Raw genomic sequence first — 916440 nt, 5'->3', positions numbered from 1 at the left:
CGGTGGGGCGGCGGCCCAGGATCTCTTTGACCCGGTCGTACTCGTCCTGCTTCATGCCCAGCTCGGCGAAGGGCATCGGCTCGTCGGGGGTCTGCGCCGCGCGCTGCACGGTGTCAGTCATGCGTTCACCAGGTTCTTCAGGATGGAGGTGAAGATGCCGAGGCCGTCGGTGCTCGGGGCGCCGACCAGCTCCTCGACGGCGTGCTCGGGGTGCGGCATGAGCCCGACGATGTTGCCGGCCTCGTTGCGGATGCCGGCGATGTCGTTGAGCGAGCCGTTGGGGTTGCCGATGTAGCGGAAGACCACGTGCCCGCCCGACTCCAGCGCGGCCAGCGTGTCGTCGGAGGCGACGTAGCGGCCCTCGCCGTGCTTGATCGGCAGCACGATCTCCTGGCCCTGCGCGAAGTTGTTGGTCCACGCCGTCTCGGTCTGCTCGACCCTGAGCCGCTGGTCACGGCAGACGTAGTGGAGCGAGGCGTTGCGGGTGAGCGCGCCGGGCAGCAGGTGCGCCTCGCAGAGGATCTGGAAGCCGTTGCAGGTGCCGATGACCGGCAGGCCCGCCTTGGCGGCGGGCACCAGCTCGTCCATGATCGGCGCGAACCGGGAGATGGCGCCGCAGCGCAGGTAGTCGCCGTAGGAGAAGCCGCCGGGCAGGAAGACCGCGTCGACTCCCTTCAGGTCGTGGTCGGCGTGCCACAGCGGGACCGCCTCCGCGCCCACGAGGCGCACGGCTCTGGCTGCGTCCTGATCGTCGAGAGTGCCGGGAAACGTGACAACGCCCACACGGGCAGCGCTCATGACAGTCGTCCCCTCCGGAGGAATGCGCACGCCACCGTCCCATCGGGGCGGTTCGGCGGTATCACCAGGTTATCGGGTGCGCTCCGGTGGTCGGCATCGGCTCGGACGCGGGACGTACGCGCAGGTGGAGCGGGTCACACGGCGGCGAGCTCCCGGGGACGCGCCTCGGCGTCGTCGTCGTCCCAGGAGAGGTTCTTGCGCAGGTGGACCGTGGTGCCACGGCCCGGCGTGACGCCGAACGAGATCTCATCGACGACCGAACGCATGATCAGCAGGCCGCGGCCGTTCTCGGTGTCGGGAGGAGGGAAGTGCGGAGGCATCGTCGGCACCCCGTCACCGTTGTCGGCCACGCGTACGTCGCAGTGGCCGGCACCGATCGCCGCCGTCACCTCGTAGCGGTTGGCCGGCCCTCCGTGCCGGACCGCGTTGGAGCACGCCTCGGAGACGGCGAGCAGCATGTCGGCGATGCACGTCTCGCTCACGTTGAGTGAACGCATGGCGTCGCCTAGCACTCGCCTGACCATCGGTATGCCGATCGCATCCCGAGGCAGTGCCAACGAGAACTCAATATCCACCGGACTCCTCCGGGCTCCGGAATGTCACCTGGAGTAGGTTTCCCTGAGAAAACGGGGCTAACCGCAAAATCACGTTGTTGTTATTTACTGTTGGCAAGCCCGTGGGATTGTGGCACGCCCGAACCCGGCTTTAACCACCCCAGGGGAAATCCAGCCCCCAAATGTGCCTTCTACCCCTCAACCCGGACGACGTAGTCCTCGATCACGGTGTTGGCGAGCAACGTCTCAGCCATCTTGCGCACTTCGGCGAGCGCCGCCTCGTCGGCCGGGCCTTCGATCTCCAGCTCGAAGCGCTTGCCCTGGCGGACGGCGGAGACGCCGGAGAAGCCGAGCCTGGGCAGCGCCCTGGCGATCGCCTGGCCCTGCGGATCGAGGATCTCGGGCTTCAGCATGACGTCCACGATGACGCGGGCCACTGCGTTCCTCCTGGGAGCGGTGGGTGGATGGGAAGCACAGCCTACCGGCGCGTGTGCCTGCCGACACAACGGGAACGGGGAGGACAAGGGGCTTGCGCGCAGGGCTGTGATGTCTGCCACGATGGCCCCAAAAGCGTACGAACCTCCACCTCCCGGTTCGGCGCTACGAAGGCTGGCCTAAGGTGGCAACCCCACCCCGGACCGGCCCCGACCACAGGAGTGGCACGTGACACAAGACGCCTCTCGTGGTGCTGACGCACCTCCTGAGCTCGTCCAGTTGCTCACCCCCGAGGGAGAGCGGGTCGAGCATCCCGACTACGACATCGATCTGACCTCCGAGGAGGTCCGGTCGCTCTACCGCGACCTGGTGCTGGTCCGGCGCATCGACCTGGAGGCCGTCGCCCTGCAACGCCAGGGCGAGCTCGGCATCTGGGCCTCGCTGCTCGGCCAGGAGGCCGCGCAGATCGGTTCGGGGCGCGCGCTGACCGACTCCGACATGGCCTTCCCCACCTACCGTGAGCACGGCGTGGCCTGGTGCCGCGGCGTCGACCCGGTGAAGCTGCTCGGCCTGTTCAGAGGGGTCAACCACGGCGGGTGGGACCCCAAGGAGCACAACTTCCACCTCTACACGATCGTCATCGGCAGCCAGACCCTCCACGCGGTCGGCTACGCCATGGGCATCCAGCGCGACGACGCCAGCGCCGCCACCATGGTCTACTTCGGCGACGGCGCCACCTCCCAGGGCGACGTCAACGAGTCGTTCATCTGGGCGAGCGTGTTCAACGCGCCGATCGTCTTCTTCTGCCAGAACAACCAGTGGGCCATCTCCGAGCCGCTGGAGAAGCAGACCCGCATCCCCCTCTACCGGCGGGCATCCGGCTTCGGCTTCCCCGGCGTCCGGGTGGACGGCAACGACGTCTTCGCCTGCCTCGCCGTGACGCGCAAGGCGCTGGAGGCGGCGCGTACCGGCCAGGGTCCGACGCTGATCGAGGCGTTCACCTACCGGATGGGCGCCCACACCACCACCGACGACCCCACCCGCTACCGGGTCGCCAGCGAGCTGGAGGCGTGGAAGCTCAAGGACCCGATCGAGCGGGTCAAGTCGTACCTGTTCAAGACCGAGCAGGCCGACCAGGCGTTCTTCGACTCGGTCGAGGCCGAGGCCGACCAGCTCGGCGCCGACCTGCGCAGGCGGTGCCTGGCCATGCCCGACCCCGAGCCGCTGGCCATCTTCGACCACGTCTACAGCGAGCCCCACGCCCTGATCGACCAGGAGCGCGCCCAGTTCGCCGCGTACTTGGAGGGGTTCCGTGACTGAGCGAGGCGAACTGGGCGGCCGGTTCTGGGCGAAGGAGGCGTCGTGACCGTACTCAGCCTGTCCAAGGCGCTCAACGAGGGCATGCGCAAGGCCATGGAGGACGATCCCAAGGTCCTCATCATGGGCGAGGACGTCGGCAAGCTGGGCGGCGTGTTCCGGGTCACCGACGGGCTGCAGAAGGACTTCGGCGAAGACCGTGTCATCGACACCCCGCTCGCCGAGTCCGGCATCATCGGCACCGCGATCGGCCTGGCGCTGCGCGGCTACCGGCCGGTGTGCGAGATCCAGTTCGACGGGTTCGTCTTCCCCGCCGCCGACCAGATCATCACCCAGCTCGCCAAGATGCCGATGCGCTCGCTCGGCGCGATCAAGCTGCCCGTCGTCGTCCGCATCCCCTGCGGCGGCGGCATCGGCGCGGTCGAGCACCACAGCGAGTCGCCCGAGGCGTACTTCACGCACACCGCAGGGCTGCGCGTGGTGGCCTGCTCCAACCCCGCCGACGCGTACACGATGATCCAGCAGGCCATCCGCAGCGACGACCCGGTGATCTTCTTCGAGCCCAAGCGGCGCTACTGGGAGAAGGCCGAGATCGACACCTCCTCCACCGACTGGTGGCCGCCGCTGCACGCCGCCAGGGTCGTACGCCCCGGCTCCGACGCGACGCTGCTGGCCTACGGCCCCATGGTGAAGACCTGCCTGGAGGCCGCCGCTGCGGCCGAGGACGACGGGCGCTCGCTGGAGGTCATCGACCTGCGCTCGCTCAACCCGCTGGACGAGCCGGTCGTCATGGAGTCGGCGCGGCGTACCGGCCGGGTCGTGGTCGTGCACGAGGCGCCCGTCAACAGCGGCTTCGGCGCCGAGCTGGCCGCCAGGATCACCGAGCAGTGCTTCTACCACCTGGAGTCGCCCGTGCTGCGCGTCGGCGGCTTCTCGACCCCCTATCCGCCCTCGAAGCTGGAGGAGCACTACCTGCCCGACCTGGACCGCGTGCTCGACGCCGTCGACCGGACCTTCGGGTACTGAGGGGGTTGCGATGCGACGCGAGTTCAAGCTGCCCGACGTCGGCGAGGGCCTGACGGAGGCGGAGATCGTCCGCTGGCACGTCAAGCCCGGCGACGAGGTCAAGGTCAACCAGATCGTGGTGGAGATCGAGACGGCGAAGTCCATCGTCGAGCTGCCGATCCCCTGGGACGGCGTGGTGGCCGGGCTCATGGCGGGCGAGGGCGAGACGGTCGACGTGGGCGTCCCGATCATCGCGGTGGACACCGCGGGCGAGGACGGGGCACCCGCGGCGGCTCCCGAGGCGCCTGCCGACGACATGGTGCCGCAGCCGCCCGCCGAGGGCGCGGTGGAGCCGGGCGTGCACGGCAGCCCCGCACCCAAGGAGGAGCGCCAGGCGGTCCTGGTCGGCTACGGCGTGAAGACCGGCGCGACCAAGCGCCGCCCGCGCAAGCAGGCCGCGCCGGGCCGGCCCACGAACCCGCTGGCCAACCCGGACCGCGTGGGCCTGGACGCCCCGCTCTCCAGCCCGCCGCCGCCCACCGCGACCAGGCCGCCCGCCCCCGCACCCGCCCCTGCGCCCGCTCCCGCCGCAGGTCCCGCTGCGGCTCCCGGTCAGGCGCGGCCGCTGGCCAAGCCCCCCGTACGCAAGCTCGCCAAGGACCTCGGCGTCGATCTCGCCACGGTGACGGGCACGGGCCCCCAGGGCACGATCACCCGCGAGGACGTCCAGGCCGCGGCGGCACGGGCGCAGCAGCGGCAGCAGCCGGTCGCGGCGGTGAGGGCCCCCCAGGAGCGCGAGGAACGCATCCCGATCAAGGGCGTGCGCAAGATGACCGCCCAGGCCATGGTGACCAGCGCCTTCACCGCCCCGCACGCCACCGAGTTCCTCCAGGTGGACATGACGGCCACCATGGACGCCGTGCGCCGCCTGCGCGAGCTGCCGGAGTTCGCGCAGGTCAAGGTGTCGCCGCTGCTGCTGGTGGCCAGGGCGGTGCTGACGGCGATCGGCAGGCACCCGATGATCAACTCATCGTGGGACGAGGACGCCCAGGAGATCGTGGTCAAGCACTACGTGAACCTGGGGATCGCCGCCGCCACCCCGCGCGGCCTGGTGGTGCCGAACGTCAAGGACGCGCACGAGCTGTCGCTGCCCGAGCTGGCCGCGCGGCTCGCGGAGCTGACGGAGACGGCCAGGGCGGGCCGCACGCAGCCCGCGGAGATGGCGGGCGGCACGTTCACGATCACGAACGTCGGCGTCTTCGGCGTCGACGGCGGCACCCCGATCATCAACCCCGGCGAGGCCGCGATCCTCGCCTTCGGCCAGGTCAGGGACATGCCGTGGGTGGTGGACGGCGCGCTGGCGGTGCGCAAGGTGGCGACGCTGTCGCTGTCGTTCGACCACCGCATCGTGGACGGTGAGCTGGGCTCGCTGTTCCTGCGCGACGTGGGCGCGATGCTGGAGGACCCCATCAGGATGCTCGCCTGGAGCTGACACCGGTACGACGGCCGCCGGGAGGACCCCTCTCCCGGCGACCGCCGTACGGCGGGGACACCCGCACCCACCGACCTCAGAGTCGCCTGAGGCCCCTCCAGATACAGTGGCTTTCATGATTCGCCACATCGTGCTGTTCACCTGGAGCGACGACGCGACCGACGAGCAGAAGGCCGCGGTGCCCGAGGCTCTGAAGACGCTGCCGGGCCTGATCCCGGAGATCAAGTCGTACACGTACGGCCGGGACGCCGGCATCAACCAGGGCAACTACGACTTCGCGATAGTGGCGGACTTCGACAGCACCGACGACTACCTCGTCTACCGCGACCACCCCGAGCACCAGGCGATCATCGCCGGGCACATCAAGCCGATCGTGGCCTCGCGCGCCGCCGTCCAGCTCAGCCTCTGAGCGGCCTCCGGGGGTCTCAGACCTCCGGCGGGTGGTTCTCGCGGTGCATCAGCCGGCCTTCGGACGTGCTGCCCCGGCGAGGGGCCAGCACGATGCTCAGCACGATCCCGGCGCCGCCGACGATCATGAAAATGAGGCCGATGACGTCCATGTGCACGCTCTGGCCGAAGACGTCGGGCTCGATCGCGAACCTCAGGATGGCGCCAAGCGTGAGGAAGAAGATGCTTACCCCGACACCCATGACGACCTCCAGGGAAAAGACGCGTACCGCCACGGTCATACCCGGGTAAGGCACAGCGCACCCGTCGATATCACGCCAGAGGTGACAGAGAGCGCCCGGCCCTGCCCGCGCTCAGCCGGGCGACGAGTGCCACCGCTCCTGGCTGCGCCCGCGCAGGACACAGCCAGGAGACGGGGATGAAGGGGGTCAGAAGGCGGCCTCGGGCAGCTCCATCAGCTCCTGGCCGGTGGAGTCGAGGCTGCGGCGCTCGGCGGCCAGGCGGGGCAGCACGGTCTTGGCGAAGAACGAGGCCGCGGCGACCTTGCCGAGGTAGAACGGGTCCTCGCCGCCGGACAGCTTCTCCAGCGCGACCTCCGCCTGGCGCTGCAGCAGCCAGCCGATGATGAGGTCGCCGAGCGCGAGCAGGAACCTGGTCGTGTTCAGGCCGACCTTGTAGACCTCCTCGGGCTTCTCCAGCGAGGCGAGCGCCCAGCCCGCCATCGTGTCGCCCATGGCCTTGACCTCGGCGGCGGCCTCGGCGAGCAGCTTGCGCTCCTCCTTCAGCCGGCCGTTGCCCGCCTCGGAGGCGGCGAACTCGTTGATCTCGGCGAGCAGCTTGCCGATGGCCGAGCCCTGGTTGCGCAGGATCTTCCTGAAGAACAGGTCCTGGCCCTGGATGGCGGTGGTGCCCTCGTACAGGGTGTCGATCTTGGCGTCGCGGATGTACTGCTCGATCGGGTAGTCCTGGAGGTAGCCCGAGCCGCCCAGGGTCTGCAGCGAGCGGGCGAGCAGCTCGTACGACCGCTCGGACCCCACGCCCTTGACCACCGGCAGCAGCAGGTCGTTCATCTCGTCGGCGTGCCGGTCTTCCGGGTCGATGAGCAGGGCGTCCTGGAAGGTCGCGGTGTAGAGCACCAGCGCGCGCATGCCCTCCACGTACGCCTTCTGCAGCATCAGCTCGCGCCGCACGTCGGGGTGGTGGGTGATGGTGACCCTGGGGGCGCTCTTGTCGGCGCTCTTGGTCAGGTCGGCGCCCTGCACGCGGGCCTTGGCGTACTCCAGGGCGTTGAGATAGCCGGTGGACAGCGTGGCGATGGCCTTGGTGCCGACCATCATGCGGGCGTGCTCGATGACCATGAACATCTGCTTGATGCCCTCGTGCACCTCGCCCACCAGCCAGCCGACCGCCGGGTGCTTGTCGCCGAAGGTCAGCTCGCAGGTCGTGGAGACCTTCAGGCCCATCTTCTTCTCGACGTTGGTGACGTAGACGCCGTTGCGCTCGCCCAGCTTCCCGGTCTCGAGGTCCACGTGGTACTTCGGCACCAGGAACATCGACAGGCCCTTGGTGCCGGGGCCGTGGCCCTCGGGGCGGGCCAGCACGAGGTGGAAGATGTTCTCCGCCATGTCGTGCTCGGCGCTGGTGATGAAGCGCTTGACGCCCTCGATGTGCCAGGTGCCGTCAGGCTGCCTGATCGCCTTGGTACGGCCCGCGCCCACGTCGGAGCCGGCGTCGGGCTCGGTCAGCACCATCGTGGCGCCCCAGTTGCGCTCGATGGCCAGCTCGGCGAAGCGCTTCTGCTCGGGGGTGCCGAGCCGCCACAGCGTGTACGCGAAGTTCGGCCCGGCCGCGTACATGTAGAGCGCCGGGTTGGCGCCGAGCACCATCTCCGCGGTGGCCCAGGCGACGCTGCGCGGCAGGCCGGGTCCGCCCAGGTCGGCGGGCAGGTCGAGGTTCGCCCAGCCGCCGTCGACCAGCGCCTTGTACGACTTCTTGAAACCCTCGGGGAGCTTCACGGAGCCGGTGGCCGCGTCGAACACGGGCGGGTTCCTGTCGCCCTCTTCAAAGGAGTCGGCGAGCACGCCGGTCGCCAGGCGGTTCATCTCGTCGAGCACGGAGCGTACGACGTCCTCGTCGATCTCCGCGAAGGGCCCGGTGCCGAGGATCTCGCCTCTCCCGAAGACCTCGAAGAGGTTGAACTCCAGGTCACGCACGTTGCTCTTGTAGTGGCCCATGGGCGTCGATCTCCTTGAACCGAGGCTGCTGTACTGGTCAGTAACCTTACTCTGCAATGCTACCCACGGGTAACCCACGGCATGCATGGCATGCTCGTCTCCATGGACGCCGAAGAACTCGCCGCGCGCTGGCGAGAGCGACTCGAATCCTGGGCGATTCCGGATGAGATCCTGGCCAAGGCCGTCGCGGACCCGTGGAGCCATTCGCCGGAGAGGTTCGGCACCCGTACGGACCGGGCGCTGGCCGAGCCCGACGACGGCCCCACCATGACCCGGCTGTCGGAGGCGCTGCCCGACAAGGGCACGCTGCTCGACGTGGGTTCGGGGCCCGGCGCGTCGTCGCTGCCGCTGCACGAGCGCATCGGCCACCTCTACGCCGTCGACACCTCCGCCTCCATGCTCCAGGGGCTGACGGCCAGGGCGGAGAAGCTGGGCGTGCCGGTCACCACGGTCGAGGGGCGCTGGCCCGACGTCGCCGATCAGGTGCCGGTCGCCGACGCCACCATCTGCGCGCACGTTGTCTACAACGTCCCCGACCTGGCGCCCTTCCTGCGCGCGCTCGACGAGCACACCAAGGGGCGGGTGGTGATCGAGCTGCCGGACCGCCACCCCATGAGCTGGATGACCCCGCTGTGGCAGCATTTCCACGGCGTCGACCGGCCGGTGCGGCCCATCGCGGAGGACTGCGTGGCGCTGGCGGCCGCCATGGGCTTCCCCGTCCAGGTGGAGGAGCGGGAGTCCCCCCTGGAACGCTTCAACTCCCTGGAGGAGCTGGCCCAGAGCGTCTGCCGCCGGGTGTGCCTCGACCCGTCGCGGGCCGAGGAGGTCGCCGAGACGGTCCTCGAGCTGGGCATGTGGCCCCTGCCGCGGGACCGGTGGGTCACCATCTGGTGGGAATGATCGCACGCGGGGCCACGTTGCCCTGAGTGAGCCGACGAGGCTCCCGGACGAGACGCGCCGTACCCGGTACGCCAAGACGACGCACCCGAGTCAGTCATCGTCATCGAGGGAGCAACCATCATGGCGTGGATCGTCCTGGTACTGGCCGGCCTGTTCGAGGTCGCCATGGCCCTGTCGCTCAAACTCAGCAACGGTTTCAGCAACCTGTGGTGGACGCTGTCGTTCGCCGTCACCGCCGTGCTGAGCTTCGGGCTGCTGTCGTACGCGCTGAAAAGCCTGGAAGTGGGCACCGCGTACGCCGTGTGGACCGGCGTCGGCGCGGCCGGCACGGCCATCCTCGGCATGATCGCCATGGGCGATCAGGTGTCGCCGGCCCGGCTGATCTGCATCGCCCTGATTCTGGCGGGCGTCATCGGGCTGCGAACACTGGCTTGACGCCTTTGATGGTGTCGTGCTGGGCTGTCTCCATGATCGAGATTCACGCCGTCACCTTTGACGCGGCCGACCCGTACGAGATCGCGAGCTGGTGGAGCAAGGTCACCGGGCTGCCCTTGGGGGAGGGCGACAAGCCGGGCGACGACGCGGTGATGCTGCGCACGAAGCAGGACCCCTACCTGCTGTTCATCAGGGTGCCCGAGGGCAAGACGGTGAAGAACCGGCTGCACCTCGACGTCAACGCCACCGAGGGCAGGACCCGTGACCAGGAGGTCGAGCGGCTGATCGGGCTGGGGGCGACCGTCTACCAGGATCTGCGCAATCCCGACGGCACCGGGTGGGTCACCATGCTCGACCCCGAGGGCAACGAGTTCTGTGTGTGCAGGTCACCGCAGGAGCGGGCCGCTTCCGCGGCCGGATGAGGGTCTAGTGCGCTGATCGCGCCCGTCCCCGCAGGCAGAGCGTCGCGACGCCGGCGATGAGGTAGACGAGCACGCCGTTCCACAGCGCGTCCCAGCCGGCGCCGAAGACCCCCTCGCCGTCCAGCACGAGCTGCACGGGGTAGTCGAGCACGGCCATGATGCCGGCGGGCAGGAGCGCGAACTTCCACGGGTGCCGCAGCGACCAGTGCCTGGCCTGCCGGGTGACCCGGTCGCCCTCCTCGGGCTTGGACACCGCGCCGATGGCGGCGACCAGCGAGAACAGCGCGATGCCGAGACCCAGCGCCCACGACAGGTCGCCGCCGTCGCCGATGACCGCGTCCCAGAGCAGGCCGACGGCGGCCACCGCGCCGCCGGTGATGGCGGCGGTCTTCCATGGCGCGCCGCGCAGCGCGGCGGCCGAGAGCGAGACCTCGTCTCGTCGGGTTATTTCGTTCATGTCAGCCATGCTGCCGTTCGTACCTGCCGAGAGGCATCGGGGGCGGACCCTGAGCTGTCCCTGACATGATGTCGCCATGACGGACATCCCGCTTGTTCCCCTCGGGCCCGGTGACGAAGATCGGTTGCGCGATGTGCGGCTGCGCGCGTTGCAGGACACGCCCGACGCGTTCGGCTCCTCGTACGCCAGAGAGGTCGAGTTCACCCCGCAGAAGTGGGCGGAGCGGCTGGCCAACCCCGACAGCCGCTACTGGGTGGCCACATCCGGCGGCCAGGACGTCGGCCTGGTCTGCGTGCTGCTCGAAGACGAGGGCAGGCACGCCCACCTGCTGTCCATGTGGGTCGCCCCCGAGGCCAGAAGGAAGGGCGTCGCCTCCCGGCTGGTGGACGCCGCCGTGGAGTGGGCAAGGAGCACCGGGGCCGAGGAGATGGGCCTGTGGGTCGTGGACACCAACCACGCCGCCCGCGCCCTGTACGCCGCCAAGGGCTTCACCCCGAGCGGCAGGACCATGGCCCTGCCGTCCAACCCGTCGCTCATGGAGTCCCACTACGTGATGTCGCTCATCTTCCGCCCCGCGCGCAGGGACGACGTGCCCGCCATCGTCGCCATGCTGGCCGACGACCCGCTCGGCGCGCAGCGCGAGGGCGACCCCGGCGACGAGCGCTACCTCGCCGCCTTCGAGCGCATCGACGCCAACCCCTACGACGAACTGATCGTGGCCGAGCGCGAGGGCAAGGTCGTGGGCACCATGCAGCTCACCTACCTCGCCGGTCTGTCCCGCCTGGGCGCGGAGCGCTGCCAGATCGAGGCGGTCAGGGTCGCCGCCGCGGCGCGCGGCCAGGGCCTCGGCCGCAAGATGATCACCTGGGCGATCGACCGGGCCAGGGCGCGCGGCTGCGCGCTGGTGCAGCTCACCTCCGACAAGACGCGTACGGACGCGCACCGCTTCTACGCCTCGCTCGGCTTCACCGACTCCCACGTCGGCTACAAGCTCAAGCTGGACTGATCTCCACCAGGTTGTCGTGGAAGCCCGCGCCGCGCCCCATGTCGGCGTCCCGCTCGGCCACGACGGCGTTGGGATTGGCGCCGCCGGGGCTGAGCTTGGGCCAGCGGCCCTTCGTCGAGGCGACCACGCCGGCCGACACCCGGTCGCTGATCTCCACGTCCGCGAGGAACTCGCCGCCGTCGTTGTGCACGCGCACCCGCTGGCCGTCCTTCAGCCCCCGCGCCTCGGCGTCGGCCCGGTTGACCAGCACCACCGGATCCTTGGCCCGCCGCCGCAGCTCCGGGTTGTTGCCGAAGGTCGTGTTGAGGAACGTGTGCGAGGCCGGCGTCACCAGCCGCAGCCGGTACGGCGAGCCGTCCGCCGCGACGGTCGTGTGCGGCGGCACGTACGCCTCGCCCTTCCTCGGAAAGCGCATGCGGCCCGACCGCGTCGGGAAGCCGTCGGCGAACGGTATGAAGGGCTTGGGGTAGTTCATCCGCACCCAGCCCTCCTTGCGGAGCCTGTCGAGCGTGATGCCCTCAAGCGAGGGATGCCCGCTGTTCAGTAGCTGCTCGGCCAGCTCCAAGTCCGAGTCGTACAGCGACGGCTCGGTCATCCCCATGTGCGCCGCCAGCCGCCGGAACGTCTCCGTCGTCGACAGGCACTCGCCGGGCGGCTGCACCGCCTGCTCGTTCCACACCAGGTACATGTGCCCGTAGCCGGCGTGCAGGTCGTGGTGCTCGGTCTGCATGGTCGCGGGCAGCACGATGTCGGCGTAGTCCACCGTGTCGGTGGGGAAGTGCTCCATGACGACCGTGAACAGGTCCTCGCGCATGAGGCGCCGCCTGATCGCGTTCGAGTCGGGGGAGGAGCCCACCGGATTGGCCGCGTACACCCACAGGCACTTCACCGACTCGTCGAGCTGCGAGGCCAGCTTCGTCATCACCAGCGTGCGCACCGGGCCTGGCAGCAGGTCCTCGCGGGTGTCGATGTTGAGGTGCACGTGATCGCTGGTCGAGAAGGCCATGCCGCCGCCCTGGTAGCGCCAGTCGCCGGTCACCGAGGGGACGGCGGAGATCGTCCGCAGCGCCGTGCCGCCGCCCTTGTGCCGCTGCAGCCCGTGCGTGGCGCGCAGCCCGGTCGGGCGCGTGTGCGCCAGCCTCATCCCCAGCCTGTGGATGTCCTCGGCCGCAATGCCGGTGATCTCCGCCACCTTCTCGACCGGGTGGGCCAGGATCTCCTCGCGGAACTCCGCCCAGCCCTCGGTGTGGGCCTCCAGGTACTCGTCGTCCTGGGCGTTCTCGGCCAGCACGACGTTGAGCAGGCCGAGCGCCAGCGCCGCGTCCGTGCCCGGCCTGATCGGCAGCCACTCGTCCGCCTGGTCGGCCGTCCTGGTGCGGATCGGGTCGATCGCCACCACGTACGCGCCGTCCGCGCGCGCCTGCTGGATGAACTTCCACAGGTGGTGGCCGCTGGTCAGCGTGTTCGTGCCCCACAGCAGGATGAGCTTCGAGTGCGCGAAGTCCTCGGGGTCCATGCCGGCCGCGGTGCCGTTCGTCCGGCGCAGGCCGCTGTTACCGGCCCCCGAGCAGATGTTCAGCCAGTGCTTGGACGCGCCCAGCATGTTCCAGAACCGCCGGCCCGCCACGCCCTCGCAGCCCTGGATGTAGCCGAGCGTGCCCGTGCCGAGGTACGGCCAGATGGCCTCGCCGCCGTACTCGTCCACGATGGCGCGCAGCCGCGTGGAGATCTCGTCGAGCGCCTCGTCCCACGTGATCCGCTCGAACCGCCCCGAGCCCTTAGGCCCGACACGCCGCAGCGGATAGAGGATGCGATCGGCGGCCCGGGTCTGCTCGAGGTAACGGTTGACCTTCACGCACAGCGCGCCCCTGGTGTAGGGCTGATCCGGGTTGCCGCGCAACGTGACGGCGCGGCCGTCCTCCACTCCGACCACCCACGAGCAGGTGTCCGGGCAGTCAAGCGGACAGGCCCCCAATACTCTCAATGCACCCGACATGCGACACAGCCTATGTCGCCACGTACACAGGAATTCAAAGGTGAACCGGGGGAAGGGCAGCGTGTAGCCTGCCCCCTGCGACGACTGCGGGGGGACGGTCGGGCACAGTGAAGGCCTCGAGATCGTACAGTCCGCCACGGGAAGGTGCAGAATCGCTGTCGGTGGCCGATATCAGGGAACGAGATGACACGGAGGACCTCACGGAGGGGGATCCTGCCGTGGCCGAGTCACGCGCGGAAACCGACGTCTACGTCGTAGAACCGCTGCTGCCTCAGCGCCTGCGCCGCCCCTCCGACCTGCTGCGCTTCTTCGCCACGCTCATCGTGCTCGGCGCGGTGATCCTGCTCGCCCTCGTCGCCAAGCAGACGCTCATCGGCCTGGAGGCCGATGTCAAGGAGGGCGCCGAGCTGGTGCCGCTGCTCAGCAGGATCGCCGCCTTCCTCGGTGGCGCGGCCGTGCTCATCGTGCCCGTGGCCTTCGCGGTCGAGCGCGTCTTCCACCGCGACGGCCTGCGCGTCGCGGAAGGGCTCATCGCCGCCATCGTCGGCATGGCCGGCTCGTTCCTGCTCGGCCAGTGGCTCGTCAGCGGCACCATGGAAGATCTGCGCGTGCTGCTCACCGGCGACCGGACGATCGAGCCGCTCAACACGCTGCTCACCTCCGTCGTCGCCTACGCCACCGCCGTCCGCATCTCCCGCCGCCCCACCTGGCGGATGCTGATGTGGACCACCGTCGCGCTCTACATCCTGGCCTTCTTCTCCGGCCGCCAGATCACCATCCCGAGCGCCATCGTCACCGTCCTGGTCGGCATGGCCATCGGCTACGCCACCCTCTACGGCGTCGGCAGCCCCAACACCCGCCCGCCGGGCAGCGCCGTCGTGGCCGCCCTGCGCAAGCTGTCGTTCTCCCCGGTCTCCGCCCGCCGCGTCGAGGACGACTATCAGGGCAGCCGCCGCTACGCCGTCGGGCTCAAAGACGGCACCAGCCTCGACGTCACCGTCCTCGACCGCGACCGGCAGGTGGCCGGGCTGCCGTACCGGCTGTGGCGGCGCATCAGGCTCAACTCCGAGACCCGCCGCCGCGCCATCCGGTCGCTGCGCGCCGAGCTCGAACGCGAGGCCCTCATGGCGTACGCCGCCCAGGCCGCGGGCGCCAGCACCCCCCGTCTGCTCGGCACCAGTGAGATCGGCACCGAGGCGGCCCTGCTCGCCTACGAGCACATCGAGACCCGCCCGCTCGACGAGGTGCCCGACGAGGAGATCGACGACCAGCTGCTCCACCAGATCTGGGAGCAGGTCGCGCTGCTGCAGATCCAGCGTCTCGCCCACCGCAGGCTCACCGGCGACAGCATCCACATCGACACCGCCGGCCGCGTCGTGCTCACCGACGCCCGCAGCGGCGAGGTCGCCGCCGGAGACCTGCTGCTCAGGCTCGACGTCGCCCAGCTGCTCACCTACCTCGCGCTGCGCGTCGGCCCCGAGCGCTCCGTGCGCGCCGCGGCCGACGTCATGGGCCCCGACGCGCTGGCCGCCGCCATGCCGCTGCTACAGCAGATCGCGCTCACCCGGGAGACGCGCGCCGCGCTGGCCAAGGCCAAACACGTGCTGCCCGGCATCCGCGACCAGATCGTCGCGCTCAAGCCGCAGAGCAAGGTCGAGGAGATCCGCCTCGAACGCTTCCGCCCCCGCACGCTCATCACGATCATCGCCAGCACGATCGCCGCCTACATCGTGCTCTCCCAGCTCAGCCAGGTCGACGTCTACCACGTCGTCACCACGGCCAACTGGGCCTGGTCGGGCCTTGCGCTGGTGGCCTCGTTCCTGAGCTTCGTGGCCGCCGCGCTCATGCTGCGCGGTTTCGTGCCCGAGCACCTGCCGCTGTGGCGCACGGTGCTCGTGCAGTTCGCGTCCTCGTTCGTCAAGCTCGTCGCGCCCGCCGCGGTGGGCGGTGTCGCGATCAACACCCGATACCTGCAAAAGCGCGGCATCCACCCGGCCAGCGCGGTGGCCAGCGTGGGGGCCTCGCAGCTCATCATGCTGGTCTTCCACATCGGGCTGCTCGCGCTGTTCGCCTACATCACCGGCTCGAGCACCGCCACCTCGTTCACGCCGTCACGCGGGCTCGTGCTCGCGCTGCTCGGCGTCGCGGTGCTCGTCGTGGTCGTGCTCGGCGTGCCGCCGCTGCGCCGCCTGATCACCGGGCGGCTGAGCAAGCTGTTCTCGAACGTGCTGCCGCGGCTGCTCGACGTGCTCCAGTCGCCGCGCAAGATGATCGAGGCCGCCACCGGCACGCTCATGATCACCCTGATGTTCGTGCTCTGCCTCGACGCGTGCATCGCCGCCTTCGGCCACGACATCAGCTTCACCGCCGTGGCCGTCGTCTACCTCACCGCCAACGCCATCGGCTCGGCCGCGCCCACACCGGGCGGTCTGGGCGCGGTCGAGCTGGCGCTGGTCGGCGGCCTCGTGCTGGCCGGGGTGCCGAAGGAGCTGGCCACCTCGGCGGTGCTGCTCTACCGGCTGCTCACGTTCTGGCTGCCGGTGCTGCCCGGCTGGGCCTCGTTCACCTACCTGCAGCGCCACGAGGCCCTCTGACCGCGCGTGCTCAGCTGCGGCGGCGGGACTCGGTGATCTTGTCGATGGCCGCCAGCTCGTCCTGCGTGAACGCGGGCCCGTCCACGCACGCCACGTTGTCCTCGAGCTGCTTGACGCTGCTCGCCCCGATCAGCACGCTCGTCACCCGCGAGTCGCGCAGCGTCCACGACAGCGCCATCTGCGCCAGCGTCTGACCCCGCGTCTTCGCGATCTCGTTGAGGTCGCGGGCCAGGTCGCGGTCGATCTGGTCCTCGCTCAGGAACCGGCTGGTCGCCGCCCGCGAGTCGGCCGGCACGCCGTCGAGGTAGCGGTCGGTCAGCAGGCCCTGCGCCAGCGGCGAGTAGACGATGCAGCCCATGCCCGCCTCCTCCAGCGTGTCCAGCAGCTCGTCCTCGATCCACCGGTTGATCATCGAGTACGACGGCTGGTGGATGAGCAGCGGCGTGCCCAGCTCGCGCATGATCCGCGCGGCCTGCGCCGTCTGCTCCGCCGAGTAGTTGGAGATGCCCGCGTACAGCGCCTTGCCCGAGCGCACCGCGCGGTCGAGCGCGCCCATGGTCTCCTCGAGCGGCGTCTCCGGGTCGGGACGGTGGCTGTAGAAGATGTCCACGTACTCCAGGCCCATGCGCTTGAGCGACTGGTCCAGGCTGGCCAGCACGTACTTGCGCGAGCCCCACTCGCCGTACGGGCCCGGCCACATGTCGAAGCCCGCCTTGGTCGAGATGACCAGCTCATCCCGGTACGGCAGGAAGTCCTCGCGCAGGATCCGCCCGAAGTTGCTCTCCGCCGACCCGTACGGAACCCCGTAGTTGTTGGCCAGGTCGAAGTGCGTCACCCCGAGGTCGAACGCCCGCCGCAGGATCGCCCGCGAGTTCTCGATCGGCCGGTTGTCGCCGAAGTTGTGCCACAGACCCAGCGACACCGCCGGCAGCTTGAGCCCGCTGCGCCCGCTGCGGTTGTACGGCTGCCGCTCGTAGCGCCGCTCGTCGGCCTGATACGTCATGACGTGCCTTTCTCGATGATCCAGGACAGCGCGAACGCCTCTTCACGCCAGGCGTCGTACCGTCCGCTGCGCCCGCCGTGCCCCGCGCCCATCTCCGTCTTCAGCAGGAACGGCCCGCCGCGCGCCGTGGCGCGCAGCTTCGCGATCCACTTCGCCGGCTCGTGGTAGAGCACGCGGGTGTCGTTCAGGCTGGTGATCGCCAGAATCGGCGGGTACGGCCTGCCGTCCACGTTCTCGTACGGCGAGTAGCTCTTCATGTACGCGTAGACCTCGGGGTCGTGCAGCGGGTCGCCCCATTCGTCCCATTCGATCACGGTCAGCGGAAGCGACGGATCGAGGATGGTGTTGAGCGCGTCCACGAACGGCACCTCGGCCACGACACCCGCGAACTCCTCGGGGGCCAGGTTCGTCGCCGCGCCCATCAGCAGCCCGCCCGCCGAGCCGCCGCGCGCCACGACCTTGCTGCTCAGGCCCGCCGCCTTCATGTGCCTGGCCGCCGCCACGAAGTCGGTGAACGTGTTGCGCTTGCGGGTGAGCTTGCCCTGCTCGTACCAGCTCCTGCCCATCTCGCCGCCGCCCCGCACGTGGGCGATCGCGAAGATGAACCCCCGGTCGAGCAGCGACAGCCGGGGCACGGAGAAGCTCGGGTCGATCGAGGTCTCGTAGCTGCCGTAGCCGTACAGGACGGTGGGGGCGGGCGTGGCCGCGTCCTTGCGCTTGACGAGCGAGATGGGGATCTTCGTGCCGTCCTCGGCCGTGGCCCACTCGCGGGCCTGCTCGTAGTCGGCCGGGTCGTAGCCGCCGAGCACCGGGCGCTGCTTGAGCAGGATCAGCTCGTGGGAGTCGAGGTCGTAGTCGTAGACGCTGGGCGGGGTGATCATGCTCGTGTACGCCAGGCGCAGCCGCCGCGTGGTGAACTGCGGGTTGCCCGCCGGGCCGACGTCGTACAGCGGCTCGGGGAAGTCGATCTCGTAGGCGTTGCGCTCGGCCGCCTCCACCCGCTCGCGCCAGCTCGCGCCGTCGGCCGGGTAGGGCAGGATCCGCAGCCCGGTCAGGCCGTCGCGGCGGAAGTGCACCACCGCGTGGTCGGAGAACGCGTCGATCTCCAGCAGCCTGGTGTCGGACCGGTGGGGGATGATCGGGGTCCACGTGCCAGGGTCGTCGAGGGGCGCCGTGGCCAGCTCGAAGTTCTCGGCGTTCTCGTTGTGCAGGATGTAGAAGAAGTCGCCGGCGTGCTCGACGCCGTACTCCACGCCGGTCTGCCGGGGCCTGACGATCGTGAACTCGCCGCCGGGGTCGCTCGCGTCGAGGATCCGCACCTCGCTGGTGATCTTGCTGCCCGCGCCGAGCACGAGGTACTTCTCGCTGCGGGTCAGCCCGATGCCCACCCAGAAGCGCTCGTCGTTCTCCTCGTAGACGAGCACGTCGTCCTGAGTGCCCAGGGTGTGGCGGTAGACCTGGTACGGACGCCAGGCGTCGTCGACGCGGGTGTAGAAGAACGCCGAGGCGTCGGCCGCCCATGCGCCGCCGTAGAAGATGTCGGTGATCTCGTCGGGCAGGATCTCGCCCGTCTCAAGGTTCTTGAACCTGAGCGTGAAACGCTCGTCGCCCTTGTAGTCGGTCGAGAAGGCCAGCATCTTGCCGTCGGGGGAGACCGAGCTGGTGCCGATCGAGAAGAACTCGCTGTCGCCGGCGAGCTCGTTGCCGTCGAGGATCACCTGCTCCTGGTCGAGCCGCTCGCCGGGGGTGATCTCCGGTGGCGTCTCGCTGTCGGCGGGGACCCGGCACGAGATCGCGTACTGCTTGCCCTCCTCCGTACGCGTGAAGTACCACCACGCGCCCTTGCGGCTGGGCACCGACAGGTCGGTCTCCTGGGTGCGGCTCTTGATCTCCTGGAACACCTGCTCCTGGAGGTCCGACAGGTGAGCGGTCTCCTGCTTGAGGAATTCGTTCTCCGCCTCCAGATAGGCGGTGGTGTCGGGATCGTCCTTGTTGCTCAGCCAGGCGTACTCGTCGATGACGGTGTCGCCGTGATGGGTGCGCTCCGTAGGGATCTTCTTCGCCACTGGCGGCGTGTTGCTGCTCACGTGGGGAGTCTATGTTCGGTTGTGATCGTTCTGTTGCCGGAGAAGCCGGAGAACGGGCTCGAGCGGTGGAAGGGCGCTGCTAATCTTTAAGAGCCGACGGGGTCCGGCACAACCCACTTCCTTCACTTCGGTGACATAGGTGTGGTGTGTCCGGGATCGTCGGTAATCCCCTGCGACGCGCTGGTTCGGAGATCGATTCGCGGATCGGTCGAAGGGCTGGTAACTTAGAGGGGTTGTCTCCGAAAGGGGACGCGGCTTAATTCTTGGCAAGTCGTTCGATTCGGGTCAATTTGACAGGGCTCGGGGCGGCTGAAAAGATTAAGACACAACAAAACGAACGGAGTGAACGCCTCCGCCGCCGGGATCGCGGATGTGGTTTCGGTCGGGGATGTACGCGTCCGTTTCTTGAGAACTCAACAGTGTGTTAAAAGCCAGTGCATGATGCATTACCCCGTCATGTTTCCATGACGTGGATTCCTTTTAGTTGGCATCAATGTTGTTGATGCCGGCTGGGATTGTTTTCCAGACATTGTTTGGAGAGTTTGATCCTGGCTCAGGACGAACGCTGGCGGCGTGCTTAACACATGCAAGTCGAGCGGAAAGGCCCCTTCGGGGGTACTCGAGCGGCGAACGGGTGAGTAACACGTGAGCAACCTGCCCCTGACTCTGGGATAAGCCTGGGAAACTGGGTCTAATACCGGATACGACCACCGATCGCATGGTCTGGTGGTGGAAAGTTTTTTCGGTTGGGGATGGGCTCGCGGCCTATCAGCTTGTTGGTGGGGTAGTGGCCTACCAAGGCGACGACGGGTAGCCGGCCTGAGAGGGCGACCGGCCACACTGGGACTGAGACACGGCCCAGACTCCTACGGGAGGCAGCAGTGGGGAATATTGCGCAATGGGCGGAAGCCTGACGCAGCGACGCCGCGTGGGGGATGACGGCCTTCGGGTTGTAAACCTCTTTCAGCAGGGACGAAGTTGACGTGTACCTGCAGAAGAAGCGCCGGCTGAACTACGTGCCAGCAGCCGCGGTAATACGTAGGGCGCAAGCGTTGTCCGGAATTATTGGGCGTAAAGAGCTCGTAGGTGGCTGGTCGCGTCTGCCGTGAAAGCCCGCAGCTTAACTGCGGGTCTGCGGTGGATACGGGCCGGCTAGAGGTAGGTAGGGGCAAGTGGAATTCCTGGTGTAGCGGTGAAATGCGCAGATATCAGGAGGAACACCGGTGGCGAAGGCGGCTTGCTGGGCCTTACCTGACGCTGAGGAGCGAAAGCGTGGGGAGCGAACAGGATTAGATACCCTGGTAGTCCACGCTGTAAACGTTGGGCGCTAGGTGTGGGGGTCTTCCACGATCTCCGTGCCGGAGCTAACGCATTAAGCGCCCCGCCTGGGGAGTACGGCCGCAAGGCTAAAACTCAAAGGAATTGACGGGGGCCCGCACAAGCGGCGGAGCATGTTGCTTAATTCGACGCAACGCGAAGAACCTTACCAAGGTTTGACATCACCCGGACCGCCTCAGAGATGGGGTTTCCCTTTTGGGCTGGGTGACAGGTGGTGCATGGCTGTCGTCAGCTCGTGTCGTGAGATGTTGGGTTAAGTCCCGCAACGAGCGCAACCCTTGCTCCATGTTGCCAGCAACCTCTTCGGAGGGTTGGGGACTCATGGGGGACTGCCGGGGTCAACTCGGAGGAAGGTGGGGATGACGTCAAGTCATCATGCCCCTTATGTCTTGGGCTGCAAACATGCTACAATGGCCGGTACAGAGGGCTGCGATACCGTGAGGTGGAGCGAATCCCTAAAAGCCGGTCTCAGTTCGGATTGGGGTCTGCAACTCGACCCCATGAAGTCGGAGTCGCTAGTAATCGCAGATCAGCAATGCTGCGGTGAATACGTTCCCGGGCCTTGTACACACCGCCCGTCACGTCACGAAAGTCGGCAACACCCGAAGCCCGTGGCCCAACCCTTGTGGGGGGAGCGGTCGAAGGTGGGGCTGGCGATTGGGACGAAGTCGTAACAAGGTAGCCGTACCGGAAGGTGCGGCTGGATCACCTCCTTTCTAAGGAGCATCTTCACTCTTCACCGGCGAGTGTCTGGTGGGGTGGTGACAGCTCACGAGTGGAGCACTGGTTATTCAGGTTTGCCGGGTTGCCGGCGTGCTAGTACCGCCCAGCGGTCTCTCTTGTGGGGATGGTTGGGAGTGGGAACGGGCGTGCGGGGGCTTGGTGAGCTTGGGCACACTGTTGGGTCCTGAGGAAACGGGCGACCGGTTCCTTGGAGACAGGGCCATTGAAGAGTTCGGTGATTATCGGGCTTGGATGTGGATCGCTGTTTGTTGTTTGAGATTTGCATAGTGGACGCGAGCATCTTTGTGGCCAAGTTTTTTAGGGCACACGGTGGATGCCTTGGCATCAGGAGCCGATGAAGGACGTGGGAGGCTGCGATAAGCCTCGGGGAGTCGCCAACCAGACGTTGATCCGGGGATGTCCGAATGGGGAAACCTAGCACCAGTCATGTGGTGTTGCCTCCGCCTGAATGTATAGGGCGGTTGGTGGTAACGCGGGGAAGTGAAACATCTCAGTACCCGTAGGAAGAGAAAACAATAGTGATTCCGTGAGTAGTGGTGAGCGAAAGCGGATGAGGCTAAACCGGGCGTGTGTGATAGCCGGCAGGCGTTGCATGTTCGGGGTTGTGGGACCTTCCGGTGGCTTCTGCCGGAGCCACGAGCAGTGATAAATCCGTCTGATAGCTGAAGCCTCTGGGAAGGGGCGCCGTAGACCGTGAGAGCCGGGTAGGCGAAATTGGATGGACTGTTGGAGGGGATCCCAAGTAGCACGGGGCTCGAGGAATCCTGTGTGAATCTGCCAGGACCACCTGGTAAGCCTAAATACTCCCTGGTGACCGATAGTGCACGAGTACCGTGAGGGAAAGGTGAAAAGTGCCCCGGTGAGGGGTTGTGAAAGAGTACCTGAAACCGTGTGCCTACAAGCCGTAGGAGCTTAGCTGGGCTTGCTCAGCTGTGATGTGACTGCGTGCCTTTTGAAGAATGAGCCTGCGAGTTATGGTGTGTGGCGAGGTTAACCCGTGTGGGGGAGCCGTAGCGAAAGCGAGTCTGAAGAGGGCGTTTGAGTCGCATGCTGTAGACCCGAAGCGGGGTGATCTACGCATGGGCAGGTTGAAGCTCAGGTAAGACTGGGTGGAGGACCGAACCCACCAGGGTTGAAAACCTGGGGGATGATCTGTGTGTAGGGGTGAAAGGCCAATCAAACTCCGTGATAGCTGGTTCTCCCCGAAATGCATTTAGGTGCAGCGTTGCGTGTTTCTTGCCGGAGGTAGAGCACTGGATGGCCGATGGGCCCGACAAGGTTACTGACGTCAGCCAAACTCCGAATGCCGGTAAGTGAGAGCGTGGCAGTGAGACTGCGGGCGATAAGGTTCGTAGTCGAGAGGGAAACAGCCCAGATCACCGACTAAGGCCCCTAAGCGTGTGCTAAGTGGGAAAGGATGTGGAGTCGCAGAGACAACCAGGAGGTTGGCTTAGAAGCAGCCATCCTTGAAAGAGTGCGTAATAGCTCACTGGTCAAGTGATTCTGCGCCGACAATGTAGCGGGGCTCAAGCACACCGCCGAAGTCGTGGCACTGACAGGATCTTCGGGTTCTGTTGGTGGGTAGGGGAGCGTCGTGCAGCCGGTGAAGCAGCAGAGTGATCTAGTTGTGGAGGCTGTGCGAGTGAGAATGCAGGCATGAGTAGCGAATCGAGGGTGAGAAACCCTCGCGCCGGATGACCAAGGGTTCCTGGGCCAGGTTAATCCGCCCAGGGTAAGTCGGGACCTAAGGCGAGGCCGACAGGCGTAGTCGATGGACAACGGGTTGATATTCCCGTACCCGCTTCAACGCGCCCATACTGAACCTCGTGATGCTAAGAGTCCTTAGCTCGGGTTGTCCTTCGGGATGACTGTCAGGGTGAACGCTTGAACCGATCGGGTAGTAGGTAAACGATGGGGTGACGCAGGAAGGTAGTCCAGCCCAGGCGATGGTTGTCCTGGGGTAAGCATGTAGGGCGGAACGTAGGCAAATCCGCGTTCCTTTTGCCTGAGATGTGATGCCGAGCCGATTGTGGTGAAGTGGATGATCCTATGCTGCCGAGAAAAGCCTCTAGTGAGTGTTGTGGCGGCCCGTACCCTAAACCGACTCAGGTGGTCAGGTAGAGAATACTAAGGCGATCGGGTGAACTGTGGTTAAGGAACTCGGCAAATTGCCCCCGTAACTTCGGGAGAAGGGGGACCTCTGCTGGTGATGGCACTTGCTGCTGGAGCTGGTGGGGGTCGCAGTGGCCAGGGGGAAGCGACTGTTTACTAAAAACACAGGTCCGTGCGAAGTCGTAAGACGATGTATACGGACTGACGCCTGCCCGGTGCCGGAACGTTAAGGGGACCGCTTAGCTGACGTAAGTTGGCGAAGGTGAGAACTTAAGCGCCGGTAAACGGCGGTGGTAACTATAACCATCCTAAGGTAGCGAAATTCCTTGTCGGGTAAGTTCCGACCTGCACGAATGGCGTAACGACTTCCCCGCTGTCTCAACCGCAGACCCGGCGAAATTGCACTACGAGTAAAGATGCTCGTTACGCGCAGCAGGACGGAAAGACCCCGGGACCTTCACTACAGCTTGACATTGGCGTTTGGAGCGTCTTGTGTAGGATAGGTGGGAGACTGGGAAGCTCGGACGCTAGTTCGGGTGGAGTCGTTGGTGAAATACCACTCTGGTCGTTTTGAACGTCTAACTCTGGTCCGTGATCCGGATCGGGGACAGTGTCTGGTGGGTAGTTTAACTGGGGCGGTTGCCTCCTAAAGGGTAACGGAGGCGCCCAAAGGTTCCCTCAGCCTGGTTGGCAATCAGGTGTTGAGTGTAAGTGCACAAGGGAGCTTGACTGTGAGACTGACGGGTCGAGCAGGAGCGAAAGCTGGGACTAGTGATCCGGCATCGGCGTGTGGAAGCGGTGTCGCTCAACGGCTAAAAGGTACCCCGGGGATAACAGGCTGATCTTCCCCAAGAGTCCATATCGACGGGATGGTTTGGCACCTCGATGTCGGCTCGTCGCATCCTGGGGCTGGAGTAGGTCCCAAGGGTTGGGCTGTTCGCCCATTAAAGCGGTACGCGAGCTGGGTTTAGAACGTCGCGAGACAGTTCGGTCCCTATCCGCTGCGCGCGTAGGAGACTTGAAAGGGGCTGTCCCTAGTACGAGAGGACCGGGACGGACGAACCTCTGGTGTGCCAGTTGTACCGCCAGGTGCACGGCTGGTTGGCTACGTTCGGAAGGGATAACCGCTGAAGGCATCTAAGCGGGAAGCTCGCCTTGAGATGAGGTCTCCCACCCACGTTGTGGGGTAAGGCTCCCGGGTGATGACCGGGTTGATAGGCCGGAGGTGGAAGCGCGGTAACGTGTGGAGCTGACCGGTACTAATAGGCCGAGGACTTGACCACAAAGCTTTTGCTCGCGTTCACTAGGCAATTCTGAGACAGCAAGTGGTGTGCTGTTTCGTGGGGTTACGGCGGTTATGGCGGGAAGGAAACACCCGGTTACATTCCGAACCCGGAAGTTAAGCTTCTCAGCGCCGATGGTACTGCACTCGGGAGGGTGTGGGAGAGTAGGTCACCGCCGGACAATCTTTGATGAGAGGGGTCTTGGTATCTGGTTTCGGATACCAAGGCTCCTCTTTTTTGTGTGTGTTGGGGGTGGGGTTCTGGCATCTGTTGTGGTGTCGGAGCCCCTCTTTTGCATGCCCGGATATTTTCCAGAGGCTCTGGAGCTCGTGAGGCCATGTCGTCGCCGGCCCAGAGCTCGCCAACAGCGCCTCCTGCCCCGCTCTGAGGAGGTTGCGAGCGATCCGTCAAGCCGCCTCAGCGCGCATCTCTGTAGCCGCTCCTGCGCAGGCCGCACGACTCTGAGAATCATGGGCAGGCCGCACGACTTTGAGAATCATGGTCGGTAGACACCGAGAATCAGTCGTCAGCGGCTCTGCGTGAGCCGCACGGAGACGGCCCCCTTGCGTCGAAGGCGACGCGCCGATGAGGGCCGGTTCTACACCACTTGAGGGGACGTAACCGCGGATTCTCCGCCCAGATCCTGGTACCGGCGTGAGGCCGAGTCAATTTCCGGGGCGGGTGGGCCAGCCGTGGGTGCCTATGCCTTGATTGCGGTGGTAGTGGCGGAGGCCGGCGATCGTGTACGGGACCGTGTTCTCCGGGAGGCGGTGGGCGGGGAACCATTCGACGGCGGCGCACTTATGCGGCTCGGCGTTGACGATGGTGCCGGTCCACTGCGTGGTGGCGAAGAAGAAGCCGATGCGGGGCTGTCCCTCGGGGTTGAGGTGGTGCAGAACGGTCGCCGGTCGCAGCGCGGCGGGGTCGACGTGGACGCCGACCTCTTCGTGGGTCTCCCGTACCGCGCAGTCGATGACGGTCTCGCCCTCCTCGAGATGCCCTGAGGGGAGGCAGAACCAGCCGTCCCGGTAGCCGGTTCCCTGGCGCAGGCAGAGGAGGACGTCGTCGCCTCGTTCGAGGATCACGTGGACGTCGACGGTGACCTGCTGGCGTTGCGGCATCAGGCGTCTCCTCCCCAGGGGCCGTGCGGTGCTCAGGGCATTGTCGGCTGCATACGGCCTGCCGGGGCGTCGTCAGGTGGTGACGTGGGCGGCGATGATTTTGGCGCACTCAAGGGACTCGGCGCGCGTGGTGTCCACCTCCAGGTCGTACATGACGCCCTTGTGGACGAGCTCTGCCTGCTGCGCGGCCATGCCGCGAGTGCGGTCGCCGCGGGCGAGCTCCCGGCCGGCCGCCACCTCTTTGTCGCACTTGATGCCCACCCACAGCACGTCGAGCCCGGCGAGGGCCTTCTGCCAGCGTTCCTGGGAGGCGGCACCGCCGAGGAAGACGTCGTCGATGATGATGTGGGCGCCGGCCCGGGCCATCGCGGCCACGCCCTCCGACCAGGCGCGGTCAAGGGCGGCGAACTCGGCCCCGACGTTCACCGTGCCGTCGGGACTGATGTCGAGCCCCTCCTCCGACGCCTGCAGCGCCGCAGGCAGCGCGTCCACCATGGTGTCCACCCCGAGGGCGAGCCACGGGGTGGGGAGGATGGCCTGGAGGCACCGTACGATGCCGGTCTTACCGGAGCTGGAACCGCCGTTGAGCACGATAACGTCTGTTGCCACCCGGCTACCCTAAAAGGCCGCCGGGGCGGTCCGAAACCGGTTTTCGGCAGCTCAGCACCACCGCACCCGGCCGGCGCTGCTTGTTCAGACGTGGAGGGTGCCGGACATCACCGTGACCGCCTGCCCCGCCAAGTGGACGCGGTCACCGGCGTGCGTGACGTGGATGATGCCGCCGCGCTTGGACAGCTGCGCCCCCACCAAAGACGTACGCCCGAGGCGCGCCGCCCAGTACGGCGCGAGCGCGCAATGAGCGGAGCCCGTCACCGGGTCTTCGGGGACGCCGACGTTCGGCGCGAAGAAACGGGAGACGAAGTCCGTGTCGGTGCCGAGGGCGGTGACGATGACGGCTCTCGCGTCCACCTCGGCCAGCGCCGCGATATCGGGCGTCAGGTCGCGTACGGTTTCCGCCGAGTCCAGCTCCACCAGCAGGTCGAGTCGGCTTTTTCCGACCCGGACCGGGGTGACGCCGAGCGCTTTCTCCAGGCCGGGTGGAACGGCGACAGGGGTCACGTCCTTGGCCGGGAAATCCATTGTGATCATGTCGTCGGGACGGCGATTCACGGTAAGGGTGCCGCTGGCGGTGCTGAATTCGAGCGGGCCCGTCGCGGCTCCGGTCGAATAGAGGACGTGCGCGGTGGCCAGCGTGGCGTGACCACACAGCGTCACCTCGACGGCCGGGGTGAACCAGCGCAGGGAATCTCCAAGCAGGAAAGCGGTCTCAGAGAGGTTCATCTCGGCCGCTACGCTCTGCATCCATCGATCAGTAACCGGAGAGTCCAGCAGGCAGACGGCGGCGGGATTACCCTTGAAAGCCGTGCCGGTGAAGGCGTCGACGGTGAACAGGCGCATGGGCCCGATGGTATACGGGGGGCGGATATCCAGCTGCAAGCGGGCTGCAAGCTGTACAAAATGGAATTAGGGCTGGGCGTGTCGCGTGGCGAATGCGGAATCGTCGGTTACCGTCCAATGTGTAGGGACGTGCCGATTACGGTGAGTTCCTGAGGAAAGGACAAGCCGATGGGGGCAGTGCACAAGGTGGTGAGCTACCTTGGATTGAGCGGGGTCGAGCACTACGACGAGGGCTACGAGTACGACGACCAGTACGAGGACGAGTACGTCCCGGCGACCGAGCGGGCAGCCCGCAGGTGGCGTGCGAATGTCGACTCGTCGCGCATCGTCATGGTGCAGCCGCTCAAGTACAACGACGCACCGGTGATCGGCCAGCATTTCCGTGACGGTCAGACGGTGATCATGGACGTCACGGCCATGTCGATGTCTGAGGCGACGCGGATGGTGGACTTCGCGGCCGGGCTGGTGTTCGGGTGCGAGGGGCGGATCGAGCGCATTGCGGAGCGGGTGTTCCTGCTCGCGCCGGCGCACGTGGAGATCGAGGTCACCTGACCGGGCCACACCGGTTCCTGCCGGTGGTTCCGCGCGCCGGGCCCGGCCGAGGTGGCCGGGTTTCTTTCCGGTGCCGTCATGAGGTCGTCTCGGTGTCGTGCGGATGCCGCGCGTGCGGGCTCGGGCCGTCGCCCTGGGGCGATGCCTTCTTCCTGGGTCGATGTCGTGCAGGGCCAGGCCGTCTTCCGGATCGATGCCGTGCGGGTCTCGGTAGTTCTCCGGGTTGATGTCGTTGCGGGTTTGGGCCGTCTCCCTCCCGGTCCCAGGCCGCCTGCCTTTCTCCTGTTTCTGCCGAGGGGCTCCTGGGCGCCTCGGTCATCACCCTTCGTGAGCGCTCGAGTGCGGAGCCAGGAGAACGACGTCACCGGCCTGCCGCGGAGCCTCGCAGCGAGCGGTAATCGGTGTGCGCCTGACGTGGGCGGCCCCCGTGATCTGCGCCTGACGCGGGTGTGAGTCGGTGTGCGCCTCACGCGGGTAGTTCTCGTGATCTGCGCCTGACGCGGGTGCGAGTCGGTGTGCGCCTCACGCGGGTAGTTCTCGTGATCTGCGCCTGACGCGGGCGTGACTCGGTGTGCGCCCCATGCCGTTCGCCCTCGCGATATGTGCGCGACGCAGGCATGACTTGGTCTGTGCCCCACGCGGGCGGTCCTCGCGATCTGCAGCCGTCCAAGCGCCCGTGGGCGGCGTCTTGCGGCACCGCGACGAAGGTGGTGGCCGGCCGTGGGGCTCTCCCGCTGCGGCGCGGTGACAGTGGCGGGGCTCGGCGGCTCTCCTGCTGCGTCAGGCCGGTGGTCCGCTCCCGCCGTCACCCGCGCTGCGTCAGTGACGGTGACGCTCACGTGGCGGGTTGTACCAGGTGGTGGATGCCGGGCGTCAGGGCGGTCAGTGGGCGGCGCGGGGGCCGCGGCGGATGAGGCGGGTGAGCTCGGTGGCGTCTTCGGCGGCCTGCTTGGCGCGGGCCTCGGCCTCACGGGCGTACGCGTGCAGCGCCCACACCGCCCCTTCGGCCAGCTCACGAAGCTCGCTGACCTGCTTGTCGACGTAACGAGCATCCGCCTCGATCTTCTTGCGGCGCTGCCAGAGCCGCCAGCCGGCCAGACCGATCATGGCGACGGCCGCGGCGGCGAGCAGCAATTCGGCCACGACGGCGCCGACCAGGCAGGCCACGCCGAGGACGATGAGGACGATCGCGGCCCACGGCCGCCCGGGCGGCGTCATGCCCTCCGTACGGATGGACTCCTCGGCCGCGGCCAGCGACGTCTGGTCGGGGCCCTCGGGACGCAGCCGGATGCGGTGGCCGAGCAGCGGCACGGTGAGCGTCTCGGGAGGCTCGAGGCGGCTGTCGGCCTCAAGCTCCTCGGCCGCGCCGCGCAGGATCGGGGCGGCCACGTGCAGCGCGATCGCCGCGAGGTGCGGGTCTGCGCCGGGACGCAGGTCGTCGAGCAGGTACGTGTGGAGCGAGGCCATCGGCCCCGCGGGCCCGCCCTGGCCGATGAGCGAGCGCAGCACGGCGAGCGGTTCGTCCTCTGCCCAGTTGGTGACGGGTTCGCCCGCGCTGTTGTCGAGCGGGGCGCCGGCGGTCTGGTCGCCCTGCCGGGCCGAGGTGATCTCGGCGCAGCGGGCGCGCAGCCTGGCCAGGCGGGCGGCGGCCATGGCGGGCTTGGCCAGCTCGGGGATCTCCGCCATCTCGGGGAAGTCGGCCAGCGACGGCGGCACGACGACGGAGGGCTCACCGGGCACCAGCGCCTGGATCCACTGCTCAGCGTCGGCGTGGTCCTGGACGGCGAGCGCGTCGAGCTTGCGCAGCACGAAGATCTTGCCGGCGGGGCCGTACGCGCCTCTGGCGGCGGCCAGCCAGAGCGAGCGCTGGCCGTGGGTGACGGGCCGGTCGACCGACAGCTCGCCGAAGGCGGTGCCGAGCCACGAGGCGTGGATGCGGCTGCCCTGACCGGAGACGGCCAGGGCGAGGCAGAGGAAGAGCGCGGTCTGCTGCTGGTCGCGCCCGGCGGCCCGGCTCAGCGGCTCCATCGGGTCTTCGCCGGCGAGCAGCGCGACCAGCGCCTCGACGGCGGGCGGCAGCCAGTAGCCGGGTATGTCGCTGAAGCTCGGTGCGGCCGGTGGCGCGGTGCCCTTGGCGGCGAGGTGCGCGATCAGCGCCTCGGCATAGCGATGCAGCTCGGTCGCTGCTGGGGGGCTCGCAGTCAGGTCCGTGCTCAAGGCAGAGAACTCCCCGTTTCGGCCGCGGTTCATGACCGCGTAAAGCCTAGCCGTTGGGGCGCGCCAACCCGGTGGAGGCGCGCCCATGACGGTACGGGAGACTTTGAGCCAACGTGCCGGTTTACATGCGCTCGGGGACAGGGACACCGAGGAGGTTGAGCCCCGTCTCCATCACCCGCAGCGTCAGCGCGCACAGGGCGAGCCTGGAGGCCCGGGTCTCGGGGGCGACGCCTTCCTTGAGCACCGGGCACTGCTCGAAGAAGTCGGTGAAGGCGGAGGCGGTGGCGTAGAGGTACGCGCACAGCCGGTGGGGCTCGCTCAGCTCCGTGGCCTGCTCGACGACGGTGCCGAAGCCGAGCAGCTGCAGGGCGAGCGCCCGCTCGGGTGCGGCGCCCAGCCTGATGGGGCCGGTCGCGTCGTCGGGGTCGAGGCCGCCCCTGCGGAAGATGGAGCGGATGCGGGCCTGGGCGTATTGCAGGTAGGGGCCGGTGTTGCCGGTGAAGGCCACCATGCGGTCGAGGTCGAAGACGTATTCGCTGTCGTGGCTGACCGACAGGTCGGCGTACTTCACCGCGGCCATGCCGACCGCCCGCGCGATCTCCTTGCGGGTCTCCTCGTCGTAGCCGCGCTCGGCGATCAGCGCGTACGCCTTGTCGACGGCCGACTGGAGCAGGTCCATCAGCTTGACCGACTCGCCGGAGCGGGTCTTGAAGCGGCGGCCGTCCTTGCCGAGCATCATGCCGATCTGGACGTGTTCGGCCGAGACGCTGTCGGGCAGCCAGCCGGCCATCTTGGCGGCGGCGAACACCATGCGGAAGTGCAGCGCCTGGTCGCTGCCGACGACGTAGAGGATGCGGTCGGCCTTGAGATCGTGGACGCGGTAGCGGATGGCCGCCATGTCGGTGGTGGCGTAGCCGTAGCCGCCGTCGCTCTTTCTGATGATGAGCGGCAGCGGCTTGTCGTCGGGGCCGGTGAAGCCGGGCGGGAAGACGCAGAGCGCGCCCTCGCTGATCTTCGCGGTGCCGGACGCCTCAAGGTCGTCGCAGGTCTTCTGCAGCATGGGGTTGTACATGCTCTCGCCGGCGATGTCGGCGTCGGTGAGCGTGACGCCCAGCAGGTCGTAGACCTTGTTGAAGTAGCGCACGGTGGCGTCCATGAAGACGTGCCACAGGCGCAGCGTCTCGGGGTCGCCCGACTGGAGGGTGCCGACGCGCTTGCGGGCGCGGGCCTTGAAGTCGTCGTCGCTGTCGAACTTGGCGCGCGCCGCCTGGTAGAACTCCGTGCCCTGACCGGCTTCGAGCTGGGCGATGGCGGCCGGCTCGCCGATGTCGAGCAGGTGCTCGATGAGCATGCCGAACGGGGTGCCCCAGTCGCCGAGGTGGTTCTGCCTGATGACGGTGTTGCCCACGTGTTCGTGCAGGCGGGCCAGCGCGTCGCCGACGATGGTGGTGCGCAGGTGGCCGACGTGCATCTCCTTGGCCGCGTTGGGCGCGGAGTAGTCGATCACGACGGTCTGCGGCGGGGTGCTGAGGCCGACGCCGAGCCGCTTGTCGCCGAGCATCTCGTCGGCCTCGGACGCGATCCAGCCGTCGGCGAGCGTGATGTTGAGGAAGCCGGGGCCGCTGACCTCGACCGTGCCGGGGAAGTCGGACAGCTCCGCCTTGATCGCCTCGGCGACCTCCCGCGGGCTCCGTCGCAGGCGCTTGGCCAGGCTCATCGCGACGTTCGCCTGGAAGTCGGCGAACTGGGAGGGCCGGATCAGCGGGTCTGCGTCGGCGTACTCGGAGCCGAACGCGCGGCCCAGCGCCTGCTGGACGCGCTCGGTGAGCACTTTCTGCGGGTCGGTCATGGTCTAAGGGTACCGGCGAGCTTGACCGCCACGCTTATCGTTACCGCCGCCACGAGCGAGATGCCGACGGCGGTCAGAACGTCGCCGAGACCGCCCGGTTCGAGTGCGAAGAACTTCCTGACGAACGGCAGCGCGAACCCGGCCGCGAACAGCGCCGCCATGGCCGCGACCAGCACGCCGCGCCACCAGTTGAGCGGCCTGGCGATGAGCACGAGCACCCACCACGTGGTGAGGAAGAGCGTGATCACGGCGGCGGTCTGGTTCTCCAGCAGCGGGGCGGCGGCGTCGTGTGCGGCCCAGAACGTCGCCATCACCGCCAGCGCGCACAGCACCCCGGCCGGTACGGCGAAGCGCAGCACCCGGGCCACGAACCCGGGCTGTGAGCGTTCGAGTGTGGGCGCGAGCGCGAGGAAGATCGCGGGGATGCCGATGACCAGCAAGTTCGTCAGCGTCGAATGGCGGGGCGCGAACGGGAACGCGACGCCCGCCACGCCGACGAGCAGCGACAGCACGATCGCGTAGAAGGTCTTGGTGAGGAACAGGTTGGAGACGCGTTCGATGTTGGCGAGCACGCGGCGGCCCTCGCCGACGACGTGGGGCAGCGTGGCGAAGGTGTTGTCGAGCAGCACGACCTGCGCGACCGCCTTGGTGGCCGGACTGCCCGCGCCCATGGCGATGCCGAGGTCGGCGTCCTTGAGCGCGAGCACGTCGTTGACGCCGTCGCCGGTCATGGCGACGGTGTGGCCGCGGGCCTGCAGCGCGGTGACGAACTCGCGCTTCTGCTGCGGGGTGACGCGGCCGAAGACGGTGTGGGAGTCGAGCATCTCGCCGAGCGCGGCGGGGTCGTCGTGGGGGAGCGTACGGGCGTCCACCGCGTGTTCGGCGCCGGGGATGCCGAGGCCGGCGGCGATGGCCGAGACCGCGAGCGGGTTGTCGCCGGAGATGACCTTGACCGTGACGCCCTGTTCGGCGAAGTAGCGCAGGGTCTCGCGGGCGTCGGGCCTGATGGGCTGGCAGAACGTGACGAGCGCGACGGGCTCGACCACGGCGTGGCCGCGCTCGGCGGCATCCAGGCTGTCGGCGCGGCACAGCGCGAGGACCCGCGCGCCGGAGGCGGCCAGCTCGGCGGCCCTGTCGTAGGCGTCGCCGCCCTTGAGCAGCACGTCGGGCGCGCCGAGCAGCCAGGTGCCGCGCTCGCCGAAGTCGGCGCCGCTCCACTTGCGCGCCGAGGAGAACGGCACGGTGTCGCGGGCGGTCCAGGCCAGGCGGCGCGGGGTGGCGGGCCCTGATGGCCTCGGCGGTGGCGTTGGGCCGGGCGTCGAGGTGCGCCATGGCGGCCAGCGCGGGCTCGACCGGCTCGTCGTCGCGTACGGGCAGCACCTGGTCGAGGTCCATGCCGCCGGCGGTGAGCGTGCCGGTCTTGTCGAGGCAGAGCACATCGACCCTGGCCAGCCCCTCGATGGCGGGCAGCTCCTGGACCAGGCAGCGGCGCCGGCCGAGGCGTACGACGCCGACGGCGAACGCGATGGACGTCATCAGCACCAGCCCCTCGGGGATCATGGTGACGATGCCCGCGACCGCGCCGGTGATGGCGGTGCCCAGGTCGGCCGAGTTGTGCAGCTGGCTGTAGATCAGCAGGGCGCCGATCGGGACGACCAGCCAGGTGATGTACTTGATGAAGTCGGCCACGCCGGCGCGCAGCTCGGAGTGCGCGAGGTGGAAGCGGCTCGCCTCCTCGGCCAGCCGTACGGCGTAGGCGTCGGTGCCGACCCTGGTCGAGACGAACGCGCCGCTGCCCGCCACCGCGAAGCTGCCCGACAGCACCTGATCGCCCGGCCGCTTGTGCACGGGGTCGGCCTCGCCGGTCAGCAGCGACTCGTCGACCTCCAGGCCGTCGGATTCCACGACCTCGCCGTCCACCAGCAGCCGGTCGCCGGGGCCCAGCAGGATGAGGTCGCCGAGCACCACCTCGCGGGGGCTGATCAGGCGTTCCTCGCCGTCGCGGCGCACGCGTACGGGAGCCTCGTTGATGACCGCGAGCCGGTCGAGCGTGCGCTTGGCGCGCACCTCCTGGACGATGCCGATCAGCGCGTTGGCCACGATGACCAGCCCGAACAGGCCGTCCTGCCACTCGCCGAAGATCAGGATCAGCGCCCAGAGCACGCCGATGACGAGGTTGAACCGGGTCAGCACGTTCGCCCTGAGGATGGCGCTCAGCGACCTGCTGGAACGCCGCGGCACGTGGTTGGCCTTGGCCCTCGCTACCTGGGCGGATGTGAGCCCGTGGACCACCGAGGTGAGCCCGTCCACATAACCCCCCGTTTCTGTGGATCGGTGACACACCCTAAAGGGTCGGCACCCTTCCTCGGGGGTGACTTCGCCCTATTACCACAATCGATGCGGCCGGCCCGTCGCCGACATCCGCTCGCCGATGGCGGGCACGATGCCGGCGGCCGCCAGGTCGGCGGCGAGCCGGCAGGCGGCGCTGATGCCCTGGGCCTTGGAGGCGCCGTGGGCGATGACCACAGTACCGTTCAGCCCGAGCAGCACCGCACCGCCGTAGGCCTCGGCATCGAGTCGGCGGCGCAGCTCGCGGATGCGGGAGCGTTGCAGCGCCGCGCCCAGCCTGGCCAGCCGGCTGTCGCCGATGGCCTCGCGCAGCTCGGTGAAGGCGTAGCGGACGGCGCCCTCCATGGTCTTCAGCGCGACGTTGCCGGTGAAGCCGTCGGAGGCGATGACATCGACCTTGCCGGTCAGCAGGTCGTGGCCCTCGACGTTGCCGGCGAAGTTCACGCCGGGCGCGGCCTGGAGCAGCTCGTGGGCGCGCCTGACGACCTTGTTGCCCTTCTCCGCCTCGCTGCCGATCGTGAGCAGGCCCACCCTGGGCTCGGCGACGCCGTGGGCGAGCTCGGCGTACGTGGTGCCGAGCTGGGCGAACTGCACCAGCATCTCCGGTTTGGCCTCGGCGTTGGCGCCGGCGTCCACGAGCACGGTCGGGGTGGGCTGTGTGGGGAGCGAGACGGCGATGGCGGGCCTGAGCACGCCCTGCTGGCCCTTGAGCCGCAGCCTGCCGGTGGCGACGACGCCGGCGGTGGACCCTGCGGAGACGACCGCTGCGGCGTCGCCGCGGCGGACGAGGTGGCAGGCGATCGCGATGCTGGAGCGGGGGCGGCGCAGGCTGGCCAGCGCGCCCTCGTCCATGGCCAGGGCCTCCTCGGCCCGGACGATCGGGATCTCCTTGGTGGCGTCGTGGTCGGCGAGCGCCTCGTACAGCACGCGGGGCGAGCCGACGAGCACGACGGGCAGGCCGCGCTCGCGTACGGCGTGCACGGCCCCCGCCACGATCTCGTGCGGGGCGTGGTCGCCGCCCATGGCGTCGAGCGCGATCGGCCTGGTGTCTGACAAATGGTCACCTCGTACGGCTTCGAGCCCGCCGTCACGGCATGGGCCGGTGGGCGGGCTCGGATGTCCGCACCGCAGGCAAGGCAGCTGCCAGGCTAACCGGCAGGTAGGCCCTCATGGTGCCCGGCCGGGGGCGTTCCACTCGCACGTCGAGGCTAGTGCAGGTTCCAGTCGTCCTTTCCGCGCGTGACGATCACCTTGGAGAACGCCGAGGAACCGGTCAGCCTGATCAGCGGGCCGTCGCCGCGGTCGCCCGCGTTCACGTTGCGCTTGCCGAAGATCGAGCTGCCCTCGTCGATGACGTGGGCGTCGGCGGGCACCCTGACGATGACCTTGCTGAAATGCGCCCTGGTCTCGAGGGTGATCTCGCGGCCGGGCAGCACGGCGTCGGACAGGTCGATGATGAGCGCGCCGAAGCCGGCCGAGAGCGTGAGGTGCCGGGAGGCCACCCACCGGCCCTTGCGGACGATCTTGCTGAAGGTGGAGTTGATGACCTGCTTCTCGATGGTCGAGGGCACCCCGGAGGCGGACACGTCGGGCAGGTCGCGGGTGAGGGGGACGAGCTCGCCGACGGTCTTGGCGTTGTACGCCAGGTCCAGGCGGTCGGCGTGCTCGACGCTGGTGAGTCTTCCTGTGGCGAGCGCCTCGGACAGGATGGCGGCCACGCGGTCGCGGTCGGCGTCTGAGGCGCGGAGCTCTGGATCCTGGGTCACGATAAGTCAGTCTATGCCGGATCGCGATATGTCGCGAGTGTCCCGAACCTCAAGGAAAACTTGGAGACCGGCGGAACCGGTGACGGTGGTGCGCGCGTCCGGGTATTAAGAACCGTAGACGCGCGACAGGGTCGTGAGGTTTACACCCGATCGAACAAAAAAGATGGGAAAGGCCTAGTGATCTTGAACCAAGCTGGCACGCGACGCTTCCGGGCGTACACGTCCAAGCACCTCGACGAGCTTCTGCGGCGTGCGGGGCTCGGGGACGACGAGCGCCTCAAGGTGCGCGCCGTCGCCACGGTGCTGCCTTTCCGGACCAACGCCTACGTCGTGGATGAACTCATAGATTGGTCGGCCGCACCCGACGACCCGATCTACCGGCTCGTCTTCCCACAGGAGGACATGCTGCCCGCTGCCGACGTCGCCCGGCTGGCCGACCTGCTCAAGGCCGAGGCGCCGAACGCTGAGATCCAGGCCGAGGCCAATCGAGTCCGCGCCCAGCTCAACCCGCACCCGGCGGGCCAGAAGGAGCTCAACGTCCCGAAGATCAACGACGAGCCCATCCCTGGCCTGCAGCACAAGTATCCGGAGACCGTGCTGATCTTCCCCAAACAGGGGCAGACCTGCCACGCCTACTGCACCTACTGCTTCCGGTGGGCGCAGTTCGTCGGCGACGCGGACCTGAAGTTCGCCTCGGACGACATCGACCAGATGGTCGGCTACATCCGGCAGCACCCCGAGGTGACCAGCGTGCTGATCACCGGCGGTGACGCGATGATCATGGGTGAGCCCGTGGTCAGGCGCTACATCGAGCCGCTCATGGAGCTTGAGCAGCTCGAGAGCATCAGGATCGGCACCAAGTCGCTCGCCTACTGGCCGCAGCGCTTCACCAGCGACCCCGACGCCGGCGACACCCTGCGGCTGTTCGAGCAGGTGGTCGCGTCGGGCAAGAACCTCGCGTTCATGGCCCACTTCTCGCACCCGCGGGAGCTGGAGTCGCCGCTGGTCGAGGAGGCGGTCAAGAACATCCTCGGCAGCGGGGCCACGATCAGGACGCAGGCGCCGCTGATCAAGTCGATCAACGACGACCCGGCCATCTGGGCGGGCATGTGGCGGCGGCAGCTCCGGATGGGGATGATCCCCTACTACATGTTCGTCGAGCGCGACACCGGTCCTCAGGACTACTTCGCGGTCCCGCTGGCGCGGGCGTACGAGATCTTCAGGGACGCCTACGCCTCGGTCTCCGGTCTGTGCCGGACCGTACGCGGGCCGTCCATGTCGGCCACGCCCGGCAAGGTGTGCGTCGACGGCGTCACCGAGATCGCCGGCGAGAAGGTGTTCGTCCTCCACTTCATCCAGGCTCGCGACCCGTCGCTCGTGGGACGGCCCTTCTTCGCGCGCTTCGACCCCAACGCGGTCTGGCTGACGGACCTGCGCCCGGCCTTCGCCGACCGTTTTCCGTTCGAGTCGGCGGACGCCCTGCTGCCCGCCTGATCCGGTCGCGCGCGTCCATCGCGACCCGGAAAATACCGCGCCCCCGGCCCGTGACATTTGTTTTCGCGACCCTTTGTTCACGGGCCGCCGGGGCGCTCCCCATTTCAGGCGGTCTTGTGCGTGCTATATCGGAAACAAGGCCGCCTGAATCCGTTTTGTCTCCCCGCTCAACGCCGCCCCTTTACTCGGTAACCGGGCTGCAAACCCCTGCTACATGGGCATTCATGCGCCTGCGAGCCGTTCCCCGCGGGTGGTAGAACTTCCTGCGTAGCTCAGCCGTTGCGACACGCTCAGTGTGGTGCCCATAGCGCGTACGCGACGGCATACGGGGGTTATCGATTCGCATTTCCATCGCATTCGAGAGCGATCGATCACGAGCCGGGAAGGCAACCATGAATCGAGTAGTCAAGACGGCCCTGGCCGTCACAGCATTCGGCTTGGCGGCGGCGGCCATGGCCGTGCCGGCGCAAGCCGATGGTCAAAAGGAGACCGCCGCGCACGCGACGGTCGACGCCGGGGGCACCACTGCGGCAGGCCCGCTCGGCGGCATCCTCGGCGGCCTGACCGGCGGCGATCTGCTGGGCGGCGACCTGCTGGGCGGCCTGCTCGGCAAGGCCAAGTCCGTCGCCCTCCCCTCCAGGCAGATGAGCGAGGTCGAGCGCGACAGGCTCAGCGAGCTGCAGGCGCAGCGTCGGGCCGATGCCAGGGGCAACGGGTTCGAGGACATCACCCGCACCGGCGGTCCGATTCCCGAGATCTCGCCCATCGTCTCCAACATGGCCTTCGGCGGCGGCGCCCTGACCTCGTCGCTGCCCCTCCTGGGCGCGGCGCGCATGGCGCAGCCGTCCGTCAAGGCCGATCGCGCTGTCCCGGCCGAGGCGGCGTTCAGCACGGTGAACGGTGTCCTGGCCTCGCCGGTCGGCGGCGCGTTCGGCGGGCTGCCCGGCACCGCCCTGCTGCCGGGCTCCGGCAGCGGCGTCGCCGACGCCGGCGTCCTCACCGCCGGCACCGTCAAGAGCGCCACCAAGAGCCTGCAGGCCGTCTCGGCCGACCGCTTCGTGGCCGGGCTGAGCGAGGCCGCCGCGCAGGCGCTGCCGCACGCGGGGAACGGCCGGCTCGCGCCGGTGGTCGGCAAGGTCGCGCCCGCCGAGGTCGCGCCGGTCGTCGAGGCGCTGCCCGCGACCTCGCAGGCCGTCGCCGTGGACGAGCTCGCGCCGCTCGTGTCGGGCTCCGCCGCCTTCGTCGCGAGCCGCGGCGTCAAGGCCGCCGGGGCCTACAGCGACGTGGTCACCGCTTTGGGCTGGACCACCGACGCGCTGACCGGATCGGTGCGCGGCGTGGCCGCCCACCACTAAGCCCGCGGGCCGGGTGGGCTCGCGAGCGTGACTCGTCCGGTGAGCCGGTATGGAGGTCCGCGGGCGTCTTCTAGGTGCCGACGCCCTCGTCTCCGTCCGGCGACACGACGCGCTTCGCGCGCTCCCCATGACGGGCTCCCTTCCTGCGATCGGCGTTCCCCGCAGTGGAACGACCGGTCGTGACACGGCGGATTCCCCCTCCGGCGGGTCCGGCGCTCCTCGCAGGGCGCCACAGGTCCCGCTTCCGGCGGGTCCGGCGCTCCTCGCGGGGTGCCACAGGTCCCGCTTCCGGCGGTCCGGCACTTCCTCGGCGGAAGGCCGGAACGCCGCGGCAATCCGCCTCCGGCGGATCCAGCGCTTCCCGGCGAGAGGCCGGCGGCCACGAGCAGGTGCCGCTCCTGGCGGGCCGGTGTCCCTCTCTTACGGGATCGGCCGCCACCACACAGATCACGCCTTCGGCGGGCCGGGACCTCCTTCGGGTGCTCCGGCCGCTGTGGCGGGTCGTCTCCGGCCGGTCCGGTGCTCCCCTTATCAGCGGGGCATCGGTGGCCGTGGCCGAGCGCGGCAGCGCGACCAGGTCGTCTCAGGTGCCGGACGTCCGGTGCACTGACGCGCAGGGGATGACGTAGGGACCTTCGCACCGCGCGGACGGTCCGATGACGGGCCAGGGCGGACGCGCCCTCGCCCCGGGCGTGCTCGCGCGCGGCGCCGCCACTGCAGGGCAGCGGCGCCACGCGAGCCCCGCCCCGCCGCCGGCCCCAGGGGGTCGGCGGCTTTCGCATGCCCGGCCCAAGCGACGCTCATCGGTCCTGTGGCCCCATCGGCCTCTGAGAGCCCGGGAGAGGCGCGTACGGCGCTCTCCTGCGGGCGCTCAGGGGGATAGCCTCCCTGCGGCGCTCAGGGGATGCGGACGCCCGTGCGGCGGGCGATCTGGGCCTGCAGCCGGGCCATCTGCCAGTGCAGCTCCAGCAGCTGCTCGGCCAGCTGCATCCGCGGGATCTCGGAGACGTCTTCGGAGGCCAGGTGGTCAATCGCGGCCGACAGCTCTCCCATGGCGCGCCCCCACTCCATCACCGTTCCTCGGATCGAATTGACGTTCGAATTCTAGCGGAACGGTCACCGCGCTGTCAGTCTTTCGCCCCAGGCGTCGCTCCCGTTTCGCACGGAGGATCGAATCGGACCTGGACATGCGAAACCCCCGCCATCAGGAGCGGGGGTCCTAGGAAGAGTGACGGGGCTCAGCCCTTGTTGTAGGCGGCGATGACCTCCTTGGGGTCGCCGTCCATCCGGATCTTGCCCTTGTGCAGCCAGATGACGCGGTTGCAGGTCTCCTCGATGACCCTCAGGTCGTGGGCCACGAGGAAGACGGTGCCGGCCTGCTCGCGGATCTGGCGGATGCGGGCCTCGCTCTTCTTGCGGAACTCGCGGTCACCGGTCGCCAGCGCCTCGTCGATGAGGAGGACGTCGTGGGTCTTGGCGGAGGAGATGGCGAAGCGCAGGCGGGCGCCCATGCCGGAGGAGTAGGTGGACATGGGCAGCTGGACGAACTCGTCGATGCCCGAGAAGTCGACGATCTCCTGGTACTTCTCCTTGACCTCGGCGGGCGTCATGCCCATGGCGTAGCAGCCGAGGACGATGTTGCGCTCACCGGTCAGCTCGCGCATCAGAGCCGCGTTGACGCCGAGCAGCGAGGGCTGGCCGTCGGTGTAGACGGCGCCTTTGTGCGGGGGCAGCAGGCCGGCGATGGCGCGCAGCAGCGTGGACTTGCCCGAGCCGTTGCGGCCCACGATGCCGATGGCGTCGCCGTGGTAGGCCACGAACGTCACGCCCTTGACCGCGTGGACCTCTTTCATCTGCGGGCGGCCCTGGCGCTTGAGAATGCGCGTGAGCGCGTTGACCGCGTTGCCCTTCTCGGCGTCGGTGGCGGCGCCGTAGACGCGGTAGACGATGTGGAGGTCGTCGACGATGACCGTGGGCGTGCCCGTGGGTACGTCGAGGGGCCGCTTGCCCGAAGGCTCCGGGGCGGGACGCTTCTTGGCGTCCTTGCCGGGGACGGCGGGCTTGTCGCCCTTCACCTGTGACAGCTCCTTGGTCAGTTCAGCCACGCCCGTACCTCTCTTCGGACCGCCAGAAGTACCAGAAGCCGAAGCCGAGTGCGAACACCGCCCAGAATACGCAAGACATCCACACCATCGGCGGGGGGTGGTGGCCGAACTCGGGCCTGTAGGTGGCGATGAGGATCTCGCGCATCCACTCGATGAACGACGCGGCCGGGTTGAGATACATCACATCGGCCACCCATTGGGGCAGGTGCGCCGACCCCACGACCTTGTCCTGAATGGAGAAGAAGACGCCGGAGGCGTACAGCCAGGTGCGGGTGATGAAGGGCAGCAGCTGGTTGAGGTCGCGCATCGTCGCACCGAGCCGGGCGACGATCAGGCCGGCCCCGATGTTGAAGAACGTCTGCAGCAGGAGCACCACGGGGATCATGAGCCAGAACCACGTGGGCATCTCGCCGGTGATGACGACCAGGACCAGCAGCACGGCCATCGAGATCACGAGCTGCTGGAGCTCTTGGATCGTGTAGGCCAGTGGCAGCGAGGCCCTCGGGAAGTGCAGCGCCCTGATGAGCGACAGGTTGCTGGAGATCGACTTGGCGCCCGCGGTGACCGTGCGCTGGGTGTAGGTGAAGATGAACATCCCGGTCAGCAGGAACGCCGGGTAGTTCTCGATGTCCTTGCCGCCGCCCAGGATGAGGCCGAACATCAGGAAGTAGATGGCGGCGTTGAGCAGCGGGGTCAGCACCTGCCAGAGCTGCCCGAGGGTGGAGCTGGAGTATTTCGAGACGTTGCGCGAGGTCGCGTACGTCAGGATGAAGTGTCGCCGCTCCCACAGCTGGCGCAGATATACAGGGAACCTCGGCCGCGCGATGGCACGGCGAAGTCCGTATCTCTGGGCGAGCTTGGCCAGCGGCTCCTGCCCGCTTCGGCCGCCCGCCTGGGCGTCCGCGACAGCGGATTCCGGCTGGCTCATGGCAAGGACTCTATTGGATCCCGGTGGGTGGGGTGCCTGTCGTACGGATCGACGACAGACAGTTGGACGATCGAAGGCGGCGCCGGGTTCCAAGGCGCTGCCAAGACCTGGTCAACCGTAGCTCAGGGAGCGGGCGCGCGGGGGCGGAGGCGCGACCACGGTCCTGTAGGGGGTAATTTTCATCGACTGTTCACACCCCGGCTTGGTCGGTCTGTTGAGTTTTGTACTATTTGCGAGGCATCAGGCGGATTGTCTGTGACGCTGGATAGGCACACGTGTGACCGAACTGCAACGCGCCAGAGACTCCCTGGTGGCAAGGAGTAAGGGATAGTCGCGATCGACTGGCAGGGCGTCGGCTGGTTTGACCATGTCAGCCAAATCCGGGGGGATACCAGGAACTCCCCGTCAGGCTGCTCACGATCACCGCAGCTCAGCGCTTGGCGCCCAACCTGTAGAGGGAGGAATTCTTTCACCATGCGTGTTACTAAGGGCGCACGGATCGTCGCCGGTACCGCGCTGCTCGCCCTCGCGGTTGCCGCGTGTGGCGGCGGTGCCTCGGACAACGGTGGCACCGCCGCGGGCGGCTCAGACACGCCGGTCCGCATGGAGATCGGAGAGCCCCAGGAGCTCCTGAACCCGCAGAACACCACTGAGACCGAGGGCTCTGAGGTTCTCGCAGCCGTCTTCTCTCCGCTCGTGCGTTACGACGAGAACAAGCAGCCGGTCGAGGAGGCCGCCGAGTCGATCACGACTGAGGACAGCAAGGTCTGGACGATCAAGCTGAAGCCCGGCTACACGTGGCACGACGGCAAGCCCGTCACCGCGGCCGACTATGCGCGTGCGTGGAACTACGCCGCGTACCAGGACAACGCCATGTCGTCGTCCTACTTCTTCGGCCGCATCGAGGGCTACGAGGACGTCCACCCGGGTGAGGGCAAGAAGCCGACCGCCAAGGAGATGAAGGGCCTGAAGGTCGTCGACGACCTGACGCTCGAGGTCACCTTGTCCGCGCCGTTCTCGCAGTTCAAGACGATGCTCGGCTACACCTGCTTCTACCCGATGCCGGAGTCGGCGATCGGCCCCGACGGCAAGGTCACGCAGGAGTACGGTGAGAAGCCGATCGGGCAGGGCCTGTTCAAGCTCGACAAGCCGTACAAGAAGGGCACCGACCCGACCATCGAGCTGTCGGTCTACGACAAGTTCCCCGGCAAGAAGCCGTCGAACTGGACCAAGCTCCAGTTCAAGGTCTACACCAGCTCCGAGACCGCCTGGAACGACCTGCAGGCCGAGGAACTGGACATCCACGACTCCCTGCCGGCGACCGCCATCGCCACCGCCAAGTCCGTCCTCGGTGACCGTTACTTCGACGAGCCCGACGCCTCCGTCGGCTACATCGGCGTCCCGCTGAAGTACAACAAGGACTTCGAGAACGTCGACGTCCGCCGGGCCATCTCCATGGCCATCGACCGGAAGACGATCGCCGACACGGTCTTCTCCGGCACCCGCGCCCCCGCCGACGACTTCATCAACCCGGCCATCCCCGGCTACCGCCAGGGCGCCTGCGAGGCGTGCACGTACAACCCGGCCGAGGCCAAGAAGCTGTACGAGCAGGCCGGTGGCCCCAAGAGCATCGAGCTCGGGTACAACGCCGACGGTGGCCACAAGGAGTGGATCGAGGCCGTCGCCAACAACCTGCGGGCGAACCTGGGCATCGAGGTCACGCCGAAGCCGTTCGAGAAGTTCCAGGGCATCCTGGACGCCCTGGACGCCAAGGAGTACAAGGGCCTGTTCCGTATGGGCTGGGCCATCGACTACCCGTCGGCCGAGAACTACCTGACCCCGATCTTCGGCACCGGTGCGATCGCCACCGGCTCCAACTACGGCGGCTACTCCAACAAGGAGTTCGACGAGCTGGTGGCCAAGGGCGACCAGGCGCCGACCGCCGAGGAGGGTCTGAAGTTCTACCAGCAGGCCGACGACATCCTGCTGAAGGACCTCCCCTACATCCCGGTTTACTTCTACCGGAGCAACTTCGGCCACTCCACCAAGGTCAAGAACGTCAAGCTCAATCTGCTGAACCAGATTGAGTGGGCGGACATCGAGAAGGCCTGACGTCGTTCGCCCGGCGGGCGGCTCTTGCCGCCCGCCCGTCGGAGGGCTGAGCTTGGAGGCAGTCACTCGGACCGGCTGAATCACGGACTCCGAGGGCTGCCTCCAAGTGTGTACCGGAGGGCTTAATGGGCCGTTATGTCATCAGGCGCTTGATCCAGGCGATACCCGTCCTGCTCGGCGCCACGCTACTCATCTTCTGCATCGTCTTCGCGCTGCCCGGCGACCCCATCGCGGCACTGTTCGGGGACAAGCGGCCGGATCCGGCCGTGGCCGAGGTGCTGCGCGAGCAGTACCACCTCAACGATCCGCTGCTTCTGCAGTACTGGTACTACATCAGCGGCGTGCTCTTCAGGGGCGACTTCGGCGTCAACTTCGCCGACGTGCCGGTCTCGGAGATGCTCGCCGGCAAGTTCCAGGTCACGCTGAACCTCGCACTGGTCGCCCTGGTCATGGAGGCGCTCATCGGCGTCGGCCTCGGCCTGTGGGCGGCGCTGCGCCGCGGCCGGGCCACCGACACCATGATCCTGGCCTCCACCCTGCTGCTGATCTCGGTGCCCACGCTGGTGACCGGTTTCGTGCTCCAGCTCGTGCTGGGCGTGCAGCTCAGGCAGTGGACGGGCGTGGACATCTTCCCCGTCGCGGGCACGTTCGCGGGCCTGCGCAGCTACCTGCTGCCGGGCTTCGTGCTGGCCGGCGTGTCCGTCGCGTACCTGACCAGGCTCACCAGGACGAGCCTGGTCGAGACGCTGCGGGCGGACTACATTCGCACGGCCGTCGCCAAGGGCCTGACCAGGCGGCGCGTCATCGGCAGGCACGGCCTGCGCAACGCGCTGATCCCGGTGGTCACCTATCTGGGCGCCGACCTCGGTAACCTCATGGGCGGCGCGGTGATCACAGAGACGATCTTCAACCTCCACGGAATCGGCAACCAGCTCTTCACCTCGGTCTACTTGCGTGAGCAGCCGGTTGTCGTCGGGATCGTCACCATCCTGGTGCTGATCTACATCCTGGCCAACCTGGTCGTCGACTTGTTGTACGCCGTGCTCGACCCGAGGATCCGCTATGAGTAACCCAACCCCAACGGGCGGGCCAGGACTCCCGGAGACGCAGACGCTGGTCCCCGACACGGTCGCCGCCCCAGCAACCGAGCCCGAGGGCGGTGAAGGCAAGGGCGGCAAGCCCGCCAGCCTGTGGACCGACGCCTGGCACGACCTGCGGCGCCGTCCGATGTTCATCATCTCGGTGATCATCATTCTGGTCCTGCTGGTCATGTCGTTCTGGCCGTCGCTGTTCAGCGCGATCGACCCGTACAACGCCAGGACCTGCGACCTGTCCACGGCGCGGCAGGGTCCCGGGCCGGGTCACCTGTTCGGCCGCGACAACCTGGGCTGCGACGTCTACGCCAGGACCATCTACGGCGCTCGCAACTCGATCGTCATCGGCGTGCTCACCACGCTCATGACCACGCTCATCGGTGGTCTGCTCGGCATCATCGCCGGTTTCCGCGGCGGCGTGACCGACACGGTCGCCTCGCGGGTCACGGAGATCTTCTTCGCGATCCCCTCGATCCTCGGCGCGCTGCTGATCGCGGCCACCTTCCGCGGCAAGGCCAACAGCATCCTGCTGGTCATCCTGGCGATGACGGTGCTCGGCTGGCCGATGGTCTTCCGTATCATGCGGGCGGCGGTGATCACGGCGAAGAGCCAGGACTTCGTGGTCGCCGCGAGAGCGCTGGGCGCGGGAGCGGGCCGGATCATGTTCCGTCACCTGCTGCCGAACTCGCTGGCGCCGGTCATCGTGGTCGCCACGATCAACCTGGGCACGTTCATCGCCGCCGAGGCGGCGCTGTCGTTCCTGGGCGTGGGCGTGCAGTCGCCGGACATCTCGTGGGGCCTGATGATCGCCGACGCGCGCAACAGGTTCCTTGAGGCGCCGCTGCCGCTGGTGTTCCCCGCCGTGTTCCTGAGCATCACCGTGCTCGCGTTCATCATGCTGGGCGACGCGGTGCGCGACGCGCTCGACCCGAAGCTCAGGTAGAAGGGGGGATCACGTGAAGAAGACGCAAACGGAAGTGTTGCCCGCCGAGGGAGGGCCGGGCGACGGGCCGCTGCTCGCGGTCGACGACCTGCACGTGGAGTTCCACACGCGGGCCGGCGTCGTACGAGCGGTCAACGGCGTGAGCTACACGGTCAACCCCGGCGAGACGCTCGCGGTGCTGGGCGAGTCGGGCTCGGGCAAGTCGGTGACGGCGCAGGCCATCATGGGCATCCTCGACATGCCGCCGGCGGTGATCCCCAAGGGGCAGATCCGCTTCAAGGGCACCGACCTGCTCAAGCTGTCGGAGGAGGCGCGCACGCAGGTGCGCGGCCAGCGGATCGCGATGATCTTCCAGGACGCGCTGTCCGCGCTCAACCCGGTGTTCACCGTGGGCTGGCAGATCAGCGAGATGTTCCGGGTCCACCGGGGCATGTCCAAGTCCGACGCCATGAAGAAGGCCGTCGAGCTGATGGACCGGGTCCGCATCCCGGCCGCCAAGCAGCGGGTGAACGACTACCCGCACCAGTTCTCCGGCGGTATGCGCCAGCGCATCATGATCGCCATGTCGATCGCGCTGGACCCCGAGGTGCTGATCGCCGACGAGCCGACCACGGCGCTCGACGTGACCGTGCAGGCCCAGATCATGGAGCTGCTGGCCGAGCTGCAGCGCGAGAGCCAGATGGGCCTGATCCTCATCACCCACGACCTCGGCGTCGTGGCCGACGTGGCCGACAAGATCGCGGTCATGTACGGCGGCCGCATCGTCGAGCACGCCCCGGTGTACGACATCTACAAGGCCCCCGCGCACCCGTACACCAAGGGCCTGCTGGACTCGATCCCCAGGGTCGACCAGAAGGGCCAGGAGCTGTACGCGATCAAGGGCCTGCCGCCCAACCTGCTGAACCTGCCGAAGGGGTGCGCGTTCCATCCTCGGTGCCCGTTCCGTCAGGACAACTGCCAGACCGACGCCCCCCCGCTGTACGAGATCAGCGGCACGCGCGGCAGCGCCTGCCACTACTGGAGGGAGGTCCTCGATGGCGAGCGGCAGTGAGGCCATCCTGCAGGTACGCGACCTGGTCAAGCACTTCCCGCTGACCCAGGGCATCCTCTTCAAGAAGCAGGTCGGCGCGATCAAGGCCGTCGACGGCGTCTCGTTCGACCTGCACAAGGGCGAGACGCTGGGCATCGTGGGCGAGTCGGGCTGCGGCAAGTCCACGCTGGCCAAGCTGCTCATGGCCTTGGAGCGGCCGACGTCGGGCTCGGTGCTGATCAACGGCCGGGACATCGCCAAGGCCAGGGGCGCCGAGCTCAAGCGCATGCGCCGCAACATCCAGATGGTGATGCAGGACCCGTACACCTCGCTGAACCCCCGGATGACCGTCGGCGACATCGTCGGCGAGCCGTTCGAGATCCACACTGAGGTGGCGCCCAAGGGCGATCGGCGCAAGAAGGTGCAGGAGCTGCTGGAGGTGGTCGGCCTCAACCCCGACCACATCAACCGCTACCCGCACCAGTTCTCCGGCGGCCAGCGGCAGCGCATCGGCATCGCCCGTGGTCTGGCGCTGCAGCCGGAGATCATCGTCTGTGACGAGCCGGTCTCCGCGCTGGACGTGTCGATCCAGGCGCAGGTGGTCAACCTGCTGGAGCGGCTGCAGAACGAGTTCGGCCTGGCCTACATCTTCATCGCCCACGACCTGTCGGTGGTGCGCCACATCTCCGACCGCGTGGGCGTGATGTACCTGGGCAAGTTCGTGGAGCTGGGCAAGGACGCCGAGATCTACGACCGTCCCGCGCACCCGTACACGCAGGCGCTGCTGTCGGCGGTGCCGGTGCCCGACCCCGAGGGGCGCGAGCAGCGGGAGCGGATCATCCTCCAGGGCGACCCGCCCTCGCCGGCCAACCCGCCGAGCGGCTGCCGCTTCCGCACCCGGTGCTGGAAGGCGCAGGAGATCTGCGCGGAGGAGGAGCCGCTGCTGCAGATCAGGCCCGGCATCGGGCACGAGAGCGCCTGCCACTTCGCCGAAACGCACGACGTGGTCCACGCGGGCTGAACCGACACATGGAGACCCCCTGGGGAGCCCCAGGGGGTCTTCGCGTTCTCAGGCCGTGGCGATCAGCGCCGAGCCGTGGCCGAACAGGCCCTGGTTCGCGGCCAGGCCGGCAGCGCGGGTTGGGGCAGGAGCCGCGCCGGGCTTGCTAGGTCGAATCCCCGCGCCGCGACTGGGACCGCAGCACCACCCACCCCGACATCGCGATCGCCAGCACCACCATCCCCGCGACCACCGCCGTCCTGGAGGCGGGGCCGGAGCCGAAGTACGGCCCGGGACGCGGCGGCGCGGCGGTGGGGGCGGCCAGCCTGGCGGCCGCGCGCAGCGCGAGCGCCGCGTTCGCCACCCCGTGACCGTAGGCGGGGCTGTAGCCGTCCTGGCCCGGTCGCCGCCTGGTGCCCATCTCGATGGCCATCCGCACGTGGTACGGCGACAGGTGCGGATGCGCCGACTTGATGAGCGCGGCGATGCCCGCCACCATGGCGGCGGCCGAGCTGGTGCCGTCGCTCACCACGTACGAGCCGTCGCCGTCGGCCGTGACGATGTCCGTGCCCGGCGCGACCACCGACACGTAGTCCTGCCTGTTGGAGAAGCGGGCCACCCTGCCGCGCCGGTCCACCGCGCCCACGGCGATCACCCCGGGGTAGGCGGCGGGGAAGTTCTTCCTGTTCTCCGTGGCGCCGTCGTTGCCCGACGACGCCACGAGCACCGCGCCCTTGGCGATGGCGTACTGGACGGCCTCCTCCTCGGCGGCCGAGCCCTCCCACGCGCCGCTGCCGCCGCCGAGGGACATGCTGATCACGCCGGCGCCGTGGTCGGCGGCGTACCTGATGCCTCTGGCCAGCGCGTCGCGCCAGCTCGGGCGGCTGCGGGCGCGGCGCGGGTCGCCGTTCTCCAGCGTGACCCTGATCGACAGCACCCGGGCGGCGGGCGCGATGCCGAGCACCCCGCCCTTGTGACCCTCGCCGTGCCCGCGGCCGGCGATCAGCCCGGCCATCGCTGTGCCGTGCGGCCCCCAGCGCCGCCCGTTCCCCGATCCGCCGGGTGCGGTCAGGTCGGGGCCCTGGACGACGGCGCCTTTCAGGTCGGGGTGGTCGGCGTTGACACCGGTGTCGAGCACCGCCACCGTGACGCCCTCGCCCTTGGTGGTCCGCCACGCCTCGGACAGGCGCAGCGCGCCGAGCTGCCACTGCCCGGCCCTCGCGGCCGCGGCCACCTCGTCGGCGCCGTCTCCCGCGCCGTCTCCCATGCCGCCGGCGAACGCCGCGGGAGCGCTCCCGGCGAGGAGCGCGGCCGACACCAGGCATGCGACGATCGGTTTCATCGCGTCAGCGCCTGGTGCAGTGCGGTCGCGACCTGGCGGGCGGCGCCGCGCAGGCGGGAGGGGACGGGCGCGCCCGGCCGGTACGCCCGCCCGTCGGCGTACCCGGCCGCCGTCGCCACCACGTAACGCTCGCCCGAGCCGAGCACCACGCCGGTGACGTACTGCCGGTCGCCGAAGCGCGCGGCGGGACCGCCGGAGAACGCCGCCGGCCGCACGGTCGCGGGCCGCCCCGAGCGGTGGACGGGCGTCCCGGGGCCGTCGAGCACGCCGATGCCGGCGGTGACGACGAAGGTCTGCGTGCTGTCGGCGTACGTGGCGCGCAGGGCGACGCGGCAGCCCGGCCGCACGGCGCCGGGCTGGAAGGCGGACGCGCAGGCGGTCTCGGGCGCGACCCCGGCCAGCACGTACGTGACCCGCGCCCCCGACGGGCTGTGCCCAGGCACCAGCGGCGGGAAGATGCGGGCCACCGGCCAGGAGCGCCAGCGTTCGGAGACGGGGGTGACGGGAGCGGGCCAGGCCGCGGACAGCAGCAAGATCAGTACAACGGACAACTGGAACACGTCGACCTCGGCAGGAGGGGAGGGACCTCCGGTCAGCTCGCATTCTGACACGCGTGTGCGCCGACGTAAGGACGCTTCCGTAAACAGTCCGATACGTGGAGTAGTTCCGAACTGTCTTCTATTTCCTATAAGTAGGTGAAAGTCGGACGTGCGCGCCGGGCGGGAGTCCCAGCCGCTGGGCCGCGTCGCCGCAGTTGACCGCGATCGCGATCAGCCCCGCCGAGTCCGTGAAGGCCACCAGCTCGCCCGGCGGCACCGCCGCGTACGTCTCCCGATACGGCAGCGAGAACCGCCGCCGCCCCAGCCAGACCCCCAGCGTGTCGCCCACCCGCACGCCCAGCGCCTGCAGATCGCCCGCGCCGATGGACAACTGCGTGTTGCCGAAGCGGTCCACCGAGACCACCTCGCCCTCCACCGAGCCGTCGCGCAGCACCGTGGTCGGCTCGGGCAGCGTGACCAGCCCGGACACCGGTACCTGCGGCCCTACCTCGGCTAGGGCCAGCCCGCCGTACAGGTGCGCGGCCACCGGCGCGAACACGTCGCGTCCAGGGAACGTCGGGGATGCGGGGCGCAGGAAGCAGTCGTCGTTGCTGATCTCGTACGCCGCCCGCGCGCCGCCGCCGGCGTGCACCGCCCACGACAGCAGCCCGTTGTCGGGCCCGATGAACACCCGGCCGCCCGCCTCGATGGCCACCGCGCGCCGGGAGCCACCCGCTCCGGGATCGACCGCGCCGATGTGGATACCCTCGGGAAGGTACGGAATCGTCTGCGCCAGGACCGCCGCGCCGCGCCGCACGTCGCCCGCGGGGATCAGGTGGCAGACGTCGATCACCCTGGCCTCCGGGGCCAGCCGGGCGATCACTCCATGACAGGCCGCCACATACCCATCCTCTAACCCGTAGTCGGTGAGGAGCGTGATGACAGAGGTCACATTTCGTGACTGTACGTCTCCCAATCCATCGTGAACAGCCGCACTTCGCACATTACGATGGCGAACGGGCCGCGTGCGGGCGGCGAGATCGTCACCCGCCCCTTTCGAGGAGGACACCATGGGAGCACCGCTCAGCGGTGACAATGCTGCCCAGGAACCGTCCCGACGACCACTTACCCAACGCGATCTCGATCTCCTCGCCTTCGAGCGCCAGTGGTGGCGCTACGCGGGCGCTAAGGAGCAGGCCATCAAGGAGACGTTCGGCTTCTCCGCCACGCGCTACTACCAGCTTCTCGGCGAGTTGATCGACCGGCCTGAGGCGCTCGAACAGGACCCCATGCTGGTCAAGCGGTTGCGCAGATTACGCTCTGCGCGCAGGCGTGATCGTGCGGCCAGGAGGCTCGGCATGCGTCCCTGACCCTCTGGGTACGGCAGCCGCGTGAAGAACATCCCTGCAATGGAAGCGATCGTGAACGATCCGGCGGGCGCCGTGATCGGGCTCGACTTCGACGGCACCCTGTCGCCGATCGTGCCCGACCCGGCCCAGGCCGTGATCCATCCGAAGGCGCCCGGCGTGCTCGCCGAGCTGGGCGCCCGCGTCCGTGCGGTGGCCATCGTGACCGGCAGGCCCGCGGCCACCGCACTGGAGCTCGGTCCCGGCCTGGCCGACGTGCCCGGCCTGGTGGTGCTCGGCCACTACGGCTTCGAGCGCTGGGAGGACGGCCGCATCTCCGCGCCACCGCCGCCGCCCGGCGTGCCGCGCGCGAAGGCCGAGCTGCCGCTGCTGCTGGAGTCGCTCGGCGTGCGCGGCGTCAGCATCGAGGACAAAAGGCGCGCCGTGGCCGTGCACACCCGGCGCAGCCCCGACCCCGAGGGCACGCTGGAGGCGCTGCGCGAGCCGCTGGCCAAGCTGGCCGGCGAGCACGGCCTGGTGGTCGAGCCCGGCCGCATGGTGCTGGAGCTGCGGCCGCCCGGCATGGACAAGGGGCAGGCGCTCAGTCTGTTCCTGGCCGAGCGTTCGGCGAGGTCGGTCATGTTCGTGGGCGACGACCTCGGCGATCTCGCGGCGTTCGAGGCCGTGCGCGCGTCCGGGCTGCCCGGCGTGACCGTGTGCAGCGGCTCGGCCGAGGTGACCGCGCTCGCCGAGCGTGCCGACATCGTGGTGGACGGTCCCGACGGCGTGGTGGCGCTGCTCGAAGAGCTGGTCTCGGCGATCGGCGGCACGTGAGCCGCGCTTGCGGGCCGTCCCGCGGTTTTCGCCCTCGGTCGGGACAGGCGGTTTTCAGCCGTCAGTAAGCCGGACTCCGTACAGTGCTCGCATGATCACGTCTCGTTTCGCCGCCGCGGGAGTGGCGGCGGCCGCTCTCGTCTCGCCGTCCCCGGCGGCGGCGCTGTTGACGGCGCTGCCCGCCGAAGCCGCGTCCACCCGCACGCTCGAGCTCAGAGGCGGGCTCACGCTCCGGCTTCCGGCCGAGTGGAGGGTGTACGAGGTCCGCTCCGACTGGACCCGCGTGGTCACCGGCAGGTGCGCCAAGCCGAAGGGGAGCTACTTCACTCCGGGATGCGACGGGTTCTGGATCCTCGGCCCCAAGGCGATCAAGGTGGGGCACGAGAGCTTCAACCCCTACACCGGCAAGACGCCCTTCTACCCCGCGACCGACGTGCAGCTCTGCCCGGCCGACCGCAAGTGGGGCCTGTCCTTCGCCTCGGCGAAGCCGAGGGTGGAGGGGCTGCGCCAGGTCGGCCCGGGGCACAAGGCGGCCTACCGCGAGTGGGCGGTCGTCTGCCGCTCCACCACGGGCAAGGTCAAATCCCGCCTCACCCAGCGCGAGTGGTACCTGCCCCAGACCCGGATCCTGGTCGTGGACCAGTGGAACACGCCGGGCCTTTCCGGCGTGCTGGCGCGCGCCCGGTGGCGCTGAGCACGGCGATGATCTCAGGCCAGGGCTTCGAGCTGGGCGGCGAGCCACTTCTGCGGCGGCAGTGCGGTCGCGGCCGCGCGCAGCCTGTCGCGGCGCATGCGCCGCTCGTCCTCCGGCATCATCAGCGCCTGGTGCAGGGCGGCGGCGGTCCCGCTGATGTCGTACGGGTTCACCATGAGCGCGTGCGGGCCCAGCTCGGCCGCCGCCCCCGCCTCCCGCGACAGCACGAGCGCGCAGCGCGGCGACAGCACGGGGCCCTCCTTGGCCACCAGGTTCATGCCGTCGCGGATGGGGTTGACCAGCAGCACGTCGGCCAGCCGGTAGGCCGCCAGCGAGCGCGGGTAGTCGTCGTCGACGTTGAGTATCAGCGGGTCCCAGTCCTCGGTGGCGTACTCGTCCTCGATCTCCTGGGCGCAGCGCTGCACCGAGGCGGTGTACTCGCGGTATTCGGGCAGGTCGTGCCTGCTGGGGTAGGCGAAGGCGAGGTGCACCACGCGGCCGTGCCACTCGGGGTGTGCGGCGAGGAACGCGCGGTAGGCGATGAGCCCGCGCACGATGTTCTTCGACAGCTCGGTGCGGTCGATGCGGACGATCAGCTTGCGCTCGCCGACCTGCTCCCTGAGCGCGGCCATGTGCGACTCGACGTCGGGCTCGCTGGCCCGCTCCCACAGCGCCGCGCCGTCCACGCCCAGGCTGTGGACGCCGATGCGGGTGGTCCTGCCCGCGTGGGTGACGCTGCGGCCGACCCGGTCGGCCTCGGCGCCGAGCAGCCGCTCGCAGCAGTCCATGAACGCCTGCGCCCACCGGTCGGTGAGGAACCCGGCGTGGTCGGCGCCGAGGATGCCTTCGAGCACCTCTCTGGCGACGTCGTCGGGCAGCAGGGAGAAGTACTCGGGCGGTGCCCAGGGGGTGTGGCTGAAATGGGCGATGCGCAGGTCCGGCCGTTCGGCCCTGAGCATGGCCGGCGTCAGCGTAAGGTGGTAGTCCTGCACCATCACGCGCGCGCCGTGCCCGGCCTCTTCGGCGAGCGCCAGCGCGAAGGCGCCGTTGTAGTCGCGGTAGGACTCCCACTCGCGCTCGAAACGGGTGCCGAAATTGGGCGAGTTGGGGATGTCGTAGAGCAGATGGTTGACGAACCACAGGGTCGAGTTGGCCACCGCGTTGTAGGCGCGGTGGAAGGTGGCGGGCGCGATGTCCAGCATGCGCATCGGGCCCGTGTCGTAGCCGGCGTGGTCGATGCGGCCGCCGCCGGCCAGGCGTACGGCGCTGCGGTCGCCGTCGGACAGCGCGGCGCAGACCCACAGCACGCCGTCGCCCTTGGCCACGCCCGACAGCCCGGAGACGAGACCGCCTCCGCCGCGCTTCATGGTGAGTTCGCCGTCGTCGGAGACGGTGAAGGAGACCGGCCCCCTGTTGGAGGCCAACAGCACGCTGTTCATCCAGGCTCCTTTCGATCATAGGATCCCAGCTATGGCGCTTGATGAGCTAACCGAGGAACTCGCTCGCTCAGCCGCCGCCGGAGACCATCGCGCACTCGGTGAGCTCCTGGCGCGGATAGAGCCCGATGTGATGCGGCATTGCGCCCGAATCCTGCCTTATCACCAGGACGCGGAGGAGGCCTCGCAAGATACGTTGCTGGCCGTCGCGCGCAATATCAGCCGTTTCGAGGGGCGGGCCAGGTTCAGTACGTGGCTGCACATCGTGACGGCCAACTGCGCCCGCACGACGTACCGGTCGCTCAAGCGTCGGGCGGCCGAGCAGAGCTCGGACGAGCTGCCCGTGCAGAAGCCCGACGTGCGGCGGGTCAGCGTGATCGCGGGCTCGCGGCTCGACCTGCTCGACGCCATGGAGGCGCTGGAGGCCGACAAGCCCGATCTCGCGCAGGCGCTGGTGCTGCGCGACATCGTCCAGCTCGATTACAACGAGGTGGCCGAGCAGCTCGGCATCCCGCTGGGCACCGCGAAGTCCCGCATCCACCAGGCCCGCAAATACGTGCAGAGCGTGCTGGGAGAGGACTACCGATGAGACCACCCGTCTCACATCTTGAGACGGGTGGTAATTTCGTCCACTTCAGCGGGTAGAGTCCAATTCAACAACTTCATACAGCTCATCCAGAGGGGTGGAGGGACCGGCCCTGTGAAGCCCCGGCAACCCTCCCGGCTTTCGAGACTCGCGACCTGGCGAGGCCGACCGGGACAAGGTGCCAATTCCGGTTCGCGGTCAAGGTGGCCGCGGGCGAAGATGAGGGAAGGCCTCGCTTCATGTCGCTTGACTTTGGTCCTGCCGTCGGTCTGTCCTGCCGCGAGTGCGGCGCTCGTTACCCGCTGGGTCCCAGCTTCGCCTGTCTGGAGTGTTTCGGGCCGCTTGAGGCGGCCTACGACTTCGGCGAAGTGACCCGCGAACAGATCGAATCGGGTCCCGCCAACATCTGGCGTTACCGGGCGCTGCTTCCGGTGCCGGCCGACGTGACCGAAAAGCCGAATATGAACCCCGGCTGGACGAAATTGGTCAAGGCCGGAAACCTCGGTCGAACGCTCGGAATCAAGTCCCTTTACGTGAAGGACGACTCGGGCAACCCCACCCACTCGTTCAAAGACCGGGTCGTCGCCATGGCCGTGGAAGCGGCCAGGAACTTCGGATTCCACACCCTTTCCTGCTCCTCCACCGGCAACCTCGCGGGCGCGGTCACCGCCGCCGCGGCGCGCGCCGGGCTGGAGGCGTGCGTGTTCATCCCGGCCAACCTGGAGCAGGCGAAAATCGCCATGGCGCGGGTCTTCGGCGGCAAGCTCATCGGCATCGAGGGCACGTACGACGACGTCAACCGGTTCTGCTCGGAGCTCATCGGCGACCCGCTCGGCGACAAGTGGGGCTTCGTCAACGTCAACCTGCGGCCCTACTACGCGGAGGGCTCCAAGACGCTCGCGTACGAGATCGCCGAGCAGCTCGGCTGGCGGCTGCCCGAGCAGATCATCATCCCCATCGCCTCCGGCTCCCAGCTCACGAAGATCGACAAGGGCTTCCAGGAGCTCATCAAGCTGGGGCTCGTCGAGGACACGCCGTACAAGATCTTCGGCGCGCAGGCGGCCGGGTGCTCGCCGGTGTCCACCGCGTTCAAGGCGGGCCACGACGTCGTGCGGCCGGTCAAGCCCGACACCATCGCCAAGTCGCTGGCCATCGGCAACCCGGCCGACGGGCCGTACGTGCTGGACATCGCCCGGCGCACCGGCGGGGCCGTCGAGGACGTCACCGACGAGGAGATCGTGGCCGCCATCAAGCTGCTGGCCTCGACGGAGGGCGTCTTCGCCGAGACCGCGGGCGGCGTCACGGTGGGCGTGCTGAAGAAGCTCACCGAGAACGGCGTGCTCGACCCCGAGGCCCTGACCGTGGTGCTCAACACCGGTGACGGGCTCAAGACGCTCGACGCGATCAGCGACGACGCCGTACCCACGGCCGTGATCCGGCCCTCCCTCGACGCGTTCCGCGCGACTGTCTGATCAATCAGGAAAGGCGACTTTAACCATGAGCGTTTCTGTGCGGATTCCCACCATTCTGCGCACATACACCGGGGGCAACGCCGAGGTCAGTGGCGAGGGCGCGACTCTTCGTGACGTGCTCACCAAGCTCGACGCGGACTACCCGGGCATCGGCGCCAGAATTCTGGATGAATCGGGCAAGATTCGTCGTTTTGTCAACGTTTACGTGGGAGAAGAGGACGTCCGATTCGCCCAGGGGCTCGACACTCCGGCCCCCGACGGCGTTCAGATCTCCATCATCCCGGCCGTCGCCGGCGGCTGAGTGTCGAGGATCACATCCTGAAGGCGCCCCTAGTGGGCGCCTTCTCCTTTTCCAGGCCCAATTCAACGTTGAACGACCTTCGGATGGGTGAAATAGGCTGTTTGCAGATTGACTCTGTTGCCAAACCCCTTGCCACAGGTATGGTCGAGGCGATCGTCCGGCTGATTTTCCGTTAAGTCGGGCGATTACAGGTCTCGCGGAGGAATGGGCGAGATCTGGTAGACCAGTAAGAGGAGTCGGAAGTGGCGCAGGGCACCGTCAAGTGGTTCAACGCGGACAAGGGCTACGGCTTCATCGCGGTAGACGGTGGTAAGGATGTATTCGTCCATTACTCAGCGATCCTGATGGACGGGTACCGATCTCTCGAGCAGGGACAGCGCGTCGAGTTCGAGATCACGCAGGGCCAGAAGGGACCGCAGGCGGAGTCCGTCCGCACTGTCTGATCCACGACCTGGTACGCACCGGGTGGGTTCGCACGGCAGCGCAGTCCGTGCGAGCCCTCATCACTCTTTCGTCGACTCGCGTACGGTGGGCCGCCCGGCGGCTCGCCGTACCGGCGCATATGAGCGCAGACCAGCAAAAGGCCGTTGACCTGGGAGAAAGCAGGGAGAGCAGGGGCGTTCGCTTGCACTCGGCAGGGTAGAGTGCTAAACAGTTCGTTGGCACTCTGTGCAGTAGAGTGCCAACACCGGATCGGGACGATGGGGTCTGCCGAAGGAGATGCTGACCCATGCCGTCGCGGGCGTCGGCTCGGTCCACGACAAGCCACCCTGCAACTGGGAGGTCTAGCCTTATGGCAGCCAAGATGATCGCGTTTGACGAGGACGCCCGGCGCGGTCTCGAGCGCGGTATGAACCAGCTCGCCGACGCCGTGAAGGTGACCCTGGGCCCGAAGGGCCGCAACGTCGTGCTGGAGAAGAAGTGGGGCGCCCCCACGATCACCAACGACGGTGTGTCCATCGCCAAGGAGATCGAGCTCGAGGACCCCTGGGAGAAGATCGGCGCCGAGCTGGTCAAGGAGGTCGCCAAGAAGACCGACGACGTGGCCGGTGACGGCACCACCACGGCCACCGTGCTCGCCCAGGCGCTGGTGCGCGAGGGTCTGCGTAACGTCGCCGCCGGGGCCAACCCGATGGCCCTGAAGAAGGGCATCGAGGCCGCCGTCGAGCGCGTCAGCGAGGAGCTCTCCAAGCTGGCCAAGGACGTGGAGACCAAGGAGCAGATCGCTTCGACCGCCTCCATCTCCGCCGCCGACCCCGAGATCGGCTCGCTCATCGCCGAGGCGATGGACAAGGTCGGCAAGGAAGGCGTCATCACCGTCGAGGAGAGCAACACCTTCGGCCTGGAGCTCGAGCTCACCGAGGGTATGCGCTTCGACAAGGGCATGACCTCGATGTACTTCGTGACCGACTCCGACCGCATGGAGGCCGTTCTCGAAGACCCCTACATCCTGATCGTCAACAGCAAGGTCTCCGCCAACAAGGACCTGCTGCCGCTGCTCGACAAGGTCGTCCAGTCGGGCAAGCCGCTGCTGATCATCGCCGAGGACATCGAGGGCGAGGCCCTGGCCACCCTGGTCGTCAACAAGATCCGCGGCCTGTTCCGCTCCGTCGCCGTCAAGGCTCCGGGCTTCGGTGACCGCCGCAAGGCGATGCTCAACGACATCGCGATCCTGACCGGCGGCCAGGTCATCGCCGAGGAGGTCGGTCTCAAGCTCGAGAACGCCACCCTCGACCTGCTCGGCCGCGCCCGCAAGGTCGTCGTGACCAAGGACGAGACCACGATCGTCGACGGCGCCGGTGACGCCGAGCAGATCGCCGGCCGGGTCAACGAGATCCGCGCCGAGATCGAGCGCACCGACTCCGACTACGACCGCGAGAAGCTCCAGGAGCGTCTGGCCAAGCTGGCCGGCGGTGTCGCCGTCATCAAGGCCGGTGCCGCCACCGAGGTCGAGCTCAAGGAGCGCAAGCACCGCATCGAGGACGCCGTCCGCAACGCGAAGGCGGCCGTCGAGGAGGGCATCGTCCCCGGCGGTGGCGTGGCGCTGCTGCAGGCCGGCGCCAAGGCCTTCGACAAGCTGGAGCTCAACGGCGACGAGGCCACCGGTGCCGCCATCGTCAAGAAGGCGCTGGAGGAGCCGCTCAAGCAGATCGCGGTCAACGCCGGCCTCGAGGGCGGCGTCGTGGTCGAGCGCGTCCGCAACCTCACCCCGGGTGAGGGCCTCAACGCCGCGACCGGCGAGTACGTCAACATGTTCGAGTCCGGCATCATCGACCCGGCCAAGGTGACGCGCTCCGCGCTGCAGAACGCCGCCTCCATCGCGGCGCTGTTCCTGACCACCGAGGCCGTCATCGCCGAGAAGCCGGAGAAGGCTCCGGCTGCTGCCGGCGCGGGCATGCCCGGCGGCGGCGACATGGACTTCTAAGTCTTCATCCGTCGCACAGACGAAGAGCGGTCCGGGATTCTCCGGGCCGCTCTTTCTTGTCGACCGGCCGGTACGTTCCGTATGGGATCCGCTACCTCTGGCGAGGAAGGGGGAGTGGCCGCGACTTCCCCTGGCACGAACACGAAGGAGTGGCGGATGTTCGCTTGCGGCAAGCGCACGCCGCTCGACGTCTCGCGGACGGTCGCTCGCTGCGGCGCGTGCCGGAACGCGTTCGCCGGAAAAGGGGGCGTGAAAAAGGGCCTGCCGGGAAAGGACCGGCAGGCCCGTCGGAAAAGGTCACTCGGATGGGCTGATCAGACGCCGAAGTGGGCGACGATGAAGCCGCGGGCCAGCAGATTGGCGTTGATGTTGAAGCCGACCACGGCGGGGCTGGCGTCGCTGTCCACACCCAGCTTCTCGACGCTCAGCGCGTGCACGGTGAACACGTAGCGGTGCGGGTCACCGGGCGGCGGGGCGGCGCCGCCGTACGCCTTGGTGCCGTAGTCGGTGCGGGCGTGCACGGCGCCCTCGGGCAGGCCCTTGAAGTCGGGGGCCGTGCCGGCGCCCGTGGGCAGCTCGGTCACCGAGGCGGGCAGGTCGAACAGCACCCAGTGCCAGAAGCCGCTGCCGGTGGGCGCGTCGGGGTCGAAGCAGGTGACGGCGTAGCCGCGGGTGCCGTCGGGAGCACCGGACCAGCGCAGGTGCGGCGACAGGTTGCCGCCCGTCATGCCCCAGTCGTTGAAGACGTGGAGGTCGGGCAGGCGTTCGCCGTCCTGGATGTCGTCGCTCTCGACCACGAGCGCGGGGACCGATGGCAGGAATTCATGGGGAAGCGGTGCGGGCACGGCATCCTCCTTGGGTGAGAGCTAGGTGCTTGCCCAGCCATCCTAGAAGCGGCCGTGCCCGCGCAGCTCACACCTGAAGCTCGGCGGGCAGCGGCTTGTCGTGCAGGACGGTCAGCGAGGTGACCGCACGGGTCAGCACGACGTACAGCCGGGCCAGGCCCCTGGGCTCGGCGGCCACGATGTCGGCCGGCTCGACGACGATGACGTGGTCGTACTCGAGACCCTTGGCCAGCGTGGCGGGCACGACGAGCAGGCGGTGCTCCTCGGTGGAGTCGGGGTCGAGCACGGCGTGCGGCAGGGCGGACAGCGCCTGCGAGACGGTCTCCACCAGGGCGTCGGGGGCGATGACGGCGATCGAGCCCTCCTTGGCGAGCGCCTGCTCCGCCGCCTCGGCGACCGAGCCGCCGGGCAGCACGGTGAGCGAGCCGACGCCGGGGCGCAGCGAGCGCGGTGCGGCCAGGCCGGGGGCGATGGACGGCAGCAGCCGGGCCGCGTAGTCGAGCACCTCGCGCGGCACGCGGAAGCCGAGCGTCAGCTCCGTCACCTCGCCGTCGCGCTGGCCGAGGTGTTCGAGCACGGTCTCCCACGAGGTGGCAGACCACGGGGTGGTGCCCTGGGCGAGGTCGCCGAGCACGGTGGCCGAGCCGTTGCGGCAGCGCCGGCCGAGCGCCCTGAGCTGCATCTCGGACAGGTCCTGGGCCTCGTCCACGACCAGGTGGCCGAGGGAGGGCGTGCGTTCCATGAGGTCGTTCAGCTCGTCGAGGAGCGCCGCGTCCGCCGCCGACCACTTCGCCGACTTCCAGCTCCGGTACGGCTTGCGCCAGATGAGCAGCTCCTGCTCCTCGGCCGTCAGGTCGGACTTGGCGGCCTTGGCGAGGAAGCCGGGGTCTGACAGCAGGCGGTAGAGCACCTGGTCGGCCGTCAGCTTGGGCCAGACGGCGTCCACGAGCTGCTTGACCGGCTTCGACCTGGCCACCGCGTCCTGGACGCGGTCGTCGGGCGACTCGCCGCGCTGCTCCATGCGGACGAGCACCATGTGGGCGAGGCGCTGGGCGAGCGCCGCGCGGCCCGGGTTGTAGCGGGTGGTGCCGCGCAGGGAGGCGACGATCTCGCGTACCTCGTAGTCGGCCACCCGGTAGCGGTAGGCGCCCTTGGTGTAGACGAGGCCGTCTTCCGGCTTGGTGATGTGCAGCCAGAGCGCGCGCTCCAGGACGGCGGCCATCCTGGCGTCGCCCTTCACGGCGGCGACCTCGGGAGCCTCGGGCGCGGCGTGCTCGCCGAGCAGCCCGGCCACCGTGGTCTGGTCGACCTTGACCTCGCCGAGCGCGGGCAGCACGGAGGAGATGTACGACAGGAAGGCCCGGTTGGGGCCGACGATCATGACGCCCGACCTGGCCAGCCGCTCGCGGTGGGTGAACAGCAGGTAGGCGGCGCGGTGCAGGCCGACGGCGGTCTTCCCGGTGCCGGGCGCGCCCTGGACACAGACGGTCTTGGCGAGCGTGGAGCGGACGATCTCGTCCTGGTCGGGCTGGATGGTGGCGACGATGTCGCGCATCGGGCCCGTACGGGGGCGCTCGATCTCCTCGGTGAGGATCTTCGACGGGCCGATCTCGCCGCCCTCGGCCAGCGGCTCGTCCTCGTACGCGGTGAGCGTCCCGCCCTGGTAGCCGAAGCGGCGCCGCAGGATGACGCCCATCGGGTCGGCCGGGCTGGCCTGGTAGAACGGGCGGGACACCGGCGCCCGCCAGTCGATCACCAGGGGCTTGCTGTGGGCGTCGTGGACGTGGCGGCGCCCGACGTAGATGGTGCCGGGCAGCTCGTCGCCCTCGGCGCGGTCGAGCCGGCCGAAGAACAGCGGGGTGTCGGGGTGGTCGGCCAGCGCGGCCACCCGCTGGTCGAGCAGGGATTGCAGGATCTGCTGGGAGACCCAGTCGCCGGCGGCGTCGGCCGACAGGGACTCGGCATGCTCACGCATGGCCTTGAGCGCGGCTCTGGACTCCGCCAGGTGCCGTTGCTCGGCCGCGAGTACGTCGGATGGGTCGTCGGCGTCGATGCCGCTCCCTGGGCCGCTCCCTGGGCCGCTCCCTGGGCCGGTCCCTGGGCCGGTCTCCGGGCCGGTCGCTGGGCGTATGTCAGGGGCCATCTGGTGTCCGGGCATGCGGAAGTGCCTCCCTGGAGTACGTGAACGGAGGTGGTCAAGGCAGCGAATCCGCCAGTTTAGTGCCGAGTCCGGCGGCCCTCCAAAGCATTTACTCGCGGGCGACCGGGTACGCATAGGAGGTGCTCCGGCTCCGTGTCTCACCGATCGTGCCCACGATCGCGAGCTTCCTGCTCGCGGCGCTGTGGGCCGCTTCGGTGTTCGCCGGTTGGGGGCTTCAGGCGTTTTGCGCCGGCGATGAGAGCCCATCGACGTGCGCGCAGCGGCTTGATACCGTCTCCACGGTGTCCGCGCTGTTCGCCGCGCTGGCAGCCTGCTGCACGGCGGCCGCCTGGCTGTTCCCGTGGTCCAGGGCCGATTCGCGCACGTTCGCGCGCCTCATGGGCGCGGGGGTGCTGGCCTGGATCGTGGCCGAGGGCGTGTTGTTCCTCGGGGGACTGCTGGCGCGCTGAGCCGGGCGGAAAGGTGCGACAGCCGTCATCCTGGAAATACCGAAAAATTCGGGCATTTCAGGTGCGATTGTCGGATCATGGGGGTATGTCGCAGGCGGCGTGATAGTACGCAGGTGAGGGGGGTGGTTCGAATGTCGTCGGCCCGCGGAGTCTCGTGGACGTGACACCACGGTGAATGCTCGGCCGCTCGGGTGAGAGCGGCCGGGCATCGCGACCGATCCTCACACCCCGCCGAGCACGTCGTCGGCGTCGATGATCTGGTACGCGTATCCCTGCTCGGCCAGGAACCGCTGCCGGTGCGCCGCGAACTCCTGATCGACGGTGTCCCTGCTGACCACTGTGTAGAACCGGGCGCCACCGCCGTCGGCCTTGGGCCGCAGCACCCGCCCGAGCCGCTGCGCCTCCTCCTGGCGGGAGCCGAACGTCCCCGACACCTGGATCGCGACGGCCGCCTCGGGCAGGTCGATGGAGAAGTTGGCCACCTTCGACACCACCAGCACCTGGATCTCCTTGTCGCGGAACGCCTGATAGAGGCGCTCGCGCTCCTTGACCCTGGTGTCGCCCTTGATCACCGGCGCGTTGAGGTGCTCGCCCAGCTCGTCGAGCTGATCGATGTACTGCCCGATGACCAGCACCTGCTCGCCCAGGTGCCGCCGCACCAGCGCCTCGGTGACGCGCGTCTTCGACGGCGTGGTGGCGCAGAAGCGGTAGCGCTCCTCGGCCTCGGCCATCGCGTACGCCAGCCGCTCGTCGTCGGTCAGCGTCACCCGCACCTCGACGCAGTCGGCGGGGGCGATCCAGCCCTGGTTCTCCATCTCCTTCCAGGGCGCGTCGTAGCGCTTGGGGCCGATCAGCGAGAACACGTCGCCCTCGCGGCCGTCCTCGCGCACCAGCGTCGCGGTCAGGCCGATGCGCCTGCGCGCCTGGAGGTCGGCGGTCATCCGGAAGATCGGCGCGGGCAGCAGGTGCACCTCGTCGTAGACGATCAGGCCCCAGTCGCGGGCGTCGAACAGCTCCAGATGGCTGTAGACGCCTTTGCGCCTGGTGGTCATCACCTGGTACGTGGCGATGGTGACCGGGCGGATCTCCTTCTTGTTGCCGGAGTATTCGCCGATCTCGTCCTCGGTCAGGGACGTGCGCTTGAGCAGCTCGGTCTTCCACTGGTGGGCCGAGACCGTGTTGGTGACGAGGATGAGCGTGGTGGCCTGGGCGTGGGCCATGGCCGCCGCGCCGACGATCGTCTTACCCGCGCCGCAGGGCAGCACGATCACGCCGGAGCCGCCGTTCCAGAACGCGTCGGCCGCCTCGCGCTGGTAGGGGCGCAGCGCCCAGCCGTCCTCGCGCAGCTTGATCGGGTGGGCCTCGCCGTCGACGTAACCGGCCAGGTCCTCGGCCGGCCAGCCCAGCTTGAGCAGCGCCTGCTTGACGTTGCCGCGGTCGCTCGGGTGCACGATGACCGAGTCGTCGCCTACGCGCTCGCCCAGCATCGGCTGGATCTTCTTCGAGCGCAGCACCTCTTCGAGCACGGCCTTGTCGGTGGAGGTGAGGATCAGGCCGTGTACGGGGTGCTTCTCCAGGCGCAGCCGCCCGTAGCGGGCCATCGTCTCGGCGATGTCCACGAGCAGCGCGTGGGGCACCGGGTAGCGGCTGTAGGTGATGAGCGCGTCGATGACCTGCTCGGCGTCGTGGCCCGCGGCTCGGGCGTTCCACAGCGCCAGCGGCGTGACGCGGTAGGTGTGGACGTGTTCTGGAGCGCGCTCGAGCTCGGCGAACGGCGCGATCGCCTTACGGCAGGCGTCGGCCTGCTCGTGGTCGACCTCGAGCAGCAGCGTCTTGTCCGACTGGACGATCAGCGGTCCATCGCTCACTGGCTTGTCTCCGTGGGGTTGCGGACGGGGCTCTGACGCATCGGGACCATCGTCTCGTGATCCCGGCTCCCCCGCTCCGTGTCTCCAACAACGGACACGCCAGGATTAGTCCTGGACGGCGCCAGTGCGGGTCCGGCCTCAGTCGTCCAGGTGGCCGTTGGCGCCCAGGAACACGAACGTGCCGAGCGTGAAGACGAGGCCCGCGCCGAAGAGCACCCAGCTCCAGACGAGCATCGTGCGGGCGGTCTGCGGGCGGGTGGTGGCCCTGCCGAGCGCGAGACCGGCCAGGATCGCGCCCGGGATGCCGAAGATGTTGCAGCAGGACACGACCGAGAAGCAGTTGAGCACGAGCGCGACGATGGCGTTGGCCGTGGGGCCGCTGCTGGGGGCGGGCGGAGGAGAGCCGTAGCCATGACCGTATTGGGGCGGCGGCTGCTCGCCGTACGGCGCCCCGTAAGGGATGTACGGGTAGCCCGACGAGTCTTCCTGGCTCATCTTCACCTCCAGACGGATCAACAGATATCACGGAATCGGCACGTGGCTGACCGGTATGTAGAAGAGCGAAACCCTCGCAGGCCCGGCGCCGCGCCCGGTTGAGCGCAGTGTCTCTGGCGGGGCTTGGGGGAGCAGTCTCTCCCGGCGTGGTCGGTGTGGCGCCTGGTCGGGCGTGGTGTCTCTGGCGGGGCTTGGGGGAGCAGTCTCTCCCGGCGTGATCGGTGCGGCGCCCGGTTGAGCGCGGCGTCTCTGGCGGGGCTTGGCAGGAGCCCACCCCGGTGTCAGGGCGGTCGGCCGGTGGCAGGCCGGCGCTAGCCACCCGGCGGCCCGGCGGGTCGAACGGGGTGACCGCGCTGGTCTCGGTGTGGCCGTAGCCCTCCAGGATCTGCACGCCGGGCGTCCTGCGCCCGAATCGCGCAAGGCGTCATTGCCCAGCTCGTCCGGCGGCACCAGGGACACCGCCGGCGCCACCGCCGCGCCCGCCGCCCACAGCGCCTGGTAGACGATCGGCGCCTCGGGGGAGTCGGCCATCATCACCACGACCCGGTCGCCGGGCCCGATGCCCGCCTCCGTGGAGCCGCCGCACATCCGGCGGGCGCGTTCGGTGAGCGCGTGACCGCGATGCCACACGCCTTCGTCGAACACCGAGTCGTAGCCGTCGAAACGCTGCCGGGACTCCTCGGCCGGGCGACCCAGCGCGTGCTCGGTCACATTCACAACCTGACGGGAGCGGGGACAGGGAGTCAAGAGCCGGGGACTTGACTCGTCATTGTGGACATGTGTGTCGTAGCCCGTAAATAGAGATAAATCTCGCTATATTGGCTTTGGAGGTTGCATACGATCTTCGATCGTGTATTGGTTGATATCTACGGGCCGTGAGGCTCGAAGAGGGCAATGCCAGGCATGATCCACATGTCTGAACCGTTGTGAAGGGCGGCGGATTTCCGCAGGTCAGGCGCGGGATGATGACGCTCCGTCACCTCTTGTGCGAAAACAAAGAAACCCCTTGACGCGTGGGTCTTCTTTCCGGAGAAAACTTCCGCCCTATTACGAGGTGCTTCGTGACAGATACGCCTGATCCGGGCGAGATAGACCTCGACCACTTAACGCTCACAGGCAGCATCAAAGCGGTCAACGACCACCTGCGCGCCACCGCCGGTCCCGCCACCGGAGACCTGACCAGGCGGGAGGCCGACGCGCGGCTCAGGTCGTACCTGGAGCCGGGGTGCTTCCCCGAGGCGGTGCGGCGGCTCGCCGCGCGCCACCTGCTCGTTCTCGTCGGCGAGGAGGACAGCGGGCGGCGGCTCGGAGCCATCGCGCTGCTGTCGCGCATGTCGCTGGCCGAGAGCACGATCACCGTGCTGTCCCCGGCCGCCGGCGTGGCGGAGCTGCTGACGGGCATCGAGTACGAGCCGGGCCGGGCGTACCTGCTGCACGACTGGATCGCCGCCTCCGCGGGCCGCACCGACCTGGTCGATCTGGCGCGCAAGCTGGCCGAGCTGGGGTCGTACCTGGTCGTCACCAGGAGCGGCGCGCTGTCGGCCGCCGCCGAGGTCGAGCTCGCGTGGGCCGCGCCCGACCCCGGCGAGCTGTACGACCTGTGCCTGAGCAGCCTCGACCGGCGCGCCGGCGTCGCGGCGGACGAGCTGGCCCGCGGCAGGGAGCTGGCGCTACGGCTGCCCACCCCCGCCGAGGTCGTCCGCCTGGCGGCCCGGCTCGCCCGCGGCGAGCCGCCCGCCGACGAGGTCGCCACCTGGTTCGACACCAAGCCGCCCATGGGCGAGGTGCTGGCCGTGGCCGCGCTGGCGTTCACGCACCGGCTCGCCGAGCGCGCCTTCGACGAGCAGCTCGCCCGGCTCGAACGCCTCTGCCGCGACACCGCGGCAGGACCGCTCACCCGGTCGATCGGCGGCCCCCTCGTCGATGTCGCGGACGGGCGCGTGACCTTCCGCGCCGCGCACCAGCGCGGGCAGGTGCTCGCCGAGCTGGCCGGGCGGTACGGGTTCTGGCTGTGGCAGCCGCTGCGCGCCTGGGTGCGCTCGCTGCCCTCGCAAGGGGCGGCCGTCCAGGTGCGCGCCGCCGCCGGGCTCGCGCTGCTCGCGCGGCACTCGGTCAAGGAGGTACGCCAGGAGTTCCTGGAGGTGTGGGCGCTGGGGAGCGCGGCGGAGCGGGTGGCGGCGGCCAACGTGTTGTCGTACATGTGCGCCGACGACACCCTCGCCCCCGAGGCGCTGCGGATCGCGCTGGAGTGGTCGGACGACCCCCGCGACCGGCGCGCCGAGGTGGCGGCGGTGGCGCTCGGCGGCGGCACCGCCGTCCGCTACCCGGCCGACTGCCTGCGCCGCCTGCGGGACTTGGAGTCGGCGGGCGGCCCGGTAGGCGCGGTGGCCGCCCAGTCACTGGCCCTGCTGCCCTGACCGGTGGCGCTCACAGGCCGGAGACGCCGGTGATGCGGTGGAGGGCGAAGCGGTGCACGGCGGCGCGCGTCTCGTCGTACGCCGTGAGATAACCGCCCTCCATCCTGGCCGGCTCCAGGATGCGCGAGGTCGCGTTGCCCTGCGAGTCGAGGTAGCCGATCCACACGCGCACGCCCTGCTTGATGGCCTCCTGCAGGGCCGAGATGGTGGCCGTGGCGGGCCCGCGCGGGATGCCGCCGGGGGCGTCCACGGGCTCGCGCCGCGACAGGTGCGCCGCGTCGCCGGCCCGTAGCGCGCGTACGGCCGCCGCCGCCACCTCGGGATCGAGGCCGTTCGGCGCCGACACCGCGCGGACCGGGGCGACGCCCTCGGTGCGGCGGCTCTCCAGCTGCGAAATGATCACGTCGCCGTCGAGCGACTCGGCGACCGGCGCGTACCCCATGGCACGCAGCGAGTCGACCAGCGCCGCCCTGGACGAACGCGAGGCGATCACGGTCGGGGCCAGCCGCCGCAGCCGCAGCGCGGCAGAGCGCCGGTCGGCGGTGATCTGGTCGAGCAGGGCGGGGTCGTCGCACCTGATGTACGCGCTCGCCGTGCCCACCCGGATCCGGCCGTGCCGCCTGGCGACGTCGGTCACCAGGTACGACAGCGCCTGCGGCACCGGCGTCGCCGAGTGACGGGCCAGCATCGACACCAGCTCCTCGGCCCCATGCCCGGCGTCGAGCGCCCGCCTGATCGACTCTTCGCTGAAGCGGTAGACGGTGGCGCCGCCCTTCGACTCGACGTCGGCGGTCAGCGTCATCCACCGGTTGAGCTCGCTGGTGAGCGGCCCCGGTGCGACGGCGGTGAGGTCGGCCTGGAGCAGCACGTGATCGACGGGCTCGGGCAGCAGCGGCGCGAGCGCGGCGGCCGCGTCTCCGCCCTCGGCGAGCAGCCGCCCGTGCACGGACAGCGCGCCCAGCCCCGTCACGCCCATCTGCTCGGCCTCCCGCAGCGTGAACTCGGTGAGCTGCTCGCGCAGCGGCCCCCGGCGGCGCGGCTGCTCCCACGCCAGGCGTTCGAGCACCGAGTCGCGGTCGGGCGCGAGGCCGGGCTCCGCCGCGAGCACGCCCAGCGTGGCCGCCCGCACCCCGGGCGCGGACGAGCGCCGCAGGTCGGTGTGCAGGGCGTTCAGCGGTCTGTCACGATCGTCGCGGTCGCCGACCAGGCCCGGCACGCGGTCCATGTGCAGCCACGTGGACGCCAGCGTCACCCACCGGTCGGCGGTGGGCCTGACCCGCCACAGGTCGTAGCCGGAGGTCGGCAGCCACTCGCCGTCCACGCCGCCGCCCGCCGCGATCAGACCGGCCGCGTGCGCGACCTCCACCACCAGCGCCGCCACCCACTCGGGCACGTCGAGCTCGGCGGCGGTCCGCTTCAGATCGCGGACGCCCAGCCCACCGGTACGCAGCACGCCCGGCGGATCGACGCTCCACCGCTCGCACAGCTCCTCAACCGACCTGACGAACGAGAACGCCTGCCCCGCCGCCGTACGGTCGGCCAGCTTCTGATCGCGCGCCTTCCCCCGCAGCGGCGGCGGCACGGCGAGCAGGCCCCGGTGCACCCGGCCGCCGCGCAGATACAGCGCGACCTCGCGGGGCAGCGTCACGCTCTCCTCGCCGGTCGCCGCGAGCAGGCCGCGCGCCAGCAGCTCCTCGATGGGGGAGCGGGCCGAGGCGATGCGCACCTCGCGCCTGGCGTTCGGTACGCGGCCGGTCGGCGGGCCCCAGGCGAGCTGGTCGAGCGCGGCCCTGGCCTCGGGGGAGACGTCGGCGATCAAGTCGGCGGGGTCGGCGAGCGCCGCCGCGAGGCGTTCCTTGCCCGAGCCCGTGGTGCCGGGCGCGATGTCGTCGGCCATCTCCGCGAGCTGCTCGGGTGCGTGGTGGCGGAACGCGTCGGCCGCGCACGGGCCGAGCCCCGCCGGGTCGTCGAGCACCTTGCGGACGCCGGGGCCGAGGCGCAGGGCGTCGTCGCAGCCGTACACGAGGGCCAGCTCGCGCAACTTGTCGAGCGCGCAGGTCAGCGCCGGCTCGGGATCACGTGCTTCATCATCATCGGAGAGGGCGGCGGCGATCAGGTCGCGCAGGGCGTCCTTCGGCAGCGGCTCCTCGCGTACGGCCAGCGTCTCCACCACCGCCAGCGTGAACCGGTCGAGCCGGTCGAGCACCCTGGCGATGGCCGACGGACTCGCCGCGCGGGAGGCGAGACCTTCCAGATGCGCGGGCACCGGAGTGATCAGCTCGGGACGCGCGGAGACGAGCGCCCGTAGCTGTTCGTCGGTGCGCCCCCTGATCCACTCCGTGAACTCCATCGTTGCCATGGTATGTCCCACCTCATTGAGGCAGCATTGCTAGGCGTGAGAGAGCGCGCTGACCAGCTCGTGCTGAACTACGTCTCCAAGGCCGCCGACGCCGCCCACGGCGTGCTGCGCGCCGACCAGCGGCTCGACTTCACGCGGCGGCTGCGGGCCAGGATCGAGGCGGAGGTCGGCGGCAGCGCGGACGCGCGGCACGTGGAGCGGGTGCTGGCCAGGTACGGCGATCCGGTGGCGCTGGTCGAGCGGGAGGTCCGCAGGCTGGCCGAGGCGGGCGAGCCCACCGGCGGGCCCACCGCCAGGCCCGCTGCCAGGGCCACCGCCAGGCCCGCTGTGACGGCCCGCGCCATGGCAGGGACGGCCGGTGCCGAGGCCGGGGCCTCGGGAGGCGCTTCGGTCCCGCTCGCCGCACCCGTATCCGAGCCTGCCGCTCAGAACGGCGGGGCGGCGGCGGGCGGTGACACGGCGATCCTCCCCGTCGCCGCGAACGGCACGCGCCGGCTGCCGCCCCTCGTGGACGACCGGGACGCGCCGCCGGGCGTACGCGTGTACCGCAGGCTCGCCCACGAGCAGCTCGCCAGGGAGGAGCGGGGCTACGGGCTGCCGTTCGCGGGCCTGCGCAGGGTGGCCATGTCGCGCGCCAACCCGCTGGCCACCGGCGGCAGGGACGCCAGGACCATCGTCAAGGAGTACCCGCGCGACGCGGCTGCCCTGGTGATCCTCGTGCTGGCCGCGCTGCTGGTGCCGTTCCACCTGGCGCCGCTGGCGATCTTCCAGGTGCCGGTGGTGGTGTGGGCGCTCGGCGCGGCGCTGGTGCTGTTCAGCGAGAACTGGAACGTACGCGACAAACTGCTCGGCATCGGCGCGCCCATGCTGGGCTACTCCGTCGGCGGGGTGCTCGTCGGCGGCCTGCGGGTCGGTCTTGAGGCCGGGTGGCAGCCGTTCGTCACGCAGTTCTTCGACGTCAGCGGCACGATGTTCATGATCGGTACGGGGCTGGGCGTCGTCTGGCTGGGCTACCGGCTGCTCGCGCTCGAGGACCGCTGAACGTCAGCTGACCGGGGCGGGGCTGGGCAGCAGGCCGAGCGCCAGGCGTACCCAGGCGGCGACGAACTGGTCCTTCTCCGCGTGGCCCGGCACGTCGCCGATCGTCTCCTGGAACAGCCGGTAGTGCACCACCGAGCCGCCCAGCACGGCCGCGATGCCGGTCCAGTCGAGGTCGGCGTCGCGGTATTCGGGCTGCTCCTTGAACCAGCTCACGATGGCGTCGAACATCGGCTGCAGCAGGCCCTCGCGGACGACCGCGACCAGCTCGGGGAACTGGCTCAGGTCGCGGAAGAAGACCCGGGTCAGCTCCGACTCCTCGCGCACCTTGGCCAGGCCGGCGCGGCACACGTGCGCCAGGCGCTCCTCCAGGGCGACCGAGGTCTCCATGGCGCTCAGCTCCGCCAGGCTCTCCGCCACCTGGATCCTGGTACGCGCGGCGTGCTCGTTGATGGCCGCGGCGAGGACCTCGTACTTGGACTTGAAGTGCCGGTAGAGCCCGCCGGCGCCCGGAGACAGCCCCGATGCCGCCTCGATCTCGGCCACGGACGTGGCTGAGTAGCCCCGTTCCGCGAACAGTCGCAGGGCCTCGTCGACGATCCGCTCGCGGGTCGATCTGCTCATGTCTGTGCTGATACCTCCGTAAGGAGCGTAGTCGCTACCGCGAGGTACGCCGGATGAGGCCCGCCACGGCGGAGCCGATGATCAACCAGACGATCGCCGCGAGGCCGTACCGCGTAGAGCAGCACGGACAGCGCCGCGACCCGGGCGGCCAGGCTCACCAGCCCGGCCAGCACGCCCGTCACGCGCCGCCACGGCGTCGCGCCCCTGCCGCCGGGACGGGCGGGGCGGTGCGGACGGGGCGCGGAGCCACGCTCGGTGCGCGATGCGGCCGGGCCGCTCTTCGCGTGCGGCCCTGCGGAGTCGCTTTCGGCGCGCGATACCACCCGCTCCACGGGACCGCCGGTGGCGTGCGGCGCGGCCGGGCCGCTCTTCGCGTGCGGCGCTGCGGAAGAGCTCGCGGTGCGGGACGCGGCGGTGGAGGCGACGAGCCGGTCTCCGGCGTGCGGCGGGTGGGGGGTCGGTCACGGCCGCTCCTCTCCGATAAGTAATTCCTTTCTTCCCATTCCCATGCTCCCAGAACAAGGCCCGTTACGGGTGGTAGGGGAGCGTTTGGCATCCTTCACACGTGACGACTTCGGTGGGATTCGACCTTGACATGACATTGGCGGACACGCGGGAGGGCATCGCGGCCGTTTACGACGAGCTGGCCGTGCGATTGGGCGTGCCTTTTGACAGTGCGGCGATCGTGCAACGGCTGGGGCCGCCGTTGGAGGTGGAGCTGGCCAACTGGTTGCCGCCCGAGGAGGTGCCCGCGGCCGCCGACCTGTATCGCGAGATATATCCGAAAATCGGAGTTCCGGTGCACAAGCCCATGGCCGGCGCGTACGAGGCGATCGACGCCGTGCGCCGCGCCGGCGGCCGGGTCATCGTCGTGACCGGCAAGAATCCCCGGGACGCGGTCGGCACCGTGCGGACGCTGGGCCTGGAGGTGGACGAAGTGGTCGGCTCGCTTTTCGGTGCGGCCAAGGGATCGGCACTCGCGCGCTTCGGCGCGGCGGCTTATGTTGGTGACCATGTCGCGGACATCGAGGCGGCACGCGCAGGCGGCGCCGTGAGCGTGACAGTCGCGACCGGTCCTTACACGGTGGGAGAGCTGCGTGAGCACGGAGCGGATGTGGCACTGGGCGACCTGACCGAATTCGCCGCCTGGTTCGACCGATGGTGCGATCAAGGGGCTCCCGCGTAATTCTCCGGCATTTACCCGGTCGCCCTGGCGCTTCCCGGGGCATAACCTACTTCCATCCGTCCTTCTTTTCGACTGTTTGAACGAGGTCCTCCTGTGCCGAGTGGCAAGGTCAAGTGGTACGACGCCGACAAGGGATTCGGCTTCCTCACCCGCGACGACGGCGGTGAGGTCTTCGTGCATTCATCCGCGCTGCCCGCCGGTGCGGGGCCGCTCAAGCCCGGCCAGAAGGTCGAGTTCGGCGTTGCCGAGGGCCGCCGGGGCCAGCAGGCGCTGTCGGTCAGGATCTTGGAGCAGCCGCCGTCGCTCGCCAAGGTCAAGGCCAAGAGCAAGCGGAAGAAGCCGGACGAGATGGTGGTCATCGTCGAAGACCTGATCAAGTTGCTCGACGACGTCTCGACGTCGTACCGGCGGGGCAAGCACCCCGATGCCGGGCACGCCAGGAAGATCGCCCAGGTCCTCCGCGCCGTCGCCGACGACCTCGACGCCTGACACCCCGCCCCCACCCCATACGGCACGATTTCGGGTCCGCTCCTCCCTGCTCGCGAGGGAGGAGCGGCAACGCGGCGTCCCCCGTTCCGTTCCTCGTGAGGACGGCCGTTCCGCACCCTCTGCGGCTTCGCCGTCGCCTGAGACAGGGTGCGGGCTACGTGAGAGAGTCCTTTGGAGCGCGTCCTTCACCGGGGGAGGCCGGTGTCCGCCGATCAGGTGTTGGGGTTCGTCAGGGGCTTGGTGGGGTCGACAGGGTCCGGGCGGTGCGCAGGCTCGGCGGTGGCGCGTTCGCGGTCAAGCCGTTCCTCGACCGCGCGTACGCGACGGCGCCGGGTCGCCAGGAGCCGGCCGAGCGCGGCCGTCAGCGCGACGGCGAGCGTGACCAGCCCGGCCGTGCTGCTCCGCGTGAGCGACAGCACCAGCCCCACCAGCCCGCCGAACACCCACGCGAGCTGCAACACCGCCTCGACCACGCCGAACGTGGACGACCGCACCTCCTCGCCGATCTCCCGCTGCACGATCGCGTCGAGCGCGAGCTTGCCCAGCTCCTGCGCGAAGGCGGTGACGAGGGAGATGCCCAGCGCCGCCCAGACGCCGAAGAAGACGGCGGTGAGGATGATGGCGACCACGGTGACGGCCAGCGTGAGCAGCACGATGAGCTGCGGCGCGTTCTTACGCGTCCAGTTCGCGACCACGGCACCGGCCAGACCGCCGAGCCCGGCCGCGCCCGCCAGCAGTGCGATCGTCTTCGTCACGTCGAAGAACGGGTCGCGCGCCGCCGGATCGTCGGCCGACAGCCACGGCACGGCCGCGTCCTGCACCAGGAAGAGCAGGAAGAACAGCAGGAAGCCGGAGAAGACGCGGATGGCCACGTTCGCCCAGACGGCCTCCGCGACCGTGGGGCCGACCTTGAGCAGCGTGCGCCAGCGCGGCGCGGCGCCTTCCTCCTCCAGGTCGGGCGAGTCGACGTGGCGCGGCAGGCGTACGGCGACGACACCGAGCAGCAGGAACGCCACCATCGCGACGCGCAGCACCACCGCGCTGCCCAGCCACGCGGTCAGCCCCGCGCCGATCGGCACCACGATCCCGGCGGAGACCAGCGTGAACAGCGCCACCCGCGCGTTCGCCGACACGAGCGTGATGTCGGCGGGCAGCACCGACGGCATGATCGCCGCCCGTGACACGTTGTACGCCTTCGACAGCACCAGCACGCCGAGCGCCCCGATGAACAGCGTGGGCAGGTCACCGGGTCCCACGGCGGCGGCCATCGCGAAGCAGAGCAGGCCGCGCCCGAACAGCGTGCCGGCCATGACATAGCGCCGGCCCGATCGGAAACGGTCGAGTATCGGCCCCACGAACGGCGCGAGCAGCGCGAACGGCAACATCGTGATGACCAGGTAGAGCGCGACCGAGCCGCGGGCCTCGCCGACCGGGACGCCGAAGAACACGGTGCTGGCGAGCGCGACGGTGACGAGCGCGTCGCCGGCGCTGTTGCCCGCCGACAGCTCGATCAGGCGGCCGAGCCCGGTGCGGCCCGCGCCGTTGGCGTGGGTGAGCCGCCGGGTGGCCTGGCCGACCTTGCGCGCTCCCGTGGCCGTGGCCTTGCCCGCTCGTATGGTGCCGCTCGCGGTGGCCTTGGTCGCGCGCGCGGTCGCACGTCCCGCGTCGGCGGCGCCGCGCGCCACCCGCCGCGAGATCTCGCGTGCTCGCTCCCAGCCACCACCCTCCACGCCTTCCAGTCTTACCCGACCGGCTACGCGATCTCAGTGCGGGTCCGGCCTCCGACCTCGGCTGCTTCGCCGGCGGTGGTTCCGGCTGACGTCGAACGCGACCGGTGCCTCGCGGGCACTCGCCTCCGCTGGTGTGCGCCCACCGGGCGACTTGACCTGAGGCACGTGTGCCGGGCACCGCGGCGTCACCCGTCGCGGCGGCGGCACGCCGGGCGCGGTCAGTGGGGCCGACGCCGGCTCGGCGTGTGTGCGGATCGCCGGCCTGGGGAGGCGCGGGGGGATGGGCGGACGAAGGGGGCAGGCCGTCGGCGGGGAGGCCCGTCGGTGGGCATGGAGGCTCGTTGGGCGGGTGGCGAGGCCCGCCGGAGGGAGGGGAGGCGCGCCGGTGGGCAGGGTGGTCGATGTGCGGCGGGGAGGTCGGTGGGCGGGGTGGTCGCGGTGCGGCGGGAGGTCGGTGGGCGGGGTGGGCTGAGGCGGTGAGGTGTTGGGGCGGTGAGGTGTTCAGGCGGCGTCCGGGTGGTGGGAAGGGTGGGTTTCGGAAAGTGAGAAGGGCGGGTTCCGATCGGTGGGAAGGTGCGGGGGATTTGGGGGCGGGATGCGCGGTTGTGGGCCCCGCGGGTCCTTCGATGGGTGAGAATGAAGTGTGAGCGAACAGCACCTTTCGGCGGAGGCGGGCCGATGAGCCGCACCAGGGCCCGTGTCTCCGCTCCCGACCAGGCCTGTGTCGCCGCCGTCGATCTGGCGCGCGCCGCGGCCGAGGAGCTCGCGCGGCCGGGCGAGCCCGGCGAGCACCTCGGCTACGAGAGCGAAGGCGACCGGATCGTCACCCACTACTTCGCCTGCCAGGATCGCGCCTATCGCGGCTGGCGCTGGGCCGTCACCGTCACGCGTGCCTCGCGCGCGCGTAAGGTCACGGTCAGCGAGGCGTGCCTGCTGCCCGGCGCGGGCGCGCTGCTGGCGCCCGAGTGGCTGCCGTGGAGTGAGCGGCTGCGTCCTGGCGACCTCGGCGTGGGCGACCTGCTGCCGACCCCTGAAGACGACGACAGGCTGGCGCCGGGTTTCACAGAGACCGACGACGACGTCGAGCATCAGGCGGTTTTCGAGTACGGCCTGGGCCGAGCACGTGTGCTCTCGGCCATCGGCAGAGACCGGGCTGCCAGACGCTGGCACTCGGGCGAGCACGGGCCGCACACGCCGATCGCACACGCCGCTCCCGCGCAGTGCTCCACCTGCGGCTTCTACTGGATGCTCTCGGGTGGTCTGCGGCAGATGTTCGGAGTTTGCACTAACGAGTACGCACCCGACGACGGCAAGGTCGTCTCGGCCGACCACGGCTGCGGCGCCCATTCCGAGGCCGCGGTGCAGCCGCCGCCCGTCGAGCAGGCGATCCCGATCCTCGACGACCTGGGCTACGACCTCATGGAGGAGGAGGGCTCGGTCGACGAGTCGGCTTCCGAGGAGCTCGGCCACTCCTGATCGTGAGTGTCGGTTCCTGATCGTGAGTGTCGGTGAAGGCCGCTAACCTACGGTGGCCCCCAACCCTCTACCAGGATCGTGATCGATGAGCGACACCTACGGCACTGACCGGATGCGCGCGGCCGTCCTGTCCGCGTGGACGGCTTCGCCCGCCCGGTTCCGCGAAGACGCCAACGCGGAGGAGGACTTCGCGCTCGGCGGTTACCGCGACCGGCTGATCGTCGAGCTGGCCCAGAACGCGGCCGACGCGGCGCTGCGGGCGGGCGTGCCTGGAGTGCTGCGGCTGACGTTGCGCGGCGAGGTGCTGACGGCCGCCAACACGGGCGCGCCGCTCGACCGTACAGGAGTGGAGAGCCTGTCCACGCTGCGCGCCTCGGGCAAGCGTGACGAGGCGGGCGCGGCGGGCAGGTTCGGTGTCGGGTTCGCGGCGGTGGTGTCGGTCTGCGACGCGCCAGCGATCGGCTCGCGCGGCCACGGCGCGGTCCGCTGGTCCCGTACGGAGACGGCGGCCCTGGTGGCCGACATCCCCGAGCTGGCCGGTGAGCTGGCCGACCGGGGCGGCCATGTGCCGCTGCTGCGGCTGCCGTTCGACGAGCCGCCGTTCATCGACATCCCCGAAGGCTTCGACACGCTCGTACGCCTGCCGCTGCGTGACAAGGACAGCGTCGAGGCGGTCCGGCGGATGCTGGCCGAGACCAGCCCGGCGCTGCTGCTGGGCCTGCCTGCGCTGGAGCGCATCGAGATCGAGCTCGACGGCGAGACCCGCACGGTGGTCGCCGAGGGCTGGCACGTGGTGTCGGAGTCCGGCGAGTTCACCCAGGAAGAGGTCGCGAGGCTGTTCGCCGACCGGCCCACCGAGGAGCGGGCCCGCCCCTACTGGTCGCTGCGCTGGGCCGTCCCCGTCACCGAGACGGGCGAGCCGGGGCCGCTGCCGTCCACCGTGCCGCCGGTGCTCCACGCGCCGACGCCGAGCGACGAGCCGATCGACCTGCCCGCGCTGCTGATCGCGTCGTTCCCGATGGCCACCGACCGGCGCCACGTCGCCAAGGGTCCGCTGACCGACTTCCTGGTCGAGCGGGTCGCCGACGCCTACGTACGCCTGCTGCGCGAGCTGCCCCGCACGCCCAAGCTGCTCGACCTCGTGCCGTCGCTGATGGGCAAGGGCGAGCTCGACGCCCGCATCCGGCGGGCGGTGCTGGAGCGGCTGCCCGGCACGCCGCTGCTGCCCGCGCTGTCGGCGCCCGCGCCCGTGGTGGAGACCCCGTCGTTCGCCGAGGAGCGGGTCTACGAGCCCGACGCCGAGTGGCGGGTCGAGCATCCCGTGCCCGAGCCCGAGGGTGACGGCTGGGTGGTGTCGGGCCGCGAGGCGTCCGTCGTGCCGGGGGCCTCGTCGGAGTTCCTGGCGGCGGTGTCCGACTTCGTACCCGGCCTGCTGCCCTCCGGCTGGAACGCCCGCCATCCCGCGATGGCCTCGCTCGGCGTGCGCCGGGTGGAGCTGGCCGACGTGGTCGACATGCTGTCGGGCGAGGCGCTGGAGGGGCGCGAGCCGTCGTGGTGGCGTTCGCTCTATGAGGTGCTGCCGGTCGACGACCCCGAGTCGCTGGGCGCGCTGCCGGTGCCGCTGACCGACGGCCGGCTCGTACGCGGCCCGCGCGGCACCCTCATCCTCAGCGACGGCGGCGCCGAGCTCGACCTGACCCCGCTGGGGCTGCGCATCGTGCACCCCGAGGCGGCCCATCCCGTGCTGCTGCGGCTCGGCGCGGCCGAGGCGACGCCCCGCACGGTCCTCGAAGACCCGCTGACCAAGGCCGCGGTCGCGCAGTCGCTCGACAGCCCAGACCCCGAGCCGGTGGCGAAGGCGGTGCTGTCGCTGGTCGAGGCGTCGGGGCTGGCGCCCGGCGAGGCTCCGTGGCTGGCCGAGCTGGCGCTGCGCGGCACCGACGGCGACCTCTACCCGGCCGGCGAGCTGATGCTGGCCGACGGCGCGCTGGCCGGGCTGCTGGAGCCCGACACGCACCTCGGCGTGGCGGCGTCCGAGCTGGAGGAGACCTACGGGCCGAGGGTGCTGGCGGCGGCCGGCGTGCTCGACGGGTTCGCCGTCGTACGCGACGCCGACGTGCTGCTCGACCCCGACGACTGCGACCACGACCTCGACGGCGAGGCCGACTGGATCGACCACGTGCTCGACCTGCTGCCCGACCTCGACGTGCCGCCGTTGATCCCCGAGTTCATGGCCGTACGCGACCTGGAGCTGGTGGCCGACTGGCCGGCCGCGCTGCGGCTGCTGACCACCCCGCCGCTGCGCGCCGCGCTGCACCCGCTGCGCATCCAGGGCGTGGAGGTGCCGTCCTACACCGCGTGGTGGCTGGCCAACCATCCGGTGCTCGACGGCCGCAAGCCGCTTGAGCTGCGGCTGCCCGGCGCCGACCCGCTGCTTCAGGGCCTTTACGCCGACGCGCCCGCCGGGCTCGACGAGGCCGCGCTGTCCATGATCGGCGTCCGTACGACGCTGCCCGAGCTGCTGGCCTCCCACGGCGGCCCCGAGGAGCTGCTCGACCTGATGGCCGACGAGTCGATCGAGGTGGACCGGGCGCAGCTGCGGGCGCTGTGGGTGGCGCTCGCGGGTGTGGACCCGTCGCGGGTGGCGCCGCCCGCCAAGGTGCGTGCCGTGCTCGGCGGCGACATCGTGGTGGCCTCGGCCGATGACGCCGTCGTGGTGGAGGCGCCCGACCTGCTCCAGCTCGTCACCGACAGGCCGCTGATCCTGGCCCCGTACGACCTGGCCGAGGCGCTGTCCGAGCTGCTCGACCTGCCGCTCGCCGGTGAGCTGACCGCCGGTGAGGTCACCTCGGAGGGCGTCACACGGCCGGTGCCGGCCGAGGTGCGCTCGCTGCTGCCCACCGCGCCCGAGACGTACGTCGAGCACGAGAAGCTGCTGGTCGACGGCGTGGAGTGCGCGTGGCGCTACTTCGAGGGCACGGTCCACTGCACGGGCGTCGACGGGCTGGCGAGGGGGCTTGCCTGGGCGACCGGCCAGTGGAACGACCGGCTCGCGGTGGCCGCGCTGCTGCGCGACCCTGCGGCGGTGCCGCTGCTGCTCGCCGAGGCCGACCTGGCCGAGTCCGTGCTGAACCTCTGAGGTCCGGTCTCATCTCGTCGTCAGGCCGGGGCGGCCGAGCAGCGGCCTGACGACGAGCGGCTGCGCGACGGCCAGGAGCAGGGCGATGAGCGCCAGCGTGCCCCACAGCCCCGTGGGTCCCGCGTACGCGATGAGCCGGGTGGCGCACAGCGGGGCGAGCACGAGGGCGAATCCCCACGAGGTGCCGTAGACCGACAGGTAGCGGGCACGCGCGTGCTCGGGGGCGATGCCGGACACCTGAGCGTATATGCGGCCGAACATCAGCAGCTCGCCGCCGCCTAGCACGACCGTGGCGGCGAGGTGGCCGGGCACCGAACGCGGCCGTGATGAGCCCCGCGATCGCGGGATCGGTGCCGAAACCGGTGGTGAGCAGGACGGTGAGGAAGCCTACGGAGAAGGCTCCGAGCCGGTTGACAGCCCGTGCGAGCAGCAGCCACCACACGGTGCGCGGCATCTGAGCGTGTCCCCCTGCGATGACCATCGAAAGTGATAACGTGAGTTACCGATGCACGCTATGGGCTTACAGGTGACTGGTCAAGTGCTGTTCGATAGTCATGTGGCGATCCTGCTCGACACGGCGGTCGGGCTCGTCAACGCGCTGACCGACGGTCACCAGGGCAGCAGGCCGTACACCGCGCCTAGAGGCGATGCGCTCCCGGCGGCCATCGAGGAGGTGCTGCCGGGTGGGGTGACGGTGTCCATGGACGAGGCGCTCTACCTGGCGAGCACCACGCTCAAGGTGCGGCGGGTCTTCGAGGCCATGGAGGCCGGCAGGGAGGACGATGCCGCCGCCGTCGTCAACGCCCTCATCATCAGCACCGGCGCCCGGCCGCAGCTCGACCGGGCGCCGGGGGAGCCCTGGCAGGTGCACTTCCACGGGGCCGACGACTCGATCTCCGTCGGCTGGAGCGCGGGCTTCGCCTCCGCGCTCACCCTGGCCATCGGCAGCGACCTGGGCGGGCGGCTCGGAGTCTGCCGGGCCGAGCCGTGCGACCGCGTGTACGTCGACTCCTCACGCAACGCCGTACGCCAGTTCTGCTCGCGCTCGTGCCAGAGCCGCGTCAAGGCGGCGGCCTTCCGCGCCCGCATGAGCTCTGGCAGCGGCCCTGTCTGAGCGGCACAGACGGGCGCCTACCGCCCCGTCTTGAGCGGTCACGACGAGCGGCTTGGCATGGAAGGCCCGCCCAGGCTGCCCCCGCTGTGCCTGGGCGGGCCGTGATGCCGGCCTGGTCGTCAGGCGGGGCAGGTGGTGCCGGAGGCGGGGAGCTTGCCGTCCACCAGGTACGCGTTCACCAGCCCCGCCACGCACTGGCTGCCGCTCAGGTAGGCGCCGTGGCCCTCGCCCTCGTACGTGACCAGGACGCCCGTCTTGAGCTGGTCGGTGAGTTTCGTCGCCCACTCGTACGGCGTGGCCGGGTCGCCCTTGCCGCCGATGACCACGATGGGGGCCGAGCCGGTGGCGTCGATGCGCTTGGCCGCGTCGTCCCCCTCCACCGGCCAGTGGGCGCACGCCGAGGTGGAGCCGCCGGTCGCCAGGATGGGGAAGATCTTGCGAACGCGGGCGTCCAGCTTCGCGGCCTCGGCGAGGGTGGGCCGCTCGCTGGTGTCGGCGCAGTTGATGGCGAGCAGGCTGCTCATCATCGTGTTGTACGTCCCGTCGGCGCGCCGCCCGGTGTAGGCGTCGGCCAGCGAGAGCAGTATGGAGGCGTCGCCCTTGCGCGCGGCGGCCACGGCCTGCTCGAGCACCGGCCAGGTCTGCTCGGCGTAGAGCGGGGTGATGACGGCGAACTGGGCCAGCCCGTACGTCAGCTCGCGCTCGCCCACCTTGATGGGCTTGGTCTCGAGCTGTTCGAGCAGGTTCACCACGGTCTTTTCGACCTCGGCGGGTGAGCCGCCGATCTCGCAGCCCTTGGCGACGCAGTCCTTGGCGAACGCCTCGAAGGCCGCGTCGAACCCGCGCGCCTGGGTGACCGCCCGCTCCTCGAACGTCCCCGTCGGGTCGAAGGCGCCGTCGAGCACGAAGCGGCCGACGTTCCCGGGGAAGTGGGTGGCGTAGACGGCGCCGAGGTGGGTGCCGTAGGAGAAGCCGAGGTAGTTGAGCTTGTCGTCGCCGAGCGCGGCCCGCAGCAGGTCGAGGTCCTTGGCGGCGTTCACGGTGCCGACGTGCGGCAGGACCTTGCTGGAGTCCTTTTCGCAGGCGGCGGCGAACTCCGCCGCGAGCTTGTCCTGGTCGGCGCTGGGGCCGGCGGAGAGGAATTCGTCGACGGTGTCGCCGCAGCGTACGCCGGCGCTGCGATCGACGCCGCGCGGGTCGAAGCTGACCAGGTCGTAGCGGTTGCCCAGCGCCGCGAATATGGGCGCGGTGGTGGCGAGGGTGTCCACGCCCGACGCGCCGGGGCCGCCGAAGTTGAACACGAGCGAGCCGAGGCGCTCGCCGGTGGCCTTGACGCGGATGAGGGCGAGGTCCATCTTCTCGCCGTCCGGCTTGGCGTGGTCGAGGGGGACCGGCAGCTTGCCGCACTCGACGCCGGGGCCGGGGGTGGCGGGCTTGCCGTCGGCGCCGATGAGGTCGGTGCAGGGGCCCCAGGCGATCGCGCCCGCCTGGCCGTCGCTCGTCGCCGGGGTCGTGGCGGGCGGTGTGGTGGAGCCTCCGGTGCCGCAGGCGGTCAGGAACGCAGCTCCCAGAAGGAGCGTCACGATGGGCTTCTTCATGCCGTCCAGCATGATTTGGCGGGCATATGCCGATGTAGTGGGTGATAACACCACTTCCTGATGACTTCGGCGAGCGGCCCGGGATGACGAATGTCAGCTCCCACCGAGGACCCCTGTCAGAACCCCCTCGTCGTCCGCCGCCCTCCACCGCATCGTGTCGGTCACCCGTCGCCTGCTCCGGCGCCTCGCCGCCAGGCTCTGCCGTCTTGCCGTCCCGCCGCCCTGCCGTGCTGTCCGGTCTCAGCGCCTCGCCGCTCCGCTCCAGTGCCCCGCCGCCCGGTCGGCGCGCCACGGGGTCAGGGGGACGCCCTGGTGGCCGAGGGTGGTTGGGGTGGGGAGGGCCGGAGGAATGGCTGTCAGTTGGGCGATTACGACGGGAACGGGGGTGGAAGTGCGGGGCGAGGGAAGGGCGTCGGCGCTGCGGGTTGGCGTGCGTGGGGCGGGGTGCGGGTGCCGGCTCGGCCGGCTGTGTGGGGCGGGGTGCGGGTGCCGGCTCGGCCGGCTGTGTGGGGCGGGGTGCGGGTGCCGGGGCCGGGGGTCAGTTGCGGCCGGGGCGGCGGACGAACCAGATACCGAAGAGGCCGAAGGCCACGCCCGTCACGCAGGTCCAGATCCACCACGTGTTCTCAGGCACAGGGCGGAAGATCAGCAGGACGACCAGCGCGAGCGCCCAAAGGCCGGTGCCGACGGCGATGGCGGCCGTGTCGTTCGTTTTGATGGGCGGCGGGTCGGGATGCCACTGCTTGTCCACGTATCCAGCCTAGCTTCCAATAGGGTCTCGATCTCATCACTGGCTCTTTTCGCAGCTCACGACCTACTGCCACTCTTCGCCCGTGAGTGACACTCGTTCTGCAATCGACCGTTTCTTCGCGATCTCCGAACGCGGCTCGACGATCTCCCAGGAGATACGTGGCGGTCTGGCCACGTTCTTCACCATGGCGTACATCGTCGTGCTGAACCCTCTGATCATCGGCACCGGCAAGGACGTGACCGGCGAGTACATCGGCGACGGCTCCGCCCCCAACATCGCGCTGGTCGCCGCGGGCACGGCCTTCGTGGCCGGTGTGATGTCGATTCTCATGGGCGTCATCGGCAAGGTGCCGTTCGCCATGGCGGCCGGGCTCGGATTGAACGCCTTCGTGACGTTCACCATCGCCTCGGTGATGACCTGGGAAGAGGCCATGGGCCTGGTCTTCCTTGAGGGCATCATCATCACGATCCTGGTGCTGACCGGGCTCAGGACGGCGATCTTCCATGCCATCCCCGCCCCGTTGAAGACCGCGATCAGCGTGGGCATCGGCCTGTTCATCGCGCTCATCGGGTTCGTGGACGCCGGGTTCGTCCGCAAGGCGGAGGGCACGCCGCTGGAGCTGGGCATCGCCGGCAACCTCACCTCGTGGCCGATCTTCGTTTTCATCGTCGGCCTGCTCGCCACGGCCGCCATGGTCGCCCGCAAGGTCAAGGGTGCGATCCTCATCGGCATCGTCGGCACCACGATCCTGGCGATCATCGTGGAGGCGATCGCCAAGGCCGGGTCGTTCTCGCCCGACAATCCCGGCGGCTGGCAGCTCAACCGCCCCACCGTGCCCGACGAGATCTTCGGCTTCCACAACCCGCTGACGCTGTTCACCGAGTTCGACCCGTTCGGCGGCTTCGTACGCATCGATGTGCTGCTGGCGGGGCTGTTCGTGTTCACCCTGCTCATCACCGACTTCTTCGACACCATGGGCACGATGGTCGGCGTCGGCCGCCAGGCGGGCCTGGTGCAGGAGGACGGGACGCTGCCGCGTACCAAGCAGATCCTGCTCGTCGACTCGATCGGCGCGGCGGCCGGCGGCGCGGGCTCGGTCTCCTCCAACACCACCTACATCGAGTCGGCGGCGGGTGTCGCCGAGGGCGCGCGCACCGGCCTGGCCAGCGTGGTCACCGGCGTGCTCTTCCTCATCGCCATCTTCTTCGCGCCGCTCGTCACGGTCGTGCCGTACGAGGCCGCCGCCCCGGCGCTGGTGCTGGTGGGCTTCATGATGATGACCGCGGTCCGTGACATCGACTGGAACGACTTCGAGATCGCCATCCCGGCGTTCCTCACCGTCGTGATCATGCCGTTCACGTACTCGGTGTCGAACGGTATCGGCGCCGGCTTCATCAGCTACGTGCTGATCAAGGTCGTCCGCGGCAAGGCGCGCGAGCTGCACCCGCTGCTGTGGGTCGTGGCCGTGCTGTTCGGCCTGTACTTCGCGATCGGGCCCATCAGGGCGCTGCTCGGCATCTGAGAAACCGGCCGTACGGGGGACCCGAAGGACCGGTCAGGGAGCCGCTTCGCGCACGCGGGGCGGCTCTCGGGTATCAAGGGGGCAAGAGTCTTTGCTCAAGGAAATATCTTGCCATGCCGTATAGTTAGCAAAGGTAATGACTCATGCTAACCAACACCCAGCCAAAGATGGACCTGCGCAGCGACGCAGGTCTCGCTTCAGCGCTGCGCGTTTCACTCGCCAGGCTGAACCGAAGACTCCGACGACAGGCGGCGGCGCACTCACTGACGCCCACCCAGTTCGCGACACTCGCCGCAGTGGAACGGCATTCCGGGATAACCCCCGGCGAATTGGCCGAGCTCGAGAAGGTGCAGCCGCCCTCGATGACGCGCGTGATCGCCGCGCTCGAGGAGCGCGGCCTGGTCTCGCGCACCCCGCATCCGACCGACCGGCGGCAGGTGACCGTCTCGGTGACCGAGCCCGCCCAGAAGCTGCTGAAGGAGGAGCGCCGGCGCAAGGAGGCCTGGCTGGCGCAACGACTGAAGGAGCTGTCACCGGAGGAGAGAGCCGTGCTCAGACAGGCGGCGCCGATTCTGGAGAAGCTCAGCAAGATCTAGAGCCTGAAGAACCCAGGACCGGAATGTTCCGGTCTCTCAGGGTTCGCAACTACCGCATGTTCGCAGCCGGGGGCGCGGTCTCCAACGTGGGCACCTGGCTGCAGCGCACCGCCCAGGACTGGCTCGTCCTCGACCTGACGCACGGCAGCGCCTCCGCGCTCGGCACGGCCACCGCCCTGCAGTTCCTGCCGATGCTGCTGTTCGGGATGTTCGGCGGCGTGCTCGCCGACCGCTACCCCAAGCGGCCCATCCTCATCACGGCCCAGACCCTCATGGCCGGGCTCGCGCTGACCATCGGCATCCTGACGATGACCGGCAGCGCCCAGGTGTGGCACGTGTACGTGATGGCGTTCCTGCTCGGCATGATCTCCTGCGTGGAGGTGCCGACCCGGCAGGCGTTCGTGGTCGAGATGGTCGGCCGTACGGACCTGCCCAACGCGATCGCGCTCAACAGCTCCATCTTCAACCTGGCGCGCGTGGTCGGCCCGGCTCTGGCCGGTGTGCTGATCTACGTGCTGGGCGGCACCGGGCCGATCTTCCTGATCAACGCGCTGACGTTCGGCGGCGTGATCTCCAGCCTGGTCTTCATGCGCAAGTCCGAGCTGAACGAGTCCGAACCCGTGCCGCGGGCCAAGGGGCAGCTCCGCGAGGGCCTGAAGTACGTGCTGCAGCACGAGGAGATCCTCATGCCGGTGCTGCTGATCGCGTTCGTGTCGATGTTCTCGCAGTCGTTCTCGATGTCCATCGCGCTGATGGCGCGCGAGGTGTTCGGCGCGGGTGCGTCCTCGTTCGGGCTGGCCTCCAGCATGTTCGCGGTCGGCGCGCTCGCCGGCGCCCTGCTGGCCGCGCGGCGGGCCAGGCTGACCCGCAAGGTGCTGTTCGCGGGGGCGATCGGGTTCGGGCTGTTCCAGATCGCCACGGCCGTCGCGCCGTTCTACCCGATCTACCTGCTGCTGCTGGTGCCGACCGGGATCGCGTTGATCACCATCAACACGGCCGCGAACTCCAGCGTGCAGATCGCCACCTCGCCCGACATGCGGGGCCGCGTCATGGGCATCTACATGCTCGTCTTCACCGGCGGGGCGCCGCTCGGCGCGCCGCTGATCGGCTGGCTGTCCGAGCTGGGCGGCCCGCGGATGGGCGTGCTGCTCTCCGGCGTGCTGGTCCTCGTGGGCACGGGCCTGGCGGTGCTGATGACCCGCCTGATCACCGCTCGGGTGGGGAGGTCGGCGCTCGCGGTGGCATGAGTCATGAGCCCACGTCGTGGGTGCTGAACGTGGGGAGAGGCGGGCGTCCGTACGCGGGCGCCCGTTTTCTTTGCCCGGCTGTCCTCTGCCCGGGTCTTCTGCCCGGCTGTTCTTCGCCCGGCTGCTTCTTCGTACGGCTATCCGTACGGCTGAGTGCGCGGCTTTCCGTGCTGAGTACACGGCTTTCCGTACGGCTGAGTGCCGTCAGCGGGCGAACAGGGCCCAGACGACGCGTTCGCCTATCCGCGTCAGGCCCGTGCCCCAGCAGCCGCCCGTCAGGCCGTGCACCAGCCACAGGCCACGCCCCCGTGTGTCCTCGGGCCCCGGCGTGCGCGGCAGCGGCACATCTCCGTTCCTGCCCGGGTCGATGACGGCGAGCCGCCAGTAGTGCCGGCCCTCCTCCTGTACGGGGAGCAGGCTCATCCGCACCCACGGGCCGCCTCCGTGCTCCAGCGCGTTGGCCACCAGCTCGGAGGCGGCGAGCTGGAGATCCGCCAGCGCCGGATGGTCCGGCACCCACTCGCGCAGCTCGCGCCGCGCCAGCGCCGGCAGCCGGCCCGGGTCGTCCAGGTCGTCGATGAGCCAGACCTTCACGCTGGTGTACGAGTTCGCTGCTACCGCTCTCTGCATGGTCACCTCGGCCCGTCAGGCGTACAACGCCGATCCCGGCTCGTACGCTCTCCCGCCGCACGCCATCCGGCGCGCGCTGGAGGGGTCTCATCAGCATGGGCTTTCATCGGCCGGGTTGGGGGCGGAATTCGGGCGTACAGTTTCCGTACAGTTAGTAGCCGAGCACGGTGCGTGTCGATCCGCCGAGCTACCCAAGGAGCGCGATATGGCACCAGAGGGGGACGATCCGAGCAGAGAGGCGTGGCGGGAGTACGCCAGGCGGCAGCGCAGCTTCCGGCTGGGCAGGGGCCTGAGCCAGGAGCGCCTGGCGAGCCTGCTGCCGTACAGCGAGAGCGCCGTGGGCCACGTCGAGCGCCTCGTGCGCAAGCCCACCGGCGACTACACGCGCGCGGTCGAGCGGGCGCTCGGCCTGGACGGCCAGCTCATGGAGCTGGTGCCGGTGATCCAGGGGCAGACCATGGCCCCGAAGTGGTTCAGGGAGTGGCCGAGGGTCGAGACGTCGGCGCACACGATCCGTACGTGGGAGCCGATGCTGATCCCCGGCCTGCTCCAGACGGAGGGCTACGCGACGCGGGTGTTCCTGGGCGAGCCGGGGGCCACCGACGAGGAGACGCGGCAGGCGGTGCGCTTCCGGATGCACCGGCAGTCCGTCTTCTCCCGCGCCCGCCCGCCGCTGTACTCCGCGCTCATCGACGAGAGCGTCCTGCGGCGCCCCGTCGGCGGGAAGGAGGTGATGCGGGCGCAGCTGGCCAAGATCCTCGACGTCCTGCGTCCTCCGTACGTCACGGTGCGCATCGTGCCGCTGGCCGCGGGCCTGACGACGGGCTGTCTCGGCGCGTTCGAGGTGGCGACGCTCATGGACGGCGGCGCGGACCACGCCTATTTGGAAAGCGCGGAGGAAGGGCGGGTCACTTGTCGCGCCGAGACCGTGCAAGCCCTTATCGTGCGGTGGGAGATTCTTTCCAGCATCGCGTACCCGGTCGATCAGAGCCGGGAGACGATCCGTGAGGTGATGGCGAGCTATGGCTGATGCGGGCGGGCTGACCGTTGGCGTGTGGACCAAGGCCAAGGCGTCGGGAGGAAACGGTGGCAGCTGCGTCGAGGTGATGCGGCGTGCCGACGACAGCGTTCTCGTGCGTGACACGAAGGACCGCGGGAAGGGGCCGGTGCTGACCTTCACCCGGGACGAGTGGCGCGCCTTCCTGGACGGTGCGTCCAAGGGGGAGTTCGACCTCTCCTGACGGGCCCGGCAGGCGGACGATCCTTTTTCCTGCCGCCGATGGTTCGGCAGGATGAGGAGATATGAGGTTGTTCGCGGCGGTGGTGCCGCCCGATGCGGTGCTGGACGAGATCGCCGACGCCATCGCCCCCTACGTCGGGCAGGTGCCCGGCCTGCGCTGGCCTGACCGTGCGCTGTGGCACATCACGCTCGGCTTCTTCGGCGAGGTGCCCGAGGCGGTGCTGCCGGAGCTGGAGGTGCGCCTGGCCCGGGCCGTACGCCGCCACTCCGCGCTCGACCTGGCCTTCGAAGGATTCGGAGCCTTCTCGTCCGCACGCCGGGCACGCGTGTTCTGGGCGGGCGTCACCGGCGACTCGATGGTCAGGCTGGCCGACTCCGTCAGGGCGGGCGCGCGGCGGGCCGGGGCCGCGCAGACGGACGAGAAACGGTTCCATCCGCATCTCACGCTGGCCCGCGCCAAGACGGAGACCGATCTGCGGCCGCTGGTCGAGGCGCTGTCGGGGTTCAGCGGGTCGCGGTGGCGGGCCGAGCGGGTACGGCTCGTCCGCAGCCACACCGGTCCCGCGATGAGGTACGAGTCACTCGCCGAATGGGCGCTGGCACCCGCCGAGCGGGGCTAGGCTCCAGGGCGTGGACCGTCCTCGCCCCTGGTTGCTGCCCGTCGTTCTGGGCCTGCTGCTGCTGATCGTGATCGTCGGAGCCGTGCTGGCCTGACCGCCCGGCTCGCCGGCGTGCGTGCCTGATGATGGGCCGCGTCGCCGACCGCCCAGGGCGGGCGGCCGGCGAACGGTCACACCTCAAGACGCGGCCGGCTTACCAGGCGTAGTCCTCCGGGGCGGTGCGGTGGCCCGGGAAGATCTCGTCCAGGCGGGCCAGCGCGGCCTCGTCCAGCTCGATCTCCAGGGCGCGCAGGCTGCCCTCAAGCTGCTCCATCGTGCGCGGGCCGATGATCGGCGCGGCGACCGCGCGCTGCTTGAGCAGCCAGGCCAGCGCCACGTTGGCCGGGTGCTCGCCCAGCTCGTCGCAGAACTTCTCGTACTGCTCGATCTTGTCGCGGTGCTTCTCGAGCTGCTTGACCATGTTGTCGGCGGCCGAGCGGCCCTTGTCGATCTTGCGCAGCACGCCGCCGAGCAGGCCGCCGGCCAGCGGGCTCCACGGGATCACGCCGAGGCCGTAGTCCTCGGCCGCGGGCAGCACCTCCAGCTCCGGCGCGCGGGTCAGCAGGTTGTAGTGGGTCTGCTCGCTGATCAGGCCCATGAAGTTGCGGCGGGCCGCCGTCTCCTGCGCCTTGGCGAGGTGCCAGCCGGCGAAGTTCGACGAACCCACGTAAATGATCTTGCCCTGCTGCCGCAGGACCTCCATGGCCTCCCAGAACTCCTCGAACGGGGTCAGCCTGTCGACGTGGTGTGCCTGGTAGATGTCGATGTAGTCGGTCTGCATCCGCTTCAGCGAGGCGTCGCACGCCCGGCGGATGTTGAGCGCCGACAGCCGGCGCTCGTTGGGCCAGTCGCCCATGTCGCCGTAGACCTTGGTCGCGATGACCGTACGCTCCCTGCGGCCCCCGCCCTTGGCGAACCACTTGCCCAGGATGGTCTCGGTGATGCCCTCGCCCTTGACACCGCCGTAGACGTTGGCCGTGTCGAAGAAGTTGATCCCCAGCTCGTGGGCCCGGTCCATGATGGCGAAGGAGTCCTCCTCCGTCGTCCGCGGGCCGAAGTTCATGGTGCCGAGGCAGAGCGGGCTCACCAGGAGTCCGCTGCGTCCGAGGTTGACGTAATCCATGGCTCACAACCCTAAAGACCTGGAGTGCACTCCAGGCCATACCATTTCTCGGGTGATTTCCGGCGCGACGGCATCCGGCGGCCGTCCCCCTTCCTTAGCGATCACCCTCCTGCGTTCGGCCGTGCCGATCTGTCTGGCGATGATCGCCGGAATGATCGGCTCGCTGCTGGTCACCTCGGTGCTCGGGCAGCACGACACGGTGACGCTGGCCGCGTACGCGGTGGTCACGGCCGTGCTCAACCCGGCCTCCTCGGCCGTGATGGGGGCGCTGCGCGGGCTCGGGCCGTTCGTCGCGCCCTTCCGCGACGACCCCGCGTCCGCCGTTCCGGTGATCCGCGACGCGCGCTGGCTCAGCCTGTCGGTCGGCACGATGGGCGCGCTCGCCGTCTTATGCGTGCCGCTGCTCGCCACGGCCACCGGGGTGCCCGGCCAGGTGGTGGCCGAGATGGGGCTGCTGCCCTGGTTCCTTGCGGGGTACGTGCTGCTCTTCGCCTCCACCGGCGGCGCGGGCACCATCCTGGTCGCGCTCGGCCGCAGCCGTAACATGCTCTGGCCCACCCTCGGCTTCGGCCTGGTGCAGGGCGGGCTCACCGCGCTGCTCGTGCCGTCGATGGGGCTGACCGGGGCGGGCATCGCCTGGCTGACGGGCGGCGTGGTGTCGGCGCTGGTGGGGGCGCTCAACGTACGGCTGGCCGTGGGCCGCCCGATCGGGCAGAGCCGGCCGCGGCCGCGCGAGATCGCCAAGCTGGCGCGGGTCAGCATCCCGCTGGCCGCCACCGTGCTCATCAAGTTCGCGGTGCTGGGCGCGGTGACGTTCGCGGCCGGCACCACGAGCCCCCGCGACACCGCCGCCCACGCCGTGCTGACCACGCTGACCAGCCTGATCATGATGATGTCGCTGGCCATCGCGCAGGCCGCGGTGCCGGAGATCGCCCGCGCCACCGACACCGCCGGCGCGCGGCGGGCCGGGCGGGTCGCCGCGCTGCTCGCCGTGTCGGGGACGCTCGTGATGGCGGCGCTGCTGCTTGTGGCGGGCGGGCCGCTGACGGCGCTGTTCACCGACGATCCAGCCGTGCGCGACCGGGTGCTCGGGCTGCTGCCGCTCATGCTGCTCTCGGCGGCGCTCGACGCCGCCCAGGCGGTGCGCGGCTTCGGTCTCACGGCGCTCAAGCGGTCGTCGTCCAGCCTGGGCTCCTTCGCGGTGGCATACGGGCTGCTGCTCCTCTCCGTCGTGCCCGTGGCGCGGACCTGGGGCATCACCGGGCTGTGGACGGCCATGACGGCGGCCAACGCGCTGCTGGTGGTGCTGCAGGGGCTGGGCTTCCACCGGCACAGCGCCAGGGTCGGCGCGGCCGTGACCGTCTGAGCGCGGCGTTGGGCCGGGATGCCCGGCTTGTGGTGCATGATGGCGAGCGTGGGGGACTTCGTGATCAGGATGCTCGCCGTCGTCGCGGCCGTGTGCCTGCTGCCCGCCGCGCCCGCGCTCGCGGCGCCCGGCGATGACGGCATGGAGAAGCTGTTCACCTTCCGGGACGAACGCATCACGGAGTCCAGCGGCCTGGCCGTGTCGCCGACCCACGACGGCGTCTACTACACCCACAACGACAGCTCAGCCGCCCCCGTCTTCTACGCGGTGGACGGCAAGGGGCGCACGCTCGCCACTTTCCATCTCCGTGGCGCCGAGGCCCGCGACTGGGAGGCCATGGCCGCGAGCAAGGACCCGGCGACCGGTCGCGGCGTGCTCTGGTTCGCCGACATCGGCGACAACCTCGACGGCGCGTGGCCCGACGTCTCCGTCTACAAGGTGGCCGAGCCGCGCACTCTCGCCGACGCCACGCTGCCCGCCGTCCGTTACCGCCTCCGCTACGCCGACGGGGCGCGCAACGCCGAGGGCATCATGGTGCACCCGAAGACCGGGCGGCTGTACGTCGTGTCCAAGGAGTTCGCCGGGTCGGTCTACGCCGCGCCGAAGAAGCTGCGCAGCGACCGGGTCAACGTGCTGCGCCGGGTCGCCTCCGCGCCCATCATGGCCACGGACGCCGCGTACGCGCCCGACGGGTCGTCGTACGTCGTGCGCACCTACTTCTCCGCCACCCTCTACAAGCCCAATGGCGAGGTGCTGGCCAGGGTGACGATGCCGGATCTGAAGCAGGCCGAGTCGATCGCGTACACGGCCGACGGCAAGGCGCTGCTCACCGGCAGCGAGGGGCCGCGCAGCCCGGTCTATCGGGTGCCGCTCCCGAGCTCCGCCGAGCCCTCACCCACACCGACGCCGACCCCGTCGGAGACGTCATCGAAGGACGGGGGCGGTGACGGTGAGAGCCCACAGGCGGCGCCCGCGGACTCGTCGGGCGGGCTGACCGGCAGGGACGTGCTCATCTGGCTGGCCGCCGCGGCCATCGCGATCAGCGTGATCACGTTCCTGGCCCGCCGCACCCGCTGAACCGCCGCCGGGTCTGTGGGCTTTCACCGGTGCCCGCGAGCTTTTGCCAGTGCACGCGGCTTTTGCTGGCACTCGCGGCTTTGCCGGTGCTCGCGAGCGCGCCCGCGTCTGCGCTCGTCAGCGCCCGTCAGGGCCGATCAGAGGCAGGGCAGGCTGGTCAGGCCGGGTCGGGGTTGGACAGGCTGGCCAGTCGGGCCGCTCAGGACCGGTCAGGGCTGGTCGGGCCGGTTGGGTCCGGTCAGGGCTGGTCGGGCCGGTTGGGTCCGGTCCGGTCGCGGCCGGTCGGTGCCGGTCGGGGACGGTGAGCGCGGCCTTCGGGGCGCATGGTGGCGGTGAACATGTCGCCTCTCAGCGCGCGCTCGACCACCTCGATCGAGCGCGACAGCCGCACCAGCCGCGGCCCCTCCTCGCGGTAGGTGTCGAGCACGGCCTCGATGGCGTGCGGCGGCAGGTGGCCCTTCAGGTCGACGGCGGCGGCGCGGTAGCCGGCGCGGGCGGCCTCGACGGCGGACTTCACGTGGTGGCGGGCCATCGCGGCCAGCGCCACGGGGTGCCGTCTGAGCACCTCGTACGCCCGATAGTCCGGCGGCACCGCATCGAGCAGCCAGGCCACGGCCGAGGTCTCCCAGTCGGGCACGCTGGGCGGGCGGACCTCGGCGGGCCACTCTGGCGGGACGTACATACCGCCAATCGTACTGAAGTTCGATTAAGGGTGGGAGGGCGCCCCGGCGCGGTCCCGGACCAGCCGGATATGGCGGCGACGGGCGGTAAGTCGGACAATCGGCGTGTGACGGAGAAGATCGGAGTCGTGGGCGCGGGCATCGTCGGGCTGGCGGTGGCGCGCGAGCTGGCCGGCACCAGAGGCGCCGAGGTGACCGTGCTGGAGAAGGAGGACCGCGTCGGGGCCCACCAGACCGGCCACAACAGCGGCGTCGTGCACGCGGGCATCTACTACCCGCCGGGCTCGCTCAAGGCGCGGCTCTGCAGGGAGGGCGTGGCGCTGCTCAAGGAGTACTGCTCCGGGCACGGGCTGCCGTACGAGGAGGTCGGCAAGCTCGTGGTGGCGAGCACCCGTGCCGAGCGGCCGCTGCTCGCGGCGCTGGCCCAGCGGGCGCGCGCCAACGGCGTGCCGGACGTCGCCGAGCTGGACGGGCTCGGGCTGCGCGAGATCGAGCCGCACGCGGTCGGCGTCGGCGCGATCCACTCGCCGCGCACCGCGATCTGCGACTTCCCCGCCGTCGCGCGCCGGCTCGCCCAGGACGTGGCCGAGCTGGGCGGCTCGGTACGCCTGTCCGCCCCCGTCAGGGCCATCAGGGAACGCGCGGGCAAGGTGGAGGTGGTGGCCGGGCGGCAGCGGCTGGCCTTCGACCGCCTGGTGGTCTGCGCCGGTCTGGGCACCGACGCGGTGGCCGAGATGGCGGGCGCGCCGGGCGAGGTGCGGATCGTGCCGTTCAGGGGCGAGTACTACGCGCTCAAGGGCGCCGCAGCCGGCCTCGTGCGCGGCCTGATCTACCCGGTGCCCGACCCGCGCTATCCGTTCCTGGGCGTGCATCTGACGCGGCGGATCGACGGGGGCGTGCTGGTGGGGCCGAACGCGGTGCTGGCGCTCGCCTACGAAGGCTACAAGTGGCGAAATCTCGGCAATTTTCGGCAAATCTTGGGGTGGCCGGGGACGCTGCGCATGGCCAGGGCCCACTGGCGTACCGGCATCAAGGAGATCTACGGCTCGCTCGTCAAGGGCGCGTTCTTCGAAGCCGCCCGCCGCTACGTACCCGAGCTGACCGCCGATGACCTGGAGAGAGCTCCGGGCGGCGTCCGCGCCCAGGCCGTCGCCAGAAACGGCCGCCTGGTGGACGACTTCGTCGTGGACGTGCACGGCAAGGTCGTCCTGGTCCGCAACGCGCCCTCACCCGCGGCCACGTCGAGCCTGGCGATCGCCCGGCACATTGCCGGAATTGTCCCAGCACTCGTCCGATGAGGGCATCCTTGGATGTGATGGAATCACGCCTGCTGATAGTCGAGGACGACCCGAACATCCTCGAACTCCTCGCCGCGAGCCTGAGGTTCGCGGGTTTCGACGTGACCACGGCTAAGAGCGGACTCGACGCCGTCGCCGCCGTCCAACGCCACCGCCCCGACCTCGTGGTGCTCGACGTCATGCTGCCCGACCTGGACGGTTTCGAGATCGTCAAGCGGATGCGCGGCGGCGGGATGCACACGCCGGTGGTGTTCCTGACCGCGCGCGACGAGACCGAGGACAAGATCCGCGGTCTCACGATCGGCGGCGACGACTACGTGACCAAGCCGTTCAGCCTGGAGGAGGTGGTCGCCAGGATCCACGCCGTGCTGCGCCGTACGAGCGGTGACGCGCAGGCGGCCCCGCCCAGGCTGACGTTCGCCGACATCGAGCTGGACGAGGAGAGCCACGAGGTGTGGCGCGGCGGCACCGCCGTCGCGCTGTCGCCCACCGAGTTCAAGCTCCTGCGCTACTTCATGACGAACGCGGGTCGCGTCCTGTCCAAGCCGCAGATCCTCGACCACGTGTGGGACTACGACTTCCGCGGCGAGGTGGGGATCGTCGAGTCGTACGTGTCCGTGCTGCGCCGCAAGATCGACAACCGGAGCCCCAGGCTCATCCACACCCTGCGCGGCGTCGGATACGTCATGCGCCTGCCGCCGGGCAGCTGATGCGCGGTCTGCCGCTGCGGATCAAGCTCATCGCGTCGATGCTGGCGCTGCTCGGCCTCGGCATGTTCTTCATCGGCCTGGTGAGCGTCTCCGTCCTGCACGGCTACCTGATCGACCGGGTGGACAGCCAGCTCCACCTGCTCAGCGCGCGCATGGAGAAGAAGGTCAGGAGCGACTGGCGTAAGGACAGGGAGACGCCCGAGCGGCCGATCCTCATCGAGTCCGACGCGATCGCGCTGGTCAAGGAGCGGGGCGGCGAGTTCGTCCCCATGCTGAACGACCGCGACGTGGACGCCAAGCCGAAGCCCGTGCTCGCGGCCAGGCCGGGCCACGAGCCCTACACCGCGCCCGCCGTGAGCGGCGACGGCGAGTGGCGGGTGCTGGAGACCGAGGGGCCGTGGCGCACGCTCGTCGTCGCGGTCGACCTGGAAGAGGTGGACGCCATCACCCGCAGGCTCGTGCTCATCGAGCTGTGCGGCGGTGGCGGGATCCTGCTCATCCTGGCGGTCGCCGGCGTCACGATCGTGCGGCGCAGCATGCGTCCGCTGGCCGAGATCGAGCGTACGGCCGAGGCCATCGCGGGCGGCGAGCTGGGCCGCAGGGTGCCCGACGGCGACCCCCGCACCGAGGTGGGCGGCCTGGCCAGGTCGCTCAACGGCATGCTGGCCCAGATCGAGGCCGCGTTCGCCGCCAGGTCGGCCTCCGAGGCCGCGGCCCGCCGCTCGGAGGACCGCATGCGGCAGTTCGTCGGCGACGCCTCCCACGAGCTGCGCACCCCGCTCACCTCGATCTGCGGTTTCGCCGAGTACGCCAGGCAGAACCCGCAGGCCGACTCCGCCGAGCTGATGCAGCGCGTGGAGAAGGCGGCGGCCAGGATGAGCCTGCTGGTGGACGACCTGCTGCTGCTCGCCAGGGTGGACCAGCAGCGTCCGCTGCGCATGCAGCCGGTGGACATGCTGGCGCTGGCGGCGGACGCCGTACAGGATGCCCGGATCCTCGCCCCCGACCGGGAGATCAAGCTGGACGTGGTCGGCGGTGCGGCGCTCATCGTCTCCGGCGACGAGGTGCGGCTGCGCCAGGTCATCAGCAACCTCGTCACCAACGCCATCGTGCACACCGAGCCGGGCTCCCCGATCGTGGTGCGGGCCGGCGGCACCGCCGACAAGGTGTTCGTCGAGGTCGTCGACAGTGGCCCAGGACTCACGCCCGAGCAGGTCGAGCACGTCTTCGAGCGCTTCTACCGGGCCGACTCCGCCCGCTCGCGCCGCCGCTCCGCCGAGGACCGCGGCAGCGGCCTGGGCCTGGCCATCGTGCAGGCCCTCGTCGAGGCCCACGACGGCACCGTCACCGTGCAGAGCTCGCCCGAGGCCGGCTCCACCTTCCGCGTCGAACTCCCACTCGCCTTGGAGTGAGCGTTCAGCTAACCCTCAGAATGCTGCGTCACTCTAAGTAGGTGACGAATGCCGAGGCGTTGATCATGGTCGTGGACGACGAGCCCAGCATCAGGGACCTGCTCGCCGCCAGCCTGCGCTTCTCCGGGTTCGAGGTGCTGACCGCCGCCGACGGCGAGGAGGCCGTCGAGGTCGCCGTACGCGCCTCGCCCGACCTCGTGGTGCTCGACGTCATGCTGCCCGACCTCGACGGGTTCGAGGTGGCCAAGCGCATCGACGCGCCCGTGCTGTTCCTCACCGCCCGCGACGCCACCGAGGACAAGATCGCCGGGCTGCGCGTCGGCGACGACTACGTGACCAAGCCGTTCAGCCTGGAAGAGGTGCAGGCCAGGATCCGCGCGGTGCTGCGCCGCACCCGGGGCGACGCCGCGCCGGTCAGCAAGCTCAAGGTGGCCGACCTGGAGCTGGACGAGGAGACGCGCGAGGTGTGGCGGGCAGGGCGGCAGGTACGCCTGTCGCCGACCGAGTTCAAGCTGCTGCACTACTTCATGATCAACGCGGGTCGGGTGCTGTCGAAGGCGCAGATCCTCGACCACGTGTGGAACTACGACTTCGGCGGCGACGCGGGCGTGGTCGAGTCGTACGTGTCGTACCTGCGGCGCAAGGTGGACGACGTCGAGCCGCGGCTCATTCACACGCTGCGCAGCGTGGGTTACGTGTTGAGGGAGCCACCTGCGGGTTAGCGTGCAGGTATGGACCTGCTCGGCGCGCTCGAGTCGTTGCGTCGGCCGCTGGACCGGGAGCTGTTCCCGCTGGCCGTCGGCGACGCCGCGGCCGACCGGCGTGCGCTGCGCGCGCTGACCGGGCAGCTCGACGACTACCTGCTGCCCCGGCTGCGCGCGCTCGACGCGCCGCTGCTCGCCGTCGTCGGCGGCTCCACCGGCGCCGGCAAGTCCACGCTGGTCAACTCGCTCGTCGGCGCCAACGTCGCCGAGCCTGGCGTGCTGCGGCCCACCACGCTCGTGCCCACGCTCGTCGTCAACCCCGCCGACCGGGCCTGGTTCATGGGCAAGAACGTGCTGCCCGGCCTGTCGCGCGCCACCGGCGAAGGGCCCGGCGACCTGAGCCTTGTCACCTCGTCCGCGCTCGGAGCCGGGCTCGCGCTGCTCGACGCGCCCGACATCGACTCCGTGGTCACCGCCAACCGCGAGCTGGCGGCCCAGCTCCTGGCCGCCGCCGACCTGTGGCTGTTCGTCACCACCGCCGCCCGCTACGCCGACGAGGTGCCGTGGGGCTTCCTGCGCTCGGCCCGCGAACGCAGCACCGCGCTCGCCGTCGTACTCGACCGGGTGCCGCCCGAAGCCGTCGAGCCCGTCTCCCGCGACCTGGGTCGGCTGCTGCGCGAGAACGGTCTTGAGGGCACCCGGCTGTTCACCGTGCCCGAGGCGGCGCTGCCCGATGAGAAGGCCCGGCTGCCCGCCGAGTCCGTACGGCCCATCGCCGACTGGCTGGCCGGGCTGGCCGCCGACGCCGCCCAGCGGTCCATGGTCGTGCGGCAGACGCTCACCGGGGCGCTCGACAGCCTGGCCACCCGCGTGCCGGCGCTCGCCGCCGCCGTCGAACGCCAGCAGGACGCCTTCGACGGGCTGCGCGACATCGTGGAGGCCGCGTACGCGGGCGGCATGGCCGACTTCGACGAGGGCATGCGCGACGGCTCGCTGCTGCGCGGCGAGGTGCTGGCCCGCTGGCAGGACTTCATCGGCACCGGCGATCTCATGCGTTCCCTGGAGAGCCGCGTCGGGTGGCTGCGTGACCGCGTCGTCGGGTTCTTCACCGGGCGGATGCCCGAGGTGCAGCTCCGCGACGCCCTGGAGAGCGGGGTCGAATCGCTCATCAGAGGCGCCGCCGACGGGGCCGCCGAGCGGGCGCTCGAAGGCTGGTCGGCCGCGCCAGGCGGTCCTGGGCTGCTCGACCGCCTCGGCGCCGTCGAGTCCGCTCGTCTCGGCCGGGCATCCCCTGATCTCGGACGGCGGGCCGAGGCGGCGGTGCGGGGGTGGCAGGCGTACGTGCTGGACCTCGTCCGCGAGGAGGGCGCCGAACGGCGCACCGCCGCCCGGGCGGCCTCCTTCGGCGTGAACGGCGCCGGGCTGCTGCTCATGCTGGCCGTCTTCGCCTCCACTGGAGGGCTCACCGGGATCGAGGTCGGCATCGCGGGCGGCACCAGCGTGCTGTCGCAGAAGCTCCTTGAGGCCGTCTTCGGTGATCAGGCCGTACGTACGCTCACCGCCCTGGCCCGCGAGGACCTGCGGGAGCGCGTGCGGGAGCTGCTCGCCGAGGAGGCGGACCGGTTCCTCGACCTCCTGGCGACCGTCGAACCGCCCGGGGACACCGCCGACGCCCTCCGCTTGGCCGCCCGCCGCATCCAGGAACACCGCACCGAACTCCCCGGCACCGCCCCGACGGCCGAGCTTCCGGTCCCTGGCGCGGTCGAAGACCGCCCTCTCCCGCCCGGCCCTGGCTCTGGAGAAGGCGCGTCGCCGGACGCGGACCCGCGCCAAGGTGGCGAGGGCCCGGCTCAGGGCGGCGAGGGTCTGCGGGGCGGCGGCGAGGAGCCGACTGGGGGCGGCGGAGGCCGACGGCCGGGTGGTGAAGGGCTGGGTGGTGAAGGGCTGGGCGGTGAAGGGCTGGGCGGCGGGCCCGAAAGACCGGAGCCTGGGGCAGGGGGGCCGGGACCCGGGGCCGGGGAGCGCGGGCCGGGCGGGCGTCCTGAGCGGGGGGAGGGCGCGTGAAGCTGCTGCGCCGCAAGGAGGGGCCGTCGCTCGACTCCCGGCTCGCCGCCCTGATCGAGGCCGCCGACCTGGGCGCGGGACGGCTCCCCGACGAGGCCGTGGCGGCGGCCCGCGAGGTGGCCGGACGCGCGGGGGCACGGCGCGAGCTGTCACTCGACCACACCGTGGTCGCCCTGGCCGGCGCCACGGGCAGCGGCAAGTCCTCGCTGTACAACGCGCTGGCCGGGAAGAAGCTCGCGGACGTCGGCGTCACCAGGCCCACGACCTCGGCCGCCCAGGCCGCCCTGTGGGACGGCGACGGCGCGGGCCCGCTCCTCGACTGGCTGGAGGTGCCGTACCGCCACTCGGCGAGCGAGGCGACCGGGGCGGGCGACCTGGCCGGTCTCGTCCTGCTCGACCTGCCCGACCACGACTCCATCCGCCTGTCGCACCGCCTGGAGGTGGACCGCCTGGTGAGCCAGGTGGACCTGCTGGTGTGGGTGGTGGACCCGCAGAAGTACGCCGACGCCGCGCTGCACGAACGCTACCTGCGTCCGCTGGCCGGGCACCGCGATGTGACGGTGATGGTGCTCAACCAGGTGGACAGGTTGCCTCCGGCCGCCGTCGAGCGCTGTCTCGACGATCTGCGCCGCCTTCTGGAGGGCGACGGGCTGACCGGCGTCCCTGTTCTCGCCGTCTCGGCCACGACCGGGCAGGGCCTCGACGCCCTGCGTACGCTGCTCGCCCAGCGCGTCGCGGACCGCCGCTCGTGGTCGGCCCGCCTGTCGGCCGACCTCACGACCGCCGCCGACCACCTCGCCGCCGGCGAGCCGCCTCCGATCGGCAGCGTCCACCTTGCTCCCGGCGGGCCGTCCGCGACACCCGGTGGCCGGCATGCTCCCGGTCAGCCGCCCGCGATCGCCGCTGGTGGCGGTCCTGGTAAGGACGAGGTGGCCAAGCGGCTGGACGGGGCCGGGCGGGGGCTGACCGGGGCGTTGTGCGCGGCGGCCGGTGTGCCGGTGATCGTGGAGGCCGTGGCGAAGGGGCACCGGCACCGCGCGGTGGTGGCCACCGGGTGGCCGGTGACGAGGTGGCTGCGGAGGTTCAGGCCGGATCCGCTGCGGAGGCTGCGCATCGAGCCGCCACGGGGCAGGCGGGATGGGGACGGCAGGGAGGTCGTCGGGCGTACGTCGGTGCCCGCCGCGTCGGTCGCGCAGCGCGCCCAGGTCGAGACCGCGATCAGGGACGTCGCCGAGGTGGCGGCCGGCGGGCTGCCGGGCCCCTGGGCGGCCGCCGTACGGCAGGCGGCCAGGTCGCGCGCCATCGAGCTGACGGACGCCGTCGACCGGGTCGTGGCCACGACCTCGGCGGGTGCGACCAGGCGGCCACGGTGGTGGCGGGCGGTGAACCTCCTCCAGTGGCTGGTCTTCGCCGCCCTGCTGGCGGGCGCGATCTGGCTGGGCGTGCTGTTCGCGATGGACTATCTGCGTCTGCCGCAGCCGCCGCTCCCGACCGCCGGGCCGGTGCCGTGGCCGACGGTGCTGCTGGTGGGCGGCGCGGTAGCGGGCGTGGTCATCGCGCTGCTGTCACGCCTTGCGGCCTGGGCAGGCGGGCGGCGCAGGGCCCGCCGTACGGCGAAGGCGCTGCGTACGGCCATCGGCCAGGTCGGCCACGAGCTGGTGATCGAGCCCGCCCAGGCGGAACTCGCCACCTACGCCCGCTTCACCGAGGCGCTCGAAGTGGCGCGCGGCTGAGGCACTCAGAGGGGGCGGCGGCGGATGAGGGTGGCGGCGAGGGCGGCGCCGCCCAAGGCGAATGCGGCGGCGGCGAGGAAGGGTGCCGAGGGGCCGACATGCTCGCCCACCGTACCGGCGGCGGCGGATCCCAGCGCGCCGCCGATGCCGAGCGTCGTGGACACCCAGCCGAACGCCTCCGCCTGCGCGGCGGGCGCGTACTCGTCCACCAGCAGCGACGACGTCGTGAGAGACGGGTTGAGCATGAGCCCGCCCGCGAAGAGCATGATCCAGAACACGGCCAGCGCCCCCACCAGGATCAGCGGCGCGAGTACGAGCCCCAGCGCCAGCAGCAGCCCGGCCAGCCGTACGGGGACGGGCAGCCGCCAGACGCGGGCTCCGTAGGCGGCGGCGCCCGCGATGCCGCCCAGCGACAGGGCGGCCACGAGCACTCCGGTGGCGGCGGGTACGTCGCGGGCGGCGGCCAGCGCGGGCACGCCCACCTGCAGCGCCCCGACGACGGCGCCGAGCAGCGTGGTGACGGCCAGCAGCATGAGCATCCGCCGGTCGGCGAACACCCGCCCCCGCTGCCGTATGGCCGTGGTCCTCCCCGTGCGCAGCGCGCGGGCGAAGGCCAGTGTCCCAGCCCCGGCCGCCGCCGCGACCACGCCCAGCGCCATCGACGACGAGGTGACCGCGATCAGCAGCCCGAACGCCAGCGGCCCCATCATCATGGCCAGCTCCTGCACCAGGTAGACGAGGCTGTAGGCGGCGGTGCGCCCCTCGGCGGCCATCCTGGCGCCCCACGCGATGCGCATGCTGACCGAGATCGGCGGCAGCCCCATGCCCGCCGTCCAGGCGAGCACCGGCAGCGGCCACCACGGCAGGCCGTCGCGGGCGCAGGCGAGCAGCGCCAGCAGCGCCGCCACGTGCAGGAGCGCCGTGCCGGCCAGCACCGGCCCGGCGTCGTGCCGGTCCATCAGCCGCCCCTGCACCGGACGTCCCATGCCCGCGCCCACCGAGAACGCCGCCGCCGTCGCCCCCGCGAAGGCCAGCGACCCGGTGGCGTGCTGCGTCACGAGCACGATGCCGACGGGCGCCACCTGCTGGGTGAGCTGGGCGAGGAACCCGAGCACGGCCTGCGCCGCGACGCCGGGCAGGCCGAGCAGCCTCCGGTAGGGGAGACCGCCCGGCCCGTCGCGCGTCATGCGCCGCAGGCTACCTGGCGAAGATCACACGATCGGGCAGCCGTACGCCCGCAGCGACTTCTCATTCAGGAAGGTGATCTTCTCCTGGGGCATCGGGTCCTTCGAGACCGACAGGAAAGCCACGCCGGGTTCGGTGAGCGCGCCGCCGTCGACGTGCCAGTCGCCGGGCACCGATTCGAGCCTGGCGGTGCCGTCGTCCCTGCCGACGAGGGTGGAGTCGAAGTATTCGTTGACCCGCACCCCGCGCTCCTTCAGCATGGCCAGCACGTCGCTGACCCTCTTGTTGAGGTAGCGCACACAGTGCATCGGCTCGCCCTTGGCGTTGAACTCGGTGATGCTCTCATACTTCTCGCCGGGCTGTGCCTGGCGGAACACGTCGATCGTGGCGGTGCCGGAGAAGTCCTTGGGGATCTTGACGCCGACGGCGCAGCCGCTCTGGTTGTGGCAAGGGCCCGGCGGGAGGATGCTCTTGATCTCCTTGATGTACGTGTAGTCGGGCCGTACGGGGCGGATCAGGCGTTCGTAGGCGGCGGTCGCGGGCCGGACGCGGAGCGTGATGTCGAGGCCGACCCTGCGCAGCTCCTGCTCGTACACCTTAGGGTTGGCGTACAGGTCCTTGATCTCGATGACGTAGTAGCCGCCCTCCTGCTTGATGCTGAGCGCGGAGGCGGGCTGGGCGGGGAAGACCCAGGCGGTGGCGGCCACGGCGCCGGCGGCGAGCAGCGCGCCGGCGGGGAGCGCCACGCGCAGGCCCAGGCGCTTGCGGGACTTCGCGGGGGCGGGGGCGGGCGAGGCGGCGATGATCTGGTGCATCAGGTCGCGGGCGCCCTCGCTGACGGAGGTGACGGCGGGGGCGGCGAACCGGGAGACGACGTCGTCGATGTCCTGCTTGGTCATGGTCAGTGTCCCTTCGCTAGGGAGACGGCACGGCTGCCGTAGGCGGCGATGTGGGGTCGAGGGCGGCCAGCTCTTTGGCCAGCCGCTTGCGTGCGCGGTGCAGCCGGATGCGGGCGGCGCCGCGCGAGCAGCCGAGCACCTTGGCGATCTCGGGTCCGCTGAGTCCTTCCCAGGCGACCAGCGAGAGCAGTTCCCTGTCGTCGTCGCTGAGTCGCTGAAACGCCTGGTATGCCGGGTCGTGCGTCCTGTCGGGCACGGCCCAGGAGGCGGCCTCCTCGCGGAGCCTGGCGGCCAGGGCGGTCCTGCGCTCCTCGGCGCGGAAGTGGTTGGCGAGCACCCGCCTGGCGACGCCGTACAGCCAGAGTCTGGCCTCCTCCTCGCGCCGGGGATGTCGTCGAGCCGTCGCCAGGCCGTGGTGAAGGTCTCGGCGATCACGTCGGCGATGTCGTCCGGGGACGCGCGCCGCCTGACATATGTGGCGATGGCGGGATAGTCGCCACATAAAGCTCCTCGAAGCGTTGCTCGGGCTCAGGTGGGCCCATGGAGTGGTCCTTCCGATCGGCGAACACACCCGAGGAGATGTCCGGATATGACAGGAGTGTTTCAGCCCGTTCCGAGCGATCCGGCCACCTCGCGGAGCGCGGCGAGGAGCGGGCGCAGCAGGGGATGGGCGTCGGAGCCCCGGCGTACGGCGGCGAAGACGCGGCGTTCGGGACCCGGCGTGTGGCGCACCACGACCCCGCGCAGCGCCATGTCGCGCAGCGCGAGCCGGGGGACGAGCGCCACCCCGGCACCGGCGCCGACCAGGGCGACCACGGCGCGGAAGTCGTCGGAGCAGTGGACGAGGTCGGGCGTGAAACCGGCCTGCTGGCAGGCGAACGTGATCACGTCGTGCACCGGGTTGCCCGGGTAGGGGCCGATCCAGGTCTCGCGGGCCAGCGACACCAGCGTCGCGGAACCGGCCAGCGGATGATCGCGGGGGAGCACCAGGTCGAACGGCTCGGCGTACAGGGGATGGCGCGACAGGCGGCGGTCGGCGGCGTCGGGCGCGCCGCGGTACTCCACCGCGATGGCCAGGTCGGCGCGCTCGTCGAGCAGCATGGCCAGGCCCTGGTCGCCCTCGGCGTCGAGGACGCGGACGCGCACGCCGGGCGCGGTGGTGCGCAGCGCGGTGATCGCGGGGGAGAGCACGGCGCTGATCGCGGTGGCGAAGCAGGTCACGGTGACCTCGCCGGCCTCGCCCGTCGTGTACGCCGCCACCTCCGCCTCGGCGCGTTCGAGCTGGGCGAGCACCTCGTTGGCATGGGCCAGCATGATCTTGCCGACAGCGGTGAGGTGCACGCCGCGCCCGTCGCGATTGAGCAGGCGGTGGCCCACCTCGTGCTCCAGCGCGGCCAGTTGCTGGGACACGGCGGAGGGCGTCAGGTGCAGCGCGGCCGCCGCGGCGGTGACCGTGCCGTGGTCGGCCACCGCCCGCAGCGTACGCAGCCGCCGCGTGTCAATCACGCAGCGAGAATACGCTGCTCAGCCGCTCCCGCGGCCCCGGCCCCACCCTGTTCTGGGTTCTGGCGGGCTGAGGGCCGGGCGGGCCCGGAGCCGAGGCGCGGAGTCCCCAGGCGCGGAGCCCCGAGGCGCGGTGGTCAGGCGGCGCGGGCCTGGGTGAACGCCTCGATCGCGCGGTCCACGTCCTCGGGCGAGTGGGCGGCCGAGAGCTGCACGCGGATGCGCGCCTGCCCGTGCGGGACGACGGGGTAGGAGAAGCCGATCACGTAGATGCCCAGGTCGAGCAGGCGCTCGGCCATCGCGGCGGCCTCGGCGGCGTCGCCGATCATGACGGGCACGATCGGGTGGTCGCCCGGCAGGATGTCGAACCCGGCCTTCGTCATCCCCTCGCGGAAGCGCACGGTGTTGGCGCGCAGCCGTTCACGGGCCTCGCTGGTGGTCTCCAGCAGGTCGAGGATGCGCAGCGACGCCGATGCGATGACGGGCGCGAGCGAGTTGGAGAACAGGTACGGGCGGGAGCGCTGCCGCAGCAGCTCGCAGATCTCCTTGCGGGCCGAGACGTAGCCGCCGCTGGCCCCGCCGAGCGCCTTGCCCAGGGTGCCGGTGATGATGTCGATCCGGTCGGTCACGCCGTGCAGCTCCGGCGTGCCGCGCCCGGTGGGGCCGACGAAGCCGACCGCGTGGGAGTCGTCGACCATGACCATGGCGTCGTACCGGTCGGCCAGGTCGCAGATCTCGCGCAGCGGCGCGACGTAGCCGTCCATGGAGAACACGCCGTCGGTCACGATGAGCCGCCGCCGCGCGTCCGACGCCTCCTTCAGCCGCGACTCCAGCTCGGCCATGTCACGGTTGGCGTAGCGCAGGCGCTTGGCCTTGGACAGGCGGATGCCGTCGATGATGCTGGCGTGGTTGAGCGCGTCGGAGATCACCGCGTCCTGGGCGTCGAGCAGGGTCTCGAACACGCCGCCGTTGGCGTCGAAGCAGGAGCTGTACAGGACGGTGTCCTCCATGCCGAGGAAGTCGGACAGGCGGGACTCCAGCTCCTTGTGCACCTCCTGGGTGCCGCAGATGAACCGCACGGAGGCCATGCCGAACCCCCAACGGTCGAGCGCCTGCTTGGCCGCCTCGATCACCCGGGGGTCGTCGGCCAGGCCCAGGTAGTTGTTGGCGCAGAAGTTGAGCACCTCGCGCCCGGCCACGCTCACCTGGGAGCTCTGCGGGGTGGAGATGACGTGCTCGGGCTTGAGCAGCCCGGCCTCGGTGATCTCGTCGAGCGTCGCACGCAGCTGCTCGCGCACGTTGGTGAACATCAAGCGCTCCTGTTCATGGTCGATGACGCTGCGGTCTCCGTCGGCTCGTGGCCCGTGCTCACGGCTCACTCGCTCCAGTCGAGGATGACCTTGCCCGTACGGCCGCTCGCCGCCGTGTCGAAGGCGGCGTCGAAGTCCCGGTACGAGAACCGGTCGGTGATCACCGGGGTGAGGTCGAGGCCCTTCTCCAGCAGGACCGACATGTTGTACCAGGTCTCGTACATCTCACGGCCGTAGACGCCCTTGATGGTGAGCATGGAGGTGACGACCGTCGACCAGTCGATGGCGAACTCCTCGGCGGGCAGCCCCAGCATGGCGATCTTGCCGCCGTGGGTCATGCCGGCGATCATGTCGCGCAGGGCCACCGGGTTGCCGGACATCTCCAGCCCGACGTCGAAGCCCTCGCGCAGGTGGAGCTGGCGCATGCCCTCGGCGATGGAGGAGCGGGCGACGTTCACGGCGAGCGTGACGCCGAGCTTGCCGGCCAGGTCGAGCCGCTCGTCGCTGACGTCGGTGATCATCACGTTGCGCGCGCCCACGTGGGTGGCGACGGCGGCCGCCATGAGGCCGATCGGGCCCGCGCCGGTGATCAGCACGTCCTCGCCGACCAGGGGGAACGACAGCGCGGTGTGCACGGCGTTGCCGAAGGGGTCGAAGATGGCGGCGACGTCGGGGTGCACGGGGTTGCGGTGGACCCACACGTTGGTGGCGGGCAGCGTGACGTACTCGGCGAAGGCGCCGTCCCTGTTGACGCCGAGCCCGATAGTGTTGCGGCACAGGTGGCGGCGTCCCGCCATGCAGTTGCGGCACTTGCCGCAGACGATGTGGCCCTCGCCGCTGACCAGGTCGCCGACCGCGATGTCCTCGACGCCGGGCGCGACCTCGACGACCTCGCCGCTGAACTCGTGGCCCACGATGAGCGGGAGCTCCAGCGTGTGGCGCGCCCAATCGTCAAATTTCCGGATATGCAGATCCGTGCCGCAGATCCCGGTACGCAGCACCCGGATCTTCACCTCGCCGGGACCGACCTCCGGCTCGGGCACGTCCACCAGCCACAGGCCAGGCTCGGCCTGGTTCTTGACCAGCGCTTTCATGACGTCGCTCCCCCTGTCACAACCTACTGACGAGACCCCGGCCCGTCACCCCGCCGCCCCGCAGGGCGGGCGAGCCGCCGGATGTGACTCGTCGGAACGCACTGTGCCGCTTCGGCTCGGGACGTGTCCATCGAGGAGTTCTTAAGTGCCCCCACAGCTCCGCTTCACGCGGCCCCACGCCAGGCGGATCTGCCCCCCATATCCCCTCGCGCAAAGTCGGCCCGCTTCACGCGGCCCTTATGGCAGCCGGGCCGGCTTCCACGACTGGGGCCCGCAGACGGACCCGTTTCGCGCTGAGGGTGGCAGAATTAGGCAACCGACTTGGCATAAACGGAGGGGAGGCCGGATGACCCGGCGAAGCGGCGACGCCTCCCTCCTGGGGAGGCCGCGATGACCCGGCGAAGCGGTGACGCCTCCCTCCTGGGGAGGCCGCGATGACCCGGCGAAGCGGCGACGCCTCTCTCCTGCGCAGGCTCAACTCGGCGGCGATCCTGCGCGTCCTGCGCGAGAGCGGACCGTCCACCGTGTCCGAGCTGGCGGGCGCGGCCCGGGTGTCCCGCCCCACGGCCGAGGTCATCGTGGACGAGCTGGTCGCGGGCGGCTGGGCCGAGGAGTGCGGTGACGAGCCCGCCGACCGCAGGCGGGGCCGCCCGGCGCGCCGCTTCAGGTTCCGGGCCGCTGCCGGTCACGTGGCAGGCGTGGGCGTCGGCTCGTCCTGGCTGCGCGCGATGGTGAGCGACCTCGACGGCACGGTGGTGGCCGCGCATCGCGTACGCCACCACGCCTCGATGCCCGCGGCCGACCGGCTCGACGCCATCGCGGAGCTGGTCGAGACGGTGGCGGCGCGGGCCGGGCTGCCGGTGTCGGGCCTTGCGGCGGTGTGCGCCGGCACGACGGGCACGGTCGACGGCTCGGGGCGGGTGGTCAAGAGCGTCGCGCTGGCCGGGTGGACGGGGCTCGACCTGCGCGGCGAGCTGGCCCGCAGGCTGCCCGCCCCCGTGCTGGTCGAGAACGACATGCGCCTCGCGGTGCTGGCCGAGCACTGGCGCGGGCGGGCGCGCGGCCACGACGACGTGGTCTACCTGTTCACCGGCAGCAGGCTCGGTCTGGGCCTGCTCATCGGCGGCCGGCCGCACCGGGGCGCGCACACGGCGTCGGGCGAGATCGGCCGCCGATCCGGCGATCACTGGCTGGCGCACCGGCACGTCGTCGACTACGCGCTCGCCGCCGAGCCGGGGGAGATGCGCTCGCAGCGCGAGGCCGCCGAGTTCGCGATCGAGCGGGCGCGGGCCGGGGACGAGAAGGCCGTCGCCGCCGTCCGCGCGTTCGCCCGCCACCTCGGCGACGGCCTGCTCACCGTGGTCAGCCCGCTCGATCCGGAGCTGGTGGTGATCGGCGGCGTCCTGGCCGAGGCCGGTGACCTGCTGCTCGGGCCGATCGCGGAGCGTTTCGCGGACGTCTGCCTCTATCCGCCGCCGGTGGTGGCCTCGACGCTGGGCCGCGAGTGCGTCGTGCTGGGCGCGATCAGATGGGCCCTCGACCACGCCGAACGTGACCTTTTTACGCTGCCCGCTTGACTGATCCGCTGCGCGCTCGTGCGCGATTCCCCGGTGTCTTGACCTGCTTCGGAAAAGCGTGCCAGATTTAGGCAACCAACTTACGTAATGCATGGGCTGCCCCGGCCCCAGGGCATCGCCGGCTCGGAGCGACCGCGGGAAGGACATCAGTGGAAGATCTGCGCATCGGAGTCATCGGGCTCGGCCTGCGGACCAGCATCGCCCTGGCCGCCGACCGGCCGGGCAAGGGCGCCGTGGTGGCCGCCCTGTGCGACCTCGATCCCGCCGTGCTCAAGCGGCAATCGGCGAAGTTCCCTTCGGCCGGCTTCCTCACCCGGGACCACCGCGAGCTGCTCGACCGGCCCGACATCGACGCCGTCATCGTCAACACCCCCGACGACACGCACGAGGCGCTGGCCATCGACGCGCTGCGCGCCGGCAAGACCGTCTACCTGGAAAAGCCGATGGCCATCACCATCGACGGCTGCGACGCCATCCTGCGCACCGCGCGCGAGAGCGGCACCCGCCTGTACGTCGGGCACAACATGCGCCACATGGGCGTCGTCCGGCTGATGCGCGACATCATCGCCAAGGGCGTCATCGGCGAGCCCAAGACCGTCTGGGTACGTCACTTCGTCGGCTACGGCACCGAGTTCTACTACAAGGACTGGCACGCCGACCGCACCCGTACGACGGGGCTGCTGCTGCAGAAGGCCACCCACGACATCGACGTCGTCCACTGGCTGGCCGGCGGCTACACCACCAGGGTCAACGCGCTCGGTGACCTGCTGCTCCACGGCGACCTGCCGCGCCGCGCCCCCGGCACGCCCCGGCCGGACGACTGGCTGATGGAGAACGACTGGCCGCCCACCGCGCGCAAGGACCTCAACCCCGTCGTGGACGTCGAGGACGTCTCCGTCATGAACATGCGGCTCGACAACGGCGTCATCGCCGCCTACCAGCAGTGCCACTTCACGCCCGACTACGTGCGCAACTACACGGTCATCGGCTCCGAAGGCCGGCTGGAGAACTTCGGCGACGGGCCGGGGGCCACGGTCAAGGTGTGGAACACCGGGCCCACGCAGTATCGGGAGGACTGCGACATCGCGTACAAGGTGCCCGACGCGCAGGGCACGCACGGTGGCGCGGACGTGCAGATCATGTCGGAGTTCGTGTGGTTCGCCAGGGAGGGCGGGGTGACCGACACCTCGCCGGTGGCGGCCAGGATGAGCGTCGCGGCCGGCTACCTCGCCACGCGCTCGCTGCGCGACGGCGGCCGGCCGTACGACGTGCCGCCGCTGGACGCCGACCTCGCGGCCTACTTCGACCGGGGCCAGCAAGAAGCCGCCTGACGTCTTCACCTCGGGAGGGGACCGAGCGGCCGGCCCTGAGGCGGCCCGTCCCGCGAGGCCTGACGCCGTCACGCGCGGGGGAGCGAGCGGCCGGCCAGCCCTGCTCAAGGCCGCCCGCCGCGCGAGGCCGGCAGGAAGCCGCCTGACGCCGCCCCTGCCCGGTGGGCGGCGTCGCGCGTGTTCAGCTCGCCCGGCCTCGGCGGGCGGCGTCGTGAGGCCCCAGCGGTGCTCGGCCTCAGTGGCGTTCGGCCTCGGTGGGCTGCTTGTCGAGGTCGCCCAACGGCGACGGCTCCGGAACGGCCTGGGTGAGCTGGCGCGGGCCGGTGGAGTCGCCCTCCTGGGCGTCGGCGACCGCCTCGGCCGCCGCCTCCGCCGCCTTGGCGACCTCCTCGTCCGCGGCGGAGGTCTCGGGCAGGTCCTCCCTGGCCGCGGTACGGGGCAGCGCCTCGGTGAACGCCTTGGACACGCCCTGCAGCGCGGAGGTGACCTCGCTGGGGATCACCCAGAACGTGTTGCCGCTGCCCTGGGCGAGCTGCGGCAGCACCTGGAGGTACTGGTAGGCGAGCAGCTTGGGGTCGGGGTCGTTGCGGTGCACGGCCTGGAAGACCTGGTCGATGGCCCGCGACTGGCCTTCGGCCTCCAGGATCGCGGCGGTGCGCTGGCCCTCGGCCCGCAGGATGCGGCTCTGCTTGTCACCCTCGGCGGTGAGGATCTGCGACTGCCGCTGGCCTTCTGCGGTGAGGATGGCGGCCCGCTTGTCGCGCTCGGCCCGCATCTGCTTCTCCATCGCGTCCTTGATGGTCTTGGGCGGGTCGATGGCCTTGATCTCGACGCGGTTGACGCGGATGCCCCACTTGCCGGTGGCCTCGTCGAGCACGCCGCGGAGCTGGCTGTTGATGGTGTCGCGGGAGGTGAGGGTCTTCTCCAGGTCCATCGAGCCGACGACGTTGCGCAGCGTGGTGACCGTGAGCTGCTCGACCGCCTGGATGTAGTTGGCGATCTCGTACGCCGCCGCCCGCGGGTCGGTGACCTGGAAGTAGAGCACGGTGTCGATCTCGACGACGAGGTTGTCCTCGGTGATGACCGGCTGGGGGCGGAAGGACACGACCTGCTCACGCAGGTCGATCATGGGGTAGACGCGGTCGATGTACGGGATGACGAAGTTCAAACCGGGTTTGAGCGTGCGGTGGTAGCGGCCGAGCCGCTCGACGTTGCGCGCCCGGGCCTGCGGGACGATCCGCACCGCTTTCAGCAGCGTGATCACCGCGAACAGGATGACGAACACTCCGACCAGCAACAGCGGGTCCATGGATCACTCCCGGGGATATACGAGGGCTGTCGCCCCTTCGATCTCGATGACGTCGACGGTCGCCCCGGTAGGGATCACCAGGGTTTCGTCATAGGCGCGCGCCGACCACTCCTCGCCCCCGATGCGCACGCGACCGCCTCTGCCCGTCACCTCGGAGACGACGTAGGCGGGCTTGCCTACGAGCGCTTCCACGCCGAACCGTGGCAATTGCGGTTGTTTGACATGGCGCATCGCGATAGGTCTGAGCACCAGCAAACCGGCGGTGGACGTCAGGGCGAAGAACAGTAACTGCAGAGGAACGGGCAGTCCGATGGCCGCGGTCGCGGCGGTGAGCAGAGCGGCGACGCCGAGCAGACCGAGGGACGCCGTCAAAGTAAAGATTTCGGCCACACCGAGGACGATCGCGAGGATTACCCAGATGACCCATTCGTCCATGTCGGCCCTCCTTTAAGGTATAACGGGCCTGCGCTCTTATCTGGTTCCCTCAATCTCCACCGTAATCCTGATTTCAACCCCTCGGCACCACACCGCGCACGGCCACGGTTCTCGGCAGCGCGCTTCCCTGCCGCCATTTCTCCCACGGCAGTTGCCAATAGCCCCACCCGTTGTGCCATTCGAGCGGGCGGTCGGTGCCCGTGATGAGCACGGGGTCGCCGCGCAGTGAGGTCTCGTAGAACCAGGCCGCCTGGTCGGGGCGGGCGTTGACGCATCCGTGACTGACATTGACCCTGCCCTGGGCCCAGACATTGTCCTTGGCGTGCACGTATTCGCCGCTGTCGGAGATGCGTACGGCGTGGTCGATCATCAGGTCGTAATAACCGGGGTCGCCTTTTTCCCTGCCCGGAGAGATCATCCGGACCGGATGGCCCTTGTCCATGGTCAAATGCCATCCGCTGGTCGTGGTGTATTCGACGGTGGTGGCCATACCGGCGCTGATGGCCATGCGCTGGGCCACCTTTCCGTCGCGGTAGACGACCATCTGGTGGGTCCTGGTGTCGATCGTGCTGGTCTGCTTGCGGCCCACGGTGAAGGCGAACGTGGTGTCGGTGCCGCCGTAGAGTCCGTCGCCGGCGCGCACGCCGGCCAGGTGTGCGGTGACCGTGACCTGCTGCCGCGGCGTCCAGAAGCGGCGAGGGCGGTAGACGACCCTGGTGTCGTCGAGCCAGCGCCAGGCGCCCTCGACGGGGGCGGCGGCGCGCACTTCGAGCGCCTCCTCGACGGCGGCGCGGTCGCGGACCGGGGTGTCGAACTCGAGGATGATCGGCATGCCGACGCCGACCGTCTCGCCGGGCAGCGGCGTGGTGCGGGCCACGTGGAACGTGCTGGAGACCGCGCGCGTGCGGATGCGGCCCATGGCGACCGTGGCGGGCGCGCCCTCGCGGGTGGCGGTGGCGGTGACCGTGTATTCGGTGGCGGGCTTGAGCGTCCAGCTCGTACGCCACGTCGTACGCGAGGCGTCGAGCCGCCCGGGCACCGGCTCGCCGTCCTGGTAGACGAGCACCTGGCTGAGCGTGCCGCCCTGGGCCCTGACGATGAGCCCCCGATCGGGCCTGGCACGCTTGCTGTCGAACGGCGGCCAGACCCGCACGACGGGCGGCGCGGCCGGGGCCTGCGCCGTGACGGACGAACACCCGCAGACCAGGAGGAAGGCGACACAGAACATCGCGACACGACGCATGTGACTCCTGCTTTCCGAGGGAGAGGGAGATCCCAGGGTAGCGGTGCGTCACGATGTAAGCACGTCGAGTTACTTATCCGACGGTTCCGGAAACCTCCCCCAAGGTCAGGTCGCCGGCCGTGGCCCGGATCGTGACCGTGTCGCCGTCTTCGAGGAACGTGCGGGTCTCACCCCCGGCCAGCTTGATCGGGTCGGCCCCGTTCCAGGTCAGCTCCATGAGGGAGCCGCGCTGATCGCGCTCGGGCCCGGAGATCGTGCCGCTGGCGAACAGGTCGCCGGTGCGCAGCGAGGCGCCGTTCACCGTCATGTGGGCGAGCATCTGGTCGGGCGTCCAGTACATGCCGGAATAGGGCGGACGGGAGATCACCTCGCCGTTCAGCAGCACCTCAAGGGTGATGTCGAGCCCCCAGTCGCCCTGCCGCCGCAGGTACGCGGCGGGCTCGGGGTCCTGCGCCCGCCCGGGTACGCGCGGCAGCGCCTCGAGCGGCGTCACCCAGGGCGAGATCGACGTGGCGAACGACTTGCCGAGGAACGGCCCGAGCGGCACGTACTCCCAGGCCTGGATGTCGCGCGCGCTCCAGTCGTTGACCAGCGTCACCCCGAACACGTGCTCTTCGAGCGGCCCCGCCGGCTCGCCGGGCTCGGTCGGCACGCCGACCACGAACCCCAGCTCCGCCTCGATGTCGAGCTTCCTGCACGGCCCGAACGCGCCGGGCCCGAGCTGCCCGCTCGGCCGCCTGACCGGCGTGCCGGAGACCACGACCGTGCCCGCCCTGCCGTGGTAGCCGACGGGCAGGTGCCGCCAGTTGGGCTGCAGCGGCTCGGTGCCGGGGCGCAGGATCTGGCCGAGCGCGCTCGCGTGCTCCAGCGAGGCGTAGAAGTCGACGTAGTCGGCCACCTCGAACGGCATGTGCAGGCGCACCTGGTCGAGCGGGATCAGGTGGTCCTCGATGACCGCCAGGTCGGTGGTGAGCTTGTTGCGGATCAGCTCTCTGGTGGCGTGCCAGGCCGCGCGCCCCCTTGCCATGAACGGGTTGAGCGAAGGCGCGGCGAAGATCTCGTCGTGCAGCGCGGGCGCCAGGTCGAGCACCCTGTCGCCGTACCTGACGCCGACCCTGGGCCGCTCCCCGGGACAGGAGAAGACCCCGTACGGCAGGTTGTCGACACCCCAGCTCACCGGGTGCCCTCCTCGATGAGTCCGAGCGCGCGCAGGTCGTCGAGCGGCGCGGTGGTGTTGCACGAGCCGTAGCTGACCAGCAGCCGCCGGGCGCGCTCTGCGGTCCCGTCGGACACGGCGCGGGCCATGTGCACGAGGCGGGGCACGTCGGTCATGCGCAGGACGTGCGTCGGGTCGCGTCCCTCGACGGCCTCGCAGACCGCGAGCAGCAGGTTGAGGAAGCCGTGGCGGTCGACGCCGAGCGAGGGGTCGAAGTGGCGTACGGCGTGGTGCAGCCCGGCCGTCGCCTTGAACGGGATGCCGGTGTCCGCGCATGACTTGATGAACTGCGCGAGGTGCTCGACCGGCGGGAACTCCTCGGCCGACGCACCGCCGCAGCGCACCTTCAGCCCGGTGCCCGGCGGCACGTCGCCGGCCGTCTTGTGTGCGGGCACCTCGGCGAACAGCCGCACGCCCGGAGGCAGGCCGAGCCGCCCGGCCAGCTCTTCGACCGTGCTGTCCGGCGGCAGCCTCGTCTCGACGTAGTCCACCGGCAGGTCGCCGAAGTCGGGCAGCTCGTCGGTGTCGGCGATGAGCCCGATGCGACGCGGCCGGTAGTCGGAGCCGCGCAGCCGGTCGAGCCGGCTCGCCGGGCAGAGGAAGCGGTGGGTGAGCACCTCGTTGCCGTGCTCCAGGTCGCGCCGGTTGCGGGCCAGCGCCTCGGTCATGTGCAGGGACGACGGCGGGAACAGTCCTGCGTCGTCGACGAGTGCGGCGTAAAGCTTCATCGTGCCCACGTCCAGGCATAGTTGGGATCCTCGCAGGACAGCGCGCCCTGCCCGAGGTCCAGCGGGCGGAAGGTGTCGACCATGACGGCCATCTCGCTCGTCGCGGTCACACCCCGTGCGACGGCGTCGATCACCGCCTCGACCGCGCCGGGCTGCGGCCCGTGGGTGAACCCGGCGGGGTGCAGCGAGATGGAGCCGACGTCGATGCCGGAGCCCGCCCGCGCGGAGTAGTCGCCGCCCACGTAGAACATGAACTCGTCGGAGTCCACGTTGTGGTGGTTGTACGGGATCGGCACCGCCTCGGGGTGGTAGTCGAGCGGCCGGGGACAGAACGAGCAGACCACGAAGCCGGGCCCCTCGAACGTCTGGTGCACGGGCGGCGGCGCGTGCGTCTTCTTCACGATCGGCTCGAAGTCGTTGATGTTGAACGCGTACGGGTAGAGGCAGCCGTCCCAGCCGACCACGTCGAACGGATGGTGGCGGTAGACGAGCCGGCTCAGCCCGCCGCGCGTGCGCACCAGCACCGGCACCTCCTCGCCCGAGACGATGTACGGCTCGGTGGGCGCGCGCAGGTCCCGCTCGCAGTAGGGGGCGTGTTCGAGGAACTGGCCGTACTGCGACAGGTAGCGCTTGGGCGGCCTGATGTGCCCGGACGCCTCGATGGCCAGCACGTTGACCTGGCCGTCGGGGACCCAGCGGTGGATGGTCCCGGTCGGGACGATCACGTAGTCGCCCTCGCCGGCCTCGATGACGCCGTACGTGGACTCGAAGCGCACCCGCCCGCGCTGCACGTAGACGCACTCGTCGCCCATGGAGTTGCGGTAGAGCTCGCTCGGCTGGTCGCTGGTGGCGTACGACAGCCGGACGTCGGCGTTGCCCGCCAGCACCATGCGGCCCGTGACGAGGTCGCCTGCGCTGGCGAGCTCCTGGGTGCGGAAGTGGCGGGGCGAGAGCGGCAGGTTGGGCCGCAGCGTGGTCTCCACGGACGGGGTGACGGCCTCGGCCTTGACGATGGCCGTCGGCAGGTGGCGGTGGTAGAGCAGCGAGGAGTCGGACGAGAAGCCCTCCTCGCCCATCAGCTCTTCGGCGTAGAGGCCGCCGTCCGGACGCCTGAACTGCACGTGTCGCTTTCGCGGCACCTCTCCCACGACGCGGTAGTACGGCATCCACCCTCCACACATGTCCGTTTATCGGACGGCAGTGTCCTTTATGTGGAACAACCGTCCGTCATCGGCCGGGAGATGTCAACCGAGCCCGGCGGTCAGCTCCGCGGCCAGCTCGGCTGCTGCCGCCACCACGCGCGGCCCCGTGGACTCCCCCAAGGGCCCGAACGTCACCACGCCGACCGACGCCTCCAGCCACGGCAACCCGGTGACGGGCGCGGCGACGCCACGTGCCCCTTCCTGCAACTGCCCCTCCGTGACGAAGTAATCGCGGTGGTCGTGCCGGCCGTCGCGCAGCGCCAGGATCGCCCGCCCCGCCGCGCCTTTGGTGAGCGGATGGCGCGAACCCTCGCGGTAGGCCACGTGCATGTCGGTCCACGACGGCTCGACCACCGCCACGGCCAGCCCGTCGTCGCCCTCGGCCACCGTCAGGTGCGCGGTCGCGCCCACCTCCTCGGCCAGCCGCCGCAGCGTCGGCGTGGCCGCCGCGCGCAGCAGCGGCTGCACGGCCTGGGCCAGCGCGAGCACCCCGAACCCGAGGTGCACCCGCCCCTCGGCGTCCCTGCGTACGAAGCCCTCGGCCAGCAGCGTCGTCAGCAGCCGGTAGACCACGGGCCTGCTCAGCGACAGCTCGCCGCTCAGCTCGGTCGGCGTGCGCCCGCCCTTGCCGTCGGCGAGCAGGCGCAGCAGGCGGAGCCCGCGTTCGAGGGTCTGAGCGGATTCTGCGGCCATGCGACCGATTATCCAGCCGGCCGCAGGTCGTGGTGACGCTGCGCTGCTGGAGGGGTACGTAAGGGCAGGGGACGAGCCGGGGGGTTGAAAGATGCGCTTTGGGTGGGTTCTGTTGCTCGCCGGGCTGGCGGTGTGCGCGTTGTCGCCTGCCGTGCCGCCGCTCACCGCGAGCCTCGTCCACCAGGCCTCGCTCGCCACCCCCCAAAGCGACAGCCTGGTCGAGGACACCTTCTACGTCACCCAGGGCATCGAGGTCAGCCAGCGGCTGCTGCCCAGGGACAAGGGCGTCACGTTCACGCCCGCCTACCTCGCCTCCGGGCTGCGCGTCGACGGCGAAGGCCGCCTCTACGGCAGGCCCGAGCATCCCGGCACCTACAGCGCCCCCGTACGCGTCTGCTCGGCAGGCTCGTGCAAGGAGCAGGAGCTGACGCTGGTGGTGCTGTCGTACGAGCCGTGGGAGCCGCGCGAGCTGACCTTCCCAGGACGGGTCGGCACGCCGCTCGACGGCGAGATCGGCATCAACGGCGGCCCGAGCGGCGTGATGCCCACGTTCACCGTCACCGACCACGACAAGGTGCCCGCCGGGGTCAGCATCGGCCCCGACGGCCACGTGGGCGGCGTCCCGGTCAAGCCCGGCATCTCCGAGGTGCCGGTGCGCATCTGCGTGGCCGGCAACTGCGCGGGCGTGGTCGTCCGGCTCATCGTCGTCTGATAGCTGTCCGACCGCTGTTCCGACCGCTGTTCCGACCGCTGTTCTGATCGCTGTCCTGATCGCTCTTGCGGCGGCCCGGTTTTGTGGTCACCGTGGAGGCATGAAATCGGTCATTGTGGTTGGAGCCGGTATTTGGGGGACGTCTTTGGCGTTGCGGCTGGCCGAAACCGGCTGGCAGGTGACGCTGGTCGAGCAGCACAAACCAGGACACGTACGGCAGTCCAGCGCGGGTGAGACCCGGCTGCTGCGCTGCTCGCACGGGTCCGACGACTGGTACGCCCGCCTCGCATGGCAGGCCAGGGAGGGCTGGCTGCGGCTGAGCGAGCGCGCGGGCGAGGAGCTGTACATCGAGGCGGGCATGGTGTGGTTCGCCAGGACGCCCGACGGGTGGGAGCACGCCAGCGCCCAAGTACTGAAAAATTTGGACATCGGGTGTGAGGTGCTGGACCCGAGCGACGGCGGCCGCTTCTTCCCCGAGTTCCGCGGCGACGACCTCAGCTTCCTGCTCTGGGAGCCCAGCGCCGGCGTGCTGCGGGCCAGGCGGGCCACCCAGGTCACCGCCGCGCTCGCCAAGGACGCGGGCGTGCGGCTGGTCAGAGGCAGGGCGACGCCGGTCCCCGGCGACGGTACGCGGTACCGGAGCGCGGTCGAGATCGACGGCGAGACGCACCACGCCGACCGGGTGGTCTGGGCGTGCGGCGCGTGGCTGCCCAGGCTCTTCGACGGCCTGCCGATCACCGTGACCAAGCAGGACACCCTGCACTTCGCCGTCCCGTCCGCGTGGTCGCTGCCCGAGACGCCGGCCTGGGTGGACCACGGCGCGTCCGCCTACGGCCACGGCGACGTGGACGGGACCGGTATGAAGGCCACGTCCGACGCCGAGGGGCCGCCGTACGAGCCCGAGCACGGCTCGCGCGCCGTGGACCCTGACAGCGTCGAGCAGGCGCGCGGCTACCTGCGCCGCCGCTTCCCCGGCCTCGCCGACGCGCCGGTGTTGTTCAGCCAGGTCTGCCAGTACGCGCTGACGCCCGACGCCGAGTGGCTGCTGACCGAGATCTCGCCCGGCGTGTGGGTGCTGGGCGGCGACTCCGGGCACGGCTTCAAGCACGGCCCCGCCTGGGCCGGTTACGTGGCGGGCGTGCTCGACGGCGCGTACGAGCCGGAACCGCGCTTCGGCGACCACCCGCGCACCCCCAGCCGGGGCCTGCGCACCAGCGGTCAGACCTGGTAGCTCACAGCGGGCTCGCGTCGGGCTGTGCGGCGGCGCGCGGCTCCGGCCGGGGCGCGCGCAGGTTGCGCACGCCGGGGGAGAGCAGCGCGGCCAGCGTGGAGATCACGATGATGGCCGCGCAGCCGAGCAGCGACTCCCTGGTGCCGATGAACGTCGCCGCCGGCCCGGCAAGCAGCAGCCCGACGGGGCCGAACATCAGCGAGCCGAGCACGTCGTACGAGCTGACCCGCGACAGTGACTCGGGCGGCACCTCGCGCTGCATCGTGGTCTGCCAGAGCACGCCGAAGACGTCGAAGCAGACGCCGAGCACGAACGCCGAGCCCACGATCGCCCAGAGCGGCGCGCCGACCCCGAGCACCACGTACGGCAGCGCGGGCGGCAGGCACAGCAGCACCGCGACCAGGATGGGCCTGCGCGGGCGCAGCCGCAGCGACACCAGCACCCCGGCGATCGTCCCCACGGCTTCGCCGGTGAGGAACGCCGACCAGGCGGCGGGCCCGCCGAGCGACTCCTTGGCCATCAGCGGCCCGAGCACGCCGTGCCCGGCCTGCACCGCCATGACCAGCAGCGAGAACTGCGCGACCACCACCCAGATCCACTGGCGGGAGCGGAACTCGCGCCAGCCCTCGCGCAGGTCGGCGAGCACCGAGTGGGCCTCCTGGTGCGCGCGCTCGCCGGGCTTGAGCCGCAGGTTGGCGATCATCGCGGCGGCCACGGCGAACATCGCGGCGCTGACCGCGAGCGCCCAGCCGCCGCCGAACAGCACGACCGTGCCGCCGCCGAGCACCGCGCCGGCCACCCGGGAGGAGTTGGCGCCCAGGCCGAGCAGCGCGTTGCCGGTCTGCAGCCGGTCGGCAGGGACGACCTCGGGGATGATCCCGGTCAGCGCGGGATACACGACCGAGCTGGCCACCCCGGTCAGGGCCGCCGCCGCGGCCAGCGCGGGCAGCGGGGTCCAGCCGATCAGCAGCATGAGCGCCAGCCCGGCGTACCCGGCGGCCATCAGCAGCTCTCCGGCCATCATCACCCGCTGGCGCGGCATGCGGTCCGCGATCACGCCGCCGACCAGCATGAACGCGATCAGGGGCACCGACTGGGCGGCGAGCACCACCGACAGGGTCGAGGCGGTGGCGCCGGGCAGGTTGAGCACGCCGAACGCCAGCGCCACAGGGGCGAACGCGCTGCCCAGCATGGAGATGGTGCGCGCGGACAGCAGCAGGGCGAAGCGGCGGTCCCGAAGCAGCCCGAGATCGCCAAGATAGGAACGCATACGCCCGACCCCCTGAAAGATGCCAAACCCCGTCATTGTGTCTCAGTGGGCGGGGCGTTGTCGCGAACATATTCCGGGGTGCGGGTCAGGCGGTGAACGCGCAGGTGAGCCGGGCGGCGGCGGGTGGATGAATGGCCGGTGCACGGCGTCGACAGCGATGGCTACAGCCCGTGGAGAAATGGGTGAAAAACGTTACTGATCTCATTGAACGATGGTGATCATCCCGATAGTGTGCGATATGCCAACGATCACCCCCTGGAAGTAAAGGTGCCATGAGACGGCGGCTACGGCAGGTCCTCATCATCGGGCTCACCCTCTCCCTCCTCGGCATCGGCGTTCCCGCGTGGTCGGAGGACGGCGACCGCAACTGCAACGACCTGATGGCCGCCGACACTCCGGCGTTCGTCGTCTGCACCTGGCTGGCCAAGCCCGACGAGGCCGCCGACATCGCCAGGTTCTGGCTCGACGACGACGGCCAGAACATGATCGACTCCGGCCCGCTCGACCGGATCACCATCGACTGCCAGGAGCCGGGCACCGAGTGCCCGACCGGCGGTGAGGGCGACGGCGAGATGCACGACATCGGCGACCCCGACGTGCCGGGCGCCGAGGACGGCGGCACCCCCGAGTGCCAGAACGGCGAGGAGTGCTACATCGACCCGACGGGCGTCACCGCCGCGGAGAAGAGCGCCGCCAAGGCCACCCCGGCCGGCCGGGCCGCGCAGGCCGCCGCCCAGACCCCGATGCGCGTCTGGATCGACACCGAGCTCGCCGACGACTACAAGGCGGGCAAGCTCGACGAGGCCGTCAAGAAAGTGGCCGCGCTGGTCGCCGCGCAGCCCGGCGTCGTGGGCGTCAGGTTCACCTCGCAGCTCGGCTACAACCAGACCTTCAGCACCGCCGAGGAGCTGGACGCGTTCGTCAGCCAGACCGCGACCGCGCTGCGCAAGGTGCTGCCGGGCAAGAAGCTGTCGGCGCACACCGTGGTCCCGCTGTTCGGCTGCGGCGCCAACGACGCCTGCAAGGCCGCGATGACCGAGAAGTACCCGCTGCTCGACCCCGAGCGCATCGGCGCCTGGCTGAGCAAGGGCTACATCGACCAGCTCGCCCTGGACGACGGCCACCTCGCCACCCTGTACGCCGCCTGGCAGATCGACGCCAAGGAGGCCCAGCGCAACCAGTGGATCCAGGTCCGCGCCCGCGCCTGGGACGCCTACGCCCAGATCGCCGCCGAGGACGCCACCTTCGCCGGCACCCAGCTCACCGGCGAGCAGCTCACCCAGGCCATCTCCGAGCGCGTCGCCGCCCCGCTGCAGGACGCCGCCGCCCAGACCGTCACCCTGTGGACCCGCTGGCAGGACGCTAGCGGCGAGGTCAACCGGGTCTACGGCGAGAAGTGGCAGGCCAGCGACACCTGGGAGCAGCTCAAGAAGCTCGGCTCCATCCGGCCCCGCCTCGCCACCCTCTACGACCCGGCCAACCCCGAGGTGGACCCGGCCACCGACCTGAAGCACCTGTCCGAGGTGTTCGGCCAGGTCTACCTGCACGCCGCCTGACGCTTCCGCCGCTGTCACCGGCTTCGCCGAGGCCGGGCGCTCCTCCGCCGGGGCGCCCGGCCTTCGTCATGAGGGGGTCCTGTACGGCCGGGGCGCCTGCCTTCGTGTGCCGTTTCGGTCGTCCGATAAGTCCGGTAGGCAGTGGTTCGGTATCTTGCGTAGCTGCGAAAGAGTCCCGACAACCTGCGACAGAAGGGAACGGCACGTGCCCGACGACGCCGGCCTGCAGGCGCTCCGCGAGGCGGCCCGCCTGTCCCCGGACAACCTGCCACTTCGCCAGCACCTCGCCGGGCAGCTCCTGGCCAAGGGCTACCTCGCCGACGCCGAGGCCGAGTTCAGGGCGGCGCTCGTGCTCTCGCCCGGCAACCCGGAGATCATCGCCGGGCTGGCGGAGGCGTTCGTCAGGCAGAGCGCGTACGGCGAGGCGCTGGCCGCGCTCGAACCGCTGCTCGCCGAGCCCGGCTACCCGCCCGAGATCGGGGTGCTCGCGGCCAGGGCGCTGGCGGGCGAGGGCGACCTGGCGCGGGCCGCGTACCGGTACTTCGAGGCGATCTCCAGGGACCCTTCGCTCGCCGACCCCGAGTTCGCCGCCCGGCTGAACCCGCCGTCGCAGCCTCAAACCCCGCCGCAGCCCCAGCCTTCCGCCCAGCCGCAGACCCCGCCGTACGCCGCCCCCCAGCCCGTCGCCCAGACGCCGAACGGGCCCGCCACGGCGTTCACCGCGACCCCCGCGGCCTCGTACGGGCAGCCCATGGTCAACCCGCGGCCGGGCTCGCCGCCCGAGCCCGAGAGCAACGCCGAGGTGCAGCAGGCCGGGCTGACGTTCGCCGACGTGGCCGGCATGGAGTCGGTCAAGGAGGCGCTGCGCATCAAGCTGCTGCTGCCGATCCAGCAGCCGGACCTGTTCGCCGCGTTCGGCAAGCGCGCGGGCGGCGGCGTCCTGCTGTACGGCCCGCCGGGCGCGGGCAAGACCCACCTCGCCAGGGCGGCCGCCGGCGAGCTCGGCGCGGCGTTCATCAACGTCGGCCTCGCCGACATCCTCGACATGTACATCGGGTCGAGCGAGCGCAACCTGCACGCCACCTTCGACATGGCCCGCCGCAACCGCCCGTGCGTGCTCTTCTTCGACGAGGTGGACGCGCTCGCCGCCCGCCGCTCCGACATGCGCCAGGCGCACACCAGGCAGCTCGTCAACCAGTTCCTCGCCGAGCTGGACGGCGTGGACCAGAACGCCAACGAGGGCGTCCTGGTGCTGGCCGCCACCAACGCCCCCTGGTACGTGGACGCCGCCTTCCGCCGCCCCGGCCGGCTCGACCAGCCGGTGTTCGTGCCGCCGCCGGACGCCGCCGCGCGCGCCGCCATCCTGCGCATCCTGTGCCGCGACAAGCCGCTCGCCGAGATGGACTTCGACGCCGTGGCCAAGGTGACCGAGCACTTCGTCGGCGCCGACCTCAAGGGCCTGGTGGACCGCGCCGTCGAGGCCAAGCTCCAGCAGTCGATCAGTGCGGGCCGCCCGATCCCGCTGACCACCGCCGACCTGCTCGCGGCGGCCAAGACCGTGCGCCCGACGGCCGTACGCGAATGGATGGCCACCGCCCGCAACTACGTCATGCACGCCAACGACTCAGGCGCCTGGGACGAGCTCATGCCCTGGGTCAAGGGCAAGTGGTGAAGGTCGGCGACCCCGTCGAGCGGGCGCGCACGCTCCTGCAGATGCGCCGCCCGGCCGACGCCGAGCGGGAGCTGCGCGGCCTGCTGGCACAGGAGCCACAGCACATCTCCGGCCACGCCCTGCTCGGGCTCGCCCTCATCGAGCAGCGCAAGGTCGCCGAGGCGGTGTCGGAGGCGGAGGAGGCCGTACGCCTCGCGCCCGACCAGTGGTTCACCCACTACGCCGCCGCCCAGGTGTTCCTGCGCGCCCGCGACCTCGACAGGGCCATGGCCGCCGTACGCGCGGCCCTCGACCTCGAACCGCAGTACGCGCCCGCCTGGGAGGTGCTGTCACGCGTCCACATGCTCAAGGGCGAGTGGCTGCTCATGGCGGGCGCGGCCCGGCAGGGGCTGTCCATCGATCCCGAGGACACCGACCTGGTGAGCCTGCTGGCGCTGGCCCACGCCAACGCGGGCGAGGCCGAGCCGGCGCGGGCCGCCGCCGCGCACGCCGTACGGCTCGACCCCGAGAGCCCCGCCGCGCACTTCGTCTACGGGCGGGTGGCGCTGCGCCTCGGCGACGCGCGGCAGGCCGCCGACTCCTTCCGCGAGGTGCTGCGCCTCGACCCCGGCTACGGCGCGGCCGGCGACCTGCTGGTGGTGGCGCTCAAGCAGCGCAACCCGATCTACCGGTGGCTGTCGCGGCTGCGCGGCAGGTTCCCCGGCGGGTGGCGGCTGATCTTCCTGCTGCCCGTCGCGCCGCCGCTCATCGCGGTCTTCATCGTGCTCGCGCTGCTGCACTGGGTGGCGTGGGTGGCCGAGGCGTGGACCACGCTGCGGCTGGCCGTCGGCACGTCCACCCGGCTGCTGTTCGAAGGCGCGCCCGCCCGGGTCGCGGCGGCCTGCCTGCTGCTGGTCGCGGCGGGCGCGGCCCTGCTCGGCACGGGCATCGCGGTCGGCCAGGACGCGCTGAGCACCGCGGGCGTGGCCGTCATGGCGCTCGTCACCCCCGCGCAGGAGGCCGCGCACACCGGCGCGCCCCGCCGCAGAGCCGTCCTGTACGGCTGGACCGGGCTGCTCGCCCTGGCCGCGGCCGCGGGGGTGGTCTTCGGGTGGCCCGCCGTGGCGCTGCTCGCCGCGTACGCCGCGCTCGCCTCGGTCTGGCTCGCCACCGCCGTCAGGGGCCGCCTGGCCACCGACGGCCTCTGATCCCCCGTCTTCAGAGGCCGTGTCGGCGGGGTCACAGGAGGGTGCCGCCGCTCACCTCGAAGCGGGACAGCGCCTCGTCGATCCTGGCCAGCGTGTCCGGGTGCAGGGTGATGTCGGCGGCGGCCAGGTTCTCCTCGATGTGGGCCGGCGTGCGGCTGCCCGGGATCGGCACCACGTGCTCGTCCTGGTGCAGCAGCCAGGCCAGGGCGAGCTGGGCCGGGGTGATGCCGAGCAGCGCGGCGAGGTCCTTGACGGGCGCGTAGCGGTCGTTGTTGCGCGTCAGGTTCTCGGCCGAGAAGCGGGGCGCGTTGTGGCGGAAGTCGTCCACGCCCAGTTCGGTGACCGTGCCGGTGAGGAAGCCGTTGCCGAGGGGGCTCCAGGCGACGATGCCGACGCCCAGCTCGCGGGTCGCGGCGAGCAGCTCGGCGTCGATCGGCCGCCACATCGACCACTCGTACTGCACCGCCGTCACCGGATGCACCGCGTGCGCGGCCCTGACCTGGCCCGCCGTCACGTTGGACAGGCCGATGTGCCTGACCAGCCCGTCGCGCACCAGCTCGGCCATCGCTGCCACCGTGTCCTCGATGGGCACGCCGGGGTCCGGATAGTGGAGGTAGTACAGGTCGATGGCGTCGATGCCCAGGTTGCGCAGGCTGCGCTCGGCGTAGCGGCGCACCAGGCGGGGCTCGGCGTTCACGTGCAGCTCGCCGAAGGCGTAGCCGACGGGGTGGGCGCGGCTCGGCTCGCCCTCCGGAACCGCCAGCCCGAACTTGGTCGCGACCACCACCTCGTCCCTGCGCCCCTTGATCGCCCGGCCGACCAGGCGCTCGTTGTGGCCGTCAGGCCCGTAGGCGTCGCTGGTGTCCACGTGCGTGGCGCCGGCGTCGAGCGCCGCCTTGATCGCGGCCTCGCCGCGGGCGTCGTCCACCTCACCGTAGATGCCCGGCGACAGCACCATCGCGCCGTAACCGATCGCCGGGACCTCCAGCTCGCCGAGAGTTCGTGTCTTCATGCCGTCGATCGTGCGGCCGCGGCCGCTGGCGCGTCCAAGACCCTTTGCGATAACCATCGGTTATGGACGTCCACCTGCGCGAGCTGCGGTACTTCGTGGCCGTGGCCGACGAGCTGAACGTCACCCGCGCGGCCGAGCGGCTCTTCGTCTCCCAGCCCGCGCTGTCCAAGCAGCTCAGGGCGCTGGAAGGGCGGCTCGGGTACCGGCTGTTCGAGCGGGTGCCGAGCGGGGTGACGCTCACCCGGCAGGGCGCCGAGCTGCTGCCGGTCGCCCGTGACGTGCTCGAACGCTGGGAGGCCGGGGTCGAGCAGGCACGCGCGGCGGCGTCCGCGGGCACCCTCGTCATCGGGCTGCAGACCGCCGTGGGCCGTGGGCTGCAGCAGGAGGCGCTGCGCCGGTTCCGCGCCGTGATGCCGGGGTGGGAGGTGTCGCTGCGGCTCGTCGGCTGGGACGACCCCAGCGGCGGGCTGGCCGACGGGACGTCCGACGTGGCATTCCTGTGGCTGCCGCTGCCGCCGGGTGTGCGGGCGTACGTGCTGGCCACCGAGCGGCGCGGCGTCGCCATGCCCGCCGATCACCCGCTGGCCGATCTGGCGGAGGTGCCGTTCGAGGCGCTGGCCGACGAGCCGTTCATCGCGCTGCCGCCCGAGGCGGGGCCGCTGCGCGACTTCTGGCTCGCGGTCGGGCAGCGCACCCGCCCGCCGGTGATCGGCGTCACCGCGAGCACCGCTGAGGAGGTGTTCGAGGCGGTGTCGAGCGGCCTCGGCGTCGTACTGGTGGCTGAGGGCAACGCCGAGCTGTACCGCCGGCCTGGGGTGACGTACCGGCCCGTGAGCGGGCTGCCTCCAGGAGAACTCGCCATCGCCTGGCGCGAAAGGGATAACAGGCCGCAAGTGATGGCATTCGTCGACGCGTTGCGGCATGCCGCCACTAAGGTCTGACCCGACGAACGGATCAACCGGAAGGGCGAGCCCTCATGAGCGACTACGCGACGACTTTCCACCTCATCGACGCCGACCAGGACGGCCGTATCTCGGCCGAGGAGCTGGTCCGGCTGATGGACGTGCTCGGCCAGCCGGTCACGCTGGAGGCCGCGCAGGAGGGCGTACGGAAGCTGGACAAGGACGGCGACGGGCTGATCGACGTGGAGGAGTTCGGCGCTTTTCTTCGGAAGTGATAACAAACAAGCACTTGCTTAGCGTCCTCCTGTTGCCCACGTCACAGTGGCGGCAGGAGGGACGATCGCCAACCGAGTGACACCAGCGAGAAGCGTGCACCCGCGGACATCGTGCGCGCGCACAGGTCCTGCCCGGCGGGCTGCTGCGGTGCTCCGACCACATGGCCACGATGGTGCTGTTCAAGGACGAGGAGCTGATCAGCGCGCTGGCCGAGGTGCGGCCCTCGCCACCCGCTGACTCCGGCCGTGTCCGCCTGGGCGGGCAGGGCCGGGACGCCTAGCATGGGGCGATGCCGACACCGGTGATCCTCGATTGTGACCCCGGGCACGACGACGTCTTCGCGATCTGGCTGGCGGCCGGCGACCCCGAGATCGACCTGCGGGCCGTCACCACGGTCGGCGGCAACGGCCGCCTCTACCACACCACCTACAACGCCAGGGTGGTGATCAGCCTGGCGGGCATCAAGGGCGTGCCGATCGCGCCGGGCGCGGACAGCCCCATGGTGCGGCTGCTGAAGCCGGCCGAATGGATCCACGGCGACAACGCGCTGGGCGGCCCCGAGCTGCCGAAGCCCACCGTCGAGGCCGACCCGCGCACCGCCATCGAGCTGATCAGGGACACCCTCGACGCCTCCGACGAGCCGGTGACGATCGTGGCGACCGGCCCGCTGACGAACGTGGCGATGTTCGCCCGCACCTGCCCCGACCGCCTGCCGATGATCAAGGAGGTGGTCTGGATGGGCGGCTCGACGGGGCGGGGGAACGTCACCCCGTACGCGGAGTTCAACGCCTGGACCGACCCCGAGGCGGTGGCGATCGTGCTGGGCACCGGGGTGCCGTTCACCATGGTCGGGCTGAACGTCACCCACCAGGTCCTGGCCACGCGCGAGGTGATCGCCAGGATCGGGGCGGTGGGCAACAGGACGGCGGCGTTCGGGGTGGAGCTGCTGAACTTTTTCAACTCCACGTACGAGACCGATCAGGGCATGCCGGACGGCCCGCTGCACGACCCGGTGGCGGTGGCGCTGGTGGCCAGGCCGGGCCTGGTGACGACGGTGCGCACCCGCGTGGACGTCGAGCTGCACGGCACGGAGACGGCGGGCGCGACGTGCGTGGACCTGCTGGGCAAGCTGAACCGCCCGCCGAACGCGAACGTGGCGACCGGCGTGGACGTGCCCGCGTTCTGGCGGCTCGTGGAGGACGCCATCAGAACGCTCGACTGAGCCGGGGATGCGGGCGGCGGAGCTGGGTAGCGGAAGCGGATGCGACTGACCTACACCAGCGACGTATGGCATAAGAACGCCGTCGTCTACTGCCTGGACGTCGAGACGTTCAAGGACGGCAACGGCGACGGCGTGGGCGACTTCCGTGGCCTGACCCAGCAGATCGACTACCTGGCGGGGCTCGGCGTGACCTGCCTGTGGCTCATGCCGTTCTTCCCGACCCCCAACCAGGACGACGGCTACGACATCACCGATTTCTACACCGTCGATCCCCGCCTGGGCACGCTGGGCGACTTCGTGGAGTTCATGCGCACGGCGCACGACCGCGGCCTGCGCGTCATCGCGGACCTGGTGGTCAACCACACCTCGGACCGGCATCCGTGGTTCGTGGAGTCGCGGTCGAGCCGGGACTCGCCGCTGCGCGACTGGTACGTCTGGAACGACGTCCCGGAGCCCGACGTCCCGGAGCAGATCGTCTTCCCCGACAAGGAGAGCAGCGTCTGGGAGTACGACGAGGGCACCGGCCAGTACTACCTGCACAGCTTCTACCGGCACCAGCCCGACCTCAACGTGAGCAACCCGCAGGTCAGGGACGAGATCGCGCGCATTCTCGGGTTCTGGATGGAGCTGGGGCTGTCGGGTTTCCGGGTGGACGCGGTGCCGTTCCTCATCGAGAACGTCGACCCGCAGCTCGCGAACCCGCACGAGTTCCTGGCGGACCTGCGGGCGTTCATGACCCGGCGCATGGGCGGGTCGATCCTGCTCGGCGAGGTGAACCTGCACTACGAGGAGCTGATGTCGTACTTCGGCGACGGCCTGGGCGACCAGCTCACCATGTGCTTCGACTTCGTCGGCATGCAGCGGGCGTGGCTGTCGCTGGCACGCGGCGACGCGCGGCCGCTGGCCGAGGCGCTGCGCGCGCGTCCCGAGCCGCCCAAGGACTGCCAGTGGGCGATGTTCCTGCGCAACCACGACGAGCTGACGCTGGACAAGCTCACCGACGGCGAGCGGCAGGAGGTCTTCGCGGCGTTCGGGCCCGAGGAGGACATGCAGATCTTCGGGCGTGGCCTGCGCCGCCGGTTGCCGCCGATGATGGGCGGCGACGAGCGGCGCGTGAAGATGGCCTACAGCCTGCTGTTCTCACTTCCCAGCACCCCGGTGATCTTCTACGGCGAGGAGATCGGCATGGGGGAGGACCTCGGGGCGGAGGGCAGGATGGCGGTCCGCACGCCCATGCAGTGGTCGCCGGACGGCGGTTTCGGCCGGGCCGAGCCGGTACGCGCGATGCCCAAGGGCGACTTCGGCCCCGAGCACGTCAACGTGGCGGCGCAGAAGCGGGACGGCGGCTCGTTACTGCGCTGGATCCAGCTCCTCATCGAGCGCTACCGGGAGTGTCCCGAGCTGGCATGGGGCGAGTACACGGTGCTGGACGGCGGCCCGGACGCCGTGCTCGCGCACCGCTGCGACGCCGACGGTGCCACGGTGGTGGTCGCGCACAACCTGTCGGACGCGCCGCAGGACGTGGAGCTGCGGCTGGCCGGCCTTGAGGGCTGCCGGCTGACGGACCTGCTGGTGGACGGGGCGGTGGAGGTGCCGGACGACGGCGTGGTGCGGCTGACGCTCGACGCGTACGGGTGCCGCTGGCTGCGCGCGTCGGAGCCGGCGGTCGCGCCGGAAGACGCCTCGGTCAAGTCGCGCTGACGCCTTGGCCGCAGGGGCACGTCGCGGGCACGCCCTCGCCGCGGGGCCGGGCGCTCATAGGCTTCACGTCGCGGGCACGCCCTCGCCGCGGGGCCAGGCGGTCATGGGCGTCACGTCGCGGTGACGGTCTCTGCCGAGGGCCAGGCGGCCATGGCGCGATCGGCGATGGCGAGCAGCTCCTCGCGGGTGGCGCCGTCGCGGGCCTGGGTGGACATGCCCTGGATGATCGCGGCGTAGAAGGTGGCGAGCCCGGCGGTGTCGGTGCCGGGCGGCAGCCGGCCCGCGCTGACGTCGCCGTCGATGCGCTGCTTGATCGCCGCCTTCGTCGCCTCCCTGAACCCGCGCAGCAGCTCGGTCACCTCGGCCGACTCGCAGTTGACGGCGGCACTGATGATCATGCAGCCGTGCGGGTGGTCGGGACGGGAGTACTCGTCGGCGGCCTCGCGCAGCATCCGCTCGACGGCCTCGCGGCCGGTGGGCTCCTCGGCCAGGGCGCGGGCGGTGAAGGCGCCGTAGGTCCGCTGGTAGCGCTGGACGGCCTCCTCGAACAGGCCGCGCTTGTCGCCGAACGCGGCGTACAGGCTGGGCGGGTTGATGCCCATCGCGGCCGTCAGCGTGGCGACCGAGGTGGCCTCGTAGCCGTGCCGCCAGAACTCCCGCAACGCGCTCTCCAGCGCCTCGTCCCTGTCGAACCCCCGCCGTCTGGCCATACGGCCATTCTATAGCGATCGCTATGTTATGTTCTGTAGCGATCGCTAAAGATAGGAGTGTTCGAGATGCCGCAGATCTCTCACGAGACAGGAACCGTCCACTACCGCAAGGAGGGCGGCGGGCCCGGCCTGGTGCTGGTGCACGGCGCGGGTGGCGACGCGGAGACCAACTGGGCCCACCTGATGCCCGGCTTCGCCGACATCCGCACGGTCATCGCCCCCGACTACGCCGGCAGCGGCCGGACCGAGGGCCCCGGCGGCGACCTCACGCTCGACCTGCTCGCCGACCAGGTCGCCGCGACCTTCGACGGGCCTTCGGACCTGGTCGGGTTCTCGCTGGGCTCGGCGGTCGCGGTCACCATCGCGGCCCGGCGGCCCGAGCTGGTCAGGCGGCTGGTGCTGATCGCGGGCTGGACCCACCTCGCCGACTCCCGGCTCGAGCTGGGCCTGCGTACGTGGGCGCGGCTGGCGGACACCGACCCCGAGAGCTTCGCCGCGTACGGGCCGCTGGTGGCCTTCAGCCCCGGCTTCGTCAGCGCGGTCGGCGCCAAGTCCCTGATGGCGGGGGAGGCGCCGCCCGGCACCGTGCGCCAGATCGACCTGGCCCTGCGCGTGGACGTCAGGGACCTGCTGCCGAAGATCGCCGTGCCCACCCTGGTCATCGGCGCGACCAAGGACTACCTGATCCCGGTCGAGCACCACCGGGCGCTGCACGCGGCCATCCCCGGCAGCGCGTACGCCGAGATCGACAGCGGCCACGTGGTGCTGCACGAGCACCCGGACGAGGTCACCCGGCTGATCAGGAATTTCGTCACCGATGAGACCAACGGGTGATTCATCCCAGTTAGCCTCGCCAACCATGCAGACCACACGACTCGCCATCGCCGGGACCGCCGCGCTCAGCGCGCTGGTCCTGGCGGCACCTCCCGCGCAGGCCGCCAAACCGGCCAAGACGGTCACGGTCACGGTCATGGGCACGTCCGACATCCACAGCAACGCGCTCAACTGGGACTACTACAAGGACGCCGCCTACGCCGACAGCCAGGGCAACTCCATCGGCCTCGCGAAGGTGTCCTCGCTCGTCAACAAGATCAGGGCCGAGCGGGGAGCGGATCACACGCTGCTGTTCGACTCCGGTGACACCATCCAGGGCACGCCGCTGGCGTACTACTACGCCAAGATCGAGCCGATCACCACGATCGGTCAGATCCACCCCATGGCCAAGGCCATGAACGCCATCGGCTACGACGCCGTGACCCTGGGCAACCACGAGTTCAACTACGGTCTGCCGCTGCTCGCCACCTGGATCGAGCAGATGAAGGCGCCCGTGCTCGGCGCGAACGCGGTGCACGCCAAGACCGGGCTGCCGGCGTACAAGCCGTTCGTCATCAAGACCATGAAGGTCAAGGGCGAGAAGCCGATCAAGGTCGGCGTGCTCGGGCTCACCAACCCCGGCGTGGCCATCTGGGACAAGGCGAACGTCGAGGGCAAGCTCCGCTTCACCGACCTCGTCGAGTCGGCGAAGAAGTGGGTGCCGGTCATCCGCGGCCACGGCGCGGACGTCGTCGTGGTGACCGCGCACGCGGGCGACGACGGCATGTCCTCCTACGGCGACGAGCTGCCGATCGAGAACGCCTCGGCGATGGTGGCCGAGCAGGTGCCGGGCATCGACGCCGTGCTGTTCGGGCACGCGCACAACGAGGTGCCCGAGAAGTTCGTGACCAACAAGGTCACCGGGCAGCAGGTGCTGCTGAGCGAGCCGAGCAAGTGGGGCCAGCGCCTGTCGGTGCTGGACTTCCAGCTCACCAAGAAGCGCGGCAAGTGGGTGGTCACCGGCAAGTCGGCCACCACGCTCAACACCAACACGGTCCCCGAGGACCCGAAGATCGTCGAGCTGCTGAAGCCGCAGCACGAGGCCACGGTCGGCTACGTCAACAAGCCCGTCGCCAAGTCGGCGCAGGAGCTGTCGGCGGCCGAGTCGCCCTACAAGGACACCCCGATCCTCGACTACATCCAGCACGTGCAGGTCGAGACCGTCAAGCAGGCGCTGCCCGGCAACACGCTGCCGGTGCTGTCGATCGCCGCGCCGTTCAGCCGCAGCGCCGTCTTCCCCGCGGGTGACGTCCGCGTCAGGGACGTGGCCGGCCTGTACGTCTACGACAACACGCTCATGGCCGTGAAGCTGACCGGCGCGCAGATCAAGGAGTACCTGGAGTACTCGGCCAAGTACTTCAACCAGCTCGCGCCCGGCGAGCCGGTGGACGTCTCCAAGCTCACCAACGCGGGCGGCACCCCCGACTACAACTACGACCAGCTCTCCGGCGTCTCGTACGACATCGACGTCGCCAAGCCGGCCGGGCAGCGCATCGCGAACCTGACCTACGACGGCCAGCCGGTCGCCGACGACCAGGAGTTCGTGGTCGCGATCAACAACTACCGCCAGTCGGGCGGCGGCGGGTTCCCGCACGTCACCGGGGCCGAGGTGGTCTACAACGCGCAGGTCGAGATCCGGCAGGCGCTCATCGAGTACGCCACCGAGCAGGGCACCATCGACCCGGCCGACTTCGCCGTCGCCAACTGGAAGCTCACCAGGGACGGCGAGCCGCTGTTCTAGTCACAGGTAGGAGGGCCCGCTGACCCGGTGCCGGAACGTCCACCACACCCACGCCTGTGCCGCCACCAGGAACGGCAGCAGGGTGAGGACGACCGGCACCAGCAGCGGCCCCGACGTGCCGGGCTCCAGCGGCAGCCGGAGCCCGGCCAGCACCCCCACCACCAGCAGCGCCACCGAGGTCAGCGCGTACGTGCGCCACTCGCCCGCGCCGCCCGACGGCGGCCCCGACGGCAGGGCCGCCCGCGCCCGCAGCGCGCCTTGCAGCCGCAGTGCCGCGAACGCGAGCCCGTGGACGGCGAACAGCGCGGCCAGCACCAGCGCGCCGAGCAGCGCCACCGGCCCCCCGAAGCCGAGCAGCGCGCCGGACAGGATCACGCCCAGGCTCAGCGCCAGCCCCCAGCTCCCGGCCACGATCGCGCCGTCCCAGAACGTCTGCCAGCGCGTCCCCGGCACACGTCCGCGCAGCCACAGCCCCGCGTCGCGCACCACCCACGACAGCAGCAGCGTGACCACCATCGTGAAGTTGCCGTGCAGCAGCTCCCCCTCCAGCCGGGGGAACAGCCCGGCCAGCACCCCGGCCGTGGCCACCAGCCACACCTCGTTGCCGAGGAAGAACGGCGCGATCGCGGCGATCACCTCACGCCGCTCGCCCGGCGTCCTGCCCAGGTACGGCAGCGCCATCCCCACCCCGATGTCGGCCCCGGCCAGCACGAGGTAACCGAGCGCGAAGAAGGCCAGTACGAAGATCTCCATCTGCGGGCTCCCAGAGGCTTGTCAGAACGAAGGGACGGGGACAGGCGCCTCGATCGGCCGGTCGCCCAGCGCCACCGCGCCGAGCCCGCGCCGCGCGTACCGGGCGAGCAGCCAGGTGTTGACCGCGATCAGCGCCGCGAAGACGGTGGTGAAGGCCAGCAGGGAGAGCGTCGCCTGTGCCTTCGTGACCGGCGACATGGCCTCCGACGTGCGCAGCAGCCCGTACACCACCCAGGGCTGGCGGCCCATCTCGCGGAACACCCAGCCGCCCAGCGTGGCCACGAACGGAACCGGGATCATCAGCGTCAGCACCCAGTGCCACGGCCGGAACCGGTACACGGCGGGCTTGGCGAACATGAGCAGGAAGCTCGGCACGCCCACCATCATCATCAGCAGCCAGAGCATGATCATCACGATGCCGCCGGTCCGCACCCAGCCCACGTCGGGCAGGTAGTCGCCGGGCCCGAACCTGGCGGCGAACTCCGCCTGCACCTCGGCCAGCTTGCTCGCCGAGCCGGACCAGGCGGCCGCCTTCGCGGGCTGCAGGGTCCCGAACGAGATACCGCCGAACGCCGCGTTCAGGAAGGTCGTCGGCAGCGCCACGCCGACGCCGATGCGCAGCGACTTGCGGAACACCTCGTGTTCGGGCGTACGGCGGCGCAGATGGTACGCGCTCACCCCCGCCATGAAGAAGCCGCCCACGATCAGCCCGCCGACCAGCACGTGCCAGAACGCCGCCTGCGCCGCCGGGTTCGCCACCATCGCGCCGAAGTCGGTCAGCCGCAGCCGCCCGTTCTCCACCACGTGGCCCACCGGGTTCTGCAGGAAGCCGTTGGCCACCAGGATCCAGAACGCCGACGCGTACGCGGTGAGCGTCACCACCCAGATGAGCGCCAGGTGCGCCCACCGGTTCAGCTTGTTCCAGCCGAAGATCCACAGCCCCAGGAACGTCGACTCGACGAAGAACGCCACCAGCGTCTCGATCGCCAGCGCCGAGCCGAACACGTCACCCGCGTAGTTCGTCAGCCCGCTCCACGACAGCCCGAGCTGGAACTCCATCACCAGGCCGGTGACGATGCCCATCGCGTAGTTGATGATGTAGAGCTGGCCCCAGAACCGCGTCATCCGCAGGTGCACGTCGTTCCGTGAGAGCGTCGCCGCCGTCTGGACGACCGCCAGCAGCGTCGCCAGGCCGAGCGTCAGCGCCACGAACAGGAAGTGTGCGCCCGCGGTAAGCGCGAACTGCAAGCGGGCGAGGTCAACGGTGTCCATGCTGACGAGCTTGCGTGCACGGTTTCGCCTGCCGCGTCAGCCTCGGGCGGTCACCCGGCGTACTTCCCGGGATGACAGCCGCCCGCCGGCGTACTCCTCAGGGAGTAAGCCAGCCCGGGGTGATCATGCCGGCCTCGTACGCGATGACCACGAGCTGCGCCCTGTCCCGCACGCCGAGCTTGGTCATGATGCGGCTGACGTGCGTCTTCGCCGTGGCGGGGCTGAGCACGAGCCGGGTCGCGATCTCGTCGTTGGACAGGCCGCCGGCCACCAGCGTCATGACCTCGCGCTCGCGTTCGGTGAGCGCGTTGAGCTCAGGGCCCGGCTCCGGGCGCTTGACCCGGCCGGCGAACTCGGCGATCAGGCGCCGCGTGATCGACGGCGCGATGAGCGCGTCGCCCCTCGCCACCACCCGGACGGCGTGGATCAGCTCGGCGGGCTCGGTGTCCTTGACCAGGAAGCCGCTCGCGCCCGCGCGCAGCGCCCCGTAGACGTAGTCGTCCAGGTCGAACGTGGTCAGGATGATCACCTTGACGTCGCCGAGCGCCGGGTCGCCCGCGATGCGGCGGGTTGCCTCAAGGCCGTCGAGCTCGGGCATGCGGATGTCCATGAGCACCACGTCGGGGCGGTGCTCGCGGGCTCCGGCGATCGCCGCCTCGCCGGTGGCGGCCTCGGCCACCACCTCGATGTCGTCTTCGTCGCTGAGTATGGACCTGAACCCGGCGCGGACCAGGGTCTGGTCGTCGGCGAGCAGTACGCGGATCATCGGCTCTCGTTCATGGGTGGGGCTTACGGGTGGATCGTGGGTTCACCGGCAGGGCGGGTCATGAGGCGGCGGGGTGGCCGATGGGTTCTTTCATGAGCTCGCCGGAGGACTCAGGGGGAGGCGGGCGGTGACGCGGAAGCCGCCCTCGGGGCGGGGACCGGCCTCGAGCGAGCCGCCGAGGGCGATGGCGCGCTCGCGCATGCCCTGGATGCCGTAGCCGCTGCCCTCCTCGTACATGCTGCCCGGACCATCATCTTCCACGCAAATGATGATATTTCCGGACGTGTTGCTGATGGTGAGCGTCGCCTGGTCGGTGCCCGCGTGGCGGGACACGTTCGTCAGCGCCTCCCTGATGATGCGGACGGCGGCCAGATCGACCTCGGCGGGCAGCGCGTCCAGCGGGCCCGACGTCTCCGTACGGACCTGCAGCCCCGACGCCGCCACCAGCTCGTCCAGCCGCGCGAGCCCGGCGGCGGGACCGGTCGGCGCATCCTCGTCCACCTGGCGCAGCACGCCCAGCGTGCTGCGCAGCTCGCGCAGCGTCTCCTTGCTCGTCTCCTTGATCGTGCGCAGCGCCGCCTCGGCGTCCTCCGGCCGCTTCTTCAGGCCGTGCAGCGCCGCCGCGGCCTGAACGTTGATCATGGAGATGTTGTGGCCGATCACGTCGTGCAGCTCTCTGGCGATGCGCAGCCGCTCCTCGCCGGCCCGCCGCCTGGCCTCCTCCTCCTTCGTACGCAGCGCGTCGAGCGCGTGCCGGCGTGCCTCCTCCAGGTACGCGCGCCGGTTGCGGGTGACGCCGCCGAACGCGATCGCGGCCAGCACCCAGCCCGCGATCATCACGAACAAGCTGTCGTCCATGTGCCGGACGCCGCCGGCCTCGCCGCACCCCATGGCGAGCAGTGACGCGCCGCCCGTCGTCACGGCGGCGGCCAGATGCCCCTGGTCGGCGGCGGTGTAGAGGGCGACGAAGACCAGCACGACGAGCGGCCCGTCGAGCCCCGCGAACGGGTAGTAGACGGCGGCGCAGACCGACACCACGATCAGCGCCGCGACCGGGTGCCGCCGCCGCGCCAGCAGCGCGCCGCAGGCGATGAGCGGCAGCACGAAGTCGAGCGCGTTGAGCCGGGCGGGGCGCAGCGCGTAGGTGATGACGAGGCCGGCGAGCACGGCGGCGCAGGTCGCGAGCGACACGATCGTGCTGGTGGAGGGCCTCGGCATGGCTACCATTGTGGACGTTGCGCTCGACATCCGGTAATCGGACGGCCGCTGCTGGGTAGTGCCCGTTCATGAGCATCAAGGACGAACTGGAGCAGGTCGAGGCGGATCTGGCCCGGCTACGCGCCGAGAACCAGGAGATCCGCGACCAGATCCGGGACATCGGCGCGACCGATCAGGTGGAGATCGCGTCGATGATCAGCCAGGCGGACGAGCAGGCCGAGCTGATCTCCGAGCTGGAACGCCGCCGCGACGGGCTGCTGCAGCGGCTGAAGCAGGAGGAGGGCGCGCGCTGACCACGCCCTCCATCCCGCGTACGGCCTGAGCCGACGGCCGCGCCTTGGGCGGTACGCCTCAGCCGACCGCCGCGCCATGGGTGGTAGGCGTCAGCCGACGGCCGCGCCTTGGGCGGTACGCCTCAGCCGACCGCCGCGCCATGGGTGGTAGGCGTCAGCCGACGGCCGCGCCTTGGGCGGGAGGCCGCCGCAGCACCGCGCCCACCTCGTGCAGGTGCCCGAGGGCCTGCCCGTACGACGCGAACAGCCCGGTCTGCAGGTACGGGACGCCGATCTCGGCGCAGTACCGCTCGACGATGGGCTGCGCCTTGCGCAGGTTGGGCGCCGGCATGTTGGGGAACAGGTGGTGCTCGATCTGGTAGTTGAGCTGGCCGAGCGCGATGTCGATGAACAGCCCGCCGCGCACGTTCCGTGACGTCAGCACCTGCTTGCGGAGGAAGTCCAGCTTGTCCTCCTTGGTGAGCATGGGCATGCCCTTGTGGTTGGGCGCGAACGTGGAGCCCAGGTAGAGCCCGAACACCCCCTGGTGGACGAGCAGGAAGAGCACCGCCTTGCCGGGGGAGAGCACGGCGAAGACCGCACCGACGTAGATGACGAAGTGCACGATGAGCAGGGCGAGTTCCAGCTTGCGGCGCTTGGCGGCGGGGTTCATCAGCGCTCTGAAGCTGGCGACGTGCAGGTGCCAGGCTTCGAGGGTGAGCAGCGGGAAGAACCAGAAAGCCTGATATTTCGCGATAAAACGAGGCAATCCCGAGCTGCGCGCCACCTGATCCCGCGACCACACGATCACCGCGGGGGAGACATCCGGGTCGTGGTCCTCGTGGTTGGGGTTGGCGTGGTGGCGGTTGTGCTTGGTGTTCCACCAGCCCCAGCCGAGGCCGATGCAGAGGTTGCCGACGATCAGCCCGGCGATGTCGCTCGGGCGGCGGGTTCTGAAGACCTGGCGGTGGCCGAGGTCGTGCGCGATGAAGCCGAACTGCCCGAAGACCACGGCCAGCGCGGCGGCGACGAGGAGTTGCAGCCAGGAGTCGCCCAGCCAGGCGAACAGCGCCCAGCAACCGGCGTAGACGACGGCGGCGATGCTCATCCGCACGGCGTAGTAGACGGGACGCCGGTCCAGCAGGCCGGCCTTCGCGATGCGTTGGGCGAGTCGGGCGTAGTCACTGCCTCGCGTGTCGATCGTGCCGGTATTGGCCACAGGTCTCCTTACCTCTTACCTCGCGGTGGGATCTGCCCTAACCATGGCGCATCCCGCAGCAAACTGAAAGGACGCCACGTACTCCATGATCAGGTCATCGTGTGACGTCCGCTGTCATCTCCGGCACCGGTCCGGCAGGACGCTGACAGCGATCCGGCAGCGGGCTCGGGCACCGTCACGGGCATGACGCACGTACTGATCGTCGGCTCCGGGCCGGCCGGACTGACCCTCGCCATCGAACTCGCCCGCAGGGGCGTGGACCTGCGCATCGTCGAACGCTCGCCGCGACCGCCCGGCGGCGTGCGCGGCAAGGGCCTGCAACCCCGCACACTTGAGGTCTTCGACGACCTCGGCGTGATCGACGAGATCCTCGCCACCGGCGCCGTCTACCCCGGTCTGCGCAGCTACATCGGGGACGAGGTGGTGTGGGAAGGCCGGATGGACGAGCTGCGCGAGCCCTCGCCCGGCGTGCCCTACCCCAACGTGATCATGCAGCCGCAGTGGCGCACCGAGCGCATCCTGCGCGACCGGCTCGCCGAGCTGGGACACCGCGTGGAGTACGGGGCCGAGGTGACCGGCGTCGAGCAGGACGCAGAAGGCGTGACCGCCACCCTCGCCACCGGCGAGCGCGTGCGCAGCGCCTACCTGGTGGGGGCCGACGGCGGGCGCAGCACCGTACGCAAGGCGGCCGGCATCGGGTTCACCGGCGTGACCCACGAGAGCGAGCGCATGCTGCTGGCCGACGTCAAGGCCCGTGGCGTCGACCGCGAGCACTGGCACCTGTGGGGGTCGCTGCAGAGCCGGTCACTGCACTTCTCGCTGTGCCCGCTGCCCGGCACCGACATCTTCCAGCTCGTGGCGCCCTACCCCGGCCACGACGACCTGGCCGCGCTCGTCGCCGAGCACGCGCCCCACGTACGGATCGAGGAGATCGTGTGGCGCTCGGAGTACCGGGTCAACATCCGGCTCGCCGAGCGGTTCAGGGCCGGCCGGATCTTCCTCGCCGGCGACGCCGCCCACGTGCACACGCCGGCGGGCGGTCAAGGGCTCAACACCGGCGTGCAGGACGCGTACAACCTGGGGTGGAAGCTGGCCATCGGGTCGGAGGCGCTGCTGGAGACGTACGAGGACGAGCGCAAGGCGGTCGCCGAGCACGTGCTCGGCCTGAGCACCCGGCTCTACCGCGAGGGCGACCACAGGCGCGGCGACGACACCAACCAGCTCGACCTCGCCTACCTCGGCAGCGCGCTGTCGGTGGGCGAGCGCGGGGGCGAGCGGCTCGGGGCTTACTTCGCCGAGCAGCGCGGCACCGGCTTCCTGCTACTCGCCGACCGGGCTCCCGGCTTTGCGTCCACCGCGGAGATCGTGCTGCCGCCGCTCGACGGGCAGCGCGGCGTCATCCTCGTCAGGCCCGACGGCTACATCGGCTATCACGGGGACGAGAGCGGGCTGAGCGCGTACCTCTCGGGGTTCGGGATCGCCGCGCCCCTGTCCAGCGCGGCCCGGTAGGCGGCGGCGCCGAGCGCCTGCTCGCAGCGGGCGGCCAGGGCGTTGACGTGGGGATCGGCCGACTCGGTGATGCCGCGCAGCGCCCGCGCCGCCCCCAGCAGCTCGGCCGCGAGCCCCGGCGGCACGTGCTCGGCCACCCCCTCGAGCACGGCGGCCCTGATCGTACGGTCGGAGCAGCCCTCCATCAGGTGGAGCGCCTGGCGCAGCGGCTCCTCGGGGTCGGGGCAGACGCGGGCGTACTCGACCGCCATCAGCGCCCGGAACTGCGCGGACTCCTGGACGCCGAGCGCCCGCGCCCGCTCGAGCAGCTCGCGGGCCGTCTCCCGGTCGCCGGTCCTGCGGGCCAGCTCGGCGCGGGCGTGCAGCACCCGCGCCACCACGGCGTCGTCCTTCGAGCGCACGGCGGCCGCCCACGCGCGTTCCAGCGCCCGCGCCGCACCCGCGTGGTCGCCCGCGCGCGCCTTGAGCTGCCCGAGCCGGATCAGGAACGTCATCGGGCCGAGCGGCGTCTCCAGCATCGCCAGCTCGGCCGCCGGCCGCTCAGGCTCCTCGGTCAGCGCGACCGCCGCCGCGAAGTCGCCGCGGTTCTCCGCCGCCAGCGACAGGAAGTAGTACGTGGCCCACTGGCCCCACCGGTCGCCGGTCCGCCTGAACCCGGCCAGTGCCGGCTCCAGCAGGTCCTCCGCGCCCGTCACCGCGCCGTACTCGAACCGCACCGCCCCCGCGAGCAGCATCGCCGCCGACCGGGTCCACAGGTCGGGGTGGGTGCGCAGCCGGGCCAGGCCCTTCTCGGCCAGCTCCACCACCTCGCCGCGCGGGCCGTTCGCGCCGCCCACGGCCCACGCGGCCAGCGCCGCGGGGTGGTCGGACTCGCGTACGACGTCGCTCACCGGGCCGCCCGTCATCGCCACGCACAACCCGTGCTCCAGCTCCCTGCCGGGCGGCGGCACGTCGCCGACCCTGGCCAGCACCGCGCGAGCCTGCTCGACCAGCTCGCGATGCCGGCCGCGGACGATCCACGGCCAGAAGCGCAACGCGATCAGCCCCAGCGGGTCGTCGGTGTGGCGCAGCGCCGCGTCCAGGTTGCCGCGCTCGGCGTCCAGCACCGCCAGCCACTCAAGCTGCTCGCCCGTCCGCAGGTACGCGTCCGCCGTCGTGGCCAGCTCCGTGTAGTAGCGGGCGTGGGCGCGGCGCAGCTCGGGCAGGTCGGCGGCGGCGTACTGCCTGATCGTCTCCAGCATCGTGTAGCGGTCGCCCTGGAGCGCGATGAGCGACTTGTCCACCAGTGAGGAGAGCAGGTCCAGGTCGCCGCCGCAGACCGCCGCGATCGCCTCGTACGTGGCGCCGCCCGCGAACACCGTCAGCCCGCGCAGCAGCTCACGCTCCGGCTCCGACAGCAGGTTCCAGCTCCAGTCGATGACCGCGCGCAGCGTGCGGTGCCGGGGCTCCGACGTGCGGCCGCCGCGGAACGCCAGCCGGTCGCCGAGCTGCCGCATCAGCACCGGCACCGGCATCGTCCGCAGGCGGGCGGCGGCCAGCTCGATCGCCAGCGGGATGCCGTCGAGCTCGCGGCAGATCCGCTCCGCGTCCTTCGCCGTCACCGTAGCGTCCGGCCTGGCCGCCGCCGCCCGGTCCAGGAACAGCTCCACCGCCGGGCCCGGCGGCAGTGGCCGTACGTGGTGCAGGCTCTCGCCGGGGACGTCCAGCGGCTCCCTGCTGGTGGCGAGTATGCGCAGTCCGGTCGCCTCCGACAGCAGCCACTGGGCGACCCTGGCGGCGTCGTCGATGACGTGCTCGCAGTTGTCCAGTATGAGCAGCGCCGGTCCTGGGGCGGCGCGCAGCGTCGCCACGGGGTCGGCCGTCCTGAGCACCTGCTCGACGGCCGCCCGCACATCACCGGCCGCCGCCAGCTCCACCATCCAGACCCGCTCGGGCACGAACGACGACGCTCTTTCCCCCGCACCGGACTCCGCGCGGCCGCTGCTCACCGAGGCGGCCTGCTGGAGAGGCGGAGTCATCCGGGCGGCGGGGGAGACGGAAGGACCGATCATCGCCGAGGCGGTCTCGATGGCGAGGCGGGTCTTGCCCGCGCCACCCGGGCCGACGAGCGTGACCAGGCGGGCGGTGCCGAGCAGCCGGCCGACCCTGGCGATGTCCTCCGACCGCCCCACGAACCTCGTCAGCCGGGCCGGCAGATTGCTCCCGGGCGGCTCTGGGCCACGGCCGGGCGACGGCTCCTGGTCCTGGAGCGCCGCCAGGTGCGCCTCGCGCAGCTCCGGCCCCGGGTCCACGCCGAGCTCCTCGGCCAGCGCGTTCCTGATCCGTTCGAACGCCGCCAGCGCCTCGGCCCGCCGCCCCACCGCCGTCAGCGCCCGGACGAGCAGCGCGTGGAACGGCTCACGCAGCGGATGCGCCGCCACCAGCTCCTCCAGCTCGGCCACCAGCTCCTCAGGCCCGGGAGCGACAGGCGGGGCCGCGGCGGGGCCGGTGGCGACGGGCGGCGAGGAGGTCGAGCGGGCGGCACTCGAAGAGACGGTGCGGGATGCGGCGAGGTCGAGGTCGGCGGCGATGCGGGCGGCCAGGGCCGTCAGGCGCAGCTCCTCAAGCCGGGCGGCCGGACCCGTGGCGAAGGGCAGTGCGGCCGCGTCGGCGAGGGGCGCGCCCCGCCAGAGCGCCAGCGCCCGCCGTACGTCGCCCTGCCGGACGAGCCGTTCGAACGCCCACGCGTCCACCTCGTCGGGCGCCACGTCGAGCAGGTAACCGGCGGGATGCGAGGCGATGAGCCCCGGCGCCTCCCTGCGGGCCCTGGACACCAGCGACTGCAGCGCCGCCGGCGGATGCGCGGGCGGGTCGCCGGGCCACAGGTCGTCGATGAGCCGCTCGGCGGTGACCACCCGGCCGGGGTCGAGCGCGAGCCGGACCAGCAGCGCGCGTACGCGGGCGCCGCCGACCTCGCTGCCCGCCACCCGCAGCGGCCCCAGTATCCCGACCCGCATCGCCCCTCCACGCCCGCGTGCCGCAGTCCACAGTACGCATCGAGCCGCATCACGGGCAGCGGACCACCATCCCGGCTACGACAGATTGCCGCCGAACCCGAACAGCAGCATCGGCGCCCCCTTGGCCACCTTCCCCTCCTCCAGCAGCTTCGACAGCGCGAGCGGCACGCTGGCGGCCGAGGTGTTGCCCGACTCCACGACGTCCTTGGCGACGACGGCGTTGACCGCGCCGAGCCGGGCGGCGACGGGTTTGATGATGCGCAGGTTCGCCTGGTGCAGCACGACCGCCGCCAGCTCCTCGGGACGGACGCCGCCGCGCTCACATGCCTGCCTGGCGATCTCGGGCAGCCGGGTGGTGGCCCACCGGTAGACGGTCTGACCGTCCTGGGAGAAGCGGATGGGGGTGCCCTCGATGCGTACGGCGGTGCCGAGCTCGGGCGCGGACCCCACACGACGGGCCCGATCTCCGGCTCATCGGCCGCCTCGACGACGGCCGCGCCGGCCCCGTCGCCGGTCAGCACGCAGGTGGTGCGGTCGGTCCAGTCGGTCACGGCGGTCATCATGTCGGCGCCGACGACCAGGGCGCGGGGGGCGGCGCCCGCCCTGATGGCGTGGTCGGCCTGGGCGAGCGCGCCCGCCAAGCCTTCACCGCCTGCCTCGGCACCCCGAACGGCAAGACGGCAGGAGCCACCCCCTGACCGGTCAGGGGCGTGTGGAGGCCGGCGCGCCGCATCTTGATCGCGCGAGGCGGGTCTCGGGGACTCGGGGGAGAGGCGCGCCGGCCGGAAACGGCCGCCCCCTGCTGAGCCGGGGTGAGCATGCCGGGACCCGCGCTCCGGTCGGGCGGGGCGCGTCGCTCAGGCGGGCAGCGCGACGGCGATCGACGGCACGCTGGGTGGCGCCACCGGCGCGGTCAGTGCCGGTATCTCGTCACGCGTCGGCGGTGGCGAGGCGGTCGAACAGGGCCAGGGCGGCCTCGCGGACTTCGGCCGGGGTCACCCCGTCGAGGGTCTTTCTCGCCGAGTCGATGTCGCGCGTCGTGGCCAGGGTGATGGCCACGGACGTGGCGGCGGCGCGGTCGATCGATCCCGTCGGGGCGGCGTCTGCGAGTTCCTGGGCGCTGGCGGCGAGGTCGAGGTTGTCTCTCAACGGATCTCCTCGGGTGAAAACGGCTCGGCCCATTGCATCACTTGAGGTCGTGCCGCATCCACCATTCGGTGAATTCCCGGCACCGCCCGTCGGGTGCGAACCGGATCACCCATAGATTGCTGAACGTTTTGTCCGGATATGTCGTGACTCCCTGGATAATGCTCACGTCATCGGTGACGCAAACCGGATGCCACTGGAAGTCCGTCTCGCCCGGCTTGTCCTGGCGGGCCAGCCACTGCGAGATGATCTCCTCGCGCCCCTGCCAGGGCCTGCTGTACGGCTCCGGGTAGTACACCGCGCCCTCGGTGAACAGGGCGGCGATGTCGTCAGGGTCGTTGGAGTTCCAGGCTCGGACGTACCCCTCGATCCAGGGACGCGGGTCGATCATGCGGTCATCCTCTCAGCGGGTCGTGCCCCACCGTCATCAGCTCCCTTCTGGACTCGTCGTCCGTACGGTCGCCGACGGTCTCGACAAGCTCCACCACCCGGCGCATCACGTCGAGGTCGGTGCCGGTGAGGTCGCCCTTGCGCTTGGCCAGGACATGCAGCACGCCCCGGCCCAGCTCGTCGATGCCCAGGTCGGGGTCGGCGGGGGAGCCTTCCTCGCCGGATGCGTCGGCGAGCAGGAAGACGCGCAGCTCCTCGGAGTTCATGTTGACGGTCCGGTGGAACTGCTCCCACAGCATGTCGGTGTCGAAGGCATCGGTCATACGGGGCCGCCTACCCGGCCGACCTGGCCTTACGCGCCTTCTGCCGCCGCCCGCGACCCTGCGCGAAACCGCCTGCGCCCCTGCGCGCATCGCCTGCGTCTCTGCGCGAACCGTCCGCGTCCCTTCGCGCACCGACTGCGACCCTGCGCGGAACGCCTGCGACCCTGCGCGAAAGGTTACGATTAGCTCCCTTTCAGGTCACGTTCGGGTACAGAGGTACTCAGCAGGTCTCTCGCGCACTCGTTCTGTACGGAGCCGTCTCCGCGCGGGGGACGCGGAGGCGGCCCTGAAGGAAACGCCGCGAAGGAGGGGACGGCACGTGCCGCGAGAGCGGGGAGAGGCGGTCTGCCAGCCGCCCCGCCCATCGCCCGCGGCACGTGCCGCGCAGGGACTCCGTCAGGCGGCGGGGCCGGTGCTGCCACGCGGGGTGAGGCTGGCGGCCTGGTCTTCGTACGGGGGCACGCTCTCGCCCGCGATCAAGGCGAGCAGGCGCTGTGCCGCGTGCGCGCCGTACGCGGGGATGTCGCGGGTGAGAGCGGTCAACGGCGGGCGTACGACCCGGGCCAGCGGCGAGTCGTCCCATGCCACGATGGACAGGTCGCGCGGCACCTCCACCCGCATCTCCTGCGCCACCGACAGCCCGGCGACGGCCATGATGTCGTTGTCGTACACGATGGCGGTGGGCCGGTCGGGCGAGCTGAGCAGCCGCCTGGTGGCGCGCGCCCCCTCCTCGCCGGTGTAGTCGGTGTGCACGATGACGTGCTGTGCCACGCCCTCGCACGCCTGCACGAACGCCTGGTCGCGCACCGCCGTGTGCACCAGCTCGGGCAGCCCGGCCACCCTGGCGATGCGGCGGTGGCCGAGCGCCACCAGGTAGCCGACGGTCTCGCGTACGGCCTGGCCGTCGTCGGACCAGATGGCCGACAGCGAGCCCGACTCCGACGGGTGCCCGATGACCACGACGGGCATGCCGAGGCGTTCGAGCTCGGCCACGCGGGAGTCGGAGTAGTGCAGGTCGACGAGGAAGACGCCGTCGATGCGGCTCTCGCCCCACCAGGTGCGGTAGACCTCGATCTCCTGCTGGTGGCTGGTGACGACCTGCAGCAGCAGGGCGTACGAGCGGTCGGCGAGCACGCCCTCGATGCCGCTGATCAGCTCCATGAAGAACGGCTCGACGCCGAGGACGCGCGCGGGCCGGCAGAGCGCGAGCCCCACGCAGTTGGCCCGCGCGCCGTTGAGTGCGCGGGCCGCGCTGTTGGGCCGCCAGCCGATCTCCTCGGCGATGGCGACGATCCTGGCCCGCGTCGCCTCCGACACCCCGGGCTGACCGTTGAGCGCGTAGGAGACCGCTACTTTGGAGACCCCCGCCCGGCTGGCGATGTCGGCGATCGTGGGACGTTTCACGGACTGATATTAACCGCTTAAGCCGCGTGCCAGGGCTTGGTGTCCTGCGTCTCCTTGGCGCCCGCGGCCACGCGCAGCGCGTACGTCGGGCGTTCCGCCCCCTCGACGGGCCCGAGGTAGGTGTGCCCGGTCAGATGGCACCACGCGGGAAGGTCCACGGAGGCGGCGGGATCGGTGGCGATGAGGTGGATCACCGCGCCGGGGCCGGCCTTGCGCACGTGGCCGCGCAACTCGATGAGCAACTGCACGCACAGCTTGTCGCCGCCGTCCACCACGAGATCAGGCATGGGTATAGGAAACCACCCCGGAGATCGTGCGTCCGCACCGCCCTCACGAACCGCCCGCCCGCCGGTGGCCGGGCGTGCGGTCCAGGGGAAGGGGCGGGCGGTGCGTCCGACGCGGGTCTCCGGGGTGGCGGCCGATCGCGAGCCGCTGCGGAGGCAGGGCCGCGCCGGCTCCGGGGTGGCGGGTCCGCGGCTCTCGGGCCAAGGCGGGCATGGGCCCGCGCCCACGGCCGGTCAGGAGATGCCGGGTGGGGCCGTGCTGTCGCGGATGACGAGCTGGCAGGGCAGCGCGTGCACGCCGGGCGTCGCCTTGCCGTCGATGGCCGCGAACAGGTGCTGGGCCGCCGTCCTGCCGAGCACCTCCAGGTTCATGTCCACGGTGGTCAGCGCGGGCCTGGTCTCGGTGGAGAGCACCTCCCAGTTGTCGTAGCCGACGACCGCGATGTCGTCGGGCACCCGGCGGCCCCGCTCCCGGGCGGCTTCGACGAACCCGGCGGCGATCTGGTCGCTGACGCAGAACACCGCGTCGATCTCCGGCTCGGCCATGAGCAGCATCTCGGCGGCGTGCCGCCCCCACCGCTGCGACCACACGCCGGACAGGGTGCCGCCCGCCTGCTCGACGCCCGCCGCGGCGAGGGCCCTGCGCAGGCCCTCCTCGCGGTCGCGGGCCGCCTTGTAGTGCATGGGGCCGGTGATGTGGGCGATGCGGCGGCGGCCGAGCGCCAGCAGGTGGTTGACGGCCATCTCGGCGGCGCCCACGTCGTCGGGGACGAACGAGACGTCGTCGGGGTCCTCGGAAGGGCCGTAGGCGTACACGACGGGGACCGGCAGGTCCTTGCTGATCGACGGCCGCGGGTTGGTGCTCTCGCCCACGACGATCAGCCCGTCGACGCGCCGCGACAGCAGCGCGCGGATGTGGTGCTGCTCCCTGATGGCGTCGCCGCGCGCGTCGCACAGCAGCACCGCCATCTCTCCTGCCCCGAACGCGTCCTCCGCGCCCAGCAGCACCGGGATGCCGAACCGGCCGACGCTGTCGGAGGTGAGCAGCCCCACCGTCCCCGTCTGCCCGGACAGCAGGTGCGGCCCGTGCACGTGCCCACCCTCGTGGGCGTGCTGCCGAAGCTGCCGGACACCGTCGAGACCGTCTACGCCGACGGCGCGCGCAGCCGGGCCCCGGTCACCTGGCAGCAGGTGACGCCCGACCAGGTCGAGACCGGCGGCACCGGCTTCACCGTCGCCGGGCTCGCCGAGGGCGTGCGCGAGCCCGCCCAGGCCACCGTGTACGTGCGCGCCACCGACGCGGTGACCATCACCTCGATCGCCGAGGAGGCCGTCACGACCAGGGCGGGGGTCGCGCCGGTGCTGCCGAAGACGGTCGTGGCGACGTACAACGACGGCTCCAAGGACAGCTCGGTGGCCGTCACCTGGGAGGCCGTCGATCCCGAGCGGTACGCCGAGCCGGGCACGTTCACCGTGACGGGCAGGTGGCGGGCACGACCATCGCCGCCAAGGCCACCGTGACGGTCCGCTGACGCCTGTCCCGGCCCCGGAACCCTCCGCCGGGGCCGGGACGGGCCGCCCTCCTCCCCCTGGGTAGCTGTGGGGGAGGAGGGCTCTTCCACGTCAGGAGGCCGCGCAGGTGAAGGACGAGACGGTGGCGGTGTCGCCGCTCGGCCGGTTCACCTGGAAGCCGAAGCCGGTCGAGCCGCCCGGGGCGAGCGTGCCGTTGTAGGCGGCGTTCCTGGCCGTGACCGTCTGGCCGCTCACCGACAGCGAGGCGTTCCACGACCCGGCCGGCGTGTGCCCGGCGGGCAGCGTGAAGGTGACCGTCCAGCCGGTGATGCCGGAGTCGCCGTCGTTGGTGACGGTGACCGGCTGCACCACGTACCCGTCGCTCCACTGGGTCTGTACGGTGCCCTCGGCGGTGCAGCCGCCGTCGCCGTTCCCGCCGCCGGGTTCGGTGGTGAACGTCGTGGCCGGCGAGGCCGCCGACTGGTTGCCCGCGCCGTCGCGGGCCCTGACGTACACCTCGTACTCGGTGCCGGGGGTCAGGCCGGTGAGCGTGATCGAGTTCGTGGCGCTCTGGCCGAGCAGCGTGTCGTCGTCGCCCTGCTCGCGGTAGACGTCATAGCCGGCGAGGCCCGAGCCGCCCGCGTCGGTGGAGGCCGCCCAGGTGAGGGTGGCGCCGGTGGCGGTCACGCCGGACGCGGATGGGGTGCCGGGCGTCGTGGGGACGGTGGTGTCGGAGGTGCCGCCGCTGAAGAACGTCGCCTCGCGCGAGGTCTGGCCGATGCCGTTCGCGCCGTTGAAGATGCGCTCACCCCAGGAGGTCAGGCTGGCCGGGTCGAAATCATCGACCATGTCGAGGTATTCGACGCCGCCGCCGTTGCCGCTCCACGACCAGCCGATGTAGCCGATGCCGCGCGCCTGGGCCTGCGCCATGATCGTGTCCTCGTCGGGGTCGCCGTCGGAGTGGTTGTGCCCGAACTCGCCGATCACCAGCGGCAGCCCGGCGGTCCTGAACGCGTCCAGGTACGCCGTGATCTCGGCGGCGGTGTCGAAGACGCCGTACATGTGGATGGAGAAGACCGTGTTGCCCTGCGGGTCGGCGTCGGCCACCCGCTGGGCGTTGTCGCGCATCGTGAACTGCCAGTCCTGGCCCCAGTTGGGCGCGTCCACCATCAGCAGGTGCTGGAAGCCCAGGCCGCGCATGCGGGTGATGGCGTCGATCGTGGCGTCCGTCCAGGCCGAGACGTTGTTGTTGCCGTACGGCTCGTTGCCGATGTTGACGATGATGAAGTCCTCGGTGCCGGTGAGCGCGCTCTTGACGCTGTTCCAGTAGTCGACGGCCTGGTCCAGCGTGTACGCGCCGCTCTGCTCGCCGTACCCGGTGGTGTCGTGGTTTTCGAGCACGCATATTAACCGGTTCTGCCGACAGAGCGAGACGACGTTGGCGACATCGGATGTGCCGTTGGCCGGCCACCTGCCGCCGCTCAGCACCACGCGTACGGTGTTGGCGCGCAGCGCCTTGATGTGCGCGAAGGCGCCCGTCTGGCTCGTGTACCAGGTGTGCGCGTGGCTGACGCCGCGGATGACGAACGCGTTCCCGTTGGCCTCGACGATCCTGGTGCCGTCCACCCGCAGCCCGGCGGCGGCCTGCGCCGGCGAGGCGGGGGCGATCAGCATCGTGAGGAGGAGCGACAGGAGCGCCGCCGCGGCGGCCCCGAATCGTGTGCTCATGGAGGGGTGCCCTTCTCTGTTAACCGGTTAGGTTGGCGGGCACACATGGTCCGTGCAAATCGCTCCGATGTACAGGTCGAGGGGCTCAGGCGGTCGGGAATGCCTGGATCCGGGTGAAAGTTTCAGCCCGGCTGCTGCTCGCGCAGCGCGGGCAGGCCCGCAGCGAGCGCCGTGAGCGCGCGGGCGAGCGAGGGCTCCATCTTGGGGCAGGCGGCGTCCAGCGCGGGGTCCTCGGCGTAGACCTGGGCGAGCGCGGGTGGCGGGTTGGACGCCTGGTAGAGCATGCCGGCCAGCGCGCACGCCGCGCCGACCAGCTCCGCGCCCTCGCGCGGGCTCAGCCCCGCGGCCGCGGCCACGTGCTCGCCCAGCTCGGCGACCAGCGAGAGCGCGGTGACCTTGTACGCGCGCGCGGCCTCGACGGAGACGTTGTGCTCCAGAGTGGTCGACGAGTGGCTGAGCAGGTCGCAGAAGAGCGGGCGCTCGATCAGGGTGTCGGCCAGCAGCGTCGCGATCCGATGCGGCGAGCCGGGCTCGGAGCTTTGGCGGAGAGCGGCGCGTACGGCGTCGGCCCAGGAGCGCCACTCCTCGGCGAGCAGCACGAGGTAGATCTCCTCACGGGTGCCGAAATAGCGGACGATGTTGGACTTCGCCAGCCCGACGGCCTCGGCGACCGCGCCCAGGCTGACGTTGCGCACACCGGAGGTACGGGCGAGCTCGCGGGCCGCGGTGAGGATCGCCTCCCGCCGCTGTTGCTTGTGCTCGGGCCGCCTGGCCCGGCGAAACGCCGCCCTCGTCATGACTTCAGCAGCATAGCTCGCGGCGATAAGAGAACGCCGTTCTCTTGTTAGGTGAACGCTGTCCTGTTACCGTCCCGCCTAGACCGCACCGTGAGGAGATCGCGTGACCGATATACGGATGAAAGTGAACGGCGACGTCGTCAGCCTCGACATCGAGCCATGGGTGAGCCTGCTCGACGCGCTGCGCGACCGGCTCGGCGTCACCGGCCCCAAGAAGGGCTGCGATCAGGGTGCCTGCGGCGCGTGCACGGTCCTGGTCGACGGCATCCGGATCAACTCGTGCCTGGCGCTGGCCGTCCAGTACGACGGTCGCGAGATCACCACCATCGAGGGCGTCGACCACCCGCTGCAGGAGGCGTTCGTCCGCCACGACGGCCTTCAGTGCGGCTACTGCACTCCGGGACAGATCTGCTCGGCCATCGGCATGCTGGCCGAACACGCCGCCGGCCAGCCCAGCGTGGTCACGACCGGGCAGGACGCGCCGCCCCGTCTGACCGAGCAGGAGATCAGGGAACGGATGAGCGGCAACCTGTGCCGCTGCGGCGCCTACAACGGCATCGTCCAGGCGATCTTGGACGTTTCCACGGACGGGGCGGGGGAGCCGGGACGATGAAGCCGTTTACGTACGTCAAGCCCGCCGACATCGAGGCCGCCGTGCGGGCCGCCACCGCCGAGCCGCGCGCCCGCTACCTCGGCGGCGGCACCAACCTCGTGGACCTCATGCGCGAGGGCATCGAGCAGCCGGACACCGTCGTGGACGTCACCGGCCTGCCGCTCGACACCATCGACGACCTGCCCGGCGGAGGGCTGCGGGTCGGCGCGCTCGTCCGCAACAGCGTCCTGGCCGCCGACCGGCGGGTCCGCACCCGCTACCGGATGCTGTCGCAGGCGCTGCTCGCCGGGGCCTCCGCGCAGCTGCGCAACATGGCCACCGTGGGCGGCAACCTGCTGCAGCGCACGCGCTGCCCGTACTTCTACGACACCGACGCCTCCTGCAACAAGCGCGAGCGCGGCGCGGGCTGCGACGCGCTCGACGGGTTCAACCGGGGCTCGGCGATCCTCGGCGTGAGCGAGCACTGCATCGCCACCCACCCCTCCGACATGGCCGTGGCGCTGGCCGCCCTCGACGCCGTCGTCGAGGTACAAGGTCTCGACGGCACCCGCCGCATCCCGCTCACCGACTTCCACCGCCTGCCCGGGGACACCCCCGACGTGGAGCACGCGCTGGCGCCCGGCGAGCTGATCACCGCCGTGGAGCTGCCGCCGTTCGCCGCGCCCTCCCGCTACCGCAAGGTCCGCGACCGCGCCTCGTACGCCTTCGCCCTCGTCTCGGTCGCGGCGGCGCTCGACGTGCGCGACGGCGTGATCGCCGAGGTCCGGCTGGCGCTCGGCGGCGTCGCCACCAAGCCGTGGCGGGCCAGGGAGGCCGAGCGGCTGCTGGCCGGCGGCCCGGCCGACGAGGACGCCTTCCGCCGCGCCGCCGAGGCCGAGCTGGCGGCGGCCACCGTACGTCCGGCCAACGCGTTCAAGGCCGGGCTCGCCCGCAGCACGATCGTGGCCACCCTGCGCGAGCTGACCACGGAAGGAACCGCCCGATGACCACCATCACCCGCGCCGAGCCCGTCACCCGCACCCCCTACGTCGGCCGGGCCGTGGACCGGATCGACGGCACCGCCAAGGCCACCGGCCAGGCCCGCTTCGCCGCCGAGCACCACTACCCGGGCCTCGCCCACGCCGCGCTCGTGCACTCTACGGTCGCCCGGGGCCGCATCACCGCCATCGACGCCTCCGCCGCCCGCGCGGTGCCCGGCGTGATCGAGGTGCTCACCCACGAGAACGCCCCCGCCATGAAGCCACTCGGCAAAGGGGGCCCGATCGACCTCAGCGCCATGGCGTCCGGCACGAACGTTGATTACCTCGCCACCGACGAGGTGCACTGGAACGGCCAGCCGGTCGCGGTCGTGGTCGCCGAGACGCCCGAGACCGCCAGGTACGCGGCGGGGCTGGTGAAGGTGACGTACCAGGAGCTGCCCTCGGTGGTCGACTTCGCCGCCGAGCTGCCCAACGCCGTACCGCTCAAGAACAGCATGATCATGGAGCACAACGCGGAGAAGGGCGACGCCGAGTCGGCGCTGGCCGCCGCGCCGGTCTCCGTCGATCTGACGTTCACCACGCCGCCGCTCAACCACAACGCGATCGAGCCGCACGCCACCACCGCCGTCTGGGACGGCGACAAGCTGACCGTGCACGAGCCCTCGCAGTGCATCGCCTTCCTGCGCAAGCACCTCGCGAAGCGGTTCGGGGTGCCGGAGCCCGACATCCGGGTGCTCTCGCCGTACGTCGGCGGCGGGTTCGGCGGCAAAGGCTCGGTCTGGCCCGGCACGCTGCTCGCCGTCTTGGCCGCCCGCGCCACCGGCCGCCCCGTACGCCTCGTGCTCACCCGCGAAGGCGTCTACCGTACGGTCGGCGGGCGCACCCCCAGCACGCAGCGGGTCGCGCTGGGCGCCGACGAGCAGGGCCGGCTGACCGCGCTCATCCACACCAGCGTGGCCAGGACCAGCAGGATCGGCGGCGCGCCCGAGCCGATCACCTCCGCCTCCCGCCACCTTTATGCGGCACCGAACATCCTGCTGCGCGAGTCGGGCATCACCCTCGACCTGCTGTCCCCCACGTTCATGCGGGCTCCAGGCGAGGCCATCGGCACCTTCGCGCTGGAGTCGGCCGTGGACGAGCTGGCCTGGAAGCTCGGCATGGACCCGATCGAGCTGCGCCTGGCCAACCTGCCCGAGCGCGACCCGGTGGGCGGGCAGCAGCTCACCCGGCGGACACTGCGGCAGGCGTACACGAAAGGGGCCGAGCTGTTCGGCTGGCGGCGGCGCGACCCGCGTGCCGGCGCCATGCGCGACGGGCGGCTGCTCGTCGGCATGGGCGTGGCCACCGCGTACCACCCGGCGATGATCCTGCCCGCGAGCGTCACCGTGCGGCTGCACGCCGACGGCACGGTGGTGGTGCGCTGCGGGATGCAGGAGATGGGCATGGGCGCGGCGACCGCGCAGGCCCAGATCGCGGCCGACGAGCTGGGGGTGCCCCTTGAGTCCGTACGCGTCGAGTACGGCGACTCCGACCTCCCCGACGGCCCGATGGCCGGCGGCTCGGTGCAGACCGCGAGCGTCGCCGCCGGTGTGATCGCCGCCTGCGCCAAGGTGAAGAAGGAGGTGCTCGCCCTGGCCCGCCGGGTGCCCGGCTCGCCGCTGCGCGGCCACCGCCTCGACGACCTCCACGCCCGCGACGGCGGCCTGCACCACGCCGGGGGCGGGCAGACGTACGCCGACATCCTCACCGCCGCGGGGCGCGACCACGTCGAAGCCGCGATCAAGTCGGGCATGCTCGGCTTCGTCCTGCGCACGCTGCGCGACCGCCGCCGCTACGTCAAGGCGGCCACCGCCGTCCACTTCTGCGAGGTGCGCGTCGATCCCGACACCATGGAGGTGCGCGTCGCGCGCTGGCTCAGCGTCTTCGACGCCGGCCGGATCGTCAACGCCAAGACGGCGGCGAGCCAGATGCGCGGCGGCGTCGTCATGGGCATCGGGCTCGCACTGTCGGAGCAGACGCTGGTCGACCCGCGCAACGGCCGCATCGTGAACCCCAGCCTGTCGGAGTACCACGTGCCGGTGCACGCCGACATCCCGCGCATCGAGGTGCACGACGTCGGCGTCCCCGACCCGACCATGCCGCTCGGCGTCGTCGGCATCGGTGAGGTCGGCATCACGGGGGTCGCGGCGGCGGTCGCGAACGCCGTACGGCACGCCACTGGGAAGCGCGTCGGAGACCTGCCGATCACACTCGACAAGCTGCTGTGAGGCGGCTGGGCGGGCCTGTCGTGGGTACGTGCCTAAGCTGACCCGACCGACGATCAGCTGAGGAGGCCTGCACATGTCACGCCCGCCCTTCCCGCCCTTCACCGAGGAGACCGCCCGCGTCAAGGTCCAGGCCGCCGAGGACGCCTGGAACACCCGCGACCCGGAGAAGGTGGCGCTCGCGTACACGGAGGACACCGTCTGGCGCAACCGCGACGAGCACCTGATCGGCCGCGCCGCGGTGATCGACTTCCTGCGCCGCAAGTGGGCCAGGGAGCTGGACTACGCGCTGCGCAAGGAGCTGTGGGCGGTGCTCGGCAACCGGATCGCGGTGCGCTTCCAGTACGAGTCCCGCGACCCGTCAGGGCAGTGGTGGCGCAGTTACGGCAACGAGCAGTGGGAGTTCGACGAGTCGGGGCTGATGCGGCGCAGGGAGGCCAGCATCAACGACGTACGGATCGCCGAGTCGGAGCGCCGCATCTTCGGGGCGCGCAGCGAGGAGGAACGCGGCGTGGACGTCCTGCCGATCTTCTAGCGGACGCTCGCTGTCACGGACGTTGCAGCAGGACGCTGAATGCCGAAACAGACGTCCGACGGGCCGATACCGCCGTCCGATGGGATGGAAGGTCGTCTTCTCAGGGGGTGCGAATCCACCGGGGGTCGCCGTACCGCTGCTCCACCCCCTCACCCGGCACGAAGTCGGGCGCCGTGGCCAGCACCACGAGACCCTGCACCTCTAGATAACGGATCAGCCCGGCCGCCACCGAGAACACCGTCTCCATCGAGCCGCACTCCGGCGGCATGTGCTCCTGCAGCACCGCCACCACATCCGGCAACCCGAACTCCGCGGGCAGCAGCTCCGCCACCTCCCTGACGAAGTCCTCGGTCACCTGCGCCTGCACCACCACCGCGCCCGGCCGGCCCGCTCCCGAGCCGGCGCAGCTCTCGCAGCCGTCGCTGTGGAAAGGGGCGATCGAGACCGTGCCCGACCCCAGGCACACCACGCACCGGCCCCACTCGGCCGCGTGCAGCGTCGCCGCCTCCCGGTCCAGCAGCGGGACCGCGCAGGTGCAGCGGAAGGTGTTGTACGTGCCCGCGACGTAGTCGCGGTAGGAGATGTCGTCGGGGGCGTCGACCCACTCGGTGGTGATCACGTGCGGCTCGTCCATGAGAACTCTTGTCCGTCGCTGTGCGGGGATGTCCCACAAGATAGCTCCGCCGGCGGGCCCGTATCACGGAATCGGCTCAACTCTTCACGTTCCGTAAGGCTCCGGTTGGCGGGGCGGGCCGCCCTTGAGCTCGTGGAAGCCCGGGGTTGATGCGACCAGCAACGTCCCGTCCCAGAGCCGCCCGGCGTCCTCACCGGTGGGCACCTTGGAGATGACGGGCCCGAAGAACGCGACCGGGGCGGCTCCTTCTTCGCTCACGGCCACGATCGGAGTCCCCACATGGTCACCGCCGATGATGCGCAGAGCCTCGGCCGTCGAGGCCCGCAGCTCGTCGTCGTACTCGGTTCCGAGCCCTGCCTCGGCGAGGTCGGGCGGCAGACCGGCCGCTTCCAGCGCCGTACGCAGATCACCGGGCCAGTCGCCCTCGCCCGTCGTCCACAGTGCTGTGTAGAACCGTCCCAGCGCCTCCTGCCCGTGCGCGCGCCTGACCGCCGCACAGACCCGCGCCGGCACCCACAGATAGCCCTCGGTGTCCCCTTCCGGGTCCTCGTCACGGCCCTCGTTGAGCACCGACAGGCTCAAGACGTGCCATCGCACCTCGACCGGCCGCACCCGGCTCACCTCGAGCAGCCAGCGCGAGGTCAGCCAGGAGTACGGGCAGGACGGATCGAACCACATGTCCGCCACCCTCATGATCGCCACCCTGGAATCACCCCTTCTACCTGCCCTGTTATTGGAGAAGGCGTCACGGAGGGAAAGAGCCGCCACACCTCCTGAGCCCAGCGGCTGTCGCCATCCACCCCCGCGAAAACCGGCAAAGGCCGCCACCCCGACCCCCGACGAGTCGGACACCGCCGCAACAGAAGGCTGGATAGCCCCTCCCCACCCGTGTCAGGGACGGCTGAGCACGTCGAGCACCCTGAGCCTGCCGACTTCGCCCAAAGGGGAAGCTCGGCGGCGGGAACGACGTACTGGGCCGCGTCTTCGTACCAGAACTCAGCCTCACCCACGACCTCGCCCTGACCAGGGGTTAGTGAGACCGCACCGGGAACGTCCACCTCAGCCCCGAGCAGCAGCGGCCGCCCCTGCTCATCGGTCCCGATACGAGCCATGAGCGACCGAGTCGGGAGCGGCATCGGCTGCCTCAGCCCAGGAACCCGCAACGCCACCCTCGCCCGCACCGTCATCGGAAAACCCTCACCAGCCTGACCAGCCGCACCAGCCCGTTCCGCAGGAAGTATGCGGGCCCTTCCCCGGCCGCCGCGATGGACTCCGCCTTCGCCAGGTGCCGCGCGTCGATCTCCGCCTGCGTGACCACGTACGTCCCCCATCCTCGCTCCCCGGCGAGCCGCTTGAAACTCTCCGCCTGCTCCCGCGTCGGAAAGAAGTACTTGCCCTCAAGCCCCTGAATGACGGTGTAGGCCCCCTTCTCCTCGACCGACTTCAGCTCCGCCTCAGTACGGCCCTCCATAACGTCACCACCCCGGCCGCTTCAAGCGCCGGCAGCTCAGGCCCCGGCAGTTGCCCGCTCACGACAAGGAACTGCCGGCACGACGCCCCGAGGTCATCCCCTTCCCGAGCCCCGACGACGATGCAGATCTGGCCGCTGTAGGGACCGTTCACCCGTTCGTGACCCGCTGACAAGGCGGAACCTCCATCGTCCCCGTCACCGGCACCGTCTCAGGCGGAACGGTCGGATCGATGTAGGGAGGAAAGGTCACCCGCTGGTAGGCGGTGAACGAAACGTGGCTCCGGACCCAGCACTCGATCCGGAACCGCGCCACCGACGAGGTCTCCTCAAGCCGCCGGCTCCCCAGCAACCCGGTCAGCGTGATCCGCCCACCTGCAGAGGCCGCCACCACCTTCGGCCCCCCGATCCCGCAGGCTGTCGGCGGAAATCTGCGCATGCGCCCGCTCGGTATACGCCTCGTAGATGAGCGGCATAGCCGGGCGAGGCCCATCGGCCGCCCCGGAGTCAACGGCATACGCCACCCCACCGACCAGCGCCACGAGCACCGCCGCGATCAGCCCGAGCTTCCGCATCACACCCACGCCCCTCCGCCGACGTCACCAGCGCGTACGGGAGGAGCGGGAAGACAGGTTCGATTACCTGCGTATCCGGCATAACTGGGACTCACCTGCCACGAACGCACAGGCACGCCGGCGATCGTGAGGGAGCTGGCCACGGATGCGAAGGACGGGTCGCCGGAACTGTTGCCGGGGTGCACAAACGTGTACTAGAGGACCGCTCTCAGGGGGTTAGGTGTCCCCTGAGGCTCCGCAGAAGATCGGAAATTCTTTACCTTTGGTGCGGTGCCAATTGTCCGGTTCCGATTGCGGGATTGTCAGCCAGGCGCGCTAGTCTCGCTCGTATGTTCGGCATCTGGCTGCACGGCGGCCACTACCGTCTCAACGGCCGTGGCCAGTGCTTCGTGCTCCCAAAGCCGGATCACCCGCCAGCCGGCTGCTTCGAGGGCGGCGTTGACGCGCTGATCGCGTTCCATGTTCCGGCGCAACTTTGGCGCCCAGTACCACTCGTTCGTCGTGGGCTGGCGACCGTGCTCCGGGCAGACGTGCCAGAAGCAGCCGTCGACGAAGACCGCGACCTTCTTGGCCGTGAAGACGATGTCAGGGCGGACCTTGACCTCGCCCAGATCAAGGCGGAGGTCCTTTCTGTAGCGCAAGCCACGGCGGTGCAGCGCACTCCGCAGGGCAACCTCGGGTTTGGTGTTAGATCGCCGATTGGCCTGCATGTTGCGCGACCGACCCTCGTTGAGCGGCGCAGGATAGGTCCTCCGCTCATGAGCCCGTTGCCGGGCTTGGGCTCTCTTGCTCTCGCTCACACTCGTCCCAACGGGCGTACAGCCAACAGTGCTCTCCGCGAAGATACAGTTGACCGCTTGTCCCTTGCCTCCTCTGGGCTACGAAAGGGGTCCTTGTGACCAGAAAGCACTCTCACGTCCTCGAGACCCTGGCGAAAGCTGATGATCAGCCAGTAAGCCCGGGAAGTGCCAGCTCAGAGCGGGATCAAGCTGCGATGTCCGATGCCGCCAGCACCTTGGCGGGGACGCCTGAGGGCTCACTCAGAGTTGTGGAAATCTGTGCCGGCGCTGGGGGCAGTCCCTCGGGCTGGAACGGGCAGGTTTCCGGCATGCCCTGGCGATTGAGCTCGACCCGCAAGCAGCAAAGACACTCCGGCATAACCTCGTCAAAGTTTTTCACTATGACAAGAAGGAGGCTGAGGAAACCGTCAGGATTGGCGACGTGGCTGACCCCTCCGTGTGGAAGCCAAAGGAATACGAGGGCGTGGATTTGCTAGCTGGAGGCGTGCCATGCCCGCCCTTCAGCATCGCGGGCAAGCAGCTTGGAGCCACTGACGAGCGCGATCTGTTTGCGTGGGCGGTGGAACTGTGTGGCCAGATGAAGCCGAAGGCGCTCCTGCTAGAGAACGTCAAAGGTCTGGCTGGCACCAGGTTCACCGCTTATCGCCAGCGTGTCCTAGACCGGCTGAAGGAGCATGGCTATGTCGCCCAGTGGAAGCTCCTGCAGGCAAACGACTACGGCGTCTCGCAGCTCCGCCCCCGGTTCGTGCTGGTCGCTTTGCGGCCCGAATACGCAGAGTACTTTGACTGGCCTGAGAAGAATACCGAAAAGCCGCCTACGGTGGGCGAGCTGCTCAGGGACCTCATGGCCCGCGGAGACTGGTCGCCCGAGAGGCTCGAAGAGTGGGTTCGAGGGGCGAACGACATCGCTCCCACCATCGTGGGAGGGTCAAAGAAGCATGGTGGAGCAGACCTCGGCCCCAGTAGAGCCAAGGCCGCGTGGGAAGCGATGGGAGTGGATGGGAAGGGCGTGGCCGACGTCCCGCCTGGGCCCAATAATCCACGGGTGAAGGGCGCCAAGCATCCGATGCTGACCGTCGAAATGGTGGCTCGCATTCAGGGATGGTACGGCGAGGAATTCGCCGCTTGGGAGTTTCTTGGCGGGAAGACGTCTAAGTACCGGCAGATCGGCAATGCCTTTCCCCCGCCTGTAGCAAAGGCGCTAGGCGTAGCTATCAGAAAAGCGCTGCTCAAGGAAGGCCCGCGCCGCACCTTGGTGGAAGACACCGATACGCCGACCGATCCGGTCTACAAGATCCTGGTCAAGAACAGTCGGCCGCTAACTGTCGAGCAGATCGTGCAGAAGCTTGCGGATGATGGCAAGCCGATGGAGCTGCCTGAGGTCGAACGCCATCTCAACCATCTCAGTCACGACTTCGAGCTGCTGGAAGTTCCCCGATCGAATGGTGACGTGGCGTACAAGCTCGGTGAGTTCAAGGCGTTCCTCGGGCAGGAAGACCATCGACGGCACGAGTTGTTCAATAAGTATCGGTCGAAGATCAGCTGATACTGCTAGGTTCGCCATCCATCTAAGCCGCAGTTGCGGGTATCCGGCACTCGGCGTGGCTTCAGTGGAAGATGCGTAGCGGGGAGAAGCAGCCTCTCGAAGGAGGCCCGGCTTCTCCCCGTCGGCTGAAGCTGATCTGGTGCTTATCGCCTTTTTGCCTAAGCCGATGCTGACGCCGTCGGTAGGCGCGTGGCAGCGTGTCTCATCTGCCTAGCGGGCCGATGTCGGGTAGCTCGGGTGCCATTTCTGGAGGATCATCTGGCAAGGCTGCCACCCATTCTTCGCCGTTCAGCGTGATGGACGGCAGCCCAGCATGGTGTGCACGCTTACGCGCCAGCCGAATGCTCATCGACTCTCCGGGGCCAAGGGTAGGGAGGCCAAGAGCCTTGGCTGCCTCAACGTGATTACGGTACTGCCCGAAAATCACGATGCCTTCCGGACGTAGTGCTGAACGAGCCCCGCCATTGCCGCGTACCCGCTTCATGTAGTCCTCCTGCATCGCCACCGTTGCAACTACCGTGCGGCTTATGCGTCTGCCCTGGACACGCCGGAAAAGTTCATTGATTCTCTTCTGCCCGCTCGTGGAGCGGAAGATGGCGTCGATGTCGTCGTCGGGCAAGGAGAGGAGGATGTTCTCCTGAAGCGGTTCGTCCTTGAACAGCCAGCGAATAGCCTGTCGGCCGGTATGATTTAAGGTGCGCTTGACGTCCCTGTTTCTCCCAGGGTTGAGGTTTTCCTCGCTGGCTCGGACCAGACCAGCGCTCCAGCGCCCCTTCTTGTCGTTGGCCCAGAGCCCCAGGATGAGTTGGTCAACAGCCTCGGGGGGAATCATCCAGCTCGCTATGTTCTGTGCATATTTGCAATCAACTTCATGTCCCGCGATGGAGTAGTCGAGAACATGTCCATCAGCGAATCCGAACTCGCGTTGCAGGTTGATCTCAATCAGCGTTCCGCAGTGCGTCTTTTCCGTTTTATGGAGTTGCTCCCATCGGAAGCGGCCGGTGTGCTGGCCGTCAAGAAGCATGTCGAAGGTGCGGCGGACTACCTTTCCTAGCCGTGGTCCAAGTTCATCCAGCATCATGAGATGTGAGAAGACTTCTTCCAGTGCGGGATCGTAATCGTCCATCGCCGCTTCCTGTCTCTGCGTAGAACCCGATCATTTGCGCCCCTTATCATGCCTCCCCGATGGGTCATCTGCACTAGGTTTCCGGCCTGTATGGGCATCCCCTTGATCGCTCGCGTGTTTGTGGTGCTCCGCTCTGCAGATCAGCCCAAATGTCGCAGGAGCTCCCGAATGTCTCCGGCATCCAGCCCATAGCTATCGGCAGGTGCCTCCTCGAGGTCGGCTAGCTGGCGCACATCCGGATCGTCCAGGATGCTTCCTAGGAACTCCATTTTTGTCTTGAGGCGTAGCTGGACCACTTCATCGATAGTTCCTTCCGCGGCGAGTACGGTGACCCGGGTTTCTGCGTCGGGTGCGAGACCTAAGCGGTGTATTCGATCCAAGCTCTGGAGGAATCGGCCGGCCATGAAATCACGGTCAATGTAGATCGCGTCATGGCAGACTTGATGGAGACTGATTCCTTCCCCAAGGGTCGCAGGATTTGAGATCAGCACCATACAGTCTGCATCTTCGCGGAACCGCCGTATCTGCTCGTCTCGATCTATTGTTCCGCCATGAACAACGGCGGGATGGTGAGGAGCGAGCAGGTGTGCCAAAGTAGTAATGTTACGTACGAAGTTTGTCCATACAATCGTCTTGCGGCCCAGTGTTGCGTTGGCAGCAATCAGGTGAATTGTTTCCTGATACTTAGGTGATAGTTCATAGCTGGGCAGGTTGCGCAGCAGGTCGTAGAGCGAGTCATCAGGGTTGATCTCCAGAGGGGCTGGCCTATACGCGAGTGGCTCATATGGGCTGCCTCCCTCGATGAGAAGAGCCGGGCTTGTGGCCGCCATAATCAGACGCAGCGCAGTACGGCCGAGCGCTTCAATATCATCGCGGGAAGCTTCGGCCCGTGCAGATAAGTTTCCCTTCAGCGCTTCATATATCTCGCGGTGAATGGGTGGGAGCTTGACGTAGCGGATCTTCGGCTCGAACGGAGGGAGGCCTAGTTCGCTCTTGGTGGTGCGGGTGAAGAGCGGCCTCAGTACGGTACTGGCGTAGGCCAGATCGCCACCACGTACGGCATCGGATACCACGCGTTTGCCCCGTCCAGGCCAGACAAACGACAGCAGATTCTCCAGATCTCGAGCCCCGTTTGGGGCAGGGGTGCCCGTAAGGATGAGCCGCCGCGCGGCAGAAGGCCCAAGCGTCAGGCATGCTGATCCGTAGGTTCCGCTGGCGCCAAGCTTCATGCGGTGAGCCTCGTCGAGCACCAGCATCGAAGGTGCGCTGGTCAGCCACGACACGAGCCCGGGGACAGCCCGGGATAGCCGCTCGTAGTTGACGAGCATTATCTCGGCGTCATAGTCCGGCGCCCGGCCCATCACTGCCGCGCGTGGCGGTGTGCGGAAGCACACCTGGCTTTCTGACAGCCAAGCCTCGTAGGCGGACTTTGGCCCGACAACGAGGAGCCGCCTGACCAGGCCCTGCTCGCGGATAGCAGAGTAGACGGCTAGGGTCACCCGGGTCTTGCCGGCACCAGGCACGCTGAAGTTCGCACCGTGACTGAGTGACAGCAGATGGGCTGCATCACGCAGCTGGAAGTCGGTGAGATCACCAATCCAGTTCTCGCCAAGCATCTTCAGTACGTCACCTGGCGCGATCGTTCTCCCGGGGAGGTCAGCTTCGCCGCTGAGCGTGCGCTCGGCCTGTTCGGCGTCATCGAGGACGCTGTTGACGAGCTGGAGAAGCGCCTCATCCCACTCAACATCATCGTGATGCCAGTTGCCGAGCTCGATGAGGCGGTCGAGGAAGTCGTCAAGATCGAACTCTCCCACCAGCGGCGCACGCTGCCCCCCTGGCGCGATGCGGGCAGCCAGATCCGCGAAATCCTGCTCGTACCCCGGCCTGCTGCGGAGAACCACGCGTGTCTTCGAGACATCGAGCGAAATCCGCAGAGACGGCTCTGAATGTGGCGCGGTCACTGGTCTCTCCCTACAGCTTTCTGCAGCCAGGTGAGCCCGTCGCCTGGCAGGGTAATGCTCTTGCTGGCCTCTTTGGCGACGCGCTCCAAGATGGAGCGCAGCTGCAGCAGGGCGTCGTCAAAGGCGCCTTCATCCAGGCTTCCGTTGCCGCGGGCCAGGACGAGGTCGGTGACGCACTGCTCTAGGTCTTTACATGCGTCAGTCACGCGGTCAGGGGCGGCGAGGCGCTTCTTGCGGAGCCGGAAGTCCCTGCCTGCGAACTCCAGCGCCTCATTGAAAACGTCTTTTGCGCGCCTGAACTGCTCGGTTGCTGTACTCCGCTCCTCCTCGGTGGCGGTGGACCCAGGAGCCTTGACAGCCTTGACTCGCAGGAGAGAGTCGGTAAGAGCCTTTGCGGCCGTGACCCTGACTCCGGCCGCTTGGACAGTACGGCCGAGGCCAGGAATCGCGACAGCCGCAGCCTCGGGCTCGGGATCTGGCATAAGATCGGCGGGAAGCCGCTGATTCAGGAAGCGCTCATAGAAATCAGGCTGGATGAACCGGACGTCTGTTTTGGCGAACTCGAGCACGATAGCGGCGAAGCGCCCCTCCTTTATCAGATCTGCGCGTTCTTGGTTACGCGCGGCCTCAGCTTTGTACGCCCGATAAAGCTCGAAGAGTCGTTCTTTCGCGTCTTCGAAGTCCATCAGCCGCAGCGACGTGGTGCCTGTGGCGCTGCGGTCGATAAGGTCCCTCAACTGAGCGAGAATCCACAAGTCACGGTCACAGGCCGGCGTGGTGGTGTGGAAGTTCCGGGCGATCTCCGGTAGTGGCTTACCAAGTTTTACCTGCTCTTCCAGGGCGAGCAGATGATTGATGTAGGAGTACTCCCGGCGCCTGTCCGGGCGCAGCTGGAGTGAAAGCTCAACGGCGTGTATGTCGTCCCATGTACAGCTTGCGGGCAGGACGCCTACTCGCATGCTGGGCCGTCCTATCTCCTTGAGAGCGGCCCGTCGTGTGTTGCCGTTGACCAAGATGCCATCACGGGTGATGAGGCCAGGTTCGTTCTGGCCGTACTCGCGCAGGCTTTCCATGAGATCCTCGAAGGCCTTGTCGGTCACGGAAGGATCCGCCGGCAACGCCTTCAGCAAGAAGTGCAGATAGTCCTGGCTCTCGGGGCTCCACGGATCGTCGGTCAGGGCTTGGTCCCTTATCGGGTCGAAGGCACGCTGGGCACGGATACGGTGGGTGCCAGGGTTATACCGCAGTGCCTCAACCGGCATGTCGATGACTTCGACGTGCGTGAGCTTGCCACGCCACTCGACCGTCAGAGTCTCCGGGACTCCGCTGCCATTCCGCAGTTCCTTGAGCCGCTGTTCTACGAGTTCGCGGTTGCTAGCAGCCTCGCGAGGCTGGCCAAAGTCGATCGACATGGTTGAGTTCCTTCCAGGAGTAAGTCAGCAGGGGATCGGAGGGGGCGGTGGCCGGCTGTGCTCGGCGCCGGCCTTCCGCTCAGGGCTGCAGGAGCATGCTGCGGAATTGGTTGCGTGCGGGCGTCGGCAAGGTGCGGTAGAGGCCCCACAGCTTCTCGACATCGTTGAAGCTGCGGGAGTCCTGCTCAATCCAGGCGGACAGCATCTTGCGCTCATAGGCTGACAGCCGCTCCAGCGCCGCTGTGAGAGTCCGCAGGTCGCTGACAACATCGCGTCCCCCCACACGGCACCGGTTGCACTCCGTGACGAGCTGCACTTCCTTGTCGCCGCTGGGTAGCGTGACCTGCCGGCGTGCGATATCGAGCTGTGAAGTGGTTCCGTAGCCGTCGGAATACGCTTCGCCGATGCCGATACCGCACGATCGGCATAGATAGTTGTCCTCCATGAGAACGGTACGGCGCTGTGACGCGCTTATAGCCTCCGCGGCCTTCCGGTTAGCGACGCCCGGTTCCCATACGGGAAGCCCCTGGCGAACGAACCTGTGCTCCCAGGACTCCAGAGTCGAATCCTCCCGGTTTGTGTCGATCTGCCACTCGTAGTCCCGTAGCTCCCTCATGCGGCGGTCGATTTGACTGACTCCGTCGAACGCTGCGCGCAGCTGTTCTTTGGTGAAGATGCTTCCTGGTCCGACTTCCTGTATGAGCCACAGCGCTACCCGCTTCATGGTGCCGAGCTTCTTGTCCGTCCAGGACGGCATCGCCAACATTCGTCTGTTCCTCTCATGGGAGATAAGCGACAGAGAGACCCGCTGCGTTGTCTGTTAGCGAAGCGGATCCAGGCACCTCAGGGAAGTCTTTTCTGTCCCGGTGTGTCCCGCGTGGTGTCCCGCTGTGTCTCGCTGATCCGGCAAAGGCGTAATTTGTCACAGGCGTCCGTCAAGATGGCTCCAGAACCGGAGGGGATACCAAGGAGCTGACCATGCCTCCTCGTGCGCGAAGGAAGCCTCTTCCAGCATCTCTCTCGCCTGCCCGGCGTGAACTCGCTGAGGCGGTGCGAACGCTTTTAGATGATGCGGGCGGGTCGTTACGAAGCGTTGCAAACCAGATACATAGTTCTCGCTCCGCTCTCGGTCGCTTGGCCGCGGGACAGGTGGGATATCCCGACAAAAAGACGGTCCTCAACCTCCTTCGCCTCGCGGCCCGCAAAAATCCGGCCGTGACTATGACGGAAGAAGAGCTGGAACGCCTGGTGCAGCAAGTGTGGGATGAGGATCCGCATGTTGCCAGGCCGGCTGGTGCACTTGCCGATGGCGGCACGACGACCGCCGGTCCCGGTACTCCACACGTTGCGCCGGTCCTGGTGGGAGGAGGGGACCGGCGCAACTGCTTGACGGCATACGTCCGGTGGCCGATCGAAGAGCTCGCCAAGCATGTGGACAACGCTCGCTATGAGCACGCCATGGGCATGCTCGACTATGCCGGCGGGAGGGCACCTGCGAAGGAGGCTGCTGACGCAATACAGGCCTGCCGCGACTGGGGACTGGCGGAGGCTGTGGATACCCTGCTCAGGATGGTCGGACGCCGGCCTGGCACGCAAGTCCTCGCGGTGGTGGGTCACCTGATGGACGTCGGCAACATCGCGGACGCTCGCGCTCTTCTGCGAATCACTGGCGACCTCCAGGAGGTGTGAACCCGTCGGCGTACCCACCCGGCGCCTGGGCCGATCGGCAGGTGACACGGAGGCGGCGCCAAGAATCTGGGCCGGCCGCGAAGTTGTCAGGCGCCCAAGTTATCCGGACTCCTTAAACAAGATCGGCTTGAGCTGCCGGACGAGTTCGATGGCGTCCGCCCGGTGGTCTCTGCCCGGTGCGCCCGGGGTGATCCAGATGGAGAGGCGGCGCCGGGCGTCGGGGGTCCAGGCGTAGGCGTACGTCTTCATGCCGTCCTCGCCTTCGATCTGTGCCGTGAAGCCAGGGCCGAGGTCGGCTGGCAGGTCTTGGCCGCGGTCGTGCTGCTTGGTGCCCTCCAGCTCTTCCACGGTGAGCGCGGACGGGTTGTCGAAGGTGATCGACAGCGCCGCCCCGATCGCGTCTCCTCCCTCTTTTCTGACGATGCAGCGGTCGAAGGGCTCTCCGGGGCGGCTGCCCGTGGCGCGGAACTCGTCCAGGCCCGTGATGCGGGCGATGACCTGCCTTGAGATCAGACCGCACTCCTGCGGTCCGGCCATCACATCGCCCAGAGGGCGGGTGTCGGGGGGTGGAGGCGACGGCGAACAAGCCGCGCTTACGAGTGCTCCCGCGATGAGCAGCGCAGGGAGGGAGACCTTTCTCATCCGCCTTGTCCTCCGGCGTCGTTGGCCTGGTTGAAGCCCTCGGTGACAGCGTTGGAAGGGTTGCGGAACACGGCTCCTGTGTCAGGGCTGGTGATCCATTCCGTGTACGCCTCACGCTGCTTGGCGGTCATCTTGCTCCACGGGATGATCTTGTCGCCGTCCATGAAGTCGCCCTCCGAGCCGCGCGGGTAGTTCACCGACGCGTGCGGGTGGGTCCTCGCCGGCACCTCTCCGTCGCCGAAGAGCCCGTGCCGCATCATCGCGTCGGCCGTGAGGTCCATGAACATGTCCACGGTCTGACCCGTCGTCGTGGCGGCCTCGCTGCGCGCCGCCGCTCCTGCCCCGGCGGTGAACTGGTCTGCCACCTGGGATTTGGCTCTGTCGAAGAGCCATCCGGCGATCTTCCCTTGAGGACCGGGGGCCAGGTCCGCCACGCTGGTGACCGCTTCTTTGAAGGCGTTGAACATTTTGTCGTGTTGGTCTGCGCTTTCGATCTTGGCGATGTTGCCCGCATCCGTGATCACAAAGAGGGTGCGGCTGAGCCGTTCGATGGCCTGGCTGAAAACCGCGCCGTCCGCGCCGTTCATCCGCTCTTCCAGGATCTTCTGACGCTGCGCGGCGATCTCGGCGGCGGTCGCGTTCGGGTGTGCCTTGTGCCATTTCTCGAAATCGGCGCGATTCTGCTCAGCGAGCCTTGCGGCGCGCTCGTCCAGCACTTCGATGCTGTACTGGCCGTGGCCCGTCACGACGGTCTTGAGCACGTCAGTGTCCGCGAAGGCCCACTTCATGACGCCGCTGATACCGTCACGATCGAAGACGGCACCGTACGGCTGTGTGCCGGCCAGCATTGTGTCGGGGTCGCGCGTGATCACCCCCGGCTTGTGAGCCACCCGATCCACAGAAGCGCGGTGTAAGTCGCTCATGTACGCGCTGATGATGTTCCCCACGTTCTGCCGGGTGTGGGGGAGGTTGTTCTGCACCTGCGGGTTGCCCCAGAAGTGCATCGCCCATGAGGCGATCAGCGCCGACTTGTATCCGCGTGACTGCTCCGGCGGCTGGTCGTGGTCGCGGAAGGTCCTGGTGGCGGCTTCGAGGGCGTTGCCGAGGTCGGTGTCGGTGTACTCGTGCCAGGGGCGTTCGCGCATCAGGTAGTCGAGGGGCTTGCGTTTCGGGTCGGTGAAGAAGTCTTGGGCGGCCCGGGAATTGTTGGCGAGCGCGGCGGCGACGGCGGCCATCGGATCCTTATAGGCGGCCGGGAGATCGTTGGCCGGTTGGGTGGTGGGCGTGAAGTTAAGCCAGTACGGGGACTGCCGGGGCTGCTTGCGCTCGTAGTCGTAGACCTTGGTGGCGATCTCGAGGAGGAAGGCGTCGTCGTAGGTGCCGCTGCGCAGGAGCTTGTTCAGCGCGAACGCGGTCTCCGGGATGTCGAGGTGTTTCAGCAGCTCATCGACGTACCCCTTGGGCAGCTTCATGCCGCCGGCCCCACGTGATGCGGTGCCGAGGATGGTGCCGAGCGCGGCCGACAGCTTGTCCAGCTGGGCCATGACCTCCGGGTCGGCGCCGGCCGGGGTGGTCTGGCCGCGGTAGAGCTTCGCGATGAGGCTCTTCAGCTCGTGCGGCGGCATCTGGGTGGCGAACGCCACGGCGAAGTACGGGTCCTCCTGGTGCTTTTGCAGCTCGGCGAGCGTCTTGGCGTCGATCGTGCCCTTCTTCAATCCAGTACGCAGCGCGTCCGCGAGGCGCTTGGCCGTGGCGGCGCCGGCGGCGGGCGTGTCGGACAGCCACTTGGATTCGTCGGCCCAGAGCGCTTTCGAGGTGTCGAGCGCGACCTTCTGCGCGGCCAGCATGAGGTCGAGCCGCCGCTGCAGGTCGGGCACCTTGCCGGCGATCTGCCGGCCGATGTCGCGGGCTGTGCCGGGGCCGTACAGCTGGAGCTGCACCGTGGCGAGACTTCTGTCCACCTGGGCGCCCATGTCGGGGATGGTGGTGCTGAGCCGCTTCATCAGGTTGATGAGCTGCGTCATCAGCGCCGGGTCGATGCCGAGCGGCACGGGCTGCGGGCTCATCGGCCGGCACCGTCCGGGCGGAGCGTGTCGAGCATGGCAAGGGCGCGGTCGAACATGCCCTTCAGCGCTCGATCCCAGCCCTGGGCCTCGCTTACCAGCGCGTCGGCGGCGGGGCCTTTCATCGCGCCGGAGTTGATGAGGTGGATCACCCCGCGGACGTCGCCACCGTGTTGATCCCGCAATTGCTCGATCTGCCGGCGCACGGCGTCGATCTGCTCCTGCGTCGCCATTCCGCGTCCCCTGAGGCTGCCGACAACTGGGTGACGCGAACAGCGTAACCAGCGGTGACGCGCTGCAGCGGGCGTTCGTTGCGCCGTACAACCGAGAAGGCATGGAAACGCGAATACGGTTCGTCGCTATTGCGCATTTGAGTGTGTGTCAGTGGCGGCTTCGCGACGTTCTCATGCGGCACGACGGCGGCCCGGCGATGTGCCGCGACACGATTTTCAGGATGGCGGCCACGCCCAAGCCGGTGACTGATGCGGTGCGGTGGTGTTCGACGGCCGTCAGGTGGTCGGTGGCCGGCCCAGCGCGGTGGTGCTCGCCTGCTGTCAGGCGGTCAAGTGGCCGGTGCCTTGGTCGAGGGCTTTCAGGTGGTCGCGAGCGGGGCTGACGCCTGGGTCGACTCCTAGGTGGTCAGCGGGCGAGCGCCGCGGTGGCGTTCCACCGCGGTGGCGGTGCGCGCGAGGTCGCCCGCCGCGATGGCCTCGACCAGCTCGGCGTGCACCTCGACGCGATGCCGCAGGTACTCGTCCTGGTCGGCGCTGCCGTCGGGGTCGGCGCGTTCCGACAGGTCGGACACGCAGCGGGTCATGGCCAGGTAGACCGCTTTGGCCAGGTGGTTGGGGGTGATCTCGGCGATCCGCTCGTGGAGCGCCCAGTTGGCGCGCATGAAGCGGTCGCGGTCGGCGGTCGATCGCTTGAGCGCGGTGAGGAGTCTGCGCAGGTCGGTGATGTCCTGGCGGGTGCGGTGGCGGGCCGCGTCGGCGGCGATCAGGGGCTCCAGAGATTCGCGTACGGCGATCGCGTCGGCCACCGTGGCCGGCATCGAGCGTACGGTGAGCAGCGTGTGCCGCAGCCGCACGATCGGGTTGGGCGCGGCCACGAACAGGCCGCCGTTGCGGCCGGGCCTGATCTCGACCGTGCCGCGGTCGCTGAGCAGGCGGGCCGCCTCGCTGATGGTCGCGCGGCCGTAACCCGACATGTCACGGAACTCGTCCATCGTGCCGATCAGGTCGCCAGGCCCGAGACCGCGCTCGGCGATCAGCGCTTCGATGTCGGCGGCCAGGGACTCGGCGCGGGTCGGAGGCGTACCAGAAAACACCCGAACCATTCTGGTCTTTCGAGCGCGGCGGCGCTACGCTCCGGTCAAGCCTTTGGAGGACTATGTGACCCCGCTGCTGCGACAGGTCCTGAGCCAGATCGACGGGCCCGACCCCCGGATCAACGAGGTGGTCTCCGCGCTCGTCCGTCACCTGCACGCCTTCGTCGAGGAGGTGCGGCCCACGGAAGGCGAGTGGAACGCAGGGCTCGACTTCCTCATCGAGACCGGCCGCATGTGCACCGCGCACCGCAACGAGTTCATCCTGCTGTCCGACATGCTGGGCCTGACCAGCGCGGTGGACGCGGTCAATAACGAGGGCCCCGAGGGCATGACGCCATCGTCGGTGGAGGGCCCGTTCCACTCGCCCGCCCCGGAGCGGCAGCCGGGCGCGTGGATCAGCAACGGGCCCGAGCGGGAGCGCGGCGTGCCGACCGTGGTGCACGGGCGGGTGCTCGACTGCGACGGCATGCCGCTGCCCGGCGCGGTGGTGGACGTCTGGCAGGCCAACGACACCGGCCTGTACGACACCCAGGACGACAGGCAGGACCTGGGCAACCTGCGCGGCCTGTTCACCACCGACGTGGAGGGGCGCTACTGGTTCCGTACGATCCGGCCGAGCAGCTACCCCGTGCCCACCGACGGCACCGCGGGACGGCTGCTGGACGCCATCGGACGCCACCCCATGCGTCCCGCGCACTTCCACTACCGGGTCACCGCCACCGGATACCGGCCGCTGACCACGCACGTGTTCCTGGCCGGCGACCCCTACCTGGGCTCCGACGCCGCGTACGCGGTGAAGGACGAGCTGATCCGCGAGCCGGTGCCGCGTACGGAGGGATGGGGGATGGACGGGCCGTACGAGGAGATCGAGTTCGACCTCAAGCTGGTGCCGCTCGACTGGAAGGAGGAGCGGTGAAGCTGGTCGGTGTCCGTGTGCGCGGGGACGACGTCGTACGGGTGGCGCGGCTCGACGGCGAGACGGTGACGCTGCTCGCCGAGGTGAACGAGTTCTGGGCGGACGCGCGGCGGCTGGTCGCCGAGGTGGCCGGCATCCGCGGCGGGCTGCGGCTGGCCGACGAGCACGCCACGCTGTCCACCGAGGCGGTGGAGTTCGTGCCGCCGGTGCCGCCGTCCGCGCGGGTGATCTGCGTGGGGCTCAACTACCGGGCGCACGCCGCGGAGGGGGCGTTCGAGGTGCCGGAGCATCCGACGCTGTTCGGGCGGTGGACGGCGTCGCTGAGCGTGGGCGGGGCTCCGGTGGCGGTCCCGGCCGGCGAGGACGGGCTGGACTGGGAGGGCGAGGTGGCCGCGTACGTCGCCGAACCGCTGCGCTACGCCGACCCCGACACCGCGCTGAAGGCCGTGCTCGGCTACTCCACCTTCAACGACCTCACCGCCCGCCGCGCCCAGAAGCTCACCAGCCAGTGGACGCTCGGCAAGAACGCCGACCGCAGCGGCCCACTCGGGCCGATCGTCACCGCCGATGAGGTGGGCGACCTGCGTGACGGGCTGCGGGTGCGTACCAGGGTGAACGGGACGCTCGTCCAGTACGGCAACACGCGCGACATGATCTTCGGCGTGGGCGAGGTGTTGTCGCTGATCAGCCGTACGCTCACGCTCAATCCCGGCGACGTGATCGCCACCGGCACTCCGGAAGGGGTCGGTTACGTGCGCAACCCGCCGTGGTTGCTGCGGCCCGGCGACGTGGTGGAGGTGGAGATCGACCGCCTCGGCGTGCTGCGCACCCCTGTGACGGGCGGCCTTACGTAGGAAGCCTGCGCATCCTGTGAGTGGCGGCCTTACGTAAGAAGCCTGCGCATCCTGTGAGAGGTGGCCTTGCGCAAGCCTGCGGACCTCCGTGGCGGACGGACATCCGTAAGCCTGGCGCACCCGTGACGCGGGGCCCTACATGAGCCTGGGGTGTGCGGTCCCCTGCCATAACTTCTGGTGACGGGCGCGGCGGACCGGCGGCCAGAAATTGTCGGTTCTCGGTGGTACACATCAAGTCCACGCACACCCACCGTCACCGGCCTGGGGGAGGCCATGTCCGTCACCACGCCCGCCACCACGACGAACTCCGAGTTCGACGTCTCCGGGCCGCGCTACGACCAGCGCGGGCCGGTGCGCTGGCTCTGGTCCCACCTGCGCCGGCATCCGGTCCAGCTCGTCGGGTTCCTCGGCGGCTCCGTCATCATGACGGCACTCAACGCCTCGGTCCCGCAGCTCACCGGGGCCGCGTTCGACGCCGTGCTCGGCACGAGCGGAGACCCGGCAAGGGCGCTGACGCTCATCGTGCTCGTGCTGCTGGTCATCGTGCTCGCGCGCGGCCTGTTCGACCTGATGGCCAGGCTGTCCAGCGAGGTGCTGGCCAAGCGGCTCGAACGCGACGCGCGCGACGAGCTCTACGTGAGCCTGCTCGGCAAGAGCCAGACCTTCCACAACCGGCAACGGGTAGGCGACCTGATGGCCCGCGCCGCCAACGACATCAGGCAGCTGTCCGTCATGATCTCGCCGGGGGTCGATCTGATCGTCGACTCCAGCCTGGCCGGGCTGGTGCCGCTGCTCTTCATCGCCGCCATCGACCCGCGGCTGCTGCTGGTGCCCTGCGCGTTCGCGGTCGTCTTCGTGCTCGCGCTGTGGCACTACATGCGCCAGCTCAACCCGGTCGCCACGCGCATGCGCGAAGAGTTCGGCGACCTCAACGCGGGGCTCAGCCAGGCGGTGCGCGGCATCGAAGTGATCAAGGTGATGGCGCAGGAGGGGCAGGAACGCACGCGGTTCCGCGCCCGCGCGCGCCGCTACCGTGACTCCTTCGTACGCAACGGGCTCGTCCAGGCCCGTTACCTCCCGACGCTGCTGTTCGCCGGCGCGCTCGCCGCCGCCCTGTGGCACGCCATCCACCTCCAGAGCATCGGCGTGATCACGGTCGGCGACCTGGTGGCGTTCATGGGGCTGATGGTCATGCTGGGCTTTCCCACCCAGATGTCGATCTGGACGTTCTCGCTGGTGCAGATCGGCATCGCCTCCGCCGGCCGCATCCTCGGCATCGTCACCGCCGAGACCGAGCTGTGCCAGCCCGCCGACGGCCACGCCGCACGCATCTCCGGCGAGATCGTCTTCGACGATGTCACGTTCGGCTACGACGACGGCGGGGAGCCGGCGCTGCGCGGCATCAGCTTCACCGTCAAGCCCGGCGAGACCGTCGCGATCGTCGGCGAGACCGGGTCGGGCAAGAGCACGCTGACCAAGCTGGTGCCGCGCATCTACGACGTCACGTCGGGGCGCATCCTCATCGACGGCGTCGACGTACGCGCATGGGACCTCGACTCGCTGCGCTCCCAGATCTCCACCATCGAGCAGGACATCGTGCTCTTCTCCCGCTCGGTGGCCGAGAACATCGCCTTCAGCCTCGGCCAGCGCGCCGACCGCGAGGCCGTGATCAGGGCGGCGGAGGACGCGCAGGCCGCCGAGTTCATCGCCGAGCTGGACGACGGCTATGACACGGTGATCGGCGAGCGCGGCGTCACGCTGTCGGGTGGGCAGCGGCAGCGGCTGGCCATCGCGCGGGCGCTGCTCACCGACCCGGCGATCCTCATCCTGGACGACTCCACCAGCGCCATCGACTCGGCCACCGAGGACAAGATCCAGCAGGCCATCGAGCGGGTGTTGGAAGGGCGTACGACGTTGATGATCACTCATCGGCTCTCGCAGATCCGCTGGGCCGACAAGGTCGTGCTGCTGCGCAGGGGCGAGCTGGTCGACTGCGGCACCCACGACGAGCTCATCGCCCGCAGCCCGCTCTACCGCCGCATCTTCGCCCACTACGACGAGGCCGACTACGGCCCGGTGGGCGACGACGACGTCTCAGCGAGTGAAGCGGCCGGAGACGGCACCGCCGGGGCCGGTGCGGCTGAGGATGGCGCGGCCGAGGCCGGGGCCGGCGCGGCTGAGGATGGCGCGGCCGAGGCCGGGGCCGGTGCGGCCGTGGCTGGTGCGGCCGTGGCTGGTGCGGCCGGGGCCGGCGCGGCCGTGGCCGGCGTGGCCGGAGGGCGCGGGGCCGATGGTGGCATGGCCGGGGATGGCCCGTCCGGCGACGCCGCGTCCAAGGATGACGGACCTCCGGAAGACATGTCCAAGGATGACGGACCCCGGGAAGGCGCGTCCGGGTCCGGGGCCGGGACGGCTGTTCTCAGTGGCGAGCAGGGGAGCGTGCGCTGATGGGCTTCATCATGGACGGCCTCGACGCCGAGGACTACGACCGCACCTACAACGACCGCGACCTGCTGCGCCGGATCCTGTCCTACTTCCGGCCCAAGCTCTGGTCGATGGTGCTGGTGGCCGTGATGATCGTGCTGTCGTCCACCAGCCAGGCGTTCGTGCCGCTGCTGACCAGCTACGTCGTCGACGCGATCGCCGACGGCACGATCGGGCGGGTCGGCTGGATGTTCGTCGTCGGGCTGCTGCTGACCGGGGCGCTCGGGTGGGTGTTCAACTTCGTACGCCAATACTTCAGCGCCCGCGTCACCGGCGACGTCGTGCTCAAGCTGCGCGAAGACGCCTTCGACGCGGTGCTCGAGCGCGACATGTCGTTCTACGACGAGACGCCGTCCGGGCGCATCGTCAGCCGGGTGACCTCCGACACCGACGACTTCGCCACCGTCTCCACGCTGACGATGGACCTGATCAGCCAGGTGCTGATGGTCGGGTTCGTCACGTTCCTGCTGTTCCTGCGCAGCGTCGAGCTGGCGCTGCTGACGCTGCTGGTCGCGCCCGTGGTGGTGGGGCTCGCGCTGCTGTTCCGCCGCATCGCGCGGGCCAGCACCCGCCAGGCCCAGCGCTCGCTGAGCCGGGTCAACGCCAACCTCCAGGAGACGATGGGCGGCATCGCCGTCGCGAAGAACTTCCGCCAGGAGCAGCAGGTCTACGACGAGTTCCGGCCGATCAACCAGCAGAGCTACCAGGTGACGCTGCGCCAGGGGTTCGTCTTCTCCGGCATCTTCCCGGTGCTCTTCCTCGTGGCGGGGCTCGCCACCGTCGCGCTCGTCCAGCTCGGCGGCACCGCCGTGCTGAACGAGCGGCTGAGCGCCGGTGACTGGTATCTGTTCCTGCAGGGCGTCGCGCTCTTCTGGATGCCGCTCACCTCGATCGCCGCGTTCTGGTCGCAGTTCCAGCAGGGGCTGTCGGCGTCCGAACGCGTCTTCGCGCTGATCGACGCGCCGCCCCGGGTGGTGCAGACCGACGCGCGGCAGGTCGGGCGGCTGGCCGGGCGCATCGAGTTCGACGGCGTGACCTTCGGCTACGACCCCGCCCATCCCGTACTGCGCGACTTCGATCTGACCATCGAGGCCGGCGAGAGCGTGGCGCTGGTCGGGCACACCGGGGCCGGCAAGTCCACGCTCAGCAAGCTGATCACCCGCTTCTACGAGTTCCAGGACGGCCGGCTGCTGATCGACGGCCACGACATCCGCACCCTCGACCTCGCCTCCTACCGGCGGCAGATCGGCGCGGTGCCGCAGGCGCCGTTCCTGTTCAGCGGCACCGTCGCCGACAACATCCGCTACCCGCGCCCCGACGCGACCGACGACGAGGTGCTCGCCGCCGCCTCGGCCGTGGGCGGCGGCGACTGGATCGACGCGCTGCCCGACGGGCTGCAGACCGACGTCGGCGAGCACGGGCGGGCGCTGTCCATGGGGCAGCGGCAGCTCGTCGCGCTGGCCCGGCTGCTCATCCAGGACCCGGCCATCGTCGTGCTGGACGAGGCCACCGCCAGCGTCGACCCGCTCACCGAGGCGCAGATCCAGGAAGGGCTCGACGTGGTGCTCGCCGGCCGCACCTCCATCGTCATCGCCCACCGGCTGTCCACGATCGAGCACGTCGACCGCATCATCGTGCTCGACCACGGGCGCATCGTGGAGGAGGGCGACCACGCCACGCTGCTCGCCCGCGGCGGCCGCTACTGCCAGGTCTACAACACCTACTTCCGCCACCAGTCGCCGAATTACCGGGCAGGCACGGGCTTCGTCCCGGTGGGCACCGGCGAGACCGCCGGCACCGGTTGAGGGCGGCGGCGCCGGCGGTGGCGCGCGAACACACTCGGGGAGCCGGCGTGGGACGCGGCGTCGGGGTGATGGCTGTGCGGGGACTCACCTCGGGGTCGGCGTTCGCGTGCCGGTGGGCGGGCGAGGCCGGGGGGTCGGTGTGTGGGTGGGTATTCGGGCGGCCGTGTGGTCGCGCCTGAGGGCTGGGTGCTCGGTCGGGCCCGGAAGGCGGTGCGCGAGTGGACGCGGGGGCCGGGGCGGGGCCGAGCCTGGGGCTGGTGCGTGGTCGGCCCCGCCGGCCGGTGTGCGGTCGTGCGCAGGGGCCGGTGCGTGAGCGAGCCCGGGACTCTGTGCGCAGGGCGGCGGGGAGCCGGTGCGCGACTGAGCTCGGTGCCAACGGCATGCGGGTGGGCTCGCGAGCGTCCGTTCGCAGGGTTCGGCCGACGTTCGATTCGACCGAGGTGCACAACGACGGCGCCGCGGTGGAGATGGGGGATCTCCTGAGCGGACTGCTGAGGGCGTCTGCGGTGCTTACGAGGCTGACGTTGTGCGGGCGCGGGCGCCCAGGTTCGGGACGCCTAGTTGGCGTTTGAGCAGCTCTGCCTCGTGGTCTGGGAGTTCGCGGCGGATCGTGAGGGCGTTGTCGAGGAGGGGGTTGGCGGTGAGGCGGACTCGGCGGACGCCTTGGGCGAAGGCGTCCGGGTCCCAGCCGCCCTTGGCCTCGGCGGTGGACGCCATCGCCGAGATCTGCTCGGCGGTGGGCGGGGTGGGGATGCCGAGGCGGGTGGTGAGGCGGTCGCCGACGAGCAGGCCGGCCAGGTAGCTGCGGCCTGAGGCCGGGGAGCGGCGGGGGCGCGGGTCGGTGCCGTGGACCCAGGCGGTGACGATGTCGGCGACGAGGCGGGCGGCGGCGTGGCTCGGACGGTCGGAGAGGCCGAGGTCGCCGAGGTCGTACTGGTTGGTGGAGATCACCAGCACAACGCGGTCTTCGGTCCAGCCGCGCGTGAAGTGGTTCCAGCCCCACAGGTACTCGCCGCCGTGCCCGATGTACGGGTGCTCGCCGCCGTCGAACACGTTGAAGACGAAGCCGACCGACGCCGAAGGGCTGGGCCCCATGCGGGTGCCGCCGGACGCCTGGGCGGTGATCATCTGCCGGGCGGTCTCCTGCGCGAGGACCGCTCCCGAGTCCAGGCGGCCGCCGTTGAGCAGGGCCAGGATGAAGCGGGCGTGGTCGGACGGCGTGCTCAGCGCCGACCCCGCCGGATAGTCGCCGGGGTAGAGCGGCGGCAGCGTGAGCCGGAGACCCGGCAGCGTGGCGTACCCGGTGGAGCGGCGGGCGAGCAGCTCGGCCGGCACGTGGTCGGGGTGCTGCGCCGGCGGGAACACGGTCGAGCCCATCTTCAGCGGCTCGAACACGTGCCGCGCCACCCACTCGGAGAAGCTCACCCCGTCGGGATTGAGCAGCTCCACCAGGTGGCCGACCAGGGCGATGCCGATGTTGCTGTAGGTGTAGCGCTCGCCGGCGGGCGCGGCCCAGAACGGCAGCAGCGTGCCCCCGTACGCGTCCGACCTGGCCTCGGTGAGCACGCGCCGCAGGTGCTCGCCCAGCGGCGGGGGCGGGACGTGGTCCCAGTTGCCCATGTTCGTGCCCAGCCCGCTGCGGTGGGTCAGCAGGTCCCGCAGCGTGATGGAACGTTCCCCGAGCGGGTTGCGCACGTGCTCGTCCAGCGGGTCGTCCAGCCCGATGAGGCCGCGTTCGACGAGTTGCAGGGCGGCGACGGCGGTGTACGCCTTGCAGTCGGAGCCCGTGGGGCCGACCGTGTCGGTGGTCATGGGGCGGCCGCTGGCGACGTCCGCCAGCCCGTACGCCCTGGTCAGCGCCACCTCGGTGCCCACGCCGACGGCGAGGGAGAGTCCGGGTGCGCCGCAGTGGTCGAGGATCTCCGGCGTGAGGACGTCCAGTGCCTCCGCCAGCTTCGCGATGTCCATGCGTCAACGATGTCCTTGACGTTCGCAAAGTGTCAAGGATTACGTTGACAGCATAATGGGAGGGTGCCCGAGCTACCCGACCTCACCGCCCTGCTGTCGATCGTCGAAGAACGCAGCGACAGCGCCGACCCGCTGACCCGCCTCTCCGTCGCCGAGGGCGTGCTGTCGGAGCTGCAGGGCGTCGGCGACCGGCTGCTCGGCTACCTCGTCGAGCTGGCCAGGGCCGAAGGCTGCTCGTGGTCCGACATCGGCGACCACCTCGGCATCAGCCGCCAGGCCGCCCAGCAGCGTTACGGCCGCCGCTGGGCCAGCCTCACCGTGGCCGACCTCGCGCAGACCGGTGCGTTCGACCGCTACACCGGCCGCGCCAAGGAGGCGCTCGAACGCGCTGAGGCGCACGCCCGCCGCACCGGCAGCACCGCCGTCGGCGCCGACCACCTGCTGCTCGGCATCCTCGACGATCAGCAGACGCTGGCCGTACGCGCGATCGCCGCCCAGGGCGCCGACCCCGCCGTGCTCCGCGCCGACCTCGAACGGGAGCTCACCACCGGCCCCGGGTCACCCGACACGCTTCCCATCGGCGCTGACGCCCGCCGCGCCCTCCAGGCCGCGCTGCTGGAGACGGCCGAGCTGCGGCACAACTACGTCGGCACCGAGCACATGCTGCTCGGCCTGCTCCGCGAGAAGTCCGTCGGATTGCTGCGGGAACGCGGGGTCATGCTCGAACCGACGCGGGCCGCCGTACGGGCGGCACTGGAGGCGATCCTGCGCGCCCGGGAGGCGTAGGCGGGAGGACGGGGGCTCAGGTGCGGCGATCCGCCGGTCGGCGGGGCCCGTGATGGCGGGTGCGGACGTCCTCGGCCGGGCGGGCGGGCCGCTGCTCGACCCTTGTGATCAGCGGGCGTTCAGGCGCGGGCGGGTGTACCGCTGCCCTGCACGCGGTGATCAGCGGGATCGTGAAGGGAGGGTGCGCAACTTCTCGACCGGGCGGATAGCCGCCACTCCGCCCGTGGCGGTGCCGGGATGGTACAGGTAGCCCTACCTAGGGTGTCGCGTCTGCGGGATCGATGGCGCCAGGTGCCCGTCAGTAGCTTGGGCGCATGATCACTCGACGCACCCTTCGCTGGACCGGCACCTCCGCCCTCGCCCTCGCCGTCCTGGCCGGCCCCGCCGTGACCGCCGCACACGCCGCCACGGCCACGTACGCCACCAAGACCGCCGACGCCTCGGGCGCCGTCGTGCAGGACCTCCTCGACGACCTGGTCACCAAGGACAAGTTCCCCGCCGCCATCGCCACCGTGCAGGACAGGGACGGCGAGATGACCGACTACACGGCCGGGAAGGGCGAGCCGCCCGCCGACGGGTACGTGCGCATCGGCAGCAACACCAAGACGTTCACGGCGGTGACGATCCTGCAGCTCGTGGGCGAAGGCAAGATCAAGCTGGACGGCCCGGTCGAGAAGTACCTGCCGGGGCTGCTGCGCGGCAAGGGCATCGACGGCCGCCGCATCACCGTACGGCAGCTGCTCCAGCACACCAGCGGCCTGCCCGAGTACACGGACTTCCTGGCCAAGGGCGCGCTGCCGTACCAGCACCGCTACTTCCAGCCGCGTGACCTGCTGGACATGGCGCTGAAGAAGAAGGCGCAGTTCGCGCCGGGCACGAAGTGGTCGTACACGAACACCAACTACATCGTCGCCGGCCTGATCATCGAGAAGGTCACCGGCCGTCCGGCGGCCGAGGAGATCACCAAGCGGACGATCAAGAAGATCGGCCTGACCCACACCTACTTCCCGGGCGTCGGCGAGCAGAAGATCCGCGACCCCCACCCCACCGGTTACCACCGTGACGACCCGGCCAAGCCGATGACCGACGTGTCCGTCTCCGACCCGTCCAGCGCGTGGACCGCCGGCCAGATGATCTCGACGCCGAGCGACCTGAACCGCTTCTTCACCGCGCTGCTCGACGGCAAGCTGCTCAAGCCCGCGCAGCTCAAGCAGATGCGCACCACGGTCAAGGCGCCCCAGCTCGGCCCCGGCGGCCGGTACGGGCTCGGCCTGAGCGCGGTCAAGCTGTCCTGCGGCGGCACGGCGTGGGGTCACGGCGGCGCCATCCCCGGCTACTACACGACGAACGCCGCCACCGAGGACGGCCGCGCCGCCGCCATCGCGGTCACCCACCTGCCGACCACGGTCGAGGGGCAGCAGCACGTCGAGGGCGCCCTGGACAAGGCCCTCTGCGCCCTGAAGGGGTGACGGTCCGCCGCAGCGGGGACCGGTCAGTCGTTCTGGAACAGGCGGGCAGGGAAGCCGCCCGTCGCGATGGGCCCCCACCGCTCGATGGTGATGCGGATCAGCGACTTGTCCTGGCGGCGCATGGCCTCGCGGTATTCGTCCCAGTCGGGGTGCTCGCCCGCGATGCACCGGTAGTACTCGACCAGCGGCTCCAGTGCCTCCGGCATGTCGAGCACTTCGGCCCGTCCGTCGACCTGCACGTACGGGCCGTTCCAGTCGTCGGACAGCACGCAGATCGACACCCGAGGGTCGCGCCGGGCGTTGATGGCCTTGGCGCGGTCGGGGTAGGTGGAGACCACGATCCGGCCGGAGTCGTCCACACCGCATGAGACCGGCGAGAGCTGGGGCCGCCCGTCGGAGCGGGTGGTGGAGAGCAGGCCGTGGTGGCGGGGGCGGAGGAAGTCGAGCAGTTCGGGGAGCTCGACGCGGCGGGCGGTGGCGATGTTGGGTGCCATCTGCGGGTGCCTCTCATGACGCGTGAGGTGGAACACGCCCGATCCTGCCATCAGCGCCGGCACCGCCTCGCGGGTGGTGCCGGCGTCAGAGCGCGGTCAGGCCGATACCGGTCAGGACGAGGCTCACCGCGCAGGCCACGGTCCTGATCGTGTTCCAGCGCGTCCAGCGCGGCGCGTACTTCTGGTACGGCATCGTGCCCGCGTCCAAGGCGTTGTTCATCGGTACGTTGATCGCCACGGTGACCAGGAACGAGCCGACGCCGTTGACCACCGCCGCGGCGTAGAACCAGACGGACCCGGTGACGATCCCGGTCACCAAAGCCGCCAGCGGCGAGCCCATGAACACGATGAACAGCCACGGGTTGAGGATCTTGCGGTTGATACTGCGCATCGCCGCCCCCGCGTGGGCCGGGTCGATGGCGTTCAGGCCCGGCATGACGGACATGGAGAAGGCGTAGAAGAGACCCATGAGGGCGCCGTGCAGCAGGAGGGTGACGAGAGCCAGAACCAGCATGCCTTCATGGTGACGGCCATACAGTGAGACGGTCCATGGTCATTACGCTCATCTGCATAAGTGAGCGTCTCAACATCGGAGTGTGACGGCCGTCACGGTCGTTGTGCGTATTCGTCCACAGTTGATCGGGGTGAAGCTCCGTACTGTCCCTGTCATCAAGCGGAACACACCGAATGACGGGGAGGAACCCGAAATGCGGAAGACCTTGGCGATCGCCGCCCTTGCCGGTTCGATGGCCGTTACCGGCCTGGCGATCAGCAGTCCGGCGCAGGCCGCTTCGGCCACGACCGCGAGCACCGCTCACTCTGCAACGGTCACGTGGGGGAAGTTCTTCTCCAGCGACTACAAGGCGTACACGTTCGGTGAGACGTGGAAGTCGCACGGCAAGGTGTTCACGAAGTGGTACGGCGTGGACAAGCGCGGTGGTAAGAAGGGCTGGGTCTGGTTCGAGGTGTACCGGAACGGCCGTTGGGTGAAGTTCAACAAGGCGTGGGACGGCAAGGTCGTCGGCACGTGGAGCGGCCGGGGGATCCAGAAGGTGTACACGTTCACCTGCTGGGCCGGGAAGTTCGACAACTGCGGCAAGAAGTACCGCATCTACTGAGAATCATGAGCGGAACTTGGGGAGAACCGCCGCGTGTCTCCCCGTGCCGCGACGGGTGATCAGGTGACGCTTGCCTGGACAGGTTCCGGCACGACAGGCAGGCTCTCATGCTCGGACGATCCTTCGCCGCTCTCGCCATGACCACCGCCGTCCTGGCGTACCCGGCTCCGGCGTACGCCGTGACGCTGGAGCAGAAGCTGGCCGCGCTCGCCGCGTTCACCCAGCCCACCGACGAAAGCGCCGCCGCCTGGCGGAGCGCCTGGGCCGATCAGGCGTCATGGGCCGCGTACGCCTTCGACTGGTCCACCGACCAGTGCTCGGCGAGCCCCGACAAGCCGCTCGGCTTCGACTTCACGATGCCCTGCACGCGGCACGACTTCGGCTACCGCAACTACAAGGCGGTGAGCCGGTTCGACGAGAACAAGGCCCACGTGGACGACGCTTTCCTGCATGACATGCGCCAGGTGTGCGCGGGTCACCAAGGGGCGCGCAGGAGAGTGTGCGACCGCCTGGCCTGGTCGTACTACCAGGCGGTGCGCAGGGTCGGCGCGCTGGTGTCGGGGGATCGGCTCGCCGGCTTCATGTGACGGGCCCGTCCCGAACTGCGGACCGGACGGAGCCGACGGGGCCGGACGGAGTCAGCCGGACTGTACGGAGCGCCGGCAGGGCCGGACGGGACATGGGACGGCCCGCCACACGGGGGCGGGCGGGCCGTCCAGGAAGGGACCGCCGCTCGGTAAGAGCGGGCTGTCCGGGGAGGCATCAGCAGGACAGGTTGCCGCCCGGGGAGACGCCGAGCATCTGGGTGAAGCGCTGGTAGGTGGTGATCCGGCTCTGCACCTGGGCCGGGTTGCCGCCGTTGCACTCCACGCCGCCGTTGATGCTGCGGATGGTCTCGCCGAAGCCGTGCCCGCCCACGATCGCGTTGTGCGGGGTCATGATGCCGGGGCCGGTCTGGGTCATCCAGTACCACACGGCCGCCTTCCAGGCGACGGACGCGTCCTGCTCGACCAGCCACGGGTTGGTGAGCAGCGGCAGGCCGAGCGCGTCACCGGCGGCCTTGTAGTTGTAGTTCCAGCTCAGCTGCATGGGGCCGCGGCCGTAGTAGGCGGACTGGCCGGCCGGGCAGCCGTACGACTGGCGGGTGTCGCAGTAGTGGGAGTAGTTGGCGGTGTTCTGCTCCACGATGTGGACGAGGCCGCCGGTCTCGTGGCTGACGTTGGCGAGGAAGGCCGCCGCCTCCTGCTTCCTGACGGTGTCGCTGCCGGTCTCGGTGAAGGCGGGGAACGAGCTGAGCGCCGCGACGAGGCCGCTGTAGGTGTAGAAGCCGTTCCGGTTCGGGAACATCTGCTCGAACTGCGCCTGGCTCACCACGAACCCGGACGGATCGGGGTTCGGGTCGGTGGAGCCGCCGTCACAGGTGTACGGGTCCCAGTACCAGTGGCTGATCACCGGGTCGTAGCCGGGGTTCTCGTGGACGGCGATGTAGTGGTTGCCGTCGGTGTAGCGGACGATGCTGCCCACCGGGTACCACTGCCCGGCCACCCAGTTCGGGTAATTGCAGCTCGTCCCGCCCCCGCTGCTGCCGCCGGTGCAGGAGCCCTGGTCGGACCAGACTTCGGCGCTGCCCGGGGTCTCGCCCTGGGTCCACCACCGGGCCTGGTAGTTGCGCCCGTTGTACGACACCAGCGCCCCGCCGGTGTAGACCGCCGAGGAGCTCCAGGGGCTCGCGCAGGCGGCGGCGTTCGCCGCGCTCGGCATCAGCACCGCGAGCACCCCCGCGGCCAGGCATAACGCGGCCAGGTGGGCCAGGAGTCTACGCACGAGATCTCTCCCTCGATTTTCTTAGGAAACTTTCCTAAGAGTTAACGGACGCCCTGGCCCCGCGCAAGGCCCAAAGTCAGCCCGCGCCCTCCTCGGCGGTCGCGGTGCGTCCGGCCAGGCGCTCGTAGCGCTGTCTCGCCGCCTGCGCCGTTCCGAGGCCCAGGCCGTACGCGATCTCCTGCCAGGTCATGCCGCGTCCGCGCGCCATCCGCAGCAGCCCGGCCTCCAGCGCGTCGAGCTCGCCGCGCACCAGCGGGACGAGGGTCAGTGCGGCGGTGATGTCGGCCCTGTCCACCTCCGGCTCGCCGTCGTCGAGCTGTGCGGCCCCGCTGAGCAGGAACGTCACAAGCCTGACGGCCTCGTGCGGCGCGAGCGCCGAGGGGTGGACCTGACGGCTGCGCTGCTCGTCGGTGGCGGCGTGGCGCTCGGCGATGCGGAAGAGGGAGGCGTGGACGCGCTCGGCGCGCGCCCGTTCGGGATCCGGCGCGGCAAAGGGGTCGGTTTGCTCACTGTGCATGAACCCACGGTCCCGCGCCTCATGCAGTGTTGTCAACATAACGTTTTGAACAGACTGTTTAAGGCCTGTAGGTGTGCCCCTGCTAAGCGCCAGTCGGGCCGTCGAGGCGGGAGGTTTCTGTTAATCGGCGGTTGTCCGATTTTCTAGCCATTTGCGCACGGCCTATGGAGGCTCTGTCAGCGCGACTTCGGTCAGGCTCAATTGCTAGATTGCAGATTTCCCGCAATAATCGCGCTCATGGCGGACGGCGAGGCGGGTCAGCTCTCGATGCTTCTGGCGTTCCGGGCGGAGAATGCCTACTCGTTCTATGACGAGTTGGACTTCTCGCTTGAGGCGACGGCTCAAGCGGAGAAGGGCGTGCCGAGAGAGGTTCACTGGCACCGCAAAGGCGGCCGTCCCCTCCGGGTTCTCCCCGCGGCAGGCGTGTTCGGCGCCAACGCCTCGGGCAAGACCAACCTGCTCAAGGCGCTGCACCATCTCAGAGACCTCGTGCTGTTCTCGTTTCGGTCCGGTGACCCGTCTGGGGGCGTTCACCGGCACAGCTTCCGGCTCGATCCCGAGGCGGCCGACAAGCCGACCCGCTACGAGATCGATCTCGTGCTCAACGGCGTCCGTCACGAGTACGGCGTCATCGTGGACAGCCGGCGCGTTCTCCAGGAGTGGGCATACCGTTATCCGCATGGCCGCGCGGCCTTGATCTTCAACCGGACACACGGCGAACAGATCGAGATACCCGCAGGAAAGCGGACGATAGGAAGGGCGATCGAGCGCATCGTCAGGCCGAACGCCCTCTTCCTGTCGGCTGCGGCAGCGGGCGAGCATCCGGATCTGCTTCCGCTCTACGACTGGTTCGGTCGCAACCTGAAGCTCGCGGAGGCGTCGAGCAGGCAGGCGCGATGGGCGTTCACCGCACAGCTCCTTCGCGAGGACGCGAGCCGGGAGCAGGTATTGGCGCTGCTTCGCGCCGCGGACCTCGGCATCGCGGATGTCAGGATCCGGCCACCCGACCCCAAGGTGCTCGAACGGGTCCGCCGCGCCATTCTCATCCTGGCCGGGCATGAGGACGATGCCGAGGGATTTCCGGAGATCGACCTCACTGAGCTGGGTTTAGTGCTCAGTCACCGCGGCGTGCGGGATGACGTGGACTTCAACGTGTCGGAGGAGTCGCTGGGCACTCTCGTCTGGCTCGGGATCGTGGGGCCCGTCTTCGAGGCTCTGCAGTCGGGGACCGTCCTCCTGGTCGACGAACTGGAGTCGAGTCTGCATCCCCTGCTCACGGAGCGGCTCATCGGTCTGTTCCAGGACCCGGAGGCCAACCCCCACGGTGCGCAGCTGATCTTCAGCTCCCATGCTCCGTCGCTTCTGGGCAGCACCACGCGTTCGCGGTCCCTGGGACGCGATCAGATCTGGTTCACCGAGAAGCTCGCGGATGGCCGCAGCCGTCTCTACCCCTTGTCGGATCTGTCGCCGCGCCAGGAGGAAGCCATAGGGAAGCGGTACCTTTCCGGCCGCTACGGTGCGACGCCGATCGTCAGCCACGAGGAGTTCATCGAAGTCGCTCGTCTCATAGCGGGCGGTCACCAGTGACCCGCAAACCGCGAAGCCGCTCGCAAAGGGTTCCGGCGGCGCAGAGCACCAGGCGCACCCTCTACGTGTTCACCGAAGGCACCAAGACCGAGGTGCTGTATTTGCAGCACTGGTATCGGCTCTGCAGGGAGCGCGTCATCGTGGAGATCGATGACTTCCATGGCGTTCCGCTCGACCTCGTACGCGCTGCCTGTGCTCGCAAACGAGCGGACCAGCGTGAGGCGAAACGCGGTCGTGGCAGTGCCTTCGACGAGTACTGGTGCATGTTCGATGTGGACGAGTTCCCGAACCTCCCGGAGACCTATCGGCTGGCCGCCGACAACCAGATCAACATCGCTGTCTCGAACCCGTGTGTCGAGCTGTGGTTCCTGCTCCACTTCCAGAATCAGACGGCCGCGCTCGAACGAGGCTTAGCGCAGACGCTGGCCAAGAAGCACCTGTCCTGCGAGAAGGCGCTGACCCCACGTGCGCTTGAGCAGCTGACCGACCGCTACGACGTCGCCCGTGACCGCGCGCAGAAGCTGGACACCAAACACGAGGGTGACGGCTCACCCCCGAGATCCAACCCGAGTTCGGGCGTCTGGCGACTCATCGAGAGCATCCAAGGCCACCGGGGAACAAGCGGCTGATCCGCGCGGAGCGACGATGGCGGCGTCGGAGTGGAGGCGGATCGCGCTGACGCTGAGCCCGGTACGGCGGGCCGCGTCCCCGATCGAGTAGAGCTCGTCCATGCCCGCCACTATCGGACCTCAAGTCGCTTGAGACGCGACCTCCGGCATGGACAGCCGCCAGGCGTGGGGCTCGACGGTCCAGGTGCGTTCGGCGTAGGGGCCGGTCAGCTCGCCGTCGGCGTTCACGTGCACGGCGGGACCGCTGATCCGGACCCGCGTCCCGCGCACGGCGGCCACCTCCGGCCTGTCCACGTGCCGCCCGAGCTTGAGCAGCACCCCGTACCGCAGCCGCTGCCACGGCCCCGTGGCGAACGAGACCACCACGTCGGCCTGCCCGTCCGAGGGGTGGGCGCCGGGGGTGAGGGGCGTGCCGCCGCCGATCGAGGTGCCGTTGCCGATGCCGACCATGAGGACCCTGCGCCGTCCGTCCGCGACCACCCGGCCGTCCACCTCCACCTTGAGCGGCGATCCTTTGGTACGCGCGCCCGCCACCAGGCTGCCGACCGCGTACGCGAAGCTGCGCAGCACCGGCTTGAGCGGCGTCGCCGTACGGGCGGCCTCCACGCCCACGCCGATGTGCACGGCGTTGACCACGACGCCGCCCTCGTCGTCGCGCAGCAGGTCGATCGGCCGGGGCCGGCCCAGAGCCGCCGCCCGCGCCGCCTCCTTGGGATCGAGTGGTACGCCGAGTCCGCGCGCCAGGTCGTTGCCGGTGCCGAGCGGGATCAGGCCGACGGTCCTGCTGGCCAGCTCTCCTCGCTCGGCCAGAGTGGCGACGAGGCGGTGCAGGCTGCCGTCGCCGCCCAGCACCACCGGGTCCCGGTCGGGATGCTCGTCCAGGGCCTTGGCCAGCGCATCGGGCGCGTCGAGCCGGACCTCTGCGGTGTCGGCGTGCTCGCGCAGCACGTTCACGATGTCCGAGACGACGTCGTCGGCGGCGCCGCCCGCCGCCGCGTTGACGATCGCCAGCAACCGGCGCATCGAAGCCCTCCCTCGCCGCGTCCTCCGGGGCCGACGCCTACCCCGCCCCGCGCCCCCAAACCTCCACACCCCGCCGCGGGGTGGAAGCATTGCGGTGCGGCTTCCGGCTGTCCCGGCCGGACCGGCGCCCCCGATCACCCCACCGCCGCGGCTGCGAACTTCATGGGGAGAAGAAAGGAGGGCGGAACCCGGTGGCGGGGCCGCCGCTCGGCTGCGGGCCGATCGCTGAGAAGGGGACGCAGTCCGGTGGTGGCGGCGTCGCCCGGCTGCGGGGCTTCTTGGGGAGAGGGGGCGGCGCGCGGCTGCGGGGCCAGGCGTGGAGAGGGGGAGGCGGAACGCGGGCGTGGACGGTCTGGCCTTGGTGGTCGGATACTTGGTGGTCGGATATGCGGGTGGTCGGCACTGCTACCTCCGCCGCTACAAAACCCAGACTCCCAGCCGGTTCTCATGAAGTTCTCAGGCGAAGTTTGTAGCACTTTCGCCTGAGATTTATGACTATGGGGCGATGGAGCGCGTGCCGCAGGCGGACGGCGCGGCCGAGGCTCAGGAGGCTCAGACGCACCCCGAAAGCCGAAGCCGGTAAGCGGGTCCGATGGTTCGTCGTCGGGGGTGCGGCGCTGGTCATCGTGGCGGTGCTGGCGTACGCCCTGGGCAGCATCGGCGCGGGCGGCCGGGAGGCCGCGCCGAGCCCCAGCCCGACGCCGTCACCCAGTGCCACGTTGAGCGTGTCCGACGTCTTCGAACGGGTCGGGCCGTCGGTGGTGGTCATCCAGGCGGGCAAGTCGCTCGGCACCGGAGTGATCGCGGCCGACGACGGAACGGTCCTGACCGCGTACCACGTGATCAAAGGCGCGAAGGACGTCACGCTGCGCTTCTCCGACGGCACCAAGAGCAAGGCCGCCGTCACCTCAGCGAACCCCAAGCGTGACGTCGCCACGCTCAAGCCGCAGAAGCTGCCCGAGGTCGTCGTCCCGGCGACGCTCGGCGGCGCCGTGTCCGTCGGAGCGCCCGTGATCGCGATCGGCAACCCCCTCGGCCTGACCTACAGCGTCTCGACCGGCGTCGTGTCCGGCCTGAACAGGTCCGCCGACCGCGACTCCGACGACGGCGACCTGAACGGGCTCATCCAGTTCGACGCCGCCGCCAACCCGGGCAGCTCGGGCGGCCCGCTCCTCGACTCGCGCGGCCTGGTGATCGGGATCGTCGTCTCGATCGCCGACCCGGGAGGCGACGAGGCGTTCGCCGGCATCGCGTTCGCGGTGCCGATCGGCGCGGCCCTGGGCGGCGACGACGGCGAAGGACCGCCCGGCGAAGGGCTGCAGATATGACGCGAAGGGACCCCATGACCCGACCAGAGCCGGACCAGGCCCACCCGCTCGAACAGGTGCTGTTCGAGGTCAAACGTACGATCGTCGGGCAGGACGTGCTGCTCGAACGCATGGCGGTCGCGCTCATCGCCGACGGTCACCTCCTGGTGGAGGGCGTGCCCGGCCTGGCCAAGACCCTCGCCGTACGGTCGCTGGCCGCCGCCGTCCACGGCACCTTCCAGCGCGTGCAGTTCACCCCCGACCTGGTGCCCGCCGACCTCATCGGCACCCGCGTCTACCACCAGCACTCCGGCGAGTTCAAGACGGAGCTCGGCCCGGTGTTCGCGAACCTGCTGCTCGCCGACGAGATCAACCGTGCCCCCGCCAAGGTGCAGAGCGCCCTGCTGGAGGTCATGCAGGAGCACCAGGTGACGATCGGCCGGGAGACGTTCCAGGTGCCGGAGCCGTTCCTGGTCATGGCGACGGAGAACCCGATCGAGTCGGAGGGCACGTACCCGCTGCCCGAGGCGCAGGTGGACCGGTTCATGATGAAGGTGATCGTGGACTATCCGTCGAACGCAGAGGAGCACGCGATCGTCGCGCGGGCGCTGCGCCCGCCGGAGCCGCCGCAGCCGATGCTCACCCCCGGCGACCTGATGGCCATGCGCGAACGCGCCCGCCAGGTGTACGTCGACCCGTCGATCATCGACTACGCGGTCCGCCTGGTCTCCGCCACCCGCTCGCCGGCGACCGCCGGGCTCGGCGAGCTGGAGCGGTACGTCACCCACGGCGCCAGCCCGCGTGCCTCCATCGCGCTCGTCACCGGGGCGAGGGCCCTCGCGTTCCTGCGCGGCCGCGACTACGTGCTGCCGCACGACCTGGCCGAACTGGCGCTCGACGTGCTGCGCCACCGGCTGGTCCTGTCGTACGAGGCCCTCGCCGACGACGTCGATCCCGACACGATCGTCACCAGGGTGCTCGGCGCGGTCCGCGCCCCCGACGTCGTCCTGCAGAACCGCTGAGCCGCCATGGCGACCGCCCCAGAGAAACTCCTGCTCCGCCTGGAGTGGAAGGTCGTGCGCAGGCTCGACGGCCGGCTCCAGGGGGCCCACCGCACCACGTACCGGGGGGCCGGGATCGACTTCACGGGGCTGCGCGCGTACAGCGAGGGCGACGACGCCCGCCACATCGACTGGAACGTGACCGCCCGGCTGGACGAGCCGCACCTGCGGGTCTTCACCGAGGACCGCGAGCTGACCGTGTGGCTGGTGCTGGACCGGTCGGCCTCGATGGCGGCGGGCCGCCCGGGGCGGGCCAAGCATGACGTGCTGGCCGAGCTGGCGCTGGTTCTCGCCCGGCTGTTCGGGCGCAGCGGGAACCGGGTGGGCGCGCTGCTGTACGACACGGGCATGCTGCGCGTGGTGCCACCCGGGACGACGCGCAAGCACGCGCTGCGCATCGCCGCCGAGCTGGAACGCACCGCGGAGCGCGCCGCCAAGCGGGGCGCCACGACCGACCTGGCCGCGATGCTGGACGCGGCCGGACGGCTGGCCCGCCGCCGCGCCCTCGTGCTCGTGCTGTCCGACTTCATCGGCGAGGGCGACTGGGAACGCTCGCTGCAGCGCCTGGCCCGCCGGCACGAGGTGGTCGCGCTGCGCATCGTGGACAGCGCCGACGACGTGCTGCCCGAGGCCGGGCTGATCGTGGTCGAGGACGCCGAGACCGGCGAGCAGCTCGTCGTGGACTCCGCCGATCCGCTGCTGCGGGTGCGGTTCCGCGAGGCGGTGGAGGCCCGCGACGCCGGGCTCGCGGCGGGCATGCGCCGCGCCGGGGTGCCCGTGCACCGCGTCGAGACCGACCGCGACCTGGCCGAGACGCTCGTCGAGGTGGTCGCCAAGACCAGGGACAGGCGCTCATGATCACAGGACCCATCGCCCCGGTGGAGGAGGCGTCATGACCCTGTCCTCCCCGCTGCTGCTCGTCGCCGGGCTGCTCGTGACGGCGGCGCTCGCCTGGGCGGCCGTCGTCTCGGCCCGCCGCCGCAGGGCGGCGCTGGCCGCCGCGGGTGTCGTCCTGTCAGGAGGCCGCCGTACGTCGTTCGGCGCCGGCCTCGGCACCGGCCTGACGATCGCCGGCGTCGCCGTCCTGGCGATCGCCACGGCGGGTCCCACGGCCATGGTGCCGGTGCCCCGTACGGCGGGCACCGTCATCCTCGCCATCGACGTCTCCAACAGCATGGGCGCCGACGACGTCGCACCCAACCGGCTGGCGGCGGCGCAGCGGGCGGCGCGCGCGTTCGTCGAGGCGCAGCCCGACAGCGTGGACATCGGGGTCGTCGCGTTCGAACGCGGTGCGCTCACCACCGCGCGCCCCGATCCCGACCACGCCAAGGCGCTCAAGGCCATCGACCGGCTGAAGATCTCCGGCGGCACCTCGCTGGGCGCGGCCATCGCGGTCTCGCTGACGGCGATCAGCGGCAAGCAGGTGACGATCGGCAAGGACGGCGACATACCCGACATCGGCTACTGGCCGTCGGCGACGATCGTGCTGTTCTCCGACGGCCAGAACCAGGGCCGGGACCTCGAAAAGGCCACCGAGATCGCGCAGACGGCCGGCGTACAGGTGCACACCGTCGGCGTCGGCACCACCGCGGGGGCCACGGTCAAGGTGGACGGCTACCACCTGCAGACCTCGCTGGACGAGGAGACCCTGACGCAGATCGCGCGCGCCACCGGCGGCGAGTACCACCCCGCCTCCGACGCCGCGCGGCTCGACGGCATCGCCGACTCCATCGACCTGCGGCTCACCGTCTCCGACGAGCCGCTGCCCCTCGCCGGAGGGCTCATCTGGCTCGCCATCGCGCTGCTCACCGCAGGAGCGGCGCTCACCGTGCTCCGCTCTGGACGGGTGATCTGAATGCCGCCGACATCGACATGCTCGGGGGTGATCTGACGTGACGTTCTCGTGGCCGTGGGCTCTGCTGTTCGCGCTGGTCATCCCGCTGATCTTCGCCGTGCGCTGGTGGGCGCTGCGCCGCCGCAGACGGGCCGCCGTACGTGTCACCTCGATCGCGCTCGTACGCGCCGCCGTGCCGGGACGCACCCGGTGGATCAGGAAGGTCCCGCCGGCGCTGTTCGTCGCGGGGCTCGCGCTGCTCGCGGTCGGCGCCGCCCGGCCGCAGGCGGAGGTGCCGGTGCCGCAGCGGTCGGCGACGATCCTGCTCGCCCTCGACACGTCCATGTCCATGTGCTCGACGGATGTGGAACCCAACCGCCTGACCGCCGCGAAGAAGGCCGCCGCCGAGTTCGTCGAGTCGCAGCGGGGCGGGCCGCGCATCGGGCTCGTCACGTTCTCCGGCACCTCGGGACTGCTCGTCCCGCCCACCGACGACACCGACGCGCTGATCGAGGCCCTGGACGACCTCGTCACCGGCCGCGGCACCGCCATCGGGCAGGCCATGCTCACATCGATCGACGCGATCGCCGAGGTGGACCCGTCCGTCGCGCCCACCGGCGCCACCCCGCCCGCCGGTGAGGCCGGTTACGCCGCCGCCGCGATCGTCGTGCTCACCGATGGCGCCAACACCCAGGGAGTCGATCCGCAGACCGCCGCCCAGGAGGCGGCGCTGCGCCACGTACGCGTCTTCCCGATCGGCTTCGGCACCACCACCCCCGCGCCCATGGTGTGCGACAGCTCCCAGTTCGACGGGCGCGGCTTCGGCTCATGGGGCGGCTGGGGCAGGGGCGGTTTCGACCGCGGACGCAACGTCCGCAGCATCGACGAGGCCACGCTGAAGAAGATCGCCGAGACCACCGGCGGCTCCTACCACCGCGCCGAGAACGCCGACGAGCTGCAGACCGCGCTCGGCTCCCTGCCTGCCGCGTTCACCGTGGTGCGGGAGAAGGTGGACACGGCCGCGCTGTTCGCGGCCGGGGGAGCGCTGCTCATCGGCACCGCCTTGGGGCTCTCCCTGTGGTGGAACCGGCCCCGCACGCCCGCCCGCTGAGCGCTCGCCGCACGGCGGGCGCTCAGTCGCGGCGGGCCCGCCGGCCGAGCAGCCGCTCGATGTCGCGGCGCTCGCGCTTGGTGGGGCGGCCCGCGCCACGCGCGCGTACGGCGACCGGCACGATCTCCTCGCGGGGCGGCGGCGGAGGGCTCTTGTCGACGTAGCACTCGGCGGCCACGGCGGCGCCCACCCGCTTGTTGATGATCTTGGAGACGACGACGATCCGCTCGCGCCCCTCGTGGCGCAGCCGCACCTCGTCGCCGGGGCGGACGGCGTGGGCGGGCTTGACGCGTACGCCGTTGACCCGCACGTGACCGCCCCGGCAGGCGTCGGCCGCCATCGACCTGGTCTTGATCAGGCGTACCGCCCAGATCCAGCTGTCCACGCGCGCACTCGGCTGCTGCTCACCTGCCACGCCGTCACTCTACTGACCCGAGGCCCTGCTGACTCGCCGCCCTACTGACTCACCCCGGTGAGCAGATCCGCGGCCGTGCGGACGTCCTCGTCCAGCGGCCGGTCCGGGTCGATCGGCGGGATCGCCTCGGCCAGCGCGTCGAGCAGCTCCGCGCAGGCCGGGGCGGTGGGCCGGCGCGCGCCGACGTGCGCCGCCTGCCGCAGCCCCACGGCCAGCGAGCCGCACAGCAGCCGCAGCAGCCCCGCCATGTCGTACGCCCGCAGCGCCGCCTGCGTCCCGAACGGCACCACGTCCTGGTTGTGCAGGTTCGTGGGCAGGCTCTGCATCCCCGCCGGCACCGCCGCGCGCCGCAGCTCGGCGACGAACGCCGTCGTGGCGAGCTGCACGCCCTGCATGCCGTGCTGCCGGCCGGGCCCGGCGGCCAGCATCGGCGGCAGCCCGCCGTTGCGCCCCGGATCGACGAGCAGATCGAGCTGCCGCTCGGCGAGGTTGCCGAGCTGCGCGATCACCATCGCCAGCACGTCGGATGCGAACGCGGCCGGCTGGCCGAAGAAGTTGCCGCCGTGCACCACGAGGTCGTCCTCAGGGAAGAACAGCGGGTTGTCGCTGACGCTCGCGAGGTCGGCCGCGACGACGCCGTCCACGTACCGCAGCGCGTCCTCGGCCGCGCCCAGGAGCTGCGGCGAGCAGCGGATGCTGTACGGCTCCTGCAGCGCCCGCGTCCCCGAAGGCCGTGTCCCCGACAGCGTCTTGCGCATGCCGCCGGCGACGTCCGCCGCGCCGCGATGCCCGTACGCGGCGAGCAGGCGGGCATCGAGGAACTGCGGATCGCAGCCGAGCAGGTCGGCCAGCAGGCAGGTGAGCGTCTGCACGGCCCGGTGCGAGGCGCGCACGCTGTCCAGGGCGAGCGCGGTCGCGGCGGTGGTGAGCGAGGTGCCGTTGACGAGGGCCAGCGCGTCCCGCCCGTCGAGCGAGAGCGGCTTCAGCCCGGCCGCGTCCAGCGCGTCGGCGGCGGGCATGCGCCGCCCGTCCACGTACGCGTGACCACGGCCGCGCAGCGCCTGGGCGGCGTAGGCCAGCGGGATGAGGTCGCCGCTCGCGCCCACCGAGCCGTAGCGGGGGACCGCCGGGACGAACGTCGTGCCGAACATCGCCGCGAGCCCGTCCACCACGTGCGCCGACACCCCGGACAGGCCCTGGGCCAGCGACCACACGCGGACCAGCAGCGCCGCCCTGGCCACCTCCAGCGGCAGGTCGGGGCCCTGACCCGCGCCGAGATGGGCGAGCGTGTTGTCGCACTGGTCGGCCTCATCCTCCCGGCCGGCGAAGCCGACGAGCGCCCCGAAACCGGTGGTCGCGCCGTACACCGGGCGATCCTCCTCGCTCAGCACCTCGCGCAGGTAGCCGCGGCCGCGCTCGACGCGGCCGCGCACGCTCGGATCGACGAGAACGGACACGGGAGCCGCGGCGCGGCGGAGATCGGCGGGACACAGCGGAGCGGTGAGTTCGATGTCGCGCATGACCGGACGATAGGGCGGTGATTCTCAGAATCCTCTGAGAATTCGTCCCTAGCTTCCAGATCATGGCGCATGACTACGTGATCATCGGAGCCGGACCGGCCGGGCTGCAGCTCGCCGCACTTCTCGAACGCCACGGTCATGACTACGTCGTCCTCGAACGCGGGTCGGGGCCGGGCACCTTCTTCACCCGCTTCCCGCGGCACCGCCAGCTCATCTCCATCAACAAGGTGCACACCGGGTACGCCGACCCGGAGCTGCGGCTGCGCATGGACTGGAACTCGCTGCTGAGCGACGATCCCGACCTGCTGTTCACCCGCTACAGCGAGGAGTACTTCCCGCAGGCCGACGACCTCGTGCGCTATCTCGCCGACTACGCCGAACGGACCGGGGTGCGCGCCGAGTACGGCGTGGACGTCGTGCGGATCGGCCGCGACGACGACGGCTTCCGCATCCTCGACGCCTCGGGCCGCACCTGGCGGGGCCGCCGGCTCATCATGGCCACCGGCGTCTCCCGCCTGTACGTCCCGCCGATCCCCGGCATCGAGCACGCCGAGCGCTACGACACGTTCGACACCGACCCCGCCTCCTTCACCGGCCAGCGGGTGCTCGTCATCGGCAAGGGCAACTCCGGCTTCGAGACCGCCGACGCGCTCGTGGCCAAGGCCGCCGTCATCCACGTCGCCGGGCCGCACTCGATCAGGATGGCCTGGCAGTCCCACTACGTCGGCCACCTGCGCGCGGTCAACAACAACTTCCTCGACACCTACCAGCTCAAGTCGCAGAACTCGGTGCTCGACGGCACGGTGGAGAGCATCGAGCCGCGCCCCGAGGGCGGCTACCGCGTCATCTTCCGCTACGCCCGCACCGTGGAGGCGCTGCGCGAGCTGCGCTACGACCGGGTGATCGCGTGCACCGGCTTCCGGTTCGACGCCTCGGTGTTCGACGACTCCTGCCGGCCCGCGCTCGTCGTCAACGACCGCTTCCCCGAGCAGACCTCCGCGTACGAGTCCGTCAACGTCCCCGACCTGTACTTCGCCGGCACGCTCACCCAGCAGCGCGACTTCAAGAAGGGCACCAGCGGCTTCATCCACGGCTTCAGGTACGGCGTGCGCGCCCTGCACCGCATCCTCACCACCCGCTACCACGGCGGCTCCTGGCCGGCGAACGAGATCGAGCCCAGCCCCGAGGCGGTCAGCGACGCGATCATCGAGCGGGTCAACAGGTCGTCGGCGCTGTGGCAGCAGTTCTCCGTGCTCGGGGACGTCGTCACCGTCAACGGCGGGGCCCTCTACCAGGAGGAGGTGCCGGTGGCGTACGTCGCCGACGGCGGGCTCGGCCCGGCCAGGCACCGGTTCGTCGTCACCCTCGAATACGGCCCCGGCCACGACACCACGGACCCGTTCGACATCTCGGTCCCGCGCGTCAAGGAGAACGACTGGGAGCACGCCCAGGACTCCAGCTACCTGCACCCGGTGGTGCGCTACTACCGCGACGGCGAGCTGAACGCCGTACACCACCTGGCCGAGAACCTGGAGAACGAGTGGGACCTGCCGGTGGTGCACCGCCAGCCGCTGACCGCCTTCGCCAAGGAATGCCTGGCCGATGCCGGTTGATCCGTACCCCCGTCCCGTCCTCGACCTGCTGGCCGCCGCCGGCGACCGCCCCGTGTTCGAGCACGGGGACCGGGCGGTCACCGGCGCGCGGCTGCTCGGCATGGTCCGCCGGTGCGCGGCCGGGCTGCGCGCCGCCGGCGTCGGCCCCGGTGACGGGCTGGCGCTGCTGCTCGGCATCTCGCCCGAGGCGTTCGCCGCGATCATCGCCGGGTATGTCGTGGGCGCCCGCGTCGTCGGCGTCCGTCCCGGACTGCCCGACGCCCAGCTCCGCCACCTGCTGAGCCAGGACATCACCGCCGCCGTGACCGACGGGGAGCCGGGCCCCGGCGACCTGCGCCTGGACGACCTGCTGTCGGCGCCCGACGACGGCGGGCCACTCGTACTGTCCGGCCGTCATGACGACGTCGCCAGGATCGTCCATACCAGCGGCAGCACCGGCACGCCCAAGGCGTGCGCGCAGACGTACGCCGCCATGAACGCCGCCTGGACCGCCCGCCCCGAGTCGTGGCCGCCCGCGATCAGGGAGCTGGCCTCCCGGCTCCAGCGCTATCTCGTGTTCGGCACGCTGAGCAGCCAGGTCATGATGGAGTACGGCATACTCACGCTCGCCGCAGGCGGCACCCTCGTCGCCGCCGAGGCGCCGTCGCTGCCCGAGGCGATCGTCAAGCACCGGGCCAGCGCCGGCGTCATCACCGTGCCCCGCCTGTACAAGCTGGTGGCCGCCCAGCGCGCCACCCCGGCCGACCTGAGCAGCCTGCGCGCGCTCATGGTGTCCGGCTCGCCGGTCCAGGCCGCCCGGCTGCGCGAGGCCCGCGAGGTGCTCGGCCCGGTCGTGTTCCACGGCTACGGGCAGACCGAGACCGGCACGATCTCCATGGCCACCCCCGACGACCCGCCCCCGTCGCTCGGCGTCCCGCCCGACGTGATCGACATCTCGATCAGGGACGCCTCCGGCGCCCCCGTGCCGCCCGGCCAGGACGGCGAGCTGTACGTCCGCACCCCGTCCCAGGCCGTCGGCTACTGGGGCGACCCCGAGGAGACGGCGCGGGTCTTCGTGGACGGCTGGGTGCGCACCCGCGACCTCGGCCACTTCGACGCCGACGGCCGCCTCCACCTGATCGGCCGCACCAGGGACGTCATCATCGTCAACGCCGAGCTGCACTACGCGGGCCCCATCGAGCGCGCCCTGGCCGCCTCGCCCGACCTCGCCGAGGCGTACGTGATCGGCGCGCCCGACGAGGACACCGGCGAGGCCGTGCACGCCTTCGTCGTCCCCGCACCCGGCCGCATCCCCGACTTCGACGCCCTGCGCCACCTGGTCAGGGAGCGGCTCGGGGCCGCCTGCGTGCCCGCCACGATCACGGTCATCGACGAGGTGCCCGCAGGCCCGAACGGCAAGCCGGACAAGCGCCTGCTGAAAGCCCCCGGTTAGCCGGGACGGCTCCTGCCCGCCGTGCGTGCCGCCGGGCTTCCGCCTCCACCGCACGGGCAGCCCGGCCCTGCCTCCACCGCACGGGCAGCCCGGCCCTGCCTCCCCGCACGGGCAGCCCGGCCCTGCCTCCCCCGCGCACGCTCGGCTCGGTGGGGGAAGGCCCCCTTTTCCCTCGAGGCCGTGCACCCTTGGCGGCGGGTGAGGTTGTGGACGGACGTGCCTCGACAGGTCCTGCCTTCTCCCCTCCTGAAAAGGCCGTGCACGCACGGCGGCGGGAGGGGCTGTGGACGGTGGGATGACTCGCCTTGACAGACCCCGGTCGGGATCGTTTAGTGGTCCCTAGGTTGACAACGTTGTCTACGGGCGGACCCGCCGACCGCGGCAGTGCGGGCCCGCAGCAACGCGAGCCCCTCATGGAGGAGCCTTGTCCCGTTCAGCATGGGTGGCGGCCTTAGCCGCCGCCGTCACACTCCCCAGCCTCTCCTTACCCGCCCAGGCCGCAGCCCCGCCGGCCGACCTCGCCGCGTACGTCAACCCGTTCATGGGCACCCAGGACGGCGGCCCCGACTTCGGGCACGGCGGCGGCGCGGGGATGAACTTCCCCGGCGCGGCCCTGCCGTTCGGCATGATGCAGTGGAGCCCCGACACCGTCCGCGCCTCGGGCGGCGGCTACAAGTACGAGGACAACCGCCTGCGCGGCCTGTCGCTCACCCACATCTCCGGCCCCGGCTGCACCGGCGCCCAGGACTTCCCGGTGCTCCCCATCTCGGGCACCGTCGAGAGCTCCCCCGCCACGGACTTCGACGACTACGTCCAGACGTTCAAGCACGAGAACGAGAGCGCCTCGCCCGGCTATTACGGGGTCACTTTAGACAGCGGTGTCAAAGCCGAGGTCACCGCCACGACCAGGGCGGGCGTCGGCCGCTTCACCGGTCCCGCGGGCCAGCCGCTCACCCTGCTGCTCAACGTCAGCGGCTCCGTCAACGGCGTGGACGACGCCGAGGCCACGATCAGCCGCGACGGTGGTCTCACCGTGAGCGGCTGGGCCAAGACGGGCGGCTTCTGCGGCGCGCAGAGCCGGTACTACGTCTACTTCCACGCCACCTTCGATAAGCCGGTACGCGCGTTCGGCACCTGGCGCGACGGCTCGGTTGTGCCCGGCGAGCTGCGGGTGAAGGGCCGTTCCGGCGCTAAAGTGCCGCCCGCGGTGAAGCCGCACGGCCTGGCCGGCGTCACGACCGCCCCCGCCGAGAAGCGGGAGCCCGCCGCCGGGAAGGGGGAGCCCGCCGCCGGGGAGGGGAGGCCCGCCGTACAGCCGAGCCCGCCCGCCGAACAGCGGCAGGCCAGGCAGGCCGCGCGTGACGTGATCGTCAAGGGCCCGGGCATCGGGGTGTATCTCCAGTTCGACCCGCAGACGCCGGTGCAGATGCGCGTCGGCCTGTCGTACGTCAGCATCGACGGCGCGAAGCGCAACCTGCGCGCCGAGGTCGGCTCTCAGGGCTTCGACCGCATCGCCGGGAACGCCAGGCGCGTCTGGAACGAGCGCCTCGGCCAGATCAAGGTGACCGGCGGCGACGAGAGCAGGAAGCGCACGTTCTACAGCAACCTGTACCACGCGCTGCTCCAGCCGTACGTCTTCGACGACGTGGACGGCACCTACACCGGCTTCGACTACCGCACACACCAGGTCAGGCGCGGACACCACCACTACGCGACGTTCTCCGGTTGGGACGTCTACCGCAGCCAGATGCAGCTCATCGCGCTGCTCGCGCCCGACGTGGCGAGCGACATCGCCCAGTCCATGTACGAGAACGCGCACGCCATCGGCGACGTCTGGGACCGCTGGTCGCACCAGAACACGATCACCGGCGTCATGAACGGCGACCCGTACCACTCGATCATCTCCAGCATCCACGCCTTCGGCGCGCGCGACTTCGATGCCAAGGGCGCGCTGGCCGCGATGGTCAAGGGCGCGGAGCGCATCGGCGCCGACCCGGCCACCGGCTACACGGAACGGCCGGGCAACGCCTCGTACCTGAAGAACGGCTACGTCCCCACGGACCCCTCGACCACGCTCGAATACGCCATCGCCGACTTCGGCATCGCCCAGCTCGCCGAGCGGCTCGGCGACACGAAGACGCGCGATGCGTTCATGCGGCGCGCCCAGTCCTGGCAGAACACCTACAACCCGGCCAACGCCTGGATCCAGCCGCGCTTCGGCGACGGCTCGTTCACGCCGGACTTCGACCCGGCCAGCCCGTCCATGTACGTGGAGGGCAACGGCGCCCAGTACCACTGGATGGTGCCGCACAACCCGCGCGGGCTGTTCGACGCCATGGGCGGGGTCGACAAGGCGATCGCGCGGCTGGATGAGTTCTTCGCCGAGCTGAACGCCGGGCCCAACAAGCCGCACGCCTACCTGGGCAACGAGCCGTCGCTGCTCAGCCCGTGGCTGTACGTGTGGGCGGGTCAGCCGTACAAGACGCAGGATCTGGTGGCGCGGGCCAGGAACGAGCTGTTCAAGCCCACGCCGGACGGCCTGACCGGGAACGACGACCTGGGCACGATGGGCGCCTGGTACGTCTGGGCATCGATGGGGATTTATCCCGCCATCCCGGGGCGTGCGGAGCTGATCCTCCACAGCCCCGCGTTCGAGAAGATCACCGTCACCCGCTCCAACGGCAAGACGATCACCATCAACGCCCCCGGCGCCTCCGACACCAACCGCTACATCCAGGCGGTCAAGGTCAACGGCAAGGCGACGGACCGGGCGTGGCTGCCCGAAGGGTTCACCAGCGGCAGGCTCGACTTCGCGCTCGGCTCCCGGCCCGACACCTCGTTCGGTGCGGAGGAGCCGCCGCCGAGCTTCCAGGCGGGCATGAAGCCGTACCTGGTGAGCCTCGACCCCGGCGCGTCCCCCGTCGAACCCGGCGGAACCGTCACCGCCACGCTCACCGTCCAGGCCGTCGGCGAGGGCGGCACGCTCACCTGGACCGCCGAGCCGCCCACCGGCGTCACCGTGACCCCGGAGAGCGGCACCCTCGACGTCCCCGCCAACGGCAAGGCCACCGCCGAGATCACCCTCGCCACCGCCGCCGATCTGCCGACCGGCTTCACCACCGTGCCCGTCGAGCTCGACGCGGACGGCGTCACCGCCGCGGTCAAGCTCAACGTCGCCGAGCGCGGCACCATCGAGTGGCACCAGAACAACGCCGGCATCGGCGACGACGAGCAGGCCGGCCTGGCCAACTTCGACGGCATCGGCTGGAGCTACAGCGCCCAGGCGCTCGCCGCCGCCGGCGCCCGCCCCGGCGCCGAGCTCACCTGGAAGGGCCACACGTTCACCTGGCCCGACCGGGCGCCGGGGGAGTGGGACAACGTCCAGGCCACCGGCCAGACCATCGACGTCTCCGCCCCCGAAGGCGCCACCACCCTCGCCTTCCTCGGCGCCGGCGCCTCCGGCGACATCGAGACCGACATCACCATCACGTACACCGACGGCTCGACCCAGCAGGCCCGGGTGGGCTTCAGCGACTGGGCGCTCGCCCGCGACGCCTACCCGCCCCGCTTCGGCAACGAGATCGTCCTGCGCACGCCGTACCGGCTGGACGGCGGTGGCGGCCGCCAGGACATCAACGTGTACGTCTTCGCCACGACCCCGATCGAGCTCGACCCCGGCAAACAGGTCAAGTCCCTGACCCTGCCCGCACCGGCGACCGCGGCCACGGCGCACATCTTCGCCTGGTCCTTCGGCACGTGACATGGTGAGGTGGGTGAGGACCGGCGTGCCCTCACCCACCTCATAGAGGGCGTCAGTTCTGGCGGTGGTCGGTGGAGGCCAGGTAGGCCGGGCTGAGGCCGACCGCCGGTTCGGGCTCCCAGAAGACGGTGTCGGGCCACGGGGCGATGCGGTGGTCCATGACCCGGTGGATCTGGACGGGGGTGCGGATCTCGACGGCGTGCGGCGGGATCGCCGCGTCCGAGAAGGCGTACGGGGAGGAGGGCCGGTCGGGCCCGAGGCCGCGAGGGTACGACTCGGCGGTGTTCACGTGCCACACGCTGGCCCGCAAGGACAGCGAGTCGACCAGCCACAGCTCGTAGTCGTCCCGGTTGTCGGCCAGGTGGTTGATGTAGCTGGTGAGCACGGTCTGCGCGACCGTCTCGGCCCGGTCCGCCAGCGTCATTCCACTGGATTCATCGCTGGGCGCCGGATACCAGCCCTTGGCATGCCGGTCGGTGTATTCAATGAGATAAGCGAATTCCTGGCGCGCTTCAGGCTCCTCCGACGCGCCGAGCTGCTCGGCCGCCTCTGCCGACAGCCGCGCCCACGCGGCGATGCCGGCGTACAGCGCGGCCTGGTGGTTCGTGTACGGAGCCCCGTCCTCGCGCACGGCATTCTCGTCGAGACGCGGCATGTTCAGCAGGGCCGCAACCTGGTGAAGCTCGCGGGGGGAGATCAGGCGGTCCCGCGCGTCGGTGAGATCTTTCGTCACGGCCTTCAGTTTGCTGGCTCGTCAAAAGTGCGGCCCAGCGAAACCCCAAAAGATCTTCGAAAGAGCCCGTGTGCCGTAGTGTTCTATCGCGCTACGAAGGTGAATGGCGTATATTTCCGGACTTGTAAGGCTGTGCTATGCGCCGTCCAGGTTCGTGGGCTTTAGTCTAGGTTTCCTGCCGGCGCCTTGGGTGGCAGGGGCAACGGCTTGGCGGCGTTCCAGATCGCGTTGAACTGGTCGAGCCAGTACGTATACCAATACGGCGCGTTCTTCTTGGTCAACTCCAAATGCATTCTGCCGGACGTCGATGAATTGCGTACCCCGTGGATCTCGACGATGATGACCCCGTCCGGCCGGGTGGGGTTGAACGCCACCAGGCTGAATCCGGGATTGTAGCCGAACAGCCGGAATTCGCGGCCGCCCGGCAACGGCCACGACGCCATCGCGGCCATTCTGCTTCTCGTGGTGACGATGCTGTCGGCCAGCGTCTGCAGCGGATATTCCAGCCCGTTGTCGAGCTGCTGGGTGGCGATCCGCACCGCCTCGGACTCCTCGTGGTCGAGGACCACCATCTTGACGCTCCCATCATGCCGGTTCAGCACCGTCGAACGGATCGCGCCGCAGTGGTCCTCTGACAGGAAGTTGACGCCCGACGGCGCGAACATCCAGATTTCCTGGCTCGTGCGCAGCCGGTCCTTCAAGGAGACGCGTTCGAAACCGGTCCGGTCCTCGAGAACCCGATCCGTCAAGGCGCCCTCGTTCCGAGGCACGGTGATCTGATGGACGAGGACGCCTACGCCGGCCAGCAGCACGGCCCACTTCAACTGATCATCGACCTTATCGCCGATCAGCGTCAGCGCCGCGAACACGATGGCGAGCAGGGAGATGACGTAGGCCTCGATATTCCTGCGTTCGCGTATGTCGTGGAGTACGCGCCGGGCATATTGGAGCATGACACCTCCCCTTTGATGGTAGGCCGCACTCGGAGAATGCGGGCGCCGTCAAATGAAAGGTGTCATGACCCGATGCGTCATTGATTGCGTTCGCGCCAAAGGGAGCGATGCCGGTCGGCGGCTCCGGCGGCCAGGGCAGCGGCCTCGGCCGGTACGGGCTCGCGCGCCCACTCGTCGAGCCTGCGCGCCATGCGCCGGACGAAGACCTCGCCGGGCTCGGTCAGCGCGCCGCTGTCGAGGAGGGTGTCCGCGACCTGGCGTGCCCCGGCACGCCAGCGGGCGAACTCCGCGTTCGCGCGAATCGCCGCTTCCCCGCTCTCCAGGTGCCGCTGGCGTTCCCAGAAGTCGGTGACGCCGACATAGGCGTACGTGCCCTGGAGCAGGCCGGCGGCCGGACGAGGGTCGGGACGCCACGGCGCGTAGTAGCGCGCGCCGTTGTCGGGCTTGGTCAGGGGCACGACGTCGAGCAGGGCCGAGAGCTTGGCGTGCTGGGTTTCGTGCGTCAGGGTGACGGCCAGCGCGTGGGCGTCGGGCGGAGTCGACATGGCGATGCAGCCGAACGTCTCCCGCGAGGTGGCGCTGGACATGCCGTCGGGCGGCGGGGCCAGGGGAGTGAACACGCTGATCGCCGTCGACACCTCTTCGGCCACCGGGTGGTGGTTGCGTACCAGCAGGTCCCATCCCTCTTCCAGGAGATCCTGCCAGCGCCGCGCCTCCTCCGGAGTGAGGGGGTCGCGCAGGGCGTCGGACCCGGGCATGCGGTGCGGGTCCAGGTCGTCGATCAGTACATCGAGCCGCAGGTCGTCGGCCTGCGCGGACAGCGGGCGCAGCGGCCGCCAGTTCGGCTCGTCGTCGGTGAGCTCCAGGAACCTGCCCCCGGCGGAGACCTCCACGCCGTCGGGCGAGCAGTGCAGGGTCGCGACGGCGACGCCGTGACCCACGGTGAACTGCCCGAGAGACGGCAGGTTGATCACTCCGTCCATCGCGGCGACGTCGAGGTCGCACGCGACGCCGGCCCGGATGGCCGCGGCGGCCGCCAGCGCGGACATCTGCTCGGGAGCCTCAAGGGTCTGGATCGTGTGCCGCGCCCACGCGCCGACGGAGGGGTGGTGCACCACGGCGTTGACCGCTTCGGGGTGCGCGGCCTGGATGCCGGCGAGCAGGTCGTAGGCCCGGCGCACCTCGGGCCAGCTCGGATGACCGTCGGTGCGCGTCTTCTCGAGAACGCCCCGGAGCAGCAGAAGATGCTTGCTGCGCTGGCCGGCCTTGAGCTGCTCTACCGTTGCCGTTCCCCCGGCGCCAGAGGCCAATTCGTCGAAGGCCGCAGCAGAAATGCGGTGCTCTGCGAGGTTCATCTGTGGTCCTTCTGCAGTGCGGTGATGTCGCGCTGGATCGTGTTTCGAATGTGTGTGATGAGCCGCAGCAAGTCGGCGCAGTAGACAGACGGATTGAGAAAGCCGCTGCCAGGCCGATAACGATGAGCGTAGTGACCACCGCCGCAGACCCGGCCCACAGGGCAGGCTTTGCACGTGTCAGAGAGCGCCGACCAGCCGATTTGGCGTGCCGCGATGGACGGCAGCCGCAGAACGTCATCGAAGGAGTCGCGGAAGACGTGAAATCCGGTGCTCGGCGCACCCGGGTAGGCGGATTTCAGGATGTCCGACTGCTCGATCTCACCGTCGGTCTCGATGACCACCATGGCGGCGGCGGCCAGGCCGACCTGTTCGCCCTTGGTGGACCTGCCACCGAGAAGCAGGTGGATGATGTCGTCGAACAACCGCACGCCGACTGGTTGAGCCGGCGTGGAATACCACTGATCGAAGATCGCGATCAGCCAATCGGCGTAGGGCGTGGCGGGATCGCCGCTGCCCAGCCCGGGAGGAGGTTCCGACCATGTGCCGTGCGGAAGCAGCAGGTCGATGGTCGGAGGGTCGAATGCCAAAAGCGCCTGATAGGTCTCAAGGGGGTCGTTGCGCAGGTCCACCGTGCAGAGCAGGCCGCGGAACAGGCGCTGGAAGGGCGGTTCTGTCAGCATCCGCAGGCCGGCTGCGACCTTGTGGTAGCTTCCTCGGCCGTCGGCGGTTCTGCGGTTGCGGTCGTGTGCCTGCTCGCCCCCGTCGAGACTGACGGCCACACCGATCTCGTGCCGGTCGAACAGGTCCAGATACGCTCTGTCCAGCCTCGTCCCGTTGGTGACCAGTCTCAGGTCGACGGGGACGTCGACGGTGCCGCGTACCGTTCCGACCAGCTTGTCGATCTCCTCGGGACGCATGAGGAGCGGCTCGCCCCCGTGCAGGATGACCTCGACCGACGGGAGATCGTGAGCCTGTACGTGCTCGGCGATCCGCGCCGCCACCGCCTCGACCACGTCGGGCGCCATGCGCTTCGGCCGTGACCGCCAGCTCTGGTCGGCCATCTCGTACATGTAGCAATAAGTGCAGGCCAGATCACATCTGCTGTGGATCTTCAGAATGAACTGCCTGAACGGCGTCGGCCGCCGGCCGGTCCCGGCCAGCGCGGCCACATCGAGAGTCAGCGGCCATTCGGGCAATGTCTGCCGGCCCGTGAAGCGTGCGTCATGGGCGTGAGCATAATGAATCAGTCCGGATCGCGAAGTGTCCGCAGCGCTTCCTGGACAAGACCTGACGGAAGACCGGCGAGAATCGTCTCGGCGGCCTTGGGGGTGCTCGACCGTTTGAGGGCCCTGGCCAGGGCTATCTGGGCCGACACGTCGTTGGGCGCATAGTCCAGCGCCGTCTTGATGCGCTGGATGGCCTGGACTGAGTCGTTCTGGTCCAGCCACAGGAGCCCCTCTTTGGTCAGTACGCGGGCCACGCCGTCGAAGCGCTGGTACTCGGAGAAGATCCCCGCCGCCTCCTCGCAGTGCCGCCGGGCGCTGGGGATGTCGCCCCGGGCGTGCGCAACCCATGCGTAGATCTCCGCCGCTTCCGCGCGTACCCATGCCTCGCCCACGTCGGCGGCGCGTTCGGCCGCGTCCGCCAGGCGTTCCGCACGGTCCCAGTCGTGTTCCTCCACCGCCTGGCGAGCCTCCTTCAGGTAGGACTCCGGCGAGTGGGATCTGGTGACGGGGGCGATGAGCCGGTCGTGGGTCAGCTCGTACCAGCGGATGCCGAGCCGGTGCTCGGCGCGGAGGAGATGGCGTTCCTCAAGGGCACGCGGCACCGCGTTCGGCATGCCCTTGGTCTCCGTCAGTCCTTCATAGACGGCGTTCCTGGTGCCGTGCTCGGTGATGAAGGCGTTGCGCATCCACAGGCGGAGCTTGCTCGCCGGCAGGCCGTGCTCGGCGGCCACTTCGGCCACGGTGCGCTTGTAGTAGGCGAAGAGGAACTCCTCCACCCTGGCGTACAGGCGGGCGTGTTCCTCGGTGATCTCGGTGACCTCCGGCGGCAGCGCCTCCCACAGGGCGGAGCACACCACCTGGAGCTGGATGGGCTCCACCGTGTCGAGCCGGATGGTGGAGGTCTCGCCCGCCTCGTTGACGAAGACGACCGTTCGGAGGTCGTCGATGAGGAGCTCGGCGGCGGCCTGTGTGATGGTCCTGCCGGTCTGCGGCAACGGCCCGTGCACCACCTCCATGGCCTGTTCCGGGGTGAGGGGTTCCAGGTGGAAACGCGTACGCGAGCCCTGCCCGATCCGGCGTTCGTGCGGGAGGACGAGGAACAGGTACTCCTCGCGCAGGGCCAGCAGGACGTGCAGCCCGGGGTGCTTGGCGACGGCCTTGGCCAGCTGGTCCAGGAAGGCCTTGCGCTCCTTCTCCAGCACCGGCGAGCCGTGGAAGATCTCCTCCGCCTGGTCGATGGCCGCGAGGATCGGTACGGGATCGCCGTACATGTCCGTACGCTCCGGCCGGTCGTTCAGGAAGTCCGAGATCGTCATGCCGGCGAGGCGCTCGCGGTCGAGGTCCGGCGCCCAGGACGACAGCAGAGCCATGACGTACGGGTTCTCGCCTGCCTTGGGCCTGTTCATGCGGGGAGCGATGCGCGCGACGGGCAGCACGTCGGTGCGATCCGGCTCCAGCAGCGGCAGTACCCCGGCGTGCAGCAGGGAGGTCTTCCCCACGCCGGAGGCGCCGTAGAGGACGGTGAGTCCCGCGGCCTGCCAGAGCGTCGCGACCTCCCGGGCCTCCCGGCCGCGCCCGTGGAAAAGCGCGCTCTCCTCACGGCGGTAAGGACGCAATCCCACGTACGGTTGCACCTGCGGGTCCGTCACTGGCATGCGCCCCCTCACATCCTGCTACGCAGTTCTTCGAAGAACTCCTCGGTACTGCCGATGAAGATCGTGATGTTCCAGCCGTCGAGGTACCGCTGAAGGTATTCCCGCGCTTTGTTCGCGGCATCCGCCACGGACGTGTTGAGATCCGGCATCAGTTGGACACTCACGTGCCGCCGTCTCATGTTCGCCGGCATTCCTTTGAGCAGTCCGTAGAACAGCACCCGGAAGTTCCAGTCGCGCAGGCTGTAGCCGACGAAGAGCAACGGGCTGACGGTCATGGTGTTCAGCACCGGGCTGGGCAGAGGTGACTCGGCGGACGCGCTCATCTCCACCAGGTTGCCCAGGTACGTCAGGTAGTCGTCCTCGGTGAGCACCAGCGAGCGGGGATCGTTCCACCGGCCGTGCAGGTGGTAGATCAGCGGCTCGTCCTCGGTCGGCTGCTCGAGGTACGGCTTCTTCTCCCCGACGTCCCACCAGGTGCAGACCTGGCTGACCGGCTGCTTGCGCCCCCCGCTCTCCTGCTGCAAGGCCCGCATCATGAAATCGTCATAGTTTGTGGTGAGATACGTCTTGATGGGGAAATTTGCCAGGATTGTATGGGGGTCCGTGTCGCAGACATCGTCCGTCGGCAGGTACTCCTGAAGATAGGTGCAGACCTCGTGCTTCAACTCCACGGGGTCGCCGCTCGCCCAGGCCGCGTATTGCATGACTCGGGCCAGGTCATGCGTGTCGGCGAAGGGGTACTCGTAACGTTCTGCGAAATGTTGGGCGAGCTGGCTGCCCGTCGGTAAGCGTCCGAAACATGCACCGGCGCCGAGCAGAGGCGTGCAGTCTCCACGGCTCAGTTGTCTGATCAGCCGCTCCCAATCCGGCTCTCTCACACACCCGCCCCGACCGTCACGTCGCCTGCCCAAGGCCGCCGTACATAATTGTTTGGTACAGGCTAGAACGTGTCAGTCAGAAGTCAAAGAGCTGATTGAAAGCCCGCGACCGGTCCGGAGTCAACCTCATCGACAAGGCGCTTCAGAGCCGTGGTCAAGCGGGAGGCCGGCAGGCTTTCAAGTTCGGTCAAGCTCAACCCGCTCACGTCGACAAGGCCGCCGCCGTACTCTGTCTCCTTGCTGGTCATGGTGTTCCCCGATCCATAAGCTGTGATAGTTCAGCCTTATCTTCCCATGGTTAGGACGGCATGGCGATACCGCCCCGCCACAAAGGGTTCACCAGAGTCGGCGTGACGTCTAAGCTTGATTTCAAAGTCCGGTTCTAGCGTAGGCGGTATTGTGTCGGTTTCGCACCTTTCGCCGGATTCGGGGCGTGTGCCTCCCATCTGGGGACGTGTGCCTCAGCGCAACAACAACTTTACGGGCCGCGCCGAATTGCTGCGAGAGCTGCACGAAAGCTTGATGTCCAACGTTGCCGCGGTCGTTCCGCATGCGCTCCATGGACTAGGGGGCGTGGGCAAAACGCAGCTGGCCATCGAATACGCCTACCGCTATCGCCGTGAATACGACGTCGTCTGGTATATCCCTGCCGACCAGCCGATGCTGGTGAAGTCATCGCTGGCCGGGTTGGCGCGCGAGCTGCGGCTGCCCGTCAGTGCCTCGACGGGTGTCGAGGAAGCGGCCGAAGCCGCGCTCGACGCGTTGCGGCGCGGTGACCCGTACGAGAAGTGGCTGCTGATCTTCGACAACGCCGACGAGGTCGACGAGATCAACAGGATCGCGCCCCGAGGGCCGGGCCACGTGCTGATCACCTCACGCAACCACAGCTGGCAGGGCGTGGTTCCCACGGTGCCGGTCAACGTCTTCCCGCGCGAGGAGAGCATCGAGTTCCTCATCAAGCGGTCCCGCCAGGGGATCACGGAGGCCGAGGCCGACCGCCTGGCCGAGGCGCTGGGGGACCTGCCGCTGGCTCTGGAGCAGGCGGGTGCCCTGCAGGTCGAGACCGGCATCGCGGTCGAGGATTACCTGGAGCTGCTCGAAAGGGAGACGACCCGGCTGCTGGGCACCAACAAGCCGGCCGACTACCCGCTGTCGATGTCGGCCGCATGGGCCCTGTCGGTGACACAGCTCACCGATCGGATGCCGGTGGCGGTCGAGCTGCTGCGCTGCTGCGCGTTCCTCGGGCCCGAGCCGATCCCGCGCGACCTCTTCCAGCGGCTGCCCGAGAGCTACGCCGAGGGCTCGAGACTGGCGGAGATTCTCGCCGACCCCATCCTGACCAGCCGCGTCATCCGCGAGCTCGGCCGCTATGCCCTGGTCAAGATTGACTCCGCCAGCCGTACGCTCCAGGTGCACCGCCTGATCCAGGCGCTGCTCCGTGACGAACTGCCCAAAGTCGAGCACGCCGCGATGCGCGGTGAGGCACATCGCCTCCTCGCGGCCTCGGTGGCCTCGTCCGAGCCGGACAGCAACGCGTCCTGGCCTCGCTACAGCGCCCTCCTGGGCCACATCGGGCCCTCCGAGGTGCGCAGCTCTCGTGATCCGCGCATTCGGGAGTTCGCTCTCAAGATCGTCCGCTATCTCTACTCCTCGGGTGACTTCAAGTCGGCGCAGGTGATGGTCGAGGGGTTCATCGAGAAGTGGCGGGCCGACGGCGAAGACGGCGAACACGTTCTGGCCGCGCAGCGCCACCAGGCCATCATCCGCCGGGAGCTGGGGGACATCGAGGGGTCGTTCGCGCTGAACCAGCGACTTCTCGAGCGGATGCGTCGCGTGCTCGGTGAGTATCACGAGCAGACGTTGCTGCTGCTCAACAGCCATGGCGCCGACCTCCGGTTCCGAGGCGACTTCGCGGCGGCGCTCGAACACGACCGCGAGTCGCTCCGCCTCCACGAGGAGAAATGGGGGCCGGAGAGCCGGCGCACGCTGCGGGCACAGAACAACCTGGCGCTGGACTACCTGCTGCTCGGCAAGTACACAGAAGCCCTTGAGCTGCAGCAGAAGACCTTTGAGACGCAACGGGCGCGCACCGACGTCAGCAGCATGAACGTCCTGTCGTCGTGGAACGGCCTCGCCCGCCTCACCCGGCTGCTCGGTCAGTATCGCGAGGCGTGTGACATCGGCGAGGACGCCTACGAGTACGGCGTCGAGCAACTCGGCCCCGAGCACCCGTGGACCCTGCGCGTCGCCAAGGACCTGTCCATCGCCATGCGGCGCGACGGCCGGATCGAGGAGGCCCTGGAGCTGGCGCGCCGCACCTTCGAGGTGCAGGTGCGCAACGTCGACCTCGACCACCCCGACACCCTGGCCGCCGGCCTGTGCCTGGCCAACGCGCGGCGGGCCTCGGGAGAGGTGGTCGAGGCGCTGCGGCTCCTTGAGGATCTGTCGCCGCGCTTCAAGAAGATGTACGGCAAGGATCACCCGTTCAAGTTCGGCTGCGACACCAACCACGCGCTGCTGCTGAGGATCAACGGACGTGTGCAGGAGGCGGTCGACCTCGACAGAGAGGCGTTCGAGGGCCTCAAGCGGAGGCTGACCCGCCATCACCAGTTCACCCTCACCTGCGCGATCAACCTTGCCAGCGACCTGGCCGCGATGGGCGAGCACGAGCAGGCACGCTCACTTGGGGAGGCGACGAAGGAGCGGCTGAGCGATCTACTCGGCCCTGAGCATCCGCTCACCCTGGCGGCGTCCGCGAACCTGGTCGTCGATCTCCGGCAGCTCGGCGCGTACCGCGAGGCGGACGCGCTCAGGAACGAGACGCTGCAGCGTTACACGCAGATCCTGGGCCGAGGGCACCCCGATGTGCTCGTCGCGGAGAGGGGCCGGCGCCTCGACTTCGACTTCGACCCGCCCGTGCTCTGATGGACTGACAGGCCCACGTCTCGTGGCCGAGGAGGGCTCGGTGACGGCGGCGGCCGAGGTGCTGCGGTCGCCCGGCCGGCCGTTTCGCAGTAGATCCGCAACCTGGAGCGGGAGCTCGGCGTCACGCTGTTCACCCGTATGCCGACCGGTTGGGTGCCTACGGTGGCCGGTGGCGCGACGTCGTCGCGGTCTTGGAGAAGAGGCGCAACACCGCGCACACGATCGACCGCCCGGCTCGGAGGGGCCCACGCGGGCCCCTCCACTCATACGGAGGACGGTTTCCCGGCTTCGCGTTCGGCTGCGGGCTTGCTCCTGTCGCCCGGCCAGGCGCTGCGTCCGCACGTCTCGCCGTACACATAGGGGCGGATGAGGGAGACGTTGGAGCCTGGGCTGAGGTGGCGCTGCTCGGGCTTCGCCCGCGTCTTGATGAAGCCGGGCTTCACGGCCGGCACCTCGCCGCGCGGAGCCGCAGGTCTTTCCCATGTCTGCAGCCGCTCGGCGGCGCTCTCGTGCCGCTCCTGCAGCTCCTGGACCTGACGCAGCGCCTTCTCCAGCTTGTCCTCCTTTTCGAGAACGAGGTTGCGCAGCGCCTTCATCTCCTTCTCGACGCTTTCCAGCCGGAACCTCATGAACGCCAGCTCATCGTGCGCCGTCTTGGAACTCGCCGGACAATCGCCCTGCTCGGCGGTTTCCAGACGGCTCACGAGGTCACGCCAGGCGCACCACTGCTCGCGCGGGACGTCGAGGGCGTACAGAATGCCGATGAGATAACTGACCCTGGGCCGCTTTTCGCCGGTGAATATGCGTTGCAGCGTCGACTTGCTGGGGACGCTGTCCGAGGTCAGCACGTTGTCCCGGTTGCCGCGCACCATTTTGTCATGCAGGTGGCGGTAGCTCTGCCGGGGTTTCGTCGCCCGTATCTTCCTCAGCTCGGCAATGGCCTCCGGCCATGTCGTGATGGTGCTCAAGTCGGTGGTCACAGCTGTTTTGCACATGGCACGAGCACTACTCCTTCCTTGGTAGTGCGGCGAGGGGGGCGGCCGTACCGAGAGCGGCCATCGATGGCGTGATCGTACCGATGGCGGGCGGTTGACGAGCGTCCTCGACCGGTCGTCAGGTGTCCCAATCGGTCTCAGCTTGACTCCCGGCCCGAGCGTACAGCGTCCCAATCCGTCCTCGGGGTGGTTTTCCGCGTACCGGTGCGGCCCACGAAGTCTCTATACGGCGGGAGCCGGCTTAAGCCGTCCCAACTCAGCTCGAAATCTGGCGTCCGCCGCCGGCCATGCGTTTCGCTGTAGACGTCGCAGGGCGCCGCTTTTCCGCGGCTCCTTCCATCTCTTCCTGTCGTCATTCCGAGAAAGGCCGGCATCGCCATGCGTGGGATTTACCGCAGTACCTTGGCCGTGCTCCTCATAGTGGCGGGAACCGCGTTGACGGTTCTCGCTTTCCACGACCACACCCTGGTCATCGTCGCGGGCTCGCTCGCCACCGTGCTCGCCGCCGTCGTCGCCACATACCGGGCGTTCTGCGAGGGAGGCGGGTCCCAGCGGCGGGCGTGTGATGGCCGTCACGGTCGTTGTGCGTATTCGTCCACAGTTGATCGGGGTGAAGCTCCGTACTGTCCCTGTCATCAAGCGGAACACACCGAATGACGGGGAGGAACCCGAAATGCGGAAGACCTTGGCGATCGCCGCCCTTGCCGGTTCGATGGCCGTTACCGGCCTGGCGATCAGCGGCCCGGCGCAGGCCGCTTCGGCCACGACCGCGAGCACCGCTCACTCTGCCACGGTCACGTGGGGGAAGTTCTTCTCCAGCGACTACAAGGCGTACACGTTCGGTGAGACGTGGAAGTCGCACGGCAAGGTGTTCACGAAGTGGTACGGCGTGGACAAGCGCGGTGGTAAGAAGGGCTGGGTCTGGTTCGAGGTGTACCGGAACGGCCGTTGGGTGAAGTTCAACAAGGCGTGGGACGGCAAGGTCGTCGGTACGTGGAGTGGCCGGGGGATCCAGAAGGTGTACACGTTCTCCTGCTGGGCCGGGAAGTTCGACAACTGCGGCAAGAAGTACCGCATCTACTGATAAATCCGACGGATGCCTCATCGGGTTGCTTCCCACCCTCACTCCACCTCATGATCGACCGGAGGGACAGCGGCGGCGTCGGAGGAGGTGCGGTGAGCCGGTACTACCGGGTAGGCGATGACGTGTTGTGGAACCCGTCGAACGGGGTCTCCGCGCTGTTCCTGCGTACGGCCGAGGCCCTCGCACCGGAGACGGGCCTGCCGACGGGGCTCGGCCCGATCAGGTGAGCGGCCCCGGCACCCGGCTGCCCGGGGATGGCGCCGAAGCCCGATGGGCGGAGCTGGTGGCGCGGCACGCCCGCGCGATGCCCCGCTGACCCGGCGACCCCCGCTTTCGGCGCGCGCCCAACGCGGAGCCTTTCGGCGCGCGCTCGGAGCCGGTCCTTTCGGCGCGTGCTCGGAGCCGGTCGGGGAGCCCGCGCCTCTGGCTCGGCGTTCAGATCCAGCCCTGCTGCTTGGCCAGCAGCGCGCCCTGGAAGCGGTTCGCCGCACCCAGCCGTTCGAGCAGCGCGGCCACGTGCCGCCGGTATGTCCGCAGGCTCACGCCCATCTCCCTGGCCGCCACCTCGTCCTTATGGGTGCTGGCCAGCAGGTAGAGCACCCGCCGCTCGCGCGGGGTGAGGCCGGGCGCGTGGCAGGGTTCGAGGTCCTGCGCGTGCGCCCAGACGCGTTCGAACAGATCGGTCATGGCCGCGACGACCCCAGTCTGGGAGATCATCAGGGCGCTCCGGTGGCCTCCGTCGGGCTCGCTGGGCACGAACACCACCGACCGGTCGACGATCACCATGGCCTGCCCGTCGTCGTCCATGAGCCGATGGTGGTCGCTGGCGCGGTGCAGCGTGACGCAGAGGTCCATGACCGCCGGATCCAGCAGGCTCTTCCTGGAGATGATCGTGCGCCAGCGGGCGCCCTCCGCGATCCGCTGCAGGCGGGCCGAGAGCCCGTCGGTGCACGGGCGGAGGTGTTCCGGCTGCATGATCAGCACTTCCTGCGCGTCGAGCGCCAGGGAGCAGATGCGCTCGTAGATCCGGTCGGTGCCGTCGATCTGCTCGATGGTGACCGTACGGCAGGAGTCGCGCTGCTGCGCGTTCAGCAGGTGGACCGCCTCCCACGCCGCCGACATGCGCCGCTGCTGCACGTGCGTCTCCAGCAGCCGCCGCCGGATCAGGCGGCTGACGCCGATCTCCGGCTCCACGGGGACGGGGTGTCCGGCCTCGTCGAAGCGTACGAGGCCGAGATCGGCCAGCCGGTGCAGCGCGGCAGGTAAGTCGTCCGGATCGTCCGTCGCCGTCTCGCGGCCGCTCAGGAGGTCTCGGTAGACGCACTCCTCGAAATCGGTCAGTCCGAGACTGCTGAGGCTCATGTGGCTCCCGATGGACGTGACAGGAAGCTGCACGGCACTACAGCATGCTGCCAGCCCTGACTGCTTATGTCAGTTGATCATCCGTGGTTATTGTCCAGGTGTCGTCGTAGATCACCCAAATCGCGAACGGCGCCCCTTTGCCGGCGTTTCCGCCGCCGGCTCGCACCACAAGGAGGACCCCTGTGATCCGTGCACTCAACGAGCTGAGCGACCGGCTGCTCAGCAGGTTCCTGCCCACCACCACCGCGGAGGCCGAGCCCTGCTGGTGGACCGACACCGGTATCCACTGCTGCATCTACGCCGGCAAGACGTACTGCCGCTGAGTTCCCGGCCTCACGGATCAGCGGCATGGAGTACGTCGCGGTGACCGCCCGCTGCACCTTGGGGATCGTCTTCCTGGTGGCGGTGGTCGGCAAGGTGCGCGGGCGTGCGGCGTTCGAGGCGTTCCGGCGCTCGGTGCCGGCGCTCGTCCCGCTGCCGCGGGGCCGGGTGCCGGCCGCGCTGCCCGCCGCGGTGGTCGCCGTCGAGTCCGCCACCGTCGTGCTGCTGACGACGAGGTCCACGGCACCGGCCGGGCTGGTCCTGGCCGGTGCCGCGCTGCTGGCCTTCTCCCTCGGCATCGGGCACGCGCTCCGCTCGGGGACCCGGGCCTCCTGCAACTGCTTCGGAACGCCGGCGGCGCCGCTCGGGCGCAGGCACCTCGTACGCAACCTCGCCCTCGTCGCCGTGGCCGTCGCCGGGGCGGCCACCTCGTACGGGGACGCGCGGTTGCACGTCGCCGGGGCGGTGCTGGCGATCGCCGCCGGGGGCCTGCTCGCGCTGCTCGCCGTCTTCACCGACGACCTCGCCGACCTGTTCGCGAAGCCGCACTGAGCTCACGCGCCGTGCCTGCCCGCCCCGAGCCCCGGGCCCCGAGCCCTGAGTCCCCGCCTCCCACGCCGCGCCCCCTTCCGCCCCGTTCAACCGTACGTAAGGGTCGCCGATGTCCTTCCTCGTCGCCGCCGTCGTCTTCGTCGGCGCGCTGAGCGCCCTCAACCTCTTCCTGCTCCTCGCCGTCATACGCCGCCTGCGCGAGCACGCGAACGTCCTGCGGCACGTGACCGCGCCGCCCGCCTTCACCCCGCCGGGCACCAGGCTGCCGGACTTCACCGCGACCGCCGTCACCGGCGCGGCCGCCGGCAGGGCCACGTTCGGCGCAGGAGGCGGGCCGACCGTCGTCGGCATGTTCTCCACCGACTGCTCCGCCTGTGACGAGCACCTGCCCGTGTTCGCCGAACGGATCCGCCACCTGGGCCGCGACCGCGTCGTGGCGCTGGTCGTGGGCGGCGGGCCGAAGGAGGAGACGTTCACCGCCGCGCTCGCGGACGTCGCGACCGTGGTCACCGAGCAGCGCGACGGCCCCATGTACACGGCCTTCGGGCGCCCGCCGTTCCCCGGCTTCTACCTCGTGGACGGCGCGGGCGTCGTGACGGCGTCGGCGCGCTCCACGGACGAGCTGCCGATCCCGGCGACCCTCTGACCGTCATGGCGAACCCCCTGCTCGGCCGTATACGCGTCGCCGCCGCACTCGCCTGGACGGCCCACCCCGCCGCCGCCGTCAGCGCGGCCGTGCTCGGCGTGCTCAGCGGGGTGGCGCCGGTCGCGACCGCCTGGCTGACGAAGCTCGTACTGGACGCGATCATCAGGGGCGACGGCTTCGCCGCGCTGGCCCCGGCGGCGGCCGGGCTCGCCGTCGCGGGACTGGCCGTGATCGTGCTGCCGCACCTGGCCGAATACGCCAAGGCGCAGCTGCGCAGGTCGCTGCGCGTGCTCATCTACGACCGGCTGTTCCGCGCGGTCAACCGCCATCCAGGGCTCAGCCGGTTCGAGACGCCGGGCTTCCACGACACGCTCAGGCTGGCGTACGACGCGAGCGGCAACGCCCCCGACCGCCTGGTCATCGGCGTGCTGGCCATCGGGCAGGCGATCATCACTCTGGCCGGCTTCGCCGCAAGCCTGGCCGCCATCAACCCGCTCATGATCGTCGTCATCGCCCTCGCCGCGCTGCCCACGGCGCGCGTCGAGCTGATGCTCAGCCGCAAACGTGCCGAGGTGATGTGGGACATCACCCCCGCCATGCGGCGCCAGGTGTTCTTCGGTGACCTGCTCACCCGGCCCGAGGCGGCCAAGGAGGTGCGGCTGTTCGGGCTGGGCGACTATCTGCGTACCCGGATGCTCGACGAGGTGCGCGACATCAACAGGGCCGAGCGCGACGTCGATCGCCGCGCTCTGCGCAGCCAGGGCGCGATGGCGCTGCTCGGCAGCGCGGTGGCGGCCGGCGGGCTGATCTGGGCCATCGCCGGCGCCGCGTCGGGGGACATCAGCGTGGGCGACGTGACGGTCTTCGTCGCGGCCGTCGCGGGCGTCCAGGCGGCGCTGACCGCGATCGTCAGGCACTGGGCCGACGTGCACAACGCGCTGCTGATGTTCGGCCACTACATGGAGGTGGTGGCGGCCGAGCCCGACCTGCCCGTCCCGCGCGAGCCCGTCGCGCTGCCCGCGCTGCGGCGCGGGATCGAGCTGCGCGACGTGTGGTTCCGCTACAGCGACGAGCACCCCTGGATCCTGCGCGGGGTGGACCTGTTCATCCCGTACGGCCGCACGGTGGCGCTCGTCGGCGTGAACGGCGCGGGCAAGAGCACCCTGGTCAAGCTGCTGTGCCGGATGTACGACCCGAGCAAGGGCCGGATCACCTGGGACGGCGTGGACCTGCGCGATGTGAACCCGGCCGACCTGCGCGGGCGCATCGGCGCGGTCTTCCAGGACTACATGGACTACGACCTCACCGCCGCCGAGAACATCCAGCTCGGCGACCTGTCAGCGGGGCGCGACCAGGTGCGGGAGGCGGCCCGCCGGGCGGGCGTCCACGACACGATCGCCGCGCTGCCCCGCGGCTACGACACCATGCTCAGCCGCCTCTTCGGCGACCGCGACGAGCAGTCGGGGGTCTCGCTGTCCGGCGGGCAGTGGCAGCGGCTCGCGCTGGCCCGCGCGTACCTGCGGCAGCGCCAGGACCTGCTGATTCTCGACGAGCCCAGCTCCGGCCTCGACGCCCAGGCCGAGCACGAGGTCCACACCGGCCTGCGGGCCTACCGCGGCGAGCGCACCAGCGTGCTCATCTCGCACCGGCTCGGCACCGTACGCGACGCCGACCTCATCGTGGTGCTGAGCGAGGGCCGCATCGCGGAACGCGGTACGCACGACGAGCTGATGGCGTCGGACGGCGAGTACGCCAGGCTGTTCACGCTGCAGGCGGCCGGCGACGAAACCGGCTCGTCCGGCGGCGCGGGGGACGACGGGCCTGCCGAGAGCCTGCGTACGACCACGCCGAGCACCCGGTCGGCGGGCAGATAGCCGTACACCCGGGAGTCGGCGCTGGACGTGCCGTCACCGACGACCACCAGCGCCCTCTCGGGCACCCGCTCACCCGGCCCGGCCTTGGCCGCCCCGGCCACGTCATCCGGCACGGGATCGCCGGGCAGCGCGGTCACCCGCTTGATCGCCCACGGCGGCCGTGGCGGCCCCGTGCCCCACCCGCCGGGCCGCGTCGACTCGAAGACGATCACCTGGCCGCGCCGCACCGCCGAGGTCCTGCGTACCAGCACCCGATCACCGGGAAGGAAGGTCGGCGCCATGCTCACGCCGCTCACCTGGACGACGACGAGCCTGCGCCGGGCGACGACCGCCGGAACGACGACGAGCACCGCGACGGCGGCGAGCGCGAACCACACGCCCTCACCCTAAACCGGCAAGATCAACGTACGCCACGGGCTCATCGTCGGCCTGACCGTCTGCATGGACGGCCTGCTCGCCCTCGTCACCGGAATCATCACCGCTGAGGCCGCATAGTCCACCGGGCGGATGCACGCCGTTGATCCGCACGCTCCCGCGCAAGAAAGGCCACCACACGCCCGTCGAGCCGAATCGCTCCTACGGCATGACCGGCGCAGCCGCTTCACACTTCACCGGCTTCCCCAAAAGGCGACGCCTGCCTTGGTCATGGTGAGACCTGGGCAGGCGTCATCATTCTCCGACCATAAGAGGATGGTGACGTTCGAAGAAGAGACCGGCGTTGTCTAAGCCGAATGCGAGTCAGGTCATTGACTTCGCCGATGAAGAATTCCCCGTTGAAAACCCCGTACGCGTCGTCTTATGACGGACGCTTCCCCGTGTCGCCCAGGCGCCCCTGCCTGGGCCGCCGTTCACGCTGAACAGCGTGTCCCCCGCAGATCCAGCTGGAAGCAGAGCGCCACTGGATGCGCGCTCACCCCGTGATCTCCAACGGGGTCAGTTGCTGACCCTGATCTTGGCGATGACGGTGCCGTCGTTGTCCTTCAGGCAGCCGTCGGCGTCGTTCACGCGAAGCTGCAGGAAACCGGCCTGGCGGGCACGGAAGACGCCGCGCGTCCCGACCCGGTAGTGGTCGCCGTTGACCCTGGCGATCAGCGTGCCGTACGGGAGCCCGCGCAGGATCTTGCAGCCCTGGTAGATCTTGCGGTCGGTGTAGCGGTGGTAGCCGTTGGCCGACACGTACGGGAACTTGCGGTGGTCGACCGTCCAGCGGCCGTCGGTGGCGCGGATCCGCACCAGGTCGCCGGGCTCGACGTACACGCCCGTGTGCTGCCAGCCCTTGGTGGCGCTGATCCACTTGCTCTTGCCGTACGCGGACGTCGTCGCCGCGGCGGGCGAGGCGGTAGCGGCGACGCAGGCGCCGGCGGTGACGGCCGTGAGGATCAGGGCGGCGAGCTTGGATCGCATCGGTATATGTCCCCTCTGGAAGCTCATTGTCCCGTGGTGCATCAGGTTGGATAGCGCTGTGGCGGCAGAGGTTCGCGGCGATCTGAGGTTTTTTCGCGGCGCGTCGGCGACCAGGCAATTCGCGCGATAGGCGCCCCTCAGCACGAATGATGTTCGGTTGTGAATTCCGACATTTCGCCTTAAGTGGTGAAATGTCGGGGAGTCCTGAACGGCTGTCGGTGGCCCTCTGTACCATCCGAGGCTGCTGAACACCGGAACCGGCTGAATGGCCGCGCCGGTCCTCTTTTGCCGTGCCCACCGTTCACCAGAAAGAGGACATTCAACCCGTCATGGAAGCGCTGTCCCCGGGGACCCCCAGCGCATCGGCGACCACTGGCTCGCCGGGCGGCTCGGCTCCGGCGGCCAGGGCGTCGTCCACGACGCCTACGACGACGCCGGCAACCGGGTCGCGGTCAAGGTGCTGCACGCCGCCGCCGACTCCACGCTGCGCGCCATACCTGCTGGACGTCGCGACCGGCGAGCGGTTCGGCGGGCCCGTCTCCGAGCGGCGCGGCGGGAAGGCGGTGAGCCATCCGGTCGTGGACCCCACAGGAACCACCCGGTCGCGGACCCCGCAGGAAAACGCCTGCTGCTGCCGGGGGACCGCCTCGATCAGATCGCGCTGCCGGGGTGGCGGAGCGAGCGGCCGTTCGCCGCCTGCGCGAAGCGGCCGCAGGCGGTGGCGATCGGCGACGACGGCAAGACGCTCGCCTGCGGCGGCCGTACCGACATCGCCCTCGTCGACGCCGTCTCAGGCCGACCGCGCGGCGCGGCCGTCCCCTGCGACGCCTGCGGAACCGGCGGCCGGTTGCGCTTCAGCCAGGACGGCCGCCACCTCGTCTCCTTCCGCGGCCGGGACGTCCAGGTCTGGGACCTGCGCACCCGCCACACCGTGCTCGACCACCGCGCCGACGGCGAGCCGACCGACGTCGCGTCCGACCCTTCAGGCGGCATACTCCCCGCCCTCCCCAGGGCCGCCGGCGAGGTCGACTTCCTGGCCTTCTCACCCGACGGCAAGACCCTTTGCCACCGCCTCGCTGGACGGCGTACTCCAGCTCTGGGACATCCCCGCCCGGCGCCGGCTCGGCGGCTCCTACCTGGTGCGGGCGGGCCGGCCGTGGTCGCTCGCGTTCAACGCCGACGGGACGGCCCTGCACGCCGGGATGGAGGGTGCCGTACGGACGATCCCCGTTGACGGGCGGCGGGTGCCCGAGGAGGCGTGCGACCGTGTCGGGCGGACGTTGACGCCCGCCGAGTGGGACCGGTACCTGGGCGGAGCGCCGTATCAGGACGTCTGCCGCCGGGCCCCATGAGCGGTTGACACGAACGGATTGCGGCCGATCACCCTGAGTGACAAGATGTGGCGGCGTGATCGGCAGGGCGTTGAACACCGGCCGGCCCGCGCCCGCCGCTCAGAAGCGACCATGCCCCCGCCGATCCACCGACGCCCCGACCACCACAATTCGAAAAGCCCAAGAGAAAAGTCCTAACCCCGCAACTCCAGGAGAAGACGCCCGACCCCCGCAGCCTGACAGAGAGCTTCGGAACCCCCTACAACTCCGACAGAAGGCTTACAGAAGACGCTAAGGAGCGGGTGTGCTGACCGACGCCGCCTCCCGTCAGCTTCCCCAGTGGTCCCGCCAGCGCAAGCCGGGCCTCGCCGCCCTGGCCGTGCTGCTGGTGCTCGGCGGCGCGCTGACCGCGATGATGCTGGTGATGAGCGCCGATGAGCGTATGTCCGTCATCCGCGTCACCGGCCGGGTCGGCGCCGGCCAGCCCTTCGGCCCCGCCGTGCTGCAGGAGGCTCGTGTCGCCGACGACGGCGGCACGTACTGGCCCTGGTCGCAACGGGCTCGGCTCGCGACCACGGTGGCGTCGGTCACGGTCCCGCCCGGCACGCTCCTCACCCCGGCGATGGTCGCAGGCGCCGATGGCGGCACGACGGCGGGACACCCCGTCCGCCTGGGCCTGGCACTCAAGCCAGGCCAAGCCCCCTACGACCTGCGACGGGGCGAACGCGTCCAGCTCATCCACGTACCGAGCCGCAGAAACCACGCCACGGAACCGGTCGTCATCGCGGAGGAAGCGGTGGTGGACGGCGTCAGCTACAGCTCCGGCTCAGCCTCCCAGGCCACGGTGATCGTCGACAGCGTGGTAGCACCACGGGTGGCGAACCACGCCGTCAACGGCGAAATAGCCATAGCCGTCCTCGCCACCCGTCCTTGAGAACCGGTCTACATACAGGTCGACTAACGACGGCTGGTGTCAGTGTGACACGTGCCTATTTGAGGCTTGTTCAGCCAGACGTTTGCGTTCGGCGGCAAGGACTTCCTTGACAAGTTGTGCCTCGGTGAGGTCCACGGCCTCTGGCGTCGACTCGGCCATCTCGCTCACTCGAGCGAATTCATCGAACAGGGCCTTCTTCTCCGCGAGCAGCTCGGTTATCCGTTGATCGACGTTGTCTTCCGACAGCAGCCGGTGGACCTGTACCGATTGGACCTGGCCCATCCGGTGTGCGCGGGCTATGGCCTGGGCCTCTGTGGTCGGCTTGAGCTGCGGCTCGCAAATGATGATGACAGACGCGGACTGGATGTTGAGCCCCACGCCACCGGCCACGATTTGAGCGACGAGCACCGCGCCGTGCCTGGCCGCCGAGAACTGGTCCACCATGTGCTGGCGGTGATGCGCCGGAATCGACCCCGTCAACGGTCCGAACACCGGGCCGGGAAGGGACTGGCAAACCAGGTCCAATACCCGCCGGAAGTGCGAGAAAACGATGACCTTCCGCTCGTTCTCTTCGGCCTCACGGACGATCTCGATGAGCCGTTTCATTTTCTCGGAGTCGCGCCCTTCCAAGAGGGCTGCTTGCCGCATCTCCATGAAGTTTCCGCTCTGCACGGCCGCTCTATAACGGGAAGCATCAGCCGAGCTCATCGGCAACCATTCATCAATCTCAATGAGCTCGGGAAGCTCGGTCAGCACGTCCTCCTGGTTGCGACGGAGGTACGCCGGTGCTATCTGCCGCCGAAACATCCGTGGCGAAAGATCGGAGGCGTCGACAGTAAGGTCGGGGCGCACGTACGACGCGAGATTTCGAAATTCGGCCACTCTGTTCTCCAGCGGTGTGCCCGTGAGGAGAATCGCCCGATCGGCGCGCGCGATCAGCTCCGTCGTCCGCACCGTGCGCTTGGCCTGCGGGTTCTTGATGTAGTGAGCCTCATCGACCACGATGCATGCGAGGTCACGGTGCCGGCTGAAGGTCGGTCCCCACCACGCCAGCGTCTCGTACGTCGTGACAGCGACTCCGCCGTCTCGCATCCAGGCTCGGCTGGCACGTTCCCGATCAGGACCGTGGACTCGATGCGCCCGCAGCTTCGACTTGCCGGCCACCTCACGCATCCAGTTGGTCACCACCGCTGCCGGGCAAACCACCAGGAAGTGGCTTTCACCCCGGCTTCGTAGATGGGCGAGGACCGCGATGGCCTCGACGGTCTTCCCGAGGCCCATCTCGTCACCGATGATGACCTTGCGCTGTACCAGGGCGAAGCGGGCCGCGAAGCTCTGGTAACCACGAAGAGACGCGGTCATGTGTTCACCGCTGAGTGTCTGGTCGCGAACGGCCTTGATGATCTCTTCGGGCAGGTCGCCGTGCGCTGCGTTCTCGTCTTCGGTGATGAAGCCCAGTTCCGCGAGCATGGCGTAGTAGTCCGCGGGACGGCTGAGGAAGTCATCCCATGGGTCGCCACCAAGAGTCGGCCCGCCGGACGACAGAGAGGAGTCGAGCAGCTCGGCACGCCGTTTGACGATGTGGATGCTCTCACGGAGCTCCCCGGCAGTGAGCTCCCTGGTCGGAATCACCAGGAGATGGCTCGTTCCACCGGTGATAGTCGTCCTCAGCGGAGCGAGCTCGGCGGCACGTTTAAGGTCGGCTGATGCGCCTCTGGTCTGGCGGCATGAGTCCCACTCGGCGAGTCGCCGCAGGAGTGTGGTTGTTTCGGGTGATCGGTTGCTGATGTCGATCCGTACCGGCATCTCGTCGTAGGTCGTCTGCCACAACGTGTGTGCGGCTCCCAGTATCCGCCAGGCGGACGTCCCTCCGATGCCCGGTAACTCTGTCAGGGCTGCGTCCCAGTCGAGCACCTCCTGGACCGTTCGAATGCCTGCCTGGGACAGGACGCCTACCCGAAGGCGTTCGCGGGTGGCGGTACGCAAGGCATCGACCGGCATTTCCTGCAGCATCCGCCGAACGTCGGCGCGCCGTACCTTCTCGGCCGCATCGGATGCGGCAGCACGGTACTGCTCCTCGCTCGCGATGACCCTGGCGATGACGTCCAGAGCCTCAGGCAGACCCTGGAAAATCGAACTGTCCAAAAGCTCAGGCCGCGAACTCGCATACCTGGCCACAAGGGAGAAACCAAGGGCGGGATCGAGAAGCGCGCCGAATCCCGAGCGCCCCTGGTCGAAGGTGCCCCTGAAGGCGCCGAGCCGCTCCGCCCGGTTCGGCCAGCCGGTGAGCGCCGCGTGGTGACCGCGCAGGAATGCGGCGGCGGCCTCTGCCGTCTGCTTCGTCGCCGCTCCGGTGAAGAAACGGCGCATACCAAGAAGAGGCTGAACATCGTCGATGGCGCGGGGGATGTCGTCGGTGAGCAGCCGCATGACGGCGTGATCCTCTGCCGTGACCAGAGGAAGATGCGCCCGTTCCCATAGAAGCCTGACGACGTCCCTGTCGTCCATCCCGAGGGGAACCACTCCCCAGGCGATCTCGCCTGCTCGGGCGATCCCGACGCTACGTGCGGCCAATCCTTGTTCTGCACGATCGGCGGCTACGTGCACGGCCGAGTGCCAAGCTCGTACGCCGGCGGCTTGCCGGCCCCACTGCTGGAAGTCCGCTACGAGGCGCCGTATCTCTGTGCGATCTGTTTTATTCATGCCTCGTTAAGTGATGGATGGACATCAGAGTACGTGATGGTAAAGCACCTACCTCCTATGGAGGAATAGCCTTAGACGGCTCACCCGGCGTTCGCCGATGAGGCCGGACGCCTGACACTCTGGAGGTAGCCGGTGCGGCTTGAGGATCTCTGTTCCGGTGTGCGGGTAGCCGGAGTCATGCCTGGCGAGTCCGTTCTGGTGATCGCCGCACAGTGGCACGGCTCCGACGCTCTGGAGCTGACCTACAAGACCCTGGACGGAGGGCTGCGTCAGCAAGTGCTCTTCCGCTCGGATGAAAGCAGGCTCAGCCTGTCTGATTCCGGCAGCCGTCCGTTCGACGCCGATGCCGAAGACTTTCGGCTGGCCGCTGAGACACAGCGGATCTCCCTAGCCGGGCTGTTCGATCCGATGCTCGCCGTGGCGACCAGCGACGTACAGCCATTGCCACACCAGATTCGGGCCGTCTATGGCGAGATGCTGGACCGCACACCGCTGCGCTTCCTTCTCGCCGACGACCCGGGCGCCGGCAAAACAATCATGGCGGGCCTGTACGTGAAGGAATTGCTCCTCCGTGACGACGTCAAGCGGTGTCTGATCGTGGCCCCTGGCGGGTTGGTGGAGCAGTGGCAGGACGAGCTCTACTTCAAGTTCGGGCTGCGTTTCGACATTCTCTCCCCAGCAATGGTGGACGGCGCGTTCGGGCAAAACGTTTTCGAGCAATACCCGCTCCTCATCGCGAGGATGGACCAGCTGGCCCGGAACGACAGTATGTTCGCGCAGCTCGATGAGGCCGAGTTCGATCTCGTTATCGTCGACGAGGCCCACCGGATGGGCGCGCACTACTTCGCCGGCAAGCTGAACAAGACTCGCCGGTTCCAACTCGGCGAAACCTTGCGTGACCACACCCGTCACCTGCTCCTGATGACCGCCACCCCGCACGCAGGCAAGGAAGAGGATTTCCAGTTGTTCCTCACCTTGCTCGAGCGCGACGGCTTTGAGGGCCGGTTCAAGTCGGGTATCCACAACGCCGACACCACGGGACTCATGCGTCGTATGGTCAAGGAGGACCTGCTCACTTTCGACGGCAAACCCCTCTTCCCTGAGCGGATCGCCCAGACGGTCCCTTATCAGCTCACTGCCGACGAGCAGCACCTTTATCAGTGCGTCACCGAGTACGTGCGCGAAGGAATGAACCGGGCCGCGCGGCTGGATGACAAGCGCCGCAACACCGTCGGATTCGCGCTCACGGTGCTGCAACGGCGTCTGGCGTCAAGCCCGGAAGCGATCCATCAGTCTCTGGTCCGACGTGCGGACCGGCTGAGGCGCCGCCGCGACGACCTACTGAACGGCCGTAGCGTCGCCGATGAGTTCGCACAAGTCGATTTGGACGACTGGGACGAGGAGGAACGCAGCGCCGCCGACATCGAGCAGGTCGAGGAGGACTTGATCGACACCGCCACTGCGGCGCGCACCATCGAGGAGCTCAATGCCGAGCTGGCCGACCTCGACCAGCTCATCCATCTCGCGCAGCGAGTTCGCAACCTTGACACGGATCGCAAGTGGGTCGAGCTGCGAAAGATTCTGGAGGACAACGACCTCATCCACCCCGGCGCAGCGAAACCACGCAAGCTGATCATTTTTACCGAGCACCGCGATACCCTCCACTACCTTGCTCGCAAGATTCGCGCGGTGTTCGGCAGGAACGACACGGTGCAGACCATCCACGGTGGTATGCGCCGGGCCGAACGGCGCGCCATCACCGAGGAATTCACCAAGAGTCCAACCTGCCAGGTGCTGGTGGCGACCGATGCGGCCGGCGAAGGACTCAATCTTCAAGCCGCGCACCTCATGGTCAACTATGACCTGCCGTGGAACCCCAACCGCATCGAACAGCGTTTTGGCCGCATTCACCGCATAGGCCAGACCGAGGTCTGCCGCCTATGGAACCTCGTGGCCGCAAACACCCGGGAGGGCGAGGTATTCGCCCGGCTGCTCCACAAGGTCGAAGAGCAGCGTAAAGCCTACGGCGGCAAGGTCTTCGACGTTCTCGGTGCGGCCTTTGACGAGACGCCGCTCCGCGAACTGCTGATCGACGCCATCCGGTACGGCGACCTGCCGGAGACGCGGGCAAGGATGGAACAGGTGATCGATGACTCGGTCGCCAATGGCCTGAATGAACTCCTCAAAGAGCGCGCACTCGCCAACGACGCCATGTCAGAGATCGATCTGGCGCACACTCAGCGGATGATGGAAGAGGCCCGAGCCCGTCGGCTGCAGCCGTACTACATCGAGTGGGCGTTCCGCCGTGCCTTTCAGCGCCTCGGCGGGCGACTCACGCGACGCGAGCCCGGCCGGTACGAAATAACCCAGGTTCCGCCGGCGGTCCGGGCGGTCACCAAGCACGGGCCGGTCGCCGTGCGCTACGAGCGTGTCACCTTCGATTTGGAACGCATCAACGTCGACGGCAGGCCGCGTGCCGACCTGCTCGCCCCAGGACATCCTCTCCACGACGCCGTTGCCGAGCTCACCATTGGCCAGCTGCGGCACTGCCTTGAGCGCGGCACCGTTCTGGTGTCACCACAGGTCGAGGAGCCCACCCTTCTGGTCGGAGTGGTGGAGGAGGTCGTAGACGGCACCGGAGAGTCGATCGCGCGCAGGTTCGGCTACGCCTTTGTCAATCCTGCCGGCGAGGTCCGCCCGGCGGGGCCCGCACCGTATCTTGACTGCATGCCGGCTCCGCGGACTCCTTCTGTAGTCGCGGCCACGAGGTTGCCCTGGCTCAGCGTGGCTGAGTCACAGGCCCGCACGTGGATCATCGGTCACCAGCTCAAGGACTTCCTCGCCGAAGTGTCGGTTCGCCGGCTCGTCGAGCTGCAAAGGACTCGTGAGCGGGTCGACCAGCGCCTGAGCCATGAGTACCGCCGGCTTGCCGATGAGGCCAGGGCGGCCATGAGCAAAGAGCAGGCGGGCATCAAGCCGAAGGAAAGCTCCGACAGCCTCATGCGGAAGGCGCACGACCTGAAGATTCGCAGGCAAGCACGGTTGGCGCTGCTTGACCAGCAGGCCCAGCTGGCCACCAAACCACCGCAGCTGATGACCGCCGCGCTGGTGCTGCCGCTGGCCATGGTGGCCGCCGAGATTCCCGCGAGCGCTCCTCTGCACGCCAAGGAGGCCGCGGTCGTCGAACGGCGGGGGATCGATGCGGTGCTGGCCGCAGAGCGTGCGCTCGGCCGCCTGCCGCAAGAGCAGGCGTTCAACAACCCTGGCTACGACGTCCTATCTCTGCCATCTGATAATGGTCCATCCATCCGTATCGAGGTCAAGGCACGCCTTGAAGGGGCCGAAGATTTCTTCGTCACCCACAACGAGGTCCTTACCGGCATGAACTCGGCTCCGCATTACCGCCTCGCACTGGTCACGGTCAGCAAGGCAGGCCCCAAGTACGACCAGGTCCGGTATCTGGCCAACCCGTTCGCCAACGTCGATGCCGGCAGCCTCGCCGCGCCCGGCGTACGCGCGAGCTGGTCGGCGGCCTGGAACGCTGGATCAGCACCTTTCTGAACCAGCGACCACCTAAGGCGCGTGGCGACCGCCGTCCAACTGTTCGAGGAGGTGGCCACCGGCTACGAAGACGGCCCGGGTCAGTCGTAGGGGCGGCCGTGTTTGCGGGTGCGTGTGTGCCACTCGGAGCGGACCTGCTTGGAGACTCGGGCCCCGTCATGTCGTATATCGCGGACGTGCCTCCGCAGGATCGCCATCTCGGTCAGGAACTCATCGGCGTCCGGCACCCAGGACAGGCCCTGATCGAGGGCTTCGATGGCCGAGGAGAGGAGGGTCTCGGCCGCGTCGATGTCATCACGAAGCAAGGCGTCCGCGGCACGAAGCCTCGCTTCCTGGGCATCGTGGAAGAGCCGTTCGGCTCGCACCGCGAGGTCGGGCACGACCTCGGCCGCCCGATCTCCGGGGATGACACGGATCGACACCGGCTTGGTGACGGTGCGAGTCGTCAGCGTCCGGCTTTCCACATACGTGAGCGTGAGCTCGACGACGACGATCGCACCGAGAGTCGCCATGCGGGGCACGGGCAGGTGCAGAAGCAGCTTGCGCGTCTCACCGCCGTAGAAGTCGCCCAGTTCCGCGACGACGGTGCCGTCGGTGCGGCGGGTGCACGGCAGCTCGCCGTACAGCCGGAGGCCGGGGACGGGCATGCGCGGTGTGATCGTGAGACTGGCGGCCTGGACGACCTTGGACATGATGACGCCCATTTCGGCTGCGATGAGCCGGACGGCGCTGTCGGCGTCGGTGGCGTGCAGGGAGCTTCCCGCACCGCCGTCGGCTATCGCCGCCATGAGGCGTTCGTCGTAGTCCAGGCCGTAGCCGAGGGCGGTCGTGGTGACGCCGTTCCGGTGGCCGTCGCGAGCGATGTCCGCGAGGAGCTCGTGATTGACGATGCCCTCGTTGGCGTGACCGTCCGAGATGAGCAGCACTGTGGCGCCGTGATCGCCGATGACGCGACGGACCTCCTGCATGCCACGGAGCAGACCGCTGGACAGGTCGGTGAATCCGCTCGGGTGCAGAGTGTTGATCGCCCGCTTTGTTGCGGCCTTGTCGGCCAGCGGGCCGGCCGGCACCTCGACCTGGGCAGTGTCGCTGAAGCTGACCAGGCCGAAGGTGTCGGCAGGAGTGAGGCGGTCCACCAGGCCCAGCAGTGCACGCTGGGCACCGGCGAGGCGGGCGCCGGCCATCGATCCACTGCGATCGAGGACGACCTGCACGGTCACAGGCGGCCGGTCGGCAGGTGAGGAAGGCGGGGCGACGAGCTGCAACAACAGAGTGACGTCGTGGTCCCTGTTCTGGGGGACGGCGCTCATGTCGAGCCGGACGGTGAGGTGCACGGCGTTCTCCTGTCAGCGGCGCTTGAGCGTCCATGAACCGTCGGCCTTCACCACGACCAGACGGGTGCCTGCGGGGAGCAGCGTCTTGCCCCGGTACGTGCCGAACGCAGCGCCCCGATCTGGACCGATCTCAACGACCTGATCCGTGACAGGCGCACCGACCTGTACGACCCGCTGCTCGGCTACACACTGGGCCACGTGGCGCCGCGCTGACATGGTTACCGTCACTGCACCGGGTAGCGCCGTCGGTCGCCGTCTTGCCGCCGCTGCCACGGTCGCGGCCCTGGCCGCACTGCTTGCGATCGGGCTGATGGCCATCCGGCCCGCGTTGCCGGCCATCGTGCCCGACTACACCTCCTGGGACCTGGGGTACACCGACCTGACCTGGTACGTGTACTGGATCATCGGTGACACCACCGAAGCCACGTTGGCCAAGTCGGCGTTCGGCGGCCTGCTGATGATCGCGGGGGCCTGGCTGGCGCACACCGCGCGCCTCCGTGGGAAGCGCTGGCAGGGATTCGCCCTGGCCTGCGGCACCGGCGTGCTGTGGCCGTGGGTGCTGGTCGCCGCCGGGCTGGGGCTGCTGCTGAGCAACCTGCTGTGGGGCTGGACAATCGACGGCTGGCAGCCCACGTTCGCCCCGATGGTGTCCGTGCCACCGGCTGTCGTCATCGTGTACGGCCCCGGCTGGCTAGTAGCGGTGACCGGCGCGCTGCTCGGCGCGACGGTGATCACGCCGCTCGCCATGGTGCTGGTCAACCTGGTGTTCTCCCCCTTCGGCCTGTCGCCCGTGGTCGGCAGCACGCTGGCCATGTCCGTCGGCGGGCTCGGCGCCTTCTGGCTGTGCCGGAGGCTGCCCTGGCTGCCACCGCCGTGGACGCCGCCACCATCCGAGCCGTCGTCCGAGCCGTCGTCCGAGCCGTCGTCCACGGCACCGGTCCGGCATGGAGCGTCATGGGTGCCGCGCCGCATCCTGGCCGACTTCACCGAGGCGCACTTTTTCGGCAACGAGTGGGCGGGAGCGGGGCTGCTGCTGGGCTGCGTCCTGCACTATCTCCTCAATCCCGCCGCACCCGCGTACGGCAGCGGACTGCTGCCGCACCTGCTGGCGGCGCAGGTCCTGACCGCGGCCTGCGGGGTGCTGATGTGGGGCGGGCGGTGGGCGGCCTCCGGCTGGTACCCGACCTTCGTTCCCATCGTCTCGGTAACGCCGGCCACGGTGCTGGCTTTCGGCGGCACCGTGCCCTCGATCGTCGCCGGAGCCGTGCTGGGCGCCGCCATCGCTCCTCCGCTCGCCGCGGCGCTGGCCCGGCATCTGCCCGACGACGTCCACCCCATGGTCGCCTACACGGCGTCCATGGCCGTGTGCACGGCGACGATCATCCCGCTCCTCGACCTGCTTCCTGGTTTCTGACAAACATGACCGAACCCACGACGCCTCGACCACGACCGGCCGCACCATGACGAGAAGGGACTTCATGCTGGAAGCCGAAAGCTCCCTCCGTGCGCCCGAAGGCTATTTCACCGGGTGGACGCTCGGCGCGCTCGGGCGGGACCTGCGCGCCGGGCGCATCACGTCGGTGGAGCTCACGAGGCACGCCCTCGACGCCATCGCCGCGCTCGACCCCTTGCTCAATGCGTTCATCACCGTGGACGCCGAAGGTGCGATGGCCGCCGCCCGCCAGGCCGACGCCGAGCTGTCCCGGGGCGTGGACCGGGGCCCGCTGCACGGCATGCCGGCGGGGGTCAAGGACGTCATCATGGTCAAGGGCCTCCCGGCGACCATGGGCTCGCGGCACTTCGCCGACCATGTGGCCGATGCCGATGCCTCCTGCGTGACCCTCCTGCGCGAAGCGGGAGCCGTCATCGTCGGCATGACGAACACCCATGAGTTCGCGTACGGCCCGACCGGCGACCGCTCCGCCGCCGGGCCGACGCGCAACCCCTGCGACGTCTCCCGCATGTCAGGCGGCTCCAGCGGCGGCAGCGCGGTCGCCGTAGCGGCGGGCATGATCCCGCTTGCGCTCGGCACCGACACCGGCGGCTCGGTCCGGATCCCGGCTGCGCTGTCCGGGGCCACCGGTTTCAAGCCCGCCTACGGGGTGCTCCCGGCGGACGGCGTCTTCCCTCTGTCGAAGAGCCTCGACCACGTCGGGCTGTTCGCGCGCGACGCCCAGGACTGCCTCGTCGCCTACCGCGCTCTGATGCCCGGCGACCGTCAGTTTCCCCCAGGCGACCCGGGGCCGAGCGCCCGCGGGTCGCCTGGCTCGACCCCGGTGCCGTAATCCCTTGCGATCCGCGGGTCGTCCGCGCCACGCGCCGGTTCCTGGAGGGAGGAGCCGGGCCCGCGCCGGAGCGCCGCCTGTCACGGGAGGACGCCGACGATCTGCGCGAGACGTTCTTCTCGATCCAGAGCCACGAGGTGATCGAGGTGCACGCCGGGCGCATGGCGCAGGCTCCCGGCCTGTTCGACGACGAGGTGCTGGAACGCCTGCGTACCGCCGCCACCGTGTCGCGCGGGCGCTACGCCCGCGCCATGGGGGCCCGCAGCCGACTGGCCGAGACGGTCCGCTCGCTGTTCGGTCACGACGACGTGCTGGCGATGCCGACCGTTCCGATCACCGCGCCGGCGCTCGGCCGGCGGGAGGTGGACGTGAACGGCACACCCGTCGCCGTACGCGACGCCCTCCTATCGCTGACCAGCCCATGGAACGTGCTGGGCCTGCCCGCGCTCAGCATCACCGCCGGAACGGTGGACGGTCTCCCCGTCGGCCTTCAGCTTGTCTGCCTGCCCGGCCGTGAGCATCTGCTCTTTCAGACCGCCGCACTCTGCACATCTACCGGAGAAGTCCATGTATGAGATCTACGAGCTGCCGTCGTTCCACCTCGACGGCGGCGCCGTCCTCGACCCGGCCAGGCTCGCCTACCGGACGTACGGCGAGTTGAACGCGACCCGGACGAACGCCGTCCTCTTCCCCACCTGGTTCGCCGGGGACCACACCTCCAACGAATGGCTCATCGGTCCGGGCAAGGCGCTGGACCCGCGGAAGTACTTCATCATCGTGCCGAATCTCTTCGGCAACGGCCTGTCCTCCTCGCCGTCGAACACCCCACCGCCCCACGCCGCCGCCGACTTCCCCACGATCACCATCCGTGACAACGTCAGGGCGCAGCACCGGCTGGTCACTGAGCACTTCGGCATCGAACGGCTGGCGCTGGTCCTCGGCTGCTCCATGGGAGCCCTGCAGACCTATCAGTGGGCGGTCAGCCATCCGAACATGGTCGAGCGCGCCCTGCCGTACTGCGGGTCCCCGAGGACCTCGCCGCACAATGCGGTCTTCATCGAGAGCCTGCGGGCGGCTCTCACGCTCGACGCGGCCTTCGACGGCGGGCGCTATCAGGAGCCGCCGTTGGCCGGTATCAGGGCGTTCGCCCGCATCTATGCGGGATGGGGCTTCTCCCAGGCCTTCTACTGGGAGGAAGCGTGGCGGCGGCTGGGCTTCGGGTCGCGGGAGGAGTTCGTGATCGGCTTCTGGGAGGCCAACTTCATCGGCCAGGACGCCAACAACCTCCTCGCGATGCTCCGTACGTGGCAGGACGCCGACGTCTCGGGCACCCCAGGACACGACGGTGACATCGAAGCGGCCCTCGGCTCCATCCAGGCCAAGCTCATCGCGCTTCCCGCGGAGAAGGACCTGTACTTCCCTCCGGAGGACGAGGTCCGTGCTGTCCGGCACATCCCGAACGGGGAAGTCCGCGTGATCCCGGGGATCTGGGGCCATATGTCGGGTGGCGGCGCCAATCCCGCAGACGCCGCCTTCATCGACGCCGCGGTGCGGGAACTGCTCGCCGCTCCTTCACCCGTCGCCGTACCGGCCACCTGAGCGCCCGCCCGCTCCTGACCGGCCGAGGCCGCCGAGCCGGCCGTATTCGACCCCGTGTCCCCGGAGTTCGCCTGGTTGCCGGCGGAGAAGGAGCAGCAGCTCATCCGGAGCGGCGGTCCGCGCGAGCGAGCCGGCCGACCTCAGCGGCCCGCTGGACCGGTTGAGCGCCGAGGTACGCGAGCGTGAGGCCCGCCAGTGGGGCCGCCAGGCCGATGGAATGGATCTGGCGGCCCCTGCGGGCGGCAGCATCGCCCTGGCTGCGCTGTCCCTCCCCATGGGGTGCCACCGGAATGCGGCGGAAAGGGGCCGCCGAGAGGAGTTCGGTCCGGTCAGACTCCGCGATGGGGACCGGGCTTGCCAACGGGTGAGGGCGTCGAAAGATATAGGCGGGTGTAGCGGGCCAGACTGGCGACCGAGGCGTGATCCGGGGGCGCGCCGCTCGGTGATGAACACCGGCCCCTTGCCGCGGCCGACGAGCAATCTCGGTGGAAGACACGCAGTGCGGGCCTGCCAAATGCCCTGGCCACGTCCCTCGGCCGACCCAGATGCCGCGCAAGCCCGCAGCTTGACCGCCCGCGACGTCCGCGACGAGGTCGTCACCTACTGTCCAACCGCCCTCGGCAAGACGGGCTCCATACCGCTACGCCGCCATCTGGCAGAGACGCGCATCCGTCCTCTGGACGACCTGCCGACTCCTGGCGCGGCATGGTCGCCGACCACGTCAGCCAGGCCGGATCGGCGGAGTTGACCGAGCCGGTTGTCGGCTACGCCGTTGGCGGCTATTCCGACGCGTATGGAATCCCATGCAGTTGATTTCATGGAAGGATCTGTGAGTCTGGCGGTGGCGCTTGAGGCGAAGCGCTGACAGGCTCGGTATCGGTGATCTTGGGTGACTCACGAAGGATCTGGCCGCCCCGGTGTGCCCTGCGCGTGACGTGTCCCCTGGCTCACCGATACCGGCCTGGCTCGCCCGTTGACTTGATCAGAAGCTTGTCCGCCACTGCCGGCGTGACTCCTCACAGATGTGTCCGCGCGGCGACTTCGCCCAGGCCCCCACATCGTCGAAGGGAGCCGCACATGGCGATGCTGCCGGAATCGGCCGATGCCGTCATCGGGGTCGACACCCACCGCGATAGCCACAGCGCTTGCCTGGTCAACCCGGTCGGCGGCGAGCTGGCCGCCATCACTGTCACCGCCGACGCCGCCGGGTATGCGCATCTGATCCGCTGGGCCACCGAACACGCGCCAGGCCCGAACGTGGTCTGGGCGATCGAGGGCACCCGCAGCCACGGCGCCGGCCTTGCCCGTGTCCTGCGCGCCGCAGGACGATAGATGTCCGGTCGGGATGGTTTCGGGCCTCGGGAACAAGCCGGCAGGAGCGCCACCTGCAGATCAAAACACCTGCCCGAGGCATCCTGGTCCGAACATGCAGGAGGCATGCTGCGGTGCATCTTCCCGCCCACCACAGCCGCGGTGCAAATAAGTACGGCCGATCGGCGGCGATCCGGTCGATGGAGACTAGGGTGCCGTCCAGCACCAGGTAGTGCAGGCCGTCACGCTTGGCTTTGCGCAGTGCCTGTCCGAGCTTGGGCGAGCGCGCCGACAGCAGCATCACGGTCTCCTCCACATACCGCCGCGCGGTAGCGGTGGAGACTCCGAATCCGGCTCCGAGCTCGGGGAACGTTTCTCCCTTGCGCAGGTAGACCTGCACGAGCAGGGGCTTGCTGTCCTGGGTTGAGCAGCCGCCAGGTCGACCTGATGGCCCGGCGGTGCCGGCGGATGAGCCCGGCGACGTAGTTCAGGGTTGAGCGCGACAAATCGACGGCAGCACGGTAGAACAGCATCCGAGGCCCCTGGTTGTGGCGGACGTGATTGTGGTGATCAACCCGTTCTCCAGGGGTTTCGCCATGTCATCAGGCGAACGCCACTCTCGCGATCACGCTGTGATCAGCAGCCCGCCACCCGTGGATGAAAACGGCTCAATGATCACAGCTCAGGTGTTGGGAACAGATCACGCATCGCTACTTTGCAGGTCGAGGTACGACGACAAGATCGGACGTGTCAGTGAGCTTTCTAGCATAACAACCGGCTTGCGGAGGGAGCACCACGATTGGAGCGTCCATCGTGCCACCGACAGCGATTCCTTCCAGAGTCTTCCCTGAGCAAGGATCACTCTTCGACGAGGGCAGTATCACTTGAACACTGGTCGGAGTCTTCACGTTCATGAGGACTGGAGGAAGCGTTTGTAACCACAGGAGAAGCAGCAGACTCATCACAAACGGTAAGCCCGCCAACTTCATAGTTTTCACTAACCGGTTATAGCGACGCTGCGTTTCAAAAAATAAAGCTGCCTCAACCACCCGCTGAGCACGCCTCTCAAGGTCGAGACTGAGGTTTGTCAATGCGGCAATATCGGAGGGGTTGTCCAGAATGTACTCATGCGTCCCTATCTGTATCTTTTCTCCTGGGGGCTGGGGCAGTGTGGTGGCCTTATGTGCGCTGGCGCGATCTGCCACAAGTTGCCAGATGGCGTCTCGCGACGGGCCCAACAAGTCTGTGCGGCGGTCGACCACCAGATACGAGATGAGCGCCGACTTAGGCTCCTCCAAGCGGCGAAGCGGGAAGTTGCTGTTATCCGCACGGTCCATCTCGGCGAGCTCATCGATGCTTCGATGAGGTGTGGCCAACACAGCTGCCGCACTGTAGAGGGTCCAGACTACGGTGATCAGCAAGGTCAGGGCGCTAAGGAGGGCTAATGTCACCGCTCCTGGTCCGACTTCGCTGACACTTGCGAAGTCCCGTAATTGGATGCCTGCGACCAATACGGCCACCACGGAGGCGCTCGCCCCTATCAGCCATCGCGCCGCAGCGCGCAGGTCAGAAGCGTGAGACACATCATTCGCCGCCGCTTGCGCTGGCTCAGTGGCTGGAGTGGTCATGGCTGAGTCCTTGTCCGTATTGAGGGGGTCGGGTCGCATACGAAGGGGGTGATGTAGTACAAAGGTAGTACGCAGATTCCAAGGATGGCCCATGCCCGTGGAGAAGTCATCAACAGGCCGAGGAGACGTGCGTATTTACAAGATGCGTGATCTCAATCAGAGAACGGCCGAAGTGATCCAGGAGATCAACGAATCCGGTCGGCCTGCAATTGTTACTCGCCATGGTCGATTCGTTGCCCTCATTTCTCCGTTAATTAACAAGGGGCTCGAAGGTGAACTTATTGCAAAGTTCCTTGAGCAAGAAGCCGTCATAGGCGAACGCAAATCCGCGAGTGGAAACAAGCCGGAAGAAGTGAGCGATCAAGTGACGGAAGACCTCGCGAGGCGCTTGGGTCTTGACTGGCCATGAACTATCCGCTGAGCGATTCAAAGTCCGAAGCGTGCAACACGCGTACGATTGTGTGCGCTATATGCCTATTGGCGTTTCGATACTCACTATCGGTAGGTATGCGATAAAGAAAGTAGTAGTCGGCCACTTCATCGCAGCCATCGACGTCTCCAGAAGTAGGCACCGCCCGCCGCCATGCTAGTACGCCCTCGCGGCCGGTGATCCATCCCTCATCCGGGCATTGCTCCCGGGGTGGAAAGCAGATTGCCTCCTCCGCTGTTCTCAGAAGCCTGCACAGGACAGCACTCTTCCCGATCTCTTCGAGATCGGCGTTGGCCGTCCGCTTCCACAGGACTCTGGACACATTCCCTCCCCGACCGGCATGTCGTTCGTCATGGCAGTCCAGAGTGTGTGGCGCATCACGTCTCCTGTTGCCGCCTCCCCAGTTCCCTGGCTGCCCACTCGCGAGCTACTTCGCCGCCCTCGCGAGCCCTCTCGCTCCAAGTGCTAAGCCGTCCGTCACGCTCCGTTAGACCTTCTAGCCATGCAAGGTAGTAAAGTGCTACCTTGCATGGCATATCCTAGCAGAAGGTATGGAAACGCCACGCGACACGCCAAGGGCGGGACATGTGTGAGGAAACCGGCGGGTATCCGCAGCTCATGCCCTCAACGGTGCCTAGGGGCGTAGATGAAGATCTCTATGCGCCGGGGTAGCGTGAAGTGCTGGCTGCGCCCATAGCGTTGAGAGTCAGAGTGCTATATGACTACGGAAAGTGAGGTGAAGCGCAGTGGATGAACTTGGCCCGGTTGTCCAAGGGGCGCTCCTGCGCAGGAGGCTTGCGGAGCTCCGCAGACAGTCAGGCTTAACCCAGGATGAGGTTGCGCGGAGCCTAGAATGGCACACGTCGAAGCTCATTCGAATCGAGGGTGGACGGACCGGCGTCTCAAGGGTTGACCTCGACGCTCTGGCGCGGCTTTACGGCGTCACTGATTCCGCTGCTATAGAGCAGCTTCACCTGCTTAACCGAGGAGCGCGGGCGAAAGCGTGGTGGAGTGATTTCAGGAAAGATGTCAGTGATGCCTATCTGGCGTATATTGGTTTTGAGGCAGGGGCATCTACTATTAGACAGTTCCAGCCTCTTACCGTCCCTGGTCTACTTCAAACAGAAGCGTACGCGGAAACTCTAGCTCACAGCGGCACAGACATGTCTGTCCTCCGGACGCTGGTCAGCCTCCGGATGAAACGCCAGCAGATGTTGAAGCAGCGCCCCACTCCGCCGCATGAGATCTTCATCCTCGATGAAGCGGTCATACGTCGGCATGTCGGTATCCGGCGGGATCGCGCAATCATGCCAACACAGCTTCGTCATATGATCTCGGTGGCGAGAGAAAGCGATCACATCACTATTCAAGTCGTACCGTTCGATGCTGGATCCCATGTAGGCATGCTGCGCGGCGCCTTCACCCTTCTAGATTTTGACGGAGGGATAGGCGAAGTACTTCACCTCGAGAATGGCGACCTGCATGAGACGCTATCTGGTGAAGACCCGCGCATCTCAGATGTGCGTGCCGACTTCGAAGCTATCCTCGAGGAGGCATTGGATCCAGACGAGTCTCTCATGCTAATCGCAGAGGCAGCCGACAGCATGGAGTGAGTCGGTTCGACCCGCGTTCGGTGTCGTCGGATCTTGCTCAATGGCCAGGAACGGCTCGCTCTGTACGATCATGATCTATCAGGCTATTCTCATAGCGACAGTGGGAGGATAGCTTGATGACTGAGGGGCCCAGCGATCCGCCTGAGCTGCTGAAGTGGCGTAAGAGCTCTGCAAGTGCGACAGGCGAGTGCGTGGAGGTCGCGTTCGGCGCGAAATCAGCCTACGTCAGAGACTCCAACTCGCCTGGAGGAGCCGTCCTAGAATTCAGTCGTTCAGACTGGGTCGCCTTTGTCGAAGGTGTACGGAGGGGAGAATTCGACTGGCCAGACGACACCCCCCCTGTACAGAGCGCATATGAAGGGTCACTTTCCGATGCGCATGACGATGGTGAGAGAGTTGGCCAATATAGCCTGGAGATCTAACTGCGGCAAACTCTCCTGAGCCTGCATCAAGACGTGATCTTCCTCGGTGAGTGGTGGCCGGCCGTGGGACTTGGCTGGAAGCCGATGGCGGTGCCCAGCAGGTGTCGCTAAGGCGTGTTCAAGGATGATTGTGCGATGAGGTACCCACGTTGACACGGCCTCTCTGGATATCGTCCATCAAGTTCCTTCGGCGCAGCCATCGACAGAGAGCTTGGATTCCTGTCGAGGATTATTGAGTCGGCATCAGCGGAGTCTTGCATCCGCCAGCGCCCACGTTATCGGGCTTCGACGCGGTTGCGTCCGCGCTAGTGGTGTACAAGTTTGACCTGGTCAGTAGGTATGGCGTTGCGAAATGTAAATGGTCATCGCATGACCCTGCCTGTAGTAGTGCAGAGGGCGAGCGGCGATGACGCAGCACCAGTGCGGCGCTCGGGCAGTGGCTGGCGCAGCTGATCGAAACCGGTGACTACGATATGTTGCTATCCATGGTGGAGGCCGGTGGCGGTTGCGGACCGGACCGTGGTGAGTGAGTGTTTGAGATTGATGATCTTGTTCAGTCGCAGATGATCTCGGCCTGTCGCCGAGCCGGGCCACTCCGTGTGAGGCGGCGGGCCATGCCGGCGATGGCGGCCCAGCGGATGAAAGCCTCGGAGACGCTCGGGTCGCGTTCGTAGTCGCGGGCCAGACGGCGGCAGGCGGTCAGCCAGGCCAGCGTCCGTTCCACCACCCAACGGCGTGCAATCACGCTGAAGCCGCGCTGATCAGCGGGCTTGCGGACGATCTCCAGCGTGGTGCAGGGTGTCGCGGGCCCACTCCACCAGCCGGTCGGCGAGGCCCTGGTCGGCGAAGACGTGCCTGATCGGGGTGGTCAGTTACGCCGACAGCAGCGCGGTCCTGCCAGTCGGCCGCCATCACCGCGACCGTCATCAGCGAGTCGGTGTGTCGGTGATGATCAATCGCTTACGGCCGTTGACCTTCTTGCCCGCGTGCCGAGGCCGTGTAGGGATTGGGCGATGCCGCGGGCGTCTTCGGAGGCTTTGCGGATGGCGAGGGCTTCGGTCTGGCTGTCGAGGGCGGTCTGCCAGGTGCCGGTGGCTTCGGCGACGAGGGCGGCGTCTTGGAGGAGGCCGGCGTACAGGGCTTGGTCGCGCTGGTGGGCGGGGCGTGCTGCCACGTCCTGCAGGGCTTGGTTGATGAGGGTGTGGGCTCGTTCGACGTTGCCGGAGAAGTACTCGATCTCGCCCAGGAGCTTGAGCCAGGGCGCCGGGTCTGCGGAGGTGTTCATGCCTTCGGTGGCGTGCCGGCGGCCGGAGGCGAAGCGTCCGCGGTAGAGCTCGATTTCGGCGAGGCGGAACAGGAAGCCTTCGCGGGCGTCGTCGCCGGTGAGGGCGAGTGCTGCTTGGGCGAGGTGTTCGGCGTGGTCGAAGTCGCCGCGGCAGAAGGCCACTTCGGCGCGGACGAGGACGGCGTGGGCGGAGCTGAAGGGCAGGCCGTCGATGAGGGCTTCGGCTTGGGCCCAGTTGCCGAGGCCGAGGTGGGCGCGGGCGACCCGGTACAGGCAGCGGCCTTTGTCCTCGTCGCTGTCGATGCGCAGGTCGCTGAGGAGGGTGGCCAGGGCACGGCAGCGGTCGAAGCGGCCGGTGGCCAGGCTGCGGTCCATCAGCGCGACCCAGGCCGCGACTCCTTCGCTGGAGTCGAGGTGGCTGAGGTGGTAGGCGGCTTCCAGCTCGGCGGTGAACTCCTCGCGCTCGCCGTAGTGCCGGGCCAGGACCTCGTGGGCTTTACGGATCTCGTCCGGGCGCACGCGTTGCAGGGAGCGCCGGAGGATGGAGTGCATGGTGTACGCGCCGGTGCCGCTGGCCGTGCCGCCTCGGATGGGGGAGATGAAGGAGTACGCCGTCAGTTTGGCGAAGGCGCTGCGGTCGCAGGGGAAGTCGAGGGCCTGGCCGAGGTGGTGGAAGGTTTCGGCGGTGAAGGCGCGGCAGGCGCTGACGGCGAGGATGCCGTACTCGGCCTCGGCAGGCGTGTATTGCAGGAGCCGGCTGGCGAGGTCGCGTTCCTTGTCGAGCGGGGTGGCGAAGTCGCCGGGGTCGAGACGGGGGCCGGCGGCCAGGGCCACATCGGCGCACAGGCCGAGGAAGTACGGGTGCACCTCGTTCGGAGCGGTGGAGGCGTAGTCGATCAGCGCTGTCCGCGTCGATGGGTCGGTGATGCCGGCGAGGGTGAGGTACTGGGTGGCATCGGCTGTGGTGAGGTGACCGACCAGACGGTGATCGATGTACTGGTCGGGGATGGGGTAGACGGGGGCGTTGGGCCATGGTGGGCGGGTGCGGCCGGCGACGATGGCGATGATTCCGGCGCCGAGGTCGAGGTGGCCGAGCAGGCAGCGCAGCCATTCGTCGCGCATGAGTTTGTCGGCGTGGATGAGGCTGTCGGCGTCGCCGATGGCTTCGCCGTAGAACGCCTCATGCGTGTCGAAGAGCAGCACGATCCGGGCGTGGTCGGCGGTGGCCTCGTTCAGGTCCTGGGCGAAGAAGCGCGGTAGTTCGTGGAGCAGGTCGGGTTCGGGGACGAGGCTGAGGATGTGGTCGGCGTCTTCGTGGGAGAGGCGGCGGCGCATGCGGCGGCGGGTGAAGGTCTCGTCCATGCGCGAGTTGAGCAGCTGCAGCAGGTGGTGGCCGACGCGCAGGATCGGGAGGGTGAGGATGGCGTCGGCGATGTCGAGGGCGATGTCGACTTCGCTGCGGGGGAACAGTTCGGGGATGCGGTGGGCGATGTCGAAGCCGAGCTTGTGCAGGTAGGTGATGGCGGCGAAGTCGAAGCGCGGGGTGGCGATGCGGTGCTGGGCGAGCTGGCGTTTGAGCATGAACAGCCCGGAGAACGCCTCCTGGGGCCGGTTCTCGCCCGCCGGCCGTGCGCCGAAGTCGATCCTGGCCACCGGGACGGGGCGGCCGTGTTCGGCGAGGCGGTCGAGCAGTTCGGTGTCGTCGGCGCCGCGGATGTCCTCCCAGCGGTCGGTGCGCAGGCAGGAGCGTTTTTCGAGGTGGCGGAGGAGGAGTGATTTGCCGTTGCCGCCGAGGCCGTGGAGGTAGAGGATCCGCTCGGGTGGTGGGTCGTCGTTGATGAGGGTGACGACGTGGCGGGTCAGCTCGAAGCGGTTGGCGAAGAGTTCGAGCGAGCGGTCGTGCGCGACGATGGAACGGGCTGCGCCGTTTGGAAAGATCGGCATGGGTCAGCCCTGTGCGGTTGTGAGTTGCAATGTGGTGTCCCGTCCCGGGTAGACGAGCGTTTCAGAAGCGTTGTACGGCAACCCTGGTTGCCAAGGTGATTGCCTCGATCGGTTTTACACCGGACGCCGGGCCACTTCCACTTGGTTAGGCTGGCTCGGGAGTACATTTGTGCAGCTGCCCGTAACGTTTCCGGGCGATAGTGAGCAACTGCGTCAAATCGCTCACGGGGTCTCGCCCATTCCTCACTTCGGACAGGTCCACACTGATCCACGGTCGCTTGTCTCCGCATCGGAACAGCATCATCGTGTAGTACGGCCTCGTGCGTGGCATACGCTCGGTATAAGCAATAAGTCCAGTGCCGAGGTCTTTCGGGAGAGCCGCTAGTTGGTGTTCGCCGAAGTTCTCGCGTGCGGTGTCCAGGACGTTGTCGCCGTCTCTTATCGACCACAGGAGAGAAAGCCGGTCATAGTCATTGCGAAGCGCGCATTGCCCGTGGGTCGTAGGTACGCCGGTCTTACGCTCCTCGATCGCCACATCGAGGCCGGTGATCTCCCGGACTGCCTGCTGAGGAAGGAAGTCGCACCAGTAGGGTGAGGAGTCCACAACCGGACTGATCGAAGCCGTGGCCTCTGGGCTGGGCGAAGGTGCACGACCGATGTCGGTGCAGCCGGCAATCAGCGCGAGGAACAGTGCCAAGCCGACGACTGCGCCGCGAGACGGTCGGATTATTCGAGATGGCATATCAATATCCAGTGATGTTGAGGTTGTCGTGCGTTTTATCGCGGGCTGTGCGCACAGTGTTGGCCAACTCGTTCGAGGTGCTCTCGATGGCAGAATGCCGACGTGCCCATTCCATGAAGTCGTCGAACGTCTTGGGGTCGGCCATGATTTCATGGATGGGTTTGAGCTTCGGCGGCTGATCGTCGGTGACATAAGTGGAGCCCTTGGCATCCCTCATAGCCTCTTCTGACCACTCGCCCGTAGCGATCCTCGCACTGATGACAGCACTCTGCATCAACCAGTCAACCATTTCATTCTGATCGGCGGCGGTGCGCAGAGCCTCGCCTGAGGTGACACTGGTCTGAATCATGCGATTGACGATGTAGGCCGAGAGCTTGTCGAACGCGACCTCGGCGCCTTTCCCGCCGACCAGCCCGCCGAGTTCTCCCGCGACTTTCATGCCGAGGCCGCCGATGGGCGAAGTGAACAGCGCGAACGCGGAATTCAGCGTGTCTTTCACATCCTTCTTCGTCTGCTCCTCGTCCCAAGCGTTGGCCAGTAGAGCCAGCCTGCGTGCTTCCACCAAGTGGCCGAACACCTTGGCCTCGGGGATGAGCTGCTCCTTGATCCCCTTGTCGCCGCTGGTCGGGTAATGGTCGTTGACCCGATCGACTACACGAGCCGCTTCGGCGGCCTGAAGCTCGACCGCGGCGTCTCTATCGCTGCTCACCAGCACCAGCAGGCGATCCAGCTCGGCCTTGCTCAAGCCGTCGAACCCTTCGGACTTGGTGATGTAGGTGCCGTACACCTGATCGATATGCGAGGCGAGGGCGCTGCCGACAGGCCGCCTGAGGAAGCTCAACTCGTCGTACAGCTTGCGGTCGGCAATGGTGAGCCGGTCGTTGTCATCCGGCCGGAACACCTTGTCGGCGTGCACCTTGAGGGTGTTCAGAGCCTCAGTGGTCAGGGACAGAGATACCGAGTCCTTTCCCGTCGTCGCCTTGCGCAGCGCCTCTGCGAACGGGTCGGTGTTGCCGTGGAAGTGGAACGCGCCGAGGCGGTCAGTCAGCATGTACGACAGGACTGACTGCTTCCACCCGGCTGGTGTGCGGTTCAGCAGAGCTTGAGCGGACTTCGCGTTGCTCGACGCCGCGTGGAACAAATCATCGATGACTGCCGAGCCGCCTCGATCCGGAGACTGGCTGACGGGCTGCTTGGCGGGCCCCACCGAAGGTGTCGAGGGAATCATCCACTCGGCGACACCGAGCACAGTGGCCAGGTCTGCCATGGGCACTTGCCGACTGCCCAAAGCGCTACCGATCGCGTCTTTGGACGCTGCCCACCGATCCTGGAACTTCCCCTTCTCGAAGACGATCGCGTCTCGTCCAACGACCTGCATGAACTTCTCTGAGAACGGCGGCTTCCCCTCGCCGGCTCGCCAGATCAGCGCCTGAGCTTGGTAGCCGAAGTAGGAGATACCGTCCACCTTTAATTCGGTGCGTCCGTGGTTGACCAGCTCGTCGAGGAAGCCGTCGCCCATGTAGGCGGGGTCCTTGGGGTTGGTGCCCTTGGCGAGGGTGGTGGCGAGGAGCCGCATCGCCTCCTGGGCCTGCTTGGCCGACGCACCGGCGTTCCCTCCTGCGGCATCGGCACGGAGTTGGGCGGCGATCGCGGCGGACACTTGCGTCATTCCTTTGGCGCCGAGCTGTCGGAGGAACGTCTTGGCGAAGGACGAATCCTGGGCTTTCGCGGCGTAGGCCTGTAGCTGTTTCAGCGCATTCTTGTCTCCGGCGGCTGCAGCCTTGGCTGCCTTGGCCGCGAGCGTGCCATCGAGCTGTCCTTGGGCTTCGCGGAGGGAGTCCGGCACGGTGATGAAGGAGCCGGCCGCGGTGGAGGCGCCGAAGGCGATCTTGTGGCGTTCCATCTCGCGCACGATGCTCTGGCGCTTGCGGAGGTCTTCGGCCTCCTGGCCGACCTGTGCCGCGAGCTTTCTGATGCGTTCGGCCGGTGTGGTGTCGAGGCCGGCGCCGGCGAGTTCCGCATGGAGGCGGGCGGCCAGTTCTTGCATCTGGGTGGCGGCTGCCGTGTGGCGGGCGACGAGCGTGTCGAACTCCGGCAGCTTGACCCCGCTGTAGCTCATTGCGCTCTCGCCGCGGCGTCTTTGGCCATGGTGACGGCCTGCGTGAGCATCATGTGCAGTTCGTGCTGGTAGTTGTGCACTGCTTGGCCGAAGCGGTCGCCCGTCGGTCCGACCCATGCGCGGGCTTCCATGAGCCGGCAGGAGGCGTGCAGGACCCACCAGTTGTCGTCGGACAGTTTCTGGATGCGTTGCACCGCCGCTTGCATGAGCTCACGATCAGGACCGGGCATGCCGCTCTCCTCGTGCAACTGTCAAGGGCCCCAACCGACGATAACTCCGCACGCTTTGGATGCCTCGTTAACCAACTTTTTTGTGATTTCTCCCGGCATGTTTGATCCACCGAGGAGGGGGCGTGCGTACAAGAAGGAGCTCTTGTATGCGGGGCGGTCGCAGGGATGTCGTGGGTGCCGCCATGGCGTGGATCACGGTCGTCGGACGCGCATCTCGTTTGGTGTTCCCGTCTCGACGGAAGGCGGCGTGGCCACGGAGGGAGCCCCGGAGCCGGCTCCGCGTGTTGACTATCGCGATCGCCGCCCTCTACAGGCCGAGGCCCAGTAGCCCGACAGGGCCGTGACTGGGTAGGCCATGACGCACTCGAGAGCGTTTGAGGTGGGACGACGCGTTCAAGATCGTCCCCCGTATGTCCCCAGGATTCTGACCTACGGCTGCACATGGCTGCACTCGGCTGCCTATGAGGGTCCGGAGAAGCAAAAGACCTACGGTTGTGAAACCGCAGGTCAGGGGCCGAAATGGCTGGTCAGACGTGGTGCCCCCGGCAGGATTCGAACCTGCGGCACCCGCTTTAGGAGTCAGATGAGCGCGTACGACGTTTTCCCAGCTCAGCTAGGTCTTGTTGGGGTAACTGATGAAGATGTGCGCACGTATTTGGCACAGGTGCTAGCGAGACGTCTTGCGATGGGTGGCTTCCTGCGATTGCCGAAGCCGCGGAAGGACTCCAGCATGTCTTCTCGAGGGGTGACCATACCCCGGGGCAAAGCACGAGGAGTGCTGGGAGTGGTCGGGCCGGACGAAGAGGTGCTCCTCGCGGGCGGGGAGTACCGGACGTAAACACAGCCGCCGAAATGTCTCTCCGATCGTAGAAGCGGAACCACTCCCGCGTGGGCGGGGAGCACCCAAAACCAGTGCCGTTGTACTCGATCCGGTAGGCAGCATCCCCGTGTGCGCGGGAACCACGAACGGGGCCTCACCCCAGAGCAGCGGGCCAGGGGACCATCCCCGCGTGCGCGGGGAGCACAGCGGGGCGCTGTTGTTGATGGCGCGGGCGATGGGACCATCCCCGCGTGCGCGGGGAGCACCTCGTGCGGATGCGGAGGACCGGCGCCACGCCGGGACCATCCCCGCGTGCGCGGGGAACACGAGCTGGTCGGCCGCCTCTGGCCGGCGCCCGGGGGACCATCCCCGCGTGCGCGGGGAACACTGCACTATCGGCTCGAAGCAAGCCGCTACGACGGGACCATCCCCGCGTGCGCGGGGAACACGCTCTGTTCGAGGTCACCGACCAGATGGTCCGGGGACCATCCCCGCGTGCGCGGGGAACACCGGGAGATCGTCCAGGAGGTCCAGGAAAGCCTGGGACCATCCCCGCGTGCGCGGGGAACACAGCAGCAGGCGGCCCAGCTTGCGGATCTCCCGGGGACCATCCCCGCGTGCGCGGGGAACACGCATCCGACACCGACAGGGGGTTGTCGAACCCGGGACCATCCCCGCGTGCGCGGGGAACACCACACGATCGCGAACATGAGCGCCGCTGAGTGGGGACCATCCCCGCGTGCGCGGGGAACACCGGCTGGTCGAAGCGGGACCGCATGACCGGGTGGGACCATCCCCGCGTGCGCGGGGAACACGACGTCGCCGTCGACGCCTGTTTCGGGCCGCGGGGACCATCCCCGCGTGCGCGGGGAACACGACCCGCGGTTCTCGAACTTGTACATCTCGTCGGGACCATCCCCGCGTGCGCGGGGAACACTGCTGCAACCTCGTGCGGGAGTTCGGGGATGGGGGACCATCCCCGCGTGCGCGGGGAACACCTGACCTTCATGCCCACGACCTGGCGAATCGCGGGACCATCCCCGCGTGCGCGGGGAACACGCGGGTGATCCAGTTGTCCGGCGTGATCTCGTGGGACCATCCCCGCGTGCGCGGGGAACACACCGCCCGCCGGCCCACGGGCCAGCGCGGCGTGGGACCATCCCCGCGTGCGCGGGGAACACTCTGCGCGTAGGCGTCGTGCTCGGCTGCGAGGGGGACCATCCCCGCGTGCGCGGGGAACACGCGCCAGGACCTCTCAGCCATCGCAGGAGACCGGGACCATCCCCGCGTGCGCGGGGAACACGACGAACGACAAGGCGACATCGGTCACTCCCTGGGACCATCCCCGCGTGCGCGGGGAACACGAGGGATCTCGTACCGACCCCGGACGGGCGGTGGGACCATCCCCGCGTGCGCGGGGAACACTCTCACTGACCTGCGCTTTTATCGGTTGGCGAGGCCGTTTTCGAGCACTATCACCGAATTGGACATTCTGGACATAACAAGCAGCTAGGGAAGGGGGTGGTTTCACCGCCTGTCGGCAGTGCTGGACTGCACACCAGTGTCGCATGGGTTCTGGCTTGCTTACGTATTCGGCGCAGCCAAGGGTTCTACGGCGTTCCTGGCGAGGAGTTGCCGGTCGTCACCTACCGGTGGGACTGGAAGAGCGCTGAGAAGGCTGTGCTGATCGAGAAGTTCGGTGAGGGTTGAACCGCCGCGTCGCCGCTAAGGTGGCCACGAGGTCTCCGGGGACGGGTTTTTCTTGGTCGATGAACCCTTACCGGCGACCTCGTCGTTTGCCCGGCTCCGACACCCCGCCGATCAATACTTCGAGACAGGCCCTAAGCCGGCTGGGTCCATCGCCGCGTGCGCGGGGAGAGCTCTGCCTGGCCTGCGAAGATGCCAGGGAGGAGTCCCAGAGCCAGCACTTCCAAGGAAAACGCATAACAATCGGTTTGTGCATCAAGCTACTCTCTGGTCGCTCTAGGTTGCATTTGTGCACTGTTGGGATATATAGGTCACTTCTCCACAGGCAGGCCGCACCTTTCTTTCTGTAAAGCCACCTCTGTGGCCCGCTCATGCACTTTAATGTCCCTTATGCTCCGCGACGAAGCGCCCCGTCCAGCGTTTGCTGATGGCTTGTCCATAGAAGCGCGGTCTGTCTGGGCGAAGCATGATCGGGACACCGATGGGTGGTTGCCCTTATGGCGGCATATGGCAGATAGCGGCATGGTCGCAGGTTTCCTCTGGGACCGCTGGATCTCCCTGCAGGTGAAGCGGACGATCGCGGAGTGCTTGCCGGTTGGCCTAGATGACGGGCGTCGATTGGCGGTGTGGCTGGCGACGACGCATGACATCGGTAAGGCGAGCCCCGCATTTGCATGTCAGGTGGAGTCGCTCGCCGATGCGATGCGTTCGGTGGGGCTCGACATGCCGCTGCACAAACAATTCGTGGACCGGAAACTAGGGCCACACGGTCTGGTTGGACAGGCTCTCATGCAGGAGTGGCTTGTTGAGCGCCATAGCTGGTCCAGGACCGACACCTTGCAGGTGGGGATCATCATTGGCGGTCATCACGGAGTTCCGCCGACGGCCTCAGACATCAAGGCGCTGGTCGATCATCCTGACCTCGTCAGGACGCCAGGATGTGCGGCCCTCTGGCGTCAGGTTCAGTGGGAATTGCTGGATCGCTGCGCCGACGTGTGTGACGTCGGCGACAGGCTGGCCAGATGGCGGAGCGTACGACTCTCCCAGCCCGCGCAGGCGCTGCTGACGGGCCTGGTCATCGTGGCTGATTGGATCGCTAGCAACCCGGACCTGTTTCCGTACTTTCCCGATGCGGAGCAGGTTCGTGATCAGGATCGGGCGGAGTCGGCTTGGCATGGTCTGGACCTGCCTGAATTGTGGCGACCGTCCGAGCCGACCGGCTCTCCAGAAGAGGTGTTCGCGTCAAGGTTCAGCTTTCCGGCCGGGAGCCGCCTCCGCCCAGTTCAGAAGCATGCCGTGCAGCTGGCGCGGAGCATGTCAGCGCCCGGGTTGATGGTGATCGAGGCCCCTATGGGGGAGGGCAAGACCGAGGCAGCGCTGGCGGTGGCGGAGATCTTCGCCGCCAGGTCGGGTGCCGGCGGCTGCTTCATCGCGCTGCCGACCATGGCCACGGGCAACGCCATGTTTCCGCGGATGCTGGACTGGTTGAAGCGCGTCCCTGATCTGCGACCGCAGCCGGGCAAGCGGTCGGTTCTCCTGGCGCATTCCAAGGCCGCGCTCAACGAGGACTATGCGGCACTGGTGCGAGCGAGCAGCCGTAATGTACGCGGTGTAGAGCTGGACGGCGGTAGCGGCGAGTGGCGTCCCTCTGCCGATCGGTCTGCGGCTTCGGCTGAGTTAGTGGCTCATCAGTGGCTCCGCGGGCGCAAGAAAGGCATGCTTGCATCGTTCGTCGTTGGAACGATCGATCAGCTCCTCTTCATGGGGCTGAAGAGCCGCCACCTGGCGTTGCGTCACCTGGCTCTGGCGGGAAAGGTTGTCGTCATCGACGAGGCGCATGCCTACGACACATACATGAACTCCTACCTTGACCGGGTGTTGTCATGGCTGGGTTCTTATCGTGTGCCGGTAGTCGTGCTGTCGGCGACACTGCCTGCCGCTCGCCGTCGCGAGCTGGCCGAAGCGTATGCGGGCAGTGCCTCCAACGACGCTGACCTGGCCGCGGTGGAGCAGACTCTCGGATACCCGCTGATCACCACCGTGGAGCCGAACGGCAGAATCGCGCCGGAGCCGGTCGCAGCGTCAGGGCGGGCAACTCAGGTCCACATGGAGAGGTTGCATGATGACCTGACGGCCTTGGGGCAACGGCTTACCCAAGAACTCAGCGGCGGAGGATGTGCGCTGGTCGTTCGAAACACCGTCGATCGAGTGCTGGAAACAGCAGCATATTTACGGGAGCTGTTCGGCAAGGAACATGTCAGCGTTGCACACGGTCGTTTCGTGGACCTCGACCGGGCGGACAAAGACAGTGACCTGTTGCAGCGTTTCGGCCCGCCAGAGAAGAGCAGGCAACACCGTCCCACGGGGCCTCATATCGTCGTGGCTAGCTCCGTGGCGGAACAGTCGTTGGACATTGATTTCGACCTACTGGTCTCAGATCTATGCCCGGTGGACTTGCTCTTGCAGCGGATGGGACGCCTTCATCGGCACGTTCGCGGCGAAAACCAGAGCCATCGTCCGGAAAGGCTGCGCACAGCGCGATGCCTGGTGACCGGCGCGGACTGGGACACACTGCCCCCGAAACCGGTACGCGGCTCCACGCTGATCTACCGCGATCACGCGCTGTTGCGGTCTGCTGCGGTCCTTGACTCGCTCCTATCTGGTACGGGCCCAAATGGGCACGTCGTGCGCTTGCCAGAGGACATCAGCCCGTTGGTGCAGGATGCCTACGGCGCTGGCACGGTCGGGCCCCCACAATGGCAGGACGCGATGGCCAAGGCGGCAACGGCACAAGAGCTGCTTGAGGCCCGTCAGAAGGAGATGGCACAGGATTTTCAGATCAGGGAGGTCAGGCGGGCCGGCCGTCCGTTGCTCGGCTGGGTCGATGCCGGGGTGGGAGATGCCGACGACACCCGTCGTGGCCGCGCACAAGTGCGCGACACCCGCGAAACGTTGGAAGTCCTGGTGGTACAGCGTCGCGCCGATGGAGTTTGGACGACGCTGCCCGGCCTGTCCGGGAAGCGCGGTGGATTGGAGTTGCCCAGGGACGCGGTGCCGCAGCCGGGCCTCGGTCGAATCGTGGCCGGTTGTGGCCTGCGCCTGCCGTACCAGTTCTCAATCCCCGAGGTTCTGGACCAGGCAATCGAAGAGCTGGAACGCAATTACGTTCCCGCTTGGCAGAGCAAGGACAGCTTTTGGCTGGCAGGAGAGCTGATTCTCGTGTTGGACGAGAACTGTCGTACACGGCTGGCAGGCTACGACCTGCGCTACACGTCCACCGACGGTTTGGAGGTGACTCGTGCTGAGTGAGCCGGCCCCGGCAACCTTCGACTTGACACAAGAACCCTGGTTGCCAGTCCAGCGCTGTGACGGCGGCGAGGAAGAGCTCTCTCTGCTCGATGTTTTCGCGCAGGCGCAAAACGTTCGACGGTTGGTGGGCGATGTGCCCACTCAGGAGTTCGCGCTCCTGCGGCTGCTCCTGGCGATTCTGCACGACGCCATCGACGGACCGGCGGACATCACCGATTGGCAGGAGCTGTGGGACAGCGGACTTCCCATAGACCGCATCTTCAGCTACTTGGACCAGCACCGCGAACGATTCGACCTGCTGCATCCCAGCCAGCCCTTCTACCAGACGGCAGAGCTTCGGACGGCGAAAGGCGAAGTCAGCACGCTTGACCGGATTGTCGCCGACGTGCCTAACGGTCTGCCGTTTTTCACCATGCGTGGCCGGGGGGTTGAGCATCTACCCTTTGCTGAGGCCGCCCGCTGGCTTGTGCATGCCCATGCCTTCGATACCTCCGGGATCAAGACCGGTGTCGTCGGCGATCCTCGGGTTAAGGGCGGGCGAGTCTACCCGCAGGGGGTGGCCTGGGCAGGCAACTTGGGTTGTGTCTTCGTCGAAGGCGACACCCTGAGTCAGACACTGCTGCTGAATCTCGTTGCCTTCGACACGGACAACCTCCGCATCAAACCAGATCAGGATCGGCCCGCCTGGCGGCGCCCACCCGACGGGCCTGGGCAAACCGACGAGCTGGAGCTGAGCCGCCGCCCCGCCGGCATTCGCGATCTTTACACCTGGCAGTCACGTCGTGTACGGCTCTTCCACGATGGCCGCAAAGTCACAGGAGTGATCCTTACTTACGGCGATCCGCTCGCTCCGTGTAACAGGCACCAGCACGAGCCGATGACCGCCTGGCGGCGGAGTCCTGCCCAGGAGAAAAAGTACGGACTTGCCCAGGTGTATCTCCCGAGGGAGCACGAGGTCAGCCGCAGCGCTTGGCGCGGCTTAGGGGCCCTGGTCGCAGGCCGGGTGGTCGGCGGTGAGCAGCGGGGCGAGGCCGCGGCCATCGTCCGCCCGCGAATCCTCGACTGGGTCGCCCGGCTGACCGTCGAAAGCGATCTTCCGTCGGAATTTCTCATCCGGGCGCGCCTGATCGGTGCCCACTATGGTACGCAGCAATCCGTCATCGACGAGATCACTGATGATGCTGTGACCATGCCGGTGGTGCTGCTCCACGCACACGACCACCGTCTCGGCCAGACGGCGATCGACGCGGTATACGACGCCGAAGAGGCCGTCGGCATCCTCGGAGACTTCGCGGCGGACCTCGCCCGCGCTGGTGGGGATGAGGCCGAACCCCGTAAGGAGTCAGCGCGGCATGAAGGGTTCGCAGCCCTGGATGGAGCGTTCCGTACGTGGCTGGCCGCCATCAAACCGGATGACGATGCCCAGGAGCTCCGGACGGCGTGGCAGCAGCGGGCGTACGAGTTGGTCAGCCGTTTGGGCGACGAACTGCTCCGCATGGCTGGAGACCCCGCCTGGGAGGGACGGGTGGTCGAGAGTAAGAAGGGCCAGAGTTTGTGGCTGAACGCCTCAGCCGCCGACCTGCTCTTCCGCGCTCGCTTGCGGGCCGCTCTGCCCGCCGCGCGGCCGAAGGAACGCGAGCCCCTACCGCCGGACGTCGGCGAAGTTTCTGACCCCGTGGAGGCTACATCATGACCTCGTCCCCGCCGGGCACGGCCGCAACACGGCCTGCGATTGCTGACTATGTGAGCAGCGTGGCCGCCGAATATGTGATCGAATTGCAAAAGGGCTACCTGGCGGACCGCAGTATTGCCGTCGCTACGCTGGCGCAGCTGCGGTACGGGGCCGGAAGCTTCCTGAGGACGTGCCGGAGTTGTGGGGCAAGGCCGGCATCGAGCGGCTCTACAGCGACCAGCACCTTCCAGAGCGGCAAGCGACCCGGGCTGAGCTCGCGTTGTTCGCGGCCATCACCCTGTACGCCTTGCACCAGCAGTCAAAGCCCATTCCGATGCACCGGGCAGGCGCTGAACTCGGTGCGGCGGTCAGGCAGCTCATGCCCAAGGGCTCGCTGGATGAGCCCATCCGTAAGCACTTTGTCCGCCTCGGCACCGCCACCACGCCCGCAGTGCTCATCGACCGACTCCGGCACCTCATCATCCTGCTAGGCAACGCTTCGATTCCGCTCGACTACGGAGTCCTGGCCCGGCAGCTCTACCAGGCCCAGAGCCCAGACGGGCTCCGCCGGGTGCGGCAGCGCTGGGGCCGTAGCTTCCACTCTTACCGTCCTAGTTCGCGCCCTGATGCCGATACAGCGGCTTCCTCCGATAAGGACACCCAATGATTCGAACCATCCTCGAAGTGCACGCGCTACAGACCGTCCCGCCGAGCTGCCTGAACCGGGACGAAACCGGTACGCCCAAAACGGCTATGTACGGTGGCGTGCGCCGGGCCCGAGTCTCCAGCCAGGCATGGAAGAGGGCAACTCGGCAAGGCTTCCACACCCTGCTTGACCCGAGTGCGCTCGGGGTGCGGACCAGGCGGGTGGCCGAACTCCTCGCCGAGCGCATCCGCAAGCTCGACGACTCCATCCCGCAAGCCGACGCGTGGTCGATCGCGGCCGAGACCATCCAGGCTGCCACTGGCTCGAAGCTCGAGGTACCGAAGCGGAAAGAGCAGGCTGAACGTGGTGAGGCGGGGGACGCGGCTCCGGAATCGAAGTACCTCATATTCCTTAGCGCCCGCCAGCTCGACGGCCTGGCGGAACTGGCGGTGAAGGGCTATGGCTCAGGGAACAAGGCGTACTTCAAAGACAAGGCAGTCAAGGAGCAGGCAAAGCAGATCGCCAAAGCCCGTCACTCGGTCGACATCGCGCTGTTCGGTCGCATGATCGCGGACGACACTGACATCAACGTGGACGCAGCGGCTCAGGTGGCACACGCCATCAGCGTGCACCGGGTGGACAACGAGTCCGACTACTACACGGCGGTCGACGATTACAAGAAGCGCAAGGACGACGACAAGGGCGCCGGCATGATCGGCACGGTCGAGTTCAACTCCGCCACCCTCTACCGCTACGCAGCAGTGGACGTCGACCTGCTACGCCGCAACCTTGGCAAAGGGTTGCGCGATGACGAGCCGGTCACCGAACCGGTCCGCCAGGCGGTCGAGGCGTTCGTACAGTGCTTCTTGACGTCTCTTCCGACCGGGAAGATCAACACTTTCGGCAATCACACCCTGCCCGATGCGGTCGTGATCAAGCTGCGGGAGGCGCGGCCCATCAACCTCGTCGCCGCGTTCGAGGAGCCCTGCCGGGCGGATCCGGAAACCGGCGGCCACATGCGACAGGCCACCGAGGCACTCGTGTCGTACCTCACCGACATCGAAACCAGCTATGGCATCAGTGACAGCGATTCGACCTGGATAATGCACGTCGGCGAGACCACAGCAGCACTGACCCGGCTGGGTGACAGTCTCCCCATGCCCGAGCTGATCGCCGCTGTAGGAGCAGAGGTCGTGCGGAGGCAGGAGCAGGCATGAGCGTCCTGCTGCTGCAGCTCGCCGGCCCACTCCAGGCGTGGGGTGCGGCCTCACGCTTCGCTCGCCGGACTACGGAAGCGGCACCGACCAAGAGCGCCGTGATCGGGCTGCTGGCGGCCGCCCTCGGTCGTGAACGCACGCAGGACATAAGCGATCTGGCAGCCCTTCGCTTCGGCGTCCGGGTGGACCAGCCGGGCATTCTGCTGCGTGACTTCCAGACCGCCCACCATTTCGTGACCGGCGAAGCGGCTCCGGTGTCGGAACGGTTCTATGTCGCGGACGCTGTCTTCGTCGCCGGCGTCGAAGGCGATGCCGGGCTGATCTATACGCTTCGGCAAGCGTTGCACAAACCTGGTTTTCTGCCATATCTGGGGCGACGCTCATGCCCGCCGTCCCGTCCTGTGTACCTCAGCGTTCGTGACGAACTCACCGTGGAAGCGGCACTGCGCCAGGAGCCGTGGCGTGCCTCGCCCTGGTACCAAAGACGGTACCGAGATGAACGTGAAGTGGAGCTGGAACTTCTGCTCGAGGCCGTGATCGAGGACGGTCCCACAGACACTCTGCGGGATCAACCGGTCAGCTTCGATCCGGTACACCGGCAGTACCGACTGCGTGGCGTCCACCGGCCACCACGAGCGAAGGTCATCAATCCCATCGCCCGCCTCGCCCACGACCCCATCGCCGCTCTCGGGAGCGTCTGATGTTCCTGACCCGGTTTCGTTTCAATACCGCTCGCATCGGTGCCCGACGCCTGCTTTCATCTCCGCAGAGGTTGCACGCGGCAGTCATGTTCGCCTTCGCCGAACCCCCGCCGCAGGGTGACGGCGGTCCCCGCGTGCTGTGGCGGATCGACCGCAACGGCCGCGCAGAGACTTACCTGTACCTCGTCAGCCCTGCTGAGCCGGACCTCACCCACCTCGTGGAAGAAGCAGGGTGGCCGGAAACCGGACGCTGGCAGACCTACGACTACGAACCCCTGCTGTCCCGCCTGGCCAAGGGCGACACCTGGGCGTTTCGCCTGACTGCCAACCCCGTCCACAGTATCCGCCGGAAGGCCGACGAGCCGACCAAGGTCACCGCGCACGTCGGCTGGCGCCATCAGATGGACTGGCTCCTGCAACGCCAGGAGAAGGCCGGTTTCGCCGTTCTGGAGAAGGAGCCTGAGCAGCGCCTGCAAACCGAGCTGGATCATTACGACCTCACCGTGCACGACCGCCGGCAACTCGAGTTCACCAAGCCCGGCCAGCGGAAGCCTGTCACCCTTGTCACCGTCACCTTCGACGGCAGACTCCAGGTGACCGATCCGGAGGCCTTTCGCCGCACCCTCACTGTAGGGCTAGGCAGGGCCAAGGCGTACGGCTGCGGTCTGATGACTCTCGCTAAGGGGTGAACGATGGCCACCGTCGGCCAGCGCGGTCAGTCCTCGCCACGCGAACTCACCCGGATGGGTGACCGTATCTCGTTCATCTACTTGGAACGCTGCATCCTTCATCGGGAGGACAACGCCATCACCGCCGAGGACGCAAACGGCGTCACGCACATCCCTGCCGCCACAATCGGCACCTTGCTGCTAGGCCCCGGTACCCGCGTCACCCACCAGGCGATGAGCCTGCTCGGCGACTGCGGGGCCGGCGTGGTGTGGGTGGGTGAGCAGGGCGTACGTTTCTACTCCGGTGGGCGGTCGCTCAACCGGTCATCCTCACTGGTCGAGGCCCAAGCGGCCCTATGGGCCAATAGGCGCACCCGGCTAGAGGTGGCTCGGGAGATGTACCGCATGCGATTCCCCGGTGAGGACCCGTCGGGCTTCACGCGGCACGAACTGCTCGGACGAGAGGGCCGCCGGGTCAAGGAACGCTACCGTCAGGAAGCTGAACGCGTCGGTCTTGCGTGGCACGGCCGGGTCTACACGCCGGGCGACTTCAGTGCTAGCGATCCCCTGAATCAGGCGGTCACGGCTGCGGCCCAATGCATGTATGGCGTGGCTCAAACCACGGTCGCCGCACTCGGCTGCTCGCCCGGGCTGGGCTTCATCCACTCCGGCCATGAACTCGCCTTCGTCCTCGATATTGCTGATCTTTACAAGACAGACATCGCCATCCCTGTCGCCTTTGAAGAAGCGGCGCATGGACCAGAGGACGTTGGATCGCGCACTCGCCGCGCCATCCGCGACAGGATCAACAAGGTCGGCCTGCTCAAACGGTGCGTGACCGATATCAAGCATCTGCTCTTGGTCGATGCCGCTGCCGAGCAGATCGCCTCTGACGAGGAGCGTGATCAAGTGTTCCTGCAGAGTGATCACGGCGTCGAAGTGGAGTCAGGCCGTAACTACGCCGATGAGGTGCCCTGGTGACCGTCATCGTGCTCACCCGTTGCCCAGCTGGCTTACGGGGGTTCCTGACCCGCTGGCTCATGGAAATCTCCCCAGGCGTGTTCATCGGAGGGCCGTCAGCGCGGATACGGGAGCAGCTCTGGCTACAGGTTCAGCAGTACGCCGACACCGGCCGCGCGCTTCTTGCGTACACCACGGACAACGAGCAGGGATTCGCCTTCGAAACGCATGACCACAAGTGGCACCCGATCGACCACGAGGGGCTTGTCTTGCTCCGAAGGCCGAAGGAACGACAAGAGCGGCCAGAGCCCGAACCGCCTCGCAACTGGAGCAAAGTAGCTCGGCGTCGTCGGTATGGACAGCGCTGACCACGTCGTACAGGCGGTGTCTCATCGCTTAGCACTGGCTTGCCGGGCTGTGTGGGTGATATGTCCGAATATCTCAAAGTGCTCGAAAACGGCCTTGAGTCCAGGTAACCCCGCAGGTCAGCGAGAGTGCTCCCCGCGCACGCGGGGATGGTCCCTACGCCTACTACGTGCGGCTCGAGGTCAAGAAGTGCTCCCCGCGCACGCGGGGATGGTCCCTCCGTGCTGTACCCTCCGCCGGTCGTGTTCCCGTGCTCCCCGCGCACGCGGGGATGGTCCCCGCTCTCCTGGATCTCCTTGAGCTTCTGGTACGTGCTCCCCGCGCACGCGGGGATGGTCCCATGCCGCCGGCGACCGCGCACGCGCCGGCGATGTGCTCCCCGCGCACGCGGGGATGGTCCCCGGGGGAAGCCCGGCGTGCGCCCGGCCTTGACGTGCTCCCCGCGCACGCGGGGATGGTCCCTCCTTGCACAGCTCCGCACACAGTCGGCGGTAGTGCTCCCCGCGCACGCGGGGATGGTCCCATGGGAACCCCCGCATGACCGCCGCTCTGGCTGTGCTCCCCGCGCACGCGGGGATGGTCCCGGCACGATCAGCGCGAGCGCGGCTGCGAAGATGTGCTCCCCGCGCACGCGGGGATGGTCCCACCGCGAGTTCCGGGATCTTGCTCTCGCGGCGGTGCTCCCCGCGCACGCGGGGATGGTCCTGGCGCGCTGGCCTGGCAAGACTCCTGGGCGGGAGTGCTCCCCGCGCACGCGGGGATGGTCCCCGGTTGATCAGCCAGCATTATGTGCCGGGCATGTGCTCCCCGCGCACGCGGGGATGGTCCCCCGCATTTCCTCCTTTCCGGAAGCGTGCTCGCGTGCTCCCCGCGCACGCGGGGATGGTCCCCTGCTACCAACCCTGGGCTCAGACGAGCCCCAGTGCTCCCCGCGCACGCGGGGATGACCTACGCCCACTCTCCTGAAGAGACGTCCTCCCAAACGAGGATTGTTCGATCGGCGGGCAGAAGCTGGGCGCGTTTCCGCGGCGGCTTGATGACGAACACGGGAACGCCTTCGGGGATGTCCAGCTGCTTGCGCTCCTCCGGGGACGGCATGCGGGCCGTCACCTCGGCCGAGCGCTCGACGGGCACCCGTTCAGCGGGCACTTGCGGCCGGACGTAGGAGCCTTCACGCTTCACGGTGACGATCAGTCCCTCGCTCCGCAGCACCGCGAGCGCCTGCCGCACAGCCACCCGTCCCAGCTCGTACTGCTGCATCAGCCGGGTTTCTGAGGGGAGCGGCTGACCGGGCTTCAGCCGGCCCGCGGCGATGTCCGCGCGGATGATGTCGGCCAGCTGGCGGTGCACCGGACGATCGGAACCGAAGTCGATCACAACCGTTCATCATCACAACACCACTTCCTCATGTGCTCTGGTAGGCATATGCTCATAAGCGTTTACGTGCACGAACGTTGCCACACCGCGAGGCGGGAGGGCGGGCAAATGGCACAACCGACAAGTCCGGAAGAGGAGGACTGGCCATGTCCGGGGTTCGCCGCGCACCCCTGTGACGGGGCGGCGCGTCCGGAGGTCTGGCTCGGCTGGCGCAGCGAGACGCGGAAGGTGAACAGCATCGACCGGCAGCGGGTCATCGCATATACGTGCGCCTGCCGGGAGACCTCGTACGAGTTCCTCGCGGCCGGCGGCATGTACCGGTTCCGGCGCAGGAACCGGAGCGAGCCCGAGGTCGTCGCGTACGCCGGCCCCTGGCATCGGGCCAAGGCCGAGCGGCTCTGGGGGCTGCTGATCGTCGGCCAGGCGCGGTGATGGCATCGCGTCGCGGGCGGACCAGGCGGCCCCCGAGACGACCCGATGGGCGGCCCAGGGCGAGACTTCGCCGGCCGTTGAGTCGGCGTGCATTACCGCGCGTGAGCGGTCGTCCTAGCCTTGAGCGTGTTGTTGCTCGGCAAGGGAGCCTCATGACTCACGGCAAAGCTCAGCCCGCCTACGCCACCCTGGCAGACGATCTCCGCCGGCGGATCGCCGGCGGCGAGTACCCACCGGGCGGGATGATCCCGTCCGAGACGGCCCTCATGCAGGCGTACGGCGTCGCGCGCGGCACCGTACGGCAGGCGCTCGCGGAACTGGAGCGCGAGGGCCTGGTCGTGAGCCAGATGGGCCGGGGCCGCAGAGTGCGGGGCGAGGCCACCCCGGACGTCAAACCTGCCACCCGCTACGAGGAGGTGGCCGGCGAGCTTCGCGCCGCCATCGAGGCCGGCGAGTTCCCTCCGGATGTGCGGCTGCCTGGTGAACCTGTCCTCGCCGAAAGGTTCGGCACGGCGCGCATCACGGTACGCAAGGCCCTGGAAGTGCTTCAGCAGGAGGGCCTGATCGTCGTCATCCCCAGCAAAGGCCGTTACGTGGCGACCGGCTCGCCACCGGGCAACACGAACAAGAAGGGCTGATCCATGACCAAGACCCCCACCCCCCAGGGCTTCCGCGAGCAGGACGCGTACCGGGCGCTCGTCGCGGCCTGCGAGCACGCCGGGCTGGACAGCCGCGGCGCGGCGCTGATCAGGCTCGGGGAGAACGCGCTGTACCGGCTCGCCTCGGCGCCCGTCGTGGTGCGGATCGCCCGCAGCGCCGATCTCCTTCCGGACGTGCGGAAGGAGGTGGGGGTCGCCAGGTGGCTGGAAGAGGCCGACTTCCCGAGCGTGCGGCTGTTCCCCGACTGCCCGCAGGCGACGGTGCACGACGGGCGGGTGGTGACGTTCTGGCGGTACGAGGTCAGTGAGGGGCCGGCGCCCGGCTTCACCGACGCGGCGGTGATGCTCAGGAAGCTGCACGACGTGGTCAAGCCCACGGATCTGCTGCTGCCGCTGTTCGATCCGCTGGCCCGCGTGGAGGATCGTCTCGACAGCGCCACGACCGTCGCGGAGGAGGACATCGCGTTCCTGCGGCAGCGGGTCAAGGACCTGTACGCCGAGTACAGCAGGCTCGACTTCGCCCTGCCCGCCGGCCACATCCACGGCGACGGGCACAAGAACAACCTCCTGCGCCGCCCTGACGGGGAGGTGATCCTGCTCGACTTCGAGGCGTTCGCCTGGGGGCCGCGCGAGTGGGATGTCTGCACCGGGTTCGGCCTGCCGTTCCGCGGCTTCGGGTGGATGCTGCCGGAGGAGTACGCACAGGCTGTGGAGGCGTACGGCTTCGACATCACCGAATGGCCAGGCTTCCACACCATCCGCCGCATCCGGGAGGTCACCATGACCACCTGGCTCATGCAGAACGTCGATCACAGCCCCGAGGCCCGTGCCGAGTTCGAGAGGCGCGTGGCCTCGCTGCGGCACGACGAGTTGCCGCGCGTCTGGCAGCCCTTTTGACGAGTCAGCGAGCCTCCGCCCGCGCATGGGCGAGCCGGGTCTCGGCGAACGTCCGGAACTCGCGCACTCGTGGATCGTTCCCGAAGCGGGCGAGCTGCTTCATGAAATCTCGCACGTAGCGGCGCGTCCTGGCCGATCGCAGGTCGGCCACGGTCGTGACGACCTCGCGCGCCACGGCGAGCCCGTGCTCCAGCTCCCCGTCGGCCACATGGCTGGTGGCCAGGATGGTGCGGACGAAGGAGAGGCTGCGTACGTAAAGGCTCTCGGAGAGCTGCACGCTCTCCAGCACCCGATCGCGCGCCCGGTGGTGGTGGCCGAGGTCGCGGTAGCAGTGCGCGAACTCGGCCGCCAGCTCGGCCTCGTCGAAGTACCGCAGCCACACCGGATCGTCCTCGGGGTCGCGCTTCTCGAACCAGCGCTCGGCCTCGCTGAGCGCCCGGCTGCACGCGGCCTCGTCGCCCTGCGACGCCAGCGCCCGCGCCTCCATGGCGCTGAACAGGGCCATCGCCGTGGGGGTGGCCGCGCCCTGGGCGCCCATTGTCGCGGCCCGCGCGAGGTTGACGGCCATGCCGTAGTGGCCGAGGTAGTTGGCCTGGTGGCTCATGCCGGCCAGGATGCGTCCGCCGAGCATGCGGTTGTCGGCCTCGCGGGCCAGGTGGAGGGCCTTGGTCATGTAGCGCTGGGCGAGGCCGTGCAGGCCGGTGTCGTACGCCATCCAGGCCGCGAGCCGGAGCATGGCCGCCGTCTCGGAGAGGAACTGCTTGCCCAGCGTCGTGTCCGGCCGTACGTGCTTGAGCAGCGGCTCGACCTCCATGGCGAGGTACTGCACGACGGTTGACCTGGCGTGGCCGCCGCCGAACCGGTAGTCGAGCTTGGCGAACATCGCGGTCGTCTCGCGGATGGCCTCCACGTTGGAGGCGGTGACCGCCCGTCCCTCGGGGGCGCGTCTCGGGATCGGTACGGGGTTCACCAGCCACGTGACCATGGAGTCGTTCCAGGAGTCCGGGGAGACGTCGCTCTCGACCACCTGGGGGTTCGCCGACAGGTCGCCGGAGACGAGCGCCGTCACGCCGCCGGACAGGGGGTCGGCCTGCTTGTGCCCACCGGGTGAGAAAGGGATCGCCTCGGCGTACAGCATGCCGATGTCGCGCACGCTCACCCGCTCGCCCAGCTTCCTGCTGAGCGCCTCGGCGATGAAGTGCGGCGTCATGCCGCGGGGGTGCATTCCGTCGAGCCAGCGTCGAACCGACACGTGATCGCAGCGAACGTCCGCTCCGTGCGCGGCGGCCACCTCCTGCACCCGTCTCGCCAGCGCCTTATTGGAGCACGAGGCACGCTGCATGACCGCTGCGAGCTGGTGATTCGGCTCTCGGAGCTTCATGGCACTCCCGGCGCGCAAGGGGTTGATGACCCTCCGTGATCACGATGTCGCCCACAGTTTGCACCCCCTCCCGGCGCGAGTGCACCCCCCAACGCTCAATTGCACCGTCTTTTGAACGCTGCCGTACCCCCTGACCTGCGGGGTTTTCTAGTGCCACGAACACGGCGGCTCCCGGAAGGAGCTTGACCGAGCCGCCAAGCCTGTTCTATACCTGTACAGGACAGGCTCTCGTATGAGAGCCCGGCCGACCAGGAGAGACAGGCCCGACGACGACCAGAAGGGATCACTGCTCATGCCTGCTCTCCGCCCCCGGCGCTACCTGTCCACGGTGCTGATGATCCTCGCGGCCTACTTCGTGGTGACTCAGCCCCGCAAAGCCGCATCGGCGGTGAACGTCGCCGTCGACGGCATCCAGAAGATCACCGAAGCCCTGACCACGTTCAGCAACGCTCTCGGCTGACCTGCACCAGACAGAACAAAGCCGGGGCGCGGTCCACGTCGCCAAACCTGATCCGCGCCCCGGCATCCCAAGAAGGGTTCTTCCATCATGACTCACGGGTTCAGCAACCCTGACCTGTTCGCCCGCCAGGTGCATTGGGCGTCCGTCCAGTGGACCTGCCTCGTCTGCGGCGGTGCCGAGGAGATCTCCCCTGAGGAGGAGGCTCCCACGCCGCCGATCTGCCCGAGCTGCCACCGGCTCGCCGTCGCGGAGGCGTTCGCGACCCTGCTGGCGGTGCTCCGATGAGCGGCTTTCCGTACGACCTCTGCGACGAGGTGCTCAACGCCGGCCCCGCCTGCGAGGGCGACGCCGCCGGCCTCTTCACCGGCCCCGACTCCTTCGAGCCCGAGCCGGACCACGAGCGGGAGGCGCGAGAAGAGAAGGCCAAGGCGGTGTGCCGGGTGTGTCCGGCCCGCGCCGCCTGCCTGGCCTACGCCCTGGCCGTGTCGCCCGAGGCCGGCATCTGGGCCGGTCTCACCATCGACGAGCTGCGGGAGGTGGCCTTCTGATGGCTCGCTTCCAGTGCTCCGACTGTGGCCAGCGCTCGCGCAGCGCGTACCGGTGCCGGGGCTGTGGCGTCGGCCGCCAGGTCGAGATCTGCCCGGCTCACGGTACGCGGTGCCTGCCCGGCTGCCGCGTCTGCCGCATCCTCGTCCGCTCTCAAAGGGGGTCCGCATGATCACCGTACTGATCCACGTGGCGGTGTTCGCCGCCGGGTTCCTGGCCTGCGACCTCGTACGCGTCGCCCAGGAGCGCTACCGCATCCGCCAGGTGACGCGCTACGCCGTCACCGCCGCCGGCTCGCCGGACAAGGTGCTGCGCATCTGGTCCCGGCATCCGGAGAACTGGTGCGACCGGCCGAACTGCCCGCGCTGCCGGGGACGGTGGGGCCGATGACCACAGCCGTCTGCGGACCCCGCCCGCTGACCGAAGGAGAGCAGACCGCCGTCGCGGTCACCGCCGCCGTTGTGGCCGGCGTGGGCCTGCTCGGGTTCGTCATGAGCTTCACCACGGTGGCCGAGGCCGCGAAGCCGTCCTTCGGATGGTTCGCCTGGATCGTTCCACTCGGGATCGATCTCGGCATCGCCGCCTTCTCAGCGCTGGACATCGTCCTGGCCCGGCTCGGCATGCGCCTTCGCCTGCTCAGGGTCGTGCCCTGGACGCTGACGGCCGCCACGGTCTACCTGAACGTGTCCGGCAAGGACACCCTGTTCGGGATCATCGCCCACGCGATGCTGCCCGGCCTGTGGGTGGTGGCGGTCGAGGTCGGCGCGTACGCCATCCGCAAGCACGCCGACCTGGCCAGGCCCGACCGCATGGAGTCCATCCGGCTCTCGCGGTGGCTGCTGGCCTTCCCGTCCACGTTCGCGCTGTGGCGGCGGATGGTGCTGTGGGAGATCCGCTCGTACCCGGCCGCTCTCGGCCGCGAGCGCGACCGCATCCTCGCCCGTACGGACCTGCAGGACCGGTACGGCAGGCTGTGGCGCTTCAAGGCCACCCGGCGCGAACGAGCGCTCTACCGCCTCGGCGAGCTGGCACCGCAGCACGTCCACCTGGCACCCGAGCGCCCGGCGGCGCCGTCACCCAAGCCCAAGCGCCGGGCACCGAAGAGGAGCACACGACGGCCGCGCGCCGACGTGACCGACCTGATGCCGCTCGGCCTGCGGATCGCCGCCGACCATGAGGCGCGCGGCGTGCCGCTCACCCGCGACCGGCTCCGCGACGCCATCCGCAGGACCGGACGGTCCGTCTCCACCGACCGCGCCGGAGCGCTCCTGGCCCGCCTGCGGTCGGAGGCACCGCCCGACCGGGCCGCGACCGCCGGACCGTCCGCGGGCGGCCCGCCCGGTCCGACCACGGACGGTCCGCAGGGTCCGACCGCGACCACGAAGACGAAGGGCACGGCCCCCACTCCGCCAAGAACAGTGGCCGCGCCCCGCCACCCCGCACCCATCAAGGCGAACGAGGCGTACTCATCATGACCCACGACCAGCACACACCCGAGCCCGGTGACGCGGAGGTCGTACCGCTCGACTCCCGCCGCCGCGCCCGTCAGCCGGAAGAGGACGACTACTTCGACCACGAGACCATCGCCGTCGAAGGAGAGACCACCGGCCCGCCGGTGGATCCGCCCGACGACGACGCGATACAGGCCACGCCGCGGATCACGCACCGCCGCGCACCGATCATCCCGGCCTGGCTGCGCACCTGGCAGTCCATCCGGGCGATGATCGCCTGGCAGCTCCGCGACGCCGCGTACGTCATCGCCTACCACTCCGTCCGCTCGCCGAAGTACCTGGCCAAGGCCCTCTGGTACGCCATCCCAGGCATCTTCAAGACCATCGGCCGGCTGCTCCACTGGGCCACGGCCGAGGAGGGCAACTGGGCGCTGCGCCAGTACGCGGCCGACCGGAACGACGCCGAGACCTGGCTCAAGCTCGACAGGCAGCGGCAGCGCCAGTCCCGCTGGCGCTGGTCGGTCCTGCTGGTCCTCGGCGTGCCCGCGCTGGCCGGCCTGCTGGCCTTCCTGGTCGCGGACGTGCCCGGCTGGGTGCGGCTCGCCGCGCTGGCGGTGGCCGTACCGCTGCTGGCCAGAGCCGGCCGCCCGACGGACCGGCCGATCACCGACCGCGTGAGCGAGGCGCCGCGCTATCGCAAGCTCACCGCCGAGCTGGTCCGCCGCGCGCTGCTGTCGTGCGGCATCTCCGGCATCACGCAGGCGGTGAGCAAGGACCCGAACGCGATCAGCTTCCCGCAGGAGATCCACCGGGACGGCCCCGGCCACCTGGCCATCGTGGATCTGCCGTTCGGCGTGGAGGCCGCCGAGGTGGTGGCCCGCCGTGGCCGGCTCGCCTCGGCCATGCGGCTCCCGCTGGACCAGGTCTGGCCAGAACCGGCCGCAGGCCACCCCGGGCGGCTCGCGCTCTGGGTCGGCTACGAGCCGTCGTCCCAGATGAAGCAGCCGCCGTGGCCGCTGCTGCGGGACGGCCAGGTGGACGTGTTCAAGCCGTTCCCGTTCGCCACCACGCCGCGGATGGAGACGGTGAACGCCGAGCTGATGTTCCGCAACTGGCTGTTCGGCGGGCAGCCGGGTTCGGGCAAGACGTTCGGGCTGAGGCTCGCGGTGCTGGCCGCCGCCCTCGACCCGCGCGCCGAGATCCGGATCTACGAGCTGAAGGGGGTGGGGGACTTCAAGGTCCTGGAGCCGATCTGCACGGAGTACGGCAACGGCTTCGACGACGAGACGATCGCCCGGTGCGCCGCGATGTTCGGCTGGCTGTACAAGGAGTGCGAACGCCGTTCCAAGCGCATCGCCCACTACAACGCCCTCGGCAAGGCCCCGGAGAACAAGGTCACCCCGGAGCTGGCCTCGCTCAAGGGCTCGGGCCTGCATCCGCTGATCGTGGCGGTGGACGAGATCCAGGAGCTGTTCCTGCACCCGCAGTACGGCAAGGAAGCCGGGGAGATCTGCGAGAAGGTCATCAAGCTCGGCCGTGCACTCGGCGTGATCCTGCTCCTGGGCACCCAGATCCCGGACAAGGACAGCCTGCCGACCGGCATCACCCGCAACGTCAACACCCGCTACTGCATGAGCGTCGCCGACCAGACGGCGAACGACATGATCCTCGGCACGTCGATGTACAAGAACGGCTACCGCGCGACGGTGTTCCAGCCGGTCGTGGAGGCCGGGTGGGGCATCCTGGCCGGCCTCGGCAAGCCCGCCGCGCGGCGCTCCTTCTACCTCGACACCCGCGACGCCGAGAAGGTCGTCGAGCGGGCCAAGCAGCTCCGCGGCCTGGCCGGGACGCTGCCCGAGCCCGGCACCCAGGAGCGGCAGGACGTCTACGACCTGCTCGCCGACCTCGCCGAGGTCTGGCCGGCGGGGGAGTCGGCCGCCTGGAACGAGGCCCTGTGCACCCGCCTGGCCGAGCTCCGGCCGGATGTCTACTCCGGCTGGAAGTCCGAACAGCTCACCAGCGCGGTCAAACCGCACGGCATCCGGGTCGCCGACATCGGCCGCCGCATCGACGGCAAACCCGTCACCCGGCGCGGCATCCGCCTGGACGACCTCACCGAGGCCATCGCCGAGCGTAACCGCCGGAAGCGCTCCGGCTGACCCGTCAGGGGGCTGCTGGCGATAGCACCTCACCCTGCTATCGCTAGCACCCCCGCTAGCAGCGAAAACCCATATCGGCCAGGCCGTTAGCACGCTAGCGGCCCTCCTCGACCACGCCCGATAACCGGCTTCGGAGGCCCTCGTGAACCCTGTCCTGCTCGCCGCTATCGCCCTGATCATCGCCACGTTCTGTTACGCCTCGCGGTGCTACGTGAGCCCGTTCGGACCCTGCCGCAAGTGCGACGGCAAGGGCCGCATCCCGCACCGCCGGGGCGCCCGCTACTGCCGCCGCTGCGACGCCACCGGCCTGCGCCTGCGCCTCGGCCGCCACGTCTGGAACTACGTCCGCCGCCTGCACCACTAGGGCCTTCCGCCAAGGAGCACCACCCCGCATGACACCTCGCCCGACCCGCCAGACGCTGCCGTACGCGCTGGCCGCCGCCGCCCGAGGCTGGCACGTCTTCCCGCTCACGCCGGGGGACAAGGTGCCGCTCAAGGGCTGGAAGTGGAAGGAGCACCACACGACCGACCCCGACACCATTCGCCGCTTCTGGGGCCGCACCCCGTACAACATCGGTATCGCCACCGGCCCGTCCCGCCTGGTCGTCATCGACCTCGACACTCCGAAGCCGGGGGAGCGGCCGCCGTACGACCGGCCCGGCGTGAACGACGGAGCCGACGTGCTGGCGTTGCTGTGCGAGGAGGCCGGCCGCCCGTTGCCGCTGGAGACGTTCCAGGTCCGCACCCGTCGCGGCGGCACCCACCTGTACTTCGCCGCACCCGAGGGACGGACGCTCGGCAACACCTCAGGAGCCAAGGGCCAGGGCCTCGGCTGGCTGATCGACACCCGCGCCGACGGTGGCTACGTCGTCGGACCGGGCAGCCACGTCGATCTCCCGGACGGCACCGGCACGTACGACGCCATCCACACCACCGACCCCGCGCCCCTGCCGACCTGGCTGGCCGAACGCCTCACCCGACCCCGACACGACGTGCAGCCGGTTCGCGTCACCGACGTCCTGGCCGCACTGGGCGACCGCTCCACCGGCTACGCCCTGACCGCTCTCAAGAACGAACTCCAGCACGTGCTGGACGCCCCGGTGGGCACCCGCAACCACACCTTGAACGCCGCCGCGTTCGCCCTCGGCCGGCTCGTCGCCACGGGCCTGCTGCCGCACCGCCTGACCGAGGACGCCCTGCACACCGCCGCCCAGGCCATCGGCCTGTCCCCCGAGAAGCCGCCGCCACCATCCGCTCCGGCATGACCGCCGGGGCGCGCCGACCACGCCGGGGGATCGCATGACCAACCCGCTCGACGCGAACACCATCCTGGAGAACCTCGACGCCCATGCCGCCATCACCCGCCTGCACCGCGACCTGGACGTGGGCCTGCCGGCCCCACCGCCGGCCGCCGACCCGGCCATGTTCTACGGCCTGCCCGGCGAACTGGTGAAGGCCGCCGACCCGTCCACCGAAGCCGACCCGGTCGGCGTGCTGGCCTCGGCCCTGGCCGCGTGCGGCGCGGTGATCGGCTCCGGCCCGTACGTCCAGATCGGCAACACCCGCCACCCGCTCCTGATCTGGCCCCTGCTGTTCGGCCGCACCGGCTCCGGCCGCAAGGGCCAGGCCACCGACACCGCCGAGATCTTCCTGCACCACGCCGGCATCGGCTACGCCGACTTGTGCGTCACCGGCCTGTCGTCCGGCGAAGGGCTGATCGAACGCATCCGCGACCCGGAGAGCCCGGACGACCCGGGCGGCACGATGGACAAGCGGCTGTCGGTGACCGAGCCGGAGTTCTCCACCGTCATGGCACGGGCCAAGCGCGAGGGCTCCACGCTCGGCACGATGCTCCGCCAGGCATGGGACGGACGGACGCTGGCCGTGCTGACCCGCACCGCGTACCGGGCCTCGAACCCGCACATCGCGATCATCGGCCACATCACGCCCAAGGAGTTCCGCCTGCGCGTGGCCGAAGCCGACATGGCCGGCGGCAGCTACAACCGCTTCCTGCCGATCTACGTCGAGCGCAGCAAACGCCTGCCCATACCGGAAGGCGTGCCGCCGGAGGTGCTGGCCGAGCTGAGCGGCAGGCTGCACGACGCCATCAAGCAGGCACGCCAGATCCGCCGCATCGCCCTGGACGCCGACGCCCGCGCGTTGTGGTCGGCCGAGCTGTACGAGGAGTTCACCGCCGCCGACGACGAGGACCACGCCTGGACGGAGTTCACCCGCCGCTCGGCCCCGTACTGCCTGCGCATCTCCGCCCTGTACGCCGCCCTCGACGCCCGCTCACACATCACCACCGCCGACCTGGAGGCAGCCGCCGCGCTGGTCCGCTACTCGATCGCCTCAGCCGTCTACGTCCTGGACAAGCAACTGCGCGACCCGAAGATCGACCGCATCCGCCGCGCCCTGGACCAGGCCGCCGGCACCGGCCTGACCCGCTCGGAGATCAGCGCCCTGTTCTCCCGCAACGTGCCCAAGCAGACCTTGGACGAGCTGCTGGCCAGCCTCACCGCCACCGGCCAGTACGAGACCTTCACCCAGCCCACGGGCGGCCGCCCATCGATCCGCTACCGCCGCACCCCGAACGAAGAAAGAAGAAACAACCCGTCATGACCCGCGCAGCACAGGACGACCTTCCACACGCCGGCCACAACGGGACCCGCTCACCACCACATAGGCGTCTCGCCCGACACCGCCCGCTTCTTTCTTCTTTCTTCGTCCCGATCTTCACCACCACGGCCTACCGCAGACCACCGAGCACGGGGCCGTACCGCACCCGATCAATCGTGATCCACAAGGAGCCGCTTTTGGCCACCGGCACCACCACCGCCCAACGAGGCATGCTCACCCTCGCCGACCTCTGCGCCGAACTCCAGATCTCCCGCTCCACCTTCTACGACTGGCGAGCCAAGGGCCGCGCCCCGCGCTGCCTGAAGCTCCCGAACGGCGACCTCCGCATCCGCCGCACCGACCTGGACCGCTGGCTCGCCACGATGGAGGACGTCGCCCGATGAACGACATCACCTACGACGTCCGCGTCTACAAGACCGAGACCTACAAGGGCAAGACCACGACGACCTACTACGTCCGCTGGAAGGTCGGCGGCAAGGCGTGGCGCAAACCCTTCAGAAGAGCCGCCCAGGCCGACACCTACCGCGGCGAGCTGCAGTCGGCGGCCCGCAGAGGAGAGGCGTTCAGCCGCGCCACCGGCGAACCCGTCTCCTGGGGCCGCAGGAGCGGCGCAGAGATGAGCTGGTACGACTTCGTCTGCCGGTACGTGGACATGAAGTGGAAGGCCGCCGCCCCGAAGTACCGGCAGGACATCGCCCGCGCTCTCACCGCCGCGACGCGGGCCATGTACAGCACGAGCCGGGGCAAGCCGGAGGACGCGGCCCTTCGCTCCGCGATGCACCGCTGGGCCTGCAACACCAAGCACCGCTCGGAAGCGCCGGAGGAGGTGCAGGCCACGCTGCGCTGGCTCGCCGCCAACACCAAGCCGATCTCGGCGCTCATCGACGATCCCGGCCTGGTGCGTGACCTCCTGGACGCCGCCACCTCCTGCCTCGACGGCCGGCGCGCGGCGGCCAACACCGTACGCAAGCACCGGATGGTGCTGTCCAACGCCCTGGACTACGCCGTCGAGCTCAAACTGCTGCCGGACAACCCGCTCAAGACCTTGAAGTGGAAGCCGCCGGCCGGCACGTACGAGATCGACCGGCGCAGCGTCGTCAACCACGACCAGGCCAAGGCCCTGCTGGCCGCCGTGGCGGCGCAGGAACCGAGCGGTCGGCGCCTGGTCGCCTTCTTCGCCCTCATGTACTACGCCGCCCTACGCCCGGAAGAAGCCATCAACCTACGCCGCGACGACATCACCCTCCCACCGCCGGACGAGGCGGACGCGTGGGGCGAGATCCACCTCCTCAAGGCCGCCCCCTATTCGGGGCGGCAGTGGACCGACAGCGGCGCAGCACGCGAGGAACGCGCCCTCAAACACCGCGCCGCAGGTCACGGCCGCACCGTCCCGATCCCGCCACCGCTGGCCGCCATCCTGCGTACTCACCTGGCAGACTTCGTCGACCAGGGCAACGGCCGCCTGTTCTACGGCGTACGCGGCGGGGACCTGCCCGTCATCACCTACCGACGTGCCTGGCGAAACGCCAGAAAGGCTGCCCTGACCGAGAAGGAGTTCGCCTCTCCACTGGCCGCCCGCCCGTACGACCTCCGCCACGCCTGCGTCTCCACCTGGCTGAACGCGGGAGTGCCGGCACCGCAGGTCGCGGAGTGGGCCGGGCACAGCGTGGACGTCCTGCTGCGGATCTACGCCAAGTGCATCGTCGGCCAAGACGAGCTGGCCAAACGCCGCATAGCCGAAGCCCTGGCCTGATAGCTACCTCTTCGCATGGGCGTGCTGGCGTCCCCGACACCAGCACACCCATCTATGCATGGACTTCTGAAATCAATCCCGCGTGCGTGGGGAGCACCGCGTATCCCGGACCGAGTACGTCGAAGGCGAGGGACATCCCCGCATGCGCGGGGAGCACGCGCAGCGCGAGGGCCCTTGCACGCCCCGATGGGGACCATCCCCGCGTGCGCGGGGAGCACCGCAGGTGGTGGGAGGTGAAGCCCTTGAACTGGGGACCATCCCCGCGTGCGCGGGGAGCACCACCGTGACCGGTCCAAGGGCGGCGAGTCGCAGGGACCATCCCCGCGTGCGCGGGGAGCACAGTCCGGTCTCGTTCAGCGTGATGACCTGCCCGGGACCATCCCCGCGTGCGCGGGGAGCACAAGGGCAAGGGCCGCCCCAAGCGCGACGACAAGGGACCATCCCCGCGTGCGCGGGGAGCACCTGATCCAGCCCGCGATGAACGCGCTGGTGGAGGGACCATCCCCGCGTGCGCGGGGAGCACCGAGTCCACGTGCCCCACGCTGCGGCCCTGACGGGACCATCCCCGCGTGCGCGGGGAGCACGCCGACCCGGCGAACTGGTGGACGCTGGCGGCGGGACCATCCCCGCGTGCGCGGGGAGCACTTCGCCGCGGCGAGCCCCGCCGTTGAGGTGACGGGACCATCCCCGCGTGCGCGGGGAGCACTAAGGGTGAGCCGGGTGTTGCAGGACCGGCCGGGGACCATCCCCGCGTGCGCGGGGAGCACAGCACATCAAGGACCTGGGCGACGGTATCGAAGGGACCATCCCCGCGTGCGCGGGGAGCACCCGCAGACTCCACGTAGATAGGGCGCATCGTGGGGACCATCCCCGCGTGCGCGGGGAGCACAGGCGCTTCACGAAGGAATGACGGACGGGGCTGGGACCATCCCCGCGTGCGCGGGGAGCACCTTGGGGTAGAGCTTGCGTGGGTCGGCCGGTAGGGACCATCCCCGCGTGCGCGGGGAGCACAGACGGCGTGGTCCGGCCGAGCTCGGCCAGCAGGGACCATCCCCGCGTGCGCGGGGAGCACGATCAACCTCATTGCCAAGGCCCGGATGGTGGGGGACCATCCCCGCGTGCGCGGGGAGCACCATGATCATTGCCTTTCTATGTATTCGGGGACGGGACCATCCCCGCGTGCGCGGGGAGCACTCTTCCTGACCTGCGTATTCATCGGCCAGTGGGCTGAGTTTTGAGCACTTTCACCGAATCGGACATTTGGGACTTCCGCGAGGTGGCTGGTTGGAGCTATGCGGTGGCACGGCATGAGTGTCGCACGTGCGGGAGCGTCGGCGGGTCTTTCCTGGAAGCTGGTGCTGGAGCCGTTCAGGTGAGCCGGTACGTGCGTTTGATGGTGGCGGCTTCTTCTTCGGTGACCTGGGTGGGGGTGCGGGCGAGGAGGGTGCGCAGGTCGTCCAGGATGGCCTGGCCGGCGGTGCGGGCTCGGGTGCTGAAGTGGGTGAGCTGGGCGTCGAACTGCTTGGCGGAGGGCCCGGTCCAGACCTTGCCGGTGTGGAAGGTACGGCAGGGGCGGTCGACGTCGGCGTTGATGTTCTCGATGAGTGGGCTGACGGTGCGGATGGCATGCTGGATCGCTTCGTGGAGCGGGTTGCTCACCATCGTGGGCATCGGTTCAGTCCTTGCTCTCGCCGGCTGAGGCCGTGGCGGCGGGGAGCAATTTGGGCGCGATGAGCTTCATCAGGGCTGCGGTGTCGGCGGCGTTGTCGCGTCCTTTCACGCCGTGGATGAGGTCGACGAGTAGTTCGTCGCGCTGTGTGACGAGGACGGCGATCGCCTTCCCGCTGTTGCCGTCGCCGACGGTGCCGTAGTAGCCGGTGGCACCGGGGACGATGTCGGGCAGGGGCGTCGCTCCTTGGTCGATCTCCTGTTGGACCTCGTCTGTGGAGTCGGCGGGGGCGAGCGAGATCTGGAGCACCTTGGTCTTGTCGCCGGTGGGTCGGTAGACGTAGCAGCCGCCGGTGGTGTCAGTGCCCCATTGCGTCGTGACGGCCTGAATGGTGTCGTTGCGCCGACGTAACTCCGGGCGCTTGGCCGCTATCCAGTTGCCGAGTTCCCGTATCGCGCTCAGCCGCGAGATGTCCAGGTTGAGGCTCAGCAGGAGATGGCGGATGTGGGGCTCGCTCCTGCGCAGTGTGGTCTCGGCCTGGCCGAGGTCGCGCTCGAAGTCGTGCATCAGCTTGGGATCGATGCCCGAGTAGTTCCAGTCGGGCGGCTGCGGGGTCGCCGGCGGGGTTCGCGATGGAGGCGCGGGTGTCAACGGAGGCTCTGGCGTGGATGAGGGCGTGGGTGCCGACTCGGTGCGGGCGGGTGGCTGCGGTTGCGGAGGCTCGGGCGACGGCGCAGGAGTCGGTGACGGCGGGGTCGTCATGTCGGGTCTCCAGCGCGTACGAGGACGTATCGATTGTCCCTTGAACGATCCCTTCCTACATAGGCCGCATAACGCACCAGCATGGCCATCCCCGCCTCAGAGCCGACCAGTCGCCAGAACGTACGCATGAGGCGACCCGCCAGGTTCACCCCCGATGAGAACACGTCCCAAAGCAGAACTGTCCCCTACCTCTACCGCGCTCGCGCGAAGCATGGACAAACCGAGCATGCACACATCAACTTTGGGATCATCCCCGCGTGCGCGGGGAGCACCGCCCACTGGTTCGGCACCAGGGCGAGGCCCTCGGACCATCCCCGCGTGCGCGGGGAGCACATCATGCCCCACGGCGCAAAAGACCTGGCTGAGGGACCATCCCCGCGTGCGCGGGGAGCACGGGTCGAACAACCTCCGCTTGGCGGGGCGGCCGGGACCATCCCCGCGTGCGCGGGGAGCACTGCCTCCCTCCCACGGGGCACAGCGAGCGGCCGGGACCATCCCCGCGTGCGCGGGGAGCACTGCCTCCCTCCCACGGGGCACAGCGAGCGGCCGGGACCATCCCCGCGTGCGCGGGGAGCACGGGTCGGCCGCCGTACGTACGACGTTGCGGACGGGACCATCCCCGCGTGCGCGGGGAGCACACCTCCCGCATGACCTCGGGGAGGCGGTTGAAGGGACCATCCCCGCGTGCGCGGGGAGCACACGCGCTTGACCCGTTTGCGGAGGTCGTCCGTGGGACCATCCCCGCGTGCGCGGGGAGCACCAGCGCCAGGCCGCGCATGTGGGCGCGGTGCGCGGGACCATCCCCGCGTGCGCGGGGAGCACACACACGAGAACGTTCGGGTTCGTTCGGCGTCGGGACCATCCCCGCGTGCGCGGGGAGCACAGCAAGGAGGGCTGGGCCGCAGGTTTCGACCAGGGACCATCCCCGCGTGCGCGGGGAGCACGAGGACCTGACGTCGCCCGACGGCCGCCTCAAGGGACCATCCCCGCGTGCGCGGGGAGCACGGCGATCCGGTCACCATCACCATCGAAGGAGGGGGACCATCCCCGCGTGCGCGGGGAGCACGTCTTCCTGCCGATCCCCGGCAAGGGCTTCCTGGGACCATCCCCGCGTGCGCGGGGAGCACGGGTCGGATCCCAACGCGTGGATCCGCTCCCAGGGACCATCCCCGCGTGCGCGGGGAGCACGTGACCTCGATGTTATGGTCGGAATCAACCCGGGGACCATCCCCGCGTGCGCGGGGAGCACACAGAAACGATCGTCCACGCCATGCCCGTGTCGGGACCATCCCCGCGTGCGCGGGGAGCACACGTTCGACAAGCGGATCGGACAAGCTGGAGCGGGACCATCCCCGCGTGCGCGGGGAGCACAACCGGATCTCGATACCGCTGCTGCTGGAAGGGGGACCATCCCCGCGTGCGCGGGGAGCACGCCATCCGCCCGGCGGGCTCGCGTCTGCAGACGGGACCATCCCCGCGTGCGCGGGGAGCACTGGGACGTGGCAGACCGTCAGGTCTACGTGCAGGGACCATCCCCGCGTGCGCGGGGAGCACAGATCTCCCGTCGCGCTTGACCAGCCCGTGCGGGGACCATCCCCGCGTGCGCGGGGAGCACACGTCGGAGCTGGAAGAGCTGACCGAGCCGCTGGGACCATCCCCGCGTGCGCGGGGAGCACTCTCTCCGACCTGCGCCTTTACCAGTCGGTGAGGCCGTTTTCGAGCACTTTCGTGGATTCGGGCATTCTGGACATGTCAAGTGGCTGAGGGTGGAGAGCGGGTCCACCGTCGGTGGGCAGTACTGGACTGCACACGAGTGTCGCACGGCCTCTGGCTTGCGCACGTATTTGGCACAGGCAGCCGCAAACGATCAGTCACAGCCGGACGCCGCCGGACACACGAAAAAGCCCTCGACCGACGTTTCCGCTGGTCAAGGGCACTTTAGTGCTGGTCGGACGTGGTGCCCCCGGCAGGATTCGAACCTGCGGCACCCGCTTTAGGAGAGCGGTGCTCTATCCCCTGAGCTACGGAGGCGGACTCCAGTAAGCCTAGCGAAAGTCTGGCACTGTGTGCGACGCCGGGGCGGGATCCGTTCGTCGGCGTTGGTTATGGGTGGTCTGAGCTGCGGTAAAGGCATGACAAGTGATCAGAATCGGGGTGTTCGGGGGTGGATAGCTTCTGGGCTGTGACTCGGAGGCGTAGTGCTCAGGCCCGTCGGCGGCCCGTGGTGTTGTTCGGTGCGTTGCTGGCGCCGGCCATCCTCGCGGGTGGTCTGCTGGCGGGGGAGGTGCAGGGGCTCGAGGCGGAAGAGGTGCCGGTGCTGGTGCCGTGGGGTGGGCCGCCGGTCGTCGGTGAGGCTCGGGCTGTGGCGTGGCCGCCGCGGTTGGTGCCGGCGCCGGATGTGCCCGAGCGGAGGTACGAGGGGGTCGTGCGGGTTCGGGTGCGGGAGGCGGTGGCCGTGCCGGTCGTACGGGGGGAGGCGCGGGTGCCGGAGAGGGCGGTCAGGAAGCCTCGGGAAGAGGTCGCCCCCGCTCCCGAGTCCACGGCCGATGGGTGTGCCGGGGAGTGGGTGGACACGTGGTTGTGGGACTTGTGCCGGGATTGGGAGAGTGAGCGGCGCCGGGCCCAGGAGGCATCTAGAGAGGCGCCTCGGGAGGGTGGTACCGGGGGTGAGGAGTCCACGGCGGAAAGGGATTCCTGGATTCCGTTTGTCGGTGTCGCATCTGGGCGCGCGGGCTGAGAGTGCTGTTTCCTTTCCGGTCGGCTGTTCGTGTCTGGTCGGCTGTTCGTGGTCGGGTCGAGTGGGGCGGTGCCTCCGCGCGGGTGAGGGTGGTTCCTCCTCGCATGTGGGGGGGCGGCTCGTCCTCGCGAGTGGGGGCGGTTCGTCCTCGCGGGGGGTGCCTGAGTGTCGGGTCTCAGGGGTGGGGGTTCGTTATCTCCATGCCGGTGGGTCGGTCTTCCTCTCCAGGTCTTCGTCTCGGGTGGGTGGGCCCTTGGTCCTCGGCGGGGGTGGCGGGCAGGGCTTTTGGGGGCGGGGCGGCGTGAGCTGTGCATCCGCGCCTGCTCGGGTCCCCAGGCGGCAGCCGGCGGTGCGCGCGGGCGGGTGGGGCTGTTGGGCTGTTGCTGGTGGGTGAAGGGCCTTGGGCGTCCGTAGCGGGTGGCGACGGAGTGTGGCGGGACTTTCGGGGCTGAGGGGTGTGCAGGCGTCGGTTCCCCGGCGGCATCTGTACGGGCTGTGATGGGAGCGAATGTCACGTGTCTTGTGGTGAAGGTGTGAACCTGTGGGCGCTGGAGGGCGTACCCGATGGTGTGGGGCTTGAGGGTTGCACAAAGGGGGCTATTCGTCTCATAACAGCTCTTCGGAGTTCGGTCCGGGCACTCGAAGGGCTGTAGTAACGTGCGTGCCTGACCCGGGTCACGAGTTTGCAAACGGAGGAGTCGAACGTGCCAGCCCCTCGATCAGCGGGTCTGATCGCGGTTGTCATGGCGGTGGCTTCTCTCCTCACGCCCGGTGGGCAGGCGCCGGCGCGTGCAGACGTACGGGTGCAGCAGGTCCAGCGGCAGAAGCCGGATCCGTCCAGCCTGACGGCGCTGCGGAAGGAAGCCGAGCGGTCGGCTAAGGAGCTCGAAGACGCCACTAGGGCCCTTGAGAAGCGGCGTGCCGAGATCGCGGCCTCCGAGAAGGAGCTCAAGAGCAAGCTGACCGCCCTGCAGAACCTCGAACAGCGGCTCGCCGTGATGCGGCAGCCGGTGTCGCAGATGGCCGAGCTGCTCTACCAGCAGCCGCTGATGGCGGGCGGGATCATTCCGTTCCTGTCCGGCGCCGCCGACGAGAAGACGCTGCGGGCGCTGATGGACGCGAACCAGATCGTCACCGTACGCCAGCACGCCGTCGAGCAGACCAGCGCGCTGTACCGGGAGGCCGAGAAGCTGGCCGCCGAGGCACAGGAGTTGCGCGCCGGCAACCTGCTGGCCGAGGCGCAGCTCGCCGCCGAGGTGGACACGCTGCGGAAGCGCTCCGACAAGATCGTGAAGTCGCTGACCGCGGCGCTGGTGAAGCTGGGCATCAAGGTCGACAAGGTGGGGCGGGCGGCCCTGGGGTGCAACCCGCTCAAAGCGGCCAACGCCGACCACTACCCGAACGGGCTCATCCCCCAGAGCATGCTCTGCCCCCTGCAGCAGAAGGGACACAGTCTCAGGGCGGACGCCACCATCGCGTTCGTCAGCCTGAACGAGGCCTTCAGGAGGCGGTTCGGCAGGCCGCTGTGCGTCACGGACGCGTACCGGAGCCTGGCCGAGCAGCAGGCGGTCTATTACCGGCGGCCCGGGTTCGCCGCCGTGCCCGGGCGGAGCAACCACGGGCTCGGGCTGGCCGTGGACCTGTGCGGCGGGGTGGAGCGGTCGGGCTCGCCGGAGTTCGTGTGGATGGAGAAGAACTCGAAGCGGTACGGGTGGTTCCATCCTTCCTGGGCCTACAGCAGCCCGTTCGAGCCATGGCACTGGGAGTACGATCCGAAGATCGACAAGCTCCTCTGAGGTCAGAGCGCGGGCACTTCAGAACTGCAGAAGGCGCAGCGGGAGGCCGCCCTGGGGATCTCCGACAGGCACTCGGGGCAGTCGCGCGTCGTGGCCTCGATCTTGGCGGCGTTGCGCTCCCTGACGTGCGTGTACGGCTTCACGACCAGGAAGTAGACCACCGCGGAGACGATCAGGAACGACACGACCGCGTTGATGAAGTTGCCGTACATGAAGTTGGACTGGCCGACCGTGAGCTTGAGCGAGGAGAAGTCGGGCAGGCCGCCGAACGCCGCGATCAGCGGCGTGAGCAGGTCGGCCACGAACGACTGCACGATCGAGTTGAACGCCGCTCCGATGATGACCGCCACCGCCAGGTCGATGACGTTTCCCTGCATGAGGAACTTCCTAAATCCAGCCATGGCATCAGATCGTAGTCTGCTGCTTACCCTGAGTGAGTTCTGTCGGTTGGTTCTGAGGGTTTCTGCTGGGGGTTGGTTCGGTGGGTCAGTTCTGCGGGGTGGCTCTCAGGGCGCCGAGGGTGATCGATAGGCGGGCGTGGGCCTGTGCGGTCGCCAGCTCGGCGGCCTGGGCCGGGGTCGTGGCCAGGACCAGGAGGGCGCCGTCTTGCGACGGGCCCGAGCGGGCGGGCCTCGGCACGGTGACCACCGTCGCGTCGGTGGCGATCTCGCGCGCCGGTGCCGCCTGGTCGCTCGCGGCCAGCACCGTGATGGTGGAGCCGGGCGCGAGGAGGGAGGCCGTGGCGGTGTCGGCGATGCGCACCGGAGTGGCCACCATGCCGGGAGGCAGGGGATAGGTGGACAGGAGGCGGACGTCGGTCAGCGGCTCGCCCCTGCGCATGGGGGTCGCCAGGGTCTGGCCTCGGGGGAGTGCGCGGACCGCGCCCGCGGGAGGAGGATCGAGGGCCGCGGGGCGGAAGTCGGCGGGGCTCAGCGGGCCCGGCCGCAGGTCGCGTACGGCCACCAGGACCGTGGGTGCGGCCGGGGCCGGGCGGGTGGCGAGGTAGGCGGTCACGACGGAGACGGCGGCGAGCGCCGCCGCGATGAGGCGGCGGCGACGGCCGTAGCGGGACAGCCAGGACCCGATCACGGCAGCTCGAAGGGGAGCTTGATGCCGTCGAGCGCATTGGGGCAGGGGCACGTGCGCTCTTCCGGCAGCGCCTCGACGGCCTGCGCGATCAGCGTGCGCATGCGCTGGACGTTCTGCGCGAAGAACCTCAGCACCTCGTCGTGGGTGACGCCCTCGCCCGCCTCTACGCCGGCGTCGTGGTCGGTCACCAGGGAGACCGAGGTGTAGCAGAGCGCCAGCTCGCGGGCCAGGATGGCCTCGGGGAAGCCGGTCATGCCGACGATGGACCAGCCGTTCGCGGAGAACCACTGGGACTCGGCGCGCGTCGAGAAGCGCGGGCCCTCGATCACGACGAGCGTGCCGCCGTCAACGGTCTCCCAGCCTGCCGAACGCGCGGTCTGCACGGCCACGGCCCGGCCGGACGGGCAGTAGGGGTCGGCGAACGAGACGTGGACCGCGCCGTCGGCGTCGTAATAGGTCTGGGGACGGCCGGAGGTGCGGTCGACGAGCTGGTCGGGGACGACGAGGGTGCCGGGGCCGTACTCGGCTTTGAGCGAGCCCACGGCGCTGGGGGCCAGCACCTGCCGGACGCCGAGCGAGCGCAGCGCCCAGAGGTTGGCGCGGTAGGGGATGCGGTGCGGCGGGAAGCGGTGGTCCCGCCCGTGCCGGGGGATGAACGCGACGCTGCGGGAGCCGATGCGTCCGACGGTGACGACGTCGCTCGGAGGGCCGTAGGGGGTGGTGAGCTCGACCTCCTCCGCGTCGTCGAGGAGGGAGTAGAAGCCGGAACCGCCGATGACGCCGATGTCTGCGCGAGTGACCATGGCCGAGAGAGTAGCCGGAGTGTTGAGGGGCGCGTTCGACTGGAACGGGTTCTGTGGATGGGCGGGCTGGTGTGGCGGTGGGCTGTGGACGACCCTGCCCGTGCAGGGCATGCCGGGCGTTGGTCAGTCGTTCCTGTGCGGGGCACGCTGGGCTGTGCTCAGTCGTCCCTTATCGTCGCCTGCGCGCGGATTCGGCTGTGGCGGGCAAGCCGGTGCGCGGGAGGGGTGGGTGGTGCTGTGCGCGGGTGGGGTTGGGGTGGGTGGTGCTGGTGCGCGGGTGGGGTCGAGGTAGGCAGCGCTGGTACGCGGGTGAGGCGGCGGCGGTTCTGCCCCAGGATGCGACCGTTGCGGGACGAGCCGCCCACGTCCTGCGGGCGCGAGCGACCGACGCCTCGGCCAACGTACGAAAAAGGGGAAGGCGGGGGGCGCGAAACGACGGATCAGCTGACCTGCGCTCAGCCGGGGAAAGGGGGCGCGGCGGGTCAGCTGATCTGGAACTAGTTGGAAGCGGCGGCGGGAGCGGGCGTGCTCGAAGAAGACGAGCCGGAGTCGGACGACGACTTGCTCTCCCCGGACTTCGACGAGGAAGAGGAGGAAGAAGAAGAGGACGACGTCGACGAGGTCGAGGACGACGAGCGGTTGTCGGTCCGGTAGAAGCCCGAGCCCTTGAACACGATGCCGACCGCGGAGAAGACCTTACGGAGCTTCCCCTGGCAGCTCGGGCAGACCGTCAACGCATCGTCAGTGAACTTCTGGACCACCTCGAGCTGCTCACCGCAGTCGTTGCAGGCGTACTGATAAGTCGGCACGCGCTCCTCCTTACAAGCTTTGGCACTCGAGCGATGCGACTGCTAATGGTAACCGATAGGTCCAAACACCTATTCCAGCCCCTGCTCGCCGTACCAGCCGGCCAGCTTGCCCCTGCGGTGTACGGCGCGCAGGCGGCGTTCGGCCTGGTCGCGGCAGGCGACGGTGGTGACGATGAGGAGCTGGTCGCCGGTGTGGATGCGGGTGGAGGGCGCGGGGACGAACGATCGGCCGTCCCGTACGACGAGGGTGACGGCGGCGCCGGCCGGCAGCCGCAGCTCGAAGATCTCGACCCCGTGCAGGCGCGACCCTTCGGGCACCGTGACCTGCATCAGGTGGGCGTGCAGCTCCTCAAGCGGAGCGGACTCGACGGACAGGTCCTGCGCCTCGGCGGGGGCGCTCACCCCGAGCAGCTTGGCCGCGTACGGCAGCGTCGGCCCCTGGAGCAGCGTGAACACGATGACGATCACGAAGACCTGGTTGAAGACGTCCTTGGAGCCCTCGATGCCGGCCGCCCAGGGGATGGTGGCGAGCACGATCGGGACCGCGCCGCGCAGCCCCGCCCACGACAGGAACGCCTGCTCGCGCCAGCTCACCCGGTCCACGTGCAGCACCTGGGCGAGCAGCGAGGCGGCGACGACCGAGACCGGGCGGGCGATCAGCACGAGTGCGGTGCCGATGATCAGACCGGGGACGATGGCCGACGGCAGCTCCTCGACGTCGGCCAGCATGCCGAGCATGACGAACAGCCCGATCTGCGCGAGCCACGCGGCGCCCTCCGCGAAGCTCCTGGTCGCGCCCCGGTGGGGGAGTCGCGAGTTGCCGAGGATGAGGCCGGCGAGGTAGACGGCGAGGAAGCCGGAGCCCTGGAGGAGGGCGGCGCCGCCGTACGAGATGAAGGTGAGCGCGAGGACGGCGATGGGGTAGAGGCCGGAGGCGGGCAGGGCGACGTGGCGCAGCGCGTACGCGCCGGCAGGGCCGACGGCGAGACCTACGGCGGCACCGATGACGAGCTGGAGCGCGGTGTTCCAGAGGAACGTGCCGACCGTGGCCGAGGCATGCGTCCCGCTGGTGAGCAGCACGACCGCGATGACCGTCGGGGCGTCGTTGAACCCCGACTCGGCCTCCAGCGCGCCGGCCAGGCGCGGCGGCAGCGGCAGCCGGCGCAGCACGGAGAAGACGGCGGCGGCGTCGGTGGAGGCCAGGATCGCGCCGATGATCAGCGCGGTCCGTACGTCGATGCCGAGCGGCCCGTAGACGGCGAACGCGAGCACGACGATGCTCACCGCCACGCCCACGGTGGCCAGCACCATGGCCAGGGGTACGGAACGCCGCACGCGCGACCAGTTCGTGGTGAGCCCGCCTTCGGCGAGGATCACGGCCAGCGCCCACAGCCCGATCTGCTGGGCCACCTGGGGGTTGTCGAAGGTGAAGCCGGACGACCCCAGGACCATCCCGAAGCCGAGGAAGACCAGGAGGCTGGGCAGGCCGGTGCGGTGCACCAGGCGTACGGAGGCGATGGCCGCGATGACGATCAGGGCGCCGAGAAGGAGGGAGAGGTTGAGCGTCATCCGGCCCCCTTCCCGGCCCCGCCGTCACATCAGCCTAGTGATGCCCGAAGGAGTGGCCGCATAGCGGACGCGCTGGTCATGGGGTTCGTGCGGGACGCCGTCGATGAGCTCGCCGTCGTGCAGCAGCGCCACGGTGGGGACGTTGGGGCCGACGCGAGCGAGCGCCCGGTCGTACGAGCCGCCGCCCCTCCCCAGGCGCACGCCGGTGACGCGATCGACGGCGAGTGCGGGCACGATGACGAGGGCGGCGGTGCGGATGGCGTCAACGCCGCGCCGGGTGTCGACCGGCTCCATGATCCCGTAGCGGCCGGGTGCGAGCGTGTCGGGCCCGTCGTACACCGCCCAGTCGAGATCGTTGTCGTCGCGCAGCACCGGCAGGATGACGGTGGCCCCGTGTTTCCAGAGAGCGAACACCAGCCCGTGCGTCTCCGGCTCCGACCCCGCCGACCAGTAGCAGGCCACCAGGCCGGCCATCTGCACCCACGGCTGCTCGAGCAGCGTTTCGCGGACCTTGATGGCGTTTGCGCGTACTTGTTCGGGGGAGAGAGCCGTACGCGCCGCGTTCAGCTCGCGACGGAGGTTCAACTTGTCCACAGATCCCTCCACTAGGGTCTAATCATGGCTGACTTCGACCCTGTGACGAAAGCCGTCGTGCCCGCCGCGGGTCTGGGCACCCGGTTCCTTCCGGCGACCAAGGCGACACCCAAAGAGATGCTGCCCATCGTCGACAAGCCCGCGATCCAGTATGTCGTCGAGGAGGCGGCCTCCGCCGGTCTGCTCGACGTCCTCATGGTCACGGGCAAGAACAAGCGCTCGATCGAGGACCACTTCGACCGGGCGTTCGAGCTGGAGGAGGCGCTCGAAGCCAAGGGCGACGAGCACCGGCTGTCCCAGGTTCGCGAGCCGGCCTCGCTGGCGACCCTGCACTACGTACGCCAGGGCGAGCCCCGCGGGCTCGGACACGCCGTGCTGTGCGCCAAGCACCACGTGGGCGACCACCCGTTCGCCTGCCTGCTCGGCGACGACCTCATCGACCGCCGCGACAACCTGCTGAGCCGCATGATCGAGGTGCGCGACACGTACGGCGGGAGCGTGATCGCGCTGATGGAGGTGCCCAGGGAGTCGGTCTCCCTGTACGGCGTGGCGACCATCGAGCCGACCGACGAGGAGGACGTCGTCCGCGTCACCGATCTCGTCGAGAAGCCGCCGGCCGACGAGGCGCCGTCCAACTGGGCCATCATCGGCCGCTACGTGATCGACCCGACGGTCTTCGAGGTGCTGGAGAACACCCCGCCGGGGCGCGGTGGCGAGATCCAGCTCACCGACGCGCTGCGCACGCTCGCCCAGCGCGGCTCCGACGAGGGCGGTCCCGTGCACGGCGTGCTGTTCAGGGGCCGCCGCTACGACACGGGTGACAAGCTCGACTATCTGCGGACGGTGGTGAAGTTCGCGGCGGACCGGGATGATCTGGCGCCGGAGTTCGTGCCGTGGCTGCGGGAGTTCCTGAATGAAATCAGTTGACGCGCATCTGGCCGAGATCCTGGCCACTGTACGTCCGCTGGCCCCCCTTGAGCTCGATCTGGAGCAGACGCTCGGCACCACGCTGGCCGAGGACGTCACCTCGCCGGTGCCGCTGCCCCCGTTCGACAACTCGGCCATGGACGGCTACGCGGTGCGCGCCGAGGACGTCGCGAACGCCCCGGTGACGCTGCCGGTGATCGACGACGTGGCGGCGGGCTCGCTGGAGCTGCGGGCGGTGGGGCCCGGCCACAGCGTGCGCATCATGACCGGCGCTCCCATGCCCGCAGGCGCCGACGCGGTGGTGCCGGTGGAGTGGACCGACGGCGGGAAGGTCAACGTCCGCATCGACAGGGCCGCCGAGGCCGGCAACGCGGTGCGCCGCGCCGGCGAGGACGTCCAGGCCGGAGAGGTCGTGCTCAAGGCAGGCACCGTGATCGGGCCCGCCCAGCTCGGCATCATCGCCGGGGTCGGACGCCGCCGCGTACGCGTGCGCCCGCGGCCGCGCGTCGTCGTCATCTCGACGGGCGCGGAGCTGGTCGAGCCGGGTAACCCGCTGTCGCCCGGGCAGATCTGGGACTCCAACAGCTACACCCTCACCGCCGCCGTACGCGAGGCCGGAGCCGACGGGTTCCGCGCCGGGTCCGTCGGGGACGATCCCGGCGTCCTGCTCGACAAGCTCGACACCCATCTCGTACGCGCCGACGCGATCATCACCAGCGGCGGGGTGTCGATGGGCGCCTACGAGCCTGTGAAGGAGGCGCTGTCGCCGCTGGGCACGGTCCGCTTCGAGAAGGTGGCCATGCAGCCCGGCATGCCCCAGGGCTTCGGCGTGCTGGGGGACGACCAGGTGCCGATCTTCGCACTGCCGGGCAACCCGGTGTCGTCGTTCGTGTCGTTCATGCTGTTCGTCAAGCCGGCGCTGGACAAGATGCGCGGGCTGCCCGGCGGCATGCCGCCCACCGTGACCGCGCGCACCTCGGGGCCGCTGCGCTCGCCGTCCGGGCGGCGGTCGTTCCTGCGCGGGGTGCTGGCCGGCGACGGCACGGTGGCGCCCGCTCACGGGCAGGGCTCGCACCAGCTCGCCGCGCTGGCCTCGGCCAACGCGCTGATCGTGGTACCGGAGGACGTGACCGAGGTCGAGGCGGGAGCCTCGGTGGAGGTGATCAGGCTGTGAGCGAGCTGACGCACATCGACGAGACGGGCGCCGCGCGCATGGTCGACGTGTCGGCCAAGGACGTCTCTGCCCGGTCGGCCGTGGCCACCGGGCGGGTGCTGCTGTCGGCCGAGACGGTGGCGCTGCTGCGGTCGGGCGAGGTGCCCAAGGGCGACGCGCTGGGGGTGGCCAGGATCGCCGGGATCATGGGCGCGAAGCGTACGCCCGATCTGATCCCGCTGTGCCATCCCATCGCGCTGCACGGCGTGAAGGTGGAGCTCGACGTCCAGGACTGGGGCGTGGGCATCACGTGCCGGGTGAAGACCGCCGACCGCACCGGGGTGGAGATGGAGGCGCTGACCGCGGTGTCCGTGGCGGCGCTTGCGCTCATCGACATGGTCAAGGCGGTCGATCCCGGTGCGGTGATCACCGACGTGCGGGTGGAGGAGAAGCTCGGCGGGAAGACCGGGCGGTGGACGCGGGACGGTTCATGATGCGGGCCTTGGTGATCACGGTTTCGAATCGGGCGTCCGCCGGAATTTATGCCGATAAATCCGGACCTTTGCTGGTCGAGTTGCTGCGCGAGCAGGCCGGTTGTGACGAGGTCGAGGGGCCTGTGGTGGTGCCCGACGGCGAGCCGGTCGAGGCTGCGCTCCGTGACGGGGTCGCGGGCGGATATGACGTCATCGTGACCACCGGCGGCACCGGGTTGACGCCGACGGATCTCACCCCGGAGATGACCGCTCGTGTCATTTCTCGGGAAATTCCCGGCATAGCGGAGGCAATACGGCTGGCTAATCGCGACAAGGTGCCCACCGCGATCCTGTCCCGTGGTTTGGCCGGTCAGGCTGGGCAAACCTTGATCGTAAATTTGCCCGGATCCTCCGGTGGCGTACGGGATGGCGTCGCCGTACTCGCCCCCATTCTCCGCCATGCGGTGGACCAGATCCGAGGCGGAGATCACCCGCGTTGACGGGGATTCGGCCCCTCACCCCGTGGCGACATCGTGCCCGATAGGGGGATGATGAGAGTTGTGGATCGACTTCGTGGCTGGCCGGCGACACTCAACGAAGGTCCGGTAGGCCTCCGGCCGCTACGGTTGGGCGACGTACGCGTGTGGCGTGAGACGCGCGTGCGCAACGCCGACTGGCTGCGTCCGTGGGAGCCGAGCAATCCCGAGACGCCCCTGTTCAGGACCGGTCTCGGGCCCTACATCTCCATGGTCGGCACCCTGCGTCGCGAGGCTCGTCAGGGGCTGGCGCTGCCGTGGGTGATGACGTACAACGGGCGGTTTGCCGGACAGCTCACCGTTGGTGCAATTGTGTGGGGATCTGCCCGTTCTGCGCAGGTCGGCTACTGGATCGACGGGGCGCTGGCCGGCCGCGGCATCACCCCCACCGCGCTCGCCATGGCCGTTGACCATTGCTTTTTCACCACCGGATTGCATCGGCTGGAAGCGAACATCCGTCCCGAGAATCACGCCAGCCGTAGGGTGGTTGAGAAGCTCGGATTCAGGGAAGAAGGCATTCGGCGGCGCCAACTCCACATCGACGGAGCCTGGCGCGACCACATTTGCTACGCGCTGACCGTCGAGGACGTTCCCGGCGGGCTGCTCGTGCAATGGCGTCGCGCGCGTGAGTCAGCGGCTCACGGGGGGTCCTCCGTCGAAGAGGTTTGACGATCTCGCGACACACCGCACCGAATGCTCGTCAATCAGTGACACGCGGTCTTACGGTGCGTGACGTGAGCACATTCAAGGCGCGACGAGCACGACCGCGTCTTTGTGCTGCCCGGAGGTGGTCGTGAGCCCCGTCCTCCTCTATCTGGCCATCGTCGTCATGTGGCTCTGCGTCCTCATTCCGATGTGGCTGCGCAGAGACAAGGCGAACCTCCAGGAGCTCGCCGAGCTCGAAGAGTATTACACCGGCGAGCACCAGCTGCCCGATCTCGACAACCTCGCGCCGTCCGACCACGACGAGGACGACGGCGCACCGCCCGTCGAGATCGAGAAGGTCGACGTCCGGCAGTTCCGGCTCCGGCGGCGCGCCATCATCGTGGCCCGCCGGCGGCGCCTGCTCTTCTTCACCACGCTGCTGGTGCTGGCCTCCATCGTGACGGCCGCCGTCAAGGTGATCCCGTGGTGGGGGGTGGCGCCGTCCGTCGTCATCATGCTGACGTACATCGTGTTCCTGCGCATTGCGGTGAAGGTCGACATGGAACGCCGCGAACGCGCCCGTCAGGCGCGCGCCGAGCGCCAGCGGCGGCTGCGCGAGCAGCGCCGCGCCGCCGCCGAAGCGGAGGCCGAGGTCATCGACTTCACCCCGGTGCATGAGGACGTCCTCTTCGATCAGTACGCCCAGCCGCCGAAGAGAGCGGTGGGCGACTGAAAAGGATGGCGCGAGGACCCTCTGGGGTTTGGTAATCTAGTCGAGTCCTTGGGGATGTAGCGCAGTCCGGTAGCGCACTTCGTTCGCATCGAAGGGGTCAGGGGTTCAAATCCCCTCATCTCCACAAGGCCAGAGGCCGCTTCCGAGAGATCGGAAGCGGCCTTCTGCGTTCCTGGGTGACTACCTGAGTGTCTATGTGTCCTGCCGGCGGTCGCCTGCCGCCTTCGTCCTGAAGTTCACGGTGGGGCTTGAGAGCAGCCGCGCAGCGCCTCGGCATGGCCAGGGTACGGCGGGACTTCTTGGTCTTGGTGTCGCCTCCTTCTCGGACGGTGCGCCAGACCATGATGGACGGCGGTGTGCTGTCCGGGTTGACGTGCGACCAGGTGAGCGCCCGTAGTTCCTCCGTGTGAATTGACCACCAAGCCGAAAGGGACATAGATGGCGGTATTGCGGGAGATCGTGTTCCACTGTGAGCGGCCGTCTGCGCTGGCCCGCTTCTGGGCACAAGCGCTGGACGGATACGAGGTACGACCCTACGACGAGGCGGAGATCGAACGGCTCGCCAGCCTGGGCCGAACACCCGAGACCGATCCCAACGTGGCCGTGGACGGCCCTGGGCCGATTCTGTTCTTCAGCGAAGTCCCTGAGACTGGAAACCCCGGCAACCGCATCCACCTCGATCTCATCGCCGCCGACCGGTCGGCTGAAGTCGAACGGCTGATCACGCACGGCGCATCGATGGTGCGCGAGTTCGACTCCTGGACGATCATGAGAGACCCGGAGGGCAACGAACTCTGCGTCGCTGACCCACGCTGAGGTCACAAGCCGGAACGGCCAGAGGAAAGCGATCATCCCTCGGGCGGGAAGCGATCTTCAAGGCTTACCTCCCGTACCTGGTCAGACCAACTCGTGAACACCCCACCCAGGCCGAAGGTCGCTTCCGAGAGGTCGGGAGCGGCCTTCGGCGTTGCCGGGTGACCGACTGAGCGACCATCGGCTCAGGTGCGACGATGATCACCATGTCGAAGCTCGAGTGCTCCTACGGGGCACCGGAGCGCGGGTGGTCTGTGGTCAGCATCGGCATTGAACCGGATCGTGCCCAATCCCGTCGTCCCGTGGGGTCGTTCCCACACCGAACGTCACGCACGTGCGTTACACCGTCAACGGGCGTGCGCCGCTCGTACTCGACGACCGGGGAAGCGGCGGACGGGCGCCGGCGCGGCAGAACGCTGCGGGGTGACCGCGGCGGCGTGCAGGCGGTGCCGCTGTGCTGCCGGGCGCGGAGGACGTCTCCCGGTGGAGCGCCGCCCGCGATGTTCCGGTCAGGTGAGCCGGCGCGCGGCCTGGGCGACGGTGTCCACGGTCTCGGGGGTCCAGGGTCCGGTGGTGAGGACGACGACGTGGTCGATGCCGAGCGGGGTGAAGGCCGCGCAGCGGTCCGCGAAGGCGGCGGCGCTCTCGCCCGGCTGGAGCCGGGTCGCCATGATCTTCTCGATCTCCTCGTACGGCCGCCCTATCCCTTCGCACAGCCCTCGCAGCACCGCCAGTTTGCGGCGCGTGGTCTCGCCGCCGTCGGGGATGTCGAAGACGTTGCAGGCGTCGGCGTAGCGGGCGACCAGCGGCAGCGTACGCTTCTCGCCGGTGCCGCCGATGAGGATCGGCGGATGCGGACGGGAGACCGGCAGGGGGCTGCAGACCGGGGCGTCCAGGGCGTAGTGCTTCCCACGGTAGGGCCGGGTGTCGCCCGTCCACAGCCGCAGCGCGATCTGCAGCGTCTCCTCCAGCCGGTCGAACCGCTCGGGCAGCGGCGGCAACGGCAGGCCCATCGCGGTCGCCTCGTCGGCCTGGTAACCGGCGCCGATGCCGAACAGGGCCCGCCCGCCGGAGATCACGTCGAGCGTGGTGACGGCCTTGACCAGCAGTGCGGGCGGGCGGAACGTGGCCGCGCTGACCAGCGTGCCCAGGCGGATGCGCGAGGTGCGCGCGGCGAGGTAGCCGAGGGTGGTCCAGGACTCCAGCATCTCGGTCTCGTGCGGGCGGGCGCCGTACGGGTCGGTCTGCAGCACGTGGTCGGCGACCCAGAGCGCGTCCAGGCCGCCCGCGTCGGCGGCCTCTGCGATCTCGCCCAGCCGTTCGGCCATGGTGCCGTCGCGCCAGGAGAAGTTGGTCACGCTGATGCTCGTCTTCACTCTCCGGGTTCCTCTCCGATCATGCGCTGAGACCTCGGCGGAGCAGGGCGTAGCCGCTTCGGGTACGGGCGGCGACGCGGTCCGCGAGCGCCTGCCCGGTGGCGCCGGCGAGCACCTGTTCCCGGGTGTAGGCGACGAGGGACTTGTGGACGCCGAGGATCAGGTGAGCCGCCGTCGCCGCGTGCTCGCCCAGCGCGGTGGTGCGCGCGATCACCTCGGCGAGTGCGGTCGCGGCGTGGTCGTAGGAGGCTCGCTCGCGCGCGAGCAGCGCGGGGCTGGCGGCGATCATGCGGCTGATCCCGGCCAGCCGCTCATCGCCCTCGGCCGACAGCGACGTGGGCTCCTGGTCCAGCAGGAACGCTTCGGTGGCGTCCACGACTCCTTGCCCGTCCGGCCGGTGCTCGATGGCAGCGATCAGGCGGGTCCAGAACCGGTCGAGCCGCTCGAAGACCAGGTCTTCCTTCGTACGGAAGTAGTTGAACACGGTCGCGTCGGACACCCCCGCCGCGCGCGCGACCTCGGCGACCGTGACCTCGTCGAACCCGCGGGCCAGGAACAGCTCAAGGGCCGCGTCGGCGATCGCGGCACGGGTGCGCTGCTTCTTCAGCTCGCGGAGCCCGCTCACGCCGTGGCCAGGGGGCTCGCGTGCAGCTCGGCCTTATCGACGCGGGCCTGCGCCGCGCGCACGTCGTCCATGGCTAACCTCCTCAAGCCTGGGGCACTCAAGCTTAGAGTAACTCTAAATTTAGAGACGCCGTAAGATTGGTCTCATGGTCTGGACCGCTCCTCCTGTCACCCGTGCCGACGAGCCCTTCGTCGCCGGCGAGCGCGCGATGCTGGAAGGGTTCCTCGACTGGCATCGCGGCACGCTGCTGCACAAGTGCGCCGGGCTCACCGCGGAGCAGCTTGCCGAGCGGGCGCTGCCGCCGTCCAAGCTGTCCCTGCTCGGCCTCGTACGCCACCTCACCGACGTCGAGCGCACCTGGTTCCGCCGCCGCTTCGCGGGCGAGCCGATACCCAGCCTCTACAGCAGCCCCGAGAAGCCGGACGCGGCCTTCGACGAGGCCGATCCCGCGCGTGCGGAGGAGGACCTGGCCGCGCTGGTCGCCGAGCAGGAGGCCGCGCGCAAGGCCGTCGCGGGACTCTCGCTGGATGCGATCTTCGACAGCCCGCGCTGGGGGCCGATGTGCCTGCGCTGGGCGTACGTCCACATGAACGGCGAGTACGCCCGCCACAACGGTCACGCCGACATGCTGCGCGAGCACATCGACGGCAGCACCGGGACATAGCGGTCATCCGGCGCCCGAGGCGACCCGGCAGCTCGCGAGCCGCGCGCGGCGGCGGGTCAGGGGCAGGGGCGCCGCCGCCGCGCCGGTCACCGTCCAGGGGTCGGAGCCGGTCGCCAAGGGCGCGATGGCGGCGATGCGGCGGGCCTGGTTCACCGGCGTCGCGCTCATCGGCGGCCAGGCCGGGCTGGTCATGGCTCCTCAGGGGCGGCTGCGGGTGGCCGCTCACGTTCGCGATCGAGGACGGTCTCATCACGGGCATCGACGTCATCGCCGAGCCCGATCGGCTGGGAGGGCTCGACGTGATCGGCGTGCCGGCCGGGATCGGTCTGGTGGTGTACTTCATCGGGGCCGTGATGACCGTGCTGCGGGCCCGGTCGCACAAGACCGTGATCTTCCCGGTCCTCTACCTCGTCCCCGCCGCCGCGACGCTCGTCGTCTAACCGCCGAGATCGACCGGCAGGTCTCCCGCGTACGGCGACAGGTCGACCGCTGGCCCCAGCACGTACGGCAGCAGCACGCCCAGCCCCAGCCCGGCCACGGCGGTGACGAGCACCACGGGCAGGACCTCCAGCACGGTCAGCCGCCGCGCCTGCCGGTCCGACAGCCCCAGCGTGCGCAGGAACGACACCGCCCTGGCCCGCTCCGGCGCGCCGACGAGCAGCGCCAGGACGACGGCGATCAGCACGTACGCCGCCAGCGCGGCCGTCACCACCACGAACGACCGGCGGACCGCGCTCGTCAGCGGATCGTCCCTGATGGCGGCCAGCTCCGAGTCCTGGGACGTGACGGTGCCCGAAGGGACCAGGCGGGCCAGCTCGGACAGAGCGGCGTTCCCGTCGATGAGCAGCGTGTTCACGGCGGGACGGAGCTGCACGCCGATGGGCACGACCAGGGAACGGCCCTCGTCGAAGAAGCCGGGCACGGACTCGACGACGCCGCGCACGGGCAGCTTCAGCCGGGACTGCCAGCCGATCTCCAGCGTGTCCCGGCCCCGGAGGGCCGGTGAGACGAGCACCCCGTCGGTCAGGGCGGGCAGTCCGACCGGGGCGTCGTGCAGGATGCGCCGCCACTGGGCGACGTCCACGGCGATGGCCTGGGCACGCTCGCCGCCGTACCCGATCTGCACCTCGCCGGTCTGCGCGAGCACCACCTCACGCACCCCTGGGGTTGTACGGACGCGCTCGATCGCGTCCTGGGGGATCTCGATGTCAGAGGTGATCTTGATGGGTGCGCCGGTGCGCTGCCAGGACGCCAGCCACTGCGTACGGGCGACATCGTCGGAGACCACCGCCGCGAACACCGACACCCCCAGCGCGGGCAGCAGGATCAGCACCGGCAGCACCCCGGCGGGACGCGCCCTCGCCGCCCTGGTCAGCCCCAGGAACGGCACCGCCGCCCGGCTCCGCGCGACCAACCGGACGGCCAGCCGCAGCGGATACGGGTAGCAGCGCAGCAGGACCAGCGCCACCGCCACCGTCAGCGCGACCGGCATCACCAGCAGGAACGGATCCTGCCCCGTGGCCTCGCCCAGCCCGCGGGCCCGCAGCAGGTACGCCCCCGCCAGCGCCAGCACCACGACCAGCACCTCCAGCGTCACGCGCCGGGCGGTCGGGCGGGCGGCGACCAGGTCGTCACGCCGTTCGCGCAGCGGCAGGCGGTGTACGAACGCCGGGCGCAGTGCGGCGTACCCGATGGCCGCGAGCACCACGAGCGGCGGCCCGGCGTGCACGATCGGCGGCACGGGGCCCGGCACGAGGAAGGACAGCGCGTACCCGGCCGCGGCGGCGGGCACCACCGCGATCCCCGTCAGCGCGGCGGGCACGGCGACCACCTGCCGCAGCGCGCCGCCTCGCGCCCGCACCAGCGCCAGCGTGCCTTCGAGCCGCTCGGCCAGGAGGTGGACGGCCAGCACGATCACGCCCGCCGCGACCGCGAGGAGGCCGCCGAGCACCAGGTACATCACGGTCTGCGCGGTGGACAGCGCGGCGAGGAAGTCGCGCAGCAGCTTGGGCAGGCCGGTCTGGAGATGGACCAGCCCATTCGACCGCAGGCCCACGGCGCGGCCGAAGCCGGCGACCGCCGTCCGCATGTCGGTCACGGCCGACGCGGCGGCGGCCTCCGCGTTCACCGGCAGGACCCAGCGGTAGGTCAGGAAGCGTCCATCGCCGCTCAGCGCGCTCAGCCCGGCGTCGGAGATCAGCGCGGTGACGTGCTTCTCCAGCGGGCGCAGGCTCCGTACGCGCAGGACGTCCACATTGTGCGACCAGTAGCGGTCGCCGGGGTCCCTGGCGCGGAAGACGCCGACGATCTTCGCGGCGGCGCAGTCGCTCTCACCGATGACCTTCGTCTGGCCCAGTCGCAGGTCCATCTCCTTCAGGGCCTCCTCGACGACCCCCACCTCGAACACGGGGATCGTGCGGCCCTCGTACCGCATCGCCGACGGCGCGCCGGGCGGCCGCCCCGCGACCCAGGTCACGCGCCGGTCGGCGTCGGAGAGCCAGCCCAGGTTCAGGTAGGCGTGGCCGCTCGTGCCGGTGATCGGCGTGAGGTGCGTCTTGGCGCTCATGTGGCCGCCGGACACCAGCCGGCGCAGCGGCGCGGGCAGGGCCTCGCGCCAGAGGCGGTCGCGGGCGGCGAACTCGCGGCGTTCGTGCAGGTCGTGCTCGCGGGCCCGGACCTCCTGGGCCACTGTCAGGTCGGCCAGCTCGGCGGGCGCGGCGGTCAGCTTGCGGTGCAGCGCCTCGTCGTACGACGCCTGCAAGGCCCTGGGCAGGCCCGCGACGAGCAGGCACGCGCTGGACGTCAGCACGAGGAGCACGATCATCATGGCTCTGTGCTCCCGCGCGAGTAACCAGATCCGCACCGCTCCTCCCGACGGCCGAGCCGTTGATCGCCATTCTCGTCCAGGGATGTCGAGAACGCCCGGACCGCTCCGACCTTTCCATGACTCATACCGAACGCCAAGGAGCGGACTTCGGCCACTTCCACCTGACCGGCAAGGACGCCTACGACAAGGCCATCGACGGCCCGCCCGAGTTCATCGACCCGCCCCACCTGGAGGTGGTGCGCGTGGTCGAGCAGGGCGACGTCGTCATGACGGAGCTCAGGGGGACGGTGCGGCGCGCGTCGGGCGGCGAGATGCGCATGTCGAACGCGGAGGTGTTCGTCATGCGAGACGGCAAGATCGCCGAACGCCGCGCCTGGGTCATCGAACTGGAGGAGAACGACTACCGCCGAGGAGCGCCGGAACACGGCCGACCCAGGGCCGGGGCCGGGCCCGCCACCCGGCCCCTACGCGGGCAGACGCACCGGGGCCGTCAGTCTTCTGGGAACGCGTACCACTCGGCGGTCTCGGCGGTGAGGGAGTCGGCGTCGGCAGGGCGAAGGCCCGCTCCCGCGTAGCAGTAGGGCACCGGTGCGCCCTGGTAGAGGTAGGTCGCGAGGATCTCCTCGGCCGAGGATTCCGGCTCGACATAGCCGCCGCCTGGATGTGTGTCCCAGGCGACGACGCTGCCGTCGCGGGCCACGGCACCCTGGTCGCCGCTCTTGGGGTTGGCGAACATGGCGTAGCAGACGGTGCCGGCCGACAGGCGCTCGATGACGTCCGGGTCGGAGGCGTGGTAGCCCCACGGCTGGACGACGACGCAGCCGCCCGGCACGTCGGAGAGGCGGACGAGGTATTCGTACTCCTCGGCCCAGGGGTCTTCCCAGACCTCCTCCAGGTCGATGTCGGCCGGCTCGAGGCCCAGGCGCCGGACCGCCTCAGCGGCGGTGATGCCGCCCACGCAGGCGATGCTGGCTCCGTCGTCGAGCTGCGGCTCCAGCGTGTCGAGGAGCCACCGCGCCTCCGCGATGGCGGCGGTCTCGGCGGGGGTCAGTGAGAGGCCTGTCGGCCCGAACAGGTCAGGGGTGCGGGTGATCAGGGCGAGCCGCGCGGGGGACCAGCCGTTCATCATCGGACGTAACGGGTCCGCCCCCGCGGCGACGAGGGCGCGGGCGTTGTCGGGGCGGTCGTGGAAGACGGCCGTCCATAACGCGGTGCGGCCTTCGTGTTCGGCGTCGACGTCGCCGACGCGCCGGGCCAGCTCGGCGACCACTTCGGGCGAACCGTCCTCGGCCGCCATGTGAAGGGGACGTTCGAAGGAGAACACTCCCTGCTCCGGATCGGCGCCCGCGTCGAGACGGGATCGGACGAGGGCGAGGTCCTGCCAGTCGACGCCGTGCCAGCCTGGTCCGTGGGCGGTGGTCATGAGCGCTCCTTGAGAGGTGTACGGGGTCTGTCGGAGGCCGATCATGGCGTACGGGACCGACAAAATGGCCCGCCCTCGAGGTGTGGCCGTGGTCTTCTTCCTGGGCATCCGCCCCCGCGTGACCTCCCTGGCCGCACTCGGCGTCCTGCTCCTCGCCTGAGACGGCTGAGGGTGGCACCGGTACGCGCCGGTGCCACCCGTTAGAGAGTCATGCCACCCGTTAGAGAGTCAGCGGACGTAGATGTCGGGGCGGGGCGGGGTGGGCATGCGGTCGCCGAGGAAGAAGCCGGTGTGCGGAGGCTGGTTGTACGCGGTGTTCTGCCAGGCCACGGAGACGCGGTAGAGCGGGTCGTGCATCAGCGTGTAGATGCGCCGGTCCGTGGGCGTGGGGGTGGAGTAGATGCGCAGGGCGCGGTTGTCGGAGGTGGGCCAGATGACCTCCTCGCGCCAGTCGCCGAGGATGTCGGCCGACAGCGACGGGGTGGCCTTGGTGCCGTTGTTGGAGTGGACGCCGGAGGCGGTCAGCAGGCGGGTGTCGCCGTCGGTGCCGTACTTGTCGACGTGGGTCTGGTCGAGCAGCTCGCGTACGGGGTCGCCGTCCCACCAGATGAGGAAGTTGATCGAGGACGGCTTGCGGCCGGCGTTGTTGCCGGTGACGCTGCGCAGGTTGCCGTCGGCGGCCGACCAGAATTCACTGGCCACCCTGACCGTCGAGATGTCGCCCGCGACGCCGCGCCCGTTGTCGGAGCCGGACGAGGTGGACCACAGGATCTGGCCGTTGCGCGGGTCGATGTAGAGTGAGCCGGGCTGCGAGGTGGACTCGCTGACCTTGAAGTACTCCAGGCCGGACCTGGCCGGGTCGAAGTCGCCGAGGTGCTGGGCGTCGCCGTGGCCGGTGCGGGTGGACCACATGCCGGCGCCGTTGTCGTCCACGGCCATGGCGCCGTACACGATCTCGTCGCGGCCGTCCTGGTCGATGTCGCCGACGGACAGGCTGTGGCTGCCCTGGCCGGCGTACTGGGAGCCGGAGTTGTTGCTGTCGAACGTCCAGCGCTTGGTGAGCGAGCCGTTGCGGAAGTCCCAGGCGGCGATGACGCTGCGGGTGTAGTAGCCGCGCGCCATGATCAGCGACGGGCGCGCGCCGTCCAGGTACGCGGTCCCGGCGAGGAACCGGTCCACCCGGTTGCCGTAGTTGTCGCCCCAGGAGGAGACGTTGCCGCGCGGCGGGTCGTAGTCGACGGTGGACATCGCGGCGCCGGTCTCGCCGTTGAACATGGTGAGGTACTCGGGGCCGGACAGGATGTAGCCGCTGGAGTTGCGGTAGTCGGCGCTCGCGTTGCCGATGACGGTGCCGCGGCCGTCCCTGGTGCCGTCGGCGGTCTTCATGGCGACCTCGGCCTTGCCGTCGCCGTCGTAGTCGTAGACCTGGAACTGGGTGTAGTGGGCGCCGGCGCGGATGTTGCGGCCCAGGTCGATACGCCACAGGCGGGTGCCGTCGAGGCGGTAGGCGTCGATGAAGACGTTGCCGGTGTAGCCGGACTGGGAGTTGTCCTTGGCGTTGGACGGGTCCCACTTGAGCACGATCTCGTACCGGCCGTCGCCGTCGAGGTCGCCGACGGAGGCGTCGTTGGCGCTGTAGGTGTAGGAGACGCCGTCGGGGGTGGTGCCGCCGGACGGCGGCTGGATCGGTACGTCGAGGTAGGAGCCGCCGGTGAAGCGGATCGAGGCGGGTGAGGCGGGCTGCTCGGTGCCGCCGACGACGGCCCGCACGGTGTAGGAGGCGTCGGCGGGGGCGCCGTTGTCGAGGTAGTTGGTGCCGCCGCTCAGCCCGGAGGCGATCCGGGTGGAGCCGCGGTAGAGGTTGAACGTGACGCCGTCGGGGTCGGTGCCGAGCAGCCGCCAGGAGACCAGGTTGCCGGACCCGGAGCGTACGCTGATCAGCCCCCGGTCGAGGTCCTCCATCTGCTTGGCGGAGGCGGCGTGCACGGGTGCGGGTGCGGTGGTGGCGGTGGCGGTCAGGGCGAGTACGGCGGCCGCGGCGGCCAGGCTTAAGCGCATGGTGGTGTCCTTTGCTCGTGGTAAGCGCTTTCCCAAGGGGCGAAAAGAAAGTTTCATGCGGTGGTACGGCGACGTGGTAGCGCTAACACAGCTGCGCCGACGCTGGGAGAGTGGGCTTGACCTGCGGAGACGGTCACGGAGACTCCTCATCTGAGCGGGGAACGGGTGGGGCGTGGTTCGCGCGTATTAAAACCACCGGCCGCCACCGGCTCAAGACCCGTTCTGCAACTCCCAGCGGATCTCGCCGTCCTGCATTCGCCCGCTCGGACGCAGCCCGGCTGCGGCGGCGACCGCCTGGGAGGCGGCGTGCTCGGGGTGGATGTGCGCGATCACCGTGTCCACCTCGTCAAGGAGCCGCCCGACCAGCGCTACGGCGGCCTCCTTGGCCAGGCCGCGGCCCTGCCACGGGGTGCCGACCACCCAGGCGACCTCGGCCGTACGGCCCTCGACGGTCGCCTGCACGTAACCGACCAGCCGGTCCTCCGCGCGCAGCCGCAGCACCCAGTTGCGCCAGCCGGCCGGACCCGCGGCCAGCCGCGCGTAGCGGGCGCGCAGCTCGAGCGCGGTCAGCGGGGAGCCGCCGGTGAACTCGTGCAGCGCCGGATCGGAGAGCACGCCGGCCATCTCGCCGGCGTGCTCGGGCAGCAGGGGCACGAGGGTGAGCCGGTCGGTGTCGATGGTCTCCATTTCCCCACCATAGGGAGAGATGTCGAACGTGGCAGTCCCTCCGGCTCAGAGCGCCAGCAGCTCGTCGAACACGCGGATGATGCCGAGCGAGTCCAGGACCGACACGGTGGTGGACGACTGCGACACCTGGTCCGGCTGGACGCAGAACAGCGGGCTGGCGAGCACCGTGTCGACCAGGCGCGGCACGCCGATCACGTCGAACAGGGTGTCCGACGTCTGCGCGGAAGCGGGCCTGGTGGTGGCGGGGCAGATCGGCTTGGTGGTGACGAGCGCCTCGAAGTACTGGGTGACGGGCGAGACTTCGGTCTCCTGCGTGCGGGCCTCGGGCTCCGCCGTACGCGGCGAGGCTCCCTGCGTACGCGGCTGCGCGCCCTGGAGCAGCGCGCTGCGGGCGCAGGCGATGGCCCGGTCGACGAGCGCTTCCAGCATGGATTCCACACGTGAGGAGGGCGTGGCGGGCTCTCCGGCCGCCGCAGGGCTCAGCGCCGGCGGCGGGGTCACGGTCGGTGACGGCGTGGCGGTGGGTGTGGGGAACGGCAGCGGCGGCAGGCTGGGCGAGGGGACCGGCGGCAGCGGCGTCGGCCCGGCTGCGGACAGCGGCACGGCCTCGCCGGCGGCAGCGGATTCGATCTCGCCGGCGGTAGCGGACTCGATCGCGTCGCCCGGCGCGAAGAAGCCCGCGAGCGAGGTGCCGGCGACGATCGACTCCATGAGGCCCCGGACGTCGTCGGTGGTCACGGTCCCGCTCAGCGGCGGTGGCGGCGACACGTTGACCTTGACGCCGTCGATGTCGCTGCACTGTGCGCGGGTGACGGCCGGGTCGTCCTCCGCGTGCGCCGTCGCGGCGGGCGCGAGCAGCGCGGCGGACGTGGCGGTCAGCACGGCGATAGCCTGCCTGTACATGTTGCTCCCCAAGAGTGATGATCGGCTATTCGTTGCGATCATTACCCTTAGTGGCGGTTCGATTACTCCATAGTTGGATCTAGCCCTCTTTACCGGTGATCGGGGACATCGCCGTACCGATATATTCGGACGTTCCCGAAACCAGAGAAAGGAGCCTCCCTTGCATCCCCCGATCGAGCCGTACGACCACGGCCTGCTCGACACCGGCGACGGCAACCGCATCTACTGGGAGACCTGCGGCAACCCGGACGGCAAGCCCGTGCTGGTCGTGCACGGCGGGCCCGGATCGGGGTGCTCGACCGGCGCGCGCCGCAGGTTCGACCCTGAGCTGTTCCGTACGGTCCTGTTCGACCAGCGCAACTGTGGCCGCAGCCTGCCGCACGCCGCCGACCACGACACCGACCTGACCAACAACACCACCCACCACCTCATCGCCGACATGGAGCGGCTGCGCGAGCACCTCGGCATCGACAAGTGGCTGCTGTACGGGGGTTCGTGGGGATCGACGCTGATCCTCGCGTACGCCGAGACCTATCCCGAGCGCGTCTCGGAGATCATCATCACCGGCGTCACCATGACCCGCCGCTCCGAGACCGACTGGCTCTACCGGGGCGTCGGCCGCTTCTTCCCTGAGGCGTGGGAGCGGTTCCGGCAGGGCGTGCCGCCGGAGGACCGCGACGGCGACCTCGTGAGCGCCTACGCGCGGCTGCTCAACGACCCCGACCCGAAGGTCCGCGAGCGCGCCGCCATCGACTGGGTCACCTGGGAAGACGCCGTGATCTCGATGGAGGTCAACGGCGCGCCCGGCGCCTACAGCGGCCGCCCGCCGCGCGACGTGATGGCCCTGACCAGGATCTGCTCGCACTACTTCGCCAACGGCGCCTGGCTTGAGGAGGGCGTGCTGCTGCGCAACGCCCACCGGCTGGCCGGCATCCCCGGCGCGCTCATCCACGGCCGCCTCGACCTGAGCAGCCCGGTCCAGACGGCCTGGGAGCTGGTCCAGGTCTGGCCGGACGCCGAGCTGACCGTCATCGGGGACGCGGGACACACCGGTAGCGGGGCGTTCAAGCAGGCGGTGGACGCCGCCATCGAGCGCTTCACGCCCCGCTGACCCCCGTCAGAGCGGCGGCCCCAGCGTGAAGTAGCGGTCGATCAGCGCGGCGTCCCCGCGCCCGGCCAGCCCGACATGTCGGGCGCCGCCTCGGTGTGGGCGACCTCGGTGATGTCGGGAGGGTCCTTGCGGCCTTCCCTGATGACGACGGCCACCGTGCGGTGCCTCTTGCATGATCCTCACTCTGCCCGGGCGGGCAGGTGGGTCGGCACCTGGGTTCGCGGCCGGCTGAGGAACGGGCGGGTGGCGGCGGCGATGAGCAGCGCCAGCGCCACCAGCCCGGCGCTCACCCACAGCGGCGCGCGGAAGCCGAGCCCCGCGTCCATCGCCAGGCCGCCCATCCAGGGGCCGAGCACCGCGCCGACGTTGAGCGCCGCCGTGGCGAAGCCCCCGGCCAGCGTGGGCGCGCCGGTGGCGGCGTACAGGACCTGGGAGATGAGCGTCGAGCCGACCGCGAACGACAGCGTCCCCTGGACGAAGACCAGCGCCACCGCCGGCCACGGCGCCCCGGCCACCAGGCCGAAGACCGCCCATCCCGCGCCCAGCGCGAGCCCGCCGGGCACCAGCAGCGCCATGGGACGCGTGTCGGCGAGCCGCCCGCTGATCGTCACCCCGGCGAACGAGCCGAGCCCGAACAGCGCGAGCAAGCCGGGCAGCCACGCCTGGCCGATCCCGGTGACGCCGGTGAGCAGCGGCGCGAGGTAGGTGAACGTGCTGAACGTGGCCCCGTTCACCAGCGCGGCCAGCAGCAGGAGCAGCAGCAGGCGGGGCCGGCGCAGGGCCCGCGCCTCACCGCGTACGGTGCCGCCGGGAGCGCCGCCCGGCACCGACCGCAGCACCGCGACGATCGCCGGCACCAGCGCCAGCGCGACGGCCCAGAAGGCCGAGCGCCACCCCCACAGCCCGCCGAGCGCGGCGCCGCCGGGCACTCCCGCCACGCAGGCGATCGTGACCCCGCTGAGCAGGATCGACGTGGCCCGCCCCTTGGCGTGCGGCGGGGCGAGCGCGACCGCGGTGGCCATGGCCACCGCCAGGAACCCGGCGTTGGCCAGCGCCGCCACCACGCGCGTGCCGAGCAGCACCGCGTAATCGGTGGTGACCGCGCCGACCACGTGGGCCAGCAGGAACGCGATCAGGAAGGACAGCAGCGCGGTCCTTCTGGACCAGCGCAGGCTCAGCGCCGCCGCGAGCGGCGCCCCCGCCACCATCCCGGCGGCGAAGGCCGAGGTGAGCAGCCCGGCGGCGGGAATGGACACGCCCAGCTCGCGGGCGATGCCGGGCACCAGCCCGGCCAGCATGAACTCGGACGTTCCCTGGGCGAAGACCGCCAGCCCGAGCAGGTAGATGACGAAAGGCATGAGAAACTCCGCGACCCCGATCGTGGATCGGCACAGGCAGGGCGCGCGGGAGCCCGGCTCCCGGCGCGCGGTGGACGGCCCAGGGGAGCGCCCTGGGCGAGGACCTGTGTCGCCGGTGGTCCGGAAGGCTGTACGCGTACTCGCGCTCGCGCTCGCGCTCGTGCTCGTGCGCGGAATCCGGCTCGGAAACGAGGCTCGGTGAGCACGGCTCGATGAGCGAGGCTCAGGCGAGCCCGACGTCGCGAGACGGGGAGATCACCCCATGCCGGAGCGGCCCCTCACCTGGAGGGGGCGATGCGGAGCAGCCACCGGACGACCGGTGGCCGGCGTCTTGACGCTTCGGGGCTGTTCACGTGCCGCAACCTAGCAACGCCGGGCCGCGGCTGTCGAATCATTTGCGCTCAACTGAGCGGGTGCCGGGCCAGGAACTCCAGCACCATCGGGCTCGCGACGTGCCGGAACTCCTCGAAGTACGCGTGCCGCGCGCCCTCGATGAGCCGCAGCTCGGCGCCGGGGATGCGCTCGGCGATCAGCGGCGCGTTGGCGGCCGGGTTGAAGACGTCGTCGGTGCCGTGGACGACGAGGGTGGGCGCGGTGATGCGGGGGAGTGCGTCCCAGGCGTCGTGCTCGGCGCTGGCGGCCAGGTGGCGGCGGCGGGCGTGGGCGGGCATGCCGGGGTCGCCGGTCGTATGGTACGGGCCGGGATGCTCGGCCAGCCAGGCGGGGGTGTACATGAGCTCAAGGAGGGCCCGCTCGGCGGCGGCGCGGTCGCGCTGGGCGAGCGATCTGCGGACCTCGTTGCCGCGCTCGACGCCGTGGGCGCCGCCGGGCGAAGTACAGCCGAGCACCAGCGCCCCGACCCTGCCGGGGTGGTCGGCGGCCAGCCACTGGGCGACCCGCCCGCCCATCGAGGTGCCGTACACGTGGGCGCGTTCCACGCCGGCGTCGTCGAGCACGGACACCACGTCGGCGGCGAACCCGCGCGTGGTGTAGGGCTCGTCCGGCTTGTCGCTTGCGCCGGTGCCGCGCCAGTCGAGCGTGATCGTCGTGTACGCGGCGTCGAAGTCGTCGCGTACGGAGTCCCACCAGCGATGCTCGTTGGCCTGACCTTGGAGCAGCACGAGCGGCTGACCATGGCCGCGGACCTGGTAGGACAGCTTCACCCCGTCGGGTGTCGTCGCGTATGGCACGCCTTCGATAGTGCCCGACGCCACATCTCGAAGAAAATTCGGGGGATGCTGTCCGGTACGCGCCTCCCGCTCCGACGCCTTGCGCGCCCGCCCCCGGCAGCGCTGCCTGCGCGGCCGGGCGGCGAGGCTCCCGGCGCAGGAATGTCCGGCGGGAAAAGACCGCTATGTCAGGGTCTGTCGAGGTGGACTTCTGAAATCTTCCGGCGTGCCAGGGAATGGAGGAGCCCCGGGTGTGGTTACATACAGCGTGGCCGGTGTGTCCAGTGTCCCCGGGCCTCACCTATTGCCTTCGCGGAATACCGTTCGGCTGGAGCCGCGTTGTGCCTTTCGCCGAGAGGCGACCTGCACACCGGTACGCATACGTCGGGCGCCCGCCCTCCTCGGAGGGCGGGCGCTCACGTGTGTTCAGGCCTCCGGCTCGTGGTAGGGGTCGGTGACGCCGCCGGGGGAGGCCAGCGCCGCCGTGTCGAGCCCGGTCAGCCGGGCGCCCGCCTGGTAGGCGCTCTCCAGGAACTCCAGCACGGTTCCCACGGGGTCGTCCATGACCCGTACGTCGTCATACCGCAGGACCGCCAGGTGGCTGCCGCGCGCCGGGATCCACTCGGCCCTGGCGGGCCGCAGCGGCTCGCGGGCCAGCCCCTCGGGCTCCGGCGCGGTGTAGGAGTAGAACGCCGGCCAGGGGCGCTCCTTGTCGCCGAACCAGAATCCCGAGCTGATCACCTCCCAGCTATAGGCCTCCCGCGTGACCGGGTCGGCCTCGGGCGAGACCTTGACGACCCGCCCGGTGAACCTGGTCACCGCGATGTCGAAGGTGTGCCAGAAGTGGTGCACCGGGCTGGTCTTGCCGGCGAACTCGGCGGCGAACCGGTCGAGGAGCTGCGCGACCTGCGACAGGATCCGCCAGTAGCGGTTGATGAGCGCCGGGTCGTAGCGGGCGTGCAGCGTGTCCTCGGCGAACGGCGTGTCGTCGCCCAGGTCGAACGGCACCGGCCGGATCTCCGGCCGGATGCCCAGCCCGGCCAGGGTGTCGAAGAGCCGCTGGTAGAAGGAGGCCACGCTCCGCCCGATCAGGCTGAACTCGGCGCTGCGGCCGTCGGAGACGTCGATCACCAGGCGGTGGCGTACGAGGTCGAAGTCGACGCAGAACAGCGGCTGCTCGCCGAGCCCGCCCATGGGCCGGGTGGTGAGCCCGCGGCCGGTCAGGTGGAACGGCACCTGCCACCAGTGGTTGCGCCGGTTGCTCGATGCCAGCCTGATCTTCCCCACGATCTGCGCGAACCTGTGAAAGGTCTCCTTGGCCTCGGTCCATTCCGCCAGCGGCATGGCCGGGAACAGCTCCATGACGGTCCCCCTCCGACATAGGGCATTTCCCGACAATCGTAACTACCGGGAGTATTCGCCCGTATGCCTGGGGTGTCGGGCCGTCACCCGGAGCTGACGTATTTCCTCGGCCGCAGCGCGTGGGCCCGCAGTGCCGCCAGCGCCGCGAGCTGGCCTGGACGGTCCATCCGCACCGCCAGCTCGTCGCTGAACGCCAGCCCCAGCGCCGTGAGCTGTGCCACCAGGTCCGTCACCGGACCCCTGACGTCGTCGACGCCGGTCGAGGGGTGCCAGCCCTCGCCGCCGACCACCTCGGCCACCCGCTCGATGAGCTTGGCCGGCGACATCAGCGTGCCGTCGGCGAGCAACATCAGCGCGGCCTCCCTGGCCGACACCTCGAACTCGTGCTCGCCCCTGGCCAGCAGCAGCCGGGTGACCGCCGTCCACATGGCCGACTTCGAGCGCAGCAGCCGCAGCCCGTAGTCGGTGATCGTGAGCTTGGCGCCGTCGCGGCGGATCGCGCCCAGCTCGCGCTCGGCCAGATCGCGCAGCCGCAGCGCCTCGGGCGACGGCGCGAGCCGCAGCGGCAGCGTCTCGCCGGACGCGGCCACCGACAGCAGCCGGTGCAGGGCCGGCAGCGGCTGCGGCGCGACGGGAGCGTGCAGCCGCACCTCGAACGGCTGCGCCAGCTCCCGCCTGGCCGGGCCGCGCCCCAGCACCCAGCGGTTGAGCCGCTCGCCGTGCACGCGGTTGAGCCAGCTGTCGCCGCCCAGCTCGGCGCGCGGCTCGGTGAGCCAGCGCCGGGTCAGCGCCGTGCGGTCGACGTCTTCGCCGGCCACGATGGCCAGCTCGAGCGCGGCGGAGCAGGCGATGTGGGCGCCCAGCTCCTCCGGCCCCATGATCATGCTCCACTGCAGCTCGGGCACGTCGGGCGGGAGCACGCCCGTGGCCTCGAGAGCCTGCTGATAGGCGCTGGTGCCGGCCTCCTCGCCCTCGGTGGCGTAGGTGCGCAGGATCTGCATCGTGGTGGGCGACACGCACAGATCGGCGTAACGGTCCATGCCGCCGAGCCGGAGCAGCTGCCCCAGCGAGCGTGCCAGCCGCTCGTGGTCGCCTCCCTGCGGGCCGACCTTGAGCGGCAACGTGTACCAGAGGAACTCGCAGACGTCGAGCTGGGTCACCGACTCCAGAGGCTCCCCGCCCGTCAGCCACTCGACGGCGGTCCTGGCCTCCTCGGCCATATCCGGTTGAGATCGCTCCAACTCGGCGAGAAGGGCGGTGACATCCGGTGCACTCATGCCTCGAAGTTTGCCGTATCGACCCCGGGCCTGACGATGACCGAAACCAGTGCGTATTGGGTCTTGCACAGCGACTACCTAAGAAATCCCTATCGAGCCGACTGTAAGATGATCATATCCACCGATTCTCGAAGAGCATGCGCGCCTTCCACTCCGTGTAGGTGATGAGCTCGCCCGTCAGCACAGGTTGCAGCCACCAGAAGTTGATCAGGGCGAGCAGCGCGAAGGCGCCGACCACGGCGGCCCCGACGGTGCGCCGCGTCGGCATGGCCCCGGTCGCCGTCGGCGTCGCGGGCCCGATGATCAGCCCCGCGCACAGCGTGATCGCCAGCACCATGAACGGCACCATGGGGATGGCGTAGAACAGGAACATCGTCCGGTTGTCGGCGATGGCGAAGTAGAACCACGGCAGCCAGCCCATCGCGTAGCTCAGCAGCACCGCCCCGGCCCGCCAGTCGCGCGAGGAGACGTACCAGGCGATGAGGGCCACCAGCGCGGCCACCGCGCCGAACCAGATCACCGGCGTGCCCACGCCGAGCACCGCCTCCGAGCAGTTGCCGGCGCCGCAACCGCCCTTCTTGCCCTCGTAGTAGAAGGCGACGGGACGCAGCAGCAGCGGCCACGACCACGGCTCCGACATGTAGTTGTGCGGCGTCTGCAGGCCGCTGTGGAAGGTGAAGACCTGCCACTGGTACTGGATCCACGACCGCATGGAGTCGACCAGGAAGAACAGCGGGTTGCCGGTCGAGGTGGCCTGGTCCCAGTTGCGGCCGTAGCCGGAGTCGGTGGCGAACCAGCCGATCCAGGTCAGCATGTACGTCACGAACGGCACCAGGCCGAACGCCAGCGTCGCCTGCGGCACGTCCTTGTTGAACGCCCCCACGTACGGCTGACGCAGCCCGAGCGCGCGGCGGGCGCCGTAGTCCCACGCGAGCGACATGGCGGCGAACGCCACCAGGAACGCCAGCCCCGACCACTTGACCGACATCGCGAAGGCCAGGCACACCCCGGCCGCGATCCGCCACCACCTGATGCCGAGCGACGGTCCCTGCGCGGTGATCGGCGACTGCTCGTACCAGGTGGCCAGGCGTTCCCGCGCCTGGTCGCGATCGACCACGAGGCAGGCGAACGCGGCGAGCACCCAGAACATCAGGAAGATGTCGAGCAGCGCCGTGCGCGAGAGCACGAAGTGCAGGCCGTCGAGCGCCAGCAGCAGGCCCGCGAAGCAGCCGAGCAGCGTCGAGCGGGTCATCCTGCGCGCCACCCTGGCCAGGACGAGGATCGACAGCGTGCCGATCAGCGCGGCGGCGAAGCGCCAGCCGAACGGGTTGAGCCCGAAGATCCACTCGCCGGCGCCGATCATCCACTTGCCGAGCGGCGGGTGCACCACGTACGAGGCGCACTTCTCCAGCTCCTGCGGGGCGCACGACTGGAAGATGTCGGTGTTGCCCGCCATGACGGCCTCGTCGGCCTTCTTGATCGTGACATGCTCGACGCCGTGGGTGATCAGCGAGTAGGCGTCCTTCATGTAGTACGTCTCGTCGAACACCACGGCATTGGGATGGCCGAGCTGCATGAAGCGCAGGATCCCGCCGAAGAGCGTCACCAACAGCGGGCCGATCCAGCCCCACAGCACGCTGCCGCGCATGGGAGGCACGAGACGATCACGTACGGAACGAGCGGGGGAAGGGTCTGCGTCCTTCATGTGCTCGTATCCCTGGTACGGAGAATCGGTCACCGCCATTCGGACATCGTACGGGCCCCAGAGCGGTGGTTACCCAAGAAACACGGTCTAATTGGGATGCCCTGTCACAATGGTCGGGTGACAGGAAACGGCAGGTTGGTGCTGGCAGGAGCGCCCATCGGTCAGGTGGGCGACGTCTCCCCGCGGCTGCGCGAGACGCTGGCGAGCGCCGACGTCATCGCGGCCGAGGACACCCGGCGGCTGCGCAGGCTCGCGGCCGACCTCGGGGTCGAGCTGACCGGCCGGGTTGTGTCCTACTACGACCAGAACGAGGCGGGCCGCGCGCAGGAGCTGATCGAGACGCTCAAGCAGGGCCGCACGGTCGTGGTGATCACCGACGCCGGCATGCCGGGAGTGTCCGACCCGGGCTACCGCCTCACCAGCCTGGCCGTCGAGGCGGGCGTGCCGGTCACCGCGCTGCCTGGTCCGAGCGCCGTCACCACCGCGCTCGCGGTGTCCGGCCTGGCCAGCGACCGGTTCTGCTTCGAGGGCTTCCCGCCGCGCAAGCCGGGTGACCGGGCTCGCAGGCTGGCCGGGCTGGCCACCGAGGAGCGCACGATGGTCTTCTTCGAGGCGCCGCACCGGCTCGCGAGCAGCCTTGCGGCGATGGCCGAGGCGTTCGGGCCCGGCCGCAGGGCCGCCGTGTGCCGGGAGCTGACCAAGACGTACGAGGAGGTCCGCAGGGGCGGGCTCGGCGAGCTGGCCGCGTGGGCGGAGGGCGGCGTCAAGGGCGAGATCACGATCGTGGTCGCCGGCCACGTGCCGGGCGAGGTCGAGCGCGACCCCGCCGAGCTGGTCGCGGAGGTGGAGCGCAGGGTCGCGGAGGGCGAGAAGCGCAACGCCGCCATCGCCGGCGTGGCCAAGGAGGCGGGCATGCCCAAACGTGAGCTGTACGACCTGGTGCACAGGGGGAGTCCCGCCTCCTAGGGCGGGCAAGGCCAGGGCGGGCAAGGCCAGGGTGCGCAAGGTCAGGGTGCGCAAGGTCAGGGTGCGCAAGGTCAGGGTGCGCAGACTAGGGTGCGCAGGGTGCGTCATCAGGGGTTATCACCGCGCCGGCTGGTCCCGCCGTTCCAGGAGGGCGCGCTCGCCGGCTGGCTGGGGCCGCTCGCGGTCGCCGTCTTCGGCGGCCTGCTCCGCTTCATCGGGCTCGGCGAGCCGAGAGCCGTCGTCTTCGACGAGACCTACTACGCCAAGGACGCCTACTCGCTGCTGGTCGAGGGCGTGGAGCGCAGCATGCTCGGCGACGCCAAGGACCCCATCGCCGACCGGCGGCTGCTCGCCGGCGACCTCGACATCTTCCGCCAGTGCGCCCAGCCCGAGGACTGCGCGTCCTTCGTGGCGCATCCACCGCTCGGCAAGTGGATGATCGCCGTCGGCGAATGGCTGTTCGGCATGAACCCGTTCGGCTGGCGCTTCGCGGCGGCCCTGGCCGGCACGCTGTCCATCCTGATCCTGGCCAGGGTGGCGCGCAGGATGACCCGTTCCACGCTGCTGGGCTGCCTGGCCGGGTTGCTGCTGGCGCTGGACGGCCTGCACTTCGTGCTCTCGCGCACGGCGCTGCTCGACGTCTTCCTGATGTTCTGGGTGCTGGCCGGGTTCGCCTGCCTGGTGGCCGACCGCGATCACGCGCGGACGCGGCTGGCCGGCCGGTACGCGCCGGAGCTGCTGCGCGGGCCCCGGCTCGGGTGGCGGCCGTGGCGGATCGCGGCCGGGGTGTGCCTGGGCGCCGCCTGCGCGGTCAAGTGGTCGGGGATCTTCTTCCTGCTGGCCTTCGCCGTGCTGTCGCTCATGTGGGACGCCGGTGCCAGGCGGGCGACGGGGGCGCGCGAGCCCTATCGCGGGGCTTTCGCCTACGACGCGCCGAGCGCGCTCGGGGCCTTCGCGCTCGCGCCCGCCCTGACGTACGTGGCCTCGTGGACCGGCTGGTTCGCCACCTCACGCGGCTGGGGGCGCAACTGGGACCAGGCCACCTCGGGCAACCCGGTGTTCTTCGTCGTCGACTCGGCCCGCTCGTGGCTGCACTATCACATGGAGGTCCTCGGCTTCCACAGCAACCTGCAGACGCCGCACCCGTACATGTCGGAGCCGTGGACGTGGCCGCTGCTGCTGCGGCCCGTCGCCTTCTACTACGAGGGCGACAAGGGCGGCTGCGGCGCCGCCGAGTGCTCGCAGGCCGTGATCGGCGTCGGCACCCCCGCGCTCTGGTACGGCTCGGCCATCGCCCTCATCGGCCTCATCGCGTGGTACGTCGCCACCCGCGACTGGCGGGCCGGGGCCGTGCTGCTCGCCTACGCCGCCGGCTGGCTGCCGTGGTTCTACTACGCGGTCGCCGACAACCGCACGATGTACCTGTTCTACATGGCGCCCGTGCTGCCGTTCATGGTGCTGGCCGTAACGCTCATGGCCGGGCTCGTGCTCGGCAAACGCACGGCCACGCCCACGAGACGGGCCGTCGGGGCCGCGGTCGTCGGCGCGTTCGCGCTCATCGTGCTCGTCAACTTCTGGTGGCTGTCGCCCGTGCTGAGCGCCGAGGCCATCACGCACGCACAGTACTGGGCTCGGATGCTGCTGTCCTCCTGGGTGACCACTTCGACCACCTCGGCCACGTGACACCCCGGCGCAGCGTGATCGCCGCGGCGATGCAGGCCAGCGGGACGGCGGGCAGCACGTAGCGGTAGTCGAACTCGGCCGTCGCCGCCGGCGCGAGCAGCAGGCCCATCGCGCCCAGCCACGGCAGCACCACCGGGCCGCCGAACTTGCGCCAGCGCACGACCACGCCGTACAGGCCGATGAGCAGGATGCCGCCGAGCATGATGCCGCGCAGGTAGAACACCTTCTGGTAGCCGCTCATGATGTCGGCCCACGGGTGCACGATGCGGGTCTCCGGCGGGCCCTGCTCGTAGGCGAACGCGTCGGTGTCGGTGCGGCCGCCCGCGTAGGAGGCCCACTTCGGCAGCCGCTTCGGCTGGCCGTTGCCGTCGATCTCGACGTACGGCTTGAACTGGTACATGTTGTACGTCGACTCGTCCGGGAAGCGCGGCCTGCCCCAGTGGAACGAGCGGAAGAAGTCGCGCGCCACCACCTTCAGATAGTCGCCCGGCTGCGACAGGATCGCCCGCGTGGCGAACGCGCTGGCCGCCTCGTTGGTGATCTCGCTCCACTTCTTGTTGGCGCCCCACCGGTGCAGCACCTCGCCGGTGCCGGTGCCGTCGCCGTTGCCCTGACCCCACAGATACCACTGCGCGTAGTCTTTGCGCTGGCTGACCGGGTCGTTGATGCACAGCAGCAGAAGCTGGACCTCTTTGTACTTGTCGATGTCCATCTTGTTGCAGTCGGCGAAGATCGCCGTGCGCATGTAAAGGATCAGCCCGTCGCTGTTGGTCATGGCGAATTTTCCGTGGACGGCGGCGAACCACCCCATGTACGCCATGACGGGCACCGCGCACGCCGTCACCACCGCCGTGATCGGCCGCCACCCCGTCCGCTTGACCAGCAGGTAGAGCACCACCAGCGCCAGGATCGGCAGGCCGATGGAACGGGTCAGCCAGGTGAGCGCCAGGAGCAGGCCGACGACCACGCCCGCCTTCCACGACAGCCGGCGTTTCCACAGCACCAGCGTGATCACGCCCACGACCAGCAGGGTGAACTGCGTGTCGGACATGATGAGCTGTTCGAGCTGGATCTGGTACGCGTCGAACAGCACCGGCGCGGCCGCCAGCGTGGCCCCCCACTTCGGCAGCCGGAACTTGATCCGCAGCAGCGCGTAGATCAGGCAGGCCGTGGCCAGTCCCATGAGGTGCTGGGTGAAGACCACCAGGGTGAAGCTGTGAAACGGCTTCAGCAGCATCAGCCAGAAGCTGTAGCCGTCGGGCCTGATGGGGTGCGGGCGCGGGTGCAGCGCCACCGAGACGTACTCGTACGAGTCGTTGAACCACATCGCCGGCCCGTAGCCGAGCATGGTGATGAGCCGCAGCACGGCACCGGCGCCGAAGGCCGCGGCGAACACCCGATGCCTGCGCAACATGGACAGCGCACGTGCTGCCCGACCAGGGGCGGAGTGGTCCACAGGGGTAATCTCCGCGACGCTCACCATGTTGTAAAGAATGCCAGCCGTTTCGGCGTCCGTGCCCGACCACCGTTACGTTCAGGGCATCATGGTTCACTGGGAAGAGCCTTAACTGAAGGGTAGACACGTGGAACTGACGGTGGTCATGCCCTGCCTCAACGAGGCGGAGACCGTGGAAGTCTGTGTGCGCAAGGCCCTGGCGTGCATGGAGGAGCACGGCATCGAGGGCGAGGTGCTGATCGCCGACAACGGCAGCACGGACGGCTCTCAGCAGCTCGCCCGCGACGCCGGTGCCCGTGTTGTCCATGTCGATGAGAAGGGCTACGGAAACGCCCTTATGGGCGGCATCAGGGCGGCTCGCGGCAAATACGTCATCATGGGCGATGCCGACGACTCCTACGACTTCACCGCGCTGATGCCGTTCGTCGAGCAGCTTCGCGACGGTGCCGACCTGGTGATGGGCAACCGCTTCAAGGGCGGCATCGCCCCCGGCGCCATGCCTCCGCTGCACCGCTACCTCGGCAACCCGGTGCTGTCGTTCATCGGGCGGCTGTTCTTCCCCTCCAAGATCGGCGACTTCCACTGCGGGCTGCGCGGCTTCCGCCGCGACTCCATCCTGAAGCTGCAGCTCCAGACCGGAGGCATGGAGTTCGCCTCGGAGATGGTGGTCCGCTCCACGCTGGCCGGCCTCGACGTACGCGAGGTGCCCACCACGCTCTCGCCCGACGGCCGCTCCCGCCCGCCGCACCTGCGCTCCTGGCGCGACGGCTGGCGCCACCTGCGCTTCCTGCTGCTCTACAGCCCCAAGTGGCTGTTCTTCTACCCCGGCGTGCTGATGATGATGATCGGCCTGGTGGCCGGCACCGCGCTGACGTTCGGCCCGGTCGAGATCGGCGAGCTCGCCTTCGACGTCGACACCCTGGTCGGCACATCGGCCCTGGTGGTGATCGGCTTCCAGGCGGCGCTGTTCGCCGTCTTCACCAAGGTCTACGCGGCGGAGGAGGGCTTCCTGCCGGAGTCGCCGCGCATCCGCAGGCTGATCGACATGGTGAGCCTGGAGAAGGGCCTCGTCGTCGGCGGCCTGCTCGCGCTCGCCGGTCTCATCGGCCTGGTCATGTCGCTGGTCCACTGGCAGGTGCGCAGCTTCGGCGAGCTCGACCCGCGCGAGTCGCTGCGCCTCGTCGTGCCCTCGGCGACCGCGCTCATCATGAGCTTCCAGACCATCTTCGCGGCGCTGTTCATCAGCATCCTGGGCATCCGCCGCACCCGCGAGACGCCCATCGACAACGCCGCCGCCGCGGCCGAGGAGGCCGCCGCGGCCATCTCGCTCGAAGAGCCGACCACCAAGCGATAACCGTCCGCACACCGGTGCGCGCGTGCCCCGCGGGTTTCACCGCCCGCGGCACGCGCGCCGCCGCGGAGGGGGAGTCGCGGAACAAACGATCGCCAACCACCCCGTAGGCTTGGAACCATGTCCCAGCACATCTTGACCGCCGTTGCTTGGCCCTATGCCAACGGCCCCCGTCACATCGGGCACGTGTCCGGGTTCGGCGTGCCGTCCGACGTCTTCAGCCGTTACCAGCGGATGGCGGGCAACAAGGTGCTGATGGTGTCCGGCACCGACGAGCACGGCACCCCGATCCAGGTGCAGGCCGACAAGGAAGGCGTGACGGCGAAGGAGCTCGCCGACCGCTACAACCGCGTCATCGCCGAAGACCTGACCGGGCTCGGGCTGTCCTACGACCTGTTCACCAGGACGACGACGAAGAACCACTACGCCGTCACGCAGGAGATCTTCAAGGGTCTCTACGACAACGGCTACATCGTCCCCAAGACCACGATGGGGGCCATCTCGCCGTCCACCGGCCGCACACTGCCCGACCGCTACATCGAGGGCACCTGCCCCATCTGCGGCTACGACGGCGCGCGCGGCGACCAGTGCGACAACTGCGGCAACCAGCTCGACCCGATCCAGCTCATCAACCCCAAGAGCCGCATCAACGGCGAGACGCCGACGTTCGTCGAGACCGAGCACTTCATGCTCGACCTGCCGGCCTTCTCCGAGGTGCTGGGCTCCTACCTGCAGTCCAAGCAGGGCGAGTGGCGGCCCAACGTGCTGAAGTTCGCGCTCAACCTGCTCGGCGACCTCCAGCCGCGGGCCATCAGCCGCGACCTCGACTGGGGCGTGCCGATCCCGCTCGACGGCTGGCGCGACCAGCCCAACAAGCGCCTGTACGTGTGGTTCGACGCGGTCATCGGCTACCTGTCGGCCTCCATCGAGTGGGCCAAGCGCTCCGGCGACCCCGACGCCTGGCGTCAGTGGTGGCAGAATCCCGACGCCCGCGGCTACTACTTCATGGGCAAGGACAACATCGTCTTCCACGCCGAGATCTGGCCGGCGATGCTGTTCGGCTACAACGGCCAGGGCGACCACAACGGCACGCCCGGCTCGCTCGGCGCGCTCAACGTGCCGTCCGAGGTGGTCTCCAGCGAGTTCCTGACCATGGAGGGCCGCAAGTTCTCCTCCTCGCGCCAGGTCGTCATCTACGTCCGTGACTTCCTCGAGCGCTACGACGCCGACGCCCTGCGCTACTACATCGCGGTCGCCGGGCCGGAAAACCAGGACACCGACTTCACCTGGCAGGAGTTCGTCAACCGCAACAACGGCGAGCTGGTCGCGGCCTGGGGCAACCTCGTCAACCGCTCGATCTCCATGGCGGCGAAGAACTTCGGCGCGGTGCCCGAGGCCGGGCAGCTCACCGACGCCGACCGCGCCCTGCTGGAGCGCTCGCGCAACGCGTTCGGGCCCGTGGGCGCCGAGCTCAGCCGCTCGCGCTTCAAGAACGCCATCACCGAGGCGTTCGACGTCGTCCGCGAGGCCAACAAATACCTGGCCGAGCAGGAGCCGTGGAAGCTCAAGGACGACCCCGAGCGGCAGAAGTCGATCCTGCACGTCGCGCTGCAGGTGGTCGACGACGCCAAGACGCTGCTGACGCCGTTCCTGCCCAGCTCGTCCAACAAGGTCTATGCCATGCTGGGCGGCCAGGGCGTCTGGTCCGGCATGCCGGAGATCCGCGAGGTCGACGAGGACGGCGGCACGCCGTACCCCGTCATCACCGGCGACTACGACGGTGAGGCGCGCTGGGAGCACCGGCCGATCAAGCCCGGCACTCCGCTCGCGCCGCCGTCGCCGCTGTTCAAGAAGCTCGACCCGAAGGTCGTCGACGAGGAGCTGGCCAGGCTGGCCGAGTGAGCCGCACGGCGCGGCGGGGGCTACCGTAGATCCCGTGAGCAAGCTTCCCGCCGCGCCAGAGCCGCTTTCCTCGCCCGTGTTCGACAGCCACTGCCACCTCGACATCATGGTGGGCAACCGGCAGGCGTCATCGGGCGACCCGGTGGCGCAGGCCGCCCAGGCGGCCGAGGCCAGCGTGCACAGCATCCTCGCCGACGCCCGCGCGGTCGGCGTGACGCGGCTCGTCACCATCGGCTACGACCTGACCTCCTCGCGCTGGAACGCCGACGCGGCGGCCGGTCAGGAGGGCGTGTACGCCGGGGTGGCCATCCACCCCAACGAGGCCCACGCCGCCACCCCCGAGGCGCTCGCCGAGATCGAGGAGCTGGCCCGGCGGCCCGAGGTGCGGGCGGTCGGCGAGACCGGCCTCGACTACTACCGCGACTGGGCGAGCAAGGACGACCAGCACGCCAGCTTCCGCGCGCACATCGAGATCGCCAAGCGCACCGGCAAGGCGCTGGTCATCCACGACCGCGAGGCGCACGACGACGTGCTGAAGGTGCTGGCCGACGAGGGCGCGCCGGACGTGGTGGTGTTCCACAGCTTCTCCGGGGACGCCGAGATGGCCAAGAAGTGCGCCGAGGCCGGATATTTCATGTCCTTCTCCGGGCCTGTGACGTACAAGAACGCCCACTACCTGCGCGAGGCCGCCGCGGTCGCGCCGCCCGAGCTGATGCTGGTCGAGACCGACGCCCCCTACCTGCCGCCGGTCCCGCACCGCGGCAAGCCCAACGCCCCCTACCTCATCCCGCTCACCCTGCGCTGCCTCGCCGAGGTCAAGAACGTCCATCCCGACCGGTTGTGCGAGGCGATCAGCGCCAACGGAGTCACGGTCTTCGGCGAGTGGTGACCATGATTCGGGCAAGGCATCACGGGCGGACGTCGATTTCTCGCTAGCGTTCGGGCCGTTTCCGGTTATCGGAGGTGGCCCGTTGCGAGGAAAGAGGCGTGCGCCCCGTCCGCCCATCCCGTGGCGTTCCCCATGGACGCCCGTCGTCTGCGCGGCCGGCGCGCTGGCCGTCGGCACGCTCGTGACCGTCTCGCTCCTCGTCAAAGAGGTCACGGTGGTCGTGGACGGCGAGCGCAGGCCCGTGCACGCCATGGCCGCCACCGTCGGCGAGGTGCTCGACGACACCGGCATACGGCTCGGCTCCGGCGACGTCGTACGCCCCGCCGCGCACCAAGAGGTCTCCGACGGAACCACCATCGAGGTGCGCCGCGCCCGCCCCATCACCCTGACCCTCGACGGCCGGACCAGCACGCACCTCGTCACCGCCACCAACGTCGGCGACGCGCTCGCCGAGCTCGACCTCACCCCCGCCGCCGGGCGGCTGTCCGCACCGCCCGCGTACGAGGTGCCGCTCGAAGGCATGGCGCTGACCTTCTACACCCTGCGCAAAGTGCACGTCATGACCGGCAACACCCGGCGCACCTCACGGACCACCGCCAAGACCGTGCGCGGCGTGCTCCGCCAGCAGGGCATCCGGGTGCGGCGCGGCTACCTGGTCGATCCGCCGCTCGACAGCTTTCCCAAGGAAGGGACCGTGATCAGGGTCGCGCCGCCGCGTACCGTGACCATTCCGCGCGACGTGGCCCGGCTCGACTGGGAGGCGCTGGCCGACTGCGAGTCCGGCGGCGACCCGCAGGCGTACAACCCGGACGGGCCGTACTACGGGATGTACCAGTTCAGCCTGCCCGTCTGGGAATCGGTGGGCGGGATGGGGCTGCCGTCGGAGTGGCCGGAGGAGGAGCAGACCTATCGGGCGCAGGTGCTGTACCGGCAGGTGGGTGGGAGGTGGCAGGGGGTGTGGCCGGCGTGCGGCGACCGCCTGTTTCCCAGCACCTGACCGCTGCGGCGCACCTGGTTCAGCCGGCGAGGCTGACGCCGAAGTCGGCGCCTTTCGGCGGTTGCAGCGGCTTGAACGTCTCGGCGTTCCTGCCCGCCACCGCGACCCGCCCGTACGGCCGCGCGTCCGGCTGACCCACGTACAGCCTGTTGCCGCTGAACGCCACCGACCAGCCGAACAGCCCCTCCGTGTCCTCAAGCCGCCGATCCTCGGCCGCGTTCTTCCACGAAATCACCCGAACGCCGCCCCCGTAAGGAGCGCCGATCGCCAGCCGCCCGTCCGTCGAGGCCGCCAGCGAGAAGCCGAACGCCTGCTCGCCCTCCTGCGTCACCCGCCGCAGGGGCTTTCTGTCCGTGCCGAGCAGATCGACGTAGCCGGGGCCGGGTGAGCCGATCGCGTACCCGGAGCCCTCGGAGTAGGCGACCGCGTAGCCGTACCGGTCGCCGGAGGTGCCGGTCGGGGAGTCCAGCTTCTCCGAGGTGAGCTTCGCCGCCAGCACGTCGTCGATGAACACCACCGAGCCCGAGTCGATCTTCCCGTCCTCGACCTGGCGGCCCAGGCCGTCGTCGTTCTCGTACGGGACACCGACGACCAGCGCGTTCTTCGGGCCGAACGTCAGCGACCAGCCGAACTGGTCGCCCACCTCGCTGTTGCCCCGCACGTCCACGCTCTCCTGGCTGATGCGGCGTAGCTCGCCCGCGCCCTTGCGGACGTACACGGCGCCTGTGTCCTGGAGGTCCCCTTCGTCCTCGTACGGCGCGCCGATCGCCACCAGGTCGCCCTTGGCGGCCAGCGACCAGCCGAAGTGGGCGAACCGCTGCGGGCGCGTCGCGGTCAGCCGCTGCGGGGACGCGACCCGGCCGCCGTAGACCACGAACACCGCGCCGGCGTCCTCCACGCCGTCCACATCCGCGTACGGGGCGCCGATCACCAGGTCGGCGCAGGAGTCACCATTGAGCTGCGCCAGCCGTACCGACCAGCCGAGCCCGTCACCCCTCGCCACGCCCGGCACCGAGACCGGCACGACCTTGCCCGCTGATAGGACGTGCACGGCCCCTTTCTGCCCGTCCCCGAACGGGTCACCGGCCACCACATCACCCGCCCCGTCGCCGTCGAAGTCGGCATCACCGGCGCAGGCAGGGGGTTCACCGCCGGTCGTGCGGAGGGCTGTTTCATGGACGGCGGTCGTGTGGACGGCGGTCGTGTGGACGGTGGCTTCACTGACGGCGGTCGCCTGGGCGCCGGCCGTCGAGCCGGCGAGAGGGACACCCGCCACGACCAGCATGACCAGCAGCAGCACAGCCTTCCTGATCACCCCAGCGCCACCTCGATCTGCCGCCCGTTCTCGAGCATGGTCGCCGTCATCTTCACCGGCTTGCGGTACGGGGCCAGGTCGAACACGAACGCGCTGTCCAGCCGTCCGCCCGGCGGGATGGCCGGGGGCAGCGTGAGAGCCGCCGCGTCGTGCTCGGCGCCCCGATCGTCCACCAGCGTCACCACGGGCTGGATCAGATCCCGCCGCGTCCCGCTCGGGTTGATCACCGTCCAGCGGATCACGCAGAGCTGCCCCTTGCTCGCCGTCATGTCCTGGTACGTCCGCAGCCCGCACTGCGGCGCCTCCGGGACGATCGCCACCGGATCGTCGAAGCCGGGGCCCAGGGCGAACCTGCGTCCCACGTCATTGGGCTGCTCGCTGTCCGCCGCCTGGGAGGGGGCGCCGGGGTTCGCGGTGATGGCGGTGTTGCGCCCGGACGTCGCGATCAGCACCGCCACCGTCACGACGATCGCCGCCACGGCCGCCGCAGCGGCGAGGAGCCAGCGCGTGCCCGGTGTACGGGGGCCGCCGAGGGTGTCGGGCTCGTCGACGGGGGTGAGCGGAGGCCGCGTCCCCGGCTGCGTATCCGTACCTAATTCCTGCCCCGCGCCCGCGGCACCCGGCACAGACCCGCTGGCCAGCACGGACCCGCTGCCTGGGACGGACCCGCCGCCTGAGACGGAGCCACCTGGGACGGACCCGCCGCCTGGGACGGACCCGCCACCTGGGACGGACCCGCTACCCGGCAGAGACCTGGCACCCGGCACCGTCCCCCCACCCGGCAGGGAGCCGGCACTCGGCAAGGCTCCGCCACCGCGCGCCCCACCACCCGGCGCGCCCTCGCCACGTGGGGCCGGCCCGCCGTCCTGTCCGGCACCCTGCTGAGACGGCGCGGCATCGTCCCGTACCGGCGAGTCGTCGTCCTTCAGCGACCGCTTCCCGAACGGGAACAGCCCCCGCACCCGGCCCGCCTCCTGCGGAGAGCCGGTCTGGCCGGGCACCTTCCAGCGAGCGAGCTCCTGCCTGGCCGCCTCTTCCTCCTGACGGGCCCGCTCCTCGATAGACGCCTGCTCGGCCACGTCCTTCGGGACGGGATCCGAAGCGGCGGCACCGAACGACGCAGGCGGCACGGTCGGCCGCGAGCCGCCACCTGGAGCGACATCCGGATCCTCTCGCGTCGCATCACTCGGGGGCGGGGTGGTGAAAGTGGCCGTGATGTCCGGCTCATCGACGACGTTCTGGGGCGGCTCCCACTCGCCCAGCATCTCGGTGGCCACCAGCGTCGGCGGGTCGGCGGGAGCCGCAGCCGTAGTCGTAGGCGCGCTCCCGCCCACCAAGGCGATCAGCAGGTCCTGCGCGCTGGGCCGCAGGGAGGGGTCCATGGAGGTGGCCCGGCGTACGAGTTCGTTGAGCGGAGCGGGCAGCGCCCCCAGGTCGGGCGGCGTGTTGAGCACCCGGTGCGCCAGCGTGATGGGGTCGCCACGCCCGAACGGGTGCCGCCCGTTCCCCGCATAAGCCACCAGGCAGCCCCAGGCGAAGATGTCGGCCGCCGGGCTGACCGGCTCGCCGCGTACCTGCTCAGGAGCCCACCACCCCGGACTGCCCAGCAGCTCGCCGGACATCGTGAACCCCGTCTCGCGATCGAGCGCCCGCGCGATCCCGAAGTCGATCACGCGCGGCCCGGAGATGGACAGGATCACGTTCGCCGGTTTGAGGTCCCTGTGCACGAGCCCGGCCACGTGGATCGCCGCGAGCGCCGCCGCCACGCCCAGCGCGACGCCGTGCAGCGGCCCGGGGTCGAGCGCCCCATGGTTCGCGATCTGCGCGGACAGGGCAGTGCCCGCGATGTACTCGGTCACCATGTAGGGCCGGCCGTCGGCGGTGTTGCCGTTGTCGAGCACCTGGGCGGTGCAGAACGACGCCACCCGCCTGGCGTTCTCCACCTCGGCATGGAAGCGTGCCGCGAACCCCTCCTGATTGGCGTACGCCGCCTTCACCACCTTGACCGCGACGAAACGCCCGGTCGGGGCCTTGGCGAGGAACACGGTCCCCATGCCGCCCTCGCCGAGGCGGCCCAGCAGCCGGTACGGCCCGATCTCCCGCAAGTCGGTCGGCCGGAGCGGCGCGGCGCCCGTTGGCTCCATCAGGGACGTTCCTTCCTGTTCCACGCCATCCTCTCCTCTGATCTCCCCACGCGCCATCGCACGTCCTTCATGCGGGAGACTGGTTGGATGATGAGGCTGTTGGGCCCTGCAGAAATACGTATTTTGGCGGACAAGCTAGATCTTCGTCCGACAAAGAAGCTCGGGCAGAACTTCGTGATCGATGCCGGAACGGTCCGGCGCATCGTCCGCGTCGCCGACCTCTCACCCGACGACGTCGTCATAGAGGTCGGTCCCGGCCTCGGCTCGCTCACCCTCGCGCTGCTGCCGTCGGCCGCCCACGTGGTCGCCGTCGAGATCGACCCGGTGCTCGCCGCCCAGCTCCCCATCACGGTCGCCGAGCGCGCCGATGCCGGCAACCTCACGGTCGTCAACGCCGACGCGATGAAGGTCACGCCCGGCGACCTGTCCGGCCACCGGCCCACCGCGCTAGTGGCGAACCTCCCGTACAATGTGGCCGTCCCTGTGGTGCTGCACCTGCTGGAGGTGCTGCCCTCGCTGCGCAAGGGGCTGGTCATGGTGCAGTCGGAGGTGGCCGACCGCCTCGCCGCAGGCCCGGGCTCGAAGGTGTACGGCGTGCCGTCGGTCAAGGCCGCCTGGTACGCCGACGTACGCAGGGCCGGGCCTGTCGGCCGCAGCGTCTTCTGGCCCGTACCGAACGTCGACTCCGGCCTGGTCTCCCTGGTCCGCCGCGACCCGCCGCCCACCACGGCCACCCGCGAGGAAGTCTTCGAGGTGGTGGACGCCGCCTTCGCCCAACGCCGCAAGACCCTCCGCGCCGCCCTGGCGACCTGGGCCGGCAGCGCCGCCGACGCGGAACGTACGCTGAGGGCGGCCGGCGTGGACCCGTCGGCGCGCGGCGAACAACTCGACGTCCAGGCCTTCGCCCGCATAGCCGAACACCGCCCCTGACCGGTTCGCACGGCCGGGAGCCTGCACCCCCGATCCGCGTGGTTCGTGCGGGCTCCGCCTCTTTGCGATCGGTGTGGTTCGTGCGGGCTCCGCCTTCGCGATCCGCGTAGTTCGGTGCGGGCTCTGCCTCTCCGCAATTCGTGGTTTGTGCAGGCCCCACCCCGCATTCGCGTGATTCGTGCGGCTTGCCGCGATCCGCCAGGTCGTGAACCTTCGACCCGGCCGGCCCCGTACCTGCTCACCACCAGGGCTGATCCTTGTCAGACCCCGGACCGGCCAGACCCTGCCAGACCCGGTCCAACCCCGGACCGGCCGGACCCTGGATCTGCGAGGTCCTTAAATCTGCGAGACCCGTGGAGCTGCGAGGTCCTTGGACCGTGAGACCCGTGGATCTGCGAGGTCCTTAGACCCGCGAGACCCCTGTTCCCGCGAGACCTCTGGAGCTGCGAGGACCCTGAACCGGAGAGACCCCTGGACGTGCGAGGACCCGGACTCGCGAGGGTCCTGAGCGGAAGAGGAGCCTGCGCTGCTCAGCAGCGTGGCTCCTCAACCAGGCGATGACCAGGCGATGAACAGGGAGGGCGATGACCAGGCGATAACCGGGGGATTTCCACAGGTCCAGCCTCCCCGTGTCCTCCCGGGTCCACAGAACCGTGCTCGGCACGATCCCGCCCTCGCCCAGCACCGGATCCTGGCCTCCCACCCCCGTTCAGCCTGGGAGGCACCCATGACCAAGAACTCCGTCTTCCTCTGGTTCACTCTCCGCCCCGCCCTGCTCATCGCGTTCGTCGCAGTTCTCCTCACAGCCATGACCACCCCCGCCGAAGCCGCTCGCAAGAAGAAGGCCATGACGAAGGGACAGATCGCCGCCGCAGCCGCCCTGACCCAACTAGGCGTCGCCTTCTCCTGGGGCGGCGGCTCGCCCAAAGGCCCCACGTTCGGCATAGGCAGAGGCGCGAGAACCAGAGGCTTCGACTGCAGCGGCCTGACCCTCTACGCCTGGTCCAGAGCCGGCGTGCGGCTGAGTCACTACACGGGAGCCCAGTTCCGCCAAGGCCGCCGCATCCCGCTCTCGGCCCGCCGTACCGGCGACCTGCTCTTCTTCGGCGGCGGCACCGGCGCGCCCACCCACGTCGCCCTCTACCTAGGCAGCGGCATCATGATCCACGCCCCCAAGACCGGCGACGTGGTCAGGAAGACAAGCTTCCTCAACATTCCCTACTACCGATCTTCGTTCCGAGGCGCCGTCCGTCCAGGTTGAGAACTCAACCAGCTCGGCCGTACCCGCAAGCGTCGCGACTACGCAGCGTCCGCGCCGCAGTCCTCCGGCACTCGTACCACGCTCCGAGCTCCGACGTCCGACCTCCGATGTGCAACCGGGTGGGGCGTGCGCGGACGCTGGGCGTGCGAAACCGAGGCGTGGCGTGCGCGGACGCCGGTCGTCCGCACCGCACCCCCGCCCTGCGGGCTCAGCGTTGGCGTGCTCCGAGATCCGGTTGGCCGTCCCGATGCCGGCGTGGACCGCAGCCCCGCCTCGGTGCGTTCAGCGTTGTCGTGCCCCGGGACTCGCGGTAGGCCCGACGTGCGCGTGGACCGCAGTCCCGTTCCGGTGTGTTCAGTGTTTGCGTGCTCCGGGGTCCGGTCGGTGGGCCCGATGTCCGCGTACATCGCGGCCCTGCCTCGGCGCGTCCAACGTTTCCGTGCCCCGGAATCCGGTCGGCGGGCCTGACGCCTGCGTACATCGGACCCCCGCTCCGCGAATTGACGCGCTCCTCGTGTGCTTTCACGTTCGCGAGCACTTGGGTGTGGGCCAGGTTCCGGGGCCCGGTCACCCTTGCTGCAGGTCCAGGCATGTGGGGCGGGCGCCGGTGGTCACAGTACGCCGAGTTCGAGTGCAGACCTCCGACGTTCAGGTTCCATCTCACCCGGCCAGGACTGCGTGCACGCTGATGCCGCACCGAGCGTGATTCAAGTCCCGGTTCGGGGGAGCGTAGGCCTGCCTGGCGCCGTGTGCGCGTCTCCAGCCGGCCTCGCGGGAGAATCGCGCCTCCAGCCGGCCTCGCGGGAAAGTCGCGTCTCCAGCCGGCCTCGCGGAAGCGTCGCGCCTTCAGCCGGACGGGCGTGTGTGATCGCTCTATGAGGTGGTGGTCTGTGGGCGGCCGGGCCTCTCGGGAGAGTCGCGCCTTCAGCTGGCCTCCTGGCGGAGCCGCGCCTTCGCCGGCCTGCTTGGGGGTGCATGCCTGCACCAGATCGCTCACCAGAGAGGACAGCAGCTCCTGGTCTTCCTTGCTGGACGGCTCGTACTCCATCAGTCCGAGCCCGACCACCTTGAACCGCTCGCCCACGGCGCGCACCAGTGACAGTAGCTCTTCGGGTCGCAGTCCGTCGGGCGCGGGCGATCCCACGCTGGCGAAAACCTCCGGGTCCAGCACGTCGAAGTCGATGTGTACGTACACGACGGTGTCGTCGTCCGATGCCGCCGCTGCCGCGTGGGAGGCGCTCGTTGCGATGCTCGCGTCCGTGCCCGAGGTTGCGATGCTCGCGTCCGTGCGCGAGGTCGACGCGCGTTCCTTACGGCGGGATTCGATCGCTTCGATCAGGGCCTCCGCGTCCGCGCCTGGCGGCAGGAGCGGCACGCCCGCGCCCTCGATGAACTCCTTCTCCCCGGCGTCCAGATCGCGTACTCCGGCCAGGACGATCTGCCGCGACGTCAGCGGCTCGCCGGCCACCAGGCCGGTGGGGCCGTCACCGGTGAGGGCACGCAGGACCATGCCGTGGTAGGCGCCGGAGGGCGAGGTGGCGGGTGTGTTCAGGTCGCCGTGGGCGTCGAACCAGATCACGACCAGCCGGTCCCCGTACCGTCTCCGCGCCGCCGCGATCGGCTGCAGCTCGACACCGCAGTCCCCGCCCGTGGTGACCACGAAGCCGTCGGACGTTTGCTCAAGGGCGGTGCGCACCCGTGACGCTGTGATGACGAGGTCGTCCTCGACCGCGACCCGTACCCGACGCTCGGCGCCCACCATGTCGGCGAGCAGCCGCGCCCCTTCCTTCAGGCGTTCGGCGGTGCGCGAGCCCGATCCCCGCCACTGCGGCACCTCGATCACTGTCACCATGTCGTTCACCACCTTCATCGGGAAGAACGCCGTAAGGAGGGCGGGGTGGACCCACATTGCGCAATTCGCTCGGGGCTCGCCTTCTCCGCAAAGGTCGTCCGATGTGTTCACGCATTGTCATCACGGAGGTTCGGGGCATTTGGTGACCAACTTGACTCTCCGTGGTGAGGAGTCGGCAGACCTTGGCGTCATATTTCGAGAACCGCATGTCAGGGCTCCGCGCCCCGATAACATCGAGTGTCCTTGACCCCGGCAAGTAGTGAGAGTGGCAGAAGATCGATGAGTTCGGTGACCGTACGTGTGCCCGCGAAGGTCAACGTGCAGCTTTCTGTCGGCCCGCTCAGGGAAGATGGCTACCACGACCTGGTCAACGTCTTCCACGCCGTGTCGATCTTCGATGAGGTGGTGGCGAAGGAGGCCGAGGGGATCACCGTTCAGGTGAACGGGAAGTGGTCCGACCAGGTGCCGATCGACGACAGCAACCTCGCCATCCGGGCCGCTCGCGCTCTCGCCAAGCACGCCGGACGGAGCTACGGCGCCGAGCTGATCATCCACAAGAACATCCCGGTCGCGGGCGGCATGGCGGGCGGCAGCGCCGACGCGGCCGGCGCGCTCGTGGCCTGCAACGAGTTGTGGGGTCTGGGGCTGCCCATGGACGACCTCATGGAGATCGCCGGCGACCTGGGCAGCGACGTTCCGTTCTCGCTCATCGGCGGTACGGCGGTCGGCACCGGGCGCGGCGAGCAGCTGAGCGAGCTGCCCACCGGGGGCACCTTCCACTGGGTGTTCGCCCTGGCCAACGGCGGTCTGTCGACGGCCAAGGTGTACGCCGAGTGCGACCGCCTCCGAGCGGAGTCCAACGCCGAGGTGCCGTGGCCGACGCTCAACGACTCCCTGATGGAGGCGCTCGGCACCGGCGACGCGTACGCACTCGGCGCCCACCTCAGCAACGACCTCCAGCCCGCCGCACTCAACCTCCGCCCCGAGCTCGGCCCGACCCTCGACTCCGGCCGCCAGCACGGCGCACTCGGGGCGATCGTCTCCGGGTCGGGGCCGACCTGCGCGTTCCTCGCCATCGACGCCACCCACGCCCGCGACCTGGCCGAGAGCCTCACCGCCACGGGCGCCGCCCACACGGCCGTCGCCGCCCACGGCCCGGTCCAGGGCGCCACCGTGATCTGAGTCTGCGGCTTCCGGGAAGCCGGACGTGCTCGGAGGCGAAGGTCGGTTTCAAGGGGGGCCGGTCTTGAACCCGGTCGCGGGCGCTTGGGGTTGGTTCCGGGGGCTGGTCTCAGGGGCTAGCGTCGATCTTGGGGTGTGCTGAGGTTCGGTTCCAGGGGCCGCGTGCTCTCGGTCTTCGGGCGTTCAGCGTGGTCGAAGGGGCATCCGGGAGCGATCTTGGTGCAGCCGCCCGGGCGCGCTCCTCGCGCGATCGCCCCGGAGCCGGGAACTCCGATGAGCTCTCGTGGGGCGATCTTGATCGGCTGGTGAGGCGGGCTTGGTCGCACGTCCATGCGCGGCCTGCGCGGGTCTCTGGGCGGGTTCTCCAAGCAGGGTTCTCGGCGGCTCTCGAGCGCCTCATCGGCGGTGGCAGCGCGGGCGGGCGGGACGTGGGGAGCCGATACCCTGGGAAGGCCATGAATCTGGTCAATCTCGAGTCGGTCTCCCACGCCTACGGCCCCAAGCCGCTCCTCACCGACGTTTCCCTCGGTGTCGAGGAAGGCGACCGCATCGGTGTCGTCGGGCGTAACGGAGGCGGCAAGACGACGCTGCTGTCCGTGCTATCGGGCACGCTACGCCCCGACAGCGGCCGCGTCACCCACAGCCGCGGCCTGCGAGTGGGGTTCCTGACGCAGCAGGACGCCCTCGATCCCACGCTCACCGTGCGCGAGACGGTGCTCGGCGGGCTGGCGGAGCACGAGTGGGCGGGCGACCAGCGCGTACGTGAGATCCTCGCCAACCTGATCGGCGACCTCGACCTCGACGCCAAGGCGGGCGACCTGTCGGGCGGTGAGCGCAGGCGTACGGCGCTGGCCAAGCTGCTCATCGACGACCACGACCTGATCATGCTCGACGAGCCCACCAACCACCTCGACATCGAGGCCATCGCGTGGCTGGCCGGGCACCTGGCCGGCCGCAAGAGCGCGCTGGTGGTCGTCACGCACGACCGGTGGTTCCTCGACGCGGTCTCGACCCGTACGTGGGAGGTCGTGGACGGCCGGGTGGAGCGCTACGAGGGCGGCTACGCGGCGTACGTCCTGGCGAAGGCCGAGCGGGCCCGCATCGCCCAGGCCGCCGAGGAGCGCCGTCAGAACCTCATGCGCAAGGAGATCGCCTGGCTGCGGCGCGGCCCGCCCGCCCGTACGTCCAAGCCGAAGTTCCGCGTCGAGGCCGCCCAGGCGCTGATCGCGAACGAGCCGCCGCCCCGCGAGACCGTCGAGCTGATGCGCTTCGCCGCAGCCAGGCTCGGCAAGACGGTGTACGACCTCGAAGACGTCACCCTCCACGCCGGCGGCCCCGGCACGGGTCCGCTGGTGCTCGACCGCCTCACCTGGCAGTTCGGCCCCGGCGACCGCATCGGGCTGATCGGGGTGAACGGGTCGGGCAAGTCGTCGGTGCTGCGCCTGCTCGCCGACACGATCAAGCCCGACTCCGGCCGGGTGATCAGGGGCAAGACCGTACGCCTCGCGCATCTGTCGCAGGAGCTGGGCGAGCTCGACCCCACGCGGCGGGTGCTGGAGTCGGTGGAGGAGATCCGCAAGTACCTCAAGGTCGGCAAGCGCGAGTGGACCGCCTCCCAGCTGCTCGAACGCCTCGGCTTCCGCGGCGAGGCGCAGTGGAAGGTGGTCGGCGACCTGTCCGGCGGCGAGCGGCGGCGGCTGCAGTTGCTGCGGCTGCTCATGGACGACCCCAACGTGCTGCTGCTCGACGAGCCCACCAACGACCTCGACATCGAGACGCTCAACGAGCTCGAAGACCTGCTGGACGGCTGGCCGGGCACGCTGATCCTGGTGAGCCACGACCGCTACTTCCTCGAGCGGGTCACCGACAAGTGCGTGGCGCTGCTGGGCGACGGCAAGCTGTCGCTGCTGCCCGGCGGGGTGGACGAATATCTCGAACGCCGCGCCGCCGGCACGGCCGTGACCGCCCGCCTCGGCGTGGGCGCCGCGCCTGCCGCGTCCGAGCCTGCCGCCGCCGCGCAGCCGAGCGCGTCCAGCGCGCCGAGCACGCCCAGCGGGTTGTCGGCCAAGGAGGAGCGCGAGCTTCGCAAGGAGCTCAACCGCCTGGAACGTCAGCTCGACAAGCTGAGCGACCAGGAGGCCAAGCTGCACGCGGCCATGGCGGAGGCGGCCAGCGACTACGCCAAGCTGGGCGAACTCGACGCTCAGCTCCGCGAGATCACGGCCCAGAAGGACGCGATCGAGGCCGAGTGGCTCGAAGTCGCCGACCGCCTGGGCGAGTGACCGGCTCGCCAGGTGGGCCCGCTGGGACCGCCTGAAGGCTGCGAACGGCCCCGATCCCGCATCGGATCGGGGCCGTTCTCGTTTCCGCGGGAGGTGTGGGCCGGCGGGGCTCGTCGGTCGCCCTGCGAAGGGCGAAAGGGATCGCGGTGGGGTTTGTCGGCCGCCCTTGCGTGGGGCGTGGGGGTCGTCGGTCGGGAACTGGGCGGTCGTCCCCGCGAAGGGCGTAGGGGGTCGTTCGGGGCTCGTCGGGCGCCCTCACGAAAGGCATGGGGGATCGCCTGCGGGGCTTGTCGGCCGTACCCGCGAAGGCCGGGAGTGGATCGAAGGCGTGCGTGGTGGGTCAGAGAGGGGAGTCGAAGGGGGTGAGGAGGGTGCGGAGGAGGTCGGCGAGGGTGCGCTGATCGGCGGGGCCGAGGCTGGACAGCAGCTCCCGCTCCCTCCGCAAAAGGTCGGCGAACGCGGCGTCCACCCGCGCCAGCCCCGTCTCGGTGAGGGAGACGAGCACGCCACGCCGGTCTTCGGGGTCGGGCCGCCGGCGGACGAGCCCGGCCTGGGCGAGGCGGTCGATGCGGTTGGTCATGGTGCCCGAGGTCACGAGCGTGGCTCTGAGCAGGGCACCGGGACTGAGCTCGTAGGGCTTTCCGGCCCGGCGCAGCGCCGTCAGCACGTCGAACTCCCACGGCTCCAGATCGTGCTCGGCGAACGCCGCGCGCCGCGCACGGTCGAGATGCTTGGCCAGTCGTGACACCCTAGAGAGCACCTGGAGCGGCTCAACGTCGAGATCGGGGCGCTCCGTCCGCCAAGCCGCGACGAGGCGATCGACCTCGTCCCTAGCATCTTCCGTCATGACACACAAGTGTACTGTCTTGACATCGAGATATCCCTCTCGATATCAATTATCTTCATGTCGAGAGATATCTGGGACCCTGTGACGTACGCCGTCTACGCGGACGAGCGGTCGCGGCCGTTCATCGAGCTCATCTCAAGGGTGGGGGCGGTAGAGCCCGATTATGTCGTGGACATGGGCTGCGGCAGCGGTGAACTCACCGTCGAGCTGGCCAATCGCTGGCCCAATGCGACGATCGAGGGCTTCGACTCCTCCCCGGCCATGATCGGCAAGGCCAGGAAGCTGGAGTCGAAGGTCAGGTTCCAGGTCGCCGACGCCGCCACCTGGCGCCCTGACCGGCCCGTCGACGTGATCATTTCGAACGCGCTGCTGCAGTGGGTGCCCGACCACCACTCCGTGCTGGAGCACTGGATGGAGGAGCTGGCCCCGGGCGGCTGGCTGGCCTTCCAGGTGCCGGGCAACTTCGACGCGCCCAGCCATGTGGCCATCCGCGAGCTGTGCAACTCCCGCGCCTGGTCCGACAAGCTCGGCGGCTACACACGGGGCACGCCGGTGAGCGAGCCCCTGGAGTACGTCGACCTGCTCAACCAGGGCGGCTCGCAGGTTGACGCCTGGGAGACCACGTACGTGCACATCCTCCAAGGAGAGAACCCGGTGCTCGAGTGGGTCTCCGGCACGGCGCTGCGCCCGATCTTCGACCGGCTCGACCAGGACGACCAGCGGCGGTTCAAGAACGACCTGGGCAAGCTGCTCGCCGAGGCGTACCCGGCGAGGAGCTACGGGACGCCCTTCCCGTTCCGGCGCATTTTCGTCGTGGTCCAGAAGTAGCGGCCCATCTTCTGAGGTGCCGCTTCGGGTGGCATCATGGTCCGAATCAGGACTCTTGCGAGGTGCAGTGGGCATCGAGATCGAGGACAAGTTCGACGTCCCGGCGGACTATGAGCTCCCGGACCTCAGCAGCCTGGCCGAGGTGACCGGGCCGAGGAGTTTCCGGCTCGTGGCCCTGTACTACGACACCCCCGATCTGCGCCTGGCCGCGCGCGGCGTGACGCTCAGAAGGCGGCGCGGCGGTGACGACGCCGGCTGGCACCTCAAGCTGCCCAAGGCCAAGGGCGTACGCCAGGAGATCACCCACCCGCTCACCCGCAGCACCAAGATCGTCCCCGCCGAGCTGGCCGAGCTCGTCCGCGCCTACACCCGCGGCGCCGAGCTGGTGGCCGTGGCCGAGCTGGAGACCCGCAGGAGCGTCACCGTGCTGCGCGAGGACGGCACCGATCTGGTGGAGATCGCCGACGACCGGGTCAAGGGCACCGTGTTCGGCGATGAGCCGAGGGTGGTGCGCTGGCGCGAGGTGGAGGCCGAGCTGCTCGAAGGCGGCACCCAGAAGCTGCTGAAGAAGGTCGGCAAGCGGCTGCGCGCGGCCGGAGCCGTACCGTCGCAGGCAGGCAACAAGCTGGCCAAACTGCTTGAGCCCGCGCCGCCGGCCATCGCCGCCACGAAGCCGGGCAGCGCGGGCGAGGTGGTGATGGCCTACCTGGCCGAGCAGGTGCAGGCCCTGCTGGCGCAGGATCCGAGGGTGCGCCGCGCCGAGGAGGACGCCGTGCACCAGATGCGGGTGGCCGCCCGCAGGCTGCGCAGCGCGCTCAAGGCGTTCAAGACCGTCGTGACCGGCACGCGTGGGGTGCAGGAGGAGCTGCGCCGGCTGGGCAACGTCCTCGGCGAGGCCCGCGACCTGGAGGTGATCAGGGCCAGGTTCACCAACGCGCTCAAGGGCCTGGAGCCCGAGCTGATCGTCGGCGACGTCGAGACCCGGCTCGGCGCCGACCTGCTGGAACGCGAGCGGCAGGCGTACGAGCGGATCAAGGAGGAGCTCAGCGGCGAGCGCTACTACCGCCTCCTCGACGCCCTGGACGCCCTGCTCGCCGCCCCGGAGCTGGGCAAGGCGGCGGCCAAGCCCGCCCAGGAGAAGCTGCGCGACCTCGCCAGGGCCGGTTGGGAGCGGGTGACCACCGCGTACGAGCGCGCGCAGGCCATCGGCGACCCCGAACGCCGCGAGATCGCCATGCACGACGTGCGCAAGGCGGCCAAGCGCGCCCGCTACACCGCAGAGGCGCTCCGGCCGATCCTCGGCGACGACATGGGCACGCTGGCCGGGCTGGCGGAGGACATCCAGGAGGTGCTGGGCGCCTACCAGGACGGCGTGGTCGCGCAGGAGCTGCTGGCCAGGGAGGCGGCGAGCGCCCGCGATGCGGGCCAGGACACCTTCACGTACGGCCTGCTCATCGGCCTCGAACGCGGCACCGCCGAACGCGCGCACGCCGACTTCCCCAAGGTGTGGAAGAAGACCTGCAAGGCGGCCGAGGCCGTCCTGTAACGGCGGGCCGGAGGCCCGGCTCCTCGCCGGGCGCCCACTGTCACGTCGTGTGCTGCTCCACGGCGACGACCCGCCCGTCCGCCCGGTGCAGCACGGCGAAGCCGCCCTTGCGCAGCCGTACGTCCTCCCCGGTCAGCGCCTGGATGAGGCCGGGCAGCACCTTGCGGTGGCTGCACACGGCGGCGGGCCAGGACAGCGAGGACACCAGGGCCGGCGTCTTGCGCGGGTCCTGGCCCTCCTCGCTGAGCAGCGGATCGACCCCGATCCCGAGCCCGGAGATCCGCGCGTACGGCTCCAGCGTCTGCACGCAGCGGGCGCTCGGCGACGACAGCAGCCGGCCGGGCCGCCAGGCGGGCAGGACGGCGGAGAGCACCCCCGCCTGGGCGAGGCCGCGCCGGTCGAGCGGCCGGGTGGCGTCGTCGCCCTCCCACTCGTCCCGGGAGCCGGCCGAGCCGTGGCGTACGAGGACGAGCGGCGTGGTGTCGAGCGGCGCGGCGGAAAGGGCCTCGATCAGCGGCGTGTCCCAGGTGTACGACAGCAGCCGCCCGGCCTCGTCGAGCGGCACCCAGCGCAGCTCGCCGACCTCGTCGTCCGGAGCGAACCCGGCGTCGTGGACCGCCCGCGCCACCCAGTAGTCGACCCGCTTGCGCCGCCCTCCGATGGGGTACCAGACGGGCGGCAGCGGCCGGCCGAGCGTGACGGTCAGCCCGGTCTCCTCGCGCACCTCGCGTACGGCGGCGGCGACGACGTGCTCGCCCGGCTCCAGCTTGCCTTTGGGGAACGTCCAGTCGTTGTAGCGGGGACGGTAGACGACGGCCACCTCGGTGTCGCTTCCCGAGCCGCGCAGGATGACGGCGCCGGCCGCCCGGATGGGCTCGTCAGTTGTCAACGGTCCTCCAGCGGCGGGTGCTGATCAGATGGCTCTGCAGGTCATCGCCCGGGTGGCGGGTCCAGGTGCCGTCGGAGTTGAGCCACCAGGTGCTGGTGGAGTCGTCCATGGCCCGGTCCATCAGCTCGATGAGGTACGCCTTGTGCTTCTGCGCGGTCACCTTGACCAGGGCCTCGACGCGGCGGTCCAGGTTGCGGCGCATGAGGTCGGCGCTGCCGATCCACACCTCGGGGCGGCGGCCGAGTCCGAACTCGTAGACGCGCGAGTGCTCAAGGAACCTCCCCAAAACCGAGCGTACCCGGATATTTTCCGACAGGTCAGGGATGCCGGGGCGCAGGGTGCAGACGCCGCGTACCCACAGGTCCACCTGCACGCCGGCCCTGGACGCCCGGTAGAGCGCGTCGATGATCGGCTCGTCCACCAGCGAGTTGGTCTTGATCCTGATCCGCGCGGGGCGGCCGGCCCGCTGGTGGGCGATCTCCCGCTCGATCCGCGCCACCAGGCCGCTGCGCATGGAGTGCGGCGCGACGAGCAGCCGCCGGTAGGCCGAGTGGTGCGAGTAGCCGGTCAGGTGGATGAACAGGTCCGTGACGTCCTCGCCGACCAGCGGGTCCGCGGTGAGCAGGCCGAAGTCCTCGTACTGGCGGGCGGTCTTGGGGTTGTAGTTGCCGGTGCCGATGTGGCAGTAGCGGCGCAGCTCGCCCGATGCCTCCTGGCGTACGACGAGGGCCAGCTTGCAGTGGGTCTTCAGGCCGACCACGCCGTAGACGACGTGGCAGCCGGCGCGTTCGAGCTTGCGCGCCCAGGAGATGTTGGCGTGCTCGTCGAAGCGGGCCTTGATCTCGACGACCACCACGACCTGCTTGCCCGCCTCGGCGGCGTCGATGAGGGCGTTGACGATGGGGGAGTCGCCGCTGGTGCGGTAGAGGGTCTGCTTGATCGCGAGCACTCTGGGGTCGGCGGCGGCGTCCTCGATGAAGCGCTGCACGCTGGTGCTGAAGGAGTCGTACGGGTGGTGCAGCAGCACGTCGCGCTCGCGCAGCACCGAGAAGATGTCGTCCTCGGCGTTGATCACCTCGGCCGGCACGAACGGGCGGTAGCTCAGCTCGCCGCGGTCGAGGTCGGCGATCGCGTGCAGGCCCGACAGATCGAGCGGGCCGGGCAGCCGGTAGATCTCGTGCGGGTCCAGCTCCAGCTCCTCGATGAGCGGGGCCAGCACCTCCGGCGTGATGCTCTCCTCGACCTCCAGCCGCACGGGCGGCCCGAACCGCCGCTTGAGCAGCTCCTTCTCCAGGGCCTGCATGAGGTTCTCGGTGACGTCCTCGTCGACGTCGAGATCCTCGTTCCTGGTGACGCGGAAGACGTGGTGCTGGAGGATCTCCATGCCGCGGAAGAGCTGCCCGAGATGGGCGGCGATGACGTCTTCCAGGGGTACGAAACGGTCTTTGGACGCCTGGACGAACCTGGGCAGCTGCGAGGGCACCTTGACGCGGGCGAACACGGTGTGGCCCGTCGCGGGATTGCGTACCAGGACGGCGAGGTTGAGGCTCAGCCCGGAGATGTAGGGGAACGGGTGCGCGGGGTCCACGGCCAGCGGCGTGAGCACGGGCCTGATGCGCTCCTTGAACAGCTTGCGCAGCTCGGTGCGCTCTTCGCGGCTCAGGTCGTCCCAGCGCACGATCTCGATGCCCTCGCCGGCGAGCTGGGGGCTGATCTGCTTGTGGAAGGCGGCCGCGTGCCGCCTGGCCAGCTCGTCGGCCACCGTGGCGATCCTGACCAGCTCTTCCTGCGGCTTCAGGCCGCTTTTCGTGCGCAGCAGCAGCCCGGTCGCCATCCGCCGCTTCAGCCCGGCCACCCGGACGCGGAAGAACTCGTCGAGGTTGCTGGCGAAGATCGCCAGGAAGCGTACGCGTTCGAGCAGGGGCAGGGAGGGGTCCTCGGCCAGCTCCAGCACCCGCTCGTTGAACTGGAGCCAGCTTTCCTCGCGGTTGAGGAACCGCTCCTGCGGGAGGGGCAGGTCGGAGGCGGATGGGAACGGTTCCGCAGACATATGGCGTATGGTGCCCCGTTCGGTTGAACAGCACGTTAACGTCGCCGCAACGGCTCACCCCAGAGGGTCGGCCCTGCTCAACCCCATCGTCACCCCGCGGGACCGTGCCGTTCAAGGGTCACTCAGGATGATCTACCTGCTCAAGGCGGGCGGCGCGCTCCGCCAGGCGCGCCTCCCGCTGGCGGAGCTTCTCCTCCCGTTCACGGGCCTTCTCCGCCTCCTTCAGCAACCGTTCACGCTCTTTCAGCTCGCGTATGCGGGCCTTCTCGGCCTCCTTCAGCTCACGCTGGCGGGCCTTCTCCGCCTCCTTGAGCTCCTTCTCGCGGGCCTTCTCCAGCTCGCGCAGCTCCTTCTCGCTGACCGTGCGCGGCTTGGCCGAGGCGACGCGGTCGCGCAGCGAGACCGTCAGCGACGGGTTGGGGTCGAGCGCGGTCAGGCCGTTCCAGGCCAGGTTGACCAGGTGGGCCGCGACCTCCTCGCGGCTCGGCTTGCGCACGTCGAGCCACCACTGCCCGGTCAGCGCCACCATGCCGACCAGCATCTGGGCGTACATGGGGGCGAGCTTGGGGTCGTAGCCCCTGGCCGCGAACTCGTCGGCCAGCACGTCCTCCACCTGGCTCGCGATCTCGCTGATCAGGCTGGCGAACGTGCCGGTGCCCGACGCGGCGTGGGAGTCGCGGACCAGGATGCGGAAGCCCTCGCTGCTCTCCTCGATGTAGCGGAGCAGGGCCAGCGCGGCCCGCTCCAGCTTCACCAGGGAGTGCGCGGCGGACAGCGCCTCGGTGATCATGCCGAGCAGCTTCTGCATCTCGCGGTCGACGACGACCGCGTACAGCCCTTCCTTGCCGCCGAAATGCTCGTACACCACCGGCTTCGACACCTGTGCGGTAGCTGCGATCTCTTCGATAGAGGTCCCGTCGAACCCCTTTTCCGCGAAGAGCGTGCGGCTGATGCGGATCAGCTGCTCTCTGCGCTCGGCACCGGACATACGCCTGCGGGATCGGGGTTCGGTCACGGTTTCCATAATGACGGCCGTTGCGGGGCCGCCGCTCACCGGCTGATCGTCAGGCAATGCGCTTCGCCGCCAGACGCTCCGGCGTCGGCCAGCGGACGTCGTACACCCAGCCCAGCTTCTCGAAGATCCGGATGAGGCCGGCGCTCAGGTCGATCTGGCCCTTGAGCGCGCCGTGGCGGGCGCAGGTCGGGTCGCTGTGGTGCAGGTTGTGCCAGGACTCGCCGAAGGACGGGATGGCCAGCCACCAGACGTTGCGCGACTTGTCGCGGACCTGGAAGTCCTCCTCGCCGAAGACGTGGCAGATCGAGTTGATGGACCAGGTGACGTGGTGCAGCAGCCCGATGCGGACGAGCGAGCCCCAGAAGAACGCGGTCAGCGCGCCCTGCCAGGACCAGGTGATCAGCAGGCCGAGCACGGCGGGCAGCAGGATCGAGGTGAGCGCGAGCGCGGGGAACCACTTGTGCAGCTTCTGCACGTCCTCGTCCTTGCACAGGTCGGGTGCGTACTTCTCCCTGTTGGTGCGCTCGCTTTCGAACAGCCAGCCCATGTGGGCGTAGAGCAGGCCCTTGGTCATGTTCTTGAAGCCGGGGCCGAAGCGCCACGGCGAGTGCGGGTCGCCCTCCTTGTCGGAGAACTTGTGGTGCTTGCGGTGGGTGGCCACCCAGTCGAGCACCGACATCTCCAGGGAGAGGCTGCCGGCGATGCCCATGGCGATCTTCAGCGGCCGCTTGGCCTTGAACGAGCCGTGCGTGAAGTAGCGGTGCAGGCCGACGGTGACGCCGAGCCCGGAGACCACATAGAAGACGAAGGCGATGGCGATGTCCGTCCAGCCGAGTCCCCATCCCCATGCGAACGGTACGGCCGCGGCGATCGCCACGAGAGGCAGGGTGACCACGAGCCCGAAGGTGATGAGCTCGGATCGGGACTTCGGTTCCGGTTCGAAGTCCGGCTTGGGGGCAGGGGTGGAACGCTCGGCGACAACGGTCATTGGCAGTCCTCCGCGAGGTATGTAAGTGAATGTCCTGGCTACGCAACCGTAACCTACGCCAGCGTAGGTTAGAAAGAGTCGAGCCCGGAATGTCGAGAACGTGACGGCGAGACCGCCGAGCAGCGTGGGAATCGTGTCTTGCGCGGTTTGCGGAGGTTCTGTTATGGGGCCACGCGGGTGCAGGCGGGGATGAGCGGCAATAGGGGCGCGCGACGGCGCGTGGGGTCGGTATCGTAGGGAGTGCCGGACATCACGTGTCCGATCTGTCCCGGATCGTCTAATCGGCAGGACAAGTGGTTTTGGTCCACTTTGTAGGGGTTCGAGTCCTCTTCCGGGAGCCTTAACGTGCTCCCCCCGGCGGAAAGTTCGGGGGGAGGCCAGGTATCCTCACGGTGTCGGGAGGGTAGCTGCACAATGTGCAGCGGTGCGGATGTCGTACCGAATGCCCTGATCTGTCCAGTCACAGGGAGCCTCAGTCCGTGAGTGTGCCGCGCCCGGCAGCCGTCATCGTCCTCGCCGCCGGCGAGGGCACCCGGATGAAGAGCCAGACCCCGAAAGTCCTGCACGAGCTGTGCGGCCGTGCGCTGGTCGACCACATGCTCGCCGCCGCCCGCGACCTTGAGCCCGAGCAGCTCATCGTGGTGATCGGCCACGCGCTCGAGCGGGTCGGCGGCCACCTGGCCGCCACCAGCCCCGACGCGCGCACCGTCGTCCAGCGCGAGCAGCGCGGCACCGGCCACGCCGTGCGCACGGTGCTCGAAGAGATCGGCACGATCTCCGGCACCGTCCTCGTCACCTACGGCGACGTGCCGCTGCTGCGCACCCAGACCCTCGCCGGGCTGCTCGACCGGCACGCCGCCGAGAACAACGCGGTCACCGTGCTGACCGCCGAAGTGCCCGACCCGACCGGATACGGCCGGATCATCCGCGACGAGAGCGGCGCCGTCCTGGAGATCGTCGAAGAGAAGGACGCGACTCCGGAGCAGCGCGCGATCAAGGAGATGAACTCCGGCATCTACGCCTTCGACGGCCTGCTGCTCGCCGACGCCGTCAAGCGCGTCTCCACCGACAACGCCCAGGGCGAGGAGTACCTCACCGACGTCCTCGCCATCCTGCGCCGCGACGGCCACCGGGTGGGCGCGTGCGTCGCCGCCGACCATGTCGAGGTCGAAGGCGTCAACGACCGCGTGCAGCTCGCCGCCGCCCGCAAGATCCTTAACCGGCGCCTGCTGGAGCAGCACATGCGCGCCGGCGTCACGATCATCGACCCCGACAGCACCTGGATCGACGTCGGCGTCCGCATCGAGCCCGACGCGGTCGTGCACCCCGGCACCCAGCTTCACGGCGAGACCGTCATCAAGACCGGCGCCGAGGTCGGGCCGGGCACCACGCTCACCTCGACCGTCGTCGGCGAGGGCGCGGTGGTGCGCAACGCGGTCTGCGACCACGCCGAGATCGGCCCGGAGGCCAGCGTCGGCCCCTACGCCTACCTGCGCCCCGGCACCGTGCTCGGGCGCAAGTCCAAGGCGGGCACCTTCGTCGAGATGAAGAACACCAAGGTCGGCGAACGCTCCAAGGTGCCGCACCTGTCCTACGCGGGGGACGCCACCATCGGCAACGACGCCAACATCGGCGCCTCCACGGTCTTCGTCAACTACGACGGCGTCGAAAAGCACCGCACCACGGTGGGCGACGGCGCCTTCGTCGGTTGCGACACCATGCTCGTCGCCCCGGTGACAGTCCACGACGGCGCCTACACGGCGGCCGGCTCGACCATCGTCGACGACGTACCCCCCGGCGCCATCGGCGTGGCGCGTGCGCGGCAGCGCAACATCGAGAAATGGGTCTTGCGCAGGCGCGCGGGCACGAAGTCGGCGGCGGCCGCCCAGCGGGCGCTGGCCGAGCGAGAGCAGCAGGAGAGCACGAAGTGACCAGCATGAAGCAGCCCGGGGAGAAGAACCTCATGCTCTTCTCCGGGCGAGCACACCCCGAGCTGGCAGAGGAGGTCGCCAAGCACGTCGGCGTCTCCCTCACCCCCACCAAACTCATCGACTTCGCCAACGGCGAGATCTACGCCCGCTACCTGGAGTCCGTGCGCGGCTGTGACGCCTTCGTCATCCAGAGCCACACCACGCCCATCAACAAGTGGATCATGGAACAGCTGATCATGGTCGACGCGCTCAAGCGGGCATCCGCCAAGCGCATCACCGTGGTCATGCCGTTCTTCGGCTACTCCAGGCAGGACAAGAAGGGCCGCGGCCGCGAGCCCATCACCGCCCGGCTCATCGCCGACCTGTTCAAGACCGCGGGCGCCGACCGGCTCATGTCGATCGACCTGCACACCTCGCAGATCCAGGGCTTCTTCGACGGCCCGGTCGACCACCTGTTCGCCATGCCGGTCCTGGAGAGCTACCTCAAGAACAAGCTCGACCTCGCCAACACCACCGTCGTCTCGCCCGACACCGGCCGCGTGCGCCTGTCGGAGCGCTGGGCCGACACGCTCGGCACGCCGCTCGCGTTCATCCACAAGCGGCGCGACCTCGACGTCGCCAACTCGGTGAAGGTCAACGAGGTCGTCGGCAAGGTGCGCGGGCGCACCTGCGTGCTCATCGACGACATGATCGACACCGCCGGCACCATCTGCAAGGCGGCCGACGCCCTCTACGAGCAGGGCGCCACCAACGTCATCGTGGCGGCCACCCACGCGGTCTTCTCCGACCCGGCCGTCGACCGGCTGAAGAACTCCCGCATCTCCGAGGTCATCGTCACCAACACGCTGCCGCTGACGCAGGAGAGCCGCTTCGACAAGCTCACCGTGCTGTCGATCGCGCCGCTGATCGCGCGGGCGATCACCGAGATCTTCCAGGACGGCTCGGTCACGAGCCTGTTCGAGGGAGACACCTGAGCCCCTTAGACTGAACAGGTTGCGCTCGTAACGCCTTCCGCTAGGGCGGGTGAGGGGGAGCGCGATGAACCGTCCACATCTACATCCCTAGGAGATGTCGTGTCTGAAGTACGTATCGCCGCCGAACAGCGCACCACGTTCGGCAAGGGCGCCGCTCGCAAGATCCGCCGCGCCGACAAGGTGCCCGCCGTTCTCTACGGGCACGGCATCGAGCCCAAGCACCTCACGCTCCCCGGCCACGAGGTCCTGCTCGCCCTGCGCACGCCCAACGTGCTGATCCACCTCAAGGGCGACGGCGTCGACGAGCTGGCGCTGCCCAAGGGCGTCCAGCGCGACCCGATCAAGGGCTTCGTCGAGCACGTCGACCTGCTGCTGGTCCGCCGCGGCGAGAAGGTCACCGTCGAGATCCCGGTCACCCCGGTCGGCGACGTCCACTCCGACGGCCTGCTGGAGCAGCAGGTGACCACCATCGCCGTCGAGACCGAGGCCACCCACATCCCGACCGGCGTCGAGGTCGACGTCGAGGGCCTGGAGGTCGGCACCTCCATCACCGCCGGCCAGCTCAAGCTGCCGCAGGGCACCTCGCTGGCCGCCGACGCCGAGACCATCGTGCTGCAGGTCATCGCCAAGCCGGTCGAGGCGCCCGCCGAGGGCGAGGAGGCCGCCGAGGGCGAGGGCGAGGCCGCGGAGGCTCCCGCCGCCGAGTGAGCGACGGGTTCATTCGTGAACGGGGCGGCCGGACTCGAGCCGTCCCGTTCCGCTATGAGGGGACTTCATGGATCGCTGGCTGATCGCCGGGTTGGGCAATCCGGGGCCCGAATACGCGGGCAACCGGCACAACGCGGGCTTCATGGTGCTCGACGAGCTGGCCGCCAGGGCGGGCGGGCGGTTCAAGGCGCACAAGAGCAGGGCCTCGGTGTGCGAGACGCGGGCCGCCGTGCTCGCCAAGCCCCTGACGTACATGAACCTGTCCGGCGGGCCCGTCAAGGCGCTGTGCGACTTCTACAAGATCGGCCCCGAGCGGCTCATCGTCGTGCACGACGAGCTCGACGTGCCCTACGGCGCGCTGCGCGCCAAGCTGGGCGGCGGCGACAACGGCCACAACGGGCTCAAGTCCATCACCAAGGCCCTCGGCACCCGCGACTACCTTCGGGTCCGCTTCGGCATCGGGCGACCGCCCGGCCGCATGGACCCGGCCTCCTACGTGCTCAGAGACTTCGCCACCGCTGAGCGCAAGGACCTGCCGTTCCTCGTCGACCGGGCGGCCGACGTGGTCGAGTCGCTGATGACCCGCGGCCTGGAGGCCACCCAGAACGACTTCCACCGGGCTGATCTCCACATTTCCGGCCCTCCTCGCTGATCCCCGCATAGCTTCGTTCCGCCGAATGCCGGGACGCGGCGCGGCTACGATCGGTCACTGTCCGTTCAGGAGTGGTCACCTGGAGGCACGCGTGCGCGGTGAGGGGCTCATGGCTGTGAGGACCGGCCATGGGGGCTGCTGGGGGAAGGCAGCACCGCGCACGCGCTCCTGGGTGCGCACATATCGGTTGCAGGCCGTGCTGGGTGATCTGTGCGCGGCCGGCGTGGGCGCCTGCGCCGCGTTCGCCGTCAGGTTCGGCTGGCCCACCCCTTACGTCCTTCCCTATCTGCTGGTCAGCCTCGTGCTGCCGGTCGTGTGGTGCGGGGCGGTGGCGCTCAACCGCGCGTACGAGCCGCGCATGCTCGGCGACGGCCCCGAGGAGTTCCGCCGCGTCGCCCAGGCCGGCCTGGCGCTCACCGCGGCCACCGCCATCGGCTCCTACCTCACCAAGACCGACGTCGCCCGCGGCTACGTCGTGCTCGCGCTGCCCCTGGTCACCCTCCTCACCCTCACCGTCCGCTACGCGCTGCGCCGCAACCTGCACCGGCGCAGGGCCGCCGGGCGGTGCATGCGCCGGGTGATCGCCGTCGGCCACGCCGCCTCCGTCGCCGAGCTGGTCGGCCTCTTCCGCAGGGAACGCCACCACGGCATGGAGGTCGTCGCCGCCTGCCTGCCGGGCGGGCATCAAGGACAGAGCGTCGCGGGCGTGACCGTGGCCGGCGACCTCAGCGACGTGCCGCTCGCCGTCGAGCAGCACGACGCGGACACCGTGGCCGTGCTGGCCTGCCCCGAGATGGACGGCCAGGCGCTGCGCCGGCTGGCCTGGCGGCTGGAGCGCACGCTCACCGAGCTGGTCGTCGCCCCCGCGCTGATGGACGTCGCGGGCCCGCGCACCATGATCAGGCCGGTCGCCGGCATGCCGCTGCTGCACGTCGAGCACCCCGAGCTGGCCGGCGCGCGGCAGCTCGTCAAGAACGTCTTCGACCGCGTGGTGGCCGCCGCGCTGCTGGTGCTGCTCGCGCCGTTCATGGCCGGGCTCGCGGTGGCCGTACGCGCGACGAGCCCCGGGCCCGCGCTGTTCCGCCAGACCCGGGTGGGCAGGGACGGCAGGCTCTTCACGATCCTGAAGTTCCGCACCATGCGGCGCGGCTCGGAGCAGCAGAAGGTCACGCTCGTCAGCGACCGCGACGGCGTGCTGTTCAAGATCAGGAACGACCCGCGGGTCACGCCGCTCGGCGCGTTCATGCGCCGCCATTCGCTTGATGAGCTGCCGCAGCTCATCAACGTCGTGCTCGGACACATGTCGCTCGTCGGGCCGCGCCCGCCGCTGCCCGAAGAGGTGGCGCGTTACGGTGACGATGTGCGCAGACGACTCCTCGTACGCCCTGGGCTGACCGGGCTGTGGCAGGTCAGTGGCAGATCTGACCTATCGTGGGAGGAATCCGTCCGTCTCGACCTACGTTACGTGGAGAACTGGTCCCTCACTCTGGACCTCCAGATCCTGTGGAAGACTTGGTCGGCCGTCGCCCGCGGGCAAGGAGCTTATTGATGACGATTCGCGACGACCACGCCCTCGCCGCAGACCTGGCGACCGAGGCAGGAGCGCGGCTGCTGAAGGTCCGCGAGCGGCTGGGGTACGACGACCCGGCCGCGCTGCGCGCCGAGGGCGACCGATCCTCCCACCTGTTTCTCATGGAGAGCCTGGCGCGGCTGCGCCCGAGCGACAGCGTGCTGTCGGAGGAGGCCACCCGCGAGGAGCGGCTCGACCCGCGCAGGCTGAGCGCCGAGCGGGTGTGGATCATCGACCCGCTCGACGGCACCAGGGAGTTCTCCGAGCGCCTGACCCCTGGCGGTGAAGGCCGCAGCGACTGGGCGGTGCACGTGGCGCTGTGGGAGCGCGGGCGGCTCACCGCCGGGGCCGTGGCGCTGCCGGCCCAGGGCCGTACGCTGACGACCGCCGACCCGCCCAAGCCGCCCGCCTACGACCCCGCCTATGACAACAAGGGGCGCTTCCGCATCGCGGTGAGCCGCAGCAGGCCGCCCGAGTTCGTCCAGAAGCTGGCCTACCTCGTGGGCGCCGACCTGGTGCCGATCGGCTCGGCCGGGGCCAAGATCTCGGCGGTGCTGACCGGCGAGGTCGAGGCGTACGTCCACGCCGGCGGCCAGTACGAGTGGGACTCAGCCGCGCCGGTCGCGGTCGCGCTCGCCGCAGGAGCCCACGCCAGCCGCATCGACGGCTCGCAGCTGACCTACAACCAAGCCGATCCGTCCCTACCGGATATCCTGGTTTCCCTACCGGAGCTGGCGACATCCCTGCTCGCCGGCATCCGTGACCTGCACCGCTGACCCGCCGGAGGAAGCTTCCATGCTCCAGCGCGACTACACGACGTCGCAGCTCGACGTGCTCGAGGCCGAGGCCATCCACATTATGCGCGAGGTGGCCGCCGAGTTCGAGCGGCCGTGTCTGCTCTTCTCCGGCGGCAAAGACTCGATCGTCATGCTCCGCATCGCCGAGAAGGCGTTCTGGCCCGCGCCGATTCCGTTCCCGCTGATGCACGTCGACACGGGGCACAACTTCGAGGAGGTCATCGAGTTCCGCGACCGGCGCGCGGCCGAGCTGGGCGCCCGGCTGATCGTCGCCAGCGTCCAGGACTCCATCGACGCCGGCCGCGTCGTCGAGGACACCGGCAAGCGCGCCTCGCGCAACCGGCTGCAGACCACGACGCTGCTCGACGCGATCGAGGAGCACGAGTTCGACGCGGTCTTCGGCGGCGCCAGGCGCGACGAGGAGAAGGCGCGCGCCAAGGAGCGGGTGTTCTCCTTCCGCGACGACTTCGGACAGTGGGACCCGAAGAACCAGCGCCCCGAGCTGTGGAACCTCTACAACGCCCGCATCCGCAAGGGCGAGCACATCCGGGTCTTCCCGCTGTCCAACTGGACCGAGCTCGACGTCTGGGACTACATCCGGCGTGAGGGCATCGAGATCCCGTCCATCTACTTCGCCCATACCCGCAAGGTCTTCGAGCGCGACGGCATGCTGCTGCCCGACTCCGATGTGGTGCCGCGCGGCGACGACGAGCCGCTGTTCGAGGCGGTGGTGCGCTACCGCACGGTGGGCGACATGACCTGCACCGGCGCCGTGCAGTCCACGGCCAGCACGGTCGAAGAGATCATCCAGGAGATCGCGGCCACCCGCATCACCGAGCGGGGGGCCACGCGGGCCGACGACCGCTCGTCCGAGGCCGCCATGGAGGACCGCAAGCGAGAGGGCTACTTCTGATGGACATTCTGCGCTTTGCCACCGCGGGAAGCGTCGATGACGGCAAGTCCACCCTCATCGGGCGGTTGTTGTACGACTCCAAGGCGATCTTCGAGGACCAGCTCGAGGCGGTCGAGCGGACCTCGCGCGACCGGGGCACCGAGTACACCGACCTGTCGCTGCTGACCGACGGCCTGCGGGCCGAGCGGGAGCAGGGCATCACGATCGACGTGGCGTACCGGTACTTCGCGACCCCGCGCAGGAAGTTCATCATCGCCGACACGCCGGGGCACATCCAGTACACCCGCAACATGGTGACCGGCGCCTCCACGGCCGACCTCGCCATCATCCTCATCGACGCGCGCAAGGGCGTGCTGGAGCAGTCGCGGCGGCACGCGTTCCTGACCTCGCTGCTGCGCGTGCCGCACCTGGTGCTCGCGGTCAACAAGATGGACCTGGTCGACTACTCCCAGGAGCGCTTCGAGGAGATCCGCGAGGAGTTCACCGCGTTCGCCTCCAAGCTCAACGTCTCCGACCTGACGTTCATCCCGATCTCGGCGCTCAACGGCGACAACGTCGTGTCGCGGTCGGAGAACATGCCGTGGTACGCCGGCACGTCGCTGCTGCACCACCTGGAGAACGTCCACATCGCCTCCGACCGCAACCTGACCGACGTGCGCTTCCCCGTGCAGTACGTCATCAGGCCGCAGCGCGCCACCGACCCGGCCTTCCACGACTACCGCGGCTACGCGGGCCAGGTGGCGGGCGGCGTGCTCAAGCCGGGCGACGAGGTGGTGCACCTGCCGTCGGGCCTGACCACCCGCATCGCGTCGATCGACACCTACGACGGGCCGGTCGAAGAGGCGTTCCCGCCCATGTCGGTGACGCTGCGCTTCGAGGACGACCTCGACATCTCGCGCGGCGACATGATCGCCAGGCCCAACAACCAGCCCAGGGTGGCCCAGGAGCTGGAGGCGATGGTCTGCTGGATGGCCGACGGCACCAAGCTCACGCCGCGCTCCAAGCTGACCATCAAGCACACCACCAGGACCGCCCGCGCGCTGGTGCGCGACCTGCACTACCGGCTCGACATCAACACGCTGCACCGCGACGAGGAGGCGACCGCGCTCGGCCTCAACGAGATCGGCCGCGTCTCGCTGCGGATCACCCAGCCGCTGTTCGTCGACGATTACGCGCGCAACCGGCTGACCGGTGGATTCATCCTGATCGACGAGGCCACCAACGGCACCGTCGGCGCCGGGATGATCATCGACTCGTCCAGGTAGATCTTTAAGCGTTCCTTGATCTGACGATTACGGTCCGCGCTATGGTCGTCGCGTTCGGTGTTCGACGACGCGAAAGCCCCTCGTTCCGTGACAGATCGCGCTACTCCCCAGGTCGTCTACCTGGGCGGCCTGGGCCGCAGCGGCACCACTCTGCTGGAGAGGCTCCTCGGAGAGCTTCCCGGAGTGGTGGCGCTGGGTGAGGTGGTGCACCTGTGGGAGCGAGGGGTGCTCGCGGGGGAGCCGTGCGGGTGCGGCACGGCCTTCCCCGCCTGTCCCTTCTGGCGGCAGGTGGGGGAGCGCGCCTTCGGCGGCTGGTCCCGTCCGCTGGCCGAGCGCGTGCTGGCCCTGCGCGCGCGCATCGACCGCACCCGTAGGATCCCCCGCATCGGCCATCCCGACCTGGCCGAATACACCCGCGCCTACCTGCGGCTCTACTCCGCCGCCGGCGCACCTGTGGTGATCGACTCCAGCAAGCACGCCTCGCTGGCCTGCTGCCTCGTGGCAAGCGGGGCCGACGTCCACGTCGTGCACGTGGTCCGCGACCCGCGCGCCGTCGCCCACTCCTGGAGCAGGACCGTCCACCGGCCGGAGAACGGCCGGCCGATGACCCGGTGGAGCCCCGCCCGCACGGCCGTCCACTGGTCGGCACAGAACGCCGCGATCGAGCTGCTCGCCGCACGCGGGGCGCGCGTCACCAGAATCCGGTACGAAGACCTGCTCGCCGCCCCGGGCCCCGCCCTGGCCGCGCTGGCCCGCGGCCTCGGCCTGCCCGAGCCCGACTTCCTCGACGGCCGCACGGCCTGGCTGAGCCCATCGCACACGGCGTCGGGCAACCCCATGCGCTTCCGCGTCGGGCCGGTGGAGCTGCGGCGTGACGACTCCTGGCGTTCGGCGCTGCCCGGCGGCGACCGCCGGCTGGTCGCCGCACTCACCTGGCCCCTGCGCGCCCGTTACGGCTATCGGGGCGTGGCCGCGTGAGCGCGGCGCCGTCGGTCGGGGTGGTCATCCCGACCCGTGGTGACCGTCCAGGGCAGCTGCGCGAGGCCGTGGAGGCCGTGCTCACCCAGCGGTACGCCGGGCCGCTCGAGGTGGTCGTGGTCGCCGACGGCGGCCCCGCACTCGCCCGCGAGGCGGCGCGGTCGCTCGACGGCCTGCCGTTACGGGTGCTGCCCAACACCCGCACCCCCGGGCTGCCCGGCGCGCGCAACACCGGCATCGGCGCCTGCGCCACCGAGCTGATCGCGTTCTGCGACGACGACGACGTGTGGCGGCCCGGCAAGCTCGCCGCACAGGCCGAGGCGCTGGAGCGGGCCGGGGGCGAGTTCGCGAGCTGCGCGATCGAGGTCGAGCACGGCGGCCGCCGCGTCGTCCGGCTGGCCGGCTCCGACACGGTGACCGCCGCCGACCTGACCCGCTCGCGCATGATGATGGTGCACTCATCGACGTTCCTGTTCCGGCGTGGCGCGCTCCGCCCCGACGAGAGCGCCCCCGCCGGGCAGAACGAAGACTGGGACCTGGCCCTGCGCGCCGCCAAGCGGCGGCCTCTCGTCCACATCGACCGCCCGCTCGTGCTGGTGCGCTGGGCCAGGTCCCACTACGCGGCCCGCTGGGCCGACCGCATTGCCGGGCTTGAGTGGATGCTCGCCCGGCATCCCGAACTGGCCGTGGACCCGTGCGGCGCGGCGCGGGTCTACGGCCAGCTCGCCTTCAGCCACGCGGCGCTGGGGCAGCGGCGGGCGGCCCTGCGGTGGGCCGCTCGCACCGTCACCACCCGCCCCCTGGAGCCGCGCGGCGCGATCGCCGCCGCCGTGGCGGCCGGTCTGATCCCGGCCTCCGCCGTGCTGTCGGCGCTGCAGCGGCGGGGACACGGCATATGACCGCGCCCACCACCGTCCTGCCCCTCTCGCCCCCGGGGAGGGTGCGCGTCGGCGGCGTCGAGATGGACGCCGTACGCGAGGAGGACGTGCTGCGGCGGGTCGCGGCGGCGCTGGAGGCCGGGCGGGGCGGCCACATCGTCACCCCGAACGTTGACATCTGCCGGGCGGCGTCCGCCGACCCCGCCCTCCGGGCGCTCATCGGGTCGGCCGATCTGGTCGTCGCCGACGGCATGCCGCTGGTGTGGGCGGCCAGGCTGCTCGGCACGCCCGTGCCCGAGCGGGTCACCGGCGCCGATCTGATCTGGTCGCTCAGCGGGCTCGCCGCCGGCCGTGGCTGGCCGGTGTACCTGCTCGGCGGCGGCCCGCCCGAGGTGGCCGAGCGGGCGGCCGACCGGCTCGCCGGCGCCTGCCCCGGGCTGCGGGTGTGCGGGGCGTACGCGCCGCCGTACGGGTTCGACCGCACGCCCGAGGGCGTGGCCGAGGTGCGCGTGAAGGTGGTGGCGGCGGCGCCCCGGCTGGTGTTCGTCGGGCTCGGCTTCCCCCGGCAGGACCTCCTCATCGCCGACTTACGGCGGGAGCTGCCCGGGGCGTGGTTCCTGGGGTGCGGTGCGGCCATCGCGTTCGCGGCGGGGACCGTGGCCAGAGCGCCGCTGTGGGTGCGGCGGGCCGGGCTCGAATGGGCGTTCCGGCTCGTAAGCGAGCCCGGGCGGCTGGCGCGGCGGTACCTGGTGGACGACCTGCCGTTCGCCGCCCGGCTGCTGGGCGGCTGCCTGGCCGCCCGCCTGCGCCACCGTCGCCGGCGCCGCATGAAGGCGTGACCTCCCGGCCGGCGGCGGCCCTCAGGCCCTCAGGCGGTGAGAACGCGGACGCGTTCGGCGTCCTCGCCGGTGAGCCCCCTGGCGGGGTCGGCCAGGGCGAGCCGGGGGTCCATGCGCCGGTAGGCCGTGCGCGACAGGCCCGACCAGGCGAACGCCGCCGCCCGCCCGTCGCCGGTGCAGGCCCGCGCGATGCGCCGCTCGGCGGCGGGGGTCCAGCGCAGCCCCGCGTACGCGTACAGGTCGCGGAAGCCGGGGATCGGGTCGGCGGCCAGCGACTCGTACGAGACGAGCCTGATGCCCGGAGTGCGGCGCAGGATGCCCGTCGTGACCCGCCACAGCGCCGCCGCCTTGGCCACCCGGTCCTGCGAGCCGACCAGCTCCCGCAGCTCCAGCAGCTCGGGATGGTCGCGGACGAGCAGCGGCTGTTCGAGCAGCTCGTGGAAGTAGACGGTCCAGCCGAGCCGCTGCCAGCTCGCCACGAACGACACCGGGTCACGGACGAGCGCGATCACCCGGCAGCCCAGCCGCCGTGCGAACCACCCGGCGCTCAGCACCGCGAACGGGTCGTCCAGCAGCGCCCGCCGCCCGGTGAGCCGTCCGTAGGCGAACGCCGTGCCGTAGCGCAGCATCCGCGCCAGGTCGTACGGCGAGCGGTTCGCGCGCAGCTCGGCGAGCCACCGGTAGCGCAGGGCCGCCGTGTCGCGGAAGGCGGGCAGCCAGACACCCGCGTTGTCGTCGCAGATGTACTGGAACCGGTGCGTCACCCGGGCGGCGAGCACGCCGGGGCAGCGGCCCGGCGGGTGCTGGGGGTTGAGCGGCTCGTTGACGTAGATCAGCTCGCGTCCTGCGGCCAGCATGCGGCCCGTCCAGCTCGTGCCGCTGCGCGGCAGCCCGGTGACCAGGACCGTCATGCGGGCCGCCTCGGCAGCGGGCTGCGCAGCGCGGTCAGGGTGTGGCGGCCGAACGGGTGGAGCCGGTAGCGGCGGTGGAGCTGCCACAGCGGCAGCAGGTTCTTCACCAGCATGCCGCCCGACCAGCCGGCGACCGCGCCGAGCGCGCCGTAGGCGGGGATCAGCGCGAGGTCGAGCAGCACCGTGCAGCCGATGGCGGCCAGCAGGTTGAGCAGGCTGACGCCGGTGTGCCCGGCGGCGGTGAGCACGACGTCCACCATGCCGCAGGCGGTCGACACCATCATCGTGGCGGCGAGGACGAGCGCGATGGGGGCGGCGGCGCCGTACGCGGGGCCGAACACGCGCAGCAGCCACGGCGCGAGCCCCGCGTACGCGAGCCAGAGCGGCCAGGTGAGCACCACGAGCCACGCGGTCGCGGCCTGGTACAGCTCCCTGGCCCGCTCCCGCTCGCCGTCGGCCAGCGCCCTGACCAGCCCGGCCTGTACGGCCTGCGCGAGCCCCTGGTTGGCGAGCTGCCCGACGACCTTGACCCGGGTGGCGGCGGTGTAGACGGCGGCGGAGGCGGGCCCGGCGAGCAGCGCCACGATCACGATGTCCACCCGCTGGAAGACGGCCTGGATGGCGCCGGCGAGCGAGCGCGGCGCGGTGTGCCGCCACAGATCGAGCGCGGTCCCCGGCAGGTAGGGCGTCCACGTGACGCGCCTGCGCAGCCAGAAGGCGGCGAGCACCAGCACCGGCAGGTACGGCGCGGCCCACGCGGGCAGCAGCCACCAGCCGCCCGCCCCGGCCAGCGCGGCGGCGGAGACCAGCAGGAGCTGGCCGCCGGGCACGAGCAGCCCGTCGAGCAGCACGGTCGGCCGCAGCGCCCCGAACCCGCGCCCGGCCGCGAGCAGCACGTCGGCGGCCACCATGACGGGCAGCAGCCCGGCGGCGGGCCCGAGCTGCGGGAACAGCACGGCCGCCGCCGCCACGGCCACGACCAGGCAGGGCAGTACGGCGGCCCTGATGTAGCCGGAGACGCCGCGGTAACCGTACGACCTGGCGCGGGCGATGAAGTAGACGAGCCCGTTGCCGGCGTCGAGCTTGGCGATCCCGGCCGCCATCAGCGCCAGCGCGGTCGCGGTGAAGAACGCCCCGGCCTCCGCCGCCGGGTACGTCCTGGTCACCACCACGACGAGCACGACCTGCGCCACCGCGCCGAACGCGGCCCCCGACAGCCCGGCGAGCCCCCTGCGGACGGTCAGCGCCGCCACGAGGGCTCACCGTCCAGCCAGCGCACCAGCCGCGCGTCCCATGGCTCGAAGTGGTCGCGCAGCCGCCCGGCCAGCGTGCGCGGCACGGGACGCGGCAGCGAGCGCCGGTTGTAGCGCTCGAAGACCGGATAACCGAGGTGCGGCATGCCCAGGAACTCCAGCACCCGGTCGTAGGCGGTCTCCGGCTCGGCGAAGAAGCGGTGGCTGTCGAGCACGAGCATGCGATCGCGGCCGAACAGCGGCTCCAGCCGGTCGAGCTGGTCGGCGTAGCGCCCCCTGGCGAGGTAGGCGTGGTGGCGGTGCGAGTGGTGCAACGCGTGCGGCGAGGTGCGCAGCAGCTCCTCGGCTCCGGCCAGCCGCTCCTCCTCCAGCTCCAGCGCGCGCTCGAAGTGCGACTCGGTCTCGTAGCCTCTGGCCAGCTCGTGGGCGTGGGCAGAACAGGCCCGCTCGACGGGGTCGCGGACGAGGACGATCAGCTTCACGCCGGGCAGGTCGGCGGCGATGCGCTGCCCGGCCAGCGGATGGAACAGGTAGTACGGGGACGACTCGTACGCCTGGGGGCGGTGGCCGTACCGGTGGGTGAGCAGCGCGGCGCCCACCCGCAGCGGGAAGTGCCCCTGATACCAGGACATGCCGCGCCAGTAGGCCACGTCGAAGTAGTGCACGCCCTTGTGCAGCACGGGCTTGAGCAGCAGCGGATGCTGGGCGAGCGCGCGGTAGAGCGAGGTCGTGCCGCAGCGCTGCGCGCCCGCGATCAGGAACGACGGCAGCACGCGGGCGGCCGAGGTGAACCGTCCCGTGGTCCGCGACAGCGACAGGAGCGAGCGCTTCGTGGTCCTCACGTGAGTAGCTCCTCGTGATCGACGGCCGGGTTGAGCCACGACTGCGGCGGGCCGAGCGGCGTGTGGCCGTCGGCGGCGTGCCGGTCGGCCAGCGCGATGAGGTAACGCAGTGCGGTCCGCCTGGCCGTGGCCGCCGACAGGCCCAGGGGGGCGAGCAGGCGTACGGACTGGGCGACGCAGGCCCTGGCCGCGACCGGCGGGCGCATCCTGCGCAGGGCCCGGTGGAAGAAGTGGTGCAGCACGTCGAAGCCGAGGGGGACGCCGACCTCGTAGCGCTCCCAGTCCCACACCAGCAGCCGCCCGCCGGGGCCGCGGCTGACGTTCCACGGGGTGAGGTCGCCGTGCCAGGCGGGCCGGTCGCCGCCGGTGGCGGCGATCTCCCTGGCCGCCTCCAGCAGCAGCGGCGCGGGCACCCGGCCCCGGCGCACCGGCAGCGGCGAGAGCGCGAGCACCGACAGGCCGCGCCAGTCGCCGTGGTGCAGCACGGCCGGCACGGTGACCGTGTGAAGGGGGAGCGCGGCCAGCCTGCGCAGGACCGCCGCCTCGGCGTCGACGAGCCTGCGGGCGCGCTCGGTGTCGCCGATCTTGACGAACGCCAGCCGCCGGCCGTCCGCGCGGGCCTCCAGGATGGGCTTGCGGTTGGCCCGCCGCGCCGGGCGTACGTGCAGGACGGTCTCGACCGGGCGCTGGAAGACCTCGCCCAGGTGGTCGGCGATCGACCCCTCGACCGGCACCACCACCCGCGACCCGAGGTGCCACCAGCGGCGCGGCGCCAGCCTGCGGGGCACGGCGGGATGCGGCAGCACGGTGTACGCGCGGGGCGAGCCGGCGCCCGGATACAGCAGGCGTACGGTGTCGGCGAGATAGCCGAGCCGCACCGCGGCGTCGTTCATGACGATCCCCCAGCCGTATGCGTGTTCCTCCACAGGAGGGCGAACGAGATGAGATAGAGGCTGAGCGGCGTGACGAGCCCGTCGTAGATGAACATGTAGAGCAGCACGAAGCCCATCACGAGCACCCCGCCCAGCCCGATCGGGCTGCGGTCGCGCCAGTGGCGGCGGATCGCCCCCACGAAGAACGCGACGTACAGCGCGGCCCCCGTGAACCCCTGAGTGATGATCAGCAGCCAGAGCTGCCCGTCGCTGCCCAGCGGCGGATGCCCGCAGCCGGGGCACCAGCCGGTCTTGCCGGTGGTGATCGAGCGGTGGTTGCCGGTGGCGTTGCGGGTGTTGCCGTAACCGATCACGGGCGAGTGGGCGGCGGCGGCGAGGGTGGCGCTCACCGTGAAGGCGCGGATGTCGTTGGAGTGCGGCCGGTCGAGCCGCTGCGCGAACAGCGGCGCGAGCGGGCTCAGCAGGAACGCCAGCACGGCGGCCGCGACCGTCGCGCACAGCGCCACCCTGGTCCTGCCGCCCACCCGGACGATCAGGTAGAGCACGGCCAGCCCCAGGCCGATCCACAGGCCCCGGTTGAGCGAGTAGACGATCGGCACCGCGGCCAGGGCGACCACGACGGCCACGAAGACCTTCTGCCGCGCCCGCCCGTACACCCACCATCCGACGACGAACCACACCAGCAGCACCGACGCGTTGCTGCCCCAGGCGTTGGCCCACTCGTACGGCGCCTCCGGCCTGGGCAGCGAGAACCCGAGCACCTTCTGGGTCTGCGCGGCCGTCGGGTGGATGAGGTTCTGCACGAACGGGTTCCCCGCGATCCACTCGGGCAGCAGCCGCTCGACCGGCGAGGTGAACTCGAAACCGGGGGCGAGCACGCCGAGCAGCCCCCCGGCCACGGTGATGACGAACAATACGCCCAGCATGCGCACCAGCCGGAGCTGCGGCAGCTCGCGCTCGGTGAGGTTGCCGAGGTAGAGCACCATGATCAGGACCGCGCAGTAGAGCGCGAAGCGCATGCCGTAGCCGATCAGCCGGCCCGCGCCGAACTCGCCGTACGTGCCCGGTGGTGACTCGCCCAGCATCAGGCCGCTCACCAGGTAGCCGGCCAGGAGCAGCAGCCACAGCCCGAAGCCGCGCGGCACCTTGATCGGCCGCCGCCGCCACAGCAGCACGGCCATGGGCACGGCGAGCACCACCACCGACAGCCCGCCGAACCCCAGCGCCCACCACAGCGGGTAGCCGACCAGCAGCGCCGCTATGGGCCACGCGGGTCCGATCACGTCGATCGGCCATGACGCCGGTGCAGCGCCTGCAGTGGGCTGGTCTCGTCCTGCGCTCCCGGCCGGGCGGCGCGCAGCTCGCCGGTGGCGACGAGCTTGCCGAGCGAGGTGGGCGGGTGCGGCTCCAGCAGGGGCACGAACGACGGGACGGCGTCGGTGGCGGTCACCGCGCCGACGATCGGCACGTCGTGGTGGGCCAGGCGGCGTGCGGCGGCGGCCACGTCGCGCGAGGTGACCCGGCCGAGACCGATGAGCAGCACGGCGGCGTCGGCTCTGGACAGGTCGCGCACGTCGGTGCCGTCGAGCACGACCAGCGGCGCGCTCACCGCCAGCGGCTCGGCCAGCGACGAGGAGTACAGGTCGGCGGGCAGCGAGGTGACCAGCAGCCGCTTGCCCGGGCACGCGGCGACGAGCGCGCTCGCCAGGTCGTGCAGCACGCCGGGCCCGCGCGGGCCCGACAGGTCGCTGAGCACGGGGAGGCCGGTGAGCCGCTCGACGTCGTCGGGCGTGCGCAGGCGGGTGTCGAGGCGGTCGCGTACGTAGGCGGCGGCCACACCGGCCAGCAGGCCGAGCATGAGGCCGGTCCCGAGGTAGAGGGGCAGGCTGGGGGAGCTGGGCGCGGCGGGCGGCACGGGCCTGGTGATGATCGTGCCCGGGGTGACGGCGAGCGTGCGCAGGGCGTCGTACCTGACGGCCAGGCCGGCCGCCTGCCGGTTGAGCACGCCGTGGCGCTGCACGGCGATCGCGCGCTCCGGGCCCCTCGGCAGGGTGGCGAGCTGCCTGATCACCCGGTCGATGGAGGCGTTGACCTGCTTGAGCTTGCTCAGCACCGCCTCCTGCTGGCGGGCCATGGCGGTCAGCGCGCTCTCGCGGCGGTGTGCGAGGTACGCCTCGGCGTACGCGGAGGCGCGCGCCGCAGCGCCTTCGGGGTCGGCGGCGGTCACCGACAGCAGCAGCACCGAGGAGTTGGGCGGCACGGCCACCTCGACCGGCTCGACGGCGTCGATGCCCAGCGTGCGCGCGGCCCGCGCGGCGACCACGGCCGACTGGGCGACCTGGGCCTCGGTGTCGAGGTTGAGCGCCTCGCGGTGGCGGGCGGTCACCTGGTTGGCCTGCTCGCCGGCGCCGACGGGCAGCACGAGCACCTGTGCGGTCGCGGTGTAGGCGGGCGGGACCAGCCGCAGCAGCGCGAGCGCGGCCGTGCCGCCGACGACGACGCAGCCCACCAGGACCAGCCATCGCCTGCGCAGCAGCGAAAGGTGTGCGTCCAGGTCGGTACCGGAGCTCATGGGGGATGGTCTCCTGAATGTGTACGTTGCGTGGCCGCCTGGCGCCAGCGCGTCACCGCCGAAGTGGTGGGCCCACTATAGGGCGGCGCCTGATCACCCCGGTTCAATACTTCAAGATTTTTCCCGGATAAGCCGCCCGGGAAATGCCCATATTTCGGTTTCTAGGGCTATTTCCCGGGCGTCTCTTTACCCGCCACGAGCTGGGCTAACTCTCACACTGGCTGAAGTTCCAGGAATGACATGGCAAGGTTCAGGTGTGACAGCCGGGGGTCGTTCGACGAGGGGGTTGGAAGACTTTGCTGCTACGGGGATTTTCGCGGAAAGCAACGACCGGTGTTCTCACGATGTCGCCGGCCGCCGTGTTGGCCGCTGCGCTGGTCACTGTCCTTGCCGCCTGCTCCACCGCCGCGGGCTCGCCCGTCCCCGCGCCGGTCCAGGCTCCCACGGCCAAGCAGGCGGCGGGGTCGCCCGCCTGCACGGCCACCTCCAGGCTGATCCCGTCCTGCGGCGCCTGGTGGGGCCTCGCGCCCGAGGTGTTCACCGGCGTCCCGATCGAGCAGGCGCTGCACGGCGCGGAGATGCGCATGGGGGCGGCCGCCGACGTGGTGCACGTCTATCACCGGGGCCGCGAGCTGTTCCCCACGCCCGCTGAGGTCAGGCTGGCCCGCGACCCCGACAGGCCGCGGCTGCTCATGGTCAACTGGAAGCCGTCGTTTCAGCACACCTGGGCGCAGATCGCCGCGGGCAAGCTCGACCGCAGGATCGACCGGCTCGCCGCGCACATCAGGCGCACCTTCCCCGAGCGGTTCTTCCTCACCCTGCACCACGAGCCGGAGAACGACGTGGACGTCTCGTCCGGCTCCGGCATGCAGGCCACCGACTACGCCGCCATGTTCCGCCACATCGTGCTGCGGCTGCGGGCGCAGGGCGTGCGCAACGCGGTCGTCGTCATGACGTACATGGGGGCGCCCAACTGGGCGGCCAAGCCGTGGTTCGAGGACCTCTACCCGGGTGACGACGTGGTCGACTGGGTGGCGATGGACCCGTACGCCGACGACCGGGTCCAGGACTTCGACGGGCTGGTCAACAAGACGCGCAAGGAATATCCGGACTGGCCGGGCTTCTACCGGTGGATGCAGGCGCGTTTCCCCGGCAAGCCGGTCATGGTGGCCGAGTGGGGCGTGTTCGAGCGATCGTACGACCGCGACTTCAAGCGCACGTTCTTCGAGTCCGTGCTGCGCCAGATCAAGAAATACCCGCAGATCAAGGCGCTGATCTACTTCGACTCGCCGCAGGCGCCGCGCGGCGACACCAGCTTCGACTCCGACGGCGGCGCCGACCGCGCCTTCACCCGGCTGGCCCGCGACCCCTACTTCCGCTCCACGCCCGTGCCCAGACCCTGACGATGCTCATGTGACGGGCTCAGCGCACCCAGCCGCCGGCCTTGATCGTGTCGAGCACGCGGGAGACGGCCGCCTCGATCGACAGGTGCGTGGTGTCGATCACCAGGTCGGCGTCGCCGGGCTCCTCGTAGGGGTCGGAGATGCCGGTGAACTCGGGGATCAGGCCGGCGCGGGCCTTGGCGTACAGGCCCTTGCGGTCGCGCCGCTCGCACTCCTCAAGCGGGGTCGCGACGTGGACGAGCAGGAAGTCGGCGCCCACCGACTCGACCATCTCGCGCACCTCCGCGCGGGTGGCCGCGTAGGGGGCGATGGGGGCGCAGATGGCCAGGCCGCCGTGGCGGGCCGCCTCGGCGGCGACGAAGCCGATGCGGCGGATGTTGAGGTCGCGGTCGGCCTTGGAGAACGTCAGGCCCTTCGACAGCAGCTTGCGCACCACGTCGCCGTCGAGGTAGGTGATCGTGCGGCTGCCGGACTCCAGCAGCGCGTCGCGCAGGCCGCGGGCGATCGTGGACTTGCCCGAGCCCGACAGGCCGGTGAAGAAGACCACCAGGCCGCGGCGGTGCGGCGGGCCGGGGATGTGCACGGGGTCGGGGCCCGCCATGTGCTCGGCGGCGCCGTAGGCGGTGGCGACGTGTTCGCGCAGCTCCAGGTCGATCTCCGGCTCATCGCGCGGCGCGAGTGGCACCGGGACGACGAGCGTGCCCTCGGGCAGCCGCTCCTGGGCGCGCAGCGCGGCGCGCACGACGGCCGGGCCCGCCTCGCCGTATGCGAGCGGCAGCAGCAGGACGACCGCGTCGAGCTCCTTGGCGGTGGCCGTCACCTCGTCCAGGTCGTCGAGCGGCCCCCGCATGGTGACGGCGAGCGCGGGACGCCCGCCGAGCTCCTCCTTGACCTGGGCGGGAGTGCGCCGCAGCCGGGCGAACGGGCCGTGCTCGGGCGTGCCGAGCGCCTTGACGGGGCCTGAGGTCAGCCCGTCGGGCTCGTGCCCGGTCACGGTGAGCGCAGCGAGCGGCAGCCCCTCGGGGTCGAGCAGCGTGACCTCGTCGCCGGGGGACAGGTCGGCGTCGATGTGGAGGGTGACGGGCGCGGGCCACGGGGTGCCGTCGGCCAGCGTGCCGCGCTCGTAGACGGTGTGCAGGTCGTCGTGGCCCAGGAACCCCGTCAGCGGTTCGAACGCGCCCGACAACAGGAGTTCGAGGTCGGCCAGCTCGCGCGGGTCGGGGGTCCACTCCACGTTCTGCATCCCAACTATTCGAGTGTGCTCGGTCCGTACCAGACCAGTGTGCCGCTCCGCGACGCCTGCCTCGACCGCTAGATGAGGCGGGCGAAGTGGTGCTGGGGCTTCCTGATCACCATCGTGATCTCGTCGTGCGAGGCGGGGAAGCGGCCGCTGGTCAGCTTGGACACCAGCGACACCAGGGCGGCGACGGGACGGCGGGCGCGGGCGGGGCCGCTGGTGGCGCGCTCGTCATCGGTGATCATCAGGCCCCGGCTCAGGCAGAACGCGTGCAGGCCGTCGCTGGAGGCCAGCGGCTCGTACACGGCGGGCAGCGGGCCCGGCGTGCCCGGCAGGACCAGGGCCCGCCACAGCAGCCGGCGCAGCCAGCCCGGCGTGAGGCGGTCGAGCAGGCCGTAGGCGGAGCGGCGGTCGCGGACCCGCAGCAGCACCAGCCCGCCGGGCCGCAGCGCCTGCAGCAGCCGGTCGAACACCAGCTCCGCGTGGCGCACCCGCTCCAGCAGGAACGACAGCTGGATCACGTCGAAGCCGCGCGGCGGCAGCGGCACCGAGCGCAGGTCGCCGAGCGAGTAGGAGACAAGATCGGCCCGCTCCTCCACCACCTTCCTGACCGCGGGCAGGTCCTCGTCGGCTCCGGTGGCCCTGGTCTCGATGTGGTCGAGCACCAGCGGCTCGCCGTGCGCGCACCCGGCGACCAGCACGTCGAGCCGCCGGATCGGCTGGCCGGCGCAGTGCTCGCGGAGCCGCTGCTCGAAGAGGTCGCCGCTGCGGGCGACCGATCGCACCTCAGACATGTCACCTACAGTAATCAACCAAGTGGAATCAGTAAGGCATTTCCCTGCTAGCGTCCTGCCCCGTGAGCGATCAGGCGGACGATCAGGTCTACGAGGGCGTCTACGTGGGCAACGCCAACGTGGACGCGCCGCTCGACAGGGGATGGCTGCTCGGTCACTTCAAACCCCCGGGCGACCCAAGACACAGCGAAGACGTCGAGATCAAGTGGGGCGTGCACCCGGCGGGCGACGAGCGGGCCGCGTGGGTGGAGAACGAAGTGCGCACCGCGCTGCTCATCCTGATCAGCGGCCGTTTCCGCGTCGAGCTGCCGGGCCGCAGCGTGCTGCTGGACAAGCCGGGCGACTACGTGGTGTGGGGCAAGGGCGTCGGCCACTCCTGGCGGGCCGAGGAGCCGTCCACGGTCCTCACCGTGCGCTGGCCCTCCGTGCCTGGTTACCGCGTCGGCTGAGCTTTCACGGCGAGTAGTCTGGTACGGAACCCCCGCGACCTTCCCCGTCCGGGGGTAGTCGTGTTGCCGTCGTGGGGCTGTGGGCGTATCTGATGAGTCTTTCCGGGCTACTTGACCTTGTTCGCGCCGACCCGAAGCTGACCGCCGCTCTCGAAGAGGGCGGCGACGTCGCGCTGGTCGCGCCCTCCTCGCTGCGTCCGTTCGGCGTGGCCGCCCTCGCCGCGCACGACCAGCGCACGGTGCTCGCCGTGACCTCCACAGAGCGCGAGGCCGAGGACTTGGCGGCGGCGCTGACCAGCTTGGTCGAGCCGTCGTCCGTGGCGGTGTTCCCGGCGTGGGAGACGCTGCCGCACGAGCGGCTGTCGCCGCGCAGCGACACCGTGGGCCAGCGGCTCGCGGTGCTGCGCAGGCTGGCGCACCCGGTCAAGGGCGACGCCGCCGCCGGACCGCTCAGCGTGATCGTCGCGCCGGTGCGCGCCCTGTTGCAGCCCATCGTGAAGGGTCTCGGCGACCTTGAGCCCATCAGGTTGCGCGCCGGTGACGACGCCGACCTCGACGAGGTGGTGCGCGCCCTGGTCGACAACGGCTACCACCGGGTCGACATGGTGGAGCGGCGCGGCGAGGTGGCGGTGCGCGGCGGCCTGCTCGACGTGTTCCCGCCCACCGAGGAGCACCCGCTGCGCCTTGAATTCTGGGGCGACACGGTCGAGGAGATCCGCTGGTTCAAGGTGGCCGACCAGCGCTCGCTCGAAGCGGCCGACGAGGGGTTGTTCGCGCCGCCGTGCCGCGAGCTGCTGCTGACCGACGAGGTGCGGGCCAGGGCGCGCGAGCTGGCCGGGGAGTACCCCGCGCTCGCCGAGGTGCTCGACCAGCTCGCCGACGGCACCCCGGTCGAGGGCATGGAGGCGTTCGCGCCCGTGCTGGCCGGCGAGATGGACCTGCTGCTCGACCACCTGCCCGCGCGGTCCGCGGTGTTCGTGTGCGACCCCGAGCGGATCAGGGGGCGGGCGGAGGAGCTCGTACGCACCTCGCAGGAGTTCCTCGAAGCCTCCTGGATCAACGCGGCGGCCGGCGGCGAGGCCCCCATCGACCTCGGCGCGGCCGCGTTCCGCACGCTCGAAGAGATCCGCGAGCACGCCTCGGCGCTCGGCCAGCCGTGGTGGACGATGGCGCCGTTCGGCGGCGGCGTCGAGCTCGACGCGCAGGACTCCGAGGCCTACCGCGGCGACACCTCCAAGGCGCTCGCCGACATCAAGGGCTGGCTGGCCGAGGACAAGGCCGTCGTACTGCTCAGCGAGGGCCACGGCCCCGCCGAGCGCATGGTCGAGCTGCTCAAGGGCGTCGACGTGCCGGCCAGGCTGCACGCCTATCTCGACAAGGCGCCCGAGCCGAAGGTCGTCCACGTCACGACCGGCCGCATCGAGCACGGCTTCATCACCCCGAGCCTGGCCGTGCTCACCCACCTCGACCTGGTCGGCCAGAAGGCGTCCACCAAGGACATGCGGCGCCTGCCCTCGCGCCGCCGCAACATGGTCGACCCGCTTCAGCTCAAGGTCGGCGACTACGTCGTCCACGAGCAGCACGGCGTCGGCCGCTACGTCGAGATGGTGCAGCGCACCGTGCAGGGCGCCACCCGCGAATACCTGGTCATCGAGTACGCCAAGGGCGACCGCCTCTACGTGCCCACCGACCAGCTCGACGAGGTCACCCGCTACGTCGGCGGCGAGTCGCCCACGCTCAACCGCATGGGTGGCGCCGACTGGGCCAAGGCCAAGTCGCGGGCGAAGAAGGCGGTCAAGGAGATCGCCGGCGAGCTGATCAGGCTCTACTCCGCGCGCATGGCCTCGCCCGGCCACGCGTTCAGCCCCGACACGCCGTGGCAGCGCGAGATGGAGGACGCCTTCCCGTACGCCGAGACCGCCGACCAGCTCGAAGCCATCGACGAGGTCAAGCGCGACATGGAGCGCGGCGTCCCGATGGACCGGCTGATCTGCGGCGACGTCGGCTACGGCAAGACCGAGATCGCGGTGCGCGCGGCGTTCAAGGCCGTGCAGGACGGCAAGCAGGTCGCGGTGCTGGTGCCCACGACGCTGCTGGTGCAGCAGCACATGTCCACCTTCACCGAGCGGTTCTCCAGCTTCCCCGTCACGGTCAGGCCGGTCTCCCGCTTCCAGACCGACGCCGAGGTCAAGGGCACGCTCGACGGCCTGCGCACGGGCGCGGTCGACGTCGTCATCGGCACCCACCGGCTGCTCAGCCCGGAGGTGCGCTTCAAGGACCTCGGGCTCATCATCATCGACGAGGAGCAGCGCTTCGGCGTCGAGCACAAGGAGGCCATGAAGCACCTGCGCACGCAGGTCGACGTGCTGGCGATGTCCGCCACGCCGATCCCGCGCACGCTGGAGATGGGCCTGACCGGCATCCGCGAGATGTCCACCATCCTCACCCCGCCGGAGGAGCGGCATCCGATCCTCACGTTCGTGGGGCCGTACGACGAGAAGCAGATCGCCGCGGCCATCCGGCGCGAGCTGATGCGCGACGGCCAGATCTTCTTCGTGCACAACAGGGTGGCCTCGATCAACCGGGTCGCCGCGCGGCTGCGCGAGCTGGTGCCCGAGGCCCGCATCGCGGTGGCGCACGGGCAGATGAACGAGCACCAGCTCGAAAAGATCATGGTGGGCTTCTGGGAGCGCGAGTACGACCTGCTCGTCTCCACCACGATCGTCGAGTCGGGCCTCGACGTGCCCAACGCCAACACGCTGATCGTGGACAGGGCCGACAACTACGGCCTGTCGCAGCTCCACCAGCTGCGCGGGCGCGTCGGCCGCGGCAGGGAGCGCGGCTACGCCTACTTCCTCTACCCGCCGGAGAAGCCGCTGACCGAGACCGCGCACGAGCGGCTCGCCACGATCTCCCAGCACACCGAGATGGGCGCCGGCATGTACGTCGCCATGAAGGACCTGGAGATCCGCGGCGCGGGCAACGTGCTGGGCGCCGAGCAGTCCGGCCACATCGCGGGCGTCGGCTTCGACCTGTACGTCCGCCTCATGGCCGAGGCGGTGCAGGAGCAGAAGGCCAAGCTGGCGGGCGGCGAGGTGCAGGAGGAGCAGCAGGACGTCAAGGTCGAGCTGCCGATCAACGCCCACATCCCGCACGACTACGTCACCTCCGAGCGGCTGCGGCTGGAGGCGTACAAGCGGATCGCGGCCATCGCCACCCCGATGCACATCGACGAGGTGCGCGCCGAGCTGACCGACCGCTACGGCAAGCCGCCGGTGGAGGTGGAGAACCTCCTGGAGGTCGCGCGGTTCCGCATCAAGGCGCGGGCGGCCGGGCTCACCGACGTCACCTTGCAGGGCCAGAACATCAAGTTCGGTCCCGTACGGCTCAAGGAGTCGCAGCAGGTGCGGCTCGACCGGCTGTACAAGAAGGCGATATACAAGCAGGCCGCGGAGACGCTGCTGGTGCCGGTGCCCAAGACCAAGCCGCTGGGCGGGCAGCCGCTGCGCGACCTCGACTTGCTCAAATGGTGTGGTGACCTGGTCGAGGCGATGTTCCTCGAACCCGCCCGGGTAAGCTAGCGGCGGTTTCCGGTCGGAAGGGACGTACGTGAAGTCGATACGAGTGGCTGTGGCCGCCGCGGCGGCCGCCGTGGCGCTGTCCGCCTGCTCCTCGCCCATGCAGGCCGGAGCCGCGGCCGTGGTGGGCAACGAGCGCATCTCCATGAGCAAGCTCAACGATGACACCCAGGAGTACATCGCCGCGCTCAAGCGGGCGAACCTGGACGAGTCGGCGCTGAGCGTGCCGGTCTCCCAGGCGGTGCTGCGCCGGCTGGTCGACGTGGCCGCGTCCAAGCAGCTCATGGCCCGCTACAACGTGGAGGTGAGCGAGAGCGAGGTGGACGCCACGCTCAAGGACCCCGGGCAGTACGAGTCCGCCGAGATCAACCTCCTGGCCAACGCCGTCTCCCCGGCGGACGCCCGCGACTACGGCCGGGCGATGACCGGCCTGCGGAAGCTGCAGGAGCAGTTCGGCCAGTCCGGGCAGCAGCGGCTGCTCGACGAGTTCAACTCGATCAAGCGGATCGTCAACCCGCGCTTCGGCAAGCTCAACACCGACCAGAAGCAGCCGGGGCTGTTCGTCGACGCCGGCAGGTTCGGCAAGGCGGGCGAGCAGGCGGCGCAGGGCTGATCGTGCCGCTGATCGTCGTCACCACCTCGCCCCGGGTCGCGCCGGGCCTGCTGAGCCATCAGGCGTGGCAGGCGCTGCGGTCCGGCCCGGTGCTGACCGGCTCGGCCGACCACCCGCAGCTTCCCTACCTCGCGGACGCCGGCATCGCCGCCGAGGTCGTCGAGCCCGACCCGGCGGCGCTGGCCCGCCGGGCGGTGGCCGAGACCGTGGTGTGGCTGGCCGAGCACGACAGCGAGGACTTCATGCGGGCGGTCGGGCAGGCGGCGATCTCGCTCGACGAGCCACCGGTCATCGAGGTCGTCCCCGGCTCCTATGACCTGCCGGGGGCGCGGGTGCTCGACCTGGTGGCGGTGATGGACCGGCTGCGCACCGAGTGCCCGTGGGACCGCAAGCAGACCCACGCGTCGCTGGTGCCGTACCTGCTCGAAGAGGCGTACGAGGTGCTGGAGACCATCGAGCAGGGCGACTACGCGGCGCTGCGCGAAGAGCTGGGCGACCTGTTGCTCCAGGTGGTCTTCCACGCCCGCGTGGCCGAGGGCTTCGACATCGACGACGTGGCGGCCGGCATCGTGGAGAAGCTGGTCAGGCGGCACCCCCACGTGTTCGGGTCCGTACGCGCGGAGAGCGCCGACGAGGTCAACGCCAACTGGGAGGCGATCAAGGCGGCGGAGCGCGCCGCCAAGGGCACCGAGTCGGTGCTCGACGGCGTGCCGATGGGGCAGCCCGCGCTGTCGCTGGTGGCCCAGCTGCTGCGCAGGGCCGAGCGGGCGGGCGCGCCGGAGTCGCTGTCGGCGGCGGTCGGCCAGGGGGTGGCCAGGGAGCTGTTCGACCTCGTACGCAGGGCGGCCGAGGCGGGCCTCGACGCCGAGGCGGAGCTGCGCGGCGCGGCCCGCGCCTACCGCGACCGGGTGCGGGCCTGGGAGTCCTCCAGCCCCCAGTAGAAGTGCGCAGTAGAAGTGCCCAGTAGAAGTGCCCAGTAGAAGTGCGCAGTGGAGGTGCGCCGCGGCGACCTGAGAGCCTGCGCGGGGTGGCCGTACCGATAGGCTCTGATGGCATATCAGCTTTCGATTGAGGAGCGCATCCCGTGGCTACCATCGAGGTCGTATACGCGCGCGAGATCCTCGACTCCCGGGGCAACCCGACGGTCGAGGTCGAGGTCATTCTCGACGACGGCAGCAGGGGCCGGGCGGCCGTGCCGAGCGGGGCGTCCACCGGCCAGTTCGAGGCGGTCGAGCTGCGCGACGGCGGTAAGCGTTACGGCGGCAAGGGCGTGGAGAAGGCCGTGCTCGCGGTGACCGACGAGATCCAGGAGGAGATCAACGGGATCGAGGCCGAGGACCAGCGGATCATCGACCAGATCATGATCGATCTGGACCGCACGCCCAACAAGGCCAAGCTCGGTGCCAACGCCATCCTGGGCGTCTCGCTCGCCGTGGCCAAGGCCGCGGCCGACAGCGCCGAGCTGTCGCTCTTCCGCTACCTTGGCGGCCCCAACGCCCACGTGCTGCCGGTGCCGATGATGAACATCCTCAACGGCGGCGCTCACGCCGACACCAACGTCGACATCCAGGAGTTCATGATCGCGCCGATCGGCGCGGAGTCCTTCCGCGAGGCCGTGCGCATGGGCACCGAGGTCTACCACGCGCTCAAGGGCGTGCTGAAGGAGAAGGGCTACGCCACGGGCCTGGGCGACGAGGGCGGCTTCGCGCCCAACCTGCCCTCCAACCGCGACGCGCTCGACCTCATCCTGGCCGCCATCGAGCGGGCCGGTTACGTGCCGGGCGACGACGTCGCGCTGGCGCTCGACGTGGCGGCGTCGGAGTTCCACAAGGACGGCGTCTACACGATCGACGGCAAGGGCCTGTCGTCCGAGGAGCTGATCGCCTTCTACGAGGACCTGGTCGCCAACTACCCGCTCGTCTCCATCGAGGACCCGCTCGACGAGGAGGACTGGGAGGGCTGGAAGGCCATCACCGCCAAGCTCGGCGACAAGGTGCAGCTCGTCGGCGACGACCTCTTCGTCACCAACCCCGAGCGGCTGGAGCGCGGCATCAAGGAGGGCGCGGCCAACGCCCTGCTGGTCAAGGTCAACCAGATCGGCACGCTGTCGGAGACCCTCGACGCAGTCGACCTGGCCCACCGCAACGGCTACCGCTGCATGATGAGCCACCGCTCCGGCGAGACCGAGGACACGACGATCGCCGACCTGGCCGTCGCGGTCAACTGCGGCCAGATCAAGACGGGCGCTCCGGCCCGCTCCGACCGGGTGGCCAAGTACAACCAGCTGCTGCGCATCGAGGAGGAGCTCGACGACGCCGCCCGCTACGCGGGTCGCGCGGCGTTCCCGCGTTTCCGGCGCTAGTTTCGAGTACGGCTCGCGGCACCCCGATTCTCCGGCCGCGAGCCGCACTTGAGGGGGTGTGCAGCAAGTGGCGAAGAGACCGCAGCTCACCGGGCGGGCGGCCATCCTGGCCGTCGTGGTGTGCGCGATCGCGATGAGCCTGGCCTACCCTGTGCGCGAGTACATCAGCCTGCGCCGCAGCATCGCGGAGCTGCGCGCCGAGAAGGCCAGGGTCGAGGCCGAGAAGCAGGCGCTGCTGGCTCGCGACAGGCAGAGCGACGACCCCAACTGGATCAAGAAGACGGCGAAGGAGCGGCTGCACTACTGCGGTCCCGGCGAGAAGTGCTACGTGGTGATGGAGCCCGAGCAGGGCAAGGCGCAGGCGGCGGTCAAGCAGCCCGCGCAGGTGCCGCCGTGGTACGAGACGCTGTGGGAGTCGGTGCAGGCCGCCGACAAGGGCACCGGCCGCAGGGCCGTGACCGGGCAGCAGGGCGCCGCTCCTTCCGGGAAGCCCGGTGCGGAGCCGAGCGGGAAGCCGGGCGGCGAGCCCACCAAGGAGCCGAGCGGGCAGCCGAGCGGCAAGCCCACCGGGCAGACCACGAAAGAGCCCGCGAAGCCGGCGAAGGAACCCACGCAGGAGCCGGCGAACCAGTCGAGCGGGCAGTCGAGCGGGCAGCCGAGCGATGAGCCCACCGGGCAGGCCACGAAACAGCCGACCAAGGAGCCCACGGGGCAGCCGGCCGGAGGGTCGGCGACAGGAAGGGAACGCGTTGGACAGTAAGGACGTCGAGGTCGTCGAGCGGCAGCTCGGACGGCCGCCGAGAGGGCTGCGCGCGGTCGCGCACCGTTGCCCGTGCGGCAACCCCGACGTGGTGGAGACCGCGCCGCGGCTGCCCGACGGCTCGCCCTTCCCGACTCTTTACTACCTGACCTGCCCCAAGGCGGCCTCGGCCATCGGCACCCTCGAGGGTTCCGGTCTGATGCGGGAGATGCAGGCCAGGCTGGCGACCGAGCCGGAGCTGGCGGAGGCCTACCGCGCGGCGCACGAGGACTACCTGGCGCGGCGTGACCAGGCGGCCCGCGAGCAGGGCATCGAGCCGCTGCCGCCGGGCATGCAGAGCACGGGCGGCATGCCGGAGCGGGTCAAGTGCCTGCACGCACTCGTGGCCCACGAGCTGGCGGTGCCCGGGATCAACCCGTTCGGCAGGGAGGCGCTGGACGCACTCCCCGACTGGTGGAGTGACGGACCATGCGTGTAGCGGCCATCGATTGCGGCACCAACTCCGTACGCCTGCTCATCGCCGACATCGGCGACGGCACGCTGACCGACGTCGAGCGGCTGAACGAGATCGTCCGCCTCGGCCAGGGCGTCGACCGCACCGGCAGGCTCGCGCCCGAGGCGCTGGAGCGCACGTTCGCGAAGATGCGCGAGTACCAGGAGCTGATCGAGCGCCACGGCGCCACCGCGACCCGTGTGGTGGCGACGAGCGCGACCCGCGATGCGGCCAACCGGCAGGACTTCGTGACCGGCGTACGGAAGATCTTCGGGGTGGAGCCCGAGGTGATCACGGGCGCCGAGGAGGCCGAGCTGTCGTTCACGGGCGCCACCAGGGGTCTTTCGCGCCTGTCGCCCGAGACCGAGGTGGCGCGAGGCTCGCTCGCGCCCTACCTGGTGGTGGACATCGGCGGCGGCTCCACGGAGTTCGTGGTCGGTTCCGTGCACGCCGAGGGCGCGCTGTCGGTCGACATCGGCTGCGTACGGCTGACCGAGCGGCACCTGCGCGACGCCGGAGACCCGCCCAAGGCGGAGGCGCTGGAGGCGGTCGTCGCCGACATCGAGGCCGCGCTCGACCGGGTCGAGGCCGAGGTGCCGGTGCGCAAGGCGAAGACGCTGGTCGGGCTGGCCGGCTCGGTGACGACGGTGTCGGGCATCGCGCAGGAGCTGCCCTCCTACGATCCGGCGCGCATCCACCACTCCCGCCTGTCGGCCGAGCAGGTGCACGAGGTGACGCGGCGGCTGCTCGCGATGACCCACGAGGAGCGGGCGCGGATCCCGGTGATGCATCCCGGACGCGTGGACGTGATCGGCGCGGGGGCGCTGATCCTCGACCGCATCGTGCGCCGGTTCAAGTTTTCGCGGGTCGTCGTGAGTGAGCACGACATCCTCGACGGGATGGCGTGGTCTCTCGCCCGAAGCTGAAGAAATCCGGACATTTCCGGATTCGTGATCGTCTTGAGCCCGCGATCAGTATTGTGCTTCAGTAAAGAGGCAAAACGGGGGCTTTGCCATGTGTCATGCGCGAAAGGCGCAGGCTTGGCGACCGTTCCCGAGCGCGTCTCTTCCCTCAAGGAATGGAGCACTCTCACATGATGTCTGTTGGGTTAGCGCGTAAGGCTGTGGCGTTCAGCGCCTCGTCGGCGGCCCTGGCGGCGCTCGCCGCGGGCCTGGTCGCCGGGCCCGCCCAGGCCGCCACCGCGTCGAAGCCCAAGGTCACGGCCACCACGCCGAAGGCCTCCCCGCGGGCCCACGAAGGATCGTGTCCGGTCACGGTCAACTTCTCGGCCAAGATCAAGGTGCCGGTCAACGGCAAGACCAAGCTGGCCTACCGCTGGCTGCACGGCGACGGCTCCAAGAGCAAGGTCAAGGAGCTCACGGTCAAGGGCAAGGGCACCAAGACGGTCACGGTCAAGCAGTCCATCACCTTCAAGGAGGACGTCAAGGGCTGGGAGGCCGTCCAGGTCCTCGGGCCCAAGAAGTTCACCTCGAAGAAGAGCTACTTCTCCGTCTCCTGCGTGTCGCTCAAGGAGGTCGTGCGCGACCACGGCCCCAAGATCAACGCTCGCGCCTGGACGAGCTACAGCTCGTACGCCCACCGCTGCGCCCCCGGTGACAAGGTCAACTTCACCGGCGTGATCAGCTCCTCGCGTCCGGCCTGGGTGCGTTACCGCTGGGTCCTCAACGGCCACACCGCCGACTACGGCAAGATCAAGGTGCGCGACTCGCGCAAGGTCGGCTTCAGCATCTCCCCGCGTCACAGCCAGCGCGGCTGGGCGCAGCTCCAGGTGCTGAGCCCGGACAGCGAGTCCTCCAACAGGACGTACTACAAGGTCGCGTGCAAGGACGGGCACGAGGCTCCGAAGCCGCGCGGCAAGGTCTCCGCGTCCGCCAACGCCACGGTCGTCGGCAGCTGCACGGTCAAGGCCACCGGCTCCATCACCGCCACCGGTGCGGGCCGGGTCTCCTACCGCTGGTCGCTCAACGGCCGTACGGTGAGCAACGGCCAGACCTACTTCGGCCGTGACGGCGGCACGATCCTGGTGCCGGCCTTCTCCACCGAGCTGAGCGGCCCGGACGCCAAGGGCGGCGTGGTGACGCTGACGGTCACCGGACCGAACAACAGCGACTCCTCCAGCGACCGCTACCCGGCCTGCCGCAAGGCCCCGGCCGACAAGCCGGAGCCCAAGCCGTCGGCCACCACTCTGCCCGCGCCCGCGCCCGAGGCCACGACGCTGCCCGCCACCGAGGACAGCAAGGCCTGACAGGCACTGAGTGAACGGGAACGGCACGGACGCCGCCGGGTAACGCCTCTGGCGGCGTCCTGGGCCCGTCCGGACGGCACCGGTCGGTGCCGCCGGGCGACGTCCGGGCGGACCGCGCCGTGACGCCGAATCGAGCGGTTCAACCGGGCGGCACCTTCGGGAGCCGCCCGGTTTTCCGTTCGCTCGTACGCGTGCCGCGGGCGCGCATCACTCCCGCGTGCGCCGCGGGCGCGCAGGGTTTCCGAAAAGGTCGTTGCGCCCTGCCCGAGTGGCCGCGTAAGGGCCCGACTGCGGGTGCCGCGGGCGCGCAGGACTCCGATCAAGACGTCGCGCCCTGCCCGAGTGCCTCGTCAAGGTCCGAGCGCTCGAAGTGATCGGGCACCATCGGTGTCATGAGCTTCGTCCCTCCCGGCACCGGCTGGCCTGAAGACCCCGCGACCGCCGACACGCCTGTCGCGCTCGACCCCGCCGACGTGCGCCACCTCGCCGCCGGCAGCGGCACGCTCGCGGAGCTCACGGCCGCGCAGTCCGTCTGCCGCGCGTGCCCCCGCCTGGTGGAGTGGCGCGAGGAGGTCGCGCGGGTGAAGCGGCGCGCGTTCGCGAACGAGACCTACTGGGGCCGCCCCGTGCCGGGGTGGGGCGACGAACGGCCGAGCATCCTGCTGGTGGGGCTGGCCCCGGCGGCCCACGGGGGCAACAGGACCGGGCGCATCTTCACCGGCGACCGCAGCGGCGACTGGCTGTTCGCCTCACTCCACCGGTGCGGCCTGGCCGCCCAGGAGACCAGCACGCACGCGGGCGACGGCCAGCGGCTGATCGGCGCCCGTGTGGTGGCGTCGGTGCGCTGCGCCCCGCCGGACAACAAGCCGACGCCGGAGGAGAAGGCCACCTGCTTCCCGTGGATGGCCAGGGAGATCACGCTGGTCGCGCCGACCGTACGGGTGATCGTGGCGCTCGGCGGCTACGCCTGGCAGGCCGTGTGGCCGGCGCTCAAGGAGGCGGGCTACGAGCTGCCGCGTCCACGTCCGCCGTTCGGCCACGGGACAGAGGTGCCGATCAAGCGCGGCGACGCCCAGGTGACGCTCATGGGCTGCTACCACCCGAGCCAGCAGAACACGTTCACCGGCCGCGTCACCGCCCGAATGCTGGACGACGTCTTCTCAAGGGCCAGGTCACTGGCGGTGTGACGCGTTACACCACTTCTCGGCTGGCTTACGCGGAAGCCGCTGGCGTAGGCTTGTGAATGCTTTCACAAGCAACCACGAGGGATGTGGCCTCAGGATGAACAAGCACATTCTGATCGTCGGCGGCGGATACGTCGGCCTCTACACCGCACTACGGCTCCAGCGCAGGCTCCGTCGCGAACTCCGCGACGGCGAAGCCCGCATCACGATCATCGACCCCCAGTCCTACATGACCTACCAGCCGTTCCTGCCGGAGGCCGCCGCGGGCAACCTCTCGCCCCGCCACATGGTGGCCCCGCTGCGCCGTGTGCTGCCCAAGGTGCACATCCTGAACGGCACCGTCACCAAGGTGGACCACGCCGGCCGCGTCGTCACCTTCCAGCCGGCCGAGGGCGAGCCGCGCCAGATCGCGTACGACGTGATCGTGATGGCCGCCGGGTCGATCTCCCGCACCCTGCCCATCCCCGGGCTCACCGACATCGGCATCGGCTTCAAGACGGTCGGCGAGGCGATCGCGCTGCGCAACCGCGTGCTGCACCTGCTCGACGTGGCCGAGTCGACCGACGACCCGGAGGTGCGGCGAAGGGCGCTGACGTTCGTGGTGGTCGGGGCCGGGTTCGCCGGTGTGGAGGCGCTGGCCGAGCTGGAGGACATGGCCAAGCACTCCACCCGCTACTACCGCAACATCAAGCCGTCGGACATCCGCTGGGTGCTCGTCGAGGCGACGAACCGGGTGCTGCCCGAAGTCGGCCCCGAGATGGGCAAGTGGACGCTGGAGCAGCTGCGCGAGCGCGGCATCGACGTCCGACTCGAAACCCGCCTGGAGAGCTGCGTGGGCGGCCACGTGGTGCTCTCGGACGGCACCGAGTTCGAGGCGGAGACGCTCGTCTGGACGGCCGGCGTCAAGCCCAGCCCGGTGGTCAACGACAGCGACCTGCCGCTCGACGAGCGCGGCCGGATCAAGACCACGCCGATGCTGACCGTGGCGGGCACGCCGGGCGCGTTCGCCGCCGGTGACGCCGCCGGGGTGCCCGACGTGACCAACCCGGGCAAGTACTGCGCGCCCAACGCCCAGCACGCCGTCCGGCAGGCGAAGGTGCTGGCGGACAACATCGTCCGCTACCTCCGCGGGGAGGAACTCGTCCAATACCGCCACAAGTACGTCGGATCGGTCGCCGGACTCGGCCTGCATCAGGGCGTCGCCAATGTCTATGGCGTCAAGCTGCGCGGTTTCCCTGCGTGGTTCATGCACCGCACCTACCATCTGTCGCGGGTGCCGACGCTGAACCGCAAGGTCCGTGTCGTCGTCGACTGGACGCTGGCTCTGTTCTTCAAGCGGGAGACGATCTCGCTGGGAGAGATGGAGCACCCCCGCGACGGCTTCAGGGCCGCGGTGGCGACGACTCGCCGCTAGCTCGGGTACGGCAGCGCCCCGGTGAACCACGTCGCCGGGGCGTTCACGGCACCCATGTCGCAAGCGGAAGGGGTGCCACGAGTGGGTCTGTCAGCGGTGACCGTGCTGGGCGTCGACCGGCCAGGCGTGATCGCCGCGGTAACCGGGTCGCTCGCCGACTGCGGCGTGAACATCCAGGACTCGACCATGACGTTGCTGGGCGGGCACGTCGCGATGATGCTGCTGGTATCCGGCGACCTGGATCCCGCCGAGCTGACCAAACGGGTGGGCGCCCCCGACCTCGTGGTCACCGCCTCGGCGATCGCCGCCCGCCGCCACTTCTGCGGCGACGGCGGGCTCGGCGGGCAGGGCGGCGGGCTGGAGTACGTGCTGACCGTGCACGGCCCCGACCGTCCCGGCATCGTCTCGGCCGTCAGCGCCGTGCTGGCCGAGGACGGCGGCAACATCACCGGCATGAGCACGCGGCTCACCGGCCGCCTGTACGTGCTCATCGCGGACGTCGAGCTGCCGAAGGACGTCGACGTGGCGGCGCTCATGCGCAGGCTGGCCGCGGTCGGCGCGAGCCTCGACTCCGAGATCACCTTCCGTCCCGTCGAACCGGATCTGTTGTGAACCCGCGGGGACCGAGACCGACCGGCACCGTGCGGGACGTGCTCGGCGCCCCGCACCCTGTGCTGTCCGCCGTGGCGGCGCCCGTTGACCCGGGCGCGCCTGAGGTCGTGGCCGCCGCGGCGGATCTGCTGGCGACATTGCGCGGCACGCCTGCCGCGACGGGGCTGGCGGCCCCTCAGATCGGGCTGAGCTGGCGCCTGATCGCCTTTGACGCCCGTCGCCACCCAAGGAGTCGTTCCTGGGCCGGAGAGACGGTCCTCGTCAATCCCAGGCTCGCGGGGGCCGCCGATTGGGACGAGGGCCGGGAGGGGTGCACATCGATCCCGGGACTGACCGCGGATGTCCGCAGAGCCACGCGTATCACCGTACATGGGCATTTGCCAGGAACCGGGGAGAGCGTCACCATCGAAGCGGATGCCGTGGAAGCTCGCTGCATTCAGCACCAACTGGACCATCTCGACGGTCTACTCTTCTTGGACAGAGTCCCTGGGGCGCTATCACTTCACCGCAAGCTTCACACTTGTGACGCTTGATGCGAAGTTGTGCTCCTCGGAAGCATGGTCTGTTTCGTATGATTACGGCGCCCCCGTAGCCCAATGGCAGAGGCAAACCCCTTAAAAGGGTTGACGTGCGGGTTCGAATCCCGCCGGGGGCACTTGCCTTCTCCATTGACTTCAGGTCTCTGACCTGGAGCTTTACCGCGATCGGCAGGATGGACGCGGCTCAGCCGTCACCTGACGATATCGAGTTGTTATCGATTTTGTCCTGTCACCGTGCGATCACTGCTTGTTAGAGCCGGTGTCGTACGGCCCGAGCCGCCCGGCCCGGGGCCTCCGGCCGTCGGCGCCCACCGGCCGGGCGGCGCCCGCTGTTTGGCCGGCCGATAAGTTTTCGTCGGCCGTCCGATATTGACAAGCCCCAGGTTTTCTGCTTTCTTCCGGCATTGCCGGAGTTCCCTTTCTGTGAATGTCCGACTACGCCTGACAGCCATCCTTTCCGGTTCCCGAATGCTGCCATACTCGCCGCCGAGCGCATCGGAGCACGTCGACGCGCCGCCGGGCACCTGCGGAGGCGGAATTCCGGCCGCCAGGCGATCCCGGGAACTCCGCGAAGGCCCGGATCGTTGTGAACGCAGCCGAAGTCCCGTATGAACATCGTTATGAGCGTCAGTTGACCAAGGTGACGGCGCGCACCGTAGGCTCGTCGTCACAGGAGGCAGCGATGGAGAGCAAGAACCCCGTATTCAGCAGGTCGCGGCAGCAGGCCGCGGCGGGCTGGGCCGGTCCCACCCCGTCACCCGACCAGCTGCAGCACATGTACGACGCGCCGTCGTACGCACCACCGACCCGGCCGGCGTACCGGACCATGACGCTCGACGACGTCGTGGTGCGAGGGTTCATGACCCTCGGCGCGCTGGTCGTGGCCGCCGCCGCGGCCTGGATCCTCGACGTCCCCCCGATGGTCGCCATCGGCGCCGCGGTCGTGGCGCTGGTCCTCGGCCTGATCGCCTCGTTCACGATGAGCACCAACCCGGCGCTCATCCTGGCGTACGCGGTGTTCGAGGGTGTCTTCCTCGGCAAGATCAGCTCGGTCTTCGAGGGGTTGGTCAGCGGCATCGTGATGCAGGCGGTGCTCGGCACGGCGTTCGCGTTCGGCGCGGTGCTGACGGTCTACGCGTTGCGCATCGTCCGCGTCACACCCAAGCTGGTGAAGTTCACCATCGCGGCCGGCCTCGCCGCGCTCGGCCTGGTCGTCGTCAACCTCATCGTGGGCATCTTCCACGAGGGCGGCCTCGGCCTGCGCACCGACAGCCCGCTCGGCTGGATCTTCAGCGTCGCCATGATCCTGCTCGGCTGCTTCTTCCTGCTGCTCGACTTCGACTCGATCGAGCAGGGCGTCAAGCAGGGCGCTCCGGACAAGTTCGCCTGGCAGTGCGCCTTCGGCCTCACCCTGAGCCTGGTGTGGATCTACCTCGAGGTGCTGCGGTTCATCAGCTACTTCAGCGATAGCGACTGACCGTCACCGACAGTCGTGCGAAAGGGCCCCGCCGCACTGGCGGGGCCCTTTCGCTCTGCGATGGAAAATCTACCTGCCGTCACAAAATGATGCCGGGCCGAGGGGTTGCCAACCTCACTTCCGTGTTGCAGTGTCAAGCAAAGGAGCTAATCCGCGGAGGTGCCCATGTCCTTGAACCACTCACCGGAGACGCAGACGAAGCTGATCGCAAGGGTCCCGGCCATCACGGGGCGCGAACTCCCAGAGTGGTTCCAAGCAATCGACAACGGCCCGGCCTTCCTGAGGTGCGACGAGCGTGCCAACTGGCTCGCAGACGAGCACGGGCTGACCCACGGCTACGCCGCCGCGATCGTCCACGAGCACGAGCGGCACCGCCGTAACCGCATGGGCTTCATCTGAGCCCAACCGTCCTAGCCGCGCCCGTGCCGCAAGCGCGGGCGCGTCATCATGAGGGTATGGATCTCAACAAGGCCCTCGGCTTCCTTCGTGATCATCACCACGCCGTCCTGCTGACCCGGCACCGCGATGGGCGCCCGCAGATGTCGCCGGTCGTCGCAGGCGTACAAGGCGACCACGTGGTGATCAGCAGCCGCGAGACCGCGGCCAAGGTGCGCAACGCCATCCGGGATCCCCACGTGTCGCTGTGCGCGTTCACCGACCGCTTCTACGGCGACTGGATCCAGATCGACGGCACCGCCGAGGTCGTCCACCTGCCCGAGGCCATGGAGCTCCTGGTCGCCTACTATCGCGACATCTCAGGCGAGCATCCCGACTGGGACGATTACCGGGCCGCGATGGAGCGCGACCGGCGCGTTCTGATGCGCATCACCCCGGTCAAGGCCGGCCCCGACCGCCACGGCTGAGCCCTCGGCGTCCCTTTCGGCCGTCACGGGAAGCACTACGTCCGTTCTGGCCGCACTGTCGAGGCCGCGCGCCCCGTCACCGGGGTGCGCGGCCTCACCGCATGAAGCAGCCTGTCAAAGCCGCCTCAGGATCGCTTGGGACCGGCTCAGCTCAGGCGCTCGAGGACCATGGCCATGCCCTGGCCGCCGCCCACGCACATCGTCTCCAGGCCGATGCTCTTGTCGTGGTGCTGGAGACTGTTGATCAGCGTCGAGGTGATACGCGCGCCGGTCATGCCGAACGGGTGGCCGACCGCGATGGCGCCGCCGTTGACGTTGAGCCGGTCGATGTCGATGCCGAGCTCCCGGTACGACGGGATGACCTGCGCGGCGAACGCCTCGTTGATCTCCACCAGGTCGATGTCGCCGATCGCCATGCCGGCCCTGGCCAGCGCCTGCTTCGACGCTTCGACGGGACCGAGTCCCATGATCTCGGGCGACAGCGCGGAGACGCCGGTCGAGACGATCCTGGCCAGCGGCGTGATGCCCAGCTCGGCGGCCTTCGTGTCGCTCATGATGACGACCGCCGCGGCCCCGTCGTTGAGCGGGCAGCAGTTGGCGGCCGTGACCGTGCCGTCGGGGCGGAAGGCCGGCGCGAGCGTGGAGACCTTCTCGTACGTGGTGCCCGGCCGCGGCCCGTCGTCCTTGCTGACCACGGTGCCGTCGGGCAGGGTCACCGGCGTGATGTCCTTCTGCCAGAACCCGTCGGCGATCGCCTTCTCCGCGAGGTTCTGCGAGCGCACGCCGAACTCGTCCTGCTCCTTGCGGGAGATGCCCTTGATCTGGGCGACGTTCTCGGCGGTCTGGCCCATGGCGATGTAGATGTCGGGTACGCGGTCGTCCTCGCGCGGGTCGTGCCAGACCTGCCCGCCCTCGGCGAACTGCTTGGTGCGCTCGCGGGCCTCGGCGAAGAGCGGGTTGTGCGTGTCGGGCAGCGAGTCGGAGTTGCCCTTGGTGAAGCGGGAGACGGTTTCGACGCCGGCGGAGACGAACACGTCGCCCTCGCCCGCCTTGATGGCGTGGAAGGCCATCCGGGTGGTCTGCAACGACGAGGAGCAGTAGCGGGTCACGGTGGTGCCGGGCACGTTGTCCAGGCCCAGCAGCACCGCCACGACCCTGGCCATGTTGAAGCCCTGCTCACCGCCGGGCAGGCCGCAGCCGAGCATGATGTCATCGATCGAGGCGGGGTCGAGCTGGGGCACCTTGGCAAGCGCCGCCTTGATCATCTGGACGGTCAGGTCATCGGGCCGGATGTCCTTGAGCGACCCCTTGAAGGCCCGTCCGATCGGGGAACGCGCGGTTGCGACGATGACTGCCTCGGGCATGGCCCCTCCTTTGTCGGCGCTAATAGTAGAACTATATTCCAGTTCTTAGCGCAAGAGCCGACCGGCCCGCTCGCCCGGTTTCCGTAGGTGCGCGGATGGTTGGGGGTGCGACGGCCGGCAGGGCTGCTCGCCCGCTGTTCGTACGTGCCGGGCGGGCGAAGAGAGCGCGGGGGAGGGGCCGACAGGGCTGCTGTTATCCGTACATGCCGGGTGAGTCGGCCGTCTGGTCGTTGACCGCGTGCAGGCCGCCTCGCTCGTCGCGCCACAGCCGCCAGCCGTCCTGGCTGCCGGTGTACCAGGAGGGCGGGGTGGAGGCGGGAGTGACCCGCTTGCCGGTGCCGAGGTCGTACTCGCAGAGCGCGGCCGTGGAGTAGAAGCCGGGCGGCTGGCCGCGCAGCGGCAGCGGCTTGGGGTCGGTGACGCAGAACGACCACGCGCGCACGTTCTCCGGCGGCACCGGACGCCCCGCCGCCAGGTCGAAGGCCGAGCCCTTGGCGCGGTGCTGGAGGAAGCCCAGCTTGTCCATGCGGTCGGGGAAGGCCAGCCACCAGCCCGATCCTGGCACGTCGGAGGCGGTGATCTGGCCGACGACCCGCCCCGTGGTCGGGTCGAGCCTGGCGAAGCCGCCATAGGAGCCGTGGCGGTCGACGGGCCGCACGACGGGGGCGAGGCCGGGATTGCCGCTGGGATAGACGCGTACGACCGACGGCCGCATCCAGTTGATCGTCCCGTCGGCGATCTTGATGGAGAACAGCCCGAACGCCGAGACCTTCTTCGTGCGCGGGTTGGTGTAGGGCGCGACGTAGCCCACCAGGTCGTCACCGGCCGCGCCGAACGCCCAGCCGCCCGACAGGTCGATGCCGGGGCCGAGCGCCTGCTCGATCGGCTGCTGCCACTGGAGCTTGCCGGTCTCCAGCTCGTACGACTCCACCATGGGGTTGCTGGCGAGTCTGAGCAGCAGCACGCGCTTGTCGTCCGACCACTCGACCTCGGAGATGCCGGGCAGCTTCCACAGCACCTTGCCGGTCGCCGGGTCGAGCACCACCATGCGCGCCTTAGCCAGCGCGGTGTGCTCGGACAGGCACACGTACGGACCGCAGCGCTGCGGCCCGAACGTCGAGTGCACCGGCCTGCTCCACTTGCGGGCGCCGGTGCGGGCGTCACGGGCGATGAGCGTGGCGTTCCAGCGGCCCTGCTTGCCCGGGTCGAGCGCGACCACCACGGCCTGGTCGCCGCTGCGCACGAGCGCGGGGGTGGAGACGCCCATGCCGGGCAGGCGGCCTGCCATGGTGGCCGGGTGCGCCCACAGCCGCCGGCCGTCGCGCAGGCTGAGGGCGACGGTCTCCAGCGCGCCTTCGGGCTTCATGGAGGTGACGGCGACCACGTCGCCGCCCACGGCCATCCTGCTGACGACGTTGACCTGGGTGTTGTGCCAGGAAGGGAAGGCGGAGGTGGCGGCGTCGCTGCCGGAGCAGCCGCCGGTGGCGAGGCCGGCGGTGAGGGTTGCGGCGAGGGCGAGTGACGGTTTCCACGAGGGCCGGCGCACGGGCAATCCACTCCAATGAGGACGGGGAGTGGCGGCTCGGCAGCGGAAGGTGACCGGCCGAGGGTGCGCAGGTGTCAGGGCTCGTTGACCGCCTCGCCGAGTCGCCGGCGGAACAACGTCGCCCACTTGCCGTGCAGGCCCGTCGCCCGCCCGTCGACCCGGGTCGCGGAGACCTCGGTGCCGGGCTCCTCCGCGGCCGTCGCCGCCGCGAGGTAGATCGGTTGCAGTGCTTCGCCGCGCGCGGGACGCGGCTCTGGCCACAGCCCCAACGCAGCGCACACCGACGGTAGCACCGCGTTAGCGGCCTGCGCGTAACCTCGGTCAGATGGATGGAAACGATCCGGTCCGAACATTTCTGTCGGATTTGTCGCGAACTCGGGGCCGAGGACGTCGGCGAACGCCACCGTACGGCCGCCCGCGTCCACCACCGCCACCGTCTGCGCCGCGGCGAGCTGCCGGCTCCAGCGCCGCGTCACCCAGCGCAGCGGCTGTGCGATCGGGCGTACGGTGCCGAGGTCGGGACACGTGCCCACGACCACCTCGGCCCCCGCATCCCGCAGCCGCCGCACGGCCTTGGTCAGATGGCGTACGGCGATCGCGGGCGGCGTCTGCGTGATGATGTCGTTGGCCCCCACGAAGATCACCGCCAGGTCGGGTTTCATCGGCAGCACCGCGTCGACCTGCTCGGCCAGCTCGGCCGACGGAGTGCCCGACTTGCCCACCACCTTCAGCTCCACCGGCCGTTCGGCCACCACGGCGAGCCCGTTGGCCAGCATCACCGCGGGCGTCTTGGCCGGGTCGGTCATGCCCAGGCCCACCGAGGTGGAGTCGCCCAGCATCGCCATCTTGATCGGCTCACCGGGGAAGTCGGTGCCGTAGACGCCGTCGGAGGGCGGCCCGTCCAGGCCGTGCGGGCGGCCGATGGCCTTGCGCGCCAGCAGGCTCTCCGCGATCAACAGCCCGTAGGCGGTGGCTCCGAGCGCCGTCAGACCGCCGCCTCCGAACGCCGCTGCCGTCGCGATCTTCTTCGCCGCGCGTGCCATGCCTGCCGGCCACACCACGTACGTGCCCTCCTCAGTCGAACTCGGCGGTAGCGTTTGCTTGAAACTAACCGAGGGCCGGCCACCCCCACTGGACCTCGGCCATCGGCAAGCTGACCAAGCTTCGGCAAAGAAGGTGAACACCCCGGTGCGCGTTTACGATTCCCTTGTCGACCTGATGGGCAACACGCCACTCGTCAGGCTGCACAAAGTCAACGCGGGCGTGCCCGCACAGGTGCTCGCCAAGGTCGAGTACTTCAACCCTGGGGGTTCGGTCAAGGACCGCATCGCGGTACGCATGATCGAGGCCGCTGAGAAATCCGGCGAGCTGCGCCCCGGCGGCGTGATCGTCGAGCCGACCTCGGGCAACACCGGCGTCGGCCTCGCCATCGTGGCCCAGCAGAAGGGCTACAAGTGCCTGTTCGTGGTGCCCGACAAGGTGGCCCAGGACAAGATCGCGGTGCTGCGCGCGTACGGCGCGGAGGTGGTGGTCTGCCCGACCGCGGTCGCGCCCGACCACCCCGAGTCCTATTACTCGGTCTCCGACCGGCTGGCGCGGGAGATTCCCAACGCCTGGAAGCCCGACCAGTACTCCAACCCGAACAACCCGGACTCCCACTACCACTCGACGGGTCCCGAGATCTGGGAGCAGACCGAGGGCCGGGTCACGCACTTCGTGGCCGGCATCGGCACCGGCGGCACGATCAGCGGCACCGGCCGCTACCTCAAGGAGGTCTCCGACGGCCGGGTGAAGATCATCGGCGCCGACCCGGAGGGCTCGGTCTACTCCGGCGGCACCGGGCGCCCGTATCTCGTGGAGGGCGTCGGCGAGGACATCTGGCCGGCCACGTACGACAGGAACATCTGCGACGAGATCATCGCCGTGTCCGACAAGGACTCCTTCACCATGACCCGCAGGCTCGCCCGCGAGGAGGGGCTGCTGGTCGGCGGGTCCTGCGGCATGGCCGTGGTCGCGGCGCTGCGGGTGGCGGCCAAGGCGTCGCCCGACGACGTGGTGGTCGTGCTGCTGCCGGACGGCGGCCGCGGCTACCTGTCGAAGATCTTCAACGACGACTGGATGGCCGACTACGGCTTCCTGACCACCACCTCCGACGAGGGGCTGGTCGGCGACGTGCTGGCGCGCAAGGGAGGCGGGCTGCCGGAGTTCGTCCACGTGCACCCGCACGAGACGGTCGGCACGGCCATCTCGATCATGCGCGAGTACTCCGTGTCGCAGCTGCCGGTCATGAAGGAGGAGCCGCCGGTCATGGCGGCCGAGGTGGTCGGCTCCATCGTCGAGCGCGATCTCCTCGAAGCCCTCTACCATGGCAGGCTCTCCTCCGACGACCCGATCTCCGATCACATGTCGGCGCCGCTACCCACGATCGGCAGTGGTGAACCTGTGGCCATCGCGGTGGAAGCGCTGGAAAAGGCCGATGCGGCCGTTGTGCTGGAAGACGGCAAGCCGACCGGGCTGATCACCCGCCAGGACCTGCTGGCCTTCCTCGCCAACCACTGACGCTCCCGGCGCTCCGGTGGCGTCGTGCTCAACGCGCGTGCGGCGCCACCGGGGGCCTGGCGGCCGGGTCAGGGGAGCGGGAACTCTGCGACGACCTCCCACGCGCCCTCGGGGGTCGGGCCCGCGTAAAGCCTGCCGCCCAGCGCCTCGACGCGTTCGGCCATGCCCACCAGCCCGAACCCGCCGCCGAGCCGGGAGACGCGCGGGTCGGCGTCCGAGCCGAAGTTCCGCACCCGCAGCACCACCACCTGGTCCACGCGGCGCAGGCTCGCCTCCACCCAGGCGGTGCGGGAGGCGTGCTTGCGCACGTTCGTCAGCGCCTCTTGAAGCACCCGGTGCAGGGTGGTCATGACCTCGGGCGGCAGCGTACGGTCGTCCAGGCCCTGGCCGATCTCGAAGGCCACCTTCGGCCCTTCTGCCGAGAACCGGTCGGTCATCATGCGCAGGTCGGCCAGCGTGACGCCGGGCGTCCTGTCGGCGCCGTCCTCGGCTCGTAACACGGTGACCATGCGGCGCATCGAGGTCAGCGCGTCAGTCCCGGCCGTCGCGATCGCGTCCAGTGCGGGCAGCACGGCCTGCGGGTTGGTCTCGGCGACCGTACGCGCCGCCTGGGCCTGCACGACGATGCCGGTGATGTGGTGTGCGACCAGGTCGTGCAGCTCCCTGGCCAGCTCAAGGCGCTCGGCCCGGCGTACGGAGTGGACCGCCTCGTTGCGCCGTTCCTGCTGGAAGCGCAGGTAGCCGCCGACGCCCGCGGTCAGCGACCAGCTCGCGAACAGCAGGAACGAGGCCGGCAGCCCCACTTCGACACGTCCGTTGGCCTCCGTCATCAGGACGAACAGGTTGAGACAGGCCAGCAGGGCGGCATTCCGCACGGGCTCGACGTGGCGCAGCACGCCGAGCATGAGGATGAGCAGCGCGCCCGTCTCCGTCATGCCCGGCAGGCCATGCTTGCTCGTGGCGGCGATCGCCGTCGTCGCCACGAACGACAGGCCGAGCACGGCGAGGAACCCCTGCGTCCGGTACTTCTGCCGCAGCATGAGAGCCGCGCAGCCGGCCGCCCCGCAGACCGGCACCAGCCACTGCGCGCCCCCGAGCTGCCAGGCGGCCGCGACGTCGAGCAGCAGGAGCAGGCCGAGCCAGCCGTACATGGCCAGCTCACTGAGCCGGCGGATCCAGTACACGACGCGTTTGGAGCTCACCACGGCCTTGAGCCTAAGCCGCAAGTCGGACATCTCGTATCAACCGTTCGGCCGAGTGGGCTTCCCGGAGACCAGCCTTAGAGCCGAGGTGGAACAGGCGGGCCCTGGACGATGCTGAATCGTGTCGGAAAGGGGACAGACATGATGGTCATCGGATTCACCCTTCTAGGGGCCGGGCTGGTCGTCGCGGTATTGCTCGCGCTGGCCGATCCGATCCTGCTCTCCCGCATCAACGGCGAGCCCGCCGAGGGCGCCAAGGGACGCTTCATCAAGGCGGACCCCGTACGCGAGGCGGAGGTCGTGCCGCTGCGCGCGCGGTCCGGCGGGGACCGGCACGCGACCCGCGCGGCCTGACCGCCGATCCGGCCACGGTCCGGGCGGGGGGCGTGGGTCGTCTTGAGCGGTGCCGGCGTCCACTAACGTGGCTGGTATGAGCAACGGTTTTGAGACCCTGGCCATTCACGCAGGTCAGGAGCCCGACCCGCTGACCGGCGCGGTCGTGCCGCCGATCTACGCCACGTCGACCTACAAGCAGGACGGCGTGGGCGGCCTGCGGTCCGGATATGAATACAGCCGCTCGGCCAACCCGACCAGGACCGCGCTCGAAACCGCGCTGGCCGCCGTGGAGGGCGGGGCACGCGGGCTCGCGTTCGCCTCGGGCCTGGCCGCCGAGGACACCCTCCTGCGTACGGTGTGCAAGCCGCAGGACCACGTCATCATCCCCGGCGACGCCTACGGCGGCACCTATCGGCTCTTCGACAAGGTCCTCAGGCGCTGGGACCTCCACTACGACCCCGTGCCGCTGCACGACCTAGACGCCGTGGCGTCCGCCATGACGCAGAAGACCAGGGTCGTCTGGGTCGAGACGCCCACCAACCCGCTGCTCGGCATCGCCGACATCGCCGGCCTCGCGCAGCTCGCCCATGACAACGGCGCGCTGCTGGTCGTCGACAACACCTTCGCATCGCCGTACCTCCAGCAGCCCATCACGCTGGGGGCCGACGTGGTCGTCCACTCCACCACCAAGTACGTCGGCGGGCACTCCGACGTGGTGGGCGGCGCGCTGGTGGCCGCCGACGCCGGGCTCGGCGAGGAACTGGCCTTCCACCAGAACTCGATGGGCGCGGTGGCCGGGCCGTTCGACGCCTGGCTGACGCTGCGCGGGCTCAAGACGCTCGGCGTCCGCATGGACCGCCACTGCGACAACGCCGAGCGCGTCGTCGACCTGCTGCTCTCCCACCCGAAGGTGACCGAGGTGTTCTACCCGGGGCTGCCCGACCACCCCGGCCACGTGGTGGCGTCCAAGCAGATGCGCCGGTACGGCGGCATGGTGTCGTTCCGCGTCGCCGGAGGCGAGGCGGAGGCCGTGGAGGTGTGCAACCGCGCCGAGCTCTTCACGCTGGGGGAGTCGCTCGGGGGAGTGGAGTCGCTCATCGAGCACCCCGGCCGCATGACCCACGCCTCGGCGGCGGGGTCGCCGCTTGAGGTGCCCTCCGACCTGGTGCGGCTGTCGGTCGGCATCGAGACCATCGACGACCTGCTCGCCGACCTCACCCAGGCGCTGGCCTGAGCCGCCTCCGACGGTGGGCCCGGGGGCGGGCCCACCCGCAGGAGCGCTACTCGGGCACCACCATCAGGAAGAGGATCACCAGCCAGATCACCGACAGCAGGCTGCTGATCGCGGCGATCCGCCCCTTCTCCACCTTCGCGTCGTCCTCGGTGCTCTCGCTGGAGAGTGCCTGTACGGCGGCGCGCAGGTCGCGGTCGATGATGAAGAGCAGCACGACGCCCACGATGAACAGCGTCATCGACGCGCTCATGTACCACCGGCCGAGCACCCCGTTGCCCATCACGATGCCGAGCACCAGGCCGAAGACGAACACGCCGAGGCTGCCGATGGCGTAGATCCTGGTCGTGCGCTGGATGAAGCTCAGCGCTTGCACGTTCTTCTGCCGGATCACCCGGGGCGCGGACATCGTCGCGGCGACGATCGGGCCGAGCGTGAAGATCGCGAATCCGATGTGCAGCCAGAGAAGCAGGGACATGCCGGAGAGACTAGTCCCCGGTGATCTCGCTGCGGGACTCGACACTCTCTTTGCTCTTTGCCGAACAGTGCAAGCACAGCTCCATGGCCGCCACCGTGACGACCATCAGCACGACGAGGAGCACCGCGAGCATATGGGTCCCCCTCCTTCCCCGTCAGGGACGTAAATACCGTCCGTAATGACTAGACGGCTGTGCATCGGAATAAGTTCGGCGCCGGTATGGTTGTTCAACGCCGCTTTTTCCTTACCGTTTGGGCACAAGGGGGTGCCGTCTGTGGCCATCAGGCATGTCGAGCCGTACACCGAGGAGTGGCTGCACCAGCCGATCAGCTACGTGCAGCGCGTCGTCGAGGTGCTCGGGTCAGAGGTCACGGATTGGTGGGAAGGCCCCTGTGATCCGCGCTGCGCCACGGTGCGGCTGAGCGATGGCACCGCGCTGGTGTGGGACGAAGAGAGCGGGTGGCGGTTCGGCCGGTTCGTCTCCGGCGGGCGCGGCCTGCAGACCGAGCTTTCCGGCGTCCGCTACCTCGGCCACGGCCTGCTGCCGAGGCCCGAGCGGGTGCCCGAGGCGCTGCGCGACGCGCGGGCCGGGGTGGGAGCCAGCTCGGCCTGGCGGCCCTGCTACCGCTCCCACCGCAACTGCCGCGACGGGTTCGACGTCGCACTCGACTTCTACTCCCGCCTCGTCGACGCCTGACCCCGCCCCTGTTGAGCTGTCCCTGTCGAGCTGTCCCCAGTCCGGGGGTGAGCGCCCGCTGAGGGCCCCCGCGCCTCGCGGGCTTGCGAGCCGCGTGCTCGCGGCGGTCGCGCCGCTCAGTCCAGGCAGAACTCGTTGCCCTCGGGGTCGAGCATCACGATGAAGCCGCCGCTCATCAGATCGTCGGGCTCGTGCCTGCGCACCCGGGTGGCGCCCAGCTTGAGCAACCGCTCGCACTCCGCCTCCAGCGCAGCCATCCGCTCGTCACCCTCAAGGCCGGGCGCCGCACGTACGTCGAGATGCACGCGGTTCTTCGCGGCCTTGCCCTCGGGCACCCGCTGGAAGAACACCCGGGGCCCGACGCCGTCCGGGTCCTCGATGGCCGAGGCCATATTGCGCTGCTCCTCGGGCACTCCTGAGCGCTCCAGGAACTCGTCCCACGCGGCCAGCGGGTCGGCGCCGTCGGGCACCTTCACGCCGGGCGGCGCCGGGTGGACGTAGCCCAGCACGTCCCGCCAGAAGGTGGACAGCGCCTTAGGGTCGTGGGCGTCGAAGGTGATCTGGACCTGACGGCTCATCGCTGGGCGCCTTCCGTGGTGGCGTGGGTGTGCAGGTAGAGGTCGCGCAGCAGGCAGACCTCCGCCAGGTGGTGGATCAGCTCGCGGTGGATGTGCTGGATGAGGGCGGCCATGGGCGCCTCGGGGAAGGCCTCCGTCTCGCCGATCGGGCGGCGCAGCTCCTCCTCGCTCAGGCCGCGCACCCCTGCCAGCCAGCGGTCGAGCTCGGTGTCGAGCTGGTCGAGCGCCTCGGCCGCGGTGCCCGCGTACGTCCAGGTCTCGTACGACGCCGGCGGGCCGCCGAAGTGGTTCGCGCTGCGGACGGCGAGCACGCCGACGATGACGTGGCCGAGCCGCCAGGCGATGGTGGTGAACGGCGCGGGCTTCGGCTCGGGGAAGGCGAAGTCGATGGTGAAGTCGCCGGCACCGGCCTGTATGGGCGCCGTGGACTTCCCGCGCGGCCACACGCTCCACGGGTTCGGCACCGGCGACCAGAAGTACTCGTCGTCGGTCAGGCCCTCGAGGCGGGGACGCAGCTGGTTGGCCCAGTGCCATGCGATCTGCTCGCGCAGCGTCTGGTTCCAGTCGATCTCTTTCCTGCTCATGCGCCTAGGCTGACACCCCTAGCGGACAGGATCGGTCCGCATTCTCTGGCATGGTGAAGAAATGACTCTGGCGGGCGAGGACGAGCGCGGCACGACCGAACGGGTGCTGACGCTGCTCGGGCTGCTCCAGCAGCGCCGGGTCTGGACCGGGCCCGAGCTGGCCGAGCGGCTCGGCGTGACGCCCCGCACCGTACGGCGCGACGTCGAACGCCTGCGCACGCTCGGCTATCCGGTGCACGCGAGCCAGGGCGTCGGCGGCGGCTACCAGCTCGGCCCCGGCCAGGCACTGCCGCCGCTGCTGCTCGATGACGAGGAGGCGATCGCCACCGCCGTCTCCCTGCTGGTCGGCGCGGGCGGCGCGGTGGCCAGCGCGGGCGACGCGGCACTGCGGGCGCTGACCAAGCTCGACCGGGTGCTGCCCACGCGGCTGCGGCACGAGGTGCGCGCGCTGGCCGACTCCGTGGAGTCCTTCGCCGGGGGTGGACGTCCGCCGATCGACTCCAAGGTGCTCATGACCCTGGCCAGGGCGTGCCGCGACGAGGTCGAGGTCGCCTTCTCCTACCCGTCCAAGGAGGGGCGGCGGACGCGGACGGCCGAGCCGTACCGGCTGGTCGCCTCCGACCGGCGCTGGTACCTGCTCGCCTTCGACCTCGACCGCGACGACTGGCGCACCTTCCGGGTCGATCGGATGAGCGAGGTGGCCGCCCGCACGCGGCGGTTCCGGGCCCGGGAGGCGCCCGACGCGGCGGCGTTCGTGCAGGAGGGCGTGGCCAGCCGGGTCTACCGGTACCAGGCGCGCTTCCTCGTGCACGCGCCGTACGACACGGTGCGGGCGCAGGTGCCGTCGGCGGCGGGCGTCGTGCTCGATCGGGGCGGCGGGCGCTGCGAGGTGATCACCGGCGCGGACAACCTCGACTACATCCTCGTGCACATGGTGCTGCTCGGGCACGACTTCAAGGTGATCGAACCGCCCGAGCTCGCCGCCCGCTGCCGGGAACTGGCCGCCCGCCTTCTCGCAGCCGTACCGGGAGACTCTTAGGGTGGGGACGTGACCGCCAGCTCACGCCGCCGCCGGCAGCTCAAGGACTTCCTGCGCGCCAAGCGCGGGGCGCTCACGCCCGCCGGCGTCGGGCTGCCCGACGCCGGCCGCCGCCGCACTCCCGGGCTGCGGCGGGAGGAGGTGGCGGTGCTCGCCGGTGCCGGCGTGTCCTGGTACACGTGGCTGGAGCAGGGGCGCGACATCAAGGTGTCCGACGCCGTGCTCGACGCGGTGGCCCGCGCGCTGCTGCTCGATGAGACGAGCGCGCACACCTGTACGTGCTCGCCGGGCTGAACCCGCCGGAGCCCGCGGGACGGCCGGGCGCGCCGGTGAACGCACGAGTTCGCGCCGGACGTGGTGGCCGACTTCCGCGCTTCGGCGGCGCGCTATCCGGAGGACCCGGTCTTCGATCGGATCGCCGACGAGCTGTGCGCGGCGAGCCCGGAGCTCGCCGAGCTGTGGGCGCGCGGCGACGTGAGCTCCCGTTCGCAGGGCGTCAAGGCGATCACGCATCCCGAGGCCGGCGACCTGGTCTTCGCGTACTCGCTGTTCCGGTTGCCGGACCGGCCGGATCTGAACGTGGTGCTGCACACGCCCGGCCCCGAGACCAACACCGAGCGGAAGCTGGCGAGCCTGGTGGTCGTACACCCAGGATGAGCCGGCACTGCCTCCTTCCGGGCCGTCCCCGCACGATGGACGGCATGAAGGCGATCACCATTCCCGCATTCGGCGGTCCTGAAGTGCTCCGGCTCGACGACGCCAAGGCACCCGAGCCCGGGCCTGGGCAGGTCTCCATCGACGTGGCGTACGCGGGCGCCAACTTCGCCGAGATCCTCTACCGGCAGGGGTTCGTGGACGTGCCGCTGCCGTTCGTGCCGGGCATCGAGGTGTCCGGGCACGTCAGGGCGCTGGGCCCCGCAGCAGGGAGGGCAGCGGCGGGTGCGGTAAAGGCGCGGGGCCGGTCAGCGGCGGGTGCGGCGCAGCCGCAGGAAGTCGCTCACGACGTACTCGCCGAGCCGGTCGGCGCTGGGCGAGAAGACCCGGCCGCCGTTGCGCCGCGCCACCTCGTCCACGAACTCCTTCAGCCGGTCGTCGGCCGCCAGCATGAAGATGTTGATCGTGGCCCGCCTCCGGGTCATCTTGTCGACCTCGGCCAGCGTCAGCTCCAACGTCTCGTGCGAGGGCGGCCACTCGAACGCCGAGCGGCCGTTGCGCATGAGGTGTGCGGTCGGCTCGCCGTCGGTGACGACCAGCACCACCGGCTCGAAGTCGGGGTGGCGGTCGAGGTGGCGTCCGGCGATCAGCAGGGCGTGGTGCAGGTTGGTGCCCTGGACCATGTCCCAGTCGAGGCCGGCCAGCTCGTCGGGCTGCAGCACCCTGGCGTAGTTGGAGAAGCCGATGATCTGTACGGCGTCCTGCGGGAACTTCGAGGCCACCAGCGCCTGCAGGGCGAGCGCGGTCTGCTTGGCGGCGGCCCACGTGCCGCGCAGCGCCATCGAGTACGACAGGTCCACCAGCAGGCAGACGGCCGCCGCGCTGCGCCGCTCGGTCTCGGCCACCTCGAAGTCGTCGACCGACAGCCGCACACCGACCCGGTCGCCGAGTGTGACGCCGCCGCTGCGCACGCCGTTGACCAGCGTACGCACGACGTCGATGGGCTGCTCGTCGCCGAACCGCCACGGCCGCGACGACCCGGTCAGCTCCCCGGCCGCGCCCGCGTCGTGCTGGTCGTGGTCGCCCCTGCGGCCCGCGTCGAGCGAGGAGAAGACCCGGCGCAGCGCCGTCTCGCCGAGCCTGCGCACCGCTTTGGGCGTCAGCTCCAGCTTGCCGCGCTTGCGCAGCAGGTAGCCCTGCTCCTCCAGCTCGCGTTCGATGCGCTTGAGCGCTTCGAGGTCGTCCACGGCGGAACGGCCGAGCGCACGGCGTACGGCGGCCTCGTCGATGTCGTCGAGCCGCGCGCCCGGGTAGTCCTGGCGCAGGGCGGTCTCGAGCTGGGTGAGGTCGGCCAGCTCCTCAAGGGCGGTGACGGCATCGCCCATGGCGAGCGGCTCTTCGCCGGTGAGGCGTTCCGGGGCGTTCCAGGCCAGGTCGGGACGGCGGGCGTAGAGGGCATCGCCGAGGCGGCGCATCTCGTCGGCCAGGCCCGCCTGCTCAAGGGTCTGGTTCATCAGGTTGGCCAGCTCTTCGCGCTGGCGCGGCGTCATCGACGCCAGCATGCGCTGGGTGGCGGCGGCGCGGCGGGCGAGGATGTCGACCAGCTCGTCCAGGTTCCGGGGCTTTTCCGGGAACAGGTCGCCGTACTTCGCCATGAACTGCTCGAAGTCGGCCTGGGTGTGCTCGCCGCGGGCGTCCTTGTCGAGCATCTCGTTGAGGTCCGCCATCATCTGGCGGATACGCTCCATCGCCTGCGGGTCAGGGTTGGCCAGCGCGTCGCGCAGGCCCCTGAACTGGCTGTCGAGCACCTCCCTGCGCAGCAGGTCGCGCAGCTCCTCGAAGGTCTGCCTGGCCGCCTGGGAGCGCCAGTCGTACGTGCTCAGCTCCTGGATCGCACTCGCGGTGTCCTCCGGCAGCGCGTCGAGGCCCGCCTCCCGCAGCCGGGCCTCGTCGGACGGGTCGGGGAACAGCTCGGCACGCTCCTGGCCGATCGCCTTGTCCAGCAGCGCCCTGGCCCGCTCCAGCGTGCCGTCGAGCCGGCCGCGCTCGCGCAGGTCGCGGCGGCGCTTGCGGACCTCCCTGAGCATGTCGTCGAGCCCGCGTCGCTCCCGCGCGCCCGGCAGGCCGCGCTTGAGCAGGTCGCGCAGGGCGTGGACCGGGGTCGAGCCCGACAGGATGGCATCGCCCATCTCGTCGAGCGCGGCGCGTACGTCGTAGGGAGGCGCCAGAGGATCGGGGCCGTCGTGGTACTCGCCATAGCGGAAGGCCATCACGAACCCACGCTAACCCCGAAAAGCCTCCCATGGCTTACGCCCAGGGCTGAGGACCTCTCGAACGGCCCCGAGCACTGGAGATCTCTGGAACCGGCCGCGCGCGGCTCGGGAACCCTGGATCCGGCCCCGAACCCGCGACCGGCTCCCCGTCAGGCGTCGCCGAAGACCTCCCACACCTGGTTGAGCGCACCGGCGCCGGGCGTGTAGTCGATTTTCGCCAGGACGGGGTACTTGACGGTCTTCAGGGCTTTCGTCAGGTCCGTCCACCCGCACGGCTTCTTGCCCAGCCCGTTCCTGCCGGCGTTGACCGGGCGGCCCGCGAGCCAGCCGTCGCCGCAGCGGGCGGTGGTGCGCAGGAACGACGTCGCGTACGTGTAGCCGAGCTTGACCGTCTTCCCGCCGCTCGCGAACAGCACGGTCGTGTCGTTGACCCGCTTGATCGTGCCGGTGGCCGTCCGCGGCTCCGGCCACTCGTCGAGCAGGATCTCGTTGATCCGGGTCGCCGTGCCGCCCCGGTATTCGACGCGCACGGGGACCGGCCCCTGGGCGAGCGTGGCGGTCAGGTCGGAGGGGGTGCAGCGCGTACGGCCGAGGCCGTTGCCGTCGAGCGCGACCCTGCCCTCGGTCTCCTTCAGGTCGCAGGCCGTGGTGACCCGGCCGTAGGCCGCCTTGGCGTAGCCGAGCCGCAGCTCCTTGGCCCCGGCGGTGCTCGCCAGCCGGTGGAACTTCGTGCCCTTGACCCGGCTCGCCTTCTGCGGGATCAACCGCAGGCGGCCTTCGCCGTCGGCCCAGGCGTACCCGTACGCGGACGTGGCGGCCTCGGCGGGCACGGCGAAGGCGCCCATGACGAGAGCGGCGGCGGTGGCACAGGCAAGCAGGCGCATGACGGTCTCCCCCGGCGAAGTGAACGAACTCACCCCGTTTGACGCGGGAGACCGCCCGCTTGTTCACGTCCGGTAAACGGTCATCCCGTCAAGATCTTCCTTGGACAGCCGCCGCATCAGGTAAAGACCTTCGAGCGCGAACTCCAGAGCCGCCGCCGCGTGCCCGGGTGACTCCTCGCCCTCGCCCATGCCGAGCCGCGACATGATCTTGGCGAGCCCGGCCACAGGACCGATGCGGGTCAGCAGCTCGCGGGCGGGCACCAGCTCGCCCGACTCCACTTGGTTGCCCTCGGCGAACTTGTCGGTCACCGCCGACAGGTCCATGCCGCCCAGCCGGCTCCTGAACGTCTCGGCCGTCGCCCGGCGCAGCAGGTGGGCCAGGATCTCGGTCTCCCTGCCCTCCTCGCTGACCTCGAACTCCACCTTGCCGCGCAGGCTGTGGACCACGCAGCCGAGGTCGACCACGCGGGTGACCGGCTGGTCCTCGCCCGCGATGGCGGCGCGGCGCACCGCCGAGGCGGCCGCGGTCTCGGCGGCGGCGATCGAGAAGCGGGCCGACACGCCGGACCTGGCGTCCACCGCCGTCGACTCGCGGACGAGCCGGGTGAAGCGGGCGATCACCTCGATCAGGTGCTCGGGGACGTCGGCTCCGATGTCCGGCATGGACTCCTGGCGGATCAGCCGCAGCTCGTCCTCGACCGTCAGCGGGTAGTGGGTGCGGATCTCGGCGCCGAACCGGTCCTTGAGCGGCGTGATGATCCGGCCCCTGTTGGTGTAGTCCTCGGGGTTGGCGCTGGCGATGAGCAGCAGGTCGAGCGGCAGGCGCAGGTTGTAGCCGCGCACCTGGACGTCGCGCTCCTCCAGCACGTTGAGCAGCGACACCTGGATGCGCTCTGCCAGGTCGGGCAGCTCGTTGACGGAGAAGATGCCGCGGTTGGTGCGGGGCACCAGGCCGTAGTGGACCGTTTCAGGGTCGCCGAGCCGGCGCCCTTCAGCGATCTTGATGGGGTCGACGTCACCGATCAGGTCGCCCACGGAGGTGTCGGGAGTGGCGAGCTTCTCACCGTAGCGGTCGTCGCGGTGCTTCCACGCCACCGGCAACTCCTCACCCAGCTCGCGCGCCAGAGCCTTGCAGCGGGTGCAGGCCGGTGCGTACGGGTGGTCGTTGATCTCGCAGCCCTCGATCACCGGCGTCCACTCGTCGAGCAGGCCCGCGATCGTACGGATGAGCCGGGTCTTGCCCTGACCGCGCTCGCCCAGCAGAACCAGGTCGTGCCCGGCGAGCAGCGCCCGCTCGAGGTGGGGCAGGACGGTGTCGTCGAAGCCCACGATGCCGGGGAAACGGGGCTCACCCGCCCGCAGCTTGGCCAGCAGGTTTTCCCGGATCTCGGCTTTGACGCTGCGATGAACGTGGCCGCTCTCTCGCAACTCGCGGAGAATTCGTGGCTGTTGCACGGGATCGAGACTACGTCCCCTGCGCGGAATGTGGCAGAGACTTTCGCACCTGGCGGAGATTTCGGATCTTGACTATTAGGTGACGGTTCGTGCGCGTGCTTGTCCCTTTAGTGGGGAGAATCGGGCCTAGGGAACTTGGACATGTCGAGGGAGGCGAGTTCCGTGGCCTTGATGACAAGCCGCATCGCCGACGGCCTCGCCGTGGGTTCCGACCTGGTGGAGGCCGCGGAGAACGCCGTCGGCCAGGCACTGTCGAGGCTCAGCGGCCAAGCAGATCTGGTCTGCTTCTTCATTTGCGGCGACGACCCCGATGACGTCGCCAGGGCCGGCGAGGCCGCGATGAAACTCGCGCCCGAGGCGCACGTCATCGGGTGCAGTGCCACCGGAGTGATCGGTGACGGCCAGGGGGTGGAGCTCACGCCCTCCGTCAGCGCGCTGGCGGCGACCTTGGAAGGCGCGCGGCTCACCACGTTCGCGCTGGAGACCCTGGCCGCCGAGGACCGGTTCGTGGTCGTGGGGCTGCCCGAGCGGAGCCCGGACGACCACGTGGCGATCCTGCTCGCCGACCCGTACAGCTTCCCGACCGACGCCTTCGTGGAGCGCTCGGCCGACGTGCTCGGCGAGCTGCCGCTCATCGGCGGGCTGGCCAACGGGCTGCAGGGACGCGGCTCCGTACGCCTCTTCGCCGACGGCGAGATCTACACCGAGGGCGCCATCGGCGTGATCCTCAGCGGACCCATCAAGATCAGCACCGTGGTGAGCCAGGGCTGCCGCCCGATCGGCCCCAGCATGGTCGTCACCGCGGCCGAGGACAACCTGCTGCTCGAACTCGCCGGCCAGCCCGCGCTCGCCCGCCTTGAGGACATCGTCAGCGACCTGGACGAGGACGACCGCGAGCTGGTCGCCTCCGGGCTGCAGATCGGCCTCGCCATGGACGAGTACGCAGAGCGCCACGAACGCGGCGACTTCCTCATCCGCGGCGTCATCGGCATCGACCCCGACAGGGAGGCCGTCGCCATCGGCGACATCGCCGAGGTCGGCAGGACCGTACGCTTCCAGGTCCGCGACGCCGCCACCGCCGACGAGGACCTCTACGACCTGCTCGACGCCCACCGCGAGGAGATCGGCAAGGTGGACGGGGCGCTGCTGTTCTCCTGCAACGGCCGCGGCTCGGCCATGTTCGGCACCTCCGACCACGACGCCGTGGCGCTGCGCGACACGCTGGGCCCGATCGGCGTGGCCGGCTTCTTCGCCGCCGGCGAGGTCGGCCCGGTCGCGGGGCACAACCACGTCCACGGCTTCACGGCCTCCGTCCTGGTCTTCTCCAGCACGTCGAGCAGCCCGTGACGGCGCGCCCGCGCGCAGGTGCGGCAGAGAACCGCCGGCCTGCCGCATCGGGAGCCCAGGAGTGCGGCGGGCCGGCGGGTCCGGTGCCCCCTGGCTGCTCGGGAAAAGGGGGGCACCGGGTGACAGAGCCGGTCAGGGGTTCTTGGTGGCGGTGATGGTGGGGCCGTCGCCCGGCTGGATCTGAGAGGTCTGCGGGCCGTCCTCAGGACCCTTGAACCGCTCGACGGTGCTGCCGTCGGACGGCTTCTGCTCGCCCTTCTCGTCCTGCGTCTTCTCCGTGGTGTGGCCGTCGGCGGGCGGCGCCTGCGGAGCGGAGGTGGGCTCGCACTCCGACACCGGCCCCTGGACGATCTCCATGGCCGTGGCCGACGGTGGCGCCGAGTCGCCATCGGCGCTCTTGGTGACGGCCAGGACCAGCGTGAACCCTTCGGGCACCTGCCCCTTTTCGATCTCGAAGGCGATGCCTTCGCCGTTCCTGCGGATGGCGGTCGCGAACCCGCTTCCGGGGTCGCCGTGCTCGCCGCGCGGCCCCTTGCAGGTCTGCCCCTCGGGCAGGTAGTCGACCCGCGCGGTGACGCCGGCCGCGGCCAGCTCGCGTTCGAGCCCTTCGGGGTCGGTGAAGGAGTGGATCCGCACGCTGACCCCGCCGTCGGCGGACGTGCTCACCGCGTACGCCGGTTCACCGCCGACACCGCCCAGCACGACCGCCACCGCCGTGGAGGCCGCCGCGACCCCCGCCACCGCGGCGGCGAGCCCCACCAGCCGGCGCGAGCGCCGCGCGGGCGCGGGTGCCACGGTCGTCGTCCCGTTCGCCATCCGAGTCCTCATTTCGTCCTTGAGTGCACTGAGAAGGCGGTCCTCGAAGTTGCTCATGTCTGTCCTTCCAGGTACACGGCCGATGGCGAGGCGACGTTCGAGAGGGCACGTCTGGCCCGGTGGAGCCTGACCCGTGCGGTCACCTGCCTGATGCCCAGTGCCGCCGCGGCCTCCGAGACGGTGAGCTGGTCGATCGCGACCAGCTCCAGCACCGCCCGCTCGCCCTCGGGAAGGTCCGCCATGGCCTCCAGGGCGGCGCGCATCTGCCGTTCGGCGTCGATGCGCTCCTCCATCCTGGCCAGGTCGTCGTCGTCCATCAGGCGGCGGCCGGCGATGCGCCCCGTGGCCCTGGCCTCCCTGGCCGCCTTGCGGTGCTGCGCCGACACGACGTTGCGCGCGATGCCGAACAGCCAGGCGACCTCGCTGCCCCGGCCGGGGCGGTAGGTGTCCGCCGAGTCGAGGACCGCCAGGAAGACATCCGCCGTGAGGTCCGCCGCCATGTGGGGGTCGCTGACCCGGCGGACCACGAATCTCTGGACGGCGTCGACGTGGCGGCGATAGAAGCCTTCAAAGGCCCCAGGGTCTTCGTTGAGGCGCACTGGCCTCGCTCCCTTCGTCGTTCGCCCTTACACCTCTTCTTGGACCGAGCGACGGAGAGCGTTTCGGGGCCGTGGAACGGGCCGTCAGGCGGGGCGTTCGGGCCGGAAGAGCCAGGCGTCGAAGAGCGGGTCGAGGTCTTTGCCCGACAGCCGCTCGGCGAGGTCGATGAACTGCTCGGTGGTGACGTTGCCGTACCGATGTTCGGACGTCCAGGCTCTGAGCAGCGTAAAGAACGTCTCGTCGCCGATGGCCTTGCGCAGCGCGTGGAGCGTCATGCCGCCGCGGGTGTAGACGGACTGGTTGAACAGATCGTCAGGCTTGGCGCGGCCGGGCGGGTAGGCCCACATGGGGTCGGACGCGGGACGCGCGTGGAGCTCGTTGAACGTGGCCTCGGCGGTCTTCTTGCCCTTGTGCTCCGACCACAGCCACTCGGCGTAGGTGGCGAAGCCCTCGTTGAGCCAGAGGTCCTTCCATCGCTTGATGGTCAGGCTGTTGCCGAACCACTGGTGCGCCAGCTCGTGCGCGATGATCGCCTCGTCGGGCGCGAAGCCGCCGTACAGGGGCTTGGTCTGATTCTCCAGGGCGTAGCCGGCGGAGTAGTCGTCGACGATGCCGCCGGTGGAGGAGAACGGGTAGGGGCCGAAGACCGTCGCCCAGTAGTCGGTGATCTCGGCGGACCTGGTGTAGAGGGCGTCGAGCGAGCGCTTGAACCTGGGGTCGGTGGCGGCGAGCGCGGGGATGCCGGAGGCGGTCTTGCCCTGGCGCAGCTCGAACTTGCCGAGCGTGGCCGTGGCGAGGTAGGTGGCCATGGGGTGGCGCTCGCTCCACCGGTAGGTCGTCTTGCCGCCCTTGGTGGTGGGCTCGGCGGTCATCTCGCCGTTGGCCAGCGCGGTCACCCCGGCGGGCACGGTGATGGTGAAGTCGAACGTGGCCTTGTCGGCGGGATGGTCGTTGGCCGGAAACCAGGTCTTGGAGCCATTGGGCTCCGAGGCCACGAAGGCGCCGTCGGAGGTGGGGATGAAGCCGTACGTGCCGAGGTTGGCGCTGTCGTTGGCGGGCCTCGGCCGGCCGGAGTAGGTGACCTTGACCGTGAAATCGGAGCGCGCGGTGATCATCTTCGCCGGGCGCACCGTCAGCTCGTCGCCCTGCCGGGAGAAGGTGGCGGGAGCGCCGTCCACGGTGATGCCGCGCACGTGCAGGCCGGTGAAGTCGAGATTGAAGCGGATGAGGTCTTGGGTGGCCGCGGCGCGGATGGTGGCGACGCCGTCGAGCCGCTTGTCGGCGGGAGAGTAGTCGACGGCGAGGTCATAGTGGGCGACGTCGTAGCCGCCGTTGCCGTCGTTCGGGAAGTCGGGGTCGCCGATGCCGGCGGCCCCCACGCGCTCTTCCGCGATGACGGAGTTGCCGGCCGGTGGTGGCTCGTCGCCGGGTGAACAGGCGACCAGCGTGGTGAGCGCCGCGACCACGGCCAGCCCGCCCCTGGCGAAACGCATACGAGCCCCCTTCGCATCGTGACCAGAATATTACGCTGAGTAAGGAGCTGGATGAGCGCGCTTTCGACGGCCTGACGGACGGCCGCCTGCCCCACACCCATCCTGCCGTCGCCCTTCTGCGCGACACGGATGCCGAAGAGTTTCTTGCCCAGACTCTGACCGTCCCAGAACGCGTACAGGAGCCAGAAATAGAGAAAGGCCGCAGACCGGCGAAGAAGGTGTGCCCCGCGGGATGACGCGCCCATACGCCGCCGTTCCAGACGCCGTCCCGGCCGGTGTGGCCGAAGGGGGCGGTGACGACGTCGATGATGAGCCGGTCGAGTGCGCCGGCGGACGGCCGTCGCCGGCGCCCCGCCGGCCCGGTGGCGGCGGTCCCACGCTCGGTGGACGACCGCCGCCTTTCAGCGGAAACGGGGGGCGGACTAGAGGTTGCCCCTGCGTTCCTGCTCCCGCTCGATGGCCTCGAACAGCGCCTTGAAGTTGCCCTTGCCGAAGCCGAGCGAGCCGTGCCGCTCGATGAGCTCGAAGAAGACCGTGGGCCTGTCCTGCACCGGCTCGGTGAAGATCTGCAGCAGGTAGCCGTCCTCGTCGCGGTCCACGAGGATCCTGCGCTTCTTCAGCTCCTCGATCGGCACCCGTACCTGCCCGATGCGCTCGCGCAGCTCGGGATCGTCGTAGTACGAGTCGGGCGTGTCGAGGAAGCGCACCCCGTTCGCCCGCATGTGGTCGACGGTGGTGAGGATGTCGTTGGTGGCGAGCGCGATGTGCTGCACGCCGGGACCGCCGTAGTACTCCAGGTACTCGTCGATCTGCGACTTCCTGCGGCTGACCGCCGGCTCGTTGAGCGGGAACTTCACCTTGCGGCTGCCGTCGGCGACCACCTTCGACATCAGCGCGGAGTACTCGGTGGCGATGTCGTCGCCGATGAACTCCGCCATGTTGGTGAAGCCCATGACCTTGCGGTAGAACTCCACCCACTCGTCCATCTTGCCCAGCTCGACGTTGCCGACGCAGTGGTCGATCGCCTGGAAGAGCCGGCCGTTCTTCGTGGCGGGCGGTGCGACCAGCGGCTCGGCGGCCACGTAGCCGGGCAGGTAGGGCCCGCCGTAGTTGGACCTGTCGATCAGGGTGTGCCGGGTCTCGCCGTACGTGGCGATCGCCGCGATCATCACCTTGCCGTGTTCGTCCTCCACCGTGTACGGCTCCGTCAGCCCCTTGGCGCCGTTCGCGACGGCGTGGGCGTAGGCGGCCTCCACGTCGGGCACCTGCAGTGCCAGGTCGATCACGCCGTCACCGTGCGCGGCCACGTGCCGTGCCAGGTCGGTGCCCGGCCGCAGCGAGCCGCGGAACTCGAAGACGGCGCTGCCCGAGGTCAGCACGTACGCGGCCGTGTCCCTGTCGCCGTTCTCCGGGCCGCGGTATGCCACCAGCCGCATGCCGAACGCGGTCGAGTAGTAGTGGGCCGCCTGCCGGGCGTTGCCGACGGCGAACACCACGGCGTCCATGCCATTGACAGGAAAGACATCGCTCATACCCCCAACTGTCGATTTCCCTGGACGAGTTGCGCAAGAGTTACCTGAATGAGTGCACAATCTGCCTAGTCGATAGCCGGAACGACCGGTAAATCTGTACAGCATGACGATCGACGAACTCGACGCCCGCCTCATCGCCCTGCTCGCGGCCGAGCCCAGGCTCGGCGTGCTGGAGTGCTCGCGCCGTCTGGGCGTGGCGCGCGGCGCGGTGCAGGCCAGGCTCGACCGCCTCATGGACCGGGGCGTGATCACCGGTTTCGGCCCCGACGTGTCGCCCGCCGCGCTGGGCTACGGCGTGACCGCGTTCGTGACGCTGGAGATCAGGCAGGTGGCCGGGCACGACCCGGTGGCCGACCGGCTCGCGGCGATTCCTGAGGTTCTGGAAGTGCATACGATCACCGGCGACAGTGATCTTCTCTGTCGCGTGGTGGCGCGGACGAACGCCGATTTGCAGCGCGTTATCGATTTGATCGTCGATGTACGAGGCGTACTCCGGACTAATTCGATCATCGCCCTTGACACGCCGGTTCCCTACCGAGTGCTGCCTTTGGTCGCCGATGTTCCGCGTCGCGAGGGCGGGCGGTCGTAGTATCGCTAGGGATGAGGCACCGTTGAGGATCGTTTACCCTTGGCATTCGCCCAGCTTGCGGGGGTTGGGCGAGGCTCGACGAGGGGGGTGGCCGAGGGGTGCGGAGTGGCAAGGGAATGCGAAAGCGGCGGATTCTCCGAATAGTCCTGATATCCGGTGGCGCGGCAATCCTCGTACTCGCCGGGCTATTCGCCGTCGCGTGGGCGCTGACCCCCATTCCCGACGAGACGCAGAAGCAGGCGACCGCGCAGGGTTCGGTGATCTATTACCGCGACGGAAAGACCGTGCTCGCCCGGCAGGGCGTCGATCGCCGCCGCGTCGATCTGTCCCAGGTGCCCAAGCACGTACGCGAGGCCGTCATCGCCGCCGAGAACCGCTCGTTCTACGAGGACGCCGGCGTGTCGATCAAGGGCACCGCGCGGGCCGTCTGGTCCACCATCACCGGCCGCCAGCTCCAGGGCGGCTCCACCATCACCCAGCAGCTCGTCCGCAACTACTACAGCGGCCTGAGCCAAGAGCGCTCCATCACCCGCAAGTTCAAAGAGATCCTCATCGCGATGAAGGTCGACCAGTCCAAGTCGAAGGACTGGGTGCTGGAGCAGTACCTCAACACGATCTACTTCGGCCGGGGCGCCAACGGCATCCAGTCGGCCGCCCGCGCCTACTTCGGCAAGGACGTCGAGAAGCTCACCGTCGCCGAGGGCGCCTACCTGGCGGCGGTGATCCAGCAGCCCAGCCGCTTCGCCGACCCCAAGGGCTCCGACCTCGCGGCGGCCAAGGCCCGCTGGCAGTCGGTGATCAAGGCGATGGGCCAGACCGGCGCGCTGGCTCCGGAGCAGGTGGCCGCACAGCGCTTCCCCGAGCTGGCCGAGCCGAAGAAGCCGTTCGAGCTCAAGGGCCAGGCCCAGTACATGCTCGAACAGGTCACCGCCGAGCTCAACCGGCGCGGCTACACCGACGAGGACATCAACAGCGGCGGCCTCAAGATCGTCACGACCTTCGACAAGAAGCTCATGCAGGCCGCCAAGCGGGCGGTCGACGAGGTGCTGCCCGACAACACGCCGAAGAAGGTGCGCACCGGGCTCGCCGCCGTCGATCCCGCCACGGGCGAGGTCGTGGCCTTCTACGGCGGCAAGCCGTCGCAGTCGAAGTACTACGACAGCGCGTTCTCGGCCAAGGTCATGGCCGGATCGACGTTCAAGCCGTACACGCTGGCCGCCGCGCTCGACAACGGCTTCGACCTGTCCACCAGGGTCAACGGCAACTCGCCGCTGCGGGTCGCCTCGGCCCCGCAGGCCATACCCAACGACGGCGGACGCTCCTACGGGCAGATCGACCTCGTCGCCGCCACCCAGAACTCCGTCAACACCGCCTTCGTCGATCTCGGCCAGAAGGTCGGGCTCGACAAGGTGGCCAAGGTCGCCGAGGCCGCCGGCATCCCCGCATCGCAGCTCGAGCAGCACAAGAACGCCGCCGCCTTCCCGCTCGGCGTGGCCTCCGTCAGCGCCGTCCAGAACGCCTCGGGCTTCTCCACGTTCGCCAACAAGGGCGTGCACATGGAGGCTCACGTGGTGAAGTCGGTGACCGACGCCGAAGGCCGCGAGCAGGTCGTCGAGCCGGTCGCCACGCGGGTGGTCAGCGAGCAGGCCGCCGCCGACACCACGTACGCGATGCAGCAGGTGGTCAAGTACGGCACCGGCACCGCGGCCCGCCTCTACGACCGCCCGGTCGCCGGCAAGACCGGCACCACCGACGACTCGAAGTCCGTCTGGTTCAACGGCTTCACGCCGCAGCTCGCGGTCGCGGTCGACATGTTCCGCGACGACAACGCCACCGTCACCATCCCCGGCTACGGCACCCAGTTCGGCGGCCAGCTCCCCGCGCAGATCTGGCGGGCGTTCATGACCGAGGCGATGGCGGGCAAGCCCGTCGAGGAGTTCCCCGAGCCGTCCGACTACGGCTGGTCGTCCGGCTACTCCGAGCCCGACCACGACCGTGACGAGCCCAGGCAGGACTACACGCCGCCGGTCGAGCCCGACTGGGACCGGCCCGAGCCCGACCCCGAGATGCCGTTCCCCGACGACCCGACGCAGGACGAGCGGCAGCAGCCCGACGACCTCGGCCGCTCCGGCGAGCCGCCGGTCGAGACGGGGCCGCCGGAGCTCGACGAGCCCGACCAGCCGTCCATCCAGGAGGACGAGCGCCTCCAGGAGGGCCGCCCGCAGGACACCGGCCGCGGCCGCGAACGCCAGCCCACGGCCTGACCCGGGCGGGCCCGCAGCGGCGGCCGTGACGGCTGGGTGCGAAGCCGCTGTGACGGCTTGCTGAGCCGCGTCCTTGCGGCGGCGGATGGGGGCAGCCCGGTCAACCCGTCAGTTGCGCCTCGAGCTCTTCGACGGTCGTCACCGGCATCCGGCACGTGAAGTCCCTGCACACGTACGCCGCGGGCGCGCCGCCGACCAAGTCGCGGCCCTCCAGCAGGGCGGGGTAGCCGTCGCCGCCCGGCCGGCCGAGCGCCACCACCAGGCCGGGCGCGCCGGACAGCAACGCCGCGCGGTGCAGCTCGCGCGTGCGCGGATCGTCATCGGGCCCCACCACCGCGACCTCCACCGGCCCCGACAGCGCCGCACGCGCCACGGCCAGCCCCCACCCGGCGAACCTGGCGTGCCCGGGGGCCAGCACCGACACCGTGCCCAGAGCCGCCTGCGCGGCCACGCGGTGCCGGGCCGAGCCGGTCAGCGCGGCGTACGACAGCAGCGCCCCCGCGGCCGCGTACTGGCCTGAGGGGGTGGCGTTGTCGGTCGGGTCCTGCGGCCGCTGGAAGAGCCGCTCGGCGTCGTCGGCGGTGTCGTAGAAGCCGCCGGTGCCGTCGGCGAACTTGTCGAGCACGGTGTCCAGCAGCGAGCCCGCCAGCCGCAGCCACTTGGTCTCGCCGGTGACGCCGTAGAGGGTGATCAGGCCCTCGGCGACGTCGCCGTAGTCCTCGAGCACGCCCGCGTTGCCGCCGGGCCGGCCGCCCTTGGACGTGCGCAGCAGCCGCCCGCCGTCGATGTGGACGCGTTCAAGCAGCTCGGCCGCCGCCGTGGCCGCCTCCACCAGGTCGGGCCGGTCGAAGGCGACGCCGGTCTCGGCCAGAGCCGCAATGGCCAGGCCGTTCCACGCGGCCACCACCTTGTCGTCACGGCCCGGCCGCACCCGCCGCTCGCGGGCGGCCAGCAGCCTCGCCCGGACGCCGGCGTAGCGTTCCGGGTCCTCGGGGTCGCGCAGGAGCTGCAGCACCGACCTCCCGTGCTCGAACGTGCCCTGCGGCGTCACCTCGAACAGCCCGGCCGCCCACCGGCCGTCGTCGTCGCCGAGCACCTCGCGCAGCTCGTCCGGTGTCCAGACGTAGAACTTGCCCTCCTCGCCCTCGCTGTCGGCGTCGAGCGCGGAGGCGAAGCCGCCCTCGGGAGTGCGCAGCTCGCGCAGCATCCAGCCGGCGGTCTCCAGCGCCACCCGCCTGGCGAGCTCGCCGCCGCCCTCGCGCCACCAGTGTGTGTAGACGCGCAGCAGCAGGGCGTTGTCGTAGAGCATCTTCTCGAAGTGCGGCACCACCCACATGTTGTCCACGCTGTAGCGGGCGAAGCCGCCGCCGAGCTGGTCGTACATGCCGCCGCGGGCCATCGCCTCCAGCGTCTTGCCGCTCATCTCGCGCTCGCCCGAGCGCAGCAGGAACTCCAGCACCATCGACGGCGGGAACTTGGGCGCCGCGCCGAACCCGCCGTGGGCCGCATCGAACGACTCCCGCAGGTTGGCCACGGCCTGCCGCAGCGTCTCCTCCGACGGCAGCGGCCCGCTGGGCAGCGAGGCCTGCGCGTTCAGCGCCTCGACGACCTTGGCGCCCTGGGCGAGCACGGTCTCGCGGTCGCCCGTCCAGACCCGGTGCACCTCCTGCAGCAGGCGGCGGAACTGCGGGCGCGGGAAGTAGGTGCCGCAGTAGAACGGGTGGCCGTCGGGCGTCGCGAACACCGTCATCGGCCAGCCGCCCTGCTGGGTCATGGCCTGGGTGGCGTTCATGTAGACGGCGTCCACGTCGGGACGCTCCTCGCGGTCGACCTTGACGTTGACGAAGTGCGCGTTCATCAACTCGGCCGTCTCTTGGTCCTCGAAGCTCTCGTGGGCCATGACGTGACACCAGTGACACGCCGAATATCCGACGCTGATCAGCAGCGGGACGTCGCGGCGGCGGGCCTCCGCGAACGCCTCCTCGCCCCACGGGAACCAGTCGACAGGGTTGCCCGCGTGCTGCAGCAGGTAGGGGCTCGTCGCGTCCTTCAAGCGGTTCATCATGACCTCCACGGCCCACACTAGACGGCCCGATCACCCTCCCCCTTCCCCACAACCCCTCCTCCCTGCCCCCGCTTCAGGTCGCCGGTCCCTTCCGCCGCCCTGCCGCAGTCTCGGGCCGTCGGCCGTCTCCGCCGCCTGACGCCGACCACCCTCCCTCGTGGCGACCTCCGCCCCGCCTCCTGGCGGGGCCTCCGCCGTCGGCGCTTCCAGCCGACCACCCTTGTCGGTCTGGTGGTGTGTGGGTGTGCTCGCGGGTTCAGCGGTCGGTGGTGCGGTGGGTGCGGCCGGTTCCGTGGGCTCGGCGGCGGGTGGCCGGGGCGGTGGTCTGACGGGCGGTGGGCGGGCGGCGTAGGTTACGAGGGGTGGATATCGAGTACGTCTGCACGCATGCCGGCCGCCCCGTGACGGCCGTCACCCGCCGGGACGTGGCGCGCGCCCTGCTCGCCGTGCCCTCCGGCGTGGCCCTCGTGGCTCTGCCCGATCTGCGGCGCGCCATGGAAGCGGCGGGCAACCCCCTGTCCCCTCCCTTCTGGGAGTCCGCCAGAAGAACGCTCAGCGCCGTCGAGGCGGGTCTGGCGACGGCGGGGGACGTGCAGCGCTGGGTCGAGTCCACCGGCACCGAGCCGATCGTCCTGACGCCCTCGTACTTCATCTGGCCCGAGGAGGACGAGCGCGGGCCGGTGGCGACCGAGATGCACGCGAAGCTGGTCGCCTACCTGGAGGACAAGGTCGCGGCGGGGGAGATCGACCCCGACGCGCTGGCGGCCGGCGACGCCGAGGCGCGCACGGCGTACGAGGACCTTCAAGAACGCTGGCTGCGCACGCCGCAGCCCGACGGCCGGGTGCCGAGTGACGTGGTCATCGACGAGAAGGACCAGGAGCTGCTGCAGGACTCGCGGGTCGAGGACGAGATCGCGCTGACGGAGCTGCGCGGCGTACTCGCCAAGCTGCCCGTGCAGCCGGAGGCGCCGGTGGGGGAGCTGGCGGAGGCGGCGGCCAGGCTGCGCGCGCTGCTGGTCATGCCCGGCTACCCGGCGAACGTGCTGCGGGCCTGCTCCGGGCTGGACGACCGGCCGATGCCCGACGACGACGGGCTGCTCTGGCTGATGGTCGCGGCGGGCCTGGTGCGGCCGCTCGGCGACCTGCCGGAGGACGAGGACACGCTGGAGGAGTTCATCGACCTCGACGGTGAGCTGAGCGAGGAGGACATCGCGCTGGCCAACATCTGCGCGCTCCAGCACGGCGACTGGCTGACCGGGGTGGGCGAGCTGGTCAGGACGGGGCCGGGCGCGTCGGCATCGCCCGAGCGGATCGCGCAGTTGATCGCCGAGGCGGAGAAGGCCGAGGGCGACGTGCTGGACGAGGACGAGCTGCGCACCGTCGAGGAGCTGTTCACGTCGGTGGTGAGCATGTGGGCGCTGCTCGGCATCGTGGACGCCGACAACGCCCTGACCCCGCTGGGCTGGTGGGGCCTGCCCAGGGCGCTCAGGCTCGCCTGGGGCGACCGCTGACCCGGCCTAGCCGTCGACGAGCTCCTGAAACTCGGGGTGGCGCTCGATGTAGCGGGCGACGTACGGGCACTCCGGCTTGACCTTCAGCCCCGCGTCGGCGCCGGCCCGCAGGGCGTGAGCGACCAGCGCGGAGGCCAGCCCCTTGCCCTCGTAGGCGGGCTTGATCTCGGTGTGCAGGAAAATGATCTTGGTGGGCAGCAGGCGATAGGCGACGAAGCCGGCGACCTCCCCGTCCACGTGGATCTCGAAGCGGCTCTCCGCGGTGTTGTCGACGATCTCGTGGGTCATCTACGACCCGGCCTTGCCGTCGGCCTTCTTCGGCCCGGCCTTGGCGTCGCCCTTGGCGCCCGCCTTGGCCCCCGCGGTCTCCGCCTTCGAGGTCTCGGCCCCGCCTGCGGCCTGCTCGTCCTCGCGCGGCACCTCGATCTTCGACATCTGCTTGTTCATCGACTTGATCAGCCAATAGAGCGCGAAGCCGAGCAGGGCCACGACGACGAACCCGAGCAGACCCGGGCTGACTTCACCTGCTGCTAGAACGGTCACGACTCCAGTCTGCCACCGGGATGCGGTGGTCCGGTCAGTGGCAGGCCGGTTCGACCTCGTCGGCGTGGATGCCGGCGAACAGGTCGTCCTCGGGCAGCGAGGTCTCGACCAGCGAGCGCGCCAGGTGGTAGTCCTCGGTCGGCCAGATCTCCTGCTGCAGCTCGCGCGGGCAGACGAACCAGAAGCCGTCATCGGGGTCGACCTGGGTGGCGTGCGCCAGCAGGGCCTGGTCGCGGATCTCGAAGTAGTCGCCGCACGGCACGCGGGTGGTGACCGGCCACTTGGCCGGGCGGTCCTCCCAGCGGGCGATCCAGTCGGCGTACGGGGAGCCGAGGCCGCGCTCCATCATGGCCTCGTGCAGCGCCTCGAAGCGCTCCTTGGTGAAGCCCATGTGGTAGTAGAGCTTGAGCGGCTGCCACGGCTCGCCGGTGCCCGGGTAGCGGTCGGGGTCGCCGGCCGCCTCGAACGCCTCCACCGAGACCCGGTTGGTCATGATGTGGTCGGGGTGCGGGTAGCCGCCGTCGTCGTCGTACGTGATGATCACGTGCGGGCGGAACTCCCTGACCGCGGCCACCAGCGGCGCCGCCGCGTCCTCCAGCTTCTGCACGGCGAAGCAGCCCTCCGGCAGCGCCTCGTCCTCGCTCTCCGGCAGCCCGGAGTCGACGAAGCCCAGGAAACGCTGCTGCACGCCGAGGATCTCACGCGCCTTGGCCATCTCCGCCTTGCGCACCTCGGCGATGTTGGCCACGATCTCGGGCCGGTCCATCTTCTTGTTGAGCACGGATCCGCGCTCACCGCCCGTGCACGTACAGACCAGAACTTCCACACCCTCGCGCGCATAGCGCGCCATCGTGGCGGCGCCCTTGCTCGACTCGTCATCGGGGTGGGCGTGTACGGCCATCAGCCTCAACGGTGCACTCACGGGCTCGAAGCTCCTCAGTCACGGACCGGTCACTCGCCCAGAGAGGTTAGTTTCTGCTGGGCGGTCGCGAGGGCACACCCCTCGCGGGCGACAATTGTCTCGGATAACGCCGAGGGAGTGCAGGGAGATTCCGCCATGGTCACCAGAGATGCCGGGGACGGTCCAGTCCTCGGCACGCCCGACGACTTCCCAGATCGGCCCAGGAAGGGCGGCCGGCTCGTCGTCCACGTGGTGATCGGCGTGCTGGTGGCCATCATCGCGGGCGGGTGGGGCTACGTGATGTGGTCGATGACGTCGGGCGGGTCGGAGGCGCCGTCGCAGGTGGTCGCGTTCGAGATCATCAGCCCGACGCGCGCGGAGATCACCTTTGAGGTCTACAAGCCCGACGATAGGGTGGCCGTCTGCCGGATCAGGGCGCTGGACGTCGATCATGCGGAAGTGGGCAGCAAGGAAGTAAGAATCCCGGCTGGTGAGGGTAGTAAGCAGCTCAAGGAAAGCCTCGACACGAGCGGTCAGGCGACTTCCGTCCACATCCAGTACTGCAATCTCGTATAGTGAGACATTTGGGGAAGCGTTCGGGCGGTTGACTTGTTAGCCTTTCGCAATTCAACCGTACGTAACCTCAAGTGATCTCAGGGCCCCCTAGGCAAGCAAGGAGAACCCGTGGCCGACTCTCGCGATGAGAACGTCACATGGCTGACGCAGGAGGCGTACGACCGCCTGAAGGCGGAGTACGAATATCTCTCTGGTCCCGGGCGCGTCGACATCGCCAAGAAGATCGAGGCCGCTCGGGAAGAGGGCGACCTGCGTGAGAACGGCGGCTACCACGCCGCCAAGGACGAGCAGGGCAAGATGGAGGCCCGGATCTTCCACCTCAGGCAACTCCTCGACAACGCTCGGGTGGGAGAGGCCCCCAAGACCGAAGGCGTCGTCGGCCCCGGCATGACCGTGACCATCCGGTTCGTCGGCGACGACGAAGAGGTGACCTTCCTGCTCGCCTCCCGCGAGGAGAGCGGAGCGCCGATCGATGTCTACTCGCCCAAGTCCCCCCTCGGGGCGGCGATCAACGGCAAGAAGATCGGGGAGAAGGCCACCTACTCCCTGCCCAACGGACGGCAGAACACCGTCGAGATCCTCGAGGCTGTGCCGTACATCGGCAACTGACACCACCGCACGACGACCGCCGGGTCCCCGCTGGCCCGGCGGTGTTTTCGCATGGGTCGGGAATCCGCCAGGATCTCAGCTTCCTGGTGCGGAGCCGCAGGAGGCGTAACACGACGAGGCTGGTGCCGTTCATCGTGGTGGCGCTGGTCGCGGTGCTGACCGCCGACGTGCTGTTACTCGCGCAGCCCGAGGGCCTCATGGAGCCCGAGGCGCCGCGCGCCATGCCGAAGCAGTCGCTGCTGGCCCAAAAGCGGCCCCAGCGTGCTCAGGCGACGCCGACGCAGACGGCGGCGGCCGTGCAGCCGGTCGCGCCGCTGCGCAAGCTGCACAAACCCAACCTGTTCGTGCTCACCCGCAAGCCGTTCACCCAGGAGATGCTGGAGCGGGTCGCCAAGGTGCCAGGTGTGCGGGCCCTTGAGCTGGCCGACGCGGCCTCGATCATGCTGGACGGCAAGCGGGTGCAGACGCTGGCGGTCAACCCGTCCACGTTCCGCTCCTACACGCCCAAGGTGACCGCCGCATCCGACGCGCTGTGGCAGAACATCGCGGCCGGCGATGTGGCCGTGTCGTTCGTGCTGGGCAACGACGGCGGTCTCGCGCTGCACAGGCGCGTCTGGGCCGGTTCGTCGCTGCAGTTGCGGGTCGGCGCGTACGCCACCACCGGCTTCGGCGCCGTGGACGCCGTCGTCTCCAAGGACGTGGGCCGCCGCCTGGGCCTGCCCCGCGACAACGCGCTCATCGTCAGCGCCCCGAAGGCCGACTCCGACGTGCTGCGCAAGCGCATCCTCGCGCGGTTGCCCAAGGGCACCCAGATCGCGCTGGTCAACCCGGTGCTGCCGCAGCCGAAGCAGCAGGTGACCCAGAACTGGCCCGCAGGGTCGTTCATGACGGGCGAGCAGCTCACGACGGCGCTCAGGGCGGCGGCGTCGAAGCTGGGGCGTCCGTACGTGTGGGGCGCCGAGGGCCCTGACTCCTTCGACTGCTCGGGGCTCGTGCAGTGGGCCTACGCGCAGGCCGGGGTGCGCATGCCGCGCGTGACCCACCAGCAGTGGGTGACGGGGCCGCAGGTGCCGTTGGAGCAGGCGCAGCCGGGGGACCTGCTGTTCTGGCGGAACGACCCGACAAATCCCGATTACATTTCCCATGTGGCGATTTATTGGGGTAACGGGAAAATGCTGCATGCGCCGCGTACCGGAGACGTCGTGAAGATCGTCCCGGTGAACACCCGGAACCTGGCCGGCGTCGTCCGGGTCAGCCCCATCGCCGCCGCGAAGGTCCGCTGACGAAACCCGGTCCCGTTGCGGGGGCCGCGGGTCACGCATGAGAGCGACCCGGCCCCGTCGCGGTGGCCGCGGGTCCGCCGACTGAAACCCGCCCGGGAAAGACCTCCGTTCCTCCTGCCCGAGCACGACGCAAGCATGTAATGTTGATTACATGGCAACAGATGACGTCACGGCGCAGGTGCGCGGGTGGTTCGCCGGACGGCTGCCCGGCGACTGGTTCACCGGCGTCCCCGAGATCATCATCGACCGCGAGGAGATCGCGGTCATCGGCACGCTCCCCGACCCGCCGCAGGACGTGCCCGAGGCCGAGCGGGCCGCGCTCATCGACGGCCTCGTCCGCCGCTTCAGGGAGGAGACCAGGGAGCGGCGCATCGAGATCGCCAGGGAGGCGGAGCACAAGTTCCGCCAGAAGGTGTCCTGGGGCGTGGTGTGCGGCGGCGAGACTGTGATGTTCACCACACTCTCCGTGCCCGTCATGACCCGTCTGCGCCAGGCCGAGCGCCAGGTGCTCGACACGCTCGTGGCCGCCGGCGTGGCAAGAAGCCGCAGCGACGCGCTCGCCTGGTGCGTACGGCTCGTCGGGCGACACACCGACACGTGGCTCGCCGATCTGAGAGAGGCGCTTCAGCACGTCGACCGCGTTCGCGCCGCGGGCCCCGACATCAATTCCTGAGACCCTCCAGCGGAAACGGGCCGGCGAATGGACTAAACCACTCCGGAAATTGGTTTAGACCAGCCTGATTGGTTTGGACCACTGCCCGGAAAATCGCTCTTTTAAATCTCCTCCGTTTGGGTAGGCTCCCCCAATCGTCAGGGCCGCTGCCTGCGGCGACGTCCTGGACCACAGGTCTATGCCAATTGGCGTGAAAGCCGCTTCGTCGTTAATGATGACGTGGCCCTGGGAGAGTGGAGGAGTCAGCGTCGTGTCCGTTTCCGTAGAAGTAACCGCGCCCACCACCAATAAGAAATTGGCGGCGTGGGTGAACGAGATAGCCGCACTTACCCGGCCCGACCGCGTCCATTGGTGCGACGGGTCCGAGGAAGAGTGGACGCGGCTCACCAACCTTCTCGTCGAGCAGGGGACGTTCACGCGTCTCGCCGCCCGGCCCAACAGCTTCTACGCCAAGTCCGACCCCAGCGACGTGGCCAGGGTCGAGGACCGCACGTTCATCTGCTCCGAGCGCGAGGAGGACGCGGGGCCGACCAACAACTGGATCGCCCCCGACGAGATGCGCCGCACGTTCGGCGAGCTGTTCAAGGGCTGCATGCGCGGCAGGACCATGTACGTCGTCCCGTTCTGCATGGGTCCGCTCGGCGGCGAGATCTCCCAGCTCGGCGTCGAGATCACCGACTCCGCGTACGTCGCCGTCTCCATGCGCATCATGACCCGCATGGGCGACAGGGCGCTGCGGCTCATCGAGGAGCGCGGCGACTTCGTCAAGGCCGTGCACTCCGTGGGCGCTCCGCTCGAGCCCGGCCAGAAGGACGTGCCCTGGCCGTGCAACTCGACCAAGTACATCAGCCACTTCCCCGAGACCCGCGAGATCTGGTCCTACGGCTCCGGCTACGGCGGCAACGCGCTGCTCGGCAAGAAGTGCTACGCCCTGCGCATCGCCAGCGTCATGGCCCGCGACGAGGGCTGGCTCGCCGAGCACATGCTCATTCTCAAGCTCACCCCGCCGTCGGGCGAGGTCCGCTACATCGCCGCCGCCTTCCCGAGCGCCTGCGGCAAGACCAACCTCGCCATGCTGCAGCCGACCATCCCAGGCTGGAAGGTCGAGACGATCGGCGACGACATCGCCTGGATGCGCTTCGGCGAGGACGGCCGCCTCTACGCGATCAACCCGGAGGCCGGCTTCTTCGGCGTCGCTCCCGGCACCGGCGAGGTCACCAACGCCAACGCGATCAAGACGCTCTGGGGCAACAGCATCTTCACCAACGTCGCGCTCACCGACGACGGCGACGTCTGGTGGGAGGGGCTCACCGAGAAGCCGCCCGCGCACCTGATCGACTGGCGGGGCCGCGACTGGACGCCCGACAGCGACGAGCCCGCCGCCCACCCGAACGCCCGCTTCACCACCCCTGCCTCCCAGTGCCCCACCATCGCACCGGAATGGCAGGACCCCAAGGGCGTGCCCATCTCGGCGATCCTCTTCGGAGGCCGGCGCGCCACCGCCGTGCCCCTGGTGACGGAGTCGCTGAGCTGGCAGCACGGCGTCTTCCTCGGAGCCAACGTCGCCTCCGAGAAGACCGCCGCCGCCGAGGGCAAGGTCGGCGAACTGCGGTACGACCCGTTCGCGATGCTGCCGTTCTGCGGCTACAACATGGGCGACTACTTCGGCCACTGGCTGGAGATCGGCCGCCGACCCGGAGCCAAGCTGCCGCGCATCTACTACGTCAACTGGTTCCGCAAGAACGCCGAAGGCAGGTTCATATGGCCGGGCTTCGGTGAGAACAGCCGGGTGCTCAAGTGGATCGTGGAGCGCCTCAACGGCGAGGCCAAGGCCTCGCCCACGCCGATCGGGCTGCTGCCCGCCGACCTCGACACCGAGGGCCTGGACCTGTCCGAAGAGGACCTGCGCACGCTGCTGACCGTCGACAAGGACGTCTGGCGCGAAGAGGCTGCGCTGATCCCGGCCCACTTCGAGAAGTTCGGCGATCACCTGCCCAAGGAGCTGTGGGACGAGTACCACGCCCTGCTCGATCGCCTCGGCTGATTCCGGTCCCCGGCAGGGGCCCCGCCGCTGAGGCGCACCCTGCCGGGACCACGAACGGCGCCGGCCGCCCTCGCAACGGCCGGCGCCGTTCGCGTGTCCGGGCCGCTCTTGCAACGGTCGGCGCTGTTCGCGTGTCCGGGCCGCTCTTGTAACGGCCGGCGCCGTTCGTGTGTCCGGAGATGATGGCGGGCCGGAGCCACGACGCGGCGCGCTCCGAGCCCTCCCGTGGGTGGCGGGCCGGCTTCGCGTCGCGTGCCACGACGCGGCGCGCCCCCGGCGCCGGACCGCGCGGCTTTCCCTCCGGCCACACGGCTTCCTCCGCGTCTCAGAAGCGGCTCGACGGTGACGACGGAAGTGTGAAGGCGGCGAGCTAAAGGAGCAAAACCCCCGTTAGGCCGGACGAGTCTCTTACCGTGCGAAGCAGGAGTCATGTCAGGACATGACGCTGATCGACCGCACGAGGGAGGTCGTTCATGAACCTGTTCCTGCTGCTCGCCGCGGTGGCCGTCGCGATCGTCGTCGCAGCCGCTGCGGCCGCCCGGTGGAGGATCGCGCACTCGGGGGCCCGCGCCGAATCCTCCTACCGGAACCTGACCTGCTACGAACTGGCGTACCTGGCGGGCGGCCCCGAGCGGGCCGCGGAGACCGTGATCGCGCGCCTGGTGAGCATCGGCGCGGCGCGCCTTGCCAGCAGCGGGCGCGTGCACAAGGTCAAGGCCGGCCGGATGGACGGCGACCCCGTCGAGGAGGCCGTCGCCGGAGTCGTCGCACGCCGGTCCGGGCTGACGGTGGCCGCGCTGAAGCAGGAGGTGGCGCGCAGCGTGGCCGTCCAGGAACTCGGAAAGAGCCTGTCGGGGGAGGGGCTGCTCCTGACGGACGGATCCAAGGCGCTGCTGCGCGGGTGGAGCCGCCTGCTGCTCTGGGCGGGCGTGGCGGCGCTCGCGGGCGTCGTCGTCACGCTGGTGCGGCTGTTCGGCGCGCCCAGCACGTACGCGCTGTTCGCCCTGCTCGTCTTCGGGGGCACCGCCGTGGCCGCGTGGGTCGCGCTCCGCGGTCACCGGCGGTACATGCGGGCCCCGGTCACTCCGTCGGGCCGGGCGGCCCTGGCGGCGGCACGGCGGGGGGACGACACCGCGACGAGCCCGTGTCCGTCGCGCTCCAGGGCGTGACCGCGGTGCGCGACACCCGGCTGCGCGTGGAGCTCCGGCGGACACCGCCTCGGCAGCGCAGCGTCAAGCAGCCCTCGTCCCGGCGGGCCGGCAGGCTCACCCGTAGCCGGTACGGGAGCGCGAGCTACGGCTACGGCGCCGTGCCCTACAGCCAAACGACCATGCCCGGGACAGGAACCTGCGGCATCGGTACGTCGAGCTGCGGCGGCGGCTCGTCGAGCGGTGGCGGCGGCTGTGGTGGTGGCGGTTGCGGCGGCGGAGGCTGCTGAACGCGGTGCGCGACGCAGGAGTCGTGTCGTCGGACATGACGCTGATCGGCCGCACGAGGGAGGTCGTTCATGAACCTGTTCTTGCTGTTGACCGCGGTGGCGACAGGGATCGTCGCCGCCGCGGCGGCCGCCGCCCGGCGGCGGATCGCACGCGGGGGTTCCGCCGCCCAGTCCGGCCATCGGGAGCTGGACGTCTACGAGCTGGCGTACCTGGCGGGCGGCCCTGAACGTGCCGCCGAGACCGCGATCGCGCGCCTGGCTGCTGCGGCTGTTCGGCGCGCCCAGCACGTACGGCCTGATCGCCCTGCTCGTCTTCGGGGGCACCGCCGTGGCCGCGTGGGTCGCGCTCCGCGGTCACCGGCGGTACATGCGGGCCCCGGTCACTCCGTCGGGCCGGGCGGCCCTGGCGGCGGCACGGCGAGCGGAGACGGGCTCCGACGAAGAGCTCCTGGCGGTCGCGCTCAAGGGCATCCGCGCTGCCCGGCAGCGTCGTGAGCCGGGAGCTCCAGCGGTCCCGGCGCAAGGAACGACGGCGGCACCGCGCCGCCGGCAGGCTCCTCATCAGCGGCTGCACCGGCTACACCTACGGCGGCTACGACTACCGCCACACGCACACCCGTAGCACCTTCGGCTGGGGCGGCGGCGGAGGCTGATGACCGCGGCACGACAGCCCGTGAGGCATGCCGGGCCCCCGCGGGAGGCGCGGGGCCCGGCGCGTAACGACGAAAGGGGAGAAGACCAGATGAGCGGGGGCGAGGAGGTCACGATGGACCGGCTGGGTGTGGGCATCGGCTGGCGGTCGGAGCTGGATCTGACGATCGAGCGCATGGAAGGCGTCGACTTCGTCGAAGTGGTCGCCGAGAACGTCTGGCCGGCCGACCTGCCGGAGTCCTTACTGAAGCTGCGGGAGAGGGGCCTGCCGGTGATCCCGCACGGCGTCTCGCTCGGGATCGGCGACGCCGCACCACCCGACCCCGCCCGGCTCGCCCACCTGGCCGCCTGCGCGGAGGCGCTGGGGTCGCCGCTGGTCAGCGAGCATCTGGCGTTCGTACGCGGCGGCGGCATCGAGGCCGGGCACCTGCTGCCGGTGCCGCGCACCCGCGACTCGCTGCGGGTCGTCATCGAGAACGTGCGCCGCGCCCAGGACGCCCTGCCCGTGCCGCTCGCCCTGGAGAACGTCGCCGCGATCTTCGGCTGGCCCGAAGACGAGCTGACCGAGGCGCAGTTCCTGGCCGAGCTGGTGGAGGCCACGGGGGTGGGGCTGCTCATCGACGTGGCCAATCTCTACAACAACGAGGTCAACCTGGGCCTGCCCGCCGTGGCGGCGCTGGACGTGCTGCCGCTGGAGCACCTGACGTACGTGCACGTCGGCGGCGGCTACGAGGCCCACGGGATCTGGCACGACACCCACACCACGGAGGCCCCTCAGGCCGTGCTCGACCTGCTGACCGAGCTGTGCGTGCGGACCACCCCGCCCGGGGTGCTGCTGGAGTGGGACGACGACTACCCCAGCGACGCCGTGCTGGCCGATGAGCTGGCCAGGATCAGGACGGCGATGGCCGCGGCCGGAGCCCGCCGATGACCCCGCGCCCACCCCTGTCCCAGCCCGCCACGAAGCCCCCGACCCCGGAGCCCCCGCAGAACGCGGCGTTGGGCGGGGGACAGGCCCGTGCGGGCGGCGCGGCGCCGGGCGCGGGGCAAGCGCCTGCGGGAGACGCAGCCCAGGGCGCGGGTCAGGGCGTGGGGCAGAGCGCAGCCCAGGGCGCGGGTCAGGGCGCGGATCAGGCGCACTCGGCGCACTCGGCGCACTCGGCGGACGCGGCGCGGGCGGCGCTGGCGGAGCGGCAAGGGCGCGTGGTGGCGGCGCTCGTGGCCGGAGGCGAGCCGCCGGCCGGGTTCGACCCGGAACGGATGCGGGTCCAGGCCCACAGCCTGCTGGCCAAGCGGCGCGCCATCGTCGCCAAGCTCCGTCCGGACGCGGCCGAGGCGGCGGGCCCCGACCTCGCGGCCGAGTTCGCCGCGTACGCGCGTGCCAGGACCGAGCCCCCGCCCAACTACCGCACCGACGCCGACGACTTCGCCGCCTGGCTCAGGGAGCGCGGCAGGACGTTCCCCGAGGACGAGCGGAGAAGGCCCTGGTGGTCCCGCCTGCCCGGCCTGCGCGGACGCGCGCTCTGACAGACCTCCGCCCGGCACACGGGCACCCGGCCTCGCGGGCGTCCGCCCGGCACACGGGCACCCCGGCCTCGCGGGCGTCCGCCCGGAAGCCGGCGCACGCCCCAGAGGCCGTCCATCGGCGCAGGCAGGGCAGGGTTTAGCGGGCATTCCGCCGGAAACTGTGAGGGGATGGGAGGACTACGTTGTGTCGACGGCTCGTACCTGACCGTCACTCCTGTCGCGTGCACCGACAGCGTCGGCACGCCGTACGAGGTCACCCTTGAGCTGCACCGAGACGGCACCCCCTACGGCAGCGTGGGCGAGCGCTGCGGCTGGTTCCTGGCCCGGCTGGCACGGGGCGTCGAGGAGGCCCGCGCGGGCAGGGGCGCGGCGCGGCGCTGGGAAGACCCCGACGACCGTTTCCCGGGCGACGAGCCCGACGGCGAGCTGTTCTCCTTCCGCTACCGCACCAGGTGCGGCCTGCCGGGCGGCGAGCTGCGCTGCCAGCTCAGGACGATCCCGGTCTGGCAGTCGGGGCGAGGGGAGTGGCGGCTGACCCGCCGGGCGTACGTCGAGGCGTGGGCCGCCTCGGGCGTCGGCACGCGCGCGGTGCTGACCTCGTCTGAGCTGTCGGCGTTCGTGCGCGAGCTGCTGAATGAGGCGGAAGGGTGCATGGCAGGTAGAGATATGGTGAGGAATCGGAGAGACGGAGCAGGCACGGGCGTTTCGCGGTGATAATTGCCTGTTAGGGCATGAAAGACCGAACGCTGGGGAGGGCGCTCCGTGGGCCTGCGCGATCTGGTCTACCGGCTGTACGAACGCCGGCTGGAGGCCAAGCTGTCGAAGGACAGCATCCCTCGGCACGTCGGGGTCATCATCGACGGCAACCGCCGGTGGGCTCGTGCCATGGGCTTCCAGGACGTCTCCTCCGGCCACCGCAAGGGCGCCGACAAGATCTCCGAGCTGCTCACCTGGTGCCGTGACACCGGCGTCGAGGTGGTCACGGTCTGGATGCTCTCCAACGACAACCTCAACCGGCCCAAGGAGGAGCTGGAGCCGCTGCTGCGCATCATCGAGGACGTGACGCAGGAGCTGGTGGCCGAGGGCTGGCGGATCATCCCGGTCGGCGCGCTCGATCTGCTCCCTGACCGCACGGCGAATGTCCTGAAGAATGCAAAAGAAGCGTCATCACACCGTCCAGGCCTGATTGTGAACGTTGCAGTTGGGTATGGAGGAAGGCGTGAGATTGCCGATGCGGTGCGCTCACTGCTCCAAGAGCATGCGAGCAAGGGAGCGAGCATCGAGGACCTCGTCGAGGTGCTCGATGTGGAGCACATCGCGGAGCATCTCTACACTCGCGGCCAGCCCGACCCGGACCTCCTCATCCGGACCTCGGGCGAGCAGCGCCTGTCCGGCTTCATGCTCTGGCAGAGCGCTCATTCTGAGTTCTACTTCCACGAGGCCTACTGGCCGGACTTCCGCAAGGTCGATTTCCTGCGGGCGCTGCGCGACTACGCTGCGAGACACCGACGTTACGGTTCCTGACGCGACAATCGGGTATCCAGGACGTAACGTTGGAAATGTCCGGTCACAGGTCGGACATTTCGGAGAGGGCCCGCCTTTGCACCATCACTTGCCGAGGGGGCCGGACTCCGGCGCCGACGGCGAAGAGCGGTCGGGGACGCGGGTCCGGTCCGATTCCCACCTCGTCTGCAGGGTGCCCGCACCAATGGGCGCCCGGGGGAGAACGTGTGGCAGTGTCCTCGATCAACCCTAACCACCAGCCGGCCAAGCGCACGTACGTGCTGGACACGTCGGTCCTGCTGGCCGACCCGGCGGCCATGACCAGGTTCGCCGAGCACGACGTCGTCCTTCCGATCGTGGTCATCACGGAGCTGGAAGGTAAGCGGCACCATCCGGAGCTCGGCTACTTCGCGAGGAAGGCTCTTCGCTACCTCGACGATCTGCGTGTCCAGTACGGCAGGCTGGACGAGCCGATGCCCACGGGGGACGGCACGATCAGGGTTGAGCTCAACCACAGCGACCCATCCATCTTGCCCGCGGGATTCCGTTTGGGCGACAACGACACGCGCATCCTCACCGTGGCCCGCTCGCTGGCCAGCGAGGGTTGCGACGTCGTCCTCGTCTCCAAGGACCTGCCGATGCGGGTCAAGGCCGCCTCGATCGGCCTGGCGGCCGAGGAGTACCGCGCCGAATTGGTGCACGAATCGGGCTGGACGGGCATGGCCGAGATCCAGGTGACCGCCGAGGACGTCGAGACGCTCTTCGAAGCGGGCACCGCGGACCTGGAGGAGGCCAGAGACCTGCCCACGCACACCGGCCTGCGGCTGCTGTCGGCCAAGGGCTCGGCGCTCGGCCGGGTGCAGCCGGACAAGTCCGTACGGCTGGTGCGCGGCGACCGCGAGGTCTTCGGATTGCACGGCCGCTCCGCCGAGCAGCGCATCGCGCTCGAACTGCTGATGGACCCGGAGATCGGCATCGTGTCGCTGGGCGGCAGGGCCGGTACCGGCAAGTCGGCGCTGGCGCTGTGCGCGGGTCTCGAGGCGGTCCTGGAGCGCCGCCAGCACCGCAAGGTCGTCGTCTTCCGCCCGATCTACGCGGTCGGCGGGCAGGAGCTCGGTTATCTGCCCGGCACCGAGGGCGAGAAGATGGGCCCGTGGGCGCAGGCGGTCTACGACACGCTCGGCGCGATCACCTCGCCCGAGGTGATCGAGGAGGTGCTGGATCGGGGCATGCTGGAGGTGCTTCCGCTCACGCACATCCGGGGCCGGTCGCTGCACGACGCGTTCGTGATCGTGGACGAGGCGCAGTCGCTTGAGCGCGGGGTGCTGCTCACGGTGCTGAGCCGTATCGGCGCCAACTCGCGGGTGGTGCTCACCCACGACGTGGCCCAGCGCGACAACCTGCGGGTCGGCCGGCACGACGGCGTGGTCGCGGTGGTGGAGAAGCTGAAGGGCCACCCGCTCTTCGCCCACGTCACGCTGACCAGGTCCGAGCGCTCGCCGATCGCCGCGCTGGTCACGGAGATGCTCGAAGACATCACCATGTGATCATTTGAGCGCGCCGCACGTGAACCGCCCCTCGAGCTTCGGGGGGCGGTGTGGGTTCTGGCGCACGATCTTCACCTGCTCGAACGCCGCGTCCTGCTGCGCGGTGCACACGATCTGCGCGATGCCGATCCTGGTGAGCGTGCCCTCGCCGCTGATGTAGACGGTCAGCGTCGAGGTGCGCGGGAGCTGGATCTCGTCCCGCTGCGGCGGGTTGATGGAGTTCTTGGTCCGCAGGTACGTGAACCCGCGCAGCGCGGTGTCCCGCCCGTCGAGCAGCGGCTTCCTCGAGGCGTCGAAGAGCGCGCCGAGCAGGCTGTCCACGGTGTCGTCCTCGACGTCGGCCGGCTCCAGCGTGAGCTTGCCGTCCCTGATGAGGTAGATGGTCTTGGAGGGCGGCGGGATCTTCGCGGTGGGGGCGTTGCCGCGGTCCTGGACGTCGGTGGGGGAGATGCCGCAGGCCGCCGTCCCGGCCAGCAGGGTCACGATGGTGAGGGCACGGAGAATCTTCATGAGTGCGGTAGCCAGACGGTGAAGAGAGTGCCGGGGTTCTGGGGGCGTACGGAGATCGTGCCGCCGTGCAGCAGCACGTTCGAGCGGGCGATGGACAGGCCGAGCCCGCTGCCCTGGCTGCGGGCGCGGCCGGCGCCCGCCTTGAAGAAGCGGTCGAAGACGTGCGGCAGCGCCTCAGGCGGGATGCCCTTGCCGTGGTCGCGCACCTTCACCTCCAGGCCGTTCTCCGTGGCCCTGGCGGTGACGATCACCGGGGGCAGGCCGTGCTTGAGCGCGTTGCCGACCAAGTTGGCCACGATGACGTCGAACCTGCTGGGGTCGAGGTTGGCGGTCAAGCCCTGTGACGCCTTGACCGTCACCTGGTCGGTCCAGCCGCGCACCTCCAGGCAGTCGGCGATGCTGTCGGCCACGTTGACCGGCTCCAGGTTGAGCGTGGCGGTACCGGCGTCGAAGCGGCTGACCTCGATGAGGTGCTCGACCAGCTCGCGCAGCCGTTCGACCTCCCTGAGCACCAGCCTGACGGCCTCGGCGGGCGCCTCGGGCAGGTGCTCGGCCTCCTCCGAGAGCACGTCGGCCACGGCCGTCATCGCGGTCAGCGGCGTGCGCAGCTCGTGAGAGACGTCGGCCACGAACCTTCGCGACATGGCCTCAAGCGAGCGCAGCTCGGCCACGCTCAGCTCCAGCGCGGCCGCGGCGTCGTTGAACTGCGCGGTCAGCCCGGCCAGCTCGTCGTGGCCGTGTACGGGCAGGCGGGTGTCCAGCCTGCCCTCGCCGAGAGCCTTGGCGGCGGCGCTGAGGCGGCGTACCGGCAGCAGCACCTGGCGGGCCGACAGCAGCGCCACGACCAGCGCGATGACCACGATGACCAGGCTCGTCCTGGCCAGCGTGTTGCGCAGGGTGGCGAGCTGCGCCTCGTCGTCGTGCATGGGGAAGAACGCGAACGCGCGCAGCCCCGTGGCCTCGGGCACCCCGGCGTTCTCCCGGTAGACCTCGGCCCCGACGATGAGGTAGAGCTCGTCGTGGATGTACTTGCGCTGGGTGACGACGCTCTGCTTGGCCCGGCCGTACAGCTCGTTGGGCACGTCGCTCATCGACAGCGGGCCCTCGGCGGCGAGCATGTTGCGGTACTCGACGAACACGCTGCGCCCTGGGCCGCCGAGCGCGTGCGCCACGCGTTCGAGGTCGCGCTGGGTCGGCGGGGCCTCGCCCGGCCTGAGCTCGCCGACGGGGAAGGTGATGCCGCTCAGCTCCCTGGTCACCAGGTCGAGCGCGGTGGTCTCGGCCCTGGTGACGAGCGCGGTCTTGGCCAGCTCGTACCCGATGGTCGCGACCAGCAGGGCCGCGCCGACGGCGACGAGGGTGAAGGTGATGACCAGACGGCCGCGCAGCCCGGTGGGCCTGAGAAGACGGGGGAGCCGGCGGAGGAGGGAGATCACGGCGGGTTGAAGCGGTAGCCGAAGCCGCGCACCGTGTGGATGAAGACGGGCTCGCCGGGCTTGGGCTCGATCTTCGCCCTGATGCGCTGCACGCAGGCGTCCACCAGGCGCGAGTCGGCGATGTGGGTGTGGTCCCAGACGGCGCGCAGCAGGTAGCGGCGGTTGAGCACCTGCCCGGGGTGGCGGACGAGCTCCAGCAGCAGCCGCAGCTCGGTCGGCGTCAGGTGGATCTCCTTGCCGGACAGCGTCACCTTCAGCGCGCCCCTGTCGATCACGAGCTCGCCGAACGTGATGCGGTCGGAGGCGGCCGACTCGGCCCTGCGCAGCACGGCGCGGATGCGGGCGTCGAGGACGCGCGGCTCGACCGGTTTGACCACGTAGTCGTCGGCGCCGGCTTCCAGGCCCACCACGATGTCCAGGTCGTCGCCGCGCGCGGTGAGCAGGATGACGGGGAGCTGGTCGAGCTTGCGGACGCGGCGGCACACCTCGACGCCGTCGATGCCGGGCAGCATGACGTCGAGTATCGCGATCTCAGGACGGCGGGCTCTGATGTGGTCGAGGGCCTCCTCGCCCGTCGCGTACGACGTGACGGAGTGTCCCTGCCGGGTCAGCGCCAGCTCGAGAGCCGTGCGCACCGAGGGATCGTCTTCTACAAGGAGGATGCCAGCCACGCGCACATTATTATTCCATGTCCTGATTGCACGGGTTGTGTCACCGAACTGTGACATGTCCTAGACAAGATCAATAAGAACCGCACTCTGGTTGAGCACGTGTTTCCGTCCGTGACGGCCATCTGTCCAACGGGTGACGACTCTGTGACCAAGGTCACAATATTTCGGAAATCGGGAGTCAACCTGGTGGTTGGTGAAATTTACGGCAAGCAATTCCCGTGTTTCGGTTGCGGAGCACCCCCTAGGTCAGGGCAAGCTCATCCATCGTGAGCCCCGGTCCGAAGCTGAAAGAGCGCCCCCCGAAGGAAGACCTTCCGCCGAGGCGCCGGTCTTCGCGCCTCACCCCCAAGCGGGTGATCATCGCCGTGCTCTCGGTGGCCGTCGTCGCCGGCGGTGGCGGCTTCGTCGCCTACCGCGCCGTGCAGAACGCCAACGAACCCAAGCAGTCCTTCACCGTGGAGGACCTCGGCCGTCTGGCCAGTGGCGACCTCTACGCCCCCGACCCCAAGGCGGACCTGCTCAAGGCCGAGGCGGAGCAGGCGTACCGGGCCGACCAGCTCAAGAAGAAGCGCTCCGGCGCGGCGGGCAAGGACCTCGACTGGATCATCCCCAAGCGCGCCCCCGGCGGTGACGGCTACCCCGCCCAGAACTTCCCGCCCGGCAGCACCCCCTCGCCGGGCAGCAACAAGGCCACCGCGAAGAGCATGCTGGCCTCGTTCGGGTTCGGCCAGGATCAGTGGGGCTGCCTGGAGCGCCTCTGGCAGAAGGAGAGCGGCTGGAACGAGCGGGCGATGAACCGCTACTCCGGCGCGTACGGCATCCCGCAGTCCCTGCCGGGCAGCAAGATGGCCAGCGCGGGCAGCGACTGGCAGTTCAACGCCGCCACCCAGATCAAGTGGGGCCTCGGCTACATCAAGGGCCGCTACGGCACGCCCTGCGCCGCGTGGGCCCACTCTCAGTCCCGGGGTTGGTATTAACGGGTCAACTTTCCTTCTCCAATCGGCAAGCCGTCGCGCCTGATCCTGTATACGGGCGCACGCTGGCCGCATGGGTCTGAAGGTCAGTGTGATCGTCGATGTCCACAATCCGGGTGACACCGCCGACGCGTGCATCCGCTCCACACTGGAGCAGACGATGCCCGCGGACGCATACGAAGTGATCTTCGTGGACGACGGGTCCACGGACGGGATCGCCGAGCGCCTCGACGCCATCGCCGCGATCAGGCAGAACGTTCGCGCGCTCCACCTGCCGCACACGGGCTCGCCCATGCGCGGGCGCAACGTGGGGCTCGCCGCGGCGGCCGGTGACTACGTCTTCTTCCTCGGCCAGGGTGACCGGCTGGAGAAGGACGCGCTGGCCCGCATGTACGAGCGCGCCGTGGAGAGCGACGCCGACGTGCTGGTGGGCCGCCTGGTGCGCGACTGGGGCCCGCCGATGACCGCCTTCGAGCGCGGCACCTCACGCGCCGACATCCTGCGCGACCGGCTGCTGACCGTGCTCGTCCCGCAGCAGCTCTACCGCCGCGCCTTCCTTGAGGAGCACGAGCTGGGCTTTCCGGTGCCGGGCGGCCGCATGGGCGAGCAGGCGTTCGTGACGCGGGCGTACCTGCACGCCAAGGTCATCGCGGTGCTGGCCGAGCACGTCTGCTGCCACCTGGGGGAGCGGCGGCGCGCCGAGGAGGACCCGAGGGCCATCGTCAAGGAGCTGCACCGGCTGCTCGACGACGTCGACAAGTACCTCGGCGAGGGCCGCCAGCGCGACCGCGTCTACGCCCACTGGTTCCGCACGGCCGTGCTGCGCCCGCTGATGACCAGCAAGTTCGCCGACTCCTCCATCGATCGCGGCGCCCTGTTCCGGGTGGCGCAGGAGCTGACCGAGCGGCGCTTCCCCGAGCGCCTCGACCGCCACCTGCCGGTGCAGCTCCGGCTGGTCGCCGCGTACGTGCGCGCGGGCCGCCTCGACCAGATCGTGCTCATGGCGAACGCCACCAAGAAGGCCGGGCTGCGCGCCGACCTCACCGAGGTGCGCTGGGACGCCCACGTGCTGGTGCTCGGCGTGACCGTGGAGGTCGTGACCGGCGACGGCACGCCCGACCGCTACCGGGTGGACGGCGACCGTCTGCACTGGATCCCCCCGCGCGTCCTCGACACCAGGAAGCTGCCCGACGACATCACCGACATCACCGACGCGGTCGAGCGGGCCCGGGTCGAACTGTACGTCCGGCACGCCGAGACCGGCCTGGTGCACTTCCTGCCGCTGACCCAGGAGGTGGAGCGCATCGAGGACGGCCGGCGCAAGATGCGGGTGCGCATCAAGGCCGAGACCCGGCTGGACGTCACCCAGGCCGCGCTGGGCGAGCCGCTGCGGCCCGGCCAGTGGGAGGTGCACGTGCGCATGTTCTCGGGCGCCAACCAGGCGAGGAGCCGGGTCAGCAGGCCGGACGGGCCGCTCAACTGCCTGGGCGTGCTGGCACAGCGGCCCAGGATGCGGCTGGTGGTGCCGTGCTGGAGCGACCAGGGCGAGCTGGGCCTGGCCGTGGAGCCGCGCTCGTTCTCCGAGTCGATCGCGCTGGTCTCGCCGGGCGTGGAGGTCAAGCACATCGGCGGGCACGCGTACGTGGTGCTGCCGGTGCCGTACGTGCCGCCGAGCGGCGGCCCGCCGCTGGAGCTGGTGATGCGCGGCACCGGCAAGCGGGCCCGCGAGGTGTGCGCGCCCGCCCTGGTCGAGGCCGGGGTGCCGGGCAGGCTCGCGGGCCAGCTCGTCGCCAAGGTGCCGGTCAAGCGGCTGCTGCCGGGCGTCGAGCACCTCGGTCCCGGCTCGTGGACGTGCTGGCTGCGCTCGGCCGACGAGGAGGTCGGGCTGCGCTTCGCGCTGGAGATGCGCCGCGGCAAGGTCGAGGCCAGGCCGGCCGCCGCGGCCGACCCCCAGCGCTCGCCCATGGGCCGCGACACGGTGCTGCACAGGATCGGCAGGAGGCTGCCCGGCGCGCGCCACATCGTGCGTCTGGCGCGCGCGGGCGGCCACCGCTATCTCACCGACTGACCCAGCGCTCCAGCTCCTCGAAGGCGCTTCTGAAGGCCGGCAGCATGGGCTTGAGCCGGTCGGGATAGACGTCGACGAGGCTGTCGAGATGGTTGCCGCCCTCGATGCGGTGATAGCGGAAGGGGCGGTGCGGGCCGACCATCTTCGCGTACACGTCGGAGTCGCGCGAGATGGGCAGCAGCGTGTCGAGCGTGCCGTGCAGCGTGATCAGCGGCTTGGTGATGCGGCCGGTCAGCGCGATCTTCGCCATGGCCGCGTAGGGGCGGCGCGCGTCGTAGTCGTAGTCGGCGGGCGCGCCCGTGTAGGAGGGGTCCAGCTCCTTCTGGTAGAGCTCCTGGGTCAGCTCCCAGTAGTAGTCGCGGTGGAACGGCCACAGGAACTCCGAGCCCGCCGCGAACCCGGCCGCCCGCACTCCCGCCTCGTCCGGGTACGCCTTCAGCGCCTCCGGCAGGAAGTTCAGCAGGTTGTCGCCCTTGAGCCGCCAGAGCGTGCCCTCCCAGTCCACGCCGCCGTCGTACAGCCACCCGCGGTTCTCCAGCTGCCACCTGACCAGGTAGCCGCCGTTGGAGATGCCGGCCGCGAACGTGCGCCTGGGCGACCTGCCGTAGTGGCGCTTGACCACGGCCTTGGCGGCGACCGTGAGCTGGGTGAGCCGGTCGTTCCACTCGGCGATGGCGTCGCCCGGGCGGCGGCCATCGAGGTGGAAGTCCACGCCCACGTTGCCCTTGTCGGTGGCGGCGAACGCGTAGCCCTTCGACAGCACCCAGTCGGAGATCGTGTAGTCGTTGGCGTACTGCTCCCTGTTGCCCGGCGTGCCGCTGACGACGAGGCCGCCGTTCCACTTCTCGGGCAGCCTGATCACGAACTGGGAGTCGTGGTTCCAGCCGTGGGTGGTGTTGCCGGTGGAGGTGTCGGGGAAGTAGCCGTCGATCTGCACGCCGGGCACGCCGGTGGGGTTGACGGTGGCGGCCGAGTGCAGGCCCGCCCAGTCGTCGGGGTCGGTGTGGCCGCTCGCGACCGTGCCCGCCGTGGTGAGGTCGTCCAGCCTGGCGACCACCGCGTGCTCGGCGCCCGGCACGGTGAGCTGCGGCGCCGCCTGCAGGGGCGTGAGCAGACCCGCCACTAACGTGAGCGCGACGAACATCTACGCCTCCCCGAGGTGCTCGGCCAGCACGCGACGGAAGTCCTCGGGGCGCTCGATGTGCGGGCTGTGGCCGCAGTCGTCCAGCACCACCTCGCGGTAGTCGCCATAGCGCTCCAGCGCCGCCCGCATCTGCGTCACCATGGGCTGCGCGGGCGTGCCGGGGGAGCCGGGCACCGCGCCGATCTGTCCCAGGTGGGCGAGGTCGAGCAGCGAGGTGTCGGAGACGATCACGTCGTCGGCGCCCCTGATCCACAGGATGGGCGGCTTGGGGTCGATCTCGTGCAGGTCGTCGAGCCGGAAGTAGACGGGGGAGATGGCGTTCAGCACGCCGGTCTTGCCCGGCGCGACGCCCGGCCAGGCGTCGGAGGCGACCGCGTCACCGGGGTAGTTCGACTCGCCGACGCGGGTGGTCAGCATCGAGCGCAGGTAGAAGTCCTCGTCGGGGACCGGGTTCTTGACGTACGTGGACCTGAAGACGTTCCGCGGCGACGTGGGCGACTCCTCCGACAGGTCGCCGGCCTTGAGCCTGGCCACGAAGTCGGGGCTGGCCGCGCCCGCGCCCGAGCCGGTGCCGTCCGCGTGCGTCAGCCGCCCATCGGGACCCTCGGTGCCGCCCCAGCCGTACGGGGAGACCGGGTTGACCAGCGTGACGCTCGCGACGAGGGACGGCCGGTCACGCAGGAGCTGCAGCACCACGCCGCCGCCCAGGCTCCAGCCGACCAGGTGCACGCCGTCCAGCCCCAGCGCCTCGATCAGCTCGATGAGGTCGTCGGACCAGTCGCGCACGCCCCTGGTCGCGTCGATCGGCGCGGGGTCGCTGTCGCCGAAGCCCCGCAGGTCCACCGCCAGCGGGCGGAAGCCGTCCGGCACCGCCGGCAGGGTGTCGCGCCAGAACGCCGACGAGGAGACGTTGCCGTGCACGAACAGCACCGGCGCGCCGGTGTCCCTGCCCTCGACGGTCATGACGTGCTGGGTGAGCCGTGAAGTGGTGACCTTCATCGCGTGGTGATCCTTTCCGCGAGGTCGCTGCCCCGAGTTTCGCGCGCCGCGTACACGGCGGCCAGCGTGAGCACCGCCGCGAGCGCGAGGTAGAGGGAGATGGGCACGCTGCTGCCGAACTCGCGCAGCAGGGCCACGGCGATGATCGGGGCCAGCGCCCCGGCCACGATGGCCGACAGCTGCGCGCCGATCGACACGCCGGTGTAGCGGGTCCTGGTGCCGAACAGCTCAGAGAAGAACGCCGCCTGCGGGCCGTACATCATGCCGTGGAAGAGCAGGCCGACGGTGACCGCCGGCGTGATGACCCAGAAGTTGCCGGTGCCGACCAGCGGGAAGAACGCGAAGATCCACACCCCGATGCCGGCCGCGCCGGCGAGGTAGAGCGGGCGGCGGCCCAGCCGGTCCGACAGCGAGCCCCACATCGGGATCGTCACGAAGTGGATGGCCGAGGAGACCAGCACCGCGTTCAGCACGGTCGAGTTGTCCACGCCGCTCTGCGTCGCGTACGTGATGACGAAGACGGTCAGCAGGTAGAAGGAGATGTTCTCGGCGAGCCGGGCGCCGATCGCGATCACCACGTCCTTGGCGTGGTGGCGCAGCACCCCGACGATCGGGGCGCGCGGCTCCGGCGGCGCCGCCTGGAAGACCGGCGACTCGCTGATCGTCAGCCGGATCCACAGGCCGAGCAGCACCAGTACGCCCGACAGCAGGAACGGCACCCGCCACCCCCATGACAGGAACGCCTCGTCCGACTGCAGGGCCGCGAGGGCCGCCAGCACGCCGGTGGCCAGTAGGTTGCCGCCCGGCGCACCGGCCTGCGGCCACGAGGCCCAGAAGCCGCGCCGCGCCGTGTCGCCGTGCTCGGAGACGATCAGCACCGCGCCGCCCCACTCGCCGCCGAGCGCGAAGCCCTGCACCAGCCGCAGCGCCGTCAGCACCAGCGCGGCGGCGGGGCCCAGCGTCTCGTACGTCGGCAGGCAGCCGATGAGGAACGTCGCCGTGCCCATCATCAGCAGGCTGACGACCAGCAGCGTCTTGCGGCCGACCCGGTCGCCGAAGTGGCCGAAGACCAGGCCGCCGAGCGGGCGGGCGACGAAGCCGACCGCGTAGGTGAGGAACGACAGCAGCGTGCCGGTCAGCGGGTCGGACTCGGGGAAGAAGAGCTTGTTGAACACCAGGGCGGCTGCCGAGCCGTACAGGAAGAAGTCGTACCACTCGATGGTGGTGCCGATCAGGCTCGCGGCGACGATCTTCTTGATGGAAGTGGCCATGCCGGTCACCGTAGGATGTGACCGGAGTCACTCATATGGTGCGAGAGCCCACAGTCTTCCGCCTAGCTGTGTGGTTCGGCCGTGCGGCCCAGCCGGTGCAGGCGGAGCGCGAGCTGGATCTCCAGCGCCCGCTCGGGGTCCGTCCAGTCCTCGCCGAGCAGCTTGGCGACCCGGTCGAGCCGCTGCGTGACCGTGTTGACGTGGATGTGCAGCGCCTCGGCCGTACGCGACGGCGAGCCGCCGGTGCCGAAGTACGTCGTCAGCGTCTCGGCCAGCGCGGTGCCCCGGCGCGCGTCGTACTCGATGAGCGGGCCGATCACCCTGGTGACGAAGCCGCGCACGTCGCGGCCGTCGCCCATGAGCAGCCCCACGAAGCCCAGCTCGACCGCCCCGGCGCCGTCGCCCTCGCGGCCGAGCGCGATGAGCGCGTCGGCGCACCTGCGCGCCTCCTGGTAGGCCGCCGCGACGGCGTGCGCGCCGCCGGTCTCCTTCTGCCGCCCGGGCTGTGCCCAGGCGCCCGCCACTTTGGCCGCACCGGCCGTGGCGGGGCTGTGCAGCGAGGACGTCAGCTCCGCCGCCACCCGCCTGGCCAGGCCGCCGGGGTCGTCGCCGGGCAGCAGCAGCACGACCTCCTCGCCCCGGCCGGCCGCGAGCCCGTGGCGTACGGCCGCCTCCGATGACGCCCAGAACGCGGCGCGCTCCCGCTGCCCGCCGTGCTTGACCACGACCACGACGTGCGGCGCGCCCAGGTCCATGCCGAGCCTGCGCGCCCGGTCGGCGAGGCCCGGCGAGTCCGGCCGGGAGATCAGGTCGTCGAGCAGCTCGCCCCTGACCCGGCCCTCGGCCTCGGCCACGCTCCTGCGGAACAGCAGCAGCAACGCGCACACCAGCGCGGCACGCTCCAGGATCCGCTCGTCGGCGTCGTCGCTGCGCAGGATCAGCGTGCACAGCGGCTCGCCGCCCACGTCCACCGAGGCGATCAGCAGGTCGCCCCTGCGCACCGTACGTCCCAGCGCCCGCGACGCCTGCGCCGCCTCGAACACCCCGGGGTCCAGCTCGCCCACGTCGCCGCAGATCGCCCTGCCCAGGTCGTCAAGCACCGCCAGCGACCCGCCGAGCACGTCCGTCACCACGGCCGCGACGTCCTCGATCCCGCCGCCGCGCAGCACCAGCGAGGTCATCCTGTCGTGCGCGAGCGCGGCGCGCTCGACCGCCGCGCCGTGCTCCCTCGCCGTCTTGTGCGCCTGGGACAGCTCCTCCAGCGCGTTCCTGGTCTCCTGCAGCAGCCTGGCGTTGTCGATCGCGATCGCCGCGTGCGCCGCCAGGCTCGCCAGCAGCGACACCTCCTCCTGATGGAACGGCCGCGCGCTGCGGTTGGCCGCCATCAGCACCCCGATCACCCGCTGGCCGAGCCGCAGCGGCACACCGAGGATCGCGACCAGGCCCTCCTCGGTGACCGCCTCGTCGATGTGCTCCTGGTGCTTGAAGCGGGAGTCGGCGAAGTAGTCGGCCGTCGCGTACGGCGTCGCCGTCTGCGCCACGAGCCCGCCCAGCCCGTGCCCCATCGCCAGCCGCAGCGCACGGAACTTCGCCGAGATCGACCCGTCCGTGACCCGCATGTACGTGTCGCCGCGCTCGGGGTCGTGCAGCGTCATGTACGCGATGTCGGTCGCGAGGAGCTGCCTGGCCCGGTGCACGATGGCCTCCAGGACGGCGTCGAGGTCGCGCAGGGCGGCCAGGTCGCCGGCGGTGTCGTACAGGGCCGACAGCTCCGCCTCGCGCCGGGCCCGCCGCTTGAGCATGTCGCGCACCTTCAGCGCCTCGACCTTGGCCCGCTCCAGCTCCTCGATCTCCGCCGGGTCCGCGCCCGCCGCCCTGGCCTCGATGATCGGCCCCTCGAACTCGACCGCCGACGCCTCCCTGGCCAGCAGCTCGAGAAACCGCCTGGCCACTAGTGCGCCGTCCAGCCGCCGTCCACGGGCAGCGACACCCCCGTGATGAACGCGCCGCCGGGACCGCACAGGTAAGCCACCAGGTCGGCCACCTCCTCGGGCTCGATCAGCCGCTTGATCGCCGCCGGCTCCAGCATGATGTCGGTGACGACCTGCTCCGGCGGGATGCCGTGCACCCGCGCCTGGTCGGCGATCTGCGCCTCCACCAGCCCGGTCCGCACGTACGCGGGGCAGACGCACACCGAGGTCACCCCGTGGGGGGCGCCTTCCAGCGCCACCACCTTGGAGAACCCCTCAAGGGCGTGCTTGGCCGTCGTGTACGCCGACTTGAACGGCGAGGCACGCAGCCCGTGCACCGACGAGATGTTCACGAACCGGCCCCAGCCCCGCTCGTACATGCCGGGCAGCACCTTGCGCGCGATGAGGAACGGCGCCTCCACCATCACCTTCAGCATCGTGGTGAACACCTCGGGCGGGAACTCCTCGATCGGCGCCACATGCTGAAAGCCCGCGTTGTTGACCACGATGTCCACCGGCTCGTCGGGCAGCGCCGCCACGAAGCCGGGATCGGCCAGGTCCGCCACCACCGCGGTGCCGCCCACCTCGCCCGCCACCTGCTCGGCGGCCTCGGCCCGCACGTCCACGACCAGCACGTCGGCCCCCGCCTCGGCCAGACGCCGGGCACAGGCCGCCCCGATGCCGCTGCCGGCGCCCGTCACCAGCGCCGTACGCCCCGTCAGCTCCTTCGCCATACTCCGCACCCTAGGCGCTCTCCCGCGCGGGCAGCATGGGGTCGAGCGACATAGATGGGCGGCGACCTATGTGGATCAGTGGCATCTGCTATGTTGGGCGCATGATCGCGCATTTGTCCCAGTGGTGGTCCGCCTCCTAGGCGGTCCTCCCGGCATGATGCGCACACGGCCGCCTCGACGAGGCGGCCGTCACCGTGTGGTGGGTGTCCCCCCGTCGAGCACAGACGAGAAAGGGGACCACATGACCACCACCTGGCCGCAGCTTCTCACCACGCTGCTCGACGGCGTGTCGCTCACCTCCCGCCAGGCCGCCTGGGCGATGGAGCAGATCATGTCGGGCCGGGCCACCGACGCCCAGATCGCCGCGTTCGCCGTCGCGCTGCGCGCCAAGGGCGAGAGCGTGGCCGAGGTGTCGGGGCTCGCCGACGGCATGCTGTCCAGATCGGCGGCCATCCGGGTGCCCGGCGACCCCGTCGACATCGTCGGCACCGGCGGCGACCGGGCCGGCACCGTCAACATCTCCACCATGGCGGCCGTCGTGGCCGCCGCCGCGGGCGCCAAGGTCGTCAAACACGGTGGCCGGGCCGCCTCGTCCCAGGCCGGCGCCGCCGACGTGCTGGAAGAGCTGGGCGTGGTCATCGACCTGCCGCCCGCCGCCGTGGTCCGGGTGGTGGAGGAGACCGGCATCACGTTCTGCTTCGCGCCCGCCTTCAACCCGGCGCTCAAACGCACCTCCGGGCCGCGCCGCGAGCTGGGCGTGCCGACCGTCTTCAACTTCCTCGCCCCGCTCACCAACCCGGCGCTGCCGCCCGCCCAGGCCGTCGGCGTCTACCACCCGTCCATGGCGCCCGTGATCGCGGGTGTGCTGGCCGAGCGCGGCTGCTCCGCGCTCGTCTTCAGAGGCGACGACGGGCTCGACGAGCTGACCACCTGCGGGCCCTCCACGATCTGGGTGGTACGCAAGGGCAGGGTCACCCGCACCGCCTTCGACCCGCTCGAGCTGTCGATACCCCGCGCCCGCCCCGAAGACCTGCGCGGCGGCGACGCCCGGCACAACGCCGAGGTCGCCCGCGCGGTCTTCGCCGGCGAGGCCGGGCCCGTGCGCGACGTCGTCCTGCTCAACGCCGCCGCCGCGCTGGTCGCCGCCGACGGCACGCCGCCCGCGGCCGACCTGACGCCCGCGCTGGCCGCCGCCGTCAAGCGCGCGGCCGACGCGGTCGACTCGGGCGCGGCGCGTACGCTGCTCACCCGCTGGGCGCAGGCGACGCGGCAGGCCGCCGGCCGGTGAGCGCCGGTGATGCTCAGGGCCTGGTCATGGAGAGCACATCGAGCACGGCGTCGAGCTGCTCCTCGGTCAGGGTGCCCGCCTCGACGTGACCGCGCGCGATGACGACCTCCTTGATCGTCTTGCGCTCGGCCAGGGCCTGCTTGGCGATCCTCGCCGCCTCCTCGTAGCCGACGTAGCGGTTCAGCGGGGTCACGATGGACGGGGACGACTCGGCGTACTCGCGCAGCCTGTCCACGTTCGCCGTGATCCCGCTGACGCAGCGGTCGGCGAGCAGCCGCGACACGTTCGCCAGCAGCTTGATCGACTCCAGGATGTTGCGGGCGATCAGCGGAAGCTGCACGTTCAGCTCGAAGTTGCCGGACGCGCCCGCGAACGTGATGGCCGCGTCGTTGCCGATCACCTGGGCCGCGACCATCGCCGTGGCCTCCGGGATCACCGGGTTGACCTTGCCCGGCATGATCGACGAGCCGGGCTGCAGGTCGGGCAGGTTGATCTCGCCGAGCCCCGCCCGGGGTCCCGAGCCCATCCAGCGCAGGTCGTTCGCGATCTTGGTGAGCGACACCGCGACCACCTTGAGCTGCCCCGACAGCTCCACGATCGAGTCCTGCGCGCTCTGCGCCTCGAAGTGGTCGCGCGCCTCCACGAACGGGATGCCCGTCGCCTCGCGCAGCTTCGCGATCGCCGCCTGCGCGAACCCCTGCGGCGTGTTGATGCCCGTGCCCACCGCCGTGCCGCCAAGCGGCAGCTCCAGCACGCGCTCCAGCGCCGACTCCACCCGGGCCACCGCGTTCTCCATCTGCGTGGCGTAGCCGCCGAACTCCTGGCCCAGCGTCACCGGCGTGGCGTCCATGAGGTGGGTGCGCCCCGACTTCACCACGCCGCCGAACTCCGCCGCCTTCTCCCGCAACGCCTCCGCCAGATGACGCAGCGAGGGCAGCAGGTGGAAGCTGACCTCGGTGGCCGCCGCCACGTGAATCGACGTCGGGAACACGTCGTTGGACGACTGCGAGGCGTTCACGTGGTCGTTCGCGTGCACCGGGCGGCCCAGCCGCTCCTCGGCCAGCGTCGCGATCACCTCATTGGTGTTCATGTTGGACGAGGTGCCCGAGCCGGTCTGGAACACGTCGATCGGGAACTGGTCGTCGTGCTCGTTCTCCGCCACCTCGGCGGCGGCCTGCGCGATCGCCTCCGCCATGTCCTTCTCGATCACGCCCAGCTCGCCGTTGACCTCCGCGGCCACCGCCTTGATCAGGCCGAGCGCGGCGATGTGCGACGCTTCGAGCGTGCGGCCGGAAACCGGGAAATTCTCCACCGCTCGCTGGGTCTGGGCACGCCACTTCGCGCCGACCGGCACGCGTACCTCGCCCATCGAGTCATGTTCGATCCTGAACTCACTCATGACCTCCAGTCTTACTCACGCCCCCGTATTCCCTTCAGCAGGCGCGTTTTCGCGGCGGGCCGCCGCCGAGGGCGTCGTGGGGGAGGTGTCCGGCGGGGAGGCTTCCGCTGGATTACGGGCCTGACCTGCACTTTTGCCGCTTCTGTCGATCGTCGGCGTGGTGGCGGGTCGCCGCTGAGGGGCTTTGTCGGGCGGCCGGGTGATGTCCGGCGGGAGCGGGCCGGCCGGGTGTCCGCTCCGCTTGCCCGCGGTGAATTCGCTCACGCCTCCGCGAGGCTTCCGCTGGGAGGGGGTGCCGCCCGCTGCTGCCGGCGGGTCGTCGCTGCGCGAGCGCCGTGGGTTCGCGGGCCGCCCCCTCACAGGCCGGGTGTCGCGGTGGCTCGTCGCTGCGCGAGCGCCTTCTTCGAGCCCGGACGCTTACCGGCTGGGCCTGCCGCTCACCGAGCCGGCCGCTTACGGCCGGGGCGGCCGTTCACCGAGCCGGCCGCTTACGGCCCGGGGCCGCCGCTCACCAGCGGATTGCGGCCGCTCACCGGCGGGTTCTTGTGGTGCCGGTGAGCGGGGCTCTCAAGGCGTGGTCAGGGCACGAGTGGCCATTCACGCCGTTCGTGCCTGCCGGCCGGAGTGCGGGTCAGCTGGAGAAGAAGGCGACGATGAGGATGGCGATCACCACGGCGGCCGCGGCGGCCACCGCCATCAGGATCAGCATGCCGTTGCGGTTGGCCGGCGTCTGCTTCTCCGGTGGGCCGGCGATGGCGAACAGGTCCGTGCCCAGGCCGTGGCTCTGGCCCGGCTGCTGCCGACCAGGCGGCTGCTGGCCGGGCTGCTGGGGGCCCTGCTGCTGGGCGTTCGGCTGCGAGCCCTGCTGGCCCGGCGGCACGGGGTAGACCTGCTGGCCGGGCGAGGTCGGGATGCGGGTGGTGACCGCCGCGCTCTCCTCGTTCTGCGGCGGCTGCCCGCCCGCGCCCTGGTCCGGCGGCGGGAACGGGCCCTTGGGGCGGGCGATGCTGATCGTCCGCTCGGGGTCGTAGTCCTCTCCGGCGCCGGCCGCACCGCCCTGGGCGGCTGCCTGCGGGGCTCCTGGCGCGTTGCCCTGCGGCTGCGCGGGCCCCTGCGGGCCGGTGCCCGGCACATTCCCGTACGGGCTGCCTGGCGCGTTCCCATGCGGGCCGTTGCCCGGTGCCGTGCCGGGCGCGGTGCCCGGGGCCGGGGTGGCGAAGGCCTGCGGCCGGCCCGGCGGGGGATACGGAGTGTTGATGTGCGGCAACGTCGGCGAGTTCGGGCCGCTCACCGGCACCTGAGGTCCGGATGCGGCCTGCGGGCCCGATGCGGGGCCCCTGCCGCCGGCGGCCGCGGCCGGTCGCTGCCCCGGCCCCTGACCGGGCCCGCCTGGCCCGCCTGGCCCGCCTTGCATGCCCGGGCCCTGACCTCCAGGAACACCCGGTCCTCCCTGGCCGCCCGGCCCCTGTCCGCCGGGTCCGCCCGGGGCGCCCGGTCCGCCGGGGCGTCCGCTCGGGCCTTGCGCGCCTGGGCCACCCGGTGCGCCGGGGCCGCCGTACATGCCGGGTCCGCCAGGAGCGCCGGGAACGGGGGCGCCGGGAACGGGGGCGCCGGGGCGCTGCACGCCGGGCCCTGCGGGAACGGGCCCGCCAGGGCCTTGAGGTCCTGGCACGGACGGCCCTTGAGGGCCGCGTCCCTGTCCGGCGGGACCCTGCGGCCCGTTGCCGGATCCTGCGGGCGACTTAGCGAACGGGTCGGGCAATGCGGCCTCCTGCGCCTTAAGAGCCTCGGCCGTCAGCGCGGGCATCTCGCTCGTGGGGGTGTCGGCGACCATGCGCAGCAAGGTCTCCGCCTTGGCAGCGGACAGCCGCTGCCGATAGTCCTTGTTCAGCAGCCCGTTCAGCACGGGACGCAGCCGCCCCGCCTGGGTGGGCGGGTCGGCGTTCTCGGTCAGCAGCGCCGCCAGCGTCTCGGCGACCGTGGAGCGCTCGTACGCCGGCCGCCCTTCGACGGCGAAGTACAGCGTCGCGCCGAGCGACCAGACGTCGGACTCGGGCCCGGTGTACTCGCCTCTGGCCCGCTCGGGGGCGGTGTAGCCGGGGGAACCGATGACCATGCCCGTCTTGGTGAGCCGCGAGTCGCCTTCCGCCTTGGCGATGCCGAAGTCGGTCAGCACGACGCGCCCGCTCTCGGTGATGAGCACGTTGGCAGGTTTGACGTCGCGGTGGGTGATGCCCTGGGCGTGGGCGGCGCGCAGCGCGCCGAGCAGGTCGACGCCGATCTCCGCCACCAGCCGGGGCGGCAGCGGCCCCTCCTCCTCGATCACCTGCTCAAGCGAGCGGGCCTCGATGAGCTCCATGATGATCCACGGGCTGTTGTCATGAATGATGACGTCGTGGATCGCGGCCACGGAAGGGTGGTTGATCCGCGAGGCGATGCGTCCTTCGCGGACCATGCGTTCGCGCAGCTCCGCCCGCTGTTCCTCGGTGAGTCCGGGGTCCTGGCGGATTTCCTTGACCGCCACCTCGCGCCCGAGCGCGCGGTCGCGGGCGCGCCACACGGTCCCCATCGTGCCCCGGCCGAGCGGGGCGACGAGCTCGTAGCGCTCCGCGAGCAGGCGTGTCTGCTGTTCCGGCATGAGAAGAAGATATCGATTCTCGCTTGGGAAGTGCTTTACCCTCGCTTGCGAAGTTCTCTTGGCCAGAACCGCCGAGGAAGGAACAACTTTATCACCGTCGCTTTGAAACGAGCATAAGACGACGGCTGCGGCCGCTGTTCGACACGCCTGCGATGGACGCCCTCGCTGCTTTTACGTTCGAGCCTGGGCGAGGGCACGGAGAACGGCGCCGCGGGCGGGTCGGCGCGGTGCAGCCCCCGGTGCGAGGGCCGGCGTACGAAGGGGGCTGGGCGAGGGACGCCGGAATCCTGCCGCCCTGGGACTTGCCCTGCGCCTTGCCCGATGATTTGCCCGATGACCTGTTCGATGACTTGTTCGATGACTTGCTGGGCGACTTGCCGCGCGGCAGCGGCTCCTCGGCAGAGCCGCCCGCGGCCACCCTGGCCAGCATCAAAGAGGCGCGTACGGAATCGAGCCTGGTGGCGGGGTCGATCCGCAGCAGCGCGTCGAGCACGGGCGCGAGCGGCCCCGCCTTCGGCATCGGGATCGGCTCGCCGCTGGTGAGCGCGGCGAGCGTGGCGGCGGCCGTACGCCTGCCGCTCAGGCCCCTGCCCTCGACGGCGGTGTAGAGGGTCGCCCCGAGCGACCACAGATCGGCGGCGGGACTGGCCTTGGAGCCGAGCACCCGCTCGGGGGCGATGTAACCGGCGGACCCCAAAACGATGCCCGCCTGAGTGATGGAGACGTCACCTTCGAGTGCGGCCAGCCCGAAGTCGGTGAGTACCGCGCGGTCTTCGGTCACCAGCACGTTGCTCGGCTTGACGTCGCGATGCAGGATGCCCTTGGCGTGCACGGCGCGCAGCGCGCCGAGGATCTGCCGGCCGATCTCGGCGACCCTGCGCGGCTCGAGCGGCCCCTCCTCATGGATGATCTGCTCCAGCGACTTGGCGTGGAGCAGCTCCATCACGATCCACGGGCGGTCGTCCTCGGTGACCACGTCGAAGACGGTGATGACGGACGGGTGCGCGACCATCGCGGTGGCCCGGCCCTCGCGCTCGGTGCGGGCGCACAGCTCGGCGCGCAGCTCCTCGTCGAGGACCTTGGGCAGCCGCACCTCCTTGACCGCCACGTCCCGGTCGAGCAGCTCGTCATGTGCCCGCCAAACGGTGCCCATGCCGCCACGACCAACCGGCTCAAGAAGCCGATAGCGCGCGGCGAGGAGGTAACCGGAAGGCGCACGCATGGCAGGCAGCTTACCTATTTGTGTAAACCGACCAGTAGAGGCAGGGCCGATTAATTGTTGCGAACTTCAGTCAACCCGTATGACTCGTCGCGTCAGCAAACCCCCTGGTCACATCAGCAACCGGAGGGTCCGGCGGCCTCGCGGCCCGCCTCCGGTAGCCCAGCGTACGCGATCACCTCCCATTCGTCGCCACCGGGGTCCGTGTGGAAGCTTCGCTGACCCGGTGTTTGCCCAGCTTGTACGTCAGATGTGTCGATCGGCACAGCTTGCGGGCGAACGGTTGTGCATGATGCCTGGTAGGGCTCTTTCAGCCGTACGGCAGGCTGGTCGTCATGCACCACGGGGTGCCGTCAGCGAGTTGAAAGAGTGCCGTAAGGAGACGGGGGCAGGGTCAAGGCATAGGAACCCGGCGAAGCGCCCAGGCGTACTCGCGGGAAAGTGTCGGTACCCATCGTCAGACTGGAGCCGTAGGCCGAGGTCCCCGCCACCGCGGACACACCGTGAAGGACGTGATGAAGATGCGACAGAGCCTGGTTCGTCGCCGACCGCGCAAGCCGGTCAGGACCGCCGCTCTCGACCTTCGCACGCCGTCGGGCCGCCGCCTGCCCTACTGACCACTTGCCTGCGGCCCGCTGACAGAGATCATGAAGATAACGATCAGGAGCGCTATCTGAGAGGTGCGCGATGTGCAGTCACTACCCGCCTTGCCCGAGTGCCGACTCGCCCGACCGTGAGCGGGCCCACGTCATCGCGGCCCACCCCGACCAGGGCTGGAGCCTGCTCTGCAACGGTGTCGTGCTGTTCGATGACACCGGCCTGCTGCTTCCCGACGGCAGCGTCGTCGCTCCGCACCGCGCGCCGGTCGCCGCATGAGTGACGCCTGGGTCACCAGGCCAGAGGAGGAACGCGACGCAGAGGCGATCCGCCAGGTGCTGCTCGCCGCGTTCCCGACCGCGCTTGAGGCCGACCTGGTCGACGCGCTGCGCGAAGACGCCGCGTGGATACCCGGCCTGTCGATCGTGACCGAGCACGACGGCACGGTCGTCGGCCACGCGCTGCTCACCCGCTGCCACGTCGGCGACACGCCGGCGCTCGCACTCGCGCCCTGCTCCGTGCTGCCCGCCTACCAGCGGCGAGGCGCCGGCGCCGCGGCCATCACGGCCGCGCTCGACGCCGCCCGCGCGCTCGGCGAGCAACTGGTGCTCGTGCTCGGGCACCCGTCCTACTATCCGCGCTTCGGTTTCGTCCGCGCGTCCATCTACGGCATCCGGGCGCCGTTCGACGCGCCCGACGAGGCGATGATGGCCCTGCCGTTCGGGTCGGGGCCGGTGCCGTCGGGCACGATCACCTATCCCGCGCCGTTCGGCATCGCCGCCTGACCGCCCCGCCGCCGGGGGCGAGCCCCCAGCGGCGGGTCCGGCACGCGCCTCGCGACCGGGCCTCAGCGGCGGCCGATGGTCAGCACGGGGCCGGTGGTGTCGGCGAAGAAGTCCTCACCCTTGTCGTCCACGACGATGAACGCGGGGAAGTCGACGACCTCGATCTTCCAGACCGCCTCCATGCCCAGCTCCGGATACTCCAGCAGCTCCACCTTCTTGATGCAGTCCTGCGCCAGCCGGGCCGCGGGGCCCCCGATGGAGCCGAGGTAGAAGCCGCCGTACTTCTTGCACGCCTCGGTGACCTGCTTGGAGCGGTTGCCCTTGGCCAGCATCACCATGGAGCCGCCGGCCGCCTGGAAGCGATCGACGTAGGAGTCCATGCGCCCGGCGGTGGTCGGCCCGAACGAGCCGGAGGCGTACCCCTCGGGCGTCTTGGCGGGACCGGCGTAGTAGACCGCGTGGTCTTTCATGTACTGCGGCATCTCGCCGCCGTTGTCCAGCAGCTCGGCGATCTTGGCGTGCGCGATGTCGCGCGCCACGACGAGCGGGCCGGTGAGCGACAGGCGGGTCTTGACCGGGTACTTCGACAGCTCGGCCAGGATCTCGGGCATCGGCCGGTTGAGGTCGATGCGCACGACGTCGTCGGAGAGCTGCTCGTCGGTGGTGTCGGGCAGGAAGCGAGCCGGGTCGGTCTCGAGCTGCTCCAGGAAGACGCCCTCGGGCGTGATCTTGGCGAGCGCCTGGCGGTCGGCCGAGCAGGAGACGGCGATGGCCACCGGGCAGGACGCGCCGTGGCGGGGCAGGCGGATGACGCGGACGTCGTGGCAGAAGTACTTGCCGCCGAATTGCGCGCCGATGCCGAGCTTCTGGGTCAGCTCGAAGACCTTGGCCTCCATCTCCAGGTCGCGGAAGCCGTGGCCGGAGGCGGAGCCCTCGGTGGGGATGGAGTCGAGGTAGCGGGCGCTGGCGTACTTGGCGGTCTTGAGCGCGTACTCGGCGGAGGTGCCGCCCACGACGACGGCCAGGTGGTACGGCGGGCAGGCCGCGGTGCCCAGCGACCTGATCTTCTCCTCCAGGAAGGCCATCATGCGCTTCTCGTTGAGCACGGCCTTGGTCTCCTGGTACAGGAACGACTTGTTGGCCGAGCCGCCGCCCTTGGCCATGAACAGCAGCTTGTACTCGTCGGGGTGCCCGTGGGGGTCCTCGGCGTACAGCTCGATCTGGGCGGGCAGGTTGTTGCCGGTGTTCTTCTCCTCCCACATGGTCAGCGGGGCCATCTGGGAGTAGCGCAGGTTGAGCTTGGTGTAGGCGTCGTACACGCCGCGCGAGATGTGCTCGGCGTCGCGCCCGTCGGTCAGCACGTGGCGGCCGCGCTTGCCCATGACGATGGCGGTGCCGGTGTCCTGGCACATCGGCAGCACGCCGCCGGCCGAGATGGAGGCGTTCTTCAGCAGGTCGAGGGCGACGAAGCGGTCATTGCCGCTGGACTCGGGGTCATCGATGATCTTCCTGAGCTGGGCGAGGTGCGAGGCGCGCAGGAAATGCGAGATGTCGTGAACGGCGGTCTCGGTCAGCAGCCGCAGCGCCTCGGGATCGACTTCGAGGAACGTCCGCCCGGCCGCTTCGACCTTCCGCACCCCCTCCGAAGTGATCAACCGGTATTCGGTGTCGTCGGCTCCAAGCGGAAGCAGGTCGGTGTAGTCGAACTCGCCCATGTCCATCCTTTCGGTCGCTCCAAGAGATTACGCGCCCTTGAAGCCGGCCAGGGAATGGCTCTACGCAGCTCGACGCCGTTCTACGCCTCCGAAGGCCGGACGGCGGGCTCCTGGCCGCCCGCGCGCGCCGAGGTCAGGCCCACGAGGATGCCGGTGACGACGAGAGCGGCGCCGACCAGGTCGTACGCGGTGGGCATGGCGATGCCGAGCACCGCGCCCGTGACGATCGCCGCCACCGGGATGAGCCCGGCGAACAGCCCGGCCCGCCCCGGGCCCAGCTTGGGCAGCGAGCGGTACCACAGGAAGAACGCGATCACCGTCACCACGATCGCGAGGTAGCCGAGCCCGAGTGCCTCGGGCAGCGTGGGCGTGCGCAGCATGGCGGGGCCCTCGCTCACCCAGCCGACCAGGGCCAGCATGGGCACGGCCAGCGTGGTCGAGTACGCCGAGACGCGGATCGGCCCGAGGCGCGGCAGCAGCGGGATGGCCAGCAGGGAGAAGCTGACCTCGCCGACGAGCGCGCCGAGCGCCCACAGCAGGCTCTCGGTGGTGCCGCTGCCGAGCCCGGTGGCCAGCGTCGCGCCGGTCACCACCACGGCGGCGCCGAACAGCAGCCGGGGCGCGGGGCGGCCGCCGGCCAGCGCGAGCGCCAGCGGCACGGTGCCGAGCACGGTGCCGACCAGCGCGGGGCCGGAGGCGCGGGTGGACTCGATCACGCAGACGTTGAAGAACACCAGGCCGAGCAGGGTGAGCCCGGCCAGGCAGAGCACCTCGCGCCGGGTCATCCGTACGAACCGCAGTCCGAGCGCCCTGGTGATGGCGAGCAGGACGACGGCCGCGACGAGATACCGGACGGCCTGGCCGCCGTAGATGGGGTAAGCGCCGATGAGTCCCGCGACCCCGGCCAGCGTTCCGACGAGGAACATGGCCGTGGCGGCGCCCAGGATGCCGTTTCTCATGCGTGCGATGCTAGGGAGACAATGGTTCGGGAAAACAGTCCAATGTCGCGCCGGAAGACAGGACCATTCGAAGGACCGACATGGCCGACCTCCACATCCGCATAGACCGCGCGAAGGGCGGCATCGCCGGGCAGATCGCCTCCGAGCTGCGCGACTCCATACGCGGCGGGCGGCTCGCACCCGGCACCCGCCTGCCCGCCACCCGCGATCTCGCCGCGGACCTCCAGGTCTCCAGGGGTGTGGTGGTGGAGGCGTACGAGCAGCTCGTCGCCGAGGGTTTCCTGGTCTCCAGGGTCGGCGTCGGCACCCAGGTGACGCCCGCGAACACCCCGCAGCGCGCCGCCGCACCGCCCAGGCCGCAGCCCGTGCGCCGCGGGACGGCGAGCGCCAGTCCCAGCCCCGTTCCCTATCACGGCCATCGCCCCACTTCCCCCGACCTCAGCCACTTCCCCCGTGAACGCTGGCTGGCGGCCGTCAGGCACGTCCTGACCACCGTACCCTCGGACGCCCTCGATTACGGGGACCCCGGCGGCGTGCCTGAGCTGCGCGAGGAGCTGGCCGGCTACCTCAGAAGGGTCAGGGCGGCCGACGTGCGCCCCGAGAACCTCATCGTCGTGAGCGGCGTGGCCCAGGGGCTGAGCCTGGCCCTGCACGTTATGGCGGGGCACGTGATGGCAGGGCACGTCGTCAACGGGCAGCGCCCGTTGCGGCTGGCCGTCGAGGACCCGACGAGCCATCGCCAGGTGCCGCTGATCAAGCGGACGGGCGCGCACGTGCTGCCGGTGCCGGTGGACGAAGAGGGCATCGACGTGCGCCGCGCGGGCGGCGACGCCGTGCTGGTCACACCGGCGCACCAGTTCCCGACCGGGGTGGTGCTGTCGCCGGCGCGCCGGGCCGCGCTCATGGAGTGGGCGTACGAGGGGCGCCGGCTGATCCTGGAGGACGACTATGACGCCGAGTTCCGCTTCGACCGCGACCCCGTCGGCTGCCTGCAGGGCCTCGCGCCCGACCGGGTGATCCTGTGCGGCAGCGTGAGCAAGGCGCTCGCGCCCGGCCTGCGCCTCGGCTGGGTGGCCGCGCCGCCCGACCTGGCCGAGGCCATCCGCAGGGCGCGCGGTGAGCTGGACCTCGGCTCGCCGGTCATCGACCAGTACGCGCTCGCGCACTTCCTGCGTACCGGGGCCTACGACAAGCACCTGCGGCGCATGCGCAGGGAGTACCGCCGCCGCCGCGACGCCCTGGTGAGCGCGCTGGCGGCCGAGCTGCCCGAGGTGCGGGTACGCGGCATCGAGGCCGGGCTGCACGTCTACCTGGAGCTGCCGGACGGCTGGGACGAGCCGCGCACGGTGCGGGCAGCCGCCGAGCTGGGCCTGCTGGTCGAGGCGGTGGGCCCGATGCGGCGGACGCCGGGGCCCGCGGCCGTGGTCATGGGGTTCGCCCGGTTGCCCGCGCACAAGGCGGAGGCGGCCGTACGAGGCTTGAAGGTCAGAATGTCTGGACAAACCTTGACTGACAGAGAGAGGCGTGCCTAGAAAAAGAATCTGATTCCGGAACGAGGGGGAGGACGTCATGCGCGTGGGATTGCTGGGTCTGGGCAGGATCGGCGCCTTCCATGCCGCCACGCTCGCCGCGCACCCGCTGGTCGACGAGCTGATCGTGGCCGATCCCGTACGCACGTCCCCGTACGGCAGGCCGGGCGACCCCTTCGAGGCGGACGCCGTCGTCATCGCCACGCCGACCGGTACCCACGCCGACCTGATCATCGCGGCCTGCGAGCGCGGCATCCCCGCCTTCTGCGAGAAGCCGGTGGCGGGCACGGTCGCCGAGACCGTCAAGGTGCTGGAGTCACGCGGCGACAACCGGGTGCAGATCGGGTTCCAGCGCCGGTTCGACCCCGGTTACGTGGCCGCGGCCGCCGCGCTGCGCGCCGGGGAGCTGGGGGAGCTGCACCGCGTCCACATGGTCACCGCCGACCCCGCGCCGCCGCCCGCCGAATACCTGCCGCTGTCCGGCGGGATCTTCCGCGACTGCCACATCCACGACTTCGACATCCTGCGCTGGGTCACCGGCAGGGAGGTGGTCTCGGTCTACGCGTGCGGGGCCAACCGCGGCGCCGCGGTCTTCGCCGAGGCCGGCGACGTGGACAACAGCGCCGCGCTGCTCACCCTGGACGACGGCACGCTGGCCACGCTCCAGGGCTCGCGCTACAACGGCGGCGGGTACGACGTGCGGATGGAGCTGGCCGGCACCCGGCGCACGCAGGCCGTCGGCCTCAGCCCGCGCGCCCCGTTGCACTCGGCCGAGCAGCCCGAGACCGGCGCCGAGCCCTGGCCCGACTTCGTCACCCGCTTCGAAGCCGCCTACCGCGCCGAGATCGACGCGTTCCTCACCAGCGAGTCCAGCCCGTGCACGATCGAGGACGCGCTCGAGGCCCTGTACGTCGCCGAGGCCGCCGACCTGTCGCTGCGCGAGGGCCGCCCGGTGGAGGTGGCGGAGGTCCGCCGCTGACGCCGGGCCTTCAGGCCGGTCGGGGCGCGGGGTTTTGCAGGCCGGCCGGGGCGCGGGGTTTTGCAGGCCGGTCGGGGCGCGGGGTTTTGCAGGCCGGTCGGGGTGACGGCCGGGAGCGCTGGGCGGGAGCGTGGCCCGGCGCCGTCAGGTGGTGGCGGGGGCGCGTTTCGGCTCGAAGCCGGGCGCGAGCGCGATGATCGCCGCCGCCAGCACCAGCGGCGCCGCGAACGCCACCCGCATGTCCGTCGCGTCCGCGATCCCGCCGACCAGGGCGGCGCCCGCGATGAACCCGACGTAGTTGAAGAGGTTCACCCTGGCGATGGCCACGCCGGTGCCCGCCGGGTCGAGCCGCCCCGCCGCCGAGAACGACTGCGGCGCCACCACCGACAGCCCCACCCCGGTCAGGCCGAACGCGACGATGGCGAGCGGCTGGTTCGGCGCGAGCACGACGCCGAGGAACCCGGCCGTGGCGATCACGCCGCCGATCCGCACGATGGCGGCCGGACCGTAGCGGCGCACCGCCAGGTCGCCCGCGAGGCGGACGGCCAGCGTGGTCGCCTGGTACGCGACGTAGGCCAGCGGGATCACCCGGGGACCCGCCTCCAGCACGTCCTTCATGAACACGGTGTTGAAGTTGGAGACCGCGGCGTCGCCGACGTACAGGAAGCCCATGGCCAGGCAGAGCGGGATGATCGGCCGCCACGGGAAGGGCCCCGCGACCGTCTCCGCCTGCGGCTCGGCCTTCTCCTCCTCGGGGGAGCACAGGTGCCGCCCGGCGTAGAGCGAGCAGGCCACCGCGAGCACCATGGGGGCGGCCATGATGACCGGCAGCGGCAGGCCGGCCGCCGCCGACGCCCACAGCGCGCCGAGCATGCTGAGCGCGCTCCACACGCAGTGGAAGCCGTTCAGCACCTGCATGCCGTAGCGGCGCTCGACGGCCACGCCCTGCATGTTCATGCCCGCGTCCACCGCGCCGACGGCCACGCCGAACAGCAGCAGCACCGGCAGCAGCAGCGGAACGTTCGGGGCCAGCCCGGACAGCACCACGGCGGCGGCCACGGCAGGCTGGGCGATGCGCAGCAGCGGCCTGCTGCCCCAGCGGGCGGCGAACGCGCCGGCCGCCACGCTGCCCGCGCCCGCGAACACCGGTACGACCAGCAGCAGCAACGTCAGGCTGCCCTCGTCGAGATCGTGCTTGGCCTGGAGCGCGGCGACCTGGATGAGGAGCGAGGCGAAGGACAGTCCCTGGACGCCGTAGACGACGTACGTGGCGATGCGGGCCTGGCGATCACGTAAGGACGGCACGGCGGCCTCCTGAATGGGGGGTGTCAAACGTGAGGCTGGGTCATGTTAGCCCGCTGTCTCCGTCCGGCACCAGCACGAGATCGCCACGGTTACGTGGACGTCTCCATCACCGCCCCGGCCGGTCCGCGTTCGGGCTCGGCCACGTCGATCCGCCGGGCCGCCGCCCACACCCCGAGCGCCAGCAGCGCCGCCACCTCCGTGACCGCCAGCCCGCGTTCCACCAGCCCCAACGGCATGACGCGATACCACGGCAGCCCTTCGGCGGAGGCGTAGAACATCATCGAGGCGATGCCCACCACCCACAGCACCGAGCACACCCCGAACCCGAACGCCACCAGCGTCGCCCGCGACCTGTGCCGGTGCCACGGCCGGGCGATCAGCACCGCGGCCAGCGGCAGGCACAGGAAGGCCACGAAGCTGCCCACCCGGTGAATGCTGCCGCTCAGGCTCGGTCCCACCGACCAGTCGTGCTTTTCAAACCAGGCCGTCACGAACAAGCCCAGGCTCCAGCCCATCAACGCGATGGTGCCGAGCACCCCGGCCAGCCTCTTCCTGGCCAGCGACACGCCGATGGCGATCGACCCCGCCGCAAGCAGTCCCACGCCGAGGCCGAACACCCAGCCGTCCGGCCCCAGCCCGTGCTCGCTGATGGTCCGGCGGAACGGATCCATCTCATCCAGGCTGGAGATGTCCAGGCCCACGATCACTGCTATGCCGGCGCCTGCCGCGCCGAGTCCCCACCGCGCAGGTCGATGCACGCAAGCCTCCCTTTTGCCGGATAAACGACCACAAGGGGTGCCTGGATTCCGAAGAATCGCCGGATAAATCACGTGACGAAACGCCGGGGAAAGCGGGACACGCGCGGCACGCGGCCGTTCGCCGAGGTCATCGGACACCTCACCGTCGAGGACGAGCGAACCGGGCGACCGCCGGATATCGTCGGAGATGTGAACGAACGCGCGGGATCGTGGTTGCCGAAACTGCAGGAAGTCGGGGAGCGGCTGGCCGAAGAGTTCGTGTCCGCCCGCAAGCCGCAGACCCGGAGCGACCTGCCGCAGCCACACGAGCTGCGCGCGTCCGACGCCGATCGTGAGCGCATCGCGCAGGTGCTCCAGGACGCCCACGCCGACGGCCGGCTCCAGCTCGACGAGCTGGAGGAGCGGCTCGGCGTGCTCTACTCCGCCCGCACGCTCGGCGAGCTGGCCGCGCTCACCACCGACCTGCTGCCCGCCGACCAGCAGCCGCTCAACCTCGACGGCCGGCCCGTCTCCGCCATCTTCAAGCAGGAGAAGCGCGGTGGACGCTGGGTGGTGCCCGCCGAGGTCGACGTGACCGCCATGTTCGGCACCACCAAGCTCGACTTCCGCGACGCGATCCTGCAGAACCGCCGCATCGTCATCAACGCCACCCTCGTCTTCGGCGGGCTGGAGATCCACGTGCCCGAAGGGCTCGAGGTGATCAGGGTCGCCAAGGACAAGACCGTACGGCTGACCAAGCAGCCCACCGAGCCCGGCGCGCCCGTCATCGAGGTGCGCACCACGAACTTCGCGGGCGAGATCAAGGTCAAGGAGCCGCCGCGCCGCAAGCGCCGCTGGTGACACTTGGGGTGACGGGGCCGCTCCAGGTCAGCCCGCGGTGTCGAAGTTGATCGCGCTGTACGCCCGCAGCTTCCAGAGCTGATGCTCGCTCTCGATCTTCCTGATCGTGCCGGACCGCCCGCGCATCACCAGCGACTCCGTCACCGCCGAGCCGGCGCGGAACCGTACGCCCTTCATCAGCTCGCCCTGCGTGATGCCCGTCGCGGCGAAGAACACATCGTCGGACTTCACCAGGTCGTTCGTGGTGAGCACCTGGTCGAGGTCGTGACCCGCGTCCACGGCCCTGGAACGCTCGGCGTCGTCGCGCGGCCACAGCTTGCCCTGGATGACGCCGCCCAGGCACTTGAGCGCGCACGCCGCCACGATGCCCTCGGGCGTGCCGCCGATGCCCAGCATCAGGTCGATGCCCGTGCCCTGGCGGGCCGCCATGATCGCGCCGGCCACGTCACCGTCGGTGATGAACTTGATCCGCGCGCCCGCCTCCCTGATCTCCTTGACCAGCCGCTCGTGGCGGGGCCGGTCGAGCACGACCACGGTCACGTCGGACGGCGAGCAGTGCTTGGCCCTGGCCACCGCGTTGATGTTCTCGGCGACGGGGGCCTCGATGTCCACCACGTCGGCCGCCTCAGGCCCGGTGACCAGCTTCTCCATGTAGAAGACGGCCGACGGGTCGTACATCGAGCCGCGCTCGCTCACCGCGATCACCGACACCGCGTCCGGCATGCCGAGCGCGGTCAGCCGGGTGCCGTCGATCGGGTCGACCGCCACGTCGCAGTCGGGGCCGCTGCCGTCGCCGACGTGCTCGCCGTTGAAGAGCATCGGCGCGTGGTCCTTCTCGCCCTCGCCGATGACGACCACGCCGTTCATCGAGACCGTGTTGATGAGCTGGCGCATGGCGTTCACGGCGGCGCCGTCCGCGCCGTTCTTGTCGCCCCTGCCCACCCACCGGGCAGCCGCCATCGCGGCCGCCTCCGTGACGCGTACGAGCTCCAGCGCCAGGTTGCGATCAGGGGCGTGCTCACTGGTGGCGAGCGCCGGCGGCACGGAAGTCTGGTCGGACATGATGGCTGGCCTCCTCGTGGGACGTCTCCCTCGATCGTAGTTGCCGGTCTATTCCCGGTCGGAGGGGGATAATCTGCAACTTGAGCGCGGAATTTGTGCCATACGCTGTGCGCGCCGAGGATCTCGACTCCAACATGGTGCGTGGCGCCCCCGCCGTGGAGGAGATCCCGTATGAGCGAAGTGACCAGCGACGCCGACGCCGTCGCCCTGCAGCCGCGCATATCCGAGCGCGGTGCGGCCACCCGCAGCTCGCTGCTCGCCGCCGCCCGAGAGGTGTTCATCTCCAAGGGGTTCGCCGAAGCCGGCGTGACCGACGTGGTGGCGAGGGCCGAGGCCAGCGTCGGCAGCCTCTACCACCACTTCTCCGGCAAGGCCGACCTCTACCTCACGCTGTGGGAGGAGTTCCAGGCCCGGCAGACCCAGCGCACCAAGGAGGCCGCCCGCGCGGCCCGCACCGCCGGCGAGGCCGACCCCATGGGCGTGTTCGTCCGCGCCGCCCGCGCGTACCTGGACGGCTGCCTGGAGGAGCGCGAGCTGGCCGCGCTGTTCCTGCGCGGCGACGGGCCGCCCGGGTTCGACGTCATCATGCGCGACCGGCTCCGGCAGTGGGCACAGCGCAACGCCGCGCTCTTCGAGGACGACCGCGCGCTCGTCGTCGTGATCACCGGCGCGCTCGCGGCGGCCGTCTCCGAGGTCGTACGCACCGGCGACCCGCGCCTCGCCGACGACGTTCTCGCCATCATCGGCGGCATCCGCCCGGCCGCTTCGGCGACCGGCCACTCCAGCGGGTAACCTCGCCAGGTGTGCGACGGTTCACCCAAGGTCTCTACGGCTACGCGGTAGCCCTCTTCGTCTGCCTCGCGGGGGCCGGGCTCTTCCTCCTGGTCACCCCGCAAAGCCGCGATGAGCACATCCCGCGGCGCGACTACTCCATCACCGTCGCCAACTTCGGCCACAGCGTCCCGTACGGCGTGTGGGCGCCCAAGGAGGACCCGCCCGGCTGGGTGCCCAACAGCAACAGGATCGCCGACGGCGAGAATGGCGCGAAGGTGCTCTACCTCGGCTACGCCACCGCCAAGCGCGAGCACGCCATGTTCGCCCAGAGCAACGAGCAGCCCGCCGCCGGCTTCGCCAGCCGCATGGCCAACAGCGACAAGGCCGTCGGCACCCAGCAGGTCGGCGGCGTCACATGGGAGCAGCGCTACCGCAAGGACAAGAACCAGCGCTCGCTCGTCCGCATCCTGCCCGACGTCACCCTCGTCATCACCGGCACCGCCGACTGGCCCGAACTCGCCGACCTCGCCGGCCGCCTGCAGCAGCGGCCGGTGGGCTGACGCGTCTAGGCTGGATGGCGTGGCAGACGAGAAGGAGCCCGCGGGCGAGAAGAAACTCTCCTACGAGCAGGCACGCGAAGAGCTGACCGAAGTCGTGCGGCGGCTGGAGACCGGCGGGCTGACGCTGGAACAGTCGATCGAGCTGTGGGAACGTGGGGAGAAGCTGGCGGCCGTCTGCGAGGAGTGGCTCCAGGGGGCCCGCGTCAAGCTCGCCGCCGCCATGGCCCGCCGCTCCGACCAGCCTTCTTCCGACGACACCCCCTTCTGACCCCTTCCCCACCTTCTCCGACCGCTCGCGACCGCGTGCCGCCCACCCGGCACCCTGCCTCCCGGCCCTGCGCTGGTCTGCTGGCAGTGCGCCGGTCTCCCGGCCCTGAGCCCCGCGCCATGCCCCTGGCCTCGCGTCGGCCTTTCGGTCCGTGCCGGCCACCCGGGCTTATCCCGCCGTGCTCCAGGCCCTCGGCCGTCGCCGGATCCCTCGCGTCAGCCCCTCTGCGGCGGCACGCGAGGCCGGCCCGCAGGAGCTTGGCCCCGGGCGAACAGCCGCGTTCCAGGGCCGCAGCGGAGCCCGGCATACCGCGCCCGATCGTGCGGTGACTCGGCGGACTTGCGTGCCTCCACCGACACCGACCGCGCCCCGCCGCGCTTCGCGCCGTGGTCTCCCGGTCCGGGCACCCGCGCGGTGAACGCGGCGGTTAACGGCAGGCGACTGAATGGGGCCTTCTTTGTCCGGGCTTGATCAAGAGTGGAGACTGGCGCATCATTAGTTGAGCCTTCAACCAACAGGTTGGATGTCGCTCTTGTAAGGGCTTGTGTCAGCGCTCATCTAAGGGGAGTAATGAAGCGCACTCTTTCCGCCCTCATCGCCGCAGGCGTGCTCGGCACCGCACTGGCCGCCGGCGGCCCCGCCTCGGCGGCCACGTCGTCATCGATCGACTGCGAGTCCCTTCACAGTGACTGGGACTACGCTTTGGAGCTTTCCCAGACCAACAACGTCGAGAAGAAGGCGATCACCAACTACCTTTGGCAGGCAAACGGTTACGAGACCACGTACGAGATCTGCCTTGACGTCCCGGACGGTGAGACGCTCCACCTCGTTCTCAGGGACCTCAGAAAGGAGACCCGGGAGCAAGTCCTCCTCGCCGACGACCGGCCCGGGGACAAGATCGTCCGGTTCACGATGCCGCCCAACAGCTGGTTCCGGTACGACGGCAAGCTGACCGGGCCTGAAGGCCAGAAGGGCCACTACCGCTGGTACGAGAAGCTCACCCCGCACATCCCCTGATCCGGCGCGTCGGCGGACGGGCCGGCAACTGATCGCGAAGAGGTCGCATCCCACCAGCGGGGACGCGGCCTCTTTGCGTTGCGCGGGGCGGGCTTGAATTCATCTCTGCCCGTGCGGGGGCGGGCTCCGGCCTGCCCTGCATGTGCGGGGCAGGCTCGGCGGACCTGCGTGCCTCCATCGGGTCCTGCCGCGCGCCGTGCGGGTGTCTCCCGGTCCCGGGTGCCCGCATGGCGTGGCGGGTGACGCGGCGGTTAACGGCAGGCGACTGAATGGGGCCTTCTTTGTCCGGGCTTGATCAAGAGTGGAGACCGGTGCATCATTAGTTGAGCCTTCAACCAACAGGTTGGATGTCGCTCTTGTAAGGGCTTGTGTCAGCGCTCATCTAAGGGGAGTAATGAAGCGCACTCTTTCCGCCCTCATCGCCGCAGGCGTGCTCGGCACCGCACTGGCCGCCGGCGGCCCCGCCTCGGCGGCCACATCGCCGTCGATCGACTGCGAGGCCGTCCGCAGCGACTGGGACTACGTCTGGAAGGGTCTCTTCGCGCCCGGCAACTCGGTGAGGAAGGGGGTCGACGGCTTCGCCTGGACCGGCAACGGTTACGAGACCACGTACGAGATCTGCCTCGACGTCCCGGACGGCGAGCGGCTCACCCTCATCGTCACGGACTACAGGAACGACACCCGGGGCGACGTCCTCTACACCGACGACCGGCCTGGGGACAAGGTCGTCCGGTTCACGATGCCGCCCAACAGCTTTTTCCGGTTCGACGGCACGTTCGGGCCTGACGGCAACTCCGGCCACTTCGACTGGTACGAGAAGCGCATCCCGCACATCCCCTGATCCGGCGCGTCGGCGAACGGCTCGGTAACTGACGCGAAGAGGCCGCATCCTCAGCAGCGGGGATGCGGCCTCTTCGCGTTGCGTGGCCCCGGTCAGGAGGCGGTGGGGGTGAGGGCGACGACGGGGATGAGGCGGGTGGTCTTCTTCTCGTACTCGGCGAAGCCGGGCGAGATCTCGACCATGCGCGCGTAGAGCTGGTCGCGCTTGTCGCCCTCCGTGAAAGACGCCTTGGCGGTGAACTTCTCGGTGCCCACCTCCAGCGTCGCCTCCGGGGTCGCGCGTAGGTTGTGGTACCAGGCGGGGTGGTTGTCGGCGCCGGCGTTGGAGGCGATCACGATGTAGTCGTCCCCGTCCTTCAAGTACATGACGGGCGTCGTGACGTCCTTGCCGCTCTTGGCTCCCTTGGTGGTGAGCAGGCACAGCGGCTGGCCTTCGAACATGCCGCCCACCCGGCCCTCGTTGGCCCGGAACTCTTCGATGATCTTGGCATTGAAGTCGTTCATGGCTTCACTCCCTCTCAGCTAATCGGAGAAATCTCCGTTTGAGGCAGGGTAGCCGGAAAACTCTCCGTTTGTCACGGGTATGCTCGGCCTGTGAGGGAACGCAGATTCCTGCCCGTCGTCGGGCAACCCCAGCAGGAACGCGCCGACGCGGTGCGCAACCGCAGGAAGATCATCGACGTGGCGACCAGGATGCTCGCCGAGCACGGCACCGAGGACCTGTCGCTCGACGAGGTCGCCCGCGCGGCCGGGGTCGGCGTGGGCACGGTCTACCGGCGCTTCGGCGACCGTACGGGATTGCTGCTCGCGCTGCTGGACGACCACGAGCGGCGCTTTCAGGACGCGTTCATCTCCGGCCCGCCACCGCTCGGCCCCGGCGCGCCGCCCCGCGAGCGCGCTTTCGCGTTCCTGCGCGCGCTCGTCGATCGCGTCGTGGCCCAGGAGGACCTGTACGTGATGCTGGAACGCAGCCGCAAGTCGAAGGCCGGAACGGGCCCCTACCTGCTGTACCACATGCATCTGGCCGGGCTGCTGTCGGAGGCGCGGCCCGGCCTGCCCGCCGCGTACGTGGCCGACGCGCTGCTCGCCGCCACCGGCGCCGACCTGATCGCCTACCAGCGCCGCGAGCGCGGCATGAGCACCGACGACATCAAGGCGGGCCTGACCCTGCTCGCCGAGGCGATCCTCACCTGACGGCCCCTCCGCGACGCTCCCGCCGCTCACAGCCGGCCTCCACGCCAGATGCTTCTCCGCGCGGGCTCAGTCCGTCGCGTCGGGCTCTTCCGTGCGTACGTGCAGCCGATCGTCGCTCAGCCGGATCGTCAAGCGGGAGCCGGGCTTGACGTCCCTGGCCAGACGTACGACCTCGCCCGACGGATGCTGCACGATCGCGTAGCCGCGCTCCAGCGTCGCGGCGGGGGACAGGGCGACCAGGCGGGCACGCAGGTGGGCCAGGTCGTCCTCGGCGCGGTCGAGCGAGCCCGACAGCGCCCGCCTGGCCCGGTCGCGCAGCGCCTCCGCCTGCTCGGCGCGGCGCTCCAGCTCGCGTACGGGGTCGGCGAGCGAGGGCCGCGAGCGTACGGAGGTCAGCCAGGACATCTCCCGGTCCAGCCAGCCGCTCAGCACCCGGCGGCCGCGGTCGCGGAGCTGGCGGATGAGCGTGAGCTGCTCGCCCACGTCGGGCACGACCTTCTTGGCGGCGTCGGTGGGCGTGGACGCGCGTACGTCGGCCACCAGGTCGAGCAGCGGGCTGTCCTGCTCGTGGCCGATCGCGCTGACGACGGGGGTGCGGCAGGCGGCGACGGCGCGTACCAGCGTCTCGTCGGAGAACGGCAGCAGGTCTTCGAGCGAGCCGCCGCCGCGGGCGATCACGATCACCTCGACCGCGGGGTCGGCGTCGAGCTTGCGCAGGGCCTCGGTCACCTCGCCCACCGCGTACGGCCCCTGCACGGCGACTTCCTCGACCTTGAACTTCACGGCCGGCCAGCGGCGCCGGGAGTTCTCCAGCACGTCGCGCTCGGCCGCCGACTCGCGCCCGCAGATGAGCCCGATCGTGCCGGGCAGGAACGGCAGCCGCCGCTTCCTGTCGGCGTTGAACAGGCCCTCGGCGGCCAGGAGCTGCCGCAGCCGCTCCAGCCTGACCAGCATCTCGCCGACCCCGACGGGGCGCATCTCCAGCGCGGTGAAGGCGAACGAACCCCTGTTGACCCAGAAGTCGGGCTTGACGTGCATCACCACGCGGGAGCCGTTGGACGGCCTGGGCACCGTGGCCTCGTACACGCCGCGCGGGGCGGTGACCCTGGCGGACACGTTGGCCACCGGATCGCGCAGGGTCAGGAACACCGTGCCGCCTCGGGCGCTCAGCTCGGTGATCTCACCTTCGACCCAGACCGTGCCGAGTCTGCCGATCCAGCCGCCCACCATCTGCAGGACCGTGCGGATCGGCAGGGGAGACTCGGGCGAGGTCTTCGAGGTCATGCCGGAAGACTACGGGGTCCGGGGCGATTTACTCCGCGGCCTGGAGCTTGGCGAGGCGGTTCTCGAACATGCGGATGACCTCGGGACGCGCCGTGGTCGCCTTCTCGTACTCGAGGAACGCGCTGATCTGCTCGGCCGACTTGCCGCGCATCCTGGCGCGCAGCGAGGCGATGGTGAGCTGCGAGTAGCCGGGCAGCGGCTCGGCCAGATCGACCTTCGCGGCGGTGGCGGGCTCGGGAGCGGCGGCGGGTTCTGGGGCCTTGGCGGGCTCCTCGGTGGCGGCGGCGGGCTCGGGCGCGGCCACCGGCTCAGCGGCCTTCGGCTCGTCGGCCTTGGTCTCGGCGGTCTTGACCTCAGCGGCCTTTGCCTCGTCGGTCTTGGTCTCAGCGGCCTTCGGCTCGGCCTCGGTGGTGGCCTTGGACTCCGTGGCCTTCGGCTTGGAGGTCTTGGAGCTCTTGGTGGCGGCCGGCTTCTCGGGAGCCGCTTCAGCGACGGCGGGCTCGGTCTCGGTGGGCTCGGGCTTGGCGGGTTCGGCGGGTTCGGCGGGCTTGGCGGGCTCGGTCTTGGTGGGGGCGAAGATGACCGGGTCGGGCTTGGTCTTGGCGACGCCGTTCGGCTCGGGCCTCGGCGCGAAGATGACCGGCTCCTTGCGCGCCGGCTTGTCCTGCTCGGAGGCGGGCTCGGTCTCGGCGGGCCCGGCGGCGACCTGCTCGGCGGCGGAGGGGCGGGTCTCCTGCTCCTCCTCGCGCTCTTCCTTGCCCAGCCCCTTGATCGAGTTCTTCATCCGATCGACGAGCAGCAGCGCCTGCCCGGCGGCGCTCAGCGTGGTCTGGACGACGAGCAGCGGCAGGTCTTTGGCCTTTTCCTTAAGCTCGTCCTTGTTGGTGACGGTTTTAGCGATGTTGCGTATCACGTCGCTGAAGGACATGTACGTCTCCCTGGGAGGTCAGTTTTGGACGGCCAGTCTGGCGCACCGCGGGCCGGCATGCACGCGCAGGCCGGATGGCCGCTCCACGTAGCATAAGAAGTATGGAGCCCCAGACCCCCACTTCCCGCCGAGTCCTCGTCGCCAAGCCACGGGGCTACTGCGCCGGAGTCGATCGAGCCGTTGTCGCGGTCGAGAAGGCTCTGGAGCAGTACGGCGCGCCGGTCTACGTACGCAAGCAGATCGTCCACAACACGCACGTCGTCAAGACCCTTGAGGCCAGGGGCGCCATCTTCGTCGACGAGACAGAGGAGGTGCCGGAGGGCCAGATCGTGGTGTTCTCGGCCCACGGCGTCTCGCCGGCGGTGCACGAGGAGGCGAAGCAGCGCAACCTGCGTACCATCGACGCCACCTGCCCTCTGGTGACGAAGGTGCACAACGAGGCCAAGCGCTTCGCCAAGCAGGACTACGAGATCCTGCTGATCGGCCACGAGGGCCACGAGGAGGTCGAGGGCACCTCGGGCGAGGCGCCCGAGCACATCCAGCTCGTCGACGGCCTCGACGCGGTCGACAAGGTCGAGGTCAAAGACCCGGACAAGCTGGTGTGGCTGTCGCAGACCACGCTGTCGGTCGACGAGACCACCGAGACGGTGGCGCGCCTCAAGCAGCGCTTCCCCAACCTGCTCGACCCGCCGAGCGACGACATCTGCTACGCCACCCAGAATCGCCAGAGCGCGGTGAAGGAGATCGCGGCCGAGGCGCAGCTCGTCATCGTCGTCGGCTCTGAGAACTCCTCCAACTCCAAGCGGCTGGTCGAGGTGGCGAAGGACTACGGCGCCGACGCGGCGTACCTCGTCGACAACGCCGACTACATCCAGGACGAGTGGCTCGAAGGCGTCACCACGGTGGGCGTCACCAGCGGCGCGTCGGTGCCGGAAGAGCTGGTGCAGGGGGTGCTGGCGCGGCTGGCCCGCCACGGGTTCGACGACGTCACCGAGGTCGAGCCGGTGCAGGAGAGCATGCGCTTCGCGCTGCCCCACGAGCTGCGCAAGGACTTGCGGGTCGTCTCCTAAGTCTTCAGTCCTCGCCGCGCGGGGTGCCGTAGACCCGGGGCTCGAAGTAGCCCTCGGGCTCGGGTACGAACGTCTGGCGCGGGCGCGCCGCCTCGGCGCCCGCCCGCAGCTCTTCGCGCAGCTCGCGTACGTTGTCGCGCAGGCCGCGCCGCCAGGCGATGCCGAGCACGATGGCCGAGCCGGCGAAGAGCCACGGCGCGCCGCGCGTCATCGAGGTGTAGAGGCCGAGCGCCAGCGACTGCACGATCGACACCGATCCGAACGCCCTCCCGAGCTCGACGAAGAGCGTGGCGCAGAAGAACGTCAGCGGCGGGGTCACCACCAGCGACAGCAGGTCGCGCTTGTTGACCATCAGCACGCCGAGCGTGCTCGCGAGTACGAACGCGGCCCCCACGATGTGCTCGACGCCGAGCAGGGCGGCGAGCACGTAGCCCGCCAGAGTGGCGACCAGGGCGAGCGCGATGGCACCACGAGCCGTCAGCCTGACGGCGGAACGCCTGCCCTTCTCAGCCACGGTTGGCCCACCCCCATTTACTGCGACCCGTTGGCCAACTTACCGTTCGCGTGGGTTATCGGAGATGAGGTTTCGAGCAGTTCGGGGGAGGCCAGGGGCCTGGGCAGCCCTTCGAGCATCTCGGGAGTGTCGAGTTCGCCCTCGACGACGCCCAGCTCGTTAAGTTTGCGCGCGGTGACCAGGACGCGGCTTTCGAGCGATCCGACCGACTTGTTGTACGCCTCCACCGTCCGGGTCAGCGCCCGGCCCAGCGACTCGACGTTCCTGCCCAGCGAGGCCAGCCGCTCGTACAGCTCCTTGCCCAGCTCGAACACGGTCCGCGCGTTCTGGCTGAGCGCCGCCTGCTGCCAGGCGTAGTGCGCGGTGCGCAGCATCGTGATCAGCGTGGTCGGGGTGGCGATGTGCACCCGGCGCGCCATCGCGTACTCCAGCAGCCCGGGGTCGCGTTCGAGCGCCGGGGCCAGGAACGCCTCACCGGGGATGAACAGCACCACGAACTCCGGCGACGGGTTGAACCCCTGCCAGTACGACTTGGCCGCGAGCCGGTCGATGTGCTCGCGCACGTGCCTTGCGTGGGCGTCGAGCCGGGCCGAGGCGATCGCCTCGTCGTCGGTCTCGGCCGCCTCCAGGTAGGCCGCGAGCGAGACCTTGGAGTCGACCACGATGTTCTTGCCGCCGGCGAGCCTGACGACCATGTCGGGCCGCATGGAGCCCTCGGTGACCTGCTCGTCGAAGTCGCAGTAGCGCTGCATGCCGGCGATCTCGGCGACCCTGCGCAGTTGCAGCTCGCCCCACCGCCCCCGCGCCTCGGGCCGCTGCAGCGCCCTGACCAGCGCGGTCGTCTGGGCGCGCAGCTGCTCGTTGCTCTGCCTGACGAACTCGATCTGCTTGGCCAGCTCCGCCCTGGCCACCCGCTGGCCCGTCTCGGTGTCGCGCAGCTGCTCCTCGACCCGGGCGAGCGCGTCCTTCAGCGGCTCGACCAGGTGCTCGACGGCCTGCTTGCGCTGCTCCAGCTCGCCCGCCGCCTCCGCGCGGGTGGCGGCCAGCCGGGTCTCGGCGAGCTCGAGGAACCGTACGTTGTTGACGTCGAGCGCGCGGGTGGACAGCGCCTGGAAGCGTTCGGCGAGCTGCTCCTCGACGTAGACGAGCTTCTCCTCGGCGGCCCTGGCCCTGGCGTCCGCCTCGGCCACCCGCACGGCCGCGCGGGTGCGCGCCACGAGGAACCCGACGAGCAGCCCGATGGCGAGACCGATGACAAGCGCGACGACGTCCATCCCAGCGATGATGGCAAAACTTGGGCCCGCGCTTCTTCCCGACACGCTTGGGCGTTCCGCTTGTGCCGCCGGTTCGCGGTCACGCAGAGTGAAGCAATGGACACGCTTGCGAAGGCGGCGGCCGCCTGCGGGGCCGTGACGTCCGTGCTGATCGCGCTGGCCGGGGCCGTCATCGCATGCGCGCCGGCGAGCGGGCGCGAGACCCAGCGGCCCGTGCTGCGCTGGTCGCCGGGCGCGTGCGTGACGGCCGAGTACGCGCTGACCGCGTGCAACGGCGGACGCTCCGAGGTGATCGCGATGGCCTCCGACCCGCCGGGGCCGGGCGACTGCCCAGAGGACACCGATGACGTGCTGCGCGTCGGCCAGGGCAGGGCGGCGTGCGTACGCAACTTCGTCGAGCCGCACCCCGGCGCGCCCGGAGGCGGCGGTGGCCTGCTCAGATCCGGCGACTGCGTCTCGCTCGACGGCCGCGAGCTCCCCTGCTCGGGCCCCGGCTGGTACGGCCGCGCCATCGCACTCGCCACCGACCAGGACGCCTGCCCGCCCGGCACCCTCGACACGCTCGAAGCCGGCTCCCAGGTCGTCTGCCTCGGGCGGGGCGGGCAGGTGCTCGACAGGGGCGCCTGCGTGGCCAGGCCGCCCGCCGACGTGACCGCGAGGTCCGCGCTCGTCCGCGTCCCCTGCGACGATCCGCGCGCCTGGGCGAAGGTGCTCGCGTTCACCACCTCGCCCGAGGACTGCCCCCGGCGCTCGGGCCACTACCTCCGCGCCGCCCGTGGCTATCGTCCGGTTACCTGTCTGTACGTCGCCAGCGGATAAACTCGCTGACCGTGAACGAGCGCAGCCAGGCGACCACCAGCAGTCAGAGACCTCAGCGAGAGACGGAGCCGCTCCGATGAGTCTGTCCATCGGCATCGTCGGGCTTCCCAACGTCGGCAAGTCCACGCTGTTCAACGCCCTGACCAAGTCCGGCAACGCGCTCGCGGCCAACTACCCGTTCGCCACCATCGAGCCCAACGTCGGCATCGTCGGCGTGCCCGACGACCGGCTCCCCGTGCTGGCCAAGATCTTCGGCTCGGCCCGCATCCTGCCCGCCAAGGTCGAGTTCGTCGACATCGCGGGGCTGGTCAAGGGCGCGTCCGAGGGCCAGGGGCGAGGCAACCAGTTCCTCGCCAACATCCGTGAGACCGACGCGATCTGCCAGGTCATCCGCGTCTTCAGCGACCCCGACGTCACCCACGTCGACGGCGAGATCTCTCCCAAGCGCGACATCGAGACCATCAACACCGAGCTGATCATGGCCGATCTGCAGACGGTGGAGAAGGCACTGCCGCGCCTGCAGAAGGAGGCCCGCCACAACAAGGACAAGAAGGCCGCGCTCGAAGCCGCCGAGGCCGCGAAGTCCGTCCTGGAGACCGGCAAGACCATCTTCGAAAGCGGCCTCGACGGCGCGGAGCTGCGCGAGCTCCACCTGCTGACCGCCAAGCCGTTCCTGTACGTGTTCAACCTCGACGCCGACGAGCTGACCGACACCGCGCTCAGGGAGCAGCTGTCGGCGCTGGTGGCCCCGGCCGAGGCGGTGTTCCTCGACGCCAAGATCGAGTCCGAGCTGGTCGAGCTCGACGAGGAGGAGGCGCTGGAGCTGCTGCAGTCGGTCGGCCAGGAGGAGTCGGGGCTGCGCCAGCTCGCCCGGGTCGGGTTCGAGACGCTGGGCCTGCAGACGTACCTGACGGCCGGGCCGAAGGAGACCAGGGCCTGGACGATCCGCAAGGGCGCCACCGCGCCGGAGGCGGCCGGCGTGATCCACACCGACTTCCAGCGCGGCTTCATCAAGGCCGAGGTGGTCTCCTTCGACGACCTGGTGGAGGCCGGTTCCATCGCCGCCGCCCGCGCCGCCGGCAAGGCCAGGATCGAGGGCAAGGACTACGTCATGCAGGACGGCGACGTCGTCGAGTTCCGCTTCAACGTCTGAGCCGTCCCGTCACTGACACCCCGGCCGCCGTCAATCACCCTGAGTGATCTTTCCTTGCGGTAGGTTACCGACGGCGGTCGGCGGTGCAGCCCGTCTTCGGCGCGTGATCTCCCGGTGGTGGCCGGATGTCTGCCGCCGGGAACGCTGACGCGTCAACCGTTTTGGGCCCCCGCGCGTCGAATCGTCACGGCGTTCACGCTGACTCGGGAGGCCCTCAATGATCCGGCGCATCATCAGGAAACGACGCCCGGCACCCACACTGACCGGCATCAGCCTGGAGGAGGAGCTGGCCCTCATCAGGGTCGAGCTCATGTACGGCCTGCGCGTCGACCGCGAGGAGTACCTCCGCAGGAAAGTGGACGAGCGCAACGAGATGGTCACCCGCATGCGCGAGCGTGAGCCCGCCGAGATGCTCGCCGACCTGCGCGGCTCGCTGGAGCGCACGGTCCGCCCGACCGTCGTCGACCTCCACAGCCGCCGCCAGGCGCGCAGCCACCAGGACCCCGAACCGGCCTGACGGGGACGTTTCCGTACGCTTCCGTACGGTCCTCCGCCAGGCCGCCGGGCTGTACCGGCCGCCGGGTGTACCGGCCGGCGGGCTGAACCGGCCGGCGGGCCGTCCTCCGCTAGGCCGCACCGGCCGCCGGGCTGTACCGGCCGCCGGGGCGTCCTCCGCCGCACCGCCCGCCAGGCCGTACCGCCCGGCGGATCGGTGCCGCCGCTGGCCGCCGGGCGGAACCCCTCCGCCGATCGTCGGGTGGGACCTCGACGTGCCGGGCGGAACCTTGATCGACACCTCCGAGTGAACTCCCCAGGGGAGATCGATCCGGACCTGAGACGCGGGGCTTGTAGCGGGTACGTGGTCACTTGTGCACGACTCATGCCGAATCCGCAGGTCGCGACAGTCCATGCCTGTTTTGGACAGGAATCCGTGGCCGCCACGCTACCGGTTTTTAGGCATCTGGCCTGGTCAAAAGCCGTTTCTTCCGGGAACTGACAGGAATCGGCACTGTGGCCTGTCATACGGGCTCGGTTTGCCGTGCGGACTGTCATGCCGCAGCATGGGCGTGGCTTTCCTGGAAGAATGGCGGAGACCGGATAGGGTGACTACTTCACCGCGGATGATGGGGATCGGCACTGGACGACACCGCGCCAGCCGGGGGGATCGGCGCGAGCGGAGGCGTGATGGCTCGTAGGTCTACCGTCCACGATCCTCGGATCGCTGACGGCCCCGGGCTTCCCGCAACCCTTGACTCAGCTGACTTCGACGCGCCGCCACCGCGCAGGCCGCGGCGCGGCGGCTGGTCGGGTGGCGGCGGACGCTGGCTGGTGTGGACCGGCCGCGTCATTCTATGGGCGCTTATTGTGGTTATCGTGGTGAATGGGATTCGTGCCCCATTTGAGCGGTTTACCCAGCAAGAGCCCGCGACGTCCAATGGCGCCGCGCCAGCCGACCATGGATTCCCAACCGAGCGGGGCATGGCATTCGCCGCCCAGTTCGCCGGGGTCTATCTGAATTTCAACCCGGAAGACGCCGCGAGCAGGTCGGGCAAGCTCGCCGCATTCCTCGCCGCGGGCATGGACCCGCAGATGGGCTGGGACGGCTACGGCAAGCTGTCCGCCGTCGCCATCCAGCCGTACGACATCGAGGTGAGCGACGCCCAGAACGCCGTGGTCAGCGTGGCCTTCCAGACAGGGCCGCGCCGCATGATCCTCACCGTGCCCATCTACTACTCCGGCGACTCCAGCGGGCGCTTCGCCGTCTCGGGCCGCCCCGCCGTCCTGCCCGCGCCCGCGCCCGCCGACGTGCCCCAGGCCGCCGCACCGGAGACCGACGACGCGGCGGCGGCGGAGCTCAAGCCCCAGCTCGAAGGTTTCTTCAAGGAATACGCGTCCGGCGACACGGCCGGGCTGCAGCGTTACGTCGCCGCCGGCAAGAGCCTGCCCAGCTTCGGCGGCGCGTTCACCTTCTCGCAGCTCAAGGAAGTCGTGGTGCCTGTGGGGGGTGCCACAAGAGAGATCCAGGCGGTCGTGGTGTGGGCCGTGCCGAACGGCAGTGCGACGCCCTCTCCCGACGCCACCGACCCCGCCGCGGTCGGCGGCACGCTGGAGCAGGCCTACCGGCTGACCGTCGAGAAGCAGGGCGACAAATGGTTCGTCGCCGACATCCGCGGCGGCGGCCGATCCGTTGGATAGACGCACGGCCGCGCTGCTGAACGGTACCCCCCGGGAGGACAAGAAGTGATCTTGAAGACCATAGTGCTCACCTTGATGGAGATGACGCCGACGCCGACCTCCACGGGCATCGACACCGGGGGTCTCGCCGACTTCCTGCGGGCGTTCTTCGCGCCGCTGTTCCTCGTTGTCGTCTCCGTGGTCGCGCTCTTCTTCCTCTTCACGCGGGAGATCACCCGTTTTGTGCAGTTCCTGATCCTGGCCGTGGCCATCGGCGTGATCTTCTACGTTCCCAACATCATCGAGGTGACGGCGAGGGCGATCGCGGGCGCACTAGGCATCAGGTAAGGGTTGAGACCGTTCTCCGGCGGTCATTAACGAGCGGGTGGAGAGGAGGACCGCGTTGGACCTGCCCACGTATACGAACATCTGGCGTATCGAGAAGCGGCTCTACAAGCTGTACGACCTGCGCCTGCCGATGCCGCTGCCCATCGTCTGGATCGGCGTGTTCGTCGGGGTGTTCGTCCCGTGGTCCCTCCTGCTGGTCCTGATCGGCGTGCCGGTGGAGATGCCCTGGCACGTGCTGTTCCTGGTGCCGCCCGGCATCGTCACGTGGCTGTCCACCCGTCCCGTCATCGAGGGCAAGCGCCTCACCGAGCTGCTGGAGTCCCAGCTGCGCTACCTCGGCGAGCCCAAGGCCTGGTACCGCCTCGCGCCCTCCTCCGAGCCCGACGTCGTCACCTTCTCCGGGCGCGTCTGGCGTGCCGCGCCGCGCCGCGCCAAGGCCACGAAGGCCACGCGGGCGGGCAAGGTCGCCAAGACGGCGCGCAAGGAACGCCAGGCGGAGCGCCGGCGCGCGGGCCGTCCGGTCACCGGGCCGCGCCAGGTCCGTCCCGCCGTCGCCGCCGCTGCCGCCGCCGCGTCGCAGGCACCCGTGGCCGAGCCGACGTCCGCCCGTACGGGGTGGGGGTCGCGCAGGGGGACAGCGCCCGCTCTGAAGGCTTCGGGGCTGCCCGCGGGCACCGGGGCCGGGGGCGGGTCTGTACGGCGCGAGGAGGGGCTCTCAGGGGGCTCTGGGCGTGCTCAGGAGCTTCAGGAGCCGGTGCCGCTCGTGGACGAGGTCGTCGGCACCGCCCGCCGCACCGGAGCCACCGATCGGGCCGTGCCGCGCGACGCCGATCACGCCGTACTTCCGGACCTCGACGACTTCACCGAGCCCGCTGACTTCGAGCCGGACACCCCTCGTGAGGGGACGCCGGACGCCTCCGGTGGGGCGACGCGCGACTTCGAACCGGACGCCTTTGGCGGGGCGACGCGCGACTCCGAGGCGGACACCTCTGGCGATGCGGCGCACTCCTCCGACAGCGCGAGAGCGAGTGACCGTGGAACGGGAAGCCCTACGCGCGGAACCCCGGTGGGCGGAAGCTCAGCGGGAGGAAGCTCCGCGCGGGGAAGCTCTGTGGGAGGCAAGCCGATCGACACGGAGGCGCTGCGGCGGCTGCGCAAGCTGGCGGCCAGCGCCGACGCACCGTCCGAGTCGGCGGGCCGCGCCGATCCGGCGGCACGGGCGGACGCGGCGCCCCGTGCCGAGGATGACGCGCGTACGCAGGACGCACGGCACGAGGAAGAGATCGCCCGCGACCAGCACAGGAGAGGCCAGCCGCCCCGGCTCAACCCCGCGCTGCTGCTGTCGGGCACGCATCGCGTCTGGCCTCCGCTCAACGCGAACGCCAAGCCCGCCCCGCGCCCGTCCCGCCGCGAGGACGCCGACCAGACGGCCCGCCCCACCGAGACCGCCCGCGACACCACCACCGACCTCACCCCGACTGCGACCGACGCGCCGGTCGGTCCGGCCGACGCCACGCACGCCCCTGCCGACGCGACGAGCGCCCGGGCAGACGTCGCGGGCGGCCCGAACGAGGCGACGAGCGCCCGGGCAGACGTCGCGGGCGGCCCGAAAGAGGCGACGGGCGCCCGAGCGGCCGTGGCGAGCGATGCGGCTGCGGGCGGCCCTGCGAAGGGCACGGTCGGCCCTGCGGAGCACGACGCTCTCCCGCCGCTCCCCAAGATGCCCGTCGACGAGTCCAGGCCGCGCGAGCGTGCGGTGGCGGGCGAGGTCCCGGCTCGGACGCCCGCCCACGACACCACCCCGGCGGACGGCACGGACGGCGGCCGGGCGATCGGTGAGGATGCCGAGCCGGCTACCGAGCCGGCTACCGAGCCGGACACCGCCCAGCCGGACAGCGCACAGGACGTGGTGCTGCGCACGGGCGAGCAGCAGGTCGCGCCCGCGGAGGACGGTGCCGACGACGCTCGGAGTGCCACCGCCTCGGAGAGCCGGGTTGACGATGGCCAGCGCGATGTCTCCTCGCAGCAGAGGGCCGACGATGGCCGGCTTGAGGCGCCCGCGAAGGCTCGGACCAACGACGGTCGGAGTGCTGCCGCCTCGGAGAGCCGGGTTGGCGATGATCAACGCGACGCCGGCTCGGAGGCCGGTGACGGCGAGCGAGGTGCTTCGACGGCGGACCCGGCGGGTGACCTGCGAGACGCCCCGGTCGCCGAGCAGGCGGGCCCCGACCGGCAGAAGGATGCCGCGGTCGAGCCGAGCCCGGCCACGAGCGATCCCGGCGAGCGCACAGTCGAGCCGGCGGTCGCGGAGACCGTGGAAGACGACCAAGCCGACCGGGAAGCGGCCCCCGCAGCCGTGGCGGCCCGCGCTGAGGCGGCAGGCGAGCACGAAACCCCGTCGGTGACCGCCGCCGAAGAGACCGTCAGCCACCCGGCCGGCGCGGCGGCTCCCGAGGGTCGTGGTGAGCACGCGGCTGAGCCGACGGACGGCGAGCAGGCCCCGCAGGCGGCCGAGGGTGAGCAACCGGCGACCACAGTCCGCGGGCGGTCGCGCTCGGCGGCCGGCCGTAAGGCGGCTGCTGAGCGGGCGGTTGCGGGCAGCGAGCCGGGGACGGCTGGACGGTCGGCCGCTGGTGATGAGCCGGAGGCGGCTGGGCGGTCGGTCGCTGGCGGTGAGCCGGAGGCGGCTGGGCAGTGGGTCGCCGGTGGTGAGCCGGACGCGGCTGAGCGGGCGGTTGCCGCCCGTGAGGTCGCCGTTCGTGAAGCCGAAGCGGTTGAAGCGCGGGTGATCCCGCTGGAGCGGGAGCGTCGTGCGCACAGGGAGGCCGCCGTTGAGCGCTCGGGCGAGGCGGCCCGTGAGCGTCCGAGGCGTGCGGCGGACTCGCAGGAGTCCGGACGCGGCGCGGCGGCGCAGGAGTCCGGACGTGGCGCGGCGCGGCAGGCCGAGGCAGGTGGCCGGCAGGCGGAGGCCGGCGATCGTCAGGCTGGGCGTGAGGCGGCGCGGCACACCGAGGCCGACGGACGGCAGGCAGGACGGCAGGTGGCGCGGCAGCGGGGGGATGTGGCCGCGCCGGTGCCGGGGCCGAGGGCCGGGGAAGGCCGGGTGCGCAGGGTCGAGTCCGTGGTGGGGCGCGACTCCGGCGGCTGGCGGCGGATCGCCCAGGTGGTCGTCGGCGGCGCCAGTGTCCGTACGGACGGCTCGGAGCTCGACGAGGCGCGGGCGAAAGCCGTGTTCAGCGGCAGCCGCAGGATCGTCGTCCTGGGCTGCACCGGCGGCGCCGGGCAGAGTACGACGGCGCTCATGCTGGGCCACACGTTCGCGCAGTACCGGGACGACCGGGTGGTCGCGGTCGACGCGAGCACCGGCGGGGGCGGACTCACCAGCAAGATCGAGCCGGAGACCCCGGAGACCCTGACGTCGTTGCTGTCGGGTCTCGACCGGGTCAGCGGCTATCTCACGATGCGGGGATACACCACGCGGACCGCCTCGGGGCTCGAGGTGATCAGCGCGGACACCGACGCGGGCGCCGAGCAGCGGCTCGCGGACCGGTCCTTCTTCTCCGACCGCCGGATCGGCGAATCCATGCGCCTGCTCGACCGCCACTACAAGCTGGCCGTCATCGACCCGGCCGCCTCGCTGGCGGCCAGGCTGCTGCCGTACGCCGACCAGCTCGTGCTGGTGGTGCCGGCGAGCGAGGAGGCGCCGGAAGCGGTCGCGATGACGTACGAGTGGCTCGACGGGCACGGCTGCGCGGAGCTGCGCAGGCGCGCGGTGATGGTGGTCAACGGCGTCAGCAGGCGTTCGATGGCCGACGTCGAGCAGGCGGAGTCGGTGGCCAGGGGCAGGTGCCGGGCCATCGTCAGGGTCCCCTGGGAGGACGACCTGGCGCCCGGCGGTGCCGAGGTGGTCGATCCCGGGCAGTTGCGCGCGGCCGGGCGGCGGGCCTATCTCGCCCTCGCCGGTGTGGTGGTCGCGGGCTTCGCGGCGCAGACCGTACGACCGAGCGAAGAGGAGATGGCGAGTGACCCCCCGGGCACGAGAATCGGTGAGCGATAAGTGAACAAGCGAGCAGGTCTGGCCCGTTCATGCGCCGAGGGGGCGGCATGAGCAGGGCGTCCCGAGCGCATCAGCGCCTCGCGGTCCGCTACTTCGACGACCGCATCCTGCTCACGGACACCTGCGCATGGGCGTACTTCCGGCTTCCGACGGTCAGCTACGAGTTCGTCACTCCGGAGGAGCGCGAGGCGCTGGCCACCAACATCACGATCGCGCTGGCCGCGATCAGGATGCCCGACGCCGAGGTCCATCTGCGGGTCGCGCACCGGGCGTATCCGGCGGCGGAGTGGGCGATGGCGCTGAACGCCACCTCCGACGAGGGGCCCGGCTGGCGCGACTACCTGGAGGAGATGTACCGGCACGTCTGGGCGAAGGACTTCTGGACCAAGGAGGTCTACCTGGGCGTGCGGCTCGGGCCGCGCGGCAAGCAGCTCGGCAGCGGCGTGCTCTCCCAGCTCTTCGGCTTCTACCAGAAGACGGAGAAGGCGCTGGGCATGGAGGACGACCACGTGCCCGACAGCGAGATCAGCCGGTGGACCGAGTCCGCGGAACGCCTCGGCAGGGCGCTCGCGTCCAGCGCGCTGTACGCCCGTCACGCCACCTCCACAGAGGTGGCGTGGCTGTTCCAGCACGCGGCGGCGGGGGCGATCGGCGATCCGCCGCCGTCGGCGAGCCCAAGGCGGCGCTGGGGCAGGGGCGAGATCGAGTCGCTGGTCGAGGGCGAGATCCACAACGGCAGGTCGCTGCTGCGGATCGTGCAGCCGCAGGGCGACTCGTACGTGGCGTACCTGTCGTTCGCGCGCTTTCCCGACCTGATGCCGTTCCCGGACGGCGAGCCGTGGATGCACTTCGCGGACCAGCTGCCGTTCCCGGTGGAGATCTCCTCGCGGATGCGGCTCATCCCGCCGGTCAAGGCGTCGAAGGACGTGGCGCGCAAGCTGGCGCACGCCCGCGACATGGACCACCACATCCGTGAGGCGGGCGCGGAGGCGCCGCTGGCGCTGGCCGAGCAGATCGACGCCGCGCGCATGCTGGAGCACGGCATCACCAAGGAGCGCCTGCCCTTCGTGTACGGCTGGCACCGCCTGATCGTCTCGGCCCCCACCGAGGACATCTGCGTGCAGCGGGTGGAGGCGGTGGTCGAGCACTACCGCGACATGGGCATCGACGTGGTCAACTCGACGGGCGACCAGTTCTCGCTGTTCTGCGAGTCGCTGCCGGGCGAGAAGGTCAGGGTCAACGCCTACGCCCAGCGTCAGCCGCTGCGCACGATCGCGGGCGGCATGGCCACGGCCACGGTGGAGCTGGGCGACCGGCTGGGCGAGGGCAGCGAGGGCTGGCTGGGCCCGTACATCGGGGAGACGGTCGGCAGGGCGCGCAGCATCGTGCACTTCGACCCGCTGGTGGCGGCGACCCGCAACCGGCCGACGGCCATCGCGATCACCGGGGAGCCGGGCGGCGGCAAGACCACGCTCGCGCTGCTGATGATCTACCAGATGGCGCTGCGCGGCGTGACGGTCGCGGTGATCGACCCGAAGGGCGACGCGGAGTCGCTGGTGAAGCTGCTGGAGAAGCGCGGGCGCAAGGCGAGGGTGATCCCGCTCGGCTCGGCGGCGCCGGGACTGCTCGACCCGTTCTCGTTCGGCGACGACATCGCGGCGAAGAAGACGATGGCCACCGAGACGCTGCGGCTGCTGCTGCCGCGCATGTCGGAGGAGCGCGAGTCGGCGATGATCCAGGCGGTGGCGGCGGTCTCCAACGGCCCGAACCCGTCGCTCGGCAAGGTCGTCGACTATCTGGAGCAGGCCGACGACGCCGCGTCGAAGAACCTGGGCGCGGTGCTGCGCTCGATGTCGGAGATGCATCTGGCGCGGCTCTGCTTCGACCCCTCGGGCGGCGAGCAGATCGACACCGAGGGCTGGACGACGGTGTTCACGCTGGGCGGGCTGACCCTGCCCGACGTGGCCACCAGCAGGGAGGACTACTCCTACGAGCAGCGCCTCTCGGTGGCCCTGCTCTACCTGGTCTCCCAGTTCGCGCGCAGGCTGATGAACGGCCTCGACCGGCGCGCGCCCAAGGCGATCTTCCTGGACGAGGCGTGGGCGATCACCTCCACGCCGGAGGGCGCCAAGCTGGTGCCCGAGGTGAGCAGGATGGGCCGCTCCCGCAACACGGCGCTCGTCCTGGTCTCGCAGAACGCCGGAGACCTGCTGAACGAACAGGTGACCAACTGCCTGTCGTCGGTCTTCGCCTTCAGGTCCACCGAACGGGTGGAGGTGGACCACGTCATGTCCCTGCTCGGGGTGGAACCGCTGGAAGAGCACAAGGCCGTGCTGCGCTCGCTGGGCAACGGCGAATGCATATTCCGCGATCTGGATGGCAGGGCGGGCCGTATCGGAGTAGACCTGATCTCCGAGGAGCTGCTCCGCTGGCTCGACACGAACCCGACACACGACAAACCCGACGGCGCCGGGCATGATGATCTTCAAGGGGGCGTGGGCAGGGCGCAGGAGGTACGGTCATGAAGATCCGACTACCCAGACGGCTGGCACTGGCGCTCGCGCTCGTCACCGGGATCCTGGTGGTGCCGATCGTGGTGGGCGCCGCCTCCACGCCGGCGGCCGCGGCCCCCTGTGACCTGTCGGGCCCGCTGTCGCCCGAGATGGTGGGCAGCGGCGTCGACGGCCTGATCCAGCCGCCCCCGCCCGAGGGCGGCCCGCAGGCCCCGACCACCAACTACGCCCAGTTCGGCATGAGCGGGCAGTTCTGGCACACGCACGAGCTGACCTGCTCCGATTACGTGGCCGTGCTGGGCAACATGTGGGCCAACGGCATCTTCACCGCGGCCAAGGCGATCGACCGGCTCACGATCACGACCTATCAGGCGGCGGCGACCGAGGGCCCGCTCCAGTCGATCAAGGACGTCGTCGACGACATCGTCACGAACCTGGCCAACGCCATGTACTGGCCGTACCTGCGGCCGATCGTCATCCTCGGCGCCATCTGGCTGGCCTGGTACGGTCTGATCCGCAAGCGGGCCACCACCACCGCGGAAGGCGTCATCTGGATGGTGCTGGCGGTCACCGTGGCGGTCTGGTTCTTCAGCCGTCCCGGCGACTTCACCGGCCTCGGCAAGGTCGTCACGGACAAGACGGGCGAGGTCGTCAACTCCGCCTTCGCCGGTCTGCCCGGCGCGGGCGGCGCGTCCTGCCTGCAGCCGCCGGGACAGCCCGACGCGCAGGTCAAGGCGGGCGGCTACGCGCAGGCCGGCACGCCCGGCGTTGAGCAGAACGCCGACGCCCTGTGGTCCACGCTGGTCTGCAAGCCGTGGCTGGTCGGCCTGTTCGGCACCTCCGACCCGCAGCAGCCCATCGTGCGCGACTGGGGCCGCAAGGTGCTGGAGATGCAGTCGGTCCCGCAGGCCGTGGCCGGGCAACCGGCGCCCGACGTGGGCGCCCGCCAGTCCGAGTACGCCGACTTCGCCGACAAGCTGCGCAACGACCCCCGCTACGCGACCTTCTCGGGCCGCGACTGGTCCAACCGGCTCGGCGTGGCCGTCGGCGCGTTCATCGCCGCGCTGGTGGCCGGGCTGCTCATCTTCCTCGTGGCGGTCTCGCTGCTGGTGCTGAAGGTGGGCTTCCTGCTGCTGCTGATACTCGGGCCGATCTTCCTGCTGATCGGCGTGCATCCGGGCAGCGGCCGCATTATCGCCATGCGCTGGGTCGAGATGCTCATCGGCACGCTGCTGCGGCAGGCCGTGCTGACCATCGTGCTGAGCGTGCTCATCTACGGGTACGCGCTGATCATCTCCACCGCCATGCCGTGGGGCATGCAGGTGCTGTTCATGGCGCTGCTGACGATCGCGGTGTTCTTCTACCGGCGGCCGTTCCAGCACCTGTTCGCCTCGATCAACGGCCACACCGTCACCACCCGCATGCTGGGCGAGGCGGCCAGCTCGCCGGTGCTCGAGCGGTCGGCCGGCGTGCTGCCGCCGGTCGCCTCGGCCAGGATCGGCCGCTGGGGCCTGCGCAAGGCCGAGCCGGTCATCAGGGCGGCCGGCATGGTCAGCGGCACGGGCGCGGCGGCCTCGGCGGCATCCGCGGCCGCGGCCGGGCAGGTTCGCGTACAGGAAGGCGAGGGCACGCCCTCCGGCGCCCGCGTGCCCGCGACGGCGGCCCCGCTGGACACCGACCAGCAGGGCGGCAAGGCGGCGGGACGGGCGGTTCCCGAGCCGCGCAGGGGCACCGCGCCGCCGCTCAACCTGGGCGGCACCTCCGGGCGTACGCGGGGTCCCGGCGGCCCGCGGGTCGGCGGTTCCGGCTCCAACGGCTCGTCCGGCGGCTCCGGTGTCGCGGCCGGGTCGGGCGGCGGCTCCGGCGGCGGCTGGTTCGGCGGCGGGTCAGGCGGCGGCTGGGCTCGGCGCGGCGGATCCGCGAACGGCACCCGTAGCACCCGTACGTCCCGCTTCAGCGGATCGGGCTCCGGAGGCTCCCGGTCGGGCGGCAGCCTGTTCGGCGGCGGGTCGCGCTCGGGCGGCAACGGCTCACGCTCCGGCGGCGGGCTGTTCGGCGGCTCGTCACGCTCCTCCTCCGGCGGCGGCAGGTCGGGCGGCGGTACCTCGCCGGGCACCCGGATCTTCGGCTCCGGCGAGACCTCATCCCGCGCATCGGAAGCGCCTCCGCTCTGGCTGCGCAGCAGCCGCGACGGCGGCGACTCCGGAGGCGACAGCCCTTCCGTGCCGTTCTGGCTCAAGCCGAGCAACCCCGACAAGGACTGAGACCCCGGAGAACTGAGATATGGCGCAGCCAGGTGACAGGCGGGGGGTGGCCTTCGCCGCCGTCGTCGTGGTCATCGCGGCGGTCGGCATCTACCTGACCATGTGGCCCGACTCGCCCGACCAGGAGGCGGCGGAGCCGGCGGCCCCCAGCGCCACCAGCACCGTCGTGGCGACCAGCACGCCGCTGGCGACCGCGAGCTCCGCGCCGTTCGACGTGTACGCGTACCTGCCGATGACCAAGGAGCAGCTCGCGGCGGCGGCGGATCTCGCCGAGCGGTTCACCGCCGAGTACGGCACCTTCCGCTACGACGAGGACCCGGCGGCGTACGCGGCCAGGCTCAAGGCGTACACCACGCCCGAGCTCGGCAACACGCTGGCCAGGACCCTCACGTCGGCGGGCACCGTCGAGCAGAACCACGACGACGAGATCGTCTCCACCGCCACCGCCCAGCTCAAGGAGATCAGGCAGGTCGAGAAGAACTCCATCGTGTTCGTCGTCACCGCCACCAGGCAGATCTCCGCCAAGAGCGGCGAGAAGCAGGCGAACGAGGAATACGCCGTCACGGTCAGCCAGTCCGGCAGCGACTGGCGGATCTACGACATCCTTCCGTCCACCGAGGGCCAGGAGGGAGACACCTCGGGGTGAAGCTCACACGAGGCCGCATCGCACTGCTCCTCGGCCTGGCCGGGTTACTGCTCCTGGCCGCGGTCGTCGTCTCGCCGCTGCTGCTCATGTCGATGCCGTCGTTCCTCAGCAACGGCGGCACCACCGTCGACTGCGAGGACCAGGTGCAGGTGGAGGAGGCGTCCGACTCGGCCACCTCCGACATCCCGCCCGAGTACTTGGAGCTGTACAAGGAGTACGGCAAGAAGATCGGCGTCCAGTGGAACGTGCTGGCCGCGGTGGGCAAGCGCGAGACCGACCACGGCCGCTCCAACCTGCCCGGCGTCAAGAGCGGCACCAACCACGCGGGCGCGGCGGGGCCGATGCAGTTCCTCATCTCCACGTGGGGCGGCAAGGCCAGGATCTCGATGTCGTCGAAGTTCAACGGCTACGCCTCCGACGGCGACGGCGACGGCATCGGCGACGTCTACAACCCGGCCGACGCCATCCTCGGCGCCGCCAAGATGCTCAAGCGCAACGGCGCGCCGGAGAACGTGCGGCGGGCGCTGTTCGTCTACAACCGCGCCTGGTGGTACGTCGACCAGGTCGAGGAGATCGCCAGGAAGTACGCCAAGTCGGGTGAGGTGAAGGTGCCGCCGCAGGCGACCGACGACTGCGACGACCCCCTCGTCGAGGCGGCGCCGAGCGACGTGGTGGCCAAGATCCTCCAGTACGCGCTGGCGCAGCGCGGCAAGCCGTACCTGTGGGGCGGCACCGGTCCCGACGCGTTCGACTGCTCCGGCGTCATCTACGCGGCCTACCGGGAGGCGGGGCTGTCGATCCCGCGTACGACGTTCGGTCAGTGGCCGTTCGGCGTACGCATCAAGGAGGGCGACGAGCAGCCCGGCGACCTGGTGTTCTTCAACTCCGGGCCGGGCACCTCGCCGGACAACCCCGGCCATGTCGGCCTCGTCGTCTCCAAGGGCAAGATGCTGGAGGCGCGCTGCCGGCTGTGCGGGCCCATCAAGGTCACCAGCTACATGGCCAGGCAGGACCGCGTCGGCTTCACCCGTCCCCTGCAGAACCCCGATGTGCAGGAGCAGCTGAAGAAGCTGCAGAATCCAGCGCTATGAGAACAGTCGTCGCCGCCGTCATCGTGGCTCCGGGCGGGCGGGTGCTGGCCGCGCAGCGCGCCGAACCCGCCGCGCTGGCGGGCGGCTGGGAGTTCCCCGGCGGCAAGGTGGACCCCGGCGAGAGCGACGAGGCGGCGCTCATCCGCGAGTGCCGCGAGGAGCTCGGGGTCGAGGTCACGGTCGGCCGCCGGGTGGGCGCCGACTGGCCGCTCGCCGAGGGGTACGTCATGCGCGTCTGGCTCTGCTCGCTGGCCGCCGGCGAGCCCGTCGCCAAGGAGCACCTGGCGCTGCGGTGGCTCGGGCCGGGCGAGTACTACGACGTCGCGTGGCTTTCGGCTGATCTGCCCATCATGCGGGCGGTGGAGAACCTACTCCCGCAGGATTAGGACATCACCCTCTGTGACACAATGATAACTACTTGTCATTTGTCGTCGCGGTGGGGGAGTGGGAGCGATGCGGCGTGGGTGGATCGTCGCCGGCGTGCTGACCCTGGTGGCGGTGCCGTCCGTGCCCGTGGCGGCGGCCGGGGTGTCGCTGGTGCTCGAGCGGGTCAGCGGAGGCGAGGACGTCGGCAAGTGGGTCAGGACCGGGGACGTCCAGCGCTTCCGGGTGCGGCTGAACGGGATGGGCAAGGGCGCCAAGGTGGCGGTCGCGGCCAACCCGGTGGAGGCGCTGACCGAGGTTTCGTGTGCCGCCGATGCCCGAGCTGTGACCGGTGGCGGGCATGGGTCGGGCTCTCAGACGACGGGTTCCAGGGCTGCGGACTCCGGGGCTGCCGGGGCGTCTGGTTCCGTGGCACCTGGTGCTGCGGCGTCTGGTTTTGCGGCGTCTGATTTTGCGGCGTCTGATTTTGCGGTGGCGGGTGGCGGGCCGGCGGCCTCCGGGGTGGCGGGCTCCGAGGCGGTCGGTCCCAAGGCGGCGGGGAGGCTGGCGGCGCGGGCGCTGATCGCCGCCGGGGCGGCCGAGCCGACCGGTCCCGTGCCTCTGAGCGCGGCACTCGCCCCGTCCGCTCAGCAGGCCCTGCCGAGCGGTACGGCTTCCTCGGGCACGACGCTGGGCGAGCAGGCGTCCTCCGGCGCGAGCCTGCACGGGACGGCGGCCGGGGCGGGGGCGAGCGGGACCGTGCCCACCGGTCCGACTGCGGGTGCGACGGTGGCCGAGGGCGCGGTCGTGCCGGGCGCTCGCGTGTGCGCGCTGGGCAAGGTCTCCGGGACGAAGGCGGTCGACGTGACCGTGCGGGCGCCGGAGGGGTCCAAGCGCGTGGTGGTCGCGGCGGTGGCCAGGGTGCGGGACGGCGGGAAGCTGACGACCATGAGCAAGACGGCCGCCGTACGGGTGCGGGGGCCGATCACCGGTGACGCCGCCACCTTCAGCGGCCCCGCCCAGCGCCTGCCCGCCACCGCCGCACGAGCCGCCCAGGGCTCGCACCCGGCCCAGCCCGCCACCCCGCACAGGGACCTGACACGCGCGGCCGGGAGCCAGGCGGACGCGACACAGGCGGGCGGAACGCCCGCGAGAGCAGACGGAACGCCCGCCGGGCCAGGTGGAACACCCGCCAGGGCAGGCGGAACACCCGCCGGGCCAGGCGGAACACCCGCCAGGGCAGACGGAATGCCTGCGAGGGCAGGCGGAACGTCCGCGAGGGCGGCGCAACAGGGCGAGGCGCAGGCCGGCGCGACTCAGACGGGCGAGGCTCACACCGACGTGGCACGTACCGGACGGGCGCACGTCGCGGCGACTCCGCGCGACGCGGATCGCGACGTCTCGGGCGCGAAGCCCGGAAGGCGGACGCGCACGAGCACGGGCGCGTCCCCAGGCAGGCGGACGCGCGCCGGTGCGGCGAACGCGAGACCAACCACGCGCGGCGGCGGAACGGCGAACGCCGGAAAGCGCGCACGCGCCGACGCGGCGGCCTCGCCGGCCACCGGGCCCGCGACCACGACCGGTGACGCGGGCACGAAAGCGGCGAGCGGTGCGCACAGGGCTGCGGCCCGTGCGGCGGGGGACGCGAGCGCGAATCCCACGAGCGGCGCGGACAGGGCTGCGGTCCGTGCGGCGGGGGACGCGGGCGCGGATGCGGCGAGCGGCGCGAACGGGGGCGCAGCGGCCCGAGCGGCGGAAGACGCGAGCGCGCAGAAGGACGTGGGCGCGGGTACCACCGGAAGCGTGAGCCCAGGGACGACCGGAGACGTGACGGGCGGAGCGCCGGGGCTGGTGTTGCCGGACGCCGCGCCCGGAGGGGCGGCCGGCACGGGGAGCGCGTCCGGCGACGTCACGGGTTCCGTGCCGGGCGTAGGCGGATGGCCCGGCGTGCCTGGTGCCGCTGGGGGTGGCGGGGCTGCTGCGCCTGGTGGGGCGGGTGGTCAGCAGGCCGTCGCGCCCAGTGTCGCGCCGCCTGGGAGTACGGCGGGTGACGCCGGAGGTGCCGGGGCGTTGCCGGGAGGTGAAGCTCCGTTGCCGTGGGAAATGGGCGTACGGGCGAAGCCGGCCAAGCCAATCGCGTGGGTGAGCCCCATTGATGGCCCGAAGGCGTTTCCCCTGGTCGTGGCGGCCATCGGCGTTCTGATGTGCGGCTTGTGGCTCGTTGTCACGGTACAAAAACGAAGTAACCGGAGAAAGGTGCTCTAATTTCGTCTTTACTGTTACTTTGACCCGACTAGTATTCCCTTGACCAATGTTTCGGGAGTACGCGGAGGGCACCGGTGGCACGCACACGAGCGACAGCCGTGTCCGCTATCGTCCTTGCGCTCGGGCTGTCGGGTGCCGGTGCCGCGCCGTTCATCATGCAGAGCGCGAGCGCCTCCGTAGTCGCAGCCGACCCGGTCGAGCCGTGTGACGTGGGTCAGGTGTGCGATCTCGACCCGCCCGACGACGTCACCGTCACGGTCACCACCACCATCGGTGAGCCGCCACCGCCCGAGGAGGAGCAGGAGGCCCCGGCGACGACGGTCACCAAGACCGTCACCGCGAGCCCCGAGCCCACGACGACCAAGACGGTCACGGCGAAGCCGACCAAGACCACGAGCACGCCCACCCCGACCAAGCCGAGCACCCCGGCCACCACCCAGGCGCCGCCGCAGCAGCCGCTGCCCACGCAGCCGGACATCGAGGTCCCCCCGGTGACCCCGACGTCCAGCACGCCCACGCCTGACGCGGCGGTCGAGATGCCGACGGTCGCGCCGACCGACCCGGTCACCACCGCGCCGCCGCCCAGCCAGTCGCAGGCCGCCTCCACCGAGGAGGTACCGCTCGAGCTGCGGCAGGCCGCCCCCGAGTACGACCAGCGCACGCTGACGCAGAAGCTCAGCATCCCGGCGCTGGTGCTGGTGCTGCTGGCGCTGTTCGGTGTGCTCATTTTCGAGGGACGGCTGCGCAGGATGGCCCACGCGGCGGCCGTGCGGAAGGCGGGCCCGCAGCTGCCCCCGGACGCGCAGCCCATGCCGCCCGGCGGCTACCCGGCGGGCCCCGGCTACGCGACGGCGCACATCGCCGCCCCCGGCTACCCGGGCGGCACGGCGTACGCGCCCATCATCAGCTTCGTGCCGGTGCAGACGTTCCCGACCGCTCCGCCGCCCGGCTACCAGGACCCCAACCAGCCCTACCCGCACGGCTACGCGCAGGAGCCGGCGCCGCCCGCCGAGCAGCCGGTGGTGCTCGGCACGGACCAGTTCGACTCCTACAGCGAGCCGCCGAAGTCCCGTGAGCGCGACCTGTTCGAGCCGGCGATCCCGCCGGAGCCGCCGGCCTCGGACATTCCGCCGGGCGGGGCCGGCCCGTTCGATCCTGACAAGGACCAGCCGCTCGGGCCGGCCTCGGCTGCGGAGCCGGGTGACTCCGAGCCGTGGCAGCAGCACCAGCGCGGGCTGTTCGAACCGGCCAAGGAGTACGAGCCGCCTCCCTACCTGCCGGCCGACGGTGAGGCGACGACCGTGCAGCCCGTTGCGCAGCAGCCCCAGCCGGAGCCGCCGCAGGCTCAGGCGGAAGAGCAGCAGCAGGAGGCGCAGCAGCAGGACGCGACCCAGGTGATGCCAGAGGCCGGCGCCAAGCGCCGCCTCTTCGGCAGGAAGAAGAAGTAGCGTCCCGCCGCCTCTTCCACGGCAAGCAGCGAAAGCGAAGGGCCGGAAGCCCCAGTCGGGGTTCCGGCCCTTCGCCTTGTACGAGACCCTTCGTCTGGTACGCGGCGGCCCATGCGCGGGCCCCGGCGGGCGAGCCACGTGGGCGGCCCGCCGGGATCGCGGCGGCCCTGCGGCTACGGCTTGGTGGTGCCGGAGCTCGCGCCGCGCTTGAAGATCTTGTTGCCCAGCCACACCAGCGGGTCGTACTTGCGGTCCACCACGCGCTCCTTCATCGGGATCAGCGCGTTGTCGGTGATCTTGATGTGCTCGGGGCAGACCTCGGTGCAGCACTTGGTGATGTTGCAGTAGCCGAGCCCGTGGTCCTGCTGCGCGGACTCCTTGCGGTCGGCCACGTCGTACGGGTGCATGTCCAGCTCGGCGATCCGCATGAGGAAGCGGGGACCGGAGAAGTTGGTCTTGTTCTCCTCGTGGTCACGGATGACGTGGCAGACGTTGTTGCACATGAAGCACTCGATGCACTTGCGGAACTCCTGCGAGCGCTCGACGTCCACCTGCTTCATCCGGTATTCGCCCGGCCGGACGTCGGCGGGCGGTGTGAAGGACGGGATCTCCCGGGCCTTCTGGTAGTTGTAGGACACGTCGGTGACGAGGTCCTTGATGACGGGGAACGTCCGCATCGGCGTGACCGTGATGGTCTCGTCCTCTGAGAAGGTGGACATCCGGGTCATGCAGCCGAGCCGCGGCTTGCCGTTGATCTCCATGCTGCACGAGCCGCACTTGCCGGCCTTGCAGTTCCACCGTACGGCGAGGTCGGGTGCCTGGGTCGCCTGGAGGCGGTGCAGGATGTCGAGGACGACCTCGCCCTCGTTCACTTCGACCGTGAAGTCCTCGAGCCTGCCCTCGCCGCCCTCACCGCGCCAGACCTTGAACTTTGCCTTGTAGCTCATGACGTCTTCGCTATCCTGTCGAATTCGGCCATCTCTTCGTCGGTGAGGTACTTCTTCAGCTCGTCACGGTCGAACAGGGTGATGAGGTCGTCGCGCATCGGCGGCTGGACCTTCACCTCCACGTTGATCGTCGAGCCGTCCTCGGTGGAGCAGACGAGCAGCTTGCGGCGCCATTCCGGGTCCATCGCGGGGAAGTCGTCGCGGGTGTGACCGCCGCGGCTCTCCTCGCGCATGAGCGCGGCGCGTGCCACGCACTCCGACACCAGCACCATGTTGCGCAGGTCGATGGCGAGGTGCCAGCCGGGGTTGTAGATGCGCGAGCCGCCCGCGCCGACCATGCGGACGCGCTCCTTCAGCTTCTCGATCACACCGAGGGCCTCGGTGATCTCGTTGGCCTTGCGGATGATGCCGACCAGGTCGTTCATCGTCCGCTGGAGCTCGTGGTGCACCTCGTACGGGTTCTCGCCGCTGCGGCCGAGCGGCGCCAGCGCCTCCTCCTTCGCGGCATCGACCTGCTCGGCGGCGACCTTGGGCCGGGCGGGCAGCGAGTCGACGTACGCGGCCGCGCCCGCGCCCGCGCGGCGGCCGAAGACCAGCAGGTCGGACAGCGAGTTGCCGCCCAGCCGGTTGGAGCCGTGCATGCCGCCGGACACCTCGCCGGCCGCGAACAGGCCGGGCACGCAGGACGAGCCGGTGTCGGCGTCGACCTCGACGCCGCCCATGATGTAGTGGCAGGTCGGGCCCACCTGCATGGGCTCCGCGGTGATGTCGACGTCGGCCAGCTCCTTGAACTGGTGGTGCATCGACGGCAGCCGCCGCTTGATCTCCTCGGCGGGCAGCCGGGTGGAGACGTCGAGGAAGACGCCGCCCTGGGGGGAGCCGCGCCCTGCCTTCACCTCGGCGTTGATGGCCCTGGCGACCTCGTCACGGGGCAGCAGCTCCGGCGGGCGCCGGTTGTTGGCCTGGTCGGTGTACCAGCGGTCAGCCTCTTCCTCCGTGGTCGCGTACTTGTCCTTGAAGACCTCGGGGATGTAGTCGAACATGAAGCGCTTGCCCTCGGAGTTGCGCAGCACGCCGCCGTCGCCGCGGACGGACTCGGTGACGAGGATGCCGCGCACGGAGGGCGGCCAGACCATCCCGGTGGGGTGGAACTGGATGAACTCCATGTTGATGAGCTTCGCGCCGGCGAGCAGGGCCAGCGCGTGGCCGTCGCCGGTGTACTCCCAGGAGTTGGAGGTCACGACGTACGACTTGCCGATGCCGCCGGTGGCGAGGACGACGGCGGGCGCGTCGAAGAGCACGAAGTTGCCGCTCTCGCGCCAGTAGCCGAACGCGCCGGAGATCGCGTCGCCGTCCTTCAGCAGCCGCGTGATCGTGCACTCGGCGAAGACCTTGATGTAGGCCTCGTAGTCGCCGTGCTTTTCGTAGTCCTCCTGCTGGAGCGCGACGACGCGCTGCTGCAGGGTGCGGATGAGCTCCAGGCCGGTACGGTCGCCCACGTGTGCGAGCCGCGGGTACTCGTGACCGCCGAAGTTCCGCTGGCTGATCTTGCCGTCCTTGGTGCGGTCGAACAGCGCGCCCCACGCCTCCAGCTCCCAGACGCGGTCGGGAGCCTCCTTGGCGTGCAGCTCGGCCATCCGCCAGTTGTTGAGGAACTTGCCGCCCCGCATGGTGTCACGGAAGTGCACCATCCAGTTGTCGTCGGGGTTGACGTTGCCCATCGCGGCGGCGGCGCCGCCCTCGGCCATGACCGTGTGCGCCTTGCCGAACAGCGACTTGCAGACGATGGCCGTGCGCTTGCCCTGCTGGCGGGCCTCGATCGCGGCCCGCAGGCCGGCGCCTCCTGCGCCGATGACGACGACGTCGTACTCGTGGCGCTCGATGTTGTGCGTGTTTTCCACTTGAAAGCTGTCCTTACGCGTACGGGAAGGCGATGATGCCCTTGGCCACCAGGCGGACGTACAGGTCGGCACCCATGACCGAGAACATCGAGGCCCACGCGAGCTGCTGGTGCTTGGCGTTGAGCTTGGAGACGAACGTCCACGCCTTGTAGCGCAGCGGGTGGCGGGAGAAGTGGTTGAGCCGGCCCGCCGTGATGTGCCGGCAGGAGTGGCAGGAGATCGTGTAGGCGTTGATCAGCACCGCGTTGAGTATCAGGATCCAGGTGCCCAGGCCGAGCGGCTTGTGCACGAGCGCCAGCACCGCGTCGTAGGCCAGGACGAGGCCGATGACGATGGCCGCGTAGAAGAAGTAGCGGTGGATGTTCTGCAGGATGAGCGGGAAGCGCCGCTCACCGGTGTACTTGCCATGCGGCTCCTGCACCGCGCAGGCGGGCGGCGACAGCCAGAACGAGCGGTAGTAGGACTTGCGGTAGTAGTAGCACGTGAGACGGAACCCGCCGGGCAGGCCCAGGATGAGCAGGCCGGGCGAGAGCGTGTACCAGTCGCCGATCGGCGCCCATCCGAACAGCTGGGCACCTTCCGGGCACGTCGCCGCCGCAAGGCACGGCGAGGCGAACGGGGCGATGTACGGATCGTAGAAGATGCTGTTGTCGATGATCGCCCATACGCCGTAGACGAGGAAGGAGGCGAGCCCGAGGAACGTCACGAGCGGGGCCAGCCACCATCTGTCTGTTCGCAGGGTGCGTACTCTGACTTGCGCACGCTGCCGTCGAACCGGAGCTTCGGGCGTCGTCTGGGTCATCGCGGACCTCTCCACCTCCCGCGGACCCTTCGCGCAGGGGGTCCGTGGTGTCGTTTCGCTGGGCGCGCTCACACGGCGGGATCCGCTCGGGCGCGCGTTGGTGGGGGATACGTTACGACGACAGGATCGTTTTTTGTGAGCGAGGTCACTCACTTTTTCGATGACTTGCTGTGATTCCCGTCACGTACCCGTGTCAGAGGCGCTGCCCCTGCGCCGGCAACTTAACCACCGTCACGAAAAAATCATCGATTTGCCGGACAACACGGATAAACTGCTCGAAATCTACTGGTTTTGTGACATAAGCATTGGCGTGGAGGCGGTAGCTCCGGAGAATGTCCTCCTCCGCCTCTGAGGTGGTCAGCACCACCACCGGGATCGTCCGCAGCACGGCGTCCGCCTTGACCTCACGCAGCACCTCCGTCCCGCTCATGCGCGGCAGGTTGAGGTCGAGCAGGATCAGGTCGGGGCGCGGCGCGTCCGCGTAGGCGCCCTCCCGCCGCAGGAACGCCATCGCCTGCTCGCCGTCGTTGACCACGCTGAGCCGGTTGCGCACCTTGTTGAGGTCGAACGCCTCCTTGGTCAGCAGGATGTCACCGGGGTCGTCCTCCACCAGGAGCACCTCGATGGGCCGCCATTCGTTCATCACGTGTCTCCCGCGGCGGGCAGCGTCCAGCGGAACGTGGCGCCGTGGCCGCCGGGCCCGGTCGCGTCGCCGTCGAGCCAGAGCCGCCCGCCGTGATACTCGACGATCTTCCGGCACAGCGCCAGCCCGATGCCGGTGCCGGGGTAGACGTCGCGGGCGTGCAGCCGCTGGAAGATGAGGAAGATGCGGTCGGCGTACTTGGGCTCGACCCCGATGCCGTTGTCGGAGCAGCGAAACTCCCACATGCCGCCGTCGCGCCTGACCCCGATGTGGACGCGCGGCGGCTCCTCGGAGCGGAACTTCACGGCGTTCTCGATGAGGTTCTGGAAGAGCTGGGTGAGCTGCGTCTGGTTCCCCAGGACCGTGGGCAGCTCGTCACGGGTGATCGTGGCCCCCGACTCCTCGATCGCGGCCGACAGGTTGTCCAGCGCCCGGTCCAGCGCCGCGCCCGACTCGGTCGGCGTGCGCCCGCCGGTGACCCTGCCCACCCGGGAGAAGTCCAGCAGGTCGTTGATGAGCGCCTGCATCCGCTTGGCGCCGTCCACGGCGAAGTGGATGTACTGCCTGGCCCGGTCGTCGAGCCGGTCGGCGTAACGCTGCTCCAGCATCTGGGTGAAGCTCGCCACCTTGCGCAGCGGTTCTTGGAGGTCGTGGCTGGCCACGTACGCGAACTGCTCGAGCTCGCCGTTGGACCGGCGCAGCTCCTCGGCCTGGTCCTGGGCCGTCCGCCAGCCCGACAGGATGCGGCCGCGCATGGAGTCGATGTGGCTGGACAGCTCGGCCAGCTCGGCGGGGCGGTCCACGTGCAGGTCGCGGTCGAAGTCGCCGGCGGCCACCGCGCGCACCTGGTCGGTGAGCTGATCGATGGGCTTGAGCACCGCGTACCTGACGACCAGCGCGAGGCCCGCGGCGCAGACCAGCAGCAGCACGAACACCACGATCAGCGCCACGATCAGCCGGTCTACCTGGTCGGCCACCTCGCGGCGCGGGTTCAGCTCGGCCGTGCGCGCGGCCATCGTCATCACCGTCGCCACCCCGGCGGCGAACGTCAGCCCGGCCAGCGCCCCGAACAGCAGGAACCAGCGGGCGACCGGCACCCGGCCGAGCCCGATCGGCTCCTTGGGGGAGGAAGCGGGTGGATGCTCACGTCTTCTTCCTCCTCAGCATGACCACGGCCAGGTCGTCGGTGAGGGTGCCGACCTGGCCGATCAAAGCGTCGAGGTCGGCGATGCCGTGCGCGCGTACCAGGCCGACCAGGCCCTCCACGCCGAGCATCCGGCCCTGCTCGTGCGCCGACGCCTCGATCAGGCCGTCGGTGTAGAGCATCATCGACCACTCCTCGCCCAGCGGCACGTCGATGACCGACCACGCGGCGTCGGGGAAGATGCCGAGCGGCGGCCCGGACGGCGTGCCGTCCACCACCTCGACCGTGCCCTCCCGCACCAGCACGGGCGGCGGGTGGCCGACCACGCGCATGGTGGCCTGGCGCAGATCGGGCGAGATCGTGGCCATGCACAGGGTGGTGAAGATCTCGGGCGCCTGGCGCTCGGCCCGCAGCAGCGCGTCCAGCGTGCGCAGCAGCGTGTCGCCGGTCTGCCCGGACAGCACCAGCGTGCGCCAGGCGATGCGCAGCGCCACGCCGAGCGCGGCCTCGTCGGGGCCGTGCCCGCACACGTCGCCGATCACCACGTGCACCGAGCCGTCGGGGGTCTGCACGGTGTCGAAGAAGTCGCCGGCCAGCGTGCCGCCGCTGCCGGGCAGATAGCGGGTGACGTGCTCGATCTCCCGCGTACGCAGCAGCGGATCGGGCAGCAGCGCGCCCTCCAGCCGCGCGTTCTCCTTGGCGGTCAGCTCCGCCTGGACGAGCTTGAGCTGCGCCACGTCGGCGCGCTTGCGCTCCATCGCGTACCGGATGGACCTGGCCAGCAGCCTCGCGTCCACGTCGCCCTTGACCAGGTAGTCCTGCGCGCCGGACTGCACGGCCGCGACGCCCACGTGGACGTCCCTGAGCCCGGTCAGCACCAGCACGGCGGTGAACGGCGCGAGCGCGATGACCTCCTCCAGCGCCTCCAGCCTGCTGGCGTCGGGCAGCGACAGGTCCACCAGCACGCACTGGATCTCGGGGGTCAGCTTCTGCCGCGCCTCGCTCAGGCTGCGCGCGCGGAAGATGCGGGGCGGCGCCGCCGCCTCCTTCAGCAGCTCTTCGACCAGGAAGGCGTCACCGTCGTCATCCTCGATGAGGAGCAACGTCAGCGTTTCGGAGAGATTGGCCGTCAAAACACCTCTTCGGGGAGTGCGGCGCCCAGGCGGTGCCCTTGGTGCTCATTCTGCGATGAGCTCGACCCCCTGCGGAAGCGTGCCGTCCCGGCCGGCCTCCACCACGTACGACAGCAGCGTCTGCCGGAACGCCTGCGCGGCGCTGGTCGGCTCCACGTCCTTGCGGTGCGCCAGCGCGATCGTCCTGCTCAGCCCCGGCGGCGCGAGCGGCGTGCCGCGCAGCCCCGGACGGCCGTCGAGCACCATCGACGGCACCACCGCCACGCCCAGCCCGGCCTCGACGAAGCGCAGCACCGCGTCCATCTCGCCGCCCTGCACCGCGAGCTGCGGCTCGAACCCGGCCTGCCGGCAGGCCGCGAGCGTCGCCTCGCGCAGGTCGTAACCGCGCCTGAACATCACCATCTGCCGGTTCCGCAGGTCTTCGATGTGCAGGTAGGGGCCCTTGAGCCGCTCGTGCACGGGCGCGACGACGACGAGGTTCTCACGCAGGATCTCCTCGGTGACCAGCGAGGGGTCGTCGCTCTGCAGCGGCATGATGATCAGCGACAGGTCGAGCTGCCCCCTGGCCAGCGCCTTGACCAGGTCACGTGAGCCGCCCTCCTCGACCAGCAGCTCGATGCCGGGGTACGAGCGGTGGAAGCGGGCGAGCGCGTCGGCCACCAGCCCGGCGCACAGCGAGGGCGTGGCGCCCAGGCGTACCCGGCCCCTGCGCAGCCCGGCGAGCTGGGCCACCTCCTGCCTGGCGGTGTCGGCGTCGGCCAGGATGCGGCGCGCCAGCGGCAGCAGCGCCTCACCCGCCGCCGTCAGCGTGACGTTGCCCCGGGCGCGGGAGAACAGCCGGGCCCCGAGATCCTCCTCCAGCGCCTTGATCTGCTTGCTCAGCGAGGGCTGCGCGACCCGCATGCGCTCGGCCGCCTGGGTGAAGTGCCGGGTCTCCGCGACCGCCACAAAGTACGCGAGCTGCTGGAACTGCATGTGATTTTCCTCGCATCCGCGCGTGACGGGAACTCCGAGAAAGCCTCATCTACCCGCATCATAGCCCTGAGCTATCGAAACCAGGTCCACGATGACTTGGACGGATCATTGCTGGATACCTAGCTTTTGGGATGTGACTGCCACGATAGAGCGCGGCTCCGCCACCGCGCCTGTTTCAGCCCCCAAGAAAACCCCGGCGGGCAAGAGGCCCGGCGGGTTCTTCAGTTCGTCCAACGGCAAGAAAGTCGTCATGGCCGTCACGGGCGCCGTGATGGTGCTCTTTCTCGTCGGCCATATGCTCGGCAACCTGAAGATCTTCTTCGGCCGTGAGTCCTTCAACGAGTACGCCCACGCGCTGCGCACGCTGCTCGAGCCCCTCGCGCCCTACCGCACGCTGCTGACCATCGTCGAGATCGTCCTCGTCGCCTCGGTCGCGCTGCACATGTGGGCCGCGATCTCGCTCTCCCGCCGCGCGGGCAAGGCCAGGCCGGTCAAGTACGTGACCAAGAAGTCCCAGGCGAGCGGCTACACCACGCACATCATGCGCTGGGGTGGCGTGACGATCGTGCTCTTCGTGATCTGGCACCTGCTCGACCTGACCTTCGGCGTCGTCAACCCCAAGGGCTTCGACTCCGAGCCCGCCGACCGGATGATCGCCGGCTTCGACGCCTCCCGGTGGTGGGTGACCCTGATCTACCTCGTCGCGGTCGTCATGGTCGGCCTGCACCTGCGTCACGGCATCTGGAGCGCCTTCCAGACGCTCGGCTGGGCCAACCGCAACCGCTACCGCGTCCTGCGCGCGACCGCCGGCGTCGTCTCGGCCCTGCTGGTCCTCGGCTTCGTGGCCCCGCCCCTCGCGATCACGTTCGGAGTAGTCAAGTGAAGTACACCGAAGGCCCCGAGATCCGGGACACCAAGGCTCCCTCCGGGCCCATCGAGGAGCGCTGGGAGAAGCGCAAGTTCAGCGCCCGCCTGGTGAACCCGGCCAACAAGCGCAAGCTCAACGTGATCGTCGTCGGCACCGGCCTGGCGGGCGGCTCCGCCGCCGCCACCCTCGGCGAGCTGGGCTACAACGTCAAGTCCTTCTGCTACCAGGACTCGCCGCGCCGCGCCCACTCCATCGCCGCCCAGGGCGGCATCAACGCCGCCAAGAACTACCGCGGTGACGGCGACTCGATTTACCGGCTCTTCTACGACACCGTCAAGGGCGGCGACTTCCGCTCCCGCGAGTCGAACGTCTACCGCCTCGCCCAGGTCTCGGTGAACATCATCGACCAGGCCGTGGCGCAGGGCGTGCCGTTCGCCCGCGAGTACGGCGGCCTGCTCGACACCCGCTCCTTCGGCGGCGCCCAGGTCTCCCGCACCTTCTACGCCCGCGGCCAGACGGGCCAGCAGCTCCTGCTGGGCGCGTACCAGGCGCTCGAGCGGCAGATCGCGGCCGGGACCGTCACCATGTACGCCCGCCACGAGATGCTCGACCTGATCGTCTCCGACGGCCGGGCGCGCGGCATCATCGTGCGCGACATGGTCACCGGCGAGATCGAGCGGCACTTCGCCGACGCCGTCGTGCTCGCCACCGGCGGCTACGGCAACGTCTTCTACCTGTCGACGAACGCCAAGGGCTGCAACACCACCGCCATCTGGCGGGCCCACGAGCGCGGCGCGTACTTCGCCAACCCCTGCTTCACGCAGATCCACCCGACCTGCATCCCGGTGTCGGGCGAGTACCAGTCGAAGCTCACCCTCATGTCGGAGTCGCTGCGCAACGACGGCCGCGTCTGGGTGCCGAAGCGCAAGAACGACACCCGCGCCCCCGGCGACATCCCGGAGGAGGAGCGCGACTACTACCTGGAGCGCATCTACCCCGCCTTCGGCAACCTGGTGCCGCGTGACATCGCCTCCCGCGCCGCCAAGAACGTCTGCGACGAAGGCCGCGGCGTCGGCCCCGGCGGGCTCGGCGTCTACCTCGACTTCCGCGACGCCATCAACCGGCTCGGCCGCGAAGCCGTCGAGAAGAAGTACGGCAACCTCTTCGAGATGTACGAGCGCATCACCGGCGAGAACCCGTACGACGTGCCGATGCGCATCTACCCCGCCGTCCACTACACGATGGGCGGCCTGTGGGTGGACTACGACCTGCAGTCCACCATCCCCGGCCTGTTCGTCATCGGCGAGGCCAACTTCTCCGACCACGGCGCCAACCGTCTCGGCGCGTCCGCCCTCATGCAGGGCCTCGCCGACGGCTACTTCGTGCTGCCGACCACCATCGGCGACTACCTCGCCGACGGCCCGTTCGGCGACGTGGACGAGGAGGCCGTGGCCGAGGCCGAGATCCGCGTCCGCAGCAAGATCGACCGGCTCATGTCCGTGAACGGCACCAGGACGCCCGACTCCTTCCACCGCGAGCTCGGCAAGCTCATGTGGGACTACTGCGGCATGGAGCGCACCGAGGAGTCGCTGCGCAAGGCCCTCGAGCGCATCCCCGAGCTGCGCGAGGAGTTCTGGAACAACGTCAAGGTGACCGGCACCGCCGAAGAGCTCAACCAGGTGCTGGAGAAGGCCGGCCGGGTGGCCGACTTCTTCGACCTGGCCGAGCTCATGTGCCTGGACGCCCTCGTCCGCACCGAGTCCTGCGGCGGCCACTTCCGCGCCGAATCCCAGACCGACGACGGCGAGGCGCTGCGCGACGACGAGAACTTCGCGCACGTGTCCGCCTGGGAGTACACCCCCGACGGGCCGGTCCTGCACAAGGAACCGCTCGAGTACGAGTACGTCAAGATGACCCAGCGGAGCTACAAGTGAACCTGACCCTACACGTCTGGCGTCAGAAGGGCCCTTCGGACGAGGGTCGCATGGTGACGTACAAGGTTGAGGACGTCTCCCCGGACATGTCGTTCCTGGAGATGCTGGACGTGCTCAACGAGCGCCTCATCCTCGAAGGCGACGACCCGATCGCCTTCGACCACGACTGCCGCGAGGGCATCTGCGGCATGTGCGGCATGGTCATCAACGGCGTACCCCACGGCGAGCAGCGCGCCACCACGACGTGCCAGCTCCACATGCGCCACTTCGAGGACGGCGCCGAGATCACCATCGAGCCGTGGCGCGCCGCGCCGTTCCCGGTCGTCAAGGACCTGGTGGTGGACCGCAGCGCGTTCGACCGCATCATCCAGGCGGGCGGCTTCGTCTCCGTACCGGCCGGGTCGGCGCCCGACGCCCACAGCATCCCGGTCCGCAAGGAGGACGCCGACGCCGCCTTCGACGCGGCCACCTGCATCGGCTGCGGCGCCTGCGTGGCGGCCTGCCCCAACGGCTCGGCCTCCCTCTTCGTCGCCGCCAAGATCACCCACCTCGGCCTGCTTCCGCAGGGCCAGCCCGAGCGCCTGTCCCGCGCCAAGGCCATGGTGGATCAGATGGACGCCGAGGGCTTCGGCGGCTGCACGAACACCGGCGAGTGCACCGCCGTCTGCCCGAAGGGGATCCCGCTGGACGCGATCGCGCGGATGAACAGCGACTACCTGAAGGCGAACTCCAAGTAGCCCTTTTCGCGTAAGGGGTGGGTGGGCCTGGCTCCACCCACCCCTTGCCCTTTTTCCGTGGTCGCCTGGCTGATTCCCGCCCTTGGTCCAAAGGGCTTCGCTTTGGGGGCGCTTAGCGCCGGGTGGGCAAAGGCTGTTTTGTTCTGTGGCGCCTGTCGGCGCACGCCTTCGGCTGGTGGTTCATCCCACCCCGTTGCCCGCCGATGCGGTGGGCCTGCGATGCCCACCCCGGACCGCGGGAGCGTCCCTTCGGAGGTGACCGGGGGAGTCCCTGCGGGTGTGGGCTGGGGGTGTTTCTGTGGGTAGTTGACCGAGGGAGTCCTTTGGGGGTTGGCCGGGCCGGGACGCTGGATGTCGGCTGAGGTGTCTTTGAGTGGTTGACCGCGGTGGGCCTTAGGGCTTCGGCCTGGGCCACGATCGCCGTGTCCGCCTTCGAGGACTATCGGCCGGAGCGGCCGTTCGGGCTGCTGCTCAGCGCGCAGGTCTGGCACTGGATCGATCCGGAGATCCGTTGGGAGCGGGCGGTCGCGGCGCTCGCTCCGGGCGGGGTGCTGGCTCTGTTCTGGAACGCGACCACCTCAAGGATCCCGAGCAGGCGGCCGAGGTGCTTGCCGCGCATCGCCGGTATGCCCCGCACATCACCCCTAAGACCGAGCCTGCCGACGACGGCTTGTTCTCCAGATCGTGGTGGTACACCGACCTGGAGAAGCTGCCTGAGTTCGGGGACCTGTCGACGCGTTTCTACCGGTCGGAGCGGACGCTCTCAGGGGCCGACTACGTCGCGTACCTGTCCACGCAGTCGGCCTATCGGATGCTCGACGACGCCACCCGCGCGGATCTCTTCGCTGCGCTCGAGGAGGCGGTCGGCGAGCAGGTGACGATGGGTGTCGACACCGCCCTGTACCTGGCCCGCCGCACGCGCTTCACCGGCTGAGTGTCCTCCCGGTCCGGGGCGCCGGCGGCCGATCCGGCTGTCATGGAGACAGCCGCCGGTCTGCTCACCTCCCGCTCCGCCTGCGTCCGTTCGGTCGTCGTCTCGTCCGTCGGCCGTCCGGGACCTCCATCGCCTGGTCACGCTGCTGGACCGCGAGCCGTGCGTGATGGGAGCCGACAGCTGGTCGAGGTCGAGCGATCGTCAGGGGCATGCGGCCAACCGGAGCCTCGGCCCCGAACCCCGATAGTCACGAGCAGTAGATGGCAGGGCTAGCAATGATTGTTATACCTATTATAGTTGCAGCCATCATTCTCAGCGTCAATAAGGGGCCATCATGGACAAGCCGGCGCGGTTGTTCGGGCGGGACGAGGAGTGGGCGGCGCTCGCCGACTTCGTCGAGGCGCCCACCGAGGGCGCGACGCTTGGCCTGGTCTACGGGCGGCGCCGCCAGGGCAAGACGCTCATGCTCGAACTCCTCGCCCAGGCCACGGGCGGTCTGCTGTTCGCGGCGACCCAGCAGAGCGAGACGCAGAACCTCGCCGATCTGGGCGCAGCCTACGCCGCCCATCGCGGGTTGCGGCAGCCGGTGTCGTTCCGCGACTGGCGGGAAGGGCTCGACGAGCTGCTGCGCCTCGGCGATGAGCGCGCCGTGCCCGTGATCATCGATGAGTTCCCGTATCTCATCGCCGCCACCCCGGCGCTGCCGTCGTATCTACAGCAGGCGCTCAGCCCCACGGGGCACGCCAAGGAGCGGACCCGCACGCGTCTGATCCTGTGCGGCAGCGCGCTCACCACGATGGCCGAGCTGCTGGGCGGGGGAGCACCGCTGCGCGGGCGGGCGGTGCTCGAACTGGTGGTGCGGCCCTTCGGGTTCAGGGACGCGGGTGCGTTCTGGGGGCTGACGGAGGATCCCGAGCTGGCCTTCCGGGTCCATGCGCTGGTCGGCGGCACTCCCGCGTACCGGGAGATGTGCGGTGGCTCGGGCCCGGACGGAGTCGACGCCTTCGACGGCTGGGTGCAGCGCCGGTTGCTGAACCCGGCGTCGGCGATGTTCCGCGAGGGCGGGCTGCTGCTGCGGGAGGAGCCGTCGATAGCCGACCCCACCTCGTACGCCGCCGTCCTGGCCGCCATCAGTGCGGGCAACCACCGCCGCACGGAGATCGCCGCCGCCTTGGGACGGCCCGTCAGCGCGCTGGGCCACCTGCTCTCCGGCCTGCGCGGCATCGGGCTGGTCGAGCAGGTGGAGGACGCCCTGCGGCAGAAGCGCAGCGTCTTCAAGATCGCCGAGCCGATCGTCCGGCTGCACCAGCTGGTCACGCAGCGGCGGGAGCCCGAGCTGGTCGCCGGCAAGGCGGAGCAGGTCTGGCGGTCGAGCGCCGACACCGTGGCGTCCAAGATCTACGGCCCGCACTTCGAGGATCTCGCCCGCGAGTGGTGCTTCCTGCACGCCTCGGCCGACACGCTGGGCGGATTCGCGAGCGCCGTGCGGCCCAGCGAGGTGAGCTGCCGGGCGCACCGGTGCGGGCACGAGCTCGATCTCGTGGTCACCGAGACGAACGCGTCCGAGGCCGACCGCATCATCGCCATCGGCGAGGCCAAGGGCACGCTGACTCCGATGGACGTTCCGCAGCTGCAGCGGCTTGAGCATCTGCGCGCGCTGCTGCCCGACGCCCAGGTGGACGCGCCGCCGAAATTGCTGCTGTTCGCCAGGGCAGGGTTCACGGGCGAGCTGGTGGAGGCGGCGCGGGGGCGGCGGGACGTGGAGCTGGTGGATCTGCGGCGGCTCTACTCAGGCGACTGAAGGCCCGGGTTTCTCCCGGTGCGCCGGTAACGATGAGGCGGTTCGGACCACTTCCCAGTGTCAGGAAGAACGGTGATCCGAACGAAGGGGCTGGGCGGTGGCGCCCTTAGCGGGGCGAGGTCAGGAGACGTCCCAGGCGCGGGCGAACGCGTCGACGGCCGCCTGCGCCATGGCGTCCAGCTCCGCCTCCGGCAGCGTCCGGGTGCCGAGCTGGGTGCGGGCCTCAAGAGGGCCGAGCAGCAGCGCGAGGAACTGTTCGGCGGCGAGGTCGGGGTCGCCGGCGCGGAGGCGGCCGGCGAGGGTGAGCCTGGCCAGCCGGTCGGCGAGCGCCCGGGTGAGCCGGTCGGGCCCGCTGTCCTTGACGATGTCGAGGATGTCGGGGAAGTGGGTGACCTCGGAGTAGAGCAGCCGCCGCAGCGCGCATGAGCGCCCGTCGGTGTGCAGCCGGAGCAGGCGGCCGGCCGCCTGCTGCAGGGCGGCGCGCAGGTCGTCGCCGGGGTCGGCGAGCGGTTCGAGCGCGGCGATGCGCTCGTCGAGCACGGCCCGCGCGGCGGCCTCCAGGGAGTGCCGGAACAGCGTGGCCTTGTCGGTCATGTGGTTGTAGACCGTCGGCTTGGCCACCCCGGCCTCGCGGGCGATGGCCTGCACGCACGCCTGCGCGTAGCCCTCACGGGCGAAGACGGTGAACGCGCCTTCCAGGATCGCCTGGCGCTTGTCGATCCGGCCGCGAGTGGTGCTCATGCCCTCGATTGTACTCAAGAGTTCAGATCGGTGAACGAGAGGGTTGTGTTCAGACGGATGAGGTCATTACGTTGAACCCATGAGTTCAAATGAAGACGGCCGGATGGACGGGCGGTTGCTCGCCACCATCGCCGTGGTGCTGCTCGGCGGCATGCTGGGCATCCTCAACAGCACGATGGCCGCCGTCGCCACCGAGAGCCTGGCCTCGATCTTCACGACCTCGCTGAGCACGGTCGGCTGGGCGTCCACCGGGTTCCTGCTCGCGGTGACGGCCACCATCCCGTTCACCACCTGGGCCGTCGACCGGTACGGCGGCAAACGGCTGTGGCTCGCCGGGCTCGGCGTGTTCATCGCCGCATCGCTGGCCGCCGGGCTGGCGCGGGACGTGGGCAGCCTGATCGCGTTCCGGGTGGTGCAGGGCTTCGGCGCGGGCCTGCTCGACCCGCTCGTGCTGATCCTGCTCGCCAGGGCGGCGGGACCGCGCAGGGCCGGGCGCGTGATGGGCCTCATGGGCGTGGTGCTGTCACTCGGACCCGTACTCGGGCCGATCGCCGGCGGGGCGATACTCGGATCGCTGTCGTGGCGGGCGATGTTCCTGCTCAGCGTGGCCGTCGGAGCCGTCGCGCTGGTGCTCGCCGTGCGCGTGATCCCACCCGACCCGCAGGAGGGCACGGATCCCGCGCGGCTCGACGTGCTGGGCCTCGCGCTGCTCGGCCCCGGGTTCGCGGCCGTCGTGCTGGGGCTGTCGCAGACGGCGGAGCAGGGCGGGTTCGGGGCCTGGCAGGTGCTGTTGCCGCTGGTCGCGGGGGCCGCGCTGCTCGTCGCGTACGGCGGGCACGCCCGGCGCGGCGAGCGCCCGCTCATCGACCTGGGGTTGTTCCGCAGCCGCGGCTTCACCGCCAGCGTCACGATCATGGGGCTCGGCGGCATGGGCCTGTACGCCGGTCTCTTCGCGCTGCCCCTGTACTACCAGCAGGCGCACGGGCACGGCGTGCTCGCGGCCGGGCTGCTCATGGCGCCGCTCGGGCTCGGCGGCTCCATCGCCATGCCGCTGGCCGGCCGGTTGTCGGACCGGCTGGGCGCGCGCGGCCTGGCCACGGGAGGCGCGGTCGTGGCGCTGCTCAGCGCGTACGGGCTGACGCTGATCGGACCTGGCACGCCCGAGGTGTGGCCCGCGCTGGCGGCGCTCGCGTTCGGCCTGGGCAGCGGCTGCTTCAGCGCGCCCACCATGGGCTCGCTCTACCGGACGCTCCCCGGGCCGATGGTGGCCCAGGGCAGCTCCGTGCTGTACATGCTCAACCAGCTCGGCGCCGCCCTGGGGGTCGCCGTCGTCACGCTCGTCGTCCAGACCGCGGCCGGGACCATGAGCGGGCTGCGCGGCGTGTTCTGGATCTCGTTCGCCACCGTCGCCATCGTCCTGGCGCTCATCCCGCTGCTGCCCGGCCGGGCGGCGGCTCAGGCGCCTGCTCAGGCGGAGGCCGGACGCTCCCGGATGAAACCCCACAAGAAGGGGATCAGGTAGTCCGGCGGCCCGCCCAGGAACGCGGTGAGGTCGTCCTCGGTGACCTCCAGCCTCATGGCGCGCCCCGGCCGTCCGGGGTCCCAGCCCTGCTCCAGCGCCCGCCTGATGGAGGCGGCCACCAGAGCGGGCGTGACCGGGATCGTGCGCCGGCCCAGCCAGTTGTCCGGCCGGGCGCACGGCAGCGACACCACCAGGAGGTTGCCCGGCGCCTCCGTCCGTTCGACGGAGAACGTCAGCGGCGTCCAGGCGTTGCCCTGGCAGGAGGACGGCTTGCGGCGCACCCGCCAGCGGTAGTCACCGCCGTCGACGGTGATGCGCCGCGAGCCCTTCTTCGGCATCGCCACCGGCTCACCCCTTGTAGTTGAAGATCTGGCGCAGCGTGTGCTGCACCTCGACCAGGTCCTGCTGGTCGGCCATGACCTGGTCGATCGGCTTGTACGCGTCCGGGTGCTCGTCCACCAGGGCCGCCGCCCGGTCGGCGTTCCAGGTGCGGCCGCTCATGGCCTCGGTCAGCGACTTCACCGACAGCTCACGCTTGGCCTTCGTCCGCGACATGCGGCGTCCCGCGCCGTGGGAGCACGAGTTGTAGGAGTCGGGGTTGCCGCGCCCGCGCACGATGTACGAGCGGGTGCCCATCGACCCCGGGATCACGCCCTCGTCACCGCGGTCGGCCTTGATGGCGCCCTTGCGGGTGATCCACAACGACTTGCCGAAGTGGGTCTCCTGCTGGGTGAAGTTGTGGTGGCAGTTGATCGTCCTGACCCGCTGCCCCTTGCCGACGACCTTGAACAGCGCGTCGATCAGCACCCGGTCCATCCGTGCGCGCGAGGCCATCGCGTAGCGCTGCGCCCACAGCATGTCCTCGATGTACGCGGTGAACTCCGGCGTGCTCTGCACCAGGTAGGCCAGGTCGGGGTCTTCGAGCCCGACCTGCTGCTTCTTCATCAGCTTCTTGGCGTTCGTGATGTGGTACTGGGCGAGCTGGTTGCCGATGCCGCGCGAACCCGAGTGCAGCACCGTCCAGACCCGGTCGCGCTCGTCGAGGCAGACCTCGACGAAGTGGTTGCCGGAGCCGAGGGTGCCGAACTGGTCGGCGACCTTCTTGGTCTGCTTCGGGCTGAGGTCGGTGTGGGGCAGGCCGAGGTCGCTCAGCGTACGGTCGATGCCGGGATCGTCGTGACCCTTGCCGACGCCGGCCGGGATGCGCCGCTCGACCAGCGGCATCAGCGCGGCGAGCGAGTCGGGCAGGTCGGCGGCCGTGAGCGTGGTCTCGGTCGCCACCATGCCGCAGCCGATGTCCACGCCGACGGCGGCGGGGATGATCGCGTTCTCGGTCGGGATCACCGAGCCGACCGTCGCACCGATGCCGACGTGAGCGTCCGGCATGAGAGCGACGTGACCGGCGACGAACGGCAGGCGGGCAGTGCGTGCGGCCTGCATGATCGCGCCTTCGTCGATCTCGCTGGCCCACGACAGCAGATTGGGTGCGGGCTGGTTCGGCATGAAAGGGATCTCCTCACTGAGTCGTGATCAGTGTGTCGTGACCAGAGAGGATTTCCCACCTATTTTACGGTTCGGGGGGTTGCGCGCCCGGGGGCGATCGCCGTACGGGCGCGCCGAAACGCCAGGTCAGGCTGTTGGTGGGGCGCCGCCCGCATGGGTGGCCGGCGGCCCCAGCGAAGCAAGCCCCCGTTGGGCGGTCCCGGCGAGGCAGGCTCCCGCTCGGCGGTTTCAGCGCCAGGCCCCTGCGGCGGCGGCCTCCCGCGCGTACCACTCGAAGGACTTCGGCGGGCGTCCCGTCACCTGCTCGACCGCGTCGGAGGCCGGCTGATCGCCGAGCGCGCGCAGCGCGGCGAACGCCTTCGCCGCCTCGATCGCCTCCTCCGCGAACTCGTTGACCGCGATGTAGTCCTCCTCGCCGCCCCGGTAGCGCACCTCACGGCCGATCGCGCGGCCGATGATCTCCGTGGCCTCGCCGAACGACAGCGCGCGCGGGCCGGTGATCTCGTACGAGCGGCCGGCGTGACCGTCCTGCGTCAGCGCCGCCGCGGCCATCGCCGCGATGTCGCCCGCGTCCACGAACGCCTGCCGCACCTCGCCGAGCGGCAGCACCAGCTCGCCCGCCATCACCGCGGGCCGCAGGAAACCCTCGTCGAAGTTCTGGTCGAACCAGCTCGGTCGCAAGATCGTCCACGCCGCGCCGCAGCCGCGCACGGTGCGCTCGGCGGCCAGCAGGCGCTCGTCACGCATCGCCTCGATGGCGCCGCTGGACAGCAGCACCACCCGCTCGACGCCGCGGCTCACGGCCAGCGACACGAACTCGGAGTCGATCGGGACGCCGTCGGGCGCCATGAGGTAGACGGCCGACGCGCCGGTGACGGCAGGCTCCCAAGTGGCGGGGTCGGACCAGTCGAACCTGGTCTCGCCGCTCCTGGACGCGGCCCGCACGGTGTGCCCGCCGGCCCGCAGGATCTCCGCAACGCGGCGGCCGGTGGAGCCGGTGGCGCCGAGGACAAGGATCACGCTTTCCGTCATGCCCGCACCTAAGCAAAGGCCACCGACAAAACCGCACAACCTGTGGCCTGGGCGGGGGTACTCCGTCCAGGCGGCGGTGGCGCGCGGCCGTGGGGTCACTCGTTCCAGGCGGTGGTGGCGTCGAGGCGTTCGCGCCACAGCTTCTCGCCCTCGCCGCCCGGCTCCCATCGGGCGCAGAAGTCGAGCAGGGCCTGGCAGCGGTCGATCATGGCGGCGTGGCGCTCGGGCCAGGCGGGGGCCGGTTCGCCGTACGCGGCGAAGAAGCGGGGCAGCAGCGGCACGTGATCGGGGTGGTGGCTGCGGACGATCCACTCCACCCAGGCGATGTCCTCGACCGGCCGCCCCGGGTGCGCCCACTCCCAGTCGAGTATCGCGGCCGTCTCGTACGTGGCCGGGTCGAACAGCATGTTCTGGGGCCCGTAGTCGCCGTGGACGATGCCCAGCCGGTGGATGCGGGCCAGCATCCGCCCGCACTCGGTGAACACCTCCTCGGCCCGCCCCTCGTCGAGGAGGTCCTGGCCGTGCAGGCCGTCGACGTAGCGGGTGGTCAGGCTGGTGGCGGTGACCTGGTGGACGCGGGGGACGGGCAGGCGGCCGCACAGGCGGCGCAGGTAGCGGCTCTCGGTGGTCAGCCTGAAGGCCGCCTCGGGACCCTGGTAGCACTTCACGACCAGGGCGCCGTCGCCGAACGTGCTGTTGGTGTACCCGTGCTTCACAAGGGTCGATTCTCGCCTACCCGTACCCCTGCCGGGCGCTCCGGCGCGCGATCCGGGCGGCCTCGATACACGATGTAAGAACGGAACAAATCGCCCAATAAGCCGGAAATCTCACGTGCTGCGGGGCTGGACGGGAAGAGCGCGGTGAAAGGCGTTCCGGGCGGGATGAGCACCATGTAAAGATCGCCGGGAGGACCCCTGCGAGGCTGTCCGTGTAACTGGATGAAAACGGTTTGCCGGTCCACGTGACGTCTTGTCAAGGTGGTCGGGCTATGCGCTCCCTTCCTGAGGCCGATCCCGGCGTGCCCGACATCCGCAGCCCGCTGCGCTACCTGTGGTGGAACGCCGGCCGCCAGGCGCCCTCCCTGCTCCTCGGCATCGGCTTCGGAGTCCTGTGGTGGGGGGTGCAGGCCCTCATGCCTGCCGTACTCGGGCAGGGCATCCAGGCCGTCACCGCCAAGGACACCTCGGCGCTGATCATGTGGTCGGCCGTGCTGTCCGGGCTGGGTCTCGTCCAGGCGTTCAGCGGGATCATGCGGCACCGCATGGCCGTCTACAACTGGCTCGCCGCCGCGTACCGCACCGTCCAGCTCACTTCCCGGCAGGCCGCCAGGCTCGGCGCCACGCTGCCCAAACGCCTGTCCACCGGCGAGGTCGTCAGCGTCGGAAACTCCGACATCGCCCACATCGGCGGCAGCATCGACATCCTGCTGCGCGGCAGCGGCGCGGTCGTCGCCATCGTCACCGTCACGGTCATCCTCCTGTCCACCTCGCTGCCGCTCGGCCTGCTCGTGCTGTTCGGGGTGCCGGTCATGGCTCTCGCCGTCTGGCCCCTGCTCCGCCCCTTGCACCTGCGCCAGCGCCGCCAGCGCGAGCTGACCGGCGAGCTGTCCACCCGCGCCGCCGACATCGTCGCCGGGCTGCGGGTGCTGCGCGGCGTCGGGGGCGAGCAGGTCTTCGCGCAGCGTTACCGCGAGGAGTCCCAGGAGGTGCGGCTGGCGGGCGTCCACGTGGCGCGTGTTGAGTCCGTACTCGAAGGCGCCCAGATCGTGCTGCCAGGACTGCTCATCGCCGTCGTCACCGGCATCGGCGCGAACGTCGCCGTCGCCGGCGACATCCCCACCGGGCAGCTCGTCTCCTTCTACCTGTACGCGGTCTTCCTCATCGGCCCTCTGCGCACCCTCACCGAGGCCGCCGACAAGCTCACCAAGGGCCACGTCGCCGCCGGCCGGGTGATCCGCATCCTGTCGATCCGCCCCGAGGTCACCGGCGGCAACGGCAGCAGCCCGGGCGGCGTACTGCGCGACTCTTACAGCGGAGTCACCCTCCAGCCGGGCTCGTTCACCGCCCTCGCCGCCGCCACCCCCGACGAAGCCGCCGCCATCGCCGACCGGCTCGGCCGCTACACCGAGGGCGACGTCACCTTCGGTCCCGCCGAACTGCGCACCCTCCCCGTCGACGAAGTACGCGCCCGCATCCTCGTCGCAGACAACGGCGCCCGCCTGTTCAACGGCCGCCTCCGCGACGAGCTCGACGTCCGGGGCGAGGCCACCGACGAGGACATCCACCGGGCCCTGCACGCCGCCTGCGCCACCGACATCGTCGAAGCCCTGCCCGACAGGCTCGACACCGAGGTGGCCGAGGCCGGGCGGGAGTTCTCCGGCGGGCAGCAGCAGCGGCTGCGGCTCGCCAGGGCCCTGCTCGCCGACCCTGAAGTGCTCATCCTCGTCGAGCCCACCAGCGCCGTCGACGCCCACAGCGAGGCCCGCATCGCCGAACGCCTCGCCGCCGCGCGCGCCGGACGTACCACGCTGATCTGCACCACCAGCCCCCTCGTGCTCGACCGGGCCCAGCACGTCATCCACGTCGAAGACGGCCGCGTGTCCGCCGAGGGCACGCACCGGCAGCTGCTCGACTGCTCGCCCGCGTACGCGGCGACCGTGACCCGCGGGGAGAACTGAACACCCATGGCACGCGAGATCCTGCCGGTCGCCGACCGCGAACAGGTGCGCGCCTACGCCAGGCGGCTCACCCTCAAATACCCGCGCGAGCTCGGCGTCGCCCTCCTCTTGCACGGCCTGGCCGCCGTCGCGGGCCTGCTCGCCCCGTGGCAGCTCGGCGAGCTGGTGCAGAACGTCCAGTACGGCGTCGCCGTCAACGTACCGCTCGTCGCCGCCGCCATCGGCGCGTTCCTGCTGCTCCAGGGCGTCCTCGTACGGTATGCCGTGCTCGCCTCCGCCAAACTCGGCGAGAAGGTGCTCGCCGAGCTGCGCGAGGAGTTCGTGGACCGGGTGCTCTCCCTGCCCCTGTCCACCGTCGAACGCGCCGGATCCGGCGATCTCATCACCCGCACTTCCCGCGACGTCGACGCCCTGTCGCGCACCGTGCGCCATGCCGTGCCCGAGACCCTCATCGCCATGGTCACGTTCGTGATCACGGTCGGCGCGCTGCTGCTCGTCAGCCCGCTGCTCATGCTCCCCATGCTGGCCGCCGGGCCCATCCTCTACATCGCCACCCGCTGGTACCTCGCCCGCGCCCGCGACGGCTACCTGCGCGAGAACGCCGCCTACGCCGACATCACCGAAGGGCTCGCCGAGACCATCGAAGGCGCCAGGGCCGTCGAAGCGCTCGGCCTGCGCGAGCGCCGGCGGGTGCGTACCGACCGCGACATCGCCCGCTCGTACGCCGCCGAACGCTACACGCTCGGCCTGCGCACCACCTGGTATCCCGCCGTCGAGCTCGGCTACGTCATCCCCGTCGTCGCCGCCCTCCTCGTCGGCGGCCTCTTCTACACCAGCGATTGGGTGACCCTGTCGCAGGTCACCACCGCCGCCCTCTACGCCCAGCAGCTCATCGACCCGCTCGACCGGTTCCTGATGTGGATCGACGAACTCCAGGTGGGCGGCGCGTCGATGGCCCGCCTCCTGGGCGTCTCCAACGTCCCGAATGACCGCCACCCCAAAGCATCGATCACTTCGCCCGCTGGCCCTGCCACAACCCCCACCGCCGGAGTTGGGGCGACTGGCTCGGTTGCGGCTCTTGCCGCCGGCGTGGGGACGACCACCCCGGCCGCCAGCACCGCTGCCGACGCAGCGACCGTCGCCACCGGTCCGACGCCTGCAACCGGCAGCTCCACGTCCTCGGCCGCTGGCGCGGGCATCGCAGCCGGATCGGCGACAGCCTCGCACGACACCGCCACTGGTGTGTCGGCCGCGCTCGGCAGCATCGGCGCCGGTCCCGTTTCCGCCCCCGACGACACTTCTGCTGTCGGTGCGCCCCCGGCCGCAGCCGCCGCCGACCGGACGTCTGCCACCAGCGCTGCGGCCGCTGCCACCGGTGCTGTGACCGCCGCCACGAGTTCGGCGACCGCCTCGAGCAGCACAGTCCCCGCCCTCGCCTCCGCTGGTTCTGCGGCCGCTGCCACCGGTGCTGTGACCGCCGCCACGAGTTCGGCGACCGCCTCGAGCAGCACAGTCCCCGCCCTCGCCTCCGCTGGTTCTGCGGCCGCTGCCACCGGTGCTGTGACCGCCGCCACGCGCCCGGCGACCGCCTTGAACAGCACAACCCCTGCCCTCGCCTCCGCTGATGTTGCGGCCGCTGCCACGGCTGACCGAGCGGCGACCGCCTCCGGCGAACCTGAGGCTTCAGCCGGACAGTCGGCAGGCGAGCAGGACTGCACTCTGGACGGACACGTGATGGCGGCTGCCGGCGGGTGGTCGGCGGACGAGCCCGGCGGCGCGTCGGGCGAGAGTGGTCTCGGTGAGCCGGAATCCGACGAGAACGTGTTGCGCGCTTCCGACGTCCGGTACGCCTACCGGGAAGGGCGCGACGTGCTGCACGGCGTGTCCCTGACCGTCCGGCCGGGGGAGCGGCTGGCCGTGGTGGGGCCGTCGGGGGCGGGTAAGTCCACGCTCGGACGGCTGCTGGCCGGCATCCACGGCCCCCGCACCGGGTCCGTCACCGTCGGCGGCGTGCCGCTGGTGGAGCTGCCGCTCGACGAGCTGCGCGGCCAGGTCGCCCTCGTCACCCAGGAACACCACGTGTTCAAGGGCACCATCCGCGACAACCTCATCATCGCCCGCCCGGACGCCGCGGACTCCGCGGTCGTCGCGGCGCTCAAGGCCGTGGACGCCCTCGACTGGGTGCTGGGCCTGCCCGACGGCCTGGACACCGAGGTCGGCTCCGGCGGCCACGCCGTGTCACCAGCTCAGGCCCAGCAGCTAGCGCTGGCCCGGCTCGTACTCGCCGACCCGCACACCCTCGTCCTGGACGAGGCCACCTCCCTCATCGACCCCCGGGCCGCCCGCGACCTCGAACGTTCCTTGGCCGCCGTCCTGGAAGGCCGCACGGTCATCGCCATCGCCCACCGCCTCTACACCGCCCACGACGCCGACCGGGTGGCGGTTGTCGAGGACGGCCGGATCACGGAGCTGGGCTCGCACGACGAACTGGTCGCGGCGGGCGGCTCGTACGCGGCACTCTGGCGCAGCTGGCACGGCAACCCCAACTCCAACCCCAGCACTGAGTCCTGATTCGGTCCTCGGTCCCGACGGTCCGCCTGCAGGTAGGCGGTCGAAACCAACCTGAGGAGTTCCGCGCTGCCTGCAAGGTCACCCGTGGACGGAACGGGGTCGGGCCCGGGTGCTGGGTCAGGTGAGGGTGAGGGAGCCGCGGTCGGTTCTCAGGACGGCGGTGAGGGTGGGGGTGGTGCCGTGGTCGAGGTCGAGGTCGAGGTGGACGTCCAGGGCCGAAAGGTCGCGGCGTATCGCCTCGGGGTCGGGATGGCGGGCGCGGAACGACGTCAGCTCGACCGTCGGCAGGCCCGTCTCCGTGGGATGGCGGGTGGCGCCCCAGTCGATGAGGAAGGGCACCAGGCCCGCCTTGGACGGTGGGGTGAGCCGCCAGCTCAGCAGCTCGCCGGAGGGCGTGTGGCGGGACATGTCCTGGGGGTCGCCGGGGTCGTAGCCCCGCTCGCGGGCACGGGCGACCGCCGCGTCGATGTCCGTCACCGCCGCCGCCCACGTCACCAGCCGTGCCATGGTGAGCGTGTCGATGCCGAACGGACGCGGCCCGGTCGGCGGCTCCTGCTCCGGATCCGGGCCGATGATCTCCAGGTACGCCCTGCCGCCCAGGCCGAGCAGCCGGTTGCGGGTGCCGAGCCCTGGATGTCGCCCGCCCTCCACCATCTGTACGTCGAGCTGCTGCTCGATCTCGGCCACGGTGGTGTCGAGGTTGGGAGTGGCGTAGACAAGGTGATCCAGCGTCATGTCTGCATTCCAACATCCCTTGATGGTGTGTCGGGGACCGGGGTGCCATCAGGGATCCGGGCGTCATCAGGGGATCGGGTGTCATCAGCGGCGCTGTTGCTGGGTGGTTGTGTCGGGTTGGGGTTCTGTTCCTCTCTGGTGCTTCTCGGTCGTCCTGCTGGCTTCCCGGTCGTCCGGTCGGCTTTTCGCTTATCCGGGTGGTTTCTTGGCCGTGCGGGCGGCTTCTCGTTTGTCCGGGTGGTTTCTTGGTCGTGCGGGCGGCTTCTCGTTTGTCCGGGTGGTTTCTTGGTCGTGCGGGCGGCTTCTTGTTTGCCCGGGTGGTTTCTCGGCGTCCGCGCGGCTTGTCGGTTGTCCGAGTGGCGTCGTGGTCTCCGGGGTCAGCGCCTCGTGGTCGACGGGGGGAACCTCGTGGTTCTCGCCGCGGTCAGCACGTCGTGGTCTTGGAGGGGAGGGCGCGGGTGGTCAGGTACGTGTCGATGTGGTCGCGGGCGCAGGCGTTGGTGCCGTAGAGGGTGTGGCCGGGGCCGTCGTGGCGGATGACGACGCTGCCGGGGACCTGGGAGAGCACGCGCTGCGCCGAGTCCGACTCGTGCCAGGCGCCCGCGCCGAGCAGCGGCGGCAGGCCCTTAGGCAAGGTGGTCGGCGGATTGGTCACCGGGACGGGCCAGCCGATGCAGTTGAGGGTGGCCGAGGCCGGGGTGTTGGCGGCCCCCGTGTTGGGCGCGAGCTTGCGGAGCCTGGCCAGAGTGGTCATCAGCTCTTTGCGGGTGGCGGGGCGAGGCCAGTCGGTGCACTCGGTGACCGGGGTGGCCTGGTCGGGGTAGCGGGCGCCCTTGGCGGGGACGAAGCCCGAGGCGTCGCCCTTGGCGGCCTTGCGGATGGCCTCGGCGAGCTTGGGCCAGGCGGTCTCACCCTGGCGGGCGAGGCCGAGGGCGAAGGACTGGAGGTCGATGGCCCGGTAGGCGACGTTCGCCGTGCCGGTGGGGACGGGGGAGCGGTCGGCGCGGGCGATCAGCTTGCGCCAGAGGGCTCGTACGTCACCACAGCCGTTCGCGGCGCACCACGTGAAGAAGCGCCGCATGGACTGCTCGTTGGACTTCGCCGTCGCCTCCAGCTCGCGGGTCCAGTCGGCGGCGCTGTGGTTGAGCGTGCCGTCGAGGACCATCGTGCGGACGCGGTCAGGAAAGAGGCGGGCGTACGCCTGGCCGTAGAAGCCTGCGTAGGAGGCGCCGTAGAAGTTGAGCTTGTCCGCGCCCAGGGCCTTCCTGATCGCCTCCATGTCCCTGGCGTGGTCGGCCGAGCTCATGTTGGCGAACAGCTCAGGGTCTTTGAGCCGGCAGGCTTCGGCGTAGCCGCGGTTGGTGTCGGACAGGCGGCCGAAGTCGGCGTCGTCGCGCGGCACGGCGGCGATGGGGATGCGGGTCCACGAGCAGGGCAGGCCGGTGCTCAGGCCCCCGAACTGCTCGCCGTAGCCGCGGGTGTCCCACGTGATGACGTCCATGTGGCGGCGGAGCTTCGTCCACCAGTCGGCGAGCGAACGCGTCATGGCGATGCCCGGGGCTCCCGGACCGCCGTACGCCACCAGAACCTGGCCCTTCGACGGGCCGGTGGCCTTGAGCCTGCCCACCTTGAGGGTGATCTTCCGCCCCTCGGGTTTCCGCCAGTCGACCGGCACCTCTAGGTCGGCGCAGTCCATCTCCGTGCCCCCGCCGCCTGTCTCGCCGCTCTGCGGGCAGGGTCGCCAGTTAAGCGACGACCGGGAGCCGACCGTGGTCGCCCCGGAAGCTTGTGCCTCTGCGGCGGTCGAGGGTTGCTGCAAGGTGGTGGCGGGCTGGTGGAAGGGCGTGGTGAGCAGGGTCAAGGCCACGGTCAGGGGCTTCAGCATGGCGATCACGATGCCGGAGCCGGGGCCGGGTTCGCGTCGGACCAGGGTTTGGTTTTCAGGGGCCTGTTGTACGACCTGGGTTCGACAGACCCCAGTCCGCCTGCCGTCCCTCCGCCGTTCAGCCCGCCATACGCCGCATCGCCCGTCAGTCCGCCGTACGCCGCACTGCCCGTTAGTCCGCCGTACGCCGCATCGCTCGTTAGTCCGCCGTACGCCGCATCGCCCGTCAGCCCGCCGTACGCCACGCCGCACGTCCCGCCTTCCCTCGTCCCCGTACGCGAAAAAGGCCGGGCGGGACACGAATCCCGCCCGGCCTTCCGCGTGAAGACCGCTAGCCCAGCGCCTTCTTCAGGAAGTCCACCTGCAACAGCAGCAGGTTCTCCGCCACGACCTCCTGCGGCGTCATGTGCGTCACCCCCGACAGCGGCAGCACGCTGTGCTGCCGCCCGGCCGCCAGCAGCGCGGAGGACAGGCGCAGCGTGTGGGCGGACACGACGTTGTCGTCGGCCAGGCCGTGGATGAGGAGGAGGGGGCGTTCGAGCTTGGCCGCGTCGGCGAACAGCGACGACTTCTCGTAGACCTCCGGCTGTTCGTTGGGGTCGCCGAGGTAGCGCTCGGTGTAGCAGGTGTCGTACAGCCGCCAGTCGGTCACCGGCGCGCCCGCCACGGCGGCGTGGAAGACGTCGGGGCGGCGCAGGACGGCGAGCGCCGCCAGGAAGCCGCCGAACGACCAGCCGCGGATGGCGACCCGCGACAGGTCGAGGTCGTCGGGGTACTGCTCGGCGACGCCCTGCAGCGCGTCGATCTGGTCCTCGAGCGCGGGGGTGGCGAGGTCGTTGAGCACGGCGCGCTCGAAGTCGACGCCTCGCCCGGGGGTGCCGCGGCCGTCGGCGACGATGACGGCGAAGCCCTGCTCGGCGAACCACTGGCTCTCCAGGTACGAGGCCCGCCGGTTGAGCACCCGCTGGGCGTGCGGGCCGCCGTACGGGTCCATCAGCACGGGCAGCTTGCGCGAGCCCGGCTCGTGCCAGGAGGGCAGCACCACGGCGGTGGCCAGCTCGCGCCGGCCGGAACGGCCGATGGAGACCCGCAGGTCGAGGCCCGGAGGCTCGGCGAAGGACGGGATCGGTACGGCCATCCCGTCGCGGCGTACGACCGTCGTGGAGACCCCTTCGGCGTCGAGGCTCTGCTCGGTCAGCACGCCGACACCGCCCGCCATGCGTCCGGAGAACACCCCGGACCGGGTCGAGACGGGCAGCAGCGAGTGGCCGTCCCACGTCCAGAGCTGGATCTCGGTGGGGTCGCCGCTCGCGGTGAACAGCACGCTGTCGTGATCGACGTCGAGCACGGCGCGCACCTGGAGGGTCGGCGGCGTGACGGCGCGGTCGCCGACGAACAGCCGGTGGCCGCCCTCGGAGTTGGCCACCCACACCAGGGAGCCGTCGTCGAGGTGGGCGGGCACGCCGGGCACGATGTCGACCCAGGCGGGGTCGGTGTCCTCGCGGACGAGCGTCTTGGCGCCGCTGGCCGGATCGACCTCGAACAGCCGCATCGTGCGCTGGTCGCGGGTCAGCGTGACGATCGACAGCGCGTGGGCGTCCCAGGCCGCGTTGGCGAGGTACTCCTCCTCGTACGGCACCCCCACCCGCGAGCCGTCGAGCCCCAGCACGTAGAGCTCGGTGATCGCGTTGGGCGTGCCGGCGGCGGGATAGCGCTGGGCGGTCGCGGGACGGTCGGGGTTGGCCGGGTCGGCGATGTGCCACACCTGGACGGGCGCCTCGTCGGCGCGCTCGACCAGCAGCGCGTCGCTCTGCGGCGACCACCAGAAGCCGCGCATCCTGTCCATCTCCTCGGCGGCGATGAACTCGGCCAGCCCGTACGTCACCGTCGGCGACTCCGGCTCGGCCAGCGCGCGGTCATGGCCGGACGCGAGGTCCTGGACGCGCAGCGCGCCGCCCGTCACATAGGCGACATGCCGCCCGTCGGGGGACAGGCGGGGGTCGATGACCGCCCCTGGCGTCTCCAGCCTGCGCGTCCGCCCGCCGGCCAGCTCCGCCACATAGAGCTGCCCGGACAGCGCGAAGCAGACCTTGCTCACGTGGAAGTCGGTGGCGTACGCGACGATGCCGCCCGCCGCCTCCCTGCTGCGCTCGCGCCTTGCCCGCTCCTCCGGCGGAAGGTTCTCCTCGTCCTCGCCGTGCAGCTCGCGCGGGTCGACGACCAGGCGCTCGACGTGGGTCTCGGTGTCGAGCTCCCACAGACAGGTCACCGGATCGGTGCCCGTCTTCGTACGCAGGAACACCACCCGGCCGCCGTCCGGGGAGATCGTGAAGCCTCTGGGAACGCCCAGCGTGAAGCGGCGGGTCCTGGCATTCAGGCGCGGGAAGCTCTCGCTCATGGCCTCAATCCTGCCATTGCTACGCTCGTGACCATGACTGACCGACGGCTGCTGCTCGTGCACGCCCATCCGGACGACGAGTCGATCGGCACCGGCGCCACCATCGCGAAGTACGTCGCGGAGGGCGCCCACGTGACGCTCGTGACGTGCACGCTCGGCGAGGAGGGGGAGATCATCCCCGGCGATCTCGCGCACCTGGCGGCCGATCGTGACGACGCGCTCGGGCCGTACCGCGTCGGCGAGCTGGCCGCCGCCTGCCAGGCGCTCGGCGTGGAGGACCACCGCTTCCTCGGCGGGCCCGGCCGCTGGCGCGACTCGGGCATGATGGGCGTCGCCTCCAACGACCACCCGAGGGCGTTCTGGCGCGCCGACCTCGACGAGGCGGCGGGGGAGCTGGTCAAGGTCATCCGCGAGGTACGCCCCCAGGTCCTGGTCACGTACGACGACAACGGCTTCTACGGTCACCCCGACCACATCCAGGCGCACCGGGTTTCGCGCAGGGCGTTCGAGCTGGCGGCGAAGCCCGGCTACGGCGAGGGCGAGCCGTGGCAGATCGCGAAGTTCTACCACACCGCCGTCCCCCGATCGATCCTGCGGCGCGGCACGGAGGCGCTGCGCGAGGCCGACACCGGCTTCCTCATCGAGGACGTCGACGACATGCCGTTCGGCTGCGCCGACGAGGAGGTCACCACCGAGATCGACGCGCGGCCCTGGATCGGCAACAAGATCGAGGCCATGCGCGCCCACGCCACCCAGATCACCGTCCGCCCGCCGTGGTACGCCCTGTCCAACGACATCGGCCAGGAGATCCTCGGCGTCGAGCACTACAGGCTGGCCATCGGCGTCCCGGGTCCCTCGGTGCCGGGACCGCCGGTCGAGGCCGGGGGCCTCGGTGAGCCGCACAACCGCGAGAACGATCTGTTCGCGGGCATCCACTAACCTCGTTCGACATGGAACATCGCAGCCAAGCCGAATCGGCGCTCGGCGGCGCCGCGTACGGCATGCTGTTCGTGCTCGGCGTCGTCATGGCGGTCGTGGGCGGGTTCACGCATCCGGAGTGGCAGGTCGGGCCGGTGCCCGGCGCGGCCGTGCTGTGGGTGCTGGCGCTGTTCGGGGTGAGCCTGGGCGCGGGCAAGCTGATGAGCGCGCGGCTCGGGGCCATGGCGACGGCGCTCGGGTGGCTGCTGGTGACGATGCCGTTCACGCTGGAGCTGGGCTCGGGCGACCTGGTGATCGCCGCCGGCACTCCGGGTTACGTCTACCTGTACGGCGGTTTGGTGAGCCTTGTCGCGGCTTATCTGCTTTCGCCCTCGTCAGGAGGCGGTTCGTGGCTTTTGCGGGGGTACCCCGTTAAAGAACCAGACCTAAAGGCATAAAGTATCTGAGTGCATTCCACAGAGCGGCACGTAGACCCTGCAACTTTCCGTAAGGTCGTCGGCCGCTTCGCCACCGGAGTCGCGATCGTCACGACCAGGCGTGGCGATGCCGATCACGCGATGACGATCAACTCCTTCACCTCCGTCTCGCTCGATCCCCTGCTTGTGCTCTTCTGCGCGGAGAAGATCGCGCGCTTCCACGACGCCGTGCTGGAGGCCGGGGTGTGGGGCGTCTCGGTGCTGCCGGCCACCATGGAGGACGCCTCCCGCTTCTTCGCCCACCGCGGCCGGCCGCTCAACGGACAGCTCGCCACCTGGGCCCACCACCGGGGCGAGTCGGGCGTCGCGCTCTTCGACGACGCCATCGCCACCCTGGAGTGCACGACCACGGCGGTGCACGATGGCGGTGACCACTCGATCGTGGTGGGCGGTGTGACGGCGCTCGGCACCCCGTCGGGCGCCGCGCCCCTGCTGTACCACGAGGGCCGCTACAAGTCGCTGTGACGTTCGGCCCGCGCCGGACGGAGGATGCGGACGTGTGACGGGCCAGGCGCTGCCGGCCTGGCCCGTTCACTGTGCGATGAGGTGTCCCGGCGATGAGCCGAGTGACCCCGTGCGGGGCGTTACTGAACCGGGACGCTCCCCGTCTGGGACGGATCGGGCGCCGTGCTCTCGGTCGGAGTCTCCGTCGATGTCGGGGTCTCCGTGGGGACGCTGGTTTCCGTCGGGGTCGGTTCCTCCGTCGGTTCCTGTGTCGGTTCCTCCGTCGGCTGCTCCGCCGGAGGCTCCGACGGCGGCGGGCAGGTCGGGATCGTGTCCGTCGGGGTCTCGGAGGGGGTCTCGGACGGGGTCTCGGACGGGGTCTCCGTCGGGACGCCGGTGGGCGTCTCGGTCGGGAGGACCGGCACGGAAGGCGACGGGGCCGCCGTGTCCGTGGGGGTGTCCGGAGGCGTTTCCGCAGGAGTCTGCGTCGGGGCCGGAGTCGGGGTCTCCGTGGGGGTGGTCCCGTCCGTCGGAGGCGTGGAGACCGTGGGAGCGGGCGTCTCCGCCGGGTCGGAGGGCGGGACGGACTCCGTGGGCTCCACGTACGGCTGACAGGTGACGGTCACGGTGGGCCCGGGTTCGGTCACGGTGACGGTCTCGCGTACGGTGACGGTGGGCAGCGGCGCCACGATGACGGTCGGCTCCCCGCGCTTCCTGTACGTGCCCCGGCCCAGCCGGGCTTTGGCGGTGCCCTGGCCGCCGACCACGATCAGGTCGACGCCGGCCGTCTTGCACGACCGTCTCTTGCACACCCGCTGCTTGATGTTGAAGAAGGCCGCGCTCTCATGGGTGACCGAGACGTTCAGATAGGAGACACCCCTTCGCTTGACCACCTTCGTCTCGGCGGTGAACTCCCCGCTCGTGGGGCTCTCCGTCGGGGTGGGGGCCGGGGTCAGGGTCTCGGCGGGCGGCGGCGACGTCGTGGTGGACGCCGTGGGGGGCGTCGCGGGCGGTGAGGCCGTGGGGTCTGCCGTCGTGGGGTCTACGGCTAAGGCCACACGCTGTTGGGAGGGGTTACCAGTCAGTTGGAGGGGTTCGGACGACGATGTCTGGGTGATTGCGACTCCACCGGCTCCTGCCAGTGCGACGGTGCCGAGAAGTGCGCCCAGGATTGAGAATCTCATAATCCTGCTCTTGTGGGAGATTTCAGGACGGGTCTCGTTGGTCCGACTTGTCAACCTTGGTCAAGACTGAGACGCATGGACGGACGCTTCCGGTTCCGGCGTGTGGCGAACTATGTGAATCTTTCTACGCCACTCGGATTGCTGATCGCCGTCATCGGCGGCGCGACCAGGCGACCCGGCCCGAACGGGCTCATCCTGGCCTTCGGCTACCGCTACCGCTTTCCCGCCGCCGCGGCCTTCACCGTTGGAAATGTGGTCCTGACCAGGAGAAACGCACTCAGTGAGCGGCTTGTCCTGCATGAAGGCCGGCATGCGACGCAGTGGGCCTGGTGCCTCGGGCTGCCCATGCTGCCGCTCTATCTGCTGGCCATGCTGGTGTCCGTCATGGTCTGCGGTAATCCGGCGGCGTACAACATCTTCGAACGATCAGCCGATTTGGACGACGGCGGTTATCCGCGCAAAGCGGTGTGGTGGCGCAGGAGGAATGGCAGCCAGGGTTGACTCGATTTTGTCAAGAGCGCGGCTCGGCTGGAGCGCCGGCGCGATCCCGGCGGCGGCCCCCGCTGCGTAGCGGGGGCCCGGGAGAGCCGGTCAGGGGTTGAGCTTCAGGGTGTGGGCGGCGGCCTTCTTCACGGCGGCCTCGGACGAGTACATCGGCATCAGGTCGCCGCGCGCCCATGCCTCCGCCTGGTCCCAATAGTTCTCGTGGTACGCGTGCCCCGACGCCCCCGTCAGGTTGATCCACTGCGACTTGTCCAGGTCGGCCAGGTCCACGACCATCCGCATCGACGGCACCGCCGTGATCTCGTACCCGTTCTGAACGTTCCACCCGGTCGCGTTCACCGCGTCCTTACCGCCCGGGACCTTCAGCGGCCCCCGGTTGAACAGCGCCTCGATCGGCGCGATGCCGGAGGTGCCGAGCGAGCCGTTGACGAGTTCGAGCGTGTGCAGGTCGCCCCAGCGCCACGCCCTGACGTCCTCGCCGAGCCGGTCGGCGAGCTCCTGGTGCGCGGAGGCCATGGCCTGGCGCAGGATGTCGTCGCGGGTCTCGGTGTAGTTCTTCGTGGTCACGTCGTCCCAGAACGGGTCGTCGGGGGCGTCGAGCAGCCGCCTGACCACCTCGTACCAGCGGTCGCCGCCGGTCGGCCTGGCCCCTTCCGGCAGGTCGTCGTTGAAGGTGAGGATGAGCAGCTGCCGCCAGACGGCGTTGAAGTAGGCCGCGGCCGCCGAGTCGAGGCTCTGTGACCGGTCCCACGACTTCAGCAGGTCCCTCGCCTGTACGGCGGGGCCGGCCAGGTCCACCTTCAGCAGGGCGGGCACCAGCGTGTCGGCGAAGCCGTTGTGGGTGTCCTGCTGGATGCGGGCCATCGTGGCCGCGTCGATGGGGCCCTTCTTGATGGCCTCGCGGATGAGCGTGCGGATGCGCTCGGAGCGGTAGCCGTAGGACCAGTCCTGGGTGAGCAGGGGCTGGTAGCGGCTGGGGTCGATGACGGCGTTGTTGGCGGTGACGATGAAGCCGTCCGCCGGGTCCTCGATGCTCGGGAGCTGGTCGTACGGGATGGGCGCGGGCTTCCAGTCGTACTCGCCGGTCCAGCCGGGCACGGGCCAGGTGCCGTCGCCGTTCTCGCGTACGGGGATGCGCCCAGGCGCCTGATACCCGATCTTGCCGGAGGTGTCGGCGTAGATCAGGTTCTGGGCGGGCACCTCGAACAGCGCGGCCGCGGCCTTGAACTCGTCCCAGTCCTTCGCCCTGTTGAGCGCGAAGAGGGCGTCGGCCGTCCGTCCCGGCGTCAGGGCGGTCCACTGCAGCGCCACCGCGTTGGCCTCGCCGCTCGGCTTCGCGCTCGGGATCACCTCGTTGATGAGCGGCCCGTGCACGGTGCTCCTGACGGTCAGCGTGACCGTCTTGCCGCCGGCGACCTTGATCTTCTCCTCGCGGACGTCCAGCGGGAGCTGCTGGCCCTTGTACAGGTACGCGTCGCCCTCGACCTGTTCGAGGAAGAGGTCGGCCACGTCGGGCCCCAGGTTGGTGAACCCCCACGCGATCTTGTCCGTGTGGCCGATGATCACGCCGGGCACGCCGGAGAAGGTGAACCCCGTGACGTCGTACGGGCACTCCTCGCTCACCTTCCTGCAGTGCAGCCCCGCCTGGTACCAGACGGACGGCATCTGCGGCGACAGGTGCGGGTCGTTGGCGAGGAGCGGCTTGCCGCTCGCGGTGTACTCGCCGGAGATCACCCACGAGTTCGACCCGATGCCCGCGAGGTCGCCGGAGCTCATCGTGCTCGGGATGTTCGACAGCGTCTTGGCGGCCTGCGCGAGCGCCCGCCTGGTGGCGTTCTGCTGCGTGGGAGGCGGCTCGGGGTGCTGCTCGAAGCGGCCCTGGCGGATGCCGCCCTCGTTGACGATCGGCGCGTGCCGGTCGTACGGGTAGCCGGGCCAGAGCTGCTCGACCCGCTCCCTGGGCAGCTTGGTCGCCGCCAGCGCGCGGTCGATCTCGTCCTCCATGTTGGTGCGCAGGTCCCACGCCATGGCCTTCAGCCACGCCAGCGAGTCGACCGGCGTCCACTTCTCCGGCTTGCCACCGCTGCCTTGGAGCTTGAGCAGCGAGTACTCCAGGCTGCGGTCGGAGGCGTTCGGGTTGGCGGACAGCCAGGCGTTGACGCCCTTCGCGTACGCGGCCAGGTAGTCCCGCGTCTCCTGGGCCAGCTCGGGCAGCTCCTGTTCGGCGACCCGGCGCCAGCCCATGGTGCGCAGCGCCTTGTCGTTGTCGAGGGTGGCCTCGCCGTAGAGCTCCGACAGGCGGCCGGCGGTCAGATGGCGGCGGAAGTCCATCTCGTAGAAGCGGTCCTGGGCGTGCACGAAGCCCTGGGCCATGAACAGGTCGGCAGCGGTGTCGGCATAGATGTGCGGGATTCCTGATTTATCGCGATAAATCTCCACACTTCCTGACAAACCGGGCAGCCGTAACGACCCGTCCACTTGCGGGAACGACCTGCGCACCGTGTAGACGAACACCCCTGCCAGCACCACCGCAAGCGCCAGCAGGACGATCACCACCCGAGCGAACCACCGCAGGGGCCACGGCATCCACGCAAAGGGCCTCACCGCCACCTCCTTCATGCCGAACTGGCATCAAGTTTGGCAGTTCGCGATCACTCCTCAGACCCGGAGCCGACATCGTCGCAGGTCAAAGCGGTGCTCAGGTCCAGATCTGACCTTCGGGAGCGTCGGTCACGCGAACGCCGAGATCGGCAAGCTCCGCACGCAGCCGGTCGGCCGCCGCCGCGTCACCGGCCTCCTTGGCCCGCTCCCGCGCGGCCAGCAGCTCACCGGCGCCCGGCGGCAGGACGTGCGGCTTGCCGATGTCGCTCGACAGGTCGAGCCCCAGCAGGGAGTCGAGGTGCAGGAACGTCTCGAACTTCGCACCCGGGGCCACCGAGGCGTCCAGCTCCAGCTCGCGCAGCACCCGCAGGGCGGCGGGGGTGTCGAGATCGTCGGCGAAGGCGGACTCGGCACGCTCGGCGTACGCGGTGGCCATGGGCGCGCTGACCGACTCCGACCACTCCGCCACCCTGGCCCGCCACCGGCGCACCAGGCCGTCGGCGGCGCGCAGCGCGTCCCACGTCAGGTCGAGCGGCTCGCGGTAGCGGCGCTGCAGGAACGCCATGCGCACGGCGAGCGGGTCGAGCCCGGCCTCGGTCACCTCGGAGAGCGGCGGAGAAGCGGACCCGCCGAACAGCACGGGCCCGGCGTGCGCCCAGTGGCGCGTCACCTCGTGCCCGGCGGCCGCGTCGGACTGGGCGCGCACGTTCTCATGGTGGGGGAAGAGCAGGTCGCCGCCGCCGGTGTGGACGTCGATCCTGGCGCCCAGGAAGCGCAGGGACAGGGCCGAGCAGCCGACGTGCGGCCCAGGAAGGCCGCGCCCCCACGGCGCCTGCCAGGCCGCCTCGCCGCCGGCGGGCTCCCACAGCGCCCAGTCGCCGGGGAACCGCTTGCGCTCATCGGCGAGGGCGTGCTCGTCGGGCTTGCCACCGGAGAGCTCCCCGTAGGCAGGGAAAGCGCGTACGTCGAAGAACACCGATCCATCGGCCGCCGCGTACGCGTGCCCCTTCTCAAGAAGCGCGGCGATCAGCCCGATGACCGGCTCGGCAGACTCGCCGACCCGGGGCGCGTACTCGGGAGGGCGGACATTGAGCGCGGCGGCGTCGGCCGCGAACGCCTCCGCACGCTCGCGCGCAAGCTCAGGCGGCACGCCGAGGTCACTGACGCCCTGGCAGGCCACGACCCGCACCCTGCGCCGCTCCAGCAACCGCCTGATGAGGTCGGACAGCACGGAGGCACGCAGATCGCCCACGTGCGCACGGAGCCGGACATCGGGCCCGCACGCGTACATCCGCAGCGCCTGCCCGGCGGCGATCTCCTCGATCCGCCCGGAGCGCGTGTTGTGGATCCGCACCATCACCCGAGCTTAGCCCGGCCGTCAGACGCCGAGGAAACCGAGGATGTCCCTGTCGCCGCGCTCGCGCAGCCTGGCGATCACCTCTTCGCGGGTCGCGTTGTCGGACAGCCCGATCCTGGCGCCGATGAGCCGCAGGCCCTCCATCTCGGAGCTGACCGGCGCGGTGTAGCCGAGCAGGTAGAGCGCCCGGTTGACGGGCGGCATGCCGGGAGGGGCGGCGGGCAGGTAGCGGGTCAGCAGCTCGCCGCCGTCGGAGACGGTGAGGAAGACGTGGTCGCCCTCGCTCGCCTTGTACTCCAGCAGCACGTTCCTGATCGAGCCCATGGTCGGCTGGTTGTGCCAGCTGATCACCACGTCGCCCGACGGCGCGGAGGCCGTGAGCTGCCCGCCGGGCGCCATCCCGAGGTAGGCGGCGAACCCGGTCGGCAGCGGCGAGCCGGAGCCGCGCAGGTGCTCGGCGTTGATGTCCACCCGGTGCCACCAGCGGCCGTCGCGGGAGCGGAAGCTGCGCCGCGTCTCCGAGACGTCCTTGCGCGGCTGGTACGGCTCCACCTCGCCGGTCGGCGACGTGCCCGCGACCCTGATCCAGCCGCGCTGCGTCCGCTCGAACCCCGGGCCGCCCGCGTAGGCGCGCACCGAGCTCTCGCTGACGTCGTAGCGCGAGGTCAGGTTGGCCACGATGGCGCTCACCGGGGCCTCGCCGCCGGCCCGCTCGATCTCCCTGACGATCATCTCGCGGATGCCGAGGTACTCGTCGCCGCCCCAGCGCGTGAGCCCGTACTTGTTGCGGTCGACCCGGCGGAACCGGTCGTCGGCGGTGAGCTGGTTGCGGATGCCGACGAGGCTGTAGTCCTCGCCGATGCGCTCCTGGATCTCCTCAGGCGACAGCGGCGTGCCCGCCACCGCCAGCACCGCCTCGGCCTTCTCGTTGATGCTGCGCGGCCACGGCACCACGTGCTGGCCGAGCACGCGCAGCTGCGGCACGGCCAGGATCCACCGCTCGGCGAGGTCCTCGCGCACGCCGAGCTGCGACACCATGGCGATGGCCTCGGGCAACGGGCGCGGTCCGTCGGCGAAGAGCTGGCGGGTCTTCTCCCGCAGGTCGTCGGCGCCGCCCGCGACCAGCCAGCCGTCCGACTCCTCGTAGCCGGTCAGCAGCGTACGGACGAAGCGCCAGGCCGGGATGCCCAGCGAGCGCAGCTCGGCGCGGTGCCACGGCACGGCCGCCTGGAGATCGTCGGCCGGCACCGCCGAGCCCAGCCGCCCGCGCAGCCACGAGACGTGGGCGACCAGCGCGGCGGCCTCGGGCTTGCCCAGCCACGCGTCCACGTGCTCGCGCAGGTCGCGTTCGATCTGCCGGATGCGCTCGCGGGTGACCGAGAAGCGCTGGGCCAGCTCGTCGAGCGTGACCCTGCGGGTGGCGTACAGCCGGTCGCGGGCGATGGCCCGCTGCCGGTCGTCCAGCCCGCCGAACAGCTCGTCGATCAGGTCGGGCAGCGGCTTGTCCGGCCGGGACGGCGCGGCCTCGGGCGCGGGTTCGAGCAGCCGGTCGAAGACGCCGGTGAACAGCTTCTGTACCACGTCCCTGCCCAGGGCCTCCGGCGTCCGCTCGGCCTCGGCGGGGTCGGAGAAGCGCAGCAGGGGCAGGATGTCGCCGAGCATGAGATGCCCCCAGCAGGCCGCGGCGAGGTCGGCCAGGTGGCCCGCCACGGTCTGCGTGCCGATGATGGCGCACGCCCGATCGAGCGGGATCGCCTGCCACCAGGCCTCGGGCAGCTGGGGCTCCTCCACGATCGGCGCGATCTGACCAGGAGAGGTCCAGCGCAGGGGTGGAGCGAGGTCGCTCAGGCTGAGGTTCATTGAGGTCCAACCGGCAATGGGAATATATCCGCAGTTCAGACTATGTGATCAGAGGGGTAGAAACGGGCTGCCCCTTCCGGAATGGGAGATATAGAGGATCGAACGGGCACGCGTGCAAGCGACGAACAGTATGCTCCGTTCGCGCTCCAGCGCACGAGCCCGCGCGTACGGATCGGGCGGCGGATCCTGCGGCAGCGGCCGCGGCACCACGCCCTCGGCCACGCCGATCAGCGCCACCCGCTCGAATTCGAGGCCCTTGAGGTGCTGGAAGGTCAGCGCCCGCACGTCCAGGCCGTCGAGCGCCTGCTTGGCCGCGCGGACCAGCCGCTGATCGCGCGCCCCGACCGCGATCTCGTCCGGCGGCACGCCGTCGGCCAGCCACGACTCGACCGTGGTGCGCAGGCCGGCCAGCTCGGCCTCCTCCGACTCGTACGCCCTGACGACCGGCCGCTCGCCGTGGCGGGTCGCTGTGTAGTCGTACATGACGGTGGCGCCCTTGACCAGGCCGGGGGCGGGGCCGCCGCCGCGCAGCCGTACGACGAAGGACAGCAGCTCCCGCGACAGCCGGTGTGAGACCCCGAGCATGTGCTGGTCGGCGGGGATGCCGACGGCGCCGAGCGCCACCCGCGTGTCGGTCACCCGCTGGTGCGGATCGCCCACGATGAACAGGTCGTCGCGCGCCCGCGGCACCACCGCGCGCAGCAGCCGCCACTGCGCGGGGCTGATGTCCTGCGCCTCGTCCACCACCACGTGCCGGTACGGCTTGCGCCCCGGGTCCACGTCGTCGAGCAGGTCGCCCGTGGAGATCGACAGCACCCGCAGCGCCTCGTCGGTGATCTGCGCGAGCGACCGCGACCCCGGCCCCACCAGCGCGGGACGCCGGCCCTCTGCGTCGGCCACGATGCGGATCGCCAGCCGCTCGGCGTTGTCCACCTCGATCCGCTTGCGGACCACCTCGTCGTCGATGAGCCGGTCCAGGCGGGCCGACAGCTCCTCGGCCAGGCTCTGCGAGAACGTCACCAGCAGCACCGGCCCCCTGCCCTGACCGGCCAGGTGAGCGGCCCGGTGCAGGGCCACGACCGTCTTGCCGGTGCCCGCGCCGCCGATCACCAGCACGGGATGGTCGTAGCCCGCCGCCCTGGCCAGGCGGTGCTGCGCGGGACGCAGGAACGTGCACCACTCGGGCGCCTCCAGCACCCGGTCGAGCGCCACCTTGTCGGGCACGAACACCGCGCGGTCCGGGCTGCGCCGCAGCGCCGCGTACAGGTCGTCGGGGTCGATCGGGCCGGTCTCGTCGTCGGACGGCCGCAGGGTGTCCAGTTCGCGCCACGCCTCGGCCAGCGTGCCGCCTCTGGCCAGCACCGCCAGCGGCGCGTACTGGGTGGGCGGCAGCAGCGGCTCCAGCGCGGTGACGTCGGCCTCGGTCGTGATCAGCCGGAACAGCGGCAGTGCCGGCGCGTCCAGGCCGAGGCCGAGCAGGTCGCCGTCGCAGATGGCGTCGAACAGCCGGGACGGGCGCATCGAGCGGCGTAACGCGGGCTCCACCCGTTCCAGGGCCTCGGCGTCCCACTCCTCGATGACGCCGAGCACCGGGTTGACGCCGTAGCGGTGGCGGCGGGCGTACGACCACGCCTCGGGCTCGGGCAGGACGGTACGCAGCCAGTACACGTCCCGCTGCCGCACCACCACGCCCCGGTGGCCCTGCGCCAGGCGCAGGGTCGCCACCCGCGGGTCCCTGGCGCCCCGCACCCGCTCGGGATGCGGCGCGCCCGGCACGTTCAGCAGGAACCGGCGCAGCGCGACCACGGCGTCCCTGCGCACCGGCGGGGCCAGTGCGCTGAGCTCCCTGGGAAACTCAGGGCCGATCGCGAGCCGCGGCACCGGCTCAGTCCAGCAGTTCGAGCAGGTCGCGGTCCCCGCGCTCACGGAGCCTGTCGAGCAGGTCGGGCAGGGACACGGGGCCGGGCATGCCGATGCGGGTGGCGATCACCCTGGCCGCCTGCTCCCTGGTGCCGCCCGGAGCCGTGTAGCCGACAAGCCGGAGCGCCTTGGTGATCTTCTCGGCACTCGCCGCGGCCGCGGGCAGGTGCCTGGCGCGCAGCACGCCCTCGTCCGACAGCGTCAGGAACAGGTGGCCGCCCTCGCGGGCGCCCACGTCCACCAGCAGCCGCTCGATCGACTCCAGCACCGGCCTGCCGTGCCAGGACATCGTCAGCTCGCCCGCGGCGCTCCTGACCGTCTTGCTCTCGCCGGGGGACAGCCCCAGGTACGACGCGAACCCCGTGGGCAGCGCGCACTCGCCGCCCGCGAGCTGCTCGGCCGTCACGTCGATGCGCAGCCACCAGCGGCCGTCGGGCTGACGGAAGCAGCGCCGCGTCTGCGAGACGTCCTTCAGCGGCTGGTACGGCTTGTCGCCCTCGCCCGCGACACCGTTCGCATCGCCCGCCGGCGGGACGACCGGGGTGAACGCCTGGAACTGCGGCGGCCCCGGCGGCGGGGCGGGCGTCATGTGCACCGGGCCGAAGGCCGACGGCACCAGCTCCACCGGCGGCTGCGGGTACGGCTGCTGCTGGCGCTGCGCCTTCCGCCTGGGCAGCGGCTCGGCCGGGGGTTCCGGCACGGCCGGAGGCGGCGGTGGCGGCGCGAGCGCGGTCATCACGACCTGCCACGCGGGGACGTCAAGCGCCTGGATCTGCACCCGATGCCAGTCGGCCGCGGCGATCACCTGCTCCTTGGGAGCGCCCTGGCCGAGCGTCCTGACCAGCTCGTCCAGGTGCGCACGGAACGGGGCCGCCTCGTCGCTGGACAGCCACCGGTCCAGCTTGGCGCGCAGCTCGATCTCCGTGGAGATGATCTCGGCCTCGGGCACCGCGAAGAGCTTGGCGAGCTGGTCGGCCGCCGACGGCTCGTCGGTGAAGACGCGGTTCTGCGCCACCGCCCAGCTCTTGTCGTCGAGACCGGCGAAGGCGGCCTCGATGAGCTGCGGCAGCTCCTGCCCGCCGGGCTGAGCGGGCTCCTCATCGCCGTGCTGGTCCTCGGGAGTGAACTCGTAACCGGCGTGCCCGGCGCCCGCCGCCGCGACCTCGGGCTCGGGCTCCGCCTCGGCCGCTTCCTCGGGCTCGCCCGCAGCCGCCTGGGGCTCGGGCTCTGGCTCGGATCCGGCCTCCTCCTGAGGCCCGGCCGCCTCCTCGGCGAGCCCCTCGGCGCCGTGGGCCGCCTCGACCTGGGCGGGCTCGAAGGCCTCGCCGGACCCGGCGACGGCCTCCTGCTCGGAACGCTCCTCGGCGTCGCGAGCGACCTCGGCCTGGGCGACCTCGACCTGATCTGCCTCGAATCGGTCTGCCTCGGCCCGGTCTGCCGCGGACGCCTCGTCGGCCGCTGCGACGGCCTCCTGCTCAGGAACGGCCTCCTGCTCGGGCACCGCATCGGGCACCGCATCAGGCAACGCATCGGGCACCGCTTCGGGCGCCGCATCGGATGCCGCCTCGGCCTCGTGCGCGGCCTCGACGGCGGGAACAGCCTCCACGGAGGGGGCCGCGTCCTCGGCAAGCGCCTCTGCCGGGATCTGCGCCTCATGGGCGACCGGCTCGGGTGCGGGTGCGCCGCCGGCGACCGGCTCGGGCCGGGCCTCCGGCGCGGGAACGCCGGCGGCCGCGCGCTCGGGAGCCTCGGCGGGCGCGGGAGCCGGAGCCTCGGCGCCCGGCACGGGCATCGGCATCACGGCAGGCACGGACGCCGCCCCCGCGGGCACCACGTCCACGTCCACGTCCTCGTCGTCGGCGGGCCTGACGGGCGAGAAGCGGAGCAGCGCGGCGGAGAACAGCGTGTTGAGCACCGGCCGCGCCTGGATGAAGGGCTGATCCATCAGCTCGCGGACGGTCAGCGAGAGCAGCCCCGCCCACGAGCCGGCCCGGTCGAGCGCGATGGCGACGGCGGGCTCGTCGGCCTCTTCGGGATCCAGCACGTGCAGCGCGGGCAGCACGTCGCCGACCGCAGCCGCGGGCCAGTGCTCAAGGGCGATCTCCGTCAGCAGCTCGCCCAGCGACTCGGGGCCGATGGCCGCGAGCACCCGGGGCATGGGCAGGCTGCGCCACCACGCGTCCGGCAGATCCGGCTGCCCGGTGAGTAGCGTGATCGTCGACGCGTCGCTCCACCTCAACGGTGGTACGAGGTCGCTCAGGCAGAAATTCATCCCGTTCCGTTCACCAGCCCCTCACGCCGCCGCAGCGGTGCAGCCATAATCTCGCCGCCCACGGAACAGACCATAGTCCGGCAAAACAGCCCTACGCATCATGCTCTACGCATCAGCGCCGAACGGCGGCAAAGCGTAGACGCACGTAGTCGGCCATCCAGCCGGTCTCCCTGCGGAGTGCGGGCGCCGCGAGTTCGTTCACGCGCCGGAGCAGGGGCTCCACGATGTTGGGGGAAGCCCTTCGAGCGCCGACGCGGCGAATGTGCGGACCCAGTCGGCGGCGCCGCCGGGGCACTCGTCGAGGGGTGTGGGACGGTCGAAGTATTCCAGCAGCCTGACGACGAACCCCTCTTGTTCGAGGCGGTGCGCGTACTCGGCAGGCGTGGGAAAGTACCACGGCAGCTCGGGTTCGCGCAGGCCGTATTCGCGCCAGGCGGTCAGCATCGCGGTGGTCAGCTCGGCGCAATTGCCGGCTCCGCCCATTTCCGCGACGAAACGTCCGCCAGGCATGAGTGCCTCGCGGACGTTGGCGATGACGGCGCGGGGGTCGCGGCTCATCCAGTGCAGTGCGGCGTTGGAGAAGACCGCGTCGTACTTGTCCGCGACCGTGAAGTCGTGCCCGTCGCCGACGATGAAGTTGATGCCCGGGTATTGGGCGAGCGCCTTTTCGATCATCGCGGGCGAGCCGTCGATGCCGAGGACGTCCGCGCCCCTGAAGGCGATCTGCGCGGTCAGCACCCCGGTGCCGCAACCGAGGTCGAGCACGCGCTCGCCGGGGCGCGGGTCGAGCAGGTCGACAAGCGGCGCGCCCTGCGTGGAGACGTAGCCGAAGCTGCTGTCGTAGGCACGACTGTTCCACCGCTCCAAGCTCGGCGTGTCGTATCGCAAGACGATCAGCTCACAATCGGTCAGACATCGGGCCCCCGTGGCCGTGCTGTCCGTTCACTTTAGAGCCTGATCGTCCCTACGACATATCAAGTCACATGGGACTCATCCCACACTCTTGGTCCATTCCCTCTTCAGGTACGCCTTCGCCGCATCCGTCTGCGGGATCGTCATGAGCACCGGCGGGCCGGGCGGCTTGGGCAGCTTGGCGGCCTGCTCGGTGTCGAGCGTGCCCTTCATCAGCATCGCCTCGCCGCGCGCCGGGCGGGCGAAGCCCTTCTGCAGGAGGTTCTGGCCCTCGTCGGAGAAGAGGAACTCCTGCCAGAGGCGGGCCGCGGCCGGATGCGGGGCCGCCTTGTTGATCGCCTGCACGTGGTAGCCGCCGAGCGCGGCCCCCTTGGGGATGACGACCTTCCACGCGTCGCCCTGCAGGGCGCTGCGCGCGGCGTTGAGGTGGTCCCACGAGACGACCACGTTGGCCTTGGACATGTCGGTCAGCCGACCGGCCTGCTTGAGCTTGGCGAACAGCTCCACGCCCTGCTCGGGCCTGGGTGCTCCTGAGGTGGACCCGGAGCTCATCGACGCCGCCATCACGCCGCCGAACGCCGCCGACGAGCGCAGCGGGTCGCCGTCGAGCGCGACGCGGTAGCCGGGCTTGAGCAGATCGGCGAAGGAGGCCGGCGGCTTGACCGCGCGCGGGTCGTAGCCGATCGACATGTAACCGCCGTAGGCGGCGTACCAGGCGCCCGACGGGTCCTTGACGTGGTCGGGCAGGTCCTGCCAGCCCTGCACCTTGTACGGCGCGAACTTGGCGGCCCCGTAGACCGCCATGTCCATGGTCAGGTCGAAGACGTCGGGTTTGAGCTGGGTGGCGACGTCGAGCTCGCGCTTGCTGTTCGCGGCGGGCTCGAGTTCGTTGATCTTGATGTCGTACTTGTCGGCGAAGGTGTCGAGGATCTCGCCGAAGTTCACCCAGTCGCGGGGCAGGGCGATGACGTTGAGCTCGCCTTCGCGCTGCGCGGCCTCGACGAGGCGCTCCATGGTGCCGAAGCCCGACTTCAGCGAGGTGGCCTTGACGTTGACGGGCGGCAGGTTCTTGTTCTCTGTGGTGGCGGTGTCGGTGGACGACGCGCCGCATCCGGCGCTGGCGAGGATGGCTGCTGCGGCGGCGCAGGTACGTACGGTCACAGATTGAATACTTACCGCTACATCCTCCCAGGTCGAGGAGGCGCGGCCGGTACGACCTTGGCTGCCACCAGCGTCTCCTCGGGGATCTCCACCACCGTGCCATCCCTTTTGCGGACCTTGAGAATCCCGTCCGACCACGACACGAGGATGCCCACCGCGTCACGAAACCCGCCGGGCACGCGCCTTCTGGTAGTGATCCGGGCGCCTATATCGTGACTTGTGATGGCGACGACGAGGCGTCCGGCCACGAGTTTGCCCCCCTCCGTTTCGGCCAGCGAGCAAGCACGGCAATACTAGGGCGTAGCAAACCGCGGTCAGAGTCATGCCATGGTGCGGAGAAGAAGGAGCTCGAGGTGACCTACGTCATCGCGCAGCCTTGCGTGGACGTCCTGGACAAGGCGTGCATCGAGGAGTGCCCCGTCGATTGCATCTACGAGGGCGAGCGCATGCTTTACATCCACCCCGACGAGTGCGTGGACTGCGGCGCGTGCGAGCCTGTGTGCCCCGTCGAGGCGATTTTCTATGAGGACGACCTTCCCGAGCAGTGGAAGGACTTCTACAAGGCGAACGTGGACTTCTTCGAGGACCTGGGCTCGCCCGGCGGCGCCTCGAAGGTCGGCAAGATCGAAAAGGACCACCCGATCGTGGCCGCCCTGCCGCCGCAGGGCGAGGGTCACTGACGATCGTTTCCTCGTCGTGCACGGGCGCATCCGGCCGGATGCGCCCCGTACGCGCGCGCCTCGTACGGCGACGCAACACCCTGGAGAACCGTGAACAACCTGCCTGACTTCCCTTGGGATCGGCTGGAGCCGTACAAGCAGCGCGCGCTGGCACACCCTGACGGCATCGTCGACCTCTCGGTCGGCACGCCCGTCGACCCCGTGCCGCAGATCGTCCAGGACGCGCTCATCGCGTCCGCGAACAGCCCCGGCTATCCGCTCACCCACGGCACCAAGGAGCTGCGCGAGGCCGCGGCCGGGTGGCTGGAGCGCAGGCATGGCGTGACCGTCGACCAGCGCGACGTGCTGCCGGTGATCGGCACCAAGGAGTTCGTCGCGTGGCTGCCCTCTTACCTGGGCGCCCGCAAGGTGGTCTTCCCCGAGCTGGCCTACCCCACCTACGACGTGGGCGCCAGGCTCGCCGGAGCCACGGGCATCGCCTCCGACAGCACGCTCGCGCTCGGTCCCGAGCGGGTCGATCTCATCTGGGTCAACTCCCCGGGCAACCCCACGGGCCGGGTGCTGCCCGCCGAGCACCTGCGCAAGGTCGTCGACTGGGCCCGCGAGCGCGGCGCCGTCGTGGCCTCCGACGAGTGCTACATCGAGCTCGGCTGGGAGGAGCGGCCCGTCTCGATCCTGCACCCCGACGTCTGCGGCGGCTCCCACGAGGGGCTGCTCGCCGTCCACTCGCTCTCCAAGCGCTCCAACCTGGCCGGCTACCGCGCCGGGTTCGTGACCGGCGACCCCGCCCTGGTCAAGCGGCTGCTGGAGATCCGCAAGCACGCCGGCATGCTGATGCCGAAGCCCGTACAGGCCGCCATGACGGTCGCGTTCGGCGACGACGAGCACGCCGACCGGCAGCGCGAGCGCTACGCCGCCCGCCGCGAGCTGCTGCGGCCCGCGCTGGAGAAGGCCGGCTGGACCATCGACCACTCGACGGCCGGGCTGTACTTCTGGGCCACGAACGGCCAGAGCGCCTGGGACCAGGTCGGCAAGCTTTCCGAAATCGGCATTTTGGTCGCGCCCGGTGAGTTCTACGGATCGGCAGGTGAGCGGCACATCCGGGTGGCGCTCACGGCCACCGATGAGCGGATCGCTGCGGCGGTGCGCCGCCTCCAGTAGGATCACCCGGCGAAGCCCGGCGGGAGCCGGGTTCGCGCGCATAAATTGATAAGGGCTTATGCCGAGGCAGACCGCGAGTGGAGCGAGCTGATCGATGAGCGTGACCTCCATGGTCGTTCTCGGGCTGAGCATCGCCACCGTCTTGCTGCTGCTTGGCGCCTTCTGGGCCACCCTGCGGCAGGACAGAAAGGGCCGCTCAAGCGCCGCCGCACCGGCCGAGGTCGCCTCAGTCGAGGCCCCGCTGGCGGCGCCGGTGAGCGTCCCTGGTCGAGCCGGCACCGACTACACCGACCCTCGCACGATCCAGGTCGGCGACCGGATCGAGGTGCACGGGTCGCCCGCGCGCGTGCTCGGCGCCATGCACATCTCCTGGCAGGGCCAGCAGTGGGTGGAGTTCCTGCTGCGCGACAGCTCGCGGCGGCTGCAGTGGCTCTCCGTCGAGGTGCGTCCCGGCGACCCGCCGCACCTTGAGGTGCAGCTCTGGAACGATGTGCCGACCCAGGGCATGGTCCCCGCCAAGAGCTCGCTGATCATGGAGGGCGTGGAGTTCCACCCCATCGAGCGGGGCACGGCGGCGTTCAGGAGCGAGGGCGACACCGGAAACCCCGACCGGGGGCTGCTCGACTTCGCCGACTACCGCGCCTCCGACGGGCGGCTGCTGTCTTTCGAGCGCATCCAGGGCCGCGCGTGGACCGCCGCCTACGCCCAGCCGCTGCCGCCCGGCTCGATCTCGATCGTCCGCCGCGCGTCCTGACCCCCGGGACGGCTCGGGCCTCCTGATCACTCCGAACACGCCCGGAACAGGGCGCGCGCCCCGACCTGTCACGACAGGCGGGTGCGCGTCCTGACCTGTCACGACAGACCGCGCGTGTCGACCATCACGACAGCTCGACGCGGCGGGTACCGGCCGTGCCGCCGTCCTGCCAGCCGTCGGCCTCGATGTCGTTGAGCCAGGTGGCGCCGTTGTAGCCGACGCGGGTGATCGCGTACTTCTCGGCGTGGGCCACCGACCAGGCCGCCACCAGCCAGCCGCGCCGCTTGCTGGTGATCGCGGTGCTGCCCAGGGCCCTGGCGAGCTGTTTGCGCGCGGCGGCGGTGCGCGGCTTCGGCGCGGGGGTCTTGTCGGTCGGATACCAGCAGTCCACGGCCCGCGGCACCCGGCCGGTGAAGGCGGCGGCGAGGATCTTCGCATCGCCCTCGTGCGGCGCGTACGCGTAGCCGCCCGCCGACCGCTGCACCGCCTGCGCCGCGTCCGCCAGCGGCATCTTGTGGTAGTCCTTCACCTTGACCAGCGCGGCGAAGAACTTGTTGGTGGCGTAGACCGGGTCCTGGAGCTGCTTCTTCGTGCCCCAGCCCTGCGAGGGCCGCTGCTGGAACACGCCCACCGAGTCGCGGTCGCCGTAGTCGAGGTTGAGCAGCTTCGACTCCTGCAGCGCGGTGCCGTACGCGATGACCACGGCACGCTCGGGCAGCCGCCGCCGCGCCGCCACGGCCGCGATGGTCGCGGAGATCTGCGCCTGCTCGGGGGAGAGCGTCAGCACCCCCTCAGGCGTCTTGACCACGCAGAACGGCTCCTCCTGCACCGCGAGGCGGGGCGTCCGCTTCAGCAGGTGGTACAGGCCCACGGACACGCCGACGGCGAGCACGGCAACGATGATCGCGATGGTGATGACTGCACGGGAGAAGCGCGGGCGCACGCAGGAAAACCTACCCGGCCGGATAAGCTCCCAGGGCATGAGCAACGTGCGCACGACGTCTCCGCTGCCCGCCGCGGTGGACGAGCTCTGGGAGCGCAGGGCCGAGCTGTCGCCCGCCGACGCCGAGGCCCGGCACCTCGTGGTGAGCGCGATCGACCTGCTCGACCGGGGCGAGGCCAGGGTCGCGAGGCTCGTGGACGGCGAGGTCGTGGTGGACGAGCGGGCCAAGCGCGCGATCCTGCTCGGTTTCAAGGTGCTCGGCATGACGCGCTCGCAGGTCGGCGACTTCCACCACCACGACAGGGTGCCGCTGAAGAGCTCGCTCGAGGGCGTGCGCGTGGTGCCCGGCGCGATCGCGCGGTGGGGCGCGTACATCGCGCCCGGCGTGGTGCTCATGCCGTCGTTCACCAACATCGGCGCGTACGTCGACGAGGGCACGATGGTCGACACCTGGGCCACGGTCGGCTCCTGCGCCCAGATCGGCAAGAACGTGCACCTGTCGGGCGGCGTCGGCATCGGCGGCGTGCTGGAGCCGCCGAACGCGGTGCCGGTGGTCATCGAGGACGGCGCGCTGATCGGCAGCCGGGCGATGATCGTCGAGGGCGCCAGGGTCGGCGAGGGCGCGGTCGTCGGCGCGGGAACGATCCTGTCCGCGTCGATGCCGGTGATCGACGTCGAGACCGGTGAGGAGCTGTCCCGCGGCGTGATCCCGCCGTGGTGCGTGGCGGTGGGCGGCACGCGGCAGAAAGAGTTCCCCGGAGGCACGTTCGGCCTGCCGTGCGTGCTGGTGCTCAAGCGCCTGGAGCCGGGGAGCAGGCACGACAAGGCGGCGCTCAACGATGTGCTGCGCGAACACGGAGTGAACACCTGATGCTTGACCTGACCCAGGACGTACGCGACCTGACCGCCGCGATCGTGGACATCGAGTCCGTCAGCGGCGGCGAGAAGGCGCTGGCCGACGAGGTCGAGCGAGCGCTCGCCGCGCTGCCGCACCTCAAGGTGACCCGGTCGGGCGAGACGGTCGTGGCCCGCACCGAGCTGGGGCGCTCCGAGCGCGTGCTGATCGCGGGACACCTCGACACCGTCCCCGTCGCCGGCAACCTGCCCAGCAGGGTCGAGGGCGACCTGCTCTACGGCTGCGGCACCACCGACATGAAGGCGGGCGTGGCCGTCGCGCTCAAGCTCGCCGCCACCCTGCCCGCGCCCAACCGCGACGTCACCTACGTCTTCTACGACTGCGAGGAGGTCGAGGCCGAGCGCAACGGGCTCGGCAGGGTCGCGCGTGAGCACGCCGACTGGCTGGCCGCCGACTTCGCGGTGCTGATGGAGCCCACCGACGGCGTCATCGAGGGCGGCTGCCAGGGCACGCTGCGCGCCGAGGTCATGGTGACCGGCAAGCGGGCGCACAGCGCGCGCTCGTGGTTCGGGGTCAACGCCATCCACGGCATCGAGCCGGTGCTGGCCAGGCTCAACGCGTACGAGCCGCGCCGGCCGGTGGTCGACGGGCTCGAATACCACGAGGGGCTCAACGCGGTGGGCGTACGCGGCGGCGTGGCCGGCAACGTCATCCCCGACCTGTGCGTGGTGAGCGTCAACTACCGCTTCGCGCCCGACCTGTCGATCAAGGAGGCCGAGCAGCACGTACGCGAGGTCTTCGACGGCTTCGCGGTGAACATCGTGGACGCGGCACCCGCGGCGCGGCCGGGGCTGACGCACCCGGTGGCGGCGGCGTTAACGGCGGCGGTCGGCGGCGAGCCGCGCGCCAAGCTGGGCTGGACCGACGTCGCCCGCTTCTCCGCGCTCGGCGTGCCGGCCGTCAACTACGGCCCTGGCGACCCCAACCTCGCGCACCAGCAGGGCGAGTACGTGTCGCTGCAGAAGATCGTGGAAAGCGAGCGCGCGATGCTCGACTGGCTGTCCGCCTGACACGGCCACCGGGACTCTTCCAACGGGCCCCTCACGTGAAAGTGGCCTTCCTCGCCGGCCATTTGGCGGGGAAGACCACTTTCAGTCCCGAGCAGCACCCTCGCCGATTAGACGCGGGCGGGCCGAAATCTGGTTCCCTGCTTCTTACAAGTTTTTTCAGAACGCCTTCCCACCTCCGCCACCTGCGGTTTCGTCCCCGGCACGCATGCTGGAGACGCGCAGGGGCGGCGAGGAGGCCGAGCTCGGACCGGCCACGCACGAGAAGGGCTAGCGTGATCCGCATGGAAAAGATCCGTCGAGAACGCCGACAGGGCCAGGCTTTCGTGCGCGGCAGCCTCGTCCCCCGCTCCACCCACGACCAGCGGCTGCTCGCCCCCCAGGGGCCGACCGACTGGGTGCACATGGACCCGTGGCGGGTCCTGCGCATCCAGGCCGAGTTCGTGGAGGGCTTCGGCCAGCTCGCCGAGCTTCCTCCGGCCGTGACCGTCTTCGGCTCGGCCCGTACGTCCCCCGACTCGACCGACTACGCGCTGGGCCGTGCGCTCGGCCGCAAGCTCGCCGAGGCCGGTTACGCGGTGATCACCGGCGGCGGGCCCGGCGTCATGGAGTCGGCCAACCGGGGCGCGAGCGAGGTCGACGGCGCGATCTCGGTGGGGCTCGGCATCGAGCTGCCGTTCGAGCAGCGCATGAACGACTACGTCGATCTCGGCATCGAGTTCCGCTACTTCTTCGTCCGCAAGACGATGTTCGTCAAGTACTCCTGCGGCTTCATCACGCTGCCCGGCGGCTTCGGCACGCTGGACGAGCTGTTCGAGGCGCTCACGCTGGTGCAGACCCAGAAGGTCACCTCGTTCCCCGTCGTGCTGCTCGGCAGCGAGTTCTGGGGCGGGCTGATCGACTGGATCAAGAGCCAGCTGCTCGGCACCGGCAAGATCGCCGCCCAGGACCTCGACCTGATCACCGTCACCGACGACCCCGACGAGGCCGTGCGCATCATCGTCGAGTCCGACCGGGCCCGCTCCCGGCAGCGTGAGGAGGAGATCGCGGCCGCCGCGGCGCAGCACGCGGAGCCTCAATAGGCTCGGCGGCGTGAACATCTGTGTCTACTGCGCCTCCAGCCAGACCATCCACGCCAAATACATCGAGCTGGCCGCCCGTGTCGGCACCGAGCTGGCCCGGCGGGGCCACACGCTGGTCAGCGGCGGCGGCTCCGTGTCCTGCATGGGCGCCGTCACCGCGGCCGCCCGCGCCGCAGGCGGCCGGACGATCGGCGTGATCCCCCAGGTCCTGATGGACATGGAGGTGGCGGACGAGGAATCGGACGAGCTGATCGTCACCGACGGCATGCGCGAGCGCAAGGGCGTCATGGACGCACGCTCCGACGCGTTCCTCGTGCTGCCCGGCGGCATCGGGACGCTGGAGGAGCTGTTCGAGATCTGGAGCGCCCGGGTGCTCGGCATCCACGACCGCCCGCTGGTGCTGCTCGACCCCTTCGGCCTGTACGACCCGCTCAAGGCGCTGGTCGAGCGCATGTACGACGAGGGCTTCACCCGTCCCGACGTGTTCGACGCCATCTCGTGGACCACGACGGTCGAGGAGGCGTTCGCGCACCTCGAAGGGCGTGCGCAGCCGGTCAGACCGAGCGTCGCCGAGCTGGGCGAGGCGTCCGGCTGACCGGTGTCCGCGCCGCCCGGTGACGTACCGGTTGCGGCATGTGCGGGACCTCGTGCCCCGATGCAATGAGTACGATGCCCATGTGCTGGTCATACTCGCCATCGCCGCCATCGCCATCCTGGTCTGCGTGGTCCTGGTCTCCCTGGGCAAGGGCGGTGAGCTGACCGAGTTCCCGCCCGACGTGCCCTCGCTCGACCTGCCGGAGGCCGGGCAGCTCACGGCGGCCGACGTCATGGCCATCCACCTGCCGGTCAACCTGGTCGGCTACCACACGCAGAGCGTCGACGAGACGCTGCGCAGGGCCGCGGGGGCGATCAGCGCGCGCGACAACCGCATCGCGGTGCTGGAGCAGCGGGTCTCCGAGCTGCTGTCCAACCGGCTGTACGCGCGGCAGGAGAGCTACGCCGCGCCGGGCGCCGGGCCGCGCACCGAGCACGCACCCGAGGCCCCTGCCGTGTCCCGGGAGCTGCCGGAGTCGGGCGACCCGGTGACCTCCAGCGGCGCCTCGGTGTCGTGGGACGGCGGGGCCCGGCTGACCAGCCCGCCTGAGGACCCGGAGTGGCGGGTGCCCGGCGTTCAGACTCAGCATCAGGCGGACGCCCGGGCGGAGGCTCCGGGCGAGCCCGTCGGTGAGACGGAGGCCGGCGGCGAGGCCGGCGATCAGGCCGCCGACACGACCGACACGACCGAGGCGGCACAGGCGAAGGCCGACGAGAAGGCCGACGAGAAGGCTGGCGAGAAGGCTGGCGACAATGCTGGCGACAAGGCCGAGGAGAAGGACGGCGAGCCGGAGCGCGATGCGTCCGTGCGGGCCGGGCTCAACGGCCAGGAGGATGATCAGGGCAAGTGACCGAGCCGATCCGCTGCGCATGGGCCGGTCTGTCCGACCCGATGTACCTCGAGTACCACGACAAGGAGTGGGGCCGCCCGCTCAAGGGCGATGACGCGGTCTTCGAGCGGGTGTCGCTCGAGGCGTTCCAGTCGGGCCTGTCGTGGCTGACGATCCTGCGCAAGCGGGAGAACTTCCGCGCCGCCTTCGACGGCTTCTCGATCCCGAAGGTGGCCGCGTACACGGGCAAGGACGTCGAGCGGCTGCTCGGCGACGCGGGCATCGTACGCAACCGCGCCAAGATCGAGGCCGCCATCACCAACGCCAGGGCCGCGCTCGACCTGCCCGGCGGCCTGTCGGAGCTGGTGTGGCGGTACGCCGAGCCCGACAGGCCCGCGCCGCGCACCATGGCCGACGTGCCGGCCGCCACGCCAGGCTCGAAGGCGCTGGCCAAGGAGCTGAAGCGGCACGGGTTCGTGTTCGTCGGCCCGACCACCGCCTACGCGCTCATGCAGGCGATCGGGCTGGTCAACGACCACCTCGCGGACTGCGTCGCGCGTAGGTGGTGAGCGCGACGGCGTGGCTGCGCTTGGAGCCGTGACGGGCTCGAAGGCGCCCGCTGTGCCGTCGCCGGTGTGATCCCGCCCGCCGGCGGCCCATACGCGTCTCCACGGCCACCCTGGCCCCGTCGGGCAGGTGACCGCCGGCCCCGCCGAGGTGCACCCGTACCGGCCGGTCACTCTCCGCTGAACGTCGGCTGCTCCTTGGCGAGGAAGGCGCGTGTGGCGTTGCGGTGGTCCTGGGTGGCGGCGCACTGGTCCTGCAGGTCGGCCTCCAGGGCGAGCGAGTCGGCGAGGGCGTGCGTGGCGGCGTAGGCGAGCGCCCGCTTCGTGGCCGCGTACGCCAGCGTGGGTCCCTGCGCGAGGCGTGCGGCGAGGTCCGTCGCGGCCTTCATGACGTCGTCGGCGGGCACCACGCGGTTGACCAGGCCCAGCTCGAGCGCGCGGGCGGCGTCGATCGCCTCGCCCAGCAGCATCAGCTCGGCGGCGCGGCCATGCCCGACCAGGCGCTGCAACGTCCACGACGCGCCCGAGTCCGGCGCGAGCCCGATCCCGGCGAACGCCAGCGCGAACTTCGCCCGCTCCGAGGCCACCCGCAGGTCGCAGGCGAAGGCCAGCGACGCGCCCGCGCCCGCGGCCACGCCGTTGACGGCGGCCACCACCGGCTTCGGCATCGTGCTGATCAGCTCGATGATCGGGTTGTAGTGCAGGCGCACGGTGTTGGCCAGGCCGCGCCCCGACTCCAGGTTGTCGGCGTGCTCGCGCAGGTCCTGGCCCGCGCAGAAGGCCCGGCCCGAGCCGGTCAGCAGCACCGCCCTGACCGCGCGGTCGTGCGCGGCCTTGCGCAGCGCGTCGTGCAGCGCCTGCTTGGCCTCGACGGTCAGCGAGTTCATCGCCTCCGGCCGGTCGAGCGTGATGGTGGCGACGGCGTCGGCCACGTCGTAGCGGATCACATCAACTCCCTGTCGACGAACGCGGCGGCCGCGGGCAGCAGCCTGGCGGCCTCCTGCTCGAAGAAGGCCCTCGCCTTCTCGCCCGGCCAGCCCGGCGGCAGCAGCTCGGGCGGCAGGCCGGGGTCGCGGAACAGGAAGTTGCGCCACCCGTGCACGAGCCTGCTGCGGGTGGCGAACACCTGATCGGGCGGCGCCTCTTCTGGCAGCGTGCTGATCAGCGTGACAGCCTCGGCCAGCCAGTGCTCGTACGCCTCGCCGATGGCGTCGAGATCCCATGCCCTGGCCACCAGCTCGCGCGGATCGCCTTCGAGCGCCGCGTCGAACCTGTCGGCCCGCACTCCTTCGCTCTCCAGCAGGTTGTCCAGCTCGATCGAGGAGCGCGGGCCGATCCACGTCGTCTCCGACAGCGACGCGTACCCCAGGAAGGTCAGATCCGCCCTGAGCCGCTCCCTGCGCTGCCGCTCCTTCACCGGCTCGAAGACGATGACGTGCCAGCGTCCGTGCCAGGTGAGGGTTCCAGCTCGGTAAATTCTCAGCGCGGCCTCATCAAGCCGTCTGACGCACTTCGGGGTCAGCCCGTAGCCCGCTCCCTGCGGCAGCCTCACCGGTCTCAGCCATCCCTGACGCACCATCCGCGACACCGCCGTACGCACCGCGGGAGCCGCGATTTCCAGGGGTTTCATGAGACGTACGAGGGCGGCTATGGTGGCCTGCCCGCCGCGGGAACGCAGGTGATCTCCGTAGAGGTCGAACAGAGCGGCGCGAGCGTGCACGAAGTCCAGTTTGGACGCCATCGCCTGGCTCGACAACGCATTCTGGGAGGAGATCGTTACCCATGAGCGCTCTCGATGCGGGAGAATAGGACATCACAGAAGACGTGAATGCGCCGGCCACCCTCCCGGGGTGGTCGGAAATCGCGGGCCGCGGGAGCCCAAGGCAGGAAGGGATACACGCATGGCGGCGATGAAGCCGCGGACCGGCGATGGTCCGCTCGAGGTCACCAAGGAAGGGCGCGGCATTGTCATGCGAGTCCCTCTGGAGGGTGGCGGCCGGCTCGTCGTGGAGATCTCCGCCGACGAGGCCAAGGCGCTCGGTGAGGCGTTGAAGAACGTCGTCGGCTGAGCGCTCCCCGGAGGAAGACCCTTGTTCTACGACCCTGGCGTGGCCACGACGCCAGGGTCGCTCACGTTTGAGGAGAGGTTCCGTGCCCATTGAGACCACTGCTTCGGTGGTCACCGAGGTTCCAGGCGACGCCGAACTGCTGGCCGTCCCCTACGACTCCGATCTCAGCCCGTCCGTCGAGCTGCCGCTTCCGGCCGCGGACCTGCTCGCGCACTACAACGCCAAGGGCGAGGCAGGCGAGATCGTCGAGGTGCCGGTCGCGCGGTCCGGCGGCGTGGGCCGGGTCCTGCTGTACGGCGTCGGCGACGGCTCACCGCGCGACCTGCGCACGGCCGCCGCCGCGCTGACCAGGAAGGTCAAGGGCAGGGAGACGCTGACCGTGGTGCCGCCGTCCGCGGACGACCTCTCACCGTTCGCGGAGGCGGCGCTGCTGGCGGCGTACACCTTCAAGATCGGCAAGCCGGGCAAGGAGCCGGTGCGGTCGCTCGTGTTCGCAGGGGCGGACGAGGGCCAGGTACGGCGCGCGGAGACCGTCGCGCAGGCCGTGGCCTTCGCTCGCGACCTGGCCAACACGCCGTCGTCGGTGAAGAACCCCGCCTGGCTCGCCGAGCGGGCTCAGGAGACCGGCCTGCCCGTCGAGGTGTGGGACGAGGAGCGGCTGCGGGCCGACGGCTTCGGCGGCATCCTCGCCGTCGGCCAGGGCTCGGCCAGCCCTCCGAGGCTCATCAAGCTCTCCTACACCCCCGACGAGCCGGCCACCCGGCACGTCGTGCTGGTCGGCAAGGGCATCACGTTCGACTCGGGCGGGCTGTCGCTCAAGCCGACCGACAACATGAAGACCCAGAAGACCGATATGGCGGGCGGTGCGGTCGTCATCGCCGTGCTGAAGGCGCTGGCCGCGCTCAAGGCCCCCGTACGCGTCACCGGCCTGGTCGCCGCCGCCGAGAACATGCCGTCGGGCACCGCGCAGCGGCCCAGCGACGTGATCACCCACTACGGCGGCCGCACGGTCGAGGTGCTCAACACCGACGCCGAAGGCCGGCTGGTGCTGGCCGACGCGCTGGCGTACGCCGACGCCGTGCTCGACCCCGACGCGGTGGTCGACATCGCCACGCTCACCGGCGCCATCACGGTCGCGCTCGGCCGCGCCTACGGCGCCGTCTACTCCTCCGACGACGAGCTCGCCGAGCGGCTCGTGGCGGCGGGGCAGGCGGCCGACGACCGGCTGTGGCGGATGCCGCTGGTCGAGGACTACCGGCCCGCGCTGGACTCGCAGATCGCCGACCTCGCCAACGTCGAGTCCGGCAACAAGTTCGGCGGCGGGTCGATCACGGCGGCGCTGTTCCTGCGGGAGTTCGCGGGCAAGCGGCCGTGGGCGCACCTCGACATCGCGGGCGTGGGGCGCAGCACGGCCGACGAGGGCACCCTCACCAAGGGCGCGACCGGCTTCGGCGTACGCGTGCTGCTGGAGTGGCTCACCAAGAGCTGACGGGCACCACCCGCCGGCCGGGCTCACCGGGCCGGCGGGCGCCGCGCCCGGGGGCGAAGGCCCGACGGGCGCCGCGCTCGGGAGCGGAGGCCGGCCGCCGGCCCCTTGAGGCGGTTCGCCTGGGCCGGCGGGTCAGCCGGAGCTTGCAGTCCTGGATCAGTCGGAGATCTTCACGGCGGCCAGCAGGCCGTCGCCGAGCGGCATGAGCACCGAGCGCAGCCGCTCGTCCGACTGCACGAGCTTGCCGACCTCGCGCAGCGCCACCGTGTCGGTGTCGCGCTGCGCCGGGTCGGCCACGCGGTTGTGCCACAACATGTTGTCGAAGGCCACGATGCCGCCCACCCGCAGCAGGCGCACGGCCTCGGCCAGATAGTCGGCGTACTCCTGCTTGGCGCCGTCGGCGAAGACCATGTCGTACCCGCCGTCGGACAATCGCGGCAGCACGTCCAGCGCGCGTCCTGAGATGAGCCGCACCCTGCTGCCGGAGAACCCGGCCTCTGTGAACGCCTGACGGGCCAGCCGCTGGTGCTCGGGCTCGACGTCCACGCTCGTCAATGTGCCGTCAGAACGCATGCCGCGCAGCAGCCACAGCCCCGACACGCCGCAGCCCGTGCCGATCTCGACGACCGACTTGGCGTTGATGACGGTCGCCAGGAAGCACAGGGCGGCGCCGCCGCCGGGAAGGATGGGTGTGGCACCCATCTCCAGCCCGCGCTGCCGCGCCGCGTGCAAGATCTCATCCTCGTGATGGAACTGCTCCGCATAGGCCAGAGTGGCCTCCACCGGAGTGGTCATCGGCCTCCTCCCCCACTTTCATGCGATAGGTCGCGAGGTATACGCGTGATTGGCACCGATCGCAGCCTAGGGGAGACACGCCGGGACGGGAACTCAAGAGGGCATCGAGGCGTTGCAGGTTTAAACGGGCTTTGCCGGTCCGGAAGGCAGGCAGTGCGCACGAAGGGACGAAACCAGGCACTATGGCGGTAGCGGTGGTCCCAGAGAGAGGAGTTCTGGTGGACGAGAGCGACCACCAGACCGATACTCCGGTGTCGTCCGAGTGGACGCCTCCCACCTGGGAGGAAGTGGTGCGGACGCACTCCGCGCGCGTGTATCGGCTGGCATACCGGCTGACCGGCAATGTCCATGACGCCGAAGACCTGACGCAGGAGGTCTTCGTCCGGGTCTTCAGGTCGCTGTCGAGTTACACCCCGGGCACGTTCGAGGGGTGGCTGCACCGGATCACGACCAACCTGTTCCTCGACATGGCGCGGCGCAAGCAGCGCATCAGGTTCGAGGGGCTCGCCGACGACGCCGCTGAGCGGCTGCGCGGTCGTGAGCCGTCCCCGGCTCAGGCGTTCGACGACGCCCACCTGGAGCCCGACATCCAAGACGCCCTCGACGCGCTCGCCCCCGAGTTCCGGGCCGCGATCGTGCTGTGTGACATCGAGGGCCTTTCTTACGAGGAGATCGCGGCCACGCTCGGCGTCAAGCTGGGTACGGTCCGAAGCCGTATCCACCGTGGCCGGGCGCAGTTGCGGGAGGCTCTCGATCACCGAGCCCCCCGTAATACTCAACTCCCCCCGACCGTGATCCGTGGGGAGGAGATCTGACATGGCTCATTTGGGAGAACGCGCTTCCGCGCTTGTCGATGGAGAGCTGAGCCACACCGAGCGCGAACGCGCGCTGGCTCATCTGACTTTCTGTGCTGACTGTCGTCGTGAAGTCGAGTCGGTAAGGGCGCTGAAGTCCCGCCTGCGCTCGCTTGAGATGCCGGCGATGCCGGCCGACCTGACGATGTCCCTGCTTCGCATGGCGGAGCCCGGCGGCCCGTTGCCGCCGCGGGAACGCCCTTTTCCAACCCGTACGTTCGGGGGAGTGCCCATCCCCGGGCCGCACACGATCGCCCCCCTCGACAACCGTCCGCGGCGCGACGGCAGTGGCGGGGCTTCGGGACCTGGCCGCGGTGGTAGCCGGCGGCGTTCCACGTACGTGGCGGTCGGCGTGGTTTCGGCGGCCGTGGCGCTCGGCACCTTCTTCGCCGCGAGCGGAATCGGGCAGAACAATCCCGCTCCTCCGGTTGAACTGTTCCAGCAGCAGGCCCGTACTACGCCTACGAACGCCTCATCCAACGCCACACCTTGACCTCGGGGTCACCACGTTGATGCCGGCGGACATTCGGTTGGCGTAGTCGGCGGCAGAGCGGGCATACGATCTGGGTTCGGGAATTGTCACAGGCAAGTCCTGACAAAAGCTTTAGATCACTCGTATGCCGCAAAAGCCAGCATTTGCGGTGGCCGAGCCAAGGAGTGGTGAGATCTAGATGACCGACGAGACGCGGTCCCCGGAAGGGCGCACACCGTCGGACTCCCCCGAGCCACAGGGGCGGCCGGACTTCCTGCCCGCGGACGACAGGTCCGAGCAGCGGTCGGAGCCGCCCGCCTCCTTCGGCTCCTCGTGGGGCGACCCGTCCGGCCGCTCCGGGGGCTCCGGCTCGCCGCCGTACGAGCCGCGGCCGTACGACGCCTCGGCCGACCGGTCACCGTACGGCGGGCCTGGGCCCGGGCCTGGGGCGCAGCAGGGCACCGGGCCGCAGTACGGTGCGCCGTCGTTCGGCCCGCCTGACGGTTCCCACGATCACTCCTACGGTCGTCCCGACGCCGAGACCCGCGCCTACGACGGCCCCTCCTTCAGCCCGCCGGGCCCCTCGGGCAGCTCGCAGGGACCCTCGGGCCCCTCCTTCGGCCCGCCCGGCTCGACCGGGCCCTCCTTCGGTCCTCCAGGCCCGGCTGAGCCGTCCTTCGCGCCGCCCGGATCCACCGAGCCGTCCTTCGCGCCGCCCGGCTCCACTGAGCCGTCCTTCGCGCCGCCCAATGGCGACACGCGTGCGTACGAGAGCCCGTTCTTCGGACCGCCCGACGGGGGTGCCCGCGCCTACGACGGCCCGCCGATCGGATCGTCCGGCGAACACCCCGGTTTCGGCGGGGCCCCCGGCTCCTACGGGCCACCTCAGCCGCCGCCACCGCGCCAGGCCATGGGCATGGGCCCCGGCTGGGGTCCGCCCCCACCCGGAAGGGAGGCCGCCGCCGTGCAGCGGGGGCCGCGCACCGGGTTCTTGATCGCGATGGCCGTGGTGATCGCGCTGGTGGCCTCGATGCTCGGCAGCGTCGGCACGTACCTGCTGACCCGGCCGAGCAGCAACGCCATCGACCCCTCCTACAGCCTCGGCCCGCTGCCCACCGGAGCCACCAACCGCGCGCCCGACTCCGTCGCCGGCGTCGCCGCTCGGGTGCTGCCCAGCGTGGTCTCGCTGGAGGTCGGCAACGGCAGCAACACCGAGGGCGCGTCCGGCTCCGGCTTCGTGATCAAGAACGGCTACGTGGTCACCAACAACCACGTCGTCTCGCTGGCCGCGCAGGGCGGCGAGATCCGGATCATGTTCAACAACCGCAAGACCACCACCGGCCGCATCGTCGGCCGCGACCCGGGCTCCGACCTGGCGGTGATCAAGCCTGAGGAGACGTTCGGCACGCCGGAGATCACGCTCGGCAACTCCGACCAGGTGGTCGTCGGCGACCCGGTCATCGCCATCGGCTCGCCGCTCGGCCTGACCGGCACCGTCACCACCGGCATCGTCAGCTCGCTCAACCGGCCGGTCATCGCCGGTGACGAGTCCGGCACCAACGAGGAGCCGGCGTACATCAGCGCCATCCAGACCGACGCCGCCATCAACCCCGGCAACTCCGGCGGTCCGCTGGTGAACGGCAAGGGCGAGGTCGTCGGCGTCAACTCCGCGATCGCCACGCTCGGCCGTTCGCTGACCAGCCAGAGCGGCAGCATCGGCCTCGGCTTCGCGATCCCCGTCAACCAGACGCGGCGGGTCGCCGAAGAGCTGATCACCACCGGGCGGGCCAAGCGGCCCAAGATCGGCGTCGTTCTGGAGAAGGACTTCAGGGGGCAGGGCGTCAAGATCGCTACCGAGCCCGCCGCCGGTCAGCAGCCGGTCACGCCCGGCGGCCCCGCCGACAAGGCCGGCCTCAAGCCCGGTGACGTGATCCTGGAGATCGACGGGCTGGCCTTGCAGGACAGCAACGAGCTGATCGCCCTGATCCGCAGCAAGGAGCCGGGCTCGCAGATCAAGATCAAGTATCAGCGTGACGGCCAGGCCCGCACCGCCACCCTGACCGTGGTGGCCGAAGACGGCCCCGCCCCGTCACCCTCCTGACCCGGATCGACTGACCGCCTCACCCGGCCACCCCGGACGCATGGGTGGCCGGGTGAGGCGTTTTAGGCGCGGACCCGGAAACCACCCGCATCCCGCCACTCACACGCGCCTCCGAGCTTGCGGGCGGTGGGTGCGGGCTGAGAATCCGCTTCGCCGCCTCGCCGCCTTCGGGCCAGGGTGGGGTGGTAGGCGCGAGGGGTGTAACGCCTAGGCCTCCGTGCGCCGCATACGTGCGCTCTCAGCATCTTCGGCCTGAGCGGTGGTAAGTGGGAGGGGTGGACGCCCAGACCTCCGCTCCATCGCATGCCGGCGCCCATCTGAGGCTGTGGGGCGTGGGGAGGTCCGGAGGCGAAGACGGCCCCAGCCTCTTGGGCTCGTCCTAACGCCGCCCCGGCCGCCTCTGGCGTGTGCCCCGGCTGCCTCTGGCGTGTGCCCCGGCTGCCTCTGGCGTGTGCGCTGGTCGCGTGAGGGTGAGGTGCGGCCGCCGTCGCGCCCACCTCCAGCCCTGCGGTGTCGGCGCGTGAGAGTGGGAAGGACCTTCGACCTCTGTTGCGCCGCTTGCGTGCGCTCTTGCCTCCTGGCTGCGCCGTGCCGTGAGGAGGGGGCGGTCTGGTCGCTGTCTCGCCGTTCGTGTGTGGGGTGTCGGGGCGGCGGCGCCGCCGTGGGCACTCACGGAGCGGGGCCCAGAGGGTGGCGGTGCTGGTGTGGTGGGTCCGCTGAGCGGGAGGGCGTCGGTGTGGGTGGCCGCGATGGGTGGCGGTGCTGGTGTGGTGGGCCTGCGGAGCGGGAGGGCGTCGGTGTGGGTGGCTGCGATGGGTGGCGGTGCCGGTGTGGGTGGCCGCGATGAGCGGCGGTGCTGGTGTGGTGGGCCTGCGGAGCGGGAGGGCGTCGGTGTCGGTGGCCGCGAAGGGCGGAGGTGTCGGTGAGGAGGCGTCTGCGACCGGCCCTGAAGCCCGCTGGCGCCCTTCGGCTACTGGCCGGCCTTGAGCCCTAGGGCACTGTCAGAGGCTAACGGGGGCCGATCAACGGCCCGCCCGCCTGCCTGGTCTGGTGCCGCAACGTGGTCTGGCCTGGTGCCGCAACCGACCTGGACTGCGTGCTGCAACGCGGCCTGGACTGCGTGCTGCAACGCGGCCTGGACTGCGTGCTGCAACGCGGCCTGGACTGCGTGCTGCAACGCGGCCTGGACGCGTGCTGCGACCCCCGCCTGGGCTGTGTGCCGCATCGCGGACGGCGTCCGTGGACCGTGACCCCGAGATCGGTCGTCTTCGCGGCCGGGTGTTGCCATAGGGGCGTGGGTGGTTTGTCCTAGGGGGGACGACTCAGTCACGGCTGGAAGCCCTTAGTCTGTGGATAGGCCGGGGTTGTCCTCGGAGAGGTTGGACTGCGGTAGGAGCTCACGGTGTTCGGACTCGGGTGGATGGAGGTCGGAGCGCTGATCGTGATCGCGCTCCTCGTCTTCGGTCCCGACAAATTGCCGCAGGCCGCCGCGCAAGCGGGCCGGACCCTGCGCAACCTGCGCCGGATGGCCAACAACGCGCGCGAGGACCTGCGTGCCGGGCTTGGCCCCGAGTTTCAGAACTTCGACCCCGCCGACCTCAACCCGCGCAACTTCGTACGCAAGCATCTCCTCGACGACCTAGAGGACGACTGGAACAACGCGGGCAAGCCGAAGGAGCTGGAGCCGGTCGCGGCGACGTACACGCCGGAGCCGGTGGTCGATGAGCTCGGCTTCGGTGAGATTCCCCCGTACGACTCCGAGGCCACCTGACCTGCAAAGCAATGGGCCCGCCCCCAAGTGAAGGAGCGGGCCCGCAGCAAAAGGTCAGCGGCGAGGCGAGAGGCCGAGCTGCATGCCCTTGAGGCTGGTGGAGCGCTTGCTCAGCCCGGCCGCGATCGAGCGCAGTTCGGCGGCGGCCGGCGAGTCGGGGTCGGTGAGCACGAGCGGCTTGCCCTCGTCGCCGCCCTCGCGCAGCCGCATGTCGATGGGCACCTGGCCGAGCAGCGGCACGCGGGCGCCGAGCGTGCGGGTGAGCGCGTCGGCGACGGTCTGGCCGCCGCCCTCGCCGAAGACCGCGATGCGCTCGTCGCAGTGGGGGCAGGGCAGCCACGCCATGTTCTCGATGACGCCGGCGATCTGCTGGTGGGTCTGGGCCGCGATGGAGCCGGCCCGCTCGGCGACCTCGGCGGCGGCCATCTGGGGCGTGGTGACGACGAGGATCTCGGCCGACGGCAGCCGCTGGGCGACGGAGATGGCGATGTCGCCGGTGCCGGGCGGCAGGTCGAGCAGGAGCACGTCGAGGTCGCCCCAGTAGACGTCGGCGAGGAACTGGTGCAGCGCCCGGTCGAGCATGGGGCCGCGCCAGACGACGGGGGTGTTGCCCGGCGGCTTGAACATGCCGACCGAGATGACCTTGATGTCGTGGGCCACCGGCGGCATGATCATGTCTTCGACCTTGGTGGGCCGCTCGGAGGCGCCCAGCATGCGGGGGACGCTGTGGCCGTAGATGTCGGCGTCGACGATGCCGACCTTGAGGCCGTTGGACGCCATGGCGGCGGCGAGGTTGACCGTGACCGACGACTTGCCGACCCCGCCCTTGCCGCTCGCCACCGCGAAGACGCGGGTCAGCGAGCCCGGCTGGTTGAACGGGATCTCCTTCTCCGGCCCGCGGTCGCCCCTGAGCTTGGTCTGCAGGCTCTTGCGCTGCTCGGCGCTCATCACGTCGAGCTCGATCTGCACGGCGGTGACACCCTCGACCTTGGAGACGGCGGCGGTGACGTCGCGGCTGATGGTGTCCTTCATCGGACAGCCGGCCACGGTGAGGTAGATGCCGACGCGCACCGCCCCGTCGGGAGCGATATCGACGTTCTTGACCATGTCGAGGTCCGTGATGGGGCGACGGATCTCGGGGTCGATGACGGTGGACAGCGCGGCCGTCACGAGTTCCTGGGTAGGTGCCATCGAAGTCTCGGCACGAGGGAGTGTGCCGTCCCTCCTTTGTCGGTCTATATGTGACAGGCGCTGAAACGCCAGTAGTGAGGATGCCCCTCCATGGTATGAACTACGGTCCGCAGTGGGTTAATCCGCACTGTTAGATGTCTGTGCAACAGCGGTCCAAGGTTACTCCCCGGTGCTCTTGCGCGACGAGCGGCCGTCCGGCGAGGCCCCGCCGTCGATGCCGTCGATCTCCCTGAGCTCGTCGAGCAGCCGCCCGAGCTCGGCGCGCAGGTAGTCGCGGGTGGCCACCTCGTTGACGGCCAGGCGCAGGCCGGCGATCTCGCGCGTCAGGTACTCGATCTCGGCCTGGTTGCGTTCGGAGGTCTCGCGGTCCTGCTCGTACTGGATGCGGTCGCGGTCGTCCTGGCGGTTCTGGGCGAGCAGGATGAGCGGCGCGGAGTAGCTCGCCTGCAGCGAGAGCATCAGCGTGAGGAAGATGAACGGGTACGGGTCGAATTTCAGGTGCGGGGGCGCGAGCACGTTCCACAGCACCCAGACCGACACGAACACCGTCATGTAGACGATGAACCGGGCGGTGCCCAGGAACCGGGCGATCCGCTCCGACAGCCGGCCGAACGCCTCGGGGTCGTAGTGGGGCCGCAGTGAGCGGCGCAGCTCGCGCGGCTGGTCGAGCCGTTCAGTCGTCATGCGCGTCGTCCCTCTCCCGCCAGCCCTCGGGCAGCATGTGGTCGAGCACGTCGTCCACGGTCACCGCGCCGACCAGGCGGCCCAGCTCGTCCACGACGGGGGCCGCGACGAGGTTGTAGTTGGCCAGGTAGTACGTGACCTCGCGGAGCGTGAACTCCGGCTTGATCGGGTCGATGGACGGGTCGAGCGCGCCGCCGAGCAGGGTGGACGGCGGCTCGCGCAGCAGCCGCTGGAAGTGCGCGACGCCGAGGTAGGTGCCCGTCGGCGTCTCGGTCGGCGGCCTGGTGACGTAGACCTGGGCGGCCACCGCGGGCGTGAGGTCCTGCTGCCTGATGTGGGCGAGGGCCTCGGCGACGGTGGCGGTGGGCGGCAGGATCACCGGTTCGTTGGTCATCACGCCGCCCGCGCTGGTCTCCGGGTACGTGAGCAGCCGCCGCACCGGCGCCGCCTCTCCGGGCTCCATCAGCCCGAGCAGCTGGGCCGCCTGCTCTTCTGGCAGGTCGTGCAGCAGGTCGGCGGCGTCGTCCGGGCCCATCTCCTCCAGGACGACGGCCGCGCGCTCCGGCTCAAGCATGCCGAGGATGCCGATGCGGTCGTCGGGCGGCAGCTCCTCCAGCACGTCGGCGAGGCGGGTGTCGTCGAGCGCACGGGCGATCTCCAGCCGGCGCTTGCTGGGCAGGCTGTGCATGGCGCTGGCCATGTCGGCGGCGCGCAGCGACTCGAACGCGGCGATCAGCCCGGCCGCGCCCTGGTCCTTCTGCAGCGTGTCGAACCCGGACACCTCGTCCCAGTCCACGATGCGAGGGTCGCGCCGCCTGCGCTTGTAGACGGCGACCTTGGTGATCTCCCAGACGGACGGCTTGATCTCCTCCATGGCGACGTCGTAGACGGTCATGGGCTCGCCGCCGACGCTCACGGTGAGGTCGAGCATCTCGCCGATGACCAGCGTCTCGGCGGTGCGCTGCTCGAACCTGCGCATGTTGAGCTTGCCGGTGAAGACGACGGCGCCCGCCTCGATGCGGCGGACGCGGGTGATGGGCAGGAAGACGCGGCGGCGCGGCTGCACCTCCACCACGAACCCGTGCACGGTGGGCCGCCGGGCGATGCGCAGCCCGACCACGACGTCCCTGACCCGGCCGATCTGGTCGCCGACCGGGTCGAAGACCGGGGTCCCCGGCAGCCGGGCCACGAAGATCTTCACCTGGTCAGGCTAACAGCGGGGCCCCATTGCGCTCGGGAGCCCGGACGTGTCAGTATCAAACCTGCTTAACGGTGATTACGGGGTATGCAGGGGGTCTGCGATGAGGTATGCGGGGCTCGCGCTCGCGTTCGTGTCCTCGTGCTGTTTCGCGTTCTCGGGGCCGATGGCGAAGTATCTCAACGCGGCCGGGCTCGCGCCCATCGAGGCGGTCTGGACGCGCATGGCCGGCGCCGGGCTGCTGCTGGTGGCCGTGCTCGCCGTGGTGCGGCCCCGCGCGCTGCGCATCCGCCGCTCCATGCTGCCCTTCGTCGCCCTGTACGCGGTCATGGCCGTCGCCGGGGTGCAGGCCCTGTACTTCGTGGCGATCACCCGGCTGCCGGTCGGGATCGCGCTGCTACTGGAGTTCATGGCGCCGGTGATGGTGGTGGCGTGGGTGCGTCTTGTCCGCAAGGTGCGCCTGGTCAAGGCCGCGTATGTGGGCGCGGTCGTCGCCGTCGTGGGCCTCGGCATCGTCGTCGAGGCGTGGCAGGGCCTGCGCCTGGACGCGCTCGGCCTGCTGCTCGGCCTGCTGGCCGGGGCGTGCTGCGCCGGATATTTCCTGATGAACGATAGCTTCGGCGACGAGGTGGACCCCCTGGGCCTCATCGCGTGGGGCATGACCGGCGCGGCCGTGGTGCTGGCGCCGTTCTCCCGGCCGTGGGACATCCCCTGGAGCGCCTTCACGGCCAACGCCACCCCCGAGGGCGGCATCACGCTGCCGGTCGCCGGCGCGTACCTGTGGATGGTCGTGGTCGCCACCGTGCTCGCCTACATCCTGGGCGTGAACGCCGTGCGGCGGCTGTCGGCCGCGGTCGGCGCGACCGTGGCCTCGCTTGAGGTGATCTTCGGCGCCGTCGTGGCGTGGGCGCTGGTGGGGGAGAGGCTCGGCGTGTTCCAGATCGTCGGCGGGCTGATCGTGATCGGCGGCGCACTGCTCGCCCAGACCGCCACCTCGGCCACCCGCCCGCAGGCCGCGCCGGAGCCGGGCCAGGAGACGGGCCAGGAGACGGGCCAGGAGACGGGACGGCAGACGGGCCAGGAGACGGGACGGCAGGCGGGCCAGGAGCCCGGCCCCGAGCCGGTCACCACCGCCGGGTAGGTCACACCTGCGGGGTGAGCCGCCAGACGATGGACTCGCGGGCCCAGCGCTCGGGCAGGTGCTCGCTGTCGGGGGCGTTGAGCCGCTCCTTGGCCAGCACCGCCACCGCGTCGGACGCCGCCGCCTGGTCCACCTTCTCGACCGTCGCCTCGAACTCCGCAAGACGCGCGCCGTTGTCCTTGCTGCGCAGCGTGACCGTGACCCGGTCGAGCGACTCCAGGCCGGGCAGCTCCTGCTCGGCGCCGCCGGAGACGAGGTAGATGGCGCCGTCGTGCCAGGCGTGCCAGGCCAGGCGCGGACGGTCGAGGGTGAGCCAGCAGATGCCCGACTTCTTCGCGCCCTCTTCGACGGCCGCCGCGCTTACAGATCCCTCGCTCACAGGCACGACTGTAACCGCCGGGAGCGGGGGCGGTCACCGGGCGGCCGTGAGCAGGTTGCGCGAGTAGGTTGAGCGCATGCGCTCACGACGTTCGGTGCTCGCCGTGCCAGGCAGCAACCCCCGGTTCCTGGAGAAGGCCCAGACTCTGCCCGTCGACGAGGTCTTCCTCGACCTTGAGGACTCCGTCGCCCCCGCCGCCAAGGAGGAGGCGCGGGCCAACATCGTCACCGCACTGCGCGAGGGCGACTGGTCCGGCAAGACGCGGGTGGTCAGGGTGAACGACCTGACCACGCAGTGGACGTACCGCGACGTGATCGAGATCGTGGAGGGCGCGGGAGACCACCTCGACTGCCTCATGCTGCCGAAGGTGCAGGACCCGACCGAGGTGATCTGGCTCGACACGCTGCTCACACAGATCGAGAAGACCATGGGGTACGAGGTCGGCCGCATCGGCATCGAGGCGCAGATCGAGAACGCCCGCGGCCTGGTCAACGTCGACGCCATCGCCGGGTCGTCCAAGCGCCTGGAGACGCTGGTGTTCGGCCCCGCCGACTTCATGGCCTCCATCAACATGCGCACGCTCGTCGTGGGCGAGCAGCCGCCCGGCTACGCCGAGGGCGACGCCTACCACTACATCCTCATGCGGCTGCTCATGGCCGCGAGGTCGCACGACTTGCAGGTCATCGACGGCCCCTACCTGCAGATCAAGGACGTCGAAGGCTTCCGCAGGGTCGCGATGCGCGCGGCGGCGCTGGGCTTCGACGGCAAGTGGGTGCTGCACCCCGCCCAGGTGGACGCGTGCAACGAGGTGTTCTCGCCGTCGCAGGAGGACTACGACCACGCCGAGCTCATCCTGGAGGCGTACGAGTACTACACCACCGTGGAGAAGCGCGGCGCGGTCATGCTGGGCGACGAGATGATCGACGAGGCCAGCAGGAAGATGGCGCTCGTCGTGGCCGCCAAGGGCCGGGCGGCCGGGCTGAGCAGGACCAAGCGGTTCACACCTTGATGCCGATGGCGGTGAAGAACCACAACGACGAGGTCAGCCAGAGCCCGGCCAGCGCGGTGAACGCGAGCCCGCCGAGCATCGGCAGCGTCCAGCCCGGCGCGTCCCGCTTGGGCAGGGCCAGCATCTTCGCGGTGAACACACCGTAGAAGAAGCAGCCGAGCAGCGAGTGGGCGAGCACCCTGGGCACGTCGTACTGCAGGCCCAGGGCGTACAGGCAGTGGAAGGCGACGGGGATCGTGAGCAGGAACGCCGCCCGCCCCGACCAGCGGTGCACGGCGGGCGGGATCGCGACGCCCAGCCTGCCCCACAGGGACAGGGCCGAGACGACCTGCACGATCGCCAGCACGAACGCGCCCGTCGTCAGCCACGCCTTCATCGGCAGCGCGCCGGAGAAACCGGCCACGCCGACCGCGAAGCCGGTCGGCGTGTGCGCGCGGCCGTACACGCCGAGTGCGATCATCACGAGGCCGCCGGCGAGCAGCGGCACGAGCAGCGGGGTCAGCCCGCGGGCGGGCCGCTGGGGGATGGCGGTCATTGCATCTCCTCGACGAACGAGTCGGCGTCCTTGGGGTACACGGTCGTGCCCTCGACCGTGATGGGCGCGGTCGGCCGCGCGGCGTCGAGCTGCGGGACGTCGAGCTGCTCCTCGCCCGCGAACGCGGCGCCGACCTGGTAGTAGCCGCCGTTCGGGTTCCGCACCAGGATCCAGCCGGCGCGGAACTTGGCGCCCCGCACGATGGCGGTGGCGCGGTAGAGGCCCGACGGCTTGGTGACGGCGGGCGCCTTGAAGGACCAGCGCTTGCCGGCGACGGTGACCGTGCCCTCGGCCCGCCCGCCGTCCAGCTCCGCCTTGACCGTGGAACGGGGGTCGGCGACGCTCTTGAGCCGCAGCTCGCCGGCCGACTCCGCGCCCGTGAACCAGGCCTCGATGCGCCCGTCGCAGAAGTAGCCGACGGCCTTGCCGTTCCTGATCGAGATGGCGATCAGCGCGCCGTTGCCCTTCACCCGGCCGCCGTAGTCGGCCTTCTCGATCTTCTTCGGCTCGGTGGGCGTGGGGGAGGGAGACGCGGAGGCGGTGCTCTCCTCGGCGCTCTCGGCGTTCCCTGATGGGCTCGCCTCGGCCGTGGGGGTGTTGGCGGTGGTGTCCGTACGCGTGCCGGTGGCGGCGGACTCTTTTGCCGCCGGTGCCGCGGCGGAGTCTTTTGCCGCCGGTGCCGCGGCGATGCTGGCGGCGCCCAGCCCCAGGGCGAGCACCGCGCCCGCCGTGAGGGTGATCACAGGTCCCAGCCGTGACGACATGGACTGCTCCCAGGGTCGAAATGTCTACGACATCGAGCATCCGCCGCTTTCCCGGCCCCGTCTGTGAACTATTACGTATGGGACGGACAGAATGGAGAGATGCAGGAGAAACCAGGGCCGCAGTATCCCTACGGTGGCTATCCGTACCCGCCGCCGGCGCCGTCCTGGTTCCTGCCGGTCCCGCGCCGGGCCCGCTACGACCACCTGGCCAGGACTCCCGCCACCCGGCCGTGGCAGGCGATCGTCGGCACGCTGGTCGTGGCGGCCGGGTTCCTGCTCATCGGCGTCATCGTGGTCACCATGTTCGTGCTGGGGGCGGCCGTGCTCGGCCTCCCCTCGCCGATCCACCCCAGCGGGCTGCCGAAGGGCACGCCCGCCGGGCTGGCCATGTCGCTGCTGTCCATCGCGCCCGTGCTGCTGCTGGTGTTCGGCACCGCGGCGCTCATCCAGCGGCGCCGCCCCGGGACGCTCTCGTCCGTGGCCGGGCGGCTGCGCTGGACGTGGCTGCTGACCTGCGCGGTCGTGGGACTGCTCGCGATGATCCTCGGGCAGGTCGCGCAGTACTTCGCGCTGACCTCGGCCGGCCTGGACACCGAGATGTTCGGCTGGGCGGGATGGGACGCCTTCCTGCCGCTGCTGGTGGTGATCGTGCTGCTCGTGCCGTTCCAGGCGGCGGCCGAGGAGTACGTCTTCCGTGGCTGGTTCGTGCAGGCCGTCGGCGCGCACGTGCGCAACCCGATCTGGTCGATTCTCATCGGGTCGGCGCTGTTCGCCTCGCTGCACGGCTACTCGTGGGCCGGGCTGCTCGACGTGTTCATGTTCGGTGCGGTGATGGCGTGGCTGAGCGTACGCACCGGAGGGCTGGAGGCGGCCATCGCGCTGCACGTGCTCAACAACGTGATCGCCTTCGGGACGAGCGCCGCCGCGGGCACTCTCGACGACGCTCTGAACCAGGGCAAGGTTCCGGTGCCCTGGCAGGCGTTGGCGGGAACCGTGGTGCAGCTCGGGGTGTATGCGTTTGGTGTGATGTATCTAGCTAAAAAGCGGTCGATTAGCACTATTTCGCAATAAAACGGGCGAGGGGTGCGGGGAATCTCGCTAGAGAGGTCTCGCTATTCCGGCCGAGACATGCTGGTCTGGATGCTGTCGGGACGGCGAGGGCAGGGGCAGTCCCCGGGCCCGGACCTTCCTGGAACGGTCCGCGTCAGCGGCCGGGATCGACCTGTACGACTCGTTCGACTAGGAGGGACGCCGCGTGGCCTCCGGCCCCAGCGAACCGCCACGGCGACCGCCGGAAGACGACGAGCCCCGTGCCGAGGGCCCGTCCGCTCCGCAGCCGCATGCCGAAGAGCCCAGAATCAGCCACGCGCCGCCCGGTCCCACCGACGACCGGGCCCGAGGGCTGCCCCTCGCCTCGCCGTGGGGCATGCCGCCGTTCGCCGCCCCGATCCCCGACGAGGAGCCCGAGCCGCCCAAGGGGCGCCGCCCGTACAGCTCGCCGACGGCCGAGCCCGACGTGGAGCCGCGCCGCCGGCCCGGCGCATCGTCAACCGGCCTGACAAGCTCGTCGCGGGCGGGCCGCTCAGCCGGCCGCAGCCTCCTCAGGCAGGTGGGCAGGAGGGCGCGGGCGAGGTCACCCAGCCGCTGGCCGTCGCCCCCGGCGCCCCGGACCAGGATGCCCCGACCCGGGGAACCGGCCCTCAGGGGACGGATGCGCAGGAGGCCGCTGAGCAGGGGGCACAGCGGCGGCGGGACCGCACGCCGCCCCCGTACCGGCTGGTGTATCCGCTCCCGTCCCGCGAGACCCCGCACGAGTCCCCGGCACAGGAGCCGCCGGCGCAGGAGCCATCAGCGCAGGAGCCCGCGCCGCCGCAGGAGCAGCCGGGCGGCGAGGACGAGCCCGAGGTGCGGCGCGTCGGACGCCCGCCCGCCGGCCGCCCCACCCGCCCCGACCTGCTGGTCGCCACCGGCCCCGCCCGCCCCCAAGGCGCGGGCGGACGGCACCAGAGGGGCCCCGCGCCGGCCGCCTTCCGCCGGGCCAGTCCCGTGCGCAGGCGCAGCAGGGCCGTGCCGGTCGCGCTGACCGTGGCCGCCGCCGTCCTGGTGGCCTCCGGCGCACTGGTCTGGCAGTGGCTCGGCGACGGCCCGGCGCTGCGCCTGGAGGCGGGCACCGGGCGTTCGGGCGACGAGCTGTTCACGGTCCCCGCCGCGGGCGAGGGCGTCAACCAGAAGCTCAACGACATGGCCTCGGCGGGCAAGGCGGTGGTGGCGGTCGGCAGCGACACGACCAGCCCGACCCCGCGCCCGCTCTTCCTGTTCTCGCCCGACGGCGGCAAGCGCTGGCAGCTCGGCCAGGTGCACGGCACCTCCGCCACCTCCACCGTACGCAGGGTGGTCGGTGGCGACGGCCGCTGGCTGGCCAGCGGCGGCGACGAGGCCACCGGCGAGCGCGGCCTGTGGACCAGCACCGACGGCTACAGCTGGACGGCCGTGCCGCCGTCGGGCCTGGCCGCGTTCAGAGCGGGCGACCACGTCGAGGACATCGCGCGCACGAAGTCCGGGTTCGTCGCGGTCGGCCGCACCACGGGCGCCGACGGCGGCACAGGACCGGCAGCCTGGCGCTCGGCCGACGGCTCCTCATGGGAGCGCGCCGAGCTGAGGGAGCCGGACGTCCGTGAGCTCAGGGCCGTCGTGGCCAGGGGCGACACGGTCGTGGCCATCGGAGTACCCGCGGACGGCGAGGGATCGCGGGTGCTCCGATCGGCCGACGGCGGACGCGGCTGGCAGGCGACCGGCTTCCGCCTCCCCGAGGCGGCCGACCCGCGCGCGGGGACGGTGGCGGTGCTGCCCAAGCGGTTCGTGCTGGTGCCGACGCGGCGGCGGACGATCGAGGGCGACGTACGCGTCTACTGCTCGCCGAACGGGACCCAGTGGTCGCAGTGCGGCTCCATCCGCGGGCTGGACGCGGCCAGTACCGGCGTGGAGTCGCTGATCTCCCACCCGTCGGGCGTGGCGGCGATCGCCCAGGCGGGCATCGGCCGCTACTCGGTGCTGACCAGCACCGACGGGCGCGACTGGGACAAGCGGGCCGACCTGCGCGACCTGAGGGGCGCCACGCTGCGCGGGTTCACGATCGCCGAGGGCGGCACCCTGTTCGCGGGCGGCGACCAGGCGGCCTCCGACGTCGACAACCAGATCGTGCTCATGGCCGCGCCGCAGCGTGGCTCGGTCTCACGGGTCGACCTCGGCAGGATCGACGGCCTGACCAGGATGTCCCGGGAGACCAACGCGCTGGCCGCGTACGACGGCAGGTACGTCGCCGTCGGCTCGGCCTCGGGCGACGCCGGCCTGTGGACGATCAGGAACTGGCAGAGCTGGAAGTCGATGAGCCTCGGCGGCCCCGGCAGGCAGACGCTGGAGGACGTCGCCCACGGCGGCCGCGGCTGGCTCGCCGTCGGCGGCACCGAGACCGGCGTCGCGCTCACCGACCCTCTCCTCGTCACCTCGCAGGACGGCGAGAACTGGAAGCGGGTGAACGTCACCGGTGACCTGGCCCGCCCTCAGGACCACCCGTTCCTGCGCACCGACGTGGTCACCGCCGGCACGAAGGGCTACGTGGTGGCCGGCGAGTCGCGCGACCAGGCGGGCTTGTCGCGGGCGGCCATGTGGTTCACGCCCGACACGCGCAAGTACACCCGGTCGGAGAAGCTGCCGCAGGGCGGCTCAGGCGTCCGCATCCACGACGTGGTCGCGGTCGGGGACGGGTTCGTCGCCGTCGGCGGCAAGGGCATGGGCGACCGCGAGGACGCCGTCGTCTGGTACTCCGCCGACGGGCTCAACTGGCGGGCTCGCGAGCCGGCGACCCCGGACGACGCGACCGCCGCCGGGCTGCGCAAGGTCGTGGTGCACCAGGGCAAGCTCGTCGCCATCGGCACGGCGGTCGCGGACGGCGCGCGCCGGGCGTACGCGGCGGTCTCCGACGACGACGGCGAGAGCTGGCGTACGGCCTGGCTGCCCGCCGAGCGCGCGGCCGGCGTCTTCGACCTCGCGGCGGCCGACGAGGGGCTGGTGGCGGTCGGCTGGCACGGCACGCAGGGCGAGGGCGACAGCGCGGCCTGGACCTCGCAGGACGGGCTGACCTGGAACCGCATGGAGCTCACCAAGGACCGCCTGGCCGGTCAGGGTGCGCAGTGGCTGTCGGCGGTGGCCGTGGCGGGCACGGAAGTGGTGGCGCTCGGGCGCTCCACGACGTACCAGGCCGACCACCTGATCCTGTGGACGTCCAGCCTGACGTCGAGCAGGTAGGGCGCCGACGGGCGCCCGGCTCGAAGGCGCGTGCTTCACGCGGTCAGGACGGGGGCAGCGCGTGCCACTCGGCGAGCGACTCCAGCAGGCCCTCGGTGAGCGGCAGCCGGGCCAGGTCGTCGCGCGTGCACCAGCGCACGTCGGCGGCGTCGTCACCGGCCGCGGCGACGTCTCCTGGCTGGGACATGGTCGCGAGGTAGTCGCGGATCACGTACGTCACCCCGCCGGGCCCCGGCCGCTCCACCGTGCCCGCGAGGCGGCCGACCCGCACCCGCAGCCCGGTCTCCTCCAGGACCTCGCGCCGCAGCCCGTCCTCGTCCGTCTCGCCCGGCTCCAGCCGCCCGCCGGGGATCGACCACAGGCCCATGCCGGGCGGATGACCGCGCTGGACGAGAAGCAGCCGGTCAGAGGCGTCGAAAATGATGGCTCCGACACAATTTACGCGCACATGACCAAGATTACGACGCGATAACGAGGAGCGGCCTTGACGGGGCCGCACCGGAGAAAGCACCGTGGGTAGTTGTGAGAGCGGCTCCAACCTGCCCGCGGTGTTTTGGCCCGCTTCACGGGCCGAGCGCCTGGTCGAGTGCGTATCGATGCGACACGCACGGCGATGTCCTGCCGTACCAGCCTCCGTGGCCGCCGACCAGCACCGGGCTGGAGGCGATTCGCAAGAGCTCGGTCGTGCCCGTGTGGCTGCCCTGGCCGTTGCCGGTCGGCTGGCTGGTCACGGGTTTCGGGGAGGTGGGCGATGAGCGTACGGGAGGGCGCGCCAGCCTGGTCGCCCTGAGCGGGCCCTCGCTCACGGAAGGGCCGGCCGACCTGCTGATCGTCGCAGAGGAGCCGGGCGTCGGGATCGGGGCGGGGTTCGCCGGCCTCGACGGGCCCGACCCGGGTGAGGGGTTCGACGCGGGGCCGCCCAATGCCAAGATCGCCGTGCTCGGCCATCCCACCGCGCTGTGGTGCGTCGACGGCAGGAGCGACCGCGCCGTGTACGCGGGCGAGGCCATGGGCAACTGGCTGTGGGCCATCGCCTGGCCGGCCGAGGCGGGATGCATGATCGCGCTCGCCGAGCTGTCCCTCATCGACGCCCGTGACCATGACCTGGACGTGCCGTTCGGTGCGTTCTCTCCCAGACTTGGGGCTTAGGACGCGCGATCGAGATTCGCTCTGTCAGGTAGACGGGCTAGAGTTCGGAGGCGTGACAGCGCGTATCGAGCGAGTGGTGACCGAGGGTGTCGTCGACATCGACGGCACCGAGCACAAGGTCGAGAACAACACGTGGATCGTGGGTGACGACGACGAGGTCATCGTCATCGACGCGGCGCGTGACGCCGACAAGATCATGGAGCAGGTGGGCGAGCGCGAGGTGCTGGCCGTCATCTGCACGGCGGGCCTGCCCGACCACGTCGCGGCCGCCATCGAGGTGGCCAGCAGAGACGAGGCCGTGATCGCCCTGCACCCCAAGGACAAGCCGCTGTGGCGGGAGACCTGGCGGGAGACCTGGCCCGACATCGACATGGAGGACGACGGCGTCTTCGAGGTGGCCGGCGTCCAGCTCGACGTCTTGGAGACGCCCGGGATCACGCCAGGCGGCGTGTCGCTCTACTCCGAGGGTCTCAAGGCCGTCTTCACCGGTAAGGCTCTGCAGGCCGACGGCCCCGGCAAGCTCGGCGGCGAATACCCCGCACTGGCCGACCAGCTCACCTCGATCGGCGGGCGGCTTTTCACGCTGCCGGCCGAGACGCGGGTGCTGCCCGCCCACGGTGAGGAGGTCACGATCGGCGACCTGGAGCCCCACTTCGACGACTGGGTGTCCGGCTCGCTGACCCGGAGCAAGACCGACGACGAGGGCGAGGGCGAGGGCGAGACGCCGCTCACCGACGGCACCAAGATCTCCGGCATCACGCTCAGCCCGGGCGACGACTAGGTGCAGGGGCAGCTTCCGCTCGAAGGGATGCCGCGGCGGCTCTACTCGTGCACGCCGTCGCGGTTGAACACCTGGCTCGACTGCCGCCGCCGCTACCGGTTCACCTACCTCGACCGGCCGCAGCCGTCCAAGGGTCCTGCCTGGGCGCACAACAGCGTGGGCGCGAGCGTGCACAACGCGCTGGCGGGATGGTGGCGTGAGCCGTACGAGCGCCGCACGCCGCTCACGGCCGCCGTCCTGCTCACCAACGGATGGATCACCGAGGGGTTCAGGGACGCCGAGCAGTCGGGGCGCTGGCTGGAGAGGGCCCGCGACCTCGTGTCCGGCTACGTCGCGACCCTCGATCCCTCCGACGATCCGGTGGGCGTCGAGCGCACGGTCGCCACGCGGACCAAGGTCATCGCGCTGTCCGGCCGCATCGACCGGCTCGACCGGCGCGGAGACGAACTGGTCGTGGTCGACTACAAGACAGGCCGCCGGCCGCTCACCCAGGACGACGCCCGCGGGTCGCTGGCCCTGGCCACGTACGCGGTGGCCGCCTCGACCATGATGCGCACCCCGTGCCGTACGGTCGAGCTGCACCACCTGCCCACCGGCGAGATCGTCCAGTGGCGCCACACCGACGAGTCGCTGGCCCGCCACATCGCCCGCGCCGAAGAGGTGGCCATGGAGGCCGCCGAGGCCGACGACCGCTACCGCGAGGCCGTCGCCACGCCACAGGGCACCCGCCGCGCGCCCGGCGACCGGCAGCAGGTCGGGCCCGCGCAGGTGCCCGCCGACGTCGACAAGCTCTTCGCGCCCAACCCCGGCCCCCTCTGCTCGTGGTGCGACTTCCGCCGTCACTGTCCTGAAGGGCAGGCGGCGGCCCCTGAACGCCAGCCGTGGGACGGCCTCGCCGAGTGACGGCGGGGCTCACCCGGCGGCGGTCTTGGGCCAGCGGCGGGGGTCGATGAGACCCCTGAGCCCTTTGCCGACGTCGTAACCCGCCGCGCCGAGCCGTTCCCGCGCGCCCTGCAACATGCTGCGGGTCGCGGGCATGAAGGCGCGGTCGTGCACGGGCTCGGGCAGCGCGTTCAACCCGAACCTGAACGCCTTCAGCGCCGCCGTCACCGTGGCCTGCGGCACCTCGGGCAGCAGGCCGTACATGCGCCTGGCCCAGTCCGGCAGCGTGTAGTAGCACAGCGCGCCGAACGGGAAGTAGACCGGCTTGCCCGGCGACAGCAGGCGCAGCTCGCGCGGCAGCTTCGGCCACAGCAGGAACCGCACCGCCGACACCGCCTCCGGCGTCACCCGCAGCCGCGGGCGTACCTCCTTGAAGTAGGCGGCCATCTCCGCGCACGAGCCGGGCACGTCGTCGGGGTGCAGGCCCACGTACGCGGCGCTCTTGCGCTGCTCGCGCAGGTAGCGGTCGGCCTGCCGCTCGGTGAGCGCGAGCCCGCCGCGCCTGGCCACCTCCAGGTACGACGACACCTCCGCGCAGTGCACCCACAGCAGCAGCTCGGGATCGTCCACGCGATGCGTCCTGCCCGTCTCGGGGTCGCGGATGCGCAGCGCCTTGTGGATGCCGCGCACCCGGCGGCCGATCTCGCCGGCCTCCTCCGGGCTGCCGAACGTCACCCGCCCCACGAAGTCGGCCGTGCGGCGCAGCCGGCCGAACGGGTCGTCCTGGAAGTTCGAGTTCTGCCAGACGCCGAGCATGGCCAGCGGGTGCAGCGCCTGCAGCATCAGGCCACGTACGCCGCCCACCCACATCGACCGGTCGAGATGCACCACCCAGGTCGCCGTCTGCGGCGGCTGAACGACGAGGTCGGTCATAGTGACCGAAGGATTACACGGTGCTGGACCTCGTGTCCAAAAAGTGCTTCTCGGCCGCGTTCCAGAACCGCACCAGCGCCGCCGCCGTCGTCTCCGGCGCCTCGACCGCCGGGGAGTGCACCGCGCCCGGCACCACCACGGACTCCGCTCCGAGCCTGGCCGCCATGTCCGACTGCGCCTCGGGCGGCCAGCCGTCGTCGTGCTCGCCGTACAGCACCAGCGTCGGCACCTCGATCTGGCGCAGCTCGTCCGTACGGTCGCCCATCGTCAGCACCTGCTCGGCCATGCGTGACAGCCCGACAGGCGAGTTGGCCAGCAGGCGCTTGTGCAGGAACTCGACGATGTCGTCGGGCACGTCGTCGGCCAGCGCCTCGGGCTCGAACCTGGAACGCCACACGTGCTCCAGGCCCAGCGTCGGCGCCTCCTCCATGATCTTCCTGCCATGGTGGGCACGCCTGCCCTCGATCGGGCCGGGGCCCGAGCTCATCAGCGTGAACGAGGCGAACTTCGTCCGGCCGTCGATCACCGCCTCCCGCGCCACCAGCCCGCCGAACGAGTGGCCCACCAGGTGGACCGGGTCGCCGTCGCCGATCACCTGGGACAGCGCGTCCACGTCGGCGCCCAGGGCGGCGCACGTGTAGGCGGCCGGGTCGTCGGGGCCCGGGGTCTCGTACTGGCCGCGCAGATCGATCGCCACCACGCGGCGGCCCGACTGGGCCAGCGTCATCAGGACCGCGATGAAATCTTCCTTGCTGCCCGTCAGCCCTGGGACGAGGAGCGCGGGCCAGCGCTCAACCACACCACTGACCGGCACCGCCTCCAGGGCCGCGAACGTGCCCTGTGGCGTCTCGATCTTCTGTGGTGCAACGCCAGGAGGCAGGTCGAGGAATCGCGGCGTACTCACGTGGGGCAACAATACCCAGAGGTCAGCGCCTCGACACCGGCATGACGACGACGCCGGTGCGAGTTCTGACCGCTTGCGACGAATGGGCGGATCGCGTAGACGGGGGTCTTGGAGCCCGTCCCGTACGACCGTGGCCGCCCCGATGGCTCTGTATGGCACTCACAGCTCGTCACTTGCCGTGCCGTGCTCCCTTGTCCAAGGAGACGACCCAGACACCCCAGCGTCCCGCTGAGCGCCGTGCACGTGCCCCTGCGCCGCCACACACGCGGCCTGCGCTCCGGCTGGAAACGAACGCGACGAAAACGCCTGGCACGCCCGACCGGCGTGCGTCCACGCAACTGGCGCACCGGCGGTTCGTCCGTGAGAGACGCGCACTGGCTACTCGTGCGCGCGAAACGCGCGCCGGCCACTCGTGCGTGAGAGACGCGCGCCGGCCATTCGTGCGCGAGAAGCGAAGGGGCGTGCATGTGAGCAAGCGGCCGCACACGCGAAAGGCGCGCACCCTGACTCGGTTCCGGGTGCGCGCCCTCTGCTCGCTCTGCGGTCAGCCGCGGCGGCGGCCGCCGCGGGACTGGCGGCGCTGCTGCTTGCGCTCGGTCGCGGCCGACGGCGCGATGTCGTCGTCGTCCGTGGCCAGGTCGGGCGACTGGAAGATCACCGTGAACGGGTTCGGCGGGATGATCCGCTCCGGCTCCTTGCGCGCCGGGGCGGGCGGCGCCGGGTAGTCCGCCTCAGGCTCGTCGTCGTACCGGTCGGACGGCGCGGCGACCGGCGGGGCCGCCTCGACGGTCTCCGGCTCGGCGGACGCGGCCCTGCGGGCACGCGTGCGACGCGCCGGCGCCTCGCTCTCCTCGGCGGCCGTCTCGGCGGAACGGCGTACGCGGGTGCGCTTGGCCGGCGCCTCCACCGTCTCCTCCGCCTCGGCGGCGCTGCGCCGGGCGCGGGTGCGGCGGGCCGGTGCCTCGGGGGCGTCGGCGAGTGCCTCCTCGATGGCCGAGGAGGCGGCGCCCCTGCGCGTACGTCCGCGCCTGGCCTCGCCCGCGGCCTCGATCTCGTCCGTTGTGAAGATCGCCGGAGTCTCCTCCGCCTGGTTGTTCACGGGCTCGACCTCCGGCTTCTCGACAGGTGCGGTCTCCACCAGCTCCTTGCCGCCGCGCAGACGGCGGCGCTGGCGCGGCTGACGCGCGGGGCGCTCGTCGCGCTCGTCCCTGCGCCGCCCGCCACGCGTGCGGGCCCGGCCGGTCTCGCCGAGGTCCTCGATGCGCTCGGCCGCCAGCCCCGCCCGCGAGCGGTTGGCGTGCGGCAGCACGCCCTTGGTGCCCTCGGGGATGTTGAGCTCGGAGTAGACGTGAGGCGAGGTCGAGTACGTCTCGGCGGGCTCGGTGAAGTCGAGGCCGAGCATCTGGTTGATGAGCTTCCAGCGGGTCAGCTCCTCCCACTCGACGAACGTGACCGCGGTGCCCGTGCGCCCGGCCCGGCCGGTACGGCCGATGCGGTGCACGTAGGTCTTGTCGTCGGTGGGGCAGTCGTAGTTGACCACGTGGGTGACGTCGTCGATGTCGATGCCGCGCGCCGCCACGTCGGTGGCCACCAGCACGTCGATCTTGCCGTTGCGGAACGCCCGCAGCGCCTGCTCGCGCTGGCCCTGGCCGAGGTCGCCGTGGACGGCCGCGACCGCGAAACCACGCGTGTCGAGCTGGTCGGCGACCATGTCGCAGGCGCGCTTGGTCTCGCAGAAGACCATCGTGAGCCCGCGGCCCTCGGCCTGCAGCAGGCGGGCGAGGATCTCGATCTTGTCCATCCGGTGCGTGCGCCAGACGATCTGGCGTACCTGCGGCGTGGCCTCGCCCTCGCCGCTCTCCAGCTCGGCGCGCACGTGCGTCGGACGGTTGAGGTATTTACGCGACAGGGCGACGATCTCGCCCGGCATCGTGGCCGAGAACAGCATCGTCTGCCGCTGCGCCGGGATCAGCTTGAAGATCCGCTCGATGTCGGGCAGGAAGCCCAGGTCGAGCATCCTGTCGGCCTCGTCGAGCACGAGCGTGGTGATCTGGCCCAGGTCGAGGTGCTTCTGCTTGACGAGGTCGAGCAGCCGGCCCGGCGTGCCGACGATGACGTCGACGCCGGCCTTCAGCGCCTCGATCTGCGGCTCGTACGCGCGGCCGCCGTAAACGGTCAGGACCCGGGAGCCGAGCTTGCCGGCGGCGGTCACCAGGTCTTCGCTGACCTGCACGGCCAGCTCGCGGGTCGGCACGACGACCAGCCCGCGGGGCTTCTTGCGGTTCTTCCGCGGCTTGCCGATGCTCTGCAGCATCGCGATGCCGAACGCGTAGGTCTTGCCCGTACCCGTGCGCGCCTGCCCGATCAGGTCCTGGCCGCTCAGCGCGAGCGGAAGTGCCATCTCTTGGATGGGGAACGGTGTGACGATGCCCTCGGTCTCAAGGGCATCGGCGATCTCTGGTGTGACTCCGAGGTCTCGGAAAGTCGTCAGCGTGGCCTGCCTCAGTCTCAAATGAAGGCGGGCCTGCCGGGACCGACGGGCGGATACAGCCCCCGTGTCGTGGGTCCTCGCGGTAGAGCCAGCCCTCTCGCGTCATCAGCGACCGCGCACCCGGGGAATCGGGGGTATTCGGGACAATGGCCCGAATTAACACAGTGCGGTCGCACTTTCACAGAGCAGTGTACTCGATACCACAACGCTGGCCGAGCTTGCGTATGTTCCCGAAGATTAGCCGAAGTACGCTGCCTTCCATGAAGGAGTCTCCTGGAGTCGTCGACCTGCTCGGTGTGCTGGCGTACGCGGAGCTCAGCGCGTACGCGCGCATGACCGAGGACGCCGCCACGCTGGCGCCCACGCTGGCGGACCGCGCGGCGCTGAGCGAGCTGGCCGTCACCGAGTACGCCCACTTCCGCCTGCTCCGCGACCGGCTCGCCGAGCTCGGGGCCGATCCCGACGAGGCCATGTCGCCGTTCGTGGGCGCGCTGGACGCCTGGCACGCGCAGACCCGGCCGGCCGACTGGCTGCAGGCTCTGGTCAAGACGTACGTGGGGGACGGCATCGCGCACGACTTTTACCGGGAGGCCGCACGGCACCTCGACCCGTCGGTCGCCTCGCTGGTCGATGAGGTGCTGGTGGACGAGGAACGGTCGAAGTTCGCGGTCGAAAGGGTGCGGGCGGGCATCGAGGCCGAGCCGACGGCCGCCGGGCGGCTCGCACTGTGGGCGCGCCGCCTGGTGGGCGAGGCGCTGAGCCAGGGACAGCAGGTGGCCTCCGCGCGTCCTGAGCTGGCCCGGCTCCTGATGGAATCGCAGGGCGAGGGGCACACCGACATCTCGCGCCTGTTCGCCAGACTCACGGAGGCTCACAACAAGCGCATGGCCGCCATGGGCATCTGACCCCCACCCCACCCGCCTCGATCTTGACTGATCGGCCGGGCCGCCGCCGACTCCACCGGATCCTCCTCGACCATCCGAAGGCGTCGCCCACGCCCGGCCGCCACTCACCCGCCCGGAGGCGTCTTCCACGTCCGGCCGCCACTCACTCGCCCGGAGGCGTCTTCCACGTCCGGCCGCCACTCACTCGCCCGCCGGCGTCTTCCACGTCCGGCCGCCACTCACTCGCCCGCCTCCCGGCGTGGTCACTCGTCTTGCACAGGGGCCCCACCTGCGTCTGGGAGGGCTGTCCGCCCGTTCCAGGAAAGGGCGCATGACCTCGGAGAAGCCGCCCGCAGCGCGGAGGGGCGGGCCCGCCCCGTGGAAGCCGCTCAGGTCCGGGGGAGCCGCTGATCGGCCGGCGGCGTCACCGCCCAACGCCCCAGACGCGGACCGCAGTGCCGAGGCCGCGCGTCCTGCACAGCCGGCCGCCCTCCTCTCGCGAAGGGAGTCACCGCGCACCGCGGGGCGGTGGTACCGCTCGACTCGTGGAGAAGGGCGCGTCCGCTGAAAGGTCGTCCGCCGAAACGACCGCTCGATTGCATCCGCTCGCTTGCAGAAGCCCGCTCGATCCGTTCAAAAGGAAGGGCTGCACGCCTTGGAAGCAGGCTCGGAAGCCCTCGCCCAGGCCGAACGGGGTGGTAGACGTGCGTCTGCGGGGTGGTTGTGGGAGTGTTGGGTGGCTCGTGGGAGGTGGTGTTGCGCTAACGGGCGGCGCACGGCGCTGAACGGTTGTACCGTGCCGACATGAGGGCCTCGCGCCGCTACGGCAATTCCTTGACGAGATGTGGGCCGAACCGCTGGGTACCCCGCGCAGTGCTGCGAAGGGAGAGCGCGGCCTGCCCGGCTGCGGAGTCGGGCCGGACGTGCGTTCCGTGCCCCCGCCGCCCCCGCGGCTGCCTGCTTCGCCGTTCCCCCCGCGTCTGAACCACCGCTCCGGTCCGAACCTACGGGACCTTCCGACTACTGACCCCCGCACGCATCCGCAACCGACCGTCCGCGTCGCCGTCGCATGCTGCCCGGAGACATCGCGGGAGCCGACAAGACGGGGCGCGGGACGGCGCCGGGCCGAGCCCAAAGACCACCAGGGACCTCGGACCGGCTGAACCACGCCGGTGACGGCGAAGGGTACGGCGATCGGAGCCGTACCCTTCCCGAAACAGCTCTTACAACGTCCCGCCGAATCCGACCGGGCGGGACTCGTCCTCCCCGATCTCGATGAACCCGAGCGAGGCCACCGGCACCACGACCCGCCTGCCCTTGACATCGGTCAGCGCGAACACGCCGCCGCGATCGACGGACAGGGCGTTCCTGATCTCCTGCTCCACCTGGTCGGCGGAGAGGTCGGTCTCGACAACGAGCTCGCGGTGTACGGAACGTACGCCGATCTTGACTTCCATCGTGGCTCCCTAGGTGACGGGCTGGCTCACCTTCATCGTGGCCGGTCGCACCGGTGAACACGACGAATGATCGCGCCCAGCGAACGGGTTATGCCGTACGCGGAAAACCGCTGATGCCCCGCCACGCGAGCCGGGCCATGAGCTGCTCGGCCGCGTCCTTGGGGATCGAGCCCTTCGTGGTGACCCAGTAGCGAGCGCTCACCTCGGCCATGCCGACCAGGCCCACACCGAGCAGATGAGCCTCGTCGCTGGTGCAGCCGGTGTCCTCCTGGATCAGCTCGCTGACCATCTCCGCGCAGTCGCTCAGCGCGCGTTCGACCCGCTGCCGCACCGGCGCGACGTTGCGCAGGTCGGACTCGAAGACCAGCCGGAACGCCTCGCCCTGCGTGGAGACGAAGTCGAAGAAGGCGCTGAACGTGGCCTGCACGCGCAGCTTGTTCTCCTGCGTGGAGGCGAGGGCCTCGCGGCAGCGGTTGACCATGTCGTCGACATGGAGGTCGAGCAGCGCGAGATAGAGCTCGAGCTTGCCGGGGAAGTGCTGGTAGAGCACGGGCTTGCTGACCCCGGCCCGGTCGGCGATCTCGTCCATGGCGGCCGCGTGATAGCCGTTCTCCACGAACACTTCCTGCGCGGCGCTCAGGAGCTGCCGGCGGCGGGCCAGGCGGGGCAGCCGGGTGCCCCGGGGCTTGGCATCCGGGGTTGCGGTCACGCGGGTCTCCATTGGTCTCTCAGCGAACTGTGCGGACATCCTACGTGCGGCAGGTCGCCGGCGTCGGACGCGTCCGTCCGCCTCCGACCCCCTTCACGCAGGTCACCGCCGCCGGGCCGGGGCTCAGCGGTAATAGTCGTCGTCGTCGAGATCGACCACGCGGTCCTGGTCGGCCCCGTCGGCGGGGTCGACGTCGAGCGGGAGCTCCCGGCGCAACTGCCCGGTGCTCTGGAGCATCTCGCGCTGCTGCTCGATCGCGTCCGCCTCGGGCGTCTCGATCGACAGCTCCTCCTCTTCGGTGTACGGACCTTCGTCCCCGCGTACGTCCATCTCCGACATCTTCGGCCCCCTTCTCGGTGTGGACGGAACCAGACTACGCCCGGCTGAAAAGGTCGCCGTGCTTCTCCACTCTCGCAAGTACGTCGGGCGCCGTGAACACCAGATCCTCAGGGTGTTCGCAGCCCTCGACCTCTTCCCAGGTGAGCGGAGTCGACACGGTCGGTTGTTCCCTGGCACGCAGAGAATAGGGTGCCACGGTGGTCTTCGCGGGGTTGTTCTGACTCCAGTCGATGAACACCTTGCCGGGCCGCGCCTTCTTCGTCATCACGCTGACGACCTGATCGGGGTGCTCCTTCTCCAGGAGCTGGGCCAGCCTCTTGGCGTACGCGGACGGCTCCTCGCGGCGGTCCCAGTCCGCGTACAGCTGCATGCCCTTGCTGCCGCTGGTCTTCGGCAGCGCGGTGAGCCCTTCGGCACCGAGCACCTCGCGCAGCATGAGCGCCACCCGCGTGCACTCGACGATGGTGGCGGGCGGGCCGGGGTCGAGGTCGAACACCAGCGTGTCGGGCGGCAGCGCCTGCCCGTCGTCGTCCACGCGCCACTGGGGGACGTGCAGTTCGAGCGCGGCGAGGTTGGCGTAGTAGACGAGCGTGGGCAGGTCGTCGACGACGGCGAAGTCGATGGTCTCGCGGTTCTTGGTGCTGCCGGGCGCGGGCAGGTTGACGCGCCTTACCCAGTCGGGGGTGTGCTCGGGGGCGTTCTTCTCGAAGAACGACTGTCCCGTCACGCCGTTGGGGTAGCGCTTGACGGTCAGGGGACGTCCCCGCAGATGCGGCAGCAGGACGGGGGCGACGCGGCTGTAATAGTCGATGATCTCGGCCTTGGTGAACCCGTTGTCGGGATAGAGGACCTTGTCGAGGTTGCTCAAGGTCAGCTCGCGCCCGTCGACTTTGACCGGCACCTTCATGGCGTCACCTCCGCGGGGAGCTTGTCGGGGCGCAGGCCGCGCCACACGGGGTGTCGCAACCGCTGGTCGTCGGTCCACATCGTGTAGGCCACCTCCCCGACGAGATCGGGCCTAACCCACCGATTGCGCCACGGCACCTGATCGGCGAACGGGCTGTACGGCACCTCCAGCGGGCGCAACATGCGGTGCAGGTCGTCGAGCGCGGCGTCGGTGAAGCCGGTGCCGACGTGGCCCACGTACGTCAGCCCCCGCTCCGTGAACACCCCCATGGCCAGCGAGCCGATCCCGCCCGCGCGCCGCCCCTTACCGGGCTTCCAGCCGCCGATGACGACCTCGCGGACGTTCAGGTTCTTGATTTTGATCCAGTACGGCGAGCGCGTGCCCGGCCTGTAGGGGGAGTCGAGGCGCTTGGCGACCACGCCTTCGAGCCCCTGCTCGGAAGTGGCGGCGAGCAGGCCGGAGTCGCCGGGGAAGTACGGGGGCGCGCCGATGTCCAGCTCGTCGAGCAGCGCCCTGCGGTCGCGGTACGGCAGGTCGAACAGCGGTACGCCGTCGAGGTAGAGCAGGTCGAAGGGCAGGTACGTGACGGGGTAGCGCTTCAGCATGGCCGGCTGGGGTCGGTGAGGTGCATGCGGTGCTGGAGCCGGATGAAGCTGGGCTTGCCGCGCGCGTCGAGGGCGACCACCTCGCCGTCGATCACAGCGTTCTTCACCCCGAACACCGAAATTTCGGGATAGCGGCGCGTGTACTCGACTCCATGCCTCCCCGTCACCCTTGTCCCGCCGTTGACATGGATCAGGGCGCGGATGCCGTCCCACTTGACCTCCAGCCCGTACCGGTCGCGATCCGGCGGTAGTTCCCCAGGTACGGCGAGCATCGGTTCGACCGGGTATGGCATTGCTTGCCCCATGACGGGTATGTGCCCCACGGTGGGCCGTTGAGAGCTTGAGGAGTGACCATGCGCAGCATCTGGAAAGGTGCGATCTCCTTCGGTCTGGTCACGATCCCGGTCAAGCTGTACTCCGCCACGGAACAGAAGGACGTCACGTTCCACCAGGTCCACCGCAAAGACGGCGGCCGCATCCGCTACAAGCGCGTGTGCACCCAGGACGGCGAAGAGGTCCCGTACTCCGACATCGCCAAGGGCTACGAGCTGGCCACCGGCGAGATGGTCGTGCTCACCGACGAGGACTTCGAGGACCTGCCGCTCAGCAGCTCGCGCAGGATCGACGTCCTGCAGTTCACCCCCGCCGAGCAGATCGACCCCATCTACTTCGCCAAGTCGTACTACCTGGAGCCCGACGCGCAGGGCGCGAAGCCGTACGTGCTGCTGCGCAACGCCCTGGAGAGCTCGGGGCAGGTCGCCGTCGTCAAGGTCGCCCTGCGCCAGCGCGAGTCCCTCGCGACACTGCGCGTCCGCGACGGCGTCTTCGTCCTGGAGACCATGCTCTGGCCGGACGAGATCCGCGAGCCCGACTTCGCCTTCCTCGACGAGGACATCGAGGTACGTCCCCAGGAGCTCAAGATGGCGGAGTCCCTCATCAGCACCATGGAGTCGGACTTCGACCCGAGCGAGTACCACGACACCTACCGCGAGGCCCTGCAAGAGGTCATCGAGGCCAAGGTGGCGGGCAAGGAGGTCATCCCGGCCCAGGAGGAAGAGGAGGCCAAGCCCGCCGTGGACCTGATGGCCGCCCTGCGGGCCAGCGTGGAGGCCGCGAAGCGGGAACGAGAAGGCGCCTCCGCCAAGCCGAAGAAGACGGTCGCCGGGAAGGCGAAGGACTCCAAGGCGTCGTCCAAGGAGTCGAAGGACGAAGAGAAGGCACCCGCCAAGCGCAAGACCCGCAAGACCGCCTGACACCGCGCACGTCCAGCACCGGCAGCCCGGACGCTCCGGCAACCGCCGACTCGGACGCTCTGGCGCTGGCAACCGAACGCAGACGCGCTCCGCCACCGCGCCCCGAACGCGGCCGCTCGCGCAGTAATCGACGTGTCCGATCCCGAGCACGCCGTCTACTAACGCGACCGCTCGCGCATGCGGCGCCCGAGCCGGGATGTTGCGGCACCGCGCTCGCAAACGGCCACTCGGCACTAGGCACCTGCACGCGGTCGCTTGGGCACGGGGCACCCGCACACAGCCGCTCGACGTCAGGAGCGGCCTGTGGCGCGAACCTTGGCACCACGCCTGCCCTAACGCGTGACAGCGGTGGGCGCGATCAATGGCCGGCGGCGTTGACGCCGCGAGGGCTAGCTGCAAGTCCCACGTGAACCGACACGTCCGGACACCTACGTGACCGTGTCGCCTGGGCGGAGGCCGCAGCAGTGGCGTAGTGCGGGTGCGTCAGCAGTGGCGTGGTGCGGGTGCGTCGCTCCCCACCTCACGCGTAGCCCTCCCCTGCGTCGGTGACGATGGCCGGCGGATGCCCCCGATACACGGGACCCCGGCGCGCCTCTCCGGCACCCACAGCCGTTCAGCTCCGGCTGTCCCTGGTTGGAGCGCGGCACCGCCCAGCACCGGCTGTCAGGCCGCGTCGATGGGCCTGGTGCGGTGTGGTGTGGACGTGCGGCAGCGGCTCCACGTCGAGACTGCCTGGGTTCCGCCTGTGGCGTCCCGCTGACGTCCCGCTGTGGCGTCCCGCTCGTAGCGTCCGCCGCCCGGGGAGGTAGCCGCGCCTGCCCGGGGAGGTAGCCGCGCCTGGGGGATACCCGTGCCCGGGGAGTAGCTGCGTCCGGGGGAGTACCTGTGCTCGGGGAGCAGCCGCGCCCGGGGAGTACCCGTGCCCGGGAAGTAGCCGCGCTCGGGGGAGTAGCTGCCCAAGAGGAGAGTAGCTGCGCTTGCAGCGAGTGTGCGCTGCGCCTACCACCCCGTACCGGTCATGCCGGGCTGGCACGCGGCGTGCGCGTCGGCCCGTCGCACGGGAGATCCTCGCTGCCCCGAGACGCCCTGTACGGCGTCCCCTGCTAAGTGACGCGCCCTCCAGGGGCCGGGGAGGGGCTTGCGCCCTCAGGCCGCCTTGGTCGCCGCTCCCCGGGCGCGTCGGCGAAAAGGACATATCACCTTAATTCACATCATTTCATTGGATAGATGGCTAATGCAAGCAATAAGATTCTTAATGCAGAGCAAAATGAATGCGCTTCTGTTTGTGTGCCGATCTGCCGGAAATGACACTTCGTGGATGGCTCTTCAGCAGGCGTCCAAGACCTGTTTCCGGTTATCCGGGAACGTCGAGAACGGGGCAATCGATCCTTTAGGGGGAAAACGCAATGCCCAAGCTCAAGAGTGTTATCGCGGGCCTCGCCATCAGCACCGCGCTGACCGGCGGCGTGGTCAGCGCCGGTGCCGCCACCACCTCCGCCAGCGCCGACGCTGCCACGCAGGTCAGCACCGGCAACTCCGTCCTCGCCGGCTGCGGCGGCTGGGGCTGGGGCTCGCGGCGCTGCGGTTGGGGCTGGGGACACCGTCGTCACCACCACCACAGGCTGCGGGTGAAGGTCAGGGTCTTCAACCGTAACGTCAACCGCAACCACGAGCACCGCCACCACGACCACCGCAACCTGCCGCCGCGCGTCGCCGATGCGGAAACCCGTTGATATGACCGCGTGACAATGGCGTAGGAAATCTCGGTTTCCTAGTCTCCGCGGGATTCAAAGTGAGGGCTCTCCCGGTGCTTCCGGGGGGCCCTCGCTGCATCGTTCTTGGCCCATTCTTAAGTTCTGGCGGTGGGCTTTCGGCGTTGTGCGCGAATTGCAGTACTGCGGGACATGAACCGGCTCTGATGAGCCTCTGCCGTGCGGGCCCGGTGCCCGCACGGTTTCTTGCTCGCCGCCCAGGTCGATGTCGCCCTGATGGTGTCTCTGGACGAGTGAGCCGGCCTGCACATGAACGGCCTCGTGCGGCTTGTACCCGTTGCGGGTTGCGAGCTCGGTCGCCGCGCTCTTGGCGGCCGTCGGGCAAGAAGCGCGGTCTCGCGAGCCGAACGTGCCCTGCGAGGCGGCGTGCGGTCTGTGAGGCGGAGCGTTCCTGCCAGGCGGAGTGTGGCCTGCGAGGCGGGTCAGCCGGCGGTCGGGCTCGGAGGTGCGGTTCGTCACGTGGGCATCCCTCCTCAGCGGGAACGCGGTCTTGCCAAGCGGAGTGTGGCCCGAGAGGCGGAACGTGGTCTTGCCGGGTGAGGACACGGCCATCGAGCGGCCGATGCTCTCCTGCGCATCCGCCGCCGGGGCGGGCGTCGGCGACTACGCTCCCGCCGCCGGGATGCCGGACGGCCGCCTGGGCGACCTTTGCCCGCGCGGACGGTGACGGACGCTCGGGGCGGGCCTGCCCGGGTGCTGGCCGAGTGCTGTGTGCGGTCAGGGGTGAATCGCTGTGCAGTGCCGCTGAGGCGAGACGGTGAGCGCGACGCGGCTCAAGGCTGAGGCGAGACGGTGAGCGCGACGCGATTCAAGGCTGAGGCGAGACGGTGACCGGCATGCGGGATAAGGGTTGTGCGGTGCGGCCGGTGGCTGCGGCTCCGGGGTGCTGAATGTGCGGGGCTGAATCGGTGGCGGCGAAAGTGAGTGCGGACTGGGGCAGGGAGGGGTGAATGCGGTAGGGGGAAGGGCGCGGTGCCTGCTCGCCTTCGGCGGTGCGCTTGAGTGGGCTCGCACCTGGGTGGACGAGGTCGGGTGAGTGGTCCTGAGCGGCGGGGAGGTTGGGCGCGGCGGCCTGTCTGCGGTGGGGGATGGGTGCCGCCGGTGCTCGCCTTCGGTGAGGTGGTTGAGCGGGCGGCGACGCTTGGTGGGTGTGGATGGCTGGGTGGTCCTGTGCGGTGGTGGGGTGGTTCGTTGGACGGCGGTGGGGTGGACGAGTGGATGGACCCCGTGCGATCAGATGGGGGCCGGATGAAACCGGGGCGGTGAGGTGGGGGATGGATCCTGGGCGGTGAGGTGGAGGTGGACGGGGTGAGTGCCCGCATTCCGGTGTGCCCTGTCCTTGGCGCCGAGGACGTCGGGTGGCTTCCGGTGAATACGGGCACTCATTTCAGGTTCGGCCTGAGTTCATCGCATGGGCGGACTCATCGGCCGGGGACTACCACCGCCTGTCGTGGCGGTTGTCGTTGTGGTTGTGGTTCTTGTTGACGATGACGATGCGGATCCGGCCGACACCGTGGTGGTGGCGGTGACCCCACCTCTTCCAGGGCTTCCAGCCCCAGCCCCAGCCGCAACGGCGGGGACGCCAGCCGCAGCCGTGTCCGGCCAGGACCGACTTGCCGGCGGTGATCTGGGTGGTGGCGGCGTTGGCGCTCGCGGTGGTTGTGGCGGCCCCGAGGCTGACCACACCGCCCGTAAGAGCGGTGCTCATGGCGAGACCGGCGATGACACTCTTGAGCTTGGGCATTGCGCTTTCCCCCTAAAGGATCGATTGCCCCGTTCGCGGATGAGACTTGCGATTCATCCGCACAGTGCATATTTCCCGACGAAAGCAGAAGAAACGGACATTAGCGGCTCTTGTCCTAGTCCAGTACTTCTCATGACGCGGCGCGCCCATAGAAGGGCGACAGAGCGCGCCGGAGCCGGGCGAATAAGCCGCGCACGGGAGAATGTGCGGGCATAGGAAAACGCCCCAAGGCATGGAACGGGTGCGCGCCGGCACCCGTCGTTCCACGCGCGAAATCCCGGCCGCGGACGCGACCGGGAAATGACGCAGTGAGGGCCTCCCAGACGATGCCGGGAGGGCCCTCACCGGTATTACCGCGAAGACGAGGAGAATGAACCTCAGGCCGAACCGCGCGTGAAATGCGGACCGTCCACGAGAACTCCTTGCGCCATCAATGCACGGCCATCTGCTACCAGTTGCGGTTGTGGTGGTGGTCGTGACGCTCGCGGGGGCTGTTGTCGTTCACGTTGTCGTTGCGGACGATGATGCAGATCTCGCCGCGGTGACGACGGTGGCCCCAGCCCCAGCCGCCCCAGCCCCAGCCGCCGCCGTGGTTCTTACCGCAGCGGGCGTGGTGGTGGTGGTGACGGTGGTGGTGACGGCGGTTACCCCAGCCCCAGCCCCAGCCGTCGTCCATGAGGACGGACGTGCCGGTGCTGACCTGGGTGGTGGCGCCCGCGGCGGACGTGGCCGCGCCCACGCCCACAACGCCGCCGGTCACCGCCGTGCTGAGGGCGAGGCCTGCGATAACACTCTTGAGCTTGGGCATTGTGTTTCCCCCTAAAGGATCGATTGCCCCGTTCTCGGCCGTTTCCTATTTGACAGGAAACAGATCTTGGACGGCTGCTGAAGGCTCATCCGTCGAATGTCATTTCCGTGCCGAAGGGCGGGCAAACGGCGAAGACCCCATTTTGCTCTGCATTAACAATCTTATTGCTCGCATTACATAATTATCAAATGATAAGAGATGATATGTCCGATTCGACGGCATATCGAACCGCGAAGCGCGGGTGGCAAGGGGCGGCCATCGCGGGTCGCCGGACGTGCCGGAAGTGCCGTTCGCGGCGGTCGTGCGCAGGCGGCGATTGCGCGCGCGGATGTGAAATTCCGCGAGCGCGAGAAAAGCCGCGACGCCGAGCCCGATAAAATGCCGGACATCGCGTTGAGGCCGGCCGGATGCACCATTCAGGTGATGCGTGCGCGGCCGCTCGCCGATGCCGAGCGTCGTGCGGGCGCGGCGGCGGCCATCGTGGTACGGGGGAGGCCCCCGGAGATGTCTGCCGCTCTGCGTTGGTCCCCGGGCGTGACGGCCGACGGCCACTCTCCGTTAACGGTGAGTGGCGTTGGTGTCACGCTGGGTACCGTGATGCTTTCCGGGTCGGTGTGTCATAAACGGCAAGCGCCAGCTTTTGCCACATGCTTGGGGCGGCAAGAGATCGATTAGAGATCTATGACGTGAAATGTCCAGGTATGGGCGGATCTGTCCATCTGTTGATGTGCGGGGTTGTTGGGGCAGATGGGGCGTTTGGGGCGGTCGAGACGGGTGGACGTGAGGTGAGGTGGGTCGGGGATCAGCGTTGCTCGGTGGGGATGGCGCCAACCGGTGGGGATGGCGCTGATCTGTGGGGATGGGGGCGATCGGTGTGGCTCGGCCGGCGGGGTGGCCAGGACGGCTGTCTGCTGGGCGTGCCCCTCCCGAGAGTCGGGCCGGCGCGCAGGCGCCCTCCGCGGGGGGCGGGCGGCCAGGAGGTACGTCTCCGAGCGGTCGGGTGGTCGGGGGCCTGTCTCCTGAGGTGGCTGGGGTGTCGCGAGGGTGGGGTGCGGGAGCTCGCCGCACGGGACGGGCTAGCGGCGGCCCGGCTTCTTGAGCTAGCGGCGGCCCAGCTTCTTGAGGTAGTGGCCGTACGCGTAGCCCGTCAGCTTGTTCTCTGTCCCCTTGATCTGGCGCCAGTCGCCGACCTTCGTGCACGGCCCCCACGTGCGGTCGCCGGGATAGATCTTGTCCAGCACCTCGCCGCCGGGCTGTACCCGGATGTTCAGGTGCGTCTTCACCCGTACCACTCGATAGAGGCACTCCACGCGCTCCTCCGAGGCGGCCATGGCGGCCGCGTCGGCGGGCCGGGCGGTACCGCAGCAGAAAGCGCCGCAGCACAGAGCGCCGCAGCTCAGAGCTGCGGCGGCGAGTGGAGCGGCGATACGGCTGGTGAGCATTGACTACCCCTGTCCCTGTCCGGGGGCTATCGGGTCACATGTCCAGAAAAATCATGGAAATAACCGCCCTGTACGGAATCCAGACCGCCCGTAGAAGCGATGGTTATCGTCAGAGGAAGGGGAAGACGCGTTCGAGGAACGAGGAGGAGCAGCGATGACCGCGGAGCCGGTCCCGCACTGGCCGGGCAGGATGATCGGTCCGGTGCACGTCAGGTCCACCCCCGAAGGCCCCGCGGAGCAGGCGGTGTTCGTGCACGGCCTGGCCGGTTCGGCGACCAACTGGACCGACCTGATGGACGAGCTCAAGGACACGGTCACCGGCCACGCCATCGATCTTCCCGGTGCCGGCTTCTCGCCCGCCCCCGCAGACGGCGACTACTCCGTGGCGGCCCATTCCAACGTGGTGATCGGCCTGCTGGAGCACACGGGCCCCGCCCACCTGTTCGGCAACTCGATGGGCGGCGCGATCTCCGTCAGGGTCGCCGCCCAGCGGCCCGACCTGGTGCGCTCGCTCACGCTCATCTCCCCGGCGCTGCCCGACCTGCTGCCCCGCTACGGCCCCATCCGGGTGGCCGCCGCCGCGATACCCCGGCTGGGCGAGTGGGTGGCCGACCGGCTGCGCCTGGTGCCCGTCGAACAGCGCATCACCGCGTCCATGGCCATGGTCTACGCCGACATGCGGGCGGTCCACCCCGTACGCCTGCGCGACGCCATCGAGGAGCAGCGCAGGCGCGACGAGCTGCCGTACGCGGGCCAGGCGATCGTGGGCTCGGCGCGCGGCATCGTGTCGGAGTACTTCCGCAGGGGCGAGGAGAACCTGTGGCGGCAGGCGGCCAAGGTCAAGGCGCCCACGCTGATCATCCACGGACGCCACGACCGGCTGGTGCGCCCGGCGATGGCGAAGAAGGCGTACCGTACATTCCGGCAGGTCAGGCTGGTTCTTCTGCCGACGGCGGGACACGTGGCGATGATGGAGATGCCGCGCGTCGTGGCGGCCGAGGCGCGGCGTCTGATCAGTGAGACGCGATTGGGGAATGCCCCACTGCCCAGCTAGGTTTCACAATGAGATGGGTCCCCTTTAAAACGGGAGCGTAGAAAGTGTCGTTGCCACCGCTGGTCGAGCCGGCCGATGAGCTGACCGTCGACGAAGTGCGCCGCTACTCACGCCACCTGATCATTCCCGACGTGGGCATGGCGGGGCAGAAGCGGCTGAAGAACGCCAAGGTGCTGTGTGTGGGCGCCGGGGGCCTGGGCTCGCCCACGCTGATGTACCTCGCCGCGGCGGGCGTCGGCACCCTCGGCATCATCGACTTCGACGTGGTCGATGAGTCCAACCTGCAGCGCCAGGTCATTCACGGCCAGTCCGACGTGGGCAGGCCCAAGGCCGAGAGCGCCGCCGCGACGATCCGCGAGATCAACCCGCTGGTCAACGTCGTGATCCACGACACGATGCTGGCCGTCGACAACGTCATGGAGATCTTCTCCGGCTACGACCTCATCGTCGACGGCACCGACAACTTCGCCACCCGCTACATGGTCAACGACGCGGCGGTGCTGCTCGGCAAGCCGTACGTCTGGGGCTCGATCTACCGCTTCGACGGCCAGGCCAGCGTCTTCTGGGCCGAGCACGGCCCCTGCTACCGCTGCCTCTACCCGGAGCCCCCGCCTCCCGGCATGGTGCCGTCGTGCGCCGAGGGCGGCGTGCTCGGCGTGCTGTGCGCGTCGATCGGCTCCATCCAGGTCAACGAGGCCATCAAGCTGCTGACCGGCATCGGCGACCCGCTGGTCGGGCGACTGATGATCTACGACGCCCTGGAGATGAAGTACCGCGACGTCAAGGTCCGTAAGGACCCCGAGTGCGTGCTGTGCGGCAAGAACCCGACGCTGACCACGCTCCTCGACGACTACGAGGCGTTCTGCGGCGCGATCTCCGATGAGGCCGCCGAGGCGGCCAGCGGCTCGACGATCACGGCGCAGGAGCTCAAGGGCATGATGGACCGCGGCGAGAACATCTTCCTCGTCGACGTCCGCGAGCCCAACGAGTACGAGATCGTCAACATCCCCGGCGCCACGCTGATCCCGAAGGGCGAGTTCCTCAACGGCTCGGCCCTGGAGAAGCTGCCGCAGGACAAGAAGATCGTGCTCCACTGCAAGTCGGGTGCGCGTTCGGCCGAGGCGCTCGCGGTCGTCAAGAACGCCGGCTTCTCCGACGCCGTCCACGTCGGCGGCGGCGTGCTGAGCTGGATCAAGACGGTCGACCCGAGCCTGCCCACCTATTAAGCGGTTTCCGCCGGGACCTCCCGGTTAAGGTCGTTGCCGTGAACTCCGCCCGTCCATGGCCGACCCTCGTGGTGGCCTCCGCGCTGACGCTGATCTGCGCGGTGGCCGCCGGGGTCGCGGGGAGCGCGGCCGGCACGGAGCTCACCCGCGGCCCGACGGCGGCCGAGCTACGTGCCGCGGCCCAGCGCGAGGTCGCAGAGCGCTGGCGCACCTGGCCGGCGGGCCGCATCTTTCCCGCGACGCTGCCCTACTCCGCCGAGCAGGGCGGCCGGGAACGTGCCAGAAGAATCGGCATCTCGCCGCGCACCTCCTGCGACGGCGAGGCGGTGGACGCCGCCGCCGTCGAGGCGCTGCGCCGGGCCGGGTGCAAGGGCGTGCTGCGGGCCACGTACGTCGACGCGCTGCGCGGCGTGCTCGTCACCGTCGGCGTGGTGGCGCTGCGCGACGAGGCCCACGCCGTACGCGCGAGGTCCGCGTTCTCCGACACCGGCAAGCCCACCCCAGGGCTGCGGCCGGTCGCCTTCCGCAAGACGCTGGCCGACCGGTTCACGCCCGGTGTGCGCGAGGCGGGATCGGTCCGCCAGGCGGGCCCGTACCTCGTGCTCACCACCTCGGGCCAGGTGGACGGGCGGCCCGCGAAGGCGGCGGGCGAGCCGCGGCCGTCCATCTTCGCCTTCGCCACCGAGATCTCCGAGCAGGTGCTCGCCGAGCTGAGCAGGCCCCGCATGCCCGACTGCGGATCGGGGGAGTGGCGGTGCTGAAAGGGCGCGCGAGAGCGTTGCGAAGGAGCGCGACGGTGCTGAAAGGGCGCGCGAGAGCGTTGCGAAGGGGCGCGGCGGCCGCCGCGGCCGTCGCGCTGCTGTGGCCGCCCGCGCCCGCGTCCGCCGATGACGTGCGCGGCGGGCAGCGCGCGGTGATCGAGACGCTGGCGCTGACCAAGGCGTGGCGGGTCAGCAAGGGCGCCGGGGTGACGGTGGCCGTGCTGGACTCGGGCGTCGATCCTCACCACCGCGACCTGGCCGGGTCCGTACGCGTCGGCAAGGACTTCACCGCCGGCGCGAACCCGCCCGGCACCGCTCCCAGCAGGTTGCACGGCACGTACATGGCGTCGCTGATCGCCGGGCACGGCCACGGGCCAGACCGAAAACGGGGGATCATCGGCGTGGCGCCCGAAGCGGACGTACTGTCGGTAAGGGTCATCCTGGAGGACGAGGAGCCGGGTTTCCTGACGTTCAACTCGGCCGAGCGCTTCGAGAACGTGGTGGCCAGGGGCATCCGCTACGCGGTCGACGAAGGGGCCGACGTGATCAACCTGTCGATCTCCAAGGAGCTGGCCACCCGCGAGGAGCGGGCGGCCGTGCGCTACGCGATCGGCAAGGGCGTGGTGCTGGTCGCCGCCGCGGGGAACGACGGTGACAGGAAGACCCACGGCGACTTCGCTCCCTACTCCTATCCGGCGGCGTTCCCCGGCGTGGTGTCGGTGGGGGCGACCGACCGGCGGCTGCGGCGGGCTGCGTTCTCCAACTGGAACTCCTCGGTGCTGGTGGCCGCGCCGGGCGTGGACATCATGGGCGCGGGCCCCGGTGACGAGTACTGGGTCGGCAGGGGCACGTCGCAGGCGACCGCGCTGGTGTCGGGCGTCGCCGCCCTCATTAAGTCGAAATATCCGGAGATGTCGCCGCCGCTCGTCGCGCGAGCCCTGGCCGCGAGCGCCAAGGACCTGCCGCCCGGCGGCTACGACACCGGCACCGGCTTCGGCGTCGTCAACGCCGCGCGGGCGCTCTCCGAGGCGTCCAGGCTGGCGGGACACACCGAGGTGGCCAAGGGCGAGCAGGCGCACGACCCGGCCAGGCCGCTGGCCGGCGGGCGTTCGGGCCCCATCGACGTCGTCATCAGGGACGAGCGGCGCGTCACGATCTACGCGGCCGTCGCCGCCGGTGCCGCCGCAGGAGCGCTGGCCTCCCTCGCCGTCATCTTTATCCTGGTCAGACGCGTACGGCGGGGGCACATGTCGCAAGACGCATGATCCGCCCCTTCAGGGGGACGAAATAGACATCGATGCGAATGCGGGAACGAGGCGGTGGTGAAGGCACGTAGGTCGACGACAGGGCTACCGCGCGCCGAGGGGGACGCCACGCAGAGGCGGAGGAACCCGCTCGGCGCCACAACCGGCCGCCGCTCGCGTGTGCGCTCGTGGCCGGCGGCGAACTCGCGTCAGCGCACGGCAGCCAAGGAACGCGCCGAACTGGCGGCGCTCCAGCAGGGAATCCGTTACCGCCGCGCCTTCGTGGTGCTGCTCGGGACCATCATCGCCGTCTCGGCGCTCGTCGTGCTGCTCGGCACCGTCGGACTGTTCACCGAGACGCGCTCGCGGCCGCTGACGTCCGCCGAGCAGAGCCGCTACCAGCAGGAGGAGGTCGCCCGCCGATGGCAGGCGTGGCCCGCCACCGGCGTCTTCCCCGAAGAGGTCAAATACCTCGGACTCGACCGCGCCCAGCAGTACGCCAGGCGCGTCGGCATCGCACCCGAGACCGACTGCGGCAAGGGCGTGGACGCCTCCGTGGCCGCCGTGCTGCAGAACCACGGCTGCAGGACGCTGCTGCGGGCCACGTACGTCGACCAGACCGCCACCTTCGTCTTCACCATCGGCGTGGCCGTGCTCGAAGACGAGGAGGCGCGGGTCTCCGCCGGCGAGGAGCTGACCCAGGACGACCGCGTCGGCGTGCTGCCCGTCGCCTTCCCCGGCACCGTCACCGAGCGCTTCGGCCCCGAGCAGCGGCAGCGGACGAGCTGGGTGGGCGCGGGGCCGTACATCGTCTTCTCGACCGGCGGGTACGCCGACGGGCGCACCAGGGCCGCGATCCCGCCCGAGGAGATCCTGCACAGCGAGCTGTGGCCGGCCGCCAAGTCCATCGGCAACCAGATCGCCTACTTCCTCGCGGACCCGCCCACGGTGCCGCCCTGCACTCAGGGGAACGTGTGCTGACCGTCGTACGCGTGCTGACCGCCGCCGTGCTCGCCTTCTCCGGCACCACGGCGGATCCGATAAAAGCGCAGCAGGAGTGGGTGCTGGACGCGCTCAACGTCAAGCAGGCGTGGACGGTCACCAAGGGCGAGGGCGTCACCGTCGCCGTTGTGGACAGCGCCGTGGACACGCGCGTCAAGGAGCTCAAGGGCCGCGTCACCACCGGCCCCGACATGACCACGGGCTCGGTGCAGCGCGAGCTGCCGCCCGGCCGGCACGGCACCGCCATGGCCGCGCTCATCGCCGGCTCGGGCAAGGGCGACGGCTACACCGGCGTCGCGCCGTCCGCGCGCATCCTGTCGCTGCCCATGGTCATCGACGAGGAGCCCGGCTCCGCCGTGCCGCCCATGGAGGAGCAGCCGGGCGTCCAGAGCCCGCTGGCCCGCGCCCTGCGCTACGCCGCCAACCACGGCGCCCAGGTCGTCAGCATGTCGATCGGCTCCTACGGCCCGCTCAGGTCCGAGCGCGAGGCCGTCTCGTACGCGCTGAGCAAAGGCGTCGTGCTGGTCGCCGCCGTCGGCAACGACGGCCAGACCCAGTACGCCAGGGACAAGGGCACCTCCTACTGGAGCTTCCCGGCCGGTTACCCGGGCGTCATCGGTGTGGCCGCCGTCGACAAGCAGGGCAAGCGGGCTTCGTTCAGCAGCGACAACCTGTCCGTGCTGGTCTCCGCGCCCGGCGTGGACGTCCCCGTCGTCAAGCGCGGCAGCGGCTACGAGCTGTCCCAGGGCACCAGCTCCGCCGCCGCGCTCGTGGCCGGTGTGGCCGCGCTGCTCAAGGCGCGCTATCCGGCCCTGGCGCCCGAGCAGGTGGCGCAGGCGCTCGCCGCCAGCGCCAGGGGACGCCCCGCCGCCGGCGACGACGACGAGACCGGCTTCGGCGTGGTGGACGCCGCCGCCGCGCTCAACGCCGCCGAGCGGCTCGTCGGCGCCAAGCGCAGCATCACGCCCGGCGTCGAGCACTTCGGCCAGGGCGAGGATACGCCGGTGCCCAGCCGTCCGGGGCCCGACCCGGTCCGGCTGTGGCTGTACGGGGGCGGCGTGCTCGTGGCGCTCGCCATGTTCTGCGGCGCGATCGTCGTGCTCAACCAGCGCAAGGAGCAGTGACCTCGACCGGCGCAAGGGGCGATGACCCCGACCGGCGCAAGGAGCGACGCCCCCGACCGGCGTAGAGAGCGATGACCTCGATCGGCGCCAGGGGCGATGACCTGGGGCAGCACAAGGAGTGATGACCTCCGTCAGCGCAGGGAGCCATGACGGACCCGACCAGGCATAACAGCGGTTTCGTGAACAGGTTTCCAGGTCGGGAGAAGATCCGCTATGGTCCCCCGTCATGGGATACGAGCTGCGAGTGGTACGCGAGTCGCCACTCGCCTTCGCCGAGCTGGCGAAGGCCATCGCGCCGGCCGGTTTCGAGCTGCGCGGATCCGACGAGATCGTGGCCGGCCACGGAGACGCCAAGCACACCGTGGCCCGCTGGCAGGGCCAGGTCGTCGGTGAGCCGGGCTCCGACTGGCAGGTGGCCCAGCTCCTGCGTCTGTCCACCGCGCTCGGCGCCCGGCTCGTGGGCGAGGACGGCGAGGTCTACTCGCTGCGCGACGGCGTGATGGAGGTCGCCACCGGCGACAGCGTCATGGAGCTCGGCAAGTTCGATGAGATCATCGAGGCGGGTCCGGCGGCGTGGAGCCCATAAGCCCGTTCGCGGAGCGGGTGCTCGATCTCGTCGAGCGCATCCCGCCCGGCAAGGTCATGTCGTACGGCGACATCGCCGAATACCTCGGCGAGGGCGGGCCGCGCCAGGTCGGCAAGGTGATGTCCATCTGGGGCGGCGGTGTGCCGTGGTGGCGCGTCGTGCACGCCGACGGCTCCGGCGCGGCGCCTGACCACCTGCAACGTTGCCTGGCTCACTGGCGCGAAGAGGGCACGCCGCTGCGCGGCGACCGGGTCGACATGCGCCTGGCCCGCTGGGACGGGCGTTCAGCCGATTTTCAGTAACCCTCCTGACCTGCACTTTCGTCGAACAGGCGATTTCGTGACATGTGACTCCCATTACCATGGGCGAAACAGTGATGGCGGCCTGAAAGGCGGTGCCTCCCCTATGGCCACCGGCGTCACAGCCCGAAGCCAGGGTGGCGACTCGCTCGCCGACCGCCTGAAGGCTGTCCAGGATCTCTGCGATCGTGGTGAGCCTCTCGAAGCGGTCATGCGAGCGGTCGGCCCCGGCGGTCGCGACGCGGCGTTCGACACCGAGGTGCTGAGCGGTCCCCTCGGGGGCCGTATCGACCTCGCGGTCAAGCGCGGCGCCGCGCGTCGGCGCGAGATGCTCGATCTTGTACGCCCGTACCTCGCGGGCGTCGACCCCAAGGTCAAACGCGATCTGCCGGTCGCGCGTCGTCTCATCGTCCACCTGATAGAGACGCGTCCCGACGAGGAGCTCGTCGAGGGCGAGACGCTGCTCAAGGTGGTCACGGCGGCGGCCGAACCGTCCAAGCGCATCCGCAAGGGCCTGCGCTGGTATGCCGACCTGCCCTTCCGTGACGAGCTGCCGCCCGACCTCTACCGGTTGCGCCGCGCCGACCTGGTGCCGGTCACCCACATCGACGACATCGTCTGGGCCGACGGCAAGCTGCGCGTCAGCGGCTACGCCTACCTGGCCGGCCTGTCGGTGCGCAGCCGCAGGTTCAACTGGGCGACCGTGGTGCTGCGCGGCCCGCGCTGGCTGCCGCCGGTCCGCATGCGCACCCGCCGCGTCCTCGCCCCCGAGGCCACCCACGGCGCGCGCGAGCCCGGCTGCAACTACGACTGGTCCGGCTTCACCGCCGAGCTGAACCCGTGGCCGCTGCGCTGGCGGGGCGCGGTGCGCGGCTTCGTCCACGGCGTACGGCGGCGCATGCGTCACCGTCCCGGCGTGCCCGACGCCACCACGTGGCGGGCCGAGATCGTGTTCTGGAGCCGTGGCGCGCGGGCCACCGGTCTGCTGCGCGGCTCCTCCATCGGCCGTCCCGAGCGGCCCGCCGGGCTCAACGTCAAGCCGGGCTGGTGGCTGCGTCCCGTCTGGACGTCCGACCGCGCGCTGCAGGTCGTGCTCCAGCCCAACAGGGCCGAGCTGAAGTCCGTGGAGCTCGACGGCGAGCGCCTGGAGCTGAAGATCTTCCTGCCGGGCCGGCAGGTCACCAAGGGCCACGCCAGGCTCGGCGGCCACCGCATCGCCGCCGACTTCACGCCGTCCGGCGACGGCACGCAGGTCGTGGTCGGGCTGGCCGTGCCCGCGCTGCTCCAGGAGAAGGACGGCCGGCGGCTCTGGGTCGAGCCCAAGGGCGACCCGGCGGCTCCCGTCATGCTGGCCGGCGCCGCCGAGACCCGCTCCATCGTGGGCGATCGCGAGATCACCGTGCTGGGCGACCGCCGCGATCGCGTCGTGGTCTCCGCCCACCGCATCAGGCCGATCATCTCCTCGGCGGTCTGGGAGGGCTCCGCGCTCGTGCTGCGCGGCCACTACCCCGACGCGGAAGGCCCCCGCACGCTGACGCTGCGCCACCGGTCCGGGCTGTCGTACCAGCTGCCGATGGAGCGCTCCGGCGCCGACTTCACCGTACGCGTCGAGCCCGCCGCGATGGACCGCTTCGGCGAGCCCGTGCCGCTCGCGTCCGGCACGTGGAACATGTCGCTGCGCCACCCGTCGGGCGAGATCGTGCCGCTGCGCATGGACCACGCCGCGCTGCCCGGCCTCGACGAGGACCCGCGGACGATCGGCGGCCACGTCTTCCGGATGATCTCCACCCGCTTCGACGTGCCGGTGATCACCGTCGAGGAGGACAGGCCGGCCGAGGAGCGCGGCGTCGCCGGCACTCACGTGCTGCGCCGCGTCTTCTACCCGGCACAGCGCAGCGAGCCGCTGCGCGACACCACGGTCTACGTCGTCAACGACGGCCGCCTCTACGCCGACAGCGTGCGCGCCATCTACGAGGAGCGGGTGCGCAGGGGCGACGACGGCGAGCACGTGTGGATCGTCAAGGACGGCGCCTTCGTGCCGCCGGGCCCGGCGAAGGTCATCCGCGCCGGCAGCCGCGAGCACCATGAGGCGCTGGCCAGGTCGCGCCACATCGTCACCAACGCGTTCCTGCCCGCCTGGTTCCGCGCCCGCGAGGATCAGGTGGTCGTCCAGACCTGGCATGGCACCCCCGCCAAGCTCATCGGCGGCGACCAGGCTCACATGAAGCGCGACCCGAGGCCGCCCATCTGGTACCGCCAGGCGGCCGAGGTGCGCGGCTGGAGCCTGCTGCTGTCGCAGTCGCCGTGGGCCACGCAGGTGCTGCGCAAGGCGTTCGGCTACAAGGGCGAGATCCTGGAGAGCGGGCTGCCGCGCAACGACGTGCTCAACGCGCCCGACCGCGAGGCGCGGGCGGCGGCGGTGCGCGAGCGGCTCGGGCTGGCCGAGGGCAAGCGGGTCGTGCTGTACGCGCCGACGTACCGCGACTACGACCGCAAGAACGCCATGGTCAAGCTCGACCTCGCCAAGGCGCGCCAGGCGCTGGGCGCCGACCACGAGATCCTGGTACGCGCCCACCCGATGCAGGCCATGCCCGCCGTCCCCGACATCGCCCGCGACGTCACCACGTATCCCGACATCGCGGAGCTGCTGCTGGTGGCCGACGTGCTGGTGACCGACTACTCCTCGGTCATGTTCGACTTCGCCGCCACCGGCAAGCCGATCGTCCTGTACGCCTACGACCGCACGAAGTACTCCAACAAGCGGGGCCTCTACCTCGACCTGGACGAGCAGGCGCCGGGGCCGGTGCTCGCGACGTCGGCCGACGTGGTGGAGGCGCTGCGGTCGATCGACGAGGTCGCCGCCGCACACGCCGACCGCTACGACGCCTTCCGCGCCACGTTCGCCCCGCGCGACGACGGCAAGGCCACGGCGCGCGTGGTGGACCACCTGTTCTCATGACGTGACGGCGTCACGGCCCGGGGCACGAGCCCCGGGCCGTTCTTCTTTGTGAGTGCCGCCGTTTGACGCCGACGGCGAACACGGCGCCCGGCGTGTCACGAGAAAAACCGGTATCTGCCTCGATACCGTAGGCGGATCGCTGAGGGAGACCGGGCAAGTCGGCACGATCTACCCCTGTGGTCTGGTGGAATCTAGTGCTGTGAGTGCTCAGACCTGGCGGTTGGTGCGACGAGGCAGCGGGGGGCCCGATGCGCCTCCTGTGCTCGATGAGCACCAGCGTGCCGTGGTCGAGCACGAGGGCGGCCCGCTGCTCGTCCTCGCGGGCCCCGGCACCGGCAAGACCACCACGATCGTCGAGAGCGTGGTCGACAGGATCGAGCGGCGCGGCCTCGACCCCGAGCGCGTGCTCATCCTCACCTTCAGCCGCAAGGCCGCAGAAGAGCTGCGCAGACGCGTCACCGGCCGCCTTCGCCGCACCACCCGCACACCGCTCGCGCTGACCTTCCACTCCTACGCCTACGCGCTGCTGCGCCGCGAGTCCCTGCTGGCGGGCAAGGAGCCGCCGCGCCTGCTCACCGGCCCCGAGCAGCTCCTGGAGATCCGGCGGCTGCTCCACGGCGAGCTGGAGCAGGGCGCGCCCGGCTGGCCCGCCTCGCTGCGCGAGGCGCTCAAGACCCGGGGCTTCGCCGAGGAGCTGCGCGACTTTTTGTCCCGCGCGTACGAGCGGGGCCTCGACCCCGAGCACATCGTGGCGCTCGGCCGGCTGCACGGGCGGGCCGACTGGGTGGCGGCGGGCCGCTTCGCCGAGCGCTACCAAGACCGCTTCGACCTCGCCCCGGAGGAGACCTACGACTATGCCGAGCTGATCGGCGCCGCCTGCGCGCTGCTCGACCGGCCGGAGGTGCGCGAGCGCGAGCGCGCCGCCCACGACGCGGTCTTCGTTGACGAATACCAGGACACCGACCCGGCCCAGGAGCGGCTGCTCGCCCACCTGGCGGGCGACGGCCGCGACCTCGTGGTGGTCGGCGACCCCGACCAGTCGATCTACGGGTTCAGGGGCGCCGACGTCCAGGGCATCATGCGGTTCCCCGAGCGCTTCAGGACGCGCGACGGCCGCGAGGCGCCGGTGGTGGCGCTGCGGGTGTGCCGCAGGAGCGGCGCCGACCTGCTGGAGGCGTCCCGGCGGGTGGCCGCCAAGCTGCCCGTCGCCCCGGCCCCGGAGCACGACCAGCGCCACGGCCACCGCGACCTCGCGCCGCTGCCCGACGCCGACCCGGGCGAGGTGCGGGTCCTGCTGGCCGACAGCACCAGCCAGGAGGCCGCGATCGTGGCCGACGCGCTGCGCCGCGCCCACCTCATCGACGGCGTGCCCTGGCACCGCATGGCCGTGCTGGTCCGCTCGGCCCGCCGTCAGGTGCCGCTGCTGCGGCGGGCGCTGACCAACGCCGGCGTGCCCACCATGATCGCCGGTGACGAGGTGCCGATCGCGCAGGAGCCGGGCGTGCGGCCGCTGCTCACGATGCTGCGGGTGGCGCTCGATCCGTCCCAGCTCGACGAGTCGGTGGCCGAGGAGCTGCTGACGGGCCCCCTCGGCGGCACCGACATGCTCGGCGTCCGCCGCCTGCGCCGCGCACTCAAGATCGCCGAGAACGAGGCCGTGGCCGCGCTCGCGGACCTGCCGGGCCAGGCGGCGCAGGCCACAGGAGAGGAGACCGGTGCGGACGAGGACGAGCCGCAGGGGCCGCCCAAGGCGCGCTCGTCCGGCGAGCTGCTGGTCGCCGCCATCAAAGACGTCCGCGAGCTGACCCGCCTCGAGCCCCACGTCGCCCTGCCGGCGGAGCGCGTCGGCAAGCTGCTGAGCGAGGCCCGCAAGGCAGCCGCCCAGGGCGGCACGGCCGAAGACCTGCTGTGGACGATCTGGCAGGGCAGCGGCCTGGCCGAGCGCTGGAGCGAGCTGAGCCTGCAGGGCGGCCCGAGGGGCGCGCAGGCCGACCGCGACCTCGACGCGGTGGTGGCGCTGTTCGACCACGCCGCGCGGTTCGTCGACCGCATGCCGATGGCGGGCCCCGAGGTGTTCATCGACGACCTCGCGGCCCAGGAGATCCCCGGCGACACGCTGGCCGACCGCGCGCCCGACGGCGACGCCGTACGCGTGCTGACCGCCCACCGCGCCAAGGGCCTCGAATGGGACGTCGTGGTGGTGGCGGGCGTCCAGGAGGGCGTCTGGCCCGACCTGCGGCTGCGCGGCTCCATGCTGGGCGTGGAAGACCTGGTGGAGGTGGCGGGAGGCGCCGAGCCCAACGCCGCCTCGCTGACCTCGAAGCTGCTCGCGGAGGAGCGCAGGCTGTTCTACGTCGCGGTCACCAGGGCCAGGCGCCGCCTGGTGGTGACGGCGGTGGGCGGCGAGGACACCGACGAGCGTCCTTCGCGGTTCCTGACCGAGCTGATGCCCGGCGGGGTCGAGCCGGCCACGGTCGACGACCGTTCGCGCTGGCTCAACATGCAGGCACTGGTGGCCGACCTGCGCAGCGCGGTCACCGACCCGACCAAGCCGCGCACGATGCGCCGCAAGGCGGCACAGCAGCTCGCCCGGCTGGCCGCGGCAGGCGTGCAGGGCGCCCATCCCAACGACTGGTACGCGCTCACCCCCATCTCCGACGACCGCCCGCTGAGCTGGCCCGGCGGCGTCGTCAGCATCTCGCCGTCGGCGGTGGAGAGCTTCACCAAGTGCGGCCTGCGCTGGCTGCTGGAGACGGCGGTCGGCGCGGCGGGCACCAGCACGGCCCAGGGCCTGGGCAACGTCATCCACGCGCTCGCGGTGCTCGCCGCCACCGACCTGCCGAGCGAGGACCTGCTCGGCGAGCGGCTCGACCAGATCTGGAACGAGCTCGACTTTGGCGGCGTCTGGTACAACCGCAAGCAGCGCCAGGTCGCCGAGCAGATGATCGGCCGCTTCCTGCGCTGGCATAAGGAGAATCCCCGCGAGCTGGTGGCCCTTGAGGAGGCGTTCACGGCGATGGTGTCGGAGGGCGTCCAGATCAAGGGCCGGGTCGACCGCGTCGAGCGCGACTCCGAGGGCCGCGCGGTGATCATCGACCTCAAGACGGGCGGCTCCAAGCCCAAGGCCGGCGACATCGACCGCCATCCGCAGCTCGGCGTCTACCAGCTCGCGGCGCTGCTCGGCGCGTTCGCCAGGCACGGCATGACCGAGCCAGGCGGCGCGGCGCTGGTGCAGCTCGGCAAGGCGGCGGGCAAGCACGACGCGGTCGAGCAGAAGCAGCGCCCGCTGGGCGAGGACGACGACCCCGGCTGGGCCAAAGACCTGGTCGACACGGTGGCGATCGGCATGTCGGGCCCGTTCTTCCAGGCCAAGGTCAACGACGGCTGCCGCACGTGCGCGGCCAAGGCGAGCTGCCCGGTCAACGACAGCGGGGGGCAGGTGTGCTGACCCCGGCCGAACTCGCCGGCAAGCTCGGCATCCTGCCACCCACGCCCGAGCAGGCCGCGGTGATCGAGGCGCCGCTTGAGCCGATGGTGGTGATGGCCGGCGCGGGCTCGGGCAAGAGCGAGACGATGGCCGGGCGGGTGGTCTGGCTGGTCGCCAACGGCCTCGTCAAGCCGGAGAACGTGCTGGGGCTGACGTTCACCCGCAAGGCCGCCGCCGAGCTGGCCACCCGGGTCAGGGAGCGGCTGGCCGGGCTGGCCGAGGCCGGTCTCGTCGAGCCGGGCGCGCTCGACAGCGAGCCGACCGTCTCCACCTACCACGCCTACGCCGCCCGCCTGGTCACCGACCACGCGCTGCGCGAGGGGCTTGAGCCGACGATGCGCCTGGTCACCCCGGCCGTGTCGTGGCAGCTCGCCTCCCGGGTGGTGGCCATGCACGACGGGCCGATGGACAAGATCGAGCTGGGCCCGCCCTCGGTCACCGCCGCCCTGCTGGAGCTGGCCGGTGAGCTGTCGGAGCACCTGCGCACGCCCGCCGACGTGCGGCGGGTGGGGGAGTGGCTGCAGGAGCGCCTGGCGGCGCTGCCGGGCAGGACGACGCAGGCCCAGCGCAGGCCCGTCGCCGTCCAGGCGGCGCGCGAGCAGCTGCTGCCGCTGGTGGAGGCGTACGAACGGCTCAAGCGCTCCCGCGAGGTGATCGACTACGGCGACCAGATGTCGCTGGCGGCCAGGATCGCCTCCCGGCACAAGGAGGTCGGCGAGATCGAGCGGTCCCGCTACCACGTGGTGCTGCTCGACGAATACCAGGACACCAGCCACGCCCAGCTCGTGCTGCTGCGCTCGCTCTACGGCGGCGGCCACCCGGTCACCGCCGTCGGCGACCCGTGCCAGTCGATCTACGGCTGGCGCGGCGCGTCGTCGGGCAACCTGCGCCGCTTCCCCAGCGACTTCCGCACCGCCACCGGCGACCCCGCGCCGGTGCGGCAGCTCAGCGTGAGCTTCCGCAACGGCGACCGGGTGCTCGACGTCGCCGCCCGCGTGCAGCTTCCGCTGCGCATGGAGGCCCGCGAGGTGCCGGTGCTGGTGCCGGGCCCCAACCGGGTGGAGCGCGGCCGGGTCACCTGCGCCTTCCACGAGACCGCCGAGGACGAGGCGAAGTGGATCGCCGACGGCATCGCGGGGCTGCTCGGGCAGGAGACGGCGCCCGACGGCCTGCCGTGGGGTGAGAAGGAGCGCAAGAAGACGCTCGCCATCCAGCCGCAGGACATCGCGATCCTGGCCCGTAAGCGCTCGCAGTTCCCCGTGCTGCGCAGGGCGCTGGAGGAGCGTGACATCCCGGTCGAGGTGGTGGGCCTGGGCGGCCTGCTGACCGTGCCCGAGGTGAGCGACATCGTCGCGACCCTGCGCGTCCTGTACGACCCCACCGCCGGCGACGCGCTGGCCCGGCTGCTGGCGGGCCCCCGCTGGCGGATCGGCCCCGCCGACCTGCGGGTGCTGGGGGAGCACGCGCGTACGCTGGCCCGCGAGCTGAGCGAGAGCGGCCGCGCCGACGACCCGCTCGACCAGGTGGTGGCCGACCTCGCCGAAGAGCGGGGCAGCCTGGTGGACGCGCTGGACGAGCTGCCCGAGCGGGAGGAGTGGCTTGAGCCGTTCTCGCCGCTGGCCCGCACCCGCCTGGTCGCGCTCGCGCACGAGCTGCGCCAGCTCCGCGCCCACACCGCGCAGCCGCTGCCCGACCTGATCACCGAGGTGGAGCGCAGGCTGGGGCTGGACATCGAGGTGGCGGCCCGCAGCGGCACGGCGAGCGCGTTCGCGGCGCGGGCCGACCTCGACGCCTTCATCGACGCGGCGTCGAGGTTCGCCGGTGACGCCGAGGACCCGACGCTGGGGGCGTTCCTCGCCTACCTCCAGGCGGCCGAGACCGAGGAGTTCGGGCTGGAGGCGGGCCGGGTCGGCGAGAGCAACAGCGTCAAGCTGATGACCGTCCACGCCTCCAAGGGCCTGGAGTGGCCGGTCGTGGTGGTGCCGGGCCTGTCGCAGCTCGTCAGCTCGAAGGGGACGATCGCGACCGGCAGCATCTTCCCCGCCACGCCGGTCATGAACAGCCGCTGGACGGAGAACCCGCGCAAGCTGCCGTACCCGCTGCGCGGCGACGCCGCCGACCTGCCGCGGCTCCGCGGGCTCAGCAAGGAGGAGCTGGCCGCGTTCGACGAGCAGTGCCGCGAGCGCGACCTGATGGAGGAGCGCAGGCTCGCCTACGTCGCCGTCACCCGCGCCCACTACCACCTCATCGCCTCCGGCTACCGCTGGGGCACCGCCACCAAGCCGCTGGAGCCTTCGGAGTTCCTGCTGGAGATCCGCGACACCGCCGACCGCGTCGCGGTCTGGGCCGAAGAGCCCGCAGAGGGCGCGACCAACCCGCTGCTCGCCGAGCCCGCCGAGGCCACCTGGCCGGTGACGCCCGAAGGGCTGCGCTATGAGTCGGTGCTCGACGGCGCCCGCCTGGTGGAGGACGCGCTGGCGGGCACGCTCGCCGACGAGGAGGGCGGCGAGGCGCTCAAGACGTACGAGGAGGAGCGGCTGCGCGCCTGGGAGCGCGACACCGACCTGCTGCTGCGCGAGCGCGAGCTGCACCGCCGCCGCCCGGCCACCACGGTCGAGCTGCCGCAGAAGCTCACCGTGTCGTCGCTGGTGACGCTGGCCGCCGACCCGCGCGAGCTGGCCCGCAGGATTCGCCGCCCGGTGCCGCTCAAGCCCGCGCCGCTGGCCAGGCGCGGCACCTCGTTCCACAAATGGCTGGAGACCCGGTGGGACCAGCAGCGGCTCATCGACGACTTCGAGCTCTTCGACGAGGAGCCGGAGGAGGCCGACGTGCGCCTCGCGGAGCTGCAGGAGCGCTTCGAGCAGAGCGAGTGGGCCGACCGGCGGCCGATCGACCTGGAGATCCCGTTCGAGATGATGATCGCCGACCGGCTGGTGCGCGGCCGGATGGACGCCGTCTTCGAGCGGCCCGGCGGCGGCTACGAGGTCGTCGACTGGAAGACCGGCGCGCCGCCCCGGGGCAAGAAGGCGCAGCGGGCGGCGGCTGTGCAGCTCGCGGCGTACCGGCTGGCCTGGTCGCACCTCGCGGAGGTGCCGCTGGAAGAGGTGGGCGCGGCCTTCCACTACGTACGCGACAACCGCACCGTACGCCCGATCGACCTGCTCGACGCCGACGGCCTGGTCGCCCTGATCGAGAAGGTCAGGCTCGAAGATGATGAAACGCCGGCTTCGGGTGCATGAGGTGTGTCCTTCACCCGCATGCGGGTGAAGACGTTCTTTCGGGGTGCAGAGCCGACCGACACCTCGTGGGCGGCGGGGCATCCGCAGCAGCTCGGGATCGGGGTCGGCCTTGACCGCGTAGTACAGCTCCGTGGCCCCCAGAGCCCGCCGTACGGCCGCCGCGCGTTCGTCCAGCGCTTAGACGTAGGCGGGGACCTCGGAAAGCCGCGCAGCGGGCTCCTGGACGCGGCGGGCCGATCATGCGAGGGGGCTCGCGATCGGCACATGATCGGCGGCCCTGGCCCAGCGCCCAGGTTCGCCTTGGCCGGCAGCGGCGCGCCCGCCGGCAGGTCCGACGGCGCGAGCGGCCGGCCCAGCGCCTTCGCCCGGCGGGCGAGCAGGTCGCGGGCCGGCTCGGCCGGTGAGGATCGTCACCTCGCAGCCGAGCGCCCGCGCCGCAGGCGGGAAACCGTCCGTCACGGAGCCGGTCGGTCAGAGCACGGTCAGGTAGAGCCGCAGCGCGAAGGCACTTCCAGCTCTGGTAAGGCAACCCCACTTGTTGATGTCGGCCCGCCCGAGATCATCGTGAGGTGCCGGTTCTGTAATCACCGGCTAACTGCGAGGTCATAGGATGACAGGGACTTCGGGAGGGGGCGGCCAGTGCAGACCGCGGAAGACAAGCTCATCGGACCACTGCTTCTCGCGCGGGGGACCATCGACAGATCCTCCGCGCTGCGGGCCGACGAGGGGTGGCTGGAACAGGCGTGGTCCGATCCGGCGACCAGGGTGCTGGTGATCGACAACGGCCACACGCTGGTACGGCGCACGGACGACGAGATCCACGCGGTGCTGTACTCATCGGCCGACGCGCCTGGCCCGCGCTACTTCCTGGGGGTCGAGGACGGGGTCGCCTACTTCGCGGTGGCCGCGCCGCTGCCCGGCCTGCCGGGGGGCGACGTCAACGGCCGCCTCACCACGCCCATGACGCTGCGCGACGCCCCTGACGGCAGGCCGGTGCCCGCCGGGCTGCGCCAGGTCGGCGGGCTGCTCGGCGACCGCGAGGCGGGCCTGCTCGTCCACGCCGTGGCCCTCGAGGCCTGGCACTCCACCCACGAGTTCTGCCCGCGCTGCGGCACGCGCACCGACGTGCAGGCGGGCGGTCACGTCCGGGTGTGCCCGAGCGACGGCAGCCAGCACTTCCCGCGCGTCGACCCGGCCGTCATCATGCTCGTACGCGACGCCGACGACCGCTGCCTGCTGGCCCGCGGCCCCCAGTGGCCCGAGGGGCGGCTGTCGATCCTCGCCGGGTTCGTGGAGCCCGGCGAGTCGCTTGAGGCGGCGGTCATCCGCGAGGTGGCGGAAGAGGTCGGCATCACCGTCGCCAACCCGCGCTACCTCGGCAGCCAGCCCTGGCCGTTCCCGCGCAGCCTGATGCTCGGCTTCTTCGCCGAGGCCACCACCACCGAGCTGCGGCCCGACGCCGACGAGATCGCCGAGGCGCACTGGTTCACGCGGGAAGAGCTGACCCGCGCTCTGGACGCGGGTGAGCTACGGCTGCCGCCGCCGGTGTCGATCGCTCGCCGCCTGATCGAGACGTGGTACGGCGGTGAGCTGATCGGTGACTGGTGAGGCGATCCGGGGCGCGCGTCCATGCCATGGAGAGGTGGCTCGGAGCGCCCGCTGGACCGCCGGTGAGCCGGTAGGTGCGCGTCAGGCCCGCGGGGGTGCGATGACCGGCGCGCGCCGGGCGGTGGTGAGGGTGATCAGACCGGTGGTGCGTGTGTCAGGCCGCTTCGAGCAGGGCCTTGACCTCCATGGCCGACGGGTTCGTCCGCACGACGCGCCCCTTCGGGGTCTCGATGACCACGGTCGGCACCACCTGGTTGCCGTTGTTGACGCTCATGACGAATTCGGCGGCCTTCGGGTCGCTTTCGATGTCGATGTCCTCGAACGCGATGCCCTCGCGCGTGAGCTGCGCCTTGAGCCGCTTGCAGGGGCCGCACCACGTGGTGCTGTAGACCGTGAGCGCCATGTTGGGAAATCCCTCCAAGGTCAGGAAATCAGGCGATCCGTGCAACAACCCGGAGCGTCCGCTTAATCCCGCATTCCTACCCGATGCGTTCCGCGATCCAAGCCTGCACCCGCTCGGCCACGCCCGGCTCGCGGTAGAGCGGCGAGCTGTGGTTGGTGCCCGGCGCCGTCAGCACCTTCACCGGCACGCCCACCTGGCCGAGCATCCGCTTGAGCAGCTGGCTCTGCACCGGCGGCACGAACTCGTCCTTGGAGTGCACGGTCAGCATCGGCGCGTCCTTGCGGCTGGCGTGCCAGGCCACCTCCATGCTGGCCCAGACCCGCGAGCATTTGCCCTTGGGCGCGCAGCCGCCGGCCAGCTTGATGGCCGCCGTACGCAGCCGGCGCTTGTTCGGATCGGTGGACTTCGCCCCGTCGGAGTACGCGCGCAGCGGCGAGATGATCGGCGACAGCCCCACCACGCCCTTCAGGCCGCTGATGCCGTCGCCGTACGTGCCCACCGAGGCCGCGATGTGCCCGCCGGCGGAGAACCCGACCAGCACGTAGTTCTTCGGGTCGAAGGCCCACCTGTCGGCGTGCTTGCGCGCCATCCTGATGGCCGCCAGCGCGTCGGTGCGCTGCGCGGGCCAGGGCGCGTCGCCCGACAGGCGGTAGTTGAGGTTGAAGACCGTGTAGCCCAGCTCGGCGTAGCCGCGGACGATCTCCTTCATGTACTTCTTGTCGCCGCTCGACCACCAGCCGCCGTGGATGAGGAAGACGCCAGGGCGCTGCTGACCGTCAGGCGTCCACCAGACGTCCATGTTCTGGCGGCGGTGCGAGCCGTAGCGTACGGTCTCGACCGATAACCCGCCGAGCCCCTGCGGATCGAGGGGGTTGTGCACCGTGGGCAGCGGGGAGGGATCTCCCGACGACGCGCTCGCGGCGACGGGTGTGAGCACAACGGCAGCGAGCGCGAGGGCGCTCACACAAACCGCAGTTCGCACGGCCTTCCTTTCCCCCATGCACATGGTCGGCCCCATTCTGGGGGAAGAGACCAGTTCTTGCATCTCGGTGACTAGGAGCATACGTCGGGGCGCATGTTGCCAGAATAAAGTCTGGCACCGCCAGCGGCTGGGAGGATTCAGGGGTGAACAACGCGGACGACGTACTGATCGGGCTCGACCCCGAGCAGCGTGCGGTCGCCGAGGCCGTGCGCGGTCCCGTGTGCGTGCTGGCCGGCGCGGGGACGGGCAAGACCAGGGCGATCACCCACCGCATCGCGTACGCGGTCCGCAGCGGCGTCGTCGACGCCCAGAGCGTGCTGGCTGTGACATTCACCACTCGCGCGGCCGGAGAGCTGCGCCAGCGCCTGCGCGCGCTGGGCGCGCCCGGCGTGCAGGCCCGCACGTTCCACGCCGCGGCGCTGCGCCAGCTCACCTACTTCTGGCCGCGCGTCATCGGCGGCGAGGCGCCGTCGGTCATCGAGTCGAAGCTGCCCGTGCTCGCCGAGGCGTGCCGCCGGCTGCGCAGGAACACCGAACGCGCCGAGCTGCGCGACATCGCCTCCGAGGTCGAGTGGGCCAAGGTCACCCAGATCGGGCCCGAGGACTACGCCGAGGCCGCGGCGAAGCACCACCGCACGCCGCCGATCAAGCCGGCCGAGCTCGCCGACGTCTACGACGCGTACGAGCAGATCAGGCGCGAGCGCCACCTGGTCGACTTCGAGACCATCCTCGAGCTCACCGCCGCCGTCATGACCGAGCACAAGGAGGTGGCGGCGCAGATCCGCCAGCAGTACCGCTACTTCGTGGTCGACGAGTACCAAGACGTCAACCCGCTGCAGAAGCTGCTGCTCGACACCTGGCTCGGCGGGCGTGACGACCTGTGCGTGGTCGGCGACCCCAACCAGACCATCTACTCCTTCACCGGCGCCAGCCCCCGCTACCTGACGAACTTCGCCGTCGACTACCCCAACGCGACCGTCATCAAGCTCGTCCGCGACTACCGCTCCACGCCGCAGGTCGTCGACCTGGCCAACCTCGTCATCGCCAAGGGCAACTCGCCCCACCGCCTCGAGCTGGTCGCTCAGCGCCCCGACGGCCCCAAGCCGGCCTTCAAGGAGTACGACGACGAGCCCGCCGAGGCCGCCGACGTGGCCCGCGCGATCAGGAGGCTCATCGACAAGGGCGTGCCGTCGCGCGAGATCGCGGTGCTGTTCCGGGTCAACTCGCAGTCGGAGGCGTACGAGGAGGCGCTGGCCAAAGCCGACATCCCTTACGTGCTGCGCGGCGCGGAGCGCTTCTTCGAGCGTCCCGAGGTCCGCCAGGCCGTGGTGCTGCTGCGCGGCGCCGCCCGCTCCTACTCCGGCGAGCCGCTGGCCTCCGAGGTCCACCACATCCTGGGCGGCATCGGCCTGACCCCCACGCCGCCCGGCGGCGGCAAGGCCAGGGAGAAGTGGGAGTCGCTCAAGGCGCTCGCCGACCTCGCCGAGGACATGGCGGCCGAGGGTGCCGACCTGCCCGCGTTCGTCGCCGAGCTCGAACGCCGCGCCTCCGAGCAGCACGCCCCGCCCGTCGAGGGCGTCACCCTCGCCTCGCTCCACGCCGCCAAGGGCCTGGAGTGGGACGCCGTCTTCCTCGTCGGCGTCACCGACGGCATGCTGCCGATCATCTACGCCGAGACGCCCGAGCAGATCGAGGAAGAGCGCCGCCTGCTCTACGTCGGCCTCACCCGCGCCAGGGAGCACCTGACGATCTCGTGGGCGCTGGCCAGGGCCCCGGGCGGCCGCAAGAGCCGCCGGCCGTCCCGCTTCCTCGACGGCCTCACCGGCCGCGCCCCCTCCGCGCCCCGCGTCGCGCCCTCCGCTCGCGAACGCCGCCAGGTGGCCGCGCCCGTCAACTGCCGGGTCTGCGCCAAGACGCTCACTGCCGCCGCCGAGCAGAAGCTCGGCCGCTGCGCCACCTGCCCCGCCGACTACGACGAGGCCCTGCTCGAACGCCTCAAGTCCTGGCGCACGGCCACCGCCAAGGAGTCGAAGGTGCCGCCGTACGTCATCTTCACCGACGTCACGCTCCAGGCCATCGCGGAGCGCGCGCCGGCGACCGAGCAGGAGCTGCGGGCGATCGCGGGCGTCGGCAAGGTCAAAATCGACCGGTACGGCGAAGCCGTCCTGGCTTTGTGCCGCGCCTCTTGACCGCGGCTTCCTGACCACGGCCCACCCGGCCCTCCTCCACCGGGCCACAGCTCATCGACCGGGGCCATCGGTTGTGGGCCACCGGCCGCAGTCCATTGGTTGTGGTCCACCGGCCGCAGCTCATCGGCCGCAGGCCGCCGGCTGGAGTCCACAGCTCGGAGACCACAGCTCGGAGACCACAGAGCGGGGACCACAGCCCGGGGACCTCCGGGCGCAGGCCGCCCACCACGGTCCGTCGGCCGGGCCCATCGGCGGCAGGCCGCCGATCGCTGACCGCTGGCCGCACCTCGCTGGCCGCAGCCTGCCGACCGCGAGCAGACGCGCCATTCGTCCCCCCACCGCCACACGCCACCCCCATCGCCACACGCCACCCGCTCTCACCCACCGTGAGCTCTTCACCCCCTTCCGCCCGACTAGCCGAGGGCGTATCCCGCAGACGCTCCTCCCTTCACGAAGAGTCAGTTACGGATAGGCGAGGATCGCGACAGACAGACGTAACAGGGGGCACACCCGCAACCCCCGCCGGACGGGAGCAACGAAACCCCTGAGACGGCCGCAACGGCGACCCGCCGAACGCGCGCAACGGAAACCCGCAGGACGCCCGCAACAAAGAGCCGCCGGACGCCCGCACCCGCAACCCCGGACGGACGGACGCAAGGGCGGACCCGGAGGGGCGTAACAGGGGCGAAACGGAACTACGGCATCATTCCGGCGAACCGACCGGCCCGCTTTCGCTCCGGTCTGACCGGCACGTCACACTTGTCGCAGGACCGGAAAACCCAGGGGGGACGACACGTGAACGAAGCGCTGAAAGAGCTACTGGACCTGCTCGACCTTGAGCAGATCGAGCTCGACATCTTCCGCGGCAGGAGCCCGGAAGAGCGCATCCAGCGGGTCTTCGGGGGTCAGGTGGCGGCCCAGGCTCTGGTGGCGGCCGGCCGTACCGTTCCCAAAGACCGCAACGTCCACTCCCTGCACGCCTACTTCATCCGGCCGGGCGACCCCTCCATCCCGATCGTCTACAACGTCGAGCGGGTACGCGACGGCCGTTCGTTCACCACGCGCCGGGTCGTGGCCGTCCAGCACGGCAAGGCGATCTTCACGATGTCGGCGTCGTTCCACATCGACGAGGAGGGCGTCTCCCACCAGGCGTCCGTGATGCCCGAGGTGCCCGACCCCGAGACGCTGCCGACGTACCAGGACCGCATGTTCGAGCTCGTCGGCGATCACCCCGAGCTGCGCGAGTGGGCCGCACGCCCCCGGCCCGTCGACGCCCGCTACGCCTCGCCGCTCACCTGGGAGGCGCACCTCAACCCCGAGCTGCGCAGCGCCCAGACCAACGTGTGGTTCCGCTACGACGCCGACCTGCCCGACGACCCGCTCCTGCACGTGGTGCTGGCCGCGTACGCCTCCGACTTCACCCTCGTCGACACGATCCTGCTCGCGCACGGCATGGCCTGGGGCGCATCCGACATCATGGGCGCCTCGCTCGACCACGCCATGTGGTTCCACCGCCCGTTCAGGGCCGACGACTGGCTGCTCTATGCTCAGGAGTCCCCGTGGTCAGCGGGGGCCCGGGGGCTGGCGAGAGGCGAGATGTTCACCGCGTCCGGCGAACTCGTGGTCTCGGTCGTGCAGGAGGCCATGATCCGCCGAACAAAGTGATGAAATCGCAGGTAGAAAATATGTTGCCCGTTCCTGGCAACCGGGTTTAGGGTCTTGGTCAAGCGAGTCGGACAGCCTTGTTCCGACGATCCCATGAGTGGAGGTGAACCCCAGTGATCAGCATCGAGATGTCTGCCACGCCGTGGTTCGCCTCTGCGTGCCGTAACTCGGTGGTGTCGCTGGCCGATGCCGCCAAGCTGCGGCAGGAGAAGTCTGCCCGTCGTCAGGCCGCCGCCGCCTTCTTTGCGCGAGCTCACTCTGGTGTGGCCGCTGAAGGCGCTCCTGTCTACGCGGGACGTATCGAACTGCCGGCCTACCAGCTCACCAAGGGTGGACTGTGCGGTCCGCAACCCTGGCGGGATGCTCCGGTCATAACCTGACCGGCTTACAGCAGCCCCCAGGCCGCGGATCCACAGACTTGGATCCGCGGCCTTCTTGTTTGTCCGTGATCTCCGACCACCTACGAGGTGTCCGACCAAGATCAAACAGATCGAACAAAAGGAGAAGCAGATGGGGGCGAAGACGATCATGGACATGATCGACGAAGCCAAGATCCCCTGTCGTACCGACCCCGACCTGTGGTTCGCCGAGTCGCCTGAGGACGTCGAGTTCGCCAAGGCACTCTGCGGCGGCTGCCCGATCCAGAAGGCCTGCCTGGAGCGCGCGCTCGAGCGCGAGGAGCCCTGGGGCGTCTGGGGCGGGGAGCTCATCCTCAGGGGAACGATCGTTCCCCGTAAGCGTCCGCGCGGGCGTCCCCGCAAGCACCCGGTCGCTGCCTGACACACCGCACCTGCTGAAAGCAAGGAGTACGTCACCATGAGAAACCAGTCGACGAGGAGTCTCGCAGTGCCGCATCTCATCCATGACCTGGTGAGTGACCGAATACAAACCCTCCACAAGGAGGCGGCGGAGCAGCGCCTCGTCCTCCGCGTTCAGCGCCTGCGGCGCGCGCGGCGCGACGTGAAGCGCGCGAACGAGCGCCTCCACAGGGTGCTGAGCCGCGAGTTCTGACCTGGGAGATCCTGCCGCCGGCGCAGGATCTCCCTGTCGGATCCGTGAAGAGGAGAGGAGCCGGGCGCGGGCAAGCGCCCGGCTCCTCTCGCTCACTGAGCACCCGATCTCCCCTTGAACGCCGGCCCGCCCTTCAATCCCACTGCCTGTACCCGCGTGACCAAGAGCGGCAGCCCGATCCCACTTGAACGGTGCGTCGGGGATTAGGGGTGGGTCGGCCTTCAACCCGAACCCGCACTCGCCCCCGGGTCTTACTTGCGGACGCTGACCGGCACCCAGCTCCGGCCTTTTGCGCCGATGTCGTTCCGTGAGCGAGCTCGACCCTGCGTGCCAGCGTGAACTCGCCTCCGGTCCTCGTCTCGTTCGCCGACACCGAGTCGTAACCGACCCTGCTCTCGCTTGCTGGGGCTGGTCTTGGCCTTGGCTCCGTTCTCGCTTGCCGGGACTGGTCTTGGCCTTGGCTCCGTTCTCCCTTGCTGGGGCTGGTCTTGGCCTCGGCCCCGATCTCGCCCGCCGGCGCTGATCCTCGCCCCGACCCTGGGCCCTGTGGTCGAATGCTGGCCGCCACGCCGACCCCAGGTTCGTTTTCCGGGCACTGATCCACACACCGACTCCGGCGCTCCAGCGTCAGAACCCCGTTGCCCGTCTTGCTTCGGTGCTATTCGTAGCCCACATCAGCGTTTCAGGCCTGGCCCGCAACCACACGTCGCTTCCAACCGCAGCGGCCTGGCGCTCGCTATCCATCGCTTGCGCCGCACCTGGCTGCAGCATCCCGACACCTGCCAAGTCTCCACCGTTGCTCTCTGTCCGATGGCTCGGGTTCAAGGGGCAGCGCAACGCACCAAGGGGAGCTGGACGGGAAAGCCCTGGTATGAGGGGTCCACGACGGCGGTGATCTCACCGAGGTTGGATCTCACGCATTCAAGCACGGCAGCGGGATCAACGGCCGCATTCGTGGCGGGCGCGACCACGAGCAACCCCGTGCCGGTCAGGACGGCGGCAGCGAGCAGGCGCACGATTCCCTTCACAGAACCCTCCAGTGATGGTAACGCACAGCAATCATATACGTGCTCACAGTAATGAGTTGCCAAATGCCGGCTGCTCAAAGCTCACGCGCACGTGTCGAGTTGGCGGCCCATCGTCCGGCTTCTGTTACGGCCCACCGTTTGGGGCTGGCGGGAGCTCGCCAAACGGGCCGGCATCCGGGTGGAGAGGTGGGGTGGGCCGGTCGGGGTGAGCCGGCGCGCTGCCGGGTGCCAAGGAGATCTGACAGGCGGCTGGCCACAGAGGCAGTGGCGGCTGGGAAGGCAGCCGGTCGAGGGCGCTTTCGGACAGGTTGGCGCCGATCGGCGGTGCGTTTCGGGGTGGGTCGGTATGGGTCGATGGCGCGTTTGCGCGGGGTGGGCATCGGCCGACGGTCCGTTTCCAGGGGCGGTACCGGTTGAGGGTGCTTACGGGCAGGCTGACGCCGATCAAGGGCGCGTTCCCGCAGGGTGGGCATCGGCTGGCGGCGCGTTCCTGCAAGGTGGGCATCAGTTGATGACGCGTTGCGCGGGATCGGCATCGACCGACGGCCTGTTTTCCGCAGAGCCGGTACTGTCCGACGGCCCGCTTTCCGCGGAGTCGGTACCGGCCGGCGGTCCGCTTCCGGGGGTGGTACCGGTTGAGGGTGCTTTTGGGCAGGCTGACGCCGATCGGCGGCGCGTTCCCGCAAAGTGGGCATCAGCCGATGGCGCGTTGCGCGGGATCGGCATCGACCGACGGCCTGTTTTCCGCAGAGCCGGTACTGTCCGACGGCCTGTTTTCCGCAGAGCCGGTACTGTTCGACGGCCTGTTTTCCGCAGAGCCGGTACTGTTCGACGGCCTGTTTTCCGCGGAGTCGGTACCGGTCGGCGGCCTGTTTTCCGCGGAGTCGGTACCGGTCGGCGGCCCATTCCCATGGGCGGTACCGGTGGAGGGCGCGTTCGTCCAGGTGAGCGGCACTAACCGGCGGCTGCTTCCGAGCGGGTGGGCGGTTGCGTGTGGCTTCGAAGCTAGCCGATGGCCAAAGCCTCATCATCTGGGTTGGGGTCGGCGTCGTCGGCGAAGCCCGGGACCCAGCGGATCACCTCGTCGCGGAAGCGGGCCGTGGTGCCCAGCTGGCAGAGGACGCCGACGCCGGCCGCGTGGACGCGGTGGATGAGCACGTACGAGGGCGGCAGGTTGAGCTGGCGTACCACGTTGTTAGGCCGCAGGTCGGTCACGCTGGCCGCCTGCGCCTGCAGCCACTCGCGGCTGAACGTGAACTCCTCGACCGCCGTCGGCTCCACGTACGGTGCGAGGAAGGCGCGCAGCGCGTCGGGATCGACTTCGACGCCCTCGCGGATGAAGCCCTCCTGGCGCAGCCCGGCCATCACGGTCTCCATGTCACCCTGGATGAAGATCCGGGTGAGCTGGCCGAACGCCTTGGGGTAGCCGTCGGGCAGCCGGTTGACCGCGCCGAAGTCGAGCGCGCCGAGCCGGCCGTCGTCGAGCATGCGGAAGTTGCCCGGGTGGGGGTCGGCGTGCAGCATCCCGACGCGCGCGGGCGAGCAGAACAGGAAGCGGACGAACAGCAGCCCCGCCCGATTGCGCTCCTCCTGGGTGCCCTCGGCGATGATGCGCGACAGCGGCGTGCCGTCCATCCACTCGGTGACCAGCACCATCTCGTTGGCGGCGACGACGTCGGGCACGTAGAAGTCGGGGTCGCCGTTGAACTCCAGCGCGAACGCGTGCTGCGCCTCGGCCTCGCGCAGGTAGTCGAGCTCTTCGGCGATCCGCTCGCGCAGCTCGTTGAGCACGGACTTCATATCGAGCCCCGGCAGTAGCGCGCCGAACAGTTTGCCCAGGCGCGCGAGCTGCGCGAAGTCGCCGAGCAGCGCCTTGCCCGCCCCCGGATACTGGATTTTGACGGCGACCACCCGGCCGTCGTGCCAGACGGCCTTATGGACCTGCCCGATCGAGGCGGCGGCGGTCGGCTGGTCGTCGAACGACTGGAAGTGCTGACGCCAATCGTCACCCAACTGCTCGGCCAGCACCTTGTGCACGGTCGCCACTGGGAGCGGCGGCGCGGCCTCCTGGAGCTTGGTCAGCGTGGCGCGATAGGGCCCGGCGATCTCCTGCGGCAGCGCGGCCTCGAAAATCGATAGGGCCTGGCCCAGTTTCATGGCCCCGCCCTTGAGCTCGCCGAGCACCTTGAAGATCTGCTCCGCAGTACGCTGCTGCACCTCCTGGGCCACGATTTCCGCTGATTTGCCGCCGATGCGCTTGCCCAGGCCGAGGGCGGCGCGGCCGGCGAAACCGAGCGGAAGGGTGGCCAATTTGGCCGAGCGCGTGACGGCACGGCGCGGGAGATCGTTCACACTGATGCGCGGAACCTCGGCGAGATACCGCTTCCCCCCTTCGTGATCATCCTTTGAGCACGTCAGTCACGGTTGGGTGCCATGACCATTCTTAGCGAATACCGTTTGTTTCGCATACAGCGACATTGCGGATGTATCACCCACGATCTTCTTATCCACTGCCAATCAGGCGTTACCTCGAATGTGCCGTTGGTCACAGTGGGTGTCCTTCCGTCGAGGAACGCCAGCGCGTGCCCCACCGCCCCCGCTGCGACGACACCCGCCATCGCCACGTCGCAGGCGATCTCACCGGGCGGATAGCCGCCCAGCTGCGCCGTGACCATGCCCCAGCCCGGATCGCGGTCGCGCCGGGCCAGGTCGAGGCAGTGAACGCACGCCGTGAGCCCTGGCAGGACCAGCGGGCCCACCGCGCCGTGCCCCTCGAAGGCGGATACGAGAAGGTGGGGGATGTCGTAGTCGATCAGTTCATTGACCAGCACCCCGTCGAGGGGTGTGACCGGCGCCAAAATGACGAGGTCAGGCCGATCTGTCCTGTCCCCAAGATACGGCCCTCCGGCGAGCACATTGACCGTCGGCCGGCATGCCTCCTCACCCAGCTCCCGCTCGTACGCGCTGACACGAGGTACTCCGACCGGCCCGTTGGCCCTTCGTCCGTCTCTTTCACCTCTTGCACCTCCCGCGCCTCTCTCCGGCTTCCTCCCTTCGCCTCCCTTCTCCGCTCTCCCTCTGTTCGGGCTCTGCGCCCTCGCCGTGACCGAGTTCTGTGCGGTCCCTGTGTCCGGGACCTGTGCCATTCGCGTGTCCGGGACCTGTGCTGTTCGCGTGTCCGGGGTCTGTGCCGGTCGTGTGTCTGAGGTCTGTGCCGTCCCTTTGTCTGGGGTCTGCGCCGTCTCTGCGCTTGGTCCCTGCGTCTTCCGTTCAGCTCGTTCCTGTGGCTCATGTCCGGGCGGTCCCTGTGTCTTCCGTCCGGTCGGTCCCTGCGCCGTGCTTTCGGCCGGCTCTTGTGCGGTTCCCCGGCCTGGCTTCTGTGCCGTTCCCCTGGCGGGCCGCGCCGCAGGCCCTCCGGCCTGCCGTGCGTCAGAGCGGCTGCCCATGGCCTGGGCTGCCTTGTCGGCGATGGACGGGGTGATGCCGCCCCACTTCACCACTGAGTCCTGCGGGAAGCGTGCCGACACGGTCGGTACGGCGGGGGAGGGGGCGGGCCGGACCGCGTCGTGGGCCTGGAACTGGGACGGCGGAGGCGGGTCGCCTGCGGTGAGGCGGCGGGCCACGGCGACGGCGCCCGCCTCGCGGGGAAGGCCGACCTCCGCCCAGGTCAGCCCGCCTGGCGTGAGGTCGCAGGGACGGGCGGGATCAGGGTCGAGGACGCGGATGGTGCCCACCCCGGCGGCCGCGAGCAGGGCGACGATCTGCGCGCCGACCCGGCCGGCACCGTACACCCGCACCCGCGCCCTGCGGCGGCGCTCGAACGTCGTGAGCATCCCGTCGGGCGCGCTGGAGGCGAGGTCGAGGGCGTCGAGGTCGGGCCTGAGCCGGTCGCGCTGGGCCAACGGCAGCTCACCGAGGCACCCAGGAGCGGCCGAGGCGTCGTGGAGCACGCCCTGGCCGGTGAGGTGGTCGATCAGGCACCGGGCGCGCGGCTCATCGAGCCCCGCACGTACGGCATCCTGCAGCACGGCCTGAAGGTCTCGCGTGCCGTCGAGACTCGCGATCCACTTGCGCACGCGCTCGCTCAGGCCGCTCAACATGACCGCTCTGAGCGGATGCGTGCCGAACTGGACGGTGGTCTCGTCGCGCGAGAGGTGCCGCAGAGCGGGCTTCACACGTGGCCTCATGCCGGGAAAGTTTCCACGTCAGACCAAGATCAGGAGGGACTTCGCCACGGACTGTGGATAACTGACTACACGCGGAGCGGCCTGTGGATAATCCGCCAACCGGTCGTGCCGTCCCGGACCTATGGGCCTCCCTGCGGCACCCCTGCCAACGACTCCCGTGCACCTGCGCCCACGACTCCCCGTGCGCCCGTGCTAATACTCCAGCCGCACTTCGAGATCTCGATCTGGTCGAGGCTGAGACGTGAGACGGCCACCGCAGTGATCATGTGGGTGTGTGGAATCCAGATGATCGGCGGTGGCCGTGGCAGCCACGGTAGCCGAAATCGACCCGCGTGTATGGGCCGATGCGTTCGATGACCTGTTCGCGCAGGTAGTGGCACCGTTCTTCGGCCGGCGTGAGCCGCGGATCAGAGCGCGTGGTTACCTGCTGGGCCTGCTGAGTTCGCTGGAACGCAAGAACGGCTGGTCCCTGGCCGAGTTCGCCGGAGACGCGACACCCGACGGGATGCAACGACTGCTCAACCACGCCCGCTGGGACGTCGATGCGGTCCGGGATGCACTGCGGGCCCAGGTCGCCGAGCGGCTCGGGTGCCTGGACGGGGTGCTGGTGGTCGACGACACCGGGTTCGAGAAGAAGGGCCGCCGCTCGGCCGGGGTGCAGCGCCAGTACACCGGCACGGCCGGAAAGATCACCAACTGTCAGGTCGGAGTGTTCGCCTCCTACCTGCACCCCGGCCGGCAACGGGTGCTGATCGACCGGGAACTGTATCTGCCCGCTTCCTGGTTCACCGCACCCGAGCGGCGCACCGACGCCGGCATCCCGGAGCAGGTGGAGTTCGCGACCAAACCGGAGCTGGCCTGGAGGATGATCGAGCGGGCCGCCGACGATCCGCTGCTCACCTTCGCCTGGCTCACCGCGGATGAGGGCTACGGCGACAACCCCGTGTTGCGTGAGCGGTGCCGCAGCCGGGGTTTGAGCTACGTGTTCGCTGTCTCCTGTGACCACCCGATCGTGCTGGCCGGCCGGAAGATGCGTGCCGATGAGGTCTTCGCCGCGCTGGAGGAGCAGGCGTGGCAGCGTTACTCCTGCGGCCAGGGTGCCAAGGGCCACCGCTACTACGACTGGGCGTGGATCCCGCTCGGCCCGGCCGAGTGGCTGCTGGCCCGCCGCTCCATCACTGATTCCGGCGAGCTGGCGTTCTACACCTGCTGGGCCACCGGCCCGGTCGCGCTGCCGGAGCTGGTGCGAGTGGCGGGATCGCGGTGGAGCGTGGAGGAATGCTTCCAGGCCACCAAGAACGAGGTCGGCCTGGACCATTACCAGGTCCGCAAGCACCTGGCCTGGTATCGGCACGTCACGTTGGCCATGGTCGCTCACGCTCACCTGGCTTTCCTCGCCGCCGGCCCACCCGGCGCAACGGGCGCTCAGCAGGGCGAGGCTTTCTCGGGCCTGGCCACACAGGGGGCCCTGCCGACAGGGACGATCACAGCTTGAGGGTGCGAACGGTGACGATTCCGGCGAGCTGATCCCGCTTACCGTCAACGAGATCCGGCGTCTGCATGCTCATCTTGCCCAGCCCCGGCACCCTGCCAGTCATCGAATCCGCTGGTCACAGTGGCGACGTCGGCATCAAGCCCGCGCCCGCCGCTGCCATTACCAGCGACAGCGACGAATCATCGATCACTAAATGCGGCTGGAGTACTAAGGGCGCCAGCAACTTCCCGTGCGCCCGTGCTAGCGACGCCAGCGACTCCCCGTGCGCCCGTGCTAGCGACGCCAACGACTCCCCATGCACCTGTGGTGACGACTCCCGCGCGCATCCGCGCGTACCCGAATCTCGCGCGCACCCCTACCTACGGAACCCCCTGCCTACGGGACCCCTGCAAGTTACGCTCCCCGCATGAACGAGCTCTTGGTTGATCGCAAAGACGACGGAGTCGTGCTCATCACCCTCAACCGCCCCGACATGCGCAACGCCATGACCGACACCATGACGGCCGAGTGGCGCGCGGTCATGGCCGAGCTGCGCGACGACAGGCAGGCGCGCTGCGTCATCGTCACCGGCGCCGGTACGGCGTTCTCCTCGGGCGGCGACCTGTCGTGGATCAGCGAGCGCGGTACGGAGGCCGTCCCGCAGCTCCGCGACCGCATGCTCGCCTTTTACCGCACCTGGCTGGCGATCACCGAGCTCGAGATCCCCACGATCGCGGCGGTCAACGGCCCGGCGGTGGGGCCGGCCTGTGCGTGGCGCTGGCCTGCGACCTCGTGTACGCCGCCGACGACGCCAAGCTACTGGCCCCGTTCACGTCACTGGGCCTGCACCCGGGGATGGCGGCGACGTACCTGCTGCCTCAGCGCGCGGGCGCGCGGCTGGCGCGGGAGATGCTTCTGACCGGTCGCAGCGTGTCTGGGCGGGAAGCGGCCGGCAAAGGTCTGGTAAATCAATCTTTCCCGAAAAATCATCTAATGTCGGAAGTGGAAGCCATCGCCCGGAAGATCGCCCAGAACGCCCCCATTGCCACACGGCTCACCAAAGTAGCCCTCAACCAAGACCATCAAGACCTGGAAGCCGCGCTGATGTGGGAATCTCTGGCCCAGCCCGTGACCATGGCCTCCGCCGACATGATCGAGGGGCTGACCGCCCATCGGGAAAGGCGCGTGCCCAAATTCACCGGGTCTTAATCATCTGACCAGCAGAAACATGCTCCACCCTCTGTGGAATTTCGTCAGTCTCGGCTAACGTGCATATGTGCCCCCCGAGACAGTCGAGGTTCGTCGCAGTTCTCGTCGCCGGCGTACGGTTTCCGCCTACCGTGACGGCGACAAGACGATCGTGCTCCTGCCCGCCTGGCTGAGCGGTGAAGACGCGGATGAATGGGTGAGCCGCATGCTGGATCGGCTGGCCGCGAAGGAACGCCGTCGCAGACCGACCGACGAGGCTCTGCTGGAGAGGGCCAAAGAGCTGTCGGCCAAATATCTGGACGGCGAGCCCGACCCGGTGAGCGTGCGCTGGGTGGACAACCAGCGGCACCGCTGGGGCTCGTGCACCCCGGAGACGGGTGCGATCAGGATCTCCACCAGGCTCAAGGGCCTGCCCGAATGGGTCATCAACTACGTGATCATCCACGAGCTGGTGCACCTGCTGGTGCCCAGCCACGGGCCGAAGTTCTGGGCGCTGGTAGAACAGTATCCGAAGGCGGAGCGGGCCCGCGGGTTCCTCGAAGGGTTCTCCGCCGCGGCCCACACCGCACCGGAGGAGTGTTGACGCGGATCGTCGCGGTCCTGGTTCATCCGCACATGGCGCAGGCGGCGCCGCCCGGCGTCGATCCCGAAAGGTTCCTCGAAGCGGTGGCCGAGGACACGTACGAGATGGCCGCCGCGCTCGACCTCGTCACCCCCGTGCTCGCCACCAGCGTCCCCGGCCTTGAGGACATCGTCTGGCCGGGCACCGAGGTCATCACGATCGCCGAGAACGAGCCGCTCAAGACCACGCTCGCCCGCCTCGACGCCGACCAGGCGGCGGTGATCTGCGCCGACGCGCCCGACCTGCCGCCCCTGCTGGTGGGCAAGCTGTTCAGGGAGCTGGGCCGCGCCGAGATCACGGTCTGCCCGGCGGAGAACGGCGGAGCCGTCGCCCTGGCCTGCGGCCTGCCCGCGCCGGCGTGGGCCGAGCCCGACCTCGACGCGTACGACATCGTGAAAGAGCTGCGCGCGCAGGCGCCGGGACCCCGCAGGGTGGCCACCACGCCAGGCTGGCACCGCCTGCGCACCCCCGGCGACCTCGCCCGCCTCGACCCCGGCCTGGAAGGCTGGGAGAGCACGAGGGCGCTGATCGGGGCTCAGTGAGCCGGGAGAGCGCCGAACATCGCTCGAAGCGCAGCAGGCCGGGCTGGCCGGTGCAGGGGCACGGATCGGGCACGGGCGCCGATCAGGGCACGATGAGCCGGGCCAGCACGGCGCGGTGGTCGGTGAACGGCACGTCGCGCACACTGACCTCATGCACCCCCACCCGCCGGTCCACCAGCACGTGATCGATGGTGATGAGCGGCGGCACCTTCTTGTTCGCCGGCCAGGTGGGGATCAGCCCGGCCCCGACCTCGTCGGCGGCGTCCTTGTAGCCGCGTGCGAGCACCCTGCGCATGGAGGAGTGGTCGAGCGAGGCGTTGAAGTCGCCGGCGATGATCCGGATCCGGTCGGGGGAGGCGGGCGGAAAGGACTCCAGCGCCCGCTCCCAGTCGGCGACCTGCGGCCCGAGCGGCGGGAACGGATGGGCGTCGATGAACTCGATCGGCTCGCCCCCGGGCAGCGCGATCGTCGCCGCCGGCATGTGGTGCCCGGCAGGAGGGCTCCAGCCCGCGAGCGGCTCCATGCGGTGCCTGGAGAACAGCCCGCTGCCGCTCGCGTTCCACTCGGCCTCGAGCACCCGGTACGGCATCAGCTCCTTCAGCCCCGCCGCGTCGAGGTCTTCGACCGCTCCAGGGGTCAGCTCCTGGGTGCTCAGCACGTCGGGCCGGAACTCGCGTACGAGCCGCAGGATCGTCTCCGCGTCTGCCTTGCCGAACAGCATGTTGACCGTCATGACCCGCATCGGCCTGCCCTTGGCCGCCGCGTCGGCCGTGCCGAGCGCCCTGGGCAGCACGCTGAAGCCGAGCGCCGTCGTCGCGAGCAGCGCGACGACGGTGGCGGCACGCCTGCGTCCGAGCGCGGCGATCATGAGGGGCAGCAGCGAGCCCGCCGCCGCGTACGGGGTCGCGGTCATGAGCTGCGTCGGCAGCGACCCGCGTTCGAGGCCGGCCACCCTGGCCACCGCCCACGCGGCGAACGGCGTCACGGCCATCCAGGTCAGCGCCGTCCGTGGCAGCCTGCGGCGTTTGCGAACCGGAGTCACGATCGTGCCACCGACGGCCGAACCCTCCACACGAGCCCCCCTTTGGAACGACGCAAAAGGACTCTAGCCAAGTGTGCGTGAGCCCGAGTTAAGCGCCTCGCGTCCGCGTGCGGCCAGCCGTCTTGTGGCCTCGTCGGACGGCTCGGGGATGTCATCGACGGGGAACCACCGCAGGTCGAGCGACTCGTCGCTGATGACGGCCGTGGCATCGGGAGGCGCCACCGCCGCGTATTCCACGTCGAGATGCCAGCTGTGCGGCGGATGGCACCACACCAGGTGCTTGTCCACGGCGAGCGGTCCGGGCAGCAGGTGAAGCCCGGTGATGCCGGACTCCTCCCACGCCTCCCGCAGCGCCACCTCGGCCAGCGAGGCGTCGGACGTCTCACAGTGGCCGCCCATCGGCAGCCACATCTTGGCCTTCGGGTGCAGCGTGAGCAGCACCTGGGATCCGTCGTGCGACAGCACCGCCGTCGTCGCCGTCAGATGCCCGGGCACGCACTGGCGCAGCATCGCGTCGTCGTGGGTCCGCAGGTGGTCGAGGAACTCCAGGCGCAGCGCCTCTTCCTCGGGCGTCGGCGCGGTCCAGGAGGACAGCACCGTCACCGCGTCGGCGTGCAGGCTCAACTCGCGCCTTCCCCGCCCTTGTCGCCGCCCTCGCCGTCACTCGCGCCGCCGTCCTCGGGCTTGGCCTCCAGCTGGGAGATGTCCCAGGTGGTCTCACCGCGTACGAACGCGTCGGGGTTGTCGAGATCGTCGGCCGTCGGCATCAGGTCGGGGTGGTTCCACACCGCGTCACGCCCGTCGAGACCGCGCGCCTCCTCCAGCGCCTTCCACAGCGCCGCGGCCTCGCGCAGCCGGCGCGGCCGCAGCTCCAGCCCCACCAGCGTGCCGAACGTCAGTTCGGCCGGCCCGCCGGTGGCCCGGCGCCTGCGCAGGGTCTCGGCCAGCGCCACCGCCGAGGGCAGCTTGCCCTGCGCGGCGTTGTCGACCACGGTGGCCACCCACCCCTCGACCAGCGCGAGCATCGTCTCAAGGCGGGACAGCGCGGCCTTCTGCCGTTCGGTCTCCTCGGGCTTGAGCAGGTTGCCCGCGCTCAGCGCCTCCTGGATGGCCTGCGGGTTGTTGATGTCGAGCCCGCGGATCTGCTCTTCGAGCTTGGAGGTGTCGACCGTGATGCCCCTGGCGTACTCCTCGACCGCGCCGAGCAGGTGGGACCGCAGCCACGGCACGTGCTGGAACAGCCGGTGGTGCGCGGCCTCGCGCAACGCCAGATAGAGGCGGATCTCGTCGGCGGGGATCTCCAGGCCCTCACTGAAGGACGCGATGCCGCCGGGCAGCAGCGCGGCCGTGTCGGACAGGGGAAGCCCGATGTCGGTGGTGCCGATGACCTCGCGCGCCAGCGAACCGATCGCCTGCCCGATCTGCTGGCCGACCATCATGCCGCCCATCTGCTTGAGCATCCCCAGCAGCGGCCCCGCCATCTGCTGGGCCTCGGGAGGCAGGCCCGAGCCGCCGATGGCGCCGCCCATGGTCTCGACCATGCGCTCGGCGATCGGCTCGCACAGCTTGCGCCAGATCGGGATCGTGTTCTCGATCCACTCGGACCGGCTCCAGGCCTGCGGCGTCGACACGCCGCTCGGCAGCGTCGTCGCCTCGTTGAGCCACAGGTCGGCCAGGCTGAGCGCCTCGACGATCTGGCGGCGCTCGCCTTCCATGACACTCGGGTCGCCACCGGCCACCACGGAGTGCCTGGCGATGTTCTTGGCCATGTCCCAGTTGACAGGGCCTGAACCCTGCGGCGCCGACAGCATGTCGGCGAACTGGCGCATCGCCTGAGCCATCTGCTCAGGGTTGCCGAACATGGCGAACGGGTTCTCGTTGGGGTCGTTTTCGCGACCTGGCAGGTCAGTCACCGCTCTACCTCGTGCAGGATGGAGGAGTCCACATCCGCCACGTTAGTCGTCCTACGGCGGATCAGTGCAAAGTGAGGACCTGGTGCCAACCTCGAAACGCTCGCGCCAACCCGTCGTCGCCGTCACCGGCGCGGCCTCCGGCCTGGGCCGCGAGCTGCTCGCGAGGCTCGTATCCGCCGCGGATTTCCGCAGAGTGGTGGCCATCGACGAGCAGCGCGGCGACGTCCAGGAAGCCACGTGGAGAGTGATCGACGTACGAGATCCGCTCTTGGCGAACCGGATCTCCGACATCGACGTCCTGGTCCATCTCGCCGGTGACTACGCCGTCGACTCCGACCCGGGGGAGCGGCGGGCGTACAACCTGCGTGCCGCGCAGACCGTGCTCACCGCCTGCGCCGCCGCCCGCGTGCGCAAGGTCGTGCTCGTCACGAGCGCGATGGTGTACGGCGCCGCGCCGGACAACGAGGTGCCGCTGCCTGAGGACGCCCCCGTGGCAGCCGAGCCCGACACCGGCGTGGTCGGCGACTTCCTGGAGATCGAGTCCCTGGTACGCAGGTCCCTGCGCAGCCACCCCGGCCTGGAGGTCACCGTGCTGCGCCCGGCCGCCGTCGTCGGCCCCGGCGTCGACACCGTGATCACCCGCCATTTCGAGTCGCCCAGGCTGCTCACGGTCAAGGGCTGCAGCCCGCGCTGGCAGTTCTGCCACATCGACGACCTGGTCTCCGCTCTGGAGATGGCCGCGCGCGGCTTGGTCAGCGGCGTGGTCGCGGTCGGCAGCGACGGCTGGCTCGAACACGAGCAGATCGAGGAGCTGTCCGGCATCCGCAGCCTTGAGCTGCCCGCGGGCGTGACGTTCGGCACCGCTCAGCGCCTGCACCGGCTCGGCGTCACCCCGGCGCCCGCCACCGATCTCCATTACGTCGTCTATCCGTGGGTGGTCGACTGCGCGACGCTGCGCGAGGCCGGCTGGAAGCCGCAGTGGACCAACGAGGCCGCGTTCCGGCAGCTCCTGGAGCTGCGCGAGAACCGTACGACCGTGGTCGGGCGCCGCCTGCCCGTCAAGGAGGCCACGCTCACCGCCGCGGGCGCGACCGTCGCCGTCATCGGTACCGCCGCGATCGTCCGTCAGGTACGCAAGAAGCGTCGCTCGTAACGGTTAGGCTCTTTCCGTGGACGTCATCCGCTTGCTCGGCATACGCGAGACCCCGCTCTCCGTCGACGAGGTGCTGGCCGCCGTGCGCGACCACGCCGCGGGCGGCACCGCCTTGTTCCTGGGCACCGTACGTGAGCAGGACCACGGCAAGCAGGTGACCGCTCTGTCCTACTCCTCCCATCCGACGGCCGAGGCCGAGCTGCGCCAGGTGGCCGAGAAGGTGGCGGCCGACTTCCCGGTGACCGCCGTCGCCGCCGTCCACCGGGTGGGCGATCTGGCGCTCGGCGACATCGCGGTGATCGTCGCGGTCGCCGCGCCTCACCGGGACGAGGCGTTCAAGGCGGCGCGCCGGCTGATCGACGACCTCAAGGCGCGCGTACCGATCTGGAAACACCAGACGTTCGCCGACGGCGAGACCGAGTGGGTCGGCGCCGGCGAATAAGCTCGAAGACATGTCACGACGCGCCCTGACCCTCCTGCTCGCGGGATTCCTCGTACTCGCGCTCGGCGTGGTGGGCGCGTTCCAGCCGGTCCCGTACGTCGTGCTGAGCCCCGGCCCGACCGAGAACACGATCGGCCTGGTCGACAACAAGCCCGTCATCTCGATCAAGGGCAGGCAGACCTATCCCACCAGCGGCGCGCTACAGCTCGTCACGGTGGCCTATCAGGGCGGCCCCGCGGCCAAGATCGACCTGCTGACCGCGCTGCGCGGCTGGATCGATCCCACCGTCGCGGTGGTGCCGCAGGAGACGATCTTCGCGCCCGACCGCACCCCGGAGGAGGTCGAGCAGGAGAACTCCGTCGAGATGACCGACTCCCAAGACGCCGCCACCGCCGCCGCGCTCAACGAGCTGAAGATCCCCTACACCATGGTCGTGGGCGTCGTCTCCACAGAGAAGGGCCGCCCCGCCGACGGCAAGCTGCTCAAGGGCGACGAGATCAACGCCGTCGACGGCAAGCCGACCAACGACGTCACGGCCGTCGCCGACGCGGTCAAGGCGCACAAACCCGGCGAGAACGTCACCTTCACCGTCACCAGAGGCACGCAGCAGCTCGACGTCACCGTGCCGACCGTCGCGGGCCCCAAGTCACAGAGCGTCGTCGGCGTGATGATGCAGGCGAAGTACAAGTTCCCGTTCGAAGTGGACATCAACGTCGGCGACGTGGGCGGGCCCAGCGCCGGGCTGATGTTCTCACTCGGCATCATCGACAAGCTCACCCCCGGCGAGCTGACCGGCGGCAAGAACATCGCCGGCACCGGCACCATCACCCCCGCGGGCGAGGTCGGCGCGATCGGCGGCATCGCGCAGAAGATGGTCGGCGCGAAGAAGTCCGGCGCCACGATCTTCCTGACCCCGGCCGACAACTGCGCCGAGGCGCTCAAAAGCGTTCCTGACGGGCTGCGGCTGGTCAGGGCCGACACACTGCACAGTGCGGTGGCGGCGCTCGACGCGCTGCGCACCGGCAAGGGCGATGTGCCCGCATGCGACGCCGGATGAAACTTCTGGCGGTCGTCGTGCGTTAGCCGTACGGCTGGCGCTGCGGTGTAGGTTGCCAGACACGGACCGTTTCTTCATTACGACGAGGGGTTGGCCTTGAGCTTCCGGACCCCAGGAGCCGGCAGGGCGATGCGCTTGCCCCGCCGACCGCGACTGCTTCTGCCTGTGGCGATAGCCCTCGTGGCGATCGTCGCGTTGTTCTTCCTGTTCTCGGGCATCTATACCGACTATCTGTGGTTCGACTCGGTCGGCTTCACCACGGTCTTCAGCGGGGTGGTGCTGACCCAGATCGTGCTGTTCCTGGTCGGGGCGGCGCTCATGGTCGCCATCGCGGGCGGCAACATGCTGCTCGCCTTCCGCACCAGGCCCATGTTCGGGCCGGCGATGTTCGGCGGGGCGAGCGGCGCCGACCGCTACCGCATGGCGCTCGACCCGCACCGCAAGCTGATCTTCATCGTCGGTATGGCGCTACTGGCGCTCTTCTCCGGATCCTCGTTCTCAGGCCAGTGGGGCACGTGGCTGCAGTTCGTCAACGGGGAGTCGTTCGGCAAGACGGACAAGTTGTTCGGGATCGACATCTCGTTCTTCATGTTCGACTACCCGTTCATCCGGATGGTGCTGAACTTCCTGTTCACCGCCGTGATCATCTCGATCGTGCTGGCGACGATCACGCACTATCTGTACGGCGGGTTCCGCCTCCAGCAGCCCGGCGTCCACGCCTCGCGCGCCGCCCGCATCCACCTGTCGGTGCTGCTCGGCGTCTTCGTCCTGCTCAAGGCCGTGGCCTACTGGCTCGACCGGTACGGACTCGTCTTCTCCGACCGGGGCTTCGTCCACGGCGCCTCCTACACCGACGTCAACGCCGTCCTGCCGGCCAAGACCATCCTCGCGATCATCGCGCTGATCTGCGCCGTGCTCTTCTTCGCCGGCGTGATCCGGCCCGGCGGCATGCTGCCCGGCGTCTCCTTCGGCCTGCTCGTGCTCTCGGCCATCCTCATCGGCGGCGTCTACCCGGCGCTGGTCGAGCAGTTCCAGGTCAAGCCCAACCAGCAGGGCAAGGAGTCGCCGTACATCCAGCGCAACATCGAGGCTACGCGCGAGGCGTACAACGTCGACAAAGTCGAGGTCGAGACGTACAACGCGCAGGCCGACCCGAGCAAGGTGCAGGCCAGCGGCGACACCTCCGTCTCCGGCGTGCGCCTGCTCGACCCGGCCCTGGTCTCCTCGACGTACGAGCAGACCCAGCGCATCAGGGGCTTCTACAGCTTCGCCGACCCGCTCGACGTCGACCGCTACCCCGACAGCTCGGGCAAGCTGATCGACCACATCGTCGGCGTCCGCGAGCTCGACGGCCCGCCCGAGGGCCAGAACAACTGGATCAACCGCCACCTCGTCTACACCCACGGCTACGGCTTCGTCGCCGCGCCGGGCAACCAGGTCGACAGCAGCGGCCTGCCCGCGTACGACGCCAAGGACATGCCGGTCACGGGCCCGCTGGTCCAGAGCACCCAGCTCAAGGAGTCGCGCATCTACTACGGCGAGGACCCGGCATCGGCCCAATACGTCATCGCCGGCGGCAACCCCAACGCGCCGCAGGAGCTCGACTACCCGGAGACCGGCGGCACCGGGCAGAAGAACACCACCTACACCGGCCGGGGCGGCGTCCCCGTCGGCTCGTTCTTCAACCGGCTCCTGTACGCCGCCAAGTACGGCGAGGCGAACATCCTGCTGTCCGGCGACATCAACGACAACTCCAAGATCCTGTACGTCCGCAACCCGCGTGAGCGGGTCCAGAAGGTCGCGCCCTACCTCACCCTCGACGGCAACGCCTACCCGGCGATCGTCGACGGGCGGGTGCAGTGGATCGTCGACGGCTACACGACGAGCAACGACTACCCGTACTCGCAGAGCGAGAGCCTCGGCGAGATGACGCGCGACACCTCGACCGACCGCCGTGTCATCGCCCAGCAGCCGAGCGACCGCATCAACTACATCCGCAACTCCGTCAAGGCCACGGTCGACGCCTACGACGGCACGGTCCGCCTCTACGCCTGGGACAGCAACGACCCGGTGCTGAAGACCTGGAGCAAGGCCTTCCCCGGCACGGTCCGCCCGGCCTCGGAGATGAGCTCTGAGCTGCGCCAGCACGTGCGCTACCCGGAGGACCTGTTCAAGGTGCAGCGCTACACGCTGTCGCGCTACCACATCACCGACCCGGCCGCCTTCTACAGCGGCCAGGACTTCTGGAACGTCCCCAACGACCCGACCCAGGACGACAAGAACATCAAGCAGCCGCCCTACTACCTGACCACCACGATGCCGGGCGGCCAGCCGACGTTCTCGCTGACCACCACGTTCGTGCCGCGTCAGGGTCCGAACCTGGCGGCGTTCATGGCGGTCGACTCCTCGGCGAGCGGCGAGTACGGCCGGATGCGCATCCTGCGGATGCCGTCCAGCACCCCGATCCCCGGCCCAGGACAGGCCCAGAACGCCTTCCAGAGCCGCTTCGCGGGTGAGCTGAACCTGCTGGGCGTCGGTGCCTCGTCGGTCCGTTACGGCAACCTGCTGACGCTCCCGTACGCGGGCGGCCTGGTCTACATCGAGCCGGTGTACATCCAGGTGGCCGCGGGCGGCGGTCAGGAGCCGTACCCGATCCTGCAGCGCGTGCTGGTCTCGTTCGGCAGCAAGATCGGTGTGGCGCGCACGCTGGAGGACGCGCTCAAGGAGGTCTTCGGCACCGAGCAGCAGCAACAGGATCAGCAACAGCAGGAGCAGGAGCAGGAGCAGCAACAGGAGCAGACGGAGGAGCAGGCCCGGCCCGACCAGGCCAGCACGGCGCTCAACAACGCGATCTCCAACGCTCGCAAGGCCTACTCCGACGCGCAGAAGGCGCTACAGGCCAGCCCGCCCGACTGGGACGCCTACGGCGACGCCCAGAAGCGGCTGGAGGAGGCGCTGCAGCAGCTGGAGAGCGCGCAGAAGCAGCAGGCGTCGCCGGCGCCGTCGCCCACCGGATCTCCGGAGGCGTCACCGTCAGCCACTCCGACGGGTTCGCCGTCGGCTTCGCCCAGCCCGTCACCGACCGGCTAGCAATTCGGTTTGCGCCCGCCCCGCGTCGCCCGGTAGCCTTCAAGAGCGCGACGACGCGGGGTGGAGCAGTTCGGTAGCTCGCTGGGCTCATAACCCAGAGGTCGCAGGTTCAAATCCTGCCCCCGCTACCAAGGCGAGAGCCCGGGATCCAGGGATGGAGACCCGGGCTTTCTGCATGATCGGATCCGATGATCCGGAGGCTTCAGGGGTGTCAGCGGCCTCGATGGTCAAAGCACTCCTGCGGAGCCTGTAGAGTATGTACAGCACACCGACGCGGGGTGGAGCAGTTCGGTAGCTCGCTGGGCTCATAACCCAGAGGTCGCAGGTTCAAATCCTGTCCCCGCTACCAAGTAGAGTCCCCGCCTCCGGCTCGTCCGGAGGCGGGGACTTTTTCGTTTTCTGGATGCGGGCGCTGTGCGCTCGGCCGATGTCGTCTGTCATATGGCCCGGCTGATCAGAAGGAACGCCTTCCGTACGGCCCAGCCGAAGAGGAGCACCCCGAAGACGATCTGGACGACGCGCATCCACAGGGGCGACCCCAGGTCCGCATAAATCACGATGCCGACCCACATCAGGCCGAACAGCCCGACCAGGACGACAGCCGCCCAGTTCAGCCCACGTTGCCACATATGCGCAGTCTTACAGGCGGTCGGCCAAGGGCGGGTATGCCCGAAGTCGTCATCATGTCATCGCATGTGTGGCGGTACTGGGGGTCTGTGGGAGATCGGAGTGGTTCACCGGCGGAGGTGTCGTCCGGTGCCGACGCAGCTCCGCATCCGCGGGCCGCGGGGACGCGACAGGGCACGGTTCGCCGGGGCCTCGGTTTGGGGTAGCGGGTCGGGTGATGACGGGCCGAGGCTCGGGGTGGAGTGGACGTGAGGGTCCGGCAAGTCCTGGCCGGTGAACGTCGGGCCGGTGAACGTCGGGCCGACGAAGGTCGGGCCGGTGATCGTCGGGTCGATGAGGGGGCCGTCCGGCAGAGGGGCGCCGGTGTTGGGCGGCTCGTACTCGTACGGTGCCGGCCCTTGTGACGCCGGTCCTGCCCCGGCGTGTCCTTCCCGAGGCGCTTCCTCTCCGGGGACGCCGGTCACAGGCTGGCTCGGCCATGGCCGACCCTCGTGATCCGGACCCTCGTGAGTCTGGCCTTCGTGAGGTTGACCTTCATGGATCTGGCCTCCGTGCGCCTCGCTCTCATCGGGCCGGGATTCCAGGTAGGCGCGCAGGGCGGCGGCTGCGCGTGCGTCGGCGAGGATGTGCTGTACGGCCTCATCGTCCTCGGGCAACTGGCCCCGCTCGGCCAGCTCGTGCCGGATGAAGGCCAGGGGGTCGGGCTCACCCGCGATGTCGGCCGCCACCGTCGCCCGCGCCGCGGTCAGCAGCCGCAGGTAGTCGTTGCGCAGGGAGGCCTCGCGCAACCGGGCGTGCTCCAGGTCGTCGATCAGAGTCCTGGCGATCCCCAGCAGGTCTCCGAGGTGGGTCGTCTTGTCGGCGAGGAACGCGCGGATGTCGTCGAACTCCGACCGGGTCATAGCGGTCACCCCTCCGTGAGCGGAGTCTGCTCGTGACCTACTTCGTACCTGGGCGCGATTGCGGATGACTTGCCGTCGGCTTGCCCCTCCACTCCGGATGGGCAGTGACATGCCGAGGTTTGAGTGTCTAGAGGGCAGGGAAGTACCTGCTGATTACCTGAGTGGGCTCGAGTAGGTCGTGCAGACTGCTAGAGTTGCTTCCCGCAGGGCCGCCGAGGGGCTCCCAGAGCCCCGAAGATGCCCGGCAAATCCCACTACCTTCAAGGTCGTCCGGCCGACGATTACGCATCGGTTCGGATCGGCTGGTAAGTTAGAGGGGTTGTCTCCGAAAGGGGATGCGGCTTAATTCTTGGCAAGTCGTTCGAGTCGGGTCAATTTGACAGGGCTCGGGGCGGCTGAAAAGATTAAGACACAACAAAACGAACGGAGTGAACGCCTCCGCCGCCGGGATCGCGGATGTGGTTTCGGTCGGGGATGTACGCGTCCGTTTCTTGAGAACTCAACAGTGTGTTAAAAGCCAGTGCATGATGCATTACCCCGTCATGTTTCCATGACGTGGATTCCTTTTAGTTGGCATCAATGTTGTTGATGCCGGCTGGGATTGTTTTCCAGACATTGTTTGGAGAGTTTGATCCTGGCTCAGGACGAACGCTGGCGGCGTGCTTAACACATGCAAGTCGAGCGGAAAGGCCCCTTCGGGGGTACTCGAGCGGCGAACGGGTGAGTAACACGTGAGCAACCTGCCCCTGACTCTGGGATAAGCCTGGGAAACTGGGTCTAATACCGGATACGACCTCCGGCCGCATGGTCTGGTGGTGGAAAGTTTTTTTCGGTTGGGGATGGGCTCGCGGCCTATCAGCTTGTTGGTGGGGTAGTGGCCTACCAAGGCGACGACGGGTAGCCGGCCTGAGAGGGCGACCGGCCACACTGGGACTGAGACACGGCCCAGACTCCTACGGGAGGCAGCAGTGGGGAATATTGCGCAATGGGCGGAAGCCTGACGCAGCGACGCCGCGTGGGGGATGACGGCCTTCGGGTTGTAAACCTCTTTCAGCAGGGACGAAGTTGACGTGTACCTGCAGAAGAAGCGCCGGCTGAACTACGTGCCAGCAGCCGCGGTAATACGTAGGGCGCAAGCGTTGTCCGGAATTATTGGGCGTAAAGAGCTCGTAGGTGGCTGGTCGCGTCTGCCGTGAAAGCCCGCAGCTTAACTGCGGGTCTGCGGTGGATACGGGCCGGCTAGAGGTAGGTAGGGGCAAGTGGAATTCCTGGTGTAGCGGTGAAATGCGCAGATATCAGGAGGAACACCGGTGGCGAAGGCGGCTTGCTGGGCCTTACCTGACGCTGAGGAGCGAAAGCGTGGGGAGCGAACAGGATTAGATACCCTGGTAGTCCACGCTGTAAACGTTGGGCGCTAGGTGTGGGGGTCTTCCACGATCTCCGTGCCGGAGCTAACGCATTAAGCGCCCCGCCTGGGGAGTACGGCCGCAAGGCTAAAACTCAAAGGAATTGACGGGGGCCCGCACAAGCGGCGGAGCATGTTGCTTAATTCGACGCAACGCGAAGAACCTTACCAAGGTTTGACATCACCCGGACCGCCTCAGAGATGGGGTTTCCCTTTTGGGCTGGGTGACAGGTGGTGCATGGCTGTCGTCAGCTCGTGTCGTGAGATGTTGGGTTAAGTCCCGCAACGAGCGCAACCCTTGCTCCATGTTGCCAGCAACCTCTTCGGAGGGTTGGGGACTCATGGGGGACTGCCGGGGTCAACTCGGAGGAAGGTGGGGATGACGTCAAGTCATCATGCCCCTTATGTCTTGGGCTGCAAACATGCTACAATGGCCGGTACAGAGGGCTGCGATACCGTGAGGTGGAGCGAATCCCTAAAAGCCGGTCTCAGTTCGGATTGGGGTCTGCAACTCGACCCCATGAAGTCGGAGTCGCTAGTAATCGCAGATCAGCAATGCTGCGGTGAATACGTTCCCGGGCCTTGTACACACCGCCCGTCACGTCACGAAAGTCGGCAACACCCGAAGCCCGTGGCCCAACCCTTGTGGGGGGAGCGGTCGAAGGTGGGGCTGGCGATTGGGACGAAGTCGTAACAAGGTAGCCGTACCGGAAGGTGCGGCTGGATCACCTCCTTTCTAAGGAGCCTTTTCACCTTGCATCACCGTTCGTGTGGTGGGGTGACAGCTCACTAGTGGAGCACTGGTTATTCAGGTTTGCCGGGTTGTCGGCGTGCTAGTACCGCCCATCCTCTAAGGGGGCTGGGAGTGGGAACGGGCGTGCGGGGGCTTGGGGAGCTTGGGCACACTGTTGGGTCCTGAGGAAACGGGCGACCGGTTCCTTGGAGACAGGGCCAGCGAACATCGTCGGTGTTGTGCTGATGGTGGGGTCTGGAGTCGCTGTTTGTTGTTTGAGATTTGCATAGTGGACGCGAGCATCTTTGTGGCCAAGTTTTTTAGGGCACACGGTGGATGCCTTGGCATCAGGAGCCGATGAAGGACGTGGGAGGCTGCGATAAGCCTCGGGGAGTCGCCAACCAGACGTTGATCCGGGGATGTCCGAATGGGGAAACCTAGCACCAGTCATGTGGTGTTGCCTCCGCCTGAATGTATAGGGCGGTTGGTGGTAACGCGGGGAAGTGAAACATCTCAGTACCCGTAGGAAGAGAAAACAATAGTGATTCCGTGAGTAGTGGTGAGCGAAAGCGGATGAGGCTAAACCGGGCGTGTGTGATAGCCGGCAGGCGTTGCATGTTCGGGGTTGTGGGACCTTCCGGTGGCTTCTGCCGGAGCCACGAGCAGTGATAAATCCGTCTGATAGCTGAAGCCTCTGGGAAGGGGCGCCGTAGACCGTGAGAGCCGGGTAGGCGAAATTGGATGGACTGTTGGAGGGGATCCCAAGTAGCACGGGGCTCGAGGAATCCTGTGTGAATCTGCCAGGACCACCTGGTAAGCCTAAATACTCCCTGGTGACCGATAGTGCACGAGTACCGTGAGGGAAAGGTGAAAAGTGCCCCGGTGAGGGGTTGTGAAAGAGTACCTGAAACCGTGTGCCTACAAGCCGTAGGAGCTTAGCTGGGCTTGCTCAGCTGTGATGTGACTGCGTGCCTTTTGAAGAATGAGCCTGCGAGTTATGGTGTGTGGCGAGGTTAACCCGTGTGGGGGAGCCGTAGCGAAAGCGAGTCTGAAGAGGGCGTTTGAGTCGCATGCTGTAGACCCGAAGCGGGGTGATCTACGCATGGGCAGGTTGAAGCTCAGGTAAGACTGGGTGGAGGACCGAACCCACCAGGGTTGAAAACCTGGGGGATGATCTGTGTGTAGGGGTGAAAGGCCAATCAAACTCCGTGATAGCTGGTTCTCCCCGAAATGCATTTAGGTGCAGCGTTGCGTGTTTCTTGCCGGAGGTAGAGCACTGGATGGCCGATGGGCCCGACAAGGTTACTGACGTCAGCCAAACTCCGAATGCCGGTAAGTGAGAGCGTGGCAGTGAGACTGCGGGCGATAAGGTTCGTAGTCGAGAGGGAAACAGCCCAGATCACCGACTAAGGCCCCTAAGCGTGTGCTAAGTGGGAAAGGATGTGGAGTCGCAGAGACAACCAGGAGGTTGGCTTAGAAGCAGCCATCCTTGAAAGAGTGCGTAATAGCTCACTGGTCAAGTGATTCTGCGCCGACAATGTAGCGGGGCTCAAGCACACCGCCGAAGTCGTGGCACTGACAGGACACTGAGCCTGTTGGTGGGTAGGGGAGCGTCGTGCAGCCGGTGAAGCAGCAGAGTGATCTAGTTGTGGAGGCTGTGCGAGTGAGAATGCAGGCATGAGTAGCGAATCGAGGGTGAGAAACCCTCGCGCCGGATGACCAAGGGTTCCTGGGCCAGGTTAATCCGCCCAGGGTAAGTCGGGACCTAAGGCGAGGCCGACAGGCGTAGTCGATGGACAACGGGTTGATATTCCCGTACCCGCTTCAACGCGCCCATACTGAACCTCGTGATGCTAAGAGTCCTTAGCTCGGGTTGTCCTTCGGGATGACTGTCAGGGTGAACGCTTGAACCGATCGGGTAGTAGGTAAACGATGGGGTGACGCAGGAAGGTAGTCCAGCCCAGGCGATGGTTGTCCTGGGGTAAGCATGTAGGGCGGAACGTAGGCAAATCCGCGTTCCTTTTGCCTGAGATGTGATGCCGAGCCGATTGTGGTGAAGTGGATGATCCTATGCTGCCGAGAAAAGCCTCTAGTGAGTGTTGTGGCGGCCCGTACCCTAAACCGACTCAGGTGGTCAGGTAGAGAATACTAAGGCGATCGGGTGAACTGTGGTTAAGGAACTCGGCAAATTGCCCCCGTAACTTCGGGAGAAGGGGGACCTCTGCTGGTGATGGCACTTGCTGCTGGAGCTGGTGGGGGTCGCAGTGGCCAGGGGGAAGCGACTGTTTACTAAAAACACAGGTCCGTGCGAAGTCGTAAGACGATGTATACGGACTGACGCCTGCCCGGTGCCGGAACGTTAAGGGGACCGCTTAGCTGACGTAAGTTGGCGAAGGTGAGAACTTAAGCGCCGGTAAACGGCGGTGGTAACTATAACCATCCTAAGGTAGCGAAATTCCTTGTCGGGTAAGTTCCGACCTGCACGAATGGCGTAACGACTTCCCCGCTGTCTCAACCGCAGACCCGGCGAAATTGCACTACGAGTAAAGATGCTCGTTACGCGCAGCAGGACGGAAAGACCCCGGGACCTTCACTACAGCTTGACATTGGCGTTTGGAGCGTCTTGTGTAGGATAGGTGGGAGACTGGGAAGCTCGGACGCTAGTTCGGGTGGAGTCGTTGGTGAAATACCACTCTGGTCGTTTTGAACGTCTAACTCTGGTCCGTGATCCGGATCGGGGACAGTGTCTGGTGGGTAGTTTAACTGGGGCGGTTGCCTCCTAAAGGGTAACGGAGGCGCCCAAAGGTTCCCTCAGCCTGGTTGGCAATCAGGTGTTGAGTGTAAGTGCACAAGGGAGCTTGACTGTGAGACTGACGGGTCGAGCAGGAGCGAAAGCTGGGACTAGTGATCCGGCATCGGCGTGTGGAAGCGGTGTCGCTCAACGGCTAAAAGGTACCCCGGGGATAACAGGCTGATCTTCCCCAAGAGTCCATATCGACGGGATGGTTTGGCACCTCGATGTCGGCTCGTCGCATCCTGGGGCTGGAGTAGGTCCCAAGGGTTGGGCTGTTCGCCCATTAAAGCGGTACGCGAGCTGGGTTTAGAACGTCGCGAGACAGTTCGGTCCCTATCCGCTGCGCGCGTAGGAGACTTGAAAGGGGCTGTCCCTAGTACGAGAGGACCGGGACGGACGAACCTCTGGTGTGCCAGTTGTACCGCCAGGTGCACGGCTGGTTGGCTACGTTCGGAAGGGATAACCGCTGAAGGCATCTAAGCGGGAAGCTCGCCTTGAGATGAGGTCTCCCACCCACGTTGTGGGGTAAGGCTCCCGGGTGATGACCGGGTTGATAGGCCGGAGGTGGAAGCGCGGTAACGTGTGGAGCTGACCGGTACTAATAGGCCGAGGACTTGACCACAAAGCTTTTGCTCGCGTTCACTAGGCAATTCTGAGACAGCAAATGGTGTGCTGTTTCGTGGGGTTACGGCGGTTATGGCGGGAAGGAAACACCCGGTTACATTCCGAACCCGGAAGTTAAGCTTCTCAGCGCCGATGGTACTGCACTCGGGAGGGTGTGGGAGAGTAGGTCACCGCCGGACAATCTTTGATGAGAGGGGTCTTGGTATCTGGTTTCGGATACCAAGGCTCCTCTTTTTTGTGTGTGTTGGGGGTGGGGTTCTGACACTTGTTTTGGGTGTTGGGGCCCCTCTCTCTTTGTGTGTGTGTTTTGTGTGTGCGTGTGTGGGGGTGGGGTTCCGGCGTCTGGGGTGTCGGGGCGCCTCCCCCTTTTTGCGTGCGGGGCCGGTGTTCTTGGTGTCGGGGTTCTTTTGGTGTGTGGGGGGTGCTAGCGGTTGTGGTGTCAGGGCTCTTCTTCGGTGTGGGGAGGGGTTCTGGTGCCTTGGGTGTCTCCCTTTCTTCGTGTGGGGGAGGGGATGTGACGTTTTAGGGCGTCGTGGCCCCTCCCTTTTTTGAGTGGCTGGGTTCTTTTCCCTGGAGGGGCTTTTCGTGGCGGGTGTGTGGGGTTTCGTGCGTTGAGAGTGTGTGGGTGCGGTCGGGTTTTCTGTGGGGTGGGTTTTCGGCTGTTGCCGGCCTTGCTTGGGCCTGTTCGCGCGCTCCAGGGTGCATTTGTCAGCGCGGGTGGGTCGGGGGTTCGTTGCTGCCGGTGGTGTTCGGGTGTGCCTTGCAGGATGGACTGTTCGGGGTGGTGGGTTTTGGTGCCGGACTTGGGCGAGGGCGCTTGCCGGGGTGTGAGGGCTGGGGGTGGACGGGTGGGCTGGTGTTGCGGGTCGCGTGTTTGAGGGCCTGGGGTGGCTGGGTGGGAGAAGTTGTCGGGGGCGGTCTTCGGGTGAGGGCTGGGTTTCGGGGGCGGGAGTGGGGCTTCGGCGGGGTGGCGGGGGTGTCGGGGATGTCGTGATAATGCTCGAATGGTCGGGGCCTGGGGCAGGGTGGCGTGGCTGTTCGTGGGGTTGCTCGCGTTGATTTCGCCGCTGGTCGTCGCTGGGGATGTCAAGGCGGTGGCTCGGGCGCCTGAAGGACGTGCGCGGGTGGGCCGTGTTGCGTCGCTGACCGTGCGGGTGCCGCTGCTCACGGCCGGGTGGGGGTCTTACGGAGGCCGGAAGACGGACGACTGCTGGTGGAGCAGCAGCGGGTCGTGGCGAGGGGAGAGGTGCCGGGCAAGGAGATCTCGCGGCGGCTGGATCGGTATCTCGCGGGGCGGACCGGGCGGGTGGCGGTGATGGTGAAGGAGCTGGGGTCCGGGCGAACCTACGCCTATCACGCCGAGGAGCGGATGATCACGGCCAGCGTGGCCAAGGTGCAGATTCTCATGGCCTTACTGTTGCGCACGCCGTGGAAGAAGCTGCCGGCGGCGGTGCGGCGGGATGCCGATCGGATGATCCGCTACAGCGACAACCACGCGGCCGATCGGCTGTGGGAGCGGATCGGTGGGGTGAGAGGGTTCGACGCGGCGGGGCGGAGGTTCGGGCTGCGGCATACCCGGGGAGTGGCGGGCAGGTGCGTGGACCTGTACTGCTGGGGGATCACGCAGACGTCCGTCGACGACCAGGTACGGCTCATGGCGGCCCTCGTCGCGAAGAAGAGCCCGCTCAGGCGGCAGGACCGCGCTCAGGTGCGCAGGCTCATGGGCGCGGTCGTGGACGGGCAGGACTGGGGCATCAGTGCCGCCGCCTGCCGCGGTGAACGGGTGGCGCTGAAGAACGGCTGGCTGCGCCGGGTGTCGAACGGGCGCTGGGCCACGGCCAGCGTGGGCCTCGTCAGAGGTGACGGGCGGGACTTCGCCGTGGCCGTGCTGAGCGAGGGCAGCCCTCAGGTGGAGTACGGCATCGCCACCGTCGAAGGCGTGGCCGAGCGCGTCATGCGGGCTTTTCGGAGTTGCCCGGGGTGACCAGCCGGTAGCCCACGCCGCGTACGGTCTGGATGAGCTGGTCGTCCTCGTCGCCCAGGCGCGCCCGCAGTCGTTTGACGTGCACCGCGATGGTGTTCGTCGAGGTGTTGGCGGCGGCGTGCCAGACGTGGCGCATGATCTGCTCGCGGGTGACCGTGCGGTCGGCGTTGCGCATGAGGTACTGCAGCAGCTCGAACTCGCGCAGCGGCAGGTGGACGGCGCGGCCGCCGACGCGTACCTGGTAGGCGTGGACGTCCAGCTCGACGCCGCCGACGGTGAGGACCTTGCGCGGCTCGGGGGAGCTGGCCTGGATGAACGGCAGCAGTTCCGGCACCCGGTAGGGCCGGGCCACGCAGGCGGCGGCGCCGGCCGCGAGCGCGCGTACGGCCTGCTCGGCGTGCCCCTCACCGACGCCGAGCAGGACGGGCACCGAGCGCGCGAGCCGTACCGCGCGGACGAACTCGACCGGGTCGATGACCGGCAGCGTGGCCGCGACGAGCACCACGTCCGGCTGGAGCGCTCCGGCCTGTAGCAGCCCTTGGGCGCCGTCGGGCGCCCCGGTGACGGCCACGCCCTCGCGTTCGAGGGCGGTGGCGACGTCGTCCACCACGGAGCCGTCGGGGTCGGCGATGAGCAGTACGGGCTTGGCCCTGGTGTCCCCGTTCATCGTGGGCGCCGCCTGCTGGTGGGTCATCAGCCGAAGCGCCCCGTGATGTAGTCCTCGGTGGCCTTCTGTGAGGGGTTGGTGAACATGCGCGACGTCTCGTCCATCTCGATGACCCTGCCGGGCTTGCCCTGTTCGGCGAGGTTGAAAAAGGCGGTGCGGTCGCTGACCCGGGCGGCCTGCTGCATGTTGTGGGTCACGATGACGATCGTGTACTGGTCCTTCAGCTTGGCCATGAGGTCCTCGATGGCCAGCGTGGAGATCGGATCGAGGGCGGAGCAGGGCTCGTCCATCAGCAGGACCTCGGGCCGTACGGCGATCGCGCGGGCGATGCACAGGCGCTGCTGCTGGCCGCCGGACAGGCCGGCGCCGGGCTTGTTGAGGCGGTCCTTGACCTCGTTCCACAGGTTGGCGCCCTTGAGCGAGTCCTCGACGATGTCGTCCATCTCGGACTTGCTGATGCGGCCGCTGTTGAGCCGGAGCCCGGCGGCGACGTTCTCGTAGATCGACATCGTGGGGAACGGGTTCGGACGCTGGAAGACCATGCCGATCATGCGGCGCACGGAGACGGGCTCGACGTCCGGGGCGTACAGGTCCTCGCCGTCGAGCAGCACCTTGCCCTCCACGCGTGCGCCGGGGATGACCTCGTGCATGCGGTTGAGCGTGCGCAGGAACGTCGACTTGCCGCAGCCGGACGGGCCGATGAACGCGGTGATCGACCGCGGCTCGATGGTCATCGACACGTCCTCGATCGCCTTGTGCGACCCGTAGTACGCGTCGAGGCCCGAAACCTGGATCTGCTTGGACATTGTGGTTATTACCCCCTATCGGCCCTTGGCGGGCGCACGCCACCAGGCGATCAGGCGCGCCACCAGGTTCAGCAGCATGACGATCAGGATCAGCGTGAGGGCTCCGGTCCACGCCCGGTCGATGGCGGTGTCGTTCGGACGGGCCGCCTGGTCGAACACGAAGAGGGGGAGGCCCATCTGCGGTCCGTTGAACGGGTCGTGGTTGATGGAGTTGGTGAAGAACACCGTCATCAGCAGCGGAGCCGTCTCGCCGGCGACGCGGGCCACGGCCAGCATGACGCCGGTGACGATGCCGGTGAACGCGGTCGGCAGCACGACCTTGACGATGGTGCGCCACTTGGGCACGCCCAGCGCGTACGACGCCTCGCGCAGGTCGTTCGGCACCAGCCGCAGCATCTCCTCGGCGGACCTGACGACCGTCGGCATCATCAGGATGGACAGGGCGAGCGCGCCCGCCCAGCCGGAGTAGGGGAAGCCGAGGAAGAGGATCCAGAACGCGAGGATGAACAGCCCGGCGACGACCGACGGGATGCCGGTCATGACGTCGACGAAGAAGCTGATGGCCCGGGCCAGGCGGCCGCCCGCGCCGTACTCGACGAGGTAGATGGCGGTGAACAGGCCGATCGGCACCGAGATGACGGAGGCCAGCAGGACCTGTTCGAGGGTGCCGACGATGGCGTGGTACGCGCCGCCGCCCGCGTCCCTGGCGCCGATGCCGTTCATGGAGTGGGTGAGGAACTCCATGTCGAAGCGGGCCAGGCCGTTGGAGACCACCAGCCACAGCACCGAGACCAGCGGCACCACGGCCAGCACGAACGCCACATAGACCAGGCCCTGAACGACCCGGTCCTTGATGCGGCGGCCGGTGGAGATGCGTTGAATCGAGGTCATGCGCCGGCCCTCGCGTACTCTTTGCGGCGGTTGATGATCAGTCGCGCGACCATGTTGACCAGCAGCGTGATGAGGAACAGCACCAGACCGGAGGCGATCAGCGCGCCCCGGCCGATGTCGGTGGCCTCGCCGAAGCCGTTGGCGATGTTGGCGGCGATGCTGTTGGCGTGCGGGGTGAGGATCTCGAAGGTGATGTCGAAGGTGGCCGGGAAGATCAGCGCGACCGCGATGGTCTCGCCCATGGCGCGGCCGAGGCCGAGCATGGCGGCGCTGATGACACCTGGACGGCCGAACGGCAGCACGGCCATCCTGATCATCTCCCAGCGGGTCGCGCCGAGCGCGAGCGCCGCCTCCTCGTTCATCTTGGGCGCCTGGAGGAACACCTCGCGTGAGATGGCCGCGATGATCGGCAGGATCATGATGGCCAGCACGATGCCGCCGGCGAGCATGGTCTTGCCGCCGATCACGCCCTCGCCGGCGAACAGCGGGAACCAGCCGACGTGCTCGTTCAGCCACTGCGACGGCGTCCGCATGAACGGCACCAGGAACGCCAGGCCCCACAGGCCGTAGACGACGCTGGGCACCGCGGCGAGCAGGTCGATGAGGTAGCCGAGCGGGGCGGCGAGCTTGCGGGGCGCGTAGTGCGAGATGAACAGCGCCACGCCGACCGCGATCGGGGTGGCGATGACCAGCGCGAGCGCGGAGCTGAGCAGGGTGCCGAAGGCCAGCGCGGCGATGCCGAAGACCTGCTGCCCGTTGGGGTCCCAGGTCAGCTCCGTGAGGAAGTTCGCCTTGTTCGCCTGCAGCGCCGGGATCGCCTCGCTGATGAGGAACACGGCGATGGCCGCCATGATCGCCAGCAGGATGACGCCCGCCGCCGTGGAGACGAACCGGAAGGGACCTTCACCGATGCTGCGCCGCGAGGCGGACCGGCTGGTGTCCGGTCCGCCTTCACGGGTACGTACGTCCGTCGTCATGAGCCGCTCAGGAGATGGCCTCGACGGCGGTCCTGACCTTGGTGAGCAGGTCGCCCGAGAGCGGGGCGTAACCCAGCTCCTTCAGCACCGCCTGGCCCTCGTCGCTGGCGGTGTAGGTCAGGAAGCTCTTGACGATCTTCTGCTGGTCGGCGGGCAGGCCCTTCTCGCAGGTGATCTCGTACGTCACCAGGACGATCGGGTAGGCGCCCGGGGTCTTGGTGGCGTAGTCGATGGACAGCGCGAGGTCGTTGCCGGTGCCCTTGATCTCGGCGGTCTCGACCGTCTTGGCCGCGCTCTCCGGGGTCAGCTCGACGAACTCGCCGGAGCCGTTCGCGATCTTGGCTTTCTGCAGCGAGGAGTTCTCGGCGTACGAGAGCTCGACGTAGCTGATCGCGCCCTCGGAGTCCTTCACGCTGGCGGCGATCTGGTCGGAGCCCTTGGCGCCCTGGCCGCCCGCCTCGGCGGGCCACGCCTTGGCCGGCTCGTACGGCCAGTCACCGGTGGCCTTGAGGAACTTGGTGAAGTTGTCGCTGGTGCCCGACTCGTCCGAGCGGTGGACCGCCTGGATGGGCGTGGACGGGAGCTGGGCGTCCGGGTTCTCGGCCTTGATGGCCGGGTCGTCCCACTTGGTGATCTTGCTGTTGAAGATGCCGACGAGCGTCTTCGGCGACAGCTGCAGGCCGTCGACGCCGGGGAGGTTGTAGACAACCGCGATCGGGCCGGTGACCATCGGGATGTTGATGGCCTTGCCGGTCTTGCACCGGGCGTCGGCCTGGGCCGGCTCGTCGTCCTTCAGCGCCGAGTCGGAGCCGGCGAAGGCGACCGTGCCCTGGATGAACGCCTGCACGCCCGCGCCGGAGCCGCTGGGCTGGTAGTTCAGGGTCACCCCCGGGTTCGCTGCCGTGAAGTTCTTCGTCCACTCGGTGATCGCGTTGGCCTGGGCCGAGGAGCCCGCGGCGTTGACGGAGCCGCTCAGACCGTTGTCCGCCGCGGGCGCGGCGGCGCTTGCGGAGGTCGTGCTGCCCGAGGGGTTGTTGTTGTCTGTGCCGCACGCAGCGAGCGAGAGCGCGCCGGCGACGGCGACGGCGGCGAGCCGGCCTGCATACTTCACGGTTGGGTTCCTCCCACTTGGTCCTTAGTCGGGCATGAAGCTAGGCGGCGAAAGTGACTCGGCCCCCGAGAGCGGATGAACGGACAGTGAACGCTGTGGGTCGGTGTGCTGCACCGGCCCCGCTGCGGCCGGTTCATCCGGCGCGGTCCGTACGTGAACGGCGCAGGTCGGAGCACTTGCCCGGCTGGCCACAATGGAGGCATGACGTATCGCGTATGCGTGGTGTGCATGGGGAACATCTGCCGGTCGCCGATGGCCGAGGTCGTGCTGCGGAAGGTGCTCGCCGACCGGGGTCTCGACGGCCAGGTCGTCGTCGAGAGCGCCGGCACCGGAGGATGGCACGTGGGCGACCCGATGGACGAGCGGGCGCTGGAGACCCTCTCCCTGCGCGGCTACGACGGCTCCTCGCACCGGGCCAGGCAGTTCACCAGGGACTGGTTCGACCGGTACGACCTCGTGCTCGCCATGGACCGGGACAACCTGTCCAACCTGCAGCGGATCGCCCCCGAAGGGGTCGAGGTGCGGTTGTTCCGGTCGTTCGATCCGGCCGCGCCGGAGGGGGCCGAGGTGCCGGATCCGTACTACGGGGGCCGCGAAGGGTTCGAAGAGGTCCTCGACCTGGTCGAGTCGGCCGCCGAGGGCGTCGCCAAGCACATCGCCGATGAGATTCACTGAGGAGCTGGGCACCTCGCACGGCAGGCGGCTGCGGCGGGGCGTGCTGGACGACGGGCGGGCGGTGTTCGTCAAGAGCGGTCCCGCCTCCGAGGTGCTGCTGTCGGAGGCCGCCGGGCTGCGCTGGCTCGGCGAGGTCGCCGCGGTGCCCGAGGTCATCGAGGCGGAGCCGGACCGGCTGGTGCTGGCCTGGGTACGCGAGGAGCGGCCCACCCCCGAGGCCGCCGAGCGGTTCGGGCGGACGCTGGCGAGGATGCACCGCGCGGGGGCGCAGAAGTTCGGCGCGCCGTGGCCCGGGTTCATCGCCGAGCTGCCGATGGACAACGCGGCCGCCCCCGACTGGCCGGCCTTCTACGGCGAGCGGCGGGTGCTGCCGTTCCTGCGGCAGGCGCGGCTGCCCGCCTCAGACGTCGCGCTGGTCGAGCGGGCGGTGGAGCGGCTGCCCGAGGTGGCGGGGCCCGCCGAGCCGCCCGCGCGGATCCACGGGGATCTGTGGAGCGGGAACGTGCTGTGGTCCGGCGGGCAGGGCGTGCTGATCGATCCGGCGGCCCATGGCGGGCATCGGGAGACGGACCTTGCGATGCTCGATCTGTTCGGGCTGCCGTATCTCGATCGGGTGCTGGGGGCGTACCAGGAGGAGTGGCCGCTTGCCGACGGGTGGCGGGAGCGGGTGCCGCTGCATCAGCTCCATCCGCTGCTCGTGCACGTGGTGTTGTACGGCGGGGGATATCGGGACGCTTTGATGGCCGCCGTGCGGCGGGTGCTGGCGCTCTGAGCGGCCTCTGTGCCCGTCACGGCTTCTTTCTTGTGCGGTACGCGCGTTGCTGGCAGGCGCGCGAGCAGTAGACGCGGGGGCGGCCTGTGGCGGCCGGCTCCAGCGGTTTGCCGCATTCGCGACATGAATCGTCACGGGTTTCGTCACGTTCCCGAATGAGGGCCTCGATGCCGTCGAGGATGCGGCGCAGGCCGAACTCGAAGGAGTCCTCGGGGTCGTCCCAGCCGCCGGACTCCCACAGGCGGGTGATCGTGGGGTAGGCGGTCAGGCGTTCGTACAGGGAGTCGCGGGCGCCCCACCACTCCTCCTCGGAGACGCCGCTGCGGCGCTCCTCGCGCAGGGTCTCGACCAGGCTCAGGGCCTCGGCGTCCACGAAGCGGCCGATCAGGTTGACGGCGGCGATCACCTCGTGGGGGCGCAGCGGGGTGCCGATGAGGGTGCTCAGCATGCGTTCGAAGGTCGCGACCGCGTTCGGGCCGGGGATGTTGCGTGAGCCCCGCACCTCGGCCAGCCATGGGTGGCGGCGGCGGAGGCGCCAGCCCTGCCTGGCCAGGGCTTCGAGTCGGGGGCGCCAGTCCGCGCCCTTCTGGTCGCTTCCGTCTTCCTGTGGGCCGGCGTCCTGGTGGTCGCTTCGTGGCTCGTCCGTACGGTCGCTCGGGTCCTCCGGTGCGTGCTCGCCCATCACGGCGTCGCGCATGAGGGCGACGAGCTGGTCGCGGCCCGGTACGTGGCGGTAGAGCGACATCGTGGTGAAGCCGAGCCGGTCGGCCACCTTGCGCATCGACAGGCCCTCAAGACCCTCGGCGTCGGCCAGCTCGATGCCCGCGCGCACGATCCGGTCAAGGGTCAGCCCGGCGCGCGGCGCGCTCTCCTCGCCGCGCTCCCGCCACAACAATTCGACGCCGTCGTCCATGGGTCTAGTTTATGGTGTACAAATCTGTGTACGGCATAAACGAGGCAGAGGCGGTTTGTCATGATCCAGATCTATGTGTCGCCGTCCGGTGACGACTCCGCGCCGGGCACCGAGGACCGGCCGTTCGCGACGCTCGAACGCGCCCGGGCGGCGGCCCGCGAGGCGGGTGGGAAAGCGGTCGTGCATCTCGGGGGCGGTGTCCACGTACTGAATCGGCCGTTCGAACTGGGCGAGGCCGACTCGGGGACGGTTTACCAGGCGGCCGGCCACGGCACGTCCGGGCAGGAGGAGGCCGTCATCAGCGGCGGGCGGGAGATCGCCGGCTGGCGCGTGCGCGACGGGGTGTGGCTGGCCGACGTCGGCGGCCTCGACATCCGCCAGCTCTACGTAAACGGCCGCCGCGCGTCCCGTGCCGCCGTACCGGGGCTGCCTGGCACGGTCACCGCGACCGAGACCGGTTACGTCACCGACAGCCCCGAGCCGCTGACCTGGCAGAACGTCGAGTTCGTGCACCGGGGCGTCTACCCGTGGACCGAGGCCCGCCTCCAGGTGGCCCGGATCGCGCGCGAGGGCGACTCCACCGTGATCACCATGGCGCAGCCGGGGTTCGGGTGGGCGTACGAGCTGTACCGGTCCGTCTACGAGGGCCACACCTCGATCGGACCCGGGCTGCCCACCTCCGTCGAGAACGACCCGAGCTTCCTGCGCGAGCCCGGCACGTTCGTGCTCGACCGGTCGCGGCCGGGCCGGCACGTGCTGATGTACCTGCCGCTGCCGGGGGAGGAGCCGGGGTCCGCGCGGGTCGTCGCGCCGGTCCTGGAGACGCTGGTGCGGGTGGCGGGGGCGCGGGACGTGGCGTTCAGGGGGCTGGTGTTCGCCGAGGCCACGTGGACGCGTCCCGGGCGGCCCGAGGGGTTCGTGCACTATCACGGCAGCGGGTTCTACGAGGGCGGGCCGGTCGAGCGGGCGGAGCTGGGGGAGGGCGCATATGTGATGTATCCCTTGAGTTCCGTCACGATTCCGGCGTGTGTGGAGTTCGTGGACGCGGGTGGGGCCGAGGTCGAGGGGTGCCGGTTCACCCGGCTGGGCGCCACCGGACTCGGCGTCAGCGGGGGCGAGGGCGTCACCGTATCCGGGTGCGAGTTCGACACGCTGTCCGGCGGCGGCGTCACCATGAACGGCACCCGGGGCGGCGTGATCGAGGACAACCGGGTGCGCGGGATCGGGCTGGAGTTCAGCGGGTCGCCCGGCATCGCCGTCACCGGCACCCGAGGCTGCGTCGTCGCCCACAACGAGGTCACCGACGTGCCCCACTGCGGCATCGTGGCCGGGCCTGGCGAGGGCACTCGGATCCTGCGCAACCTGACCGCCGGCACCATGCAGGTGCTGGCCGACGGAGGCGGCGTCTACCTCTCCGGGCCGCAGGGCGACTCGGCCGAGACCGGGGCCGTGGTGCGGGGCAACGTCATCAAGGACACGCGCACGCCGTACAACTTCGGGCTCTACACCGACTACGGCGCGAGCTGGGTGCTCGTCGAGGAGAACGTGGTCATGCGCGCCGACAACACGGCCGTGCTGCACGTCGGGCCGCCGCTGGAGAACGTCACCTACCGGGGCAACTTCTGGGACGCCGATCCGATCGGGCACGACGATCCGCCGAGCGGGGTGACGTACGAGGAGAACGTCACGATCGCCGACGAGGACGCGCTGGCCGCCGCGACCCGGGAGATCCGGGGCAGGGCGGGCGTGCGGCGTTCCTAGGTCCTGACCGTCGTGCCGTTGAGGCGGTCGATGACCTGGTCGTGCAGCAGGCCGTTCGTGCAGACGAGGCTGCCGCCCTCAAGGCCCTTGACGCCGGCGACGTCCGTCCAGACGCCGCCGGCCTCCTCCACGATCACGGTGAGCGCCGCCATGTCCCACGGCGACAGCTCCGGCTCGGCCGACACGTCCACCGAGCCCTCGGCGACCATCATGTGCGACCAGAAGTCCCCGTACGCGCGGGTCCGCCAGCAGGCGCGGCTCAGGTCGAGGAAGTTGTCCAGCTTGCCGGCCTTCTCCCAGCCGCCGAAGCTCGAGTACGAGAACGAGGCGTCCTCCAGCGACGACACCGATGACACGTGCATGCGGGTCGCCTTGGTCAGGCTCTTGCCCGTCCACGCCCCGCCGTCGGCCGCCGCCCACCAGCGCCGGCCCAGGGCGGGGGCCGAGACCAGGCCCACGACGACCTTGCCGTACTCCATGAGCGCGATCAGCGTCGCCCAGACGGGCACGCCGCGAACGTAGTTCTTGGTGCCGTCGATGGGGTCGATGATCCACGAGCGGGCGCCCCAGCCGGTCTTGCCGAACTCCTCGCCGACCACCGCGTCACGCGGTCTGGCGCGGCGCAGCGTACCCCTGATGGCCTCCTCCACCGCGCGGTCGGCGTCGCTGACCGGCGTCAGATCGGGCTTGGTCTCGACCTTGAGGTCGACCGCCTTGAACCGTCGCATGGTCAGGTCGTCGGCGGCGTCCGCCATGACATGCGCGAGGCGCAGATCATCGTTATAACTCTGCACGGTCGCCCACGCTACCGTGTCGGCCTTACGGACATCAGTTACCAACGCCCCTTTTCTGGTAACCGCCTTTTCAGTTACTCATCAGTAGCATGTCCTGCATGTCGCAAGATGTCGGTGAGCTTCTGCTGCGGTCGGTCCCTTTCGCCCGGACCCTGGGCATCGTCTTCGACACGGCCGAGGACGGGCGGGCGGTCTGCCGCGTACCTCCGCGGGCGGACCTCGCCAACCACGTCGGCGGGCCGCACGCGGGGGTGCTCTTCACGCTCGCCGAGTCCGCGTCCGGGGCCGCCGTGCTGTCTCTTTTCGCCGACCAGCTGGACCGGGCGGTGCCGCTGCCGACCACGGCGACCATCGCGTTCCGTAAGGTCGCCACCGGCGAGGTGCGGGCCTCGGCCCGGCTGTCGGCGTCGCGGGATGACGTCCTGGCGCGGCTGGACGCGGGGGAGCGGCCGGAGTTCGATGTGGAGGTGGAGATCACGAACGCGGACGGCGTCGTCGTCTCCACCCTCACCGTCACCTGGACCCTCCGCCCCAACCGCCCCTGACCACCGCCGTGGCGGGTCGGTGGCCTGGGGCGCATCCGTTCGCTTCGCTTTCGCTGCCCGGCTCTCGGGGGTGGACTCGCTGGCTTTCGGGGCGGACTCGGTGGCTTTCGGGGTGGACTCGGCGGCCGGACCGCGCCGCCGGCCGCCACGCTTCCACCTCTGCCAGGCGAATCTCATGACGACCGCTCGCCTCGGCACTTGGGGTGGCATCGCCGAACCGGGGTGCTCGCCGGCGCCTGGTAGGGCGCGCGGCCGGGAGCCGGTCGTGGAGCCGCCCGGGGCCAGGGGCCGTGCGCCGGTGCTGAGCAGCGGCGTGCAGCACCGCTTCGTACGCGTTGTGGCAGCGGTGTGCTGCACTGCTTCGCACGCGTTGTGGCAGTGGCCGGTCGCTGGAGACGTTGCCTGGTCGGGGGTGTCAGCGGGCGGAGGGTTCAGGCGCTGCGGGTGGCCGTGGGGTCGTCCAAGGTGCCCTCGCGGCTCGCCAGGAGACGGCGCAGGGACTCCAGGCGGGCGGGGTCGGCGTTGCCCGCCGCTACCCAGGCGTCCAGAGCGCAGCCCTCGCTCAGGTGGTTGCAGCCCTTCGGGCAGTCGACGGTGCCCTCCACCAGGTCAGGGAAGGCCGCCAGCACCGTCTCCGTCGAGACGTGGGCCAGTCCGAAGCTGCGTACGCCCGGCGTGTCGATGATCCAGCCGCCCTCCGGCAGCTCCAGCGCGACGGCCGAGGTCGAGGTGTGACGGCCGCGGCCGGTGACGGCGTTGACCTGGGAGACGGCGCGGTTGGCGTTCGGCACCAGCGCGTTGACCAGGGTGGACTTGCCCACTCCCGAATGCCCGACCAGGACGCTGATCCGCCCCACCAGGCGCTCGCGCAGCTCGTCGAGCGGGCCGCCCTTGTGCACGACGACGTACGGCACGCCCAGCGGCTCGTACAGGGCCACCAGCTCGTCGGGCGGCGCGAGGTCGGACTTGGTGAGGCAGAGCAGGGTGTCGATCTCCGCGTCGAACGCCGCCACCAGGATGCGGTCGATCATGCGCGGTCTCGGCGGCGGGTCGGCCAGCGCGGTCACGATCACGAGCTGGTCGGCGTTGGCCACCACCGGGCGCTCGATGCCGTCGCTGTCCTCCACGTCGTCGGCCGAGCGGCGCAGCATCGACGTGCGCGGCTCCACGCGTACGACGCGGGCCAGCGTGTCGGGCTTGCCGGATACGTCGCCGACCAGCGCGACCCTGTCGCCCACGACGATGCCCTTGCGGCCCAGCTCGCGGGCCTTCATGGCGACCACGAGCCGGCGCTGGGCGGCTTGCGTTTCTGCGCCGAGCCCTTGGGGCGTTCGGCCTCGACCAGCGTGGTGTAGCGGCCGCGGTCCACGGCCACCACAAACCCTTCCACAGCGTCCTCATGCGCAGGACGAATTCGGGTCCGCGGCCTGGAACCCTTGCCCGGCCTGACCCTGACGTCGTCCTCGTCGTACTCCCGCCTCCTCAGCGGTCCGCTCCCATGCGCTCGCTCCCCTTTCGTGAAGATTGTCTTGGTTTGTAGTGGTGATGGTAGGCAGGTTGCGGAACGTCCTACGACATCCCGCGACCGATCGTCACCCGATCGTCAATCTGCCTGCCTGCCCGTTCGGTCGCACGCTCGTCGATCCGTCGGCTGCCGCCCGCTCGTCTCCCTGCGTCGGCCGTTGTCCGCTCGTCTCCCGCTGTCGACCGGCGCTGTCGACCGGCGCTGCCGACCGGCGCTGCCGACTGGCGCTGCCGATCGTCGTCCGCTCGTAGGCAGCGCATCCCGCCCCCCGGCTTGTGTGCTCGGTCTGCAGGTGGGAGGGGCCAGGTGGTCGGTCGGTGCATCGGGTGTGCGTTGGTCTGCGTGCCGGTTTGTGCGGCGGCCTGCATGCCGGCCCGTGCGAAATCTGCACGCCGGTCCATGCCGACCTGCGCGCAGACCCGTGCGAAACCTGCATGCCGGTCCGTGTTGGCCTGCGTGCCAACCCATGGGTGGCCTGCGTGCCGATCCGTGCGTGGCCAACGTGCCGGCGTGCGGTGGTGCGAGTCGGCGGGTCATGTGAGTCGGGTGGGTGGGGCCAACCGGGTGGCGGGGCGAGCCGGCGGGCTGGGGCGAGCCGGGTGGGCGGCTGGTGTCCGGCTCTCCGTGGGATGCGGTCGGGCCTCGGGTGGTGGGCGAAAGTACGCCTTCTGCCCGAGCGAGTGGCTTTCGGGGCTGGGGTGGGCGGCTTCACCCGGGGTCGCTCGGGCGGCGGTGTCGTGCTGGTGGGTCTCATGGTCGTCATCCGGGCGACGTGCTCTCACGTGGTGGCCTTCACCGACGTGCCCGGGGCTTCCACGGTGAAACCAGCGGTGCCGGAAAAGTAGCCGTTCGCGCAGGTGAGGCGCGTGACGCCGCTCTGGTGAGCGGACGGCGCCCGCAGCCGGGCCCCGGAGGCCGAGGCCGCCGGGGCGTGGTGCGCGTGGGGCTGAGCGGAGATCCTCGCGGATCCAGTGTGTGCGGTCCGCAGGGCCAGGCTCACTGCGGGCCCTACATCCGGTGTCCGCATGGGCAGGCTCATCGCGGGTCCGGCATCGACGTCCACGTGGCGGTGGTCACTGGGAGGCCAGCATCGTGGTCCACATCTGGACGAACTCCGGCAAGGTCTTGGCGGTCGTCGCGATGTTCTCCACCTCGACATCCGGCACCGCGAGGCCGATCACGGCGCCGGCCGTGGCCATGCGGTGGTCGTCGTAGCTGTGGAAGACGCCGCCGTGGAGCGGGCGGGGCCGGATGATCAGGCCGTCGTCGGTCTCCTCGGCGTCGCCGCCCAGGCGGTTGATCTCGGTGACGAGCGCGGCCAGGCGGTCGGTCTCGTGGCCGCGCAGGTGGCTCACGCCCCTGATGCGGCTCGGCGTGGTGGCCAGGGCGGCGAGCGCGGCGATGGTCGGGGTCAGCTCGCCCACCTCGTGGAGGTCGGCGTCGAGACCGGTGACCTTCCCGGTGCCGGTGACCACGAGGTCGTCGCCGGAGCGGGTGACCGTGGCGCCCATGGACGTGAGCAGCCCGCGCAGCGCGTCGCCCGGCTGGGTGGTGCGGGCCGGCCAGGCCGGGATCGTCACCGTGCCGCCCGTCACCAGGGCCGCCGCGAGGAACGGGGCCGCGTTGGACAGGTCGGGCTCGACCGTCACGTCTCTGGCCGTGATCGGCCCTGGCTCCACCCGCCACACGTCGCGCTCGCTGGCGTCGACCGAGACGCCCACCGCCCGCAGCATCTCGATCGTCATCTCGATGTGCGGCTGCGAGGGCACCGGCGGCCCCACGTGGCGTACGGTGATGCCCTTCTCAAAACGCGCGGCCGTCAGCAGCAGACCCGAGACGAACTGCGACGAGCCGGACGCGTCGAGCGTCACCTCGCCGCCCGTCGTCGGCCCGCTGATCGTGAACGGCAGCGCGTCGTTGTCGACGCGGGCCCCGAGCGAGCGCAGCGCGTCGAGCATGGGGCCCATCGGGCGCTTGCGTGCATGGGGATCGCCGTCGAACGAGACCGGCCCATCGGCCAGCGCCGCCATCGGCGGAACGAACCGCATCACCGTGCCGGCCAGGCCGACGTCGATGTGGGCGCCGCCGCGGATCGGGCCCGGCGTCACCGCCCAGTCGACGCCCGCCGAAGTCTCGCGCGTGGCCTCGAACGTGGTGCCGAGCGCGCGCAGCGCCGCGACCATGAGGTCGGCGTCGCGGCTGCGCAGGGCCTGGCGTACGACGCCTGGACCGTCGGCGAGCGCGGCCAGCAGGAGCGCGCGGTTGGTCACCGACTTGGAGCCGGGCAGCGGGACGGTGGCGACGACGGGATCTGTCGCCGTCGGGGCGGGCCAGTGCTGAGCGGGCATGGTCAAAGAGTACTGGCCGTGGGTGGCCGGAGGCCGCAGGCTGTGGATGACGGGGCTGTTGTCGTCGCTCCCTGTGGACGACCGTCACATGCTCCGTCGGTGGTCGCCGCAGACGATCGTGTGCGGGTCGGTGTGTGAGAGCGGGGCGTGTGAGGGCGGGGGCGTCCCCGCGCGTGGGCGTGTGCGGGTCGGCAGGTGAAGGTGAGGCACCGTGACAGTGGGGCGGGTGAACGGTGGGCACGCGCTGGTGGGGAGTGTGACGGCGAGGCCGTGCGCCGCCCGACCCGGTACGTGCCGGTAGGCGCCGCCCCAGCGGTTGGACCGCATGGGCGGCTGCAACCGGCCGGCACCGTGAGGCGAACATGCGCGCGAAAGCCTGACGTGGCAGTGTGGGGTCATGTGCGGTAGATACGCCTCGGCGCGCAAGAAGCACGAGTTGCTGGAGGAGTTCCAGGTCGAGCAGGACCCGGAGCCCGACAAGGAGCTCGGGCCCGACTACAACGTCGCGCCGACCAAGAACGTCTACGCAGTGCTGAGCCGCGTGCCCAAGGATGCCGAGCGGGCGGTGCGGCAGCTGAGGGTCGTCAAGTGGGGCCTGGTGCCGGCGTGGGCCAAGGACCCGTCGATCGGCTCCCGGCTGATCAACGCCAGGGCCGAGACTCTGGCGGAGAAGCCGTCGTTCCGGCAGGCGTTCGCCAAGCGCAGGTGCCTGCTGCCGGCCGACGGCTACTTCGAGTGGATGCCGGTCGAGGGCGAAAAGAAGAAACAGCCGTACTTCATCCATCCGGCCGATGGCGGGGTGCTGGCCATGGCCGGTCTGTACGAGTTCTGGAAGGACCCGTCCAGGGACGATGACGACCCGCTCAAGTGGCTGGTGACCTGCACCGTCATCACCACGAACGCCGAGGACCAGCTCGGCCGCATCCACGACAGGATGCCCATGATGATCGACAAGGATCACTGGGCGGAGTGGCTCGATCCCAAGCTGACCGACACCGAGCAGGCGGGGCGGCTGCTGGTGCCCGCCGAGCCGGGACGGCTCACCGCGTACCCGGTGTCCACGGACGTCAACAACGTCCGCAACAACGGACCGGACCTCATCAAACCCCTCCCCGACGAGGAGGAGACCGCGCTCTTTAAAGGTGTAAGAAGCCCGGTAAGTGGGCATCCGGTGAGGAAAGCGATGCAACCGTTCACACGGTGTCACCGCTGAACCTTGCCCCCTTGATCACACCGGGCGGGACATCCGGGGGGTCCTGGCCGCGGCGTACCCCTTTACCCGGAGGTGCGGATTCGTGGATGTCACGACCGCTCGTGAGCGGCTGGAAGAAATGCTCGCCGACCTCGACCGTTCGATCGGGGTCCTGCGCGGCGAGCCGGTCGGCGTGCGCGACCGCTCTGCGGCCGACGCCGGCTCCGACCTGACCGACGCCGACCGGGCCCAGGCCATGCTGACCGTTGCCACGAGCCAGCGGCAGGCCATCGTCGAGGCGCTCAAACGCATCGACGAGGGCGCGTACGGCCGGTGCGTCGACTGCGCCAAGCCGGTGCCGGAAGGCAGGCTCGAAGCCCGGCCCGAGGCGGCGCGATGCGTGCCCTGCCAGGGCAAACGCGAACGCCGCCGCTGATCCGATCCGGTCGTACAGGAGGGAGTGGAGGGCGCGGCCCTGGCCTCACTTCTTGCGGGCGCTGGCCACCAGGTGGATGCCGACCGTGTCGTCGTCATCGGGATGGGCTTCGAGCTCGGTGCGCACCAGGTAGTTGAGCGCTCGCGCGTCCGAGCCGAGCACGTGGTCGACCGTGGACGGCGACAGCACCGTACGGGGCCGCATCCACTCGATCTCGAGGCCGGCGCCCTGGAGCAGCTCGCGCAGCTGCGTGCTGCTGAAGCAGCGCGTGATGCTGCCGTCGGGCCACGGCACCAGCATGACCTCGCCGGTCTGCCGGAGGTGCTGCCACTGCTCCTGCTCGGCCAGGATGGCCATGCCGAGCACCAGGGAGTCGACGCACACCAGAGCGCGCCCGCCGGGCCGCAGCACCCTGGCCACGTCGTTCATGGCGGACTCGGCCATGAGCTCGATGGACATCACGCGCTCTTCGGCGAGCACCGCGTCCACGCTCTCGTCGGGCAGGAACGCCAGGTCGTCGGCGCGCACGTGGCGTACGCGGTCGGCGTCGCGCAGCCGGGACTGACTGTCGGCGGTGCGGCGGAAGTCGAGCACCTCGATCACCCGGTGCCCGGCTCTGGCGGCCTGGCCCGACCATCGCCCGCGGCCGCCGGAAAGGTCGAGGATGACGGAGGGTTCGGCGGGAAGCCATCGGTTGAGTTGTTCGGCGGCGACGGCGCGGTAGAAGGTCCAGTACGGCCCGAGCGTCCCTGAGCCGTTCAGTTCCTCGGCCGGAATGGGCAGCACACGCGACTCCTGGGTTCCGGAAAAAGGGCTACCAGCCGGTACGTATGACGTTCCCCGCACCGGGTCCTTCGTACCTTCTATCTTGCGGGAACAGACAAGGGCTCGGGTGTGTTGCGACGAGCATGCTCACATTGGCTGAACCCCGACCCGCTGACCCATCGGTCGCGAGCCAGCGGGTATCCTCCCCTGAGTACGGTGTACCGCCACAGCCGGCCACCGGTGATCTTAGGGGGGTGGGTCCGGTGCCCGCGACAGGCGCGGAGACGCTGGAGCAACGAAGCGAGCGCTTCGAGCGCGACGTCATGCCTTATCTCGAGCAGCTCTACTCCGCGGCGCTCCGGATGACCCGGAACCCCGCGGACGCGGAGGACCTGCTGCAGGAGACGTTCGCCAAGGCGTTCGCGTCCTTCCACCAGTTCCAGCAGGGCACCAACCTGAAGGCGTGGCTTTACCGGATCCTCACCAACACCTTCATCAACAGCTATCGCAAGAAGCAGCGCGAGCCGAAGCAGTCGGGCACCGAGGAGATCGAGGACTGGCAGCTCGCGCGGGCCGAGTCCCACACCTCGAGCGGTCTGAAGTCCGCCGAGGTCGAGGCGCTCGAGCACCTGCCCGACGGCGACATCAAGAAGGCGTTGGCGTCTTTGCCCGAGGAGTTCAGGATCGCGGTCTACCTGGCCGACGTCGAAGGCTTCCCCTACAAGGAGATCGCCGACATCATGGGCACGCCGATCGGCACCGTGATGTCGAGGCTGCACAGGGGACGCAGGCAGCTGCGGGGCCTCCTTGAGGACTACGCCCGCGAGCGCGGCCTGGTCCCGGCGGAGGGATCGAAATGAGCTGTGGCAACCCGCACGACACCGACTGTCGTGAAGTGCTCGACAAGGTCTACGAGTACCTCGACGGCGAGCTGACCGAGAGCGACGTCGCGCAGATCAAGGTGCATCTCGACGAGTGCGGTCCCTGCCTCAAGGAGTACGACCTGGACAAAGCGGTCAAGGAGCTGGTCCACAAACACTGTGGTTGTGACCCGGTTCCGGCCGACCTGCGGTCCAAGGTGCTCGATCGCATCGCGCAAGTGAGGGCGGAGCTCGCCGACTAAGATTCACTTCATGCGCGTGTTGGTCACCGGTGGTGCCGGGTTCATCGGATCGAATCTCGTCGATCGCCTGTTGGCCGACGGCCATGAAGTCGACGTCGTCGACGACCTGTCGTCCGGCAGTCGCGACAATCTCGCCGAGGCGGCCACCAGCGACCGCTTCCGGCTGCACGAGATGGACATCCGCGACCGCGCGCTCGTCGACCTGATGACCGAGCTGCAGCCGGAGGTGGTCTGCCACCTCGCGGCGCAGATCAGCGTGCGCAAGAGCGTGGCCGACCCGGCCTACGACGCCAGGCTCAACGTCGAGGGCACGGCCGCGGTGCTGGCCGCCGCCCACGAGGGCCGCACCCGCAAGGTGGTCTTCGCCTCGTCGGTCGCCGTCTACGGGCGGCCGGCCACGATCCCGGTGCCCGGTGACGCGGCCACCGACCCGCGCTCGCCGTACGCGGCGTCCAAGCTGAGCGGCGAGATCTACCTCGCCACGTTCAAGGCCCTGTACGGCCTCGAATACACCACGCTGGTGCTGTCCAACGTCTACGGCCCCCGCCAGGCACCCGACGGCGAGGCCGGCGTGGTCTCGATCTTCACCGACGCGCTGCTCAACGGCACGCCCACGGTCGTCTACGGCGACGGCAGCCAGACCCGCGACTACGTCTACGTCGACGACGTGGTCGACGGTTTCGTCCGCGCCTGCGGCCCCGAGGGCAACGGCCGCCGCTTCAACCTCGGCACCGGCATCCAGACCACCGACCGGCGCCTGCACAGCCTCATCGCCGACGCGGCCGGCGCGCAGGACAAGCCGGGCTTCGCGCCGCCGCGGCCGGGCGACCTGCCCGCGATGGCCGTCGACCCGGTGCCCGCCCACGAGGGCCTCGGCTGGCAGCCCCGCACCGACCTCGCGACCGGGCTGAAGAAGACGGTCGAATGGGCCGCCGCGCGTCGCGGCAAGTAGTGACTTGATTACGCTTTGCTTGCGATTTCCGACTCTCCCCTTGCGGCCACCCTGTCTTCTGTAGCGTGAGACCCACAAGTCGACGTGGAGGCATGTGGATGTCGAAGGTTACGGTCGCCCGGCTGCTCACCACCCTCGTGCTGATCGCTCCCGCGGTCGCGTTGATGTCCGGCGGCATCCTGCCTCCCGGAGTGACCTGGACCTGATGGCTATGGGGGGCCGCCATGCGTGATCTGCCGTGGCCCGCAAGGGTCTATCTGGTCGCCGTGATCGGAGCGGCGGCCGCTCTCATCGTCCGCGGCGTGATCGTCTCCGGCGCGCCCGTGGTCACCGAGGACCTGGACATTCTCCTGGTCCTCGCCCTGCTGTTCCTGGTGTGCGAGTCGATGCCGACGCTGCTCAACGTGGAGCAGACCGCGGTGTCCGTCAGCTTCTCCGCCTCGCTCGCGGCGGTGGTGCTGATCGGCCCCGAGGGCGCCGCGCTGGTCGGGCTGACCGCGATGGTCAGCGTCAGGCCCGGACTGCCGCTGGTCAAACGGCTGTTCAACGGCGCTCAATTCGCCATCTGCGGTTACACCGCCGGGCGGGTCTACGAGGCGTTGGACGGCCGGGTCGGCGTGCCCGACGTCAACGCGTTCGACGACCTCATCGGCCCGTACGCCGCGGCCACGGCCGTGTTCGTGCCGCTCAACATCGCGCTCACGCTCACCATGATCGGGCTGGCCACGCACGTGCGGGCCACCGAGATGCCGATGCGCGGCATGGCCCAGTTCCTGCTGTCGTATCTGGGCTACGGCACGTTCGGGCTGCTGGTGGCGGGGCTGTGGGCCACGGTGGCGTCGATCTCCGCGGTGCTGGTGCTGGTGCCGCTGTTCGTGGCGCGCTGGGCGTTCGGGCAGTATCACGCGCAGCAGCGCTCGTACGACGCGACGATCGCCGCGCTCTGTCAGGCCGTGGAGACGAAGGACTACTACACGCGCGGTCACTGCACGCGCGTCTCACACGCGTCGTCCATGATCGCGCAGGAGATCGGCATGGGCCCCCAGCGGGTGCGCGCCATCCGCTACGCGGGCATGCTGCACGACGTGGGCAAGCTCGGCGTGCCCACCAAGGTGCTGCAGAAGGAGGGGCCGCTGACGGAGGAGGAGTTCGCCGCGATCCAGCTTCACCCGATGCGCGGGCTGGAGATCGTGCGCGGCATCGGCTTCCTCGACGAGGCGTACGCCGGGATCATGCACCACCACGAGCGGCACGACGGCACCGGATACCCGATGGGGCTGGCGGGCGACGAGATCCCCGAGTTCGCCAAGGTCATCGCGGTGGCCGACGCGTTCGACTCGATGACGTCGGACCGTTCCTACCGGGGCGCGCGGCCGGTGCCGGTGGCCATCGACGAGCTGCGCAAGAGCGCGGGCACGCACTTCGACCCGGTCATGGTGGCGGCGTTCATCCGCGCGCTCGAACGCGAGCCGTGGCAGCCGCCGCGCCGTGTCGATCCGCCGCCGCCCGAGGTCGCCGAGACGCAGATCAAGGACCACGACGACCCGACGATGCCCATCCAGGTCGTGACCGGGCCATGATCACCACTGAGCGTGTGAGGAGACGGGACCGGTCGCTGCACACGGTCCTGCGCAGGCTCGACTCGGGGCAGCTGCTGCTCATCTGCGCGGCCGGGCTGGTGGCGCTGACCGGTGTGGCGTACACGGCGGCCGAGGGGCTCGACCGGCCGGAGATCGCGGTCGGGTTCGGCGCGCTGATCGCGGTCGGCGAGCTGGCCAGGCTGACCATGCCGGGCAACAGGGAGGTCGCGCCCATCGGGGCCGCCGCCGCGCTGGGCTACACGCTGCTGCTCGACCTCAGCCAGAACCCGCTGCGCCACTCGGCGTTGCAGGTCGTGGCGGTGATCGCGGTCGGCATGCTGGCGGGGGCGCTGCCGCACCTGGCGGTGGGCCGCCCGCCGCGCCTCGACGCGATGGCCAGGCGGCTGCTCACCGGCGCGCTGCTGGCCTTCGCCTTCCGCCCGCTGGCCGACCCCCTGTACGAGCTGACCACGCCGCCCACGAGCACCTGGTGGCCGGCGCTGGCGGTGATGGTGACGTTGATCACGATCACGCTGCTGGTGGACGTGCTGATCGCCGCGCTGCTGCGGGCCGAGCAGGTGCGCACCGCGTTCCGGGTGGCGGTGCGCGACGAGCTCAACATGGCGTTCCCGCTGGGGGCCGCCGTGGGGTCGTCGGGCGTGCTGCTGGCGCTGGCCACGCACAGCATGGACCTGGTGGCGCTGCTGGTGTTCGCCGCGCCGCTGCTGGTCACGCAGGTGGCCTTCCGCAAGTACGCCGGCATCCGCGCCACCTACCTGCAGACCGTGCGCGCCCTGTCGCGGGTCACCGAGGTCGGCGGCTACGTCGAGCCGGGGCACTCGCGCCGGGTCAGCCGCCTGGCCGTGGCCATCGGCAGGGAGCTGGGCATGGCCGAGCCCGAGCTGCTGGAGCTGGAGTACGCCGCGCTCATGCACGACATCGGCCAGCTCTCGCTGCGCGACCCCATCCCGGGCGGGGCGACCGTGCTGACAGAGCCCGACCAGGCGCGCCGCATCGCCGAGCTGGGCGCCGAGGTCATCAAGCAGACGGGCGTGCTCGACCGGGTGGCCGAGGTGGTGCGCAGGCAGTGCGACATGATCGCCGACGATCCGCCGCTGTCGAGCCGCATCATCAAGGTCGCCAACGCCTACGACGACCTGGTGGGGCCCTCGACCGACCGCGACAGGAGCGGGGCGGCGCTGGAGCGCATCCGGTTGTCGGCCGGCAGCGCGTACGATGCCCATGCGGTGGAGGCGCTGGCCCGCGTGATCGACCGCGGCCGGATCTGAGATCTACAGCCGGCCGCGCTCCGGAGGTGTTTCCAGCCGTTCACTTTTGTGGGTTTCCTACAGATCGTGCTCGCCGGATCGGTGGTTTAGGGGGAAAGGGGTCAAGGCAGTGGCGGTCGTAGGGTTGTCGGCGTGCTTACTGAGACGCTCGGACCCGTTCTGATCGCCAACCGAGGGGAGATCGCGCGGCGGATCATCCGCACGGTCAAGCGGATGGGCCTGCGAGCCATCGCGGTCCACTCCGAGGCCGACGCCGACCTGCCCTTCGTCCGCGAGGCCGACGAGGCCGTGCTGCTCGGACCGGCCAACCCGGCGCAGAGCTACCTCGACGTCGCCAAGGTGCTGCAGGCGGCGCGCGACACCGGCGCCAAGGCGATCCACCCCGGCTACGGCTTCCTCGCCGAGAACGCCGCGTTCGCCAGGGCCGTGATCGAGGCCGGGATGGTGTGGATCGGCCCGTCGCCCGAGGCCATCGACAAAATGGGCGACAAGATCAACGCTCGTAACCTCATGGAGGCCGCCGGCGTGCCGGTCGCGGCGGGCACCCGCGAGCCGGTGACGGACCTGTCGCAGGCGCTCAAGGCCGCCGAGTCCATCGGCTACCCGGTCATGGTCAAGACCGCGGGCGGCGGCGGTGGCATCGGCATGAGCGTCGCCCACGACGAGGAGGCGCTGGCCAAGGCGTACGAGCAGGCCGCCAGGGCGGCGGCGCGGTTCTCCGGCGACGCGCTCGACGGGCCCGCCGTGCTGCTCGAGCGCTACATCGAGCGGGCCCGCCACGTCGAGGTGCAGATCCTCGGCCTGCCCGGCGGCGAGGTCGTCGCGCTGGGCGAGCGCGACTGCTCGGTGCAGCGCCGCCACCAGAAGGTCGTCGAGGAGTCGCCGTCGCCCGGCATCAGCGCCGAGCTGCGCGAGCGCATGCTCAAGGCGGCGGTGCGGGCCGGCGAGGCGGTCGGCTACGTCGGCGCGGGCACGGTCGAGTGCCTGGTCGACGCCGACAAGCAGGACTTCGTGTTCCTGGAGATGAACACCAGGCTGCAGGTGGAGCACCCGGTCACCGAGCTGGTGACCGGCCTCGATCTGGTCGAGCTGCAGCTGCGGGTGGCGGCCGGCGAGCGCCCCGAGGTGCGGCCCGAGCCGCGCGGCCACGCCATCGAGTTCCGGGTGTACGCCGAGGACCCCAAGCGGTTCTTCCCCGGCCCCGGAAAGATCACGGCGTGGGAGGAGCCTGCGGGCGACGGCGTGCGCGTCGACTCGGGCTACGCGGAGGGCAACACCGTCACCCCGTTCTACGACCCGCTGATGGCCAAGCTGTGCGTCCACGGCTCCGACCGGGCGGAGGCGCTGGAGAAGGGCCGCAAGGCGATCGCGGAGTTCGTCGTCGAGGGCCCGAAGAACAACCTGCCGTTCTGCGCGGAGCTGCTGGAGAACGCGGAGTTCGCCGCCGGCGACTATGACACCGGCCTGGTCGCGCGGATGCGCGCGTAGGCCGCATGAGATTGTTGGATCAGTGAAAGAGGGAGGTCCCGGTGGCTGAGGTACGCGCTGAGATGGTGGCGAACGTGTGGAAGGTCCTCGTCAAGGAGGGCGACACCGTCTCCGACGGCGACACGCTCGTCATCCTCGAGTCCATGAAGATGGAGATCCCGGTGATCGCCGAGGACGACGGCGTGGTGGCGCAGCTCAAGGTGGCCGAGGGCGACGTGATCCAGGAAGGCGACCTGATCGCGGTCATCGAGTAGTGCGGGCGAGGAACCTGGCACGGTCGACCACGACGCGCTCGATCGTGCCCTTGCCGACCACGGCGCCGCGCTCGTCGTGGGCCTCGAACGCGAAGACCAGCCGCCGCCCGTCGACCTCGGTCAGCTCGACGCCGACCTGCACGCGCGCGCCGAGCGGGCTGGCGGCCAGGTGGTCGAGGGCGACCCGGGTGCCGACGGAGGTCTCGCCGGGCGCGAGATGCCGGCCGACGGCGCGTACGGTCGCGGCCTCGGCCAGGGCGAGCAGCCGGGGTGTGGCCAGCACGGGCACATCACCGCTGCCGATCTCCTTGGCGGTGTCGGCCATCTCGACGACGGTCGAAAGCTGGGCGCGCAGCCCTGGTGCGAGCGTCATGGGAATCAGCCTAAGGGCGGCGGAATGGGCCCGCTGACTTCCCGGAAACGCGGACAAGTGCTCCTACAAGGCCTCAGGATAGGCTTTGTACGGCTTGAGGCTTTTGAGTGGCATGTGAGACAGGTGAGTCGTACACTCTCTGAGTTCCGTGACCACTGTGTAACCTCACCGCGACAAAACTTCGCTTTGTTGGAGATCCGCGGGGTGGGAGAGGTACGGACGTAGGGGGGTAGCGGGGGAATCATGGTGGCCCAAGGGACGACGCTGGCGGGACGGTATCGCCTGGATACCCGCATCGGCGCCGGTGGCATGGGCGAGGTGTGGCGAGGCGAGGACACCGTGCTCGCCCGCACCGTCGCCGTCAAAGTGCTGCTCCCAGGCCGCATGCAGGACCCCGGCTTCGTCGCCCGCTTCCAGGGGGAGGCGCGGGCGATGGCCACGATCAACCACCCCGGGGTCGTGGACGTCTACGACTACGGCGTCAGCGGCGACACCGTCTACCTGGTGATGAAGTTCGTCGACGGCGAGCCGCTCGACCGGCTGCTCGCCCGGCTGGGCCGCATCCCGCCGCAGGCGGCCATGGAGCTGATCGCGCAGGCCGCCTCGGCCCTGCAGGCCGTCCACGACCAGGGCATCGTGCACCGTGACGTCAAGCCGGGCAACCTGCTCGTGCAGCGCGACGGCACGCTCGTGCTCACCGACTTCGGCATCGCGCGCTCCGACATCGCAAGCCGGCTCACCGACGCCGGCATGGTGCTCGGCACCGCCGCCTACTGCGCTCCCGAGCAGGCCGAAGGCGCCCCCGTGACGCCCGCCGTCGACATCTACGCGCTCGGCGTCGTCGCGTACGAGTGCCTGGTGGGCCAGCGGCCCTTCGACGGCGACAGCGCCGTCACGATCGCGCTCAAGCACATCCGCGAGGCTCCGCCGCCGCTGCCGGCCGACATCCCGCAGCCGGTGCGCCGGCTCGTGGACATCGCCCTGTCGAAGGACCCCGCCAGGCGCTACCCCAACGCGCGCGCGATGAGCGAGGCCGCCAGGGCGATCGCGAGCGGGCAGACCCCGGCCGCGCCCGAGGCGCTGTCCGGCGCGCTGTCCACCGCGCCGTCCACGGGGGCGACGATGGCGCCGCCGCCCGAGGCGTACCAGACCGGCTCCTACCAGCCGCGCGAGACCGACCCCTACCAGACCGGCGCCCGGCTGGCCCAGGAGGACACCAACGTCTCCGAGCGGCGCGGAGCCGGCGTGCCGCCAAGGCGCCGCGCAGGACCGGGCTGGTCGCCGGCATCGCGGCGGCCGTCGTGCTCGGCGCGGGCGCCGGTGCGGTCGCGCTGACAGGCATCACCGGCACGCCCGCGGAGCCGACCCAGACCACCTCCGCTGTGGCCAACCAGGGCGACGGTAAGGAGGGCAAGCCCAAGACGAGCAGGCCCCCCAAGACCAGGACGGCCGAGCCGCCCACCCGCGAGCCCGAGCCGACGCGAGCCGCCGAGCAGACGGTCAACCGCCCCTACAGCCCGAAGCCCTCGGTCACCCGGAGCACCCCCGTGGCGACCGAGGAGCCCGCCAAGACGCCCACCACCACGCCTTCCACCAGCCCGACGCCGTCGAAGTCGCCATCCGCGAGCCCGACGGTCAAGAAGGTGCTGGTGCCGAACGTGGTGGGCAGGCGTCTGCTCGAGGCCCAGGGCATGATCGAGGCGGCCGGCCTGCAGCCGGTGATCGAGGACCGCACGACCACCACCGACGGCCGGCGCTGCGGGCGGATCAAGCAGACCACGCCGGGGCCGGGCAAGGCGGTGGACAAGGGCACGGAGATCAAGATGGTGCTCATCGACAGCGTCTGCCCCGAGGACAGCCCGCCGGAGACGCCCACGCCGACCCCCACGCCCTCCAAGGCGCCCTGACGGGTCAGACGCCCGTCGTGTTGCGCGGGTAGGCGATCTGCGGGTCCGTCGCGATGTTCACCATGTACGGCACCCCCGAGTCGAACGCCCTGCGCAGCGCGGGACCGATCTCCGACGGCTTGGTCACCAGCTCGCCGCCGCCGCCGAGCGCGGTGACCACCTGGTCGTAGCGGCACTGCGGCTGCAGCTCGGCCGCCACGTCGTAGCCGTACAGCAGCTGCATGGGGTGCTTCTCCAGGCCCCAGATGCCGTTGTTGCCGCAGATCATGACGACCGGCAGCCTGTGCCGCACCAGCGTGTCGACGTCCATCAGCGAAAAGCCCGCCGCGCCGTCGCCGAGCAGCAGCACCACCTGTGAGGACGGCCTGGCCAGGCGGGCGGCGATGGAGTAGCCGAGCCCGGTGCCGAGACAGCCGTACGGGCCGGGGTCGAGCCAGTTGCCCGGCCGCTTCGGCTCGACGTACTTGCCCGCGTACGAGACGAAGTCGCCGCCGTCGCCGATCACCACGGCGTCGTCGTCGAGCACCTTGGCCAGCTCGCCGTAGATGCGCATCGGGTGGATCGGGTCGGCGTCGGAGGCCAGCAGCTCGGCGTCGCCGGCGATGGCGGCCTTGGCGGCGCCGGACAGCTTCTCCACCCACGGCGCGTACGCGTCGGGCTTCACCCCCGCCTCCGCGCAGGCCGTGCCGAGGCTCCAGAACACCACCGACAGGTCGCCCGCGGCCGACGCGGCCGGCTGCATGTGGGTGGTGAGCTGCGAGGGCGCGTCGGCGATGTGCACCACCCTGGCGAGCGGCGCGCCGTCCTTGCCGCCGAACCAGCCGTAGCCGAGCCGGAAGTCGAGCGGCGTGCCCACCACGATCACCAGGTCGGCCTGGCCGAAGGCCATGCCCCGCGCCCTGGTCACCAGCAGCTCGTGGCCCGATGGCAGGATGCCGCGGCCCTGCCCGTTGGGGATGACCGGCAGCCGCCACGTCTCGGCGAAGTCGCGGGCCGCCTCCTCCGCGCGGTCCATCCACACGTCGGAGCCGTACACCAGGACCGGGCGCTCGGCCTCGGCCAGCAGGCGCGCGATGCCCGCCAGGTCGTCGGGGTCGGGCTCCAGCGGGGACGGCGTCTGCGTGCGCACCTCGTGGACAGGGGAGGGCGAGAACAGGTGGTCCATGTAGAAGTCGAGGAAGACGGGGCCGCGATGCGGCGCCACCGCCGTACGGAAGGCCACCTCGACGTCCTGCCCGATCGAGTCGGCCCCGCTCGCCGTGAACGACAGCTTGGTGATCGGGTCGAGCAGCGGCGGATGGTCCATCTCCTGCAGCGCGCCGCTGCCCCAGCGCGACTGGGGCGCCCGGCCGCCGAGCACCACGACGGGCGAGCCGTTGAAGTGTGCCGTCGCCACGCCGCTCACCCCGTTGGTGACGCCCGGGCCCGCCGTCAGCACCGCCAGGCCGGGGCTCCTGGTCAGCCGTGCGGTCGCCTCGGCGGCGAAGACCGCGCTCTGCTCGTGGCGTACGTCGAGGATGCGCATGCCCTCGTGCACCGCGCCATCGTAGAGGGGGAAGACGTGGCCGCCCGAGAGGGTGAACATGGTCTCGACGCCATAGGCCTTGGACACGGCGACGGCGGCGTCACCGGCGTGCTTCGCAGACTCCATGCCCGGAACTTACCAACCAGTCACAGGAGTAAACAGACCTCGACCGGCGCGTTGACCGGCCTTTGGCGCGCGACGAACCAGGACTATTGGCAGCAGACCGTCACGATGCCGTCTTCGGTCGTCGCGACGATCGTGCGCTTGGCGTCCTCCCTCTGCGGGACGTCCACCGTGGTGTTGGTGCCGGAGACCGTGACGTTGTACGCGTGGGCGCCGTCCGTGCCCGCGCGCGCCTGCGGCGGCACGTTCACGGCGACGTTACCCGAGGTACGGACGACCGCCTTGACCTGCGACGGCGTCACCGCGAACATCAGCTCCACGTCGCCCGAGCCGACCTCCACGTCGGCCTTCTTGCCGGTGAGCCCGTCGGCGTCCACGCTTCCCGTGCCCGTACGCGCCCAGACGTCGCCCGAGACCTCTCTGACGTCGACGTCCCCCGACACCGACGTCAGGCGCACGTCGCCGAACAGCTCGTGCACCGTGATCCGACCGCCGCGGGTGCTCGCCTCAAGGTCCGTCTCCGGCGGCAAGAACAGCGTGTAGTCGGCCTGGCAGAGGGGGCCGTCGGGCTGGTCGGAGCCGGGGCAGACCGCGTCGAGCAGGAGCGTACCGGAGGCGGGGTTCCAGTCCTCCGTCACCTTCGGCCGGTCCCGGTCCCAGCGCAACGAGCGCTCCACGAGCAGCTCGCCCGCCTTGCCGGGCAGCACGGACAGGGCGACCTGCCCCTTGCCGGCCTTGACGCGGACGCTGTCGCCGTCGAACGGGATCGAGCGCAAGGTGACGTCCCTCGGCGTACGCGCCTGGGCGAACACCCGCCAGAGGGTCACCGTGGAGAGCGTCAGCGCGATGACCGTGGCCACCGCGCCCGCCACGAGCCACGCCGACCTCACGGCAGGCTCCTGATCTTGAGGAACTGCAGCACCGCGAGCACCCGCCGGTGGTCGCCCTCGTCCGGGGCCAGGCCGAGCTTGGCGAAGATGTTGCCGATGTGCTTGCCCACCGCGCCCTCGCTGAGCACCAGAGCCTGCGCGATGCCCGCGTTGGAGCGGCCCTCGGCCATCAGCTTCAGCACCTCGTGCTCGCGCGGCGTCAGCCGCTCCAGCGGGTCGCTGTTGCCGCGCAGCAGGAGCTGGGCGACCACCTCCGGGTCGAGCGCCGTGCCGCCCGCCGCCACCCTGCGCAGCGCGTCGATGAACTCCGCCACGTCCGCCACCCGGTCCTTCAGCAGGTAGCCGACACCGCCCGTCGCGGCCGACGCGAGCAGCTGAGCGGCGTAGCGCTCCTCGACGTACTGCGAGAGCACCAGCACCGCGAGCTTCGGCTGCTGGCGGCGCAGCACCAGCGCGGCGCGCAGGCCCTCGTCGGTGTGCGTGGGCGGCATGCGCACGTCGGTGATGACCAGATCGGGCCGGTGCTCCTCGGTCGCGCGCAGCAGGCCCTCGGCCTCGTCGACGGCCGCCACGACCTTCATGCCGGCCGCGTCCAGTAGCCTGATCAGCCCTTCGCGCAGCAGTACGGAATCCTCTGCGAGCACTACTCGCACGGCAGCTCCACCTCGATCGTCGTCGGTCCGCCCAGCGGGCTGGACAGTCGCAGCGTCCCGTCCACGGAGTCGACCCGCTGGGCCAGGCCGCGCAGCCCGGTGCCGCCGTCCATCCTGGCACCGCCGCAGCCGTCGTCCCAGACGAGCACGTGCAGGCGGTCGCGCTCACGCCGCACGCGCACCTCGGCCTTGGTGGCCGCCGCGTGCTTGGCGGTGTTCGTCAACGCCTCGGACACGACGAAGAAGGCCACCGCCTCGATGGTCGGAGTCGGCCGCCGCTCGATGTCGACGTGCAGTTTCACCGGGAAGGGCGCGCGGGCCGCCACACCCGACAGCGCCGCGTCGAGACCCTGGTCGTTCAGCACCGCGGGGTGCAGGCCGCGGACGAAGTCGCGCAGCTCTTTGAGCGCCTGCTTGGCCTCCTCGTGGGCCTGCGCGATCGCCTCGCGCGCGGGATCCGGCAGGTCCGTCAGCGTCGCCCTGGCCAGCCCCAGGTTCATGGCCAGCGACACCAGCCGCTGCTGCGCGCCGTCGTGCAGGTCGCGCTCGATCCTGCGGCGCTCGGCGTCGGCCGCGTCGATCACCCCGGCCCGGCTCTCGGTCAGCGTCTCGATCCGCTGGTCCAGCTCGCTGCGGCTCGGGCCGAGCAGCGTACGCGCCACCGCCAGGTCGAGCGCCGCCATGCCGCGCGCCAGCAGTGGCGCGAGCAGCGCCAGCGTCAGCCCCACGAGCATGTAGACGAGCACGACCCGGTTGTTGCGCAGGTCGAAGAGGAACTCAAGCGGCGGCTTCTGGAACTTCGCGGGCAGGAACGCCAGCAGCCCCACCACGGCACCGCCCCACGCCGTCGCGACCAGCCCTGCGGCGATCACGGTCACCCAGGGCGAGAGCAGGTGGTAGCCGATCTGCCGCCACGTCGCGGGCGTGCGCAGGTTCGCCGGAGAGCGTACGGGCGGGATGCGGGCGTCGAGGAACGCCTCGAACCGCGATCGCTGCACCCCCGTGAACCTCGGGACCACCCGCGCCAGCAGCGGCGGCACCACGGCCAGGGCCAGCGTGAGCATGCCGAGCAGCAAGGAGACGGGCACGCCGGCCATGACATGCGCCGTGTCCAGCCAGGCACGCGCCGACCAGGGACGGGGGACTTTCATGGCTCAACGGTATTGATCGGCGGCAGGGATTTGAAATGGGCCTGGTGTGCCGGTGGAAGGTAGGGAAAACCCCACCCTCGTGCCCGTCTCGCCGGCCCGGCTTCAGGTGGTCTGGCGGAAGACCGACGGGTCGAACGTGCCGCCCAGCATGGGGCTCAGCCCGCGCCGCGCGACGTCGAGGAACGCCTCAGGGCCCGCCAGGTCGCCGGCGCCGTCGGGGAGCACTCCCGCGAGGGGCCGCGCCGCCAGCATCTCCAGGTCGGCCACGGCGGCGCGCTCCGCCTTCCCCGGCTCGGCCGGCCAGCGCCCGATGACGACCCCCGCCAGGTCGAGCCCCCGGTGGGCCAGCGCCTCCAGGGTGAGCGCGGTCTGGTTGACCGTGCCGGCCCTGCGCCCACCACGACGAGCACCTGCGCGCGCAGCGTACGCGCGAGGTCGGCGATGGTGGCGCCGTCCTCGTCGTAGCGGTCGAGCAGCCCGCCTGTGCCCTCCACCAGCACCAGCCGGTTGCTCTCCGCCAGCTCGCGCGCCAGCGTGGCCGCCGAGGCCATCGACGCGGGCGGCATCTCGCAGGCGCGGGCCGCCGCCGCGGGCGGCAGCGCGTCGGGGAAGCGGCTCAGCTCGAACGTCGTCCGCACCCCGGACAGCCGCATCACGCGATCGACGTCGCCATCGTCAAGGGGGGCCGCCCCGGTCTGGGCGGGCTTCACCACGGCGACGTCGGCCCCGCGGTCCACCGCTAGCGCGGCCACCGCGGCCACCACCACGGTCTTCCCCACACCGGTCCCGGTGCCTGCGACGACGAGAACGCTCATGCGCCCAAGCGTAGAAGATCGGCGTCAGGGGAGAGGATCCGGTCAAGGGCCGTCGTGCCGGGAGGGTCAGGGGCGGCGCAGGCGGGTGACGAACTTGTACCGGTCGCCGCGGTAGAGCGACTGCGCCCACTCCACGGGGTTGCCGTCGGCGTCGAAGGCGTGGCGGGTGAGCAGCAGCATGGGCAGGCCCACGTCCACGCCGAGCGCCTTGGCGTCGTACGGGGTGGCGAGGACGGTCTCGATGATCTCCTCGGCGTCCGTCAGGCGCACGTTGTAGGCGTTGTGCAGGGTCTCGTACAGCGAGGAGTGCACCTCGAGCTCGCGGCGCAGGCGGGGGAAGCGGCGCGCGGACAGGTGGGTGGTGTCGATGGAGACGGGCTCGCCGTTGGCCAGGCGCAGGCGGTGGATGCGCAGCACGCGGCCGCCTGGCTTGATGGCGAGCCGGCGGGCGAGCGTCTCGTCGGCGGTGATGTAGCCCATCTCGAGGATCTTGGTGTCGGGCTCGAGACCGGCGGTGCGCAGGTCGCCGATGTACGAGGTGAGCTGGAGCACCTGGGCGACCTTGGGCTGTGCGACGAACGTGCCCTTGCCCTGGATGCGCAGCAGCCGCCCCTCGACGACCAGCTCGGTGAGCGCCTGCCTGACGGTGGTGCGCGAGGTCTCGAACCGGACGGCGAGCGTACGCTCAGGGGGCAGCGCGGTGCCCGGGGGAAGGGTCTTGGTGAGTTCGAGCAGGGCCCGTTTCACGTCGTAGTACTTCGGTACGCGGGGGCTGTCGTCGCTCACGCTCTCACCTTCACTTCTGCCACGGCGGTGAGGGCGTGTCTGGTCACCGCGAGATCATCGGAACTCACTTCGGCCCGAGTGGTCAACCGCGGGCCGCGGCGGCCGACCGGCGCCGGGCGCGTGCGGGTGTGGGCACGCGCGGATCCGGGCAGCTCAGGTTGATGGTGAAGAATATCCACAGCACCGTGCGCGATCGCAACCGAGGCGGCTTCGCGCGCCGTGTCGCATGGGGGCCGGGAGAACCTCGCGCTCGTGGGGATCACCTCCGGCTGGTCGCGTACCGGCGCGTTCTCGTGGGCTCGCGGCTTCGGCGGTATGACGCTTCTCACAATATGAGATTTCGTGATGAGTCCAGCGAAGTGGCCGGTGTCGTGTCCGTCTCACTGTACGAGTGAGCAGCCGTGCCACCGGTCCGCACGCCGGCCGTGCCGGAGGAAAGGGCGCAGCGCGCCCACCCGTCACCTCTGTAGTGAAACATGTCCGCCCGCCCGGGGGTCGGTTTGGTTGTTGCGGCCGAAAGCACGCATGATGCACTCGTGCCGACACTCAGCGACCTCGTAGCCCGCCACACCGCTCTCGACGAAGCGGATCTCGACTGGCTGCACTCGCTGGTCTCCGACTGGCAGCTGCTGGCCGACCTGTCGTTCGCCGACCTCATCCTGTGGGCGCCGCTGCTGGGGGAGAACGGCTGGATCGCCATCGCCCAGATGCGCCCGACCACGGGTCCCACGGTCTATCACGACGACATCGTGGGCACGGTCGCGGCGAAAGGCGAGCGCCGGCTCATCGACACGGCGTGGAACGAGCGGCGCATCTGCCGCGAGGGCGACCCCGACTGGTCCACGGGCGTGCCGGTCAGGGAGGAGACCATCCCCGTGCGCCGGGCGGTCGAGGGCGGCGAGGGCCGCTTCCTCGCGGTCATCCAGCGCTCGACGAACCTCTCCTCGGCCCGCACCCCGTCGCGCCTGGAGCTGACTTACCTGCAGAGCGCCTCCGACCTGGCGCAGATGGTGGCCGAGGGGCGCTTCCCGTTCTCGGAGGACGAGCCGATCCTGGTCCGCTCGCCGCGCGTGGGCGACGGCCTGCTCAGGCTCGACAGGGCGGGGCGCGTCACGTACGCATCGCCCAACGCGCTGTCGGCCTACCGCAGGCTCGGCCTGCACGCCGACCTGGTGGGCGCGGAGCTCGGCCGGGTCACGGCCCAGCTGTGCTACTCCGACGAGCCGATCAACGAAGACCTCATGGTCGTGGCCAGCGGTAAGGCGGCCAAGGAGACCGAGGTCGAGTCGGGCGGCACGATCGTCCAGCTCCGCGCGATCCCGCTGATCGTCGGCGGCGGCCGCATCGGCGCGCTCGTCCTCATCAGGGACGTCACCGAGCTGCGCAGGCGCGAGCGCGAGCTGATGACGAAGGACGCCACCATCCGCGAGATCCACCACCGGGTCAAGAACAACCTGCAGACCGTGGCCGCGCTGCTGCGGTTGCAGGCCAGGCGGCTGCAGGTGCCCGAGGGGCGCGAGGCGCTCGAAGAGGCCGTGCGCCGGGTCGGGTCGATCGCGATCGTTCACGAGACGCTGTCGCACGCTCCCGAGGAGTTCGTCGACTTCGACGAGATCGCCGACCGGGTGATCGCCATGGCGGGGGAGGTCTCGTCTCCCGAGGTGGCGGTCACGCCGCGCCGTGTAGGGGAGTTCGGCGTGCTGCCGTCGCTGATCGCGACCCCGCTGGCGATGGCGCTGACCGAGCTGTTGCAGAACGCGATGCAGCATGGGCGGCCCAAGCGGCTGGAGGTGATGGTCGAGTCCGCGGACGAGCGGCTGAACGTGACCGTCTGGGACGACGGCCGCGGGCTGCCCGACGGCTTCGATCTCGACAGCTCCACCAGCTTGGGGCTGCAGATCGTGCGCACGCTGGTGGAAGGGGAGCTGTCGGGGCGACTCGCCATCGAGCCGCGCCTTGAGGGCGGTACGGAGGTCGTGTTGTCGATCCCGCTTCCGCCCGGCTGACAGCGCCGTCGTAGGGTGGGGAAGGTGATCGGGGTCAGGCGGTGGCACGGGCGCGGGCGCGAGCGGTGCGGCGCTTGAGCGCGCGACGCTCGTCCTCGCTCATGCCGCCCCAGACGCCGGCGTCCTGGCCGGACTCCAGGGCCCACTTCAGGCAGGCGTCGATGGCCGAGCAGGAACGACAGACCTGCTTGGCCTCCTCGATCTGCAAGAGTGCCGGGCCGGTGTTGCCGATCGGGAAGAACAGCTCGGGGTCCACGTCACGGCAGGCAGCTCGGTGGCGCCAGTCCATGCGTCCACTCCTTAGTAGATGGAGCCTTCGGTCGGGCTCCGCGCGGCTACTACTTTGTGAAGAGTTTCACTAACTCGTGCGAACAATGACCCGGATCCTGTGGGGGATCGGGCTTGTCCGCCGTCCGCCGGAGGACCCTGGGGTTGTTAAAGGTCCTACGTTCGGACGTCATGCTTGAGCCTGTCAGCCACGCAGAGTGCACGCAAGGGGGTTGCAGGTAACTTTTGGCGGTTATGGGTGTCGGATGCGTCACACAATGACCGAATGTAACCGCCTAGACCAGAACTTGTAACGCGTTCGGTGTAGACCGGAACGTTACGGTCTCGCGTTCGCCCAGGTAGTCACCGTCCAGCTGGAAGGCCACGGGACGGTCCGCGGTGATCGTGAACTCGGCCTCGTCGTGGAGCTGGACGAGGTTCCGGCCCGACGGAAGTGCCTCACTCTCCGTGAGGATATGCCGGATCACCGGCGCGAGCGTCAGCGGGCCCATCTTGCGCAGGCCCAGAAGGTCGAGCCCGGTCTCGAAGCTCGCCCACGGGGTGGGGCGCACCGGGTGGCTGCCGACGTACGTCCACGGCGAGGTGTTGGAGATGATCGCCATGAACACCCCTCCGGCCGCCGGGATGCCGGGGCCGGTCACGGTCATCGCAGGATGCCGCTTGTCCGTGGCCAGATAGTGCCTCAGAGCCGTGTTCACATACCGGGCGGGGGTCGCTTTACGGCCGGTGCCTCTCAGGCCTTCTACGGCCCGTACAACCTCGGCGTCGTACCCCATGCCCGAGCAGAAGGTGAAGTAGCGGCTCTGGCCCTCCCAGAGGGCCTGCCCCAGGCCCACGGTCCTGCGCCGGCCGCGGCTGAGCGCTTCGAGCACCTGGCCCGTCGCCTCCACCGGGTCGTTGGGCAGGCCGAGCGCGCGGGCGAAGACGTTGGCGCTGCCGCCGGGGATGACGATCAGCCCGGGCCGGCCTGTGCTGGGGTCGCCGGGCGGCGGCGCCTCGCCGTTGACCGGGTTGAGCAGGCCGTTGACGGTCTCGTTGACCGTGCCGTCGCCGCCCAGCACCGCCACCAGGTCGTAGCCTTTGGCGCGGGCGGTGGCCGCCAGTGACGCCGCGTGGCCCCGGTAGAGGGTCTCCTCGACGGCGAGGTCCACGGCCGCCCCGAGCGCGCGGATGAGCACGTCGCGCGTGCGGGCGTTCGTCGTGGTGGCCTTGGGGTTGACCAGCAGCATGGCGCGCATAGCGCCAGCGTATCCGGTGAGCTTGTCCGGCTTATCAGCCGAAAGTCCCATTTCTCGGGGCGGCCGCCCTTGGAGGTAGGGTACGGACCGTGAACGGTCGCCCGCTTACCCTTCTCATCGCCGCCGCGATCGTCGCCGTCGAGGGTTTGATCGCGCTCGGGCTCGGCGTCTTCGTCGCGGTCGAGACACTGACCGGCCAGCCGGACGACACGACCACCGCCCTGGCGGAGGCGGCGTTCGGGTTCCTGGTCGGCGCCGGGCTGCTCTGGGTCGCCCTGGGCGGGCTGTTCCAGATGGAGAAGTGGGGGAGGTCGCCGGCGGTGCTGACCCAGATCTTCATGCTGCCGGTCTCCGTCACGCTGATGCAGTCGGGCCAGGCGCAGCTCGGTATCCCGCTGCTCGTGGTGGCCGTCGCCGGGATCGTGACGCTGCTCGCTCCCCCACCACCCACGCGCTCTACGGCGACGGATAGGCGCGCAGGACGGCGGCAAGGCGTGTTTTCCGCACGTCGCCCCCTTTCGCGGCGCGGGTGCGGAAAACCCGGGTGTCAGTCTTCGGCCGTCAGGCCCTCGCGGAGCTGGGCCAGGGTGCGGGCCAGCAGGCGAGAGACGTGCATCTGTGAGATGCCCAGCTCGGTGGCGATCTGCGACTGCGTCATGTTGCCGAAGAAACGCAGCAGCAGGATGCGCTTCTCGCGCGGCGGAAGCCGTTCGAGCAGCGGCTTGAGCGATTCGCGATATTCGACGCCCTCAAGCGACTCGTCCACGATGCCCAGCGAGTCGGAGACCGCGGGCGCGTCGTCGTCGCCGGAGTCGGGCGCGTCGAGCGAGACCGTGGAGTAGGCGTTGGCGGACTCGAGCCCTTCGAGCACCTCCTCCTCGGTCATCTTGAGGTAGGAGGCGAGCTCTGCCACCGTCGGGGCACGCCCCTCGCGCTGCGACAGGTCGCTGATCGCCTTGGTCAGCGAGAGCTTCAGCTCCTGAAGCCTGCGCGGCACGCGAACCGCCCAGCCCTTGTCCCGGAAGTGCCGCTTGATCTCGCCGACGATGGTGGGCGTGGCGTAGGTGGAGAACTCCACGCCGCGGTTGAGGTCGAACCGGTCGATGGACTTGATCAGACCGATGGTCGCGACCTGGGTGAGGTCGTCGAGCCACTCGCCCCGGTTGCGGAAACGGCGCGCCAGATATTCGACCAGGGGAAGGTGAAGCTCGACCAGCTCATCCCTGATGCGCTGGCGGCGCGGCTCGTCGGGGCCCAGCTCGGCCAGCTCGGCGAAGAGCATGCGAGCACGCACCCGGTCGGGCACGGCGTGTTCGCTGGTGGCCATGGCTCCAGTCCTTTCCGTCACGCCGGCCCCGCCGCATTCTGGGCCGCGCCTCGGCGCTTACGCAGGACGATCGCCATGCGATCGGGGGAGTCGGTCACCGCGTCGACGTCGTCGGCCAGAGCGGTCAGGACCATCCAGGCGAAGTCGTCGCGTTTGGGCGCGGAGCTGCCGACCGTGGTCACCTCCACTCTGACCTGCATCTCCTGCCCCGTCAGCTCGAACTCGGCGGTGAGGTCCGTGCCCGGCACCGCCTCGCTCAGCAACATCGCGCAGGCCTCGTCGACGGCGATGCGAAGGTCCTCGATCTCGTCCAGGGTGAAGTCAAGCCGCGCAGCCAGGCCGGCGGTAGCCGTACGCAGCACAGACAGGTAGGCACTCGCCGCGGGAAGCCTGATGCTCACCACATCGCGGATGCCGGCCACGCCCTCCGCGCGCGTCTCGGTTTCCTCGGTCACGTTCCTCCTCGCGAATCCGACGCTGACTGCAACTTACCGCCCCTGAGCGGTGCTTGGACGATTCAGACTCGCCATCAACGGAAAAGGCTCTGTGCGGTACGTAACCGCACAGAGCCTTATGTGCCGTTTTAGGCGGCCTTGGTCTCCCAGAAGATCTTGGAGATCTCGTCGATCTTGCCCAGCAGCTCCTCGGCCTTCGACACGTCGACCGTGCCCTTGGCACCGGCCGCGCCGGCCAGCTTCGTGGCGTCCCAGAAGAGCTGGTGCAGCTGCGGGTACTGCTCCAGGTGCGGCGGCTTGAAGTAGTCGGTCCAGAGCACCCAGAGGTGGTGCTTGACCAGCTCGGCGCGCTCCTCCTTGATCTTGATGGCGCGGGCGCGGAAGACCGGGTCCTCGTTGGCCGCGTACTTCTCCATGATCGCCTTGACCGACTCGGCCTCGATGCGGGCCTGGGCGGGGTCATAGACACCGCAGGGCAGGTCGCAGTGTGCGGATGCGACATGCCTCGGTCGTAGCAGTCGTGCGAGCATCAGAAAGTCCTTCCTGGATGCTGAATCAGCTTGGTCCACAACCGACCTTACTCGGGTCCCGACGCCTGCGGAGTAGGGGGTCACAGCCGATGAGAGTGCGTGTCGAAGGGGATTCGATGCGGCCGGCGCTGCTGCCGGGCGACTGGCTGCTCGTACGCAGGGGCGCCGCCGTACGGCCCGGCGACCTCGTCGTCGCGCGCATGCCCGGTGACGGCAGGCTGATCGTGAAGCGCGCCCAGTGGCACTCCGACGAGGGCTGGTGGCTGGAGAGCGACAACCAGCGGGCCAGCGGGCGCCGCGACAGCTGGGACTTCGGGCCCGTGCGCGACATCGTGGGCCGGGTGGTGCTGCGCTACTGGCCGCTGACGCGCGGGCCGCTCGTCGGCAGGACGCCCTCGCGGCGGCGGGCGCGGTAGGCGGCCACGTTGGCGCGGCTGGCGCAGCGGGCCGAGCAGTAGCGGCGCGAGCGGTTGGACGAGGTGTCGAGGAACGCGCGGCCGCAGCGCGCGTCCTGGCAGCGCCCCAGGCGGTCCACGCCCAGCTCCGCCACCACCGCGGCCAGTCCCATCACCGCCGTCGCCGCGGGATCCTCGGCCAGGTGCAGATGCCAGCCCGAGCCGTCGTGGTCCGTGAGCTGCGGGCGTACGGGATAGCGCTCGAGCAGGGCGTTGAGCCGCGCCGCCACCGCGCGCTCGTCACCGGCGGCGTCGAACACGGCGGCCAGCTCATCGCGCAGCCGCCGCAGCTCGGCCGGCGGCGCGAGGTCGTTGACCAGCCGGACCGCCCACTCCGCGTAAGAGGTCAGGTCCATGCCGGTGTATTACACCAGAAGGGCGGGGACGCCGCTCGCGTCCCCGCCCTCCCGATCGCGGAGAACCGATCAGTCCTCCGGGTGCAGCACGCGGTGCAGGAACGTCCGCGTACGCTCGTGCTGCGGATCGCCGATGACCTGGGACGAAGGGCCGTCCTCGACGATCACACCGCCGTCCATGAACACCACGCGGTCGGCCACCTGGCGGGCGAAGCCCATCTCGTGGGTGACCACCATCATCGTCATGCCCTCCTCCGCCAGCTTGCGCATGACGGTGAGCACATCGCCGACCAGCTCGGGGTCGAGCGCCGACGTCGGCTCGTCGAAGAGCATGAGGTCGGGGTTCATGGCCAGGGCCCTGGCGATGGCCACCCGCTGCTGCTGGCCGCCGGAGAGCTGGCCGGGCAGCGCGTCGCACTTGGCGCCGACGCCCACCTTCTCCAGGTTCTCCCTGGCGACGGCCTCGGCTTCCTTCTTGCTCCGCTTCAGCACCCGCCGCTGGGCGATCATGACGTTCTCCAGCACGGTCATGTGCGGGAACAGGTTGAACTGCTGGAAGACCATGCCGATGCGGCGGCGTACGGCGTCGATGTCCACGTCGGGGTCGGTCACCTCGACGCCCTCGACGAACACCTTGCCCCTGGTGGGCGTCTCCAGCAGGTTCACGCAGCGCAGCAACGTGGACTTGCCGGAGCCCGACGGCCCGATCACGCAGACCACCTGGCCGGGGTCGACGGTCATGTCGATCCCCTTGAGCACCTCGTTCTTGCCGAAGTGCTTGTGCAGGTCGCGCAGTTCGATGGCGTGCGTCATCGCGTCCCTCCCTTACGTCCCTCAAGCCGGGACGCGAGGTAGCCCAGCGGGATGGTGACGATCAGGTACGTCACGCCGGCGACCATGATGGGCGTGGCGTTGGCGAACTGGGACGCCAGGTCGTTGCCGAACTTGGCGAGCTCGACGTACTCGCCGGAGACGCCGAGGAACAGCACCAGCGACGAGTCCTTCAGCAGGGCCACGAACTGGTTCGTGGTGGGCGGGATGACCATCCTGACCGCCTGCGGGATCACCACCGTGAGCTGCGCCCTGAAGGCGGACATGCCGAGCGAGCGCGCGGCCTCGATCTGCCCCTTGGGCACGGCCTGCAGGCCCGCGCGGAACACCTCCGCCTGATAGGCCGAGCCCACCAGCCCGAGGCCCAGGATGCCCTGACCGTACGTGCCGAACGGCACCTCGAAGCCGGGCAGCGCCAGCGGCAGGAATGTGATCAACAGGAAGATCAGCAGGGCCGGCAGGCCGCGGAAGATCTCGATGTAGAGGATCGCGATCCACCGGTACGGCAGCACCTGCGACAGCCGCATCAGCGCCAGCACCAGGCCGAGCACGAACGAGAAGACGAACCCGCCGACCGCGTAGATGATCGTGTTGCGCAGCGCGATGGTGAACAGGTCCGGCAGGGCCTCGCGCGCCACCTCGCCCTTGGCGAAGTTCTGGGCGAGGCTGCCCCAGTCGGCGTACAGGATCACGCCGACCAGCAGGACGGCCAGGATGGCGTACTGGATGCCCCGGCTGATCTGCTGCTTCTTGCGGGGGCTGAGCCTGGCGCGGGCAGGCTCAGCCGTCTTGGGCTGTTCGGCCATGGATCAGCCCAGCTCGCCGGGCTTCTTGCCGAACCACTTCACGTAGATCTTTTCGTAGGTGCCGTCCTGCTTGGCCTTGGCGATCTCCTCGTTGATCGTCTTGAGCAGCACCGGGTCGGCGTTCTTCTTCAGGCCGATGCCGTACTGTTCGCCGGTGTCGAGGCTGGCGATCATCTCGAACTTCTCCGCGATGTCGGGCTTCTTCAGCCAGGTGAGCACGACGGGCAGGTCCTGGACGATCACGTCGGCCTGCCCGGCCTGCAGCGCGAGCAGCTCCTTGGCGGAGTCGGCGTACTCGGTCGGGTCGAAGCCCTGCTTCTTGACGTAGTCGAGGCCGGTGGTGCTGGCCTGCGCGCCGAGCTTGAGCCCCTTGGCCTTGACGTCCTCAAGGGACTTGGCCCCGGTGCCCTTCTTGGCCAGCAGGGCCTGCGTGGCGTCGAAGTAGGGGTCGGAGAAGTCGATGTTCTGCTGCCGCTCGGGCGTGATGGTCATGCCGGCGGCGGCGACGTCGCACTTGCCGGCGGCCATGGCGGCGCCGCTCTTGATCACCGCGAAGTCGATGTCGACGATGTTCTGCTCGACACCGAGCTTCTTGGCGGCCAGGTCGACGATGTCCACGTCGAACCCGACGATCTTGCCGCTCTCGTCCTTGAACTGGAACGGCTCGTACGGAATGTTCGTGCAGACGGTGAGCTTGCCTGGCTGCACCAGCTTGACGCCGGCTGCCGCGCCGGAGGCGCTCGCGCTGGTGGTGCCGGAGCTCGAGCCGCTCTCGCCGCCGCACGCGGTCAGCGTGAGAGCGGCGGTCAGGGCGAGCACGCCGGCGGCGTAGCCGCGGCGGCCCTTCGGGCTGAGGGCCATGTACGGCCTCCTCGGGAAGTCAAGTGCCATGAAGTGCGTTTTGTGCAGTTTAAATGGGGTTTTGTCCGTAACTGTCATCGGGCGTTTAACGATGCGTCAACGGAACGGCGTCGGCGGTGACACCGGACGGCCCGGAACAGCGGCGGGCACGGGGAAACGGCACGTGACCGGCCCTCGGGCCGCCGTGGCTCCGCGGAAACGACATCGATCACCATCTCACGATGTGGCAGTATGGGGACACGGGTGACCCCCGAACCCCCTCAACGAGACGTTCGGCGAGGGGACTCTGGCAGCTACCGAAGCCAGCCCGCTCGCGCTCGTCCGCAGAAGGTTTCTCCGCTACCAATCACTACAGGGGTCGCTGTGGCTGCCACGCCCGCTTCAGATTCCACTTCATCGCTCGACGACGATCCGGCCTTCGCGCTGCACCGCGGCGGAAAGATCGAGATCCGCTCCACCGTGCCCGTCCGCGACGCCGCCGACCTGTCGCTCGCCTACACGCCCGGCGTCGCCAGGGTCTGCTCCGGCATCGCCGACGATCCCGCGCTCGCCGCCGACTACACCTGGGTCTCCCGGGTGGTCGCGGTGATCTCCGACGGCACCGCCGTGCTCGGGCTCGGCGACATCGGCCCGTCGGCCGCCATGCCGGTCATGGAGGGCAAGGCGCTGCTGTTCAAGGAGTTCGGCGGCGTCGACGCGGTGCCGCTCTGCCTCGACTGCACCGACGTCGACGCGCTGGTCGAGACCGTCGTACGCCTCGCGCCCTCGTTCGGCGGCATCAACCTCGAGGACATCGGCGCGCCGCGCTGCTTCGAGATCGAGCGGCGGCTGCGCGACGCGCTCGACATCCCCGTCTTCCACGACGACCAGCACGGCACCGCCATCGTCGTGCTCGCCGCGCTGAAGAACGCCGCCCGGCTGACCGGCCGCGCGCTCGGCGACCTGCGCGCCGTCGTGGCGGGAGCCGGGGCGTCCGGCGTCGCCGTCACCCGCATCCTGCTGGAGGCCGGCATCGGCGACATCGCGGTGGCCGACTCCAAGGGCATGATCTACGAGGGCCGCGACGGGCTCAACCCGGTCAAGCAGGCGCTCGCCCGCGACACCAACAAGGCCGGGCACACCGGCTCGACGGAGGAGGCGCTGGCCGGGGCTGACGTGTTCGTGGGGCTGTCCGGCTCCACGGTCCCCGAGCGGGCGATCGCCTCCATGGCGGAGAACGCCATCGTGTTCGCGCTGTCCAACCCGACGCCCGAGGTGCACCCCGATGTGGCCGCGAGGCACGCCACCGTGGTCGCCACCGGCCGCTCCGACTTCCCCAACCAGATCAACAACGTGCTCGCCTTCCCCGGCGTCTTCAGGGGCGCGCTCGACGTGCGCGCCACGGCGATCACCGAGAACATGAAGGTGGCCGCCGCCGACGCGCTCGCCGAGGTGGTGGGCGACGAGGTGTCGGCGACGTACGTCATCCCGAGCCCGTTCGACGAGCGGGTCGCGCCCGCCGTCACCGCCGCGGTGGCCGCGCAGGCCAGAGCCGACGGCGTCGCGCGCCTCTGACCTGCGCGGCGTTCATGCGTCCGCGACCACGGGGCGGGCGAGGGCTTTCCGCTCTCGCCCGCCCTTTCCGATCTTCTCGTACGCGCCGATTGCCCGCCCGTTTCACGGGTAGCTGCGTTCCCCGTCCAGGAGCGTGGCCGGCGCCGGGTGCGGACGGAATTTGGGGTGACCTTGGCGAACCGTCACGGATCTTTTACTCAAGGTGATATAACAGTAGCTCTCTGTAAGGATGTGGGCGCCGACTCCTTGACGAGGAGAGCGATGGAACGCGAGCCGAACCGACTGCTGCAGCAGCTCATCGCAGAGGCGGGCTTCTCCCACAAGGGACTGGCCAGGCGTCTCAACGATCTCGGAGCCGCCCGTGGCACCCCGGGCCTCAAGTACGACCACAGCTCCGTGCTGCGCTGGATCGGCGGACAACGGCCGCGCGATCCGGTTCCCGCCCTGCTCAGCGAGATCTTCGCGCTGCGGCTGGGCCGGCCGATCACCTCTGAGGATCTCGGCATGCCGGCCACCATCACACCCCTCGATCTCGGACAGCAGTTCACGCACACGTGGCAGGAGGGGGTCGCGACCGTGACGGCACTGTGGCGGGCCGATGTGGAGAGACGGAGGTTCCTGATCGACTCGACGTTCGCGATAGGAGCCGGCTCCGTCGGAGCCGTACGCTGGCTGACGTCTCCACAAGAAGGACGCTTGAGCGGCACAGGGACGCGGCGGGTAGGCCGCGCCGACATCGCCGCCATCCACGAGGTCACTCGATCGTTCAGTGAGCTCGACAACCGATTCGGCAGCGGCAGGGTCCGCTCGTCCGTCATCAAATATCTCGACACCGCCGTCTCGCCTTTGCTGAAGGACGGCGCCTACGACGAGGCCACCGGCCGCCGCCTCGCCTCCGCCGCGGCGGAGCTGACCAGGCTGGCCGGATGGATGGCCTACGACATGGAGCAGCACGGTCTCGCCCAGCGCTACCTCATCCAGGCCCTGCGCCTGGCCAGGGGCGCCGACGACCAGACCCTGGGCGGCGAAATCCTGGCCGGGATGGCCCACCAGGCCATCTACATGGGCCAGCCGGCACACGCGCTCGACCTGGCCAGGGCCTCCCAGCTCGCGGCCCGCAAGGCCGGCGTGCAGACGCTCCTCGCATCCGCCCACGTCCTCGAGGCGCACGCGCACGCCGGCCTGGGCGACGCCCGCGCCTGCGGCGCCTCGCTCAACGAGGCCGAACGCGCCTTCGAGGCCAGAAAGCCCGATGACGAGCCCACCTGGCTCGGCTACTTCGACGAGGCATACCTGTCCGCCAAGTTCGCCCACTGCTTCCGTGACCTCGGTGAGGGCGAGCGCGTCGTACGCCAGGCGCGGCGCTCCCTCGACATGGACGGCCGCTACGTGCGGGGGCGGATGTTCAATCTGTCCCTGCTCGCGGCGGGCCTGCTGCAGTGCGGTGAGCTCGAGGAGGCGTGCTCGGCCGCGGCCGAGGCGCTGGCGCTGGCGGGGGAGCTGCAGTCGGCGAGGTCCCGGTCGTACGCGGCCGACCTGCGGCGGCGGCTCGAACCGTACAAGAACGAGCGGCCGGTGCTGGCGCTGCGGGAGCGCACCCGCGAGCTGACGGCCGTCTGAGCGCGCGAACGGCCAGCACCCTGACGCGTCGCCGGGGTGCTGGCCGTCAGCGGGCGGTGCTTACTGCAGCAGCTCGCCCTTGGGGGTCACGATGGCCCCGGTGTCCTTGTACTGGGCCTTGTTGTAGACGTCGGCGACCTCGCCGTCGAAGATGGCCGAGCTGATGTGGTCGATCCGGCCGTTGCCGTCGTTGTCGGCGAACACGCTGGTCACGCCGTTGACGTAGCCGGTGCGCTTGCTGTTGTTGTACTTGAGGAGCCAGGGGCCGCCGTCGGCGCCGCCGGTCATCGTGCACTTCAGCATCTGGTGCGTCTCGACCTTGAAGGTGTTGACCTGCACGCTCTTGGTGTAGGTCTTGCCGGCGCACCACTTCGGCGTCACGCCGGTGAACGGCTTGTCGCCGTCCGGGTGCGGGGCGCTCGGGTAGCCGAAGGCCGTCACCTGCTGGCCGAGCGGCTGGTTCCAGGCCACACCCTGGCCGCCGACCACGTCGCCGAGCGCGCCGAGGTCCTTGGCGATGCCGACGATCCACTGCGCGCGGTAGTACTTGCGGCCGCTGTCGGGCTTGACCCACTTCTGCGTGTAGTAGTGGGTGATGGTGTAGTTGCCGAGCTTGTCCTTGCCCTTGGTGCCGGGGCCCTTGTAGGCGGCGTACTCGCGGGCGGTGACCTGCTCGGTCACGGGCGTGCCGAACTTGTAACCCTGGCCCTTGCCGACGCGGGCGCGGTCGTAGACGGCCTTGGAGACCTCGACCCGCTCGACCACGGCGTCCGGGTGGTCAGGACCGACGAGGCTCGGCGCCCCGTGACCCTGCGTCCAGCACTCGCCGAAGTTGAGCTTGCACTTGATGTACTCCTGCGGGCTGATCTCGCGGGCCTTCACCCACTTGTCGCCCAGCCAGGCGTCGAACTCCTTGCGGGAGACCTCGCGCTCGGGGGCGAGGGCGAAGCCGTTGTGGACCGCGACGAACGCGAAGTCGCCGTCGTAGTCGTCGTAGGTGTCGAGGTCGTAGGCGGTGTAGGCGTACGCGCCGACGTACACGCCCCAGGGGGCCTTGCCCTGGTAGTAGCCGGGGACGAACACCCACTTGTCGAAGACGTCGTCCTTGCCGTGCTCGAACACGCAGTGACCGGCGGTCGCGACCAGGTTGCGGTTCCTGGACTGGATCGCGGTGGCGGAGCACCAGCGGTACCGGCCCTTCTCGTCAAGGAAGAAGACCTTGCCGATGGTCTTGGGCAGGTTGACGTTCTTGCTGGTGGTGGCCTTGGTGTTGGTGGTGGGGCCGGTCATGCCGGGCTTGCCGCTCGGCGCGGACTTGCTTCCGGTGGAGACGAGCTTGGGCGCAGCCTTGGTGTCCAAGGTGTACTGCGTCGCCTTGCGGAGGGCGGCCCCGTTGGCGTCGAGCCAGAAGTAGGCGGCTCCGTACGCGTCGGCTGGTTTCGGCGTCAGGGGATCGGAAGCCCAGTGCGGCTGGGCGGTGGCGGGTGCTGCCAGAACTGCGGCGCTGAGGCCGGCGCTAACTAGGGGGATGAGCAGGCGCTTCAACGGAGGCTCCACTGTTGTCAAAAAGGGCGTAAAGACCCTATCGACTCACAGGTCACTCTGGTATGCGAATTGCTCACAAATTCCTCACGAAAGGCCGAAAGGCCCGGCTAGCTGCCGAGCCCTTCGGGGTGCGCCGTCTCCGATCAGGAACGTTCGCTGATCACGAAGCCGCGTCTTACGGAACGAGCTTGCCGGACCACGAGTTCGCGGCGGCCTGGTAGACCACGTTGGTCTCACCGTCGAAGTAAGGCGAGGTGATCGTGTCGTAGCGGTCGTTCTTGTCGAGGTCGACGAAGAGGCTGGTGACACCGTTGACGTAGCCGAGACGCTTGGCGTTGCTGTAGTTGTACAGCCACGGACCACCGTCGTAGCCCGCCGTCACGGCGCACTTGAAGGACAGCTGCTCCTCGACCTTGCGGGATTCGATGATCAGCTTCTTGTGCGAGGTCTTGCCGTAGCACCACTTCGGCGTGACGCCGGTGTACGGCTTGTTGCCGTCCGGGTGCAGGCCCTGCGGGTAACCGAAGGTCCGGACGTTCTTGCCCTGGCTGGTTCCACGCGAAGCCCTGACCGCCGACGTTGTCGCCGAGGCGGCCACCGCTCTTCAGGCCACTGACGACGATGTAGAAGTCCTTGCGGACCCAGCCCCGCTCAGTGCCCTTCTTCACCCAGTGCTGCACGAAGTAGTGGGTGATGGTGGAGTTGCCGCGCTGGTCGAGCTTGACCGTGCCCGGGAACTTCTCGTTGGGAACGGCCGGCTTGTTGTTCTTCGGGTCCCAGCCCTGGCCCTTGAGGTACTCGATGGCCTCGTTGTACGTGACCTGCTCGACCTCCGGCTCGCCGTACTTGCGACCCTGGCCCTGGCCGGTCTTGGCACGGAAGTACTCCTGGGCCGTGACCTCGCGCTTGGTCAGCTCGGCACCCGGGTAGTCGGGGCCGACCTTCTCGTCGGGCACAGCGCCCTTGAGGTAGTACACGTCCTTGTTGTGCGGGTCCAGACGCTTGCGAGCCTCTTCCCGGGAAACAGGGACTTCCTTGACGAACTTCTCGCCGCGGTACTTCTTGAACTCGTCCCAGTACACCTTCTTCGGCTCCTTGACGGAGCCCTTGAGGGCGTCGTACACCGTGACGAAGGCGTAGTCGCGGTCGAAGTCCTCGTAGACCTCGAAGTCGTAGTGGGTGAAGGCCTGCTTGCCCACGTACAGACCCCACGGGGTCTTGCCCTGGTAGTAACCGGGGACGAACACCCAGCGGGAGACGACTTCCTTGTTCGAAACCACGTCGTAGACGCAGTGCCCGGCCGTGGCGACCAGGTTGCGGTACTTCGACTGGATCGAGGTGCCGGAGCACCAGTAGAGCTTGCCGTCGTGGCCCTCGAAGAAGACCTTACCGATGGTCTTCGGCAGGTTGACGTTCTGAACCTTGACGGACGCCTTCTTCTCGCCGCCGATCGGCGCGGTCATGCCCGGCTTGGTGTCGGCCGTATAGCCGCCACCGGAGACGGTCTTCTTGACCTCGAGCGAGTCGGGGCTGAAGGCCACGGCCTTCTTCAGGGCCGCGTTGTTCGACTTGGTCCAGAACTCGACGATCTCCTGGGCCGCGGCGACGTTCTTCGCCAGGTCGGCGTTGGCGACCTTCGAGTCGGCCTGCGCGGTAGTGGACAGGCCGGCGGCGAGGAGGCCGGTGGCCAGTACGGCACCACCAGCCGGGAGGAGGATGCGCTTCACAGTAACTCCTTGCGCTGTCGTGGGACGCCTTTTGCGTCCCATGCGTCAGTAAAGGGATGCGAGGAACATACAGTCTCGATCTTGAGCTCCGGTAGAAGCTTTGAGATGAAAAAGCGCGACATGCCGGGCGTAATCGATCTGTGATGTTTAAAAGGCGTAAACGCGCGGAGTTAACCGGTGGTGATCGCCGGCCCGTCTTGGCTGATCAACATAAAGAAGGTGTCAGTGTGACGTCCGGAGGGTGATGGGACGCCCCGAATCGGGGCGAAATGTCAAGTGTGATGCAGATCACACAGGTTTGGTGGCACCGTATCGGGCTCCCGTACGTCCAAGGAACCCACAAAATCAGGCGAAACCGGGCGGGGTTCGTTCGGGGGTCGAGCGGAGAGCGCGGTCCGGGAACAGCAAAAGGGCCCGGCGGGATGCCGGGCCCTTCGCTTGTAACGTTGAACGATCGGTCAGAACCGGTCGCTAAGCGTTACGTCAGACAACCTTGCCGGACCAGCTGTTCGCGGCGGCCTTGTAGACCGTGTTGGTCTCGCCGTCGAAGTACGGCGACGAGATGTAGTCCACGCGGCCGTTGCCGTCCTGGTCGTTGAAGGTGCTGGTGACACCGTTCACGTAGCCGAGACGCTTGTTGTTGCTGTAGTTGTACAGCCACGGGCCACCGTCGGCGCCCTCGGTCATGGCGCACTTGAGGGCGACGTGCTCCTCGATCTTCTTGGCAGCAGAACCGACCAGCTTCTTGGTGGTCTTGCCGTAGCACCACTTCGGAGTAATGCCGGTGTAGTTCTTGTTGCCGTCGGGGTGCGCAGCGGCCGGGTAGCCGAACACGCGCACGTCCTTGCCGGTCGGCTGGTTCCACGCGAAGCCCTGACCGCCGACGTTGTCACCGAGACGCCCGGCGTCGAGCGACTTGTGGTCGATGATGTAGAAGACGGTCTTGAAGTACTTCGTGTCGGTGCCGGGCTTGTACCACTGCTGCACGTAGAAGTGCGTGATGGTCCAGTTGCCACGGCGGTCCCGCTCGACCTTGGCCGGGTAGCGGCTCGGGCTGCGGCGCTGCTTGGCCTTGTAGGCGGCGGCCTCGTTGGCGGTCACGACCTCGGTGACGGGCTCACCGAACTTGCGACCGTTGCCCTTGCCGATGCCGGCGCGCTTGTACTGGGCCTCGGACACCTCGACCTTGCCGACCTCGGCGCCCGGGTAGTCGGGGCCGGTCGCCTCGGGGGCGGAGCCCCGCTTGACCCAGAAGGACTCGGTCGAGGTCGGGTCGAGCTTGCCCTTAAGGAACTCTTCCTTGCTGATCTCGACGTCCTTGGCGCCCTTCAGGCCCGTGTACTTGTCCCACTCGGCCTTGGAGACGTTGGTGCTCTTCTCGCTGCCGTCGACCTTGACGCCGTTGTAGACGGTGACGAACGCGTAGTCGCGGTCGTAGTCCTCGTAGACGTCGAAGTCGTAGTGGGTGAAGGCCGTCTTACCGACGTAGATGCCCCAAGGAGCCTTGCCCTGGTAGTAGCCGGGGACGAAGACCCACTTGTCCATCACGTCGCGGTTGGCGCCAGTGTCGTACACGCAGTGACCGGCCGTGGCGACCAGGTTGCGGTACTTCGACTGGATCGAAGTGGCGGAGCACCACTTCTTCTCGCCCTTGCTGTTGACGAAGAACACCTTACCGATGGTCTTCGGCATGTTGACGTTCTGCACCTTAGCGGCGGTCTTCTTCTCCTCGCCGATCGGCGCGGTCGAGCCCGGCTTGGTGTCCGTGGTGGCGCCGCCCTTGCTCTGCAGCTTGGCGACGTCCGTCTTGTCCCAGACGTTGGACTCGGTGGCGGCCTTGAGGGCAGCACCGTTGTTCTCGGCCCAGAACTGAGCGATGGCGTTCGCGTTCGCAGCAGAGGTCGCCAGGTTGTCCTTGGCAACGTCAGACGCGGCGGAGGCCGTACCGGCGAGGCCGGCGGCCAGCAGACCGGTGGCCAGAACGGCGCCACCGGCGGGGATGAGGATGCGCTTCAAGGGAACTGCTCCTTGCTCTGTCGTGGGTCGCAACTTGCGTCCCATGCGTCAGTAAAGGGATGGCAAGGACCATAGCGTGGTGATCTCCGCAGGTGAAACCCGCTTCGCAAGATCCGGCACCCACCCTTACCTCCGTTACCTTTCCGTTATCGGTCAGAGATCTTCGCGCGGCGTGACTAGTGGATCACGTTGTCGCAGGGTATGTGGGAGATGATGCTCTTGAGGTGGAAGTACGGTTAGTATGTCGATACGACGGGTTACCAGATGAATGTGACTTAGATCACAGGAACCAGATTGGAGCCTCCGCCCGTCTAACCTCCCCCTCGCCTCCCAGGTGATCTTCAGCTCCCGCCTCTTGACTCTTCAGGAACCCCGCTCGCACCGGGGGTTTCGTGCATGCGAGGCCCTCTGCGCCGCTGGAGAGCGAAGATCGCGAACGGGCCCTCAGGGCCGCTCTGGCCGTCCCTATGACCCCTGTGAAGGCTTGGAGCCGTGCGCGGGCCTCCGCGGGCTCCCAGGCGCGTGTGAGGCGCTTCCAGAGGGGTATGGCGGGGTTCGTTCCGGGGTGAACCGCCGCAAAACCGCGGCTTTATGGCCGATCCACCAGGGAAATCGGACTTGCGGGTGGAACTCTCGCAGAGGCTGAGCTTCAGTACTTAATAGCCTCAGAGACCACGTGTCCGGGCTGAACCGCCCCAAAAAACAAGGCGAGGGTCTCGGTGACCCGAGACCCTCGCCTTCCCCTGGTAGGGCTTACTTGTACAGCTCGCCGTTCCGGCCGACGATCTTGCCGGACCAGACGTTCTTGGCCGCGTTGTAGACCGCCGCCGTCTCGCCGTCGAAGTACGGCGAGGTGATGTAGTCGATCCGGTCGTTGCCGTCCTGGTCGGCGAACGTGCTGGTGACGCCGTTGACGTAACCGGTGCGCTTGCTGTTGCTGTAGTTCAGCAGCCACGGGCCGCCGTCGAAGCCGGGGGTCACCGCGCACTTCAGGCCCACGTGCTCCTCGATCTTGAGCCAGGAGGCGCCGACCCGCTTGCCGGTGGGCTTGCCGTAGCAGTGCTTCGGCGTCACGCCGCTGTACGGCTTGTCACCGTCGGGGTGCGGCGCGGCCGGGTAGCCGAACGCGCGCACCGGCTTGCCGGTGGGCTGGTTCCAGGCGAAGCCCTGGCCGCCGACGTTGTCGCCGAGCCGGCCCGCGTCCTTGACCAGCAGGAGGTGGTAGCGGCCGCCCCAGGCGCGCTTGGGGCCGGTGAAGCGCTGGTATTCGCGCCGGTTCACCGGCTTGACCCGCTGGAGCGTGATGCCGTTGTAGACGGTGACGAACGCGAAGTCGCGGTCGTAGTCCTCGTAGACGTCGAAGTCGTAGTGGGTGAAGGCCTGCTTGCCCACGTAGATGCCCCAGGGAGCCTTGCCCTGGTAGTAGCCCGGGACGAAGACCCACTTGTCCAGCGTGTCCCTGTTGCTGTCGGTGTCGTACACGCAGTGGCCGGCCGTGGCGACCAGGTTGCGGTAGTTCGACTGGATCGAGGTGGCCGAGCACCAGCGGTACTTGCCGTTCGCGTCGACGAAGAAGACCTTGCCGACGGTCTTGGGCAGGTTCACGTTCTGGCCGCCCGCCGCCTTCGTGCCACCGGTCGGCGCGGTCGTGCCAGGACGGCCGTCAGGGGTGTAGCCGCCCTTGGAGACGACCTTCCTGACCTCCTTCGAGTCCCACGTGTACTGGGTCGCGGAACGCAGCGCCGCACCGTTCGCGGCGAGCCAGAAGGAGGCGATGGAGACCGCGGCGGAAGAGTTGCGGGCCATCGGGTCGTGGGCGACGCGGCCGGCGGCCTGCGCGGTGACGGGCAGGCTGGAGGCGATCAGGCCGGTCGCCAGAAGGGCGCCGCCGGCGGGCAGGAGGATTCGCTTCAACGTAACTCCAGGTTGCGCTGGCAGGGAGGTGCCTCTTGCCCCTCCTGAACTCAGCAAACGGACAGCCCGGAACCTACAGCTTTGATCCTCTTCCTGGGAATTTGCTGGAGATCATCCCCGCACGTTCCAAGCGCGCCGTGATCGTCTCGTGACAGAGAAGGCGCTGGACACCTGAGTGGCTCGATCGGTTGCTATGATCTACGTCACATTTGCCGGGGTGGTCAGCCTGGCGGCGTGCCGGTAGACCTCTCCGGTGGTGGTGTCGAAGTAGGGCGACGACACCGCGTCATAGCCGCCCTTGGCGTCCCTGTTCCAGGTCAGGCTGTTGACGCCGTTGAGGCTGCCGAGCCGGCGCGTGTCGTCGTAACCGATCACCCAGGGCCCGCCGCTCGCGCCGGGGCTGAAGTCGCACGGCGCGAGCTCCACGCCCTTTTGCAGGTCGCGGCTCGGCGCGACGGTGAAGCGGGTGGTGCGCTCCGGGCACTTGCGCAGCGTCTTGCCGTTGAACGGGGCCGAGCCGTCGGGCTGCAGCCCCGCCGGGTAGCCGAACGCGGCCACCGAGTACGTGCCGGGCTTCTTGTTCAGCTCGATGCCGAGGCCGCCCACGTTGTCCTGGAGCCGGCCGACGTCCTGCATGACGTAGCCGCCGTTCTTGGCCGTCCAGGTGAAGCCCCGGTGCACGGTGACGAACGCGTAGTCGTAGTCGTAGTCGGCCTTGCCCGACCAGTCCTCGTGCAGGGCGATCGACGAGCCGACGTAGATGCCGTCGGGCGTCTCGCCGTTGGGGCCGGGGTTGGGGACGAAGATCCAGTAGTCGGCGGGCTTGGCGTGGCGGGAGTCGTACGCGCAGTGTCCCGCCGTGGCGACGACGCTGCGGTTCCTGGCCGCGACCGAGGCCGCCGAGCACCAGTACTCCTTGTCGCCGAACCGGAAGAAGACCTTGCCCATGGTCCGCGCGGCGCCGCCCTTGCGCGGCGGCACGGCGTTCACGCTCTGCGCTGCCGTCGAACGCCGGACCGCCGCCACGGGGGCGGCGGATGCGGTGGTGGTCGTGGAGACGTTCTCGGAGGTGCCCGGCGTGGCGGGGTTGAAGCTGTCGGCCTTCTTCAGCCGCTCGGGCTTCCAGTACTCGGCCACCCGCTTGACGTCCGCGGCGGTCTTGGCCAGCGGGGCGGCGTAGACCTTGCTCGTGGGGGCGGCCACCGCGGCCGTCCTGGCCTCCGCGTGCGCGGGCGTCGTGAGCGCAGGCAGCACAAGCAGCGCGCTGCCCAGGGCAGCGGCCGCGAGGTGCCTGGCTCGGGGGATCATGAATTGCCTTTCTCGGGTGGTAACGGTGGATTTTTCCAGAAGTACAGACTCTATTGCAGCTCGGATAGAGATTCGTTACCTGATCAAGAGTGCATCGTGAGCTATAAGGATGTCGTCAGTGATAGCGCGGCGATACGCGTAAATGATCATTATCTTGCGGCGTTCGCGCAGGTCAGGGGTGGTGTCAGCGTACCCGAATTTGCGCGTGACGCAGTACCGCGCGCGAGCCGCCCGCGGCGGCTTTCCGTGCACGGCGAGAGGCCCCGGAACCAGGGGAACCGGGGCCTGAGGCGCCGTTCGATCAGCGCGGCATGTTGCCCGTCCAGCGGTTGGCCGCCGCCTTGTAGACCTTGTAGGTGTCGCCGTTGAAGTACGGCGAGGAGATGTGGTCGTAGCGGTCGTTGCCGTCGGTGTCCCACGCGACGCTGTTGACGCCGACGAGGTAGCCGGTGCGCGCGGCGCTGTTGTAGTTGACCAGCAGCGGGCCGCCGCTCGCGCCCGCGGTGAAGGCGCACTTGACGCCGAAGTGCTCCTGGAGGTTGTACTTCTTGGACTCCGGCATCGGCTTGGTCTTGCCGTAGCACCACTTCATGGTCCGCCCGGTGTACGGCCTGTCGCCGTCGGGGTGCTGGCCCGCCGGGTAGCCGAACGAGAACACGGTCAGCTTGGTGCTCCTGTTCCACGTGAAGCCCTGGCCGCCGACGTTGTCGCCGAGCCTGCCGACGTTCTTGACCGTCCAGCGCCAGCGCTTGCCGGCCTTCTCCCAGTCGACCTTGATGCCGTTGTAGACGTTGACGAACGCGTAGTCGTAGTCGTAGTCCTCCTTCACCACGAAGTCGTCGTGGGCGTTGAAGGTCTTGGCGGCGTAGATGCCGTAGGGGGCCTTGCCGGTCCAGGCGGTGTCGCCGTCCCAGTACGACGGGATGAAGACCCAGTTGTCGTAGAAGGTGTTCTTCTTCGTGTCGTACACGCAGTGGGCCGAGGTCGCCACGAGGTTGCGGTACTTGCCCTGCACGGATGTGGCCGAGCAGTAGCGCCAGTTCTTGGGGTTACGGGGGTCGGCCTTCGGCAGCGTGAAGAACACCCGGCCCACGGTGTTGGGCAGGTTGACCTGCTTGCTCTTCGTGCTCTTGGCCTTCTCCGCGCCGATGGGCGGGACGGAGCCGGATGGGCCGTCGGGGGTCTCGCCGCCGGCGCGCTTGAGGCCCTTGGTGGTGAGGTCGAGGCCGTCGTTGTGGTCGGTGGCCCGCTTGACGCGGTCGGGGGTCCAGAACCGGACGGCCTGCTCCGCGGGGGTGGCCGCGTTCCTGGAGACGACGTCGGAACGCGCCGTGCTGCTGCTGGTGGTCGTGGCGGCGGCGGTGCTTGTCGCGGTACCGGCCGCGGCGCTGCTGACCGTCCCTGCCGTGAGCCCGATGGCCATCAGGCCGGCGAGGGGGATCGCGATGCGCCTTGCTCGGGAAGACATGGAGCTCCTCTCAGCTTTCGGCGGCCCAGAGCGGGGTGCTGCGCCCCGGTGGGCCAGGAAAACGCCCGAAACGCTAATGAATGGCTTGAGCGGGCTTCCAGAAAGCGACGAGAAAAAGCATGGGACGGTTCCGTTCTGTTATCTGAATAGCGAATATGCATGTATTCGTGATGGGCATCTCTGCTGGTCGAGGCCGTGTTTTGCTGTCACTGGCAACAGCGGTAACGGGCATTAGCGTGCGCCACTCGATATGCGGTGCTTATCAACAGAGCGATGTTCTGGTTAGCTGTGCTCATGGATTCACGCACCCCCTGTCTCATCGGCATCGCGCAGCGCACGATTCGCGAGCAACCCGGCCCTGAACCGCTCGATCTGTGGGAGTCGGTCGCGCGCGAGGCCGCCGAGGACGCGCGGCTGCCACCCGACCGGCTCGGCTCGATCCAGATCGTCTGGACCGACTCCTGGCAGTACGACTCGCCCGTCGGCCGCCTCGCCGAGCGTCTCGGGGCCCACCCGCGCCACCGCGCCTACTCGGCCGTCGGCGGCACCGCGCCCCAGCGGCTCATCGGGGAGGCGGCGGCCGGGATCGCGGCGGGCGAGTTCGACAGCGCGCTCGTCGCCGGGGCCGAGGCGCTGGCCACGCGGCGGGCGTACCGGAAGGCGGGGGAACACGCGCCGTGGAGCCACCCCGCCGACCCCAAGCCGCCGTACGGATGGGAGCGCCCGCCGCACCCGTCGGCGCTCGCGCACGGGCTGTTCATGCCCGTGCACACGTACCCGATCATGGAGACCGCCCGCAGGGCCCGGCTCGGCCTCACCATCGAAGAGGAGATGAGCGAGCGGGCCCGGATCATGGCGCCGATGACCGAGGTGGCCGCCGCCAACCCCTACGCCTGGCGCAGGACCGCGCGAACCGCCGACGAGCTCGCCGCCGACCGGCGGTTCGTCGGCTGGCCGTATACGCGCTCCACCGTGGCCGTGCTCGAAGTCGACCAGGCGGCGGCCGTCGTGCTGGCCGGTGCCGGGCTCGCCGACCGGCTGGGCGTGCCTGAGGAGCAGCGGATCTACCTGCGCGGGTGGGCGTACGCCGAGGACACCTGGGAGGTGGCCGCGCGGCCCGACCTCGCCTCGTCCACCGCCGCCGGGGCCGCCGCACGTGCCGCCTTCGAGCGTGCCGGGCTGGAGCTCGGCGACATGGACGCACTCGACGTCTACAGCTGCTTCGCCATCGCGCTGCGCCAGGCGTGCGACGCGTTCGGGCTCGACCCGTGCGATCCGCGCGGGCTCACCGTCACGGGCGGGCTGCCGTACGCGGGCGGGCCCGCCAGCGACTACGTGCTGCACGCGACCGCCACCATGGCCGGGCTGCTGCGCGCCAGGCCCGGGCACGGGATGGTGACCGGCGTCGGGATGCATCTGACCAAGCACACGTGCGCGGTGTGGTCCAGCGAGCCCGGCGGGCGGCTCGGCGACCCTTCGCCCGTGCACGTCGCGCGCGAGGTACCCGTGGTTTCTGCTTACTCGGGCTCCGGGGTGGTGGCCGGGTACACGGTGGCGCACGGGCGGGACGGCGTCGTGGAGAAGGGGTTCGCGGTGGTGGAGGTGCCCGGCGGGCGGGCGTACGCGGTGATCGAGGACGAGGCGCTGGCGACCGAGGCCGAGCAGCGTGAGCTGGTGGGCCAGGAGGTGCGGGTGAGCACGGACGGCAAGGTCAATGTGGCCAGGTGGTGAGGGAAAGCGGATGCGAAGCCGTGTTCGAGTGACTACTATCCGTGGTTGACATTTTTATGTCACGGGCTCACGCTGGAGTCATGCGGAGGACAACCGTGCGCATCGACGAGGCGCTCCTCAACGAGGCGAAGGCGTACGCGGCCAGAAACGGACGGAGTCTCACCTCAGTGATGGAGGACGCCTTGCGGCAACTGCTCAACCGCGCCACGGAGGCGGCCGAACGGCCCCGCGTGGAGCTCGTCACCAGCGACGCGCGGCTCAAGCCGGAGATCGACCTGACCCCTGAGCTCATCTACCACCTGATGGAGCAAGACGACATCGAGGGATACGGAAAGGCGGAGGCCGATGCAGCTCGCTGACGTCAACATCCTCGTCAACGCCTTCCGTACGGAGGCGCCGCACCACGTCGTCTGCCACAAGCTGATCGATGAACAGGTCAACGGCGAATCCGCCTACGCGGTCTCCGACTTTGTGATCAACGGGTTCATCCGCGTGCTCAGCAACGGAGCCATTCACCAGGATCCGCCGGACATGCGGAAGATCCTCACCTTCGCCGACCAGGTGCGAAATCAGCCTCATGCCATCGTCGTCACTCCAGGGAAGCGTCACTGGGAGATCTTCACCAGGCTCTGCAGGCAGACCGACGCCCGGAGAAAGCTCATTCCCGACGCCTATCTCGCCGCGCTGGCCATCGAGCACGGATGTGAGTTCGTGACCTGCGACAGGGATTTCGCCCGGTTCGAGGGGTTGCGCTGGCGGTCGCCGCTCAACTGAACTGAGCACAAGGGCGCACGCCAGCACTACTCGGCTAGGAACGTCGTGGCGGACCGGTTCGACGTCATCGAGTCAGACGAGCGTGGCCACCGCCGATGGGTCGAGTGGACGGTGGTGGTGGCGCTCGTGGCCATCTGCGCCGTCAGTGTGCTCACCAGCCGGGAGCCCGAGCCCGAGGCCGACGCCGAAGGGCCGACGCCCGCGCCCATCCGGTCGCTCACCAGGGTCGAGAGCGCGCCCAACATTCTCACCGCGCGGCCCGCCCGCAAGGGCGGCGACGAGCTGCTCGAGGTCGTCTTCCCCGACGGCACCCGCGCCGAGGTGCGCTACCCGGCCAAGCTGGGGCTCGCGGAGATGGGGTCGCGGCCGTTCTGGAGCGCGTGGGTGGACGGCCGCTTCCGGCAGTTCGTGGCCCCTTACGCCGGTGAGATCGAGATCACCCGGGGCGGCAAACCGATCAGGAACTTCACGCCCAACGTCACGCTCTGGCCGCGTCCTGCGGGCAGCGGGGCGCGCGGGCAGGTGCTGCTGTTCGCGTTCGGGCGGTGGCGGCTCGCCCTGCACGACGTCGGGCAGGGGCTGACGTTCGAGCAGCGGATGACGATGGCCCGCCAGGTGAAGGGGCGGGTGACCAAGGACGGCTACCTCGTGCTCTCGGCCGGCAAGGGAGTCCGGCTGGCAGCGCCGGGCACGGTCGTGCAGGGCCGTCCCGTGGGGCCGCAGCTCTGGTTCGGCGGCTTGGGGGAGCGGGTGGCGCTCGTTCCGACGCCTGACTGCGCCGACAGGGCGCGGATGCCGGCCGTGATCGACGGGCCCGGGCGGCGCGGCGAGATGGTGTGCCGGGGTGACGTCCTGGTCGCGGTCACCGGGCCACCCGAGTTCCGGCGCACGGTGCTCGACCAGCTCCGCGTCACGCTCACCTGAGCGCGTCCGTGGCCGGCGGCTGAGCGCGGGCGGCTGGTCGCGGGACGGCCCACCTGAGCGGCGGGCGCGCGGTCGCGCGTGCGCATGCTCACTTGAGCGTGGTCTGGTGGCCGCGCCGGTGCGGGGCTGGGGTGACGGGATGGGCTGAAGTAGGGTGCGGCCATGTTCGCCGTTACCGCCACACAGATCGATCCCGACAATCCGCTCACCGGGCTGACGCTGGGCGAGCATCCCGAGCCGAAGGTGCCGGACGGGTGGACGACGGTCACCGTACGCGCCGCCGCGCTCAACCACCACGACCTGTGGACGCTCAAGGGCGTCGGCATCACTCAGGACCGCCTGCCGATCGTGCTGGGCTGCGACGCCGCCGGCGTGGACGAGGACGGCAACGAGGTCATCGTGCACTCCGTGATCGGCTCGGGCCCCGACGAGACGCTCGACCCGAAGCGGTCGCTGCTGTCGGAGGTGCACGACGGCACGTTCGCGGACCGGGTGGCGGTGCCGCGCCGCAACCTGGTGCCCAAGCCCGCCGCGCTGAGCTTCGAGCACGCCGCCTGCCTGCCGACGGCGTGGCTGACCGCGTACCGGATGCTGTTCGACAAGGCCGGGCTGCAGCCCGGCTCGACCGTGCTCGTGCAGGGCGCGGGCGGCGGCGTGGCGACGGCGCTGATCGCGCTCGGCCGGGCGGCCGGATACCGCATCTGGGCCACCAGCCGCTCGGAGAGCAAGCGGCAGCGGGCCCTGGAGCTGGGCGCCGACCAGGTGTTCGAGCCGGGGGCGCGGCTGCCCGAGCGGGTGGACGCGGTGATGGAGACCGTCGGCCAGGCCACCTGGAGCCACTCGCTCAAGTCGCTCAAGCCGGGCGGGCGCATCGTGGTGTCCGGGGCGACCAGCGGCGCGGTGCCGCCGGCCGACCTGCAGCGGGTCTTCTTCCTGCAGCTGTCGGTGGTCGGCTCGACGATGGGCACGCTGGAGCAGCTGCGGCGGCTCGCGGTGTTCCTGGAGCAGACCGGGGTGCGGCCGGTGGTCGACCGGGTGATGCCGATGACGGAGGCGCGCGACGGCTTCGCAGCCCTGGCGTCGGGCGAGATCTTCGGAAAGATCGTCTTTACCCGGTGAATAAGTGACAAGTTACTTCTGCTGGCTTCTGGGCGATACAGAGGGGATGGACCCATCACCCAGGAGTGATCAGCATGGACGTTGTGCCGTTCGGCCCGGGCTCGATGCACTGGGACACCGCCGGCGAGTACCGCAACCTCCTCGTCGCCGGCAGCGCGCTGGTGCTTCAGATCATGCATCCGGCGGTGGGGGCGGCGGTCGCCGAGCACTCCACGTACCGGCAGGATCCCTGGGGGCGGCTGCAGCGCACGCTGATCTCCGTGCAGAAGTGGGTGTACGGCGGGGCCGAAGGGCCCGCAGAGGGGCGGCGGCTGCGGCGGTTACACGCGCCGATCGGCGGCGTGGACGCGCGCGGGCGGCGCTACCACGCCCTCAACGGTGAGGCGTGGGCGTGGGTGCATCTGACGCTGTTCGAGCGCTTCATCGCGCTCAACCGGTACTTCGGCACGCCGTACACCGAGGAGCAGCAGCGGCGCTTCTACGAGGAGTCGCGGCAGCTCGCGGCGATATGACTCGCGCGGGCCTGCGGGTGCCCGAACGTGAGGTGCCGCCCGACCTGCCGCCCCGGCGGTACCGCCTCCGCTACATGCCCTCGCCTACCACGCCCGCCGCGCCGAACGCCGCTCCTGCCGCGACGCCGCCTGACTCTCGCCTGCCGGTAGGCGGCCCCCACCTTGGGGCTGACGACGTGGGATCGCCGGGGCCCGGCTCGCACGCCTGCTCGAGCGCGCCCGGCTCGCACTCCATGCTGTCTCGCGCTCCATGCTGTGGGGTGGGCGTCATGCTGCGGGGTGGGCGTCTGGTCGCGCACCGCCCATAGCGGGGCGGCGGGGTGTTGCGCCGGGCGAGGGGTGAGGCTTCGGGCACTTGGCCGGAGGGCGGCTGGTGCGCGGGGCCGTAGGAGATCGAGCGGGATCGTGCTCAGCGGTGGTCGGGGCGTAGGTCGGTGGGCGTCTGGGCGGAACGCGCCTGTGGCCGTCGGACCGGTCAAAGGAAGGCGGTCGATTCGCGCCAGTGGCCGTCGGACCGTGTGCGGGAAGGCGGTCGATCCGCGCCGCCTGGCCTGCGTGTGGCTGCGGGCGGCGCAGGACGGCCGGGGCGCATGGCTGGTCAGCGGTGACCGGCGCACGGCTGGTCAGGGGTGACCGGCGCATGGCTGGTCAGGGGTGACCGGCGCATGGCTGGTCAGCGGTGACCGCTGCGCGCGCCTGGCCGAGGGCGGCCTGTTCGCGTGCCCGGCCCCGGCGAGCCGCAGAGGTTCAGGGCGTGCGACTCCCGGCAGGCCCCGGTGGTCGGGGCGCGGGTCTCGGGGCGGCTCCCGGTGGTCGGGGCGCGGGTCCCGGGGCGGCTCCCGGTGGTCGGGGCGCGGGTCCCGGGGCGGGCCCCGGTGGTCGGGGGCGTGGGTTTCGGGGCGGGCCCGGTGGTCAACGTTCGAGGATTTCTCTTACGTTGCGGGAGGCGGCGTCGAGGGCGGCGCGGAGGTCGGCGAGCTTCCGCGGGGTCAGCCGGGCCTGCGATGCCTCGCGGCGGGCCTGCCCGACGAAGTCGGCGAGGAGCTCGCCCAGCTCGGCGTCCAGGGCGGCGCGGTCGGCGGGGCCGTCGGACGGCGGGCCGCCGAGCGTGCTCCACGCCTCCTGCCAGATCCTGCGCCACTCTCTGCGCAGCCGCTCGCTCTCGTCCTGCCAGTGCGAGGCGTGCTCCATCCACTGGCGCTTCTGCTCGTCGCGCAGCCGCTTGAGCGCCTCCTTCTGCCGCTGTCGCTGCCGCCGGGCGTCCTCGGCGGTCCCGGTGCGTACGTCCCGCGCCATCCGGGTCAGCTCTTCGCGCAGCGACTTGACGGTGTCGCGGACGTCCTCCTTGACCTCGCGGGCGATGTCGCGGACGGAGGCGGAGATCTCCTGTTCGAGGTCGGCGAGTTCGTCGAGCCGGTCGTTGAGCTCGTCGCGTCCCTTGTCGGTGATGGAGAAGACCTTCTTGCCCGAGACCACCTCGTGGGTCACCAGGCCCTCTTCCTCCAGCCGGGCCAGGCGCGGGTAGATGGTGCCGGGAGAGGGCGAGTAGACGCCGAGGAAGCGGTCCTGGAGCAGCCGGATGACCTCGTAGCCATGGCGGGGGCTCTCGCTCAGCAGCTTCAGCAGGTACAGCCGGAGCCGGCCGTGACCGAAGACAGGGCTCATTACCTCTCTCCCTTGAGCAGCGCGACCTCGCCGTTGACCGTGATGGCCGACAGGGAGGCCATGCCGCCGCCGAGTCGTCCCGACATCGACTTGCTGCCGGGAGCGCTCTTGGTGGACAGTTCCTCGAACGTACTGACGAGCCGCCCGGAGGTGGACTTGACGCTGACGTCCGCCTCCACGTTCTTGGGCAGCCTGACCAGGATGTCGCCGGAGACGCTGTTGAGCGTCACATGCCCGGTGGGGCGGAGCATGAGGTCGGCGGTGATGCGGCCGGAGACGGTGCTGGCCTTCAGCCGCCGCGGCGTGCCCTTGGCCACGGTGAGGTCGCCTGAGACGCTGATGAACGACAGATCGCCCTCCATGGCCCGGCTCTCGACCGCGCCGGAGACGGTGTTGGCCAGCACCTCCCCGCTGACGCCGTCGAGCACGATGTCGCCGGAGACGCTCTTGACGTTCGTGACCCGCTCGAACCCGGCGACCACGGCCGGGGCCGTCACCACGCCCGCCTTGACCCGGCAGGTCCTGGGGACGGCGATGGACAGCACGGTTCTGCGTTTGTCGCGGCGCAGCCAGCCGAGCAGGCCGTCCCAGGTGAGGTCGCGGTAGGCGACGGTGAGCGTGCGGGTCTCCTCTTCGTAGGTGACGAGCAGCGGGGAGGCCGAGTCGATCTCGGCGACCTCCAGGGTGGACGAGCCGTCGCTGGCCAGGACGTCGAGCCGGCCGGCGACGATGCGTACATCGAGGTCGTCGACCTGGTCGAACGTGAGCCGGTCCGGCGCGTCGATCGTCCACTGCGGCATGCTTCCCACCCCTTCTCCACGGACATCGTCTCTACGCAAAACACGATATGTCGCGTTCGAGTCGAACTCAAGATGTATCGCGTCCTGTTTTCGAGACTACCGCCGTGGCCCCGGGCGTGCGGTCACTCGTCCTCGTCGTCGTCCAGCCGCGCCAGCCACGTGGCCAGCCGCTCGATCGGCGTTTCGAACTCGGGGTTGAGGTCGACGAACTCGCGCAGCCGCTCGCCCAGCCACAGCAGGCTGACCTCTTCCTCGCCGCGCCGCTCGACCAGCTCTTCGATCCCCCGATCGGTGAAGTACATCGTCCTCCCTCGAACCTTCCTGGGGGCGCGCCCCAGCGCCCCGCCCCGACTTTAGCCTGCCGTGACAGCAGTGAGCCCCCGGCCACCGAAGGCAGGGGGCTCACCGGAGGTCACGCGAGCCGGTGATCACGAGCCGGTGATCACGAGCCGGCGTTCGCGAGTCGATGATCAAACGCGGGTGATCACGCGAGCTCGCACGAGATCAGCCGAAGATCTGGCGCAGGATCTCCTCGGACTCACGGTCGTGCTGGTTGTGCGAACCGGTCGCCGGCGAGCTGTTGGGCGTACGCGACACCCGCCGGATCGGCCGGCCGCCCAGCGTCTGCGGGTCCTCGGCCAGCTTGAGCGTGAGGTACGGCCACGGGCCCATGTTGACCGGCTCGTCCTGAGCCCAGACCAGCTCGGCCTGCGCGCCGTAGCGGCCCAGCTCGGCGGCCAGCTCCTCCGCCGGGAACGGGTAGAGCCGCTCCAGCCGGACCAGCGCCACGTCGTCGCGCCCGAGCTTCTCGCGCTGCGCCAGCATCTCGTAGTAGATCTTGCCGGAGCTGAGCACCACCTTGGTCACCTTCGCCGGGTCCACGGTGGTGTCACCGAGGACCGGCTGGAAGGTGCCCGAGGTGAAGTCGGACGCCTTGGACGTGGCCGCCTTGTGGCGCAGCAGCCACTTCGGCGTGAAGACCACCAGCGGCTTACGCCGGCCCGACTGCACCTGCCAGCGCAGCAGGTGGAAGTAGTTGGCCGGCGTGGTGGGCTGGGCGACGGTCATGTTGTCGAGCGCGCAGACCTGGAGGAAGCGCTCGATGCGGGCCGAGGAGTGGTCGGGACCCTGACCCTCGTAGCCGTGCGGCAGCAGCAGCACGACCGAGGACTTCTGGCCCCACTTCTGCTCGCCCGAGGCGATGAACTCGTCGATGATCGTCTGGGCGCCGTTGACGAAGTCGCCGAACTGCGCCTCCCAGCAGACCAGGGCGTCGGGCCGGACCACGCTGTAGCCGTACTCGAAGCCGAGCGCCGCGAACTCGCTGAGCAGCGAGTCGTAGACGTAGAACTTCGTGGTGCCCTCGTTGAACGCCTTGAGCGGGGTGTGCTCGGCCCCGGTCATGCGGTCGACGAGGACGGCGTGGCGCTGGGTGAACGTACCGCGCCGGGAGTCCTGGCCGACCAGGCGCACCGGGTGGCCGTCGATGAGCAGCGAGCCGAAGGCCAGCGTCTCGCCCATCGCCCAGTCGATCGCGTCCTGCTCCACCATCTGGCCGCGGCGCTGCAGCACCGGCGCGAGACGCGGGTGCGGCGTGAAGCCCTCGGGGAGGTTGAGCTGGGTGTCGACGATGCGCTTGAGCGTCTCGTCGGTGATCGCGGTGTGGGTGTCGGCGTGGGACCACTTGACGACCTCGGCCGGCGGCACCCGCATGGCGGCCGCCTCCTGAGGCTTCTTCGCCGCCTCGCGGACCTCGGTGAACGCCTGCTCCAGCTTGGCCTGGTAGTCGCGCAGCGCCTGCTCGGCCTCTTCGACCGTGATGTCGCCGCGGCCGATCAGGGCCTCGGTGTAGAGCTTGCGGGTCGAGCGCTTGGCGTCGATGAGGTCGTACATCAGCGGCTGGGTGAAGGCGGGGTTGTCGCCCTCGTTGTGGCCGCGGCGGCGGTAGCAGATGAGGTCGATGACGACGTCCTTGCGGAACGCCTGCCGGTATTCGTAGGCCAGCCGGCCCACGCGCACCACGGCCTCGGGGTCGTCGCCGTTGACGTGGAAGATCGGCGCCTGGATCATCCGCGCGACGTCGGTGGCGTAGACCGACGAACGGGACGAGGCGGGCGAGGTGGTGAAGCCGACCTGGTTGTTGACCACGACGTGGACGGTGCCGCCGGTGCGGTAGCCGCGCAGCTGCGACAGGTTGAGCGTCTCGGCCACGACGCCCTGGCCGGCGAAGGCCGCGTCGCCGTGGACGAGGACGGGAAGGACGGTGAAGCCCTCCTCGCCGCGCTCGAGGAGGTCCTGCTTGGCGCGGACGACGCCCTCGAGCACCGGGTCGACCGCCTCCAGGTGGGAGGGGTTGGCGACCACGGACGCGGTGATGGTCTTGCCGCTCGGCGCGGTGAACGTGCCGGTGGCGCCCAGGTGGTACTTCACGTCGCCGGAGCCGTGGGCGGTGCGCGGGTCGATGTTGCCCTCGAACTCGCCGAAGATCTGCGCGTAGGACTTGCCCACGATGTTGGCGAGCACGTTGAGGCGGCCGCGGTGGGCCATGCCGATGACGACCTCGTCGAGGTCTTCGTCGGCGGCCTTGCTGATCACCGAGTCGAGCAGCGGGATGAGGGACTCGCCGCCCTCCAGCGAGAAGCGCTTCTGGCCGACGAACTTCGTCTGCAGGAAGGTCTCGAACGCCTCGGCGGTGTTGAGCCGCGACAGGATGTTGAGCTGCTCGTCACGCGCGGGCGACTTGTGCGGCTTCTCCACCCGCTCCTGGATCCAGGCCCGCTCCTCGGGGTTCTGGATGTGCATGTACTCGATGCCGACCGTACGGCAGTAGGAGTCGCGCAGCACGCCCAGGATGTCGCGCAGCTTCATCAGCGGACGGCCGCCGAAACCGCCCGTGGCGAACTCGCGCTCCAGGTCCCACAGCGTCAGGCCGTGGCTCTGGATGTCGAGGTCGGGGTGCTTGCGCTGCTTGTACTCCAGCGGGTCGGTCTCGGCCATCAGGTGGCCGCGCACGCGGTAGGCGTGGATCAGCTCCAGCACGCGAGCGGACTTGGCCACGTCGTCGTCGTGGGAGGCCGAGATGTCCTGGACCCAGCGGACCGGCTCGTACGGGATCCGCAGCGCCTCGAAGATCTCGTCGTAGAAGCCGTCCTCGCCGAGCAGCAGCCGGTGGATCTGGCGCAGGAAGTCGCCCGACTGGGCGCCCTGGATGATCCGGTGGTCGTAGGTGCTGGTCAGCGTCATGACCTTGGAGACGGCCAGGCGCGACAGCGTGTCGGGCGATGCGCCCTGGTATTCGGCCGGGTATTCCATGGCGCCGACGCCGATGATGGTGCCCTGGCCGGGCATCAGGCGGGGGACGGAGTGGACGGTGCCGATGGTGCCGGGGTTGGTCAGCGAGATGGTGGTGCCGGTGAAGTCGTCGACCCCGAGCTTGCCCGCCCGGGCCTTGCGCACGATCTCCTCGTAGGCCATCCAGAACTGCCGGAAGTCCATCTGCTCGGCGGCCTTGATGGAGGGCACGAGGAGCTGGCGCTCGCCGTTGCTCTTCTGGACGTCGATCGCCAGGCCGAACCCGACGTGCTCGGGCTTGACCAGGGTGGGCTTGCCGTCGATCTCCGCGTAGGAGTAGTTCATCTCCGGCATGGTCTTCAGCGCCTTGACGATCGCGAACCCGATCAGGTGCGTGAAGGAGACCTTGCCTCCGCGACCCCGCTTGAGGTGATTGTTGATCACAATGCGGTTGTCGATGAGCAGCTTGGCCGGGATGGCGCGGACGCTGGTCGCGGTCGGCACCGACAGCGACGCGTCCATGTTGGCGGCCGTGCGTGCCGCCGCGCCGCGCAGCCTGACCTCTTCGGCGCCCTGGGGCACCGGGGTGGCCGGCTGCTTCGGCTTTTCGGCCGGTGGCGCCTTCGGCGCCTGGGGAGGCGCGGGCGCGGTCACACTGCCGTTCGCCGCCTCCCTGGCCGGGGATCGGCCCGGTCCATAGTCAGGGTTGTAGTCAGCGAAGAAGTTCCACCAGGCCTTGTCGACAGACTCAGGATCTTGGAGGTACTTCTGATACAGCTCGTCGACAAGCCATTCGTTCTGACCAAAGCTTGCCAGCGGGTTTGTCCGCGACGACTCAGACGACACGGCGGAAATCGCCCTCTTCCGCAGATCGGCGTTGATGTTAGAGAACCTGTCCAAGGCTACTCGCCCAGACCGGTAGCGCGCGCCCAAGAGGGCGTGCCGCCTCGAACGATCGTCTCAGGACCGTGCAAAGACGTCACGCCCCCCTCGTCAATCCGGGTGGTGCAGCCTTTATTACTCTTTGGTATCAACACCGTGGGCGGAGGTTTATTTCCCGGATGTCAGTACTCTGCGCGCGATGCTGACGTCCGGCGACAGCTCCCTGAGGAGTGCGGCCAGCTCATCGCCTGCCTGCTCCAGCTCCTCCAGCGACATCGGCTCGAGGCGTTCGAGCAGGAAGATCGCGTTGGTGGTCTCCTCGGTGAGCCGGGTGCGCACGACCTGGCGCCAGTTCCAGCGGCGGCAGGTGACGCCGATGTCGTCGCGCCAGATGACCTCACCGGGCTCGGGCTGCCCGAGCGCCTCCTCCGACGGCTCGTCGCCGGTGGCGCGCACCAGCCGGGCGGGGCCTGAGTAGCGGTCGAGGTCCTCGCCGCCGATGGGCAGCGCGTGCTTGACGCTCACCGAGTTGTACGCGTCGACCGCCAGGTTGATCTCCGGCAGCGGCATGCGCCGGGTGAGCGCGTCGACCGAGGGCCTGGTGCGCGACGGCTTGGCGCCGAACGCGCGGTAGGCGTCCTTCCAGGCGTCGATCTTGGCCGTCTGGACCTCCACCTCGGCCGCCTCTTTCAGCCAGCCGCGCGACCTGTCGTCCGTGGGCCCGTTGCGCAGGCCGTGTGCGGTCATGGCGAGCACCGCGAAGTCGGGGCGGAGTGCGAAGACGGAGTCGTCAACCCAGATGTCGTCGAGCATCCCCACAGTCTAGGAGCGCGCAAAACCGCAAAAGTACCTTTGCAAAATTGCTTTTGCGGGTTATCGTCGGCGGCATGGAGGACCGCTACAAGATCAGTGATCCGCAGGCGCTCAAGGTGGTCGCACACCCGCTGCGCGGCCGGCTGCTCGGCCTGCTGCGCACCGAAGGGCCCGCCACGGCCAGCGAACTGGGCCGCAAGACGGGGGAGAGCTCGGGCTCGACCAGCTATCACCTGCGCGAGCTGTTCAAGTACGGCTTCATCGAGGAGGACCCGGGCGGCCGTGACGGCCGCGAGCGCCGCTGGCGCGCCCGCCACCGCTACACCTCGTGGAACAGCCGTGAGATGGTCGGCGTGCCGGGCGGGCGCGAGGCGGTCGAGGTCATCAGGACCCGGCAGGCCGAGGTGCTGGCGGAGCGGATCCTGGGGTTCGACGAGGACGACTGGCCGCCGGAGTGGGTCGAGGCGGCGGGCGTGGACGACCACTTCGCCGAGCTGCCGCCGCAGGCGCTCGCCGAGTTCATGAGGCGGGCCGAGGAGCTGCTCGGCGAGCTCACCGCCCGGTACGCGGGCGCGCAGGACAGCCGCCCCGTCCACCTGTTCGTGGGCGGCTTCCCGCAAAAGCGGGAGGAACGGACGTGACCGCGCGCTCGGCTCTGCGGCGTTACATGCTCGTCAGCTTCCTGACCTGGCTGCCCACCGGGCTCCAGATGACCGTCATGGTGCTGCTGATGAGCGAGCGCGGGCTCGGCCTGGCGGAGATCGGGCTGGCTACGATGGTGTTCTCGGTCGTCACCGTGAGCCTGGAGCTGCCCACCGGCGGGCTGTCCGACGTCGTGGGGCGGCGCGTGGTGCTGGCCGCATCGGCCGCGTTCACCGTGGCGGCGCTCGTGCTGATGAGCGTCTCCACGACGTTCTGGATGTTCCTGGCCAGCGGCGTGCTCAAGGGCGTGGCGCGGGCGCTGTCGAGCGGCCCGGCCACCTCCTGGTACGTCGACACGCTGCACGCCGTCGAGGGCCGGGAAGCCGACCTCGCGCCCGGCCTGGCCAAGGGCGCGATGATGGAGTCCGTCGCCCTGTGCACGGGCGTGCTGGGCGGCGGCTGCCTGCCGCTGCTGGTGCCGTCGTCGCTGATGTTCCCGCTGGCCGCGCCGCCGCTTGCGGGGGTGGTGGCCGCCGCGGCGCTGCTGGTCGTGGTGCTGTTCGCGCTGCCCGAGCCGGCCCGCGCGCGCAGGTCGCTCGGCGGCGTGCTGCGCGAGGTGCCCGCCACGGTCGTGGGCGGCGTCCGGCTGGCGGCGGGAGCGCCGGTGCTGCGCCGCATGATGGGCGCCGCCGCCGTCTCCGGCCTCATGCTGGTGAGCGTCGAGCTGCTCACGCCGGGCCGGCTGGCCGAGCTGGCGGGCACGGCCGAGCGGGGCAGCCTGTTCTACGCGGTGGTCGCGGCGCTCGGGTTCGCCGGCAGCGCGGCGGGCAGCGCGCTCGCGCCCCGTACGGCCGCGCTGGCGGGCGGCTCGGCGCGGGGAGCGATGGCAGGGACGCTGCTGAGCGCGCTCGCCGTCGCGGCGCTCGCCGCCACGTCGTCGCTCGACGGACTCGCGGGTACGGCGAGCGCCGGTGTGGCCTACGTCGTGCTGTTCGTCGGCGCCGCGATCACCTCGGTGCTCTGCCTGGAGCTGACGCACAACGCGGTGACCGCGGCCGAGCGCACCACCGTGACCTCGACCGGCTCGCTGGCGTTACAGGGCGGCAGCGCGGTGGGGAACCTGGCGCTCGGCGCGCTGGCCGCCCAGGCGGGCCTGGCGTGGGCGTGGACGGTCGTGGTCGTGGTGCTGCTGGCCTCGGTCCTGTTCTTCGTACGGCTGCCGGTGGCTCAAGGCTCCAGTCCGGCTCAGGCCCCGCGGGCGCGATCCGGCTCGGGTTGATGCCGATCCGCGGCCTGCTCGGTCGTCGTCCGGGCGGGCTGTCGTCGTCCGGGCGGGCTGAATGCCCCCACGCCGGGGGATCCGGCAAGGCGGCCCCCGACCCTGTCCGAATGGTGCCGGTCGTTCCGGGTTTGCGGCTTTGTTGCTCCACGTTGGTTCACGGATCGGGAAAGAATTCTTGCGACACGCCGATCACTTGAATGCATCGGTCCTGGTAGATGCGCGATGATCCTCGGCATGCCAGGAATACCAGGGAGAGTGCAGCGGCCTAAGGGGACCGGTGGGGGCAATGTGCCTTTGCAGACCCGTGTGCCGGAAGTGCTCAAGAAGCGATTCGACCTGGCCGCCAAGCGGCGCGGGATCTCGTTGTCGCTCTACATGGAGTGGTTGATCGATCTGGACCCGGAGGCGCCCACGCCTGCCGAGGTTCTGGCCGAGGAGGGCGGCGACAGGCTTCTGACCGCATAAAGAGGCAGGCCCCGGCAGGCGGGCGGGACGCGCCAGAGGGGGCGGCCTTACCGCCCGCCCTCCTGGCAGAGAGGAGGGCCTCAGGGGCGGGCGTCCCGGGCGGCCTGCGCGCCGGCCGCCGGGCCGGCCTGCCTGGGCGTGGGCGGGTCGTGACCGCCCAGGCCGGCCCGGGCAGGGCGTGGGTGAGGCGTGGTCGCGGTGCTGACGGCCCCGGGCAGGGTGTGGGCGGGTCGTGGTCGCGGTGCCGGCGGCCCCGGGCCGCCGGTGGCCGGAGCTAGAGGCTCCAGTCCAGCTCAGGCCCCACGGGCACGATCCGGCTCGGATTGATGTTGGTCTGCGTCATGTAGTAGTGGCGCTTGATCTGGTCGAAGTCGGTGGTCTCGCGGAAGGCCGGGATGGCGTAGAGGCGGCGCGCGTACGCCCACAGCGCCGGATAGTCCACCAGCCGCCGGACCGAGCACTTGAAGTGCGAGTAGTAAACGGTGTCGAAGCGGGCCAGCGTGGTGTAGAGGCGGATGTCGCTGTCGGTGAGCGTGTCGAAGAGGAACTCCGACTCCGCCAGGCGCACCTCGAGGAAGTCGAGGGTGGTGAACACGCGGGCCACCGCCTCCTCGTACGCCTGCTGGCTCCGCGAGAAGCCCGCCTCGTAGACCGCGTTGTTGAGCCCGTGGTAGAGGCGGTCGTTCATGATGTCGATGTCGGGACGCAGGCGCTCAGGATAGAGGTTGGGCGAGGTGCCCCAGGACATCTCCAGATCGAGGGTGATCTGGGGGAAGTCGTTGGTGACGATGCGCTTTTCCTTGATGTCCCAGATGCAGGGGACGGTGTAGCGGCCGGTGTAGCCGGGGTCGGTGGCGTGGTAGAGCTCCGACAGGTATTCGGGGTCGCCGCCGGGGACGCGCCAGCCCTTCTCGTCGCGGATGGGGTCGGTGATGGCGACCTCGAGCAGCTCCTCCAGGCCGAGGAGCTTGCGGACGATCAGTACGCGCTGGGCCCACGGGCAGGCGTAGGAGGCGTAGAGGCGGTAACGGCCGGGCTCGGGCGGGCCGAGCCGTTCCGTGAAACGGTTCGGCTGGCGGACGAAGCGGCCATCATCGGAGATCTCGCGGCTCGGCTTCATGACCCCTAGTAGAACACGATTCTGTGACAGAACTATATTCGGGCGTGTGGCGAAATTTGTGGTGACCCCCGCGAACGCGGCACAGCGGGAGGCATGGGCAGGCGGGAGCGTTCCCGGCGTCGAGCGCGTACGCCCCGGCCTGTGGTCCATCCCGGTGCCGATCCCCATCAACCCCCTCCGGTACGTGCTGGTCTACGCGCTCGAACTCCCCGACGGCGTCGCGATCATCGACGCCGGATGGAACACCGACGAGGCGTACGACGCGCTCGTGGCCGGCCTGGGGGTGGCCGGGTACGCGATCACCGACGTCAAGGGGGTGCTCGTCACCCACATCCACCCCGACCACTACGGCCTGGCCGGGCGGGTCCGCGAGGTGTCGGGCGCCTGGATCGCGCTGCACCCCGCCGACGCCCGCCTGATCCGCGAGCGCTACGACGACGACGTGATCGACGCCCTGGTGCGGCGGGAGCGGGCGCTGCTGCGCCGCTGCGGCGTGCCCGAGCTGACGCTGGACGAGCTGGCCGGCGCGTCCATGATGATCAGGCACGTGGTCACCATGGCCAAGCCGGACCGCCTGGTCGAGGACGGCGACGACCTGGGCCTGCCCGGCTGGGACCTGCGCGCCGTCTGGACCCCCGGTCACTCGCCCGGCCACCTGTGCTTCGTCTCGCCCGAGCGGCGGGTGCTGTTCTCCGGCGACCACGTGCTCGCGAAGATCACGCCGATCGTGGCCGTGCACCCGCAGTCGGGGCCGAACCCGCTCGCCGACTACCTCGACGCGCTGGCCGCCGTGCGCAAGCTGGAGGTGGACGAGGTGCTGCCCGCCCACGAGTACCGCTTCCTGGAGCTGGCCGAGCGGGTGGACGCCGTGATGGCGCACCACGACGCGCGCCTCGCCGAGATCGAACGGGTGCTCGCCGAGGGCGGCGCGGCGGCCTGCTGGGACGTCGCCACCAGGCTCACCTGGTCGCGGCCGTGGGAGACGATCCCGCCGTTCATGCGGCGCTCGGCCAACAACGAGACGCTGGCGCACCTGGCCTGGCTTGAGGCCAAGGGCAGGGTGGTGCGCGAGCCGGGCGAGCCGGACCTGTGGCACGCGCCTTAAGGCGATCGCGAGCGGGGCGAGCCGGATCTGTGGCGCGCGCCCTGAGCCGGTTATCGTAGGCGTACTAGAACGATGTTCTCCTGCCTGGGAGGTTCGATGCTTCGGTTCGACGACAGGGTCGCGATCATCACGGGGGCCGGGCACGGCCTCGGCAGGTCGCACGCGCTGCTGCTGGCGGAGCGCGGGGCCAAGGTCGTGGTCAACGACCTCGGCGGCGCGCTCGACGGCACCGGCGCCTCGGAAGGGCCCGCCGCCGAGGTCGTCGACCTCATCACGAAGAACGGCGGCCAGGCCGTCGCGAGCACCGACAACGTCGCCACCCCCGAGGGCGCGCGGGCCATCGTGCAGACCGCCGTCGACGCCTTCGGCAAGGTGGACATCGTCGTCAACAACGCGGGCATCCTGCGCGACAAGTCGTTCGGCAAGATGACCGTCGAGGACTTCGACGCGGTGCTGGCCGTCCACGTACGCGGCTCGTACCTGGTCAGCCAGGCCGCGTACCCGCTGATGAAGGCCGCGGGCTACGGCCGCGTCGTCAACACCTCCAGCCCGGCGGGCCTGTTCGGCAACTTCGGCCAGGCCAACTACTCCACCGCCAAGATGGGCCTGGTCGGCCTGACCAAGACGATCGCCATCGAGGGCGCGCGCAACGGCATCAAGGCCAACGCCATCGCGCCGATCGCCTGGACCCGCATGACCGAGGCGCTGCTGCCGGCCGAGTTCGAGGCCAAGTTCACCCCCGAGCGGGTCAGCGCGCTGGTCGCCTACCTCGTGCACGAGTCGTGCGAGACGAGCGGCGAGGTGTTCAGCGTCGGCGCCGGCCGGGTGGCACGGGTGTTCGTGGCCGAGGGGCCGGGCTGGAAGACCGACGACATCACGCCCGAGGCGATCGCGAGCAACTGGGAGTCGGTGATGGCCGAGCAGCCGTACGTGCTGACCGCCGGAGACTCCATGAAGGCCATGCTCTAGCACCGTACGTTCCTCGGGGGCCCCGTCGCCGCACGCCGGCGACGGGGCCTTCGTGTCGGTCCGCTTCCCGAGTGCGCGTAGGCCCGGAGCCGCGCCGTCGCCGCACGTCGGCGAGGGGGGCTTTTGTGTCAGAACGGTGGATTTTTGAGAACAAACAGGTCTTTGTTCGATCTTCGGCGGAAGTAAGGCGAGTTTGGTCGATACAGGCTCTTGATTTGCCGCATCAGCGATCTTATTGTCGCGGCATGACCCCCCAGCCGGGTTCCGCCGGCGACGTGCTGACGCTGATCAGCGCGGGCTCGGCGACCACCCGTTCCGACCTGGCGAGGCTCACCGGCCTGGCCAGATCCACGATCTCCCAGCGCGTGGACGCCCTCATCGAGCGCGGCCTCATCGAGGAGACCGAGAGCGGCGAGTCCACCGGCGGCCGGCCGCCGCGCCAGCTCCGCCTGCACACCGAGGACCACGCCTTCGCGGGCGTGGACCTGGGCGCCACCCACTGCCGGGTCGCGCTCATGGACATCTCCGGCAACGTGCTGGCCGAGTGCGAGGACCCCCTGCTCATCGCCGACGGCCCGGAGAGCGTGCTGGCCCACGTGAACCAGCGCATCGACCACCTGCTCGCCCAGGCGGGCCGCCCCCACAGCGCGCTGCGCACGATCGGGATCGGAGTGCCCGGACCGGTCGAGTTCGCCACCGGACGGCCCAACAACCCGCCGATCATGCCGGGCTGGAACGATTACCCCATCCCCGAGTACTTCGAAGGCGTCGACGTCCTGGTGGACAACGACGTCAACGTGATGGCGCTGGGCGAGCACCGCAACGCCTTCACCGACATCAAGCACCTGCTGTTCGTCAAGGTCGGCACCGGCATCGGCTGCGGCATCATGGCCGACGGCAAGCTGCACCGGGGCGCCCAGGGCTCCGCGGGCGACATCGGTCACATCCGGGTCAGCGGCCACGACGACGCCGGCTGCCGGTGCGGCAACAGCGCCTGCCTGGAGGCCGTGGCCGGCGGCGCCGCCATCGCGCGCCGGCTGAGCGAGCTGGGCCTGCCCGCCGAGTCGGGCGCCGACGTCGTGGCGCTCGTGCAGTCGGGCAACACCCAGGCGCTGCGCCTGGTCAGGGAGGCGGGCCGGCTCATCGGCGAGGTGCTCGCCAGCCTGGTCAACTTCTTCAACCCCGAGGTCATCGTCATCGGCGGCGCGCTGTCGCGGGTGCACGAGCACCTCGTCGCCGGCATCAGGGAGACCGTCTACCGCAGGTCGCTGCCCCTGGCCACCCATCACCTGTCCATCACGCCGAGCCGTACGGGGATCAACGCCGCCGCCCTGGGCGCCGGGATCCTCGCGATCGAGCACTACCTGTCACCGGAAAACATCAACCGCATCGTCAACGCCTGAAAGGGACTCCCGATGCTGGTCATGAAGGGCATCGTCAAGCAGTTCCCCGGCGTGCGCGCGCTGGACGGAGTCGATCTGGACGTACGGGCGGGCGAAGTGCACTGCCTGCTCGGCCAGAACGGCGCCGGCAAATCCACCCTGATCAAGGTGCTGGCAGGGGTGCACCAGCCGGACGAGGGCACGATCACCTTCAACGGGACCGAGGCCCGCCCGAGCAGCCCCATCGACGCCATCAGGCTCGGCATCGCCACCATCTACCAGGAGCTCGACCTGGTCGACGGGCTCACCGTGGCGGAGAACATCTTCCTCGGTCACGAGCACGCCCGCTTCGGCTTCGTCAACAGGGCGGCCGGCTGCTGCGCCGCCGCCGCCGTGCTGGAACGCCTCGGCCACCCGGAGATCCGGCCGTCGGCGGAGGTCGGGCGGCTGTCACCGGCCGCCAAGCAGGTGGTCTCCATGGCCCGCGCGCTCTCCCACGACGCCCGCCTCATCATCATGGACGAGCCGTCGGCCGCGCTCGCCCACGACGAGGTGGAGAACCTCTTCCGCATCATCCGCGAGCTGACCGCCCAGGGCGTCTCCGTGGTCTACATCTCCCACCGCCTGGAGGAGATCCGCGAGATCGGCGACCGGGTGACCGTGCTGAAGGACGGCCGCACGGTCGCGGTCGGCCTGTCCGCCCGCGACACGCCCACCTCCGAGATCGTGTCGCTCATGACCGGCCGCAACGTCGAGTACGTCTTCCCGCCCAGGGCCGAGCGCCCTCCGGGTGAGGAGGTGCTGCGGGTGGAGAACCTGAGCTCGCCCGGCGTCTTCTCCGGGGTGTCGTTCTCGGTGCGGGCCGGGGAGATCGTGGGGCTGGCCGGGCTCGTCGGCTCCGGCCGTTCGGAGATCCTCGAAGCCGTGTACGGCGCCCGCCCCGCCACCGGCCGCGTCCTGCTCGACGGCCGCCCGATGCGGCGCAGCGTCGTCGGCACCGTACGCGGGGGCATGGGCCTCGCCCCCGAAGAGCGCAAGGCTCAGGCGCTGCTCCTCGACCAGAGCGTCACCGCGAACATCACGCTGGGCACGCTGCCGGGCTTCGCCAGATTCGGCTGGCTCGACCGCAAGCGGGAGCGCGCCGAGGCCCGCCGCCTGGCGGAGATGCTCGACATCCGCCCGCCCGACCCCGAACGCCCGATCAGGACCCTGTCGGGCGGCAACCAGCAGAAGGCCGTGCTGGCCCGCTGGCTGCTCGGCGGCCGCAAGCTGCTCCTGCTCGACGAGCCGACCAGGGGCGTGGACGTGGGCGCGCGGGCCGAGCTGTACGCGGTCATCCGCGACCTGGCCGAGCAGGGCATCGGCGTCCTGCTGGTCTCCAGCGAGGTGCCCGAGGTGCTCGGCCTGGCCGACCGGGTGCTGGTGCTGCGCGAGGGCCGGGTCATCCACGAGGGCGAGGCGGCCGAGCTGGACGAGCATCGCGTACTGGACATGATCATGAATGGGAGGGCGGCGTGATGAGCGAGCCCGCAACAGACCAGCCCGCCGCGAAGGCGGTGCTGCCGATGCGGCCGTCGATCCGCGGGGTGACCGAGATGCGCCACCTCGGCCTGATCGGCGCGCTGGCGCTGCTGGTGATCGTCGGCCTGATCACCAGACCCGAGAACTTCGCGACCGCCTCCAACCTGGTCAGCATCCTGTCGCTGGCCGCCACGATCGGCGTCATCACCGTGGGGGCGACGTTCGTCATCATCGGCGGCGGCATCGACCTGTCGGTGGGCGCGGTCATGGCGCTGGCCAGCGTGTGGGCGACGACGGTCGCCACACAGTCGTACGGGCCGGCGGTGATGGCCATGTGCGCCATCCTCGTCGGCACCGGGGCAGGGCTGGTCAACGGCATCCTCATCGCCTACGGGCGGCTGGTGCCGTTCATCGCCACCCTGGCCATGCTGGTCGCCGCCCGCGGCCTGGCCCAGCGCATGTCCGACCGCAAGACGCAGCTCATCCAGCCCGAGAACACCGCCATCGTGGAGCTGTCGACCACCCGCGTGCTCGGCATCCCGCTGATGGTCTACATCTTCGCCCTGGTCGTGGTGCTGGGCTGGATCGTGCTCAACCGCACGACCTTCGGGCGGCGCACGTACGCGGTGGGCGGCAACCCTGAGGCCGCCCGCCTGGCCGGCATCGACGTACGCCGGCACACGATGCTGCTGTACGCCCTGTCGGGGCTGTGCTGCGGCATCGCCGCGATTCTCATCATGGCGCGCACGACGACGGGCTCGTCCACCCACGGCGACCTGTACGAGCTGGACGCCATCGCGGCCGTCATCATCGGCGGCACGCTGCTCACGGGGGGCAGGGGCACGATCATGGGCTCGATCCTGGGCCTGCTGATCTTCACCCTGATCACGAACCTCTTCATTCTCAACGGGCTCAACACCAGCGACCAGCTGATCGCCAAGGGCCTGATCATCGTCGTCGCCGTCCTTCTCCAGCGGCGGAACCTGAAGGAGAGAGCACCATGAGTGACCACGTCGCGCGCAGGGGATTCCTCGTCGGCGGAGCCGTGCTGTTGGCGGCGGGCTGCACCAGCAACGAACCGGCGGCGGCGCCGAGCAGCGCGGCGCCCGCGCCGTCCGCCGCGGCCACCGGCGGCAACGACCAGCCGGGCGAGAAGGTGACGATCGGCTTTTCGGCCCCCGCCGCCGACCACGGCTGGATCGCCGCCATCGCCAAGAACGCCGAGGCGACCGCGAAGCAGTACTCCGACATCGACTTCAAGCCCGTCGAGCCCACCAACGACATCAACCAGCAGATCTCCGCCGTGGAGTCGCTGATCGCGGCCAAGGTGGACGCGCTGGTGATCCTGCCCAACGACGGCCAGCAGCTCAACCAGGTGGCGCTGCAGGCCACCGAGGCGGGCATCCCGGTCGTCAACCTCGACCGCATCTTCCCCGACAAGCTGGCCTACCGGACGTGGATCGGCGGCGACAACTACGGCATGGGCGTGGCCGCCGGTCACTTCATCGGCAAGCAGCTCAAGGACAAGGGCGTGTCGAACCCGGTGATCGTCGAGATCCAGGGCATCGCCACCCTGCCGCTGACCCAGGAGCGCAGCAAGGGCTTCGAGGACGCGCTGAAGACGTACGGCTTCAGCGTCACCGCCAAGCAGGACGCGCAGTTCACCGTGGAGACCGGCAACGAGGTCGCCACCTCCCTGCTGCAGGCGCACAAGAAGATCGACGCGATGTGGAACCACGACGACGACCAGGGCGTCGGCGTGCTGGCCGCGATCAAGGAGGCGGGCCGCGACGAGTTCATCATGGTCGGCGGCGCCGGCTCGCTGAACGCGATGCGGGAGATCCAGTCGGGCACGTCCGTGCTCAAGGCGACGGTCACCTACAGCCCGACCATGGCCTCCTCGGCGATCAAACTGGCGCGTCTGATAGCACAGGGGAAGGGCATGAGTGATCTGGTGGAAAACCAGGTGCCCCAGTCCATAACGCTCGCGTCCGAGACCATCACCAAGGACAACGTCGAGAACTACCTGGCGCTCGGCTTCGAATCCTGAACCTGATCGGGGGTTGCATGTCAGACAAGACCACCATCGGCGTGGGCATGGTCGGCTACGCCTTCATGGGCCGCGTCCACTCCCAGGCCTGGCGCAGCGTCGGAGCGTTCTTCGACCTGCCGCTCGCACCGCGCATGGCGGTGCTCGCGGGACGGTCGAAGGAACGCACCGAGGCGGCCGCTGCGCAGCTCGGCTGGGCCGACGTCGAGACCGACTGGAGAGAGCTGGTCAGACGCGACGACGTGCAGATCGTGGACATCTGCACGCCCGGCGACTCGCACGCCGAGATCGCCATCGCCGCGCTTGAGGCCGGCAAGCACGTCATCTGCGAGAAGCCACTGGCCAACACCGTCGCGGAGGCCGAGGCCATGACGCAGGCGGCGGCCAAGGCACCGGGCAAGAGCATGGTGGCCTTCAACTACCGGCGGGTGCCCGCGGTCGCGCTCGCCCGCCGGTACGTCGAGGAGGGACGCGTCGGCGAGATCCGCCACGTCCGCGCCGTCTACCTGCAGGACTGGATCGTCGATCCGGAGTTCCCGCTGGTCTGGCGGCTGCAGAAGGACAAGGCGGGCTCGGGCGCGCTGGGCGACATCGGCGCGCACATCGTGGACGCCGCCCAGTTCATCACCGGCCAGAACCTCCTGGGCGTCTCCGCGCTGACGGAGACGTTCATCAAGGAGCGCCCGCTGGCCACCGAGTCGGCGGGGCTGGGCGCCACCGGCTCGGCGGAGCGCGGTCAGGTCACGGTCGACGACGCCGCGCTGTTCATCGGCAGGATGTCCGGCGGCGCGCTGGCCTCCTTCGAGGCCACCCGCTTCGCCAACGGGCGCAAGAACGCCATGCGCATCGAGATCAACGGCTCGCGCGGCAGCCTCGCGTTCGACTTCGAGTCGATGAACGAGCTGTGGTACAGCGAGGGCGGCGGCGGGTTCGAGCGGATCCTCGTCACCGAGCCCGACCACCCGTACGTCGGCGCCTGGTGGCCGCCGGGCCACGGCCTCGGCTACGAGCACACGTTCACTCACGAGGTCAAGGACTTCTTGGAAGCGATCGCCAACGGGACCGACCCGTCGCCGTCGTTCGCCGACGGCCTGCGGGTGCAGCGGGTGCTGGAGGCGGTCGAGCGCAGCGCGGCCGACAACAGCCGCTACACGGAGGTGGAGGACTGATGAGACCGATCACGCTGTTCACCGGGCAGTGGGCCGACCTGCCGTTCGAGGAGGTGTGCAGGCTCGCGGCCGAGTGGGGCTACGACGGCCTGGAGATCGCCTGCTCGGGTGACCACTTCGACGTCGAGCAGGCGGTGTCCGACCCCTCCTACGTGGAGCAGAAGCGCGCCCAGCTCGAAAAGCACGGCCTGAAGGTGTGGACGATCTCCAACCACCTGGTCGGCCAGGCCGTCTGCGACCACCCCATCGACGAGCGGCACAAGGCGATCCTGCCGGCCCGCATCTGGGGCAACGGCGACCCCGAGTCGGTGCGGCAGGCCGCGGCCGAGGAGATGAAGAACACCGCCCGCGCCGCCGCGGCGCTCGGCGTGAAGACCGTGGTGGGCTTCACCGGCTCGTCGATCTGGCACACGGTCGCGATGTTCCCGCCCGTGCCCGCCTCGATGGTGGACGCCGGCTACCAGGACTTCGCCGACCGCTGGAACCCGATCCTCGACGTCTTCGACGAGGTCGGCGTGCGCTTCGCCCACGAGGTGCACCCGAGCGAGATCGCCTACGACTACCACACCACCGTGCGCACCCTTGAGGCCATCGGCCACCGGCCGGCGTTCGGCCTCAACTGGGACCCGTCCCACATGGTGTGGCAGGACATCGACCCGGTCGGGTTCATCCTCGACTTCAAGGACCGCATCTACCACGTCGACTGCAAGGACACGCGGGTCCGCGTCGGCGACGGCCGCAAGGGCCGCCTGTCGTCGCACCTGCCGTGGGCCGACATGCGCAGGGGCTGGGACTTCGTCTCCACCGGCCGCGGCGACGTGCCGTGGGAGGACTGCTTCCGCGCCCTCAACGCGATCGGCTACGACGGGCCGATCTCGATCGAGTGGGAGGACGCCGGCATGGACCGGCTCGACGGGGCCAAGGAGGCGCTGAGCTACATCCGCAGGCTCAACGCCATCACGCCGCCGAGCCAGGCCTTCGACGCCGCTTTCTCCACCACCTGAGCGGCGGGGGACCGGACCGGCCGGCGTCCCTGCGGGGGCGCCAGGCGTATGTCCGGATGTCCGCTTTCTCTCCTCTTGGGCGGGAGGCCCCTGTGCGGGAGGCCCCTGTGCGGGAGGCCCCTGTGCGGGAGGCCCCTGTGCGGGAGGCCCCGACCACGCCGGCGTCTCCTTGCGGCGCGGAGCGCGTCCGGGCGTCAGTCCATCACCACGATCTGGCGCAGCACCTCGCCGCCGCGCAGCGCCTCGACGGCGTCGTTGAGGTCGCCGAGCCGGATCCGGGCGCTGATCAGTGATTCGAGGTCGAGCAGCCCGGCCTTGTAGAGCTTGGCGAAGTACGGGAAGTCATGTCGCACGTCGGCCTCGCCGTACAGGCTGGACAGCAGGTTCTTGCCGTCGAAGAGCAGGTTGAACGCGGAGATCGACACCATGTCGTCCAGCGCGCCCGCACCCACCACGATCACGTCGCCGCCCGCGCGGGCGAGCTGCCAGGCGCTCTGGATGGTCGCGGACTTGCCGACCACCTCGAAGGCGTAGTCGAAGCCCGCGCCGCCGGTGAGCTCCTTCACCGCCTCGGCCGCCTGCTCGGGCGTGGTGGTGTGGGTGGCGCCGACCTTCCTGGCCAGCTCGTGCTTGGACACCAGCGGGTCCACGGCCAGGATCGTCCGCGCGCCGCTGACCCTGGCGCCCTGGATGACCGACAGGCCGACGCCGCCGCAGCCGATCACCACGACCGTGGAGCCGGGCCGCACCTTCGCGGTGTTGATGGCCGCGCCGACGCCGGTCGTGATGCCGCAGCCGATCAGCGCCGCCGCCTCCCACGGCAGGTCGTCGTCGATCTTGATCGCGCCCTGCCAGGGCACGATCACCTCCTCCGCCCAGGTGCCGCACCCGGCCATGCCGAACGCCGTCGCGTTGTCGCCGCCGAAGCGGAAGTTGCCCTTGCTGAAGGACTCGATCAGGTACTTCATGCACAGGAACGGCTGACCGCCCACGCACAGGTCGCACTCGCCGCACGCGGGACGCCAGCTGATCACCACGTGGTCGCCCGGCTTGACCGAGCTGACGTGCTCGCCCACCTCGACCACCTCGCCCGCGCCCTCGTGGCCGGGGATGAGCGGCACCGGCTGCGGCAGCACGCCGGACATGGCCGACAGGTCCGAGTGGCAGACGCCGGTGGCCCGGATCCGTACCCGGACGTCGGCCGGCCCGACGGGGGCGAGGGTGACGTCGTCGCGGAGGTCGAGCTTGCTGTCGGTGCCTACGGCGTGCAGGATCGCGGCGCGCATGGAAGTTCCTCCTCGTGCCTGGGGGTGGTCCGCCGTGTGCGGCTATTCTTCGATGGACAGGGCGGCTTTCGGGCAGGACCTGACCGCGTGGCGGACGCGGTCCTGCAGCTCGGGGGGTGGTTCGGGGAGCAGGATGTGCAGCTGGTCGTCGTCGTCCACCTCGAACACCTCGGGTGCGAGCCCCATGCACACGGCGTTGGCCTCGCAGACCAGCTCGTCGACCTTCACCTTCATCTGAGCCTCCTGTGATCCCATGAGACCACTCTGGTGCGCTCGACGACGTACGCGACCCGCTTGAGCCCGGTTTTCTCGACGTAGGGGAGCAGCAGCTCGTCGGCCACTCCCGGCGTCGTGCGGCGGGCGACCTTGAGGCCGATGGCCATGACGTGGTCGCGGTCCTCCACGAGCGTGGCGGTGCCGTAGACGAGCGCGCCGCGCAGCTCGTCGTAGCTCTCTCCTGCCTCGACCAGGCAGCTCACGCGGGGGTCGCGGGCGATGTTCCGGGCCTTCTGGGACTTGCGGTAGGTCCAGAACGCGATCCGGCCCTCGTCGAGGCCGTAGAACATGGTGACGAGGTGCGGCGTCCCGTCGGGGTTGATGGTGGCCAGCTGCAGCTTGCCGGAGCTTTCGAGGAACGCGGCGATCTCGTCCTCCGGCATCGCGATGCGAGCGCGCTGATTCACGTGCCAAGTAGAACAGGTTGCAGAACGGCCCGGCAAGAGCCCGGCGGAATGTTATTCGGTTCGGCTAGGGTGCAGGGCTATGACGATGCCGCCAGAGCTGCTGCGCGCGGCCCAGCAGGCCAAGGGTTTCATGCCGGACGACGAGGGCCTGGCGCTCTACGAGGCGGCCCGCCGCTACGGCAAGCTCGGCCCCATCGGCGAGATCGGCACCTACTGCGGCAAGTCGGCCATCTACCTCGGCGCGGCGGCCCGCCAGACCGGCTCCGTGGTCGTCACCGTCGATCACCACCGGGGCTCGGAGGAGATCCAGCCCGGCTGGGAGCACCACGACCCCAGCCTGATCGACCCCCGCTTCGGCAAGATGGACTCGCTGCCGTTCTTCCGCGCCACCATCGCCGCCGCCGGTCTCGAAGACGAGGTGATCGCCATCGTCGGGCGCTCCGAGCAGGTGGCCAGGCTGTGGAACACCCCGCTCGGCATGCTGTTCATCGACGGCGGACACTCCGACGAGCCCGTCACCCGCGACTACGAGGGCTGGGCGCCCCACGTCAGGACCGGAGGCGCGCTCGTCTTCCACGACATCTACCCCGACCCGGCCGACGGCGGGCAGGCCCCGTACCGGGTCTATCTGCGGGCGCTGGCCTCCGGCGCGTTCGCCGAGGTGGCCGTGACGGGGTCGCTGCGCGTACTGGAACGTGTCGCGCCCGGCATCTGAGTCGCACCTGGCACCTCGCGCCCGTCAGTAGCGGTGCCTGCGGGTCCACGCCTGGCGGATCCGCGACTGCCAGCGCTGGAAGTCCTCATTCGTGTGCGCCTCGTGCCCGAGCGCGATGAGCGCCTCGTCCGTCCAGGAGGCGGCCTCGTCGGGCTCCGCGCCCGCCAGGATCGGCACGGCCTGCGCCGCATGGTCGGGCAGCAGCCCCGAGCGCAGCCGCGCGCTCACCGCGAACGCGCACCCCTGCGCCAGGTACGCGCGGAACCCGTCGGCCCCCGCGTGCTCCGTCAGCCACCACAGCTCGTCGGCCTCGGCGCCGCCGGTGTAGGTCGCCGCGAACCCGACCCCGCTCCACAGGTCGGCCCGGCGCGAGGGCGGGTAGCTCGCGATCCGCGCCGCCACGTCGTCGGGCGAGGCGCAGTCGTGGTACCACAGCAGCCGCCCCAGGCCCTGGTCGAACACCGCGCAGTGCGCCCGGGTCAGCAGGTCGGGCATCATGCGCTCGCCCACCATGCGGTCGGTCCTGGACAGCCCCCACTGGAAGCCGAACCCGTCCACGGCCAGCCAGCGCAGCAGCGGATGCGCCCGCCGCGCGCCCCACACCGGGCGCAGCCGCAGCAGCGCGTAGCCGCGCCCGGCACCGAGGTAGGCGGCGTGGCGGTGATGCTGGGCGGGGCCGGCCAGTAGCTCGTGAAGGCGCCGGCCCCGGGTCAGAGTGAGCAGGTCGAGCACCGTGCACGCCGCGGCGGCGCCCTCGTAGCCGAAGGGCCGCTGCTCCTGCGGGATCTCCTCGACCTTCTCGATCTCGCGGGAGATCGCCGCGTTGTAGCCGAAGACGTACGACTGCTCGGCCTTGCCGAAGACGGTACGGGCGGTGCCGCCCCTGAGCCGGAACCTGCGCCGGCTCAGATCGGATTCCAGCGGGTCCTTCGCCAGCAGCCTCAGCAGCCCTTTCGGGCGCGACAGTGCCGGCAGGGTTGTCGGCTCGGTCCTGACCTGGTCCAAGAACGAAGTTGTGCCCGTGTCGCCCACGCTTCCCCCGAAGACGCCTCGTACGGCCAGACACGAAGCTAGTAACCGCATTAGGGCGTTCGGCGGCGGCGCACCGGATTTCCCCGGCAAAGAACCGGCAAAAGCGCTTGTGCGGCGCTGAGCGGCTCTCCGTCGCGTGCGAGGTGCGTACGACGTGCGTACGGCGGGCTCGGGCGCCGGTCAGCGGCCTTCCTCGGCCCCGCGTACGGCCGCGCACCCGCACACCTCGGGATCGGACACGGCGGTCCCGTCCACGTCGCGGAAGATCCCCGACCCGCCCGACAGCCCGAGCAGCGCGTCCGCCGCCAGCACCGCCGCCGCGGCGGTGTAGCCGGAGCGCTCGTGCGGGAAGTGCCGCTGGTTGGCGAACTGCCAGCCCGTCCAGTACGAGCCGTCCTCGTGCCGCAGGTGCTGTACGTCGGTGAAGAGGGCCTTGGCCCGCTCGGTGTCGCCCAGCGCGTCGAGCGCCAGCACCAGCTCGCACGTCTCGGCCCCGGTGACCCACGGCTGGTCGGAGACGCACCGGATGCCGAGCCCCGGCACCACGAACGTCTCCCACTCGCGCTCCAGCAGCTCGACCGCCTGACGCCCGCGTACGGCGCCGCCCAGCACCGGGTAGTACCAGTCCATCGAGAAGCGGCTCTTGTCGGCGAACGCCTCCGGGTGCGCCGCCACCACGTGGGCCAGCCGCCCGGCCGCCAGCTCCCAGTGCGGCTGCGGGTCGCCCAGGAGCTCGGCCAGCAGCACACCGCAGCGCAGCCCCTGGTGGATGGAGGAGCATCCGGTCAGCAGCGCGTACGAGGCGGCCCTGCCCTGCGCGTCGCGCTCCCAGACGATCTCGCCCCGCTCGGTCTGCAGCCCCGCCACGTAGTCGAGCGCGGCCTTGACCATCGGCCAGTGCTCCTCGGTGAAGCCCCGATCGCCGGTGACGAGGTGGTGGTGCCAGAGGCCGACCGCGACGTAGGCGGCGTGGTTGGTCTCGCCGCCCCGCTCGACGGGCTCGCCGCCCACCAGCTTCATCGGCCATGAGCCGTCGGTGCGCTGGTGGCGGGCCAGCCAGGCGTAGCCGCGGCGTACCGGCTCGCGCAGGCCGGCCACGGACATCGCCATCAGGCACTCGACGTGGTTCCACGCGTCGACGTGACCCTCGGGCCACGGAACGCCGCCGTCCTCCTGCTGGATCGCGGCGATGCTCTCGGCCGTCCGCACGACCTCCGCGCGGGAGATCATGGCTTCCTGATGTAGAGGACCACGCTCTTGCCGATGATCGGGTTGAGCAGGCTCTCGGCGATCCTGGTCGCGGCGGGGCGCTTCATGATGTCCCACACCAGGAGCTGGTGGTAGGCCTTGGCGAGCGGGTGGTCGTCGTTGTTCACGCCGACCGCGCACTTGATCCACCAGTACGGCGAGTGCAGGCCGTGCGCGTAATGGTGCGGCCCGATCTCGAACCCGACGGACTTCAGCTTCGCCGACAGCTCGGCCAGCGTGTAGATGCGCACGTGGCCGCCCGGCGCGGTGTGGTACGCCTCGCTCAGCGCCCAGCAGATCCGCTCGGGCAGGAAGCTCGGCACCGTCACCGCCGCCGTGCCGCCGGGACGCAGCACGCGGAAGATCTCCCGCATGGCCGTCATGTCGTCGGGGATGTGCTCGAGGACCTCGGCCGCGATCACCCGGTCGAAGCTGCCGTCCTCGAACGGCATGTCCAGCGCCGTGCCCTGGACGATCTCCCCGGTGGCGCCCTCCGGCACCTCGCCCGCCTTGTCCATGGCCGTGAACATGGCCGCGACGCTGTCCAGCTCCGACTGGTCCATGTCGAACGCCGTCACGTCGGCGCCTCTGCGCAGCGCCTCGAACGCGTGCCTGCCGCCGCCGCAGCCCAGGTCGAGCACGCGCACGCCGGGGCCCACGGGAAGGCGGGCGAAGTCCACGGTCAGCACTACTTGCCTCTCCTCTTGTGGTTCTCGATGGCCTCGTGATACGCCTCGACGGTCCGCTTGGCCACGACGTGCCAGGTGTAGCGCTCCATGACACGGTCGTAGCCCGCCTTGCCCACGCGCTCGCGCTCCTCGGGCGAGTCGTGCAGGCGGCGCAGCACCGCGGCCAGCTCTTCGGCGTCGCCCGGCCGCACCTGCACGGCCGCGTCGCCGACCACCTCGGGCAGCGCGCCCGTACGGCTGGCGACCAGCGGCGTGCCGCAGGCCATGTGCTCGACGGCCGGCAGGGAGAAGCCCTCGTACAGGGAGGGCACGACGGAGATCTCCGAGGTGGCGATCAGCTCGCCCAGCTCGTCGTCGGAGATGCCGTGCACGAAGCGCACCCTGTCCTGCAGCGACAGCTCCTGCACCAGCTGCTCTGTGGGGCCGCCGGGGGTGGGCTTGCTGACGACGGTGAGGTGCACGTCGCGTTCCGTGGCCAGCTTCGCCACCGCGCGCAGCAGCGTGGCCACGCCCTTCATGGGCGAGTCCGCGCTGGCCACCGCCACGATCGAGCCCTTGCGCCGCGGCTTTTCGGGGCGGGGGTGGAAGTAGCGGGTGTCCACGCCGAGCGGGATCAGCCGCATGTTGGCCTGGGGGACGTTGAAGTCCCGGTGGATGTCGGCCAGCGACGACTCGCTGACCGTGAGGATGGGGCTGAGCCTGGGGGCGACGCGGGCCTGCATCTTCACGAAGCCGTACCAGCGGCGCAGGCTCAGCCTCTTGGCGCCCTCGGCGGCCTCCAGCTCGATGCGGCGGTCCACGCTGATCGGATGGTGGATGGTCCCGACCACGGGGAACAGCCGCTTGATGCCGAGCAGGCCGTAACCGAGGGTCTGGTTGTCCTGGACGACGTCGAAGTCGCCGACGCGTTTCTTCAGCTCGCGGTAGGCCCGCAGGGTGAACGTCAGCGGCTCGGGGAAGCCGGCCGTCCACATCGTGCCGACTTCCAGCCAGTCGATCCAGTCGCGGTACTCGTGCAGTTTGGGGGTGCGGAACGGGTCCTCGTCGCGGTAGAGGTCGAGGCTCGGCACCTTCTGCAGGATGACGCCTTCGTCCAGCTCGGGGTACGGCTGGCCGGAGAAGACCTCGACGTGATGCCCGAGCGCGACGAGTTCCCGGCTGAGATGACGGAGATAGACACCCTGACCACCACAGGTGGGCTTGCTGCGGTAGGACAGAAGCGCGATCCGCAGCTTTGGCTCCCGCACGGACACCCCTTTCTCCGCCGGTAGGGCCCAGGATCGGGCGTGTACCGTGGCAGATGACCTTAGTCCGAAAAGGCTACCATTCGGTAGGTCGGCTGGAATTGTTCACAAACACTGTCACAGGGCGTGCGAACTGCGACATCTTCGTGACCGAGTGTGGTTCGGTGGAACGTGTTCTAGACGACTTGGTGCCTCGTAGAGGTGCTTGGCGGTACATTCCGTCCCTGAGGGATGGGGCAGGCGATCGTTGGAGGACCCCTTGGCCAGGCGCGCTCTGATCACCGGAATCACCGGCCAGGATGGTTCTTACTTGGCGGAGCATCTCCTGGAGCAGGGGTACGAGGTCTGGGGCCTGGCCCGCGGTCAGGCGAACCCGCGCGTGTCGCGGATGCGCAAGCTGCTCTCCGACGTCCAGGTGGTGCGGGGCGACCTGCTCGACCAGGGGTCGCTGATCTCGGCGGTGGAACGCGTTCAACCCGATGAGGTCTACAACCTGGGCGCGATCTCGTTCGTGCCGATGTCGTGGGAGCAGGCGGAGCTCACGGCCGAGGTGACCGGGATGGGCGTGCTGCGCATGCTGGAGGCCATCCGGGTGTGCTCGGGCGTGTCGCGGGGCGGCTCGGCCTCCGGCGGACAGATCCGCTTTTATCAGGCTTCGTCCTCCGAGATGTTCGGGCAGGTCAGCGAGACCCCGCAGAACGAGCGCACCGCCTTCCACCCGCGCTCCCCGTACGGCGTGGCCAAGGCGTACGGCCACTTCCTCACCCAGAACTACCGCGAGTCCTACGGGATGTTCGCCGTCTCCGGCATCCTGTTCAACCACGAGTCGCCGCGCCGCGGCGCCGAGTTCGTCACCAGGAAGGTCTCGCTCGGCGTGGCCAGGATCAAGCTCGGGCTGGCCAGCGAGCTGCGGCTCGGCAACCTGGAGGCGCGGCGCGACTGGGGCTTCGCCGGCGACTACGTCAAGGCCATGCACCTGATGCTGCAGGCCGATCACCCCGAGGACTACGTCATCGGCACCGGGTGTATGAAGTCGGTGCGCGAGCTCGTCGAGGCCGCCTTCAGCGCGGCCGGGCTCGACTGGGAGCAGTACGTCGTCACCGACCCGACCCTCCACAGGCCCGCCGAGGTCGACCTGCTGTGCGCCGACCCCAAGAAGGCGCGGGCGCAGCTCGGCTGGGAGCCGAAGGTGTCGTTCGACGAGCTGGTGGCGATGATGGTGGAGGCGGATCTGCGGCTGCTCAGGGACGGCGGCGACCCCCACGACGACAGCTCCTGGCCCTGACCCTGAGGTTTCCCAGCGGCTCCCCGACGCTCGCCGGCCCCTTCCCTCGCGCCTTCCGCCTCCTTCCCGGCGCTCTTCTCCGGCGTTGGCCGGCGCCTCCTAGCGTCGCCTTCGGCCGAGAGGTGCGAGGCGGCGCCCTCGATCGCGAGACGGCACGCCTGACCGCGAGGTGTCACGTCCGACCGCGACCGAGGTGCCCGGGGGACGCTCAGCGGTTGGTGGTGATGGCGGCGCGGTAGGCCCCCGGCGTCAGGCCGAAGCAGCGGGTGAACCACCGGGTCAGGTGGCTCTGGTCGGCGAAGCCCGCCAACGCGGCCGCCTGCGCGATGGGCGTGCCGGACGCGATCAGGTCGCGGGCCCTCCTGAGCCGGAGCTGACGCTGGTAGTCGCTGGGCGCGAGGCCGTAGGCGTCGTGGAAGGCGCGGTAGACCGCGTACCGGCTGGCTCCCGCCGCCCTGGCGAGGTCGTCGATGGTGAGATCGTCGGTCAGGCGGTCGTGCAGGACGCTCCTGGCGCGGGCGGCCACCGCATGGGGGCGTACGCGGGCGGTCGCGATAGGGGAGGCGGCGGCACGCCGTACGATCTGCGCGATCGTGGCGGCGAGCAGCTCGTCACGGCGCAGAGCGGTCGCGCGGCCGGTCTCGTCGAGGAGCGCGGCGTGCAGGGCGCGTAGCGCGCCCGCGAGGGCCGGATCGTCCACCACGGGTGCGGCGAAGAGGGGCAGACCCGTACGCCGTCCCGTCGCGTCCTCCAGCGCGTCCGCCACCAGCTCGGGACCGATGTGCACCATCCGGTACGTGAACCCGAGCGCGTTGGCGGCGTGCCCGTCGTGCGGGTCCTCGGGGTTGAAAGCCATGATCATCCCGGCGGCGCTCGTGTGCGCCGCACCCCGGCACGTGAACGACTGGGCTCCGTCTTCGGTGACCCCGAACGAGTAGGTCTCGTGGCTGTGCCGGTGGTAGACGTGCCGCTCGAAGTGGGCGTGCATGGCCTCCAGAGGCCGGTCGGGCGACCTCCAGTAGCGGGACCAGTCGTGCGTCACCCTTCCCATGCTATTGACAAAGCCAGTTTTTACGTAAAACATGATTTTTGCAATGAGAGACGTCCTGTACCTGGAAGAGATCGAGCAGGCCGAAGCCCTGCTCAAGCCGCAGCGCGTGGAGGTGCTGCGGCAGCTGGCCGAGCCCCGCACCTGCTCAGAGGTCGCGCAGGCGCTCGGCCAGACGCCGCAGCGGGTCTACTACCACGTCAAACGGCTGGTCGAGGCGGGGCTGGTGGACCAGGTGGCCGAGCGCAAGGTGCGCGGCGTCCACGAGGGCATCTACCAGGCCGGCGCACGGTCGTACTGGCTGTCGCCGCGCCTCGTCGGCCGCATCGGGCTGCGCAAGGTCCGCGACGAGCTGAGCCTCGGCTACCTGCTCGACCTCATGGAGGAGGTGCAGGCGGACATCGCGGCGCTCGACCGCAGCGCCCCCGAGCTCCCGTCGATCGGCCTGTCCGGCGAGATCCGCGTGCTCCCGGAGCGGCGGCAGGAGTTCCTGAACGAGCTTCAGACCACGCTGCAAGACCTTTTCACCCGCTACGGCGGCAGTGAGGGCGACGCCTTCAAGCTGGCGGTCGCCTGCTACCCCCACGCCGTACCCCAGCCAGAAGGAGAACCAGACGATGAATGAGCCGATGATTCTTCGTGCCCGCATCCCCGCCACCGCCGACCAGGTGCGCCGCGCGCTCACCGACCCCGACGCGCTGCGCGTCTGGCTGGCCGAGCACGTGGACGTCGACCTCGAGGCGGGACGTTTCGCGTTCTGGGGGCGTACGACGCCCGAGGGCGACGCGCCGCACCAGCGGCTGCTGCACGCCGACGAGCGCACGCTGCGCTTCGCCTGGCTGCTCGACGGCGAGGAGACCACCAGCGAGCTGACCTGGGAGGCCGACGGTGACCACACCGTGGTGACGCTGTCGCAGACGCACTTCGACTTCCAGGACGTCATCACCGGCAAGAGCATCAGGGGCGTGCTCCAGACGTACTGGTGCCTGGTGCTCGCCAACCTCGCCGAGTACCTCGAAGGCCGCCCGCTCACCGAGAAGACCGACTTCACCTCGGCCGAGCTGCGCACCAGCGTCGAGATCGCGGCCTCGCCCGAGCGGATCTTCGAGTCGCTGACGTCGTCGGAGGCGGTCACCAAGTGGTTCGGGTACCCCATCGAGATCGAGCCGCACGTCGGCGGGCGGTTCGCCATGGGCGGCTTCGACAACGACCCCGACCCCGCCAAGATCCTGGAGCTGGAGCCCGCCCGCAAGCTCTCCATCGGCTGGGGCGAGAACGGCGTCGGCACCTGGGAGCTGGAGGGGTCCGGCGGTAAGACGCGGCTGACGCTGGTGCAGAGCGGGTTCGACGAGTCCCGGCCGCCGTACGCGGCGTGGGGCGGGATCGTGGCGGGGCTGGCGGAGCTGCGCCGCTACCACGAGGTCCCGAACTGGCAGCCGATCCTGGCCGCGTAGGGGCGCGCTGGGGCCTGGCGCGCTGGGGCCTGGTGCGCTGAGGTCTGGTGCGCTGAGGTCTGGTGCGCTGAGGTCTGGTGCGCTGAGGTCTGGTGCGCTGAGGTCTGGTGCGCTGAGATCTGGCGCGCTGGGGTCTCGCGGCGGGGCGCCCGAGTGCCCGGGCTTGGGCGCTCGGGGCCGGGCCGGCGGTGGCGCACGAGCGTTCTATACGGATGACACCCAGGCCCGGAATGCTGCCGAACATGCGTTTCGACACCAAAATCGGCATCGTCGTCCGCTCGGACCTCGCCGCCTGGCAGCGCCTGAACGTCACCGCCTTCCTCGCCAGCGCCATCGCCGGCGGGGTGCCCGAGGTGATGGGGGAGGACTACGAGGACGGGTCGGGGAACCCGTACCTGCCGATGTTCCGCCAGCCCGTGGTCATCTATCAGGCGGACCTCGATGAGCTGCGCAAAGTCCGGGAGAAGGCGAAGGCGCGGGACCTGCGCGTGGCGGTCTACACCGAGGAGATGTTCAAGACGGGCAACGACGAGGACAACCGCGCCGCCGTACGGGCGTACTCGGCCGAGGACCTCAACCTGGTCGGCGTCTCCGTCTACGGCCCCAAGACCCCCGTCGACAAATCCCTCAAGGGCCTGACCCTCCACCCCTGACGGTCCAGGAGCCCCGCTCACCGAGCCCAATGAGCGGCGAAGCGACTGGGCCCAAAAGGCAAGCCGGGGTGGAAAGGACCGAGCTTGCCGCCGGGAAGGATCGGCTGGCCGACGGAGAGGGGCCGGGCTGGCCGCCGGGAAGGGGCCGGGCCGGCCGACGGGGAGAGGCCGAGTTGGCCGCCGGAAGGGGGCCGGGCTGGCCGACGGGGAGAGGCCGAGTTGGCCGCCGGGAAGGGGCCGGGCTGGCCGACGGGGAGAGGCCAAGTTGGCCGACGGAGAGGGCCGAACAACAGGCTTGTGGATACCTCACTTCATCCACAGAACCACGCTCGGCCCCTCCGCAACCGGCCACCCTCCGCCACCCTCAACCCATGGCTCATCCCACCAAGCCCCTCAGGAGCTCAACCACCTGGCAACCGTTCGCGCACGCACCCGTTCCCGACGCCGGTACGACCGGATCCTCAAACCGCGGAACGACCACATCCTCAGGGTCCGGTACGACCGGACCCGCAGACCCCGGAACGACCACATCCTCACAGCTCGATACGACCGCGTTCGTAGGCATGGGAACGACCGTGTCCCTGACGGAACGCGCCCGTCGGATCACTTCGGCCATCCCTCAAGCCGTGGCCTGCGGTCGTACGGCCGCTCATATCTGGGGCTTGCAGGCTCTGACCACCCCCGAGTCCGAGTGGCCCGTCGAAGTGATCGCTCCCAGCTACCTGGCGGTCGCCGACTGCGTGACGTACCTGGCCCCGCTCCCGCAGGAGGACGTCACCGACCACAAGGGCGTCCGTCTCACGACCAGGGAGCGCACAGCCCTCGACTGCGCCCGCTGGCTGCCTCGCATGGAGGCGGTGGCCATCCTCGACCAGTTCGCGCGGCGGGGCGTCGACATGGAGGCGCTGCGGCATCGTCCGCTCAACTCCTGGCGCCTGCGCGACACCCTCAGCCTCGCCGACAAGGGAGCCGGTTCCCCACGGGAGAGCTGGCTGCGGGTCATCCTCGTGGACGGCGGCCTCCCCAGACCCACCACCCAGATCAAGGTGCAGTTGGGCGACGACCGCTGCGCCTATCTCGACCTGGGCTGGGAGGAGTTCAAGGTCGCCGTGGAGTACGACGGGCGCGAACACCACACTTCGCCGACCGACCAGCAACGCGACGCGGACCGCCGCGAGGAGCTGCGCCGCCAGGGCTGGCGGGTGATCGCCGTCCGCCGAGACGTCATCCCCGGCCAGATCGCCGGCCTCCTCCACCAGGTGGCCGACACCCTGATCGAGCAAGGCTGGCGACCCGCCCCCCAAGTGACCACCCGCATCCTCGCCCGCATCCGCGCCGCCCGCCGAAGATCCCGCTACCGTTGACCCCTCCCAGAGCCCTCTTTCCGGCTGACCCGGGCGGCCGGTCACCTCCTGGTCGCGGACTCGCCCTGTCCACGGCCGCCTTCGGGCCGGCCCCGCGGACGGCTACCCCCTTCGCACGGGTTCCCCTGCCTGAGGCCACCTTCGCGAACACACCGCCCACCTCCGTCGTTCGCTGCGGGGGCCGGTCACGGTGAGGGGCCGATCGCCGTGCGGGTGAGGGGAGTCGGCGGCTGCTGTAAGGGCCGGTCGCTGCAGGCGGTCTGCCATGTGGCGGGTTGTTGCGCCGGCCGCTCTCGACGCGCGGGCTGTCCTGGCGCGTGGGCTGCTCCCGGCGTGTGGGCTGCTCCCGGCGTGTGGGCTGCTCTCGGCGTGCAGGCCGTCTCGGGCATGTAGGTCGCCCCAGCGCACGGGCCTCGTGTGTGGGTCTACCGGCGGGTGGGTCGTCCTCGGGGCGTGGGCTGTCCCTGGCGCGTGGGCTGCTCCCGGCGTGTGGGCTGTCCCTGGCGCGTGGGCTGTCCTCGGCGTGTGGGTCGCTCAGCGGGTGTGCTGCCTGGTGGTGCGAGCTGCCCTTGCCGCCTGGGTTGCCCAGCGCGCCTGTCCAGCACGCGTGCGCCCGGTGTGCGAGCCGTCGCCGCTGCCTGGGGTGCCCAGTGCGCGCTGCCCAGCTCACGTGCTGGCTACCTCGCGTGCGCCCAGTGCGGGGGTGATCCGATGCGTGCACCGCCTCGGCTTGTGAGCTACTCGACGCAGGGACCGCTCAAACGCACGGACCGCAAGCACAGGCACCGCAGCGCATGGACCGCAGCGCGCGGACCGCTCAAGCACAGGCACCGCAGCACACGGACCGCAGCACATGGACCGCAGCGCATGACCGCAGCGCGTGGACCGCGCAGGCGCTTGGGCTGCCTCCGCAGACGGAGTGTCCGCTGTGGCGCCCGCGCCGCGCACCGCGCGGGCGCTCGTGCTGTCCTGAGCTTGCTCCGTTCCCCCGTGCGCTGTACGCCCGGTGCGGCGCCCGCGCCGCGTGCGGGTCGCCTGTCCGAAGGGTCGGTCAGCCGACGCTCACCGGGAGTTCTTTGATGCCGTTGATGAAGTTCGAGCGGAGGCGGCGGGCCGCGCCGGTCTGGCGGATGCGGGGGTAACGGCGGGCGAGCTGTTCGAAGAGGACGCGGAGTTCGAGCCGGGCGAGGTGGTTGCCGAGGCAGAAGTGGGCGCCGCCGCCACCGAAGCCGATGTGGGGGTTCGGGTCGCGGCCGATGTCGAAGACGTCGCCGTCGGGGAAGACGGAGGCGTCGCGGTTGGCGGAGGCGTAGAAGACGACGACCTTGTCGTTCTCCTTGATCTGTTGCCCGCCGAGCACCTGGTCGGTGGTGGAGGTGCGGCGGAAGAGGTTCACGGGCGAGACCCAGCGGACGATCTCGTCGGCGGCCGTCTTGCCCAGTGTGGGGTCGGCGATCAGCCGGTCCCACTGGCCGGGGTGCTCGAAGAAGGCGAGCATGCCGCCGGAGGCCGCGTTGCGCGTGGTCTCGTTGCCGGCCACGACAAGCAGGAGGACGAACAGGTCGAACTCGTCCTCGCCGAGGGTCTCGCCGTTCTCGTTGGGCTGGAGGAGCCGGGTGACGATGTCGTCCCTGGGGTTGGCGCGGCGCTGCGCGGCGAGCTGGTTGGCGTACGCGTACACCTCCATGGCCGCGTCCGAGCCCTCCTCCGGGCTGGGGGCGTAGTCGGGGTCCTGGGCGCCGATCATGCGGTTGGACCAGGTGAACAGCTTGTCGCGGTCGGCCACGGGAGCGCCGAGCAGCTCGCAGATCACGTACAGGGGGAGGGGCGCGGCGATCTCGGTGACGAAGTCGACCTCGCCGGACACCTTGTCGAGGAGGTCGTCGCAGATGTCGCGGATGTGCTGTTCGAGTGCGCCGATCGTACGCGGGGTGAATCCCCGGTTCACCAGGGCGCGCCGTCTGGTGTGCTCGGGCGGGTCCTGGTTGAGCATCATCAGGCGCTGCAGCGCGATCTGGTCCTCTTCGAACTCGTCGAAAAGAGCGAGCCTGCGGTGGGAGGAGAAGAGCTCGGAGTGCCGCGACACGTGCACGACGTCGTCGTAGCGGGTCACGGCCCAAAAGCCCGGCTCGCCGTCGTGCCAGTGGACCGGTGAGTTCGCGCGCAGCCAGGCGAGCTGGGCGTGAGGGGGTCCTGCGGTCGCGTAAAGGTCCCTGTCGACCAGGTCGATGTGCACGCGGGGTCACCTCGTAGGTCAAGCGCTTGGTCAAGCAATTCCTGAAACGTGTTCTATTACGTGGTTGTACGCCCGTCAAGGACGGGTGCGGGCTCTTCCCGCTGCATCCCCATTTCGTGGCCGATTTTGCGCCCAAGAGCTCGGAGGTCATCCCAAGGAATGGGCATGGATTTAAGGCTGCGGGTTTTCGGTCAGGGCCTCGGTGGTTTCTGGCTCGGGGATTATGTCGTCGATGGTGTGAAGGGTCAGAAATAGGCGGTTCAGGCGTATTTCGGCCCTCGGGTGCCTGGCCGACCCCTTCGCGTGGTGGTGGCGAAACATCGGACGACAGGTCGCGCCAGGGTCGCCGTGGAGGTGCTCGGAGCGGCCTTCCGGGGAGTGGCCCTTGACACGTTGCACATGCCCGCACGAGCATCGTGAGGCGAGACATCCGATGTATAGGCGAAGGATGCGGTGTGAAGCTGCTGCGAGTAGGACCTGTCGGCCAGGAACGACCGGTGGTCATGGACGACGCCGGCAACCTGCGTGACATTGGCGAGCCCGAGATCGACGGGGCATTTCTCGCCTCCGGTGGTGTGGCGCGGGTACGGGAGGCGCTGGAACGGGGTGACCTGCCCGTCGTCGAAGCCGAAGGGCTGAGGGTCGGAGCTCCGATCGCGCGGCCGGGAAAGATCGTGTGTATCGGGCTCAACTTCAGCGACCACGCCGCCGAATCCGGGGCCGCGGTGCCGACGGAGCCGGTGGTGTTCATGAAGGCGAGCAACACCATGGTCGGCCCGTACGACGAGGTGCTCGTGCCGCGCGGCAGCGTGAAGACCGACTGGGAGGTGGAGCTGGCCATCGTCATCGGACGTGAGGCGCGCTACCTCGGCAGCCGGGAGGAGGCGCTGGAGGTCGTCGCCGGGTACGCGATCTCCAACGACGTGTCCGAGCGGGAGTTCCAGCTTGAGCGCGGCGGCCAGTGGGACAAGGGCAAGTCGTGCGAGACGTTCAACCCGTTGGGCCCCTGGCTGGTGACGGCGGACGAGGTGGGCGACCCGCAGAACCTCGCGATGCGCCTGTGGGTGAACGGCGAGCTGCGCCAGGACGGCAACACCAAGAACATGATCTTCGATGTGGCGGAGATCGTGCGGTACCTGAGCCAGTTCATGGTGCTGGAGCCGGGCGACGTGATCAACACCGGTACGCCCGCCGGGGTCGCCATGGGCCGTCCCGACCAGCCGTACCTGCGCGCGGGCGACGTGATGGAGCTGGAGATCGAGGGCCTGGGCCGCCAGCGCCAGACGGTGGGGCAGGCATGACGGCCGCAGGGGCGTACCGGATCGTCGACATGGAGACGCACGACGTGCGTTTCCCCACCTCCCGCCACCTCGACGGCTCCGACGCCATGAACCCCGACCCCGACTACTCGGCCGCGTACGTGGTGCTCAAGACCGACGACGGCTACGAGGGCCACGGCTTCGCGTTCACCATCGGCCGCGGCAACGACGTGCAGACCACGGCGATCGGGGCGCTGCGGCCGTACGTGATCGGCAAGGACGCCGAGGACCTCGGCGCGCTCTACCACGAGATGATCAACGATTCGCAGCTGCGCTGGCTGGGCCCGGAGAAGGGCGTCATGCACATGGCGATCTCCGCCGTGGTCAACGCGCTGTGGGACCTCAAGGCGAAGCGGGCGGGCAAGCCGATCTGGCGGCTGCTCGCGGACATGTCGCCGGAGGAGATCGTCGAGCTGATCGACTTCCGCTACCTGAGCGACGCGCTGACCAAGGACGACGCCCTGGCGATCCTGCGGGCGGCCGAGAGCGGCAAGGCCGAGCGCATCGCCCGGCTGCAGGAGACCGGCTACCCGGCGTACACGACGTCGCCCGGCTGGCTCGGCTACGACGACGAGAAGCTGCGCAGGCTCTGCAAGGAGGCCCTGGAGCAGGGGTTCGGCCAGATCAAGCTCAAGGTCGGCGCGGACCTCGACGACGACCGGCGGCGGTTCAGGGCCGCCAGGGAGGTCTGCGGCGACGGCTTCCCCATCGCGATCGACGCCAACCAGCGCTGGGACGTCGGCTCGGCCATCGAATGGGTGAACGCGCTGCGCGAGTTCGACCCCCACTGGGTCGAGGAGCCGACCAGCCCCGACGACGTGCTCGGACACGCCGCCATCGCGCGGGGCATCGCGCCGATCCCGGTGGCGACCGGCGAGCACGTCCAGAACCGCATCGTGTTCAAGCAGCTGCTGCAGGCCGAGGCGCTGTCGTACCTGCAGATCGACGCCGCCCGCGTGGGCGGGCTGAACGAGAACCTCGCGATCTTGCTCCTCGCGGCCAAGTTCGGGGTGCCGGTGTGCCCGCACGCGGGCGGCGTGGGGCTGTGCGAGCTGGTGCAGCACCTGGCGATGTTCGACTACGTGGCGGTCAGCGGCACGATGGACGGCCGGGTCATCGAGTACGTCGACCACCTGCACGAGCACTTCGTCGACCCCGTGGTCATCAAGGACGGCAGGTACATGGCGCCGTCGCGGCCGGGCTTCAGCGCGGAGATGCGCCCGGAGTCGATCGCCGCCCACACCTTCCCCGGCGGCGAGGTCTGGAGGACGGACTCCCATGGAGGTGACGACGCATGAGTGACGGCCTGAAGGCGATCGTGACCGGCGGCGGCTCGGGCATCGGCCTGGCGGCGGCCTCGGCGCTGCACGTACGCGGCATGCGGGTCGCCTGCCTCGACCTCAACCCGCCGGGCGAGCCGTTCATCGGGATCAAGGCGGACGTCACGGACGACGCCGCGGTGCGGGCCGCGGTCGCCGAGGCGGCCGAGCGGCTCGGCGGTATCGACGTGCTGGTGAACAACGCCGGCATCGGCGCGCAGGGCACGATCGAGGACAACCCGGACGAGGAGTGGCATCGGGTCTTCGACGTGAACGTGGTCGGCATGGTGAGGGTGGCCCGCGCCGCGCTGCCGTACCTGCGTCAATCCAAGCACGCCGCGATCGTCAACACCTGCTCGATCGCCGCCACCGCCGGGCTGCCGCAGCGCGCGCTCTACAGCGCCACCAAGGGCGCGGTGCTGTCGCTGACGCTCGCCATGGCCGCCGACCACCTGCGCGAGGGCATCCGGGTCAACTGCGTCAACCCCGGCACCGCCGACACCCCGTGGGTGGCCAGGCTGCTGGAGGCGGCCGACGACCCCGAGGCAGAACGCGCGGCGCTCAACGCCAGGCAGCCCATGGGCCGCCTGGTCACCGCCGAGGAGGTCGCCGCGGCGATCGCCTACCTCGCGAGCCCCGAGTCCGCCTCGACCACGGGCACGGCGCTCGCGGTCGACGGCGGCATGCAGGGCCTGCGGCTACGTCCATCCACCTGACCGACGACCCCGCGATCTCGAAGACCCGCCGGCCGAGCGGCGGGAGACGTGCGAAGGCCCCGACCTGTGGCCGGCGACCCGCGAGGCCGCCGGCCGACCGGCCCTCCGCCCCGAGGGTCAGGCGACGAAAAGCCGACCGGCCCTCCGCCCCGAGGGTCAGGCGACGAAAGGCCGACGGTCCTCCGCCCCGAGGGCCGGGCGACCAAGGCCGATGGCCCTCCGGCCGGAGGGCCAGGCGACTAAGGAAGGTACCCCCCATGAAGTTCGGACGGGCGGTCGCGGCAGCGGCCCTGCTGGCGGCTATGACCGCGTGCGGTTCAGGCGCCACGACGGCAGGAGGAGGCGGCGGCGGAAAGGTCGGCATCGACCACCCCCGCGCCGACTCCGACTTCTGGAACTCCTACATCAAGTACGTCCCCCAGATGGCCGAAGAGCTCAAGGTGGACCTCATGCCCGCCACGAACTCGCAGAACGACGTGGCCAAGCTGGTCAACAACGTGCAGGCGCTGATCGGCCAGGGCGCCAAGGTCATCGTCATGGCCCCGCAGGACACCGGCGCCGTCGCCAACATCCTGCAGCAGCTGGAGAACAAGAAGATCCCGGTCGTCACCGTGGACACCCGTCCCGACAAGGGCAAGGTCTACATGGTCGTACGCGCCGACAACCGCGCGTACGGCACCAAGGCCTGCGAGTTCCTCGGCGAGAAGCTCGGCGGCAAGGGCAAGGTGGTGCAGCTCCAGGGCTCGCTCGGCTCGATCAACGGCCGCGACAGGTCGGAGGCGTTTCTGGACTGCATGAAGACCAAGTTCCCTGACATCACGGTGTTCAGCGAGCCGACCGAGTGGGAGGGCACCAAGGCCGCGTCGATGCTGCAGACCCGCCTGGAGCAGAACCCCGACATCAAGGGGATCTACATGCACGCGGGTGGCGTGCACCTGGCGCCGACGCTGCAGGTGCTCAAGCAGAAGGGTCTGCTGGTCCCGCCGGACGACCCCAAGCACATCTTCGTGGTCTCCAACGACGGCATCCCGCAGGAGTTCGAGTCGATCCGCAAGGGCGAGATCGACGCGACGGTCTCGCAGCCGGCCGACCTGTACGCCAAGTACGCCCTCTACTACGCCAAGGCCGCGGCCGAGGGCAAGACGTTCCAACCCGGCCCGACCGACCACGACAGCACGATCATCCAGCTTCCGAACGGCCTGGAGGACCAGCTCCCCGCGCCGCTCGTGACGAAGGAGAACGTGGACGACAAGGCCCTCTGGGGCAACCAGGCCCAGTGATGAACGTTCACGTCGAAGCCAGGAACGTGGTCAAGCGCTTCGGCCCGACGACCGCGCTCGACGGCGCGCACATCGCGATCGCCGAGGGCGAGACGCATGCGCTGGTCGGCAGGAACGGCGCGGGCAAGTCCACGCTGGTGTCGATCCTGACCGGGCTGCAACGCCCGGACGAGGGCGAGGTGCGCTTCTCCGGCGAGCCCGCGCCGCCGCTCGGCGACCGTGACGCCTGGCGGCGGCGGGTGGCCTGCGTCTACCAGAAGTCCACGATCATCCCGGCCCTGACCGTCGCCGAGAACCTGTTCCTCAACCGCCAGTCCGACGGGCAGAAGATCAACTGGCGGGCGCTGCGGGCCAGGGCCAGGGAGCTGCTGGACACGTACGAGGTGGACGTGGACGCGCAGGCGCTGGCCGGCGACCTCAGCGTCGAGCAGCGCCAGCTCGTGGAGATCGCCCGCGCGCTGTCGTTCGGCGCCAGGTTCATCATCCTGGACGAGCCCACCGCGCGGCTCGACGGGCCGGCGATCGAGCGCCTGTTCGCGCGCATGCGCTCGCTGCGCGAGCAGGGCGTGACCATGATGTACATCTCCCACCACCTCGACGAGGTCTACGAGATCTGCCAGAGCGTCACGGTCTTCCGCGACGCCCGGCACGTCCTGACCAGCCCGGTCGCCGACCTGCCGCACGACGAGCTGGTGGCGGCGATGACCGGCGAGGCCACGACCGAGTACCAGGCCCGCGAGCACACGCCGGGCGAGCGCGTGGTGCTGGAGGGCAAGGGGCTGTCGCTGGCCGACCGCTACTCCGCCATCGACCTCGCGGTCAGGTCCGGCGAGGTCGTCGGCCTGGCCGGCTCGGCGAGCAGCGGCAAGGTCAGCCTCGCCGAGACCCTGGTCGGCCTGCGCAAGGCGGACGCCGGGACGGTCACCGTCAACGGCACCCGGGTCAAGCCCGGCGACGTGCCCGCGGCGATGCGGGCCGGGCTCGGGTTCGTGCCGCAGGACCGCCACCACGAGGGCTTCGTGCCGCTGCTGTCGGTGGGGGAGAACGCCACGTTCCCGATCGCCCGCAAGCTCGGCCGCTTCGGCGTCGTCTCGCCCGCGCGGCGGCGCGCCACGGCCGAGCGGCTGATCGCCTCCCTGGACATCAAGACGGAAGGCCCCGACCAGCCGGTGGGCGACCTGTCGGGAGGCAACGCGCAGAAGGTGGTGTTCGCGCGGGCGCTGGTGGACGACCCGGCCGTGCTGGTGGTGATCAATCCGACCGCCGGCGTCGACGTCAAGGCCAAGCAGGCCCTGCTCGGCGCCGTCGAGGACGCCGTCGAGCGCGGCGCGGGGGCCGTGGTGGTCTCCGACGAGCTCGACGACCTGCGGATCTGCGACCGGGTGCTGGTGATGTTCCACGGCAGGGTCGTCAAGGAGGTGCCGCGTGGCTGGAGTGACCACGAGCTCGTGGCCGTGATGGAAGGCATAGAAGAGTGACTGCTTTGACGGCTCCGGCCCCTCGGGTGCGGCTGGCCAAGTTCCGCGATCTGACGCTCGTCCCGGTGATCGTGCTCCTGCTGGTCGTCGGCGCGTTCCTCGACCCGACCTTCCTGACGCCGGGCAACCTGACGAACGTGCTCCAGCAGCAGGCCGCGATCTCGCTGCTGGTGCTGGCCGAGGCGATGATCCTGATCGCCGGCAAGTTCGACCTGTCGCTGGAGTCGACGGTCGGCACCGCGCCCGCGATCGCGGTGATGCTGGTCATCCCGGTGTCGGCCGGCGGGTTCGGCATCGGGCTGCCGGGGGCGCTGGCGATCCCGCTGGCGCTGCTCATCGGGGCCGCGATCGGCGCGTTCAACGGTTTCCTGATCATACGGTTCCAGCTCTCGGCGTTCATCGTCACGCTGGCCATGCTGATCATCGTGCACGGGCTGCTCCAGGGACCGACCGAGGGCAAGACGCTGTTCCAGCTCCCCGAGTCGATCCTCTACCTGGGCAGCGCCATGTGGCTGGGGCTGCCGGCCTCGATCTGGATCGCCGGCGTGCTGTTCGCGGCCGGCATCTTCGGCCTCGGCTACCTTCGGCTCGGCCGCGCGCTGTACGCGATCGGCGGCAACCTCGACGCCGCCCGCGCCGCCGGCATCAGGGTGGACCGCGTCCTGTACGGCGTGTTCATCCTGGGCGGCACGCTCGCCGCGCTGGCCGGCGTGCTGGAGACCGGCAGGCTCGGCGCCATCGGCAACAACCAGGGCGTCGGCTGGATCTTCATGGTGTTCGCCGCGGCCGTCATCGGCGGTGTCAGCATGGACGGCGGCAAGGGCACGATCCTTGGCGCGCTCACCGGCGTGCTGGTGATCGGCCTGGTGCAGAACATCCTCACGCTCATCGGCGTCTCGGGCTTCTGGCAGCCGGTCATCTACGGCTCCATCATCCTCGTCGCGCTCATGATCAGCAGAATCGCCGGAGGAAAGGCACAAGATTGATGGACCGGATCGAGCTGCCCCGCGTCGGCTTCGGCGGCGCTCCCATCGGCAACCTCTATGACGCGGTGGCCGAGGAGCAGGCGCGCGCCACCGTCGAGGCCGCCTGGGAGAGCGGCATCCGCCTGTACGACACCGCCCCCCACTACGGCCTCGGCGTGTCGGAGCGGCGGATCGGCGCGGCGCTGGCCGGCCGGTCGGGTTACCTGCTGTCGACGAAGGTCGGCCGGCTGCTGCGGCCGGCCGGCTGCGTCCTTCGAAGGCCGGCGGGCGCGAGGAGCTGGGCTTCGCCGAGCCCGACGACCTGGAGCGGGTGTGGGACTTCTCCGCGGGCGGCGTACGCACGTCGCTGGCGGAGTCCCTCGACCGCCTCGGCCTGCCCGGCGTGGACATCGCCTTCATCCATGACCCCGACGACCACGCCGACCAGGCGATCAAGGAGGCGTACCCGGCGCTGGCCGAGCTGCGCGCCGAGGGCCGCATCCGCGCGGTCGGCGTCGGCATGAACCAGTGGCAGGTGCCGCTGCGCTTCGTCCGCGAGACCGACATCGACGTGGTCATGCTGGCCGGACGCTACACGCTGCTCGACCAGTCCGGCCTGCCGCTGCTGGAGGAGTGCGCGCGGCGGGGTGTCAAAGTGCTCGCCGCCGGGGTGTTCAACAGCGGGCTGCTGGCCACCCACGAGCCGGGCGGCACCTTCGACTACCTGCCCGCGCCCGAGCACGTGGTGGCCAAGGCCCGGCGGATCGCCGCGGTGTGCGAGCGCCACGGCGTCACGCTGCCGCAGGCGGCGATGGCGTTCCCGCTGCGGCACCCGGCGGTCGCGACGATCGTCGTGGGGGCGCGCAGCCCGCAGGAGGTGCGGGAGAACGCCGCGCTGCGGGCGCGGCCGGTGCCGGACGAGCTGTGGGAGGACCTGGCGTCGGAGGGGCTGCTGTAGTCGGCCGCTGTGGTCGGCCGCTGTGGTCGGATGCTGTAGCCGGATGCTGTGGTCGGCCGCCGAAGTTGGATGCTGAAGTTGGATGCCGTAGTTGGATGCTGTAGCCGGACGTTGCAGTTGGATGCTGTAGTCGGATGCTGGGGGAGGCGGGGGCTCCGGCTTCGTGGTCGCGCGGCTCCGGCGTCTCGGCCTGAAACTCTTCGTTCAGGAGGGGATGAACAGCCAGGATTTCGACGGGCCCGGCTCGTACGGCGAGTCGAGCCGCTTGGCCACCACCCCCGGCAGCCCCTGCTCCTTGGCGGCCTGCCGGACCGGCGCGAACTCCCCTGGCCACGACGGCGCGGTCTGCCAGTGGCCGCCGGCCAGGTCGAGCGCCTCCAGGGCGGCCCGACGCACGCTGTAGGGCTCGCCGGTCAGCGCGTGGCCGTCGTCGTACAGCAGGTCGTAGAAGACGAGCAGCTCCGCGCCGCCGAGCGTGACCAGCTCGCCGTCCAGCACGGCCGTGCGGCTGCCGAACGACTCGGCCAGCTCGCGCAGCCACGGGTGCTCGCGGGCCGCCTCGGTACGCCCGCCGTCGATCGGCACCAGCAGCCGCCGCCCGCCCCAGGCGAACTCGAAGGCGTGGTCCGCGACGTTCCTTGGCGGCCTGGCCCGTTCGGTCGGCTCCATGGGCGCGAGGTCGGGGAACGGATCGCGGACCGCCGCGCCCATCCGGTGGATCATCCAGTTGTCGCCCCTGGTCTTGAACAGCACGAACCGGCCGGAGGCCCGCTCGCCGTTCAGCACGATCTTGACCTCGTCCTCCGACCACTTCTCCGTCTCGTACGTGCCGCTGTCCCAGACGGTCATGGTGCCGCCGCCGTACTCGCCCTGGGGGATCTCGCCCTGGAAGGTGAGGTACTCCATCGGGTGGTCCTCGGTGTGCACGGCGAGGTGGTCGGTGCCGGGGTCGGCGGGCAGGCCCTTGGGCACCGCCCAGGAGACGAGCACGCCGTCGCGTTCGAGCCGCAGGTCCCAGTGCAGGGAGCGGGCATGGTGCTCCTGGATGACGAACGCGTCGCCGCCCGGGGTGGCGGATGGGGTGCCGGGGACGGGCTCAGGCGTGCGGCTGGGGTCGCGTTTGCTCCGATACTTCGTCAGTTTGCCGGGCACAAGACCGGTCCTACCCGCAGCCGAGCCCGCCGATCGTGTCTACCGCGACCTGGAGCCCGACGTGGTGCCGACTCACCCGCTCACCGACCCGTGAAGCGCCGCCTGGGAGCGCCCGGGGGCGGGGTGTCACGGGAGAGCCCGGGGTGGGCGCCGGATGGGCCTTCCCGGGCTGATCCACTGACTGGCGGGGTGATTCCTCCGATGTGTGGTCGTCCGCTCAGTCCATTTCCAGGGCCCGGCGCAGCCACGCCTCGACGCCCGCGATGTGCACGGTCGCCCATGAACGCGCCACGTCGGCCTGGCGGGCGGCGATGGCCTCGTAGATCGCCGTGTGCTGCTCGCGCGTCTTCTCCATCGCCCCCTCCTGGGTGAGCCCGCGCCAGATCCTGGCCCGGGTGGTCGGCCCCGACAGGCTCTCGATGAACGAGCACAGCACGCTGTTGCCCGAGCCCTGCGCGATGCGGTGGTGGAACTCCAGGTCGTTGGCCACCAGCTCCTCGACCGTCGGCTCATCGGGCAGCTTTTCGAGGATCACCCGCAGTTCCTCGATGTCGGCGTCGGTCATCTGCTCGGTGGCCATCGCGGTGGCGGCCGGCTCGAGGATGCGACGTACCTCGAAGAACTGCAGCACGGTGTCGTCGCGGTGCAGGTCGAGCACGAACGACATGGTGTCGAGCAGCAGCCGGGGCTCCAGGCTGGTGACGTACGTGCCGTCACCTTGGCGCACGTCGAGCACGTTGATCAGCGACAGCGCGCGCACGGCCTCGCGCAGCGAGTTGCGCGACAGGCCGAGCCGCTCGGCGAGGTCGGCCTCCTTGGGCAGGCGGTCGCCGGGCGCCAGCTCGCCCGAGACGATCATTTGCTTGATCTTGTCGATGGCCGCGTCGGTGACCGCCACACTCTTCTCCCTAGACATCGGATGTCTAGGAGTTTAGAGCCTGGAAGCGGACCGGATCGACCCCTGCGTGCCGGCGCACCTGGCCGCGCGCCTCCAGCGTACGCAGGTGGGCGGCGGCCTCCCCGGCCGCCATGCCTCGCAAGGCCGGGGGCAGCTCGCCCCACGGCCGGTTCCACGTCATCATCGCGGCGACCTCCCAGATGGTCAGCGGCTGCGCCTGCCGGGCGAGCAGGTCGCGCAGCCGTTCCAGTTTCTCCTCGTGATGGTGGCGGATCTCGGCGGCGCGCGCCGCAACATCCGGAAATATCCACTCATGAGCGGGGAGCGCGTCGAGGGGACCGCACGACGCGGAGAGGTCGGCGACGCGATCGAGCGAGTCCAGGAAGTCGCTCAGGGGATCGACGTCGTCGCGATCGTAGGGGTAGATGCCCACATGCGGGGTGATGTCGGGCAGGACGTGGTCGCCGGTGAACAGCCGGTCCGCGTCCTCCAGATGCAGGCAGATGTGGCCGGGCGTGTGACCCGGCGTGTGCACGGCCCGCAGCTCGCGACCCGGCAGGTCCACCAGGTCGCCGTCGCGCAGCTCGCGGTCGGGCATGGCAGGTGGCACGGGCCTGGTGCCCATGACCTGCCTGGCCTCGCTCGGGTCGGCCCCGGCGCGGCGCAGCATGTCGCTCTGGAAGTCGTCCTGCTCGCTCGCGGCGTACTCGGTCATGAGCCTGACCAGCGCCGCGTCGTCCTCGTGCATGGCGATCCAGCAAGCGGACGCCTCGCGGACCTGCCCGGCGAGGCCGGCGTGGTCGGGATGGAAATGGGTGACGACCACCCCGCTCACCGTCGTGACGTCGAGGCCCAGCACGGCCAGGCCGCCGGAGAGGGCGTCCCAGGCGTCGGGGTGGTTCCACCCGGCGTCGATCAGCAGGGGGCCTCTGGGGGACTCGACGGCGTACACGAGCGTGTAGCCGAGCGGGTTGCCGGGGATCGGCACCGGCACGCTCCACACCCCGCCGCCGAGGTCCTGCGGACGCTGCTCCGCGTACGGTCTGCGCCTGGTCTTCATGTGCCCCCGATTCGTGGTGCTCCGTGGTGCCTTGTGGTGGGCGGTCAGCCGATGCGTTCCAGGATGGTCGCGGTGGCCAGCGCGCCGCCCGCGCACATCGAGACGAGCGCGGTGCCGAGGTCCGCGCGCTCCAGCTCGTGCAGCGCCGTGGTGATCAGGCGGGCGCCGGTCGCGCCCACCGGATGGCCGAGCGCGATCGCGCCGCCGTTGACGTTGACCCGGTCGAAGTCGGGCTCGTGCACGCTCGCCCAGGACAGGACGACCGACGCGAACGCCTCGTTCACCTCGAACCTGTCGATGTCGCCGATCGTCATCCCGGCCGTCGCGAGCGCCTTCGCCGTCGCCGCCACCGGCCCGTCGAGGTGGTAGTACGGCTCCGCGCCGACCAGCGCCTGGGCCAGGATGCGCGCCCGGGGACGCAGGCCGTGCCGCCGCGCCGCCTCCTCGCTCATCACCAGCACGGCCGCCGCGCCGTCGGAGATCTGCGACGAGGTGCCGGCGGTGTGCAGCCCGCCCTCCACCACCGGCTTCAGCCCGGCCAGGCCCTCGACGGTGGTCTCGCGCAGGCCCTGATCCTTGCGTACGTCGCCGACCGGCACGATCTCCCGCTCGAACCGCCCGTCGGCCCACGCCTTGGCGGCGAGCCGCTGCGAGCGGGCCCCGAACCAGTCGAGCCGCTCGCGCGTCAGCCCGCGCCGCCGCGCGATGCGCTCGGCCGCCGTGAACTGGTCGGGCAGGTCGATGCTCCAGTCGTCGGGACGCGGCTCGGCGGGCCGCACGTTGCTGCCCAGCGGCGCCCGGCTCATGACCTCGACGCCGCAGCCCACGCCGGCCTCGATCACGCCCGCCGCGATCAGCGCCGCCGCGAGGTGCACCGCCTGCTGCGACGAGCCGCACTGGGCGTCGACCGTGGTGACGCCGGTCTCGTGGGGCAGGCCGGCGTAGAGCCAGGCGTATCTGCCGACGTGGCCGCCCTGCTCGCCCGCCTGCGTCACGCAGCCGGTGAACACCTGCCCGACGATCGCGGGGTCGATGCCCGCGCGGTCGATCAGCCCGTTCAGCGCCGTGGCCAGAACCTGTTGCGGTTTCAGGTGCGCCAGCCAGGCCCGCTTGCCGATGGGGGTGCGTACGGCCTCGACGATCACGGGTGTGCCCATAGCCGCCTCCAGAAGGATGCTCTGGCGCGACTGTAATCGGTTCTAGTTTGTTTCGGAACCCTCCCATTTCGGCGGGAGGCCGAACGCCTCGAACAGCTTCTCCTCGAAGAACATGCCGACGTGGCTGACGCGGTCGCCCGACAGGGTCAGCACCATGATGGCGAACTGACCGTAGACGCCGTCTTTGCGGAGGTAGACCGCGAAGGCCGGCTGGCCGTTGGCCGCCACCGGCACCAGGCGCAGATCGCCCGCCCGCTCGGCCGGGCACTGCGTCCTGGTGAGCTCGGCGATCGTCTCCGGCCCCTGGTACCAGCCGACGAACGGCGGCATCTCCCAGACAGCGTCCTCGGTGAACAGATGGACCAGGCCGTCGACGTCGTAATTTTCGAACGCGGCGACGTAACGGTCGAGCAGCTCCCGCTGCTCCGGCGTCAGCGGCTCCACCGGGTCGTCGAGGCTCGGCGCCACCTCGTCGAGCTGGGCGCGGGCCCGCTGCAGCAGGCTGTTGACCGCCGCCGTCGAGACCCCCACCGCCTCGGCCACCTCGGCGGCCTTCCACTTGAGCACGTCGCGCAGCACCAGCACCGCGCGCTGGCGGGGCGGCAGGTGCTGCAGCGCGGCGATCAGCGCGAGCCTGATGCTCTCGCGCGAGGTCACGATCGCCGCCGGGTCGTCGGCCCCGGCGCCCAGCAGGTCATCCGGCGCCGGCTCCAGCCACGGCACCTCCTCGTCGCGGACGAGCGGCGCGGTCGCCTCCTGACTGGGAGCGCCGAGCCCGGTCGGCAGCGGGCGCTTGTTACGGCTGTCGAGCGCGGTCAGGCACGTGGTCGTCGCAATGCGGTAGAGCCACGTGCGCAGGGACGAACGCCCCTCGAAGCCCTCGTACGCCTTCCACGCACGCAGGTACGTCTCCTGCACGAGGTCTTCGGCGTCGTGCACCGAGCCCATCATGCGGTAACAGTGCGCGAACAGCTCGCGCCGCATCGGATCAGCCAAGCGAAGGAAGTCCTCGCTCGTCGGCTTGTCGGTCATACCCCCTGTATAGCTCCCGCCACCGACAGAACCGCCCCAGTCCGCTCACCGCCCGGCTGTCCCGGCCCCCGTGCTCGGGGCTGCCGGCTGCTCGGGGTGACCGGCCGCGTGGGGGTGGTGCGTCGCGTGGGGTGACCGGCCGCTCGTGAGCAGCCCCCTGCTGCGGAGCAGCTCACGGTTGCGGAGGCTCACTGCCAGGGGTGGCCCACCGCTTGGAGCGGCGCGCTGCTCGGGGTGGCTGGCCGCTTGGGGTGGCGTGCCGCTCGGGGTGGCGGCCGGGGCAGCGCACGGCGCGGGGCGGTCGGATCGCCGAGGCGCTGTGGTGGCCCGCTGCTCGGGGCGGTGGTGGGACAGGGTGGGGTCAGATGTCGGAGAGGAGGCGGGCGGCGGCGGTTTCGATGCGGCGCTGGATCTGGTCGTACGTGCGCCGCCCCCGCAGCATCTCCAGCAACTCCTGCACCCACACGCTGGCCAGCGACCCCGCGAGGTCGATCTGCTCCTCGCCGGCCTCCTCCAGGGTGAGCCCGTCGGCGGAGACGCGCAGCAGCAGCCCCGTCATGCGGTCGCCGAAGGGGGTCTGCACCTCGGCCATGATCAGCGAGCGGATGAGCGCGTCGGCCAGCTCGGGCTCGCGCATGAGCCCCCTGGTGGCCCGCATGAGCACGTCGACCGCGCGGCTCGCCGGGGTGGCGGCGCTCGGCGGGCGGCGCTCGATGCTGCTCTCCAGCAGGTCGAGCTCCTCGCCGACGACGGCCACGACGAGGTCCATCTTGGAGGGGAAGTAGCGGTAGAGCGTGCCAAGCGCCACGCCCGCGCGTTCGGCCACCGTGCGCATCTGCATGGCCTCGACGCCGCCCCGCGAGGCCAGCGCCGCCGCGGCCTGGACGATGCGCTTGCGGCGTTGGTGCTGGCTGCGCGTGCGTACGCTGTGCCCGCCCGGGGCGGAAGGGTTTTCCATGGTGCCCTCGGAGTCGCTGGGGGGCGCTGCGATGGTGGCCTGCGTAGAACGCATGAGAACACGTTATCTGATTTTGTGACGGCACGGCTTGTTACTCGTGAGTCACAAACCGGCCCTATCGGCCCATGTCTACGGCGTTACACGGACATATCCCGCCATATCTCAGAGGGCCTCCGCTGGACACTCATTAGAATCTGTTCTAGTTTGCGAGTCAGCGAACCTAGCGCTTGCTGGAGGAGCGATGACCGCGGACACGCTCGCCTCCCTGCTGACCGCACGCGCCGGCGACGACCGCCCTGGGCTGGTGTTCGAGGACAGGGTGTGGACGTGGCGCGAACACGTCGCCGCCTGCCGCGCCGCCGCGGCCCGCCTGTCCGCGCACGGCCCGGGCACGCATGTCGGTGTGCTCAGCGAGAACGTTCCCGACCTGGTCTTCCTCATCGGCGGCGCGGCGCTGGCCGGGCATGTGGTGGTCGCGCTCAACCCCACCAGGGCGGCCCCTGAGCTGGTACGTGACGCCCGCGCCACCGACGTGACCCTGCTCTTGGCCGATGCTCCTTTCGGAGCCCTCGCTGACGAGGTCGCGGGTGCGTTGGGGCTGGCGGCCAAGCCTCTCGCCCCTGACACGCCCGCGGTCTCCCCGCCCGCAGACGAAAACCGGGCCGAGCGCGAGAGCCCCAGCCAGGCCGAGCCGCCGGCTCCACGCGCCGGCGCGTCCCTGTCCGCGGCCCACGACCTCGCCGAGCCGGCGGGCGGCGATCTCGTCATGCTGATCTTCACGTCGGGCACCTCGGGACGCCCCCGCGCCGTACGCATCACCCAGCGCAAGCTCGCCGTCCCCGGCCTCAGCCTGGCCGCGATGCTCACCGCAGACGACGCCGTCTACTGCGCGATGCCGCTGTTCCACTCGGGTGCGCTCATGGCCGCCTACGCCCCGGCCGTCGCGTCGGGGGCCCGGCTGGTGCTGCGGCGCCGTTTCTCGGCCTCGGGCCTGCTCCCCGACATCAGGCGGTACGGCGTCACGTACCTCCACTACGTCGGCAAGGCCCTGTCGTACGTGCTGGCCACCCCCGAGCGCCCGGACGACGCCGGCAACCCGCTGCGGATCGCCTTCGGCAACGAGGGCAGCGCGGTCGCGACCAGGCGGTTCGGGGAGCGGTTCGGCTGCCGGGTGATCGACGCCTTCGGATCGACGGAGACGGCGATCTCGCTCACCCCCGACCCCGGCGGGCCGCCCGGCTGCCTCGGCCGCCTGCCGGAGGGCGTACGGATCCTCGACCCGACCACGGGCCGCCCCTGCCCGCCCGCGCACATAGCGAACGGCCGCCTGCTCAACCCGGATGAGGCGATCGGCGAGCTGGTCAACACGGCCGGGCTCGGGTTGTTCGACGGCTACTACAACGACCCCGAGGCGGACGCCGAAAGGATCAGGGACGGCGCGTTCTGGTCGGGCGACCTGGTTTACGCCGACGCGCAGGGCCACGTCTTCTTCGCCGGCCGGGGCACGGAACGGCTGCGCGTGGACGGCGAGAACCTCGCCGTCACGCCCATCGAGGCGGCGTTACGCGAGTTCGGCGGGGTGGTGGAGGCGGCGGTCTACCCGGTGCCGGACGCGGCGGCCGGCGACCAGGTGATGGCGGCGCTCGTGCTGGAGCGCGCCTTCGACCCCGAGGCGTTCGCGGCCTTCCTCGCCGGGCGCGCCGACCTCGGTGCGAAGGCGCTGCCCCGGTACGTCCGCATCGCCCGCGAGCTGCCGCAGACCCCCTCGCACAAGGTCATCAAGCGGCACCTGGCCCGCGAGGCGTGGCGCACCGCCGACCCCGTCTGGTGGCGCACCCGGGACGGGTTCAGGCGGCTCACCGACGCGGACGTCAAGGACATCGAGGAGGACTTCGTACGGCACGGCAGGCGACACCTCTTGGAGATGTAGACGTGGATTTCAACCTGGACGAGACCCAGCGGGAGCTGCAGCGGCTCGCCGCCGAGGTGCTGGCGAAGGATGCGGACGAGGAGCGGCTGTCCCAGGCCGGCCTGCTCAGCCTGTGCGTGCCGGAGGAGGCGGGCGGTGCGGGGCTCGGCCCTGTGGAGATGGCCGTGGTGCTGCGCGAGGTCGGCGCCCGCGCGGCGGCGCTGCCCGCACTGCCGCTGCTCGCCGCCCAGCTGCTCCTGGCCCGCCACGGCGCACGAGACCTGCAGCGGCCGCCGGGCGCCCGGCTCACCCTCGCCGTACGCGAACCGGGCGCGCCGCTGAACGCCCCGCCCCGCACCACCGCCGTGCGGGCCCAGGGCGGCTGGACGGTGACCGGGCGCAAGACGCAGGTGCCGTATCCGGACGGCGCCGCGGTGCTGGTGACGGCGGACGAGGGGCTGTTCCTGGCCGAGAGCCCGGCGGGCACGCCCGAACACACCTCGACCGGCGAGCCGGCCGCCACGATCACGCTGGACGCGGCCCCCGCCGAGCGGATCGCCGGCCCCGAGGCGGCCGAAGACGCGGCACACGTGTTCACGGCGGCCGTCGCCGCCCAGGCGAGCGGAGTGCTCGCGGGCGCGCTCGAGCTGACGACCGGCCACATCAAGCAGCGCAGGCAGTTCGGGCGGGCGCTGGCCGAGTTCCAGGCGGTGACGATGCAGATCGCCGACGTCTACATCGCCGGCCGGGCGCTCGACGTGGCCATGTGGTCGGCGGCCTGGCGGCTGTCGGAGGGGCTGCCGGCCGGGCAGGACCTGGCGCTGGCGGCGTACCACGTGGGCGAGTCTGTCAGGGCGCTCTACACCTGCCAGCACCTGCACGGCGGGCTCGGCCTCGACGTCACCTACCCGCTGCACCGCTACTTCGCCCAGGCGGGGCACCTGTCCCATCTGCTCGGCGGCGCGGACGCCCAGCTCGACCTGATCGGAGCGCTCGTCTGATGTACATCGACCTGACACCCGAGCAGCGCAGGCTCCGCGACGAGCTGCGCGAGTACTTCGGCTCCTGCCTGACCGCCGAGGACCGGGCCGAGATCGCCGACGATCCGTTCGGCGAGGCGTACATGGAGCACTGCCGCCGCCTCGGCAGGGACGGCAAGCTCGGCATCGGCTGGCCCAAGGAGTACGGCGGAGGCGGCTACGGCCCCCTGGAGCAGCAGATCTTCGCCAACGAGATCGCCCGCGCCGGAGTGCCGTACCCGATCATCACCGTGCAGACGGTGGGCCCCACGCTCATGCAGTACGGCACCGAGCGGCAGAAGGACTTCTTCCTGCCCCGCATCCTGGCCGGCGAGTGCCACTTCGCGATCGGCTACAGCGAGCCGGAGGCGGGCACCGACCTGGCCGCGCTGCGCACGACGGCGGTGCTGGACGGCGACCACTACGTCGTCAACGGCCAGAAGATCTTCACGAGCGGCGCGCACTACGCCCAGTACATCTGGCTCGCGGCCCGCACCAACCCCGAGGCCAAGCGGCACAAGGGCATCACGATGATGATCGTCGACACGACCGATCCCGGCTTCTCGTGGACGCCGATCGTGACCATGGACGGCCGCCACCACACCAACGCCACCTACTACTCCGACGTCCGCGTCCCCGTGGACATGGTCGTGGGCGAGGTGGACCGCGGCTGGGATCTCATCGTCAACCAGCTCAACCACGAGCGCGTCACGCTCGGCCCGGCGGGCAACCTCGGCCAGGTCTACGACCGGTTCCGCGCCTGGGCCCGGCGTACGGGGCTGGACGCCGAGCCGGGCGTGCGGCGGGCGCTGGCCGCCGTGTGGGCCGCGTTCCGTACCAACGAGCTGCTGAACTGGCAGGTCGCGGCCAACATGGACCTGGGCTGGCTGGGCGCGCCCGACGCGTCCGCCACCAAGATCTACGCCTCCGAGCGCATGCAGGAGGCGGGCAGGATCGTCGGCGACGTCCTGGCGAGGTACGGCGACCCCGCCGACCCCGAGACCGCCGAGCTGATCGAGCGCATCGACAACGCCGCCAAGGGTGCGGTGGTGCTGACGTTCGGCGGCGGCGTGAACGAAGTGCAGCGCGAGCTGATCGCCATGCTCGGCCTGAGCCTGCCGAGGCCGCCCCGATGAGCGGCGCCCCGATGAGCGGCGCCCCGATGAGCGGCGCAGGGCTCGTCCTGAGCGACGCGGAGCTGCACGAGCTGGCCGCCAAGCAGACGGCTCTGGGGGAGGTGCGCGGCGCACCCGCCGACGACCCCGTCAACGTCCCCATGATCCGCCACTGGCTGGCCGCCATGGGCGACGCCAACCCCGTCTACCTCGAACGCGGCCTGGCACCGCCCGCCATGGCCCAGGTGTGGACGATGCGCGGCCCTGGTGCGGGCAAGGAGCGCTCACCGGTGGACGACCTGCTGGCCGCGCTCGACCGCAGCGGCTACACGGGCGTGGTGGCGACGAACTGCGAGCAGACCTACCACCGGTACGCGCGGGTGGGGGAGCGGCTGACCCCCGCCACCCGGCTGGCGGGGCTGGCCGGGCCCAAGCGCACCGCCCTGGGCGTCGGCTACTTCGCCACCTGGAACGTCACCTGGTACACCGACGAGGACGAACCGGTCGCCACGATGATGTTCCGCGTGCTCAAGTTCCGCCCCGAGCCCGAGAAGGAGCGGGCGCCGTACCCACTGCGGCCGGCCGTCAGCGACGACACCGCGTTCTTCTGGGACGGCGCCAAGCAGAAAGAGCTGCGCATCCAGGCGTGCGCCGACTGCGGTGAGCTGCGCCACCCGCCAGGTCCGCTGTGCCGGCGCTGCCGCTCGGCCAACCGGGGCTACACGGTGGCGAGCGGCGAGGGCGTGCTGTTCAGCTACGTCGTGCATCACCATCCGCCGGTGCCGGGGCGCGAGACGCCGTTCGTGGTGGGGGTGGTCGAGCTGCCGGAAGGCGTACGGGTCGTGGGCGACATCGTCGGCTGCGCGCCCGGTGACGTGGAGGTCGGGATGCGGTTGCGGGTGCGGTTCGACGCGATGGACGCCGAACTCGTCCTGCCGAGATGGGAGCCCGCATGATCGGCACGGAGCTGCCCGAGCTGACCATCGAGCTGACGCCGACCATGGTGATCTCGACGGCGCTGGCCACCAGGGACTTCACGCCCGTGCACCATGACCCGGAGCTGGCCCGCGCTCAGGGCTCGAAGGACATCTTCCTCAACATCCTCACCACGATGGGGCTGGTGCAGCGGTACGTCACCGACTGGGCCGGGCCCGGCGCGGTGATCAGGTCGATCGACGTGCGGCTCGGCGTGCCCGCGTACGCGGGGGACCGGCTGACCTTCACCGGCACGGTCGTGCAGGGCGCGGACGGCGAGCCGGCGGTGCGCGTGCGCGGCCGGGTCAGCCTCGGCGACCACGCCACCGCGACCGTCCGCCTCACACCGGGAGCGTCAGGCCCGGGAGCGTCAGGTCCCGGAGCGTCAGGTCCGGGAGCGTCAGGTCCGGGAGCGTCAGGTCCGGGAGCGCCAGGGGAGGCGCGGTGAACGCCGCGATCGCGGGCATCGGCGCCACCGAGTTCAGCAAGCGGTCAGGACGCTCCGAGCTGCGCCTCGCCGCCGAGGCCGTGCTCGCGGCGCTGGACGACGCGGGTCTGTCGCCCGCCGACGTGGACGGCCTGGTCACCTTCACCCAGGACACCAACCAGGAGATCGCCGTGGCCAGGGAGACCGGCATCGGCGAGCTGACCTTCTTCTCCCGCGTCGAGTACGGCGGCGGCGCGGCCTGCGGCACGGTCGCGCACGCGGCCATGGCGGTGGCGACCGGCATGGCGAGCACGGTGGTCTGCTACCGGGCGTTCAACGAGCGCTCGGGCCGCCGCTTCGGGCAGCCGAACACCGGCCTGACCGGGCAGCCCACCTCGCAGGGGCTGGAGATGAGCTGGCACGTCCCGTACGGGCTGATGACGCCCGCCGCCTGGGTCGCCATGTTCGCCCGCCGCTACATGCACGTGTACGGCGCCACCTCCGAGGACTTCGGCCGGGTGGCGGTGGCCATGCGCCGCCACGCCGCCACGAACCCGGCCGCCTGGTTCCACGGCCGGCCGATCACATTGGAGGAGCACCAGGCGTCCCGGTGGATCGTGGAGCCGCTGCACCTGCTCGACTGCTGCCAGGAGAGCGACGGCGCGGTGGCCCTGGTCGTCACCTCGGCCGAGCGCGCCCGCGACCTGCGCAGGTCGCCCGTGCTGATCGCCGCCGCCGCGCAGGGGGCCGGGGCCGGGCAGATGATGATGACGAGCTACTACCGCGATGACATGACCGGCCTGCCGGAGATGTCCGTCGTCGGCCGGCAGCTCTGGGAGAAGTCGGGGCTGTCGCCCGCCGACATCCAGACGGCCATCCTGTACGACCACTTCACCCCGTTCGTGCTGACCCAGCTCGAGGAGCTGGGCTTCTGCGGGCGCGGCGAGGCCCCGGGCTTCGTCCGGGACGAGGGCATCGAGCTGGACGGCCGCCTGCCGGTCAACCCGCACGGCGGGCAGCTCGGGGAGGCGTACATCCACGGCATGAACGGCATCGCCGAGGCCGTCCGCCAGATCAGGGGAACCGCGGCCAACCAGATCCCGGACGTCTCCAACGTCCTGGTGACGGCCGGGACCGGGGTGCCGACCAGCGGGCTGATCCTGACCGCCGGCTGAAGACCCTCCCCGAGGGTTCGGGGAAGGTCAGGGGCCGAGGACGCTCGGCATCGAGAAGAAGACGATCATCGCGATCGCCACGCAGAGCAGAAACCCGGCCGCTTCCCACACCCAGTCGTAGTGGCGGTCCTTACGGCGGCGCTGCTTCGGCGGGCGGCGGGTCACCTCGGGGCGGCGCTTGGGGACGGGACGCGCCCGGACCGGGCGCGGCGCGATCGGCGACGTCTCCTGCCAGCCCGCCTCGAACACGAGCTCACGGACGGCCCGCGTCCCCGCCTCACGCGGAGTCTCCCGCACCACCCGCTGCTCCGCCCCACTCGTGGCCTGGGAGCCTTCCGCCCTGGTCAGGGAGGTTTCCGTCCCGGTCAGGGAGCCTTCCGCCCTGGTCAGGGAGCCTTCCGACCCGGCCTGCGGTCCAGGCTCCGGCGCGGACAGGCGCTCAGGGAGCCGGTAGACGGGCTCTTTCGCGGGCTTGCCGCGCCCCTCGCGCCCGGCGGCCTTCCTTCCGGACCCGCGGCGCGCCGACTTGCCCGGCTGCTCAGCAGGCCGGGTGTGCGGCCGGAACAGCGGTGCGGCAGGCTCGCGGACCGTCTCCGGCGTCCGCACCGCGCCGAGCGGCGTCTCCGGCAGGCGGAGGAACTCCTCGGGGGTGGGCCGCGGCTCCATCGGCGGCCGCTGCCGGTCGGACCGCTTCGGCCGGGGGACCGGCCGGGCCGGACCGTTGTGCACGAGCACATCGCCCGTCATGTACGGATCGGGCGCGTCCTTCGGCAGGATCACGTCACCGGTCATGAACGGGTCGGTCGCGCTGGGCGGCGGCTCGGCCAGGTAGAACGGCCGCTCGACCGGCTTGCTCGCCCTGTCCGCCGCCCTGTCCGCCGCCCTGTCCGTCCCTCTGCCCGTCGTCTTGCCGGCCGCCCTGTCCGGCGCTCTGTCCGGCGCTCTGTCCGTCGTCTTGCCGGCCGCCTTGTCCGACCAGGCCAGCACGTCGCCGACGTCGCGCGGATCGCGGGCCGACCCCTGCTCGCCGAACGGAAGCCCGGTGCGCGGATCCCTGAACGCCCGGGTGGAGCCGAGCGGGTCGCGCAGCGGCAGATCGGGGTCGAGGATGTCGCCCGGCGGCCTGAGCGGGTCGCGCAGCTTGGGCATCGGGGCCGTGGTGGCGTCGTGCTCGGGCCTGCGCGACGAGGCGGGCGGCGTCAGCAGCTCGGCGGGGAAGATCACGGTGCTGGTCGCCGGGTCGGCCTCGGCCAGCGGCTGCGGCCAGACCGGCGGGCTGGGCCAGCGCGGCTTGGTGAACAGCGGGCCGGGCGCGGCCGGGCGCGAGCCGGCGAAGTGGATGCGCAGCGCACCGGGCGGCTGCGGCCACGGCAGGCGGCCGAGCACGTCGGGCAGCGGCGCGACCCGCAGCGCGCCGTAGACGTCGGCGACCGGCGTGGGCAGGCGTCCTCCGGCCGAGGCCAGCGCCGTGCTCAGCGCCTGGCGGAACTGCTGTCCCGCCGCGATCGTCAGCTCCTCGGCGGTGTCGGGCGCGACGTCGAGCACCCAGGCCAGCTCGTCCTTGCTCAGCCCGCACACCGCGCACAGCACCAGCACCTCGCGCTGGTGCGGGCGCAGCTCGCGCAGGGAGCGCTCGACGAGCGCCGTGGCCGGGTCGATGAACGGATCGACGGCAGGGGGCGAGTAGACGATGTCCCTGCGGTGGATCTCGCGGCGCGCGAACGCGTACAGCGCGGCGCGCGGCGGCGCGGTGTCCGGGACTCCGTTGAGCACGGCCGCCAGGACGTCGGACGCCGCGCCGAGGTCGCCGAGCTGGTCGGCGCAGTACGCGAACAGCCCGGCGGCGTGGCGGTCGTATAGCTCTGCGATCAGTTCTGCGCGCCGGCGCTGATCGGTGAGCGGCTGAGACACGGGCCGGTCCTCTTGTGGATGCGAACGCTGGGGGGGAGTGGTGCGCGTCGGGAGGTTGTGAGCTGATGCGTCAGGATTCGTGAGGGTAATCATGCCAACTGGCGTGGTCCGGCGCACTACCAGATAAAGAATTCATGCGAATCTCCACCCCAGAAGGCCGCATTCGGTAACGCGTCAACTGAAGCGTTTAAGGAAATCCCGAGGGGACACATCGGGAAGTATCGCCGTAGTCTGTGGGTTCAGGAGATCATGCGGCGGTCGTGGCACGGGGGCTGCGGCGCTGCCACCGAAAGCCCGAAGCGAGAGTTCGCGCGTGATCACATTCGAGTCTGTCACCAAGCGCTATCCAGACGGCACCGTCGCCGTCGATCATCTCGACCTTGAGGCGCCCACGGGCGAGATCACCGTACTCGTCGGCCCGTCGGGCTGCGGAAAGACCACCTCACTCCGGATGATCAACCGGATGATCGACGCCTCGGAGGGCCGCATCCTCCTCGACGGCGTCCCCGTCCAGGGCATCGACCCGCCAACGCTGCGGCGCGGCATCGGCTACGTCATCCAGCAGGCCGGTCTCTTCCCGCACAGGAAGATCGTCGACAACATCGCCACCGTCCCCTACCTGCTCGGCTGGGACCGCAAGAAGGCCCGGTCGCGGGCCATGGAGCTGCTCGAACGCGTCGGGCTCGACGCAGCGCTCGGCCAGCGCTACCCGTTCCAGCTCTCCGGCGGCCAGCAGCAGCGCGTGGGCGTGGCCAGGGCGCTGGCGGCCGACCCGCCGGTGCTGCTCATGGACGAGCCGTTCAGCGCCGTCGACCCGATCGTCCGCACGAGCCTGCAGGACGGGCTGCTGCGGCTGCAGAGCGAGCTGAACAAGACGATCGTGTTCGTCACGCACGACATCGACGAGGCCATCAAGCTCGGCGACCGGGTGGCGGTGATGCGGGTGGGCGGCAAGCTGGCCCAGCTCGCCGACCCTAAGACGCTGCTCGCCCAGCCCGCCGACGACTTCGTGCAGGAGTTCCTGGGGCGCGACCGGGGCATCAGGCGGCTGCAGTTCGTCTCCACGGAGGGGCTGCGGCTGCGTACGGACCTGACCGTGCCTGAGGGGTCCTCGGCCGTCTCCCCCGAGCCGTGGGTGCTGGTCGTGACCGGCGACGGCCGGCCGGTGGGCTGGCGCACCGGCGAGCCGGGCGGGAAGCTGGAGCCGTACGGCGCCTACCGCCACGGCCGCGACAGCATGCGGGCCGCGCTCGACGCCGCGCTGCTGTCGCCGTCCGGCAACGCGGTGGCGCTCGGCGAGGACGGCAAGGTCGTGGGCGTGGCCAGCCGGCAGGCCCTCGACGAGGCGCTGGCGGAGGCCGCAGATGGGTGACGGCCCTCCCTCGCTATGGGAGTGGATCGGGCGTAACTGGGACACCGGACGGGTCGACAGCATCCGCAACCTGCTGACCGACCACCTCGTGATGTCGTTCATGCCGATCCTGCTCGCGCTGATCGTGTCGGTGCCGCTCGGCCTGGCCTGCGCGCGCTGGCGCTGGCTCTATCAGCCCACGTCAGGGCTGATGAACGTGGTGTACGCGCTGCCGTCGCTGCCGGTCTTCATGCTGCTGATCTCGGTGACCGGCCTGTCGCAGACCACGGTGATCATCCCGCTGGCCTTCTACGGCACGGCGGTGCTGCTCCCGGCCGTGGTCGACGGGCTCGACTCGGTGCCCGACCACGTACGCCAGTCGGCGATCGCCATGGGCTACACCCCGCTGCGCCGGCTGCTCGCGGTCGAGCTGCCGATCGCCATCCCGGTGGTGCTGGCCGGGCTGCGGGTGGTCGCGGTCTCCAGCATCAGCCTGGTCAGCGTGGGCGCGCTGATCGGGCAGGGCGGGCTCGGCGGGCTGTTCACCCGCGCCTACCAGAACCCGTTCATGCCGCCGGTGATCGTCGGCATCGTGCTCATCGTGGCGCTCGCGCTGGTCGCCGACGGTCTGCTCGTCCTGGCGCAGCGGCTGCTGACCCCGTGGGTGCGCGCGCGGAAGGGGGCGGCGCCGTGAACTGGCTGACCTCGTTCATCGGCTGGCTCGCCGAGTTCTTCGGCAACCCCGACAACTGGTCGGGCACCGGCGGCATCCCCGCCCGCCTGCTCGAACACCTGGAGTTCTCGGCGCTTGCGCTGGTGCTCGCGGTGCTGATCGCGGTGCCGCTCGGCCTGCTCATCGGCCACACCGGGCGGGGTGCGCTGCTGGTCGTCGTCTCGGCGAACCTGGCCAGGGCGCTGCCCACGCTGGGGCTGCTGGTGATGTTCGTGCTGCTGCTCGGCACCAGCTCGATCTGGCCGGTGATCATCCCGCTGGTGCTGCTGTCGGTGCCGCCGATCCTCGTCAACACCTTCGAGGGGATCAGGGGCGTCGATCCCGAGCTGCGCGACGCCGCGTACGGGATGGGGCTGCGCGGCGGGCAGGTGCTCGGACGGGTGCTGGTGCCGGTGGCGCTGCCGCTGATCCTGCTGGGCTGCCGCCTGTCGGCCATCCAGGTCGTGGCCACCACCACGGTCGCCGCCTATACGGGGCTCGGCGGGCTCGGCCGCTACGTCATCGACGGTTTCGCGACCAAGGATTACGCGAGCGTCGTCGGTGGTTCCGTACTGATTGTGCTGTTCGCGCTCGTCGTGCAGGCTCTGTTCGCCCTCGCCCAGAGGGTGGCGGTCTCTCCGGGGGTGAGCCGGCGCCTCAAGGTTCGCTAGGTTTTGCTGTATAACCTCCCGCTAAGAAGGGAAAAGTCATGAGACGCACGTACGGCATCGCGGGGGTCCTCCTGTCGGCGATGCTCGCACTGGCCGCCTGCGGTGGGGGTGGATCCACCGGGAGCAACCCGCTCGAGACGACGAGCGCGGCACCCTCCGGCTCGGCTTCCGGTGCGGGAGGCAAGGCGATCATCGGCTCCTTCGACTTCGACGAGAGCGTGCTGCTCGCCTCCATCTACGCCCAGGCTCTGGAGGCCAAGGGCGTGCAGGTGGAGGAGAAGCCCCGCATCGGCAGCCGTGAAGTCGTCTTCGACCAGGTCAAGAGCGGCGGCCTGACGATCGTCCCCGAGTACAACGGCAACCTGCTCGCCTACATCGACGTCAAGGACACCTCGGTGACCACCGAGGAGGTGGACGCGGCGCTCAAGCAGAAGCTGCCGCCCGAGCTGGAGGTGCTCGACTCCTCGCCCGCCGAGGACAAGGACAGCCTGTCGGTCACCAAGGAGACCCAGGACAAGCAGGGTCTCAAGACCATCGAGGACCTCGCCAAGGTCTCGAAGGACATGGTGCTGGGGGCTCCGCCCGAGTTCAAAAAGCGCTGGGAGACCCGCTTCAAGGAGGTCTACGGGCTGGAGTTCAAGGAGTGGAAGCCCACGGGCCCCACCACGGCCGACGCGCTCAAGGACGGCTCGATCCAGGTCGGCAACGTCTTCACCACCGACCCCAAGATGACGACCAACAATCTGGTAGCGCTCGAGGACACCAAGAACGTCTTCGCCGCCCAGAACGTGATCCCGCTGCTGCACAAGGCGTCCGCCGACGACACCGTCAGGACCACGCTCAACGGCATCTCGGCCAAGCTCACCACCGACGCGCTGCTGCAGATGATGCAGAAGATCTCCGTCAACAAGGACGAGCCCGCTACTGTTGCCAAGGAATGGCTGACCAGCAACGGCCTCGTCTGAGCGCCGCCATCCGCGCCGAGGGCCTCCGCCCGTGCGGAGGCCCGGCCGTGGCGTGCCGCCCTTACGGCCACCGGAGCCCTTCCGGCCGGGGAAACGCGTTCGACCTGTGGAGCCCGTCGCGGTGACCGAGCTGTTCACCGAGGCGATGGCCCAGCTCGCGGCCGGCGTGGCGGTGGTGACCGCCCGCGAGGGGCGCGACGACATCGGCACCACCGTCTCGACGCTGATGTCCGTCTCGCTGGAGCCGCCGCTGGTGCTGGTGAGCCTGGCCGGCAAGGGCTACCTCAACGAGGTGCTGCTCCGGCAGGACCGCTGGGCCGCCTCCCTGCTGTCGTCCGATCAGACGGCCGTCGCCAGCCGCTTCGCCGCCGCGGGACGGCCGAGCGCCCGCCTGCTCGTCGCCGGCACCCCGCACCACCGTGGGCCGCACACGGAGGCGCTGGTGATCGAGGGCGGGGTGGCCGCCATCGAGGCCGAGACCACCAAGGTCGTCGTGGCCGGCGACCACACGATCTTCATCGCGGCCGTGCTCGCCGTCGATTACGTCGACGCGCGCCGGCAGCCGCTGGTCCGGCTGCGCAGCCGCTACCGCACCATCGCCACCTGAGCCCCGGCCTCAGCGCGCGGGCCCGCCGCCGTTCGTGAGGCGACGTACCGCCTCCGCGCCGCGCCCCGCTGTCCGGTCCGCCGCGAGGTCAGCGGATGCGATACCAGGACGGCAGCAGCAGCGGGCCGCCCGCGGGCAGGCCCAGCTCCGCCGACAGCCGCGCCAGCGGACCCCACGCGTCGAGCCGGATCCTGGCCAGCGCCGCCGCCTTGTCCTCGCTGGACTCGGGGCCGCGCAGCCGTTCGAGCGGGTTGAGCCGGGGATAGGTGCGTACGGGCGCGTCCTCGGCCAGCCCCACCCGCTTCCTGGCCAGCGCCAGCGCGTCCTCAAGCCCGCCGAGCTCGTCCACCAGCCCGTTGGCGTGCGCGTCGGCGCCCGTCCAGACCCGGCCCTTGGCCAGCTCGTGCGTACGCTCGCGGCTGAGGTCGCGGCTCTTGGCGACCTTGTTCACGAAGTCGTCGTAGATGCGGTCGAGCCAGGCGTTCACCCGCTCCCACTGCTCGGGCGAGAAACCCCTGGTGAGGGAGAACATGCCGGCGTTGGCGCCCTCGGCGAGCAGCTCAGAGTTGACCCCGGCCTTCTCCATCAGCTCCGACAGCACCGGCTTGCCGCCGTAGACGCCGATCGAGCCCGTCAGCGTGCCCGGCTGTGCCATGATCACGTCGGCCGCCATCGACACGAAGTAGCCGCCGGAGGCCGCGAAGTCGCCCATCGAGACGATCACCGGCTTGACCTTGCTGGTCAGCGCCACCTCGCGCCAGATCGTGTCGCTGGCGACGTACGAGCCGCCGGGGCTGTCCACCCGGAACACCACGGCCTTGATGTGCTCGTCACGGCGGGCGGCGCGCAGCGAGGCGGAGATCGTGTCGGAGCCCATCGCGCCGCCGCCGCCGAGCGGGCTGCGGCCGCTGCGCCCGGTCTTGATCAGGCCGCTGCCGTGGACGAGCGCGATGCCGTCGGCCATGGGCTGCGGCAGCTTGCGCACGTTGGCGGCCTTGGCGTAGCGGGCCAGGTACAGCAGGTGCGCGTCCTCGCCCGCGGCGCGCTTCAGCTCGTCGTAGACCTCGTCGCGGTAGGCCAGCTCGTCGACCAGCCCCGCCTCCTGCGCCTCCGAGGCGATGAACGGCCCCTGGTCGATCAGCTCGCGCACCTTCTCCGGGTCGAGCCTGCGGCCGTCGGCGATGCCCGCCACGACCGTCTCGGTCAGCGACTCCAGCAGGCGGGCCGCGGACTCGCGGTGCGCGTCCGTCATGCGGTCCTCGGTGAAGGTGTTCATCGCCGTCTTGTACTCGTGGCGCTGGCCCACCTCGTAACCGACGCCGAGCTTGGTCAGCGCGCCCTTCACGAAGCGCTGCTCCATGGCGAGGCCGGTCAGCCCGACGTCGCCGCTCGGCTGGAGGTAGAGGCGCTCGAAGGCGGTGGCGAGGTAGTAGGGGATGGTGCCGCCGCTGAACTCGCCGAACGTCTCGGCGTACGCGACGGTCAGCTTGCCCGCCGCCCGGAACCGGATCACCGCCTGGCGCAGCTCCTGGACCATGGCGAACCCCAGCGGGTTGCCGCCGATCTTCACGACCAGTGCCTTGACCCGTGGGTCCTGGCGGGCCCGCTTGAGCCCGGACAGGACGTCGGCCAGGCGCGGCTTGCGCATGGACAGCACCGCGGCGAGCGGGTCGGCCGGCGGGCCCTCGGTGAGGCCCTCGGTCAGATCGAGCTCCAGCACCAGCGGGGCGGTGCGCCGCTGGCGAAGCTTGCCGACGGTATCGAAGATCGCCTTGCCTGCGTCCATAGAAGCCACCCTAAGCGACACAATTCGAAAAGCACGCCTTTGCCGGAACAGGGGTTCCCGGACGCGCGTGACGGCAGGTCAGCGGCCTCGCATCCGCTCTCAGCGAAAGGTCGGTCATTCAGAGAGGTGATGACGACCTTGCCCGCCGCGCGCCCCTCCTCCAGCTCGCGCATCCTGGCCCGCGCGAGAGAGCGGAAGGTCGCGCCCAGCGTGAAGACGGAGAGCACGACGCTGAACGCGCCGGCGCCATCGATGGGCCGCAAACGCGCATCGGCCGGGCCCGTGGTGCCGGGCCCGGCCGATGACTCGCTACTTCAAGGGATCAGGCGGGGTCAGCGCAGCGCCGCCCAGACGTTGATCCGAGGCGTGGTCACCTGCGCGCCGCCGCTGTCGTACGTGATCGGCTTGCCGGTGCTCTTGAGCGCGTTGAGCAGCGTGTCGGCCGACGACCACGTGTCCTTCTGGCGCAGGAGGGCAAAGGCGCCGGCCACGTGCGGGGCGGCCATGGAGGTGCCGCTGAGGGTCGCGTACGCGTTGCCCGCGATGGCGCCCGTGATGCTCGCGCCCGGCGCGAACACGTCGAGCAGCGTGCCGCGGTTGGAGAAGGAGGCGACCGCGTCCTGCTTGTCGGTGGCGCCGACGGTCACGACGGAGGAGACGCAGGCAGGCCAGGAGACGCCCGCCTGGTTGCCCTCGTTGCCGGCCGCGACCACGGTGGGCACGCCCTTGGCGAGGAGCTTGTCCGCCTCGGCCTTGAAGTCCGCGCCGTCGCCCTCGTCGCAGTTGGAGGTGTACGCGCCGCCGCCGAGGCTGAGGTTGACGGAGGCGATGCGGTACTCGTGGGCCAGCAGCTCGGCGTAGGCCATGCCGGTCAGGATGGAGGAGTCGTAGGCGAGGATGCAGACCGGCTGCCCGTTGCAGTACGGCGAGTCGTCGAAGCGGCTGAACACCTGCACCGCGATGATCTTGGCCTTGGGGGCCACGCCGTCGGCGGGGAAGTCGGCGGTCCGCTGTCCGGCGGCGATGCCGGCGACGTGCGTGCCGTGGTAGCACAGGCCGTACTGCGGCTGCGGCGCGCCGTTCATGCACGCCTCGGTCTCGGCGTTGGCGGCGCCGTCACCGAGCTGGAACTGGCTGCCGCTGGGGCAGAGCGGGCTGGAGCCGTCGGCGGGGTCGGCGGCGGAGAAGCACGCCTGGGCGACGATGCGGTCGCCGAAGGCGGGGTGGTCGTCGTCGATGCCGGTGTCGAGAATGGCGACGGCGCTGCCGTCACCGGTGATGCGGGCGTTGTGCGCCCTGTCGGCCCCGATGAGCGGGACGCTCTCGATCAGGCTGGGCTTGTTCAGCTTGTCCTTGCGGATGGAGACCACGTCGGACTGCTCGGCGATCTTCTCCAGCTCTGCGCGGGTGCCGCGGTAGACGAAGAAGTCGAGCTTGCCGGCGAGCTCTGCGGGCGGCTGCGCCTCGACGTTGCGCCGGTCGCGCTTGACCTGCTCGGCGCTGGACCTGACGGCTTGCACCTTGGCGGGCTGCCGGACGTGCACGATGGCGCGGTGCTCGCCTGCGGCCGTCAGCGCGGGGTCGATTTTGGATTCTGGGTCGGCGTGGGCGGGGGTGGCCACCAGGGCCGCCGATGCGGCTGCTAACGCGATGGCTCCGGCGAACAGAGACGGGAGACGCAAACCGTTCCTCCGGGGTCTCAAGGGAAATTTGTCCACCGAAGTGTATTAATCCGACAACAGATGTCAGAGAGGCGCAAGAGTTCCGTTACCGCTTCTTGTTCTGTCCGACAGCGCGCCGTAGGCATGCGAGCGGGCCGGACCACGAGGGTCCGGCCCGTTGCACCCGCTCAAATCCGGGGATCCCTGCTGGCCTGCGTGGCGGTGGTGGCGCGTTCCAGATCGATTCTGGAGGTGACCACCGGCGTGCCCGCCGCGTCGAACTGGATCGCCCTCCCGGTGTCCCGCAGCCGTTGCAGGTTCTGCGTGACCGTGAACTCCGGGTTGGCCTGCCGCATGATCGCGAACGCCCCCGCGACGTGCGGCGCTGCCATCGAGGTGCCGCTCTTGTTCCCGTACGTGTCGTCCGGCACGGACGAGTTGATGGTCACGCCCGGTGCCAGCAGGTCGAGCAGCGGCCCCCTGTTGGTGAACGTGGCCAGCCGGTCGCTGTCGTCGGTGGCCCCGACGGCGACGGCGGTGGAGATGCAGGCCGGCGAGGCGACCCCGTTGGCGGCCCCGCTGTTGCCCGCCGCGACCACGGGTGCCACGCCCAGGCTCACCAGCAGGTCGAACTCCGGCTTGACGGCCGCGGCGTCCGGGTCGGTGTCGCACGCCTCCGAGTACGCGGTGCTGCCGCCGAGGCTCATGTTCACCGCGGCGACGTTGTGCGTCGTGGCCACCCGCGACACGTACTCGAGCGCCAGCTTCTGGTCGGAGGTGTAGCTGAGGAAGCAGGGCGCGGTGGTGCCCCGCAGCATGCAGGTCAGGGCGTTGTCCACCCGGCTGAACACCTGGATGGGCAGCAGCCGCGCCTCGGGGGCGACGCCGCTGGCGGGCGCGCCGGCGGTCATCCTGCCCGCCGCGATGCCGGCCACGTGGGTGCCGTGCGAGCAGGCGTTCTGCCCGTTGACCAGGCACTGCGCGGTCTCGGCGTCGGCCGCGCCCGGCCCGGTCTGGCTGGGCTGGTTGTTGGGGCAGAGGGAGACCGTGCCGTCGGTGGCGCTGGCGGAGGAGAAACAGGCCTCGTCCACGATGCGCCCGGCGAAGAACGGGTGGTCCCGGTCGATGCCGGTGTCGAGTACGGCGATGGTGGTGCCGGTGCCGTTCCAGCCCGCCTGGTTCGCCCGGTCCGAGCGGATCAGCGCGGTGCTGACGTCGAGAAAGGGCATGCTCAGCTCGTCCTTGTAGACCGAGTGGATGCGGTCGTCCTTCTTGAGCTTGTCGAGCGTGCGCCGGTCGACCTCGGCGACGAAGAAGTTCGCCGAGCCGGTCGCCTCGACGACACGGCTGCCATTGGAGGCCTGCTCCAGGTCGGCGGCGACCGCCTGGACGCTCTGGCCTGGTTTGAGCTGGATGATCGAGCGGACCCGGCTCTTGGCCTGCACCTCGGAGGCCAGCGCGGGGCTGATGATCGGATCGCCCGCGTCGGCGGCATTGGCGTGGAGCGTGGGCGCCGCGTAGAGCACGGCTGATGTCACGACCAGCGTCGTCGCGCCGGCCAGCAGAGACCGTAGCCTCACTTGTTCCTCCCGGAGGCTGGAGCCGTGAAGCGCTTCCGGCTCCCGGCTGGTTACAGCCGCTACCTCCCCGCCTGTGACAAGCGTGATGTCAGGGGCGTATGTGATGCAGAGAAACGATGGTGGCTTCTTTACGGCGATTCGGGCGAAGAGCAGAAGGCCGGTGCTCTTCGCCCGGCCTTCTTCCTACATTTAGCTATTTGACGGTTTTCAGGATGCTCTGCGTGGCTTTCTTCAGGGCCTTGGCGGAGGGCTTGCTCTTCATCCGCACCTTCTCCGCCGCCGTCAGCGCCTTGGTGCCGTTCGTGCCGTGCGCCCAGTTGAGCCAGGCCGTGAGCAGCGCGCTGTCCAGCTTCGCCTTGCTGCTTCCGCTCTTGGCCTTCAGCACCCGGTACGCCTTGCCCAGCGACGACGCCTTCGTCAGCTCGGAGAACACCTTGCTCGACTTGGAGATCAGCTTCAGGTAGCAGGTGAGGGTCGCGTCGGTCAGCTTGCCGCTGCTGCGGTGCACCTCGACGGCCCACTCCTTGGCGTCTAGCTTCTTGGCCGCGGTGCCCCGCGTGCACACGGCCGCCGCCTTCGCCGCCGTCGGGCTCGGCGACGCCGTGGCCGTCACGGTCACCGTGACCGTCACCGTGGGCAGCGGCACGGGGCTGGGCGGCGTGGAAGGCTGCGGGTCCGGGTCCGACGGCTGATCGGGCTCCGGCGTGGGGCCGCTGCCGTCGGTCGGGTTCGGCTCCAGCGGGCCGGGCGGCGGCTCGGGCGCCGGGCTCTGCGAGATCGGCGGCTGCGGGGAGGCGCCCGTCAGGGCCGCGGCCAGGTCGAGACGCGGCGTGGTGACCTGCGCGCCGTCCACCTCGTAGGTGTACGGACGGCCGCTGCTCTTCAGCGCCTCGATCAGCTCGGTCATCGGCCGGTCGGGGTACGCCTCGCGCATCAGCGCCAGCGCGCCCGTCACGTGCGGGGTGGACATCGAGGTGCCGCTGTAGGCGATCGTCGCGTCGTCGGGCACCGCCGAGACCACGTCCACGCCCGGCGCGAACAGGTCGAGCAGCGGCCCCCGGTTGGAGAAGTCGGCGATGTGGTCGTCGTTGTCGTTCGCGCCGACCGCCACGGCCGTGGAGACGCAGGCCGGATGCGCCACGCCCGCGTAGTACTCGTTGCCCGCCGCCACCACGGTCGCGATGTTCTTGGCCAGCAGGGCGTCGATCTTCTCCTTGAAGACCGCGCCCTCCTCGACGGTGTCGCAGTTCGTGTCGTACAGCCAGCCGCCCAGGCTCAGGTTGACCGCGGCGATGGGCCGGTCGAGGGTCAGGTTCGCCACGTAGTCGAGGGCCTGGCGCAGCGACGACTCGTACGCAAGCAGGCACGCCGGCTCGCCGCACAGGTCCTCGTCGTCGATCCGGCTGAACACCTGCACCGCCACGATGCCCGCGCCGGGCGCGACACCGCCGGTGCCGGCCGCGATGCCCGCGACGTGCGAGCCGTGGTCGCACATGTTCACCGAGCCCGACAGGCAGGCCGGCGTGGTCGCGGCGGCCGCGTCGCCGTCGAGCTGCTGATTCTGGCCGTTCGGGCACAGCGATCGCACGCCCGCGTCCTCGGTGGCCGAGAAGCACGCCTGGGCGAGGATCCGGCCCTGGAACCACGGGTGGTCCACGTCGATGCCGGTGTCGATGATCACCACGGCCTGGCCGGAGCCGATCCTGCCGCTCTGGTGCACCTGGTCGGCGCCGATCAGCGACAGGTTCGGCGCGACCTCGGCCGGGCTGTAGAGGCGGTCGCGGTGGATGGACGAGACGCGCGGGTCCTCGGCCAGCTTGGCCAGCTCCTCGGCGGTGCCCTCCACGACCATGTACGACTGGTTCTGCGGCTGCAGCACCACGTCCACGCTCTCGGACGCCGCCAGCGTCGCGACGGTGGCGTGCGCGCCCGCGTCGGTCAGCTCGACGATGGCCCGCTCGGTGCCGCCGTCGACGCCTAACCCCTCCTCGATCTTCTCCTCGGGAGCCTTGGGCTCCTGAGGCGCCTGAGAGGTCTCCGGCGCCGGCGTCTCCTGAGCTGGCGGCGCCTGCTCCGGTAACGGCTCAGGCTGCTGCTGCACAGGTGGTGCCTGGGTGACGCCGGGCGTGGGGGCCGGCGTCGGTTCGTCGGCGTACGCCGGGCCCGCGAGCGGCAGCAGGGCCAGCGCGATCGAGCTCACGAACAAGGGGCGGAATCGCACGCGTCCTCCGAGAGGGGATGATCTCGGAGTTTAGGGTGATTTTCCGGGCGGGCACAGGCCCCCGCCGCGCTTTCTCACCGAACTTTCAGCGTGCGTCACTCATTCGTTCAGCTCCGGGCCGGGGTGGGTGAACCACACCGCGCCGAGCGGCGGCACCCGCAGCGTCGTCGAGTACGGCAGGCCGTGCCACGGCTCGCCGTCGGCCTCGACCGCACCGAGGTTGCCCACGCCGCTGCCCCAGTAGTCGTAGGCGTCGGTGTTGATCGTCTCGGTCCAGCGGCCCGCGTACGGCAGGCCCAGCCGGTAGTGCTCGTGCGGCCCGCCGCTGAAGTTCACCACGCACGCCAGCGCGGACCCGTCGCCCGCGTACCGGACGAACGAGAATGTGTTGCCCGAGGCGTCGTCGGCGTCGATCCACCGGAAGCCCTCGGGCTTGGTGTCCTGCTCCCACAGCGCCGGGGTGTCGCGGTAGATCCGGTTGAGGTCGCGTACCAGCCGCTGCACGCCCTGGTGGCCGTCGAACTCCAGCACCCACCAGTCGAGCCCGCGGCTCTCCGACCACTCCGAGCCCTGGCCGAACTCGCCGCCCATGAACAGCAGCTGCTTGCCGGGATGCGCCCACATGAACGCGAGCAGCGCCCGGAGCTGCGCGAACCGCTGCCACTCGTCGCCCGGCATCTTCGCCAGCAGCGAGCCCTTGCCGTGCACGACCTCGTCGTGGGAGAGCGGCAGCACGTAGTTCTCGGAGTAGGCGTACAGCAGCGAGAACGTCATCTGGTGATGGTGGTACTGGCGGAAGATCGGCTCGTGGCGCAGGTATTCGAGCGTGTCGTGCATCCAGCCCATGTTCCACTTGAAGCCGAACCCCAGGCCGCCGAGGTGCACCGGCCGCGAGACCCCAGGCCAGGCCGTCGACTCCTCCGCCACCGTCGAGATGCCGGGCGCCTCGCGGTAGCAGACCGCGTTCATCTCCTTCAGGAACTCGACCGCGTCGAGGTTCTCCCTGCCGCCGAAGACGTTCGGCGTCCACTCGCCCTCGCGCCGCGAGTAGTCGAGGTAGAGCATCGAGGCCACCGCGTCCACCCGCAGGCCGTCGATGTGGAACTCCTTCAGCCAGAACAGCGCGTTGGCCACCAGGAAGTTGCGCACCTCCCTGCGGCCGAAGTCGAAGACGTACGTGCCCCAGTCGGGGTGCTCGCCCCTGGCCGGGTCGGCGTGCTCGTACAGCGGGGTGCCGTCGAAGCGGGCCAGCGCCCAGTCGTCCATCGGGAAGTGCGCGGGCACCCAGTCGAGCAGCACGCCGATGCCGCGCTGGTGCATGACGTCGACGAAGTGGCGGAACTCGTCGGGCGTGCCGAACCTGGCCGTCGGCGCGTAGTAGGAGGTCACCTGGTAGCCCCACGAGCCGCCGAACGGGTGCTCGGCCACCGGCAGCAGCTCCACGTGGGTGAAGCCCATGTCCACGACGTACTCGGAGAGCTGGTCGGCGAGCTCCACGTACGACAGGCCGGGCCGCCACGAGCCCAGGTGCACCTCGTAGACGCTCATCGGCTCTTGCTGCGGCTGCTTCTCGCGCCTGGCGACCATCCAGGCGTCGTCCTGCCAGCTGTAGTCGGACTTGTCGATCACCGAGGCGGTCATCGGCGGCACCTCGGTGCGCCGCGCCATCGGGTCGGCCTTCTCCCGCCACACGCCGTCGGCGCCCAGGATCTGGTACTTGTACCGCTCACCGGCCCCGAGGCCCGGGATGAACAGCTCCCACACGCCGGAACGGCCCAGCGAGCGCATCGGGTAGGCGGTGCCGTCCCAGTGGTTGAAGTCGCCGATCACGCGGATGCCGCGCGCGTTGGGCGCCCAGACGGCGAACGCCGTGCCCTCGACGTCCTCATGCTTCATCACGCGCGCGCCGAGCGCCTCCCACAGCCGTTCGTGCCGGCCCTCGCTGATGAGGTGCAGGTCCACCTCGCCGAGCGTCGGCCAGTGCCGGTACGGGTCGCGCATCTCGTACGGCTCCGCGCCCGGATATTTCACGCTCAACGTGTACGTGGGCACCTTGTCCAGGCCCGGCACCGTCACCTCGAAGACGCCGTGCGCCTGGTGCTTCATGTCGTGGGCAGAGCCGTCCTCCAGCACCACCCGCACGCGCTCGGCGAGCGGGCGCAGCGCGCGGAACACCACCCCGCCGTCTACGGGGTGCGCTCCGAGCACGGAGTGCGGATCGTGGTGCGCGCCGCCTGCGAGGCGGTCGAGCTCTGTCCTCATCGGCATGCTCCCAACCCTGCCCTAAGTTGACCGTTCATCCCAGGCACTGCCCGCTTTCACCCCGACAATCACTGCAAGTGCGGAAACCGGGGTTGTTCTTGGGTTTAGACAAAAGGTGCACCAGGGATGCTTTCCGGCGATGCGCTCTTAACGGCGGCCGTGAACGCGTCCTCCAAGCCGTCGTCCGGCCGGCTTTCCTGCGGTGCGGAGTCCTCGGACAGCAGGGCCGCCAGCGACCCGGCGTCTTCGGGCAGGACGCTCGCCAGCGCCTCCTCCAGCGGCGTGACCGCGCCCGCGGCGCACTCGCCCGCGTACTCCTCCTCGCCCAGGGCAGCGCGGACGGCCGCGGCGATGCGGTCCACGTCGCCCCGTTCGCCGGCCGGCAGCGGCGCGCCCACCGACTCCCTGAGCGCGGCGGCCCGGCCGAGCAGCCGCGCCGCCTCCCCGTGACGGCCGCCGAGCGCACGCGCGCCGGCCAGGCCCTCAAGGGCCAGCGCCACCGCACGGGGATCGCCGACCTTGCGCGCCATCGCCAGGCCGCGGAGCTGGAGGTCGAGCGCCTTGGCCGCGGCGCCGCGCTGCTCGGCCACGAACCCCAGCTCGGCCAGGATCAGCGCCGCCCCGGGGTCGCCCGCGACGTCATCGACCCAGCCGAGCCAGGCGCGCAACCGCCGCTCGGCCTCGTCCAGCCTGCCCTGCCTGCGCGCGCTCAGCGCCAGCCCCACCTCGGCGAACTCCTCGGCGGGCCGGTTCGACTGCGCCGCCGCGAGCCGCCTGGCCCGCTCGTGGTACTCGTCGGCCCGCGCGTGGTCGCCGGTGAGCAGCGCGACGCGGCCGAGCCGCGACAGCGCGTCCGGCACCGTGCTCCACAGGCCCAGATCCTCGGCGAAGCGCAGCTGCTCGGCACGCAGCGCCGCCGCGCGTGCGTAGTCGCCGGTGATCTCGGCGAGCGTGCTCGCCGCGCAGCGCGGGCTCCAGGCGTTCGGCCAGCGCGGTGTAGTGGCGCAGGTGCCGCAGCCGCACCTCATCCAGCTCTCCCGCCGCCTCCAGCCGTTCCACGCAGTACGCCGACACCGACTCCAGCAGCCGGTACCGGCCATCCGCCCCGGGGCCCGTCGTCCGGAGGACGAGCGAGCGGTCCACCAGGCGGGCCAGGAGGTCGAGCACGTCGAGGCCCGGTTCCGCGCAGACGTCCTCGGCCGCCTCCAGCGTGCAGCCGTCGGCGTGCACGGCCAGGCGGCGCAGCACCAGCCGTTCCGCGCCGGTCAGCAGCTCCCAGCTCCAGTCGATCATCGCCCGCAGCGTGCGCTGCCTGGCCGGCGCGTCGCGATGCCCGGAGGCGAGCAGCCGGAACCGGTCGTCGAGCCGCTCGGCGAGCTGCCGGGGCGTCAGCGTGCGCATGCGCGTGGCGGCCAGCTCCAGCGCGAGGGGGATGCCGTCCAGCCGCGCGCAGATCTCCACCACGTCGGGATCGGCCTCGCCGCTCGGGCGGGTGCCGAGCGCGGCGCGGGCGGTGAACAACTCGACGGCCGCCTCCAGGTCGAGCGGCGGCACGGCGTACACGGTCTCGCCCTCGATGCGCAGCGGCTCCTGGCCGGTGGCCAGCACGCGCAGCTCCGGTGCGGCCCGCAGCAGCCGCCCGGCCAGCTCGGCGACCTGCTCGATGACGTGCTCGCAGTTGTCCAGCACGAGCAGCGTCGGCCGACCGGCGAGCGCGGCGGGCAGGCGGTCCTGGAGCGCGCCGGGCGCGTCGTCGCGCAGCCCGAGCACGGCGGCGACCGCCTCGGCGACCTCGACAGCTCGACCAGCTCGGGCCCGGGGTCGAGGCCCAGCTCTCCGGCCAGCCGCCTGCGCAGGTCCTGGTAGCCGGCCAGCGCCTCGCCGGGCCGCCCGGCCCCGTACAGGGCGCGGATGTGCGCGGCGCGCAGCCGTTCCCGAAGGGGATGCGCGGCCACCAGGTCGGCCAGCTCGGCGGCCACCAGCGCGTGCTCGCCGAGCCCGAGCCGCGTCTCGGCCAGCTCCTCGTACGCCACCAGCCGCTGCTCGTCCAGCCTGGAGACGGCCGCGAGCGCGAAGGGGGCGCTCGCGAACTCGGCGAAGGCAGGTCCCCGCCACAGGTCGAGCGCCTGACGCAGCAGCGCCGCGCGCTCCTCAAGCCCGGCGGTCCGACGGGCGCGCTGAAGCAGGGAGGCGAACAGCCCGGCGTCCACGGCCTCGGGCTCGGCCAAGAGCGCGTACCCCGGCGGCCGGTACGCCACCAGCTCACGGTCCCCCAGCGCCCGCCGCAGTTGCGACACCTTCACCCGCAGCGCGGCGCCCGCGCGCGTTCCACGAGCAGGGCGTGCGGCCCGACCTGCTGCTGCCGATGCAGGAGATCATGGAGCGCCGCGTGGCGCGCGGCCTGGGGCACGAGGGCCTGTCGGGGCTGGTCGAGGAGCTGGTGGACGAGCCCGCATCGGCGTGACGGCGGCTCACGTGGTGCGCGGGCGGAAGGCGGCCAGCGGGATGGGCAGCCACGTGGGGCGGTTGCGGGCTTCGTACACGACCTCGTAGACCGCCTTGGACAGCTCGAACGCCCGCAGCAGCGCCGCGTCGGCCGGAGTGATCACGCCGCCGCCTTCGGCGTAGCCGTCGAGGAAGGCGGCGCGGTTGCGGTCGGCCCACTCCTGGGCGCGGGGCTCCAGCTTCTCGGCCTCGGAGTGCCCGGCGAGCAGGTGGCGGGCCGCGTAGTCGAACGAGCGCAGCATGCCCGCGACGTCCCGCAGCGGCGAGTAGAGGGCGCGGCGCTCGGCGAGTGGCTGGCCCGGTTCGCCTTCGAAGTCGAGGATCACCCAGTCCGTCGGGGTGCGCATGACCTGCCCCAGATGGAAGTCTCCGTGAACACGTTGCACGGGCACCTCTGTGGTGAGCAGCTCCACCTGGTGGTAGGCGTCCTCAATGACGCTCACATGCTCCCGCAGCTCGGGTACCTCGCCCACGGCCCGGCCCAGCCGCCGCCTGAACCCCTCCGCCATGCGCTTGATCTCGTGGATCTCCACGACGTCCGTGGGGAAGGCGGCGGCCAGCTCGTGGTGCACGCGGGCAGTGGCCATGCCCAGCCGCAGCGCCTCGGCCGCGAAGTCGCCGCCCGCCTCGCCCGCCGGCACCTCGGGCATGGAGGCGTACAGGTCGCGCACGCTGGCCAGCGCGAGGTCCCAGCCGTCGTTGGCGGGTGTGAGGTACTCCTGCATGATCGCGAGTGTGGTGGCGGTGCCGTCGAGATCGGCCTCGATCCACCCGTACGGCTGCGCGATGTGCGGCGCGTTCCTGGCCGCCAGCGCGGTGATGATCTCCAGTTCGGGGTTGACGCCGGGGATGAGCCGACGGAAGAGCTTGCAGATGTAGGAGTCCCCGTACACCAGCGAGGTGTTGGACTGCTCGGCCCCGAGCACGGAGCTGCGGGGCGAGGTGTCGATGACGTGGTCCGGCACGTGCCGCATGCGCAGGCCGCTGCGGGTCTCACCGGCCGCCATGCCCTCGAGCAGCACGTGCATCAGGTCGCTGTCATGCACCGCGTCGTAGAGGTAGGTGTCGCCCGCGGTGCCGATGAGGGCGTGGCTCAGCCGGTCGGGCAGGTCCGTACGCTCGCCCACCAGAAGCTGGTAGCGGTCACGCGAGCCCTCCTGCCAGACCGCGATCACGAGGTGCCGCAGCCCGGGGAGAGCTCGACGTCCGCCTCGATCGACAGCTCGTCGATCGGGCGCCCCTTGCCGCCGAACCAACGCTGACGGCTGATCCATACGGCAAGGAGCTGATCAAGCACGCCCTACTCCTCCTGGGTGATGGCCGGCGGGAGTGTGAACCAATAGAACCCATGCCCGGGAAGCGTCAAAAGATACGGAAGTTCGCCAATCGCCGGGAATGGTACGCCGCCCATCGTCTCCACCGGTGACACCCCCACGAACCTGCGCAGGTCCAGCTCCACCGGCTGCGGGAAGCGTGACAGGTTGTTCACGCACAGCATCCGGTCGTCGCCCAGCTCGCGGACGAACGCGAGCACGCTGGGGTTGGAGGAGTTCAGCTCCGCGTAGCCGCCGAGCCCGAAGACCGGATGCCGCTTGCGGATCTCGATCATCCGGCGGGTCCAGTGCAGCAGCGAGCCCGCGTTCTTCTGCTGGGCCTCGACGTTGATGGCCTGGTAGCCGTAGATCGGGTCCATGATGACCGGCAGGTAGAGCCGGCCGGGGTCGCAGTCGGAGAAGCCGGCGTTGCGGTCGGGGTCCCACTGCATGGGGGTGCGCACGCCGTCGCGGTCGCCGAGCCAGATGTTGTCGCCCATGCCGATCTCGTCGCCGTAGTAGAGCACGGGGGAGCCGGGCAGCGAGAGCAGCAGCGCGGTGAACAGCTCGATCTGGTTGCGGTCGTTCTCCAGCAGGGGCGCGAGGCGGCGGCGGATGCCGACGTTCGCCCGCATGCGGGGGTCTTTGGCGTACTCGGCGTACATGTAGTCGCGCTCTTCGTCCGTGACCATTTCGAGCGTGAGCTCGTCGTGGTTGCGGAGGAAGATCCCCCATTGGCAATTTTCCGGAATTTTCGGCGTTTGAGCCAAAATTTCGGAAATGGGGAAGCGGGACTCCCTGCGGACGGCCATGAAGATCCGCGGCATCAGCGGGAAATGGAAGGCCATGTGGCACTCGTCCCCGCCGTTGACCGGGTCGCCGAAGTACTCCACCACGTCCGACGGCCACTGGTTGGCCTCGGCGAGCAGGACCCGGTCGGGGTAGAGCCGGTCCACCTCGGCGCGGATGCGCTTGAGGTACTGGTGGGTCTTCGGCAGGTTCTCGCAGTTGGTGCCCTCCTCCTCGAAGAGGTACGGCACCGCGTCCAGCCGGAACCCGTCGATGCCCAGGTCCAGCCAGAACCGCAGGACCTCCAGCATGGCCTCCTGCACGGCCGGGTTCTCGTAGTTGAGGTCCGGCTGGTGGTGGAAGAAGCGGTGCCAGTAGTACTGGCCGCGTACGGGGTCGTAGGTCCAGTTGGACGTCTCGGTGTCGATGAAGATGATCCGGGCGTCCTGGTACTTCTCGTCGGTGTCGGACCAGACGTAGAAGTCGCCGTACGGGCCCTCGGGGTCGTGCCGGGACGCCTGGAACCACGGATGCGCGTCGCTGGTGTGGTTCATGACCAGGTCGGCGATGACCCGCATGCCGCGTTTGTGCGCCTCGTCGACCAGCTTCACGAAGTCCCCGAGGTCGCCGAACTCGGGAAGGATCTTCATGAAATCGGAGATGTCGTAACCACCGTCGCGCAGCGGCGATTCATACAGGGGCAGCAGCCACAGACAGTCCACGCCCAGCCACTGCAGGTAGTCGAGCTTGTTGATGAGTCCCCGGATATCGCCGGTCCCGTCGCCGTTGGAGTCGGAGAAACCCCGGATCAGGACCTCGTAGAAGACCGCGCGCTTGTACCAATGGGGGTCGCGCGGTTTCTCCTCGTCAAAGGTGTTGGGAATAGGTGTGAGGCTCATGAGCCGCCTCGCAGGAGGCTCATGAGGGAGGCGCTTTCACACACGTCGAAGACTCCCCGCTGAATTCGGTTCTTACCGTGGCGCGGCTCTTACGGTGAGAATATGGGCAGGCTGGATGTGGGGGTCGAGGCGTACATAGTTGCTCTGCCGCCAGCGGTACGACTCGCCTGACAACTCGTCGTCGACGACGAACTCGGCGTTCCAGTCGAGGCCGAGCGCAGGCAGGTCGAGATCAACAGTCGCCTCGTGGGTGTGGTGTGGATCGAGGTTGACGACCGCTATGACGACGTCGCCCAGACCGTGCCTTCGTGTGGCCGGGTCATAGGCGCCCGGGAGTCGTTTGGAGAAGCAAACGATGTCCGGTGAGTCGACCCTGTGGAACCGTAGATTACGCAATTCTTGAAGCGCGGGATGCGCTCTTCGGAACAAATTCAGATGAGTGATGAAGGGAGCGAGGGTCCGTCCTTCGCGTTCGGCCGCGGCCCAATCGCGCGGTTTGTACTGATATTTTTCGCTATCTAGGTATTCCTCGCTGCCGGGGCGAACCGGCACGTTTTCGTAGAGTTCGTAACCGGAATAGACGCCCCACGTCGGCGAGGCGAGCGCGGCGAGCACGGCCCTGATCTTGAACGCCGGCACCCCGCCGTGCTGCAGGTATTCATGCAGGATGTCCGGAGTGTTCACGAACAGGTTCGGCCGCAGGTAAGCAGAGGTCTCCTTGGCCAGTTCGGTCAAGTAGCTCTCAACATCCCATTTGCTGTTCTTCCACGTGTAATACGTATAAGACTGGTGAAAACCGGTCTTCGCCAGCGTACGCATCATCGCCGGCCGCGTGAACGCCTCGGAGAGGAAGATCACATCAGGGTCGGTGCGGTGCACATCGGCCAGCAGCCGCTCCCAGAACGACACCGGCTTGGTGTGCGGGTTGTCCACCCGGAAGATCCGCACCCCGTGGTCCATCCAGTGCCGCAGCACCCGCTTGACCTCGTTGTAGATCCCCTCGGGGTCCTTGTCGAAGTTGAGCGGGTAGATGTCCTGGTACTTCTTCGGCGGGTTCTCCGCGTACGCGATCGAGCCGTCGGCCCTGATCGTGAACCACTCGGGGTGCTCCTTCACCCACGGGTGGTCCGGTGAGCACTGGAGCGCGAAGTCCAGCGCGATCTCCATGCCCAGCTCCCGCGCACGGGCGACGAACGCGTCGAAGTCCTCGATCGTGCCCAGGTCGGGGTGGACCGCGTCGTGGCCGCCGTCCTCCGAGCCGATCGCCCACGGCGAGCCGGGGTCGTCGGGCTCGGGGCTCAGCGTGTTGTTGCGCCCCTTGCGGAACGTCTTGCCGATCGGATGGATGGGCGGCAGGTAGACGACGTCGAAGCCCATCTTGGCGATCGCGGGCAGCCGCTTGGCGGCCGTCTGGAACGTGCCGGACTTCGACATGCCGTTCTCGCTGACCACGGCGCCTTCCGACCGGGGGAAGAACTCGTACCAGGAGCCGTAGAGCGCCCTGCGCCGGTCCACCCTGATCTTGTGCGACTTCGACCTGGTCACCAGCTCGCGGAACGGATGCGCCTCAAGGAGCGCGGCCGTCTCGGGAAGCTGGGCGATCGACAGCCGGGCCCGCGGGTCGAGGTTCTCATCACGCAGCGTGGCCGAGATCGACAGCAGGGCCGCGCGGTGGCCGCAGGCGCCCTCGCCGGTGCCGTTCTGCCGCTGCCCGCCGTTCTTCACCTCCCCGGCGTTGGGGCAGTCGGCCGGGCGCACGGCCTTGGCCGCCCGCTCGAACAGCCGGGCGCCCTCCTCGCACATGAGGTCCACGTCCATGCCGCGCGGGATCTTGATCTCCGCGTCGTGCAGCCAGGTCGTGATCGGGTCGCTCCACGCCTCGACGCGGAACAGCCAGTCGCCTTCGGCGGGCAGCGAGACCTCGACGCCCCACCGGTCGGTGCCGGGCGCCAGCTCGCGCATCTGTCTCAAACGTCCGCGCTGCCCGTCGGGCGAGGTCAGCACCACGCCCGCCGCGACAGCGTCGTGTCCTTCTCTGAACACGGTCGCCGAGATCTCGAAGGTCTCGCCGGCGACCGCCTTCGCGGGCCACTGCCCGCAGTCGACGACGGGGGAGATGTCCGTGATGGGAATTCGTCCGATCATCGCATTCAGAGGTTTGCGGCGACACTCCCGGTGCCGCCGGAGGCTTTCCCTGGCAGGATCGATCCTTGCATGTGATTCGTGGACAGCAGTGGATAGACCTCCCACGAGTGAGCGCGGGATAGCCCAACAACCTGGAAAGTTGCCCCAATAGTCGCTCTTCATGCTTGTTCCCGGAAGGGGTTTGAAGGGCCTTGATGAGGGTGAAGGACTCAGAGGTCCCTCCTAGCCCGTAGGGTGCAGAAACGTGAGAGCTATCCGCCGGTTTACCGTCCGCACCGTCCTGCCCGCGGAGCTGGCCGCGCTCGGCGAGCTCGTCCACAATCTCCGCTGGTCATGGCACCCGGAGACAATGGACCTCTTCGCGGAGGTCGACGCCGATCTGTGGGAACAGGTCGGCCATGACCCCGTGGCCCTGCTCGGCGCCGTCACCCCGGCCCGGCTCACCGAGCTGGCCGCCGACCGCCGGTTCCTGCGCCGCCTCGCCGACGCGGCGGACGACCTGCGCGAATACATGACCGCTCCACGCTGGTACCAGACGCTGCCCGACAGCGCGCGGGCCATCGCCTACTTCTCGCCGGAGTTCGGCATCGCCGCCGCGCTCCCGCAGTACTCCGGCGGCCTCGGCATCCTCGCCGGCGACCACCTGAAGGCCGCCAGCGACCTGGGCGTGCCCATCCTCGCGGTGGGCCTGCTCTACCGCCACGGCTACTTCACCCAGACGCTCTCACCCGAGGGCTGGCAGCTCGAGCACTACCCGTCGCTCGACGCCGGCGGGCTGCCGCTCAGCCTGCTCAAGGAGCCCGACGGCACGCCCGTCAAGATCCGCCTGTCGCTGCCCGACGAGCGCGTCCTGCACGCCCAGGTGTGGGTCGCGCAGGTGGGCCGGGTGCCGCTGCTGCTGCTCGACTCCGACGTGGCCGAGAACGACAACGCGGCCAGGGACGTCACCGACCGGCTCTACGGCGGCGGCACCGACCACAGGCTCATGCAGGAGCTGCTGCTCGGCGTGGGCGGCGTACGCGCGATCCGCGCCTACTGCCGCATCACCGGCCACCCCGAGCCCGAGGTCTTCCACACCAACGAGGGCCACGCCGGCTTCCTCGGGCTCGAACGCATCCGCGAGCTGACCGAGGCCCGCATGTCGTTCGACGAGGCGCTCGAGGCGGTGCGCGCGGGCACCGTGTTCACCACCCACACGCCCGTGCCCGCCGGCATCGACCGCTTCCCGCGCGACATGATCGAGCGGCACTTCGGCGGCGCGAACGCCTGGCCGACCGTGCCCGTCGAACGCATTCTCGCGCTGGGCGCGGAGTCCGATCCGTCCAGGTTCAACATGGCCGTGATGGGCATGCGCCTGGCCCAGCGGGTCAACGGCGTCTCCAAACTCCACGGCGAAGTCAGCCGGGAGATGTTCAAAGATCTCTGGCCCGGTTTTGACGTGGACGAGGTGCCGATCGGCTCGATCACCAACGGCGTCCACGCCCCCACCTGGGTCGGCCGCGAGCTCATGGAGCTGGCCGGGCGCGAGGTGCCCACGCTGGTGGAGCGGGCCCGCGGCTGGGAGGACATCCAGAAGATCCCCGACGAGGAGATCTGGCGGATCCGCGGCCAGTTGCGCAGGCGGCTGGTCGAAGGGGCCCGCGTACGGCTGCGCAAGTCGTGGCGCGAGCGCGGGGCCTCCGACGCCGAGCTGGGCTGGATCGACGACGCGCTCGACCCCGAGGTGCTGACCATCGGGTTCGCGCGGCGGGTGCCGTCGTACAAGCGGCTCACGCTCATGCTGCGCGACCCGGCTCGGCTCAGGGAGCTGCTGCTGCACCCCGACCGCCCGGTGCAGATCGTGATCGCCGGCAAGGCGCACCCCGCCGACGAGGGCGGCAAGAAGCTGATCCAGCAGATCGTCAAGTTCGCCGACCAGCCGGAGGTCCGCCACCGGATCGTGTTCCTGCCCGACTACGACATGGCGCTCGGGCAGCTCATGGTGCAGGGCTGCGACGTCTGGCTGAACAACCCGCTGCGCCCGCTGGAGGCGTCCGGCACCTCGGGCATGAAGTCCGCGCTCAACGGCGGGCTCAACCTGTCCATCCGCGACGGCTGGTGGGACGAGTGGTACGACGGCACCAACGGCTGGGCCATCCCCACCGCCGACGGCGTCACCAACCCCGACCGCCGCGACGAGCTGGAGGCCGCAGCCCTCTACGACCTCATCGAGCACGAGGTGTCCGACCGCTTCTACGACCGCGCCTACGACGGCCTGCCGCGCCGCTGGATGGAGATGGTCAAGCACACGCTGGCCTCGCTCGGCCCGAAGGTGCTCGCCGGGCGCATGCTCCGCGAGTACGTGCTCAACCTCTACAACCCGGCCGCCGCCTCCGCCCGCGCGCTGTCGGCCGACTCCTACGCCCCCGCCAAGGCGTTCGCCGCCTGGCGGGTGCGGGTGACCAGGGCCTGGCCGGGAGTGCGGGTCGAGCACGTCGAGGCGACGGGCGTGGGCGACACGCCGGAGGTCGGAGCCTCGATCGAGCTGCACGCCACGATCGCGCTCGGCGACCTCGATCCCGATGACGTGCAGGTGCAGGCCGCGTACGGGAAGGTCGGGCCGCACGACGAGCTGGAGCGCCCGTCGTATGCGACGCTGTCGGTGCAGTCGGTGGACGACGACCGGCGCGCCCACTACACGGGGAAGGTGCCGCTCGACCGCACCGGCGCGTTCGGCTACACCGTGCGCGTCGTCCCGCACCACCCGCTGCTCGTCACCCCGGCGGAGCTGGGCCTCGTCACCGTGCCCGAGGAACCGACCGGCATGACGAACGGGACATTGCGCTAGGACAGCGGCATTCCCTCGTGCGGCCAACTATGCGGTCAACACGGCATAATCAGGGGGTGGACGACAGCGGGAACGGCCTGCGGGCCGACACTCTGGTGGCCACGGTCCGCGGTGTGCTGCCGTCGCTGACGCCTGCCGCCCAGACCGTCGCCCGCCTCATCCTCGAAGACCCCGCGACGGTGGCCAGGAGCACCATCACCGAGCTCTCCGCCGCCTCCGGCACCAGCGAGGCCACGATCGTGCGCACCGCGCGGCTGCTCGGCTTCTCCGGCTACCCGCAGCTCAGGCTGGCCTTAGCGGCCGCCGCCGCACAGCCCGACCGGCTGGTGCCCGGCGACCTCGCCCCCGACGACCCTTTGTCGGAGGTCATCCACAAGGTGGCGCGGGCCGAGTCGGAGGCGATCAACGACACCGTCGCCCAGCTCACCTCCGAGCGGCTCGGCCTGGTGGTCGACGCCATCGTCGGCGCCCGCAGGATCGACGCCTACGGCGTCAGCGCCTCGGGCCTGGTCGCCGAGGACGTCGCACAGAAGCTGATGCGCATCGGCCTGTCCAGCCACGCCTTCCAGGACGCCCACCTTGCGCTGACCAGCGCCGTGCTGCTGCGTGAAGGTGACGTCGCCATCGGCATCAGCACCTCCGGCGAGACCCCCGACGTGCTGGAGCCGCTGAGCCGGGCCAAGGAGGCGGGGGCCACCACGGTCGCCATCACCAACAACCCCCGCTCCTCGATCGCGGAGCTGGCCGAACACGTGCTGATCTCGGCCGGGCGCGAGACGGAGTTCCGTCCCGGCGCCCTGGCCAGCAGGATCAGCCAGCTCCTCGTCGTCGACTGCCTGTTCGTCGGCGTCGCCCAGCGCACGTTCGACTCCTCTCAGGAGGCGCTCGAAAGCACCAGGCGCGCCGTCACCGAGTTCACCCGGAGAACATCACCCGCACGTCGTCAGCCTTGACGAACATGACGCGGTGGCCGAACTGGATCTGCAGGTACTTGGTCTTGCCGCGCACGACCGTGTGGTCCTCCAGGTTGAAGGTGACCGCCCGGTAGTACTCCGCCGGCGCCACGCCCGCGAGCGTGTACTTCTCGCCCGCCGAGAACGTGTACTGCAGCGGGGTCACCTCCTGGTACGGGATGCCCTCCGGGTACGCCTCCTGCTCGGGGTAGGCCCTGCCGTACACCGGCACGGTCTCCTTGCCCGGCTTCGGGGTGACCACCAGGCCCATGGACGGCACGGCGGTCGGGTTCGATGCCGGGTTGTGGAACCACGCCTTCTGACCCAGGTACCAGATGGCCGTCCAGTCGCCGCGGCGCTCGGCCACGGCGAAGCGCTGGCCGGTGCTGGCGCGGGCGCTGTGGTCGTACACGCTGTAGAGGGACTCGCCGGTCGGGTGCTTGCCGATGTCCTTCACCAGCGGCGCGTCCTCGCGCGGCTCCGTGCGCAGCCACACGGTGCCGGCCGGCAGCGGCGGGCAGTCGGCCTCCGGGTTCTGCCGGTCGCAGCCGTAGAAGTACGGCTTGTTCGTGGCGAAGTCCGGCTTGATCATCACCGCGCCGGAACGCGGGCCGCCCAGGCCGTGCAGCGGCGCGCCCATGAGCTGGAAGTAGTGCGCCCAGTCCCAGAACGGGCCCGGGTCTTCGTGCATGCCCTGCACCGTGGACGGCAGGGTGCCGGGGACGTTGTCGTGGCCGAGGATGTGGGCCCGGTCGAGCGGCACGCCGTGCCTGAGCGCGAGGTAGCGGACCAGGCGGGCCGACGAGCGGTACATCGCCTCGGTGTACCAGGTGCCGCCCTCCGCCAGGAAGCCCTCGTGCTCGATGCCGACGGACTTGGCGTTGATGTACCAGTTGCCCGCCTGCCAGGCGACGTCCTTGGTCTTGATGTGCTGGGCGATGTGGCCGTCGGTGGAGCGGACGGAGTAGTGCCAGCTCGCGCCGTAGGTGGGGTCCTGGTTGAGGCGGATGGAGGGCAGGAAATATCCCTCCATGTCGTGGATGATGATGTATTCGACCTTCTGGCTGGCCGGACGGTTCGCCAGGTCGTAGTGGCCGTAGTCGTCGTTCGGCAGCTGCTCGTACGCGGCCGGGATCCACTCGCACGAGATCGAGGCCGGGCACTCGATGCCGTCAGGACGCACCGGCGGGCGCAGGCCGAGCTTCTCCAGCCACTTCGTGATCGCGTTCAGGCGCGGCACGGCGGGCAGGCGGACCCGCTGGCCGTCGTCCGTCGTCCGCTCGGCCCCCTCCTTGATGATCGAGAAGACCTCGTCGGCGAAGAACTTGGCCGCGCCCGCCTCCTCGGCGCCCGAGTACTTCGCGACCGCGCCGTACCACTGGCCGGGGTCGTCGCTGAGCGGCGCGCCGAGCGACTTCTGGTAGTCGGCGAGCAGCGCCGCGCCGCCGCGGATGTTGGCGGCGGCGTCCGTACGCAGCCGCTCGCGGCTCTCGCCGGTCAGCTGCGCGGCCCGCTCCATGGTGCGCAGCGAGGCCGGCAGCTCCTCGGGTGCGGGCCTGGGCTCGGGGGCGGGCAGCGGACGGCTCTCGTCGCCGCGCGCGTCCTCCTTGCCCGCGTCATGATGGTTGCCTGCGGTGAAGGCGGCGGCGTCGGTCAGGTGCATGGGGCCGAAGCCCGCGTCGACGGACGGCTGTCCGGCGTGCGCGTCCCACCGGGACGCCAGGTAGGAGACGCCCAGCAGCACGCTCTCGGGGACTCCGAACTCCTTCGCCGCCGCCGCGAACGCCTGCTGCCGATCGGCCGGCACCTGCGCCTCCGCCTGGGCGGGGCTCGCCGGCGTTAAGGCCAGCAGGGCGACCAGCGAGGTCGCCAGTAGTCTGCGCATGAACCACTCCTCGGGACTGGGGGGGCGCATATCGCGACTCAGCGTCTCAACATTTTCCTTCTCAGGCGAGATCTTTGCGAAGATATTTTTCAGCTCTTAATGCTCTTCGCCGCCACACCGGCCGTCCCTCGGGGTGGGGGGTGAGATGCGTTCGCTGCCGCATCGGTCGGGCCGAGGTGGTGGGTGGGAGGCGCTCGCCGCCGGGCTGACGCGCCCCGGGGCGGAGTGGCGTTCGCCCGGGGAGCCGTGCTTCGGAGCCGAGCGCACTCGCCGACGGCCGCACCTCAGCCTCGGCCGACGTGAGGCCGAGGACGCCAGGGGCCGGGCGCGCTCCGGCCGGCGTCGCCGCACCGAAGGCCGGCGGGTCCCTCCGTCACGGGACGAGGACGACCTTGCCTGTGGTGCGGCGGGATTCGAGGGCGGCGTGGGCCTGGGCGGCCTGCTCCAGCGGGAAGGTCTGTACGGCCGGCACGAGCGTGCCATCGGCCGCGGCGGCCAGGGCCCTGGACTCGTACTCGGGCCTCTTCTCCGGATGCTCGTGCAGGAGCTGCAGGGCGCTGGTCGCGGTGAGACCGCGCGCGGACAGCTCCTCGTCCGCAGGCCAGAAGTCCGCACGGGAGGCGTTGCCGATGGTGACGTACCGGCCGCCGTCGGCCAGCAGCCCGAACGCGGCGCGCCCCTTGTCGCCGCCCACCCCGTCGAGCACCGCCGTGACCTTGCGGCCCCCGAGGTGCCCGGCGACCTCCTCGTCCCAGCCCGGCTGGTTGTAGTCGACGGCGAGGTCGGCACCGAGGTCGCGGACGGCGGCCACCTTGGCGGGCCCGCCCGCCGCGCCGACCACGGTGGCGCCGATGCGGCGGGCGTACTGGACGACCAGCCGCCCGATCCCGCCGGCCGCCGACGTCACCAGCACCACGTCGGCGGAGGTCAGCGCGGCCACGTCCAGGAAGTGCATCGTGGTGGCGCCGGTGACGATCATCGCGGCGGCCGTCACGTGGTCCATCCCCTCGGGCAGCGGGTGCAGGGCGGTCACGTCGGCGACGGCCAGCTCGGCGTACCCGCCGGGACGGCCGCCCGAGGTCACCACGTCACGGCCGATCCAGGACGGATCCACGTCCGGGCCGACGGCGTCCACGCGGCCCGCGACCTCGCCGCCGAAGATCGTCGGCAGCTCGGGCAGCGGCGGCATGATCCCTCCGGTCGCCCCGGACCGCATGACGGTCTCGATGAAGTGCACACCGGCCGCCTTCACGGCGATGCGCACCTGGCCGGGGCCGGGCTCGGGGTCGGGGACCACCTCGTAACGCAGGTTCTCGGCGGGACCGAAAGAATGCAGAACGACGGCATGCATGGGGTGCTCCAAGAGAAGACGGATCGGGTTCGCCTTCCGAGCGTGCAACGTCAAGCAAGCTTGAGGTCAACCTTGTGCGGCTCGGGCCGGCATTCGCCCGTCGCCGCTGCGCCGTCCGTCGCCTATCGCCCCGCAGCCCGATGCCGGCGAGCCGGTGACGTCGGGGCTGTCAGTCGACGTCCGGCGCCGCCGGGCCGGTGATGTCGGGGCTGTCAGGCCGCTTCCGTCGCCGGCGAGCCGATGTGAACATCCGCCGCGTGGTCAGGGGGGCGGGTCTGAGTGCCGGCCGGTGCGGTGGAGGCCGCGCCGCCCCGCGGCGGGCGGGCGGCGTACGGTGTGCCACGATGCCATCTCGACCAGGAGTGGGCGCGGGCCCCCGACGGGAGGCCCGCCCGACCGGAAGAGGCTCGTGCGTGACCAGGTGGACCGTCAACTGCTCTCTCCTCTATACCGACCTGCCGCTGCTGGAGCGACCACACGCGGCGGCCGCCGACGGGTTCGGCGCGGTGGAGTTCTGGTGGCCGTGGCCGGTGGCGGTGCCGGAGGATCGCGAGGTGGAGGCGTTCGCCCGCGCGATCGAGGACGCGGGCGTACGCCTGACCGGGCTCAACTTCTTCGCCGGTGACATGGCGGCAGGAGACCGCGGCCTGGTGTCGTGGCCGGGCCGTACGAAGGAGCTGCTCGACAACATCCCGGTCGTGGCCGCCATCGGCGAGCGGCTGGGCTGCCGCGCGTTCAACGCCCTGTACGGCAACCGCATCGACGGCGTCGCCCCGGAGGAGCAGGACGAGCTCGCACTGGAGACGCTGACCGCCTGCGCCGCAGGAGTGCCCGGCACCGTGCTGCTCGAACCGGTCAGCGGCGCGCCCCGCTACCCGCTGCTGACCGCCGCCCACGCGGTGGCCGTGCTCGACCGGCTGGCCGGGGTGCGGAACGCGGGCCTGCTCGCCGACTTCTACCACCTGGCCGTGAACGGCGACGACGTGCCGGCGGCCATCGACCGGTACGCGGGCCGCATCGCGCACGTCCAGATCGCCGACGCGCCGGGCAGGGGCGCGCCGGGCACCGGGGAGCTGCCGTTGCAGCGGTGGCTCGACGCTCTGCACGCCACCGGCTACGACGGGTACGTCGGCCTTGAATACCGGGCGGAGACCGCCGGCGCGTTCGCCTGGCTGCCCACGGAGCAGCGCGGCGGCCACCCCGGCGCAGCGTCCAAGGCGCCGTCCGACACAGCGTCCGACACAGCGTCCGACACAGCGTCCGACACAGCGTCCGACACGGGAGGATCATCGCAGTGACCGCCATCGCCTTCATCGGCCTGGGCATCATGGGCAGTCCCATGGCCGTGCACCTGGTCAACGCCGGGCATGACGTGACCGGCTACAACCGCACACCGGCGAAGGCGCGCCCGCTGGCGGAGGCGGGCGGCCGGGTGGCCGAATCGGTCGCGCAGGCCGTGACGGGCGCCGAGGTCGTGGCGATCATGGTGCCGGACTCGCCGGACGTCCAGAACGTGCTGAGAGGCGACGACGGCGTCTTCGCCCACGCCGCGCCCGGCACGCTGATCATCGACTTCTCCACCATCCGCCCCGATGTCACGCGCGAGCTGGCCGAGGAGGCGGGGCGCAGGGGCCTGCGCTACCTCGACGCCCCGGTCTCCGGCGGCGAGGCGGGCGCGCGCAACGCCACCCTGTCGATCATGGTGGGAGGGGACGCCGAGGCGTTCGAGGCGGCCAAGCCGATCTTCGACGTGGTGGGCAAGACCGTCGTGCACGTCGGGCCGAGCGGGGCCGGGCAGACCGTCAAGGCCGCCAACCAGCTCATGGTCGCCGCCCACATCGAGGCGCTGGCGGAGGCGGTGGTGTTCCTGCGGGCGTACGGGGTGGACCTGGAGGCCGCGCTGGAGGTGCTGGGCGGCGGGCTCGCCGGGTCGGCGGTGCTCGCGCAGAAGCGGAAGAACATGGTCGAGCGCACCTTCGAGCCCGGCTTCCGGATCGAGCTGCACCATAAGGACCTGGGCATCGTCACCTCGGCCGCCCGCGAGGCCGGCGTCGTGCTGCCGCTCGGCGCGCTCGTGGCGCAGCTCGTGGCCGCCGCCGACGCGAACGGCGACGGCGGCCTCGACCACTCGGCCCTGCTGCGCGGCGTCGAACGGCTCTCCGGCAAGGCGTAGTTCTCAGGGGAGGCGGGCGCGGCAGACGTTCTCAGCGGCAGACGTTCTCAGGGGAGGCGGGCGCGGTAGACGTCCCTGGCGCGCTCGTACAGCCGCAGGTGGTCGTCGAGCTGCTCGGGGGAGTCGAACACGCCGAACCGGCGCACCAGCTCCGCCAGCCGGTCGAGCCAGGCCAGGCACCACCGCACGTCGGCCTCCCTGGCCACCGCGCGCCCCGCGACGTCGAGGTAGACGGGGCTGGTGTGCGCGTGCGCGCCGTCGGCGCGCATGGTGCGCGGGTGCGGCCCGCCGGTGGCGACGGCCACCACGTACGTCGGCTCCGTCACCTCCAGCGTGGCCGCGAGCCGTCCCGGCGGCCCTTGGGCGAGCACGCCGTCGGCGGTACGGATCTCCAGCGTGTCGACCTCGGGCCCGATGGACTCGACCGTGATCTCCACCCGCTGCCCAGGGGCCAGGTCGAGCCGGTCACCCGGCCCATGCCCGTCCACGGTGAGCTCCAGCCACGGCCCGGTGGTCGCGAAGGTCCGCCCGGCCCTGATCGCCTCTGCGTACGACTGCGCCGTCAGCGGCCCATCGACCCGGGCGTACACGCGTTCCCAGCCGGGCGGTCCCGAGGAGGTGCCCCGGCGGCAGAACGACAGCACGGCGTCGGTCCCCGCGGTGACGGCGAGCCGGTTGCCCGCGCCGATGAGCCGCCGGTAGACGGCCGCGGTCGCGGCGATCGAGGAGTGGTTGAGCACGTCGAGCGAGTCGATCAGGCCGAGTGCCGCGTCGGCGACGATCTCCCTGGCCGAGCAGTTGCGCGCCCTGTCGAGCACGACGTCGGGCGGGTCGTCGTCGGTGAACGGGGTGTGGAACGGGTGCCCGTACCCGGTGAGCCCGCCGAGCGAGCGCAGCTCCTCCAGCGCGACCGCGTTGGCCGGCCAGTCCACGGCCCCGGCGAACCCGGTGTGGTAGCGGCTCGGCGTCCGCCGCAGCCCGAACGCGGTGAAGTGGCCCAGCAGGTCGCTGCGGTACTCGACGCCGATCCTGGCCAGGTGGCGTTCGTCCGACCAGGGCAGGTCCTCGCCCACCCAGTGCTCGAGCGCCTCCCGGTCGTAGACCCGCTCGCTCGCCACATTGCCCGCGACGAGGTTGAGCACGTGCAGGTCCTCGCCGTGCTGGGCGGCGGCGGCCAGTGCGGGCGCGGCCGGTTCCTCGCCCATCCAGTTGAGATGGACGTGCATGTCGCCGCCGTACCAGCCGCGCGCGGCGGCGTCGTAGATCCGCTCGGGGGTCAGCTCGACCAGCGTCTCGCCGCCCGGCTGCGGGGTCACGACGGCCTCGGCGGTGCCGTACTCCATGCCACGGGTGACGGTCACGGTGAGCGGCTCGGCCGGTACGTCGAGCACGATGTCGTCGCCGTGGAAGAACGGCCGCCGCAGCCCGTCGAGCTTGGGCGGCGCGCCTTCTGGGTACCAGCCCTGCCCGTTGCCGCCCGTGACGCTCCACCGGCACGGGAACCCGGCGCGCAGCCGCAGCCTGGCCGCCGGCGCCCGTCTGACCAGCGGCGAGAGATCGACCGGCTGACCGTCCACGCTGACCGGCCCGGCCACCTCGACCACCTTGGCCCCGCCGGGCTCGACCACGTACGTGGTGCCGTCCACGACGACCGTGACCGGCTTGTCGCGGCTGGAGTCCAGCAGCAACGGCGTACGTAAGGGGCGGTCGTCCACCACCACCCGGGGCTCGGCCGCCACGGCGCAGCCGTCCGGGGTGAGCCGCAGCGCGGGCAGGTGGATGGGGGTCTGGCCGCCGAGGGCGTCGCGGACGAGCCGGTCGAGCTCCACCTCGCCGAGGTGGTCCTCCAGCTCCTCCTCGGGCACATCGGGCAGCCGCGCGGCCATCTGCCGCAAGCCCATGGGCCAGAAGTCGCGGTCGTTTCGCAGGTAGAGGGTGGCCCACGCCTGGACCACGTACGACAGGGGCGGCTCGCCCCAGCGGACGTCATGCGCGTCGCGCAACGATCGGTAGTCGGCCAGTGCGGCGGCCACGGGCGAAGGAAGCAGCGGATCGTGACACATCGGACACTCCCTGGAATCGGACGCGCCGTCATCGTCACACGAAACATCCGCTGTGTCCCGTCTTTTCGCGAGGGAAGCGGTGAGGGGACGGGCCCGGCGGTGCGCCGCCGAGCCCGCGTGCGGTCAGGTGCGCCGGTCGAGCCGGAACGACGGTTGCCCCGGCCTGCCCGGCTGGGCGTCCAGCGCCTTGTCGTCGAGGATCCGCACGGCCTCCTCGGCGACGAACACCCGTACGTCCTCCTTCTCGACGACCTGGTCACCGGCGTGCGGCATGCTCGCCAGCGTGACCTCCAGCGTTCCTGCCTCGTCTGCCTTCGGGGCGATGCGCAGGCCCGCCTCGGCGGGCACGTTCTCCCCGACCAAGAGGTCGCGGATGGCGACCACGGCGTTATCGGTCAATGTCAGCACGAGCTGCTCCTTTGTCCTCTTGGAACCCTCCGACTCCCCCGGCCCGGGAGCGGCAAACACATGCGCGCGGGGGTCGCGGGTAGCGGGGACGGCATGGGAGCAAAGACCGCGGGAGCCGTCGTCGAGGCGCTGCTCGACCGCTACGGCAGCACGTACGCGGGCGAGGCGGGGATCAGGCTCGCCGACCGCCCCAAACCGCTCTACCAGCTTCTGGTGCTCGCCACGCTGCTGAGCGCGCGCATCTCGGCGGACGTGGCGGTGGCGGCGGCCAAGGAGCTGTTCGCGGCCGGATGCGGCACGCCCGAGGGCATGCGGAAGGCGACCTGGCAGGACCGGGTGGACGCGCTGGGCCGCGGGCACTACCGCCGCTACGACGAGCGCACCGCCACCATGCTCGGCGACGGCGCCGAACTGATCATCGACCGCTGGAAGGGCGACCTGCGGCGGCTGCGCGACGAGGCCGGCGGCGACGAGCGGCGGATGGCGGAGCTGCTGATGGAGTTCCCCGGCATCGGGCCGGCGGGCGCCGACATCTTCCTGCGCGAGGTGCAGGCCGTCTGGCCGCAGGTCGCACCGCACCTGGACCGGCGGGTGCTGGACGGTGCGGGCAAGCTGGGCCTGCCGCGCCAGGCGGGTCCGCTCGCGGAGCTGGCCGGTTCCGGGGCGGACCTGGCGCGCCTGTCCGCCGCGATCGTCAGGGTCGCGCGCAGCAAGAAGTCCGTGGACGAGGTCATGGCGGCGGCGGGCAGGTGATCTCCGGCTGTTAGGTTCGGGTCATGGGTGAGTTTGTGAGCGTCGAAGTGGCCGACCAGATCGCCACGATCCGTCTCGACCGTCCGAAGATGAACGCGCTCAACGGCCAGGTCCAGCGGGAGCTGGCCGAGGCGGCGACGCTGATCGACGCCGATCCGCAGGCGCAGGCGGTGATCCTGTACGGCGGTGAGCGGGTGTTCGCCGCCGGGGCCGACATCAAGGAGATGTCCACCATGTCGTACGCCGACATGGCCGCGCACTCCGCCACCCTCCAGGGCGCGCTGAACGCGGTGGCCCGCATCGGCAAGCCGGTCATCGCCGCCATCACCGGCTATGCCCTGGGCGGCGGCTGCGAGCTCGCGCTGTGCGCCGACTTCCGGGTGGCGGGCGAGTCGGCCAAGCTGGGCCAGCCCGAGGTGCAGCTCGGCCTCATCCCCGGCGCGGGCGGCACCCAGCGCCTGCCCCGGCTGATCGGCCCGTCCCGCGCGAAGGACCTCATCTTCTCGGGCCGCCACGTCGATGCCGCCGAGGCGCTCGCCATCGGGCTGGTCGACCGGGTGGTGCCGGACGAGCAGGTCTACACCGCCGCGCTCGAGTGGGCCGCCACCTTCGTCGGCGGGCCGTCCTTCGCGTTGCGCGCCGCCAAGCGGGCCATCGACGACGGTCTTGAGACCGATCTGCAGACGGGCCTGGAGATCGAGCGGCTGCACTTCTCGGGGATGTTCGCCACCGAGGACGCCAAGATCGGCATGCGGGCGTTCACGGAGCGGACCAAGCCGAAGTTCACCGGTCGCTGAGCGTTCTCGCGGCCTATCTGGGCGGATATCCAACAGAAGCCAGAACATCCGGTTACCGGCGTCCAAAGGTGGATTCGTTTGCCACTATGGTGGCCTTCCATGAAGCGCGTCCCGGTCCCGGCGCGGCTCAAAAAGGCCGTGCGCACGTGGTTCGACTCTCGTTACATCTCGATCGCCGATCACCGGCAGGACATCAAGGACGCGCTCTGGGAGGTCCAGACGCTGCGGCGTGAGATGGCCACCCTCCAGCAGGAGGTCAAGCGCCTCCAGCAGGAGGTCGAACGGCTGCGCAAGGCCCGCCAGCCGGTGATCGACAAAAAGAAGATCGACGACACCCACCGCCTGGCCCAGGAGACCGCCAAGGCGCTCGACGGCGTGCTGCAGAACGAGGTCCTCGTCTGGCAGGCCATCGACCAGCTCAAGGATCAGCTCCGAGACGAGCGCCGGAACGAGCGCCGTGACGAGCGGGGCCGTGCCGAGGAGCAGCCGTGCGCGTGACCTGGACGGGCGCCGCGCACCTGAGCTTCCGCCTCGACCCCGAGGACGAGATCACCGGCAGGGCCTCCGACGAGTACCCGATCAAGCTGGCCATCAACTCCTGCTCGATCCGCGGGGTCCCGGAGGACGCACACCCCGACCTGTACGCCGTCGCCGCCTGGACGGTCGTCGCCCCGTGGACGCGCAGGCGCGTCACCTTCGACCGGGCGATCTCCGCCGAGCTGGCCGAGGCGCTGCACGCCGGCTGGGGCGTCGAGGCGGGCCCGGTGGGCGCCGAGCGGCGGCGTCCCGGGTCGCGGCTGGCCATCTCCTACAGCGGCGGCGCCGACTCGGTGGCGGCCGCGACGATGTACCCGGAGGCGCCGTTCGTGCACTTCCGCCGGGTGGCGCATCCGCGCGTGCCGAACCGCTGGCCCCACTACCGCTCCGACGTGCTGGCCAAGCTGGCCGCCCAGACCGGCCGCGAGCTGACCGTGGTGGAATCCGACCTGGAGTACACCCTCGCCGAGCCGCGCCCCGGCTACCCCGAGCACCACGCGGTCGCCGCCGGTGCGCTGCTGCTCGCCGACGCGCTCGACATCGGCGGCCTGGGGTTCGGCTACGAGATGGGCTCGCGCTGGCTCGGCGGCGGCCGCTACCTGTGGCGCTACACCCCCGACAACCCCATGTGGGCGCCGCACGGCCGCTGGGGGCGGTTATTCGCGGCGGCGGGCGTGCACATCGTGCTGCCCGTCGGCGGGGTCAGCGAGGCGACCACGATGCGGCTGGCGCTCGGCTCGCCGCTGCGCGAGCAGGTGCGCTGGTGCCTGCGCGGCGTGGACGGCCCCTGCCGCAACTGCGGCAAGTGCCTCTACAAGGAGCTCATCCAGGCCGCCGTGGAGCGCCGCCCGCTGAACACGCCGATGAAGCCCGAGCATCCCGCGGTCAAGAAGTACCTCAAGAAGCCGCCGTACGGCGGCCAGGAGATGATCCAGTACGGCCTGGCCCGCGTCCCCGGCATCGAGAACACCGTCTTCGCCCCCGCGCTCGACTACTTCGACGTCAGCGAGGAGACGACGCGCTGGCTCGACCACTGCTACCCGCCGGCGCTGGAGGAGATCCCGGAGCCTTGGCGCGCGCAGGCGGCCGCGTTCATCGAGGCGAACGTCGGGTTGATGACGGAGTCCGAAGTGCGCCAGGTGGAGACCTGGGGGAGTGGAGCGACGGCGTGAAGGTCTATCTGTCGGTCGACATGGAGGGCGTGACCGGGCTGACCGATCCGGAGGAGATGCACGCCGGCAAGCGCGGCTACGAGCGCGGCTGCGAGCTGATGACGGCCGACGCGAACGCCGCGATCGAGGGGGCGTACGCGGCCGGGGCGAGCACCGTGCTGGTCAACGACGCCCACGGCTCCACCAAGAACCTCAGGATCGACCTGCTCGACCCCAGGGCGACCCTGGTCAGGGGGCCCGGCAAGGCGCAGCGGATGGCGCAGGGACTCGACGGGTCGTTCCAGGCGGCCTGCTTCGTCGGCTACCACGCCCGCGCCGGGGTGCCCGACGGCGTGCTCAACCACACGTGGATGGGCAAGGAGATCCAGAACGTCTACCTCAACGGCGAACTGTGCGGCGAGACCCGCCTGGTCGCTGCGTGCGCCGGCTTCCACGGGGTGCCCGTGGTGCTGGTGACCGGGGACGAGGCGGTCGGCGAGGAGGCCCGGGAGCTGCTCGGCGACGTCGAGACCGTGGCGGTCAAGAAGGGCATCGACAAGTTCTCGGCCGAGCTGCTGCCGCCGAGCGTGGCCCAGGCCAGGATCCGTGAGGCCACCGAGCGGGCGCTGAACCGGTTGACCGACTTCACGCCGTACGTCGTGGAGCCGCCGTACACGCTGGGCGTGGAGTGGAACTCGACCGCCATCGCCGCGGCCGTCGCGCTCGTGCCGGGCGTCAAGCTCGCCGGGACCCGCCACACCGAGTTCACCACCGACGACTTCACGCAGATCATGGCCCTGTTCGGGATCTTCGCCACGATCGGCGGCCAGGTCGCGTGCGGCAGCGGCCCCTATGGCTGACGGCGAGACCGGCGGCAAGGAAGCCGTCAAGGAGACGCGCAAAGGGGCCGGTAAGGGCGGCGCGCTCACCCGGCGCGGCCTGCTCGTCGGGATCGGCGCGGCGGGCGGCGCGGGCGCCATGTACGCCGCCATGGGCGCGCTCGGCCTGGCGCCCACCGGGCAGGACAAGGAGTTCACGCCGCCGCGCGAGGGCGACTTCACGCTGCGCGGCAAAGCGTCGGCCAGCGTCGTGATCCTGGGCGCCGGGGTGGCGGGGCTCACCGCGGCGTACGAGCTGGGCAAGGCCGGCTACGACTGCACGCTGCTGGAGGCCAGGCCCAAGGCCGGTGGCAGGAACCTCACGCTGCGCGGCGGCGACCGCGTGACCGAGCTGAACGGCCCGGCCCAGGACGTGACGTTCGGAGAGGGCGTCTACTTCAACGCGGGCCCCGGCCGTATCGCGCCGTGGATGGTCACCCTCGACTACTGCCGCGAGCTGGGCGTCCCCATCGAGACGTTCGTCAACTCCAACGCCGCCGCGTACGTGCACGTCAACGGCAAGACGATGCGGGCCCGCACCGCCCGCGCCGACATGTACGGATATGTCGCCGAACTCCTCGCGAAGGCCACTGACACCGGCGCCCTGGACAGAACCCTCACCAGGGACGACAAGGAGCGCCTGCTGGAGTTCCTGAGGCGCTTCGGCGACCTCGGACCCAGGCTCGACTACACCGGCTCCGACCGGCGCGGCTTCGCCGAGTGGCCCGCGGTCGGCGCCGGCACCCCGCTCGACGGCCCCGGCACCCTCCGCCAGGTGCTGGCCGCGGGCACCGGCAGGGCGATCACCAACGACTTCGGCTTCGAGCAGGCCACGCCCATGTTCCAGCCCGTCGGCGGCATGGACGCGATCGTCACCGCGCTGCAGAAGGCCGTCGGCACGGACCGGATCAAGACCGGCGCCAAGGTCACCAAGATCACCACGATGGACGACGGCGTCGAGGTCGCCTACACCGGCGGCGTGATGAAGGCCGACTACTGCATCGCCACGCTGCCCCCGCACATCCTCGCGAGGATCCCGCACAACCTCGGCCCCCAGGTCACCAGCGCGCTGGCCAAGCCGACCCCGGTCGCCGCCGGCAAGATCGGCCTGGAGTACGCCACCCGCTGGTGGGAGCGCGAGGACCGCATCTACGGCGGCGTCACCGAGACCGACCTCGACATCACCCACATCTGGTACCCCTCGCACGACTACCACGCCGAGCGCGGCCTGCTCGTCGGCTACTACAACACCGGCCCCGAGGCCGAGCTGTACGGCGCGCTCAGCCCCGAGGACCGCAGGCGCAGGGCGCTCACCCAGGGCAAGAAGATCCACGGCGAGAAGTACCGACAGAACGTCCTGTCCAGCGCCTCCGTCGCCTGGCACCGGCAGGAGCACATCGAGGGCGGCTGGGTGCGCTGGCCTGCCTTTGATTCGTCGTTCACTCTTCTGCAACGCCCGGCCGGAAGGGTCTACTTCGCGGGCGACTGGCTCACCCATCTCATCGCCTGGCAGGCGGGGGCCATGGAGTCGGCCCGCGCCGTCGTCACCAAGCTGCACCAGCGCGTGTTGCAGTCGCCGTGACGCCGCACGCTGCTTCTGACGGCCGCAATAGGCTCGGCAGGAGAAGCGATCCAAGGAGTGGGAGATGACGTTGCAGTGGGTGCCCGCGACCGAGCGGCTCGACCTCCTCGCCGAGCCCGTGGCCCGCGCCGTGCCCGAGCTGGAGGGTGCCGAGGTCGCCGAGATCGACCCCGAGCTGGCCGACACGGCCGCGTTCTGCGAGCGCTACGGCGTGGGCATGGACGAGTCGGCCAACTGCGTCGTGGTGGCGGCCAAGCGGGGCGGCGAGACGCGCTACGCCGCCTGCATGGTGCTCGCGACGATGCGGGTCGACGTCAACGGCGTCGTGCGCAGGCATCTCGGCGCCCGCAAGGCCAGCTTCGCTCCGATGGCCGACGCGGTGGAGCTCACCGGCATGGAGTACGGCGGCATCACCCCCGTCGGCCTGCCCGAAGAGTGGCCGATCCTGGTGGACACCAGGGTCGCCGAGCATCCGCGGGTCGTGATCGGCAGCGGGGTGCGCAGGTCGAAGCTCGCCGTCTCCGGTGCCACGCTGGCCGGGCTGAAGCAGGCAGAGGTGCTCACCCTGGCCGGCTGAACGACGAAATCGAGGCCGATTCGAGACCGTCGTTTGGGAAACCGGAGAGGGCTTCGTGGACGTTGTACGAGTGGGAATGTGGCCTCATGGTTCATCTCGTGGGCGGGGATTAAGCCGGTATGGTGCTTCATGCCATGAACGATGACCGACTAGGCCCTTACCGGCTGCTCAGGCGGCTCGGTGAAGGCGGGATGGGCGTTGTCCACCTCGCTGTCGACCCCCAGGGGCGGCAGGTGGCGGTCAAGGTCCTGCGCGCGGAGGTCGCCGGCGACGAGGTCGCCAGGCGGCGGCTCTCGCGCGAGGTCGAGACCATGCGCAGGGTGCGCAGCGAGTACATCGCCGAGGTCCTCGACGCCGACGTCACCGGTCATCGCCCCTACATCGTCACCCGCTACGTCCCCGGCCGGCCGCTCGACGAGATCGTCAAGGACGACGGGCCGCTCGACCTGCCCGCGCTGGTCAAGGTGGCGCACGGCGTGGCGACCGCACTGGCCGCCGTCCACTCGGTGGGCGTGATCCACCGCGACCTCAAGCCCGGCAACGTGCTGCTGCTCGACGGCGAGCCCGTGCTGATCGACTTCGGCATCGCCCAGGCGGTCGACGCCACGCGGCTGACGCAGACCGGCATGTTCATCGGCACCCCCGGCTACCTCGCGCCCGAGATCATCGAGGGCCAGGAGGCCGGGCCGGAGGTCGACATCCACGCGTGGGCGGGCACCATGCTCTACGCCTGCACGGGCCAGCCGCCCTTCGGCAAGGGCACGCTGGAGATGATCTTCTACAACATCACCGCGGGCAAGGCCGACATCAGCGCCGCGCCGCCCGAGCTGCAGCCGCTGCTCAAGGCCGCGTTCTCGCGCGATCCCGCCAAGCGGCCCAAGGCCGCCGAGCTGGCCGAGCAGACTGCGCGCATGCTGCCCAAGCCGCCGCCGGGCGGCGCGCCCGAGGAGATCTCCACGGTGCCGCACCCCGACGCGTACAAGGCGGCCCCGCCGCGTGTCGCCGACAAGCCGTCCTACGACATCTCCACGCCGCCGGTGACGCCGCAGCGGCTGATCGAGAGCCAGGACCAGGCGGGCACGCCCGCGCCGTCGCAGCCCGAGCAGCAGTACGTCTCGCTGCTGCCCGACCAGGGCGACCCGTGGCCGACCCGCCGGGTCTCGCCCGAGGAGCTGCGGCGCATCCAGCGCGAGGCGGCCGCCCAGCCGCCGCAGGGCGCCGCCGCGCCATCGCAGAGCGGGCCGCCGCAGGGTGCGCCGTCCCAGGGCGTGCCGCAGCAGGGCTTCCAGCAGAGCCCGCCCGTGCCGCCGCCGAGCGAGGGCGACGTGCCCACCCGGCGCGTACGCCCCGACTCGCCCGAGTTCCGGCGGCTGCTGCAGCCGCCGGCGTCCGGCACGAGCCAGCCCAACGCGCTTCCCCACGCCGGGCCGCCCGGCCCGCCTCCCGTCGCGCCGCCGGCCACGAGCGGCCCCCACGCGGTGCCCCCGCGCACCAGCGGGCCCAACGCCCTGCCTGCGAGCGCGAGCGGGCCCAACGCCGTGCCTCCACAGGCGGGGCCTTTTCCGCACGCCGCGGCGGCGCCCCACGGGAGCCGGCCCGACCTGAGCAGGCCCAACGCGGGCCCGCCCGAGTACGCGCGGCCCAACCCGGTGCCGCTGCAGCCGCCGCCCTACATCCCGGCGCAGCAGCCACCGTATGTGCCGCCGCAGTCCGACCCGAGCACCATGCGGGAGCCGTACGTCCCGAGCGTGCCGCCGGGCAAGGTGCTGCAGCGCTCCCGCGCGTACGGCATCTCCGCGGCCATGCTGCTGGTCCTGATGATCGTGGCGGCCGTGCTCGCGCCCGTCATCGTGGCGGCCGTCGCGCTGCCCGCGGTGATCCTGCTGCGCGCGGCCGACCTGGCGCAGCCGCAGCTCGTGGCCCGCAGGGCCGCGGGAGCGGCGGCGCTCGACGTGGTCAGGGTGCTCGCCTTCCCCGCCGTGCTCGCCAAGTCGGCGGGCATCACGCTGGCGCTCACGCTCTACGCGCTGATACTCGGGCTGCCGGTGACGCTGCTGCTCACCGTGGTGGTCCACATGAGTCCCTACTACGCCCTGTCCTGGGGCGCCTCCATCGCCCTGTGGACCCTCTGCGCGGGCCCCGGAGTCGAAGGTCCGGGCAAACAGATGCGCAGAACGCTCTCATCGCTCGTACCCTCGAGAACAGCGGCGATGGTGATGGCAGGGGTGCTGGTGGTCGCGGCCGCGCTCTCGCTGATCCTCGCCTACGGCACGTTCGGGGACAAGCCAGAGGGGGCTGGGGTATGGACTCCACTGAACGTCGATTTCGTGGTGGAGCAACTGGAAGGACTGAGGGGGAATTCGGGGGGATGACGCGGGGAAGGTGGCGATGAACACCCAAGCACCAGAACGCCTCGGGCCCTACCGCCTGGTCAGGAAGATCGGCGAAGGTGGCATGGGGGTCGTCCACCTCGGTCTCGACGGCGAGGGCCGGGAAGTCGCCATCAAAGTCCTGCATCCCCACGTCGCCGCCGACCTCAAGGCGCGCGACCGGCTCACCCGCGAGGTCGAGACCATGCGGCGGGTGCGCAGCCCTTACGTCGCCGAGGTCATCGACGCCGAGCTGGTGGGCGGCCAGCCGTACATCGTCACCCGGTTCGCGCCCGGCCGCACGCTCGAGGACACCGTCCTGACCGAGGGGCCGCTGGAGGCCCGCCAGGTCATCAGGCTCGCCCAGGGGCTGTGCCAGGCGCTCGTGGCCATCCACGCCGCCGACGTGATCCACCGCGACTTCAAGCCGTCCAACGTCATGCTGGTCGACGGCGAGCCGCTGGTCATCGACTTCGGCATCGCCCACCTGGTCAACGCCACCCGGCTGACCCAGACCGGCATGTTCGTCGGCACGCCCGGCTACCTCGCCCCCGAGATCATCCGCGACTCCGACATCACCCAGGCGGCCGACGTGCACGCGCTGGCCTCCACCGTGTTCTTCGCCGCCACGGGGGCGCCGCCGTTCGGCACGGGGACGTTCGAGTCGGTCTGCTTCAACATCATGGAAGGGCGGGCGCAGCTCGACAAGGCGCCGGTCTGGCTGCGCGGCTGGCTCAGCAAGGCGCTGCAGGTCGACGCCGCGGCCCGGCCCACCGCGCCCGAGCTGCTGCGCATGGCCAACCAGCTCGACCCGTCGGTGACGACGTTCAACGAGGCGTCCTTCGACGGCCCGACGGGCACCAAGCGGCTGACCGACCGCACCCGCACCATGGACACCTTCTCCGACCTGCTGCCGCCGGTCGAGTACGGCGAGCCCGCACCGCCGCCCGCGCCGTCACCGACGCCGACCAGGCGCGAGGAGCGCCCGCCGCTGACGCCCACGAGGCGTGAAGAGCGTCCGCCTCCCTACATCCCCGCGCCGGCGGCGGCCAGGCCGCCCGCGCCGCGCCCCGACCAGCGCGTGGCCGGCTACCCCGCGCCGCCGCAGAGCGCCCCGGCGCAGGCCAGGCCCTACCCGCCGCCGCCGCAGTACACCCCGCCCGCCGAGCGCAAGCGCTACCTGTTCGGTGCCCAGGTCACGGGGCTGCTGCTGCTGGTCACGCTGGTGGCGCTGTCGGTGGTGATGCCGGTCGTGGCGGGCGCCATCGCCGTCGCGCTCGCGCTCGTGCTGCGCATCGGCGAATACCTGTTCGGCGACATGGTCAAGCGGCGGCAGATACGCGGCAGCAGCGCCGCCGACCCGCTGCTCGTCCTCGTCGGCACGCCATGGGCGCTGATCAAATCGGCGCTCGTCACGGTCGTCCACGTGCCGCTCGCGCTGCTGTTCGGCGTATGCGTCTGGGGCGTGCTCTATTGGGCCGGGTCGATGACCGTCAACGAGGCGGCCGCGTACGCCGCGGGCGCCTTCGCCGCCGGCCTGTTCGTGCTGCCCGGCGGCGGCGCGCCGCGCAGGGCCGTCACCCGCTCGCTCACCGGCATGCTGCGCAGCCCCGGCGCGGCGCTCGTCGCGGTCCTGCTGGTGGGCACCGCGGCGCTGTTCGCGGTGATGTTCGCGATGGGGCAGCCGACCGACTGGTACCCGTGGCGGGCGCCCGAGTCGGTCATCGACGACCTCGCCAGCGACGCGAGGCAGAGCACCATCGGTCTGATCACGGGCCTGATCGGCAGCCTGATGGACGGTCTGGGGCTGAGCTTCCTGAACTTCTGGTCCTGAGTGTCCGCCCGGTCCCACGGGGGAGAGAGGAAGTATGAGCGAGCACCTCGGCCCGTACGAGCTTCTCTCCCGTCTCGGGTCAGGCGGCTTCGGCGAGGTGCACCTGGCGCTTGACCCCGAGGGGCGCACGGTCGCGGTCAAGGTCCTGCACCCCCACGTCGCCGCCGACAGCGCGGCGCTGGCGCGGCTGGCCCGCGAGGTCGAGACCATGCGCAGGGTCGGCGGGGCGCACATCGCCGAGGTGCTCGACGCCTCACTCGAAGGCGATCGCCCGTACATCGTCACCCGCTACGTGCAGGGCCGCCCGCTCAGCGCGGTGCCCGTGCCGGTCGCCGACCTGCGGCGGCTGGCCGCCGGGCTGGCCGACGCGCTGCAGGCCATGCACCAGGCGGGCGTGATCCACCGCGACCTCAAGCCGGCCAACGTGATCGTGACCGAGGGCGAGCCGGTCGTCATCGACTTCGGCATCGCCAGCGCGCTCGACTCGCTGTCCGTCACCGCCTCGGGGGCGGTCGTCGGCACGCCCGGCTACCTCGCGCCCGAGGTGCTGGAAGGGCGGCCCGCCGGGATGGAGGCCGACGTGTTCTCCTTCGGCGCGACGCTCGCGTACGCGGCCACCGGGCGGCAGCCGTACGGACAGGGGCCCGCCTCCGCCGTCGCCTACCGCGTCGTGCACCACCCGCCCGACCTGGAGGGCGTGCCCGACTGGCTGGAGCCGCTGTTACGCGCGTGCCTGTCCACCGACCCGGCCAAGCGGCCCACGGCCGCGGAGATCTGCGACCGGCTCGGTGTGGAGCCCGTCGCCCAGATGCCCTCGCCCCGCCCGATGCCCGCACGGTCCCGTGCGTCCGAGCAGGACGAGATGGCCACCAGGGAGTGGCGGCCGGGCAAGGAGCAGTACCGGCGGTCGGTGGAGGAGTCCAGGGCCAGGCACCGGGAGAAGGTGCGCAGGTGGTGGCTGACCGGGTCGGCGCTGTTCGTGGCGCTGCTGGCCGCCGCGGCGCGGGAGCCGCTGCCCGAGGTGTCGCTGTTCCTGCTGGCGGCGTACTCGCTGGCCGTGGTGATCGACGCGGGCGTGGCGCTGTTGTCGAAGAGTCCCTACCGGCGCGGCCGGATGATCGCCGATCTGGTCGCCGTGGCGGGGACGGTGGGGCTGTGCTTCGGGCTCGCGGCGTGGTTCAGCACGTTCACGCTGGCCCTGTTCGGGGTCACGGCGCTGGTGGTCGGGATCGTCTTCCTGCTGTCGGCGTAAGAGATGTCACAGGTGCTGACCGAATAAAGTTCGGTATGGTGGGGAGAGCTTTCGTGCCGGTTTGCGCGAAAGCTACCCATGGGTAACATAACGGCGAAACCACGGCAGACCCTCTGTCGGATGCCCCCGGGGCACCTGGCAGTCTGGACAGATGGATTCGGCGCCGCCGCAACGAGGCGGAGGCGCACGCGAACTACGGGAGGTCGGCCACCGGCCATGAACATCGTCGTCTGCGTGAAGCAGGTCCCCGACACGGCGACCGAGCGCAAGCTGCGGTCCGATGACAACACGCTCGACCGGGACGCCGCCGACGGCGTGGTCAACGAGCTTGACGAGTATGCGGTCGAGGAGGCGCTGAGGATCAAGGAGGCCCACGGCGGTGAGGTCACCGTCCTGACCATGGGCCCCGCCAAGGCCACCGAGACCATCCGCAAGGCCCTGGCCATGGGCGCCGACAAGGCCGTCCACCTCAGCGACGACGCGCTGCACGGCTCCGACGCGCTGTCCACCTCGTACGCGATGGCCCAGGTGCTCAAGAAGATCGGGTTCGACCTGGTCATCCTGGGCTCCGAGTCGACCGACGCCCGCACCGGCATGCTGCCCGCCATGCTCGCCGAGCGGCTCGGCGCGCCGCAGCTCACGCTCGCCAACAAGGTCGACATCCAGGACGGCACCATCACGGTGCAGCGGCTGGCCGACTACGGCTACGACCGGGTCGAGGCCACGCTGCCCGCCGTGGTCTCCGTGGTCGAGAAGATCAACGAGCCTCGCTACCCGTCGTTCAAGGGCATCATGGCGGCCAAGAAGAAGCCGGTCGAGACGCTGGCCATCGGCGACGCCTCCATCGACCCCGGCCAGGTGGGCCTGGGTGCCGCCTGGTCCGAGGTGGTCGACTTCGCCCCCGCCCCGCCGCGCGCGGCCGGCACGATCGTCAAGGACGAGGGCGACGGCGGCGTGAAGACGGCCGACTTCCTGGCATCCAAGAAGTTCATCTGAGAACGGGGGGTTTAACTGATATGTCGGACGTTCTCGTTCTCGTCGAGCAGGTCGACGGTGAGGTCAAGAAGGTCACGCTCGAACTGCTGACCCTGGCCCGCACGCTCGGCACGCCCGCCGCCGTCTGGGCCGGCCCCGGCTTCACGCCCGAGGCCAAGGCCCGCCTCGCCGAATACGGCGCAGAAAAGATCTACGTGGCCGCTTCCGGCGACCTCGTCGACCACGTCGTCGCCCCCAAGGCCGAGCTGCTCGCCAAGCTCGTCACGGAGAAGTCGGCGGCCGGCGTGCTCATCGCCGCCACCGCCGAGGGCAAGGAGATCGCCTGGCTGGCCATCAAGACCGACTCCGGCGTCATCACCGACGCCGTCGGGGTCGGCGAGGGCTTCGTCGCCGACCAGTCGATCTTCGGTGGCGGTATCAACGTGCACTCCAGGGTCCGCAAGGGCACGCCGATCATCGCCGTGCGTCCCAACTCCACCGCTCCCGTCCCGTCCGCCGGCGCGGGCGCGGAGGAGGAGGTCACGGTCGCACTCTCCGACGCCGCCAAGGCCGCCCGCGTCGTCGAGCGCGTCAAGCAGGAGAAGGGCGCCCGTCCCGAGCTGACCGAGGCCGCCATCGTCGTCTCCGGCGGTCGCGGCGTCGGCTCCGCCGAGAACTTCGCCGTCATCGAAGAGCTCGCCGACGCGCTCGGCGCCGCCGTCGGCGCCTCCCGCGCCGCCACCGACGCCGGCTGGTACCCGCACCAGTTCCAGGTGGGCCAGACGGGCAAGACCGTCTCGCCGCAGCTCTACATCGCGGCCGGCATCTCCGGCGCCATCCAGCACCGGGCCGGCATGCAGACGGCCAAGACGATCGTCGCCATCAACAAGGACCCGGAGGCGCCGATCTTCGAGCTGGCCGACTACGGCGTGGTGGGCGACCTCCACCAGGTGGTCCCGCAGCTCACGGAAGAGATCAAGAAGCGCAAGTAGCGCACGTGGAAAGGGCCGGGGCCTGTCACCCCGGCCCTTTCGCTTGCCCGGTAGTGGGACCCCTCGCTGCTCGGTGGTGGGTCTGGCCCGATGGTGGTGGGTCCGGCCCGCTGCTCGGTGGTGGGTCTGGCCCGATGGTGGTGGGTCCGGCTCGCTGCTCGGAGGTGGTCCAGCTCGGTGGCGGGTCCGCTTCAAGCGCCCGGAGCGGGCCTGCTTCCGCTGCCCGATGAGTGCCTGCTGCCAGCGGCCGGCAGGGGCCCGCTCTCGCCGTCCGGCGGTGTGCCCACGCTCCGAGCCCGGGCCGGATGTGCCCGCGTCGCGGCCACGCCGCTGGTGGTCGCGTTGCGGTGCGTGCCTGGCCGCGTGGCCGCCTGCCCGGGGGTAGTGGTGCGAGCGTCCCGGCGGGTCCTCAGCCGGGAGGGTGGCCCTCGTGTGCGGAGCGAGGGGTCAGGGGGTGGTGGTGGGGAGGCGGATGGTGAAGGCGGCGCCTTGGCCGGGGGCGGTGCGGAGGTCGACGCGGCCTCCGTGGGCGGCCACGATCGAGCGGACGATCGCCAGCCCCAGCCCCGCGCCGCCCGTCGCGCGGGCGCGGGAGGCGTCGGCGCGGTAGAAGCGGTCGAAGACCCGGGCCGCCTCCTCGGGGGCGAGCCCGGGGCCTTGGTCCTCGATGATCAGCACCGAGTCGCCGCCCTCCGTGCCCACCCCGATTCTGACCGGTGTGCCGGCGGGGGTGTGGGTGACGGCGTTGCCGACGAGGTTGCTGACGACCTGCCGCAGCCGGGCCTCGTCGCCCAGGACGGGTGCGGTGGCGGCGGGCCCGCCGGAGGGGCCGGTGAAGGCGATGGGGCGGGTGGGGTCGAGGGCGGTGAGGTCGTGGCGGGCGTCGGCGGCGAGCGTACGGAGGTCCATGGGGGTCAGCTCAAGCCCGGGCCCGTCGTCCTCTTCGATGCCGGCCAGGAGCAGCAGGTCGTTGACCAGCTTGGCGAGCCGCCCCGACTCGCTCTCGATGCGGGCGAGCGCGGTCGCGGCCTCGATACCGCCCATGCGGTACAGCTCGGAGAAGCCCTTGATGCCGAAGAGCGGCGTGCGCAGCTCGTGGCTGACGTCCGCGACGAACCTGCGCATGCGCGCTTCGGAGTCGACCTTGGCGGCGACGCCCTGCTCGATCTGGGCGAGCATCGTGTTGAGCGAGCGGGCCAGGCGGCCGACCTCGGTGGTGGGCGGTCCCGGCTCGGGTACGCGTCTGGACAGGTCGCCGCCGGCGATGGCGGCCGCGGTCTCCTCCACCCGCCGCAGCGGGGCGAGCCCGGCGCGGATGGCCAGGCCGCCCGCCAGGGCGAGTACGGCGAGCAGGATCGCCCCGGCGACGAGGCAGACGGCCCGCATGCGATCGACGGTGGAGCGCAGGCCGTCCAGCGACACCGCCGCCACCACGCCCGTGTACGCGAACTCGGCGCTGGCCCGCCGGGCTGGCAGCGCCACCGCCCGCCACTCCGTGCCGTCCGCGTCCCGCACGGTGAACGGCCGCCCGTCGCGCTGGGCGATGCCGGCCGTGTCGAGGCGGGGCCAGGCGATGCCGGCGGCGCCGCCGTACGCGCGCAGCACGCGGCCGTCGGGCGCGAGGTAGGCCGCGTACCCCTGGGTGGCGAGGTCGAGGCCGGTGAAGACGGTCCCCGCCCCGCCGAGCCGGGAGCCGAGCGCGGAGGCCAGCTCGGGCGGCACCATCGACATGGCCGTGCCCATGGGCGTGAGCTGGGCGTCCGTGCGGGCCATGAGCTGCGTTTCGAGCTGCCGTACGAACACCGAACCGATCAGCGCCAGCCCCGCGACCAGCAGCAGGACCGTGATGGCGAGCAGCCGCGCGCGCAGCGAGAGCCCGCGCAGAAGCCCTCTCACGGCTTCGGCCGCCGCAGGACGTAGCCGACCCCGTGCACGGTGTGGATCAGCTTGGGCGAGTCGCCGGTGTCGAGCTTGCGGCGCAGGTAACTGATGTAGGTGTCGACGATGCTGGTGTCGCCCGCGAAGTCGTAGCGCCACACGGCGTCGAGGATGGACGCCTTCGGCAGTACGCGGCCCGCGTTGAGCATCAGGTGGTGCAGGAGCCGGTATTCGGTGGGCGACAGGCGTACCGGACGTCCTGCCCTGGTGACCTGGTGGCCCTCGGGGTCGAGCTCCAGGTCGCCGACCACCAGCGTGTGATCGTCGGGGGTCCCGCCGGTGCGCCGCAGGATGGCGCGGATCCTGGCCAGCAGCTCTTCCAGGTCGAACGGCTTGGTGACGTAGTCGTCGCCGCCCAGCCGCAGCCCGTTGACCTTGTCGGCCTTGGCGTCGCGCGCGGTCAGGAACAGCACCGGCACGGGGCCGGGACGACCGCCGGCCCTGGGCAGGGCACGCAGCCTGCGCAGCACCTCGAAGCCGTCGAGGTCGGGCAGCATCACGTCGAGCAGCACCAGGTCGGGCGGGTCGCGCCGGGCCTCGTCCAGCGCCTGCAGGCCGTCGGCGGCCGAGCTCACGGTGAAGCCCGCGAAGCGCAGCGTCGCCGAGAGCAGCTCTCTGACGGTGGGCTCGTCATCGACCACCAGCAGCCGCTCGGCCATGTGAGCCACCTCCCGATCTCACACTAATCAGGCGTCCTTCCGGGTGAACCGGACGTAGGCCGCTGCCAGCATGACCACGACAAACGCCACAATAAGCCCATATCCCAACAAATCAGGCACGTTCTCCGCTCCGTACATGGCCTGGAACGGCGCCGCGTTGGGCCAGAAGAACCTGACGACCACCTGCAGGAAGCCCGGCATCACGCTCGACAGGATGGGCAACAGCAGGAAGACGACGGAGAAGTTGACCGCGGCGGCCGTGCTGCGCAGCAGCACGCCGAGTGTCAGCCCGAACAGCGAGATCAGCGTCAGCACGATCGGCCCGCCGAGCAGCAGCTGAATCGCCGTCGTATCGCCCGGGGTCGCGGCCGGGGCGCCGCCCGCCGCCAGCGTGCTCTGGCTGACCGTGAACATCAGGACGATGGAGGCCACGCTCACCGGCAGGGCGCTCAGCACCGTCATGCCGGCCTTGGCGGCCAGCAGCCGGCCGCGCCTGCCGACGGCGGCCATGCTCGCGGTGATGGTGCCCGAGCCGTACTCGGTGGAGACGATCAGCGCCCCCAGGCCCGCGAGCAGCACCTGGACCAGGAAGATGCCGCGCATGCCCAGCTCGACGGGGTTGAAGCCGAGCCGCTCCTGCGGGGTGAGCGTGGCGTACTCGGCGGCGGCGGCGTTGGAGAACATCCAGCCGAACAGGCCCGACACCAGCACCGCCGCCACCGACAGCGCCATGGTCGCCCGGAGGCTGCTGAACTTGGTCCACTCGGCCTTGAGCGCTCCTGCGTCGATCATCGGGCCGCACCCCACTCGACGGCGTCGCGGGTCAGTTCCATGAATGCCTCCTCCAGTGAGGGCTCTCGGATGCTCAGCTCGTAGAGCGTGACGTTCTCGGCCGCGGCCAGCCTGCCGACATCGGGCGGTGACATGCCTTTGACGAGCAGTTCGCCGGTCTCTCCCGGCTCGACGAAGGCGCCCGCGAGCGCGAGCCGCCGGGCGAAGTGACCGGCGTCGGGCGTACGGACGACCACGACCGACCCCCTCGCGGTGAAGTCCGCGATGTCGCCTTCGGCGAGCAGCCGTCCCCTGCCGATCACCACCAGCCGGTCGGCGGTCAGCGCCATCTCGCTCATGAGATGGCTGGAGACCAGCACGGTGCGTCCCTCGGCGCCCCACCCGCGCATGAGGTTGCGCGCCCACAGCACGCCCTCGGGGTCCAGCCCGTTGATCGGCTCGTCGAGCAGCAGCACCGGAGGGTCGCCGAGCATGGCGGCGGCGATGCCCAGCCGCTGGCCCATCCCGAGGGAGAATCCGCCGGCCGGTCCGCCGCGTCCGCCAGGCCGACCAGCTCCAGCACCTCGCCGACGCGGGATTCCGGGATGCCGTTCGACTGCGCCAGGTAGAGCAGGTGCTTGTACGCGCTCCGCCGCGGGTGCACGGCCCGCGCATCCAGCATGGCGCCGATCGTGCGCAACGGGTGCCGCAGCTCGTGGTAGCGCCGGCCGGTGATCGTGACCGTGCCGGACGTGGGCAGGTCGAGGCCCATGATCATCCGCATGGTCGTGCTCTTGCCGGCGCCGTTGGGACCGAGGAAGCCGGTGACCAGGCCCGGCTGCACGGTGAAGGTGAGGTGGTCCACAGCGACGGTCTCGCCGTAGCGCTTGGTCAGTCCATTGAGCTGGATCATGCGATCCAGCCTGAAGCGGCTGATTGGAGGCGCTCTGAGGGTTTCTGTGAGTTCTCTGTGAGCGCGGGCGGCGCATGTGGCGAGATGCCAGGCCGCCCGCGCCGATCCACAGAGAACTCTCAGGCGGCGGCCCTGACCGGCTCGGGCTCAGGCTCGGGCTCGGGCTCCGGCAGGCGGGTCACCTGGGCCGGCTCGCCGTGCGGGAGCAGGCGCGCGGCCAGCGCGATCAGCACGCCGAGACCCACGCCGATGCTCAGCGCCGTACGCAGGCCGGCCGCGTCCGACAGGAACCCGATCACCACGGGGCCGAGCAGCAGCCCCGCGTAGCCCATGGCGCCGGCCTGCGCGATCGCCGGGCCGGGCGCGTCGGTCGCGGTGCCCGCAAGCGACAGCGTCAGCGGCGAGATCGTCGCCACGCCGAGCCCGACGAAGAACATCGCCGGCACGGCGACCATCGCGGCGGGGGCGAGCAGCACGACCGAGAAGAACCCGGCCGTCGCGACGCCCGACACGGTGAGCATGCCGCGCACCCCGAACCTGACCCGCAGCCGGTCACCGGTCACGCGGGCGATGAGCATGCCCACCTCGAACACCGGGTAGCCGAGCGCCGCGACGGCCTCGGGCGCGCCGAGCTCGTTGCGCATGTAGAGGCCGTTCCAGTCGGCCACGGTGCCCTCGACCATGAACGCGAAGAACATGATCGCGCCCAGCAGGTAGACGACCGGCGGCATGCGGCGCCGCCCCTGCGCCGCGGTGGCCACGGCGGGCCGCTCCGGCAGGTACGTACGGCCGAGCAGCGCGATGACCGGCAGCGCGAGCAGCGCGATCAGCGTGACGTGCGTGGTGAACGGCAGTCCTGCGGCGATCGCGAGGCTGCCGAGCGCGCCCGCCGAGATGGCGCCCACGCACCAGCCGGCGTGCATGCCGTTCATCAGTGGCCGCCGGTAGGCCTGCTCGACGGCCGAGCCCTGGGCGTTCATGGCGACGTCCATGACGCCGAACGCCATGCCGAACAGCACCACGGCCGTCAGCAGCAGCGGCAGGTCGGGAGCGAGGCCCACGCCGAGGAGGCTCAGCGCCGTCAGTGGACCACCTGCCCGCAACACCGCCCGGCTGCCCACGCGCGCCATGACGCGCCGCATGGACTGCATCGTCACCAGGGCGCCCAGGCCCCATGCCAGCAGGATCGTCCCGACCATGGCCTCGGAGAGGCCGAGCTTGTCGGTCAGGGCGGGGATGCGCACGGTCATCGTGCCCACCATCAGGCCGGCAAGGACAAAGGTGAGGACCGCCCCGTAACGGGCACTCCTCAGCTCGCGGGTCATAAGGCCACACCTCACTGAAGTCGTCGTACGTGTACGTCTTGGGTCACTGCTTGCGGGCATGCCGGAGCCGCAGGCCCGGCAGCAGGCAGGGGCCGCGTTTCGGCATGCCGAGCGCCGCACCGGAATCCGGCACGGCGCACGTCAAAGCGGGCGCCCCTGAAGGCGCCCTTGGGGGGATGAAGGGGGTGAAGGGGGGTGAAGGGGGATGAGCCGGCGGCGCCCGCCACGAGGGCACGACGAGGCGTCAGTCGTGGCGGCGCGCCGGGGCGGCGGGTCAGCTCGGAGCGAGCATCGCCGTCAGGCGGCGCTCCAGGGCCTGAAGGTCCTCTTCGCTGTAGAGCTCGGGGTCGTGGCTGGCGACGTCCCACAGCCCTTCACACGCCAGCCGGACGACCTGGGAGGCCAGCGGATCGGGCTCGTCGTCCAGCCCCTCGCGGTGCCAGCGGGCCATCGCCTCGCGGAGCGGAGCGAGCAGCAGCACGTTGCCCGACGCCCCCGTGACGACGGCCCAGCGTCGCAGGCGGCCGGAGCGCACGGCGGCCAGCGTGGCGGCCAGGTAGCGCTCGGTGTAGGTCGCGCCCGTCTGGGCGGCCACCAGCTCGTCGAAGTCGTCGATCAGCCGCTCCACCATGCCCTTGATCAGGGCTTCCTTGGAGCCGTAGTGATACAGCAGGCCACCTTTGCTGACGCCCGCCCGTTCGGCCACCGCGGCCAGGGTGAGCGCGGTCGAGCCCTGGTCGCAGAGGATCTCCTCCGCCGCGTCCAAAAGCTCGTCCCTTCGCATACCTCTACTGTACCGTCCGGACGGTACAGTCGCAAACGAGATACCCTGAACGGGTGACCAGACCGTCGGCCTATCTTGATCACGCGGCGACCACCCCCATGCTGCCCGAAGCGATCGAGGCCATGACGGTTCAACTCAAACGCGTGGGAAATGCTTCCTCGCTGCACGCGGCCGGTCGTCAGGCACGCAGGGTGGTCGAGGAGTCACGGGAAACGATAGCCGACGCGCTCGGCGCGCGGCCGAGCGAGGTCGTCTTCACCTCGGGCGGCACCGAGGCCGACAACCTCGCGGTCAAGGGCCTCTACTGGGCGCGCCGCCCGCGCCGCCGCGTGCTCATCAGCTCCGTCGAGCACCACGCCGTGCTCGACCCCGCCCACTGGCTGGCCGGCAGCCAGGGCGCCGAGGTCGAGCTGCTCGAGGTCGACGAGCTCGGCCGGGTCCACCCCGAGACGCTGCGCGCCGCCATCGAGCGCGACCCCGACGACGTCGCCATGATCAGCGTCATGTGGGCCAACAACGAGGTCGGCACCGTTCAGCCCGTCCAGGTGCTGGCCGCCATCGCCCACGACCACGGCATCCCGTTCCACAGCGACGCCGTGCAGGCCGTCGGGCAGCTTCCGGTGTCGTTCTCCGGCTCGGGCGCCGATGCGATCACTATCAGCGGCCACAAGGTCGGCGGTCCTGTCGGGGTCGGCGCGCTGCTGCTGGCCAGGGGGCTGACGCCGGTGTCCGTGCAGCACGGCGGCGGTCAGGAGCGCGACGTGCGCTCCGGCACGCTCGACGTGCCCGGCATCGCCGCGTTCGCCGCCGCGGTCAGCGTCGCCGTACGTGAGCAGGAGGCGCTCGCCCGCCGCCTGTCGGAGCTGCGCGACGAGCTGATCAGACGGGTACGCGAGGTCGTGCCCGACGCCGTGCTCAACGGCGACCCAGACGACCGGCTGCCCGGCAACGCCCACTTCTCCTTCCCCGGCTGCGAGGGCGACGCGCTGCTCATGCTGCTCGACGCCAAGGGCGTGGAGTGCTCCACCGGGTCGGCCTGCTCGGCCGGGGTCGCGCAGCCGTCCCACGTGCTGCTCGCCATGGGCGCCGACGCGGCCGCCGCGCGCGGCTCGCTGCGCTTCACGCTGGGCCACACCTCCACGCGCGACGACATCGACCGCCTCATCGAGGTGCTGCCGGCCGCCGTGGAGCGCGCCCGCCGCGCCGGCCTCGGCTGACCCGCGCGGCCGTGGGCGGCCCGTCATGAGGGTCACATGCAGGGCCGGCTCCACATGAGGCGGTGAGGGGCGGCTCCGCATGAGGCGGCCGGGACCGGCTCCGCATGAGGTGGTCAGGGGTGGCTCCGCATGAGGCCGCCTCAGCCGGGCCGGCACCGGGGCGGACGTCAGCGGACGTCAGGTGAGGAACGGGGCGACGGCCGTCCAGGCCGGGTCGCGTGAGACGTCCACCAGCGCCTTGCCCTCCCGCCAGCCCGAGGCCAGCTCCTTGGCGATCGCGGCGGCGCCGGCGTCCGGGTCGGCGTAGACGTGGATGACGCGGTGGCCGTCGGCGCTCAGGTGCACCGCGAGCAGCGCGTCGGCGGGGTGCTCGCCCAGGCGTGCGGTCAGCCGTTCCTCCAGGTCGCGCAGCGCCTCCAGCGAGCCGCCCGCGGGCAGGTCCTGCTCGTCGCGCTCGGCGTACGGGAGCGTGATGGCGATGTGCTCGTCGCACAGCGGATGATCGACCGGCCGCAGCGGGTAGCGGGCGGTGGCCGCCAGTGGCTTGCCGCCGGCCTGCCCCTCCAGCAGCACCCACTCGTCCTCGCCGATCCCCGAGGCCACGTCGGCGACCACGGCGGGCAGGTGGACGGCCGCGACGGCGTCGATCGGCTCGAACGCGACCGCCGTGATCTCGCCCACCCACCGGGCCACCTCGTCCTCGCCGAGCAGCGCGTCGAGGGCGCGCAGCGCGGTCTGCATCCGGTCTTCGGGGTCGAGCTCGCCGAAGACCGGATGGTAGGCGGCCACGTCGACCCTGGCCTGATTGCGCGGCACACGCAGCCCGAGCGTCATCCTGTCGATCCCGACCGTGTACTCGCCGACGTCGATCGTGCGCTCGGCGGCGCGCGGGTCGGCCTGGCGCGACGGGTGGAACTCCCACAGCAGGTCGGCCGGCGGCGCCGCCTTGGCCCAGCGGTGGGCGAGCGGGCGCAGCTCGGCGTCGCCCTCCGCGGTCACCACCAGGGCGTGCGCGGCCTCCTTGCCCGGCGCCACCTCACAGACCAGCGCCGGATCCATCGCGGCGACCGGGGCCGCCAGCAGCTCCTCCAGCTCGCCGGTCTCGCCGGAGGCCATCATCGCCTCCAGCCGCGGCCTGTTCTCCTGCCACCAGGTCCAGAATCCGGCGATGGCCGCTTCCCCCTGGCCCGCCCTTTCGTCTGCGTCTTTGCGCCCGAACAGTCGCATGGACGAATCCTTCCAGACCCATGCCATGGTCGCGCACTCCCGCCCGGACAGTACGCTGGATGAGTCATGGGATTGCGTGTGCTTGCCGCCATGTCGGGCGGCGTCGATTCAGCGGTGGCCGCCGCCCGCATCGCCGAGGCCGGCCACGACGTCACCGGTGTGCATCTCGCGCTGTCGGCCAACCCCCAATCCCACCGCACCGGCGCCAGAGGCTGCTGCACGATCGAGGACTCGCGTGACGCGCGCCGCGCCGCCGACGTCATCGGCATCCCGTTCTACATCTGGGACATGGCCGAGCGCTTCCAGCGTGACGTGGTGGAGGACTTCGTCTCCGAGTACGCCGCGGGCCGCACGCCCAACCCGTGCCTGCGCTGCAACGAGAAGATCAAGTTCGCGGCGGTGCTCGACAGGGCGCTCGCGCTCGGCTTCGACGCGGTCGCCACGGGCCACCACGCCAGGCTGGTCGACGGCGTGCTGTCGCGCAGCGTCGATCAGAGCAAGGACCAGTCGTACGTGCTGGGCGTGCTCACCCGCGAGCAGCTCAGCCACGCGATGTTCCCGCTGGGCGACTCCACCAAGGCAGAGGTGCGCGAGGAGGCCGCGCGGCGCGGCTTGACCGTGGCCGACAAGCCCGACAGCCATGACATCTGCTTCATCGCCGACGGCGACACCCGCGGCTTCCTGGCCAAGCGGCTCGGCTCCGCCGAGGGCCCGATCGTCGACCAGAACGGCGAGGTCGTCGGCACCCACCAGGGCGCTCACGGGTTCACCGTGGGCCAGCGCAAGGGCCTGCGCATCGACCGTCCCGCGCCCGACGGACGTCCCCGCTACGTGCTGTCCATCGAGCCGGTCTCCAACACGGTCACGGTCGGCCCGCGCTCGGCGCTCGAGGTCACCACGATCACCTGCGGCCGCCCTGTCTGGAACGGCCCGTCCCGCTACGACGACCTGACCGTGCAGCTCAGGGCGCACGGCGAGGTCTATCCGTGCCGGTTCGAAGAGACCGGCGACGGCCTGACGATCGAGCTCGACCGGCCCGCCACGGGCGTCGCCGCCGGGCAGGCGGCCGTGCTCTACTCGGGCGACACCGTCATCGGGTCGGCCACCATCATGTCCGCCGGCTGATCTTCTAGCTGATCGGCTAGCCGATCGTCACCGACTCGCCGACCGGGATGCGGCGGATGTCGGCCTGCTGCTTGTCGGCCTCCATGCGCAGCCAGTTGTCCACCAGGCCGAGGCCGATCTCGTCGTAGAGGCCGTCGTGCGTCGAGTACGCCCGCGCCGGGCGGAGCTTGCGCAGATACTCCACGGTCTCGGCGAGCTTGAGCCACGGCGCGCCGGTCGGCACCAGCAGCGTCGGCACCTCCACACCCGGGTCGGTCAGCGCGTCGCCCGGGTAGAAGACCTCGTCGTCGATCAGGAAACCGACGTTCTGCACGACCGCCATGTCGGGGTGGTTGTAGGCGTGCCACTCGCCGAACACCCTGACACGGAAGCCCGCCACGTCGAAGCCGTCGCCCTGGCGTACCACCTGGACCTTGCCCGGCACCTCGGTCAAGAGGGCCGCGACGCCCTCGCACGTGTAGATCTCCAAGTCGGGCGATGCGGCCTTGAGCCGGTCGACGTCCACATGGTCGGCGTGCTCGTGGGTGATGAGCACCGCGTCGGCGCCGTCGAGCACCGGGCCCCTGGTGAACGCGCCCGGGTCGATGACCAGCACCTTGCCGTTCTTCTCCACGCGGACGCAGGCGTGATCGTGCTTCGTGAGCTTCATGCGGCAGAGCCTACGCTTGTGCCCATGTCTATGTGGGAGGCCACCGGGGTCGGCTCGCACCCCGGTTCCGATCATCTTGAGGCGATCAGGGTCGTGTTCGGCGAGGTGCCGGGGCTGCCGTACCTTCCCGAGCTGCCCGCGCGGGGCGTCGGCGCCGACATGGTGGGGCGCAGCGCGGGGCTGCTGATCGACCTGCCGGTGGAGGTGCAGCCCTCGGGATGGCGGCTGACCGACCGGCCCGGACGCGACCACCAGCGCGCCGTCGATCACCTGCGCCGCGACCTCGACGGCCTCGAGGAGGTCGGCCACGACTACGCGGGGCCGCTGAAGCTGCAGGTCTGCGGGCCGTGGACGCTGGCGGCGTCGATCGAGCTCAAGCACGGCGACAAGATGCTGTCCGACGCGGGCGCCGTACGCGACCTGATCGCCTCGCTGGCGCAGGGCGTGGCCGACCACTGCGCCGAGGTGCGCAGGCGGCTGCCCGGGGTGACGGAGATCGTGCTGCAGCTCGACGAGCCGGGGCTGCCCGGCGTGCTGGCCGGTACGGTGCCGACCGCGTCCGGGTTCGGGCGGCTGCCCGCGGTCGAGGAGTGGCGGGTCGAGGAGTCGCTGCGCCACTTCGAGTCGCCGGTGGTGCACTGCTGCGCGCCGGATGTGCCGTTCGCGCTGCTGCGCCGGGCCGGCGTGCGCGGCGTGTCGGTGGACGCCTCGCTGCTGCGGCGGCGCGACGAGGACGAGCTGGGCGAGCTGTTCGAGGCGGGGCTGACGCTGTTCATGGGCGTCGTGCCGGGCGTGGACACCCGGCTGCCGGACATCGGCGTGGTGGCCAAGCCCGCGCTGGAGCTGTGGCGGCGGCTGGGGTTCCCGGCCGACCGGCTGACCGAGCAGGTCGTGCTCACCCCGGCGTGCGGGCTGGCGGGCGCCTCTCCCGCCTACGCGCGCCAGGCGCTAGGCGCGTGCACGAAGGCGGCCCAGGTGCTCAGGGACGATCCCGCGGGCGAGGGCGGCTGAGACATGGTTTTGTCGGTGGCCGGCGGTAGCGTTTGCTCAGGTCGTCGTACGGAAGGAGACGTCGCGTGAGTGAGCCGGGCGGCGAGGTCGAGGGTGTGCCGGTGACCGCGCTCAAGCGGCATGCCGAGCTGAGTGAGCTGGTCAAGGAGGCGCGCTGGCGCTACTACGTGCTCGACCAGCCCACGGTGAGCGATGCCCAGTTCGACGAGTGGTTCAAAGAGCTGCTCGCGCTGGAGGAGCAATATCCCTCGCTGCAGACGCCCGAATCGCCCACGCAACAGGTGGGCGCGCCGGTGTCGGGCGACTTCGCCAAGGTTCAGCATCTCAACCGGATGGAGAGCCTCGACAACGCGTTCAACGCCGACGACATGGCCGCCTGGGCGTCGCGGGCCGAGCGTCTTGCCGAGGGCCACCCCGGTCCCTTCCTGTGCGAGCTGAAGATCGACGGGCTCGCCGTCGCGCTGGTCTACCGCGACGGCAAGCTGGAGCGGGCCGCCACCCGCGGCGACGGCCGCACCGGCGACGACGTCACCGACAACGTCCGCACGATCAAGGGCGTCCCGCACCGGCTCGAGGGCGACGACGTGCCGAGCCTGGTCGAGGTGCGCGGCGAGGTCTACATCCCGGTCGAAGACTTCAAAAAGCTCAACGAGCAGCTCGTCGAGCAGGGCAAGGCGCCGTTCGCCAACCCGCGTAACTCCGCGGCCGGCACGCTGCGGCAGAAAGACCCGCGCATTACCGCCCAGCGGCCGCTGCGCATGCTGGTGCACGGCATCGGCGTGTGGGAGGGGTCCGAGGAGCCGCGCGCGCAGTCGGAGTGCTACGAGCGGCTGCGCGAGTTCGGGCTGCCGGTCAGCGACCTCTACAAGGTGGTGCCGACGCTCGACGAGGTCAACGAGTTCATCGAGCACTACCGCGTGCACCGCCACGACCCGCCCTACGAGATCGACGGCGTCGTGGTGAAGGTCGACGACTTCCGCACTCAGCGGGAGCTGGGCTCCACCTCGCGGGCGCCGCGCTGGGCGATCGCGTACAAATACCCGCCGGAAGAGGTCAACACCAAGCTGCTCGACATCCAGGTCGGGGTGGGGCGCACCGGGCGGGTGACGCCGTTCGGGGTGATGGAGCCGGTCTCGGTGTCGGGCTCGACGGTCGAGCGGGCCACGCTCCACAACGCCGCGATCGTCAAGAAGAAGGGCGTGCTCATCGGCGACACCGTGGTGCTGCGCAAGGCGGGCGACGTCATCCCGGAGATCGTCGGGCCGGTCGTGCCGCTGCGCGACGGGTCCGAGCGCGAGTTCGTGATGCCGACCCACTGTCCCGAGTGCGGCACCGAGCTGGCGTACGAGCAGGAGGGCGACGCCGACCTGCGCTGCCCCAACGCGCGCGGCTGCCCCGCGCAGATCCGCGAACGCCTGTTCTTCGCCGCCGGGCGGCGCGCGCTCGACATCGACGGGCTCGGCTACGTCGCGGCCACCGCGCTCACCCAGCCGCTGCCGCCGCAGGAGCCGGTCGTGCGCACCGAGGCCGACCTGTTCGACATCACCCTCGACCGGCTCATCCCGATCAAGTCGGTGGTCCGCGACCAGGAGACCGGGCTGCCCAAGATCGACCCGAAGACCGGCAAGGAGAAGGTCGTCACGTTCTTCTCCAACGTCAACGGCGAGCCCAGCCAGAACGCGCTGCGTCTGATGGAGGAGCTCGAGCGGGCCAAGCAGTCCTCGCTCGCGCAGGTGCTGGTCGCGCTCTCCATCCGCCACGTCGGCCCGCCCACCGCCCGCGCGCTCGCCGACGCCATGCGCTCGATCGACGCGATCATGAACGCCTCCGAGGAGGAGCTGGCCGCCGTCGAAGGCATCGGGCCCAAGGTGGCGGCCACGATCAAGGAGTGGTTCGAGGTCGACTGGCACCGCGAGATCATCGATCGGTGGCGGGCCGCCGGGGTCCGCATGGAGGACGAGCCCGCGCCCGAGAAGGGGCCGCAGACGCTGCAGGGCCTGACGTTCGTGGTGACCGGCACGCTCGACGGCTACACCCGCGACTCGGCCGCCGCTGAGCTCACCGGCCGGGGCGGCAAGGTGTCGAGCTCGGTGTCGAAGAAGACGTCGTTCCTGATCGCGGGGGAGAACGCGGGGTCGAAGTACGACAAGGCGGTGGACCTCAAGGTGCCGATCCTGGACCGGGCCGGCTTCGAGGTGCTGCTGAACGAAGGCCCCGAGGCGGCGGCCCAGGTGGCGACCACACCGGAGGACTGAACCGGGGGTCAGTTGAAGGGGGCGGCTCGCGGGCGCGGGCGGCCCCCTTCCGCGTTATCGCGCTCGTGCGCTCCCGCTGTGTCTGGCGGGTTGCTGCGGATGCGCTCATGCTGCCCGTTGTAGGCCCGTCCTGGTCTGGCCGTTGCGGGCGCGAGCTGTCGCTCGAACCGCCGAGTGACCCGAGCGCCCCCTGGTTTCCGCCCTCACATCGGGGGAGTGCCGTCTGCGCGTCATCTCCTTCGACATCTCCTTCGAAGGAGGTGTCCGCTCTTCGATGGAGTTCGTGGGAGTCCGTGGACGTGACCGGGAGCGGCCCCGACGGTCGTGCTCCGGCCCCTCCGAGAACGGGGAGTGCGGATCTTCTTACGGGTTGTTTGCGGGGGTGGCAAACCGTTTGCGGGGGTTGGTCGTCTTCTATGCGAGCCGTGTGGGCGCTGCCAGGGTTCCGGCTGCTTCGGCGTAGGTTGGGGTCGCTGTGTGCTCGGTTTGCTACACAGGGTGCTTTTTGGGTATATGTCGGAAAGGAGAAGTGACGGAACGTACGCGCTTGGTTTCGCGAAGTGGGGTGAAGGTCGTACCCTCCCATAGTGACCTAATGGGGGTTCTGTTACCGATGACTGACCCAACCGACACCCGCGACAAAGGGCCACGCGTCGGCACGCCGTTGTGGGGTTATCTCGCGGGCGTCACCGTGATCGGCTTCACCGGTCTGGTGGTGGCCATGCTGCGGCTGGACCCGTCCGGTCTGGTGGAGCTCGCCCGCACCCCGCTGTTCTGGGTGCTGGCGGTGCTGGTGATCCTGGGCGAGCTGCGGCCCGTCATGGTGTCGTCGGCCACCGCCGTGGGCGGCACGTACCCGTCCACCATGTTCACCTTCGCGGTGCTGCTGCACCTCGGATTGCCCGTCGCGGTGCTCATGCAGGCCGTGGCGGTGGCGATGAACGGCGTGGTGACGCGCAAGGCGTGGCATCGGGTCATGTTCAACATCGCGCAGTCCTCCCTGGCGCTGATCGCGGCTGCCGTGGTGCTGAGCCTGTTCGGCATCGTGCCGAGCCCGGCCGCGCCCTGGGTGCCCGCGGGTGACGACCTGCTGGCCATCGCGCTGGCGGGGATCGCGTACTTCCTGGTCAGAGGCGCGCTGGTGTGCGGCGCGGTGGCGCTGCACGAGCGGCGCTCGCTGGTACGCGTGCTCAGGGCCAGCGTCGGCCCCCAAGCACTGGTGTACATCGGCCTGCTGGGCCTCGCGCCCCTGGTGGTGGTCGTCATGGACCACTCGCCGGGGCTGGTGCCGCTGTTCGTGGCCCCGCTGGCCGCCGTCTACTTCACCGCCACTCTCTCCTTGCGCCGTGACCACCAGGCCATGCACGACGAGCTGACCGGCCTGCCCAACAGGAAGATGCTCGTGGTCAGCACCGAGGAGGCGCTGGCCGAGGTGCGCCAGGACGAGCGGGTGGGGCTGTTCCTCCTCGACCTCGACCGGTTCAAGGAGGTCAACGACACGATGGGCCACCCGGTCGGCGACCGGCTGCTGCAGCTCGTCGCCCACCGGCTCACTCATGCCGTACGCCCGGGAGACGTCGTGGCGCGGCTCGGCGGCGACGAGTTCGCCGTGCTGCTGCCCTCGATCAGGGACGCCCACGCGGCCAGGGAGGTCGCAGCGAGGCTGCGCGCGGCGCTCACCGAGCCGGTGCGCCTGGAGGGCATGACGTTCGACCTCGACGCCTCGGTGGGCATCGCGCTCTATCCCGACCACGCGCCCGACTTCGAGCTGCTGCTCCAGCGGGCCGACGTGGCGATGTACCTGGCCAAGGAGGGGCGTACGGGCGTCGAGCTCTACCAGCCCGACAAAGACCGCAACTCTCCCGAACGCCTGACCCTGCTCGGCGACCTGCGCCGCGCCATCGACAACCGCGAGCTGCGCCTGCACTACCAGCCCAAGGTGGCGCTCGGCACCGGCGACGTGCAGGGCGTAGAGGCGCTGCTGCGCTGGCGGCACCCCGTGCACGGGCCCGTGGCGCCGGCCGACTTCGTGCCGCTGGCCGAGCAGTCGTACCTGATGCGGCAGCTCACCGCGTACGTGATCGAGGAGGCGATGCGACAGGCCGCCGCCTGGTGGCACACGGGGCTGCGGGTGCAGATCTCGGTCAACATCTCGGCCCGCGACCTGCTCGGCTCCGCCCTGCCCGAGCAGCTCGGGGTGGGCCTGGCCAAGTACGCGCTGCCGCCCGCCGCCATCCAGCTCGAGGTCACCGAGCGCATCCTGACCGGCGATCAGGCGTACACGCAGGAGACCATCAAGGCGCTGGCCGCGCTCGGCGTGCCGCTCGCGATCGACGACTTCGGCACCGGCTACTCCTCGCTGATCCGGCTCCAGCGGCTGGCCGTCTCGGAGGTCAAGATCGACGCCTCATTCGTCCGCAGGATCGCCGAGTCGGAGGACGACTACCGCATCGTCCGCTCCATCGTCGACCTCGTACGGAGCCTGGGCCTGCGCTCGGTCGCCGAGGGCGTCGAGTCGGAGGAGGTCGCGATGCGCCTCGTCGAGCTGGGCTGCGACGCCGGGCAGGGCTGGCTGTTCTGCGAGCCGATGCCCGCCGAGGAGGCCGCGGTCTGGCTGCGCGACCGCACGGGCGGCTCGGTGGAGTACGAGTACCAGCCCGAAGTCAGCTCCGCCTGAGCGGATAATGCGTTCGGGGCTGCTACGTCAAGACCCCTAGGATGGCAGTGTCCAAAGACTCCATCCACGAAACGGGTTCAACGACTCATGTCCGCCATAACCCGCGACGAGGTCGCACACCTGGCCCGGTTGTCCAGGCTGGCGCTCAGCGACGACGAACTCGATCACTACGCCACCCAGCTCGATGCGATCATCGAGTCGGTCGCGAAGGTGGCCGAGGTCGCCGCCGAGGATGTGCCGCCTTCGTCGCACGCGCTTCCGCTGACCAATGTCTTCCGTGCCGACGAGGTGCGACAGTCTCTGACGCCCGACCAGGCGCTCGCCGGCGCGCCCGCCGTCGAGGACGACCGCTTCCGGGTGCCGCGCATCCTCGGGGAGGAGGCATGAGCCTGATCCGCAAGACCGCCGCCGAGCTCGGCGCGATGATCGCCGCGGGCGAGGTGTCGGCCGTCGAGGTGGCCGAGGCGCACCTCGACCGCATGGCCGAGGTCGAGCCGAAGGTGCAGGCGTTCCTCCACGTCGATCGGGAGACCACGCTGGAGCAGGCCCGCGCGGTGGACGCCCGGCTGCGGGCGGGGGAGAAGCTGGGCCCGCTGGCCGGTGTGCCGGTCGCCCACAAGGACATCTTCACCACGCGCGACATGCCGACGACGGCCGCGTCCAAGATCCTCGAAGGCTGGCGGCCGCCGTACGACGCCACCGTCACCGCCCGCCTGCGCGAGGCCGGCCTGGTCATCCTGGGCAAGACGAACCTCGACGAGTTCGCCATGGGCTCATCGACGGAGAACTCCGCCTACCAGGTCACCCGCAACCCGTGGGACCTGAGCAGGGTGCCCGGCGGTTCGTCCGGCGGGTCGAGCGCCGCCGTGGCCGCCTACGAGGCGCCGCTGTCCACCGGCACCGACACCGGCGGCTCCATCCGGCAGCCCGCCGCCGTCACCGGCATCGTCGGCATGAAGCCCACCTACGGCGGCTCGTCCCGCTACGGCCTGATCGCGTTCGCCAGCTCGCTGGACACGCCTGGCCCGTTCGCGCGTAACGTGCTCGACGCGGCGCTGCTGCACGAGGCGTTCTCCGGCTACGACCCGATGGACTCCACCTCCATCGACGCGCCGGTGCCCTCGGTGGTCGAGGCCGCCAAGCACCCCGACGTCGCCGGCATGCGCATCGGCGTGGTCAAGGAGTTCTCCGGCGAGGGCTACCAGCCGGGCGTGCTGGCCCGCTACAACGAGGCCGTGCAACTGCTGGAATCGCTCGGGGCCAAGGTCGTCGAGGTCTCCTGCCCGTCGTTCAAGACCGCGCTGCCCGCCTACTACCTGATCGCGCCGTCGGAGTGCTCGTCCAACCTGGCCCGCTTCGACGCCATGCGCTACGGCCTGCGCGTCGGCGACGACGGCACCCGCAGCGCCGAGGAGGTCATGGCGCTGACCAGGGCGGCCGGGTTCGGTCCGGAGGTCAAGCGGCGCATCATGCTCGGCACGTACGCGCTGTCCAGCGGCTACTACGACGCCTACTACGGCCAGGCCCAGAAGGTGCGCACGGTCATCGCCCGGGAGTTCGAGGCCGCCTACCAGCAGGTCGACGTCCTGGTCTCGCCCACCACGCCGACCACGGCGTTCCCGATCGGCGAGCGCACCGACGACCCGATGTCGATGTACCTCGCCGACCTGTGCACCATCCCGTCCAACCTGGCGGGCAACGCGGCCATCTCCGTGCCGGTGGGTCTGGCCGACGAGGACAACCTGCCGGTCGGCCTGCAGATCATGGCCCCGGTCCTGGCCGACGACCGCTGCTACCGCGTCGGCGCGGCCGTGGAGCAGGCCCTGGAGAGCCGCTGGGGCGGCAGCCTGCTGTCCAAGGCACCGGAGCTGGCGTGACACGCAACGAGCTGAAACTGAGGACCTCACCATGACTGCCGGTACGCTCATGCCGTACGACGAAGCGCTCGAGCGCTTCGAGCCGGTGCTCGGCCTCGAGACGCATGTCGAGCTGGGCACCAAGTCGAAGATGTTCTGCGGTTGCAAGACGACCTTCGGCGCGCCGCCCAACACGCAGGTCTGCCCCACCTGCCTGGCGCTCCCCGGGGCGCTGCCGGTGGCCAACCAGAAGGCCATCGAGTCGACGATCCGCATCGGCCTGGCGCTGAACTGCTCGATCGCCGAATGGTGCCGCTTCGCCCGGAAGAACTACTTCTATCCGGACATGCCGAAGAACTACCAGATCTCCCAGTACGACGAGCCGCTCTGCTACGACGGCTACATCGATGTGGAGGTCGAGGGCAAGACGGTCAGGATCGGCATCGAGCGGGTGCACCTGGAGGAGGACACCGGCAAGTCCACCCACGTGGGCGGTGCCACCGGCCGCATCCACGGCGCCGACTACTCGATCGTCGACTACAACCGCGCCGGCATCCCGCTGGTCGAGATCGTGACCAAGCCCATCCCGGGCGCCGACCGGCTCGCGCCGGAGGTGGCCAGGGCCTACGTCACCGAGCTGCGCGAGATCATGCGTTCGCTGGGCGTCTCCGACGTGCGCATGGAGGAGGGCTCGCTGCGGTGTGACGTCAACGTCTCGCTGATGCCGCGCGGGTCGTCGGAGTGGGGCACCCGTACGGAGACCAAGAACGTCAACTCCCTGCGCAGTGTCGAGCGCGCCGTGCGCAGCGAGATCGAGCGGCAGGCGGCGGTGCTGGCCGGGGGCGGGAAGGTCATCCAGGAGACCCGCCACTTCCACGAGGACACCGGCACCACCACCTCCGGCCGGTCCAAGGAGGAGGCGCAGGACTACCGCTACTTCCCCGAGCCCGACCTGGTGCCGATCGCGCCCGACAAGGCGTGGGTGGCCGAGCTGAAGGCCGCGCTGCCCGAGCTGCCGTCGGTCAAGCGCAAGCGGCTGCAGGCCGAGTGGGGCCTGTCCGACCTCGACATGCAGGCCATGCACAACGCCGACGCGATCGACCTGGTCGAGGCCACGGTCGCGGCCGGTGCCCCGCCGGCCGACGCCCGCAAGTGGTGGATGGGCGAGCTGGCGCGGCGGGCCAACGAGACCGGCGTGGCGCTGGCCGACCTGCCGATCACGCCCGAGCAGATCGCCCGGGTGACCGAGCTGGTCGCCTCCGGCGCGCTCAACGACAAGCTGGCGCGCGAGGTGCTCGAAGGCGTGCTGGCCGGCGAGGGCACGCCGGACGAGGTCGTCGAGCGGCGCGGCCTGCGCATCGTCAACGACGAGGGCGAGCTGTCCGCGCTCATCGACCAGGTGCTGGCCGAGAACGCCGACGCGGCCGAGAAGGTCCGCTCCGGGAAGATCGCCGCGGCCGGTGCGCTGGTCGGCGGCGTGATGCGGGCCAGCAAGGGCAAGGCCGACGCGGCCAGGGCCCGCCAGCTCATCCTGGAGAAGCTCGGCGTCCAGGAGTGACCGCGGCGAAGACGGCCCCTCCCCGCGGGTGAGGCCGTCTTGGCGAAAGGCCGTCAAGGAGGGTCCCGCGTGGGCGGGGCCCTCCTTTCGCGTTCAGATGCCTGCGGGCGCCTTCCTTTCCGGCTCCGTACGTGCGGGCGCGTTGCGCCGGGCGTACCACCGCCTGATCAGCGGGCTGAGCAGGGCGAGCAGGGACAGCGCGAGCAGGACGACCGCGACCGGGCTGCGCACGAGCACGGTCACGTCGCCCGCCCCGATGGCCAGTGCCCGGCGGAGCTGGATCTCGGCCATCGGCCCCAGGATCATCCCGATCACGGCGGGCGCGATCGGCAGGCCGAAGCGGCGCATGGCGTAGCCGAGCAGGCCCAGGACGTACAGGACGAACAGGTCAACGACGGTGCCGTTGAGCGCGTAGACGCCGAGCGCGGCGAACAGCACGATCCCGGCGTACAGGTACGGGCGGGGGATGCGCAGCATGCGCGCCCACACCGGGGCCAGCGGCAGGTTGAGCACCAGCAGCATCGTGTTGCCGAGGAACAGCGATGCGATCATGCCCCAGACCAGCGCCGGGTTGTGGTCGAAGAGCTGCGGGCCGGGCTGCAGGCCGTACTGCTGGAACGCGGCCAGCATGATCGCGGCCGTGGCCGAGGTCGGCAGGCCCAGCGTGAGCAGCGGGACCAGGGTGCCGGCCGCGGAGGCGTTGTTGGCCGCCTCGGGACCGGCCACGCCCTCGATGGCGCCCTTGCCGTACTCCTCCTTGGCCACGCCCTTGGCCAGGCGCTTCTCGGCCGCGTACGACAGGAACGTCGGGATCTCGGCCCCGCCGCCGGGCAGCGCGCCGAACGGGAAGCCCAGGGCCGTGCCGCGCAGCCATGGTTTCCACGAGCGCCGCCAGTCGGAGCGCCCCATCCAGGCCCGGCCCACCGGTACCACCTCGGGAGGCGCGTGCCGCAGGCGGCTGGCGACGTACAGGGACTCGCCGAGCGCGAACAGGCCGACCGCGACGATCACCACGTCGATGCCGTCGAGCAGCTGCGGGATGCCGAGCGTGAGCCGCGCCTGCCCGGTCTGCTGGTCGATGCCGATCAGCCCGATCACCAGGCCGAGCCCCAGCGATGCCAGGCCGCGCACGATCGAGCGCGACAGCACCGAGGAGACGGCGGTGAAGGCGAGGATGGCGAGCGCGAAGTAGTCCTCGGGACCGAACGAGATCGCGAAGCTCACCACCGCGGGCGCGGCCACCACGAGCAGCGCCGTGGCGATCGTGCCGGCCACGAACGAGCCGATGGCGGCCGTGGCGAGGGCCTGCGCCGCCCGCCCGCGCCTGGCCATCTTGTTGCCCTCAAGCGCCGTGATCATCGACGATGACTCGCCGGGCGTGTTGAGCAGGATCGAAGTGGTCGAGCCGCCGTACATGCCGCCGTAGTAGATGCCGGCGAACATGATGAACGCGCTGGTCGGCGGCACGGTGAAGGTGATCGGCAGCAGCAGCGCCACGGTCATCGCGGGCCCGATGCCGGGCAGCACGCCGACGAGCGTGCCGAGCGTGACGCCGACGAGCGCGTACAGGAGGTTGACGGGGGTCAGCGCGGCGGCGAAGCCGTCGAGCAGGAGCTGGAACGAGGTCACCTCAGATCAGCCCCTCCAGCGGCCCGGCGGGCAGCGAGACGCCGAGCCCCTTCACGAACAGCAGGTACGTCACCACGCCCATGACCACCGCGATCCCGGCCGCGCGCAGCCGGTGCCCGGCCCCCAGCACGACGGCCAGGCCGAAGAACAGCAGGCTCGCGCCGATGATCCAGCCGAGCAGGTCGAGCAGCGCGGCGAAGGCCAGGAAGACGCCGCTGACCAGGCTCAGCGTGCGCCAGTCCGTGGGCGCGTCGGCGTCGACGTCCTCGCTCTCCTCAGGGTCGGCGCGGCCGCCGCGCAGCACGTCGGCCACGTAGAACAGGCCGATGAGCACCATCGCGCCGCCCACCAGCATGGGGAAGAACCGCGGCCCGAGGCCGAGCTGGGAGGCCGCGGCCGACACGTCGAGCGTGCCGACCACGACGAGCACGCCCAGCAGCAGCACCACGAGCGCCAGCCCGAGCTCGGGCCGCCACCAGCGAGCCATCAGGACACGAGCCCCATCTCGGCGATGATGCCCTTGACCCTGGTCTGCTCGGCGGCGAGGAAGTCGGCGAACTCCTGCCCGGTCTGGAACGAGTCGATCCAGCCGTTCTTGGCCACCGCGTCCTTCCACGGCTGCGCGTCGTGCATCTTGGTGACCAGGTCGGTCAGGGCCTTCTTGTCGGCGTCGGAGAGCCCGCCGGGGGCCACGAAGCCGCGCCAGTTGGACAGCTCGACGTCCAGCCCGGCCTCCTTCAGGGTGGGCGCGTCGAGGTCGGGCAGCCGCTCGCCGGAGGTGACGCCCAGCGCGCGGAGCTTGCCGGACTTCACGTGCTCGGCGAACTCGCCCACCCCCGAGATGCCGGCGCTGACCTTGTTGCCGAGCAGCTCGTTCAGCGCCTCGCCGCCGCCCGAGTGCGCGATGTAGTTGACCTGCTTGGGGTCCACGCCTGCGGCCTTGGCCATCAGCCCGGCCACGATGTGGTCGGTGCCGCCCGCCGAGCCGCCCGAGATCGACACCTTCGCCGGGTCGGCCTTCCAGGCGGCGACCAGGTCGGCCAGCGTCTTGAACGGCGACTCGGCCGGGACGACGACGATCTCGTACTCCTCGGTCAGCTTGGCGATGGGCGTGGTCTCGGCCAGCGTGACCTTCGACTTGTTCTGCTCGATGGCGCCCACCATGACCAGGCCCATGGTCATCAGCAGGTTGCCGTTGCCCTTCTCGCCGGCGAGCTGGGCCAGGCCGATCGTCCCGCCGGCGCCGGGCACGTTGTACACCTCGACCTTGCGGTCCGGCACGGCGGCCTTGAACGCCTGCTCGGCCACGCGGGAGGTCTGGTCCCAGCCGCCGCCGGGCGAGGCGGGGGCCATGATGCGCAGGGTGGCGTTCGCGGACGCGCCGCCTCCGCCGGCGCCGCCGCAGGCCGTCAACGCGCCCAGGGTGAGTGCCGCGAGGGCGGCGAATACGCGCAAGCGCATGTTCACTCCAAGGTGGGGGAATTCACAGTCGTCGGGAGTGGCATGGTGAGGTCCTATTCCCCGCCACGTCGAGGCTTTGCGTGGTTGCCGTCGTAGTGGTCGTATTGGTCGCGACCCGGACGTGACCTGCTTTTGTTTCGATGAGCCTCGATGAACAGGCTGAGAAGGGTTCGTGACGCCTCGCTCGGCACGCAGCTCTTCGCGCTCCAGATGGTGATCGTGCTGCTGGCCGCCGGCGGCACGGCCGCCGTGTGGGCGGAGCACACCCGCGACCAGCTCGACTCGCTGCACCAGCAGCGGGCGCTGGCGATCGCCCAGTCGGTGGCCGCGCTGCCGCAGGTACGCGAGGCGTTCAAGCTGGAGCACCCGGAGAGCGTGCTGCAGCCGCTGGCGCTGAGCGTCCAGGCCGAGACCGGCGCCGACTACGTGGTCATCGCCAACACCGAGCAGCGGCGTTACGCCCACCCCAACGCCTCGCTGATCGGCGAGAAGCTGTCCACCGACGGCAGCACGGTCCTGCGTACCGGCCGGAGCTGGGTCGGCATCGAGACCGGCACGATCGGCACCACGCTCAGGGGCAAGACGCCCATCAGAGACGAATACGGCGAGGTCATCGGCCTGGTCTCCGTCGGCGTGCTGGCGACCACCGTCACCGGCCAGCTCTTCGACGCCCTGCCGCCGCTCATCTGGACCGCGCTCGCGGTGCTGCTCGCGGGGCTGGCGCTGGCGGCGTTCATCACGGCGCGGGTGCGCAGGCAGACGTTCGGGCTGGAGCCGCGGGAGATCGCCGCGCTGCTGGAGCAGCGCGAGGGCGTGCTGCACGGAGTGAAGGAGGGCCTGATCGCCTTCGACATGGAGGGCAGGGTCACGCTCGTCAACGACGCCGCCCGCGAGCTGCTCGGCGACGTCGGCGAGGACCTCGCCACGATGCCGGTCTCCGAGCGCATGCGCGACGTGCTCGGCGGCGCCGACCCGGGCGAGGACCGCATCGTGCTGCACGGAGAACGGGTGCTGGTGCTCAACCGCACCCCCGTCTGGGTACGCGGCCGCCAGCTCGGCTGGGTGGTCACCCTGCGCGACCGTACCGAGCTGGTCCGCCTGGCCCGTGAGCTGGACGACACCAGCAGCGCCACGGAGGCGCTGCGGGCGCAGGCGCACGAGTTCGCCAACCGCATGCACACCGTGGTCGGCCTGCTCGAACTCGGCGAGCACGAGGCCGCGATCGGCTTCATCACCCGCACCACCCACGACACCAACGCCACCGACCTGCGCGAACGCGTCCAGGATCCGACGCTGGCCGCGCTGCTCATGGCCAAGTCGGCCGAGGCGGCCGAGCGCGGGGCCAGGCTGGTGCTCTCCGACGACTCCTCGGTGCCCGAGGGCGCGCTCGGCGACCCGCGCGATGCGGTGCTGGTGGTCGGCAACCTCGTCGCCAACGCCATCGACGCGCTCGACGGCGCGGAGGGCACGATCGAGGTGTCGGTACGCGCCGACGCCGACGGGCTGCACGTACGGGTCGGCGACTCCGGCCCCGGCATCGCACCCGAGCTGGTGGAGGAGGTCTTCAGGGAGGGTTTCACCACCAAGGCCGCGCATTCGGGGCCGCGCGGGCTGGGGCTCGCGCTCACCCGGCAGGCGTGCCTGCGCAGGGGCGGCTGGGTGCGCGTACGCAACGACGGCGGCGCCGTCTTCACCGCACTGCTCCCCGCGAGGGCCGCCACATGACCGCGACCGAGGGCCGCAACGACGCCGCGATCCGGGTGCTGGTCGTGGACGACGACTTCATGGTGGCCCGCATCCACAGCGGCTACGTGGCGAGGGTGCCCGGCTTCGAGGTCGTCTCGGTCGCGCACACCGGCGCCGAGGCGCTCGCCGCCGTGGCCGAGCTGCGGCCCGATCTGGTGCTGCTCGACATCTATCTGCCCGACATGTCGGGCCTGGAGGTGCTCAAGGCGCTGCACGACGTGGACGTCCTCATGATCAGCGCCGCCCGTGACGTGCCCACCGTCAGGGAGGCCATGCGCGGCGGGGCGGTCAACTACCTCATCAAGCCGTTCACCGCCGCCGCGCTCACCGAACGCCTGCGCCAGTACGCCGACACCCGCGAGCGCCTGACCGCCATCGGCCCCGAGGCGCGCCAGGACGACGTGGACCGGCTCTTCGGAGTCCTGCCGTCCGCCGCTCCCATGCCCAAGGGGCTGTCGGCGGCCACCTGTGCGCTGGTCGCAGACACGCTGCGGGAGGCCGGGCGCGACCTGTCCGCGGCCGAGGCCGCCGAGCTCACGGGCCTGTCGCGGGTGAGCGCCCGCCGCTATCTGGAGTACCTGTGCGCGGTCGGCCAGGCCGAGCTGAGGCCCCGTTACGGGACCGCCGGACGGCCCGAACATCGCTACCGGTGGCTAGGTTGACACACTTCCGTAGCCATTTCCCGTGACATATGCCGATCTGCGTGCCTTACTGTTGCCTGAGACTTGGCTGCGGACCGGGAGGAGATTGAGGCGTGCGAAACGCCGGACCGATCGAATCACCGACCGACCCGTTCGCCTCGGTGCCTCTACCCACGTCGAAGGTCTCCAGGAAGCCGCGGATCGAAGGGCTGCCCCCCGGGGTCTCCCGGGACATCTTCGGCCCGCCGGACCGTCAGGAGACCCGACCGGCCCAAGGCCCGAGCGCCGCGGGCGGCACGGCGGGCAAGGGCGGGGCGCTGCCACCGGCCGCTCCGCCCGCGCAACCCTGGCCCATGGCCTCCGAGAAGGAGCCCGCGCAACCCGCGCCCGTCTTCGGGACGCCGGAACGCCCGTCGTCCTTCGAAGAGCCCGAGCCGCCACGGCGCCGTCGGCTGCTGCCCGCGATCGTCTCGCTGGTCGTGATCCTGGCCGCGCTCGCGTACGTGGTGCCTGCCGTGCTCATGTCCGGCTCCGTGCTGCGCGGCACCCGGGTGGCCGGGGTGGACATCGGCGGCCTGACGGTGACCAAGGCCGCCGACAAGCTGCGTACCGAGCTGGCCACCAAGCTCAGCAAGCCCGTCATCGCGGACATCGGCGGCAAGAAGGAGACGATCCAGGCCGACGAGGCCGGGCTCGAACTCGACGTCGTCGGCACCATCGGGCAGGCGCCCAGCGGGTTCCCCACCCCTGAGGAGGTCTGGCGGGGGCTCACCGGCACCACCGAGCTCACCCCCAAGATCACCCTCGACGCCGCCCAGCTCGCCAGGACCGTCGAAGGGCTCGCCGGCACCGTCGACAAGCCCGCCCGCGAGGGCCGCATCGTCTTCAACGGGCTCCAGCCGCGCGCCCGCATGCCCGAGAACGGCGTGCTGCTCGACCGCGACGACGCCATCCGCAGGATCAGCAAGGCCTTCCTCAACGGCGGCGGCAACGTCGTGCTCACCCTCAGGCCCGCCAAGCCCGCCACCACCCCGGGGGCCGTCGAAGAGGCGCTGACCAAGGCCAGGGCCGCCGTCTCCGCGCCGCTGACGCTCACCCTCGGGCCCAAGCAGGTGCAGATCCCGCCGGCCATGATCGCGGCGAACCTCACGTACCAGGTGGACGGCGAAGGGCGGCTCGTGCCGCGGTTCAACGCCAAGGCCGTGCTGCGGCAGGTCGAGAACAACCTGGTGGACGAGGCGCAGCAGCCCAGGGACGCGACGTACGAGATCGTCAACGGCAAGCCCGTCCTCGTGCCCTCGCGGCCCGGACGCGGCGTCAACGACAAGCTGCTCGCCAGGGACGCCGAGAAGGTGTTCGACCAGGGCGGCAGCCGGGTCATCCCGGTACGCCTCGGCACCGTCGCCCCCACCGTCGAGACCTCCCGCATCCAGGGGCTCGGCATCAAGGAGATCGCGGCCTCGTTCACCACGACCTTCGACTGCTGCCAGCCGCGCGTCACCAACATCAAGCGCATGGCCGAGAAGCTCGACGGTTACGTGGTGCGGCCCGGCGAGACGTTCTCGCTCAACGAGGCGCTCGGCGAGCGGACCGTCGAGGAGGGGTACGTCCAGGCCGGTCAGGTCGTCGGCGGGCGCACGGTCAACGTCGTCGGCGGCGGTGGCGGGCAGTTCGCGACCACGCTGTACAACGCGGCGTACTTCGCCGGGTTCGAGGACGTCGAGCACCAGCCCATGGACTACTACTCCGCCCGCTACCCCGCCGGGCGCGACGCGACGCTCCTCTGGCCGGACCCCGACCTCAAGTGGCGCAACGACTCGGAGAACGGCGTGCTCATCAAGACCGCCTCCACCCCGACGTCGGTCACCGTCACGCTGTGGGGGGTCAAGCGGTACGACAAAATCGAGGCGGTGGAGTCGGAGCGGCGGGACTTCACCCCGTTCCGGCGCGAGGTCAGCACCGCGCCCGACTGCGTACCGACGACGGGGGAGCAGGGCTTCACCATCGACGTGACCCGCGTCTTCCACAAGGACGGCAAGGTGGTCAAGAAGGACAAGAAGGTCACCACCAAGTACCGCCCCCGCCCCCAAACGGTCTGCACCGGCCGCTGACGCGCGGACGGAGGAATCTCAGCCAGGGCCCTCCGTTCCGCCGGAAGGGCCTCAGCCGCCGCCCCTTCTCCCCACCGGAAAGGACCTCCGCCGATCACCCCGAAGTCACGCGTTCGACGAACGCCCCGAGCGGGAAGGACGGGCCGGGTTCCCACAGGGAGGGTGCGGTCAGGACGGGGTGACGGTGAGGAGGCGGTCGTCGCCGGGACGGGGGGAGCCGCGGCCGTCCTTGTTGCTGGTCCCCACCCACAGCGACCCGTCGGGGGCGGTGGCCACGGCGCGCAGGCGGCCGTAGCGGTCGGTGAAGTGGGCGACCGGCGACCCGGCGGATCCATCGGCGCCCAGCGGGATCTGCCAGAGCCGCTCGCCGCGCAGCGCGCCGACCCACAGGGAACCGCCGGCGTACGCCATCCCGGACGGCGACGCCTCCGACGTGGGCCAGGTGAGGATGGGGTTGACGTAGCGGGGATCGTCGCCGCGTCCCTCGACCTCGGGCCACCCGTAGTTGCCCCCTGGCTTGATCAGGTTCACCTCGTCGTAGGTGTTGGCGCCGAACTCGGAGGCGTACAGGCGCCCGGACGGGTCCCAGGCGAGGCCCTGGACGTTGCGGTGGCCGTAGCTGTAGACGAGGGTGCCGAACGGGTTGCCGGGCGCGGGCGCGCCGTCCGCGGTCATGCGCAGGATCTTGCCGCCGAGGGAGTCGCGCTGCTGGGCGAGGTCCTGGTCGCCGGTCTCGCCGGTGGTGGCGTACAGGAAGCCGTCGGGGCCGAAGGCGAGCCGGCCGCCGTTGTGGATGCCGCCCTTGGGGATGTCGCGGACGAGCAGCCGCTCGTCGGTGAGCGCGTCGCCGGCGAGGCGGTAGCGCACGATGCGGTTGTCGTTCTCGGCGGTGTAGTAGAGGAAGACCTGCTGGTCCTTGACGGCGACGCCCATGAGGCCGCCTTCGCCGTCGGGCCGCGCCTCCCTGATGGTGGCCAGCTCGGTGACCTGGCCCGCGGGGGTGACGCGCAGCAGCCGGGCGGTGTCGCGTTCGGTGACGAGCGCGTCGCCGCCGGGCAGGAACGCGATCCCCCACGGCACGGAAAGCCCGGTCGCGACGTCCTTCGGCTCGCCCGGGGCGGCATCGGCTTGCACGGCCGCGGTGGGCTTGACCGCGCCGCCGCTCGCCGAGCACGCTGTGAGAGCCGGGCACGCCGTCAGAACGGCCAGCAGCATGATCGTCCAGAGCCTCCTCATGTGTTCCATCCTGCCCCCGCAGTCGTAAGGTTCTCGGCATGAAGACCTGGGTTCCGTCCGAATCGGTGGCAGCTGCACTTTCCGACCTTCCCGGCATCGAATGTGCCGTCTACAACAGCACGACTCCGATGCCCGAGGGGGTGGAGGAGGTCGAGGTCTGGGTTCCGCCGCTGGTCACGGTGCCCGACGTGCCGGGGACGCTGGCCAGGATGACCTCGTTGCGGCTGGTGCAGACGGTGACGGCCGGTGTGGAGCCGTACCGTCCGCACATGCCGGAGGGCGCGGTGCTGTGCAACGCGCGCGGCGTGCACGACGCGGGCACCGCCGAGTGGGCGGTGGGCGCGATGATCGCGGTGCTCAGGGAGTTCCCCGGTTTCGTGGACGCGCAGCGCAGGGGCGAGTGGACCTACCACCACACCGACGTGCTGGCCGACTCGCGCGTGCTGATCGTCGGTTACGGCTCGATCGGGTCGGCGCTCGAGCGCCGGCTGGAGGGGTTCGAGGTGGAGGTCGTCCGGGTGGCGAGGAGGGCGCGCGACGGCGTGCACGCCATGGACGAGCTGCCCGCCCTGCTGCCGGACGCCGACGTGGTGGTGCTGCTGGTGCCGGCCACCCCCGACACCGCCGGCATGGTGGACGCCGCGTTCCTCGCGCGCATGAAGGACGGAGCCGTGCTGGTCAACGCGGCCAGGGGCACGATCGTCGACACCGACGCCCTGGTCGCCGAGCTGAAGACGGGCAGGCTGCGCGCGGCGCTCGACGTGACCGCGCCGGAGCCGCTGCCGGAGGGCCACCCCCTCTGGAGCGCGCCCAACGTGCTGATCACGCCGCACATCGCGGGCAGCACCCCCGCGTCCGAACGGCGGACGCTGCGTCTCATCCGGGCCCAGCTGGAGCGTTACCTCGCCGGTGAAGAGCTGGTCAACGTCATAACCGACGCGTACTGAGAGGATTCCGGAACGTGGCTGGTCCGTGACCTCAGCTGCGTACGGTTACCTTTGCCAGGAGTTCCTGACTCACTGTCAAGGATCTCTTGGCAGCGGCAATTGGTCTGTCTGGTTATCAGATCGGTGACGACATCGGCGTTGTCACCACCCGCGCACCTACGACCGCACACACTGGCAGAGGTGATCGTCCGGGCTTCGGCGGTCGCGGGTGCAGAGTTCGAGACGGGATGGGCAACGACTTGATCCGCTGGCGTGATCCACGGGTGCCGCCGGCCGCCGCGGCGGTGGCAGGCGCGGTGGCGTTCGCCACCGTCCTGCTGGCGCAGGCCCCTGCCACGATCACCGGTGCGGTCGCCGGCGGGCTCGCGGCACTGATCGCCGCGGCCTCCCTGCTGATCGCCTCGGTACGACATGCCGCGACGCACCGCCCCTCGGCGGCGAGCGCCCGCTGGATGGGCGGCGGCGCGGTCATCTGGGCCGCCGGGGTGACCCTGCGGCCGTTCGCCGACGGGTTCGTGGTCAACTTCGCGGACATGTTCGTCCTGCTCGGCACCGTGGTCACGGCCGGCGGCGCGCTGATCGCCGCCGACCGCAGGTTCCCGGCCAGGACGGCTTTACGGCAGCTCACGGACGCCTACCTGTGCGCCGTGTCCCTCCTGCTCATCGGGTGGGTGACGGCGCTGCGGCATGTCTACGCGGAGGCCGCGGACCCGGTCGGGTTCACGCTGGCCATGCTGCCGCCGATGATCGCGCTGCTGGTGACGTGCGCCGTGATCCCCTCGGTGGTCACCAGCAAGGCGCAGTCGTGGCTGCTCGGCCTCGCGGGGCTGGGCGTGCTGGTCACCATGACGGTGGCCGCGGTGGGCTCCGCCGTGGGACGGCTGCTGGAGGGCGAGCCGCAGCTGTGGAGCGTCATGCTCGCGCCGGTCGCGTTCCTGATGCTGGCCGCGGTGCCATGGGGACCGAAGGGCCGGGCGGCGGGCCGTCCCGCCGTGGGCCACGCGGTGGGCCTCGCGCCGCTGGTGCTGGTCGCGGTGGCGGTCTGTTCGATGGCGGCCCATCAGATGGGCAGCCATCCCGACCCGCCCAACGCGGGCGTCGCGGCGCTCAGCGCCTCGGTCGTGCTGCTCCTGCTGGTGCGCCTGTTCGTCGCCTCGGCCACCAACCTGCGCCTGCGCGGCCAGGTCAAGCTGGGCCGCCGCCAGCTCATGGACCTGGCGGAGAGCACCGGCGACGTGGTGTTCACCTGCGACTACCAGGGCGTCGTACGGGAGATCGGCGCCGGCGTCGAGGCGACGTACGGCTACAAGCCCGCCGACGTCGTGGGCGGCTCGATCTTCGACTACATCCACCCGGAGGACGTGCCGGGCATCCAGGTCGCCATGCGCGCCCTGACGCTCGACGACGAGGCGGCGGCCACGCCGGGCGCCTGCCTGATCGCCTGCCGGGTACGCGCGGCCGACGGCACCTGGCGGCCCACCGAGTCGGTGGCCACCCGCCAGGTCGGCGGCGACGAGCTGATGCTGGTCACCACGCGCGACGTGAGCGACGAGGAGGCCCTGCGCAACCAGGTGGCCCACCTGACCTTCCACGACGGCGTGACGGGGCTGCCGAACCGCGCCTACTTCGAGGAGCGCACCAGGGAGGTGCTGTCGGGCCGCACGTCGGGCAACGTCGCGGTGATCTTCCTCGACCTCGACGGCTTCACCTCCGTCAACGACTCGGTGGGGCACGCCAGCGGCGACTACCTGCTCGGGCAGGCGGCACGCAGGCTGCGCAGCGCCGTACGCGCCGACGACACGCTGGCCCGCTGGGGCGGCGACGAGTTCGCGGTGCTGGTGGAGACCGGCGGCGAGGCGCAGGTGGCGGTCGATCTGGCCGAGCGGCTGGTACGCGCGGTCTCGCAGGAGCCGTTCCGGGTGGCCGACCGCGACGTGGCGCTGACGGCGAGCGTCGGGGTGGCCTTCACCGAGGAGGGCATGCCCGCCGGCGACCTCATGCGCAACGCCGACGTCGCCATGGCGCGCTCCAAAGAGCTGGGCGGACGCCGGGTCGAGGTGTTCGCCGCGCAGATGCACGCCGACGTGGTGCGCCGCCTGGAGCTGGCGGCCGACCTGCAGCGGGCGCTGATCGAGCAGCAGTTCGCCATCGAGTACCAGCCGGTGGTGGACCTCGCGACGTCGCGGGTGACCGCGGTGGAGGCGCTGGTGCGGTGGTGGCGCGGCTCGGTGTTCGTGCCGCCCGAGCAGTTCCTGGGCCCGGCCGAGGACACCGGGCTGATCGTGCCGCTGAGCGAGTGGATTCTGCGCGAGTCGTGCAGGGAGGTGGCGGCCTGGCGGGCCTCGTCGTGGGACATCGGGCTGTCGCTGAACCTGTCGGCGCGGCAGATCATGGCGCCCAGGTTCGTCGAGACGGTCGAGGAGGCGCTGCGCGAGAGCGGCCTTCCCGCCTCGTCGCTCACGCTCGAAGTGATCGAGGAGATGCTGGTCGAGGACGCCGAGGAGACGATCAAGCGGCTGTCGGAGCTGCGCTCGCTCGGCGTGCGGCTGGCCATCGACGACTTCGGCACCGGCTACGCCTCGCTGGCCTTCCTGCGCCAGCTCCCCGTGGACATGATCAAGATCGACCCGTCGTTCGTGTCGGGGCTCGGCAAGGACGACACGCTGACCCTGCTCACCCGCACGATCGTGCAGCTCGGGCACGACCTCGGGCTTATCGTGGTGGCCGAGGGGATCGAGCGTCCCGAGCAGCTCGAACTGCTCAAGCAGATGGGCTGCACGAGGGGGCAGGGCTTCCTGGTGGCGCGGCCGATGGCGGCGCGCGGCGTCGACTCGCTCATGCGGACGAGTCTCACTGTTTGAGACATGTGTCCACCAAGTTGACACCGGGGCGTTCGGAGCGGCTATCGTGTAGGCCATGCTCCGCAGTGAGATTCTCGTAGTACTTCGCCGGCGCGCAGGCCGATAGCGAAGCACTACGACCTGCGCGCCGCCCCAGACCCACCATTCGGTGGGAAGGGGCATTTTTTATGTCCTTAAGCGAGTAGCCACGCAAGGAACGAGCCGATGACCGAACGGATGACAGGTGCACAGGCCCTGGTCAGGGCACTGGAGCACGTCGGAGTCGACATAGTGTTCGGGATCCCGGGCGGTGCCATTCTCCCGGCCTACGATCCCCTCTACGACTCGACCAAGGTCCGGCACGTGCTCGTACGCCACGAGCAGGGTGCGGGTCACGCGGCCGAGGGCTACGCGCAGGCCACCGGCAAGGTCGGGGTGTGCATGGCGACCAGCGGCCCAGGTGCCACGAATTTGGTGACACCGCTGGCCGACGCGTTCATGGACTCGGTGCCGATCGTGGCGATCACGGGACAGGTGGCCTCGCCCATGATCGGCACCGATGCTTTTCAGGAAGCCGACATCTCCGGCATCACCATGCCGATCACGAAGCACAACTTCCTGATCACCGAGGCCGGTGACATCGCGCGCACGATCGCGGAGGCGTTCCACATCGCCTCCACGGGACGCCCCGGCCCTGTGCTGGTGGACATCTCGAAGGACGCGCTGCAGGCGGAGACCACGTTCAGCTGGCCGCCCGTCATGCAGCTCCCCGGCTACCGCCCGGTCACCAAGCCCCACAGCAAGCAGATCCGCGAGGCGGCCAAGCTCATCGCCGAGTCCCACCGGCCCGTCCTGTACGTCGGCGGCGGCGTCCACAAGGCCCGCGCGTCGGAGGAGCTGCGGGAGCTCGCCGAGCTGACGAACATCCCGGTCGTCACCACCCTGATGGCCCGCGGCACGTTCCCCGACAGCCACCCGCAGCACATGGGCATGCCCGGCATGCACGGCAGCGTCTCGGCGGTCGGCGCGCTGCAGAAGTCCGACCTGATCATCGGCCTGGGCGTGCGCTTCGACGACCGGGTGACCGGCGACCTGTCGACGTTCGCCCCCCACGCCAAGGTCGTGCACGCCGACATCGACCCGGCGGAGATCTCCAAGAACCGCCACGCCGACGTGCCGATCGTGGGCGACGCCAAGGAGGTCATCAGCGACCTCGTCGCGGCGATCAAGGCGTCAGGCCAGAAGGGCGACTACACCGAGTGGTGGAAGCTCCTCAACGGCTACAAGGAGACCTACCCTCTCGGCTACGAGCCGTTCGAGGACGGCTCGCTGGCCCCGCAGTACGTGATGGAGCGGCTGAGCGCCATCGTCGGCCCCGACACCTACTACGTCTCGGGCGTCGGCCAGCACCAGATGTGGGCCTCGCAGTTCATCGACTACGAAAAGCCGGGCACGTTCATCAACTCCGGCGGCCTCGGCACGATGGGCTTCGCCGTCCCGGCCGCGATGGGCGCCAAGATGGGGCGGCCCGACGCCACCGTGTGGGCGATCGACGGCGACGGCTGCTTCCAGATGACCAATCAGGAGCTGGCCACCTGCGCGCTCGAAGGCGTGCCGATCAAGATCGCGGTCATCAACAACGGTAATCTCGGCATGGTCCGCCAGTGGCAGACCCTGTTCTACGACGAGCGTTACTCCAACACCGACCTGCAGACGGTCCGGCGGATCCCGGACTTCGTCAAGCTGGCCGAGGCCTATGGCTGTGTGGGCCTACGATGCGAGCGTCCGGAAGACGTGGACGCCGTGATCAAGAAGGCCATGGAGATCAACGATGTGCCCGTCGTGGTCGACTTCGTCGTCCACCAGGACGCCATGGTCTGGCCCATGGTGGCCGCGGGCACGAGCAACGACGACATCAAGATCGCCCGTGACATGGCGCCGAAGTGGGAGAACGAGGATGACTAGGAGCGGACCCGGCGCGACGACGCAGCGCCCGCGCGGCGCACGAAGGAGGGTGAGCGAGCGATGAGCCGTCACACGCTGTCGGTGCTGGTCGAGAACCGGCCCGGTGTCCTCGCCCGCGTCTCGGCGCTGTTCAGCCGGAGGGGGTTCAACATCGACTCCCTCGCCGTCGGGCCCACCGAGCACGACGACATCTCCCGCATCACGATCGTGGTGAACGTCGAGGAGCTGCCGCTTGAGCAGGTCACGAAGCAGCTCAACAAGCTGGTGAACGTGCTCAAGATCGTCGAGCTGGACCCCGCGCAGTCGGTGCAGCGCGAGCTGATGCTGATCAAGGTCAAGGCCGACGCGGAGAGCCGCTCCCACGTGCTGGAGCTCGTGCAGCTCTTCCGGGCCCGCTGCGTCGACGTGGCGGCCGACGCGGTGACCATCGAGGTCACCGGCACTCCCGACAAGCTTGAGGCGTTCGTCAGGGTCCTCGAGCCGTTCGGGATCAAAGAACTCGTCCAATCGGGCATGGTGGCCATCGGCCGCGGTGCCCGCTCCATCACCGACCGGTCCCTCAGGGCACTGGACCGTACCGCCTGAAAGGTTTTTAGCAAGTGACCGAGATCTACTACGACGACCAGGCCGACCTCTCGATCATCCAGGGACGTCACGTGGCCGTGCTGGGGTACGGCAGCCAGGGCCACGCCCACGCGCTCTCCCTGCGTGACTCGGGTGTCGATGTGCGCGTCGGGCTGCCCGAGGGCTCCAAGAGCCGGGAGAAGGCGGAGAACGACGGCCTGCGGGTGCTCACCCCGTCCGAGGCCGTCGAGGAGGCCAACCTCGTGATGATCCTCGCGCCGGACCACGTCCAGCGCGACCTGTACAACCAGCACGTCGCCCCGAACCTGGTGGAGGGTGACGCGCTCTTCTTCGGCCACGGTCTCAACATCCGCTACGGCCTCATCGAGGCGCCGGAGGGCGTCGACGTCTGCATGGTGGCCCCCAAGGGCCCCGGTCACCTCGTGCGCCGCCAGTTCGAGGCCGGCCGCGGCGTTCCGGTGCTCGTGGCCGTCGAGAAGGACGCCTCGGGCAAGGCGCTCGACCTCGCGCTGTCGTACGCCAAGGGCATCGGCGGCACCCGCGCCGGCGCGCTGCGCACCACGTTCAAGGAGGAGACCGAGACCGACCTGTTCGGCGAGCAGGCCGTGCTGTGCGGCGGCGTCTCCGAGCTGATCAAGGCCGGTTTCGACACGCTCATCGAGGCGGGCTACCAGCCCGAGGTCGCCTACTTCGAGTGCCTGCACGAGATGAAGCTGATCGTCGACCTCATGTACGAGGGCGGCATCTCCAAGATGTACTGGTCGGTCTCCGACACCGCCGAGTACGGCGGCTACACCCGCGGCCCGCGCGTGATCAACGACCAGACCCGCGAGGAGATGCGCCGCATCCTGGGCGAGATCCAGGACGGCAGCTTCGCCCGCCAGCTCGTCAGCGAGTTCGACAGCGGCCAGAAGGAGTTCAAGCGCTACCGCGAGGAGCTCGCCGAGGACGCGATCGAGAAGACGGGCGCCAAGCTGCGCCCGATGATGAGCTGGCTCAAGGGCTGAGAAGGGGCGGCCGGCGCGGGGTGGCTGACGCCTGAGCCTCGCCGGCCTCACCAAGCGCCGTCAAGCGCCTTGCGCGCGGGGCCACGCGCCCGGCGATGTCGCCGGGCCTTGGCGCCCGGTCTTACCGCCGGGCCCGCGAGCGGCCCGCCGGTGGCCCGCGGGTGGCCTCGTGAAACCGCTGAGCGCGGCGGGCGAGGGGGAGAACCCCTCGCCCGCCGCGCTTTTTCGTGCCCGCTCGCGCCGGACCACGGAGAGGTGAAGTCGTCACATGCCAGAGATTCCTGCCGCGCTTACGGCCCGCCTGAGGTCGTCGAAGCTGCACGACGTCGCCACGCCCGCGCCCGGCGATGGCGGGGCGCTGGTCAGAGCGCGCGCCGCCGCGGTCAACCCGGGTGACCGGCACCTGATGCGCGACAGCCCGTCCGTCTTCCGCGCCGTCGCCGGCCTGACCCGGCCGAAGGACCTCACGCTGGGCAACGACTTCGCGGGCGATGCCGAGGCGGTGGGCAAGGGCGTCAGCGTGCCGGCCGGGCGACCGGGTCTTCGGGTGCCGCAGGGGCGCGTTCGCCGAGCGCGTCACCGTGCCCGCCGGCGGCCCGCTGGCCGCGATGCCGCCGGGGCTGATACGAGCAGGCGGCTCTCGCGCCGGGCGGCGCGCTGATCCCCGACAGCGGGTCGGACGGCCGCCGGCTGGGCCCTGCGGGGCGGATGGTGGCGGGGCACCTCACCTCGCGGTTCGCTGGCCACCGCTTCGTCACGTTCGTCACCAGCGAGAACGCCGCCGACCTCGCGACGCCGCGCGGGCCGGTCGCGTCAGGGGCGATCACCCCGGGCATCGATCGCACCTGTCCGCTGGAGGAGGCCGCCGCGGCGATCGCCCAGGTGGAGGGCGGTCACGCCGGCGGCAAGGTGCTCGTTCTCCGGAAGTCGAGTTATTACGTCTTTACGGCGATATATCGTTCGATATAGCATCCGAGGCATGATGAACGCGCGCCGCAATCCGGGCGCGGGCGGGCTCGGCCCCACGGGCCGCTTCTTCGGGCCAGGCGAGCTGCGCCTGGCCGTGCTCGCCCTGATCGCCGAGCAGCCCGGTCACGGTTACCAGGTCATGACCCGTCTCGCCGACCGCTTCAACGGCACCTACGAGCCCAGCGCCGGCTCCATCTACCCCACGCTCCAGCTCCTGGAGGACGAGGGTCTCGTCCGTGCCGAGGCCGGAGGGGGTCGCAGGGTGTACCACGCCACCGAGGAGGGCCTGCGGGTCGCTGAGGAGCAGCGGGAGGAGATCGAGCGGCTGTGGGGCCGCGCGGCCAGCAGGGGCCAGTGGGGGATGTTCGGCGAGCCAGAGGCCGCCGAGATCATCGGCCCCGCGCTGCGCCTGGTCAAGGCGGCGGTGAAGACGCTCGCGCACGCCCACGGCGACTCCCGGGTGATCGAGGGCGTGCTGGAGGTGTTCACGGACGCCCGCCGCAGGATCGAGGAGCTCGACCCGAAGCGGAGGTCGTCATGAGGCATCCGCTCGCCCGCCGCCTGCCCGATCCGAAACGGAGGTCGTCATGAGCCGCCCGCTCGCCCGCAGGTTGCTCGACCCGTGGCTCGTCAAGGGACGGGTCGCCGAGACCGAGCAGGTCGCGCCGCGCATGCGGCGCATCAGGATCGCCGGTGCCGGCATCGCCGGCCTGAGCTGGACTCCGGGCCGGCACGTACGGGTGCTCGTCGGCGGCGGGAGCGTGCTCGGCGGCGTGCTGCGGACGTACTCGGTCTGGCGGCTCGACCCCGAGCGGGAGTCGATCGAGCTGATCGGGTACGACCACGGCGGCGACGCGCCAGGTACCACCTGGGTCAGGAGCGTCGAGCCCGGCCATGAGGTCGCCTTCACCCGCCCGGAAGGCGCCTTCGTGTTGTGTCCCGATGCCCCGTACCACCTGTTCGCGGGGGAGGAGACGGCCTCGGTGGCGTTCGGGGCGATGCTGCGGGCGCTGCCCGAGGACGCCAGGGTCTACGGGGCCGTGGAGGCCGAGGGGCCGGGCGACCACCTCGACCTGCCGGGCGGCCTGGTCACGGTGTGCAGGAACGGCGCTCCGGCGGCCTCGTCCGAGACCCTGCTGGAGGCGGTCAGGAAGCTGGACCTGCCGGACGAGCCGGGCGTGGCCTACCTGGCGGGTGAGGCCCGCACCATCCAGGCGATCCGCGCTCACCTGGTGACAGAGCGCGGCTGGCAGCGCAGGGACGTGCGGACGAAGCCCTTCTGGACGCCCGGCAGGAGGGGGATGGACTGACCGCATCGCGCTCCTCCCCGGTGTCGCCGCGCCCGCTGGGCGTGATAAAAATACCGGTATAGTTATCGACGAGGAGGGGCCGTGATCGAGCTCAAGTCAGCCGGGGAGATAGCCGCGATGCGCGAGGCGGGCCGGGTCGTGGCCGCCGTGCACGCGGCGACGCGGGAGCAGGCCGGCGTCGGAGTGACGCTGAAGCACCTGGACGAGGTGGCCAGGACCGTCATCGAGGAGGCGGGGGCTGGGGCGTCGTTCTTCGGCTACCACCCGTCGTTCGGTGCGACGCCCTATCCGGGCGTCATCTGCACCTCCGTCAACGGGGTGATGCTGCACGGCCTGCCGACGCCGTACCGGCTGCGCGACGGCGACCTGATCAGCATCGACTGCGCGGCGTTCGTCGAGGGCTGGCACGCCGACGGCACGGTGAGCTTCACCGTCGGCACGCCGCGCGACGAGGACCTCAAGCTCATCAGGGTCGCCGAGGAGACGCTCGCCGCGGGCATCGAAGCGGCCCGGCCCGGCAACAAGCTGGGCGACATCGGTCACGCGATGGCCACGGTCGGCCGCGGCGCCGGTTACGGCATGCAGAACGACTTCGGCGGCCACGGCATCGGCCGGGCCATGCACGAGTCGCCGTTCGTGCCCAACGTGGCACCTCGTGGGCGCGGGCTGCGGCTGCGGCCCGGCCTGGTCATCGCGATCGAGCCCAGCCTGATGGCCGGTGGCCGCGACGACTACTACATGGCCGACGACGGCTGGTCGGTGTGCTCGGGCGACGGCAGCAGGAGCGTTCACGTCGAGCACACGGTCGCCATCACGGAGGACGGACCGGTCGTGCTGACTTGTCCGTGAAACCCCGCTTGTACGGGCTCGGCGGGCCCCGCGGGCCGGTCATGGACGGGCAAGCTCAAAGGCCGCCCGCGTTCAGCGCGGCACACTGATTCGTCAAGTAAGGCGACCGAGGGTATCCGTTCGGCCAGACGCCGTATTCGGCCTGGTCAACAGCGAAAATATGGGCGTTTGTCGAACTTGGGCGAGGGGCAGATCTTCCTCCGGTAGCTACGGAGAGTAGTCGAGAGGTATCAGGGGGAAACACTATGTATCGCAAGGGACTCGTCCTGGCCGGGCTCGTCGGCGGGATGGTCATGTTCGGAGGTTCCGCGCTCGCCGCGTCGCCCGTCGTCACGGCCGAGTCGTCTCAGGCTCGCATCCTTCCTGGCCCGAACCACGGCAAGGATGCCACATGGGACTTCGGCGAGTGGAACAACTTCGGTGAGGACAACGACTTCCTCGACCTGGACCTCCTGAACCAGCTCCTCTCGCGCGTGCTGAGCGCCTGACGAGAAACGGACGCACAAGGGGCCCGCCCAGCCGAGGGCGGGCCCCTTCGCCTTGTCCCTGGAGTGGCTTCAGCCCTCGTACGCGAACGACGCCTCGAAGGAGTTGCGCGCGATCGCGTCGAGCTGCTCCTCGCTCAGCCCCAGCTCCCGCCGCAACGCGGCGTAGTTGTCCTCCACGTAGCCGCCGAAGTAGGCCGGGTCGTCGGAGTTGACGGTCACCAGCAGGCCCTCGTCCAGCATCGCGGGCAGGATGTGGTCGCGCAGCGACGGCACCACGCGCAGCCGCACGTTCGACAGCGGGCACACCGTCAGCGGGATCCGCTCCTCCCGTAGCCTGGCCACGAGCTGCGGATCCTCCATCGCCCTGATGCCGTGGTCCACCCGCTCGACGCGCAGCACGTCGAGCGCCTCCCACACGTAGTCGGGCCCGCCTTCCTCGCCCGCGTGCGCCACCCGGTGCAGCCCCTCGCCCCCGGCGATCTCGAACACCCGGCGGAACAGCGACGGCGGATGCCCCACCTCCGCCGAGTCCAGCCCCACCCCGATGAAGTGCTCCCGGTACGGCAGCGCCGCCCGCAGCACCTGCTCGGCCTCCTCCGGCCCCCGATCGCGGAGGAAGCACAGGATGAGCGCCGCCGAAAGAGGGCCGTCCTTGAGCGCGGCGGACAGCCCGCCGAAGACGACGTCAAGCGGCACGCCCCTGCTCAGATGCGCCTGCGGGTCGAAGAAGATCTCCGCGTGCCGCACCCCCTGGGCGGCCGCCCTGCGCAGGTAGGCGGCGGCCAGGTCGTAGAAGTCCTGCTCGGCGCGGAGCACGGCGAGGTTCTCGTAGTACACGTCCAGGAACGACTGCAGGTTCGCGAACGAGTACCGCGCGCGGATGGCCTCCACGTCGTACGTCGGCAGCTCGATCCGGTTACGCCTGGCCAGCTCGACGACGAGCTCCGGTTCGAGGGTGCCCTCGATGTGCAGGTGGAGTTCCGCTTTGGGACGCATGCCCACGAGTAAACAGGACCTGTCAGGGCCTAGGTATCGTGCGAACCTCTGAACTCTCACGTGTTGACCTGGCATAACATCAGATTTCATGAGGCTGGAGGATCTGCTGGCACGCGAGGACCTGCGGCTGACGCTGGTGACGGGCTCCGACGCGCTCGGCAGAGAGATCCTCAGGGCCTATCCGACGGACCTGCCCGATCCCCGCCGCTACCTGCGCTCCGGTGACCTCGTGCTGACCAGCGGCGTCTGGTACTCCGAGCCTTCCGACTGCGAGCGCTTCGCCGACGCGCTGTGGGCGAGCGACGCCGCCGGCCTGGTCGTCGGCCTGGTCGTGCTCGGCGAGCTGCCGGCCGAGCTGGTCGAGGCGTGCGAGCGGCGCCGCCTGCCGCTTCTGCTCGCCGCCCCCGACCAGGCGTTCGGCGCGATCACCGAGGTGGTGACCGCCGAGGGCTTCGCCGCCGAGCAGCGCAGGGCCGAGCGGGCCAGGGCGCAGACCCTGCTCGACGTGCTCGGCCGCATACCGCCCGGCGAGGTATCCGCCCACTTGCGGCTGCTCGGCGCCGACCCGGGATTGCCCACTGCTGCCATGGCGGTGACGCTGACCGGCGGCCCCGAGCTGGATCTGCCCGAGCTGCTGCACGAGGGTCTGGCGAGGAAGGGCCGCCACCTGATCGTCGGCGGCACCCCGGACGAGGCGATCGTGCTGGTCAACGGCCGCGCCTCGCGCAAGAGCCTGGCCGACGAGCTGCGCGCGCTGATCGCCGGCCGCCCCGGCACCAGCATCGCCGCCGGGATCAGCGAGATGGCGGCCAGCGTCTCGCAGCTCGGCGAGGCGCTGGAGACGGCCAGGCGCGGCATGGAGTCGGCGCGCGGCGGCCCGGGGCCCGTCTCGATCATGTCGCTGGCCGACATCGACAGCTTCGACATGCTGCTCGCCGCGCTGCCCGCCGCGACCCGCCGCTCGTTCCGCGACCACCTGCTCGGCCCCGTCGAGGAGTACGACGCCCGCCACGGCTCCGAGCTGCTGCGCACGCTGGACACGTTCCTGGAGACGTGCGGCTCCTGGCAGCGCACCGCCGACGAGCTGTACGTGCACGTCAACACCCTGCGCTACCGGATGCAGCGCATCGAGGAGCTGACCGGGCGGCGCATGTCGTCGATGCGCGACCGTACGGACCTGTATCTCGCCCTGCGCTCAGGGCAGGGCTCAGGGCAGCCGGCCCGCGACGACGCGGCCCCGTGACACCACGGCCACGATGTTCTCCGCGGCCAGGTCCTCGATGTTCTCCCACGGGCGGCCGCGCAGCACGATCAGGTCGGCGCCCAGGCCCTCCTTGATCCGGCCCACCGGCATGCCGAGCGCGTCGGCGGCGTCGGAGGTTGCCGCGCGCAGCGCCGACTCCGCGTCCATGCCGAGGATGCGCGTCATGCGGACGACCTCGGCGAGCTGGTCGCCGAACTGCACGTGGTGGCCGTTGGCGTCGGTGCCGAGCACGAACCGCACGCCCAGCGCGGCGGCCTGGGCGAGCAGCACGTCACGGGTGGCGACCAGCTCGGCTGCCTTGGCCTTGGCCTGCGGCGTCACCGGCACCCGGCCCTCGGCGATGGCCTCGTTGATGAGCAGCGTGGGCGCCACAGGCGTGCCCCTGGCGGCCAGCGTCTCGGCCAGGTCGCGGCTGAGCAGCGTGCCGTGCTCGATGGAGTCGACGCCCTCCTCGACGGCCACGCGGATGCCCTCTTCCGAGTGGGCGTGCGCGGCGACCGGCATGCCGAGCGCGTGCGCCTCGTCGATCACGGCCCTGATCTCGTCGCGGGTGTAGTTGCGCCAGGCGTTCTTATCGCCCATGGACAGCACGCCGCCGCTGGTCGTGAGCTTGATGCCGTCCATGCCGGCCCTGGCCCAGGTGCGCACGAGCTTGCGGCACTCGTCGGGCCCGTCGGCCACCGGCTTCCTGAGCGGCGACGGCACGGCGGGCGGCACGAACAGGTCGTTGTGCCCGGCGGTCATCCCCACCACGCCGTGCACCAGGATGCGCGGCCCGGGCAGCACCCCGGCGTCGAAGACCCGCCGCAGCGCGACCTGCGCCTCGTCGCCCGCGAGGTCGCGCAGCGTGGTGACGCCGTGGCGCATGGCCTTCTGGGCGTGCGCGACGCCGTGCAGCACCTGCTCGTCGCGGGTGGTGGTGAGCGGCCAGGTGGCGAAGTCGGGCGGCTCGCCGTCTCCGGCGTAGCCGACCAGGTGGACGTGCGTGTCGACCAGGCCGGGCAGCACGCACAGGTCGGCGTGTCCGGCGGGGGCGGCGTCGATGCCGGTGATCCGGTCGGGCTCCCATGTCAGGTCGACCGGGCCGCGGAATTCGGTACCGTCCCAAAGGGGGATTCCGTCGAGTCTCATCTTCCGTTCGACGGTACCGGAGCGGCCGGGCGGCTGGAGGGATCTACGGTCCTCGCGGGGCGCTCTCGTAGGGACCTACAGGGACGGCCAGCGGTTTTCCGGCGATATGCGCATACGGCAGGCTTTCGCGGCCATCGTCCGAAATGACCGTCACACTTTGGTAATAATCGACAGATACCGTCCTGACCTGCTGGTTCACCGCCGTTCAAGGAGAATTATGGCTACCTTCGACCGTCGCGCGTTCCTGCGGACGACAGGTCTGGCCGGTCTTGCGCTCGGTCTGGCCGCCTGCGGCGACAACGGCACCGCCACGTCCGGCTCCTCCTCGGGCGGGGACGGCTTCGGCGCGGTCAAGCTCCAGCTCTCCTGGAAGAAGAACGTCGAGTTCGCCGGCGAGTACTTCGCCGACACCAACGGCTACTACAAGGCGGCCGGGTTCACGCAGGTCGAGCTGCTGTCCGGCGGCGGCTCCGGCACCTCGGTCGAGTCGGGCCTGGCCACCGGCCGCTGCTGGGCCGGCCTGTCGGCGCCCACGATCACCGCGCCCGCCGTGCTCCAGGGCGCCCCGCTGAAGATCGTCGGCGCGACGTTCCAGAAGAACCCGTTCGCGATCATCTCGCTGAGCAAGAACCCGATCAAGGAGGCCAAGGACCTCGCCGGCAAGCGGATCGGCGTCCAGGACTCCAACGAGCTGGTCTGGAACGCGCTGCTCAAGGCCAACGGCCTCGACGCCTCCAGCGTCACCAGGGTGCCGTTCCAGTCGGACCCGTCGATGCTCACCTCCGGCCAGCTCGACGGCTACGTCGGCTTCGTCACCAGCGGCCCGGTCAACCTGCGCATGCAGGGCCACGACCCCGAGTACCTGCTGCTCTCCGACGCCGGGCTGCCGCTGGTCGCCGAGACGTTCACGGTCACCCAGGAGACCATCGACAACGAGCGCGACAAGCTCAAGGCGTTCCTGACCGCCGAGATCAAGGGCTGGAAGGACGCCGTCGCCGACCCGGCCAAGTCCGCCGAGCTGGCCGCCACCGTCTACGGCAAGGACCAGAACCTCGACGTCAAGGAGCAGACGGAAGAGGCCAAAATGCAGAACGAGCTGGTCGTCACCCCCGACGTCAAGCAGAACGGCCTGTTCACGATGACGCCCGAGCTGATCGAGCAGAACATCGCCTCGCTGGCCAAGGCCGGGCTGAACATCAAGGCCGAGCAGCTCTTCGACCTGTCGATCCTCGACGAGGTCTACCAGGCGGACCCGAGCCTGAAGCTGTCATGAGCGGCATCAGCATCACCGGGCTGAGCAAGACCTTCGGCAAGGGACTGACGGCCGTCCAGGACGTCGATCTGCAGACGCCGAAGGGCTCGTTCCTGTCGCTGCTCGGCCCGTCCGGCTGCGGCAAGTCCACGGTGCTGCGCATCCTCGCCGGGCTGGAGGAGCCCACCACCGGCGAGATCCGGGTGAACGGCCTGACGCCGCAGGAGCTGCGCAAGGGCCACCAGCTCGGCATCGCCTTCCAGGACTCCGCGCTGCTCGCCTGGCGCAGCGTCGCGGCCAACATCCGGCTGCCGCTCGAGGTCGCCGGCATCAAGCCGGAGCCCGGCGTGATCGACGACCTCATCAAGCTGGTCGGGCTCGAAGGCTTCGAGAAGGCACGGCCGTCGGAGCTGTCCGGCGGCATGCGCCAGCGGGTCTCGATCGCCCGCGCACTGGTGGTCAAGCCCAGCGTGCTGCTGCTCGACGAGCCGTTCGGCGCCCTGGACGACATGACCCGCCAGCGCCTGAACCTGGAGCTGCTGCGCATCTGGACGGAGAAGCCCGCCACCACGCTCATGGTCACCCACGGCATCGGCGAGGCGGTCTTCCTCTCGGACGTGGTCGCCGTCATGAGCCCGCGCCCCGGCCGGGTGATCGAGCTGGTGGAGATCGACCTGCCCCGCCCGCGCACGCCCGAGATGATGCGCACGCCCGAGTTCCACGCACTCCACGACCACCTCAGCGACCTGCTGTTCGGGCACGGTTGAGAGGGCAGGGCTCATGAGACGGATCCAGGGCCTGATCGGCGTCGTCGTCCTCGTCGCGCTGTGGTGGCTGCTGGCCGCCACGGTCTTCGCCGGCGGGGGAGCGGTGCCCACCCCGGCCGCGGTGGTCGCCTCCATGGCCGAAGACGGCTGGTCCTTCTACGGCCCCAACGCCTCGGCCACCCTGTCGGCCGCCGTCCAAGGCTTCCTGTGGGGCAATGGGCTGGCCATCGCCGTGGCCCTGCTGGTGCTGCTCGTGCCCAGGCTGGAGGCCGTGGCCACGCAGCTCGCGGTGATCAGCTACTGCATCCCGCTGCTCGCCATCGGGCCGATCGTGCTCGTCGTCTTCGGCGGCGAGGCGACCGTGGTGTTCCTCGCCGCCATCTCCGTCTTCTTCACCACGCTCATCGGCGCGCTGCTCGGACTGCGCTCCGCCGACCGGGCCAGCCTCGACCTCATCACCGTCTACGGCGGCGGCCGCCTGGCCAGGCTCAGGTACGTCCAGGTCATCGCGGCGCTGCCCAGCACGTTCGCCGGGCTGAAGATCTCGGCCCCGTCCGCGCTGCTCGGCGCCATCATCGGCGAATACCTCGGCAGCAACGACCAGGGGCTCGGCGTCTCCCTGATGATCTCGCAGCAGCAGTTCCAGGTGCCGCGCACCTGGGGGCTCGCGCTGGTCGCCGGCCTGATCGCGGGTCTCGGCTACGCGATCGTCGCGCTCGTCGCCCGCGTGGTCACGCCGTGGTCGAGAGGGGAGGCCCAGCGGTGATCGGGCGTACCGTGCTGCGGATCGTGGGCCCGCTCGTGCCCTCGGTCGTCATCGTCGTGGCCGCGTGGTGGCTGGCGCTGGAGGCGTTCGGCATCAGCCCGCTGGTGGGCAAGCGGCCGCCGCAGGTGTGGGAGTACCTGACGTCGTCGCAGGAGCATCGGGACGCCGTGTTCGGCGCGCTCGGCATCACGATCAGGGACGCGGCCACCGGCTTCGTCTCCGGCATGGTCGCGGCGAGCGTCGTGGCCGTGCTGTTCGTGCTGTTCCGGACCGTCGAGCAGACGTTCATGCCGGTCGCGATGCTGCTGCGCTCGGTGCCGCTCGTGGTCATGACGCCGCTGATCACGCTGATCTTCGGCCGTGAGCTGCTCGGGGTGGCGGTCATCGGCGGCATCGTGGTGTTCTTCCCCGCGCTGGTGAACATCGCCTTCGGACTGCGCTCGGCCTCGCCGCAGGCCACCGATCTGATCATGGCGTACGGCGGCACCCGGATGACCGTGCTGCGCAAGGTGGCCGTGCCGACCGCGATGCCCTCGGTCTTCGCCTCGGCCAGGATCTCCGTGCCCGCCTCGATCATCGGTGCGCTCATCGCCGAGTGGCTGGCCACCGGCCAGGGCATCGGCGCTGAGATCCTGCGCGCGATCGGCGGGTTCCGCTACGACGAGGTGTGGGCGGACATCGTGGTGGTCACCGGAGTGTCGATCCTGGCGTACGCGGCGGTCGGCGTGGTCGAGGCGCTGGTCCTCGCCCGCTTCTCGGACCGGCCGCAGGACTGACCTTCGCCGGGATCGCGAACCTGGCTCGTGTTATGCGGACCCGGCCGCGGTCCTGTGTGCGGGGGGAGGCGCGGCCGGGTCCGCCCGAAGGGGAGCGCTGCGGGCGTGCGGTGGGAGACCGGCTCGGGGTGGCCGGTGAAGCCCTGTCGCTCCCATGGTCCGTACGAGCGCCTGAGACGGGCGGCGTTGGCGCTCAATCACGAATTCTGACCTGACTGAGCCGCGTTTGTAGGCAAATGGCCGACTAACTTGGAGCTCCAAGTGGCCGAATCGTGATGACATGCCGCCTGATCTCGGTAAACCCCGGCGGCCTCCCGCGCGTCAGGGAAACGCCGGGGTCGTGCGCCGGCCGTGGGCCGGTCATGGATCAGCCGTGCACCGGCCGTGGGATCGGCCCGTGCACGGCTGCCAGGAGCCGTCGGCCGGCCGTCAGCAGGAGGCCGGCTTGAGCCAGGAGCACTCCAGCTCGCCCGCCTGCGGCGCCTCCGTCGCGCGGAGCTGGACGGTCTCATCGACCGCCGCCGTACGCGAGAACTGCGCCAGCCGGACCGCGATCTTGTCCTCGATGTCCTTCGGCGAGCCCGACAGGTACTGGTTCAGCATGATCGAGAAGATCAGCGGCTCGCCGTCCGCGCTCGTGACGTAACCGGACAGCGAGGTGACGCCGGTCAGCGAGCCGGTCTTGGCGTGCACATTGTCGGCCGCGGGCGTGCCCTGCATGCGGCTGCGCAGCGTGCCGCCGGTGAACCTGTCGCTGTTGCCGGCGATCGGCAGCGACTCGTACCAGGTGCCGAACCACGGCTTGTCGCGTACGGCCGACAGCAGCTGCACGATCGAGGCCGGCGAGAAGCCGTCGCGGCGCGACAGGCCGGAGCCGTCCCGCATGTTGATCACCTCGACGCCGTGCGCCTTGGCGAAGTCCGTGGTGACCTTGAGCCCGGCCGACCACGTGCCCTGGTTCGCGACCTTGCGGCCCATCGCCTTGGTGAGGATCTCGGCGTGGATGTTGTTGCTCAGCTTCATGAACGGCACCAGCAGCTCGCCGAGCGTCATCGACTCGTGCTTCGCCAGCTCCTTGGCGCCCGACGGGGCCGCGCCGGTCGTGGTCGGGCCGAGCACCTTGACGCCGTGCCGCTTCAGGCCGTCGCGGAACAGCGAGGCCGCGTACGCGGTGGGGTCGTCGACCGCCACCCACTCCTGGTACGGGTCCTTCACCGTGCCGGTGATGACCACCGTGCGGGTGCCGTGCTGCCGCTCGATGAGCACGTTCGTCGAGTCGCCGACCGTCGCCTTGTTGACGATCTTCAGGTAGTCGGTCTCCGGCGTCGTGGACACCTTGACCTTGCCGCCGCTCGCCGAGACGGCCACGACCACCGAGCCAGCGTCGTAGTCGCGGTCGGGCGCGGCGGTCAGCGCCGAGATCGGGGCGGCGTAGTAGGCGGTCTCGTCGTCCCAGGCCCAGTCGTTGCCGAGGCGCTGCGCGTCGAACCAGGTGTCGTCGGCCACCAGCTTGCCGGTGACGACCTTGATGCCGGCCTTGGCGACCTGGGCGGCCAGCGCGTCGTAGTCCTCGGCCAGCATCGTCGGGTCACCGGTGCCGCGCAGCACCAGGTCGCCGGTCAGCACCGAGCCCGCCTTGCGTCCGGTGCTCAGCACGCTGGTGGTGAAGCGGTAGTCGAGGCCGAGCGTCTCCGCGGCGGCGGCCGAGGTGAACAGCTTGGTGTTGGACGCGGGGATGAGCAGCTTGCCCGCGTCGGTGGCGTACAGCTCCTCACCGGTCTTCGCGCTCTTCACCACGACGCCCGCGCGGGCGATCGTGAGCCGGGAGTCGCTGAGGATCTGGTTGATGTCCTGAGTCAGGTCCGCCACGCCCACGTCGGGGTCGCGTGCGATGGCAGGGGAGGAGGGGGCTGACGCCCACGCGAGGGCCGCGACGAGCGCGCCCGCGATGAGTGAGGCTGAGGTGCGCCGCATGGGGTCTCCAAGTGACTGGGGGAATCGCCAGAAGAGCATGAATCACCGCAGGCAGCCTGTAATCCGCAAATACACGTATTTATCGGCTGTGGCGGCGTTGTGAGAACGGGCGGGCCGCGTACGGACGGCTCTTTTCTCAACACGCCGGAACGGCGCCGTCCGGCGCGTCAGGACAGACGGCTGAGAACGTGTCAGGATGGGCGCTCGGCCGTGAGCAGGAAGCCGCAGTCGCCGAACGCCACCTCGTCGCCCGACTTCACCCGCGCGGGCCCCACCAGCCGCCACCCGTTGAGCCGGGTGCCGTTGAGCGAGCCGAGATCGACCAGCATCCACGCGCCGTCGCCCTCGCGGCGCAGCTCGGCGTGCACGCGGGAGACGGTCAGGTCGGTGAGCACGAGGTCGCAGGAGGACCCGCGCCCGACCACGTAACGCTCGCGGTCGTCGTCGGGGAGCGCCAGGCGGGGCAGCCGGGGCCGCCGCCACGCGGCCTGGATCTTGGTGGTGAACTCCGACAGCGAGGCGACCGCGTCCGTCAGCCGTTGCCGGAGAGTGGGCCGCCTGGGCAGGTCGGCCACGAGTTCATCGAGCTCGTGCCGGTTACGCGCGCGCAGTGCCTGATCGACCCGGCCCACGAAGGTGTCATGGGAGATGCGGCCCTCGACGGCGCGGTGCTTGAGCTCCTCGATCGCACGGTCACGTTCCCCATCTGAGGCGCGAAAAGGCGGATGAGTGGAGCTCATAGAGCGAGTATCGGCCTGAACCTCGGTTGCTGTCCAGAATACGGGGATCGGTTGCAAATGGCCCCAGGACAGGGGCCATCCGGCGCGCCGCCCGCCCCGCTGGGACGTGCCGGAGCCCCGCGGTGACGGTCACTCGGCGGTCGCGGAGGCAGGTACGGCGGGCGGCTTGAGCCGGTACTTCAGCGTCATCAGCACCGAGGCGAAGATGATCAGTGCGGGGATCAGCGTCTGCCCGATGAGGACCGCGCTCAGCGCGCTCTCCGGCTGCTCGACCGGCAGGCTCGGCTCCGACTCGATGAAGCCGCCGATCGACAGCACCACGCCGAAGATCAGCGCGCCGAACGAGCTGACCCCGCTCTCGATGGCGGTCCACAGCCCGGTGAGCACGCCGGCCCGCCGCTTGCCGGACGCCGCCGCGTCCGTCGCGATCACGTCGGCCAGCATCGAGAACTGCAGCAGCTGCAGCCCGGCGTAGCCGATGCCGACCAGCAGGATCCAGCCGTGCGCCCACGGCGAGCCGAACATGGGCGTGGCCAGCGCGGCCATGGTGCCGCCTCCGTACATCAGCGCCGCCAGCACCATCGCGCCGCGCTTGTCGAGGCGCTTGGCGAGGCGCACCCACAGCGGCATGGTCAGCAGGATCGGCCCGACGAGCGCGGCGAACAGCGTCTGCGTGGCCCCGGGGTCGCCCAGCGTGTACGTCGCGAAGTACGGCGCCGCGGCCAGCATCATGCTGACCGCCAGCATCTGCGTGCAGGACAGCACGGTCAGCCACAGGAACGCCGAGTTGCCCTTGATCGCCGCGAACTGCTCGCGCCATCCGCCGCGATCGGGCTCGGGCGCCCCCGTCATGGGCGCGCGTGCGGTGCCGAAGAACGAGGCGAGCATGGCCACGAGCATGATGACCGCGATCGTCAGCCCCATCATGCGGTAGCTGTCCAGCGTGCCGTGCTCGCCCTCGCCGGTGGCGATCGCCGGCGCGAGCACGCCGCTGATCGCGGTGGCCGCGCCGATGAAGACCATCCGCCACTGCAGCAGCGACGTGCGCTCGTGGTAGCTGTGCGTCATCTCGCCGGGCATCGCCTTGTACGGCACCTCGAACAGCGCGTACGCGGTGGCCGTGGCGAGGAAGCAGGCGCCGACGTACAGCGCGGCGGGCACCCCGGACAGCGGGGGACCGGCGAACACCAGGAAGAACGCGGCCGGCATCGTGCACGCGCCGGCGAGCAGCCAGGGCCTGCGCGGCCCCCAGCGCGAGACGGTCCGGTCCGACCAGCGGCCGACCAGCGGGTTGATGATGAAGTCCCAGACCTTCGGCGCGGTCACCACCACGCCGGCCAGCCACGCCGGCACGGCCAGGAAGTTCGTCATGTAGTACAGCAGCAGCAGGCCGGGCACCGTGTTGACGGTGGCGGTGCAGAAGGAGCCGATGCCGTAGCCGAACCGCACGCCCTTCGGGACGGTGGCCTCGCCCGCGCCCGGTGTGATCATTACCTCATTGAATCCGAGCGAGGCCTTGTTGGGGAGGGCCCAGTTTCGCGGTAACGGCCTGAATCAACCGGCCCCGGTCCGGTGGTGAGGGCCCGGTGCGGCGAGGGCGTGGCCGGTCGGCGCGAGCCCGGTCCCAACGGTGAGGGCGCTGCGGTGAGGGAGCTGCGGTGAGGGCGCGGCGGGGGAGGGCCCGGGCGGAACGGACCCTCCGCCGGTCAGTCGTTGACGCTGGCGCAGACGACGTGGGCGCCGATCTCGATCATGCGGCGCTCGCTTCGCGCGTCGGCGACCCTGGCCATCAGGATCGGCGCGCCGGAGGCGGCGAACTGCGGCAGCCGGGCGCGCACGAGGCGGTGCAGGTCGCGTACGACGTCCTCGGCCGCGGACATGTGCACCTTGACGTGCAGCATGATCCCGGTGGCGCCGGAGGCCGTGCGGGCCTCGCTGATCCACACGTGGTGCACGAGCGGGAAGTCGACCAGCAGGTACGCGATCGCCTTGCGCAGCGCGGGCAGGATCGGATGCGTGCACCGCCGGTAGCCCGGGTCCACCTGCTGCATCGGCCCCGACAGATGCGGGCGGGGAGCGGGCACCCACGGCAGCGCGGGCGCTTCGGGCGAGGGAGGAGCCACCTGGGCCAGCGCGGCGCCGCGTGACACGGTGGCCATCGCGCCCGTGGCGTAGGCGGCGGGAGCCGCACCCGACAGCACGGGTGTGGGTCCCGTGCGCGTCGTGGTGATGAAGCGGTGCAGATCCTCGATGGGCACGGCCGCGGCGGCTGGGCCGGCCGCGTCGATCACGATCTCGCGCACCCCGGTGACGCGCTGGATGTCCAGGATGGTGTCGGCGTCGCAGGACGAAAGGGAATGGCTGCCGCGGTGCCGGGCATAGGTGGCGGGGCTGGTGTAACCCAGCAGCACCCGGTCACCCACTTGCGTGGTCCCGAGGACCACGGAACGATCTGGTCGCACTGCCACCAGGACTCCACCGTCGGCAAGAGCGCCCAGGAGGCGGTGAGGAGTGCCATGCTGGGCGAGCACGTCGGCAAGCGCAGGATTCCCGATGCTCATATGACGCACCATAGGTAGTCGGCCACGGCTTATCAGGCTAACGGCGAATAAATCTCCCGATCAAGACAAAGATGGGAGCCGCGTGGATGACTTTGCCGCCTGGTGGGTACTCAGGTCCGCGTCTCACATCGTGAGTCCCTCGTGAACGCGTTCACAAGCGCCCGATAGACTCTGTGGGACCGCCGGGGGGGATCCGTGGACGTGTCCCTCCCCCAGCCCGCCTTGCCTTAAGGATCCACACCAGTGAACAAGCCCGTCGTTCTGGTCGCAGAGGAGCTGTCCGAGGCCGGTCTCGCCGTTCTCGGCGCCGATTTCGAGGTCCGCCACACCGACGGCGCCGACCGTTCCCAGCTGCTGCCCGCCCTCGCCGACGTTGACGCGCTCATCGTCCGCTCCGCCACTCAGGTCGACGCGGAGGCCATCGCCGCGGCGCCCAAGCTGCGCGTGGTCGCCCGCGCGGGGGTCGGTCTCGACAACGTCGACGTCGAGGCGGCCACCAAGGCCGGTGTCATGGTCGTCAACGCTCCGACCTCCAACATCACCAGCGCCGCCGAGCAGACCATCGCGCTGATCCTGGCCAGCGCGCGCAACACGCCCCAGGCGCACGCCGCGCTGAAGAACGGCGAGTGGAAGCGCTCGAAGTACACCGGTGTCGAGCTGGACGGCAAGACCGTCGGCATCCTCGGTCTCGGCAAGATCGGTCAGCTCGTGGCCCAGCGGCTGGCGCCGTTCGGCGTCGAGCTGATCGCCTACGACCCCTACCTCCCGCCGGCCCGCGCCGCGCAGATGGGCGTCCGGCTCGTCAGCCTCGAAGAGGTGCTCAAGCAGGCTGACTTCATCACCGTCCACCTGCCCAAGTCCAAGGAGACCATCGGGCTCATCGGCGACCGCGAGCTGCACCAGGTCAAGCCCAACGTGCGGATCATCAACGTGGCCCGCGGCGGCATCGTCGACGAGGGTGCGCTCTACGCGGCGATCAAGGAGGGCCGGGTCGCGGGGGCCGGTCTGGACGTCTTCGCCAAGGAGCCGTGCACCGACAGCCCGCTCTTCGAGCTCGACCAGGTCGTCGTCACGCCGCACCTCGGCGCCTCCACCCACGAGGCCCAGGAGAAGGCCGGCACCCAGGTGGCGCGGAGCGTGAAGCTGGCGCTGGCGGGCGAGTTCGTGCCCGACGCGGTCAACGTCCAGGGCGGCGTGGTCGCCGAGGACGTCAAGCCGGGCCTGCCGCTGGCCGAGAAGCTGGGCCGGGTCTTCACCGCGCTGGCCGGCGAGGTGGCCACCAAGCTCGACGTCGAGGTGCGCGGCGAGATCGCCTCCCAGGACGTCCGGGTGATCGAGCTGGCCGCGCTCAAGGGCGTCTTCACCGACGTGGTGGAGGAGCAGGTCACCTACGTCAACGCGCCGCTGCTGGCCAAGGACCGCGGCATCAACGTCGAGCTGGTCACCAGCTCCGAGAGCCCCGACTGGCGCAACGTCGTCACCGTGCGCGGCGTGCTGGCCGACGGCCGCACGGTCTCGGTCTCGGGCACGCTGTCCGGGCCGCGCCAGATCACCAAGATCGTCGAGGTCAACGGCTACGAGATGGAGATCGAGCCGACGGCCCACCTGTGCTTCTTCACCTACACCGACCGCCCCGGCATCGTCGGCGTGGTAGGCCGGCTGCTCGGCGAGCACGGCATCAACATCGCCTCGATGCAGGTGGCCCGCGACGTCAAGGGCGGCAAGGCGCTCATCGCGCTGACCGTCGACTCGGCGATCCCGGCCGACGTGGTCGAGCAGATCGGCGCCGAGATCGGCGCCGAGAGCGGCCGCTCGGTCGACCTGGAGGACTGAGCCTGAGCCCGGCCGGGCGGATGGGCCGGGCCCCCGGTTGATCCGGAGGACTGAGCCTGAGCCCGGCCGGGCGGACGGGGCGGGCCCCCGGTTGATCCGGAGGGCCGCGCCTTTCGGCCGGCCGGCTGGGTCAATACCCCTTTGACCTGCGAAGGGCCGTCACCCGTTTCGGGTGGCGGCCCTTTTCCGTCTCAGGATGCGAGATAGTAGGACATCCAAGCTTCATCCTCGGGTACTGTAGCCGGTGATGCGCCAGGTTCTCGTACTCATTACCTGCCGCGGCGGGGCCTGTTAGGGCAGGTCGACATACCCGCCGCGGTGAGCGGCGCATGTGTCGGCCGTTAAGTCCCTTCGCCCGGTCCGCAACCCGGACCACGAGATCAGGCCCGATCGGGCTCGCGACCGGAGCCCGGCTTCCCCCTCTCTTTCAGGAACGCGTCCGCGAAGCGAGATGAGTCACATGTACGAGATGTATGCCTACAACCGTGCCGAGGACCACGAGGACGAGGCCACCGAGGCCGTCCAGATGGCCCTGGACCGGCGCGACAACGGCGGAGCCCCCCAGAGCAGGTGAGTACGAGCGGCCCCGCGCTCGTCGCACGGGGCCGGTCGTCGCCGGAGTGCGGCCGGAGTTCATGGGTGTGGTCCGGTGGTCGCAGGGGTGAGGTTCAGAGGGTGGCGGTGAGCATCGGCGGTGCGGGTTCCTTGCGCCGTTCGAGCACCTTGGCCCACTGGCGGACGCCCTTGGGATCCGGTCTGACCGCGCCGACGAACGCCTGACGGCGCCACTCGGAGAGCTTCTCCTCCTTCACCACGTCGCCTGAACGTGGCGCGTGCACCATGTATCCGGGCTTGGAGATCATGCCCACGTGACCGAGGCCGCTGAAGAAGACAAGGTCACCGGGCTTGAGCTGGTTCCATCCGATCTTTCTTGAGAACGCGTGGTACTGCTCGGCGGCGGTACGCGGCAGGTGGATCCCCGCCTTCCTGTACGCCCTGAGCATCAGCCCGGAGCAGTCGTAGCCGCCGTTGCCGGTGCCGCCCCACACGTACGGGGTGCCGCGCTGGCGCATGGCGAACTTGAGCGCGACCTTCCAGGCGGGCCTGGGCCGGCGCTTCTCCAGGATGCGCTTGACCTGAGGACCGGTGAGGGTGATCGAGCCGGCCGGGCTCGTGTCCGGGCCGGCGGGGTCGCGGCTCTCGCCGGGGTCGGCGAAGGCCGGAGAGGGGAGTGCGATGAGCCCGGCGGCGACGCCTGCCAGGGCGATGGCGATGCGAGACAGGGGTCTGTCCTTCCATGCGGCCGACCGGGTTAGCTGACGGGCTCGGGCCTGGAAGACAGCCCTACGGCGTGCGCCGATTCGCCCCTGGGGGAGGTTGGGTCCCCGGCTCCACGCAGCTGCTGCGTGGATTAGGCCTGACGGACTCTAACGAAACGGTCAAAAGGTCGCAATACGTCTAAAATCGGACGTCCGGACAGTGAGATGATGTGTTCGTCAGTCGAGACGAGCCGGTAAGGTACCGCCCATGGAGTCGCGTAACATCCGCTTGGCTGTCATCCCCGGTGACGGCATCGGCACCGAGGTCGTCGCAGAAGGACTCAAGGTCCTGGAGGCGGTGGGCACGAAGATCGAGCCCACCCACTATGACCTGGGCGCCGCACGCTATCACCGCACCGGCGAGACGTTGCCCGACTCGGTGCTCCAGGAGCTGCGCGGCTACGACGCCATCCTGCTCGGCGCCGTCGGTGACCCCAGCGTGCCGCCCGGCATCCTGGAGCGCGACCTGCTGCTTCGGCTGCGGTTCGAGTTCGACCACTACGTCAACCTGCGTCCGGTCAAGCTGTTCCCCGGCGTGCGCACCCCGCTGGCCGACACGCCGCCCGAGAACATCGACATGATCGTCGTCCGCGAGGGCACCGAGGGCCTCTACGCCGGCACCGGCGGCGCCATGCGGCGCGGCACCCCGCACGAGATCGCCACCCAGGAGTCGCTCAACACCGCCTACGGCGTCGAGCGCGTGGTGCGCTACGCCTTCGACAAGGCGCAGTCGCGCCCTCGCAAGAAGCTCACGCTCGTCCACAAGACGAACGTCCTCACCTACGCGGGCGACCTGTGGCAGCGTACGGTCAACCGCGTGGCCGCCGAATACCCCGAGGTCAGCGTCGACTACTCCCACATCGACGCCGCCTCGATGTTCTTCGTCACCCAGCCCGAGCGCTTCGACGTGGTGGTCACCGACAACCTCTTCGGCGACATCATCACCGACCTCGGCGCCGCCATCGCGGGCGGCATCGGCCTGGCCGCCAGCGGCAACATCAACCCCACCGGCGCCGCGCCCAGCATGTTCGAGCCCGTCCACGGCAGTGCGCCCGACATCGCCGGCCAGGGCAAGGCCGACCCGACCGCGACCATCCTGTCCGTCGCCATGCTCCTCGACCACCTCGGCCTGAGCGCCGAGGCGGCCAAGGTGGAGCAGGCCGTCGCCGCCGACATCGCGGCGCGTGCTGAGGGTGCCGCCCCGCGCAGCACGCAGCAGATCGGCGACGACATCACCGCGCGAGTCGCCGGCTAGGGTCGCCTAGCCGATTCACGAGCGCCCGGCGGCCCTAGGAGGACTGCCGGGCGCTTTTTGGTGTCCCCAGCACCAGGGGGAAAGTGCGCTTAATGCACCATTGACCCCTTGCCATCCCATATAGCGAGACAATAGGAAGGACGGACTGCCTTCCGGCGCGGCCGCCCTGCGGCGGCCGCGCAGAACCGCAGCCGGCGGGCAGTTCCGTTAGATTTCGGTAGATCGCAGAGAGAAGGATCGTCGTCATGACCGTCGCTCAGAAGCTCAGCTTCGACGTGCAGCTATCCGACCACGCTCGCACCGCGGCCGAGCGGGAGCAGGTACTGGCGAACCCGGGTTTCGGGCAGATCTTCACCGATCACATGGTCTCGATCGACTACACCGAGGGCCGGGGCTGGCACGACGCGCGGCTCACGCCGTACGGGCCGCTCACCCTCGACCCCGCCACTGCGGTCTTCCACTACGCCCAAGAACTGTTCGAGGGCCTCAAGGCGTACCGGCAGGCGGGCGGCTCGATCGTGATGTTCCGCCCGTACGCCAACGCCCGCCGCTTCAACCGCTCGGCCCAGCGCATGGCCATGCCCGAGCTGCCGGAGGAGACGTTCGTCGAGTCGCTCGAGCTGCTCGTCGACACCGACAAAGAGTGGGTGCCCACCACCGAGGGGCACAGCCTCTACCTGCGCCCCTTCATGATCGCCACGCAGGTCGGGCTGGGCGTCAACTGGCCGTCGAAGACCTACCGGTACATGGTCATCGCCTCGCCCGCGGCCTCCTACTTCACCGGCGGCATCAAGCCCGTCTCCGTCTGGCTGTCCACCGAGTACACCAGGGCCGCGCCCGGCGGCACCGGCTTCGCCAAGTGCGGCGGCAACTACGCCGCGGCCTTCGTGGCGCAGCGGCAGGCCGTCGAGAACGGCTGCGACCAGGTCGTCTGGCTCGACGCGCACGAGCACCGCTACGTCGAGGAGATGGGCGGGATGAACCTGTTCTTCGTCATCGGCGGCAAGCTCGTCACCCCCGCGCTCACCGGCACGCTGCTGCCCGGCATCACCCGTGACTCGATCCTCCAGCTCGCCGGCGACCTCGGCCTGGAGACCGAGGAGCGGCTGATCAGCGTGGACGAGTGGCAGGCCGGCTGCGAGAGCGGCGAGCTGACCGAGGTGTTCGCCTGCGGCACCGCGGCCGTGGTGACGCCGGTCGGCTCGGTCAAGGGCGCCGACCGCTCCTGGACGGTCGGCGACGGCACCCCTGGCCCGATCACCATGCGGGTGCGCGAGGAGCTGGTCGGCATCCAGTACGGCGCCCGCCCCGACACCCACAACTGGATCCACAAGATCGCCTGAACCCCCGGCGGCGGGCGCGGCCGGCGAGCACCGAGCCCGGCGAGGTGGCGGGGCCGGCCAGGGCGACGTCTCCGCGTGCGGCGTCAGGTGTCGAGGTTGGCCAGGTAGGCGGCGTTCCCCCGCTCACCGGCCACCGCGCCCGGCGGCACCAGCGCCTCGAGCCGCCGCACCGTCTCCTCATCGAGGAAGACGTCGGCGGCCGCGGCGTTGGACCGCGCGTTCTCCGCCCGGCGGGTCCCCGGGATCGGCACGGTCCCGCGGCGCACGAGCCAGGCCAGCGCGAGCTGCGCCACCGGCAGCTCCAGCTCGGCCGCGAAGCCCGCCACGGCGTCGGTCAGCTCCACGTTGCGGTCCACGTTGCCCTCGGCGAAGCGCGGGTTGCCCCTGCGCCAGTCGCCGTCCTCCAGCGAGTCCCGGCCGCGGATCGCGCCGCCGAGCAGGCCGCGCCCGAGCGGGCTGTAGGCGACGAACCCCACACCCAGCTCGTCGCAGGCCGGGATGACGTCCTGCTCCGGGTAGCGGTGGAACAGCGAGTACTCGCTCTGCAGGGCGGTGACCTGATGGACGGCGCAGGCGCGGCGCAGCGTCCGCGCCGACACCTCCGACAGGCCGATGTAGCGGATCGACCCTGCCTGCACCAGCTCGGCCAGCGCGCCCATCGTCTCCTCGATCGGCGTCGTGGGGTCGAGCCTGTGCAGATAGTACAGATCCACATGATCGGTACGGAGGCGGTCGAGGCTGGCCTCCAGCGCCCTGCGTACGTACTCGGGCCTGCCCATGCCCGGCACCAGCCTGCCCTGCTCGTCGGAGTTGCCGCCGAACTTCGTGGCCAGCACCACCTCGTCCCGCCGGCCCCGCAGCACCCGCCCGATCAGGGTCTCGCTGTGCCCGGCGCCGTAGATGTCGGCGGTGTCGACGAACGTGACGCCCGCATCCAGGGCGGCCAGGAGCGCCTGCGTGGCCTCAGGCTCGCTCACGTCGCCGTAGACCCTGGGCGCCAGCGTCATCGCGCCGAAGCCCAGCGCCGAGACCGCCGGCCCGTCGCGGCCGAGTGTCACGTACCGCATGATCCCCCCTTGCACACCTGCCGTGTCCCCTGAGGACGACCCCTGAGAACCACACTGCCCGCCGCGCCGACCGGCTACGCGTGTGATGGGCGTTGTCACCGCTTCCGGTAGGGTCTGCGCGATCGAATAAAGGTGAGAGTGGGCTCATGAGGAAGCGGTTGATGGCGGTAGCGGCGGCCTTCGCGGCGATCGCCGTACTCGGGGTGCTGGCCTTCGCCCGGCCCGGCGTGTCGTCCGACGGGGTGGAGCTGACCAGGCAGGCGGACGGCTCGATGATCCTGGCGGACCTGGGCAGCGACGCCCCGGTGCTCGACGTGTTCGAGGATTTCGACTGCCCGGTGTGCAAGGACATGCACAACAGGGTCGACGCGACGATCCAGCGCCTGGCCAGGGAGGGCAAGGTGAAGGTCGTCTTCCACGCGGTGACGATCTTCCGTGACGAGCCGATGCGGTCCAACTCCATCCGTGCCGCCGCGGCCGCGCGCTGCGTGCCGGAGCAGAACTGGCTGGCCTTCAGAGACGCCCTGTACGCCATGCAGCCCGCCCCGCACGGCGTGGCCTCGGGCTTCACGGTGGAGGAGCTCGTGGCGGCGGCGAGGAAGGCGGGCGCCTCGGTGGACGCGTGCGTGGAGTCGCAGACGTACGCGGACGAGCACCTGGCGGAGACGGCCAAGATCCCGCTGGAGGGCACGCCGACCGTGCTGCTCGACGGCCGGATCCTGGGCGGCGAGGTCTTCGACCCGGTCGCGCTGGAGCGTCTGATCACGGACGGTGGCGGCGTCCGGGTGTGACCGTCCCCCTCCCTGCCGTGTCCCAAGGAGTGAGATCGGTGTGCCAGATGGTGAATCCATGTGGCACACTGGACGGCACCATGTTCTACGGTCTGCTCATTATCGGCAGGCGCGCTGGCTGAAACGGGACACCGCCAGCGCGCAGACCTCTCACGTCCGTGAGGGGTCTTTTTGTTTTCCCGGACAACCGACCCTTCGCCCTCGACAGAGAAGCACCCGCAGAGAGAAGAGACTCATGGCCGACGACCGCTTCCACGTCTACGACACGACGCTACGCGACGGCGCACAGCAGGAAGGGCTCAACCTCACCGTCGCCGACAAGCTCGCCGTCGCACGTCACCTGGACAGCCTGGGCGTCGGCTTCATCGAAGGGGGCTGGCCGGGCGCCAACCCCAAGGACACCGAGTTCTTCAGGCGCGCTCGAACAGAGCTGGACCTGAAGCACGCGCAACTCGCCGCGTTCGGCGCGACCCGCCGGGCAGGCGTGAAGGCCGCGGACGACCCTCTGGTGGCCGCCTTGCGCGAATCCGGCGCGCCGGTCGTGACCCTTGTCGCCAAGAGCCACGACCGGCACGTGGAGCTGGCCCTCCGCACGACTCTCCAGGAGAACCTCGCGATGATCCGCGATACGGTCACTCACCTTCGTGCGGAGGGTCAGCGCGTCTTCCTCGACGCCGAGCACTTCTTCGACGGCTACAAGTCCAACCCAGCGTACGCGCTGGAGGTCGTCAGGACCGCCGCCGAAGCCGGGGCCGACGTCATCGCCCTGTGCGACACCAACGGCGGCATGCTGCCCGACGAGCTGGCCGAGATCGTGCACGAGGCCGTGCAGACCAGCGCCAGGGTCGGCATCCACTGCCACGACGACACCGGCTGCGCCGTCGCCAACACCCTGGCCGCGGTCAAGGCGGGCGCCACCCACGTACAGGGCTGCGCCAACGGCTACGGCGAGCGCTCCGGCAACGCCAACCTCTTCACCGTCGTCGCCAACCTCCAGCTCAAGCGCGGCTACGACCTCGTGCCCGAGCAGTCGCTGGCCGAGATGACCCGCATCGCGCACGCCATCACCGAGGTGACCAACGTCACCCCCAACTCCCACGCCCCGTACGTCGGCACCTCCGCCTTCGCCCACAAGGCCGGCCTGCACGCCAGCGCCATCAAGGTCGATCCCAACCTCTACCAGCACATCGACCCGGCCCTGGTCGGCAACGACATGCGCATGCTCGTCTCCGACATGGCCGGTCGCGCCTCCGTCGAGCTGAAGGGCCGCGAGCTGGGCTACGAGCTGACCCCCGACGACACCAAGACGCTCGTCGAGCGGGTCAAGGACCTCGAGGCCCGCGGCTTCACGTTCGAGGCCGCCGACGCCTCCTTCGAGCTGCTGCTGCGCGACACCGTCGAGGGCGAGCGCAAGCGCCACTTCGAGGTCGAGTCGTGGCGGGTCATCGTCGAGCGCACCAAGGGCGGCGAGCTGGTCAGCGAGGCCACCGTCAAGCTCCACGCCAAGGGCGAGCGCATCGTCGCCACCGGCGAGGGCAACGGCCCCGTCAACGCCCTCGACAAGGCCGTACGCCTCGCGCTCGAACGGCTCTACCCCGAGCTGGCCAAGCTGGAGCTGGTCGACTACAAGGTCCGCATCCTGGAGGGCACCCACGGCACCGACGCCGTCACCCGCGTCCTCATCACCTCAAGCGACGACGTCTCCGAATGGGCCACGGTCGGGGTGGCGGAGAACATCATCGACGCCTCCTGGCAGGCGCTGGAGCAGGCGGTCACGTACGGGCTGCTGCGCGCCGGTCACGACTGCTGACCGGCTCTTTCGGCATCGGGCCTCCGCGAAGGGGGCCCGGTCCAACAGCACCCGATCTCGTAGGGCCCGATCTCGTAGGGCCCGGTCTGGTGGGCCCGGTCTCGTCGGTGCTCGGCCTCTAAAGCACCTTGGCCGAGAACGACACCCCGTTCACCTTGACCTTGCCGCCCGAGCACGACACCTTGGGCGCGTCCGTGCCCGGCACGATCACCGTCAGCACCGACTTCGCCGCCGGCGAGACCACCACGTTGGCCCGCTCCTTCGACAGGTACGTCGGCGACACCCAGCCGAGCTTGCCGCCCCGCTCGACCTTCTGCCCGCCGAGCCGGGAGCAGGACGCCGTGAACTGCAGCAGCGTCACCCTGAACTTGCCGTCGCCCAGCACCACCTTGCCGCGCTCCTTCGAGACGAGCTTGAGCGAGGGGGCGAAGCGCCAGATGTTGCGGACCTTCTTGCCGCCCGACGCCGTGTCGTAGACCGCCATCAGGTCGTCGTCGTGGTTCACCAGCACCGACCTGGTCCTGCTCACCCCGTACGCCTTGTCGGTCAGCCGGAACGCCTGGCGGTCGCTGCCGTACGAGGTCTTGACGAGCTTGCTCGCCGTGCGCGGGCGGAACTTGGCGCCCACCACGGTCGGCACGTTGTGCGCCTCGGGGGAGAGCGTCCAGTAGCGGTAGGAGCTCTTCTCGTAGGAGTGGAAGCCGCCGTCCATGAGGATGTCGCGGCCCTGCGCGTAGTAGGTGACGCCCAGGTGGTCCTCGTGGCCGTGCCACTTCATGCCTGGGCCGAACCTGATCGAGTAGTACGCCGACTCGGGCTCGTCCCACTTGGTGCGGCCGAAGACGTAACCGGCCCGGTACGCCTTGACCTTCTGCTTCGGCGTGCCCGTCTCCATCTTGGGCTCGGTCTCCGCGCTGCCGTCGCCGATCGGCACCATGTAGCCGTTGGGCATGGTGGCGTGCGCGATGAAGTCCTTCAGCGCCTCGGCCCGCTTCGAGATCGTGCCGGGCACCTTGCGGCCGCACGCCTTCATATTGCTCATCGCGACCTGGAGGCGGCCGTAGACGTAGACGGCGTAGCGCGGCGCCTGCTCCATCAGCGCGCCCTGCGCGTCCACGTCGAGCTTGACGGTGCCGGTCAGCCGCTTGACGGCCAGGTTCGCCCAGTCCTTACGGCCGTAGCGGCAGCCGATGCCCATGAGCGCGATGTCCTGGTCGATGCCGTGGTTGTGGCCCTTCTTGTACAGCCGCGGGTTCGCCAGGAGCTTGGCATGCACGGCCAGGCTGTCCTTCAGCCAGCTCGCCTTCACATGCCTGCTCAGGCAGAGCAGCGGCTGGGTGCGCAGCGAGACCGGGTGGTCCTTCCACACGTACGAGGGGGTGCCGCGGGCGCCGTACTTGTTGCGCGCCACCCAGTCCTTGGCGATCTCGGTGGCGCGGTCGAGGTAGCGCTGCTCGCCGGTGTTCTCGTACTCCACGACGAGCGTGCCCATCCAGCGCAGCGACTGGAAGACGTACTCCCAGGAGCGGTTGCGGTACGGGCTCGCCGTCCACTTGATCTTCTTGCCCAGCTTGTACGCGGGCAGCCCGACCAGCGAGATCTCGCCCTTCATGACGTCCTCGGCGGTCGGCGTGGCGGGCAGCCAGTCGCCCTGGCACTCGGCGGTGCGGGCCACCTTGTCGCCTGCCGCGCCCCCCGTAGTGCCCCCCGTAGTGTCCGCCGTCGTCGCCGTCTGCGTCGCTGCCTGTGCCGGGCTTACCGAGGCACCGAGTACGAGCGTTAAGGCAAGAGGTATCGCGAGCCGGCGCACGCCAGTTCCTTCCAGGGACAAAAAGGTGAGGGCGGGACATGCTTTCGAAACGACGATCATAGGGTCAAGCCGAATGGCCGTTTCGTTAGGTCCCCGATGCCCCGCCACAATCCTCAGCGGCCGGCCGGCAGGGCATGCTGGTCCATGTGAAACTCGACGACCTGGTGATGCCCGACACGCCCGCGTGCCGGGGCGCGCTCGAAGTGGCCACCCGCTACCACACGCCCTCGCTGCTCAACCACTCCATACGTGCCTACCTCTGGGCGGCGGCCTACGCCCAGGACAACGCCATCGCCTTCGACGCGGAGCTGCTGTACGTGGCGGCGATGCTGCACGACATCGGCCTGGCCGCCGAGTACGACAGCCACGCGGTGCCGTACGAGGAGGCCGGCGGGCACGTGGCCTGGGCGTTCTGCGCGGGTGCCGGCTGGTCGCCGGAGCGGCGCGACCGGGTCGCCGAGGTCATCATCCGGCACATGTGGGACGAGGTGCCCGTGGACGAGGACCCCGAAGGGCACCTGCTCGAACTGTCCACGGGCATGGACATCTCGGGCCGTGACACCGATAGGATCCCGGCCCGCGTGCGCGCGGAGGCGCTGGAGCGCTATCCGAGGCTGGAGATCGCGAAGGAGTTCAGCGTCTGCATCGCCGACCAGGGCGCGCGCAAGCCGTCGAGCTACGCGGCCCGGTTCGTCCGCAACGGCATCGTGGACCGGATCATCCGCAACCCGCTCGACGACTGATCGCAGGCTCCGCCCCCGGCCCTTGGCACTCGCCCCGGCCCTCGGGCCCCGGCTTTCGGCCCGCCCGGCTTTCGGCTCTCGGCGAGGGCCCCAGGGCCGGGCGTTCGCGAGCGAGTGGCCCGGAGCGGGGTGTTCGCGGGCGAGTGGCCCGGGGCCGGGTGTTCGCCGGGCGAGTGGCCCGGGGCCGGGCGTTCGCGGACGAAGGGCCGGGCTACGCCTTGGGGCCCGCGTTCTCGACCACTTCGAAGCTCCACACCTCCGAGCCGGTCGCGGCCGGGCCGCCATGCCCGTGCCCCTGCCCGTGACCATGACCGTGCCCCTGCCCGTGTCCGGCGGCGCCGGCGGGACGCTCGCCGGCGGCCTGGGCGTGGCCGCGCTGGAACGCCTCGCCCTGCTGCCACTTCTGGAAGTCCTCCTCGCTGCGCCAGCGGGTGTAGACGAGGTAGCGGTCGGTGCCGTCGACCGGGCGCAGCAGCTCGAACCACTCGAACCCGTCGGCGGCCTCCACCATCCCGGCCCGGCCGGCGAAGCGGCGTTCGAGCTCCTCGCGCATCTCGGCGGGCACGGTCAGTACGTTGATCTTCACGACGGACATCGCAGGTCCCCTCTCGTCGGCGCACGGCTCAGCGCAGTGACTCAGCAACGACTCAGCGCACGGCACGGTGCGGCGCAGGTGCGGCTCCAGGCTAACGCGGGCCGCCTCCGGTGCCCGGTCAGGCCCCAGCGCGTCGCGCACCCACCGGAGTGGCGGCTCTTTCGCAGCTCAGGGGACGCGACGCGCAGCGAACGCCCGAGGTGGGCGGACCCCTCCGGCGGCGGCGATAGCCTTGACGGGTGCGTATAGCGAGGTTCTCCACAGGCGAAGGCGTCTCGTTCGGCGTGGTCGAGGGCGGTCCAGGCGAGGAGTTCGTCTCCGCGATCTCCGGCCACCCGTTCGGTCAGGTGCAGTTCACCGGCGAGCGGTTCCCGCTCTCCCAGGTGAAGCTGCTGGCCCCGATGCTGCCGAGCAAGGTGGTCGCCATCGGCAGAAACTACGCCGAGCACGCGGCCGAGCTGGGCAACGAGGTGCCCGAAGAGCCGCTCATCTTCATGAAGCCGTCCACCTCGGTGATCGGTCACGGCGAGAACATCGCCTACCCCACGTCGCTGTCCGACCGCGTCGACTATGAGGGCGAGCTGGCCGTCGTCATCGGCAGGCTCTGCCGCGAGGTGCCGGTCGAACGCGTCAAAGACGTCATCTTCGGCTACACGTGCGCCAACGACGTCACGGCCCGCGACCTGCAGAAGAAGGACGTGCAGTTCACCCGGGCCAAGGGCTTCGACACGTTCTGCCCGCTCGGGCCGTGGATCCAGACCGATCTCGACGCGAGCGACCTCGCGCTGACCACCACGGTCAACGGCGAGATCCGGCAGAGCGGCCGTACGAGCCAGCTCATTCACGACATCCCCGCGCTGGTCGCGTACGTCAGCGCGGTCATGACGCTGATCCCCGGCGACGTCATCCTGACCGGCACCCCGGCGGGCGTCGGCCCCCTGCAGATCGGCGACGAGGTCAGCGTCGGCATCGAAGGCATCGGCACACTCACGAACAAGGTGGTCTCCCGTGACTGAAGTACGGGTGCGGTTCGCGCCGTCCCCAACCGGCATGTTTCACGTGGGCGGCGCGCGTACGGCGCTGTTCAACTGGGCGCTGGCCCTGCAGTCGGGCGGCCGGTTCGTGCTGCGCATCGAGGACACCGACGCGTCGAGGAACCGTCCCGAGTGGACGGAGGGCATCATCTCCGCCCTCGACTGGATCGGCATCAACGGATCCAACCCCGCCTTCGAAGGCCCCTACTTCCAGTCGGCGTACGAGCCGCAGCACCGCGAGGCGGTGGCCAAGCTGCTCGCCGACGGCCGCGCCTACTACTGCGACTGCACCCGCGAGACGCTGGTCGCCCGCACCGGCTCCGAGCACCGCGGCTACGACGGCTACTGCCGCGAGCGCGGCCTGACGCAGGGCGCCGTGCGCTTCCGCACCCCCGACGAGGGCGTCACGGTCGTGGAAGACCTCGTACGCGGGAACGTCGAGTTCCCCAACGAGGCGCAGGAGGACTTCGTCATCGCCCGCTCCGACGGCTCGCCCCTCTACGTGCTGGCCAACGCGGTCGATGACATCACCCAGAACATCACCCACGTCGTACGCGGCGAAGAGCACCTCGGCAACGCGGCCAAGCAGATGCTGCTGTGGCCCGCGCTCGGCGCCACCCCGCCGGTCTGGGCCCATCTGCCGGTCATCGTCAACGAGCAGCGCAAGAAGCTGTCCAAGCGCCGCGACAAGGTGGCGCTGGAGAGCTACCGCGACGAGGGCTACCTCGCCGAGGCGATGGTCAACTACCTGATGCTGCTCGGCTGGGGCCCCGGCGACGACCGCGAGATCATGCCGTGGTCGGAGATGGTGCCGCTGTTCCGGCTGGAGAACGTCAACTCCGCCAGCGCGTTCTTCGACGAGAAGAAGCTGCGCGCGTTCAACGGCGAGTACATCAGGGCGCTGCGGCTGGAGACGTTCGAGGAGCGCTGCGCGCCCTTCCTCGACCCGTCGTGGGACCGCGAGCTGTTCAGCAAGGTCGCCGCGCTGGCCCAGACCCGCATCTCGGTGCTGTCGGAGATCCGGCAGAACGTCGACTTCCTCTTCCTCGACGAGCCCGTCTTCGACCAGGCGTCGTGGGACAAGGCGATGAAGAACGCCCCCGAGGAGATCCTCACCGGCTACCTCGAGCGGCTTGAGACCGTGAGCTGGGACCCCGAGTCGCTCAAGCAGGCGCTGGAGGAGGTCGGCGCGGCCCAGGGGCTCAAGCTGGGCAAGGCGCAGGCGCCGGTCCGCGTGGCCGTCACCGGCCGTACGGTCGGCCTGCCGCTGTTCGAGTCGATCGAGGTGCTGGGCCGCGAGCGCACGCAGGAGCGGCTGCGCGCCGCCCTGGCCCGCCTGCGCGGCTGAGCACACCTTTGTCGTAGTACGGCTCTCGTAGTACGGCTCTCGTCGTACGGCCGGTGCGGCGGAACCCCCGCACCGGCCGTGGCGCGTTCTAGACCAGGCCGCGGCGGGCGAGCAGCGGCCCGATGCCGGGCTCGCGCCCGCGGAAGTTCTTGAACGCCGTCAGCGGGTCGAGGCTGCCGCCCCTCGACAGCAGCTCGCGGCGGAAGTGGTCGCCGTTGGCCCGGGTGAGCCCGCCGTTCTCCTTGAACCACTCCACGCTCTCGGCGTCCAGCACCTCGCTCCAGATGTAGGAGTAGTAGCCGGCCGCGTAGCCGCCGGAGAAGATGTGCGCGAAGTAGTTGGTCCGGTAACGCGGCCGGATCAACGGGTACGCGACCCCCGCGGCCTCCAGCGCTGCGGCCTCGAACGCCTCGGGGTCCTCCACGGTCTCGCCGGGCGCGAGCTTGTGCCAGGCCCAGTCGAGCAGCGTGGCGGCCAGGTATTCGACGGTCTTGAAGCCCTGGTTGAAGGTCTCGGCCGCCTTCAGCTTCTCGACCAGCTCGGCCGGCATCGGCTCGCCCGTCTCGTGGTGCTTGGCGTAGTTGGCCAGCACCTCGGGCCAGGTCGCCCACATCTCGTTGACCTGCGACGGGTACTCGACGAAGTCGCGCGGCACCTTGGTGCCCGACACGCGGGGGTAGCGCACCTGCGAGAACAGCCCGTGCAGCGCGTGGCCGAACTCGTGGAAGGCGGTGGTCACCTCGTCGTACGTCAGCAGCGTCGGCCCCGAGGCCGGCTTGGTGACGTTGAGGTTGTTCATCACGACCGGCTTCGTGCCGAACAGGAACGACTGGTCCACCAGGTTGTTCATCCACGCGCCGCCGCGCTTGTTCGGCCGGGCGTACGGGTCGAGCACGAACAGGCCGAGCGGGCTGCCGTCCTCGTTCGACACCTCGAACACGGTCACGTCGGGGTGGTAGCCGCCGAGGTCGGGCCGCTCGGTGAAGGTGATGCCGTACAGCTTGGTCGCCGCGAAGAACACGCCGTCGCGGTAGACGCGGTTGAGCTCGAAGTACGGCCGCATGGCCGCGTCGTCGAAGTCGTAGCGGGCCTGGCGCACCTTCTCGGTGTAGTACGGCCAGTCCCACGGCTCGATCGGGAACCCGGCCTGCTCCGCCAGCGCCTCGGCCTCCTTCTTCGCGTTGCGCATGGCCGGGCCGACGAGCTGGCCGAGCATCTCCTCGACCGCTTCGACGGTCTTGGCGGTCTGGTCGGCGACCACGTACGCGGCGTGGTTGGGGAAGCCGAGCAGCGCCGCCCGCTCGGCCCGCAGCGCCGCCATCTTGGCCGCGATCGCGAAGTTGCCGGGGGCGCGGCCGACGCTCAGCTCGTACAGGCGGCGGCGCACGTCACGGTCGGTGAGCTGGGACAGGCCCGGCTGGGCGGTGAAGTTCAGCAGCGGCAGGACGTACGTGCCGTCGTCCTTCCGCAGCGATTCGATCTTGGCCTCGTCGAACCCGTCCAGCTCCTTGGGGTCGGTCACGACCAGGGCCGACTCCGTAGTGGCCTTGAGCAGGCTCTGCGCGAACTCGGTGGACAGCCGCGACAGCTCCTCGTTGAGCTCGCGCAGGCGCTCCTGCTGGGGCTCCGACAGGTCGGCGCCGGCCCTGATGAAGTCCTGGCGGTACTTCTCCAGCAGCCACGACTCCTCGGGGTCGTCGGTGGTGACCTGCTTGATGCGCTCCCACAGCCGCCTGTTGAGCAGGATCGCGTCGCTGTGCCGGGTCAGCTGCGGGGAGATCTGCTTCTCGATCTCCATGATGCCGTCCGTGGTGTTGGACGAGGCGACGCTGAAGAAGACCGTGGTCGTGCGGTCGAGGATCCTGCCCGACCGTTCGAGCGCGGTGATCGTGTTCTCGAACGTCGGCGGCTCGCTGCTGCCGGCGATGGCTTCGACCTCCTCGAGCTGCTCCGCCATGCCGCGCTCGAAGGCGGGCAGGTAGTGCTCTTCCCGGATCTCGGCGAAGGGCGGCAGCTCGTAGGGCAGATCGCTTGGGGCGAAGAACGGATTCTCGGCCAACGCTTGGGCTCCTCCACGTGGTGTTTTGTCCCCTTCAGCTTGGCACGTCCGGGGGTCCGGTGGGGCAGCGCAGAGCGGGCCGGAGGATTCGTTTTGGCCTTAGCCCCGGAGCTGGGCTATTCTTTCGGACGTCGCCAACGCGCTCCGCGAGGAGATCGCAGCGGTGGGGTATGGTGTAATTGGCAGCACGACTGATTCTGGTTCAGTTAGTCTAGGTTCGAGTCCTGGTACCCCAGCATCTGAACGGATGTCTCCCGGTGAGACGTCCGTTTTTTCATTTCGCCAACCGATGCAGAATTTCGGAGATCTCCTTGTACGCCTGCCTTGTCGGCGCGTGCGAGGTGGCCACCGTGAAAACCTTGAACCTGTTGCCCGGCGTGGCCGCGTCCGCCTCCCTGATCATCCGGTCCTGCAGCGCGATCGGGATCATCCGGTCCTTGGTGTGGCGGATGTAGACCCGGCGCACCCGGCCCCACCTGTCCTTCCGGCCGCGGGCGTCGGCGCCCTGCACGAGCATGCTCTCGTCCGGCAGCAGCCCGTTCAGCAGGGCCATGAACTCGCCCTCGCCGCCCTCGGCCATGAACGCCTTCTTGGCCGCGTCCAGGAACTTCGGGTTCGCCGAGCGCCAGTTGATGCGCACCGCGCCGATCACCGTGGGGTCCGCCACGATGCCGTCCACCAGGCTCGCCGCCAGGCTCGTCCGCCCCTCCGGGGTGGCGGCGTAGTCGTTGGGGGAGCGCAGGCGGGTGCAGCAGTACGCGGCGTCGTACACGAGCGTGTCGATCAGGTCCGGCACCTCGTCGGCCACCTTCGTGATCGTCGCGCCGCCCAGGCTGCCGCCCACCAGGATCACCGGCCCGTACCCGGCGACCCGGCGCACCACCTTGACCGTCGCCTCCACGTAGTCCTCCAGCCGCACCTTCGCCATCGGCGACTTGAGCGTGGCCAGCGCCTTCAGGTCCTGCGGCGCCTGGTAGGCGCGGTGGAACTGCGCGTCCAGCGCGTGCCCCGGCAGGTCCACGCCGACCGTGCGGTGGCCGCGCAGCACCAGCTCGGAGTCGGCCGTGGTGCCGCCGTTCGAGCCGCTGACGAAGACGTACGTGGTGATCTCCTTCTTCGGCCGGGCCACCGACGTTGCGGCCACCGCCCCGGCACCGGCGGCGGCGAGCTTGAGAACCGTTCTGCGAGTCGTGTCCTTCATGTCTTCGATGCTCGCCTCGGCGGGGCATGCCGCACATCGCCTGACCGGCCGCAGAAGCGGTGGACGCCGGCCATCCACCGATCGGTCGATGCTGTGCCAGGCTCGACACCATGACCAGCCACAACGGCCACGGACAGCCCGCTCGGGGGACGGCCGACGAGCGGGAGCCGCAGGCGGTCGGGGAGGGCCGCGGGCGGACGCGGAGGAACACGGTGGCGGAGGGGCGGAGGCTCGGGCGGAGGATCACGATGGGGGAGGGCCGTTGGCGGGGGCGAAGGATGGCGGTGGGGGAGGGCCGCGAGCGGTGGATCTTCGCCGGGCTGGGCTACGGCCTGCTCGCGCTCGGCTCGCTCGCGACCGTCCTCGGCGCCCCACCGGCTTTGAGCACTCCCGAACGTCTGCCGTCCTGGCTGGCGGGCCCGCTCGCGATCTGGACGTCTCAGGAGCGCCCTCAAGGGCCTGGAGAGGCGGATCCGGTGGCGGCGGCGTGGGCGGGCGTGCCGTGGCCGTTCCTGGCGCTGCTGGCGGCGGTGTGGCTGGCGCCCGTCGCGTGGCTTCATCCCGTACGTGAACGGCGGCGGGCACTGGTCGTCGGCCACTTCGTCGTCCTGCAGGCCATCGCCGCCGGGCTGACGCTCAAGGCCCCGGGATTCGTGGTGTTCGCCTCGATCGGCTACCCGCTGGCGATCGGCATGTTCCCGGCCCGCCTGGTCATGGCCGGGGTCACGCTGACCGCCCTCGTCTGCGTCGCCGCCCAGGCCGGTCCCGGCGACCGCGACACCCTGCTCACGGTGCTCGCCGGCGTGGCCGTGCCGCTGGTGGCCGCGGGCTGGTACGTCGCCGCCGAGCACGACAAACGCCGCCGCCTCGTGGAGCGCCTGCGCGCCGCCATGGACGAGAACGCCGAGCTGAACGCCCGCCTCCTCGACCAGGCCAGGCGGGCGGGCGTGCTGGACGAGCGGCACCGCGTTGCCGGGGAGATCCACGACACGCTCGCCCAGGACCTCGTGGCCCTCATCGGCCAGCTCGACGCCGCCCGCGCCGCCGCCGGACCGGGCAGCGAGCACCTCGACAGGGCCGCCGAGCTGGCCCGCCGCGGCCTGGCCGAGACCCGCCGCTCCATCAGCGCCCTGCGTCCAGAGCCCTTGGAGTCGACCGAGCTGCCCCAGGCCCTGCGGCACATGGCCGACTCGTGGGCCGAGACGTCGGGCGTGAACCTGCGCTTCGAGGTCGCCGGCACACCTGTCGCCCTGGCTCCCGACGTGGAGTCCGCCCTGTTCCGCATCGCCCAGGAGGCATTGGCCAACGTCGCCAAGCACGCCCAGGCCACCAGAACGGCTCTCACCTTGACGTACACCGACGAACTCGTCCTTCTGGACATCCGCGACGACGGGCGCGGGTTCGTGCCGCAGCGGCGATCTGACGGCTTCGGCCTGGACGGCATGCGGCAGCGGGCCGGCGGCGTCGGCGGCACGCTGACCGTCGAGTCCGAGCCGGGCTCCGGCACCGCGATCGCCGCCGCCGTACCCGCCATCCCGCCTCCTGACGGAACGGACGGCGGCCGGTGACGGGACGCTGCGACAATCGTCACATCGGGAGGGAGCTTTGATGCCGGTGCGGGTGCTGATAGCCGACGATCATCCGATCGTCCGCGACGGCCTGTGCGCGGCGCTCGCCCGCGAAGCCGCCGATGACATCGTGGTGGTGGGGGAGGCGGGCGACGGCGAGGAGGCCGTCCGCCTGGCCGCCGAGCTGTCGCCCGACGTCATCCTCATGGACCTGCGCATGCCCGGCATGGACGGCATGACCGCCATCCGGCGGCTGGCCGGCACAGGTCCCCGGGTGCTGGTGCTGACCACGTTCGACAACGACGTCCTGCCCGCGCTCGAAGCCGGCGCCACCGGCTACCTCCTCAAGGACGCCCCGCCCGCCGAGCTGGCCCGCGCCGTCCTGGCCACTCACCGAGGCGAGACCGTGCTGGCTCCCGCCGTGGCCGGCCGCCTCGCCGACCAGGTACGCAGACCCGCCCGTGGGCGATTGAGCCCGCGCGAGCTCGAGGTTTTGCGCTTGGTCGCCGAGGGCGCCACGAACAAGGAGGCCGCCGCCGCCCTGTTCATCAGCGAGGCCAGCGTCAAGACACACTTGTTGCACATCTACGCCAAGCTGGACGTCCGCGACCGCGCGGCCGCCGTCGGCGAGGCCTACCGCCGCGGCCTCCTGACCACCTGACACCCCGGCCCCCGCACACCCACCCCGCCCTCGTCCGTGGCCGGGCGACTCCAGACGGACATTGGGCCGCCGCAGCCGATGGCCGCGCCCTTCGCGCAGCCCCATTTCGCCCCTCGTCTGAGGTCGGATGGCTCCTGACGGACACCGGGTCGCCGCAGCCGGTGATCGTCCCCCCCACGCCAGCTGAGCGGCGCCCGCTGCCTGCCGCCTGTGCGGTGCGGTCGGTGGGTGCTCGGCGCCGTTCGACTGAAGGCCGCTGGCCGGCGCACGGCTGTTGACGACGACTCACACCCTCCGGTAGACGGAGGTCGGCGGGTTGCAGGCGGCCGGGGCGATGCACGGTGAAGGCCGTCACACGCGAGGCACCCGTCGTTCCGCGGCCCTCGGCCGGTGAGTCGCGGTGGGCGCGAGACAGGACGGCGAGGTCGCGCTGCGGCCTTCGGCCGGTGCAGCACGGTGGCCACGCGCTCGTTGGGGCGCTGCGCTCGGCCGGGCTCATCGGCTGGGGGCAGCGTACGGTGCCACCGCGCATCCCGTCCTGGATGCGCGAGCGCCCTGGCCCGCGTGCCCGTGGACCCGGCGACGGGCCGGCCGGAGGTGACGATTCCGCTGGCGAATTCGACCCGGCCTGGCAGCGCGGCCCCATGGGGGACTGGGTCCGCCGTTACAGGCCCGATCTGATGGGCCATTAAGCGGTTTGGAGTGGTCTTCCAGGTGCGGTAGAGTTACCTGCGTCGCCGGGGCGAGCCCCCGGCACACGCAGCTTGTGGACAGGGTCCCGTCGTCTAGTGGCCCAGGACGCCGCCCTCTCAAGGCGGTAGCGCCGGTTCGAATCCGGTCGGGACTACCACTGCACGCAAGCGCACCAAGGTCCCGTCGTCTAGTGGCCCAGGACGCCGCCCTCTCAAGGCGGTAGCGCCGGTTCGAATCCGGTCGGGACTACTGTCAGCAGCAATCAGCTCCGGTGCTCAAGGCCCGGGGCTTTTTGTCTGCCCGCGTGTATGCCCATTCGCCCGCTTTCGCTGGCCGGGCGCCCTCCCGTTTCGGTCAGCTTGGCCGCCCCCGTTTCCGTCTGCTGGGCTCGCCCGTCTCTGTCCGTTCCGTTTTCGTCCGCTGGGCTCGCCCGTTTCCGTCCGCCGAGTAGCCCTCCCATTCCGTCCGCCGAGCACTCGCCCGTTTCCGTTCGTCTGGCGCCCTCGCGCCTTCGCCGGTTTCCGTTCGCAGGGGTGCTGCCGCGGTTTCGCCGGTTTCCGCCCGCACGGCGGGATTCCGCCCACGGGCCTCCGCTTCCCGAAAACCGTGGTGTGAGCTTCGTCTCTCGCACCCGAAATTCCCGGAGAAACCCCGTGGGTGCCGACGCGCTCGTCAGGCGGGGCGGCGGCACCCGGCGGGTGTCACTTCTTCTTGGAACGGGCCTTGAACAGCGCGCGCCGCGCCGCCTTGGCCACCTGCTTGTCGGGGTGGACCTGCGAGATCAGGTCGAGCAGCTCCTCCACGTGAGCATGCGGAATCTTCCAGATCACATCGAGCAGGTTGCCGACCATCTCGGGCCCGATGTCGCGCAGGCTGCTGACGAATTCGGCGCGGCCGAGCCCGGCCGAGATCGTCCACATGTCGAGGATCAGCCAGTGGGTGTCGTCGGGAGTCGGCTCCGGCGCGCCCTCAACGCCGAGCTGGCTGAGGTGGGTGGCCGCGTACGGGCGCAGCGACGGCTGGTCGAGCGCCGCCTGCCAGGCCGGGATGGCGGCCTCGCCCAGGGTGCCGACCACGCTGGCGGCCTGCACCCTGATGAGCGCGTCGCTGTCGTCCTCGGCGGCGGCCGCAAGCAGCTCCTCGGCGGCCTTGGCGGGCTCGCGCAGCCGCATCCACGCGGCGAACTCGGCGTCGGCCTCGTCCTCGGGCAGTTCGGCGCTGAGCGCGAGCAGCTCGTGCGCGCTCATGGAGTCGATCGCAGGGCGGGCGTCCACTTCGAGGTCGGCGTCGTCGATCAGGTGGACGACGCCTTCGGTGCCGAGCGGGGTGAGGCGCAGCACGTCGCCGTCGCGCTCGAGCATGCCGTAGCCGGTCAGCCACTCGATCGAGGAGGCCAGCGGGTCGCCGGCCGCCTCCCAGGCATCGGTGCCCAGCTCGTCGAGCTCGGCGGCGGCCTCCTTCAGCTCGCGGGCGAGCCCGTCGAGCTCGCGCGAGCCGCCGGCGAGCAGCAGCCGGACGAGCAGGCCCCGGGTCAGGCCGGCCAGCGCCATCGTGAGATCGTCGTCGTCGAGCTCGGGGTCGCCGTAGTCGACGGAGTGGATGCCGAGCATCCAGGCGTCGAGCACGTCGTCGTCGTCCTCGAACGGCCACTCGGCGGTGTCGTCCTGGACGGTGACGGTGCCGCCTTCGCCCGGCTCGAGGAATTCGAGATCGACGGCGAGGTTCCAGATGTTCCACAGCTCGGGAACGGCCTCGGAGACGGGCCCGTCGGTCTCGGGCTCGGGCAGCCCGACGGCCTCCAGCGCCTCCAGGACCTCGGCATCGGTGAGCAGCGTCTCCTCGCCCACCTTGCGTCCTGTGCCCACCCACACCGCGAGGTCGCGGGCCTTGGCGATGAGCGGCACCTGGCGGGCCGCCGCTGCGAGCTCTGCGTCGGGGCGCAGCCTGACCGTGTCCAGCTCGGCCAGCTCGTCGGCGAACGGCTCGAAGTCGCCGAGGTCGCCGGTCTCGTCCTCCTCGTCGCCGCCCTCGCCGTCCTCGATCAGCTCCTCCATGAGATCGACGAACTCGTCCTCGACATCGTCGAGCTCGGCCTGCAGATCGGCGAGGGAGTCGGAGCCCTTGTTACGCCGGCCTGTGCTGGACAGGAAGGTCAGGTAGGCGTCGACGGCCGGGAGCATCCCGTCGGCGGCCGCGTCGGGGTCCTCCACGACCTTCGGCATGCGGTCGAGCAGCAGGTTACGCAGGTCGGCGCGCTTCCACGTGCCGAGGTCCTGCGAGAAGGCGAGACGGTGCCACAGCGCGGCGGGCCCCACCAGCTCCGGGTCGCTCTCGGGCGCGTTCGTACGCGCCCACACGATGAACTCTTCGAGCAGGGGTCGCAGCTCAGTGGCGGCTACCTCGATGCGATCTGTCACGCACTCAGGCTAGTGCGCCCGCGAGGCTGTCGGCTCCCGAAATACCGCCTTTCACGGATCATGATGAGCGGCGCATGGCCTCGGTGATCCGCTCGGCGGCGGCCATGACCGGCACCGCGTGGAGCCTGCCGGGCGCCCTCGTCAGCCGCTCGATGGGCCCCGAGACCGACACCGCCGCGATCACCTTGCCGCCCGCGCCCCTTATCGGCGCCGAGACGCTCGCCACACCCTGCTCACGCTCGCCGACGCTGTGCGCCCACCCGCGGCGGCGTACGGAGGCCAGGGTCGCCGCGGTGAACTTGGCGCCGCGCAGACCGCGGTGCAGCCGGTCGGGCTCCTCCCACGCCAGCAGGATCTGCGCCGCCGAGCCCGCCGTCATGGGCAACGCGGACCCGACGGGCACCGTGTCGCGCAGGCCGCTGGCCCGCTCGGCGGCGGCCACGCACACGCGCTCGTCGCCCTGGCGCCGGTAGAGCTGCGCGCTCTCCCCGGTCAGGTCACGAAGCTGCATCAATATGGGTCCCGCGACCGCGAGCAGCCGGTCCTCGCCGGCGGCGGTGGACAACTCCGACAGCCTCGGTCCGAGGACGAACCGTCCCTGCGTGTCGCGGCTCACGATGCGGTGGTGCTCAAGAGCGACGGCCAGCCGGTGGGCAGTGGGGCGGGCCAGACCGGTGGCCTGGACGAGCTGGGCCAGTGAAGCGGGTCCCGCTTCAAGGGCATTGAGTACAAGAACCGCCTTGTCGAGTACTCCGACTCCGCTAGAGTTGTCCATACACCGATACTGCAGTCTCGACATATGAGAAAGCAAGTCGGAGATTCTCAAGGAGGAGATCATGGGCCGCACACTGGCCGAGAAGGTCTGGGAGCAGCACGTAGTCCGTCGTGCGGAGGGCGAACCGGACCTGCTCTATATCGACCTGCACCTCATCCACGAGGTGACCAGTCCGCAGGCGTTCGACGGGCTCAGGCTCGCCGGGCGCAAGGTGCGACGGCCCGATCTCACCATCGCCACCGAGGACCACAACGTGCCGACCGTGCTCGGCCCCATCGCCGACCCGGTGTCCAAGACGCAGGTGGAGACCCTGCGCAAGAACGCCGCCGAGTTCGGCATCCGGCTCCATCCGATGGGCGACGACGGCCAGGGCGTGGTCCACATCATCGGCCCCCAGTTCGGGCTCACCCAGCCCGGCATGACCATCGTGTGTGGCGACTCTCACACCTCCACGCACGGCGCGTTCGGCGCGATCGCGTTCGGCATCGGCACCTCCGAGGTCGAGCACGTGCTCGCCACGCAGACGCTGCCCGCCTACCGGCCCAAGACGATGGCCATCGAGGTCAGCGGCGAGCTGCCCGTCGGCGTCACCGCCAAGGACCTGATCCTGGCCATCATCGCCAAGATCGGCACCGGCGGCGGCCAGGGCCACATCGTGGAGTACCGCGGCGAGGCCGTGCGCAAGCTCTCCATGGAGGGCCGCATGACCATCTGCAACATGTCGATCGAGGCGGGCGCGCGGGCCGGCATGATCGCCCCCGACGAGACCACGTTCGCGTACCTGAAAGGCCGCCCCCACGCGCCGAAGGGCGAGCTGTGGGACCAGGCGGTCGAGTACTGGAAGTCGCTGTGCACCGATGAGGACGCCGTCTTCGACAAGGTCGTGGAGATCGACGCCTCCACGCTGACCCCGTACGTCACGTGGGGCACCAACCCCGGTCAGGGCCTGCCGCTGGGCGAGTCCGTCCCCTCGCCGGAGAGCTTCTCCGACCCGGTCGAGCGCGCCGCCGCCGAGCGGGCCCTGGAGTACATGGGGCTCACCGCCGGCACGCCGCTGCGCGACATCGTGGTCGACACCGTGTTCGTCGGCTCGTGCACCAACGGCCGCATCGAGGACCTCCGCTCCGCCGCCGAGATCCTCAAGGGCCGCAAGGTCAAGACCCGCACGCTGGTCGTGCCCGGCTCGATGATGGTCAAGAAGCAGGCCGAGGAGGAGGGCCTGCACGAGATCTTCCAGGCCGCGGGCGCCGAGTGGCGCGCGGCCGGCTGCTCGATGTGCCTCGGCATGAACCCCGACACGCTCAAGCCGGGCGAGCGCAGCGCCTCCACCTCCAACCGCAACTTCGAGGGCCGCCAGGGCAAGGGTGGCCGCACTCACCTGGTGTCGCCGCAGGTCGCCGCCGCGACCGCCGTCACCGGCCGCCTCACCGCACCCGCCGACCTGTAAGGGAGACCACGTTCCATGGAAGCCTTCACCACCCACACCGGTACGGCGGTGCCGCTGCGCCGCAGCAACGTCGACACCGACCAGATCATCCCGGCCGTCTGGCTCAAGCAGGTCAGCCGCACCGGCTTCGAGAAGGGGCTGTTCGCCGCCTGGCGCGAGGACCCCGATTTCGTGCTCAACAACCCCGCCTACGAGGGCGGCTCGATCCTGGTCTCCGGCCCCGACTTCGGCACCGGCTCCTCGCGCGAGCACGCCGTGTGGGCGCTGCAGCAGTACGGGTTCCGCGTCGTGATCTCGGCCCGCTTCGGCGACATCTTCCGCAACAACGCCACCAAGATGGGCCTGCTCCCGGTTGTCCTGCCGGGCGAGAAGGTCGAGGAGCTGCAGGCCGCCGTCGAGGCAGACCCGAAGCTGGAGGTGACCGTCGACCTGGTCGAACGCCAGGTCCGCTGGGGCGGCCAGACGGTCCCGTTCGAGATCGACGACTACACCCGCTGGCGGCTGATGGAGGGTCTCGACGACATCGGCCTGACCCTGCGTCACGAGAGCGAAGTGGCGGCGTACGAGAATGGTCGGCAGCCATGGCTGCCGACGACCGTCTAGACGACGACGAACTGGCGCGGCGGTTGCGCGATGCGCACCGCCGCGTCCGCATGCTGCCCGCCGACCGCAGGGAACGCCTCGCGCGCCGCTATCTCGCGATCTGCGACCTGGCCAAGCACGACCGGGAAAGGGCCGCGATGCGCCTCGACGCGTTTCTGCGCGCCCTTGACGAGGCTTTCGACACGCCACGTAGTGAAGAAAACCCGCTCGGTGATTGAGTTCATACGCGATCCCGCCTACTTTCAGAGCCCGTAAGGGGTTTCTACGTCGAACTCGTGAGCTGGAACCCCGAGCCGTAACTGGGGGAGCAGGACTTTCATGAACAAGCGAGAACTCGTCGAGGCCATCGCGGATCGGGTGGGCGACAGGAAGACGGCCACGGAGGCCGTCAACGCGGTCATCGACACCATCCAGAAGGCCGTGGCCGGCGGCGACAAGGTCTCGATCACGGGCTTCGGCGCGTTCGAGATGGTGAACAAGCCCGCCCGCACGGCGCGCAATCCGTCCACCGGCGCGGAAATCAACGTGCCGGAGAGCTGGGCGCCCAAGTTCCGTCCCGGTTCCGATTTCAAAGAACTGGTGAACGAGGGCGGCAAGAAAATCGGCAAGAAGAAGTAAATACAGCGGACCGCTGAACGCCCGGGCCACGCGGCCCGGGCGTCCGCGTGTCCGGACGCCTTGAGACGGACCTGCGGACGGGCCGGCGCGTCAGGACGTGAAGGCCTCCGGCACCGGGAACGTGGACAGCGTGATGTAGGTGATCTCGCCGTCCCTCATGCCGAGATTGACCCGCTGGCCGGAGCGGAGCAGCCGCAGCGGGCCCGCGTCGAACGCGGCCGTGCCGAACGGGAGCACGGCACCGTCGTCGAGGAAGACCGTGCCGGAACGGGTGGCCTGGTCGAAACTGCGTACGGTCGCCTGCACGCCACCAGCTTAAGCGCCGGCCCGCCGCCCGAGGAGCCGAGGGATTCAGGCGGGGTCCAGACCGGCGTCCGGCCACAGCTCGGCGACCACGGCGGCCGTGTGCCGCCCGAGGCCCAGCCGGATGGCGGCGCGCAGGTCGTCGGGGGTGTCCACGTCGCGGCGCACGGAGTCGATCCCCGGCACGCACAGCTCCTTGGCCCCGACCGCCAGGTGCTTGGCCCGCGACTCGCCGCCGAACCTCGGCGTGAACGGCTGCCCCGGCCGTACCCCGTAGAACGTGGTGCCGACGTCGAGCGCGTCGGGCACGAACGCCTGGTCGAACTCGGCCGCCGCCTCCAGCGCCACCGCCAGCTCGGCCGGGCGCAGCGCGGGCAGGTCGGCCTGGAGCGCGCCCACCGCGTCATCGGGCGCGACGCGTACGGCGTGCGCGGCGCCCGTGCGCAGGGCGGTGTTCAGCCCCCGGTCGGGATCCGGCACCACATCGGCGCCCAGCGCGGCCAGCGGCCCCGCGGCGGCGGGATCGGCCGTCACCACGATGACCCGCGCGACCGGCGGGCAGGCCAGCGCGGCGGCCACGGTGTCGCAGGCCACGGCCACGGCCAGCCGCGTGCGATGGGGCCCCGTCGCGGCCGCCAGCCGGGTCTTCGCCGCGACCAGCGTCTTCACCGGAATCACCAGGGACCAGCGGATGCTCATAGGGTAAGCATCGCGCCTCGACAGCCCGCGCGGCCAACCGGGAGACTTGGGGCGCATCCCGTACGTGTTGGAGGAAGACCATGAGCCGCCCCACGAGACCACCGCGTTTCTGGGAGACCCTGGCAGTCGTCGTGGTGAAACCACTGTCCTGGCTCCTGGTCAAGAAGGACTGGCGCAACGGCGACCGCATCCCGAGGACCGGCGGCGTGATCATCGCGGCGAACCACCTGTCGTGGACCGATCCCGTGCTGCTGTCGCACTTCCTGTACAACCACGGCCGCTGGCCGGTCATTCTGGCCAAGTCGGGGCTGTTCAAGGTGCCGTTCCTCGGCCGGGCCATCTCCTCGCTGCTCGCCATCCCCGTCGAGCGGGGCAGCAGCGAGGCCGCCAAGTCGCTGCGGATCTCAGAGGAGCGGCTGGCCAACGGGTGCGCGATCCTCTTCTACCCCGAGGGCACCTGCACCCGCGATCCCGACCTGTGGCCGATGGTCGGCAAGACCGGCGCGGCCAGGCTCGCGCTGCAAAGCGGCGCCCCGGTCATCCCCGTGGCCCACTGGGGCGCACACGAGCTGCTGCCGTACGGCTCGAAGCGGCCCAGGCTGTTCCCGCGCAAGACGTTCCACGTGAGCGTGGGCCCGCCGGTGGACCTGTCGAAGTACGAGGGCAAGCCGTTGCGCGCCGACGTGCTGCGCGCGGCCACGGCCGACATCATGGCCGCGGTCACCGCGCAGCTCGCCGAGCTGCGCGGCGAGAAGGCCCCCGATACCCCCTACGACCCGTCGAGGCGGTGAGCGCATGACGAAGGCAGCCGTGTTCGGCACGGGTTCGTGGGGCACCACGTTCGCGATGATCCTGGCGGAGGCGGGCAACGAGGTCACGCTGTGGGGCCGCAGGAAGGAGCTGGTCGAGGCCATCGACCGCGACCACGCCAACCCCGACTACCTGCCCGGCGTGCCGCTGCCGCCCTCCCTGCGGGCCACCACCGACCCCGAGCGTGCGCTGGCGGGCGCCGACTTCGTGGTGCTCGCGGTGCCGTCACAGCAGCTTCGGCCCAACCTCACGGCGTGGAAACCGTACATCCCGCCGCGCGCGGTGCTGGTCAGCCTGATGAAGGGCATCGAGCTGGGCACCACCAAGCGGATGAGCGAGGTGATCCGCGAGGTCGCCGAGGTGCCCGGCGAGCGGGTCGCCGTCGTCTCCGGGCCCAATCTCGCCCAGGAGATCGCCCACCGCCAGCCCGCCGCGACCGTGGTGGCCTGCACCGACGAGAGCGTGGCCGAGCGGCTGCAGGCGATCTGCCACCTGCCGCCGTGGTTCCGGCCGTACACCAACCCCGACGTCGTCGGCGTCGAGCTGGGCGGCGCGGTGAAGAACGTCATCGCGCTCGCCGTCGGCGTCTCCGCGGGCATGGGCATGGGCGACAACGTCAGCGCCATGCTCATCACGCGCGGCCTGGCCGAGATCTCCCGGCTCGGCGCGGCGCTCGGAGCCGACCCCCACACCTTCGCCGGCCTGGCCGGCATGGGCGACCTGGTCGCCACCTGCACCTCCCCGCTGTCGCGCAACCGCACGTTCGGCGAGAACCTCGGGCGCGGCATGACGCTGGAGGAGGTCGTCGCCGCCACCAAGCAGACCGCCGAGGGCGTCAAGTCGTGCGAGTCGGTGCTGGAGCTGGCGAGGAAGCACGACGTGGAGATGCCGATCACGGAGGTCGTCGTCGGAGTCGTGCACGACGGCATGTCTCCGGCCGAGGCGGGCATGCTGCTGATGTCGCGCTCACCGAAGCCGGAACGATACGGGTTGTGAGATGACCTGAATACGGCGTGCTCGGCTCGCTGTGACCGGTACACCCCGGTAGATTCGGACACCATGAGCAAGCCACGCGTCGCCGTCGTTTTCGGAGGTCGCAATTCCGAGCACGCCGTGTCCCTGATGGGCGCGGGCAGCGTGCTGGAGGCGATCGACAGGACCAAGTACGAGGTGATCCCGATCGGGATCGCCCAGGACGGCAGGTGGGTGCTGGCCGCTTCCGACCAGCGGTTCGCCATCGAGTCCGGCGAGCTGCCGGTCGTCGACACCTCAGGTGCGGCGCTCGCGCTGCCCTCGGGCGGCGGCGGCAGTCTCGTGGCGTACGACCAGGGCAGCATCCCGGTCGAGCTCGGCACGGTCGACGTGGTGTTCCCCGTGATGCACGGTCCGTTCGCCGAGGACGGCACCATCCAGGGCTTGCTCGAGATGGCGGGCGTCCGCTACGTCGGCTCCGGCGTGCTGGCCAGCGCCGTCGGCATGGACAAGGCGTACATGAAGACCGTGATGGCCGCGGCGGGCCTGCCGATCGGCCGCTACGTCGTCGTACGCGACCGCGACTGGCGGCTCAACCGCGAGGCCGTGCTCAAGGAGGCCGAGGAGCTCGGCTACCCGGTCTTCGTCAAGCCCGCCAGGGCCGGCTCGTCCCAGGGCATCTCCAAGGCGCACGACCGCGCCGAGCTGGAGGAGGCCGTCGAGTTCGCCAGGGAGCACGACCCCAAGGTGCTCATCGAGGCGGCGATCGCCGGCCGCGAGATCGAGTGCGCGGTGCTGCAGTCGCTGGGCGACGAGCGAGCGGCCGCGTCGCTGCCCGGCGAGGTGAAGGTCGAGGGCGGGCAGGAGTTCTTCGACTTCGAGGCGAAGTACTACCCCGACCAGATGTCGCTCACGGTGCCCGCCGACATCCCGCCGGAGACCACCGAGGAGCTGCGGGCGATGGCGGTGCGGGCGTTCGAGGCGCTCGACTGCGAGGGGCTCGCCCGGGTCGACTTCTTCTACACCCCCGACGGCAAGCTCATCTTCAACGAGATCAACACCATGCCGGGGTTCACGTCGCTGTCGGTGGCGCCGCAGCTCTGGGCCGCCTCAGGGCTGTCGTACCCGGAGCTGGTCGACCGGCTCATCCAGCTCGCGCTGCAGCGACGGGCCGGGCTGCGCTGAAGATCTCGGGTCAGGCCGCCGGCGCGGTGGCCTGCGCGATCGGCTTCGACAGGTCGGTGAGCACCTCGGCCGGTACGTGCTCGCCGCCGATCGTGACCTCGACGTACGCGGTGTCGGTCACGGCCGTGAACAGCGCGGGCTTGTCCGGGTCGGAGAACCAGCCCACGCCGCCGATCTCCTGCAACTGGTCGGTGGGCGCCATGCGCGCCGGCCGCGGCACGCCGCAGCGCAGCGCGATGACGCCCGAGCCCCAGACGGCGACGTACGGGGAGGCCGGCTCCGAGGTGCCGCGCTCCTCGCCGTCGAGCGTCTCGGGCACCAGCGGCGCCAGCCGGTCGCAGGCCGCCGCCGCCTCGCCCTCGGGCCTGGGCGGCTCGACCTGCACCGTGCCGCCGCAACCGGCGAGTGCGAGGAGAACGAGCAGGACGGCGGCGACACGCATGCGACGACCACTACCTCCGCGACAGGGGCGCGTGCGCGCCCGTCAGATGTTTTCGTCAGATGTTTCCGTCAGATATGCCGTCAGATATGGACGATCGGACACGTAAGCGTACGCGTGATGCCCTGCACCGCCTGAATCTGGGCCACGACGAGCTTGCCCAGCTCATCGACGTTGTTGGCCTCCGCGCGCACGATCACGTCGTAGGGCCCCGTCACGTCCTCGGCCCGCGTGACCCCGGGGATGCCGGAGATCTCGCGCGCCACGGCGGCGGCCTTGCCGACTTCGGTCTGAATAAGGATGTAGGCCTGCACCATCACGTCCTCCCGGGCGATTGGATCACGCCGAAGGGCCACCGTACCCTGTGTGCGTCAGGAGGTGCGTCATCACAGTCGGAGATCTCGGCGAATTCGGTGTGGTAAAACGCATCACCGGACGTCTGCCCCAAGGCGACGCGGTGATGCTCGGCCCGGGTGACGACGCCGCCGTCATCGGCGCCCCGGACGGGCGCGTCGCGGTCTCGACGGACCTGCTGATCGAGGGCCGCCACTTCCGCCGCGACTGGTCGGGCGGCTATGACGTGGGCCGTAAGGCCGCCGCTCAGAACCTCGCCGACGTCGCGGCCATGGGTGCCCGTCCCACCTGCCTCGTGGTCGGCCTCGGCCTGCCCGCCGACCTGCCGGTGGACTGGCTGGACGAGCTGACCGCCGGGTTCGCCGACGAGTGCGCCACCGTGGGCGCGAGCGTGGCCGGCGGCGACGTGACCCGCTGCGACCTGGTCGTTCTCGGCGTGACCGCGCTCGGCGACCTCGGCGGGCGCGCTCCCGTCACCCGGTCGGGGGCCCGGCCTGGGCACGTGGTGGCGGTGGCCGGCCGGCTCGGCCGCTCGGCCGCCGGGCTGGCGCTGCTGTCGGCCGGGGTTCCGGTGGCCGCTCCCGCGCTGGCCGAGGCCGTGGCGGGGCATCGGCGCCCGTGCCCGCCGTACGAGAGCGGGATCGAGGCGGCCGAGCTGGGCGCGAGCGCCATGCTGGACGTCAGCGACGGGCTGCTGCAGGACCTGGGGCACATCGCGCAGGCGAGCGGCGTGCACGTGGAGCTGGATCCCGCCGCCTTCGCCCCCTTCACCTTGGACGAGCCGGTGGCGGCGGCGGCCAAGGAGCTGGGGGCCGATGCGCTGGAGTGGGTGCTGTCGGGTGGCGAGGATCACGCGCTGGCGGCGGCCTTCCCCGCCGAGGTACGGCTGCCGGAGCCGTGGCATATCGTGGGCCGGGTGACCGAGGGCTCCGGGGTGAGCGTGCTCGGGAGAGAAATCGGACAGCGCGGGTGGGATCACTTTCGGTGACGACTTGTCCTGATTTACGTGAAATTTTCCCGGTTTGGGGTATGACTAGTGGGATTGCTGTGACAACGGCGTAGCAAAGGTGTTATGAAGAGTGGCGGCCACTGTAACCGGGAAGAAAGGGCAGCCATGGGCCGCCACGGCACAGGTGGATCCGAAGACGGGGACGAACGGGGGCACAGCGCTTTTTGGGGTCCTGACGAGCAGGCCGAGCCGCCGGGCTGGCCCTCGCTGCCGGACCAGCCCGAGGTGACGGGGCAGTGGGCCCCGATGCCGCGGCGTACCGACGCACCGCCACCGCGCGCGACGCAGTCGGAGCCGTTCGAGACCACCGGGGCCTTCGCGCTGCCGACCAACGTCCCCGGCGGGTTCCCGCCGGGCAACGACCCCGCGGGCGCCTACCCGCAGCAGCCTGGGCGCGACTCCAGGCCGGATGAGGCCGGGCCGTTCGAGACGACGGGCGCGTTCGCCCGCCCGCCGGAGTGGAACCAGCCCGCTCCCGGCCCCGCCGACCAGACGGCCGTCTTCGGCGGCGGCCCCGGCCAGACGAGCACGCAGCCCGGCCTCTCGTACGCGCAGAGCGGTGACACACTGTCCGACCTGTCCGCCGAGCAGCGCGGGCTGTTCGACCCGCCGAGGGACCAGCGCGGCGCCTTCGACGACGACCAGCGGGGCTCGTACGAGGAGCGGACCAGGACGTTCGACGGGCCGATCGACCAGCAAGGGCCGTTCGACGCGGACCGGCGTGAGCCCTTCGGCTCCTCCTTCGATGGAGCGCCGGACGACCGTACGGCGAGATTCGACTCGCCCTCGGGGCCCAGCCCCGTCTACGGCGGCCCGCCCGAGCCCGGCGACGTCAAGGTCGCCGGCGAGCCGACCGCTGCACCGACCCCAGCCTGGGCGAACGCCGAGACCTCCTTCCTCGGCGCCGACCCGGGCTGGCCCGACGAAGACGACGAGCCGCGCGGCCGCCGTGGCCGCCGCAGGCAGGGCCGTGGCGGCGGCGGAGACGACGACGCGCTCGCGGCCGCGCCCTCCGGGGCCGGCAAGGGCCGCGTGGCGCTGCTGTCCGTGGCCGCCGTGGCCGTCGTGCTCGGCGGCACGGTGGCGGGCGTCAAGTTCATGAGCTCCAGCGACCCGGCCAAGTGCGAGGGCACGACGTGCGCCGCCGTACAGGCTCCCAACCAGCGCCCCGCGCCCGCCGAGTCCGGGCCCGCCGAGGAGGAGACCGAGGCCGCGCCCGAGGAAGAGCCGGTGGAGGAGGAGCCGACGGAGAGCGAGGAGCCCTCCAAGTCCGCGGCCCCGACCCCCACGATGAACGCCGGGGTGCCGCGCCGCACCGCCGACCCGTCGCCGACGCCCACCAGGACCAGGGCGAAGAAGCAGGAGGAGAAGCCGGTCTCCGAGCCGTCGCCGGACATCCAGGAGACCGCCTCCGAAGAGCCCAGCGAGGAGGTCTCCCAGCTCGACGACGCCGGCACCAACAACAACACCGGCACCACCCCGCAGGACCAGCCCTCCCCGACGCCCAGCGACGACAGCGTCGGCGTGGGCGACGACTTCGGGTTCGAGCAGCCGTTCGGCAACACCGGCGCGCTCAACGTCAAGCAGACCATCCAGCAGCGGCTGACGACGTACCAGGCGAACCTGACGCTGTCGAACGAGTCCGCGCAGCCGCTGCAGAGCCCGACCGTGTCCGTGCCGGTCGAGGGCAAGGTCGTGAAGGTGGACGGCGCGCAGTGGACCCAGGACGGCGACCTGCTGATCCTCGACCTGTCCACCACGCTTGCCGCCGGCGACTCGGTCAAGGTGTCCTTCACCGCCACCGGCAGGGGCGCCAAGGCCCGCAACTGCGGCATGGTCTCCGGCCAGTGCGCCATCAGCTGACCCTCCACGCCCCGGGCGGAGCCTCTCTCCGCCCGGGCTTGCCGGGGTCGGCGCGTCTTGGACGGGTGGACGTTTCGCGCGGTTCGTGACGCCCGCTTGATGGCGGTTCGTGACGCCCGCTTGATGTTCGTGACGCCCGCTTGATGGACCGCCGCGCAGCCGTCTGCGGCGATCGTCCCTGCGCGCCTTCAGGTGAGTGGTGGACAGGTGCTACCGCGCACTGCGCGCGTCGCGGCTCTCCTCCGCGCATCGCCGACGTCGCCTCAGCCTCGCGGTCGTCGCCGAGAGGCTGTGCTGTGCGCCCCTGTACCGGGTGATGGCCGTCATGGGCGCGTCTCAGCGCCACACAGAGCGCGTGGGGACGGCCGTGGGTACCCGATTGCCCGGAATGGCGGAAAACGCCGCTGTCAGGACGTGTCCACGGCCTGAGGCGACGCCGTGGACGGTGCCGCCTCAGGTCGAGGCGACGCCCATGGATGGTGCCGCCTCAGGTCGCGCCGCGCGTGGACGGTGCCGCCTCAGGTCGAGGCGACGCCCGTGGACGGTACCGCTGTGGGGGACGCGTCGCTCGTGAGCCTGAGGAAGGGCGTGTGGCACGCGGCACCCTCGGCCGCGTGAGCCCTGCCGCGATCCGGCCGGGCCGGGCGGAGCGCCGACCCTGCGCCGACTGGTGAGGCCGGCGGCGCCGCCGGCGTGCGTGATGCGTTTCTCTGACGTTGGCCGGGCATGACGAAGGCCCGCTGCTCCCGAAGCGGGAGGCGGGCCTTTCGTCGGAAGTGTGAACTAGCGGGTGACCTTGCCCGCCTTGATGCACGAGGTGCACACGTTCAGCTTCTTCGGCGTGCCGCCGACGACCGCGCGAACCGTCTGGATGTTGGGGTTCCAGCGCCGACGGGTGCGGCGGTGAGAGTGAGACACGTTGTTGCCGAAGGTCGGGCCCTTGCGGCAGACATCGCAGACGGAAGCCACGGTATCGCTCCTTTAAAACAGTCGATGTAGCCCTGTCCGCTGATGCTTTCCGGGCGGAGGGCATGCCGGGACGACCGGCCAGCCAGATGAGAATATCCGATCCACGCCGATGGGCGCGAACCAGAGCACCTGGACCGGATCCCGGGCGGCGATATTCTCCTCGCACAACCGTAGCGCATCCAGGCGGTGAGCTCGGACGTCCCGGCCCATCCCGGCCGGTCGCTCGCCGCCGACCTGTCAGGGCAGTCGGTCGGGGGACGTACGTCGGAGGCACCACATGAAGATCCTCGACCCGCCCACCGTACGACGCTGGGCCCGCCTGGCCGCCGACGCGCTGGGCCAGGCCAGGTCGGAGATCGACGCGCTCAACGTCTTCCCGGTCGCCGACGGCGACACCGGCACCAACCTGCACCTGACCATGCTGTCCGCGGCCGAGGCCGTCGAGTCGCTGCCGGAGGACGTGGACGCCGCCGTGGTGTGGCAGACGCTCTCGTACGGGGCATCGGTGGGCGCGCGCGGCAACTCGGGAGTGATCGTCAGCCAGGCGCTGCGCGGCATGGCCGAGGTGCTGAAGGACGGCTCCGACCTGCGCGCCGGGCTGATGAGGGCGGCGGTGCTCGCCAGGGAGGCGGTGGCCAGGCCGGTCGAGGGCACGGTGCTGAGCGTGCTGGAGTCGGCGGCGCGGGCCGTACAGGAAGTGGAGGGCGACCTGCCCGAGGTGGCGCGGCAGGCGGCGGGGGAGGCGCGGGCGGCGCTCAGCCGTACGCCCGGCCAGCTCGACGTGCTGGCCCGCAGCGGCGTGGTGGACGCGGGCGGCGCGGGAGCGGCGATCGTGCTGGAGACGCTGGCCACGGCGATCGCGGGCGAGTCCGGCGGACACTACGAGGTGCCCGCGCCGTCCTCGCGGGTGTCGCCGATGACCGAGGCGGGGGCGGGCTACGAGGTGATGTTCCTGCTGGACGCCGGCGACCGGGCCGTCGCGGAGCTGCGCGAAGAGCTCGACGCGATGGGCGACTCGCTGGTCGTGGTGGGCGGCGACGGGCTGTGGAACGTGCACGTCCACGTCCCCGAGGCGGGCCCGGCGGTGGAGGCGGGGATCAAGGCGGGGCGGCCGCACCGGATCCGCATCACGTACCTGGCCGAACGCACCCACGCCGGCGGCACCGGGCGCGGCGTCGTGGCGGTCGCGGCGGGCGACGGGATCGCGGCGCTGTTCGAGGAGTGCGGCACGGTCGTGGTGCGGCGCGCGCCCGGCACCCGGCCCACGCTCCCCGCGATGCTGGCCGCGATCAGGCAGGCGGGCGGCGAGGTCGCGGTGCTGCCCAACGACGACGGCGTACGCGCGGTCGCCGCCGCTGCCGCCGAGATCGCCCGCGAGGAGGGCGTGACGGTCAGCGTGCTGCCCACCGAGTCCACCGTGCAAGGGCTGGCCGCGCTGGCCGTACACGATCCGCTGCGGCGCTTCGACGACGACGTGGTGGCGATGACCGACGCCGCGGGTCACACCCGCTGCGGGCACGTCACGGTGGCGGACCGGGAGGCGTTCACCAGCGCGGGGGTGTGCCAGGCCCGGCGACGTGCTCGGCCTGATCGGCGGGGACGTGGCGGTGATCGGCGACTCGGTGGCCGGGGTGGCGGTCACGGTGGTCGATCGCATGCTGGCGGGTGGCGGCGAGCTGGTCACGCTGGTCACGGGGGCCGGCGCGGAGAAGGGGCTCGCGGAGGAGGTGGAGCGGTATCTCGGACGTACGCGGCCGGAGGTGGACCTGGTCGTGTACGACGGCGAGCAGGGCGGCTACCCGCTCCTCATCGGCGTCGAGTGATCCACCGGCGTGCCCGCCGGTGTCCGAGGGGCTTGCCCGCCCGCTCCTTACGACTTCACGGGCGCTGCGTCCCCGCGTCGCTGGGGATTCCTGTCGGTCGCAGGCGGTAGAACTGAATGCCGTGAGTCGTTTCGACGAGCCTTTGACGAAGGCGCTCGACCCGAAGACCGCCAAGCTGCTGAAGAGCGTGCTCGGCTTGGAGACGGTCGGCGACCTGCTGCGCCATTATCCGCGCCGCTACGCCGAGCGCGGCGAGCTGACGTCGCTCGACGCGCTGGAGGTCGATGAGCACGTCACCGTGGTGGGCGAGGTGACCAGGCTCATGCGCAAGCCGATGCGCAACCGCGGCGGCACCTGGCTGGAGGTCGAGGTCGTCGACGGAAACGGCAACAAGATCTATCTGTCGTTCTTCGGCAAGGGCTCCCACGTGGCCGAGTCGCGGCTCAAGCCGGGCAGGCGCGGTATGTTCGCGGGCAAGGTGGGCCTGTTCGGGGCGCGGTCGAGGCCGCGCTGGCAGCTCGCGCACCCGGAGTTCGAGCTGTTCGAGGAGAGCGAGGCGAGCGCCGAGGAGTTCGCGGCCGCGCCGGTGCCGATCTACCCGGCGGGCAAAGACCTCACGCCGTGGGCGATCAGGCGGGCCGTCGGCGTCGTGCTCGACACGCTGGGGCCGCTCGACGACCCGCTGCCCGCCGAGCTGCGAGCCCGCCACGGCCTGCAGGACCTCGGCGACGCGCTGGTGGCGATCCACCGGCCCAAGGATTTCTCCGACGTCGGGCGGGCGCGCAAGAGGCTGAAGTTCGACGAGGCGTTCGTGCTGCAGGCCGTGCTGCTCCAGCGGCGCCAGGCGGCCACCGCGCTGCCGGCGAAGCCCAGGCCCCGGCGTCCCGACGGCATACTCGCCGCGTTCGACGAGCGGCTGCCGTTCTCGCTGACCGAGGGGCAGACGAAGGTCGGCGAGGAGATCGCCGCCGACCTGGCGAGCGAACATCCGATGCACCGGCTGCTCCAGGGCGAGGTCGGCGCGGGCAAGACGGTGGTGGCGCTGCGGGCGATGCTGCAGGTGGTCGACGCCGGCGGGCAGGCCGCGCTGCTCGCGCCCACCGAGGTGCTGGCCCAGCAGCACCACCGCTCGATCACCACGATGCTGGGCGATCTCGCGCAGGGCGGCATGTTCGGCGGCACGGCGGTCACGCTGCTGACCGGCTCGATGGGGGCCGCCGCCCGGCGTTCCGCGCTGCTCGACGCCGCCTCCGGCACGGCCGGCATCGTCGTCGGCACCCACGCGCTGCTGCAGGAGCACGTGCAGTTCGCCGACCTGGGGCTGGTCGTGGTGGACGAGCAGCATCGGTTCGGGGTCGAGCAGCGTGACGCGCTGCGCGAAAAGGCCGACGGCGGGCGCCCTCACGTGCTGGTCATGACCGCCACGCCGATCCCGCGTACGGTCGCCATGACCGTCTTCGGCGACCTTGAGGTCTCGACGCTGTCCCAGCTTCCGTCCGGCCGCGCCCCGATCACCACCCACGTCGTGCCGGCCGCCGAGAAGCCCCACTATCTCGAGCGCACCTGGCAGCGGGTCAGGGAGGAGGTGGCGCTGGGGCGGCAGGCGTACATCGTGTGCCCGCGCATCGGCGACCTGGAGGGCGACGAGGGCGACATGGGGGCGGCGGCCGACGACGAGCGCCTGCCGCTGCTCGCGGTCCTCGACGTCGCCGAGATGCTCACCCAGGGGCCGTTCAGCGACCTGCGGGTGGGCACCCTGCACGGCAAGCTGCCTCCTGAGGAGAAGGAGGCGATCATGCGGGCCTTCACGCGCGGCGAGCTCGACGTGCTGGTCGCCACCACGGTGATCGAGGTCGGCGTCGACGTGCCCAACTCCTCCGTCATGATCATCATGGACGCCGACCGCTTCGGCGTCTCCCAGCTCCACCAGCTCCGCGGCCGGGTCGGCCGGGGCGGGCTGCCCGGTCTTTGCCTGCTGGTCACCGACTTCCCCGAGGGCACCCCTGCCCGCGCCCGCCTCGACGCGGTGGCGGCCACGCTCGACGGCTTCGAGCTGTCGCGGGTCGACCTTGAGCAGCGGCGCGAGGGCGACGTCCTGGGGGCGGCGCAGTCCGGCAAGCGGTCGTCGCTGAAGCTGCTGCAGCTGCTGCGCGACGAGGAGGTCATCGCCACCGCCCGTGAGGAGGCGGCGGCGCTGCTGGCCGGCGACCCGGAGCTGAAGCGGCACGAGGGGCTGCGCGCGGAGATCGGACGCCTGCTGGCCGACGAACGCGCCGAATACCTCGAGAAGACATGACACCGGTCCCGCTGCTCGGCGGAGGTCGCGTCTGGAGGGACCGACCCTGCCGATCTCCGCATGGCCGGCCCTGCGGCCTGCCGTCGATCCGCTTGGGCGTCTTGGGTCCGGATGGCCCTGGTGGCGTGGGCGTTGCGGATTTGATCGGCCCTGCGGCCTGAGCGTCGCGACAACGGCCAACCGGGGGTGCTGCTGCGGCGCTCGTGGTGGGTTGCCGGTGCGTGGGGCGGGGTGTCCGGTGAGCAGCTCGATGGCCTCGCCGGTCGGCGACCTCGTCGCAGGAGGGCCGCCGCGCTCGGGCGGGAGGGCCGGCGGGTGGCTGGTGGTCGGGGTGCGTGAGGTGGGGAGGTCGATCAACCGCGCGGTCGGGCTGCTGCGGTCGGGTGTGTGGGGTGGGGAGGTCGATCAACCGCGCGGTCGGGCTGCTGCGGTCGGGTGTGTGGGGTGGGAGGTCGATCAACCGCGCGGTCGGGCTGCTGCGGTCAGGCCGGTTGTCGCCGATGTGAGCAGGTCGCATTGCCGGAGGCTGGGTGCCGTCGCGCAAGGCGCTCGGAGGTCCGGTGGGTGAGGCGCTTGATGGAAGCGAAGCCGGGAGCCGAGGTGAGCGGGCGTGTCGGGTGCCTGGTGAGGCGAGAAACCGAAGCCGGCGGGGTGCCGGTGCCGGGGTGAGGTGGCGGTGAAGTGAGGCCCAGCCGCCGGGGACGGCCTCCCCCGAATGCCGTCCCCGGCTGGGCCCACCCTCGGGTCAGGTGCCGAGGGAACCGGCGTGCGGAAGGGCTCACGATCACGCCGGTCGGCCTTCATGTGGGTCACCTTGAAGGCCGCAGTCATCATCATGCGGGCCGGTCCGCCCGATGTGAATCACCCTTGCGTAGTCGAGGCCGACACTTGTCCACTCTTGACCTGCATGAACATGCGGGACAATGGGGGACATGACGCGGATCATCGCAGGCACGGCGGGTGGGCGGCGGCTGGCGGTGCCGCCGGGGCGCGGCACGCGGCCGACCAGCGACAGGGCCAGAGAAGGCATCTTCTTGACGCTGGACTCCCTCTACGGCCTGCACGAGGCCCGCGTTCTCGATCTTTATGCGGGTTCGGGCGCGATCGGCTTGGAGGCGCTGTCGCGGGGTGCGGCCGAGGCGGTGCTGGTGGAGTCCGATCCCAAGGCGGTGCGCACGATCAAGGCCAACGTCGCCTCGCTCGGTCTCGACGGGGCCCGGGTGGTGGCCGACAAGGTGGAGCGGGTCCTCGGCAGGCGGGCCGACACGCCGTACGACATCGTCTTCGCCGACCCTCCGTACGCGCTGCCCGATGACGACGTGCGCACGGTGCTCGAGCTGCTGCGAGACAACGGGTGGCTGGTCGAAGAGGGATTGGTGGCGTTCGAGAGGGAAAGTCGGGGAGGGCCACTGATGTGGCCTAAAGGGTACGTTGAGGAGAGGGTCCGTCGTTATGGCGAAGCGTCCGTTTGGTACGGTCGCGCCGCCGGGAACCCGTAGACCTGGGAGGCGTCTTGCGCCGCGTAGTCTGCCCGGGGTCGTTCGACCCCGTCACCAATGGTCACCTCGACATCATCGGCCGCTCCGCCCGGCTGTACGACGAGGTGACGGTGGCAGTCCTCATCAACGTCGAGAAATCCAGCCTGTTCACGGTGGATGAACGCATCGACATCCTGCAGGCCGTGACCAAGGACATTCCGAACGTCAAGGTGCGGAAGTTCCACGGACTGCTCGTCGACTTCTGCCGGCAGAACGAGATCCCCGCCATCGTCAAGGGCATCAGAGTCGTCAGCGACTTCGACTACGAGCTCCAGATGGCGCAGCTCAACTACCGGATGTCCGGAGTCGAGACGCTGTTCATGCCCACGAATCCCGAGTATTCGTTCCTGTCGTCGTCCCGGGTGAAGGAGATCGCCCGGTATGGTGGTGACGTCTCGGGTCTCGTGCCCGACCTCGTCCACAAGCTGCTCATCGAGCGGCTTAGAGGCTAGTCGCAAGCTGCTATCCTTACTTTTCGGCCTTGTACGACGGCGATGCTTTTCGCCATGCCTAGCGAGAGCAGGATGACTCAGCACCTGGACCCCCGCTCCCCGTGGGTGATCTCCACACACGACCTGGGGAAGCGGCCGGGCACGATGCGGCAGTTGACCCTCGCTCTCCCGGCACCGGCGGATCTCGGCGTCGACATGATCGGTGTCCCCAAAGACGCCGAAGTCGAGCTGGATCTCCGGCTCGAGGCAGTGATGGAAGGCGTGCTCGTGTCAGGCACGGCGCAGGCCCCGCTCGCCGGGGAGTGCGCGCGGTGTCTCGATCCGGTCTCCTCGGAGATCCGGGTCGATCTGCAGGAGTTGTTCTTCTATTCCGACGAGGACGCCTCGGAGGAGGATTCGCTGCTCGACGGCGAGCTGCTCGACCTCGAGCCGACGTTTCGCGACGCGGTGGTGCTCGCACTGCCGTTGAGCCCTGTGTGCAGGGAAGACTGCGCCGGGCTCTGCGCGGAGTGCGGAATCAAGCTGGCCGAGGCCGGCGAGGATCACCGGCACGAGAAGATCGACGCTCGCTGGGCGTCGTTGCAAGGTTTGTTCACCGACAAAGATAACGATCAGGAGAAGTGACGTGGCCGTCCCGAAGCGAAAGATGTCGCGGAGCAACACCCGCGCCCGTCGCTCCCAGTGGAAGACGACTGCTGTCGCCCTGGTGAGCTGCCCGCAGTGCCGGTCGCCCAAGCAGCCGCACATTGCGTGCCCCACCTGCGGCACCTACAACCGTCGTCAGGTCGTCGAGCCGTCCGCCTGATCGCCGGCAGTTGACGTGATGCCGACCGGGTGCCATTGTGCCTCGGTCGGCGTTAACGTCTCAGATGCGTGCGGCGGCGGTTCGCCCGCGGCCGTGGTGGACGCCGGGGCTAACGCGTTTACCCCGACGCCCACCACGTTTTCGGGCATCTTCCGCAGTCGGCGCGCCATGTGAAGATGTCCGAGGAGGAAGCACGTGGGCGCAGGTCCTAAGCCGGTGGCCGTCGAGGTCGCCCGAGACGAGCTGGAGCGAGTTCTTTCCGTCTCCCTTGAGACGACGATTCTCGAGCGGGCGCTGACGCACCGCTCCTACGCGTACGAGAACGGTGGCCTGCCTACCAACGAGCGCCTGGAGTTCCTGGGCGACTCGGTGCTGGGCCTGGTCGTCACCGACACGCTTTACCGCAACCACCCCGATCTGCCCGAGGGCCAGCTGGCCAAGCTGCGGGCCGCGGTGGTCAACATGCGAGCGCTGGCCGACGTCGCCAGGGGCCTCGGCCTCGGCCGCTTCCTGCGGCTCGGCAGGGGCGAAGAGGGCACCGGCGGGCGCGACAAGTCGTCCATCCTGGCCGACACCCTTGAGGCGCTGATCGGCGCCATCTACGTCGACAAGGGCCTCGACGAGGCCTTCCGCGTCGTCCACCTGCTGTTCGACCCGCTGATCGTGCGCTCTGCCTCGCTCGGCGCGGGGCTCGACTGGAAGACCTCCCTGCAGGAGCTGACCGCCTCCGAGGCGCTCGGGGTTCCCGAGTACCACGTCGAGGAGAGCGGGCCCGACCACGCCAAGTCCTTCACCGCGATGGTGCGGGTCGGCGGCGAGTCCTACGGCTCGGGCACCGGCCGCAGCAAGAAGGAGGCCGAGCAGCAGGCGGCCGAGGCGGCCTGGACCCGCATCCGCGCCCGCCGCGAACAGCGCGAAAGCCAGCCGACCGCCTGACGGCGACCCGCCGGCGGCCCCGGCTTGCGTGACCTTCTGCCGGCTGGTGACGCTTGGCGGGCGGCGCGCGGTGCGTCGATGCCGGGCAGGCCACGTGAGGTCCTTGTGGCGGCGGGCAGCGTGCGGGCCGCCGGAAGGCGAGTGGCGGAAGCGCCCGTCGGGCCTCGCCGATCGGTAGGCGGTCGGGCGCCGAAGATCCAGCCTGCGGGTGCGTGGCGGCTGCGGCGCTAGCACAGGGATCGCCCGCCCCTGGTGAATGTGCGGTACTTCGCGCCTCGTGAGTCTGGTGCGGAGGGTGGTGCGGTACCGCTGGCACAACCCCGGCCGTGCGCTGGGCACTCGAGTGCCGCTCGTTCGGCAGGAGCGGCGGTGCAGAAACGGGCTGTGAGGGCGTTTCGGGCGTGACGCCTGTGGCGTGGGCGGGGTTTCGGTCAGGGGAGGGGCTACCGGCGGAGGAGGGGTCTGCTCGAAGATGGTGGGCCTGATGCGCGTGATCGTGAGCAGGGCGCCGGGAAGGGCCGGGGCGGCGTCCGATGTTGTCCGGAGGGTGAGACTTACGTTCCCTCCGCTGTCGAAGGGCGGGGTCCGAGGTGCCTGAGCTGCCGGAGGTCGAGGTCGTCAGGCGGGGCCTCGCGCAATGGGTGATCGGGCGCGAGATCGCCGCCGCCGAGGTGCTGCACCCGCGTGCGATCAGGCGCCACGTGCCGGGCGCCGACGAGTTCGCCGCCCGCCTCAAGGGCCGCACGCTGCTGTCGGCCGAGCGGCGCGGCAAGTACCTGTGGCTGCCGCTGTCGGGTGCGGAGGAGGCGCTGCTCGCCCACCTGGGGATGAGCGGCCAGCTCCTCGTCGCCGATCCCGGCAAGCCGCCGGAGAAGCACCTGCGGGTGCGCCTGCGCTTCGAGGACGGCGGCCCCGACCTGCGCTTCGTCGACCAGAGAACGTTCGGCCACGTCATGCTGACGCCGCTGGTGTCGGGCGTGCCCGCGCCGATCGCGCACATCGCGCCCGACCCGTTCGAGCCGGCGTTCGACGAGGCGGAGTTCGCGCGCAGGCTGCGGGCAAGGCGTACGGAGATCAAGCGGGCCCTGCTCGACCAGTCGCTGATCAGCGGCGTCGGCAACATCTACGCCGACGAGGCCCTGTGGATGGCGAAGCTGCACTGGGCGCGTCCGACGCAGACGCTCACCCGGCCCAAGATCGCCGAGCTGGTGTCGGCGGTGCGCACCGTGATGAGCGCGGCGCTGGAGCAGGGCGGCACCTCGTTCGACAGCCTGTACGTCAACGTCAACGGCGAGAGCGGCTACTTCGAGCGCTCGCTTGAGGTGTACGGCCGCCGCGACCAGCCCTGCTCCCGCTGCGGCACGCCCATCAGGCGCGACCCCTTCATGAACCGGTCGTCCTACTCCTGCCCCAGATGCCAGCGACGACCGCGCTGACCGCGGTGAGCGCGGCGCCCGTCCACATCACGGCGGGCACGGACACCGCGTCCGTGATCCGGCCGCCGGCGAGGGCGCCGAGCGCGATCGAGAGGTTGAACGCGCTGACGTAGAGCGCCGTGCCGCGCTCGCCGCCGCCTTCGCGCATGAGCCAGAGCTGCAGCGCGACGCCGACGCCGCCGTAGCCGACGCCCCAGACGAGCAGCGCGGCCAGGGGCGGCATGCCGGTCAGCGCGAGCGCCAGCATGGCGGCGGTCATCAGGACGACCAGCACGATGAACGTGGACCTGGGGTTCCTGCCCGCGCGGGCTCCGGAGGCGAAGTTGCCGATCACGCCGGCGACGCCGTACAGCAGGAGCGCGGTGCCGATGAAAGCGGGACCGGCCTGGGAGACCTGCTCCAGGAACGGGCGTACGTAGGTGTAGGCCGCGAAGTGCCCCGAGACGGTCAGGGCCGTGAGCACCAGAACGAGCACCAGCGGCCCTGTAAGCCACGCCAAGCGCTTCTCCCGAGCGGCAGACCCAGAATCATCGGCCTCGGGACGCAACGGCGGCAGCGTCGCCGCCAGCAGCGCGAGCAACGCGATCGACAGCGCACCGGCGGCGGCGAACGCGCTGCGCCAGCCCGCGAACGACGACACGAACGTCGCCGCGGGCACGCCCAGCACGGACGCCACGGACACCCCGCCCAAGATGATCGAGGTGGCCCTCCCCACGGAGCGCTCCGGCACCAGGCGGGCGCCCAGGGCGGCGGCGAACGCCCAGAAACCGCCGATGCTCACGCCCGTCAGCACCCTCGCGGCCAGCATCACCGTGTTGTCGGGCGCGGCGGCGGCCACCACGTTCGCCACGCCGAGCAGCGCCATCAACCCCATCAAGATCAGCCGCCGGTCCAGGCCGCGCGCGGTGAACGCGAGCACCGGCGCGGCGACGGCAGCCACCAGCCCGGGAGCCGTCATCGACAGGCCGGCCGTGCCCGGCGACACGCCGAGGTCGTCGGCGATCGAGGTCAGCAGCCCGACGGGCAGCATCTCACTGGTGACCACGGTGAACGTGCCCACCGCGACCGTGGTCACGGCGAGCCAGCGCGCCCGTGCGGCGCTTGAGACTTCGGTCATCGTCATGCCGCTCAGCCTCGTGCGGCGGGCGGGCGGGAACAATGACGAGACCCGAAGGCTTGGTTTAGTCAGGCTAAGCGTTCGCCCGGGGAGGGGCGCATGGAGTTCAGGGAGCTGGAGTGCTTCGTCGTCCTCAGCGAGGAGCTGCACTTCGCGCGTACGGCCGAGCGTCTGTACCTGTCGCCAGGCCGGGTGAGCCAGCTCGTACGTTCGTTGGAGTCGAGGATCGGCGGGCGGCTGTTCGAGCGCACCAGCAGGCGGGTACGCCTGACGCCGCTCGGCGAGCGGTTCCTGGCCGACCTGCGGCCCTCCTTCGACGGCCTGGCGCAGGCGGTGAGCAGGGCCAGGGCGGCGGCCAGAGGGGTGACGGGGGAGCTGAGGGTGGGCTTCCTGGCCACGCCGACCGAGCTGGTGGCGGGCAGCGTACGCGCCTACGAGCGGCGCAACCCCGGCAGCGTGGTCAAGCTGGTCGAGATCCCGCTGTCCGACCCCTTCGGCAAGCTGCGGGCCGGCGAGGTGGACATCACGTTCACGCTGCTGCCCGTGGACGAGCCCGACCTGGCTACGGGAGAGGCGCTCAACCGCGTCTCCTACCGGCTCGGCCTGTCCGTACGCCACCCGATGGCCAAGCGGGCGGTCATCGAGGCGGAGGAACTGGCCTCGATCCCGCTCATCGGGCTGGACGGCCCGGCGCCGCGCGGCTGGCAGGAGCGCATCGCGCCGTCGGCGACCCCTTCCGGGAGGAAGATCCCGCTGGCGGGTAAGGTGGCGACCACGCAGGAGGGCCTGACCCAGGTGGCGCTCAACCGCGGCGGCATGCTCTTCTGCACGCCCACGGCGGCTCAGTATCCCCGGGCCGACGTCGTGTTCGTACCGGTCACCGGGTTGCGCGCCTCGATACTCGGCCTGGCCTGGACGAAGGCGGGCGAGACGGCCGCCGTCAGGGCGTTCAACGAGGCGGCGGTCGCCCATGCGAACGCGGCGCCCGTCCTGGTGGCCTGATCACTCAGCGTGACTGCGGCATGGAGGAGTGCGGATGTCTGACGGCGGTTCGGACGCCCGGTTGACCGCCTGGGTGCGGGGCCGGGTGCAAGGCGTGGGCTTTCGCTGGTGGACCCGGTCGCGAGCGCTGGAGCTCGGACTCACCGGGTGGGCACGCAACATGGAGGACGGCCGCGTCGAGGTGGTCGCCGAGGGTCCGCGCGAGGCGTGCGTCAAGCTGCTGGAGCAGCTCAGAGGTTGCGACACGCCGGGCAGAGTGGATGGAGTAGTAGAACGCTGGAGCGAACCCCGAGGTAGTTTGGGGGGGTTTGTGGAAAGGTAGCTCGTTTCGCTAAACCGCCCAAATAGGGTATAGTTGTATGTCGGGAGTGCCCATCAGTAGGGCTCAGCGGTTCGATCGACTTGACCGCCCACACTGCCGGTGCGACTCTTGTTAGGTACCACGCGCACCCCTCCCGCGGAATAGAAGTGCGCGAACCAGTCTGGTCACTCAGCGTGGAGGACCCTTTACCATGGCGAAGGCTCTACTCGGCCACGTCGGCGGTCCTGACCCTCGAATGGTCTCGGAAATGCGCCGCCTGCAGCAGCGCATACGAGACCTGGAGGCAGAACTCATCCGACTCCAGGCCACCAATGACGCTCTTGCGGCGCAGACCCGCGACGAGGCACTAAGCCGCATGCAGGAGCGCGAGCCGGCACTCACCTGAGAGTGATCGGAGCGCAAGACCCAGGGACGTCTCGATGAGGCGTCCCTTGTTACGTGCCTCATACCTCACCCCACACCTCACCCCGGAGACCAGGTCCCGGCCATGATGCCCACTCGCGGCCCTTCGGACCAGTAGGCTTTTCCGAGTCCGTTCCGGGGAGAGGGGGGTCGCGCTCGTGTATCTGAAGACCCTCACCCTGCGCGGCTTCAAGTCCTTCGCCTCGGCGACCGTCCTCCGCTTCGAGCCGGGCATCACCTGCGTGGTCGGCCCCAACGGCTCCGGGAAGTCCAATGTCGTCGACGCCCTGGCCTGGGTCATGGGCGAGCACAGCGCCAAGTCGTTGCGCGGCGGCAAGATGGAGGACGTCATCTTCGCCGGCACGGCCAACCGGCCGCCGCTCGGCCGCGCAGAGGTCACGCTGACCATCGACAACAGCGATGGCGCGCTGCCCATCGACTACACCGAGGTCACGATCAGCCGGCTGATGTTCCGGTCGGGGCAGAGCGAATACGCGATCAACGGCGACACCTGCCGCCTGCTCGACATCCAGGAGCTGCTGTCCGACTCCGGCATCGGCCGTGAGATGCACGTCATCGTCGGCCAGGGCCAGCTCGACACCGTGCTGCACGCGGGCCCCGAGGAGCGCCGCGCCTTCATCGAAGAGGCCGCGGGCGTGCTCAAGCATCGCAAGCGCAAGGAGAAGGCGCTGCGCAAGCTCGACGCGATGCAGGCCAACCTGACCCGCGTCCAAGACCTCACCACCGAGCTGCGCCGCCAGCTCAAGCCGCTGGGCCGGCAGGCCGAGATCGCCCGTAAGGCCGCCGTCATCCAGGCCGACCTGCGCGACGCCAGGCTCAGGCTGCTCGCCGACGACGTGTGCACGCTGCGGGCCAAGCTGGAGCGCGAGGCCGCCGACGAGGCCGCGATCATGGCCAGGCGGCAGCAGGTCGAGGCCGAGCTGGCCGAGGCACAGCAGCGCGAGGCGGCACTCGAGGCGGCCGAGGCCGAGACGCAGCCGCGCCTGGCCGCCGCGCAGGAGACGTACTTCAGGCTGTCCTCGCTGCGCGAGCGCATCACCGGCCTCGAACAGCTCGCCATGGAGCGCCACCGCCACGCGCTCGACGCCGCCTCCATCGAGCGGCGCGGCCGCGACCCGGAAGACCTTGAGCGCGAGGCCGCCGAGGTGCGCGAGCGCGAGCAGCTGCTCAGGGCCGAGCTGGAGCAGGCGCAGGAGCTGCTGGAAGAGGCCGTGCAGGCGCGGACGGCGGCAGAGGCCGAGCTGGCCGCCGAAGAGCAGCGGCTCGCGCTGGCCGCCAGGGCCGCCGCCGACCGCCGCGAGGGGCTGGCCAAGCTGCGCGGCCAGGTCGACTCCGTACGCAGCCGCGCCAGGGCCGCTGAAGAAGAGATCGGCCGGCTCACCCAGGCGGTCGCCGACGCCACCGAGCGCGAGCGCCGGGCAAGGGAGGAGCTGGAGGCGCAGCGGCAGGAGGTGCCGGCCGCCGACCCCGCGCTGGCCGAGGAGCTGGCCGCGGCGCAGGCCGCCGTCGAGGAGGCCAGGGCGGTGGCCGACGAGGCGCGCGCGGCGGTCGAGGAGGCCAAGGCCGGTCTCGAAGCGCCCCGCGCCGCGCTCAAGGCGGCCAAGGCGGGCGTGAGCAGCGCCCGCGCCGCCGACCAGGAGGCGCAGCGCAAGGTGGCCGCGCTGGCCGCCCGCCGCGACGCACTGGAGCTGAGCCTGGCCAAGGGCGACGGCGGCGCCGCGCTGCTGGACGCCGATCTGGGCGGGGTGCTGGGGCCGCTGGCCGCCTCCATGCAGGTGACGCCGGGGGCCGAGCAGGCCGTGGCCGCCGTGCTCGGCCCGGTCGCCGAGGCCATCACGGTCAAGACGCTCGACACCGCCGTTGAGGCCCTTGAGCTGCTGCGTACGCAGGGCACCGGCCAGGCGACGCTGCTCGTGGCGCTCGCCAACGGCGCGAACGGCGGTGCGCGCGGCGAGGCGCCGGGCGGCGGCCGGTGGGTGGCCGACCTGGTGACGGTGCCGGAGCACCTGCGGCCCGCGCTCGACCACGTGCTTTCCGGCGTGGTGCTCACCGAAGACCTCGACGCCGCCCGCGCCCTGGTCGAACGCCACCCCGAGCTGCGCGCGGTCACCAGGGCGGGCGACGTCGTCGGCGCCCACGTGGCCACCGGCGGATCCACCGGCGGCACCTCCGTGCTTCAGGTGCGGGCCGCGCTCGACGAGGCGCTCGCCGACCTCGAAGCGGCCGAGACCAGGGCCGAGGAGAGCGCCGTGGCGCTGGACGAGGCGGTCGCCGCCGAGCAGGCCGCCCAGGCCGCGCTTGAGGCCGCCGAGGCCCGCGTCAGCGAGGCGCAGACCGCGCTCACCACCGCCCAGGCAGGGGTGAGCGCCGCACAGGGCACGCTCGACCAGATCAGGGGCCGCCAGCGCGAGGCCGACCAGGCGAGCGCCGCGGCGGCCAGGCGGCTCGCGCAGATCGAGGCCGCCGCCGACGCCGCGCGCCAGGAGGCCGAACGCCTGACCGCGAGCGTGGCCAGGGCGGAGGCGGCCCGCGCCGAGCGCCTGGAGGAGCTTGCCGAGCTGGAGGTCCGGCTCGCCGAGGCCGAATACGCCCAGGAGCTGGAGTCCGAGCCCACCACCGACCTGCGCGACGAGCTGGCGAGCGCCTGCGAGGCGGCCAGGCAGCGCGAGATGGACACCCGCCTTCAGGTGCGCACCGCGGAGGAGCGCGTCAAGGGCATCGAGGGCCGCGCCGACGGCCTGCTCAGGGCCGCGAGAAGGGAGCGCGAGGAACGCGCCCAGGCGGCCGCTCAGCGGGCCAGGCGCAGGCGTCAGGCGGCGCTCGCCGACGCCGTCGCCAAGGGCGCGAGGAGGGTGCTGACGGCGCTGAACGACTCGGTCGCGCTGGCCGAGCGCGAGCGCGACGAGGCCGAGCTGGCCAGGGTGGCGGTCGACGCCGAGCTGAAGCAGGTCCGCGTACGCGTGCGCGAGCTGGGCCAGGAGCTCGACAAGCTGACCAACCGCGTCCACGGCAACGAGATGGCGCGCACCGAGCAGCGGCTGCGGCTCGAACAGATGGAGCAGCGGGCGCTCGACGAGTTCGGCGTCGAGGCCGAGGCGCTCATCGCCGAGTACGGCCCCGACGTGCCGGTGCCCGGCGAACCGCCGGTCCCCTACGTACGCGAGGAGCAGGAGAAGCGGGCCAAGGCCGCCGAGCGGCAGATGAACCAGCTCGGCAAGGTCAACCCGCTCGCGCTGGAGGAGTTCGCGGCCCTGGAGGAGCGCCACGCGTTCCTCAACTCCCAGCTCGAAGACCTCAAGAAGACCCGGCGCGACCTGCTGACCGTGGTCAAGGAGGTCGACGACCGGGTGGAGCAGATGTTCGCCTCCGCCTACGAGGACGTCGCCCGCGAGTTCGAGCAGATCTTCACCCGGGTCTTCCCCGGCGGCGAGGGCCGGCTGGTGCTGACCGACCCCAGCGACATGCTGACCACCGGCGTCGAGGTCGAGGCCAGGCCGCCGGGCAAAAAGGTCAAGCGGCTGTCGCTGCTGTCGGGCGGCGAGCGCTCGCTGACGGCGGTGGCGTTCCTGATCTCCATCTTCAAGGCGCGGCCGTCGCCGTTCTACGTGATGGACGAGGTCGAGGCGGCGCTCGACGACACCAACACGCAGCGCCTGCTCACGCTGTTCGAGGAGCTGCGACAAAGCTCACAGCTCATCGTCATCACCCACAACAAGCGCACGATGGAGATCGCCGACGCGCTCTACGGCGTGTCCATGCGGGGCGACGGCGTGACGCAGGTGGTCAGCCAGCGGCTCAGGGAGCGCGAGTCGGCCTGAGGTTCAGCGCGTGAGTCGGTCTGAGGCTCAGGGGGTGTGAGTCGGCTTGAGCCGGTGGCCGGGCGGCGGTTCCGGAGGGCGTGAGCCGGTCTGAGCCGGTGGCCGGGCGGCGATTCGACGGGCGCCGGTCCGCCTGATCGGTGTGGCCTTGTGCGTGACCATGCCGTTCGATCTGGAAAACTGACATCTTGTGGATTACCTCGGCGTCATCGTGATCGTGGCCGTCGTCGCCATCTTGGCGGTCGGCGGTCTTTTCCTGCTGTTCAGGCCGGGCCGCAAGGCTGCGCCGCCGGTCAAGCCGCCGGAGGCCCCCGTGCTGCCGGAGGAGGGCGAGAAGAAGCCCGCCGGCGCGGGTGAGGAGGCCGAGGGCGCGACCACCACGCTGCCGCCTCCGGCCAAGCCCGCCGAGCCGGTCGTCAAGGCGCCCGAGGTCGAGGTGCCGCCGCCGTCTGCGGGCCGCATGGTGCGGCTGCGCTCGCGGCTCGCCCGTTCGCAGAACGCGCTGGGCCGCGGGCTGCTCGAGCTGCTGTCGCGCGACCACCTCGACGACGAGGTCTGGGACGAGATCGAGGAGCGCCTGATCACCGCCGATGTGGGGGTGGCTCCGACCCGCGCCATAGTGGAGGAGCTGCGCACCCGGGTGAAGGTGCTGGGCAGCCGCAGCCATGAGGAGGTGCGCGGCCTGCTGCGCGAGCAGCTGCTCGCCCAGGTCGGCCCCGACCTCGACCGCACGCTCCACGTGCAGAAGCACGGCGAGCGGCCGGCCGTCGTGCTGGTCGTGGGCGTCAACGGCACCGGCAAGACCACCACCACGGGCAAGCTCGCCCGTTCGCTCATCGGTGACGGGAAGAAGGTCGTGCTGGGCGCGGCCGACACGTTCCGCGCCGCCGCCGCCGACCAGCTCCAGACGTGGGGCGAGCGGGTCGGCGCCGACACCGTGCGCGGCCCCGAGGGCGGCGACCCGGCGTCCGTGGCGTTCGACGCGGTGGCCAGGGGCATCGAGGACAAGGCCGACGTGGTCATCGTCGACACCGCGGGCCGGCTGCACACCAAGACCGGCCTCATGGACGAGCTGGGCAAGGTCAAGCGGGTCATCGAGAAGAAGGCCACGGTCGACGAGGTGCTGCTCGTCCTCGACGCCACCACCGGCCAGAACGGCATGCGCCAGGCCCAGGTCTTCGCCGAAGTGGTGAACATCACCGGCATCGCGCTGACCAAGCTCGACGGCACCGCCAAGGGCGGCATCGTCATCTCGGTGCAGCGGGAGCTGGGCGTTCCGGTGAAGCTGGTGGGGCTGGGCGAGGGGCCCGACGACCTCGCGCCGTTCGACCCCGAGGTCTTCGTGGACGCCATTTTGGGCGAATGATTTACGGTTACGCCGTAAATATTCGTGAAGGAGCCCTTACCAGATAAGCCTTGATCGACCTCTTTTTCATGTGTTGACATATATCGTCATCAAAGATCGTTGGATCGCTTTGGTACGTGAAAGGCCGCTCATGAAGAAGATCGTCGTCCACCGGCCAGGAACTGTGAAGCCGACCGCTGCGGCGGCTCCGAGGCACAGCGCCTGAGCTGCGGGGCCGGCGTCTCGGTGGGGGCGCCGGCCAGGGCAGAACGATCCACGTGGAGACGATCCTCATTGACGCGGACCGCCGGATCGGCGGGCCGTATACGCTGGCCGCGGCATTGCTGGCGCGGCTCGTTCCCGGTGCGCTGAAAACCGCGCCGGACCTGGTCGCCGCACACGACATCGAGATCAGGGCGGCGGCGCCCGCGCTGCGCGCCGCGGTGCCCGCGCGCAGGCGCTCGCTGGCCGACGACCTGCCCAGAGCGCAGCGGGTGCTCGTGCCGGGTGCACGGCGCAGCCTGCGCATCGCCAACGGGCTGGCCGAGTTCGTGCGCGACTACCTGACCGCCGCCGGGCCGCTCACCCTGCGGGTGACGAACCTCGGCGAGGCCGACTACACCGACAGCGAGCTGGTGAAGGTGCTGCGCCGCCGGCTCGACCCCGAGCTGCTGCGCATCGAGGAGGGCCCGTCGGCGCCGGGCAGCGGGCCGCTGCGGGCCGACTTCGGCCGTTACCGCGACGAGGGCTTCCACCACGCCATGGCGGAGTCGGGGCTGGAGGTGCTGCGCGGGCTGGCGTACGACGACGACCCCGAACGCTGGCAGCTCCTCGTGCAGCGGGTCGCCGCCGCGCTGGAGGCGATCGAGCGCGAGGACGAGGCCCACGACCTGTACGACAGGGCCAGGCGGCTGAGCACCGACCCCAAGCACCGCGCCACGATCGCGTACGCCACCGCCATGATCCTCGTACGCCACCACGACCCGGCGCAGCGCGACCCGGAGCAGGCGCTGTCGTGGATCAACGAGGCCGTCACCATCACCTCGCTGCTGCCCGACCCCCGTGAGCGCGCCTTCCACCTGGGCTTCGACCTCAACGGCAAGGCCCTGGTCGAGCTGCGCAGAGGCCGCAGGGAAGCGGCCATGGAGCTGGTCGAGCAGGCGATCGAGCTGGCCGAGACGCACCTCCAGGACGAGCACCCGATCCACCGGCTCATCCTGTACGCCAACAGGGGACAGCTGCTGGCGCTCGGCGGGCGGCGCGAAGAGGCGCTGGCCGACTACGACAGGGCCATCGCGGCCGACCCCGGCTACCCCGACTACTACCTCGACCGGGGCAACCTGCTGCACGCCATGGGCCGCTCGGACGAGGCCCTGGCCGACTACGAGGCGGTGATGCGGCTCAGCCCGCCGTTCCCCGAGGCGTACTACAACCGCTCGGAGGTCCGCTACGCGGCCGGCGACCTGGCGGGAGCGCGCGCCGACCTGGACCACACGCTGGAGCTGGACCCGGACTTCGCCCCCGCCTATGTCAACCGCTGCGGCCTGCACGTCGCCGCGGGCGACTACGTGCGGGCGCGGCAGGACGTGGAGCGCGGGCTCGCGCTGGCCCCTGAGGATCCTTACCTGCTGTGCGTGCTCGGGCAGGTCGAGCTGGCCGAGCAGCGCTACCCGGAGTCGCGGCTGGCCTTCGACCGGGCGCTGGAGATCGACCCCGAGCTGGTCGCGGCCTGGGCGGGACGGGCGGAGCTCGCGTTCGAACGCGGCGACAACGAGCTGGCGGTGTCGGATCTCACCCGGGCGCTGAAGCTGGGAGAGACGGCCGAACTGCTCTACAACAGGTCGCTGGCGTACCGGGCGGCGGGGCTGGCCGAGCAGGCGCGCCAGGACCTGCTGCGGGCCGCGGAGCTGGACCCGGACGACGCGGACGTGCGCGCGGCGCTGTCGGAGCTCGGCGACGCCTGACGCGCCGCCGGGGGGCGCCCAAGGGTTCCTGTGACGGCGGGCCGAGCGGTCCGGCGGTGTCAGGACGCGTGGGAGAGCGGGCGGATCGGGACGACCAGCGGGGTGCCGGCCACCGGGTCGGGGATGACCTTGGCGTCCAGCTCGAAAACCTCGCGCAGCAGCTCCTCGGTCAGCACCTCGTGCGGGGTGCCGGAGGCGATCACCCGGCCGGCGCGCATGGCGACCAGGCGGTCGGCGTAGCGGGCGGCCAGGTTGAGGTCGTGCAGGACCATGACGACCGTACGGCCGCCCTCCTCGTGCAGGTGCCTGACCAGTTCGAGCACCTCCACCTGATGGGCCAGGTCGAGGAACGTGGTCGGCTCGTCGAGCAGCAGCAGGTCGGTGCCCTGGGCGAGCGCCATGGAGATCCACGCCCGCTGCCGCTGCCCGCCGGACAGCTCGTCCAGCGGCCGCTCGGCCAGGTCGGCGAGGCCCGTCATGTCCAGGGCCGCCGCGACCGCGCCCTCGTCGTCGGACGACCACTGCCGGTACCACGTCTGGTGCGGGTGGCGTCCCCTGGCCACCAGGTCGGCGACCGTCAGCCCCTCGGGGGCGGTGGGCGACTGGGGGAGCACGCCGAGGACCTTGGCCACCTCGCGGGTGGGGATCTTGTCGATGCGCTTGCCGTCGAGCAGCACCTCGCCGCCCTGCGGCTTGAGCAGCCGGCCGAGCGCGCGCAGCAGCGTGGACTTGCCGCAGCCGTTGGGGCCGATGATGGTGGTCACCGTGCCCGCCTCGATGCCGAGGTCGAGCCCGTCCACGATGAGGCGGTCGCCATACCCGAGCTTGACGTCGGCGGCCTGCAGTCTCACTTTCGCGACCTCCAGATCAGGTGGATCAGGTACGGTGCGCCCAGCACGGCGGTGACGATGCCGACGGGCAACTCGATGGGGGAGAACAGCGACCTCGCGATCAGGTCGGCGGCCGTGGTGAGCACGGCGCCGACGACCGCCGAGCACAGCAGCGGCGGCTGCCCCGAGCGGACCAGCCGCAGCGCGATCTGCGGCGAGGCCAGCGCCACGAACGCGATCGGCCCGGCCGAGGCGGTGGCCACGGCGGCGAGCAGCACGGCGGCCAGGATCATCAGCGCCCTGGCCAGGTTCGTACGCACCCCGAGCGCGGTGATGGTGTCGTCGCCGAAGCGCAGCGCGTCGAGCGAACGGGTGCCGAGCAGGGTGAGCGGCACCAGCACGGCCAGCGCCACCCCGGTCGGCACGACGTGCTCCCAGCCGCGGCCGTTGAGCGAGCCGCTGATCCACACCATGGCGCGGCCGGTGTCGTTGACGTCGCCGACGGTCAGCAGCCAGAACTTGACGTTGGTGAACACCGCGGCCACGCCGATGCCGACCAGCACCAGGCGGTAGCCGTCGAGGCCGCGCCGCCAGGCCAGGCCGTACACGATGGCCGCGCCGATCAGGCCGCCGAGCAGGGCCAGCGCGGGGATGCCGAGGGTGGCGAGCAGGCCGCTGACGCCGCCGTACACGCTGCCGCTCGCCACCACGCCGGCCACGACCGTGACCGACGCGCCGGTGGTGACGCCGAGGATCTCGGGGCTGGCGAGCGGGTTGCGGGCGATGGACTGGATGATGGCGCCGGACAGCGCGAGCGCGGCGCCGACCAGGGCGCCGGTGAGCGCGCGCGGCAGGCGCAGCTCCATGATGACGAAGTGGGCGGGGCTGCCCGCGTCGAACGTGCCGGAGATCACCTCGGGCAGCGTCATCTCGATGTCGCCGATGCGCATGTTCAGCGCCATGAGCAGGGCGAGCAGCACGGCGCCCGTGACGGTGACGGCGACGCCGCGCATCCGCAGCCGCCAGGACAGGCCGCCGAGTCGCAGGGGGAGTGTGGTCATCACAGGCGTACGGGCTTTCTGCGGCGTACCAGGGCGACGAAGAAGGGCGCGCCGAGCAGCGCGAGCACCACGCCCACCTCCAGCTCGCCGGGCGGGGCGACGACCCGGCCGACCACGTCGGCGACCAGCAGCAGGGCCGCGCCGATGAGCCCCGAGTACGGCAGCAGCCAGCGGTGGTCGGTGCCGGACAGCGGCCTGGCCAGGTGGGGCACGATGAGGCCGACGAACGCGAGCGAGCCGCAGGCGGCCACGGCGGCGCCGGACAGCAGGGTGACGGCGGCGACGCCGATGGCGCGGGTCCTCGCGACGTTCTGGCCGAGGCTCCTCGCCACGTCCTCGCCGAGTGAGAGCGCGTTGAGCCCGGGGGCGTTGACCATCGCGAGCACCAGGCCGGCCGCGATGAACGGCAGCACCTGCCAGGCCACGTCGGCGCCCCTGGCGGCGATGGAGCCGGCCTGCCAGAAGCGGAAGACGTCCATCGCCTGCTCGTCGAGCAGCACGATGGCGGAGGTCAGCGCGTACAGCAGGGCGCTCACGGCGGTGCCCGCCAGGGCCAGCGTGACGGGGGTCGGGCCGCCCCTGCCGCCCACCATGCCGAGCGCGAAGACCGCGACGCTGGCCACGAGCGCGCCCGCCAGGCCGAACCAGATGTAGGCGAGCAGGCTGGACGTGCCGAGCAGGATGATCGACGACACCATGGCGAACGCGGCGCCCTGCGTGACGCCGAGCAGCCCGGGGTCGGCGAGCGGGTTGCGGGTGTGGCCCTGCATGAGGGCGCCCGCCACGCCGAGCGCGATGCCGGCCATGACGCCGAGCGCGGTCCTGGGCAGCCGCAGCGATCGGATGACGATGTCGTTCTCGGTGCCGGTCGGCGCGGTGATCGCGTGCCAGGCGTCGGCGAGCGGCACCGACTTGGAGCCGATCGTGATGCTCAGCAGGACGCCGATCGCCACGGCGGCGAGCAGCACGCCCAGCACGCCGAGCCGGCGCCGCTGAATGCCGTGGAGGCGCGGGGCGACGGCGGAAACGCTCACCCGAGTCCTCCTGACGTTTGCCCGATCCCGCTGAAGTATGCCAGGTTAGGCAGGGCTAACCTAATTTAGGCTTACCTTACTTCGGGGAAAGGGATCTGATGAGACCGTTGCGCGTGCTGGTCGGCGCTGTCCTGCTGGCGGCACTGGCCGCCTGCGGCTCGGCGGAGGGCGCAGGCGCCGGATCGGCGCGGGACGCCTCGAAGAGCGCGGCGCCGTTCAGGACCGTGCGGCACGCGATGGGCGAGACGGTCATCCCCGCGCGGCCGAAGCGGGTGGTGGCGCTCGACCAGAGCTTCGTGGACGCGGTGCTGACGCTGGAGACGCCGGTCGTCGGCTACACCACGTACCGGTCGATCGAGACGAAGCTGCCCGGCTACCTCGGCCCGGTCGTCGAGCGGTACGGCCAGGAGGCCACGTCGGTCGGCACTCTGGAGCAGCCCAGCCTTGAGAAGATCATGGCGCTCAAGCCCGACCTGATCGTCTCGGCCAAGGTCCGGCACGAGGCCCTGTACGACCGCCTGTCCAAGATCGCTCCCACCGTGTTCAGCGAGACCACCGGGGCCATCTGGAAGGACAACCTCCGGCTCATGGGCCAGGCGCTGGGCAAGGAGGACCTCGCCGAGGCGCGGATCAAGGCGTACGAGGAGCGCGCCGCCGCCATCGGGCGGGAGATCAAGGAGAAGGAGGGCGAGCTGCCCACCATCTCGATCGTGCGCTTCGCCGGCGAGCCCACCACCCGCCTGTACGTCGAGAACTCCTACTCCGGCGTGGTGCTGAAGGACGTCGGCTTCCCGCGCCCCGAGGGCCAGCCCACCGCGCAGGACGCGATCGCGGTGAACGTGAGCCAGGAGCGCATCGCCGACCTGGACGCCGACCACATCTTCGTCGCCACCTATCCGGACCCGGCCTCCGACGGGCCGAAGCAGAAGTTCGTCGGCAACCCGCTGTGGGCCAAGCTCAAGGGGAAGAAGCACGAGGTCAGCGACCTGACGTGGATGACCGCGGTGGGCATCCAGGGGGCGCACGCGATGCTGGACGACGTGGCCGAGATCTTCGGCGTCGATCCGGCCAAGACGTCCTAGCCGCCGCTGACGAACCGGCCGCCGCCCTCATCGAGAAGGCCCGGCCGGTTCCGAGTGCCCTAGCTGTTCATGAACCTGCGCAGCTCCTCCAGGTGCGGCTCGATGTCGAGGCCGTTGGCCGCCAGCCACGCGGGGTTGCCGTACGTCCCCCTGTACCGGTCGCCGCTGTCGCAGATCAGCGTCACGATGCTGCCCCGCTCCCCGGCCGCGCGCATCTCCTCGATGAGCTGCACGCACGCCGCCATGTTGGTGCCGGTGGAGCCGCCGACGTCGAGCCCGGTCACCTCGCGGGTCCAGTGCAGGGCGGCGATCGAGCGGGCGTCCGGCACGGCGATCATGCGGTCGATGACCGAGGGCAGGAACGAGGGCTCGACGCGCGGACGTCCGATGCCCTCGATGCGGGAGCCGGGGGCGGTGACCGTGAGGTCGCCGTCCACCCAGCTCGGATAGAAGGCCGAGCCCTCGGGGTCGACGACGGCGAGGCGGGTGTCGTGGCGGCGGTAGCGGATGTAGCGGCCGATGGTCGACGATGTGCCGCCGGTGCCCGCGCCTACCACGATCCAGGCGGGCTCGGGGTAGGGCTCCATGGACATCTGTGAATAGATCGATTCAGCGATGTTGTTGTTGCCGCGCCAGTCGGTGGCCCGCTCGGCGTAAGTGAACTGATCCATGAAGTGGCCGCCGGTCTCCGCGGCCAGACGGTGAGATTCGTCATAGATCGCACGCGGGTCGTCAACCAAATGACATTTTCCGCCGTAGAACTCTATGAGATGACACTTCTCCGGCGACGTGGAGGCGGGCATGACCGCGATGAAGGGAAGACCGAGCAACCGGGCGAAGTACGCCTCGCTGACGGCGGTGGATCCGCTCGACGCCTCCACGATCGTGGTGGTGGGGCCGATCCAGCCGTTGGCCAGGCCGTACAGGAATAGGGAGCGGGCCAGCCGGTGTTTCAAAGATCCGGTTGGATGCACCGATTCGTCTTTCAGATAAAGGTTTACGCCCCAGTGCGGGGGCAGCGGAAAGACGTGCAGGTGTGTGTCGCAACTACGGTTGGCGTCGGCCTCGACCTTGCGTATGGCCTCCGCCACCCAGCGGCGTGTCCCCGAGTCATGCCGGTCCACGAATCTCATGGCCATACGCTATCCCATGTGACTCTCGCCACTATTCCTATGATTTTGGGTGGGTAGTGTTATGATAATGAGACTTGTCCCGCCGTGGACGTGACGCACGCCGCGAGCAGATGGACGATGACCCCCCTTCTGATCGAAGCGGAACCTCTCTAACGCCCCCCTTACCAAGGGCTTGCGAGGATGGAACCGCCGTCAGGCGGCTTGTGCCGAAACGGGGGATAGCGCAAGGGGGAATGAATTGATCACCATGACCGATGAGCAGCGCCAGGACTGGTTCGAGCGGGACGTCGTGCCCGTGACGTCGCAGCTGTTCGCCTCCGCCATGCGCCTGACCCGTAACACCGCTGACGCGGAGGATCTGGTGCAGGAGACGGTGGCGAAGGCGTACACGTCGTACCACCAGTTCCGCGAGGGCACCAACCTCAAGGCGTGGCTGCACCGGATCCTCACCAACAACTTCATCAACGACTACCGCAAGAAGCAGCGTTCGCCCAAGCTGTCCGCCGCCGAGGACATCGAGGACTGGCAGCTGCACGCCGCCGAGTCGCACAGCTCCACCGGCCTGCGCTCGGCCGAGACCGAGGCGCTCGACCGCCTGCCGGACAACGTCGTCATGAACGCACTGCGCTCCCTTCCCGAGGACTTCCGCGTGGCCGTCTACCTCGCCGACGTCGAGGGCTTCGCGTACAAGGAGATCGCCGAGCGCATGGGCACGCCTATCGGCACCGTCATGTCGCGGCTGCACCGCGGCCGCCGCCAGCTCCGGGCCATGCTGGAGGAGTACGCCCGCGAGGAGGGCGCCGTGCGCCTGCCCGCGCAGCGGGCCGCCTGACTACCGCTCCACCCTCAGGTGGAGGCGGACCCGTAACACACCGTCCTCCGCGCGCAGGTCCACCAGATCGCACAGTTGTCTGCTGATCCAGAGCCCGTATCCCCGTGGGGATTCGGGCTCTGGTGGTATGTAGCCGGGTAACGGGTCGTCGAGCGCGCCTCCCGGGTCGGAGCTCTCGCAGATCAGCTCGCCGTCCCTGATCCACATCGCGACCGTGCCGTGGCCCGCGCCGTGCTCGACGCTGTTGGCGGCGATCTCCGAGACGCTGATCACCAGCGACGTGACGAGGTCGTGGTCCATGCCCGCCGCCCTGGCGTAGTCGCCGACGGTCCGGCGCAGCCGCTTCAGCTCGCGGCCGGTGAAGCCGAACCTCTCGGCGTCGGGCGCGGGCGGGGGCAGGGGTGCGTGGTCGCCGTCGAGCACCAGGTCGTGCGGGGGGACGAAGCGGGTGCTCGTCACCTCGCCGTCGGCCCCGAGCAGGGCCGGGTGGATGACCGGCCCGTACGCCACCACGGGCTCGGGGGCCCGGCGCACGTCGTACGGGCACATCACGATCGCGGCGGCGCGGTGCAGCGCCGCGTTGATCACCGAGTCGCAGCGGATCAGCTCCCTGATGTCGCGCTCGCTCATGCCCGTCCAGGACGGCTCGGCGATCACCAGCGTGCTGCGGCCGCGGGTGTAGTCGTGGCAGGCGGCGAGCATCCGGTACGGATGCGCGTACCAGGCGGCGGGCGAGCGGCTGTCGATGCGGGCGGCGTCGGGCCCGAGCGCCGCGGTCAGCAGGCCGAGCTTGGCCGCGCCGGTGACGACCAGCACCTGCCTGCCTTCGTCCAGCGCGGAACGCACGCGCGGCACGGTGAGGGTCACGAAGGACTCCTCGGAGTCGTACGGCACCGCGACGTGCCTCAACGATCCGTCAACGGAACGTGCCCGGGCAGGGCGCACAGGCGGAACGTAGCAAGGCTAGGAGTGCTGTGCAACGGCTATGAGCGCCACCGCGGCCAGCGCGCACACCACGCCGGCGATCTGGACGGCCCGCAGACGCTCGCCGAGCACCCGGTTGGCGAGCACCAGCGTGCTGGCGGGATAGAGCGAGACGAGCACGGCGACCAGGCTGAGCAGGCCGTCACGCTGGGCGAGCAGGTAGAGCACGTTGGCCGTCATGTCGAGCACGCCCGCCGCCACGATGACGGGCAGCGACCCCGCGCCCGGCCGCAGACCGCGCCCGGTCAGCAGGGCCAGCAGGGCGACGACGGACACCGACGACAGCCGGGCGCCGACCAGCGGCCACAGCCCGGAGTCGTCGGGCGCCATGGACAGCAGGATGAAGAACCCGCCGAACCCGGCCCCCGCCGCCAGCGAGACCAGCACCGAGCGCGGCGTGACCTGCCCGCCGCCCTTGCCCTCCTGGCTGACCAGCAGCACCGCGCCGAGCGCCAGCGCCACGCCCACCAGCGCCTGCACGCCGGGACGGTCGCCGGTGGCCAGGCCGAACACCACCGGCAGCGCGGCCGAGGTGACCGCCGTGGTGGGGGCCACCACCGACATCACGCCCGTGGCCAGCGCCCGGTAGAACAGCACCAGCCCGGCCGCGCCCGCGAGCCCGGCGGCCAGGCCCCAGGAGAGCGCGAGGGTGCCGTACGCGCCGGGCAGCAGCGGCAGCAGCACGAGGATCAGCGCCAGGCCCGCCGTCTGCGAGAGCACGACGACGGAGAGCACCCGCGAGCGCCGGGTGGCCAGGCCGCCGAAGAAGTCGGCGGTGCCGTAAACGATGGCGCAGGCGGTCGCCAGGATGACCGTCACCAGGGGGAGTCCTTCCTCGGATCAATGTATTGCACTATTAGTGCAATGCACAGAGTACATCCTGCTGCACTACCCATTCACTACACTGCACTGCATGGAGGACCCCGAGCTCATCACCCAGGCCATCGCCAACAACGTGCGCGCCCAGCGCGCGCACCGCGGGCTCACCCTCGACGCGCTGGCCGCCAGGTCGGGCGTGAGCCGGGGCATGCTCGTCCAGGTCGAGCAGGGGCGCACCAACCCCAGCGTGTCCACGCTCACCCGGATCGCCTCCGCGCTCGGCGTCACCGTCGCCCGCCTGGTCGAGGTCGGCGACGTGCCCATGGTGCGGGTCGTGCAAAAGGACGACGTCGTCACCTTCGACCAGGGCGAGGGCCGGGCGCGGCTGCTGGTCGGCGCCGACATGCCGATGATCCTGGAGCTGTGGGACTGGCGGCTGAGCCCCGGGCAGCACCACGACGGCGACGCGCACCCGCCGGGCACCCGCGAGATGCTCACCGTGCTGGAGGGCGAGCTGACGCTGATCGTGGCGGGCAAGAGCCACGTGGTCGGCACCGACGCCGCCGTGCTCTTCACCGCCGACCGGCCGCACCGCTACGCCAACCAGGGCGACGCCGAGCTCAGGTTCATCATGGCCGTGGCCGAGCCGCGCACCGCCGGCGACACCTGAACGAGACGCCTGCGCCGGACGCGTGATCTATAAGCGCGAAACCCCTCCGCGTGACCCGGCGGAGTTTCATGATTACTCCATGGCTTGGACGGCTCATGCCCGTGGCTGGGTACACCCCTGGTGTGCGGCGACCGCGTCCCGCGGCCGGCGCGCTCGACGTCGGCAGGGGGTGACGTGTGAGTGAGGCCCGCGCGGCGACCGAGAAGCTCCAGGCGGAGCTTCACGGTCTGGGCGTCACCAGCGCTTACGAGATAGGCGACGGTGCGACCATCTCGGTGTGGATCGGGCTGGTCGTACGTTATAGAGATGGTTTTTACCGGTGGCAGGAAGGACCGGTGAAACGTCGGCATCTGGGTACGGATCCGCTTGGATGTGCCATGCGCGTGGCGCGCCGCTTCCAGGAATTGCAGGCCGATATCCCACTCTGGTGGGACGACCTGGCCAGGGAACTGCGGGGGGTGCCGGTCCAGGACTATCCATAGGCCCCCGCATGCGGCGTTTCGGGGGGAAGCATGCGCGTATGGGCCTTGCCGCTGGCCCTGCTCGCGCTGGCGAGCTGCGTCACTTACTCGGTGGCGCGGCGTCAGCACCAGCACGTGGACGTCACACCCATGAGGCTCGGCGCCTTCGACCCGGTGGCGCTGGCCAAGCGGCTGAGGTCGATGCAGGCGGGCTGGCCGCGCAGCAGGAACTTCGACTGCGCCAAGCTCAAGTGCGTGGCCCTGACCTTCGACGACGGACCGGGCGAGCACACCCCCCGGCTGCTCGACCTGCTGCGCGACCGCGACGTCAGGGCCACGTTCTTCGTCGTCGGGCAGATGGTGGCGGCCGACAAGGGCGGCAGGACCGTCCGCCGCATCGTCGACGAGGGCCACGAGATCGGCAACCACTCCTGGAGCCACCCGCCGCTCACCGCGCTGCCGCTGCACCGGATGAAGCAGGAGCTGCGGCACACTGAGGAGATCGTGCGGCGGCTCACCGGGGTGCGGATGCAGGTGATGCGGCCGCCGTACGGGGCGACCGACGCCAGGGTCGCCGCCGAGACCAGGCGCGAGGGCCTCGCCCAGATCCTGTGGAACCTCGACACCCTCGACTGGCGCGACCGCGTCACCGAGATCGTCGCCAAACGGGCGGGACACGCCAAGCCCGGCTCGATCGTGCTGATGCACGACATCCACCGCACCACCGTGGACGCCGTGCCCAAGGTGCTCGACACCCTCACCAAGCGGGGCTTCACGTTCGTCACGGTCTCGGAGCTGTACGGCAGGGCCCCGTCACCGGGGAAGATGTACACCGAGCGCTGAGCCGCCCCCGGCCCGTGGCAGGCTTGACGTCATGGGTTTCACCGGCTTCCCCGACGAGGCGTTCATCTTCTACGAGGGGCTGGAGGCGGACAACTCCAAGACGTACTTCGCCCGGCACAAAGACCTCTATGAGGAGGCCGTGCGGGCGCCCATGCAGGCGCTGGCCGACGAGCTGGAGCCGGAGTTCGGCGCGGTCCGGCTCTTCCGTCCCTACCGCGACGTGCGCTTCTCCAAGGACAAGTCGCAGTACAAGACGCATCAGGGGGCCTTCGCCGGCCTGATGCCCGGCATCGGCTACTACGTCGAGGTGAGCGCGGACGGGCTCTTCGTCGCGGGCGGCGTCTACAGCAGCGCCTCCGACCAGGTGGCCCGCTACCGCGCGGCGGTGGACGAGGACGTCTCGGGCAAGCCGCTCGCGGCGCTGGCCGAGCGCCTGGAGACCGCCGGTTATGAGCTGATGGGCGACCGGCTGAAGACCCGGCCCAGGGGCTTCGACGACGACCACCCGCGCATCGAGCTGCTGCGCCATCGGTCGCTGTATGCGGGCGTGCGCTGGGAGCCCGAGCCGTGGGTGCACACGTCCGAGGTGCGCGGGCGCGTCGAGCGCGCATGGCGCGCCTTCGGCCCGCTGGTGGAATGGCTGTGCACGCACGTGCGCGGCAGCGAGCTGCCCCGCCGCTGAGCCCGCTCAGCGGGGCGCGGTGACCGTGATCTGGTCGCCCTTCAGGATCCGGTCCACCGTCTGACCCGCGGCCGACGAGGCGGCGGTGGTGCCGGCGGCGAGCACCACGGCCAGCGCAGGGGCGGCCAGGCTGCGCACGCTGCGCAGCGTGCGCACCCGCGCCCACGGCTCGCCTGCCAGGTGCATGATGCGCCACTCCCAGAACAGCCCGAGGCCGACGCAGACCAGCAGCACCTGCCCCACCACGATCGCCACCACCTGCACCTTGTCGAAGGCCCCGATGTCGGGCTCGGCCAGCGTCGACAGGTAGCCGGACAGCTCGGTGAGCAGCGCGGCGGCGGCCAGGTGCAGCGCCTTGGTCATGGGCTGGGTGCCGCGTACGCGCGGGTAGAAGTAGCCGTACAGGAAGCCGAACGCGGGCAGCGTCAGCAGGTAGCGGGCGTCGAAGACGAAGCTGGTCAGGTCCGCGCCCTCCGGCCAGCCGTACACGATGGCGAAGGGCAGGCTGAGCAGCAGGCAGACGGTGAACGCCGGCACCGCGTTCTGCCAGGGCGTGCAGCCCGCCGAGGTGGCGAACGCGGTCTCCGGATGGCTGCCGTGCCGGTTCATCGCCCCTTCGAGCGCGTCGCGCTGCTGCTCGAACTCGGGGATCGACAGCTCGCCCGCGCCGATGCGGTTGCGTCCCGCCCGGTAGAGCTCCTGCTCGGCGACCAGCAGCAGCCGCCGGTGCAGCGCGGCCCTGACGAGCCTGCGGTGCTCGTGCTGGTCGGCGGGTTCGGGCACGGCCAGGCGCGGCCCGTTGAGCAGCCAGCGGGAGGTGCCCCAGGCCACCAGCGAGGTGATCGCCAGCAGCGGCAGCGGGACGTCGATGTCGGCCAGCGAGATGCTGCCTCCCGGCGTGATGTACAGCACCATCAGCACGGCGATCATGGTGGACTCGGCGACCGGGTCGTCCACGGCCGCCGGCCGCCCGCCGAGCCGCCACAGGCGCAGCACCAGCATGACGAAACCGAGCAGCAGCAGGCCGAGCACGCCGCGGACGAGCGGGGTGAGCGTGAGGCTGCCGATGGCGGGCTCCGGCTGCGAGACAGCGAGGCTCCACGACCCGGCGTCCAGCCACTCCGTCGGCCAGCCCTGCACGAGCAGGCCGATCAGCACGGCACCCACGACGACCTGGCGGCTCCACCGCTTGGTCGCCACGGCCATGGCCGCCACCGGGATCATCGCCCAGCCCAGCGCCAGCACCAGCCGGACGCTGTCAGGGGGATACACCCCGTTCAGCAGCGCGCGCAGCCACAGCGCCAGCGCCAGCAGCCCGATCGCGGCCTCGGCCGACAGCACCGCCAGCCGCACGATCACCGGCCGCACCCCGAGGTCCGCGCTGAACGCGACCGCCGCGCCCGCCGCCGCCAGCGCCGCCACCGCACCTCCCGCCAGCAGGTGCTGCCCGGAGAGCTGCCCGTGCAGCCACGACCAGCTCAGCATGCCGAGACCGAGCAGCACGCCCACGCCGGTGACCATGAACAGGTCGCGGGTGGTCCACGGCGGGTTCGCCGGGATCACCCGTCCGGCATGCCGCAGCGCGAGCAGGGGCACGGCGAGAAAGAGGATCACGTACGCGAGCGCCGACCAGTCCTCGTCGAACATCGGGATCAGCAGCGCCGGGGCGGCCACCGCCAGCCCTGCGCCGAGCTCCCTGTTGGGCAGCCGCGACCACCAGCCCTCGCCTAGCGAGCGCAGCAGCACGGCGGTCAGCGCGATCGCGGTCAGCACGCCGAGCGCGGTGGCCCACGAGAAGTCGTCGGCCTCGGCCACGTCGGCGAACCCATGCGACGAGGGCGCCAGCGTCATGCTCACCGGATAGGCCCCGACGGTGAACGCGAGCCGCTCCCGCCGCTCATGCTCAGGCGTGATGCCTTCGAGCCGCAGCACCGCCCATTCGCCGGGCAGCACCGCGATGGAGCGGCCGGTGACGATGAGCGGGACCGCGTTCGGCGCCTCGAAGTGCAGCTTCAGCAGCGCGTCCGTGCGGACTTGGCGCAGCAGCGTGACCGTGAACTCGGCGGTGGTGCGCCCGTCGGCCGTGGTGAGCCTCGGCGTCAGGCGGGTGGTGGGCGCGAGGCCGGCGCCGTCCACCTTGATCGCGCCGAACGCGGCGTCGGTGACCTGCTGCAGCGTGGCGGGGAAGCCGGCACCCTGGCGCAGCGCCTCGATGAGCGGGTCGTCGCGGACCATCGTGAGCCGGTGCACGACCGAAACCTTGATCTGCCGCTGCCGGGGGTCGATGCGGCCCTCGGGCACCTGCTCCAGGTCGCGCTCCGCCGCCCTGGCGATCGTGACCTCCGTCGCCGCCGTACGAGCCCAGCCCACCTCCGGGTCGGCGCGGGCGGCGGCGGCCACCCACGGGTTGGGCGCCGCGGTGTCCTCGGGCGGCGCGGGTCCCGCTACCGGTCTGGCTGCGACGGTGCACCAAACGATCGCCCCCAACGACACCAGAGCCAGCCCGAACGCGATTGCAGTCCGGAGCTTTCCCACAAAGGGATGATTCTCCGGCAAAGGCGTTTGTTCTATGTCATGGGGTCACGGTGTGATTACAGCTGCTCCCATGACAACGGCACTTGACGGCTTCTCGGGAAAAGCATGACGTCATCGCAGGTGGCAAGGGGTATCGCACTGACCGCCGCCACTTACTCGAGAGCCGCACTTTGCCCGCCTAAGTAGGACAAAACGCGGATTTTTCGTGAAGGCGCTTCGAGGGCGCTCGGCGCCGGCCTGAGGCGGCTCCGCCAGAAGCGCTCGGCGCGGACCTGAGGCGGCTCCGCCAAAAGCACTCGGGCACGGGTCCGCGCTGCGTCGGGAGGCGCTTGGAGCGGGCCCGCGTGGCTGCTTCGGAGCGCTCGCACGTTGCGCGGGCGTGGGGCCCGCGTGGCGGTGTCGGGAGTGCTCGGCGTGGCCCGCGCTGCGTCAGAAAGACGCGGCGCGGGCTCGCCTGGCCACTGGTTGCGTCAGGAGCGCTTGGCGCGGGCCGCGGCGCGGGCGCGCGTGGCGGCGTCGAGGATGACCTTGCGGATGCGCACGGCCTCGGGCGTGATCTCCACGCACTCGTCCTCGCGGATGAACTCCAGCGCCTGCTCCAGCGACATCACCCGCGGCGGGATCAGCTTCTCCGTCTCCTCGGCAGTGGAGGAGCGCATGTTGGTGAGCTTCTTCTCCTTGGTGATGTTCACGTCCATGTCGTCGGACCGGGAGTTCTCGCCGACGATCATGCCCTCGTAGACCTCGGTGCCGGGCGAGACGAACAGCGTGCCGCGCTCCTGGAGGTTGAGCATGGCGAACGCGGTGACCGGGCCGGACCTGTCGGCCACCAGCGAGCCGTTGTTGCGGGTGCGCAGCTCGCCGAACCACGGCTCGTACGAGTCGAACACGTGGTGCACCAGGCCCGTGCCCCGGGTCTCGGTGAGGAACTCCGTACGGAAGCCGATCAGGCCGCGCGCCGGCACCACGAACTCCATGCGGATCCAGCCGGTGCCGTGGTTGGTCATGTGCTCCATGCGGCCTTTGCGCACGGCCAGGAGCTGGGTGACCGCACCGAGGTACTCCTCGGGGCAGTCGACCGTCAGCCGCTCGACCGGCTCGTGCACCTTGCCGTCGATGACCTTGGTGACCACCTGCGGCTTGCCGACCGTCAGCTCGTAGCCCTCGCGGCGCATCTGCTCGACCAGGATGGCCAGCGCGAGCTCGCCGCGGCCCTGCACCTCCCAGGCGTCGGGCCTGTCGGTGGGCAGCACGCGCAGCGAGACGTTGCCGACCAGCTCCTTGTCAAGGCGGTCTTTCACCATGCGGGCGGTCACCTTCGAGCCCTTGACCTTGCCGACCAGGGGCGAGGTGTTGGTGCCGATGACCATCGAGATGGCGGGCTCATCGACCGTGATCAGCGGCAGCGGGCGCGGGTCGTCGGGGTCGGCCAGCGTCTCGCCGATCATGATCTCGGGGATGCCGGCGATCGCGATGATGTCGCCGGGCCCGGCCTCCTCGGCGGGCTTGCGCTCCAGCGCCTCCGTCATCAGCAGCTCGGTGATCTTCACCTTTTGGATCGAGCCGTCAGTGCGGCACCAGGCCACCTGCTGGCCCTTGCGCATGACGCCCTGGTGGATGCGGCACAGCGCGATACGGCCGAGGTAGGAGGACGCGTCGAGGTTGGTGACGTGAGCCTGCAGCGGCGCGTTGGGGTCGTAGGTGGGCGCCGGGATCGTCGACTTGATGATGTCGAACAGCGGCTCAAGGTCTTCCGAGTCGGGCATGCCGCCGTCGGCGGGACGCTGCAGCGAGGCCCGGCCGGCCTTGGCCGATGCGTAGACGATCGGAAAGTCGATCTGCTCGTCGGTGGCGTCGAGGTCCATGAACAGCTCGTAGACCTCGTCGACGACCTCTTTGATGCGGGCGTCGGGCCGGTCGACCTTGTTGATGCACAGGATGACCGGCATCTTCGCGGCCAGCGCCTTGCGCAGCACGAACCGCGTCTGCGGCAGCGGCCCCTCGGAGGCGTCGACCAGCAGCACCACACCGTCGACCATCGACAGCCCGCGTTCGACCTCGCCGCCGAAGTCGGCGTGGCCGGGGGTGTCGATGATGTTGATGGTCATGCCGCCGTGCTTGACCGCGGTGTTCTTCGCAAGAATGGTGATGCCCTTCTCGCGCTCCAGGTCGTTGGAGTCCATCACGCGGTCGTCGACGTCCTGGTTGGCGCGGAAGGCCCCGGACTGCCAGAGCATTGCGTCGACCAGGGTGGTCTTACCGTGGTCGACGTGCGCGATGATCGCGATGTTCCGCAGGTCGTCGCGGCTGTTCAAAGGCATGATGACGTCTCGCTCTGTGTCGTGGGGGCGGCCGCGCGAAGTCGCGACCTCCTAAGTCTAGTTGATCCCCTCCGCTGACCGGCGCGAGCCGCTGACGGCCTCCGATCCCCGCGACTACATAGCGGCCTGCACATTCCTGCGCATGGCAAGTGCGGCCCGGATCCCTAGATTGGCGGCATGACCTGGACAGAGCTGGTGATGGCGGCGGCACCGATGCAGGGCGATCAGCCGGCGGTGAGCGACGTCAGGACCGGCGAGGTGCTGTCCTACGCGGCCTTCGCCAGGCGGGTCACCAGAGCGGCGGCCGGTCTGCAGGCGCAGGGGCTGCGTTACGGCGAGCGGGTGCTCGTCGACGTCCCGCTCGGCGCGGCGCTGCCGGTGGCGGTGCACGCGGTGGCCTGGGCGGGCGGCGTCGCCGTGCTCGGCGGCCGCGGCGAGTCGCGCATTCTCATCACCTACGACCGCTACGACCCCACCGCGGTCAAGGCCGACCTGGTCTTCTCCTTCCGCCCCGTCGCGGGCGCCCGGCCGTTCGGCGACCTGGTGGGGCCGGCGGCCGTCGAGTTCGGCCCGCTGGCCGGGCCCGCGATCACGCTCGACGGCGTGCGGCTGCTCGACAACGCCGAGCTGGCCACCGACCTGCGCAGGCTCTCCACCCGTCTCGTCGTCGCCAAGGACGACGTGGTGATCAGCGCCGTGAGCGAGCCGTTCCGCGGCCTGCGCACGATCGACCTGGCGATGACGGCGGGGGCCCACGTCGTCGTCGCGCACGAGCCGAGCCTGGTCGGCTGCCGGGTGCTGGCCCAGGAGCGGCGGGCGACCGTGGTCGTGGCGCCGTACGACCTGGCGCGGCGGCTGCTCGGCGACCCCACCCTGCGCGTCGTGGACGAAAGGGCGGTCGTCAGCTCGCTCGGCCTGTAACAACGTGCGAGACTGTGCGAGAGTGTGATCCTTCGGCGACGCAGGGTGAGCACATGCCAGATTCCCCCCGGCACAACCTTCCGGTCGAGCCCAACCGGTTCATCGGCCGCGAACGCGATCTCGACGATCTGCGCGACCTGATCGGCGAGACCCGCGTGGTGACGCTGTGCGGGGTGGGCGGCATCGGCAAGACCCGGCTGGCCCTGCGGGTGGCGGCCGGGCTGGTGCCGTCGTTCCCCGGGGGCGTGTGGCTGGTCGAGCTGGCCAGGATCGGCCGCCCCGAGCTGGTCGACCACGAGATCGCCCAGGTGCTCGGCGTCAGCGAGGAGCCCGGCACCCCGCTGCTCGACACCGTCACGGCCCGGCTGCGCGGCCAGCGCTGCCTGCTGCTGCTCGACAACTGCGAGCACCTCATCGACAGGTCGGCCCACGTGGTGTCGGCGCTGGTGTCGGCATGCCCGTCGCTGCGCGTGCTCGCCACCAGCAGAGAGCCGCTGCGCATCGCCGGCGAGCTGGTCTGGCGGGTGCCGCCGCTCGACCTGCCCGACGACGCGTCCGCCGACGCCGAGTCCGTGCGGCTCTTCCTCGACCGCGCTGCCGCCGTCGGCACGAGGCTGGGCCCGGAGAGCCTGCCCGACGTGGTGCGCCTGTGCCGGGCGCTCGACGGGCTGCCGCTGGCGCTTGAGCTGGCCGCCGCGCGTACGAGCCTGCTCAGCCCCGGCCGCATCGCCGGGCGGCTCGACGACCGCTTCCTGCTGCTGACCACCGGCGGGCGCACGGCCCCCGCGCGGCAGCGCACGCTGCTCGCCGCCGTCGAGTGGAGCTACGACCTGCTCTCGCCCGGCGAGCAGGTGCTGCTGCGCCGGCTGTCGGTGTTCGCCGGCGACTTCGACCTCGAGCTCGCCGAACGGGTGTGCGCCGCCCCGCCCATCGCGGCGGGCGAGATCCTCGACCTGCTGGGCGGCCTGGTGGACAAGTCGCTGGTGCTCTGCGACGAGACGCGCGCCCGCTACTGGCTGCTGGAGACCATCAAGCGGTACGCGCTCGAACGCCTCGACCGGGCGGGCGAGCGTGGCGCGCTGCGCGAGCGGCACCTACGCGTGCTCTGCGACCTGCTCGGACACCACTTCGCGGTGGAGTTGACGGCGCCAAGAGAGCCGTGGGAGCGGCGGCTGGCGGCGGCGCGGGCGAGCCGTCGCCTGATGGACGACCAGCGCGCGGCGCTCGACTGGGCGGCCGAGTCCGGCAACGTCGCACTCGGGCTGCGGCTCTGCCGCACCAGCACCGGTCTGCTGCCGCTGGGCGGCAACGTCACGGAGATCGTCGGCTGGGTGGAGCGGCTGCTCGCGCTGGACACCGGCGACGTGCAGGCCGAGGAGATCGCACACTCCCTGGCGTACCTCGCGTACGGGCTGGAGGCGCGCGACGAGCTGAGCCGGTCGCTGGAGCTGGCCCGCCGCAGCCTGGCGGGCCTCGCGCCGGACGAGGTGTTCCCGCGCTGCGTCATGCACAGCCTCATCGTCGTCGTGCTGCTGCGCATGGGCCGGGCCGATGAGGCGCTGCACCACGCCGAGGAGGGCCTCGCGCTGGCCACCGCGTCCGGCGACACCTGGAACCAGGCGGCGGGCCTGGCCGGGCTGTCGGCGGTGGCGCTGACCAGGGGGCGGCTGCGCGAGGCGCAGCGGCTCGGCGAGGAGGCGCTGGCGCGGGCGCGTGAGCACGGCCACCGCTGGATCATGGCGAGGACCGCCGTGCAGCTCGGCTGCGTGGCCGAGGCCAGGGGCGATCTGGTGACCGCCAAGGAACAGTACGAGCAGGCCGTGCCCTGGCTGCGCGAGCTGGGCGGCGACCTCGAGCTGGCGCGCTGCCTGGCCAGGATCGGCCGGGTGGCGGCGCTGCTGCACGAGTTCGGCGTGGCCCGCGAGCGGCTGGCCGCCAGCCTCGACCTGAGCCGGGCCACGGGGCAGCGCCAGGGCGTGGCGCGCTGCCTGGTGGGGCTGTCGGTGCTGGCCGAGTGCGAGGGCGACATCGAAGGCGCGGTGCTCGCGGCAGCGGCGGCGGCGGCGCTGCGCGAGGCGATCGGCCAGCACTTCGCCACGCTCAGGATCGAAGAGCTGCTGGGCCGGGCCAGGACGAAGCTGGGCGAGGGCCGCACGGCCGCGTTGTGGTCGCGCGGCAGGACGATGAGCCCCGACGACGCGGCCCGCCACGTGCTCGACGGCGAACGGCCCGCGCCGCGCGCCCCGGCGGCGGCCGAGCCGGTCAGGCGCTCGCTGCTGACCGCACGCGAGCTAGAGATCGCCGGCCTGCTCACCCGCGGGCTGTCCAACCGGGCCATCGCCGAAGAGCTGGTCATCAGCCCGGCGACGGTGGCCCGCCACATCGCCAACATCATGGAGAAGCTGGGCTATACCTCGCGTGCGCAGATCGCGGTGTGGGCGGCCGAGCAGCCCCGGTCCGTCACGTAAGGGTGCCCGGTGGGCGAGCGCGCGCATCTGCATAGAGATCTGCATATTCCGCCCCATGTGTGCACAGGTCGCCCTCCTTACGGTGTTCCCCATGGATGAGCGCATCGTGATGGTGGACTCGGGCACCGGCCTGAAGCTCACCGAGGAGCAGCTGGACGAGCGGTCCGCGGTCGCGGCCATCCACTTGCGGCACGCGGGGGTGCGGCCGGGCGACACCGTGCTCATCTGCCTGCCCGTCGGGCCCGATCTGCTGGTGGCGACCGACGCGGTGATCGCCGCGGGCGGCGTCGTGTGGCCGCTGCCCGCCCATCTCGACGCGCCCGTGCTGCGCGACCGCATCCAGGAGAGCGGCGCCCGGGTGATGATCTCCAACGTGCGCGAGGCGCTGGACGCGGCCGAGGAGTCGCGGGTGCGGATCGTGCTCAGCATGGCCGACCTGAGCGGCGAGCCCGCCGCGCCCCGGCGCCCCTGAGCGGCGACCGCACCGCACCCCGGCACCCCTGAGCGGTGCCCCCAGTCGAGCCCCGGCGTCTCTGGGCGGTGCCCCGGCGCCCCCTGAGCGGCACGCGGCGGCAGGTGTGGGCGAGGACCCTGGGGGCGGCGACCTTAAGCTCGTGAGCATGCCGTTCGCGCCCAACTTCCCCGTCATGCTCAGAACCGAGGACGGCGTCCGCATCGACGCCGCGCACACCCCGCCCACCGGCCAGGGCGCGAGCACCGACGTGGGGATCGTCGTGGCGCACGGCTTCACCGGCTCGTGGCGGGAGCGCAGTGCGCGCCGCATCGTCCACGTGCTCAGCCGGTACGGCGGCGTGATGGCGTTCGACTTCCGCGGCCACGGACGCTCGGGCGGCGAGACCACGGTCGGCGACCTGGAGATCCTCGACGTGGAGGCCGCGGTCAGGCACGCCCGCGTGATCGGCTACCGGCGGATCGGCGTGGTGGGCTTCTCCATGGGCGCGGCGGTGGTCGTGCGCCATGCGGGGCTGCGCGGCGGCGTGGACGCGGTGGTGGCGGTGAGCGGCCCGGCCCGCTGGTACTACCGGGGCACCCGGCCGATGCGGCAGGTGCACTGGGCGATCGAGCGGCCGTTCGGCCGGTTGGCGGCGCGGGTGGCCAAGCGCACCAGGATCGCGCGCGGGCAGTGGGACCCGATCCCGATGCCGCCGCACGAGGCCGCCGGGCTCATCTCGCCGGCGCCGCTGCTGATCGTGCACGGCGACGCCGACGCGTTCTTCCCGCTGGAGCACGCCGAGCAGCTCTACGCGGGCGCCAAGGAGCCGAAGGAGCTGTGGGTGGAGCCCGGTTACGGGCACGCGGAGTCCGCGGCGACCCCCGAACTCATCCGCCGCATCGGCAAATGGCTGACAACCCGCCTTTCGGAGTAATACCCGTCATCCTGCGGCGTACGGATGGAAACCACCGGGAGAAAGTCTCCGAGGCAGCAAAGCGTCGTAGCGCCTGTCGTGGGACATACTGCTGTGGTCAGTCCGTAGCGGCCGCGTCACGCGCTGTCTCGCGCCGCCTGGACCTAGCGTCGCGGGGGCGCGCTAGGTCCGTACGGGCTGGAGGGAAGGGGGCCTTCGAGGGGGGTCTCGTGCAGGGAGGCCCCCTTCCGCTCGCCGGCTCAGCCGAGGCGGGCGATGGTCTTGTACTCCAGGTAGCCGCTCAGCCCTTCGGGGCCCAGCTCGCGGCCGATGCCGCTGGCCTTATAGCCGCCGAACGGGGCGTTGGGCTCCAGCATGAAGCAGTTCACCCCGTACGTCCCGGTGCGCACCTGGCGGGCGACCTCCATGCCGTGCTCGGGGTCGGCCGTCCAGACGGTGCCGGCCAGGCCGTACTCGCTGTCGTTGGCGATGCGTACGGCGTCGGCCTCGTCCTCGTACGGGATGACGGCGAGCACCGGCCCGAAGATCTCCTCCCTGGCGATGCGCATGTCGTTGGAGACGCCCGCGAAGACGGTGGGGGAGACGTACCAGCCCTTGTCGCGCGGCCGGTCCAGGCCGCCGACGACGACCTTGGCGCCCTCCTCCATGCCGATCCTGATGTAGCCCTCGACGCGTTCCTGCTGCCGCTTGGCGACGAGCGGGCCGATGCCGGTGGCGGGGTCGGCGGGGTCGCCGACGACCTGGGAGGAGACCATGCCGGCGACGGCGTCCACGACCTCGTCGTAGCGCCGCCGGGAGGCGAGGATGCGGGTCTGGGCCACGCACGCCTGCCCGTTGTTCATCAGCGAGGCCATCTGCAGGAAGCCCATGCCGGCCTGCAGGTCGGCGTCGTCGAGGATGATCGCGGCGGACTTGCCGCCGAGCTCCAGGCTGACCCGCTTGAGCTGCTCGCCGCAGATGGCGGCGATGCGCCGCCCGGCGGCGGTGGAGCCGGTGAAGGCGACCTTGTCCACGCCGGGGTGCGAGACCAGGTGCTCGCCGACTTCGCGGCCGGCCGCGACGACGTTGAGCACGCCGGCCGGTACGCCCGCCTCGGCCGCCCACTCGGCCAGCAGGTACGCGTCCAGCGGCGTCTCCGGCGCGGGCTTGAGCACGATCGTGCACCCGGCGAGCAGCGCGGGCGCGACCTTGGTCATGGTGACGAACTGCGGCACGTTCCACGGCACCACGGCCGCCACGACGCCGACGGGTTCCCTGCGCACGGTGAGCGGGCCGAACAGGCCGGGCCGCTGCTCCTCCTGCTCGAACGTCCTGCCCAGCTCGGCGTAGAAGCGCAGCATGGACAGCGGCTGCGGGGCCTGCGCCAGGTTGGAGAAGGTGATCGGCGAGCCCATCTCCTCGGTGATGAGCCGCGCCATCTCGCTCTGCCGCGCGTCGTAGATGTCGGCGAGCCTGCCGATCACCTCGGCCCGCTCGGCGAACGTCATGCGAGGCCAGGGCCCGTGGTCGAACGCCTCACGGGCGGCGGCGACGGCGCGGTCCATGTCCTGGGCGGTGCCGTCGGGCACGCGGCCGACGACCTCCTCGGTGTGGGGGGAGATGACGTCTATCGTCCCGGTGCCCGCCGGGGCCACCCATTCGCCCCCGATGAACAGCCTGTCGTGCTGGCGCATGACGTGGACCTCCTGCTTGACCGGATGCTTGCTTGCTGGGGGAGTGCCTCAAGGCGACCGAACCATGTTCTGTCCATGCGTGCAAGAGGCGCATCGCACCTCCTGCGGGCGCGGCGCGCGGGCCGGCGGATGTCGCTCCCCGGCACGTCGAGCGCCATTTCGCGGTGGCGGATTCGACCGCCGTCTCGGGCTGCCGGCGGTCCCCGAAAGCGCTCGAATTTTTATGTCGCGCTTATGTCGGTCAAAAGCCCGAGAACCCCATCAAAGGTGCAGCAGTTACGTCGTTCGGATGACAGGAATCAAGATCATCTTCTATAGTTTCGGTCCGTCTACGAGGGGAGGGGACGGGTGTGAGAATCTGGCGGCTCGCCGTTCTCCTCACCGTGCTCGCCGGGCTGCTCGCACTCCCCGCCCCCACCCCGGCCGCAGCCGCTCCCTCCCCTGCTGAGCTGCGGAAACTCACCAAGCAGGCGGCCCAGCTCGAAAAGGACTACCGCGGCCAGATCCAGAGCCTGGAGGACATCAAGCTCCAGGTGAAGCGGGCGAACGCCACATCCGGTGCGCTGCAGGCCCAGCTCAAGGCCGCTCAGGAGGAGGTCAGGCGCATCGCGCAGACCTCCTACATGGTCGGGCCGCTCGAAGGCGTCCACCTCCTCACGCCCTCCGGTGACCCGTACCAGGTGCTCGGGCAGGCCGCGAACCTCGCGTACATGGCCAACGAGCGCGCCCAGCGCGTCGCGAGCATCAAAAGGCTCATCGCGAAATCGAACCAGGCCAAGATCAACGCGAATAAGAAGGTCGAGAACCTCCGCAAGGAGATCAAGCGGCTCCAGTCGCGGCGTTCCGAGGTTCAGAAACTGCTCGCCAAATACGGCTTCCAGCAGCCCGGCTCCTCCAGCGGCCTGACCCCGCGCATGGTCGCGGTCCGCGCCGAGATCATGGCGAACTTCCCCATGAAGTACGGCGTCGGCTGCCTGCGCCCCGGCGACCCCGGCGAGCACGGCAAGGGCCGTGCCTGCGACTTCATGATGTCCAGGGGCGGCACCATGGCCACCGGCGCCGACGAGGCGATCGGCGACGCGCTCGCCAACTGGCTGATCAAGAACGGCGCCCGCATCGGCGTCATGTACATCATCTGGAAACAGCGCTACTACGACATACGCTCAGGCGGCGGCTGGGATCCGATGTCCGACCGCGGCGGCGTGACGGCCAACCACTACGACCACGTCCACGTCTCGGTGTTCTGAGCGCTCTGGGCTCTCAGGAAGTCGCGGAACCAGTGGTAGGAGCGCTTCGGCGTGCGCCGCTGGGTGGCGAAGTCCACGTGGACGAGGCCGAAGCGCTGGTGGTAGCCCTCGGCCCACTCGAAGTTGTCCAGCAGCGACCAGACGAAGTAGCCCCGCACGTCCACGCCGTCGTCCATGGCGCGGCGCAGCGCCGCGATGTGCTCCTTGAGGAAGGCCACGCGGTCGGCGTCGTCGATCGTGCCGTCATCGCCGGGGACATCGGGCTGCGAGCAGCCGTTCTCGGTGATGAGGATCGGCGGGAGCGCGGCGCCGTAGCGCGAGCGCAGGCCGGTGAGCAGCTCGTGCAGGCCCTCGGGCACCACCGGCCAGCCGAAGGCCGTCGTGGGGTGGCCGGTGATGCCGGCGTCGGTGAACGGCAGGGCGTCGTCCGTCGGCGCGGCGATGCGGGTGGGGTTGTAGTAGTTGACGCCCAGGGCGTCGATGGGGGCCGAGATGGCCTCCAGGTCGCCGTCCCTGACGAAGCCGAGATCGGTGGTGTAGGCCGACAAGTCGGGGTACGCGCCCGTCAGCACGGGATCGGTGAACAGGCGGTTGTGCAGGATGTCGTACGCCTCGGCGGCCCGCACGTCGGCCTCGTCGCCGGAGGCGGGCCGGACCGGGGTGTGGTTGTTGGTGAGCGCCACCTGGCGCGCCCCGGCCGCCCGCAGCGCCGCCACCGCGCGGCCGTGGGCCAGGAGCTGGTGGTGCGCGGCGGGCAGCGCGCCGGTCAGCAGCGCGTGGCCGGGGGCGTGCAGGCCCATCGCGTAGCCGTAGGCCATGTGCACGAACGGCTCGTTGAGCGTGATCCACAGCGGCACCCGGTCGGCCAGACGGCCCGCGACCACGGCGGCGTAGTCGGCGAACACCTCGGCGGTGTCGCGGTTCAGCCAGCCGCCCCTGTCCTCCAGCGCCTGCGGCAGGTCCCAGTGGAAGAGCGTCGGCACCGGCCGTACGCCCGCCGCGAGCAGCCCGTCCACCAGCCGGTCGTAGAAGCCGAGGCCGCGCTCGTTCACCCGGCCCGCACCCTGCGGCAGCACGCGCGGCCAGGCGATGGAGAAGCGGTAGGCGTTGACGCCGAGATCCGCCATGAGCGCGACGTCCTCGCGCCAGCGGTGGTAGTGGTCGCAGGCCACGTCGCCGGTGTGGCCGTCGCGGGTGCGGCCGGGCTCGTGGGAGAAGACGTCCCAGATGGAGGTGCCCCTGCCGTCCTCGCCGGTCGCGCCTTCGATCTGGTAGGCCGCCGTGGCCGTACCCCACAAGAACATGCCCGGCCCTCCAATGCTCCGCGAGTCCGGCTCATGTTAGCTGAGGGCGTGACTGGGCCTCACCGACATGCGTCAGGATGGGGACATGACCAGTACCTTGCGCCGCCGCCCCGCCCAGCGCCGGAGCGTCGAGCGGGTGGAGCGCATGCTCGACGAGTGTGCGCTGCTGCTCGACGAGGTCGGTTACGACGCGCTGACGACGAAGGAGGTCGCCCGCCGGGCCGAGGTGCCGATCGGCACCTTCTATCAGTTCTTCCACGACAAGCAGGGCCTGGTGCGTGCGCTGGCGCGGCGCAACCTGGAGGCGTTCCTGCAGCGCGTCGTCCAGCGCATCCAGCAGGCCCGCCCGGCTCACTGGGGCGAGCTGGTCGATGCGACCATCGACGAGTTCGTGGAGATGAAGCGCACCACGCCCGGCTTCGGGGTGGTCGACTTCGGCGAGGTGCTCGCCACCCCCGGCGGGCCCGCCGTCGGGGGCAGCAAGCGGGCGCTCGACGAGACCCAGGAGAACGGCGTCGTGGTGGCCGAGCGCATGCGCGCGCTGACGCTCCACCTCGTCGATGCCCCCGCGAGCCCCGAGCTCGACCGCGCCCTGCTCGTCGCCGTCGAGGCCAGCGACTCGGTGCTCAAGCTGGCCTTCAGAGCCGACCCGGCCGGCGATCCCGGCCTGATCGCCGAGTGCAAGAAACTCGTCCGCCGCTACCTCGCCGACCACCTCCCGCCGCTGCCCGAGCAGGGCTAGCAGGCCGCGTCGAGCCGGGCACGCCGGCCCGCGTCCAGCGTGAGCCGCGCCCCGCCGATGGCCTCATCGAGCTGCTCCATCGTGGAGACCCCGACGATGGGCACCACGCCGCCGCCGATCAGCCAGGCCAGCACCACCTGGTTGGGGGTGGCGCCCAGCTCGCCGGCCACCTCTCGCAGCGCCGCCAGCCGCCGCTCCGTGCCCGGGTGGTCGTAGATCTCCGGGATCTTCCGGTCCTGCCGCGTGTACGCACCGAACATCAGCGTGTTGTACGCCCACAGCGTGATCTCGGGCTCGGCGGCCAGGTAGTCGAAGGTGTCGTCGGTGGCCAGCGTGTGCCCGGTCTCGGCCGGCCTGGTGCCCGGTCGCGGCCGCAGGTAGGTGTGGCGGAGCTGGAGATGGGTGTAGCGGGCCCAGCCGTGCGCGGCCGAGACGTTCCGCGCCCGCTCCAGCCGCCATGCGGCCATGTTGCTCGCCCCGATCGAGCGGACCTTGCCGGCGCGTACGAGCTCGTCGAACGCCCCCAGCGTCTCCTCAAGAGGCGTGGAGCGGTCGTCGATGTGCGCCCAGTAGACGTCGATCCTGTCGGTGCCCAGCCGCTGCAGGCTGCCCTCCACGGCCTTGGCGATGACGCCCGCCGACAGGCCCTCGGCCGAGTCGAGCGTCCGGTCGCCGGGGACGGTCGGCCGCGCGCCCACCTTCGTGCTGATCACCATCTCGTCGCGGACGCCGCGCGCGGCCAGCCACGCGCCGATGGTCAGCTCGCTCTCGTCGCCCGTACGGCCCTCTACCCAGAACGGGTAGTTGTTGGCCGTGTCGAGCCTGGTGCCGCCGGCCTCGCGGAACCGGTCGAGGATGGCGAAGGTGTCCTCCTTGCTCACGGACGTACCGAAGTGGATCGTGCCCAATGCGATGTCGATGGCGTTCATGGCGACGACTGTGCAGGCTGGAGTGCACTCCACGTCAACAGCGTTCATTTCGGGTTGACCTGGAGTGCACTCCAGGTGCGATGCTGGGGCCCGTGAGCGTGTACACACCCGCGGAGGTCTCCGAGGAGACCGGTTTCAGCATCGACACCCTCCGTTACTACGAGAAGATCGGCCTGCTGGAGCGCGTCAACCGGAACGCGGCGGGCCAGCGCAGGTTCACGGAGCAGGACGTCGGCTGGCTCGGCATGCTGCGCTGCCTGCGCGACACCGGCATGCCCATCGCCACCATGCTGCGCTTCGCCGAGCTCGTACGCGCCGGCGACCACACCATCCCCGACCGCATCGAGCTGCTGGAAGAGCACGACCGCCAGGTGCAGGCCCAGATCGACAACCTCATCGAGCGGCAGCGCTACATCCACAACAAGATCTCCTACTACCGCAGCGTCCTCTAGCTCCCGCTTTGCGGCGCGGTTGGTACACCTCGAACCATGGCCGGTTCGAGGGCGAGGTGGATCAACGTACCCCTGGCCCGCGTGGCCAGACTGTGCTCGGCGCTGCTGTTCGTGCTGCTCGCGCACATCACACTGATCCAGGCGTTCGGCGCGGGCGCGCTGAACGCCGACCTCAGGAACGAGCGCACGCTCATCGACCGGTACGCCCGCCCGCGCGGCGACATCCGCACCTACGACGGCACCGTCATCGCCACCAGCCGCCCCGCCGAGGGCCGCTACCGCTACCAGCGCGTCTATCCGCAGGGCGCCAGGTACGCGGCCGTCACCGGCCACGTGTCGCTGCGCCGGGCCACCGGCATCGAGCAGGCGCAGGAGCCCCTGCTGACCGGCGACGACCCCAAGGTCAAGGTGCGCTCGCTGGTCAGCGGCGGCAGCGGCGCGGGCGCGCAGGTACGGCTGACCATCAGAGACCGCGTGCAGCTCGCCGCCTACGACGGGCTCGCCGCCACCGGCCTGGCGGGCGCGGCGGTCGCCATCGACCCGGCGACCGGGGCGGTGCTGGCGCTGGTCACCGCCCCGACGTACGACCCCAACACGCTGGCCACGTTCGACCGGTTCAAGCTGGCCGCGACATCCAAGCGGCTGCGCGGGTCGCCCGACCGGCCGCTGCTCAACCGGGCGCTCAACCGGCTCTATCCGCCCGGGGCCACGTTCAAGCTGGTCACCGCGGCGGCGGCGCTTGCCTCGGGCGAGTACACGCCGACGGTCCTGCTGGACGCGCCCGCCCGGCTGCGGCTGCCCGGTTCGCCCGTGTACGTGCGCGACACCGGCTGCGGCGCCGAGCACCCCACGCTCCTGTACGCCTTCCAGGCCCCCTGCGACACGGCATTCGCCGGCATCGGGCTGCAGCTCGGGCAGGACCTGCTCAGGGACCAGGCGGAGGCGTTCGGGTTCAACGCCGGCGAACTGCGCATCCCGCTGGCCGCCAGCGGCAGCCGCTACCCGGTGTCCACCGACCGCTCGCAGACCGCGCTCGCGGCCATCGGGCAGCACGACAACCGGGCCACGCCGCTCATGGTGGCCATGCTGTCGGCGGCGGTGGCCAACGACGGGGTGCTGATGCGGCCGTACCTGGTGGAGGACGTCCGGCTCGCGGACGGGGCGGTGATCAGCAGGGCGGCGCCCGTGGCGTACCGGACGGTGATGCCGCCGATGCTGGCGCGGTACCTGGCGGCCATGATGGCGACCGCTCCGGGCGCCGGTGGTACCAGCAGGTCGATCGCGGGGGTGCGGGTGGCGATGAAGGCAGCCACCTCGCCGCCCGGCGTGCCGGGGGCGCAGGACGTCGCACTGGTCACGGCGTTCGCTCCGGCCGAGGCGCCGGAGGTGGCGGTGGGCGTGGTCCTCGAACGGCCGGGCGTGCGGGGCCGGGCGGTGACCGCGATCGCCCGCGCCATGATCCGGGCGGCGCTCAGCTAGCTCTCATCCGCCTGCTTCACCGCTGGATCGCTCGGGGGCGCGAAACGTGATCCGCTCGGATTCTCCACGCGTACACAGATCGCCGCATGGGTGATCGGCGGCAAGTGACGTCTCTACACATCCCGGCGGGTCCCCGCTTACATCGTCGAATGGCCATGTCAGCGCATGTGCGGCGGCATGTGCACGCCTACCGTTCTTCGTGTGATCGGCCACGCCGCCCGGCACTTGCGCCAGGCGAGCGCAGGCGCCGCGGCCGGTCGGTCGGAGACGTCACGCGTCCGTACGGAGGCCGGCCTTCTCGGAGGGGTGGGGGCCGGGTTCCCGGGGCTCGTGACAGCGGGCCCGAGTCGCGCAGGGCTCGGGCCCGCACACCCGGCCGAATGCACAACCGCCTACATAGATCGGTGGATGCCGGGCCGCCCTGCCGGCCGTACGTTGGCGGGCATGAGATCCACCGCCCCGGCCCCTGATCCGGCCACCGGCACCGTGATCCACGAAGTCTTCCACCGGGCCTACGAGCGCGGCGACCGTCCCGCCCTCGTCGATCTGCGCGGCGGCCACGTCTACGGCTACCGCCGCCTGGTGACCGAGGTGACCAGGGCGGCATCCGGCCTCGTCCGCAGAGGCGCAAGGCGCGACCAGGTGGTGGGCGTGCACGTATCGACGGCGGGGGCGCAGACGCTCGCGGTGCACACGGTGATGGCGGCGGGCGGGGTGGCGGCGCCGGTCGCGGCGGGGATGGGGGCATACGAGCTGGGTGCGTGGCTGCGCGAGTGCGACGCCCGCGCCCTGATCACCACGCCCGACCTGGCCGAGCCGGCGATCGCGGCGGCCGAGCAGTCGCGGGTGCGGCAGGTCTACTCGCTGGGCCGCGCGCTCGGCACGATCGACTTCCGCTGCCTGCTCTCGCTGGAGCCGGCCGCGCTGCCCGCGCTCGACGCGGCCCGCCAGCCCGCGCTGCTGCTGCCCGGCGGCCGCCGGCTGTCCCACGCCGAGCTGCTGGCCGAAATGGCGGAGCTCGACCTGCGGATCCGCCTGACCGAGTCCGACGTCGTGCTGACCACGTGGCCGCCCGACTGCGGCTGCGACCTGCTCGTCCTGGTGGCGCTCGGGGTGTCGAAGGGGGCGCTGGTCATCGCGGCGGGCGGCGGCGATCTCGCGGGCACCCGCCACGACTTCGGCGTGACCGTCGTGGCGGGCCCCGACGGCAAGCTGGAACGTCTCGCCTGACAAGCGCAGTCAACATGCCGAGGCGCGCCGG

General features: G+C 70.3%; 795 protein-coding genes, 9 tRNA genes, 6 rRNA genes, 21 pseudogenes, 4 CRISPR repeat arrays and 3 riboswitches (1 of these 838 only partly in view). Of the genes and pseudogenes, 466 read left to right on the top strand and 365 right to left on the bottom strand.

Annotated features, from left to right (window positions below):
• The 4 genes from purL to purS form a co-directional block, all read right to left on the bottom strand.
• Positions 1-121: the 5' portion of a phosphoribosylformylglycinamidine synthase subunit PurL gene (gene purL, locus ACFMQL_RS11095; protein WP_378785522.1), read on the bottom strand. It extends 2129 nt beyond the left edge of the window; 121 of the gene's 2250 nt are visible here — the first part of the coding sequence; the start codon lies at positions 119-121; its stop codon lies off the left edge, out of view.
• Positions 118-798: a phosphoribosylformylglycinamidine synthase subunit PurQ gene (gene purQ / locus ACFMQL_RS11090; RefSeq protein ID WP_364063335.1), complete on the bottom strand. Its 681-nt coding sequence runs from the start codon at positions 796-798 to the stop codon at positions 118-120. The genes purL and purQ overlap by 4 nt, the downstream gene beginning before the upstream one ends.
• A gap of 134 nt (positions 799-932) precedes the next feature.
• Positions 933-1322 carry an ATP-binding protein gene (locus ACFMQL_RS11085; RefSeq protein WP_364063332.1) on the bottom strand — a complete coding sequence of 130 codons (390 nt, stop codon included), beginning with the start codon at positions 1320-1322 and terminating at the stop codon, positions 933-935.
• Between the two features lie 221 nt (positions 1323-1543).
• Entirely contained in the window at positions 1544-1789 is a 246-nt protein-coding gene (purS, locus tag ACFMQL_RS11080; RefSeq protein ID WP_364063329.1) for a phosphoribosylformylglycinamidine synthase subunit PurS, read from the bottom strand.
• Positions 1790-2015: 226 nt separating this feature from the next.
• Between purS and pdhA the strand changes: the two genes are divergently transcribed.
• The 4 genes from pdhA to ACFMQL_RS11060 all read left to right on the top strand — a co-directional run bounded on the left by pdhA (position 2016) and on the right by ACFMQL_RS11060 (position 6010).
• Positions 2016-3107, top strand: coding sequence for a pyruvate dehydrogenase (acetyl-transferring) E1 component subunit alpha (gene pdhA, locus ACFMQL_RS11075; protein ID WP_364063326.1), 1092 nt, complete (start codon positions 2016-2018; stop codon positions 3105-3107).
• 42 nt (positions 3108-3149) lie between these two features.
• On the top strand, positions 3150-4130 hold the full coding sequence (locus ACFMQL_RS11070; RefSeq protein ID WP_364063323.1) for an alpha-ketoacid dehydrogenase subunit beta: 981 nt from the start codon (positions 3150-3152) through the stop codon (positions 4128-4130).
• A gap of 10 nt (positions 4131-4140) precedes the next feature.
• Positions 4141-5601, top strand: coding sequence for a dihydrolipoamide acetyltransferase family protein (locus tag ACFMQL_RS11065; protein ID WP_364063320.1), 1461 nt, complete (start codon positions 4141-4143; stop codon positions 5599-5601).
• A gap of 115 nt (positions 5602-5716) precedes the next feature.
• A complete protein-coding gene (locus ACFMQL_RS11060) occupies positions 5717-6010 on the top strand; it encodes a Dabb family protein (protein ID WP_378785518.1) in 294 nt (97 codons plus the stop codon).
• Between the two features lie 16 nt (positions 6011-6026).
• Here the strand turns inward: ACFMQL_RS11060 and ACFMQL_RS11055 are convergent, their stop codons facing one another.
• A complete protein-coding gene (locus ACFMQL_RS11055; RefSeq protein ID WP_364063314.1) occupies positions 6027-6290 on the bottom strand; it encodes a hypothetical protein in 264 nt (87 codons plus the stop codon).
• Between the two features lie 147 nt (positions 6291-6437).
• Complete coding sequence (locus ACFMQL_RS11050; protein WP_364063311.1) at positions 6438-8243, bottom strand: acyl-CoA dehydrogenase; 1806 nt, start codon at positions 8241-8243, stop codon at positions 6438-6440.
• A gap of 102 nt (positions 8244-8345) precedes the next feature.
• Between ACFMQL_RS11050 and ACFMQL_RS11045 the strand changes: the two genes are divergently transcribed.
• The 3 genes from ACFMQL_RS11045 (at position 8346) to ACFMQL_RS11035 (ending at position 10000) form a co-directional block, all read left to right on the top strand.
• Positions 8346-9143: a methyltransferase domain-containing protein gene (locus ACFMQL_RS11045; RefSeq protein WP_364063308.1), complete on the top strand. Its 798-nt coding sequence runs from the start codon at positions 8346-8348 to the stop codon at positions 9141-9143.
• A 23-nt stretch (positions 9144-9166) separates the two neighbouring features.
• A riboswitch (guanidine-III (ykkC-III) riboswitch) is annotated at positions 9167-9229 on the top strand.
• A gap of 34 nt (positions 9230-9263) precedes the next feature.
• On the top strand, positions 9264-9578 hold the full coding sequence (locus ACFMQL_RS11040) for a multidrug efflux SMR transporter (RefSeq protein WP_364063305.1): 315 nt from the start codon (positions 9264-9266) through the stop codon (positions 9576-9578).
• A gap of 32 nt (positions 9579-9610) precedes the next feature.
• Positions 9611-10000, top strand: a complete 390-nt coding sequence (locus ACFMQL_RS11035) for a VOC family protein (RefSeq protein ID WP_364063302.1) — start codon at positions 9611-9613, stop codon at positions 9998-10000.
• Between the two features lie 4 nt (positions 10001-10004).
• Here ACFMQL_RS11035 and ACFMQL_RS11030 read toward each other — a convergent pair whose 3' ends face one another.
• The gene (locus tag ACFMQL_RS11030) at positions 10005-10457 is read right to left on the bottom strand and encodes a hypothetical protein (RefSeq protein WP_378785514.1); all 453 of its coding nucleotides are present in this window, start codon (positions 10455-10457) and stop codon (positions 10005-10007) included.
• Positions 10458-10533: 76 nt separating this feature from the next.
• On the opposite strand from ACFMQL_RS11030, the pseudogene ACFMQL_RS11025 reads away from it, so the two are divergent.
• Both ACFMQL_RS11025 and ACFMQL_RS11020 read left to right on the top strand, forming a co-directional pair.
• Positions 10534-10950 (top strand): annotated as a pseudogene (locus ACFMQL_RS11025) (GNAT family N-acetyltransferase); the annotation flags it as partial.
• 60 nt (positions 10951-11010) lie between these two features.
• Positions 11011-11463: a GNAT family N-acetyltransferase gene (locus ACFMQL_RS11020; protein ID WP_364064726.1), complete on the top strand. Its 453-nt coding sequence runs from the start codon at positions 11011-11013 to the stop codon at positions 11461-11463.
• On the opposite strand, the gene ACFMQL_RS11015 is transcribed toward ACFMQL_RS11020, so the two are convergent.
• A complete protein-coding gene (locus tag ACFMQL_RS11015; protein WP_364063296.1) occupies positions 11450-13459 on the bottom strand; it encodes a molybdopterin-dependent oxidoreductase in 2010 nt (669 codons plus the stop codon). The two genes, ACFMQL_RS11020 and ACFMQL_RS11015, sit on opposite strands and share 14 nt — an antisense overlap.
• Positions 13460-13677: 218 nt before the next feature.
• Between ACFMQL_RS11015 and ACFMQL_RS11010 the strand changes: the two genes are divergently transcribed.
• Positions 13678-16053 (top strand): lysylphosphatidylglycerol synthase transmembrane domain-containing protein, encoded by a 2376-nt coding sequence (locus ACFMQL_RS11010; protein WP_364063293.1) that lies wholly within the window; start codon positions 13678-13680, stop codon positions 16051-16053.
• Positions 16054-16063: 10 nt separating this feature from the next.
• On the opposite strand, the gene mgrA is transcribed toward ACFMQL_RS11010, so the two are convergent.
• Together mgrA and ACFMQL_RS11000 are read right to left on the bottom strand one after the other, a co-directional pair.
• The gene (gene mgrA, locus ACFMQL_RS11005) at positions 16064-17056 is read right to left on the bottom strand and encodes an L-glyceraldehyde 3-phosphate reductase (protein ID WP_364063290.1); all 993 of its coding nucleotides are present in this window, start codon (positions 17054-17056) and stop codon (positions 16064-16066) included.
• The gene (locus tag ACFMQL_RS11000) at positions 17053-19143 is read right to left on the bottom strand and encodes a S9 family peptidase (RefSeq protein ID WP_364063287.1); all 2091 of its coding nucleotides are present in this window, start codon (positions 19141-19143) and stop codon (positions 17053-17055) included. The genes mgrA and ACFMQL_RS11000 overlap by 4 nt, the downstream gene beginning before the upstream one ends.
• A 530-nt stretch (positions 19144-19673) precedes the next feature.
• Between ACFMQL_RS11000 and ACFMQL_RS10995 the strand changes: the two genes are divergently transcribed.
• The 3 genes from ACFMQL_RS10995 (at position 19674) to rrf (ACFMQL_RS10985) (ending at position 24801) form a co-directional block, all read left to right on the top strand.
• Positions 19674-21197: ribosomal RNA gene (locus ACFMQL_RS10995) — 16S ribosomal RNA — on the top strand.
• Positions 21198-21511: 314 nt separating this feature from the next.
• A 23S ribosomal RNA gene (locus ACFMQL_RS10990) occupies positions 21512-24620 on the top strand.
• Between the two features lie 64 nt (positions 24621-24684).
• Positions 24685-24801 (top strand): 5S ribosomal RNA (gene rrf, locus ACFMQL_RS10985).
• Together the 16S, 23S and 5S rRNA genes form the textbook arrangement of a ribosomal RNA operon.
• A gap of 484 nt (positions 24802-25285) precedes the next feature.
• Here the strand turns inward: rrf (ACFMQL_RS10985) and ACFMQL_RS10980 are convergent.
• The 3 genes from ACFMQL_RS10980 to ACFMQL_RS10970 form a co-directional block, all read right to left on the bottom strand.
• Entirely contained in the window at positions 25286-25741 is a 456-nt protein-coding gene (locus ACFMQL_RS10980; RefSeq protein ID WP_378785510.1) for an NUDIX domain-containing protein, read from the bottom strand.
• 72 nt (positions 25742-25813) lie between these two features.
• On the bottom strand, positions 25814-26350 hold the full coding sequence (cpt, locus tag ACFMQL_RS10975) for a chloramphenicol phosphotransferase CPT (RefSeq protein WP_364068373.1): 537 nt from the start codon (positions 26348-26350) through the stop codon (positions 25814-25816).
• 84 nt (positions 26351-26434) lie between these two features.
• Complete coding sequence (locus ACFMQL_RS10970) at positions 26435-27199, bottom strand: PhzF family phenazine biosynthesis protein (protein WP_364068371.1); 765 nt, start codon at positions 27197-27199, stop codon at positions 26435-26437.
• Between the two features lie 168 nt (positions 27200-27367).
• Here ACFMQL_RS10970 and ACFMQL_RS10965 point away from each other — a divergent pair, with 168 nt between their 5' ends.
• Positions 27368-27751, top strand: a complete 384-nt coding sequence (locus ACFMQL_RS10965) for a cell division protein SepF (protein WP_364068369.1) — start codon at positions 27368-27370, stop codon at positions 27749-27751.
• Positions 27752-28633: 882 nt separating this feature from the next.
• Here the strand turns inward: ACFMQL_RS10965 and ACFMQL_RS10960 are convergent.
• The 4 genes and pseudogenes from ACFMQL_RS10960 to ACFMQL_RS10945 form a co-directional block, all read right to left on the bottom strand.
• A complete protein-coding gene (locus ACFMQL_RS10960; RefSeq protein WP_364068367.1) occupies positions 28634-29968 on the bottom strand; it encodes a hypothetical protein in 1335 nt (444 codons plus the stop codon).
• A 121-nt stretch (positions 29969-30089) separates the two neighbouring features.
• Positions 30090-31817 carry an arginine--tRNA ligase gene (gene argS, locus ACFMQL_RS10955; protein WP_378785508.1) on the bottom strand — a complete coding sequence of 576 codons (1728 nt, stop codon included), beginning with the start codon at positions 31815-31817 and terminating at the stop codon, positions 30090-30092.
• Positions 31814-33058 carry an HAD-IC family P-type ATPase gene (locus ACFMQL_RS10950; RefSeq protein ID WP_378785506.1) on the bottom strand — a complete coding sequence of 415 codons (1245 nt, stop codon included), beginning with the start codon at positions 33056-33058 and terminating at the stop codon, positions 31814-31816. The genes argS and ACFMQL_RS10950 overlap by 4 nt, the downstream gene beginning before the upstream one ends.
• Positions 33059-33203: 145 nt before the next feature.
• Positions 33204-33884 (bottom strand): annotated as a pseudogene (locus tag ACFMQL_RS10945) (HAD-IC family P-type ATPase); the annotation flags it as partial.
• Between ACFMQL_RS10945 and ACFMQL_RS10940 the strand changes: the two are divergent.
• Positions 33847-34131: a hypothetical protein gene (locus tag ACFMQL_RS10940; protein ID WP_378785504.1), complete on the top strand. Its 285-nt coding sequence runs from the start codon at positions 33847-33849 to the stop codon at positions 34129-34131. The pseudogene ACFMQL_RS10945 and the gene ACFMQL_RS10940 sit on opposite strands and share 38 nt — an antisense overlap.
• 71 nt (positions 34132-34202) lie before the next feature.
• On the opposite strand, the gene plsX is transcribed toward ACFMQL_RS10940, so the two are convergent.
• Together plsX and ACFMQL_RS10930 are read right to left on the bottom strand one after the other, a co-directional pair.
• Positions 34203-35222: a phosphate acyltransferase PlsX gene (gene plsX / locus ACFMQL_RS10935; RefSeq protein WP_364068361.1), complete on the bottom strand. Its 1020-nt coding sequence runs from the start codon at positions 35220-35222 to the stop codon at positions 34203-34205.
• 152 nt (positions 35223-35374) lie between these two features.
• Complete coding sequence (locus ACFMQL_RS10930) at positions 35375-35932, bottom strand: DUF1707 domain-containing protein (RefSeq protein ID WP_364068359.1); 558 nt, start codon at positions 35930-35932, stop codon at positions 35375-35377.
• A gap of 177 nt (positions 35933-36109) precedes the next feature.
• Here ACFMQL_RS10930 and ACFMQL_RS10925 point away from each other — a divergent pair, with 177 nt between their 5' ends.
• Entirely contained in the window at positions 36110-37426 is a 1317-nt protein-coding gene (locus tag ACFMQL_RS10925) for a lysine 2,3-aminomutase (RefSeq protein ID WP_364068357.1), read from the top strand.
• 392 nt (positions 37427-37818) lie between these two features.
• Positions 37819-38781, top strand: a complete 963-nt coding sequence (locus ACFMQL_RS10920) for a hypothetical protein (protein WP_364068355.1) — start codon at positions 37819-37821, stop codon at positions 38779-38781.
• 897 nt (positions 38782-39678) lie between these two features.
• Here the strand turns inward: ACFMQL_RS10920 and ACFMQL_RS10915 are convergent.
• The 3 genes from ACFMQL_RS10915 to ACFMQL_RS10905 all read right to left on the bottom strand — a co-directional run bounded on the left by ACFMQL_RS10915 (position 39679) and on the right by ACFMQL_RS10905 (position 41814).
• The gene (locus ACFMQL_RS10915; protein ID WP_364068353.1) at positions 39679-39852 is read right to left on the bottom strand and encodes a hypothetical protein; all 174 of its coding nucleotides are present in this window, start codon (positions 39850-39852) and stop codon (positions 39679-39681) included.
• A 167-nt stretch (positions 39853-40019) separates the two neighbouring features.
• Positions 40020-40886: an ABC transporter ATP-binding protein gene (locus ACFMQL_RS10910; protein WP_364068351.1), complete on the bottom strand. Its 867-nt coding sequence runs from the start codon at positions 40884-40886 to the stop codon at positions 40020-40022.
• Entirely contained in the window at positions 40879-41814 is a 936-nt protein-coding gene (locus ACFMQL_RS10905; RefSeq protein WP_364068349.1) for an ABC transporter permease, read from the bottom strand. The genes ACFMQL_RS10910 and ACFMQL_RS10905 overlap by 8 nt, the downstream gene beginning before the upstream one ends.
• Positions 41815-42417: 603 nt before the next feature.
• On the opposite strand from ACFMQL_RS10905, the gene ACFMQL_RS10900 reads away from it, so the two are divergent.
• The 5 genes from ACFMQL_RS10900 (at position 42418) to ACFMQL_RS10880 (ending at position 48014) form a co-directional block, all read left to right on the top strand.
• Positions 42418-43926 (top strand): ABC transporter substrate-binding protein, encoded by a 1509-nt coding sequence (locus tag ACFMQL_RS10900; RefSeq protein ID WP_364068347.1) that lies wholly within the window; start codon positions 42418-42420, stop codon positions 43924-43926.
• Positions 43927-44051: 125 nt separating this feature from the next.
• Complete coding sequence (locus ACFMQL_RS10895) at positions 44052-44996, top strand: ABC transporter permease (protein WP_364068345.1); 945 nt, start codon at positions 44052-44054, stop codon at positions 44994-44996.
• The gene (locus tag ACFMQL_RS10890) at positions 44989-45963 is read left to right on the top strand and encodes an ABC transporter permease (protein ID WP_364068343.1); all 975 of its coding nucleotides are present in this window, start codon (positions 44989-44991) and stop codon (positions 45961-45963) included. Before ACFMQL_RS10895 ends, ACFMQL_RS10890 begins: the two co-directional genes overlap by 8 nt.
• Positions 45964-45976: 13 nt before the next feature.
• Complete coding sequence (locus tag ACFMQL_RS10885) at positions 45977-47014, top strand: ABC transporter ATP-binding protein (protein ID WP_378785501.1); 1038 nt, start codon at positions 45977-45979, stop codon at positions 47012-47014.
• Positions 46998-48014 carry a dipeptide ABC transporter ATP-binding protein gene (locus ACFMQL_RS10880; RefSeq protein ID WP_364068339.1) on the top strand — a complete coding sequence of 339 codons (1017 nt, stop codon included), beginning with the start codon at positions 46998-47000 and terminating at the stop codon, positions 48012-48014. The genes ACFMQL_RS10885 and ACFMQL_RS10880 overlap by 17 nt, the downstream gene beginning before the upstream one ends.
• A 145-nt stretch (positions 48015-48159) precedes the next feature.
• Here ACFMQL_RS10880 and ACFMQL_RS10875 read toward each other — a convergent pair whose 3' ends face one another.
• The 3 genes from ACFMQL_RS10875 to ACFMQL_RS10865 all read right to left on the bottom strand — a co-directional run bounded on the left by ACFMQL_RS10875 (position 48160) and on the right by ACFMQL_RS10865 (position 50826).
• Positions 48160-49335 (bottom strand): S8 family serine peptidase, encoded by a 1176-nt coding sequence (locus ACFMQL_RS10875; protein WP_364068337.1) that lies wholly within the window; start codon positions 49333-49335, stop codon positions 48160-48162.
• Positions 49332-49886: a hypothetical protein gene (locus ACFMQL_RS10870; protein WP_364068335.1), complete on the bottom strand. Its 555-nt coding sequence runs from the start codon at positions 49884-49886 to the stop codon at positions 49332-49334. The genes ACFMQL_RS10875 and ACFMQL_RS10870 overlap by 4 nt, the downstream gene beginning before the upstream one ends.
• A 127-nt stretch (positions 49887-50013) precedes the next feature.
• Entirely contained in the window at positions 50014-50826 is an 813-nt protein-coding gene (locus tag ACFMQL_RS10865) for an SAM-dependent chlorinase/fluorinase (protein ID WP_364068333.1), read from the bottom strand.
• Positions 50827-50944: 118 nt separating this feature from the next.
• Here ACFMQL_RS10865 and ACFMQL_RS10860 point away from each other — a divergent pair, with 118 nt between their 5' ends.
• The 3 genes from ACFMQL_RS10860 (at position 50945) to ACFMQL_RS10850 (ending at position 52748) form a co-directional block, all read left to right on the top strand.
• Positions 50945-51244, top strand: a complete 300-nt coding sequence (locus tag ACFMQL_RS10860) for a DUF3263 domain-containing protein (protein WP_364068331.1) — start codon at positions 50945-50947, stop codon at positions 51242-51244.
• 39 nt (positions 51245-51283) lie between these two features.
• On the top strand, positions 51284-52054 hold the full coding sequence (otsB, locus tag ACFMQL_RS10855; protein ID WP_364068329.1) for a trehalose-phosphatase: 771 nt from the start codon (positions 51284-51286) through the stop codon (positions 52052-52054).
• 91 nt (positions 52055-52145) lie between these two features.
• Entirely contained in the window at positions 52146-52748 is a 603-nt protein-coding gene (locus tag ACFMQL_RS10850) for a hypothetical protein (RefSeq protein WP_378785497.1), read from the top strand.
• Between the two features lie 14 nt (positions 52749-52762).
• On the opposite strand, the gene ACFMQL_RS10845 is transcribed toward ACFMQL_RS10850, so the two are convergent.
• Positions 52763-54187, bottom strand: coding sequence for a trehalose-6-phosphate synthase (locus ACFMQL_RS10845; RefSeq protein WP_378785495.1), 1425 nt, complete (start codon positions 54185-54187; stop codon positions 52763-52765).
• 31 nt (positions 54188-54218) lie between these two features.
• On the opposite strand from ACFMQL_RS10845, the gene ACFMQL_RS10840 reads away from it, so the two are divergent.
• The 5 genes from ACFMQL_RS10840 to groL all read left to right on the top strand — a co-directional run bounded on the left by ACFMQL_RS10840 (position 54219) and on the right by groL (position 58968).
• Positions 54219-54773: an RNA polymerase sigma factor gene (locus ACFMQL_RS10840; RefSeq protein WP_364068323.1), complete on the top strand. Its 555-nt coding sequence runs from the start codon at positions 54219-54221 to the stop codon at positions 54771-54773.
• A 79-nt stretch (positions 54774-54852) separates the two neighbouring features.
• A riboswitch (SAM riboswitch) is annotated at positions 54853-54996 on the top strand.
• Positions 54997-55009: 13 nt separating this feature from the next.
• Positions 55010-56242 (top strand): threonine synthase, encoded by a 1233-nt coding sequence (gene thrC / locus ACFMQL_RS10835; RefSeq protein ID WP_364068321.1) that lies wholly within the window; start codon positions 55010-55012, stop codon positions 56240-56242.
• 25 nt (positions 56243-56267) lie between these two features.
• Complete coding sequence (locus tag ACFMQL_RS10830; RefSeq protein ID WP_364068319.1) at positions 56268-56543, top strand: MoaD/ThiS family protein; 276 nt, start codon at positions 56268-56270, stop codon at positions 56541-56543.
• Positions 56544-56785: 242 nt separating this feature from the next.
• Positions 56786-56986: a cold-shock protein gene (locus tag ACFMQL_RS10825; protein WP_043633553.1), complete on the top strand. Its 201-nt coding sequence runs from the start codon at positions 56786-56788 to the stop codon at positions 56984-56986.
• A 350-nt stretch (positions 56987-57336) separates the two neighbouring features.
• Positions 57337-58968, top strand: coding sequence for a chaperonin GroEL (gene groL / locus ACFMQL_RS10820; protein ID WP_364068317.1), 1632 nt, complete (start codon positions 57337-57339; stop codon positions 58966-58968).
• Between the two features lie 314 nt (positions 58969-59282).
• Here the strand turns inward: groL and ACFMQL_RS10815 are convergent, their stop codons facing one another.
• Together ACFMQL_RS10815 and ACFMQL_RS10810 are read right to left on the bottom strand one after the other, a co-directional pair.
• The gene (locus tag ACFMQL_RS10815) at positions 59283-59813 is read right to left on the bottom strand and encodes a YbhB/YbcL family Raf kinase inhibitor-like protein (RefSeq protein WP_364068315.1); all 531 of its coding nucleotides are present in this window, start codon (positions 59811-59813) and stop codon (positions 59283-59285) included.
• A gap of 67 nt (positions 59814-59880) precedes the next feature.
• Entirely contained in the window at positions 59881-61971 is a 2091-nt protein-coding gene (locus ACFMQL_RS10810; protein WP_378785492.1) for a HelD family protein, read from the bottom strand.
• 149 nt (positions 61972-62120) lie between these two features.
• Between ACFMQL_RS10810 and ACFMQL_RS10805 the strand changes: the two genes are divergently transcribed.
• Positions 62121-62423: a hypothetical protein gene (locus tag ACFMQL_RS10805; RefSeq protein ID WP_364068311.1), complete on the top strand. Its 303-nt coding sequence runs from the start codon at positions 62121-62123 to the stop codon at positions 62421-62423.
• Between the two features lie 221 nt (positions 62424-62644).
• Here the strand turns inward: ACFMQL_RS10805 and ACFMQL_RS10800 are convergent, their stop codons facing one another.
• The 3 genes from ACFMQL_RS10800 to ACFMQL_RS10790 all read right to left on the bottom strand — a co-directional run bounded on the left by ACFMQL_RS10800 (position 62645) and on the right by ACFMQL_RS10790 (position 65497).
• Positions 62645-64291 (bottom strand): DNA repair helicase XPB, encoded by a 1647-nt coding sequence (locus ACFMQL_RS10800; RefSeq protein WP_364068309.1) that lies wholly within the window; start codon positions 64289-64291, stop codon positions 62645-62647.
• 138 nt (positions 64292-64429) lie between these two features.
• On the bottom strand, positions 64430-64786 hold the full coding sequence (locus tag ACFMQL_RS10795) for a DUF4190 domain-containing protein (RefSeq protein WP_364068307.1): 357 nt from the start codon (positions 64784-64786) through the stop codon (positions 64430-64432).
• Between the two features lie 27 nt (positions 64787-64813).
• Positions 64814-65497, bottom strand: a complete 684-nt coding sequence (locus tag ACFMQL_RS10790) for an AMP-binding protein (RefSeq protein WP_364068305.1) — start codon at positions 65495-65497, stop codon at positions 64814-64816.
• Between the two features lie 350 nt (positions 65498-65847).
• On the opposite strand from ACFMQL_RS10790, the gene ACFMQL_RS10785 reads away from it, so the two are divergent.
• The gene (locus tag ACFMQL_RS10785; RefSeq protein ID WP_364068303.1) at positions 65848-67203 is read left to right on the top strand and encodes a hypothetical protein; all 1356 of its coding nucleotides are present in this window, start codon (positions 65848-65850) and stop codon (positions 67201-67203) included.
• 10 nt (positions 67204-67213) lie between these two features.
• Here ACFMQL_RS10785 and ACFMQL_RS10780 read toward each other — a convergent pair whose 3' ends face one another.
• Positions 67214-69553 carry a helicase-associated domain-containing protein gene (locus tag ACFMQL_RS10780; RefSeq protein ID WP_378785488.1) on the bottom strand — a complete coding sequence of 780 codons (2340 nt, stop codon included), beginning with the start codon at positions 69551-69553 and terminating at the stop codon, positions 67214-67216.
• A gap of 45 nt (positions 69554-69598) precedes the next feature.
• On the opposite strand from ACFMQL_RS10780, the gene ACFMQL_RS10775 reads away from it, so the two are divergent.
• Positions 69599-70603: a hypothetical protein gene (locus ACFMQL_RS10775; RefSeq protein ID WP_378785487.1), complete on the top strand. Its 1005-nt coding sequence runs from the start codon at positions 69599-69601 to the stop codon at positions 70601-70603.
• 3 nt (positions 70604-70606) lie between these two features.
• Here ACFMQL_RS10775 and ACFMQL_RS10770 read toward each other — a convergent pair whose 3' ends face one another.
• Positions 70607-71224 carry a helix-turn-helix domain-containing protein gene (locus ACFMQL_RS10770; RefSeq protein ID WP_364068297.1) on the bottom strand — a complete coding sequence of 206 codons (618 nt, stop codon included), beginning with the start codon at positions 71222-71224 and terminating at the stop codon, positions 70607-70609.
• 565 nt (positions 71225-71789) lie between these two features.
• Here ACFMQL_RS10770 and ACFMQL_RS10765 point away from each other — a divergent pair.
• Positions 71790-72410, top strand: coding sequence for an HAD family hydrolase (locus tag ACFMQL_RS10765; protein ID WP_364068295.1), 621 nt, complete (start codon positions 71790-71792; stop codon positions 72408-72410).
• A gap of 93 nt (positions 72411-72503) precedes the next feature.
• Positions 72504-72899 (top strand): cold-shock protein, encoded by a 396-nt coding sequence (locus tag ACFMQL_RS10760; protein WP_364068293.1) that lies wholly within the window; start codon positions 72504-72506, stop codon positions 72897-72899.
• A 212-nt stretch (positions 72900-73111) separates the two neighbouring features.
• Here the strand turns inward: ACFMQL_RS10760 and ACFMQL_RS10755 are convergent, their stop codons facing one another.
• Positions 73112-74629 (bottom strand): MFS transporter, encoded by a 1518-nt coding sequence (locus ACFMQL_RS10755; RefSeq protein ID WP_378785485.1) that lies wholly within the window; start codon positions 74627-74629, stop codon positions 73112-73114.
• Between the two features lie 678 nt (positions 74630-75307).
• Here ACFMQL_RS10755 and ACFMQL_RS10750 point away from each other — a divergent pair.
• Positions 75308-76105, top strand: a complete 798-nt coding sequence (locus ACFMQL_RS10750) for a DUF3027 domain-containing protein (protein WP_364068289.1) — start codon at positions 75308-75310, stop codon at positions 76103-76105.
• An 85-nt stretch (positions 76106-76190) separates the two neighbouring features.
• Positions 76191-79244, top strand: coding sequence for a sacsin N-terminal ATP-binding-like domain-containing protein (locus tag ACFMQL_RS10745; RefSeq protein WP_378785484.1), 3054 nt, complete (start codon positions 76191-76193; stop codon positions 79242-79244).
• 9 nt (positions 79245-79253) lie between these two features.
• Here ACFMQL_RS10745 and ACFMQL_RS10740 read toward each other — a convergent pair whose 3' ends face one another.
• Positions 79254-79556 carry a hypothetical protein gene (locus ACFMQL_RS10740; RefSeq protein ID WP_364068285.1) on the bottom strand — a complete coding sequence of 101 codons (303 nt, stop codon included), beginning with the start codon at positions 79554-79556 and terminating at the stop codon, positions 79254-79256.
• 226 nt (positions 79557-79782) lie between these two features.
• Between ACFMQL_RS10740 and ACFMQL_RS10735 the strand changes: the two genes are divergently transcribed.
• A complete protein-coding gene (locus tag ACFMQL_RS10735; protein ID WP_378785482.1) occupies positions 79783-80358 on the top strand; it encodes a CGNR zinc finger domain-containing protein in 576 nt (191 codons plus the stop codon).
• Between the two features lie 119 nt (positions 80359-80477).
• Here the strand turns inward: ACFMQL_RS10735 and ACFMQL_RS10730 are convergent, their stop codons facing one another.
• Positions 80478-81956, bottom strand: coding sequence for an alpha/beta hydrolase (locus tag ACFMQL_RS10730; protein WP_378785480.1), 1479 nt, complete (start codon positions 81954-81956; stop codon positions 80478-80480).
• A 538-nt stretch (positions 81957-82494) separates the two neighbouring features.
• Positions 82495-82707, bottom strand: coding sequence for a DUF2530 domain-containing protein (locus tag ACFMQL_RS10725; protein ID WP_364068279.1), 213 nt, complete (start codon positions 82705-82707; stop codon positions 82495-82497).
• An 82-nt stretch (positions 82708-82789) separates the two neighbouring features.
• On the opposite strand from ACFMQL_RS10725, the gene ACFMQL_RS10720 reads away from it, so the two are divergent.
• The 3 genes from ACFMQL_RS10720 (at position 82790) to ACFMQL_RS10710 (ending at position 86072) form a co-directional block, all read left to right on the top strand.
• Positions 82790-84229, top strand: coding sequence for an NCS2 family permease (locus tag ACFMQL_RS10720; protein ID WP_364068277.1), 1440 nt, complete (start codon positions 82790-82792; stop codon positions 84227-84229).
• Positions 84230-84372: 143 nt separating this feature from the next.
• The gene (locus tag ACFMQL_RS10715; RefSeq protein WP_364068275.1) at positions 84373-84825 is read left to right on the top strand and encodes a MarR family transcriptional regulator; all 453 of its coding nucleotides are present in this window, start codon (positions 84373-84375) and stop codon (positions 84823-84825) included.
• Positions 84826-84848: 23 nt separating this feature from the next.
• Positions 84849-86072 (top strand): MFS transporter, encoded by a 1224-nt coding sequence (locus ACFMQL_RS10710; protein WP_364068273.1) that lies wholly within the window; start codon positions 84849-84851, stop codon positions 86070-86072.
• Positions 86073-86276: 204 nt separating this feature from the next.
• Here the strand turns inward: ACFMQL_RS10710 and ACFMQL_RS10705 are convergent, their stop codons facing one another.
• On the bottom strand, positions 86277-86702 hold the full coding sequence (locus ACFMQL_RS10705) for an ATP-binding protein (protein WP_364068271.1): 426 nt from the start codon (positions 86700-86702) through the stop codon (positions 86277-86279).
• A 205-nt stretch (positions 86703-86907) separates the two neighbouring features.
• Between ACFMQL_RS10705 and ACFMQL_RS10700 the strand changes: the two genes are divergently transcribed.
• The 3 genes from ACFMQL_RS10700 (at position 86908) to thpR (ending at position 88562) form a co-directional block, all read left to right on the top strand.
• On the top strand, positions 86908-87732 hold the full coding sequence (locus tag ACFMQL_RS10700) for a helix-turn-helix transcriptional regulator (protein ID WP_364068269.1): 825 nt from the start codon (positions 86908-86910) through the stop codon (positions 87730-87732).
• Positions 87725-87943 carry a DUF397 domain-containing protein gene (locus ACFMQL_RS10695; protein WP_364068267.1) on the top strand — a complete coding sequence of 73 codons (219 nt, stop codon included), beginning with the start codon at positions 87725-87727 and terminating at the stop codon, positions 87941-87943. Before ACFMQL_RS10700 ends, ACFMQL_RS10695 begins: the two co-directional genes overlap by 8 nt.
• Before the next feature lie 61 nt (positions 87944-88004).
• Positions 88005-88562 (top strand): RNA 2',3'-cyclic phosphodiesterase, encoded by a 558-nt coding sequence (gene thpR / locus ACFMQL_RS10690; protein WP_364068265.1) that lies wholly within the window; start codon positions 88005-88007, stop codon positions 88560-88562.
• Between the two features lie 193 nt (positions 88563-88755).
• Here thpR and ACFMQL_RS10685 read toward each other — a convergent pair whose 3' ends face one another.
• Positions 88756-89724 (bottom strand): aldo/keto reductase, encoded by a 969-nt coding sequence (locus ACFMQL_RS10685; RefSeq protein WP_364068263.1) that lies wholly within the window; start codon positions 89722-89724, stop codon positions 88756-88758.
• 121 nt (positions 89725-89845) lie between these two features.
• On the opposite strand from ACFMQL_RS10685, the gene ACFMQL_RS10680 reads away from it, so the two are divergent.
• Both ACFMQL_RS10680 and ACFMQL_RS10675 read left to right on the top strand, forming a co-directional pair.
• Entirely contained in the window at positions 89846-91090 is a 1245-nt protein-coding gene (locus tag ACFMQL_RS10680) for an MATE family efflux transporter (RefSeq protein WP_378785476.1), read from the top strand.
• Positions 91091-91138: 48 nt separating this feature from the next.
• Positions 91139-92167, top strand: coding sequence for a hypothetical protein (locus tag ACFMQL_RS10675; RefSeq protein ID WP_364068260.1), 1029 nt, complete (start codon positions 91139-91141; stop codon positions 92165-92167).
• A gap of 238 nt (positions 92168-92405) precedes the next feature.
• On the opposite strand, the gene ACFMQL_RS10670 is transcribed toward ACFMQL_RS10675, so the two are convergent.
• A complete protein-coding gene (locus ACFMQL_RS10670) occupies positions 92406-92849 on the bottom strand; it encodes a hypothetical protein (protein WP_364068258.1) in 444 nt (147 codons plus the stop codon).
• Positions 92850-92918: 69 nt separating this feature from the next.
• Between ACFMQL_RS10670 and lhgO the strand changes: the two genes are divergently transcribed.
• The 6 genes from lhgO to ACFMQL_RS10640 all read left to right on the top strand — a co-directional run bounded on the left by lhgO (position 92919) and on the right by ACFMQL_RS10640 (position 100768).
• Entirely contained in the window at positions 92919-94145 is a 1227-nt protein-coding gene (gene lhgO, locus ACFMQL_RS10665; RefSeq protein ID WP_364068256.1) for an L-2-hydroxyglutarate oxidase, read from the top strand.
• 17 nt (positions 94146-94162) lie between these two features.
• Complete coding sequence (locus tag ACFMQL_RS10660; RefSeq protein WP_364068254.1) at positions 94163-94855, top strand: response regulator transcription factor; 693 nt, start codon at positions 94163-94165, stop codon at positions 94853-94855.
• A complete protein-coding gene (locus ACFMQL_RS10655) occupies positions 94855-96267 on the top strand; it encodes a sensor histidine kinase (protein ID WP_378785473.1) in 1413 nt (470 codons plus the stop codon). The genes ACFMQL_RS10660 and ACFMQL_RS10655 overlap by 1 nt, the downstream gene beginning before the upstream one ends.
• A 65-nt stretch (positions 96268-96332) precedes the next feature.
• Entirely contained in the window at positions 96333-96989 is a 657-nt protein-coding gene (locus ACFMQL_RS10650) for a response regulator transcription factor (RefSeq protein ID WP_364068388.1), read from the top strand.
• Positions 96990-96998: 9 nt separating this feature from the next.
• The gene (locus tag ACFMQL_RS10645; RefSeq protein WP_378785471.1) at positions 96999-99035 is read left to right on the top strand and encodes an ABC transporter; all 2037 of its coding nucleotides are present in this window, start codon (positions 96999-97001) and stop codon (positions 99033-99035) included.
• Entirely contained in the window at positions 99032-100768 is a 1737-nt protein-coding gene (locus ACFMQL_RS10640; RefSeq protein WP_378785469.1) for a GTPase, read from the top strand. Before ACFMQL_RS10645 ends, ACFMQL_RS10640 begins: the two co-directional genes overlap by 4 nt.
• Before the next feature lie 5 nt (positions 100769-100773).
• On the opposite strand, the gene ACFMQL_RS10635 is transcribed toward ACFMQL_RS10640, so the two are convergent.
• From ACFMQL_RS10635 to tdh, 6 genes are all read right to left on the bottom strand, one after another.
• Positions 100774-101955 carry an MFS transporter gene (locus ACFMQL_RS10635; RefSeq protein WP_378785467.1) on the bottom strand — a complete coding sequence of 394 codons (1182 nt, stop codon included), beginning with the start codon at positions 101953-101955 and terminating at the stop codon, positions 100774-100776.
• A 24-nt stretch (positions 101956-101979) separates the two neighbouring features.
• Complete coding sequence (locus ACFMQL_RS10630) at positions 101980-102852, bottom strand: hypothetical protein (RefSeq protein ID WP_364068244.1); 873 nt, start codon at positions 102850-102852, stop codon at positions 101980-101982.
• 16 nt (positions 102853-102868) lie between these two features.
• Positions 102869-103189, bottom strand: a complete 321-nt coding sequence (locus tag ACFMQL_RS10625) for an RNA polymerase sigma factor (RefSeq protein WP_378785466.1) — start codon at positions 103187-103189, stop codon at positions 102869-102871.
• Between the two features lie 266 nt (positions 103190-103455).
• Positions 103456-104358, bottom strand: a complete 903-nt coding sequence (locus ACFMQL_RS10620) for a LysR family transcriptional regulator (RefSeq protein ID WP_364068240.1) — start codon at positions 104356-104358, stop codon at positions 103456-103458.
• Between the two features lie 134 nt (positions 104359-104492).
• Entirely contained in the window at positions 104493-105665 is a 1173-nt protein-coding gene (locus ACFMQL_RS10615; protein ID WP_378785464.1) for a glycine C-acetyltransferase, read from the bottom strand.
• A 65-nt stretch (positions 105666-105730) separates the two neighbouring features.
• A complete protein-coding gene (tdh, locus tag ACFMQL_RS10610; RefSeq protein WP_364068236.1) occupies positions 105731-106759 on the bottom strand; it encodes an L-threonine 3-dehydrogenase in 1029 nt (342 codons plus the stop codon).
• Between the two features lie 434 nt (positions 106760-107193).
• On the opposite strand from tdh, the gene ACFMQL_RS10605 reads away from it, so the two are divergent.
• Both ACFMQL_RS10605 and ACFMQL_RS10600 read left to right on the top strand, forming a co-directional pair.
• Positions 107194-108336: an ROK family transcriptional regulator gene (locus ACFMQL_RS10605; protein WP_364068234.1), complete on the top strand. Its 1143-nt coding sequence runs from the start codon at positions 107194-107196 to the stop codon at positions 108334-108336.
• A 149-nt stretch (positions 108337-108485) separates the two neighbouring features.
• Entirely contained in the window at positions 108486-109667 is a 1182-nt protein-coding gene (locus ACFMQL_RS10600) for a Gfo/Idh/MocA family protein (protein ID WP_378785462.1), read from the top strand.
• A gap of 235 nt (positions 109668-109902) precedes the next feature.
• On the opposite strand, the gene ACFMQL_RS10595 is transcribed toward ACFMQL_RS10600, so the two are convergent.
• The 7 genes from ACFMQL_RS10595 to ACFMQL_RS10565 all read right to left on the bottom strand — a co-directional run bounded on the left by ACFMQL_RS10595 (position 109903) and on the right by ACFMQL_RS10565 (position 116493).
• Entirely contained in the window at positions 109903-110976 is a 1074-nt protein-coding gene (locus ACFMQL_RS10595; RefSeq protein WP_364068230.1) for an SPFH domain-containing protein, read from the bottom strand.
• A gap of 3 nt (positions 110977-110979) precedes the next feature.
• Complete coding sequence (locus ACFMQL_RS10590) at positions 110980-111411, bottom strand: NfeD family protein (RefSeq protein ID WP_364068228.1); 432 nt, start codon at positions 111409-111411, stop codon at positions 110980-110982.
• A gap of 73 nt (positions 111412-111484) precedes the next feature.
• Positions 111485-112654, bottom strand: a complete 1170-nt coding sequence (locus ACFMQL_RS10585; RefSeq protein ID WP_378785460.1) for an Ig-like domain-containing protein — start codon at positions 112652-112654, stop codon at positions 111485-111487.
• A 73-nt stretch (positions 112655-112727) separates the two neighbouring features.
• Complete coding sequence (gene fahA, locus ACFMQL_RS10580; RefSeq protein WP_378785458.1) at positions 112728-113831, bottom strand: fumarylacetoacetase; 1104 nt, start codon at positions 113829-113831, stop codon at positions 112728-112730.
• Complete coding sequence (locus ACFMQL_RS10575) at positions 113828-114598, bottom strand: hypothetical protein (protein ID WP_364068223.1); 771 nt, start codon at positions 114596-114598, stop codon at positions 113828-113830. Before ACFMQL_RS10575 ends, fahA begins: the two co-directional genes overlap by 4 nt.
• Positions 114595-115764 carry a homogentisate 1,2-dioxygenase domain-containing protein gene (locus ACFMQL_RS10570; RefSeq protein WP_364068221.1) on the bottom strand — a complete coding sequence of 390 codons (1170 nt, stop codon included), beginning with the start codon at positions 115762-115764 and terminating at the stop codon, positions 114595-114597. Before ACFMQL_RS10570 ends, ACFMQL_RS10575 begins: the two co-directional genes overlap by 4 nt.
• Positions 115765-115842: 78 nt before the next feature.
• The gene (locus ACFMQL_RS10565; protein ID WP_364068219.1) at positions 115843-116493 is read right to left on the bottom strand and encodes a helix-turn-helix domain-containing protein; all 651 of its coding nucleotides are present in this window, start codon (positions 116491-116493) and stop codon (positions 115843-115845) included.
• A 91-nt stretch (positions 116494-116584) separates the two neighbouring features.
• Between ACFMQL_RS10565 and ACFMQL_RS10560 the strand changes: the two genes are divergently transcribed.
• Together ACFMQL_RS10560 and ACFMQL_RS10555 are read left to right on the top strand one after the other, a co-directional pair.
• Positions 116585-117205, top strand: coding sequence for a hypothetical protein (locus tag ACFMQL_RS10560; RefSeq protein ID WP_364068217.1), 621 nt, complete (start codon positions 116585-116587; stop codon positions 117203-117205).
• A gap of 100 nt (positions 117206-117305) precedes the next feature.
• Complete coding sequence (locus ACFMQL_RS10555) at positions 117306-118436, top strand: FAD-dependent oxidoreductase (RefSeq protein WP_364068215.1); 1131 nt, start codon at positions 117306-117308, stop codon at positions 118434-118436.
• 1 nt (position 118437) lies between these two features.
• Here the strand turns inward: ACFMQL_RS10555 and ACFMQL_RS10550 are convergent, their stop codons facing one another.
• Positions 118438-119706, bottom strand: a complete 1269-nt coding sequence (locus tag ACFMQL_RS10550) for an MFS transporter (protein WP_364068213.1) — start codon at positions 119704-119706, stop codon at positions 118438-118440.
• A gap of 272 nt (positions 119707-119978) precedes the next feature.
• Between ACFMQL_RS10550 and ACFMQL_RS10545 the strand changes: the two genes are divergently transcribed.
• From ACFMQL_RS10545 to ACFMQL_RS10535, 3 genes are all read left to right on the top strand, one after another.
• Complete coding sequence (locus tag ACFMQL_RS10545; RefSeq protein ID WP_364068211.1) at positions 119979-121262, top strand: hypothetical protein; 1284 nt, start codon at positions 119979-119981, stop codon at positions 121260-121262.
• A gap of 205 nt (positions 121263-121467) precedes the next feature.
• Positions 121468-122934 (top strand): AAA family ATPase, encoded by a 1467-nt coding sequence (locus ACFMQL_RS10540; protein WP_378785454.1) that lies wholly within the window; start codon positions 121468-121470, stop codon positions 122932-122934.
• Complete coding sequence (locus ACFMQL_RS10535) at positions 122931-124121, top strand: tetratricopeptide repeat protein (protein ID WP_378785452.1); 1191 nt, start codon at positions 122931-122933, stop codon at positions 124119-124121. The genes ACFMQL_RS10540 and ACFMQL_RS10535 overlap by 4 nt, the downstream gene beginning before the upstream one ends.
• 31 nt (positions 124122-124152) lie before the next feature.
• Here the strand turns inward: ACFMQL_RS10535 and ACFMQL_RS10530 are convergent, their stop codons facing one another.
• Positions 124153-125133 carry an aldo/keto reductase gene (locus ACFMQL_RS10530; RefSeq protein WP_364068206.1) on the bottom strand — a complete coding sequence of 327 codons (981 nt, stop codon included), beginning with the start codon at positions 125131-125133 and terminating at the stop codon, positions 124153-124155.
• A gap of 62 nt (positions 125134-125195) precedes the next feature.
• Between ACFMQL_RS10530 and ACFMQL_RS10525 the strand changes: the two genes are divergently transcribed.
• The 4 genes from ACFMQL_RS10525 (at position 125196) to ACFMQL_RS10510 (ending at position 129234) form a co-directional block, all read left to right on the top strand.
• Positions 125196-126074: a LysR family transcriptional regulator gene (locus ACFMQL_RS10525; RefSeq protein WP_364068204.1), complete on the top strand. Its 879-nt coding sequence runs from the start codon at positions 125196-125198 to the stop codon at positions 126072-126074.
• A 35-nt stretch (positions 126075-126109) separates the two neighbouring features.
• A complete protein-coding gene (locus ACFMQL_RS10520; protein WP_364068202.1) occupies positions 126110-126310 on the top strand; it encodes an EF-hand domain-containing protein in 201 nt (66 codons plus the stop codon).
• Positions 126311-126600: 290 nt separating this feature from the next.
• Positions 126601-127533 (top strand): nucleoside hydrolase, encoded by a 933-nt coding sequence (locus tag ACFMQL_RS10515; protein WP_364068200.1) that lies wholly within the window; start codon positions 126601-126603, stop codon positions 127531-127533.
• Between the two features lie 39 nt (positions 127534-127572).
• A complete protein-coding gene (locus tag ACFMQL_RS10510) occupies positions 127573-129234 on the top strand; it encodes an alpha-amylase family protein (protein WP_378785449.1) in 1662 nt (553 codons plus the stop codon).
• Positions 129235-129344: 110 nt separating this feature from the next.
• On the opposite strand, the gene ACFMQL_RS10505 is transcribed toward ACFMQL_RS10510, so the two are convergent.
• Complete coding sequence (locus tag ACFMQL_RS10505; protein ID WP_364068196.1) at positions 129345-129944, bottom strand: TetR/AcrR family transcriptional regulator; 600 nt, start codon at positions 129942-129944, stop codon at positions 129345-129347.
• 66 nt (positions 129945-130010) lie between these two features.
• Here ACFMQL_RS10505 and ACFMQL_RS10500 point away from each other — a divergent pair, with 66 nt between their 5' ends.
• Positions 130011-130778: an alpha/beta fold hydrolase gene (locus ACFMQL_RS10500; protein ID WP_364068194.1), complete on the top strand. Its 768-nt coding sequence runs from the start codon at positions 130011-130013 to the stop codon at positions 130776-130778.
• Positions 130779-130803: 25 nt separating this feature from the next.
• Entirely contained in the window at positions 130804-132558 is a 1755-nt protein-coding gene (locus ACFMQL_RS10495; RefSeq protein WP_378785448.1) for a bifunctional metallophosphatase/5'-nucleotidase, read from the top strand.
• On the opposite strand, the gene ACFMQL_RS10490 is transcribed toward ACFMQL_RS10495, so the two are convergent.
• The 4 genes from ACFMQL_RS10490 to ACFMQL_RS10475 form a co-directional block, all read right to left on the bottom strand.
• The gene (locus ACFMQL_RS10490) at positions 132559-133311 is read right to left on the bottom strand and encodes a cytochrome d ubiquinol oxidase subunit II (RefSeq protein ID WP_378785446.1); all 753 of its coding nucleotides are present in this window, start codon (positions 133309-133311) and stop codon (positions 132559-132561) included.
• 21 nt (positions 133312-133332) lie between these two features.
• A complete protein-coding gene (locus ACFMQL_RS10485; protein WP_364068188.1) occupies positions 133333-134583 on the bottom strand; it encodes a cytochrome ubiquinol oxidase subunit I in 1251 nt (416 codons plus the stop codon).
• Positions 134584-134680: 97 nt separating this feature from the next.
• Complete coding sequence (locus ACFMQL_RS10480; protein WP_364068186.1) at positions 134681-135349, bottom strand: response regulator transcription factor; 669 nt, start codon at positions 135347-135349, stop codon at positions 134681-134683.
• Between the two features lie 90 nt (positions 135350-135439).
• The gene (locus ACFMQL_RS10475) at positions 135440-136567 is read right to left on the bottom strand and encodes a sensor histidine kinase (protein WP_378785444.1); all 1128 of its coding nucleotides are present in this window, start codon (positions 136565-136567) and stop codon (positions 135440-135442) included.
• Between the two features lie 68 nt (positions 136568-136635).
• On the opposite strand from ACFMQL_RS10475, the gene ACFMQL_RS10470 reads away from it, so the two are divergent.
• Positions 136636-136860 carry a hypothetical protein gene (locus ACFMQL_RS10470; RefSeq protein WP_364068182.1) on the top strand — a complete coding sequence of 75 codons (225 nt, stop codon included), beginning with the start codon at positions 136636-136638 and terminating at the stop codon, positions 136858-136860.
• A 154-nt stretch (positions 136861-137014) separates the two neighbouring features.
• Here ACFMQL_RS10470 and ACFMQL_RS10465 read toward each other — a convergent pair whose 3' ends face one another.
• Complete coding sequence (locus ACFMQL_RS10465) at positions 137015-137980, bottom strand: fatty acid desaturase family protein (protein ID WP_378790150.1); 966 nt, start codon at positions 137978-137980, stop codon at positions 137015-137017.
• A 261-nt stretch (positions 137981-138241) separates the two neighbouring features.
• Between ACFMQL_RS10465 and ACFMQL_RS10460 the strand changes: the two genes are divergently transcribed.
• Positions 138242-139567, top strand: coding sequence for an FAD-dependent monooxygenase (locus ACFMQL_RS10460; RefSeq protein ID WP_364068179.1), 1326 nt, complete (start codon positions 138242-138244; stop codon positions 139565-139567).
• Here ACFMQL_RS10460 and ACFMQL_RS10455 read toward each other — a convergent pair.
• The 9 genes and pseudogenes from ACFMQL_RS10455 to ACFMQL_RS10415 all read right to left on the bottom strand — a co-directional run bounded on the left by ACFMQL_RS10455 (position 139489) and on the right by ACFMQL_RS10415 (position 147202).
• Complete coding sequence (locus ACFMQL_RS10455) at positions 139489-142563, bottom strand: BTAD domain-containing putative transcriptional regulator (RefSeq protein ID WP_364068177.1); 3075 nt, start codon at positions 142561-142563, stop codon at positions 139489-139491. The genes ACFMQL_RS10460 and ACFMQL_RS10455 overlap by 79 nt on opposite strands.
• A gap of 75 nt (positions 142564-142638) precedes the next feature.
• Positions 142639-143013, bottom strand: a complete 375-nt coding sequence (locus ACFMQL_RS10450) for a 3-oxoacyl-[acyl-carrier-protein] synthase III C-terminal domain-containing protein (protein ID WP_364068175.1) — start codon at positions 143011-143013, stop codon at positions 142639-142641.
• 59 nt (positions 143014-143072) lie between these two features.
• A pseudogene (locus tag ACFMQL_RS10445) lies at positions 143073-143204 on the bottom strand (3-oxoacyl-ACP synthase); the annotation flags it as partial.
• A 289-nt stretch (positions 143205-143493) separates the two neighbouring features.
• Entirely contained in the window at positions 143494-143712 is a 219-nt protein-coding gene (locus tag ACFMQL_RS10440; protein WP_364068173.1) for a hypothetical protein, read from the bottom strand.
• Positions 143713-143749: 37 nt separating this feature from the next.
• The gene (locus ACFMQL_RS10435; protein ID WP_364068171.1) at positions 143750-144100 is read right to left on the bottom strand and encodes a nuclear transport factor 2 family protein; all 351 of its coding nucleotides are present in this window, start codon (positions 144098-144100) and stop codon (positions 143750-143752) included.
• A gap of 4 nt (positions 144101-144104) precedes the next feature.
• Positions 144105-144422, bottom strand: coding sequence for a DUF3140 domain-containing protein (locus ACFMQL_RS10430; protein WP_364068169.1), 318 nt, complete (start codon positions 144420-144422; stop codon positions 144105-144107).
• 396 nt (positions 144423-144818) lie between these two features.
• Entirely contained in the window at positions 144819-145826 is a 1008-nt protein-coding gene (locus ACFMQL_RS10425) for a LacI family DNA-binding transcriptional regulator (protein WP_364068167.1), read from the bottom strand.
• Between the two features lie 17 nt (positions 145827-145843).
• Positions 145844-146113, bottom strand: a complete 270-nt coding sequence (locus tag ACFMQL_RS10420; protein ID WP_364068165.1) for a sulfurtransferase TusA family protein — start codon at positions 146111-146113, stop codon at positions 145844-145846.
• Positions 146114-146344: 231 nt separating this feature from the next.
• Complete coding sequence (locus ACFMQL_RS10415; protein WP_378785440.1) at positions 146345-147202, bottom strand: substrate-binding domain-containing protein; 858 nt, start codon at positions 147200-147202, stop codon at positions 146345-146347.
• Between ACFMQL_RS10415 and ACFMQL_RS10410 the strand changes: the two genes are divergently transcribed.
• Positions 147197-147631: an Ig-like domain-containing protein gene (locus ACFMQL_RS10410; RefSeq protein ID WP_378785438.1), complete on the top strand. Its 435-nt coding sequence runs from the start codon at positions 147197-147199 to the stop codon at positions 147629-147631. The two genes, ACFMQL_RS10415 and ACFMQL_RS10410, sit on opposite strands and share 6 nt — an antisense overlap.
• 102 nt (positions 147632-147733) lie before the next feature.
• Here the strand turns inward: ACFMQL_RS10410 and ACFMQL_RS10405 are convergent, their stop codons facing one another.
• Together ACFMQL_RS10405 and ACFMQL_RS10400 are read right to left on the bottom strand one after the other, a co-directional pair.
• A complete protein-coding gene (locus ACFMQL_RS10405; protein ID WP_378785436.1) occupies positions 147734-149350 on the bottom strand; it encodes a cellulase family glycosylhydrolase in 1617 nt (538 codons plus the stop codon).
• A gap of 122 nt (positions 149351-149472) precedes the next feature.
• Complete coding sequence (locus tag ACFMQL_RS10400) at positions 149473-150147, bottom strand: TetR family transcriptional regulator (RefSeq protein WP_364068157.1); 675 nt, start codon at positions 150145-150147, stop codon at positions 149473-149475.
• 118 nt (positions 150148-150265) lie between these two features.
• Between ACFMQL_RS10400 and ACFMQL_RS10395 the strand changes: the two genes are divergently transcribed.
• The 4 genes from ACFMQL_RS10395 to ACFMQL_RS10380 all read left to right on the top strand — a co-directional run bounded on the left by ACFMQL_RS10395 (position 150266) and on the right by ACFMQL_RS10380 (position 154539).
• Positions 150266-150760, top strand: a complete 495-nt coding sequence (locus ACFMQL_RS10395) for a 2Fe-2S iron-sulfur cluster-binding protein (RefSeq protein ID WP_364068384.1) — start codon at positions 150266-150268, stop codon at positions 150758-150760.
• Entirely contained in the window at positions 150757-151746 is a 990-nt protein-coding gene (locus ACFMQL_RS10390) for a xanthine dehydrogenase family protein subunit M (RefSeq protein WP_364068155.1), read from the top strand. The genes ACFMQL_RS10395 and ACFMQL_RS10390 overlap by 4 nt, the downstream gene beginning before the upstream one ends.
• Positions 151743-154007, top strand: a complete 2265-nt coding sequence (locus tag ACFMQL_RS10385; protein ID WP_378785434.1) for a xanthine dehydrogenase family protein molybdopterin-binding subunit — start codon at positions 151743-151745, stop codon at positions 154005-154007. The genes ACFMQL_RS10390 and ACFMQL_RS10385 overlap by 4 nt, the downstream gene beginning before the upstream one ends.
• Positions 154008-154080: 73 nt before the next feature.
• A complete protein-coding gene (locus ACFMQL_RS10380) occupies positions 154081-154539 on the top strand; it encodes a nuclear transport factor 2 family protein (RefSeq protein WP_378785432.1) in 459 nt (152 codons plus the stop codon).
• Positions 154540-154639: 100 nt separating this feature from the next.
• On the opposite strand, the gene ACFMQL_RS10375 is transcribed toward ACFMQL_RS10380, so the two are convergent.
• The 4 genes from ACFMQL_RS10375 to ACFMQL_RS10360 form a co-directional block, all read right to left on the bottom strand.
• Positions 154640-155173, bottom strand: a complete 534-nt coding sequence (locus ACFMQL_RS10375) for a hypothetical protein (protein WP_364068152.1) — start codon at positions 155171-155173, stop codon at positions 154640-154642.
• An 84-nt stretch (positions 155174-155257) separates the two neighbouring features.
• Complete coding sequence (locus ACFMQL_RS10370) at positions 155258-155866, bottom strand: disulfide bond formation protein DsbA (protein WP_364068150.1); 609 nt, start codon at positions 155864-155866, stop codon at positions 155258-155260.
• A 490-nt stretch (positions 155867-156356) separates the two neighbouring features.
• Entirely contained in the window at positions 156357-156644 is a 288-nt protein-coding gene (locus ACFMQL_RS10365) for a hypothetical protein (RefSeq protein ID WP_364068148.1), read from the bottom strand.
• Positions 156645-157518: 874 nt separating this feature from the next.
• Positions 157519-158016, bottom strand: a complete 498-nt coding sequence (locus ACFMQL_RS10360) for a very short patch repair endonuclease (protein ID WP_364068146.1) — start codon at positions 158014-158016, stop codon at positions 157519-157521.
• Positions 158017-158272: 256 nt separating this feature from the next.
• Here ACFMQL_RS10360 and ACFMQL_RS10355 point away from each other — a divergent pair, with 256 nt between their 5' ends.
• Positions 158273-159562, top strand: a complete 1290-nt coding sequence (locus ACFMQL_RS10355) for a DNA cytosine methyltransferase (protein ID WP_378790149.1) — start codon at positions 158273-158275, stop codon at positions 159560-159562.
• A 202-nt stretch (positions 159563-159764) separates the two neighbouring features.
• Here the strand turns inward: ACFMQL_RS10355 and ACFMQL_RS10350 are convergent, their stop codons facing one another.
• The 4 genes from ACFMQL_RS10350 to ACFMQL_RS10335 form a co-directional block, all read right to left on the bottom strand.
• Positions 159765-160688: a NaeI family type II restriction endonuclease gene (locus tag ACFMQL_RS10350; RefSeq protein WP_364068142.1), complete on the bottom strand. Its 924-nt coding sequence runs from the start codon at positions 160686-160688 to the stop codon at positions 159765-159767.
• 140 nt (positions 160689-160828) lie between these two features.
• Positions 160829-162649 (bottom strand): DEAD/DEAH box helicase, encoded by a 1821-nt coding sequence (locus tag ACFMQL_RS10345; protein ID WP_364068140.1) that lies wholly within the window; start codon positions 162647-162649, stop codon positions 160829-160831.
• The gene (locus tag ACFMQL_RS10340; protein WP_364068139.1) at positions 162646-164061 is read right to left on the bottom strand and encodes a transcriptional regulator; all 1416 of its coding nucleotides are present in this window, start codon (positions 164059-164061) and stop codon (positions 162646-162648) included. Before ACFMQL_RS10340 ends, ACFMQL_RS10345 begins: the two co-directional genes overlap by 4 nt.
• 79 nt (positions 164062-164140) lie before the next feature.
• Positions 164141-164827, bottom strand: coding sequence for a hypothetical protein (locus tag ACFMQL_RS10335; RefSeq protein ID WP_364068138.1), 687 nt, complete (start codon positions 164825-164827; stop codon positions 164141-164143).
• A gap of 368 nt (positions 164828-165195) precedes the next feature.
• Between ACFMQL_RS10335 and ACFMQL_RS10330 the strand changes: the two genes are divergently transcribed.
• Positions 165196-165750 carry a hypothetical protein gene (locus tag ACFMQL_RS10330; RefSeq protein WP_364068137.1) on the top strand — a complete coding sequence of 185 codons (555 nt, stop codon included), beginning with the start codon at positions 165196-165198 and terminating at the stop codon, positions 165748-165750.
• A 99-nt stretch (positions 165751-165849) separates the two neighbouring features.
• On the opposite strand, the gene ACFMQL_RS10325 is transcribed toward ACFMQL_RS10330, so the two are convergent.
• The 4 genes from ACFMQL_RS10325 to ACFMQL_RS10310 form a co-directional block, all read right to left on the bottom strand.
• Positions 165850-166287, bottom strand: a complete 438-nt coding sequence (locus ACFMQL_RS10325; protein WP_378785429.1) for a hypothetical protein — start codon at positions 166285-166287, stop codon at positions 165850-165852.
• A 101-nt stretch (positions 166288-166388) separates the two neighbouring features.
• Positions 166389-168458: a DUF6571 family protein gene (locus ACFMQL_RS10320; protein WP_364068135.1), complete on the bottom strand. Its 2070-nt coding sequence runs from the start codon at positions 168456-168458 to the stop codon at positions 166389-166391.
• On the bottom strand, positions 168455-168688 hold the full coding sequence (locus ACFMQL_RS10315; protein ID WP_364068134.1) for a hypothetical protein: 234 nt from the start codon (positions 168686-168688) through the stop codon (positions 168455-168457). The genes ACFMQL_RS10320 and ACFMQL_RS10315 overlap by 4 nt, the downstream gene beginning before the upstream one ends.
• A 398-nt stretch (positions 168689-169086) precedes the next feature.
• Positions 169087-169782: an FCD domain-containing protein gene (locus ACFMQL_RS10310; protein ID WP_364068133.1), complete on the bottom strand. Its 696-nt coding sequence runs from the start codon at positions 169780-169782 to the stop codon at positions 169087-169089.
• Positions 169783-169834: 52 nt separating this feature from the next.
• Here ACFMQL_RS10310 and ACFMQL_RS10305 point away from each other — a divergent pair, with 52 nt between their 5' ends.
• The 4 genes from ACFMQL_RS10305 (at position 169835) to ACFMQL_RS10290 (ending at position 175841) form a co-directional block, all read left to right on the top strand.
• Positions 169835-170698, top strand: a complete 864-nt coding sequence (locus ACFMQL_RS10305; protein WP_364068132.1) for a dioxygenase — start codon at positions 169835-169837, stop codon at positions 170696-170698.
• A complete protein-coding gene (locus ACFMQL_RS10300; RefSeq protein ID WP_378785427.1) occupies positions 170695-171552 on the top strand; it encodes a fumarylacetoacetate hydrolase family protein in 858 nt (285 codons plus the stop codon). Before ACFMQL_RS10305 ends, ACFMQL_RS10300 begins: the two co-directional genes overlap by 4 nt.
• Positions 171553-171825: 273 nt before the next feature.
• Positions 171826-174000, top strand: a complete 2175-nt coding sequence (locus ACFMQL_RS10295) for an ABC transporter ATP-binding protein (RefSeq protein ID WP_378785425.1) — start codon at positions 171826-171828, stop codon at positions 173998-174000.
• A complete protein-coding gene (locus ACFMQL_RS10290; RefSeq protein WP_378785423.1) occupies positions 174000-175841 on the top strand; it encodes an ABC transporter ATP-binding protein in 1842 nt (613 codons plus the stop codon). Before ACFMQL_RS10295 ends, ACFMQL_RS10290 begins: the two co-directional genes overlap by 1 nt.
• A gap of 510 nt (positions 175842-176351) precedes the next feature.
• On the opposite strand, the gene ACFMQL_RS10285 is transcribed toward ACFMQL_RS10290, so the two are convergent.
• A complete protein-coding gene (locus tag ACFMQL_RS10285) occupies positions 176352-177809 on the bottom strand; it encodes a serine hydrolase domain-containing protein (RefSeq protein ID WP_378785422.1) in 1458 nt (485 codons plus the stop codon).
• A 63-nt stretch (positions 177810-177872) separates the two neighbouring features.
• Here ACFMQL_RS10285 and ACFMQL_RS10280 point away from each other — a divergent pair, with 63 nt between their 5' ends.
• Both ACFMQL_RS10280 and ACFMQL_RS10275 read left to right on the top strand, forming a co-directional pair.
• On the top strand, positions 177873-178595 hold the full coding sequence (locus ACFMQL_RS10280; RefSeq protein ID WP_378785420.1) for a Clp protease N-terminal domain-containing protein: 723 nt from the start codon (positions 177873-177875) through the stop codon (positions 178593-178595).
• Positions 178596-178909: 314 nt separating this feature from the next.
• Entirely contained in the window at positions 178910-180064 is a 1155-nt protein-coding gene (locus ACFMQL_RS10275; RefSeq protein WP_378785419.1) for a serine hydrolase domain-containing protein, read from the top strand.
• A gap of 23 nt (positions 180065-180087) precedes the next feature.
• On the opposite strand, the gene ACFMQL_RS10270 is transcribed toward ACFMQL_RS10275, so the two are convergent.
• Complete coding sequence (locus tag ACFMQL_RS10270; protein WP_364068125.1) at positions 180088-180558, bottom strand: PPOX class F420-dependent oxidoreductase; 471 nt, start codon at positions 180556-180558, stop codon at positions 180088-180090.
• Between the two features lie 85 nt (positions 180559-180643).
• A complete protein-coding gene (locus ACFMQL_RS10265; RefSeq protein ID WP_378785418.1) occupies positions 180644-181072 on the bottom strand; it encodes a DUF1772 domain-containing protein in 429 nt (142 codons plus the stop codon).
• Positions 181073-181265: 193 nt separating this feature from the next.
• Between ACFMQL_RS10265 and ACFMQL_RS10260 the strand changes: the two genes are divergently transcribed.
• Both ACFMQL_RS10260 and ACFMQL_RS10255 read left to right on the top strand, forming a co-directional pair.
• On the top strand, positions 181266-181676 hold the full coding sequence (locus ACFMQL_RS10260) for a hypothetical protein (protein ID WP_364068123.1): 411 nt from the start codon (positions 181266-181268) through the stop codon (positions 181674-181676).
• A 107-nt stretch (positions 181677-181783) separates the two neighbouring features.
• Complete coding sequence (locus tag ACFMQL_RS10255; RefSeq protein ID WP_378785416.1) at positions 181784-182263, top strand: phospholipase; 480 nt, start codon at positions 181784-181786, stop codon at positions 182261-182263.
• A gap of 175 nt (positions 182264-182438) precedes the next feature.
• On the opposite strand, the gene ACFMQL_RS10250 is transcribed toward ACFMQL_RS10255, so the two are convergent.
• Both ACFMQL_RS10250 and ACFMQL_RS10245 read right to left on the bottom strand, forming a co-directional pair.
• A complete protein-coding gene (locus ACFMQL_RS10250; protein ID WP_364068121.1) occupies positions 182439-183500 on the bottom strand; it encodes a glycoside hydrolase family 19 protein in 1062 nt (353 codons plus the stop codon).
• Between the two features lie 76 nt (positions 183501-183576).
• The gene (locus ACFMQL_RS10245) at positions 183577-184017 is read right to left on the bottom strand and encodes a DNA-binding protein (protein ID WP_378785414.1); all 441 of its coding nucleotides are present in this window, start codon (positions 184015-184017) and stop codon (positions 183577-183579) included.
• Positions 184018-184254: 237 nt separating this feature from the next.
• Between ACFMQL_RS10245 and ACFMQL_RS10240 the strand changes: the two genes are divergently transcribed.
• Together ACFMQL_RS10240 and ACFMQL_RS10235 are read left to right on the top strand one after the other, a co-directional pair.
• The gene (locus ACFMQL_RS10240; protein ID WP_364068119.1) at positions 184255-185604 is read left to right on the top strand and encodes an ATP-binding protein; all 1350 of its coding nucleotides are present in this window, start codon (positions 184255-184257) and stop codon (positions 185602-185604) included.
• Positions 185601-186233 (top strand): RloB family protein, encoded by a 633-nt coding sequence (locus ACFMQL_RS10235; protein ID WP_378785412.1) that lies wholly within the window; start codon positions 185601-185603, stop codon positions 186231-186233. Before ACFMQL_RS10240 ends, ACFMQL_RS10235 begins: the two co-directional genes overlap by 4 nt.
• 6 nt (positions 186234-186239) lie before the next feature.
• Here the strand turns inward: ACFMQL_RS10235 and ACFMQL_RS10230 are convergent.
• Positions 186240-186335 (bottom strand): annotated as a pseudogene (locus tag ACFMQL_RS10230) (MerR family transcriptional regulator); the annotation flags it as partial.
• Between the two features lie 18 nt (positions 186336-186353).
• Complete coding sequence (locus ACFMQL_RS10225) at positions 186354-187256, bottom strand: diacylglycerol kinase family protein (RefSeq protein WP_364068118.1); 903 nt, start codon at positions 187254-187256, stop codon at positions 186354-186356.
• 626 nt (positions 187257-187882) lie between these two features.
• Between ACFMQL_RS10225 and ACFMQL_RS10220 the strand changes: the two genes are divergently transcribed.
• Genes ACFMQL_RS10220 through ACFMQL_RS10200 form a run of 5 tightly spaced genes read left to right on the top strand, consistent with a single transcriptional unit; the run spans position 187883 to position 192569 of the window.
• Positions 187883-188584 carry a S1C family serine protease gene (locus ACFMQL_RS10220; protein WP_378785410.1) on the top strand — a complete coding sequence of 234 codons (702 nt, stop codon included), beginning with the start codon at positions 187883-187885 and terminating at the stop codon, positions 188582-188584.
• 14 nt (positions 188585-188598) lie between these two features.
• Positions 188599-189585 (top strand): MoxR family ATPase, encoded by a 987-nt coding sequence (locus tag ACFMQL_RS10215; protein ID WP_364068116.1) that lies wholly within the window; start codon positions 188599-188601, stop codon positions 189583-189585.
• A gap of 6 nt (positions 189586-189591) precedes the next feature.
• Positions 189592-190482 (top strand): DUF58 domain-containing protein, encoded by an 891-nt coding sequence (locus ACFMQL_RS10210; protein ID WP_364068115.1) that lies wholly within the window; start codon positions 189592-189594, stop codon positions 190480-190482.
• Between the two features lie 34 nt (positions 190483-190516).
• The gene (locus ACFMQL_RS10205) at positions 190517-191479 is read left to right on the top strand and encodes a VWA domain-containing protein (RefSeq protein WP_364068114.1); all 963 of its coding nucleotides are present in this window, start codon (positions 190517-190519) and stop codon (positions 191477-191479) included.
• Positions 191480-191516: 37 nt separating this feature from the next.
• Positions 191517-192569 (top strand): VWA domain-containing protein, encoded by a 1053-nt coding sequence (locus ACFMQL_RS10200; RefSeq protein WP_378785407.1) that lies wholly within the window; start codon positions 191517-191519, stop codon positions 192567-192569.
• 22 nt (positions 192570-192591) lie between these two features.
• On the opposite strand, the gene ACFMQL_RS10195 is transcribed toward ACFMQL_RS10200, so the two are convergent.
• Complete coding sequence (locus ACFMQL_RS10195) at positions 192592-192984, bottom strand: RNA-binding S4 domain-containing protein (protein ID WP_378785405.1); 393 nt, start codon at positions 192982-192984, stop codon at positions 192592-192594.
• A 41-nt stretch (positions 192985-193025) separates the two neighbouring features.
• Positions 193026-194504, bottom strand: a complete 1479-nt coding sequence (locus ACFMQL_RS10190) for an aromatic amino acid ammonia-lyase (protein ID WP_364068111.1) — start codon at positions 194502-194504, stop codon at positions 193026-193028.
• Between the two features lie 62 nt (positions 194505-194566).
• Between ACFMQL_RS10190 and ACFMQL_RS10185 the strand changes: the two genes are divergently transcribed.
• The 3 genes from ACFMQL_RS10185 to ACFMQL_RS10175 all read left to right on the top strand — a co-directional run bounded on the left by ACFMQL_RS10185 (position 194567) and on the right by ACFMQL_RS10175 (position 201309).
• Complete coding sequence (locus ACFMQL_RS10185) at positions 194567-196117, top strand: NAD(P)-binding domain-containing protein (RefSeq protein WP_378785404.1); 1551 nt, start codon at positions 194567-194569, stop codon at positions 196115-196117.
• Positions 196107-197549, top strand: a complete 1443-nt coding sequence (locus ACFMQL_RS10180; protein ID WP_378785403.1) for a class I adenylate-forming enzyme family protein — start codon at positions 196107-196109, stop codon at positions 197547-197549. The genes ACFMQL_RS10185 and ACFMQL_RS10180 overlap by 11 nt, the downstream gene beginning before the upstream one ends.
• Positions 197550-197973: 424 nt before the next feature.
• Positions 197974-201309 (top strand): GH92 family glycosyl hydrolase, encoded by a 3336-nt coding sequence (locus tag ACFMQL_RS10175; RefSeq protein ID WP_364068108.1) that lies wholly within the window; start codon positions 197974-197976, stop codon positions 201307-201309.
• 52 nt (positions 201310-201361) lie between these two features.
• Here ACFMQL_RS10175 and ACFMQL_RS10170 read toward each other — a convergent pair whose 3' ends face one another.
• The 7 genes from ACFMQL_RS10170 to fxsA all read right to left on the bottom strand — a co-directional run bounded on the left by ACFMQL_RS10170 (position 201362) and on the right by fxsA (position 208357).
• Entirely contained in the window at positions 201362-202042 is a 681-nt protein-coding gene (locus ACFMQL_RS10170) for a hypothetical protein (RefSeq protein WP_364068107.1), read from the bottom strand.
• A gap of 161 nt (positions 202043-202203) precedes the next feature.
• Positions 202204-202995: a hypothetical protein gene (locus ACFMQL_RS10165; protein WP_378785401.1), complete on the bottom strand. Its 792-nt coding sequence runs from the start codon at positions 202993-202995 to the stop codon at positions 202204-202206.
• A 77-nt stretch (positions 202996-203072) separates the two neighbouring features.
• On the bottom strand, positions 203073-204350 hold the full coding sequence (locus tag ACFMQL_RS10160; protein ID WP_364068105.1) for an HEXXH motif domain-containing protein: 1278 nt from the start codon (positions 204348-204350) through the stop codon (positions 203073-203075).
• Positions 204347-205519, bottom strand: coding sequence for an FxsB family cyclophane-forming radical SAM/SPASM peptide maturase (locus ACFMQL_RS10155; RefSeq protein WP_364068104.1), 1173 nt, complete (start codon positions 205517-205519; stop codon positions 204347-204349). Before ACFMQL_RS10155 ends, ACFMQL_RS10160 begins: the two co-directional genes overlap by 4 nt.
• A 74-nt stretch (positions 205520-205593) precedes the next feature.
• The gene (locus ACFMQL_RS10150) at positions 205594-207231 is read right to left on the bottom strand and encodes a tetratricopeptide repeat protein (protein ID WP_364068103.1); all 1638 of its coding nucleotides are present in this window, start codon (positions 207229-207231) and stop codon (positions 205594-205596) included.
• An 8-nt stretch (positions 207232-207239) separates the two neighbouring features.
• Entirely contained in the window at positions 207240-208109 is an 870-nt protein-coding gene (locus ACFMQL_RS10145; protein ID WP_364068102.1) for an SIR2 family protein, read from the bottom strand.
• A gap of 83 nt (positions 208110-208192) precedes the next feature.
• Positions 208193-208357: an FxSxx-COOH cyclophane-containing RiPP peptide gene (gene fxsA, locus ACFMQL_RS10140; protein ID WP_364068101.1), complete on the bottom strand. Its 165-nt coding sequence runs from the start codon at positions 208355-208357 to the stop codon at positions 208193-208195.
• Between the two features lie 151 nt (positions 208358-208508).
• On the opposite strand from fxsA, the gene fxsT reads away from it, so the two are divergent.
• A complete protein-coding gene (gene fxsT, locus ACFMQL_RS10135) occupies positions 208509-211034 on the top strand; it encodes an FxSxx-COOH system tetratricopeptide repeat protein (protein WP_378785398.1) in 2526 nt (841 codons plus the stop codon).
• Between the two features lie 263 nt (positions 211035-211297).
• Here the strand turns inward: fxsT and ACFMQL_RS10130 are convergent, their stop codons facing one another.
• A complete protein-coding gene (locus ACFMQL_RS10130; protein WP_378785396.1) occupies positions 211298-212014 on the bottom strand; it encodes a hypothetical protein in 717 nt (238 codons plus the stop codon).
• A 688-nt stretch (positions 212015-212702) separates the two neighbouring features.
• Between ACFMQL_RS10130 and ACFMQL_RS10125 the strand changes: the two genes are divergently transcribed.
• Positions 212703-213113, top strand: coding sequence for a hypothetical protein (locus tag ACFMQL_RS10125; protein ID WP_378785395.1), 411 nt, complete (start codon positions 212703-212705; stop codon positions 213111-213113).
• A gap of 50 nt (positions 213114-213163) precedes the next feature.
• On the top strand, positions 213164-213340 hold the full coding sequence (locus ACFMQL_RS10120; protein ID WP_378785394.1) for a DUF6086 family protein: 177 nt from the start codon (positions 213164-213166) through the stop codon (positions 213338-213340).
• A 208-nt stretch (positions 213341-213548) separates the two neighbouring features.
• Here the strand turns inward: ACFMQL_RS10120 and ACFMQL_RS10115 are convergent, their stop codons facing one another.
• On the bottom strand, positions 213549-214475 hold the full coding sequence (locus ACFMQL_RS10115) for a LuxR C-terminal-related transcriptional regulator (RefSeq protein ID WP_378785393.1): 927 nt from the start codon (positions 214473-214475) through the stop codon (positions 213549-213551).
• 182 nt (positions 214476-214657) lie between these two features.
• Between ACFMQL_RS10115 and ACFMQL_RS10110 the strand changes: the two genes are divergently transcribed.
• From ACFMQL_RS10110 to ACFMQL_RS10095, 4 genes are all read left to right on the top strand, one after another.
• Entirely contained in the window at positions 214658-214798 is a 141-nt protein-coding gene (locus ACFMQL_RS10110) for a hypothetical protein (RefSeq protein ID WP_364068096.1), read from the top strand.
• A gap of 25 nt (positions 214799-214823) precedes the next feature.
• Positions 214824-215348, top strand: a complete 525-nt coding sequence (locus tag ACFMQL_RS10105; protein WP_364068095.1) for a MauE/DoxX family redox-associated membrane protein — start codon at positions 214824-214826, stop codon at positions 215346-215348.
• Positions 215349-215457: 109 nt separating this feature from the next.
• Entirely contained in the window at positions 215458-215994 is a 537-nt protein-coding gene (locus ACFMQL_RS10100; RefSeq protein ID WP_364068094.1) for a hypothetical protein, read from the top strand.
• 5 nt (positions 215995-215999) lie between these two features.
• Positions 216000-217868, top strand: a complete 1869-nt coding sequence (locus ACFMQL_RS10095; protein WP_378785390.1) for an ABC transporter ATP-binding protein — start codon at positions 216000-216002, stop codon at positions 217866-217868.
• Between the two features lie 170 nt (positions 217869-218038).
• Here the strand turns inward: ACFMQL_RS10095 and ACFMQL_RS10090 are convergent.
• Positions 218039-218218, bottom strand: a pseudogene (locus ACFMQL_RS10090) (S24 family peptidase); the annotation flags it as partial.
• Between the two features lie 583 nt (positions 218219-218801).
• A complete protein-coding gene (locus ACFMQL_RS10085) occupies positions 218802-219272 on the bottom strand; it encodes a hypothetical protein (RefSeq protein ID WP_364068091.1) in 471 nt (156 codons plus the stop codon).
• A 265-nt stretch (positions 219273-219537) separates the two neighbouring features.
• On the opposite strand from ACFMQL_RS10085, the gene ACFMQL_RS10080 reads away from it, so the two are divergent.
• On the top strand, positions 219538-220506 hold the full coding sequence (locus tag ACFMQL_RS10080; protein WP_378785387.1) for a hypothetical protein: 969 nt from the start codon (positions 219538-219540) through the stop codon (positions 220504-220506).
• A gap of 401 nt (positions 220507-220907) precedes the next feature.
• A complete protein-coding gene (locus ACFMQL_RS10075; RefSeq protein ID WP_378785386.1) occupies positions 220908-221537 on the top strand; it encodes a hypothetical protein in 630 nt (209 codons plus the stop codon).
• A gap of 39 nt (positions 221538-221576) precedes the next feature.
• Here the strand turns inward: ACFMQL_RS10075 and ACFMQL_RS10070 are convergent, their stop codons facing one another.
• Positions 221577-223967: a DEAD/DEAH box helicase gene (locus ACFMQL_RS10070; protein WP_378785384.1), complete on the bottom strand. Its 2391-nt coding sequence runs from the start codon at positions 223965-223967 to the stop codon at positions 221577-221579.
• 405 nt (positions 223968-224372) lie between these two features.
• Here ACFMQL_RS10070 and ACFMQL_RS10065 point away from each other — a divergent pair, with 405 nt between their 5' ends.
• Positions 224373-227801 (top strand): helicase-related protein, encoded by a 3429-nt coding sequence (locus ACFMQL_RS10065; RefSeq protein WP_378785383.1) that lies wholly within the window; start codon positions 224373-224375, stop codon positions 227799-227801.
• Positions 227802-227881: 80 nt separating this feature from the next.
• Here the strand turns inward: ACFMQL_RS10065 and ACFMQL_RS10060 are convergent, their stop codons facing one another.
• Positions 227882-229021: a VWA domain-containing protein gene (locus tag ACFMQL_RS10060; RefSeq protein WP_378785381.1), complete on the bottom strand. Its 1140-nt coding sequence runs from the start codon at positions 229019-229021 to the stop codon at positions 227882-227884.
• Positions 229022-229445: 424 nt separating this feature from the next.
• On the opposite strand from ACFMQL_RS10060, the gene ACFMQL_RS10055 reads away from it, so the two are divergent.
• The 4 genes from ACFMQL_RS10055 (at position 229446) to ACFMQL_RS10040 (ending at position 233019) form a co-directional block, all read left to right on the top strand.
• Positions 229446-230549, top strand: coding sequence for a hypothetical protein (locus ACFMQL_RS10055; protein WP_378785380.1), 1104 nt, complete (start codon positions 229446-229448; stop codon positions 230547-230549).
• Positions 230550-230613: 64 nt separating this feature from the next.
• Complete coding sequence (locus ACFMQL_RS10050; RefSeq protein ID WP_378785379.1) at positions 230614-231420, top strand: amidase; 807 nt, start codon at positions 230614-230616, stop codon at positions 231418-231420.
• A 137-nt stretch (positions 231421-231557) separates the two neighbouring features.
• Positions 231558-231995 (top strand): amidase family protein, encoded by a 438-nt coding sequence (locus ACFMQL_RS10045; protein ID WP_378785377.1) that lies wholly within the window; start codon positions 231558-231560, stop codon positions 231993-231995.
• Positions 231988-233019, top strand: a complete 1032-nt coding sequence (locus ACFMQL_RS10040; RefSeq protein WP_364068083.1) for an alpha/beta fold hydrolase — start codon at positions 231988-231990, stop codon at positions 233017-233019. The genes ACFMQL_RS10045 and ACFMQL_RS10040 overlap by 8 nt, the downstream gene beginning before the upstream one ends.
• A gap of 100 nt (positions 233020-233119) precedes the next feature.
• Here ACFMQL_RS10040 and ACFMQL_RS10035 read toward each other — a convergent pair.
• Positions 233120-233620 (bottom strand): annotated as a pseudogene (locus ACFMQL_RS10035) (hypothetical protein); the annotation flags it as partial.
• A gap of 476 nt (positions 233621-234096) precedes the next feature.
• Between ACFMQL_RS10035 and ACFMQL_RS10030 the strand changes: the two are divergent.
• A complete protein-coding gene (locus ACFMQL_RS10030) occupies positions 234097-234351 on the top strand; it encodes a transposase (protein ID WP_378785376.1) in 255 nt (84 codons plus the stop codon).
• 151 nt (positions 234352-234502) lie between these two features.
• Here the strand turns inward: ACFMQL_RS10030 and ACFMQL_RS10025 are convergent.
• Positions 234503-234863: pseudogene (locus ACFMQL_RS10025) on the bottom strand (transposase family protein); the annotation flags it as partial.
• Positions 234864-235040: 177 nt separating this feature from the next.
• A complete protein-coding gene (locus tag ACFMQL_RS10020) occupies positions 235041-235958 on the bottom strand; it encodes a hypothetical protein (protein ID WP_378785375.1) in 918 nt (305 codons plus the stop codon).
• 91 nt (positions 235959-236049) lie between these two features.
• Here ACFMQL_RS10020 and ACFMQL_RS10015 point away from each other — a divergent pair, with 91 nt between their 5' ends.
• From ACFMQL_RS10015 to ACFMQL_RS10005, 3 genes are all read left to right on the top strand, one after another.
• On the top strand, positions 236050-236367 hold the full coding sequence (locus tag ACFMQL_RS10015) for a hypothetical protein (protein WP_378785373.1): 318 nt from the start codon (positions 236050-236052) through the stop codon (positions 236365-236367).
• A gap of 767 nt (positions 236368-237134) precedes the next feature.
• Positions 237135-238001: a helix-turn-helix domain-containing protein gene (locus ACFMQL_RS10010; protein WP_378785371.1), complete on the top strand. Its 867-nt coding sequence runs from the start codon at positions 237135-237137 to the stop codon at positions 237999-238001.
• A gap of 116 nt (positions 238002-238117) precedes the next feature.
• Positions 238118-238423 (top strand): DUF397 domain-containing protein, encoded by a 306-nt coding sequence (locus ACFMQL_RS10005; protein ID WP_378785370.1) that lies wholly within the window; start codon positions 238118-238120, stop codon positions 238421-238423.
• A 553-nt stretch (positions 238424-238976) separates the two neighbouring features.
• Here ACFMQL_RS10005 and ACFMQL_RS10000 read toward each other — a convergent pair.
• From ACFMQL_RS10000 to ACFMQL_RS09980, 5 genes are all read right to left on the bottom strand, one after another.
• The gene (locus tag ACFMQL_RS10000) at positions 238977-239204 is read right to left on the bottom strand and encodes a transposase (protein ID WP_378790148.1); all 228 of its coding nucleotides are present in this window, start codon (positions 239202-239204) and stop codon (positions 238977-238979) included.
• A gap of 171 nt (positions 239205-239375) precedes the next feature.
• Positions 239376-241652 carry a tetratricopeptide repeat protein gene (locus tag ACFMQL_RS09995; RefSeq protein WP_378785369.1) on the bottom strand — a complete coding sequence of 759 codons (2277 nt, stop codon included), beginning with the start codon at positions 241650-241652 and terminating at the stop codon, positions 239376-239378.
• Positions 241653-241797: 145 nt separating this feature from the next.
• On the bottom strand, positions 241798-242349 hold the full coding sequence (locus ACFMQL_RS09990) for a hypothetical protein (protein WP_378785367.1): 552 nt from the start codon (positions 242347-242349) through the stop codon (positions 241798-241800).
• Between the two features lie 46 nt (positions 242350-242395).
• The gene (locus tag ACFMQL_RS09985) at positions 242396-244513 is read right to left on the bottom strand and encodes a hypothetical protein (RefSeq protein ID WP_378785365.1); all 2118 of its coding nucleotides are present in this window, start codon (positions 244511-244513) and stop codon (positions 242396-242398) included.
• On the bottom strand, positions 244510-244743 hold the full coding sequence (locus tag ACFMQL_RS09980) for a hypothetical protein (RefSeq protein WP_364070873.1): 234 nt from the start codon (positions 244741-244743) through the stop codon (positions 244510-244512). The genes ACFMQL_RS09985 and ACFMQL_RS09980 overlap by 4 nt, the downstream gene beginning before the upstream one ends.
• An 874-nt stretch (positions 244744-245617) precedes the next feature.
• Positions 245618-246988: direct repeats of the CRISPR family, unit length 29 nt; unit sequence GGGACCATCCCCGCGTGCGCGGGGAACAC.
• A gap of 672 nt (positions 246989-247660) precedes the next feature.
• Here ACFMQL_RS09980 and cas3 point away from each other — a divergent pair.
• The 8 genes from cas3 to cas2e all read left to right on the top strand — a co-directional run bounded on the left by cas3 (position 247661) and on the right by cas2e (position 256811).
• Positions 247661-250579, top strand: a complete 2919-nt coding sequence (cas3, locus tag ACFMQL_RS09975) for a CRISPR-associated helicase Cas3' (RefSeq protein WP_378785363.1) — start codon at positions 247661-247663, stop codon at positions 250577-250579.
• A complete protein-coding gene (gene casA / locus ACFMQL_RS09970; RefSeq protein WP_378785362.1) occupies positions 250569-252272 on the top strand; it encodes a type I-E CRISPR-associated protein Cse1/CasA in 1704 nt (567 codons plus the stop codon). Before cas3 ends, casA begins: the two co-directional genes overlap by 11 nt.
• A gap of 169 nt (positions 252273-252441) precedes the next feature.
• Positions 252442-252918, top strand: a complete 477-nt coding sequence (gene casB, locus ACFMQL_RS09965; RefSeq protein WP_378785360.1) for a type I-E CRISPR-associated protein Cse2/CasB — start codon at positions 252442-252444, stop codon at positions 252916-252918.
• Positions 252915-254114 (top strand): type I-E CRISPR-associated protein Cas7/Cse4/CasC, encoded by a 1200-nt coding sequence (gene cas7e, locus ACFMQL_RS09960; protein WP_378785358.1) that lies wholly within the window; start codon positions 252915-252917, stop codon positions 254112-254114. The genes casB and cas7e overlap by 4 nt, the downstream gene beginning before the upstream one ends.
• Positions 254111-254815, top strand: a complete 705-nt coding sequence (gene cas5e, locus ACFMQL_RS09955) for a type I-E CRISPR-associated protein Cas5/CasD (protein ID WP_378785357.1) — start codon at positions 254111-254113, stop codon at positions 254813-254815. Before cas7e ends, cas5e begins: the two co-directional genes overlap by 4 nt.
• The gene (gene cas6e, locus ACFMQL_RS09950; protein ID WP_378785355.1) at positions 254815-255504 is read left to right on the top strand and encodes a type I-E CRISPR-associated protein Cas6/Cse3/CasE; all 690 of its coding nucleotides are present in this window, start codon (positions 254815-254817) and stop codon (positions 255502-255504) included. Before cas5e ends, cas6e begins: the two co-directional genes overlap by 1 nt.
• Positions 255505-255507: 3 nt before the next feature.
• Positions 255508-256464: a type I-E CRISPR-associated endonuclease Cas1e gene (gene cas1e / locus ACFMQL_RS09945; protein ID WP_378785353.1), complete on the top strand. Its 957-nt coding sequence runs from the start codon at positions 255508-255510 to the stop codon at positions 256462-256464.
• Positions 256461-256811 (top strand): type I-E CRISPR-associated endoribonuclease Cas2e, encoded by a 351-nt coding sequence (gene cas2e / locus ACFMQL_RS09940; protein ID WP_378785351.1) that lies wholly within the window; start codon positions 256461-256463, stop codon positions 256809-256811. Before cas1e ends, cas2e begins: the two co-directional genes overlap by 4 nt.
• A gap of 126 nt (positions 256812-256937) precedes the next feature.
• Positions 256938-257760: a CRISPR direct-repeat array (repeat unit 29 nt; unit sequence GTGCTCCCCGCGCACGCGGGGATGGTCCC).
• A 219-nt stretch (positions 257761-257979) separates the two neighbouring features.
• Here the strand turns inward: cas2e and ACFMQL_RS09935 are convergent.
• Positions 257980-258159 (bottom strand): annotated as a pseudogene (locus ACFMQL_RS09935) (winged helix-turn-helix domain-containing protein); the annotation flags it as partial.
• A 135-nt stretch (positions 258160-258294) separates the two neighbouring features.
• On the opposite strand from ACFMQL_RS09935, the gene ACFMQL_RS09930 reads away from it, so the two are divergent.
• From ACFMQL_RS09930 to ACFMQL_RS09920, 3 genes are all read left to right on the top strand, one after another.
• Positions 258295-258618, top strand: coding sequence for a hypothetical protein (locus ACFMQL_RS09930; protein WP_378785350.1), 324 nt, complete (start codon positions 258295-258297; stop codon positions 258616-258618).
• A gap of 152 nt (positions 258619-258770) precedes the next feature.
• Positions 258771-259256, top strand: coding sequence for a GntR family transcriptional regulator (locus ACFMQL_RS09925; protein ID WP_378785348.1), 486 nt, complete (start codon positions 258771-258773; stop codon positions 259254-259256).
• Between the two features lie 3 nt (positions 259257-259259).
• Positions 259260-260174 carry a phosphotransferase enzyme family protein gene (locus ACFMQL_RS09920; RefSeq protein ID WP_378785347.1) on the top strand — a complete coding sequence of 305 codons (915 nt, stop codon included), beginning with the start codon at positions 259260-259262 and terminating at the stop codon, positions 260172-260174.
• A 4-nt stretch (positions 260175-260178) separates the two neighbouring features.
• Here ACFMQL_RS09920 and ACFMQL_RS09915 read toward each other — a convergent pair whose 3' ends face one another.
• A complete protein-coding gene (locus ACFMQL_RS09915) occupies positions 260179-261384 on the bottom strand; it encodes a hypothetical protein (RefSeq protein ID WP_378785345.1) in 1206 nt (401 codons plus the stop codon).
• A gap of 463 nt (positions 261385-261847) precedes the next feature.
• On the opposite strand from ACFMQL_RS09915, the gene ACFMQL_RS09910 reads away from it, so the two are divergent.
• The 11 genes from ACFMQL_RS09910 (at position 261848) to ACFMQL_RS09860 (ending at position 270564) form a co-directional block, all read left to right on the top strand.
• The gene (locus ACFMQL_RS09910) at positions 261848-262015 is read left to right on the top strand and encodes a hypothetical protein (RefSeq protein ID WP_378785343.1); all 168 of its coding nucleotides are present in this window, start codon (positions 261848-261850) and stop codon (positions 262013-262015) included.
• An 87-nt stretch (positions 262016-262102) separates the two neighbouring features.
• Positions 262103-262300, top strand: coding sequence for a hypothetical protein (locus ACFMQL_RS09905; protein WP_378785341.1), 198 nt, complete (start codon positions 262103-262105; stop codon positions 262298-262300).
• On the top strand, positions 262297-262563 hold the full coding sequence (locus ACFMQL_RS09900; RefSeq protein WP_378785339.1) for a WhiB family transcriptional regulator: 267 nt from the start codon (positions 262297-262299) through the stop codon (positions 262561-262563). The genes ACFMQL_RS09905 and ACFMQL_RS09900 overlap by 4 nt, the downstream gene beginning before the upstream one ends.
• Positions 262564-262729: 166 nt before the next feature.
• A complete protein-coding gene (locus ACFMQL_RS09895) occupies positions 262730-262951 on the top strand; it encodes a hypothetical protein (RefSeq protein WP_378785338.1) in 222 nt (73 codons plus the stop codon).
• The gene (locus ACFMQL_RS09890) at positions 262948-264036 is read left to right on the top strand and encodes a DUF2637 domain-containing protein (RefSeq protein WP_378785336.1); all 1089 of its coding nucleotides are present in this window, start codon (positions 262948-262950) and stop codon (positions 264034-264036) included. Before ACFMQL_RS09895 ends, ACFMQL_RS09890 begins: the two co-directional genes overlap by 4 nt.
• The gene (locus tag ACFMQL_RS09885) at positions 264033-266171 is read left to right on the top strand and encodes a cell division protein FtsK (protein ID WP_378785334.1); all 2139 of its coding nucleotides are present in this window, start codon (positions 264033-264035) and stop codon (positions 266169-266171) included. Before ACFMQL_RS09890 ends, ACFMQL_RS09885 begins: the two co-directional genes overlap by 4 nt.
• A 142-nt stretch (positions 266172-266313) precedes the next feature.
• Positions 266314-266535, top strand: coding sequence for a hypothetical protein (locus ACFMQL_RS09880; RefSeq protein WP_378785332.1), 222 nt, complete (start codon positions 266314-266316; stop codon positions 266533-266535).
• Positions 266536-266563: 28 nt separating this feature from the next.
• Positions 266564-267436 carry a bifunctional DNA primase/polymerase gene (locus ACFMQL_RS09875; RefSeq protein ID WP_378785331.1) on the top strand — a complete coding sequence of 291 codons (873 nt, stop codon included), beginning with the start codon at positions 266564-266566 and terminating at the stop codon, positions 267434-267436.
• Between the two features lie 34 nt (positions 267437-267470).
• Positions 267471-268793 (top strand): DUF3987 domain-containing protein, encoded by a 1323-nt coding sequence (locus ACFMQL_RS09870; RefSeq protein WP_378785329.1) that lies wholly within the window; start codon positions 267471-267473, stop codon positions 268791-268793.
• A 173-nt stretch (positions 268794-268966) separates the two neighbouring features.
• Positions 268967-269194 (top strand): helix-turn-helix transcriptional regulator, encoded by a 228-nt coding sequence (locus tag ACFMQL_RS09865; protein WP_378785327.1) that lies wholly within the window; start codon positions 268967-268969, stop codon positions 269192-269194.
• On the top strand, positions 269191-270564 hold the full coding sequence (locus tag ACFMQL_RS09860) for a tyrosine-type recombinase/integrase (protein ID WP_378785325.1): 1374 nt from the start codon (positions 269191-269193) through the stop codon (positions 270562-270564). The genes ACFMQL_RS09865 and ACFMQL_RS09860 overlap by 4 nt, the downstream gene beginning before the upstream one ends.
• 68 nt (positions 270565-270632) lie before the next feature.
• Positions 270633-271758: direct repeats of the CRISPR family, unit length 29 nt; unit sequence GGGACCATCCCCGCGTGCGCGGGGAGCAC.
• A 174-nt stretch (positions 271759-271932) separates the two neighbouring features.
• Here ACFMQL_RS09860 and ACFMQL_RS09855 read toward each other — a convergent pair.
• From ACFMQL_RS09855 to ACFMQL_RS09845, 3 genes are all read right to left on the bottom strand, one after another.
• The gene (locus ACFMQL_RS09855; protein WP_378785323.1) at positions 271933-272235 is read right to left on the bottom strand and encodes a hypothetical protein; all 303 of its coding nucleotides are present in this window, start codon (positions 272233-272235) and stop codon (positions 271933-271935) included.
• Between the two features lie 4 nt (positions 272236-272239).
• The gene (locus ACFMQL_RS09850; protein WP_378785321.1) at positions 272240-272800 is read right to left on the bottom strand and encodes a hypothetical protein; all 561 of its coding nucleotides are present in this window, start codon (positions 272798-272800) and stop codon (positions 272240-272242) included.
• Between the two features lie 438 nt (positions 272801-273238).
• Positions 273239-274671: a CRISPR direct-repeat array (repeat unit 29 nt; unit sequence GGGACCATCCCCGCGTGCGCGGGGAGCAC).
• Between the two features lie 279 nt (positions 274672-274950).
• Positions 274951-275026: transfer RNA gene (locus ACFMQL_RS09845), tRNA-Arg, on the bottom strand.
• 1449 nt (positions 275027-276475) lie between these two features.
• Between ACFMQL_RS09845 and ACFMQL_RS09840 the strand changes: the two genes are divergently transcribed.
• A complete protein-coding gene (locus ACFMQL_RS09840; protein ID WP_364069510.1) occupies positions 276476-277528 on the top strand; it encodes a D-alanyl-D-alanine carboxypeptidase family protein in 1053 nt (350 codons plus the stop codon).
• A gap of 2 nt (positions 277529-277530) precedes the next feature.
• Here ACFMQL_RS09840 and mscL read toward each other — a convergent pair whose 3' ends face one another.
• The 3 genes from mscL to ACFMQL_RS09825 form a co-directional block, all read right to left on the bottom strand.
• A complete protein-coding gene (gene mscL / locus ACFMQL_RS09835) occupies positions 277531-277929 on the bottom strand; it encodes a large conductance mechanosensitive channel protein MscL (RefSeq protein WP_364069512.1) in 399 nt (132 codons plus the stop codon).
• A gap of 85 nt (positions 277930-278014) precedes the next feature.
• Positions 278015-278617 (bottom strand): flagellar biosynthesis protein FlgA, encoded by a 603-nt coding sequence (locus ACFMQL_RS09830; RefSeq protein WP_364069514.1) that lies wholly within the window; start codon positions 278615-278617, stop codon positions 278015-278017.
• Positions 278614-279420 carry an S-methyl-5'-thioadenosine phosphorylase gene (locus tag ACFMQL_RS09825; protein WP_364069516.1) on the bottom strand — a complete coding sequence of 269 codons (807 nt, stop codon included), beginning with the start codon at positions 279418-279420 and terminating at the stop codon, positions 278614-278616. Before ACFMQL_RS09825 ends, ACFMQL_RS09830 begins: the two co-directional genes overlap by 4 nt.
• Before the next feature lie 525 nt (positions 279421-279945).
• On the opposite strand from ACFMQL_RS09825, the gene ACFMQL_RS09820 reads away from it, so the two are divergent.
• A complete protein-coding gene (locus ACFMQL_RS09820) occupies positions 279946-280074 on the top strand; it encodes a hypothetical protein (RefSeq protein WP_378790278.1) in 129 nt (42 codons plus the stop codon).
• Between the two features lie 14 nt (positions 280075-280088).
• Here ACFMQL_RS09820 and ACFMQL_RS09815 read toward each other — a convergent pair.
• The 3 genes and pseudogenes from ACFMQL_RS09815 to ACFMQL_RS09805 form a co-directional block, all read right to left on the bottom strand.
• Positions 280089-280229, bottom strand: a pseudogene (locus ACFMQL_RS09815) (FmdB family zinc ribbon protein); the annotation flags it as partial.
• Between the two features lie 69 nt (positions 280230-280298).
• Positions 280299-281798, bottom strand: a complete 1500-nt coding sequence (locus ACFMQL_RS09810; RefSeq protein WP_378785318.1) for a potassium/proton antiporter — start codon at positions 281796-281798, stop codon at positions 280299-280301.
• A gap of 24 nt (positions 281799-281822) precedes the next feature.
• On the bottom strand, positions 281823-282392 hold the full coding sequence (locus tag ACFMQL_RS09805; RefSeq protein ID WP_364069522.1) for a 5-formyltetrahydrofolate cyclo-ligase: 570 nt from the start codon (positions 282390-282392) through the stop codon (positions 281823-281825).
• A 24-nt stretch (positions 282393-282416) separates the two neighbouring features.
• Here ACFMQL_RS09805 and galU point away from each other — a divergent pair, with 24 nt between their 5' ends.
• The 8 genes from galU to ACFMQL_RS09765 all read left to right on the top strand — a co-directional run bounded on the left by galU (position 282417) and on the right by ACFMQL_RS09765 (position 287675).
• The gene (gene galU / locus ACFMQL_RS09800) at positions 282417-283319 is read left to right on the top strand and encodes a UTP--glucose-1-phosphate uridylyltransferase GalU (protein WP_364069524.1); all 903 of its coding nucleotides are present in this window, start codon (positions 282417-282419) and stop codon (positions 283317-283319) included.
• Complete coding sequence (gene glp / locus ACFMQL_RS09795; protein ID WP_364069526.1) at positions 283306-284493, top strand: gephyrin-like molybdotransferase Glp; 1188 nt, start codon at positions 283306-283308, stop codon at positions 284491-284493. Before galU ends, glp begins: the two co-directional genes overlap by 14 nt.
• Positions 284490-284966 carry a cyclic pyranopterin monophosphate synthase MoaC gene (gene moaC / locus ACFMQL_RS09790; RefSeq protein ID WP_364069528.1) on the top strand — a complete coding sequence of 159 codons (477 nt, stop codon included), beginning with the start codon at positions 284490-284492 and terminating at the stop codon, positions 284964-284966. The genes glp and moaC overlap by 4 nt, the downstream gene beginning before the upstream one ends.
• Positions 284966-285445, top strand: a complete 480-nt coding sequence (locus tag ACFMQL_RS09785) for a MogA/MoaB family molybdenum cofactor biosynthesis protein (RefSeq protein WP_364069716.1) — start codon at positions 284966-284968, stop codon at positions 285443-285445. The genes moaC and ACFMQL_RS09785 overlap by 1 nt, the downstream gene beginning before the upstream one ends.
• Before the next feature lie 51 nt (positions 285446-285496).
• Complete coding sequence (locus ACFMQL_RS09780) at positions 285497-286150, top strand: GNAT family protein (protein WP_364069718.1); 654 nt, start codon at positions 285497-285499, stop codon at positions 286148-286150.
• 124 nt (positions 286151-286274) lie between these two features.
• A complete protein-coding gene (locus ACFMQL_RS09775) occupies positions 286275-286859 on the top strand; it encodes a hypothetical protein (protein WP_364069530.1) in 585 nt (194 codons plus the stop codon).
• 50 nt (positions 286860-286909) lie between these two features.
• Positions 286910-286983, top strand: a tRNA-Ala gene (locus tag ACFMQL_RS09770).
• 314 nt (positions 286984-287297) lie between these two features.
• Entirely contained in the window at positions 287298-287675 is a 378-nt protein-coding gene (locus tag ACFMQL_RS09765) for a VOC family protein (protein WP_378785314.1), read from the top strand.
• A gap of 506 nt (positions 287676-288181) precedes the next feature.
• Here the strand turns inward: ACFMQL_RS09765 and ACFMQL_RS09760 are convergent.
• Together ACFMQL_RS09760 and ACFMQL_RS09755 are read right to left on the bottom strand one after the other, a co-directional pair.
• Complete coding sequence (locus tag ACFMQL_RS09760; protein WP_364069534.1) at positions 288182-289048, bottom strand: LLM class F420-dependent oxidoreductase; 867 nt, start codon at positions 289046-289048, stop codon at positions 288182-288184.
• A 19-nt stretch (positions 289049-289067) separates the two neighbouring features.
• Positions 289068-289673, bottom strand: coding sequence for a helix-turn-helix domain-containing protein (locus ACFMQL_RS09755; protein ID WP_364069536.1), 606 nt, complete (start codon positions 289671-289673; stop codon positions 289068-289070).
• A 145-nt stretch (positions 289674-289818) separates the two neighbouring features.
• Here ACFMQL_RS09755 and ACFMQL_RS09750 point away from each other — a divergent pair, with 145 nt between their 5' ends.
• A complete protein-coding gene (locus tag ACFMQL_RS09750) occupies positions 289819-290337 on the top strand; it encodes a DinB family protein (protein WP_378785312.1) in 519 nt (172 codons plus the stop codon).
• A gap of 3 nt (positions 290338-290340) precedes the next feature.
• Here ACFMQL_RS09750 and ACFMQL_RS09745 read toward each other — a convergent pair whose 3' ends face one another.
• A complete protein-coding gene (locus tag ACFMQL_RS09745; RefSeq protein WP_378785310.1) occupies positions 290341-290529 on the bottom strand; it encodes a hypothetical protein in 189 nt (62 codons plus the stop codon).
• A 107-nt stretch (positions 290530-290636) separates the two neighbouring features.
• Here ACFMQL_RS09745 and ACFMQL_RS09740 point away from each other — a divergent pair, with 107 nt between their 5' ends.
• Positions 290637-290777, top strand: coding sequence for a DoxX family protein (locus ACFMQL_RS09740; protein ID WP_378785308.1), 141 nt, complete (start codon positions 290637-290639; stop codon positions 290775-290777).
• On the opposite strand, the gene ACFMQL_RS09735 is transcribed toward ACFMQL_RS09740, so the two are convergent.
• Positions 290774-293200, bottom strand: coding sequence for an FtsX-like permease family protein (locus ACFMQL_RS09735; RefSeq protein WP_378785306.1), 2427 nt, complete (start codon positions 293198-293200; stop codon positions 290774-290776). The genes ACFMQL_RS09740 and ACFMQL_RS09735 overlap by 4 nt on opposite strands.
• Before the next feature lie 80 nt (positions 293201-293280).
• On the opposite strand from ACFMQL_RS09735, the gene ACFMQL_RS09730 reads away from it, so the two are divergent.
• On the top strand, positions 293281-293739 hold the full coding sequence (locus ACFMQL_RS09730; RefSeq protein ID WP_378785304.1) for a nuclear transport factor 2 family protein: 459 nt from the start codon (positions 293281-293283) through the stop codon (positions 293737-293739).
• On the opposite strand, the gene ACFMQL_RS09725 is transcribed toward ACFMQL_RS09730, so the two are convergent.
• The 4 genes from ACFMQL_RS09725 to ACFMQL_RS09710 form a co-directional block, all read right to left on the bottom strand.
• On the bottom strand, positions 293655-294587 hold the full coding sequence (locus ACFMQL_RS09725; protein ID WP_378785302.1) for an ankyrin repeat domain-containing protein: 933 nt from the start codon (positions 294585-294587) through the stop codon (positions 293655-293657). The genes ACFMQL_RS09730 and ACFMQL_RS09725 overlap by 85 nt on opposite strands.
• Positions 294588-294815: 228 nt before the next feature.
• The gene (locus tag ACFMQL_RS09720) at positions 294816-296645 is read right to left on the bottom strand and encodes a rhamnogalacturonan lyase (RefSeq protein WP_378785301.1); all 1830 of its coding nucleotides are present in this window, start codon (positions 296643-296645) and stop codon (positions 294816-294818) included.
• 210 nt (positions 296646-296855) lie between these two features.
• The gene (locus ACFMQL_RS09715) at positions 296856-297332 is read right to left on the bottom strand and encodes a GNAT family N-acetyltransferase (protein ID WP_364069548.1); all 477 of its coding nucleotides are present in this window, start codon (positions 297330-297332) and stop codon (positions 296856-296858) included.
• A 45-nt stretch (positions 297333-297377) separates the two neighbouring features.
• Positions 297378-298235, bottom strand: a complete 858-nt coding sequence (locus tag ACFMQL_RS09710; protein ID WP_378785298.1) for a hypothetical protein — start codon at positions 298233-298235, stop codon at positions 297378-297380.
• 160 nt (positions 298236-298395) lie between these two features.
• Here ACFMQL_RS09710 and pip point away from each other — a divergent pair, with 160 nt between their 5' ends.
• The gene (gene pip, locus ACFMQL_RS09705; RefSeq protein ID WP_364069552.1) at positions 298396-299346 is read left to right on the top strand and encodes a prolyl aminopeptidase; all 951 of its coding nucleotides are present in this window, start codon (positions 298396-298398) and stop codon (positions 299344-299346) included.
• Positions 299347-299525: 179 nt separating this feature from the next.
• Here the strand turns inward: pip and ACFMQL_RS09700 are convergent, their stop codons facing one another.
• From ACFMQL_RS09700 to ACFMQL_RS09680, 5 genes are all read right to left on the bottom strand, one after another.
• Complete coding sequence (locus tag ACFMQL_RS09700; protein ID WP_364069553.1) at positions 299526-300704, bottom strand: Cmx/CmrA family chloramphenicol efflux MFS transporter; 1179 nt, start codon at positions 300702-300704, stop codon at positions 299526-299528.
• Positions 300705-301105: 401 nt separating this feature from the next.
• Positions 301106-301894, bottom strand: a complete 789-nt coding sequence (locus tag ACFMQL_RS09695) for an alpha/beta fold hydrolase (protein WP_364069555.1) — start codon at positions 301892-301894, stop codon at positions 301106-301108.
• Between the two features lie 405 nt (positions 301895-302299).
• Complete coding sequence (locus ACFMQL_RS09690) at positions 302300-303235, bottom strand: DUF5996 family protein (protein WP_364069557.1); 936 nt, start codon at positions 303233-303235, stop codon at positions 302300-302302.
• Between the two features lie 83 nt (positions 303236-303318).
• Positions 303319-304512, bottom strand: a complete 1194-nt coding sequence (locus tag ACFMQL_RS09685) for a hypothetical protein (RefSeq protein WP_364069559.1) — start codon at positions 304510-304512, stop codon at positions 303319-303321.
• A gap of 112 nt (positions 304513-304624) precedes the next feature.
• Positions 304625-306160 (bottom strand): dolichyl-phosphate-mannose--protein mannosyltransferase, encoded by a 1536-nt coding sequence (locus tag ACFMQL_RS09680; RefSeq protein ID WP_378785294.1) that lies wholly within the window; start codon positions 306158-306160, stop codon positions 304625-304627.
• A 174-nt stretch (positions 306161-306334) separates the two neighbouring features.
• Between ACFMQL_RS09680 and rsmI the strand changes: the two genes are divergently transcribed.
• Positions 306335-307183: a 16S rRNA (cytidine(1402)-2'-O)-methyltransferase gene (rsmI, locus tag ACFMQL_RS09675; protein ID WP_364069563.1), complete on the top strand. Its 849-nt coding sequence runs from the start codon at positions 306335-306337 to the stop codon at positions 307181-307183.
• 99 nt (positions 307184-307282) lie between these two features.
• Positions 307283-308866: a dolichyl-phosphate-mannose--protein mannosyltransferase gene (locus ACFMQL_RS09670; RefSeq protein WP_378785293.1), complete on the top strand. Its 1584-nt coding sequence runs from the start codon at positions 307283-307285 to the stop codon at positions 308864-308866.
• On the opposite strand, the gene ACFMQL_RS09665 is transcribed toward ACFMQL_RS09670, so the two are convergent.
• A complete protein-coding gene (locus ACFMQL_RS09665; RefSeq protein WP_364069567.1) occupies positions 308793-310280 on the bottom strand; it encodes a hypothetical protein in 1488 nt (495 codons plus the stop codon). The genes ACFMQL_RS09670 and ACFMQL_RS09665 overlap by 74 nt on opposite strands.
• A gap of 169 nt (positions 310281-310449) precedes the next feature.
• Here ACFMQL_RS09665 and ACFMQL_RS09660 point away from each other — a divergent pair, with 169 nt between their 5' ends.
• From ACFMQL_RS09660 to ACFMQL_RS09645, 4 genes are all read left to right on the top strand, one after another.
• Entirely contained in the window at positions 310450-311676 is a 1227-nt protein-coding gene (locus ACFMQL_RS09660) for a glycosyltransferase family 2 protein (RefSeq protein ID WP_364069569.1), read from the top strand.
• Positions 311677-311793: 117 nt separating this feature from the next.
• Positions 311794-313575, top strand: coding sequence for a methionine--tRNA ligase (gene metG / locus ACFMQL_RS09655; protein WP_364069571.1), 1782 nt, complete (start codon positions 311794-311796; stop codon positions 313573-313575).
• Between the two features lie 34 nt (positions 313576-313609).
• Positions 313610-314464: a TatD family hydrolase gene (locus ACFMQL_RS09650; RefSeq protein ID WP_378785292.1), complete on the top strand. Its 855-nt coding sequence runs from the start codon at positions 313610-313612 to the stop codon at positions 314462-314464.
• Between the two features lie 82 nt (positions 314465-314546).
• Positions 314547-315461, top strand: coding sequence for a ubiquitin-like domain-containing protein (locus tag ACFMQL_RS09645; RefSeq protein ID WP_364069575.1), 915 nt, complete (start codon positions 314547-314549; stop codon positions 315459-315461).
• A gap of 19 nt (positions 315462-315480) precedes the next feature.
• Here the strand turns inward: ACFMQL_RS09645 and ACFMQL_RS09640 are convergent, their stop codons facing one another.
• Both ACFMQL_RS09640 and ACFMQL_RS09635 read right to left on the bottom strand, forming a co-directional pair.
• A complete protein-coding gene (locus tag ACFMQL_RS09640) occupies positions 315481-316776 on the bottom strand; it encodes a hypothetical protein (RefSeq protein ID WP_378785291.1) in 1296 nt (431 codons plus the stop codon).
• The gene (locus ACFMQL_RS09635; protein ID WP_378785289.1) at positions 316773-318920 is read right to left on the bottom strand and encodes a serine/threonine-protein kinase; all 2148 of its coding nucleotides are present in this window, start codon (positions 318918-318920) and stop codon (positions 316773-316775) included. The genes ACFMQL_RS09640 and ACFMQL_RS09635 overlap by 4 nt, the downstream gene beginning before the upstream one ends.
• 69 nt (positions 318921-318989) lie before the next feature.
• Here ACFMQL_RS09635 and rsmA point away from each other — a divergent pair, with 69 nt between their 5' ends.
• A complete protein-coding gene (gene rsmA, locus ACFMQL_RS09630) occupies positions 318990-319850 on the top strand; it encodes a 16S rRNA (adenine(1518)-N(6)/adenine(1519)-N(6))-dimethyltransferase RsmA (protein WP_364069581.1) in 861 nt (286 codons plus the stop codon).
• A gap of 727 nt (positions 319851-320577) precedes the next feature.
• On the top strand, positions 320578-321111 hold the full coding sequence (locus ACFMQL_RS09625) for an NlpC/P60 family protein (protein ID WP_378785286.1): 534 nt from the start codon (positions 320578-320580) through the stop codon (positions 321109-321111).
• Positions 321112-321319: 208 nt separating this feature from the next.
• On the opposite strand, the gene ACFMQL_RS09620 is transcribed toward ACFMQL_RS09625, so the two are convergent.
• Positions 321320-322981 carry an arginase family protein gene (locus ACFMQL_RS09620; RefSeq protein WP_378785285.1) on the bottom strand — a complete coding sequence of 554 codons (1662 nt, stop codon included), beginning with the start codon at positions 322979-322981 and terminating at the stop codon, positions 321320-321322.
• A 261-nt stretch (positions 322982-323242) separates the two neighbouring features.
• Between ACFMQL_RS09620 and ACFMQL_RS09615 the strand changes: the two genes are divergently transcribed.
• Positions 323243-324145 (top strand): 4-(cytidine 5'-diphospho)-2-C-methyl-D-erythritol kinase, encoded by a 903-nt coding sequence (locus ACFMQL_RS09615; protein WP_364069587.1) that lies wholly within the window; start codon positions 323243-323245, stop codon positions 324143-324145.
• Positions 324146-324600: 455 nt separating this feature from the next.
• On the top strand, positions 324601-326427 hold the full coding sequence (locus ACFMQL_RS09610) for an ABC-F family ATP-binding cassette domain-containing protein (RefSeq protein WP_378785283.1): 1827 nt from the start codon (positions 324601-324603) through the stop codon (positions 326425-326427).
• A gap of 340 nt (positions 326428-326767) precedes the next feature.
• Here the strand turns inward: ACFMQL_RS09610 and ACFMQL_RS09605 are convergent, their stop codons facing one another.
• Positions 326768-327274: a MarR family transcriptional regulator gene (locus ACFMQL_RS09605; protein ID WP_364069591.1), complete on the bottom strand. Its 507-nt coding sequence runs from the start codon at positions 327272-327274 to the stop codon at positions 326768-326770.
• Positions 327275-327331: 57 nt separating this feature from the next.
• Here ACFMQL_RS09605 and ACFMQL_RS09600 point away from each other — a divergent pair, with 57 nt between their 5' ends.
• A complete protein-coding gene (locus ACFMQL_RS09600) occupies positions 327332-328102 on the top strand; it encodes a trans-aconitate 2-methyltransferase (protein ID WP_364069593.1) in 771 nt (256 codons plus the stop codon).
• Positions 328103-328169: 67 nt separating this feature from the next.
• Positions 328170-329648: a CYTH and CHAD domain-containing protein gene (locus ACFMQL_RS09595; protein WP_364069595.1), complete on the top strand. Its 1479-nt coding sequence runs from the start codon at positions 328170-328172 to the stop codon at positions 329646-329648.
• 40 nt (positions 329649-329688) lie between these two features.
• Here the strand turns inward: ACFMQL_RS09595 and ACFMQL_RS09590 are convergent, their stop codons facing one another.
• The 4 genes from ACFMQL_RS09590 to ACFMQL_RS09575 all read right to left on the bottom strand — a co-directional run bounded on the left by ACFMQL_RS09590 (position 329689) and on the right by ACFMQL_RS09575 (position 334590).
• The gene (locus ACFMQL_RS09590; protein WP_364069597.1) at positions 329689-330537 is read right to left on the bottom strand and encodes an NUDIX domain-containing protein; all 849 of its coding nucleotides are present in this window, start codon (positions 330535-330537) and stop codon (positions 329689-329691) included.
• Positions 330527-332587, bottom strand: a complete 2061-nt coding sequence (locus ACFMQL_RS09585) for an RNA degradosome polyphosphate kinase (protein ID WP_364069599.1) — start codon at positions 332585-332587, stop codon at positions 330527-330529. The genes ACFMQL_RS09590 and ACFMQL_RS09585 overlap by 11 nt, the downstream gene beginning before the upstream one ends.
• A 118-nt stretch (positions 332588-332705) precedes the next feature.
• Complete coding sequence (locus tag ACFMQL_RS09580) at positions 332706-333611, bottom strand: TetR family transcriptional regulator (RefSeq protein ID WP_378785282.1); 906 nt, start codon at positions 333609-333611, stop codon at positions 332706-332708.
• Positions 333612-333651: 40 nt separating this feature from the next.
• Positions 333652-334590 carry an acyl-CoA desaturase gene (locus ACFMQL_RS09575; protein ID WP_364069601.1) on the bottom strand — a complete coding sequence of 313 codons (939 nt, stop codon included), beginning with the start codon at positions 334588-334590 and terminating at the stop codon, positions 333652-333654.
• 266 nt (positions 334591-334856) lie between these two features.
• Between ACFMQL_RS09575 and ACFMQL_RS09570 the strand changes: the two genes are divergently transcribed.
• From ACFMQL_RS09570 to ACFMQL_RS09515, 12 genes are all read left to right on the top strand, one after another.
• Positions 334857-334928 (top strand) — tRNA-Gln (locus ACFMQL_RS09570).
• Between the two features lie 141 nt (positions 334929-335069).
• Positions 335070-336521, top strand: a complete 1452-nt coding sequence (gene glmU / locus ACFMQL_RS09565) for a bifunctional UDP-N-acetylglucosamine diphosphorylase/glucosamine-1-phosphate N-acetyltransferase GlmU (protein WP_364069603.1) — start codon at positions 335070-335072, stop codon at positions 336519-336521.
• A 5-nt stretch (positions 336522-336526) separates the two neighbouring features.
• A complete protein-coding gene (locus ACFMQL_RS09560) occupies positions 336527-337495 on the top strand; it encodes a ribose-phosphate diphosphokinase (protein WP_378790147.1) in 969 nt (322 codons plus the stop codon).
• A 99-nt stretch (positions 337496-337594) separates the two neighbouring features.
• Positions 337595-338203: a 50S ribosomal protein L25/general stress protein Ctc gene (locus ACFMQL_RS09555; RefSeq protein ID WP_364069607.1), complete on the top strand. Its 609-nt coding sequence runs from the start codon at positions 337595-337597 to the stop codon at positions 338201-338203.
• Positions 338204-338270: 67 nt separating this feature from the next.
• Positions 338271-338855 (top strand): aminoacyl-tRNA hydrolase, encoded by a 585-nt coding sequence (gene pth, locus ACFMQL_RS09550; protein WP_378785279.1) that lies wholly within the window; start codon positions 338271-338273, stop codon positions 338853-338855.
• Between the two features lie 109 nt (positions 338856-338964).
• Positions 338965-340404, top strand: coding sequence for a sugar transferase (locus ACFMQL_RS09545; RefSeq protein ID WP_364069611.1), 1440 nt, complete (start codon positions 338965-338967; stop codon positions 340402-340404).
• A complete protein-coding gene (locus ACFMQL_RS09540; protein WP_364069613.1) occupies positions 340404-341201 on the top strand; it encodes a 3'(2'),5'-bisphosphate nucleotidase CysQ in 798 nt (265 codons plus the stop codon). Before ACFMQL_RS09545 ends, ACFMQL_RS09540 begins: the two co-directional genes overlap by 1 nt.
• Before the next feature lie 19 nt (positions 341202-341220).
• On the top strand, positions 341221-342135 hold the full coding sequence (cysD, locus tag ACFMQL_RS09535) for a sulfate adenylyltransferase subunit CysD (protein ID WP_364069615.1): 915 nt from the start codon (positions 341221-341223) through the stop codon (positions 342133-342135).
• Entirely contained in the window at positions 342135-343400 is a 1266-nt protein-coding gene (cysN, locus tag ACFMQL_RS09530) for a sulfate adenylyltransferase subunit CysN (RefSeq protein WP_364069617.1), read from the top strand. Before cysD ends, cysN begins: the two co-directional genes overlap by 1 nt.
• An 87-nt stretch (positions 343401-343487) precedes the next feature.
• Complete coding sequence (locus ACFMQL_RS09525; RefSeq protein WP_364069619.1) at positions 343488-344378, top strand: sulfotransferase; 891 nt, start codon at positions 343488-343490, stop codon at positions 344376-344378.
• On the top strand, positions 344375-345277 hold the full coding sequence (locus tag ACFMQL_RS09520; protein ID WP_378785275.1) for a glycosyltransferase family 2 protein: 903 nt from the start codon (positions 344375-344377) through the stop codon (positions 345275-345277). Before ACFMQL_RS09525 ends, ACFMQL_RS09520 begins: the two co-directional genes overlap by 4 nt.
• The gene (locus ACFMQL_RS09515) at positions 345274-346095 is read left to right on the top strand and encodes a WecB/TagA/CpsF family glycosyltransferase (RefSeq protein WP_364069623.1); all 822 of its coding nucleotides are present in this window, start codon (positions 345274-345276) and stop codon (positions 346093-346095) included. Before ACFMQL_RS09520 ends, ACFMQL_RS09515 begins: the two co-directional genes overlap by 4 nt.
• A 29-nt stretch (positions 346096-346124) precedes the next feature.
• Here ACFMQL_RS09515 and ACFMQL_RS09510 read toward each other — a convergent pair whose 3' ends face one another.
• Genes ACFMQL_RS09510 through ACFMQL_RS09485 form a run of 6 tightly spaced genes read right to left on the bottom strand, consistent with a single transcriptional unit; the run spans position 346125 to position 352566 of the window.
• The gene (locus tag ACFMQL_RS09510) at positions 346125-347006 is read right to left on the bottom strand and encodes a sulfotransferase (RefSeq protein WP_364069625.1); all 882 of its coding nucleotides are present in this window, start codon (positions 347004-347006) and stop codon (positions 346125-346127) included.
• The gene (locus ACFMQL_RS09505; RefSeq protein WP_364069627.1) at positions 347003-348259 is read right to left on the bottom strand and encodes a lipopolysaccharide biosynthesis protein; all 1257 of its coding nucleotides are present in this window, start codon (positions 348257-348259) and stop codon (positions 347003-347005) included. The genes ACFMQL_RS09510 and ACFMQL_RS09505 overlap by 4 nt, the downstream gene beginning before the upstream one ends.
• Positions 348247-349101, bottom strand: a complete 855-nt coding sequence (locus ACFMQL_RS09500) for a sulfotransferase domain-containing protein (RefSeq protein ID WP_378785272.1) — start codon at positions 349099-349101, stop codon at positions 348247-348249. Before ACFMQL_RS09500 ends, ACFMQL_RS09505 begins: the two co-directional genes overlap by 13 nt.
• Positions 349098-349994, bottom strand: a complete 897-nt coding sequence (locus ACFMQL_RS09495) for a hypothetical protein (protein WP_364069631.1) — start codon at positions 349992-349994, stop codon at positions 349098-349100. The genes ACFMQL_RS09500 and ACFMQL_RS09495 overlap by 4 nt, the downstream gene beginning before the upstream one ends.
• Complete coding sequence (locus ACFMQL_RS09490; RefSeq protein WP_364069633.1) at positions 349991-351277, bottom strand: hypothetical protein; 1287 nt, start codon at positions 351275-351277, stop codon at positions 349991-349993. The genes ACFMQL_RS09495 and ACFMQL_RS09490 overlap by 4 nt, the downstream gene beginning before the upstream one ends.
• Positions 351274-352566, bottom strand: coding sequence for a Wzz/FepE/Etk N-terminal domain-containing protein (locus ACFMQL_RS09485; RefSeq protein ID WP_378785269.1), 1293 nt, complete (start codon positions 352564-352566; stop codon positions 351274-351276). Before ACFMQL_RS09485 ends, ACFMQL_RS09490 begins: the two co-directional genes overlap by 4 nt.
• Positions 352567-352925: 359 nt before the next feature.
• On the opposite strand from ACFMQL_RS09485, the gene ACFMQL_RS09480 reads away from it, so the two are divergent.
• Positions 352926-353969, top strand: coding sequence for a hypothetical protein (locus ACFMQL_RS09480; RefSeq protein WP_364069637.1), 1044 nt, complete (start codon positions 352926-352928; stop codon positions 353967-353969).
• 19 nt (positions 353970-353988) lie between these two features.
• Here the strand turns inward: ACFMQL_RS09480 and cysC are convergent, their stop codons facing one another.
• On the bottom strand, positions 353989-355212 hold the full coding sequence (gene cysC / locus ACFMQL_RS09475) for an adenylyl-sulfate kinase (protein WP_378785267.1): 1224 nt from the start codon (positions 355210-355212) through the stop codon (positions 353989-353991).
• 68 nt (positions 355213-355280) lie between these two features.
• Positions 355281-356000 (bottom strand): methyltransferase domain-containing protein, encoded by a 720-nt coding sequence (locus ACFMQL_RS09470; RefSeq protein WP_364069641.1) that lies wholly within the window; start codon positions 355998-356000, stop codon positions 355281-355283.
• Between the two features lie 62 nt (positions 356001-356062).
• Here ACFMQL_RS09470 and ACFMQL_RS09465 point away from each other — a divergent pair, with 62 nt between their 5' ends.
• The 17 genes from ACFMQL_RS09465 (at position 356063) to ACFMQL_RS09385 (ending at position 372610) form a co-directional block, all read left to right on the top strand.
• A complete protein-coding gene (locus ACFMQL_RS09465) occupies positions 356063-356449 on the top strand; it encodes a signal peptidase I (protein WP_364069643.1) in 387 nt (128 codons plus the stop codon).
• Between the two features lie 92 nt (positions 356450-356541).
• Entirely contained in the window at positions 356542-360030 is a 3489-nt protein-coding gene (gene mfd / locus ACFMQL_RS09460) for a transcription-repair coupling factor (RefSeq protein ID WP_364069645.1), read from the top strand.
• A 28-nt stretch (positions 360031-360058) separates the two neighbouring features.
• On the top strand, positions 360059-360640 hold the full coding sequence (locus ACFMQL_RS09455) for a SurA N-terminal domain-containing protein (RefSeq protein ID WP_378785266.1): 582 nt from the start codon (positions 360059-360061) through the stop codon (positions 360638-360640).
• A 2-nt stretch (positions 360641-360642) separates the two neighbouring features.
• Positions 360643-361581 carry a MazG family protein gene (locus tag ACFMQL_RS09450; protein ID WP_364069649.1) on the top strand — a complete coding sequence of 313 codons (939 nt, stop codon included), beginning with the start codon at positions 360643-360645 and terminating at the stop codon, positions 361579-361581.
• 143 nt (positions 361582-361724) lie between these two features.
• Positions 361725-363002, top strand: a complete 1278-nt coding sequence (gene eno / locus ACFMQL_RS09445; RefSeq protein WP_364069651.1) for a phosphopyruvate hydratase — start codon at positions 361725-361727, stop codon at positions 363000-363002.
• A 67-nt stretch (positions 363003-363069) separates the two neighbouring features.
• Positions 363070-363762, top strand: coding sequence for a septum formation initiator family protein (locus ACFMQL_RS09440; RefSeq protein ID WP_378785264.1), 693 nt, complete (start codon positions 363070-363072; stop codon positions 363760-363762).
• A complete protein-coding gene (locus ACFMQL_RS09435; RefSeq protein WP_364069655.1) occupies positions 363752-364240 on the top strand; it encodes a DUF501 domain-containing protein in 489 nt (162 codons plus the stop codon). The genes ACFMQL_RS09440 and ACFMQL_RS09435 overlap by 11 nt, the downstream gene beginning before the upstream one ends.
• Complete coding sequence (locus tag ACFMQL_RS09430) at positions 364231-365181, top strand: exopolyphosphatase (protein ID WP_378785262.1); 951 nt, start codon at positions 364231-364233, stop codon at positions 365179-365181. The genes ACFMQL_RS09435 and ACFMQL_RS09430 overlap by 10 nt, the downstream gene beginning before the upstream one ends.
• A 197-nt stretch (positions 365182-365378) precedes the next feature.
• Positions 365379-366521, top strand: a complete 1143-nt coding sequence (locus ACFMQL_RS09425) for a hypothetical protein (RefSeq protein WP_364069659.1) — start codon at positions 365379-365381, stop codon at positions 366519-366521.
• Positions 366522-366913: 392 nt separating this feature from the next.
• Positions 366914-367708 (top strand): uracil-DNA glycosylase, encoded by a 795-nt coding sequence (locus ACFMQL_RS09420; RefSeq protein ID WP_364069661.1) that lies wholly within the window; start codon positions 366914-366916, stop codon positions 367706-367708.
• 94 nt (positions 367709-367802) lie between these two features.
• The gene (locus ACFMQL_RS09415) at positions 367803-369119 is read left to right on the top strand and encodes an NAD(P)/FAD-dependent oxidoreductase (protein ID WP_364069663.1); all 1317 of its coding nucleotides are present in this window, start codon (positions 367803-367805) and stop codon (positions 369117-369119) included.
• A gap of 81 nt (positions 369120-369200) precedes the next feature.
• Positions 369201-369731: an ACT domain-containing protein gene (locus tag ACFMQL_RS09410; protein WP_364069665.1), complete on the top strand. Its 531-nt coding sequence runs from the start codon at positions 369201-369203 to the stop codon at positions 369729-369731.
• Positions 369728-370264, top strand: coding sequence for a peptide deformylase (locus tag ACFMQL_RS09405; protein WP_378785259.1), 537 nt, complete (start codon positions 369728-369730; stop codon positions 370262-370264). Before ACFMQL_RS09410 ends, ACFMQL_RS09405 begins: the two co-directional genes overlap by 4 nt.
• Positions 370265-370313: 49 nt before the next feature.
• Positions 370314-370386, top strand: a tRNA-Leu gene (locus ACFMQL_RS09400).
• Between the two features lie 566 nt (positions 370387-370952).
• On the top strand, positions 370953-371747 hold the full coding sequence (locus ACFMQL_RS09395; RefSeq protein ID WP_364069669.1) for a Bax inhibitor-1/YccA family protein: 795 nt from the start codon (positions 370953-370955) through the stop codon (positions 371745-371747).
• 165 nt (positions 371748-371912) lie between these two features.
• A complete protein-coding gene (locus ACFMQL_RS09390) occupies positions 371913-372146 on the top strand; it encodes a DUF4287 domain-containing protein (protein ID WP_357586258.1) in 234 nt (77 codons plus the stop codon).
• Between the two features lie 56 nt (positions 372147-372202).
• Positions 372203-372610 carry a PPOX class F420-dependent oxidoreductase gene (locus ACFMQL_RS09385; RefSeq protein WP_364069671.1) on the top strand — a complete coding sequence of 136 codons (408 nt, stop codon included), beginning with the start codon at positions 372203-372205 and terminating at the stop codon, positions 372608-372610.
• A gap of 146 nt (positions 372611-372756) precedes the next feature.
• Here the strand turns inward: ACFMQL_RS09385 and ACFMQL_RS09380 are convergent, their stop codons facing one another.
• The 3 genes from ACFMQL_RS09380 to ACFMQL_RS09370 form a co-directional block, all read right to left on the bottom strand.
• Positions 372757-373974, bottom strand: a complete 1218-nt coding sequence (locus tag ACFMQL_RS09380) for an acetyl-CoA C-acetyltransferase (protein ID WP_364069673.1) — start codon at positions 373972-373974, stop codon at positions 372757-372759.
• 193 nt (positions 373975-374167) lie between these two features.
• Positions 374168-375520 carry a PQQ-binding-like beta-propeller repeat protein gene (locus tag ACFMQL_RS09375; RefSeq protein ID WP_378785258.1) on the bottom strand — a complete coding sequence of 451 codons (1353 nt, stop codon included), beginning with the start codon at positions 375518-375520 and terminating at the stop codon, positions 374168-374170.
• Positions 375521-375594: 74 nt separating this feature from the next.
• A complete protein-coding gene (locus ACFMQL_RS09370) occupies positions 375595-376581 on the bottom strand; it encodes an SGNH/GDSL hydrolase family protein (RefSeq protein WP_364069677.1) in 987 nt (328 codons plus the stop codon).
• Between the two features lie 127 nt (positions 376582-376708).
• On the opposite strand from ACFMQL_RS09370, the gene ACFMQL_RS09365 reads away from it, so the two are divergent.
• On the top strand, positions 376709-378079 hold the full coding sequence (locus ACFMQL_RS09365; protein WP_364069679.1) for a cystathionine beta-synthase: 1371 nt from the start codon (positions 376709-376711) through the stop codon (positions 378077-378079).
• 68 nt (positions 378080-378147) lie between these two features.
• Here ACFMQL_RS09365 and ACFMQL_RS09360 read toward each other — a convergent pair whose 3' ends face one another.
• The gene (locus tag ACFMQL_RS09360; protein ID WP_364069681.1) at positions 378148-379284 is read right to left on the bottom strand and encodes a histidine kinase; all 1137 of its coding nucleotides are present in this window, start codon (positions 379282-379284) and stop codon (positions 378148-378150) included.
• A gap of 138 nt (positions 379285-379422) precedes the next feature.
• Between ACFMQL_RS09360 and ACFMQL_RS09355 the strand changes: the two genes are divergently transcribed.
• Positions 379423-379635 (top strand): hypothetical protein, encoded by a 213-nt coding sequence (locus ACFMQL_RS09355; RefSeq protein WP_378785256.1) that lies wholly within the window; start codon positions 379423-379425, stop codon positions 379633-379635.
• A 76-nt stretch (positions 379636-379711) separates the two neighbouring features.
• Positions 379712-380851, top strand: a complete 1140-nt coding sequence (locus ACFMQL_RS09350) for a cystathionine gamma-synthase (protein ID WP_364069685.1) — start codon at positions 379712-379714, stop codon at positions 380849-380851.
• A 46-nt stretch (positions 380852-380897) separates the two neighbouring features.
• Here ACFMQL_RS09350 and ACFMQL_RS09345 read toward each other — a convergent pair whose 3' ends face one another.
• Entirely contained in the window at positions 380898-381326 is a 429-nt protein-coding gene (locus tag ACFMQL_RS09345; RefSeq protein WP_364069687.1) for a hypothetical protein, read from the bottom strand.
• Between the two features lie 10 nt (positions 381327-381336).
• Entirely contained in the window at positions 381337-381459 is a 123-nt protein-coding gene (locus tag ACFMQL_RS09340; protein ID WP_364069689.1) for a hypothetical protein, read from the bottom strand.
• A gap of 141 nt (positions 381460-381600) precedes the next feature.
• On the opposite strand from ACFMQL_RS09340, the gene ACFMQL_RS09335 reads away from it, so the two are divergent.
• Positions 381601-382023 (top strand): DUF6292 family protein, encoded by a 423-nt coding sequence (locus tag ACFMQL_RS09335; protein ID WP_364069691.1) that lies wholly within the window; start codon positions 381601-381603, stop codon positions 382021-382023.
• Between the two features lie 116 nt (positions 382024-382139).
• Here ACFMQL_RS09335 and ACFMQL_RS09330 read toward each other — a convergent pair whose 3' ends face one another.
• Positions 382140-382601, bottom strand: a complete 462-nt coding sequence (locus ACFMQL_RS09330) for a VOC family protein (protein WP_364069693.1) — start codon at positions 382599-382601, stop codon at positions 382140-382142.
• On the bottom strand, positions 382598-383185 hold the full coding sequence (locus ACFMQL_RS09325; protein ID WP_378785253.1) for a DinB family protein: 588 nt from the start codon (positions 383183-383185) through the stop codon (positions 382598-382600). Before ACFMQL_RS09325 ends, ACFMQL_RS09330 begins: the two co-directional genes overlap by 4 nt.
• Before the next feature lie 61 nt (positions 383186-383246).
• Here ACFMQL_RS09325 and ACFMQL_RS09320 point away from each other — a divergent pair, with 61 nt between their 5' ends.
• The 4 genes and pseudogenes from ACFMQL_RS09320 to ACFMQL_RS09305 all read left to right on the top strand — a co-directional run.
• Positions 383247-384224 (top strand): YafY family protein, encoded by a 978-nt coding sequence (locus ACFMQL_RS09320; RefSeq protein WP_364069696.1) that lies wholly within the window; start codon positions 383247-383249, stop codon positions 384222-384224.
• Between the two features lie 9 nt (positions 384225-384233).
• Positions 384234-384518 carry a helix-turn-helix domain-containing protein gene (locus tag ACFMQL_RS09315; RefSeq protein WP_378785252.1) on the top strand — a complete coding sequence of 95 codons (285 nt, stop codon included), beginning with the start codon at positions 384234-384236 and terminating at the stop codon, positions 384516-384518.
• A gap of 54 nt (positions 384519-384572) precedes the next feature.
• A pseudogene (locus tag ACFMQL_RS09310) lies at positions 384573-384881 on the top strand (transcriptional regulator); the annotation flags it as partial.
• Positions 384878-385105, top strand: a pseudogene (locus ACFMQL_RS09305) (hypothetical protein); the annotation flags it as partial. The pseudogenes ACFMQL_RS09310 and ACFMQL_RS09305, both read left to right, overlap by 4 nt.
• Positions 385106-385186: 81 nt before the next feature.
• Here the strand turns inward: ACFMQL_RS09305 and ACFMQL_RS09300 are convergent.
• From ACFMQL_RS09300 to ACFMQL_RS09290, 3 genes are all read right to left on the bottom strand, one after another.
• On the bottom strand, positions 385187-387148 hold the full coding sequence (locus ACFMQL_RS09300; protein WP_364069700.1) for a hypothetical protein: 1962 nt from the start codon (positions 387146-387148) through the stop codon (positions 385187-385189).
• A 152-nt stretch (positions 387149-387300) separates the two neighbouring features.
• On the bottom strand, positions 387301-388035 hold the full coding sequence (locus ACFMQL_RS09295; RefSeq protein ID WP_378785250.1) for a hypothetical protein: 735 nt from the start codon (positions 388033-388035) through the stop codon (positions 387301-387303).
• Between the two features lie 63 nt (positions 388036-388098).
• Positions 388099-389490: a sigma 54-interacting transcriptional regulator gene (locus ACFMQL_RS09290; RefSeq protein WP_364069704.1), complete on the bottom strand. Its 1392-nt coding sequence runs from the start codon at positions 389488-389490 to the stop codon at positions 388099-388101.
• 171 nt (positions 389491-389661) lie between these two features.
• Here ACFMQL_RS09290 and ACFMQL_RS09285 point away from each other — a divergent pair, with 171 nt between their 5' ends.
• Positions 389662-390837 carry an FIST N-terminal domain-containing protein gene (locus tag ACFMQL_RS09285; protein ID WP_364069706.1) on the top strand — a complete coding sequence of 392 codons (1176 nt, stop codon included), beginning with the start codon at positions 389662-389664 and terminating at the stop codon, positions 390835-390837.
• A gap of 132 nt (positions 390838-390969) precedes the next feature.
• Here ACFMQL_RS09285 and ACFMQL_RS09280 read toward each other — a convergent pair whose 3' ends face one another.
• The 5 genes and pseudogenes from ACFMQL_RS09280 to hppD all read right to left on the bottom strand — a co-directional run bounded on the left by ACFMQL_RS09280 (position 390970) and on the right by hppD (position 395278).
• Positions 390970-391653 (bottom strand): hypothetical protein, encoded by a 684-nt coding sequence (locus ACFMQL_RS09280; RefSeq protein ID WP_364069708.1) that lies wholly within the window; start codon positions 391651-391653, stop codon positions 390970-390972.
• A 53-nt stretch (positions 391654-391706) separates the two neighbouring features.
• A complete protein-coding gene (locus ACFMQL_RS09275) occupies positions 391707-392252 on the bottom strand; it encodes an RNA polymerase sigma factor (protein ID WP_364069710.1) in 546 nt (181 codons plus the stop codon).
• Between the two features lie 84 nt (positions 392253-392336).
• Positions 392337-393746, bottom strand: coding sequence for a M1 family metallopeptidase (locus ACFMQL_RS09270; RefSeq protein ID WP_378785248.1), 1410 nt, complete (start codon positions 393744-393746; stop codon positions 392337-392339).
• Between the two features lie 68 nt (positions 393747-393814).
• Positions 393815-393991 (bottom strand): annotated as a pseudogene (locus ACFMQL_RS09265) (RDD family protein); the annotation flags it as partial.
• A 177-nt stretch (positions 393992-394168) separates the two neighbouring features.
• The gene (gene hppD, locus ACFMQL_RS09260; protein ID WP_378785246.1) at positions 394169-395278 is read right to left on the bottom strand and encodes a 4-hydroxyphenylpyruvate dioxygenase; all 1110 of its coding nucleotides are present in this window, start codon (positions 395276-395278) and stop codon (positions 394169-394171) included.
• Between the two features lie 103 nt (positions 395279-395381).
• Here hppD and ACFMQL_RS09255 point away from each other — a divergent pair, with 103 nt between their 5' ends.
• Both ACFMQL_RS09255 and ACFMQL_RS09250 read left to right on the top strand, forming a co-directional pair.
• Positions 395382-395867 (top strand): Lrp/AsnC family transcriptional regulator, encoded by a 486-nt coding sequence (locus ACFMQL_RS09255; protein WP_378785244.1) that lies wholly within the window; start codon positions 395382-395384, stop codon positions 395865-395867.
• Between the two features lie 116 nt (positions 395868-395983).
• A complete protein-coding gene (locus ACFMQL_RS09250; protein ID WP_378785243.1) occupies positions 395984-398131 on the top strand; it encodes a transglycosylase domain-containing protein in 2148 nt (715 codons plus the stop codon).
• Between the two features lie 100 nt (positions 398132-398231).
• On the opposite strand, the gene ACFMQL_RS09245 is transcribed toward ACFMQL_RS09250, so the two are convergent.
• A complete protein-coding gene (locus tag ACFMQL_RS09245; RefSeq protein WP_364069124.1) occupies positions 398232-400193 on the bottom strand; it encodes a thioredoxin domain-containing protein in 1962 nt (653 codons plus the stop codon).
• A 365-nt stretch (positions 400194-400558) separates the two neighbouring features.
• Between ACFMQL_RS09245 and ACFMQL_RS09240 the strand changes: the two genes are divergently transcribed.
• On the top strand, positions 400559-401707 hold the full coding sequence (locus tag ACFMQL_RS09240; protein WP_378785241.1) for a hypothetical protein: 1149 nt from the start codon (positions 400559-400561) through the stop codon (positions 401705-401707).
• 6 nt (positions 401708-401713) lie between these two features.
• Here ACFMQL_RS09240 and ACFMQL_RS09235 read toward each other — a convergent pair whose 3' ends face one another.
• From ACFMQL_RS09235 to mca, 3 genes are read right to left on the bottom strand one after another with little or no spacing between them, the layout of a single operon-like run.
• Positions 401714-401995, bottom strand: a complete 282-nt coding sequence (locus tag ACFMQL_RS09235; protein WP_364068785.1) for a GNAT family N-acetyltransferase — start codon at positions 401993-401995, stop codon at positions 401714-401716.
• On the bottom strand, positions 401996-402250 hold the full coding sequence (locus tag ACFMQL_RS09230; RefSeq protein ID WP_364068787.1) for a hypothetical protein: 255 nt from the start codon (positions 402248-402250) through the stop codon (positions 401996-401998).
• A gap of 34 nt (positions 402251-402284) precedes the next feature.
• Complete coding sequence (mca, locus tag ACFMQL_RS09225; RefSeq protein ID WP_364068789.1) at positions 402285-403172, bottom strand: mycothiol conjugate amidase Mca; 888 nt, start codon at positions 403170-403172, stop codon at positions 402285-402287.
• Positions 403173-403307: 135 nt separating this feature from the next.
• Here mca and ACFMQL_RS09220 point away from each other — a divergent pair, with 135 nt between their 5' ends.
• The 12 genes from ACFMQL_RS09220 (at position 403308) to ACFMQL_RS09165 (ending at position 415002) form a co-directional block, all read left to right on the top strand.
• On the top strand, positions 403308-403727 hold the full coding sequence (locus tag ACFMQL_RS09220) for a DUF4307 domain-containing protein (protein ID WP_364068791.1): 420 nt from the start codon (positions 403308-403310) through the stop codon (positions 403725-403727).
• Positions 403728-403835: 108 nt separating this feature from the next.
• Positions 403836-404336, top strand: coding sequence for a transcription elongation factor GreA (greA, locus tag ACFMQL_RS09215; RefSeq protein ID WP_364068793.1), 501 nt, complete (start codon positions 403836-403838; stop codon positions 404334-404336).
• A gap of 122 nt (positions 404337-404458) precedes the next feature.
• The gene (locus tag ACFMQL_RS09210; protein WP_378785238.1) at positions 404459-405619 is read left to right on the top strand and encodes a C40 family peptidase; all 1161 of its coding nucleotides are present in this window, start codon (positions 404459-404461) and stop codon (positions 405617-405619) included.
• 151 nt (positions 405620-405770) lie between these two features.
• A complete protein-coding gene (locus ACFMQL_RS09205) occupies positions 405771-406292 on the top strand; it encodes a hypothetical protein (protein ID WP_364068797.1) in 522 nt (173 codons plus the stop codon).
• Positions 406293-406506: 214 nt separating this feature from the next.
• Positions 406507-408336: a phosphoenolpyruvate carboxykinase (GTP) gene (locus ACFMQL_RS09200; protein ID WP_364069126.1), complete on the top strand. Its 1830-nt coding sequence runs from the start codon at positions 406507-406509 to the stop codon at positions 408334-408336.
• A gap of 473 nt (positions 408337-408809) precedes the next feature.
• The gene (locus ACFMQL_RS09195) at positions 408810-409505 is read left to right on the top strand and encodes a TIGR04222 domain-containing membrane protein (protein WP_378785236.1); all 696 of its coding nucleotides are present in this window, start codon (positions 408810-408812) and stop codon (positions 409503-409505) included.
• A gap of 760 nt (positions 409506-410265) precedes the next feature.
• Complete coding sequence (locus tag ACFMQL_RS09190; protein ID WP_364068801.1) at positions 410266-410427, top strand: hypothetical protein; 162 nt, start codon at positions 410266-410268, stop codon at positions 410425-410427.
• Between the two features lie 89 nt (positions 410428-410516).
• Positions 410517-411356, top strand: coding sequence for a DUF692 domain-containing protein (locus ACFMQL_RS09185; RefSeq protein WP_364068803.1), 840 nt, complete (start codon positions 410517-410519; stop codon positions 411354-411356).
• A gap of 158 nt (positions 411357-411514) precedes the next feature.
• Positions 411515-411952: a hypothetical protein gene (locus tag ACFMQL_RS09180; RefSeq protein ID WP_378785233.1), complete on the top strand. Its 438-nt coding sequence runs from the start codon at positions 411515-411517 to the stop codon at positions 411950-411952.
• 168 nt (positions 411953-412120) lie between these two features.
• Positions 412121-412666: a hypothetical protein gene (locus ACFMQL_RS09175; protein ID WP_364068807.1), complete on the top strand. Its 546-nt coding sequence runs from the start codon at positions 412121-412123 to the stop codon at positions 412664-412666.
• Between the two features lie 48 nt (positions 412667-412714).
• On the top strand, positions 412715-413476 hold the full coding sequence (locus tag ACFMQL_RS09170; RefSeq protein WP_364068809.1) for an isoprenyl transferase: 762 nt from the start codon (positions 412715-412717) through the stop codon (positions 413474-413476).
• Positions 413477-413682: 206 nt separating this feature from the next.
• Entirely contained in the window at positions 413683-415002 is a 1320-nt protein-coding gene (locus ACFMQL_RS09165; protein ID WP_364068811.1) for a PhoH family protein, read from the top strand.
• On the opposite strand, the gene ACFMQL_RS09160 is transcribed toward ACFMQL_RS09165, so the two are convergent.
• The 3 genes from ACFMQL_RS09160 to ACFMQL_RS09150 are packed head-to-tail and all read right to left on the bottom strand — an operon-like array spanning position 415003 to position 417619.
• The gene (locus ACFMQL_RS09160) at positions 415003-415512 is read right to left on the bottom strand and encodes a hypothetical protein (RefSeq protein ID WP_364068813.1); all 510 of its coding nucleotides are present in this window, start codon (positions 415510-415512) and stop codon (positions 415003-415005) included.
• On the bottom strand, positions 415509-416948 hold the full coding sequence (locus ACFMQL_RS09155) for a HAMP domain-containing sensor histidine kinase (protein ID WP_364068815.1): 1440 nt from the start codon (positions 416946-416948) through the stop codon (positions 415509-415511). Before ACFMQL_RS09155 ends, ACFMQL_RS09160 begins: the two co-directional genes overlap by 4 nt.
• On the bottom strand, positions 416945-417619 hold the full coding sequence (locus ACFMQL_RS09150) for a response regulator transcription factor (RefSeq protein WP_364068817.1): 675 nt from the start codon (positions 417617-417619) through the stop codon (positions 416945-416947). Before ACFMQL_RS09150 ends, ACFMQL_RS09155 begins: the two co-directional genes overlap by 4 nt.
• A gap of 353 nt (positions 417620-417972) precedes the next feature.
• Here ACFMQL_RS09150 and ACFMQL_RS09145 point away from each other — a divergent pair, with 353 nt between their 5' ends.
• Both ACFMQL_RS09145 and ACFMQL_RS09140 read left to right on the top strand, forming a co-directional pair.
• The gene (locus tag ACFMQL_RS09145) at positions 417973-418596 is read left to right on the top strand and encodes a lytic transglycosylase domain-containing protein (protein WP_378785231.1); all 624 of its coding nucleotides are present in this window, start codon (positions 417973-417975) and stop codon (positions 418594-418596) included.
• 70 nt (positions 418597-418666) lie between these two features.
• Positions 418667-420661, top strand: coding sequence for a glycosyltransferase (locus ACFMQL_RS09140; protein ID WP_364068821.1), 1995 nt, complete (start codon positions 418667-418669; stop codon positions 420659-420661).
• Here the strand turns inward: ACFMQL_RS09140 and ACFMQL_RS09135 are convergent.
• The 5 genes from ACFMQL_RS09135 to ACFMQL_RS09115 all read right to left on the bottom strand — a co-directional run bounded on the left by ACFMQL_RS09135 (position 420651) and on the right by ACFMQL_RS09115 (position 426779).
• On the bottom strand, positions 420651-421805 hold the full coding sequence (locus tag ACFMQL_RS09135) for an alpha/beta hydrolase family protein (protein ID WP_378785230.1): 1155 nt from the start codon (positions 421803-421805) through the stop codon (positions 420651-420653). The two genes, ACFMQL_RS09140 and ACFMQL_RS09135, sit on opposite strands and share 11 nt — an antisense overlap.
• Complete coding sequence (locus ACFMQL_RS09130; RefSeq protein WP_364068825.1) at positions 421806-422804, bottom strand: alpha/beta hydrolase; 999 nt, start codon at positions 422802-422804, stop codon at positions 421806-421808.
• Positions 422801-424075: an MFS transporter gene (locus tag ACFMQL_RS09125; RefSeq protein ID WP_364068827.1), complete on the bottom strand. Its 1275-nt coding sequence runs from the start codon at positions 424073-424075 to the stop codon at positions 422801-422803. The genes ACFMQL_RS09130 and ACFMQL_RS09125 overlap by 4 nt, the downstream gene beginning before the upstream one ends.
• Before the next feature lie 62 nt (positions 424076-424137).
• Positions 424138-426027 carry a helix-turn-helix domain-containing protein gene (locus tag ACFMQL_RS09120; RefSeq protein WP_378785229.1) on the bottom strand — a complete coding sequence of 630 codons (1890 nt, stop codon included), beginning with the start codon at positions 426025-426027 and terminating at the stop codon, positions 424138-424140.
• Positions 426027-426779, bottom strand: coding sequence for a 3-hydroxybutyrate dehydrogenase (locus ACFMQL_RS09115; RefSeq protein ID WP_364068831.1), 753 nt, complete (start codon positions 426777-426779; stop codon positions 426027-426029). Before ACFMQL_RS09115 ends, ACFMQL_RS09120 begins: the two co-directional genes overlap by 1 nt.
• 241 nt (positions 426780-427020) lie before the next feature.
• Between ACFMQL_RS09115 and trpD the strand changes: the two genes are divergently transcribed.
• Positions 427021-428067, top strand: coding sequence for an anthranilate phosphoribosyltransferase (trpD, locus tag ACFMQL_RS09110; RefSeq protein ID WP_364068833.1), 1047 nt, complete (start codon positions 427021-427023; stop codon positions 428065-428067).
• Positions 428068-428080: 13 nt separating this feature from the next.
• Here trpD and ACFMQL_RS09105 read toward each other — a convergent pair whose 3' ends face one another.
• From ACFMQL_RS09105 to ACFMQL_RS09095, 3 genes are all read right to left on the bottom strand, one after another.
• Entirely contained in the window at positions 428081-429466 is a 1386-nt protein-coding gene (locus ACFMQL_RS09105) for a class II fumarate hydratase (RefSeq protein WP_364068835.1), read from the bottom strand.
• A 631-nt stretch (positions 429467-430097) separates the two neighbouring features.
• A complete protein-coding gene (locus ACFMQL_RS09100; protein WP_378785228.1) occupies positions 430098-432104 on the bottom strand; it encodes a protein kinase in 2007 nt (668 codons plus the stop codon).
• 91 nt (positions 432105-432195) lie between these two features.
• Positions 432196-433326, bottom strand: a complete 1131-nt coding sequence (locus ACFMQL_RS09095) for a serine/threonine-protein kinase (protein ID WP_378785226.1) — start codon at positions 433324-433326, stop codon at positions 432196-432198.
• A gap of 684 nt (positions 433327-434010) precedes the next feature.
• On the opposite strand from ACFMQL_RS09095, the gene ACFMQL_RS09090 reads away from it, so the two are divergent.
• Together ACFMQL_RS09090 and ACFMQL_RS09085 are read left to right on the top strand one after the other, a co-directional pair.
• Entirely contained in the window at positions 434011-434199 is a 189-nt protein-coding gene (locus tag ACFMQL_RS09090; protein ID WP_364068841.1) for a DUF5999 family protein, read from the top strand.
• Positions 434196-434705, top strand: a complete 510-nt coding sequence (locus ACFMQL_RS09085; RefSeq protein WP_364068843.1) for an N-acetyltransferase — start codon at positions 434196-434198, stop codon at positions 434703-434705. The genes ACFMQL_RS09090 and ACFMQL_RS09085 overlap by 4 nt, the downstream gene beginning before the upstream one ends.
• 62 nt (positions 434706-434767) lie before the next feature.
• On the opposite strand, the gene ACFMQL_RS09080 is transcribed toward ACFMQL_RS09085, so the two are convergent.
• Both ACFMQL_RS09080 and ACFMQL_RS09075 read right to left on the bottom strand, forming a co-directional pair.
• Positions 434768-436420: a fumarate hydratase gene (locus tag ACFMQL_RS09080; protein ID WP_364068845.1), complete on the bottom strand. Its 1653-nt coding sequence runs from the start codon at positions 436418-436420 to the stop codon at positions 434768-434770.
• 80 nt (positions 436421-436500) lie between these two features.
• Positions 436501-437379: a DMT family transporter gene (locus tag ACFMQL_RS09075; protein WP_364068847.1), complete on the bottom strand. Its 879-nt coding sequence runs from the start codon at positions 437377-437379 to the stop codon at positions 436501-436503.
• Positions 437380-437459: 80 nt separating this feature from the next.
• Between ACFMQL_RS09075 and ACFMQL_RS09070 the strand changes: the two genes are divergently transcribed.
• The gene (locus ACFMQL_RS09070) at positions 437460-438911 is read left to right on the top strand and encodes a PLP-dependent aminotransferase family protein (RefSeq protein WP_364068849.1); all 1452 of its coding nucleotides are present in this window, start codon (positions 437460-437462) and stop codon (positions 438909-438911) included.
• Positions 438912-438948: 37 nt separating this feature from the next.
• Complete coding sequence (locus ACFMQL_RS09065; RefSeq protein WP_378785225.1) at positions 438949-439887, top strand: Gfo/Idh/MocA family oxidoreductase; 939 nt, start codon at positions 438949-438951, stop codon at positions 439885-439887.
• A gap of 144 nt (positions 439888-440031) precedes the next feature.
• On the opposite strand, the gene ACFMQL_RS09060 is transcribed toward ACFMQL_RS09065, so the two are convergent.
• Complete coding sequence (locus ACFMQL_RS09060) at positions 440032-441192, bottom strand: MFS transporter (RefSeq protein WP_364068853.1); 1161 nt, start codon at positions 441190-441192, stop codon at positions 440032-440034.
• An 89-nt stretch (positions 441193-441281) separates the two neighbouring features.
• Positions 441282-441950, bottom strand: a complete 669-nt coding sequence (locus ACFMQL_RS09055; RefSeq protein ID WP_364068855.1) for a DUF998 domain-containing protein — start codon at positions 441948-441950, stop codon at positions 441282-441284.
• 189 nt (positions 441951-442139) lie between these two features.
• Here ACFMQL_RS09055 and ACFMQL_RS09050 point away from each other — a divergent pair, with 189 nt between their 5' ends.
• Entirely contained in the window at positions 442140-442790 is a 651-nt protein-coding gene (locus tag ACFMQL_RS09050) for a DUF1707 domain-containing protein (protein WP_364068857.1), read from the top strand.
• A 27-nt stretch (positions 442791-442817) separates the two neighbouring features.
• Here the strand turns inward: ACFMQL_RS09050 and glpX are convergent, their stop codons facing one another.
• On the bottom strand, positions 442818-443852 hold the full coding sequence (gene glpX, locus ACFMQL_RS09045) for a class II fructose-bisphosphatase (RefSeq protein ID WP_364068859.1): 1035 nt from the start codon (positions 443850-443852) through the stop codon (positions 442818-442820).
• Between the two features lie 171 nt (positions 443853-444023).
• Here glpX and ACFMQL_RS09040 point away from each other — a divergent pair, with 171 nt between their 5' ends.
• The 5 genes from ACFMQL_RS09040 to ACFMQL_RS09020 all read left to right on the top strand — a co-directional run bounded on the left by ACFMQL_RS09040 (position 444024) and on the right by ACFMQL_RS09020 (position 447312).
• Positions 444024-444644 (top strand): TetR/AcrR family transcriptional regulator, encoded by a 621-nt coding sequence (locus tag ACFMQL_RS09040; protein ID WP_364068861.1) that lies wholly within the window; start codon positions 444024-444026, stop codon positions 444642-444644.
• A gap of 11 nt (positions 444645-444655) precedes the next feature.
• On the top strand, positions 444656-445186 hold the full coding sequence (locus tag ACFMQL_RS09035) for a DUF4245 domain-containing protein (RefSeq protein WP_364068863.1): 531 nt from the start codon (positions 444656-444658) through the stop codon (positions 445184-445186).
• A gap of 19 nt (positions 445187-445205) precedes the next feature.
• Positions 445206-445454 (top strand): exodeoxyribonuclease VII small subunit, encoded by a 249-nt coding sequence (locus ACFMQL_RS09030; protein WP_364068865.1) that lies wholly within the window; start codon positions 445206-445208, stop codon positions 445452-445454.
• 570 nt (positions 445455-446024) lie between these two features.
• The gene (locus ACFMQL_RS09025; RefSeq protein WP_378785222.1) at positions 446025-446471 is read left to right on the top strand and encodes a hypothetical protein; all 447 of its coding nucleotides are present in this window, start codon (positions 446025-446027) and stop codon (positions 446469-446471) included.
• Between the two features lie 394 nt (positions 446472-446865).
• Positions 446866-447312, top strand: coding sequence for a hypothetical protein (locus ACFMQL_RS09020; RefSeq protein WP_378785220.1), 447 nt, complete (start codon positions 446866-446868; stop codon positions 447310-447312).
• 92 nt (positions 447313-447404) lie between these two features.
• Here ACFMQL_RS09020 and ACFMQL_RS09015 read toward each other — a convergent pair whose 3' ends face one another.
• A complete protein-coding gene (locus ACFMQL_RS09015) occupies positions 447405-447815 on the bottom strand; it encodes a nitroreductase family deazaflavin-dependent oxidoreductase (protein WP_378785219.1) in 411 nt (136 codons plus the stop codon).
• A gap of 90 nt (positions 447816-447905) precedes the next feature.
• Between ACFMQL_RS09015 and ACFMQL_RS09010 the strand changes: the two genes are divergently transcribed.
• On the top strand, positions 447906-448505 hold the full coding sequence (locus ACFMQL_RS09010; protein WP_378785217.1) for a TetR/AcrR family transcriptional regulator: 600 nt from the start codon (positions 447906-447908) through the stop codon (positions 448503-448505).
• Between the two features lie 66 nt (positions 448506-448571).
• On the opposite strand, the gene xseA is transcribed toward ACFMQL_RS09010, so the two are convergent.
• Both xseA and ACFMQL_RS09000 read right to left on the bottom strand, forming a co-directional pair.
• Complete coding sequence (xseA, locus tag ACFMQL_RS09005; protein WP_364068872.1) at positions 448572-449789, bottom strand: exodeoxyribonuclease VII large subunit; 1218 nt, start codon at positions 449787-449789, stop codon at positions 448572-448574.
• Positions 449790-449817: 28 nt separating this feature from the next.
• Positions 449818-450717 carry a hypothetical protein gene (locus tag ACFMQL_RS09000; protein WP_378785216.1) on the bottom strand — a complete coding sequence of 300 codons (900 nt, stop codon included), beginning with the start codon at positions 450715-450717 and terminating at the stop codon, positions 449818-449820.
• A gap of 101 nt (positions 450718-450818) precedes the next feature.
• Here ACFMQL_RS09000 and ACFMQL_RS08995 point away from each other — a divergent pair, with 101 nt between their 5' ends.
• Positions 450819-451787 carry a 4-hydroxy-3-methylbut-2-enyl diphosphate reductase gene (locus ACFMQL_RS08995; RefSeq protein WP_364068876.1) on the top strand — a complete coding sequence of 323 codons (969 nt, stop codon included), beginning with the start codon at positions 450819-450821 and terminating at the stop codon, positions 451785-451787.
• 4 nt (positions 451788-451791) lie between these two features.
• Here the strand turns inward: ACFMQL_RS08995 and ACFMQL_RS08990 are convergent, their stop codons facing one another.
• Positions 451792-452301, bottom strand: a complete 510-nt coding sequence (locus tag ACFMQL_RS08990; protein ID WP_364068878.1) for a DUF6542 domain-containing protein — start codon at positions 452299-452301, stop codon at positions 451792-451794.
• A gap of 17 nt (positions 452302-452318) precedes the next feature.
• Positions 452319-453575 carry a DNA recombination protein RmuC gene (locus ACFMQL_RS08985; RefSeq protein ID WP_364068880.1) on the bottom strand — a complete coding sequence of 419 codons (1257 nt, stop codon included), beginning with the start codon at positions 453573-453575 and terminating at the stop codon, positions 452319-452321.
• A gap of 96 nt (positions 453576-453671) precedes the next feature.
• Here ACFMQL_RS08985 and ACFMQL_RS08980 point away from each other — a divergent pair, with 96 nt between their 5' ends.
• The 11 genes from ACFMQL_RS08980 (at position 453672) to ACFMQL_RS08930 (ending at position 469027) form a co-directional block, all read left to right on the top strand.
• The gene (locus tag ACFMQL_RS08980; protein ID WP_364068882.1) at positions 453672-454394 is read left to right on the top strand and encodes a hypothetical protein; all 723 of its coding nucleotides are present in this window, start codon (positions 453672-453674) and stop codon (positions 454392-454394) included.
• Positions 454395-454470: 76 nt separating this feature from the next.
• Positions 454471-455547 (top strand): redox-regulated ATPase YchF, encoded by a 1077-nt coding sequence (gene ychF / locus ACFMQL_RS08975; RefSeq protein WP_378785213.1) that lies wholly within the window; start codon positions 454471-454473, stop codon positions 455545-455547.
• Positions 455548-455764: 217 nt separating this feature from the next.
• Positions 455765-456064, top strand: coding sequence for a hypothetical protein (locus ACFMQL_RS08970; RefSeq protein WP_364068886.1), 300 nt, complete (start codon positions 455765-455767; stop codon positions 456062-456064).
• A gap of 962 nt (positions 456065-457026) precedes the next feature.
• Complete coding sequence (locus tag ACFMQL_RS08965; protein ID WP_364068888.1) at positions 457027-457743, top strand: conjugal transfer protein; 717 nt, start codon at positions 457027-457029, stop codon at positions 457741-457743.
• A 75-nt stretch (positions 457744-457818) separates the two neighbouring features.
• Positions 457819-458070, top strand: a complete 252-nt coding sequence (locus ACFMQL_RS08960; protein ID WP_364069128.1) for a hypothetical protein — start codon at positions 457819-457821, stop codon at positions 458068-458070.
• A 55-nt stretch (positions 458071-458125) separates the two neighbouring features.
• Positions 458126-462127: a TcpE family conjugal transfer membrane protein gene (locus tag ACFMQL_RS08955; protein ID WP_364068890.1), complete on the top strand. Its 4002-nt coding sequence runs from the start codon at positions 458126-458128 to the stop codon at positions 462125-462127.
• Positions 462128-462174: 47 nt separating this feature from the next.
• Positions 462175-464652, top strand: coding sequence for an ATP-binding protein (locus ACFMQL_RS08950; protein WP_364068892.1), 2478 nt, complete (start codon positions 462175-462177; stop codon positions 464650-464652).
• A complete protein-coding gene (locus ACFMQL_RS08945; protein ID WP_378785210.1) occupies positions 464649-466904 on the top strand; it encodes a type IV secretion system protein in 2256 nt (751 codons plus the stop codon). The genes ACFMQL_RS08950 and ACFMQL_RS08945 overlap by 4 nt, the downstream gene beginning before the upstream one ends.
• A 19-nt stretch (positions 466905-466923) precedes the next feature.
• Complete coding sequence (locus tag ACFMQL_RS08940) at positions 466924-467550, top strand: hypothetical protein (protein WP_364068896.1); 627 nt, start codon at positions 466924-466926, stop codon at positions 467548-467550.
• Complete coding sequence (locus ACFMQL_RS08935; protein WP_364068898.1) at positions 467547-468641, top strand: bifunctional lytic transglycosylase/C40 family peptidase; 1095 nt, start codon at positions 467547-467549, stop codon at positions 468639-468641. The genes ACFMQL_RS08940 and ACFMQL_RS08935 overlap by 4 nt, the downstream gene beginning before the upstream one ends.
• Complete coding sequence (locus ACFMQL_RS08930; protein WP_364068900.1) at positions 468638-469027, top strand: (deoxy)nucleoside triphosphate pyrophosphohydrolase; 390 nt, start codon at positions 468638-468640, stop codon at positions 469025-469027. Before ACFMQL_RS08935 ends, ACFMQL_RS08930 begins: the two co-directional genes overlap by 4 nt.
• A gap of 624 nt (positions 469028-469651) precedes the next feature.
• On the opposite strand, the gene ACFMQL_RS08925 is transcribed toward ACFMQL_RS08930, so the two are convergent.
• On the bottom strand, positions 469652-470086 hold the full coding sequence (locus ACFMQL_RS08925; RefSeq protein WP_378785209.1) for a hypothetical protein: 435 nt from the start codon (positions 470084-470086) through the stop codon (positions 469652-469654).
• Between the two features lie 1281 nt (positions 470087-471367).
• On the opposite strand from ACFMQL_RS08925, the gene ACFMQL_RS08920 reads away from it, so the two are divergent.
• Entirely contained in the window at positions 471368-472717 is a 1350-nt protein-coding gene (locus ACFMQL_RS08920) for a hypothetical protein (RefSeq protein WP_378785207.1), read from the top strand.
• 173 nt (positions 472718-472890) lie between these two features.
• On the opposite strand, the gene ACFMQL_RS08915 is transcribed toward ACFMQL_RS08920, so the two are convergent.
• The 7 genes from ACFMQL_RS08915 to ACFMQL_RS08885 all read right to left on the bottom strand — a co-directional run bounded on the left by ACFMQL_RS08915 (position 472891) and on the right by ACFMQL_RS08885 (position 480262).
• Positions 472891-473664: a succinate dehydrogenase/fumarate reductase iron-sulfur subunit gene (locus ACFMQL_RS08915; RefSeq protein WP_364068906.1), complete on the bottom strand. Its 774-nt coding sequence runs from the start codon at positions 473662-473664 to the stop codon at positions 472891-472893.
• Positions 473661-475565, bottom strand: coding sequence for a fumarate reductase/succinate dehydrogenase flavoprotein subunit (locus tag ACFMQL_RS08910; protein ID WP_364068908.1), 1905 nt, complete (start codon positions 475563-475565; stop codon positions 473661-473663). Before ACFMQL_RS08910 ends, ACFMQL_RS08915 begins: the two co-directional genes overlap by 4 nt.
• 13 nt (positions 475566-475578) lie before the next feature.
• Positions 475579-476367, bottom strand: a complete 789-nt coding sequence (locus tag ACFMQL_RS08905) for a hypothetical protein (RefSeq protein ID WP_364068910.1) — start codon at positions 476365-476367, stop codon at positions 475579-475581.
• 193 nt (positions 476368-476560) lie between these two features.
• Positions 476561-477010: a response regulator gene (locus ACFMQL_RS08900; protein ID WP_364068912.1), complete on the bottom strand. Its 450-nt coding sequence runs from the start codon at positions 477008-477010 to the stop codon at positions 476561-476563.
• The gene (locus ACFMQL_RS08895) at positions 477010-478107 is read right to left on the bottom strand and encodes an ATP-binding protein (protein ID WP_378785205.1); all 1098 of its coding nucleotides are present in this window, start codon (positions 478105-478107) and stop codon (positions 477010-477012) included. Before ACFMQL_RS08895 ends, ACFMQL_RS08900 begins: the two co-directional genes overlap by 1 nt.
• Positions 478108-478153: 46 nt before the next feature.
• Positions 478154-479287: a fused response regulator/phosphatase gene (locus ACFMQL_RS08890; RefSeq protein ID WP_364068916.1), complete on the bottom strand. Its 1134-nt coding sequence runs from the start codon at positions 479285-479287 to the stop codon at positions 478154-478156.
• A gap of 45 nt (positions 479288-479332) precedes the next feature.
• The gene (locus tag ACFMQL_RS08885) at positions 479333-480262 is read right to left on the bottom strand and encodes a LysR substrate-binding domain-containing protein (RefSeq protein WP_364068918.1); all 930 of its coding nucleotides are present in this window, start codon (positions 480260-480262) and stop codon (positions 479333-479335) included.
• A 133-nt stretch (positions 480263-480395) separates the two neighbouring features.
• On the opposite strand from ACFMQL_RS08885, the gene ACFMQL_RS08880 reads away from it, so the two are divergent.
• The 5 genes from ACFMQL_RS08880 to ACFMQL_RS08860 all read left to right on the top strand — a co-directional run bounded on the left by ACFMQL_RS08880 (position 480396) and on the right by ACFMQL_RS08860 (position 486536).
• A complete protein-coding gene (locus tag ACFMQL_RS08880; RefSeq protein WP_364068920.1) occupies positions 480396-481145 on the top strand; it encodes a succinate dehydrogenase cytochrome b subunit in 750 nt (249 codons plus the stop codon).
• Positions 481142-483064 carry a fumarate reductase/succinate dehydrogenase flavoprotein subunit gene (locus ACFMQL_RS08875; RefSeq protein ID WP_364068922.1) on the top strand — a complete coding sequence of 641 codons (1923 nt, stop codon included), beginning with the start codon at positions 481142-481144 and terminating at the stop codon, positions 483062-483064. The genes ACFMQL_RS08880 and ACFMQL_RS08875 overlap by 4 nt, the downstream gene beginning before the upstream one ends.
• Positions 483061-483801 (top strand): succinate dehydrogenase/fumarate reductase iron-sulfur subunit, encoded by a 741-nt coding sequence (locus ACFMQL_RS08870; RefSeq protein ID WP_364068924.1) that lies wholly within the window; start codon positions 483061-483063, stop codon positions 483799-483801. The genes ACFMQL_RS08875 and ACFMQL_RS08870 overlap by 4 nt, the downstream gene beginning before the upstream one ends.
• Positions 483802-484312: 511 nt before the next feature.
• The gene (locus tag ACFMQL_RS08865; RefSeq protein ID WP_364068926.1) at positions 484313-484735 is read left to right on the top strand and encodes a hypothetical protein; all 423 of its coding nucleotides are present in this window, start codon (positions 484313-484315) and stop codon (positions 484733-484735) included.
• Positions 484736-485069: 334 nt separating this feature from the next.
• Positions 485070-486536 (top strand): ATP-binding protein, encoded by a 1467-nt coding sequence (locus ACFMQL_RS08860; RefSeq protein WP_378785203.1) that lies wholly within the window; start codon positions 485070-485072, stop codon positions 486534-486536.
• 120 nt (positions 486537-486656) lie between these two features.
• On the opposite strand, the gene ACFMQL_RS08855 is transcribed toward ACFMQL_RS08860, so the two are convergent.
• Positions 486657-487277, bottom strand: a complete 621-nt coding sequence (locus ACFMQL_RS08855; protein WP_364068930.1) for a TetR/AcrR family transcriptional regulator — start codon at positions 487275-487277, stop codon at positions 486657-486659.
• Between the two features lie 79 nt (positions 487278-487356).
• On the opposite strand from ACFMQL_RS08855, the gene ACFMQL_RS08850 reads away from it, so the two are divergent.
• Positions 487357-488799, top strand: coding sequence for a DHA2 family efflux MFS transporter permease subunit (locus ACFMQL_RS08850; protein ID WP_378785201.1), 1443 nt, complete (start codon positions 487357-487359; stop codon positions 488797-488799).
• On the opposite strand, the gene ACFMQL_RS08845 is transcribed toward ACFMQL_RS08850, so the two are convergent.
• The 4 genes from ACFMQL_RS08845 to ACFMQL_RS08830 all read right to left on the bottom strand — a co-directional run bounded on the left by ACFMQL_RS08845 (position 488745) and on the right by ACFMQL_RS08830 (position 492050).
• The gene (locus tag ACFMQL_RS08845; RefSeq protein ID WP_364068934.1) at positions 488745-489143 is read right to left on the bottom strand and encodes a hypothetical protein; all 399 of its coding nucleotides are present in this window, start codon (positions 489141-489143) and stop codon (positions 488745-488747) included. The genes ACFMQL_RS08850 and ACFMQL_RS08845 overlap by 55 nt on opposite strands.
• A gap of 4 nt (positions 489144-489147) precedes the next feature.
• Positions 489148-490302, bottom strand: coding sequence for an RtcB family protein (locus ACFMQL_RS08840; RefSeq protein ID WP_364068936.1), 1155 nt, complete (start codon positions 490300-490302; stop codon positions 489148-489150).
• A gap of 228 nt (positions 490303-490530) precedes the next feature.
• Positions 490531-491334, bottom strand: a complete 804-nt coding sequence (locus ACFMQL_RS08835; protein WP_378785198.1) for an SDR family oxidoreductase — start codon at positions 491332-491334, stop codon at positions 490531-490533.
• Positions 491335-491429: 95 nt separating this feature from the next.
• The gene (locus ACFMQL_RS08830) at positions 491430-492050 is read right to left on the bottom strand and encodes a phosphotransferase (RefSeq protein WP_378785197.1); all 621 of its coding nucleotides are present in this window, start codon (positions 492048-492050) and stop codon (positions 491430-491432) included.
• A gap of 272 nt (positions 492051-492322) precedes the next feature.
• Between ACFMQL_RS08830 and ACFMQL_RS08825 the strand changes: the two genes are divergently transcribed.
• The 3 genes and pseudogenes from ACFMQL_RS08825 to ACFMQL_RS08815 form a co-directional block, all read left to right on the top strand.
• The gene (locus ACFMQL_RS08825; RefSeq protein ID WP_378785195.1) at positions 492323-494011 is read left to right on the top strand and encodes an ABC transporter transmembrane domain-containing protein; all 1689 of its coding nucleotides are present in this window, start codon (positions 492323-492325) and stop codon (positions 494009-494011) included.
• Between the two features lie 6 nt (positions 494012-494017).
• Positions 494018-494902: pseudogene (locus ACFMQL_RS08820) on the top strand (ABC transporter transmembrane domain-containing protein); the annotation flags it as partial.
• Between the two features lie 909 nt (positions 494903-495811).
• Positions 495812-496582 (top strand): annotated as a pseudogene (locus ACFMQL_RS08815) (ABC transporter ATP-binding protein); the annotation flags it as partial.
• Positions 496583-496699: 117 nt separating this feature from the next.
• On the opposite strand, the gene ACFMQL_RS08810 reads toward ACFMQL_RS08815, so the two are convergent.
• The 3 genes from ACFMQL_RS08810 to ACFMQL_RS08800 all read right to left on the bottom strand — a co-directional run bounded on the left by ACFMQL_RS08810 (position 496700) and on the right by ACFMQL_RS08800 (position 501600).
• Entirely contained in the window at positions 496700-497317 is a 618-nt protein-coding gene (locus ACFMQL_RS08810; protein WP_364068946.1) for a VOC family protein, read from the bottom strand.
• Positions 497318-497741: 424 nt separating this feature from the next.
• Complete coding sequence (locus tag ACFMQL_RS08805; RefSeq protein ID WP_378785193.1) at positions 497742-499202, bottom strand: alpha/beta fold hydrolase; 1461 nt, start codon at positions 499200-499202, stop codon at positions 497742-497744.
• Between the two features lie 331 nt (positions 499203-499533).
• Positions 499534-501600, bottom strand: coding sequence for a prolyl oligopeptidase family serine peptidase (locus ACFMQL_RS08800; protein WP_378785191.1), 2067 nt, complete (start codon positions 501598-501600; stop codon positions 499534-499536).
• A 33-nt stretch (positions 501601-501633) separates the two neighbouring features.
• Between ACFMQL_RS08800 and mshB the strand changes: the two genes are divergently transcribed.
• Genes mshB through ACFMQL_RS08785 form a run of 3 tightly spaced genes read left to right on the top strand, consistent with a single transcriptional unit; the run spans position 501634 to position 503480 of the window.
• Positions 501634-502539, top strand: a complete 906-nt coding sequence (gene mshB, locus ACFMQL_RS08795; RefSeq protein ID WP_364068952.1) for an N-acetyl-1-D-myo-inositol-2-amino-2-deoxy-alpha-D-glucopyranoside deacetylase — start codon at positions 501634-501636, stop codon at positions 502537-502539.
• A gap of 11 nt (positions 502540-502550) precedes the next feature.
• The gene (locus tag ACFMQL_RS08790; RefSeq protein WP_364068954.1) at positions 502551-502976 is read left to right on the top strand and encodes a DUF6113 family protein; all 426 of its coding nucleotides are present in this window, start codon (positions 502551-502553) and stop codon (positions 502974-502976) included.
• A gap of 9 nt (positions 502977-502985) precedes the next feature.
• Positions 502986-503480, top strand: coding sequence for a flavin reductase family protein (locus tag ACFMQL_RS08785; protein ID WP_364068956.1), 495 nt, complete (start codon positions 502986-502988; stop codon positions 503478-503480).
• Positions 503481-503599: 119 nt separating this feature from the next.
• On the opposite strand, the gene ACFMQL_RS08780 is transcribed toward ACFMQL_RS08785, so the two are convergent.
• Positions 503600-504517: a hypothetical protein gene (locus ACFMQL_RS08780; protein WP_378785188.1), complete on the bottom strand. Its 918-nt coding sequence runs from the start codon at positions 504515-504517 to the stop codon at positions 503600-503602.
• A gap of 201 nt (positions 504518-504718) precedes the next feature.
• Here ACFMQL_RS08780 and ACFMQL_RS08775 point away from each other — a divergent pair, with 201 nt between their 5' ends.
• Positions 504719-505144, top strand: a complete 426-nt coding sequence (locus ACFMQL_RS08775; protein ID WP_364068960.1) for a hypothetical protein — start codon at positions 504719-504721, stop codon at positions 505142-505144.
• 90 nt (positions 505145-505234) lie between these two features.
• Here the strand turns inward: ACFMQL_RS08775 and ACFMQL_RS08770 are convergent, their stop codons facing one another.
• The 8 genes from ACFMQL_RS08770 to ACFMQL_RS08735 all read right to left on the bottom strand — a co-directional run bounded on the left by ACFMQL_RS08770 (position 505235) and on the right by ACFMQL_RS08735 (position 517409).
• A complete protein-coding gene (locus ACFMQL_RS08770; RefSeq protein ID WP_364069130.1) occupies positions 505235-507733 on the bottom strand; it encodes a penicillin acylase family protein in 2499 nt (832 codons plus the stop codon).
• Positions 507734-507845: 112 nt separating this feature from the next.
• Entirely contained in the window at positions 507846-509105 is a 1260-nt protein-coding gene (locus tag ACFMQL_RS08765) for a cysteine--tRNA ligase (RefSeq protein ID WP_364068962.1), read from the bottom strand.
• 21 nt (positions 509106-509126) lie between these two features.
• Positions 509127-510965, bottom strand: a complete 1839-nt coding sequence (locus tag ACFMQL_RS08760; protein WP_364068964.1) for a sigma factor-like helix-turn-helix DNA-binding protein — start codon at positions 510963-510965, stop codon at positions 509127-509129.
• 48 nt (positions 510966-511013) lie between these two features.
• A complete protein-coding gene (locus ACFMQL_RS08755; RefSeq protein WP_378785187.1) occupies positions 511014-512846 on the bottom strand; it encodes a UvrD-helicase domain-containing protein in 1833 nt (610 codons plus the stop codon).
• A gap of 4 nt (positions 512847-512850) precedes the next feature.
• Complete coding sequence (locus ACFMQL_RS08750) at positions 512851-515124, bottom strand: hypothetical protein (protein ID WP_378785185.1); 2274 nt, start codon at positions 515122-515124, stop codon at positions 512851-512853.
• 231 nt (positions 515125-515355) lie between these two features.
• On the bottom strand, positions 515356-516045 hold the full coding sequence (locus ACFMQL_RS08745) for a class I SAM-dependent methyltransferase (protein WP_378785183.1): 690 nt from the start codon (positions 516043-516045) through the stop codon (positions 515356-515358).
• Positions 516046-516147: 102 nt separating this feature from the next.
• A complete protein-coding gene (locus ACFMQL_RS08740; RefSeq protein ID WP_364068972.1) occupies positions 516148-517230 on the bottom strand; it encodes an ABC transporter substrate-binding protein in 1083 nt (360 codons plus the stop codon).
• A gap of 17 nt (positions 517231-517247) precedes the next feature.
• A complete protein-coding gene (locus ACFMQL_RS08735) occupies positions 517248-517409 on the bottom strand; it encodes a hypothetical protein (RefSeq protein ID WP_378785181.1) in 162 nt (53 codons plus the stop codon).
• Between the two features lie 174 nt (positions 517410-517583).
• On the opposite strand from ACFMQL_RS08735, the gene fdxA reads away from it, so the two are divergent.
• The 3 genes from fdxA (at position 517584) to ACFMQL_RS08720 (ending at position 519825) form a co-directional block, all read left to right on the top strand.
• Positions 517584-517910 (top strand): ferredoxin, encoded by a 327-nt coding sequence (gene fdxA / locus ACFMQL_RS08730; RefSeq protein WP_364068974.1) that lies wholly within the window; start codon positions 517584-517586, stop codon positions 517908-517910.
• Between the two features lie 90 nt (positions 517911-518000).
• On the top strand, positions 518001-519071 hold the full coding sequence (dapC, locus tag ACFMQL_RS08725) for a succinyldiaminopimelate transaminase (RefSeq protein ID WP_364068976.1): 1071 nt from the start codon (positions 518001-518003) through the stop codon (positions 519069-519071).
• Between the two features lie 94 nt (positions 519072-519165).
• Positions 519166-519825 carry a DUF4178 domain-containing protein gene (locus tag ACFMQL_RS08720; RefSeq protein ID WP_364068978.1) on the top strand — a complete coding sequence of 220 codons (660 nt, stop codon included), beginning with the start codon at positions 519166-519168 and terminating at the stop codon, positions 519823-519825.
• 124 nt (positions 519826-519949) lie between these two features.
• Here ACFMQL_RS08720 and ACFMQL_RS08715 read toward each other — a convergent pair whose 3' ends face one another.
• Complete coding sequence (locus ACFMQL_RS08715; RefSeq protein ID WP_364068980.1) at positions 519950-520768, bottom strand: hypothetical protein; 819 nt, start codon at positions 520766-520768, stop codon at positions 519950-519952.
• 37 nt (positions 520769-520805) lie between these two features.
• Between ACFMQL_RS08715 and ACFMQL_RS08710 the strand changes: the two genes are divergently transcribed.
• The 6 genes from ACFMQL_RS08710 to ACFMQL_RS08685 all read left to right on the top strand — a co-directional run bounded on the left by ACFMQL_RS08710 (position 520806) and on the right by ACFMQL_RS08685 (position 525766).
• Positions 520806-521639: a 2,3,4,5-tetrahydropyridine-2,6-dicarboxylate N-succinyltransferase gene (locus ACFMQL_RS08710; protein ID WP_364068982.1), complete on the top strand. Its 834-nt coding sequence runs from the start codon at positions 520806-520808 to the stop codon at positions 521637-521639.
• The gene (gene dapE, locus ACFMQL_RS08705; protein WP_378785178.1) at positions 521639-522694 is read left to right on the top strand and encodes a succinyl-diaminopimelate desuccinylase; all 1056 of its coding nucleotides are present in this window, start codon (positions 521639-521641) and stop codon (positions 522692-522694) included. Before ACFMQL_RS08710 ends, dapE begins: the two co-directional genes overlap by 1 nt.
• Positions 522695-522975: 281 nt before the next feature.
• Positions 522976-523773 (top strand): TIGR00730 family Rossman fold protein, encoded by a 798-nt coding sequence (locus tag ACFMQL_RS08700; RefSeq protein ID WP_364068986.1) that lies wholly within the window; start codon positions 522976-522978, stop codon positions 523771-523773.
• Between the two features lie 10 nt (positions 523774-523783).
• Positions 523784-524368, top strand: a complete 585-nt coding sequence (locus tag ACFMQL_RS08695; RefSeq protein WP_364068988.1) for a TIGR00730 family Rossman fold protein — start codon at positions 523784-523786, stop codon at positions 524366-524368.
• An 82-nt stretch (positions 524369-524450) separates the two neighbouring features.
• Positions 524451-525218: a hypothetical protein gene (locus ACFMQL_RS08690; RefSeq protein WP_378785176.1), complete on the top strand. Its 768-nt coding sequence runs from the start codon at positions 524451-524453 to the stop codon at positions 525216-525218.
• Positions 525215-525766 (top strand): DNA-3-methyladenine glycosylase I, encoded by a 552-nt coding sequence (locus ACFMQL_RS08685; protein ID WP_364068992.1) that lies wholly within the window; start codon positions 525215-525217, stop codon positions 525764-525766. The genes ACFMQL_RS08690 and ACFMQL_RS08685 overlap by 4 nt, the downstream gene beginning before the upstream one ends.
• 167 nt (positions 525767-525933) lie before the next feature.
• Here the strand turns inward: ACFMQL_RS08685 and ACFMQL_RS08680 are convergent, their stop codons facing one another.
• Both ACFMQL_RS08680 and ACFMQL_RS08675 read right to left on the bottom strand, forming a co-directional pair.
• Positions 525934-526710 carry an enoyl-CoA hydratase-related protein gene (locus ACFMQL_RS08680; protein WP_378785175.1) on the bottom strand — a complete coding sequence of 259 codons (777 nt, stop codon included), beginning with the start codon at positions 526708-526710 and terminating at the stop codon, positions 525934-525936.
• Positions 526707-527504 carry a PaaX family transcriptional regulator C-terminal domain-containing protein gene (locus tag ACFMQL_RS08675; protein WP_378785174.1) on the bottom strand — a complete coding sequence of 266 codons (798 nt, stop codon included), beginning with the start codon at positions 527502-527504 and terminating at the stop codon, positions 526707-526709. The genes ACFMQL_RS08680 and ACFMQL_RS08675 overlap by 4 nt, the downstream gene beginning before the upstream one ends.
• 160 nt (positions 527505-527664) lie before the next feature.
• On the opposite strand from ACFMQL_RS08675, the gene ACFMQL_RS08670 reads away from it, so the two are divergent.
• Entirely contained in the window at positions 527665-527832 is a 168-nt protein-coding gene (locus tag ACFMQL_RS08670; protein WP_020545024.1) for a DUF3117 domain-containing protein, read from the top strand.
• Between the two features lie 82 nt (positions 527833-527914).
• Positions 527915-529321: a leucyl aminopeptidase gene (locus ACFMQL_RS08665; RefSeq protein ID WP_364068998.1), complete on the top strand. Its 1407-nt coding sequence runs from the start codon at positions 527915-527917 to the stop codon at positions 529319-529321.
• A gap of 156 nt (positions 529322-529477) precedes the next feature.
• Here the strand turns inward: ACFMQL_RS08665 and ACFMQL_RS08660 are convergent, their stop codons facing one another.
• Entirely contained in the window at positions 529478-530116 is a 639-nt protein-coding gene (locus ACFMQL_RS08660; protein WP_364069000.1) for an O-methyltransferase, read from the bottom strand.
• A gap of 182 nt (positions 530117-530298) precedes the next feature.
• Between ACFMQL_RS08660 and sigE the strand changes: the two genes are divergently transcribed.
• The 4 genes from sigE to ACFMQL_RS08640 all read left to right on the top strand — a co-directional run bounded on the left by sigE (position 530299) and on the right by ACFMQL_RS08640 (position 535314).
• Positions 530299-530931, top strand: a complete 633-nt coding sequence (gene sigE, locus ACFMQL_RS08655; protein ID WP_364069002.1) for an RNA polymerase sigma factor SigE — start codon at positions 530299-530301, stop codon at positions 530929-530931.
• A gap of 1 nt (position 530932) precedes the next feature.
• Positions 530933-531463: a zf-HC2 domain-containing protein gene (locus tag ACFMQL_RS08650; protein WP_364069004.1), complete on the top strand. Its 531-nt coding sequence runs from the start codon at positions 530933-530935 to the stop codon at positions 531461-531463.
• A 178-nt stretch (positions 531464-531641) separates the two neighbouring features.
• Positions 531642-533543: a trypsin-like peptidase domain-containing protein gene (locus ACFMQL_RS08645; protein ID WP_378785172.1), complete on the top strand. Its 1902-nt coding sequence runs from the start codon at positions 531642-531644 to the stop codon at positions 533541-533543.
• Between the two features lie 1402 nt (positions 533544-534945).
• Positions 534946-535314, top strand: coding sequence for a sec-independent translocase (locus ACFMQL_RS08640; protein WP_378785171.1), 369 nt, complete (start codon positions 534946-534948; stop codon positions 535312-535314).
• A 54-nt stretch (positions 535315-535368) separates the two neighbouring features.
• Here ACFMQL_RS08640 and ACFMQL_RS08635 read toward each other — a convergent pair whose 3' ends face one another.
• From ACFMQL_RS08635 to ACFMQL_RS08625, 3 genes are all read right to left on the bottom strand, one after another.
• Complete coding sequence (locus ACFMQL_RS08635) at positions 535369-536505, bottom strand: Mrp/NBP35 family ATP-binding protein (RefSeq protein ID WP_364069010.1); 1137 nt, start codon at positions 536503-536505, stop codon at positions 535369-535371.
• A 159-nt stretch (positions 536506-536664) separates the two neighbouring features.
• Positions 536665-537189: a DUF1003 domain-containing protein gene (locus tag ACFMQL_RS08630; RefSeq protein WP_364069012.1), complete on the bottom strand. Its 525-nt coding sequence runs from the start codon at positions 537187-537189 to the stop codon at positions 536665-536667.
• Positions 537179-538390, bottom strand: coding sequence for a magnesium transporter MgtE N-terminal domain-containing protein (locus ACFMQL_RS08625; RefSeq protein ID WP_364069014.1), 1212 nt, complete (start codon positions 538388-538390; stop codon positions 537179-537181). Before ACFMQL_RS08625 ends, ACFMQL_RS08630 begins: the two co-directional genes overlap by 11 nt.
• A 100-nt stretch (positions 538391-538490) precedes the next feature.
• On the opposite strand from ACFMQL_RS08625, the gene ACFMQL_RS08620 reads away from it, so the two are divergent.
• The gene (locus ACFMQL_RS08620) at positions 538491-539528 is read left to right on the top strand and encodes an EamA family transporter (RefSeq protein ID WP_378785169.1); all 1038 of its coding nucleotides are present in this window, start codon (positions 538491-538493) and stop codon (positions 539526-539528) included.
• A 1-nt stretch (position 539529) separates the two neighbouring features.
• On the opposite strand, the gene ACFMQL_RS08615 is transcribed toward ACFMQL_RS08620, so the two are convergent.
• Positions 539530-539907, bottom strand: coding sequence for a hypothetical protein (locus ACFMQL_RS08615; protein ID WP_378785168.1), 378 nt, complete (start codon positions 539905-539907; stop codon positions 539530-539532).
• Positions 539908-539983: 76 nt separating this feature from the next.
• Here ACFMQL_RS08615 and ACFMQL_RS08610 point away from each other — a divergent pair, with 76 nt between their 5' ends.
• Positions 539984-540916, top strand: a complete 933-nt coding sequence (locus tag ACFMQL_RS08610; RefSeq protein WP_378785167.1) for an HpcH/HpaI aldolase/citrate lyase family protein — start codon at positions 539984-539986, stop codon at positions 540914-540916.
• On the opposite strand, the gene ACFMQL_RS08605 is transcribed toward ACFMQL_RS08610, so the two are convergent.
• A complete protein-coding gene (locus tag ACFMQL_RS08605) occupies positions 540906-541451 on the bottom strand; it encodes a DUF6529 family protein (RefSeq protein ID WP_364069021.1) in 546 nt (181 codons plus the stop codon). The genes ACFMQL_RS08610 and ACFMQL_RS08605 overlap by 11 nt on opposite strands.
• Entirely contained in the window at positions 541448-542215 is a 768-nt protein-coding gene (locus ACFMQL_RS08600) for a hypothetical protein (RefSeq protein ID WP_364069023.1), read from the bottom strand. Before ACFMQL_RS08600 ends, ACFMQL_RS08605 begins: the two co-directional genes overlap by 4 nt.
• Before the next feature lie 99 nt (positions 542216-542314).
• On the opposite strand from ACFMQL_RS08600, the gene ACFMQL_RS08595 reads away from it, so the two are divergent.
• Both ACFMQL_RS08595 and ACFMQL_RS08590 read left to right on the top strand, forming a co-directional pair.
• Positions 542315-543286: a type II CAAX endopeptidase family protein gene (locus ACFMQL_RS08595; RefSeq protein WP_364069025.1), complete on the top strand. Its 972-nt coding sequence runs from the start codon at positions 542315-542317 to the stop codon at positions 543284-543286.
• Between the two features lie 708 nt (positions 543287-543994).
• Positions 543995-546520, top strand: a complete 2526-nt coding sequence (locus tag ACFMQL_RS08590) for a hypothetical protein (RefSeq protein ID WP_378785165.1) — start codon at positions 543995-543997, stop codon at positions 546518-546520.
• Between the two features lie 43 nt (positions 546521-546563).
• On the opposite strand, the gene ACFMQL_RS08585 is transcribed toward ACFMQL_RS08590, so the two are convergent.
• A complete protein-coding gene (locus ACFMQL_RS08585; RefSeq protein ID WP_364069029.1) occupies positions 546564-546968 on the bottom strand; it encodes an NUDIX domain-containing protein in 405 nt (134 codons plus the stop codon).
• Between the two features lie 74 nt (positions 546969-547042).
• Between ACFMQL_RS08585 and ACFMQL_RS08580 the strand changes: the two genes are divergently transcribed.
• From ACFMQL_RS08580 to ACFMQL_RS08570, 3 genes are read left to right on the top strand one after another with little or no spacing between them, the layout of a single operon-like run.
• A complete protein-coding gene (locus ACFMQL_RS08580) occupies positions 547043-547669 on the top strand; it encodes a DUF6758 family protein (RefSeq protein ID WP_364069031.1) in 627 nt (208 codons plus the stop codon).
• A 52-nt stretch (positions 547670-547721) separates the two neighbouring features.
• On the top strand, positions 547722-548450 hold the full coding sequence (locus tag ACFMQL_RS08575) for an MBL fold metallo-hydrolase (RefSeq protein ID WP_364069033.1): 729 nt from the start codon (positions 547722-547724) through the stop codon (positions 548448-548450).
• Positions 548451-548477: 27 nt separating this feature from the next.
• A complete protein-coding gene (locus ACFMQL_RS08570; RefSeq protein WP_378785164.1) occupies positions 548478-549353 on the top strand; it encodes a RecB family exonuclease in 876 nt (291 codons plus the stop codon).
• A 9-nt stretch (positions 549354-549362) separates the two neighbouring features.
• Here the strand turns inward: ACFMQL_RS08570 and ACFMQL_RS08565 are convergent, their stop codons facing one another.
• The 3 genes from ACFMQL_RS08565 to ACFMQL_RS08555 all read right to left on the bottom strand — a co-directional run bounded on the left by ACFMQL_RS08565 (position 549363) and on the right by ACFMQL_RS08555 (position 553570).
• Positions 549363-550265: an oxygenase MpaB family protein gene (locus ACFMQL_RS08565; RefSeq protein WP_364069037.1), complete on the bottom strand. Its 903-nt coding sequence runs from the start codon at positions 550263-550265 to the stop codon at positions 549363-549365.
• 13 nt (positions 550266-550278) lie between these two features.
• Positions 550279-551169, bottom strand: a complete 891-nt coding sequence (locus ACFMQL_RS08560; protein WP_364069039.1) for an alpha/beta hydrolase — start codon at positions 551167-551169, stop codon at positions 550279-550281.
• Between the two features lie 544 nt (positions 551170-551713).
• On the bottom strand, positions 551714-553570 hold the full coding sequence (locus ACFMQL_RS08555) for a DEAD/DEAH box helicase (RefSeq protein WP_364069041.1): 1857 nt from the start codon (positions 553568-553570) through the stop codon (positions 551714-551716).
• A 350-nt stretch (positions 553571-553920) separates the two neighbouring features.
• Here ACFMQL_RS08555 and ACFMQL_RS08550 point away from each other — a divergent pair, with 350 nt between their 5' ends.
• Positions 553921-554565, top strand: a complete 645-nt coding sequence (locus ACFMQL_RS08550; protein WP_364069043.1) for a ferritin-like fold-containing protein — start codon at positions 553921-553923, stop codon at positions 554563-554565.
• 1202 nt (positions 554566-555767) lie between these two features.
• Here ACFMQL_RS08550 and ACFMQL_RS08545 read toward each other — a convergent pair.
• The 6 genes from ACFMQL_RS08545 to ACFMQL_RS08520 form a co-directional block, all read right to left on the bottom strand.
• Positions 555768-556001: a DUF3107 domain-containing protein gene (locus tag ACFMQL_RS08545; protein WP_345389806.1), complete on the bottom strand. Its 234-nt coding sequence runs from the start codon at positions 555999-556001 to the stop codon at positions 555768-555770.
• A gap of 88 nt (positions 556002-556089) precedes the next feature.
• Positions 556090-556710, bottom strand: coding sequence for a TetR/AcrR family transcriptional regulator (locus ACFMQL_RS08540; RefSeq protein ID WP_364069045.1), 621 nt, complete (start codon positions 556708-556710; stop codon positions 556090-556092).
• A gap of 123 nt (positions 556711-556833) precedes the next feature.
• Positions 556834-557049 carry a hypothetical protein gene (locus ACFMQL_RS08535; protein ID WP_364069047.1) on the bottom strand — a complete coding sequence of 72 codons (216 nt, stop codon included), beginning with the start codon at positions 557047-557049 and terminating at the stop codon, positions 556834-556836.
• A gap of 34 nt (positions 557050-557083) precedes the next feature.
• Entirely contained in the window at positions 557084-557956 is an 873-nt protein-coding gene (ligD, locus tag ACFMQL_RS08530; RefSeq protein WP_378785161.1) for a non-homologous end-joining DNA ligase, read from the bottom strand.
• Positions 557953-558561: a hypothetical protein gene (locus ACFMQL_RS08525; RefSeq protein WP_378785159.1), complete on the bottom strand. Its 609-nt coding sequence runs from the start codon at positions 558559-558561 to the stop codon at positions 557953-557955. The genes ligD and ACFMQL_RS08525 overlap by 4 nt, the downstream gene beginning before the upstream one ends.
• Complete coding sequence (locus tag ACFMQL_RS08520; RefSeq protein ID WP_378785157.1) at positions 558555-558854, bottom strand: hypothetical protein; 300 nt, start codon at positions 558852-558854, stop codon at positions 558555-558557. The genes ACFMQL_RS08525 and ACFMQL_RS08520 overlap by 7 nt, the downstream gene beginning before the upstream one ends.
• 60 nt (positions 558855-558914) lie before the next feature.
• On the opposite strand from ACFMQL_RS08520, the gene ACFMQL_RS08515 reads away from it, so the two are divergent.
• From ACFMQL_RS08515 to ACFMQL_RS08505, 3 genes are all read left to right on the top strand, one after another.
• Positions 558915-559814: a Ku protein gene (locus ACFMQL_RS08515; protein ID WP_364069053.1), complete on the top strand. Its 900-nt coding sequence runs from the start codon at positions 558915-558917 to the stop codon at positions 559812-559814.
• A 1406-nt stretch (positions 559815-561220) separates the two neighbouring features.
• A complete protein-coding gene (locus ACFMQL_RS08510) occupies positions 561221-561547 on the top strand; it encodes a hypothetical protein (protein WP_364069055.1) in 327 nt (108 codons plus the stop codon).
• 562 nt (positions 561548-562109) lie between these two features.
• A complete protein-coding gene (locus tag ACFMQL_RS08505) occupies positions 562110-562253 on the top strand; it encodes a hypothetical protein (RefSeq protein WP_378785155.1) in 144 nt (47 codons plus the stop codon).
• Between the two features lie 768 nt (positions 562254-563021).
• On the opposite strand, the gene ACFMQL_RS08500 is transcribed toward ACFMQL_RS08505, so the two are convergent.
• From ACFMQL_RS08500 to ACFMQL_RS08490, 3 genes are all read right to left on the bottom strand, one after another.
• The gene (locus ACFMQL_RS08500; RefSeq protein ID WP_364069057.1) at positions 563022-563330 is read right to left on the bottom strand and encodes a hypothetical protein; all 309 of its coding nucleotides are present in this window, start codon (positions 563328-563330) and stop codon (positions 563022-563024) included.
• A gap of 448 nt (positions 563331-563778) precedes the next feature.
• Positions 563779-564138: a hypothetical protein gene (locus tag ACFMQL_RS08495; protein ID WP_364069059.1), complete on the bottom strand. Its 360-nt coding sequence runs from the start codon at positions 564136-564138 to the stop codon at positions 563779-563781.
• A 1100-nt stretch (positions 564139-565238) separates the two neighbouring features.
• On the bottom strand, positions 565239-565580 hold the full coding sequence (locus ACFMQL_RS08490; protein ID WP_364069061.1) for a hypothetical protein: 342 nt from the start codon (positions 565578-565580) through the stop codon (positions 565239-565241).
• A gap of 154 nt (positions 565581-565734) precedes the next feature.
• Here ACFMQL_RS08490 and ACFMQL_RS08485 point away from each other — a divergent pair, with 154 nt between their 5' ends.
• The 12 genes from ACFMQL_RS08485 to nudC all read left to right on the top strand — a co-directional run bounded on the left by ACFMQL_RS08485 (position 565735) and on the right by nudC (position 584169).
• A complete protein-coding gene (locus tag ACFMQL_RS08485; protein WP_364069063.1) occupies positions 565735-566634 on the top strand; it encodes an alpha/beta hydrolase in 900 nt (299 codons plus the stop codon).
• A gap of 44 nt (positions 566635-566678) precedes the next feature.
• Positions 566679-567860, top strand: coding sequence for an adenylyltransferase/sulfurtransferase MoeZ (gene moeZ, locus ACFMQL_RS08480; protein WP_364069065.1), 1182 nt, complete (start codon positions 566679-566681; stop codon positions 567858-567860).
• Between the two features lie 38 nt (positions 567861-567898).
• On the top strand, positions 567899-568621 hold the full coding sequence (locus ACFMQL_RS08475) for a hypothetical protein (RefSeq protein WP_364069067.1): 723 nt from the start codon (positions 567899-567901) through the stop codon (positions 568619-568621).
• A 35-nt stretch (positions 568622-568656) separates the two neighbouring features.
• Positions 568657-569886, top strand: a complete 1230-nt coding sequence (locus tag ACFMQL_RS08470; RefSeq protein WP_364069069.1) for a S8 family serine peptidase — start codon at positions 568657-568659, stop codon at positions 569884-569886.
• A 159-nt stretch (positions 569887-570045) separates the two neighbouring features.
• Positions 570046-570846 carry a hypothetical protein gene (locus ACFMQL_RS08465; protein WP_378785152.1) on the top strand — a complete coding sequence of 267 codons (801 nt, stop codon included), beginning with the start codon at positions 570046-570048 and terminating at the stop codon, positions 570844-570846.
• Positions 570840-571991, top strand: coding sequence for a S8 family serine peptidase (locus ACFMQL_RS08460; RefSeq protein WP_378785150.1), 1152 nt, complete (start codon positions 570840-570842; stop codon positions 571989-571991). Before ACFMQL_RS08465 ends, ACFMQL_RS08460 begins: the two co-directional genes overlap by 7 nt.
• Before the next feature lie 226 nt (positions 571992-572217).
• The gene (locus ACFMQL_RS08455; protein WP_364069075.1) at positions 572218-572577 is read left to right on the top strand and encodes a hypothetical protein; all 360 of its coding nucleotides are present in this window, start codon (positions 572218-572220) and stop codon (positions 572575-572577) included.
• The gene (locus ACFMQL_RS08450; RefSeq protein WP_364069077.1) at positions 572565-572879 is read left to right on the top strand and encodes an MGMT family protein; all 315 of its coding nucleotides are present in this window, start codon (positions 572565-572567) and stop codon (positions 572877-572879) included. Before ACFMQL_RS08455 ends, ACFMQL_RS08450 begins: the two co-directional genes overlap by 13 nt.
• Before the next feature lie 208 nt (positions 572880-573087).
• Positions 573088-575835 carry a CDP-glycerol glycerophosphotransferase family protein gene (locus ACFMQL_RS08445; protein WP_364069079.1) on the top strand — a complete coding sequence of 916 codons (2748 nt, stop codon included), beginning with the start codon at positions 573088-573090 and terminating at the stop codon, positions 575833-575835.
• A 259-nt stretch (positions 575836-576094) separates the two neighbouring features.
• Positions 576095-579283, top strand: a complete 3189-nt coding sequence (locus ACFMQL_RS08440) for an ATP-dependent helicase (RefSeq protein WP_378785147.1) — start codon at positions 576095-576097, stop codon at positions 579281-579283.
• Positions 579277-582561, top strand: a complete 3285-nt coding sequence (locus ACFMQL_RS08435; protein WP_364069083.1) for an ATP-dependent DNA helicase — start codon at positions 579277-579279, stop codon at positions 582559-582561. The genes ACFMQL_RS08440 and ACFMQL_RS08435 overlap by 7 nt, the downstream gene beginning before the upstream one ends.
• Before the next feature lie 639 nt (positions 582562-583200).
• Complete coding sequence (gene nudC / locus ACFMQL_RS08430) at positions 583201-584169, top strand: NAD(+) diphosphatase (RefSeq protein WP_378785145.1); 969 nt, start codon at positions 583201-583203, stop codon at positions 584167-584169.
• A 154-nt stretch (positions 584170-584323) separates the two neighbouring features.
• Here the strand turns inward: nudC and ACFMQL_RS08425 are convergent, their stop codons facing one another.
• On the bottom strand, positions 584324-584572 hold the full coding sequence (locus ACFMQL_RS08425) for a mycoredoxin (RefSeq protein ID WP_364069087.1): 249 nt from the start codon (positions 584570-584572) through the stop codon (positions 584324-584326).
• Positions 584573-584648: 76 nt separating this feature from the next.
• On the bottom strand, positions 584649-585509 hold the full coding sequence (locus ACFMQL_RS08420; RefSeq protein WP_364069089.1) for an alpha/beta hydrolase: 861 nt from the start codon (positions 585507-585509) through the stop codon (positions 584649-584651).
• 188 nt (positions 585510-585697) lie between these two features.
• Here ACFMQL_RS08420 and ACFMQL_RS08415 point away from each other — a divergent pair, with 188 nt between their 5' ends.
• The 5 genes from ACFMQL_RS08415 to ACFMQL_RS08395 all read left to right on the top strand — a co-directional run bounded on the left by ACFMQL_RS08415 (position 585698) and on the right by ACFMQL_RS08395 (position 590419).
• Positions 585698-587743 (top strand): ATP-dependent DNA helicase UvrD2, encoded by a 2046-nt coding sequence (locus ACFMQL_RS08415; protein ID WP_378785143.1) that lies wholly within the window; start codon positions 585698-585700, stop codon positions 587741-587743.
• Between the two features lie 795 nt (positions 587744-588538).
• Positions 588539-589408, top strand: a complete 870-nt coding sequence (gene tesB / locus ACFMQL_RS08410; protein WP_364069093.1) for an acyl-CoA thioesterase II — start codon at positions 588539-588541, stop codon at positions 589406-589408.
• A gap of 113 nt (positions 589409-589521) precedes the next feature.
• A complete protein-coding gene (locus ACFMQL_RS08405; RefSeq protein ID WP_364069095.1) occupies positions 589522-589788 on the top strand; it encodes a hypothetical protein in 267 nt (88 codons plus the stop codon).
• Positions 589789-589918: 130 nt separating this feature from the next.
• Complete coding sequence (locus tag ACFMQL_RS08400; protein ID WP_364069097.1) at positions 589919-590188, top strand: WhiB family transcriptional regulator; 270 nt, start codon at positions 589919-589921, stop codon at positions 590186-590188.
• Positions 590189-590254: 66 nt separating this feature from the next.
• Positions 590255-590419 (top strand): hypothetical protein, encoded by a 165-nt coding sequence (locus ACFMQL_RS08395; RefSeq protein WP_364069099.1) that lies wholly within the window; start codon positions 590255-590257, stop codon positions 590417-590419.
• A 2033-nt stretch (positions 590420-592452) separates the two neighbouring features.
• Here ACFMQL_RS08395 and ACFMQL_RS08390 read toward each other — a convergent pair.
• Both ACFMQL_RS08390 and ACFMQL_RS08385 read right to left on the bottom strand, forming a co-directional pair.
• Positions 592453-593799 carry an ABC1 kinase family protein gene (locus ACFMQL_RS08390; RefSeq protein WP_378785141.1) on the bottom strand — a complete coding sequence of 449 codons (1347 nt, stop codon included), beginning with the start codon at positions 593797-593799 and terminating at the stop codon, positions 592453-592455.
• A gap of 62 nt (positions 593800-593861) precedes the next feature.
• Positions 593862-595622: a ThiF family adenylyltransferase gene (locus tag ACFMQL_RS08385; RefSeq protein ID WP_378785140.1), complete on the bottom strand. Its 1761-nt coding sequence runs from the start codon at positions 595620-595622 to the stop codon at positions 593862-593864.
• A gap of 370 nt (positions 595623-595992) precedes the next feature.
• On the opposite strand from ACFMQL_RS08385, the gene ACFMQL_RS08380 reads away from it, so the two are divergent.
• The 4 genes and pseudogenes from ACFMQL_RS08380 (at position 595993) to ACFMQL_RS08365 (ending at position 599481) form a co-directional block, all read left to right on the top strand.
• Entirely contained in the window at positions 595993-597129 is a 1137-nt protein-coding gene (locus tag ACFMQL_RS08380) for an IS701 family transposase (protein WP_364070935.1), read from the top strand.
• 406 nt (positions 597130-597535) lie between these two features.
• Positions 597536-598317: pseudogene (locus ACFMQL_RS08375) on the top strand (enoyl-CoA hydratase/isomerase family protein).
• 67 nt (positions 598318-598384) lie between these two features.
• Positions 598385-598900 carry a M48 family metallopeptidase gene (locus ACFMQL_RS08370; RefSeq protein ID WP_364069107.1) on the top strand — a complete coding sequence of 172 codons (516 nt, stop codon included), beginning with the start codon at positions 598385-598387 and terminating at the stop codon, positions 598898-598900.
• Positions 598897-599481 carry a hypothetical protein gene (locus ACFMQL_RS08365; RefSeq protein WP_364069109.1) on the top strand — a complete coding sequence of 195 codons (585 nt, stop codon included), beginning with the start codon at positions 598897-598899 and terminating at the stop codon, positions 599479-599481. The genes ACFMQL_RS08370 and ACFMQL_RS08365 overlap by 4 nt, the downstream gene beginning before the upstream one ends.
• An 82-nt stretch (positions 599482-599563) precedes the next feature.
• On the opposite strand, the gene ACFMQL_RS08360 is transcribed toward ACFMQL_RS08365, so the two are convergent.
• The 3 genes from ACFMQL_RS08360 to ACFMQL_RS08350 form a co-directional block, all read right to left on the bottom strand.
• Positions 599564-600523, bottom strand: a complete 960-nt coding sequence (locus ACFMQL_RS08360; protein ID WP_378785138.1) for an endonuclease/exonuclease/phosphatase family protein — start codon at positions 600521-600523, stop codon at positions 599564-599566.
• Between the two features lie 63 nt (positions 600524-600586).
• A complete protein-coding gene (locus ACFMQL_RS08355; RefSeq protein ID WP_364069113.1) occupies positions 600587-601147 on the bottom strand; it encodes an NUDIX hydrolase in 561 nt (186 codons plus the stop codon).
• Positions 601144-602385, bottom strand: coding sequence for a zinc-dependent metalloprotease (locus ACFMQL_RS08350; protein WP_364069132.1), 1242 nt, complete (start codon positions 602383-602385; stop codon positions 601144-601146). The genes ACFMQL_RS08355 and ACFMQL_RS08350 overlap by 4 nt, the downstream gene beginning before the upstream one ends.
• A 130-nt stretch (positions 602386-602515) precedes the next feature.
• Between ACFMQL_RS08350 and ACFMQL_RS08345 the strand changes: the two genes are divergently transcribed.
• The 6 genes from ACFMQL_RS08345 (at position 602516) to ACFMQL_RS08320 (ending at position 608527) form a co-directional block, all read left to right on the top strand.
• A complete protein-coding gene (locus tag ACFMQL_RS08345; protein ID WP_378790146.1) occupies positions 602516-603589 on the top strand; it encodes an NAD-dependent epimerase/dehydratase family protein in 1074 nt (357 codons plus the stop codon).
• 16 nt (positions 603590-603605) lie between these two features.
• Entirely contained in the window at positions 603606-604031 is a 426-nt protein-coding gene (locus ACFMQL_RS08340; protein ID WP_364069115.1) for a molybdenum cofactor biosynthesis protein MoaE, read from the top strand.
• Positions 604032-604041: 10 nt separating this feature from the next.
• Complete coding sequence (locus ACFMQL_RS08335; protein ID WP_364069116.1) at positions 604042-605088, top strand: PDZ domain-containing protein; 1047 nt, start codon at positions 604042-604044, stop codon at positions 605086-605088.
• Between the two features lie 129 nt (positions 605089-605217).
• Entirely contained in the window at positions 605218-608178 is a 2961-nt protein-coding gene (locus ACFMQL_RS08330; RefSeq protein WP_378785136.1) for a UPF0182 family protein, read from the top strand.
• Positions 608179-608232: 54 nt separating this feature from the next.
• A tRNA-Met gene (locus tag ACFMQL_RS08325) sits at positions 608233-608309 on the top strand.
• 141 nt (positions 608310-608450) lie between these two features.
• Positions 608451-608527, top strand: a tRNA-Met gene (locus tag ACFMQL_RS08320).
• An 88-nt stretch (positions 608528-608615) separates the two neighbouring features.
• Here the strand turns inward: ACFMQL_RS08320 and ACFMQL_RS08315 are convergent.
• Together ACFMQL_RS08315 and ACFMQL_RS08310 are read right to left on the bottom strand one after the other, a co-directional pair.
• Positions 608616-608807 (bottom strand): hypothetical protein, encoded by a 192-nt coding sequence (locus ACFMQL_RS08315; protein WP_364069120.1) that lies wholly within the window; start codon positions 608805-608807, stop codon positions 608616-608618.
• Between the two features lie 105 nt (positions 608808-608912).
• Positions 608913-609707, bottom strand: coding sequence for a hypothetical protein (locus ACFMQL_RS08310; protein WP_364069122.1), 795 nt, complete (start codon positions 609705-609707; stop codon positions 608913-608915).
• A 616-nt stretch (positions 609708-610323) separates the two neighbouring features.
• Between ACFMQL_RS08310 and ACFMQL_RS08305 the strand changes: the two genes are divergently transcribed.
• The 4 genes from ACFMQL_RS08305 to ACFMQL_RS08290 all read left to right on the top strand — a co-directional run bounded on the left by ACFMQL_RS08305 (position 610324) and on the right by ACFMQL_RS08290 (position 617247).
• Positions 610324-611848: ribosomal RNA gene (locus ACFMQL_RS08305) — 16S ribosomal RNA — on the top strand.
• A gap of 306 nt (positions 611849-612154) precedes the next feature.
• Positions 612155-615261: ribosomal RNA gene (locus ACFMQL_RS08300) — 23S ribosomal RNA — on the top strand.
• 64 nt (positions 615262-615325) lie between these two features.
• Positions 615326-615442, top strand: a 5S ribosomal RNA gene (gene rrf / locus ACFMQL_RS08295).
• 1034 nt (positions 615443-616476) lie between these two features.
• Positions 616477-617247 carry a serine hydrolase gene (locus ACFMQL_RS08290; RefSeq protein ID WP_378785134.1) on the top strand — a complete coding sequence of 257 codons (771 nt, stop codon included), beginning with the start codon at positions 616477-616479 and terminating at the stop codon, positions 617245-617247.
• Here ACFMQL_RS08290 and ACFMQL_RS08285 read toward each other — a convergent pair.
• Genes ACFMQL_RS08285 through pstS form a run of 5 tightly spaced genes read right to left on the bottom strand, consistent with a single transcriptional unit; the run spans position 617216 to position 621699 of the window.
• Positions 617216-617941, bottom strand: a complete 726-nt coding sequence (locus ACFMQL_RS08285; protein WP_378785133.1) for a winged-helix domain-containing protein — start codon at positions 617939-617941, stop codon at positions 617216-617218. The genes ACFMQL_RS08290 and ACFMQL_RS08285 overlap by 32 nt on opposite strands.
• Entirely contained in the window at positions 617941-618720 is a 780-nt protein-coding gene (gene pstB, locus ACFMQL_RS08280) for a phosphate ABC transporter ATP-binding protein PstB (RefSeq protein WP_378785131.1), read from the bottom strand. The genes ACFMQL_RS08285 and pstB overlap by 1 nt, the downstream gene beginning before the upstream one ends.
• A 15-nt stretch (positions 618721-618735) precedes the next feature.
• Positions 618736-619611, bottom strand: a complete 876-nt coding sequence (gene pstA, locus ACFMQL_RS08275; protein WP_378785129.1) for a phosphate ABC transporter permease PstA — start codon at positions 619609-619611, stop codon at positions 618736-618738.
• A complete protein-coding gene (pstC, locus tag ACFMQL_RS08270) occupies positions 619608-620588 on the bottom strand; it encodes a phosphate ABC transporter permease subunit PstC (RefSeq protein WP_378785127.1) in 981 nt (326 codons plus the stop codon). The genes pstA and pstC overlap by 4 nt, the downstream gene beginning before the upstream one ends.
• A 7-nt stretch (positions 620589-620595) precedes the next feature.
• Positions 620596-621699 (bottom strand): phosphate ABC transporter substrate-binding protein PstS, encoded by a 1104-nt coding sequence (gene pstS, locus ACFMQL_RS08265; RefSeq protein WP_378785125.1) that lies wholly within the window; start codon positions 621697-621699, stop codon positions 620596-620598.
• 201 nt (positions 621700-621900) lie between these two features.
• Between pstS and ACFMQL_RS08260 the strand changes: the two genes are divergently transcribed.
• Complete coding sequence (locus ACFMQL_RS08260; RefSeq protein ID WP_364059510.1) at positions 621901-622374, top strand: low molecular weight protein-tyrosine-phosphatase; 474 nt, start codon at positions 621901-621903, stop codon at positions 622372-622374.
• Positions 622361-623146 (top strand): fructosamine kinase family protein, encoded by a 786-nt coding sequence (locus ACFMQL_RS08255; protein ID WP_364059507.1) that lies wholly within the window; start codon positions 622361-622363, stop codon positions 623144-623146. The genes ACFMQL_RS08260 and ACFMQL_RS08255 overlap by 14 nt, the downstream gene beginning before the upstream one ends.
• Before the next feature lie 16 nt (positions 623147-623162).
• Here the strand turns inward: ACFMQL_RS08255 and ACFMQL_RS08250 are convergent, their stop codons facing one another.
• A complete protein-coding gene (locus ACFMQL_RS08250) occupies positions 623163-624059 on the bottom strand; it encodes a TetR/AcrR family transcriptional regulator (RefSeq protein WP_378785123.1) in 897 nt (298 codons plus the stop codon).
• Between the two features lie 60 nt (positions 624060-624119).
• Here ACFMQL_RS08250 and ACFMQL_RS08245 point away from each other — a divergent pair, with 60 nt between their 5' ends.
• Positions 624120-625820: a right-handed parallel beta-helix repeat-containing protein gene (locus ACFMQL_RS08245; RefSeq protein WP_378785121.1), complete on the top strand. Its 1701-nt coding sequence runs from the start codon at positions 624120-624122 to the stop codon at positions 625818-625820.
• Here ACFMQL_RS08245 and hisN read toward each other — a convergent pair.
• Positions 625817-626614: a histidinol-phosphatase gene (gene hisN, locus ACFMQL_RS08240; RefSeq protein ID WP_378785119.1), complete on the bottom strand. Its 798-nt coding sequence runs from the start codon at positions 626612-626614 to the stop codon at positions 625817-625819. The genes ACFMQL_RS08245 and hisN overlap by 4 nt on opposite strands.
• 98 nt (positions 626615-626712) lie before the next feature.
• On the opposite strand from hisN, the gene ACFMQL_RS08235 reads away from it, so the two are divergent.
• Positions 626713-627159 (top strand): DUF4442 domain-containing protein, encoded by a 447-nt coding sequence (locus tag ACFMQL_RS08235; protein WP_364059495.1) that lies wholly within the window; start codon positions 626713-626715, stop codon positions 627157-627159.
• A gap of 431 nt (positions 627160-627590) precedes the next feature.
• On the opposite strand, the pseudogene rsgA reads toward ACFMQL_RS08235, so the two are convergent.
• Both rsgA and aroA read right to left on the bottom strand, forming a co-directional pair.
• A pseudogene (gene rsgA / locus ACFMQL_RS08230) lies at positions 627591-628684 on the bottom strand (ribosome small subunit-dependent GTPase A).
• A gap of 1073 nt (positions 628685-629757) precedes the next feature.
• Positions 629758-631032 (bottom strand): 3-phosphoshikimate 1-carboxyvinyltransferase, encoded by a 1275-nt coding sequence (gene aroA / locus ACFMQL_RS08225; protein WP_364059492.1) that lies wholly within the window; start codon positions 631030-631032, stop codon positions 629758-629760.
• A 397-nt stretch (positions 631033-631429) separates the two neighbouring features.
• Here aroA and ACFMQL_RS08220 point away from each other — a divergent pair, with 397 nt between their 5' ends.
• Together ACFMQL_RS08220 and ACFMQL_RS08215 are read left to right on the top strand one after the other, a co-directional pair.
• Complete coding sequence (locus tag ACFMQL_RS08220) at positions 631430-632245, top strand: SOS response-associated peptidase (protein WP_378785117.1); 816 nt, start codon at positions 631430-631432, stop codon at positions 632243-632245.
• 82 nt (positions 632246-632327) lie between these two features.
• Entirely contained in the window at positions 632328-632660 is a 333-nt protein-coding gene (locus ACFMQL_RS08215) for a TraR/DksA C4-type zinc finger protein (protein ID WP_364059486.1), read from the top strand.
• 45 nt (positions 632661-632705) lie between these two features.
• On the opposite strand, the gene ACFMQL_RS08210 is transcribed toward ACFMQL_RS08215, so the two are convergent.
• Positions 632706-633446, bottom strand: coding sequence for a methyltransferase domain-containing protein (locus tag ACFMQL_RS08210; protein WP_364059483.1), 741 nt, complete (start codon positions 633444-633446; stop codon positions 632706-632708).
• A 233-nt stretch (positions 633447-633679) separates the two neighbouring features.
• Here ACFMQL_RS08210 and ACFMQL_RS08205 point away from each other — a divergent pair, with 233 nt between their 5' ends.
• The 7 genes from ACFMQL_RS08205 (at position 633680) to ACFMQL_RS08175 (ending at position 640111) form a co-directional block, all read left to right on the top strand.
• A complete protein-coding gene (locus ACFMQL_RS08205) occupies positions 633680-634285 on the top strand; it encodes a sigma-70 family RNA polymerase sigma factor (protein WP_364059479.1) in 606 nt (201 codons plus the stop codon).
• Entirely contained in the window at positions 634282-634548 is a 267-nt protein-coding gene (rsrA, locus tag ACFMQL_RS08200) for a mycothiol system anti-sigma-R factor (protein ID WP_364059476.1), read from the top strand. The genes ACFMQL_RS08205 and rsrA overlap by 4 nt, the downstream gene beginning before the upstream one ends.
• Positions 634549-634558: 10 nt before the next feature.
• Positions 634559-635500: an NAD-dependent epimerase/dehydratase family protein gene (locus ACFMQL_RS08195; RefSeq protein ID WP_364059473.1), complete on the top strand. Its 942-nt coding sequence runs from the start codon at positions 634559-634561 to the stop codon at positions 635498-635500.
• Positions 635501-635724: 224 nt separating this feature from the next.
• On the top strand, positions 635725-637080 hold the full coding sequence (locus ACFMQL_RS08190; RefSeq protein ID WP_364059470.1) for an HD-GYP domain-containing protein: 1356 nt from the start codon (positions 635725-635727) through the stop codon (positions 637078-637080).
• Positions 637077-638369, top strand: a complete 1293-nt coding sequence (locus tag ACFMQL_RS08185; protein ID WP_364059467.1) for an HD domain-containing phosphohydrolase — start codon at positions 637077-637079, stop codon at positions 638367-638369. Before ACFMQL_RS08190 ends, ACFMQL_RS08185 begins: the two co-directional genes overlap by 4 nt.
• A gap of 132 nt (positions 638370-638501) precedes the next feature.
• On the top strand, positions 638502-639857 hold the full coding sequence (locus tag ACFMQL_RS08180; RefSeq protein ID WP_378785112.1) for an acetyl/propionyl/methylcrotonyl-CoA carboxylase subunit alpha: 1356 nt from the start codon (positions 638502-638504) through the stop codon (positions 639855-639857).
• A 41-nt stretch (positions 639858-639898) separates the two neighbouring features.
• The gene (locus ACFMQL_RS08175) at positions 639899-640111 is read left to right on the top strand and encodes a biotin/lipoyl-binding carrier protein (protein WP_364059461.1); all 213 of its coding nucleotides are present in this window, start codon (positions 639899-639901) and stop codon (positions 640109-640111) included.
• On the opposite strand, the gene ACFMQL_RS08170 is transcribed toward ACFMQL_RS08175, so the two are convergent.
• Positions 640101-640484 carry a hotdog domain-containing protein gene (locus ACFMQL_RS08170; protein WP_364059458.1) on the bottom strand — a complete coding sequence of 128 codons (384 nt, stop codon included), beginning with the start codon at positions 640482-640484 and terminating at the stop codon, positions 640101-640103. The two genes, ACFMQL_RS08175 and ACFMQL_RS08170, sit on opposite strands and share 11 nt — an antisense overlap.
• Before the next feature lie 243 nt (positions 640485-640727).
• Between ACFMQL_RS08170 and ACFMQL_RS08165 the strand changes: the two genes are divergently transcribed.
• Both ACFMQL_RS08165 and ACFMQL_RS08160 read left to right on the top strand, forming a co-directional pair.
• Entirely contained in the window at positions 640728-641819 is a 1092-nt protein-coding gene (locus ACFMQL_RS08165; protein WP_378785111.1) for a protein kinase, read from the top strand.
• The gene (locus ACFMQL_RS08160) at positions 641786-642391 is read left to right on the top strand and encodes a PASTA domain-containing protein (protein WP_378785110.1); all 606 of its coding nucleotides are present in this window, start codon (positions 641786-641788) and stop codon (positions 642389-642391) included. The genes ACFMQL_RS08165 and ACFMQL_RS08160 overlap by 34 nt, the downstream gene beginning before the upstream one ends.
• A gap of 4 nt (positions 642392-642395) precedes the next feature.
• Here the strand turns inward: ACFMQL_RS08160 and ACFMQL_RS08155 are convergent, their stop codons facing one another.
• From ACFMQL_RS08155 to ACFMQL_RS08130, 6 genes are all read right to left on the bottom strand, one after another.
• Positions 642396-644042, bottom strand: a complete 1647-nt coding sequence (locus ACFMQL_RS08155) for an acetolactate synthase (RefSeq protein ID WP_364059452.1) — start codon at positions 644040-644042, stop codon at positions 642396-642398.
• 83 nt (positions 644043-644125) lie between these two features.
• On the bottom strand, positions 644126-644929 hold the full coding sequence (locus ACFMQL_RS08150) for a DUF4097 family beta strand repeat-containing protein (protein WP_364059449.1): 804 nt from the start codon (positions 644927-644929) through the stop codon (positions 644126-644128).
• Positions 644926-645582: a response regulator transcription factor gene (locus tag ACFMQL_RS08145; protein WP_364059446.1), complete on the bottom strand. Its 657-nt coding sequence runs from the start codon at positions 645580-645582 to the stop codon at positions 644926-644928. Before ACFMQL_RS08145 ends, ACFMQL_RS08150 begins: the two co-directional genes overlap by 4 nt.
• Complete coding sequence (locus ACFMQL_RS08140) at positions 645573-646733, bottom strand: histidine kinase (RefSeq protein WP_364059443.1); 1161 nt, start codon at positions 646731-646733, stop codon at positions 645573-645575. The genes ACFMQL_RS08145 and ACFMQL_RS08140 overlap by 10 nt, the downstream gene beginning before the upstream one ends.
• Positions 646734-646888: 155 nt before the next feature.
• Entirely contained in the window at positions 646889-647548 is a 660-nt protein-coding gene (bioD, locus tag ACFMQL_RS08135) for an ATP-dependent dethiobiotin synthetase BioD (protein WP_378785107.1), read from the bottom strand.
• Positions 647549-647614: 66 nt separating this feature from the next.
• Positions 647615-648334: a GntR family transcriptional regulator gene (locus tag ACFMQL_RS08130; RefSeq protein ID WP_364059437.1), complete on the bottom strand. Its 720-nt coding sequence runs from the start codon at positions 648332-648334 to the stop codon at positions 647615-647617.
• Between the two features lie 536 nt (positions 648335-648870).
• Between ACFMQL_RS08130 and ACFMQL_RS08125 the strand changes: the two genes are divergently transcribed.
• Complete coding sequence (locus ACFMQL_RS08125) at positions 648871-650340, top strand: histidine kinase N-terminal domain-containing protein (protein WP_364059434.1); 1470 nt, start codon at positions 648871-648873, stop codon at positions 650338-650340.
• A gap of 34 nt (positions 650341-650374) precedes the next feature.
• Here the strand turns inward: ACFMQL_RS08125 and ACFMQL_RS08120 are convergent, their stop codons facing one another.
• From ACFMQL_RS08120 to sodN, 5 genes are all read right to left on the bottom strand, one after another.
• The gene (locus tag ACFMQL_RS08120) at positions 650375-650629 is read right to left on the bottom strand and encodes a WhiB family transcriptional regulator (protein ID WP_364059431.1); all 255 of its coding nucleotides are present in this window, start codon (positions 650627-650629) and stop codon (positions 650375-650377) included.
• Positions 650630-650903: 274 nt separating this feature from the next.
• Positions 650904-651866, bottom strand: coding sequence for a diacylglycerol kinase family protein (locus ACFMQL_RS08115; RefSeq protein WP_364059428.1), 963 nt, complete (start codon positions 651864-651866; stop codon positions 650904-650906).
• A gap of 547 nt (positions 651867-652413) precedes the next feature.
• On the bottom strand, positions 652414-653193 hold the full coding sequence (locus tag ACFMQL_RS08110) for an RNA polymerase sigma factor SigF (RefSeq protein WP_364059422.1): 780 nt from the start codon (positions 653191-653193) through the stop codon (positions 652414-652416).
• A 17-nt stretch (positions 653194-653210) separates the two neighbouring features.
• Entirely contained in the window at positions 653211-653648 is a 438-nt protein-coding gene (locus ACFMQL_RS08105; RefSeq protein ID WP_364059419.1) for an anti-sigma factor, read from the bottom strand.
• Positions 653649-653776: 128 nt separating this feature from the next.
• Positions 653777-654178 (bottom strand): superoxide dismutase, Ni, encoded by a 402-nt coding sequence (sodN, locus tag ACFMQL_RS08100; RefSeq protein WP_364059416.1) that lies wholly within the window; start codon positions 654176-654178, stop codon positions 653777-653779.
• Between the two features lie 17 nt (positions 654179-654195).
• Between sodN and ACFMQL_RS08095 the strand changes: the two genes are divergently transcribed.
• Entirely contained in the window at positions 654196-654594 is a 399-nt protein-coding gene (locus ACFMQL_RS08095) for a S24 family peptidase (RefSeq protein ID WP_378785103.1), read from the top strand.
• On the opposite strand, the gene ACFMQL_RS08090 is transcribed toward ACFMQL_RS08095, so the two are convergent.
• From ACFMQL_RS08090 to ACFMQL_RS08075, 4 genes are all read right to left on the bottom strand, one after another.
• Complete coding sequence (locus ACFMQL_RS08090; protein ID WP_378785101.1) at positions 654531-654989, bottom strand: CGNR zinc finger domain-containing protein; 459 nt, start codon at positions 654987-654989, stop codon at positions 654531-654533. The genes ACFMQL_RS08095 and ACFMQL_RS08090 overlap by 64 nt on opposite strands.
• A gap of 69 nt (positions 654990-655058) precedes the next feature.
• Positions 655059-655802, bottom strand: coding sequence for an amino acid ABC transporter ATP-binding protein (locus ACFMQL_RS08085; protein ID WP_364059407.1), 744 nt, complete (start codon positions 655800-655802; stop codon positions 655059-655061).
• Complete coding sequence (locus tag ACFMQL_RS08080) at positions 655799-656626, bottom strand: amino acid ABC transporter permease (protein WP_364059405.1); 828 nt, start codon at positions 656624-656626, stop codon at positions 655799-655801. The genes ACFMQL_RS08085 and ACFMQL_RS08080 overlap by 4 nt, the downstream gene beginning before the upstream one ends.
• A 3-nt stretch (positions 656627-656629) precedes the next feature.
• Positions 656630-657487, bottom strand: a complete 858-nt coding sequence (locus tag ACFMQL_RS08075; RefSeq protein ID WP_364059402.1) for an ABC transporter substrate-binding protein — start codon at positions 657485-657487, stop codon at positions 656630-656632.
• A 363-nt stretch (positions 657488-657850) separates the two neighbouring features.
• On the opposite strand from ACFMQL_RS08075, the gene ACFMQL_RS08070 reads away from it, so the two are divergent.
• Complete coding sequence (locus ACFMQL_RS08070; protein WP_364059399.1) at positions 657851-659041, top strand: NADP-dependent malic enzyme; 1191 nt, start codon at positions 657851-657853, stop codon at positions 659039-659041.
• Positions 659042-659302: 261 nt separating this feature from the next.
• Positions 659303-660661: a hypothetical protein gene (locus ACFMQL_RS08065; protein WP_364059396.1), complete on the top strand. Its 1359-nt coding sequence runs from the start codon at positions 659303-659305 to the stop codon at positions 660659-660661.
• A gap of 60 nt (positions 660662-660721) precedes the next feature.
• On the opposite strand, the gene ACFMQL_RS08060 is transcribed toward ACFMQL_RS08065, so the two are convergent.
• The 6 genes from ACFMQL_RS08060 to ACFMQL_RS08035 all read right to left on the bottom strand — a co-directional run bounded on the left by ACFMQL_RS08060 (position 660722) and on the right by ACFMQL_RS08035 (position 670639).
• Positions 660722-662206 (bottom strand): hypothetical protein, encoded by a 1485-nt coding sequence (locus tag ACFMQL_RS08060; RefSeq protein ID WP_364059393.1) that lies wholly within the window; start codon positions 662204-662206, stop codon positions 660722-660724.
• A gap of 233 nt (positions 662207-662439) precedes the next feature.
• On the bottom strand, positions 662440-663933 hold the full coding sequence (locus ACFMQL_RS08055) for a trypsin-like serine peptidase (RefSeq protein ID WP_378785097.1): 1494 nt from the start codon (positions 663931-663933) through the stop codon (positions 662440-662442).
• Between the two features lie 483 nt (positions 663934-664416).
• Positions 664417-665949, bottom strand: a complete 1533-nt coding sequence (locus tag ACFMQL_RS08050) for a hypothetical protein (RefSeq protein WP_364059387.1) — start codon at positions 665947-665949, stop codon at positions 664417-664419.
• A gap of 753 nt (positions 665950-666702) precedes the next feature.
• Positions 666703-667863: a hypothetical protein gene (locus tag ACFMQL_RS08045; RefSeq protein WP_364059384.1), complete on the bottom strand. Its 1161-nt coding sequence runs from the start codon at positions 667861-667863 to the stop codon at positions 666703-666705.
• 198 nt (positions 667864-668061) lie between these two features.
• Complete coding sequence (locus tag ACFMQL_RS08040) at positions 668062-669171, bottom strand: trypsin-like serine protease (protein WP_364059381.1); 1110 nt, start codon at positions 669169-669171, stop codon at positions 668062-668064.
• 301 nt (positions 669172-669472) lie between these two features.
• Entirely contained in the window at positions 669473-670639 is a 1167-nt protein-coding gene (locus ACFMQL_RS08035) for a trypsin-like serine peptidase (RefSeq protein WP_378785095.1), read from the bottom strand.
• A gap of 294 nt (positions 670640-670933) precedes the next feature.
• Between ACFMQL_RS08035 and ACFMQL_RS08030 the strand changes: the two genes are divergently transcribed.
• The 6 genes from ACFMQL_RS08030 (at position 670934) to ACFMQL_RS08005 (ending at position 675699) form a co-directional block, all read left to right on the top strand.
• The gene (locus tag ACFMQL_RS08030) at positions 670934-672370 is read left to right on the top strand and encodes an acetyl-CoA synthetase (RefSeq protein WP_378785094.1); all 1437 of its coding nucleotides are present in this window, start codon (positions 670934-670936) and stop codon (positions 672368-672370) included.
• Positions 672371-672465: 95 nt separating this feature from the next.
• Positions 672466-672729, top strand: coding sequence for a hypothetical protein (locus ACFMQL_RS08025; RefSeq protein WP_364059372.1), 264 nt, complete (start codon positions 672466-672468; stop codon positions 672727-672729).
• Positions 672716-673144: a type II toxin-antitoxin system VapC family toxin gene (locus ACFMQL_RS08020; RefSeq protein ID WP_364059369.1), complete on the top strand. Its 429-nt coding sequence runs from the start codon at positions 672716-672718 to the stop codon at positions 673142-673144. Before ACFMQL_RS08025 ends, ACFMQL_RS08020 begins: the two co-directional genes overlap by 14 nt.
• 45 nt (positions 673145-673189) lie before the next feature.
• A complete protein-coding gene (locus tag ACFMQL_RS08015) occupies positions 673190-674068 on the top strand; it encodes a hypothetical protein (RefSeq protein WP_378785092.1) in 879 nt (292 codons plus the stop codon).
• Between the two features lie 162 nt (positions 674069-674230).
• Positions 674231-675187 carry a zinc-binding dehydrogenase gene (locus tag ACFMQL_RS08010; RefSeq protein ID WP_364059363.1) on the top strand — a complete coding sequence of 319 codons (957 nt, stop codon included), beginning with the start codon at positions 674231-674233 and terminating at the stop codon, positions 675185-675187.
• Positions 675188-675261: 74 nt separating this feature from the next.
• Positions 675262-675699, top strand: a complete 438-nt coding sequence (locus ACFMQL_RS08005; protein ID WP_364059360.1) for an oxygenase MpaB family protein — start codon at positions 675262-675264, stop codon at positions 675697-675699.
• 912 nt (positions 675700-676611) lie between these two features.
• Here ACFMQL_RS08005 and ACFMQL_RS08000 read toward each other — a convergent pair.
• The 5 genes from ACFMQL_RS08000 to ACFMQL_RS07980 all read right to left on the bottom strand — a co-directional run bounded on the left by ACFMQL_RS08000 (position 676612) and on the right by ACFMQL_RS07980 (position 683150).
• Complete coding sequence (locus tag ACFMQL_RS08000) at positions 676612-677364, bottom strand: helix-turn-helix transcriptional regulator (RefSeq protein WP_378785090.1); 753 nt, start codon at positions 677362-677364, stop codon at positions 676612-676614.
• The gene (locus ACFMQL_RS07995) at positions 677364-678164 is read right to left on the bottom strand and encodes a DUF4097 family beta strand repeat-containing protein (RefSeq protein WP_364059354.1); all 801 of its coding nucleotides are present in this window, start codon (positions 678162-678164) and stop codon (positions 677364-677366) included. The genes ACFMQL_RS08000 and ACFMQL_RS07995 overlap by 1 nt, the downstream gene beginning before the upstream one ends.
• 122 nt (positions 678165-678286) lie before the next feature.
• Positions 678287-678466, bottom strand: coding sequence for a DUF6104 family protein (locus ACFMQL_RS07990; protein ID WP_364059351.1), 180 nt, complete (start codon positions 678464-678466; stop codon positions 678287-678289).
• A gap of 202 nt (positions 678467-678668) precedes the next feature.
• Positions 678669-682301, bottom strand: coding sequence for a multifunctional oxoglutarate decarboxylase/oxoglutarate dehydrogenase thiamine pyrophosphate-binding subunit/dihydrolipoyllysine-residue succinyltransferase subunit (locus tag ACFMQL_RS07985; protein ID WP_364059348.1), 3633 nt, complete (start codon positions 682299-682301; stop codon positions 678669-678671).
• Positions 682302-682505: 204 nt separating this feature from the next.
• Positions 682506-683150: a phenylalanine--tRNA ligase beta subunit-related protein gene (locus ACFMQL_RS07980; RefSeq protein WP_364059345.1), complete on the bottom strand. Its 645-nt coding sequence runs from the start codon at positions 683148-683150 to the stop codon at positions 682506-682508.
• A 74-nt stretch (positions 683151-683224) separates the two neighbouring features.
• Here ACFMQL_RS07980 and ACFMQL_RS07975 point away from each other — a divergent pair, with 74 nt between their 5' ends.
• The 3 genes from ACFMQL_RS07975 (at position 683225) to ACFMQL_RS07965 (ending at position 685539) form a co-directional block, all read left to right on the top strand.
• A complete protein-coding gene (locus tag ACFMQL_RS07975) occupies positions 683225-683791 on the top strand; it encodes a winged helix-turn-helix domain-containing protein (protein WP_364059342.1) in 567 nt (188 codons plus the stop codon).
• Positions 683788-685071 carry an MFS transporter gene (locus ACFMQL_RS07970; RefSeq protein WP_378785086.1) on the top strand — a complete coding sequence of 428 codons (1284 nt, stop codon included), beginning with the start codon at positions 683788-683790 and terminating at the stop codon, positions 685069-685071. Before ACFMQL_RS07975 ends, ACFMQL_RS07970 begins: the two co-directional genes overlap by 4 nt.
• A 309-nt stretch (positions 685072-685380) precedes the next feature.
• Positions 685381-685539, top strand: a complete 159-nt coding sequence (locus tag ACFMQL_RS07965; protein WP_364059336.1) for a hypothetical protein — start codon at positions 685381-685383, stop codon at positions 685537-685539.
• A gap of 274 nt (positions 685540-685813) precedes the next feature.
• Here the strand turns inward: ACFMQL_RS07965 and ACFMQL_RS07960 are convergent, their stop codons facing one another.
• Positions 685814-686659 carry a glutathione S-transferase C-terminal domain-containing protein gene (locus ACFMQL_RS07960; RefSeq protein ID WP_364059333.1) on the bottom strand — a complete coding sequence of 282 codons (846 nt, stop codon included), beginning with the start codon at positions 686657-686659 and terminating at the stop codon, positions 685814-685816.
• 46 nt (positions 686660-686705) lie between these two features.
• On the opposite strand from ACFMQL_RS07960, the gene ACFMQL_RS07955 reads away from it, so the two are divergent.
• The 8 genes from ACFMQL_RS07955 to ACFMQL_RS07920 all read left to right on the top strand — a co-directional run bounded on the left by ACFMQL_RS07955 (position 686706) and on the right by ACFMQL_RS07920 (position 695859).
• Positions 686706-687764, top strand: coding sequence for an MBL fold metallo-hydrolase (locus ACFMQL_RS07955; protein ID WP_364059330.1), 1059 nt, complete (start codon positions 686706-686708; stop codon positions 687762-687764).
• A 96-nt stretch (positions 687765-687860) separates the two neighbouring features.
• Positions 687861-688733, top strand: a complete 873-nt coding sequence (locus tag ACFMQL_RS07950) for an SDR family oxidoreductase (protein ID WP_364059327.1) — start codon at positions 687861-687863, stop codon at positions 688731-688733.
• Positions 688734-688978: 245 nt separating this feature from the next.
• On the top strand, positions 688979-690136 hold the full coding sequence (locus ACFMQL_RS07945; RefSeq protein WP_364059324.1) for an ROK family transcriptional regulator: 1158 nt from the start codon (positions 688979-688981) through the stop codon (positions 690134-690136).
• 12 nt (positions 690137-690148) lie between these two features.
• Positions 690149-691633 (top strand): sugar ABC transporter ATP-binding protein, encoded by a 1485-nt coding sequence (locus ACFMQL_RS07940; protein WP_378785084.1) that lies wholly within the window; start codon positions 690149-690151, stop codon positions 691631-691633.
• Entirely contained in the window at positions 691633-692640 is a 1008-nt protein-coding gene (locus ACFMQL_RS07935; RefSeq protein ID WP_364059318.1) for an ABC transporter permease, read from the top strand. The genes ACFMQL_RS07940 and ACFMQL_RS07935 overlap by 1 nt, the downstream gene beginning before the upstream one ends.
• Positions 692637-693686, top strand: a complete 1050-nt coding sequence (locus tag ACFMQL_RS07930; RefSeq protein ID WP_364059315.1) for an ABC transporter substrate-binding protein — start codon at positions 692637-692639, stop codon at positions 693684-693686. Before ACFMQL_RS07935 ends, ACFMQL_RS07930 begins: the two co-directional genes overlap by 4 nt.
• Before the next feature lie 17 nt (positions 693687-693703).
• Entirely contained in the window at positions 693704-694855 is a 1152-nt protein-coding gene (locus ACFMQL_RS07925) for a Gfo/Idh/MocA family protein (RefSeq protein ID WP_378785083.1), read from the top strand.
• On the top strand, positions 694852-695859 hold the full coding sequence (locus ACFMQL_RS07920; protein WP_364059590.1) for a sugar phosphate isomerase/epimerase family protein: 1008 nt from the start codon (positions 694852-694854) through the stop codon (positions 695857-695859). The genes ACFMQL_RS07925 and ACFMQL_RS07920 overlap by 4 nt, the downstream gene beginning before the upstream one ends.
• A gap of 194 nt (positions 695860-696053) precedes the next feature.
• Here ACFMQL_RS07920 and ACFMQL_RS07915 read toward each other — a convergent pair whose 3' ends face one another.
• The 3 genes from ACFMQL_RS07915 to ACFMQL_RS07905 are packed head-to-tail and all read right to left on the bottom strand — an operon-like array spanning position 696054 to position 697828.
• The gene (locus ACFMQL_RS07915; RefSeq protein ID WP_364059309.1) at positions 696054-697145 is read right to left on the bottom strand and encodes a Zn-dependent alcohol dehydrogenase; all 1092 of its coding nucleotides are present in this window, start codon (positions 697143-697145) and stop codon (positions 696054-696056) included.
• A 42-nt stretch (positions 697146-697187) separates the two neighbouring features.
• Positions 697188-697379 carry a ferredoxin gene (locus ACFMQL_RS07910; RefSeq protein ID WP_138716482.1) on the bottom strand — a complete coding sequence of 64 codons (192 nt, stop codon included), beginning with the start codon at positions 697377-697379 and terminating at the stop codon, positions 697188-697190.
• Positions 697376-697828 carry a pyridoxamine 5'-phosphate oxidase family protein gene (locus ACFMQL_RS07905; RefSeq protein WP_364059305.1) on the bottom strand — a complete coding sequence of 151 codons (453 nt, stop codon included), beginning with the start codon at positions 697826-697828 and terminating at the stop codon, positions 697376-697378. The genes ACFMQL_RS07910 and ACFMQL_RS07905 overlap by 4 nt, the downstream gene beginning before the upstream one ends.
• 85 nt (positions 697829-697913) lie before the next feature.
• On the opposite strand from ACFMQL_RS07905, the gene ACFMQL_RS07900 reads away from it, so the two are divergent.
• Complete coding sequence (locus tag ACFMQL_RS07900; protein WP_364059587.1) at positions 697914-698543, top strand: class I SAM-dependent methyltransferase; 630 nt, start codon at positions 697914-697916, stop codon at positions 698541-698543.
• A 24-nt stretch (positions 698544-698567) separates the two neighbouring features.
• Here the strand turns inward: ACFMQL_RS07900 and ACFMQL_RS07895 are convergent, their stop codons facing one another.
• The 4 genes from ACFMQL_RS07895 to ACFMQL_RS07880 form a co-directional block, all read right to left on the bottom strand.
• Positions 698568-699548, bottom strand: coding sequence for a DUF1702 family protein (locus ACFMQL_RS07895; RefSeq protein WP_364059302.1), 981 nt, complete (start codon positions 699546-699548; stop codon positions 698568-698570).
• A gap of 207 nt (positions 699549-699755) precedes the next feature.
• Positions 699756-700805, bottom strand: coding sequence for a prenyltransferase (locus ACFMQL_RS07890; RefSeq protein WP_364059299.1), 1050 nt, complete (start codon positions 700803-700805; stop codon positions 699756-699758).
• On the bottom strand, positions 700802-701512 hold the full coding sequence (locus ACFMQL_RS07885; protein ID WP_364059296.1) for a methyltransferase domain-containing protein: 711 nt from the start codon (positions 701510-701512) through the stop codon (positions 700802-700804). The genes ACFMQL_RS07890 and ACFMQL_RS07885 overlap by 4 nt, the downstream gene beginning before the upstream one ends.
• The gene (locus ACFMQL_RS07880) at positions 701512-702765 is read right to left on the bottom strand and encodes a glycosyltransferase family 4 protein (RefSeq protein WP_364059293.1); all 1254 of its coding nucleotides are present in this window, start codon (positions 702763-702765) and stop codon (positions 701512-701514) included. The genes ACFMQL_RS07885 and ACFMQL_RS07880 overlap by 1 nt, the downstream gene beginning before the upstream one ends.
• 250 nt (positions 702766-703015) lie before the next feature.
• On the opposite strand from ACFMQL_RS07880, the gene ACFMQL_RS07875 reads away from it, so the two are divergent.
• A complete protein-coding gene (locus tag ACFMQL_RS07875; protein ID WP_364059290.1) occupies positions 703016-704041 on the top strand; it encodes a GDP-mannose 4,6-dehydratase in 1026 nt (341 codons plus the stop codon).
• A gap of 208 nt (positions 704042-704249) precedes the next feature.
• Here ACFMQL_RS07875 and ACFMQL_RS07870 read toward each other — a convergent pair whose 3' ends face one another.
• Complete coding sequence (locus ACFMQL_RS07870) at positions 704250-705092, bottom strand: AraC family ligand binding domain-containing protein (RefSeq protein WP_378785079.1); 843 nt, start codon at positions 705090-705092, stop codon at positions 704250-704252.
• A gap of 43 nt (positions 705093-705135) precedes the next feature.
• Between ACFMQL_RS07870 and ACFMQL_RS07865 the strand changes: the two genes are divergently transcribed.
• The 4 genes from ACFMQL_RS07865 (at position 705136) to ACFMQL_RS07850 (ending at position 708560) form a co-directional block, all read left to right on the top strand.
• Positions 705136-705714 carry a helix-turn-helix domain-containing protein gene (locus ACFMQL_RS07865; protein ID WP_364059284.1) on the top strand — a complete coding sequence of 193 codons (579 nt, stop codon included), beginning with the start codon at positions 705136-705138 and terminating at the stop codon, positions 705712-705714.
• Entirely contained in the window at positions 705707-706543 is an 837-nt protein-coding gene (locus ACFMQL_RS07860; protein ID WP_378785078.1) for an SRPBCC domain-containing protein, read from the top strand. The genes ACFMQL_RS07865 and ACFMQL_RS07860 overlap by 8 nt, the downstream gene beginning before the upstream one ends.
• Positions 706544-706785: 242 nt before the next feature.
• The gene (locus ACFMQL_RS07855) at positions 706786-707196 is read left to right on the top strand and encodes a DUF2000 domain-containing protein (RefSeq protein WP_364059278.1); all 411 of its coding nucleotides are present in this window, start codon (positions 706786-706788) and stop codon (positions 707194-707196) included.
• 662 nt (positions 707197-707858) lie between these two features.
• Positions 707859-708560 (top strand): DUF559 domain-containing protein, encoded by a 702-nt coding sequence (locus tag ACFMQL_RS07850; RefSeq protein WP_364059275.1) that lies wholly within the window; start codon positions 707859-707861, stop codon positions 708558-708560.
• Positions 708561-709611: 1051 nt separating this feature from the next.
• On the opposite strand, the gene ACFMQL_RS07845 is transcribed toward ACFMQL_RS07850, so the two are convergent.
• Positions 709612-710796, bottom strand: coding sequence for a cytochrome P450 (locus ACFMQL_RS07845; RefSeq protein ID WP_364059272.1), 1185 nt, complete (start codon positions 710794-710796; stop codon positions 709612-709614).
• Between the two features lie 455 nt (positions 710797-711251).
• On the opposite strand from ACFMQL_RS07845, the gene ACFMQL_RS07840 reads away from it, so the two are divergent.
• The 8 genes and pseudogenes from ACFMQL_RS07840 (at position 711252) to ACFMQL_RS07805 (ending at position 718831) form a co-directional block, all read left to right on the top strand.
• The gene (locus ACFMQL_RS07840; protein ID WP_364059269.1) at positions 711252-712097 is read left to right on the top strand and encodes a fumarylacetoacetate hydrolase family protein; all 846 of its coding nucleotides are present in this window, start codon (positions 711252-711254) and stop codon (positions 712095-712097) included.
• Positions 712094-713413 carry an enolase C-terminal domain-like protein gene (locus ACFMQL_RS07835; protein WP_378785077.1) on the top strand — a complete coding sequence of 440 codons (1320 nt, stop codon included), beginning with the start codon at positions 712094-712096 and terminating at the stop codon, positions 713411-713413. Before ACFMQL_RS07840 ends, ACFMQL_RS07835 begins: the two co-directional genes overlap by 4 nt.
• The gene (locus tag ACFMQL_RS07830; protein ID WP_364059263.1) at positions 713410-714150 is read left to right on the top strand and encodes an SDR family oxidoreductase; all 741 of its coding nucleotides are present in this window, start codon (positions 713410-713412) and stop codon (positions 714148-714150) included. The genes ACFMQL_RS07835 and ACFMQL_RS07830 overlap by 4 nt, the downstream gene beginning before the upstream one ends.
• A gap of 257 nt (positions 714151-714407) precedes the next feature.
• Positions 714408-715430 carry a sugar ABC transporter substrate-binding protein gene (locus tag ACFMQL_RS07825; protein WP_378785076.1) on the top strand — a complete coding sequence of 341 codons (1023 nt, stop codon included), beginning with the start codon at positions 714408-714410 and terminating at the stop codon, positions 715428-715430.
• Positions 715430-716908, top strand: a complete 1479-nt coding sequence (locus ACFMQL_RS07820) for a sugar ABC transporter ATP-binding protein (RefSeq protein WP_364059257.1) — start codon at positions 715430-715432, stop codon at positions 716906-716908. Before ACFMQL_RS07825 ends, ACFMQL_RS07820 begins: the two co-directional genes overlap by 1 nt.
• Positions 716905-717894 (top strand): ABC transporter permease, encoded by a 990-nt coding sequence (locus tag ACFMQL_RS07815; RefSeq protein ID WP_364059254.1) that lies wholly within the window; start codon positions 716905-716907, stop codon positions 717892-717894. Before ACFMQL_RS07820 ends, ACFMQL_RS07815 begins: the two co-directional genes overlap by 4 nt.
• Positions 717894-718055 (top strand): annotated as a pseudogene (locus ACFMQL_RS07810) (aldo/keto reductase); the annotation flags it as partial. The gene ACFMQL_RS07815 and the pseudogene ACFMQL_RS07810, both read left to right, overlap by 1 nt.
• Before the next feature lie 149 nt (positions 718056-718204).
• Positions 718205-718831, top strand: coding sequence for an aldo/keto reductase (locus tag ACFMQL_RS07805; RefSeq protein ID WP_378785075.1), 627 nt, complete (start codon positions 718205-718207; stop codon positions 718829-718831).
• 204 nt (positions 718832-719035) lie between these two features.
• Here ACFMQL_RS07805 and ACFMQL_RS07800 read toward each other — a convergent pair whose 3' ends face one another.
• From ACFMQL_RS07800 to ACFMQL_RS07775, 6 genes are all read right to left on the bottom strand, one after another.
• A complete protein-coding gene (locus ACFMQL_RS07800) occupies positions 719036-719983 on the bottom strand; it encodes a DNA polymerase ligase N-terminal domain-containing protein (protein WP_364059248.1) in 948 nt (315 codons plus the stop codon).
• A gap of 217 nt (positions 719984-720200) precedes the next feature.
• Complete coding sequence (locus tag ACFMQL_RS07795; protein ID WP_364059245.1) at positions 720201-720881, bottom strand: FadR/GntR family transcriptional regulator; 681 nt, start codon at positions 720879-720881, stop codon at positions 720201-720203.
• A 25-nt stretch (positions 720882-720906) separates the two neighbouring features.
• A complete protein-coding gene (locus ACFMQL_RS07790) occupies positions 720907-721941 on the bottom strand; it encodes an MBL fold metallo-hydrolase (protein WP_364059242.1) in 1035 nt (344 codons plus the stop codon).
• Positions 721942-721985: 44 nt separating this feature from the next.
• Positions 721986-723098, bottom strand: coding sequence for a steroid 3-ketoacyl-CoA thiolase (locus tag ACFMQL_RS07785; protein ID WP_378785073.1), 1113 nt, complete (start codon positions 723096-723098; stop codon positions 721986-721988).
• A gap of 42 nt (positions 723099-723140) precedes the next feature.
• Positions 723141-724130, bottom strand: coding sequence for a sigma-70 family RNA polymerase sigma factor (locus tag ACFMQL_RS07780; protein ID WP_364059236.1), 990 nt, complete (start codon positions 724128-724130; stop codon positions 723141-723143).
• A gap of 361 nt (positions 724131-724491) precedes the next feature.
• Positions 724492-725142, bottom strand: coding sequence for a TetR family transcriptional regulator (locus ACFMQL_RS07775; RefSeq protein WP_378785071.1), 651 nt, complete (start codon positions 725140-725142; stop codon positions 724492-724494).
• Positions 725143-725329: 187 nt separating this feature from the next.
• On the opposite strand from ACFMQL_RS07775, the gene ACFMQL_RS07770 reads away from it, so the two are divergent.
• The 6 genes from ACFMQL_RS07770 to ACFMQL_RS07745 are packed head-to-tail and all read left to right on the top strand — an operon-like array spanning position 725330 to position 731708.
• Positions 725330-727018, top strand: coding sequence for an AMP-binding protein (locus tag ACFMQL_RS07770; RefSeq protein ID WP_378785069.1), 1689 nt, complete (start codon positions 725330-725332; stop codon positions 727016-727018).
• Between the two features lie 2 nt (positions 727019-727020).
• Entirely contained in the window at positions 727021-727998 is a 978-nt protein-coding gene (locus ACFMQL_RS07765; RefSeq protein WP_378785067.1) for an acyl-CoA dehydrogenase family protein, read from the top strand.
• A complete protein-coding gene (locus ACFMQL_RS07760) occupies positions 727998-729152 on the top strand; it encodes an acyl-CoA dehydrogenase family protein (RefSeq protein WP_378785065.1) in 1155 nt (384 codons plus the stop codon). Before ACFMQL_RS07765 ends, ACFMQL_RS07760 begins: the two co-directional genes overlap by 1 nt.
• A 26-nt stretch (positions 729153-729178) precedes the next feature.
• Positions 729179-730087, top strand: coding sequence for a bifunctional MaoC family dehydratase N-terminal/OB-fold nucleic acid binding domain-containing protein (locus tag ACFMQL_RS07755; RefSeq protein WP_364059225.1), 909 nt, complete (start codon positions 729179-729181; stop codon positions 730085-730087).
• The gene (locus tag ACFMQL_RS07750; protein WP_364059222.1) at positions 730084-730554 is read left to right on the top strand and encodes a MaoC family dehydratase; all 471 of its coding nucleotides are present in this window, start codon (positions 730084-730086) and stop codon (positions 730552-730554) included. Before ACFMQL_RS07755 ends, ACFMQL_RS07750 begins: the two co-directional genes overlap by 4 nt.
• Complete coding sequence (locus tag ACFMQL_RS07745) at positions 730551-731708, top strand: lipid-transfer protein (RefSeq protein WP_378785062.1); 1158 nt, start codon at positions 730551-730553, stop codon at positions 731706-731708. Before ACFMQL_RS07750 ends, ACFMQL_RS07745 begins: the two co-directional genes overlap by 4 nt.
• Before the next feature lie 27 nt (positions 731709-731735).
• On the opposite strand, the gene ACFMQL_RS07740 is transcribed toward ACFMQL_RS07745, so the two are convergent.
• Entirely contained in the window at positions 731736-733619 is a 1884-nt protein-coding gene (locus ACFMQL_RS07740) for a hypothetical protein (RefSeq protein ID WP_378785060.1), read from the bottom strand.
• 313 nt (positions 733620-733932) lie between these two features.
• Here ACFMQL_RS07740 and ACFMQL_RS07735 point away from each other — a divergent pair, with 313 nt between their 5' ends.
• The 5 genes from ACFMQL_RS07735 to ACFMQL_RS07715 all read left to right on the top strand — a co-directional run bounded on the left by ACFMQL_RS07735 (position 733933) and on the right by ACFMQL_RS07715 (position 737925).
• A complete protein-coding gene (locus tag ACFMQL_RS07735; protein WP_378785059.1) occupies positions 733933-734991 on the top strand; it encodes an ABC transporter ATP-binding protein in 1059 nt (352 codons plus the stop codon).
• Entirely contained in the window at positions 734984-735664 is a 681-nt protein-coding gene (locus tag ACFMQL_RS07730; RefSeq protein WP_364059210.1) for an ABC transporter permease subunit, read from the top strand. Before ACFMQL_RS07735 ends, ACFMQL_RS07730 begins: the two co-directional genes overlap by 8 nt.
• Positions 735661-736353, top strand: a complete 693-nt coding sequence (locus tag ACFMQL_RS07725; RefSeq protein WP_378785057.1) for an ABC transporter permease — start codon at positions 735661-735663, stop codon at positions 736351-736353. The genes ACFMQL_RS07730 and ACFMQL_RS07725 overlap by 4 nt, the downstream gene beginning before the upstream one ends.
• A gap of 38 nt (positions 736354-736391) precedes the next feature.
• Entirely contained in the window at positions 736392-737318 is a 927-nt protein-coding gene (locus ACFMQL_RS07720; RefSeq protein WP_378785056.1) for an ABC transporter substrate-binding protein, read from the top strand.
• A 145-nt stretch (positions 737319-737463) separates the two neighbouring features.
• Entirely contained in the window at positions 737464-737925 is a 462-nt protein-coding gene (locus ACFMQL_RS07715; protein WP_378790145.1) for a flavin reductase family protein, read from the top strand.
• Positions 737926-738013: 88 nt separating this feature from the next.
• Here the strand turns inward: ACFMQL_RS07715 and sppA are convergent, their stop codons facing one another.
• The 7 genes from sppA to ACFMQL_RS07680 form a co-directional block, all read right to left on the bottom strand.
• Complete coding sequence (sppA, locus tag ACFMQL_RS07710) at positions 738014-739711, bottom strand: signal peptide peptidase SppA (RefSeq protein WP_364059201.1); 1698 nt, start codon at positions 739709-739711, stop codon at positions 738014-738016.
• Between the two features lie 332 nt (positions 739712-740043).
• On the bottom strand, positions 740044-741393 hold the full coding sequence (locus tag ACFMQL_RS07705) for a S8 family serine peptidase (protein ID WP_364059198.1): 1350 nt from the start codon (positions 741391-741393) through the stop codon (positions 740044-740046).
• Positions 741394-741560: 167 nt separating this feature from the next.
• Entirely contained in the window at positions 741561-742952 is a 1392-nt protein-coding gene (locus ACFMQL_RS07700; protein ID WP_364059195.1) for a S8 family serine peptidase, read from the bottom strand.
• Positions 742953-743145: 193 nt separating this feature from the next.
• Complete coding sequence (locus ACFMQL_RS07695) at positions 743146-745173, bottom strand: S8 family serine peptidase (protein ID WP_364059193.1); 2028 nt, start codon at positions 745171-745173, stop codon at positions 743146-743148.
• Positions 745174-745272: 99 nt separating this feature from the next.
• Complete coding sequence (gene glgB, locus ACFMQL_RS07690) at positions 745273-747435, bottom strand: 1,4-alpha-glucan branching protein GlgB (RefSeq protein WP_364059190.1); 2163 nt, start codon at positions 747433-747435, stop codon at positions 745273-745275.
• Positions 747436-747539: 104 nt separating this feature from the next.
• Positions 747540-748463 (bottom strand): tetratricopeptide repeat protein, encoded by a 924-nt coding sequence (locus ACFMQL_RS07685; RefSeq protein WP_378785055.1) that lies wholly within the window; start codon positions 748461-748463, stop codon positions 747540-747542.
• A 360-nt stretch (positions 748464-748823) separates the two neighbouring features.
• Positions 748824-749738 (bottom strand): BTAD domain-containing putative transcriptional regulator, encoded by a 915-nt coding sequence (locus tag ACFMQL_RS07680; RefSeq protein WP_378785054.1) that lies wholly within the window; start codon positions 749736-749738, stop codon positions 748824-748826.
• Between the two features lie 38 nt (positions 749739-749776).
• Between ACFMQL_RS07680 and ACFMQL_RS07675 the strand changes: the two genes are divergently transcribed.
• Entirely contained in the window at positions 749777-749899 is a 123-nt protein-coding gene (locus tag ACFMQL_RS07675) for a hypothetical protein (RefSeq protein ID WP_364059182.1), read from the top strand.
• A 7-nt stretch (positions 749900-749906) separates the two neighbouring features.
• On the opposite strand, the gene ACFMQL_RS07670 is transcribed toward ACFMQL_RS07675, so the two are convergent.
• The 4 genes and pseudogenes from ACFMQL_RS07670 to ACFMQL_RS07655 form a co-directional block, all read right to left on the bottom strand.
• Positions 749907-750914 (bottom strand): phosphotransferase, encoded by a 1008-nt coding sequence (locus tag ACFMQL_RS07670; protein ID WP_378790144.1) that lies wholly within the window; start codon positions 750912-750914, stop codon positions 749907-749909.
• Positions 750915-751037: 123 nt separating this feature from the next.
• Positions 751038-751237, bottom strand: a pseudogene (locus ACFMQL_RS07665) (aminoglycoside phosphotransferase); the annotation flags it as partial.
• 3 nt (positions 751238-751240) lie between these two features.
• Positions 751241-752941 (bottom strand): maltose alpha-D-glucosyltransferase, encoded by a 1701-nt coding sequence (gene treS / locus ACFMQL_RS07660; RefSeq protein WP_364059176.1) that lies wholly within the window; start codon positions 752939-752941, stop codon positions 751241-751243.
• A gap of 72 nt (positions 752942-753013) precedes the next feature.
• Positions 753014-755086, bottom strand: a complete 2073-nt coding sequence (locus ACFMQL_RS07655; RefSeq protein WP_364059174.1) for an alpha-1,4-glucan--maltose-1-phosphate maltosyltransferase — start codon at positions 755084-755086, stop codon at positions 753014-753016.
• A gap of 244 nt (positions 755087-755330) precedes the next feature.
• On the opposite strand from ACFMQL_RS07655, the gene glgP reads away from it, so the two are divergent.
• Together glgP and ACFMQL_RS07645 are read left to right on the top strand one after the other, a co-directional pair.
• A complete protein-coding gene (glgP, locus tag ACFMQL_RS07650) occupies positions 755331-757913 on the top strand; it encodes an alpha-glucan family phosphorylase (protein ID WP_378785052.1) in 2583 nt (860 codons plus the stop codon).
• Between the two features lie 56 nt (positions 757914-757969).
• The gene (locus ACFMQL_RS07645; protein ID WP_378785051.1) at positions 757970-758866 is read left to right on the top strand and encodes a MurR/RpiR family transcriptional regulator; all 897 of its coding nucleotides are present in this window, start codon (positions 757970-757972) and stop codon (positions 758864-758866) included.
• Here the strand turns inward: ACFMQL_RS07645 and ACFMQL_RS07640 are convergent.
• Both ACFMQL_RS07640 and ACFMQL_RS07635 read right to left on the bottom strand, forming a co-directional pair.
• Positions 758829-760751: an N-acetylmuramoyl-L-alanine amidase gene (locus ACFMQL_RS07640; protein ID WP_378785050.1), complete on the bottom strand. Its 1923-nt coding sequence runs from the start codon at positions 760749-760751 to the stop codon at positions 758829-758831. The two genes, ACFMQL_RS07645 and ACFMQL_RS07640, sit on opposite strands and share 38 nt — an antisense overlap.
• A gap of 373 nt (positions 760752-761124) precedes the next feature.
• Positions 761125-762102 (bottom strand): zinc-binding dehydrogenase, encoded by a 978-nt coding sequence (locus tag ACFMQL_RS07635; protein WP_378785049.1) that lies wholly within the window; start codon positions 762100-762102, stop codon positions 761125-761127.
• 413 nt (positions 762103-762515) lie between these two features.
• On the opposite strand from ACFMQL_RS07635, the gene ACFMQL_RS07630 reads away from it, so the two are divergent.
• A complete protein-coding gene (locus tag ACFMQL_RS07630; RefSeq protein ID WP_378785047.1) occupies positions 762516-763400 on the top strand; it encodes a hydroxypyruvate isomerase family protein in 885 nt (294 codons plus the stop codon).
• A complete protein-coding gene (locus ACFMQL_RS07625) occupies positions 763391-764275 on the top strand; it encodes a 2-hydroxy-3-oxopropionate reductase (protein WP_364059579.1) in 885 nt (294 codons plus the stop codon). Before ACFMQL_RS07630 ends, ACFMQL_RS07625 begins: the two co-directional genes overlap by 10 nt.
• A 47-nt stretch (positions 764276-764322) precedes the next feature.
• Here the strand turns inward: ACFMQL_RS07625 and ACFMQL_RS07620 are convergent, their stop codons facing one another.
• Positions 764323-766338 carry a CehA/McbA family metallohydrolase gene (locus ACFMQL_RS07620; protein ID WP_364059157.1) on the bottom strand — a complete coding sequence of 672 codons (2016 nt, stop codon included), beginning with the start codon at positions 766336-766338 and terminating at the stop codon, positions 764323-764325.
• A gap of 123 nt (positions 766339-766461) precedes the next feature.
• On the bottom strand, positions 766462-766746 hold the full coding sequence (locus ACFMQL_RS07615; protein WP_364059154.1) for a Fe-S cluster assembly protein HesB: 285 nt from the start codon (positions 766744-766746) through the stop codon (positions 766462-766464).
• A gap of 93 nt (positions 766747-766839) precedes the next feature.
• Between ACFMQL_RS07615 and ACFMQL_RS07610 the strand changes: the two genes are divergently transcribed.
• The 12 genes from ACFMQL_RS07610 (at position 766840) to ACFMQL_RS07555 (ending at position 780443) form a co-directional block, all read left to right on the top strand.
• Positions 766840-767499 (top strand): endonuclease, encoded by a 660-nt coding sequence (locus ACFMQL_RS07610; RefSeq protein ID WP_364059151.1) that lies wholly within the window; start codon positions 766840-766842, stop codon positions 767497-767499.
• Positions 767500-767522: 23 nt separating this feature from the next.
• Positions 767523-768296 carry an enoyl-CoA hydratase-related protein gene (locus tag ACFMQL_RS07605; protein WP_364059148.1) on the top strand — a complete coding sequence of 258 codons (774 nt, stop codon included), beginning with the start codon at positions 767523-767525 and terminating at the stop codon, positions 768294-768296.
• A 99-nt stretch (positions 768297-768395) separates the two neighbouring features.
• Entirely contained in the window at positions 768396-768794 is a 399-nt protein-coding gene (locus ACFMQL_RS07600; RefSeq protein WP_364059145.1) for a hypothetical protein, read from the top strand.
• Positions 768785-770005 (top strand): DUF6395 domain-containing protein, encoded by a 1221-nt coding sequence (locus ACFMQL_RS07595; protein WP_364059142.1) that lies wholly within the window; start codon positions 768785-768787, stop codon positions 770003-770005. The genes ACFMQL_RS07600 and ACFMQL_RS07595 overlap by 10 nt, the downstream gene beginning before the upstream one ends.
• On the top strand, positions 770002-770844 hold the full coding sequence (locus ACFMQL_RS07590; RefSeq protein ID WP_364059138.1) for a M55 family metallopeptidase: 843 nt from the start codon (positions 770002-770004) through the stop codon (positions 770842-770844). The genes ACFMQL_RS07595 and ACFMQL_RS07590 overlap by 4 nt, the downstream gene beginning before the upstream one ends.
• Positions 770837-772444 (top strand): flavin monoamine oxidase family protein, encoded by a 1608-nt coding sequence (locus tag ACFMQL_RS07585; protein ID WP_364059135.1) that lies wholly within the window; start codon positions 770837-770839, stop codon positions 772442-772444. The genes ACFMQL_RS07590 and ACFMQL_RS07585 overlap by 8 nt, the downstream gene beginning before the upstream one ends.
• Positions 772445-772508: 64 nt before the next feature.
• Positions 772509-773021, top strand: coding sequence for a YbaK/EbsC family protein (locus ACFMQL_RS07580; protein ID WP_364059132.1), 513 nt, complete (start codon positions 772509-772511; stop codon positions 773019-773021).
• Between the two features lie 134 nt (positions 773022-773155).
• A complete protein-coding gene (locus ACFMQL_RS07575; protein WP_378785043.1) occupies positions 773156-775393 on the top strand; it encodes a protein kinase in 2238 nt (745 codons plus the stop codon).
• A gap of 16 nt (positions 775394-775409) precedes the next feature.
• Positions 775410-777224: a serine/threonine-protein kinase gene (locus tag ACFMQL_RS07570; RefSeq protein ID WP_364059126.1), complete on the top strand. Its 1815-nt coding sequence runs from the start codon at positions 775410-775412 to the stop codon at positions 777222-777224.
• Between the two features lie 34 nt (positions 777225-777258).
• Complete coding sequence (locus ACFMQL_RS07565; RefSeq protein ID WP_364059123.1) at positions 777259-778476, top strand: serine/threonine-protein kinase; 1218 nt, start codon at positions 777259-777261, stop codon at positions 778474-778476.
• Positions 778477-778692: 216 nt separating this feature from the next.
• Positions 778693-779472, top strand: a complete 780-nt coding sequence (locus ACFMQL_RS07560; protein ID WP_364059120.1) for an electron transfer flavoprotein subunit beta/FixA family protein — start codon at positions 778693-778695, stop codon at positions 779470-779472.
• A 20-nt stretch (positions 779473-779492) separates the two neighbouring features.
• Entirely contained in the window at positions 779493-780443 is a 951-nt protein-coding gene (locus tag ACFMQL_RS07555; RefSeq protein WP_378785040.1) for an electron transfer flavoprotein subunit alpha/FixB family protein, read from the top strand.
• 447 nt (positions 780444-780890) lie between these two features.
• Here ACFMQL_RS07555 and ACFMQL_RS07550 read toward each other — a convergent pair whose 3' ends face one another.
• From ACFMQL_RS07550 to ACFMQL_RS07525, 6 genes and pseudogenes are all read right to left on the bottom strand, one after another.
• Entirely contained in the window at positions 780891-782339 is a 1449-nt protein-coding gene (locus ACFMQL_RS07550) for an ATP-binding protein (protein WP_378785038.1), read from the bottom strand.
• On the bottom strand, positions 782336-783040 hold the full coding sequence (locus ACFMQL_RS07545) for a response regulator transcription factor (protein WP_364059111.1): 705 nt from the start codon (positions 783038-783040) through the stop codon (positions 782336-782338). Before ACFMQL_RS07545 ends, ACFMQL_RS07550 begins: the two co-directional genes overlap by 4 nt.
• A gap of 27 nt (positions 783041-783067) precedes the next feature.
• The gene (locus tag ACFMQL_RS07540; protein ID WP_378785036.1) at positions 783068-783832 is read right to left on the bottom strand and encodes a hypothetical protein; all 765 of its coding nucleotides are present in this window, start codon (positions 783830-783832) and stop codon (positions 783068-783070) included.
• Positions 783829-784724: pseudogene (locus ACFMQL_RS07535) on the bottom strand (ABC transporter ATP-binding protein). The gene ACFMQL_RS07540 and the pseudogene ACFMQL_RS07535 overlap by 4 nt, the downstream one beginning before the upstream one ends.
• Positions 784725-784843: 119 nt before the next feature.
• On the bottom strand, positions 784844-786049 hold the full coding sequence (locus tag ACFMQL_RS07530; RefSeq protein ID WP_364059102.1) for an MFS transporter: 1206 nt from the start codon (positions 786047-786049) through the stop codon (positions 784844-784846).
• 274 nt (positions 786050-786323) lie between these two features.
• Positions 786324-786833 carry a TetR/AcrR family transcriptional regulator gene (locus ACFMQL_RS07525; protein ID WP_364059099.1) on the bottom strand — a complete coding sequence of 170 codons (510 nt, stop codon included), beginning with the start codon at positions 786831-786833 and terminating at the stop codon, positions 786324-786326.
• Positions 786834-786886: 53 nt separating this feature from the next.
• On the opposite strand from ACFMQL_RS07525, the gene ACFMQL_RS07520 reads away from it, so the two are divergent.
• Entirely contained in the window at positions 786887-788050 is a 1164-nt protein-coding gene (locus tag ACFMQL_RS07520) for a cysteine desulfurase family protein (protein WP_364059096.1), read from the top strand.
• Between the two features lie 177 nt (positions 788051-788227).
• Here ACFMQL_RS07520 and ACFMQL_RS07515 read toward each other — a convergent pair whose 3' ends face one another.
• Positions 788228-789277 (bottom strand): DUF695 domain-containing protein, encoded by a 1050-nt coding sequence (locus tag ACFMQL_RS07515; protein ID WP_364059093.1) that lies wholly within the window; start codon positions 789275-789277, stop codon positions 788228-788230.
• Positions 789278-789343: 66 nt separating this feature from the next.
• Between ACFMQL_RS07515 and mnmA the strand changes: the two genes are divergently transcribed.
• Positions 789344-790402, top strand: coding sequence for a tRNA 2-thiouridine(34) synthase MnmA (gene mnmA, locus ACFMQL_RS07510; RefSeq protein ID WP_378785033.1), 1059 nt, complete (start codon positions 789344-789346; stop codon positions 790400-790402).
• 16 nt (positions 790403-790418) lie between these two features.
• Here mnmA and ACFMQL_RS07505 read toward each other — a convergent pair whose 3' ends face one another.
• Positions 790419-791051, bottom strand: a complete 633-nt coding sequence (locus ACFMQL_RS07505) for an MBL fold metallo-hydrolase (RefSeq protein ID WP_378785031.1) — start codon at positions 791049-791051, stop codon at positions 790419-790421.
• Positions 791052-791075: 24 nt separating this feature from the next.
• On the opposite strand from ACFMQL_RS07505, the gene ACFMQL_RS07500 reads away from it, so the two are divergent.
• The 6 genes from ACFMQL_RS07500 to gatB all read left to right on the top strand — a co-directional run bounded on the left by ACFMQL_RS07500 (position 791076) and on the right by gatB (position 800408).
• Positions 791076-792062 (top strand): methionine synthase, encoded by a 987-nt coding sequence (locus ACFMQL_RS07500; RefSeq protein ID WP_378785030.1) that lies wholly within the window; start codon positions 791076-791078, stop codon positions 792060-792062.
• Between the two features lie 65 nt (positions 792063-792127).
• Positions 792128-794317 (top strand): NAD-dependent DNA ligase LigA, encoded by a 2190-nt coding sequence (ligA, locus tag ACFMQL_RS07495; RefSeq protein WP_364059081.1) that lies wholly within the window; start codon positions 792128-792130, stop codon positions 794315-794317.
• A gap of 613 nt (positions 794318-794930) precedes the next feature.
• Complete coding sequence (locus ACFMQL_RS07490) at positions 794931-796994, top strand: EAL domain-containing protein (RefSeq protein ID WP_364059078.1); 2064 nt, start codon at positions 794931-794933, stop codon at positions 796992-796994.
• An 87-nt stretch (positions 796995-797081) separates the two neighbouring features.
• On the top strand, positions 797082-797381 hold the full coding sequence (gatC, locus tag ACFMQL_RS07485) for an Asp-tRNA(Asn)/Glu-tRNA(Gln) amidotransferase subunit GatC (protein ID WP_364059075.1): 300 nt from the start codon (positions 797082-797084) through the stop codon (positions 797379-797381).
• Entirely contained in the window at positions 797378-798871 is a 1494-nt protein-coding gene (gene gatA, locus ACFMQL_RS07480; RefSeq protein WP_364059072.1) for an Asp-tRNA(Asn)/Glu-tRNA(Gln) amidotransferase subunit GatA, read from the top strand. Before gatC ends, gatA begins: the two co-directional genes overlap by 4 nt.
• A gap of 31 nt (positions 798872-798902) precedes the next feature.
• A complete protein-coding gene (gatB, locus tag ACFMQL_RS07475; protein WP_364059069.1) occupies positions 798903-800408 on the top strand; it encodes an Asp-tRNA(Asn)/Glu-tRNA(Gln) amidotransferase subunit GatB in 1506 nt (501 codons plus the stop codon).
• 93 nt (positions 800409-800501) lie between these two features.
• Here gatB and ACFMQL_RS07470 read toward each other — a convergent pair whose 3' ends face one another.
• The 3 genes from ACFMQL_RS07470 to ACFMQL_RS07460 are packed head-to-tail and all read right to left on the bottom strand — an operon-like array spanning position 800502 to position 803498.
• The gene (locus ACFMQL_RS07470) at positions 800502-802037 is read right to left on the bottom strand and encodes a tripartite tricarboxylate transporter permease (protein WP_364059066.1); all 1536 of its coding nucleotides are present in this window, start codon (positions 802035-802037) and stop codon (positions 800502-800504) included.
• Between the two features lies 1 nt (position 802038).
• Complete coding sequence (locus ACFMQL_RS07465) at positions 802039-802524, bottom strand: tripartite tricarboxylate transporter TctB family protein (protein WP_364059063.1); 486 nt, start codon at positions 802522-802524, stop codon at positions 802039-802041.
• Positions 802524-803498 carry a tripartite tricarboxylate transporter substrate binding protein gene (locus ACFMQL_RS07460; RefSeq protein WP_364059060.1) on the bottom strand — a complete coding sequence of 325 codons (975 nt, stop codon included), beginning with the start codon at positions 803496-803498 and terminating at the stop codon, positions 802524-802526. The genes ACFMQL_RS07465 and ACFMQL_RS07460 overlap by 1 nt, the downstream gene beginning before the upstream one ends.
• A gap of 150 nt (positions 803499-803648) precedes the next feature.
• On the opposite strand from ACFMQL_RS07460, the gene ACFMQL_RS07455 reads away from it, so the two are divergent.
• The 3 genes from ACFMQL_RS07455 to ACFMQL_RS07445 all read left to right on the top strand — a co-directional run bounded on the left by ACFMQL_RS07455 (position 803649) and on the right by ACFMQL_RS07445 (position 807996).
• On the top strand, positions 803649-805223 hold the full coding sequence (locus ACFMQL_RS07455) for a sensor histidine kinase (RefSeq protein ID WP_364059057.1): 1575 nt from the start codon (positions 803649-803651) through the stop codon (positions 805221-805223).
• On the top strand, positions 805220-805906 hold the full coding sequence (locus ACFMQL_RS07450) for a response regulator (RefSeq protein WP_364059054.1): 687 nt from the start codon (positions 805220-805222) through the stop codon (positions 805904-805906). The genes ACFMQL_RS07455 and ACFMQL_RS07450 overlap by 4 nt, the downstream gene beginning before the upstream one ends.
• A 92-nt stretch (positions 805907-805998) precedes the next feature.
• A complete protein-coding gene (locus ACFMQL_RS07445; protein WP_364059051.1) occupies positions 805999-807996 on the top strand; it encodes a VanW family protein in 1998 nt (665 codons plus the stop codon).
• A 168-nt stretch (positions 807997-808164) separates the two neighbouring features.
• Here the strand turns inward: ACFMQL_RS07445 and ACFMQL_RS07440 are convergent, their stop codons facing one another.
• Entirely contained in the window at positions 808165-809241 is a 1077-nt protein-coding gene (locus ACFMQL_RS07440; RefSeq protein WP_378785025.1) for a PQQ-dependent sugar dehydrogenase, read from the bottom strand.
• Between the two features lie 56 nt (positions 809242-809297).
• Here ACFMQL_RS07440 and ACFMQL_RS07435 point away from each other — a divergent pair, with 56 nt between their 5' ends.
• From ACFMQL_RS07435 to ACFMQL_RS07385, 11 genes and pseudogenes are all read left to right on the top strand, one after another.
• Complete coding sequence (locus ACFMQL_RS07435; RefSeq protein WP_364059045.1) at positions 809298-810179, top strand: 2-hydroxyacid dehydrogenase; 882 nt, start codon at positions 809298-809300, stop codon at positions 810177-810179.
• Between the two features lie 227 nt (positions 810180-810406).
• On the top strand, positions 810407-813040 hold the full coding sequence (locus tag ACFMQL_RS07430; protein ID WP_364059042.1) for a GGDEF domain-containing protein: 2634 nt from the start codon (positions 810407-810409) through the stop codon (positions 813038-813040).
• 198 nt (positions 813041-813238) lie between these two features.
• Positions 813239-814984 (top strand): annotated as a pseudogene (locus tag ACFMQL_RS07425) (acetolactate synthase large subunit); the annotation flags it as partial.
• A 60-nt stretch (positions 814985-815044) separates the two neighbouring features.
• Positions 815045-815569, top strand: a complete 525-nt coding sequence (gene ilvN, locus ACFMQL_RS07420) for an acetolactate synthase small subunit (RefSeq protein ID WP_364059039.1) — start codon at positions 815045-815047, stop codon at positions 815567-815569.
• A 23-nt stretch (positions 815570-815592) separates the two neighbouring features.
• Entirely contained in the window at positions 815593-816576 is a 984-nt protein-coding gene (gene ilvC, locus ACFMQL_RS07415; RefSeq protein WP_364059576.1) for a ketol-acid reductoisomerase, read from the top strand.
• Between the two features lie 268 nt (positions 816577-816844).
• Positions 816845-817237: an alcohol dehydrogenase catalytic domain-containing protein gene (locus tag ACFMQL_RS07410; RefSeq protein ID WP_378785022.1), complete on the top strand. Its 393-nt coding sequence runs from the start codon at positions 816845-816847 to the stop codon at positions 817235-817237.
• Positions 817234-817545 (top strand): zinc-binding dehydrogenase, encoded by a 312-nt coding sequence (locus ACFMQL_RS07405; protein ID WP_364059573.1) that lies wholly within the window; start codon positions 817234-817236, stop codon positions 817543-817545. The genes ACFMQL_RS07410 and ACFMQL_RS07405 overlap by 4 nt, the downstream gene beginning before the upstream one ends.
• Positions 817546-817555: 10 nt before the next feature.
• Positions 817556-818086 (top strand): PadR family transcriptional regulator, encoded by a 531-nt coding sequence (locus tag ACFMQL_RS07400; protein WP_364059033.1) that lies wholly within the window; start codon positions 817556-817558, stop codon positions 818084-818086.
• 46 nt (positions 818087-818132) lie between these two features.
• A complete protein-coding gene (locus tag ACFMQL_RS07395) occupies positions 818133-818855 on the top strand; it encodes a siderophore-interacting protein (RefSeq protein WP_364059030.1) in 723 nt (240 codons plus the stop codon).
• An 81-nt stretch (positions 818856-818936) separates the two neighbouring features.
• Positions 818937-819704 carry a type I methionyl aminopeptidase gene (map, locus tag ACFMQL_RS07390; RefSeq protein ID WP_364059027.1) on the top strand — a complete coding sequence of 256 codons (768 nt, stop codon included), beginning with the start codon at positions 818937-818939 and terminating at the stop codon, positions 819702-819704.
• Between the two features lie 245 nt (positions 819705-819949).
• Positions 819950-820192, top strand: coding sequence for a hypothetical protein (locus ACFMQL_RS07385; RefSeq protein ID WP_364059024.1), 243 nt, complete (start codon positions 819950-819952; stop codon positions 820190-820192).
• 69 nt (positions 820193-820261) lie between these two features.
• Here ACFMQL_RS07385 and ACFMQL_RS07380 read toward each other — a convergent pair whose 3' ends face one another.
• A complete protein-coding gene (locus tag ACFMQL_RS07380) occupies positions 820262-821188 on the bottom strand; it encodes an adenosine deaminase (protein ID WP_364059021.1) in 927 nt (308 codons plus the stop codon).
• Positions 821189-821276: 88 nt separating this feature from the next.
• On the opposite strand from ACFMQL_RS07380, the gene ACFMQL_RS07375 reads away from it, so the two are divergent.
• Positions 821277-822431: a helix-turn-helix domain-containing protein gene (locus tag ACFMQL_RS07375; protein WP_364059018.1), complete on the top strand. Its 1155-nt coding sequence runs from the start codon at positions 821277-821279 to the stop codon at positions 822429-822431.
• Here ACFMQL_RS07375 and ACFMQL_RS07370 read toward each other — a convergent pair.
• A complete protein-coding gene (locus tag ACFMQL_RS07370; protein ID WP_378785019.1) occupies positions 822396-823583 on the bottom strand; it encodes an amidohydrolase family protein in 1188 nt (395 codons plus the stop codon). The two genes, ACFMQL_RS07375 and ACFMQL_RS07370, sit on opposite strands and share 36 nt — an antisense overlap.
• Positions 823584-823800: 217 nt before the next feature.
• Here ACFMQL_RS07370 and ACFMQL_RS07365 point away from each other — a divergent pair, with 217 nt between their 5' ends.
• From ACFMQL_RS07365 to ACFMQL_RS07350, 4 genes are read left to right on the top strand one after another with little or no spacing between them, the layout of a single operon-like run.
• On the top strand, positions 823801-824856 hold the full coding sequence (locus ACFMQL_RS07365) for an ABC transporter substrate-binding protein (RefSeq protein WP_364059013.1): 1056 nt from the start codon (positions 823801-823803) through the stop codon (positions 824854-824856).
• Positions 824853-825602: an ABC transporter ATP-binding protein gene (locus ACFMQL_RS07360; RefSeq protein ID WP_364059010.1), complete on the top strand. Its 750-nt coding sequence runs from the start codon at positions 824853-824855 to the stop codon at positions 825600-825602. The genes ACFMQL_RS07365 and ACFMQL_RS07360 overlap by 4 nt, the downstream gene beginning before the upstream one ends.
• A gap of 13 nt (positions 825603-825615) precedes the next feature.
• Entirely contained in the window at positions 825616-826368 is a 753-nt protein-coding gene (locus tag ACFMQL_RS07355) for an ABC transporter permease subunit (RefSeq protein ID WP_364059007.1), read from the top strand.
• Entirely contained in the window at positions 826365-827144 is a 780-nt protein-coding gene (locus ACFMQL_RS07350) for an ABC transporter permease subunit (RefSeq protein WP_364059004.1), read from the top strand. The genes ACFMQL_RS07355 and ACFMQL_RS07350 overlap by 4 nt, the downstream gene beginning before the upstream one ends.
• Before the next feature lie 429 nt (positions 827145-827573).
• On the opposite strand, the gene dacB is transcribed toward ACFMQL_RS07350, so the two are convergent.
• The 4 genes from dacB to ACFMQL_RS07330 all read right to left on the bottom strand — a co-directional run bounded on the left by dacB (position 827574) and on the right by ACFMQL_RS07330 (position 832326).
• On the bottom strand, positions 827574-829118 hold the full coding sequence (dacB, locus tag ACFMQL_RS07345; protein ID WP_364059001.1) for a D-alanyl-D-alanine carboxypeptidase/D-alanyl-D-alanine-endopeptidase: 1545 nt from the start codon (positions 829116-829118) through the stop codon (positions 827574-827576).
• Between the two features lie 191 nt (positions 829119-829309).
• A complete protein-coding gene (locus ACFMQL_RS07340) occupies positions 829310-829858 on the bottom strand; it encodes a DUF1707 and FHA domain-containing protein (RefSeq protein WP_364058998.1) in 549 nt (182 codons plus the stop codon).
• A gap of 129 nt (positions 829859-829987) precedes the next feature.
• Complete coding sequence (locus ACFMQL_RS07335; RefSeq protein ID WP_378785016.1) at positions 829988-831349, bottom strand: MFS transporter; 1362 nt, start codon at positions 831347-831349, stop codon at positions 829988-829990.
• Between the two features lie 215 nt (positions 831350-831564).
• Complete coding sequence (locus ACFMQL_RS07330; protein WP_378785015.1) at positions 831565-832326, bottom strand: hypothetical protein; 762 nt, start codon at positions 832324-832326, stop codon at positions 831565-831567.
• Between the two features lie 336 nt (positions 832327-832662).
• Between ACFMQL_RS07330 and serA the strand changes: the two genes are divergently transcribed.
• On the top strand, positions 832663-834252 hold the full coding sequence (serA, locus tag ACFMQL_RS07325; protein ID WP_364058989.1) for a phosphoglycerate dehydrogenase: 1590 nt from the start codon (positions 832663-832665) through the stop codon (positions 834250-834252).
• Positions 834253-834920: 668 nt separating this feature from the next.
• On the opposite strand, the gene ACFMQL_RS07320 is transcribed toward serA, so the two are convergent.
• The gene (locus tag ACFMQL_RS07320) at positions 834921-835325 is read right to left on the bottom strand and encodes a C40 family peptidase (RefSeq protein WP_364058986.1); all 405 of its coding nucleotides are present in this window, start codon (positions 835323-835325) and stop codon (positions 834921-834923) included.
• Positions 835326-835538: 213 nt separating this feature from the next.
• Positions 835539-835680: riboswitch (cyclic di-AMP (ydaO/yuaA leader) on the bottom strand.
• Between the two features lie 99 nt (positions 835681-835779).
• Here ACFMQL_RS07320 and ACFMQL_RS07315 point away from each other — a divergent pair.
• Entirely contained in the window at positions 835780-836826 is a 1047-nt protein-coding gene (locus ACFMQL_RS07315) for a 3-isopropylmalate dehydrogenase (RefSeq protein WP_364058983.1), read from the top strand.
• A 245-nt stretch (positions 836827-837071) separates the two neighbouring features.
• The gene (locus ACFMQL_RS07310; RefSeq protein ID WP_364058980.1) at positions 837072-838169 is read left to right on the top strand and encodes a branched-chain amino acid aminotransferase; all 1098 of its coding nucleotides are present in this window, start codon (positions 837072-837074) and stop codon (positions 838167-838169) included.
• An 83-nt stretch (positions 838170-838252) separates the two neighbouring features.
• On the opposite strand, the gene ACFMQL_RS07305 is transcribed toward ACFMQL_RS07310, so the two are convergent.
• Complete coding sequence (locus ACFMQL_RS07305) at positions 838253-839236, bottom strand: aldo/keto reductase (RefSeq protein WP_364058977.1); 984 nt, start codon at positions 839234-839236, stop codon at positions 838253-838255.
• Positions 839237-839382: 146 nt separating this feature from the next.
• Here ACFMQL_RS07305 and ACFMQL_RS07300 point away from each other — a divergent pair, with 146 nt between their 5' ends.
• Together ACFMQL_RS07300 and cimA are read left to right on the top strand one after the other, a co-directional pair.
• Positions 839383-840027: a thioredoxin domain-containing protein gene (locus tag ACFMQL_RS07300; protein WP_364058974.1), complete on the top strand. Its 645-nt coding sequence runs from the start codon at positions 839383-839385 to the stop codon at positions 840025-840027.
• A 235-nt stretch (positions 840028-840262) separates the two neighbouring features.
• On the top strand, positions 840263-841837 hold the full coding sequence (gene cimA, locus ACFMQL_RS07295) for a citramalate synthase (RefSeq protein WP_364058971.1): 1575 nt from the start codon (positions 840263-840265) through the stop codon (positions 841835-841837).
• 118 nt (positions 841838-841955) lie between these two features.
• Here the strand turns inward: cimA and ACFMQL_RS07290 are convergent, their stop codons facing one another.
• Entirely contained in the window at positions 841956-843512 is a 1557-nt protein-coding gene (locus ACFMQL_RS07290; protein ID WP_364058968.1) for a heparinase II/III family protein, read from the bottom strand.
• Between the two features lie 281 nt (positions 843513-843793).
• On the opposite strand from ACFMQL_RS07290, the gene ACFMQL_RS07285 reads away from it, so the two are divergent.
• Positions 843794-844390: an HD domain-containing protein gene (locus ACFMQL_RS07285; RefSeq protein WP_378785012.1), complete on the top strand. Its 597-nt coding sequence runs from the start codon at positions 843794-843796 to the stop codon at positions 844388-844390.
• A 211-nt stretch (positions 844391-844601) separates the two neighbouring features.
• On the opposite strand, the gene ACFMQL_RS07280 is transcribed toward ACFMQL_RS07285, so the two are convergent.
• Complete coding sequence (locus ACFMQL_RS07280) at positions 844602-844985, bottom strand: antibiotic biosynthesis monooxygenase (RefSeq protein ID WP_364058962.1); 384 nt, start codon at positions 844983-844985, stop codon at positions 844602-844604.
• A 239-nt stretch (positions 844986-845224) separates the two neighbouring features.
• Between ACFMQL_RS07280 and ACFMQL_RS07275 the strand changes: the two genes are divergently transcribed.
• Both ACFMQL_RS07275 and gltX read left to right on the top strand, forming a co-directional pair.
• Positions 845225-846001, top strand: coding sequence for a fumarylacetoacetate hydrolase family protein (locus ACFMQL_RS07275; protein WP_364058959.1), 777 nt, complete (start codon positions 845225-845227; stop codon positions 845999-846001).
• A complete protein-coding gene (gene gltX, locus ACFMQL_RS07270) occupies positions 845994-847367 on the top strand; it encodes a glutamate--tRNA ligase (RefSeq protein ID WP_364058956.1) in 1374 nt (457 codons plus the stop codon). Before ACFMQL_RS07275 ends, gltX begins: the two co-directional genes overlap by 8 nt.
• Positions 847368-847455: 88 nt before the next feature.
• Here gltX and ACFMQL_RS07265 read toward each other — a convergent pair whose 3' ends face one another.
• Positions 847456-849426, bottom strand: a complete 1971-nt coding sequence (locus ACFMQL_RS07265) for a M3 family metallopeptidase (protein ID WP_364058953.1) — start codon at positions 849424-849426, stop codon at positions 847456-847458.
• A 164-nt stretch (positions 849427-849590) separates the two neighbouring features.
• On the opposite strand from ACFMQL_RS07265, the gene ACFMQL_RS07260 reads away from it, so the two are divergent.
• A tRNA-Gln gene (locus ACFMQL_RS07260) sits at positions 849591-849662 on the top strand.
• A 38-nt stretch (positions 849663-849700) separates the two neighbouring features.
• On the opposite strand, the gene ACFMQL_RS07255 is transcribed toward ACFMQL_RS07260, so the two are convergent.
• Positions 849701-850627, bottom strand: a complete 927-nt coding sequence (locus ACFMQL_RS07255; protein ID WP_378785010.1) for an alpha/beta hydrolase — start codon at positions 850625-850627, stop codon at positions 849701-849703.
• 278 nt (positions 850628-850905) lie between these two features.
• Between ACFMQL_RS07255 and ACFMQL_RS07250 the strand changes: the two genes are divergently transcribed.
• The 4 genes from ACFMQL_RS07250 to ACFMQL_RS07235 all read left to right on the top strand — a co-directional run bounded on the left by ACFMQL_RS07250 (position 850906) and on the right by ACFMQL_RS07235 (position 853798).
• Positions 850906-852195 carry a sensor histidine kinase gene (locus ACFMQL_RS07250; protein WP_378785009.1) on the top strand — a complete coding sequence of 430 codons (1290 nt, stop codon included), beginning with the start codon at positions 850906-850908 and terminating at the stop codon, positions 852193-852195.
• Positions 852196-852235: 40 nt separating this feature from the next.
• The gene (locus ACFMQL_RS07245; RefSeq protein ID WP_378785007.1) at positions 852236-852856 is read left to right on the top strand and encodes a response regulator; all 621 of its coding nucleotides are present in this window, start codon (positions 852236-852238) and stop codon (positions 852854-852856) included.
• A 774-nt stretch (positions 852857-853630) separates the two neighbouring features.
• Positions 853631-853706 (top strand) — tRNA-Glu (locus ACFMQL_RS07240).
• Positions 853707-853725: 19 nt separating this feature from the next.
• Positions 853726-853798: transfer RNA gene (locus tag ACFMQL_RS07235), tRNA-Glu, on the top strand.
• A gap of 452 nt (positions 853799-854250) precedes the next feature.
• Here the strand turns inward: ACFMQL_RS07235 and ACFMQL_RS07230 are convergent.
• Entirely contained in the window at positions 854251-855966 is a 1716-nt protein-coding gene (locus ACFMQL_RS07230; RefSeq protein ID WP_378785006.1) for a hypothetical protein, read from the bottom strand.
• Positions 855967-856024: 58 nt separating this feature from the next.
• A complete protein-coding gene (locus ACFMQL_RS07225; RefSeq protein WP_364058936.1) occupies positions 856025-856741 on the bottom strand; it encodes an IclR family transcriptional regulator in 717 nt (238 codons plus the stop codon).
• A 61-nt stretch (positions 856742-856802) separates the two neighbouring features.
• Between ACFMQL_RS07225 and leuC the strand changes: the two genes are divergently transcribed.
• From leuC to ACFMQL_RS07205, 4 genes are all read left to right on the top strand, one after another.
• Entirely contained in the window at positions 856803-858188 is a 1386-nt protein-coding gene (leuC, locus tag ACFMQL_RS07220) for a 3-isopropylmalate dehydratase large subunit (protein WP_364058933.1), read from the top strand.
• A gap of 15 nt (positions 858189-858203) precedes the next feature.
• Positions 858204-858791, top strand: coding sequence for a 3-isopropylmalate dehydratase small subunit (gene leuD / locus ACFMQL_RS07215; protein WP_364058930.1), 588 nt, complete (start codon positions 858204-858206; stop codon positions 858789-858791).
• Positions 858770-859009: a hypothetical protein gene (locus tag ACFMQL_RS07210; protein ID WP_364058927.1), complete on the top strand. Its 240-nt coding sequence runs from the start codon at positions 858770-858772 to the stop codon at positions 859007-859009. Before leuD ends, ACFMQL_RS07210 begins: the two co-directional genes overlap by 22 nt.
• Positions 859010-859109: 100 nt before the next feature.
• A complete protein-coding gene (locus ACFMQL_RS07205; protein WP_364058924.1) occupies positions 859110-859409 on the top strand; it encodes an HU family DNA-binding protein in 300 nt (99 codons plus the stop codon).
• 90 nt (positions 859410-859499) lie between these two features.
• Here ACFMQL_RS07205 and ACFMQL_RS07200 read toward each other — a convergent pair whose 3' ends face one another.
• Entirely contained in the window at positions 859500-859715 is a 216-nt protein-coding gene (locus ACFMQL_RS07200; RefSeq protein WP_364058921.1) for a hypothetical protein, read from the bottom strand.
• Positions 859716-859760: 45 nt separating this feature from the next.
• Entirely contained in the window at positions 859761-860411 is a 651-nt protein-coding gene (cofC, locus tag ACFMQL_RS07195; RefSeq protein ID WP_364058918.1) for a 2-phospho-L-lactate guanylyltransferase, read from the bottom strand.
• A 131-nt stretch (positions 860412-860542) separates the two neighbouring features.
• On the opposite strand from cofC, the gene ACFMQL_RS07190 reads away from it, so the two are divergent.
• From ACFMQL_RS07190 to ACFMQL_RS07180, 3 genes are all read left to right on the top strand, one after another.
• Positions 860543-861202, top strand: a complete 660-nt coding sequence (locus tag ACFMQL_RS07190) for a lysophospholipid acyltransferase family protein (protein ID WP_364058915.1) — start codon at positions 860543-860545, stop codon at positions 861200-861202.
• A gap of 4 nt (positions 861203-861206) precedes the next feature.
• Positions 861207-862217 carry an NAD(P)H-dependent glycerol-3-phosphate dehydrogenase gene (locus ACFMQL_RS07185; RefSeq protein WP_364058912.1) on the top strand — a complete coding sequence of 337 codons (1011 nt, stop codon included), beginning with the start codon at positions 861207-861209 and terminating at the stop codon, positions 862215-862217.
• Between the two features lie 63 nt (positions 862218-862280).
• Complete coding sequence (locus ACFMQL_RS07180; protein WP_378785002.1) at positions 862281-863378, top strand: D-alanine--D-alanine ligase family protein; 1098 nt, start codon at positions 862281-862283, stop codon at positions 863376-863378.
• 10 nt (positions 863379-863388) lie between these two features.
• Here ACFMQL_RS07180 and ACFMQL_RS07175 read toward each other — a convergent pair whose 3' ends face one another.
• Both ACFMQL_RS07175 and ACFMQL_RS07170 read right to left on the bottom strand, forming a co-directional pair.
• On the bottom strand, positions 863389-863820 hold the full coding sequence (locus ACFMQL_RS07175) for a DUF3515 family protein (protein WP_378785001.1): 432 nt from the start codon (positions 863818-863820) through the stop codon (positions 863389-863391).
• Between the two features lie 80 nt (positions 863821-863900).
• Positions 863901-864134, bottom strand: coding sequence for an Lrp/AsnC ligand binding domain-containing protein (locus tag ACFMQL_RS07170; protein ID WP_364058903.1), 234 nt, complete (start codon positions 864132-864134; stop codon positions 863901-863903).
• 47 nt (positions 864135-864181) lie between these two features.
• On the opposite strand from ACFMQL_RS07170, the gene ACFMQL_RS07165 reads away from it, so the two are divergent.
• Complete coding sequence (locus ACFMQL_RS07165) at positions 864182-865159, top strand: thiamine-phosphate kinase (RefSeq protein ID WP_364058900.1); 978 nt, start codon at positions 864182-864184, stop codon at positions 865157-865159.
• Between the two features lie 267 nt (positions 865160-865426).
• On the top strand, positions 865427-867043 hold the full coding sequence (locus ACFMQL_RS07160; RefSeq protein WP_364058897.1) for a hypothetical protein: 1617 nt from the start codon (positions 865427-865429) through the stop codon (positions 867041-867043).
• 783 nt (positions 867044-867826) lie between these two features.
• Here ACFMQL_RS07160 and rpmB read toward each other — a convergent pair.
• The gene (gene rpmB, locus ACFMQL_RS07155; protein ID WP_043618345.1) at positions 867827-868012 is read right to left on the bottom strand and encodes a 50S ribosomal protein L28; all 186 of its coding nucleotides are present in this window, start codon (positions 868010-868012) and stop codon (positions 867827-867829) included.
• Positions 868013-868289: 277 nt separating this feature from the next.
• On the opposite strand from rpmB, the pseudogene ACFMQL_RS07150 reads away from it, so the two are divergent.
• The 9 genes and pseudogenes from ACFMQL_RS07150 to mutM form a co-directional block, all read left to right on the top strand.
• Positions 868290-869519: pseudogene (locus ACFMQL_RS07150) on the top strand (DAK2 domain-containing protein); the annotation flags it as partial.
• 70 nt (positions 869520-869589) lie between these two features.
• A complete protein-coding gene (locus ACFMQL_RS07145; RefSeq protein WP_378790143.1) occupies positions 869590-869835 on the top strand; it encodes a hypothetical protein in 246 nt (81 codons plus the stop codon).
• A 121-nt stretch (positions 869836-869956) separates the two neighbouring features.
• The gene (gene recG / locus ACFMQL_RS07140; RefSeq protein WP_378785000.1) at positions 869957-872131 is read left to right on the top strand and encodes an ATP-dependent DNA helicase RecG; all 2175 of its coding nucleotides are present in this window, start codon (positions 869957-869959) and stop codon (positions 872129-872131) included.
• Positions 872132-873063: 932 nt separating this feature from the next.
• Entirely contained in the window at positions 873064-873630 is a 567-nt protein-coding gene (gene rsmD, locus ACFMQL_RS07135) for a 16S rRNA (guanine(966)-N(2))-methyltransferase RsmD (protein ID WP_364058885.1), read from the top strand.
• Positions 873631-873644: 14 nt separating this feature from the next.
• Positions 873645-874121, top strand: a complete 477-nt coding sequence (gene coaD, locus ACFMQL_RS07130) for a pantetheine-phosphate adenylyltransferase (RefSeq protein ID WP_364058882.1) — start codon at positions 873645-873647, stop codon at positions 874119-874121.
• Positions 874122-874193: 72 nt separating this feature from the next.
• Positions 874194-874745: a YceD family protein gene (locus ACFMQL_RS07125; protein WP_364058879.1), complete on the top strand. Its 552-nt coding sequence runs from the start codon at positions 874194-874196 to the stop codon at positions 874743-874745.
• A 1-nt stretch (position 874746) separates the two neighbouring features.
• On the top strand, positions 874747-874926 hold the full coding sequence (gene rpmF, locus ACFMQL_RS07120) for a 50S ribosomal protein L32 (RefSeq protein ID WP_082535183.1): 180 nt from the start codon (positions 874747-874749) through the stop codon (positions 874924-874926).
• 195 nt (positions 874927-875121) lie between these two features.
• Positions 875122-875862, top strand: coding sequence for a ribonuclease III (gene rnc / locus ACFMQL_RS07115; protein WP_378784998.1), 741 nt, complete (start codon positions 875122-875124; stop codon positions 875860-875862).
• Between the two features lie 590 nt (positions 875863-876452).
• The gene (mutM, locus tag ACFMQL_RS07110) at positions 876453-877298 is read left to right on the top strand and encodes a bifunctional DNA-formamidopyrimidine glycosylase/DNA-(apurinic or apyrimidinic site) lyase (RefSeq protein WP_364058875.1); all 846 of its coding nucleotides are present in this window, start codon (positions 876453-876455) and stop codon (positions 877296-877298) included.
• Here mutM and ACFMQL_RS07105 read toward each other — a convergent pair.
• Positions 877246-878421: an MFS transporter gene (locus ACFMQL_RS07105; protein WP_378784997.1), complete on the bottom strand. Its 1176-nt coding sequence runs from the start codon at positions 878419-878421 to the stop codon at positions 877246-877248. The two genes, mutM and ACFMQL_RS07105, sit on opposite strands and share 53 nt — an antisense overlap.
• 93 nt (positions 878422-878514) lie before the next feature.
• Between ACFMQL_RS07105 and ACFMQL_RS07100 the strand changes: the two genes are divergently transcribed.
• The 6 genes from ACFMQL_RS07100 (at position 878515) to ACFMQL_RS07075 (ending at position 887289) form a co-directional block, all read left to right on the top strand.
• Positions 878515-879417 (top strand): LysR family transcriptional regulator, encoded by a 903-nt coding sequence (locus tag ACFMQL_RS07100; protein WP_378784995.1) that lies wholly within the window; start codon positions 878515-878517, stop codon positions 879415-879417.
• Between the two features lie 34 nt (positions 879418-879451).
• Complete coding sequence (locus tag ACFMQL_RS07095; RefSeq protein ID WP_364058866.1) at positions 879452-879739, top strand: acylphosphatase; 288 nt, start codon at positions 879452-879454, stop codon at positions 879737-879739.
• 190 nt (positions 879740-879929) lie between these two features.
• Positions 879930-880124 carry a hypothetical protein gene (locus ACFMQL_RS07090; RefSeq protein WP_090938435.1) on the top strand — a complete coding sequence of 65 codons (195 nt, stop codon included), beginning with the start codon at positions 879930-879932 and terminating at the stop codon, positions 880122-880124.
• A gap of 175 nt (positions 880125-880299) precedes the next feature.
• Positions 880300-883980: a chromosome segregation protein SMC gene (gene smc / locus ACFMQL_RS07085; RefSeq protein WP_378784993.1), complete on the top strand. Its 3681-nt coding sequence runs from the start codon at positions 880300-880302 to the stop codon at positions 883978-883980.
• Positions 883981-884170: 190 nt separating this feature from the next.
• A complete protein-coding gene (gene ftsY, locus ACFMQL_RS07080; RefSeq protein ID WP_364058860.1) occupies positions 884171-885346 on the top strand; it encodes a signal recognition particle-docking protein FtsY in 1176 nt (391 codons plus the stop codon).
• Positions 885347-885603: 257 nt separating this feature from the next.
• On the top strand, positions 885604-887289 hold the full coding sequence (locus tag ACFMQL_RS07075) for a tetratricopeptide repeat protein (protein WP_378784990.1): 1686 nt from the start codon (positions 885604-885606) through the stop codon (positions 887287-887289).
• A gap of 59 nt (positions 887290-887348) precedes the next feature.
• Here the strand turns inward: ACFMQL_RS07075 and ACFMQL_RS07070 are convergent, their stop codons facing one another.
• Genes ACFMQL_RS07070 through ACFMQL_RS07060 form a run of 3 tightly spaced genes read right to left on the bottom strand, consistent with a single transcriptional unit; the run spans position 887349 to position 890214 of the window.
• On the bottom strand, positions 887349-888140 hold the full coding sequence (locus tag ACFMQL_RS07070) for an ABC transporter ATP-binding protein (RefSeq protein WP_364058854.1): 792 nt from the start codon (positions 888138-888140) through the stop codon (positions 887349-887351).
• Complete coding sequence (locus ACFMQL_RS07065; RefSeq protein WP_364058851.1) at positions 888137-889180, bottom strand: iron chelate uptake ABC transporter family permease subunit; 1044 nt, start codon at positions 889178-889180, stop codon at positions 888137-888139. The genes ACFMQL_RS07070 and ACFMQL_RS07065 overlap by 4 nt, the downstream gene beginning before the upstream one ends.
• Entirely contained in the window at positions 889180-890214 is a 1035-nt protein-coding gene (locus tag ACFMQL_RS07060) for a FecCD family ABC transporter permease (RefSeq protein ID WP_378784989.1), read from the bottom strand. Before ACFMQL_RS07060 ends, ACFMQL_RS07065 begins: the two co-directional genes overlap by 1 nt.
• Positions 890215-890312: 98 nt before the next feature.
• Here ACFMQL_RS07060 and ACFMQL_RS07055 point away from each other — a divergent pair, with 98 nt between their 5' ends.
• Positions 890313-891296, top strand: a complete 984-nt coding sequence (locus ACFMQL_RS07055) for an ABC transporter substrate-binding protein (protein ID WP_378784988.1) — start codon at positions 890313-890315, stop codon at positions 891294-891296.
• Between the two features lie 59 nt (positions 891297-891355).
• On the opposite strand, the gene ACFMQL_RS07050 is transcribed toward ACFMQL_RS07055, so the two are convergent.
• Positions 891356-892429 (bottom strand): PLP-dependent cysteine synthase family protein, encoded by a 1074-nt coding sequence (locus ACFMQL_RS07050; protein WP_378784987.1) that lies wholly within the window; start codon positions 892427-892429, stop codon positions 891356-891358.
• Between the two features lie 247 nt (positions 892430-892676).
• Here ACFMQL_RS07050 and ACFMQL_RS07045 point away from each other — a divergent pair, with 247 nt between their 5' ends.
• Positions 892677-893261, top strand: a complete 585-nt coding sequence (locus tag ACFMQL_RS07045) for a sigma-70 family RNA polymerase sigma factor (RefSeq protein ID WP_364058839.1) — start codon at positions 892677-892679, stop codon at positions 893259-893261.
• Here ACFMQL_RS07045 and ACFMQL_RS07040 read toward each other — a convergent pair whose 3' ends face one another.
• Complete coding sequence (locus tag ACFMQL_RS07040; protein ID WP_378784986.1) at positions 893262-894170, bottom strand: anti-sigma factor RsbA family regulatory protein; 909 nt, start codon at positions 894168-894170, stop codon at positions 893262-893264.
• Between the two features lie 54 nt (positions 894171-894224).
• Entirely contained in the window at positions 894225-895064 is an 840-nt protein-coding gene (locus ACFMQL_RS07035) for a DMT family transporter (RefSeq protein WP_364058833.1), read from the bottom strand.
• A gap of 94 nt (positions 895065-895158) precedes the next feature.
• Between ACFMQL_RS07035 and ACFMQL_RS07030 the strand changes: the two genes are divergently transcribed.
• The 4 genes from ACFMQL_RS07030 (at position 895159) to ACFMQL_RS07015 (ending at position 897720) form a co-directional block, all read left to right on the top strand.
• Complete coding sequence (locus ACFMQL_RS07030; protein ID WP_364058830.1) at positions 895159-895734, top strand: XRE family transcriptional regulator; 576 nt, start codon at positions 895159-895161, stop codon at positions 895732-895734.
• A gap of 176 nt (positions 895735-895910) precedes the next feature.
• Positions 895911-896216, top strand: coding sequence for a hypothetical protein (locus ACFMQL_RS07025; protein WP_364058827.1), 306 nt, complete (start codon positions 895911-895913; stop codon positions 896214-896216).
• Between the two features lie 30 nt (positions 896217-896246).
• On the top strand, positions 896247-897038 hold the full coding sequence (locus ACFMQL_RS07020; RefSeq protein WP_364058824.1) for a polysaccharide deacetylase family protein: 792 nt from the start codon (positions 896247-896249) through the stop codon (positions 897036-897038).
• A 31-nt stretch (positions 897039-897069) separates the two neighbouring features.
• Positions 897070-897720 (top strand): DUF2461 domain-containing protein, encoded by a 651-nt coding sequence (locus ACFMQL_RS07015; protein WP_378784985.1) that lies wholly within the window; start codon positions 897070-897072, stop codon positions 897718-897720.
• A gap of 6 nt (positions 897721-897726) precedes the next feature.
• On the opposite strand, the gene ACFMQL_RS07010 is transcribed toward ACFMQL_RS07015, so the two are convergent.
• On the bottom strand, positions 897727-900255 hold the full coding sequence (locus ACFMQL_RS07010) for a hypothetical protein (protein WP_364058818.1): 2529 nt from the start codon (positions 900253-900255) through the stop codon (positions 897727-897729).
• A 470-nt stretch (positions 900256-900725) separates the two neighbouring features.
• On the bottom strand, positions 900726-902576 hold the full coding sequence (typA, locus tag ACFMQL_RS07005; RefSeq protein ID WP_364058815.1) for a translational GTPase TypA: 1851 nt from the start codon (positions 902574-902576) through the stop codon (positions 900726-900728).
• A gap of 177 nt (positions 902577-902753) precedes the next feature.
• Here typA and ACFMQL_RS07000 point away from each other — a divergent pair, with 177 nt between their 5' ends.
• The 4 genes from ACFMQL_RS07000 (at position 902754) to ACFMQL_RS06985 (ending at position 907353) form a co-directional block, all read left to right on the top strand.
• Positions 902754-903497: an AMP-binding protein gene (locus ACFMQL_RS07000; RefSeq protein WP_364058812.1), complete on the top strand. Its 744-nt coding sequence runs from the start codon at positions 902754-902756 to the stop codon at positions 903495-903497.
• A 53-nt stretch (positions 903498-903550) separates the two neighbouring features.
• Entirely contained in the window at positions 903551-905965 is a 2415-nt protein-coding gene (locus ACFMQL_RS06995; protein WP_378784982.1) for a LuxR C-terminal-related transcriptional regulator, read from the top strand.
• A gap of 91 nt (positions 905966-906056) precedes the next feature.
• Positions 906057-906437 (top strand): AMP-binding protein, encoded by a 381-nt coding sequence (locus ACFMQL_RS06990; RefSeq protein WP_364058806.1) that lies wholly within the window; start codon positions 906057-906059, stop codon positions 906435-906437.
• Between the two features lie 148 nt (positions 906438-906585).
• A complete protein-coding gene (locus ACFMQL_RS06985) occupies positions 906586-907353 on the top strand; it encodes an alpha/beta fold hydrolase (protein ID WP_364058803.1) in 768 nt (255 codons plus the stop codon).
• A 239-nt stretch (positions 907354-907592) separates the two neighbouring features.
• On the opposite strand, the gene ACFMQL_RS06980 is transcribed toward ACFMQL_RS06985, so the two are convergent.
• Positions 907593-909026: an aldehyde dehydrogenase gene (locus ACFMQL_RS06980; protein WP_378784981.1), complete on the bottom strand. Its 1434-nt coding sequence runs from the start codon at positions 909024-909026 to the stop codon at positions 907593-907595.
• Positions 909027-909376: 350 nt separating this feature from the next.
• On the opposite strand from ACFMQL_RS06980, the gene ACFMQL_RS06975 reads away from it, so the two are divergent.
• Entirely contained in the window at positions 909377-910273 is an 897-nt protein-coding gene (locus ACFMQL_RS06975) for a hypothetical protein (RefSeq protein WP_364058797.1), read from the top strand.
• On the opposite strand, the gene ACFMQL_RS06970 is transcribed toward ACFMQL_RS06975, so the two are convergent.
• Positions 910243-911577, bottom strand: coding sequence for a GH1 family beta-glucosidase (locus tag ACFMQL_RS06970; RefSeq protein ID WP_364058794.1), 1335 nt, complete (start codon positions 911575-911577; stop codon positions 910243-910245). The genes ACFMQL_RS06975 and ACFMQL_RS06970 overlap by 31 nt on opposite strands.
• A gap of 85 nt (positions 911578-911662) precedes the next feature.
• Here ACFMQL_RS06970 and ACFMQL_RS06965 point away from each other — a divergent pair, with 85 nt between their 5' ends.
• Complete coding sequence (locus ACFMQL_RS06965) at positions 911663-912319, top strand: TetR/AcrR family transcriptional regulator (RefSeq protein WP_364058791.1); 657 nt, start codon at positions 911663-911665, stop codon at positions 912317-912319.
• Here ACFMQL_RS06965 and ACFMQL_RS06960 read toward each other — a convergent pair.
• Positions 912316-913248 carry an aldo/keto reductase gene (locus ACFMQL_RS06960; RefSeq protein ID WP_364058788.1) on the bottom strand — a complete coding sequence of 311 codons (933 nt, stop codon included), beginning with the start codon at positions 913246-913248 and terminating at the stop codon, positions 912316-912318. The genes ACFMQL_RS06965 and ACFMQL_RS06960 overlap by 4 nt on opposite strands.
• Before the next feature lie 92 nt (positions 913249-913340).
• On the opposite strand from ACFMQL_RS06960, the gene ACFMQL_RS06955 reads away from it, so the two are divergent.
• From ACFMQL_RS06955 to ACFMQL_RS06945, 3 genes are all read left to right on the top strand, one after another.
• The gene (locus ACFMQL_RS06955) at positions 913341-913700 is read left to right on the top strand and encodes a MerR family transcriptional regulator (protein WP_364058785.1); all 360 of its coding nucleotides are present in this window, start codon (positions 913341-913343) and stop codon (positions 913698-913700) included.
• A 36-nt stretch (positions 913701-913736) separates the two neighbouring features.
• Complete coding sequence (locus tag ACFMQL_RS06950; protein WP_364058782.1) at positions 913737-915179, top strand: penicillin-binding transpeptidase domain-containing protein; 1443 nt, start codon at positions 913737-913739, stop codon at positions 915177-915179.
• Positions 915180-915623: 444 nt separating this feature from the next.
• Complete coding sequence (locus ACFMQL_RS06945; protein ID WP_378784979.1) at positions 915624-916409, top strand: AMP-binding protein; 786 nt, start codon at positions 915624-915626, stop codon at positions 916407-916409.
• Positions 916410-916440 lie beyond the last annotated feature (31 nt).

The organism is Nonomuraea fastidiosa (assembly GCF_042751225.1).
GTDB classification, from domain to species: domain Bacteria; phylum Actinomycetota; class Actinomycetes; order Streptosporangiales; family Streptosporangiaceae; genus Nonomuraea; species Nonomuraea fastidiosa.
The sequence above is the reverse complement of the archived record's forward strand: the minus strand, read 5'-3'. Positions and strand labels throughout refer to the sequence as shown.

Excerpts from the sequence above, each read along its gene's own strand:
- purQ (WP_364063335.1), bottom strand. The coding sequence starts at position 798 with ATGAGCGCTGCCCGTGTGGGCGTTGTCACGTTTCCCGGCACTCTCGAC.
- ACFMQL_RS11085 (WP_364063332.1), bottom strand. The coding sequence starts at position 1,322 with ATGGTCAGGCGAGTGCTAGGCGACGCCATGCGTTCACTCAACGTGAGC.
- ACFMQL_RS11065 (WP_364063320.1), top strand. The coding sequence starts at position 4,141 with ATGCGACGCGAGTTCAAGCTGCCCGACGTCGGCGAGGGCCTGACGGAG.
- ACFMQL_RS11060 (WP_378785518.1), top strand. The coding sequence starts at position 5,717 with ATGATTCGCCACATCGTGCTGTTCACCTGGAGCGACGACGCGACCGAC.
- ACFMQL_RS11055 (WP_364063314.1), bottom strand. The coding sequence starts at position 6,290 with ATGACCGTGGCGGTACGCGTCTTTTCCCTGGAGGTCGTCATGGGTGTC.
- ACFMQL_RS11050 (WP_364063311.1), bottom strand. The coding sequence starts at position 8,243 with ATGGGCCACTACAAGAGCAACGTGCGTGACCTGGAGTTCAACCTCTTC.
- ACFMQL_RS11045 (WP_364063308.1), top strand. The coding sequence starts at position 8,346 with ATGGACGCCGAAGAACTCGCCGCGCGCTGGCGAGAGCGACTCGAATCC.
- ACFMQL_RS11040 (WP_364063305.1), top strand. The coding sequence starts at position 9,264 with ATGGCGTGGATCGTCCTGGTACTGGCCGGCCTGTTCGAGGTCGCCATG.
- ACFMQL_RS11035 (WP_364063302.1), top strand. The coding sequence starts at position 9,611 with ATGATCGAGATTCACGCCGTCACCTTTGACGCGGCCGACCCGTACGAG.
- ACFMQL_RS11030 (WP_378785514.1), bottom strand. The coding sequence starts at position 10,457 with ATGAACGAAATAACCCGACGAGACGAGGTCTCGCTCTCGGCCGCCGCG.
- ACFMQL_RS11020 (WP_364064726.1), top strand. The coding sequence starts at position 11,011 with ATGTCGCTCATCTTCCGCCCCGCGCGCAGGGACGACGTGCCCGCCATC.
- ACFMQL_RS11015 (WP_364063296.1), bottom strand. The coding sequence starts at position 13,459 with ATGTCGGGTGCATTGAGAGTATTGGGGGCCTGTCCGCTTGACTGCCCG.
- mgrA (WP_364063290.1), bottom strand. The coding sequence starts at position 17,056 with ATGACGTATCAGGCCGACGAGCGGCGCTACGAGCGGCAGCCGTACAAC.
- ACFMQL_RS10980 (WP_378785510.1), bottom strand. The coding sequence starts at position 25,741 with ATGCCGCAACGCCAGCAGGTCACCGTCGACGTCCACGTGATCCTCGAA.
- ACFMQL_RS10970 (WP_364068371.1), bottom strand. The coding sequence starts at position 27,199 with ATGCGCCTGTTCACCGTCGACGCCTTCACCGGCACGGCTTTCAAGGGT.
- ACFMQL_RS10965 (WP_364068369.1), top strand. The coding sequence starts at position 27,368 with ATGGGGGCAGTGCACAAGGTGGTGAGCTACCTTGGATTGAGCGGGGTC.
- argS (WP_378785508.1), bottom strand. The coding sequence starts at position 31,817 with ATGACCGACCCGCAGAAAGTGCTCACCGAGCGCGTCCAGCAGGCGCTG.
- ACFMQL_RS10940 (WP_378785504.1), top strand. The coding sequence starts at position 33,847 with ATGACCGCGAGCCGGTCGAGCGTGCGCTTGGCGCGCACCTCCTGGACG.
- ACFMQL_RS10920 (WP_364068355.1), top strand. The coding sequence starts at position 37,819 with ATGAATCGAGTAGTCAAGACGGCCCTGGCCGTCACAGCATTCGGCTTG.
- ACFMQL_RS10915 (WP_364068353.1), bottom strand. The coding sequence starts at position 39,852 with ATGGAGTGGGGGCGCGCCATGGGAGAGCTGTCGGCCGCGATTGACCAC.
- ACFMQL_RS10905 (WP_364068349.1), bottom strand. The coding sequence starts at position 41,814 with ATGAGCCAGCCGGAATCCGCTGTCGCGGACGCCCAGGCGGGCGGCCGA.
- ACFMQL_RS10900 (WP_364068347.1), top strand. The coding sequence starts at position 42,418 with ATGGAGATCGGAGAGCCCCAGGAGCTCCTGAACCCGCAGAACACCACT.
- ACFMQL_RS10895 (WP_364068345.1), top strand. The coding sequence starts at position 44,052 with ATGGGCCGTTATGTCATCAGGCGCTTGATCCAGGCGATACCCGTCCTG.
- ACFMQL_RS10890 (WP_364068343.1), top strand. The coding sequence starts at position 44,989 with ATGAGTAACCCAACCCCAACGGGCGGGCCAGGACTCCCGGAGACGCAG.
- ACFMQL_RS10880 (WP_364068339.1), top strand. The coding sequence starts at position 46,998 with ATGGCGAGCGGCAGTGAGGCCATCCTGCAGGTACGCGACCTGGTCAAG.
- ACFMQL_RS10875 (WP_364068337.1), bottom strand. The coding sequence starts at position 49,335 with ATGAAACCGATCGTCGCATGCCTGGTGTCGGCCGCGCTCCTCGCCGGG.
- ACFMQL_RS10860 (WP_364068331.1), top strand. The coding sequence starts at position 50,945 with ATGGGAGCACCGCTCAGCGGTGACAATGCTGCCCAGGAACCGTCCCGA.
- otsB (WP_364068329.1), top strand. The coding sequence starts at position 51,284 with ATGGAAGCGATCGTGAACGATCCGGCGGGCGCCGTGATCGGGCTCGAC.
- ACFMQL_RS10850 (WP_378785497.1), top strand. The coding sequence starts at position 52,146 with ATGATCACGTCTCGTTTCGCCGCCGCGGGAGTGGCGGCGGCCGCTCTC.
- ACFMQL_RS10845 (WP_378785495.1), bottom strand. The coding sequence starts at position 54,187 with ATGAACAGCGTGCTGTTGGCCTCCAACAGGGGGCCGGTCTCCTTCACC.
- ACFMQL_RS10840 (WP_364068323.1), top strand. The coding sequence starts at position 54,219 with ATGGCGCTTGATGAGCTAACCGAGGAACTCGCTCGCTCAGCCGCCGCC.
- thrC (WP_364068321.1), top strand. The coding sequence starts at position 55,010 with ATGTCGCTTGACTTTGGTCCTGCCGTCGGTCTGTCCTGCCGCGAGTGC.
- ACFMQL_RS10830 (WP_364068319.1), top strand. The coding sequence starts at position 56,268 with ATGAGCGTTTCTGTGCGGATTCCCACCATTCTGCGCACATACACCGGG.
- groL (WP_364068317.1), top strand. The coding sequence starts at position 57,337 with ATGGCAGCCAAGATGATCGCGTTTGACGAGGACGCCCGGCGCGGTCTC.
- ACFMQL_RS10810 (WP_378785492.1), bottom strand. The coding sequence starts at position 61,971 with ATGCCCGGACACCAGATGGCCCCTGACATACGCCCAGCGACCGGCCCG.
- ACFMQL_RS10795 (WP_364068307.1), bottom strand. The coding sequence starts at position 64,786 with ATGAGCCAGGAAGACTCGTCGGGCTACCCGTACATCCCTTACGGGGCG.
- ACFMQL_RS10780 (WP_378785488.1), bottom strand. The coding sequence starts at position 69,553 with ATGGAGTTCACGGAGTGGATCAGGGGGCGCACCGACGAACAGCTACGG.
- ACFMQL_RS10770 (WP_364068297.1), bottom strand. The coding sequence starts at position 71,224 with ATGAGCAGATCGACCCGCGAGCGGATCGTCGACGAGGCCCTGCGACTG.
- ACFMQL_RS10750 (WP_364068289.1), top strand. The coding sequence starts at position 75,308 with ATGAGCCGCACCAGGGCCCGTGTCTCCGCTCCCGACCAGGCCTGTGTC.
- ACFMQL_RS10745 (WP_378785484.1), top strand. The coding sequence starts at position 76,191 with ATGAGCGACACCTACGGCACTGACCGGATGCGCGCGGCCGTCCTGTCC.
- ACFMQL_RS10730 (WP_378785480.1), bottom strand. The coding sequence starts at position 81,956 with ATGAAGAAGCCCATCGTGACGCTCCTTCTGGGAGCTGCGTTCCTGACC.
- ACFMQL_RS10715 (WP_364068275.1), top strand. The coding sequence starts at position 84,373 with ATGCTAACCAACACCCAGCCAAAGATGGACCTGCGCAGCGACGCAGGT.
- ACFMQL_RS10710 (WP_364068273.1), top strand. The coding sequence starts at position 84,849 with ATGTTCCGGTCTCTCAGGGTTCGCAACTACCGCATGTTCGCAGCCGGG.
- ACFMQL_RS10705 (WP_364068271.1), bottom strand. The coding sequence starts at position 86,702 with ATGCAGAGAGCGGTAGCAGCGAACTCGTACACCAGCGTGAAGGTCTGG.
- ACFMQL_RS10700 (WP_364068269.1), top strand. The coding sequence starts at position 86,908 with ATGGCACCAGAGGGGGACGATCCGAGCAGAGAGGCGTGGCGGGAGTAC.
- ACFMQL_RS10695 (WP_364068267.1), top strand. The coding sequence starts at position 87,725 with ATGGCTGATGCGGGCGGGCTGACCGTTGGCGTGTGGACCAAGGCCAAG.
- thpR (WP_364068265.1), top strand. The coding sequence starts at position 88,005 with ATGAGGTTGTTCGCGGCGGTGGTGCCGCCCGATGCGGTGCTGGACGAG.
- ACFMQL_RS10685 (WP_364068263.1), bottom strand. The coding sequence starts at position 89,724 with ATGGATTACGTCAACCTCGGACGCAGCGGACTCCTGGTGAGCCCGCTC.
- ACFMQL_RS10670 (WP_364068258.1), bottom strand. The coding sequence starts at position 92,849 with ATGTACGTCCCGCCAGAGTGGCCCGCCGAGGTCCGCCCGCCCAGCGTG.
- lhgO (WP_364068256.1), top strand. The coding sequence starts at position 92,919 with ATGGCGGCGACGGGCGGTAAGTCGGACAATCGGCGTGTGACGGAGAAG.
- ACFMQL_RS10660 (WP_364068254.1), top strand. The coding sequence starts at position 94,163 with ATGGAATCACGCCTGCTGATAGTCGAGGACGACCCGAACATCCTCGAA.
- ACFMQL_RS10655 (WP_378785473.1), top strand. The coding sequence starts at position 94,855 with ATGCGCGGTCTGCCGCTGCGGATCAAGCTCATCGCGTCGATGCTGGCG.
- ACFMQL_RS10650 (WP_364068388.1), top strand. The coding sequence starts at position 96,333 with ATGGTCGTGGACGACGAGCCCAGCATCAGGGACCTGCTCGCCGCCAGC.
- ACFMQL_RS10645 (WP_378785471.1), top strand. The coding sequence starts at position 96,999 with ATGGACCTGCTCGGCGCGCTCGAGTCGTTGCGTCGGCCGCTGGACCGG.
- ACFMQL_RS10635 (WP_378785467.1), bottom strand. The coding sequence starts at position 101,955 with ATGACGCGCGACGGGCCGGGCGGTCTCCCCTACCGGAGGCTGCTCGGC.
- ACFMQL_RS10630 (WP_364068244.1), bottom strand. The coding sequence starts at position 102,852 with ATGACCAAGCAGGACATCGACGACGTCGTCTCCCGGTTCGCCGCCCCC.
- ACFMQL_RS10615 (WP_378785464.1), bottom strand. The coding sequence starts at position 105,665 with ATGTTCACCAACGTGCGCGAGCAGCTGCGTGCGACGCTCGACGAGATC.
- tdh (WP_364068236.1), bottom strand. The coding sequence starts at position 106,759 with ATGAAAGCGCTGGTCAAGAACCAGGCCGAGCCTGGCCTGTGGCTGGTG.
- ACFMQL_RS10605 (WP_364068234.1), top strand. The coding sequence starts at position 107,194 with ATGACCCGGCGAAGCGGCGACGCCTCTCTCCTGCGCAGGCTCAACTCG.
- ACFMQL_RS10595 (WP_364068230.1), bottom strand. The coding sequence starts at position 110,976 with ATGGACCCGCTGTTGCTGGTCGGAGTGTTCGTCATCCTGTTCGCGGTG.
- ACFMQL_RS10590 (WP_364068228.1), bottom strand. The coding sequence starts at position 111,411 with ATGGACGAATGGGTCATCTGGGTAATCCTCGCGATCGTCCTCGGTGTG.
- ACFMQL_RS10585 (WP_378785460.1), bottom strand. The coding sequence starts at position 112,654 with ATGCGTCGTGTCGCGATGTTCTGTGTCGCCTTCCTCCTGGTCTGCGGG.
- ACFMQL_RS10575 (WP_364068223.1), bottom strand. The coding sequence starts at position 114,598 with ATGAAGCTTTACGCCGCACTCGTCGACGACGCAGGACTGTTCCCGCCG.
- ACFMQL_RS10570 (WP_364068221.1), bottom strand. The coding sequence starts at position 115,764 with ATGCCGTACTACCGCGTCGTGGGAGAGGTGCCGCGAAAGCGACACGTG.
- ACFMQL_RS10565 (WP_364068219.1), bottom strand. The coding sequence starts at position 116,493 with ATGGCCGCAGAATCCGCTCAGACCCTCGAACGCGGGCTCCGCCTGCTG.
- ACFMQL_RS10560 (WP_364068217.1), top strand. The coding sequence starts at position 116,585 with ATGCGCTTTGGGTGGGTTCTGTTGCTCGCCGGGCTGGCGGTGTGCGCG.
- ACFMQL_RS10555 (WP_364068215.1), top strand. The coding sequence starts at position 117,306 with ATGAAATCGGTCATTGTGGTTGGAGCCGGTATTTGGGGGACGTCTTTG.
- ACFMQL_RS10550 (WP_364068213.1), bottom strand. The coding sequence starts at position 119,706 with ATGCGTTCCTATCTTGGCGATCTCGGGCTGCTTCGGGACCGCCGCTTC.
- ACFMQL_RS10545 (WP_364068211.1), top strand. The coding sequence starts at position 119,979 with ATGAGACGGCGGCTACGGCAGGTCCTCATCATCGGGCTCACCCTCTCC.
- ACFMQL_RS10530 (WP_364068206.1), bottom strand. The coding sequence starts at position 125,133 with ATGAAGACACGAACTCTCGGCGAGCTGGAGGTCCCGGCGATCGGTTAC.
- ACFMQL_RS10525 (WP_364068204.1), top strand. The coding sequence starts at position 125,196 with ATGGACGTCCACCTGCGCGAGCTGCGGTACTTCGTGGCCGTGGCCGAC.
- ACFMQL_RS10520 (WP_364068202.1), top strand. The coding sequence starts at position 126,110 with ATGAGCGACTACGCGACGACTTTCCACCTCATCGACGCCGACCAGGAC.
- ACFMQL_RS10515 (WP_364068200.1), top strand. The coding sequence starts at position 126,601 with ATGCCGACACCGGTGATCCTCGATTGTGACCCCGGGCACGACGACGTC.
- ACFMQL_RS10510 (WP_378785449.1), top strand. The coding sequence starts at position 127,573 with ATGCGACTGACCTACACCAGCGACGTATGGCATAAGAACGCCGTCGTC.
- ACFMQL_RS10505 (WP_364068196.1), bottom strand. The coding sequence starts at position 129,944 with ATGGCCAGACGGCGGGGGTTCGACAGGGACGAGGCGCTGGAGAGCGCG.
- ACFMQL_RS10500 (WP_364068194.1), top strand. The coding sequence starts at position 130,011 with ATGCCGCAGATCTCTCACGAGACAGGAACCGTCCACTACCGCAAGGAG.
- ACFMQL_RS10495 (WP_378785448.1), top strand. The coding sequence starts at position 130,804 with ATGCAGACCACACGACTCGCCATCGCCGGGACCGCCGCGCTCAGCGCG.
- ACFMQL_RS10490 (WP_378785446.1), bottom strand. The coding sequence starts at position 133,311 with ATGGAGATCTTCGTACTGGCCTTCTTCGCGCTCGGTTACCTCGTGCTG.
- ACFMQL_RS10485 (WP_364068188.1), bottom strand. The coding sequence starts at position 134,583 with ATGGACACCGTTGACCTCGCCCGCTTGCAGTTCGCGCTTACCGCGGGC.
- ACFMQL_RS10480 (WP_364068186.1), bottom strand. The coding sequence starts at position 135,349 with ATGATCCGCGTACTGCTCGCCGACGACCAGACCCTGGTCCGCGCCGGG.
- ACFMQL_RS10475 (WP_378785444.1), bottom strand. The coding sequence starts at position 136,567 with ATGCCGAGGCCCTCCACCAGCACGATCGTGTCGCTCGCGACCTGCGCC.
- ACFMQL_RS10470 (WP_364068182.1), top strand. The coding sequence starts at position 136,636 with ATGAGCATCAAGGACGAACTGGAGCAGGTCGAGGCGGATCTGGCCCGG.
- ACFMQL_RS10460 (WP_364068179.1), top strand. The coding sequence starts at position 138,242 with ATGACGCACGTACTGATCGTCGGCTCCGGGCCGGCCGGACTGACCCTC.
- ACFMQL_RS10455 (WP_364068177.1), bottom strand. The coding sequence starts at position 142,563 with ATGCGGGTCGGGATACTGGGGCCGCTGCGGGTGGCGGGCAGCGAGGTC.
- ACFMQL_RS10435 (WP_364068171.1), bottom strand. The coding sequence starts at position 144,100 with ATGATCGACCCGCGTCCCTGGATCGAGGGGTACGTCCGAGCCTGGAAC.
- ACFMQL_RS10430 (WP_364068169.1), bottom strand. The coding sequence starts at position 144,422 with ATGACCGATGCCTTCGACACCGACATGCTGTGGGAGCAGTTCCACCGG.
- ACFMQL_RS10420 (WP_364068165.1), bottom strand. The coding sequence starts at position 146,113 with ATGCCTGATCTCGTGGTGGACGGCGGCGACAAGCTGTGCGTGCAGTTG.
- ACFMQL_RS10405 (WP_378785436.1), bottom strand. The coding sequence starts at position 149,350 with ATGAGCACACGATTCGGGGCCGCCGCGGCGGCGCTCCTGTCGCTCCTC.
- ACFMQL_RS10400 (WP_364068157.1), bottom strand. The coding sequence starts at position 150,147 with ATGACGAGGGCGGCGTTTCGCCGGGCCAGGCGGCCCGAGCACAAGCAA.
- ACFMQL_RS10395 (WP_364068384.1), top strand. The coding sequence starts at position 150,266 with ATGAAAGTGAACGGCGACGTCGTCAGCCTCGACATCGAGCCATGGGTG.
- ACFMQL_RS10390 (WP_364068155.1), top strand. The coding sequence starts at position 150,757 with ATGAAGCCGTTTACGTACGTCAAGCCCGCCGACATCGAGGCCGCCGTG.
- ACFMQL_RS10385 (WP_378785434.1), top strand. The coding sequence starts at position 151,743 with ATGACCACCATCACCCGCGCCGAGCCCGTCACCCGCACCCCCTACGTC.
- ACFMQL_RS10380 (WP_378785432.1), top strand. The coding sequence starts at position 154,081 with ATGTCACGCCCGCCCTTCCCGCCCTTCACCGAGGAGACCGCCCGCGTC.
- ACFMQL_RS10375 (WP_364068152.1), bottom strand. The coding sequence starts at position 155,173 with ATGGACGAGCCGCACGTGATCACCACCGAGTGGGTCGACGCCCCCGAC.
- ACFMQL_RS10370 (WP_364068150.1), bottom strand. The coding sequence starts at position 155,866 with ATGAGGGTGGCGGACATGTGGTTCGATCCGTCCTGCCCGTACTCCTGG.
- ACFMQL_RS10365 (WP_364068148.1), bottom strand. The coding sequence starts at position 156,644 with ATGGAGGGCCGTACTGAGGCGGAGCTGAAGTCGGTCGAGGAGAAGGGG.
- ACFMQL_RS10350 (WP_364068142.1), bottom strand. The coding sequence starts at position 160,688 with ATGGACGATTACGATCCCGCACTGGAAGAAGTCTTCTCACATCTCATG.
- ACFMQL_RS10340 (WP_364068139.1), bottom strand. The coding sequence starts at position 164,061 with ATGTCGATCGACTTTGGCCAGCCTCGCGAGGCTGCTAGCAACCGCGAA.
- ACFMQL_RS10335 (WP_364068138.1), bottom strand. The coding sequence starts at position 164,827 with ATGTTGGCGATGCCGTCCTGGACGGACAAGAAGCTCGGCACCATGAAG.
- ACFMQL_RS10325 (WP_378785429.1), bottom strand. The coding sequence starts at position 166,287 with ATGGCCGGACCGCAGGAGTGCGGTCTGATCTCAAGGCAGGTCATCGCC.
- ACFMQL_RS10320 (WP_364068135.1), bottom strand. The coding sequence starts at position 168,458 with ATGAGCCCGCAGCCCGTGCCGCTCGGCATCGACCCGGCGCTGATGACG.
- ACFMQL_RS10315 (WP_364068134.1), bottom strand. The coding sequence starts at position 168,688 with ATGGCGACGCAGGAGCAGATCGACGCCGTGCGCCGGCAGATCGAGCAA.
- ACFMQL_RS10295 (WP_378785425.1), top strand. The coding sequence starts at position 171,826 with ATGTCCGTCACCACGCCCGCCACCACGACGAACTCCGAGTTCGACGTC.
- ACFMQL_RS10290 (WP_378785423.1), top strand. The coding sequence starts at position 174,000 with ATGGGCTTCATCATGGACGGCCTCGACGCCGAGGACTACGACCGCACC.
- ACFMQL_RS10285 (WP_378785422.1), bottom strand. The coding sequence starts at position 177,809 with ATGGACATCGCGAAGCTGGCGGAGGCACTGGACGTCCTCACGCCGGAG.
- ACFMQL_RS10275 (WP_378785419.1), top strand. The coding sequence starts at position 178,910 with ATGATCACTCGACGCACCCTTCGCTGGACCGGCACCTCCGCCCTCGCC.
- ACFMQL_RS10270 (WP_364068125.1), bottom strand. The coding sequence starts at position 180,558 with ATGGCACCCAACATCGCCACCGCCCGCCGCGTCGAGCTCCCCGAACTG.
- ACFMQL_RS10265 (WP_378785418.1), bottom strand. The coding sequence starts at position 181,072 with ATGCTGGTTCTGGCTCTCGTCACCCTCCTGCTGCACGGCGCCCTCATG.
- ACFMQL_RS10260 (WP_364068123.1), top strand. The coding sequence starts at position 181,266 with ATGCGGAAGACCTTGGCGATCGCCGCCCTTGCCGGTTCGATGGCCGTT.
- ACFMQL_RS10255 (WP_378785416.1), top strand. The coding sequence starts at position 181,784 with ATGCTCGGACGATCCTTCGCCGCTCTCGCCATGACCACCGCCGTCCTG.
- ACFMQL_RS10245 (WP_378785414.1), bottom strand. The coding sequence starts at position 184,017 with ATGCACAGTGAGCAAACCGACCCCTTTGCCGCGCCGGATCCCGAACGG.
- ACFMQL_RS10240 (WP_364068119.1), top strand. The coding sequence starts at position 184,255 with ATGGCGGACGGCGAGGCGGGTCAGCTCTCGATGCTTCTGGCGTTCCGG.
- ACFMQL_RS10225 (WP_364068118.1), bottom strand. The coding sequence starts at position 187,256 with ATGCGCCGGTTGCTGGCGATCGTCAACGCGGCGGCGGGCGGCGCCGCC.
- ACFMQL_RS10215 (WP_364068116.1), top strand. The coding sequence starts at position 188,599 with ATGACCCGACCAGAGCCGGACCAGGCCCACCCGCTCGAACAGGTGCTG.
- ACFMQL_RS10210 (WP_364068115.1), top strand. The coding sequence starts at position 189,592 with ATGGCGACCGCCCCAGAGAAACTCCTGCTCCGCCTGGAGTGGAAGGTC.
- ACFMQL_RS10205 (WP_364068114.1), top strand. The coding sequence starts at position 190,517 with ATGACCCTGTCCTCCCCGCTGCTGCTCGTCGCCGGGCTGCTCGTGACG.
- ACFMQL_RS10190 (WP_364068111.1), bottom strand. The coding sequence starts at position 194,504 with ATGCGCGACATCGAACTCACCGCTCCGCTGTGTCCCGCCGATCTCCGC.
- ACFMQL_RS10185 (WP_378785404.1), top strand. The coding sequence starts at position 194,567 with ATGGCGCATGACTACGTGATCATCGGAGCCGGACCGGCCGGGCTGCAG.
- ACFMQL_RS10180 (WP_378785403.1), top strand. The coding sequence starts at position 196,107 with ATGCCGGTTGATCCGTACCCCCGTCCCGTCCTCGACCTGCTGGCCGCC.
- ACFMQL_RS10165 (WP_378785401.1), bottom strand. The coding sequence starts at position 202,995 with ATGCTCCAATATGCCCGGCGCGTACTCCACGACATACGCGAACGCAGG.
- ACFMQL_RS10160 (WP_364068105.1), bottom strand. The coding sequence starts at position 204,350 with ATGAACCTCGCAGAGCACCGCATTTCTGCTGCGGCCTTCGACGAATTG.
- ACFMQL_RS10150 (WP_364068103.1), bottom strand. The coding sequence starts at position 207,231 with ATGCCAGTGACGGACCCGCAGGTGCAACCGTACGTGGGATTGCGTCCT.
- fxsA (WP_364068101.1), bottom strand. The coding sequence starts at position 208,357 with ATGACCAGCAAGGAGACAGAGTACGGCGGCGGCCTTGTCGACGTGAGC.
- ACFMQL_RS10125 (WP_378785395.1), top strand. The coding sequence starts at position 212,703 with ATGCGGAAGACCTTGGCGATCGCCGCCCTTGCCGGTTCGATGGCCGTT.
- ACFMQL_RS10120 (WP_378785394.1), top strand. The coding sequence starts at position 213,164 with ATGATCGACCGGAGGGACAGCGGCGGCGTCGGAGGAGGTGCGGTGAGC.
- ACFMQL_RS10115 (WP_378785393.1), bottom strand. The coding sequence starts at position 214,475 with ATGAGCCTCAGCAGTCTCGGACTGACCGATTTCGAGGAGTGCGTCTAC.
- ACFMQL_RS10105 (WP_364068095.1), top strand. The coding sequence starts at position 214,824 with ATGGAGTACGTCGCGGTGACCGCCCGCTGCACCTTGGGGATCGTCTTC.
- ACFMQL_RS10100 (WP_364068094.1), top strand. The coding sequence starts at position 215,458 with ATGTCCTTCCTCGTCGCCGCCGTCGTCTTCGTCGGCGCGCTGAGCGCC.
- ACFMQL_RS10095 (WP_378785390.1), top strand. The coding sequence starts at position 216,000 with ATGGCGAACCCCCTGCTCGGCCGTATACGCGTCGCCGCCGCACTCGCC.
- ACFMQL_RS10085 (WP_364068091.1), bottom strand. The coding sequence starts at position 219,272 with ATGCGATCCAAGCTCGCCGCCCTGATCCTCACGGCCGTCACCGCCGGC.
- ACFMQL_RS10080 (WP_378785387.1), top strand. The coding sequence starts at position 219,538 with ATGGCCGCGCCGGTCCTCTTTTGCCGTGCCCACCGTTCACCAGAAAGA.
- ACFMQL_RS10070 (WP_378785384.1), bottom strand. The coding sequence starts at position 223,967 with ATGCGGCTGCTCACCGACGACATCCCCCGCGCCATCGACGATGTTCAG.
- ACFMQL_RS10055 (WP_378785380.1), top strand. The coding sequence starts at position 229,446 with ATGGCCATCCGGCCCGCGTTGCCGGCCATCGTGCCCGACTACACCTCC.
- ACFMQL_RS10050 (WP_378785379.1), top strand. The coding sequence starts at position 230,614 with ATGCTGGAAGCCGAAAGCTCCCTCCGTGCGCCCGAAGGCTATTTCACC.
- ACFMQL_RS10040 (WP_364068083.1), top strand. The coding sequence starts at position 231,988 with ATGTATGAGATCTACGAGCTGCCGTCGTTCCACCTCGACGGCGGCGCC.
- ACFMQL_RS10030 (WP_378785376.1), top strand. The coding sequence starts at position 234,097 with ATGGCGATGCTGCCGGAATCGGCCGATGCCGTCATCGGGGTCGACACC.
- ACFMQL_RS10020 (WP_378785375.1), bottom strand. The coding sequence starts at position 235,958 with ATGACCACTCCAGCCACTGAGCCAGCGCAAGCGGCGGCGAATGATGTG.
- ACFMQL_RS10015 (WP_378785373.1), top strand. The coding sequence starts at position 236,050 with ATGCCCGTGGAGAAGTCATCAACAGGCCGAGGAGACGTGCGTATTTAC.
- ACFMQL_RS10005 (WP_378785370.1), top strand. The coding sequence starts at position 238,118 with ATGACTGAGGGGCCCAGCGATCCGCCTGAGCTGCTGAAGTGGCGTAAG.
- ACFMQL_RS09995 (WP_378785369.1), bottom strand. The coding sequence starts at position 241,652 with ATGCCGATCTTTCCAAACGGCGCAGCCCGTTCCATCGTCGCGCACGAC.
- ACFMQL_RS09985 (WP_378785365.1), bottom strand. The coding sequence starts at position 244,513 with ATGAGCTACAGCGGGGTCAAGCTGCCGGAGTTCGACACGCTCGTCGCC.
- ACFMQL_RS09980 (WP_364070873.1), bottom strand. The coding sequence starts at position 244,743 with ATGCCCGGTCCTGATCGTGAGCTCATGCAAGCGGCGGTGCAACGCATC.
- cas3 (WP_378785363.1), top strand. The coding sequence starts at position 247,661 with ATGCTCCGCGACGAAGCGCCCCGTCCAGCGTTTGCTGATGGCTTGTCC.
- cas7e (WP_378785358.1), top strand. The coding sequence starts at position 252,915 with ATGATTCGAACCATCCTCGAAGTGCACGCGCTACAGACCGTCCCGCCG.
- cas5e (WP_378785357.1), top strand. The coding sequence starts at position 254,111 with ATGAGCGTCCTGCTGCTGCAGCTCGCCGGCCCACTCCAGGCGTGGGGT.
- cas6e (WP_378785355.1), top strand. The coding sequence starts at position 254,815 with ATGTTCCTGACCCGGTTTCGTTTCAATACCGCTCGCATCGGTGCCCGA.
- cas1e (WP_378785353.1), top strand. The coding sequence starts at position 255,508 with ATGGCCACCGTCGGCCAGCGCGGTCAGTCCTCGCCACGCGAACTCACC.
- ACFMQL_RS09930 (WP_378785350.1), top strand. The coding sequence starts at position 258,295 with ATGGCACAACCGACAAGTCCGGAAGAGGAGGACTGGCCATGTCCGGGG.
- ACFMQL_RS09925 (WP_378785348.1), top strand. The coding sequence starts at position 258,771 with ATGACTCACGGCAAAGCTCAGCCCGCCTACGCCACCCTGGCAGACGAT.
- ACFMQL_RS09920 (WP_378785347.1), top strand. The coding sequence starts at position 259,260 with ATGACCAAGACCCCCACCCCCCAGGGCTTCCGCGAGCAGGACGCGTAC.
- ACFMQL_RS09915 (WP_378785345.1), bottom strand. The coding sequence starts at position 261,384 with ATGACGCCGCACTTCATCGCCGAGGCGCTCAGCAGGAAGCTGGGCGAG.
- ACFMQL_RS09910 (WP_378785343.1), top strand. The coding sequence starts at position 261,848 with ATGCCTGCTCTCCGCCCCCGGCGCTACCTGTCCACGGTGCTGATGATC.
- ACFMQL_RS09905 (WP_378785341.1), top strand. The coding sequence starts at position 262,103 with ATGACTCACGGGTTCAGCAACCCTGACCTGTTCGCCCGCCAGGTGCAT.
- ACFMQL_RS09900 (WP_378785339.1), top strand. The coding sequence starts at position 262,297 with ATGAGCGGCTTTCCGTACGACCTCTGCGACGAGGTGCTCAACGCCGGC.
- ACFMQL_RS09895 (WP_378785338.1), top strand. The coding sequence starts at position 262,730 with ATGATCACCGTACTGATCCACGTGGCGGTGTTCGCCGCCGGGTTCCTG.
- ACFMQL_RS09890 (WP_378785336.1), top strand. The coding sequence starts at position 262,948 with ATGACCACAGCCGTCTGCGGACCCCGCCCGCTGACCGAAGGAGAGCAG.
- ACFMQL_RS09885 (WP_378785334.1), top strand. The coding sequence starts at position 264,033 with ATGACCCACGACCAGCACACACCCGAGCCCGGTGACGCGGAGGTCGTA.
- ACFMQL_RS09875 (WP_378785331.1), top strand. The coding sequence starts at position 266,564 with ATGACACCTCGCCCGACCCGCCAGACGCTGCCGTACGCGCTGGCCGCC.
- ACFMQL_RS09870 (WP_378785329.1), top strand. The coding sequence starts at position 267,471 with ATGACCAACCCGCTCGACGCGAACACCATCCTGGAGAACCTCGACGCC.
- ACFMQL_RS09860 (WP_378785325.1), top strand. The coding sequence starts at position 269,191 with ATGAACGACATCACCTACGACGTCCGCGTCTACAAGACCGAGACCTAC.
- ACFMQL_RS09855 (WP_378785323.1), bottom strand. The coding sequence starts at position 272,235 with ATGCCCACGATGGTGAGCAACCCGCTCCACGAAGCGATCCAGCATGCC.
- ACFMQL_RS09850 (WP_378785321.1), bottom strand. The coding sequence starts at position 272,800 with ATGCACGACTTCGAGCGCGACCTCGGCCAGGCCGAGACCACACTGCGC.
- ACFMQL_RS09840 (WP_364069510.1), top strand. The coding sequence starts at position 276,476 with ATGGCGGTGGCTTCTCTCCTCACGCCCGGTGGGCAGGCGCCGGCGCGT.
- mscL (WP_364069512.1), bottom strand. The coding sequence starts at position 277,929 with ATGGCTGGATTTAGGAAGTTCCTCATGCAGGGAAACGTCATCGACCTG.
- ACFMQL_RS09825 (WP_364069516.1), bottom strand. The coding sequence starts at position 279,420 with ATGGTCACTCGCGCAGACATCGGCGTCATCGGCGGTTCCGGCTTCTAC.
- ACFMQL_RS09810 (WP_378785318.1), bottom strand. The coding sequence starts at position 281,798 with ATGACGCTCAACCTCTCCCTCCTTCTCGGCGCCCTGATCGTCATCGCG.
- galU (WP_364069524.1), top strand. The coding sequence starts at position 282,417 with ATGGCTGACTTCGACCCTGTGACGAAAGCCGTCGTGCCCGCCGCGGGT.
- glp (WP_364069526.1), top strand. The coding sequence starts at position 283,306 with ATGAAATCAGTTGACGCGCATCTGGCCGAGATCCTGGCCACTGTACGT.
- ACFMQL_RS09785 (WP_364069716.1), top strand. The coding sequence starts at position 284,966 with ATGCGGGCCTTGGTGATCACGGTTTCGAATCGGGCGTCCGCCGGAATT.
- ACFMQL_RS09780 (WP_364069718.1), top strand. The coding sequence starts at position 285,497 with ATGAGAGTTGTGGATCGACTTCGTGGCTGGCCGGCGACACTCAACGAA.
- ACFMQL_RS09765 (WP_378785314.1), top strand. The coding sequence starts at position 287,298 with ATGGCGGTATTGCGGGAGATCGTGTTCCACTGTGAGCGGCCGTCTGCG.
- ACFMQL_RS09750 (WP_378785312.1), top strand. The coding sequence starts at position 289,819 with ATGGTCTGGACCGCTCCTCCTGTCACCCGTGCCGACGAGCCCTTCGTC.
- ACFMQL_RS09745 (WP_378785310.1), bottom strand. The coding sequence starts at position 290,529 with ATGACCAGCCCGGCCTGGCCGCCGATGAGCGCGACGCCGGTGAACCAG.
- ACFMQL_RS09730 (WP_378785304.1), top strand. The coding sequence starts at position 293,281 with ATGACTCATACCGAACGCCAAGGAGCGGACTTCGGCCACTTCCACCTG.
- ACFMQL_RS09725 (WP_378785302.1), bottom strand. The coding sequence starts at position 294,587 with ATGACCACCGCCCACGGACCAGGCTGGCACGGCGTCGACTGGCAGGAC.
- ACFMQL_RS09720 (WP_378785301.1), bottom strand. The coding sequence starts at position 296,645 with ATGCGCTTAAGCCTGGCCGCCGCGGCCGCCGTACTCGCCCTGACCGCC.
- ACFMQL_RS09715 (WP_364069548.1), bottom strand. The coding sequence starts at position 297,332 with ATGGAGACCATCGACACCGACCGGCTCACCCTCGTGCCCCTGCTGCCC.
- ACFMQL_RS09710 (WP_378785298.1), bottom strand. The coding sequence starts at position 298,235 with ATGTACAGGCAGGCTATCGCCGTGCTGACCGCCACGTCCGCCGCGCTG.
- ACFMQL_RS09700 (WP_364069553.1), bottom strand. The coding sequence starts at position 300,704 with ATGCCTTTCGTCATCTACCTGCTCGGGCTGGCGGTCTTCGCCCAGGGA.
- ACFMQL_RS09690 (WP_364069557.1), bottom strand. The coding sequence starts at position 303,235 with ATGGAGCTGTTCCCGGCCATGCCGCTGGCGGAATGGACCGAGGCCAAG.
- ACFMQL_RS09685 (WP_364069559.1), bottom strand. The coding sequence starts at position 304,512 with ATGAGTGCACCGGATGTCACCGCCCTTCTCGCCGAGTTGGAGCGATCT.
- ACFMQL_RS09680 (WP_378785294.1), bottom strand. The coding sequence starts at position 306,160 with ATGCGCGGCAGCGTGCTGTGGGGCTGGATCGGCCCGCTGTTGGTGACG.
- ACFMQL_RS09665 (WP_364069567.1), bottom strand. The coding sequence starts at position 310,280 with ATGTTGCGCAGGCATCGGGTGTTCGCCGCGGCCTTCGGCGCCGGTGCC.
- metG (WP_364069571.1), top strand. The coding sequence starts at position 311,794 with ATGTCCCAGCACATCTTGACCGCCGTTGCTTGGCCCTATGCCAACGGC.
- ACFMQL_RS09635 (WP_378785289.1), bottom strand. The coding sequence starts at position 318,920 with ATGGAGCCAACGGGCGCCGCGCCGCTCCGGCCGACCGACTTGCGGGAG.
- rsmA (WP_364069581.1), top strand. The coding sequence starts at position 318,990 with ATGCGGGAGACTGGTTGGATGATGAGGCTGTTGGGCCCTGCAGAAATA.
- ACFMQL_RS09625 (WP_378785286.1), top strand. The coding sequence starts at position 320,578 with ATGACCAAGAACTCCGTCTTCCTCTGGTTCACTCTCCGCCCCGCCCTG.
- ACFMQL_RS09620 (WP_378785285.1), bottom strand. The coding sequence starts at position 322,981 with ATGAAGGTGGTGAACGACATGGTGACAGTGATCGAGGTGCCGCAGTGG.
- ACFMQL_RS09615 (WP_364069587.1), top strand. The coding sequence starts at position 323,243 with ATGAGTTCGGTGACCGTACGTGTGCCCGCGAAGGTCAACGTGCAGCTT.
- ACFMQL_RS09610 (WP_378785283.1), top strand. The coding sequence starts at position 324,601 with ATGAATCTGGTCAATCTCGAGTCGGTCTCCCACGCCTACGGCCCCAAG.
- ACFMQL_RS09605 (WP_364069591.1), bottom strand. The coding sequence starts at position 327,274 with ATGACGGAAGATGCTAGGGACGAGGTCGATCGCCTCGTCGCGGCTTGG.
- ACFMQL_RS09600 (WP_364069593.1), top strand. The coding sequence starts at position 327,332 with ATGTCGAGAGATATCTGGGACCCTGTGACGTACGCCGTCTACGCGGAC.
- ACFMQL_RS09585 (WP_364069599.1), bottom strand. The coding sequence starts at position 332,587 with ATGTCTGCGGAACCGTTCCCATCCGCCTCCGACCTGCCCCTCCCGCAG.
- ACFMQL_RS09580 (WP_378785282.1), bottom strand. The coding sequence starts at position 333,611 with ATGGAAACCGTGACCGAACCCCGATCCCGCAGGCGTATGTCCGGTGCC.
- ACFMQL_RS09575 (WP_364069601.1), bottom strand. The coding sequence starts at position 334,590 with ATGACCGTTGTCGCCGAGCGTTCCACCCCTGCCCCCAAGCCGGACTTC.
- ACFMQL_RS09560 (WP_378790147.1), top strand. The coding sequence starts at position 336,527 with ATGAAGCAGCCCGGGGAGAAGAACCTCATGCTCTTCTCCGGGCGAGCA.
- pth (WP_378785279.1), top strand. The coding sequence starts at position 338,271 with ATGGATCGCTGGCTGATCGCCGGGTTGGGCAATCCGGGGCCCGAATAC.
- ACFMQL_RS09545 (WP_364069611.1), top strand. The coding sequence starts at position 338,965 with ATGGCTGTGAGGACCGGCCATGGGGGCTGCTGGGGGAAGGCAGCACCG.
- ACFMQL_RS09540 (WP_364069613.1), top strand. The coding sequence starts at position 340,404 with ATGACGATTCGCGACGACCACGCCCTCGCCGCAGACCTGGCGACCGAG.
- cysD (WP_364069615.1), top strand. The coding sequence starts at position 341,221 with ATGCTCCAGCGCGACTACACGACGTCGCAGCTCGACGTGCTCGAGGCC.
- cysN (WP_364069617.1), top strand. The coding sequence starts at position 342,135 with ATGGACATTCTGCGCTTTGCCACCGCGGGAAGCGTCGATGACGGCAAG.
- ACFMQL_RS09515 (WP_364069623.1), top strand. The coding sequence starts at position 345,274 with ATGACCGCGCCCACCACCGTCCTGCCCCTCTCGCCCCCGGGGAGGGTG.
- ACFMQL_RS09510 (WP_364069625.1), bottom strand. The coding sequence starts at position 347,006 with ATGACGGTCCTGGTCACCGGGCTGCCGCGCAGCGGCACGAGCTGGACG.
- ACFMQL_RS09495 (WP_364069631.1), bottom strand. The coding sequence starts at position 349,994 with ATGAACGACGCCGCGGTGCGGCTCGGCTATCTCGCCGACACCGTACGC.
- ACFMQL_RS09485 (WP_378785269.1), bottom strand. The coding sequence starts at position 352,566 with ATGAGCTCCGGTACCGACCTGGACGCACACCTTTCGCTGCTGCGCAGG.
- cysC (WP_378785267.1), bottom strand. The coding sequence starts at position 355,212 with ATGCAGAACGTGGAGTGGACCCCCGACCCGCGCGAGCTGGCCGACCTC.
- ACFMQL_RS09470 (WP_364069641.1), bottom strand. The coding sequence starts at position 356,000 with ATGTCTGAGGTGCGATCGGTCGCCCGCAGCGGCGACCTCTTCGAGCAG.
- mfd (WP_364069645.1), top strand. The coding sequence starts at position 356,542 with ATGAGTCTTTCCGGGCTACTTGACCTTGTTCGCGCCGACCCGAAGCTG.
- ACFMQL_RS09430 (WP_378785262.1), top strand. The coding sequence starts at position 364,231 with ATGCGTGTAGCGGCCATCGATTGCGGCACCAACTCCGTACGCCTGCTC.
- ACFMQL_RS09420 (WP_364069661.1), top strand. The coding sequence starts at position 366,914 with ATGAGCTTCGTCCCTCCCGGCACCGGCTGGCCTGAAGACCCCGCGACC.
- ACFMQL_RS09415 (WP_364069663.1), top strand. The coding sequence starts at position 367,803 with ATGAACAAGCACATTCTGATCGTCGGCGGCGGATACGTCGGCCTCTAC.
- ACFMQL_RS09395 (WP_364069669.1), top strand. The coding sequence starts at position 370,953 with ATGGAGAGCAAGAACCCCGTATTCAGCAGGTCGCGGCAGCAGGCCGCG.
- ACFMQL_RS09390 (WP_357586258.1), top strand. The coding sequence starts at position 371,913 with ATGTCCTTGAACCACTCACCGGAGACGCAGACGAAGCTGATCGCAAGG.
- ACFMQL_RS09385 (WP_364069671.1), top strand. The coding sequence starts at position 372,203 with ATGGATCTCAACAAGGCCCTCGGCTTCCTTCGTGATCATCACCACGCC.
- ACFMQL_RS09380 (WP_364069673.1), bottom strand. The coding sequence starts at position 373,974 with ATGCCCGAGGCAGTCATCGTCGCAACCGCGCGTTCCCCGATCGGACGG.
- ACFMQL_RS09355 (WP_378785256.1), top strand. The coding sequence starts at position 379,423 with ATGATGGTCATCGGATTCACCCTTCTAGGGGCCGGGCTGGTCGTCGCG.
- ACFMQL_RS09350 (WP_364069685.1), top strand. The coding sequence starts at position 379,712 with ATGAGCAACGGTTTTGAGACCCTGGCCATTCACGCAGGTCAGGAGCCC.
- ACFMQL_RS09345 (WP_364069687.1), bottom strand. The coding sequence starts at position 381,326 with ATGTCCCTGCTTCTCTGGCTGCACATCGGATTCGCGATCTTCACGCTC.
- ACFMQL_RS09340 (WP_364069689.1), bottom strand. The coding sequence starts at position 381,459 with ATGCTCGCGGTGCTCCTCGTCGTGCTGATGGTCGTCACGGTGGCGGCC.
- ACFMQL_RS09330 (WP_364069693.1), bottom strand. The coding sequence starts at position 382,601 with ATGAGCCGTCAGGTCCAGATCACCTTCGACGCCCACGACCCTAAGGCG.
- ACFMQL_RS09325 (WP_378785253.1), bottom strand. The coding sequence starts at position 383,185 with ATGAGCAGGAAAGAGATCGACTGGAACCAGACGCTGCGCGAGCAGATC.
- ACFMQL_RS09320 (WP_364069696.1), top strand. The coding sequence starts at position 383,247 with ATGACTCTGGCGGGCGAGGACGAGCGCGGCACGACCGAACGGGTGCTG.
- ACFMQL_RS09300 (WP_364069700.1), bottom strand. The coding sequence starts at position 387,148 with ATGGCCTTCCGCTATGGCGAGTACCACGACGGCCCCGATCCTCTGGCG.
- ACFMQL_RS09295 (WP_378785250.1), bottom strand. The coding sequence starts at position 388,035 with ATGCGCCTGCTTGCCTGTGCCACCGCCGCCGCTCTCGTCATGGGCGCC.
- ACFMQL_RS09285 (WP_364069706.1), top strand. The coding sequence starts at position 389,662 with ATGACAAGCCGCATCGCCGACGGCCTCGCCGTGGGTTCCGACCTGGTG.
- ACFMQL_RS09280 (WP_364069708.1), bottom strand. The coding sequence starts at position 391,653 with ATGGCGAACGGGACGACGACCGTGGCACCCGCGCCCGCGCGGCGCTCG.
- ACFMQL_RS09270 (WP_378785248.1), bottom strand. The coding sequence starts at position 393,746 with ATGCGTTTCGCCAGGGGCGGGCTGGCCGTGGTCGCGGCGCTCACCACG.
- hppD (WP_378785246.1), bottom strand. The coding sequence starts at position 395,278 with ATGAGCGATGTCTTTCCTGTCAATGGCATGGACGCCGTGGTGTTCGCC.
- ACFMQL_RS09255 (WP_378785244.1), top strand. The coding sequence starts at position 395,382 with ATGACGATCGACGAACTCGACGCCCGCCTCATCGCCCTGCTCGCGGCC.
- ACFMQL_RS09250 (WP_378785243.1), top strand. The coding sequence starts at position 395,984 with ATGCGAAAGCGGCGGATTCTCCGAATAGTCCTGATATCCGGTGGCGCG.
- ACFMQL_RS09245 (WP_364069124.1), bottom strand. The coding sequence starts at position 400,193 with ATGAACCGCTTGAAGGACGCGACGAGCCCCTACCTGCTGCAGCACGCG.
- ACFMQL_RS09235 (WP_364068785.1), bottom strand. The coding sequence starts at position 401,995 with ATGACCCACGAGATCGTCGACAACACCGCGGAGAGCCGCTTCGAGATC.
- ACFMQL_RS09220 (WP_364068791.1), top strand. The coding sequence starts at position 403,308 with ATGGTCACCAGAGATGCCGGGGACGGTCCAGTCCTCGGCACGCCCGAC.
- ACFMQL_RS09205 (WP_364068797.1), top strand. The coding sequence starts at position 405,771 with ATGGCAACAGATGACGTCACGGCGCAGGTGCGCGGGTGGTTCGCCGGA.
- ACFMQL_RS09200 (WP_364069126.1), top strand. The coding sequence starts at position 406,507 with ATGACGTGGCCCTGGGAGAGTGGAGGAGTCAGCGTCGTGTCCGTTTCC.
- ACFMQL_RS09195 (WP_378785236.1), top strand. The coding sequence starts at position 408,810 with ATGAACCTGTTCCTGCTGCTCGCCGCGGTGGCCGTCGCGATCGTCGTC.
- ACFMQL_RS09185 (WP_364068803.1), top strand. The coding sequence starts at position 410,517 with ATGAGCGGGGGCGAGGAGGTCACGATGGACCGGCTGGGTGTGGGCATC.
- ACFMQL_RS09175 (WP_364068807.1), top strand. The coding sequence starts at position 412,121 with ATGGGAGGACTACGTTGTGTCGACGGCTCGTACCTGACCGTCACTCCT.
- ACFMQL_RS09160 (WP_364068813.1), bottom strand. The coding sequence starts at position 415,512 with ATGAAGATTCTCCGTGCCCTCACCATCGTGACCCTGCTGGCCGGGACG.
- ACFMQL_RS09140 (WP_364068821.1), top strand. The coding sequence starts at position 418,667 with ATGGGTCTGAAGGTCAGTGTGATCGTCGATGTCCACAATCCGGGTGAC.
- ACFMQL_RS09135 (WP_378785230.1), bottom strand. The coding sequence starts at position 421,805 with ATGTTCGTCGCGCTCACGTTAGTGGCGGGTCTGCTCACGCCCCTGCAG.
- ACFMQL_RS09130 (WP_364068825.1), bottom strand. The coding sequence starts at position 422,804 with ATGAAGGTCACCACTTCACGGCTCACCCAGCACGTCATGACCGTCGAG.
- ACFMQL_RS09125 (WP_364068827.1), bottom strand. The coding sequence starts at position 424,075 with ATGGCCACTTCCATCAAGAAGATCGTCGCCGCGAGCCTGATCGGCACC.
- ACFMQL_RS09115 (WP_364068831.1), bottom strand. The coding sequence starts at position 426,779 with ATGGCGAAGGAGCTGACGGGGCGTACGGCGCTGGTGACGGGCGCCGGC.
- trpD (WP_364068833.1), top strand. The coding sequence starts at position 427,021 with ATGACCACCACCTGGCCGCAGCTTCTCACCACGCTGCTCGACGGCGTG.
- ACFMQL_RS09105 (WP_364068835.1), bottom strand. The coding sequence starts at position 429,466 with ATGAGTGAGTTCAGGATCGAACATGACTCGATGGGCGAGGTACGCGTG.
- ACFMQL_RS09100 (WP_378785228.1), bottom strand. The coding sequence starts at position 432,104 with ATGCCGGAACAGCAGACACGCCTGCTCGCGGAGCGCTACGAGCTCGTC.
- ACFMQL_RS09095 (WP_378785226.1), bottom strand. The coding sequence starts at position 433,326 with ATGCGTGCGCCTTCCGGTTACCTCCTCGCCGCGCGCTATCGGCTTCTT.
- ACFMQL_RS09090 (WP_364068841.1), top strand. The coding sequence starts at position 434,011 with ATGTGCAGTCACTACCCGCCTTGCCCGAGTGCCGACTCGCCCGACCGT.
- ACFMQL_RS09085 (WP_364068843.1), top strand. The coding sequence starts at position 434,196 with ATGAGTGACGCCTGGGTCACCAGGCCAGAGGAGGAACGCGACGCAGAG.
- ACFMQL_RS09080 (WP_364068845.1), bottom strand. The coding sequence starts at position 436,420 with ATGGGCGAGTTCGACTACACCGACCTGCTTCCGCTTGGAGCCGACGAC.
- ACFMQL_RS09075 (WP_364068847.1), bottom strand. The coding sequence starts at position 437,379 with ATGAGAAACGGCATCCTGGGCGCCGCCACGGCCATGTTCCTCGTCGGA.
- ACFMQL_RS09070 (WP_364068849.1), top strand. The coding sequence starts at position 437,460 with ATGGCCGACCTCCACATCCGCATAGACCGCGCGAAGGGCGGCATCGCC.
- ACFMQL_RS09065 (WP_378785225.1), top strand. The coding sequence starts at position 438,949 with ATGCGCGTGGGATTGCTGGGTCTGGGCAGGATCGGCGCCTTCCATGCC.
- glpX (WP_364068859.1), bottom strand. The coding sequence starts at position 443,852 with ATGTCCGACCAGACTTCCGTGCCGCCGGCGCTCGCCACCAGTGAGCAC.
- ACFMQL_RS09040 (WP_364068861.1), top strand. The coding sequence starts at position 444,024 with ATGAGCGAAGTGACCAGCGACGCCGACGCCGTCGCCCTGCAGCCGCGC.
- ACFMQL_RS09025 (WP_378785222.1), top strand. The coding sequence starts at position 446,025 with ATGAAGCGCACTCTTTCCGCCCTCATCGCCGCAGGCGTGCTCGGCACC.
- ACFMQL_RS09020 (WP_378785220.1), top strand. The coding sequence starts at position 446,866 with ATGAAGCGCACTCTTTCCGCCCTCATCGCCGCAGGCGTGCTCGGCACC.
- ACFMQL_RS09015 (WP_378785219.1), bottom strand. The coding sequence starts at position 447,815 with ATGAACGACTTCAATGCCAAGATCATCGAAGAGTTCCGGGCCAACGAG.
- xseA (WP_364068872.1), bottom strand. The coding sequence starts at position 449,789 with ATGACCTCGAAGACCTCGCCCGAGTCTCCCCTGCCGATCCGCACGGTC.
- ACFMQL_RS09000 (WP_378785216.1), bottom strand. The coding sequence starts at position 450,717 with ATGTCCTTCAGCGACGTGATACGCAACATCGCTAAAACCGTCACCAAC.
- ACFMQL_RS08995 (WP_364068876.1), top strand. The coding sequence starts at position 450,819 with ATGGAGCCCCAGACCCCCACTTCCCGCCGAGTCCTCGTCGCCAAGCCA.
- ACFMQL_RS08985 (WP_364068880.1), bottom strand. The coding sequence starts at position 453,575 with ATGGACGTCGTCGCGCTTGTCATCGGTCTCGCCATCGGGCTGCTCGTC.
- ACFMQL_RS08980 (WP_364068882.1), top strand. The coding sequence starts at position 453,672 with ATGGACACGCTTGCGAAGGCGGCGGCCGCCTGCGGGGCCGTGACGTCC.
- ychF (WP_378785213.1), top strand. The coding sequence starts at position 454,471 with ATGAGTCTGTCCATCGGCATCGTCGGGCTTCCCAACGTCGGCAAGTCC.
- ACFMQL_RS08970 (WP_364068886.1), top strand. The coding sequence starts at position 455,765 with ATGATCCGGCGCATCATCAGGAAACGACGCCCGGCACCCACACTGACC.
- ACFMQL_RS08965 (WP_364068888.1), top strand. The coding sequence starts at position 457,027 with ATGGCATTCGCCGCCCAGTTCGCCGGGGTCTATCTGAATTTCAACCCG.
- ACFMQL_RS08960 (WP_364069128.1), top strand. The coding sequence starts at position 457,819 with ATGGAGATGACGCCGACGCCGACCTCCACGGGCATCGACACCGGGGGT.
- ACFMQL_RS08950 (WP_364068892.1), top strand. The coding sequence starts at position 462,175 with ATGAGCAGGGCGTCCCGAGCGCATCAGCGCCTCGCGGTCCGCTACTTC.
- ACFMQL_RS08945 (WP_378785210.1), top strand. The coding sequence starts at position 464,649 with ATGAAGATCCGACTACCCAGACGGCTGGCACTGGCGCTCGCGCTCGTC.
- ACFMQL_RS08940 (WP_364068896.1), top strand. The coding sequence starts at position 466,924 with ATGGCGCAGCCAGGTGACAGGCGGGGGGTGGCCTTCGCCGCCGTCGTC.
- ACFMQL_RS08930 (WP_364068900.1), top strand. The coding sequence starts at position 468,638 with ATGAGAACAGTCGTCGCCGCCGTCATCGTGGCTCCGGGCGGGCGGGTG.
- ACFMQL_RS08915 (WP_364068906.1), bottom strand. The coding sequence starts at position 473,664 with ATGAGCTACAAGGCAAAGTTCAAGGTCTGGCGCGGTGAGGGCGGCGAG.
- ACFMQL_RS08905 (WP_364068910.1), bottom strand. The coding sequence starts at position 476,367 with ATGACCCAGACGACGCCCGAAGCTCCGGTTCGACGGCAGCGTGCGCAA.
- ACFMQL_RS08900 (WP_364068912.1), bottom strand. The coding sequence starts at position 477,010 with ATGAACGAATGGCGGCCCATCGAGGTGCTCCTGGTGGAGGACGACCCC.
- ACFMQL_RS08885 (WP_364068918.1), bottom strand. The coding sequence starts at position 480,262 with ATGCAGTTCCAGCAGCTCGCGTACTTTGTGGCGGTCGCGGAGACCCGG.
- ACFMQL_RS08860 (WP_378785203.1), top strand. The coding sequence starts at position 485,070 with ATGGACAAGCCGGCGCGGTTGTTCGGGCGGGACGAGGAGTGGGCGGCG.
- ACFMQL_RS08855 (WP_364068930.1), bottom strand. The coding sequence starts at position 487,277 with ATGAGCACCACTCGCGGCCGGATCGACAAGCGCCAGGCGATCCTGGAA.
- ACFMQL_RS08850 (WP_378785201.1), top strand. The coding sequence starts at position 487,357 with ATGAGTTCAAATGAAGACGGCCGGATGGACGGGCGGTTGCTCGCCACC.
- ACFMQL_RS08840 (WP_364068936.1), bottom strand. The coding sequence starts at position 490,302 with ATGCCGAACCAGCCCGCACCCAATCTGCTGTCGTGGGCCAGCGAGATC.
- ACFMQL_RS08835 (WP_378785198.1), bottom strand. The coding sequence starts at position 491,334 with ATGACGGAAAGCGTGATCCTTGTCCTCGGCGCCACCGGCTCCACCGGC.
- ACFMQL_RS08825 (WP_378785195.1), top strand. The coding sequence starts at position 492,323 with ATGCGCTCCCTTCCTGAGGCCGATCCCGGCGTGCCCGACATCCGCAGC.
- ACFMQL_RS08810 (WP_364068946.1), bottom strand. The coding sequence starts at position 497,317 with ATGACGCTGGATCACCTTGTCTACGCCACTCCCAACCTCGACACCACC.
- ACFMQL_RS08805 (WP_378785193.1), bottom strand. The coding sequence starts at position 499,202 with ATGCTGAAGCCCCTGACCGTGGCCTTGACCCTGCTCACCACGCCCTTC.
- ACFMQL_RS08800 (WP_378785191.1), bottom strand. The coding sequence starts at position 501,600 with ATGAGCGAGAGCTTCCCGCGCCTGAATGCCAGGACCCGCCGCTTCACG.
- mshB (WP_364068952.1), top strand. The coding sequence starts at position 501,634 with ATGACTGACCGACGGCTGCTGCTCGTGCACGCCCATCCGGACGACGAG.
- ACFMQL_RS08790 (WP_364068954.1), top strand. The coding sequence starts at position 502,551 with ATGGAACATCGCAGCCAAGCCGAATCGGCGCTCGGCGGCGCCGCGTAC.
- ACFMQL_RS08775 (WP_364068960.1), top strand. The coding sequence starts at position 504,719 with ATGGACGGACGCTTCCGGTTCCGGCGTGTGGCGAACTATGTGAATCTT.
- ACFMQL_RS08770 (WP_364069130.1), bottom strand. The coding sequence starts at position 507,733 with ATGCCGTGGCCCCTGCGGTGGTTCGCTCGGGTGGTGATCGTCCTGCTG.
- ACFMQL_RS08765 (WP_364068962.1), bottom strand. The coding sequence starts at position 509,105 with ATGGTGCGGATCCACAACACGCGCTCCGGGCGGATCGAGGAGATCGCC.
- ACFMQL_RS08760 (WP_364068964.1), bottom strand. The coding sequence starts at position 510,965 with ATGAACCTCAGCCTGAGCGACCTCGCTCCACCCCTGCGCTGGACCTCT.
- ACFMQL_RS08720 (WP_364068978.1), top strand. The coding sequence starts at position 519,166 with ATGAGCGTGACCTCCATGGTCGTTCTCGGGCTGAGCATCGCCACCGTC.
- ACFMQL_RS08710 (WP_364068982.1), top strand. The coding sequence starts at position 520,806 with ATGAGCAACGTGCGCACGACGTCTCCGCTGCCCGCCGCGGTGGACGAG.
- dapE (WP_378785178.1), top strand. The coding sequence starts at position 521,639 with ATGCTTGACCTGACCCAGGACGTACGCGACCTGACCGCCGCGATCGTG.
- ACFMQL_RS08700 (WP_364068986.1), top strand. The coding sequence starts at position 522,976 with ATGGAAAAGATCCGTCGAGAACGCCGACAGGGCCAGGCTTTCGTGCGC.
- ACFMQL_RS08675 (WP_378785174.1), bottom strand. The coding sequence starts at position 527,504 with ATGGCGTCCAAACTGGACTTCGTGCACGCTCGCGCCGCTCTGTTCGAC.
- ACFMQL_RS08670 (WP_020545024.1), top strand. The coding sequence starts at position 527,665 with ATGGCGGCGATGAAGCCGCGGACCGGCGATGGTCCGCTCGAGGTCACC.
- ACFMQL_RS08660 (WP_364069000.1), bottom strand. The coding sequence starts at position 530,116 with ATGACCACTCCGGTGGAGGCCACTCTGGCCTATGCGGAGCAGTTCCAT.
- sigE (WP_364069002.1), top strand. The coding sequence starts at position 530,299 with ATGGCGGTAGCGGTGGTCCCAGAGAGAGGAGTTCTGGTGGACGAGAGC.
- ACFMQL_RS08650 (WP_364069004.1), top strand. The coding sequence starts at position 530,933 with ATGGCTCATTTGGGAGAACGCGCTTCCGCGCTTGTCGATGGAGAGCTG.
- ACFMQL_RS08645 (WP_378785172.1), top strand. The coding sequence starts at position 531,642 with ATGACCGACGAGACGCGGTCCCCGGAAGGGCGCACACCGTCGGACTCC.
- ACFMQL_RS08635 (WP_364069010.1), bottom strand. The coding sequence starts at position 536,505 with ATGGCACCTACCCAGGAACTCGTGACGGCCGCGCTGTCCACCGTCATC.
- ACFMQL_RS08630 (WP_364069012.1), bottom strand. The coding sequence starts at position 537,189 with ATGACGACTGAACGGCTCGACCAGCCGCGCGAGCTGCGCCGCTCACTG.
- ACFMQL_RS08620 (WP_378785169.1), top strand. The coding sequence starts at position 538,491 with ATGAGGTATGCGGGGCTCGCGCTCGCGTTCGTGTCCTCGTGCTGTTTC.
- ACFMQL_RS08610 (WP_378785167.1), top strand. The coding sequence starts at position 539,984 with ATGCGCTCACGACGTTCGGTGCTCGCCGTGCCAGGCAGCAACCCCCGG.
- ACFMQL_RS08605 (WP_364069021.1), bottom strand. The coding sequence starts at position 541,451 with ATGACCGCCATCCCCCAGCGGCCCGCCCGCGGGCTGACCCCGCTGCTC.
- ACFMQL_RS08600 (WP_364069023.1), bottom strand. The coding sequence starts at position 542,215 with ATGTCGTCACGGCTGGGACCTGTGATCACCCTCACGGCGGGCGCGGTG.
- ACFMQL_RS08595 (WP_364069025.1), top strand. The coding sequence starts at position 542,315 with ATGCAGGAGAAACCAGGGCCGCAGTATCCCTACGGTGGCTATCCGTAC.
- ACFMQL_RS08570 (WP_378785164.1), top strand. The coding sequence starts at position 548,478 with ATGCCGCGGCGGCTCTACTCGTGCACGCCGTCGCGGTTGAACACCTGG.
- ACFMQL_RS08565 (WP_364069037.1), bottom strand. The coding sequence starts at position 550,265 with ATGACCGACCTCGTCGTTCAGCCGCCGCAGACGGCGACCTGGGTGGTG.
- ACFMQL_RS08555 (WP_364069041.1), bottom strand. The coding sequence starts at position 553,570 with ATGGCACTTCCGCTCGCGCTGAGCGGCCAGGACCTGATCGGGCAGGCG.
- ACFMQL_RS08550 (WP_364069043.1), top strand. The coding sequence starts at position 553,921 with ATGAAGGAGTCTCCTGGAGTCGTCGACCTGCTCGGTGTGCTGGCGTAC.
- ACFMQL_RS08545 (WP_345389806.1), bottom strand. The coding sequence starts at position 556,001 with ATGGAAGTCAAGATCGGCGTACGTTCCGTACACCGCGAGCTCGTTGTC.
- ACFMQL_RS08535 (WP_364069047.1), bottom strand. The coding sequence starts at position 557,049 with ATGTCGGAGATGGACGTACGCGGGGACGAAGGTCCGTACACCGAAGAG.
- ligD (WP_378785161.1), bottom strand. The coding sequence starts at position 557,956 with ATGAAGGTGCCGGTCAAAGTCGACGGGCGCGAGCTGACCTTGAGCAAC.
- ACFMQL_RS08525 (WP_378785159.1), bottom strand. The coding sequence starts at position 558,561 with ATGCTGAAGCGCTACCCCGTCACGTACCTGCCCTTCGACCTGCTCTAC.
- ACFMQL_RS08520 (WP_378785157.1), bottom strand. The coding sequence starts at position 558,854 with ATGCCATACCCGGTCGAACCGATGCTCGCCGTACCTGGGGAACTACCG.
- ACFMQL_RS08515 (WP_364069053.1), top strand. The coding sequence starts at position 558,915 with ATGCGCAGCATCTGGAAAGGTGCGATCTCCTTCGGTCTGGTCACGATC.
- ACFMQL_RS08510 (WP_364069055.1), top strand. The coding sequence starts at position 561,221 with ATGCCCAAGCTCAAGAGTGTTATCGCGGGCCTCGCCATCAGCACCGCG.
- ACFMQL_RS08500 (WP_364069057.1), bottom strand. The coding sequence starts at position 563,330 with ATGCCCAAGCTCAAGAGTGTCATCGCCGGTCTCGCCATGAGCACCGCT.
- ACFMQL_RS08495 (WP_364069059.1), bottom strand. The coding sequence starts at position 564,138 with ATGCCCAAGCTCAAGAGTGTTATCGCAGGCCTCGCCCTCAGCACGGCG.
- ACFMQL_RS08490 (WP_364069061.1), bottom strand. The coding sequence starts at position 565,580 with ATGCTCACCAGCCGTATCGCCGCTCCACTCGCCGCCGCAGCTCTGAGC.
- ACFMQL_RS08485 (WP_364069063.1), top strand. The coding sequence starts at position 565,735 with ATGACCGCGGAGCCGGTCCCGCACTGGCCGGGCAGGATGATCGGTCCG.
- ACFMQL_RS08455 (WP_364069075.1), top strand. The coding sequence starts at position 572,218 with ATGGGATACGAGCTGCGAGTGGTACGCGAGTCGCCACTCGCCTTCGCC.
- ACFMQL_RS08445 (WP_364069079.1), top strand. The coding sequence starts at position 573,088 with ATGCGAGCGGTCGGCCCCGGCGGTCGCGACGCGGCGTTCGACACCGAG.
- ACFMQL_RS08425 (WP_364069087.1), bottom strand. The coding sequence starts at position 584,572 with ATGGCGCTCACGGTCTACAGCACCACGTGGTGCGGCCCCTGCAAGCGG.
- ACFMQL_RS08400 (WP_364069097.1), top strand. The coding sequence starts at position 589,919 with ATGGGGGCGAAGACGATCATGGACATGATCGACGAAGCCAAGATCCCC.
- ACFMQL_RS08350 (WP_364069132.1), bottom strand. The coding sequence starts at position 602,385 with ATGTTCGGCAACCCTGAGCAGATGGCTCAGGCGATGCGCCAGTTCGCC.
- ACFMQL_RS08335 (WP_364069116.1), top strand. The coding sequence starts at position 604,042 with ATGTCACGACGCGCCCTGACCCTCCTGCTCGCGGGATTCCTCGTACTC.
- ACFMQL_RS08330 (WP_378785136.1), top strand. The coding sequence starts at position 605,218 with ATGCGCTTGCCCCGCCGACCGCGACTGCTTCTGCCTGTGGCGATAGCC.
- ACFMQL_RS08315 (WP_364069120.1), bottom strand. The coding sequence starts at position 608,807 with ATGTGGCAACGTGGGCTGAACTGGGCGGCTGTCGTCCTGGTCGGGCTG.
- ACFMQL_RS08310 (WP_364069122.1), bottom strand. The coding sequence starts at position 609,707 with ATGACCCGGTCGGAGTTCGACGACATCCGCGCGTTCCTCGCCGACAAG.
- ACFMQL_RS08285 (WP_378785133.1), bottom strand. The coding sequence starts at position 617,941 with ATGACCCACCAGCAGGCGGCGCCCACGATGAACGGGGACACCAGGGCC.
- pstB (WP_378785131.1), bottom strand. The coding sequence starts at position 618,720 with ATGTCCAAGCAGATCCAGGTTTCGGGCCTCGACGCGTACTACGGGTCG.
- pstA (WP_378785129.1), bottom strand. The coding sequence starts at position 619,611 with ATGACCTCGATTCAACGCATCTCCACCGGCCGCCGCATCAAGGACCGG.
- pstC (WP_378785127.1), bottom strand. The coding sequence starts at position 620,588 with ATGACGACGGACGTACGTACCCGTGAAGGCGGACCGGACACCAGCCGG.
- ACFMQL_RS08260 (WP_364059510.1), top strand. The coding sequence starts at position 621,901 with ATGACGTATCGCGTATGCGTGGTGTGCATGGGGAACATCTGCCGGTCG.
- ACFMQL_RS08255 (WP_364059507.1), top strand. The coding sequence starts at position 622,361 with ATGAGATTCACTGAGGAGCTGGGCACCTCGCACGGCAGGCGGCTGCGG.
- ACFMQL_RS08250 (WP_378785123.1), bottom strand. The coding sequence starts at position 624,059 with ATGGACGACGGCGTCGAATTGTTGTGGCGGGAGCGCGGCGAGGAGAGC.
- ACFMQL_RS08245 (WP_378785121.1), top strand. The coding sequence starts at position 624,120 with ATGATCCAGATCTATGTGTCGCCGTCCGGTGACGACTCCGCGCCGGGC.
- ACFMQL_RS08235 (WP_364059495.1), top strand. The coding sequence starts at position 626,713 with ATGTCGCAAGATGTCGGTGAGCTTCTGCTGCGGTCGGTCCCTTTCGCC.
- aroA (WP_364059492.1), bottom strand. The coding sequence starts at position 631,032 with ATGCCCGCTCAGCACTGGCCCGCCCCGACGGCGACAGATCCCGTCGTC.
- ACFMQL_RS08220 (WP_378785117.1), top strand. The coding sequence starts at position 631,430 with ATGTGCGGTAGATACGCCTCGGCGCGCAAGAAGCACGAGTTGCTGGAG.
- rsrA (WP_364059476.1), top strand. The coding sequence starts at position 634,282 with ATGAGCTGTGGCAACCCGCACGACACCGACTGTCGTGAAGTGCTCGAC.
- ACFMQL_RS08195 (WP_364059473.1), top strand. The coding sequence starts at position 634,559 with ATGCGCGTGTTGGTCACCGGTGGTGCCGGGTTCATCGGATCGAATCTC.
- ACFMQL_RS08190 (WP_364059470.1), top strand. The coding sequence starts at position 635,725 with ATGCGTGATCTGCCGTGGCCCGCAAGGGTCTATCTGGTCGCCGTGATC.
- ACFMQL_RS08185 (WP_364059467.1), top strand. The coding sequence starts at position 637,077 with ATGATCACCACTGAGCGTGTGAGGAGACGGGACCGGTCGCTGCACACG.
- ACFMQL_RS08170 (WP_364059458.1), bottom strand. The coding sequence starts at position 640,484 with ATGACGCTCGCACCAGGGCTGCGCGCCCAGCTTTCGACCGTCGTCGAG.
- ACFMQL_RS08165 (WP_378785111.1), top strand. The coding sequence starts at position 640,728 with ATGGTGGCCCAAGGGACGACGCTGGCGGGACGGTATCGCCTGGATACC.
- ACFMQL_RS08155 (WP_364059452.1), bottom strand. The coding sequence starts at position 644,042 with ATGGAGTCTGCGAAGCACGCCGGTGACGCCGCCGTCGCCGTGTCCAAG.
- ACFMQL_RS08140 (WP_364059443.1), bottom strand. The coding sequence starts at position 646,733 with ATGAAAGTCCCCCGTCCCTGGTCGGCGCGTGCCTGGCTGGACACGGCG.
- bioD (WP_378785107.1), bottom strand. The coding sequence starts at position 647,548 with ATGAGCGTTCTCGTCGTCGCAGGCACCGGGACCGGTGTGGGGAAGACC.
- ACFMQL_RS08120 (WP_364059431.1), bottom strand. The coding sequence starts at position 650,629 with ATGGACTGGCGCCACCGAGCTGCCTGCCGTGACGTGGACCCCGAGCTG.
- ACFMQL_RS08115 (WP_364059428.1), bottom strand. The coding sequence starts at position 651,866 with ATGCGCGCCATGCTGCTGGTCAACCCCAAGGCCACCACGACGAACGCC.
- ACFMQL_RS08110 (WP_364059422.1), bottom strand. The coding sequence starts at position 653,193 with ATGGCCACCAGCGAACACGCCGTGCCCGACCGGGTGCGTGCTCGCATG.
- sodN (WP_364059416.1), bottom strand. The coding sequence starts at position 654,178 with ATGCTCGCACGACTGCTACGACCGAGGCATGTCGCATCCGCACACTGC.
- ACFMQL_RS08095 (WP_378785103.1), top strand. The coding sequence starts at position 654,196 with ATGCTGAATCAGCTTGGTCCACAACCGACCTTACTCGGGTCCCGACGC.
- ACFMQL_RS08090 (WP_378785101.1), bottom strand. The coding sequence starts at position 654,989 with ATGGACCTGACCTCTTACGCGGAGTGGGCGGTCCGGCTGGTCAACGAC.
- ACFMQL_RS08085 (WP_364059407.1), bottom strand. The coding sequence starts at position 655,802 with ATGACGCACGCCATCGAACTGCGCGACCTGCACAAGCACTTCGGCAAG.
- ACFMQL_RS08080 (WP_364059405.1), bottom strand. The coding sequence starts at position 656,626 with ATGGCCGAACAGCCCAAGACGGCTGAGCCTGCCCGCGCCAGGCTCAGC.
- ACFMQL_RS08075 (WP_364059402.1), bottom strand. The coding sequence starts at position 657,487 with ATGGCCCTCAGCCCGAAGGGCCGCCGCGGCTACGCCGCCGGCGTGCTC.
- ACFMQL_RS08065 (WP_364059396.1), top strand. The coding sequence starts at position 659,303 with ATGGAACGCGAGCCGAACCGACTGCTGCAGCAGCTCATCGCAGAGGCG.
- ACFMQL_RS08040 (WP_364059381.1), bottom strand. The coding sequence starts at position 669,171 with ATGATCCCCCGAGCCAGGCACCTCGCGGCCGCTGCCCTGGGCAGCGCG.
- ACFMQL_RS08035 (WP_378785095.1), bottom strand. The coding sequence starts at position 670,639 with ATGTCTTCCCGAGCAAGGCGCATCGCGATCCCCCTCGCCGGCCTGATG.
- ACFMQL_RS08030 (WP_378785094.1), top strand. The coding sequence starts at position 670,934 with ATGGATTCACGCACCCCCTGTCTCATCGGCATCGCGCAGCGCACGATT.
- ACFMQL_RS08020 (WP_364059369.1), top strand. The coding sequence starts at position 672,716 with ATGCAGCTCGCTGACGTCAACATCCTCGTCAACGCCTTCCGTACGGAG.
- ACFMQL_RS08010 (WP_364059363.1), top strand. The coding sequence starts at position 674,231 with ATGTTCGCCGTTACCGCCACACAGATCGATCCCGACAATCCGCTCACC.
- ACFMQL_RS08005 (WP_364059360.1), top strand. The coding sequence starts at position 675,262 with ATGGACGTTGTGCCGTTCGGCCCGGGCTCGATGCACTGGGACACCGCC.
- ACFMQL_RS08000 (WP_378785090.1), bottom strand. The coding sequence starts at position 677,364 with ATGAGCCCTGTCTTCGGTCACGGCCGGCTCCGGCTGTACCTGCTGAAG.
- ACFMQL_RS07995 (WP_364059354.1), bottom strand. The coding sequence starts at position 678,164 with ATGCCGCAGTGGACGATCGACGCGCCGGACCGGCTCACGTTCGACCAG.
- ACFMQL_RS07990 (WP_364059351.1), bottom strand. The coding sequence starts at position 678,466 with ATGTACTTCACCGATCGGGGGATCGAAGAGCTGGTCGAGCGGCGCGGC.
- ACFMQL_RS07980 (WP_364059345.1), bottom strand. The coding sequence starts at position 683,150 with ATGCTCGACGACATCTGGGTTGACGACTCCGTCTTCGCACTCCGCCCC.
- ACFMQL_RS07975 (WP_364059342.1), top strand. The coding sequence starts at position 683,225 with ATGGAGGACCGCTACAAGATCAGTGATCCGCAGGCGCTCAAGGTGGTC.
- ACFMQL_RS07960 (WP_364059333.1), bottom strand. The coding sequence starts at position 686,659 with ATGAAGCCGAGCCGCGAGATCTCCGATGATGGCCGCTTCGTCCGCCAG.
- ACFMQL_RS07950 (WP_364059327.1), top strand. The coding sequence starts at position 687,861 with ATGCTTCGGTTCGACGACAGGGTCGCGATCATCACGGGGGCCGGGCAC.
- ACFMQL_RS07945 (WP_364059324.1), top strand. The coding sequence starts at position 688,979 with ATGACCCCCCAGCCGGGTTCCGCCGGCGACGTGCTGACGCTGATCAGC.
- ACFMQL_RS07940 (WP_378785084.1), top strand. The coding sequence starts at position 690,149 with ATGCTGGTCATGAAGGGCATCGTCAAGCAGTTCCCCGGCGTGCGCGCG.
- ACFMQL_RS07935 (WP_364059318.1), top strand. The coding sequence starts at position 691,633 with ATGAGCGAGCCCGCAACAGACCAGCCCGCCGCGAAGGCGGTGCTGCCG.
- ACFMQL_RS07930 (WP_364059315.1), top strand. The coding sequence starts at position 692,637 with ATGAGTGACCACGTCGCGCGCAGGGGATTCCTCGTCGGCGGAGCCGTG.
- ACFMQL_RS07925 (WP_378785083.1), top strand. The coding sequence starts at position 693,704 with ATGTCAGACAAGACCACCATCGGCGTGGGCATGGTCGGCTACGCCTTC.
- ACFMQL_RS07915 (WP_364059309.1), bottom strand. The coding sequence starts at position 697,145 with ATGCGCGCCGCGATCCTGCACGCCGTAGGCACCGACAGCAAGCTCGAC.
- ACFMQL_RS07910 (WP_138716482.1), bottom strand. The coding sequence starts at position 697,379 with ATGAAGGTGAAGGTCGACGAGCTGGTCTGCGAGGCCAACGCCGTGTGC.
- ACFMQL_RS07900 (WP_364059587.1), top strand. The coding sequence starts at position 697,914 with ATGCCGCCAGAGCTGCTGCGCGCGGCCCAGCAGGCCAAGGGTTTCATG.
- ACFMQL_RS07890 (WP_364059299.1), bottom strand. The coding sequence starts at position 700,805 with ATGATCTCCCGCGCGGAGGTCGTGCGGACGGCCGAGAGCATCGCCGCG.
- ACFMQL_RS07870 (WP_378785079.1), bottom strand. The coding sequence starts at position 705,092 with ATGGGAAGGGTGACGCACGACTGGTCCCGCTACTGGAGGTCGCCCGAC.
- ACFMQL_RS07865 (WP_364059284.1), top strand. The coding sequence starts at position 705,136 with ATGAGAGACGTCCTGTACCTGGAAGAGATCGAGCAGGCCGAAGCCCTG.
- ACFMQL_RS07860 (WP_378785078.1), top strand. The coding sequence starts at position 705,707 with ATGAATGAGCCGATGATTCTTCGTGCCCGCATCCCCGCCACCGCCGAC.
- ACFMQL_RS07855 (WP_364059278.1), top strand. The coding sequence starts at position 706,786 with ATGCGTTTCGACACCAAAATCGGCATCGTCGTCCGCTCGGACCTCGCC.
- ACFMQL_RS07835 (WP_378785077.1), top strand. The coding sequence starts at position 712,094 with ATGACGGCCGCAGGGGCGTACCGGATCGTCGACATGGAGACGCACGAC.
- ACFMQL_RS07830 (WP_364059263.1), top strand. The coding sequence starts at position 713,410 with ATGAGTGACGGCCTGAAGGCGATCGTGACCGGCGGCGGCTCGGGCATC.
- ACFMQL_RS07825 (WP_378785076.1), top strand. The coding sequence starts at position 714,408 with ATGAAGTTCGGACGGGCGGTCGCGGCAGCGGCCCTGCTGGCGGCTATG.
- ACFMQL_RS07820 (WP_364059257.1), top strand. The coding sequence starts at position 715,430 with ATGAACGTTCACGTCGAAGCCAGGAACGTGGTCAAGCGCTTCGGCCCG.
- ACFMQL_RS07790 (WP_364059242.1), bottom strand. The coding sequence starts at position 721,941 with ATGAAGACCAGGCGCAGACCGTACGCGGAGCAGCGTCCGCAGGACCTC.
- ACFMQL_RS07785 (WP_378785073.1), bottom strand. The coding sequence starts at position 723,098 with ATGGGCACACCCGTGATCGTCGAGGCCGTACGCACCCCCATCGGCAAG.
- ACFMQL_RS07780 (WP_364059236.1), bottom strand. The coding sequence starts at position 724,130 with ATGACCGACAAGCCGACGAGCGAGGACTTCCTTCGCTTGGCTGATCCG.
- ACFMQL_RS07775 (WP_378785071.1), bottom strand. The coding sequence starts at position 725,142 with ATGCGTTCTACGCAGGCCACCATCGCAGCGCCCCCCAGCGACTCCGAG.
- ACFMQL_RS07770 (WP_378785069.1), top strand. The coding sequence starts at position 725,330 with ATGACCGCGGACACGCTCGCCTCCCTGCTGACCGCACGCGCCGGCGAC.
- ACFMQL_RS07760 (WP_378785065.1), top strand. The coding sequence starts at position 727,998 with ATGTACATCGACCTGACACCCGAGCAGCGCAGGCTCCGCGACGAGCTG.
- ACFMQL_RS07755 (WP_364059225.1), top strand. The coding sequence starts at position 729,179 with ATGAGCGGCGCAGGGCTCGTCCTGAGCGACGCGGAGCTGCACGAGCTG.
- ACFMQL_RS07750 (WP_364059222.1), top strand. The coding sequence starts at position 730,084 with ATGATCGGCACGGAGCTGCCCGAGCTGACCATCGAGCTGACGCCGACC.
- ACFMQL_RS07730 (WP_364059210.1), top strand. The coding sequence starts at position 734,984 with ATGGGTGACGGCCCTCCCTCGCTATGGGAGTGGATCGGGCGTAACTGG.
- ACFMQL_RS07720 (WP_378785056.1), top strand. The coding sequence starts at position 736,392 with ATGAGACGCACGTACGGCATCGCGGGGGTCCTCCTGTCGGCGATGCTC.
- ACFMQL_RS07715 (WP_378790145.1), top strand. The coding sequence starts at position 737,464 with ATGGCCCAGCTCGCGGCCGGCGTGGCGGTGGTGACCGCCCGCGAGGGG.
- sppA (WP_364059201.1), bottom strand. The coding sequence starts at position 739,711 with ATGGACGCAGGCAAGGCGATCTTCGATACCGTCGGCAAGCTTCGCCAG.
- glgB (WP_364059190.1), bottom strand. The coding sequence starts at position 747,435 with ATGAGGACAGAGCTCGACCGCCTCGCAGGCGGCGCGCACCACGATCCG.
- ACFMQL_RS07685 (WP_378785055.1), bottom strand. The coding sequence starts at position 748,463 with ATGAGGTGCGGCTGCGGCACCTGCGCCACTACACCGCGCTGGCCGAAC.
- ACFMQL_RS07670 (WP_378790144.1), bottom strand. The coding sequence starts at position 750,914 with ATGCGGCACGTGCCGGACCACGTCATCGACACCTCGCCCCGCAGCTCC.
- treS (WP_364059176.1), bottom strand. The coding sequence starts at position 752,941 with ATGAGCCTCACACCTATTCCCAACACCTTTGACGAGGAGAAACCGCGC.
- ACFMQL_RS07655 (WP_364059174.1), bottom strand. The coding sequence starts at position 755,086 with ATGATCGGACGAATTCCCATCACGGACATCTCCCCCGTCGTCGACTGC.
- ACFMQL_RS07640 (WP_378785050.1), bottom strand. The coding sequence starts at position 760,751 with ATGCGCAGACTACTGGCGACCTCGCTGGTCGCCCTGCTGGCCTTAACG.
- ACFMQL_RS07635 (WP_378785049.1), bottom strand. The coding sequence starts at position 762,102 with ATGCATGCCGTCGTTCTGCATTCTTTCGGTCCCGCCGAGAACCTGCGT.
- ACFMQL_RS07620 (WP_364059157.1), bottom strand. The coding sequence starts at position 766,338 with ATGTGTCACGATCCGCTGCTTCCTTCGCCCGTGGCCGCCGCACTGGCC.
- ACFMQL_RS07610 (WP_364059151.1), top strand. The coding sequence starts at position 766,840 with ATGGGAGCAAAGACCGCGGGAGCCGTCGTCGAGGCGCTGCTCGACCGC.
- ACFMQL_RS07605 (WP_364059148.1), top strand. The coding sequence starts at position 767,523 with ATGGGTGAGTTTGTGAGCGTCGAAGTGGCCGACCAGATCGCCACGATC.
- ACFMQL_RS07600 (WP_364059145.1), top strand. The coding sequence starts at position 768,396 with ATGAAGCGCGTCCCGGTCCCGGCGCGGCTCAAAAAGGCCGTGCGCACG.
- ACFMQL_RS07585 (WP_364059135.1), top strand. The coding sequence starts at position 770,837 with ATGGCTGACGGCGAGACCGGCGGCAAGGAAGCCGTCAAGGAGACGCGC.
- ACFMQL_RS07580 (WP_364059132.1), top strand. The coding sequence starts at position 772,509 with ATGACGTTGCAGTGGGTGCCCGCGACCGAGCGGCTCGACCTCCTCGCC.
- ACFMQL_RS07575 (WP_378785043.1), top strand. The coding sequence starts at position 773,156 with ATGAACGATGACCGACTAGGCCCTTACCGGCTGCTCAGGCGGCTCGGT.
- ACFMQL_RS07570 (WP_364059126.1), top strand. The coding sequence starts at position 775,410 with ATGAACACCCAAGCACCAGAACGCCTCGGGCCCTACCGCCTGGTCAGG.
- ACFMQL_RS07565 (WP_364059123.1), top strand. The coding sequence starts at position 777,259 with ATGAGCGAGCACCTCGGCCCGTACGAGCTTCTCTCCCGTCTCGGGTCA.
- ACFMQL_RS07560 (WP_364059120.1), top strand. The coding sequence starts at position 778,693 with ATGAACATCGTCGTCTGCGTGAAGCAGGTCCCCGACACGGCGACCGAG.
- ACFMQL_RS07555 (WP_378785040.1), top strand. The coding sequence starts at position 779,493 with ATGTCGGACGTTCTCGTTCTCGTCGAGCAGGTCGACGGTGAGGTCAAG.
- ACFMQL_RS07545 (WP_364059111.1), bottom strand. The coding sequence starts at position 783,040 with ATGGCCGAGCGGCTGCTGGTGGTCGATGACGAGCCCACCGTCAGAGAG.
- ACFMQL_RS07540 (WP_378785036.1), bottom strand. The coding sequence starts at position 783,832 with ATGATCGACGCAGGAGCGCTCAAGGCCGAGTGGACCAAGTTCAGCAGC.
- ACFMQL_RS07530 (WP_364059102.1), bottom strand. The coding sequence starts at position 786,049 with ATGACCCGCGAGCTGAGGAGTGCCCGTTACGGGGCGGTCCTCACCTTT.
- ACFMQL_RS07525 (WP_364059099.1), bottom strand. The coding sequence starts at position 786,833 with ATGCGAAGGGACGAGCTTTTGGACGCGGCGGAGGAGATCCTCTGCGAC.
- ACFMQL_RS07515 (WP_364059093.1), bottom strand. The coding sequence starts at position 789,277 with ATGCGACTGTTCGGGCGCAAAGACGCAGACGAAAGGGCGGGCCAGGGG.
- mnmA (WP_378785033.1), top strand. The coding sequence starts at position 789,344 with ATGGGATTGCGTGTGCTTGCCGCCATGTCGGGCGGCGTCGATTCAGCG.
- ACFMQL_RS07505 (WP_378785031.1), bottom strand. The coding sequence starts at position 791,051 with ATGAAGCTCACGAAGCACGATCACGCCTGCGTCCGCGTGGAGAAGAAC.
- ACFMQL_RS07500 (WP_378785030.1), top strand. The coding sequence starts at position 791,076 with ATGTCTATGTGGGAGGCCACCGGGGTCGGCTCGCACCCCGGTTCCGAT.
- ACFMQL_RS07490 (WP_364059078.1), top strand. The coding sequence starts at position 794,931 with ATGACTGACCCAACCGACACCCGCGACAAAGGGCCACGCGTCGGCACG.
- gatC (WP_364059075.1), top strand. The coding sequence starts at position 797,082 with ATGTCCGCCATAACCCGCGACGAGGTCGCACACCTGGCCCGGTTGTCC.
- gatA (WP_364059072.1), top strand. The coding sequence starts at position 797,378 with ATGAGCCTGATCCGCAAGACCGCCGCCGAGCTCGGCGCGATGATCGCC.
- gatB (WP_364059069.1), top strand. The coding sequence starts at position 798,903 with ATGACTGCCGGTACGCTCATGCCGTACGACGAAGCGCTCGAGCGCTTC.
- ACFMQL_RS07465 (WP_364059063.1), bottom strand. The coding sequence starts at position 802,524 with ATGGCTCGCTGGTGGCGGCCCGAGCTCGGGCTGGCGCTCGTGGTGCTG.
- ACFMQL_RS07460 (WP_364059060.1), bottom strand. The coding sequence starts at position 803,498 with ATGCGCTTGCGCGTATTCGCCGCCCTCGCGGCACTCACCCTGGGCGCG.
- ACFMQL_RS07455 (WP_364059057.1), top strand. The coding sequence starts at position 803,649 with ATGAACAGGCTGAGAAGGGTTCGTGACGCCTCGCTCGGCACGCAGCTC.
- ACFMQL_RS07450 (WP_364059054.1), top strand. The coding sequence starts at position 805,220 with ATGACCGCGACCGAGGGCCGCAACGACGCCGCGATCCGGGTGCTGGTC.
- ACFMQL_RS07440 (WP_378785025.1), bottom strand. The coding sequence starts at position 809,241 with ATGGAACACATGAGGAGGCTCTGGACGATCATGCTGCTGGCCGTTCTG.
- ACFMQL_RS07430 (WP_364059042.1), top strand. The coding sequence starts at position 810,407 with ATGGGCAACGACTTGATCCGCTGGCGTGATCCACGGGTGCCGCCGGCC.
- ilvN (WP_364059039.1), top strand. The coding sequence starts at position 815,045 with ATGAGCCGTCACACGCTGTCGGTGCTGGTCGAGAACCGGCCCGGTGTC.
- ACFMQL_RS07410 (WP_378785022.1), top strand. The coding sequence starts at position 816,845 with ATGCCAGAGATTCCTGCCGCGCTTACGGCCCGCCTGAGGTCGTCGAAG.
- ACFMQL_RS07400 (WP_364059033.1), top strand. The coding sequence starts at position 817,556 with ATGATGAACGCGCGCCGCAATCCGGGCGCGGGCGGGCTCGGCCCCACG.
- ACFMQL_RS07395 (WP_364059030.1), top strand. The coding sequence starts at position 818,133 with ATGAGCCGCCCGCTCGCCCGCAGGTTGCTCGACCCGTGGCTCGTCAAG.
- ACFMQL_RS07385 (WP_364059024.1), top strand. The coding sequence starts at position 819,950 with ATGTATCGCAAGGGACTCGTCCTGGCCGGGCTCGTCGGCGGGATGGTC.
- ACFMQL_RS07380 (WP_364059021.1), bottom strand. The coding sequence starts at position 821,188 with ATGCGTCCCAAAGCGGAACTCCACCTGCACATCGAGGGCACCCTCGAA.
- ACFMQL_RS07375 (WP_364059018.1), top strand. The coding sequence starts at position 821,277 with ATGAGGCTGGAGGATCTGCTGGCACGCGAGGACCTGCGGCTGACGCTG.
- ACFMQL_RS07370 (WP_378785019.1), bottom strand. The coding sequence starts at position 823,583 with ATGAGACTCGACGGAATCCCCCTTTGGGACGGTACCGAATTCCGCGGC.
- ACFMQL_RS07365 (WP_364059013.1), top strand. The coding sequence starts at position 823,801 with ATGGCTACCTTCGACCGTCGCGCGTTCCTGCGGACGACAGGTCTGGCC.
- ACFMQL_RS07360 (WP_364059010.1), top strand. The coding sequence starts at position 824,853 with ATGAGCGGCATCAGCATCACCGGGCTGAGCAAGACCTTCGGCAAGGGA.
- ACFMQL_RS07355 (WP_364059007.1), top strand. The coding sequence starts at position 825,616 with ATGAGACGGATCCAGGGCCTGATCGGCGTCGTCGTCCTCGTCGCGCTG.
- dacB (WP_364059001.1), bottom strand. The coding sequence starts at position 829,118 with ATGCGGCGCACCTCAGCCTCACTCATCGCGGGCGCGCTCGTCGCGGCC.
- ACFMQL_RS07340 (WP_364058998.1), bottom strand. The coding sequence starts at position 829,858 with ATGAGCTCCACTCATCCGCCTTTTCGCGCCTCAGATGGGGAACGTGAC.
- ACFMQL_RS07335 (WP_378785016.1), bottom strand. The coding sequence starts at position 831,349 with ATGATCACACCGGGCGCGGGCGAGGCCACCGTCCCGAAGGGCGTGCGG.
- ACFMQL_RS07320 (WP_364058986.1), bottom strand. The coding sequence starts at position 835,325 with ATGCGCCAGCGCGGCACCCCGTACGTGTGGGGCGGCACCGGCAACGGC.
- ACFMQL_RS07315 (WP_364058983.1), top strand. The coding sequence starts at position 835,780 with ATGGAGTCGCGTAACATCCGCTTGGCTGTCATCCCCGGTGACGGCATC.
- ACFMQL_RS07310 (WP_364058980.1), top strand. The coding sequence starts at position 837,072 with ATGACCGTCGCTCAGAAGCTCAGCTTCGACGTGCAGCTATCCGACCAC.
- ACFMQL_RS07305 (WP_364058977.1), bottom strand. The coding sequence starts at position 839,236 with ATGCGGTACGTGACACTCGGCCGCGACGGGCCGGCGGTCTCGGCGCTG.
- ACFMQL_RS07300 (WP_364058974.1), top strand. The coding sequence starts at position 839,383 with ATGAGGAAGCGGTTGATGGCGGTAGCGGCGGCCTTCGCGGCGATCGCC.
- cimA (WP_364058971.1), top strand. The coding sequence starts at position 840,263 with ATGGCCGACGACCGCTTCCACGTCTACGACACGACGCTACGCGACGGC.
- ACFMQL_RS07280 (WP_364058962.1), bottom strand. The coding sequence starts at position 844,985 with ATGTCCGTCGTGAAGATCAACGTACTGACCGTGCCCGCCGAGATGCGC.
- ACFMQL_RS07255 (WP_378785010.1), bottom strand. The coding sequence starts at position 850,627 with ATGAAGGACACGACTCGCAGAACGGTTCTCAAGCTCGCCGCCGCCGGT.
- ACFMQL_RS07250 (WP_378785009.1), top strand. The coding sequence starts at position 850,906 with ATGGCGGTGGGGGAGGGCCGCGAGCGGTGGATCTTCGCCGGGCTGGGC.
- ACFMQL_RS07245 (WP_378785007.1), top strand. The coding sequence starts at position 852,236 with ATGCCGGTGCGGGTGCTGATAGCCGACGATCATCCGATCGTCCGCGAC.
- ACFMQL_RS07225 (WP_364058936.1), bottom strand. The coding sequence starts at position 856,741 with ATGGACAACTCTAGCGGAGTCGGAGTACTCGACAAGGCGGTTCTTGTA.
- leuC (WP_364058933.1), top strand. The coding sequence starts at position 856,803 with ATGGGCCGCACACTGGCCGAGAAGGTCTGGGAGCAGCACGTAGTCCGT.
- leuD (WP_364058930.1), top strand. The coding sequence starts at position 858,204 with ATGGAAGCCTTCACCACCCACACCGGTACGGCGGTGCCGCTGCGCCGC.
- ACFMQL_RS07210 (WP_364058927.1), top strand. The coding sequence starts at position 858,770 with ATGGCTGCCGACGACCGTCTAGACGACGACGAACTGGCGCGGCGGTTG.
- ACFMQL_RS07205 (WP_364058924.1), top strand. The coding sequence starts at position 859,110 with ATGAACAAGCGAGAACTCGTCGAGGCCATCGCGGATCGGGTGGGCGAC.
- cofC (WP_364058918.1), bottom strand. The coding sequence starts at position 860,411 with ATGAGCATCCGCTGGTCCCTGGTGATTCCGGTGAAGACGCTGGTCGCG.
- ACFMQL_RS07185 (WP_364058912.1), top strand. The coding sequence starts at position 861,207 with ATGACGAAGGCAGCCGTGTTCGGCACGGGTTCGTGGGGCACCACGTTC.
- ACFMQL_RS07180 (WP_378785002.1), top strand. The coding sequence starts at position 862,281 with ATGAGCAAGCCACGCGTCGCCGTCGTTTTCGGAGGTCGCAATTCCGAG.
- ACFMQL_RS07175 (WP_378785001.1), bottom strand. The coding sequence starts at position 863,820 with ATGCGTGTCGCCGCCGTCCTGCTCGTTCTCCTCGCACTCGCCGGTTGC.
- ACFMQL_RS07170 (WP_364058903.1), bottom strand. The coding sequence starts at position 864,134 with ATGGTGCAGGCCTACATCCTTATTCAGACCGAAGTCGGCAAGGCCGCC.
- ACFMQL_RS07160 (WP_364058897.1), top strand. The coding sequence starts at position 865,427 with ATGCCGCGGCGTACCGACGCACCGCCACCGCGCGCGACGCAGTCGGAG.
- rsmD (WP_364058885.1), top strand. The coding sequence starts at position 873,064 with ATGACGCGGATCATCGCAGGCACGGCGGGTGGGCGGCGGCTGGCGGTG.
- ACFMQL_RS07125 (WP_364058879.1), top strand. The coding sequence starts at position 874,194 with ATGACTCAGCACCTGGACCCCCGCTCCCCGTGGGTGATCTCCACACAC.
- ACFMQL_RS07105 (WP_378784997.1), bottom strand. The coding sequence starts at position 878,421 with ATGACGATGACCGAAGTCTCAAGCGCCGCACGGGCGCGCTGGCTCGCC.
- ACFMQL_RS07100 (WP_378784995.1), top strand. The coding sequence starts at position 878,515 with ATGGAGTTCAGGGAGCTGGAGTGCTTCGTCGTCCTCAGCGAGGAGCTG.
- ACFMQL_RS07095 (WP_364058866.1), top strand. The coding sequence starts at position 879,452 with ATGTCTGACGGCGGTTCGGACGCCCGGTTGACCGCCTGGGTGCGGGGC.
- ACFMQL_RS07090 (WP_090938435.1), top strand. The coding sequence starts at position 879,930 with ATGGCGAAGGCTCTACTCGGCCACGTCGGCGGTCCTGACCCTCGAATG.
- ACFMQL_RS07065 (WP_364058851.1), bottom strand. The coding sequence starts at position 889,180 with ATGACCACACTCCCCCTGCGACTCGGCGGCCTGTCCTGGCGGCTGCGG.
- ACFMQL_RS07055 (WP_378784988.1), top strand. The coding sequence starts at position 890,313 with ATGAGACCGTTGCGCGTGCTGGTCGGCGCTGTCCTGCTGGCGGCACTG.
- ACFMQL_RS07050 (WP_378784987.1), bottom strand. The coding sequence starts at position 892,429 with ATGAGATTCGTGGACCGGCATGACTCGGGGACACGCCGCTGGGTGGCG.
- ACFMQL_RS07045 (WP_364058839.1), top strand. The coding sequence starts at position 892,677 with ATGACCGATGAGCAGCGCCAGGACTGGTTCGAGCGGGACGTCGTGCCC.
- ACFMQL_RS07030 (WP_364058830.1), top strand. The coding sequence starts at position 895,159 with ATGGAGGACCCCGAGCTCATCACCCAGGCCATCGCCAACAACGTGCGC.
- ACFMQL_RS07020 (WP_364058824.1), top strand. The coding sequence starts at position 896,247 with ATGCGCGTATGGGCCTTGCCGCTGGCCCTGCTCGCGCTGGCGAGCTGC.
- ACFMQL_RS07015 (WP_378784985.1), top strand. The coding sequence starts at position 897,070 with ATGGGTTTCACCGGCTTCCCCGACGAGGCGTTCATCTTCTACGAGGGG.
- typA (WP_364058815.1), bottom strand. The coding sequence starts at position 902,576 with ATGCCTTTGAACAGCCGCGACGACCTGCGGAACATCGCGATCATCGCG.
- ACFMQL_RS07000 (WP_364058812.1), top strand. The coding sequence starts at position 902,754 with ATGACCTGGACAGAGCTGGTGATGGCGGCGGCACCGATGCAGGGCGAT.
- ACFMQL_RS06995 (WP_378784982.1), top strand. The coding sequence starts at position 903,551 with ATGCCAGATTCCCCCCGGCACAACCTTCCGGTCGAGCCCAACCGGTTC.
- ACFMQL_RS06990 (WP_364058806.1), top strand. The coding sequence starts at position 906,057 with ATGGATGAGCGCATCGTGATGGTGGACTCGGGCACCGGCCTGAAGCTC.
- ACFMQL_RS06985 (WP_364058803.1), top strand. The coding sequence starts at position 906,586 with ATGCCGTTCGCGCCCAACTTCCCCGTCATGCTCAGAACCGAGGACGGC.
- ACFMQL_RS06980 (WP_378784981.1), bottom strand. The coding sequence starts at position 909,026 with ATGCGCCAGCACGACAGGCTGTTCATCGGGGGCGAATGGGTGGCCCCG.
- ACFMQL_RS06970 (WP_364058794.1), bottom strand. The coding sequence starts at position 911,577 with ATGTTCTTGTGGGGTACGGCCACGGCGGCCTACCAGATCGAAGGCGCG.
- ACFMQL_RS06965 (WP_364058791.1), top strand. The coding sequence starts at position 911,663 with ATGACCAGTACCTTGCGCCGCCGCCCCGCCCAGCGCCGGAGCGTCGAG.
- ACFMQL_RS06960 (WP_364058788.1), bottom strand. The coding sequence starts at position 913,248 with ATGAACGCCATCGACATCGCATTGGGCACGATCCACTTCGGTACGTCC.
- ACFMQL_RS06950 (WP_364058782.1), top strand. The coding sequence starts at position 913,737 with ATGGCCGGTTCGAGGGCGAGGTGGATCAACGTACCCCTGGCCCGCGTG.
- ACFMQL_RS06945 (WP_378784979.1), top strand. The coding sequence starts at position 915,624 with ATGAGATCCACCGCCCCGGCCCCTGATCCGGCCACCGGCACCGTGATC.